A 767,387-nucleotide genomic window follows, 5' to 3' on the forward strand; every position below is an offset into this window, starting at 1 on the left:
AGCACCGATTAAAGCTTCTTCAAATCCAGGAATGAAAGAACCTGAACCGATTTCTAATGGGTAGTTTTCACCTTTTCCACCTTCGAAAGCTACGCCATCAACGAAACCTTCGAAATCAATAACAGCTGTATCACCGTTTTCAACAGTACCATCTTCTTTAACTACTAACTCAGCTTGACGCTCTTGTAATTTAGTTAATTCAGCTTGTACGTCTTCGTCAGTTACAGTTGCATCCATTTCTTCAACTTCTAAGCCTTTGTATTCGCCTAATTTTACTTCAGGTTTTACAGTAACTTTTGCTTTGAAGATTAAAGTTTTACCTTTTTCCATTTGCTCAACGTCAACTTCTGGACGGTCAACTGGCTCAATACCAACTTCTTCGATCGCTTTGCTGTAAGCTTCTGGTAAGATTACATCTAAAGCATCATTGTAAAGTGCTTCAACGCCAAATTTTTGTTCGAAAATTGGGCGAGGTAATTTACCTTTACGGAATCCCGGTACATTGATAGTTTTTACAACTTTTTTGAAAGCTGCATCTAAACCTTTATCTACTTCAGAAGCTTCAACTTCTACAGTTAATAGACCAACGTTAGCTTCTAATTTTTCCCATTTAGCAGTCATTGTTAGTTCCCTCCAAAATTATCTAAAAAAATATATGTGTTTACGTATTTTCGTACTATACATGCCTGTCCATATTTCATATAGAAAATTCATGTATAATTAAGTAAATAGTCGTTACAACCATTCTATTATAACACATTCCTTTTTTGTTTCAATATTTCCTATTTTTATAAGGAGAAAATATTAGGATTTTTTAATTGGGAACGGAAATCGTTTCTACTACTACTTAGAAAACTGATCTTCATTTTTGATGACTACTCTTTTCGAGGGATACCTAGTCACGTTTACCTATACGAATGCTTGGTCTTCTTACATCTACTATAAAAATGACTCCCCCATCTCCAACATTTTTAATTCTTTTAACGAAAAAAACATAGAAGCCCGATTGGATCATCTATGTTTTTTCCAACAATTTCATATTATTTTATATTAAAATATCCTTCATCTTCAAAGCGCTTCACTAAAGCAATTGCACTTTTTACAGGAAAATATTCTACATTAAATATATCTTTTATTTCCTCTTCATCTACACTGCGATCAAAAAATTGTTGGACGATGCAATAGAAACAGGCTGCCCAAATATTTCGATCCGCTGGCATTGGGATAAACGGGAAGTAAATTGTCATAAAATGTTGGAAATGCGTTTTTGCGATTTCGAAAGCTGAAGGATCTTCACTTTCTAATACGTCACTTAATTTTTTTAATATAGCATCTACAAAATTTTTATGTTCTTCGACTGAAACTGATGTATTCCAAATCATTCGTTGGTTGACTTTGTTCAGTTCAAAATCTTTCTCGATTGATTGTTCCTGTAGAATAAACAAAATAAAACTTTGAATTAACGGATTTGCTTTTGGACTTTTTAAAATTTCGCTAATTTGGTCGATAACTAAGTTACAATCTATTCCCCTTAATTCATTAATTAATTCAAGCTGCTTATCAATCGGCACAGAATTTCCAACGATCTTATGTAAATTAACAACTTCACCCTTAATGCCTTCACGATCTGAAATTACTTTATTTGATAATGAGAGCATTGCCTGAAACTTATTCAATTGATTTTCATCAATCCGTTTTTGAGCGAGTAGTCTTTTTATATTTTTTTGTATTTCTTCATATTCTTTTAATTGGAATAAAATGCTTATGTATACTTCAATTGCTTCATCACTCTCAAATGGACCGAAAACTAAATACTCACATCTTTCCTTAGCTTCCCTAGCCCGATTTCCTTCTAATAGACACGCGACTGCAGCAAGCTCTGTTTGAGAGTTATGCTCATTCATTTCTTTTAATTGATTACATAACATTAAAGCTTTACTAAAGTTTTTTTCTTCTAATGCTTTTTTACCTAAATTTATGATCCGATCCTTCAGTTTAGGAAAAAAGACAATATTGTCATCCATGTTACTCTCCCCTAACATTTGTTATTTCCTGCACAAACTAATTATGAAAAAGTGTATCATGAATTAAAATTATTTAAAATATTAATGATACGAGTATAGTTGAATCGTTTTTATGATAACACTGCATTTGGCTATTTTTAGTACCCTAATGGTTTATTGCCAAATCTTTTCCATAACTTTGGAAATTTAGCTTTTAATTCGTCTTTTGATTTCCAATCAATTGTTAATTGTTGTTGAGGATATTCGTAACCTTTGTTTTCGATCAGTGAATTGAACTCATTCCACAATTGATCATCCCAATCATCATCGCCTTTACGCTTGATTGAATATGCTTGTAAAGCCAAATCTAACATATCTTCTAATTCTGGCGTAAGTCCTTCTTCTTCATAAATAGGAAAAATGTATTCAGCTAAATAATCAGGGTCATTTAATGTTTTCTTGTAAACTTGTTCTCCTTGACCGATTAACCAAGCCCTAAAATGGGCAAACGAATCCTCCGAACAGCCGTCCATAATGATCCATGCAGCTCCTAAAAGATTTGCGGTATATGCTTTGGAAAATAAAGTTTCAAATTGAATTTCAAAACTAGCTATCTCATCATCAGATTGTTTAGCTAAATGATTGATTACCCATTCATATGGTTCTTCAACAATATGCATTTTAGATATTAGGCTCCAAAATTCTTTTTCGTTCATTTATATCACTCCACTTTTTTATTTATATTTTAGAATAACATAACTAGTATAAATTTTATGATGATCAAAGTTTTCTATTTAAGAATCGGAATATGTACTAATTTATATAGTAAACGTATTTCATCATTTTATTTCTTAGGTCATTTCATTAAAATACAAAAAAAGACACTTATTTTACATTAAGTAAAACAAGTGTCTTTTGGACGTCCTGAGAGGGATTCGAACCCCCGACCGACGGCTTAGAAGGCCGTTGCTCTATCCTGCTGAGCTACCAGGACATATGGAGCGGGTGATGGGAATCGAACCCACGACCGAAGCTTGGAAGGCTTCTATTTTACCATTAAACTACACCCGCATATTTTTCATTTTCTTGATTCTTTTTTTATTTCTTGGCGACATCACCCTGTCGACATAATTTATTATAGTCACTATGCAAAATAAAGTCAACACTATTTTAAAACTTTTTTTCCAAAATAAAGGAAAAAATTTTAAAGTTGTATAATTACCTTAGTTTATTAGGGTTTTCAAGCTTTTATTACTCCGAATTATTTTGTTTCTATATATGGTTAGTAGCGTCATAAGAGCTACTAACCACCTTTTATTCATGATAATTCAAATGTAGATGTTAAAAGCTTTGTTCCATCTGTATGATAGAAAGTAACACTAGCTTTATTTTCAATTGTTTCAAGAATTGCATAAGTCTTTTCTTTTCGCATTCTCGGTAGTAAAATGCTGCCAGGATTAATAAAAAGCACGCCATCAATTAATTCTGCTCCTAATACATGTGAATGGCCGAAGCAAGCAATTGTAGCACCAACTTCTTTACAACGATAATACAGCTTTTGTAATGACTGTTTTATTCCATGTAAATGACCATGTGTTGCAAAGATAGTATATTCATTCCCACGGTGAATAAATTCCTCAGGGAATTCTCCCCTGAAATCACAATTTCCTCTTACAACATGATAACCCTCTAGTTCCTTAGCATTAACTTCTAATTCCGAATCCCCACAATGGATCATTAGATCTACTCTGTCACGATATCGATCGGCGATTTCTTGCAATGGTTTTGTCAATCCATGACTATCACTTACGATTAGTACTTTCATTAATTTGAACCTTTAAATAATAAGTCTTTATCTTCTTTATTGATTACATTCATTAATGATTTGATTGCATTTGCGCGATGACTCAAGCCACCTTTTTCATCTTTTGTTAATTCAGCCATCGTTTTATCCAATTCTGGCAAAAAGAAAATCGGATCGTAGCCAAAACCGTTTGTTCCTCGTTTTTCGTTAGCAATATACCCTTCAACTGTACCATGAACAGTAATCGTTTCTTTACCTGGAACTGCTAAAGCTAATGCACAATAAAATCGCGCAGTTCTTTCGCCAGGAAAAACGCCTTCTAATTCACTTAAAACTTTTTGCATATTATCTTCGTCACTTTTATGTAATCCAGCATATCGAGCAGAATAAACACCTGGTCTACCTTCAAGTGCATCCACTATTAAACCAGAGTCATCTGCAATGACTGGTGCATTTAACTCACTCGCTAAATACTCAGCTTTTAAGATCGCATTTTCTTCAAATGTAGTTCCTGTTTCTTCAATTTCTTGAATTTCAGGAAAGTCTTTTAAAGATTTAACTTGAAATCCCATTGGGTTAAAAAGCACTTCAAAATCCTTCACTTTGCCTTGATTATTTGTCGCAATAATGATTGTTTCCATCCTTAAAGTTTCTCCTCGAAATGATTATTGAAATTTAATACCTTCTTGTAATAACACTTCTTTTTGTTTTTCAATTAGAGATTTAATGCCTAATTCACCCAAAGATAATAACTCATTTAATTCTTCTCTTGAAAAAGTTGATTCTTCACCAGTTCCTTGAAGTTCAACAAACTGTCCTTTTCCAGTCATAATAATATTCATATCAACACTTGCAGCCGAATCTTCTACATAATATAAATCTAGAACCGGTCCAAGGTCTTCTAAAATACCAACTGAAGTTGCTGCTAAATAATCTTTTACAGGATATGATTTCAATTTATCCATTTTAACTAATTTATCAAAAGCGAGCATCATTGCAACAAATGCACCAGTAATTGAAGTTGTTCGTGTTCCTCCATCTGCTTGGATGACATCACAATCGATCCAAATTGTCTTTTCGCCAAGTGCTTCTAAATCGACAACTGCTCTTAACGCTCTTCCAATTAATCGTTGAATTTCCATTGTTCGACCAGTTACTTTACCTTTAGATGATTCACGTATTGTACGCTCTTGAGTAGCTCTAGGTAACATAGAATATTCAGCAGAAATCCAACCTTTTCCACTATTTCTTAAAAATGGTGGTACACGGTCTTCAACTGTTGCATTACAAATTACCTTAGTATCACCAATACTTATTAGCACAGAACCTTCTGCATGTTTTGTATAGTGAGTAATAATCTCGATAGGTCTAAGTTCATTATTTAATCTTCCATCTGTTCTTGTCATGATTGTTCCTCCTACAAAATCTTCCAAATACTAGTATAGACAAAAATGTGATTTCATTTCTACTTATTGAGTAAATTTAAAGATAAAATTAAAAACCTTGTACAAAAATCCTCACAATTTTTGTACAAGGTTAATAGGATCTTTACATAACAAAGGCTTACAATTTTTTCGTATTTACATCCTTAGGTCTAGAAACTGGTTGGCTTAAAGGCTTGCCTTGCTGGTCGATCGCAGTTAATTTACCATTGATTTGAATTTCAATGGACTTCACACCTTTTTGCTCAGTTAAAGAAAGAACTAATGGCTGTAATACATCATTATTAATCATATTTTTGGCAATATTTCCATAGATACCATCGTTAAAATTAAGGACTAGCTTACCGCCTTTGAATACAGGTTGGCTAACTAGTTTCGTATCACTTCCAAAATCGGAAACTAAATTTGAATATTCAGAAGGACCTTTTACAAGTTCATTTACAATTGCTGTATATGGATCTGTTTCAGCATTTGAAATCCTAGTCGTTACAGGTACATAATAAGTGTCTCCCATTTCCCCTTGAGATACATAATATAGGGTAACTGGTCTGGAGTTCATAATATCTACAATATCACCTTTATCAAAGTTTATTCCATCATCTCTTGTTAACCCATCACCAATTTGAGCCTTATTTGCTGGCATCGATGCTAGTTCTTTTCCGTTTACTCGAATTTTCACCTTTGTCACATTTTCAAATTGAGTTAACGTCCAAGTAACAGCTTGAAATACTTTTAATTCATCTTCAGCACGATATTGTTTAAATTCTGGTGAAAAATCAGCAATGATTGTACCATCCTTTTGAGTTTGAACACCTAGAACTTCTGTATTTGGAGGTAAAACTGCTTGGAAACCATTCGGTAATTCGTCTGTAACAGGACCATCTTTTACTAAGTATTCTAACGCTTGTTTAGCTAGGCTGGTAGATTTAGGTAATTGGAAGGTTTGTGGTACAACATAACCATTACGGTCAAGTAAATATAATTCCCTTTTTACCGTTTCTTCCTTCTTTGCTACTTCTTTTGAAGGTTGATCACTTTTATAAACTACAGTTTTAGGTGGATCAATATCAGTTGAAGATTTCGTTGGGACCAAACTACATCCACTCAAAGTTGCGATTCCACATACCGCTGCCGCTGTTACTAACAATCTTTTTTTCATCAACATACTCCCCCCACGCTTTTTTACTATTTATACGAGCCTGTACATTTTTTAGAACAAGCTAAATAGAAAAAAATAAATAATTTAAATCTAGCTCTAAATTTACTGGAAATATTCACCTAAAAGACCTATCTTTCATATGATAAAAAGACTAAATGAATACCCATCCGAAGAACAGCTCGGTCAAGCAAGGAGGGTTAGCACAGTTGAAGGATAGAGACTATCAAACAAAGCACACACTCACAAAGCGTGAAAAAGAAGTATTCGAGCTTCTTGTTCAAGATAAGACTACAAGAGAAATTGCTGAAGAGCTTTTTATAAGTGAAAAAACTGTGAGAAATCATATTTCAAATGCAATGCAGAAGCTTGGGGTTAAGGGGCGATCACAAGCAGTTATAGAGCTTCTTCGTATGGGAGAGCTTGAATTGTAGTTATTTTGTAGAAATACTTCTACAAACCAACATACTGCCGGCATTCTAAACGACATGCCGGTTATAGTATTTACATTGAAACTAAAGATTTACATTTCTCTATTTTCTTGCCTGTAAAAGAATCTGATTATCTAAATTTTGAAAGTTTTACTTTATATCCTGCTTATAGTAGATAAAAAAGCCTATCTGTAAATTAAGATAGATTCTCTGCTATAGGGGGATTTTATTTTAGAACTTTTTTACCTATAAAAAAACAAAAAGAAAATCGTTTCCAGTTAGAAAACGATTTTCTTATTTCAAATACTATAAAACTTCTTAGTATTTTCATATAAAGTTTTATATGCTACTGATAAATCTATGTCTTTTAACTCAGCGATCTTTGCAACTGAATGATGCATAAATTTAGGATGTGTAAATTCATTCGCAAAAGGCCCTTCAAATGGCCAAGGACCATCTGTTTCTACCATCATTAATTCTAAAGGATACTTTTTTACTAGGTCTTGAATCTCATTTTCATATAAAACATCTGGTGTGATTGAGATAAAATACTCATTTTTTATCATCCGTTTAATTGTATGATCATCCCCTTTAAACCAATGAAAATGAGCTTTTTTAATAATATATTTTTCTAATAGATTACATACAGTTTCAGCGTCCTCATACACTGCATGTAATATGATTGGTTTATTTAACTCTTTTGCAAGTGAGATAAATTTTTCTAGTAATTGAATATAAGGGGCGTAATCAATCTGTTCTTCTAAATTCTTATAATATGGTAATCCAACTTCTCCGATTGCGACCATTTCATCCTTATGAATCATAATCCATTCAATTAATTTATCAACTTCCTCATCAGAAGGAATTCGTTGTTCAGGATGAAATCCAAATGCTGGATGTACACGATTATTTTGTTTTTTTAACGCTAAATTTTCTTTACTAGATTTTAAATCCATTGAAACAGAAATAATTGCTTCGATTTCATGTCTTTCTAAATTAGATAATATTTCTTCTCTTTGACTAGTATCATAAGAATCTAAATGAATATGAGCATCTATCATTTTCATCGTATTACTCCTTCTCTAAAGCCAAATAGATTTTTCTTTTATATTCCGTAAATTCGTCACTTAGTAATAATTCTTTTTTGCGTGGCCTTGGAAATGGCACAATAATTTCTTCTTTTATTTTGGCGGGTTTATCAGAAAATATATAGATTCGATCAGACATTAACAACGCTTCATCAATATTATGCGTAACTAATAAAATTGATCTTCGTTGCTCTTCCCAAATTGATATGAGCCATTGTTGCATGTCTAGTCTAGTAAATTCATCTAATGCCGAAAATGGCTCATCCATGCACATAAACGACTGCGGTGCTAGTAATGACCTTAAAAATGAAACTCTTTGTTTCATACCACCAGATAATTCATGCGGGTAAGCATTCTCATAGTTTTCTAAACCAGTTCTTTTAAGCCAGTCTCTTGCTAATTTTTCATCGGGTTTATGTTTTAACTCTTGTGATAAAACAATATTTTTTAAGACTGTTCTCCAAGGTAGTAATGAATGATCCTGTGGCATAAAACTAATATGGCCAAGTTCTCCATTTATGATTGACCCATTTAGCTTAACTTCACCAGAATCGGGTTTTAGTAAACCGCCTATAAGGTGAAACAACGTACTCTTCCCACTACCAGATGGACCTAAAATTGATACAAATTCCCCCTCATTTACATAAAGGGAAATATTATCTAACACTTGATGACTACTATAACTTTTTGATAATTGTTCCACTTGTAATGTCATTTTCGATTCTCCCCTTTAACTTTCCATTTAACAGTAACTCGTTCAATTACGACTATTAGGAAGAAGAAAAGCATACTTAAAAACATAATAATAAAAATTGAAACAAATACTCGATCTGTTCTAAATGAAGATGAAGCTAAAGTCATATACACTCCAATTCCAGATTTCGCTCCTAGCCATTCTGAAATAACTGCCCCCATTACACTATATGTCGCTGAAATCTTTAAGCCAGAAAAAATCGAAGGTAAAGAAAAAGGCAACTCAACTTTCCAAAAAATTTGTGATTTGGTTGCCCCTGCCATTTTCATATAATTTATTAATTCACTTGGTGTTTGTCTAAAACCATCCAATGCTGAAACTGTAACTGGGAAAAAACAAACAAGAGAAATAATAATTAATTTAGGTAATACACCAAACCCAAACCAAATAATTAATAGCGGTGCCAATACAATAATTGGTACATTTTGAGAAAGAATTAATAATGGGTAAAAAGCTTCCCTAACGCCTGGGATTAAATGCAATAGAAATGCTATTAAAAATCCTAATAAACTACCAATTAACAAACCAATAATCGTTAATTGAATTGTAGAAGAAATATGAGGAAGTAATGAACTAGTTGATTTCATTCCTTCTTTAAAGATTGCGATTGGTCCTGGCAATAACCAAGATTCAATTTTCCAAACTTTAATACTTAGCTGCCAACAAATTAAAAAAAGCAGGATGACAACAATTGGTTGCCATCCTTTTATATGTTTAGATTTCATTAACGATACTTCTCCGTTAACACATCCATCGTAATACCTTTTGGTTGATAAAGTATTTTCATTTGAGTAATAACATTGTGGCAACCTATTTCAATCATTCTTTCATTCATTTTTTGAACAACCATTAACAATTGATTCAAGTCACCTTCCATAGTTGTTTCCAATGGTTGAACTTGATATTTTACACCTGACTCATCAATAATTTTAATTGCTTCATCCACTGCTGGAATAACATCCTCAATATTATTTGTTTTCGGTATAATTTGGACACTCATTAAAGTAGTTTGCATTTTTGCTCCTCCTTATTTCGCTGGTAAGAAATCATTCGTAAATGCTTCTTTTGGCTTAAAGTTTCCTTCTAACAATTTATTTTCAGCTAAGAAATCTGCATAGTTTTTCCAAACTGATAACTTTTGCTCACCCCATCGGTCTGCATCATCTTTATATTTAGATGCTAACCATTCTTGGCTTTTTTCCACTAATTTTTTATCTAAATCTGGATTATCCTTTATTAAAATCGAAGCGGCTTCTTTAGGGTTATCGATCGCAAAATTATATCCTTTTGATGCTGCAGCCACAAACGCTTTTACTGTTTTAGGGTTTTTACTAATCATTTTTTCGTTAGTAGCTAAAACTGGCGTATAGTAATCAAGTTTTTTACTATAATCAGTTAAATAGATCATGTTTAATTTTTCACCGCGAAGTTCTGCTTCAATCCCTGTCCATCCTTGATAAATCCAAGCAAAATCGATATCTCTTTTTACTGCAGTAAAGAAATCAGCATCACCCATATTCACAATATTCAACTTATTAACATTCGCATTTTCTTCTGCCATAAGCGATTTTAAAATTGCCTTTTCAACAGGTGAACCCCATCCACCATATGTTTTTCCAACGAAATCTTTTGGAGACTTAATTTCTTTATTCACTGGTGATGCAAATCCAGAAGTATTATGTTGAATAATTGCTGCAATTGATACAATTGGTACATTTTGAACTCGCGCTTGTGTAATTGACTCCTGATAAGAAACGCCAAAATCCGCTTTACCAGATGCCACCAATTGATCTGCCCCTGTTTCTCCCGGGCTGATAATATCTACATCAAGCCCTTGTTCCTTAAAGTAACCTTTTTCCTTAGCAACAAAAAGCCCCGTATGATTTGTATTTGGCGTCCAGTCTAGTACGACAGTCACCTTTTTTAATTGCTTTGTCTTTTTATTAGTGGCAGTTTTGTCTTGAGCACATCCAGTTAACATTAAACAAATAGCCACTAAAAATACTACTAGTTTTTTCATTATCTATATCCCCTTTTGGTTTTTGTTTATAAAAAAAGAAAACGTCCGGGTACGAACCCGGACGTAAATGCGCTGTAAAAAACATATCTAAAAAGAGATACTGTTCCCTACGCTGGCATCACCCAGATCAGGTTCTAAGAGTCAACATCTTAAGGATGCTATCTCAGCCAGCAACACTGGCCCCTCCACATTTTTCTCATATATAAACTTTCCTCATTAATATAACAGATAATGATTGTATTTACGAATTATTTTTAACTAGTGTTTAAATGTTTTAATACTCTGTTAATAAGCGCAATGAAACTATGAAATTTTAATATTTATTAAAAGAGAATGATAAACAAAAATATCATTTCTTATAGTAAAATCTTAAATGAATAAAGAATATACTACATCAACAAATTTTTTGTAAAATGAGGGGATTTTTTGAATAAACCAATCGGGGTCATTGACTCAGGTGTTGGAGGCTTAACAGTTGCCAAACAAATTATAAGACAATTACCTAAAGAGGACATTTTATACTTAGGCGATACAGCAAGATGTCCATACGGATCACGACCATATACAGAAATTAGAGAATTCACTTGGGAAATGACTAATTTTCTAATGGAGAAAGATATAAAAATGTTAGTCATCGCCTGTAATACAGCAACATCAGTAGTCTTAAATGAAATGCGAGAGAAACTTCAAATACCAGTCATTGGTGTTGTCCGCCCAGGAGCCAGAGCAGCAATAAAATTAACACAAAATGATCGAATCGGTGTCATTGGAACGAATGCTACCATTAATAGTAAAGCATATCATTCTGCACTAAAGCGGATTAATGATAAAGTACTAATCGAAGGATTGGCATGCCCAGAGTTTGCTGGAATTGTTGAAAATGGGGATTACAATAAACCTGAAATATTTGAGATTGTTAAACACACCCTTGCACCACTTATCGATTCAAATATTGATACTTTAATACTTGGTTGCACGCATTACCCATTACTCGGTCCAATCATTCAAAAAGTGATGGGACCATCCGTCCAACTGATCAGTTCGGGCGATGAAACAGCTTTAGAAGTAAGTGCAATACTTGATCAACAAAATATTTTATCTAACTCTGAAATCACTTCACATGAATTTTTTACAACTGGGGATCCTACGATTTTTCGTAAAATAGCTTCATCTTTATTCCAAGAACCACTGGAAAACGTAAAGTATATTAAACTATAAAAGTCTATAGAACATATAAAATGAAGAAAACCAACAAAGTACATCTTTGTTGGTTTTTGTGTTTTAAAATTTATTCTTTACTTGAAAAGTAATCTTTAAGCATCGCATTGTTCTTTACGATATCATCTAGTGTATATTGATCTAAAACTTTTAAAAATTGTTCTAATGCATTGTTGAATATATGTTTTAAAGAACAAACAGGTGTAATAACACAAGTATTGCCATGTTCAAAACATTCTACAATATTAAAGTCCTCTTCAGTTTTACGAATTATTTCACCGATATTTATTTCTGTTGGCAATTTAGCTAAACGAATTCCACCGTTTCTACCACGTATAGTCTCAATATAGCCCATCTTACCTAAATTATAAATTATTTTCATTAAATGGTTTTTAGAAATATCATACGCTTCAGCGATGTCCTTAATATTAACTAATTTTTCACGTGGCTCTGAGCTTAGAAATATTAGTACACGAAGAGAGTAATCCGAATAAGTTGTTAAACGCATAACTTGTCCTCACTGTCTTATTTATGATTTATCATAGCATAATTGTGAACATTTTTTAAACTTTTATGTCTTTTTGCGAAAAAAACCAAAAAAGATGTATTTCGTATATTGCTTTAAATTAATTCTAGGTCTAAGATAAAGATGTATTTACAATACTACTTTAAAACGTGATTAGGGGGATTTTTCATGCTATCTCAAAAAACAACTGATATTATTAAGTCAACAGTTCCTGTCTTAGAAGTAAAAGGTACAGAAATTACTAAAGTATTCTATAAAAATTTATTTACTAATCATCCTGAACTATTAAATGTATTTAATCATACAAATCAACAACAAGGTAGACAACAAACCGCTCTTGCAAATACTGTTTTAGCTGCAGCACAGAATATTGATAAACTAGCAACAATTATTCCGGTAGTAAAGCAAATCGCGCATAAACACCGCAGTCTTGAAGTTAAACCAGAGCACTATCCAATCGTAGGGCAACATTTACTAGGGGCAATTAAAGAAGTACTTGGTGATGCTGCAACTGATGAAATACTAGGTGCTTGGGCAGAAGCATATGGAATTATTGCTCAAGTATTTATCGATATTGAAAAAGAAATGTATGAAGAAGCTTCTTCTCAAGAAGGCGGTTGGACTGATTTTAAAGAATTTAAAGTCATTGAAAAAGTTAAAGAAAGCGATGTAATAACATCATTCTACTTAGCTCCTAAAGATGGTTCATCAGTTCCTACTTTTTTACCTGGTCAATACATTACTGTTCGTTCACAAATTCCTGGTGAAGAATATTTATCAAACAGACAGTATAGTTTATCTGATGCACCAGGTAAAAATCACTTTAGAATTTCAGTTAAAAAAGAAGCTGAAGAAAATCAACCACTAGGTAAATTCTCAAACTTCCTACACAATCAAGTAAACGTTGGTGATACATTAGAGATTACTGCTCCAGCAGGTGAATTTACTTTAAATACTGCCATTGATTCAGATGTTGTTTTCTTAAGCGGTGGTGTTGGAATTACACCATTAATCAGTATGGCTAAGACAATTGCAAGTAATCAGCCAAATCGTAAAGTTAGCTTCATAAGCGCTTCAAGAAACGGTAAATTACAAGCATTTGCAAATGAATTAAACCAATTAAAAGAGCAATTAACAAATTACAATTTATCATTTGTTTATGAAAACCCTTCTAAGGAAGATCTTCAAAATAATAACTTTAAAAAGCAAGGTTATATTGATGCAGAATGGTTAAATAACAATGTTAAATCTGACAATGCAGATTATTACGTATGTGGACCAGTACCATTTTTAAAAGCGATTATAACAAACTTAAAAGAATTAGGAATTAAAGATACACAAATTCATTACGAATTCTTCGGACCAGCAATGAATTTAGACACTGAACCTAAAAACACTGTACATCAAGGTTAATATTTAGAAAGGATGCTCTTAATCGAGCATCCTTTCAGACTGCCCGAAAACGCTCGCTTTCTTCGTTACTTCGCCTGTCTGCGGTGCTCATTACCGTCTAGGGTAACTCCGCTCCTCACCAGGCTTCGCGCCTCGAAAGACAAGCGCTTGCAATCAGTCTGAAAATCAGATTTTTTGTACTTTGTCGACACACTGAAAGGATGCTCTTAATCGAGCATCCTTTTTATTTCTGCTCCAATAATATAGCCATTCTTTTTAAAACTGTCGGTATTGTGAAGCTACCAAAAATTGCGATTAGATCGCTTGAGTAGTATTTTTTTAGTGAACCATATACTAAGCCGCTTATCATTAGATCGTACAAAAAAAATCGACCAAATTCACGTTTAGTTATGACCATAAAGATGATCGGTGTATTTCTTGTTGTAAGAATAAGCCCACCTTCTTTTAAAAGAATTGATCATTCTATTAATTGAAAATCTTAATTTATTTTTTATCTATTATCCAATAATACTTTTCAATTTCTTCTTTTACTTTTATCATGCCAATTTTCTCTAAAACTCTAATAGAAGCATGGTTATAAATGGAACAAATAGCAGATATTCTTTTCACATGATTTTGCTGCAAACCCCACTCACAAAAAGCCTTACCCATTTCAGTTGCATAACCTTTTCCTTGATAACTAGGTGCAATGCTATAGCCTAATTCCATAATCCCAGTTTCATCAGGACCACCTTTAAATCCCATATCACCAATAATTACTCGATCTTTTTTATGAATGATAATCCCTTCATATTTTTCTTCAGAAGGATGCGTTTGAAAACGAGAAATCTTATATGGGAAAAGATTTTTATATACTTGAATTGGCCACCCATTAGCGAATGGATAAAATTGATTTTCAAACTCCAATTCTTTACATCCACTTAAAACAGAAACCATCGCTTCTTTAGTAAACGTCATTAATAGTAAGTTTTTAGTTTCAGTGATTAGCATTAAAATACTCCTGTATACTAAATTTTATTGTTTTTGACTATTACTTCCCTTAAAAAATATTCTAGAAATAACTAATCCAATCAAGCCAAGTAGTATAAATAAACCAGCTCTAACCATTAATGTAATATTTGGTAAATCTATTAATACAAGTTTTCCTAGCGTCAGTAATAATAAACCTATCCCAGTATAAGTCCATACTTTAAACTTTTTCATATTACCAAGTATCATAGCTACAATTGAAAGCAAGATCCAACTTATATTAATTAATAATCGAATCATATTATCAGATAGATTTACTGCAAGAATTTGAACAATTTGTGTAATAAAAGCAATCAATATTACCGTAATTAATAAAGAACTGCTTAATAAAATAAATTGTTTTTCGTCTTCTTTTTTATAAGCCAAAATTGTAATGACAATTAGAGCTATAATTAACACTAGCCAATTCAATGTTTCAACAGACCAAAAAGAATCGATTCCAACCGATAAAATGGATATCCCTACAGGAATGAATGTAAGGGCAGCTATAATTAATTTGAGTACATCTCGATATCTTAAATAAAATATATAACTTGATACTGCTTGAATGATTAATACAGTACAGAGTAATTTTACTGAAACACTGTCCAAACATAAGAATGAAAGAGCTAATATAAAATTCGTCGAAAATCCAAAGAAAAAATCCGATTTCTTTTTATAATAAAAAGTAAGGAATAAATAGCCTACACATAAAAAGATTAAAATCAATGTTCTAGTCTGATCTTCAAATGCACTAAAGATCCACCCAATAGTTAAAATAAAACTAGTGTGAAGAATTAATACTTGTTTTTTAATAGTAAACTTAGATTTTATCAATATAGCTAGCAAACTAATATGTTGAACGATAATACTTAATGCGAAATACTCAATTCCATTCGTATTAAAATTAACTACAGCAACAATTAAATAAGATAAATGTAATAATATTGCAGACGAAAGATAGATGAATTTATATTTCTTAAATGTCGCATAAAATATAAAGCATAAGTAAATTACGGTTTCATAGATTGAAAAAAATAAATAGTTTGGCGAATCACTTTTAACTAGAAATGGTACAAAAACAGCCCCTATTATACTTATTAATCCAATAACTTCTGATTTATATCTATTCATAGAATAAAAACCAATACATACCCAAACAATTAGAAAGGAAAATGCAACTGTTGACCCGACCATATGATATAAATGATGCATAGCAAATGTAGTTAAAAATAATACAGGTAACACGCCACCAATTAATGATTGGCCGAGTGTTGATCGATTAGCTTTCATTTGACGATTACCGTACCAGAATAAAGCGATTGCTATAACAAATCCAATCCCTACTTTTGCATATTTGTTTAAAACCCCATAATCTGATGCCGCTTTAAACCCCCACATTACTCCAAGAATGAAAATAAATATAAAAAATCTAGGTAACCACTTTTGAAAAATAAGCGCTTCATAGTCAACCTTTTCAGTTTCTACTGTTACTTTTACCTGTCTACTAACTGTTTTTTGTGGTTTAGGTTTATTTACTTTAGGTTGATTTATTTGTTTAATTTCGTCTGAAGTTTCCTTTGTGATTAAGAGAAATTCAATTTTTTTCTTCATCTCTCTCACTTCTTCTTCAAGCTTTTCTACCTTTTTTTGAAGATCTTGATTCTGATTATCCAACTACATCACCTCTTAACATACCTATGTAGATTATTAAGACTAAATAACTGAAAAGACATCCTTCATATAAGTTCGATATTTCCTGAGATTTATCCTATATATTAACTGTTAATGAAGTATGTTTTTTTCAAATTTCGTCATATTTCCCGGTAAATAAAGGCAATCAGCTCTACTGGAAAACAATCATTTCTAATTATATCGGTCAAATAAAAAAATCCTCCATATTAAAAATGGAGGATTTTTCAAATTAAAATAGAACTTTTTCTAAATTTTGTTGTTTAATCATTTCTAAGAAGCTATCGAATGGTTGAGTACCAATGTCACCTTCGCCACGTTTACGAATAGCTACAGTATTATTTTCAACTTCTTGATCACCAACTACTAACATATAAGGTAATTTTTGAAGTTGAGCTTCACGGATTTTATATCCAATTTTTTCACCACGTAAATCAGCTTCAACACGGATTCCTGCAGCTTTTAATTGTTCAGCAAGCTTTTGTGCATATTCATTGTGAACACTTGAAATTGGTAATACCGCTACTTGAACCGGTGCTAACCATAATGGGAATGCTCCAGCAAAATGCTCAGTTAAAATTCCTAAGAAACGGTCAATTGAACCGTAAATTGCACGGTGGATAACAACTGGACGTTCTTTTTGATTATCTTCATTAACATAAGTTAAATCAAATTTCTCAGGCATTTGGAAATCTAATTGAATTGTAGCACATTGCCAGCTACGTTTTAGTGCATCTTGAATATGGAAATCGATTTTCGGACCATAGAATGCTCCATCACCTGGGTTTAATTTAAAGTCTAAGTTCTCAGATTTCAGAACATTTTCTAACGCCTGCTCTGCTGAGTTCCATAACTCTTCTGAACCCATTGAATCTTCTGGACGAGTTGATAATTCTACTTTGTAAGTGAATCCGAATACGCCGTAAATTTCTTTAATTAAGTTAATTACTTCGATAATTTCGCCTTCAATTTGGTCTGGACGACAGAAGATATGTGCATCATCTTGAGTAAAAGTACGTACACGCATCATTCCATTTAAAGCACCAGAATATTCATGACGGTGAACTTGACCATTTTCACACATACGAACTGGTAGATCACGGTATGAATGTAATTTATTTTTATAAACTAACATATGCCCTGGGCAGTTCATCGGTTTTAATGCGAATTTAGTTTCATCAACCTCAGTAAAGTACATGTTTTCATGGTAGTGATGCCAGTGACCTGACTGCTCCCATAATCTTTGATTCATAATAAATGGTGTACGAACTTCTTTATAATCTTTTGAAGTTTGTAATCCACGCTCATATTGTTCTAATTCATTACGGATAATAGTACCTTTTGGTAAGAAGAATGGCATACCAGGTGCTTCTTCAGAGAACATGAATAATTCAAGCTCTTTACCTAATTTACGGTGATCACGTTTTTTAGCTTCTTCTAATAAGTGTAAATGCTCTTCTAATTCTTTCTTACTTGGGAACGCAGTACCATAAACTCGTTGAAGCATTTTATTATTTGCATCGCCTCTCCAATAAGCACCAGCAACTGATAATAATTTAATCGCTTTTACACGTCCAGTTGTTGGAACATGTGGACCACGGCAAAGGTCTACGAATTCACCTTGATTATACATTGAAATAACTGCATCTTCTGGTAAATCACGAATTAATTCTAATTTAAACTCATCGTCTAGTTCAGTGAAGAATTTAATTGCCTCTTCACGACTAACCTCTGAACGAGTAATCGGTAAGTTTTCTTTAATAATTTTTTCCATTTCTTTTTCAATTTTCGGTAGGTCTTCTACTTTAATTGAAACAGGAAGATCAATATCATAATAAAAACCATCTGCAGTTACAGGTCCAACTCCAAATGCAGCTTTTTCGCCTTTATAAAGACGTTTTACTGCTTGAGCTAAAATATGAGCTGAACTATGACGCATCATTTCTAAGCCTTCTTGATCATCTTGAGTAATTATTTGAACTTCACAATCTTCAGTAATAGGTGTATTTAAATCCACTAATTTACCATTAATTTTTCCACCAAGCGCTTTTTTCTTTAAGCTAATGGAGATTGAACCCGCGAAATCTTCAACTGTTGTATTTTGTTCCACCTCGCGAATTGATCCATCTGGTAATTTAATTGAAATCATTTAAGTTCACTCCTTTTTCAAATTAATTTTGACAATAAAAAAAGAGCACACTCGTAGGGACGAATGTGCTCGTGGTTCCACCCTAATTTAATGTACACAAAAATAAGTATACAAAATCTCAACGTTTTAACGGTCTACACCGATAGTAGATACTTGTAAAAAATTACGTTCCCCACTATAGCTACAAGGTGGTAAGTCATTCAACGTATAGAGAATTCTCGCACCAAATGAATTCCTCTCTTACTATCGTCTTGAACGCTCGTGTCCTTGATCTTTGCTTTTCCTTATTCTTATAAAAGTATTATATAGAATGTCATTGAATTCTTCAAGTACTCATCTTAAGATTAATTTAATTGTTTATCATTCTATTCAATCTTTATTCAGTATGTGACAACATTACTTGTTTTAAACATTCACAACTGAATTCTTTGTTTCATTTAATAATTTTTCTTTCCACTCATTTTTCCATTGTTCACTTCGCCCTGTTTGACGATTTATATTAACTAAAGAATTTCGACCGGTAAAGCAAATTTCATTTTGAGGATTAATCCCCATATAGTGTATATCAATTGATGAATTTCCTACTTTTGCAATTTTTACGTACACATCAATTATTTCATTAAAAAATACTTGTCGTAAGTAATCACATTGTAAATCGGCAACAACTGGAATAAATTCACTATGATTTGCCGTCCATTCTTGCATAAACCCTAAATGTTTTAAATACTCAATACGTGCTTCCTCAAAATAAACGAATGGAACTGTATTATTCATATGACCAAACATGTCCGTTTCACTAAATCGAACTTTAACTGTAATCTTAAAAGAAAACTCAGATTGCCACTCCTCTATATTAGATACATAATTCATTTTTCCCATCGAATTTGCCCCCTTACTAGCTTTATTATATCATTAATTCTACTAGAGAATGAATAACCATTCATTTATTGAGGGGGGCTTTCTATCTACTCTACTTACTTTTCCCTAATTCGGTTAGGTCATAAAAACTATACTAACCATTTAATAGTTTTGATGAATATAATTCCCATGTTTGAATGTGATTCTTTTAAAATGGTTGTTTCGCATCCAAGCATCTACACGTTTTTCAAAAAGCTCTCCCCCATATATTGGGTATCTTTCTGATATAGGATTTTTTTCATTATATATCTTATTTTTAAAATCATCTGTCTTAATTAAGTAACATTGATCTGAAAATCCATAGCCAATATAAAAGTTTTCGTCTTCATCTATTGATTCTTGTTTTGCCTCAAAAATTTTTCTATTCCAGATTGGATTTGCTACTTTGATTTTTTCATCATTTTGTAGTTTTTGTATCGATAAATCAATCCAATTAAAAGGTTTCTCTAAAATAGAATCACTTGAAAAATGAAGTAAGTAATCTGTATTACAAAGATAAATACTTACAAGTTCTGAGATTGAATAGTAATAGCCACCTTTGAAGCTTTCCTTAGTGATTTCAAAGTAATTTAGAGCTTCTTTTGAAAAATCATCAACTATTACATATGAGGATAATACATCTCTATCGACAAGCTTATCTGCATGACGACTAACTTCCTTTACATCTTGTACGTTATTAATATATAAAATTCTTTCTTTAAATTGAAATTGATTATATTCAATCATTTTTTCGATCCGATCTGTCTTTAAAAGTATTGCCCAATCTTTTTCGTAGCATTTCGTTTCAAATGTGACTTCAAACTGTTGCATTCTAGTCAACCTCCGTCCGAAAGCAGTGAGTTGTTCGATTCCGAATCCGCCTTTACTATTGATATGATTTTAAAGTGGAGTTTATTAGAAGATGTTTGTTTAAAAATATAAAAAAAGCATGTCCCGGGAACATACTTTTTCACGCTGTTGAAAAAAGAATTTGTCAATTAAATTGTAGGAGGATCATTGATAGGTAAGAAGTGTCTCGTTGATTTCCACTACAGGTTGCTCGCTTTCCATGGGGCGAGATTCTATAGTCTCCTCGGCGTGCGCCTGTGGGGTCTCAGCCTTCCCGCATCTCCCATAGGAGCCTGGCAACCTTACGTTCCAATCAAATTCTTTATGAAAAATAATAATCTTAAAAAACATTAGAATATGCAATTGAACGAATGAATTCCATTTTATTCTTCAATATTAAATTGAAAAAATGATGACAGCTTACACATCTAGAGTAATAATTAATGTGAATTCTATCTTTTTTCCATTTTAGGTAAATCTTTAGTGGTACGCATATATTCTTTTATTTCATCAATTGTAATCATAGTACAGTTTCCTTTCGCCAATTTTTTTATTTTCCTTAAACTTATCGCTTTTTTCCATTCATATATACTTAATTGATTCAGAGCTTCTTTCTCACCTACACTTCGCATTCTAGTACTACTCTTCCGTTCACTTTGAATAGTTTGTAAAATTTGGAGATTTACTTTATTAAGATTTCCCTCGATTCTCTCATCGATCTCACCTAAAGAAATTTTTCTCATTTAAGTATCTCCTTTCTGTATGTTTTTCCTAACTATACATTAACACAGTTATACCTGCTTATTTCGTTTACCATTATTTTCGGTTATGCTTTACTTTTTGCTCTGAGAAATTTTTTTTGATAATCAGTTAATCGACAATAATTTTTTTCTAACTATAAAAAAAGCATGTCCCGAAAAGGACATGCTTTTTTGTTTATTATATTTCGTCGCTTCCAAAGAAGTCTTTGAAAGATTGAATTGTTGTTGCACGGTTTAACGCTGCAATTGAAGTAGTTAAAGGAATACCTTTTGGACAAGATTGTACGCAGTTTTGTGAGTTACCACAGTTTGATAGTCCACCGTCTCCCATAATTGCATGTAGACGTTCTTCCTTATTCATTTCTCCAGTTGGATGAGCATTAAATAAACGTACTTGTGAAAGCGGAGCTGGTCCAATAAAGTTAGATTTACTATTAACGTTTGGACAAGCTTCTAAACATACACCACAAGTCATACATTTTGATAATTCGTAAGCCCATTGACGTTTTCTTTCAGGCATTCTTGGTCCAGGACCTAAGTCATGCGTTCCATCAATTGGAATCCACGCTTTAACTCGTTTTAAAGAATCGAACATACGACTACGATCAACTTGTAAGTCACGTACTACAGGGAATGTACTCATTGGCTCAAGACGAATTGGTTGTTCCAATTTATCAATAAGCGCAGAACATGATTGTCTTGGTTTACCGTTGATAATCATAGAACATGCCCCACAAACTTCTTCAAGACAGTTCATGTCCCAAGAAATTGCAGTCGTTTCTTTTCCATTTGAATTAACAGGATTTTTACGAATTTCCATTAAAGCCGAGATTACGTTCATATTCGGACGATAAGGGACAGTAAATGTTTCTTCATATGGCGCAGTGTTCGGTGAATCTTGACGTTTAACAATTACAGTAATTGTCTTTTCAGCAGTCATTGTTCCATTATGCATTTGCTTTGTCCTCCTTCTTCTTAGAATAATCTCGTTTTCTTGGTTGAATTAATGACGTATCAACATCTTCGTAATGGAATAATGGTGAATTAGATTTTTCATCAAATTTAGCCATTGTAGTTTTTAAGAACTCCTCATCATTACGCTCTGGGAATTCAGGTTTATAGTGAGCTCCACGGCTCTCATTACGGTTATATGCACCTAATGTGATCACACGTGATAAGTGGAGCATGTTTTCAAGTTGACGAGTAAATGAAGCACCTTGGTTACTCCATTTAGCTGTATCATTAATATTAATGTTTTGATAACGCTCATAAAGTTCTTGAATTTTTTCATCAGTTTTTAATAAGCGATCATTGAATCGAACTACAGTAACGTTGTCTGTCATCCACTCTCCAAGCTCTTTATGAAGAAGGTATGCATTTTCTTTACCGTCCATTTTATAAATACGATTCATTTTTTCTTTTTCTTCATTAGCATTTGATTCAAATACAGTAGAAGCCACATCATCTGAAGATTTAGCTAAACCATTTACGTATCGTACAGCATTTGGTCCAGCAACCATTCCACCGTAAATAGCAGAAAGTAATGAGTTAGCTCCTAAACGGTTAGCTCCGTGCATTGAGTAATCGCACTCACCAGCTGCAAATAAACCAGGAATTGTAGTCATTTGGTCATAGTCAACCCATAATCCACCCATTGAGTAGTGAACTGCTGGGAAGATCTTCATTGGAACTTTTTTCGGATCATCACCTGTGAATTTTTCATAAATCTCGATGATTCCACCTAGTTTTACATCAAGTTCATGTGGATCTTTATGTGAAAGATCTAAATAAACCATGTTTTCACCATTGATACCAAGTTTGTGGTCAACACATACAGAGAAAATCTCACGTGTAGCAATATCCCTTGGTACAAGGTTTCCATATGCAGGATATTTTTCTTCTAAGAAATACCATGGTTTTCCGTCTTTATACGTCCATACTCGTCCACCTTCACCACGAGCACTTTCACTCATTAAACGGTTTTTATCATCTCCAGGAATCGCAGTTGGATGGATTTGAATAAATTCACCATTTGAATAAACGGCACCTTGACGATATACAGCTGCAGCAGCTGAACCAGTGTTGATAATTGAGTTTGTCGTTTTACCAAAGATAATACCAGGGCCACCAGATGCCATAATTACAGCATCCGCAGGGAAACTTACGATTTCCATTGAAGTTAAGTTTTGTCCAACGATTCCACGACAAACTCCTTCATCATCAACTACAACTCTTAAAAATTCCCAGCCTTCATACTTTTGAACAAGACCTTCAGATTCGTAACGACGAACTTGCTCATCTAATGCATATAATAATTGTTGTCCAGTCGTAGCACCAGCAAATGCTGTACGGTGATGTTGCGTTCCACCGAAACGACGGAAGTCTAATAGTCCTTCAGGCGTACGGTTGAACATTACACCCATACGGTCCATCATATGAATGATGCCCGGTGCTGCTTCTGCCATTGCCTTTACAGGTGGTTGGTTTGCTAAGAAATCTCCACCATAAATTGTATCATCAAAGTGCTCCCAAGGAGAGTCACCTTCACCTTTTGTATTAACCGCACCATTAATTCCACCTTGAGCACATACTGAATGTGATCGTTTTACGGGAACTAATGAAAATAAATCTACTTTTGTGCCAGCTTCAGCGGCTTTAATTGTTGCCATAAGACCAGCTAATCCGCCACCGACGATAATTATTTTCCCACTCATGACTCTCTCTCCTTACAAATTCGCTAGTTGTGGATCAATGAATGCAAAGATAGCACGTAATCCAACGATTGATAATACTACGAAAACACCTAATGTAACATATGTTGAAATACGTTGTGATCTAGGTGTTACAGTAATTCCCCAAGAAACGAAGAATGACCATAATCCATTAGCAAAGTGGAAAATTGTTGAAATAACACCTACTATATAGAAAACTAACATAAATTTCGAACTAAAAATATCAGCCATCATATTATAATCAACCGTTGCTCCTAGTTGAGCAGCGATACGTGTTTGCCATACGTGCCAAGTAATAAAAATTAAAGTAATTACACCAGAAATACGTTGGAATAAATATAACCAGTTACGTAAGTACCCATAATTTTTAACATTGCTAGTTCCAGTGAACGCAATGTATAGTCCGTATATTGCATGGTATAAAATTGGTAAGAGAATAATAAAAATTTCTAAAAAATAGCGGAATGGTAAATTCGCCATAAAATCAGCAGCTTTGTTGAACGATGTTGCTCCATTTGTTGCAAAATGATTGACAACTAAGTGCTGTGTTAAAAAGATTCCAACCGGAATAACGCCTAGCAATGAATGAAGTTTTCTAAAGAAAAACTCCCTTCCATTCTTGTTGCTCATGTAAACCCCTGCCCCCTTTAGTTTGTGCACATGAAAATTTGATTCCTCTATTATTCTAAAAAAATAGAATAATTTAGTAATACGCATAAAAAGTCGAAATTTTTATGACATTTATCTACAACCCATTTTACTCCTGATAATATAGCAGGTCAAGAAAACGCGTACATTTTTATTTACTGAAAAAACTTCTCAATTAGATTGGTAATCCTTGTAATCTACAATTGTCGAATTGTTGTTTTTACTAGTAAATATTGTATATAATAAAAACATGTTTTTTAGGAAAGGGAGAGTTATCCGACCATGACGAACGGCATTGAAAATTTAAATATTCCGGGAAATATTTCTGGTTTTGGCTATGAGCTTATACGAAACGATCTATTGAGTGATTTATTAGGAAAAGAGCAAAATGATATTTTATATTGGGCGGGTAAAATGCTTGCCAGAAAATATCCATTAGCAACTTTTGAAGAAATCATTGAATTTTTTGACCAAGCTGGTTGGGGTACTCTTACTGTTGAAGAAGAAAAGAAGCAAGAAGTTCATTTAACATTATCTTCTGAATTAATTACATATAGAAATCAACAAAAAAAGAACGTATCTTACCAATTAGAAGCTGGATTTTTAGCGATGCAAATTCAACAGCAAATCGATGTAATTGCTGAAACATATGAAGAGCAAAGTAAAAGAGGCGATAAAGTAAAATTCCAAGTAAAATGGGATTTAAAGGATCCTATTACAAGAAAATAAAATGAAAACACCACAAGGAAATTTTTATTCCTTGTGGTGTTTCATTAGGATGATTTTTTCATAAAAAATTGAAATATAAGTTCAAATACTTTAAGAAAAGTTCAACGTCCTACCCCTGCTCTTTCCTTTCATTACTTTGATCCTGTCTTCTAATTCTCTCAAAATTTTTGTTTCTCTTAACTCCTTTGATAATAGAATTTAATAAGATTAAACAAATAGAAACAAAAAACAAAATGGCGAGTATTAATAGAACAAACTGTAGCACAATTTCTCCAAATCTGAACGCAAGTAAACTATGCCTCATTATTAATACCTCCTTCATTTATTCACCATTTAGCCGTTCTCCTTACTTATTTTAAATTTACAGAATCTTTATATAATTTATTCGCTTAACGAATAAAAAACCCTTTAAAGCGCGATCTCTATACTATATAAGCTTAGGTAAATGGACGTGATCAATATTGATTAACTCAATATTTCAAGCCTATATAAATAAGAAAGTATACGCCTAAAAGGGTTTATTTTTTCTATTTAGTTTTCTACTACTACTGCTTCATTAATTCGATCTAGTTGATAGCCGTTATGAAGAGCATGAACTGCTTCTTGTAAATTTGATTTTGGTATTACTGTTGATACTTTAATTTCAGAAGTACTTACCATTTTTACAGGGATTTTACTTTCTGCTAAAAATTTAAACATTTTCGCAGCAACACCTGGATTTGAAACCATTCCACTGCCGACAATTGATACTTTAGCTAGTTCACTTTCAAAATCAAATGAGCGGTAACCTAAAAACTCTTTCTTTGATTCTAAAACTGTTATTGCTTCCATCATATTTTCAGATTTGATCGAAAATGAAAGATTTACTAAGTTATCTGATGTTACGCTTTGGATGATAATATCTACATCGATTCCTTCACTTGCTAGTAAAGTAAAGATTTTAGGCAATAAATCTACATGGTTATTCAAACCATTTAAAGTCATCCTTGTTACATTCGATTCGAATGCGATTCCTCTTACGACTGATTGTTGTTCCATTTCTGTTTCCTCCCCAATAAATGTACCGATTTCATCGTGTTGACTTGAACGAACTTGAATAATTAAATGATAATTTTTTGCGAATTCTACCGCTCTAGGATGTAAAACTGCAGCTCCTAACGCTGCAAGCTCTAGCATTTCATCATAAGAGACATGGCTTAATTTAGATGCTTTTGGTTCAACTCTTGGATCCGTAGTGTAAACCCCTAATACGTCCGTGTAAATATCACAACGTTCTGCATTTAAAGCAGCAGCCAATGCTACCGCTGTAGTATCTGAGCCACCTCGGCCTAATGTTGTAATGTCATTGCTTTCACTTAATCCTTGGAAACCAGCAACAATGACGATATATCCTTCATTAAGTAATTGTTGAATTCGTTTTGTATCAATTGTTTCTATACGCGCATTCCCATGGACAGATTCAGTTTGAATTCCAGCTTGCCAACCAGTAAGAGAAATAGCTTTAAAACCTAGTGCTTGAATTGCCATTGCTAATAATGAAATTGAAACTTGTTCGCCTGTTGTCAGTAACATATCTAATTCACGTTTACTGTTTTGTGGACTTATTTGAGCTGCTAAACTAACTAGTTCGTCTGTATGATGTCCCATAGCAGATACGACTGTAACTACTTGGTTTCCTTCTTTATATGATTTAGTTACTGTTTTTGCAACATGCTGAATTCGTTCAATTGAGCCTACTGAAGTACCACCGAATTTCTGGACAATAATTCCCATTTTTCCTCATCCTCACTTTTTACTTAAAAAAGAATACAAAAAAGCGCGTGAAGCAATGTTCACGCGCCTAATTTACAAATAAAATAGACAAATCATCAACATCTCTTCAATAGCTCCCCGCATAATTATTATGCGACAGTACTACATTTCTTAAATGCAGTCCCAACAAAATGAATTGTGGATTCATTTTATTTCGGCAAAACTCCCTTTCAACTGTCCATCACAACGCCACACGTCTATGACAGCATACTCTTAAGTTTTGCACCTCTATTACGAGAGAAAATCATTTAATTTTAACTAAAATATAAATTATTTTGAAAATAGTGTCAAGATAAATTTATTGGTATCACTCTTTATGGAAATGCTGAAAAATTTCTTCTGCAACATTTTTTGGCATTTTAGCAGCAATTAACTCATCGATTGATGCCTCTTTTATTTTTTTAACTGATCCAAAATGTTTAAGAAGGGCTTTCTTTCTTGTTCCACCAACACCCGCTATGCCATCTAAAGCAGATTGAACCATTGATTTACTATGAAGCTGACGATAGAATTCAATCGCAAATCTGTGTACCTCATCTTGAATTCTTTGTAATAAAAAGAACTCTTGGCTTTGTCTACCAAGTTGGACAATTTGAGGTGGTTGTCCTATTAATAACTCTGAAGTGCGGTGTTTTTCATCTTTTACAAGACCGGCTGTTGGAATGAATAAAGCTAACTCATTTTGAAGTACATCTTCAACTGCAGCTAGATGTCCTTTCCCACCATCCACAATTATTAAGTTAGGTAAAGGTAAATTTTCTTTTAGAGCTCTTGAATATCTTCTACGAACTACCTCACGCATTGAATCATAATCATCTGGTCCTACAACCGTTTTGATTTTATATTTGCGATAATCCTTTTTTGAAGGTTTTCCATCTATAAAGACAACCATTGCTGAAACAGGATTTGTTCCTTGTATATTTGAATTATCAAATGCTTCTATTCGATATGGTGTTTCAATATTTAAAATCTCTCCTAATTTTTCGATTGCTTTTACGGTTCTTTCCTCATCACGTTCAATTAATTTAAATTTCTCACCGAGTCCAATTTTGGCATTTTTATTTGCTAATACAACTAGTTCCTTTTTTTGACCTCTTTTTGGTTGGAATACAGGAATTTTTAATAAACCTTTTAAAATTTCAGTATCCACTTTATCTGGTACAAAAATTTCTTTTGGTTTTATATTATGTGGTTTTTCATAAAATTGCCCAATAAATGATAAGAACTCTTCCTCAGGTTCATCGTAAATAGGAAAATAAGATACATCTCTTTCAATTAATTTTCCACTTCGAACAAAGAATACTTGAACACACATCCAACCCTTGTCAACCGCGTATCCAAATACATCTCGATCAATTAAATCACTACTCATCATTTTCTGCTTTTCCATAGTCGTTTCAATTGATACAATTTGATCTCGATACTCTTTTGCCCGCTCGAAATCTAATTGTTCAGATGCAGCAAGCATTTTTGCCTCTAACTCTTTTCGTATTTGATCTTCACCACCGTTTAGAAAACGGGCAATTTCATTTACTATGTCCTGATTTTGCTCATCAGTTACTTCCTTTACACAAGGCGCAAGACACTGACCAATATGATAATATAAACAAACTTTATCTGGTAATGAAGAACATTTTCGTAATGGATATAGACGGTCTAATAATTTTTTTGTTTCATTTGCGGCAGTAGCATTAGGGAATGGGCCAAAATATTTTCCTTTATCTTTTTTTACATTTCGCGTAATCAATAAGCGAGGATGTTTTTCAGCAGTTATTTTAATAAAGGGGTATGATTTATCATCCTTCAACATAATGTTATATTTCGGATCATATTTCTTAATTAAATTCATCTCAAGAATTAAAGCTTCCATATTTGAAGACGTAACAATATATTCAAAATCAGTTATCTCTTGAACTAATCGATAGGTCTTACCATCATGTGATCCAGTGAAATAAGATCTAACTCTATTTTTTAAGACTTTAGCTTTTCCTACGTATATGATCGTCCCTTGAATATCTTTCATCAAATAGCAACCAGGCTGATCCGGTAGAAGCGCTAATTTTTCTTTTAAGTGATTGTCCATTTCCTCTCACCTCTTTCGTGCAATTGTACACATAATATTATAATCTCCACATTTGAAAACTGAAAATACTTTAATCATATTAAGTAAAAATTAAGTTTTCTAATGTAACTTTTATTTCATCTAAAAAAAGGGAGTAATGATAAGATGAAAAAAGTAAGAGTAGTTCATTTTTGGATTGGTGTTATTGTATCGGTTTTCTTATTAATCGAATCGGCTACAGGAATTATCCTGTATTTCAATAAAGGTGAAGAAGAAAAGGGACGATTTCCTATGCAAAATCAGTTACCATCCGGTAGTCAGTTTAATGGAGAAGAACACTCTCAAAATAGCGTTCAAAACAATCCTCTTCAAAATGGACAAAGTGATGCTAATTTTCAAACTCCATTCCAAAATTTTGGAAAAAGACCTGAGCATTCTGCATTTTCAGCTAAAAGCTTACATACCGGCATAATTGGTCTAATTAGTGGCATCGGTCTTTTTATACTTACCGGAACAGGGTTAGCCCTATCTTGGATTTTGTGGAGTAATAAACGTAAAATAAAAAAAAGAAAAGAAAAAGTATCAACCGCAACCGCTATTTAAAAAAATAAATAGATTGTCCCACAGATTTTTCATGGGAACCTTCTTTTTAAGCTAAAAACCATCCAAAATTCTCTGGATGGTTTTCACTTTTATTATTACAGCTTGAGAAATTAAGAAGTCGCAGTTTCCACTTCTACTTGCTCATTACCTTCTTTATCTCCAGCTTTTCTATTTGTTAATTTAATTGGCTTAAGGAATAATGTTACGATTGCACCAACAATTATGAATCCTAATCCGACGAAGAATACTTGATGTAATGAATCCATTAATGATGTTTTTATTATTGGTAACATACCTTCTAAAATTGGTTTAGGAATTAACTTTTTAGCATCTTCATTAAATAACATTGTAAAGACTGATTGAGGATTTGTATTAATCATATCTTTAAATTTGTCTACTAATGTTGCAGCTTGTGCTGGTAATTTATTTAAATAAGGAACTAAATCATGATTTAAAAGTGTTCCCGATTTACTATTCATAACAGCACCTAAAACAGTTGCCCCAAAAGTACCACCGATTGAACGGAAGAATTGACTAGAAGATGTAACAATTCCTAATTCTTTCTTATCAAAAACTTCTTGAAGAGCTAATGTAATTGTCGGCATGACTAAACCAATACCTAGACCCATAACTCCCATAAAAATTGTTGCAATTGTTTTACTTGAATCCATATCTAAAGTTGTTAATAAATATAGACCTAATGCGATGACGAACATCCCTGTCATAATTTGAGGTTTAATACCAACTTTAAATACAACTTGCCCCCCAATAATACTTGCAATAATCATTGTAATCATCATTGGAGTCATGATTGTACCTGATTCTGTGGCACTAGTACCTACAATACCTTGCATAAAGAATGGTACAAACATGATTGCACCAAACATCGCGATTGTCATAAAGAATCCAACTAAGTTTAATGTAACGAAAGTTCTATTTTTGAATAAATGCATTGGTAGAATTGGCTCTTTCGCTTTATTTTCCACAATAACGAAGCTAACGATCCCCACTATTGCTAAAACAAAAAGACTAATGATTTGCCAAGAGTTCCAATCATATTCAACTCCACCTAAACTTAAAGCAAGGAGTAAGCTTACAACACCGACAATCATCGTCACCATACCAGCGATATCAAAATTGATTGGTCCAGTATTTTTTCTTCCTTTTAAACCTAATGCAATAAATATAGTTGCGACAATCCCTACTGGAAGGTTAATGTAGAATACCCATTTCCAGTTTAATGAGTCAACAATCCAACCACCGATTTGTGGACCAATTACTGATGCTAAACCGTAAATACCACCGAAAACCCCTTGGAATTTCGCACGTTCTTTACCTGTAAATATATCCCCGATTACAATCATCGCCATTGGCATCATTACACCGCCACCGATACCTTGAATAGCACGGTAAATGATTAATTCAGTCATGTTATGGGCAATACCACATAATGCTGAAGCTGCCATAAATATAACTAAACCAGCAATATAAACACTTCTACGACCTAAAAGGTCAGCTAATTTACCTGCGATTGGTACTACAGTAGTTGAGGTTAATAAGTATGCTGTTGTAAGCCAAGTCATCATACTTAAACCACCAAGGTCTCCAACTATTTTAGGCATTGCAGTACCAACAATCGTACCATCTAATGCAGAGAAAAACATTGCTATTATTAGACCAATAAGCAATAGTTTACGACTGCCATCTTTTTGAACAACTGTATCTGTAGTCAAAATAGATTTCTCCCTTCACTTTCATATCTTTTTTCTTTTTATAATTAGAAATACAAAAAAGTATTTTGTAAAAATTTCTATAACTCTGCTGCAGCATTTGCAAGCTTTTCAGTAATCTTTGCAAATTGTAATAACTCGTCGTCAGAAAGGTTAAACAAGAAACTTTCAAAAATTGCTTTTCGATCCTGTATCACTGTTTCTAATTTTTTTATACCTTCCTCAGTTAACATAATATTTACAACTCTACGGTCCTTTTTATCATGTTCTCTATATACAAAATCATTATGTTCTAGTCGATCAATCATAAATGATACCGCACTTGGTTTTACACCCATCATCTCTGCTATTTCAGATATTTTGCAGCTTTCTTTTTTTCGTAAGTACATTAAAACAAAAAATTGAGTAGCTGTTACACCATGACTATTCATACTTTCTGTCACCTTTGGTTGCATTTTATGAATAGTATTTTGAAGTGCAATCTGAATCCGTTCAATGTACTCATTTTTGTTACCCAATAAATTTAACCCCCTTTAAAAATTAATTCAAGTAAATATTTAATGTATGTTAAATAATAATGCTTATTAAATATAAAACGTGACAGAAAAATAGTCAATCAAATTTATATTAGAAATTTTTAACATTACTTTAATTGTTTATTTTACTAATGATAATGAAAACACTTTCTTTGGCTTTAGGAGATGGTTTTATCATAAGAGTTCTCGCTAGCTATTTATTAAAAATGCAAAAAAAAAAATGCACTCATATTATGAGTGCATTTCTTACAAATTATGATTAACCAATATGTGGAGTAATTAATTCTTCTAAAGCTTCTTTAGGTTTGAAACCTAAAGTTTTTTCAACTACTTCGCCGTCTTTAAGAACGAATAATGATGGAATGCTCATAACTTCAAATTTAGCTGCTGTTTCTTGGTTTTCATCAACATCAACTTTAACAATTTTAACTTTTTCTCCATATTCAGAAGCTAATTCTTCTAATACAGGAGCAATCATTTTACAAGGACCACACCAAGTTGCCCAAAAATCAACTAATACTACACCTTCTTTTGTTTCTTCTGCGAACGTTGCGTTTGTTGCATTAACAATTGCCATTTATTTTTCCTCCTACCTGCGCAAGCTACATAAGTAAAATATGTAGATTGACATAATTTGTTATAATTTTAAAGAAAGTATACCACATGAGAATTAGCATTTTCTATTTATTTGCTCAAACTTACTATTTCCAAACAAAAGGTTGATATACTAATGAAAGGATTAAAATCATGATAACATTTGAAAGAATTACATCAGACTTAATTGAAGTAATTGAAGAAATTACAAATTCGAATCAAAATTACAATTTAATGGAGAATGGTTGTTTAACACGGACAAAAGAAGAACTAATGAAGGAATATTTTGCTTCCTCACACCAAACAGAAACTTATTTTATTAAATTAGATGATACTTATATAGGATTGATTGATTTTTTAGCGCTAAATCCAAAAGATGGTTTTCCTTGGCTAGGTCTTTTAATGATCCATCATGATTACCATGGATATGGGTTTGGAACAAACGCATTTGTGTTATTTGAAGAGCTACTCATAAAAAGAAATATCCACGGTTTGCGATTAGGTGTGTTAATTAATAACCAACAAGCAAAATCTTTTTGGAAATCACAAGGGTTTATATATGTAGAAAATAAAACGAATGCTGATGGTATTGAAGTAGAAGTATATGAAAAAATTTATTCATAATACTATTTAAACGGTAAATTATTACTTGACTGAACCTCAATAAATTATTGATCTAGTCCATGGGTAACAATTCCATTCGCTACTTTTGTCACAAATTCGTAATATCTCACTCGGATAATTGTCAGATTTTTATGTTAATATATTATTGAATATAATAATAATATTCAAAAAACTTAACATGATAGGAGTGGCATTTATGAGGAAACCTTTACGTAAAACGTTTAATCAACTAGTTAATGAGAATAGACAATCTTTATTACGAAACAAAGAGGAAATCGAAAAAATCGAAAGAAAAATTGAAATGCGCCACGAATTATTATCAAAAAAAAGCAAACTAAACAAAGCTATTTCTTAAATTTTAAGTAATCCTGTAGCGGGATTACTTTTTTGTTGTTCAAAAAAGATTTACCTATTTGTTAATGTTCAATGGATCCCATAAACCAAATTCCTTCTTATATATGCATCCATATTCTCCACAAAAATTCATTAAAACGTAAAGGATTCTCTCTCGTATATATATGTAGCAAAAATTCCTGAGTCAACTAAAATAGGCGAACTCTTACAAAATATAGACGTACTATATAGTACATTGGTCTAGAAATTGGAGGTAAAAATATGCATCATCCATTTTGGAATTCACATCCGCATCATCCCCAACATCCTATTAGAAACGGTGCAGGGGGGCATATACAAAACGATCATCAATCAATCATGCAGATGTTCATCAATCTTGAAAATCAAATTACAAACCTTGTAAAAGCAATCGAAGCAAATAATGAATTACTTAGACAACTTGAACAAAAACAAAATCAAGTTGTAACAAGTGGCGGTGGATCAGTCATTGTTAGGATGTAATGACAATGGCTTGTAAACGAATAGAAGAACCATAAAGGAGGTGGTTAAATATTTTTAGCCCCTCTTTTTTATTTACATTATTTTTTTTAAGGTCATTTAGGTGGTGTGCACTTGAAAATACACAAAAAACCCACAAGATACTACGCTCTTGTGGGATTATTTATAGTTTCTATATTAAGAGTTAACTAATACAGCTTTAAATTCTTCTGTTAATAAAGGTAATACTTCGAATAAGTCACCAACGATTCCATAGTCAGCTACTTTGAAAATATTAGCTTCTGGATCTTTGTTAATTGCAACGATTACTTTAGAGTTTGACATACCAGCTAAATGTTGAATCGCTCCGGAAATACCACATGCAATATATAAGTCAGGTGTTACAACTTTACCAGTTTGACCAATTTGTAATGAGTAATCACAGTAATTAGCATCACATGCACCACGAGATGCACCTACAGCAGCACCTAATACTGAAGCTAATTCTTTTAGTGGATTAAAGCCTTCTTCACTCTTAACTCCACGGCCACCAGCAACGACTACTTTCGCTTCTGAAAGGTCTACACCTTCACTTGCTTTACGCACAACATCTTTGACGATTGAACGTAAGTCTTTAATTTCAACTGAAACAGTTGCTACATCACCAGTGCGAGTAGCGTCTTTTTCTAATGATGCAATGTTATTTGGACGGATTGTCGCAAAAATAAATGGATCTACCATTACTTTTTTCTCGAATGCTTTACCTGAGTAAATCGGACGAGTGAAAACAATATTTCCACCAGCTACTTCGATTGCTGTAACATCTGAAATAAGACCACTTTGCATACGAGCAGCAAGTTTCGGAGATAAATCCTTTCCTAAAGCTGTATGACCGAATACTAGACCTTCTGGTTTTTCTTGGTCAATAACTGCTAAAAGTGCTTGAGAATATCCATCTGAAGTATATGAAGCTAATTTTTCATCTTCAACTACGATTGCACGGTCTGCACCGTATTGAATCATTTCAGTAGCTAATGCACTTACTGATTTACCTACTAATACAGCAACTACTTCTCCGCCCTCAGCAACTGTTTTAGCCGCACTTACTGCTTCAAATGAAACATTACGTAGTGATCCTTCACGAACTTCGCCTAATACTAATACTTTACGTGACATGTTATTTCCCTCCAAAATTTTCTATTACGATATTAATCTATTATTTAAGTTCTACTATTCAATAAAATTAGATTACTTTTGCTTCAGAACGTAGTAACGAAACTAATTCTTTTACTTGGTCTTTTAATTCACCTGATAATACTTTGCCCGCTTCTTTCTTCGCAGGTAGGTAAATTTCAATTGTTTTCGTTTTCGCTTGAACTTCATCTTCGTCTAAATCTAAATCATCTAATTCTAATTCATCTAAAGGCTTTTTCTTAGCTTTCATAATACCAGGTAAAGATGGATATCTAGGTTCATTTAATCCTTGTTGAGCAGTGATTAGTAATGGTAAAGATGTTTCGATGATTTCTGTATCACCCTCTACATCACGTTCGATTGTAGCTGTCGTACCATTAATGTCAATTTTAGTAATTGTTGTCACGTAAGGAATATTTAATAATTCAGCAACGCGAGGGCCTACTTGACCAGTACCTCCATCAATTGCCACATTACCTGCTAAAATAATTGAAGGATCTTTATCTTCTAAGTATTTAGCAATAAGTTTTGAAGTAGTGTATTGGTCAGCATTTGTAACATCATCTTCAACATTAATTAATACAGCTTTATCAGCACCCATAGCTAGTGCTGTACGAAGTTCTTTTTCACTATCTTCATTACCAATTGTTATAACAGTTACTTCGCCACCATGAGCGTCACGAATTTGAATCGCTTCTTCAACTGCATACTCATCGTATGGATTTATAATAAATTCAGCGCCATCCTCTTGGATTGCACCATTTGAAATTGTAATTTTCTCTTCAGTGTCAAATGTTCTTTTTAATAGTACATAAATGTTCATTGTTATACCCTCCCAGGAAATGTAACTACATCTATTTTTTTAAAATATTAAACTACTTATTTATTAAACACTGGTTTTCTTTTTTCTAAAAATGCTGAAATACCCTCTTTTGCATTTTCAGTTGTAAAAATCTCGCCAAATAATTTTGACTCTTCTTCTACCGCTTCATGATATGAAGGCGTTCTAGTAGAAGATAGTAGTTGTAGAATATATTGAATTGATTGCATACTTTTATTCGCAATTTTAGCTGCTAATGCATTTGCTTCGTCTAATAATGTTTCTTCTGGCACTACAATTGTAGCTAATCCAATTTTCCCAGCTTCAACACCAGAAATTGGTTCAGAAGTGGCAAGCATAACTAAAGCTTTATCTTTACCTACATAACGTGGTAATCGTTGTGTGCCAGCAAAACCAGGAATAATTCCTAAGTTTAATTCAGGTAAACCAAGTTTTGCGTTATCTGCAACTACTCGAATATGACAGCTCATTGCAAATTCTAATCCGCCACCTAGTGCAGCTCCGTGAATTGCTGCGATGATTGGCTTAGAATAATTTTCAACGCGATCAAATACTAATTGACCTCTTCTTGCAACAGCTGCTGCATCTTCAGCATTTTTGAAAGAAGTAAATTCTTTAATATCTGCACCTGCAGAGAAAAATCTGCCTTCACCATGAACAACTAAAACGCTTACATCATTGTTAGTTTCCAATTCATCTAAACGCTTAACTAAATCAGCAAAAACAACCGAAGACATTGCATTTGCTGGTGGATTTTGAATTGTTAATAATGCAATACCATCGGATATTTTACATTGAATTAAACTCACATCTATTCCTCCCTATTTTTCAAAATGTACTAGAACGTTAATTTTGGTACCCGCATCCTCTTATTAATAGTTGGTGAACTTTATCGGCTTTTGACTCTAAGTCCTGTTTTTGACCTGTCATTACCCAATGTGTCATCACTTCATCAATCGTGCCGAAGATCATTTGTCTAGCTGTTCGAATATCCAATTGTTTGTCGAACAAACCACTATTGATCCCTTCATTTAAAATGGAATCAATGATATGTAAATACTCTTTCAGTACCTCATTTATTCTTAATCTAAGGTCAATATTTGTTTGTCTTACTTCTAATTGCATAACGATTGCTAAATGCGAATCTTTAGACATTTCATAAAAGTGAGTTTTTACCAACATTAATAATTTCGATATCGCGTCCGGTTTACCTTCTATTTTTTCACGAATTTTTTCAGTAAAATTTCCCATCTTCTCTTCAAACAGTGAAATTAAGATGGATTCTTTATTTTTAAAATACAAATAAATTGTTCCGTCAGCTACACCAGCCTGTTTTGCAATTTTAGAAACCTGCGCCTGATGATAACCATTTTCAGCAATGACAACAACTGCAGCATCAATTATTTGTTTATATTTTGGTTTATCTCTTTTCATTTTTATTTACTCCTTCTAACAGTGAATGAATAATCATTCATATTCTTATAATACAGATTTATCAGAAAATTGTCAATTGTCCTGTAATCTTTTTTTATGTAGATAATTTCTTTGTAAAAGATTTTATAACCCGACTATTTTTAACCTTTGTACTTTCATACTATTTTATTAGGTTTCTTTTCTAATCGATCTTAAAATTTATTTTAACATAGTTTTTATATCACTTCGAAGTAGAAAGAGGGATGCTTATGTCATCATCCCCCATCTATTACTAGATCAAATTTTCATCAGAATCATTCGGTTTCATACCTTTTAGTTTTTCTTCTTCAAGTAATGTTCTTCTTAAAATTTTACCAATCATTGTCTTTGGCAATTCACTTCTAAATTCATAAAATCTCGGAACTTTATAAGCTGCTAAATATTTCCGACAAAAGTCATCTAGTTCAGCCTCAGTCACTGATTTTCCTTCTTTTAATACAATGTAAGCTTTAACTGTTTCTCCACGATATGAATCAGGAATTCCAACTACCACTGCTTCTTTAATAGCCTCATGTTCATATAATACTTCCTCAATATCTCTAGGGTAAACGTTAAACCCTCCTGCATTGATCATATCTTTCTTACGGTCAACGATATAAAAGAAACCTTCTTCATCCATATAACCTAAATCACCTGTATATAACCAGCCATCCTTTAATGTCGCTGCAGTTTCTTCTGGACGATTCCAATACCCCTTCATTACTTGTGGTCCAGAAACGATTACTTCACCAATTTCACGATAAGGTAATTCCTCGTCAGTTTCTAGTGATACAATTTTAGCATCTGTACTTGGCCAAGGGACTCCAATGCTACCCGTTACTCGCTTATCCCATAAGAAATTACTATGTGTAACTGGAGAAGCTTCTGATAAACCATATCCCTCTACTAATTTTCCACCTGTCACCTTTTCAAATTGTTCTTGCACTTCGACAGGTAATGCTGCAGAACCACTTAAGCAAGCATGAATACTTGAAATATCGTAATTCTTTAATTCCGGATGATTTAATAATGCAATATACATCGTTGGTGCACCTGGGAACAATGTAGGTCGATATTTATTTATCGCTTTAAGCATTTGGGTTGCATCAAATCTTGGAACAATAATCATTTCATACGCACACATGATTGATAAGTTCATACATGTTGTCATGCCATATACGTGAAAAAATGGTAATACAGTCAAAATCTTTTCTTGACCCTTCTTACTTTTATATAACCATTTTTCCGCCATTAACGTATTCGATGCTAAATTTTTATGTGTAAGCATTACACCTTTAGGAAATCCTGTAGTTCCTCCTGTATATTGAAGTATGGCTACATCTTCTACACTGCTACTTGAAAGATCTTGTTCGATTGGTGCAGATATTTGCATAATAAAACTAAATTGATGAATCGAATGATCATTAGGAATTTCAGGTGCCTTTGGCTGTTTTGAATAAGGATATAAAAGCTTTTTAAAAAACGGTAAATAGTCCTTAATGGAAGTAACAAAAATATGTTGAAGATTAGTAGATTTTTTTACTTCGTATACTCTATTAATTAATAAATCTAAACAAATAATAGCGGTTGCACCACTATCATTCATTTGATATTCAAGTTCACGCTCAGTATATAGCGGATTTGTTTGGACGATAATTGCTTCAGCAAAAAGTATCCCATAATAAGCGATCACCGCTTGAGGACAATTAGGAAGCATAATTGCAACCCGATCACCTTTTTTAATTCCTAAATTCCTTAAAAAATTGGCAAACCTTAATGACTGAATATAAATTTCATTAAAGGTCATCGATTTCCCAAGGAAATTAAGCGCTTTCTTTGCTGGATATTTTGAAGCTGTTTGCTTTAAATATGTTGGTAATAAATCAAACTGTGCGTCTATTGTAGCTGGTATTTGCTTTGGATACTGACTCACCCAAGGCCTTAATCTTGGTTCCTCCATACCATTCACCACCAGTATTTTAAAAGTATGTTCGTACTAAAATTAGTATATGTTACAAATTTCAGCTATACAATCAAAATATTAAGAATATTTAATCATTAGTGTTTTTTTAATTTTATTGGTATTTATCGAACTAATTGGTCAATTACTTCATCGCTATCATAGTAAAAATTAGGTGATAAATCGGTACGGCTAGTCAGTAATCCAAAATTGTATTCTTCAAAGTTTTCTAACGTAAGAGATTTAACTTTCCCCTTATTTGATAATCTTTTTACAAGTTTAAAAATAAATGAATATTGTGTGTCTATATCGTTTGTTGCAAGATGGAATATCCCTTTTAAATCATTTTCAATAATTGTTCTTACTTGCTTTGCAATTCCTGTGTCAATTGCATGATTTAAAAAAATATTGTCATATGCTTCAATTTCTTGATCTTTTTCTATTTTCTCCTTTAATTCATTTAATCTTGGTGATTGTTTTCCCCAAACCATCGGTAACCTTAAAACGATCCCGTTATCGCCAATCTCATTCATAATTAATTCTTCACATTTTATTTTAAATTGTCCATAATCTGATTCAGCAGCAGGTAGATCATTTTCAGCATGATGCTTTGAAACTTCTCCATCAAAAACATTTGTTGTAGAACAAAATAAAAATTTCGTTGAAGTTGATTTTATTTTTTCTATTATTCTAGCATGTGCCACAAATTGAACATTAAAATCACCACGTAAACAAGAAACAATTACATCTGGGCATATACGATCAATCCAGGCCAAAATTTTCTCAATATCATTAATATCCCATTGTAATTGATGATCATTTTTCAAATTCAATTTTGTTTGATTAAACGTCCCATAAACGTCATAATCAGGTGAAAATTCTTTTATTAAAGCCTTCCCAACTAGTCCGCTAGCTCCTAAAATTAATAATTTCATTGTCTCTCTCCTTTTTACAAAATATTTAATAAACTTGTGATATATTGAATGTATCATAATTAGCAATGTTTACAAAGTTCATAATTTTAAAGTCCAGACTAGATGAAACTTTTAATCGAGCAGACTAAAAAAGATAACAGAAGGTGGGGATTATATGAAAACAAAAGTTCTTTTAAACAATCGTATTGTCGATTTAAAATCTGCAAATGTAAATATTTTAGATCGAGGTTATCAATTTGGAGATGGCGTTTATGAGGTTATTCGTTTTTTCAATAAGTCATATTTTGAACTTGATGCACATTTAATTCGCTTAAAGGAAAGCTGTGAAAAAATATTAATACCATTTAAAATGCACTTAAAAAAACTTGAAAGTGATTTAGTTTATTTAATGAATACTTGTGATTATGATAATGGATATGTTTATATCCAAATTAGTAGAGGTGTAATGAACCGCAATCATATTTACCAAGACGAAGCTAATTTAAAGCCACAACTTATTGCTTATACAGTAAGAGAAGATCATCGACCATTACAGCAAATGGAAAAAGGAATCACTGCTTATTTAACGAATGATATTCGATGGCTCCGCTGTGATATAAAAAGTTTAAACCTATTAGGTAGTGTTTTAGTAAAAAACGAGGCATATGCTAAAGGAGCGAAAGAAGCAATTTTGCATAGAGATGGGATCATAACAGAAGGGTCAGCAACAAACGTATTTATCGTAAAAAACTCTACTTTATTCACCCACCCTGCCAATCACTTAATTCTAAATGGCATTACCCGAAAAGTAGTACTTGAAATTGCAAAAAAAGAAAGAATCGAAGTAAAAGAGATTCCATTCTCAATTGACGAACTTTTAAATGCAGATGAAGCTTTTACAACAGCATCAGTTTCTGATATCTTACCTGTTACTTCCGTTATAATTGATGAAAAAACTTATTCAATTGGTTTAGGAAAGCGCGGAGAATTAACAAAGAGAATTCAAGATGCATACACTTGTTTAATTGATAAAATTCCACAAGATCAGTCAACAAACTAGACTGCATATAGGGGAGTGACTTCATTTGGCAATTGTTATAGCAATCTTGATCGCCATAATTGGTGCAGCTCTTGCTCACATTTTTACGAAAGGACAATCTAAAAAAAGAAAATACATCATATGGGGTATCGCAAATATGGTAGCCATTGGGCCATTTTTGTCATTTGCCATTGGAATAACGTACGCTATTATCGAAGGAAATGGCTGGGCAGCGATGTTGATGTGGGTATTGTACCCAATCATATTTGTTATTGGACTCATTCTGTTAATAATAGGGATTTTCATGAAAAATAGTGCCAATACAAATAGTTATCAATAACTTTAGTTGCCTATTTAAGTGTTATTCCAATACCTTAACACAAACAAAAAAATAGATCTCAAAAAGTCAGCAATTTGACTTTTGAGATCTACTTTTTTATTGTCTTTTTAATAATCTAGCTACATCTTTCCATTTTACCTTTTCACTGTAATACATTACTCCATTAACATAAATACGGCTAGCAACACGAGTTAAAATCATTATTGAAACGATTAAAATTAATATACTAGCACTTATTTCTACCAAATTCATTTCCCCACTTACAAATCTAGAAAATGCTACAAGTGGCGCAAAAAACGGAATATATGAGCTAATTTGGACAAATGTACCATCAGGATTTACTAATGCATTAATACTAATAAAGAATGCCGCTATAACTAAAATAGTAATTGGCATTAGAACCATTTGGAGCTCTTCTGTTCTTGAAACTACTGATCCAATTGCAGCGTATAGTAATCCATAAAGTAAATAACCTAATAAGAAATAAACTACAAATGCAATGATTGTTGTAGTATCTAATGCCTCTAAATCGATTTTCATTCCAAAAAATGATATTGCATCAGAGTTCACCCAGCCTAATAAATTGGCAAATAGAAAACCTAATCCTAATACAACAAGTTGTGCACATGCTACAAAAAATACTGCAATAACCCTTCCATATAAAGTCACAACAGGACTTACTTTAGGTAGTAATACTTCCATTACTCTAGAAGACTTTTCGGCAACAATTCCAGTTGCGATTGAATTTCCATAAATTAATAGAAACATATATAGTAAAAAACCAAAAAAGTAAGCTATTCCAAATGTAGCCATCGGATCTTCTAGAACATTTTCATTTACTTCTACTTTTTGTAATAACTTTGTTGCTGATTCAGGCGATAGCTTTAAATCTTGGGCAGTTTTATTTAAGTAATCTTGCTGTAAAGTCATATTCATTACTGAGAGCACTTCACTATTTGAAAACTTTTTATATGTATATTGAATTGACGGGACATTGTTCTTTTCTGATAGAATAATCAGTCCATCTTTTGATCCATCTTCAACCTGATTTTTAAATTCTTTTTCTTTTGATCCATCGCTCTGCTCAATTTTTGCGGATTTAATTGTTTTGTTTAAACTAGCAATATCTACCGAATAATTTTTCGAATGATTGATTAAAACAATTTTATCTTTATCATCCTTATTACTCTTTTCTGTACCTGCAAAATATTTTTGTACTCCAAATACTCCAACGACTAATAAAAATAAAATAACACTCATAATCAACGTTGCTTTTGCCAAAAGACCTTCACGTAAATGAAAGAAAAAGACAGTACTAAACTTCTTCATTTATTTCGCCCTCTCTATAAAGATATCATTTAGTGTAGGCTCTAATAATTGGAACTTCTTTATAGAACCCAAGTCTGACTTAATACGATTTAAAATCGAAAAAGCTTCCTCATCACTTTTTACCTTTACGTAAATTCCTAATTGCTTTTGTTCATAACTGACATGATTTGAATCGAGTATTTGTTTAATCGATGTTAGATCTTCTAAGATTAAATTTCTATACCCATAATCCTCTTTTAATCTATTTAAACTACCTTCTGCGACTACGTTACCGTTCTTAAGTATACAAACATGCTCACAAAAAGCTTCCACTTGATCCATACGGTGGCTTGATAATATAACCGTTTTCCCTTTCTGAATTTGTTCGGTAATAATTGAAGCCATTAACTCCGCATTAACTGGATCTAGACCACTGAATGGCTCATCTAGAATAATCAACTCAGGGTTATGTAATAAAGTTACGATAAGTTGAATTTTTTGTTGGTTACCTTTTGAAAGTTCTCCTGCTTTTTTATTTCGATAATGCGGTATTTCTAATCGGTCTAGCCAATATGTTATAGCAACATCAACCTCTTTATTAGACATACCTTCTAATTTACCGAAATATTTAAGCTGATCAACAACCTTGCTTTTCGTAAATAATCCTCTTTCTTCAGGTAAATACCCTATCTTAACTTTATCTGAATCAAAAGGGCTCCCTTTCCAGGTTATTTCTCCTTTTGTAGGTGTAAGAAGACCTAATAACATTTTAATAGTGGTCGTTTTGCCTGCTCCATTTCTACCTAATAAACCTAGTACTCTTCCTGTAGGCAAAGTCAATGACAATTCGTTAACGGCAATCGTTTCTCCAAAATTTTTAGATAGCTGTTTTATTTCTAAAGTCAACGCTCTTCCTCCTTTTCGAAGTTTTAAGTAAAAAAATACCTAAATTTTCCTATACATTAAGCATACATTTAATAGAATTTTAATGAAAGGTAAAAATCGTAATTTGTTTGTCAATTTATTTTACAATTATAGATCACAATGAAAAAATGAGAATACTGATCTAGCATTCTCATTTTTTTATTAATATGAAATACTACCTGAAATTAATAAACCTACTGTTACACTTAAAGTAAACAATAAAGCAGCTACTGCAATATTTCCTTCTTCAACTTTTTTCGCGAACGATATTTTCGGAAATAATACAAATTCTGCAATCCAATAAGTAACCATTTGAGCTATAATACCAATTAAGCTCCATATAATGAAATCACCATAGTTAACTGAATACTTTGCAGATGACATAATAACAATTGCTAATCCTACTAATTTTCCCGCTAATTTCAATGCAACGGCAATATTGCCATCATCTAAAATTAATTTTTGTTCACTCATCTTTGTCGTAAAAGTGAAAGCTAAAAATCCAATAAATAAAAGAATAAGTCCCGATCCTAAATACATCAACGTACTAACAATACTTTCCATTTATTCTCATCTCCTTACTAATTAATTATGTTCTTCAACGATTCCTACTGGTAAAAAACAACTTTCGTTTCCAGTAATAATATTACCGGCACGTACACCAATTGCACCGTATTCTTCTTTAATTAAAAAACTACCAATTAATACATGCAAATCTAACATTCCATCAGGAGTCATAACTTTTCTAATAGGTAAAGGTGAATATTGTTGAAATACCATCACTTGATCATGATAGTTATTTTGTTTGCTAGTTTGACTTTGCTCCCCGTTAATAATCTTAATTGAATCTCCTTCACGGCCAAATGCAGGTTTTACTACATATGGAATATTGTGTTCAATAAAGAAATCTGGCTCTAAAAATGTAGGTAGAAAATGTTGCTTAATTACATCATGTTCTTCGATAGTAAAAACATCTGACTTTTCGATATGTAAATTCCAAATTAATGCTTGAACAGCTTTGGACTGTAGTAAGAATGCTGATAATGGATTGAAAATAATCAATTTACCGTCTTTAACAAGTTCTAAAAGGGCCAGGCCAATTTTTGTTCCATCTGTGGACTGATCAAGCTCTAGGTGTTCAATTGGATAGGTTTGACGATAAAGAATGTGTATTTTCTCCCCTTTAGGAGTGTAAAGTCCATCGTTTTCAATAATCTGTAAATCCTCTAACGAAATTAATTGACTCTTCCCCTTATATAGAGATTGAATATATTTAACTGTTTTCCAATCCTCTTCATGATCTCCATGTGCTGTAAAAACAATAATTGGTTCATCCAATCCTTTTATGCTTTTATTAACAACATCATTTATGACGTGAGAAAGTTTCATTTCACTATCAGCATTAGGATTCTTTAAATTAAAATAATCCGTAATGTAACCATTAACATGATGGGTTTCCATAATAAAAGTTGGCGTGTCACTATTGCATTCATAATGTTTCCAACCATCCGCTGTACAAACAAGGTCAATTCTTCTAATGATTCCTTCACTTTCAATCGTTTTATGACGTAAAAAAGGCACGATTTCCTTTGAATAACCAAGCATATATAGAATATCATCAGGTAACTGTCTCATTAATCGAGCAGTCTTATCATAGATTTTTCCAATTTGTTCAGTAATAGAATGAACTTCATCAACTTCACTTTCAGTCAATGGATAAAAGTCTAATAAAGCATAATATGAATCTTGTAAATCCGCCCAAAAATCCGGAAGTTTTTGATATACTTCTTTTCGTTTTCGTCTATGATTCTGTAAATTCACAATATCCATTATTAACCACCAAATCCTCCAGATGAACCTTTTCCAAAACCACTTTTACTTGAGGACGAAGTATGCCCTGCATATTTACTAGAAGATTTATAGCTCTTATAAGAACTACTACGATGAAGTGCATTTCTTGTTGGATAAAATATTCCGCCATGATAATAGCTATGATAGTAATGACTAGTATCATCATCACAAACCCAAACACCTTCGTCATCATCAAACTCCCAATCACGACAATCGTCATTGTTCGGCTTATCTGGTCGATCAGCATTTTGAGTACCACAGCCAGCTAATGTACTCACTGCCAATCCACTCGTTAGTGCGATACTAACTTTTTTCATTAATAATGATGTTTTTGACATTGGGATCTCCTTTCGAGTATTGTATTATTCTATTCTATACTAAACTAATCCCTCTCTTAATGTATATACAAATCAGCATTAGCTATCCCTCTTATTCCCGTTATCTTAAAAACTAACTTCCCGAATCTCCACTACCAGTACCCCTTTTTTCAGCTGAGGAATTTGTTCTTTTTCCAATTAATTTTTTATGTTTTTAATTCACCTAAGTGAATTTAGAAATAAATACATTTCTATCCAAAACTGTGTTATATACTAATGTATACAGTATGACTAAAGGAGTTTGAACAATGTTTAATACAGATACTATTTTTGTTCTTGAATATCGATTAATTGATGGGGAATTTACACGACCTATCTATCATTTTCCATTTTTATCAAAGGTCCAAATCTTTACAAGAAGATATTGTGATTACTTTATTTTAAATGGTTTCGTATACGAGAATAGAGGCTCTTATATCGAGGAAGATCGATATGTAATTGAAGTAATTGAATCAGATATGGAAAATACTCCTTTTTACCATTTAAACAGACCGTTAGGCATTGAAATTAGAGATGTCGATTCTTTTGATGAAATTCATTTCTATGAGAGTGGAGATGAATTAGATCTACTTTCTTGGCTCCAATCAACTTATATTACAATAAATCATCAAATATATGAGCAAACTTCAAATGAAGTTGATCAAGACCGCAATACTTACGTGATGTATGTTAAACCGTATAATAAATAACAAAAAGCTACCTAAGACTTCCTAGGTAGCTTGTTTTATAAATATTGTTCTAGCTTGATTAAATCCTTACACTGTATGCCATTTTCCCAAATTTCTTCATCATAATGATCAATAAAAAAGTCATAAAAAACAGTACTGATTTGAAATCCGCAATTTTTATATAAGGCTAATTGATGCGTACTTGAGTTACCGGTACAGATCGAAATTTTTGAATAGCCAAGTTTTTTAGCTTCTTTCATACCAAAGTGGATTAAATTTTTTCCAAATCCTTTTCCTTGGAAAGCAGGATCAATTGCAATATTTTTAATTTCAATCTCTTCACTTGAATGCTCCATTAATACTAATATACCGACGATTATATTATCATCTAGTACTTCATATAGATTACTCTTTTGAATATATTTATCTACCATTTCTTTTGATGGGTCAGCTAGTAACAATAGATTCCAATGCTCTTTAGCTAGAAATTGAATTTTATTAATTTGATTCATTGATCCTCCCTACTTTTTTAATCTTGCCTTTAAATAATTTATCGTATCATTGGTGGATTTTTGTATCGAAAGATTTGTAAATCCATGGTTTCCATTTTTAAGTGCAATCAACGTAACCATTTTTGGATTTTTTTTAGCAAATCGCTCAGATTGACTGAACGGAACAAGCTGATCTCCTGTGCCATGTACGATAAAGATTGGCACTTTTGTCTTTTCTACATATTGAATAGGACTCATCCGATTATACTCATCTGTCATTTGATCAACAGAACTATTCATATATTTATCGACGATTTCTGAACTTCTTGAAGAAGTAGATTGATTCATAGTCGTTAAGTCTGTAATTGGATACCAAGCAATAATATATTTTATTTTGCTTTGTATATCGGGCTGCAAACCAGTTAATAAAGCTAAATGTCCACCAGCAGAAGCACCAGCGAGCCCGATTTTAGTACGATCAATTCCTAATTCAGTTGAATTTTTGTAAATAAATTCGATTGCTGTTTTCACGTCACTAACTGGTATATTATACGAGTAATTTTCTTTCGAATACAGTGTATAGTCTATACTAATTGCTATATATCCATCTTTTACTACTTCATTAAAAATCGTGCTCCAACGTTTATTTAACGCTTTACTTCCATATCTCCAAGATCCACCATGAACAAATATTAACGTAGGTGATGGACCGTGTGAATTTTTAGATCGGTATATATCAAAGGTTTGTGGAACTTGGGCAAGATTTGTGTAACGTACATCTCTTTGTACAATAATATCTTTACTTACATCATTTATCTTCTTTTGGTGTTTATGTTGAAAACCATTAAATCCAACAAAGACAATAACAAAGATGACTAATGCTAAAATGATTTTCTTCAAGCCAATTCACCTTTCTAATTAAAAAGAGACTAACTCAAGTTATGTTTTCTAGTATTATTGTTATGTAAGACCTTTAACGTCTACATAAATTAATAGAAATACACTAATGATGCTAGTCTCATTTACTTTATTTAATAACTGTTACATACAAAATGCCCCAAATTAAAAATACTGCACAAACCGCAAATAATATTTTTGCCAACTTTTCCATCTTAGAACCCCTATAACCTTATTTTAAATCGACAACAGTAACACCTATTCCACCCTCGGACGCTGCACCGTATCGATAGGATTTAACTGCTCTATGTTTTTTTAAGTATTCCTGTACCCCTTGTCTTAATGCACCAGTTCCTTTTCCATGAATAATATTAATTCGAGGATAGCCGGCTAATAATGCATCATCGATATATTTTTCAACACGAATTAGGGCATCTTCATATCTTTCACCTCTAAGATCCAGTTCAAGATTCACATGAAAATCCTTACCTTTTACAGATGTAACCGTTCGTTCTTTTACTTCTTTAGGTGAACTTACATATTCGATATCTTTTTCTTTAACTTTCATTTTAATAATCCCGAGCTGAACTTGCCATTCACCTTCACTAACTTGTTCAAGTAATGTACCTTTTTGATTAAAGCTAATCACTTTTACTTCGTCACCTTCACGAAGCTTTCTTTGTTTCTTTTGAGCTGGCTGTGGAATTGTTTTCTTTGGAGCATAAGGTATTGCCCCTTCCAAACGGGTTCTTGCTTCAATTAATTCATGATCTTTAATCGAAGCTAATTGACTATTCTTTAACTCTCTAAGCTCTTTAATAATTTCCTCAGCTTCTTGTTGTGCTACTCTGACACGCTTTTTCGCTTCTTCCTGTGCTCCACGATATAATTCATCACGGTGCTCATAAAATTCCATCATTTGCTTTTGTAAATCTTTGAAAACACGCTCCGATTCTTTACGGAAATCTTCTGCTTCTTTCCACTCTGTTTCGGCACCTTTTCTACTCGTTTCTAAAGATGCAATCATATTTTCAACTTCATTACTTTCTTCACTTACATGATTTCTTGCTTTTTCGATTACACGATTTGAAAGTCCTAGTCTTCTAGAAATCTCAAATGCATTACTTCTACCTGGAACACCAATTAAAAGTCGATAAGTAGGACTTAATGTTTCTACATCAAATTCAACACTAGCATTCATAACGTGCTCTCGATTGTAACTATATGCTTTTAATTCAGGATAATGCGTTGTTGCTACTACTCTTGCACCGTATTCACTTACCTCGTCTAAAATTGAGATTGCTAAAGCCGCACCTTCCTGTGGGTCAGTTCCAGCTCCTAATTCATCAAATAATACAAGACTACTATGATTAACGTGTTTTAGTATATCTACAATATTCACCATATGAGAAGAGAATGTACTTAAGCTCTGTTCGATTGATTGCTCATCCCCAATATCGGCGAAAATTTGGTCGAACACACAAATTTCTGAACCGTCTAAAGCAGGAATTTGTAAACCAGATTGTGCCATTAAAACACAAATACCAATCGTTTTTAAAGTAACCGTCTTACCACCCGTATTTGGACCAGTAATGACAATCGTCGTAAAATCCTTACCTAATTCAATATCATTAGCTACTACTATATCTCTTGGAATTAGAGGATGACGTGCTTTTTTTAATTTAAAATATCGATCATTATTTAAAATTGGTTTACTTGCCTTAATTGAATGTGAGTAATTAGCTTTTGCAAATAAGAAATCCATTTCAGCTAAAATTTCAACATTCTGCAATAAATCCGCTGAAGCTTCCGCTACTAAACCTGTTAAAGCCATTAAAATTTTCTCGATCTCTTGCTCCTCTTTTACTTTTGCTTCTTGTAAACTATTGTTTAATGTAACAACAGCTTGTGGCTCAATAAATAATGTTTGCCCAGAAGAAGATTGATCATGAACAATCCCACCATAAACATGTCGATATTCTTGTTTTACTGGAATAACGAAGCGATCATTACGAATCGTTACAATTGAATCTGATAACATTTTTTGTGCATTAGCACCTCTAGTTAAACTCTCTAATTTTTCACGAATTCGAGCTTCAGCTGTTCGAACTTGTCCACGGATCGTTCGAAGCGTCACACTAGCGTCATCTAATACTTCTCCGTTATCACCAATTGCTGCCTTTATATTTTTATCTAATTCTAGTAAAGGAATGATTTGTTCACTTAATGATTCTAAATATGGAATTTCTACTTCACTCTCAATTAAGCCTTCAATAAAACGAATCATTTGACGACCAGCATATGTAACACCTGAAATCGCAATTAGCTCAGAAGGAGATAGCATTCCACCGATATCTGCCCTTTTTACTTGCATTCTGATATCTGATAATCCACCAAGAGGTACATTTCCTCGTAGTCGAATAACTTTTACTGCTTCGTCAGTTGATTCATGTAGTTCGACAACTTCATCATAACTAGTACTCGGTAAAAGGTTTTTAATACGTTCCTTACCTAGTGAAGATGAAGCGTGTTTAAGTAATTGTTCTTTTATTTTATCGTACTCTAAAACTCTTAATGTACGTTGCATACCCCGTAACCTCCTTACACTCGATTACGTTTCCTTTCAATCAAACTTAAAAGTTCGTGTAATTCAAATGTATTTACAATATTTTCTCTTTTTAACCAAGCCTTCTTGGCCGCACTAACCCCAACCGTCATATGCTCTAGCATATCAATATTATGTGCATCAGTATTAATTGATAGCATGACACCAGCTTCCTGTGCCATCATTAACATTTCTTTATTTAAATCTAACCGATTTGGATTTGCATTTAATTCTAAAATTGTACCTGTTTCTTTTGCTACAGAAATTAATTCTTCAGCATTTACTTTATACCCAGCTCTTCTGCCAATTTTTCGCCCTGTTGGATGTCCAATCATGCTAACATATGGATTTCTCATTGCATTTTTTAAACGCATCATGATTGTCTCTTCATCTTGACTAAAGCTGGAATGAATTGATGCGATAACAAAATCAAGTGAACGTAAAACATCATCTTCATAATCTAGGGAACCATCAGGTAAAATATCCATTTCTACCCCATGTAGAATTGTAAAATCAGTGTATTTTTCGTTTACACGTTGAATTTCTTCTTTTTGTTTCCATAAGCGCTCAGGAGTTAAACCATTCGCAACCTTTAAATATTGAGAATGATCTGTGATGACAATATATTTATATCCTTTAGCACGACATGCATCTGCCATTTCTTCGATTGAATACCCACCATCACTCCAAGTAGAGTGCATATGCAAATCAGATTTCATATCTTCTAAACGAATTAATGGATAATCGTTTGTAAAAGTTGAAACTTCCTTCCCATCCTCTCGAATTTCAGGTGGAAAACAAGGTAAATTAAAATGGGCATAAAAATCTTCTTCATTTTCAAAAGTTAAAACTTCTCCAGTATTAACATTTTCAACACCGTACTCACTAATTTTTTCATCACGCTCTTTAGCCAATTGGCGCATAGCTACATTATGATCCTTTGAACCAGTAAAATGATGCAAAGTTGTAGCAAACTCCTTTGGTTGAATAATTCGGAAATCAACTGAAATCTCATACTCAACACCTTTTAAAACAAGAGAAACTTTAGTATCTCCCTGTGCAATTATTCGAACAATTTCTGGCATCGAAAGTAATTGTTCTTTAATACTTTCCGGATTAGTAGACGCAACAATGAAGTCTAAATCTTTAACCGTTTCACGTACTCGTCGTAAGCTTCCAGCTCTTGAATACTTCTCGACATACTTCATTTCTGCTAAATAAGCTTCAATTTTATCAGCAATCGGTAGTACATCTGCTAATGGCAAGCGTTCAGGCTGCTTACCAAACTCCTCGATTGATTCTAAAATATTTTTCTCTGTCTTTTTACCGAATCCAGCTAATCCTTGTAACTTACCATTTAAGCATGCTTCTTTTAACTGCTCCATGCTCTCAATTTGTAATAATTGATATAGCTTAGCTACTTTTTTTCCACCTAATCCTGGTAGTCTAAGTAAAGGAAGTAAAGTTTTAGGTAATGACTCTTGAAGTTCCTCCAATACCGTACTTTTACCAGTTTCAATATATTCTAAAATTACTGCAGAAGTCCCTTTTCCGATTCCTTTTATGGCAGTAAAGTCGTCGATTTGTTCAAGACTTCTTTCATCTGTTTCTAATGCATTTGCCGCTTTACGAAATGCTGATATTTTAAAAGCATTTTCACCTTTTAGTTCTAAATAAGTAGCAATTTGTTCTAACAGTTTAATTAACTCTTTTTTGTGCATTTTAAGTCACCTACTTAACATAAAAATTGTTTTTCACTAAACTCGATTATAGTATTTCAGAACTAGAAAATCCGTTCCATAATTCCATTAGTTGATTTGATATAAATGGTGTATGTTGGACCATAAGATACGCAATATTTGATTTATGTAATAAAACATGAAGTGAATCGATTGGTATGATTAAAGCGATAAAAAGAGCCAAAACCGAAAATAAATAGACTTCTATAAAACCAAAAATCCCACCTAATAAGGAGTTCATCTGCTTTAGAACAGGTAATTGGAAAACTCCATTTAATAACGAACCAATAAATGAAATGACTAGTCTTGTCCCAATAAATAACAAAGCAAAAGCGATTATTTCATAGACAAACTGCTCTGGATTTACGACCTGACCACCGCTTATATGAATTGGCAATATTTTCTTTAGCGAAGTAGCGGTCTGCTCATAATAATGATAAGCTAAGTATAAGGATAGTAAAAAACCTAGTAATCGAACAAGGCTGCTAATAAATCCTCTTTTCCAACCTGTAAAAATTCCTAAAATAAAAATAATAAGTATAATTAAATCAATCATTCTTTTCCTGCTCACTTTTCGTTTGTTTTTCTAATAATTTTTCGAGCATATTAGCTCTTTCTTTTAATTTCACATAATCACTTACAATATTTAATGCTGTCAATACAGCTAATTTATTAGTATCTAATAATGGATTTTTTTTATTTATTTCTTTCATTTTATCATCTACAATTGAGGCAACATGGCGAATATGATCTGTTGACTCGTCACCAGTAATTGCATAATGTTGCCCATAAATAGTTACATTTAGTTTTTGTTTCGATGAAGAATTGGACAACTTCATACCTCCATTCAGCTCTTAAACATTCTAACCTTAACTATAACATGAAATTCAATACAAACAAAAGTATTGGAAAATATCCATTTAAAGGAGAAATTTATGTCAAACACTGTAATAACAGTTTCTGAGGATACTCTCTTAAAGATGAAAGAACACTACCAAAGTAGCCTTCAATCAAAAGTACCACAAGGTGGAGTATTTATGGCCAAACCAAATGGCTGTACAATCACAGCATATAAATCAGGTAAAGTAATGTTTCAAGGCTCCAATAGTGATGCCGAAGTAAGTAAATGGCAAGGAAAATCGGCTAGCCAAACTACTAAAAAAGCAAACCCTACCAATACGAATTCAACTTTACCAAAAAACTTTTCAAGTCTTGCAGTGATCGGTAGTGATGAAGTTGGTACAGGCGACTACTTTGGTCCAATGACTGTAGTAGCTTCTTTTGTAGAACCAAGTCAATTCGAATTATTAAAAGAATTAGGCGTAAAAGATTCCAAAGAATTAACTGACGATGCCATATGCAGCATAGCAAAAAAAATTGTTCATGTCGTAACTTACAGCCTATTAGTACTCAACAATGAGAAATACAATTCAATGCAAGAAAAAGGCTATAATATGAATAAACTAAAGGCGTTACTACATAATCAAGCAATTCGAAATACAATTTCAAAATTGGGAGATAAAAAATATGACGCCATCTTAATTGATCAATTTACTCCTCCAAATCTGTATTACAACTATTTAAAAGGGACTAAAGAAGTTATTCGTGATAAAGTTCAATTTGCTACTAAAGCAGAAGGTTTGCATCTCTCAGTTGCAGTTTCTTCGATTTTAGCCCGCTATGCTTTCCTACAGCAAATGGATCAATTAAGCGAACAAGCTGGAATGACTTTACCAAAAGGCGCTGGAGCAAAAGTTGATCAAGCTGCTGCAAAACTAATTAAATCCAAAGGTTTTGAAGCTTTACGAAATTTAACGAAATTACATTTTGCTAATACTGAGAAAGCATTAAAGATTGCTAAAAAATGAGAGTTACGGAGGCTTGATATCATCTCGCTTCCTACGAAAAGTTACGAAAACATCAAAAAAGCTGTATTCTAAACATTCATTTAGAATACAGCATCTACTATAAATACAATGAATCCTAATAAGCTAGCAACTTGTTTTTGTTTTTTATAGCGAAGCATCGGTTTAGATAATAAAAATAAACAGATCAAAAATCCAAAAGGGATCGGTAACCAAAATAACCTAAAAGGTAAAGATGCTAGTACATAATAACCGATCATTTGAAACCCAAGATTACTAACATCCCGCAAAATGGCATCTTTATAAACTGCTAACACACCAACTAACAATCCGACATAAAGTAAAAAGATTAACATCAAGCCACCTCCAAGATTGTCCTACTAATAACCTATTCACCTATGGCTTGTCTAAAGACTCATAAAGAAAAATGTTTAAACATATCCATAATATGTAGAAACGAAGGAGGAATACTTAGATGAATAATTTAATAAACGAATTTAGTAGTCTAATCCAATCAGTACCAAAAATCATTAGAGCCTTATCAAATACAGACTTTAAACCAAGTCTTACAAAATGGTCTAAAAAAGAAATACTTGGACATCTTTGCGATTCTGCAACTATGAATCATAAAAGATTTATAGATCGATTGTCTTCTAATGATGAACTCGTTCTTGAGCTTTATAAACAAAATTCATGGGTAGAGCTAAATGATTATCAAAATAGCTATACCATTGAAGAAATACTTTCATTATGGACTGCTTTAAATTCTCGTTTCATAAATGTGCTATCAAACATGTCAGAAGACCAATGGAAACTACAATATATTAGTCAAAATGAAGAGGCTGTTACACTAAGTTGGTTATTTACTGACTATATTGACCATATGAAGCACCATTTAAATCAAATATTAGGATAGGTAAAGGTATCGCCATGAAATTTAAGGTGAAGAAAAATCCTCTTTTAGTCGCCCTAATTCTGAGCTTAATACCCATTATTTTTTCAGTTCCCATCGTTAGCTTTATTGAAGCCGATCGCACAGGAATCATCATAAGCTTAGTAGCCTTTGTCTTTTTATTTCCAATATTAATTACCCTAGTATACGCTTTATTCAAAACATACCATGAATTAACCGACAATGAATTCAAATCAAAATTCGGATTCATAACAATTACAATTCCATATAGTGAAATCAAAACAATTAATTTCTCCAATAATCCAATTTCATCACCTGCATGGACCTTCAAACGTTTAAAAATTGAATATAAAAAATACGGATATGCTTTACTATCTCTTCCAAAAGATGAAGACAGTTTTTTACAAGAAATAAAAAAACGCTGTCCAGATGCCACTATATTAAATCGTCAAAAAGAAGAAGTTTTAATTAAATATAATCTTTAAACAAAGAAAACTCACAAGATCATACTATCCCTTGCGAGTTTTCTTTGTTTATGATTGATTTTTTGTCAGAACCCCTCATGAGTCCTTTTCCTTTTTCCCTTACTCATAAATCCTTAATCTAAAGAAGTTAACCGATATAAAAAAAAGCCTCATAAGCAATTTAACTTATGAGACCTCTTACATAATTAATTATTAATATATTTCTCAAAAACTGATCCGAAATCTTTCACTTTGTATTGCTCTCTAGATTTCATTAACCATTCAAAAGCAGCTTCATTAATTTCTTTAAAACTGTTCACTACATTATTTTCATTTGACGTTACGCGACCTAATGTAGTAGAAGCAATTTCGATGCTTTCTTTAGCATATCCAAGTGATTTTTCATTTTCATGACTAATTTCAGCAATCATTAGTAATGCTTTATAAAGGTCCTTAACTTGTTCAATATGTTTTTTATGAACATCAATCGAAAACTCTCTACCACCCATATTGAACTTAATTTCAACATCTAAATCAATTGTACCAGCTGTTTCAAGTAAAACATGTGTGATTTTATGAGTGTGATAATTATAACGATGAAGTGTACGTTTCTTACTGATTGCACTTGTACCGTCTAAATGAATTAAAGCCTTATTCGTAAAGCAATACTCATCTGATTTTGATTTAATTAAGAAATAAATTTTTTCATTATCTTCATGCATTACATAATCGTCAGAATCAACTTTGTCATAATTTTTCGGTTCAATAACACTACCTACATCACTTAAACCAAGCATATCTGCAGCAACTTTACCAAACATTTAATTTCCTCCTCTAAAATAGTAGGGTACGGCTATTTAAGTATTTATACGCCTTCAAAACCCAATTTTTAACTGTTACACTTCTGAATTATACAGTAAATACAAAAATATGGGGATAGGCATAGTAGGGGGATATGTTTTTTTTTCCTTTTTTTTATAAGGTCTACTATTTTAATTCGGGTCTAACCCTTCCCCCCTTAATTTAATGTTGAACACATCCCCGGTTGCAGACTATAATTAGATGGTGACTGTTTAAATTCCGTTCTTTCAATAAGAACATTATTATATGAAAAATAAAGAAAAGGTGTCGATCTATGAGTATTTTAACTGTTAAAAACTTAAGCCATGGATTCGGTGATCGTGCAATTTTTAATGATGTATCTTTCCGTCTATTAAAAGGTGAACATATCGGTCTTATTGGTGCAAATGGTGAAGGTAAATCAACTTTCATGAATATCGTTACTGGAAAATTACAGCCTGATGAAGGTAAGGTTGAATGGTCTAAAAAAGTACGTGTAGGTTATTTAGATCAGCATGCTGTATTGCAGCCAGGTATGACAATTCGTGACGTATTAAAAAGTGCTTTCCAATATATGTTTGATTTGGAAAATGAAATTAATGAATTATATGTAAAAATGGCTGATGCAACTCCAGAAGAAATGGAAAAAATGCTTGAAGATGTTGGTGTTCTTCAAGATACTTTAACAAATAATGATTTCTATATCATTGATGCTAAAGTTGAGGAAATTGGTCGTGGTTTAGGTTTAGATGAGATCGGACTAGATCGAGATGTAACTGAACTTTCTGGTGGTCAACGTTCAAAGGTTCTTCTATCAAAACTTCTTTTAGAAAAACCAGATATCTTATTACTCGATGAGCCTACTAACTATTTAGATGAGCAGCATATTGAATGGTTAAAGCGTTATTTACAAGAGTATGAAAATGCTTTTATTTTAATTTCACATGATATTCCGTTTTTAAATAGTGTTATTAACTTGATTTACCATATGGAAAACCAAGAATTAAATCGTTATGTTGGTGATTATGATAATTTCAAAGGAATTTATGAAATGAAAAAATCACAATTAGAATCAGCATATAAACGTCAACAACAAGAAATCTCTGAACTAAAAGATTTCGTTGCACGTAATAAAGCGCGTGTTTCTACACGTAATATGGCTATGTCTCGCCAAAAGAAACTTGATAAAATGGATGTAATTGAGCTTGCACGTGAAAAGCCAAAACCAGAATTCAACTTCAAACCAGCTCGTACTTCAGGTAAATTAATATTTGAAGCAAAAGATTTAGTAATTGGTTATGACGAGCCTCTATCTAAACCTTTAAATCTACGTATGGAACGTGGACAGAAAATTGCTTTAGTTGGTGCGAACGGTATCGGTAAAACGACGTTAATGCGTAGTTTACTTGGTGATATTAAACCAATTTCTGGTGAAGTAGAACGCGGTGAATTCCTTCACATTGGATACTTCGAACAAGAAGTAAAAAGTGATAATAATAAAACATGTATTGATGAAGTTTGGGATGAATTTCCATCATTTACACAATATGAAGTTCGTTCAGCACTTGCAAAATGTGGTTTAACGACAAAGCATATTGAGAGTAAAGTTGCAGTTTTAAGTGGTGGAGAAAAGGCGAAAGTTCGTTTATGTAAGTTAATTAATCAAGAAACAAACTTACTTGTACTCGATGAGCCTACTAACCATTTAGATGTAGATGCTAAAGAAGAGCTAAAACGTGCACTAAAAGAGTACAAAGGAAGTCTTTTAATTATCTGTCACGAACCTGAATTCTACCAAGGTTTAGTAACAGACGTATGGAATGGCGAAAACTGGACTACTAAGGTGTTTTAATTTAATACAAAAAAGAGAGACGAAAAAATTGTTTCGATCTCTCTTTTTTTGTTTTTAAAGTGAAATATTTTGACTTAGCTTTGAAGTCCATTCACTTGGGTGTTTTCTTTTCTTTGTTCCTTTTGGGATTGAATTGATATAACCGATATGAAGAGCTCCTAAAATTTTTCGATTTTCTGGTATGCCCATCTCTTTGTAAAATTGTTTATCAAAAATATAAGGGTTTGTACGCCAAACCATTCCAATATTTTTTTCCCAAGCTGCTAATTGTAAATTTTGTACAAATGCACAGGTTGCTCCGATCGCTTCTAAATTTTTCTTTTCATTTACTGAGTGATCTGTCGTTATAATTAAGTGCAAAGGTGTGTCAACGATATACGTTTTAAAGAATTCTGTTGATTTTTTTATTTTCTCAACTGTATATGTTTCAGTTAATTCCATTCTTTCGTAACTTTCTACAATTTTTGAAGCATAATATTCTTTTTCTTTCTCTTCTGAAACCATAATAAATTGCCAAGGCTCTTCTTTACTGTGGAAAGGAGCATAAGATGCTGCCCCAAGTAGCTCCATAAATTCTTCCATATTAATTGGATCCTTTTTTGTATCTCTAATCGTTCTTCTATTTTTAATAAAATTTAATATCGACATTGAACGTTTTCCCCTTATTCTCTTATCTTAAATTCATTATAAATGTAAATGATAATCATTTTCAACCTAACTTTGAAATTTTGATTACTTTCTTAGACGACTTAATCCTTTTTCACTACACAAAATCATTCCATAACTATGTATATGTAATTAAAATTAGAAAGACTGTGTTTTTAGTTCTGCAATCAATCCAAAAAGAAAACAGGTATTGAAGATCAATTTTTCTTCAATACCTGTTATTTTACATTTCTTTTGGAGCACGAATTCCTAATAATCTTAGTCCTTCTTCTAAAACAATCGAAACAACTTTAATTAATGCTAATCTACTCTCTAATTGGTCATCATTTGTTAAAATATGCGTATTTCCATAATATTTATTGAAGCTTTGTGCCAAATCTATTGTATATTTAGCAATTACAGATGGTTCAAATTGTTCAAAACTACGTGTAACTTTATTAGGGAACTCAAGGATTTGTTTTATGATGTCCCAACTATATGAATCATCTAGTCCATCTTGTTTATTTAAATCCTGTGATGAAGCTTTCTCTAAAATTGAATTTGTTCTCGCAATTGAGTATTGTACATATGGCCCTGTTTCACCTTCAAATTTTAGCATCTGATCTAATGAAAATTCGATATTATTCATACGATCATTTTTTAAATCTTGGAAAATGATTGCACCGACTCCAACCATTTTTGCAACTTCTTCTTTATTTTTTAATGTTGGATTTTTTTCTGCAATATTTTGACTAGCTAAACTAATCGCTTCCTCAATTACCTCTTCTAATAGAACAATTTTCCCTTTTCGTGTAGACATTTTTTTACCATTTTGTAGAATTAAACCGAATGGCACATGTACCATTTCATTTGCCCATTCGTAACCCATTTTCTTCAAAACTGTAAATACTTGGTCAAAATGCAATGCTTGTTCTCCACCTACAACATACACCGCTTTATCAAAATCATATGTTTCTTTACGATAAAGTGCAGCTGCTAAATCTCTTGTTGCATACAGTGTAGCTCCATCAGATTTTCTAATTAAGCACGGCGGTAATTCCTTTTCCGTTAATTCAACAACATCGGCACCTTCTGATTCCACTAAAAGGTTTTTTTGCTCTAGAAGTTCAATAATTCGCTCCATTTTATCATTGTAAAATGCTTCTCCGTTGAAGCTGTCAAAGTTAACTCCTAATAAATCATAAACTAACATGAATTCTTTAAGAGACTCATCACGAAACCACTTCCATAAATGTAGGGCTTCTTCATTTTTTTCCTCTAATTGCTTAAACCAACTTCTAGCTTCTTCTTCAAGTTGGGGCTCTTTTTCAACTTCTTCATGAAATTTAACATATAATTTTAGAAGTTCCTTGATCGGATTTTCTTTTACTGCATCTTGATTACCCCAAAGTTTATAAGCAACAATTAATTTCCCAAACTGTGTTCCCCAGTCTCCAAGGTGATTAATTTTTATTGATTTATACCCATTTTTTTCAGCTATTTTAGCAATTGAATTACCAATCATTGTTGAACGCAAGTGCCCCATCGAAAATGGCTTTGCAATATTTGGTGAGGAACAATCAATCGCAACCGTTTTGTCTTTTCCAACTACTTGGTTTCCATAATCCTTCCCTTGACCGAGAACTAATTCAATTACTTGCTTACTAACTAGCTTTTTATTCAAAAAGCAGTTTACATACGGGCCGTTCGCTTCTACTTTTTCAATTAAATCATGATTAATCTGTAGTGCAATTTCTTTTGCAATCAGAACTGGAGATTTTTTTAATGCTTTTGCTAATTGGAAACACGGAAATGCTAAATCACCTTGATCTGCATAATGCGGTTTTTCAATAAGTGAATTAATTTCTGTTAAAGATAAAGATCCATTTAAAGCTTTTTCAATTTGTTCACTATACATATTTACATAATTCATAATGATCAATCCTCTCCAAAATATAAAAAACCCGTCTCTATTATAAGAGACGGGTCTAACTAATCCGCGGTACCACTCTAATTGTTCAAATATATTGAACCAGCTTAAAATTTGTTAACGAGGTCTTCCCCGGCAAAGTCCTACTATAAATTCAGACTAGCTTCTCCGAAGTGCGCTTCATCTTATTCGCTCTGTTAGGCTTCCACCATCCCCAACTCTCTATAAGATCAACATAAGATTACTCTCTTCATCTAAAAATTTTCAATATTCATTTTTTCTATTTAATCATATCTAATGTAGAAATTCAAGCAAGAATTTTTTTAAACTCTATGAAATGCACCAATTGTTGACAACCTTAATAACATAGAAATTGAGGTGGAATTCATGAAAAAAAAACCAATAACTTTAAGTCTTTGTATGATTGTTAAAAACGAAGAAGCTGTACTTTCCAGATGTTTATCATCTGTATCTAATATAGTAGACGAAATTGTCATTATTGATACTGGTTCAACAGATAAAACGAAGGAAATTGCTAAAAAATTTACAAATTCAATATATGATTTTACTTGGATCAATGATTTCTCAGCTGCAAGAAATTTTGCATTTTCTAAGGCAACGAAGGATTATATTATGTGGCTAGATGCGGATGATATTATCACTGATGAAAATGCGAAGAAGTTACTTAAATTAAAAAAGTCATTAACTAAAAATGTCGACGCTGTCAAAATGAAATATCATCTAGCGTTCGATGAAAATGGTAATCCTAGCTTTAGTTCAGTAAGGAGTCGAATCGTTAAGCGCGAAAGAAACTTTAAATGGATTGGTTTCGTTCATGAATATTTAGAGGTCTACGGCGAGATTATCCAATCAGATGCCGCAATTATTCATCAAAAAGACAAAGAATATTCAGATCGAAATTTAAAAATTTATGAAAACGCAATTTCTTCCGGAAAAGAATTAAGTCCTCGCGACAAATACTATTATGCAAATGAATGCGTTGATCATCAGTTATTCGAAAAGGCAATTAAATGGTATGAATTGTTTCTTGATGAAGGCAAAGGCTGGTATGAGGATAATATTCAAGCCTGTGGAAAATTGGCAGACTGCTATTTAAATACAAACGAATTAGAAAAAGCTATTAGCAGTTGTCTACGCTCATTTTCTTATGATGGACCACGAGGAGAAAACTGCTGTCGATTAGGATTTATTTATCTTCAACAAGGAGATTACACACGAGCAATTTCATGGTATAAACTTGCTACGCTAGTTGAAGTACCTAAAAATAGCCCTTTTATAAATATGGCTTGTTACACTTGGTTACCTAATCTACAGCTATGTCTTTGTTATAGTCGATTAGGAGATCAATTAACTGCTAGAAAATATAATGATGTGGCAGCAAGTTTTGTTCCGAATAATCCTTCTGTTCTACACAACCAAGCGTATTTCCGCTCATATTTTAAAGAACAATAAATCATCCTCTAATCATTATTTCTTAAACTCTACTGTTTAAAAGTCACAATAAGTGAATTGGATACTACTTATTTAGTAAATCAACATAAATAGATCATCAATCATTTAATACAAAATAATAAGAAAGGGTGATAGCTTGATCACAGTCAGTTTATGCATGGTTGTACAAAATAATGAAGCCACAATTGAAAGATGCCTTCGTTTAGTTAGTAGCATAGTTGATGAAATTATCATCGTTGATATGAATTCCCACGATCGAACGATTGAGCTAGCAAGACAGTTTACAGACAATATACATGCCTTTGATGGTGTGGATGAACTAGAAGCATTAAATGTTTCAAAATCTTTGGCAACAAAAGACTTTATACTTTTACTAAACCATAGTGAAGTTTTACTAGATCATGATCGTTTAAATTTTTCTAAGCTAAAACAGTCATTAAACAATGAAGTTTATAATGTAGATTTTGATTATCAAATCGGTTGGAATGTAGAAAGCAAGCAAAAAACTAGTAGATTATTTAAAAGATTAAGTTCAAATAGTAGTTCTCCAAATACAGAATCATTTTCTACTAATCTCCTTATTACTGATCTTCCTTTTACACAAAATGCAAAAGAAAATATTCAAATTTATGAACAAATGTTAAGTAATCACATTAATCTTTCTACGATGGATTTATTTTATTATGCAAAAGAGTTAAGTACAAATCGTCAACATGAACAATCAATAAAGTATTTTTTAAAATTTTTGAGATTAAATCAGCCATTTGAAGAACTAAATATCCTTGCTTGTCATTATATTGCTAATTGTTATCACGAGTTTAATCTAAAAGACTTAGAAACTACTTGGTTATTAAAATCGCTTAAATATGGCAATACTCATCCAGAAACATGTTGTAGATTGGCTTATACATTTTTTGAAAAAAATAATTTTGATTCAGCCATTTATTGGTATAAAGAAGCAACATTAAATAAGGTTAACGATCGTTTAATTCATCACAACCCATCATGTACCACTTGGCTGCCACATTTACAACTGGCAGTTTGCTATGACAGAATAGGTGAATTACGCCTTGCAAATGAGCATAATGAATTTGCCTATCAATTTTATCCAACACACCCAAGTATTCTTTCAAATAGAGAGTACTTTTCAAATAGATTAAATAACGAAGGCAGCTGAGGATCTCTCAACTGCCTTTTCATCATTTTTTCTTTACTAACAAGAGCATATCATATATTTCAAGATTTGAAGTTAGTTGTTCAAGATTTATTCCAAAGCTATGAGCTAAATGAACTACTTCTTCAAAAAACAACATAATATTTAAATCTACATTTATATTTTCATTCTTTTTCCTCGTCACTTCAAATTGGTCAGTGGGAAATAGTGTATTAATTGTTGCAGATGTGAAAAATCTTATATTTTCTTTTTTCAAAATACCAGCGTGTATATAATTCCATTGACCTTGTAATAATTGAAAGAGAACTTCTCCGTGGGAAACATTTGGAACTCTACAAATAATTGAGCCAGATGGTTTTAAAAGATTAGTTATTTTTTTTATAAAACTCCAAGGATCAACAAGTTGGTTTACAATATTATCAATTATGATTAAATCAAAATACGCCTCTGGGTAACTGTGGGGAACTTCATCAATACTAATTGTATCAACCCTCTTATAAAATTGTGATGCAATTGAAGATAATTCTGAATCGCTTTCTGTTCCATATAATTCACAATTGTATAGATTTTTAATTTCTAAACCAGTTGCTCCGGCTAAGCAACCAATTTCTAAAACATTATTTATATTACCTGGTACCATTTCAATAATTTCCGTCTTTGGATACCCAATATCGATTAAATTATTTCCCCACTTTTCGATATATTTCATTCTATTTTCAACATATAGATGATTTATATTAATATCACTATTTCCATTGAATGTCATGTGCCCGTAATGATGAACAAATGAATCTAATGCAATATGCAATTCATAGCCTTCTAAAATAGTTCTTAAACAAATATCATCATCTTCAAATGAACCTAGTTTAAACCTTTCATCAAATCCTACTAATCGATCAATTAATTCACGTCTTACTAATAAACAAAATCCTACTAATCTTAATACTTGCTTAGACATTCCTTTAACACTTGCACAATATCTTAATGAAAAATCATTGATTTCTTGGTCATTTTGATAATCAACATTAATTCGCTGCAATCCACTTACATAATTACTTACAGGCCCAACCATGCCAATTTTATCATTACTATATAAAAGAGTAAGCATTGCATCTAACCAATTTTCTGTAACGATTGTATCATTATTTAAAAATAATAGGTTATCACCTGTAGCGACTTCAATTCCTTGATTACAACCTTTCGCAAACCCCATATTGCTCTCATTAAAGATTGTAATAAATGAAGGATTATTTCTTAAATATTCTCGTGTGCCATCAGTCGATCCATTATCAATAACAATGATTTCTACTTCATCTTTCTTTGTATATTTTGCAAGACTTTCAAAGCATTTTTTCGATACCTCTAGCTGATTATAAGTTAAAATAATAATGCTAGTTTTCATTCATTTAACACCTTCTTAGTATCTCACTTCATTAGCAAGTATGATTTCTTTTACTTTCATTTATCTAAATACCCATGCAATAATTAATGTATTCAGTATGGAAATATTTGGTCAGCACTAATTTTTTAATAAAAAAATCCTCATTAATTTATTCGAATAGATTACTATTGAATAATTAATGAGGACTGTCATCACCTAAATATTGGACTACTAATCTCTAAGAGTGATCGTTAAGAAATACGGTGAACTGACCAAGTGATACCAGCTGTATTGTTTCCACCTAAAGTAAGCTGAACCGTCAATCCGTCTGCTTCATAGAAGAGACCGATCACATCTCCGGCAGTTAATTCTAAATCTCCAGTAATCGTGACAGCTCCATCTCCTAGAATTGCTCTTAAGTTCAGTACTGCAAGTATATTTACATCTAAAATTGGTACTAAACCACTTATTAAGTCAGCAGTAGTAGGAGCAGTTCTACGTATTACAAAAGAAGGATTTATTCCTGCTCCAATATCAGCTGTTAATGTTGCAGATGTTGAATAGTTAATTGTTGCTTCAAAAGTATATCTTCCTGTAGCAGGTACTGTAAAATTACCAAGTGTTGGATCAAAAGCTGGTGAACTGAAATGTGGACTAGCAACACTCCAGTTAGTTAATTGAGCTGTAGCAGCAGTATTCACACTTGGAATGAATGCTGAGAATCCAGTTGAAGTTACACTTGGGCCTGTTGCTCCGTCTGCTCCCGTTGCTCCTGTTGCTCCGTCTGCTCCCGTTGCTCCTGTCGCTCCGTCAGCTCCCGTTGCTCCTGTCGCTCCGTCTGCTCCCGTTGCTCCTGTTGCTCCGTCTGCTCCTGTTGCTCCTGTCGCTCCGTCTGCTCCTGTTGCTCCTGTCGCTCCGTCTGCTCCCGTTGCTCCTGTCGCTCCGTCTGCTCCCGTTGCTCCTGTTGCTCCGTCTGCTCCCGTTGCTCCTGTTGCTCCGTCTGCTCCCGTTGCTCCTGTTGCTCCGTCTGCTCCCGTTGCTCCTGTCGCTCCGTCTGCTCCCGTTGCTCCTGTTGCTCCGTCTGCTCCTGTTGCTCCTGTTGCTCCGTCTGCTCCCGTTGCTCCTGTCGCTCCGTCTGCTCCCGTTGCTCCTGTTGCTCCGTCTGCTCCTGTTGCTCCTGTCGCTCCGTCTGCTCCTGTTGCTCCTGTCGCTCCGTCTGCTCCCGTTGCTCCTGTCGCTCCGTCTGCTCCCGTTGCTCCTGTTGCTCCGTCTGCTCCTGTTGCTCCTGTCGCTCCGTCTGCTCCTGTTGCTCCTGTCGCTCCGTCTGCTCCCGTTGCTCCTGTCGCTCCGTCTGCTCCCGTTGCTCCTGTTGCTCCGTCTGCTCCCGTTGCTCCTGTTGCTCCGTCTGCTCCCGTTGCTCCTGTTGCTCCGTCTGCTCCCGTTGCTCCTGTCGCTCCGTCTGCTCCCGTTGCTCCTGTTGCTCCGTCTGCTCCTGTTGCTCCTGTTTCTCCGTCTGCTCCTGTTGCTCCTGTCGCTCCGTCTGCTCCCGTTGCTCCTGTCGCTCCGTCTGCTCCCGTTGCTCCTGTTGCTCCGTCTGCTCCCGTTGCTCCTGTTGCTCCGTCTGCTCCCGTTTCTCCTGTTGCTCCGTCTGCTCCCGTTTCTCCTGTCGCTCCGTCTGCTCCCGTTGCTCCTGTTGCTCCGTCTGCTCCTGTTGCTCCTGTTGCTCCTGTTGCTCCTGTTGCTCCGTCTGCTCCCGTTGCTCCTGTCGCTCCGTCTGCTCCTGTTGCTCCTGTCGCTCCGTCTGCTCCTGTTGCTCCTGTCGCTCCGTCTGCTCCTGTTGCTCCTGTCGCTCCTGTTGGACCTTGTGGGCCTGTTGCTCCCGTTGGACATGTTGGACATGTTGGACCTGAAGGACCTGGTGGTATTGGTGCTCCCGTAGGACCTGTTGGAGCTGGTGGTAGAGGAAAAGCTGGTGGTAATTGTGGGCCTGGTGGGCCTGGTGGTAATGGCAAATAGATACACCTCCAAAAATATTTTGACGTACAATTTATCATATTTTTGTTGGACAAGTTTGTTTGGATTTTAATACTATTTCTATTAAAAATCCGCAAAAAAAACTCTACTTACTAGACTAAAAAACTATCAATGATAGTAAATTCTAATCTAGTTTAGTAGAGTCCAATTTTTAAAATCTATTTTTCTTACTTCTTTCTATTAATTAGTTTATTGATACACCCGCACTAGCATATCCAGTAACAGTGTTAATAAGGCTAAGACCTGTTCCAGTTTGTGTGAATACCATCATTAAACGAGTTTGTGCAGCGACTGGTATTGCTAAAGGTGCAGAAATATTGCTCTCGATTTGGCCTAATGAAAGTGGGCCCGCTAGAGCAGGTAAAGTAACACTTGCACCTGCAACTGGAGTAAAGTTATTGCTATTTGGCGGTGCACTATATAATTGTGCAGTGACCGAAATACTTGTTCCTAAAATATTTAAAGCAACTACATTACTAAAAGATGCAGAAATAGCCGTTATTGTACCCGCTCTAGGCATTGTAAATGCAAAATCAAGTATTTCAGTTGGCAATCCAGTTCCAGTTAAATTAATCGCTGGTCCAGGAAGTAATGCAACATTCGGAAGTGAACTTCCAAACCCTACAAGACCAGCCGTACTAGCTAAACTCACCCCAAGGAGATCTACTGATGCCATCGCGATTGGTGTACCTGATGCAAACGGAATGATTGCACCTGTACCTGCTACACCAGTTGCCCCTGCTGGACCTGTTGGGCCAGTTGCTCCGTCTGCTCCTGTTGGGCCTGTCGCTCCGTCTGCTCCTGTTGCTCCCGCTGGGCCTGTCGCTCCGTCTGCTCCTGTTGCTCCTGCTGGGCCTGTCGCTCCGTCTGCTCCTGTTGCTCCCGCTGGGCCTGTCGCTCCGTCTGCGCCTGTTGCTCCTGCTGCGCCTGTTGCTCCCGCTGGGCCTGTTGGGCCTGCTGGGCCTGTCGCTCCGTCTGCTCCTGTTGCTCCTGCTGGGCCTGTCGCTCCGTCTGCTCCTGTTGCTCCTGCTGGGCCTGCTGGGCCTGTCGCTCCGTCTGCTCCTGGTGTTCCCGGTGTTCCCGCTGGGCCTGTTGGACCTTGTAGACCAGGCGTTCCTTGTGGACCTGCTGGGCCCGTTGGACCTGGGACTCCTGCTGGGCCTGCTGAGCCTGTTGGACCTGCAGGACCTGGAATTCCTTGTGGACCTGGAGGGCCTCCTGAAGGACCTGTTGCTCCTGTTGCTCCTGTTGCTCCTGCTGGGCCTGGAGCTCCTGCGGCACCCGGAATTCCTGCTGGTCCCATTGGACCCATTGGACCCATAGGTCCCATAGGTCCCATAGGACCTCTTGGACCTCTTTCTCCTTCATCCCCTTCTTTTCCTCGTTTTCCTCTTTCTCCACGAGGACCAGTTGCTCCAGTTGGACCTGTTGGGCCCATTACTAGATTTGGAAGGATTGAAGAAATTTGTTGTAATAACTCTGATTCTTCTGTGCTTTGTGTAGTACCTTGTTGATTTGGTTCTTCTGATGGTTGTTGTGGTAGTGGTGGAATTGGTGGTAATGGCAAAAAAATACACCTCTCATAAAAATTTTAATTGTACAATTTATTGTATAAAAAAAAGGACAAATTGGTTCATTCACACCATAAAAATGAGTCAAAAAATAGGTGAATATTCTATTAAAAATATCTAATAGAATATTCACCTAAAAAAACCGAAAATCTAAGATTTCCGGTTTTCCTTTGCTTATAAAATTTTATTAAATCAGCAATAGAGTGTGTAATTAACCTCTTAATTGAGCATTATGCGTTTCTTCTACAGCTTTTAATACTTTCGAATGAGCTTTAGTTACTTCTTCATCCGTTAGAGTACGTTCTGGATCGAAATATGTTAATGAGAAGGCAACTGATTTTTTACCAGCTTCCATCTTATCACCTTCGTATAAATCAAAGATTGTAGCATCCTTTAGAAGTCTTCCACCAGTTGAACGAATTGTAGATAGAATATCACCAGCAAATACTTTCGAATCAACAACTAATGCCATATCTCGACTCATTGATGGGAAACGAGGAATTGCATTGTATAAAATATCATCAAATTCAGTATTTAATAGCTTTTCAAGAGATAATTGGAATACATACGTTTCTTTCAGATCCCACTCTTTTTGAGTAACAGGATGAACTTGACCGATAAAACCAATTTCTTCTCCGTTTAATAATATACTTGCAGTACGTCCTGGGTGTAAATCTTCTTTCTTAGCAGCAAGGTATGTTATTTTATTTGATAAACCTAATTCATTAAATAAACCGTCTAAAATACCTTTTACAACATAGAAATCAACTGCTTTTTTCTCGCCTTGCCAAGCATGTTGTAACCATAAACCAGTTAACGCACCAGCTAAATACTCTTCTTCATGCGGTAAATCGTTATTTTCTTTTGTTAAGAATACAGATCCTGTTTCAAATAAATGAACATTTTCTTCTTTACGTGCAACATTATATGCAATCGCATCTAATAAATGAGGTACTAAACTGAAACGTAGCTCACTACGTTCTTCACTCATTGGTAAAGCTAAACGTACAGGTTCTGCATCTACTGTTTCTAATGCAAAGCGTTTTACTTTATTATTGCTTGTTAAAGAGTACGTAACAGCTTCGTAAAGACCTGCATGCTGTAAATATTGACGAATTTTTCTACGTTTTGCTTGATAAGGTGTTAATTGTCCACGACTAGCAACACCTGTTGGTAAAGTGGCAGGAATATGATCATAGCCATACAATCTTCCTACTTCTTCAACTAAATCTTCTTCAATTGAAAGATCACCACGACGACTTGGAACAGTAACTGTAAATACTTCGCCATTCTCAGTAGCTTCTAATCTTAAGCGACGGAAAATATCTTTTACTGTCTCAGCATCAATTGAGGTACCAAGTACACCATTAATCTTACTTACAGAAACTGAAACTTTTTTAGCTTCTTCAACTAAATTGTCGGCAATTACTGTACCTTCTACAATTGTTCCACCAGCTAGTTCAGCCATTAACATAGCAGCACGTTCTGAAGCAGGGAATGTACGTGAAGCGTCAATACCTTTTTCAAAACGGGCACTTGAATCACTACGTAAGCCAAGGTCTTTTGATGTTTGGCGAACACTTTGACCTCTGAAAACTGCTGATTCAATTAAAACGTCTACAGTTTCCACATCAACTTCAGTACTTTGACCACCCATTACACCTGCAACTGCAACGGCTTCTTTCTCTGTTGCGATCACTAAATTATGTGGTTGCAATGTACGCTCTTCACCATCAAGTGTAACGATCTTTTCGTTTTCCTTCGCATGTCGTACGATAATTTGCTTACTATTTAATTTATTAAAATCAAACGCGTGTAATGGTTGACCATACTCAATTAAAATATAGTTCGTAATATCAACAACATTATTAATCGGACGAATACCAGCACTCATTAAACGAGATTGCATCCATAATGGTGATGGACCAATTTTTACACCTTTAACTAATTTAGCACTATAATATGGTGCATCTTCTTTTGATTCAATTGAAACTGAAACATAATCAGCGCCTGTAGCTGATTGAGCACTTATTTCTGGAAGTTTTACATCACGATCTAAAATTGCAGCTACCTCGTAGGCAACACCGATCATATTTAAGCAATCAGCACGGTTTGGTGTTAATCCAAGTTCTAATACAGCATCATCACGATATAGTACGTCTAATGCACTTGCTCCAACTTCAGCATCACTTGGTAAAACAAAGATTCCATTTGAGAATTCTTTTGCAACTACTTTTCCTTCAATGCCTAATTCTTGAAGAGAGCAAATCATTCCTTCAGAAACTTCACCACGTAATTTTGCTTTTTTAATTTTGAAATTCCCCGGTAAAACAGCGCCTACCTTTGCCACGATCACTTTTTGACCTTTAGCAACATTCGGTGCGCCACAAATAATTTGTACTGGTTGCTCTTCGCCAACATCAACAGTACATTTTGATAATTTATCTGCCTCTGGATGTTGTTCACGTTCCATTACATAACCAACAACAACATTTTTAATTCCTTCTGAAAGATGATCAACACCTTCAACTTCAATACCTGCTTTAGTGATTAATTTTGCAAGTTCGTCTGGTGTAACACCACTTAAATCAACGTATTCTTGTAACCATTTTGTTGATACAAACATGTTTTAGTCCCCTCCTACCTTACATTTGTTGGAATTGCTTTAAGAATCTTATATCGTTCGTATAGAAATGACGAATATCATCAATACCATATTTTAATAATGCAATACGTTCTGGACCCATACCAAAAGCGAATCCTTGAACTTCTTTCGGATTATATCCAGCCATCTCAAGTACGTTTGGATGTACCATTCCCGCACCTAAAATTTCAATCCATCCAGTGTGCTTACACATGTTACAGCCTTTTCCTCCACATTTCATACAAGAAATATCCATTTCTACTGAAGGCTCAGTGAATGGGAAGAAGCTTGGGCGTAAGCGAATTTCACGATCTTCACCAAACATTTTCTTCGCAAAAAGTTGTAAAGTACCTTTTAAATCACTCATTGAAATGTTTTCACCAATTACAAGACCTTCGATTTGCATAAATTGATGAGAATGTGTAGCATCATCGTCATCACGGCGATAAACTTTACCAGGACAAATTATTTTAATTGGACCTTTTTCCACGTTTGCTTCCATTGTTCTGGCTTGAACAGGTGAAGTATGAGTTCTCATTAATGTTTCTTCAGAAATATAGAATGAATCCTGCATATCACGAGCCGGATGTCCTTTTGGTAAATTTAAAGCTTCGAAATTATAATAGTCCTTCTCAACTTCTGGACCTTCAGCAATTTCATATCCCATTCCAATAAATAAATCTTCAATTTCTTGAATTACCGCTCTTAATGGATGAGCTCCACCTGCATGAACTGGTCTTCCTGGAAGTGTTACGTCAATTGATTCACTTTCTAATTTTTCATTAATTGCATTTTGTTCTAATACAACTTGTTTTGCTTCAAGTTTTTCTTGGATTGCCGCACGTACTTCATTAGCAACAGCCCCCATTTTTGGGCGCTCTTCTGGAGTTAAATCCTTCATTGCTTTCATTGCCTCAGTAATCGGACCTTTTTTTCCTAGATAAGCAATTCTTATTTCATTTAATGCTTTTAAATCTTTTGCTTCTTCTATTTGCTTAATCGCTTCTGTTTGTAAAGAAACTAAACGCTCTTGCATAAATAATCCTCCTATTCAAAACCTTAAATTTAAACATAAAAAAACCTCGCTCCCAAAAAAGGGACGAGGATTGATCGCGGTACCACCCTAATTAACAGTTAATATATCTTTAGAAACTAACTGCTCACTTCATTCATATAACGATCTACTTAGATAGACCGAGTCGCCTTTACATTTAAAAATGGTCCCGGCGCTAGCTCAAGAGGTGAATTCAATTTGGTCTACTATAAAAGTGCTTACAGTCTACGGCACCTTTTCCCTAGATAGAGAGTCAAATTTACTATTCTCTGTCAAAGCTTTTTATGTATTAAATTTTCTTAATTAATTATATTGATTTTTTTCAATTAATGCAACTGCTCAACATAATTATTTACTAATTGATTTATATCATTTTTACTGTCCTAGAGAGCGCTCAGGATGAGGCTTCTATTATTTTTTCACAGACTATACATTAGAATCCCTGCTGCAATAGCAACGTTTAATGATTCAGCTTTACCATAAATCGGAATATAAAGATTTTCATCGGTTAATGAGAGTAATGTTGAATTCACACCTTTACCTTCATTCCCTACAATAATGGCAAAACGATTTGAAACGTTTACCTCATTAAATGGTTTTGCATTTTGAAGAGATGTCCCGTAAACAGTTATTCCTTTTTCTTTTAAATTCGAAACTGCTTCAACTAAATCACCACGTAATATCGGTAAATGGAATAGTGATCCTTGGGTGGATCGAATTGTTTTAGCATTATATAGGTCACTTGTACCTGAACCTAAAATAACGCCATCAAAACCAGCAGCATCTGCTGTTCGAATCATTGTTCCAACATTCCCTGGATCCTGAACTTCATCAATTAATAATATTTTTGACACTTTCTCAAAATCAATTCTTACAAATGAAAATTCAATAATTGCAAAAATACCTTGAGATGTTTCTGTTTCGCTTAATTCCTTGCTAACCTCTTTAGATATATACGTAATCTCAAAGGAACCTGTTGAAAAATTAGAAGGTAAGTCAATATCTTCACTGATTAATAAATGAAGAATCGGTGCATCATGCTTAATTGCCTCTTCGACTAAATGAAAACCTTCTACGATATATTGTTTAGCTTTATCTCTTCCTTTTTTTGTATGTAGCTTTTTCCAAGCCTTCACAGAATTATTTTGTATGGAATCAATTTGTTTCATAAATTTCCTTTACCTTTCATCGTATCTCTTATCGTTTATCATACATAAAATCGTTTCCGTTTACAAATACTACATTAAGCTTAATATGAAAGGAGAATCCAAATGAATTTTAATATTCGCGGAGCAGTTCTTCACAATATTTCAGGTAATAAAAGTGATCAATTAGAAGCAACAATTGTAGATGCGATTCAAAGTGGCGAGGAAAAAGTATTACCAGGTTTAGGTGTACTTCTTGAAGTTTTTTGGAATCACGCTTCAGAAAACCAAAAGCATGAACTACTTACAGTTTTAGAAAATGGAGTAAGCCAGTAATCTAATCTGTTAAAAACATAAAAAAGGACTAACGTAAGATTTTAACTTTACGTTAGTCCTTTTTGGTTAGTTCGTTTTATCTTTTAAATCATCAATCGAATTAATCTTCATATATTCTGGCACGACTAAACCTAACTTTGTCCCTTTTAAATTTGGTCCAAGATCGACTAGTTGTTTTTTATATTCATTCATGTAATCTTTGTGAGTTGTGGGTAGCCACGCTGCAACCATTGCATCTGCACTTCCATCTGCAATACCTGCAAACATCGGTCCTGCCTCAATTTGTTTTAATGTAACGTCATATCCTTGATTTTCTAGCACTTTTCCAATGACATTTGTGCTGGCAACTTCAGATTCCCATGAAACATAAACTAAACTAATTTTTTCACCGTGTCCTTTTGAAGAATCTTTCGTCCAACTATTTACTTGATTTTGATGCTTTTTAATCCATTTTTCTGCTGCTTTATCTGGTTTCATACCATCTTGGATATCACCCATCACTTCTTCCATATCAGATGGTTTCCATGAGAAGTTATCTAATATCGTATATGCACCAGGAATATCTTCTTTTAATCCTTTTCTAACTATTGTATGAATTGATTCATCCTTACCAAATGAGCCTTTTGGATCTTCTAAATACTTTAACTTATACTTCGAAAACATCCAGTGTGGCGTCCATCCAGTAACGATAATCGGTTCTTTATTTTCATATGCTTTTTTCAATTCAGCAGTCATCGCTGCAGAAGAACCTTCTTTTAATGTCCAATCCTTTAAGTCGTAATCCTTCATTGCTTTTTCAGTTGCTTTCATTAACCCAGCTCCTGGATCAATCCCGGTAATCTCATAATTAACTTGAGAACCTATATTATTTGAAGACGATTTTTGTGTTTTATCACCCGTAAATGCAACTGAAATAGCGGTAATACAAAAGATTAGTGCAATTAGTCCATAAACATATTTTTTTGCCATTTTTTTCCCGTAAGCCGGTTGACGAAGGTTTTGAGAAATACGATCAAGAATAATTGCAACAATAACAATTGAAATTCCTGCCTCGAATCCTTCCCCTACTTTAATCTGGGTTACGGCACGATAAACTTCTGCACCTAATCCAGGAGCACCTACTAGTGATGAAATAACGACCATCGATAATGCAAGCATAATACTTTGATTGATACCAGCTAAAATTGTAGGAGCTGCTAATGGTAGTTGCACTTTAAAGAGTCTTTGCCATGTTGTTGATCCAAAAGCATTAGATGCCTCTATTAAATCATTTGGAACTTCTCGTATACCTAAATTCGTTAATCGTATTGTTGGTGGAATAGCAAAAATAACAGAAGCTAAAATACCAGGAACTACACCAATTCCGAAAAAGAGAATTGCTGGAATTAAATAAACGAATGCTGGCATTGTTTGCATAAAGTCGAGTATTGGTGTAATCACCTGTTTCACTCGATCATTTTGCGATGACCAAATCCCTAAAGGAATACCAATTACAACCGTAATAACGATTGATGATAAGATCAATGCTAAGGAATCAATTGTTGCATCCCAAAGTCCAAGATTATCAATTAATAACAAACCAAGTAGTGTAAACAGACCAACAGTCCACCTACTTGTATAAAAAGCAAGTAATGAAATTAATATGATTAGAATAATTGAAGGGCCAAGTCCTAAAACCTTAACAAGGTTATTTAAAAGGGATTCTGTGATGTTAGTTATTGCACCGAATAGAGGATGGAAAGTTTTAATAATGATATCAACTATTTTATCAATCCATTCTGCTAACGGAATTTTTGGAATACCCATATGTTTAACCTCCTTGTATATTTAAATCGTCTGTTTTACCCGCTAATGCACCGATAACTGCTCCACGGATAATAACACCCTTTAATCTATCATTTTGATCTTTAACTGCTAATGGTAGTGCAGAAGTTGCAAGTGCACCAATTACATCCGTTAATAAAGTATCTTCATAAACAGACACAATATCCTTTTGCATAGCTTCCTCTACCGATTTATTCAAAATAATAGCATTTGAAGCATCATCAGCAGTAATTGCTCCAAGTAGCTTTTGTCTACGATCAACCACAAAAATACTTGAATACCCTTGGTCTCTCATAATTTGTAAAGCTACACGCGGTCCACGGTCAGGCGTAATTCTTTCAGCACGCTTCTGTACATGAGCCGCTGTTAAAACTTTTGATAAGTCTACATCTTCTACAAATCGTTCAACATATTCATTGGCTGGATTTACCATAATCTCCTCAGGAGTACCAATCTGCATTATGTTACCATCTTTCATAAGTGCAATTCTGTCTCCAATTCGCAGGGCCTCATCAAGGTCATGTGTAATAAATATTATTGTTTTTTTCATCGTCTCTTGCAGTTCTAGCAATTCGTCTTGCATATCTTTACGAATTAACGGATCGAGCGCACTAAATGCTTCATCCATTAATAAAATATCCGTGTCACTTGTTAGCGCCCTTGCAAGGCCAACACGTTGTTGCATACCACCACTTAATTGTGATGGGAGTTGATGCTCATATCCTTTTAATCCAACTATTTCTAGTGACTTCAAAGCTTTTTCTGTTCTTTCTTCCTGCGAAATATTTTGTATTTCTAAACCATATTCTGTATTTTCAAGAATGGTCTTGTGCGGGAACAGAGCAAAATTTTGAAATACCATACTAATTTTTTTACGACGAACATCTCTTAACTGCTGAGGATTCATTTTTACAATATCCTCATCGTCGATCAAGATTTGTCCAGTAGTCGGTTCGATTAAACGATTAAGCATTCTGATCAAGGTCGATTTACCACTACCTGACAGTCCCATTACAACAAAAATTTCACCTGGGAATATTTCAAAGCTGGCTTTATTTACCCCAATTGTTGAGCCTGTCTGCTCTAAAATTTGCTTTTTCGTAAATCCCTTTTCTAGTAACTTTATGGCGTTCTTTGGAGACTTACCGAAAACCTTTGTTACGTTTTTTACTTTAACTTTTGCTTTCATTAACTCACCTCAAAACTTTAGTATTTATATGCTTCTCCGTATTTTAAATAAGGATTCCCCCAATAAAAAAAATCAGCCAAGTACTAATTAAGTCTTGGCTCCTTAAAAACTCCATTTACAAAATTGGAGTCTAAATTTTATTGATTAGCTATAAAAAATTGCCTTCTGAAACCATTTTTCAAACTCTATTTCCGAGTATCCTTATTTGAAAAGCGTGCATTCATGATAACAATAAGATATGACAAAACTATTACAAACAAGTAATAGGCATACTACAATTTGTTTCAGTTCGATAACAGTAAAATGAAAAAAACGGAAAAATGGGTTGGTAAAAGCGGCAAAAAAACTTTAATAAATAGAGGTTTTCACGTTTTCGAAAATCACAATCTTGTCAATTAATTATGGGGTACTATAACTCTTATTTCTTCCTAGTTTGTTCCTCATAAAGGCTTCATGAAGTACTATAACTCCTATTTCTGGTTTTTTGTTCCTCATAAGGTAGGCTACCAATTTCAATTTAGAACTAACAAAAAAAACCCTCAATAAATGAGGGATTTTTTTATCTTAGCTATAGGTTAAACGCTCTACTGTATCTCGATCTAATCGTTTGATTACTTCTACGATTAATTTAACTGTATTTTCATAGTCATCTCGATGAAGGATACCAGAATGAGAATGAATATATCTTGTTGGAATTGTAATTGCTAATGCTGGAACACCTTTCATCGTAATATGCATTGAACCAGCGTCAGTTCCTCCGCCAGGCATTGATTCATATTGATATGGAATTCCAATTTCATCTGCTACATTTACTACAAATTCACGTAAATCTTTATGAGACACCATTGATGCATCATATAAAACGATTTGAGGGCCTTTGCCTAATTTACCTTGTGCTTCTCTTTCAGATACACCTGGCATGTCACCTGCAACACCGACATCTAATGCAAAACCGATATCTGGTTCGATTTTATATGTAGATGTTTTTGCACCACGAAGTCCTACTTCTTCTTGTACCGTTCCAACTCCAAATACAATATTTGGATGTGCTTGGCCTTGTAATTGTTCTAAAACGTCAATCGCAATAGCACAACCGATTCGATTATCCCATGCTTTTGCTAGTAATAATTTTTCATTTTTCATCGTTTGGAATTCAAAATACGGAACAACTTGATCACCAGGACGAACTCCAAATTCTAATGCCTCTTCTCTACTTGATGCACCGATATCAATAAACATATCCTTTATGTCTACTACTTTTCTTCTTGCATCTGCACTCATAATATGAGGCGGCTTTGAACCAATAATACCTGTAATATTACCTTCTTTTGTAGAAATGGTAACACGCTGAGCAAGCATTACTTGCGACCACCAGCCACCAATTGTTTGAAAACGTAAAAATCCTTTATCATCAATTTGTGTAACCATAAATCCAACTTCATCAAGATGTCCCGCAACTTCAATTCTTGGACCATTTGGGTCTCCGGTTTTAACTGCAATTAAGCTTCCTAAATTATCAGTTACAACCTCATCAGCAAATGGGGTAATATATTTTCTCATTACTTCACGGACTTCATGTTCAAATCCAGCTACGCCGTTTGCATCCGTTAGTTCCTTTAACATTTGTAACTTTGCATCTAAAGTAGACAAACTCATCCATCCTTTTTTAATTAAGATTATGTACATTTAACATTATACAATTCGGGATTCCTTTTGACAAAATTTTTAGATATTTCTTCGTATCTCCTAATTAAAACATATAAATTTTATATTAATTTTCTCCAAATTATTTGTAGGGTATAATAATGAAGCTTATTAATTATTACTAGATTATCAAATTAACCATCTGGAGATTACTATGATTACAACTTCTGCCCTATATAAAGATGCATATTCTTTTATAACACAATGCTATAAGGAACTAGATAAATCCGATCACATAGAAAAACGATTAAAAAGTATCGAAACTGAGATACGAGATACCGGTTTTTACAATCATACTTATGAGGAATTAGAGCACGGTGCAAAAATGGCCTGGCGTAATAGTAACCGCTGTATAGGAAGATTATTTTGGGATAAGCTTCATGTTTTAGACGCTCGCCATATTAACGATGATAAAGGTATAGAACACGAATTATTACATCACATAAAATATGCTACAAATTCAGGTAAGATTCTACCTACAATTACCATTTTCAAACCAAATCTAGGAACAAATAATTCTCTTAAAATCCATAATCACCAGCTTATACGATACGCTGGCTACAAAACAGAAAATGGACTATTTGGAGACCCAAAATCGATTGAGTTTACAAAAGAATGTGAGCGTCTTGGTTGGAAAGGAAATGGGACTAATTTCGATATTTTGCCGATCGTTTATTCCTTAGACAATCATGAACCAAACTATTTTACAATTCCAAATGAAATCGTACTCGAAGTACCAATTGAACATCCTGAATATGATTTTTCTCCTTTAAATATTAAATGGTATGCTGTTCCGATGATATCAGATATGACTCTAGAGATTGGTGGTATATCCTATAGTGCAGCACCATTTAATGGATGGTATATGGGAACTGAAATCGGTGCTCGAAATTTTGCTGATGAATTTCGTTTCAATTTATTGCCTGAAGTAGCAAAAATTATTGGCCAAGATACAAAAAGAAACAGTTCACTTTGGAAAGATCGTGCACTTGTTGAATTAAATATTGCCGTTTTATATTCATATAAAAAATATGGTGTTAGTATTGTTGATCACCATTCTGCAACGCAGCAATTTCTCCAATTTGAAAAACAAGAAGAATCGTGTTGCCGGGAGATAACAGGTAATTGGAAGTGGTTAATTCCACCTATGTCTCCTGCCACAACTCATGTATTTCATAAACGTTACAATGACACAACGCTTAAGCCTAATTTTTTCCCAAGATAATCATTCAATTCGGGTATAACCTTAATGCATTAACCTATTTGTAGCGAATGCATTAAGGTTTTTTTTCTATTATTTTGTTACAATATTAAACATCATCATAATTTTCTAAAAATTAAACAAAGGAGTATTTCAATGATTATATATCAAAATGACCATATTACTGTATTTCAAAGCGCATTATTTCAAACGAACTCAACTGTTGTAGCAACTGATGATTGTATCATTGTTGTTGATCCAACTTGGCTACCTCATGAAATCAATGAGATAAAGGAATTCGTTGAATCAATTAGAAATGAACGCCCAATTTATTTATACTTTACGCATGGAGATTTTGATCACATTATAGGTTATTATGCATTTCCTAACGCTAAGACGATAGGTAGTGAAAATTTACATAACCATCCAGAAAAAGATAGTAAACTATCGAAAATTCGTCAATTTTACAATGATAATTATATAAATCCTGCCTGGCCAATACAATTTCCAAAAATTGATTTTATTATTAGTGACGATGGCCAAGAGATTAAAATAGGGCAGACTACTTTAAGATTTTATGAAACTCCTGGGCATACGAAAGATGGCTTATTCCTCTATATTGAAAATTTAGGAATATGGATTACAGGAGATTATTTATCTGATTTTGAGCTTCCGATTGTATTTGATAGTGTAAAAAGTTATTACGATACTTTAGATAAGGCAGAAGAACTGATTAGTAAGTTTGAATTCTCATTATTAGTTCCTGGCCACGGTCAAGTTTCAGCAAATAAAGAAGAGGTTGCTACTCGAATTGAGCTAGGTAGAAGTTATTTAAAAAGACTTCAAAGAGGCGTACAAAGTCATAATGAGGCAGAAATCAACTCGTTAGAAAATGAGTTTTTATTTCCGTCTAGTTTTACGAAGTATTGTCATGAGTCAAACGTTAATAACATGAAAAAAGAGTTTCGTTTCGTCTAATGAAAATAAAAAAATCCTTAACAAATGTTAAGGATTTTTTAAACGAAATTATTTTAAGTTAGCTTTAGCAGCGTTTGCTAATTCAGCAAATGCTTTTTCGTCAGCAACAGCTAAGTCAGCTAACATTTTACGGTTAACTTCGATACCTGCTAATTTTAATCCGTGCATTAAACGGCTGTAAGAAAGTCCGTTCATACGAGCAGCCGCGTTGATACGAGTGATCCATAATTTACGGAAATCACGTTTCTTTTGACGACGGTCACGGTAAGCATACATTAATGATTTCATAACTTGTTGGTTTGCAACTTTGAATAATGTATGTTTAGAACCGTAATAACCTTTTGCTAATTTAATAACCTTTTTACGACGAGCGCGTGTAACTGTACCGCCTTTAACTCTTGGCATATTGTTTCCCTCCTAGATATCTATCTAATACGTTTATCGTTCTTATTTCATGTTTGTAAGCATAAAGCGGATACGTTTGAAATCGCCTTTGCTTACTAATGAAGCTTTACGTAATTTACGTTTTGCTTTTGTAGATTTGTTAGCGAATAAGTGGCTTGTGTATGCACGACCACGTTTTAATTTACCAGATCCAGTCTTTTTAAAACGTTTTGCTGAACCACGGTGAGTTTTCATTTTAGGCATATCGTGTTTCCTCCTCAAATAAATTACTTTTCGTTTTTAGGTGCTAAGACTAAGAACATACTACGACCATCCATTTTTGGATGTGACTCAACAGTTGCAACTTCTGCACAAGCAGTTGAGAAACGGTCAAGTACTCGTTGTCCAATTTCCTTATGCGTAATAGCGCGTCCTTTGAAGCGAATAGACGCTTTAACTTTATCGCCTTTTTCTAAGAACTTAATTGCATTACGAAGCTTTGTGTTAAAGTCATGTTCATCAATTGTTGGACTTAAACGAACTTCTTTCATGCTAATAATTTTTTGGTTTTTACGACTCTCTTTGTCTTTCTTTTGTTGCTCGAAACGGAATTTTCCGTAGTCCATAATACGACATACAGGTGGTTTCGCCGTTGGTGCTACCATCACTAGATCAAGATTAACATTCGAAGCTAACTCAAGAGCCTCTTGTTTTGTCTTGATTCCAAGTTGATCTCCGTTAGGACCAATTAATCGAACTTCACGAGCACGAATTCCATCGTTTACCATCATGTCTTTGCTAATAGTAAAACACCTCCAAGGTATTGTAAGAATGATCTTAATTTGTATCGTTGAAGCAGTCATAACCCAACAAAAAAGTGTGGGTATATAAATACACCCACACTGACAGTATCAAAGTAATTAATGATTCTGTTACCTGATAACAGCATGTAGCGTCATCCAGGTGAGAAGCGGGTGCTTCTTCTTCAACAAATAAGTATTCTTTTCTTTCGTTACTATAACATAGCGACATGATGTTGTCAATATTCGTATGCTTTGTTCGCAACGAAATTTATTATATCAAAGAAATTTATTTATGACAATGCTTTTTTTAATTATTAATTTTCATTTCAATTTTTCCTGCGAAAACTCTTTTAATGTATGTATTAGGACTCGTTCTTGAAAGATATTTTGAAGTGTAATGATTAATGAAATATCGACTGAAGAAGTGTATAAATGGATTCTTTTCGGTGCAATTGCCGTTAATGGTAAAATTAATTCGTTATCAATATACTCCCTATTTTCAACCTGTTTACCATATTCTTTTAATACATCTTTCGTAATTGGTAAAAACAGATGATCATATACGCTAAATTTTCCGTCATACACTATATGCACATGAGGAATAAGCGCATCTGTTTTAAGTACCTGCTGTCTCAGACTCTCAATCAAATTCTGGTATTCATTTTCTAATTTGTACTCATCTATTGCAATTTCACAAACATATGCTAACTGCTTATAATATTCCTTTAAACGAAATGTTATAAATGAATCGAAGCTAAAATTTACTCCATCTTTTAAATACTCGGAAAGTGCATATGAAACTAAATGCTTACTTCTACGAATTTTTTTCTGGTTTGGTATGCTTCTTCTAGTTCCTCTTAATAATGATTGTGCAATAGGTATGATTTGACTTTGCTCGTCTTCCTCATAGAAAAAAGATGTATGTAAAATGGATTGAATCCATTTATCTTCTTTTTGAAGTAAAATAAATTGTACTAGTGTCGGAACTAAAATACTTTTTATTAAATCTTCAGTGTTTTGAGGAAATGTGATTAAAATTGTATTGATTTTGTGTCTTCTTAAAATGTATGGTCTCGATTGCTTTTTTAAGCGTTTTTGTAATCGTTCGTAGACATAAGCTGCGTCAATGGGTTCATTGAAAAAAATTTCAATCACCCTGTTCCCCCCTTTCTAGCACCACCTAGTCCTATATATATTAAAGAAATGATTAAAAAATGACGCAAAATCACCTAGTAATTTGTGATTTTGCGCCATTTTTTGATTTTTTTATGAATGTCTTAAATTTGAACCTGAAATTTTAACTGGTTTGGCTAAAAATTTTACTCGATCTACAATACGCGCTGCTTTTACTCTTTCTTCTTCCCCACGTTGAGAATAGGTTAGGTGATGCTCTAATTGATTTAAATCAGCATTTGATGTAAAGAAGGTAGGTAATTTCTCTAGCATACGGTATTGAAGTATTGTACCTAATATTTCATCTCTTGCCCAACTAGACATTTGTTCTGCACCAATATCATCAAGCATTAGAATTTCCACTTTTTTTACAGCTTCAATTTTTTCCTCTAATGTACCATCACTAATAGAGCTTTTTAGTTCACGTAAAAATTCTGGTAAATAAACAAGCATCGAAGTTATTTCCTCTTCTGCTAGTTCATTTGCAATAGCCCCAAGAATAAACGTTTTTCCGACCCCAAATGGACCATGTAAATATAAACCTTGAGCCATTTTTCCTTTTTCATAGTTCATTATAAACTGCCTAGCAGCAGAAATCGCTTCAAAACGGCCAGGGTCTTCTAATGACAAGTTTGACATTGAAGCTTGAAGAACATCCTTTGGTAAGTACATGCATTTTATCAGTGACTCATGTTTTTTGCGTTTATCGTTTTTTACACCATTTGGACAACGATCATATTGAACATCGATGCGTTTTCCTTGAATAATCAGATGAGGATGATAACCATGCACCATATTTTTACACTCATTAAAAGATGGGCAATCTTCACAATTTACACTTTGTCCAATATACTCATATAGCTTAACAAGGCTACTATCAATCATTTGATCCGTAATTTCATTTTTATGCTCTTCTAAAAATGAAATGATTTTTGGGTGGCTACGGACTTCATGTCGCATTTTTTGGAATGTGTCCTGGAATTGTTTATTTTTCATTAATGCACTAAATGCGTTTTGAATAGGTTCCATTAGCGTCCTCCCATTTAACGTTTCTTTTTATTTTTAAACATTTCTAGTTCTTTTTCTAATCGTTTTCGTTCTTCATCGATCGATGAATCATCTGGCTTATTAATTGTTGCAGATGTTGTCTGTGAATCACTGGACTCACTTGATTGTAACCAGTCAGGTACAATTTCAGTTCGAATTGTTTTATTTCGTCTATTACTAGAGCGAGCTTTAGCAGCTGTTGCACTCTGTTTAGTTTCTTCAAACTCTTTACGTGCAAGATCCATCGCTTGTTTAACTGTAGTTACACCTTTTCTCGCCCAATGACTTGCGATCTTAATGACGTAATTTCTAGAAAGCTTTTTATCTAGACGAATCATTACATAATCAATTAACACATTTGCGACTCCTGGCAGAAGCTTTTGATCAATCATAATCTCCTCAATAATTTTCAAATCAGCTTCACTTGGTTCAGCTCCACCCGATATCTCCTTAAGGTACTGACGAGGAGATATTGTTTCGAAGCAATGAATTAATTTTTCTTCTTGAGTTGATGGCTGCTCATTGACCATTTGTCTATGCTGAATTGGTTGGACCTTTTCCACAATCGTAGGCAGAGCTTCATGATGTTGGAATTGATACCAGTCTCTTGCTTCAAGGCGAAGCGTCTCAATATTAATTTTATTATCTTCATTTAAAGAGCGCATAACAATCGTTTTCATTTGGATAGGATTTATTCCATATAAAAATGCAAGTTTTAAAATTGTTTCTTTTACTTCTGTAGTAAATGCTCTTTTTGGGACAAATGAATCAGAAAGTCCATCTAAAAATAAAGCATAATCAAACTCTTCCATTTTGACAGATAGTTTAATTGGCTGATTGTCTTGTAAAATTCTACGATCATTTGGCGTAGAAAGGTCGTTACTTTGCTGAATTTCATTTAATTGCTCAACCGTAATAGCTTGAAATACCGAATCAAATGAACGGGAAATCTCACGAAACCCTTCTTTCGAAAATGCTTGTCTACTAAAAAAGGTTTTAGTTCGTTGATATTGTGTTTTTCCAATTGTTTTAAACAGAAAGATATTTAGAATAGGGTCTTCAAAAAAAGAATGAGGATCTAGCGGAGATTGAAGCTCATATAGAAGCTTTTTTGTACCATTTTCAAATCCTTCATAAACTTTAAGTAAGCCGATTCCCTCAAGGATTAATCTTTGTTCATAAATTGACTTTAAATTACTTTTCATTCCAAGCATTAAAGAATGATGTGTTAATGTATTAGGATTAAGATCCGTTTGTTCACATTCACTCCAAAGTGTCATATATAAACTTAAAGCTTGACTACCAATTATAGGTTGATACAACATCGTCAATACTTGTCTATGAAAATTATGTAAATACCCAGCTGCCATTACAGTATAAGGATCCGCAGGTAGAACATCCATCCAATGTTGCTTATCAATAGACATTCAAACATTCCTTTCTTGTATCAAAAGAGCGAAGTATTATTCGTCTTTACCTCGCTCTTTGTTAATTAAATCTTTTAATTCATCAATGAATACATTAATATCTTTAAATTGACGATAAACTGACGCAAATCGTACGTATGCTACTTCATCAACTTTAGATAAATGCTCCATGACCATTTCACCAAGCACTTCACTCGGAACTTCTGATGTGCCACTATTTTTCAGTTCTTTTTCAATACTATGAATTATGTCTTCTAGCTGAGATAAAGAGACAGGGCGTTTTTCACAAGCTTTTATTAGTCCTCTTAACATCTTATCTTTACTAAATTCTTCACGAGCTCCTTCTTTTTTTACAACTAAAATAGGATTATCTTCAACTCGCTCAAAAGTTGTAAAACGATGCTGACATTCTTCACATTCACGTCTTCTTCTAATTGAACGACCTTCATCAACTGGTCTACTATCAAGTACTCTTGTCCCATTAAAGTTACACGTTGGACATCTCATCGTTATAGTTCAACTCCAAACACTTAATTGTTTAAACGTATTATTATAACTCTATACTATAACAAATTCAAAATAAACTAAAGTTTATTTCTTAAAAGTCACTAAGCCTATTTTTCGTCTTTTATGTTAATGGAAATATTTTTCACTATGTAAAGCTAGTTCATTCTCCAAAAAAGCTATTTACATCAAGATTGTTTAATTCATCTGATTTTTGCTCCTATACTAAAAAACAAAAAAGAGAGATGAAAAATCACCTCTCTCAATTCTTTTTAGTTACCATTTACAACTTTTACATTATCAACTTGAATGGGACCCATTCCTCTTGGTAACTCAACGTTTTCGCGAGTATCAGCTTCTAAAGCTTCAGCGATAAAGTTTGCAGCTACATTCGGATCAATTCTATCACCGCAAGTGTAAACATCAATACTTGCATAACCATGCTCAGGAAAACTGTGAATAGTTAAGTGTGATTCTGAAATGATTACGACACCACTAACGCCATGAGGAGCGAACTTGTGAAAAGCAACTTCACGAACTTCTGCACCAGAGCGTAACGCAGCATCAACAAAAGTCTCCTCAATAAATTTCATATCATTTAATTTTTCTGTATTGCATCCCCATAATTCTGAAATGACGTGACGACCCATAGTATCCATATTCATTTCCCCCTTAAAATAATTTGTCATGACTTCTATTGCGAAAGTATGATCAATTACCACGGGGGAAAGTTAGTCCAAAGAGGTCCTAACCCTTTAAGTAATTAGTTATACTTTTAGAAGTTCACGAAAGTTAGTATACTTTTTTTAAATTTGAATTGCAAGATAAATTTTATTTTTTTGTTATTAACTAAATTAATTGTGATGAAAATAAGTCTGAAAGTGTGATAAATGCACGTATCGCAAGGTAATAAAGGGTACATACTTTTTTGGGGATTAATTGTTAATTGTGTCTATAAATTCTTGATAGAAATGCGAGGGCCCCTCGTCTCTCACAGAGTTTAACACTCCCATTAGAGGATGAGCATATGTATGGAAATCAACGTTCTTCTTCAGTAGACATTAAGTCATAGATCCCCTCTTAATGTAGTCGAAAATTCACATTTCATCTTAATATGTCATACAACTTCAAAAAGACTAACTAGATCAACTAGTTAGCCCTTTGTATTCGTTTACATTTTTTTGATTAAACAGTTTCAAGCTTTTTTATTTTAGATGCAACGATTGACACTAAGTCAACTACACGTCTTGAGTAACCCCACTCATTATCATACCAAGCTAATACTTTCACTTTTGTACCATCGATTACCATTGTAGAAAGAGAATCAATAATTGATGAGTGTGTATTTGTATTAAAATCAATTGATACTAATGGCTCATTACAATATTCGATAATTCCGTGCATTGAACCTTTAGAAGCCGTTTCAAATACTTCATTGATTTCTTCAACAGTTACTTCTCTCTTTAAGTCAACTACTAAGTCAACTAGTGAAACATTTGGAGTTGGAACACGTAAAGCCATACCATGTAACTTACCATTTAAATGTGGAAGTACTTTCGATAATGCTTTTGCAGCACCAGTAGTTGTTGGAATAATTGATTGACTGCAAGCACGTGCACGACGTAAATCTTTATGTGGATTATCAATATTTTTTTGATCATTTGTAAATGAATGAACAGTTGTCATTAATCCATTAACAATACCAAATTGCTCATCTAGTACTTTTACAACTGGCGCTAAACAGTTAGTTGTACAAGATGCGTTTGAAATAATGTGATGATTATCTAGGTCTAATTTATCATCATTTACACCAATTACTACTGTGATATCTTCATTTTTACCAGGTGCTGTTAAAATTACTTTTTGAGCTCCAGCAGTAATGTGCATTTTTGCTTTTTCAGCATCATTAAATTTTCCAGTTGCTTCAATTACGATATCTACATTTAGCTCGTTCCATGGAAGTAACTCAGGATTTCTTTCACTAATTAATTCCACACGCTTACCATCAACGATTAAATGATCTGCATTTGCAATTACTTCACCATCAAACTTACCATGAACTGTATCATATTTAATTAAGTGCGCTAAAGTTTCAGAAGGATAACTTGCATTAATTGCTACGACATTATAATCTCCATTTTTAATCGCTTGACGGAAAACCATGCGTCCAATTCGACCAAATCCATTTATTGCTACATTTACCATAAGTAAACCCCCAATTAAGTTATACTGTTTATTATCTCCCTGCAATTAGTATAACACATAACTCGGATTTTGGTTAAACTATTTACATTATTTTATTAAATAATTTTATTTAATAGGTCTTTTACTTGTTTTTTTGTATCCTCAATGTCACCATTGTTATTTATAACGTAGTCAGCTCGTGCTTCTTTTTCTTTTACTGGTATTTGAGATGCTATACGTAAAAGTGCATCCTCTTTCGATAAACCATTACGTTTCATCAAACGCTTTAATTGATTTTCTTCTGACACCGTCACTACGATTACTTTTTCCACCAATTCAATTGAGTTACCCTCATATAAAAGAGGAATATCTAAAATAACAAGTGGCTCACCTTGTTTTATGTATCGATCGGCTTGCTCTTTCATTACACGTCTTACTTCCGGATGTACTATTTCATTAAGTTGTAAGCGCTTTTCTTTGTTATTAAAAATAATACTTCCGAGAAGTGGTCGATTAATTTCACCAGAATCGAGTAGAATTTCACTTCCGAAAGCTTCAACAATTTGTTTATAAGCAGGTTGTCCTATTTCAACCACTTCTTTTGCAATTACGTCTGCATCAACAATTGGAACATTTAATTCCTTTAAGAAATTAGAAACCGTACTTTTTCCACTTGCAATGCTACCAGTTAGTCCAAAAATTTTACCCATCTTTTATTCTCCTTACACAAGAGAAAGAGGACCAAATGGAATAAATCCATTCGGATATACTCTTTCATTATTTTTATTACATCTTCATTAATCCAATTAATATTAAAAAAACACCTGGTAAAAAGGTTAATTTTTGAAGCCACGATGTTTTCGATAACACATTTCCTAATTTCATTCCAAATAGTAAGAATAATGCACTTGCAGAAGATGTTACAATTGCCGTCAATAGTGGGGAAAACCCAAGTAATGATGCACCTATTCCAGCCCCAAAGGCATCAAGTGAAAGTGCAAATCCGAGTAACATTGCTTCCAGTCCATTAATACTACCTGAACGATCGATGTCTGCAGTTGTAGGCTTCTTTAGAATTTTTACGACTACACCTAAAATTTCAAACTCCCAGTCAATTCCTTTATCTTCCATCTCATTCTTTTCTTCTATATTTGACCCTTTATTTGATCGGTAAAATTGAAAAAGTACCCATAGTCCTATACATACAAGTACAAATCCTCCGATTCTTTTTGCGATTATTGGTGAAAAAAAGTCTGTTATTGCATGCCCAATCCCCATGGATGTCATTAATATGACCCCTGAACAAGCTGCAATTGTAATGATTGATTTAATAGGAATTTTTACTTTTCGAAGTCCATAAGTAAATCCAACACTGCAACTATCTAAGCTTAGTGCGCATGCTAGTAGTATTAATGATAGCATATTTACCATAAAAATAGGCTCCTTTCTTTCGTACTCCTGATATAGTATGAAAGAAAGGAACCTTATGTTAATTTTTTTTAGGCTGACATACCGGGCAAAAAGAAGTACCTCTGCCACCAACTTTTATTTTTTCGATTGGTTGGCCGCAATTATGACACGCTAATCCCTTTCTGCCATATACTTTAATGATCTCTTGAAAAGTTCCTATTTGCCCTTGTGAATTTACATAAGAACGAATTGTGCTCCCACCTAAATCCACAGCCTCTTGTAAAGTCTCTGTAATGGATTCAGCAAGTATTTTAATTTGTTTAGGCTTTAATTTTGATGCAGGTGTTTCCGGATGAATCTTAGCCCTAAACAAAACCTCATCAACATAAATATTGCCTAAACCGACTACTAATTCCTGATCTAATAAAACGACTTTAATTTTTCGGTTTGTATTTTTAAGCTTTTTTCTTAAATAATCAGCAGTAAACTCATCAGAAAATGGCTCTGGACCTAATTTAGCAAGAGGTGGCCCTTCGTTCTCCTCACCTTTATTAAATAAATGCATGGTGCCAAATTTACGAACATCTTGATACCGAAGTTCTGTTCCATCTTCAAATAAAAAACGAACATGAGTATGAGGTGCTACAGGTTCTTCCGCTTTGAACACGCGAAATTTCCCTTCCATTCTTAAATGCGAAACAAGTGTAAAATCACTTAATTGAAATAGTAGAAACTTCCCTCGACGATTTATATTTTCTACGGTTTGACCTTTTAGTAAAATCTGAAACTCATCTATTTCATTAGGTTTCTTTATTATTTTTCCCCAAGAAACGATTACTGCTGAGATTGTTTTCCCAACAATTAAACTAAGTAGAGTTCGTCTAACCGTTTCAACTTCTGGTAATTCAGGCATACAAAGTCATCCTATCTAATTATTTTGCTTCAAACCAAGAATCTCCAAAATTATAATCAACCTTTAAAGGCACTACTAGCTCAACAGCATGTTCCATTACTTCTGGAACGATTTTTTCTAAAATGGCTATTTCTTCTTTTGGAGCTTCTAATATTAATTCATCGTGCACTTGTAAAATTAATTTTGCCTGAAGTTTTTCTGCTTTAAGACGCTCATCTAGTAAAATCATAGCCTTTTTAATAATATCGGCAGCACTCCCTTGGATTGGGGTATTCATTGCTGTTCTTTCAGCAAATCCACGAACATTAAAATTTGAGCTAGATATTTCAGGAATATAACGACGTCTATTTAAGATAGTACTTACAAATCCTTCTAGTTTAGCCTTTTGAACTATATCTGACATATACTCTTTTACTTTTGGAAAACTAGCAAAGTACTTTTCAATAAAGATAGCCGCTTCTTTTCTTGTAATACCTAATCCTTGTGACAATCCATAATCACTAATTCCATATACAATCCCGAAGTTAACAGCTTTTGCTTGTCTTCTCATATTGCTTGTTACCTCATCAGCACTTACATGGAAAACATCCATTGCAGTCTTTGTATGAACATCAAAATCATTTTTAAATGCATCCATTAAATTATCGTCTTGCGCTATATGGGCCAGTACCCTTAATTCAATTTGAGAATAATCAGCCGCAAAAATCAACCAATCTTTTTTAGATGCGACAAAAGCTTTTCTAATTTTTCTACCTTCTTCTAATCGAATAGGAATATTTTGTAAGTTAGGATCAATTGAGCTTAAACGACCAGTTTGTGCTAGAACTTGATTAAATCGTGTATGAACCTTGGAATCTGATTCATTTATCACTTTTAACAAACCTTCTACATAAGTAGAATTTAATTTACCAACTTGACGATAGTGAAGAATCAATCGAATGATTTCATGTTCTGCCTCTAATTTTTCAAGAACATCAGCAGAAGTCGAATATCCAGTTTTTGTTTTTTTACCAGATGGCAAGTTTAGCTTTTCAAATAAAATAACACCTAATTGCTTTGGTGAATTAATATTAAATTTTTCACCTGCTAACTCATAAATAGCTTCTTCAAGTTCTTTTAACTTATTAGCTAGTTCTAACCCCATCGTACGAAGAGTTTCTTCCCTAACTGTTACCCCTTCAAATTCCATATCACCTAAAATAAATGTTAATGGCAATTCTAATTCTGTCAGCAATTCAAATTGACTATTTTTCCGCAATGATTCTTCTAAAGTTTCCTTTAATTTACTGATCGCAATTGTTTTGCGAACAATATATTCAGATAAAACTTCATCCGATGGCTTAGTTTGCTTTGCACCCTTACCATAAATCGATTCAGCAGTCTGTATTGAAAAATCTATTTTACCATTTACAATATCAGCAAATTCTTTATTAGACTGGGCAGGGTCATTTATATATGAAGCAAGTAATGGGTCGAAATTAACGCCATTTAACGTAATCCCTCTCCACTTTAGTGCAACATAGGCACCTTTTGCATCATATACATTCTTATTCATTAGCTCATCCTCGAGCCAATTTTTAAACAAATCCGACTCTAGCCCTACAGCTGTAGGAATAAAGAAATGACCTTTTTCATTTGAAAGTCCAAATCCCTGAATTTCTTCTGTATGATAATTTTCTCCAATCATTTCAACGATTAAGCTTGAATGATTCGCTAAATGTTTCTCTTCAATTGAATCTAGCACCTCATAGTTAATCTCTTCTAGTTCTTCATTCGACTCTTTGATATCTAATTTAGCTAACAATGAAGTAAATCCAAGAGATTTAAAAAATTCTGCAACTTTATTCGGATCAGTTTCAGGAAGAGTTGTATCATTTACAGTTAATTCAATTGGTGAGTTTTTATTAATTGTCGCTAATTGTTTACTCATTAAAGCTTGATCTTTATTTTCACTTAAATTTTGAAGAAGTTTTGCTCCACTTACTTCATCTATATTTTCATAAAGACCTTCTACAGTTTGAAACTGTTTTAAAAGCTTAATTGCAGTCTTTTCCCCAATACCTGGAACCCCAGGAATATTATCAGATTTATCACCCATTAATCCTTTCATATCAATAATTTGATTAGGTGTAATCTCATACTTTTCATGAATTGCTGCAGGAGTATATTCTTCAACTTCAGTAATACCTTTTTTAGTCATACTAACTGTTATACGCTCATCAACAAGCTGTAATAAATCTCGATCACCTGAGATGACCTTTACTTCAAATTCATCCTCAGATGCTTGATTAGCAAGTGTTCCGATAATATCATCCGCTTCATAATTTTCTAATTCATAACGCGCAATACCATATGTATCTAATAGCTGACGAACAAGTGGAAACTGTTCACTTAACTCTGGTGGAGTCTTTTGTCTTCCACCTTTATATTCTTTAAATGTACTATGTCTAAATGTTGTTTTCCCTGCATCAAATGCAACAAGCATATGAGTCGGTTTTTCATCTTCTAGAATTTTCATTAACATCATTGTAAACCCATAAATTGCATTCGTATGGACACCCTTATCATTACTCAAAAGAGGCAATGCAAAGAAGGCTCTATAAGCAATGCTATTTCCATCAATTAATACCAATTTCTTCTTCAAAATAGATCCCCTTCCTATTACAAATCTCACTATCTTTTTATGTATAATTTTTATTTTACGTTAATCGATTCCTTGCTCTTAACATTTTAACACGAACTATTCATAAAAGAAAAAGAGGTCGTCTTTGATTCATCATATTAAAAGCTTTTATTCACTTGAATTAAAGTTGAATAATGATGACTTTTAAGAATGAATCGTAAGACTACCTCTGTAATTAATTTAAGTCGATTTCTCGCTCAAAAATAAGTTCAACACATGAACCTTCTATTGCTTGCTGATTGTTTACAACCTGATGAAGGCGCCAGCCACTTTTTGCATAGTTCCCAACTACATCATAATAATGACGATTTGATGATTTAGTATTAACTTTTACAAATTCGTATTCGTACATCTGTATCCACCTTCCGATGTATGATTCAACACTCATAATTTCCCCAAAAATTATAAAAGTAATATGATCAAAAAAAGAAAACTAGGTCGACTGACAAACCTTTTTGAAAAGAGGTCTAGTCGTACTTAGTGCAATAAAAAGTATCAAATAGTATGGACACCTTAAAGGAAAAATAAAACAGTTTATAAATAAAAAATCCCGGAAGTAGATCTACTCCCGGTTTAAGACAACTCCTTGGATGAAGGGGTTTTCATCATAACTATATCAATTTTTTATTAATGATTAATAAATTCAATGTAAAAACAATGTAAATGTCACATCGAAAGATTTTTATTTAATGTTACAATGAATGATGTCCCATGGCCTAGTTTGCTTTCAACCTCGATTTTGCCTTTATGGGCTTCGACAAGATGCTTTACGATTGCTAGTCCTAGGCCTGTCCCTCCAGAATTCCTACTTCTTGCTTTATCTACTCGGTAAAAACGTTCAAAAATACGAGATATTTCTTCTTTTCCTATTCCAACTCCTGTGTCATTGACCTTTAATACAATATGATCATTTGTCTCAGAGGCAGTAATAAATACTTTGCCATCAGCTGGAGTATAGTGAATTGCGTTATCCACTAAATTAATAATGATTTGTTTTAATCTTAACGCATCAGCATATACAACTAACGGACTATTTAAGTACAATTTGAAGTCAATATTTTTCTCTTCTGCTTTTTGATTAAGCATTTGCTGTACATCTTCAATAACCTGTTTAGCAGATACTTTTGCAAGATCTAATTTAAAACTCTGTTGCTCAATTTTTGATAGGTCTAATAAATCTTGAATAAGCGTCTGCATTCGATCACTTTCGGTTAAAATAATCGATAAGAAGTTTTTGCATAAGTCATCACTTTCCATTGCTCCATCTAGAAGAGTTTCAGTAAAACCTTTAATTGATGTAATTGGCGTTTTAAGCTCGTGAGATACATTTGCAAAAAAATCTTTTCGAACTTGCTCTAGTTTCTTTAATTCACTTATGTCATGAAAAACAAGAACAATCCCTTTCCACTCGTGATTCATCCCAATAATTGGTGCACCGTATATTTCAAAATGTTTTCTTTCAATAGATAATGGTAAAATAATTTGCTTTCTTACTTTTATTTCTTTTAGAAAAATTTCTTCCACAATTTCAATGACTTCTTTATGTTTAAATGCATCATAATAAAGCTCACCCAATATACTTCTCGATTCAACTTTAAACGTTTCCCGATATGTTTTATTAATTAGGTTTACATGACCCCTACTATTAATTAAAACAACTCCACTGCCAATATTATGGATTAAAGTGTTTAACCGGTCTTGTTGCATTTCTTGTTGACTAGTCATTTCTTGTAAATTTTTTGCAAGCACATTCATTGCTTGACTTAACATTGTTGTAGATTCATTACTTTCGGTTAATGTTCTAGCTTTATAATTCCCTTTGGATAATTCAATTGCTACTTGCGTAATATCTTCTATCGGTTTTGAAAATTGATGCGAGTATCGTACCAGTAAAATGATGATGGCAAATAAAACAAAGCCTAATAATGAAAATAATAACATCCAAATACTTCGGTAAACTTCTTTGATTGACTTAGTTGAATAATCAACAACCAAAAATTGCTTATTACCATGTTGATCGATTATTTTCTTGCCGTAATATTTTGCTGTAGAATCTTTTTCATTAAATTTAGCTGCACTCTCTATTTTATCAAGTCGTTCTAGATAAGCTTTTAAATTCTTTGATGAACTATTCAATTCCCCATTCTCATCACTAGATTTTGCGATAAGATTATAATGATCATCAAATAAAATAATATCGATATTTAAGTCCTTTGATATCTTTTTTAACGTTTGATTCGATATATTCTTTGTTAATGGTAAATTAGACTCCATAATTGAAGCAATTAAGTTAGTCTCTCTCTCAATTCTTTGATCATAGTTTGTCAGATAAAAGGATTTAAATATTTGCCCTATTACGATTCCTAATATAGCAAGAATAACGATTATTATTGCAGAAAATCCATAGAGCAATTTTCGATTTAGATTACTCATTTACTCTAGGTTCCTCTAATTTATACCCTAACCCACGAATTGTTTTTATATAAACTGGTTTTTTCGAGTCTAGTTCAATTTTTTCTCTTAAATGGCTAATATGAACATCGACAATTCGAGTGTCTCCAGCAAAATCATAATTCCAAACGGCACTTAATAATTGATCTCTAGTTAATACTCTACCTTTATTTTTCGTTAAATATAATAATAATTCAAATTCCTTAGGTGTTAATTCCAGTTTTTCACCTTGGAAATATGCTTCATAATAATCAGCTAAAATTTTTAAATCGGCTATTACTAAAGTTTCAGCTTCGTCGTTTGATTGTACTGGTGTTTCAGTAATTTTAGATCTTCTTAATATCGCTTTAACTCTTGCTACGACTTCTCTTGGGCTAAATGGTTTTGTCATATAATCATCGGCACCAAGTTCAAGTCCTAACACTTTATCAAATTCATCATCTTTTGCTGTAACCATTAAAATTGGCGTCAGATTTCTTTGAAGTCTTAATTCTTTACATACTTCCATACCATCTTTTTTAGGTAGCATTAGATCTAATACGATTAAATCTGGCTTTTCCTGTTCAGCCTTCTGTAGACCTTCTTCTCCATCAGTAGCCGTAACAACTTGAAACCCTGCTTGTTCTAGGTTAAATTTGATTAAAGTTAAGATATGCTCTTCATCGTCAACTACAAGAATTTTATTGCTCATTTCATATTCCTCCAGGTTATTATTAAACCCTCATCCATTTGTTTCCAATTCTATCTTTATCTACTTTTTAATATACTAAAATTTCAATCAAACGTAAAACGAAAAAAAGTGATGGAACGTTTACAACAAAAAAAAGAATGTCAGTTGACATTCTTCAAGTTAAAAATTCTCATATAACAGAGCATTCGATTGGTTTACAGTTGGTGGAATTACGATCAGTTTTCCACTTGCAATTTCAGTTTGCGTTTTATTTAAAACGCTTACATTAATGCATACTTCATTTAAATCTAAGTTAATTTCAACTACTTCAAAATGAATTGAAATTGTTTCATTATGATAGATATGTTGATCGAATTGAAGTTCTTTTTTTATAATATGACTTCCTGGGCCAGGTAAGTGTTTTGTAACTGCCGCAGAGATTAATCCGCTTATTATAAAACTTGGAACAATCGGTTTATTGTATTTTGTTTGCGAAGCATAGTTGTATTGTGTATATAGTGGATTTGTATCGCCTGTTAAAGCCAGGTATAAGTAAATATGTTTTTCATCAATATGTTCTGTTACAATTAACTTTTCACCAATTGAAATGTCTTCAAGTTTTCGTCCGATTTTTGCTTTTTTAGTTAACATATTAGACCCCCTGTTTATCTTAATATTTTAAAAATTCGATAAACAATAGCAATTTTCCTTCTTAATCGGCAAAATTTTTATAAAATTATTTTTCCCCCTTATGGAAGAGAAAATTCTATTTCTCCTAAATCTCTATTTTATCTACTACATTTACACACTAACCGTTTTACCTCTTAATAAGGATCATTTTGTTTGTTATATCAAAAACTTGTATATACTTATATCATGAAATGTTATCTGGGGAGCACAAACTTTTGGTATAATTTAGTAGATTAGATATTTAAATTTAGTTAAGTGAAAAAGGAGAGATTGAAATGTCCAATGCGGTTGATTTCAAAAATGTTTCTACTATTGGTTTAGAGTCTTCCCCCGTAGTTGATGCGCTTGCAGGTTTACGTGCTCATGAAGCTCGTTATTTTATGAACAAGTACAAACATGAATTCACAGTTGTACCAGCAAGTGAAAGTCAGGAAACACTTGATTATGTGAACCGAATTTTAAAAGAAGAGCGTGATATAGAATTCGCTGCTAAGCCTTTAGAAACTTCCGCTTTCAAGTAGAAAATATTAAATTTGCCTACGTCTTTTATGAGGATGGACTCTCTGTCAATGTGATGTATACAGTTGATGATCCTAAAAAGCGTGCTGTTGGTTTTAAACTTTCTGAAGGAATGGAAATACCAAAGGAATTAGAAGAAAAATTTAAGTTTGCTAGGCAGAAGTCTAAACTGGCTGGAACGATTCGTGGTTCTTATTTTGTTATAAAAGGTGAGTATTAAAGAACGTTAAAATTAAAAGACCCAAAGGTAAATGTACATTACCTTGTGGGTCTTCTTTTTAAGCTAAAACGTTCATAACGTTTTTGACAGCTGCAACTGAGCGATCTAATGCTGTTTTTTCTTCAGCAGTCAAATCTAATTCAATAATTTGTTCAATACCGTTTCCGCCTATAATTGTAGGAACTCCTAAGTAAATACCGCTGTAACCATATTCGCCTTCTAAATAAGCAATTGTAGGTAACACGCGACGTTGGTCCTTAAGAATAGCTTCAACCATTTCTACTAAAGATGCAGCAGGTGCATAATAAGCACTTCCGTTACCTAGTAGATTTACGATTTCTCCGCCACCCTTACGAGTACGTTCAACAATAGCATCTAAACGATCTTTTGGAATTAATTTTTCTAATGGAATACCACCAGCATATGAATAACGCACTAATGGTACCATATCGTCTCCGTGACCACCTAAAACAAATCCAGAAATATCTTTAACAGATAAATTTAATTCCTTGGCCACAAACGTCCTAAAACGGGCTGTGTCAAGAACTCCAGATTGTCCAATAACGCGGTGTTTTGGAAAACCAGCTTCTTTGTATACTGTATAAGTCATTGCGTCAACCGGGTTCGTTAAAACTACGATTGTACAGTTAGGAGAGTATTTTACGATTTCACGAGTAACTGCTTTCATGATGTTTGAGTTGGTTGATACTAGATCATCACGGCTCATACCCGGTTTACGAGCGATACCTGCTGTAATGACTACTACATCTGAATCAGCTGTGTCAGCATAATCACTAGTACCAATAATGTTCGCATCAAACCCTTGAACTGGACTTGCTTCAAGCATATCTAAGGCTTTTCCCTTAGTAGGGTTCTCTAGTTGAGGAATATCAACTATTACTACATCCCCTAGTTCTTTTTGTGCAAGCAAGAAAGCTGTTGTAGCACCAGTAAATCCAGCACCCACTACAGAAATTTTACGTCTACGAATTGACATATAAATACCTCCCTTTTGTTTACAAACACAATTTAATTATACAAGAACTGATTCCATATTTGAAATTAATTCGTTTGCAAATTCAGAACATTTTACTTCAGTAGCCCCATCCATTAGACGAGCAAAGTCATAAGTAACAACTTTTGAAGCAATTGTTTTTTCCATTGATTTAAGAATCATAGAAGCTGCTTCATTCCAACCCATATGCTCAAGCATTAATACTCCAGAAAGAATAACTGAAGATGGGTTTACTTTATCTAATCCAGCGTATTTAGGTGCTGTACCATGTGTAGCTTCAAAGATAGCATGTCCAGTTTCGTAGTTGATATTTGCTCCAGGAGCGATACCGATTCCACCTACTTGAGCAGCAAGTGCATCAGAAATATAGTCACCATTTAAGTTCATTGTAGCTACTACATCGAACTCACGTGGTCTAGTTAAAATTTGTTGTAAGAAGATATCAGCAATGCTGTCTTTTACTAGGATTTTACCAGCTTTTTCTGCTTCTTCCATTGCTTTGTTAGCTGCGTCTTTACCGCTTGTTTCTACAATGCGATCGTACTCTGCCCATGTAAATACTTTATCGCCGAATTCTTGCTCACAAACTTCATAACCCCAGTTCTTAAATGCACCTTCAGTAAATTTCATGATATTACCTTTATGAACTAACGTTAAAGATTTACGGTTTTCTTGAATTGCATAATTAACTGCTGCACGTACAAGACGTTTTGTACCTTCTTCAGAAATTGGTTTAATACCGATACCAGATGTTTCTGGGAAACGGATTTTATTAACACCCATTTCTTTTTGTAAGAATTCAATTACTTTTTGAACTGCTTCAGAGCCTTTTTCATATTCGATACCAGCATAGATATCTTCAGTGTTTTCACGGAAAATGACCATGTCTGTATCTTCTGGACGTTTAACTGGTGAAGGTACACCTTCAAAGTAACGTACAGGACGTAAACATACAAATAAATCTAATTCTTGACGTAGAGCAACGTTTAAAGAACGAATACCGCCACCAACTGGAGTTGTTAAAGGTCCTTTAATTGCAATCATGTACTCTTCAATTAAATTTAAAGTTTCTTGAGGTAACCATTCACCAGTTACATTAAATGCTTTTTCACCAGCAAGAACTTCTTTCCATTCGATTTTACGATTACCATTATATGCTTTTTCTACAGCTGCATCTAAAACACGTGAAGATGCTGCCCAAATATCTGGGCCTGTACCGTCGCCTTCAATAAAAGGAATAATTGGATTGTTTGGCACGTTTAATTGGCCGTCTACTAATGTGATTTTTTCAGCTTGCATTACATGCTCCCCCTTGAATAAATAAGTTAAATTCATTAAATACATGCTTTTGAGAGGAAGATTCCTCTCCCTCTCTTTACTATACCACTATCATTCGAATATTAAATACTATTTTAAGTATTCAAATAATTCTTTATACACGCTCTTCAATTGGAATGTAAGAGTTTTTCTCTGGTCCTGTATAATCTGCACGCGGACGAATAATACGATTATTATCATATTGTTCTAAAATGTGAGCAGTCCAACCAGACATACGGCTAATAGCAAAGATTGGAGTAAATAAATCATGTTCAATTCCTAAGCTGTGATAAACAGATGCAGAGTAGAAATCAACATTTGGTGGAATATTCTTTTGAGTTGTAACAAGTTCTTCTATTTTTTCAGACATTGTGTACCATTTTAACTCTCCAGTAATTGCACCTAATTGACGAGACATTTCTTTTAAATGTTTCGCACGTGGGTCACCACCACGGTATACGCGATGTCCGAATCCCATGATTTTAGCTTTAGCATCCATTTTCTCTTGAATGTAAGATTCAACATTTTCAATCTCACCAATTTCAGCTAACATTTTCATAACGCTTTCATTTGCGCCACCGTGTAATGGACCTTTTAAAGCACCAATCGCAGCTGTAATACCTGAATAAATATCAGATAATGTTGCAACGCAAACGCGTGCAGTAAATGTCGAAGCATTTAATTCATGGTCAGCATGTAGTACTAATGCCTTATTAATTGCTTCTTCCGCAATTTCATTCGGTTTATCACCAGTCAGCATATATAAGAAGTTAGCTGCAAATGATAAATCTTTATTAGGAGCAACTGGCTCAAGTCCTTTACGGATTCGAGAAAACGCTGCCACAAAAGTTGAAACTTTAGCTTGAAGTTGGATTGCTTTAAGATAATTTGAATCTGAGTCCATTGCTTCAGCATTTTTATCATACAATGCAAGCATTGAAATAACTGTACGTAAAACAGTCATAGGATGTACATTTTTTAAGTTTGTTGATTTTAAGTAAGTAATAACTTCTTCTGGTAACTCGGCATTATCTGCTAATTGAGAAGCAAGTTCTTTAAGTTGAACCTTATTTGGTAATTTGCGATGCCATAATAAATATACTACTTCTTCAAAACTTGCATATTCTGCTAATTCATCGATACCGATACCTACATACGTTAATGTATCATCAATAATAGAACTTATAGAAGTCGTAGCTGCTACAACACCCTCTAAACCACTTTTAACTGTCATATTCCCCTCTCTCCTTTACGCAAAAATTTCCCTAGTATTTACTACATACATATACTGGTATAACTCTTTTCAATCACCTAGTATACATAGAAAGGAACCCTACTATCATTTATTATAAACAATAATCTGACTTTTGTGAATGAAAACAATTTACTAAAATATAATTATTATTCAATTACTTAATTAATTCTACAATCCAAATGAATAGATATGCGATTCCAGCCCCTATTAAAGGCCCTACTGCAACCCCTTTAAATACAGCTACAGATAGTATAGTACCTAGTACTAATGCTGCTGTTATTTGTGGACTAGTAGCTAATAATTGTACTCCACCTTTTGCCAACAGAGCCACGGCGATTCCAGAGAGAAGTGCGATCCAGGCTACAGGGGTTTTTAATGCTTCCATTAAATTTTTAAAACCTATTTCACCGGTAGCGATTGGTACTAATACAGCAATTGTAATAACCGTTACACCTAAATTTATCCCTTTTGTTTGCATATAGGGAAATACTCGATCTCCAAGAGGAGTATATTTTAGTACGAACAATACTATAATTGAAATGATTAAAGAGTTATTTTTAGCAATTGCACCAATTAGTAGTAAAACTAAAAGAAATATTGTTGATTCGCTCATTTGTTAGTAGCTCCTTATTGTATAATTTATTAATAAATACTATCAAACTTTACTATTATAAAAAAATAATTCTTGATAAAATAAGACAAGGAGACTCATTTCATTTTTGGAAGGAGGTAAAAGTTTGAATAGAACTTTAGTTTTTCAGATCATTCGGTTTTTATTTGTAATCGCATGTATTATTTTAGGTTTTTACGCTGCACTATTCATCTCAAAACTTACATACCCTTTCATCATTGCTTTTATCATTGCCTACTTTTTAAATCCACTAGTCAATTTATTAAACGAAAAAGCCAGAATACCTAGAGGAATAGCTGCATTTTTATCCATTATTTTACTATTAGCTGTTTTAGCAGGGTTATTTACATTACTAATTACGGAAATCATTTCAGGGTCGACCTATTTAATTCAAGTTGTACCAGAAAGTTTTGAACGATTAATTTATTTCGTTGAAAATATTGTTACGGATAAGATAGTTCCTCTATATGACTTAATTATGAGTAAATATAGTCAACTCGGTGCTGGTCAACAACAAACGATTCGTACAAATATACAATCGATTGGCGATTCCGCTATTAATCTAGGTAAAGAAGCATTAAACGGAATCATTGAAGGAATTAAATTAGTAATCGCTTTATTACCTAATACCGCTACTTTAATATTCGTATCTTTATTAGCAACATTCTTTATTAGTAAAGACTGGTACAAAATAAAAAATTTATTCGCAAAATATACTCCAGATCGAATTCAACATTACAGCAAAACAATTTTTATTGATTTACGGAAAGCTTTATTTGGTTTTATTAAAGCACATATCACTCTTATTTCTATGACGACTGTGCTAGTCCTAATCGGATTATTAATATTGAGAATTCCTTTCGCAATCACAATAGCTATTCTGATCGGTTTCATTGACTTACTTCCATACTTAGGAACTGGCTTAATTTTCGTACCATGGATCTTATATACTTTTCTGTCTAGCGATTATAAATTAACGATTGGTCTGGCAATTTTATATGGTGTTGTCATTATCCAACGTCAACTTGCAGAGCCAAAAGTTCTATCTTCAAATATAGGACTACAACCACTTCCTACTTTAATCTCGTTATTTGTTGGTTTTAAATTTTTGGGTCTACTAGGATTGATTGCCGGTCCAGTAACTTTAGTCATTTTATCAACTTTATATCGAGCACGAGTCTTCCATGAACTTTGGTATTATATTAGAGGTTCAAATTAAACTGCAAATTAAAAAACGAGATCGCTAAGTGCTTTCTCGTTTTTGTCTTTTAAAGCATTTCCAATAATCATTTCTTTATATATCCCGTCCAAACAACATTACCTTTTAGCTTTTTCATTACAAAATAAATAAGTTGTTGAACAAATTTGATTCTAATTGGTTTAATTAGCAACACGATTGCCAATACGTCGGTAATTGGTCCCGGAATAAAAAATAGGAGACCAATTAGAAAAAAAGATAATCCTTCTATCATGATTAAATCTGGCATTTTGCCTGCCCGAAGCTGTTCTCCGGCTTGTTGTTTAACTGTAACCCAAACGGTTCTCATGATATAAATACCAATCAAAAGCGTACCGATAAGCCAAAGAAATACTGATAAGGAACCAATTACTCTACTAAGTAATGTTAAACAGATTAAATCAATTAATGGGATTAAAATTAGCCAACCAACAAGTTTTTTCATGATAGTTTCACCTCTTGCTTAGAATTAAAATATCATTTAATAATCTTATATTTGTCTTTAAAAAATAAAGAGAAGGAAAATTGTCCTTCTCTTTATTATATCTTAAAATATACTTTTATGTCCTGTACTAACGATTCCTCTAGAAGCATCTACTGTAACAGCTTGACCGTTTACTAAGATGTTCGTCGCATTTTCAACTCCAACAATTACTGGAATTCCTAAGCTAACACCTACTACTGCAGCATGGCTAGTTAAACCACCTTCTTCAGTAATAATAGCTGCTGCTCTTTCAATTGCTGGCATCATATCTCTATCTGTACTATTTGTTACAAGAATACTACCTGGTGTAACTTTCGAAACAGCTTCTTCACCTGTTTTTGCGATGATAACTTTTCCTGCAGCAGTTTTGCGACCGATACCTTGACCTTGAGCGATCACGTCACCTACTACATGGATTTTCATCATATTCGTCATACCTGTTTCACCAATTGGTAATCCAGCCGTAATGATGACAGTATCACCATTTGAAACATATTTAGCTTCTTGAGCCGCATCCATAGCATGTTGTAACATTTCATCAGTTGAGTTTGCTCTTTCTCTATATTGAGTTTGAACTCCCCAAACTAAAGATAGACGGCGACAAATACGAATATCAGATGTAATAGCTAAAATAGGAGCTTTTGGACGATATTTTGAAATCATTTTCGCAGTATGTCCACTCTCTGTAGGAGCAATAATTGCAGAAACTTTTAAGTTTAAAGCTGTTGCTGCAACCGATTGACCAATTGCATCAGTAATTGTTCCTTTATTTTCTCTTTGACGTTTTTTAAATAATTCTTCGTATTGTAAGCTTTTTTCAATTCGAAGCGCAATTGAATTCATCATTGAAACTGATTCGATTGGATATGAACCTGCAGCTGTTTCTCCTGATAACATAATTGCATCAGTACCATCAAGAATGGCATTTGCAACGTCACTTGCCTCTGCTCGTGTTGGTCTAGGATTACGTTGCATAGAATCTAGCATTTGAGTAGCTGTAATTACCGGCTTACCTACATTATTACATTTTTTAATTAATTGTTTTTGAACGATTGGTACCTCTTCTGGTGGAATTTCTACGCCCATGTCACCACGTGCAACCATTAAACCATCTGAAACTTCAAGAATTTCATCGATATTATCGATCCCTTCTTGGTTTTCGATTTTCGGTATAATTTGAATATAATCCGCACGATGTTTACCTAATAGTTCACGAATTTCTAATACATCAGATGCTTTACGAACGAAAGATGCAGCAATAAAATCAACATTTTGCTCAATACCAAATTCGATATCGCTTATATCTTTTTCTGTAATACCAGGTAGATTTACACGTACATTTGGTACGTTTACACCTTTTTTATTTTTTACTAAACCGCTGTTTAACACTTTAGTACGAATATCATTTCCTTCAATACCGATTACTTCTAAACCAATCAATCCATCATCGATTAAAATTTTTGAACCAACATGTACATCATCAATTAATCCTTCGTAAGATACTGCAAATTTTTCTGCTGTACCAACTACTGGTTCAGTAGTAATAATAACTTCATTTCCAGTTTTTAACTCTGCTTGGCCACCTTCGAAATCTAAAGTACGAATTTCAGGTCCTTTTGTATCTAAAAGAATCGCTACAGTTTTACCAGTTTTTTCAGAAGCCTCGCGGATACTTTTAATTCTTGCAGCATGCTCTTCATGAGAACCATGCGAGAAGTTTAAACGTGCTACGTTCATTCCTGCATTAATTAACTCTACTAATTTTTCTACCGATTCACTAGCAGGACCAATCGTACAAACTATTTTTGTTTTACGCATTTTTTACCCTCCAAATTTATACAAAACTATAAACTATTAAGAAATTTATGAAATCGATTGCTCAATTAAATCTATCTAATTAAATAGAAAGTTCTTGAGATAACTGATACATATCTTGATCAAGTTCATGCTTTTTAGATAATGCTTCGATAATATCGTGGTCAACTAACTTATTATTTTGAATTCCAACACAACGTCCACCTTTGCCCTCCATAAGTAGTTCTACCGCTCTTGCTCCTAGACGACTTGCTAAAACTCGGTCAGCAGCGCTTGGTGAACCACCACGTTGAACATGTCCTAAAACAGTTACACGCGTGTCAAAGTGAGTTCGCTCTTGTATTACTTTACCTATCTCAATTGCACTTCCTACACCTTCAGCAACCACAATAATACTATGTTTTTTACCACGTTCACTACCGCGGTTTAATTTACTAATAATATCATCCATATCATAGTCACATTCAGGGACTAAAATCGTTTCTGCGCCATCAGCTAAACCTGCCCATAATGCAATATCACCTGCATTACGACCCATCACTTCAATTACATATGTACGCTCATGTGATGTTGCTGTATCACGTATTTTATCAATCGCATCAATAACAGTATTTAAAGCTGTATCAAATCCAATTGTAAAATCAGTACCTGGAATATCATTATCAATTGTTCCTGGGACACCTACACAAGGATAACCATGTTCAGTCAGCTTTTTTGCCCCCTGATATGATCCGTCTCCACCAATTACAACTAATCCTTCAATACCAAACTTTTTAAGTTGTTCAATTCCTTTCATTTGTCCTTCTAATGTTTTAAATTCAGGACAACGTGCACTAAGTAGTTTTGTTCCACCACGATGAATAATATCGCCAACAGAACCTAACTCTAGCTTCTCAATATTTCCATTAATAAGACCAGTATATCCCTGGTATATACCGTAAACTTCTAAGCCATGGAAAATCGCTTTTCTTACGACTGCTCGTACAGCAGCGTTCATTCCTGGAGCGTCTCCTCCACTAGTTAATACGCCAATTCTTTTCATTATGTATTCACCTCAATGATTTTACATTAACATTATGCATTTATTCATTTAAATAAAGTACCATGTAATGCATATTTAAACAATAGAAATAATGTGAACTTTTTCATAAACTTTTTTTAATAAATGATACCTTGTAAAAAGTATGACGACACTCTTTATGCATATTGCTATTTTTTACTAATTTTTTTAAAAAAATACAAAAAGAGCATGCTAACATATTGTTTCACACACTCTAGAAGTTAAACTAAATATTAATGATTAAAAGAAATTTTCCCTAACTTTGCGTGTTTTTCATATCGTTGTTGAACCAGCTCTTCTTTATCCATAGATAACAATGACTTTAATGTTTCGTATAAGTACTTGTCGATATATTTAGCCTGTTGTTCAACATCATTTTGTGCTCCACCTTTTACCTCAGGTATAATTTGGTCAACTACACCTAATTCTAATAAGTCTGGAGCTGTAATTTTCATAGTTTCAGCAGCTCTACGTGCTTGTGAAGAATCTTTCCATAATAATGCTGCTGCACCTTCTGGAGAAATTACAGAGTAAGTTGAGTTTTCTAGCATCAGTAACTTATTACCAATTCCTAATGCTAACGCTCCACCACTACCACCTTCACCAATTACAATACAAATAGTAGGCACTTTTAAGCCTGCCATTTCAAAAATATTTCGAGCAATTGCTTCGCTTTGTCCACGCTCTTCGGCTGCTTTACCAGGATATGCGCCTTTTGTATCAATAAACGCAATAATCGGTCTGTTAAATTTCTCAGCTTGCTTCATTAAACGAAGTGCTTTTCGGTAACCTTCTGGATGTGGCATACCGAAATTACGTCTAATATTTTCTTTTGTATCTTTACCACGTTGATGTCCTACGATCGTAACTGGTAATCCACGGTAAGATGCGATACCTGATACGATTGCAGCATCGTCTCCAAATAATCGATCACCATGACACTCAAAGAAATCCGTAAATAATCTATTAACATAATCTAAAGTAGTTGGTCGTTCTGGATGTCTAGCAACTTGTACTCGATCCCAAACTCCCATATTTCCGTAAATTTCATTTTCTAAGGTTTTTAAACGTTCTTCTAAACGTCTGATTTCTTCAGTAAAATCAACATCATGTTGACTTGTATAAACCTTTAGTTCGTCAATTTTCGTCTTTAGTTCATGAATCGGTTTTTCGAATTCTAGCATAACCACTATTGCAAGACACCCCCTTGATGTAAGTTAAGAATTGTAAATAATTTTGAACGTAATTCTAATCGCGAAATGACTGCGTCAAGCTGGCCATGATTCAGAAGGAATTCAGCAGTTTGGAAGTCTTCAGGTAATTCTTCACGGATCGTTTGTTCGATAATACGTCTACCAGCAAAACCAATTAATGCACCAGGCTCAGCAAAGTTAAAATCGCCTAAAGACGCAAAACTAGCAGATACTCCACCCGTAGTTGGATTTGTCATAATTGAAATTGCTAAATAACCTAGCTCGCTATGCATTTTAAGTGCAGCACTAGTTTTTGCCATTTGCATTAAACTTAAAATACCTTCTTGCATACGTGCTCCGCCAGATGCAGTAAAAATAATAAATGGTAAACCGTCAGATGAAGCTCGCTCAACTGCACGAGTTATTTTCTCTCCAACAACAGATCCCATGCTTCCCATTCGGAATCTTGCATCCATAACTGCAATTACAACAGGAATTCCGTCGATTTTTCCTTTTCCTGTAACAATCGCCTCGTTAAGCTCTGTTTTTTTACGATCACCTTCAAGCTTCTCTATGTAATCAGGGAAGTGTAGGGGATTCGCAGAAACCATGTTTTGATCAAATTCTTCAAAAGTATTTTCATCAATTAAGCTTTCGATTCTTTCGAATGCTGTCATTTGATGGTGATATCCACAACTATTACAAACTTTTAGGTTTTTTATTAATTCTTTTGTAATACTAATTTTTTTACATTTAGGACATTTTGTCATAACACCGTCAGGTAAATCTTGTCTCATTACTTCTGAAGGTATAGATGCATATTTTTTCTTTTTGGAAAATAAGTCTTTTATTTGCAACCTAATTCCTCCTAACTTTTTTAGTACTAAATACTAATAGGATACTATAAATGTTATACACTTTTTGTTAACATTTGTCGATAAAATTCAGCTAAATTTCGTCATTTCAACCATTCATTGAGCATGAAATTTGTAGATAATCTTAAAGTATTAATTTATTCATTTTTTATGAAATCCCTTTATTTTCCAATAACCTCTGCGGATTTTTACCACATCTAAGTATTATATCAGATAAAAAAGGATAGTACTACACTACTTAATTTTAGTATTGTAATACTATCCCCATAAATATTAATATCTGGTATTAAAACTATTTAATTAAAGCTAGTTTTTTTGTTTTTTCTTCGATTTCTTTCGGATCAACATTTAGTCTTGCAACTCCAGTTTCCATCGCAGCTTTTGCCACACTAGCAGCTACTTTAGGTGCCACTCGCGGATCAAATGGTGCTGGAATAATAAAATCTGGAGATAAATCTGCTTCACTTACTAAGCTTGCAATTGCATTTACTGCCGCAATTTTCATCTCTTCATTAATATGTGTAGCACGAACATCTAATGCGCCACGGAAAATACCAGGGAACGCAAGAACGTTATTTACTTGGTTAGGATAATCACTTCGACCAGTACCAATTACTAAAGCACCAGCTTCTTTTGCATCTTCAGGCATAATTTCTGGATCAGGATTAGCCATAGCAAAAATAATAGGATTTTCGTTCATTGAACGAACCATTTCTTGCGTTACTGCTCCTTTTACAGAAACCCCAATAAATACATCTGCCCCTTCAAGTACTTCTTTAAGGCTACCTTGTATTTTATCTTTATTAGTGTATTTTGCAACTTCATTTTTGACGCTATTCATACCAACTGGACGGCCTTCGTAAATCGCGCCTTTTGTATCACACATAATAATTTGGCGAACACCGAAACGATATAATAATTTTAATATAGCAATACCAGCTGCTCCTGCACCATTTAAAACTACTTTAATATCAGCCATATTTTTATTCACGATTTTTAAAGCATTTACTAAACCTGCAAGTGTAACGATAGCTGTTCCATGTTGATCATCGTGGAAGATTGGAATATTGGTTTCGCGCTTTAAGCGCTCTTCTATAATAAAGCAGTTCGGAGCTGCAATATCCTCTAAATTTATTCCACCAAATGTAGGTTCTAACAATTTTACTGTTTGAATGATTTGCTCTACATCTTGCGTATTTAAGCAGATAGGAAATGCATCAACACCAGCAAAGCTTTTAAATAACGCAGCTTTACCTTCCATTACAGGTAAAGCGGCCTCTGGTCCAATATTACCAAGTCCAAGAACTGCAGATCCATCCGAAACTACACCAACCATATTACCTTTCATTGTGTATTCATATACTCTAGTTTTTTCTTCGTAAATTTCTTTACACGGCTCGGCAACGCCTGGTGAGTACGCTAAACTTAATTCTTTCGCATTTGTAACCGGCACCTTAGAAACTGTTTCTAATTTACCTTGATGTACTCTATGCATATGTAATGCTTCTTCACTTAATAATGACAAACTATTCACTCTCCCTAATGATGACGAGTTGACTTTTCAACTGTTTATTTCTTAGTGATTTTCTTTTTAAAAAAGGAAATTTTCTTTTTGTATGATATCACATGTACGTTAATAATAAATAGTTTAGAGAAGAATGTCTATTTCTTTAATACAACATTTGCATCTCCTACAATTTTTCTTAACATTCCAAGACAATTTACAGTAGGATTTACATAATAATGTTCAGATAATTGAACAGCTTTTTTATCTTCCTCATAATAAAGCACAACTTTTGCATACCCTTTAAACTTAGAAATCGTTTGCTGAATTGTATATGAAATATTTTTATTAGTATGTCCCGTTATTTTAATAAATAAAGTATACTTCTTTTGGTCATTTATTTCTTCCATTTCTTCAATTGTTAGAACTTCATTTATAATTAATTGTTTTCTTTCATCCCGTTCATCAACTTTTGCTTTTACTACGACTACTTCTTTTTCTTTTAATTTATGACGGTATTTTTCAAAAGTAGTCGGAAACACGACCGCATCGATTGAAGTACTTAAATCTTCAACTTGTAAAAAAGCCATATGTTGTTGTTTTTTTGTTTTTGTAACCCTTAAATCCTTAATATAGACAAACAATAGATGTTCTGTATCTTTCTTCATCATAATTGATGAAATAGTCCCGGCATCACTTTCTTTAAGCAGCTTCTCATATTGACTAACTGGATGACCTGATAAATAAGTACCTAAAGCCTGTTTTTCTAATTCAAGCTTAATTGAAATTTTCATTGGATCCACTTTAATAATTTCTGGTTTAGGCACAAATTCTTCATCAAGAAATAAATCAAATTGATCCTCATTTTCAGGTCTTACTATATCCACATAATCAAAGATCATATCAATATTTGCTAATAGTGTCGCACGGTCAAGCTCAAACTCATCAAAGCATCCCGAAAAAATTAAATTCTCTATACTTTTTCGGTTTAATGCTTTTGGTGAAATTTTAATACACACTTCAAAAAAATCTTTATATGGCCGTTTTTGTAGAATTTCTCTTACAGTCGCCATTCCAATATTTTTAATTGCTAATAGACTATATCGAATGCCATTTCCTTCAACTACAAAAGCATATTGGCTTTTATTTATTGAAGGTGGATAGATTGGGATCCCTTTCAATTTTGCTTCACCAATATAATTCGATACTTTCTCTTCACTTCCTATAAAACTCGATAGCAGTGCTGCATAAAATTCTAGAGGAAAATTTGCTTTTAAATATGCTAGCTGATACGCAATCATACTATACGCAACAGCATGACTTCTATTAAATCCATAGTTAGCAAATTGAACAATTAAATCGTATACTTCATTTGCAACTTGTTCATCATAACCTTTAGCAAGTGCGCCTTCTACAAAATGAATTCTTTCTTTGTCTAAAACTTCCTTCTTCTTTTTACTTACTGCTCTACGAAGTAAATCTGCTTCACTTAAGGTAAACCCTGAAAGAGTTGAAGCAATTTGCATGATTTGCTCTTGATAAATAATTACGCCATATGTTGGTTTTAATATTTTTTCTAAAACTGGATGCGGATAGGTAACTTTCTCCAATCCATGTTTATATTGAATAAATTTAGGGATTTGCTCCATTGGACCTGGACGATATAACGCGTTTACAGCAACTATATCTTCAAACTGATTCGGTTGTAGTTGCTGTAGTACTCTTCTCATCCCTGATGATTCTAGTTGAAATACACCTGAAGTATCACCTTTACTAAGAATTTCAAATGTTTTTGAATCTTGTAACGGAATTTCTTCTAAACGAATTACTTCGCCTTTTGATTCATAAATTAATCGACAGACCTCTTCCAATAAGCTTAAGTTACGTAGGCCAAGGAAGTCCATCTTTACTAAACCAAGCTCTTCAAGTATTTCTGCAGGATATTGTGTTAAAAACACTCCATGATTCCCCTCTTGTAAGGGGACAACATTTGTTAACGGAAGTTCAGAAATAATAACACCTGCCGCATGAATACTTGTATGACGAGGAAAACCTTCAACTTGGCAAGCTACTTCAAATATCCGTTTATGAATACCAGAATGTTCTACGTGACTTTTAAATGCTTTTGATTGCTCATAGACATCTTTTAATGAAATTCCGAGAGATGAAGGAATGAGCTTCGAATAACGATCTATTTCTGTTGGTGTTAGCCCCATTACTCTTGCAATATCTCGAATGGCTGCTTTTGCTCCTAATGTTCCGAATGTAATAATTTGTGCAACATGTACATCACCATATTTTGCAGCTACATAATCAATCATTTCATCTCGTCGATGATCAGGAAAGTCAATATCAATATCTGGCATTGTAATTCTTTCTTCATTTAAAAATCGTTCAAATAGTAAATGATAATGGATTGGGTCTACATTTGTAATTTTTAATACGTATGCCACTAAAGATCCCGCGGCGGAACCACGTCCTGGTCCAACAAATATCCCTTTTTCATGTGCATATTTAATAAAGTCCCAAACAATGAGGAAGTAATCATTAAATCCCATCTTATCGATTGTATTTAACTCAAATTCTAATCTTTGTTTAAGTTCATCACTAATATCCCCATACCGCTCTATCATGCCATTTTCGCAAACCATTTTTAAATATTCCAATGTAGAATATCCATCAGGTACTGGATACTTAGGCAATAACGGCTGATGAAAAGGTATCGTTACATTACAAATATCTGAAATATGGATCGTGTTTTGAAATGCTTCTTCTTCATCAGAGAACAGCTTCACTAATTCGTTTTTTGATTTATAATAATATTCGTTAGAAAGTAATCTTGGTCTTGATTCATCTGATAACTTAGTACCATTTTTAACTGAAAATAATGCATCTTGTATAAGTGCATCCTCTTTTTCAATATATCGAACGTCATTTGTAACAACTAAACCGATGTTTGTTTCTTTTTGTACTTGTTTAATTAATGGATATAACAAACGATCTTCAGGTAAACCGTGATCTTGAATACTGACAAAAAAGTGATCGAAAATTGTTTGGTATTCTTTTACATGAACAATAGCTCTTTCGATTTCTCCATTTAATAGTAAGTTTTCAATTTCTCCCTCGATTCCTGGTGTAATTGCAATCACACCGGTACTATATGCCGATAACCACTTTTTAGGAATTCCTTCTGGTGATTTCGTCCCTATAATACTTGTAAGTTTTAGAAGGTTTTGATAACCTGTCAAATCTTTTGCTAATAAAATCATCGGATAAGACTGCTGTTCATCCATTAAAATTGAGATTTTCACCCCAACAATTGGCTTAATCCCCGCTTTTTTACACGCATGATAAAAAGGAATTACCCCGTACATGACATTTTCATCTGCAATAGCAAGCGCAGGATGTCCTTCTCTAACAGCAGCATTAATTAATTCATCTATTTTACATGCACTTTGCAATAAACTATAAGAACTTTGAACTTGCAAATGAACAAAACTCATCTACATTCCTCCTTACCATCTTTTTAATATAATCTATTCTATCACAAAACACGAACTTACATTCTATTTTTGTTCGTAAAAAAGAAAACAAATCATTTATTTTAAACTTACTTTAATACTCATCATACACGTAACAATTTGTCCATATATATTAATTGAAGGAGTGAGGACAATTGGAGCTTAAGTTGCCATTCATACCAGCATTAATTTCAATGTATTTTATTTCACTAGGAATTATAATAGGTGGATCGATCATTGGTTCAATTGGTTACTATGTCATTGGACAGCCACCACTTAGCAGCATGTATGATTTATCAATGAAACTACGAATTTGGGCAATTGTTGGGGCGATAGGTGGAACATTTGATACATTTTATAGTTTTGAAAAAGGATTATTTGAAGGAGAAACAATCGAATTCATTAAGCAAATTATCATGATTATAGCCGCCATGGGTGGAACACATACAGGTACAATCATTATCCAATGGTTTACAGGAGAACATGTATAATGAAAGCTCCTCCAGAACAACTCTCACACTCTTGGGCAAAATTTTTTGTAGGCATTTTTTTCGGGTTTATCATTAGCTGGCTTGTCTTTATTTATTTTTATGGAGTGACAGAAGAAGAACAAGTAAAACAAATAACTGAATTGAAAATGCTCAATAAAGAATATTTAAGAGATAAAAATATATTTTTTGAAAATATGGAGCGAATGAACAAGGAAAAGAAACGAAATTTAACCGTTCAAGAAATCAAAGTGACAATCTTAAATTACAAACAATACAATATAAATGTATATACGAATCATCAACTTATTAGTGATGTAAAGAATGACCTAAGTAACCTACTTACTCAAGATATAAAAAGTGTTTCCCAAAATCGTGAATTATTAAGACGGGCGATCGAAAACAAAGTTTATATTAAAGATGATCGGCGATTTAAACTTGAAATCGATACAATCTATTTTGATACCGTATTAGAAATTACATTAAAAATAAAAAGCACAAAATAAATGAGAGGCTAGACTGCTTGATTAGCCTCTCAAATTTATTTTCAACTTTTATATTTCTTCTCTACAAACTTTTTGTAATTCTTCCACTACTTTTTCTGCTTCTTCCCATGAGAAGATTTTCGCTCCAGATGCAAGCGGATGTCCACCACCGTTAAACATCGCAGCTACTCCATTAATAACTGGTCCTTTTGAACGAAGACGTACTCGAATTAATTCCTCTTCTTCTAAAAAGATCACCCAAGCTTTTACCCCTTTTATATGTCCAAGTGAACTTACAGCCAATGAAGCTTGTTCAGAGTTTACATTATATTCATCCATTAGAGCCTTTGTCATGTTGATATGACCGACTCCCTCTTTGGTTAATTTAAAATTTTGAAGAACATATCCATTTAAATGAGCCATCTCAATTGATGTTTCGTACATATTGTCATATATTTCATTAATAGAAAAATCCTTTTTAATCAAACTACTAGCTGCATGAAAAGTTCTTTCTGTTGTACTTGGAAATAAGAATCTTCCTGTATCCCCTATAATTCCCGCATAAATTAGTCTCGCAGCTTCGTCAGTTACGACTAATTGTTCATTACTACTCTCTGCAAGTTCAAAAATTAACTCACTAGTTGAACTGGCAGTAGTATCTACATGCATAATGTCTCCGTATTGATCTACGTTTGGATGATGGTCAATTTTGATCAGTTTCTTTCCAGTTGAATATCTAGCATCATCTACTCGTTCAGTATTAGCAGTATCACAAACAATGACAAGTGCATCCTTATAGACTTCATCTTCAATTTCATCCATTTTATATAAAAACGCTAGAGACTCAGGCAATTGTCCTACTACATATACTTTTTTAGCAGGATAACTTGCTTTAATCATCTCTGCTAAACCACACTGTGAACCAATAGCATCTGGATCTGGACGAACATGACGATGAATGATTATCGTATCAAACGAATGGATATCTTTTAAAATTTGTTCCTTCAACATTAAACTCTCCTTTATATGAAAACTTTTGAAATATAGTTTCTATGACTGTAAAATATAATTATGTATTTAGTCATTGAAAGGTGGAAGCTAAGTGAATAGCATTGCAACAATAGTAATTATATCTTTTCTATTCTTCTTATTTTACGTTACCAAATTTTTCTTTACAAGCGAACTACTAACAAAAAAAATTGCAGGATCACGTGCAAGATTAACTTTTGGATTATTCCTATTGCTTTACGGTATAAACCAAATTGTGATAGATCTTGAATTAATAAGAATTTGTGTTGGGATTGTGTTCATCGTTTTTGGTGTGGCAAATCTATATCGTGGATACTTACAGAATAAACATTATAAAGCAATTGAAAATAAACAAACTGTTTAATCTTAAAGTAATCTAGAAAGTGAGAAAACTTACATGATGACAGAAGAACTATTTTCATCAAAATTTGATGAACTAGTAGAATTATCACATTCTAGTATTAAACTTCAAAAACTACTGACATTTGCAGAAGAATTAGAGAATCAAGAGGAATGGGGATATCTATATTACGTTAATATGGAATTAGCCGAAACTGCTTTTTCTATTGGTGAAATAGACTTATTTATTGATACCTTTTTATGGTGTGTAGATTTATATGATCAAAACGAAGAACGTATCGATCAAGAGCAGATTCTATGGCTGTATAAATGGTTGTTAGAAATAATACCCCAGTCACTAAGATTCTCTTTAGAGGAAATTCATCATTATTTCGAGGATTTTAAGAATCGTTTAGTAATTGCTAACTTTTCTTTAAGACCGTATTTTCAAGCTCTATTTATAATGAACTTATATTTAGGTCAAATTGATTACGCAAAACAAAGCTATCAACTATATAAAAAATCTCCAAGGGATAATTTAAGTAATTGTGAAAAATGTGAAATGTATAGCGAAATGATTTATTTACTAAAAACTGATCATCTTCAAGAAGCCTTAAATTTACAAAATAAAATAATGAATAGTACTGTTGATTGTGACGAAGCGATTCACAAATCCTATTCAAAATTACTTCTTCCTTTACTAGAAGATAGAAAAATTGATGAAGCATTAATCATTCAACAAAAAGCATATTTTGTAACATATAATCGCACTAAATACATTCCTGAACTAAGTGAGCAAATCATTTTTTTAACGTTTTGTGATCCGGATAGAGCAATTGAATTGTTTTATAAACATGTTGATTTATGCGACAATCTTTCGAATCTATCATATAAATTCGAATTTTGGCTAGCAGCATTATTTATGGCGAAAAAATTGAAAATAAATGAAGATGAATTTATTTACGACTTAGTGAAATTAGAAAAAATTGTATATGACTTAGCAAAAGATTTTGATACTAGAAACGAAAATAATGAATTTGTTAATCGGGTTAATAAACTACTTTCGAATGTAAAAAACGGGATGATTTTTTCATAAACTTCAAAGGCAGGGAATGGTTTCCTGCTTTTTTATTTTGTAAAAAAAATGGAAGCCCTAATATGGCTTCCATATCTATCGATCTAATAACTGCATCATCATTAACGCTTTACCAACTAATGTTCCTTGCTGAAATACTTCAACATCGACTTTTCCAAACTTACGACCCAATTCTAAAACTTTTGGTTTAATTTCAATGACATCATCAATTTGAACTGGCTGTACGAAGTAAATAGTTATATTTTCTACGATTAAGTCCCCTTTTTTCATATCACGAACGGCTCGTTTACCTGCCTCGGTTACAATCGTCGTAAATACGCCATGTGAAAGAGTACCAATTACATTCGTCATTTGCGGAGTTACATTACATCTAATTGTAAAGTCCTCATTTTTTTGATCTTTATTATTATGAAATTGACTAGTAACGATATCATCAATTGTTTCGCCCACTTGAGGCTGACGTTGTAATTGCTGCAGTGCTTCAAGTACATCTTGACGACTTATAATACCGATTAAGTTATTCGATGTATTTACGACCGGTAGCAACTCTATACCTTCCCAAACCATCATTCTAGCGGCTGCAGCAACCGACATCTTTTCATTTACACTGATTGGATGTCTAGTCATCACTTTATCAATTCTTTGGGTTCTTTGTTCATGTATGATATCCTTTGAAGTTACAATGCCAATTAACTTACCTCGATCATCAATTACAGGATATCTTCCATGACCTGTTTCTCGATTATATTCATACCATTTTTCAACTTCATCAAATGGAGAGAGTGTAGCTGTTTTTTCAGTTGGTATTAAAATATCTTCAACTAGTACGATATCTTTCTTAATTAACTGATCATAAATTGCACGATTAATTAATGTCGCAACAGTAAACGTATCATAACTAGAAGAAATAATCGGCATTTTCATTTCGTCCGCAAGACGTTTTACGCTTTCATCTGTATCAAATCCACCTGTTACTAAAACTGCTGACCCTTCTTTTAATGCTAATTCATGCGCATTTACTCGGTTTCCGACGATTAATAAATTATTTGCACTAATATATCTCATCATCGCATCAAGCTGCATTGCACCAATAACAAACTTATTAAGTGTTTTATGTAATCCTTCTTTTCCACCTAAAACTTGTCCATCAACGATATTAACAACTTCGGCAAAAGTTAATTTTTCAATATTTTCTTTTCTTTTTGTTTCAATTCGAATTGTCCCTACTCGTTCAATAGTACTAACAAATCCTTTATTTTCTGCATCTTTAATTGCTCTATATGCAGTACCTTCGCTTACACTTAAATCTTTTGCAATTTGTCTAACTGATATTTTATGACCGACTGGTAGTTGTTCAATATGTTCTAGTATTTGATCATGCTTTGTAGTCAATTACCTCACCAAGCTTTCAATGGTTGTATTAATATTTTTATTAACTATTATATAACAATTCATACCATGAAAAAAAGCACGTTTCAACGTGCTTCTAGTACTGTACTAATATTTTTTCTATGCCAGATACTACAATAGTGTAATTGTTGTATTTGGCTCATGAATAAAACCATTATTTTTTGGTAATTTTGCAAGGAACTCATTTGGGTCTACTTGGATTGGTGGAAATGTATTATAATGCATTGGAATGACTTGCTGTGCGTTAATCCACTCAGAAGCAATCACTGCATCGTCGATTCCCATTGTAAAATGATTACCAATTGGTAAATAGGCTATATCAATATTTTCATACTCACCTAATGTTTTCATTCCTCTGTATAATGCGGTATCACCAGCATGATAAATTGTTTTACCAGCTATTTTTAATAAGACGCCTGATGGTGGTCCTACATTAATAATTTGTTTATTTTCTTCATCAACAATACTTGAACCATGAATCGCTTCTACTAATTTTAGCTTACCAAATGAAAACTCTTTTTCTCCCCCGATATGCATAGGGACAACATTAACACCTTGCCAAGAGATCCATGTTGCTAATTCTACTGGAGCAATAACAGTTGCATCATTTCGTTTCGCAAGTTCAACTGTGTCACCTAAATGATCACCATGACCGTGTGTTACATAAATATAATTCACTTTAATATTTTCTACTTTCACATTAGTATGTGGATTACCATTAATAAATGGGTCAATAATAATTGAATCTTGACCGTGTTCTACTAAAATAACACTATGCCCAAAATATGTAATTTTCAATTGAAGTCGCTCCTTTATTTTAAAATTAGTCTCTAACACATTTTAACAGATTATTTTCTATTACAAAAATTTGAAATACGTTAACTATTTTACGAAATTCGATAAAAAATGATAAAATAGGAGTGTTACAAACTGTAGAGACTTTTTTTGTTTATTGCAGTAAATTGTTTTTTAAGAAAGGATGTTACACATGGAACACCGTATACAAAATCTATCAACTTGGTTAAAAGAACAAGATATTCAACTAGGATTTATTACATCTACTGAGAACGTATTTTATTTAACTAATTTCCATTGTAATCCACATGAACGTCTTTTAGCTTGTCTTGTATTTCCAAATGAAGAGCCAATTCTTGTCTGTCCACAAATGGAAGTTGGACATGTACAAAATGCTGGCTGGAAATATGGCGTAATAGGCTTTAATGATAGTCAAGACCCTTGGGCAATGATTCAAGAATCATTAGCAAAACGCAATATTTCAGTAAATCGTATGGCGATTGAAAAAGAACATCTTCTAGTTGGCCGCTATGAAAGATTAGTACAACTTTTCCCTGGTGCACAATTCCTTGCAGCTGAGGAAAAATTACATGACTTACGTTTAATTAAAGATAGTGAAGAAATTCGTCGTATGCAAGTTGCTGCTGAAGCGGCTGACATGGCTTGCCAAATTATTGTTGATCGTATTGCTGAAGGCAAAACAGAAATGGATTTAATTGCTGAAATGGAATATGAAATGAAGAAAAAAGGCATTTCTAAAACATCATTTAGCACTTTAATATTAACTGGTGCAAATTCAGCTTTACCACATGGTAATCCAGGTACAAACCCAATTAAAAAGGGTGATTTCGTACTTATGGACCTAGGTTTTATCGTTGATGGATATTGCTCAGATATTACTCGTACAGTAATGTTTGGTCAACCAAATGAGCAACAACGAGAAATTTATGAAACCGTTTTAAAAGGTCAACTTGCTGCAATCGAAGTAAGTAAACCAGGCGAGGTATTAGGAAATGTTGATCGTGCTGCTCGCCAAGTCATCGCAAACGCTGGATATGGCGAATATTTCGTTCACCGTATTGGTCACGGTTTAGGTATTGGTATCCACGATTACCCATCAGTAAATGATTCAAATACTGATATTATTAAAACGGGTATGTCATATACAATTGAACCAGGAATCTATGTACCAAATATAGGTGGCGTTCGTATTGAAGATGATATCGTTATTACAGAAACAGGTGCAATCACATTAACAAAATTCCCTAAAGAATTAATCATCCTATAATATGAATCAAGCCGAACTACTAACGATTCGACAAGTACTTCCATCAGATGTCCCAATTATGCACAAATGGGAATGTGATGAAGAGATTGGTAAACTTGTCGGAATAGAAAAACCACGTTCTTTAGATGAAATGCTACAAGGATATGGAAAATATTTTGACGGACTTAAACCTAATCTCCGTTTGTTCACAATCGAATACAATGGTATTTGTGTTGGAAGAATTGAATTAGGAAATCTTGATCAAGAGAATAATCATGCCGCTTTTGGAATCGTAATTGGAGATCAATCAATGCAAAATAAAGGAATTGGTTCATTTGCATTAAACTATCTACTAAATTACGCTTTTAATGAATTAAAACTCATAAAAATATATGGTGAAGTATACGATTACAATATCGCTTCACAAAATTTCCTTACAAAACTAGGCTTTCATTTAGATGGTATATTGCGCAAGCATGAGTTTTTTAAAGGTGCTCATCGTGATATGTATCAATATAGCATTTTGAAAGAAGAATATAATTTTTAATAAAGTTTAATTACCAAGTAAAAACCCCTTTCATCATATAGAGAAGGGGGTTTTTATTTTATACCTTTTGAAGGATCGTATGTTGTAATGGAACACCACCCATTGATACATTTCGTTCAATTAGATGATATTGTTTACCATTTATGATAAAAAGTCTATTTCCTCTGTAATCAACTGTTTTACCTTGGCTTTGTAATTCAGCCTTCACAGCCTTCGCATATTCATTTAAATCTAAATAGCGCTCATCTAAATCTAATGTAATATTTTGGTTACGATAACCCATTAGCCAGTTAAACCCCAAAATACCCATAATCAGAAAAATAAGTATAAAAATAAATTCCAATTCTATCACCCTTTTTACATAAAATGGAAATTACAATCTAATTATACTATAAATTACAAAGTGACTGTTATTAGAATTGAGAATAACATAAAATCCCTTTACCGATTTCGATAAAGGGATTTTACTTTTTATTAGTTTGTAGAAACAGATGTACCTTGTAATAAAGTAGTTGCTTCTTTATATTCTAAGCCGTGAGCTTCTGCTACTGCTTCGTATGTTACATATCCATCAAGTGTATTAATACCTTTGAATAATGCAGCGTTATCTAAGCAAGCTTTTTGATAACCTTTGTTAGCAATTTGAACTGCATAAGGTACTGTAACATTTGTTAGTGCCATTGTAGAAGTACGAGGAACCGCACCAGGCATGTTTGCTACAGCGTAGTGTACTACTCCATGCTTCTCATATGTTGGGAAATCATGAGTTGTAATACGATCTGTTGTTTCGAAAATACCACCTTGGTCAATTGCAATATCAACTACAACTGAACCTGGTTCCATTGTTTCGATCATTTCTTTTGTTACAAGTTTTGGTGCTTTTGCACCTGGAATTAATACTGCACCGATTACTAGATCAGATTCTTTAACTGCTTCAGCAATATTGTAAGGGTTTGACATTAAAGTCGTAATTTGATGACCAAAAATGTCATCTAGTTGACGTAAACGATCTGGATTTAAGTCAATCATCGTTACATGAGCACCAAGACCAACAGCTACTTTAGCAGCATTTGTTCCTGCTACACCTCCACCAATGATTGTAACTTTTCCACGACGTACTCCTGGTACTCCACCTAATAAAATACCTTTTCCGCCTTTATTTTTCTCAAGGAATTGAGCACCGATTTGAGCTGACATACGTCCTGCTACTTCACTCATTGGAGTTAATAATGGTAATGTATTACCAACTTGTACAGTTTCGTATGCAATTCCTACTACTTTATTATCAATTAAAGCCTTAGTTAATTCAGGCTCTGGAGCTAAATGTAAGTATGTGAATAAAATTAATCCTTCACGGAAATATCCATATTCGCTTGGAATTGGTTCTTTAACTTTCATAACCATTTCGTTATTCCAAGCCTCTTCTGCAGTTTCAACAATTGTTGCACCGGCATTTACGTATTCTTCATTCGTAAACCCTGAACCAAGTCCAGCATTTGTTTCAATAAAAACTGAATGACCATGTCCAACTAAGTTCATTACTCCAGCTGGTGTCATTGCTACACGATTTTCGTTGTTTTTTATTTCTTTTGGTACCCCAATGCGCATGTTATTTCCCCCTGAAATATATTTAATTCGTGTCTCTTAAAGAGCTTTATTTATTAAATAAATATTACATTTTTATATTAACACAAAACAATAGTGCAGAAAATGAAAACGCTTAATTTCCTTTAATAAATATTAATTCAGAATCTTTTTTTACTATAAATTATGCTTTATAAATGGAATTGTCCATGAATTCTCACGATAATGGAATATGTCTGTATTTATTAATAACATCCAATCCACCAGTTACTTCAAAAATATCTCCAGTAATAAAATCAGACTCTTCCTTACACAAAAACTGTACCATTCTTGCTATATCTTCTCCCGTACCAGATCTTCCAACTGGTGCAAGGCCTTTTCCTTCCTTACTTGCATCTGTTTGATTTGATTCTTTCATATCACCAAAAATATCTCCAGGACAAATCATATTAGATGTTATGCCATTTTCAGCCTCCTCATAGGCTATTGTTTTAGTTAATGATACTAGACCGACTTTAGCTGCACTGAATGCAGAACGATAAATCCATCCCGAAGCTGAATTGGCACCTTGAAACCCATAATTTATTATCCGTCCATATTTTTGCTTTCGCATAATTGGAATAATTTGCTTTAAAAGATAAAACACGCTATGCAAATTTCCATACAACAAGTATTCCCATTCTTCATCCGTATAGTCAGCCAGTTTTTTTCGGTTAAATAAATACGGGCCAGCATTATTAATAAGGCAATCAACCCTTCCGAATTTCTCCATCGTTTTTGAGACAATCTCATTAATAAATTTTTTATCGCAAATATCACCTTTTACAAAAAGAACTCGGTCCAAGTAATCTTTCCATTCTTCTTTTCGCGCTTTGACAGCTTGTTCATCAGAAAAGTATGTAACAGTTACAGAATAACCTTCGTTTAAAAATGATTCAGTTACTTTCTTCCCTAACCCCTTCGATCCTGCTGTAATGACAGCATGCCTCATAAAACTCTTCCTTTCAAGTCTAAAAATAATTTTATATATTCGTGAAAATCATCTAGATAAATCAATCAATTGTATGTATTTTTAATAACCTTTTTAAATATGTTATTTATCCATAAAAGTCAATTCATTAAAAATTTTGCCATTTTCTTATACAACTATCTTTAATTTAGTAAGATTATTTTATTAAAAGATATCTATGTTTTCTATTATTATGAATTATTTTCCTTTTATTTTAATAATTTTTATTTTTAGATTTTAAACTATTTACAGACAATTCTTTATCACAAATCTAGAAATTTAAAAATCAATATGTTTCACATAATTTTTCAATGTATAATATAGTGAAGAGGTGGAGTAAAAATGTTACAAGATTATTTTTCATACGATGAACGATTAGGTATTTTTCTACCAAGCCTTAAGTTGGATTGGGAAGATTACTCTCACGATCAGCAACAAATGATTCTAACAGAATGGGAATATATACGTGGTAGTATACCTGATCAAATTAAGCGATTAGAGTTTTCGATTAACCATAAACAAGAGCAATTAAATCATGAGTCTGACTTTGTATTGAGCTGTAAATTAAATTCTGAAATTGCAGATTTGGCATCAATTATTAACGATCTTTGGATTTGGTTTAGAAGTAATCAACAAATTTCCAATGATACAAAAATACACGGCTAAAAAAGCTAACAATAAATTTGTTAGCTTTTTCCATTACCACTATTGTTATGTTTATTCATTTTCGCGCTTTTGAATTTGTAGAAGAGTCTCTCCGATTATTTTTAGTTCCTCTTTTAGTCGGATCGTTTCATTTGCAACTTTTTCGGAAGATGCTTCTTTAATTTGCTTGTTTAGTTGGTCAACCACTTTTCGTAACTTTCCAATGGATTGTTCCAGTTGAAAACTTGATGTTGGCTTCATAATTCTCTCCTTGAATGGTTTTCTTTTAGCATACCATATACTCGTTTACAACCAAACCGCTATTCAAGGAACTACGTATATTGACCAAGCTATACTCTAATAAAGCTAACACAAAAAATTATTATCTTCTCTAATTTGATTTATTAATCTGCTGGCTCATAGTTTACCCGTTCTGATAATATACGATATTGATAAAATTTCTTCGTATAATCTAATACGTTTTTTGTAAAAGATTCATTCCATTTTGAGCCAACAGTAACGCCTAATAAAGGAATGCCACCAAGTACTTTATTTCGTAATGAATGAATCATTAATAACTTGCACATTTGTAAGATGACTGCGTAATAAACCCCTTCTCCCTTAAATTCATTTTCCCAAGTTGCAAATACGTCTGAATCCTCATGCTTTAAAATATCGTCCATTAAATTACTCCAAACAACATATTTTTCGGTAGAAGGGAGAATTGCACCTTGTAACACTTTTAAGCTACACTCCATCTCTTTTGGAATACTTACATCATATCCATAACAAAGGGCTATTTCTTGTACAGTTTTAAGATTAATAAATAACAAAGCCGGTAAATCTCCAAATAAAGCAAGCTTTGAACTAGATCCACTTATTCCACCTTGAACACTTGAGACAATTAATGCTTTCGATATTTCTTGTTCAGCTAAGAAATTTAATTGTCTTAATGGTAACTTTCTTAAATCGCTTATGGTCCTAATATCTCTTCTTAATATTTGTGCTCGATTTAGAATATCTAATTTCTTATCTTGAAACTGTTTTGTTGTTTGTATTAAAGATTGAGTGTGGAAAAAAGCAGTTGAAAAAAATTCATTTAAAGTTTTCGAATAGCCCTGAGGTATTTTTTTGAGGAGAAAATTAGAAGCATTTTGATACATCAGTTCAATTTTATTTAAATTTTGCTGTTGATGTTTCTTTTCAATCAAATCGTTTAGTTCAAGCCATAGATTATATTCTTTCATTTGATCCATACTATCACCTCAAATATAAAAAAACGTAGAGCCAAAAAGTGATCTCATTTTAAGAATATGAGGTCATCTATTTTTGTATGCTCTACGTTTATGTTTACTAACGGATTATTTCATTCCAACTCGTACTACATCTCTTGCGATTACAACTTCTTCATTTGTAGGAATTACGATTACTTTAACTGGAGAATGATCGAAGCTAATGAAAGCTTCTTTTCCTCTAAAGTTATTTTTACTTGGGTCAAAATACACACCCATAAATTCAAGACCTTCAAGAACGGCTTGACGAATTTCAGGTCCATTTTCACCAATACCTGCAGTGAAAATGATTGCATCTACGCCTTTCATACGAGCAGCGTATGAACCTAAATATTTGTGGATACGGTTTACGAATACACTTTGAGCAATCTTCGCACGTTTATTACCTTCTTCAGCTGCAGTCTCAATGTCGCGTAAGTCACTTGAGAATCCAGAGATTCCAAGCATACCACTTTGTTTATTTAAAACATCAAGTACTTCCTCAGCTGTTTTACCTGTTTTTTCCATAATAAATGGTATTAAAGCAGGGTCTAAGTTACCTGAACGAGTTCCCATTGTTACACCAGCAAGCGGAGTGAATCCCATTGAAGTATCAATTGATTTTCCTCCATCAACTGCAGCAATACTTGCACCATTTCCTAAGTGACATGAAATAAGTCTTAATTCTTCAAGTGGCTTACCAATTAATTCAGCAGCTCTTTCTGTTACATACTTATGTGATGTACCGTGGAATCCATATTTACGAATACCAAATTGTTTATAGTACTCATAAGGTAAGCTATATAAGTAAGATTCTTCAGGCATTGTTTGATGGAATGCAGTATCAAATACAGCTACTGCAGGAACATTTGGTAATAATTCTTTAAATGCACGAATACCAACTAAGTTAGCTGGGTTATGAAGTGGAGCTAAATCTGAAAGTTGATCAATTTGTTGTTCAACTTCTTCAGTGATTAAAGCAGAATCTGTGAATAATTCTCCACCGTGAACTACACGATGTCCAACACCATGAATTTCATCGAATGAAGAAATAATTCCTAAACCTGTTAGCTTTTCAAGAAGCATTTTTACTGCAACAGAATGATCAGCAATATCAGTTACTTCTTTAATTTTTTCACCGTTTACTGAAATTACAAAAACGCTATCCTTTAAACCGATACGTTCTACTAAACCAATTGTAAGTACTTTTTCGCTAGGCATTTCAATTAATTGAAATTTTAATGACGATGAACCTGCATTAATAGCAAGAATGTTTGCCATGTTTTTACATCTCCTTTAAACATGAAACTGTTATATTTTTTAAGCTGAAATTATTATAACACAAATTAGTTTACGTGTTTAAAAGTTCAATTATTGTAAATTTTCTTTAAACCATTCATTCATTTGAAGCATAATATCTTCAACTGCCTTCATATTCGATAACTTAGGGAAATCAACTAATAAAGCCTGTTTTGGCTTCTTCATATTTTCTGCATTTTTGCGGATAATTAATATACTTTTTTGATGTCTTTCGTCCTTAAAGGCAGATACTGGCAACTGTATCAATCCTTGAATAACACCTGTTTCATTAATATAGCTTTGTAATTGCGCAGATTGCTCTGAAGTAAATAAGTGATTTGGCACTAATGAGATGAAAAATCCACCAGATTTTAAGTAGTTCATACTTTGCTCAATAAATAAATGATGAGCATAAGACATGCCTTCTTTTGCTTTTAAATTATATTCTTTTGCACGATCAGCGTTTGGATAATACCCAATGGGTAAGTCACAAACGACAAGATCAACCGGATCAACAAATAAAGGCGCTAAACTATCTTGATTAAATAGTTCTATTTCATGTCCTAATAAGTTGCCAATAACGAATGCAATTCTAACAAGAACGTCGTCTACATCTATTCCAACAGAAGCAGCAAATTTATCCTTTGTAGAATTTAAAATTGTTAATAAAAGATTTCCTGTACCAATCGCTGGATCTAAAATCGTTAAATTTTGTTTACCTTCAGTCAACTTTCCAACTAAATAAGTAATAATAAAAGCAATACCATCTGGCGTCATTTCATGGTTTGTTTGTACCCCTTGCTTCATACCTTTTAATATCGCTAATTGAAATGCTCTACGAATACTCTCATTATCTTTTGAAACGGCTGTGAATTGTTGAATTGTATTCATAAGCTTTTCTTTTTGTGAACCAGTAATTTCTTCTTGCATTACTTCCCCTTCAAAGAAATTTTCACCTGTTTCAATTAATGCCTCTAAATAAGAAATTTCTAAATTATCTTTTAAACATTCTGTCGATTCATCTATGTATTTAAATAAAAATTCCACTGAATTCTCTTTTACCATTTTTCCTTCCTCACTTTCATAATAGAACAGTCATTGTTTTTCATTATACGTATGGCTCTTAAACGTGTCCACTTTAATAAATTCTTCTATTAGAAAGTATTTGGTTTTTTTCATTCATTTTAATCCAGTACTGTTAATTTAATTTTAATTGAAGAGTATTTACTTTTAATTAATACATTTTGAATTTTTTATGTAGTTTTTATTGATCAGTATATAAAAAAATAAAGACCTCTATTAGTAAGGTCCTTATTTTCGTACTCTTGAAAAAAGTAATGATATATATAGATTTTTTATTAAAGTAGCCTGTTTAACTTATTTTCATTTTCTTTTCGATTGGCTTCTTAAACCGTGTTATGTAGTTCAAAGATTTTGTTCCATGTACTAAGCGATATATGCTCGTGATAACCGATAGTAGTGTATATGGTTTGTATGCTAAGTATTTTGATTCCCATTTATTTGCAAATTTGCTTTTAAATGTTAATAATCCTTTAAAGTTATAGATTGAGTTACCATATTTAAAGATCAGCTTTGCAGATTTTTCGATGATTGATGATTTTGATTCTTGGCCAACATTTGCTAAAGGTGCCATTCCAAGACTGCAATTTTTAAATCCATTTTCTTTTGCCCAAAACATAATCGAAACAAAAAGCATATCCATTGTTCCATATGGTAATTCTTTTAAATATCTCATTAAATCGATTGTTATATTTTCTCCTTGAATCGGTAATGTCGCAAAAGCAATAACTTGACCATTTTTATCTTTTAAAATTCCTATCGGAAAATTTGAAACATAATCATAATGGAAAGAACCAACTGAAAAAGATAACTCTTCTCTCCCATTTAACCATACGTCCGAAACTCCTTTTAGTTCTTGAAGTAGATCAGTAGAATGGCCAGGCATTGATACTTCAAATTGATATCCCTGTCGAATGAATTTGTTCCTTTTTGTCCTTAGTTTTGCGCCTTTTTTACCTGCAATTTCGAAATATTCTAGTTCAACTATTGCTTCTTCACCTAATTTTAACAACCGATAGCCAGCTTTTTCATAAAACATTTTTGAGTTTTCATCTATTTGATAAAAGCACGGAATACATTTTATAGCCCTTGAATAATTTTCAAACTCCTTTATTTTTTCAAAAGAAATCTCACCAATTGGTTCACATAGAACAACTAATTTATTACCTTGTTTACGGTAAACAAATGCAGACTTTTGATCTTCTGATAGAAATACTTTTTTATCTCCAAGTAATCCTAAATGTGTTAATGAAGTTCCACCATATGTTTTAATAAGTTGTTGAATAATCTCAATTGTCGTTTTATGATTTGATTCTTTTAAAAATTCTTTCATAATACCCCCAAAACAAAGAGTCGTTTTTCTTTACAAATTCTATTTTACAAAAAAATATCCTCTTATGGATATCCATTAATTAATTTTTTTAATAGTGTATTATTTGGTAATCATTAGCTCCTCCTGTATAATTCAATTTATTATATATAATGGATGTGAACGAATGAATAAAAAGATTGGTTTTATTGGTTGCGGTAAAATGGCCCAAGCTATGATTGGTGGCTTAATTGATTCGAAGGTAATTGAAAAGCATCAAATTTTTGTCAGTGCAAGGTCTAATGAAACACTTGTAAAAGTGAAGGATTTATATCAAGTTCAAACATTAAATAGTAATATCGATTTAGCAAAACAGGTTGATTATTTGTTTCTAGCAGTTAAACCTGATCTATATCCAACTATCATTGAAGAAATTAAAGAATTTGTTTCAATTAATACTGTCATCATTACGATTGCCGCTGGAATTACTTTAGAAGGTGTCGAAAAATCATTCGGTAAAGAGGTAAAAATCATTCGAACGATGCCAAATACTCCTTCGCTAGTTAGAGAAGGCATGAGTGCACTTTGTCATAATCAATTAGTTACCGATGATGAGTTAGCTGAAGTAATGGAAATCTTCAATAGCTTCGGGAAATGCGAATTAGTAAGTGAAAAATTAATGGATGCGATTCCCGCAATAAGTGGTTCTTCTCCAGCTTATGTTTACTTAATGATTGAAGCTTTAGCAGACGGAGCTGTATTACAAGGTATAAAGCGTGACCAAGCATATAAGTTAGCTGCCCAGGCAGTTTTAGGTGCAGCAAAGATGGTACTTGAGACTGAATTACATCCTGGCGAATTAAAGGACCAAGTTTGCACACCAGGTGGTGCAACAATAGAAGCAATTGCCGAATTAGAAAAACAAGGCTTCCGCTCATCTATTATTTCAGCTATGGAACGTTGTACTGAGAAATCAATGTCTCTAGGTAAATAATTTTGACTAAGTAATGAGCACCATAACTTAGTAAAGTCATGAAGAAAACGGGCGTTCCAGGCTTTAGGCATTCAATATTTATGAATGCCTTTTTTAATACAAAAAAACTGCCGAGATTCTACTCGACAGCCTTTACCTCTTGATAGAGTGTTTTTTATATTATTTAGCAGCTTTTACAGCTTCGATTGCTGCTTCATAGTTTGGATGAGTTGTACCTTCAGCTACATACTCAACGTAAGTAACAACGTCATTTGAATCTACTACGAATACCGCACGTGCTAATAAACGTAATTCTTGCATTAAAACACCAAATGCTTCACCAAAAGATGCATCACGGTGATCTGAGTAAGTATGTACATTTTCTAAACCACTTGCAGCACACCATCTTTTTTGTGCGAATGGTAAGTCCATAGAAATTGTTAATACTTCAACGTTTTCTACGTTTGATAATTCTTCGTTAAAACGACGAGTTTGTGCATCACAAATTCCAGTATCTACAGAAGGTACTGCGCTAATTAAGCGTACTTTACCAGCTGAAGCCTCTAAAGTTACAGGGCTTAAATCGTTTGCTAATACAGTAAAGCTTGGAGCTTTATCTCCTACTTTTACTTCTTGTCCAATAAGAGTTACTGGATTGTTTTTAAATGTTACAGTTGCCATGATATTTCCTCCCAAAATTACAAAATGTTCACAACATTTATCTTACTGGAAGGGAACCTTGAATGCAATTAACTTTACTTAAATTTTATATTTAATCTAAATCTGGTTCAAAATCTTCAGCGTGGTGATCTGAATCATCTTTTTTCTTCATATATTTCTTTACTTTTTCTAAAGCTTGTGGTGTTAAATCCATTAACTTTTCAATTAAATGTGTATTTTGATCTAGGTGAAGTAGTTTAACACCATCTTTCCCTACGATTAAAAATGCAATTGGAGTGATTGATGCACCGCCACCTGTACCTCCTCCAAATGGATGTGGACTTCTTACTTCAGCTTCTTTAACACCATCTACTAAATGGTAATTTCGAAATTCGCTTCCACCAGCTGCAAAGCCAACTCCTACTTTTGATACGGTTAAGATTAGGCTTCCATCTGGTGTTGAAATTGGATCACCAATTATTGTATTTACATTAATCATTGCTGATAAATTTTCCATTGCCGCGTGCATTAAGTCTCCAATAGGATGTTGACTCATTGTAATCACCTCTAATTAGTTTCGATTGGATGTGTTGCTCTAAATTCTTTTCTAGTTTTCAAATATGCTTTAAGTAATAATAATCCCGCAAAGACGGCCTTTCGTACCGAAAATGAAAACCGTATCTTACCACTAGTTTCCAATACGGAAGTATAATAATTGGGCGTGATATCAATAGTAGGTGGATGATGTAATATCGTAAATTTCTTTAATAAGTTTTCAAAAATTCCGATCGCACTATAGGCTGTCCCAATCGATATCCCTGTTAAAGCAGAATTTCCAACACCGAAATGAATATGATAATTTAAATTGTAAATTTGTACTGAGTTTAAAAATTTTCTAATGATAGTATGTCCGTTGGAGTATAAATTTATGAAAAAATCAATTTGTTGTAGGACGGACAAATCTCTCTTTTTCTCTAAGTCTGAAAGATCTTCTTTTACTTCTTTCGGTCTCTTTAAAGGAATCGTAAAAGAAAAATGCAATAAGTTGTTCAAAATAGACAGTTTAATATTCATAAATCGTTCTTCATTTGTATAAACGGAAAAAATATTGACCTTCATATTTATAAAAAGTATGAAAATTATTAACAGAAAAACAACGATTGCAATAAAAATTAGAATAGAGTATATGTAAAGCAAAAAACCACCCTTTTTTGTATCATTATGGTCAAAGCAACTTCTAGATAAACAAAAAAGAATGGTAAAATACATACCATTCTTTTCGAGTAGTAAAATATAAGATTTTTGAAATTAGCTGATCACAGGACAACCTCAAAGACAACCAAGCTTGTCATTTTGTTAAATTACCCCTGTCTTTTATAGACAATATTTCCTCGGCAAATTGTTTCACTACATTTAACATGCAGTAGTTCATCTTTTTCTATCTCAAATGGATTTTCGTCAAATAAAATAAAATCTGCAAAATATCCTTCTTTTATGAGACCTCTTTTATCTTCTTGATGGAATGAGGCTGCACTATCAATCGTATATAGTTTAATTGCTTCATATAGGCTAATTGCTTCCTCAATATTATATGCTCTATGATCCTTTGCTTTTCGGGTAACCGCTGTATATATGCCTTGCCACGGATTAATTGTATCAATCGGTGTATCCGAACCATTCGCTATAGCGATTGATTCATTTAGCAGTGACTTAATTAAAAATGCATATTCATTTCGACTGTGTCCAATACGATCTACTAACCATGGATAATCGGCATAGATAAATGATGTTTGGACATCCACAACGATGTTTAATTCTTTCATTTCCTCAATTAATTTTGGAGATAAAAGAGAGCAATGGATAAATCGATCAGGTAGCTGAGTTTGATTAGGATATTTTTTAACAACTTCAATAGCTTGCTTTACTGCAAGATCTCCAATCATATGAAATGCTATTGGCAATTTATTTTCACGTGCTTTTTTTGTAATTACTTCTAATTTTTCTAAAGAAGTTACTTGTAATCCTGTTGTACTTTGATCGTCGTCATAAGGTTTTTCTAATAGTGCAGTGCGACCACCAAACGAGCCATCAATAAATGCTTTTACGCCTCCAAATGATACATTCTTATTCCCTTTATGTACTCTTCCTTTCACTTCATCCAAAGTCGTGTGATGAATTAAAACATGCGTATGAAATGGCACTTCATTTAACAATTGCTCATATAAATCAATCACTAGATTGGCGTTTCCGTAATAGGATAAATCCTCTGTTACCGCTCCAACAATACCGTATTGGTAACAATCTTTAATAGCAGAAATGATAGCTTTTGACAAATACTGATCATCAGGTGCTGGCATCGCTTTAATGATTAAATTGACCGCTTCATCATACAATAATCCATTTAAACAACCGTCCTCAAAGCAACCAATTTGTCCTCCTTCAATTTGGGTATGTTCATTTATTTGAGCATGATTAAGTGCTATAGCATTTACAAAGTAAACATGTCTGCAAGTTCTTTTTAATACAAACGGATTTGTACTTGATAAACGATTTAAATCATCAATACAGAATTCTGCTTTTGATTCCCACTCGTTTTCATTCCATCCTTCCCCAACAATCCACTCATTCGGGTGTGCGTCCTTTACAGCTCTCTTCATTCGTTCAATCATCTCATCATATGATTGACACTTTGATAAATCTACACGATTCATCGCTTCTCCATGACCGATTAAATGTAAATGACTATCTATAAAACCTGGAAAACCTATTTTTCCGTTACAATTCATTTTCTCAAATTGTTCACCGTCTAAAAATGAAAGCAGTACTTCAAATGTTCCTGTTTTTATAATTTTTTCATCTTCAGTGATGATTGCGTCTACAGTTTCCCCCTCACCTTCCATCGTATAAAATAAACCATTATGCCAAAGCTTCTTCATTTCATTCCACCATCCGTTCACATAAATTTGTTTATTAATCTGCAAAGTAAATTGTCCTAAAATCAAAAAAAGAGGGAATTTTCCCTCATTTTAACATAAGTATTTATTTAATTCGATTCACGTAATTGTTCCATCGCACGTAATTCTACTCGGCGAATTTTTCCAGAAGTTGTTTTTGGAAGCTCTTGGACAAATTCAATTTTACGTGGATATTTATATGGAGCAGTAATTTTTTTCACGTGTTCTTGAAGTTCAGATATTAACTCTTCCTGATTAGAAGCATTTTCAGTCAAAACAACAAATGCTTTAACAACATTACCACGTAAAGGATCTGGACTAGCAACAACTGCACATTCTTTTACAAGCTTATGTTGAACTAAAGCATCTTCTATTTCAAAAGGACCAATTGTATAACCAGAACTAATAATAATGTCATCACTACGGCCATCAAACCAATAGTAGCCATCTTCATCTTTCTTAGCGCGGTCACCCGTTAAATAATACTCACCTTTTCTTTGTGCTTTTGTACGCTCCAGATCATTATAATAATGCTTAAACAATGCTGGAGAACTTAAATGTACTGCGATATGCCCCACTTCATTAACCCCGACTGGATTTCCTTCATCATCAACGATTTCAACTAAGTTTCCTGGAGTTGGTATCCCCATTGATCCTACTTTTGCTTTAATATCCTTCATCGTTCCGATTAATAATGTATTTTCAGTTTGTCCATAACCATCCCTTACATCAACATTGAAATGTTTTTTGAATGTACGGATTACTTCTTGATTTAAAGGCTCTCCTGCTGATACAGCACTTCGTAATGCCGGTAATTGATATTGATCTAGATTTTCAACCTTTGCCATAAATCGGTATTCGGTTGGCGTACTACAAAATACTGTAATATTTTGCTCCTTTAGCAATGTTAGGAAGGTACCTGCATCAAATTTCCCTTCGTAAAAGAATCCCGTTGCCCCACTGCCTAATGTCGCTAAAAATGGACTCCAGATCCACTTTTGCCACCCCGGCCCTGCAGTTGCCCATACAGTATCTTCTTCAGTCACATCGAGCCAATTTGAAGCAACTGTACGAATATGAGCATAACCCCAACTATGAGTATGTACAACACCTTTAGGATTTCCAGTCGTTCCTGACGTATATGAAATAAACGCTAAGTCATCACTTTTCGTTTCCACAGTTAATACATGTGCTCCGCTAATTGCTTGGTCATTTAACGAAGTCCACAAGGTTTGTTGATTATGGATAGTAAATAATTTATATTTTCCGCTCTTAGCAATATCGCTAAACGTACCTATATATTCATCATGCGATACAATCGCTTTTACTTCGCTATGTTCAAGTCGATATTGAATATCTTTAACCGTTAACATTTCAGATCCAGGAATGACAACACATCCAATTTTTAAAATAGCTAAATAAACTACATAAGTCTCAACACATCTAGGCATCATGACAAAAAGTTTGTCCCCTTTTACGACGCCACTATTTTTAAATGTAAAGGCATATTGGTGAACTTTATTATAAAGTTCCTTATATGTTAATTGATGTGATTCTCCATTTAGGTCAACCCACTTTAATGCCACTTTATCAGTTGTAGCAAATTTTTCAATTTCCCAAACGAGATTATATACTTTTGGAGCGATTAGACTTGTACTGTTCATCTTAGTTAGTCCCCCTTTTGATCATTACTAAAATTATATTTTGTATTTTGCAAAATAGAATAATAATGGTTTCGTTAATTGTCTAATCAATTCCTGCTATTTTTCGACTATTTTTCTGAAAATTTAAACAAAAATTCACAAAAAAAAATAAACTACCTGAAAATGATAGTTTATTTCCCAGAAGAAAGTGGAATAAGATTCCTATTACGGGGTGCTCGAACATCCTGTAAATTAATCACTTTCAACTGTAATACTGTATGTACAAGTAAATGTTTCATTCGGATTTAGCATTTGAATTCCAAGTCGATCTTTCATTTCTTTTACTGGACCGATTTCATCTGCAACACCATACCATGGCTCAATACATAGAAAAGGTGCTGTTTGCGTGGTCCAGATTCCAACATATGGAAACCCTTCGAAATCAACTTTGATTTTATTACGATGATTTTTCGAACGAATTGTCAAACTGTTTTTATTAAGTTTTTCAAAAATTAACGCATCATCATTAAATAGTTCTCTAGTTAATGATAAATTTTTAATATTTTGACCGATTAGTTCTCTTTTACCACTTCGATATGGTCCTTCTAATTTAATTGTTTCTAATCTTTCTTCCTCTTCAAACTGTAAGTAATAATCCTCAAAAGTTTCATCTTTCTTCAGAGGTATATTAAACGCAGGATGAGCCCCTATTGAAAATGGCATTGATTTCTGATCATTATTCGTTACTACATATTTAATAAAAACAGTATTGTTCAAAATCTTATAATTAATCTTTAAAGTAAATTGAAATGGGTAGTTTAAAAGCGTTTGTTCATTACTGTTTAACTCATAGTTTATACAGTCTTCTTTCATTTCAGTTAATTGAAAATCCATATCTCTTGCAAATCCATGTTGAGAAAGCTCATAGATTTTATTATCTACTTTATATTGATTATCAATTAATTTACCTACATTCGGAAATAAAACAGGAGCATGTCTCCCCCAGTAAGCTGGGTCAGCATTCCATAAATAATTTAGATTATCTTTTTTTGTATAAATACCCGTCAACTCTGCTCCCTGTGATTTAGTTGTAATTTTAATAAATTCATTTTCAATATATGACATGAACAGAACTCTCCTTTAATTTATTCCCTCAATTATAACAAAGTTAATCTTTATTATTAAATCAACTAAAATAATAGGTAGAGCAAATAGAAAAGGAGTAGGTTTAACCCTACCCCTTAATCCATTATTATTTAAATTAATTATCTAGAATATCCACCAAGGCTTTGTTCAGCCATTTGTACTAAACGTTTTGTGATTTCACCACCAACAGATCCATTCGCACGAGAAGTTGCATCTGGGCCAAGGTTTACACCAAATTCTGTAGCGATTTCATACTTCATTTGGTTTAAAGCATTCTCAGCACCATCAACTAATAATTGATTGCTACCTGAATTATTTCTATTTGACATGTGTTGTCACCTCCTTGTGAGTATAGAGTGTGATAAAACGCATATCTTCATTCATATTTCGGTTGGTAATTTTTAGTAATTTTATAAAAGTGTGTCGATATCGATTTCTTCAACTTTTGTTGAAGATTGATTTCGGATCATTTCGTTCTCAAAAATGATTGATTCTCTATTAACTACCGCTTCATTAATTAATTCTGTAAAATCAAAACGACTCTCATAACGAGCTACTTTGTCTCGTTTTGGTTTTGTCGTTGGATTAGCTGGAGTAAAAATTGTACAGCAATCCTCATAAGGTCTAATACTGATATCATACGTATCAATTTTTTTAGCGATATCCATGATTTCTAATTTATCCATAGCTAATAATGGTCTTAAAACTGGATAATTAGTTACTTCATTGATTGTATGCATACTTTCCAATGTTTGGCTAGCCACTTGTCCTAAGCTTTCACCAGTTGCTAATGCAAGTGCTTTTCGATCAACAGAAACTTGCTCAGCAATTTTAAGCATAACGCGTCTCATGATTGTCATTGTGTAACTTGCAGGCATTTCTTTATGAATTGCTTTTTGAATTTCAGTAAATGGAATAACATGCAAAGTCACTCGTTTACAATATCGAGTAAGTTTACTTGCTAAATCAATTACTTTTTGTTTTGCACGATCACTCGTAAATGGAGGGCTTTCAAAATGAATCGCTTCGATTGACACGCCTCGTTTTAACAACATATACGCAGCTACTGGACTATCGATTCCACCAGATAGTAATAACATAACTTTTCCGCCAACTCCAACTGGATAGCCACCTGCACCAAATTCTTCACCACATGTAATATAAGTAGCATCATCACGTACTTCTACTCGGACAGCTACATCTGGATTATGAACATCTACAGTTAAATGCTCTGTATTTTGTAATATATACCCACCTAGTTCGCGATTTAACTGCGGCGTATTTAATGGGAATTGTTTATAACTACGTTGTACGTTTACTTTAAACGTTTTTACGCTATCACCAAGCTCGTTAATAGCTTCAAGTGCACCTTCTTTCATTGCTTCCAATTCAGTATCAACTTTTCTAGCAAAACTAAACGTATGAATTCCGAAAACTTCTTTTAAGTTGGCAGCAACCTTCTCATGGTCTTCACCATTTAATTTTATATACATACGATCGCGCGTCGCAGTGATTTTAATTTTTTCAAAAGCTTTTAATCTATTTCGAACATTTTCTCTTAATATACTTGTAAATCGACCTCGATTTTTTCCTTTTGTCGTCATTTCTCCATAACGAATTAAAATATATTCTACATTCATGCTGTTACCCCATTACTTTATATAAATTTTTAATTACTTCTTTAATAATTTTATTAAACTGCTCTACTTCACTCATTGTATTTTCATAAGAAAGACTGATTCTGACAGCACTACTTGCTACTTTTTCACTCTTGCCCATACTTTGTAATACGCGGCTTATTTCAAAGGTTTTAGAAGAACATGCTGATTTTGTAGAAATAAAAACATTTTCTTCTGATAGAGCATGGACAATTACCTCAGGCTTTAATCCTATAAATGAAATATTTATTATATGAGGAGCAAAATCTGAACGTGGTGAGTTCAACACAGCGAAGTCAATCTTTTCTAATTGTGAAATGAGTTTATTTCTCATATTATACAGGTGATCACCCATTGTTTTTTGTTTTTCCAGCGTGATTCTTAACGCTTTAGCCATCGAAACAATTCCTGCTAGATTTTCCGTTCCTGAACGAATCTCTCTTTCTTGTGAACCACCTGTCAATAAAGATGATAATGTTACACCATCTCTAATATATAAAATCCCAGTTCCTTTTACACTATGAAATTTATGACCTGAAATTGTTAATAAATCAATTGCAGCTTGTTTAATATTTAACGGTACTTTTCCTATCCCTTGAACAGCGTCAACATGGAAATATACTTTTGGATATTCCGTTAATAATCGCCCGATTTCGGCAATTGGTTGAATTGCTCCTGTTTCATTATTTACATGGATGACAGAAACTAATATCGTATCATCTCTTAAGGCATTTTTTAATTCATCAACAGAAATAAACCCATCTTCATTTGGAGATAAGTAAGTAACTTCAAATCCTAAATCCTCTAATTGTTTATAAGCTTCATAAATTGACGGATGTTCAATCTCAGTCGTAATTAAATGCTTCCCTCTTGAACGATGCATCATGGCCGTTCCTTTTATTGCTAAATTATTTCCCTCTGTTCCACCTGATGTAAAGATAATCTCTGATGGTTGAACTGATAAAAGATCTGCAATTTGGTTTCTAGCTTTTGAGAGTAATTGCTCAGAGCGTCCACCTAGCTTATGAATCGAACTAGGATTTCCAAAAAACTGGTCAGAAACAGTAATATATGTGTCTAATACTTCTTTATAAGGTTTAGTAGTTGCACTATTATCAAAATAAATCATATTTTTTTTCGTACCTCCATCTTGCTTGAGTCCATTTTTCATTATATCTGAAAACAGACGAAACCCCTAAGATTTACATCTATAGGGGTAGTGTGTACTATTGTTCATTTAGTATTTCTTGTAATTTATCGATTGCACCAGGTTCAATTTTTTCAATTGAAACAGCAGCTTCTTCTAGAGCTTCATTATATTGAAATTCTCTAAATAATTGTTCCGCCTTATCCATTGACATGGCCATTTGTACATTTTTACTTCTATAGCGATTTCCATATTGTATTACTTTTTCTACGAAATATCCTTGTTCAATCATATATTTTGTATCGTTATAGCAAGTATGTACAGCAGTTGCTGCTTTTTCTAGTAAAAATGATACATGTGTCATTTTTAATGGCTTTTTCTCTAATTCCAAATAAACAATTTGCATACTTTCTTGTGCATCTTGTATTTGTTTCATAGAAGCTACGGGCATACCAGGTAAATTAGAAATTTGAACAAGACGTTTGACCTCTAACATTAATCGCTTCATTTCAATTAATTGATCACGAGCTTGTAATTCATCTTTTCGAAGTGCTTTTAACATCTCAACATACATCGAATGAGATTGTTTCACATCTTCCATTTGTTTTTTTAGTAAATCTAATTCTTCTCTTATTACAGAAAATGCAAGATCTTGTTCTGCTACACGAATCTGCAATAATTCAAAGCGTTTTGTAATGATACTTACTTGCTTTTCAACCATTTTTTGAGCTTGAGTATCTTCATCACTTAATTCATAAATTTGCTGAACTAATTGAGTCTCTTCTTTTGTTTTTAAATTATCTTCTCGAATACTTTGTATTTCTTCCTGCGAAGTCCATATTTCTTTCTCAACTACAAATTTACTCTCTACTTCTTTTTCTAATAAATCATAGATTGAATCGACTTTTGCTTTCACAAATTCAAGCTTGTCATTTGCTTCTGTGATTTCTAGTTTTTTAATTAATTCAACACATTCGATACATATTTTAGAACATTCGATTGTTTCATTTTCTAATGTTTCAAAATCAAGCACATATCCTTCTGCTTTCATTTGCTTTAAACCATCAGTTAAATTATGTATTTGCGAGGGCATTGTAGTAGAAGATTCAATATATAAATCCGGTATGATTTGCATATTTGCTTTAAGTACATGAACCTGATCAGCAATTTCTTTTACTAAGCCTCTTGCCTCTAAATAGTTTCCTTTTTCAGTTGTTTCATTAAATAATTGGACTTGTTGTTTGATTTCATCCATCTTTTGTTCCAACTGGGTTTCAGAAATTGAATATAAATGTCGATGAGTTAATAAAAGCTTTCTTTGCTCAAGATACTCTTGATTTAACATTTCAATATCCGAATTATTTTGTTCTTCACTACCTACTAAGTCGCTTACCTCATTTAGAATTTTATCGATGCTTGATTCCGCTTCACTTAGGCTATTCCCTATTTCAGTAATCCCTGCTTTAGCTTTCATGAAATGATATTTATTAATTGCTTCATCTATTTCTGTGATGGAATCAGTTACTTTCGGTAAAAAAGTTGTAACTAGTTCATCCCAATCGGTTCTCCATTGATCAAAAAGCTCTTCCGTTTGGCCAGTCATATTTAAGCCCTTTAGCTTTGAAAGTTCATCCGTAACGGGCTTGCTCATTAACTGCATTCTCCATGCTTCAAGTTCATCGAGTTTTTTGTATAAACGTTGTCGAATTGTTAAGGCTACAATCATTAATGCGATAACAATAGCTATTACGACTAAAATTACATAGAATGTCATTGTCATTTTCTCTGATGTACCTCCCCTTTACTGCTATCTGAATCTATTTATTTGTACGTTATTTTTTGAAATAATAATATACCCTTTATTTAGGTCATAGTTAATAATAACATGATACAGTTGATTTTTGGCTTAATTTTTTCAATTTTTTCATATTTTTATCAAACTATAATCATTACTGTAAAAGCTTGTAGAAATTTCAGATTTTTAAACAACAAAAAACGCCTTTTTCATTGAAAAAGGCGAACTTTTAGGATGAAAGTTCTATTCGACTGACAAGACTCTCATCTATATCGATTAGAGATTCAATCCACTTCTCTACATACTCTTTATATCTTTCAAAAAAATACAGATCATTTTGCTGAATATACAATACTTCATTTAGGTAGCCCGGAAATAAGTAAGGTGTTGAAAGGAATGATTTTAACTGGACGAAAAAGACAGAAAATGGCATTGTTAGTTTCGGATTAGTAATACGAATAGCATCATAAATTTTAGTAAAAGTATAACGTTCTCTTGCTAAATAGGTCATCATAATTTCACGAATGAAAACAGAGTCGATTGTCAACTCTCTGTAAAAAATCGAAGCATATTCCTTTTTTAATAAATAATAATTAAGTACTTCGTCAACAAGGTTTATTAATATTAAATTTGCGTTTTTATCATACAATGACGAACAATGTTTATCTAAAATTTCAACGTATCCTTCTAAAAAATCTACGATAATGTGTTCAAGTAAACCTTGTTTACCTTTGAAGTAATATGAGATCGTCGCGATATTTACATTTGCTTTTTTAGAAATATCTCTAACAGAGGTACCATGATATCCATTAATTTTAAATAACGTAAGCGCTGTCTCGATGACTTTCTTCTTTGTTGCAAGTTTATCTTGCTCCATACTCGTCACCCTCTTTTACTACATCAATTCTTTTATTAATTAGCGAAATGATGATAATTTCCTCTACAAATCGCTCGACAAAATTACCAGTATTCTTCCGAAATATGCTATGATATTTCACATAAAATAGGGAAAGGGGTCTACAAATGTTTCAAAAAGTCGAATATTCAGGTACGAAAGAACAACAATATAATACGTTAACAGCTCAAGTTAAGGCTTTAATTGATGGTGAACACAACCTAATTGCTAATTTAGCAAATACATCTGCCTTATTAAATCAGTTTTTGGACCGAATAAATTGGGTAGGATTTTATTTAAAAGATGGAAATCGTGATGAATTAGTATTAGGTCCATTTGTAGGTCTTCCTGCTTGTGTACGTATTCCATACGGCAAGGGAGTTTGCGGTACATCTGCCCAAACAAAAACAGTTCAAAGAATCGATAATGTTCACGAATTCCCTGGCCATATCGCTTGTGACGCTGCATCTAATTCAGAAATTGTTATTCCATTAGTGCATAACGATGAAGTGATCGGAGTATTAGATATCGATAGTCCAGAATTCAATCGTTTTGATGAAGTGGATCAAAAATATCTTCAAGCAATCGTAAATTTAATTGAAGAGACTATTAGATAAGAAAATTTTATTTAAAAAGGAATCCTATCGTGGATTTCTTCTTTTTTATAAAAAGGTCAAAAGAAAACTGTCCTTGACTATTTTATACTATCTAGTTATAATATTATTTGTGTAAAATAACGCAGCGTTGTAAGCACAGGCTTGATATTTATTTTGTTCCTCTACTTAACTCTAAGAGGTGTCATCGCGTAACTCTGGCTGCTGGAGCGAGGATACATGAAAGCAAAATAAACAAACTGGGGCTACACGAACGTTTTTATTTTACTCCAAAATAAAAACTAAAGGAGGAGACAATCAATGTCTCGTTATACAGGATCTACTTGGAAATTATCTCGCCGTTTAGGCATTTCATTAAGCGGAACAGGTAAAGAATTAGAAAAACGCCCTTATGCACCAGGTCAACACGGACCTAACCAACGTAAAAAGTTATCAGAATACGGTTTACAATTAACTGAAAAACAAAAATTACGTCACATGTACGGTGTTAATGAGCGTCAATTCCGTCGCACTTTTGATATCGCTGGCAAATTAACTGGTAAACATGGTGAAAACTTCATGATCTTATTAGAAACTCGTTTAGACAACGTAGTTTACCGTATGGGTCTTGCTCGTACTCGTCGTGCTGCTCGTCAATTAGTTAACCACGGTCACATCTTAGTAGATGGCAAACGTGTAGACATCCCTTCTTTCCGTGTGAAAGTTGGCCAAACTATCAGCTTACGTGAAAAATCACAAAACTTAGCTGTAGTAAAAGAAGCTGTTGAAGTTAACAACTTTGTACCTGAGTACATCACTTTCAACGCTGACAAATTAGAAGGTACTTTCAACCGCTTACCAGAGCGTTCTGAATTACCAGCTGAAATCAACGAAGCTCTTATCGTTGAATTCTACAACCGTTAATCATATCGCTTCTTAGAAAGCGATGAAAAACCACAATCAAATTTGATTGTGGTTTTTTTATTATTTTATACAACAAAAAAAAGCCCTCGACTTTACTCGAAGGGCTACTTATGCGGAAATGAGAGGTGTATTAAAATAACCTTTTCTATTATTTTAATTTCACTACCGCTAAGTCATGTTGCATTGCATTATTACCTTCTTGTGGATCAAATGCAATGTCACTAAGTCCAAATACATTTACTACAACATCGCGATCTTTTGGGTGGAGAATTCTTATTTCATAAGCGAATAGATTTACTGGCAGTTGTAAGGATCTAAATGTTCTATATTGATTTGGTGCAATTGATATAGTAGATGGGTCAGCCATAGGAAGAATCACTGGTGAACCACTGGACCAGTCAAACATTAAAACACTCACAGAACGAACATCATCCGGGTCAACATTAAGTGCTTCAACTGTTAAAAATTGAGTACTAGAATGTCTTCTTAATACGCCAGTTGATAAAAATTTTGCCATCAATGTCACTCCTTTCATATTATTTGGACAAGCAATCCATAATAATATAAAATGTTTCATACAGAAAAAATGAAACGGACATTGGTACAATTTATATTATAGTTTTTATAAAAATGATAGATTACCCATCATTTTTATAGTTGTTTATAGTAAATAGCTTTTAAAATAGATAAACATTCTCTAAAGTACGCTGTCGGTATGATTACTTTTGGTGTTTTTGCAGGTAGACCAACTACATTTAACCCTTGTTTTTTAGCCAATTTTAAAGATCTAAATAAATGATAATCATTCGAAACAACGATTCCTTGAGCTTGATCGTTATGAATGAGTTTTTTAGAGAATTTCATATTCTCGTATGTATTTGTTGATAAATCTTCTTTAATGATTCGACTTTCTTCAATTCCTAATTTGATCAATTCTCTTTTCATACATTCAGCTTCCGATATCAATTCATCGTTACCTTTTCCACCTGAGACAATGATTAATGCACTTTTATGATTCTTAGCATATTTAGCTGCAGTTTCAATTCGATAACGTAGAGCTCTTGTAGGCTTATCCTTTTTTAAACCAGCACCTAACACAATAACATAATCGGCGTCTTTAGGTACTTTATGCTGATATTGCAAAATACTATTTACACCGATAAAAACGATACAGAATACATAACTTAGTATCCCAATAATAATTGTATATGTAATTATTTTAAAAAAGCTCATTACTTTTATCCCCTTAAATAAAATTACTTTAACTATCATTTTATCGAATAATTATGTATAGTTCACTAAATTTTGGAATATTCCACAAATATTTAATATTATTCCTTAAGTTACACTGCAAATAAAAAATCCCCTATACAAAAGAAATGGATTTCCTTTCTTCCGTATAAGGGATTGATACAACATTTATTATCTAGGATACTTTTCGCCCATAGGATTATGTTGATCCTTCGAAAGTCTCTTTTGATGTGCTTTCGTTTTTGCATCTACATGATTTGCATCACTAGGACGATTTTTCTTTGAACCACCTGCTGCATGACTCATTTTTTTCCCTCCATTAACCAGTTCGTACAAAAACTAGTTTACGTAGAAACAATTTGTTTATGCGGCATTTCTTGAACTTCCATCTTTATTTTCAACTTCTAGTCCTTTACCGAATAAAGCGGCTAACATACTGAATAATGGTGTAATAAATAATACGAATGAAAACGGTAAGTAATCAATAACAGGTACTCCTAAGGTGGAGGCAAAAAACGCTCCGCTTACACTCCAAGGAATAATTGGATTAAAAAGGGTTCCCCCATCTTCTAATGCACGTGATAAATTTTTAAGCGGTATATTTTTTTTAATAAATACATCCTTTAATAATTGCCCAGGAAGTAGAATTGAAAGGTATTGCTCTCCAGTTAAAAGATTTACCCCCATAGCTGATAATGTACTTGCAATCACAATACTTCCTTTACGTTTCAAATTAAATAGCGATTGAATTAATGTCTCAAATACTCGAAGCTCTTGTAATAATCCACCTAAAGCAAGGGCAATGAAAATTAATGACACAGACCACATCATCGATTGTAATCCTCCCCGGTTAACAATCGAATTAAGCATTTCATTTCCTGTATCCATTTGGAATCCATTTTGTAATGTTGTAAACACTTTTGCAAGCGTAATATCCTTTTGAATAAAAAATGCTAAAACTAACGAACTAACAATACCAGCCGACATCGTTGGTAAAGTAGAAAAACCTTTAAATGCCATAATGAAAACAATTAAACATGGGATTAGTAACAAAGGATTCACTTCAAAACTAGATGATATTGCTTTTTTCATTTCTGTAACTTGCGCCATATCTGTATTTCCATGACCCATACCAATGATTAAGAATAAAATAACTGTCACAATTAATGCTGGAATTGTTGTATATGCCATGTGTCGAATATGTTCATTAACCTTTATACCTAAAATACTTGGAACAAAATTCGTTGTATCCGATATTGGTGACATCTTATCACCAAAACACGCACCACTAATGATCGCGCCTGCTGCAATTGCTGGTGGAATCCCCATAATATGAGCGATTCCCATTAACGCTACGCCAACTGTAGCAATTGTTGTGAAAGTACTACCCGTAAAACTAGCAACTATGATCGTAATAAAAATTGCACTGATTGCAAACCACTTAGCAGAAAGAACAGAAATTCCGTAAAATAATAATGTAGGAACTGTACCACTTAGCATCCAAGAGCCAATTAATAGGCCAATCATCATTAAAATTAATGTCGGGGACAATCCATTCTGAATCCCCTTCTTCATCCCATTTTCAATCTGTTCCCATTTAAACCCTTTAAATAATCCAAATACCGCTAAACAAACAACACATAAAAGAAGCGGAATTTGAGGATCTGATTTCAAAACAACTAGACAACTAGACATAATAACTGTAAACAGTGCAATTAACGCACCTAATTCCATATTTTTCATTTTAATACTCTCCCTTATTTATATTTCCATATATACATGTTCACGATGTTTTACGAATCCGAGTTTTTCATAAAAGCTTCTTGCATTTTTATTATCGATCCAGTAATCTAGCTCAATTCTAGATAGATTATTCTCGCGAGCAAACGAAGCAATTTTATGGATTAAGAATGAACCGTATCCTTTATTTCTTTTTTCTTCATTAATACTTATTTGATGAATATACCCTAGCCGAAAAGCTTTTTTAATCGGTCCTTCAGGTATATTTTTTATTTCAATCCAAGCATATCCAACCAATTCGTCAATATCTTTTACTATGAAAAAATAATGCCCCGGTTTCTCAACTACACTCTTAAAAAACTCAGTTATCTCATCCAGATTGTGAACCTTAAAAAAATCCGGAAACAATTCTGCATGTAAATTTTGAACACCCTCATTAAGTTTTGCCAATATTCGGTAATCTTTCGTTGCAACAATCTCCATGTTTTTACACCCTTTCAAAAAAAGACAATAAAAAATCGAGGAGTCCCTATTAAAAATAGGGACGACCTCGATCGCGTTACCACCCTAGTTATAAGAAACAATACTATTACTAGTAAAATTCCTTATCACTCGAATCTGTAACGTAGATTTACGTTCTTCCCTCCATTAGTCCAACTAACTTCGAAAAGAAAACTCCCGAAATGTAATTCATTTGATTGTGTAGACGAGTTTTCACCAACCACTCGCTCTCTGGACTACTTCCAACCAAACTACTGCTTTTTCGTTCACTGTTTGTTCGATATTATAATGTAACCAAGTGGTATTTCTTCTTACCACGACGGATAATAATAAATTGTTCTTCGATTGCATCTTGTTTAGTTAACACTTTTGCAACGTCTTGTATACGATCTCCATTTACATATACCGCACCGTTTTGTACATCTTCACGTGCTTGACGTTTTGATGGAGAAATTTTTGCTTCAACTAATAAGTCGACTAACCCTTTTTCCGCTTCACTTAAATTAAATGAAGGTACATCTTTAAAACCTTGTTTAATTTCAGCAGCTGTTAATTCTTTTACAGATCCACTAAATAGTGCTTCTGTAATTTTAATTGCTTGATCAAGTGCCTCTTCACCGTGAACAAGTTTTGTTACTTCAGCGGCTAATGCTTTTTGAGCAACACGTTGTTCTGGTGCTTCATTAAATTGTTTCTCAAGCTCTAAAATTTCCTCTTTCGTTAAGAAAGTAAAGTATTTCAAGTATTTAACTACATCACGGTCATCTGTATTAATCCAGAATTGGTAGAATTCGTATGGAGTTGTTTTTTCAGGATCTAACCAAACTGCTCCACCTTCTGTTTTACCAAATTTAGAACCATCAGCTTTTGTTACTAAAGGTACTGTAAGTCCGAAAGCTTTCGAATCTTCTTCTGTCTTACGGATTAATTCCATACCAGCTGTAATATTACCCCATTGGTCACTACCACCAATTTGTAATTTACAATTATGGTCTTGGTATAATTTTAAGAAATCATATGATTGTAAAATCATGTAACTGAACTCAGTAAATGAAATACCTGCTTCTAATCGAGATGCAACTGAGTCTTTAGCTAGCATGTAGTTTAATCCGAAGTTTTTACCGATATCACGTAAGAATGTAATAACATCTAATTCGCCAGTCCAATCAAAGTTATTCACTACTTTAGCAGCATTGTCACCTTCGAAGCTTAAAAATGGTAATAGTTGAGTACGAATTCGTTCACTGAACATTTTTACTGTATCAGCAGTATTTAACGTACGTTCTGCCTTTTTACCACTCGGGTCACCGATCATTCCAGTTGCGCCACCTACTACACCGATAGGTTTATGACCTGCAACTTGAAATCTCTTTAACATTAACACTGGTAACAAGTGACCGATGTGCAAGCTATCACCAGTTGGGTCAAAACCACAATATAATGAAACTGATTCTTCGCTTAATAATTTTTGTAGACCTTCTTCATCTGTCATTTGATTAATTAATCCACGAAATTCTAAATCTTGTAAGATATTTTCCATTTTTAGCCCACCCCTTTTATGATCTATACGTCATTTAAACAAAACAAAAAGTCCCTACTGTTAAACAGTAGGGACGAATAATTATAATCGCGGTACCACCCTAGTTGTAGTTAATAAAACTAACTACCTCTCTTACAATTAACGGTTGTTAACCGTTCTAATCCTAATTTGCACTAAACAAATTTCGAAAAAGAATGCTCCAGGGTGTAATTCATGTCAATGACTGTGCTAATTCTCACCAACCATTAGCTCTCTGATCCAATACCATTCACACTACTAAGCCTTTCAACGCTCACTATTAAAATGTTATGAAACATTTATATCATAAATAAAACGATTAAGTCAAATAGATAATTAAACTTTTATTAAATTTATTTAAATTATCATTCAATATTTGAATATAAATGATTTATATCAAATAATATGGTTAAATATTAATACTAACATCTTAAAAATACATATTTTGGAAATGGAGTGTTTTTCTTGAAGAATAAAGGAATATGGATTGCTTTAACTATTGTAGTCGTTCTAATCTTTATGGGTGTCGGAAGCTATAATAGCTTTGTAACTCAAGAAGAAAATGTCACAAATAAAATGTCTCAAGTTGATAACCAACTAAAGCGTCGTTCAGATTTAATACCAAACTTAGTAAATACAGTAAAAGGATATGCTACACAAGAGAAAGATGTGATTGCTTCAGTAACAGATGCACGAGCAAAATTAGCTGGTGCTCAAACGACTGCTGATAAAAGTAAAGCCGATGCAGAATTATCTGGAGCGCTAAGCCGTCTTTTAGTTGTCGTAGAAAACTATCCTGATTTAAAATCAAATCAAAATTTCCAAGCATTAATGGATAGCCTAGAAGGAACTGAAAATCGACTTGCGATTGCTCGTAAAGATTATAATGATGCAGTAACTGTTTATAATCAAAAAATCAAAAAATTCCCGGGTGTACTAGTAGCGGGACCTTTTGGATTCGAGAAGAAAGATTACTTTGAAGTATCTGAAAAAGATCAAGCTACACCTGAGGTTGACTTTAGTGGCGATGGTAATAAATGAGAAAATTTCTCTCATCGATATTCCTAATAGGATTTCTTTTTTCATTTGCTACTGGAGCAAATGCCGAAATTAAAATACCTTCTCAAGTAGGAGACATTTATGTACAAGATTATGCAAATGTTCTTAACAGAGAAGATACGCAAACGCTAATTCAATTAGGTAGAAAATTGGAAGACACTACGACTGCTCAACTTGCGGTATTAACAATCCCAAGTTTGGAAGGAAATGATATTAAAGAATATGCTAATACAGCATTTCGAAAATATGGCTTAGGTAATAAAGAGAAAAATAATGGTGTTCTTTTGTTATATGCTAAAAAAGACAGACAAATAAGAATCGAAGTAGGATACGGTTTAGAAGGGGTTGTAACAGATATTAGATCTGGTAACATTCTGGACCAAAGTGCGATCCCATATTTGAAAAAAGGTGAAGAATCCCTTGCAATAACAAACACCTATAAATCACTTTATAATGTTATTTTAAATGGCTCTGAACAAACCAGTCATTCTAAAACAAGTCATTTATGGGACAATTTAAAAGTATTCATCATCATAGCGATTGTGATTGGGATCATCATCATTGATATGATGTTCTTCAATGGTGTACTTACTTATTTCATTTTGAATTTATTACCTGCACTATTAAACTCCTCGGGCGGTGGTGGCCCAAGAGGTGGCGGTGGGGGAAGCTCTGGCGGCGGCGGCTCCGATCGAAAATTTTAGAAAAACAAAAAACCATTGGAACTTTTTCCAATGGTTTTTTGTTAATATTAATCTTCCATCGTTGATAAATCACCTGTTGGAAGGTCTAACTCCCATGCTTTTAATACTCTTCGCATAATTTTTCCGCTTCGAGTTTTTGGTAATTTATCACGGAATTCGATTTGTCTAGGTGCTGCATGAGCTGCTAGTCCTAGTTTTACAAAGTTACGGATTTCTTCCTTCAATTCATCTGAAGCAACATAACCGTCTCTTAATGCAACAAATGCTTTAATAATTTCACCTCTTACAGGATCTGGTATACCGATTACACCAGCTTCTGCAATCGCAGGATGCTCGACAAGCTTACTTTCTACTTCAAATGGACCTACTCTCTCACCTGACGTCATAATGACATCGTCTACTCGACCTTGGAACCAGAAATATCCATCCTCATCCATATAAGCTGAATCACCTGAAACATACCATTCATCATTTAAGAAATATGATTGGAATTTTGCTTCATTATTCCAAATCGTATGCATCATCGATGGCCAACCCTTTTTAATCGCTAAATTTCCCATCGTATATGGAGCAACTTCATTTCCGTTATTATCAACAATAGCTGCCTGGATTCCAGGGAATGGTTTGCCCATTGAACCTGGGCGAATTGGCATACATGGATAGTTACAAATTAATGAAGCTCCTGTTTCAGTCATCCACCAATTATCATGGATTCTTAAATTAAATACTTTTGCTCCCCAACGAACTACCTCTGGATTTAAAGGCTCACCAACACTTAAAATATGTCGAAGTGAACTTAAATCATACTTCTTAATGATCTCTTCTCCTGAACCCATAAGCATACGGAATGCAGTCGGAGCACTGTACCAAACCGTTACACCAAATTCTTGAATTGTTTCATACCAAGCATCAGGACTGAAACGACCTCCTAATATCACATTAGAAGCACCATTTAACCAAGGTCCAAAAATACCATAAGAAGTACCAGTTACCCAACCTGGATCCGCTGTACACCAATATACATCATCTTTTTGAAGATCTGTCACCCATTTACCAGTTTGATAGTGTTGGATCATCGCCTGTTGAACATGAAGAACTCCTTTTGGTTTTCCAGTAGACCCTGAAGTATAATGTAAAATTAAACCATCATGACGATTTAACCATGTAATCTCAAAATCTGTTTTCGCTTCTTTATAATGAGCTTTAAAATCTACAAACTTACCGCCTTCCTCAACGTCATCACCTATTAGGAAGATTGTTTTTAATGCAGGTAAATCATTAACCGGAACACGTGATAATAATGCTGGCGTAGTGACTAATACTTTTGCCTCACTATCCTCTAAACGATCCTTCACAGCACCTTCCATAAATGCCTCGAATAAAGGTCCAACAATAGCTCCTAATTTTAAAGCTCCTAAAAGCGCAAAATACAATTCTGGTTGACGAGGCATGAAAATAAATACTCGATCACCTTTTTCAACGTCACCAAATTGTTTTAGAACATTTGCAGCCTTATTTGAATTAATTTTCATTTCTTCAAACGTATATTTTTCATTTCTCTTATCATCTTTGTAGTACAACGCAACTTTATCTTTTCGATCAGAATTTGCATGACGATCTATAGCTTCAAAAGCCACATTATACTTTTGTGTTGTATACCAAGAAAACTCTTTTTCTACATCTTCCCACTTAAAATTTTTATAAGTTTCCTCATAGTTTTTTAAATTAAATTGTCCATTTTTTACAGGAAGCGCTTCCACCTTCATATAAATCCCTCCTTGATCTTCTCTACTATCATTATACAATGATAAGATTCAATTTTCAGTATTTTTAATAAATTGACCATTTATATGTATTAGACACATACTGTTTTTTTTCCTGTATGTCTTTTTTGCATTTTTTAGTATGATTAATAAAAAAGGTGTTTTCTAAAGGGAGTGAGCAATATTGGATCACCCAAAAAAATATTTTTCAAAAACAATCCAAACTGTGCATGGTGAATTAATTATAGAGGGACCAGTTGAATCTGCCTTACTTGAAACATATCAATTTCATGAAAACTTAACATCTTTTAGACCACCAGCACAACAACATAAAGCAATTGTTGAAATTGCTAGTCTACCTGAAGCTAGAATTATTATTGCTAGACTTGATCGAACAATAGTAGGTTACGTAACTTATTTATATCCAGACCCACTTGAAAGATGGTCAAAAACAACGCTAGAAAATTTAATCGAGCTTGGCGCAATTGAAGTGATACCTGAGTTCAGAGGATTTTCAGTTGCTAAAAACATGCTAATCCTCTCCATGCTTGATGATGCAATGGAAGACTATATCATTATCACAACTGAGTATTATTGGCATTGGGATTTGAAAGGTACTGGTTTAAATGTATGGGAATATCGAAAGATGATGGAAAAGATGATGAATGCCGGTGGACTCATCCAATTTGCAACGGATGATCCGGAAATCTGTTCTCACCCAGCAAACTGTTTAATGGTAAGAATGGGAAAACGAGTTACAAATGAGCAAATTCAAGCATTTGACGCACTACGCTTTTTACAAAGATATATGTACTAATTGAACTTTAATCTCGAAAGGTAGGATTCAAAATTATGCTTATTCAAGATATTATGCGCAGTTCAAACATTACTTTTAAAAAAGAAAATACAATTGGTGAAGCAGTAACCATTTTTCGAGCGGGTGATGTTCGACATATTCCAATCATTAATGAAAATGATCAAGTAGTTGGAATCATTTCTGATCGAGATGTACGCGACGCTTTACCTTCAACATTATTTCCACAAGCATTTTCATCTGTACTTGAAGTTCCTGTTGAAAAAATTATGACGACGAATGTCATAACTTGCAGTCCACTTGACTTTGTTGAAGAAGTTGCAACTTATTTCTATCAATATAAAATAGGCTGTTTACCTGTCGTATCTAGCGGAAAATTAATAGGACTTGTGACTGAAATTGATGTATTGCACACTCTAGTAACTTTAACAGGAGCTTATCAACCTAGCTCCCAAATTGAAATCTTAGTCCATGATCATCCAGGCATTTTAAGTGACGTTGTTAGTGTATTTTCAAAAGAAAACATTAATATTGTAAGTGTCCTTGTATACCCTGCAAAAGAAGTAGATCAAAAAGTTCTTGTATTTAGAATTCAAACGATGAATCCACTGACGATCATTCAAACTTTAAAAACTGAAGGATATAAGATTCTTTGGCCAAATGAAACGAGTGAATCATGATGAAAAAGGATGCATACTTAGTATATAGCGAAGAATACCATGCCTATCAATTCAACGAAAAGCATCCATTTAATCCGATTCGCTCTCAATTAGTTTATGAACTATTAAAAGCTAGTAATCTATTAAATGTTACTGATATTATTCCACCAAGATTAGCAACTGATGAGGAACTACTCCTTTTTCATGATTTACAATTTATCGAACAAGTTAAAAAAGCAAGTCGTGAACCAGTTAGTGCAAATATCGCTGAACAATTTGGACTTGGAACGGAAGATACACCTATTTTTAAAAATATGCACGAGGCCAGTTCTTTAATTGTCGGTGGCACCTTAACAGCAGTAGATGCCGTTTTAGAAGGAAAATCAAATCATGCTTTTAATTTAGGTGGTGGGCTACATCACGGTTTTAAACGAAAAGCCTCTGGTTTTTGTGTTTATAATGACTGTGCAATCGCCATAAAATATATTCAACAGAAGTATGGTTTAAAGGTGTTATATGTAGATACGGACGCACACCATGGAGATGGAGTACAGTGGGCATTTTATGATGATCCGACTGTTTGTACACTCTCAATCCATGAAACTGGTAGATATCTATTTCCAGGGACAGGTGCTGTAACCGAAAGAGGACAAGGTAAAGGTTTTGGCTACTCATTTAATATTCCAATTGATGCGTTCACCGAGGATGAATCATTTCTATTAAGCTATAAAAAAGCAATAAACGATATAGCTCAATATTTCAAACCAGATGTCATCCTCACCCAAAATGGCTCTGATTCGCATTGTTATGATCCTTTAACACATCTTTGTACGACAATGAAAACATTTGAGGAAATCCCAAAAATTGCACACGAAATCGCTCATAAATATTGCGATGGCAAATGGATTGCTGTAGCTGGAGGAGGATACGATTACTGGAGAGTAGTACCAAGAGCTTGGTCACAAGTATGGCTAGCTATGACAAATCAACAACCAAATTCAAACCTAATACCGGATAGCTGGCTAGAGAAATGGCAGAAAATTGCTAATGTTAAGTTACCTACAACTTGGACAGACAACCCGTCAATCGTAAAGCCAATCCCAAGAAAAAGAGAAATAGAAGAATACAATGAACAAGTCTTATACCGCGCACTTGAGCCACTACATATTCAACAAAAGAAGCCTTTTATTTAATACTACACGCCGTCTTTAGAGGTTATCTGGACGGCTATTTTTTTGTGTAGATATTTGATGATTAATTAGTAAAATTCCCGCATAAAAACAAAAAAGCCTAGAATTACTAAAATTCTAAGCTACTTTGATCATTTACTTTGTTGATTGTCTAATTTGAAGATGATGCGGAAGAATGACTGTATTGTCTTCCACTGTCTCTTTATTCATATACTTCGTTAATAATCGCATTGCTACTGCACCAATATCATACATTGGTTGAGCAACAGATGTTAATTTTGGACGCACCATTAATGCCAATCTTGTATTATCAAATCCAAAAACCTCAAGATTATTCGGTACTAAGATTCCATGGTCTTGAGCACTGTGGATTACACCAATCGCCATTTCATCAGATGCTACAAAAATAGCGCTAGGAATAATATTACGTTCATGGAAAGCTTCAAAAGCTTCACTTCCAGATTCATATGTATTATCACCATAAGTTACTAACTCTTCATCGAACTCAATTCCATTTTCTTGTAAAGCTCGTTTATATCCTTCTAACTTACTTAATCCGATAATATTCGTTTCAGTAGGACCGTTTACGAATGCTACCTTTTGATGGCCTTTTTTAATTAAATAATCTACTGCATCAAATGCTGCCTGAGCATAATCGATATTTACGGAAGGGATTTTATTTTCTTCATCGTATGTAGTTGCTAATACGATTGGAACACCAGCCTTTTCGTACTCTTCTTTATGAATATCCGTAATTGTCCCACCAATAAATAAAATTCCGTCAACTTGTTTTGCTAACATATTATTTATTAAAGTAATTTCTTTCTCAACATTCTCATCCGAGTTACTTAAAATAATATTATATTTATACATTGTAGCAATATCTTCAATACCACGTGCTAATTCTGCATAAAAAGTATTTGAAATGTCTGGAATAATTACTCCAACTGTAGTTGTTTTTTTACTTGCTAGCCCTCTTGCTACTGCATTTGGTCTATATCCTAAACGGCTGATCGCTTCGTTTACTTTTTTTCGTGTAGTTGGCTTAACATTTGGATTACCATTAACTACTCGTGAAACTGTAGCCATGGAAACGTTTGCCTCACGTGCTACATCATAAATCGTAACCGTCATTATCATCACTCCTCTATTTTATTCTATCTATTATGTAGTTTGTTTTTTATTTAGTTAAAATAGTCATAAAACGTAATATTCCACAAAAATAGTGCTTCATTCTATCTTATAGTGAAACGAATCTTCGTTCAATACACCTATTTGAAAAAAATGTAAAAAATATGTAGTTTATTACTATCTATTGCTAATTTAAAACAAATGTTCACAAATTATTCAAAAAGCGCCGACTGATTTTGTTCAGCCAGCGCTTTTATGTTGATTATCGATTTATGAACGAATTAACTTCAGACATAAATTGGTCAAATTGATCAAAGTTCATTTGCTGAGATGAGTCACTTAAAGCAGTAGCTGGATCCGGATGAACCTCTGCCATAATTCCATCCGCTCCAATTGCTAACCCTGCTTTTGCTGCAGGTATTAGTAAGTCTCTTCTACCTGTTGAATGTGTAACATCCACTAATACTGGTAAATGTGTTTCTTGTTTTAAAATTGGAACAGCTGTTATATCTAATGTATTTCTCGTAGCTTTTTCATAAGTTCTTATGCCACGTTCACATAAAATGATTTCTTGATTGCCTTCTGACATAATGTATTCAGCTGCATAAATGAATTCTTCGATTGTCGCTGCTAAACCTCTTTTTAATAAAATTGGTTTATTAACAGAACCTGCTGCTTTTAGTAATTCAAAGTTCTGCATATTTCTTGCGCCGATTTGAATGATATCAACATAATCTAGTGCCATTTCAATATGTTCTGGACTTACTATTTCACTAATAATTGCCAAGCCATGGTTTTTGGCAACTTCTTTTAAAATCTTTAAGCCTTCTTCACCTAGTCCTTGGAAGTCATATGGAGAAGTACGTGGTTTAAATGCACCACCACGCATAATTTTTACTCCTTGCTCCTTTAACACTTTCGCTACAGAATCAACTTGTTCATAGCTTTCAACTGCACATGGACCTGCAATAATAATTGGGCTTCCATCACCAATATTAACACCATTTACATGTACGACTGTGTTTTCTGATTTTCTTTTTCTTGAAACAAGGAGAACTTTTTTATCGTCTTCTTCTTGAAGCTCTAAGCTACTTTTAAAAATTTCTTTAAAAATATGTTGAAGAGTAGCCGTACTAAAAGGACCTTCATTAATTTCAGCAATATGATCTAGCATCTTACGTTCCCTAACCGGATCATAACGTTTAACACCTTGATCAATTTTTGCTACCCCAATTTTCTTAGCGATTTCGCCTCTTTTATTTAATAACTCAAATATTTGATGATTTATCTCGTCTATTTCAATTCTAAGTTGTTCTAAATCATTTTTAGTCAATTAAAATCCTCCTTGCAAATACCAATATCTCATTTGTTATTATGACATTTTATTGAAAGCTAATCAAAACATGAGCATTATTTTATAAAAATGTTTTTTTAGTGAATATTTTGTATTCTTATTGGGAATTTTTGTTGTGAAACGAAATAATAAGAAGAGTTAGCAAAGTAACCCTTCTTTTTAAGATCAATTAGAAGTACATCCTTCTTCTACTCTATCTAACCATTCATTAATCAGTGAGTTGAAAAGATTTTCTTGTTCTATTTGAAGATTATGGCCAGCTTTATCTAAAATTGCAAATGTTGATCTTGGAAAATTTTCAAGAATAGTAAATGCGTCTTTATATCCTACGACCGAATCTTGTAATCCCAATAAAAATAGACTAGGTTCGTTAAACTTAATTTTATCTATTTCAAATGAAAATCCGTAGTTATTTTTAATTTTAGATAAAAATTCTTGATCAGCGATTGAACATCCGCTTACAATTTCATCCTTATAACGAACCCAAGTTTTCTCATTTAAAATGACATGATTTGACCTAAAATCAGTTTCTTCAATCTCATTTAATTGATTTAAAAAAGTTTTATCTTCAACTATTACGTTATGACTTGGTAACGACCTTTTCTCAAATTGTGGAATAATCATCGGGCAAATAAATGCAGCACCTTTGACTTTTTCAGATCGTTTAGCAATAATTCCTCTTGCTAAATATCCCCCGTAAGATTCCCCAACTAATAAAAATGATTGATCCGGTATGATTGCATCAATAAATTTTAAGACGATATTAAGCATATCATCAGTCGTATTAATGCTCGTTCCGCCCTTTGTTTTACCCATACCTGGGAGGTCAAAGTAAATCCTTTTATAGGCGTCTTTCTTAGTAAAAATCGGTTCCATGCAACCTTTCATTAACCTAGAGTCTGGAGTAAACCCATGAATCATAACGATTGGTTTTCCTTCTCCAATTATTTCATATTTTATGTCAACATTATTTAAAGTACAAAAAGGCATTTAATTAACCTCCAATTTTCAAATCTAATCATTTTTATTTGAAGTGATATTTATATGATGAGGCAAAACAGCATGGACACCCTTAACATGGTTAACAATTTGAGTGATCCTCAAATCAACGCAAACACTAGCTAAAGCAACCGCCTCTGTTTTTTCAATATCATATAACTCTTGTATTAACTCGACCATGCCATTTAAAGCAATTTCAGTGGCTAGATTTAAATCTTCATCAAAACCAAAAGTTAGCCATCCTACTGGTGTATTAGCACGTGGCATATTAATCTGCATGTCCTCTCTTATTGTAAGTGCTAGATTCACTTTATCAAAAGGGGATTCAATCGCTTGACCGGATACTTCCCCATCTCCTTGAGCAGCGTGTCCATCACCAGCTGAAAAAAGCGCTCCTTCAACGGCTATAGGTAAATACAATGTACTACCTTCTACTAACTCCTTACAATCGATATTTCCCCCACAATATCTCGGTGGAATAGTCGAATGAACACCAGATTCAGAAGGCGCTGTACCTAGGACTCCTAAAAACGGTACTAAAGGTACGGAAACTTCCTTATCCCTGATTTTAGTCTTCGCTGTATTGTTTTTCTCATTGATTAGCCAATTTAATGTCACTTCTAGTTCTTCTGAAATGCCTAATGCGTTATTTTGCCAATTCTTTTGACCACCTGCACAATTCCAACCGTACCAACCAGCTTTTAATTCGTTAATTTTAACTTCAAGCGTCATCCCCGGTTTAGCGCCTTCTACAAAAATTGGACCAATCATAGGATGGCCCCATTCTTTTTCCTTTTCCCTTGACACAAACCTTACTCTTTCTCCATTTTTATGCGAATAACCCCATCCGATATCAATCGTATCAAATTCAATCGAATCACCAGAACGAATGATTTGAATAGGTTCATATTCGTTACTAAAAGATGCATGCAAATGCTGATCTGATGTTTTAAATTTATATGTTTCTGGCATATTTACTCCTTCTTTCAACGCTCAAATTCTGTATGTAAAATGATATAACCATAATTAATTTCTGCATATAAGTTCATATCCCTTGTTTTAATTTGATAATTTCATTACTTTTTTCCTATAAACTCTATAATTAACACCACCAATTTGAATTGCATATGACTTCTGGTGTATTGTATAGTTGAGATTTCCAAATTTAGGAATTTCCAATTTCATTATACTGGAGGAGTAATCATGGCAATTACTTTCAAACAAATGGTTGCAGAAGCACGTGAAAATGTAAAAGGAATCAGTTCAGCTGAAGCACGTGAAAAAATTAATTCAAACCCTGAAACATTAGTAATTGATGTACAAGACGCAGCTGATGCAGGTGCATGCGGATTAATACCAAGCAGTCTAAATATCTCACTTGGCATGCTACCAATCCGTGCTGATTTAGAATTACCTGAACATTTACGCGAGCCTAAATTAGCAGATCGAAATCGCCCAGTACTTGTGACATGTGGTGCAGGTGGCCAAGCATCATTAGGAGCATATTTACTTAAAAAAATGGGATTCACTGATGTTGCTTATATTGATGGCGGTACTGCTGCGTGGAAAGCTGCTGGTTTTGACGTAGAATAACGAACTACATAAGTAAACAATTTCAAAAAAACGTGTAGATAACCTACACGTTTTCATCATTTTTATTCTTACTAATTAAAAACTTTAACTTAGTAAAGGCTCGATAATCCTCATCCTTTTCAAGGATACAGCTTGGAAAATTATCATGATGAATAGAATCAGGAAGTCCTTGAGTCTCCAGACAAAGTCCTAGATACTTTCTAGATTGAATGCTTCTGATTGAAAAATTATTTAAAAGTTGTGTTCCAGTATAAAGGACCACCCCAGGTTGATTCGTTTCAATCGTTAGTACCCGACCATTCTCTTCATCACTAAGTGTAATCTGTTCAGTATCATTTTCCTCTAAAAGAAAGGGATGATCGTATCCATTTCCTGCTAAAATATTTTGAGGATGAGAAGATTCTACTCCATCAATTAATTTCCTACCTTCTGTAAAATCAAATGGTGTATTATCAACATCTATTAATCTTCCGGTTGGAATTAATTCCTGATCAAGTTCAACAAAGCGTTTACTTTTTAGTATTAAGTAATGATTTAGAACATCTCTTTTTAAATCTCCAGATAAATTAAAATAAGAATGATTTGTTACATTTAACAATGTTCTTTGATCGGATTTTCCTTCATACGTAATGATTAACTCATTTTTATTGTTTAGAGTATAGATAACCTTCATATCTATATTTCCTGGATAACCTTCTTCACCATCTAGACTTTGATAAGTAAAAACAAAACTAATCTTATCTTTATTTTCTATGATCTCTGTATCCCAAATAACCTTGTCAAATCCTTTGAGACCACCATGAAGATGATTACTCTTATTATTAATTGCAAGCTGATACACCTGATTATTCAATTCAAAATTAGCTTTATTAATCCTTCCTGCTACCCGCCCAATTACCGCTCCAAAATATGGAGAATGTTCAACATATTCATTAATTGAATCAAACCCAAGAACGACATTTTCAAACTTACCATTTTTATCAGGTACGATGATTTTGTTTATTATACATCCATAATCTAAACAGGTTACTTTCATTCCATGAGAATTTATCATTGTATTTGCAAAAATTGTATTCCCATTTAGCTCTCCAAACTTCTCCTTATATACTCTCATGATTTTAAACTCCTCATAATATATCAATAAATCGTATGAATGCTTCGAATCCTTTTTGATCCCACTTATATACTCCGGCATGTTCTAGTGCTCTTAGAAATTTTATACCTATTTCATTCCGAACTATATCAGACACAGTTTGAGTTGAAATGTTTCCTGCGTAACGATTTTTCATATCTTCGCCCCAAGTTAGGTGGTATGGCTCTATTTCATTTGCTTGTCCAAGTAAATATTTCTCGATTTCAGTAATTTCTCGATCGAGCCTAGCTGGTAGGACAGCTAACCCCATCACTTCTATTAAGCCAATATTTTCTTTTTTAATATGGTGAACATCCTCGTGCGGGTGAAAGATTCCTAATGGGTGTTCTTCACTTGTTCTGTTATTACGTAATACTAGGTCAATTTCAAATTCTTTATCACTGTTGATACGAGCAATGGGAGTAATTGTATTATGACGAACTTCACCTGTATACGCGACGAGATTAACATCAAGATCACTATAATTCTTCCATTTATCTAAAATATACTCTGATGCACTGATAAGATCGCTTTTATTTACTCCTCTAAGACGTATGACAGACACTGGCCATTTAAGAATTGAGGCAGATATTAACGGAAAACGTTTCATCTTAAATTCATATTTATTTACTGCTTTTGCCATTGCAAACTCATAATTCCCACCTTGATAATGATCGTGTGAGAGAATAGACCCTCCTACGATTGGTAAATCGGCATTTGACCCAATGAAATAATGAGGAAATTTTTCTATGAAGTCTAGTAATCTAGTAAAAGTTTCACGATCTATTTTCATATCACGGTGAGTATCCGCTAAAAGGATGCAATGTTCATTGTAATATACATAAGGTGAGTATTGTAGTAGCCATTTCTCGTCGTTAATATGTACGCGAACCATTCGATGGTTTGAACGAGCAGGATGCCCAATTCTTCCAACAAATCCTTCATTTTCGATACATAAAAGACATTTTGGATAGGTAGTTGTTGCAGGTTTCATTTTTCGCTCAAAAGCAATTTGCACTGGATCTTTCTCTGGCTTTGATAAGTTTATTGTGATATCTAATTCACCATAATTAGTATTGACTTTATAGCTAATATTTTTGGAGACATCTTTCGTTTTAATGTAATTACTATTTTGGCTAAGTTTATAAAAATAATTAGTAGCTGCTATTGGATCATTTGAATACTTTTTATAAAATCTATTATTCAAATCTGAGGGTCTCGGTAAAAATATATCCATCAACTTACTTAAAAAAATCTCTATTTCATCAGACTGATTCTTAATAAACCCCTCTTTTATAGCATAAGAAGCAATTTCTTCTAGATAAACCGGAATATCCTTATTCCGATCAAACGGTACTTGATTAGGAAATGAATCCAAAGCTAATAGACTCATAATTTTGTTTCTGGAGTATATCTCATCCTCTGAATGAATTAATTCTTCTGAAATAACACGATGCAGCAGTCCCTGGATCGAAGCATAGATATTCATAGTTAATCACCCCTAGTCATTGTATCCATCAATATTTGATCGATGCCAGTTCCAAGCATCTTGAATGATCTGTTTGATGGAGGTGTGTTTTGGTTGCCAACCTAATACTTCAATTGCTTTTGTAGAGGATGCAATTAACTTACTAGGATCTCCTTTTCTTCGTTCAACTATTTTAGTAGGAATTTCATGTCCGGTGACTTCTCTTGCAGACTCAATAATCTCTAATACTGAATAGCCTTGGCTACTTCCGAGGTTGAAAATATTGCTTGCCCCACCATTTTGCAAATATCGTAACGAAAGAATATGTGCATTAATTAAATCTTCAACGTGGATATAATCTCGAATACAAGTTCCATCGCTTGTATCATAATCATCGCCAAAAATTGAAATAAATTCACGCTGATTTAATGCCACTTGAAGTACTAAAGGAATTAGATGGGTCTCTGGTCTATGATCTTCACCAATCTCTCCAGTTAATCGAGCACCAGCAACATTAAAATATCTTAGAGAAACAAATTTAATACCATGGGCAATATCACACCATTTCATTAATTTCTCCATCATTAATTTTGTTTCTCCATATGCATTTGTAGGAACTGTTTCCATTTCCTCGGTAATTGGCATAATTTCTTGTTCACCATATGTAGCAGCTGTTGAAGAGAATACAATATTTTTCACACCGTACTCGACCATGACATCAAGCAATACTTGAGTTCCATAAACATTATTATCAAAATATTTTATAGGCAAAATCATAGATTCCCCCACTAACGAGTTAGCAGCGAAATGTAAAACGCCTTCTATTTTCTCATTTTCAAAAACCTTTTGTAAAAAACTTTTATCACGAATATCTCCAAAATAGAATTTAGCATTGGGATGGATTGCTTTACGGTGACCTGTTTGAAGATTATCAACGACTACAACATCATATTTTTGATCAATTAATTGATACACAGCGTGGGAGCCGATATAACCAGCACCTCCAAGAACTAGAATACTCATTGTAGAACCTCCATTGTAATTTCCTTCGCACCATCGCCAATACCAGCGATATAAAAACAAGCTTCATAGCCTATTTTTTCTGTGTAAGCCATACCAACTTTTTTAAGAAATGCTTCAGTATATTCTTTCTCTACAATCGCAATTGCACAACCGCCAAAACCTGCTCCCGTCATTCTAGCACCTATTACACCTGGTTGTTGCCAAGCAGCTTCTACTAAAGTATCAAGTTCTATGCCCGTAACTTCATAATCATCACGCAAAGAGATATGTGATTGGTTCATTAACTCTCCAAATACTTTTAAATTGTTATTCTTTAATTCTTTTAAAGCCTTTAATGTTCGGTGATTTTCATAAACAGCATGTTTTGCTCTTTTTCTAACCGTTTCATTTTTGATCGTATCTTTAACTAATTCAAACTCTTGTTCTGACAATTGTCCTAATGATTCGACCTTAATATGCTTTTGTATATCAGAGAGTGCCTGTTGACACTCTTCTCTACGCTCATTATACTTAGAGCTTACTAATTCTCGCCTTTTATTCGAATTCATAATAATAAGATGGTGATTTTCTAGAAGAACGGGTGCATACTCATATTTTAGTGTTTGGCAATCTAGTAATATTCCACAACCTTTTGAGCCCATTCCTATAGCAAATTGATCCATGATCCCGCTGTTTACACCTATGAATTCATTTTCAACCTTTTTACCTAGTTTCACCAAATCTAAGCGATTCATATTTAGCTCAAACAAAGAATCTATGATCACACCAGTTACTAGTTCAATTGATGCAGATGAAGACAATCCAGCTCCACTCGGTATATTACCGTAAAATAAAATGTCTACACCCGAATTAATCTCGGAGTTATCCTCCAAAAGAAACTTAATTATTCCTTTAGGATAGTTCGCCCAATTGTGCTCTTTATTGTAATTTAAATCTTGGAGGCTGAATTCAATAATTCCACTTTCTGGGAAGTTCATTGAATACAACCTTATCAAACGATCTTCTCTTTTTCTTGCCAGCCCATATGTCCCAAATGTAATTGCACATGGAAATACATTCCCACCGTTATAATCGGTATGTTCTCCAATTAAATTTATACGACCAGGGGCAAAGAAATATCGTGTATGACTAATAACAAAAATATCAGAGAATTTTTTACTTAAAGATGATAAATCCATACGAATTCCTCCAAAGTTTACTTCGAAATTTCTATTGATTCTCTTATCTTGTTTACTATTAAACTTATTTTTTATTAATTTCTTTACTTTTTAGCCCTGTAATATTAGGGTGATCTTTAGATAATTATTAATCTCAGAAAATCGATTACTTAACAATTTCTGAATGCCACATATCATTTATTTTTTTAATTTCTTTTAAATTGCATTTTGGTTCACGCGTATAAGTTAGTAATCCATTAATCTCTTGTTCAACATCGGTTAATTGTGTATAGCAATACCCATGCAAAATGTTAGAACTATAGACAGCTTTCATAACTCTTGAATAATCATTAATAAAATCCTCTTCATTTCCTACTGATGTGTATCCCCATCCCGCATCAGCACCAACTTTGTATCCGATTCCTCCAAACTCTGTTAATAATATCGGTTCACCTTCATAATTGAACCCGTTTGCAAATATGGATCTTTTGGCTGGCATTGAAGAAAGAATAGTTTCTTCCTTAGCTAGGTCCTCTACAAATCTTTCGTATTTGAAACCTTCGTCTTTATTTCCATGATTATAATTATGAACTGCTACTATATCTGATTTAGTTAGTTCCCAGCCATCATTTGAAATAACAAGTCTAGTTGGATCAATTGAATGAATTAAATGGTACATTGCCTGTGAATGATGTTGCTGCTGACGGTTATCTCTAACATTAGGTATGCCCCAGCTTTCATTTAGTGGTACCCAAGCAATTATTGATGGGTGATTAAAGTCTCTTTCAACTATTTCAACCCATTCCTTCATTAACCGTGCAGCTGCATCCTCGCTATAAGATGGGCTCGCAGCGCATTCTCCCCAAACTAGGAACCCTAGTTTATCTGCCCAGTATAAAAATCGCGGATCTTCTACCTTTTGATGCTTACGACAACCATTAAAGCCCATTTCTTTTGAAAGAATAATATCCTTTTTAAAATCTTCATCAGTTGGTGCAGTCAATAATCCATCTGGCCAGTAACCTTGGTCTAAAACTAATTTTTGGTAATATGGACGATTATTCAAATAGATCATTTTGTTTTCCGTATGAATTTTTCTCATTCCAAAATAAGTTTTGATTTCGTCTATTTCATTATTCCCTTCAAATAATGTAATTTTCACATCAAATAAGTTAGGGTTTTCAGGTGTCCAGTTCCACCCATCATGGTGAAAACTTGTACGAAAAATCTTTTGATTATATAAGCTAAATGATCTCCTATTATACTTTTCATGAATTAATATTTTATCTTTCAGTACTCTTTGACCTTTAAATTCAATCTCAAATTGAACTTCTTTATCTAAACTATTACCTTCAATCTCAAATTCAACACTAATTTCACCTTTATCTACATCTGGTGTAAAACGTAGCTTTGAAATATGGGTGGGATTTAGCGTTTCAAGCCAGACCGTTTGCCAAATCCCTGTTGTACGTGTGTACCAGATACTGTCAGATTGTTCTAACCAATATTGTTTTCCACGTGGAATCGTTTCATCTGTTGAAGGATCCTCTACTTTAACAACTACTGTTTGTTTACCAATCTTTAAAGAGTTTGTAATATCAAACTGGAATGCTGTATTCCCACCTTCATGGAACCCAACGAATTGTTCATTTACGTAAACCCAAGCACGATAATCTACCGCACCAAAATGTAAAATGACATTTTTACCATTCCAGTTTTCGGGTACTTCAAATTCTCTCTTATACCAAACAACATCATGGAAAGCACTGTCATTTATTCCACTAAGTTTCGTTTGATAAGCAAATGGTACTTCAATCTCTTTATCGAAAACACAATTATTTTTGTACCATTTCTGTTTAGAACCTACATTATCATCATCAAATGCAAAGCCCCACGTTCCATTTAAGTTTAGCCATTCTTTACGAACTAACTGCGGTCTTGGATATTCACAGCGATAGGTCATAAACGATCTCTCCTTATCATCATTTAGTAAAAATATATTTTTCTATTTACAGATTATTGAAAGCGCTTTTAACTAATTTTATTAAAAAAGTAAAAACCAGTCAATGTTTTTACTAAAAATTTAACTAAAATTTTTAACTTCATTATGAAGCAAATAAAAAAACACATGATACTTGGCTAATAATGGCCTAATCATGTGCTTTTTACTAGTTACAACTTTCTCTGATCACTAATTTAGTAGAAATACAAACCTTTTTTGCGACTTGTCGATCTGCCAGTTTTTCTAATAATAAATCAACAGCAGTTGCCCCCATAATTTCAGTAAAAACTTTAACTGTACTTAATGGAGGATGTACATATTTGGAAACACTTATATCATTTACCCCAATAATACTTACCCTATCAGGTACTTTAATATTTTCCTCATGAAGAGCCTTTAATGCACCAATTGCAATTGGGTCATTACCAACAAAAAACGCAGTAGGTAAATTTTCTTTTTGTTGCTGTATTGCTTGCTTCATAAGTTTATATCCATCATTTACAGAGAATGTTCCAATATAGACTGAAGAATCGTTATACAGTCCTTTTTCTGATAGGAACTTCTCAAAAGTAACTCTTCTTGGATCATCGATATCAGAAGTCTGATCCTTGTATGTTTCTTTTCCCCCAATATACCCAATATTAGTATGACCATGATTAATAAAATATTGAAGTACATTTTCTGTAGCCTTAGTAAAATTACTTACTACTGAATCAAATCGATCTTCATCAGGTGAAGAATCTACAAATACAATGTTTTCAGTTCGTTTACTTAATTCTTCTGCTTGCTTCGTACTAAATTTTCCAATTGCTATAATCCCATGAAATTCTTCATTAGTATTTTGAACATCCATGTACATCTTTGTTGTTTGGATATTCTGTAAATCACACTGAGTTTCCACACCATGTCGAATTGACATATAATACATATCATCTAACTCTTCTTTTTCAGTATACCAGTGTACAATTGCAATTTTATAAGATGTAGGACGTCTTCCATTTTTCTTTCGATAGGAAAGCTCTTCAGCCACTTCAAATACTCTTTGTTTTGTTTCGTCACTTACTGATAATGTTGTATCATAATTAAGTACTCTTGAAACTGTAGCAATAGATACACCTATGCGTTCAGCAATATCTTTAATCGTTGCCATATTATACCCCTTATTAATTTTGTCTATTTAAAAGATCTCTCTTATTAAGAATCCTCTCATTTTTCAGCGATCATTATCCCGTCTTCTGTTTCAACCATTTTTATAAACAAAGGTCTTTCATCACCGTGAGGAGTATCAGGATAATGTGTGCAAATATATAATTGACCTTGTAAATCACGAAAAAGACTAGAATGTCCTGCATTTCGATCTAAAAGCAGTTTAGTGTCATGTTCCCATTCACCAATTATCTTACCATTCTTTGATCTTGCAATCGCTACTGTATATCCCCCCATCCCAACATCACCATAGTTAGGAATGGAATAACTAGACCACATCATTATTAGTTCTCCATTATTAGCTTTATACATAAAAGGTGCGTCGGTTAAATATCCCTCTTTTTCAATTCTTGGATCGCCAAAATGACGAATCCACGGCATATCTGCAGCATTTAATATTTCAATTGGCTCACCAACCGATTTTTTTAAATCCTCGGACAATCTTACCGCTTTTATTCTACCTTCATATAATTGGGTCCATTCGTGACAAAAAACCATCCAATGTTCACCAATATCATCTTCATAATACGTTCCATCTAAGCATTCCCAGTCTTTTGGAGTAATAGACCCTTCACTATGAGGAATATAAGGACCTGCTGGATGTTCTGCTACTAGAATACCAGTACCACGATGCTCACCAATGCCACCTTTAAACGATGCAAACATATAAAATAAACCGTCTATTTCAAAAACTTCAGGAGCCCAGTAATGTCTAACTCCCCAAAAACCCTTTGGTGGATTAAATGCCACATATGGACCTTCCCATTCTTCTAGATCATCACTGACAAATACTTCAAATACTGGATCTTTATCACCACAGCCATCTGCAAAGGTTGTTCCATATAGATAATACTTTTGCTCTTTAGGATATGTAAAGATAAAAGGATCTCTCATATGAATCATATCAGTTTTATATTTATTAATTGTTCGAAATCCTGTTTTCATATTCTTCTCCTTTTGATTTTAATAAACTACTACTATTATCTCATTCTTCTATTTAATACCGGTATTTGTAACGCTTTTTACAATGTATTTATTCGCAATTAAGAAAACAATTATCCCAGGGATTGTTGCGATTACGGTCGATGCCATCATTTTGGCAGGATTAACAAAATTCGATCCTTGAATTAGTGTTGCGACCCCTAGTGTAATAGTTTTCATTTCATTTGAGCTTGTTACTAAAGAAGGCCATAGGAAGTCATTATAAATTGCTAAGAACGTAATAACACCTAACGTCATCGCAACAGGTTTAATCGTAGGAAATATTACATGAAAAAGAATTTGCCACTGAGTTGCTCCATCAATATGAGCTGCTTCTTCTAAATCTTTTGGAAATGAAATTAGAAAATTATATATTAAAAATACTCCCATTGTGCTTGCGGAATATGGAAGAATTAAAGGGATAAACGAATCTAATAGATTGAAAGACTTAAACATATAAAATGCAGGAAAAAGAGTGACAATTCCAGGAACTGCTAGCGAAAAAAAGATCATTCCCATAATAAGCTTTTTACCAGGAACATTTAATCTTGCTAGTGCATAGGCCGCTAGAATATCCACGAATACTACTAAAATTGTGCCAATAATTGTAATAAAAGCTGTATTGAACAACCATTTTAAGATTGGCGTATCTGATACCGTACTAAAAATACTTGTATAATTTTCAATTGTCCAAGTCGTTGGTAAAATACTAGAACTTGACATTGACTCGCTTAACGTTTTAAAAGATGTAAAAATCATCCATACTAGTGGTAAAAGAAATAAAATAGCTATTATAGTCGCTATAATAAGAATTGGGAGTGCTTTCTTTGTAGTTTTACTCATTTTTATCACTTCCTTTTTAATCTTTCTTTCGATAAGAAACCCAATATTGAATTCCAGTAATAACCATCATAATTAATCCCATGAGAATTGCCATTGATGAACCGATACCAAGTTGATTCATACCAAATACCGATGTTTGAATATTCATGATCAGTGTATTCGTTGATTGTTCAGGACCACCGGCAGTAATTAACTTTGTTTGTCCATATAGATTAAAGGAAGCAATCACTGTCATTATTAGAATAAAGAAAGCAACATTTTTTATTTGTGGTAAAGTAATATAGATGAATTTCGCCCAATTACCCGCACCATCTAAATCTGCTGCCTCATATAATGAAGAATCAACTTCGTCTAATGCATTAATAAATAGCATCATATTAAATCCAATTGACCACCAAATGGTAGCGATTAATACTCCAATCCACGCAAATGGCTGGGCACCTAACCAATTGATTGGCTCCTTTATTACACCAATATTCAAAAGTACATTATTTACATAGCCTCCGTTATTATTGAGTAACCAAAGAAATATCGACGATACTGCTGTAACAGAAACTGAGTATGAAATAAAAAAGATTGTACGGTAAATCCCTTTAAATTTTTTTGGGAGTTTATCAATAATAAGCGCGAGCCCTAAACTAATGATAACTAGCGGCGGAACACTAAGTACTACAAAATAAAGAGTGTTCTTTAAACCTTTTATAAATAATTCATTATAAATTGTATCCGGTGTAAGAATAGCAATATAGTTTTCTAGGCCATTAAACCCCAAGTTCCCTGAAGATATATTCCAATTGTGTAAGCTTATCCAAACTCCAAAAACCAACGGAATCGCCCAAAATAGTAAAAATAAAATTACAAAAGGGGAAACCATTAGCAATGACCAAATCCTATAAGATGCTCCTTTATACATATTTGCCCTCCAATGTGAACCCTAATATTCACTCATTCTATTAAATGATCAATGTTAAATACCACCGTATAATGAATTTACCAGATTAGCAGAAAGAATGACCCCGTTTTTATACAAGAGTCATTCTTCGTACAGTTTTACTTTTTTGGTGCTGTATCTGCGATCTGTTTAGCCTTTTTTGTTGCTTTTTTTAATTCTTTCATTAAATCTTCCTTTGTAAGATCTTTAGTTTTCACTAGTTTACTAAATACTGTTTCATTCATATATCTCATTTGTTCACCAAATTGATATACTGCTGGTGGACTCACATAGTTATCAAATTGTTGAGAATTTTGATAAGCAATTTCATACTTATCTGGCTCAGCCTTAATTTTTTCTAGCGTAGCAAGATGTACTGGAGCTTGTCCACCTTCAGCCCAATGAATTAAGTTTTCAGGAGTAAACATAAATTTCAAGTATTCGGAAATACCAGCTAAAACCTTTTCGTCTTTTACTTTTGAAGATAAAGCAATTGTATGTGCATTTCCATAAGCAGCTAATTTTGTGCCAATCTGAGGAATTGGAGCCACTCCTAAGTTTTCTCCATACTTTTCTTTAGCTGCACCATAGAACCAAGGACCAGTAAGTGCTACAGCCGTTTGATAAGCTTTCCCACCCTTTGCTTCCTTCATGAAAGTTTGGAATTCACCGTCTGTTCCTAAACCGGATGGAGACACTTTATCTTGCCAAACCATATCATGAAACTTCATTAGTGCATCTGCATACTTAGACTGAGCAAAATTTAATTGATTCCCTTCTTTTAATTCAATACCATTTTGAACAGCAATCATATGCATGTAGAATTCAACTAATCCACTTGAAGGAACTCCAAGAGCATAAAGATCTTTATTCTCTGCTTGAAGTGTTGTATTTATTTTTAGTAAATCTTGATATGTTTTTGGAGCTTCTTTAACCAACTCTTTATTGTAGAACATTGTTAACGGATGAATATCCAGCGGTACTGCCATAATTTCACCATCTATTTTTACAATATCTATTCCGGCTTTATGGAAGTCTGTTTCTTTTATTCCAGCTTTATCCAAAACTGGCATAATATCTTGAATTAGTCCATCTTGTATATATGTTTTAAGGTTATTTCCGTGGATTACAACAAGGTCATAATCACCTGATTTAAACTTAGTATAATGATCTTTTTCTTGTAACTCTGTAACAACATACTTATCTTGAGAGGCGTTGAAAGCGTCAGTAATTTTTTTCATATAAATACCATCTCCACCAGTAAATCCATTAATAAAGGAAATCTTTACTTTACCATCACCATTTGTGTTTGCATCTGTACTTGTAGATTTACCGCCAGAGCAACCAGCAAGCACTAAAAATATTGAAACTACTAAAGCAAATATCTTTGAGATTTTCATTTTGTTTCTCCTTCCTTTTATTAGCACAATTCTGAAAGCGCCTTCAAGGTAAGGATAGTATATTCTCAATTTACAGTCAATATATTTTACTAAAATTTTAACTAAAATTTTTAACTCACTTTTAGTAAATAATTTATCTGTTTTTTTGAATAATGAGGTTCGGTTCTTAAAGGCAGTTCAGGACTTACAGCTATTAGATTGAAGAAGTTTATTAAAATTTCCTCATAAGAACATCTACTATTTCTACTTATCTTACTCGTCATAAAAAGAGCCAAACAAAAAGAACCCCAATTACCAATCGGAGTTCTTTTTGTAATAAAATGAATGAGAATTATTTTTTTGAAAATGCTTTTTCAATTTCATCTTTCTTAATTGAAAAATGAGAAATATTATAAACCGCTTCTCCATTTTCAAAAATAAATAATTGAGGAGATTCATGTTTAATGGCTGTTTTCTCAGCAATATAATTAGACAATTCTCGGTCATCTTGAACTTGTAAAAAATATAATGGTACATTCTCATATGCAGATGCAAATGCTAAAAATTCAGTATAAGCTGCATGACTAATTGGGCATGTTGTACTATGCTTTAAAAATACAAATTTCTCTTCGTTGTTAATTAGTTCATCAAACTGTTGAATCGTTGATATTCGATTTACCATTTCGCTTTTTTCCCTCACGTCTCGTTTTGTACTTTTCCCATAAATCCATTGCTGTATTTCCCCAATTAGCCCATTGGGACATTTTTTCAGTGCTAACTTTTACGGTATTCGATACATTATTAGCAGTATCTCTTACTATTTCATTCATTTCTGAGATTGTAACTCCGACTTCTTCGACTGATTTAGCTAATACATCAAGGGATTTTGCTCGTTCACGCATATCTTTCGTAAGTTCATTCGAATTATTCACAAAAATTTTAGCCTCGTTTGCTAAATGATTCGAAGTATGTACTAATTGAACGGCTTCAACACAAACATTATGTAAATCTTTTTGTGTTTCAGCAATAGTAGACTCTACACCTCTAAATACCCTTTCTAGTCGGAATAAAGTACGACTAATAAATACTACTAAGATCACAAATGCAACTGCTGCAATTAATGCACTAATAGAAATTAAATCCATTCGAAAAAACCCCTTTCATTAATAGCCTTCCACAAATTTAATCACTTATTTCGTATTATACTACAAATTTTACCAAACACTAAACTTGTCGTAAAACAAGTTTTCAAATTCTTTAGTAAAAAAAGAATACTTTAGTAAACAAAATAGACTAAATAGTTTACAATAGGTATATAGTTATAATTATTGGAGGGAATTTTCAATGAAAGATCCACGTATTTCAAAATTAGCTAAAAACTTAATCAATTACTCTGTAAAATTGCAACCAGGAGAAAAAATCTTAATTGAAAACTTTAAGCTAGAAACAGAATTAGTTACAGCTTTAGTTAAAGAAGCTTATGCTGCTGGTGGTTTTCCATTCGTATCAATCAAGGATCATAAAGTAGATCGTGCATTATTAATGGGTGCTACTGAAGAACACTTTAATAAAATAGCGGAATATGAAGCAAATGTAATGAAAGATATGGACGCTTATATCGGTTTACGTTCAGGTGTTAATATTAATGAACTTTCTGATGTACCAGATGAAAAAACTAAGATCCATGGTAAAACTGTAGGTCAAAAAGTACATAGAGCAATCCGTGTTCCAAAAACAAAGTGGGTTGTACTACGTTACCCAACTGATTCAATGGCTCAATCAGCAAAAATGAGCACTGAAGCATTTGAAGATTTCTATTTTGATGTATGTAATTTAGATTACGGTAAAATGGACAAAGCAATGGATGCTCTTGTTGAATTAATGAACCGTACAGATAAAGTTCAAATTAAAGGTCCAGGAACTGATCTTACATTCTCAATTAAAGATATCCCAGCTATTAAATGTGCTGGTGAAATGAATATTCCAGATGGTGAAGTATTCACAGCGCCTGTTCGTAATTCAGTAAATGGTACACTTTCTTATAATACGCCATCTCCTAACAATGGATTTACTTTTGAAAATGTTCAACTTAAATTCAAAGATGGTAAAATTGTTGAAGCAACTGCTAATGACACTGAGCGTATCAACAAAATCTTTGATACAGATGAAGGTGCACGTTATATCGGTGAATTCGCAATTGGTGTAAACCCTTACATCTTACACCCAATGGGAGACATCTTATTCGATGAAAAAATCGACGGAAGCTTCCACTTTACACCAGGTCAAGCTTATGATGAAGCATACAACGGCAACAACTCAAACATCCACTGGGATATGGTTTGTATCCAACGCCCTGAATACGGTGGAGGAGAAATCTATTTCGATGACGTTTTAATCCGTAAAGATGGTCTTTTCGTAATCGAAGAATTAAAAGGTTTAAACCCTGAAAATTTAAAATAATTTTTAGAAAAAGAGAACACATATTTAGCTATGTGTTCTTTTTTAGAGTGTTGAAATATAAATTGGTCAAACGTATATGACTGAACCGTAAAAAATAAAAGACTGGGAGATTCCCAGTCTTCGTTTTGTTTTTATGCAGCCTTTTTCCCGTTAGTCAGTCTCTCAACTAACATACTTACAGATAAATCACCTGTTGCATTTAACATTGTTGCAGGTGGGTCAATAATCGTACTAATTGCAGCAAGAATTGGTAAAGATTCTACTGGTAAACCAAACAGAGAAAGAATTAACATTTCCCCGATCATTCCACCATTCGGAATTGCTCCCATTACCATACCAACTAGTAATGCAATACCAATTGTAACAAGATAAATATTCAAACCAGAGAAATTCATTCCAAATACACCAAAAGCAAAAGCAATTTTTACAACTCCACCTAGAACAGAACCATCTTTGTGAAGTGCACTAGCTAAAGGAATAACAGTCTCTCTAATATTTTTAGATACGCCCATTTTTTCTGCTGATTCAAAATTTGTTGGAATCGTTGCTGCACTGCTACAAGTTCCTAAAGAAGTTAACGTTGAAGGCAATACATTTTTCCAATAAATTTTAAATCCATAACTACCACCGGCCATATAAGCAATAATACTATAAACTATAAAATAAAATAGAATAGCAGTTACATAATATAAAACAAAAACTCGTTCATATGAACCTATTAATTCCTTACCGTATGTTGGAACAAGATAAGCAAAGTAAGCTCCAAGACCAACTGGTGCAAGATACATAATATAGTTAACCATATTCATGATGACTACATTAGCACTTGATAATAATTTTTTGACGATGTCTGCTTTATCGCCAGCTTTATTTGTAGCTAAACCAACTAATACGGCAAAAACGATGATTGCTAACATATTGCTTCTAGTAAATAAACCAGAGAAGTCATTAACCGTAAACGTATTTACAATTTGCTCTGCCACTGAAACTTTTTCAGCTGCATCCGGTTTAACAATTGGGATGTGAACCCCTAGTGCAGGTGGATACATTTTCATAACAACAAGCATGATGATCGCTGCAATAATACCAGTGAATAAAAATACCCCTGACATATTTCGCATAATCTTACCGAATTTTTCTCCCCCACCATTTGCAAAGCTTGAGGCTACAGAGAAAAACACAAGCGGTACAACTACTACGAATAATAAATTTAAAAATAAATCCCCTATTGGTTTAAGGGCCAATCCTACGCCTTCATTATTATAACCGATGACTGAACCTATGATGATACTACTTAGTAAAATCAAAGGGAAAGCGTAATTTCTAAATGAAAATTTCATAAGCTTCCTCCTAAAATAATTGCTATTTGTAGTATACCGAAAATTTTATAGTTTGTACTCCATTTTTTTATAAAACCTACATATTACTACATAAACATACAAAAAGAACACTTTGTAGTATCTACAAGTGTTCTTTTTGTATTAAAATTACGAAATACTTCCTATACCTTTTGTCCTTATACCAATCCTTTAATCCTACTTTTTCTAATCTTATTATCGTAAGACTTCATCAAAAGCAGCTGAAACTTTTTCAAACTCTTCTTCTGTTTCTATATCATAAAACTCGCCATCTTCTTCGACTTTTAGGAAGAAAACGTCAATATCCTCTTCACTCTCTTTTTCAACTTCTTCTAGTAAACCTACTGCTATGTATTCATGACCTTCAATCGTAATTGAGCCTAGTACTTCGTAATCTTGCTCGTCCCCTTCATCATAGCTAAGTGTAAGAATTTCGCCTACTTCAATCTTTTCCATAACTCTTTACCTCACTTATTTCAAATTCATTTTGCATAAAGACAAACCCTTATGTTCCCTTAGTGTAACAGAAAGATGCAAAACGTTAAATTGTAAACACACTTAAAGCATTTCTAAATCGTTCTACTTTTAAACCATCTATTTCTGGAGAATCAATTTTAGTAAAAAATTTTTTAAACAATTTCATGTATATTTTTACCAATGTTGTAATAAGATTTAGAACAACCAATTCTTATGTTTCTTTCAAGTTTATTAAGTTGGACAAGCTCAATGTCTTCAAATAGTAGAGAATTTCTATATTTAGGGAGGATTACTGAATGTCAAAATTAATAACGGGTCAAGAACAAATAGTAACTAGAAAAAAATCTGTTCATTTTAAATCATTCTTTCAACGTTTTACTAAAAACCAACTAATTGATGAAACGCCATCACAAATTTTACATAATGAGTTAAGAAGTTTACAAAAACTATTAGAGCTAAAAGAAATTAATTTTATTTATGCCGATCCTGAATACATTGATGTTGCTATTATGGAATTAGAAGCTATACGCACAAAATACAGTATTACTGTTAGACAATTAAAGGAACTACAATCTACTAGTGTTGTATGAAAAAAGAGATAAATAGCTTATTAGCTATTTATCTCTTTTTTCATGTTTCCTAATTATGAACTGACCTCATACTTCGTTTCATACGTCTTCACTTTTTTAAACACATTAATGAATATCGTTAAGCATGGAAGAAGCCATAAGAATATTGCATAAGGTAAATACTCATGTAACTTCATATTAATAACTGTACTACTCATGATTGCAAGAACATTCCAAGGGATCATCGCTGGAAATAATAGAGTTGTATCCGCCATTAAACGAGCCAATTCTTCTTTGTTATATTTATCTGACCAATGCGTTAAAAACGATCTTCCTGTTAAAATAATCGGCATTGTTTGGTTACCTGCTATTACACATATAATTGCGGTCGCACCAATTGTTTTCAAAGAATCAGATAACATTGAAGTTGAGGTTTGTAGCCATTTATCTAACATAGGCTGAATAATATTTAGCTCTTCTAATAACGCATTATAAATGCCTGCTACAGCAATAAACAATAACAAGCTATACATATGACTTAGCCCACCACCAAGTCCATTAATTCCATACCAAAAAGAATTCACAATTTTACTAAAAGAAATACCATTAAACAAAGCTATTAAACTCCCAGACAAAATACTTATAACATACGAATAAATAATATTGATTCGGAATAATACAAGTGCAACTAATAAGATTGGTGGAATAAATTGTATAAATGTTATGTCCTTACTACTGACGGCTGCATGATGAGCCCCAGTAATTCCTTTGGCAAATTGCAGGTCCATTATACTAAAAAATAAGACTGTAACGAGTACAGCAGTAATTGATGTAAAGAGCATCGCTTTACCTTGTTTTTTCACAGTTGTTTCAACAATACTAGCTAAAAGCTGATGTGCGCTTGAAAATGGTGACGTACGATCGCCAACAAATGCACCTGAAATAACCGCTCCCGCTGATATTTCCACCGGTATATGTAGTAATATAGCACTACTAATAAGAGGAATTCCTAAGGCACTTAATGTTCCAATCGACGAACCCAAAATCATTGAAAAAATCATCGTCGTTAAAAAACAAAACACAAAAAAATGATGTGGATTTATCGCCTGTAACGTAATCGAAACCATAGAAGTTATCGTTCCCGATAAATACCAAGATGGAAGTAAAAAACTAATTAAAAATAAGATTAAAAGTACAATTTTAACTTTTCCTATCCCAAGATAGCTTAACTTCATAATATTTCTAACTTCAGATCCTCTTTTCAAACTTAATACGATCAAAAAAATTAATCCTGGTAAAATTCCAAAAATAAGAGAGATATGTAATATGACGGAACAAATAATTCCAGTCAATGTTACTAATATTAGGAAACTTGCCTGTTTAACTGAATATTGGTCCATCAATGCGCCTTCTTTCAAGCAGATTTATTACACTAAAATGATTAAATATCATTCATTCATTATATAGGCTTTCAAATAATAATACACTTAATTTTTAATTAAAAAGCACTACTTCACTTTGAGAAGTAATGCATTTGTACTAATAAATAGTTGTATTTAACTGAAATGTAAATCTGTTCCATATTGTACTAATTTTAACTTTCGTGCGACTGCCTGCGATGCATAATTGTCCCATGAGGTACTATACAAAGCAGTTCGTCCTTGGCTTTGAATGTCCGCTGCCCATGCATTGGAAACGATGAGACCATACTCTTTTCCACGAAAATCCTCGAGTGTATATACGCTTGCCTCAGCAGCTTCAGCTGATTGTCTGGCACTACAGCAAATCGATACAGCTATGTCATTTTCAATAATAGCATAACAAGGTTCTTTAAATTCTAGCTCCTCAAATGTATAAGGAAAATTTGGTAATAAATATTGTTTATTTGCCTGGGTAATTTTTATTGCTTTCGATGACGCTTTGGCTACTGATTGAAATACATAGGCAGGACCCATCCATAAACGATCTATCTGATGAGTTTTACTTAAAATCTGCATGATATTTACTATTGATATACTAGAGTTAATGTCTAAAGCTTTCTCTAATTCAATTAGCTCCTCTTTTTTAAGACACTCTGAAAACCTTTTTATATTTCCCATTTTGGTGCTTCCTAAATAAAATCGTGGTGCTTTTGTATATGGTGGTTCATTTATTTGTGTTAACTTACCAACTTCATTCTGTTTAAATAATACGTTAATATGCATTTCCATTAACTCTAACTCTGTTTTCAAAAGGACTCCCCCTTGCTACAAACAAATGGCCAATTCAACGGTTAAAAAATTCATCAAGCCGGTACTACCTTTATAGTAGATCAACATTTTATTGGAAATTGATTTGGAGATTCCTACTAAATGCATCACCTACTAACATCTTTTCAAGTTATATTTGAAATGCCATCTCCTTAACGTAAACAGCATTTCCAGTAATTTCAATGTCATAAGTCGAATTTACTTTTTTTACATGTACTTTCACACGTCCGTCTTTCTGAATTTCAGTTCCTTGTTCAATAACTAATTCAATTGCGTCGTTAACATCTTTTTGAATATATTTAGCATAATAAGCTCCCAAAACCCCAGAGGCAGTACCTGTTACTGGATCTTCAATCGTTCCCGAAAATGCCGAAGAAAAATGGCGAGCATGAATATTTGCATTTGAATCGTATGTTTCTAAGCAGAAAGGATGAACAGACGCTTTTGGAATTTCGGTTAAAATACTTGGAAAAAGTAGATTATTAGGTTTCATTTTCTCGAATGAAGATAATTTTTTTACCGGTAAAAGTAAATTCCAGGCACCTGTACTCCCATAAAGAGTTGGTAGACTTTTATCGATTTCCTCTACACTAAGACCAATCGAGGAAGCTACTTCATCAATCGAGCCTTTAAACTCTACAAATTCTGGTGTTTTTTGCTTCATCGTTATGTAGATTTCATTATTCGAATGATGAATCTTGATTGGCAAAATCCCAGCCTTTGTTTCAATTGTTAACTCACTTGTGAACTCAAGTAACCCTCTAGTGACCAATGCATATATGACTGCCATTGTTCCGTGACCACATAAATCCATTTCATGACCTGGTGTAAAATAACGAATTTGATAATCAGCAACTTTCGAATTTAATAAAAATGAAGTTTCATTAAATCCAACTTGTTTCGCGACATCCTGCATTTCATAATCAGTCAAAAAATCGCAATCTAAAACGACACCAGCTGGATTACCTTTATTGGGCTCTTTACTAAAAGCATCGTAATGATATACGGTAATATTTTTCATTTTTCTCACCTCATTTAGTTTTTATATTTTATTCTCCACTAACTAATCAAACACGTACTAGTTTTATGAGATTGTTAGAGTAGTAATGATTATTAATTATCTAATAATTTTATATTAATAAGTAGATCAAATAAATCGTTTACATATAAAGCTTTTTTGTCGAAATTAAAAATGAATAAGAGTAAAGGCATTCTTAAGAAGAAAGTTAAATATATTCAATTATCAAAGCTTTAGGAGGATAAGAAATGTCAAATTGGAAGTCTGCATTGTTTGAGTTACAAAAAACAGATATGTCCTTTTCAACATTTAAAGAAGTAAGAGCTGAACACTTAGACTTTAATAACGTAAGCTTGGCGAATTCAAAATTTACAAATGCAAATATGAGTAATCTCGTATTATATGACGTAAATTTATTTGGAACCCGAATTTCAGATGTTAATTTATCAAATACAAAAATAACAAATGGTCATTTAAGAGACTTAGAAATTGATCATGTTCATTTAGCTGGTACTAGCTTCCGCAATATTGTCATTCCGGAAGATCTAAATCTAGACGATCCCTCTAATTCTATTAAATTTGAAAAATGCAATTTAACAAATAGTCAGTTCACGGACTGTGATTTAAGTCATGTTGAAATGAATAATTGCAATTTATCAGGACTGAAAATTAATGGCATTTTAATCGAGGACTTGTTAAAAAGTTATAGTGAACGAAAATAATTTCTCTTATTGATTTTTTCTCATGAGTAACATATACATTTCAACATAGAAAAAAAGAATCTATTATCAGATTCTTTTTCTTATTTATATAGTCATTACTTAATGGTCGTCCAGTACAACATTCCTATTTCCAGTTCCTGTTAACTGTGCTTCGAATGCGTCAATTATATGCAAAAATCGATCTGCTTCTCTAAATACATGGTCTGCTAGTAGTGGGTGAATGATACTTTTAATTCTACAAGCTTCTATTAGGTCTCTGGCTGTTTTCTTAAAGTCTCTAAGTGATTTTACTGATACTCGATTTTCATCAAGGAATTGGTCAAGGATCGGAACTGTTTCTGATTGTGGTCTCATTGATTCTAAATCGACGGCTTGATATAAAAGTTGATCAAAATCATGGCTAAATTCCCTTGCCTGATCAACTAGTTTTCTTTCTGACGGATCTAATAAATGTCCGATAAATTTTGCATGGTCTGCCATAATTCTTAAAAAGAACACATTTTCCTGGATAATTGCAGCAGGTAGTGGTTGGAGTTGACCATTATTTAATTCAGTTAAGCGATTTGCAAAATAGGCTGCTTCTCGACTTGTATGGTCAACTAATAAAGGAAAGTTATTGCCAGTTATTTTACAAGTTAGGAGTAGATTAAGGATTTTCCGCTTATATGCCCAAATCATAGACGCTGCTTGGTGAACCTCATTGTTAAACTGTTTAATTTGCTGGGGATCCGTTTGAAGCGAAAATGATTGTGCTTTATTTCCAATAGCTTCAAAGATCTGGTAAAACTGATCTGCTTCCTGAATTAATTCAGTATCATCACAACTAAAGCCCAATTTAAGAAAAAGGGAATGCTCTTTCATTATTCTCGACCAAAACTGAATTTCATCTAAGGACCGTGCTATAAATGCATCCGACAATCGGACCCCTCCTAACATAATTCATTTCACTCTCTAATATATTGATGAAAAAATGAATTATTACAGATACATCTTTATCAGTAAAGTTATCTATCAGACAACTAAAATTGAAAAAATAAAAAGCATTACTTCAAAAGAAGTAATGCTAGGATATAATAAAATTATGATTTCAAAACATCGTGATCAACATACTGTTTCCCATCTAATTGGCTAATAACCTTAATCGCAACTTTTACTCACACCTGCTGTAATAATGGTATGAACTTTTTTTCCTCAACCCCGCTGCCCATATAGTACTGTCATTATTATCGTCACCTTATTAATCCCTGCATCAATAGATTTTTAAATTAATTAAATCCCGGGAAATTTGAGAGATCAGAATAATTGATCCATAAAAGTACAAACGCCATTATACCTAATAATAATATTGTAAAAGTTTGTTTAAACGAATCTTTAACACGGATATGTGCAAGTATTCCACCAATTGCTACAACTCCTAATAATAAACCACCCGCTGGAACCCAACTTTCTTCCCAAAACCCAATAATCAATGATACTGCTCCAACCAATTCAACTAATCCAGTAATTACTCTAAACCATTGTGCTAATTTCAAATGATTAAAACTTTCAACACTTGTTTTTGAACCAAAAACTTTACCTAACCCAGCAATTAAAAACATAAGAGCTAATAAAATTTGCAAGATAATTGATAAAATATCCATTTTTTATCACCCCTTTACTAATATATATGCAATTGAAAAAAGCACATATTACTATAAAAGGAACGATTCAACAACAAATTTATAAATTCGTAAAACCATTATTTTAAAAGTCCAAAATGTTCCTTCGCTAATTCCCTATATCTCTTTTCATCAATATCCTCTTTCGATACTACACCGTTACTCCATTGGGTAAAAGAAGTATTCGTTAACGTTTTATTTCCCTCATTTGTCAGTTGAGTCATTAAAGGATTTTTATTAAATGGAGATTCCTCGTGCTTTGCAATAATTGTTTGAATCTCATTAAATTCTGACACATCTGAAATCACGTCGCGTGAATCAAATGCATATCCAATTCTCCAATCGGGATCTTTATGTTTTAGTTTTAACATCAATACATAATCCCCGAATTCTGTGTCCTCTTTTTTTATTCGAAACTCACCATTACTAGACGTTATCTTCTCACCTGTAAAGGGAACTGCTTTTAATGGAAGATTCGCTCCAAATCCTGTATCAATTAAGTATGTTTCTCCATTTTCTGTTAATAGGATAGTGACATGTGTTCTTCCAAACGTAGGATATTTTTGAGCTATCTGATCATAAACCACTCCTCTTGCTACCCTCACTTTAAACCCATTTTCAAGAAGAAATAAATAAAGTAAAGAATTCAATTCATAACAGAGACCACCTTCATTTTTTACTAGTAATTTACTAATTAAATTTTCTTTGGTGATCTCATTCGTTTTATTTCCTATAATACAAAGATTTTCAAAAGGTATATTTTTTGCTGTTTTTTCAAGAACATCATTTAAATTATGAAAATTAATCACTTCATTATCTTTTAATCCGATTCTTTTTCGAAACAATAAATTAAGTTCACTCATTACCGATTCCTCCTACCTCATCAAACCTTTAAATTAATCATAACATTTAAGTTTATAAGCTAAAAAAAATAAGCTGCAAAAGCAACTTCATGTGGTCAAAAATCTCTTATAATCTTTTTTCAAAGTAATATTGATTATACCCTTTTGGATGATTCTCAATTACTCCAAATACTTTAAAACCATGCTTCTTATAAAATTTTGGTGCTTGAAAACTAAACGTATCTACTTTAATAAGGCGACATCCATTTTCGATTGCAAATTCTTCCATTTTATTGATTAGCTGACTACCAAATCCTTCATGTCTATACTCCTCTGCCACCCATAAGAAGTCGATTGATAAATGGTGCCAATACATCCTTCCTGTAATTCCACCTACTATTTCCTCTTGATCATTTCTAACAACAAAACTTATATTTTCTGACGGTGCTTTCCTCTCATTAAGAAGTATATTAGCATTAAATTCAATTACTTTTTTTCTAATAAAATCACTATCTTCCTGTACCCATTGTTTTACTATTTTCATTTTTTCTCCCACTATTCTATTCGACTTAATTACTATTAAATTCTCTAAATAAACCTATAATCCTTTTTGATATTAAAACAAAAAAACCTTCAAAAATATGAAGGTTTTATTTTAATCATATGGTATAATCTTCCAAAAGGGAGTGAAATGAATATGCATAATGTGTTTTTTCCTCTATTATCAATTATACCAATTTTGTTTTACTTAGCACCTTTAGTTTTTATAATTTGGTTTCTTTTAAAATTCCTTAAAATTCAACAAGAGAAGAATCAAATTCTTAAAAGTATTTCAGATAAATTAGATCACTTTAATAATAATCATTCAGACACTTGAAAGAGCTTATGTCTCTTTCTTTTTTTATTTTTGGGTCTGTTATAAAAGATTGTTGATTTTCTTATACAAGTAAATGGCAGGTTAGTTGAACAAGAAAGGGAATACAATTTCCTTTATAGAATATAGTTTTTGATTAATAATCATTACATAAGGCGGGAATTAAATGAACATTAGAAAGATCAAACTAGATGATGCAGAAAACTTTGTAGAACTAATTAAAGAAGTTGAAAAACAGGCTGATTTCATGCTTTATGGGGCTGGAGAAAGAAATATAACGGGCGAGAAACAACGTAAACAGTTAGAAGTTATTGAGAAATCACCTACTTCAACTATATTTGTTGCTGAAGATACTTCTGGAATATTAGTCGGGTATGCGTTTGCGATTGGAAATAGTGCTCCAAGAAAAAAACACTCAGTCTACCTTGCAATTGGAATCTTAGAAGAATACACAGGTAAAGGTATTGGTACTAAATTATTTCAAAGCATAGAGGAATGGGCAATTAATCTGGACATTTCCAGATTGGAACTAACCGTTGTAAAGCAAAATGAAGCAGGTGTAGGCTTATACAAAAAGATGGGTTATGAAATAGAAGGAACAAAAAGAAATTCCTTAATAATAGATGATAAAAGCTTTGATGAGTATTATATGGCTAAATTATTATAATGAGTTCTTATGCAACTAAAGCAGTGCGTTAGTTCAATAGCATGGCTAAAATAGTTATAAAATTTATTAGTGTATTACATCTAGAAACTGAGGATAACGCAATGTATGAATTCGAACATGAGATAAAGAGAAAAGAAAAAATATTTAAGACGTACGTAATTTTATTTAGTGTTAGTGCATTAATAAATTTAGTTTTATTTTTTATGGATAGAGAACTTCTTCGTGGAACAAGTAATCTTTTAATCTATTTCATTGTTATGAGGCTTTGGTTTACGTAAAAAAGCCTGGGCTGTATGGATAATAAAGTTCATGGTCTGGTTACATATTATTTACTTCATTATTATTATAATAGCTAAGGCAATTGAATTAATGAATTAAATTTCTTATTGAACTAACTGTTGTTTTAGTTGCATAAGAAAAAACAAAGACCACAATTTTTTTTGTGGTCTTATTTTTTATTTAAAAATGAACAATTTACTTTAACAAAGCCTATTTTTTAGAGATTGGGATCCAAATTTCGCTCTTAAACGTTGGTGATGTGATGTCTTTGTGTTCATTCCATAGTATTTCGGGACCTTCTACTTGTTGGTAATTAGAAGACGGAAACCATTCTGAATATATTCGTCCCCACACTTCTTGCAATGCATCTGGGAATTTTCCAATTGCTTCAAATACTGCCCATGTAGAGGCAGGGACTTCAAGTTGAATGAATTCATTTGGACAGTCATTTGTAGTGGCAACACCAATATAATGATCAAGCTCTCCTTTTTCTTCCATTCTACCTTCAGAAAAATTTGTTGAAGCACTTATTATGCCAAGAGGTTCAACATTGGAGAGTTCTTTTAGTTTCGTTATTTTTTCCATCGTTAAAGTTTTCCACATGGATGCAATTTCCGGATTAACTCCATTAAAAATAATTGGCACTCTCTTTTTTATCCCTACAATTCGAAATGCTTCTTTTTCTTCAATACGGTAGTTCATTTCATTTCCCCCTTTAATTGATAATTGGAAGGTCATTCGTGGAAATGCTTTAAGCGAATTGCCGTTATTTCTAGCTTCTGACGGAGTAATTCCATGTAAGTTTTGAAAGGCTCTCGTAAAGGAATCCGGGGAATTGTATCCGTATTTTAAAGCAATATCAATTATTTTCTTGTTATGATCTTTAAGTTCAAACGCTGCAATAGTAAGACGGCGGCGACGTATATACTCTGAAAGAGAAATTCCAGCAAGAAACGAAAACATTCTTTTAAAGTGATACTCAGAACAAAAAGCCCGTTTAGATAGCTCTTTATAATCAATCTCATCTGTCAAATTTTCTTCAATATATACTAGCGCCTCATTCATATTCTTCAACAAATCCATTTGATGACCTCCTTCATCAATAGAATAACAAGAACGAATTAAACCAATCCGACATTTCATGCTAAGTTATGTAGGGTACTATTTGTGAAAGGGAGCCACATTAAGTAGCTCCCAAAAATTATAACGTTTTACATTCAATTTCATATTAACTTTAACATAAACACGTATTTCGCACCTAAATATCTAGCTATCATTCATTAAAAAATTGGGCACCAATTAAGGTGCCCAAATTTTTAATGCGTTTGTTTTCTTCCATTTATAAATGAACATAAAACTAATACAACTAACATACCTAAGCATACAAAAATACTTAACCTGTTCTGTTCACTGAATGCAAATGCTATACAACTCACACTTAATGCAATTACTGTAAAAGATGTTACGTACGGAAATCCCCATACTTTATAATGCGGCATCTTAGTATAAGTTTTTCGAAGTTTAATTTGTGCTAAACAAATACTGATCCATACTAATGATACTGTAAATCCTGGGATTGCCATTAAATAACCAAAAACGCGATCTGGTGAAAAATAAGCTACAAAAGTGCCCCCAATTAAAATAATTGCACTTACAATAACCGTATAAATAGGTACACCATTTTTAGAAATTTTTGCAAAAACCTTTGGCGCTTCTCCTTCAGTTGCTAATGAATACATCATACGTGTACAGCCGTAAATACCTGAATTTGCTGCAGATAATACCGCCGTAATTAATACAAAGTTCATAATATGAGCTGAACCTTGAAAACCTACTGTTGATAAAACTTGAACAAATGGACTTTCTTGATTACCAATTTCATTCCATGGAATTAATCCGCAAATAATTAAAATCGGAAGCGTGTAGAATAAAACAATTCTCCAAATAACCCCTTTTATTACTTTTGGTATTACCTTTTCTGCGTCTTTTGTTTCTGTTAAAGTCAATCCAATTAGCTCTGAACCACCGTAAGAAAAAATAACGATTAATAAAGCTGAAAATACGCCTGACCAGCCGTGTGGGAAGAAACCTTTATGCTGAACATAATTTTGTACATAATCGGTATGATCACTTGGAATAATGCCAAATAATATTCCAGCGCCTAACGCAATAAATAAAACAATCATTGTAATTTTAATTCCTGCAAACCAGAACTCTATTTCACCATATCGTTTTACATTCATAAAATTAACAGCCACAATAAAAATTGCACTAATAAAACTTAAAGACCATAAAGACATTGAAGGAAACCAATATTGTAGAAAGCTACCAGCTGCGATTACTTCAATAACACAAACAACTAACCACATAAAACAGTATAACCAGCCAATGACGAAAGAAACTCTTGTACCAAACGCTTTACGAATAAATCCTTTCATATTCAAACCTGGAAATGCAATTGCCATTTCTGCAATTGCACTCATTACAACAAGAAGTAATAATCCCGCAAACAAATATGAAAAAATAACTGCAGGTCCTGCAATCGATACAGTTTCTGATGTTCCTTTAAAAATACCTGTACCAATTGCACCACCAAGTGCCATGAAACGGATATGTCTAGGTAGTAAATTTTTTTGTAATTCCATTTTCTATCTCCTCTTCCTAACTTATAATTTTATAAAAAAAATCGCCCCTGCCACTAACGACAGGGACGATTTACACCGTGGTACCACCCTAATTGCAGAATTAATCTGCCACTTGTTTTATTTAACGATCGATGACCGTCTTTTTCAAATTAAATGTCGACCTTCACTTCGAAAAAGATGCTCCAAGATTGAAATTCATGCTTGTTTTTGTACTGGTTCACACCATCCACCAGCTCTCTTAAACAGTGAAACAAACATTACTGTATTCCCTTCATTGCATTTCCTATATTCAATTTTAAACTAATAAAAAAGTCCCTACTGATTGTATCAGTAGGGACGAATTATTCGCGGTACCACCCTAGTTGCAGAAATATTCTGCCTCTTAAAATTTGATAACGATCATAATTGACCGTTTTCCCCTCAGTAAAGATTACACTTTACTTCGAAAAAAATAGCTCCAGGACCGAAATTCATCCTTATCTTTGTACTGATTTCCACCAACCATCAGCTCTCTATTACATTGAGATAAGCATTACTTAAATTCCCTTCATTGCTTAAAACTATATTAATCTAACATAAGTAGATTGTTTCTTTTTTTAATATGTTTTGTATTATAGAGGTTATTTCATAATTCTGTCAACATCTATTTATTATATTTAGTTTTACTACTTTACAAAATACTAGTTTAAATAGTTTGTGAGCTATGAAATTAATATAATATAATTAAGAAAAATGGAGAGGGGTACATCATGCTAAACATTCGAAATGTGAGATTAGAAGATTTATCTGAACTTGTAGAAATTGAAAATCTTTGTTTTTCAAAAGAAGAGGCGGCAACAAAACAGGCATTCGAAAAACGCATTAAATTAATTCCCGATAGTTTTTTTGTAGCTGAGGAAGATGGTAAATTAGTTGGTTTAGTTAACGGTCCTGTTATAAATGAGGCTTTCATTACAGATGATTTATTTAGCGAAATTAAAAAAAATCCATCTACAGGTGGTCATCAAAGTATCTTAGGCATAGCAGTTTCTCCACAAAATCAAAATAAAGGAATCGCATCTAAATTACTTTCTCATATTGAAAAAGTTTCAAAAGAAAATAATCGTGATTCAATCACTCTTACATGTAAAGAAAACTTAATTCGTTTTTACGAAAATCATGGCTTCATCAATAACGGTATTTCTAGCTCAACACACGGTGGAGTAAAATGGTATAACATGATTAAAAAACTGTAATAAGGCTTTAGCTTATTACAGTTTTTTGTGTCTGCCACTAAACCTCTATTCACCTTACTATTTCAATAAAAAATAGTCACAAAATGCAACTCTTGTAAATTAAGAATTTATTCCGACAGTCTTTTCTTGCTCATGCAATATTTCTCCCTTCATTCTTCTTTCCAATGCAGGCGTAATTCGAACAAATATAAGAATACCGATTACACCTAAACTTGTTAAAAAGAAGGATGTCGCGAAATTGGATAAGTATGCACTTAGTGAAACCGTTATTGAACAGATAAACATCGCTAAATTAAATGTTAAACCTGCAACCGCCATATAGGAACTCCTTGTTTCTTCTGCTGGTAAGTTAGCCATATAGTTTTGTTGAACTGGTACTCTTAATACTTCAGCAACTGTTGCTATGAACATTGCAATAAATAATAGCCAAATAGAGTTACTATATGAAATTACTGCATATCCTCCAACAAATGCAACACAACTCCAAATTAACGTTTTTCGATCATCCAACTTCCCTACTATTTTAGAAGCGAAAAGTGCCATTACTACTACAAGTATCGTATTTTCTGTACGCAGGAAACCATTCATCTCGATTCCACCAAATGTCCAGTCCAATAAATGTTGTGTGTGGAAATCATTTGCTAATCGAATACTGATATAATTTGTTAATTGGAATTCCATTGAAAGCACTAGCAAACCTGCCAGTACATAAAGAATAAAAAGCTTATCTTGAAAAACGTCACGATAATTTGAAATCATTTTTTGAGCGTGATGAGCAATCTTCTTTGTTTCCGTCTTTTCCGTAACTAAGCTTTCTTCAACAAAAAATGCAATTAAGATCCATGTAACAAGTGAAGCAACTGAGAGAGCTAATAATAATTCAAATAAATATGATTTAAATAAAAATCCTCCAAGCATACCACCAATTGCAATCGATAAATTGTTTGACCAATACATGATTGAGTACATTAGCTTTCGTTCCTCTGGCTTACTCACATCTATTAACATTGCCTGATTTGCTGGCCCTGCTAATCCCCAACAAATACTATTTAAAGACATCATAAAGAATGTAATAAGAGGGGATGAAAACCAAGGTGAATTACAAAGCATCATCGTAGTAAACGCTAGTAAGCGAATCGTTTCAGCAAATACAATCGTCTTTTTCCGACCAAACTGATCCGAAAAATACCCTCCAAAAAAGTTCATAATAATTCCGATAAATACATTAACAAGCAAAAGTAATCCTGCTTGTTTTACCCCAAAGTGCTTAGATAAATAAATCGCCATAAAAGGAAAAATCATACTTCCAATTGACGAACTTAAGAACGATTCAAGTAATCGAATTTTAATATTTTTATGAAATTTTAGTATCCCCACGCTCTTTCTACCTCTCTTTATCTGTTAAATAATCCCCTTCGTTTTACCCTACTATTAGATAAACCTAACATTTGCATGAAAATTCCCCCTTTTTAAATTTTTCACTAAATTAGCATAGCAGTTATTTTCAATTATGCCAATATCATTACTAATACTTTTTCCCTATATAAATGAGAAAAATTGGAATATCAAAAATAAACCAAATTTACTTGCTAAAAAAAATGTATGGTATTTTTTGGTAGGTCTCCTAGTCCATAAAAAATAACAGTATCACTATTTTCGCACCACATTTCTTTTTTCTTTGGGCCTTTGAAGTAAAATATTAAGATTCCAAATTCTTTCACACGTTGATTATTTTTCCAATTAATTTTTAGTAAAAAATAACTAATTTTACTTACGGAATGAACTACTTATTGAAACGAAACTGCAATTAGACTATTATCTAATTAGATAAATATAAAAGTAGGTGTGTATTAATTGCAAATAAGTAAAATTGTAGATTTCCATAAAGCTTTAGGTGATCTTACCCGTGTACGCATTATTGCTTTACTTCAGCAAGGACATTTAAGTGGACAAGAAATTGCCAATAAATTAAATCTTAAACCCCCAACGATTACCCATCATATGTCAAAGCTTAGAGAAGTTGGCCTAATAAAAGAGCGCCGAGAAAAAAACACCATCTATTTCTCTTTAAATACTAAAATTTTAGAAATGAGTGCGAAAGCAATTTTCACAGTGGGAACAGGAGGAGATTCTAATATGGAAATGTCAGTTACTGAAAGTGAACGCTCAAGCATTATCAATAACTTCTTTACAAAAGAAGGTAAACTTAAAATTTATCCCGCTCAGCGAAAGAAAAAACTTGTCGTTTTAGCGCATATGATTAAAGGCTTAGAATTTGGTAGAATTTATCAAGAAAATGAAATCAATGAATATTTGAAGGAATTTCATGAAGATTACGCTACATTGAGACGTGAGCTCATTATGTGTCAATATATGTATCGTGAAAATAATCAGTATGAATTAAATCCAGTTGAATTATGGTGGTTGAAATAACTAGAAAAAAAGAAAAAGAGATACTTTAAAAATATCTCTTTTTCTAAAATTATTATTTACTTGGATTTGTAGAAATATATTTCTTAACTACTTCCATTACATACTCTTGACAAGCAGTAGCTGTAGTTGGATCATATTTTCCGCCATTTGTTTTATTGTTTGATAGTACACGAATTCCTAAGAAAGCTACATTATATGCTTGAGAAATTTGAGCTGCAGCAGCGCCTTCCATTTCTTCTACTGAAGTTCCATATTTAGTATGGAACCATTTAATGCGATCAACTTCATTGTTCCAAACGTCCGCAGATCCGATCGTACCTTCTACAACTTTACCTTTAGTGTATTTATTTTTCACCGCATTTGCAGCTGCTAATAAATCTTTATTACCTTCGTAGAAACGTGGTTTTTCAGCATTTGGATCTTCACCCGCACTACCTTCTGAAGCCATTAAATCCATTGGTTTCCAGATTGTTGGGTCAATTCCTTCGTTTTCCTCTTTAGAAGCTGTTTTTAATGAACCAATATTCGTTGTATTTTTACCTAAAACGATATCAAAAACATTTAAATTTGGATCATGGCCACCAGATGTACCTTGGTTAATAATTGCGATTGGTTTATATTTTTCAATTGCAATCGCTGTAGCAGCAGCAGTATTTTCCATACCTTTACCTGTTTTTGCTACAATCACTGGATAATTATTTAAAGTACCTTTGTAAAATACGAAACTACCTGATTTTTCAATTTTTACATTTTTTAACTTACTAGCAAACTTTTCAGCCTCAATTGGCATTGGTCCTTCAATAATGATTGGTTTAAGATGTTTCGTTTTTGCTTCTGCAGTGTTCGATTTAAAGTTATAACCTACAGATACAGAGATTAATAGTGCAGAAATAATTCCTACTAAACCGTATTTTTTTAACAATTTCTTTTCCCCCTAGATGATATTTACACTCGATGTTTGTCAAAAAAAATGGTCTAGAACAAGTAGAACAATCTCTACCTTCTAGACCACGAAAGTTAAAGTATAGATCAGCAATAAATAAAATTTAATGCTAACCATCATGATTGGTTACAAAAAATGAAACCAATTATACTTTAACCCGTAGTCTAGTTCTTTCATTGGGAACCAGGTAGAAACGCTCAGACCATATTACTGAGCATATACGAGTAATGTTTAAGAATGATTACACTGCTAATATATCATCTCCGAAATATATTTTCAACACAAAACATGAACTTTTTTTGAAAAAACAATAATAACGTTCGTGTTTTATAGGAGGTAATCGGTTTAATTTGAATAAATAGTTAAAAAACAAATGTATTTACTATCTTTCGCTATAACAACCGAAACATATTTTTCATAATAATACTTTCCCATCTACAAAAAGCCAAAACAGACCCATGCATACAAAATTTATGATCGAGTAACTGGAATAAGAATAAACCTCGAAGCAGCCCGTTATGAGGAACTTATTTTCTTTTTCTTGCTATATTACTTCCTCATGAACACCTTATGTGGAACATTTTTTCTTTTTTTTGCTGTTTTTACTTCCTCATGAACCTCTCATGCGGAACATTTTTTCTTTTTTTTGCTGTTTTACTTCCTCATGAACCTCTTATGCGGAACATTTTTTCTTCTTTTTGCTGTTTTACTTCCTCATGAACCTCTCATGCGGAACATTTTTTCTTCTTTTTGCTGTTTTACTTCCTCATGAACCTCTCATGCGGAACATTTTTTCTTCTTTTTGCTGTTTTACTTCCTCATGAACCTCTCACGCGGAACATTTTTTCTTCTTTTTGCTGTTTTACTTCCTCATGAACCTCTCATGCGGAACATTTTTTCTTCTTTTTGCTATATTACTTCCTCATGAACCTCTTTTACGGGATATTTCATCATCTTTTGCTTGATTTACTCTCTCACAATCCACTTTTGAGTATCCAATTCTTATTTACAAAGTCCAATTAATAAGTAATCCAGCATGGGTTAATCCACCACCAAAACCATATAGTAAAACCTTATCTCCATCTTTAAGTTTACCTTCCTTAACTCCCTTAACTAAAGATAATGGGATCGTGGCTGATGATGTATTTCCGCAATCAACTAAGCTATATAATGTTTTATCGATTGGAAACTTACTTCTTTCACAAATCGATTCGATCATTCTTAAGTTAGCACTGTGAGGAACAAACCAATCAACTTCAGTTAATGAAGTTGCTCCATTATCTAGAACAGCTTGCATACCTTTTGGCACAGTTGTAACAGCCCATTTGTATACCTCTCGACCATTTTGGACTATATAATTGCTATTTGAAATTTCCTCTTCAAACATTTGATTCGATAAATGCGAACAGTATAAATGCTTCCCTTTTTCTCCTTCTGATCCTAAATGAGAAGAAATGAAACTAGGTTGTATTTCATCGTACTCTACTAAAGCTGCTCCGGCTCCATCACCAAATAAAATACATGTTGTTCGATCTTCGAAATCTGTAATTTTAGATAATGTTTCTGCACCTACAACTAAAATTTTTCGATTTAAACCTGCTGTTATTAATCCATTTGCTATATACAAACCATAAGTAAATCCAGCACAAGCAGCGTTTAAATCAATTGCCCCCGCATTTTTTATCCCTAACTTTGCTTGAACGATTGAAGCGACACTTGGGGTTTTAAAATCAGGTGTTAAAGTACAAACGATAATCATATCAACATCTTCAACATTCTTGTTGTATTTATCCATCAAATCCTTTATTGCCTTAAAGCTTAGGTCACTTGTATATTCATTTGTATTTGCAATTCGTCTCTCTTTTATGCCAGTTCGCTTTACAATCCATTCATCATTTGTTTCAACTATTTTTTCTAAATCCTTATTTGTTAATACTTTTTCTGGTACATATGAACCTATTGCAGTGATACGTGCTTTCGAATTTTGCATTATGGTCACCTCAGTCATATTTTTTTATTTCTTCCCAATATTATAACACCAGATATTAATACTAGGTACTAATTTTATTTTAAAATTTTTTTGTTTAATTTATTTAAATTTGGGCGTGTGAATAAAGAAAAAGTTGCTACGACAGCAACTATACTTTCAAATAGATTACAATTCTAACGTCATAAAAACACTATTAGGATCGTCTTTATAATCAGCAAAAGGCTTACAATACTTAAAACCAAAAAGCTCATATAGTTTTTTTGCTGGATTAAATGCTTCCATCGAACCAGTTTCTAAACTGATTCTCTTATACCCTCTGCTTTTCGCTTCTTCGATTATGTGTTGGAGCATGCGTCTTGCCACACCTTTTCTTAAATGAGCTGAAGAAGTTCTCATCGATTTTACTTCTCCATGTATAGAGTCAAGTTCTTTTAGAGCCCCACATCCAACTAATTCACTTTGTTCCCATACACTCCAAAACGTAATTTCCGGTTTCTTTAATCCTTCAAGATTTAGCGCATGGATGCTTTCAAGTGGGGAATTCTGTGCCATCCCTTGTAGATGTTCACTAATTAGCTTAGCAACTTCAGTTCCAGTTAAATCATCAACCTTAATTTCCACGTAATGACCACCTTATTCCTATTTTTAATGACTGTTACTATTATACTAAATTTGTCTAACTCTTTTTTAGTCACAAAAAATTACTTAATGAACTCTTAAATAAAATAGAATTTTATGGAAAAAATAATGTTCTAGAAGAAAAATAAGAAGTCAAAAGAAGGAATCTTAATGAATCGTAAATTAAATATAAGTGGTTTTCAATTCTTTTGTATGATTTTTATGTTTGGGGTCGGTACTTCACCACCTGTTGAAATATATGCTAGAGCTAAACAAGATGGATGGATTAGTTTATTATTAGGACTCATTGCTGCTTGTTTAATCTTTGTAGTTTATATTAAGTTATATGAATTATTCCCTGATATTCCTTTAACAAAATATATTCAAATTATTTTAGGGAAATATATTGGAAAAATATTTGCATTAATCTACATTTTATATTTTCTTTATATTACTGCAAGCACTTTACGTGATTTTGAGGATTTATTAACAATCACTCTATATAATGCTTCTTCTCTAATTTCAATTGGATTAATTATGATGTTATTAATCATGTATGCAATTTCTAAAGGGCTAGAAACTTTCGCCCGCTCATGTGAATTTATCTTTATTATCATCATAATTCTAGTCTTCATATTTATTGGATTTGAAATCATTTCAAAATTAATACAAATTGATAATTTAAGACCTGTTTTAGAACATGGATGGAAACCAGTATTTAAAGCTTTTCCGATTTCCTTTACAGTACCTTTTAGTGAAATCTTGACATTTACAATGATTATGCCTCATTTAAAAAAACAAGAATTAGCAATAAAAGTAGGAATTCCAGCCTTTATATTTTCGGGACTTATACTAATCTTATTTGCATTTTTAAATATTGCCATACTAGGTCCAGCCGTTATTGAAAGAACAGTCTACCCACTTCTAACATCAGTTAGTTATATTAATATTGCGGATTTCATCCAAAGGTTGGACACTTTCATTGTTATCATTGCAGTATGTAATGCCTTTGTAAAAATTACAGTTTACTTTTATTGTGCGGTATCTGGGGCAGCAGACTTATTTAATATAAAGAAAAGTGACCAGCTAGTTTACCCTCTTGGCATTATTACTGTTTTATGTTCATTATGGGTAGCTTCTAGTTTTCTTGAGCATCATTTAGAAGTGACCCATTTAATACCTTATTTGCTTCATTTTCCACTTCAAATAATTATTCCGGTTAGTTTATTATTCATTGTTCTAATCCAAGGGAAACTAAAAAACAATAAAGACTTGAATTATAGTGAATAAAACATATGCAGCAAAAATGTCAATATAAAAAGGCTCTAGTTTCTACTAGAACCTCAGTGTGTAGACAAAGTACAAAAAACTTGATTTTCAGACTGATTGCAAGCGCTTGTCTTTCGAGGCGCGAAGCCTGGTGAGGAGCAGAGTTACCCTAGACGGTAATGAGCACCGCAGACAGGCGAAGCAACGAAGAAAGCGAGCGTTTGTCAACAGTCTGAGGCTCTAGTTTCTACTAGAACCTTTTTATATGTGTACTTAAAAACTATCGTATTATTGAGTAACGGTAACAGTCTTAGGTGCCGATGTTAATTTAAAACCGTCTTTTGTAACAACATCTATTGTAATCGTATATGTGCCATTTGGAAGATCTTTATCTGGTGCCCATGGCGTTCTAAATGTGTGCTCATTTTCAAATGTTGCTGAATCTACAAGTTTTCCATTTGCATCTTTCACATTAATCGTCCAGTCTGCTCTGTTATAACCAAAAACAGAAATTTTTGCTGGTTTAGATTCGTTAATTCCTGTAGATGGAGAAACCGCCCATGTTTGCATTCCCATTCCTTGTGTATTATAGTTTTGATCTCCCCATGTAGTCCAAGAAATGTTTCCAGCGTAATCATTCGCTAGAATAACCAAACCTTTTGGCTCCGTACTTACAGTTAGAGTTTTCTGTCCAGGCTGTAATTGATTAACTTTACCATTTACATAGACAGTAGCTGAGTGAAAGCCAGATGCATTATCTTCCCCATTAAATGTAATAATGTATTTTCCATCATTTGGAGTTATCTTAATATCAGAAACTGTTGGTAAAACTGTATCTACAATCATTGGCATTTTAACAGTTTGAGGCCTAGCATTTGAATAAGCTAAAGTTGTTTTAATTACGTAATAATACGTCCCATCAGGCACAAAATTTCCTGATTCGTCTTTCATATCCCATTGATATAAAGAATAACCATAGTCACCGTTAAACATTATGTTCTTTCTAAACTTCCAAGCTTCACCAGTTCCAGTATATTCACTGTAATCACCTAAATATCTAAGCTGTTTTCCGGAAGCATCTTCAATAGAGATCTCAGCTTTTTCTAAATTACGTAAAACGCCCATTCCACCAAAAATTCCCTTATCAAAATAGTTTGAAGAGAAAGCAATATGGTTTAAATCAAAGCCTGCTCCATTGTACCCTAATGGTGCTCCTCCTTCTGTAGTATCATTCCAAAGTGCTGTACGACCTGCAAAAGAATCTTTTTCCCAAGCTGGCGCATCGATGTTACGTGGCTCATCCCATTTTCCATAAAAGCCCATATAAGGAACTGTGATTGGTACAGCTTTATCTTGGTCTTCTGCCACTGGTACAAGACGAACATATCCTTCTACAAAACTATTTTTCTTTAATGAATCTGGTAAAGATACATTAACCGTTAACATTTTTGTTTGCCCTGGTTTGATTTTCAATGTAGATCCTTTTTTATCTGTTACGATATTATCATTAACAGTGACTTTTGCTCCATTAATTTGTTCACTTGATAAAGTTAAATAATCTTTTGAATCTAATTGTCCATCATGATCAAAATCAAATTGCTTTGTTTCTGTCTTATCCTTTAATAAATCAACATATACATTGTATTCAAATTTAGCGCTATTATTTTTCCCTTTAGGTGCATCAAAAGCTTCTACATTTAATTTGAAGCTTGTATTTTGACCGATTTCTTTTAGGGCAACCGAACCAGCTTGTTCTAAAGATGCGTTTCGATTTGTCACCACAACTGGCGTATTAATCGCATTTTGAATTTGCATTAAACCAGAACCTTGAATACGTGGTGAATATGGAACTTCACTATTTGTTCTTGGATCCATAATCACTTTAGATGTATTCATTAATGCAATTTTCGCTTTTAAAACTGTATCTTCTGAATGTTGTAGTCCTTTTTCATAAAGTGACTGTAATACTAAAGTTGAACCACCCGCTACGTGCGGTGTAGCCATTGATGTACCACTCAATACTTGATATTTGTTCCCTGGAATTGTTGAATAAATATTTCCGCCTGGAGCCGACATTTCAGGTTTAAAATCTAATGTCGGAGTTGTACCCATTGATGAAAAATAAGACATCGTATCTTTATCAGGGTTATCTACCCAGTAATCACCAATATTTTGCATACTTAAATATTGGCCACTAGGCATTTTACTCATTTTATCTAATAATGCTTGACCAATTGATTTACTAGTTGAAGCAGTCGGTGTTGCAGATCCAGTAACTGGTAGAGTTTTATAATCTGACCAGTTTGAAGGAGGTATCATAATAATAGCCTTCGCTCCTGCTGACTTTGCAGTAAATTGAATACTTGAAACAGAACTATATGAATTTAAAAGTTTAACTACGGCAATATAATTTGTCTTTCCTTTTGGATAATCAGCTGCCGTTTTTCCTTCATTTACATATACCAAATCATAGTTTGTATTTGGTAATAGATTATTAGATACATTGAAAGCTTGTCCATATTGAGAATGGTCTTTGAATGGAACTGCTAAGCTTCCATCTGAAATTGCGTTCATATGAATTTTAGCATTTTCAAAGGAAGCAACTGATAAAGCAAATGGGCTTACACCAGGTGAGCCAACCGTTCCAATATCAGGATTTTCCGCAAAAGGTTTTACTGTTGCAGGTGTTAGCAAGGCTTGCGAACTGAATGCTGAATTTCCAGCAGCCACAACAACTAATGTGCCTTTTTCTGTCGCATTTCTGATTGCTTTTTGAATCGGATCGTAGTTTTCGTCTACATAGCCTGCATCACTACCTAAGCTCATATTAATTACATCTGCACCCATAGTAACAGCATGCTCAATACCCGCAATAATATCATCCTCATAAGCACCGCCACCATTATCAGAAAATACCTTTTCTGCTAATAGTTGAACACCTGGGGCAATACCGGCTACTCCGCCAGTTGCATCATCACCATTTGCTCCAATTGTTCCAGCAACGTGTGTCCCGTGTAGACTACCTTTTGTTCCAGGAATAACATCAGTATCGTTATCTGCCCAGTCATATCCAGATGGTACTTTATCTGAATACCAAGTTTCATTTACATCTGTTGTTGTTGCAAACTGGTCGAATTTATCCTTTGTCCATTTTTCTTTCGCTTTAGCTGCATCTGATAGTTTCATATCTTTATGAGACCAATCAATACCCGAATCTACAACACCTACTAATAAACCTTCACCTTTGTAACCATATTGCTCCCATACTTTTTGAGCTTGTACTAATTCTTTACTTGCTGCCATATTTTCTTGGAATGTTCTAGCAATAGAAACATGCGTAACTCCAGGGATCGACTGGATATCTTTTAAATTTTTATATTGTGTTTCAACACTAAAACCGTTAAAACCTTCAAAATAACGATGTTTTACCTTAAAATCCACATTTGATTTTGAATTTTTTTGTTTTGAGATTTCACCAATTACATTGTCTTGTTTTTCTTTAAACATTGCTTTTTTATGCTTAGGTGTTGCTTGTTCGCTATCAGTTGGTTGTTCCACTTGAACGATTAAATGAACTTCTTCATCTGGTTTAAATGTTTTCATAGAAACTCGGTTGTCTTCTTTATACAAGGAGTTTTCTTGTGTTAAATTTAGCTTATTCTTTGCAAATAAAGATGTACCTTCGTCAAAAGTTACATCAGTTGATCCAGTTTGAGGTGTAACGTTATCATTGTCCGCAAAAGCTAATGATGTAAAAAGTAATGATACTAAGGCAGTGGTAGACATAACTTTAAACGCTTTAAATTTTCCGTTTTTCATAACAACACTCCTACAATTTTATTCTGTATTTATTAAAATCCACCTTGGATCTATAGAGTAATAGTTAAATATAATGAGAAACTTATGTTTTCCTATTTATCTGATTTTCGTGGCTGTTAATTAAATACAGTTAAATTGTACATCTGTCATATATGAGCGTATATTGGGGGAATTCTACTTTGTTTATGAACAAATTTTTTTATCAAATACGTACAAATAAATGTCAAATTTAAACAGAAATATGTTATATCATGGAAAAAAACATATCTTTTTGTCGGATTTTTTATTTTTTGATCAGAAAAATAAGACTGAAAATTGGGTGAATTCAACAAAAAAAGTTATTTTTTATCTGAAACTCTATAACCTTGACGAAAAAACAGGAGAAATGTCCTATCATATCGGAAGGGGAAAATCCTAATTTTACTGAACATTTCGTTACTATATTAAAAATTTTTATTATGTAGAATAAACTCCTTTCAAAAATAAAAAAGAGCCATAAAAATGACCCCTTTTCCTTAACAATCTTATATTTAAATTAAACTTCTACATTTTCCCTAAAGAAAAACCTTCAAACAACTGCCCACCATACGGTTGCAAAACTTCATCAACTAATTTGATGATTAAACTCTTTTCACCAGTTTTATAATATAAATCAAAGGCCTCTACAAGAATATTTGCAAACTCTTCGTTATATTGTCTTAATGCACGTACAGTCCATTTTGAAGAACCAATCCATTTACCATTTGTTCTTAAAACGAATTCACTTACTAGTTCGGCCAGTGTATTTGCTATAAATAATTCTTCCGCTCTACTAGTGGAACCTATAAAATCATTTAGTGCATCCGTCATAAAATATCGCTTTATTTTAATTGTTTCCTCTGACCATTTTTCTGGACCTTTATCTAAAAGATCATTTGCTTCTTTTTTAATTTCCTCAATTATTCCTGCGTCCTTTAAGATGATTCCCTCAGAAACCATCCTTGGAAGCGAGGGTCTAGCCCTCTCAAAATCACTTTTAAAAAATTGTTTATAAGATGATAAATTATGTACAAAAACTTCTATATCCCATCCAAATTCCTTTAAAGACTCTCTATATGAAGAGATAAGGCTTTTATCGAAAATAACAATATCAAGATCAGATGTTTCTGTTGCCTCCTTGCGTACCACGCTGCCTGCTAGTAATGCTCCCTGACACTTTGGAAAGTATTTTTCAATAAAATGTTTTGCTGCTTCAATTGGATTTAGCTTATTTAAATCATTCATACTCGTATCCTCTTTTCCTAAGAAAACCATTTAATGAAAGAATACATTAGATTCCAGGGAGAACAAAGTCTTTCATTCAACTTATAAACTTGGGTAAGAAATCTTATATTTTTTTGACACCTCTATCAACTTCTGAATTTTTTCAGCAGAAGGTGGAGTTTCAAGTTTTTTAAACCCTTTCTCAAATGGAATAGAAAGTTCTTTTACAAATTGGTCAAAACCTGATGGATAAGCAGTAACTATGAAACTAGTTTCTTCTGATTTCACTTTAAATGTATGAGGAATTCCTCGAGGAGCAAATAGATAATCTCCAGCCTTTGCTAATATTGTCTGATCCCCAATATAAAAAGTAATTTCTCCTTCTAATACATAAAACGTTTCATCTTCTAATTCATGTATATGAAGAGGAGGTCCACCATTCTTTTTACCGTTGCAGTGCAAGACGCAAAAAGCACCGTTTGTATCTTCTCCACTTACTAAGATAGTGGTAACATCATTTAAAAAGAAGTAAGTATTCTCTTCTGTAATTCCTCGGTGCATAAAGCCTGCAATACTTTTTTGTTCGAAAGTCATTATTATCCCCCTCTAGCAACTTTTTAACTTACTAATTAATGCTATTCATAGAAACTTAGCTTATTCGTTCTAAATAACTAATTTCAGAAGTAAAAGAAATTAGGTCCCTCAATGCAAAAAAAGGTTAGCACCGCTAACCTTTTCATTATAAAGTTAATGATTTGGATACAAAATCTCATCAATTATTCCATATTCTTTCGCTTCTTCTGCACTCATAAAATAATCTCGATCTGTATCCTTTGCTACTTTTTCAACTGGCTGTCCTGTTCGCTCAGCAATTATTTGATTTATATGCTCACGTAATTTTAAGATTCGGCGAGCAGATATTTCAATTTCTGTTGCTTGGCCTTTAGCTCCACCTAATGGTTGATGGATCATGATTTCGCTGTTCGGAAGTGCGAACCGCTTACCTTTTGTTCCCGCCAGCAAAAGCATCGCACCAAAGGACGCTGCCATTCCAGTACAAATTGTTCTAACATCAGGCTTTATATATTGCATCGTATCATAAATTGCAAATCCCGCTGAAGTCGACCCACCAGGGCTATTGATATAAAGTGAAATTTCTTTATCAGGTGCATCTGCAGCTAAAAATAATAATTGTGCAACTACACTATTTGCTACATGATCATTTATTTCATCACCTATTATAATAATTCGATCTTTTAACAAACGGGAATAAATATCATATGAACGTTCACCACGATTGGATTGTTCAATTACATAAGGAACTGTCGTCATTTAAAAATCCTCCTTAAAAGCGTTAATTGGCTATGCAGCCATACAGAGAGTGCTTGAAGGAGATTGAGTTCGAGCTGACTGGAAATTACAAAATAACATTTTAGGACTTTCAACAATACGATCTAAGGAAGGGAGTGCCTGAATTAGTATTGTAGGATCTTGAACTTCTAACGCGATATGAAAAACTTCTTCAAGTTTCTCACGTTCTTCCTCATTCCAAAAATACTCAACAGAAGGGGATTCTTCTTTGTTCGTTTTATCTAAACGCCTTTTCGCTCGATGTAGGCTAGATTTTATGGCTATTTCTGTTGTCCCTAGCATATCTGCAATTTCCTTCGATTTATATTGAAATGCTTCTTTTAAGAAAAAGATAATCGCTTGTTTCGGAGTAAAATGTTTCAGTAAGAGTTCTACAGTATTTAGTTTATGATCAAGTGGATTATTAGCAGCATATTGGGAAAGTTCAAAATCAGAAATAACCAGTTCCTCTTTCCTTTTTCGCAAAGTATCAATCCAATGATTGTAAGCTATTTTATTTAATAAAGCTGAATTCATTTTTTCGTTATTATAGTATTTTACAGCTTTAAAAAAAGCTTCCTGAGCGATATCGTCACCATCCCAATCATTTTGAGCTAGAAAACGACAATACCGTTGCAGTTTTGGATAGTACTCCTTCCAATAGAATTCATCAGACTTTACTTCCTGATTTTCCTTTTCTATACTGTGCACCCTAAGCTTACTAGACATTGAATTCCACTCCTTTAATAACACTCTCTACCCTATAAACGTAAAAGAAGTATAAAAAGATACGGGGTCAAAAAGTTTTTTATTTAATTTATGTAATTTAAATAAAAATTCTTCTATATTTATCCTTAGTTTCTATTTTAATGCATTTAAACACATTTAAGAAAATAACGAACAGCACAAAAAAGCGTGAATTTTCTATCTCCACTTCTATTTATATATGTTTATTTTTGTTAAAACGCTTGATTCTTAGAGAAAAGGAGACATTGATACATTTCTTTGCTCTTACTCTCTCCCAGCAGCTTCTTTTATGGAACCAATCACTGAAATAACAGAACCAATTGCTTGAATCCAACTTCCTGTTGCTACTAATGTTTCAGATTCGGTCTGTACATTATTTTTATTAAGGTATTCTTCATAATAGCCAATATTTTTTTGCTTATTTATTTCTTCTCTAATTTCAAATAGTGCCTCTGACCATCCAATTGCCTGCAAAGTATTTCCTATAATTTGTGTTATGCTTCCTACAATATTTTCTGATTGACCAGGAAATGGAGTAAGCTCAATCGCATCCCCAACATTAACGCCTAATCCTAGAGCTTGTAACAAATTACCTGCAACGAATAATTTATAAGATGCTTCTTTTCGACTGTCAAAAATCAGCCCTGAAACAACCGTAATATTCCCACTAGCTGTTATTTCTTTTCCAACTGCTCTAAGTACTGTCCCTTCTGCTTCAGCATCGATACCATTTCCTGTAGCCTGCAAAACATTTCCAATTAAAGATAAATCATCTCGAACACTACTTTTTATGTAGTTGGATGGTGTAGAACCAATTGCAGCAGTAATTGTTCCAATTGAAACGATCACAGATCCCACTATTACTTTTGATTCGCCTCCCATTTTTTCCACCAACCTGATCAAAGTAACCTTTATCGTAGTATTATGAAGGAATATCAAAAAGTGTGTCTGCTTACTGTAACAAAAGCTCCTATTATTCCCTAGCAATCACAGTCCTGTCTTCAAACGAAAATCTATCATCCTTATTTTAGAGATTGCTAGCTTTTTTTGATTAATGTGAAGCAGCTAATCGAACTAACACGAAAAAAACTCAATCTAGCTAAGATTAATAGCAGATTGAGTTTTTATTCGTGTAGTATGTTATTAAGGTTTTACAACTGTCATATATCGTGTTTTTGCAGAGATTTTTAGTCCTGTTTCATCTCACATGTCACTTTATATTGTCCAGCAGGCATGTCAGCAGTTGGAGTCCATATTATATAAGCATTCTCTGTCTAACAAATATTCCTTCATTAACATTTTTTCGTGACATTGATAGTACAAAGAAGGTGAAATTAAATGAGGGATAAAAAGGTGGTGAAGTACATGAAAATTGAGACATCGAAGAATATAGAAAAAATCCGACGTGGTTTTGAAATGGGAAGTCGTATTGGCGTTACTCAGCTAGGAAGATCAACAAAATGGCGTCAAGATTTAGAAAATCAATTCTAGATCGAAATCAAACAGCCAGGATCTTACTATCTCCTGAAATTTATAAATCTCTATTAGATTATTTAGACAATGTAGATCAAGCATTAGAACAAGTTCAAGTTGAAAAATTATATAGCAATCGTAAAGAAATGAATTGGACTACTAGTGAAGATTTTGCGACAAAAGCAAAAGCAAGTTTTGCAGCAAGACAAGATCATATTCGGAAATTTTTAGATAACGATCAGTAACGAATTATTTTTCGAAACGATTGATCACATCGCTGGAAAGAATTGATTGTAATGGATCCAGAATTTAATTGATAACGTCGTACTTGTTCATGCTTCCAGCTTTTCATTAAAAATAACAATATAATCAGTATGTACATTGACAAAAGCTTGTACCCGTTCTTTGATACTTATTGAGTCTAATGTTTTATTAACGTTCTATTCTTATTAAATACATAATTTCCCTTGAAGAAAGCATCCTATTGTCAGGAGGTGGTTTTATGTCTGAACCATTACAACCAGGGAATAAGAAACTTCCTGATTTTAATGAATTAAACGATCGGATTATTGCTGAGCATGGTACAACGGGACCGTCTTTAGTTATTAAAACAAATTTGGATCCGAAAGATTCTACTGTGGATAATCCTTATTATCGTAATGAAACGCACACACCAAAAAAACCATTTAGAAACTATTTTGAAGAGTAATAGTAAAATGAGCTCGGTTTCTACCGGCTCATTTTTTTATACAAGAATGATTTTAACGCTTACGTACATACTAAGAAATATATGGCAATTTCTAAAAAGGAAACTGTTTATACTTTTCAATGTACTAGGAGGAATAAGAATTTGAGTCCAACAAAAAGTATGCTATCCGTCTTTGCCTTAGGTGGAATTAATGAAATTGGAAAGAATATGTATGCTATTCAATACTTAAAAGAAATCATTTTAATTGACTGTGGTTCAAAGTTTCCAGATGAGAGTTTATTAGGTGTTGATTTAATCATTCCTGATATTACATATTTAAAAGAAAATCAAGAAAAGATTAAGGGCTTATTTGTTACACACGGTCATGAAGACCATATTGGTGGAATTCCTTATCTTTTGAAGCAATTGAATATTCCAGTATATGCATCGAGATTAACGCTTGGATTAATTGAGCTTAAATTAAAAGAGCATGGTCTATTAGGAGAAACTGAACTCATTTTAATAGACTCTGATTCGGTGATTAAATTTGAACATTTTTCGATTTCATTTTTTAAAACAAATCATAGTATTCCCGATTGCTTAGGTATCGTATTTGAAACCCCTGAAGGAACTGTCGTACATACTGGCGATTTTAAATTTGATTTAACGCCTGTTAATAATCAATATCCAGATATTCATAGAATGGCCGAAATAGGTAGTAAAGGAGTTTTATTACTTTTATCAGAGAGCACAAACGCTGAACGGCCAGGTTCAACTCCATCTGAACGGATTGTTGGAGAGCATATAGTAGATGCTTTTATGAAGGCAAAACAAAGAGTCATTATTTCAACATTTGCTTCTAATGTTCACCGGGTGCAACAAATTGTTGATGCATCGATTATCACAAATCGAAAGTTAGCTCTTTTGGGTAGAAGCATGGTGAATGTTGTTCAAGTTGCAATGGAGCAAGGATACTTATCAATTCCTGAAGGTATGTTGATTGATGCAGATGAAATTAATAGTTTCGCACCAGAATCAATTACAATTTTATGTACAGGTAGTCAAGGAGAACCTCTTGCCGCTCTTGCTCGACTAGCTAGTTCAAGCTTTAGAGGTGTTGATGTTTATCCTGGTGACACTGTCATTTTAGCTGCTTCACCAATTCCTGGAAATGAGCGCAACGTATCAAAAATTATCGATAATTTTTACAATCTCGGAGCAAATGTCATTTATGGTTCGGGAAGCTCGACAGGAATGCATGTTTCTGGTCATGCTTATCAAGAAGAACTTAAACTCATGCTTACTTTAATGAAGCCAAAATATTTTATTCCGATTCATGGTGAGTATAGAATGCTTCATCATCATCGTTCTCTTGCTGAATCCGTTGGCGTCAAACGAAATAATATTTTTATTATTAAAAATGGTGATGTTGTCGATATTTTACAATCAGAAGCGATTCAAAGCCGAAGAATACCAGCAGGAAATATTTATGTAGATGGAATGGGCATAGGAGATGTCGGTAACATTGTCCTAAGAGATCGAAAGCAACTTGCTGAAGATGGAATGCTAGTAATCGTCATCACCATTAATAAAATGGAAAGAAAGATTATCTCTGGACCTGATACCATTTCAAGAGGATTTGTCTATGCGCGTGATTCTGAAAGTTTACTGAAGGAAGTAAATCAAATCGTCACATCATCCATAAACGAATTACTTGATGAAAACAAGCTCCAATGGGGAGTTATGAAGCAAAATATTAAAAAGTCCCTAGGACAATTTTTATTTACAAAAACGAAGAGAAAACCGATGATTTTACCAATAATCATTGAAATATAGAAACAAAAAACTCCCTTTTCAATTGAATGAGGGAGTTTTTACTTTGGATCGTTATCTATAATTTTAGAAATTAAATCGATCAAAGAAGTATTTTCTTGATCAAAATAGTCGTTCATTGGACAAGAACTATTTTCTAATCGTTTTAGTACAAACGGGATTGTGTAGGTTTCTATTTTTAATTCGTCATTTACCTCATCCCAAAATAGAGGCACTGCAACAGTTGGTTTTTCCTTTCCCCTTGTAGAGTATGGGCAAATAATCGTTTTTCCTTTAGCATGCTGAACATAATCAATATAAAGTCGATTCCCTCGATTTTTTTTAAATCTTTCGACCGTAAAATCATCTGGAAATTTTTCAATTAAGTAATGTGCAATAAAAGATGTAAATACTCTTGTATCATCATAAGTAAGCGAATTTTCTTTAATTGGAATATGAATTTGAATTCCTTTACTTCCAGACACCTTTGGATAGCTTTTTATTTGAAAAGAATCAAAGATTAATTTCATTTCTAATGCGGCTTTTATTGCTAAAGGAAATGCATCTGTATTAGGTGGATCCAAATCAAATACGATTTCAATCGGGTTATAGGCTTTATATGTTTGAAAAGGGATATGGTATTCGATCGCTAATTGATTTCCTAACCATAGCAATGTTGATACATCATTACAGATAATAAAATTATTTCCCTCATGTTCCTCGGTTTTAATAAAACTAGGAGCATAATCTGGACTATTTTTTTGAAAAAAAGATTCACCACCTATTCCGTTTGGAAAACGAATCGTCGTTAATAAACGATTTTTTAGAAATGGAAGCATATAAGTAGATATTTGAGCTAAATACGAAACATAGCTCTCTTTATTTATAGATGGATCCTTCCATATTATTTTTTCAGGGTTGGTAAGTGTTAATTCTTCTTCCAAATTAAGATTACCTAAAAGTAAACCATCCCAAGTACATTCATTCCATGCTTGTTTTAATTGAAATGACAAAAATTTTGCATTTGTTAATTGGTTGTTTTCGATACTTTGAAATTCAAGTTCAATACAGATTCCAGGATCTACAAATTTTATATTACCTTTTTTGCTTTTTTTATTTACTTCGATTGCTTTTATTAAAACTTCCTTCTCTTCTTCACTAAGTCCATTTGAGAAGGACCCCATTTGCAAAATATCATTTTCTTTTTTAAGTCCGACTAAAAAGGTTTCCTCTTTTTCATTGAAACCTAAAATAAAGAAAAAGCCTGTATAATTTTTATGACGTTTTTGAAAAAAATATTGATTCATATTAAAATCCCCTAATCTGTGAGCGTACATTCTTTAGGATCTTTTTCGATAAAAGCTTGGATACTTGGTTGTCTTAATGAATGACCTTCAGTCCATTCAATGAATTGAACTTTAACAGTTAACAATGGCTCAATCCACTGGATTTCCTTTATTCTTTTCGGTTGGCTACTAAATGGATTATTTTCTATTTTTATCGTATCAATGACTGTAGTAAGGTCTTTCCATTCTGATTTCGTTAATTTCCCTGTTCCAACATGCCCTATAAACACGAGTTGATGCTGTTCGTTATAAAGCCCTACTAAAATCGAATTAACAATTCCAGAGCGATACGTTACTCCACCGATTACAGCAATAACATCCTTATAATTTTTTACTTTTTGCCACGCATTGTTCTTTCCACTGATCAAATATTTACTATTTAAGTTTTTACATACGATCCCTTCTAAATTATGTTGTTTTGCAACTTCAAATAAAGCAAAACCATCAGTATGATTTGGAACTAACTGAATTTGCTGATTTGGTTGGATTGCTTCAAATAATAAATTTTGTCTCTGTTGGAGGGGTAATTGCGTAACCCATTCTCCATTGTAAAAAAGAATATCGAAAATCATATAGAAAATAGGTACGGCTTGTATAGCTGAATCAATCCGATCCATTCGCCTAATTCCATCCCTTCGCATAACCTCATGAAACGAAGGATTACCATTTTGATCAAGGGCGATGACTTCCCCATCTAAAATGATTGATTGAGCAGTCGTATAGGTTTTTATATTCGTTAGCTCTGGAAAAATAGTTGTACGATCATTTAACTTACGGTTAAATAATTTTACTTCTGTCCCATCAAAATAAGTTAGGATTCTAACACCGTCCCATTTAATTTGCGAAATCCACTCTGGACCAGTTGGTACAATATCTGAAGAAATAGGTTCAAAAGGATATATAGGATTTAGCTCCATACCTACCTCCTATTTAACTCGTTGCTTTTTTAGGTGCTTTTGTTTTAGGCTTTTTCGGAGGTGTTGCTTGTCCTTTAGTCCGATCAATACTCGCTTGTAATGCAGACATTAAATCCACGACATTCTTTTGTTCTGCCGGTTTCTCCTGCCCTGTCACGATATAATCATTTTTATTTACTTTTTCCGAAATTAATTGCTCTAAAGCAGTACGATATGTATCTGTATAATTTTCAGGATTAAACGTTGTCGTTAATTGTTCAACTAGCATCATACCGGCCTGTAATTCACGCTCCGCCAATCCAGCTTTTTCAGGAACGCCTCCTGGCAGATTTTCAATTGCTCGAATCTCATCTGGAAAATGTAATGTTTCAAGAATAATAGCGTTTTTATATGGACGAATAGCAGCTAAACGCTGTTTGCTACGAATAGTAATTTTGGCAATACCGATTTTCTTACTTTTCTTCAATATTTCTGAAAGTAGTGCATATGCCTTTGTGCCACCAGAGTCCGGTCCAATATAATATGTGCGATCAAAATACACTGGATCGATTTCCGAAAGTTTGACAAAGTCAATGATTGATACAGTTTTTAGTTCAAATTCTTCTTTTAATTTATTCATTTCTTCTTCCGTTATTTCGACAACTCTACCATTGGGTGTTTCAAATACTTTAATAATTTCTTCGGGAGTAACTTCATCATCACAACTAGCAACCTTTTTATAAGAAATCGGCGTTTTACAATCTTTATGATATTGACGAAACTTTATATCCTTATCTTCAACTGCCGAAAACAACTTTACAGGGATTGTAACTAATCCCATACTAATTGTTCCTTTCCAAACTGTATGCATCTATTCACTACCTTTATTAGTTTTTATGAATAGCTTTTGTTAAAAGAAAGGGTTTAATTCAATTTGCTTTATTCGAATGTTTAAACATAATTTTCAAATAAAAAAGTTCACTCAAGGTTAAGTGAACTTTTTCTTTACTTTAAGCATGGGTTCTTGTTTTGGCTTAATATACTTTATGGATAAAAAGAGTCCGATTACAGCTAAGAAGATGGAAAAATACATCATATAATTATCTGGTTTTTTCATTAAGTATGCAAAAGTAGGTGGACCTGCTGCAACCCCGACAAACCTTAAAGAACTATAAAGAGAAGTAATAGTCCCTCTTTGTTCCTTCTCAATTCCCTCTGTTATTAAGGCATCTAAGCTTGGTAACGACATTCCGATTCCAATCCCACTAATCAATAAACTCGTGATAATCATATAAATTTCTTTGTTGATAATCGGCATGACAAAAGAAAGACTTATTAAGATAAATCCAATTACAATGAACTTTTTCATTGCACCTTTTTTATTTCCAATCTTTTTACCTGTCTTATAAGAGGTGTAAGATAAAGCAGCGAGTGGAATTGCTAACACACATCCTTTCCATATTCCGATTATGTGATAGCGCTTTTCTAATATTTTTGATAAATAAAAAAGCATACCAAATAAGATGAACATGATAATGGCCCCTAGTATAAAGATGGTAAAAAGCCATTTGCCATTATTTCGAAATATTTTCCGAATTGATCTGATAAACAGTTTAAACTTTTTCTTTCTTTTATCTTTTCTTTTTGATCTCATTGGTTGTTTTGGTGGTTTTACAAAAATTAAAATTAAAATAATTGATAGTAAGCAAAGGAATGGTACTGATAAAAATGGTAAAAACCAAACTACTGCTGCTAATGCAGAACCTAGTATCGGACTAAGTACTTTTCCAAAAGTGTTTGATGTCTCAACTAATCCTAATCCTTTACTTACTTCATTTTCATCTATAAACATATCCCCCACACACGGAATAACAACAGGCATTGCCCCAGCAGAACCAATTCCTTGAATGATTCTCCCAACAATTAACCACGCGTATGGATTTTCTAATTTCCAACAAACAAAGCCGGCTAAGGCACCTCCAATTCCCGCAATAATTAAACTTGGTATGATTACTTTTTTTCTTCCAAATAAATCTGACAAATAGCCTGCTATCGGAATAAGAATGATCGCAAAAACTGAATAAACAGTTATGATCATTGAAACTTTAAGGCCAGATATATTTAGTTGTTCTTCTAATTTTGGAAGTACGGGAATCAACATTGAATTACCTAAAGTCATTACTAGAGGTACTGTAGATAGCGCCCATAAACTCCGCGTTTGTTTTTTATCCATATTACCTCCGAGTTTTGTGTAACTAAAAACAATCACAGTCTTTATATTTCCCCAAGTATCGTTTTGGATTGAGTTGTAATTTTTACTAAATTAGATTTGATTAGTAAAAGTGGGGGCAAAATGAAAGAAATACCAATTTTGAAAGGAAGAGTGTTTATGACTACCCAAGTGAATACAACTAATTATTTTCATTTAAATTTATGGTCTGGATTTTTATTTGGACTTGGATTGGTGGCATTTTTCGACGAAACAGTTTTTCATCAACTTCTTCATTGGCATCATTTTTACGATAAGTCTACAACAAATATAGGTCTTATCTCTGATGGTCTTTTTCATGCTTTTAGTTGGTTTGCGACAATTGCCTCTTTATTTATGCTTGCGAATATAAGGAGAAAAAAATCACTTTATCTTAAAAGATGGATCGGCGGAGTTTTACTCGGAGCAGGCTTGTTTCAACTTTATGATGGGACAGTTCAACATAAATGGATGAAGCTTCATCAAATTAGATATAACGTCGATATTATGCCTTATGATTTAACTTGGAATATTACTGCTTCAATTTTGACTTTAATTGGGTTCATTTTAATTCTTAAAACGCGAAATAAAGGTGGTCACTTTGAGAGATAATCTGATAAATTACTTCGATTCGTTTGATCTACTTATTACTTTATTAATTTTCCTTTTTATTGTTGGCTATTTGGTTGCTGCGATGAAGCATCAAAAAAAGTCTTGGCCAAATTTACGCTCTATATTATGGATAACTGGTTTTGTTTGTATTTTAATTTCTATTATTGGACCAATTGCAAAACTAAGTCATCACTTTTTTGTCTTCCATATGATTATGCACTTGTTACTAGGAATGCTCGCTCCATTTTTAATCGCGTTATCTAGGCCGATTACATTATTATTAACATCATTAAAAACACACCATGCAAGACGTGTGACACGTCTTTTAAGAAGTGCTCCTTTTCGATTATTAGCTCATCCTATTACTACATTACTTTTAAATATAGGAGGACTTTATGTATTGTACAACCCCACCGTATTTAATTTCATTCATGAGAGTACCTTCTGGTTAATTTTTGTACATATCCATTTGTTTGTTTCGGGATATCTTTTTACTAGCTCAATCATTGCGATTGAACCGTTCCCTCATAAATTCAGTTTTTTGTTTCGCTCATCAATTATGATTATTGCATTAGCAAGTCATGATATTTTATCAAAGTTGCTTTTTTCAAATCAATTAGACAATCTCGGTTTTAATGATGTCCAATCTGGTGCAGTCTTAATGTATTATGGAGGCGATTTCGTTGATTTGTTATTGATTACGGCACTTTGTTATTTCTGGTACAATTCAGCAAATGCTAAGAAAACAAGCGCTTTTTTTTAATGGACTTTTTTCCCACATATATTCCTTCTAAAGATGCACAAAATATGAATGCATAAAGAAGGAGGGCTAAAGATGAATAAAATTTGTCTTACATTATGCACAGTATCATTATCATTTATTATTTCAGCTAATGTACATGCTGCTTCAACAACAGCAGGACCTGACGCTACGCAATTAGATCCTAGCTATACTCACAACGGTAAGCATATCAATAGAGATTTCGACAATGATTTTAATGATCCAAACCACGTTGTAAATGACACAAAGAATGCGGTTAAAGAAGGCTATTATGATACAAAAAATACAGTTAAGGAAGGGTATTATAATACTAAGAACAATATAAAAAATACAACAAATGACATGTTAAACAACGGAGTAAGTAATGACGGGAATTATTATCGAAGAAATGTTACACCTACTCCAGTTGCTAACAATTTAAATACGACTGACAATGATCGAAATGGTTTCAATTACGGATGGCTTGGACTTCTTGGATTATTAGGATTTGCAGGTCTTCGAAGAAAAGAAAAAGTTGATTAATCATAATAAAAACCTTATTGGGGCTTTCCTCAATAAGGTTTTATTTATGAACTATTTTTTTATTATGAATGACCTCTTTATAAAAATTAATTTTTTGCTCTAACATTTTATTCGTTTCTTCTAATGTTTTAAGCTGATTTTCAATAGACTGTTTATGCTCAACTAATAGATCTAACCTTGCCAAAGATGTATGCTCACCTTCTGTATATAATTTTGCATATTCTTTTATTTTATTTACTGGCATTTGTGTTTCTTTTAGCTTTAAGACAAACTTTAACCACTGAATATGTGATTTTGTATACAGTCTTTCTCCATTTACATTCCGATCAGGAAAAATGATTTGCTCTTTTTCATAATAACGTAATGTATGTGTGCTTATTCTTAACATCCGAGCAACTTCACCAATTGAATACATAAGTACCTCCAAAAATAAAAACTATTTGACTTAGAGTTTACTCTAACCAGTATAATGAATCCGTAATTGATTACAAATAATTTAATTTTAGTATAAACCAAATTAGGAGGAATTTTAGATGAAAAAATATACTGTCATTACAGGTGCTAGTTCAGGAATTGGTTATGAATCTGCTCTTGCGTTTGCTGCACGTGGAAAAAATCTAATCATCGTTGCTCGTAGAACGGAAGAACTTGAAAAATTAAAATCTGAAATTGCTAAATTAAATCCCGAACTTAATGTAGTCATAAAAACAGCTGACTTATCTGTTGTTAAAAATGCTTTTAGTTTATATGAGGAACTGAAAGAATATGATATTGAAACATGGATTAATAACGCAGGATTTGGTAATTTCGCTTCTGTTGGTGAACAAAATTTAACAAAAATTGAAAGTATGCTTAATTTGAATATTGAAGCTTTAACAATTTTAACTTCACTTTACGTACGCGATTATTCTACAGTTGAAGGTACACAAGTTATAAATGTTTCATCTGGTGGAGGGTATACCATTATCGGTAATGCCATCACTTATTGTGCGACTAAATTCTATGTGAGTGCCTTTACTGAAGGGCTAGCTCATGAATTAAAAGAAAAAGGTGCAAAAATGCAAGCAAAAGTATTAGCACCTGCTGCTACTGAAACAGAATTTGCAAGAGTATCATATAATTTAGAAGAAAACATTAAATATGAAGGCGTTCTACCAAAATATCATACTGCAAAAGAAATGGCAGGTTTCATGTTGGAGCTATATGACAGTGAAAAAGTAGTAGGAAAAGTTGATGGAATTACTTATGAATTCCAATTATTAGATCCACTTTACCCTTATGCAACAAGATTAGAACGACAAGATTAAGTGAAATGAAAAACTTTAGAGTCCTATAGATTAGTTCCTTAAATAAACAACATAAAAACCCGTCTATTATGACGGGTTTTACAGTTTTTTATAGTTTTTCGTATGCTGCTTGATATTTTTGAATATCTCCAGCACCCATAAAAATTAATACGCTATTTTTATGATTTTGTAAATTGCTGATATTGTTATCAGTCAATAGTTCAGCACCTGCAATTTTACAAGAAAGGTCTTCAATTGTTAAAGTACCTTTATCTTCTCTTGCAGAACCAAAAATATCACATAAGTAAACTTTATCTGCTTTTTCTAATGTACCAGCAAATTCATCTAAAAATTTACTTGTGCGTGTAAATGTATGCGGTTGGAAAACTGCTACGATTTCACGATCAGGATATTTTTGACGCGCTGCTTGAATCGTCGCTTGGATTTCAGTTGGATGATGAGCATAATCATCAATTAACATTTGATCACCAAAGCGTTTTTCACTGAAACGACGCTTTACCCCGCCATATGTTAATAATCTAGATTTAATAATATTAACATCGATTTCTTCATAATGGCAAAGCGCAATTACTGCTAAAGCATTTAAAATACTATGATCACCATATCCTGTAATATCGAAAGTAGCGTAATACGTATTACGGACGAATACATCAAATGTTGTACCATTTGTATGTTTTTCGATATTACGAGCTTGGAAATCATTGTCCTCGTTAAATCCATAATACATTACAGGTACTTTTGCATATATTCGTTGAAGATGTTCGTCATCTCCACATGCAATAATACCTTTCTTCACTTGATCAGCCATTTGTTGGAACGCATCGAATACATCATCTACGCTCTTATAATAATCCGGATGATCAAAATCAATATTAGTCATGATGCAATAATCTGGATGGTATGAAAGAAAATGACGACGGTATTCACAAGCTTCGAATACGAAATACTCGCTGTCTTTTTCACCTTTTCCAGTACCATCTCCAATTAGAAAAGAAGTTGGACGCGCGCCTGAAACTACATGGGCTAATAAACCTGTCGTAGAGGTTTTACCGTGTGCTCCAGTAATTGCAACGCTAGTAAATTTATTCATATATTCCCCTAGGAATTTATGATAGCGTGCCATCGGTATTCCTTTTTCAATAGCAGCTGCAATTTCTTCATGAGTATCAGGAAATGCATTACCTGCTATAACGAATTGGCCTTCTTTAATATTTGCTTTATCGAATGGTAAAATCGTAATATTTTTTTTCCGTAATTCATTTTCAGTGAAAAAGTGCTTTTCATAATCTGATCCTTGCACGGTCAACCCAGAATCATGTAATATTTGTGCCAAAGCACTCATTCCAGTACCTTTAATCCCTACAAAATGGTAAACTGTCATATTAAAAGAACCTCCAAAATCGATCACTAATACAACGGCCTATCTCTTAGACAGTATATGTGTGAATAAAAGAAATGGCATCATTATTTTATAAATTTGATGCATTGTTACTTTGCCGAGTCTAGTTATTTTTCAAGTGATAACTAACTTAAATTTTTACGCAATTAGTATTATATCACTTTAACTCCAATAGGACTAATTATTTTAAGTCCTACTATTAGGAAATAGATGGAAAGATAAATACTTTAAGTTATTTGCTAATAATAAAATACTATCAATCTTTAAATTGATTTTCTTGTCCCTTTATTGTCTAGGACTCATTTCTACTCTTTCTAATCGAGGATTTTCACGAAGCTTTCTTCCAGCTTTCGCTTGTGGCACTCCGTTTAACTCGACATTATCTCCTGTAAAGCCTACATTAACTTTTAATAAACTTCCGCCAACACCATATAAATCTACTGGCACACCTTGTTTCTCAAAAGCTAAGATTCTTTCTACAGTAAATCCACCGCTTACTACAATTTGCACATGATGATAACCTTCTTGATCTAGTGCACTTCGTAAAGCAAAAATTAATGGAGGGTTAACACCTCTAGGATCAAAACTTCCTAATAATTCAGGATTACCAATAAAATATTGATCAATCATTGTTTTTGATGTATCTACACGTACAGCCTTTAATTTACTACCAAATTCTCGTGCAACCTTTAAAGCGTCAGTAATAACATCATTATTATAATCTACTAAGACAATTAAATCGTCTTGTGGATAAACTTCTGTGTACGCACGCGCAGCTTCCACGACATCACCATTATACATTTGAATCAATGCATGAGGCATTGTCCCCATACCTTCATTGCCCCACCACTCATTCATTGCATGAGTCGCTTGTGCAGTTGCACCACCAATAAAAGCAGCATAACCGTCACCCGCTTGTGTCGTGAAATGATCATCACGATCACCCATGAAAATAACAGGCTTTTTAATGCCAGCGGATTTTGCAGAATGTTTTACATTGTACACATTTGTTGCAACAGAAGTACGTCTAGCCAAAATACCGTCAATAATTCCTTCTAAATAACCAAAATCAGCATATTTCCCTTTAATTGTTAATACAGTTTCAAATGGTTCAATCATATCTCCGTCCTTTAATGAATGAACAATAAGATTTTCTGGATGATCAGCAAAAGTTTGTAAAATCGCAATTGCTTCATCCGTGCCACATAATACTGCACTTTCTCTTTGGAAAAATTGCATTGTTACTTCAGTATCTGGCTTCTTTTTTCGGATAATTTCTCTAGTTTTTAAAAAATATACAGCTGAAAACCAGCCTTCTCCGATTCTCTCATCAAATTTAAATGTTTGGTTCGTTAATCGGCTTATTTTACCTTGTAATTTTAAATCTAATTCTTTTTCCATGAATCTTCACCTGCTGAAAAGTATCGTTCTTTTTTTCTAGTATGGGTTAAAAAAACTTTAACATTCGTTGCTTAATTTTTATCGAATTTCTATTTTATCACTCAGAACGAAACTCCTCCATTGATGTAATCAGTACATCACGAGGTTTACTTCCATTTTGATTTGATACAATTCCGTGATCAAACATTAGGTCCATTAATCTAGCTGCCCGGTTGTATCCAATTCGAAAACGTCTTTGCAACATGGAAACAGAAGCACCTTTTTGATCAATGACAAACTCCACTGCTTCTTCAAAAAGTTCATCATCAACATCTTGTGCATCCGCTTTTGCTACAAGTTCCTCTTGATTAAATAAGTAATTCGGTTTTTGTTGGTCTTTAACAATCTCAACAACATGTTCGATTTCATCGTCCGAAACATAAACCCCTTGTAATCGAATTGCTTGAGATTTTCCATTATCTAAGAATAACATATCTCCTCGTCCAAGTAACTTTTCAGCTCCGCCAATATCAATAATTGTTCTTGAATCTACTTGTGATGATACAGTAAACGCAATACGTGTCGGTATATTTGATTTAATGATACCTGTAATGACATCAACGGAAGGTCTTTGGGTTGCAACTAATAAATGGATTCCACATGCTCTTGCTTTTTGGGCAATACGACAAATATAAGTTTCTACATCCCCAGGAGATACCATCATTAAATCCGCTAATTCATCGATAATAATGACTAAGTATGGTAATTCATCATTATAAGCACCTTTTTTCTTCGCTAAATCATTGAACCGCTTAATATCCCTTGCCCCAGCATGAGCAAATAAATCATAACGTCGATCCATCTCCTCGCATGCCCACTTTAAAGCAGCAGTCGCAGCTCTAGCGTCGGTGATGACTGGAGAAATAAGATGTGGAATATGATTGTACGGTGCAAGCTCAACCATCTTTGGATCAATTAAAATCAATTTCACTTCATGAGGTTTCGCTTTATATAAAATGCTAACTAAAATTGAATTAATACATACACTCTTTCCAGATCCTGTTGCCCCGGCAATTAACCCGTGTGGCATTTTGGAAATATCTGCATAGACAGGCTCCCCACCAATATCAAGTCCTAGCGCAACAGTTAAAGGTGACTCACTTTGCAAAAACTTATCCTGACTAACTAATTCTCTTAAGTACACAGGCTTACTTTCTTTATTTGGTACTTCTATGCCTATTGCACTTCGGCCGGGAATCGGTGCTTCAATTCGAATATCTCTAGCTGCTAAGCTCAATTTAATATCGTCTTGTAAGTTCGTTATTTTATTTACTTTCACCCCAGGATCAGGCTGTACTTCGAAACGAGTTACTGTTGGACCTTGAGTAGCGGCAATTACTTTAGCTCCCACATTAAAATTAAGTAATGTCTCTTGTAATAGCTGCTTTTGATCTTCAACCCAATCGCCATCATTAAATTGCTCAATCGGAGGTTCAACTAATAAATCTAATTCTGGTAATTCATATAGTACAGGTGGCAATTCATCTACACTTTGAGGTTCATCAGTCAAAACAAACTGATTTTTAGTCTCTTGAGTTAAATTCGTTTCTGTTTTACTTTCTTCTATTTCAAGAATTGGCTGATTTTGAATTACTTCAAAAGTCTGTTCGTGTTCATGATTATTTGCTTCACCAATCATTTCACTTTGTTGAATTTTCTCTGACGATAAATTTTCACTTTGTTCAGATAAACTAGCATTCTCGATCATCTGTTCATTTTGTTTTGACTCAACTTTTTCATTTACCTTTTCTACTGTTGCAGCAGATTCATTTTGTAATTCTCGAAGTTGTCTCATTATATTTGCTTTTCTTGACGCCTCAACGTCACTTCTAAGCATCATTACATTAAAAGGAAAATGACGTTTTTTCTGACGTTTCTCGATTGGTTTAGGTTCAGTCTCTTCTTTTGTAGTTTCAATTTCAGTCATGATCTCTTCATTCGAATTTGTAACAGACTGTTGATTAATTTCAACATTTCCTTCTACTTGAGATTCTACACTAGAACTTTCTTGATGAACCGCTTCTTCTTTAAACTCTTTAATATCCACATCTGACTCATCTGTTAATTCCGACTCTACATCAAGCACTTCATTATGTTGAACGAGCGAAATAACTTTGTCTTCGTTAACATCATATTGGACCAAAGTCTCAACTTTGTAATCATTCGACTCAATTTGTACAGTGTTGTCTTCCATATTTAGACTTTCGAGAGAATGGTGATCTTCTTCGCTATCTTCTTTAATGGATACAAAATTTGACTTCACTTCAGACTGTACTTCTTTCTCTTTTATATCAGCTTCAATTGGTAGTTCCTCAAGCAGTACAACTTCATTCGTTTCTTTATCTTCCAGTTCTACTTGATGAGTTTCAGAAACTAAATTTTCATTCATGTTTTCAACTTCCGCTTCTACTTGATGAACTTCAGGTTCTAATTCTTCATTCGCCTCTTCAACTTCCGCTTCTACTTGATGAACTTTACGTTCTAATTCTTCATTTGCATCTTCAACTTCCGCTTCTACTTGATGAACTTTACGTTCTAATTCTTCATTTGCATCTTCAACTTCCGCTTCTACTTGATGAACTTTACGTTCTAATTCTTCATTTGCATCTTCAACTTCCGCTTCTACTTGATGAACTTTACGTTCTAATTCTTCATTCGTCTCTTCAACTTTAATTTCGACTTGATGAACTTTAGGTTCTAATTCTTCATTCGTCTCTTCAACTTTAATTTCGACTTGATGAACTTTAGGTTCTAATTCTTCATTCGTCTCTTCAACTTTAATTTCATGGGTTTCAAGTTGTACATCTTCAACTTTCAACGCATGTTTTATTTCATTTTGATGTTCTTTAACTAGAAGTTCTATATTCCCAACTTGAGTAGCTTCAGTTTTACTTTCTTCTTTTTCAACTAGATTTAATACTTCAATACTTTTATGATTTTGATTATTGAAACTCTCTTTTTCAAAATTGTCGATTTTAACTTGTTTGAACGAATTTTCAAGTACATTACTAATCTGAGAAGCCTCAACACTCTCTTCTATAATTGAAGTATGTTTAGAATGAGTATTACTTTCTTCTCTTTTCGGAGGCCTTTGATAACCATAAATCGGTGAAATATATTCACTTGGTCGAAATGGTGTTTTTCTTTTCGGACGAAAGACAATATCAACCTTTTCTTCCTTTTCTACTTTTGTTTGTTCTTTCTCACTTTTTGAGTCTTGTTTTGTTTCAAGTCGACTAGATAAATTACTTTTATCGAATAGATTACTTTGAATAGTATTCCTTACCAAATTAGTACTCTCGTTATATGTAGGTTTAAATTCTTTATTTAAATTTTTTGATGACTTTTGCCAAATGTCGTCAATTTTTTCTTGTTTAAAGACTGGTTCAACTTTTGTTTCCTTTATCGGTTTTGGTGGCGGTATTTCTTCATCTAATTCAATTGGAAATCTAAAATTAGGACGCTCATTTAAAGCGTTTCTCTTTTTTTCGATAGAGTGTGATTGATCTACTTTCTCCTCAACGGGCTTTTCTTCAAACTCATCTTCAATCTCATTAAGGCTATTCGTCTTAAAAAGGCTTTTTAACCATTTTTTCATTTTTCTCACTCTCTCTATTTCTTTTCATACCTTCTATTTTACCATGTGACATAATGACAAAAAACACATTATTATTACAAATTACGCTAGTTCATTCATATTTCGATATCAATTATGTAACTTAATCAAATTATTATTAAAATAATGATTCTTTTATGAAAAACATAAAAAATACTAGACCTATTAATGGCCTAGTATTCATACAACATATTATTTAGTTAAAAAAAGCTTTTCCAACTTCAGCATCAGCTTCTAGAACTAAGATTCCCTTTTCTTGAGGAGCATCAGGTAAATCAAGTTCACGTGCAGAGCAGATCATACCGAATGAATCCACACCACGTAAATTAGCATCTTTAATAACTAATCCTGATGGCATAACCGCACCAACTTTTGCTACAACAACCTTTTGACCTTGTTCCACATTTGGAGCACCACAAACAATTTGTAATGTCTCTGTTCCAACATCTACTTTACAAATATTTAATTTATCAGCATTTGGATGTTTTTCTTTTTCAATCACATAACCAATAACGAATTTAGGTGAAAGATCTAATACTAACTTATCTTCAAATCCTTCTTTTGCAAGTAGTTCATTAACCGTATTTACAATGTGTTCAGTAATTGTAACTACACCATTTTCTTGAACATCTACATAAGTAGATGCCTCAAACACATTAATAGCAACCGTTTCATTCGTAACTACACTATATACACGTGCAATATTCCCTTTTCGTTCAACTTGACGATCTTCTGATGGAATTTGTTTTAATGTAATTAAAAGAGTATCGCCGATTCCTTCTTTGTTATAAAAAATATTCACTGATTTCTTCCTCTCTCTTGCTTCTTTTGTTTCCCTAAAATAAATACTGGCATTAGCTTCTCATTTTCGTAAGCAAATGACAATGATGTAATTGGTATTTTCCCACTTGCAAAAAAGCTCATATTCATTTGCGCCATTATATCATAACCTATGTTATTTCGAATGTCAGCAAGGATTAGTACATCTCCATGAGGAATTCCTATTAATAATTCACCTTTTACTTTTGATTGAATTTCTTTTAGAAAAGTACTATTTAGCACTCTACTCGCATCGTATCCATCATTTGTACGGACAAAATAAAAAGTATTATCTGCAACAAGATCTTCTTTTACTTGAACAGGCATCTTTCTTAAATTAAATAAAGCGATCGAATGTAGCTGCTCTTTTGTATATCCTGATTTTACTAATAATTTTTCATCAATTAGTTGATACGTTTTTTCTGAATCAATCGCATAGTAAATTCTAGTTTCTGCAGTATGCTCATCCGTTACAAATAAGTTTCCTTCTTCCTTCTCTGTCGGAAACGATGTAGCACGAATAACAGGTCGAATTTGTTCTTCAAGAAATACAGTTTCAGAGTGCATTGCAGAAAGTGCTTCTTTTATATAATAAATTAATTCATTAAATGCCTCTTCACCTTCTGTTTCATACTTTGCTACTGCACTATTTAAAGAGACACTCATCCCTTTTTTACTTTCAATCCCTTCAATTCGAAGGTCTTCTTTTTCGCGATCGTAGATAAAGCGCCATTCCTCATTTCCAAGGCGGTTTTCGATCATTTTTTTTAAGTCTAGTGTTGTTTTTTTAGCCAATTGTTTTACCTACCTTATTAGCCTCTTAATCCTTCAAGAAACTCTTCTACTTGTTCTTTTGTTTTACGATCTTTATTAACATAACGACCAATTTCTTCACCATTATTAAACGCTACAAAACTTGGTATTCCAAAGATATCTAGATTTTGGCATAACTCAATAAATTGGTCACGATCTACATAATAAAACGTAAAATCTTTATTTTCATCAATTATTTCTTGGAAGAACATATCTAAAAATCTGCAATCCGGACACCAATTTGCAGAAAATTGGAAAACCACTTTTTCTCCTTGTTTCGCTTGTTCGAATTGTTCAACTGATGTAATTTTTTCCATTCTTTTCCCTCACTTAATTCGTTTTCTTTTATTTTATCTTATTTTTATCGATATGCAAAAAGGACGGCTCTCAATTGATTTCTTCTTTTCGTTTCTTGAATTCATATTGTCCAAATAGTAATTCACAAATATGTTCAAAGATTTCTGTCCTAGTAATTCGGCCATTTGTAAATACCCCTACTGCCCCTTCTTTACTACGGATATCTTTTTCATTTGTATATCGTTCCATTAATACAGCTAGCTCAGTTCCATTTCGCAGCTCATTAATAAATTCGCTAGGTAATAATATTTTTGCTCCACTGGCTAATATTACTTCATCTTCATATACAAGTGCTCCCCAGTTACAAAGAAAAAGTCGATCATTTTCTATAATGACCCCACCTTCTAATCCAATGCCAATTTCCGAGTCACCTGCGATCCTTGCATTATGAGCTCTATTTATAGCACCTTGCATAGTTTCTTGATCAGTCAAAGGTTGATTCGAAACATTTGAGGGAACATTTAACCCTAAAATCGAAAAATGTTTAAATACATTTTCCACCGCTCCTACCTTAGTTGGATTTAAAGAACCAATTGTTATTTTCATTACAACTACTCCGTTCATTTTGAATCTATTACTATTTTTCACGAATCCTTTATGACTCAAACGTAAAAAGAAGCCCTTTTTAGAGGGCTCCCTAACTTAATAATTACGTAATGTATCAACAGTCGTTTTATCAGTCGCTTTAACCAACTTAACAAGTAATTCTTTTGCAGCTAAATAATCATCAACATGAATAATCGATGCGGCAGTGTGAATATAACGAGAACAAATACCAATTACAGCAGATGGTACGCCATCATTTGAAACATGTACTCGTCCAGCATCTGTTCCACCTTGTGACACAAAATATTGGTAAGGAATTTTATTCGTTTCTGCAGTATCTAGAATAAATTCACGGATTCCTTTATGAGTAACCATCGTACGGTCTAAAATTCGTAATAAGACACCTTTACCTAATTGACCGAACTCAGATTTTGCTCCTGACATATCATTTGCTGGGCTTGCATCTAATGCATAAAAGATATCTGGTTTAATCATATTTGCTGCTGTTTGTGCCCCTCTTAGTCCAACTTCTTCTTGAACAGTAGCACCAGAATATAAAATATTTGGTAATGTCTCGTTTTGAACTTCTTTTAATAATTCAATCGCAAGTCCACAACCGTAACGGTTATCCCAGGCTTTTGCCATGATTTTTTTCTCATTAGCCATAGGAGTGAACGGACATACCGGTACAATTTGTTGACCTGGACGAACGCCAATTTTTAGTGCATCTTCTTTGTTATCTGCACCGATATCGATTAGCATATTTTTCATATCCATTGGTCTAGCTCTTAACTCATCACTTAATAAATGTGGTGGAATTGAACCGATAACTCCAATAACTGGTCCTTGATCTGTCATTACTTGAACTCTTTGAGCAAGCAATACTTGGCTCCACCAGCCACCTAGTGGTTGAAATCTTAACATCCCATTGTCTGTAATTTGAGTAACCATGAAACCAACTTCATCCATATGACCTGCCACCATAACAGTAGGTCCATCTTCAGTTCCACGTTTAACTCCAAAAATACTTCCTAAACGATCTTGTACAATTTCATTCGTATATTTTTCAAGTTCTTTTCTCATGAAGTGACGCACTTCATGCTCAAATCCTGGTGCACCTTGTAATTCTGTTAAAAATTTAAAAAGCTGTAGAGTGTCTTGATTCATAATTAAAGTTCCTCTCTGTACAAATCATATCTTCTTTTTTTATTTTATCTAAAAATAACATATAATACCAATGCTAATCATTGAAATGTTGCCCCGGTTTGACTAAGATAAGTAGTAGAATATTTTTAAAAGCACATAATACATAAATAGAGGTGGTACAATTGAAACTTAAACGCGTCTTAATTGGCTTAGGTTTAGGTGTTGCTGGTGGACTATATTTACAAAAAAAATTATCTTCACAGTATATTCCAGCAGAAAAAGCATTAAAAGCAATTAAACCAGTATTTCTTTCATATGGTAATGTAACTGGAACTTGGATTCACTCAGAACCGAAGTGGGCAGATTTACCTGATTATGAAGGTGATGTATATGAAGGTGGTTTTACAGTAGTAGAATCAGATAATGATACTACAAACTATTCATTCATCATTAATGCTGTAAATGGCGAGCTAATTTCTGCTCAAATTGTTTAACGACAATCATCAAATTATTTGGAGCGTTCGATCGACTGTAATACTTGTCCTTCAGCGCTCCATTTTATTGCTCTAAATACATCGTCATGATAGAACGTAAACCAAGATTTTTTTTGCATCCCTAAATTAACCCATTTTTCTTTTGCGTAAATAGATGTCATTGGGTAATCATCATATGCCATAACCCATAATGGTGACCTATGTGCATGTGTAGGCATTAAATCCCCCATATGCAGTAATTGCTCATCTTCAGTTTCAATTTTTATAATACTGTGACCTTCACTATGTCCACCAGTGTGAATAATCGTTATTTCATCTGTTAGTGAATATTCTTTTTCAAACGTAATTACTTGGTGCTGAATTGCTTCCCAATTTTCTTTCCAGTATGTATTGCTTGAACGAATATTTGGATTTCTCATCTCATCCCATTCAATTTGAGAAGTAATAATTTTTGCATTAGCAAATACAGGTTTGAATCCTTCATTTTCAAATCTCGTTAATCCGCTTGCATGATCAAAATGCAAATGTGTCATAATGACATAATCAATATCGTCTAGTTTTAATCCGTGCTTCGCTAATGATTCTTCTACCATTGAATCCTCAGTAACGCCGAAATTTCTTTTTTGCTTCTCATTTAGTTTGTTAACACCAATTCCACTATCGATTAGTATGTTTAAACCATTTGTTTGAATAAATACCGGATCAGTACGTAATGGAATTTGGTTTTTCTCATTAACTATATATTTTTTTGACCAAAGTGCTTTTGGAACAACTCCAAACATTGCTCCACCATCTAAATGGGTATTTCCACCAGTAAGCCACTGAATTGTACAGGTTCCAATTTTTAACTGTTCCATACTTATCCTCCTTCTTATTTAGTTGCCTTAAATATTATACCACTTTTACGAATTTACTGAATATTTTAAGGTCTGCAGCGAGAAAGAAAGGATTTCTACTTACTTAAAAATAATTTTTATTGTATGTAAAAAAATAAAAAAAGACCATCATGATCAATCGATCACGATAGTCTTTTAAATTAGGTTTAGTTTCTATAAGCAGCTTCAACTCGGTAAATACGGTTACCTTTTGAAGAAAACTTTTCTTCGTATTCAGTCATAATATTTCCTTCAAAATCACTATTATGAAGGTCTAAGCTTAGAAAATGCATTGTCATTCCGTAGTTCGCCATACTCATAATTGAAAACTCGAATAAATCTTGATTATCTGTTTTAAAATGAATTTCCCCATCATTTTTCATGATTTGTTGATACATTTCTAAAAATGTTTTATATGTTAATCGACGTTTTTCATGACGAGCTTTTGGCCATGGATCAGAAAAGTTTAAATAAACTCGATCTATTTCTCCGTCCTCAAAGAAATCTGTTAATTTTTGAGCATCTACATTTAACAGCTTTAAGTTCGGTACATCAGCTTCAATTAATTTATCTAATGCATCAGAAATGACACTTGTATATTTCTCAATACCAATATAATTAATATGAGGATTGGCTTTAGCCATACCGACCATAAAACGACCTCTACCAGTACCAACCTCGATATGAATTGGTTGATCATTTTGGAAAACTTCTTTCCATTTTCCTTTTTGTTCAGTCGGATTTGGAATTACATAATGAGCATTTTGTTTAACTTGATCTGCCGCACCTGGCTTATGTCTTAATCTCATAAGATTTTACTCCCTCTCGATTTTGCAATTTATATTTTTTCAAAGAAAAAACCAAGCACTTTGGCACTCGGTTATTCATGTATAGTATAAAATCATTCATTGTAACACAAACTATTTCAAGTGTACTCAATAAAAAAAGGATGTGAATTTATGCCTTTAAACCATGAACATCAATTAACAATTTTACGTGATATTTTAATGAATCATCAATCTGACTGTTGTGGAACTATCTCAGAATGTGAGCAATTAGAAAGACTTGTTCAATCCTTATTAACGAACGACCAAATAACAGATGATGTAAAAAGCATGTTAAATGACGTTTATTACTATAGTCAGTCTGGAAAGTATTCTGCTGATTTAGATCAGCACATTACAAACCACCAAAATCAACTCTCTCAATGGGTGACTGATTTTAATACGTATTCTTAATGTATATGACAATTTCCGAGGAAATTTTTATTTAATTTAATATATTCTCAAGCAGGCTCTTCATTTTTTGGGTCTGCTTTTCATTTTCACGAAGAGTATACCATTTAATCCAAATGATTGTTTGAGCGACTACATACCAAGTCATTCGATTTAAGAGGTCTTCAGTTAATTTTATTCCATAATTTCGAAGCCATTTTTCCCAATCGTTCTGCTCTACATAAGTGAATAAAAACATGCCCAAATCAAAAGCTTTATCAGCAATAATTGCCTCATCCCAATCGATTAAATATAAATTATTCGTCTCGGTTAGTAACCAATTATGATGATTTAAATCACTATGACAAACGACTAAATCCTCTGAATCAAAAGATGGCATATTTTCCTCTAAATATTCGATACCTTTTACAATAATCTTGCTTTGTGTAAACTCCTCAGTAAGATTACCTACTATTGTTTGCAGCAAATCCTGAGGTTCTAGAGGATTAATTCCTAGCTTCGTTAACATATATAACAATTCTTTGGAAGAATGGATACGATATAAAAATTGTGCAACCCCTTTCGCTGAAAGCTCATAAGGTTCTAAACTACGTGCAATCACCCACTCTTGAGCAGTAAGTACATCACCATTTTCTAGTCTTCTAGTCCAAACTAATTTTGGAACAAAGCCAGCTGCTGATAAAACTGCTAAAAAAGGAGAAGAATTTCGTTTTAGAAATAATCTCTTATCATGATTTTCAGCTATATACGCTTCACCAGTAAATCCACCGGCTGGCGAGATTGTCCATTCTTTTCCGAGTATTTCTTGTATATGATTATCCATTGTTCTTCCGTTCCTTGTTGTTATATATGTTTGTAATTAATATTATTTTATTACAAAAAGAAAGATAGCCTATTACAATCAGCTGTAATAAGCCATCTTTTACAAGTTTACATCGTTTAATTAGAATCTGCAAGTAGTTGCTAGTATTTTACTAATACAACAGTCGAAAGGGTAGGTATTGGTAATTTATTACATTTCACTTTTATCCCTTTATTAACATAATGATTATGACCATCCCATATAAATTCCCAATTGTCTTCTTCATTTCCTATATCAACATGAATATCAGTAAGACCATTATGAAATAACACCATGATTTCTCTAACTTGGTCTATTTCTTCTAAGTTGCTTATTCGGTACCCGATTAGATTTCGGTGAATATTGACTGTCGTTACATACTTTTCTATTTCTTCTTTTAAAGAGAAACGGAGACTTTTAAAGCGCTTTCGAATTTTGATAAATTCTTTCACAGTTTTAACTGATAACGCTTCACGTTCTGCCCTTGCCCAATCAATACTATTTATCGTATCGCCTGAATTATAGCTGTTTTCGATTCCATTTTTTGTTCGAAAAAACTCCTGGCCACTATGAAGAAACGGTACACCAAACGAAAATAATACAATACTAGTTGCAAGTAAATGCCTTTTCTTTAGTATTTCCTCATTCTCTTTTTGATTGGAAAGCTTTAATCGATCCCACATAGTGTGATTATCATGTGATTCAACATAATTGATTGATTGATATGGTTCTTTAAATAAATTTACTTGTTTATTAATCCCTACACTTCCTAATAGCAAATCGGACAAGTAATCATTATGAATATTATTACCTTGTATAAACCCTATTTCTTGAAATGAAAACGTACTTCCTTTTATTCCATCACGAAATTTATCATTAAAAAACCCGACCATTGGTAGTTGGTGACTTTGGTTTATTGTTGCTTTTCGAGAAGATGGACTTAATGATGTATTTAAATCCCAACCCTCTCCAAAAATGATTATTTCTGGTTTTAACATTTTCAGTTCAGTTACAATTTCATTCATTGTATCCGTATCCAAAATTCCCATTAAATCAAACCTAAACCCATCAATGTCATATTCTTTCGTCCAATATTTTATGGATTGCAGTATAAAACGTCTAGCCATCAATCTTTCAGATGCAAAATCATTCCCTACACCCGTACCATTTGATGGTAAACCACGTTCATCTTGCCTAAAATAATATCCTGGAACAATTTTTTCAAATTGGCTAGTTTGTAATTCATAAACATGATTGTAAACAACATCCATAATAATCCGTAGACCATGTTCATGATAAACTGAAATAAGTTTCTTTAATTCATTTATTCTTTCGATTGGTTCATCCGGTTTTAAACTATAACTACCTTCTGGTGCATTGAAATTCAATGGATTGTAGCCCCAATTATAGCTTTGGAAAGGATTATTTTCATCTATTCCTTCAAAATCAAAAAATGGTAATAATTCAATATGTGTAACGCCTAGATTGCATAGATAATCTAAACCTGTTGAAAAACCATTGTAACTCGTATCTTTTTCATGAAATCCTTGATAAGAACCCTTTTTTTGAATCCCACTTAAAGGATGAGAAGTAAAATCTCGAATACTAGCTTCGTAAATTATACAATCAGTATACTTACTTGGAGGATCGCTATTTACTTTACTAACTTTGCTACTCTTCGATAAATCAATTACTACACTATGTTTACCATTTACAGTAACTGCTTTTGCATAAGGATCGACAGCTTCTCGCCAAATCAGATTCACACACACTAAAAAATTATAAACTAAACCTTCACAATCACGCTCGATTACTGCTTTCCATGTCCCTTTTCCATCTCGATCCATAGATATTTCCGTAAACTTTTCTACTTCACCGTATTCTTTATAAATTCTTAATTTAACCTTCGAAGCAGTAGGTGCCCATAATTTAAATTGTGTAGATTCACTTGTGTAAACTGCACCTAAATCCTCTCCATCATAAGCATATTTTTCATCAAAGTCCTTTGAACGAATAACTCCACCTACTTGTAAATCTGTGCGAATTCCAAATTCATCTTCAATCTCATATTTTTTTTCTAACAAAAGGACTTCAGAAGTCAAAACAGTATATTTAAAAAATCGATCAAACTCGATTCTAGATACGACAGGAAGCTTAGTTCTCCCTCCATCCTCTTCAATTAGTTCAAAATATGACTGCACTGTATGTTTGTTCGATTTGGGAATAATCATTGTTATTTCTTGAAATCCATCTATATAAGCTTCAAAAGCCCTTTTAATATGAAACAACGCTATTCACCGTCCAGACTATAAATTTAAAACTTTCAGAGTTATTTATTAAATCGATATGATTAGTATATTCACAATGAGACCAATTGGATTCATGCTACCCACTTAATTTGAATGTCAATTCATATTCCGCTTTAGAAAGTATTCGTTAATCTTTTAAAATATTTCTATTAATTCATCAAGTTGTTCAAGATATCAACTACTATTTATTTTAATTTTATTGAATTTGCTATATGGTAACTTGGTTTTTCAGATGGCTCAATCTTATATAAAACTACTTCATCCACTTTAAACTTTAAAGGTTCGCCTTCCCAACTAAGTGGGATTTCAAATTCTTTATCGAACTTATCATTATATTTCTTTGCAATTGTAATATGCGGATTATATGGACGTTTATCAATCGAAAAACCGATTTCTTCACAGATCTTACGAATTCTATTTTGTAACTCCATTAATTCAACACTATTCTCTAAACCAAACCACCATACACGAGGCTGTAAGTTACTACCAAAGATACCCAACTGATGAATCGACAAATCGAAACTTTTAAAATCGTTAAGTTCTTTTTGTATTTGATCCATAAGCTCTTCACTTTTTGTATATGTAACTGGACCTAAAAATGCTAAAGTAATATGAAAATCATCTTTAAAAGTCCATTTCTTTAAAGGTAACTTTGTAAACCATCTTTTCGAATAATCATCCAAAATTTCTTTTATTTGTATTGGCAAAGGAACAGCAAGAAAATAATGTTCACTCAATTTATGCAATCTCCTTTTTATCTTTTATGTTAGAATCCTTTTTTAAGTATTGCATGATTCCAACTGCAACTATACTAAGAGAACCAAATAAAATATAAATTGCTTTAATTGAAAATGCCTCTGATATAAATCCACTTATAAAAGTACAGAACCATTCTCCCATCCCTAAGCCTAAACCAGAATACATGGTTACAGCCGTTGCTTTTAATGAATCCGGTGCTTGATCTCTTACAAATTGAAGAGCTGCAGGAATAAATAATCCAACCGATAGTCCTTGTGTAAGACAGGATAAAAAAAGAATTGAAATCGGAGGATTTGTAAAATAAAAATACCATCTTAATGCCGATACTAAGGCGGTTATCATTAATATATTATAGATCCCAAAACGATTAATTAATCGCTTAGCTACTTGCAAAAATGGTGCTTCACTACCTGCAGAAATTAAGAATGCAATACCAACACCTGTTAATGTTCCACCTAATGATTGAATATATAAACCGAAGTAAGTATTATTTGCACTAATTGGTCCAAAAACTAAAAAGGCACAAATTAAAAATAATAAAAATCTTTTATTAGATAGCAAAATCGGAACTCCTTTTAAGATTGGCTCCCTTTTACTAATTGTCATAGCATTAGGAATAAAGATTGAAATACCTAAACCGACTAAAATACAAAATGCAAATACGAAAAATATAATGACTAAACCGAAAACTTCAGCTAATCTTCCCGAAACTAATACAGCAAATGCAAAACCAATTGAGCCATATAATCGAATAGCTCCGTAATTCCCACCAATTTTTTGGACATAATTCAGTGCAATACTATCTGAAAGAGGAATTAAAGCACTTTGTGTCATTGATAATATGATGACAACAAATAAAAGCATGCCATACGAAGTGATTGTGGAATAGAAAAGTGCAATTACGATTGTGGAGATTTGCGCTATAAGCAACATTTTTTTAGGATTAAGCGTCATGTCACTAACCATACCCCATAATGGCTGTGAAAAAATAGCAACGATTGGTGTTAGAGACATTAATATTCCGATTTGTGAAGTAGATAAATCCAACACATTTTTAAAGTACGAAGAAAGTAATGGTCCTAGCGATCCTATTGCAAAAAATAAACAAAAATAATAGCCCTTAAAAATAAGTAAGATGCTATTTTTATGTGCTTGTAATGTGTTCAAACTTATTCTCAACTCCTAAAAATTACATAAAAAAGGGGAGGAAAATTTCTCCCCTTACTTAACGATAAACGCTCGCTTTTCGTTATTCTTTAAAAAATCGAGTCGTTTAATCAGTCTAAAACGTTGATTACTTAACTAATTCGGCAATAGATTGTGCATAAATTGCAATTGCTTTTAATAAATCATCAATTTCAGCATATTCGTCTTTTTGGTGAGCTACTTCTGGTTTTCCTAAGAATAATGGTCCAAAAGCTACACCTGCACTTAATGAACGTGCGTATGTGCCACCACCGATTGTTAATAATGTTGCTTCCTCACCCGTTTGTTCTTCATATACTTTTTGTAAAGTTTGAATTAATGGATGATCTTTTGGAACATGGTGAGGCTTCGAATTTTTGATTTCATTATATTCAAAGCTATATTTACGTCCACGTTCAGTAAGTGTTGAAATAACAAAGTCAATATCAGTTGTCACTGGATAACGTAAAGTTAAACCAAATGAACCACCTTTATTTTCTTCGTATTGCATAATTCCTAAATTAATTGTTAAGTCTCCAGTAATATCATCATTAAATGCAACACCCATGTTTTTACCACGAGAGTCACCTTTGAAGTTATCAACGATAAATGTTAAGAATCGATCAGCATTAACATTAAATTCAAATTGATTTAAGAAGCTTGCTAATGCAATACCTGCATTCTTACCTTTATCAGGTTCCATTCCATGTACTGAAACGCCTTCTACTTCTAGAACTTGATGTCCATTTTCGCTTGAAACTTGAGCTTTACAGCCTAGTTCACTAATATGTTTTGTAAATGCTTCATGATCAAAATTAGGTCCTGAAACGATAGCTTTTGCATAATCAGGTACCATATTTACTCTCCTACCTGAAGAGAATGATACTAATCTATATGTACTCTCTTTATCTTCATTTAGCTGTACTTGTTTGAAATTAATATCTAATATTCCCTTTTCAGCATAAATAATCGGGAAATCTGCATCAGGTGCAAAGCCCATTGTTGGCATTTCTTCTTTTTCAAAGTAGTGATCAACACAACGCCATTGGCTTTCTTCATCTGTTCCAAGAATCATACGTACACGTTTATTAATAGGCAATCCTAATTCTTTGACAATCTTCATTGCATAATAAGCAGCCATTGTAGGGCCCTTATCATCAATTGCGCCTCGTGCATAAATATTTCCATCTTTAATAATTGCATCAAATGGATCATGAGACCAGCCATCACCAGCAGGAACAACATCTAAGTGACAAAGAATTCCTACTAGTTCTTCACCGCTTCCCATTTCTAAGTGGCCAGCATATCCATCAACATTTTTTGGGATAAAACCGTCTTTTTCACCTAAATTTAACATGTATGTAAGTGCTTCATTAATCCCTTTGCCCATAGGTGCTTCTTTTGTAATTGTCGTTTCATCATAAACGCTTTCAATATTAAGCAGTTCAATCGTTTGCTTTAAATAATCGTCTTTACGTTTTAAAACTTCTTCCATCCAATTAATTTGTGTCATTGAAATACCTCCTTTAATATAAATAGTTTATCATCTTTTAAAATTTAAACATAATTTATTAATAAATGGAACGAAAAAAGAAGGAATATGACACTCTTTGTAGAATATATTACCTTAAACTTGCAAAATGATTACGTTTGCGCAAATTTTCATTAATTTTTTGTATTATTTTCATAAATTTCGTTATGAAACTACTGAAAAAGAGTAAAATGAAAATATAAGCTTAACTAGTAAAATACTTAACTAACCTGTTATGAAACAATGCGGTAGGTAAAGGAGTGGTTTTTTGAATTCTGGAACTTCTCGAATGCTGACTCGAATTAAAGCCATTTACATGTATATTAGTGAAAATGGCACCGTTTCTACAAAAGACCTAGTGGAGGAGTTTGGTATTACACCTAGAACAATCCAACGAGATTTAAACATTTTAGAGTTTAATAATCTAGTTTATAGTCCAAGTAGGGGAAAATGGGCCGTAACAGGGAAAAAAGTAAAAGCTTCTTCGTAAAAAAAGAAAACAAAAACCTATGGTTGTCATGTCTGACGTCTAATCAAGGGTTTTTGTTTTTCTTTTGGCTCTCAGTTAAGTATATACTAGCGTTATTTCTCTTCGTTAACCGACTTTAATAGGTCAATCTCTTCATCAGTTAGTTCACGGTATTCTCCTAACTCTAAATCTTCATCTAACTTTAAAGGACCCATCTCTAGTCTTTTTAAGTAAGTAACTTTCTTTCCTACTGCTTCAAACATTCTTTTAACTTGATGGAATTTACCTTCCATAATAACTAATTCAATCTCAGATTTTTCTCCTGAATTAAGAATCGTTAAATACCCAGGTTTCGTTAAATAACCATCCTCTAATGTTACGCCCTTTTCAAATGCTTTAATGTCAGCTTCAGTTACTTCTCCATCAATTTGTGCATAATATTTCTTTGGTACATGTTTTTTAGGAGAAAGTAATTGATGAGCTAAATGACCATCATTCGTAATTAATAACAATCCTTCAGTATCTTTATCTAAACGTCCAACTGGAAACGGCTCGAAAATGATATCTTCATATTCTAATAATCCGATGACAGTTTCATGCTCAGAATCTTCTGTAGCAGAGATAACACCTGGTGGTTTGTTCATCATTAAATAAACAAACTCTTTATACTCCACTACTTCACCATTTACCGTTACAACTTGCTGATTTATATCAACATGTTCTTTTGGGCTTTTTACAATATTATCTCCAACTTTTACAATACCTTGTTTTAGAAGAGACTTTACTTCTTTCCTACTGCCATATCCCATATTGGACAAAATTTTATCAATTCTCATTAATTTACACCTTTTCTTTCTAAATAAGTTTAAGAAAACTCGCCATTTAGCGAGCTTTGTAGCATTTATTTAAATGTCTACTACGTCGCTTCTTCACATTCATTGTATGTAAAAAAAGGTGAACCACTACAAAAGAAGGTTCACCCTATATTTTTATCCTCTTTTTCCAAACTTAAAACGATTCTTTAAACGAGCTCCTAAAATAACTTCAATTAAGTTTAATTTATATGCAACTCCTAAATAAACAATAGCCCCCACAATTGCTCCAATGATGACAAGCAGCATTGAAATCAGTCGGCCATCTTTATAAGTCCAAAAGAATCCTAATAAGTATTCTACAGCATAAACCGCTCCGGCCATTACCACAGCTAAGATAATCATAAAGATGATCCTTCTAAACACTTTATTGAAAGAGAACTGGGCATTTTTACGAATATAATAGAAATTATATACGATTGAAAATAAATAGCCTAATGCAGTTGCTAATACCGCACCATATGTTTTAAATAAATAAATTAATGGAACATTTAATACAATTTTTAAAATTACTCCGCCTATTAATCCGATAATCGCATATTTTTGCTTATCTAAACCTTGTAAAATGGCTACATTTACTGTGAAAAGTGAATACAATAAAGCTACTGGAGCATAAAAGCCTAGTATTCTTCCACCTAGAGTACTTTCTTGATAAAAAGCACTATAAATTGGTTCAGCCAAAACAGATATTCCTACTACAGCAGGTAGAGTTAAGAAGAATACCACCTGATAGGTTTGAGTAATTTGACTTTGTAGTTTTTTATGATTGTTATTTACGAATGCTTCAGTTATAGCAGGAACAAGCGTTAAACCAAATGCCGTTGCTAATGAAACTGGAATCATTACTAGTTTGTGACTTGTGTATGAAAACATTACATAAGTATTCTCTGCAATATCTTTTAATCCAATTGATTCCATTGCTCTATTGTATGTAAACTGATCCACTAACTGATATAACGGGATTGCAAGTCCAACAAAAACATATGGAATTGAATAAGAAAATAACTCTTTAAACATTTCTCTTTTAGAAGGATGTATTAATCCTTTTGATTTTGGAAGAAGTTCATCTAAATGAACTTTTCGCTTTTTCCAATACCATAGTAAATTTAAGATACCACCTACAGCACCAATTGTTGCTGCAAATGTCGATAATCCGACTGCTTGAGTAATCGTTCCACCTAGCACTTTTAAAATGATATAACTACCAACTAATGTAAATACGATACGAACAATTTGTTCAATTAGCTGAGAAACAGTTGTTGGGCCAGTTGATTGATGCCCCTGGAAAAAACCTCTATATAAACTTTGAGAAGGTACTAATATTAATGCAGTACTTACTATTCGCATAACAGTAACAACATCTTCTACACTATTACCTTTTGCATCCTTTGGAATCATAAGGGGTGCAATATAAGGTGCAATCATGTATAACGTTAAAAACGAAAAAATACCTGTACATATTAAGAGTAATTGACTTGCATGAAAAAGCCTTCTACTTGTTTCATATTCTTCAATCGCATTATACTTCGAAACGAACTTTGCTACAGCTAACGGTACACCTGCAGTAGCTATACTGATGAACAAAGTATATGGAACGTAGCCATAATTATATAATGCAGACCCTTGTGAACCAACTAATGCATAAAAAGGAAATGTATAAATCATTCCTAGAAATTTTATTAAAAACGTACCAGCAGTTAATATGAAGGTACCCCGTAGCAACTTTGAATCTGACATAAACTGCCTCCTACCATTTCGATCAAACTAACTAATCTATCTTACCATATCATATAAAAAGAAAAAATTAAAAAATGATAAGAAGTTGGAGCTTACTTGAAATAATGGTAAACTGACTAAAAGAAATTTGTAACGAAAGTAGTGAAATAATGGTTTATGACGTGATTGTAATTGGTGGCGGAACTTCCGGTCTGATGGCTGCAATTAGCGCTGCTGAAAACAAAGCTAAAGTACTTTTACTTGAAAAAGGAACTAAATTAGGACAAAAACTTCTTATATCAGGCGGTGGTCGTTGTAACGTGACAAATCGCTTACCTATAGAGGAAGTGATTAAACATATACCTGGAAATGGCCGTTTTTTATATAGCGCATTCTCAATATATAATAACGAAGATATCATACAGTTTTTTGAAAACATGGGAGTTGCGTTAAAAGAAGAAGATCACGGGAGGATGTTTCCTGTATCAAATGACTCTAAATCAGTATTAAATGCATTAATGCAAAAACTAAAAAAACATCATGTAGATATTCAGACCAATAGAGCTGTTAAAGACGTACTCTATGAAGATGGTAAAGTAGTAGGAATCATATTGGATGATCGAACTGTCATTCACTCAAAAAGCGTTGTCCTAGCGGTAGGCGGTAAATCTGTTCCACACACAGGTTCGACTGGTGATGGATATGCGTGGGCAAAAAAAGCTGGTCATACAATTACGGAACTCTTTCCTACAGAAGTACCTATTACTTCAAGTGAAGATTTCATTCAAAATAAATCATTGCAAGGCCTTGCTTTAAGAGACATAGAATTAAGCGTATTAAATCCAAAAGGCAAAAAAGTGATAGCCCATAAAATGGACATGCTCTTTACTCATTTTGGAATTTCGGGCCCAGCCGCACTACGCTGTAGCCAATTTGTATATAAAGTACAACAAAAGTTTAAAACAAAAAATGTAACGATGGCGATTGATTGTTTCCCAGACCAAAACGAGGAATCACTATTTCAAGACATACACAGTATTCTAAAAGAAGAACCAAAAAAAGCGATTAAGAATGTTCTTAAAGGTTATGTACCTGAAAGATATTTACTATTTTTACTTTCAAAATGTGGGATTGATGAGGCAACACCTTGTAATGAAATTGCTACTATGAAGTTAAGAGAGCTTGTCCAATTATTTAAAGGTTTTTCATTTGTAGTAAACGGAACTCTTTCGATCGAAAAAGCATTCGTAACAGGTGGTGGCGTCTCTACTAAGGAAGTTCATCCAAAAGAAATGTCATCTAAAATCATGAATGGGCTTTATTTTTGTGGAGAAATATTAGATATTCATGGTTACACTGGTGGCTATAACATAACCGCTGCTTTAGTAACTGGTAGATTAGCAGGTGCATCAGCTGCGGAATACGCTCAAACAAATTTTTAACAAATAAACAAAGGACCTAAACGAATACATTTTTTCGCTAGGTCCTATAATCTTTACTGATCGAAAAGCATAAGAATTGATTCATGTAAAACTTAAGAAAAGCTAAACATTTAGTACCCAAGGTTATTGCCATCGTTTTACTCGTAAAACAATCAAACTGATTTTCTAGTTTTTCCTTATGCTTTTCAATTATTATATTTTTCTTTGGCACAAATCCACCGTCCCTAATTTAAGGTCAAAGGCGAGCGTTCGATTGTTCGTGTTGCAAGTTCACTAATAAATAGAATCGTCCATCCTCTTCAACATACCCATCTGCCAATTGGAAAGATTGTTTTAAATCTTTAAAGTAAAACTTTCCAATTAAATACTTTGAAGAATACAACTCCATATGCCCATCTTTAAATTTACCAATTATTTTATCCGTAATATCAATTTTCAATGTTTTAGGCAAATCAACCCCCTCCTTTCTAACAAGCAAAGACCTCAATGAAAAAATATATGAGGTTCTACTTTAATATATGTCACAACTCCATCGTTAATATACCTTATACTAAAAAACATTAGCCTAATTTAATCTATATAAAAAAATCCAACATAAACGTTGGATTTCAGTAGTTAATCAAACTATTGATAAAGACTTATTTTTTATTCGATCTCGCCTTCCCAGGCCATCATACCGCCTTCCATATTAATCGCCTTATAGCCTAGCTCATTTAAATATTCACAAACATTCTCACTACGAACGCCTGCCTTACAAATAAAAATGTATTCAAATTCTTTATTAAAAACATCTAACTTGCTAGGAATTTGTCCCATTGGAATATGAACTGCTTCTGGAATTTTCCCATACTCAACCTCATAATCCTCTCGTACATCTACTAAAAATAGCGTTTCTCCTGATTCTAAACGCTCTTTCACTTCATTTGCAGAAATCGTATTCATCAATGCTCATCCTTTCTTTATAGCAACATCTTAACAACTAATTATTTTCTATGCAAAAAGTAAGTTTGATCGGATATATTTGCTAAACATAAATAGTTTTATTTTTAAAATTCTTTAAGGCGAAGTGGACACCATTACCTGGCCAACTATAGTTTTTCTAAAAAGTCAACGTGTTAGTATGCTAAATCTTTAAATTGACTTATTTATAAAGAGAGCATTAGAAAAAAAAAATAAACAAAGAAAAAACCTCAAAAGAGGTTTTTTCGAATGATCTATTTAGTTCGCAACGATATTGACTAATTTACCTGGTACAGCAATGATTTTTCGAACAGTTTTGCCTTCAACTTGTTCCTTAACTGCGTCGTCTGATAATGCAATTTGCTCCATTTGCTCACGAGAAGCATCTTTTGCAACACGTAATTTTGCTTTTACTTTACCATTAATTTGTACTACAATTTCAATTTCGTCTTCTACAAGTTTAGCTTCATCGTATGCTGGCCATGTAGCATATGCAATTGAATCACTAGCCCCAAGTTTACTCCAAAGTTCTTCACCGATATGAGGTGCAACTGGTGCGATTAATTTTACGAAACCTTCAACCATTTCTTTTGGTAATTGGTCAGCTTTATATGCTTCGTTAATAAACACCATCATTTGTGAAATTGCAGTGTTAAAACGTAAACCTTCAAAGTCCTCTGTTACTTTCTTTACCGTTTGGTGATATGTTTTTTCAAGACTGCTAGAAGTAATGCCTTCAACAATTTTATCTGAAAGCTCTCCATTATCAGTTACAAATAAACGCCATACTCGGTCTAAGAATCGACGAGAACCATCTAATCCATTTTCTGACCAAGCGATAGATGCATCTAATGGACCCATGAACATTTCATATAAACGTAATGTATCAGCACCGTGGCTATTAACGATATCATCAGGATTTACAACGTTTCCTTTAGACTTAGACATTTTTTCATTATTTTCCCCTAAGATCATTCCTTGGTTGAAAAGCTTTTGGAATGGCTCTTTTGTAGGAACTACACCTAAATCATAAAGGAATTTATGCCAGAAACGAGCGTATAGTAAGTGAAGAACTGCATGCTCTGCTCCTCCAATATAAACATCTACTGGTAACCAATGCTTTAATAATTCAGAATCTGCGATTGCTTCGTTATTATTTGGATCAATATAACGTAAGTAATACCAACAGCTTCCGCCCCATTGTGGCATTGTATTTGTTTCACGTCTTCCTTTTTTACCTGTTACTGGATCAACTACATTAACCCAATCATCAATATTCGCTAATGGTGACTCTCCAGTACCACTTGGACGAATATCTTCTGTTTTCGGAAGAATTAATGGTAATTCCTCATCAGGAACAACTGTCATTGTACCATCTTCCCAGAAAATTACTGGAATTGGCTCTCCCCAATATCTTTGGCGAGAGAATAACCAATCACGTAGACGATACGTAACTTTTTTCTCACCTGCATTTGAAGATTCTAACCATTCGATAATTTTTTCAAGTGCTTCTTCTTTATTTAAACCGTTTAAGAAATCAGAGTTAACATGTTTGCCATCTCCAGCGTAAGCCTCTTTTTGAACGTCCCCACCTTCAACAACCTCAATGATTGGTAAATTAAATTTAACTGCAAATTCATGGTCGCGCTCATCATGTCCTGGTACTGCCATAACTGCACCAGTTCCATAGCTTGCAAGAACATAATCAGCAATCCAAATTGGAAGCTTTTCATTATTTACAGGATTAATTGCATATGCTCCTGTGAAAACACCTGTTTTATCCTTCGCTAAATCAGTTCTTTCTAAATCACTTTTCGATTTAACTGAATCGATATAAGCATCAACTGCATCTTTTTGATTAGCTGTTGTAATTTTATTAACTAAAGCATGTTCTGGAGCTAATACAACATAAGTTGCACCGAATAATGTATCTGGACGCGTTGTAAATACTGTAACTTTTTCATCGAATCCATCAACATTAAAGTAAACTTCAGCACCTTCCGAACGGCCGATCCAGTTACGTTGCATTTCTTTTAAGCTTTCAGGCCAATCTAATTCTTCTAGATCTTCTAATAATCTATCCGCATAAGCCGTGATTTTTAAGATCCATTGCTTCATCGGACGACGCTCAACTGGATGTCCTCCACGCTCACTTTTACCATCGATTACTTCTTCATTAGCTAAAACTGTACCAAGTGCTGGACACCAGTTTACTGGAATTTCATCTACATAAGCTAATCCTTTTTCAACCATTCTTAGGAAAATCCATTGAGTCCATTTGTAATAATTAGGATCAGTTGTATTTACTTCACGATCCCAATCGTATGAGAATCCAAGTGCCTGAATTTGATTACGGAAAGTATTAATATTCTTTTCAGTAAACTCAGCTGGATCATTACCTGTATCTAATGCATATTGTTCTGCTGGAAGACCAAATGCATCCCACCCCATTGGATGAAGTACATTATAGCCCTGCATTCTTTTCATTCTTGAAAGAATATCTGTAGCTGTGTACCCTTCTGGATGCCCAACATGTAATCCCGCTCCAGATGGATAAGGGAACATATCAAGTGCATAAAATTTCGGCTTGCTTGTATCGTCAGTTGTTTTAAATGTTTTATTTTCTAACCAATACTTCTGCCATTTCTGTTCAATAGTACGATGATTAAAACTCATTTTATTGCCTCCTTTTTTCATATATAAATGGCTCGGCTGTGGTCCTAACGGTCTACAATAAAAAAAATCCTCCCATCCCAAAAGGGACGAGAGGATTTCCCGCGGTACCACCCAAATTAATGTAAAAATACATTCACTTGTTTCCGTAACGTGGAACACGACATTTATTACTTGGTTAAAACCGTTCACAAATGTGGCTTATGGGCGAGTTCATGAATAGAATGGATTGACTTTCACCAACCGTCAACTCTCTAAACCTCTTCATATTCACTACTATTCCCAATCATAGCCGATCATTTAGATTCAATTTATACTATTTTATTATAACCAAAGAAAAAGGTCAATTATACCTAGCCTATTTTTAAGAAGCAAATGTTTGATTTTCAACTTTTACTACTTTTTTTGCTAATCTCTCATAAAGTACAGAGAAAACCATACTAATTCCTAAAAAGACAATTAATATCATAAATAATACCTTCATGTTAAACGTATCAACAAGTGCCCCTCCAATTACAGGTCCAAGCATTCTTCCAACTGTCGCTGCACTATTTACAATCCCTTGATACATACCGATTCGATCTTTTGGAGCAAGCATATTTGCAATAGTTGGGACTGCAGGCCAGACGAACATTTCTCCAATCGTTAATATGATCATACCTGTCATAAACATCGAGAACTGATGAGCAGTACTCACAAGAATAGTCGAAGCGATAAAGAATCCAATTCCAAACAACATTTGCTTTCTCATACTTAACTCTAATTTACGGATCGCAGTTGATACGATTGGCTGAGCTAAGACGATTAGCGCACCATTTATAGTCCATAAGAGACTATATTTTTTTAAGCCAATGTGTAGATTTTGCATTTCTGAAGCAATTGTAGTTTGCCATTGTACATAAACTAACCAGCATAAAACATACGCAACACAAACAATCATCAGAGCCTTCATTGAAGGAGTAAATGAAAATTTTTGTTTTTCTACATTTTCTATATGAGCTTCTTTTATTTGCTTAGTTTCCCCTATACCCTTAAATCCAAATAAAGCTACTAAGAAGAAAATAATATATAAGAGCAAATTAGCAATGAAAATATAATTAATATTAAAATCTGCAACAATTCCACCTAAAGCCGTACCAATTGCAACACCAAGATTTTGCGCTACATAAATTGCATTAAAAGCTTTACGACCGCCCTCTGGCCATGCCGCTCCAACCATCGCGTACATTGATGGAAATACAATACCGACACCAAATCCTAATATGACAAAGAAACAACTGTAAAATGTCCAAGTATGATTAATAACCAAACCTAGAATCGACAAAAACGTAATACTAATGCCAGTTAGGATTGATCTATATCCCCCAAACTTATCAAAAAGCCAGCCACCGAGCATATTACCAAATACACCAGCCAATGAATTAAACATTAAAATAAGCCCCGCAACAGACAAGGACTTTCCTAAATACGTATGGATATATACTGTATTGAATGGCCATAAAAAAGAATTACCTGTTACATTTAAAATCATACCGATTAACAAAAACCATAGTTTTTTTGGCATCCCGTACTCCCCTCAAAAGCTGTCCCTTTTTATCTATTTTTATCTCGTTAACTCATTAATTGTAGAGGAGAATCTTCCTAGTTTCAAGAGGCACGAATTAAGTAAGAAGAGATAGAAAAATCAAAAATCTAGAATGTATTAGAAAACCATCAAGTTTACCCTAAAATTACCAAAAGAAAAAGGAAGGCACCCCTTCCTTTTTCCTTACATTACCCTTGCTTTGATCTTTGTGGTTGACCTTTTTTAGCATTTTTCATTTTGACTTGATCGACTGCTGAAAGTTCACCTGAGAATTCTGTTATGGTTTTATTTTTTGTTTTTTGTTCAGGGTTATTACTTTTTGATTTCTTTTTAACCATTTTTGGTTTCCTCCCAAGGATCGCATATTCTTTAACGTATTCTTGCATATTTTAATCTCCTTCTAGTGCGGAGTAATAATCATTTGATGTTGTAGCTGTGTTAATTGTCTGCGTAAACGATAAAATTCATCCTTATTTTCTGCATTTGCAAGGTTTGCAACTTTTTCAAGCTCAATTAGTGCTTCTTCAATCCCTGCTTGTGCTTGTGAATATTCAATATCATTATAATGCTCTTGTCTCATACCAATCTCTAGTTGCTCTACTGCATAATCATATGCTTGTTTCGCTTTTTGTACTTGTTCTTGTCCGAAGTTACGATCTGTTATTCCCAAGAAAATACCTCCTTTGAGACTTAATGAAGTATCCGATATGTAGGTTACCTCAAGGATAGTATTTCCGAACCTTTTAATCAGAGTACAATTATTTCTTTACAAATAAGAAAGGTTTTTCCATTTGGATTTCTTTTTAGGTCATGATAAAATCGATAATATTGACTTAAATTAAGGGAGGGATGAGGAATGACAAAAAACAATCCTTTTCCATATACAATAGATCATAAAAGATATCATTCATGGAATTATCATTTAAGACAACAATTTGGCGAAAAAGTATTTAAAGTTTCGATTGATGCTGGATTTGATTGTCCAAATAGGGATGGTACAGTTGCGTTTGGAGGTTGTACTTTTTGTAGCGCATCTGGTTCGGGCGACTTTGCAGGTGATCGAGCTGAGGATGTTGTAACTCAATTTCATAAAATAAAAGATAAAATGCATGAGAAATGGCAAAACGGAAAATACTTAGGCTATTTCCAAGCTTACACAAATACTCACGCACCAGTTGAAGTATTAAAACAAAAGTTCGAACCAATATTAGAGCAAGAAGGCGTAGTCGGTTTATCAATCGCAACAAGACCGGATTGTTTACCAGATGATGTTGTTGAATATCTTGCTGATTTAAATAAACGAACTTATTTATGGGTTGAATTAGGATTACAAACCGTTCACGAAAAAACTGCTAATATTATTAATCGTGCACACGATTATAAAACTTACGTAGAAGGCGTAGAAAAATTAAGGAAGCACAACATCCGTATTTGTTCACATATAATTAACGGATTACCTCTTGAAACGCCAGAAATGATGATGGAAACGGCGATGGAAGTTGCAAAGCTTGATATTCAAGGAATTAAAATTCACTTACTTCACCTTTTAAAAGGTACTGCAATGATGAAGCAATATGAAAAAGGACTAGTTGAATTCATGGATTTTGACGCTTATATTAACTTAGTCGTTGATCAGCTTGAAATCATTCCAAGTGATGTAATCGTACACCGTATTACTGGAGACGGTCCACCTGACTTATTAATCGGACCAATGTGGAGCTTAAAAAAATGGGAAGTATTAAACGCAATTGATCGTGAATTCGAACGTAGAAATAGCTGGCAAGGTAAATTCGCAAAAAATCGAGTACAATTAACATGATACTAGATCGTATTTTACCGTATGCTAGAAAGCTTCTTCAGTCAACAGTTAAAGAAGGCGATATTACCATCGATGCCACAATAGGTAATGGTCATGATACAGTATTTTTAGCAAAATTGGTTGGAGAAACTGGTCATGTATATGGATTCGATATCCAAGAATTAGCTATTCAAAAGACGACTGAAAAAATAAATAATGAAAATTTAAGCAAGCGAGTTACACTTTTTCAAAAAAGTCATGCAGAAGTAAACAAAGTAATTCCAGCTTCATTACACGAGAAATTAAAAGGTGCTATTTTTAATCTTGGTTATTTACCTGGTAGTGATAAATCAGTTGTCACAGTACCCGAGTCAACCATCTCAGCAATAGAACAAATACTTGAAATGATGGCCCCAGAAGGGATTATCGTAGTTGTGATATACCATGGTCATGAAGGCGGAGAAATTGAAAAAGATGCATTAATGAACTTTGCTCAAAACATCCCTCAAGACTTGGCACATGTATTAACTTATCGATTTATTAATCAAGCAAATAACCCTCCTTTTATATTAGCTATTGAAAAAAGAGCTTAAGAAAAAACTGTCTATTTAAAGACAGTTTTTTTTGTCCTCAATTTTATCAACAGTACAATTGCCTCTTCTTAATAATTATAAATACCTTAAAAAATCATTAAAAATTAATTAATGGTAAATTTTTCTTGGAAAATTGGTAAAGATAAAAAAATCAAAAAAAAGAAAGAAGGTTTTCAAAATGAAAAAAGCTATTTTTGCGGGTGCAGTAGTTAGTCTCTTTACACTAAACACAATTGCTGTAAATGCCGAAACAAACGCAGCAGCAAATTATTATGTTCATCCACATCATGACCATGATGCTACAACAGATCATGGTGAACATCATAGACATCATCATCACCACAAGGCACATAAAATGTTAGAAAAGCACAAAAAAGAGGTTGTTAAGTATCTATCCAAATACTTAAACCAACCTGAAGCTAAATTAAATAAAATTGTTGAGCAACATAAATTGAAAATGAAGAAATTAATATTTATTGCAGTGGTATCAAAACTTTCAAATAAACCATTGGAAAATATCATCGCTCAAAAAAATAAAACAAATTCATTTAAAGAAATATTAGACAATAATAATATTAAACGTGAGCAATTTTTTGAAGAAATGAAAAAAGTTCATCGAGATATATTTACTCAAATTGAACCAACTAAAAATTAACATAACAAGCGCCCCTTAAGTAACTTTACTTAGTGGGGCTTTTTTTTGTTTAAATTACATGTTTTCTTAAGAAGTTCTATAAACAGACCAAAGTTAAATTTCCTTACCTAATAACTGAATCTATAAAAATCCACAAAAAATTATTAATAATATCTAATTACGGCGTATTCATGGAATTAATTGAATATTATGTAAAGATATAACCACTTAATTGATTTGTTTATACAAACCAATTTGTAGTTGATTGAGATAAACCAACTTTAGGGGCGTGAAGAGTTGACTACAAACCTAAACAATTTGAATAAACTATTTCGTAAAGTTTTTCAGTTCATTTTACGAAATTCGAATTGGATATTATTATTAATTGGATTCATTGCGTTCATCAATTTCTGGTCAGTTTTTTACCTTGTATCATTATATAGAGTATTTCATACAGAAACTTCACAAGTAAATCAGATGACTCTTTGGGTAATTTATGGGTATTTTTATGGTTTCTTCGGGAGTATGCTATTAATTTATGCACACTCATTTTTCATAAAATATTTGCTGTTTTTTCGAAAAATTAAAAGTGCTATTTCGTTTATACTTATTCATTTCGCTTATTTTATTTCGCTTACTTTATTAATTCTATTAAACTAAGTTTCTATTGATCTATTACCAAATTAAACTTAACCTTGTTTTCTAATTCATTTTTAGTTTATACTTAAAATAAATTTAATGCATTGTTCGGAGGAGCCTGTCACATAGGGATAAGTATGTAATTATTTACTTACCCTATCGTTACAGGCTCTTTTTTTATGCATTCTGATGGGAGATGAACTTATGCTTTATGTACAACTTGTGATTATTTTAATTGCCTCTAAAATTTTTGGGGATTTAAGTACAAAACTTGGTCAACCTGCTGTTTTAGGGAAGTTATTAATAGGGATCATCCTAGGTCCAGCAGTACTTGGAATCATTACTGAAACAGAAACTTTACAAGAAATGAGTGAAATTGGTGTCATTTTACTTATGTTTATTGCAGGTTTAGAGACTGATTTAAATGAATTTAAACGAACTGGTAAAGCTTCTTCTTATGTAGGAGTACTGGGGATCCTCTTCCCATTATTCTCGGGTTATCTTTATGGAATCTCCATAAACTTAAGTCAATATGAAGCTATTTTTTTAGGGCTGATTCTCTCTGCAACTAGTGTAAGTATTTCTGTTGCTACATTAAAAGAAATGGGGAAACTTAAAACTAAAGATGGGGCCACAATTTTAGGAGCTGCGGTAATTGATGATATTGTTGTCATCATAGCATTAGCATTTGTTATGAGTTTGAGTGGTAGCGCCGTTAGTTTACCAATACTTTTATTTAAAAAGTTTATCTTTTTTACTTTTGCCATACTAATCGGATGGAAGATTGTACCTTGGTTCCTAAAAAAGTTTATAAAACTAAACGTTTCAGAAACACTAATCTCTGCAGCTTTAATCATTTGCTTTTTATTCTCAGCCTTTGCAGACCAAACAGGTATTGCTGCAATCATTGGTGCTTATATCGCAGGAATTTCGATATCCGTCACTAAATTTAAACAAGAGGTTTTTGAAAAGGTCGAAACGATTGCTTACTCTGTATTTGTACCTGTGTTTTTCACTTTAATAGGTGTATCAGTTCAATTTACGGGGCTAAGTCATTCGTTTCCGACGATTATTATATTAAGTATAATCGCAATCTTAACGAAACTAATTGGTGGAGCATTAGGCGCAAAACTGGCGGGATTTCCAACTAAAAATTCACTAGGAATTGGTTCCGCAATGGTATCACGCGGAGAAGTCGCACTGATTATGGCATCAACTGGTTTAGCAAATAATCTTTTAAGCAAGGAATTGTTTGCGATCCTTGTTCTAGTCGTACTAGTCACAACTATTGTAACGCCTCCACTAATGAAGTTATTTTTCACTGAGAAAAGTAAAGCTGTAAATTAAAAGAGGATGTCCCAAAAAGTATAAACTTCTTGGGGCATCCCTTTTTTTCGTGATTACCTACATATTCTTTTTTAAACTGATTCCTTCACTCTTCTATTGCTCGCCTTTAACTCTTTTAATTTAAAGTATAACTTAGCATTTCCGTAAAAAAAGAATGATGTTAAGCCACCGTTCTTAACTATCCCTCTTCTGATTTTTTTCATCTCGTCTGGTCCTGCCATTTTTTTATCGGCCAAGTAAATGCCTAGCAATCCTTGACAGATCATTCGATGAAAGCGATAGTCTTTTAAATCTTTTAAGGCCTGATCACTTTTAGCTGAAAAATACTTAATCCTATTTAACATAACATCTTTTGAAGGGTAATAACTGCAGAAATTTAAATCCCCGCCTTCTTCGTCTTCCTTTTGATCTATTACATAATCTAGTAGTATATGAAGTCCTTGTACATATGGGAAATAACTCTTATATACTTGTTGAAATAAATTTTCAGAAATTTCTTCGTTAAATGAATAAGAAACTAAACAAAAAATCCCAAGAGTTGAACCTGCGCATGCAGAGAATTCATACCATTCTAAATCAGAAAGCTCTGGTTGATATTTTTCAAACCAATTTGTTAATCTAGGAACTCGCTCTTCTTTTTTTACATGCTTATGTATTTGTAACTTACAATAATAATCAGCAAGCTGAACTAAGTACTCTTTAATTCCCTCATAATGCTTTGATTGATTTAAACTACTATGACACTTTGAAACTAGTGCACGTAAATATCCACCATCATCTTGTTCTTCACGGAAGCGATAATACATTTGGTCTGATTTTTGACATTTTACTGCATCAATCATTGACTCATGTAGTGCTTCAAAATCAACTGGATCAAGCGAAGTACTACGATCGCATAAATTATCTAAGTAATCACTAATTGTTTGATATGCAACGATAAACTCTATTACTGGTTTTAAATTTTTTTCAGAAAGTAATGCTAAAATTGCACCACCTTCACAATGGAATGTTTTTGTATCAATACTCATTAATGCTTGTTTTCTAAGTTCTGGATCTGGGATTGTCGTTGCAAAATTTCTCCAATAGTCTAATTCCTGATGCACTAAAGGAAAAACAGCTTTATAAACTTTCGGCATTAATTGTATCGGATTTTTAGGTAGTGACATTTTTTCACTCCTCCCTATTTTTCATTAATTACCATATTGTTAAAATAAGTTATACTCATATTGAAGTAAATATTATGGAGGTGAACTATGTTGCCTTGTTGTATAGACAATTTTAGCTAAACAATCACCATTTTTATATACTTGGCAACGGTATAGTATGATATTACCATACAAAGGGAAACAACCCAAAATCGAACCATCAGCTTTTATCGCTTCAACTGCAACTGTTACTGGTTCTGTCACAATTGGAGCAAATAGTAGTGTGTTTTTTGGTGCAGTCATTCGTGGCGATGTTAATGATACAATCATTGGAAATGATGTAAATGTTCAAGATTTATCTGTTCTTCATCAAAGTCCAAAATGCCCTCTAATTTTAGAAGATGGCGTAACAATTGGACATAGTGTTATTTTACATAGTTGTACAGTTAAAAAGAATGCATTAGTTGGCATGGGTTCGATCGTTTTAGACGGTGCAGTAATTGGTGAAGGTGCAATGATTGGTGCAGGCAGCTTAGTTCCAGGCGGAAAAGTAATACCTCCTAACACATTAGCTTTTGGTAGGCCTGCTAAAGTAGTACGTGAATTAACAGAGGAAGACATCGCTGATATGGATCGAATTCGTAGAGAATATGTCGAAAAAGGACAATACTATAAAAAAGTAGAAGAAGAAAATCTGTCTAAATAAATTTTTAGCTTTGTTTGAAACTGAGAAGGAATCCGAGCCTTCTCTTTTTTTATTGCACTTTGTATAGAACTGATTGTACTAACACCTTAATCTTCATCATTCCGATTCGTTTAATTAAAATTTACATATCTAAATTATTCATTTACATAAGCTTCTATTTAAATTCATAAACCCTTTTTATAATGAAATTACAAATATCACCAAAATGGAGGATGAAAAATGAGCGCAATTCTTCAAAAGATACACACATATGAATGCCAACTGTTTTATCGTGTCAATTCATTATTCCATTGGCGTTACTTAAATTTTTTCTTTCGTACGATTACCCATCTTGGTGGTGCTACTTTTACAATTGCATCAGCTTTTATTTTATTACTATATTCCAAAGGTGAATTGCATGAAGCATCAATCTTATGTTGCTGTACCCTTTGCCTTAGCCATATTCCTGTTCATTTTCTTAAACGTTTTTATCCACGTAAAAGACCTTATCTTAGACTAGAAGGTACTTTTGTGCTAAAAAATCCTTTAAAAGATCACTCCTTCCCTTCAGGTCATACAACGGCAATTATTTCTGTCGCACTTCCTATTATCATTTATATACCATTTACAACATTTATTTTACTTCCTTTAGTTTTGTTTGTTTCTTTCTCTCGAATATATCTTGGCTTGCATTATCCAACAGATGTGTTTTTCGGAATTTTACTTGGTATATTTACTACATTTTTTTCAAAATTTTTTATCTATCATTTGTAAGGAGGAGAAGGTTTAACGATTTGTTTCTTCTGAACATTTAAAACAATATAAAAAAAACATTATCAATCAGTAATTCCTCATTCATCAACTTATGTGAATAATGCATAATTCAAAAACAAACAATATATATTGAGTAGTTACACTAGCGACTATTGTACGGTCGCTTTTACTTTTTCGTACGTACTTTTTTACTTTGTAAAATTAGGAGGACATTAGATGAATATTTCATCGTCAAATAATTTTCAACTCTATGGTTTTAATAACTTAACGAAATCTTTAAGTTTTAATATGTATGATATTTGCTTTACAAAAACGAAAGAAGAACGTGAAGCTTATATTCAGTACATCGATGAACAATATAATGCTGATCGTTTAACAAAAATTTTAACCGAGGTTACACATATCATTGGAGCTCACATTTTAAATATTGCAAAACAAGATTACGATCCTCAAGGAGCAAGCGTTACAATTCTCGTTTCAGAAGGTCCGGTTGATAACCCTTCATCTGAAACTTTTTCCGAATCACCTGGTCCATTACCGGAACTAGTAGTTGCAGCATTAGATAAAAGTCATATTACTGTCCATACTTACCCAGAATATCATCCGGATGATGGAATTAGTACGTTCAGAGCAGACATCGACGTATCTACTTGTGGAGAAATTTCTCCTTTAAAAGCTTTAAATTATTTAATTCATCAATTTGATGCCGATATAATGACAATTGATTATCGTGTTCGCGGATTTACTCGTGATGTTAGTGGTTATAAATTATTTATTGATCATGATATAAACTCAATTCAAAATTACATTCCTCAAAAAATAAAGGATATGTATCAAATGATTGATGTGAATGTGTTTCAAGAAAATATTTTTCATACGAAATGTAAGTTGAAACAATTTAATTTAGATAATTATCTTTTTGGCTACACAAAAGATAAATTAGACGCGGATGAAATTTCACAAATAGAAGAAAAAGTGAAGTATGAGATGGATGAAATCTTTTACGGTAAAAATTTATGGAATGGTCCTGATGCGGAGGATATTGATGGATGATGGATCATAGTAAAACACCGCTTTTAACTGAATTAGTCCGTTATGCTAAGGAAGATATTACAAGCTTTGATGTTCCCGGGCATAAAAGAGGTAATTCACTCGAGGAATTAAGAGAGCTTTGGAGTGATATGGCTCTTAAAATGGATGTCAATTCTTCAAAGCGTGTTGATAACTTATCGCATCCAACTGGTGTCATCCAAGAAGCCGAAACTTTATTAGCCGATGCCTTTCATTCAGATAACGCTTATATGTTAGTAAATGGTTCGACTTCTGGTGTTCAATATATGATTATGAGCGCACTTGAACAAGGAGATAAAATTCTCCTGCCAAGGAATGTACATAAATCCGCAATCAATGCATTAATCTTAGCGGGTGCTAAACCAGTATTTATCGAACCAGAAATCGATTATGAGTATGGAATTGTAAATGGCGTTTCAGTAAAATCTGTTCTCCATGCCCTAGATTTAAATTCGGATGTTAAAGCCATCCTTATTATAAATCCAACTTATTTTGGAGCAACTTCAGATTTAAAACAAATTATCGACATCGGTCATTCTAGGGGGATTCCTGTTTTAGTAGACCAAGCCCATGGTGCTCACTTTTCGTTTCACCCTGATTTACCAACTAATGCTGCCCTTCTTGGTGCTGACCTTGTTACCCTTAGTTTGCATAAAACTGGTGGTGCCTTAACACAAGCATCCGTTCTACTACATAATGATGGGATCATTACTAAAAATAGGGTCCGATCTACCATTAATTTATTTCAAACAACATCTGCTTCCTATTTACTTATGTGTTCTATTGATGTTGCAAGAAAGAAATTAGTTTTAGAAGGACATGAGCGATTCGAAAAATTACTCAATTTAACGAGAAAAGCTAAAAAAGAAATTAATTCCATAAAAGGATTAAAATGTATTACGCGAGATTCATATCAAAATGGAGTTGGGGTATTCGATTACGATGAGTTAAAACTCGTTGTTAAAGTTTCAGAATTAGGAATGTCTGGTTTTAAAGTATACGACATGCTTGCAGAAGAATATAAAATTCAAATCGAACTTGCCGAACCGAATGTCATTTTAGCAATTATCTCGCTAGGTGATAATGAACAGACCATTCAAACATTAATTGATGCCTTAAGAGATATTAGTGACCGATATTACGGTAAACTTCCAAAACTTGATACAGATATAAGTGTTGCATTAAAAAACCCTAAAATGGTCATGACTCCTAGAGAGGCGTACTATCATCCAAAACGTATTATTTCAATTCATGATGCTAGTGGATTAATTAGTGGTGAATCAATCATGATTTACCCTCCTGGTATCCCTCTTTGTATACCTGGTGAACTAATTTCTACAGAATTGATTCAGCATTATCTTTATTTAAAAGAAGAAGGAACGATCACAATCAACGATGATGACGATCCTTATATAATAAAAGTCGTCGATCGAAGTTTGGAGGAAAATTTAATGGATTTATGGTATACGGAGAATCACCAAGAAGATACGAAGTTTTCCATAAAGGTTCAAGAACATATTCATTCTGAAAAAAGTGAGTTTCAACAAATCGATTTCTTTAGAAGTGAAACATTTGGAACATTCTTTACTCTTGATGGTTATATGATGGTGACTGAAAAGGATGAGTTTATCTACCACGATATGATAACGCATGTATCAATGGCTGTTAATCCAACCATAAAAAAAGTGCTAATTATCGGTGGGGGTGATGGTGGTACTGCTCGTGAAGTACTACGTTATCCAGGTGTGGAAGTTGTTGATATGGTAGAAATTGATGAGCGAGTAGTTAGACTATGCCAACAATACTTACCTTTAACAGCTTCTAAATTAGATCAAGATAATCGATTAACATTATATTTTGAAGATGGACTAAAGTTCGTACAAGAAGCTGATGAAGGTTATTACGATCTAATTTTGGTAGATTCAACTGATCCGATTGGACCTGGTGAAGGACTTTTTACAGTTGCTTTTTATAACAATTGCAAACGAGTATTAAGTGAAGAAGGTATATTAATTAACCAGCATGAAAGTCCATATTACGCTAGTTACGCACATGAAATGAAACGTGCTCATTCCAAAATTAAAGAAACTTTTCCGATCTCAAGAGTTTATCAATTCCATATGCCAACTTATCCATCTGGACATTGGTTATTCGGTTTTGCTTCAAAAAAATACGACCCAATTAAAGACATTAAAGCCGATGAATGGAATAAGTTAGGAATCGAAACAAAATATTATAATACAGACCTACATGTTGGGTGCTTTATGCTCCCTACTTATGTAAAAAAACAATTAGATAATGAAGAGTAAGTCATAAAACCAGCATTGTGCTGGTTTTTTGATTTGCAATAAAAAAAGCTGCCTCAAAAAGTAATTTCACCTCAAGAGACAGCTATTTTAATTACAGTACTTCATCATCCTTTGATCCATTTAAAGTGAAACTTGCTGTTATGTTAGCGTTTAAAGAATGAGCTACTGAGCAATATTTATCCTTTGATAATTTAATCGCTTTTCGAACTTTTTCTGTATCTAACTCTCCACCTAAAATATAATGCAAATGAATGTCAGTAAATCGCTTAGGGTGCTCCTCAGCTCGTTCACCATTTACTTCAATTTCAAATGAGGTTAGTTTTAATCTCATTTTTTCAAGGATTAATACGATATCAATCGCTGTACATCCAGCGACTGCATTTAATAAAAGTTCAACTGGCGTGGGTGCGCTATTCTCTCCACCTAAAGACTCGGCAGTATCCATTTTTATCTCATGGCCAGATGGTGCAATTCCTGAAAAAGCTAACTTGCCATCCCATTTAATACTTGTTTTCATTCCTTAATCCTCCAATAAATAGATAATTTCATCTATTATTTTTTCATTTCTACTACTAAATAATGTGAAAAATCTTTTGATTGTATTTTAATATCTTCTTCAATTATTTTTGCAGCATCACTAGCTTCCAATCGTTCTCCATTCACAATCGCATTTCCTTCCAATAGGACTAAATACGCTTGTCGACCCTCGTTCATTTCAAAAGTAATTTCATCATTTTCATTTAATGCAAGTGAGTAAATATTTGCATCTTGGTGAATTTTAATTGGGGCACTCCCTTCAATTGGAGATACCATATGATACCATTTTCCTTCTCTTTTTTTCCAATCTGATAGTAAATCACCGTAATTTGGGGTATGACCTGCTTTATCAGGAATAATCCATAATTGAATTAATCTTAATAAATCCCTACCCATATTATGTTCACTATGATACACACCCGTACCTGCACTCATGTACTGTACATCACCACGTCCAATTTCATGTTTATTTCCCATACTATCAGCGTGAGTTAATTTCCCATTAATTACATATGTTATAATTTCCATATCACTATGTGGATGAGTACCGAACCCTCTGTATGGTTTAATTAAATCATCATTTAATACTCTTAATACGCCAAAGTTCGTATTACTTGGATCATAATAATTTGCAAATGAAAAATGGTAATTTGTTTTTAACCAACCGTGATCAGCGTGACCTAATTGTTTACTATTGATTTTTTCGAACATAGTGTATCGCTCCTTTTATTTTATCTTTAATTCGAGATATTAAACAAAGAATACCTCATCTAGATATCTTATTGTTTTAACTGCAAATCAATATTTTTATCATTCATTTTACCGAGCTCTTAAGTATATTGTATCAAAAAATATCTCGATTTCAAGATATTTTTTGTAGAAAATTTATAAAAACTTTCTACCCTGCAACTAACTATAAAAATCCATATAGGGCTTTGTTTGCTTATAATATTCAATTCGATCTCGCATGGTACCAGTATGAAATTCGAATTTATGTCCATCTGGATCAGTAAAATAAATTGAATTTTTATCACGTTTATCTCTTTCTCGTCCATTTAATATATTCACCTTAAGTTGAACTAATTTATCATACATTTTTTCAAAGGAGTCTTCGTTTATCGTAAAAGCCATATGAGTATATGAATGGTGAATTTCATTTCTAGGAATATCTTTTTCTTCATTTAAAGCAAGCCAAATTCCATTTAAATCAAAATAGGCTGTTGTTCTGCCTTTTACTAAGAGCTTGGCATTAAATACGTTTCTATAAAAAGTGATTGCTGTTTCAAGATTAGATACTGAAAACAACAAATGATTGATTCCTTTAATCTCCATTTTTACTCCCTCATTTCATAGCTAATCAATTTTTCTAAATCATCCACTCAAACCATCTTCTTTGACCTATTTAAGCAAGAACATCTGATTATCCATAATATTTTTATTTTTCAAACTTCTATTTACATAATTTTACCATAATATATAATTTCCTTATTGTACTATGCTTTTTTAATCTTTTAAAAAAATTTTGAGGTGATTAATGATGATGGCAAGACCAAATTCAAACGAATATAACCCACACTTTAGAGGTTATATTGAACTAGTTCCTGAAGGTGACTTACAAACTATTTTGAGGAGGCAATTAGAGGAATCAATCAGTTTTTTTAAAGCCATCCCGATAGAAAAATCTGACTACCGATATGCAAAAGGAAAATGGAGTATTAAGGAAGTACTTGGCCATTTAGTAGATACTGAGAGAATAATGTGCTATCGTCTATTGGCAATTGCAAGAGGAGATCAAACTCCTTTACCATCATTTGATGAGAATGCCTATAATGATTATGCAAATTTTAACCGACTTGAGCTAGAGCAACTTATAAATGAATTTCAAACAGTTCGACAAGCAACTTTATCAATGCTTGAAAATTTATCAATTGACACATTAGTAAATGAAGGAATTGTCCTAAATCACCCAACGACACCTCGTGCTATTGCTTATATTATCGCAGGCCATGAATTGCATCACTTAAAAATCATTAATGAACGATACTTCTAAATTAGAAAGAGCAGGCCAATCCTTTCCTGCTCTTCTTTGTTCCTGTTTCTTAAGCAAATCTACTTTGTAATCGATTTACTTCTGCGATTACTTTTTCTTCGTCAATTGTTAGACTAATGCGGTCTTTTACGATTTGTTTCCCATCAATATAAACATCACATACATCGCTTCCACGTGCAGCGTATAGTAAGTGTGAATAAGCATTACTTAATGGTTGTAAATGCTCTTTATCAAATGGATAAATTGTAATAAAGTCTGCCTTTTTATTGGCTTCTAGTGAGCCAGTATGCCCCATTCCTATTGCTTCTGCGCCACCTCGTGTAGCTAAAGTTAATGCAGTTTGCGCTGAGAATTTTGTAGCATCTTTATACATTCCCTTTTGTAGCAATGCTGCTATTCTTACTTCTTCAAACATGTCAAGATTGTTATTAGATGCTGTGCTATCCGTTGCGATCCCTACTTTTACTCCTGCGTCTAATAAACTAACCACATCAGCAACTCCAGAACCTAACTTCAAATTACTTATTGGATTATGAGCAACTCGTACATCATATTCTTTTAGGATCGCTCTTTCTTCATCATTTAGAACTACACCGTGAGCCATTACTGTCGGCTGATCAAATACTCCTAATTTGCAAAGATGTTCTACAGGACGGTTTGAATAACGAGCTTTTATATCTTGAATTTCATAGTCTGTTTCAGATACATGTATATGCATCATTAAATCATTTTCTTTTGCAATACGTGCACTTTCAATTAGTGCTTTTGGTGTACAAGCGTAAGGACTATGAGGTGCAACCATCGTTGTTAAACGGCCGTCAGCAAACAGTTTATAGTCTTTTGAAAATTGCTCAGCACCTTTCAGATTCAATCTTTGTTCTTCTTCCGTTCCAAAGCTAAATATTGAATATGAAAATGCTCCTCTAATTCCAGTTTCACCAATCGTCTCCATGACAACATTTGGATCGAGTCCATTCGGGTTAAACATATCTGAAAATGTTGTCGTTCCTGACTTAACCATTTCTAAAATACCTAGTTGTGCACTTACTGAAGCAATTTCTGTTGTATATTGTCTTTCGATTGGCCATATTTTAGTTTCTAACCAAGGCTTCAGCAGCATGTCATCGCCAATACCACGTAAAAGCGTCATAAGAATATGAGTATGTGTATTTACAAGTCCTGGCATTACCCATTTTCCTTGAAGATTAACTACTTGATCTGCATTTTTCATTAGCTCTTCAGAATGATTTCCAACATAGGTAATCGTTTGACCTTGTACAATCATCATACCTTCTTCAAAGATATTATTATCTTGATCCATTGTAAAAAAAGTTGCATTTATATAGACTGTTTTCATTCTTTTTCCTCCTAAGTCAATTCTAAATTTTGTAGTAAAGAAACCTCGTTATTGAAAGTAAAAATAAAAAAAATCCTGATTACGAAGAAGGATGTAAATAAAATTACATTCTTTTTCGTAATCAGGATTTTACGGTTCCTGGTAGAGACCCTCATACCATATCAATGAGGTTATACATTTTTTTATGTTGTTATATAAAAAGATAATAAATGATTAGTAAGTAATGTTCAAGCATTTCCATTATTTAACAATAACAAGTGCTCAACCTCTAATCTAATTTCCCAAGGATTTTTATGATTTTGTGCATTGAGTAGTCTAAATCAAGCAAGTCTTCCTCATCAAGCTGACCAATCCGTTCACAGAAAATATGATAAAAATCTTCCCAGCGTTTTGTGACAACTTTTTTCCCTTTTTCAGTAAGAATAATTTTTACACTACGTTTATCATTCGGGTCTTGAATTTTAGATACATATTCTTTTTCTTCTAATTTCATAATTAATGGGGTCATTTGCTGTTTAGAAATGCTTATATTTTGAGCTAGCTCTGTGATTGAAATTCCATCTACTGTTTGAAACAACTCTTCTAATATGTGACTTTGTAAGTGAGTTAACTCGGACTGCTTTTTCTTTAAAGAATTTTTTGAACCCGACTTGTTAAACTTATTAAAAACTAGAGGAAGTAGTTGGATAAACTTCTCTGCTATTTGATTTGGATTTGTTTTCATTTTATTACGAACCTTTCTAGGAAAAAAATTCTGATTTGACATATAGTAAATAAAAGTTTATCATTTACACGAGTTACAATTTGATAATATCATAAATCAATTAGTTAAATCAACTTAATAAGTAAACATGTATTTACTATTTAACAAAGGAGTGTTTTTGATGAATTCAACTGGATTAACTTTTGGTATCTATCCCCTTAGCGTAGCAGGTACACCTATAGGATTAGCTATAGGTCCTGAAGATAATTATGAAAAAATATCTTCTGCTCTTAAAGAGCTAAAAGGTAATGCAAATCAGCTTTTGCCAAGAATGTATGCTGTTTATATGGGACCTGAAACAGAAGAAAAAGTATTTAACGCACTAAATCGATATAAAAACGCAGGTTTATTAGGTGATTTAACAATTGGCTGCCTTATGGATCCAAGTTTATCACTTGATTATTGGTTAAATTTTGTTCGTAAAGTAATTAAAGAGTATGGCACCTTCCTTGATTCAATTCAAATCACGAATGAGCCTAACTTATTGTTTATGGATGGTTCTAAACCATATGTATTAGAAGCTCTAGTACAAGGCGTTCTAACTGCTAAAGAAGAAATCCAAAAAAGCAATTTGCCTATTAAAATTGGATTCGGCTCGGTTCCTGAGGGAGAAAAGACACTTCCACATTTTTGGGAAAATTTAATAAAAATTGGTGGGGACGAATTAATTCGTTCAATTGATTATGTAGGTCATAATTTTTATGTGGATGTATTTGAGGAACCATTAAAAATCGAGGAAGTTGCTGTTTCCGTAGAAAATATACTACGTAAATTTCGAGAAACTTTAAATCGTAATGGTTTCCCTTCTACTCTACCAATCCACATTACAGAGAACGGATGGCCAACCGGGAAAAATCCTTTTATACAAATTGAAAGATCATATGAGCAACAATCAAATGTGCTTGAGAAAATTGTACGAACGGTTTATTCACTTTGTCAGGAACTAAATATTACTCATTATGAATTTTTTGGTTTAAGGGATGCTGATAGTTCAAAAGACGATTTATTTCATCAATTTGGAATAATGAAGGACGATTATACTCCTAAGCCTGCTTATTTCACCTTTCAAAAATTGGTGAATGAATTAAGCAAGTAAAAATCCAACTCCTAAATTGTTGTATGAAGTTAGTCAATTCGTTAAGACTAAAAAAAGGTGAGTTTCATCGACTTTCTACTATATAATATGGAGGTAATAAAATTGAGCGAAAAAAATAAGCCCCTCATTAAAAAAGAGCAAATGAAAATACAAGCAGACCTTAATAATCTCGATCCAGGGCATTCCGTGGATGAGCACCGTAAAATTGAAACAGCCAATATAATTTTAGCTGGAGAAGAAATCAGACAGCAAAATGAAAATCTATAAAAGAAATCCCTCAAAAGGTCATTTTGAGGGGTTTCTTTGTATGACCCAGGATGTTTACAAAGACGATAACTGACTCAGTTCCCCCGAATGTTAATAACGACATTCCCCTTCTTATGCCCTTTTTCTACGTAACGATGGGCCTCAACAATTTGATCAAGTGTGTACTGTCGGTCAATAACCGCTTTTAACTTATCCGCTTCAATAAGTGCTTTTATATAGTTTAAATCTTCTTTGTTCATATTTGCCACACCAAGTATCGTTTTTTTATGGCTAATCAAATTACTCCATAATGCTTGAAAATACACCGAAAGCTTCCAAACTGCACTTAATAAATAGACGCCATCTTTGTTTAGCAATGTTCTACAATTAGAAAACGAACTTTTGCCTACTGTATCAAAAATAATATCATATGTCTTCTTACTTTTAGAAAGATCTTCATTTGTATAATCAATTACTTCATTTGCGCCTAAAGTCTTTACCATTTCTAAATTAGATGTACTACATAATGCGGTAACTTCAGTACCAAAATATTTAGCTAGCTGAATTGCATATGTTCCAACACTTCCTGAAGCACCATAAATAAGTACTTTTTGTCCATTTTGTATAATACTTCTTCTTAAGAAGTGTAATGCAGTAAGCGCCCCAACCGGTACTGCTGCCGCTTGCTCAAACGACATATTTATTGGTTTTTTAGCTAGAACACTTTCCTCATGTAAAGCTATATATTCGGCATTAGCCCCAAAAGTAAATCCACTATAACCAAAAACTTGATCACCTGGTTTAAACTTTCTTACATTTTTGCCAACAGTCACTATTTCTCCAGCAAGCTCACAACCTGGTATTTTATTTTTTGGCTTAGAAAGACCAAACATAAGACGTGAAAGCAGCCAATACATAAATGGAAAATCGGAACTTCTAAGTTTTACATCTCCCGCGGTTACAGTTGTTGCGTGTATTTTAATTAATACTTCATTATCTTTTATTTTTGGTTTTTCAACTTCTGCTATTTGAAGAACTTCTGGTGGACCATATTTTGTACATATAATCGCTTTCATAGGTTCCTCCATTACTAACTTTAATTTAGTCATTTAAACCTATGAAAAATGATTTTTAAGTATACCTATATGTAGAATAAAACAGCGTGATTCTAACTAAAACAAAAAAGACTGAATATAGCAAATGCCATATTCAGCCTTAATCATTTTATTATAGACCTGCTTCAGTTTTTAAAACTTCTGCTTTATCAGTACGCTCCCAAGGAAGATCGATATCTGTACGGCCAAAGTGACCATAAGCAGCAGTTTGTTTGTAAATCGGACGACGTAGGTCAAGCATTTTAATAATTCCTGCTGGACGTAGATCGAAGTTGTTGCGAATTACTTCAACTAATTTTTCTTCTGAAACTTTACCTGTACCAAAAGTATCAATCGCGATCGAAACTGGTTTAGCTACACCAATTGCATATGCTAATTGAACTTCAGCTTTATCAGCTAAGCCAGCAGCTACGATGTTTTTCGCAACGTAACGTGCAGCATAAGCAGCAGAACGGTCAACTTTAGTTGCATCTTTACCAGAGAATGCGCCACCACCGTGACGAGCATATCCACCGTAAGTATCAACAATAATTTTACGACCTGTTAAACCAGCATCCCCTTGAGGTCCACCGATTACGAAACGACCTGTTGGGTTGATAAAGAATTTTGTGTTTTCATCAATTAACTCAGCTGGTACTACTGGTTTAATTACAAGTTCTTTAATATCATTTTCAATTTGTTCTTGAGTAGCTTCTGGACCATGTTGTGTTGATACAACAATTGCATCAATACGAACTGGTTTGTTGTTTTCATCATACTCAACTGTTACTTGAGTTTTACCGTCTGGACGTAAGTAAGAAACTGTTTCATTTTTTCTAACTTCAGTTAAGCGGCGAGCAATTTTGTGTGATAATGAAATTGGAAGTGGCATTAATTCAGGTGTTTCATTTACAGCAAAACCGAACATTAAACCTTGGTCTCCTGCACCGATTGCTTCAATTTCTTCATCTGTCATACTACCTTCACGAGCTTCTAACGCTTGGTCTACACCTAGAGCGATATCTGCTGATTGCTCATCGATAGAAGTTAAAACTGCACATGTATCTGCATCAAATCCGTATTTTGCACGGTCATAACCGATTTCACGGATAGTTTCGCGAACGATTTTTGGGATATCTACATAAGTAGAAGTTGTAATTTCACCTGCAACAAGTACTAAACCTGTTGTAACTGAAGTTTCCGCTGCTACACGAGCATTCGGATCATTTGCTAAAATTGCATCAAGAATAGAATCTGAAATTTGGTCACAGATTTTATCTGGATGTCCTTCTGTAACTGATTCTGAAGTAAATAAACGACGTTGTGACATTGAGTCCCCTCCTAAATTGAATTGACGGATCTCTTTTTTCTCAACATAAGAATAAAAAGTTTGTTCCTATTCCTATGTTTCCCATTTAAGATAAAGATAACTCAGTGTAAATTACGAAATTGCCACTGTATTTAAGTTTTGAGCAAAAAAAAAGCCTTCCTCTTATCAAATATTACATGAGGAAAGGGTTCTTGGTTATTTGCCTTTCGCTCTTATCGTCCAAGACATAAAAAAATGTCTTGCATCAGGTTCAGCACCTTTCACTAAAAGTGAGGTTGCTGGGCTTCGTAGGGCCTGTATCCCTCCACCTACTCGGGATAAGAGAGTATCCGTATGAAAAGTATCATATTAAAATTTCACTTTCTTGTCAACAATTTTCATACTTACTTAGACATAATTCTACAATAATTTAATTTCTACATTCATTTCTATTTAAAGGGAAATTACTAATTATTATCTTACAATTTACTAAATTTCTTCTTTAGATTAAGTATATTTTACTCAAATTAATTTTTTAATCAAATTCATAACACATTTTGCGAACTAATAGTATACACTATTAAAATAAATGTGTTATACTATTTATCGAGATACCTACATGGCAGACAAATTATATTTAAAGGATGGTATTAGTATATGAAGACAGTTGATGTAAACTTTGAATTAAACGAATTACTTACTAGTAATCAAATGTATAACCAACTAAGCGTTTCTGAATTAGTTGAAAAAGTTTTAACAAGACAAGAAGGCATTTTAACGTCAACAGGAGCAGTTAGCGTTTCAACAGGTAAATATACTGGACGTTCACCTAAAGATAAATTTATTGTTAAAGAGGCATCTGTTGAAAATTTAATCGATTGGGGTTCAGTAAACCAACCAATCTCTGCTGACGTATTTGAAAAATTGTATAGCAAAGTACTTAACTACTTAAAAGATCGTAACGAATTATTCTTATTTAAAGGATTTGCTGGCGCTGATACTGAGTATCGTTTACCAATCCAAGTAATTAACGAATTTGCATGGCACAACTTATTTGCTCACCAATTATTTATTCGCCCAACTGAGCAAGAGCTTCAAACTCATGAATCAGAATTTACAATTATTTCTGCTCCTACATTTAAAGCAGACCCAGTGGTAGATGGAACAAATTCTGAGGCATTTGTTATTATATCATTTGAGAAGAAAATAATCTTAATCGGTGGTACGGAATATGCTGGTGAAATGAAAAAATCGATCTTCTCAATTATGAATTTCCTATTACCACAAAATAATGTTTTACCAATGCACTGTTCTGCTAACGTTGGTAGTGAAGGTGATGTGGCATTATTCTTTGGATTATCAGGAACTGGTAAAACAACATTATCTGCAGATGCAGACCGTAAGTTAATCGGTGACGATGAGCACGGCTGGTCAGATAATGGTGTATTTAATATTGAAGGCGGTTGCTACGCTAAATGTATCAATTTAACATTTGAAAAAGAGCCACAAATTTTCTCTGCAATTAAATTTGGTACAGTGTTAGAAAATGTTGTTGTTAAATCTGATAGCCGTTTAGCTGACTATGATGATACAACTTTAACAGAAAATACTCGTGCTGCATACCCAATGCAAGCAATTCAAAATATCATTGAGCCAAGTGTTGCTGGACATCCACAAGCGATTATCTTTTTAACTGCTGATGCATTTGGAGTATTACCTCCAATCAGTAAATTAACAAAAGAGCAAGCAATGTATCATTTCTTAAGCGGATTTACAAGCAAATTAGCTGGTACTGAGCGTGGCGTTACTTCTCCACAAGTAACATTCTCTACATGTTTCGGATCACCATTCTTACCGCTTCCAGCTGTAGAATATGCAAAAATGCTTGGTGAAAAAATTGAAAAACATAATGTAAATGTATTCTTAGTAAACACTGGTTGGACTGGTGGAGAATACGGTGTAGGTAAACGTATGAACTTATCTTACACAAGAGCAATGGTTCACGCTGCACTTGAAGGTGAGTTAAACAATATTGAAACTACACAAGATGAGTTTTTCGGTTTAGCAATTCCTACTCATGTACCTGGTGTACCTGATAGCGTATTAGTTCCATCAACAACATGGGAAGATAAATCAGCTTATGATCAAAAAGCTCTTGAATTAGTAAACAAATTCAAAGAAAACTTCAAAAAATTTGAAGGCTTTGATGCTAAATTAGCTGAACTTGGTGGACCCTTAAAATAATCTAAAAAGAAAAATGTAAGGGCTGTCCAAAAAGTCGGGACCAATGACTTTTTGGCAGCCTTTTTTCTATTTAGTAAAAAATAAAAAGAATGAGCCGATAATCGGCTCATTCTTTTATTAATACCACTACGAATTTGATTAGGTTCTTATTTTTCAGCTGGTCTATTCCCCATAGAAATAGAGATACGATTCCAACTATTAATTTGATTGATGATGAATACAAGATTTACATATTCTTCCTCAGTAAAGTGTTTTCTTACACGATTATATAATTCATCAGATATGCCTTTATTCGAAATTTCTGTAATATGCTCCGTTAATTCTAAAGCTGCTTTTTCTGCATCTGTGTAAAAATCACAATCTCTCCATGCACTAATACAGTATAAACGTTGTTCCGTTTCGCCTATTTCTCTTGCTTCAGATGTATGCATGTCAAGGCAAAATGCACAACCGTTTATTTGTGAAGTGCGTATTTTAATCAATTCACGAATTTTATCGTCTATACCCGCTGATTTAATATACTTTTCCATTTCCATCATTATTTTTAATGCTTCTGGTGCCAGTTTATAATAATTAATTTGTTTTTCCATTTTAATTCCCCCTAAAAAAGTTAATTCTAAAAATAATTGAATTTAGTGTCGTTCTTGGAAATCTATAAATTAGCGACAATATTAATCGCCGATTTATATTATCTATAATATGTCATTTATTTCATTATGTCAAACCTCTTTTACCCTTGAATTGCTTCTAAAAGTAATTGTTTGACAAAGAAATAAAACATTTCTAAGATTAATTAAAAATAATCTTATTTACGAAGAAGGTGTTTTAATGCAGTATAGCGTTGGAGTTGAGTATGCACTTCACTGCCTTGTTTATTTAATTGACACTCCTGAAGATTCTCCAATTGGAATAAAGGATTTATCCTTCTTTCAAGGTGTTTCAGATACATATCTATCAAAGATTTTTAGTAAGTTGTCTAAAGCTGGTATTGTAAGTTCAGTTCCAGGAGTTAAGGGGGGCTTTAAACTTGCCAAATCTCCAGAAGAAATTTCTTTTTGGGATGTAATTGAAGCAATTGAAGGTTCTAAGCCAATATTTCAATGTAAAAATATTAAAGATAACGGTTACCTTTTTAGAGAAAAAGGATGTACTCCAAGTGCCTCCTGTACAATCAATTTAGTGATGCTCTCTGCCGAAGAAAAAATGCATGATTATTTACGTAATAAAACACTTTCATGGTTAAACAAAGAATTAGAAAATGTTTTACCAAATGAAATTCGTGAAGATACTCGAAATTTTTTTTCAAAGAGTAAATAAAAACCTCTCTCATTTCCTAAAAAAGGAAGTAAGAGAGGTTTTTCTTTCTTCAACCAGCTTATCTTGTACACCCTAGATAAATCATACGTAACGAGAGATTTTAACACAGTCAGTACTCCGCATTCACCCATTTATTCCTATTGCATAGGCTAATTGTATATTATCGATTAGGAGGGATTAAATGAAAATCAAATGGCTCGTTATTTTGTTTTTATTAGTTGCTTCTATTTTAGGTGGATGTTCGAAAGATAAACCGAAAGATGGAAACACGAAAGTAAGAGTTGCTGAAGTTACACATTCATTGTTTTATGCACCTCAATATGTCGCCATTAGTGAAGGAATCTTCAAAAAGCATGGATTGGATGTCGAAATAACAACTACTGCTGGTGGAGATAAAACGATGACGGCTGTACTGTCAAACGGTGCAGATATTGGATTAGTTGGACCTGAAACAACTATATATGTATACGCTCAAGGTGCAAATGACCCAGTAAAAAGCTTTGCCCAATTGACTCAAACTGATGGAACATTTCTAGTAGCTAGAAATCAAACTGTACCATTTAATTGGGACCAACTAAGAGGCAAAACATTTTTAGGTCAAAGAAAAGGTGGAATGCCACAAATGGTTGGCGAATATGTCCTAAGTCAACATGGGATCGATCCACATAAAGATTTGAACCTTATCCAGAATATTGATTTCGCAAATATCGCGAATGCATATGCTTCAGGTACTGGGGAATATGTTCAATTGTTTGAACCTACAGCAAGTATTATGGAAAAAGAAGGAAGAGGTAAAATCGTTGCCTCATTCGGTTTGGAATCCGGTAAAGTTCCTTACACCGCTTTTATCGCAAAAGAAAGTTATTTGAAAAAGAATGCGAAAACGGCTCAAAAATTTACAGATGCAATTTATGAAGCCCAACAATGGGTTGATACTCATTCTGCAGAAGAGATTGCAAAAAGTGTTGCACCATTCTTTAAAGATACGCCTTTAGACATTTCAATAAAAGTTATTGAACGTTATAAGTCTCAAAATTCTTATTCAACAAATCCAATATTAGAAGAAGATGAGTGGAATAATCTTCAAAAGATTATGAAGAACTCCGGTGTATTACCTAAAGAAGTTCCACACTCAGTTTTAGTTGATACAAAATTCGCTGAAAAATCTACGGAGAAGTAGTAGGTTAACAAAATGAGTTATTTAACAGTTAACGATCTATCTCATGTATTTTTATCGAAGGAAAAAGCAATTAAAATATTGGATGGCTTAACGTTTGAAGTCGAAAAAGGTGAATTTGTATCCGTATTAGGTCCAAGTGGCTGTGGAAAAAGCACACTTTTATCAATCATTTCTTCACTGCTTACACCATATGACGGTACAGTAAAGTTTAAAGGTAAATCTTATAATATAAAATCCGGGGAAATTGGTTACATGCTGCAGCATGACTATTTATTCCCTTGGAAAACGATTAAAGAAAATATCTTTCTAGGTCTTCAGATTCTAGATAAAGACTCAAAAGAAAATAAAAATCGAACGCTAGAGTTGTTAAATGAAGTTGGGCTAAAGGATTATGAAAATGCATATCCAAGAGAACTATCCGGTGGGATGAGACAACGCGTTGCATTAGTGAGAACACTTTCTACAAGCCCTTCAATTGTATTATTGGATGAACCATTTTCAGCTCTAGATTATCAAAATAAAGTAAAGCTTGAAGAGTTAGTTTTCAATCTATTTAAGAAGTTAAATACTACTGCTATCTTAGTAACTCACGATATTGAAGAAGCAGTAGCCATGTGTGATCGGGTTATTACGTTAACAAAAGCTACTACAAAAATATCAAAAATTTTCAATTTACCAGAAGAATTACGTATCCGCTCCCCTTTTGAAACACGACACCAACCACTCTTTTCTTCTTATGTTTCTGCAATTTGGAAGGAGTTGGAGAAACATGGATAAAGTAAATGAAGAACTAAAATCCTATCACGCCAGTGTTGTCAAAAAAAATCGCCGTAAAAAGCTACTCATCTTTTTCTTTCAACTATTAATTATAATGATCTTTTTTATAGCTTGGGAGCTTTTAAGTCATCGAAAAATAATCGACCCATTATTGTTTAGTTCACCTACTAAAATTTACGATTTACTTAGCACAAAATTAGGAGATGGCTCGATTTATCATGATGCTTTGACTACAATCACTGAAACACTCGTTGGATTCATTTTAGGAACTATTCTCGGGGTCATTCTGGCAATCTTTCTTTGGTGGTATCCATTCGCCTCAAAAGTACTAGATCCATTCTTAGTCGTCTTTAATGCCATGCCAAAAGTCGCACTTGGTCCAATCATCATCGTAATTTTTGGCCCCTCATATTCGTCCATCATCGCAATGGGGATCATTATAAGCTTTGTCATTACAGCGTTGGTTATTTATCAAGCCTTCTTACAAGTAGATGAAAACTACGTAAAAGTCATTAAAAGTTTTGGAGCTACAAAAACTCAAATCTTTAAAAATGTTATCTTTCCTGCTAGTGTACCTACCGTCATTTCAACATTAAAAGTAAATGTCGGCTTAGCTTGGGTAGGAGTGATAGTCGGAGAGTTCTTAGTTTCAAAAAACGGACTTGGCTATTTAATCGTTTATGGCTTCCAAGTATTTAATTTCACACTCGTACTAATGAGTGTAGGAATCATAAGTGTATGTGCTGGTTTGATGTATATTATTGTTGAATTTATTGAGAGAAAAACGATAAATAAATAATTTGGCGTAATACGTATTAAAGCTCACCTAAAATAGTGAGCTTTTTTTATGTCGCGAGATTTCCCCCTTATGAGGAACCTTTTTCCTTTTTCGGGATGTTTTTCTTCCTCATAAACACTAAAAAAGCTCATCTTATAAAAGTGAGCTTTTTTTAGTATTCAAGTAACTTAAACTTTGTGAAAATACTTCGTCACGCATGATAAAACTAAATCGGCGATCTTTTTTAATGTTTGGTGGAAACTCGTCTATTAATACAGGTCCGTTTGTTTCAAAATAGTGCTTTTGTGTTAAAAGTTCGCCTATTTCGGCAAAATAAATATTTTTTATAATAATTTTATCCTTACCTGTAACACGATATTGCCCTAAATAATTAATTTTAGATACATTTCCACCTGTTTCTTCTAATACTTCACGTTTAGCTGCTTCTTCAGGTGATTCGCCTTCTTCTACTTTTCCGCCTGGGAATTCGTATCCTCTTCTTTGATGGTCTGTTAGTAACCATTGGTCATTGTATTTACAAATAACCCAAACATGTTTTGGATCGGATGAAAATGGATGTTTCTCAAATGATAATTCAACTGTATTATGGTAAAAATCTTTAAATATGTACATTTTAACCTTCCTACATTCATACTTGTTTTTCCATTGTACTATTTCTATTAAAATGTTTCATCATTATTGAAATAATATTCCTAAAACTTTATGAAAACATTTGATTCTTTCATATTGGACAGTATACTATATCATAGTAGTATAACTTTTTTTAGGAGGATATAGTATGACTGGAGTATTTGTTGTTAGTGGAATAATTATCGTTGTTGTATTCGGTGCTTTCGTTCTTTCTGTAAATAAAGGCTACGGTGTACAACATAAAGTCGATAAGCTAGAAGATATAAAAATGAAAAATAACCATGATGAGAAATAATTTAAGCAGACGAAAGGTTTGTTTATGAATAAAATTTTAATTGGAATCATTCGATTTTATCAAAAATGGATTTCACCTGCAACGCCACCAACGTGTAGATTCTATCCTACTTGCTCTAGTTATGGATTAGAGGCAATACAAACCCACGGTGCGCTTAAAGGAACTTATTTAACAACCAAAAGAATACTTAAGTGTCACCCACTACATCCAGGTGGTTATGATCCTGTACCTGATAAAATAAAAAAAGATACGGTCAAAGAAACTTGAAAAGAATGACAAGTTTAATTTGATCGTATTTTTTTTACCCTTTCTACTGAGAAGTATATTTATAAATATTTTTAGAAATGCTTCGGATTCTGTCTTCATCCACTTCTACCCCTAAACCAGAGTCAACTGGTACTTTAACTTTTCCATTTTCTAAAGCTACCTCTGGAAAAATGAGATCATGTTCCCAATGTCTAGATGAAGCCGAAATATCTCCAGGTATTGTAAAACCGGGAAGAGATGCTAATGCAACGTTTTGAATTCTAGAAATCCCTGTTTCAATCATGCCTCCGACCCAAATTGGAATATTCTTTTCGACACAATAATCATGAATTTCAATTGATTTAGTTAACCCTCCGACTCTCCCAGGTTTTACTGTAATGATTTCGCAAGCGTTCAATTCATACGCAATTTGAACATCCTCTATCGAACAAATACTTTCATCTAAACAGACTGGAGTAGAAATTTCCTTTTGAAGAATTGCATGCTCGATGAATTGGCGCTCCCCAAAGGGCTGTTCAATCATTAACAGATTAAATTCATCTAATTTTTTTAGTTTCGGAATGTCTTCAATTGAATAATCTGAATTGGCATCAATCATTAGAGGGATTGTTGGATAGCTATTTCTTATAGTTGATACAATTTCATAATCATTTTCTTTTGAAACTTTAACTTTAAATCGTTCATATCCTTCAGTTATAAATGCACCTATTTGTTTCAACATTTTTATTGGTTCATCTATACTAATTACAACTCCAACTGGTATTTCTGCCTTATTACCCCCTAAAGCTTCTGCTAAAGTGATTGAATTTAGTTTACAATACAAATCCCAATATGCGCCTTCAAGCCCAGATTTGGCCATTTGATTGCCTTTAAATTGATCTAATTGAATAGCAACTTCACTAGGATGATTAAACCGCTTATTTAATAAGATTGGAATAAAAAAATCCTGTAAAGTATGAAGAGCTGTTTGAATCGTTTCCTCGGTATACCACGGCTCCGAAAAAGCAACCACTTCTCCATATCCACATATTCTATTAGCATCTAAAATTTTAACAATAATACTTTCACGTTTTTCATATGTACCATAACTTGTTTTAAAAGGTATTTTTAGAGGCTGTTCAATTAAAAATAATTCAACTTGTTTAATTAACATGTTTATTCCCCTTATAGAAGCTTAAGTAGTTCTCTTCTAACTAGCTTGTTTGTTGCATTTCTTGGTAGGTTGTCTACATAAACTATTTTCTTTGGAATTTTATACCCTGCGATTTTATCTCGACAAAACTCGATTAGTTCTTCTTGTGACGGAGGATTAGAAGATTTACTTACAACAAATCCGACAGGTACTTTTCCCCATTTTGGGTCTTCTTTGCCTGTTACACCAGCTTCAATGATATCTGGGTGCGATAATAATACTGATTCAATCTCAGCTGGATATATATTCTCACCACCGGAAATAATTAAGTCACTTCGGCGGTCAACTACAAATAAAAATCCGTCCTCATCTACATAACCTAAATCACCAGTATATAGATACTCTGACGAATCAGTTAACTTGCTAAGTTTATAATACCCTTTACTCACGTTCGGCCCTTTTACTACAATTTCTCCTACTTCTTTTGGTAAACAAGTTCTATGATTATCTCTGATCTCAAGGGTACACCCAAATAAGGCTTTACCTGCAGAACCAATTTTAGAAAGCATATATTCAGGAGAAAGCGTTGCAATTTGTGAACAAGTTTCAGTCATACCGTACGTTTGATATACAGGGACTTTTAATGCGCTTGCTTTTTGTAAAAGAGGTATAGGAGCAGGTCCTCCACCAAGTAATGCTGCTCTTATGCTGTTTAAATCATCTGTACCTTCAACAATTGTTAGGAGGTCATTTAATACTTTTGTTACAACTGATAGAATTGTTACATTATGCTTTTTGACGCTGTCTCTAATGGTAGGTGCATCAGCCTTATTCGTTAATACAATTTTCATACCATAAATCGCACTCTTATAAACAGTGGATAAACCACCCACATGGAACATTGGTAAACAAACAAGCCACACATCTTTATGATCTAATCCTAAATTTAATACTGAAGCAATTGCACTGCTCCAATGATTAGAATAAGTTTGTAAAACTGCTTTTGGGAATCCCGTTGTACCCGATGTGTACATCATAGTTGCGATTTTATCTCCATCAAAATTAGACTTGATTGGAAATTCTTTTGATTCACTGTTCTCTATTTCATTTATATTTAACAGTTTTATATTTTCAGGTATCTTCAGCGTATTTGATTTTGCGACAATTAAAAATTCAGAATCACTATTTTCTAATTGATAGACTATTTCGTCATTACTTAATCTTATATTCAGTAAAATTGATGTTGCTCCAATAAAATGAAGTGCATAAACAACTTCTATAAATTCAACGGAATTATTCATTAAAACTGAAACGTGAGAACCATCTTTTATACCAACATGATGAAATTTATATGCAAGATTTATAACTCGATCATGTAATTCCTTAAACGTAATTTCCTCCTCATCCGTTGCAATGGCTATTCGATTAGGAGTTAATCTGACTCTCTCAAGCAAAAAATTCGGAATTTGATTCATCAAAAACACTTCCTGACTGTTATCAAAGTTTATTTAGGAATACTCTCCTGATTGATGAGTGGTGCAAAAAAAGCTTGATGATTTCTCATCAAGCTTTTATCAAATCAAGGAAAACGTGGGAATTTATCGAAATCAGGTGTACGTTTTTCTTTAAATGCATCGCGACCTTCTTTTGCTTCTTCAGTTGTGTAGTAAAGAAGTGTTGCATCTCCAGCTAGCTGTTGAAGTCCAGCTAATCCGTCTGTATCTGCATTCATTGCTGCTTTTAAGAAGCGAAGTGCAGTTGGGGATTTTTCAAGCATTTCTTCAGCCCATTTAACTGTTTCAGCTTCTAATTCTTCTAAAGGTACTACTTTATTAACTAAGCCCATATCTAATGCTTCTTGTGCATTATATTGACGGCATAAGTACCAAATTTCACGAGCTTTTTTGTGCCCTACAATACGAGCTAAATAGCCTGAGCCATAACCAGCATCAAAGCTACCAACCTTAGGACCAGTTTGTCCAAATTTAGCGTTTTCAGCAGCGATTGTTAAGTCACATACTACGTTTAATACATTACCTCCACCAATTGCATAACCAGCTACCATTGCAATGACAGGCTTCGGAATAACACGAATTAAGCGTTGTAAATCTAGTACGTTTAGACGAGGAATGCGGTCTTGACCAACATAACCACCGTGTCCGCGAACGCTTTGGTCTCCACCAGAACAGAATGCTTTTCCGCCTTCACCTGTTAAGATAATAACACCAATTTTTTCGTCATCTCTTGCATATGCAAATGCATCAATCATTTCTGATACTGTTAATGGTGTAAATGCGTTATGTACGTGTGGACGATTAATTGAAATTTTTGCAATTCCATTATATGTAGAATATAGAATTTCTTCATACTTTCTTTCTTGTACCCATTCAATAGTCATGAAATTTCCTCCTTTTCTCTTTTCAATAAAAACCCAATTACTATTGTAGCAAATTTTTCCGAATGTTCCACATGAATTGCATGGCCAGCTTGTGGAATTTTACTAATTTCACTATTTTCTAGCTTCTCGTTCATTTTCCCCATTATTAAGCAAAACTTTTCATCATATTCGCCACAAACTAATAAAGTAGGTTTTTTAAATTGTTTCAAGTCACTCCATAAAGATGGTTGAATGCCCGTTCCCATCCCTTTTAGACTATTACTTAAGCCAATTGGAGACTGATTTAATCTTCCTTGTTTTATCTTTTGTTGTTGTTCTGATGGCAAATTCTTTTGAGTTGAAAATAAGGGAATGTTTTCCCAATAATTAACAAATGCTTCAATTCCTTCATTTAGGATCATTGAAGATAAATGATTGTCTTGTTTAATCCGGGCTAATCTTTCATTTTCCGTTTGAAGACCAGCAGTGCAGCTTTCTAATATAAGCGATCTAATTTTTGTTGGATAGGCTAAAGCGAAATAGAGGGCTAGTCTACCTCCCATCGAATAGCCTAATAGATGTACAGAATCAATTTGCTTTTGTTCTAAAAAATCATGTAGATCTTTAGCAGCAAACTCCATTCTATACCGCTCTTCACTAATTGGACTATCTGTCAATCCATGTCCTAATAAATCAATAGCGATGACATGATAATTCCGTTCTACTAGTTTACTTATTAAACTTCCCCAAGTCGTTTTAGAACCTGTGAAACCATGCAATAATAATATTGTTTGTCCTTGGCCAGATTCAGTGTATGAATATGTGACCTCATTTATTTTAATTTCCATGATCAAGAACACCTAATTTCATTTCTCGTATTCTGCTTTGACAAGGCTCCAAACTTTTTGATGAAGATCATAATTTTCTTTACGATTTGTCTGAATTTCAATTACATGTAATCCATTATTCTTTTTAGCTAATTCATCTTCAAGTTCAAACCAATTATGAATTTTTGTATGAACCCCTCCAAAAAGTGCTGTAGCATGCTCGAATTCCAATCCTAAAGGAGTTCCGAATAAGTCTTCGAAATGTTTTTCTTCTTTTGATTGAGGTAAAAACGAGAAGATTCCACCCCCGTCATTATTAACAAGGATCACTCTTAAAGCTAAATGATGTAGTTTAGAAAGAACTAGACTGTTTAAATCATGATAGAAAGATAAATCTCCAATTAATAAAGTGACACTTTCTCCAGCAGCTGCCATCCCTAATGCGGTTGCAATTGTCCCATCAATTCCATTTACCCCTCGATTACAAGCAATTTTAAACTTTTTAGATTGATTATGTAAAAATGTATCCACATCACGAATTGGCATACTGTTTGAAACAAACAACGTACTTTCTTCAAGTAAATTTTTTGCTAAAACTTGAACAATTTTCCCTTCAAAAAGTTCATCAAACTGTTCTGCTTGTTGTAGTCCATTTTTTGTTTTTTCATTAATTGTTTTCCATTTATTTAACCAATCTATTTCTTGACTACTTGTTTTCTGATAAGACTCCAAAATTGCATTACAAAACTGGATATCATCACAAGAAACCATTTGAGTTGCTTTTAACGTTGGGTCCCTCCATAGGTCTCCTTCATCAATTACAATTAGCTCGCAATCTTTTTGCTTTTGTATATATTGGCTAAAGGTTTTAGATACAGGCATTGCTCCGAATCGTATGATAACTTCAGAATCAAGCGAATCAACAACATCATCAAAACGTAGAAATGTATCATATGTATCAATCACATTCGATTCTTCATTACCACCAATCGTTCTTCCATTAGAAAGAGGATCACATAGAACCGGATAGTCTAATAATTTCCCTAAAGTTTTAATCTTCTTTAAGGCTTCTTCTTCAACATACGGACCACAAACTAATAAGCCTTTTCTTTTTGATTGAAAAAGCTTGGTGAACTCACTACTTGTTTCATTTGATATTGTCGCTAGCGTTTCAGTAAGAATTGTGTGAGCAGAATTTTTACGTTTTCCTGCTGAAAATAAATCCTCAATTGAAAAGTTTGGAACCAATGGTTCTCGAAGTGGCACATTCATATGTACGGGCCCGATTGGAGCGGTCATACAAGAACGGAACAGTCGATTAACGCTTGCACGTGCATATTGGTACATTGCAGTAGAAGCCTCTGGTAAGGCTAGCTCAATGAATTTTTTTACAAATGAACCATATAAACCAATTTGATTCATAGCTTGTGGTGCACCAATATCTCTAAGCTCATGTGGTCGATCGGCTGTCAGTACAATCAATGGAACTCTAGATTCTTTTGCTTCAGATATAGCTGGCAAATAATTAGCAGCAGCTGTTCCAGAAGTACAGATTAATACTGTAGGCTGTTTCGTACTTTTAGCGATACCTAAAGCAAAAAATGCTGCCCCTCTTTCATCTACAGCAATATATGACTTTAATTTCGGATGCTCATTTACTAACATCGCTATTGGTGTAGACCGTGATCCAGGACTTATTACAACGTTTTTAATATTTAATGCACTTATTTCATCTACAAGAGCGCCAATATACTTTGTTAGTGCTTCATTATCTTTCATTTCGTAACCCTCCTAATGCATTTAGCATTGGCAGAAACTTTACACCAGTTTCAAAAAATTCTTCCTCTGGTTTTGAATCTTGTACAACACCACAACCAGCATATAATTTTGCTTTATCTCCTTTAATTAAGGCACTACGAATCCCTACAGCAAAATCACCATTCCCATTTAAATCAATCCATCCAATCGGTGCACCATACCAACCTCGGTCCACAGGTTCAAGTTCACGTATTAATTTACATGCTTCTTCCTTAGGAAATCCTCCAAGTGCAGGGGTTGGATGTAGTGCTTGAATTAATTCAATTAAAGAAACATGATGATATAACTTTCCTTCAACTGGCGTGAATAAATGTAATAAGCTTTTTGTCGCCATTATTCTTGGTGTTGAAGGTATTAATAATTCATTACAATATTGTTGAAGCGTTTCTTTTATATAATTTACAACAAAAGCATGTTCACCAATATTTTTTTTACTATTTAATAACCAATTTGAAGCTTCTTTGTTTTCTTCCTTTGTTCTTCCTTTAGCGGCAGATCCAGCAAGACACATTGAAGAAACTGTATTATTTTTCTTAGAAATTAATCTCTCAGGTGTAGCGCTAATAAATACAGTATCTTTTAATTGATAAGAAATAACATAGTTAACATTTCTTGTTGCTTCTAGTTCATAAATTACTTTTGTTGAATTTATTTCTTTAGAAAATGTTGCATTTAAAGTTCGATTTAAAACAACTTTTTCTAATTCATCCTTTTTCATTTGACGAATTGCTTTTTTTACACTTTGAATCCATTCATTTGGTTCAAATTCATCTTTGTTAATACATTCTGATTGTGTAAAGCTAGGTTGCTTCATTCCAAACTTTTCTAAAAAGTCGTCATATTCTTTATATTGAAGCAATAAATCCTCTACTGAAGTTTGTTCATTAATTTCATAATTAGTTGTGATGAATGTCCCTTCGTTTGTAACCGTCACCATTAATTTAGGTACATAGAAATGAGAAGTACCAAAATTCTTCCAATCTTGATCATTTTTATAGTTATCAAAAAAAGAGAAACCCCCAAGAGCTATCGGTCCTGTACCAAAGCAATTTTCTTGCTCGATATACACTTGCTCTCCAAAGCGTTTCCATTCTTTTTCTATTGCAGAATACTGTTCTTCTGTACTATGATGAAAAGGAACTAAAGTACCAATTCCTGTGAGAATTAATGAGTTTTCTTGGTTTGACCAATAAAAGCGTTCAGTAAAACCCAGTTCATGATAAAAATGGTAAACACTTAGGGGATGGATATTCATTATTTTTTCCACTTTACAAATGAAGCGTTTTGAACAAGCTTTTGCCTTTTGAAGAGAGTCCTCAAAGAAGGCAATCGATTCCATTTGACCTGTTCTAAGCATAATAGTTCCCCCTAGCTTAAATATACGTTAAATACATGATATAACTAAAGATACAACGATGAATGTAGACTGTCAATTTTATGAAGTTCGTCCATACTTTTTTAAAGTAAAATGACCTACATTTTCAAATAATATTAAAAAGGAGGATGTTAAAAATGCAACCAACTATTCAATCTCCAACTTCCTCAACAGGTTTTAGAACATGGTGGAATTTATTAAGACCACATACATTAACCGCAGCGTTCATTCCTGTTGCGATTGGAACAATGTTAGCGCACATAGATCACTCATTTCATTTACTTTTATTTCTATCAATGCTGATCGCAAGTTTATTAATCCAAGCCGCTGCAAATATGATTAATGAATATTATGATTATAAAAGAGGGCTTGATCATGAAGGTTCAGTCGGTATCGGTGGAGCAATCGTAAGAGATGGTATTAAACCTTCAACTGTTATAAATCTTGCTTTTACTTTTTTTGGTATCGCACTTTTATTAGGTATTTATATTTGTATTCAAAGTAGCTGGTGGATCGCAGTTATTGGACTTATTTGTATGGCAGCAGCTTATTTTTATACTGGGGGACCACTTCCAATTGCATACACTCCATTCGGTGAGTTAGTAGCAGGCTTTTTTATGGGAGTTGTCATTATTGGAATTACTTACTATATTCAAGCTGGAAATTTACCAACAAATGTGATCTTACTTTCTATTCCTACTTCAATTACAATTGGAGCAATTTTAACAGCAAATAATATTCGTGACCTAGATAATGACAAAGAAAATGGACGAAAAACACTTGTTATCTTATTAGGTAAAAAGAATTCAATTATCTTTATTGGTTCATTATTTGCAGTTGCATATGCTTTAGTTATTGTATTTGTTATCACGAATTTAATTACACCTTTTGCGCTTATTTCCTTAATAAGTGTTCCTGTTGCTATTAAAGCAACAAAAGGATTTATAGGTAAAACCCAACCAATTGAAATGATGCCAGCCATGGCAGCAACAGCAAAAACAAATACTATAATGGGATTCCTTCTTGTTATAGGCTTAATAATTGGAAATATTTTTTCCTAATTAAGAAAGAACAATTCCTCAAAAAACTTAATTCATGTTTTCCCCCTTTTTGAACAAAATATGGGTAGTCATATTCATTTATTGAAAAGGGGGAGCATGATGCTTTCACAATCACAAATCCAAACTTTAAAAACCGAATTACTAAAACAAAAAAAACATATAGAAGAAAGACTAAATGATCCAGCCTTTACACCATATTCACTTAGAGATTCTGTTGATGAGCTTTCACTTGCAGACAACCACCCGGGTGATTTAGGTACAGAATTATTCGAGCGTGAAAAAGATATTTCTCTTCATGAGCATTTAAGAAATGAACTAAATGATGTTAACACAGCCTTAGAAAAAATTGAAAATGGAACATATGGTATATGTGAAGTAAGTGGTGAAGAAATACCTTTTGAACGTCTGGAAGCTCTTCCAACAGCTAAAGCACTGATTGAACATACTCACGATCAGCATATTTCAAGTTCTAGTATAAGATACGATCGTCCTATTGAGGAAGAAGTTCTAAACCCACCATTTAGTAGAGATCCTAAAGATCGCTCAATGATGTATGACGCTGAAGACGCATTACAAGATGTTGAAAGATATGGTAATTCTCAAACACCGTCTGATTTTGAATTCAATAATATTGAAGAGTATGGAAGCACATTTACTGAGAGCTATGAAAATGTAGGTTATGTTGAAGAATTTGAAAACTTTATCGGTACAGATATTTACGGAAAAAATCGAACTGTCTATCCTACAAAAAAACACGAGCAATATGAACAAGATCTTGATGATTATGAGGAACAAGCTTTAAATGGTGAGTTATCTGAAATTGATGTAAAAGATATTGAAAAGTACTAAGTGAGTTAGCCTTTCATGAAAAAACGATTACTACAATGTGATCGTTTTTTTTATATTTTCAAAATATATACATATACTTAATCAATACAACTTTATTGAGGAGGTTTTATGAATATTAAGTTAATCGTGTTATTTTTCTCCATATACTGTTTATTTTTTATTTCTTCTATTCTATTTCCGGTCGACTCGGCTTGGTATGCTCATCTAAATAAACCTAGCTATACTCCTTCAGGAAAAACAATCGGAATTATTTGGGCATTCTTATATTCTTTCATTTCTTTAAGCGTATGTATAATCGTTTCTTCAGGAGAATCCTTCAAAAAAGCTAAAGGGTTTTATTTTATATTGATTATTAATTATGTATTTAATCAATTATTTAGTTATTTTCAATTCAAACAAAAAGATTTACTTATGGCTACAATTGATTGTGGACTCGTCTTTGTTACAGCAGTTCTTTTAGCTTCAATCGCTTATAAACAGTCAAAAACTGCATTTGTTTTACTTATTCCCTATTCTATTTGGTCATTATTTGCAACTTATTTAAACTACAATATCTTTTTACTAAATTGATAGATTTCTATATTAATATAAAAAGGCATCCTAAAAAAGGATGCCTTGAACATAACAAAAATTATTTTTTGTTTACGTTAGCAGCTTGTGGTCCACGGTTTCCTTCGATGATTTCGAATTCAACTTCTTGACCTTCTTCTAAAGTTTTGAAACCTTCGCCTTGAATTGCAGAGAAGTGTACGAATACGTCGTTTCCACCTTCAGTTTGGATGAATCCAAAACCTTTTTCACTGTTAAACCATTTAACTTTACCGAATTCCATCGATAATACCTCCTAGAAATACATATATACACTATTAATGCGTGCATAAAAGAGGGGTGAAGAAAAAGAACGTCATTGTCCAATCAGCTTAGGATTGCTACAACATTGAAAGTGGTCAAAACTTCTTTTCAAGACAAAGAAAAATGAGCGTTACTAAAAATTTTGTAGTGCAAATGTATCGTTAATTTCTTACCTTCAAATAAATATGCAGTTAATAGTAACTTAAATATATCATATCTAAAAAAGTGCGTCAATGACACTTAGCCATAATTGAGGGAATTTTTTATATAATTCTTATAATTCATCTTTTATACATTTAGACCCACCTGGCTTCCTTTAAAAATGGTATAATTTCTCATTAAGCAGTAAAAATAAATGAGGATTCTGTAATAATTTATCTAATTTTTTATTTTTAAATAATTAGATTTTAGTAATACAATATTTGTATAGTTAAACTAAAAGGAGGAATAAAAATGAAAAATTCTCATGAAGTTACATATAAAATCCATGGCCATGATATGCAGTTTGTACAAGTAGAGCTTGATCCGAAGGAAACTGTCATTGCTGAGGCTGGCGCGATGATGATGATGGATGATGGCATCGAACTTGAAACAATATTTGGTGACGGTTCATCACAATCAGGTGGATTATTTGGAAAATTGGTCGGAGCTGGTAAACGCCTAGTTACAGGCGAAAGCTTGTTTATGACTAGTTTTACTAACCGTTCAAGCACTTTAAAAACAGTCAGTTTCTCCGCTCCATACCCTGGGACTATTATTCCGTTAGATCTACAAAAGTATGGAAATAAAATTATTTGTCAAAAAGATTCTTTCTTAGCAGCAGCAAAAGGAACTTCAGTTGGAATCGAGTTTAGAAAGAAATTGAGTACCGGTCTATTCGGTGGTGAGGGCTTTATCATGCAAAAACTCGAAGGTGATGGACTTGCTTTCTTACATGCTGGTGGTTCAATTTACCAAAAAACACTTCAACCAGGTGAAAAAGTTAAAATTGATACTGGATGTATCGTTGGCTTCACTGGTGGTGTGAATTATGAAATTGAATATGTTGGAAATGTAAAAACTGCACTTTTTGGAGGAGAAGGTCTATTCTTCGCTACATTACAAGGTCCTGGAACAATTTGGGTTCAATCATTAACTTTAGCAAGATTAGCTTCTCGAATTGGCCAATACTTACCAAACTCATCTAAAGAAGAAGGAAGTATATTAGGCGGACTTGGTAATCTACTGGATGGTAATGATTAATTCAGGCTACTATAAAAGCGTTATTTAGTTTACATAAAAAAAACTAGTCATTAAAATCTTGACTAGTTTTTTTCCATTAGATTACTTCCTCTTCAACTAATTCGTTTTCACGTAATTTGTAAGTAAAAGTTGGAGTATAATCAAAATCTGACTGCATCTTTTTAACACCTTCAATATAAGTCGATAGATCGTGACTACTTCGAATAGAACCTTTATTTAATGCAAAAGTAATTGGTTGTTTCACTTGAACGTATTCTAAATAAATTTTTAATGGCTTCAATTCTATTTTAAAAGGTGGGCTTAAAGGGATCATATCATATAAATTTACAAACCTTAAACTATGCCTAACATTTTCGTCATAGCTTTCTTTAAACTTTGTATTTCCTACTTTTGGAGAGCCAAATGAATAAACATTTGGGTTACAAATTCCAGTCATTGTTATTTCATATCCTAATAACGTGGCCAATGAACCACCTAAACTATGCCCCGCTATGAATATTTTTTTTGAAAGAGCCTTTTCCTTCACAATTGCTAAAAGCATTTCTCGACAAGATTGATAAATTGATAGAAACCCAGAATGAACATTCCCACCGTTCCTCACATATGGGAACAAGTCTTGATCAATTTTCAGATCAGCTAACCAATCTAAATCTGACATCGTTCCTCGAAACACAATAATCACAGATACATCATTTTCAATAATATAGCCAAACCATTCTAGTTCTCTAATTGCACGTGCTTTAATTGTATCTACTAATGAATATTTTGATGGGACCATAAATTTACCATCATTATCATACTGAGCATATGCCTGTTCAATGCAAAGTAATAATTCTAAGGCCTTATCATAGTCAACCGAAAGGAATTTCAACGTATCTCTCCTTTCCCGAATATTCATCAATAAATGAAAAACCTCCTAATTATCTAAGAGGAGGTTAAGAATGGTGTAAGGTTCTTTGATGAATATTCCAAATTTCTGATGCGTATTGACGAATCGTGCGATCACTCGTAAAAAATCCAGATTTCGCAACATTGTTAAGACTTTTTATAGACCAATCTCTTTTATTTTGATACGTTTGATTGATACATTCATGCGCTTTTACATATGAGGAGAAGTCTCTAAGTAAAAAGTACTCATCATTATAAGACATGAGCGAATCAAAAATTGGTTCAAATTCTTCTCTTGGTAACGGGAATAATCCATGAAGCATTTGATCTAACACCTTTTTAATTCGCGGATCATGATGATAATAGTCACTGCTTTTATATCCACCGTATTGGTAATAATTTAATACCTCGTCAGCTGTAAGACCGAATGTAAATATATTCTCTTCGCCAACTTCTCTTAAGATTTCAATATTTGCTCCGTCAAGTGTACCAAGTGTTAAAGCACCATTCATCATAAATTTCATATTCCCAGTACCTGAAGCTTCTTTACTTGCAGTCGAGATTTGTTCACTAATATCCGCTGCCGGAAAAATAATTTCACCTAATGAAACTCGATAATTTTCAATAAAAATTACTTTAATAAATTGACTAATATATCGATCATTATTAACAATATCAGCCACTGAATGAATTAATTTAATGATCTTTTTAGCAAAATAGTAACCAGGAGATGCCTTTGCGCCAAAAATAAAAGTTCTTGGATGCATTTTAAAATGTGAATCTTCCTTTAAACGATTATATAAATACATGATATGTAAAACATTTAGTAATTGTCTTTTATATGCATGCATCCGCTTTACTTGAATATCAAAAATTGAATCTGTATCTAATGCAATTCCATTTGTATAGTGTACATATTTTTCGAGAACTTCTTTTCTCTTTTTCTTTACACTCATAAATTGCGTTAAAAATGCATCGTCATCTTGATATTCTAATAGATTCTCAAGTTGAGTTGGTTCTTGTATCCAACCGTTTCCTATCGAATCATTTATTAAACTACTAAGCTCGGGATTACATTGAAGTAACCATCTTCTATGAGTAATACCATTTGTTTTATTATTAAACTTGAATGGCTCATACTCATAAAAAAGCTTCATTTCTCTTTGTTTTAAAATTTCGGTGTGGATTTCAGCAACTCCATTTACACTCTTACTGCCTACAATTGCTAAATGAGCCATTTTAACGACTCCATGAGCGATTATAGCCATTTGTTCAATTCGATCCCAATCACCTGGGTATTTGCTCCAGAGCTCTTTACAATATCTTTCATTTATTTCTTCTACAATCATATAAATTCTTGGCAATAACGGCTTAAATAAATCAACTCTCCACTTTTCAAGTGCTTCCGATAAAGTTGTATGATTTGTATATGAAATCGTTTGAGTTGTAATTTCCCATGCTTCATCCCAGGATAACTTTTCAACATCGATTAAAATTCTCATCAATTCTGGTATCGCTAAAACTGGATGTGTATCATTTACATGAATAGCAATTTCTTCATGAAGTTTACGAATATTACCATACTGCTCCTTATATGAATCTACTATTCTTTGAATACTTGCAGAAACTAAAAAATATTGCTGTTTTAGACGTAAGATCTTTCCTTCATCATGTGTATCATCAGGATATAAGAATTCTGAAACTGCTTCTGCCTCTCGCTTATATTTCATTAGTGATTTATTTGAAGAATGAGTAGACGCTTCAGCACTCCATAATCTCAATGTATTTACAGTAGTTGTATGGTAGCCGATAATCGGTAAATCATATGGTACGGCTGTGATTGCTTCTGCACCATGAAGGCGGAATTCCAATCGATTTTTATTATTATATACTTCTACTTCTCCGCCAAATAAAACTTCAATTGCTTCATCATCTCTTCGAACTTCCCAAACATTTCCGTATTTCAGCCATTGTTCAGGCAGCTCTACTTGATATCCATCAACAATTTTTTGATCAAATAGGCCATGTTTGTAGCGAATGCCACATCCATGACCAGGCAAGTCTTGAGATGCTAATGAATCCAGAAAACATGATGCTAATCGTCCTAATCCACCATTCCCTAGACCAGCATCGCTTTCAAACTCCTCAAGATCACTCAAAGAAATGCCTAATCTCGCGAGGCCAGATTCACATAACTCCCTAAGCCCTAGATGAATTAGATTACTTTTTAAAAGCTTTCCTAATAAGAATTCAATTGATAAATAATATACTTGTTTTTTTCGCTCTAAGCGGTATTGTTCACTCGTTCCCAGCCAATTACCGCTTATATGTTCACGAATCATCGTTCCGAGTGTTTGAAATCGCTCTTGAGTAGTGCTATCTGCAGTACTCTTTCCATGCATACTTTCTAGCTTCTCTTTAAAACACCACTCAAACTCCTCCACACTAGAAAACATGGAATCACCTCACCCTAAAAGATTTTTACTTTGAAGATTGCAAATATAATTTTGCATATTCTTTAGCTGATTTTAACCAACTTGAATCTCTTCTAATTGCATTCCTTCTGACTGATTTCCAATGCTTTTTATTCTCATAAATACTCAATGCACGTTCAATTGTGTGAAGCATATCGTGAGCATTATAGTTCGTAAAAGTAAAACCATTTCCACTCTTCGTCTCTTCATTATATGACCAGACAGTATCATTTAGCCCCCCAGTCTCTCTTACGATTGGTACACATCCATACTTCATCGCAATTAGCTGACCTAGACCACATGGTTCAAATAGTGAAGGCATTAGGAATAAATCTGCACCTGCATAAATCTGATGAGCAAAGCGTTCATCAAATCCAATATAGGCTCTAACTTTATCGTAGTAATTATGCTCCATTGCTCTAAAGAAGTTCTCGAATTCTGAATCACCAGAACCTAAAATTACTACTTGGACATTATGATCCATAATTTGAGGGAAAACATGTTGAATGAGATCAATGCCTTTTTGGCTTGTTAATCTAGAAACCATTGCAATAATAGGAATATTTTCATCCATTTTTAATGCAAGTGACTCCTGCAATTTCAATTTATTATTTATCTTATTTTCGATTGTAAATTCATCGTAATTAGAGTGAATTTTTGGATCAGTAGCTGGATTATAAATTGTTTCATCAATTCCGTTAACAATCCCAAAAAGTTTGTGATCTTGCTCACGTAATAGACCATCAAGTTGCTCTCCAAAAAATTCGTGCTTAATTTCTTCTTTATATGTTGGACTAACAGTTGTTACGGAATCACTTGAAATGATTCCAGCTTTCATAAAGTTGATACAATCGTAAAATTTTAAATAGTCATCGCGGAAATATTGTTCATCGATCCCTAACATATCGTCCATTACTACTTTTGGGAATACGCCTTGGAATTGAAGATTATGGATTGTAAATACAGATTTCATTTTTGGATTAATATCTTTTAATGCACCATACTCTTTCATGAAAAATGGAATCATTGCTGTATGCCAGTCATGACAGTGAATAACATCAGGTTTAAAGTCTAATTCTTTAATACATTCAATTGCAGCTAAAGAAAAGAATGCAAAACGCTCTCCATCATCAAAATGACCATACAACTTATCTCGATTGAAATAGTACTCGTTATCAATAAAATAATAAGTTGTACCTTCTAATTTCAATTCAAATAAACCACAATACTGTTTTCTCCAACCTAGATTTATCGTTAGCTCTTTAACTAGCTTAGCTTCTTCTCTAAATTTAGCAGGTATTAACGAGTAAAATGGAAGCATAACTCTTACATTCGTATTAAGTTTATTTAAATACTTTGGGAGAGCGCCTGCAACATCTGCAAGCCCTCCCGATTTAACAAATGGTACACATTCTGAAACAATATATAAAACATTTACCACTGAATCAACGCTCCTTGAACTGAACCTTTTTGAAGCACAACTGGCTCACTTAAGCTTCCTTTTATTTCAACACCATCTTCTATTCGAACATCTTTATCTAAAATAACACCATCTAATATACAATTATCTCCAATGTTTGATTTTTGCATAACAATACAATTTCGAATAATTGTATTTTTTCCAATTTTCACAGCTCTTGAAATAATACTATTTTCAACCGTTCCCTCAATTTCACATCCATTAGCTACAATTGAATTTTTTACAATTGCTTCTTTTGAATATTTTGTTGGTGGCTCATCTTTAACCTTAGTAAAGACAGGATAAGACTTTAAGAATAATTGATTCCATATTTCAGGATTTAATAATTTCATACTTTGCTCGAAATAATCCTCAATTGTTCGAATGATTGAAACCTGTTGAGGTATTTCATACGCACTGAGTTCAACTTCATTATTTTGATCACGTACAACGTCCATAATTGTTTCATAGCCTTTTTCGTGGAAATTTTCAAAAAGCTTTAACAATAACTCTTTTTCAAGGATATAGATGTTTAAAGATTTACCGAACTGCTTTAACTCAGTAATTTGTGCCTTTGTTTCAACATGTCTCTTTAAAACTGGTCTGAAATCCACTGAGCAAATCGTATAACTATTTGCTACTACTACATACTTTTGAGTAGAACGTTGTAAAAATTGAATATGCTTTTCAATGAAATCGAATGTACCAAAAGCTCCATCAGTTGGTTCTGGCGTAAAAATAAATAGTCCATCTTTTTTACGATTTAAGTCCCAATGTTTACCGGAGCCTAAGTGATCAATAATTGATCGATAAGGTTTATCTGGAAATACAGCGACACTCGTAATACCAGAGTTCACCATATTACTTAACATAAAATCGATTAAACGATATCGACCTGCATAAGGAAGAGTTGCTAATGGTCGATGCTGTGTTAACGGCTTTAAAGATTCAAAATGTGTTGACGCCTCAATTATTCCTAGCATAGTATGTTTCATCAAATAACCCTCTCAATCTATTTTTCTATTTGAGGAATGAGCCACCTCTTATTCTTCGCTTGTAACTAAAATTACCTCTTCATAATCTTTCTCAGGACCTAAAAGGCTTCCATCAGGAATAACCATTCCAGGAGCTACTACTGCACTTTCAATTCGAACATCTTTTCCAATTACACAACCTGGCATAACGACAGAATTTTTTATCATACTGCCTTCTCCGATTGTTACACCTTGGAATAATACTGAATGTGATATAGACCCTTCAACAACACACCCCTCATTAATTAGAGAGTCTTCAACGATTGCTGTAGGTGCAATATATTGTGGTGGTTGATTTGGATTAACTGAATATATGCGCCAATCACGGTCATATATATTTAGTTCACTATCTTCATTTAATAGATCCATATTTGCTTCCCATAAGCTTTTTACTGTACCAACATCTTTCCAATAACCTTTGAATGGGTAAGCAACTACCTTTTTCTTTTCTTCTAATAAAAGTGGAATAACGTCTTTACCAAAGTCATTAGTTGATTCTGGATTGCGATCATCCATCTCTAAAAACTCTTTTAAAACATTCCATTTAAAAATATAAATTCCCATCGATGCTAAATTACTCTTCGGATATTGAGGTTTTTCTTCAAATTCTATAATATCCATTTCTTCATTTGTATTCATAATTCCAAAACGGCTAGCTTCTTCAATCGGAACTTCGATAACTGAAATAGAAACATCTGCCTCTTTTTCAATGTGGTAGCCTAACATTTTACTATAGTCCATCTTATAAATATGGTCACCTGAAAGAATCAAAACATATTCAGGATGATATTGCTTTATATAATTTAAATTTTGATAAATTGCACTTGCAGTTCCTGTATACCATTTAACTCCAGAAGCTTCTGAATATGGCGGTAAAACAGTTACCCCACCATTTAATCGATCTAAATCCCATGCACTTCCAATACCGATATATGAGTTTAGTACTAGTGGTTGATATTGGGTTAGCACCCCAACAGTATCAATACCTGAATTTGTGCAATTACTTAAAGTAAAATCGATTATTCGATATTTACCTCCGAAAGCTACGGCTGGTTTAGCTAGTTCTTTTGTTAAAGAACTTAATCTACTCCCTTTTCCTCCTGCTAGTAACATTGCTACGCATTTTTTCTGAACCATTGCTGCTAATCCCCTTTCGCATTTTAACTGGACGAATGATTGTAAAACTATAGGCAGGTAATGCTATTTCAATACTGTATGGTAAACCATGATATGGTATTTCCTCTGTTTCAATGGCAGAACGATTTATTTTACTATCGCCGCCAAATTGTATATAGTCACTTGAAAGCAATTCTTTATATCGATGCTTTGCAGGTACTCCAATTCGATATTTGTCATAAGAAATTTCTCTAAAATTACAAATTATGATGACAAAATCATCTTTGTTTTTTCCTTTACGGATAAATGAAAATACACTTTGGTCTGCATTATTTGCATCAATCCATGAAAATCCATCCCAATGATTATCAACTTCATAAAGTGATTTATTTTTTTTATAAATCGATAATAATTCTTTGAAATACTTGTTCATCTTGGCATGATATTCATAATCTTTAATCATCCAATCAACTTGCTCTAAATCCTTCCACTCATCAAATTGCCCAAATTCACTTCCCATAAATAGGAGTTTCTTACCTGGATGAGATAAATAATAACCAAATAGTACTCTTAATTGAGCAAACTTATCCTCATATGTACCTGGCATTTTATTTAACAATGACTTCTTACCATGTACTACTTCATCATGTGAAAAAGGTAAAACAAAGTTTTCTGAGAAGGCATATAAAAACGAGAAAGTCATCTTATTATGATGATGCTTTCTTTCCGTTGGGTGAGTCTCCATATAAGTCAAAACATCATTCATCCAACCCATATTCCACTTAAAATTAAATCCTAATCCACCTTCGTATGTTGGTGCAGTAACCAATGGCCAATCAGTAGAATCTTCTGCAATCATTAATACTTGTGGATCATATTCAAATACCGCTTCATTTAATTTTCTTAAAAAGTTAGTTGCGAAGGGATTTTCTTCATTTCTATTTTTCCAATATAAAATATTTGCAACAGCGTCTACTCTAAAACCATCGATGTGAAAATATTCCATCCAATATAAGGCGTTTGAAATAAGAAATGATTTTACTTCTGGCTTTGATAAATCAAAATTTGCTGTTCCCCATACTTCATTTTCTCTAGCATCATAACCTTCATATTCATATGTCGGTTCACCATCAAACATGTAAAGTCCGTGAGAATCTTTACAAAAATGACCTGGTACCCAATCCATAATGACTCCTAGTCCTAGCTGGTGGCATTCATCAATAAAGCTCATTAGCTCATGAGGATTTCCATATCGACTAGTAGAAGAAAAATAACCTACTCCTTGATACCCCCAAGAACGATCATATGGATGTTCAACTAATGGTAATATTTCAATATGTGTAAAACCATGTTCTTTTACATATGGAATTAGTTCTGTCGCTAGTTCTGCATAAGTATAAAAATCACCGTTTTCTTTCTTTTTCCAAGAACCTAAATGTACTTCATAAATTAAAACTGGTTCTTCATATACAGACTTTTTGAATTTCTGTTTTCGATATTTTGCATCTTTCCATTTATACCCTGAAAGATCATAAACAATCGAAGCAGTACTTGGTCGTAATTCACTATAGAAAGCATAAGGATCACTTTTTAATAAAACTTCACCATGTTTCGTTGAAATTTCATATTTGTATATCGTCCCATGACCAATTTCGGGGATATATATCGTCCATATCCCTTGATCGTTCAACTTTTCCATTTTATGTTCAGAACCATTCCAATTATTAAAGTCCCCAACAACTGAGACACCTTTCGCATGTGGAGCCCACACTGTAAAAGTAGTTCCAACTTTATTCCCTTTTTTTACTACATGTGCCCCAAAACACTCATGGCTATGGAATAAACTTCCCTCATGGAATAAATGTACATCAAACTCAGTTGGCCGTGTCAAAAGCAACATCCTCACCTCATTACAATCTCTTAAATTCTCCTATCTCTTAATATTCTACAAATATATATATTTACCTTGTTTTTATGCAAAAAAAATTCAAAAACATTTTTTGGTAAATGAATAACCATTCATGAAAACGTTGTCATTATAGCACTTGTCGTAAAAATGTCGAATTTGTCGAACGAATATATATGTATAATTATACATCTTTTTCCTGAATTCCCTTGTAACAATTTGTAAATTTTTGATTTTTCATGAAATTTCATACATATTTCACACTTATATTTCATATAAACTTTCTATTTAAGAAGATTTGTCGAAAATTATCAGATTAAGAGGGAGAATCTTTTTTTAAAATTTTTTTAGAAACAATAATCAAATTACCTGGAAAGTTAGATGCAAAAGTACTAAAAATCTCTAAACCGATCTCAGATTTATATGGAAATATAGAAGATCAATCAACAATTCCTATTGATCAAAATAGTGACATAAAATTAACTGACTTACATATTTTTGCATTTCAACAAAAACATTTAACAATCGTAATATAATAAAAAGGATCTTCGTTTTTACGAAAATCCTTTTTGTCTTATTATTTATAATCTTATTAGAGTTGCATTCTGTCTCTTGGTGTTACATAAGAAACGAATCTCTGAAATCAAAAATACACCACATACAATTACAAAAAAAGCCACACAGCATTCCTAATATTTCAATAAAGCTACTCCATCTTTTCATTTCATTTATTTACCTCTTTCTGAATGAAGTTGGAGTGCTACTATAATGATGCCGAAACATGCTTGAAAAATGTGATGACCCTTTAAAACCAAGATTATGCGCTATTTCAGTTATGGTATCCTCAGTATCCCGCAATAATCTCTTAGCTTCTATCATTTTTAACTTATTTACGAATTCTAACGGTGATAAACCAGTGGATTTTTTAAATAATCTTTGCAAATGAAATTTACTTACTCCAACTTCAAGTGCTAAGCGATCCAATGTTAAACAGCTTCGAAATTCTTTTTCAATAAACTGTTTTGCTGATAAAATAATTTCCTCTTCATTTGAGTGAAGTAAATCAGGTTGACATCTTTTACATGGACGGTACCCATCATTAATTGCCAAAGATAATGACGGATAATATGCTACATTTTCTTTTAATGGGATTCTTGACTTACAAGAAGGTTTACAACAAATCCTAGTGGACTTAACTGCATAAATAAATACTCCATCATAGTTTTCATCGCATGATTCAACTGCATTCCACATGACCTCATTATTTAATCCACTCATTTAATCACCTCACCTTTAGCTATTCACATTTTAACACTAAGATAATGCGCTTGCTTTCAATTTCTTCTTGCTCTCTAATTTAAATAAACGTTGTTGAGGAATCATACAGTATTATGCAACATCTTTCAAAGAAGAATGAGTGATTTTGTACATATTTAAATAATCGAAAATGTACATGTTTAAGTTGACATTTATAGTTCACGTCCGTTCACTTGTTATATAAAATAAAATGGGAAAAAGGAGGGTCTTTTTAAAAGATACTTTTACTTGGTAGAAATTGAAAAGGAAGAGGTTATTATTTGAAGTAAAAAAGCACTGATAACAACGGTTTTCCACAAGTATTACATCATGCCGCCCATACATGACTAGTTATACTAGCTGACACAATTGTGAAGCTTAAAAAACCTTTATAAAATTCTATTGGTACCCCTACTGACCTCCAAAATGGTACATCATTAATACCCGAATCTATATTAAGTTGACATTTATATTGTTCCTCTACTTTTGTCACTAGACCTAGTATATCTATGTTAGAATTCATTTACACGTAACTCCATTCGTTTAACTTGTTTCTCGACAATTCAAGTATAACGAATATTGGAAGTTACGTGTTTTTTATCTAAAATTGTGTACATACCCCAACATAAAGTATAGAGCCGTATTAAAAGACAAAAAAGCTCAGTTACCTGTGTTATCACAAATAACTGAGCTTTAGATATGACCCGTACGGGACTCGAACCCGTGTTACCGCCGTGAAAGGGCGGTGTCTTAACCGCTTGACCAACGGGCCAAAAAAAATATGGCAGAGAAGAAGGGATTCGAACCCTCGCACCGGTTACCCGATCTACTCCCTTAGCAGGGGAGCCCCTTGAGCCACTTGGGTACTTCTCTATAATATGGCTCCGCAGGTAGGGTTCGAACCTACGACCACTCGGTTAACAGCCGAGTGCTCTACCACTGAGCTACTGCGGAAAAATAATTATAAATTTAATGGTGGGCCTAAATGGACTCGAACCATCGACCTCACGCTTATCAGGCGTGCGCTCTAACCAGCTGAGCTATAGGCCCATTAAATTTTATAAAAAAGCGGGTGATGGGAATCGAACCCACGACCGAAGCTTGGAAGGCTTCTATTTTACCATTAAACTACACCCGCAAAATATGGGGCGACCGATGGGAATCGAACCCACGAGTGTCGGAACCACAATCCGATGCGTTAACCACTTCGCCACGATCGCCATAAAGAGTGCCGACTAGAGGACTTGAACCCCCAACCTACTGATTACAAGTCAGTTGCTCTACCAATTGAGCTAAGTCGGCGAAATAAATATTGTTTGTTGCCATTTTTTTAAGATGGTGGCTCGGGACGGAATCGAACCGCCGACACGAGGATTTTCAGTCCTCTGCTCTACCGACTGAGCTACCGAGCCATCTTAAATGGCGGTCCCGACCGGGATCGAACCGGCGATCTCCTGCGTGACAGGCAGGCATGTTAACCGCTACACCACGGGACCATTTGGTTGCGGGGACAGGATTTGAACCTGCGACCTTCGGGTTATGAGCCCGACGAGCTACCAGACTGCTCCACCCCGCGATAATGTGGATACTATTTTATATAGTTCCATGAATATTAATTTTGTTAAGACCATCCCAATCTCAGGATGATTATGCAAGTAGCGGCTCGATTGGTATGCTGAAGTAATTTCTTCGAAGCATATTCGTTCGTGCTCCACCCCGCGATAATGTGGATACTATTTTATATAATTCCATGAATATTAATTTTGTTAAGACCATCCCAATCTCAGGATGATTATGCAAGTAGCGGCTCGATTGGTATGCTGAAGTAATTTCTTCGAAGCATATTCGTTCGTGCTCCACCCCGCGATAATGTGGATACTATTTAAATTAGATCCATTAAATTCAATTTGTTAATTTAATAAAAATGGAGGAGTAAGAGGGATTCGAACCCCCGCGGGCTGTTACACCCCTGTCGGTTTTCAAGACCGATCCCTTCAGCCAGACTTGGGTATTACTCCATTATAAGTGGTGGACCTTGTAGGACTCGAACCTACGACCGGACGGTTATGAGCCGTCTGCTCTAACCAGCTGAGCTAAAGGTCCTTAAATAAGTAGCGGCGGAGGGAGTCGAACCCACGACCTCACGGGTATGAACCGTACGCTCTAGCCAGCTGAGCTACACCGCCATAATAAATCAATTTAATTTGTCCAAGTGGAGCCTAGCGGGATCGAACCGCTGACCTCCTGCGTGCAAGGCAGGCGCTCTCCCAGCTGAGCTAAGGCCCCATGTTTTTAATGGTCGGGAAGACAGGATTTGAACCTGCGACCCCCTGGTCCCAAACCAGGTGCTCTACCAAGCTGAGCCACTTCCCGTTTAGAATTACAGGTGATACAATATGGCGCGCCCGAAAGGACTCGAACCCATAACCTTTTGATCCGTAGTCAAACGCTCTATCCAATTGAGCTACGGGCGCATATTATAAATGGTGCCGAGGGCCGGACTCGAACCGGCACGGTTGTCACCAACCGCAGGATTTTAAGTCCTGTGTGTCTGCCAATTCCACCACCCCGGCAGTATATATGGAGCGGAAGACGGGGTTCGAACCCGCGACCCCAACCTTGGCAAGGTTGTATTCTACCACTGAACTACTTCCGCATATACTGATTAACAAGATAAATGGTGCGGGTGAAGGGACTCGAACCCCCACACCGAAGTACTAGATCCTAAGTCTAGCGCGTCTGCCAATTCCGCCACACCCGCAATATTTTCTTTTTTAGAAAATGGTGAGCCATGAAGGATTCGAACCTTCGACCCTCTGATTAAAAGTCAGATGCTCTACCTACTGAGCTAATGGCTCATAAAGAGTGCCGACTAGAGGACTTGAACCCCCAACCTACTGATTACAAGTCAGTTGCTCTACCAATTGAGCTAAGTCGGCATATGGTGGAGGATGACGGGCTCGAACCGCCGACCCCCTGCTTGTAAGGCAGGTGCTCTCCCAGCTGAGCTAATCCTCCATCAAACCAAGCGACGTTCTACTCTCACAGGGGGAAACCCCCAACTACCATCGACGCTGAAGAGCTTAACTGCCGTGTTCGGTATGGGAACGGGTGTGACCTCTTCGCTATCATCACTTGATTCTTTTCTTTAGGACATTAATTATTATATCAAATTTCATTTTAAAGTCAATAACTTTTTTGAAGTTTTTTATAATAATTTTTGTACCTTCAAAACTAGATAATGTCATTATCAAACTTGTTAGTTAAGTCCTCGACCGATTAGTATCAGTCAGCTCCACGTGTCACCACGCTTCCACCTCTGACCTATCAACCTGATCGTCTCTCAGGGGTCTTACTAGCTTAACGCTATGGGAAATCTCATCTTGAGGGGGGCTTCATGCTTAGATGCTTTCAGCACTTATCCCTTCCACACATAGCTACCCAGCCATGCTCTTGGCAGAACAACTGGTACACCAGCGGTGTGTCCATCCCGGTCCTCTCGTACTAAGGACAGCTCCTCTCAAATTTCCTGCGCCCACGACGGATAGGGACCGAACTGTCTCACGACGTTCTGAACCCAGCTCGCGTACCGCTTTAATGGGCGAACAGCCCAACCCTTGGGACCGACTACAGCCCCAGGATGCGATGAGCCGACATCGAGGTGCCAAACCTCCCCGTCGATGTGGACTCTTGGGGGAGATAAGCCTGTTATCCCCGGGGTAGCTTTTATCCGTTGAGCGATGGCCCTTCCATGCGGAACCACCGGATCACTAAGCCCGACTTTCGTCCCTGCTCGACTTGTAGGTCTCGCAGTCAAGCTCCCTTATGCCTTTACACTCTTCGAATGATTTCCAACCATTCTGAGGGAACCTTTGGGCGCCTCCGTTACTCTTTAGGAGGCGACCGCCCCAGTCAAACTGCCCACCTGACACTGTCTCCGAGCCGGATCACGGCTCTAGGTTAGAATTTCAATACAGCCAGGGTAGTATCCCACCGACGCCTCCACCGAAGCTAGCGCTCCGGCTTCTCAGGCTCCTACCTATCCTGTACAAGCTGTACCAAAATTCAATATCAAGCTGCAGTAAAGCTCCACGGGGTCTTTCCGTCCTGTCGCGGGTAACCTGCATCTTCACAGGTACTATAATTTCACCGAGTCTATGGTTGAGACAGTGCCCAAATCGTTACGCCTTTCGTGCGGGTCGGAACTTACCCGACAAGGAATTTCGCTACCTTAGGACCGTTATAGTTACGGCCGCCGTTTACTGGGGCTTCAATTCAGAGCTTCTCCCGTAAGGGATAACCCCTCCTCTTAACCTTCCAGCACCGGGCAGGCGTCAGCCCCTATACTTCGCCTTGCGGCTTCGCAGAGACCTGTGTTTTTGCTAAACAGTCGCTTGGGCCTTTTCACTGCGGCTCTCCCGGGCATACACCCAAAAGAGCACCCCTTCTCCCGAAGTTACGGGGTCATTTTGCCGAGTTCCTTAACCATAGTTCTCTCGCTCACCTTAGGATTCTCTCCTCGCCTACCTGTGTCGGTTTGCGGTACAGGCACCTATTTCCTCGCTAGAAGCTTTTCTTGGCAGCGTAGAATCAGGAACTTCGGTACTATATTTCCCTCGCCATCACAACTCAGCCTTATGATGTGCGGATTTGCCTACACATCAGCCTAATTGCTTGGACGCGCATATCCAGCAGCGCGCTTACCCTATCTTTCTGCGTCCCTCCATCGCTCAAACGGAAATGAGGTGGTACAGGAATATCAACCTGTTGTCCATCGCCTACGCCTGTCGGCCTCGGCTTAGGTCCTGACTAACCCTGGGAGGACGAGCCTTCCCCAGGAAACCTTAGGCATACGGTGGACGGGATTCTCACCCGTCTTTCGCTACTCATACCGGCATTCTCACTTCTAAGCGCTCCACCAGTCCTTACGATCTAGCTTCAACGCCCTTAGAACGCTCCCCTACCACTGATACCAAATGGTATCAATCCGCAGCTTCGGTGATACGTTTAGCCCCGTTACATTTTCGGCGCAGAGTCACTCGACCAGTGAGCTATTACGCACTCTTTAAATGGTGGCTGCTTCTAAGCCAACATCCTGGTTGTCTAAGCAACTCCACATCCTTTTCCACTTAACGTATACTTTGGGACCTTAGCTGGCGGTCTGGGCTGTTTCCCTCTTGACCACGGATCTTATCACTCGTAGTCTGACTCCTATGGATAAGTCATTGGCATTCGGAGTTTGACTGAATTCGGTAACCCGTTGGGGGCCCCTAGTCCAATCAGTGCTCTACCTCCAAGACTCTAACACATAAGGCTAGCCCTAAAGCTATTTCGGGGAGAACCAGCTATCTCCGAGTTCGATTGGAATTTCTCCGCTACCCACACCTCATCCCCGCACTTTTCAACGTGCGTGGGTTCGGACCTCCATTCAGTGTTACCTGAACTTCATCCTGGACATGGGTAGATCACTCGGTTTCGGGTCTACGACCACGTACTAAATCGCCCTATTCAGACTCGCTTTCGCTGCGGCTCCGTCTCTTCAACTTAACCTTGCACGGGATCGTAACTCGCCGGTTCATTCTACAAAAGGCACGCCATCACTCGTTAACGAGCTCTGACTATTTGTAAGCACACGGTTTCAGGTTCTCTTTCACTCCCCTTCCGGGGTGCTTTTCACCTTTCCCTCACGGTACTGGTTCACTATCGGTCACTAGGTAGTATTTAGCCTTGGGAGATGGTCCTCCCAGATTCCGACGGAATTTCACGTGTTCCGCCGTACTCAGGATCCACTCAAGAGGGAACGAGGTTTCAACTACAGGGTTTTTACCTTCTTCGACGGACCTTTCCAGGTCGCTTCATTTACCCCGTTCCTTTGTAACTCCGTATAGAGTGTCCTACAACCCCAAGAGGCAAGCCTCTTGGTTTGGGCTATCTTCCTTTTCGCTCGCCGCTACTTGGGAAATCGCTATTGCTTTCTATTCCTCCAGGTACTTAGATGTTTCAGTTCCCTGGGTCTGTCCTCAGTACCCTATGTATTCAGGTAAAGATACTACTCCATTACGAGTAGTGGGTTCCCCCATTCGGAAATCTCCGGATCAAAGCTTACTTACAGCTCCCCGAAGCATATCGGTGTTAGTCCCGTCCTTCATCGACTCCTAGTGCCAAGGCATCCACCGTGCGCCCTTTCTAACTTAACTAATTTTAAAACTAATTGAATTAAACTTACGCAGTTTAATGAATGACATTATCTAGTTTTCAAGGTACAAATGTTGAGAGTGAACTCTCAAAACTAAACAAAACAATGAAGAAACATTTCATACATGAACCATCGGTTCATGATGTCTCCATAGAAAGGAGGTGATCCAGCCGCACCTTCCGATACGGCTACCTTGTTACGACTTCACCCCAATCATCTGTCCCACCTTAGGCGGCTGGCCCCTAAAAGGTTACCCCACCGACTTCGGGTGTTACAAACTCTCGTGGTGTGACGGGCGGTGTGTACAAGGCCCGGGAACGTATTCACCGCGGCATGCTGATCCGCGATTACTAGTGATTCCGGCTTCATGTAGGCGAGTTGCAGCCTACAATCCGAACTGAGAATAGTTTTATGGGATTAGCTCCACCTCGCGGTCTTGCAACCCTTTGTACTATCCATTGTAGCACGTGTGTAGCCCAGGTCATAAGGGGCATGATGATTTGACGTCATCCCCACCTTCCTCCGGTTTGTCACCGGCAGTCACCTTAGAGTGCCCAACTGAATGCTGGCAACTAAGATCAAGGGTTGCGCTCGTTGCGGGACTTAACCCAACATCTCACGACACGAGCTGACGACAACCATGCACCACCTGTCACTCTGTCCCCGAAGGGAAAGCCCTATCTCTAGGGTTGTCAGAGGATGTCAAGACCTGGTAAGGTTCTTCGCGTTGCTTCGAATTAAACCACATGCTCCACCACTTGTGCGGGCCCCCGTCAATTCCTTTGAGTTTCAGTCTTGCGACCGTACTCCCCAGGCGGAGTGCTTAATGCGTTAACTTCAGCACTAAAGGGCGGAAACCCTCTAACACTTAGCACTCATCGTTTACGGCGTGGACTACCAGGGTATCTAATCCTGTTTGCTCCCCACGCTTTCGCGCCTCAGCGTCAGTTACAGACCAGAAAGTCGCCTTCGCCACTGGTGTTCCTCCAAATCTCTACGCATTTCACCGCTACACTTGGAATTCCACTTTCCTCTTCTGCACTCAAGTTTCCCAGTTTCCAATGACCCTCCCCGGTTGAGCCGGGGGCTTTCACATCAGACTTAAGAAACCGCCTGCGCGCGCTTTACGCCCAATAATTCCGGACAACGCTTGCCACCTACGTATTACCGCGGCTGCTGGCACGTAGTTAGCCGTGGCTTTCTGGTTAGGTACCGTCAAGGTGCCAGCTTATTCAACTAGCACTTGTTCTTCCCTAACAACAGAGCTTTACGACCCGAAGGCCTTCATCGCTCACGCGGCGTTGCTCCGTCAGACTTTCGTCCATTGCGGAAGATTCCCTACTGCTGCCTCCCGTAGGAGTCTGGGCCGTGTCTCAGTCCCAGTGTGGCCGATCACCCTCTCAGGTCGGCTACGCATCGTCGCCTTGGTGAGCCGTTACCTCACCAACTAGCTAATGCGCCGCGGGCCCATCTGTAAGTGATAGCTAAAAGCCATCTTTCAATTAAGGAACAGGAGTTCCTTAATGTCATCCGGTATTAGCTCCGGTTTCCCGAAGTTATCCCAGTCTTACAGGTAGGTTGCCCACGTGTTACTCACCCGTCCGCCGCTAACTAACGGGAGCAAGCTCCCGTTAGTTCGCTCGACTTGCATGTATTAGGCACGCCGCCAGCGTTCGTCCTGAGCCAGGATCAAACTCTCCATAAAAGTTAAGTTTAAATCTTGTATTGCTCAAAAAACTAATAATTGACGTTTACTTCATGTTTTGTTTAGTTTTCAAAGTTCACACCGTCGCGTCATTCGCGACTTTTTCATATTAACATTCTCAGAAGAGCCTGTCAACATTTTTTTAAAACCTTTTTTCTTTCGACGCCGTTATCTCTTGGCGACATAAAATAATATAACATCGATAATCCATACCGTCAACACTTTTTAAACGTTTTTTTCAAAAAAAGATAAAAACTCTTTTATAATAAGAATACAAGTGTATTTGTATATTAAAAAATAGAGATGATACTTCTAATAATAACAAAGTAAATACACTAATAAAGTTCATTGAAAGCTTCCTAGTAATAACAAATTGTTTAATATCATCAATCGCCTAAAGGGGTATAAATAGATTATTCATTCTCATTGTTTGAATAACAATAAGAAAAAAGTAGAATTAACCATTCACACTATAATAGAAGATAACCACCAGCATACAATCAATCAGTAATAGAGAGAAATCCAGAATTTAACTAAATTCAAAATTCTTCAATTTCATTTCAGATAGTTTTCCATGTTAGCACTAACATTTCCTATCTCATTTATGCTATATTTACAATGAATGGGGTGGACAAAGTGGCAAAAAAGAAAAGTAGTAAAATTAATAATATAAGAACGTTTGCACTTTCATTATTATTTATTGGCTTCATTATTATGTATGGTGGTGTGTTTTTCAGAGAGCATAAGATTGTTATGACGATATTTATGCTTGTAGGATTTTTAGCCATTATTGGTAGTACAGTTGTTTATTTTTGGATCGGAATGCTGTCTACAAAAACAATTCAAGTTATCTGTCCGAATTGTAACAAAACGACTAAAATGCTTGGAAAAGTTGACATCTGTATGTATTGCAATGAGCCACTTACATTAGATCCTTCATTAGAAGGAAAAGAATTTAATGAAAAATATAATAGCAAACGAAATGCTAAACAATAGCAATAAATAAAGCACATTACAATTTTGTAATGTGCTTTATTATGATAATGTTTTTTCTTTACATTTAGGACAAATACCGTATACTTCCATTCTATGATTGGTTACTTCAAATCCTGTTTCCTTTTCAACATATAGATTGATTCCTTCCAATCCATCGTAATGAAAATCATTCATTTCACCACATTTTTCACAAATAATATGATAATGATCAGTTGTAATATAATCAAAACGACTAGAGGAATCACCAAAGTTTAACTCTTTAACCATCCCTACTTCACGTAATACTCTGAGATTATTGTAAACTGTTGCCACACTCATATTTGGAAATTTCCCCTCAAGTGCTTTATAGATTTCATCAGCAGTTGGATGTGTTCCACTTCCTATTAAATATTCTATAATTGCATGCCTCTGAGGTGTAATACGTACGCCGCTATTCTTTAAATGTGAAATTGCATCTTGAATATTTTCCTTATGCAACGCCGCTCTCCCCGTTTCTATAAAATAGTTCCAAATTTAATTACTTATTATTAGTTTATTCAACCGCAAGAATATTTGTCAACTTTTTGAGAATTTCTAAAAAAAATTACCAATCGCAGTAAACAAAAAAAATGTGCGAGAATTCTCTCGCACTTCAATATGCTATCATCTGAGGAGGTATGCCCTATACACCAATATATTCCCTAAAGCAATATAGGTATAGACGAAAAGCTCGATTTTATTAGATAAAACGATTATTTCTCAAAAAAACTTAAGAAAACTCAAGTTAATTGCCCTAAAATAGTTTGTACAAATTTTATGAATGATTGATTGCACTATAAACATCTTCAACATGATTCTTTACTCTAACTTTTTGCCATACATTTTCGATACAACCTTCTTCATCAATTAAAAATGTTGTACGCTCTATTCCCATATATTCCTTACCAAAATTGTTCTTTAACTTCCAAACATCATATAACTTTGCAATCTCAGTTGTTTCGTCTGATAGTAATAAAAATGGTAATTGATGTTTTTCTATAAATTTTTCATGTCTTTTTATAGGATCAGGACTTATTCCTAAAATGACAGTTCCACTATTCATAAACTTTTCATATGAATCCCTAAAGTCACAAGCTTCCGTAGTACAACCTGGTGTCATATCCTTTGGGTAAAAGTAGAGAACTACTTTCTTTCCTCTAAAATCTGATAAAGCTACATCTTCTCCATTACTAGCTGGTAAAGTAAATTCTGGTGCTTTCATTCCAATTTCAACAGTCATAACAATCTCCTTAATCTTAATTATTAACGTTCATCTTTAAATACTTGTAAAACAAAAGCTGCTGGCATCGTATAACCGATAAGTGCTTCTACCATAGCAACCCATCTTCCGATTCCCACTGGTACAATATCCCCATAACCTACTGACAAAAGGGTGATTGCGCTAAAATATAAGCATAACCCCATTATATGGTAATTAGTCCCTTCAATAGGAATAGAATGCTCAATTAAAATCGGATGTGGTCCCCGATCAAGTATAAAATACACTGCGCTAAAGCCTATAAGAACCGTTCCATATATTAAAAATAAAAGAATGTAATTATTAATTGAAATAAGACTTTTATTGACTTTTGTAGTTGAAGTATTCCATAAATACACTAGACTATACAAAATCGCAAATATAGCAACAAAAAAGAAAAAAGCAGTTCCCATTCCAATCACCTCATTTCAATTTATGAAACAAGCTATTGAAATAGAATACTGCTTAGTTCCCAGCACCCTTATATTTTTTTACCCCCTGGTTCCAAATTAACACAGATATAATAAAAACAACTAGTCCCATAACAGGCGTTAAAAATGAATAGACATACCATTCACTTCTACGTAAAAAATATGCAGCTGGATAAACACCAACAAATGCAAATGGTAAAATCCACGTTAATACAAAGCGAATGATTGGATGATAAATATTAATCGGATAACGACCATAGTTTCCTATATTATACATTAACGGCATAATGGACGTTCTTGCATCTGACCAAAAACCGATACTTGCTAAAGCAATAAAGATACCAGCATAAACAAACATTCCCCCTAAACCCATCAGTAGAAATAAAAATGGATCATACCAAGTGATTGAAAGTCCTAATTTAAATCCGGCAAAGATCATAATAATCAATCCAGTAATAGCACCTAGTAAAGATTCTAACTCCATTTTCTCTAATACTACTTGAAAAAGACTATGAATTGGTCTAGTTAAAATACGATCAAACTCTCCCTTTACAATGTAACGATCATTAAAATCCCAAATATTAAAAAATGAAGCAAAAAGAGCAAATGGAACTAAAAAGAAACCATAAATGAATACGATCTCGTCTTTATTCCATCCTTCAATAAGTGAAGTATGATTGAAAACTAATAATATAAAAATTAAATTTACAGCCTGAGCCATCAAATCTGATAAAAATGATAAAAAGAAATTTGCTCTATATTGTAATTTCGTTTTTAAATACTGACCTGAATATTGAAGAAATATATTTAAATAAAACATTCTTTAACCTCCCTGTATAACAAGATGCTTTTTCGCTTTATACCATATAAGAGTAATAGGGATACATAAAATAACAATCCAAATTACTTGAAATAAAAGGCCTCTTAAAATCAATTCGCCTTTTATGCCATGGGCAAAAATCATACTAGGAATATAGCTGATTCCTTGAAATGGTAAATACTTCATTACATCTTGTGCCCAAACCGGAAAGAATGTGATCGGAATCGTTAAACCTGAAAACAAATCAATAATGACACGTTTAGCTTGAATAAATCCCATATTATTTTGAAGGAAGAATGCCATTAACCCTGTTAATAAATTCAATTGTGTATTAATTGCAAAGCTGAAAATCGATGCAAGTAAAAATAAACCTAAAGTTTTTAAATTAAATGAAACATCCAAACGAAAAATTAAAGCAACGATTATAAAGCCTGGAATTGAAAAGAAAAAGAATCTAAAAATCCCCTCACCTAATCCTTGCATCACTTTTGTTAGTAAATAGTTATAAGGTCTAATAAGTTCGATTGCTACTTTACCTTCTACAATTTCTTCAGCAATTTCACGATCAAGATTATTAAAATAAAACGCCCTTGCCATCCAAGCAATCGCTACATAAGTAGTCATCTGGTTAACTGAAACACCTTGAATTGACCCTTGGTGACCATAAATCGCCTTCCATAAAAAGAAATAAGCGCCTATATTGATTGTATAAATAACAATCCCAGTGTAATAATTCGTACGATACGCTAACATCATTAAAAAACGGATTCGAATGATTTCCATATACTTACTCATTACTAATACCTTCTTGGTAGATATTTCGTATAATTTCTTCTGTAGAAATTTCTAACATCTTCATATCTTTAACAGGATTTGATTGAACAACTTTCGCAATAATCATAGAAATGAGCGTTTCATCATTCGGTAATGTAACACTCCAAATATTTTCGCCTTCTTCTTCCTTCCATTTAACATCTGTTCGTCCGATTAATTCATTTAATGAGGTATGATTTACAGGCTTAATAAACTGGAATTGAATTTCTTTCTCTTCTCCCCATTGACCTTTTAACTGTTCAAGTTTTCCATCATAAATGATTTTTCCTTCATCCAACATAACTACTCGTTCACAAAGTGCCTCAATATCAGAAATATCATGGGTCGTTAAAAGAATAGTAGTTCCATATTTTTGGTTTAACTCTTTTAAAAACTCGCGAATTTTTAATTTGACTAATACATCTAGACCAATTGTTGGTTCATCCAAAAATAATAAAGGAGGATTATGAATTAATGCAGCTGCTAATTCACATCTCATTCTTTGACCTAAAGATAACTTTCTTACAGGTTGGTCTAATAAAGGCTCAATATCCAATGTCTTAATGATATACCCCATATGTTCTTCATATTGTTTATCCGGTATTTGATAAACTTTTTTTAGTAATCGAAAAGATTCTTGTACAGCAATATCCCACCATAATTGAGATCTTTGACCGAATACGACGCCTATTGATTTAACAAAACGCTCTCGATCTTTTTGAGGGTGGTAACCATTAACGGTTACATCACCAGAAGTAGGTGTTAGTATTCCCGTCAACATTTTAATAGTAGTCGACTTCCCTGCACCATTCTCTCCTATATAAGCCATCATTTCTCCTTTTTTTACCGAAAAGCTTATATTATTAACGGCTGTTTTTGTTCTATAATTTCTTGTAAACAAATCTCTAAATGCACCTTTTACACCAGAGCGACTCAAGAAAGTTTTAAATTCTTTATGCAAGTTTTGAACTTCAATTATGTTTTCCATAAGACTGCCTCCATTTTTTATTCCGTCGCTTAGTGTATTTGAAATACGAACTAAGTACAATAAAAAAGTACTAGAATGTAGTTTCCAATTTTTTCGGACTATTTTATTGAAAAATCTGGATTCTACAAAATGTTCAAATTTCTTTTCAACTTGTAAAGGCTTACATTTACCACGCGCTAAAATTTCGTGCTAGAATGTAATTTAACCACATAAATAATGTAAAGATGCCGGTTAAATTCTTTCATTTTTTTATCAATAATGGGAGGTACTCCATGAATAATCAAAAGTCAATTGAAATACATAATGAAGCTTTAGAACATATCGTTGGAGGAGTTAACAGTCCTTCAAGATCGTTTAAAGCAGTTGGTGGCGGAGCTCCTGTCACAATGAAGCGTGCAAAAGGCGCATATTTTTGGGATGTTGATGGCAATCAATATATAGATTATTTAGCAGCATATGGTCCTATTATCACTGGCCATGCTCACCCACATATTACAGCTGCAATCACTAAAGCAGCAGAAAATGGTGTTCTTTACGGTACGCCTCATGAACTAGAAGTACAATTCGCCAAAATGCTAAAAGAAGCGATTCCTAGTATGGATAAAGTTAGATTTACAAATTCCGGTACTGAGTCTGTAATGACAACCATTCGTGTAGCAAGAGCATACACCGGTCGTACTAAGATCGTTAAATTTGCTGGATGCTATCACGGCCATTCAGATTTAGTACTTGTTGCTGCAGGCTCTGGACCATCTACTCTAGGTACTCCTGATTCAGCTGGTGTACCACAAAGTATCGCTAATGAAGTTATTACAGTTCCATTTAATGACATTAAAGCATATGCAGAAACAATGGAAAAATGGGGACATGAAGTAGCTGGCGTACTTGTTGAGCCAATTGTTGGGAACTTCGGAATCGTTGAACCAAAAGAAGGATTCCTAGAAGCTGTTAATGAAATTACGCACAATCATGGTGCATTAGTCATTTATGATGAAGTAATTACTGCCTTCAGATTTATGTATGGAGGTGCACAAAACCTATTAGGAATTGAACCTGACTTAACAGCTCTTGGAAAGATTATCGGCGGCGGATTACCGATTGGAGCTTATGGCGGTAAAAAAGAAATTATGGAAACAGTTGCCCCGCTTGGTCCTGCATATCAAGCTGGTACGATGGCCGGTAACCCAGCATCAATCGCAGCTGGTATTGCATGTCTTGAAGTATTACAACAAGAAGGTGTCTACGAAGAATTGGATCGTCTAGGTGCTATTCTTGAAAAAGGTATTCAAGAAAAAGCAGATGAGCACAACATCCATATAAAAATTAACCGCTTAAAAGGTGCTTTAACAGTTTATTTCAATGTTGACGAAGTAACGAATTATGAAGAAGCAAAAGAAGCAGATGGAGAAGTTTTCGGTAGATTTTTCAAACTTCTTTTAGAAGAAGGAATTAATCTAGCACCATCAAAATATGAAGCTTGGTTCTTAACTACAGCTCACACTGAACAAGATGTTCAAAAAACAATTAACGCTGTTGGGAATGCGTTCTTAAAATTATCTACGATTAAACTATGATATATCTGAGGTCACTACAACTTGAAGTGACCTCTATTCATACATAGTTAATTCTGAATAATCAATTTTTTACATTTTTAGGAGGTAGTTAAATGAAATTTCAACCAAAAACAGAATGGTCACCAAGTTTATTTAGAGATTATTACAATCACGAACACGATGCATGTGGGATCGTTGCTTTTATCAATCGTTCGATCACTCCAACAAGAGATACGGTCGATATGGCTGCCGAAAGTTTACGAAAAATGAATCACCGAGCAGGATTTACAAACGGTGAAGGTGATGGTGTAGGCATTCAGACCGACATCCCTACTCTACTTTGGCAAGAAAAACTTACATCAGTAGGAATTAGTCCAGAAGTCGTTTCACACCCTTCATTTACAGTCGGACATTTCTTTTTAGATGAAAAATCAGAATTACAAACTTTGCTTCAAATTTTTGAAGAGAATGGTTTTGAAACTTTATATCATAGTTTTGACCAAACTTGTACATTAGCACTTGGACCGATCGCTAGAGAAGTAGAACCCGAATTCTTACAAGTTGCATTACTTCCAATTAAAAATCGTCAAAACACAAGCCTTTTTGAATTAACAAATATTATTACAAACAAAACTAACACAACTGTCGTATCGCTTAGTCAATCAACTTGCGTTTATAAAGTAATGGGAACAATCGACACGTTATTGTCATACTATTCAGATTTGCAAGACCCTAATTTTCAATCATCAGTAGTAGTTGGACATAACCGATACTCAACAAATACTTCTTCATCGTTTTCAAGAGTTCAGCCATTTAGCATACTTGCACATAATGGAGAAATTAATACAATCGAACAATTAAGAATTGAAGCAAAACAAATTGGCGCAAATATTTTGCATGGAAATAGTGATTCACAAGATGTAAACATAACACTCGAGACGCTAATTCATAAATATAACTACTCTTTGAAAGAAGCAATGGAACTTTTATTCCCGCCTGTACCTGCAGAATATGAATCAGATCCAGAAGTAAACTCCATTTACAATACAATTCGAAGTACATTCGGTCCATATTGTCAAGGTCCAGCGGGTATACTTACAAGAGAAGGAAATGAATTTGTTGCTAGTGTCGACGCTTTAGGTTTACGCCCTGTCTGGTTACTTGAAACAAATGATTATTATGTATTTTCTTCTGAGCAAGGCATCCTTTCTCCAGAATTATTTATAACTGAGCCACATGCCCTTTCACCTGGAGAAAAAGTTGGTATTAATTTATTAAAAGATCGTGCTCAACTATTAACACACCGTGAGTTAACGCATTTCGTTACAAGTAAACTAAACGAAAAATTAACAATGAATCTAGCAAATCAAGAAGCAAATTTAGCTGATTACGTTGAACACTCACCTCCTTCAATTCATCCGTTTGAATATGGAGCATTTGGATGGCAAAAGGAGCAAATTCAATTAGTTGAACAAATGGCAGAAAAAGGCGCAGAACCTATTCGTTCATTAGGGCATGACGCACCACTAGCATGTTTAGATGAAACTCGAAAAAATCTTTCTGACTTTATGAAAGAAACAGTTGCAGTCGTAACGAACCCTGCAATCGATCGTGATCGTGAAACAGAGCATTTCTCTATTTCTATACTATTAGGAAAAAGACCATCCATTGCAAAGAAAGAATCAGGAATTGTTCTACAACTCCCTTCTCCAATAGTAGGTGATGGTTTTGTAGGAAATACACTAAAAGCTAGTCGTCAACAAATTTCATATGAAGAAATTCTAAATTTATATCAATTAGAAAATAAACTTTATACCATTCAAAGTACATTTTCTAATTTGCCATTAGAAGAAACATTGTCTCAATATAAATACGAAGCAGTAGAAGCTGTAAAAAATGGTGCAGAATGTATTGTTATAACGGATGAAGAAGCTCATAAGAATAATCAATACTGGATTGATCCAGCTCTTATTACAGCAATAATCCATAATGGACTTGTGAATGCTAAGTTAAGAAGAAACTGTTCGATTGTCTTAAAGACAGCTGCAGTCCGTAATCTTCACGATTTAATGGTGATGAAAGGTTTAGGCGCAGATGCAATTAATCCTCATTTCCTTTTTGGAACAATTTCCGAATTGGAATCACCAGAGAAAATAGTCAAACTATATGATGTATTAAATAAAGGAATCGAAAAAGTTATTTCAACAATCGGTATGCATGAACTACGAGGTTATGCAAAAATGTTCAGTAGCATTGGTTTACAAGAAGATATCGCTTCGTCATTAGGCGTAATAAATTTCTTCGGTGATCAAACAGTTTCCGGATATAATTTATTAGAGGCTGATTCGAAAAAACGTTCTGAAGATTACAACGCAAATAACGCAGCAATGCCAAAGTCTTTCCACGTATTCCCTCGAATTTGGAAAGCTATAGGAGAAACAGCACAATCGGGTAGTTATGAAACATACCGTCAAAAATTAAATCAAATTGAAGAAGAGCGACCAACTGCAGTACGTCATGCGCTTTCTTTAGTTGAGAGTAGTGACCCAGTAGATTCAAGTCAGGTTTCATTAGAAATAGGAACTCACTCACTACCGTTTATTATCAGTTCAATGTCCTTTGGATCTCAAAATGAGGTTGCCTTTAGAGCATACGCTGAAGGCGCTAATCGATTAAACATGATCAGCTTAAATGGTGAAGGCGGAGAAATCCAAGATATGATTGGAAAATATCCAAATACTCGTGGACAGCAAATTGCTTCAGGGCGATTCGGAGTTAATGCTAATTTACTTCACTCGTCTAACTTAATTGAAATTAAGATAGGTCAAGGTGCAAAACCTGGTGAAGGTGGTCATTTACCTGCTTCAAAGGTTACACAAAAAATTGCAGAAACGAGAAATGCAACACTTGGTTCTGATTTAATTTCACCTTCAAATAATCATGATATTTATTCAATTGAGGATTTAGCTCAAATGATTAGCGAAATTAAAGCTGTTAATCCTAAAGCAAAAGTAGCTGTAAAAGTCCCAGTTGTTCCAAACATTGGCACAATTGCTGTCGGTATTGCAAAAGCGGGTGCAAACTTTATTAATATCAGTGGCTTTGATGGAGGGACTGGTGCTGCCCGTGTTCATGCCATTCAAAATGTAGGTTTACCAGTTGAAATAGGTGTTCGTGCAGCACACAATGCACTACTAGAATCTGGTTTACGAAATTCTGTCGAGATTTGGGCAGATGGCGGAATGAAAAGCGTAAATGATGTAGTAAAAATGATGATTATAGGTGCAAACCGAATCGGCTTTGGAACTTTATCTATGATTGCAATCGGTTGTACGACTTGTCGTGGTTGTCATTTAGATACATGCCACGTTGGTATTGCAACACAAATCGAATCAGAAATCGAAGCAATGCGCCACGGTTTAAGAAAATTCACACCTAGACAACTTGAAACAGCTGTAACAAATTTAGTACAATTCTTCACTGCATTCAAAAATGAATTACAAGTGGTTGTTGGTTCACTAGGGGTAAAAAATGCACAAGATCTTGTCGGTAAAACTGAATTCCTAAAACAAACAAGATTTTTAGATACGCTAAGTTTAACAAATTTATTATCTACTAATAAAATTGAGACTAAAGAATATATTCTCTCGAATGGAGAATCTGCTAAAGTACTTCAAAGTAATGACGTTGGAGTTTATGCAAAGGTTGATAATGAATATCGTCATGCCGGTAGCTTATTAATCCATGATCTAGTAGTTAAAAAACAAACACAAGGTGTAACATCCCCTGTCGAGATTAGCTTTGAGGATCAATCTATTCCTGGTAACGGTTTAGGAACCTATACAGTGGAAGATTATTCTGTATTCGTCCAAGGCGGAGCTCAGGATGGTGTCGCGAAAACTGCCTTTGGTGGAACGATTTTTATTAGTAAAGCTTTAGGTGCTAACGGTCAATACTTTGGTGGTTCAGTCGGAAAATGCTTTGCATATGGAGCACAAAAAGGACAATTCTTTATCCAAGGTAATGCAGACTCACGAGCAGGCATTCGATTATCAGGAGCCGATGTAGTAATTGGAGGCCGTAATCAATCTAGTCAACCTATTTCACAGAAAACTCGCCTTGGTGCAAAAGCAAATATAAACGGCTTTGCTTTTGAATATATGACTGGTGGTCGTGCAGTTGTTCTAGGAGATCCAGGTCCATGGATGTGTGCAGGTATGACAGGCGGAGTGATTTACGTGCGAAGCTCACCTGAATTAGGTCTTACTAAGGAAGCTTACCAAAATCGAATTGCAAAAGGTGCAAGTGTGAGTATTGTACCGGTTGATGAAACAGGAAAAAACGATCTAAATGAATTGTTAGAGAAATATATTTCACTTCTAACTCAACATAATCAACATGAAGAAGCTGTATTTGTTCAAAGTTTATTAGACAATATTGAACAAAACTTCTTGCAAATTAAACCTAAAAAAGAACAAGCTGATCCATCTGTTTCAACTGAATGATTTAAAAAAAGAGGCAGTCAAAAAAAGTAGATTTCAGCCTTGAAATTTAAAAAACAAAACGCAAGAATGTTGATTTAACAGCATTCTTGCATTTTTAATTTGTCGGTTTTTTAATCAAACAGGGCTTTTGAGACAGCCTCTTTTTCAGAGTGTTGAAATATATTGTATTCAATATTGAAAAATTAGAATACCATATGAATTTCAAGGAAAAATAGTATTTTTATTGTTTTTATGTCATCTTATTTAATTGAAATATAAATGTTTAAATTAACTCAAAAATTAAAATATTTTCTCTTTGACAATCAATATTTTAAAGATGTGTAAGTATTATTATTATTAGTTTCATTTTGATCTTGATGAATAATGTGAAATTCATTCGTTTAATTGACTATTCTATTGTTTTTAAGATTATTCTTTTTCATAAAGAAAATGATTGGAACGAAAGGGTGCCGGGCTCCTATGGGAGATGCGGGAAGGCTGAGACCCCACAGGCGCACGTCGAGGAGGCTAAAGAATCTCGCCCCATGGAAAGCGAGCAACCTGTAGTGGAAATCACTGAGACACAACTTACTTATCAAAATTTAATTGACAATTTTTTTCAACAGCGTGAAAAAGAAGCGAAAAATTTCGCTTCTTTTTTCATGGTTCTACCACCGTATCGATTGATAAAGCCTTTTCATTTCTAAGTTCGAAATCTTTAAATTTAACTAATAATTTAATCTTTTTTCTCGTTCAAATAATAAACAAAATTTCTTAAAAAATTGTATTGATAATACGAGTAGTTCATTGTATAGTTACATGATGTTACACGAGAAAAAATAAAAGTTACTTTTATTGAAGCAATTTTTAAAAAATCTCGATGTAATAAATAGTAGTTTAGTAGTAATATAGTTAAACGTTCATATTTCATTACAAGCTTTAAGCTAGACAAACAAAAAGGAGTAATACAATGAGATTAGGAGCGCGTGTTCTAAAAACTGGTATAGCTATTACGCTCGCCATTTATAGCGCGATGTTTTTTGATTTAACAACAGCTTCAATTGCAGGTATCTCTGCTATTTCAGCATTAAAATCATCAGTAAACCAATCATATAAATCGTTAATTGAACAACTTCAAGCTAACTTGATTGGTGCGATACTGGCAATTATTGCAGTGATTACTCTAGGAAATAATCCAGTAATTATAGGATTTACATGTATTCTCGTGATTATCATTACATTAAAACTAAAACTCGAAAATACAATTGCTACAACATTAGTTACTGTAGTCGTTATTATGGAAGTAAGTACAAGTACAGAACACTTTGCCATTTTTACATTCGATCGTATTATGGCAGTAACGATTGGGGTTTTAGCCGCTTCATTTGTAAATATTTTCTTAATGCCTCCAAATTATGAAAAAAAATTATCTCGTGGCATGATTTCGATTACTGAACAAACAAATAAATTAATGATGATGGCTCTACACAAAACTGTCAGTCATAATGGATTAAAAGATGAAATTTATCAATTAAAAGATATGATGAGAAATATTACAAAAATATATCGTTTATACAGAGAAGATCGTATCATTCTTGTTGGGCGTAAGAAAAAAGAGCATGAAAAATCTCGTAAAATCGTATTGTTTAGACAAATGCTTGTCACAGCCGATAACGCATTTGATACGTTAAAAGCTTTAAACCGATTAGAATATGAAATTAATGCATCTCCGAAAGAGTTCCAAGATTTAGTAAAAAATGAACTAACATGCTTAATGCAATTTCACGAACATGCTTTAATGAAATTAATCGGTAAAGTAAACTTAGATCATAATGCTCCATTTCATAGAGAAGAAAACATATTAAAAGATAAATTAACAAAGGCATTCTTGGACCACCATGATCTTAATGACGAAGAAAAACAAAAAACATGGTTCCATTTATTCCGAGTCGTTTCTGCCATTTTAGAATATAGTGAAAATGTTCAGCATTTAAATACACTCGTTGATAGCCATCAAACTTATCATAAAGAATACCAAGTTCAAGTTGAACAGGTTGAAACAATGTAAAAGCCTCCACATTATGGAGGCTTTTTATTTTTAAATTGAAAAACGGAAAATTCACTAAGTAAGCATGCTTCTTCAAATAAAAAAGCACAAAGAATTTCTTTGTGCCTATCTTCTATACCGAACTCGAACTAGTTTCTAAATTTTGAATTTCAAACAAATGATAGTAAGCTTCTTTTTTAGCCATTAATTCCTCATGAGAACCAATTTCGACAATATGACCTTGATCAATATAAACGATTTTATCTACATGTGTAATGGTAGATAATCTATGTGCAATAAATATTGTTGTACGGTTCTTTGCTAGTTCATGAATTGCGTCTTGGATATATTTTTCATTTTCTAAATCAAGAGCTGAAGTAGCTTCATCAAATATTAGAATAGAAGGATTTCTTAAAAATACACGAGCAATTGCCACACGTTGTTTTTGACCTCCAGAAAGTTTTACTCCTCTTTCCCCAACAAGCGTGTCATATCCATCTGGTAGACTCATGATAAATTCATGTGCATTGGCTGCTTTGGCGGCTGCAATAATTTCTTCTTCACTAGCATTCGGATTCCCATAATGAATATTCGCTTTAACGGTATCACTAAATAGAAAATTGTCTTGTAAAACGATACCGATTTTTTCCCGCATACTTTTTAAATCATAATCCCTTATGTCGACACCATCAATTTTAATGGATCCTTTTGTTACGTCATAAAAACGTGGTATTAAACTAACTAACGAAGACTTTCCACCACCACTCGATCCAACCAGTGCAATCTTTTGACCAGGTTCAATTTGAAAAGTTACATCTTGTATAACCTCTTCATCAGCGGCATTATATTGAAAAGAAACGTGATTAAAGTGTATTTGCCCATCTAATTTCTTTGCATAAGTTGGATTATCCCGATTAACAATGTCATACTTTTCATCCATTAGTTCAAAGACACGATCCATTGATGCAAACGATTGTGTTAATGATGTTGAAGAATTAGCTAATCTTCTAAGTGGATCATATAAACGATCAATATATCCAACAAATGCTACCATCTCACCAAGTGTTAATTGACCATGAATGACTTGATATGCAGAAAATCCGATAATTAATAATGGTCCAATATCAGTTAATGTATTAATAATTGTAAATGTACTCGCATTCCAGCTTGTATGCTTAAGGGCACGATCTAAAAACTCACCATTTTTTTCTTTAAATAGCCCACTTTCATAATCTTCCAATGCAAAACTTCGTGTTACTTGCATCCCCTGAATTCTTTCAGTTAAAAAGCCCTGTAAAACAGCTAAAGCTTGAGATCTTTGACGTGTCAAAAACCGAAGTCGACCGAAAAAGTACTTTACTGCTATTGTGTAAAATGGCAAAACAATTAATGATACAAGCGTTAACTTTACATCCATTGATAACATGATTGTAACTGTAATTAAGATTGTAATTAAATCTAACCAAACATTCATTAGCCCAGTAATAACAAAGTCTTTAGTCGATTCAACGTCATTTATAACTCGTGAAATAACTTCACCTGTCTTTGCATTAGCATAATACCTTAAGCTTAATTTTTGTAAATGTTTAAATAAATGATCCCTAATGTCAAATAAAATTCGACTACCGATATATTGAGCATAGTACTGTCTGAAATACTCTATTGGTGGTCTTACAATCACAAAAATTCCAAATGCAATTAGCATGATGTAGATAAGATGTGAGCTTTTAGTTGCAATTGGTAAAGATGAATTAATGATGTTATCAACTACATATTTTAATAAAAACGGTAATATCAATGGGATACCAAATTTAACGATTCCGATTGCAATCGTTAAAAATATATGAAATCGATATGGTTTAACAAATTTTAAATAACGTTTAATACTTCCCATATTTTCATCCTTTCAGATCATTCAAAAAGAAACTGTTGAGCAATCTTTTTGAGATGATTGATTCTCAAAAAACTAAGTCCGCTCAACAGTTTCTATTAATCACGATACATTAAGAATCGTTCATACCAATTATCAATAAAATCGGTAGCAAACGGCCCTTTTCTTTGATGAATTAATTCCTTTAAATAACCTAAGTTCTTTTTTAAAATCGGGTCAATAATAGGAGGATAATTCATTATTTGTCGATGATTCTCATATTCATCTTCATCTAACAGCACGTAAGTCATATCTGGAAAAACTTTAATATCTAGATCATAGTCAATATACTTAATGGCACCATCTTCAAAGACGAATGGTGAGCTAATATTACAGTAATAATAAACTCCATCTTCTCTAATCATTCCGATGACATTAAACCAATAATCCATATCAAAGTAACAAATTGCTGGCTCTCGCGTAACCCATGTTCTACCGTCCGATTCAGTTACAAGCGTGCGATCATTTGCGCCAATTACTAACTGCTGCGTCCCTTTTAAAATGGTTGTCTCTTCCCATATACGATGAATATGTCCATTATGTTTGTAACTATGTATTTGTATTTTTTCTCCTGGTTTGGGAACGTTCATTGTTTCTCCCTTCTTTCTAGTGTGGACGCATTTCAACACTTTATTTATACTTTACACTTCTATTATAACTAGTTCTTATCCATTTTTAAACAAAAGGGCGTTTAATTTGGTAAAATGCCCCATTGTTTTTTTTATTTTAATGCAATTTTCCTCTCATCTGAGAAAGATTTAATTATTTGCTGTGTTTGGATTAAAAAGGTGTCTTGGATAGCTTTTAATTCAGATCTCATTATATGTATTTCATCTTGGATAGAAGATAATTTTGACAAATCCTCTAATTCAAATAGTTGGTTTTCAATTTCTTGACATCGTTCAATTTCTTCTTGAATTTTTATTAACTGATCCATTGTTTCAAGCTGACGACTTACCAATTCATCGAATACTTGCATACCATTCACCATCCTTATTTCATTATTACACTATTTCTTGAAAACTAACATAATCCCTTTGACTACATTTGACGATATTTGACTATTGAGAAGAAATTAATCATTCTATGTGGATTTAAAGTGTTGGACATAAATTATTCGTAGGTAAAAGAGCACCCTTCATATAAGGGTGCTCTTTTTGAACGTTCTTTATAACAACTAGACTGCATGATCTCTCATCAGACAGGAAGATGAATTAGCAAAGGTAAGTTTCTTTACTTACTAACTCGTTCATCAACAGCGCACTTCTAGTAATTCCTTTTTTAAGGCATTATTGTTGGTTTTGTTGTCCAAAGTTACCAGAAGAAGCTTTTTGTGCAGATTTTGCATTTGCTTCTCTTACTGCTTGAACATCAGTTTCACTTGAAAACTCTTGTCCAAAACTTTGGTTTTGTTGTTTAACTTTTCCAATGTTAGTTCCAGATGCTGTTTTTCCAGCGTTGAATTGATTGTTTTTGTTGTTCATGATTTATCACCTCCACGAATAATATGATGTCCATTAGTCGGGGTAATATGTAAAAAACTTTACTTTTAATTTTTTTGTTTAATGAACTCATCGAGTGGAAAACTACGAGAAGAAAATAGAAGGAGGCTTATTATGTACGTTGGCAGAGATCTTTCAGAATTATCAATGACTCCAAAAACTGAGTGGAAAGATAGTGAATTGGAATACTATCATCATTCATTACAACAAATTACTGGCTATTTAAATATTGAAGGTAACACAATGCAAAAAGAAATCATAAAAGAAATTGAATCACGTGGTGGTCTTCATAGAAATGAGGCAGATTGGACTAGTGGTACTCGCCCTACTATAGACTAATTAAATGATAAAGTACCCCCTAACTATTTGTTAGGGGGTTATTTCATTACAGAAGCTTTTCGATTTGCTGATAAATTTTTTGATGCACGACCGGAAATGGCAACTCTTTACACTCATCCAAAGTTACCCATTTCTGATTACTTGATAAACTACCTTCATTTACGGCATTTCCGATATATACATCCATTTTCCATACAAGATGTGAAAAAACATGCTCAATATTAAATTGGTAAGATAACTCTTCTACTTCTAATTGCAATTCTTGATTTAAGAAAAATCGGAGCGTGTCAGTTTTAGATAAAATTGTTGATTGTAATTCAGCAGTTGGAAACTCCCACATATTAGCAAGTAATCCACTAGAAGGTCTTTGTTGAATTAAATATTGATTATTTCTATTTTTAATGACACCAACTGCTAAATTAATTGGTTTTGGTGCCTTCTTTTTACTTTTTATAGGTAATTCATTCACAACTCCAGTTTCAAAAGCTTTACATTGTTCTCTCACGGGACAAAGTAAACATGCAGGATTTGTTGGTGTACAAATTAAAGCACCAAGCTCCATTAAACCTTGATTAAAAGCTGACGGATCTTCATAACTAATTAAAGCTCTTACAGCTTGTTCAAAAATTTTTCGGTTTTTAGGGATACCTATATCTTCCCAAATTGTTAAGATTCTAGATAATACCCTCATTACATTCCCATCAACCGCTGGCTCTGGTTTACCGTACGCAATACTAAGGATCGCTCCAGCAGTATATGGTCCTACGCCTTTTAATTTGCTTATTAATTCCGGCGTATCTGGTACTTTTCCAGCATACTCTACATGGACTTCACGTACAGCTGATTGCAAATTTCTAGCTCTAGAATAATAACCAAGTCCTTCCCATGCTTTTAGTACTTTTTCTTCCTCGGCATTGGCCAAGTCAGCAATAGTAGGGAAATTTTGCATAAACTTATTATAAAAAGGAATTACTGTATCTACACGTGTTTGTTGAAGCATTATTTCTGAAACCCATACTCGATATGGGTCTTTATTCTTTCTCCACGGCAAATCTCTCTGTTCTGCTAAAAACCAATCAACTAAATTATTTTTAAAGTCATTTTTGGGGAAAACTTCTAATGTCTTATTTAAATCATTATTCATAACTTATACCTTTCTCTAACATCTATATGTTTTTGTTAATAGTCCATACTATAAAAATTAAAAGGGTAAGTAAAGGGAGGAACTAAATGGATACTGGTACTCATCTTGTAATGGGATTTACACTTGGCGGATTAGCAACCCTGAGTCCAATTGTCCTACATGACCCACATTTGACAAACTCACTCTTATTAACAACAATCATCGGATCACAATTACCTGACAGTGACACGATATTAAAATTAAGAAATAACGCAAAATATTTAAAACATCATCGTGGAATTACGCATTCAATACCAGCAGTCATTTTATGGACATTATCACTTTCTGCACTTATGACATTATTTAACCATAACGAACATTTTGGACTCTATTTATTCTGGTCATTCCTGGCAGTAAGTGTGCACGTATTCGTTGATTTATTTAATGCCTACGGAACCCAGGCATTAAGGCCATTTTCAAAACGTTGGATTGCTTTTGGCATCATCAACACTTTCGATCCAATAATTTTTGCGATCCATTTAGCTGGAGTTCCTTTTGTCATTTTTCATTTCAGAGCTGGTCCGATCTGTGTCATGCTTTATTTCATTATGATTTTTTACTATGCATTTAGATATCGACAAAAACAAATCGTGATTCAAACAGTCACAAAAAAATTACCAGATGTAAAACGTGTCTATGTTTCACCTTCTATAAAATACACTCATTATCATATTGTAGCAAGTACAGATACTCATCATTACGTTGGCAAAATAAAGAAAAGAATCTTTAAAATCCATGACGTATTTAAAAGAATCCCGTTACCAGTAATTGAAGACGTAAAAGCAGCCTTTAAGGATGAAAACGTCAAATCATTTCTGGCATTTTCACCAGTTTACATTTGGGAATTGATTGGGCATGACGACCATAAAGAATTAAGACTAATCGATCTAAGGTACAGGACCGAAACATACTACCCATTTGTTGCAGTTGTTAAATTTGATTATGAACATCATATTATCAGTTCATTCACGGGCTGGATCTTTAGTGAGAAAAAATTACAGAAAAAATTAAAAGTGGAAACTTGAAAAAAATAACCCTTAGCAATTTTTTGCTAAGGGTTTCTAATTAATGAAGAAGATTATCCTTCTCTTTCGTTTCAATAATTTCTAAACCTGGTGGCTTTGCAATTTTTATATCAGTTTCATGTAAATATTTTCCATATTGGAAAATAAATTGTTGAACAACCTTTTTAGACATTTGTTCTCCATGATATTCTCCAGCTTTAGCATAAGTAGCTTCAAAATCTTCCCATAACCATTCAACCCAAATTTTTGCTTGTGAGTATGTTAAATGATTATTTTCTTTAAGCAATAGCTCAGTTAATTGCTCTAAATATTTCTCCATATAATTACACCTTCCAATTTTTAAACATTTATTCTCTTCATATCTTAATTCAAAATGGTCATCATATTGATGATGGTTCATTTCATCAATTAGTACTAATCACTAGGGGGTAATTAGAATGACAACAAAAAGTGAACGTTTTTCAAAACAAAAGCATGATATGGCTATTGATGGTAATATAGATTACAAATCACAAAATGCTTCTAAACGTCCAAATGGGAGCATTAATACAAATCCACGGGACCGTATGGCAAAAAGTAATCGTGATGAGTAGAAATATAACCAGGGTTTTTACTTCCCTGGTTTGTTTAATAATGCGATTGGGATTCCTATTTCTTCTTCACTAGTGCTTTTATGGCCCCAAGCAAAAATACCATTCATATAGGTGATCATAAATAATACACCAGGTTCTTCAATTAATTCATACTGCTCACCAGGAATAAATTGACTTGCGTCTAATAAATATGATTGAGCCATTGTTTTTTTACGAAGTATTACTTCAAGTTCATTAATCATATCCATTTGTTCAGCTTTTCTAGCTTGATGATTCAAATTGCTAATTTCTTGAACTAATTCATCTTTCGTTAAGTCACTATATCGTTTTGGAATTTCCATTTTAAGTCTCCTCTAAATCATTTAGATATTTTTATTATATCAAGCTAATAACAGACAACCAATTTATTTAATATTCTTCCTCTTCTAATATTAAAATCGCTTTTTCAATTAGTTCGATTGGGAACCCTTTTCGAAATAGGACTGTTTTCATTTTTTGAGTATATTCCCAGCCACTTAATTTTTCATATTTCTTTTTTGCTTTTCTAGCGTGTATAAGTAGAGCTTGTAATTCATCATCTTCTTCACTTTCATAGTGTGTTTCTTCAAGTGCAATCGAAGTAATATTAGCGGAGTATCCTTTTCTTCTCAGCAATTCTTCAAGTTTTGCCTTTTTTTGATTTGTTGAGTACTTCGAAAGTGCAGAAACCTTTTTTTGACAAAGTGAAGTAGCATGTTGAATCTGCTTTTCTTTTGAAAATAAAGATAAGCTTTTCTCGATTACTGTATTGTGAATACCTTTTGCTAGTAATTCATTCTTAATGATTGTTGGTCCTTTTAAGGTCGTATTAATAGACGTACGGACATAACTTTCAGCGTATTTTTCTTCATTAATATACCCTTCTTCTACAAGTCGGATAATTGTAGTTTGTATTGTATCAATTAAGAATTCTTGCTTCGTTAAATATTGTTCGATTTCTTTTTTTGTTCTCATCATTCTAGATAAATAAACAATGCTAGAAAGATATGCTTTTCTAAGTTGATCAGCATTTAATATTTCTTCTAGTTCAAATGGCTCAAAAGATTGACCCTTTTTTATGTTAAATTTAACAAGAGTATCAGCGTCCACACTAAACGCATACTCTTCACCATTACCACTATCTGTGTAAATATTAAATCGTTCTTTATTTAATTTTTGAACTTGAATTTTCGTAATAATAGACATAATTTACCTCAAAATAAATTTTGTTTTTATATACACATAAAAATAATAATATCATATTATGTATTAAGGAGATGCGTGGATGAAGATTCTTCTTACAGGCGGTACAGGGTTTATTGGATCTCAATTAATAAATGAATTTATCCAACGTGAATATCAATGTTATATTGTCACAAGAAATATAAGAACATCTTCTAATCCATTTATTACTTATGTTAATTGGGATCAATTAACCTCGAATTCTTTTAGAGAGTCCATTGACATAGTCATTAACTTAGCTGGTGAATCAATAAACAGCGGTAGGTGGACGAAACAATTAAAAGACAAAATTCTACAAAGTAGATTAACTTCAACAAATATTCTAATTACATGGTTTGAAAGACAAGCCCATCGTCCAAACCTTTTTATTAATGCCAGTGCAATTGGGTATTATGGAACCTCTGAATCATTATCTTTTAATGAACATGACAAGCCTATTTCAAATGATTTTTTAGCATCAACTGTAAGAGAATGGGAAACTGTTGCTAAAAAAGCTGAAGAACTAGGAATTCGGACCATCCTTGCTAGATTTGGTCTTGTTTTAGGGTTAAACGGTGGAGCACTTCCAAAAATGATTTTGCCTTTTAAATTGTTTATTGGTGGTCCAATCGGAAAAGGTACCCAGTGGATATCTTGGATTCATGAGAAAGATGTTGTTGGCCTAATACTACATTCAATAAAAAATACCGAAATTAGTGGGCCAATCAATTTAGTGGCACCTAATCCAGTAACAATGAACGAGTTTAGCAGGTCCCTTTCAGCAGCTTTACATCGACCAAATAAATTGAAAGTTCCAAATTTTACCCTTCAATTATTACTAGGTGAAATGAGTATGCTAGTTTTAGAAGGTCAAAGAGTTATGCCTTCTAAAGCCATTCAAACTAATTATAACTTTCAATTTCCATCTTTAAAAGAAGCTTTACTGTTTACTTTAAATTAGTATTTGAAAGGATTTATCATGAATTTATTATTTAAAAATGCAACCATTTTCCCTATTACATCTCAAGTTTTATATAACCATGATTTGTTAATTGAGAATGGGAAAATTAAAGAAATTGCACCTGAGATTTTTTCGGTTGAAGATCAAACAATTGTCATAGAATGTGCCGGAAAACCACTATTCCCAGGTTTTATTGATGTGCACACTCACTTAGGACTATATGACGAAGGTACTGGTTGGGCTGGAAACGATGCGAATGAAACAATTGAAGCTTTAACTCCACATATTCGATCAATGGATGGAATATTGCCACTTGATGTTGCTTTTTCTGATGCAATCCAACATGGAATTACAACAGCTCATATTATGCCTGGTAGTGGGAATGTAATTGGTGGAACAACTTGTACAATTAAAACATATGGTAAAAGTGTCGATAAAATGATCATTCAAGAACCGTCTGGATTAAAAATCGCTTTTGGCGAAAATCCAAAAAGAACTCACAGTAATGGGAATAAAGAATCAATTACAAGAATGGGTATTATGGGAATGCTTCGTGAAGCATTCTATGAAGCTCAAAACTCGCATAACCCAGAAGACTTTCGAATTTTACCAATTATTAAAGCTTTAAATAGAGAAATACCGGTACGAATTCATGCTCATCGTGCAGATGATATTTTATCAGCTATACGTTTTGGCGAAGAATTTAACTTAGATATACGAATTGAACATTGTACTGAAGGACATTTAATTATTGACCATCTAAAGGATCGAAACCTTCAAGTATCTGTTGGTCCTACATTAACTAGACGTTCAAAAGTCGAATTAAAAAATAAAACCTGGACTACATACAAAGCTCTTGCTGATAACGGGGTAAGTGTTTCAATTACAACTGACCATCCTTATACCCCAATTCAGTATTTGAATGTATGTGCAGCTATAGCAGTTCGAGAGGGTTTACCTGAGCTCGAGGCTTTAAAAGCAATTACAATTAATCCAGCAAAAAACCTTAATTTATCTCATAGAATTGGTAGCTTAGAAATTGGTAAAGATGGTGATGTAGTATTATGGTCCCATCATCCATTTCATTATATGGCTAAACCATTACTTACTGTCATAGACGGTAGAATTGTGTATAAAAATATCGAATAATTTTAGTTTGCAATTTGAAAAAAATCGTTTATTATAGTATAGTAAGAACGTTTGCGGTAAATTAAATAGAAAGTGTGAAAACACTTTTCTTATATAGTATTTTAACGGGAAAGGCAAATGGTGAGCCACCAGTAAATCGCTGGTCCTAGTGGGTTCGATTCCCACCCCGAAATTTTAGGGTGCATTAAAAAATTATTCATAGTTAATGCACTTCACAGGACTTTAAATTTTATTGTTTAGTCCTCACAAAAATTTCGCGGGTGGCGTAACCTTCTTTCGCTACCCTTATTATGAGGAGGAGTAGAGATGCTGAAACAGCGAGATTTACAAGATTGTTCTGTACTTTTTGAACTTATGGTGCATCCTGATGTCTTTCCCTTTGTGCGCCACAAAGCAAATTCGTACGAAGAATTTCTATTTATCACAAAGCAAGCAATCGAACTAGAAGAACAAGGGAAAATGATATCAAGAACAATTTTAGATGAGTGGGGTAACCCTATTGGTAACATTTCTTTACATGATATTGAAGATGGATATGGCTTTTTAGGGACATGGTTAGGCAAACCATATCACGGAATGGGTTATAACAAACCAGCAAAAGACGCTTTCTTCCATGAGTTATTTCACGATTTAGGAATAAACTCTATTTTTATGCGAATTCGTAAAGTTAATAAACGCTCTTTTTATGCTGCAAGTAAACTACCATACGCATCATTAGCAAATGAATCACGTAAAAGTTTATATGATGAAATTAATCAAAATGAGGAAATATACGATTTATTTGAAATCACCAAAGATAATTATTTATTGCATACAATGCGTGAAGATTACCAACAACATGAAGTTTCACATTTAAAAGAAGCATAATTTAGTATACTAGCCACAAAAATTGGAGAAACTTACTAAGGATTTTATAACTTAGCGAGGTGTTTTTTGTGGATAAACGAAAAGATAAAACGAGACGTAATTTAAGTTCTACCCAAGAAGTATTATATGCAAAAGAATTTAAAAGAGCTGATCGTGCTGCAGGTTATACTAATTTTAATGGCATAGGCAAATAATTCTATTCAAAAAGGCTTTCTTAGGAAGCCTTTTTTGTTTTTCTAGAATAACTTTAACATTAGTAAAAAACATTATAAATATCTTTCAAAATTTACAATATCATATTTAAATTTCACTTGATTCAATAATATAAATCGAAGAGGGTCTAACATAATAGTCTTTACTAAGTTTTTCTTTTATTCGATGCATTTCATCTTCAATTTTTTCTCCTCGAACAAAAGATCCCCCTTCGATAGCATTTTGATCATCTAGTAAAACATACCACGAAAACCGAAACTCCTTCATAAAAATTCACCCTTTAAACTAAGAAACTATAAATAACTATTTTTCATTATATTCACTAACCTCAAATTTATTTTAGTCAATCGTCTAAATAATCATAAAAAGCTTATAAAATAAACTGTCCTTTAAATGTTAGACGCCTACTAACATTTAAAGGACAGTTCAATTTAATTAGTTTTATTAACAAGTTTGCAATTCCTTCATTTGAGTTAATAGTTGATAAGCATGATGAACACTTTCATTAGATGGTGGCTGAATATCTTTTAGGGGATATTTTAATCCTAATGCTTCCCATTTATAGACTCCTAATTGATGATATGGTAAAACTTCTACTTTTTCCACATTGCTTAATTTGCTTATAAAGTCACCTAGTTTAATTAGATTATCTTCTGAGTCGGTGATTCCAGGAACTAGGACATGTCTAATCCAAACCGGGATATTTTTCTTATCCAAGTACTTTGCAAAATTTTTAATCTGCTCATTTGATTTCCCCGTAAGTTTTATATGTCTTTTCTCGTCAAAATGCTTTAAGTCCAATAATACTAAATCAGTGTATTCTAATACTTCGTCTAATTTTAAAAGAAAGTTTGGATCAGTACTGAAACATCCACCAGATGTATCAATTGTTGTATGGATCCCCTTTTTTCTGCAAGATTTAAACAGTTCTAATAAAAAGTCTAATTGTAATAATGGTTCTCCTCCACTAACCGTAACCCCCCCCCCAGATGATCTCATAAATGGAATATATGTCTTGATATCCTTCATTAATTGATCAACTGACATTTCTTTACCTGCTCCAATTTTCCACGTATCTGCGTTATGACAATATTGACATCTTAATAAACAACCTTGCGTAAAAATGACATATCTAAGACCTGGTCCATCGACAGTTCCACAAGTTTCAATTGAATGTATATTTCCTGAAATCATTGTCATTCTCCTTTGAACAATTTATTCCTTATTTAGTAAAAACAATAAAAGCCTAGTGAAGCATGTCCCCCACTAGGCTTGGAACACGAGAGATTTTTACATAGAACCGTGGAAAGTTCTATTTATTACGTCAATTTGTTGTTCCCTAGTTAATTTTATAAAGTTAACTGCATAACCCGAGACTCGAATTGTTAATTGTGGATATTCTTCAGGATGTTCCATCGCATCCATTAATGTTTCTCGATTAAATACATTTACGTTTAAGTGATGACCACCTTTTTCTGTATATCCATCTAACATTGCTACTAAGTTTAATATTTGTGTACTCTCGTCCTTGCCTAAAGCTTTTGGAACAATTGAGAAAGTATTTGAAATTCCATCTTGTGCATCTTCATAAGGTAATTTTGCTACTGAATTTAATGACGCTAGCGCTCCATGTGTATCGCGTCCATGTAACGGATTAGCACCAGGAGCAAATGGTTCACCTGCTTTTCTTCCGTCTGGTGTGTTACCTGTCTTTTTACCATATACAACATTAGAGGTAATTGTTAGCACTGATGTTGTATGAATTGAATTACGATATGTTTTATGCTTTCTTACTTTTGCCATAAAGCTTTCAACAAGTTCTACAGCAATATCATCTACATCATCATTGTTGTTCCCGTATTTTGGATATTCTCCCTCAATTTCAAAATCAACAACAATTCCATTCTCATCGCGAATTGTTTTAACTTTTGCATGCTTTATAGCTGATAATGAATCGGCACATACTGAAAGTCCTGCAATCCCCGTTGCCATAGTACGTTTTATATTTGCATCATGTAACGCCATTTCAATTCGTTCATAACTATATTTATCATGCATATAGTGGATACAATTTAATGTATTCACATATAAGCCGGCTAACCAATCTAATAAAACATCGAACTTAACTTTTACTTCTTCATAGTCAAGATATTCAGATGTAATCGGAGCATACATAGGTGCTACTTGAGCTTTTGACTTTTCGTCTTTACCGCCGTTAATTGCGTATAATAATGCTTTAGCAAGATTTGCACGAGCACCAAAGAATTGCATTTGTTTACCAATTGTCATAGCTGATACACAACATGCAATACCATAATCATCACCATATTCCGGGCGCATGATATCATCATTTTCATATTGAATTGAGCTAGTTTTAATTGACATTTTAGCGCAATATTGTTTAAATCCATCAGGCAGTTTTGCTGACCAAAGGACAGTTAAATTAGGTTCTGGTGCTGGTCCTAGGTTATCTAAAGTATTTAAAAAGCGAAATGAGTTCTTCGTTACAAGCGGACGACCATCTATTCCTATTCCACCGATTGACTCTGTTACCCAAGTAGGATCGCCAGAAAATAACTCATTATAATCAGGAGTACGAGCAAACTTGACTAATCTCAATTTCATTACAAAATGATCGACTAATTCTTGTGCTTCTTGCTCAGTTAAAGTACCTTCTTCTAAATCACGTTCAATATAAATATCTAAAAATGTTGAAACTCGTCCTAAACTCATAGCGGCTCCATTTTGCTCTTTAATTGCAGCTAAATAGCCAAAATATAGCCATTGAAACGCTTCTTTTGCGTTTGTTGCAGGTCTAGAAATATCAAACCCATGTTTATTTGCCATTTGTTTTAATTCATTTAAAGCACGTATTTGTTCATTTAGTTCTTCACGATCTCTTATTACTTCTTCTGACATAACACTTGTTGTTCTATTTAATGTTTCAATCTTATCTTTAATAAGTTGATCTACCCCATATAATGCTACTCTTCTATAGTCACCTATAATTCTTCCACGACCGTATGCATCAGGTAGACCTGTAATAACACCAGAACGTCTTGCAGCTTTCATTTCTGATGTATAGGCATCAAATACACCTTGATTATGTGTTTTTCTATATTCTGTAAAGATCTTGCTTATTTCATCATCAACTTTATATCCGTAAGACTCGCATGATGCTTCAGCCATTCGAATACCACCAAACGGTTGTAATGATCTTTTGAAAGGTTTATCTGTTTGGAATCCAACAATTTGTTCTAATTCTTTCTCTAAGTATCCTGGTTCATGTGAAGTAATCGTAGATACAATTTTCGTATCCATATCTAAAACTCCACCATTTTGACGTTCTTCTTTAGATAGTTTAAGTACGATATCCCATAGTTTGTTAGTTGCATCCGTTGGACCTGAAAGAAAAGAGTCATCCCCAACATAAGATTTAACGTTTTTTTGTATAAAGTCCCTTACATCAATCTTTTTTTCCCATCGCCCAGTTTCAAATTGTCTCCATTGTTCCATCGTATTACTCCTCCTCTTTTTGCATATAATACAGAAAGTTTTTTAAGTATATAACAGATTACGTAACTAATTTATCATAGGATGAACTGAAACAATCGTTTATAATATGAACAAATTGTGAAATGTTGAACAAAGTGACAGAAATGTTAACTCACATTAACCTTTTATTCTTTCCACTAAATTACAGTTGCTTCATATATCTAGTAATTCACTCAGAAAACTTTCTTGTTAAACAACAAACTGTTATACTCAATAGATAGTAACTGTATTAGCAAATTTATGAAAATTTGTGGACAAGACATTCACAATCCAAATATGCGATAATACTATGGTTAATACAAAAATGAACAATCCATTTGAACAATGTTTATATAAAGGAGCAATTTATGAATACACAACTTAATCTTTCTAGTTCGATAAATGAAAAATTAAATTTAATATATAATGAACAAATTCAAAAAGTTCTAAATGAAGAGCAATTATTAATTGGAACGAAACAATATGTTTCGCAAGATAAAACGATTTTAGAAGATGCAATTACTGCCCTTCTACTTGGTAAAAATATATTATTAAAAGGGCCTACAGGTAGTGGTAAAACGGTTTTAGCTGAGACCTTATCAAAATTACTCTATCAACCGATGCATAGCATAAACTGTTCTGTCGATTTAGATTTAGAAGGAATTGTTGGATATAATACAATTGCTTCTAATACAAATGGATCGGAAGTAGTTTTCGTCGATGGGCCTTTAATGAAAGCAATGAAGAAAGGTCATATTTTATATATCGATGAAATTAACATGGCAAAACCAGAAACATTACCATTACTACATGGTGCACTTGATTATCGAAAAATGATTACCAATCCATTTACTCAAGAAGTAGTAAAAGGTGACGAAAACTTTAGAGTAATTGCAGCTATAAATGAAGGTTATGTAGGAACAAGCGAATTAAATGAAGCTTTAAAAAATCGCTTCATTATTATAGATGTTCCATATATTAATGGAGAATCATTACTTCAGTTATTAAAAGATGAATCTGAACTAAAAGATGAAGAACTACTGAAGAAATTCACAAGCTTTTCAAGCGATTTAATTCCATTAGCAAGTGAAGGCAGAATTAGTGAAGATGCAGCAAGTATTCGTGGTGTTCTTGACGCATGTGATTTATCTGTTCATATACCAGTACTTCGAGCAATTGAACGCACGATTATCGCTAAATTATCTGATGACATTGAGCGTGAGACTGTTAGAGAACTAGCTGAAAGTTATTTTCTTTCTTGAAATGAGTGATGATTAATATATGAAACAAATCATTTTTAACAATAAAAAAATCGACGCTTCCACTTTTCTTCAAATGGAAAATTTATCGATTTCTCTTTCGAAAGATCGTAATTCATTTTTAGAATTTGATTTCCAAGCGTATTACGATGATGAAGAACAAAAATTTACTGTCAGTCACTTTTGGGATACACAAGAGCATCGTACCCAGTTACAAGGTTTGAAATCAGATGTTTATTTAAAAGCTTTAGGTAATAAACATTATTCAGATTTTAGTGAGTTCAAAGATACACTAAAGGAACTACAAGAAACTCATTTAAAAAGTTTTTTTACACAGTTGTTTGTCCTTTTAGAAGATATCCGACTTGAAGAACTGATTATTTTGCAAAGACCAGGTACAAGACAATTATTTTCTACGAGAAAAAAGATATATAGACATTATTTTCAATCACAATTCAAAGCAAATGAAATGCGTAATTTTCATTTAGATCAATTATTTTGTTTAATTTATCTCTCACTTACTTCTACTCAATTAACTTATCAAACGAATGAACAACTCGAGGATATTTTACCTATCCTCTTTCAAACGTTTGAAGCTAAGAAAACAAGTGATATTTCTTCTATTGTATTTAGTGTGCAGCAAAGATTACTCTCACAGTATAGGGAAGATATGATTCACACATACTTTGGCTATTTACCACTAAATAAAAATAACGAATTAGCATCATGTAATAGTAAGGTAAAAGAACTTCAAAATGACGACCAGCAAGAGGGTCTTGATGAAAGAAATAGCGAAGATGAAAGATTATCAACTTGGCATAGAGAAAGTAAAAATAATGAAACAGATGATAATTTTTTACGATTTGAAGTTGAAAGTGGAACAAAAACTTCTATAAAAGCCAATTTTGCACGAGAAGAAGAGGCTGGCGATCAGGCAATTGCAAATGCATTCGGTTCATCCAAACAAGGCGAGAATAAAAAGTCAAAACAAACTGATTCCCATGAGGCTTCGAATTCATCCTCTTCACAGCAAAATCCATTTGGTAAATACAATAGTAATGTATCTATTCAATATAAAGAAGCAACTGGGCAAACAGTTACTGAAAAGAAACAATATTCTACATTGTCGCAAATGGTATCTAAAGATGTTAAAGAACTAAGAAAAACGATTGAAAAATCCTTAGAAAATAAGCAAAATGCACCGACTGATAAATATTATGGTAGATTAAATAAAAAATGGATTCGACTTTTCACAGAAGAAAATCCTAAAATGTTTTATAAAAAACAAACTGAATCAAAAGAATTGGATGCTGTTTTTTACTTATTAGTCGATTGCTCCGGATCAATGTTTAATAAAATGGATGAAGTGAAAAAAAGCGTTATTCTGTTTCATGAAACATTAAAACAGTTAAAAATCTCTCATAGCATTAGTGGCTTTTGGGAGGATGCTTCAAACGCTACAAAAGAAAATAAACCAAATATTTTACATCAAGTCATTCCATTTTCAAGCTCTTTATCACCTTCAGTTGGCCCAAATATAATGCAACTTCAAGAAGAAGAGGACAATCGTGACGGCTTAATGATTCGAATTGTTTCAGAGGAACTCGCTAAGCGTCCAGAAAAGCATAAATTTTTGCTCGTGTTTACAGATGGTGAACCTTCAGCATTAGATTATTTCCAGGATGGAATTATCGATACGCATGAAGCAGTTAAACAAGCTAGAAAACTTGGAATTGAGGTAATCGGTACTTTCATAGAAGAAGAGGAACACCAAGAAGAAACCTCACAATTAATGAAAAATATTTATCAGCACCATTACTTAATTGCTTCAAATGCAGAGGATTTAAGACTTCAATTAAAACCAATGCTAAAAAAATTATTATTAAGAAGCATAGAATAAGATAGTTGTCCATAAAATGAAAAGAAATAAGCTTACGTAAGCCTATTTCTTTTTTTTTAGAGTATTTTGTCGAACAGATTTACATAATGAATTCGTATTTCCTATTGATTTTTAAAATCAATAGGAGTACGATAAATTTTGACGACTTAGAGAGATGCAGATTTAAAGAAAAGCTAGTGATTGATTACTAGTTTGTTTTGTATTTAAGGGGGATTAGGACTATGCCTACTTCATTTAAAGCAACATTCTCACGTGTACAATTCGTATTACTGGTTGCATTAGTAGTCTGGCTAAAAACGTATATTGTTACTCTGTTTGGATTCGATTTAAAGATCGATACTGTCTTTCAAAATGTAATATTATTTATAAGCCCTTTGGCATCCTCATTATTCCTTGTAGGGTTCGCACTTTTTTTCAAAGGGAATAAACGTAACACAATAGCACTCTTGATTAATTTCATTTTAACTTTGCTATTATGTGGAAACGTTTTATTTTACGGATTCTTTAATGACTTCATAACACTACCAGTGCTGTTCCAAACTAGTAATATGGGTGATTTAGGATCAAGTGTAAAAGAACTAGCAAGCTTTAAAATACTATTCATGTTTATTGATATCCCTATCCTATATTTGATCTCAAAAAAATTTCCTAAATTTTCAAACACAAATCGAGTTCCTTCTTTTATGAAGTCAACTTATTATTTAATTACGATTGCCATTGCAGTTTTAAACTTAGGTTTAGCTGAAATGGAAAGACCTGAGTTGCTTACTCGATCTTTTGATCGTGAAATGCTAGTAAAAAATCTTGGACTTTATGTTTATCAAGGCTATGACTTATCACTTCAAACAAAGACTTCAACACAAAAAGCCTTTGCGGATAGTAGTAAATTAACTGAAATTGAAAACTATGTAAATGGTAACGACGTAAAAGCAAACGCAAAGCTTTTCGGTAAATATAAAGGTAAAAATGTTATTGTTATCTCTTTAGAATCAATGCAAACTTTTACAATTGGTGCAAAGGTTAATGGTAAAGAAATAACTCCATTTTTAAATAAATACATTAAAGAAGAAAGTTATTATTTTGACCACTTCTATCACCAAACTGGTCAAGGAAAAACCTCTGATGCTGAGTTCATTATTGATAACTCTTTATATCCACTAGATCGTGGTGCTGTTTATTTTACACATGCAAATAACGAATATATGGCTACACCTGAAATATTAAAAGATCAAGGATATTATTCAGCTGTTTTCCATGCAAATAATAAAAGCTTTTGGAATCGAAATGTAATGTACCCTTCATTAGGTTACGATCGTTACTTTAATGAAGTAGATTATACTATTACCGATGAAAACTCGGTAAACTGGGGGTTAAAGGATGAAGATTTCTTCAAGCAATCCATACCTCTCTTATCTCAAGTGAAACAACCGTTTTATACTAGATTTTTAACATTATCAAACCATTATCCTTTCTTACTTGATCCCGGGGATCAATTCATTGATCAATATAATTCTGGTGACGAGACACTTGATCGTTATGTAACGACAGTACGATATATGGATGAATCAATTAAACACTTTATTGAAGGATTAAAAAAATCAGGTCTATATGATAATACAATTATTGTAATGTATGGAGATCATTACGGTATTTCTGAAAATCACAATCGTGCAATGGCTCAGTTCTTAGGAAAAGACGAGATTAATTCATATGACCATATGGATTTACAACGTACGCCATTCATTATTCATTTACCTAAACAAAACCAAGGTAAAACAATATCAAAGGTTGCTGGTCAAATAGACGTAAAACCTACGATTCTACATCTATTAGGTGTTGATACAAAAAATGATATCGAGTTTGGTAAAGATTTATTTAGCCCAGATTATTCAGAATTCATTGTTTTCCGTGATGGAAGCTTCGTTACAAGTAAATATTATTATGTAGCGGGCTCGAATGAATTTTATAATCGTTTAACTGCCGAAAAAGTCGAAGTACCAGATCAAGAAGCGAAACAATTGATTGATAAAGCAAAAAAAGAGCTAACACTTTCAGATAATATTGTTTACGGTGATTTATTCCGTTTCTACAGCAACAATAAGCATAAAACAGGTACAATGCAAACAATTACTGAACCAAATCAGTAAGAGGTATTTCAATAGAACCTTATTGTCTGATAAATAAATTTTTAGTTTTATACACCGAGAGATGCTTTTACAAGCATCTCTTTTTGTTATAATATGGTATTTATACATAATCTTTTTAATTAAAATATAGTGGGAGGATATTCATTGTATAAAAACTCTAAGTTATTATTTTGGACGATCGAACTACTATTATTATTTTTAGTTTTATTCGTTGGAACAAAAATATCATTCTTATTTCAACCAATTGCTATTTTAATAAGTACATTATTCGCTCCAATTCTAGTCTCAGTCTTTCTCTATTTCCTGTTCGCACCAATCGTTGATTTTTTAGAGCGAAAGAAAGTGCCCCGTTCAATAGGCATTCTTCTTCTCTATCTCGGATTAATCTTAATTGCTGTCGTATCTATCATCAATGTATTCCCAACCTTAACTGAACAATTTAAAGATTTAGTAAATAATATGCCAACAATTGTAAATGAAGCAACAAATAAGATTGGCTTATTAGAGAAGTGGTTAGGAAGTCAAAATTACGTTGAAATTAAAGATTTAGAAAAGAAAGTTGCGGACTATGCTCTAGTATTTCTAGGTGGTATTACAGGTGGAATTGGTGCGTTTTTCAATATTTTAAGTAATGTAACGTTAATCATCGTTACAGTTCCATTTATACTGTTTTATATGTTTAAAGACGGTCATAAATTTCCAGCTGCACTGTCTCGTTTTTTACCACAAAGCTTAAGGAATGAAGCAATTCATATAGCTAATGAAACAGGCGAAACATTGGCTTCTTACATTCAAGGTCAAACAATTGTTTGTATTTTTGTTGGAATTGGAACATTTATTGGATATAGTATTATCGGAATACCTAATGCATTAATTTTAGCGTTAGTAGCTGCTATTACAAATATTATCCCTTACTTTGGTCCGTTTATTGGTGGAGCTCCTGCAGTGATCGTTGCAGCTTTAATTTCTCCAAAATTAGCTTTATTCGTTGTACTAATCATTGTTATTGTTCAACAAATTGATTCAAACTTAATTTCGCCATACATCATGGGGAAAAAGTTAAATATTCATCCTTTGACGATTATTTTATTATTATTATTCGCTGGTAACTTTGCTGGTGTACTTGGTATGGTTTTAGCTGTACCAACATATGCAATTTGTAAAGTAGTGATTGTTAATATCTCTAGGATTATCAATTTAAAGAAAAAGGCGAAATTCGCAGATAAGATTATTGATGATGATACTGAAACAAATATCGAAATAAACATTAACAACGATAACGAACCAAAAGAATAAATAAGAGCAAGAATAATGAAGTTGGAGTGACATTCACTCTTAACACTTCCATTATTCTTGCTCTTTCTTTTTACAATTTAAGCGTCTCTCTTCCCTGCTCTCTATTTAAGAGCCATTCCTTTCTCCACAGTCCGCCAGCATAACCCGTTAGCTTACCGTTTGATCCAATAATCCGATGGCATGGAACGATGATACTTAATGGATTTCTTGCATTTGCATTCGCAACTGCTCTTACAGCCTTTGGTTTCCCAATTCGATTAGCAATATCTGCATATGAAGCAGTTTCTCCATATTTAATTTTAACTAGTTCCCTCCACACACTTTCTTGAAAAGGAGTTCCTTTTGCAATTGATTGAATACTAAATTCTTTCCTAGTTCCATTGAAATATTCAATCAACTCATTCCCTGCCTCTTTCAAAGAAGGTGGCACAATTTTTTGAATTTCGTCATTCTCTTCTTTGACAAAATCAATAAATGCTACTCCTTTTTCATTTCCAACAATCCTTAATATGCCTAAAGGAGTGTCTATATAAGCTGTATCTAATTGATCCATAAATCATTCTCCTAGATTATTTATCAAAATTTGGAAAATACTCCATCGCTTCACTACATCGATTATAACCGTACCGTTTATAAAAATTAACTCCTTGCTCGCTCGGCCAAACAATAACAAACTCGAAGTTCATTTCACATACCCAGTTATTTACTTGGGAGATTAATATTCCGCCAATCCCCTGCCCCCGATAATCCTTTAATGTATATACATTCGTCATGAAAGCAAAAGGATTAGTCACTCTACCAGGTCGAGGTACTTTTTGAATAAGCTCAATATAAATATGGGAAGCAATTGTACCTTCTATTTCAGCAACCCATATATACCACTGTTTACTGTTCAATGCCTTTAGTAAAAAATCACGACATTCATTGTAAAAGTCATTGTATTCGCTCGCTTTAATTCTTCCAGTCTCGTAATCTTCCAAAGTAAAGTCCCATCTCATCTTAATTAACTGATCAATATCTTTTATTTCTGCCAGTCTGACCTTCATTTTTCCTCCCTTAATCCTCTGTACCTAAAACATCAGTATTAGGTGGAATATACCCCATCAGTCGAGCCATCGCGACGATTTGTCCTTTATGATGATATTCATGTGTAATCGTATGTACGAGCAATTTCATCGGTGTGAGGGATATTTCTTCATTCTGATCTCTCCATGGAATCTTTTGAACAATTGGTCGATTCAAGCGGTCCACTGTCATATCCAATAATTCATTAACGTATTGATTAGCTTGTTCAAATCTTGATTTAATATCATCAAGACTAATATTCACAATATTTTCCTTTGGTGTAATTGGCTTTTTTGTTTTTAATAATATAAAAGATCCTATCCATGCGATATAACAATCAGCAATATGTAATAGCGTTTCTCTAACACTTTGGAAACCGAACCCGTCCAATTTTCGAGTAAAATCCTCTTGCTTTAATTCACCACAAAAGTTTAGCAATGCTTCTCGATTTTCTTTTACCCATTGATATTCTTTCAAACTCACTACAGTCACCTCTTTCAGTATTATTTAGTTATGCTATTCTACCAAGTGGTATAAACTACCTTCTTAGTAAACTAAAAAAGGGTCTGTGTTTTATATACAGACCTTGATTCCTTTATACAAATAACTTCAGGCTTACTTGAACAATTAATAAAACAGAAACAGAAATTAATAGAATTCTAGCTAACTTCATTGGTACAAATTCTGCAAATCTTAACCCAACTTGATTACCAACAATTGAAGCAGCAGCCATTGTCAGAGCAATTTTCCACTGGAAGTGACCTGTCATATAAAATATAATAAATGCTGATAAACAACTCCCAAAATTTAATACTCTAGCCAACTGAACTGCATTAACATACGTAAACCCTTTTTTAATAAAATACAAGATTGCAAATGTAGAAGACCCTGGACCAAAGCCCCCATCATAAACACCAATCCCCGTTAAGATGCCCCGATCTAGCAATGTTTGCTTTTCAACACCACTTTTATTCATAGTTTCATAGTTCCACTTTTTACTTGCAAATGTTAACCATAATGAGCCAGCTAATAAAACTAATGCGACAATATTCATCACATGTTCATCTAACATACTTGTTACAAATGCACCAATTCCGCCACCAATGAACGAAACAATTATAAATTGAATAATGACTGAAGCTTTAAAATCTTTCTTTTTAATTGTATAAAGAATACTACTAAACGACCCCAAGCCTGAGGCAAACTTATTTGTGGCAATACCCGTTTGAATAGGAATGCCAAGAAAAATCATCATTGGGAGTGTAATTAATCCCCCGCCACCTGCTAATGTTCCTACTAATGCTGCACCAATTCCTAAAATAAAAAGTAATAATAGTGAGTCCATTTTCCTATCTCCCTTTTTTGCGTCTCTCATTACTATACACAAAATATTCGAAAAAGGGGAAACTAAAGACCTCATTATTTATGGCTGATGATGGAATAGGCAAATAAACAGCCAACTGCAATTTAAATCCATAAGAATCGGTGATGGCCTACTTCAACATAAAAAGGACTTGCCCATTCGTCAATTAACATGACTTATGGACAGCCCCTATTTTTAAAAAATACTCAAATTATATCGTGAAGCTAGTAACTCTAATAATTTTATACCGGCTATACTGTTTCCTTTTTCATCAAGTGACGGTCCATAAACACCAATACCAAATCGACGAGGTACCGCACCCATAACACCGCCAGAAACACCACTTTTAGCAGGAATACCAACTTTAATTGCAAACTCACCCGATGCATTATACATTCCACAAGTAACCATAAAAGTGTTACAAATCTTTGCTATTTTTTCAGGTATTAATTGCTTTTTAGATATCGGATCCCAACCATCAAGTGCAAAAACAAGTCCAATCCTTGCCAATTCTAAACAGTTTACTTCGATTGAACATTGTTTCGTATATAAATCTAATAACAACTCAACATCTTCAGTAATGATTCCATGTTCTTTCATAAAGTAACAAAGCGATCTGTTCAAGTGTGCCGTTTCAAATTCTGATGTAGCAACCTCTTTCGAATATGAAAGATCTTTATTATCTGTTAAGTCCCTCATAAAGTTTAATAGTCGATTAAAGCGATCATTTATACTATGACCTTTAATCATACTTGTAACTGCCAAAGCCCCTGCATTAATCATTGGATTTAACGGCTTTCCTGCAGACCTAACTTCTAATTTTGCAATCGAATTAAACGGATCACCTGTAGGCTCCATCCCTACTCGTTCAAATACATAATCTTCTCCACGATCCATTAGGACTAAAGCAAGCGAAATTACCTTCGAAATACTTTGCAAAGTAAAACGAATGCTCGTATTACCAGCTTCAAAATGTCGTCCATCAGGCAAAAACACTGCCAACGATAAATCCTTTTTATTTGCCTTTGCAAGAGCAGGAATATAATTGGCTACTTTGCCATACGGAATAAACTCTTTTGCATCTTCAATAAGGACTTTCAATTCCTCCATCTGTTGAACTTCTTTTTCCTCTCGAAATCCATTCTGCATCATAAAAATCACCTGTTTATTTCATTTTTAAGGGAAAAGGCACTCCCAAAACCACTTAAAATAGTATACCTACCTAAAGTTCCCACTTTTTCCTATCTACTTCTCCTACCAGATCTTCCCGCATTTCTTGTTCTTCCAACACTTTCTGTTCTTTCGCCTCTTCTTGTATTTCCTGTTCTTTCCGCTCTACCTGCATTTCTTGATCGATCTGCCCTGTTTGAACTTCCGGCTCTTTCCGCTCTGCCTGTGCTTCCCGATCTTTCTGCTCTACCTGAACTTCCTGTTCTTTCCGCTCTACCTGCATTTCCCGTTCTTTCTGCTCTACCTGCATTTCCTGTTCTTTCTGCTCTACCTGCATTTCCCGTTCTTTCTGCTCTACCTGCATTTCCCGTTCTTTCTGCTCTACCTGCATTTCCTGTTCTTTCCGCTCTGCCTGTATTTCCCGTTCTTTCGGATCTGCCTGCACTTCTCGTTTTTTCTTTTCTACTTGCATTCCTAGATTTTTGTACTCTACCCGCATTTTCTGTTCGATCAGCTCGATAAGCTCGATCTGAACTTTCTCCTCTTTCCATTTCGATTCTCTTAATTGAAAGATTAAGCTCTTTTTCAATTATTCTCATATCTTGAAAATCTTTTGGAGTTGCAAATGTAATCGCGATACCAGTATCTCCTGCACGTCCCGTTCTTCCAATTCGATGTACATAGCTTTCTGTATCCAACGGTATATCGTAGTTGAATACGTGAGTAACACCTTCGACATCAATACCCCTAGCTGCTACATCTGTCGCTACAAGATATTGTATTTTAGCTTCGCGGAATAATTTCATAACTTTTTCGCGCTTGCCTTGGGTTAAATCTCCGTGAAGTTCTTCAGATAAAAGACCTTTTCCTTTTAGCTGTTCATTTAGTTTATTCGCTCTTCTTTTTGTTCTACAAAAAATGATTGCTAGAAACGGCTCTGATTCTTTGATTTGATTTAATAAGGCATTAAATTTTCCGCGATCTGTTGTTTCAATAATTAATTGTTCAATTTCATCTAGCGTAATTCTTTTCGCTTTTACTTTAATAATTTCCGGCTTTTTCATGTATCGCTTCGCAAGTGATTGGATTTGATCTGGCATTGTAGCTGAAAATAATAAGGTTTGTCTCGATATAGGAGTTTGATTGATAATATCTTCTACCTCGTGTAAAAATCCAATATGTAACATTTGGTCTGCTTCATCGAGCACTAGAAAATCAACTTTATCTAGATTGATTGTACCTCGTCTTAAATGGTCTAAAAGTCTACCCGGTGTTGCAATGATTAAATGTGCACCGCTTTTTAGTTTACGAGCTTGTTGTTCAACATCTTGTCCGCCGTACACAGCAAGTACTCCAAAATCTTCACTCACAATTCTTTTAGCCTCAGCAGTAATTTGAAGAGCCAACTCTCTTGTTGGAGCAACGACTAATGCTTGTGTATGTGGTAATTCTAAATTTATTCTTTCAAGAATTGGAAATAAGAATGCAAATGTTTTACCAGTCCCTGTTTGTGCTTGCCCTATTAAATCCTTTCCTTCAAATACGATTGGAATTGCCTTCTCTTGAATTGGAGTAGGCTCAGTTATTCCTAATTCAGTTAAATACTCCGTTAACTCCTCACTTAAACCTAAACTAGAAAATTTATTCATTTTAATTACCTTACTTTCTATTTTCTATCATTATAAATAATAATGGTTGATTCATATAAATACTCAAAAAAAACGACTAATCCATTGTATCACAACGTTTATTAATCTTTTAAAATAATTCTTATTTAACTGTGTCAGAGAAATCGGTCATTTTTCTACTGCATCAAGTTATTTTTTACAATTCCTTCGTAAAATAATCACCTTAGTCTATTTAAAATTGACTTTTTTCAATAACATAAAAAAACGGTAACCGTTCGATGGTTACCGTTTGATAAATTACTCTAATCCTAGTGCTTGTAAAACATCATCTAATGTTTTGCCCTTATACTTTGTCGCTGCCTTTGGTGAATTGTCATTCCATGGATTTTGCATTTTGAAGTTATTAATGACATACTGCATATCCTTTGCATCAACAGCACCATCATAGTTAATGTCAGCATCACGCTTATTTGTATTCCAATAAGTTTGGATATAGATAGCGTCTTTTACGTCAATGACATTATCTTTATTTACATCTCCACCAGGAATATAGTCATAATTGACTGGTTTAGATCCTGCCGTCGTTTTTCCATTTTCTTTAACACCGATTGTAAAATCTTTCGAGAATGTAAAATGACCTGGTACGTCAATTTTTAATGTAAAGTCATCGTCTGTTATTGGTAATTTCGTTCGAAAAGCAAATGGGAATGACTGAGAATATCCTAACTCATCAGATACACCATATTCTTTTCCATTTTCATCTTTCACGCTAATGTTTGTACCTGCTTTAATATAATCAACTTGTTTCATTTCAGGCTCTAAACCTCCAAACATCATTAATCCTTCTGCCTGAACTTGACCTCTCATTAATGAATATGTTGGTTTAATATAGAAATACGGTTGAATCCCCTGTGTCGTTACAGTCGTATTATCCACATTTGTATAAACTGCGTTAAAGAATCGACTTGACCCAGTTGCATTATAGAAGGTCATTGCACCTTTGTAATATAAGTCTTTCGCTTTTAATGTTAGGTCTACCAACGACACGTCACCAGCGATTCCAGTGTTAGCTAAGTCCCCTGTTGCAGTTGCGGTAACTGTCATTTTAGTTAACGAATTATTGAAAGGAGCAGTATTATATTGAACATCTAGTTTTCCTTTAAATGAAGCATTCGGCTGTACATTAATTAAATCAAGGTACTGACTTGGATAAAGGAAAGTGAATTCAGCTTTCTTCAAGTTTGTATTCACATTTTTTGTTGAAAACGTTACAGTTGTTGATTCACCCATGTCTATCCGTTGTTTATTAGAGATCGCTGTTGTATAGGCTGTTCCTTTTCTAACAAAATATGCATCAATTAAACTACCGTAGTTTCTAACACTTGATTTGCTATAATCCGAGAAGTCATACTCTGTAATTGCATTTACAATTGGACCAGATGTACTTAACGGTATCTCAGCGTTAAAATTACCTTGTGAATCTAGTGGTATACTTTTCTCTTGAGAGTTATTAGGATTATAATAAGTAAAATTATTATCACCTTGTGAAGCAGTAATGCCTGCTGCTTTCATCTCGTCTATTTCCTTATCAAACACATTACCTGAGACAGTAACTTTCGTGTCAGTTGGATTAGCAGTCTCGTAAATGCCTCCAGCTGTCATATTGTTCATTGTTACTTTTGCTTCTTTCACCCCATTGTAAACCGGTGCATCGGCAGTGAAAGTTTCACCTTTATCATTAGTTCCTACCATTCTAATTTTCCATAACCCTGGATCAACTTCTTTAAAATCATATGCAATCGGATTTTCCGAATCACCAGTTAAAGGATAATATTGACCGTTACTTAGAACTCCTCTGAAATAATACTCAATATTCTCATCTGCTCCCATTCCATCAGCTGAGCCCAAGAACCCGATTTCTTTGTCTGTTTTTGGATCCACAAGGAAGAAGTCAAAATTACGCATATGAGAATTTAATTTAAAGTTAACCCCAATTGACCATCTTGTCGCATTACTTGCCGCTTCATAAGGTACTGTGAAAGCTTGTGGATTACCAGTAAGATAGTCTATCCCTTCTTTCACCGTATGAATCGCAAACGGGATTTTATATGTTTCATTCGGATCCTTTTGGTTTGTATATACAACATAACCTTCATAAGTTCCAAGTTTCGCATCTTTAGGAACATTGATTGTAGCATCCATATTGGCACTGCTATATCGTTTTACTTTTAGAGAAGATTTAACATCTAATGTAACTCCATTTGCAGCAGCATCTTGGTCTTTTCTAGAGTCATTTGTGAATCGCCCGTCCAATGTTTGGAATTGAACTTTTACATCATATGTTTTATCTACAGAGCTTTTATTAAATAAAGTAATAGAACGTTGATCTGTCAGATCTTTACCAGAAACAGCTTGTTCTCCAAAGCTTAAAGCACCAGTAATGTTTTTAATTTGTTTAATTCCCTTACTAGCAAGAGTAGTTGCCCCATTATTACTTGCATTGTCTTTTATAGTTGAAGTTTTATCTTTTACTTGAATTTCCGTCTGAGCATGAACAGCATCATAAGGATTTACACGTCCAGCACCGACTTCATATACACTGTATTTTTCAGATAACGGATCTGCTGTATTCATAAGTGTTGATTTAATATCTGAAGGAGACATTTCTGGGTGAGCTTGTTTTAATAATGCTGCTACTCCAACAACGTTTGGAGTTGCCATTGATGTTCCAGATAAGCGCTCATATGCGTATTGATAGTTTCCAATTTGATCGGCTCCATGCATATAAGAAGGAACAGTAGAGAAAACAGATACACCAGGTGCTGTTACTTCAGGCTTAATATCGTATAGTACACGAGATGGACCACGTGAGCTAAATGGTGCTAATTTATCACCTATAGTTACTATTTGTTTCATATTACTAAATGTAAAGTCTAGCGATGTACCTATAGATGCACCTGTAACAGGTAATTTAGCAGCTAAAGCTTTTCCTTGGGCGTTACTCAGTAAAAATGTCGGAAGTAAGCCGTAACCATCTCCAAGATACACATCCCCTAATGGAACATCTGCATCATATAATACTACAGCTTTTGCCCCATGTGATTTAGCTGTCGCTATGATCTGAGTAATTCCAAAGCTACCCCGTTGCACAAGAACAACTTTTCCCTTTACATCGATTGGCAAATAACTACCATCTTCTTGACGCTTCTGGTAACTAGGTTCACCACCATATGATACATTTACCATTTGCAAAGTTTGCCCATCAAAGTCAGCTACATTATCAGTTAACCCTTGAGCAGCTAGCTTTAAATCCACCGGTATATCGCCTGTTGAAGGATGCAATACACCTGAAAAACTTGGAATTGTAACAGACGTGTCACTTGCACCTACTGTAATTGCTAAAGGAGCATTACCAGGAGCACCAAGTGAATACATTCTGTCCCCTGAGTTTCCTGCTGCGACAATCGCTGTTACGCCTGCAAGGACAGCATTGTTTACAGCAATACTCGTAGGATATAATGGATCATTGTAATTAGCTCCAAGAGACAGATTAATGATATCCATTCCATCAGATACTGCTTTATCGATACCTGCCAAAATAGCCGATGTAGAACCTGATCCATAAGGTCCTAGAACACGATAAGCATAAAGATCAGCATCAGGTGCAACACCTTCTACAGCAAAATCTGCGCTGTTTTTTGCTTGTCCAGCAATAATACCAGCTACATGTGTTCCATGCTCAGTATAGTACGCTTCACCGCTTGAACCTAATTCAGGTTTGCCTGACTTCTTCCAATCGGCATATGAGGTTTCCATCGGGTCATTGTCATTATCGACGAAATCATAACCACCTTTAAAGGCATCTTTTAAATCAGGATGATTGTAATCAATCCCTGTATCAAGAATTCCGACTTTTACACCTTTTCCTGTAATGCCTTCTTGGTGAAGTTTTTCAACGCCAGGAAATGTAACCATCGTATGAGTTGCAGTTTGCTTAGTTGTTGTTTCTTTAATTGAAGGTGGCTCTACTTGAACCTGCAGATCACTCCAAACAGCTTTTACAGCGCTAGATTTAAGTAGCGACTTTACTTTGTTAGCTGGTAGAGTTATAGAAACCCCATTAAATGCCTTCTTATATGATCGTTTAATTGAATATGGATTTTTCTTTGATTTTAATTCACTGCTAAAAATTGTTTTTAAGTCTTTCTGGAATGTTTCGTGTGAAGCAGCCACCTTCTCTTTTGCTGCATCAGCTGTTAGCGTTACGCCATCAGACTCTGCTTCTAAAACTGCAGTTTGCTCTGGCTTGTCCTTAAATTCGACAATGACCGACGTAAGCTTATCACTTGTTTGATCAACATTAGGTAACAATTGAAGTCCCTCTTTGTCACTTAATTTCAATTGCTTAATTGCCTCGCGCTGTTGTGGTGTCAGTTGTGTTAATACTTGTTCAATCTTTGTTGTTGCTTGCGCATGTACTTGTTGTGAAAAAGAACCTGGTGTCATTGTAGTACTGATTAGTCCTGTTGTTAATGCTAATGTTGTAACATTTCTAAACATATTTCTTTTCAACTACGATCCCTACTTTCTTTCCTTGATAAATTAAGTATAAAGAAAATTGACACAATTTTATTTCCTGAAAATTGTGTCAAATCGTATTTTTTTTATTTAATTTATCTATTAACTCTCTTTTTCCCCCCATTAGAACAGTACTTTTTAAATGATAATAAAGGTAAGCTTATGCTCTGCAAAGAATAGTTTAATAACAATAAATTTAAAGGAGCTGATTAAATGAATGGAGTTTTAGATATTGTTATTTTTTGTAAAGACACAGATTCTTCTAAAAAATGGTATGAAAAGGTTGGATTTGACTATTTAAGGGGTCACGATGGTATGTATTGGTTTAAAGCTGGGAATGGCGAGCTAATGCTCCATCCTACAGATTCTAAGTCCCATACTGATGCAGTCTTTCAATTAGTCGTAAATGAAGTCGATCCACTATTTGAAAGTATAATAGAAAAAGAATTAACACCATTAGATTTCTCAAATGGAGAAAAAATCATCACAGAGCCTACTATCCAACCATGGGGCTATAAGGAATTTTGCTTAAGAGATCCAGACGGTTACATATGGGCATTTATTCAAAAATAAAGTAGCTTTAAAAAAAGAAAAATCCACATGATAATTCATTATCAATGTGGATTTATTTTACGTTCAACTACCGCTCCGTTAAACTAAAAGCCGTACAATTTATGATATTACTTTGAAACATTCACTTCCTTTTTTAATAGCCTCCCTTGCTTCCTATACATAGAAAATGTTGACCAATTTGAAATGAATACTCCAGATAATATTAGTATGCCACCAATCGCCATAATTGGTTTGATTGGTTCGTCCATTACAAAATAACCAAGGACACTTGCTATTAATGGGGATACATAAAGCCATGTTGAAGGGAAGAATGGGTTCGTTTTAGATATTAACCAACTGTATAATCCGTGTCCCCCTATTGATCCTATTAATACAAGATACAATATTGGCCACGCAGCGTCCCAGGAACTTAAACTTTCAATTTTCGGTTTTTCTAATAAAAACGAAACGAATAGTAGAAATATTCCACCATATAACATTTGAAAAGCATTGATTAAAAATGGTGATACAGTGCTGTGTTCTGTAAATATCTCTTTTGAGGTAATCGATCCTAATGTATAAAAAGCTTCTCCTAATAAGACTGCCATACAAGCAACGACCCATAAGTAAGAGACATGCTGACTTATTCCAGGTAAACAGACAAAAGTTACACCTGTAAAAGCCATTAATAACGCGATTAGTTGTTTACGCTCAATTCCCTTATTATTTTTCCTTAATTGGAAAAGTAATATCATCATTGGACCAGTAGCAGACAAAACTGCGGCTAACCCCGATGTAATATATTGTTCAGCCCAATATAATGTTGAAAATGTCATAAAAGTTAAGCAAAATCCAATATACATAATTCGTTTTGAAAAAATAAATTTCTTCACATTTACTCCTTTAAGAAGGAAATAGAAAATGACAATCAGTCCAGCTAATGTAAATCGAATGCCGGCTGAAAATAAAGGCGAAACTCCCGACTCAATTCCAAATTTTATTGCTAGAAAAGTTGTACCGAAAATCAAGCAAATAAGAAGATAATTAATAATGATCATTTCATCACCCCTTTGATAAAAGTATTATATTAAAGTCGGAGTATAACAGTATAATAGAGCATATAACAGTTCACTCTTTTTCCATTGACGATTTATCTTTTTTTAATTAATTTATAACTAAAAACAAGTGGTGATCTATGAAAATTCAAATCCATCAAAAATCAACAGTTCCGATTTACCTCCAATTAAGTACTCAAATTGCAGGTAGCATTCAAAGTGGTCTACTTTTGCCTAACGAAAAATTACCATCTTTACGCAAATTAGCAGAAGAACTTTCAATAAGCATTTTAACTGTTAGAAAGGCTTATAAATACTTAGAGAAAAACGGCTATGTCACGGTAGAGCCAGGTAAAGGAGTATTTATTAGTAAGAAAGTTCAAAAAACAACACAACTGAGTCCAAGTAATAACTGGCAACAGACTTTAGGAATCAATATTGTAAGATCCCAATATTTAATAAATAGAGAACAGTTAAAATATGATTTTTCAAAAGCAGTCGTATATCCACGTCTGCTTCCTAATAAATTTTTAGCGGATGAAATGCAAAAATTATTAAGAGATGATGCCTCTATATTAACAACTTATGGCCCTGTTCAAGGAGATATCGAATTAAGATCGGAAATTGTTAAACATATATATGAATTTCAAAAAATACAATCTAAAACTGAAAATCTAATTATTACAAGCGGCGTTCAGCAAGGAATTGACTTAGTAGCCCAGGCACTATTAAAACCTGGGGATTCAATTATAGTCGAAAGTCCATGCTATGGTGGTGCACTTGATATTTTTATAAATAAGGGGATTCATATAATACCTGTCGAGATGGATGAAGAGGGAATTCGCTCAGACTTAATTGAAGATTTGTGCATTAAATTTACACCAAAATTAATTTATGTTAACCCAACCTTTCAAAATCCAACTGGAATCTCAATGAGTAATGGTCGTAGAAAAGAATTAATTCAACTAGCACAACAGTTTCAATTTTTTATTCTTGAAGACGATTCGTTTAGTGATATTTATTTCGAAAAAGCATTTCAATATTACCCAATTAAATATTATGATCAATCAGAACACGTTATCTACATAAAAGGATTTAGTAAAACTTTAGCTCCTGGAGTTAGAATTGCTGCAATGCTGGCAAATGGACCGGTTTTAGAATGGCTGCTTGCAGTTAAAGCTTCAATGGATGTGGGTAGCCCTTTACTAACACAAAAAGCGATTTTACCATTTCTACGAACCGACCGAATGCGAAGTCATGTGGAAAAACTACGGATCGCTCTACAAATTCGTCGTGATACAAGTGTTGAAATACTTTCATCTCTAACTGATCAATTATATTTCCAGATACCTGATGGAGGCTTTAATTTGTGGCTTACATTTCATGAATCCAATTTAGATGTTTTTAACTTATTAAGAAAAGCTAATCATGAAAATATCTCATTCTTACCTGGTGTAGCTTGCTTTAACAACAATACAGATATTTCTTCATTTAGGATTAGTTACTCACTAGTTAGCGAAAATGATTTAGTCAAAGGGCTAGAGAAACTACGCAAGCTAATTAAACAAATATAAAACTATTGTAAAGGTAGGTTAATGTAGAACAAGATGCTTAATTTTAAGAAAATAAACTTATTACCACTCGCCATAACGATGCCAGCAATGATCGTCGGAGTACTAGCTATGATCAATAACCAAGTACCCCCGTCCATTTACGGTCAAAATATTTTAATTGCGATTGTAGGAGGAATCATCTCCTTTTTCGTACTGTTTAGAGATCAGAAATCCACAAAGAAAAAGACAAATATCATTGTCATAACATGCATACTCATCTTATTTTTACTTACCTTTTTGGACAAAGGATTAGACGGTGTACATCGCTGGATCGCAATTGGTCCATTAAGATTTAATATCGCCCTAGTTTTAGTTCCATTAATACTCATTAAACTATCAAGCTTAATAAAATCGAAACCAATTTGGGTTACTTTTGGGTTTGCGTTATTCTTTGCATTGTTATTACTTTTTCAACCAGATGCATCTCAACTAACAGCTTTTACAATCTCTATTTCAATTTTATTCCTAACTATAAAAAAGAATAAAAACATTCAAATACTCCTATTAATTGTTTTTATTCTTTTAATGATCTTAAGCTGGTCGCACTTAGATCAACTTGCCCCAGTTTCTTATGTTGAGGACATTTTAAGTTTAGTAAAGGAAATGGGAATCGGATGGCTAATCATTGGGCTAATCTCCCTTTTTATTTTACCAATGCCGTTTTTCCTATCTCCTCCAACCAATGCAAAACCATTATCATTTAGTCTAGGGACCTATTTTTTGATTTGTATTCTTTCTAGCTTTTTTGGAAATTTTCCAGTACCGATTATGGGTTATGGAACATCGCCTTTTATCGGTTACTTAATTGCAATTACTTGGTATGTTTATCATAAAAAATAAACCAGTAAAATGGTTCATTATTAGACAGTTGTATATGCGTTTGGGCTGTTTTGACTTCCTCATGGGCCTGTTATGAGGAAGTTTTTTTCATTTTTTTGCTGGTTTCCTTCCTCATGAACCCTTCATTTGGATGTTCTTTTTCAACTGCCTGCGATTTTATCCATAACAAAATCAGCAGATGTAGTTAAAGGTAATGCACACAGCCTATCTATAAACGAATAATAATTTTTATCGTAACATCGTAAGTTTCATTCCTTAGCAATAAAAAAAGCAAATAATTAAATAAAATTATCTGCTTTAATATATTTTATTTAATTGTTACATCTTTTAAAAATGGAACAAAGTTAATCCAAGTTTGACCTGGTGAAAGTTTTATTTCAGTTCCATCTAATGTAAATGGAATGATTCGACCATCTACATTTTTCCATTGTATATTCACATACTTACCATCAACTATATAATATCCTTTTCCACCATGTTCGGTATCAATTGAACGACGACCATAGCTATCAATAATTTTATGGGTCGCTTCTACAACTAAAATATTTTTAATTTGAAGCTGCTTTTCATTCAAGGCATCCTTTGCTACTATTCCATTTTGAACTCGTTGAAATTGTTTCGTTGAATTCGAATACTTGTAAGTCACATTATTTCTTGCATCATGAGAGTATTTTATAAATACTTCTGTAGCAGTTTGCCAAGAGTTATCAAATACTAGGTCCTTCTGCGTAAAATCTAGTGGAATAACTTTTTCGGAATAAGAGTAATGTCTTTGAGCAACTCCTTTTTCAATCCCCTCTTTCAGAATATAAGAATTATGTGGTGCTTTTCTCGTTTTATCTCTTTTAAATAACGTACCGTCGTAGATCAATCCGTTTAATGCATCAATCATTCCTGAATCCATCATTTGTTTCGCTTTCGGACTATTTCCGTGACAGATAAATAAGGCATGATAACCATTTGCCAAATCAATGTAATAATCTCTGGCACTTCTTACAGGTCCTATCTTCTCAGGTATATTGCTTTGAAAAATGGCTAGAAATCTTGTAATATCTCCTTCTGCTAAAATTTCATAAACAACATCAGCATTGCTCAGACCACTTTGAGGTCTAGCCAAATAATAATTATTCACCATTACTGCAACAGGTCTTTGTTCGCTAACTTGACTTATTGGTAATCCATTTAAAGGAGCGTAAATCGTATCGATTTCTCCTTTATCAATTACATGTTCATTTGAAGGATTTTCATTCTCATTTTTAACTGTTTTTACAGACTTTTCGCCATGCTTACATCCTACTAAAAGCATACTGATCACTATTATTGATAAAATTTTCTTATGCATCGGCTCCCTCACAATCTGTTATTTTGTTAAATTGTATTAAAGAACGGTTTAAATAGAAAGGATTTATTAGAATTTTTAAAAAAATAATATCATCTGCTAATATATAGAAGTTATTGCTTAATATATGAATTTGTAATGTAAAATAATCAGCTTAAATTTGTTCTTATTTTATTTGATCTTAAATATTGTATTGTATAAAGATAAGAATGATTAGAGGAGTTGAAGCTAGATGATTGTAGTTCATTATATTGAGAAAAACGTAGAACTATTAAACCAACTACTCAAAAATATACCCTCTGAAGGAGATACTATTCGCATTAAAGGACGAAAAGGTAAAGTATTAAGCGTTAATCATATAAATGATAAACATGTACATGTCATAGTAGAACTAGAAGTTATTAAGAAAGTACAGGTTTTAGCAAAAGATGATAAAAAAAGAAGAAGATAAATTTCAAAATTTAATGGGATATTATTCCCATTATTTTTTTTGAAGTTTAGCCTAGTTTTACAGTTCACCATTCAATTTTTCCACTTAAAACTCTGAACTATACTGTCCAAATGAAAAGTATTTCTTTTTCAAACATGTACGAATCATGATAAACTAGAAAAGTTTGAGTAAATCAAAGTAAAAAGGAGTTTTAATATGGAAATTAAGAGGATCCATCATGTCGCTATTATTTGTTCTAATTATGAAATGTCTAAGCATTTTTACATAAATTTATTAGGTTGTAAGGTAATGAAGGAAACCTATCGAAAGGATCGCGACTCTTATAAATTGGACTTAAGTATCGGAGAAAATGGACAAATTGAGTTATTTTCATTTCCAAATCCACCGAAGCGACTAACAAATCCTGAAGCAGCTGGGTTACGTCATTTAGCATTTACTGTAACGAATATAGAAGAAAGTATTCAATACTTAAAACAAAATGCTGTCTTTGTTGAACCAGTTCGAATTGACGAGTTAACAAATAAAAGATTTACATTTTTCCAGGATCCTGATGGTTTACCGTTGGAATTATATGAAGCATAGAAAAACAACCCCCAATCTTAGTGATAGATTGGGGGTTGTTTGTTTCTTTTAACCTTCTCTTCTCACCACTTAAAGAGAAACCTTTATCCTTTCGGTTAAATTATATGTTTCACCGTTAATTTCTAATGAAACTGGTGGACCATAATCCTTTGTAATTGTTATGTTTTTTTGAGTAATTGTAAATTCTAGTTTTGCCCCTTGCCATTGGAAAGGAAAGGTCATTTTATTCCAATTTGAAGGTAATTTAGGATCAATTTTTAAACGATTGATGTCCATAGAGATATTTGCAAAGCCAAAGATTGCTACTAGCCAATTTGCTCCCATAGGCGCAGCATGAATTCCGTCATCTGATGATTTTGGATTCGGTCCTAAATCGATTAAACATCCTTCTTGAAATAATTGGTAAGACTCTTCCACGTAGTCACATCTTGCAGCAACAATTGCGTGAATTGCTTTACTTATTGGAGAGTCATGAACAGTACGCTCTTCGTAGTATTCTAAATTCTTTTTAACGATTTCCGTTTTGAACAAATCAGGGAAAAGATAAAGCAACATGACGACATCAGCTTGTTTTAGAACTTGTAGTTCATATAGCTCTTGTATAGAATAATCTAATAAAATTTCTCGACTTGCAATAGATTGTCTATATTCCGTTAAGTCAATCTCAGGTTTACTTAAAAATGTATCGTCTTGTGGAATAATATTCTCATCATTTTCGTTTGGTAAATATAATCGTTTTAAAAAATCAGTGCAATTTTGCTTTAACTCTGCATCAGGGTCATTGTATTTCACCATAAAATTTAACGCATTCTGTACATTATAAAAAGCCATATAATTCGTATAAGCATTATTACTTACTTGATCTGTATATTCGTCTGGACCGATGACATTCTTAATAATTAAATCGCCGTTTGAATCAGTTGTCCTACTCACCCAAAAGCGCGCAGTTTCTTTGAGTAGTTCAAGTCCATCACTAGACATAAAGCTTTCATCTAATGTATTTTCATAATATTGTACGACCGAAAATGCAATGTCAGCTACTATATGATGACTTGATTTTTCTAAATTTGAGCTAATCTCTTGTGTTGTATTATTCCCTGAACTTTTCTGTGTTTCTTCTTTTCCGGAAAAAGCACTTGCCCATGGAAATAAAGCACCCTCATAACCTAATTGGTAAGCCTTTATTTTTGCTTCTTTAATATGTTGATATCGATATCTTAGTAATCTTTTTGCAATCTCTGGTTCAGTAAATAAGTGAAACGGTGCAATAAATAGTTCAGTATCCCAAAATATTAAACCATTATTACCCTCGCCTGTTAATCCCCTTGCGCCTATGCTCAATCGATCATCATGCGCCGGAGTCATTGCTTCAATGTGGTACATAGAGAAATCCAAAGCTAACTGATCCGCTTGATCCTTTGATGTGATAACGACTCTTTTTTGCTTCCAAAAATCCTGCCATTTAATTGCTGTACTATTTCTCAAATTATCATAACCCTCTGATAAAAATTTCTGTACAGTATTAACACAAGCTGCAGAAGGATCTTCCCGTAACATGTCATTAGATGTATAAACTGAGCTAATTTTTGAAAACTCAACAGCTCGCTCGACAACGAGATCTTGTGTAATGGAGGCTAGAAGTCGATTATTTAACGTAAAATATGAAACCTCGCTCTCATCAGGAATTACACAACATGTTGCGATTGCAATTTTATGTTTAGTCTCAGTCGTTTGATAAACACCATGTATAATTTGATTATCCATTATTCTTACTAATTCTTCTGTAAGTTCATTCTTTTGTTGACCGACACACTCCGCGTTAATACCTGTTTTTATTTTAATCTTTGCATTACAATCTAAAGCTGTGACAGTAACTTTTGAAGCAAGTAAATGTAAATCATCCTTTGAAACAAAACGCTGAAACTTAAAGTGGAATCGCTTTCCATCTTTATTCTTCCAAATTACCTCTCTTAAAAGTTCGCCGGTCAGCATATTTAATTTCCGATCATAAAATGTAAATTGACCAGTTGCATTTGAAAAAATATCACCATTGATTTCAATTTCCATTCCAATTAGATCTGGAAGATTTACAAGCTTTGTCGTTTGACTTGGAGATAGCTGATTATAGATACCCGATATATACATCCCTCTTTTTTGTCCTTCATAGTCTTCTTCATGACAAGACCGTAAACCTAAGTAACCATTACCTAATGCCATTAAACTTGCATATTTATTAATTAATTGTTCGTCAAACTCTTTTTCAGTAATTAAATTTACTTCACTCATATAGTTAAACTCTCACCTTTATAAAAATTCATATAATAAAAGTTTGCAATAAATCATCTTATTTTAAACTTGAAATGATAAAAATATTCGGCAATAAAAAAATCGCGTCTTTGTTTCCGACACGATTTTTCCTTACAGTTCTTTATTATTTTTTTTCGAGAGTTAATTGCCAAGATACACCATATTGATCATTCACCCATACAAACTTTTCACTGAATGGATATGACTGCAAAGGCATTAGTACTTCTCCACCTTGACTTAATTGTTTGTATGCATTTTCAATTTCTTCATCTGTTTCACAAGTTACATATAATGAAACGGCAGGTGTAAACGTAAATTTATGTTTAACGGTACTATCAATGCACATAAATTGTTGGCCGTTTAATGTGAAAGTAGCATGTATTACTTTCCCTTCAAACTCACCCATATCTGCTCCATAACGCGAAATATTCACAACCTCTGAATCTTTAAATAGCGACATATAAAAATTCATCGCTTCTTCTGCTTGTCCTTCAAACATTAAAAACGTTGTAATTTTTTGCATTTAAGTCGACTCCCTTTTTCATATAGATTAAACATTCATTGTGTCCATAATATTGGATTTATATTGACTTCATTTCCTCATCTAATTTGTTAAAAATACAATGAAGCTCCTCTTTAGAGATTGTTGAATATAAGTCTCCAATACTAATCTCGCAATAACAAACTTCCTTATTAACTGGCCTTAAGTTACCTGTCATACCAATTTTTGTTTCTTCATGAATTGATTGAAGTATGTTTTTAATCTTTTCAATTGGCGCATTAAAATGAACATGAAACATATTAGAAACTGGAATAGTTGGTATAGTATTGATTGATTGGCAACTATTAAAGAAATTGGCTAACTCAACTGCATTTTCATAGTATTGCTCCATTTTATTTGCTCTTTGATCAAAGTAATAATTTGCACTTATTATGTATGGATAAAGACTAATTAAATCTCCTCCATGTCTTCTTTTCCAAACTTTTGATTCGTTGATAAAAACTCGGTCACCAGCAAGAATTGCTCCTGCTACTCCCCCAATTCCCTTATAAAATGACATATAAACACTATCAAATAAGCTACATAATTCAGAAGCTGTCTTCTTATAGTATGGGAGAATTTCCATTAATCTAGCACCGTCTAAATGCAATTTTATTCCCTTTTCACGGCAGTATGAAGAAATTGATTCTAGTGATTCATATGATGGTAGTTGTCCACCAATTTCCCGCTGTGGTAATTCTAATAATAAACAAGAGATTTCCTCATCCATTGCTAAAACATCCTCTAACTCAATAACACGACTTTTATCTGCTAATAAAATAGGCTGTATATTATGCAACTTCTTCAAGCCATCTTCTTCATGAATTTCTAAATGTGATAAAGGATGATAAGCAACTTTATTAATTCCTTTTTCATCACACCAGATTCTTAAAGCGATTTGCTGAGCCATCGTACCACTTGGGAAAAACACCGCAGATTCCTTACCTAAAAAATCTGCCATTTTCACTTGAAAATCGTCAATAAAATTCCCAGCTCCATAAAGATCGCTTTCTTCACTACCGTCGAAGTCTTTTAGTGCATCCTTTAATACTTGAATATTTCTAAATCCATTTCCCGCCAATTGTTTGTTTGTATTTTTAAATGATTTTATAAAAGGGTCAATATTACTCAAATTGAACTCTTCCTTCCGATTATTTAATTTACTATTCTCCCACTTAAAAAAATTCTCCATAAAAGCGAATAAATCCTTGAATCTGATAAAATTAGTAAGTTAACCTGTAGACTAAAAATCTTTCATTTGGATTTTTCATATAAGCATCTGCTAATAAGATCTCTTGTTTTAATTCAAAGGCGGTCTGATTTTCTAAAAAAAATATATAATCATCAGAACTATAATACAAAATGATTTCAACATCTCTTTTTGATTGTTCAACTGAAATTAATATGTTATTTATGATATTCATAAAAATTTGGATTGAAAAAGGATTAAAAAAATAGAAACAATTATCTAATGGATTAATTTGATAATCTTCAGCCAAGCAGCAATAAAACTGTATTTTATCTTTACTTGTCCTTGTTTTTTTTATGTAATTTTTTTTATTTTCAACAGCTTCATTATAATATTTTTCATTCATTTCAATTCCAACGACTGTAGCATGAAATAAGCTATTTAAATAGAAATTTAATCTTCCTTTACCACATCCGAAGTCGACTATTCGATCATCGCTTGAAAGTATGTATTGTTTAAATAGTTGTTGTAGTGCGCTATATGGTGTTGGCTCATACCGATGATAATGAAAAGATTCATTAAATCCTTTTTGCTCTCCTTCTGTCTTTATATTCAGTAGGGTATCATAATACTTATCGTCCATTTTTCCACGACCATTCGAACTAATATTTTGTATGTATCCTTATCATACCGTTTCTAAATAGTTCAGTCTAACCTAAAAAAAGAAGCGTGTTATTTAAACACGCTTTAACTTAAATTTCTTACCCGATCCAATATATTTTAATAATGATAGATCATCTTCAATAATCATTCCTATTACATTTACTTTCTCATCGCTTGGTAGATTCGTATGCATAATTTGTAACTCACCTTTATATCTGCCATATAATTCATTATCGATTGTAATAGAACCTATGTTTCTTATGATTGTATTTGCTGGTTTTAGACTATTCTCGCCAAAGCTACCGTATAATCTAGATTCCATTGAACGAATACAATCTCGTGCAGGATCTTCGCGATTGGTGTGAATCTTCTCCACTATGGCAAGGGTTTCTTCATCTTGTACATACGGTCTATATCTTAATTCAATAAAATCCTTTGTTTTTGATAGAGCCTCCATCGTTTCTATTTTTATACTAATATCACCAACTAAAACTTTATCAATGTAACAGTTTTGAGTTAGGTCTAAGTAAGCTAGCAGGGGGTTAATTCCACGGTGTTTTTCTAATGTTGGTAGTCCTTTAAATAGTGGTCCTCTCATTTCATCATCACCAGGAATAAATGCCATTGTTGAAATTCCAAAGCTTTTTAACCATTTGTTTTTTTCGATTAAATAAGTTGTAGCTAAGCCAGTTTCTGGACGAGGATAAAAGTTATGCCAAGCTTCCACGTTTTTAGTTTGTAATCCGCATTTAAGTAATTCGTCTAAAAATGCAGGCGTAAGTGTACTAGCATTAAGTGCAATCTTCATTTTTTTAGAAAGATCTGCTATTTGGTTTTCATTTAATCCGTAATCTACTCGTAATCCAGTAACTCCCCAATTTTGTAATTCGCCTACGTTTGAGTAATCTAACCCTAAATGTGTAAGTGATTTTGCTGAAATATCTGCCATAAGCTCCATTTCATTTTCCATTGCCCATGACCCAAGTTGTTGAAGAAGTTTTTTATAAGTTGAAGGGTCATCTTCTGGTATGTGTAGTGATGTAAAGATTGAATGAAATCCATTTTGTTTTGCTAGTTCGATATACTTTTTATTCTTATCATTATTTTTTTCAGATAAATAGATTGATATACCTAGCATAGTCTCTTTCCTTCCCTACTATTAGATTTATACTATTTGGTTTTCATTTTAACCCCATGAAACAAAAAGTCAATTAAACAATTTAAATATATGAAATTATATTTTATTATAAAATAATATATGTTCCTATTAAACAATTAAAAACAAAAAAGAAAGACAACAATAAGTTGCCTTTCTTCAGTTCATTATTATTTATATACTACGATTGATCCAACTGATTTGTCTTTCGATTGACCATTAACTCGAACTTTTAAACCAAAGTGTCCGATGTTACGACCAGCATCTGGTAAGAATGTATTATTATAGTCTTTGCTATCATTAAATAAAGAGACAGCTTCTTGACCTGGAGATTTTAATACTTCTCCTGTTGGATAAGTAATGTTATAACCTGATGTTGAATTTAATCCGAATGCCGCATCCGCTACATGGAAACGTGAACTTGCTTGAGCGCCATAGTTCCATAATAAATTAGTATCGTCGTGAGCATCAACAACACCTAAGAAACCATCACCTGGGTGAATACCTGACCAGTTTTCTGTGAAGCTATCATCAACATACCATACTACTAAACCACCATCATAGCTTAATAGAGAGCCTCCACGATTAATATGAGCTAACCCTTCGTCAGCGCCTTTATGGTTACGCCATTCTAGTAAGTAGTAATGATCTGAATATTTGTTACCATCAGACTTAGAAAATCCTTTTAAAGTAAATGGAGAAGTTGCTTTTTCTCCACCATCTTCAACAATTGTAGCGCCATCTGCTACTACTTTAATATTATCTGCAAAGAATCCAACATTTGAAGTACCCCAGTCAGTTGCTGAACGTAAACGAAGCTGAATTTTTTGGCCTTTATATGCTGATAAATCAAAGCTTTGTGCTTGCCATCCATTTGAGTTCCCAGTGAAACCAGGCATTGAATTTATGATTGTTGGGTATCCTTCAGATACAACGTCACTTCTTGTGTTATTGTTACCTAATGATTTCCAAGTTGCTCCATTGTCAGTTGAAACTTGAACAAATGCGAAATCCCATTGTTCTTCGATATCATACCAAGCGTCAAAAGTTAATGTTGCTGAAGATTTTCCTGTTAAATCTACAGAAGTAACCATGCTATTATCCATTTCATCTGCTTGTCCACCCCAATACTCATAAGTGCCAGCAGCTGGTGTATTAATAGATGTTACTTTTTTCGGTAAATTCACCTGAATAGCTTGGTTGTTTTGACCAAGTGGTGAATTTGCTTGATCTAATAAGAATTGAGTACCTTTTGTAGATACATCTTCCCAATTTACAACAGTTGGGTTCGTCCATTTTCCACCTAAAGTAGATTGGAAATATGATTTTGCCCAAGGAGAGAATCCTGTTGGCTCTGTTCCAGGGATTTTACCTGCCCAAGAACCAGCTGACATGATTGACCAATATTCAACAGCTTCACCAGCACCAGAGTAAATTGTATCGTACTCATCTGGTAAGCCTAAATCATGACCATATTCATGTGCGAATACGCCAGTTGCACCATCTTCAGGCATCATTGTGTAGTCATAGAAGCCTGGTAAGCCTAAACCAAGACCATCTGGATCTACGAATTTAGCAGAACGGTGTGACCAAATTGCATTGTCTCCTTGTGCTCCACCGCCAGCTTCTTGTCCCATACCTGAGTGAATGATTTGAAGATGATCAACTAAACCATCTGGCTCCCAGAGGTTTCCGTCTCCATCTAAATCATGTGGATCTTCTAAATCGTAATCTTGTAAAGGAACTCCTGCAGCTTTTGCAGCAGCATATGCATCAATTACTAATTGTTTTGATCCACCTGGTGTTACGTTATCATGTCCAGTTTTAGAATCTGCTCCGTAATATTCAGCCGTACCTGGTACCTTTAACCAGCCATATGCTTTACCTTCAACTGTATAAGTTCCACCAGATTGTTGTTCATAATATTGTTTTTGGGAAAGGAAATTTTCTCCGTTTGGACCTTTTACTCCATTTTCACCAAAAATCATATCTTCAAAGTGTTGTTGATTATAATCTTTGTACCAGTTGTCTGTTTCTTCCTTCTTAATTGTGTTATGAGGAAGATCAGAATACTCAACCATTAATGTTAAAAGTTTCCCCTTCTTTTGAATACCAGGAGAAGCTGATTCTTTAACTGGATCAGGAGTACCTTTTAATTGACCATTTTTCTTACCGTTTCCGTGTAATAGGCCATTATTAAAATCTTTAAATTTACCATGTTTTGCAGCTTCTGCTTTTTTCGCTTTGCTAGCAATTGGATCTTTTCCTGTTACTAGATCTGCTTGACCTTTAACCTCTAAATATTTTTGTAATGCAGCTTGTTTCTGTGCTTTAGAAGCATTTGCAGAAATCACACCACGTTTAACCAGTGCAGCTAATAACTTTTCGTCATTAACTAACGATAAATCTAAAGTACTTTTTGAATGCTTCGCTAATGTACTATGTACTTTACTCAAGCTTTCAGATGATGCAGTTTTTAATGGAATCCCAGAAAATAACGTTCCGGCAACCATCACTGATGCAAAACTAGTTACGACAAACTTGTTCAAAATAAGCCCCCCTTAATAATTTTCGAAGTACATTTTAATAATATTCTAAAAATTCTAGAAATCACAGAGGGTTTTATTCACCAAATAGTTACAAAATTCTAAATAATATGACAGAAAACTCACTATTTTTCATAAATAAATGACGAAACACGTCAGTTTTTATAACTTGCTTTTTCCAAATTTCGTTCTTTAGTCTTATATTATTCTTTTAGTCTAGTTTTTGAAATTAGCACTTTAGCATTATTAAAATTAGATTAAAAATAAAATTGAAAATGTAAAATATGTAATTATAACTAGATCAAAAAATTCTCTCTTCAAATTTTGACATTTTTTTCCTTATTTATATAACAAAAAAAGAAGATAAATCAAAAATTATTTTTGCCTATCTTCCTTGAGTAGTTATTTAATTAGATTACCTTCTTAATTTACCTGCTTCTTCACTATACTCATGCAGTTTACTCGATACTTTGTTTCCGATTCGGTTAAAGCATATAACATATAATGAATCGATTATGTTTTGCTGTGCCATTTTTGAAGCGATACTTCCTATTCGATTATCTTGTTCCATGTCAGGTGTGCAAAGCTTGATATCAGCTTCCTTAAATAACGGAGACTTGCCAAGCTTAGTAATCGCTATGATGGTTGCTCCCTTTTTCTTAGCAAAACGAGCAAGCTCTAATACATCCTTTGTTTTCCCTGAATTAGAAACAGCAACAAAAATATCGCCTTCTTCCATATGACCTACTAAAGTGATTACCATATGGAAATCAGGAGACATAATGGCATGGTAACCAATTTTCCCAAATTTATATGCTCCGTCCATAGCTGATACAGCTGAACCGCCTACTCCATAAAATATAATCTTCTTAGCCTTTACAATTTCATCTGTTGCTTTTTCTAATTCTCTTTTATCTAAAGTAGATACCGTAGCTTCAATAGCTGCTTTATTTACATAAGTGACTTTATTAAATAAATCATACGGTGTGTCTTTCTTATCCATAACTGAAAAATCATTAATATTCATTTCAGCAACAGTTAAGTCTCTCACTAATGCTATTTTAAAGGCTTTAAAACTACCGATTCCAATTGTTTTACAAAATCTAACAACACTCGCTTCACTAGCTCCTGTATTGTTAGAAATATCTTTAGTCGTTAAGTTGGGGACAATTTCAGCATGATCCATTATATAAACTGCTATTTTCTTTTCGGCTTGCGTAAATCGATCCATATAATTTTCAATTTTTGATAAGATTGTTAAATGTTTCATTTACTAAACACCTTTCTGCTAAAAACAAGCAAAATACTATTATTCTCTATTATGAACCAAATGATAAGAAAATCATATTAATAACCAAATTAAAGATATTTTTTAGTTCTTTCTACATAAATTTTGAAAGATATCAAGGTTTGGAAAGTATTCTTACAGTCCTTCCGCTAACACTTGAAACCCTATGCACTATTGTTCAAGTTATTTTTCAACACTCTGAAAAGTGTAGGAAAAAATATTCCCTACACTTTTCAGAGTGTTGAATAATGAGCTTGTCAACTACGCTAACTTTTGATTGATTTCCACTAAAACCTGTTATGAGGAAGTATCTTTCTATTTTTTGCTGGTTTACTTCCTCATGAACCTGGTATGAGGAAGTATCTTTCTAATTTTCGCCAGTTTACTTCCCCATGAACCTGTTATGAGGAAGTATCTTTCTAATTTTCGCTAGTTTACTTCCTCATGAACCTGGTATGAGGAAGTATCTTTCTAATTTTCGCTAGTTTACTTCCTTATGAACCTGGTATGAGGAAGTATCTTTCTAATTTTCGCCAGTTTACTTCCCCATGAACCTGTTATGAGGAAGTATCTTTCTAATTTTCGCTAGTTTACTTCCTCATGAACCTGGTATGAGGAAGTATCTTTCTAATTTTCGCCAGTTTACTTCCCCATGAACCTGTTATGAGGAAGTATTTTTCTAATTTTCGCTAGTTTACTTCCCCATGAACCTGTTATGAGGAAGTATCTTTCTAATTTTCGCTAGTTTACTTCCTCATGAACCTGGTATGAGGAAGTATCTTTCTAATTTTCGCCAGTTTACTTCCCCATGAATCTGTTATGAGGAAGTATCTTTCTAATTTTCGCTAGTTTACTTCCTCATGAACCTGGTATGAGGAAGTATCTTTCTAATTTTCGGTGGTTTACTTCCTCATGAACCTGTTATGAGTATGTACCTTTAAAATTTTAACTTAAATAATATATACTTACACTTTTGTTGTTCTATATTGACAATGTTTTATTTCAACAATATAAAAAGTGTAGGAAAAAATATTCCCTACACTTTTACTTTTAAACTATTTATTGTTGTACTGTAATTGTTTGTGGTGTTACGGATACTTTAAATCCATCTTTACTAGATACATCCGCAGATATTGTGTACGTACCGTTTGGAACATCTGCTTCTGGCGTCCACTTCAAGTGAATTTCACTTTCGTTTTGTACATCTAGTGAATCAATTACTTTACCGTTTTCATCTTTAATATAAATTTTCCAATTTACATTGTTATTTGCAAAAGCGTTGATTCCTGCTGGCGTTTTTGAATTTACATTTTTATTTGGATATACACTGAAGTAACTAACAAGCATTTCTTCATTAATATAAGAAGGATCTCCCCATACTGAATAACTCTGGTTTAGTGCATAGTCTGCTCCTAATACTACTACGCTCTTTGGTTCTTCTTTTACTAGAGTAGATGTTTCACCTTGGTTTAATGGCTTGTATTTGCCGTTATACCAAACGATTGCACCATTATAACCACTTCCGACATCATCCGCTTTGAACGAGATTTCGTATTGTCCATCTTTAGGCGTTACTTTTATATCTGAAACAACTGGAGCAACTGAGTCAATATGCAATGGAAGTTTTACGATTTGTGGCTTCGCACCTTTATAATCAAGCGTTGTTTTGATTACATAGTTATAAACGCCATCCTTCACTACTTGTCCATTTTGGTCTTTTAAATCCCAACCATATCCAGTATTCAAATAGTCTCTATAAGACATAATGTTTTTACGGAATTTCCATGGCTTACCAGTATATTCACTAAAATCACCTAAGTATTGAAGTAATTCTCCTTTATCATTTTCTACGTACATTTCTGTTTTAGCTAAGTTACGAAGTACTGTAAATGATGCGTATACTTGTTTCAATGGAGTGTTAGGTGACATGACAATTCGATCCATGTTAAATCTTCCTGTTCTTGGATCATATCCTAATGGGAATACCCCTTCTGCTCCAATTTCATCATTCCAAAGTGTAGTATAACCTAAGAATGCATCTTTCTCATATGCTGCTGGATCAATATTTGTTGGTTGATCCCATTTACCGTAATACCCCATGTAAGGAACTGTTAACGGTACTGCAGCGTCACTATTTTTCCCTGAAGGAACTAGACGTACGTATCCTTCAACAAATGAACCATCTTTTAAGCTTGATGGAAGTTGAATCTGAACATCTAGATTTTTTTCTTGTCCTGGTTTAATTTTTAATGTCTTTCCTTCTGTACTTGTTACTTTTTCGCCATTTACAGTTGCAATTGCACCATTGATTCGCTCACTTTTTAGTGTTAAATATTCTTTTGAATCCAATGTTCCATCATTATCAAGGTCAAATTCTTTTGTTTCTCTACCATCTGTATATACATCTACATATACTTGATATTCCAAATCTTTTACCTTCACATTTTGAAGAGCTTCTGCATTTAATTTGAAGTGAATATTTTTGTTAACTTCTTTTAATGCAACTGCTCCGGCTTGTTCAAGTGGAGTTTTCTCTCTTGTCACAAGTACAGGTGTTTTAATTGCATTTTGAATTTGCATTAAACCAGATCCTTGTATACGTGGAGAATACGGCACTTCATTATTCGTACTAGGATCCTGTACTAGTTTGGCAGTGTTCATTAAAGCAATTTTCGTTTTTAAAGCTGTACTTTCTGAATGCTTTAATCCTTTTTCATAAAGAGATTGTAAAACTAATGCCGAACCACCAGCAACATGTGGAGATGCCATTGATGTACCGCTCATAACCTCATAACCATTCCCTGGTACAGTAGAGTAAATATTACCCCCTGGTGCTGAAATTTCAGGTTTAAAGTCTAAAGTATGTGGTGCTCCATAAGATGAAAAATATGACATCGTATTCTTATCTGGGTTATCAACATATACCCCTTTAGATGGTTTCATTTTTACAATATAACCACTTTTTAACTTAGAAATTAAAGAGTTTCCAATCGCTCTGCTTGTTGTAGCTCCTTCTACACTAAGATAAGGACTAAAATAAACTAATGGATAGTCAATATCTTCATCAGCAGGAACAAGAATGATCGCTTTTGCGTTCTTCTTTTTCGCTTCTGATTGAATATAAGAGTAAGTAGCATACTTTACATTTGGTTTTGCTACTACAATTTTCCCACTTAAATCTGGAAGATTTTTAAAATCGGCAGTTTTACCTTCTCCTACAAAAACCAATTCATAAGATTCAAGCGGTGATAAGACTTTTGATAAATTAAAGTTAAATTGTGTTTGATCTTGATATGGAAGTTGTAATCCATTTTCTTCTTGTAACGTACTCATATGTATACTTGAATTTTCATATGAAGCTACAGATAATGCAAAAGGACTTACACCTGGTTCTCCAACTGTCCCAATATCCGGATTTTCAGCATATGGTTTTAAAGAAGATTGTAGCAAATTATTTTGTGTACTATAAGCAGAGTTTCCACCAGCTACAACTACAAGCGTACCTTGCTCAGTCGCTTCACGGATCACTTTTTGAATCGGATCATCAACTTCACTAACAAAACCTGAATCAGTTCCTAAACTCATATTAATAACATCAGCACCCATTGTTACCGCATGCTCAATCCCTGCAATGATGTCATCCTCATACGCCCCATTTGCTGTATCAGAGAATACTTTTTCTGCTAGTAACTGTACGCCTGGAGCAATGCCTTCTACACCATCATTAGCTTCATCACCGTTTGCACCTATTGTACCTGATACGTGCATACCATGTTCATTTCCTGAACCATGTGGAATGACATCTGTATCATGGTCCGCCCAGTCATAACCAGTTGGAACTTTGTCACTATACCAAACATCTCCTACACTTGTTTCATCTAGTTTACTTTTAATATTTTCTTGATTCCATTTTTGTTTTGCTTTACCTTTTTTGGTGATTGTCATGTCCTTATGCGTATAGTCAATACCTGTATCGACCACCGCTACTAACAATCCCTCACCTTCGTATCCGTAACTTTGCCAAACTTTTTGAGCTTGTACTAATTCTTTACTTGCCCCCATTGAAGGTTGGAATTTTCTTGCAATATGCACATTCGTTACACCTTGTGTTTGTTGAATATCTTTTAAGTTACGATATTCTGTCTCCAAACTAAAACCATTAAAGCCCTCATAGAAGCGTTGTTTAATTTTAGGTACGGATCTTTCCTTTGAAATCCTTGAGATAACTTGATCTTGCTTTTCTTTAAAACGTGCCTTTTTAGTTTGATTAGAATCATCAGAAGTTGCTGGTTGCTCTACCTCAACGATTACACGTACTTTTTCATTTGGTTTATAAGCATGAGCATTATTTAAATTTTCGTAGCCAAATGGGTCTTCAGCCTTATTTGCACTTTGTTTTTGTTCTTCAGCAAAAATCTTTTGACCCTGCTTTGCAATCTCTTCTAAACTTGGAGCCGGTACTTGATTTTCATTTGTTCCTTCCGCAAATCCAGTTGATGTAAATAACATTGAAGCTAAAGTTGTCGTTGCAAGGACTTTGTAAGGAAAGCTCTTTCTCTTTTTCATCTTTAATCTCCTCTATAGTAAACTTTAATGTTTTGAATCTATTAAAAATAAAAAATAGATTCAGCCTAACTGATTTAATTAATTACTACTATTTATTTTAATTACGTTCACCCTATAAAGATATTGGGTTATTAAACCAGACTTTTGACATATTCGATTTGGAGAAGATTGGAAGTATTCGAGTAGAAAAAAAGGGGATTTTGAAATATTCAGTCGAAGAAGTTCGAAAATAATTTATTCACTTAGGGAATTTGTATTAATTAAGTTGAGACAATTTGAGTTTATATTTGTTTGATTTAGATAAAAGAAGCATTCTTGTCATTTATGACCGAGGTTTATTTTTTTTGAATAGGTAAAAATATTGTATTTAAAATTAGTCTGAATAATCTGTCTTTACTATACTTACGACAAATTTCTACTTTTTTCAACTACTGGACAGTGGAATGTTTGTTTAGTTACTCTAAAATGAAGCATTTTTTAACCTTATAATAAAATCAGAATTTTCCATACAATTTTCAAATCTTAGTTTGTTAAATTACCTTTTTTTGGATAGAATGGATTTGTAGGCTTTTAAAGTCTTAAATACATAACATTAGGAGTGAAAAAATGCCAATTGATGTTTATTTAAATTTTAATGGTAATACACGTGAAGCAGTTGAATTCTACGCGGCTGTATTTAACACAGAAATACCTAAGATTATGACTTTCGGTGAAGCACCACAAAATCCGGATTACCCACTACCTGAAGAAGCGAAAAATTTAGTTATGCATACTAGACTGAACATTAACGGTAGTAACGTTATGTTCTCTGATACTTTCCCTGGTTCCCCGTTTAAACAAGGCAATAATATCCATCTATCTTTTTTAAGTGAGGACTTAGAAGAACTTAGATCTGTCTTTACGAAATTAAGTGATGGCGGTCAGGTAGAAATGGAACTTCAAGAAACATTTTGGAGTAAAGCTTATGGAAGCCTAACAGATAAATTCGGCATTCATTGGATGTTTAATCACGGTACTGGTGATTTTTAATTTATAGATAAAAAAGGAAATGAATCCTTCTTTAATAGGGTTCATTTCCTTTTTTTAATTTAACTCCTTAAGATGAACTACAATCTCTTCTACTCTTTCTTACTTAAGACAATCAGCTTGCTCCATTTATCTATATTTCTTTTCATTCAGAATATTTACTATATAATAAGATATATTTCTAGTTCTCTAAAAGCAGGTGAAATTATATGCAAATACTATTAAAACGATTATCACAAAATAGAGAAAAACTTAGCCAGCTTGAAAAACAAGTATTGGATTATATTTTACAAAATACCGATTATATTACGAAGCAAAATCTTGATGAATTATCAAAAGAGCTTTATGTATCTACAGCAACAATTAGTAGAACATGCCAGCAATTAGGTTTTCGTGGGTTTCAAGATTTAAAATATACTCTTTCAAAGGAAACGAATAAACTTCAAAAACCAGTTTCTTCAACCTCCTATCTTCTTAAAACCCATATTGAGAGAATGAAAGTAGAAATGGAAAAAACATTGGATTATATTGATGAAGAAAAGATTAAGTTAGCTGCTAATTATCTAAAACATAGTACACATGTTGAACTATTCGGAGTTGGCAACTCACTTCCCACTTGTGTTGACGCTTCTAGAAAACTCATGTTTGCAGGAAAGTTATGTAATGCGCGAACTGATTGGGACGAGTTACGTAGTGCTGCAAATAGTTTAACAGAAAATGATTTAGCCATATTAGTTTCATATAGTGGGGAGACTTTACATATGTTAGAATTTGCCCATATTTTAAAGAAAAGGAACGTCAAATCGATTGCCATAACTGGAAGCCACTCAAATCGTTTACAAAATGAAGTAAGTTTATCTCTTCAAGCTTATATTACAAATACTTACTTTGGTGAACTTGATATGACCTCAAGATTTCCATTAAGTATGGTACTAGATTTCATTATTATTGCCTATTTAAACGAAATGAAAATATGGTAGTTAATCAAAAAGAGACGCCAAATTGTTAATGATTGGACCACAACTGTCTCTTTTTATTTATGAACTTATTAATCTACTTAATGTAAGCAATATACAAAAAATGTACACGCTTACATTAACACCTCAAATGGTTGTTAAACGATTTTGCCGTTAGTATTCTTAAGACATAATAAAAAACGAAGGAGCTAAACACATGGCAAAGAAGAAGTCCGTTAAATCAAAGCTTTGGGAGTTTTTTCAAGGGCTAGGTAAAACCTTTATGGTGCCTGTCGCATTATTAGCCTTTATGGGACTTATATTAGGGATCGGAAGTTCATTTACTAGTCCGACAACAATTGAGACTTTCCCATTTTTAGGAAACTCTGTACTTCAGATTATTTTTAGCTTTATGTCCACTATTGGTGGTTTTGCATTTTCATACTTACCAGTTTTATTTGCAATGGCAATTCCGTTTGGACTTGTACGATATGAAAAGGGCGTCGCTGCTTTCTCTGGATTTGTTGGTTACGTCATCATGCACTTATCGATTAATTTTTATTTAACAGAAACAAACCAATTAGTAGCGGCAGATAAAATGCGCCAAGCTGGTCAAGGTATGGTTATGGGTATACAAACCATTGAAATGGGTGTATTAGGCGGAATCATCGCCGGTATAGTTGTCTATTTATTACATAACCGCTTTTATAGTATTAAACTTCCAGATGCATTCGCATTTTTTGGAGGTGCCCGCTTTGTTCCAATCATAACGACACTTGCATTATCAGTTATTGGGATTATTATTCCGATGATCTGGCCAATTTTCGCAATAGCCATTACAGGAATCGGAAGTTTAATTCAAAAATCTGGCGTTTTCGGACCATTTTTATTCGGTGCCGGTGAACGTTTACTACTCCCCTTTGGTCTTCACCATATTTTAGTTGCAATGATACGATTCACAGAAGCAGGTGGTACTGAAATCGTTAACGGTCAAACGGTATCAGGCGCTCTAAATATTTTCTATGCACAATTAAAAGCTGGTGCTCCGATCAGTCCATCAGCGACAGCTTTCTTATCTCAAGGAAAAATGCCTACATTCATGTTTGGTTTACCAGCAGTAGCACTTGCGATTTATCATACTGCTCGTCCAGAAAATCGTAATAAAATTAAAGGGCTATTAATTTCTGGTGTTATTGCCACTTTTGTAACCGGTATCACTGAACCAATCGAATTCTTATTCTTGTTTATTTCTCCACCTTTATATTTCATTCACGTTATTTTAACAGGACTAGGTTTTATGTTAATGGCTTTATTACATTTAACAATTGGTAACACAGACGGTGGAATATTAGACTTTGTTATCTTTGGCGTTTTACAAGGAGTTAAAACAAAATGGTATCTCGTACCTATAGTAGGAGCAATTTGGTTTATCGTTTACTATTCAGTTTTCAGATATGCAATTTTGAAATTCAACTTAAAAACTCCTGGTAGAGAAGAAAAAAATGATGATCAACAAAGTGAGGAACCAGTGATTAAAGGCACAAATGCACAAGCATTAAAAATTCTTACTGCTTTAGGTGGGAAAGAGAACATCCAATCACTAGATAACTGCATTACAAGATTAAGACTTGTTGTAGATAATATGAATATTATTAATGAAAAAGTTCTAAAGGATTGTGGTGCACTTGGTGTTGTGAAATTAGACGAACATAATTTACAAGTCGTTATTGGTCCACAAGTTGGAGTTCTTAAAACACAATTAGAAAAATTATCATCTTAAATAAATTGGGGTTGTACGAAATGATATACAAATTTGATCAAATAGTTGATCGGACCGGTACGTATTGTACACAGTGGGACTATATTGAAGATCGGTTTGGGGTGCCAGATTTACTACCATTCTCGATTTCAGATACTGACTTCAAAAGTCCAGATGAAATAATTCATGCATTAGAACAGCGAATGAAACACGGTATATTTGGCTATACGCGATGGAATCATCTTGAATTTAAAAAATCAATTATAGAATGGTTTCGTAATCGATTCTCTTGCGAAATAAAAGAAGATTGGATTGTTTATAGTCCTAGTGTCATTTATTCTATCTCAAAAATAATTGAATACATGACTAGTGTTGGAGATCATGTCGTAATCCAAACTCCTGCATATGATGCTTTCTTTAAAGTAATTCAAGATAACAATCGTTTTATTTCTGAAAATCAATTACTTTATGAAAATGGTAAATATCGAATCGATTTTGATGATTTAGAACAAAAACTATCTCACGAGCGTGCCAAGATCCTTCTACTGTGTAGCCCGCATAATCCTACTGGTCGTGTTTGGACAATGCATGAATTAGAAAGGCTTGTAGATTTATGTAATAAACATAATGTATTTATCATTTCTGATGAAATTCATATGGATATCGTATTTGAACCTAATTTCCATATTCCAGTTATAAACACAAGCATCAATTTGGAGAATGTATGTATTTGTACTTCTGCAAGTAAAACGTTTAATATTCCTGGGTTAGGTGGATCTTATCTAATTTTACCAAACAAAAAGATTAATAAAGAGTTTCTTCTATCTCTAAAAAATCGCGATGGCCTTTCATCTGCAAGCATCTTTGGAACACTAGCGACGATCGAAGCCTATAAAACCTGTGAGAACTGGGTTGATGAATTGGCTGAATATACTTTTGATAATTTAAAAACAGTAGAAAATTATCTTAACAATCATCTTCCAAAACTTAAATTTACATTACCAGAATCAACATACTTAGCATGGATTGATATTTCAGGGCTGCCTTATTCTAGTGAGCAATTACAACATGCACTTGTTCATCACGCAAAAGTAGCCATTATGCCCGGTGAGACATATGGTGATGCTGGAAAAGGATTTATCCGTATGAATATCGGATGTCCTAAATCTAAGATTATAGAAGGATTAAATCGTCTAAAAAAAGCAGTTGATTACTTAGAATGTAATAACTAGTTAATTTAAAAAAGCATTGGAATCCAACATATCCCAATGCTTTTTTAATTCTATGTTATAACTTAAATTCAATGCTCTCCAAATATAATCCACCAGGATCTGCAAGATTACTCACCTGAGCACGATCTTTTACCTCAATTATTTTCGGTATATTTTCTGCATGTAATCTACCTGCACCAACTTCAATCAGTGTTCCTACGATTTTTCTTACCATATTATAAAGGAAACCATTTCCACTTATTCTTATTTGAATAAATCCGTCTATCTTTTCAAAATCAATCGAGTAGATTTCTCGTACCATCGACTTCTTTTTAGATTTAGCATTTGAAAATGCTGTAAAATCATGTTCCCCTAAAAAGTACTTGGCTGCAGCTTGCATATTTTTTAGATTTAGTTTCTCTTCTACATGCATACTATATTTGCGCATAAATGGATTCGTATATTCCTCATTCCAAATTTTATAAATATACGTCTTTGCACTAGTATTATATCTTGAATGGAAACGGTCAGATTCAATCGAAACTTCCTTTATACTAATATCTTTAGGTAAATAACGATTTAAATAACTTTTAATTTCTTTTTCAGGCATATTCTCTTTTATTTTAAAATTAGCAACTTGTTCAAATGCGTGTACACCTGCATCCGTTCGACTACTTCCAATAATTTCAATTTCTCTTCCTACCATTTCAGATAGTACGTTTTCGATTTTACCTTGAATTGTATTTTCTCCATTACCAAGTCTTTGCCAGCCTTTATAACGGCCCCCATCATATTGAATGACTAATTTATAATTGTTCATCTCTTGCTCCTTTATCTAACTCTATGTATGTACATTTTTGCCTTTTTAAGTTTAAGATATTAAAATCTTTTGTACTTCCTGCTCTTAACACTTTACCACTTTTTTATTACATATCCTATTTTTAGCCCATTTGAGCTAAGTTCATAACTTTTTTCACATTTTCACAAACTACTCAAAGACGATATAGTTGAAATGAGTCATTTTACATTATACTAATAGTAACAATTTCGAGGGAGTTTGACATGGTACTTGATGAGTTGGCATTAAAGATCATTAATGAAGTTAGAAAGTTAATACAAGAAGATATTATTATTATTAATACAGATGGCATCATTATAGCTAGTACAGACCCAGCACGAACTGGTACATTTCATGAAGGCTCATTGATTGCAATTAATGAAAGAAAAACGTTTACGATCACATCTGATGATGAAAATCGTTTAAAAGGTGTGAAGTCTGGCATTAATCTTCCTATTTATTTTCAAAATGAAATAGTCGGAGTAATTGGCATTACAGGAAATCCCGAACAAATTTCACCTTTTGGAGAAATGCTTCGTAGGATGACAGAATTATTAATTAGAGAAAACTATTATACAGATCAAATTGATTTGCAACAAAGAACTTTAGAAGCATTTGTATTTGATTGGATTCAAGGTATTGAGTGGGATGATTATTTTTATGAACGTTCTACTATGCTAAATATTGATTTAAATTCTATTAGGCAGGTTATTATTTTCGAATGGGAAAATACAAATATGCTCCCTGTCGATACAAGACAACTAATAATCGATTTAGCGAATCGAAATAATGATGACGTATTTGTCCGCTGGGGCAATAATCGAATTGTATTTTTGATGAAAATAGATAATACGAATAAAGATATTCATAAACTACAAAGAATTCAAGATTTATATGAAACGATAAAAAGTCGATTAAACTCACCTATTGCTGTAGGAGTTGGGCAACAAATCACTCCAAAACAATTACATCAATCATATCATCAAGCGGATCGAGCTTTAAAAGTTGCATTAAAAACAAGTTCAATTATATTTGATGAAGATTTAACAATTGATTTAATTCTGCAGGAACTTTCACAAGAAATTAAGAAAACATTTATAGAACGGACAATTGCACCTTTATTAAGTGAAGAGGATTTATTTATTACAATGAAAGAGTATTTAAATCAAAATCAATCTCTTAAAAATACCGCACAATCTTTACATATTCATATAAACACACTTCTGTATCGCCTCGGTAAAATTACTGAATTAACGAAATTGAATCCTAAAGACATCCAAGATTTGGTTAAATTGTATATTGGAACATACCTACTAGATGAATCTACAAAAAAACACCGATAAATGGTGTTTTTTCTGTATGTTCCTCTATAGTAAATTCATCTATTAACTCTTTATACTTGAATTAAGATAATGGGGGGAATTTATTTATGATTACAAATGACATTGCTCAACGTTTTATAGCAATTGTTGGAAAAGAAAATTATGATGATTCAAAAGTGGAGAGACTCGTATACTCTTACGATGCTACACCAAATTTGCAATCTCTTCCGGATGCAGTCATTAGTCCTCGTTCTACTAAAGAAGTATCCGAAATCGTTAAAATCTGTAACGAAAACCATATTCCAATCGTTCCTAGAGGATCTGGAACGAATTTATGCGGTGGTACTTGTCCAACAAATGGCGGAATCGTGATCTTATTTAAACACTTAAACAATATTCTTGAAATAGATGAAGAAAACTTAACCATTACAGTTCAGCCTGGTGTTGTGACTCTAGATATGATTAATACAATCGAAGAAAAAGGCTTATTTTATCCGCCCGATCCAAGCTCAATGAAAATTTCTACAATTGGTGGAAATATTAATGAAAATTCAGGTGGCTTACGTGGTTTAAAATATGGTGTAACACGTGACTATGTCATTGCTCTTGAAATCGTATTAGCAAACGGAGACATTATTCGAACTGGTGGAAAGCTAGCAAAAGATGTCGCAGGATATGATTTTACACGTCTATTTGTTGGTTCGGAAGGCACTTTAGGGATTATTACCGAGGCTACATTAAAGCTTATTCCAATGCCAGAAACAAAAAAAACAATGCTTGCATTATATGATAGCTTGGAAGACGCAGCCAAGACGGTTTCTAAAATTATCGCTAATAAAATTATTCCAACATCCCTTGAATTTATGGATCAACCTACTCTAGAAGTTGTTGAAAACTTTGCCCAAATTGGTCTACCGACCGATGTAAAAGCTGTCTTATTAATTGAACAAGATGGTCCTAGTGAAGTCGTAAACAGAGATATCGAATTAATAAAATCCATTTGCCAGCAAGAAAAATGTATTTCAGTTAGCGTAGCTAAGTCTGAAGAAGAAGCAGTAGCATTACGTACGGCTAGACGCTCTGCTCTTTCGGCTCTTGCACAATTAAGACCAACAACAATTTTAGAAGATGCGACTGTCCCTCGTTCTAAAATTGCTGAGATGGTCACTGCAATTAATGTGATCGCAGAAAAACATAATGTAAAAATTTGTACATTTGGTCATGCAGGCGATGGAAATCTTCACCCTACTTGTCCTACCGATGCTCGTGACCACGAAGAAATGGAACGAGTTGAAATGGCATTTGCAGAGATATTTGTAAAAGCCATTGAACTAGGTGGTACAATTACAGGTGAACACGGTGTTGGAATCGTAAAAGCTCCTTACCTTGAACTAAAGCTTGGTAAAGAAGGGATTAACGCAATGCTTGCTGTCAAATCAGCTTTAGATCCGAATCATATTATGAACCCAGGTAAGGTCTTTGCTAAAGATAGCCGTAAAAGAATGGTGGTGTCAAAATGACAACACTTCAAGAACAACAAACAATCGGTCAACAATTTAAAGAGCGTATGAACGAAGACGAACTATTAAACTGTATGCGATGCGGATTTTGTTTACCAAGCTGTCCAACTTATATTGAATCAGGTCAAAAAGAATCGCACTCACCTCGTGGTCGCATCGCTTTAATGAAAGCAGTAACGGATGGATTAATCGAACCAGATGAAGATGTTGAACGCACACTTGAGCTTTGTCTTGGTTGTCGTGCATGTGAGCCTGTTTGCCCTTCTGGTGTAAAATACGGTCATTTATTAGAAGAAGCTAGAGATATTATTGCTCAACATAAAAAACATTCACTTCCTGCACGAGCTGTTCGTAAAGTTGTATTTAAAGAACTTTTCCCGCATCAAAACCGAATGAGACTAGCTGTTGGTTTATTAGGTTTATATCAACGAACAGGCCTTCAAGTCGTAGCAAGAAAAGCTGGTATTATGAAGTTGATTCCAAACAATCTGTCTGCAATGGAAAAGGTTTTACCAAAGGTCCCGTCAATGAAACAAATGAAATCACGTCCTGACTATTTGCCACCATTAAACGAAAAAGTAAAGAAGGTCGCATTTTTCTCTGGATGTCTAATGGATACAATGTTCTTAGAAACAAACAATGCAACGATGAAACTTTTACAATTAGCTGGTTGTGAAATTGTCATTCCAAAAGACCAGGCATGTTGTGGGGCATTACATGGTCATAGTGGTGAAAAGTCAATTGCAAAAGATATGGCTAAGAAAAACATCGAGGCCTTCGAAAATCTCGGAGTCGATTATATCATTACAAATGCAGGAGGCTGTGGTGGTTTCCTAATTGATTATGACCATCTTCTTAAAGATGATCCAAATTGGAAAGATCGAGCTCTTGCGTTTAAAAATAAACTAAAAGATATATCAGAAATTCTAGTAGAAGTTGAGTTTCATAATAAAGTAAAATTAAGTTTACCAGAACAAATTATTACGTATCAGGATTCATGTCATTTAAGAAATGTCATGAAAACCGCTTCTGCTCCAAGAACATTATTAAAGTCAATTCAAAATGTATACTATCACGAAATGAAAGATGCAGATCGTTGCTGTGGCTCAGCTGGCATTTATAACATCGTCGAATCCGAAATGTCGATGCAAATACTAGATTACAAGATGAAGCAAGCAACAAAAACACAAGCTACTACTATTGTAACTGCTAACCCTGGATGCTTATTACAAATGAAACTAGGTGTAGACCGAGAAAATCAATCAGAACATGTGGAAGTTGTACACATAGTCGATTTACTTTTAAAAGCTGCTGAATATAAAGCAAACTAATGATAAAAAAACACAAGGAACTTAATCCTTGTGTTTTTTACTGTCTTACTATGAACCCTTGGCCCAATAAGGAAACACCATAAATTATCGACTATTCACTTCATGAGCTGTTCTAATACCGGCTTCGATTGCACCTTGCATCCAGCCTGGTGTAGTAGATGAATGAGAACCAGCAAAATGAATTCTTCCCTCTGGTGTACTAATATACTGACCTAATTCCTTAATTTGGTCTGGTTTAAACATGACAAACGCTCCCCCAGAATAAGGGAATTCATTCCAATCTTGCGAATAACCTATTAAAAATTCCGAAAACACTTCATTTCCAAATATATACGATAAATCGTTCAAAGCAATTTTTATCCGTTCTGCTTGTGTCATATGATTCCAAATACTTGAATCATCTTCCCATGTGTAACTCGCTAACATAATCCCTGTATCTACTGAATCTTCAGGGTTATGACTAGGAAAATATGAAAACTTAATAGGTAGGTCAGTAGTTAATTTGCCACCCCATAATCCATATTTCTCCCAAAATCTAGATTTAAATTGAAGAGCTATTTTAGTTGAGTTTGCATAATGGATCTTTCTAATAACTTTCCGTTTTTCATATGAAATAGACTCAAATGGTAGTAAATCTACAAAATTTAATAAAGAAAAAGGAATCGTTGAAATAACATAGTCACTAGTAAGTTGATGCTCTGTATTAAGGATTTGATTTTCAGTATAGATTGTTACGTTTGATTCATTTTGAATAATTTTTTTAACTCTTTGATTCGTAATAATATCGTCTTTAAGTTGAGGTAAAAATCCATTAATAAGATGGTCTGTTCCACCGGTAATTTCATAAAGCTTTAAATCTTTTGAGATAAGGATTAAAACTTCCCTTAATATTGCCGTAAATGCAAGTTCCGGAAACCCTTCTAATCCAACTATGGTTTCAACGTAATTAATAGCTTCAGTTGATAACGAAACTCCAACAGGGTTATATTTTAAAAAATTTGCCATTGAATAATGATCATACAAATTAATAACGGTTTCCCAATTTTTTTCAGGATCTTGATTAATAAAATCAACAACAGGACCTACTGCTAATAAGAGTAACTCTAATGCAGTTTTCCCTTTTTCACTTGGTAAGACTTTAAAGTTTAATAGGTCTGGATTAGCCTTTAAATTCTGCTCATTAGTTAATACGTTATTAATGAAAATAAGATCATTAGGCGTACTATTAATAAATTCATTAACTTTCAAATTAAACTTTTTTATATATTCAATTACTAAATGGTGAAATGAGGGGATACGCATAGCTCCGAGGTCTATATACTGATTATTTATAAAAGGCTCTCTTTTTGTGTAAATCCTCCCCCCTATTCTGTTATTTGCTTCTATAATCGTAACCTTATGTCCCGCATCTTTTAAAAGTGAAGCAGCAACCAGACCAGAGATTCCTGAACCAATTATGGTTACATGTTTTGGTAAACTAGTTTTTGGTAGTCCATTTTGAATTATGTGTATCATTTGCTCCATTGAAAGTATTAATTTTTGAATCAATGACATCACCTCATCTTGATTTAAATAACCAATAGTTAATTATTATTCTTTTACAAGTTGATGTAGAATTTAAGAAAGACCCACAAATTAATATTGAAATAGCAAAATTAATTCTTAATTAATATCAATTAAGAAACTAAAGTTTAACTAACTACCCAGTGCTATTATTAAAAAGTTTTGATTTAAGGCTTCTAGACATTGCTTAAAAAAATAAAAAGCACAAGGAATATTGATTTTCCTTGTGCTTCATGCTGTTAAAAAAAAGAATTAGTCAATTAAATTATTGGAATATCTAATCATTGATACATAAGTTGTGTCTCAGATTTCCACTACAGGTTGCTCGCTTTCCATGGGGCGAGACCTGAGCCTCCTCGGCGTTGCCTTGCGGGGTCTCAGCCTTCCCGCATATCCCATAGGAGTCGAGCAACCTTTCGTTCCAATCAAGTTCTTTATAAAAATAATAATCTTAAAAACCTTGGAATATTCAATTTAATGAATTACACTTATTCTTCAACATCGAATTGAAACCAATGGTGACGACTTATGACAACTTTACAAATATAGATTTAAAAAAAGAAAATATTCTTATTTTTGACAGTTAGTTAAAACATTTATATTCCATCCAATAGCACTGGTTTATCAATAAGATGACAATAAAATAATAAATATACTATTTTTACATGAAATTCAATTAATGTTCGTATTGACTAATATATTTAAACACTCTGAAGCACAAGGAATATTGATTTCCTTGTGCTTTTTATTCGACCTACTTTATCCTTATTCCAGCACTATTTACTTTTTTAATGAAGAAATAGCCGTTCTTGTTTGATCAATGTATTGGATTGTTTGATCGTACTCTTGTGTCGCGACTGCCATAAATAAAATATCGATGACATGTAGTTGAGCCATCCTTGATGAGGTTGCTCCGCTTCGAAATGTTGCTTCTCTGTGTGGGGAATTGAATAATTTAATATCTGCTAAATTTGATACAGAATTGGAACCAAAGCCCGTGATACTAATGGTCTTCACGTCGTTTTCCTTTGCAATTTGAAGAGCTTTTTGTACCTCTTGCGTTTCTCCAGAAAATGAAATTCCAACTAAGACATCATTCTCCTCATGGTTCGCTATTTGAACAGCTAACATATGCAAGTCAGTGAAAGAAGAGGTGTATTTTTTTATACGTAAAAACTTTTGCTGTGCGTCTAAGGCCACTACCATTGACCCACCTACACCGAAGAAATAAATATTCCTCGCTTTTGTTAAAGCTTGTACGGCTTCCTCTAAATCACTCACATTAATAATATCGCTTGTATCTTTGATGGCTTGAATATTGTTATTCATCATCTTTTTAATTATAGAACCAGTGGATTCTCCTAAATTGATATCTCTTGATCCTACTTCTGTTGTCGTAATGATATCACCTGCAATTCGTAGCTTAAGCTCTTGAAAACCTTTTAAACCAAGAGAACGGCATAATCGAATAATTGCAGAATTGCTTGTTTGACTTTTTTCAGCAAGTTCAAAAACTGTATATTGAATCGATTTTTCTGGATTTTCAATTATATATTTAGCTGCTCTTCTTTCCGATGGTGGAAGTTTATACAGCATTTCGTTTAACATGATTAAGCCACCATTTAATGCATTCATTTAATCTACTCAACTCTCTTTATTGATATAAAATTAACAATTTTGATAAATTTAAATAGGTTTGTTTTGTATAAAAAATTCATCGTCACGATATGATTACAAACAAATTATAAAGTATACAACTTAAAATCGAAATCATATTTTGATATAAAAAAAGAAAAGCGACAGACTAGAATAAAATTTCTACTGCCGCCTTCTAATTAATTTTCTACTACTCTGCTAATAAATCCACTAGCTTTATTCAAGCTGTTAATTGCATCATCATAATTCATTCCCGTTAAAATCATAACGATGGCTACTTTCGTTTGATTATTTGCTTTCATTAAATAATTACTTGCAGTTTCATAATCACAACCGGTAGCTTCAACAATTATTCTTTTTGCTCGATCAACTAGTTTAATATTCGTCAATTGTAGATCGACCATTAAATTTTTATATACTTTTCCAATTCCGATCATGGAAGCAGTAGAAATCATGTTACAAATTAACTTTTGAGATGTCCCGGCTTTTAATCGAGTAGATCCAGTTAATACTTCTGGACCATTATCAACTTCAATTTTATGGGATGCAATCTCACCAATTTTTGATCCTTTATTACACGCTACCGCTACAGTTTTTGCTCCTATTTCGTTTGCATACTTTAAAGCACCTATTACATACGGCGTTCGGCCTGATGCTGCGATACCGACTACAATATCATTTTTTGTAAGGGCTATTTTTAATAAATCTTCCTTACCAAGCTCTTCACTATCTTCGGCACCTTCAACTGCTTTAATAAAAGCCCTCTCCCCACCTGCAATTAATCCAATGACTTCACTAGGATTCGTTCCAAATGTAGGTGGGCATTCAACTGCATCTAGTAGACCAATTCGTCCGCTTGTGCCAGCCCCTGTATAAATTAAACGTCCACCGTTTTGAAATGCTTCAACTACTAGCTGAACTACATTTGATATCATCGGAATTTGTTCTCTAACTGCTAGAGCTACCTTTTGATCCTCTTCATTCATTATATTTAAAAACTCTTCAACGCTTAGTTGATCTATGTTACTCGTACGCTTGTTTCTAATTTCGGTTGTTAAGTTCTCTAACATAATTACACCTCGTTCATGGACAAGATTTTTGTACATCCTGCTCCCTGTTTTTACCACACACAATTATTCCTTACGTGAATTTACTTCTTTCATAGCTAATAGATATGCTCCGAAGGTCGAAGAGATTTCGTCTGTGTAAAACGTTACTGTTGGATAGTGCTCATGAATTGTTTGAATAAACGTTTTCTGAACGACTGGAATTCGACTTAGAATACTTCCTTTTGTTGCAACTCTTGGGTCTTTTTTAAGATTTAACTTTTTTATCGCTTGAATCGTCGTTTTCCCAAGATGTTGTCCAGCTCTTTCTAGAACAGACAACGCCATTAAATCACCCATATTTGCCATTTCAACGATAAATGGAACATGTGAAGCAATCTCAGCTTTTGTATTGTGATAAATATATTTTTTAAGTTCTTCTGCTTCTTTTAACTGCAATATTTCCAGCATTTTTAACGATAAATAACTTAATGGAGTACCTTCATCGAATTCCTGTGTAATCTTCTTAAAGATCTCCATACAAATCCAATATCCGCTTCCTTCATCCCCTAGAAGATGTCCCCATCCGCCTGCCGTAACAGTCTGTTCTTTATGCATCCCGATACAAATTGAACCTGTACCAGCGATTGTTAATACACCACTTTGTCCATTTAGTAATGCTGCATGTGCAATTTGGGCATCATTTACGATTTTAAACGGTATATGAAAAGTATCTTCTAGTGCTCTTTCTAAAGGACCTAGGTCTTTCACTCCACCAATTCCAGCAATTCCTAAAAATAAGAACAGGCAATTTTCTTTTGATAAAGGGCTCAAGCAAATTTCAATTGCTTCTATAATGTGATTAATTCCATCTTCTTCATTGATGAGTAAATTACTAAAGCCAGAATAACCTTGACTAATCACTTCACCTTCTAAATTATAAGCAATAGCCTCTGACTTAGTTCCTCCACCATCAAAACCTATAACAAATTGCACTAAATCTAACCCCCTACCCTCTTTCGTCTATTCTATTACTATATGAGTCAATTTATTTATCGGCTAATTTCTTATGTAAACGAATGATATGCTCAATTAGCTTTTGTTCGCTCATAGCAGTCATTAAATGATCTTGAGCATGAATCATTAATAGTGACTTTTCACATGGCTGACCATTTAATTCAGCTTGTATTAAAGTCGTTTGTGTTTTATGTGCATGACCAATTTCTTTGTGAGACTCTTCGATTAAGCGATCTGCTGTTTCAAAATCATTGTTTTCTGCAGCCTCTAATGCCTCATATGCTAGTGATCTTGCATTCCCACCGTGTGAAATAATTTCAAAAATTTCTTGTTCGTTAGTCATCATCATATTCATACCCCTTACTGTTTGTTTTTTTATTTTATCTTTATTGACCTACCAATTCTTCTTTATAAAATAATGGTAAGTTTTCTTTATGAGCATCTAAGAGTGCATCTAGTACTTCTTTTGCAACTTCATCACTTGGAACTAAAGGATTAATCGTTAGTGCCAGTAATGCCTTCTCATAAGATCCAGTAACAGCTGCCAATGCTCCAACACGTTCAAATGATTTAATCTGCTGAACTAAGCCATTTATTTGAGGTGGTAATTCACCTACTGAAATCGGTATTGGTCCTTGCTTAGTCACGATACAATTTACCTCTACAGCTGATTCATTCGGAATTCCTTGTATTGATCCATTATTTTGAACGTTTAATACTTGAATATCCTTTTTATCGTTATAAATCGATGTAATTAAGCTACAAGCAGCATCACTGTAATAAGCCCCACCGCGTTTTTCAAGCTGGGGTGGTTTAATGGCTAAATTCTCATCTTTATATAATTCAAATAACTCATCTTCCAACTTCTTAACAACTTCTGCACGAGTTGTACCAGTTTTAAAAGATTCTAATTCTTCATCTAAGATCTGTTTTGTTTTGTAATAGTAACGATGATATGGACAAGGTAATACACCTAATGACATAAGAAATTCTTTTTGCCATGGTAATGGTGCGATATTCTTCATTGTCATTTGAATTTCAGGATTAGCTAATAACTCTAATACATGTTTAGTCACTTCTTTTCCATCAACATAAACATGCAGTCCATATACCATATGGTTCAACCCAGCAAAATCAATATGTACACGACTTATGTCCACTTCTAACAATTTAGCAACCGTCATTGTCATATTAATTGGTACATTACAAACGCCAATCACCTTTTTATGTTGACTATATCGAAGTAATGCTTCAGTCACCATTCCAGCAGGATTTGTAAAGTTAATTAACCATGCATCAGGGCATAGTTGCTGCATTTCACTAGCAATTTCAAGTAATACAGGTATTGTTCTTAGACCTTTAAATAGACCACCTGCACCATTCGTTTCTTGACCAATCATACCGAATTGTAAAGGTATACGTTCATCTTTAATTCGAGCCTCTAATAAGCCTACTCGCATTTGAGTCGTTACAAAATCAGCATCCTTTAGCGCTAATTTTCGGTCCAAAGTTAAATGAATTTCCATTGGAACTCCAGCTTCTTTTACCATTCGTTTAGCTAAATTACCAACGATTTCTAACTTTTCCTTCCCTGCTTCTATATCAACCAACCATAATTCACTGACAGGTAGCTCGTCATATCTTTTAATAAAACCTTCCACTAATTCTGGAGTATAACTAGAACCTCCACCTATTGTTACGATTTTAATTCCTCTTTTTTTATTCATCTAAAACACACCTTCATTTCATATTTTTTCTTATGAATTGAATACAACGAGAAAACAAGTCACGGTGCAGAAAACTAATAATGTAAAAAATAAAATTAAAGCTTGTTTCTTATTCTTAAACTTACCTTCAATAAATACAATCACGCCTGTAAGTCCTACACTTAAACCGATACTATTTGTAATAAATACAGCAAGATCTTTCGTCATTCCAAAAAAGTGTAGAACAGGATTAAAGATAAGATTAAACGCAAGAATAAATACAAAAAACGTAAATGCAGCTTTATAACTAAAAAAATGGAGATTCTTTGTAGTGTTCATGTTAATCTTCCTTTCTTGATTACTTGATAATAAATAAAGGAAGCTGGGATTAATGATCCCAAACTCCCTTTACTATGAATTTATAAAGATACTTTTACATCATTATCCATTTCAACTGTAGATTCTTGCGCTAACAATTTTTTATCGTACATTTTGAAGAATGGTAAATAAATAACAACAGATATTGCCAGATTGATTACTACTAATATAATAGCTCTCCAATCTCCACCAGTTGATAAATATGCACCGATTGGAGCAGGTAAAGTCCAAGGAACCATTACGTATGTTGGGTTAACTAATCCGCCTGCTGTTGCAAGGTAAGAAATTGTTGCACCAATGATTGGAACGATCATAAATGGAATTATTAGGACTGGGTTTAATACAATCGGCATACCGAAAATTACTGGCTCATTAATGTTAAAAATACTTGGGATAATTGCTGTTCTTCCAAGAGCCTTTGAATAACTAGATTTTCCAGCGATTAACATGGCAATTACTAAACCTAATGTTGCACCCGAACCACCAATCCAAATAAACCACTGGAAGAAAGTTTCAGGAGCAATATGTGGTAACTGGCTTCCAACTTTACCAGCTGCAACAGCTGCAGAGTTATTAGCTAAATAAACTTCCCAAACAGGTCGAGCAACTGCACCTACTACTGATACCCCATGGATACCAAATGCCCAGAAAAATGTGATTAAGAATACAGGAACTAATACACCTGGTAATGAATCACCCGCACTAATTAGTGGAGCTACAGCCTTGTCTACTAGTGAATGTGTATCAATCTTAAATACAACTGTAATTAAAGTCATTACTGATAAAACAAGTGTTACAGGAATAAGTGCTTCAAAAGAACGTGCGACAGAACTCGGCACTGAATCAGGCATTTTAATCGTAATATTTTTTGTTTTACAAAAACGTAATACTTCGACTGCAAAAATAGAAGTGATCATACCTACGAAAAGACCATGGCCACCCATGTTTGCCATCGGTAATACAAATCCCACTTTATCAATCATTTGAACCCCAGTTGTAAATAAAAACGCTGAGCCGGCCAATAGTGCACCAGAAAGTGGATCTAGTTTATAGCTTTGGGACAAGCTATATCCAATTCCGAAAGTAATATACAAGGTCATTATGTACATTGTAAGTCGGTAAGGAATTAAAATATCCGCAACATGTTTAGCTGCCCACACTCCAACCGCAGAATCTGCAGGCACTGGTGGAAAGGCAATAATTAAGAACAAACTTCCGAAAATGATAAAAGGTAAAGCTGAAACTACACCATCACGAATAGCGCGTAAATGCTTTTGTTCAGATAGTTTTGCCATTGGTGTTGATAAATTGTTTTCCAAAAATGAAATAAACTTATCCATATGTTGTCCTTCTCCTTTATTAAATTATTAAATTATTAAACTACTTAACTAGTTCTTGAACTAATTTTAATAATGTTGGTCCTCCAAGTGGGCTATATGCTTGTGGTGGAATTACAGCACAAGGTACATTCGCCTCGTCAGATGAAGCTTTAAACCCATCAAATCGATGTCTTACTTGTGGTGCAACCATCGCTACATCCCAACCATTCTTAACTTCTTCAGCAAACTCTTGAGTCCCTACAGCTAAAACATCTAGATTTAATCCGTTCTTTTCTCCCTCTTTTTTTAGTGCGTTTACTACAATCGCACTAGACATCCCGCCTGCACATACGAATAATACCTTCATACTCTTATCCTCCTAATTTGAATTTGATAATATAAAAGATTCGAAAAACTGAAAACGTTTTCTATGAAGCAATTATATTCTTCTTAAAATAAAATTTCAATTGTTTTGTCTAAAAAATGAAATTTTATTTTAAGAAGATGTAAAAAAAAATTTCACACCTTCTTAAAATTTTATCATTTAGTTTTCTTTAAACTGAAACTTACTCCAAGGATGTAAGAAATCTAGTAAAAAGATTTCTTCCTCTGCAATGCGTCCAACTACATTCGTTTTCCCCGAATTCTCCATATCCTGCAGTGCTATTTGCAATTCACCTTTATATTGTCCATATAACTCATTTTCTATTAAAATATCGCCTCTACGAATAGGTGGAGTATAAGTAGGTTTAAACTCTTCATCTCTATATTTAACGCGAGATTGGGTAGAACGAATTAAGTAATCTGATACGTCCCCGCGGTAAAAATGAAACTCCTCTAAAACAATCTTTTTCTCTAAATCTGTAATTGAATCATGTAAATCAACATTCAGTGTAAACAAGTCTTTACCATTCTCGTTTAGCTCTGCTAGTTGTTTGAACTCTTCTTCAGATGCATAAGCATTTGCGATTATCACATCATCAATTAAGTCTGAATAAAATAAGTGTTTCGCTTGAGTTACGACTGATAAATTACGATGCATCTCTAAAGTACAAAGCCCTTCTGATACAGGCCAAGGTCCATATGTTGCAGCTTGTGAATTAATAAATGCCGCTGTACGAATACCATGCTTTTTAAACTCTTCACTGCATTTAACGAAATGTGAATAGCTCAAACCTGCATAACGATGAGGATAAAAATTATGGGATCCGATTAAATTAGATTGATTTGGCTTATAAGCTAAAATATTTTCTAAATATTTCGTAGCATTACTCATATTTATTTCAATTTTTAACCCATATGGATTATACGTCATAATCGACTCTTCATTCCCAGTAAATCCCATATCAAGTCTAATTCCATATGCTCCTAATTCTGCAAAAAATGATAAATCATTATATGAAATATTTAATGTACCAAATACTCGAGGGGCAATATCAACAATGACTTCCATCTCTAAACTATTTGCATAATCAATTATTTCTTTGAACTCTTTTAAAATTTGTTCCTTGTCACCATTTACTGATAACAAACACGTAAAGATTCGTTTGAAACCATATTGATGGGCTAATTGAATATAAGCCTTATCTTTTTCAACAGTTGAGTGCTCTGGATAAATTGAAATTCCTAATTTTTTCATGATTAATCCCCCTAGTATGGTACTGGTGTAATATTTCCTAAAACGACTAGACGACTCGCCTTTGTTGCTCCAGGTACATTACTTGGTAAACCGTTTAATGTTTCATTTGCTAAAATTGCAAAAGCAATTGCTTCTTTTGCATCCGAAGAAAAACCGATATCTTCTTGAACTAATACTTTGGAATCCACACCTAATAATTGTTGAAGCATGCGTAGTAGTGTTTTATTATGACTACCTCCGCCACCTACAATTACTTCATCAATTGGATGGTCTGGTAAAATATATTTTTTATAATTTTCAGCGATCGATTTTGCAGTAAACATCGTCATTGTAGTCACTAAATCAATCGGTGAAATATCACTAAACTCTTCCAATATTTCATCAACAAACTGTGTACCAAATAACTCTCTTCCTGTTGTTTTAGGTATAGGTGCTAAAATATAAGGAATACTCATACATCTTTCTAGTAATCTCTCATTTACATTACCTTTAGCAGCTAAATCACCATTCGCATCATATGGAACATCAAAATAGCGCTTACAAATTTCATCAATAATCATATTACCTGGACCTGTATCAAAGGCTACCAAATCATCAATTGAAGCATTTCTTGGAATGATCGTAACATTACCGATCCCACCAATATTTTGAAGTAAACGCGTTTTAGTTTTACTTTTATAAAGTAATAACTCTGAATGTGGAACTAAAGGCGCACCATACCCACCAGCTGCCATATCCATCACTCGAAAATTGGAAACAACCTTCGTTTTTGTTTCATAGGCAATAATCGCTGGCTCTCCTAACTGTAATGTAGATTGAATGAAATTCCCATGAGCTTCAGGCTGGTGATAAATCGTTTGACCATGTGATCCAATGAATTCAAGTTGATCTAATGTAAATTCGTTCTTACTACAAATTTGCTTTACAGCATCTGCAAAAGCATAGCCAAGTTTAAAATTCAAACTACATAAATGCTGAGCGTTTGAAGAAACAAGTGTAATCGCATCTTGAATTTCTTTTAATAAACCTTCCTCAAGAGGAACTGTCATAAAATCAATCAATTTTACTTCTGTGTCATATCCACAACCGTTGATTTCTACTAAAGCTGCATCGATTCCATCTAAAGATGTACCCGACATTAATCCAACCGCATAACCCAAATGATTCACTCCTTCATATTTTTATTACTATTACCTTAAAACAGAATTTCGAATTTGTAAAAGAAAAGAGTGAAATTTTATTTAGAATTTTTCAAAAAGTAATCGTTGAAGTTTTGAAGAGTTAGAGAGTAGAAAAGGATTAACGGAAACAATAAAAAATAATAGACAACAATGCGACCTTACTACTTTCTGCAATATTTTAGGACATTCATTAATATAATACCTTGTAGAGTTTATAGGGGGGATTATATGCCAGATTTTAACAAAACCGCCAATTTTGAGCATTCGTTTTGGTTACATGTGTTAAGAGATCATTCTCAATTTATATTGGATGCTTTACCATCTAAGCAAGAGGAAGAAATTAAGATTGCAAAGTCATTTTACGTACATTTTAATAATTTATTTACTAGAGTAAATAACAATGAAAATATGAACGAAATTACAATTCAAGCAGAAAAAAGCGCCTTAGCTCTACGTGATTTCAAACTTTCATTGCTAACGAAACATATTACTGACGCTAATTTTACGATTTACTTAACACCAACATTTTTAAACCATATGGTTAACGAGTTGGAAGAATATTTATTAGTATTAACCTACTTAAAACAAAATCAAATCCCACCGATCTTCAACGAGCTTCATCATCATTTATTATGGGTGCTAGATGCGGCAGGTCATGCAGATGCCATTTATACGAATCTCGATAGTACTGAAAAAATGCTAAGAAAGAAAAGTCATGAGTTCACAAAGCATTTTGAACACTTCTATCTAAAAGCAGTAGAACTGACCGGCTATTTACGTACTAAACTAAGTACATTTCCTGCATTAAAAAGAATGAATCACGACGTAAAATTAGAAATTCAGCTATTTCAAATATTTCTAAAAGAAATTGAAGAATTGGATATATCAAACCAAATGTTAAGCAACTTTTCCGCTTTAATGGCAGATCATATGTACAGAGAAGAAATGTATTTCTTAAAAAAATTAGAAGAATCATCGTCTATTAATAATTAATACTTCGAAAATGAAAGCACTCTATTTAACACGTAATGTAATATGTTAAATAGAGTGCTCTTTTTACTTTTATTAAACTATTGTTTGATTGAAATCCAATTATTTTTAATTACTTTTATTACCGCATTTAAACGATCTGGAACGTCCAATTTCATTAAAATATTAGCTACGTGATTTTTGACTGTTTTATTTGAAATAAATAATTCCTTACCAATTTGGATATTCGAAAATCCTTTTACTAAAAGGTGAAGTATTTCGTATTCTCTATTAGTAAGAATCTCTTTTAAATATGAATCATTGGGCGGCATAAAATGGATTGAATTATCCTTGAGAAACTTGTATTCTTTTATCAATTCATTTGTAAAACGATTATCTACCATGAATTGTCCACCCTGCACTAGCTTAACAGTATTCACTAAATACGCTTCGTCAACATCTGTTAAACAAATACCTTTTACTCCTACATTCAATAAACGATCTATTTCATAAAAGTCTAAAGAGTTTTTAATAGTAATAATTTTCGTAGAATCATCATGTAACATAATACTTCTCGCATACTTTACCATTTCTTCTCCTGAAACTTGAGTTATAAGAATTGAATTACTTACTTCCTGAAAAGAAAAGCTATCTTCTAAATTAATTTTAATAGCATTTATTCGATTAAATTCTAATATTGTACGAATACCCGCCACAAAAAGCGAATTTTCAACAAAAATAACAGTATTATTATTTCTTGGATGATTTGGAACTAATTTTGCTAACATTACTGCCACCTCCAATTTGCAAATTTTTTATAGCAACATTTGTATTGTACATATTTGAATTGATTAAATAAATTTAATATTTTTGAAATTAAAGTTAAGCACTTCTTAAACATAGGATTAATGTTATTAAATTTTAAACTAAATCATAAAATAAAGGTTTCAAATCCCTACACTCTTATATTATGATATTTAGGTACAGATATTTTTTTATTACTATAATTTTCCCGAGGAAAAATTTAGCATTGCAACGTTTTAACTTATTGCTTTTTTAAGTAAAAAGTGGTTCAGGGCAAAATTCAAGAATTATTTTAATAATATAAATTTCAAAATTACAAGATTTTCCAGTGAAAAAGGTGTATTATTAAACTGTTTCCTTTTCTTAAGATTTCCTTCATACTATATATCCGCAATATAATTTTACTAGCGCCTCTAAATTAATGAAATGATAATTAACCAACGATGTCCACTATCTTTTAAGTTTTTATGTTTTTAAGTTACTACATGTATTAGAATTTTTTATTATTAGGAGATTACTATGAATTTCGAACAATTAGAGTATATTGTTTATGTAGCAAATGAAAAATCAATATCTAAAGCTGCCGAAAAGTTATATATCTCTACATCAGCTATAAGCCAATCTATTTCGCAACTAGAAAGAGAATTAAATATAACAATATTTAATCGTTCAAGGGTAGGCACTACTCCCACACCTGAAGGAAATATTGTAATAATGAAAGCAATAAATATATTATCAAATATTAAGCAATTGAATGAGGAACTTTTTAGCTTAAATATAAAAAAAGAAAAGCAGTTAAAAATCGTTGCAGCAACAGCATTTTTTGATATTTTTCAAGAAGCAGTGACAAACTTTAATTTAGAAAATCCTCAAATCTCAATTGATGTTGAGGAAATGCTTCAAGAGCAATTACTAAAAAGTTTTAATCCAGATCGATATGATGTTGGCTTCCTACCAATAGAGAAAGAAGAATTAGATAAGTATCCAAAATTGGATAAAAAGTTAATCAATAGAGCAAGAGTAGGGATAGTAGTTGGAAAAAATTCTAAATTATTCAACTACGAATATGTAACACCCGCAGATTTAAATAATGAGAAAATAGTAATTTTAAAAAATACAAAAAATAGCATCGTAAAAAAGTTTTCAAAATGTATTACGAATCATGTTATCTTAACTACAAATAATCCTAGACTGCTATTAAACGTCGTTAAGGAAAGTGCTGGTTTTTCCTTTATTCATGAGTTTACAGTAAAAAACTACCCAACATTTCGTAATGATGAACTCAAGGTAATACCGATTACTTATACTGACGAAACAAATTACATATATCAGGATGTATGGGCAATTTATTCCCAAGAACATGGCTTATCAAGTTCAGCCAGTGAGATTATTAAACACATATTATTTCAGTTAAATAAATAATGAAAAGGAATAGGAATCATTCATCTCTATTCCTTTTTCATATTATTTATAAGTAACAAATGCAATCCGAACAGATATAATTTATAATAAATAAAAGTTTTCACGATTACTTTAGGAGGTGATCTATTATGACAAATACTGTTAGTTTGTCAGATAAATCAGCATCCCATGCAAAGCCTAGATTTAGAAAGGCGATACTTTGCATGGGTAGGTTTCACTAATCGCCCAAGTAAGCAGTTCTGATTCAACGGCTTTGCACCTTATTTACTGAATAAAAATAAGGGGCTTATCAAAGATGACATATATAAAAGCAACTGCTATTTTACCTGAAAAGTTATTATTGGAAATACAAAAATACGTACAGGGAGAAACACTATATATTCCAAAATCTGAAAAAGGTCACAAAAAATGGGGCTCACGTTCAGGTACAAGAAAGCTAATTGATAATCGAAATAAAGCGATTAAAGAAGCATTTAAAAACGGTCAATCAATTGAGCAATTAGCGAAAGAATATTTTCTCTCAGTCGAAACGATAAAAAAAATTGTCTATACTAAATAAATATAAAAAACACTGATTAACGCATAATCAGTGTTTTTTTTCAGAGTGTCGAAATTTAATACGTCCATACAATAGGGCAAACAGATCAAGTTATTTAGAAATTGTAAAAGTCACCTTTATTTTCTTGGCTTATTAGCTTTTTTTAAGAAAAAGCTAACTATCCTTTTTAAAGCAATTATAAGAGCAATTATTAAAATTAATGTAATAACTGTATTTATCGGAAAGTTTGACAATATTTTTACACCTACTTAATTAAATTTTGTCCATGTCGGGGTAACAATTGTCTATTGATTACCTTTACTTTTAATTAGAGTATACTTAAAAAAATAAGTTATTAAATTCCACCTTTGTTAAATTTTTTTGAAAATAAACTTCATTTTTTAGAACAAGGAGAAAATAGATCTTCATCGAGTCGCATTAATAACGAGGCAATACAAAACAATAGTGAATTCTTCTTTTTTTATGGCAACTTTGTTTCCTACATAAACTCAACATATATAAATCCACTTTTTTGATGTAAATTAAAGATGTTAAGTATTAAATCAAACTTTCCTTTCAAATTAGGAGTGATATAGATGGAACCTTTTATTAGAACTGAACAATATAATTTTATTAAACATCAACTTCAAGTCTTAACAAATGGACATTCTACGGTAAATGATAAAACTGTTTTAAATGCTTTACATTCATTAGTTAATGATAAAATACTAAGTTTATTTCCTGAGCTAACTGAAGATCAACTTTTACTCTTCAGTCCAATTAGCACAATTAAAAATTCTGATCAAGCAGATGCTTTACTAAACCGACTAAAGTCTTATGTAATTCCTTTTAAAGAAGTATCAGAACAATCGATCAAAAAGCTATTTCCTAAAGCAAAAAAATTAAAGCTTCCCTTATTACAAACTATTGACTTAGTTGAGACAACATATATTGGATGGGATGACTTAGGCTCTAATTCAAAGTTTATTGTCACATATTTAAATGACAAACTAATAGGATTACAAGGTACTTTTAGCCCTATGAAAAAAAGAGGCAACTGCACAATATGTAATAAATACAGTGACTTAGGATTATTCATGACAAAAACAAAAGGAAGAATTGAAGGTACTTTTACACAAAGAGGAAATTACATTTGCAAGGATAGCCAAATATGCAATCAAAATATTATGTCGCTTGATAAACTGCATGATTTTATTATGTTAGTTAAATAGTGAAAATAAAAAAATCGCTTAGCGCTAAAACCTAAGCGATTTTTCCTTTATTCTACGTTCGTATCTGTGGTTTTCTTTTTAGAGAGAAACCAACCACCTATAGCGATTAATAGCATGACTGACCAGAAAATCGTATTCCAGATTGGTCCTTCCACGAATTGATGTGAAATAATGTGTAGTGAAGGATGTGCCAAAGTATGCATTAGTAGTTTAACCCCTACCCAACCAACTAAAAGCATAGCTGCTGTTTCTAAACTTGGACGGGTTGTCAGCAATTTAACAAAAATACCTGCCGCAAAGCGAATGACGATTAAACCTGCAATTGCTCCGATAACAATGACGATAAATTTAGCACCATCCATGCCACCTATATTCCCCATTTTTGTATTAGGTAGATCAATTACTAGTGCTACTGCTGCTAAAATAGAATCAATCGCAAATGCAATATCTGCTAATGATATTTGAGCAACTGTCATACGAAAGCTTTTTCCTTTTTTTCCTTTCTCATCATCATGCTTTTTAAATATATGCTTTAATGCTATGAAAATTAAATACGCCGCTCCGATTGCTTGAACCTGCCAAACATTAAAAAGAAATGAAATAATAAAGATGGCACCTATTCTAAAAATAAAAGCTAAAAGTAAACCAATATTTATCGCTTTCTTTTGTTGTTCTTCTGGTAAATGTTTTGCCATAACAGCAAGCACTAAAGCATTATCAGCTGATAATAAACCCTCTAATAAAATTAGAATGATTAATACCCAACCATACTCTAATAACATAGATAGTTCCATGTTTTCCTCCTATTTGATTTACTTTCAACCTTTTTAATTATATTCTCTACTTTATAAATTCCTTATCCAAGTTTTTGAATAGTCTAACACTACTTCCACCTCAAACTAGTTGACTGAGTCAACTTTTTAGTTTATATTGTTATTAATCTAAAATTTCAGAATATTGAAGGTGATAAAAATATGAATCATGTTGAAAAAATACGCAAATTTAACAGACATTATGCTAATGTATTGGGAAAAATTGATCAAGAAATCTATAATCACCCTTTTCCATTAACCGAAGCTAGAATCATTACGGAAATCAACGAAAACGAAGGCTGTACTGCTACAGATATTATCGAAAAGCTTGGCATTGATCGTGGTTATTTAAGTCGAATTATTCAGCGTTTCGATGACGAGAACATCATTTCAAAAATCCAATCAGCTGAAGATAAACGTCAATATTCTCTTCGTTTAACGGCAAAGGGAAACGAAATTTACAATAAATTAGTTGATGATGCGAATATTGGAGTAGAAAATATGATTCAAAACCTATCTACTTCTGAAGTAAAAGAGCTAGTAAAATCAATGGAAACAATTGAAGCGATTTTCTCATTAAATCGGACATCTTTAACTGAACTATCAATACGACCATTTAAACCTGGCGATGTTGGATATGTCGCTTATATTCATGGAAAAATTTATAGTACAACCTACCAATTTGGACGTGTTTTTGAATATTATGTAATGAAAGGTCTAAGCGAATTTTTATTGAATCCTAGCGGAGGAGAACTTTGGGTCGCAGAAGTAAATGGAGAAATCGTCGGATCAATTGCTATTACAAAATCAAACGAGTCAGTAGCACAGCTTAGATGGTTTGTATTAGACGAAAAATACCAAGGATTAGGGATCGGGAAAAAGCTGATCGAAACAGCCCTCAACTTCTGTAATGAGAATCAATTCGAAAATGTATTTTTATGGACGGTAAGCACATTAGAGACCGCACGTTATCTTTATAAAAAATATAACTTTACTTTAACTGAGGAGAAACCTAACTTCGAATGGACTGGCTCAAAGTTAATTGAGGAAAGATGGGATTTAGTACTTTCATAAGGAAATATATTAAAAGAAGGTCAATTGATGGAATGACCTTCTTTTTTACCCTTTTATTTTAATTAACCTAATTCATCAATAAATGCTGGCTTATTAACGTATTTTTCTTTTAAGTCGCTAATAATATCTTGAGCGTATTGACTACCAAAAATTTTATTAAATTCTACAATTGTTTTACAAACTTTTTTATACATTTTCCGGTCAGTTGCTTGTCCTGCTTCTTCTTCAATAAGTTTTGCATAGATTTCTCTTGCCTCTTCTAAATATTCTTTTAATAAATAAGGATATAGATTTTTAATTGATGAAATATGAGATTTACAATATTGAAGCAATTTATTACTCATTTTTTCCTCAATTAGTATTTGTTCATAGATAGGGATATAGCGTTGCTTTTCTAATTCAGTTAAAATTTCTTCTAAAACACTAGGCCATTCACTTGGTTGACAAAGCATTTTTAACTTTGAATAACACTCAAAATTGCTTTCATAAATAAATTCTAAGAGTAACTCACATTGTTTATTTTTGTCTTCAAGCTTTTCGTATATATTCAATTGATATTGTTTCCATTTCAAAACTTGTCCACGGTATTCTTGATCTTCAATAATGCCTTCCTCACAAAGTCTCAGCGCCTCTAGATAATCATTCGTTTCAATTAAGTAATCAATTGCTTTTTCTCTAAATTCACCTAATTTTACATTTTTATAGACGAACTGCATTGCATCTTCTTTTCCATCATATTGTTCAATGATCTGATATTGAAGTAACTTTATATTTTCTTTATTGTAATCTGCACTCCAAGAATTACCCTTTATTTCACTTAATAGTTTTTCAAGTTTATTCTCAAGTTTCTTTCTTAATTTTTCAATGCTGCAAAAATGTATACAACTCTCTAATAGACTATATCTCCATTCACTCCAATCATCGTATCGTGAATGAGCTGCCTCTTTTAAAATCTTCATAAAAAAAGACTCTTGCTGCTTTTCATCTAAATAGCTTACAAAGTATGCTGCATCATCAATAATGTCTAAGCTATTAGAAATAACGGGATTTATGTAGCCTCCAGAGTCATCACTATAATTCATCATTTTTATAACTTCTGGAAGAATAATTAAACATAATGAAATAGCCGTATCATGATCTTCTTCTAAAAGCATTTCTCTCGCTTTATCTAATGTCATATAAACACCTTGTAATGCATCGTCTAAATTATTCCATGTTATAAACCCTTGATATTTAGATTTTTTGATATATTCCTTAATTAATTTTTTGCTATTCGATAGTACGTCATCATTTGATGAATACTTAAATAATAAACCTTTTTCGATTTCTTCATATTCCTGTGCTAGGTCTAGAACAATGCTTATGATTTCTTCTTTTTTAAGTGCAGAAAGTATTTGTTTTAAATTCTTTTCTTTATCTACTGTGAATTGCTCGCTCATGATTGATCTCCTAATCTTAATGACTTTCCCTTTAAATATACATTCAATCTTTAAATATCACAAAATGAATAATAAAGAGGCAACGCAAAAAAACATACGTTGCCCCACTCTTCTTATCTACACAAAACCTAAATAACTTTTAGTAATATAAGGATAAATGATTTTCCCATTTAAACTGTATTTATAAAATAAATTTGTCAGTGCAGTTCGATATGGCTCAAATTCTTTTTCACCGCTTAATGGAGAAAAAGAAGAAGATAAGTTTCTACCTAAAAATCCTTCTAAATCCATTTCCAAATCATTTTTATAAATCATCGTTTCATAAATCCCGTTTTTAAAAAATTGGTTATACATTTCGGGCGTATCTTCTATTCCACCACTAAATCCTTTAAACTTAGGACAAGTTTCTTTGCAAATCTCCTGCAATTCAATCATTAATGGATTCAATAAATCTTTACTATTCCAAACTAGCGATACTTTTCCATTCTTTTTTAAAATCCGTTTACATTCTAATCGGAACTTTTCTTTATCAAACCAATGGAATGCTTGTGCTACTGTTATTAAATCAACACTATTATTTTTTAAAGAAGTATGTTCAGCTGTTGCATTAATTGACTTATATTGATCATATACCTTTAAAGTCTTCTCAGCGATCCCTCGCATGTCATCATTTGGTTCGATTGCTAAAACAGTTAACCTTTTTTCAAGTAATTGCTCCGTTAAAATACCCGTACCTGATCCAATGTCTGCAACAACACTTTTTGGTCCTAAATGATTTCTTGAAAGCAAATAATGGATATATTCGTTCGGATAGCTTGGACGAAAATTCGAATATAGATCTGCCTTACCTGTAAAATTTTCAATCAATTTAAAACACCTTCTATAAAATGTTTTTTCGTTAAATTTGATGAGCATGCAGTCTAGCAAAAATTCCATCTTCCTGAGATAGTAATTCTGTGTGCGTACCATCTTCAGCAATTCCTTCTTCCGTAATAACTAAAATTCGATCTGCTTTTTTAATTGTGCCTAATCGATGGGCAATCACTAATGTTGTTCGGTCCTTTGATAAATCATTTAATGCCTCTTGAATAATTGCTTCTGTCTCTGTATCTAATGCCGAAGTAGCCTCGTCCAGTATTAGGATTGGTGGATTTTTCAAAAACATTCTAGCAATTGCTAATCGTTGTTTTTGTCCCCCAGAAAGCTTTAATCCTCTTTCGCCAATTTGAGTTTCGTAACCATCAGGCAATGAAGCAATTAAATCAGTTAAGTGGGCTTTTCTAGCTGCTTCTTCTATTTCTTCATCTGTTGCATTTAACTTACCGTAAGCTATATTTTCTTTCAATGTACCTGTAAATAAGAAGACATCTTGTTGTACGATTCCAATATTTGATCGCAACGATTCTTTCGTCATGTTTCGAATATCAATTCCATCGATTGTGATCGCTCCGTTTAGGACATCATAAAATCTTGGAATTAATGAGCAAATTGTTGTTTTCCCAGCTCCTGAAGGTCCTACAAAGGCAATTGTTTTACCGGCCTCAATAGAGAAGGATAGATCATTTAAGATTCTACGTTTGTTTTCGTAACCGAACGAAACATTTTTGAACTTAATATCCCCTCTTAAATTAACTACTTCAATTGCATCAGGCGTATTTACAATATCTGGCTCATTATCAATTAATTCAGTAAAACGTTTAAAGCCCGCCATACCTTTTGGATATAATTCAAGTAAAGCACTAATCTTATCAATCGGTTTAAATAAAATGTTTAAGTATAAAATAAACGCTACTAATTCCCCGTATGATAAAATTTTCGTATAACTTAACCAAGCTCCAAAAACGAGAATAACAAGTGTCATTAATCGAGTAGATACATAGATTCCTAGTAAATTCATGCTCATGACTTTATAAGCTTTTAGTTTTGTTTTACGGAAGTATTGGTTATTTTTATTAAATCGTTTCATTTCATATTCTTCGTTAGTAAACGATTGAACTACTCTTACGCCTGAAACACTATCTTCAACTTGCGCATTTACATTGGCAATGTTTCCATACATTTTACTCCATGCATTATTCATTTTCATGTTTGAGTATGAGATTAACCAAACTAAAAAAGGAACGATTATGATTGCTACTAATGCAAGCTTCACATTAATGGCTAGCATAATCCAAAATGCCCCGATGAAGGTCATAATTGCAATAAATAAATCCTCTGGACCATGGTGCGCTAATTCCCCAATATCCATTAAATCATTTGTGATACGACTCATTATATGACCAGTCTTCGTATTATCAAAGAAACGAAAAGATTGACGTTGTACATGATTAAATAACTCACGACGCATATCCGTCTCAATATTAATACCAAGTTTATGTCCCCAATAATTCACAACAAACTGCATACCAGAACTGATCAAATAAAGTAATAAAAGTCCAATACTGATTGAGATAATTTTGCTCCAATTCCCTTCGGGCAACAGTTGATCAATAAACCAAGATACTGCTAAAGGAAATCCAAGTTCCATTAATCCTACTAATATTGCACAGAAAAAGTCTATATAAAATAGCTTTTTGTGCGGGCGATAATAACTAAAAAAACGTTTAATCAAAATACAACACCTCGAGTTTTATTGAATTTCTAGTTTGTTAGATGTTAATACCTTAACACATGTAATTTAAGTGTGCTATTATTTCTGAATTTTCCAACTAACAAAAGAAACTAACACAAAACTGAATTTCATTAAACAAGTATAAAAGGTAAATTGTCTCATATTTTAATAAAGTGCACTGATTCATTGATCTCATTAACCGATGTCGAATTGTGCTTTTAAATATTTTGTAAATTCCAAATAAAATGTATTTTATTTTCAAGATGAGTATGTTACGATTCAACTTGTGTATCACTGGATATTTTTACCATAAAGGAGGATAACTTGAATGTCGTGGTTTACAAAATGGGCCTTTAATAATAAAGCCGCCATTACCTTTTTATCAATTCTCATTTTATTGATTGGGGTCTTAAGTTATAAAAAGCTTCCAATGGAATTCCTACCTGCTGCTGACCAACCAATTGTATCTGTCATTGTTATGGGCCATGGTACTGATTCGAAAACAATGGAGGAACAAGTAACAACTCCTATTGAAAGTGCGGTCTCTGGTGTGAAAGGTAAAAGTCATATTTATTCAAGCACAAGCAATGGTTTTTCAAAAATTGATGTTTATTATGAATCAGGAACAAATATGAAAGACGCTAAACAAGAAGTACAAGAATCTTTAAATAATATCACTCTACCTCAAACTGTTAGTAAACCTACAATTGTACAATTAAACACTTCCATGATCCCAATCGCAGATGTTGCAATCACTTTCGAAGATGGATTAAGTCCAAATAATATTGATTTTGCAAACAAAAAAGTAATTCCAACTTTCAAAGACATAAAAGGAGTAGCTGACGTTCAAACATACGGAACAGAAAAATCTTTTGTTTCTGTAAAAATCGATAATGCGAAGCTTGCGCAGAATAAAGTATCACTAGAAACGATCATGGGAATTATTCGAGGCCAAAATGCCGCAGTTTCAGTTGGTGAAGGAATAATAAATGATAAAACTAGTAATATAAAAGTTGTTGGGAATTTAGATCAGATAGACAAAGTAAAGAATCTTATGGTCGCTGATCAAGTTAAATTAGCTGATATTGCAACTGTTGAAGTAAAAAAGCCAACAAACAACCTAACAAGAATCAACGGAAAAGACGGATTATTATTAATTGTCACGAAGGACCGTAATTCCAATGCAGTTAGTATTACTAAAGATGTTAGAGAAGCTACTAAACACTTAAATAAAAAATATAAAAATATGAATGCAGATGTCATGGTCGCAACATCAGATATGGTGAAAACTTCTGTACATGCAATGATTAAGGAAGTTTTACTCGGTGCATTATTCGCTACGATCGTCATCATGTTATTCTTAAGAAATGTACGTTCAACACTAATTACCATTGTTTCAATTCCGCTATCGCTCTGTTTAACATTATTTTTACTTGCTGAGTCTGGCATTACACTCAATGTTTTAACACTCGGTGGAGTAGCTGTAGCAGTTGGACGATTAGTTGATGATAGTATCGTCGTTATTGAGAATATTTTTAGAAAAACTCAATCAGAGAAGTTTTCAGTTCAAATGATTATTGACGCTACGAAAGAAGTCGGTAGTGCAATCACAGCCTCTACTTTAACAACTGTTGCTGTATTTTTACCAATTGGAATGATTAGCACAGGGCTTAAAGATTTCATGCTACCATTTGCTTTAACCATAACTTACTCTTTATTAGCTTCATTATTTGTCGCATTAACGGTCGTTCCATTATTAAGTGCATTCTTCCTTAAAAAGGCTAAATTAAAAGCTCACAATCCTTCAGTACGATATAAAAAAGTTCTTACATGGTCACTGAACCATAAATGGGTAATAGTAGTCGTCTCATTTTTATTATTCGTCGGCTCAATAGGTACTTATTTCGCTATGCCAAAAGGTGCAACAGATCAATCTTCTTCAGACTTTGTTCAAACGACTTTAACATATCCAAGTGATACACCAGTAGAAAATGTAAAACAAAACACCCTTAAACTAGAAAAGTATATTCTTAAACAAAAAGGTATAAAAGGTGTTTACACTCAATTAGGAAGTACAGCTGATGCCGCAAAATATGGGGATGTCCGCTCTTCTACGCAAGCAATCTATTTAATTACATTAAATGATAAAAAACTGACTGATCAAGTTGTAAAAAAAATTAATTCACAAAAAACTAACTATGCCGATGCAGAATTAAGTACAATGGCATCTAGTTTATTTGGAGGTTCTAAAACTCAAATTACAATTGACGTTGTTGGAAATAATTTAAATGATTTAGAGATTACTGCAAGTGAGATTAAAAATAAAATTAAAACGATTGATGGAGTTAAAAAGGTTACAACAAATGAGGAAGATAAAAAAACTGTTTATTCATTAGAAGTTGACCCTTCAAAAAGTAACACTGAGCAACTATCTCAACAATTATTTGTTATGTTAAATCGAACTCCACTTGGAACAGTTACAATTGATCAACAACCGACTGATGTTTATCTTGAACCAATATTAGAACCTAAAACGCCTGAGGATATAAAATTAGTACCGATTATGACGAAAACTGGAATGATTCCAGTATCATCAGTAGCTACACTAAAAGTAGAAGAAAAATCTACTAATCTATATCATAAAGATGGCGATCCTTATTTAAGTATATCTGCTGAAGTAAAACCAGATAAGCTTTCAAAAATTAATGCAGATTTGAATAAAGTTATTTTTGGAGATACAAAATCAAAAGGCATGAAAATTGCAGATGGTGTGAATGTTTATATTGGTGGTGCCCTTGCACAACAATCACAAGATTTCTCAGATTTATATATGATCATGCTTGTCTCAATCGGATTAGTTTTCTTAATCATGATTATTACATTTAAAACATTCCGTGCACCAATTGCTATACTATGTTCTTTACCTTTAGCGGCGATTGGAGCAGTGCTTGGATTAATGATCAGTCGTATATCCGTTGAACCAACAGCACTATTAGGAGCACTGATGCTCATCGGAATTGTTGTAACAAACGCAATCGTATTACTAGATCGTGTAAAACAAAGAGAAAAACAAATGATTCTTCGTGAAGCAATTATCGATGCTGCAGTAACCCGAATTCGGCCAATTCTTATGACGGCCGTTGCTACAATTTGCGCAATGCTACCATTACTATTCAAAAAAGCCGAAACCGGTAGCCTTGTATCCCAAAGTCTTGCTGTTGTAGTAATTGGCGGATTAACAGTTTCAACATTATTAACCTTAATTGTCATCCCTGTTATTTATGAGTTACTTTATTTTAGAAAATCTAGAAAACAACGTAGACAGCAAGATACTAGTAAGCCAGTAAGTTTATAAAAAAAAAGGATATCTCGTTTTTTGAGATATCCCTTTTTGGTTAGAAATCCACCCATCAACTTCCTGGAGGTTTTGGATCATCTTCCTTTTTATTGGATGCGTAAATATCATTTTTTGGCGAATGATGATTTTGATTAGTATTTATTCCTACATTCACCAGCATTGTGATGACTAGGGAAAGTGCGATAAGTTTAATTTTTTTTTTCATCTAAGAACTCCTGTATTATGTGTCTTCTTCATTTGATGTAAACTGATTTGTAAATACTTATTAGCTAAAAGTGGGTCGCCTTGTTTTTGGTAATATTCTGCAATTCGTTCACTGTATTCATAAACCTTCATTCGATTACCGTGTTTCTCCATAATTGGTAACCCGTCTGCCATTAAATAACGGATTAGTGCCTTCTCTTCGTTTTTTGCTTCAAAATATAAAACTCGTAATTTTACATATTCTAATTTTGATGTATCCTCGAATGACGCTAATTCTTGTTCTAGCATACTCACAACTTGTTCATTTTTTTGTAGCTTTAGCAAATGAGTCGCAATATTTCCTAATGTAAGGTAATAACTCTCAGTATATTTCTCTATTAATGCAAGTGATTTATAATAACACTCCAACGCTTTTTCTGAAATATTTTGAGTACCATATAAGAAACCTAAATTATGCCAAGCCATTTCTTCTATTGTTGTATTTTGAATTAATTCTGCATCATCTAATATTTCTTTTAATAAACTCTCTGCTCTTTCATATTCACCAGTTTCAGTTAAATGGATTGATAAAATTGTTTTCACATCTAACATTCTAATAATATTATTCCTTTTTTTAAAAACTTCTAGCGCTTTATTACCGAAATAGATTGCTAATGTAGATTGTCCTAATCGACAATGCATTAACGATTTTAAATAATAATATTCGGTTATTTCATCTCGATACTGTTTCCTTAAATCTTTTACTTCTTCTAATAAATCTAAAGCTTTAATAAAATTATTCCGTTTATGATTAAAAATTGCATTTAATACATTCCAAACAAATCGTTCAAACTCAGAAAACATCTTCGTATTTTGACCTATTTTTTCAATCAATTGCTCTGCTAGATCAACTTGATTTAAAAACAAAGTATATCTTAACATGTATAATTCATATAAATAGAGCAATTCCGTATATTGGACAAACTCCTTATATTTCGTGAGTTCTAGATAGATTGTATTTGCTTTTTTATGATGCAGTCGTTCAATTGCGTCGTAGAATTCCTGTAGTTTTATTTTAATATGATTAATTTTATTTTTTTCATCTTCAACTGATATACTTAACTTCATACACAATAAGTTTAAAGTTTCGATATTAACCTCTTTTGAGTTGTTCTCAATCTTACTTAAATGAGAAATTGAACAAATTCCATCACATAGTTGCTCTTGTGTCATCTTTTGTTTTTTTCGATGGTAATTAATAATTTTTCCAATTTTCATAGGTATTTTCCTTAAATATTATTTTAATATTATTAATATTCATTATAGTGTAAAACTACCCCTATTTCATCTTATATTTTTTTCCAAAATTCTAATTAACTATATATACCAAAAAAGCATAGAATCTATTTTCAGACTCCATGCTAGTAACTTAATTTACGCTATAATAAATCAATCTCTTTTGGTAGTTTTACAGCAGATAAAATTTGCGTCTCCTTAACGCGATCTTTAGCATAAGAAGAATTGTATAGTATCTCGTGATCAAGATAACCAGGATGACACATGACTTCAACAGATTGACCGTCTTCAACCCGTGTTAATAGCTTTTCAAAATAGTCTTTCGTCACACCTTCTCCATAGAAATCATGTAGAAAAACATCCGTAAAAGGAACGATTCCTTCTAAAGCATTTTCAGAAATGCGTCTAGCACTTAAATTATATTTTCGAGCTAACTTCTGTACGACTGGTAAAAACTCAGGTACGGTATGAACATGGTGGTGGCTATCAAAATGAGTTGGTTTTAAGCCCGACTCTAAAAATTTTTCGATTTGTGCAGTCCATTCTCTTTCTAATTCAGCTAGTGATATATTTTTATCTTCAAAGAACTCATGTCTACTTTTAAAGTTACCTTTTCCATTTACAAGTGTTGGAACATCATGTAAAAGTGGCTTTCCACAAGTTAAAACAAGATGGATTCCTACTTGAAGGCTAGGATTTTCTTTCGCTAGCTCTACTGCATGACTAGCACCAGGCATATTCATCATCATCGTAGTTGAGTTCACAATTCCATTTTTATGAGCATCAATTATTCCATAATTAATTCCCCTTGAATAACCAAAATCGTCTGCATTCACAATTAGTTTGATCATTTAATTTTCACCTCTTTAAAAAATTGAGGTAAATATTTTTTATGGGCTTCTAGCATTTCATCAACGATTTCTTTCGCAACTTTGTCTGATGCGACTAATGGATTAATCGTTAACGCTAGAATGGCCAAATCATAATCACCTGTTACCGCTGCTTGGCAAGCTACTCTTTCGAATGATTTGATTTGTTGAACGAGCCCTCTTACAGCTACCGGTAGATCCCCCATTACAATTGGTTTTGGCCCATCCTTAGTGATCACACAGCTGACCTCTACTGCTGAGTCATTTGGCATACTAGCAATCGAACCATTATTCATCGTATTAACTGGTTGAATATCACCTTTATCATTATAAATAGAAGAAATTAAGCGAACTGCTGCATCACTGTAATAAGCTCCACCTCTTTTTTCTAATTGAGGTGGTTTGATTGATAGATTAGGATCTTTATAAAGTTCAAAAAGATCATCTTCTAATTTTTTTACAACTTCAGCACGCGTCCCTACAGTTTCGGCATTTTTTATATCTTTTTCAACCATTTCTCGAGTTTTATAATAATAGTTATGATATGGACAAGGTAATGCGTTTAAAGCACGTAGAAACTCAGGTTCCCATCCATATCCTTGAATATTCTTAACAAAACTAGAATTTGTTGGATTCGTTAATAATTCAATGACTTGATCTTTAACACTTTCTCCGTCTACAAATACATCTAATCCATAAACCATATGATTTAAACCAGCAAAATCAATCCTTACACGAGAATGCTCAACATTTAATAATTTGGCAATACCCATTTCCATTCCAATTGGGACATTACATAAACCTACTACTTTTCGATGGTCGGTGTAACGTAGTACAGCCTCAGTAACCATACCAGCAGGATTCGTAAAATTGACTAACCACGCATTTGGACAAAGCTCCTTCATATCTTTTACGATATCTAAAATTACTGGAATTGTTCGTAAACCTTTAAACAGCCCTCCAGGTCCATTTGTTTCTTGACCAAGTACACCATATTTTAAAGGAATTCTTTCATCCTTTGCCCTAGCATCTAACAAACCAACACGGAATTGAGTTGTAACAAAGTCAGCATCTTTAAGTGCCTCTTTTCGATCCAGTGTCAAATGAACTTCTACAGGAAGACCTGCCTTTTGAAACATCCGTTTTGCTAATTGACCAACTATCTCTAATTTCTCTTTGCCTTCTTCTACATCTACAAGCCATAGTTCTCGTAATGGAAGCTCATTGTACCGTTTTATAAAACCTTCTACTAACTCTGGAGTATAACTTGAACCTCCACCAATTGTCGCAATTTTGATTGATTTACCCATATTATGTAAATCCTCCTTTTATTGATTGCTTACTTCTTGCCGCAGTTCAATAATCTCCCTTGCTAAATCTTTAAGTGTCATTGCTGTCATTAAATGATCTTGCGCATGAATTAATAGGATTGGTGTATTAAAGTCTTCTCCACCAGCCTCTGCCTGAATCAGTTGAGTTTGAAAGCGATGTGCTTGACTAAACTCACGATCTGCCTCTGAAAGTTTCTCAAAAGCTAGCTCAAAGTTTTTTTCCTTTGCTGCATAAATTCCCTCCATTGAAAGACTTCTAGCATTTCCACTATGCAAGATTAACTGAAAAGAAAGGTTGTACAATTCTTCTTTAGTCACTAGAATCACACCCTTTACTAGATTTTAAGAAAACAATATCAAGAGCTTGCCTATAGGCAAGCTTCTCGAGTGTGTTTAAAAAGAATCAGAAACCATAAGTACCCAGAATGATCAAAAGCATTTGTCTTATCGAAGCGGGGTCTCTGATGAAAAGCGGAGTTACCATTAATGGTAATGAGCACCACTTTAGCAGACGAAGCATCAAAGAAAGCGAGCGCTTAGCGAGCAGTCTGGGCAAGCCCCCATTTCTTATTTTGGTGAGCCTTGTTCAGTTTGTAAATTTTGTTTATCCCACATTCTAAAGAATGGGAAGTAAATTAAGAATGCGACAACGAGATTAATCAATTGCATTGCAGAACCTCTCCAGTTACCTCCAGTTGCTAGCCAACCGCCGATAATTGGTGGAGTCGTCCAAGGAATTGCAATACCATGTGTTTTTGGAGCAAATCCCGTTTTCATTCCTATATATGTGGTGACAACAAGTACTAATGGCGTTAGAATAAATGGAATTAAAAGCAATGGATTCATTACTACAGGAGCACCGAATGTAATTGGTTCATTAATATTAAAAATACCAGGTCCAATCGATAGCCTTCCTAATTGTTTTGCATGCTGACTCTTTGCAAATAATAACATCATAATTGCAAAACAAATTGTTGCACCAGAACCACCCATGTAGATGAAGATATCAAAGAATTGTTGTGTAACAACATTTGGCATTGCATGATGTGATTGCAGAGCTAAACGGTTTGCATCAGTTGCTGCTAACCATACTGGCCCCATTACACCACCAACAATTGCCGCACCGTGCAAACCAACTGACCATAATAATTGAATTAATAAAACAGCAATTAACGCGCCAGCTAATGATCCTCCAAGTCTACTAAGTGGATCTTGTAAGAGATCCCCAACGACATTGTGTAGAGTTTCATAGTGTGTATTTTCAATTAATAAACGAATAATCCATACTAGTAAAATGACTAAAAATGCAGGGAATAAAGCAACGAATGATTTACTTACACTAGGTGGTACGCCATCTGGCATCTTAATAACAAAATTTCTTTGAATTACCCATCTATAAATTTCAGTTGAGAATAACGCAATTATAATAGCAACAAACAGACCCTTACTACCTAACAATGCCATAGGAAGTACCCCGCCTACTTTAATAGCAGCAGTTGCTCCTTCTGGAGAAAACATTGTGAAGTATGGCGTTGATAATATAAATGCGGCAATCGAGATCGCACCAGCATTCAATGCATCTACTTTGTAATGTTCAGCGAGTCGATATGCAATACCAAATCCTGCAATGAGCGCCATTATATCAAATGAAGCACTTACAGGATAAAGAAGCTTAGTTTGCCAGGCCTCACCGAAGGTTTTTGCCATAAAATCTGGATATCCGTCAAATGGTAAGAAGCCTAAAATTAAGAAAATGGAACCGACAATAATAAGAGGCAGTGTTAAAATAATTCCATCACGCAATGCTTGCAAGTGTCTTTGACCTGCAATTTTACCAGCAACAGGCATTACTTTCTCTTCTAACATTTGAGTAAAGTTGGCCATCACAAATCACCCCTATATGAAATTATGAACCTATTAAATCGATTGCAAATTTCAGGACCTCTGCTCCTTTACACATCCCGTAATGAACCGGATTGATGGCATCAACTGGTATTCCTTTTTGTAAACCTTCTTTTTTTAATTGTGGAAGTAGGTACCTTACTTGGGGACCTACAAGTAATACATCTGCTTGATCTAGATGATTTTTAACATCATTAGCACCCACTGCCCAAATCCTTGCATCAATTCCTTCAGATTTTGCAGCAGCTTCCATTTTTGTAACTAATAAACTTGTAGACATACCTGCAGCACAACATAATAATATGTTCATTTCATCCCCCTTTCTCTCTAAGGAAAACGCTTACAATGCAATTAAACTTCTACTAGCAAACAGAATCGATCACTTACCTCTCTCCCTCTAGAATTTTAATCTCAAGAAATATATATTCATCATTTTGGACATTAGGACAAATATAAAAAATATTTTTTTATGAATTAACTTTATAAATAGCTACTCCAAAAGTCGCTTAAAATAAAGCATTGTACAAGCCTAAAGTATGATATCTTGTCAGAGTAATCGATCGATTTTGCGCTGATCGTAGGCATAAATATTAAAATAGTATTTTCATCTAAATATCCTAAACATGAAATATTTTAAATGGTAGCTAGCTCTAAAAATGAAAAAGGAAATGGTTATAATTAAAACCATTTCCCTTTTCTATTTTAACTTTCAATCATAGTTTTCGACTAAGACATTCAGTTTTTTGATCTGTTCTTCGATTCCAGTATCCGCATTAATGAATATTTGATATGTGTCATTTCCTCTTGTTCCTACAAATTCATAACAAAGGACTTCTTGATTTAGTTTGTTTAAAATAATCGCTTGACGCTCTTCCATTATTTTCAAGTTTGAATTAATTCCCTTACGTGCTTCTTCAACCGAAATTTTCGGTTTTGGGATCGTTCTATTTTTAAGTGCAGCTAAATAATTTCTTGATGAAAATCCAACTATACTTCCATCATCCAGTGCAATTTTCATCGTTACTGATTGAGGATAAATCCTTACGTCGTCTTGCTTTGTTACATAGGTAAATACCCCGATTGTATCGTATTGCGAGCTTTCAGTAAGTTCCATATTTGAGAATTTATTGCGTTCTAAAAATTTTAGACCTTTAATTGAAGCTTGATTTAAGTCGATTTTCTGTGGCTTTATGTCTCGACTATCAATTACCCAGACAGGATATCCTCCCTTTTCGGTAATATCCATATAAATTTCACTATTCGTCTTTGGTTCCTTTATTTCTAAACTATAGTAACGATCTTTCAATTTCTTACCAGTAAGCTCAGCTTTAATTTGGGCCGTACTATTTAACGCTAGAAACTTTCTAGCAATATCCTTTGCTTGTTCTTCTGTTATTTTCTCACCTTTTACATTCGATAGATTTGAACGATTTACTTTATAATTTGTCAGCGAAGGTTCTGCATTTGCATCAGAATATGTCATTACATTCTTTTCAACCGTTTTAAACCCATCAATTATGACGTTATTTTTAGGATTTTCATCCCTGGCATAGGCTAGTTCTACATCCATCCAACGCAATTTATTTTCAAATACCATATGCTGAACTTTTCTTATTTCACCTTGAATTTCAGCAGAGTTCTCATATAATTTTTCCAACGTAGCATATTCATTTTCGGTTAATGGTTCTTTATCCAAATCTCTTACAGCAGTCCGATAACTAAAATTACCAATATCAGTTAGAAACTCCTCTGTTTTATTAATAGGTAACAACCTCAAAGGCAGTTGCCCAACATTGGAGTGTGCTTGAGAAGTAAGTCCCCATACTTCGACTAATGCTGGTGAGATCGATGCTTTCGATTTCATTGCCAATGTGTCGCCAATTTTATCGTGTAATAGATCAAGTTCATACGTTAATTCATGAAATGCACGTTGATAGTTATTTTCTGCTTGTATATTAATTTCGTTTTTAGCCTTATGCTCTTGGTAACCCCAATATGATGTTCCTAAAATACCAACTGCTAAAACTCCTATTGCAGCTTCTTTAATCACACAAACACTCCTTTCCTATCGGCAAAATATATGTCTGCCAATTTGTTTTATTTGTGGTCGACTCCAAATCCAAGCACTTGTTGCTGTATCAGGATTAAAATAATAAATTGCATTTTCACTTGGATCCCAACCATTTATTGCATCCAGTACAGCTTTTTTTGCTGTTTCATTTGGTGTTAAATAAATTTGTCCATCTGCTACTGCAGTAAAAGCACGTGGCTCAAAAATAACACCTGAAACTGTATTCGGAAATGAAGGGTTACTTACACGGTTCAAAATAACTGCGGCCACCGCCACTTGTCCGATATATGGCTCACCACGCGATTCACCATAAACTGCATTAGCCATTAACTGAATGTCATTTTGCGAATAACCATTTGGCACATTCGATCCAGCAGTGCTACCGCTATTTTCATATTTGGTAGCTTTCACTAACATTGCTTTTGTCTTTGCCCCTACAACTCCATCGACTGGCATTCCGAAATTATTTTGAAAATTCCGTACCGCCCAGTATGTGTTGTATCCAAAGACACCATCTACTTTACTAGTGTAATAACCGTTGTATTTTAAACGAGTCTGTAATTCAATGACATCTTCTCCAGTTGCACCCATTTGAAGCACTTGGTTTGTAAAAGCACTTACATTGTTTGGTTGAACATTACTAAAAAAACTAACAAAGGCGATTAAAAAAATTAACGGCCCTTTTAAAAAAACTAGTTTCCTCATTTCAAACCTCCTAAAATTAAAACATCTCTATTTGTATTTTTTTCAAGAACTCCCAATTTATGTAAACATCTTTGAAATACAATAAGATTTCTTTCCAACATCTAAAAATAAGTCAGTTTTTTTACCCAATAAAAAAAGGACCTATTGGCCCGATTTTTATTTTCTATTAAAGGTTACCCCTTCACCATATACTCGATCATAAATCACCCAATCCCAAATATCATTTGAATGATTTTGAAGCACCCAATCATACCATGACTGTTCAATCTGATTGTTTGTTAAGACTTTCATTAAGAGAGGTGCAATTTCGTAGGATTCTAATTTTAGATTTCCTTTCTCTAAAAATGGCTTCGAATAGTTTCTTATTTTGTCCATTGTATTTTTGTCATTGCTCCAAATCCACATCGGTGTTTCATTATACCAATCTTGTCCTTCACTCTTCTCCACTGGTGCTCCCCAATGCTCATATGTTGCCTTTTTATCGCCAAATGTTGGACGATGATCTCCATAAAAAAGGACGATCGTAGGGTTCTTACGTTTTTTAATTTCTTGCCATACTGAAACTAGAGAATTACCGCTTTTATAAATACCACTTGCATAACTCTCCACTTTTCCTTTTAACTCCTCATCCATAGGCACTCCACTAACTTTCATGTTTTCTTCAGGAAAGTGGCCTTTACGCCAATCAAAATGATTTTGCATTGTCACAAAAAATACAAATTGACTACCTTTTTTATTAATTAATGATAATGCTTTTTTCGAGCCACATTCGTCAGATATGTATGAGCCAAATTTTTTACAAGAAGTTAAATCTGTTTCCGACAAAAATTGATTAAACCCTATGTTAGGATAGACTTCTCTCCGTTTAAAGAATGATGTTTTAAACGGATGAAGTGCGATTGGATCCATACCAAATTCTCTAACATCTTGAATGAAACTAGGAGAAGTTCTATTTGCCATTTTTCCTTCTTGATATGGTGTACGATTTTCAAATTTCCGCTTTAATTTTAAACTAGTTAATATTTCAAACTCTTCGTTAGCTGTCCGACCACCAAATGTATTACTAATTAAAGTACCATGAATACCTTCTTTTATAGACAAAAGAGGTGCATTTGGATTAGTATTCCATTTTAATTTCATGTCATCTAACATGCTATATGCTTCACTTTGAATCACTAAAACATCTGGTAATTGTTTTTGTTTAGGTACAGTGAGTGGTTTTAAAGACTTTAACTCTTTAATAACCTCATTTTTTACTTTAGACGATAGTTTAGGTTCTTCGCGTTTGCTATTTACATAGGTTACTAAAAATGCATTATACATCCCATATCGTTCAACACTCGTTTCATAATTCCACGGAATATATTTTACATTCGAGTTTTTTACAAAATAAGCGCATCCTTCTTTCGTACCAAATGAAAAAAATACGCCAAGCGATACGATTAAAAGAAATCGCAGACTATTTTTCTTCATAGAAGCATTTCGCCATTCTTTATATGCGAAAAAAGTTCCTAAAAATAAAAATGTAATAGCGGCAAGTAGTCCACCCCATTTAAGAAGAAATGGAAGTTTTGAAAACTGTAAAAATACGATTGGGTCACGCAGGAAAAATAAATCACTTGGATGAAATGGTTCCCCAGTATATTTAATTTTTTCTGATAACGCATATGAGAACATTCCGATTGAGCCTACAGTAGTAATTAAGATCCACCAAACGTTGTACCCAAGCACAAGAAGTCCTACTATTAGGATTAAAACAATGACTGAAACAATCAGAAAGTTCCACTTAAAAAAATCTGTTTCGATCAAGTTCTGATATAGATTAACATTGTTCTTCCACAAATAATTATGAGACCAAATAACAAGTAAATAGCTACAGACCAATCCGATTAGAATTGGTCCTAGCAAATTAAAACTCTTTTTAATCATAATGAATCTACCCTTTACAAAATTATTAAAATTAACTTTGTTTATATTCGCTTTTACATTGATTTCTCATTCGATAATTCTTCATCAAGCTGCTGGAATTGTTGAATTACTTTCTCCGTAACTAATGATTCAAACACTTTAGTAGCACCTTCAATATCGCCTATTTCTGATTTGTATTTTGTTTCAAACCTACTAAGAATACTACCTTCTTCAACTATTCCCCATATATTATTCCCACTACCTTTGTAATCGCTTAATTTAGAAGGTAAGTATGGATTAATATTTTTGTAATCCTTCGTAAATGCGTCATTAACAATTAGACAATCAAATTTTGTTGTGAAATTTAAAAACTCCAAAAAGTTAACGTATGGGTTTACTTTTACAAGCTTTTCAATCACTTCACCTGAAAGTTCATTTGCTAGTGATTTAGGATCCGAAGTGAAAACATGAAGTTTAATTTTATCTCGTAGTTCAGGTTTAGTTAACTTAAGCCCTTCAATTATTTCATTTAATTTTCTCGTTTGATAAAACGTTCCAAAGTATCCAAGGTTTACTTTGTTTTCATCAATCTTATATTTACTTGCTTTAACGTAATAATACTGCTTCGGTAAAGTCGGTTGATGACAAATTTTTGCTTTGCTTAAAATGACTTCTCTCATTTCTTTTATTGGGAACATTTCTGACATGTATTTCAATTGATTTTCGTTTGTAAAAATAATTTCATCTGCAAATGCATAAGCAATGTATTCGCACCAAAAAAACATATTGTTATTAAACGTTATTGGAAAGTTTTTTTTCTTTAATAGAGCATTTACTTTTTTATAAAACCCTAAATCAATAATGGCAGACTTTCGTTCATTTCCGTGAATATCTAATAGAATCGGATCAGAGAATTCTGCAATCCATTTTGCCTTCGGGTTTTTTAATTTATATTCAAATGCTAAAAAGTGAGAAGCAGGCCATAATGCTCGGCTATAAATCTTATGATATGTACCATTTTTTCTTTCATTAAGCTTAATTTCCTTAAGCGATTTTTTAATAAAGTCTTTCATTGATTTCCATTGTTTAAAACTACTCGTAGATGATATTTCCATCCGATTATTAATAAAACCATCCACCATTGCATTTTGTCTATAATCAACATCCCTTACTTTGGACATGTTATTATAAATTACGTCCACCACTTCATTATTTTCGATAATACGCTTAGCCATAACAGTTCCACTCGTATCAACGTATGGTGGGAAACAATAGGAAATAATTAAAGAACGCGTCTGGCTATTGTATAACTTAAAATAAGGGAAATAGACGAAACAATGTTTATTTACTTCTTCGATTACCTTATCCCTCAATTCATTATTATTGTTTATATATCTGTCGATAAACCCATATTGAGCATGTATTTTTCCTTTAATGAATTGTTGGATTGTTGGACTATTCGTTTCTCCTAGTAGTCCATCAAGATGTTTCATGACTTCCAAACGTTCTTTTACATTAAACTCAAAAGAATTATTACGTCTAGAAACTGAGTTATCTCTTAAAACTCGATAATAAATTGCCTGCTCCTCTAATGGAACAATTTTTAGATGAAAATGATGCAAAGCAAATAATTTTGTAAAGAATACTACATCTTCTCCACTTTTTAAACCAAGTTCGTACCGCCCCGTTCTTACTTTCTTTGTTGGTATTAACTTACAAGCATTCATTGTTAAAACACTATTTAAATCCGTATAAGTAAACATTTTAGTATCTAATGCTTTTTTAATTTGCGAGTTAACAGGATTATTAGGGTTAAGTTTACCTTCTAGGTCTACGTCAACAACTTGTGAAATAACAACAGAATCTTCATCTGCATGATCGAATAGTTTTTCAAGAAAGTTAGGTGAAATATAATCATCGTCATCTAAGAATGTAATGTATTTTTTAGATGCTTGTTCAATCCCCATATTTCTTGCAGCAGAAACACTAGCTTCTTCTGAATGAAGAATGGTAAAATGTTGAATAGTATGTTCCTTCATGAAATTCATTAATATCTCTTCTGTATGATCTTTTTCTCCATTGATAATAAAGATTACTTCAAAATATTTAGGTGACAAAGTTTGATTTTTTAATGATTCAATACATTTTTTTATTACTTTTTCACCTTTGTATGTCGGGATGATTACGCTAATACCGTTTACTAATTTTTTAAAATTGTATTTTGAAAATATTAAGTCTTCCGGGATTTCCTTTTTCATTCGTTGGTAAATTTCAATCTTCATTTTTTCTATTTCTTCTAATCTTTGCTGAATTTCAAATTTGTTCAAAACTTACTCACCAACCTCTTAACTTTCTAATTAGCCATCTTTTAACTTTCCAATAAAACTGAATGAATCTGCCAAGCTTCGAGTGCATTACTTTTCGATATCGTTCTTCCATTATTTGAATTTCATTTTCTAGCTTTTCAATATACTTTAAATTTTTATATTGCAGCTCTAACGCTTTTTCTTCATTCATTAATAAAGTTAAGAACTGTTCATAAAAATGAGACTCTATTTCCATATTATTTAAATTCGATTTAAACTTATTTAATTTTATAAACCAACTAGGTATTTCTAATTCATTCTCATATGTTTCTGCATTTAATGAATGAGTTCTTGGATCGATTGTCATCTTGATGAGTCCTTCCTAATAGCTTGAATACTTTATAATATGCCCTAAATAAGCAGGTTTTTTTCATGAAATGAAGAATTAGAAATCATTTCTAAATGAAAAAAGACAATCACCTAATCGGTATTTGTCTTAAAATACATTACTATTTTATTTTAGATTTGGATTTGATGATCCCTTTTAAATTTGCGAGATACATCTTCATATACTCCTGAACCAAACATCACACCTATTAAAATTAAAATAAATCCAACTACTTGAGTTAAAACAATTTTTTCACCTAAAAATAATACCGCGCCAATAAGTGAAAAGAATGGATTTAGATTTAAAAAGATGGCCGCCTCTGTTGTGCCAACTTTACCGAGGGCAAAATTATATAGCATATGCCCCATAGCTGTTGCAATAACGGCTGATGCAAAAAATACCGCCCAAATTCCTACTGAATGATGCACCATACTAGCCATTCCACCTGGCTCAAGAATTTGGCTAATTCCAAATAATATAATTGAACCCATAACTAGCATATATCCAGTCATTAATCTTGGATCTAATGTTTTTGAAACCTTTTTTATTAAAACAAAGCTAGATGCTTGCGCCAATATTGCTAAAAACACATAAAAATCGCCATGTGAAACGCCATGAAAACCTCCACCGCTCTGGAACACAATAAATGCAACACCTGCAAAACCAAATAACACGCCTAAAATTCGAACAAAGTTCATTACACTACCTAAAAAGAAAACCGACAATAAGGCTGTTAAAAGCGGCCCCATTCCGAGAATTAGCCCCCCGTTTGATGCTGAAGTTTGAGAAAGACCGATCGATAAAAAATAATGATGTGCAACGACATTCAATAACATCGCAAAAAAAACATACCCAAACTCCCTCTTAGTAAGCAGACGAACTTTTTTTATTAAAAATAAAATGATAAAAACACTTACTCCAGCAGTGAAAACACGAATAGCTGTCATCGTAACTGGCATAAAGTTCTCTACTAGAACTTTAGTGGCAATTACATTAAATCCCCATACCACCATAATACAAAATAAAATGATATAAATTTGTTGCTTCTTCAACTTCCCCACTTCTTTCTACTGGCCAAAATATAAAAAGAGGGAACGTTCCCCTCTTTTAAAAACTTTTAAGTACTTTTTCTAATATAGTAAATTTTTGAGAATTATTCAAAGTGTATGCTCAAATTCACTAAAAATATGTTCAATATTTTTCTTAAAAATAAGGCTCTGTTAAAGTAAATTGTTGATTTTTGAACAAAAGTAAAAGACCACTATTTTGTGGTCTATGCTGTTTCTTATTGAACTAACGCATTGCGTTAGTTGCATAAGGACTAATTTTCTGAATCAGTCATTTCGTAATTTTTGGCTAATATCCATCCACTGAGACCATAGGATGCCATAATCTCATAATATTTATATCTATTCATCATTAAGAAATCTTGTAGTTCAAACACATCATCATAATACATTGGCCAACAGTAATCTTTTTGTTTTTCTAATAATTGCTCATTTTCAGCACAAAATTTAGATACATCCGACTCATCTATCCCAAATAATATACTTCCTGGTATTTGCGTTTCAAAATAATGGGCAAGTACATCTGTAAATAAAACATCTATGTATTTATTTGTTTCAGATACGGTGTGAAGAATTATTTTATTTTTTGCTAATTCCACCTCATATCCAATAATTTCATTATCGTGAATTCCCATAAAAACTCCTTTAAACTTATGCAACTAAAGCACGCGTTAGTTGAACAATACTTGTCCAAAAATCATCCCAATAATTAAAATAGATGAAATTCCAGAAATCATTGTTAACAAGATTTTTATTCTTTTTGTTCTAAATTTGAAACGACCATATACTTTAAAAATTAGAATAACGAGTGGTACCTGTAAAATCCCAAAATATATCCGATCAACAGTAAATGGGGCGTTGTAATATTTTTCAGTATAAAAATTTATGCTCATAATACAGCTAATTAATATGAACTGAAAAATAATAAATTTAGTATGTTTCATTATGTATTTTCCTTTGTAATCTATATTATTTTTAAATAAAAGCTTAACTTAATAATTCTACTTCAATTTACATATCCTCTTCCATAATGACTATTCTTGTAATCCAATTTTATCAAATCTGAATACCTTGGTGTATTCTTTTTCTTACAATTCTTATTCAACTAAACTGCCATTTAGTTCAATAAGAATATCAACAATCTTTTATAACAGAGCCAAAAATAAAAATACTACCCTTGAAAAAGGTAGTATTTTTATCATCAAGTACCACAGAAAGTCTGATAAGGACGATCCGGATCAGGAGGTAGTGTACAATAATTTATCTGTTCTTTTGATTCAACAAATGGAGTAGAAAGTGCTTTAAGCAATTTCTCCATCACGCTATAATCTCCGTTCTCTACCGCTGCTTCTAGAGCTTCTTCTACGCGATGATTTCTTGGAATGACAACCGGATTATTGTCTCGCATTAATTGAAGAGAGGCTTCTTTTGATTCTGATTGTCTACTTAATCTATCCTGCCACTGCTTCTCCCACTGTTTAAACTCAGATGAAGCAAATAAAGGTAGCTCATCTTGATTACCGTAAGATAACGCTCTAAATGTATTCGTATAATCAGCTTTTTGCCTTTCCATTATTTCAAGTAACTCATCAATTAATGTCTTATCTTGTTCTTCTTCATTAAATAGGCCTATTTTTTTTCTCATTCCTGCGATCCAATTATCAACATAAATAATAGGGTATTCAGAAATGGCATTCTGTGCTATTTCTAATGCCTTTTCTTGATCATCATGCAATAAAGGTAATAATGTTTCAGCAAATCGAGCCAAATTCCATCCAGCCATTTTTGGTTGATTTCCATATGCATAGCGACCGCGTAAATCAATTGAGCTAAAAACAGTTGCAGGATCATATGCATCCATGAATGCACATGGACCATAATCAATTGTTTCACCACTAATCGTCATATTATCAGTGTTCATCACACCATGTATAAAACCAACTAATTGCCATTTGATAATTAAGAAAGCTTGGCGCTTAATGACGCCTTGAAGTAGTGAAAGATATCGATTCTGATCATTTTGATCAATTTCAGGATAATGCCTTTGAATTGTATAATCAGCAAGTTCTTGAAGTTCATTCACACTGCCCCATCTGGAAACATACTGAAACGTACCGACACGAATATGACTAGCAGCAATTCGTGTCATTACTGCCCCAGGTAATCGAGTTTCACGCTGGATTTGTTCACCTGTCGTTACAACGGCTAGGCTTCTTGTAGTTGGTATCCTTAACGCATGCATCGCCTCACTTATAATATATTCGCGAAGCATCGGGCCAAGTGCTGCACGACCATCTCCACCTCGTGAATAAGGTGTTCTACCTGAACCTTTCAGTTGTACATCAAATCGCTCATTTTTTGGCGTAATCTGTTCACCGAGTAATAAAGCTCTTCCATCTCCTAGCATATTAAAGTGTGCAAACTGATGCCCTGCATATGCTTGAGCAAGTGGCAATCCACCTTCTGGTACTCGATTCCCGGCAAAAACATTTACACTTTCTTCGCTTTGAAGCGATTGAACATCGAGACCAAGTGATAATGCCAATGGCTCATTTAGAACAACTAATTTCGGCGAACTGACCGGATTTAAGTCTTGAATAGCAAAAAAGAATTCCGGTAATCTTGCATAACTATTGTCAAAATTCCATCCTGCATCATTTTTTACGTTTCCCTGAGTCATCAGATCCCCCATTTCCATTTTTTTCCTTTTTAATATGTACTCTCTACATATATCAAAAAAACCATAGATTTTCTATGATTTTGTTTTGACAATCCATTCTACAGTTAGTGTCTACTCCACAACTTCAATCTATTCTAACATTGTATTTAGCTCGTTTTAATAAAATAACGGCTACTCAAAAGCAGCCGTTTCTTTAAAATTCCTATTTATCAACAATTTCTCTATCCTGGATACTGCTTGATGTATGAATAAATTTATTATAAACAGTATCACAAAGTTTAATCGCACAATAACCTAATAATCCACCAAAGGTATTTAGTATTAGATCATCCACATCAAAAACCCCTAAAGAAAAAACAACTTGTAAACTTTCTATGCATAAAGTAAAACAAAAAGAACCAACGAATACGCCTCCAAATGACATCCCTCTATTTTTCGACAAGAGAATAAGAAACATTCCAAATGGGATAAACGCTACAATATTTCCAACTAAATTACTAAAATCTGGCCAAGATGATAGTCTATGACTATTAAGGAATATTGTTTTAAATGGGATAAAATTACCCATTTTAAATTCATTTATGAGATGAACAGGGTTCCCTAGATTCGTCTGTAGTTGATCCGTAAGATAGGTTAGATCTCTAAAGCGGAATTTAAAAAGAATAACTCGAATGATTGCATATAGATAAAAGGCGAATAGTGCAAAAACAATTAGTTTATTCATTAATTTTACGATTTTCATTTTGCAATGCGATCCTCCTTTGAGTTATTAAATACCGTCACAATCACACCATCCATATTGTTTCCTGATAGTTCATAATGAAGATTGGTAGGCACCTGAATCGTCGTACTTTTACGAACGGGGTAATAAGAGATTTTGTATTCTTCTCCATTTATAGTAGTTGAAATAGACTTTTGTTTTTTTAAGAAATCCAAATACTCTTCTAAAGAAAAATTCTTTTCTTCCATAATCACACTATGTGGCAATCCTACATAACGAATATGCCACGGTTCATACTGAATACCTGTAATTTGTGTTTTATCCTTTGGATAGCGTATGATAAAGCCGTATTTCCAAGCATTATTTGCTAGCCACTTACCTTCAGGTGCCTCATTCATTTTCATTTTGGTAGAACCTACATCAAGTGATAAACCTAAATTATGTTCACTACGACCCGCAGGCATGGCATAGTCTGAACCCATTTGTTGATAAAGCACATTTTGCTCATCAAAGTCTCTGAAGCCGCTATTAATTTTAAAATGCCTAACCCCTTCATTGTTTGCAGCAATGATCATCTTTAAAAATTTGCTGGCAACATCCTCTGACAATTCGATGTTCGTATCAAACAATTCATATCCCTTTGTCAATTCTTTGTGAGTAAATAAGTTTAAAACATCTTTTTTTATACTCCCTTGGTGCACTGGAAATTTTTTGTTTACCAAGAGTAAATTCCCTTTATAGACCGATTCTTTTGTTATGCTCTTCGTTTGGAAACTTTCAGAAGACTTACTATCATCTAATTGTTCATCGTTCATTTTTTTATCTGTTTGTATGACTACGCTATCTTGAAGCGTCGTTTCTTTATTCACGATTGTAAAACTAAGTAAAATTACTATTATCACTAAAAATCCCCACTTCTTCATTATCACATTCCTCCTATTTCTGATTGATTCTAGAATAGGAAAAATTTTTTAAATAAAAAGTGGGGTAAACTTTAAATTTTTCTTAAATACTCTTTTAAACTTGGTCAATTGAGCTACTTTCTTGCGGTAATCGAACTTCAAAAACTGTTTTGATTACACTACTTTCTGCTGTAATTGTTCCATTATGTTGTTCCACAATATTTTTTGCAATGAATAAACCGAGACCTGTGCTATCTTCTTGATGAGTTCTTGCTTTATCACCAGTATAAAACATATCAAAAAGATATGGGAGTTCCTCAGGAGGAATACAATCTCCGTAATTAATAACCTGAATAACCACTTCTTTCTCATCAACAAACCCATTAATATCGACAAACTGACCATCATATCCATAACGATTTGCATTCGTTAAAAGATTTTCAAACACACGAGCTAACATCTCTCCGTCACCTAAAATAGGCAAATGTGGCAGCAGATTCATTCGTGCAATCAAATGATTATTCTCGAAAACAGGATACAATTCTTCTTTTAATTGAAACAGTAAATCACTTAAATTTATTTGCTCTTTTTCAAGCGGTAACATCCCATAGTTCATTCTAGTTATTTCGAATAATTCATCGATTAGCTTTTCTAAACGCTGAGATTTAGTAAAAGCAATCGTTAAGAAGTGTTTAACTTGTTCCTTAGTTAGCTTCTCATCCTTAAGAATTAAATCCAAATAACCTAATACACTGGTTAGCGGAGTACGTAAATCATGAGCCAAATTTACAACTAACTGTTCTTTACTGTTTTCTGAAAAATCGCCTCTTTGTACAGCTTCTTCTAATTTTTCACTTGCTAGATTAATTGCTTGAGCAATATCTCCAAATTCATCATTTGATTGGATTGAAACTCGATGTGTAAAGTTGCCACGTGCAAGATAATGAATTCCGTTTGCTATTTCTTTAAAATAAGTAGAATAGGGCTTAGTGAGTAAATAGAAAAACAATATCGAAAGTGGGATAAATAGAAATAAAAAGAAGTTAACGTCTCCAATACTCTGCATGAATTGACGAAGCTGGGCCAAAGGGTCACCAAAACGAACCATCGTGTGATAATAAAGCTGTAATCCTTTAAAAATTAAATAAGTGATCATACCAGCCAGCATCATACTTAAACCGAATAATACGATTATTTTGGAGCGAAAACTGTGTATAATTTTATCCATTAAAAGAATACCCCACTCCCCAAACCGTTTTGATTAACTTATTTTTTCGTTTATCTTCTCCGAGTTTTTTCCGCAAGGTGCGAATATGTACCATTACTGTATTACCACCTTCAAAATAGGCATCACCCCAAACGAGCTGAAAAATAGTTTCTACACTGAAAACTTTCTTCGGATGTCTAGCTAATAAATACAAAATATCAAACTCTTTCGGCGTTAGCCCAATGTTTTCACCATGAAGCAAAACTGTCCGTTGATCAGGGGAAATCATTATTTCACCAAATTCCAAAAGAGCTTTATGATCATCTACTTTCGGTTGGTTCAACTTCATAAAGCGTCGCAATTGAGCATTCACACGTGCAACTAATTCAATGGGGGTAAATGGTTTTGTTATATAATCATCTGCTCCAATAACCAGTCCTTGTACTTTATCGAAATCAGATGTTTTAGCACTCAAAAATATGATTGGCATATTATGCCGCTCGCGAATGAGCCGAGTTACCTCATAACCGTCCATTTTTGGCATCATAATATCTAATATCAACAAATCTATTGACCCAGTCTCGACTACACGAACAGCCTCATGTCCATCTGAAACTTTAATAATATGATACCCTTCTTTTTCTAAATGTAAGGCTATTAAATCAGCAATCTCCTGTTCATCATCCGCTATTAAAATAGAGATAGGTTTCATTCATTTCCCTCCTTTATCGTCACATTCAGTGGATGATTATCCAATTATATATGCTAACGATGATTTCTTTTAAACACTAAAAATTAATAATTCGGGTCACAAACCAGCTTTGGTTCTCTGTATTATTTTCTATTATTTCCTCTTATTCTTCAAGAATATGGTCCAATTTGGTATATTGCTGAACTTTTTCAAAATATTATTTATAAACTTCTTGCTCTTTATAACATAAAAAAATACCCCTTTAGATCATCTCTAAGGAGGTATTTCTTCACGGCGGAAAAGATGATTCTACTAAAAGCTGCAGATGCAACTTTAGAGTGTTGAAAAATGAGCTTGTCAACTACGCCAATCTTTGGTTGATTTCCACTAAAACCTGTCATGAGTAAGGAACATTCTAATTTTTGCTGGTTTACTTCCTCATGAACCTGTTATGAGGAAGTACCTTTCTATTTTTCGCTAGTATACTTACCCATGAACCTGTCATGAGAAGTACCTTTCTATTTTTTGCTAGTTTACTTCCTCATGAACCTGTCATGAGGAAGTACCCTTCTATTTTTTGCTAGTTTACTTCCTCATGAACCTGTCATGAGGAAGTACCTTTCTATTTTTCGCTAGTTTACTTCCTCATGAACCTGTCATGAGGAAGTACCTTTCTATTTTTTGCTAGTTTACTTCCTCATGAACCTGTCATGAGGAAGTACCTTTCTATTTTTTGCTAGTTTACTTCCTCATGAACCTGTCATGAGGAAGTACCTTTCTATTTTTTGCTAGTTTACTTCCTCATGAACCTGTCATGAGGAAGTACCTTTCTATTTTTTGCTAGTTTACTTCCTCATGAACCTGTCATGAAGAAGTACCTTTCTATTTTTTGCTAGTTTACTTCCTCATGAACCTGTCATGAGGAAGTACCTTTCTATTTTTTGCTAGTTTACTTCCTCATGAACCTGTCATGAGGAAGTACCTTTCTATTTTTCGCTAGTTTACTTCCTCATGAACCTGTCATGAGGAAGTACCTTTCTATTTTTTACTAGTTTACTTCCTCATGAACCTATTATGAGAAGAAGCTACATGATTGAAATAAAATACTCATGTAGCTCCTTTTTGTAGGCTTGTCTGTTTAAAATATATTATTTCACAGCTCATCGGGTCGACAAGGAGGCACACTCGACACGAGCTAGCCTCATGACGCGTTTAGCATAAGTTCCAATGTTTACGGATAAATCTGCTAACCTCCGATAAATTCGTATTGTTTGCGATAGTTCTGAGTACAGGGATTGCTTGAACATCATCAAGCTGAATGGGAATGGGAAGCTGTGGGTTGAGGCGGAAAAACCCTTTCCCGAGCAATTGAGAGCTCATCAATACATCAGCTTCTTCCGTCCCTTCAACGGTGATCGTTAAAAGAGGAACTGCCGGTTCGTGCGGTTCTTGTAGATTCGGAGGAATAAATCCCCAGCTTGGTGCGGTACCAATAACTTGATTATTGCTACTGAAAAATCCCCATTCACTGGTGTCCTTTTGAATACTATATGGGAAGAATCCGGTGCCGATTGATAAAAGGGCAATTTTGCTGAGTTCTTGTTTGCCTTTTTGTACGGCAAAGGAAATTCCTACAGTACTCGGATCATTGGCGACCACAGCTCCATCAATAAAATGTTTGAACGCAGGAAAATAAGCTGGAAAAGCGCTGCTAGCCAACGCGACATCGATTACCTTATGCTCCAAATACGGAGATTCAGGAAAATTGTTAAAGAATACAGGGGTCCAATGCCCTAATTTACTGTTGGATAAAGCAAACGCTGGAACGACGACTCGTTTATGCAAATCTTTTAAACGGAGATTTTTGGGAAAGAAAGAACTTAATACTTTGATTAATCCTTCATTTTTATATTTTGTAGTGGTTAAAGGTCCACCAGGTTGTGGAATGCTAAAAATTTCCTCGACCGTATCTACATTGAATGCAGCATTAATTTCTTGCGGTGATTTTCCGCTTGCCAACCCTAGGGCAATAATTGATCCAACAGAGGTTCCGACAAGCAAATTTGTTTTTTTAATCAATTCGGGAAATTTTTTGTCACTGGTCAGTCTTGTTAGAAGTTGGCTGCTTAAAGCTCCTCGAACCCCACCACCATCAAAAGTTATCACACGATATTTTCTAGACAATGAAACACCACCAATCTAATTAAATCACTATACTTTATTCCCTCTAGTCCAATTTTGAAACTGCACTATACCTATATATTCACATATTTTACTATAATCTGAGCCCACCCCAGAACCACGACCTACTTTAATCCATTTATCAATTTTAGATGTTCTCGTTCTTTTTGACATAAAAAAATACCTCTTTAGATCATCTCTAAAGAGGTATTTCTTCACAGCTTTTTAATACTTACTTTTAGATTCCACACTTCAACTGAACTTGACAATTATCACATGTATTACAACCACCATGTTCAACTACAGTACCTGCAAGGCAAATTGGACAAGTGTCTCCGTTTTCTACACCTACGTTACCAGTTTTAACTTGTGCAGTTTCATCCGTTTCGTTTTTCGTTGTATCATTTATATTTTCAACTGTTTCTAATTCTACATCTGTAAAATCATTTTCTTCATTTGTTAGCGATAGTACTTGGGCATCACGAGAACCATCTACATAAACAGTCCCGCCCTTTGCTCCACCTTTGTGTAATCTTTCATACACTTTTGCTACTTGTTGAACAGAATAACCTTTAGGCGCATTAACAGTTTTACTAATTGAAGAATCGATCCATCTTTGGATAATACATTGAACATCAGCATGTGCCTCTGGAGAAAGGTCCATTGTACCAACAAATTGTTCTGGTAGATGCTCAATCATCTCATAAACATTTTCTTCAGTTACTTCATATCCATTAGCTTCTAACCATTCAAGTGCGATATCAGCTACAACGGGAATAAATTTACCTAAACGTCCCGAACGGAAGTATACAAAGTTAAAATAAGGCTCAAGTCCGGTGCTAACATTCATCATTGTTCCAGTACTTCCCGTAGGAGCAATTGTTAATAAGTGCGAATTACGAATACCACTTTTTAAAACTGCTTCACGAATTTCTTCAGGCATTTTTTTCATGTATCCTGAGTTAATGAAACGTTCGCGTCCATCTTCAAAAGTCGCTAAGAATGGAAATTCTCCCTTTTCTTCCGCTAATTCAATAGAAGTTTTATAAGCAGTAGTTGCGATTACTTCAAAAATTTGATCAACTAATTTATTGCCAGCTTCTGATCCATAAACTAGTCCACAACGGATTAGTAAATCATGTAATCCCATTACACCTAATCCGATACGGCGTTCACCTTTTGCTTGCTTCGTATTCTCTTCTAGGAAATATGGCGTTGCATCGATTACATTATCTTGCATTCTCGTTCCGATTTGAACGGTTCTCTTTAACTTTTCCCAGTTCACCTTACCGTTTTGAGTCATTTCGGCTAAGTTAACAGCTGCTAAATTACAAACAGAGAATGGAGCAAGTGGTTGCTCTCCACAAGGGTTAGTTGCAACTACTTTTTGTCCATAAGATACAGCGTTCGTCATTTTGTTTGCATTATCTAAGAAGAAAATTCCTGGCTCAGCAGAATAAGTTGCACAAATATTGATTAAATCCCAAAGTTCTTTTGCTTTTATAGTGTGGTACGTTCGTACACCATATCCACGTGCAGCCCATTCACGTACATCTCCACATTCCTGCCATTCTTGATCATAAATTAAACGCATTTCATCGTCATAGTTTTCTAAATCTGGGAATTGAAGCTTAAATTCCCCATCATTTTCAACTGCTTCCATAAAATCATCAGTTAAACAAACAGATATATTTGCACCTGTTAAAAACTCGGGGTTGTGAACTGAATACTTGCCACCGTCTTTAAGCAGTTCTTTTGCCTGTTCAATTTCAGGTGTATTTAAATTTCCTTCTTTTGTTGCAATATGAATCAATGCTTCATAAGCTGCTTTTTCTGTTGTACTAATAGGTTCAAACTTTAATTTACGCTCTACTTCTTCACGAATTAATTTCGATTTTGTCGTTTGCGCAATATAGCGTAAAACTTTTGGATTTTGGTTCTTTGATACGATAAACTCGACTATATCAGGGTGATTAACGTTCATCATAATCATTTGCGCTCCACGTCTTGAACCGCCTTGAATAACTAAATTCGTTAATTCAGATAAATCATGTAACCAAGATACCGACCCACTTGAGCGTCCATTCACACTATAGACAATTGCATCGCGAGGACGCAAGGTTGATCCGTTTGTCCCAACGCCACCACCACGTGACATAATTTCCATTACCTTTTTACGATGTTCACCAATTCCATCACGAGAATCGTGAATATGAGGCATCACATAACAGTTAAAGAATGTCGTTGAAGCACCTGTACCGGCACCAGCCAAAACACGTCCCGCTGGTACAAAAGTTTTGTTTGCTAAAATTTCATAAAACATATCTTTTACTTCGGAGAATTTTTCAGGAGTTTCTGCAGATGCAAGCCCACGTGCTACACGGTCTGCAATTTGTTCGTAGAAGATTTCAAGTGGTTTGTCTACTTTATTAAATGCAACTGTAATGATCGCTCCGTCTTCAAACTGAGAATCTAATTGAACAGTTACTTCTTCATGACGATCATCAATAGCAATTACTTCACCATAACCACGACGAGGAAACTTTGGATCGTCCTTATATGTTAGTACAACTAGGTCACCTACACCTAATGTAATTAGTTTAATATCTTTAAATGCGTATCGATCTAACATAACCGTTCTAGATACACCTTTAAATGTTGTTTTATGCATCTCTGGATTAATAGGTGTAATCATTGGAAAATGCATTATGTCTTGATTTAATTTCTGTATATTAGCAGGTAATTTTGCATCAATTATTGTATTTATCATCACCTGTTCCTCCTCGCATAGATTATATCGATTTTACCATATATCGATATATAGGTGTTCTCTTTCTTTACAACACCCATATGTAGTATTTATCCCGTCTCAACAAAATATAAATATACCGACTTAAGAAGTAAAAGTCAATGTAAACGACTGAAATAAACATATTTAAATTTGCACTTTTCCCTACAAATTTCATTGACAAATAAAAAATATACAAGCATTGCTTATTCATCCTTCCAATAGAAAGTTTGTTCATATTATTTTTTGAAAAAGTACTAAATTTACTATTAAAAAGTGTTACAATTTAAAAATAGTAAAGAATGGAGAAATCATATGGTAACTTGTAATGAAACTAGAGTCATTAGAACAAATTTAGTACTGCCCAATGATGTAAATAGTCATAACACTTTGTTTGGTGGAAAATTAATGAATGACTTAGACATAATCGGAAGTATATCAGCAATGAAATTCTGCCGATCTTCAATTGTAACTGCTTCAACCGATTCAGTTGACTTTCTACATCCAATCACGATGAAAGATGCAGTAATATTTGAAAGTTATGTAACTTGGACTGGCACTTCATCATTTGAAGTTTTCGTAAAAGTAACTGCAGAAAACTTAAAAACTGGAGAACAGAAAATCGCTGCAACCGCATTTTTAACTTTTGTTGCATTAGATCAGGAAGGTAACTTAATTAAAGTTCCACAAATTGTTCCCGAAACAGAGGAAGAAAAATTCTTATACCAAGGCGGAGAAGAACGCGCTAAAATCCGTAAAAATAGAAGAATCAAAAGTAAGGAATTAGCAGACTTTTTTTACAATAAATAAAAAATGGGACGACAAATGTCGCTCCATTTTTAGTTTGTTATACAGTCATTTTCCAATTAGAAAACGCTAACCAATCTTCTCTTTCTTTATATTCTGGAATAATTTTACCGACAAGTCGCCAAAAGGACCTGTCGTGATTCATATGAACCATATGACACATTTCATGGACGACTACATAGTCAATCACATTTTGAGGAGCCATTGCTAGCTTCCAATTAAATGTTAGTTGCCTATTTGAATTACATGTCCCCCAGTTTGTTTTACTATCAGTTATCTTAATTGATGATGGCTTCACTCTAAAGTTGCTTTGATACTTCTGAATACTCTTTTCAACTAATGCTTTAATTTGTTGGTAATAAAACCTTTTAAGTGCTTGTTTAATCCGCTCATCCTCTAGTTGTTTGACAATAATATTTAGTCGATTTCCTTCAAAAATTACTTGATCTTGCCCAATAGTTTCATCGTGTGAAATTTGTATAGGATATGATTTTCCTAAATAAAGAAATGTCTCACCAAATTCATAAGTCCGTTCTTTTGGCCCACGAAGTCGCTCTTTCATTTCATTTGATTTTTGAATAATCAACTCCCAGTTCGCTTCTAAAACTTCAATGACACTTTCTTCAGGTGTGTCTTTAGGAGCTCGAACTTCAACATTCCCATAAGCGTCTATATAAATACCGATTGATTTTTGCTTTTTATATTTTATATGAAAACTAATTGTTTCGTTTAAATATGTATGTATCATTTATATTCACCTATAATTTTACCCTCTTGATTACTAAGAAATTAGCTACTTTATATAATATACAGTTTTTATTAAATGAAGTGGAGATTTTTAAAAGAATAATTCAAAGTAAGTCAATCACGAAAGATTCCCCTACATTTGAATACCACCAGTTGAATTTGTTTCAAAGCGACTATGATTTAATAGATGTAAGTTTCTTTCAATATTCTTGGATTCTCGAAAACGAATTGCCCATAAACCAACCTTTAGCATCCAACTACTTGGGCGTGCGACCATATTTCCAATCGCTGCAACTTCATTATCCTGTACTTTAATCAGCCTTTCCCACTCACTTTCATTCGCTGCAGCCAGCGTTTTCGCAAAATCCCATGCGTAATTTCGAGACTTCTCTAGACTAAAGTTTATGATGGCCTTGGATGCTTTTGGATCAACATGATCTAAAAAACCAATCCAAGGTGAAATTCGATCCATGTCATCCCTTACCTCATCTACTAATGATGCTAAAACACTATTTATTTTCATAAAGTCATTGTAAAGAGCTAAAATATTAGCGTCTTTGCATACCATTGCAGCAGCTACCCCTAAATCCAAATTAATATGAGCATTAATGCCAAGCAACAAATGCTGTAGCAAAATAGATTGACGGTTTTCTGCAAGACGAAAAGCCAATTGCCAACTAAGACTTAAAGGTTCTCCATTTAAATAGTTTTTAAGTGCATTTAAATAGAAATTGGCAAAATTCACATCCAGACTTTCCATTCTTGCTCCATCTTCAAACTGATTAGTTAAAATTCCATCTTTCACTTTAATCGTTACCAACCGATATAAAGAAGCAAAATAGCCTAGTTTGCTTTTGGTATTATTACTCATCGAAATAATCTGATCTAACTGTTCAATTACATCATCGATTGTACTTGCGTTTCCTAATTGCTTTGAAAGACTATTCATTCCTCACGCTCCTAACTTTCGTGAAAATATGTTGTATTAAATTTGTTAACCAAAATGCTTTTTGTGTTGAAATGATACTGATAGTTGGGGATATCTTGTCATATTCAGTGCGTCTTTTGAAAATTCCTTCGTTATCGAGAACACTTTATGAATTTTGCTTTCATAAAAAAATAAAGAGCAACTCATCATGAGCTACTCTTTTGATTAAAGTTTGCAACTAAATATCAATTAATAGATTTTTCACGAATTCTGATCACTCTCATCTAATTTATCAAAATCCTTAAGCAATCCTTGGATATTTTTTTCATAAACAGTTCCAACCTTTACAATAGGCGGCTCAGGACGCGAACGAGCATAAATGCTTTCGTAAATATCTTCTATTTCCTCTCCTGTTAAGTCGCCTCTTTTTAGCAACTCTTGTGCGATTGAGTGTACGAAATCGGCGTGATCAGTAACGAGTTTTTTGACTTGGCTCATTTGGTCCTTTAGAAGAAGGTTAATTTTTGGTCGTAGTGCTCTAAGTCCCTCTGCTTGAGAGCCTAATGCATTCCAGCTGAATAACTCATCACCCATTCCAACTAACCCTAAATATGCACCACCAAGAAGGGTTGCTTGTTGCAAATCAGATGTGACACCGTTTAATTTTTTGTGAAGAAACTCTTCTTCTACTGCTCTTGCTGCCAAACAAACTTGGATTGCAGCGAGTATTTCACTGTCGCTTCGATTATATCTTTCTGTTGTTGGCTTAGTTGCAGCCAGACCAAGTGCGTCTCCCCTACGTATAATTGTTACCTTCCATACTCGATCATGTGGTTTTAATAAATATTGAGCTACGGCGTGACCAGCTTCATGATACGCTACATTTCTCTTCTCATCTTCACTCATGGATCTAAGTGGCTGCTTAAGACCCCACTCATACGTTTCCATTGCATCTCGGAAGTCAGTATAATTTGCAACTTCAGCACCACGCTGATGAGCAATTACGACAGATTCATTCACGATATGTTTTATTTGTGCTGGACTATATCCAATCGTATCAAGCGCAGCTCGCTCTGGTGTTAAAGTTGAATCGATTTTCACCTTTTTTAGATAATATTGGAAAACATCAATACGTCCATCATAATCAGGAGAATCTACCCAAAGTTTTCGGTCAAAACGACCTGGTCGTAGTAATGCTTGATCAAGTACATCAGGTAAATTTGTAGCAGCAATCGTCAGAACCGCAGGGCGCTCTGCTTTCTTTTTACGTAAACCGAGCGAGCGAAGAAATTTAGCTATTTTAGAATTATCAATGTTTGGAGGATCCATTTGCAGTAAAAGTTCATTCAATAATCCAGAACCCATTCCCATACCGAACAAACCACCACCAGCGGCACCTCCTCCTTGACGGGACATACCAATTGCATCAACTTCATCAATAAAAATGATACAAGCTCCATAAAGATTAGCTAACTTTCTAGCCTTTTTGTATATTCCCATTACTTTCAAATTCCCTACACCAAAGAACATATTTTGAAAACTCGGAGCCGAAGCATAAGCAAAAGGTACTTGAGCCTCATTCGCAATAACTTGTGCAAGATAAGACTTCCCTGTACCAGGAGGACCACAAAGCAGCAACCCACGAATTGCCTCCCCGCCCATTTCCTTAAATTCTTTCACACCTTTTAGTAAGGTTACGATTCGTTTTGCATTTTCGACAATCTCAGGGTTTCCACGATAATCATCCCACGTCGATCCGGTCTCACCAGGTAAAATCCAATAAGTACGACCTCTGGCTAGAAACCAGAAAATTGCGACAAACTGGATGATCGCAAGTGAAATCATGACGACAAACTGAAATAAAAGACCAATAATCGATAATGCTACACTCCAGTACGTTGGCCCTCCTTTTACAAGCACAACGCCGATAATAACAATAATAGCTAACCAAACTAATACTCTTCGCCATTTAACCCATTGATATTTTGTCATAAACATTCTTCCTTCTAGGGAATTTTTTGAATATTCTATGAAAAAATCAGCCCATTGGTGCCTAGAAATATATGTATGCAAAAACTAAATAAATTTGTTCATTTAAACAAAATAAAAAAGCCACTTTTAAATAGGCTTCTTTGTTCGTTTACAAAGTCCAATCTCTGTCCCCTGTAAACTGAAAAGCCCTCCTTAAAAGAGGGCTTTCAATACTTATTGAAACTTACTAAAAATATCTTTCAAATACTTAATAACAACAGCGATTCCGCCGATAAAATAAAATGCAATTAAAATCCATCCAGTAGGATCAAGTGCAAACATTGATATTAAAAACTTCAGTGGAAAAATGAAGTATAAAATATCCTTTAAATAACCAAGTATAAAAGATGTATCGAATGAACCTTTCCAGAATGAACGGATAAATGCTATTACAAAATCAAGAATCATTAATCCAGTAACTGCCCATATAGTATATAGCATCCAATCCGCAAGTCCGAATCCTAAATCCATAGTTATCACCACCTTACATCATACTATTCAAAGAAAATAGGCTGGTGATATAAATTTACTTAATTTTCTGATAACAATTCCCAAACCTTTTAAAGACCGTTGTTCTGTTCTTTATCCATTTGTTTATCATATTAATTTAATAAGATTAATTGCAAAATTAAGCCTTTGTTCCCACTTCATTTTTACTAAAATACTCTTTTACTAAAATATTTTTTATACGGGAAGCAGAATATCAAATTTCCTAACTAAACGCCGCTTTCAAGCTACACAATAGCCCAACTAACGATACCCAAGTTCCCCCATCTGTACTTGAACATAAAATATTAGTAAAAAATATAGAAAGGGAGAAATAATAGTGGGATTATTTATTAATAAGAATGAGCACCCTGATGTCTTTAAAAATACTGAAACAATACAAACACCGAATCAAGGGATTGTTCGGCATAATTACTTAGCCGAATTAATGGAAGAACAACAAAAAAATAACATGATCCTAGAAAAATCAATCTCTGAATTGAAGCCACGATATGAGCAATTAAAAGAATTGCAAACAAATCAGTGGAATCATGTTAAACATCAAATAAATAGTCTCATAGGTAGTAACCGTGAGCGTGAACAATTTGAAAGAATCATGATTCAACGGTTAAATACATCTGAAGCAAATGAAAGTATGGAAAAACAAACATTAGTTACTCAAATGAATCGTTTAAATGAAGCTTATACAGAATTGGCAAAACGATTAGAAAAAAGTGAATCGGATAACCAAGCTCTCTTATTACAACTAGATAAGCTACTTGAAAAACAAAATGAAGTAGCTCATGGATTATTACAACAAGAGGAATTTCAACATGGGGTTTTAGATCGCCTTGATACGCAAGAGGCAATGATGGATAGAATCTCCCACCAACTCAACAACTTACGCTCGATTATTTTTGAACGAGCAAACTATATCACTACAAAACTTGAAGACACCTATAAACTAACAACTGACTATATTTATAAACTTATAAATGGATCCGATAAGCCAAAATCCTATACTACTACAGTGAGCACTAAAAAAGAGGAAAAACAAAAACAAGCAGATTAAAAATATGATTAATTCTCAGGTAAAAGGATTGTTCGAATGAATGATTAGATCGAATATAAAAAAAGCTTCTCGAAGTCTATATTTAGACTATATCGAAAAGCTTTTTTTATGTTTATTTAAAAGTAGACTAATGAGACTTTTTCTTTCTCTTCTAAGTTTTCAATCATTGAATACCAAGACGCTGGCTTATTCGATAACACAGTATAATAACGCTTTAAAAATTTTACGATTAAGTCTGATTGCATTTCATTCATTTCCCCATCCATTGGTAGAAAACAAAGATCTAGGCCAGTTACAGCTTCACCGTCATTGTTCCATGATGGATGGATATATTCAAAATCAAGACGCTTATAACCTAGGTGAGCTAATACTTCCCTACGAACATATGGATTCATAGGTTTAACGCCGCCAAAGTCATGGTCTTCTACACGATATGGATCGTAAATTTCAGCAAACATACCTGATAATTTTTTATTATTTTCATTTGCTAATGTCTGTAAATCTACTAATCTATTTTTTGCCAAGTACGGACCGATTCCCAAACCAGCTTGGCCGATTATTGTAAAGTCAGTCATGGCAACATTAAAATCATCATAATAGCGATACTCTGTAGCACCTACTACTCTATCTTCATAGACCGCAACAAAAACACGAATTCCTGGATCCTCCAAAGGCTCTTTCCAAAGGTCGAATTCTAATACTTCTTCTTTAGGAAATACATCTTGCATTAATTGATGCATTTGTTTAAATAATGGGTCATTGATATTTGTAATTCTTTTATATTCCATTTTCTCTCTCCCTTTACTTAGACTGTTTAAATGGATTTTTCCATTCCATTAGTGTTCCATAATTGCATGATTCTTCGTCCTCTAAATAATTAGCAACTACCTTAACCGGGGTACGACCACATCGAAGTAAGAAACTAATAACTGGATCCTTTAGCTCCCCTTTTATGACCGCGTCTATGTATTGATTGGGAGATAAGTGATCCGCCTTTTTATGATACCCTGGCATCCTGCCTCCTCCAAGTAATCTTTCCAATCCAAGATGCACAACAATATCATACATGGAAAACATTAACCACTTGCCTAAACCTAATTTTCGATAGGACGGTCTGACACCAATATCAACGACATAAAGAGTGTTTCCGTTTGGGTTATGATTACGAATATATCCATGATCAGTAATCTCTTCCCATGAATGGTCAGGATTGCTAGGATCGAACTGAACAAGTAGACCTGTCATAGAGCCTGCCATTTGACCATTAACCTCTATACATAAAGCTCCTTCTGGAAAAAGACTTATATGATTTTTAAGTTGCTCCTCATTCCACCAAAGTTCCGATGGGAATGGCGGAGGAAAGCTTTCTTGTTGAATACGGATTAAATTAGTAAAGTCATTCTCATTATAATTACGGATTACCACTGGGACTGGTTTGTCCTGGTCGAAAACAAAAAATTCCTTTCGATACATGGGCTTTAAACTCTCTTTTCTATTTAAGAATTAGTTTACCAATCTGGATAAAGGTCAGTACGTCTGTCGCGCCATGTTGTAACGGATCCCTTTTCACGAACTTTGTATAATAAATCTAAATTAAGATCAGCTGTAACAATCATATCCTGATTCATTTCACCTTCTACCATTATTCCTTTTGGGGGAAATGGGATGTCGTTAGGAGTGATTACAACCGCTTGGCCGAAATTTGCCCGCATAAAATCTACAGTTGGAAGTGAACCAATCGTACCAGTATTTACAACATATACTTGATTTTCGATTGCCCTTGCATGACATGTATAACGAACTCGATGGAATCCATGGCGATCGTCTGTGCATGATGGACAGAAAATGACATCTGCACCTTTTGCTTTTGCCATTCGAACGATTTCTGGGAATTCAATGTCGTAGCAAGTCAACATCGCAATTGTTCCTTTATCTGTCTCAAAAACTTCTAGACCGTCACCTGCACTCATATTCCACTCATTAACCTCCGTAGGTGTAATATGTAGCTTTGCCTGCTCACCAATTCGGCCATCTGGATAGAACAAATGTGCAACATTGTATAGACGATCGCCTTTTTTAATGACATGCGTCCCGCCAATAATGTGCATATTGTATTGTTTTGCCAACTCTAAAAATAAAGAACGATATTGTTCAGTAAAGTTAGGTAAGTCTTGGATCGTTAATGCTTCACCTTTTTCATTACCAATTGACATAAGCTGAGTTGTAAAAAATTCCGGAAAAATGATAAATTCCGCTTCAAATTCCTCTGCAGTCTTAATATAATGTTCGACTTGTTTTTCAAACTCTTCAAAGGAATTTATTGTGTGAAGATGATATTGAACGGCTGAAACTCTTAATTGCATATAATCCCCCTCTTCCCATTAACTCTTTCTCTCTTACTATTATTATTAAATAAATAGAAGTAAGGGGCAAGTATGTACTTTTCTTCTGTATACTTAGTACTATTTACTTAATATTTCTATCTTTTCATCTTTATTTAGCGTGATCACAAAATCAGTCATTCCGACAAATAATCCGTTTTCTACCACTCCTGGAATCAAATTTAGATCTCTTTCTAGTATTTGTGCTTGAATATGATTCGGTATACTGCAGTCAAAAATATAGTTTCCATTATCTGTAATATACGGAGTTGCTCCATTTAAACGCAGCTTAGGACTTAAACCGATTGCTTCAATATGTTTCATCGTCATTTCCATCCCAAATGGAATAACTTCTATCGGGAGTGGGAACTTACCTAATTTCTCTACCATCTTAGTTGGATCAGCAACTACTATAAATGTTTTAGCTGCTTTGGCAATGATTTTCTCTCTTAATAGTGCACCTCCCCCACCTTTAATTAGCTCAAAGTTTGGATTAATTTCATCGGCACCATCAATGGCAATATCAATCTGTTCAATTTTACGAAAGTTTACTAATTGAATACCCTCTTCTTTCGCAAGCTTTTCAGTTTTAATGGAGGTCGGAATACCCTTTATATTCAGTCCTTCCCTAACTAATTGCCCTAGCTTTTTGATTGTGTAAAAAACGGTAGATCCCGTACCTAATCCAACGACCATTCCATCTTTTACAAATTCTGCTGCCTTTTCTCCTACAATTAGCTTTTCATTCTCATTCATGTTTACACCTTCTATTTTATTGTTTTAGTTCTTAACTAGTATAAGTAATAAATCCAAATTTCATATTTTATAGGATGTTCAAATTAATCGTACTATATAAAAATAGTTTGCATAAAGAATCTTAACTAAGAAAAACTAATTGAAAAAATACTAAGTAAGGTGAAGAGGATATGGATGTCCCTAATTTTGTACTTAAGTTTTGCATTATATTAATGATTTTACCTGTTACAGTAGTATGTTGTTATTTTGGTTACGTAGATAAAAACTACCAAATTGTTATTTTCGGTTTTGTACTACTATTATTTTCAATTCTCGGTAATTACTTAATCTTTATCAAAGGCAATAAAAGTAGTAATTCAGAGCAATAAGAAGCTTTTTAGTCACATAGAAAAACCGACCAACGCATTGATCGGTTTTTTCACTACTATTTTTTTATTTAAATAAATTGAATGGATCATATTCACGATTTACAACCCATAGTCGATTTAAATAGGCTGTTGACCATTGTCTAATAAACCGCTCATTTTCTCTTTTTTACAATCATACGCAATCCATCTTTCGGCCGAAGTGTAATAAGTGGTTCTGTTTCCACTTTATGATGATTAGGAGCTAGATCAATAGTATAATGCTGGGCGATCGTTGCTAAAACTAGAGTAGCTTCCATTATTGCGAAATGATTTCCGATACAAACTCGTGGACCACCACCAAAAGGAAAATACGCATATTCAGGCACACCTTCCACCTTTCCATTCTTAAACCGCTCTGGGAGAAATTTTTCAGCATGTGAGAAATACTTTTCAGAACGCTGCATGATATAAGAACTCATCATGACTGTCTCACCTTTTTGAATTTTGTAATCGCCAATGCTGACATCTTCTATTGCTTTTCTACTAATAAGCCATGCAGGAGGATAGAGACGGATACTTTCCCAAATAATTTGCTGAGTATAGATTAAATCTTTCATAGAGTGATAATCTGCTCGCCTTTTGCCTAGAACGCGATCTACTTCTTCATATAATAATTTTGCTTTACTGGGATGCTGAGATAAAAGATAGAAGCACCAAGATAAAGCATTAGCTGTCGTTTCATGACCTGCAAGGAAAATTGTCATTGCTTCATCCCTTAATTGTCGATTCGTCATGCCTTCATTAGACTCTTCATCCCTTGCCTGCATTAGTAGTCCTAGTAAATCATCCTTTGATTCTGCGTTATTTCTTTTTTCAATAATTTCATATAACACCTTATCGATTGCCTTAATAGCCTCCGATAAAGATTTATTATTTGGTGTATTCAATTTGAGTGGAGCTTTTAAAACTGATCGAATTCGCTTAGTTGCAATATCCATAATAATGTCAAAGTGCTTTCCAACGCGCTCGTGTCCTTGATGTAAATCCATGCTAAACATCGTTTTAGCAATGATCGCTAATGTAAGCTCCATCATATCTCTACTAATGAGACGCTCCTCACCATCCTTCCATGAACGAATAAACTCTTCTGTGAGAAATGACATATCATTAGCATAGGTTTGTATATGCTGCTTCGTAAAGGATGGCTGAATCAAACGCCGTTGCCTCATATGCATCTCATCTTCAATCGTTAACAATCCCTCCCCAAGCAACGTTTTCATCTCTAGAAATGGCTTTGACTTATGAAAAGAATGCTGCTTAGTTACTAATACCTCTTTTATTAAATCCGGCTCCAATAGCAAGTTCATTTTACGATGAGCAAATCGAAATGAGACAATCTGATCATGATTTCGATAAAGTTCACTAAAAAAAAGTATTGGATCTTTCCGAAACTCATTCAAATGCCCTAAAGGTGAATAAGAAGCCAGCCCTTTTACTTCAAGCATAAAATTCACTCCATTCCAGGAAATTTTAATATTGGATACTCTTAGTATATTAAGAAGAAGAGAAGGCTAATGCTTTTTATATATCGATATTTATCCACTTAAATTTAGCAGACATGTATTTTAGTTTTTAGAACAAAAAAAGACTGCCTTATTTAGACAATCTATCAGTTACTTGTGAGGATTGAATCCTGTCTTGTACAGGACTCACTCCTCTTTATTTTGTTATTTTTCTTAAAACAAGTGAATGTTTTCCTTCTTACATGCTTCTCGCATTTCATCAGGCCATACAGAAGATTGAACTTCACCAATATGCGCTTTACGTAAGAAGAACATGCACATTCTTGATTGCCCAATACCACCACCAATTGTTAGTGGAAGCACTTCTTCTAAAATACCTTTATGAAAATCATATTCGCGTTTGAAATCTTCACCTGTCTTCGTTAACTGCTCATCAAGTGATTTACGATCAACACGGATCCCCATTGATGATAACTCAAATGAAGATTGCAATACTGGATGCCAGAATAAGATGTCTCCGTTTAATTTCCAATCGTCATAGTCAGCCGCACGTCCATCGTGTTTTTCGCCAGAACGAAGTACATCGCCAATTCCAATAATAAAAACTGCACCGTGCTCTTTTGCAATTGCATGCTCACGATCTTTCGGTGTTAAATCTGGGTATTTATCTTCTAACTCTTGGGATGTGATAAATACGATCTCTTCTGGTAAATACTTCCCAAGGTACGGATATTTTTCAAATAAATGATTTTCCAAATCTTTGAAAATACCATAAATTGTTCGTACGGTTTCTTGTAAATAGTCAACTGTACGCCATTCTGTTTGAATAATTTTTTCCCAATCCCATTGGTCAACGTAAATTGAATGTGTTGCATCAAGTTCCTCATCACGACGAATCGCGTTCATGTTTGTATATAAACCTTCACCAGCTTCGTAACCATATTCATGCAATGCAAATCGTTTCCATTTCGCTAGTGAGTGAACTATTTCTAACTCTTCTCCAGAGTGTAGCATATCAAATTCAATTGGACGTTCTACACCGTTTAAGTGATCGTTTAAACCTGATTTTTTCGTTACAAATAATGGTGCAGATACGCGGAATAATCCAAGACGGTTTGCTAATTGATCCTCAAAAAATGTCTTAACTTCCTTAATTGCGATTTGTGTCTCTCTTACTGTCATTAATGATTGATACATGCCTATTTCCCCCAAAATGTTTAGATGTAGTAGAAAAAAGCCAACAAAAAAAGCCCTTCTTTCCCAAAAAACTGGGACGAAAGGCTTTGGTTCCGCGGTACCACCCAAATTAGCAACAGAGGCTGCTCACTTATTCAGTACGGAGATTAGAGAAATCTCGATACTGTTCTTCTTTAACGGCGAAGTTCACGGCTAAGTCTACTTTCCTTAAAAGGATTTCGGTTAGCGACTCCAGGAGGTTCTTCATAACAGGCTTCGTATCAGGCTCACACCACCCCTGATTCGCTTTGACTACTTCCTACTACTACTCGTCCTTTCACAGTCGTTTTATTGTCACATCTCTGAAACATTTTATTAATGATTATTTTATAGATAAATAGGAGAATGTCAATATTTTTTTAATATTTATTTTATTCTAAACAAAAAACTAAGATAAAAAACTCAATATTCTTTGGAAAATTATGTTAACATTTTAAGTATGCAGTATTTTAAAGGGGATAATTTTATGAAAAATTTCAGTGGAATTTCAATAATATTATTGATTATAGGACTAGTTTTGTTTGGAATAATTTATGTGATTCCAGGCTTCAACGAACTTATTGCTTTAGTTGGTTTTTTATTTTTATTATTTGGAGCAATATGTAGCTTTATAGCAATTTCAAAAAGAGAAATAGGTTACACTAAATATTTAGCAGTAGGTTCATTTTTTATCATATTTTTATTGATTACTTGGTTTGAACCTTTTTTTATTCTTCGTATGTTAACTTGGATAAAAAATTAATTAAATAAATACGTAAACATTTTTGTCCTGATTATACAATGTAACACTGTATAACTATCCTTTTTAAGCAGCTCGTGTTCTTCAATTCTTTAGTTGAAAAAGATTTACATAAAATATTAGTTGTATTTATAAAGATTTATACTGGCACGATAGTTTTACTTATTTTTCACATACCCTTTAGTGTCAATAGATCCATGTTGCCCTCACTCTATTTTAAATTGCTCTAACACATTCAAATAAAAAAACAGAAACAGCCACTACAATCGACTGTTTCTGTTTTTGATTATTTCCCTTTATTACGCGTTATTACGTCAAATACTACCGCAAGAACAAGTACTGCTCCTCGGATGATGTATTGGTATGAAATATCGATACCCATTAAGTTCATTCCACTTGTTAATGATGCCATTACGAAAGCACCGATAATTGTACCTGTTATTTTACCAACACCACCAGCAGCGGAAACACCACCTACATAAGCTGCAGCAATTGCATCTAACTCAAACATTGTACCTGCTTGGGGAGAAGCAGATGCAAGTCGAGCTGTAAACAATACGCCTGAAAGGGCTGCAAGCATACTCATTGAACCAAATACAATATACGTGATTTTCTTTACGCTAATTCCACTTAATTGTGCTGCTTCAGGGTTACCACCAACTGCATAAATGTGACGCCCTAAAGGAGTTCTTGTTGTAATGAAGTGGTAGACTACTACTACAATAAACATGATCACAGCAGTCCAAGAAATCCCTTGATAGCCTGCTAGAATATAGCAAATATAACCAATGATACCTGAAATAAATAATAGTTTAATAATTTGCATTGGCATTGAAAGGACTTCAAATCCGTACTTTATATTTACGTTTCTCTTTTTAAAATCACTCCAGATAAAAAGAATGATAGAGATCGCACCAATTAATAGTGTTGATATGTGTAAACCATTCACGTTTCCTAAACTAGGAATATAGCCATTTCCAATCGCCTTAAAGCTTTCGTTCGCAACGATGATTGTACCAGTTTTAACAAGAGACATTAGTAGTAATCCCTTGAATATTAACATTCCTGCTAATGAAACTACGAATGAAGGAATTCCTAAATTAGCAACAAAGAATCCATTTATTAGACCAATAATTGCACCAAATACTAGAACTGCAATGATTGAGATCCAAACTGGCAATCCATGTGTTAAAAATAGTGCAACGACCGCTCCTAGAAAACCTGCAACAAACCCAACTGAAAGGTCAATATGTCGAATGACGATTACTAGTGTCATCCCTACAGCAAGAACTGCAACATAACCTGTCATATTGATTAAATCACTTAAATTACGAGATGACATAAATAATCCATCTGTATTTAACGTAAATACTAACATTATTACTGCAAGAGCTATATACATTCCATATTCTCGGATGTTTTTCCTTAATAACATGCCTGCTTCTTGAAAAAAGTTCATTTTCTTCAACCTCTCTTAAACGGTAGCTAGAGCCATAACGCTCTCTTGAGTTGCTTCTTCTCTTGATAATTGTCCGGTTATTTTACCTTCTGCCATAACATAAATTCGATCACTCATACCTAGCACTTCTGGAAGTTCAGAGGAGATCATAATAATGCTCATTCCTTGTTCTACAAGTAGATTCATAAAACTATAGATTTCAAATTTTGCACCTACGTCTATTCCACGAGTAGGTTCATCGAGAATCAGTACGTTTGGATTTGTAAATAACCACTTACTCAATGATACTTTTTGCTGATTACCGCCACTCAATTTACCAACGATTGAAGTAATTGAAGGAGCTTTTATGTTTAACTTGTTTAAGTAATCATTTGCAACAACAATTTCTTCATGTTGATTGATCACGCTTGACTTTGAAATTTCAAATAAGTTCGTAATCGAAATATTATTTTTAATATCTTGCTCAAGGATCAATCCGTCTCCTTTACGGTCCTCTGTTACATAGGCTATACCCGCTTTTATTGCATCTTTTGGATGTTTAAAACGCTTTTGCTCACCTTGTACTAAAACGGTACCGTCAAGTTTGTAATTTGTTGGATTACCAAAAATACTTTTTGCTAGTTCTGTTCGACCTGATCCCATTAATCCAGCAATACCGATAATTTCACCTTTTCGAACATTTAGATTGATTTTATGAAGAATTTTTCGACCTAATTTTGGATCGTACACATCCCAGTCTTTTAATTCTAATGAAACTTCACCAAACTTCTGATTTGGACGCTTCGGATAAATATCATCAATTTCACGACCAACCATATGTTTGATGATTGTGTTTTCGGTGATTTCTTCTTTATTTAAAGAGCAAATTGTTTTCCCGTCACGAAGTACAGTAACCGTATCTGCAACAGCAATTACTTCTTTAAGTTTGTGCGAAATCATAATACAAGAAATGCCTTGATTCTTTAACTCTTCCATTAAGAAAAGTAGATTTTCACTATCATCTTCATTTAAAGCAGCAGTAGGCTCATCAAGAATAAGCAATTTAACATCCTTACTAAGTGCCTTAGCAATTTCAACAAGCTGCTGTTTACCTACACCTAATTCCTTGATCTGAACGTCCGGATTTACATCCAACTTCACTTTTTTTAGCATTTCAATTGCTTTTACAATCGTTTCATTGAAATCAACAGTCATTCCCTTTTTAATTTCATGTCCGATAAAAATATTTTCATATACCGACAGTTCAGGGAAAAGCGATAATTCTTGATAGATGATACCAATACCCTTTTTTTCGCTATCGCTAATTTTTGAAAACTTTTGAACTTCATCTCCGAAAACAATATCACCTGTATAGGTTCCATATGGATAAATACCACTTAAAACTTTCATTAAGGTCGATTTTCCTGCACCATTTTCACCAACTAAGCAATGTATTTCCCCTTTTCTTACTTTGAAGTTAACATCACTTAATGCTTTTACACCTGGAAATTCTTTTGAGATATTTCTCATCTCTAAAATAAATTCACTCATATGATCCGTCTCCCGAATTTGCCATCTACTTACGTCATTAATTAAATTGAACAAAATAGTGACGGTTAGCCCATCACTATTTTGCAAGTTTTTTTCTTCTATTAATTACTTCAATCCAGTGAATTCTGAAGCATTATAGTATCCAGAATCAACTAAGTCTTTCTTTACTGTGCTTTGATCTACAACAATAATATCTGTTTGTTTTGTTTTGATATCAGCTTTACCGTTGTTTGTAACGCCTGAAGCATCAGGTGCTTCATTTTTTAAGATTGAAGTTGCAGTAGCAATCGCATCTTTAACTAAAGTACGAACATCTTTGAAAACAGTCATAGATTGTTTACCATCGATAATGTATTGTACAGAAGCTTTTTCAGCATCTTGACCTGAAATTACATAAGAAGATACGTCCTTATCTGCTTTAAATGTATCAGCGATTGAACGAGCAGTACCATCATTTGGAGCAAGAACTAATACATCACCTTTGTCAGCTTTTGAAGCTTTTGTTAAGTTAGATGAAGCTAAGTTTTTAGCTACGTTGAAATCCCAGTTAGTTGTAACTTGACCAATAATTTTTGCTTGCTCATCACGAGTTAAATCAGCTTTAGCTTTTAAGCTATTTGCAGCAGCTGAATTTTCAACTTTAAATGTACCGTCAGCAATTTTTGGTTGAAGAACTTTCCAAGCACCTTGGAAGAATAAGAATGCATTGTTATCAGATGCAGCACCTGCGTATAAATATAAAGGTTGACCAGTTTTACTTGATGCATGGTCTACAAGATATTGTGCTTGTGCAGCACCTACTGCAACGCTATCAAATGATACGTAGTAATCAACTGCATCTGTACCTGTAATTAAACGATCATACGAAATTACTTTCACACCAGCAGCTTTTGCAGCTTCAGCTGAAGCAGCAGCCGCAGCACCGTCTTGCGGACAAATAATTAAAACTTTGATGCCTTTTGCGATTAAAGAATCGACGTTCGCTTTTTCTTTAGCAGAGTCACCTTGTGAGAATAAAATTTCAACAGAATAATCTGTATCTTTTAAAGCCTTTTTAAAGCGAGTTTCATCTTGAGTCCAACGTGGCTCATCTTTTGTAGGTAAAACGATACCGATATCAACTTTACCATCTTTACTTTTCTTACCAGCAGAAGTACTTTCATTTGATGTCGCTGAAGATCCGCATCCAGCTGCAACAAGAGTCATTACTAAAAATACCGAAATGATTGCAAAAATCTTTGATAACTTTTTCAAAGTGTTTCCCCCTTTTTTCTGGTTACGCTTACATAATTAGGTTATCACGGAAACAATTGAAAACGTTTACCCATTCCCTTCACTCTTTTGTCTATTATCTGCACTAATTTACCCTACAATAGAAAACGTTTACATTTTAGCGATTAATGCTAGCATTATTTTGACTTTAGGACATTTTTGTATAGAAAATTTAGATTCTTTATAATTAGTTGGTCCAGTTCGTATTACATGTTGATTTTAGAGCAAACGAAAAAGACCACAAAAATGTGATCTTGGCGATTATTTATTCTATTTTTCATAATACATATATGTAGGGTTTATGGAAGGATATTTGTTTAAGAGGAGAGTATAAAAATTTATTCTATCTCATTTTGACAAAGAAATAATTGTGCTAAGTTAAAAATAGGGTATTTATATAATAGAAGAAATAGGATAACAAATAAAAGAAAAGATCTAGGATTAAAGTGATATAGTAACAGTCACAAAACGTTTCTAAATCTAAGAGAATAGAAAAAAGATAGTTAAGGTAGGGATTTTATCTGCTTTAACTATCTTTTATTATTAATCTATGGATTTAGCATGTCTTCTTTAAGCCATCAGTAGAAGTTATTAAGAACTCTTGGATCTCTTTTAATGTTTATTCTCTCTTTAACTATTCATTAAGATCTTTTTACGATACTCCTTAGGAGATTCATTCGTACACTTTTTAAACACTCGGCTAAAATAGTTTGGATCATTGTATCCGACTTGATAAGAAATTTCTTTTAAATTTAACTCTCTTCTTTCCATTAATTCTTTTGCTTTATTTATTCTTATATTCATCAAATAGTCACTAAAGGTCTCTCCGGTTTGCTTTTTAAATAATTTGCTAAAATAAAATGGATTTAACTTTAAATAGTTAGCTACTTGGTCTAATGAAAGATCCTCGATAAAATGGTGAGTAATATATTCCCTAGCAAGAATCATCAGGTGATTCATCTTAATTTCTTTTTCGCGATCAATTTTAGTAATCAAAATTGTAATTTGCTGCTCTATTAACTCTTTTAATTGATTCACATCTTCCACATCCGCAATATGAATCTTCTCGACTTCAATTGAAGAGCTACGAAGAGAGTGTACAATTTGATTAAATAATGAAATAAATTCTGTTCTCAAGTGTGTTACATCATGATTTATAAATCTTTCATAAATTTGATTAAATTGGTATAAAACATCTTCTAAATCAGCTTTTCTAAAGGAATCGATTAGAACTTGTTTTTCTTCATTCGAAATACTCAAAGAAAAGTCCTTAGAATAAAAGCTAACACTTGTAAATTCGTTACATTTTATATGTGCTTTTACTGCTTCATTATAAGAATTTCTTAATCCTTCAATTCCACGTTTTATGGAACCAATTCCAATCATTGTTTTATAACCTGTTTGATTTTCGATATAGTCAATCGTTTTCAATGCATCCTGAAATGCTTCGCGCTTTTGAATCTCGTCTTCTTGTTTTGAATCAAGTGGAAAGAATATAGCTAATTGACCATCAACCACAGGACTAACTAGACAATCTTTTGAAGACTTTATAAAGTGCCTAACACATTCATAAACTCTCCTTTGTTCCTTTTCATTTTGAACAACTTCCTTTGGCAATTGAATAACACTCACGTAACCGAATTTAATCTCGAAGCCTAGAATTCTAGACATTTGATTTACATTAAGCTCTTGAACTGTATTGAACATTAGCATTAACGTGCATTCATTCTCTGTCAATGGACGAATAAGTGATAAATTTTCAATAGACTCTAATTCTTGTAATCTTTTCTTATGGTCTACTTCAATTTCCGAAATCATCTTTTGAAGTAATGACATAATATGATCCTTTTTAGCAGGCTTTAAAATATAATCTTTGACGCCTAATGAAATTGCTTCTTGTGCATAAGTAAAATAATCATATGCCGTTACAATAAATATTTTCGTTTCAGGCAGTTTTTGCCTTATTACAGAAACAGCTTCAAGTCCTTGAATACCGGGCATCTTGATATCCATAAAAATAATATGAGGTTGAAATTCAATCGATTTTTCAATCGCAACCCGTCCATTTTCAGCATGCTCAAACTGAAATTGGTTAGGCAACGTTCGATTGATCATTAATTCAAGACCTTCACGCTCTAGTGGTTCGTCGTCTACTATTAATAATCTATACATAATTGTACCTCCTTCATTTCTAAATTTATAATGAGACGGGAAGTTTTAAGATAATAGTTGTCCCCTTATTTATGTCACTTTTAATATCAACAATCTCCTCTTCTCCATAAAAAAGACGCCATCGTTTAAATACATTCGTTGTGCCTAAACCAGTTGAACCTTTTTGAGAGATGATCGGCTTAGTAGATGTCAAAAGAGCATTTTTAGTGTCTTCACTCATCCCAGCACCATTGTCATATATTTGAATGCAAATATAGTTTTCTCTACTTTTTATGTCTATTCCTATTACTGCATCCCTTTCCATTCCTTCAATCCCGTGTATAAATGCGTTTTCAAGAAGTGGTTGCAATGTTAAACATGGAACTTTATGCTGTAAACATGATTCCTCAATGTTTAATTCAAAGCGTACACGGTCTCTAAATCTCGCCTTTTGGATCGAAAAATATTCTTTGGCATTTCTAATTTCATCCATCAGGCATACAGGTTCATCTAATTTCCGCAAATTATAACGTAACAAATTTGAAGTTGAAACAGTCAAATCACTCGTTTGCTCAGCTCCTTCAATGTACGCTAATTTTGAAATAACATTTAACGTATTAAATAGGAAATGTGGGTTAATTTGACTTTGTAAAGCCTTTAATTCTAGCTCTTTTACAAGTCGTTCCTTCTCCACGATTTCTATATTTTTAATCATCAGATTTCTTAAGTTGTTAGACATTTCATTTAGTATTTTCCCAAGAATACCAATCTCATTTTTTTGATACAAAGTAGGCGGCTCTACATTGAAATTTCCTTTTCCGATTTGCTTTGCCATATAGACGAGACGGTTAATTGGTATAACGATGCTCCTTGATAGCCACACTGCAAACACAATACTAATGATTGTCGTAATAATAAATAGCTGTACGCCTAATTTATTCATAGATTCTGTATTATTAATAATCTTCTGAAAAATTGGCTGATAATGACTAAGTTCTAAATCAACTAAATTTTGACTATCTTCTCTAATGAACCCTGCTATTTTTTCTATATCGCGATATTGTTCCGTATAGCTTGAAAAATTTTGAGACACTAGATTGTCTGTAATCGATGATTCCAACTCTAAAAATGAATCGATCATATGAGTAAAATTCTCTAATACAAGTTGATTATTTTTAGTAGCATTATGAGTTAATAATTCTTTTTTTAAGTTTTGTAAATTGTTCCGATGTTGTAAAATCGATCGATAATCCTTTGGCTTTGGGTTAATGATATAACTACTTAGTAAGTTTAAGTTCTCTTGAGTTTCTGTTGAGATTTGCTTATATAAAAATATTTTATTAATCATTAAATTATAACTCTCTTGAACTTTCTTACTATTTTCAAAAATAAAAAATGAAACTAGATTTAATAAAATAACTAGAATTGGAATAAAAATAAATAACTTTGTCCTAATTTTCAACGTTTCTCCTCCTGATCAACGTTTCTTTCGTCACCACCTCGGTTGGTGTAAAATTTTCTTTATGAATAACTTTTCCATGTAACCAGTCAATTAATAATCCTACAGATTGAAAGCCCATTTCATATGGCTTCTGAATAACAGTTGCCTTAATCCCATCATCTTGAACTGCTTGGAGTGTTCCTTCAATATTATCGAATCCAAATATCTCCACTTGATTTAACTTTAAATTTTTCGTGGCATTCAAAATGCCAATTGCATCCAATGCACTCGTACCAACCATAACTGAAATGTCTTTATGATTACGCAACATACTTTCAGTTTGAAGCTTTGCTTGGATAATCGATATATTAGAGGACTCAATATCCTTCACTACTAATTTTGGATGATCTTTAATAATACTTAAAAACCCATTTAATCTTGCCTGCTGACTTTCGGATTTTTCACTCCCTATAATAACGCCAATTTTCCCAACACCATTCGTTTCCTCTACAACAACTCTTCCTAACTGTTCTCCTGCATTAAAATTATTTGTACCAACATAAGCAATACGCTTACTCTTTGGCGCATCTGTATCGATCGTAATAACAGGAATATGCTGTGTAACCGCTTTACTAATTACGGGCGAAAAAGTATTCTCATCCAAACTTTGTACAATAATACCATCCACCTGAGAAGCAATTGCCTTTTCTAATAACTTAATTTGTTCTTCCGGACTTGTACGTAAAGGACCAATATATTCAACATTTACTCCATATTTTTCAGCAGCAACATTCGCTCCCTCTTGTACTTTCCTCCAATAAGGATTATCAAACTCCTGCGAAATAAGCACAAAATGGAGCTTTTTCTTCGGTTCAACTTCTCGATCCTGTAATTTTTGAACTGAATTTTCAATATTTCTAGCATTTATTTCAAAATGAATAAGTACATAAACAAACAATAAAAAAAGCACGCTTAAAATAATCGACCACTTCTTCTCTTCCATAACGTCCTCCAGTCCTATATTAAAATAGTACATTTTGATTATACAGTTTACAAGACTATTAAACTTTACAATTTTTTCCCTTTTATCTTAATTCAAATTATCCATTTGATTTTTCAATAAATCTTACCTTACCCTACATTTCGGTTTGTTCATTCTATCACTTCATATGCTCTCCATTATTTTCACTCATCTATAAATAAAAAGCCCCGAAAAAATTCCAGGACTCTCGATACTTTCATAGATAACTTTTCTTGGATACCCTCGTGAAGAAGTATTAAAGAACAAAAGGACAACAGATTATTAATTCTTTTTTCCACTATTTCTCTATCAGAATTGTAGCAGGAGTAATTTAACAACAAACAAAAAAATGGATTAAGACACACTGTCATTAAACAGTATATCTTTCAATCCATTTCTCACTTAGTTTTTGCGCAGTCTCTCTAAAGCTTCACCATTACAATCCTTAGTTTTGTCGTAAATAGATTTAATAGTCTGTACTTTTTCAGTTGGTTTAGTTGGATCTTGTACTTTGTTTGGCATATTTTCATCTTCTTTCTCGTTCATCAGATACCCCCAATATTTCACGTTCTGCTCCTGAGGATATTTATTTAACCTAATTAGGACGGAGATGGAAATCTAGCAGCTTCAAAATGAGTACTAATTTCACCATTAACATTTGCTCCGATCACACCAGCAATGCTACTTTGGGCAAAAATCTCAACTCTATCAAAAGCATTAAGTTTCTGGATCGTCGAAACATTTACTGCATTTCCGAAGTTTATTGGACCAAAGAAATCATTATCAATCGCAATTGCGGGTTGTCCATTTACACGAATTTCGATCCGTGCTCTATAGTCGACATTCGTATTTGGGAAAAAAGAAATCGTAGCAGAAATTATATAAACCCCATTATTTTTGGGCCTAAAAACTGAAGTGAATGGATTATATTCCATTGCTAAATCAAATTGTTTAAGTTGATAATTTACTTTTACAAAAGTGTTTTCAGGAACAGTTTGATTTACAGTATTAACAGCTCTAAAGGCTGAGGCAATATTAATATTCTCTTTATTCTCTTCATTTGAATCATTTGGTTTTTTCATTTTTGGAGGCACACTTTTCACTTCACTTTCATATAAACTCCTATCATTATATTGGTTCGGGGCTTATGTGATTGTATGCTTGTCCGTGTCCGAAAATGAAAATTTAAAACTTGATAAGCTATTAAATGATCAGAAAAAGGGCTTTACTTATTTTTTAAAGTAAAGCACCAGTTAATCGAAAATCAGTTATATCAAAAGTATAGTGGCTATAAAATGCCTTAAATTAGGCCATCAATATCAATCATTACTAAGACGTTCTTTCCATAAATAAGTTAAGGTAATAAAGATATAGATGCAAAGTGTAATAATCGTTACGATGATCGGTGTTGTGAAAATAATTCCGATTAAAATCATCATTAAAGCGATGATCACAGCCCAAGTTGTATATGGAAACCATTTAACTGAATAGTTACTTGTATTTCTATTTGACTGTTTTCGTGATTTCAAATGGGCAAAGGCAATGATCAACCAGATGAATAATACGGTATATCCAAGCGATCCCATTAGGAAATCAAAGGTCTTGCTTCCTGCAAATAAGGAAACTAATACACCTCCAAATAAAGTGGAAGTACAAATTAATATTGCGTAAACAGGAACTTTCTTTTTAGATAATCTTGAAAAGAGTTTTGGAATGCGACCGTCTACAGCTTGCGTATACAGAACGCGGGATGAACCATACAATCCAGAGTTCATCGATGAAATAATCGCGATTAAAACAACGGCGTTCATAATATGGTCAGCACCAGGAATCCCAATCATTTTAAAGACCATCACAAATGGACTTTCAGGCACCCCGTTTACTTCGTTCCAAGGAATTAAACTAACGATGATAAAAAATGGAATGATATAGAATGAAATAATTCTAACCAATGTACTTCGAACGGCTTTTGGAACTACTTTTTCGGGATTTTTCGTTTCTGCTAATGTAACCCCAATAATTTCAGTACCACCATATGAATAAATAACGACCAGCATTGCCGAGATTATACCTGTTGGTCCATTCGGGAAGAAACCGCCATGCTCAGTCAAGTTAGAGAAACCGACTGCTTTATGATCACCAAAATTCACTAACAACAACACTAATCCAGCCAAGATGAACACAATGATAACAGTAATTTTAATTAAAGCTAGCCAGTACTCGGTTTCAGCAAAAACCTTTACTGATAGTAAGTTGATTGTTGTAACTAACACCGAAACAACTAATGCCAACATCCAAATTGGATAGTCAGGCAACCAATATTGAATGAAAATGGCAGCAACGATTGATTCGGCCGTGATGTTCAGTACCCACATTTTCCAATAGATCCAATCAAGGAAATATGCAGGATACTTTCCTAAAATAGATTGGACAAGATCCCTGAACGTTCTTGCATCGCTATTGCGAACTGCCATTTCAGCTAAACCTTGTAGGATAAATAATAAAATGATACCTCCTAGCAAGTAAGCAATTATGATGGAAGGGCCTGCCATATCAATCGCAGAACTACTTCCTTTAAATAAACCTGCGCCAATGGCACCTCCTAATGCCATCATCGTAATATGTCTTGAAGTCATTGTCCTTTGTAAATTCCGTTTGTCCGTTTTCATATCCTAACCTCCCCAAAAATCAAAAAAGGCATATCATCTCATTCCTCATAATCAAATGAAGAAAGAGACGATATGCCTTAGCTTACCGCGGTACCACTCTTATTGGCTCTTTTTTTGAACCCTACTTTAAACACCTTGTAACGGAGGTCAACCGTTAAAACGAGAGAAAAGATTGAATCTAATCTTTCGCTTTTCCACTCCCAGGCAAGTTCAAAGGATCATTGGACTGCGTTGCACCAACCCGCAGCTCTCTTTACCTAATAATTAACTTTTACTACTCCTGATCATTGCGTTTCGATAAATATTTCTGAATATTTTTTATAATAACTAATACTATACGGATGTGAAACAAACTTGTCAACAGTTTTTTTAGGATACTATTTTAGAAAAAATATATCATATTTTTACTCGTTGATTAGCTAATTATTTCCGTAAAATCCTTTTATGTCGTATCATCAGTCAATTTCGTTAAGCCTCTCAGTTTATATAAATCAAACGAAATTTGTTTTAAATATTTATTTAAATGTCATATGTAAATACTAATTATGAATTAAACTTTTGAAATGGAGAGTGCCATGAATGGATGAAATCATTGAAAGTCTTAAAAGTCTACACAATGAAATAAGTGCTAAGCTTAGTAATGCTTTCAACTTCTCAGAAACCAATGATCAGCATAACCAAAGTTCCCATCATGATTATACTGAATTATCTAAAGTTGCTAAAGAACACTTAGAGCAAAATAAAGAACATCAAATAGCTAAGACCATTTTAAAACATTTAGAAGCATTACTTAGTGAGGTTGATAAAATAAAAAACGATTAAAAACTTTTTAAATCATAATACATAGATAAAGGACCACTCGTAAAATACAAAAAATCTCTACGGAATCCCATAGAGATTTTTTGTATTTTATCTTTTTGCCCCTGTAAATCGTCTATTTAAAAACTTTGCAAATAATCTAGCAAATAGATTAAATAAAAGGATCATGACAATTAAAACTGCCGCAGATTTTGTAGCGATGCTTTGCGCATCTGGGACTATACCTTCTGAATTTAATTTCCAAATATGAACTGTTAATGTTTCTGCTGGTCTAAAAATATTAAACGGATTCATCGGTGTATTTAATGGAGCAGCATTATTTAACATAGGCGTTGTAAGTCCAGCAGTATAAATTAATGCCGCTGCTTCACCAAAAATTCTTCCAGCTGCTAAAATAATTCCCGTTATTAATTGAGGAATTGCTGTTGGAATACTAATTTTAGTAATTGTTTGCCACTTTGTAGCTCCTAATCCAAGACTACCTTCTTTACTCGTTTTAGGAACATTTAATAACGCTGTTTCACTTATCCTTGTTAAACTTGGGAGATTTAAAATTGAAATCGCAAGTGCACCACCAATTAAAGTGTAGCCCCATCCAGTCATTGTCACAAATACTAATAAACCGAATAAACCTACTACGATTGAAGGTAATGAAGCTAACGTTTCAATACATAATCTTAAGAAATTTAAGAAACGACCTGGTTTAGCATATTCTGCCATATAAATCCCAGCGCCTACTCCGATCGGTACTGAAATAATTAATGTTAACACTAAAATATAAAATGAATTAAAAAGTTGTGGTCCGATCCCACCACCTGCTTGAATATTACTAGGTTTTCCAAACAGGAAATCAGGATCCCAGAATCCCCAACCTTTAAAAATAATTTCACTTAATAAAAACAATAATAATACGACAACTAAACCAGCTATTAAACAAAGTATTCCTGTCCAAATCTTATCCATTTTTCTTGCAATCATGCTTCATATCCTCCTTTTCTTCCAATTAATCGAATGATTAGTATAAAGAGAAAGGATATTAGAAGTAGGATCATAGCTAGAGTCCATAAAGTGTTATTCCAAGCTGTCCCATTTAATGTATTTGCCATATCCATTGTTAAAATTCCTGTTAGTGTTGATGTTGGGTCAAAAATACTATTAGGGAACTTAACTGTATTTCCGATTACCATTTGTACTGCTAATGCTTCACCAAAAGCACGCGCAAGACCTAAAACGATCGCAGTTAATATGTTCGTTTTTGCAGCTGGTACAATCGCTAACTTAATTGCTTGCCATCTAGTTGAACCTAGTCCGTATGATGCTTCTAAATATGTTTTAGGAACTGCCCTTACAGCATCCGACGCTATACTGGCAATTGTAGGTAAAATCATAATACTAAGCACAATAATCCCAGCAATTAAGCTAAACCCTACTCCACCAACAGTATTTCTAATAAGTGGAACTAATATTGTTACGCCAAGAAATCCATAAACTACAGAAGGAATACCGACTAAAATTTCCAAAACTGGAATTAAAACTTTTTCACCAAACTTCGGTGAAATAAAATTCATGAAAATTGCTAGTGCAATCGCAATTGGTGCAGCAATTATGACGGCACCAACAGATACTAAAATTGACCCAACAATAAAAATTAAAGCACCATATGTTGGGTTTGAAGCATTATTTGGGCTCCAATGTTTTGAAAACAAAATTTCACTTAACGATAGATTGTTTACTGTAAATGATTGGATTCCTTTACTAACAATAAATCCGATTATTGCGATTGTAATACCGATCATTAAAAAACCACATAATGTTACAAGAGTTCTTCCAAGGTGTTCAATTAGAAAAAAGTTTCTTTTTTTGAAGTTCATGATAAACCCCTATCATCCATTAATAAATTAGTTTGAGAGTTGGTATAAACCAACTCCCATTTTTTTATTATTCTAATCCTGACATTTTTGAAGCCGGGATATAGCCCATCTCAACTAACTTGTCGGCAAACTCGTCACCACTAATAAATTCGATATATTCTTTTACAGGAGATTTCGCATCGCCTTTTGTAATCATGTACTCGTATGAATAAAATGGGTAATCGCCTGCAACGATATTGTCTGTATTAGATTCTTTCCCATCAATTTTCAATGTTTTTAATGCATCTTTTTTATCGCCGATTAAATAGGAGTTAGCAAGATAAGAAATCGCACCAGGAGTAGAGTTTACTGCTTGTTCAACTGCACCGTTTGAGTCTTGAACTGTTCCTACACCATCATTAATTTTAACGTCTTTCATCATTTTCTTTTCAAACGCTGCACGAGTACCAGATGATGCTGGACGGTTAATGACATTAATTTTCTCATCTTTACCGCCAATCTCTTTCCAGTTCGTCACTTTACCAGCGAAAATATCTTCAATTTGTTGTAGTGTAAGGGAATCTACACCAACGTCTTTATTTGTTACCATTGAATAGCCAACGCCAGCAACTTTTGTTTCAACTAATGAACTTGCTAAAGATTTATCTTCTAATTTTTCAGCAGCAGGTACATCTGAGTTACCAATTTGAATTGCTCCAGTAGACACTTGATTTACCCCAGTACCACTACCGCCACCTTGAACTGTAATGGATACTTGTGGAAACTTCGCCATAAATTCTGTTGCAGCTTCGTCAGCTAGTGGTTGTAAAGCTGTTGATCCTGCAGCACCAATTGTCCCTGTTAATTCTACTTTTTTATCATCTGTACTAGTCTTACCAGTTGTTTTATCATCTTTATTAGAACATCCCGCCAACATACCTGTAATAGCCATTGCTGCAAATGTTAATTTTAATCCACGTTTCATGATTGTTTGTCCCCCTAGGAAAATTAATATTTTCTACACCTCTAACTATAGAAAAGAATAATTAACCTAGTTTTAATCAATTGTAAATAATTCGTAAAGTTGTTTTAAGAGAACAGTTTTCCTAAAAAAAAAGACTCTCTAAACATTTTAGAGAGTCAAAAGAAACAATCTATTCCGATTATCATTATTGAAAAACACATCACTTTTTTACTACTAGTTTTTAAATTAAGCCTTATTTCTTCACTTTTTCAACGCATAATTTTAATACTGAATTCAGTAAAACATCTGCTCCTTTAGCACAATCCTCAAATGAGGTTAACTCATCTTCACGATGACTATATCCATTTACACTTGGTACGAAAATCATTGCCGTTGGAATATAGGTAGCAATGAATTGAGCATCATGTCCAGCTCCACTATACATTCGATTTTCTTTATACCCTAACTCCTTACAAGCATATTCAACAGCATTTACGACTTCTTCATCAAAGTCAACTGTGTCGCGATCCCATAAGCGTGTTGATTTTATTGGACAACCACTTATACTTCTTGGTAGTTCTTCTACCATTCGTGTAACTTCTGCAATTACATTTGGATCCTTATGTCTCGCCTCTAATGTAAAGGTTACTTCTGACGGAATGACCGTATGAATATTTGGATATGCATTTATACGACCAATTGTGTATACGAGCTCTGAATCTAGTCTTTGTAATTGCTTTTGTAAATCGACCACCACATTAACAGCAGTAAACATCGGATCTTTTCGCATGCTAATTGGTGTCGTCCCTGCATGATTGGATTCTCCAAATACAGAGATTTCATAGCATACCATTCCAAGTACACCTTCTACTACCCCAATTTCTAAGTTTTTTCGTTCCAGTACTGGTCCTTGTTCAATATGTAGTTCAATATAGGCAGTGGCTTCTCTCAATCGATTTGTTTTTGAACCTGCGAAACCACTTGCATTCAATGCTTGCGAAAATGATATGCCATTTTTATCTGTAGAAGCAATCATCTTCTTTTTATCAAATTTACCTGATAGCACGCCAGAAGACATAAGAGATGGCTCAAATCTAGCCCCTTCTTCATTTGTAAAATTGACAACTGTAATTGGGTAATCTAGTTCGATTTTTTCATCTAATATCGTATAAACAGTCTCTAAAGCTGTTAGTACACCAAGTACGCCGTCAAAGCGTCCTCCCTTAATAACAGAGTCCAAATGGGAACCAATTACAATTGGAGGTAAGTTTTTCTTACCCGGTAAAGTAGCATACATATTCCCCATATCATCATGCTTTACTGTCATTCCCACTTCTTCACATAATGCTTGAAATTTCTCCCTTGCACAAATATCTTCAGGAGATAATGCTAGTCTAGTTACACCATTGTTTTTTGTTTTACCATATTCACTAAACAACTCAATTAATTTTTGAAGCCGATTAGCATTCGTCTTAATCATATGAAGGCCTCCTTTGATTTTTAAGTAATATTATCAATAACAATTGCTGTTAATTCATGTGAAATAGAAATATTCTTGAAAATATTTACGAATTTAATGAAAGTGTTTCATTAAATAATACGATGGTAACGGCTATTATAATACTAGCAATTGCACCTTACTTTTTCATTCAAAATAAAGTCATGCGTGTTCCCGTTATTGGAACTTCCTTCTCCCTTATTTTATTAAATTGTCTGAAACTGCTATTGATTACTTAATCCCTATCGAAAAAATGGTACCTAACATTATTCCTATGAGCCCTAGCTTTGACTGACATTAAGTGTTTGTATTTCAGAAAATTTGTATTATTTTGCTATTTCCCATTGATTTGTGTTAATAACAAGTTATAATTATTTTGAAAACAATTTATGCAAACGTTTGCAAAAAAGTTGGCGTTACCTATATACATATTTTTATTGCATCTTTTGTATAAACGTTTTCTTAATTTAGAAAGAGAAAGGGGTTTTTTCATGAGGAGAAAACAGAGATCAATATTATCGCTTGTTACTGTATTAGGATTAGTTCTCCAGATGTTTCCGGGATATTTTACAAATGTAAAAGCAGCAGAAACGGCAGCTAGACAAGTTGTACTTGTAGGTAGCTTTCAAAAGTTGTTAGGAAATTCTGGTGATTGGGACCCATCCTCGCACCAAACTGAAATGGTGTATAAAGGCAATGGTCTCTATACATTTACTGGCACTTTACCAGCTGGTGAATATGAATACAAAATCGCCATTGGTGGAAGCTGGTCCGAAAATTACGGTGAAGGTGGAAGTCCTGGCGGCAACAACATTAAACTAATACTTTCCGAACAAAAAAATATCACATTTTACTATAATGATAACACCCATTCAATTACTGACAGCACGCATTACACCCCTATAGCAGAAGAAAGACAACCACGTCTTGTCGGTACGATCCAGCCTGCTATTCATGCAGGGGCAGCTTGGAGCCCTGCAGATTCAACAGCCTTTTTAAAAGATGATGATTTCAAAAATATCTACTCCTTTACTACAAAAGTGCCAAGTGGTACTTACGAATACAAGATTGTACTAGGAAAAGATTGGACTGAGTCCTTCCCTACTTCTAATCTTAAGTTAACTGTACTTTCTGAATCTACTATTACATTTTTCTTTAATAATCAAACAAAAGAAGTTTATACAGATTATAAACCAGCAGGCTCTGATGGTTCTATTGATCAGAATGCCCTCTATCATGATTCATGGGACCAAGTATACAAAAAGCCATTTGGGGCCGTTCCAGAAAAAACCCCTGTCACTTTCCGAATGTCGGCTAAGAAAGGCGATTTGACTAGCGCAAGCCTATACGTAAAAAATTATAATTCTGGCACATCAAAGGTCTTATCTATGAAAAATGTAGGATGGTCAAATACAAATGGCAAAGGTGAACTCGAGTACTGGGAAGCTACGTTTACGCCAACTGACAAAGGGATTCATGGGTATAAGTTCATTGTCAGAGATCAAGATACAACAGCAGAGTATGGTGAAGACACACAAGAAGGTCATACTGGAAAAGCAGTTGATAAAAACGCAAGCCTTTTCCAACTGACAGTATATGACCCTAATTATCAAACGCCAGATTGGATGAAAGAAGCTGTAGTCTATCAAATCTTTCCCGATCGCTTTTTTAACGGCAACAAGACCAATGACAATGTAAAAGATAAAATCGGAGCTCGTGGTAATCAGCCAATCGAACATCCCTCTTCTTGGTCAAGCTTACCTGATAACCCTTATGAACAAGGAACTGGATCATATACTGGAGACGGAGAGTTTAGTAATGATTTTTATGGAGGAGACATCGCTGGAATCAAATTTAAACTTGATTATCTTCAATCACTAGGAGTCAACACACTCTATTTAAATCCGATCGCGCTTGCACCATCTAACCATAAATATGATGCAACAGATTACAAATTAATTGATCCGATGTTTGGCTCAGAAAAAGAATTTAAGGATTTCATAAAAGAATTAGCAAAACGTAAAATGCATTTAATTTTGGACGGTGTTTTTAACCACGTCTCTGACGATTCAATCTATTTTGACCGCTATAACAAATATAAAACTGTTGGTGCATATGAATATTGGTCTCGTATTTATGATTTGATGAATGATGAAAAGCTGTCCGAGGCTACTGCAAAAGAAAAAGCGAAAAAGGAATTTATATCTGAAGGTCAATACTTTAGCCCGTACGGTTTTGAAAACTGGTTCCATATTGAAAATGTTAAAGTACCAAATGAAAAAGTCAACGGCGTTTCAACTGGAGAACATTATAAATATGAAGGTTGGTGGGGCTATGACAGTCTACCAGTATTTGAATCAAAAGAAGGTTCCAAAGTTAATCACCCTAGTGAACTGAATAACACTGCATTAGCAAACTATATAATGTATGATAAGGATTCTGTAAGCAAATCATGGATTGACCGAGGTTCTTCTGGATGGCGTCTAGATGTAGCGAATGAAGTAGACAGCGCATTTTGGCAGGAATTTCGTAAAGAAATTAAATCCAAAACGATGACAGGTTTAGGAAAAACGCTTCAAAAAGATGAAAAACCACTTATTTTAGGAGAAATTTGGGATGATGCGTCCAAATACTTTTTAGGAGATCAATATGACTCCGTAATGAATTATCGTTTCCGAGGTGCCGTACTAGATTATTTAAAGAATGGCAATGCAGAAAATGCACAAAACTCACTCCTTGCCGTACAAGAGGATTATCCAAAGGAAGCTTTTTATGCTCTCATGAATCTAATGGGATCTCATGATACTGCCCGAGCTATCTTCCTATTAGGCAACGGAACAGATACTTATAATCGAGCTGAACAGGATCCGAACTATCATTACAATGAAGGCGTGCAACGATTAAAACTAGCTTCTATCCTTCAAATGGGTTATCCTGGTGCACCAACCATTTATTATGGAGATGAAGCAGGTCAAACAGGGTCAAAAGATCCAGATGATCGCCGTACGTATCCATGGGGAAATGAAAACAAAGATTTAATTAAACATTATCAAACGATTGGTCAAATTCGTAATAAAAATTCCGATTTATTTAGTCATGGCGATCTTAACCATATTTATGCGAAAAACGATGTATTAGCTTATGTTCGAACAAAAGGAACAAAATCAGCGCTAATCATCATCAACAGAGGGAAAACTGCACAAACTATTGAAGTTGATACAAAAAAACTGATTGCAAACGGTATTCGTCTAGAAGACCAATTAGATAAAAAATACACTGCTACAGTGAAGGATGGCAAGTTGACATTGACTGTTCCTGCTGAATCAGGAAGAATGTTAATTTCAAATAATGAAGTGAAACAACCACTTTCAGTTAAAAACGTAATCGGTACTGTAGGTTCTAAACAAATTTCTTTAAGCTGGACAGGAACTGGCACAAAATTCAATGTTTATCAAACAACTGTTGCTGGCGGATTATGGACAAAAGTAAAAGAAACTACAGAGCATACTGTAACCATTTCAGATTTAAATAATGGTCGTAACTACTATTTTTCTGTAACTGCTGTAGATTCTAATGGGAACGAATCTGAGCCTGCACTTTCAGCTGGTCTCGTGCCTCATTATGATGTTAGCAAATCTAGCGTGTCCAACATGACAGCCTTAGCAACCCAAGAGCTGAATTTATCACTTGATTCGACGGTTAAAGCAACTTTGTACTTGCAAGGTGCGACAGAAACAGGACTAGCTGAAGGAGTTATGGCTGAGCTTCAAGTAAAAATGAAAGGTCAAACTGCTTGGGAATCGTATAAAGCTCTATATAATGGTCAGTCTCAGGAAAACCAAGCTAATGAGTTTCAAGGTAGCTTCACACCATTAGAAGCGGGCGTATATGAATACCGAATGGCCTTTACACCTGATTTAGGAATTACATGGGTATACTCTGAAACAAAAGAAGTGAATTATACACGTAGTACTTTAGATACTACTCCACCTGCTAGTGAGGTGAATTTAGAAACGCCACTTCAAGAGTCTGGCCAAGTAAATTTAAACTGGAAACTTACCCAACCAGATCAGCCATATAAAACTGTCATTTATCGTGATGGGCATTTACTTACTTCATTAAATGGGGACACTACTAGCTTCCGTGATTACCAGGTCACTAACGGTACAATTTATAACTACCAAATCCGCGTCTTTGATCAGGCAGGAAACTATGTGGATTCAAATAAAGTAAATGTTACACCTGATATTGTCATGGTACAAGTCACCTTTAAGGTACATGCACCAAGTGACACTCCATTGTCAGCACAGATGAATATACCTAACAGCTTAAATGGTTGGAATACAGGTGCATGGTCAATGAGCCGAAATGGTGCAGTTACACCAGATTGGGAATATACAGTTGAGCTTGAAGAAGGAACAGAAATTACTTATAAATATACGCGAGACAATACATGGGATCATGAAGGATTAGCAGATCATACACCAACTGACCCATCCGATGATGATATCAGTTACTATGGTTACGGTGCGACAGGAACGGATATGAAAATAGTTGTTACAAATCAAGGTGGCAATAAAATGACTGTCCAAGATACGATTTTACGCTGGATTGATAAGCCACTAGTCGTAAACCAAATTGAAGTAAATGGCTCAACCTTAACGGTTAAAGGGAATTCAATTAAAGGAGCTAACCTCACAATCAACGGGGAAAAAGTAACTGTCGATGATGAAATGAATTTCAACCAATCATTTAAACTAAACGAAGGTCAAACACAAGTACCAGTACACATTGAACCAACTGATACAACCAAATCCACGATTTTTAAAGGTGATGGTGGTTCGATTAACAAAAACACAAAAAACTATGTGATTGATGTTATTAATAAAACGATTAGTGAAGCTAAATAAACAAGAAAGGTCTACCAACTTCGGTAGACCTTTTTTCAGAGTGTTGAAAAATGAGCTTGTCAACTACGCTATTTTTGGTTTATTACCACTAAAACCTGTCATGAGTAAGGAACTTTCTAATTTTTGCTGGTTTACTTCCTCATGAACCTGTTATGAGGAAGAATCTTTCTAATTTTCACTGGTTTACTTCCTCATGAACCTGTTATGAGGAAGAATCTTTCTAATTTTCACTGGTTTACTTCCTCATGAACCTGTTATGAGGAAGAATCTTTCTAATTTTCACTGGTTTACTTCCTCATGAACCTGTTATGAGGAAGAATCTTTCTAATTTTCACTGGTTTACTTCCTCATGAACCTGTTATGAGGAAGAATCTTTCTAATTTTCACTGGTTTACTTCCTCATGAACCTGTTATGAGGAAGAATCTTTCTAATTTTCACTGTTGTACTTCCTCATGAACCTGTTATGAGGAAGAATCTTTCTAATTTTCACTGGTTTACTTCCTCATGAACCTGTCATGAGGAAGAATCTTTCTAATTTTCACTGGTTTACTTCCTCATGAACCTGTCATGAGGAAGAATCTTTCTAATTTTCACTGTTGTACTTCCTCATGAACCTGTAATGAGTATTAACCTTTCAAATTTTTGCTTAAATAAAATATACTTAGACTTTTGTTGTTCTATATTGACAATGTTTTATTTCAACAGTCTAAAGAAAGGTCTACCAACTTCGGTAGACCTTTTTTGATTAAACTATAATTCCCTATTCGATTAGTTCTAAAAAGTTTTTTCCGAGTATATATTCCTTTTCATTATCAGGAATAAGAAGAGATTCTACCCATCTTTTCTTGTCCGAATAGTCATATTCATTAAATGTCTTCATTCCATATGGTCCATCGCAGCCAAAAAGAACTTTACGATACCCTAAAGCCTCAACCGCTTGTTTTACAATTGACGGATTGAGATAGTCACTTGATGTATCAACATATACATTTGGATGTTCCTTAATGTATTTCCATAGTTTTTTCCAAAATGGTAGACCAGCGTGAGCATAAATTAATTTAAGTTTAGGAAAATTTTCAGGTAGATATTTATAGGAGTCAATCTCTGAAGAAAGATGAATAATCATAGGTACACCTTTTGATTCACATAAAGTTGCAACTGGTTCAAGCGCATTAATACGATAACCATGCATGAATGGGTGAGCTTTTACCCCAATAAAACTAGGGTTTTTAAGATAGTAGTCTAGTTCTTCCATAAAATTAGGAATCATAGGGTTCACTGCTACCCAACCTAGAAAACGGTCTGGAAATCTTGCAATTGCAGTAGCCACGAGATCGTTTTTCGGCTCATTAAAAATCTTATATTTGTTACCATAAAGTTTCAAATAGCCATCTTTCACTAGACCATCATAAATTTTGTGCCCAATTTGAGGAGTATTAAGTATTAGAAAACGGAATAATCGTTGGATATGATCCTGAATCCTACTATCCAATTCAAACATTGTTTCACTCATAGGGGGGATTAGAGCAGTTTTTGCTATATTATTTTGATCCATCCCCTCTATCATTTTTTCTAACGTCAGCATGAATTCATCCACATGGAAATGGCAATCTATAATAATATAAATCTCCCCTCTTCTATTGTTTTCAATACTAGTATCAACTATATGCTTTGGATAAAAACTTTATTTAATTAAAGTCTTCTGTCTAGATCCAATACAGCCCCTACAAGAAGAGGAATATGGTGAAATGCAATTAAGCAGCAATAAATAGTAGATTGCTACTTACTGCTGCTTTATAAATCATTTAACTATTCTTTTATTTTTCTCTTAACAAAAGCCCCACTCTCAACTGTTCCATCTTCTGTTCATTTTCCAAGTATAGCTCTTCTGCCTCTTCTAATGTAATTTCTTTGAAACGAATTTTCTCACCTGGCTTTAACTGGGCGATGAGAGGAAGATCTACTGTTGCAACTTGAGCAATTTTAGGATAGCCACCGATCGTCTGTCTATCGGCAAGCAGGATAATCGGATTTCCGTCTTTCGGCACTTGAATAGTACCATGAGACACGGCCTCTGATATAAGCTCAAATGATTCTTTCAATTGTAAAGTTGGACCCGATATACGATAGCCCATTCGGTCAGACATTGGCGTTATTTGAAAATCTTGCTCAAATAACTGCGCTTGACTAGTTGAGGTAAAACGTTCAAATTCTCCTCCTCTTATAACACGAATTACTGCATTTTTTTTTATTTCAATAAAAGATTCTGGATTGACATGCCAGTTAGCAGTAGCAAACGGTTGGGAGCTCTTTTTGTTTTTCAGCTGTTTGAAAAGCTCCATGGCTTTTTGCGGCATTTTATTACATTGCAGAAGATCCCCTTCTTTTAGGGCACGTCCCTTATACCCGCCGATTTCCCCCCGCAAATATGTACTTTTACTGTTCATTACTACATCAACAGCAAAGCCACCAGATACCGCTACATATGCTCTACACCCTGATTGACATGCCTTAAAGTGAAGAAGGCTACCCTTCTTTACATAGACAGGTCTCCATAATGGGATCAATTCACCATCAATGGTAGCTGACAAGTTTCCACCAGTAATAGCAATTAATAAATCCTCCTCAAACAACAATGAGGTCCCCATTAATGTTACCTCTAAAGCAGCTTCCCCTTCCTCGTTCCCAACAAGCAAATTAGCTATACGAAAAGAGGTAGTGTCCATTGCCCCACTTATAATGACGCCATATTTTTGAAAACCATATCTTCCTAAATCTTGAATACTAGTGAGTAAACCAGGGCGACACACTTTTATACTCATATAATAATCTCCTTGTATGATTCATATTCTTCAAGAGTAATAGACACAAACTTTACAATGTCTCCTGATTGAAGAAGACTTGGGGGATTAGTAGTTGGACAAAACAGTTCAATAGGCGTACGCCCAATTAATTGCCAACCACCAGGTGTAGAAATTGGATAAACGCCTGTTTGTGTCCCCGCAATTCCGACCGATCCTGCAGGTATGGATACTCGCGGTGAATTACGACGAGGTGTCATAATTTTTTCGGACATTCCACCTAAATAAGGAAATCCAGGTGCAAATCCAATCATATAGACAAGATATTCTGCATTTGAGTGAATATCAATGACTTCACTCGTTAATAAATTATTATACTTGGCAACCTCTTCTAGATCAGGACCAAATTCCCCTCCATAGCAGACAGGAATTTCAACAATACGTTGATTAGTTTCTTTTGTCACTTCAAGACTCATAATGATTTCTTTAATAATTGAACAAACAATTTTATATGGCGAAATGTTCTGCTCTAGGCGAGAAAAACATTTATTTTCTTTTTTGTACGTACGATGAATTAGCAAAGGATTATAAAAAACTGTCACACTTGTAAAAGCTGGAACGCACTCTATAAAACCATTAAATGTATGTGATTCAAGATAATCTGTTAAAGCTTTTACTTTATGATGTACCTCAGGATTGATTTCTGTACCCAATTGGACTAGAACCGCTGAATCACCGAGTGGTTTCATCTTCATATCGATCTTCTCCTCAAAATTTGTTTGAAGCATTTCCCATCCCTCGCTTTTTCGATTTTCGGAACTAAAATCCTGAAAATCGGACTATGTAATTATTATAATTGTCAGAATTTAAAAAAACAACCGTAACTCTTTTAAATATTTTTTATGAATAAATCCACAAAACAATAGCTTTTTAGCAAAACCAAAGGAATTTGTTTATCTCGTTAACCAAATTATTCGAAAATTAAGTGATATGCAATAAGAATAATTTGTGTTATTATTTTCGAAACAGCAGTTCCTAAATTCGGAAATGTCCGTTTGTTATTTTCTTATAATTCACATTATTAAGAACAAAAATTAAATACACTATTATTTCTAAATAGAATAAAAAAATTTACTTTGAAAACCTTTATATCGTTTTACCTCTACTATTTTTAGAAGATTTAATCAATATTTGTATAGATTGGGAGGATGATTTGATGTATAAAATCGATTTAAATTGTGATTTAGGAGAAAGTTTTGGAGTTTACAAGATGGGAATGGACGACGAGATTCTTCAATTCGTTACTTCAGCTAACATCGCTTGCGGATTTCATGCAGGTGACCCTTCAGTAATGCGTAAAACCGTCCGTGCTGCTCTTGATAAAGGAGTCAAAATTGGCGCTCATCCCGGACTTCCTGATTTAGCTGGTTTTGGTCGACGCAACATAAATATTTCACCGCAGGAAGCATATGACATCGTCGTTTATCAAATTGGAGCACTTGATGGATTTATGAAGGCAGAAGGTGAAAGGATGCAACACGTTAAACCCCATGGTGCACTATATAATATGGCTGCAAAAAACGCTCAGCTAGCTGAGGCAATCGCTGAAGCAGTATATAAAGTTGATCCGAATTTAATTCTTTTCGGTCTATCTGGAAGCGAGTTAATAAAAGCAGGTGAGAAAATTGGTATTCGTACCGCAAGTGAAGTTTTTGCTGATCGCACTTACCAGCATGATGGTACCTTAACTCCAAGAAGTCAGTCCAATGCTTTGATTAACGATCCTTTAGAAGCTACAAATCAAGTGATCCGTATAGTGAAAGAAGGAAAGGTCATGTCTCAACAGGGAATTGAAGTCCCTCTTGTCGCTGATACAGTCTGTATACATGGTGATGGCCCTCATGCATTGACATTTGCCAATCAGATTAGAAAACTACTTGAAGCATCAGACGTTTCGGTTCAGGCTATTTTAGATAAATAATATAAAATGGGGAGGAAAAAATAGTGACTCTTATTGGAATTTTCATCGTTATCATTGGTTTTGCTATTAGGCTTAATCCATTGTTAGTCGTCACTGTTGCTGGAATTACAACTGGATTAGTAGGGAAATTGTCATTGGAACAAATACTCACTACCTTTGGAGAATCGTTTGTTCAAAACCGTTATCTTTCTTTATTTATACTTACTTTACCAATTATTGGTTTATTAGAACGCTATGGTCTGAAAGAACAATCACAAAAATTAATAAGTAAAGTAAAATCCGCGACAACCGGACGTCTGCTCATCATTTATCTGTTTATTCGAGAAGCTTCTGCTGCAATTGGCTTAACTAGTCTTGGTGGACATGCCCAAATGGTTCGCCCACTCATCGCACCAATGGCAGAAAGTGCTTCAGAAAATAAATATGGCAAATTGCCACAACATGTACGCAACAAAATTAAAGCCTTTTCTGCTTCAACAGACAACGTAGGACTTTTCTTTGGAGAAGATATTTTCATCGCTTTTGGCGCAATTTTGCTGATGAAAGGCTTTTTTGAGGAAAACGGAATTATCATAGAACCATTGCATATGGCAATGTGGGGAATCCCAACCGCTATTGCTGCATTTCTCATTCACTCTACAAGACTATATCTGCTTGATAGAAAGATCAAATTTTATGTAGAAGAACGTACTACATTGCACGATACGAAGGGAAATAAAAGCGTATGATTATCCAAATTGAGTATATTTATTATATTGCGGGTATTTTTCTATCCATTATTGCTTTTCTTTCGTTTAAAGATAAAAGCAATCCAAAACGGCTGTTAACTGCCACCTTTTGGGGACTCTTTGCAATTTCTTTCATATTTGGCAAAGTAATTCCGCCAATGTACATGGGTGTGCTCGTTATTATCATTGCGGTAATTGCTGGCTTTGGTGGAGTTAGGATGGGCTCTTATCAACAAACGACAGAGGAAGAACGTAACGCAAGTGCAAAAAAAATGGGAAATAAACTATTCATTCCTGCTTTATTGATCCCACTAGTGACAATCATTGGTACTGTTGGAATAAAAGACATGAAAATTGGCGAACTCTTCTTACTGGACAATAAAAACATTACGCTTGTTAGCCTTGGTGTTGCATGCGTTGTTTCTTTAATTGTAGCTATGCTGTTAACGAAGGAAAAAAGCATCCAACCTGTAAGGGAATCACGTCGACTGTTAGATGCAATCGGTTGGGCAGCAGTTTTACCACAAATGTTAGCTACGTTAGGCGGCCTATTTGCAGTAGCTGGTGTAGGCAAAGTTGTATCAGATTTAATTAGTTCAGCTATTCCTGTTGATAATCGCTTTTTTGTAGTATTGGCATATGTATTAGGTATGGCAATCTTTACAATGATTATGGGAAATGCGTTTGCTGCGTTTCCTGTCATAACAGCAGGAATTGGTCTTCCCTTACTCGTTCAAATGCACGGAGCAGATCCTGCTATAATGGGAGCGATTGGAATGTTCTCTGGCTATTGTGGAACACTATTGACTCCTATGGCAGCAAACTATAATATCGTACCAACTGCTTTACTAGACTTATCCGATAAAAATGCAGTTATTAAAGCACAGGCACCGACTGCCTTAATCTTATTAACCGTAAACATATTTTTAATGTATTTCCTAGTATTCTAAAATCATTTAATGTCAAAAAAATCATCTGCTTTTCAAGAGGCAGATGATTTTTTTACATATTTTATTTATTTTTAGATGTATCCAAATTTCCTCGAAATCTCTTGAGCCGCGTCTTTCACCTTTTCAATTAATTGCGGCAGTCTGTCTTCCTGATAATTCACATCAAGTCCTGCAATACTAATGCCTGCGATTACCTGACCTTGATAATTGAAAATAGGAGCAGCTATAGCCGACGTATGATTTTCAAGTTCGGATCGGCTGAACGAATAACCTGTTTTTAGAGATTCTTCTAAAACATGACGAAGTTGCTCTTTGTCTGTAATCGTTCCAGATGCAATCGGCTTTAAGTCAATCTCCTGCAAATATTGCTCTTTCTCATCATGCGGCAGATAAGCAAGAATAACTCTAGAACAAGCTCCAGCATATAGCGGTGTTCTTCGGCCAATTGCCGTATAAAGCCTTACAGGTTGTTTTGTATCCAATTTTTCGATATAAATTGCATCTTTACCATCCTTCACGATAAGATTTACTGCTTCTCCCACCTCATCATGAAGCTTATGCATAATTGGTAAAGCTACTTGACGAATATCCAATCGTTCTGATACTAAATGACCAAATTGTAGAAATAATAAGCCAAGCGCATATTTTCCGTCCCGATCTTTATCAAGAAACCCCATCTCTTCAAGTGACATCACCATTCGATAAACAGACGTTTTAGGGATTCCTGATATTTGAATGATTTCATTAAAACTCAACTTTGGATATGTTAAGAAAAGATTAAGAATTTCCATTGACTTTACGACCGTCTTATTTTTACTCTCCATAAGCTTGATCCCCTTTTTTTAAGGTTTTAACACCTCAGTTCCGAATTTCGGTATGTACATAATTATACTTGCTATCATAAAAAACACAATGACATTACTGTTTTTACATTTGATTGTTAAGCTACTTCGGAAAAGAAAGAAAGCTAAAGCATCTTATAAGGGCGCTACATTAGATAGTATTTTAACTAAATTGGGATTGAAGTAATTTTATAAAGTTCATAGAAGTCAGATGAGATTAACAGCAATTTGTCAAGAGATCTCCAAGAATATTGAAAAGGCAACAACTTACTGGTGTAATTGCATTTCTCTAAAATGAGTTGCAGCTTTAAATGTGTGGGGATATTTAATGCTTACGTTCAAGAGTCAATTTTCAATCTTCCTCTAACGTCCAAAATAAGAATGACAGCATATGCAATCCAAAATACGAAAGAGAATATTTCAAAAATTAAGCTTAAAAGGGAATCACGATCCCAAACAAATACTTGAATCAAAGTAAGAACAACAACAATTGTTAAAAGAATATCCATGAAATTGTGAACGTTTGTATACCTGCTAGTATTCCTTTTATACCGTTCGATCAGTGACTTTCTTCTTTCCATTGATTTACGCATCCTTTGTACTTCCATATTATATTCATCTTAACACTTTGTGAATATAATCACAAACCGATTTTTACCAATTTATCAGATTTTAAAATTATTTTATATGAAAATTTCCGTTATAGGAACTTCTATAAATTCTCAAAGGTTGAAGGGCTATAATCCCCTCAACCTTTGAGAACTTGTATTTGAAAAAGTAATAGTACCATGAATCTACTCCAATTAATTATTGGTTTCCTCAACTTTTTCGTTCATTCCCCCTTTTGAAATTACCAGTTATCTTCGCCATTATTAATTGTGCTTCCGTTATATTATCTGCAGCTCTAATTCTCTTTAGAAATTTCTCTGCTTCTGTTCCTTTTAAAGTTTTCACCCGTTTTCCATTATAATCCAAAAAAACTGTATTATCTTTTGTCACTCGATAATTAAAAGGTTCGTCACCTAAACGATTTCTTTTATCGATATTACTCATTTTTTCTGATCATCCTTGTCAAAATTATTGTTTCTCTGCTAAATCCACTTTCCCCAATTTGTAAGAAGCAATATTCCTTCTTATTGCACTAAACTCACCTGTTACTTCAATAAGATAATACGATTCTTCTTTACTGAAGCAACGAACCCATTCGTGAAAAAATCAAAATTGTCTCTCCCTTTTGATTAGAAATTCGATGTTGTTTTTTAGGAATCCTTCTTAAACTAAACTACTTCGTTACTCAAAAATCGTGACTTAAAAAAACACACTTGAAAAATTTTTAAAATGATTTATAATACAAAACAGAACGTATCGTTTTGTAATTAGATCGTTCTTTACTACATTCATTTAATTAAAGGGGATGCATTATGAATAAATTAAAATTAGATACAGGAATAGGTTCTCTTCAATGGTTTATTTTTTTAATAGCTAATTCGCTTACCATTCCTATTATAGTAGGTCAGGTTTTTCAACTTTCTCCATTAGAGATCTCTGGGTTGATGCAAAGAACATTTTTAGTTGTTGGAGTATCATCTTTATTATCGGGCTGGTTAGGACATCGTTTGCCAATACCTGATGGCCCTGCTGGAATATGGCTCGGTGTATTCACGTTAATGGGTCAAATGGCTGTTGTACAAGGGGTAGACAAAGCTGGTGGTTCGCTGCAATTATTAGAAGGTGCCATGCTTTTAACTGGGTCTTTTCTCATTATCATTGGTTTATCAGGATGGATGAGCAAATTACTGAAGCTGTTTACACCACTTGTAAACGGGGTTTACTTAACGATTCTCGGCTTTCAGTTAAGTGGAATGTTCCTTAAAGGGATGATTGGAGTTAGTGATAAATCAACAAAGATTCAGCCAGGAGTTGTCATTCTTTCTTTTGCAATCTTCATTCTCGTACTTGCTCTTTCTGTTTGGGGCAAGGGTTGGTTTAAAAGTTATGCTGTCCTTATTGGCATCGTTGTAGGTTCAATCATATTTATTTTATTTTTCGGTTCAAAACCTATGCCTAAAACGTCTTCCATTATTTCATTTCCAGATGTTTTCGCATGGGGAATGCCGAAGCTTGATGCTGGTATGTTTGTTTCTTCCATTATGGTGGCATTTGTCTTAATTTCCAGCATTATTGCCAGTGTAGCAGCCATGAAACAAGTGTTCAGTGGTTTTGAAAGTTCTCATGACAAGGCAGTACAAAAAGAGGGTTCACTTAAGAGTTCTGGTATTATTAGTGGAATAGCTACAGTATTGTCCTCTGTCTTCTCGACAGTCGGAGTTGTTCCATTTTCTGTAGCGGCAGGGTTTGTACGAATGACAGGTCAAACTCGTATGCTTCCATTTTTTATCGCAAGTATATCTCTAGCCGTTATTTCCTTTTTTCCAAAGGTATATTCGCTCTTTGCTATGCTACCTGGTCCGGTTGCTTATGCAGCTATGCTTGCCTCATTTACTTCAATGGCAGGAATAGGAATTAGTTCAGTACTTAAAGAACCACTTGACCAAAGACGTATGACCATTTTAAGTACTGCTCTTTCACTTGGAACAGGGGTTATGTTTTTACCGCAAGCTGTTTTTTCTGCCTTACCAACCGTCTTGCAATATGTGTTTAGTAATGGTGTAATGGTCGGAATGATCGTAGCTCTTCTATTTGAGCAAGTTTGGCGCCCAAATAAAGTGGAAATGGAAATAAAAAATAAAGACAATGAAAAAGCTATGTAAAGGTTTATTTTCCTTGGATATATTTTGGTAAATTGATTAAAATCATGTTATGTGAATATCACCTACACCGATTTAAGTGAGGAATCCAAATGTCAGAAAAAAATCAATCTAAACAACGATCCGTTGGAAGACCGCGAAGTGAGGCTTCCAAAACTGCTATTCTTAACGCAACCATTGATTTACTAGAGGAAACTGGGTATTCATCTTTAACTATAGAAGCCATTGCAGCTCGTGCAGGTGTCGGAAAAGCAACCATCTATCGTTGGTGGCCAAACAAATCTATTCTCGTGCTTGATGCCTTTCTTATGTCGACGGAATCCCGTTTGTATTTTCAAGAAAACACTTCGATTCATGAAAATTTCCGTCAACAGCTTCAGGCACTTGCAGATGTGTTTAACGGTATCCTTGGGAGAACGGTAGTAGCCCTTGTTGCAGAAGGCGGAGAGGATTCGGAAATAGCAAAGATCTTTTACACTAATTATCTCAAACCCCGCCGCGAGGATGCTATATTAATCCTTGAACGTGCCGTTGCAAGGGGTGAAATTCAAGCGGGAATTAATTTAGATGTTGTGTCAGATATGTTATACGGCCCTGTATACTTTCAGATCCTTATTTATAAGAAAAAAGTAGACTCGAAATTTATTGATACATTAGTCGATCAGGTAATGAAGGGGATTGTTGCTCCATAATTAAAAGAAACACCACCGTACGTAAGGTTAATGTATACGGCGGTTCAAATTAAGTAGGATTGGGCTATTGGCGATTTGCCAGTAGTCCTTTTTGTGTTTCTCTATTCATGGTCTTTGTGCCTATCCAGTCAACTTTTTATGGTATAATATAACAATTAATCTAACAGATATAGAAGGTGTTTGTGATGACCTATTTAAATGTTTTGACCAAAAAAATAAAACCTTTTTTTATCGCTGTGATGATCGGTAGTCTTTTTATGATTGAACCTCAAAATATTAATTTAAAAATAATTTTAATGTGCATTTTAGGTGGTTCACTTATATTAGAATCTTGTGTTTTAAGCTACAAAAATAAAAAGATGACTAATCGTGTGGATTTCTTTTTTGGTTTGTTTTTAATTTTTTTTCTATCTTTCAAAAAATAAATTAATCCTGTCATTTGTAAACTTCAAATACTCCAATATTGTAAGCTATTTCTACCTTCATAATACAATTGCCTGTTCAAATCAATCCGTATCTTTATCACTAATAAATCTAGAGTTACTTTCTAGATCCGTATAAATTCACTATCGTACTTTATCAAACAATAAAACAAAATAGGGAGAAAGATTAAGGTGACTACGATCGGCCCTTCTTCCTTCTCCCCCTGTTTGCTTTTTGTCAGTTGCCTATTCTGATTGACCTATTAACCCCTTAAAACCTCGTGTTGAGGCAAAGGATTTATTAAACAATTCAATACAACATCAGCATTTTACTTAGATTTTTACATGGCGTTTACTTATTACTTGTCTTCTAAATGGAAGTTTTTATCGTACTACCATGGTAGATTAATAATTAATTTAATGTACATTTTTTGTATGAAAAAATGATTTTTTTACATAGATTGTATACAACAAAATAATGAAGGAAAATATCATATTTCCAATAAAAGGTTGTTGGCTATGTGTTAAGGATAAGTACAAACTTATACTCCCGAAAAGTATAGAATACGAAATCATTAACCAAAATCCCCATTTCTTTAGCCGAATATATCCAAAAATCATCACCAATGTTAGAAAAGCTATTATCACTCTAAGTAATTGTTCAGATACGTTTGAAAGTCCAAATCTTTCGACTATGCCAATCGGATTAGCATTTGCATTATAAAAAACGGAAGTAAAAAGTAAAACTATAGCACCAAAAATATAAAAATAACTAATCACTGAAACACCTATTGGCTTTTTCAAAAATTCCACCCCTTTTCTTAATATTCATTATTACAATCCATATATTGGTAATTTTGTAGAAATCCTTATTAAACTATCCTGCTATATTATTGAATAAGGGAATCAACAGTTTACTTTAACGGAGCCTTGATTTTAAAAGGGGTTTTACTTACTATGATTAGTCTATCGGCACTCAATTGAAATGCAGAATAAGCTTAAGGAATTCCTTAAGCTTAAAGATCTTACATATCAAGGTTACATTCACATATAGAGAAGATTACTTGTAACAAACCGGGTGAGATTCGTATACATTATAATTTCATAAATCTTTTACAAGAAAATTAAAAAGGCAGTGCCCAAATGGGCTAGCTGCCTTACTTTAAAATGAGTAGCGAAACAAACTCCACATGTGCAGTTTGTAATTGACAATACATGAGATGATGTTGAGTTTACATCTAATCGCTAAATAATAAGGACATTTGACCTTTAGTATGAACACCACTTGGTACCAAGTGTTACAAGATCCGTTTATCAATATCTAAATTATGGGGTATTCAAAACGCTCTTCCTTAAAAGTAGTATAGCTTTTGAATAACTGATTTATTAAATGGTCTAACTCTTTACTACATTGAATGGTTTTAGAATGAATAAATCCATACTGCTTATAAAAATCATATAATTCATTTCTCTTTGCCTCTATCTCTAGTGTTGCTTGTTGTTGTAATAAAGTAGCCATCCCTAAACCCCTCCATTAAATAACTCTCCAGTAAGAATTCTATCTTTATGTGACTTCCAATTAGTTGCCGATTTGATACTTTTGCACATGTTACAGTTTAATGAGCAAGAAAGTGAATATCCTTGATTTTGTCAACGCTTTTGACAAATGCCTGGTCAACTCCCAAATTAAAAATCCCATCTCTGGCCCTGTTTCTTTGCTTATTCCTAAAGAATAGCGATATAAAAGTGTAAAAAAACCAGCAACGTCATAATGAAGCGTCACCGGTTCTTGGTTATCATAGAATCATCTCGATCAATCTATCGTTTGCACATTAGATGCCATAACGTATCAACTGTGTATCTTTTTATGATCATTACTTTACTCTAATAAAGCACCATCGTCTTTTTGGTCAGCTTTAAAAGATCGTTTTGCAGAGCATGTTGCACCTTGATATTCACTGGTTGCTGACTCATCAAGCTTTACACCAATTTCTTTTTTGCCAACAGTTGCAGGGTACTCAGCTGCTACAAGAGCAGATCCCTGACACTTTTTCATAATTATTTCTTAATTGGTTTGCAATTTACATATAACTTTCCTGCTGCAGTGGAACTTAATGAATTTCCATACATATCTTCTACTTTTACCACTATTTGAGCACCGTTTAATGTAAGCTTCTTAGTTGCTGTCCAGTCTCCCTTATAGTGTCCAGTGCCATTTCCTTTTGCATCCTTTACTTCGGTCATAACTACTTCAAAGGTGCTTAAACTTGCTATTGGCATAGATACTGCACTTACTTCACTTGTTATGCCATTAATCGGAGCGTTAATTGTAAATACTGCCTTTTTTAATCCAGGCTCACTGTCGAACTCAACCTTTAATGTTTGATCTGCCTTTAATATTACATCACTCGATGGCATTATATTTTTTATTTCACGTATTGAGTATTTTACATTAACTGTTATGCCCTTAGCAGTTTCATTTCCTGCCTTGTCTCTAGCAACAACATTTATTCCATTTTGCCCTTCCTTAGACATAAGCTTTACTGTCCAATTTCCATATGAATCTATATCTGCCCTTGTTCCATTTACATCAACATAATCTAAATAATCATCTTTGGCTGTTCCTGTTACAGTTATAACCTGATCATTAATATTTGCGTTAGTTTGTGGGCTTTTAACTTCTAAAACTGGTGATGCCTTGTCTACTATAACCTTTATTTCCTTCGAATAAGGAGTAGAGCCGATTTCTGTAATCGTTTTTGCCTTTAGAATATTAACTCCCTCTTGAAGTACAGCATTGATAGAGAAGCTTCCATCATCATTTGCCTTTCCATTTGCTATATCTTTGTCGTTGCTAAATATATGAACGTCCATTCCTGGAGCTGCCGTCCCTTTTATTGTTACATTTTCATTATTTAAATATGGGTTGTCCACTGGTGATGTTATAACTGGAGCTAGTGCTTCCTCCTTAATTGTTGCTCTGATCATCATGTTACCAAAATCTTTGTTTGCTAAAGTAAATGGACCTCCTTTTACAAACCACCATGATCTTTGTGCCACTACTGGATTATTTTTATCCAACATAATTGCTGGACTTTGAGGAGCAAACTTATCCTGTATGAAAACCATATAAAAATCGCCAGTTACAACTATTTGTTGTGCTGATAAATCAACAACTGTCCATTTCCCTGCTTCTTTATTAGCAGTTCCATTGAATGGCCCTGCTATTATGTTTCCAGGTGCGCCATCCTTTCCACTTGCATCATAAACTGCCACCTTAAATGTATTTCCAAAGCCTGTATCAAACATAAATGACCCTGAAGTTACTATTGCTCTGGTCTGTCCCTCTGGAAGTGACATTCTTACCGCATAGCCGCCTCCTGCTTCCCATTGAGCCACTGAATATTCTGGTGTTCCATCATCATAGCCGATCTCACCTAAAAAATTTATAAATGGTTTTAGCTGAATATCGTGTGAGACATTTTCATTACCCGTAACATCTACAGTAAATTTCTCATCAAAATAGTTCTCTGCTGTAACCTGTACTGTATATTTACCTTCGTATGCAGTTATTGAATAATTCCCCTCTGCATCAGTTGTAACTGGTGCTACTGCTGCATCCTCAATTACGTAAACTTTAGCGCCTTTCACAGGTTTTCCTGTTTGGGCATTAATGATTTTACCTTTTAATGTTCCCTTAGGTATTGGAACCATTGTAAAGTTTGTATTTTCAAGAACTTGGTTTTCTGTTACTTGAACCTTTTGATCCTGTGGATAGTATCCATAGTTTTCAGCTCTTAATGTGTACTCTCCTGTTTTAACCTTAAAACTATATGAGCCGTCTTGCGGATTTGTTTTTGTAGAACGACCATTTTCAACAATAGATACTGTAGCTGGTAACGGAATTTTAGTTATGTCAACATTTGTCTCCGTAGAATTTATTATGTTTTCTTTTGGGCTGTTGCTTAAAGCTAATGCTAGAGATTGGTTTGTTAATCTAACATATTCTTTAGGTATGTTGCTTAAAGCTGATGTACTACTTGATTCTACAGATTGGCTTGTTAATCTAACATCATCTATAAACCATCCCTGCTTATTATTGGTGTCATTAGAGATAAAGGCAAATGCGATATTTATTTTCTTTCCTGCATATTGGCTTAAATCTATTTCCTCATTTGAATATCCTTCTGTATTAGTGCCTGTATATGCTGCAACTATATACCAATTCTCATCATCGTCAGTTTTAACCGCAACAAATGCATAGTCATTGTTTTCTTCAATTTCATACCAATTTTTAAACTGTAAATAAGTACTCCCCTTTGGCAGGACAATAGGAGGACTTTTCAAAAGCATTTGTTCATTTTCTGAATACGTTCCTTCAAGATTAGTACCTAAAACCTTTTCTCCTGAGGCTGCTGCCTTAGGTCCTGTTGTAGGTTTTCCCCACTGCAATTGATTCATCATGCTAGGATCGCTTTCCCATCCTGTCATTTCTGTTTCAAAATTATTAAAGTATCCTATTGTAATTGCAGGTTTAACAAGTATTGTATAGATATCACTTGTAACCTCATTCCCTCCAAAGTCAACTATTCTTAATCTGTAAGATAGATTTGATCCTGCTACTACTCTATCAGCTGGAATTATAGCTTCATAGCTTCCTGACTTGTAGTCCCCACTCTTCCTTTCAGCTGCAACTGTTGTCCACTCATCCGATGGATTATTTCTATATTGAAGCTCGACTTTCTCGACGCTTACATTATCCTGTACATCTAATTTTAAATCTTGTTGCAATCCTTCGTATGTCTCTTTAACAGGTATATGTTTAAATGTTGGTGGAACTGTATCCTTGGCATCTGTTGATACTCGGCCTTTAATCTCAGATATTCCATTTAGAACTGATGTTACAGCCTTAAATGCATTTATAACACCATATCCATATCCATTGTTAGGGGCTGTAGGATATGCAGAGTCCGTACAAGGAGTTGCTGTTTGCTCTATTATTTTTTCTATTTCGTCTATAGTTAAAGATGAATTGGCTTGTCGAAGTAATGCAACAAGTCCTGATGTATGTGGGCCTGCCATCGAGGTTCCATTCCATCCACCCTCATATTTACCTCCTGGTACTGAAGATCTTATATTAACTCCAGGTGCTGAAATTTCCGGCTTAATTATTCCACCATATGGTGATGGCCCTCTTAATGAGAAGCCAGCTAACTTGTTGTTTACGTCAGTTGCTCCTGTTGCAAAGGATTCTGGATAATTTGCAGGATTAGCAACTGATCCTGGTCCACCAGGATTGTAAGGGGTTGTATTTCCTGCTGAAAATTCTGGGAATATATTTGCTGCTCTCCAGTTTTTTATAATTGTTCTATACCAATCATCAATTCCAGGGCTGCCTCCCCATGAGTTATTAATAACATCAGGAGCCATTTCTGGATGTGGTACTCCATTTCTATCTTTAGGAGCAAGCATCCATTCACCTGCTTCTATTAAATCTTCATCTGTTCCACCATCTTCTGTAAATGCCTTAGCAGCTATCCACTTTGCTCCTGGCGCAACACCTATCTGATTAGTTCCATTTGGTTCTGAACCAACCATAGTACCCACTGTATGAGTTCCATGACCGAGATCATCGTAAGGGACTGAACCATGAGTTTCAGTTGCATCAAACCAATTGAATTCATGATTTGGTTTATCTGGATTATTTGGGTCATATCCTCTATATTTTGTCTTTAATGCAGGGTGATCCCACTGAACTCCTGTATCTATGCTACCAACGACTATCCCTGTTCCATCTATTCCCAAGGTCCAAACGTCAGGCGCCCCAATTTGTTTAAGACCCCATTCTACATTATCAACCGCTTGAACAGCAGCTCCAGTAGTTTTTTCAGGCTCGATTAACTTTGTAATTCCATTAGGTTTTATACTTTCAACCTCAGGCATAGCTGCTATGTTTCTCATAACTTCCTCTGATGCTGTAACTGCCATACCATTTACGATGTAAAATGATTCAATATCCTTTACATTTCCGTTATTTTTTTCTTTTGCTAAATACTTCTTCAAATTACTCTGTGATGAATCTGCTTTAATTCTTAATTCAGAAACGATTGATGAACGAACTACTAACTCTTTTTTCACATTTGATAGTTGTTTATTCTTAGCCTTAGCTTCATTTGCAACCTTTACTGTATCTACCTGTTCCTTAAATTTAACAAGAAAACTAGTTTGAGAGTTGTTGTCAAATTCTTTTTCAAGTTCTGGACTTATTTTATTCTCTATAACATCTTTAGATTGTAGGTTATTGCTATTCGTATTATTTTTACTTGCATAAGCCTTACCATAATTTCCAAATGGTGCAATAAATGAGCTTATGATAAGTAGAATAATTGCTGATAATGCCAGCAATTTTTTGTAGATTTTTATCATGTTTATACCTCCATATTTAGATTGAATTTACCGAACTAATCCTTTACCCTCCTTTCCCTTAACCGCTTGAACCCATTAACTTATAAAATAGTGGATATAAATTAAGAGATTGCTAACAAGATGAACGGGACACCTCCTAAACCAATTACCGATTCTGTGTTAGAGTTATGTAGTTTCTAGCTGAATATGAAATGAATAGGTAACATTGAATTTTAAAAGAATTATATAATTGCTAGACTAGGGTGACAAATGGGGTTTTAAGGGGCGTACGACCTACTTTTTTACAAATTTTTAATATTGCGACAAATTACGACATTGCAAAAATCTATATTAATATTACGATTAATATAGATTTTGACTTAGGGTTATAAATTCAATAGATTGACTTGGGGTTATGAATCAAATTGTTGACAAATAAGGTATTGTGTGTGATCAAGGGTATAAGAAGTGTAAATACGGAGCATTGGAAAGTATAAAAAAGAAGAGAAGATGCCTTTTTCCGCGTGAAAAACATCTTCTCTTCATAAACGAGTGTATAGGTGTTGTTACCACATATTTTTAAATCCTTCGGTGCCGTTTCATGAAGAGAACGCTTCCGCTTTTCTATAGGCTCTTTTTTCATTAATAGTTGTTTTTGACTATAAAGTTTGTCCGCCGATTTCAGCTACAAACTTTTCGAAAACATCCTTTCTTTATAATGTACGTAGTGACATGACATTCTTAAAGGTATTAGTTTAAAAATCAAGCAAATTTATCGTTTCTACGGTATTTTTCCACGAGATACGCTGCGTATTGATTTGCTTCATCGACATTGCCTTTTTCCATATGATAGTCGAACAACTTTATCGCATAATGTTCAATTAAGCGAACATGTGCCATTTTCTGATAATAAGGAAATGCTTCTTTTTCAAGGTAATGATAGTAAAGCTCTTCTTCGTTTTGAATATTATATTTATGTAAATAGAAGAAATGCATATAGATTGGATCGGCTATTTCTTCAGAAAGAGCAATACCGTTTTCGACCAATTGGAGCAATTCTTCGGTTGATTTCGATCCTTGTTTCGTTAATGCATTTATATAGCCTTCCAAAGAGGCTATATGAAGAGCTGTATGAGGGTCTTTCATGTCCATAGATTGTTTATAGTATTCACAAGCTTTATCATAATTTCCTTGGCGAACTTTCTGATATGCAAGATTGTGTGTCAGAACTGCTCTTTGATGTTCTAATCCAATGTTTTCGGTCATCTCGATTAATCTTTGATATTCCGTATCTTTTGGATCGTAAAACTCGTCCCGCTCTACTTGGACCAGCATAAGCAATTCTGCTTCAATCATTCGAGTAAGACTGCGCACTTCTGTGAAAAAGCGCAGGGACTTTTCGGCAAAATAATAAGCCAATACTCGTGAATTCAGAGAATGATAGGCAAAAGCCAAATGATAATAGTACTCTTGGTTGTTGTAATAGGTTATATCAATTCCTTGAAAAAATGAAATTGCCTTATAATATTCCTTATTTATCAATGCATTGATCCCTTTAATGTGAAAAAGCATGTTTTTTTCATATGGTGAAAGATTAGACCATTTGTCCATTTCAACAATTAGAGTTTCAGCTTGATGCCCCTGCCCTATCAATAAATAATATCTTGTTAGTACGAGCATATATGAACGATAAATAACTGGCATTTGTAGAAGATCAATAGCCTCTAATTCTTTCTTAATTCTCTTAGCCTTTCTTTTCAATTTTAAAATAATCGATTCATGCCATTTTTTTAAAAGGGAATCTAGGCCATTGTAAGTTTTAATTTCTGTTTCCATATCAATATGAAGGCGCTTTGACAGCAAGTTTATCGTTTCTTTAGAAACTTCTGTTAGTCCTCGTTCAATTTTGCTAATATGTGTACTCGAACAGATGCCAATTCCTAAATCCTTCTGCATCATGCTCTGACGTTCACGATAGAATTTGATTATTTGGCCCTCAAGCATGATGATCACCTCACTTTATCCCAACAATATGAATTTATGGTACTTTTTTTACGAAAGAAAACCCCACTCGAAATAATACAATTGAGTCTCTATGATTAAAAATAGCACAAAGAGAAACGGCTGTACCTAACCATTTTCTTCCAATTGACAGATTCAGACTCAAGATTGTCGATGTATTATTAAAAAGTAGTTTTGATGGTGCTATAGGTGCAGTAGAACATGCGATTCTATCTGTTATTCCCGATTCAATTATTTACGATGCGCGTGATATTTCAGGATTTTCTTACTTCAGGCTTCCCTTTTAGTCTTGAAATAACCTTTAGGGTATACCTGCCCGTTTACTTATTTCCTCTGCTAGTTCATTGGCTCTAGCTACTAATTCAGGTTTCATTTTTTTGCCATCTGTTATCTCCAACTCAGTGTACAATTGTAAAAGAGTCTCAAGTTTGTGAAGGATCTGTAATTAAACTATCTAATGCATAGTTGTACTATATTAATAGAATCTGTCATAAATATCGTTAAACTCTTCAAATGTGAGTGACATAATGGAGTATATATTATGGGTTAATGGTGGCTACAAAGAGGATTAATATTTTGATCTAATAGAATAATGAAAAAAAGCTACCTTCATCTTGAAGAATCATGAATGTAGCTTAAAATTTCTATTAACAAATTCTTGACCTTATTTTGGATCATAAAAGACTGGAGCTGAATCAACGTTCTTAATCCATAAATGTTCTTTCCCAGTTATACCATCTTTCATCCATACATCTCCCTTAAACTCCTCTGCCTTCCTTCGAAAAAAAGAAAGATAAGATTTAACTTTTTGAGGATTTTCGTCAAGTTCATTCGTTCTTGGAAACGAGATTTGTTGTTGCTCTCCTGTTCTTATGTTTATAGCATAAAGTGATGTGAACATAGTTGGTACAGGTCCTTCTTTCCACTCCTTGTTCTCTTTCGAACGAGCCACAATTACTAAATCTTTAGAAAACCATTCCAGATCAAGGTCTACATATCCATCTGGTGTATATTCCTTTTGTTGTTTAGATGTTGGGATTTCGGCAATCGTCATCTTCTTGTTTTCAACGAAAAATCTTCCTTCTCCTGAAATATAGGCCAATTGATTGGCTAGAGGAGCCCACTTAAACCAGTCTTTAAACTCTAACATTTTCCCCACTGATTGAAAGTGTTTTCCTTGTGATGATAAGACACATAACGTATTGCTATCCGCTGACCAGGAAGCTGTAGGAATAATTAAAAAGCTAACCCACTTCCCATCAGAACTCCACTTAAAATAATTAGCATCAATCCCAAACAAATCAGGCTCTTTAGTTCGAATAGTATAAAAAGGCTTTATTTTATCTTTAGCAAGATTTGCATCTACTGGAATTCTATAAATCGGGATTGGGCCCCATCCAGTAGGACGTAAGCTGGATTGTGAGGAAACGATAAATTCTTTCCCGTTCGGAAACCATTCAAAACCACTAACCCCAAGTGAGACATTTTCAAAACCCTGTGGGCGACCGTTCTTTATATGAGTAACGTTTAATATACCTTGATCATTGTATGCTAGTTGATTATTGATCGGTGACCATTTGAAGTCAGAGGTTACGACCTTTATATAAGGTTGGTAGCTTTCTTTTTCTTTTGTATCATAAATATATAAATCCGTTTTTTCTCCCTTCTCATCACCATCGATATAACCAATAAACCGACCGTCATATGACCATTTCTGATTATACACATTTCGATTCTGTGTAAGTTGTATTTCTTGATTTCCTTTTTTTATCCATAGTTGATGGTCACGGATAAATGCAGCAGTAAGTGGTGCTTCTGCACTGACAATAGAAGAAAATTTATAACTGAATACTATCAGAAGTAATAATATTCGAAATAACAAGATCATCCCTCCTTCTTTTAGAATGACCATATATATTATCGCGATTCTCTTTAAGCAATTATTTACATCTTTTATTTAATACATTCTTCTGCTTTGATAAAGAAAAGGCTTTACTCTTATTTAAGTAAAGCCCCTGTTTATCTAAGCTTTCATATTTCGTAAATCGTCTAGAAGAACGAAAAAAGGCAACAACCACAAGGGTTAGTTGCCTCCTTTTAAAATGAGTTGCGAAACACACTCAACATGTGTGGACTGTAATTGACAACACAATGGATGTTGGTGGGTTTATCAACAAACTTTTGGACTTGTTCTTTCCTGTCAAATCTTTCTTATATATCTGATTACTTACTACACTTAGTAGTTAGTTCTTATAAACACTTCTTTCGGTTGGACAGATTAAAGAGAGAACTTTCAATTTTAAATTTAAATCATAATTATTTTAAGTTCAACACCTCACGTCTTTTTTGTAAATAATGCCAGAAAAGCGATGCTTATTTAAAGCATCGCCTTGTTATTTTAACCACTACTTAAAATCCAAATTGAACAATAGTTACGAACAATATAATAATAACTTTATCTCTTTGTGTCGGTAAAGGATTTTGACTTTGCAACTAAAAGTGGATAAAAAGCCGTAAAAATATCTTTTAATTTAGCAACTACGAGAAAAACTAATCTCTAATCTTAGAAGAATTAAAAAGTTGTTATGAGAAAATAAATAGAGTTTAAATGAAAATTGATTAAAACGTCTAATACTTATTTTTCAAAAGTCTAACTTAACAAGCAAGTGCTATTTTAAACAGCAGGGAAATGTAAAAAACTACAGGCACCATATCTTTTTTGAAGTCTACTAATATTAATGCTAAGTGTTTCAATTACCTCCTCAATATTCTTTGGTTGACTAGGCTCTTTAAAATGAGGATCTTTTGAATTCCCGTGAAAATGGTACATAGGTTTAAAATTTAAATAGTTAACGCTTCCATCTTTATACTCATAATCACTCTCTTTTTCATATCGGAAGTGATATCTTTCCTCCTGTACCATATCGATTTCATTTAAATACGTTCTTCCATAGTGGTAACTGTACTTAAGAAGATAAAGTTTTTTGTCGTCTCCGCTCCAAGCAAGAGTTTGCTCAATCTGTAAAAAGGAATAATCATTAAACATAAATCCTGATGGTTTTAAAGTACGAGACACAGGATATTGAGAAGAAATTTTCACTAATAGGAATTTCTTCCCTTTATCATCTGTTGGGGAATTTGGAATAATATTAAACACGTTATCTCTTTCTATAGAGAAGATTGGGTTTCTATCAGGGTTAGGAAATGTAATATAATCTACACTGTAACTATCAAATGCTTTCAGGACTTTCTTTTCAAATTCTTGAACATATGTTTCAATAGAAGGATAACTTTGATCGGATATTGGATATAACATAGTTGCATAAGGATATTCAAACTCTTTTAAAATCTTCCCTTTAAAGTGAATTGCCATTTCCTTCTCCTGATGTTATTTGACTAATAGTGTACCCTTCTTTTAATAAATATGTTGCAAACCTATACCATCTATCCTCATCCACATTTCCTTCAAATTCATTTTCCTTATAATCTTCTAAGTGTTTTGCAGTATTTTTTAAATAAACTTTCTCACACAGATGAATAAATTCAATCATTTCTTCATTTGTTTCATAAACAAGTCGACTAGAGCCAGCGTCAGCTGCTAACATCTCTTCTAATATTTCTTCATCATTTTTTTCCACTACCCCAACTCCTCCCTTTAAAACAGAGTTCTTGAGTCTAGGTTTTCCAATTTTTTGATTAAAATAACCTGAAATCAAATAATCGTCTAAGAAAGTAGAGTCTTCTTTTCCAATGTATAAATGAGACTTCGCTCTCAATTTTCTTTTTACATCAGTTATACGCTCCTTTTCTTTTTGCCTTATAAAAGTTATTGGTAAAGCATATGCTTTATAGTCGTCCATATATTCTATATTCTCTGCAACCATTATTTCTTCACACCATCCGTTAAAGAGTTAAGTACTTCGAACAAATTCTCTTTATGATCATTAATTACAGAAATAAAAATATCAGTAGATGTTTTACCTTTTGAATGGAACCGCGTTAATGTCTTATGTTGTATTTTCTCTTGTGCAAGGTACGTTGTTAATCTGTAATTATATGAAGGGGTATTATATTTAAATCCTAGAAACTCAACTTTGACTCCCTCTGGAACATACTTAAGTAAATTATTATAATTTTGATGTTCTCCTTTATATTCTGAGTAAAGTTCGGTTTCCAAAAATCCTATAAATGTACTTCGTATATAATCTTGCCCTAATAAGTGCTCTATAACTTTCTCAATATCAATAATTAGTTTTTCTTCATTAAAAGTTAGCTCTATTTCATTTTCTTCAATCCATATTGATAAACTATCTTCATCCTCGTATGATAAGAAGAATAAATCATCATCCAACTTTTGAATATTAACAAATGGTAACGGTATACTCTTAAGCTCTTCACTAAAATTGTCTCTAGCTGAAATTTTCTCAGGAGGTTTAATTGATAATTTAAAATTTTTTATATACATTCAATACACCCTCATTCTTTCTACTTCTTTAAATTATACAATTTATTGTAATTATTTTCTAGAATTCAAACCAATTTCTATTAAAATCACCCTATTGTTATTCCAAATGTATCAACCCCGCTTTACGAAGCACCTCTATCGTACTTTTTAGTACTCAGTGCCCTGTAACCAAGATATTTACTTGGCCCATATAAATTAATAGAAGATATAAAATACCATTCTCTTAACAGCTTCTTTATCGGGTGTAAAATAATAGGTAGCTCCATCTTTAGAATACGATTCACCGTACCAAATCTCCTTATTAATAGCAGACCAATTGAATCGATTAGAATTTGTTTCTTTTTTGAAAAATCTCGCCGCCTCCTGAATACTAGGACATTCCGCGTTTAATTCTTCCCCTTTGAAAATATTTACGGGGATTTCGACTTTGTTTTGTATTATAGGTCCTTTTCTCTCTATATTGACACCTATCTATCTATTATTTTTATTCATCAGTATTAAGTTCAAAAAACTCCAAAACTTTATCAATAGTATATTGACTTCTCAATTTATAGGCACTGTTCTGATTTGCTTTTAAGCCCTTAACCCAATAAGCTTCCTCCTTAGATACATTGGCTAGCCATTTTACCTTAACTACATATTCACACTTCTCAAGATCTTCTACATCGTGAAGCATATTGGTTGCTTTGAGATTTAAATCTGACATTTTAACCTCTTTCTGATTAACCTTAAATGTAACATCTTTTATAGGTTTAACAGTATCTATTACTGTACCAATACCTACATATCCACTTTTTGGTATCATACAAAATATTCTAGCACCGACAAATAATTGGTTTAATGTTCTACTATACCAACGTCCTCCTCCTGCAGAAATAAATCCATACTTTACTGCATCTTCCCATTTTCTAGATGGCTTATCTTCAAAATTAACTACAAAGTCTTGTTTATTCCATTTTTCCTTTTTATTCTCTACTTTAATATTACTAGATTTCTCATCTATTACATTAGGATCTAAAAGCCAACTTCTAGTTAAAAAATGTTGTTCCCCTTCTTCGAAATATCGGAAGAAAACAGCATTGATTGGAACATCATAATTATTTGATAAGTAATTTATTATTCTCTCTGTCTCACTATCAAGTTGTGACGAAACAATTGTAATTTGGTGTGAGTCATTTAACTTGTCTGGTAAACTATCATCAAATTTTTCAGCAAATGCTTCTTCTAAGGGGGCGTTATTTTTATCTTCATATATTCTTAATACTTGATCATATGAGAGATTTTGCACCCAGGAAGCATAGTCTAATGCTTGAGCTACTACTTCTCTAGGTGCTCTATTTTTCTTTAATTCAATAATATGAAGGTTTCCCTCTCCATCTATTGCGAGCATATCTATATATTTTCCATATTCTGTTTGAACTTGTCTACCAATTAATAAAAGATCATAAGATAGAATAGACAAATCTTCCGACAATATATCTTCTAACTTTTTTTCTGATTCAATTACAGAGAAATCCACTTTTTTTATACCGCCATTTACCTTCCATATCCCAACTTCTATAGGCATATACTCACACCTTAATTTAATATTATTTAAGAGAAAAAATAGTAATTTTCGCACTTAGTTTTATAGTATAATATTACCATAATTTTCTAGGGGAAAGGTGACTATAATTGTCTAAAACAAAATCTTTAACACACGACGCAATAATGAAGACATTAGATTGGTCTTATGATAAAGCAATTAATGGTGGTGTCCCTGGAATGGACACCGCTATAGAATTAGCTGATAGTTACTTACAAAAGAGTGGGACCTTAGATGAAAAAGTTAAAAGTTTAATACTATGGCAAAACACCAAAAGTGCTACTAGTGGATTTTTAACAGGTCTGGGCGGACTCATTACATTACCTGTTGCTATACCCGCCAATATTACTAGCGTTATTTTAGTTCAAATGAGAATGGTTGCAGCTATTGCACATATGGGTGGTTATGATGTAAAAGATGACCAGGTTAAATCTTTTGTTTATGCCTGTTTAGCTGGAAATGGTGCTAAAGATATTCTTAAAAATGCAGGCGTTCAGATAGGAAAAAAAATTGCATTAACCGGTATTAAAAAAATTCCTTTCGAAATAATAAAAAAAATCAACCAAGCTGTAGGCTTTCGTTTACTTACAAAGTTTGGAGAAAAAGGAATCATAAATTTAGGTAAGATAGTCCCTTTAGCAGGAGGAATTGTTGGCGGTACCGTAGATGCAGTTGCTACGAATACTATAGGAAATGTTGCTTACAAGTTGTTTATTCAAAAGCAAAACTCTAAGAGAAATAATGAACCTGAAATTATTGATATATTATAGCATTAAAAGGTCTGGTTTAAATTTTCAGATAATTTTACAGTAAAATATTCAAAAAAAGAGCATTGAATGGACACTGTCAATGCTCTTTTTATCACTTAAATATCAAATTCTAGCCAGTTTCTAAAGCGTTTTGCAGCTTCTCCATCTGCAACAATCCCACTTTCAGGGCTTGTTGTGAAAGGTAGCCATTGCCAATCCTCACACCCGACAAAAGCTAATCTAGACCAATTATCGATAAATTCCACAAAGTTATTTGCAATTTTAAATCCGTGACCTTCTCCATCATCGTGACTAAGATAGACAATTGGGGCATCATCATTGCTATTCATATCAAAGGCTAAGTAATCACCATTACCTACTTCACAAAAAGCTAATTTGTTATGCCAGATCACATCATATTCATCTTTTGGATTAGGAAAAACATTTTCAACCCAGCCCATACGGTCTTCTTCAAATTGGGGAAGAAGTTCTAAACTCCAGTGTGGTGTTCCACAGAAAATCTCTCTGAACTCATTTGGTTGCTCCATATTATCAGGTAAGAACCAACGTAAGCTGAAGTTCCTTGAAAACTCTTTGAGAACTTTATTGAAACTTTCGGGTAGCTTGACCCCAAGTTGTTCCTCTGTTTTGATTATTTGTTCAAGCGAAGCTGGTTCATCAATAATGACTTCTTGAACTTCTCCACCAATCTCTTTAATCCTAGAAGTAATAGACTTAATTCTATTTCTTATTAATTCGTAATCCATCTCATCACCCCGCCATCATTTTAAATATAATATATCATTTATATTTAACTAGTGTACTTGCTCTGGTTATGAAAAAAGCTGCTCCCATTGAACAACCTCTTCCATTTTTATTTCATTGCCTTAAATTCACGAACTAGATCGTTATCAAAACCATATACACCCATTAAGAATAAGCCATTAACATATAACACACCTTCATTAGTACCACCTGCAATTAAACCTTGCTTTGCTTTCTCCAGATTTTCCGTACTCTTAAACTTATATATATCGCATTCTTCTACATTTTTTGTAGAAAAGTAATAACCTTCTACAGCTCCGATACTTTCAGACATTAATTTTTTTATAATTGGATATTTGATTTGGGGAGTTTCATATCGCAATGTTTTAATTATGTTCTATGGACACAAAATAATACTTGCAGCATTAACATAAAAAAACCCATAATTACAAGGAAAGCTTTTTTACAATTTGATATATATATTGGGAGGGAAAAACTTATGTTTAATGGCTATGAAAATGAAGACGATTATGTCCGTTCATTGAAAAAAAATGATACTTATTGTTTTTCATATAATTATGAGATTGTTGTAAACCGGTTTGGAGATGGTGATGATGATGTCGAGCTTGCAAATGCGACTGTAGATATTACTGTGTCTTGGGATGATTCATCAGTTCCTGGATATATATTATCTTGGAATGTGGATGCACCAACTTCTCTTCCGAATGAGTGGACAAATAGCAAAGAAGAAATAGTTGAGGAAGTTTGTGTTATGTACCTTTATAGTGACTTAGAAGCAAATGGAATTTCATCTGAGACTTTTAAGTTTTTGTAATATTACTATGCTATCGCTGATAGGAATGAAAACAAGCTATATTGGTGGAAAAAGAGTTTTAATAGATGTACTTAAAGTAACGGGGTGCTTTAGTTACATAAGAACATAAGTCGCAAATGCGGCTTTTTTTATTTAATATTTAGGGAATAATTGTAGTGAGGTGAATTTATGAAAAGTATTTTAATGGTAACATTTATCCTATTATTTACGATACCAAACGTTGTTTTCAGTGAAAGTATTGAAAGTATCGCAAATCCCAAATGCCCTCAAACCGAGAATCTAGTAAAGCCTAATTTTAAAGATAAAAAAGAATTAATAAGTGCTTTGAGTAAAATAATCCCAAAGGTATATGGAACAGATTCTAATTATAAAGAATGGCGAATTGAGAGACTTGAACCTGCTTCAAGTTTGACGGGATTCGAGAAAAACTACTATGGTATTGCAGTAACTTTTTGTGGTAAAGAAGTGGCTAATTACTCTTGGTTTGTTAGATTAAGATTTCCAAAACTTTTGCCAGCACAAAGTGCATCTCTCGGAGAAATATATATTGTAAAAGATATAAATAAAGGATTGATTCCTTGGTTCCAATATCATTAATGTTGTTCAATTAACTAATGCGTATGTTGAAGATCACGAGTCATAAAATTGGCTCGTTTTTTATTGAACAAAATGGCAGTTTAGTTGCTTAAGAAACCAAGTTATAATATTCAAAAAGGAAAAAATTCGGAGGAGAAAAGTGGAAAATATAATAAATCAATTAAATGATATTAAATTTAAATTAGATAATCCATTCCCATATAGAGATACAGATAAAATACAAGAAGATTTTAAATCAGAATTTTCAAGTCTGCCATATGAAAAAGATTGTTTATCTGGTGATTTCAATGATTTTTGTATGAATATTGCTGGTACACTAAGTTATGTCTTAGGCGGCAAACAAAATAAAGTCCCTAAGGGTCAGGTGGAATTATTACGGTTTTCATTTTTTGAACGATTTAGTCAATATAAATTTATAGAGAACAATCTTACTGAATATAAAGAGTTTAATCAGGAGTTCAAAGTTCACGAAGAAACCAGATGTTTGTTACTAGAGTTATTTGAAAAAAAATAATGCTTATTCAACTAACGCAGTGCATTAGTTGAACAACAAGATCGGCTGTTTAGTCGATTTTTTTTATTCAACAAAATGGCAGTTTAGTTGCATAAAAGAAAAGGTAATTTAAAGGGATTTATTGAAGAGATATGTTAGGAGGCGGTACAATGATAGGTATTTTAATGACGATTTTGTTCGTTGTAATCACGATTTATAAAATATTGAAAAACAGAAAAATAATAAAGGAACTAACAAGACTTCAGATTTCAGGTGTATTTTTAACCTATCTAATTACGATTTTTTTAATGTTTATTTGCGTTTATTACGGTGGTAATTGGATTGGAGGAAGCCTTTCAAATCTATTTGTAAGAAAATTAATTCAAATCATAGTTATTATTCTAACTCTTATTATATTTGGTAGCATTCTAGAAAAAACGCTTAACAAGATTACTAATGGGGTTCTTCCAAAAAATTAAAAGTTATTCAACTAACGCAATGCTTTAGTTGTACAACAAATAGAGGATGATCAAAAATGATCATCCTCTATTTCTCTATATAGCAGTTTAGTAGAATATGAAATATGCTTAAGAAAGTAAAAGCCTCTTACTTGTTAATTGGGTAGGAGGTTATTAAAGTTATTGATACTAAATTAATTTTGTTAACAATAACCACAGGTAATATAGAAAAAACTTTATTATTAAGTATTAATTTTAGTGTATACATTTATTATTGCTCATTCGTTGTATAAGTATAGGGAGGAACAAAGATGAAAAATGAAAATGTGCTCGCCTCCTATCTTATCAATTTAGGAGAGGAAGTGTACGTGTTATTGCTGGCGAGAGGAGCCAGAAAAGAGGATGCAGAAGATATCATTCAAGATACTTTTTACAAAGTCTATACACTGTTGAATGAGCTAACAGCGAGCAATATACGTCCTTGGTTTTTTAGAGTATCACTTAATCAATATATTGATTTAAAACGAAAAAAGGAGCAGCAAAACATTTACTTAACCGAGGAAATTTATTCAAAGCTTCAACACCTAGATTGCGAAATAGACAAGATTTTAAATAAGGACGAGATTTTTTATTTATTAAAAGACATCAAAAAAGAATACAAAGAAATTTTCTTTTTAAAGTATTACTATGATTTTTCATACGAGGAAATTGCTCTTATTTTAGATATTCGAGTAGATAGTGTCAAGCAAAAATTATATCGTTCACGTATATTTATCCACTCAAAAGTAGGAGGAAAACAATAATGGACAATTCGTTAAATGGAGCGTTAAAAAAGGCTAGGCGAAAACAACTAATTAAAATTATTATTACTTCAATTATTGTCGTATTATTTCTATTACCAATCCTTTATAAAACAGGTAATTATTTTGCGGCGCAAAGCTCTGCAAGACTTCACGAAAAACTTTTCCTACATAATGCCATTGCCGAACCGAATATTCAAATCGATTCTCAAGTAACAAGTAGTTCATCTATGTTTGGTGGTAACATTATCACAAATCGGTCCAAAAATATTAATGGCTATTTGGTTCAATGGAGCACACTCACAAGTTCGTATGATTGGATTCGTAACAATATAGATCATAATGAATTAATACCAGGCTTTCATTGGTCTGATAAAGAATTTTATGAGTATGACAAACAAACAAAAAATAAAGTTGCGACATTTTATAATCCATCTATTCAAAAATACTATGACGGTGTACAAAACGAACTAGGGGAAATTTCACAAATGAAGAATCACGTTGCGGAAGTTGCCATTTCTTTCAATCAACCTTATACCTTTCAAGAAATACAAACAAAAATTCCCGATAATTTAAACATTGTATGGTTATATATGACATCACCAATTGTCGATGAAAGTAAAGGGCCTTCAGGTGCTACGGTTTATGGGTTTGATCCATCTAATTCACCGAAAGAAGCGTATAATAGTTTTATTAATGCACTGGAGCAATATGAAGTTAATGGAGATTACGAGACAATCAAGGAGTTTTTAACTTCAAATAAAAATAAACCGTTTGATAAAGTGAAAATCATAGGAGTAATGCTTACTGGTCAAACAGAAAATTTCAAATCCATAGAAAATCAAGGTATTATTCGTGGTGCTTCAGTCGGTGCCACTGCACAAATCGTCCCCTATATTAAACCTGAAAAATAATAAGTAAGAGACCATTCACCTAGCTAAACTTTAAGCAACTAACTAATACATTAGTTGAACAACACGATCGGCTGAAAAGTCGATTTTTTATTGTACTAAATGGCAGGATAGTTGTGCGAAATGTTTCTAGTTTAAATTGAGAATGGTCACATTACTCCAGTAAAGGCTAGACAGTTCCTTTCGGAATTGAAGGATTATATCGAAGAATCAAATGATTGGGTAACGCCTTGAAGGGTTCTCTCTTAGTCGAATAGCATTTGATTTAGTAAGAATGATCGTGTTATAAGCTCGGCGAAAAGGCGTGAGAAATTACCGTACCAGTTCGGCTGACGAAAGCCTACTCGAGGGAGTGGTGTAATTCATGATGCTTGAGTTGAATGAATATGGTGAGAATGCGAATAAACCTACCATAAAAGGTTAAGCTGACGAACTTCTGAATGTACGGGTCTATACCTGCGATACATAGAAATGTGTATATCACCAAATTGTGAGGTTAGATGTGGATGAGTAAGACTAACTATTATGAAAATCCATGATACGTTACAGGCGTATGAATACTAACAGGCTTACAGGAAGCACCTAAGTTCATTCTATAATAGATATAATTCAACATTGTAAGCTGATAACGTAGAGGGCTTACTTCCTATGAAACGTTGGCAAGGAAATCATTAATGATACTAGTTACTGTATAACTTGTCTTTATATCAGTGAAAGTGGTGGCACAGTACCAATGAAATGTTTAATCCACATGGAGGGATAGCCACTAGACTAATGAAGATTTATTCAACCATGTAAGGCAGTTCTTTATCGATTAATAAGGTTCTTGTGAGACTAAAAGAGGTTTAACTTCGAAAGGAGCAACCGACTTATTGAAACGGGAGAAACTGAGACACAGTGAATATTACAGTATGCAAACTTGTTTTGACATACTTTATGCCCAAAGTGTCAGTGGTCATCACTTCTATGACTTAACAGAATTAATGTGTTCTGAAGATAATATTCGACTTGCTTACCGAAACATTAAAAGAAATACAGGTAGCAAAACTGCGGGAACAGATAAATTAACGATTGACGATATTATACATCTGTCAGTTACAGAAGTAATAGAAAAGGTTCAAACAATGTTCATGTGTTACGAGCCTCAAACAGTAAGGCGTGTTTTTATTCCGAAAGGAAAAGGAAAAACCAGACCTTTGGGGATTCCAACAATTTGGGATAGAATCTTTCAACAATGTATACTTCAAGTTTTAGAGCCAATTTGTGAAGCAAAATTCCATAAACATAGCTATGGATTCAGACCGAATCGTAGCACACACCATGCCAAAGCTAGATTCGAGTTTCTTATAAATCGAGTTGGACTCTACCATTGTATAGATGTAGATATAAAAGGATTCTTTGATAACGTTAATCATAGTAAATTACTAAAACAAATGTGGTCGCTAGGTATAAGGGATAAACCACTTCTTTCTATTATATCTAAACTGTTAAAAGCAGAGATTGAAGGTGTAGGTATTCCTACAAAAGGTACCCCACAAGGAGGAATATTATCTCCTTTACTTTCCAACATTGTATTAAATGAGTTGGATTGGTGGATTAGTAATCAATGGGAAACGTTTATAAGTAACCATACTTATTTGAGCAATGGCAGCAAGTATAAGTCCTTAAAGAGAACAGCTTTGAAGGAGTGCTTCATCGTCCGCTATGCGGACGATTTTAAGATAATGTGTAGGACAAGGTCACAGGCAATAAAAATGAATTACACATTGAAAGACTTCCTAAAAAACAGACTACACCTTGAATCCAGTGAAGAGAAATCCAAAATTATCAACGTAAAGAAGAACTCTTCCGAGTTTCTTGGCTTTTCAGTAAAAGCCATGAGAAAAGGAAAAACGTATGTAGCAAGGTCCGATATGTCGAAGAAGGCAAAATCCAACGCCTTCCAAAAAATAAAGGAATCTATAAAGTTGGTTAAGAAAAAACCTAGCAATCAGACTGTTTGGAATTTTAATACAGTGGTAATGGGAATCCAAAACTATTATTCTGTTGCCTCTCAAATTACTATTAATCTAAATAAGTTAAACTATCACCTGCGCAAAACGTTATACAATCAACTAAAGAATATTAGAACAGAGGCAAGTTTTCATGATATGACTAAGACCTTACAGAAAAGGTACAAAGGTTATGAAAGTAAGTTATATAAGATAAAGGAAATGGTTTTTGTCCCTATACATGCCCAACGGTGGAAATTACCACGTTGTTTTTCACAAACCACGTGTAACTTCACTGCCGAAGGAAGAGCAAAAATACATAATAGCTTAAAAGCTATCGATAAAAATATCCTTTCTTACATCATGAGAAACTACATTCCAAATCGATCAATTGAATACAATGACAATCGAATCAGTAAATTTATTGCCCAATATGGCAAATGTGCCATATTAGGAGTTGATTTAGGGATAAATGAATGGCATTGCCATCACATTAATCCTTATCATATTTCAAAAGATGATAGCTATTCAAATCTTATTATTATAGATAAAGATATACATAAACTGCTTCATCTAAAAGATAAAGATAAAATAGGAACACTTTTGAAATCCTTAAACCTTACTCAAAAACAAATGGAAAAAGTAAATTCATTAAGGCTAAAATGTCAGAATCAAACAATCTGAAATTGGAAGAAAAGCACTCTTCTGCTTAATACATAGAAAAGAATAAATTTGATTAGTTGGAACGCCGTATGCGGTGAAAGTCGCACGTACGGTGTGAACAGGGGGAAAAGGGAGCGATAACTTCAAACCCTTACCTATCTGTATGCATAATAAATCTTTAAATAAGAGCGATTATTTATTTGAATTTGCGATGAACTTCACAAAGAATAACCCAATTGACTTGTGTTTCTAAGCAAAAGATAATTAACTTATCAATATTTGAACTTGAGGGTGTCAAAATGGACAAAAAAAGGGGCATCAACAGCGTGTTAAAAAAATCATTTAAGATTTTAGCTATTATAAATGCATTTGTTTTGCTGAGTTACACTATATTTAACTGGAATGACCCTTCAGACCATAGTATGTTCATTTCCCAATTACTTCTTACAAGTATGCTCATTTTTGGTGGAATGGATAGTTTGCTAAGTGAGGACAAAAGAATGAGGTATGTGGGGATATTTTCTTTTGTAGTTGCGATTTATAGTGCATATGTTGTCTATATCAAATATATCTAGATGCATACATTAATCTTATTTAACTAACTAATGCGTTAGTTACATACAGAAAAAAGGAACTTCGCGTTAAACGAAGTTCCTTTTTTTATTCAATTAATCGGCCGCTCAGTTGGATAATCCATTGAATTTTTCTAAGGGCTTTTGTTTGTCAGAAGCATTAGCACTTACTACTCCACCAGTAGTCATAAGTGTTAGTGTAAAAATAATCGCTAAGAATAATGAATTGATTAAACTCATTGGTCATCACCTTTCAGTAAAATCTTGTTGATAGAATAATGAAAAAAAGCAACCTTCACCTTGAAGAATCGTAAATGTAGCTTAATAAAATTTCTATTAACAAATTCTTGACCTTATTTTGGATCATAAAAGACTGGAGCTGAATCAGCGTTCTTAATCCATAAATGTTCTTTCCCAGTTATACCATCTTTCATCCATACATCACCCTGAAAATCCTTTGCCTTCCTTCGAAAAAAAGAAAGATAAGATTTAACTATTTGAGGATCTTCGTCAAGTTCATTCATCCTTGGAAAAGAGATTTGTTGTTGCTCTCCTGTTCTTATGTTTATAGAATAAAGTGATGTGAACATAGTTGGTACAGGCCCTTCTTCCCACGCCTTGTTCTCTTTCGAGCGAGCCACAACTACCAAATCTTTAGAGTACCATTCCAGATCGAGGTCTACATATCCTTTTGGTGTGTATTCCTTTTGTTGTTTAGATGTTGGGATATCGGCAATCGTCATATTCTTGTTTTCAACAAAAAATCTTCCTTCTCCCGAGATATAGGCTAATTGATTTGCTAGAGGAGCCCACTTAAACCAGTCTTTATACCCTAACATTTTTCCCACTGATTGAAAGTGTTTTCCTTGTGATGATAAGACACATAACGTATTGCTATCCGCTGACCAAGAAGCTGTAGGAATAATTAAAAAGCTAACCCACTTCCCATCAGAACTCCACTTAAAATAATTTGCATCAATCCCGAACAAATCAGGCTCTTTAGTTTTAATAGTATAGAAATGCTTTATTTTATCTTTAGAAAGATTTGCATCTACTGGAATTCTATAAATCGGGATTGGGCCCCATCCAGTAGGACGTAAGCTGGATTGAGAGGAAACGATAAATTCTTTCCCGTTCGGAAACCAATCAAAACCACTAATCCCAAGTGAGATATTTTCAAACCCCTGTGGGCGACCGTTCTTTATATGAGTAACGTTTAATATACCTTGATCATTGTAAGCCAGTTGATTATTGATCGGTGACCATTTAAAGTCAGAGGTTACAACCCTTACATAAGGCTGGTAGCTTTCTTTTTCTTTTGTATCATAAATATATAAGTCCGTTTTTTCTCCCTTCTCATCACCATCGATATATCCAATAAACCGACCGTCATATGACCATTGCTGATTATACACATATCGATTCTGTGTAAGTTGTATTTCTTGCTCTCCCTTTTTTATCCATAGTTGGTGGTCACGGATAAATGCAGCAGTAAGTGGTGCTTCTGCACTGGCAATAGAAGAAAATTTATAACTGAATAATATCAGCAGTAATAATATCCGAAATAACAAGATCATCCCTCCTTCTTTTAGAATGACCATATATATTATCGCGATTCTCATTAAGCAATTATTTGTACCTTTTTAATTAAAACCTTCTTCAGGTAACCTAACCTTTACTTGAATAAAGAAAAAGCTTTATTCTTATTTAAGTAAAACCCCCGTTTATCTTTTAAGTATTGGTAGTTATATTTTAAGAAATTGTTGATGATTCTTATTTAATAACTTTTAACTAACCTGATATGTGGTGGTGAAGTCCAGAATTCACCCTTCACTTTAAGGATAGAATTCGGCATTAATAGTAAACTCCTGTTTAGCGTTTGGAGCCGCCGTTATATTGTAGTACCAGCAAGTGCACCAAATGCACTTCTGAGTCGCCCAGGTCTCGCTTTACCAACCGTTTCACCACGAAACGTACCACAACCCACCTTGCAATATGCAACGAGCACGGGATGTTTGAGTCCTAATAACCAAAAATGGAAGGCGTATTAGGATCAATCTGGGGAAACTAATTCCCTTCTAACGGGATGACATCACGATGGTAAGTCGTGAGCGAGGTTGACGGGAAACTCTAACAATTTTTTTACGTCTTTTTTGCATTATCCAATCGCCTACCGATAGATGAATGAGCACACTGCCAGTTATATTAAAATATTTCTTGGATATTAAATAATCAAAACCAATAAGACTTTTGATTTAGAAATTTAATGATTGATTTCCTATCCTATTGTTATTTTCGAAAAAATTAAATGATCCCTTGTCGATTAGATAAATTAAAAAGTATTTTTTGATACTGCTAGATTTGGATACAATTTAACATTTTTTATATAGAGAAATTTTGTTACTAGTCCGTGTTTTCTTAGAAAGAAGTAACAATTATCAGGACAAAAATCAGCAGCTTGCATTGTCAAAATTCCTGTCTAGACCTATTGTTTCTGCTATTTTTTATTGATGATAGCTGTTTAATGATTAATTCCTGATCTCTCATTCGCTCTAAAATTTGTTTCTTAAATAGCTCCTGACCTTGGAGAAAACCATCACTAAATCCTTGGTGATAACCAGATTGAAAAGAATTCTGTAAGGAATATTTGTTCTTTTCGTCCATAAAAACCGCCCCCTAATAAAAATATTTGTTCTTTTTTAAGAGTCTACACTGCGACTTGATAGATAGGAATTTAAAGAAACGATAATACGCTTGTTATGAAATCTTTCTAGCATTTGTTGCTCGACATCTAAAGGAAGTAAGTGAAATGAAAGTAGAATGTCTATGACAACCCTGTATCGATCAATATCTCGTTCAGACAAAATTCCCTTTAACATATACTCTTGCAACTTTTCAAGGGAAACCTGTCCATAATTTATTAAAAATTCAGCACCCAAATCATTAAAAATCTTATAGGTGTTATATTCAGGTTGGCATTTAACAAGAGAAAGGCTCCCGTAATTAAAGGTGATTTTTTTTTCCTTTTGAAGAATTGGGCAATGTAACATTCTTTGCTTGGCCATATCATATAAATATTGCATTTTCTTGTGGATTTCATAGAACCTGTTAAACAAAACAGCAAGACTATCTATATCCAAATTTTCCAAAGAAGTAACACAAGGTGCGATTATATCTATCCCTCCCTCAGGTTTCAGAGTAGGTCTTACATAAAATTTATCTTGTTGACGGAAAGGTTCTAGTCGTTTAACTAAATCCGGATTATCTTTAATACATTTATGAGAGATCTTTACAACAGCAGGAAGGATACCTATGTTATGCAAATAATCATTTAGAGCAACTTGATCTGTATAATGATATTTTTTTCTTCGAGTAAACTTCGCCACCAAATTATGTTTGAGAAATTCAATTCTACTCCCCTCGTAAGAATGTAATCGATTACGGAATTCTTCCTTGATTATTTTTAAATACTTTTCAGCTTTCTTGTATTCCTGATATATCCCCTGCTCAAGTAATTGTACAGCGATATGTTCTGCATTTATTATCATTATAATTAGCCTCCTTTTCTTTACTCTTAGAATTACCAAACATACGTTTGTTTATCCGAAAAAATAAGAACGAGTGTTTCTAAATGATTATATAAAAACAATTTAAACGTGCAATTAACTTTGATCAATTTTACGAAGAAGTTAGGTACCTTTTGTTTTTTTGCACATTAAATTAGGCTTTTTGGGTTACATTTCGAATTATATTATTTCCTAGAATAGAGGGTTATGGGGTCAAAAAGGCAGCATTCAGAAAGAATGCTGCCTTTTTATGAATAGTAATGATGTAATAATATTATACTTTAATTGCATAAAAAAAGTGTTAGATTCCATTGTTATTTGCATAGTTACAAATATATAATTGAAAGAAATGTTATACTGCATTAAAAATTCCACTAACTTATTTATTAAAGGAGAAATTAATGAAAAAGTTAAATAAAAAATCACTTTCTTTAGCATTGACAGCAGCTGTTTTTATTTTTTTACTGATTCCTTACTTAACTAATATGCTTATGTTTATCCGACCATTTAATTGGCTTGTTCCTACAGGAATCGCAGAAGATAACGTTTGGATTGGATATATAGCAACATACTACGGAGCGATCATAGGTGGGCTTATATCAGGATTATTTACTTATTTAGGAGTTTTCAAGACACTTAAAGTACAAAAATCCAATGATAATAAAGAACTTAATCAAAAACATAGGGCAATCCTCGAACTCCAAGAGATTTATGGCGCAGAACTCTTTTTAAGAAATTTAAAGAGAAAAAAAGGGCGATTAATTATTACTCAACAATACAAAAATGCGATTTCATTAGATTTATCTGATGCACATTTCAATTATATACAATTTCATAATTCAGGACCCGGTAAGATTTTTAATTGTTTGATTAAAATTGAAATAGAATATTTTCCAACGGGAGGAACCTTTATAACTCAGGTAAAAGTTCCAATCATTTTTGAAGATGAAAATATTTATGTTCCAATTGATAAAATAATAGATGAAAAAAATGAAATCTTATCCGGTAAGGAATATTTCATTAAACACATTTATACTGAATATGAAACTTTTGCTCAGGAGACTATTAGAATAGTGAGAGATACAAGGGAAGTGAATAACAAAAGAACTAGTTTCGACCAATACAGTATTAAATACAAAAATGGTAGTGATTTTGTCCATCTCTATTCCATTGAAGGGTCAGAAAACGAATGGTATCTTTTAGAAGATATTGATGTAAGTTAAAGCAACAAATCGAAAAAGACCAAAACCATTCTATCTTGCTAGGGATTATTATTCGATTAAAAGATGTAGTTTATAATTATAAAAAGGGGGCTTAAAGTATTCATTTGAATACTTTAAGCCCCCTTTTTATATATCATTTTGTATTCATTAGCAATTTCGCAAACAATTTCATAATAACTTTTTTAAAATTATAGCCATTAATTTTGCAGTAATAACGCTTCCTATCCTAATTGAATCACCTAACGAAGGTATTAGCCCTCTTTTTAATACACTCCCGATATTCACAAAGAATTATTTTTCTTTCTCTTGTGGATGATCCACCATTATTTAAAATTGTTTTTATATCAATTGCAGTAAACACAAACTGTTTTGTTCTAATCCCTATAAAAATTTTTACCTCACCCTAAACTTCGGGGATCAAAACTTATCGAATTAAAATATGAAATATCCAGTACAAAACGTTAACTTTTATCTCGTACCCATTCGAATAGTGTTTTTTTCAACTTCTCTATTACAATTTCCACTAGATTTTCCACGGTTTCTACAGTTGATTTAACGCCGTTTATTTCTAGATAAACCTCAGGTTTTTCATAATTAGCATATATTTTAATTTCAAAATTATTTTCTTCATAGGCTAACCTAAAGAATGTTAACTCGAGTTCGTTTGTTGATTCAAAAATTATTAAATCTGATCCTTTTCTAAAAGTATCTACATATTTATTATCAATCTTTTCCCAATCGTAAATGAAGTGAAATTCTTTTACCAATGTTTCATTTAATAGTTTCGAAACATTCCTCTCAAGTTTGTTAGAGAAACGGGGCTTAATAATGTGTTTGAACTGTAACTCGTGGCTTTTCAATTTTTCTAACTTTGATGTCAAAACGAGAATTTGTTCTTTTTGTATATTTGATTTTTTATTATCAGAATATTGATTTAAAATCCCCTCTATTATATCAGTATCTAAAATATCTACTTTATCTTTGACATCATTTAAACTCTCCCAAGAATATCCCAATGTTCTTGTGGTAGTAAGATACATATAGTTTGAAAAGAACGCCTCAATATATTTGTCTTTTAACCCCCATAATTCTCCTTCAAATATTTTATAATAATCTAACAATGCTATAACATAACGTTTATATAAATAAAAATCGTTTATAGTTTTAGCACGTGAAACTAGACTTTCTAGTAATATTTTTGAATAACCCCTTTCTACAAATAGTTCGTTTACCTTATCGTCGATTTGTAACAGGTCGATGATTGCTAAAAGGTGGTTATCCTCTACAGATAGGATGTCAGTTAATTTCGGTTCAAAAGTTGTAATAATTTCATTTCCTGACCTAGACAATAACATAAAAAATGCCTTATCCGCTTCTTTTCTTACTGATTCCTCTACTACGAAACTATTAAAGATGTGGCTCAATACTTGATCCAGTTTTTCTGATTCTATTACTTTATTGATTAAGTCAATATATTCTGCTTGTCCTAAGGAGGTTCGACTTATAAGTTCCTCAGCTACTTTCTCCCAATGAACTTCAACCTGTTCTAAGTCATTCCACTTAGTTTGAACTAATCTTATAAGAAGATTAAAAAAATCAAGTATTTCTATCTCATCAATTATTTGCATAGAATATATACTCTCGTAAAATAACCGGTCAATTTTATTTATTTGCCCGCGGTTTACCCAATATATTTTTTTCTTTTCAAGTTGATTCCCTTTTATTTGATCTATTACCTCAGATAAGAGACTCCTTATATTAGGATCAGATAAACTATAACCAAGAAAGACAATATTATTTTCCATAAAAGTTGAGTAAAGCTTGTAAAATATGTATTTATTACTTGTGTTAAACTCTTGATAATTCTTTTCGGTAATTATAATACCGTTGTCTTCATCTGTAACACACCCGTGAATTTTATATAGTTTAATATTTCTTTTCAGGTTACGAATATTTTTGTGATTAATACTCTCAAGATTTCTATGAATTACTGATACTTTTTCAATACAATATTCAAGGTTCGTATCATAATTTGTAGTAATAATTTCATTGATATAATCTCCAAAACTATTAAAAGCTTCACTATATTCTTTATACTTATAACTATTATTTATTCTCTTATCCTCATATTGAATAATTTTTTTTCTTATTTCAGATTGAATGTCTTGTTTACCTTCTTGTTTAAGTAAAATATCAACGTATCCTGCTAATCTTAAAAAATCTACTCCAATCAAATTTTCTAACATTAGTTGGTTTATCTTTTCATAATCTGAATGCACTTGATTTGATATCAAATAAAATAGACTTGAATTTTTTATCTTATCCAAAAGGTTATTTTCTGTAATTATTTCTTTTAATAACTCTCCCCATCCTGGATACCCTAGGTCTCTAGAAAATCCCGCGCCGATAAAGAATACAATTTTATTACCTATTAAATCTGTTGCAATATTACTTACTTTTTTTATTTGATATTCACTGTGAAATACCATAAAACTAACCCCTTTTTTTGCTTACTTTAATAATAGAACATCTTAAATAGTCAGAATGCTAATCAGTTAAACTCTAATCCTAATACATCTTAAAAAATACAGTACATAATGGATAATATAGATTTTTTCCTTTTTAAAAGGAAATAAGCAAATTTAATTAAAAAATAAAAAAAGAATAGATTTGAGAGAGAAAACTTGAAATCGAACCCTAATTAACACCATAATTAGTAGCAATAGTGATAACTAAAATAAGCCAAGACCTAACAGGACTTTGACTTACTTTTAATTCCCTTTTGTAATTTCAAGGATTGTATGCTTGTCTAATCTATCAATCTATGCTCTAAAAGTCCGAGATAACATTACTCTTGCTGAGGGGTAAATACTAATAATAACTATTTTCAGCATATGCACTAAATCAAACACACATTCTAATACTAAGTGTAATAATTAAACTTCTTAATCAATACTTAAAAACCTATATTTTCTTTCATCCTCAGCACTTTGCATAAATAGTTCTATTCTAGTAGCCACGAATTTTTTTATAGGAATTAATTTTATTCCTAAGTCGATTTCATTTATTTTATCTTGGATATATCTCCAATCAGTAGCTTCTATATCGCTAAATAACTGATTTCCATTAAAACTTCTATTTTTTTGTATCCACAAAATTTTTGAAAATATTTGCAAATCTTGATTATGACTTACAAATGTTTTAATTACATCTTCGAACCAATCATTTCTTGTATTATGAATAATATTAATAATTACATTCATTTTATCAATACTCTTATGATTCCTTTTAACATAATCTAAAATAAATTCTTTAGCCCGTGTTATATTTTGAATATCTATATCTTTAAAAAATACATTACAAAAGTGCTCCGTTATAACATAGTGGCGTTCTTTCTCTGATGTAAATTCAAATATTTTTTCTAATGCATTTACTATATTTTCTATATCCCATATAAATCCTAAACTACTTGTTTTTTTGAATTTCTTCTTTTTTTCGGAATAGAGATTTTCTGTAAATTCAATTAGAAAGTCTGGATTTCTATTTAAGATATATCTTAATATTTTACCATTGTAATCAAAATAAGAATTCATTATAGACTGTTGAATGTACGTTTCTTTAATAGTTTTAAAATTATCAAATGATTCAAGATATAGATTTAGAGAATTATCCCTATTATTAAGTATTATTTTATTATTTCTTTTTCTATTTTCTATAGTAATTGTTTCCAATAGAATGTCATTAAAATTTTCTTTCATATCTAGGTGGTTTAACCTATCAAATGATATATATACAGTTTCATCTATAGCTTTTATAAATTCAATAAATTTATAAACAAGGTCTATTTCAAACAATGAAGTTTCTATGTTTTCATAAAAAGAAATTACCCATTTCAATCTATGATTGAATGCTTTTTTTTCTAATATTGTCAGAAACTTTTCTACTAGATCGGAATTATTTAAATGATTTCTAAACACTAAATCAGGCACATAATTTAAATAATCATTTTTATCAATTATTAAATCAATCAGTTCTATACCGATTTGACTATTTTTTTTGATGTTTTCATCAACAACAACATCTAACAACATATTTTGATTCGAATTATTTTTTTTAAATCTAATTAAATAGAGATATTTTTCAAAGAATTCATTAGCTTCTTCTGTAGATTGAAATACAAACGATTTTCTTATTTCTTGCTCTTTTAAGTTCTTGTACTCTACTTGATCATCAAACTCATACATTTCTTTATCACGAATTCTATCCCAATCAACTTTTATAAACATTTCATATAGTTCATTACAATATTTTAATTTTAATATATCTATATTAGAATCCGTAATTGAATTATTGCTTAAATATCTTAAGTATTTCTGTACAAATAAACAGTGTTCGAAATTTTCCATATCCAAGTGCTTCTCAATTATTACTAAAATAAATTCTTTGTCAAAATTAACTATATCTTCATTATCTGCATACACATCACAATAAGATGATAATAAATCTAAACTTAATATAGAGTTAAAGCAAAAATTATTAATTACACTATTCCATATATTTTTTCTAAATAATCTTAATTTTCCGATATTTGGTAAATGATATTTATAAAATGTGATTTTATTCTCTCTTGCAGCTTTGTGAACTTCAAAGGTAAATTTCAGAAAAGTTTTTGCCAATTCATAAAATGCTACAGTATATAATGTATCTCCTTTATTTAGTCCATTAATTAATACCTCAAACAATATTTGCTGCTTGTAATACCCATAATGTTCATCTTCCTTTTCAAATGAAAATGTCTCTTTAATTTTGTGTATTAACTCTGGCAGATGATTTGGTTGTTTTCTAATAAATTCAAAACTTAGTTCAAGGATGTTTTTTAATTCTGTAGGAATATAATTGAAATAATTACCTATTAACTCGATTACACCATTTTTATTATATGCAAACTGATTTCGCTCATAAAATGTAGTATATTCTTGTAGTTCTACTTCGGGTAGTCCCATTATTTTCTCAAAGAGATATTCTAATACTTCATTTTGTAAATAAAACCAAAAAGTAGATAAAAATTCAAAACCTTGCTCAGGCGTTAATATACTATTCATATAATTTACTAGTGAAGGTCTTACTTTATCCATCACTTTTTTTGCACCAAATGAATTGTTTGCGGCAATTACACAGTCTTTAAATCGATTTGGTTTTAAAGCATAAAACTTTTCAATTAATAGTTCAAAAGATAAATATTCTTTATCAATAAAAGCCGAATAGAAAAAGTAATTTGAAATATTTTGTTCTGATACCTTCACATAATTATACTTAGTTTCTACTATTTCCCATTTTTCGAGTATTTCTATCGTGTCTACAAACTTATAATAATTAATGTCGAATTCTTTAATTATCGGTTCAATTAATTGTTTATCTTTATAAGGTAGTGTATGAAAAAACGAAATTACCCCTAAACATTGGATGATAAATTTATCCTCTAAATTAATTTTATCGTTAATAAAAGTTGTAAAGTATTTCTCAAAAAGCTCAGAAATATTATGCAATACAGACAAGTCTTGTTTATCAATTGCTAACAATGACGCCATTATAGCTAATCTAGGATTACCATCTGCAATTGCAATTATTTCATTTTGATATTTTTCATTTAAAATTCCAAAAGGTGCAGCTTTTATGATATCTATCATATGTTCATCATTAAGTTTTTCAATAGATAAGACTGTATTAGATAAACTACTGCATAAGTTTTTTATTTCATTCGTAGCATAATCTCTTACCGTAATAACAATTTTTAAACTTCCTTTTCTAGCTACCTTATAAAATCCTAAAATCTGATTAAATGCATCTATTCTATTTGCATCATCAACAAATAAAATATAATCCTGATTAGGATTAAAATATTCATATAAATCTTGTAACAAATCGAAATTTTTATAAGAAATGCAGTAAGCATTATATTGTGTATGCTCTGTTAAAAATTCCCCAATTGTTTCTATAGCTAATTTTGTTTTTCCCACTCCTGCGGCACCGTTTAATATTACAAAATCGAAATTACTTATTGCATTTTTTAATTCATTCTTTTCTTCTTCTCTATGTAAAAAAGTATTATCTAAAGGTGTAGCAATCCCATTTGAGGCTTTATTATATTCTTCAATAAACAGTTCCAAGGAAACTATTTGTCCTGTATCAAATGCTAAATCTAAATATTGATGGACCAAATCACGATGTTGTGAGTTTAATTCCAAAGCAAGTGAATCCAAAGTAATCAATGTTAATGTAATGCCTTTGTTTTCTATCAAATAATTTAGTTCGTTTAACATTCTACTTTTTAAATTAAAATTCATACACAATACAATTTCTTTAATTTTTTCTAAGGCTATACCGGTTTTCTCTTGATCAAGACACTTTTCAATATCTTCTTTTAATTTTTTAACCCCAGCTGATATGTTTGTAGAATATTCAACAAAAATATATTTCCCATTTGGTAATAAAAAAAAGGAATCAGGGGTTCCCTTAGTAGTCTTTTGTTTTCCCGTTTGACTTCCTGTCCTTGCAAAAGATGCATAATTTGAATAGCGTAAAATTAAATAGCTATCACATAACTCTTGAAAAACTGTCTCATTTATTTCCATCAGTCTATTTTCAATTGTTTGAAGTCTACTCATAAGAATCTCCTTTTTAATTTTTCGAAACACTGGTTACTAACTCCCAAAACAATTTAGCACACATAAATCATATCACCTCTACATTTACAGCGGAGGTTTTTTTATTTGTATATAAACTTCTGAAACACCCCCAATATTTCATTTTTCAATCAATAAAACAACTAAATAAACCTTTTTTTTAATTTTTTATTTTTAACTATTGGTTTTTCAAGAAGTTATTGAATATAATTCATTCGAAAAATTATAAGCAAGAAATTAAGAAGTAAATAAACCAATAATTAAACACTTAAATATAAGAATCAGTATTGAGCTTTAGTTACTTCCTTTTTTCTGACAAATATATAACCGAAATAAGGAGAGAGAATTTTGAAAGTTATCCGCTGCTATGCTACACAAGAAAATGCACTTAATGCAAGTGCTATTATCCAAGATTTATTAATCTCTAAATTAGAAAGAATGCTAGATTATCCATTAAATCAAAAAGAACTATCAGATAAAAAAGAACAGTTAGGAAGTGAATGTGCTTGATATACACAAATCAAGATAGAACATTAACTAGATTAGAATTAAACACCTTTACAGAAAAATTAAAGAAACTTCAGAAGGAAGGCCACTTATCACAATTCCTACTAGAGCAATTTCTTACTTACGGGAGGTTAAAAGATGAAAGAAACTAACATCAAGTCTTTCCCTGGTCAAGAGAAAGGAATTATCAAAATAATTATTAAGACCACAGATAAAGAGGAATCTGTTCAACTAAGACTAGATTTGAAATTTGAAGATTAGTGCTCAAGCAATAGTTAGTTATATTGCTTACTCGTATAAACACACTTATTTCCGTCAAAGATGAAATGCGGAGGTGTGTTTATGCGGAAGAAAATTAATATACAAGCAGATTCTGAGATAAACTCTGTAACTAATATCTGGCTTCAACATTTAGTGCAGAGAATAATTGTGGATCAATTAGATGTATCTCATCGACTTCAGGCGAAGTTACTTTATCAAAACATAGTAAAGGAAAGAAAGAACAATGAGACAAACGATAGCAAATAAACTTAAGTACAAAGTGTTTTTTCGGAGAGTTAGTTCTATCAATCAAAATTTAGAGATGCAAGAATCCGCTGATACTATTTACAGAAAGAAATATATTCCCAGAGAGATATTAATAATGAATGAGAAAGCCGTATCAGCCAACAAACTGGATATTAATAATCGCCCACAAATGAAAAAACTTATCCAACTAATTGTTAGTGATCAGGTTGAAATTATCTATGCTTTTGACCGAACAAGATTGTTCCGTGACTTTTATGAATCAAATTTATTTGTTTCACTGTGTAAAAAGCATAATGTCAAGGTATTTTATACTTCAGCCGGGAATGGTAATCACCAATCTACCAATAGCACACTACTAGAAGGTGTGATGAACATCGTGAGTGATGTTGAAGGAAAAAACATTGCTAGAAGAACTGAAGAAGCAAGAAAAAGGTACCCTCCTAAAAAATTTGGTTACTTTAAAGAGAACAAGCAGTTTAAAAAATCACCTGAAAATAAGGATTTATTGCTAGAATTCTTTACAAAGATTAGGCAAATCACAACACACAAAGATTTAGAAATTACTTTAATGGAATTTAAGCGGAAACTAAAAAAAGATTCAAAAGTGTTACTAAAAATTGCAATGGATCCTTTTTACGCAGGATATGATCTAACCACTGGTAGGAATGAGCTTTTACACGTAGACCCTTACTTAACTTATGAGGAATTTAAATATTTTAAGGATAATAGCACCGTAATTTCAACTTATCTAGATATTGAAGAGTCTTTAAAAAATCAAGCTATCTGTGAGGTGAGTTGTGGTGTTTGTGAGAGGTCAATGAAATTTCATTTGAATGTCCCTGAAGTGAAAGCTTGGTATTCCTGTTCACATAAACATTCAAAAGTTTTAATATCGGCAGAAGATTTAATTCTTATAATCAATAAGTCACTTGAGAAGACAATTGAGAGCCTAAATACAGAAATTCTTCTGAAAGATTCAAGGCACTTCTTTCAACTAATTCGGAAAAATATTGATGGAGAATTAAAGTCACTAGAGGCACAAAAACATAATTTAATGGAAAAGACTATTTTTGAGATCGATGATATTAGTAAATGGAGAGACAATCCTGATTACATTGAATTAATCAAATTGGAAGAAATTCAAACGAATTTACTTAGTCAATTAGAAGTAAAAAAGCAACTTTTATTAGAAAATGAGAGCTTGGTAGACCTATTGAAAAATTATCTTCATAAATGCAGGCAATCTAATTCTCCTTTTCTACCATCAATGCTTATCAAAAAAGTATTTGTATATCCGAATGAGGTAAACATTGAGGTTAGTAAATTTGACTATCTCCACGATTTACAGTCTCATTATATTTTTAATGGAGGAGATTTCATATGAAAACAGCTTTTGCATATATTCGTCGCTCTTCATATAAGCAACAAAAAAATAACAGCGTTGAAATTCAGAAACAGCTTATTCAAGAATTCGCTAAACGTAATCAACTCTTTGTACCTGATGATCTTATTTACATAGAAGACGTTACAAGCGCATACTCCAAACAAGCATCAAAACGAAAACAATTGATGGAACTTGGTGAGAGAATGGTTGAAATGAATATACCAACCGTCATATTTCACGATATTTCCAGAATGGATCGAACGGGCTATTCATTTACGATTGACTTCTATCGACCATTATTAGAAGAATTGCCTGAACTTGAGGTCTACACAACAGAATCAAATAAACCAATTGATCCAGAAGATTCTAAAATCAAAATGTATTTCTTAATGTCTCAATACGAATCAGAAATAAAATCTGATCGAGCAGTATGTAATTTAATTGCCGACCTAGAAAACGAAGATTCGTTTAGGCCTGGCTCAAAAACACCTTTTGGATATAACCAAGTGAAAAAGCAGTTGGAACCGAACGATAATGCTGAGATTGTAAACTTCATATTTTTTCTTTCTAGTTGGGGAAAATCTTTACAAAAAATAGCAACAATTTTAAATGAGGCAGAAATCCCTTCACCTAAAGGTGGTGTATGGCGACCGAGCACAGTAGAAAACATAATAAAAAACCCAAAATCGTTACTACAAAGCAAATAATACCAATTACATTGTCATCCATTAATGAAATGAGCAAAGGTGTTGAACAAAACATCGAACTAAAGATTTGTCGCATACAAACTCTTGAAGCAAAGCTAAATTCAGCAAGAGACATCCAAGATAGAGAACTTGAAATAAAAATCCTTGAATTCATTCAACAACACAAAGATTCTATAAACGAATACTCGATTTGCAAAGAAAATTTAAGAACAGCGTATCATCTAGTAGACACTGGTCAGTTTTTTTCAAGGTTTAATGAAATCCTAGATCATCAATTGGGTCTAGATGAGCACAGATTAATTGTATTGTATTTTGTGGACTACCTAATGCTTTCTATGAACCGGGAGTCAAAATTATATTTTAAAACAAATATTTTCTCGGATCTGATTGATTTTGGATGAAGTACCGAATCCAATTAGATAAGGATTGGATAAAGTACCGAACATTAAGTTTATCAAAAACACCATTAACATAGTTCTATCACCAGAACCCCTTTAACTAGGGGTTTCATTTAAGGGATGTTCGGTACTTTATCCAGATTGGTATACCATTCCGGACGAATTACCGAAAAATTATTATTAGTATGGACGAAATACCGAAATTTATACATAGATTAAAAAGCAGTAAGGAGCTATGACAATGAATTTAATTTCAACTCAGATAAGACCTATGAATATGGTTAATACTATATATACAAACCCACCAACATCTCAATACTTAACTACTAATGGTGGTGATCGTGTTTTGAGATGTGCAGTATATGCTCGTGTCTCCACAGAGATGGATTCACAAAAAACATCTATTGATAATCAGAAGGATTTATTCCGTAATTACGTAGCCGAACATAATTGGAAAATTTACGATTTCTACCAGGATCAGAAATCTGGAACAAAAGAGAACAGACCCGATTTGAAAAGGCTAATTGAAGACGGTAAAGCAGGATTATATGATGTGATATTAGCTAAGGAACTTTCCAGATTAGCTCGTAACGGCAGATTATCATATGAGTTACGGGACATCTGCTTGCAAAATAATATTCATATTGTATGCCTAGATAATTCGATCAATACCATTACCGGGGACGTTCAAAAATTTGGATTGTACGCTTGGCTTTATGAAAACGAGTCAGAGAATAGTAGCCGAAGAAATAAAGCTGCCAAACGCACAAAAGCTAATAGAGGGTTATTTGTAGGTTCTAATCCACCTTATGGATACTATTCTGACAACGGTAAGCTAAAAATTCGTGAAGATAACACACCAGAAATTGTTAGACGAATCTTTGGAGAATACTTGGATGGAAAAGGAATGGATTCAATAGCAAAAAGATTCACAGCAGAAAAAGTTCCTACACCTTCACAAATTGCTAATAAGTCTAATGCATCACCTTTATGGCACGCTACTACTATTAAGAATATCTTAAACAATCAACATTACTGTGGTGACCTTGTTCAAAACAGAACAGAAACAATTTCAGTAACGACAACAAAACGAAAAACTCTTGATGTAGCCCAAGCTTCAATTCAAGAAAACACTCACGAGCCGATTATCTCAAAAGAGACTTTTCAAGCAGTTAAAAAAATGCTTCTAACCAGAACACGTACAAGTACTGCCCCAAAAAGCCATTTATTCACTAATGTATTGTTCTGTGAAAATTGCCAAAAAGGAATGTGGTACAAGGCAAATCAAAAAGGGTATAGATGCGGAGGTAATATTAAGTACGGTGATCCTTTCTGTTTAAATAGAGTTGTTATCCGTGAGAAAGAACTAAAACACATTATCCTAGAGGATCTACAGGCGTTATTCCATTCCATTCAAGATGATGAGTTTATACAGAGTTTACACAAAAGATTGGATCAAAAGAAGGTTTCGATTTCAAACGAACTAACAAAAATCAAAAATAAAGCAAATAAATTAAATTCTAGAAAGAGAGATTACCTTGATATGTACGCTGACCAAATTATATCTCGAGAAGAACTGGTTGAATATAGAAAGCAGATAGACCAGGAAGTAGCTGAACTCGAAACAGCCAAGATTGAGTATCAAGAAAAGCTTGAAGAGTGCGAAAGTGAGAACTATGCAATTGATTTAGGAAAAAAGCTTAAAGACGTTTCATTACTAGATGATTTAACTCATCAAATCTTGCACTCTTTGGTGAATAAAATAACCTGTAGCATTGAAGGTAATCTACGTATTCATTACAACTTTGTAAATCCTTTCGAAGAACAAGAATAGGCAACAACCACAAGGGTTAGTTGCCTTCTTTTAAAATGAGTTGCGAGATACACTCCACGTGCGCCGTATGCGGAAACATATCAACCGGCTGCAAATACTTCACATCATAACTCTTACTCAATACCTTCAAATCCCTAGCTAAAGTAGAAGGATTACAAGAAACATATACTAATTTCTTCGGTTTAATCTTTAATACAGTATTTAGAAACTCCTCATCACAACCAGTTCTCGGTGGATCCGTTATAATAACATCTGGTTTCCAGCCTTCTTGTAACCATTTTGGTAATACTTGTTCAGCTTTACCTGCTTCGTAATGAGTATTTGTAAAGCCATGGCTTAGGGCATTTGTTTTTGCATCGATGATTGCTTCTTTCGTTACGTCCATGCCTCGAACTTCTTTTGCGTCTTTTGCTAGCCATAGTCCGATTGTCCCTACACCACAATAAGCATCTACTACTTTTTCTGTTCCAGTCAGTGCCGCTGCTTTTTTGACTTCATCATATAGTTTAACTGTTTGTTCAGGATTTAATTGGAAAAACGCTCTTGCCGATAGTTCGAATGATAAGTCTCCAAGCTTTTCTTCAATTACTTCCTCACCAGATAAATACATAGTTTCACGACCAAAGATTACGGAAGTCATTTGATTATTAATGTTTTGCATTAAACTTGTAACTTCAGGCATTCTTTTTTTAATTTCACTGATTAGTTCATTTTTTTGAGGAAAATCTTTCGTTCCAGTTACTAGTACTAATTGGATTTGACCTGTACGTAAACCAACTCGTGCTACAATTGTTCGAATTACCCCTTTATTTTTTCGTTCATTATAAACAGGGATATTTAAACGCGTTAAAATTTTCTTCACTTTACCAGTAACTTTATTTAAATCCTCATGTTGGATTGGACAATGGCCAATATCGACAACATTATGAGAGTTTTGTGTATAGAGTCCAGCGATGATTTTATTTTTTTCTAGTCCAGCTTGAAGCTGACTTTTATTGCGATAATTCCAAGGGTTTTCCATACCAATTGTTTCTCTAATTGGTGTTTCTTCTAGTAATTCTTTCGCATACTTTTCCATTGCTTGGATAACAATGTCACGTTTGTATCGAAGCTGTCCTTCATAAGATGCATGCTGAATTTGGCAGCCACCACATTTTTCATAGATTTTACATGTCGGTTCTACGCGATCTGGTGATGCTTTTCGAATGCGTTGAATTTTCCCTTCAGCAAAACCGTTACGAACATTCGTTACCTCAGCGACGACTTCCTCACCAGGTAATGCTCCTTTTATGAAGACTACTTGTCTTTTGAAGTAACCGACGCCTTCACCATTTATCCCAATTCGTTTAATTGTTATTGGAAAGGATTGGCCTACTTCTAATTTATTTGTTAACTGATTACTCATATATACAACTCCATTATTCTATGCTCTTCCAAAGATAAAGGGCGGCGTAGCTTCCAAACGGAGAAACTTGCTCTTTTACATAGTCCATTATTTCTTTCGAAGGCTTTTCATCTAAATTTAAAAGCTTTTGAAGTGCGATTTGAATTCCAACATCACCAACCGGGAAAATATCTTTTCGACCTAGACCAAATAACAAGAAGTTTTCAACTGTCCAAGGACCGACTCCCTTTAGCTTGATTAACTCCTTAGCAATTTCCTCAGAAGATAATGTTCGATAATCTTGATGACTTAAAACTCCATCACTCCAAGCTTTAGCAATTCCAATCATATATTCAGCTTTTCTAGTACTAAGCTGCAAATCTCTTAACTCATCTATTGTTAAATTAGCAATTATTTCAGGAGATGGGAAAAACCACGAATTACCAATTCTCTCACCGTACATTCGAACGAATCGTTTTGTTACTTGGATGGCAAATGTACGCTGTATTTGTTGATGAATAATACATGTAATTAAACAAGCAAAAGGATCATTTGAAACGGTAATTGGCGTATGTCCAAAAAGGTCAATTAGAGGAGATAGTGTAGTTTGTCTTAAATGATGATGTAGCTCTTCAAATTCTGTTTGCCATTGCAAAATAGTAGCAACTTCTTCGAGAATTTTCTCTTTATTTTCATGTTCACTAACGACTTCAAACTGAACTGGAGCATCATTTATTTTCTTAACCTTTACAACTGCTTGATCCCCATCAATATAAAGTGGAATACTTAACCGCCCTTCAGCAGAATGCACTGTAAATGTTGGCTCATGCTCTAATCTCTTTAAAACTTCTTCCCATTGATATGGTGTTTCTAAAGCAACCTCTTCCTTCCACATTCACCCGTTCCTCCTTAATTACTCTGAAGTGTATTATAGCATAACAAGTACCTCTTAAGAAAATTTGTGAGAAACGCAAAAAACTAGAGAATGATCTCTAGTTAGTTGAGCAAAAAAGGATGATTATTTTCAGACTGATTGCGAGCGCTTGCCTTTCGAGGCGCGAAGCCTGGTGAGGAGCGGAGTTACCTTTGACGGTAATGAGCACCGCAGACAGGCGAAGCAACGAAGAAAGCGAGCGCTTGTCAACAGTCTGAAAACACAAAAAAAGCTTGGGGACTAGTCAAGCTTTCTTTTACACATTAAATTTTTAGGGAATGGGGAAACTTTCAAGTCCAATAGGTTTCAAAACTTACCAAATATCGCTACAACTATGATGATATTTGCTATACTTAAATGATAACGATTATCATTATCGAAGTCAAGTGTTGGATGAAAATAATATAAATCTTTTTTCTAACCTTTCTACTTTTCTTCTTCTTAAAATATCTCTATTCATAATTGGAAACAATACGAGTACGATACCTACTTACCATTCGTAAATTATGTTCCTTCGAAGACGCACTAGGTTATAATTTATGTTAAACTATTTAATTGAAAGTAGAGACTAGTGAGGTAAGACTATTATGGAAAAAGCCAAAGTTAGTGTAGTCGTTGTCGCACATAATCATGAAGATGTCTTAAAAGATTGCCTAAATAGTTTACAAGGTCAATCATTAACTGATATTGAAACGATTATAATCGACAACGGTTCAACTGATAAGAGTAAAGAAATAATTGAAAACTATTCAAATTCACATAAAAATATTCGCTTTATATCTTTAGAGCTAATGGCAAAAAACAAAGCACGTAACATTGGTTTACATGAAGCTACTGGAGAGTTTGTCGCATTTATCGATGCGGATGATCTTGTAAATTCTTCAGGCTATGAAAATTTATATAACAATGCGATTAAGAATCATGCTGATATTGCTTTAGGAAATATACAATTATTCAATGGTACAAGAAAATGGGAGCACCATGATTTAAAATCAATTATTAAAAAAGATCTTCCAACAGTACGCGAGTTTCATAAACATCCAGAACTTCTTTTAAATCCTTCTATTAAAAATATGTTGATTAAAAGAAGTTTATTAAACGACAATCATTTGCAATTTAATGAGCAATTAACAGAACAACAAGATTTATTATTTACTCAACAATCTTTTATTTGTTCGACTAAAGTTTTCGTAACTTCAGATATCGTAGTAAAAGTGAGAGATTTAACAAACAGTGATGTCATTAAACAAACTAGTACGTTAGAATTTTTTGATAACCTTCTTGTTACTCAAACTGAATTAATAAACTATTATAATCTGAAAGACATTACCTCTCATTACTCGCATGTTGAGAAAAAATTATGGGATTATTATTTAACGTCTTTACTGACGAAGGCATATTATTTCCCTATTGAACAATATAATGATCTTTTAAAGATTTCATCAGATTTTGCTAAAAACTTATCTGAAAATCTAATGGAAAATAATACTTCAAAAATTAGTAAAGTATTTTATACTATTTTTCTAAATCAAAATCCTGAAGAATTTCATTTATTGATGACTTTATTATCAGATCGCACCTTACAAAAAGGAGCAGTGATAATAGAAGGAAAATATTATCATTATTTTGCAAAATATTTTCCGAAATATAAAGAATACCTGGAAATTAAGGAATTTAACTTACATCAAAAAATTGAAATCCTTTCGTTACGTGGTGACCGATTGCAAGTTGGTGGCTTTGCATTTATCGAGGAAATGAATAATGAAGATTCGATTAAAGAATTACAGTTTAAAAACAAATCCAATGGTCAAGTCATTAAAGTAACACTTGAAACACTTGAACGTTCTGATTTGTCCTATCTTTTCTCAAAAAATAGCATTAATTATAATGATGGTGGTTATAAAACAACTACACTTGAGCTAAGTAAAATATTACCTGATGGCGATTATGAAGTGTTTATTTCAGTAAAAGTTGGAAATATTTCATTAAAAAAACCACTTCATATTTTCTATTTCTCAACAAAGGCAAATTCAAAACCTGCAACAACTAAAACACATAGTATCGTACCTTATTTTCCAAAGAAAAATTTACACATTCGAATCAAAAAAACAGGCTTACTTGGAAAATTAAAAACAAAAATCCAAAAAACATTCCGTGATCTCACTTATGAATTTGGGTTACTGATCCTAAGAAGAGAATGGAAGTCATTCCTTATTTTTTACCTTTACCGTTTAACCCAGAGATATTATCGAAATAAGCATATTTGGTTAATTGGGGAAAGAAAAGATACGGCACAAGATAATTCATACCATTTATTCAAGTACATTCAGGAAAATAAAATTAGAGATAACTGTTACTATTTGATTGATAAAAAAGCAAAGGATTACGAATATATAAAGGAATTCGGAAACATTGTTCAATATGGTAGCCTAAAACATACACTCTACTTATTAACTTGTGAGAAAACAATTAATGCTTATTCAGAGCGTGCTAACATGTACACACATGAGTACTTACAAGTGTTAAAATGTCACCCTGAGTGGCAGCAAAATCAAAAGATCCTTATCCAACATGGCGTTATTGGAGTTAGTCGAGTAAATCATGTACTGAATAAAAATCGAATGGGCTATTCATTATTTATCGTTTCATCTGATTTTGAAAAAGATCATATTGTTAACGAATTCGGTTATGCGGAAAATGAAGTGGCTGTTACTGGATTGGCTAGATGGGATGCGCTTGAAAATACAGGAAATGGCAAAACCATTTTGATCATGCCAACTTGGCGAAACTGGAATAAAAGTACTCAGCAATTAATGAACTCTGAATACTTTAATCGTTATTTATCTTTACTAAGTAATCCAGAGTTGCACCAAATGCTAGAAAAAAATGATTTAAATATCATATTCTATCCTCACTACCAGACACAAATTTATATGAAGGATGTTCCAGATTTCCACGATCGGATTAAAGTAATTCGTCAGGGCGAAGAGACTGTTCAATCTCTATTAAAAAGATCTGATTTACTAATTACTGATTACTCGACAGTTTCATTTGATTTTTCATATATGGAAAAACCAGTTATTTTCTATCAGTTTGATTATAAGCGATTTTACTATGAGCATTACAATCAAGGACCAATTACACAGGACTTACTTTTTGGGGAAGTCGTAACTGAAGAAGAGCAAGTTCTTAACGGAATAAAGAAATTCGCTAATAAAGATAAACAATTCCTAGAAAATACTGTTGATAATCCTTTTGTCATCAAAACACCTAAGCAACATGCTAGATTAAACTATGAAGCAATCGCAAACCGTTAAAAAAGCTAATGATTAAAGTAGTTAATGCAACTACTTAATCATTAGCTTTTTATTTTTTGGGAAAATAGAAGTTCGGATCAAATCCACTTCTTTCCATCATTAAATCATCTAAGCTTTTAAAATGATATCCTCGTTTATGTAAGCCAGTAATAATCGCATCCATCGCTTCTGCATTATCCTTCGAAACAGTATGCATTAATATAATAGCTCCAGGATGAATCATTTTCATGACATTATCATAAGCATATTTCCAACCTCTTTGTTGATCAACCTTCCAATCAACATATGCCAATGACCAGAAAATATTATCATACCCTTGTTTATTCACTAGTTGTAAAGTACGTTCGCTAAAAACACCTCTTGCTGGTCTGAAATATTTCATATCTGTTCGGCCAGTCAATTCCTGGTATGCCATTTTAACTTGTTCCAATTCCTCAATAATCTTTTGATCACTGATTGTAGTCATATCAGGATGACTCCATGAATGGTTTCCGACTATGTGCCCCTCATTAACCATTCGTTTCACTAATTCAGGATTTTCCTTAATGTAATGACCGGTTATAAAAAAAGTCCCATGAACACCATGCTTCTTTAGAACATCCAAAAACTTTGGTGTAAAACCATTTTCATACCCATTATCAAACGTTAAATAAACATCTTTCTTTGTAGGATCCCCTAAATAAACTGATCTTGTATTTGATAACAATTTATTAAGTTGCGCACCGGCATCAGGTGGCACCTCATTATTCGCACGAACAATCCCCCAGCCGTGTGGCGTATTACTATAAGCAAAAGTTGTACTAGGAAATACTAAGAAGAAAGTAAGAATATATACAATAATTCTCTTCAATTTATTCACCTCACTTAAAAATAGTATCTGTAAATAAATTAGAAATATGAATAGAATTGGAGCGTACTTTTAATATTTTTAAAAAACAAAAAAGCAATGCCATAAAGATGACATTGCATTTCAAACTAAATTAATTAAAATACTTTCTCAGCCATAGTAGCTAATTTCTCAAGTGAACTCTTATCTACATCTTTATGCAATGAATTACCATGGGAATCCATTGTTACAACTGCTTTGAAGTTTTCAACTTGTAAGTGCCACATAGCTTCAGGAATACCGAACTCTAGGTAGTTTACGTCTTTTACTTCTTTAATACATTGTGAGTAGTATTGTGCTGCTCCACCAATTGCATTTAAATAAACGCCGCCGTGTTCTTCTAGAGCTTTTAATGTTTTTGCACCCATTCCGCCTTTACCGATTACAGCGCGAATGCCGAATTTTTTCATGATATCGCCTTGGTATGGCTCCTCACGAATACTTGTCGTTGGACCAGCTGCTTTAATATGATATTTACCTTCTTCATCTTTTAACACTACAGGTCCACAGTGGTAAATAATTTGTCCATTTAAATCGACTGGACAATCGTGGTCTTTTAAATGATGGTGGATTGCGTCGCGTCCTGTATACATCATTCCACTAATTGAAACAACGTCCCCAACCTTTAATTCACGAATCTGTTCTTCTGTAATTGGAGCTACTAATTTCACTTCACGTGGAGCTTCAGTTGTTTCTTTCGTTTCATTTGTAAAGCTAATTTCTTCGCCTTCACGATATAGCCATTCTGAAATTTCACCAGTTTCAGGATTGATTTTCATTCCTAAACGGCGGAATGCCCAGCAGTTATACGCAACTGATACGAAGAAACTTGCAGGAAGACGGTTCATTACACCGATTTTACAGCCAAGTAGAGTTGTTTCCCCACCAAAGCCCATTGTTCCTACGCCAAGCTTGTTCGCATTTTCCATAATGTAATCTTCCATTGCTTTAAGCTCTGGAATTGGACTTTCATCATCAGTTAAACGGAATAATTGATCTTTCGCAAGTTCATAACCGCTAGTACGGTCACCACCAATACCTACTCCGATGAAGCCTGCGCTACAGCCTTGTCCTTGTGCTTGGTATACGCTGTGTAAAATACATTTACGGATTCCATCTAAATCACGACCTGCTTTTCCAAGTCCTTCAAGTTCGCAAGGTAAGCTGTATTGAATGTTTTTATTTTCACATCCGCCACCTTTTAAGATTAGGCGAATATCGATATAGTCACTCTCGTGTTGCTCAAATTTAACAACAGGAGTACCTGGTCCTAAGTTATTTCCGCTATTTTTACCAAATAAAGAATCTACAGAGTTAGAACGAAGCTTTCCATCTTTTGTAGCTTGTTCAATTGCAGCATAAATTGCTTCTTTTATCACAAGTTGGTTTACTCCAACTGGCGTTTTCACTTTAAATGTTGGCATACCAGTATCTTGGCAAATTGGTGAAACATCGCCTTCAGCCATCATAATATTGTTTGTAATCGTTTCCAATGCGATGGCACTTCTTGTACCTGCCGTTTCACTTGCTTTAGCTTGTCTGATTGCTTTACGTACGTCTTTTGGTAAATTTGTTGATGTTTCAACAATTAATTGATAAATACTTTCCTGGATGTGTTGCATTCATGCTCCCCCTTAAAACCCTTTATAAAAATACTGAATGTTCCCCTCTTCATTATAATACAATTTTTAATAAACGGAATAAAAAAAGCCCTTTTAGAATTAGTTCTGATTTGGGCAAATATTTAGCAAGTTCCATCGTTAAAAATTAAAACGATGTACAATTTTTGTTTTTGGTCCCAATAAAAAAAGCCCATTACAATGGACTCAATCTGGGCGATTAACTTCACGACATTTACTTTCTAAATCATCTAGAACTGATAATAATTGATCTAGCTCTTCTAAACTTACTTCTTCAGCTTCTAATGATTCGATTGTTTCCATTACTGAATTAAAGCGCTCTTTAATATAAGTTAATTGTTCTGTGTTTGACATGAAATGATCGTCCTTTCTAATACAATTATAATTTATATTATACCCTTCTTCTCCTATATATCGTAGATTTTCGACATTTTTTTAAATTTTAGGAAGTTATTCCTATACAAGGTTTCACTTTCTTTCTTATAATAGTTGAGGAAAATTAATTTATCTAATACTTATGGGTGCAAGTTTTGTACCTAAAGGAGTTATCACATGAAAAAATTATTACAACAAATAACACCTACATATGATCCTTGGGAAGCATATTTAGATGTTGAAGAGTATGGTAAAAACATACTGACAAATGTAGAGTTTACAACTACGACGATTTGTAATATGCGCTGTGAACATTGTGCTGTCGGTTATACTTTACAACCTAAGGATCCAAATCCACTCCCTATTGAGCTTGTTTTAAATCGCTTAGAAGAGATTGAAAAACTTCGCTGCATTAGCATAACTGGTGGAGAACCGATGCTTTCAAATAAAATGTTGAACGGATATGTTGTACCTTTATTGAAATATGCACATGAACGTGGAGTTCGTACTCAAATTAACTCAAATCTAACATTAGATTTTGAAAGATACGAAAAAATAATTCCATATTTAGACGTCCTTCATATCTCTCATAACTGGGGAACTGTTGATGAATTTGTAGAAGCAGGATTTGCGATGATGGATCGTAAGCCGACCTATGCGCAACGTGCGAAATTATTCGAAAACATGATTGAAAACAGCCGACGCCTTGCTGATGCTGGAGTGATGGTATCCGCTGAAACAATGTTAAACAAACGTACGCTTCCATACTTAGAAAAAATCCATCGTCAAATCGTAGAAGAAATGAAATGTCAGAGGCACGAAGTTCACCCAATGTATGCGAGCGATTTCGCTAGTACACTAGAAGTCCTGACAAAATCAGAGCTTCGTGAAGCAATTTCTACTTTACTAGATGTACGTGATGAAAATATTTGGATGCTATTTGGTACTCTACCATTTTATCCATGTAGTGATGATCAAAACGATTTAGACATCATTCAAAGATTATATAATAGTAAAAACGTAACATTACGAAATGACCCAGATGGCCGTTCACGCTTAAATGTAAATGTATTTGATGGCAGCATCATCGTTACTGACTTCGGTGATGTACCTCATCTTGGAAATATCCAAACCCATACATTACAAGAAGCATATGATACTTGGACATTATCAAAAACTGCAAATGAACTAAGCTGTCATTGTCCAGCCGTTAAATGCTTAGGACCAAATATTCTTGTAAAAAATAGCTATTACCCTGAAACTGATTTTTCAAATAGAAGTACTAACATATTAAAGGGTTAAATCCTTGAAAAAGAACATGTCTTTATGGCATGTTCTTTCAGTGTGTCGACAAAGTACAAAAAATCTGATTTTCAGACTGATTGCAAGCGCTTGTCTTTCGAGGCGCGAAGCCTGGTGAGGAGCGGAGTTACCCTAGACGGTAATGAGCACCGCAGACAGGCGAAGTAACGAAGAAAGCGAGCGTTTGTCAACAGTCTGAAAGAACATGTCTTTATGGCATGTTCTTTTTCATACTGTTGAAATAAAACATTGTCAATATTGAACAACAGAAGTCTAAGTATATATTTGAGCAAAAATTTGAAAGGTACTTACCCATGACAGATTCATGAGGAAGGAAAACAGCGGAAATTTGAAAGGTACTTCCTCATAAGTGGTTCATGAGGAAGGAAACCAGCGATATTTTGAAAGGTACTTCCTCATAAGTGGTTCATGAGGAAGGAAACCAGCGGAAATTTGAAAGGTACTTCCTCATAAGTGGTTCATGGGGAAGGAAACCAGCGATATTTTGAAAGGTACTTCCTCATAAGTGGTTCATGAGGAAGGAAACCAGCGGAAATTTGAAAGATACTTCCTCATAAGTGGTTCATGAGGAAGGAAACCAGCGGAAATTTGAAAGGTACTTCCTCATAAGTGGTTCATGGGGAAGGAAACCAGCGGAAATTTGAAAAGTACTTCCTCATAAGTGGTTCATGAGGAAGAAAACCAGCGGAAATTTGAAAGATACTTCCTCATGTGGAAGGAAAAACAAGATCATTTTTCAATACTCTGAAAGAACATGTCTTTATGGCATGTTCTTTTTTACTTAAAGCACAAAAACCCACAAGGAAACTAATCTACCTTGTGGATTTCTCTATTACCTAGGGTGTGCCGAAGTAAAATAACCAAAGGATACATAATCTTGAACAGGAATCCAAGCACCTACACCTTGTGACACGACATTCTTAACTTGTAGCGATCTTTTATTACCTTTTAAAATCAAATAAACTTCTCCAAAAGTAACTTTTCCTTTTTCATTAACTGCAGGAGCATATGCATATAAATAGCCAAGTTGCTTTGGCGGTACATTATATACTCTTTCATTTTTAGTTCCAGCTCCAACTACTGTTTGGAATGCTAGTGGAAGAGTTGTTTTTTCTGATGCATCATGCATCATTAAATTAATGACCTCATCTGCGTTTCTTACTTTAGCAGTTAAGCCACCTTTAATAATTTGTTGCGAATTTTGGTAGTATTTAATTCGTTTATACGTTTTTTCTCCTCGATTATCTAGAAAGTTCGTATTTATTTTTTTATATTGCCAATTAATTGTTGTCTCATTTGATTCGTAATTTAACGGCCAAACTCCTAAGTAAATCTTTGCATTATAGCCTACTGCAAATGGCGCTTTGCTGACAGAGGATTCATTAAACATACGAATTAGATTTGGATTCTCTATTTTTACATTTGATGAATTTAATAATTGCTTTGCTAATCCCCCTGGTTGAAGTTCTGGAAGGTCTTGAGTTGGATTAGGGTAAGTATTCTCTTTTGTCACATTGGCAGCCGAACGTGGGACTTTGATTTCTGATTTAGCTGCTGCTGCAAAAGTTGTTTGTCCATTATTTAAAGAAATAATTAAAATAGCTATATTCAAAAGAACGAATGGCTTTAACCATTTAGACATATTCATGCCCCTTTCACAAATAAGGAAATTATTACTCTTAGCATGAACAGTTTATGCAAATATATGTATTCCTTAAAGTGAAAATTTTGCTATGAACTTAGCCTAATATATAGTTTCTCTACTGGTCCTCTTAACCTCTGCAAAATAGGACCAATACTGAATGTAATTAAGACAGTACCGATGCCTATTGGACCTTGAAGTAAAAAAGCTAAAACTAAAGCAAACACCTCACCAATCGTTTTAGCCACCCCTAAACTTACTCCGAACCGTTTATTTAGCGAGATCATTAAATCATCAATCGGACTTAACGGAAACTTTGCTTGTAAATAGATCGCAATACCAATCGTCAAACTTATGATGGCTAGTACTAATTGAAAATATCTAGTGACAATATTTGAATCAAATAAATACTCTGACTCAACAGTTAGCCAAAAATCAAGAAATCGTCCAATTAAAATAAACGTAATCGCAGCGAGCCAATCAGGTCTTTTCTTTTGCAAAAAAGCATTTACAAACAATAATACTGATGAGTTAATGATAATCCAATTTCCAACAGATAAGCCAAAGGTTTTCGACTCCCCAACTGCTAATGCATCCCATGCACTAGCTCCTAGCTCAGCTTTAATGGCTAGACTAATTCCTAAAGTTAAAAATAGTAATCCAATTAGATAAAAAATAACACGTATGATTATTTTCAATTAATTACCACCTTCAATTTTAGTTTTTTATAATAAATAGAAACCAATCCCCATAATGAAATAAGCAGCTAATAAGGTTAACCCTTCAAACCAGTTTGTATCCCCATCATTCATAATAGCAATTGTTAAAAATACAGAAGTAACCATCGAAACTAATTCAGGCATAGAAAAAATCAATGGCATTCTTTCCCCTATAAATAAAGAACAGATCACTAATACTGGCGCTACGAACATAGCGATTTGTAGAGATGAACCAACAGCGATTTCTACTGAAACTCCTACTTTATTTTTATAGGCCATTACAATTGCTGAAGCATGTTCTGCAGCATTACCGACGATTGCAACAACGATAATCCCGATAAATAACTCTGTCCATCCGAATTTATCGCCCACTGTCGTAAACGTGTGAACTAGCTTTTCCGAAACATATCCAACCGCTACCGTAGCTAATGCTAAAATAATCATGGCTTTCATTGTTCCCCATTCAGCTTCTTCATGTTCTTCTTCAACTTCTTGATTTTTAGCAACGTATACCCCACGATGTGTTACTAATTTGAAGAATAAAGCAGCTAAGTATAAAATCATTAAAACAATCGAAACGCCTACACTAAGTGTCATCTCTTTATCAGGAGACATGTTAACTGAAAATATTTCAGGAATAACAAAGGCTAGTACAACTGCAAAGATCAGCAAGCCAGAATTATGTCTTGCATCGTAAACATTAAAGCTTTGACGCTTAAACTTTAGCCCTCCGACAAAAAAGGAAAGTCCACCTACAAGAAGTAAGTTACCGATTACAGAACCCGTTAATGACGCTAAAACAACTTCTGATAATCCGTTTTGTAATGCAAAAATCGCAATAATTAACTCTACGGCATTACCGAATGTTGCATTTAATAGTCCCCCGATTCGTGGACCTGCCGCAATCGCTAAACTCTCTGTAGCTCTTCCCATAATTCCTGCCAAAGCAATAATCGTTACACAGAAGATGATAAATAAAAGAATTTCACTCCAGTGCATTAAGCTTCCAATTACCGATAATGGTACGCCTATTAACGTAATGATAAAAAATAAACGCTGAGTCATAATTACCCCCTAAATAAATTTCCTTATAAATATCATATGCAAAAGGCTTAAAAAAATAGGTTTAAATGTAAAACAATTAACAAACACTTAAAGTGTTGGTAGCTAAAACCATCAATTACTTAAATAAAAGTTTCATTTTAATCTATATTGCTCAAAGGATTATGACCTCGAGAACTAGAATTACATAAGTTGGAGATCCGGTTGGTAGAATAGTTTTCTACCTTCCTTCTTCTGAACTAGGAGGGAGTTATTAAAAAATGATTCAACAAAATATTATGAAAGTACTCAAAGCGAAACAATTAGGTCTATTTACAACCATTCGCGAGGACTTTCCGCATAGTTGTTACATGATATTTTTCTTTAAAGGCTTAACACCTTATATCGCTACAAATAAGAATTCACAAAAAGTAGAGGATATAAAAAATAATCCAAATGTACATATATTACTTGGACACGATGGTGACCGATTAGATGATAACTTTGTAGAGATGTTTGCAAGAGCTGAGGTAATTGAAAACGCAGCGCCAGAAGAGAAAGTATGGACTGAAAAATTGTCTAGATGGATTGAAGGTCCAGATGATCCAAACTATGTACTCATTCAAATGAACCCAATTAAAATCGGATATGTAGAAAAGGCAGGTACAGAACCTACTTTTATGAAGCTGTGAATAACAAATAACAAAAAAATCCATTCGATCATACTCGAATGGATTTTTGAACTTTCGCCTTAAGTTTTTTATTTATGATTAAAAATAAACAAGCCCCGACTATTGCCCCGATTGAATCAATTACTACGTCATGTACTAACGGCGTTCGATTTGCAGTAAAGGATTGGTGAAATTCATCTGAAGCTGCATAAAGGATTGAAAAAATTACGCCTAATAAAAATGCTTTCTTCACATAAAGCTTTGCTAATCTTGTCGCAAAAAAGGCAAGTAAAAGATAGATTGAGAAATGGGATAGTTTACGAATAAGGAATTCTGTGAATCCTGCTACTCCAAGCTCTTTTATACTGACTTCATGTCCAGCATAGTTAAAATGGACAAAGGTAAAGTGCTTCATTACATCATATAAAAATGTTAAATGGCTTAGTTCTGGTCTTATATCTTGTTTTTCATATGGTGTTGCCGATGAATAAAAGATAATACTAGCTATAAGGATCACAGGTATCCAATAACCAATAAACATTCTAGTTTTACTTTTGGATTCCATCATATTCCTTTCCAATACATTTTTGTATCTATAAAAGTCTATTAAAATAGACACTATTATGAAGAAAATCTTTTTCATAAAGTGTCTATTTCCTTTATTGGCTTACATGCATATTTTGTTCACGGTCTTTTGCACGTTCTGCAGGTGTTAATTTATTATATTCAGTTAAGAATTTTTGATAGTTATCGCATACTTTATTTATTTCACCATACTCAACTAATTTTCCATAATGAATCCATAAACCCTTCGTGCAGAAGTTTCGAACTTGACCTAATGAGTGACTAATAAAGAAGATTGTTTTACCTTGTTCTTTAAAATCATTCATTTTATCTAAACAACGTTTTGTAAAGGTAGGGTCACCAACAGATAATGCTTCATCGATTACCATAATGTCTGGGTCGATATTTACAGAAATCGCAAATCCAAGTCTTGATCTCATACCACTTGAATAGGATTTAACTGGTTGATTAATAAATTTTCCAATTTCGGCAAATTCAATAATTTCAGGCGTGATTTTTTCAATTTGCTTTATCGTAAGACCCATCATCAATCCTTTAAGTCGAATATTTTCTAAACCAGTTAATCGGTTATCTAATCCAGCTTGGATGGCAATAAGTGAAGCAACTCCATTTACTTCAACTTCACCTTCATTTGGCATTGTTACACCAGCGATTAAATTAGACATTGTACTTTTCCCTGAACCATTTAAACCAATGATTCCTACAATTTCACCTTGTTCAATTTCAAAGGAAATGTTTTTTAAGGCATGAAAATACTCTCCGCCTTTACCACCAAAGAATAAATCCTTCAGCTTGTCAGTCGGTTTATTATAAATTTTAAATTTTTTTGTTACATTTTTAAAAACAACTTTTTTTGTCATACATTTCACCTTCTATAGGAAATCAACAAACTGCTTCCTGAATTTAACATGAAAAATTGAGCCGATAACGAAAAAGACTAACAATACACCCCAAAAGTAAAAAGTATAACCAGAGAAAATAATATCGGAATGGCCATATAACAATGCGCCTCGATATCCCTCTACAATATAGTAAAACGGATTAAGTTTCATCAATTGAGTTAATAGATTTGATCCTTTTGGTTCCCACAGAATAGGTGTTAAATATAAAAGCATTCTAGTAAAAGATTGAATTAATAAATGAACATCTCTAACCATTGTAGATAAAGTAGATGTCAGTAATGCAAGGGCAATAATAAAGATCAAGCCCGTAATCATAAAATAGATCAAAGCAAAAATATTCATCTGATCGATACCTTGGTTAATAATCACACCAATTAATAATACGGCCATCATGAATAAATGTGTATTGAACCTAGATAAAACGACATATGACGGAATAATACTTAACGGAAAATTCATCTTTGAAACTGTTCCGATTCGATTAAAAATAGAACTTGACCCTTGCATGATTCCTGCACTAATAAAGAACCACGGTATTAATCCACAAAGCATCCAAAGAAGAAAAGGTATTCCATTAACTGGAGCTCCACCCCTAATTCCCGATCCGAACGTTATCCAGTAAACAGCTATTTGAAATAGTGGGTTTAAAAATACCCAAATTACACCTAGTTGGCTATCTGCGTATTCTTTACGTGTCTCATATGACGAAAGACGAAAAATTAATGATAAGTTTTTAGCATGTTCTTGTAAAACTGTTTTTATACTACTCATAAATCAACCACATTCTTCTTTATTTCTTTATATAAATTACCGTAATTAACAAATTTCATATGAGAATCACTTGAAGTTGGTACACAATTACGTGTATCAAATAGTACAGCTTGCTTCATTTGTTTAGCAAGTTTATTGTAGTCCATCGTTTTAAATTCATTATGATCTGTTAATACAAGAATTAAGCTTGCATCTTCCACAGCTTCTTCAGCAGATAAAACACTAATTTTATCAGAAGTTACATGTGGATCATGAATTGTGACATTTAGTCCTTCTTCGTTCAATAACTCAATAATTTCCATTGCAGGACTTTCACGCATATCGTCTACATTACCTTTGTATGTCACACCAAATGCTGCAATCTTAGGATTATCTATACCTGAAACTAGTCCTTTTACTGAATCAACAACATATTTAGGCATCGATACATTTGTATCACGAGATAATTTAATCATACCAGCTAATTCAGGCGTTTTAGCTACAATAAAGTATGGGTCAACAGCAAGACAGTGACCCCCAACACCTGGTCCTGGTGAATGAATGTTTACACGTGGATGTTTGTTTGCCATTTGAATAACATCTAATACATTAATTTCTAATGAGTTACAAATTTTTGTTAGTTCATTTGCCAAAGCAATATTTACATCACGGAATGTATTTTCCATTAGTTTAGACATTTCAGCAGTTTTTGCATCTGTTTGAATGATTTCGCCTTCTACAAATGTACGATACACTTTTGCCCCTGCTTCACTACATGCAGCTGTAATTCCGCCTACGATACGATTATTATGAATTAATTCATGTAAAATTTGGCCTGGTAATACACGTTCTGGACAGTGAACAAGATAAATATCTTCACCGACAGTAAATCCAGCTTGTTCTACTAATGGTTTGACAAAGTCGTCCATACTTCTAGGTGCGATTGTTGACTCAACGATTAATACATTCCCCTTTTTTAAGAAAGGAATGACTTTTTGAACCGCGTCTAGTACATATGATAAATCACAAGATTTATTCTCATCATCATTATTAGGTGTTGGTACTGCAACAATAAATGCATCCGCCTCTTCAGGTGTTAAAGACGCTCTGAAAAATCCTTTTTCTACTACTTCTTTAACCATTTCGCCTAATCCAGGCTCTTCTATATGAATTTCTCCAGAATTTAATTTATCAACAACACTTTTTTGTACGTCTACACCTACAACACTTGCGCCATACTTCGCAAACATTGCAGAAGTTGGTAATCCTATATACCCTAGTCCAATTGTGCAAATTTTCATTTTACTATAACCTCTTTCAGAAATTTTACTAATTTCTACTCTTTCGCTTCACTAATAGTTTACTGATAATTAGATTATAGTAAACGTCATAATTAGTAACTTTTTGGATAGTTGGATAAAACTTATGTCTTCATAACTTACTTTTTCATTTTAGGAAACAATGAAAAAGCACCAATCATCATTTTAAATTAGTAGAAATTATATTTCAATAAATATCTATTTATCTTATTAATCTTACAATTAATTTTCACGATTCGACTCTATTTTACATTAAATTAACTAAGATTTAACAAACTTGTATCGTAAAGAGAATAGTGAAAGAAGGTAAACTACTTTTCTTAACTTATTTTTTGTCATTTTAGGGTTGGATTTTAAGGATAAATACATTTTTAATGCTCGTTTATCTTTTAATCGTAATGTCTCTGCAATGAACTTTGGGACAACGCTAAGCTCATCTTTGATCGATTCATTTCGGATTGTTTTCATAAATTCATTACCAACAGACGCAAGATTTAGCTTCTCGTCAGCTGTTAGTTTATTTGCTTTTATATTAATAGAGTTAATAAAGAATTTAAGTTGTCTTCTTTCTATATGGATTAAATCATTTGTAAAACCATTTGCTTCATAATAAGTACGTAGCTCTTTTTGAAGTACGACTAATTGTTTAAAAAATTGAATGGACCCAGATTTAATTAAACTATTTTCTGGATCTTCAACTCGATAGCCAATGACATCTACATCACATACAACTGTACAGTTTGATTGTAGTAAAGCTTTCTCCGTAAAAAATAAATCTTCACCGACACGAAGTTCTTCGTGAAATAGAATCCCCTCGCGCTCAAGTAGTTCTTTTTTAAATAATTTATTACTAGCAGATGGTGTAAGATGCAGCTCTGGATAGTCAAGAATCTGTCTAATTTCTGGTAAATCTTCTTTGAAAATGTCTTCCATATAATTTAAACGCCAAGTTTTTTCGCCGTTAAAGCATAAAATATTACCGACTGCCGTATCTGCATTATATTTTTTTGCTAAAGAATATAATTTGGCATATGCATCATGGTAAGCAATGTCATCTCCATCTAAAAACGCAATATATTCCCCACTTGCATGAGATAAGCCTGTATTTCTTGCAGCACTTGGTCCTTTATTTTCCTGCTTAATAAATTTTGCATTTTGATACTTTTTTGTGAATTCCTCAGCTAAAACGCTACTTTTATCAGTTGAACCGTCATCAACAACAATCAGTTCTATCTCTTTTAAAGACTGATCTATGACAGATTGTAAACTTTCCTCAATAAATTTCTCCTTGTTATAGTTAATAACTACAACACTTAACTTATAAATGGTCATCTCGCATACCTCTCTATGCATAGAAAGGTAAAAAGAAATATGGCATCATCCCTAGTTCTTTTTACCTTCCCTACTAAAATATTCACATAATCGAAAAATTTTTAGCTTACCATTGCCTTTTCACCATATAAAACTTTTTCGTAAATTCCGATGAAAATTTTCTTCTCATTATTCCAATTATATTTATGTCTTGCTTGTAGACAATTTTTGCTCATTTCGTCTCGAACTTTAGGATTGTCTAATAAATAGTTCACACCTTCAGCAATTGAATCAACATCGTGGGAGTCTACACATACACCAGTATGTTCACCTTCAACTACCTTTTGAATTTCTGGAAAGCTACAAGCAACAACTGGTACACCGCTCATCATGTATTCAAATAACTTATTCGAAGACGCTGAATAGTGATTAAAATTAATATTATTTAATACTTGAAACCCTAGATAAGCATTTCTTGTATAATTCAGCAATTCATCAACTGGTACTTTATCAATAAATTTCACTTTATCTTGTAATTGTAACTCTTCTACTAAGTTTAAAAGAGTAGGCTTTATTTTTCCATCACCAATAAAAACAACGATTCCTCTTTTAAATAAAGGAGTAGCTTTTACAATTAATTCTAACCCACGTCCCTTTTGTATACCACCTTGATAAAGAAGAATCGGCTCGTCTTCACTAATTCCTAGTTTTTCATGAAGATTAATCGCATGACTTTCTTCCGGCTTTGATACAAATGGATAATTGTGAATGACCTCAGGATAGTCAATATGATATAAATCTTGAGTATATTTTGCTCTAGTATTATTTTCGTGAATCATCACATCAATATATTTAATTAAGAACTTCTCAATTTTACCAAAAATCGGATTCTCATAACCAGATCGACTAGATTGAACTTCATGTGAATCATAAATTAATTTACTTTTTTTGAAAACTTTTGCACAAATAATTCCTTGAGGTAAGGTATTTAAATCATTCGCATGATAAATATCATAATCCCTTTTAAGCCCATGATAAATCATTTGTAAAATATTATAGCCTCTAGTTAATAGCACTTTCATATAACGATTACCAAAAAGAACGATTACAGCAGCAATGATAATCGTTGCAACTGCATTTAAAAATAAACCAAGTAAGACAAGTAAAATAGCAACTAGTTTCATTAATAAACTACTTTTTACTAAGTTAAAGATCTTTGCACAATAATATACAAGATGATAGATTCCAAATGGAAGGCGATTATTTACACGTATAACATTAAATCCTTCTTCCATACGTTCTCTTTTTGGCAATTCTTTTGAATCATCATGTAAAGCAATTAAATCAACATCATATCCGACTTCTGCTAGTGCAGAACATTCACGCAGTACACGTGCATCATTCGTAAAATGATTAAATACAAACGCACAAACCTTTTTATTCATGGATATCCTCCATCACTTTTAATAACACATTAATATTCGTTTTCCAACGTAGATTTTTGTATGCATATTGATAACCATTTTCTCCATATTTTTTTCGGAGAGATGGATCATTTGCAAGTTTATAAATATTTTCAACCAATTCTTCAGGCGAATCTTCTTTTAAGATCATTCCACAGTTTGCTTCATGAATAATATCACTTGCATACCCTGCTACATCTCCAATGATTGGTTTCTTCACACACATATAATCAATTATTTTCCCTGGTAAAACCGTTTTAAACACTTCTTGGTTTACTAAACTTACATAAGCAATATCAGCACTTGCGACAAGTTTTAATGTTTCGTTTCGGGATTTCGCAGTATGAAGTGTTACATTTGATAATCCATTCGATTCAATATAATTCTTCACTTCACCTGTATTTTTCCCATAGCCAATAATCGAAAAATTAATTGATTTATTGTCCTTTAAGATTGCAGCAGTTTTCATAAACTTATGCAAGTCCTGTGCTAAGCCTAAATTCCCAGTATAAATAACGGTGATCGGTTCATCTTCTAGCTGCTCTTCATTATATGCCAATTCACTTTCAGTTAATGAATTAGGTAAAAATGTAATTTTATCCTTGCTAACATTTTTATTTGTCATATAGTCGATAAAACTTCGGCTATTAACAATTATTTTTGTTGCTTTTTTATATAATATTTCTTCTACTTTATATGCCGTTTTTAAAATGAAAGGATTAGAGAAAACTTGTACGCCAGTTAATGACTCTGGCCATAAGTCTCTTATGTCTAATATTAGTGGAGCTTTTAACTTCCATTTAGCAATTAAACCTGCCACACCTACAAATATCGGCGGAGATGTAACAAAAATATAATCAAATTCAGCCTTTTGTTTAAAAATAGTACCAATAAATCGTACCATAACTTCCAAATATAAATATAATCTCTTTAAAATACTTCCAGAGTGTTTTTTGATTGAAGGATCAATTCGAATGACATCCTTTTCGTCAACTAATGGTTCATTCCAAAATTGTTTATCTTCATATAATTCACGACTAGGATATCTAGGTTCTAATGTTAGTACTTTTACATCGAAACCCTTTTCCTTTAACTCTATATAAATATTTTTCATACGGTTTGCTGCACTACCTATTTCTGGATAAAAGTGTTGCGAAATAAGTAAAATCTTCTTTTTATGTAAGCCCAAGAATGTCTTACCTCCTGAATAAAATAATCATCAACTCTAACTAGACAAAATATACGATATTTTACCATAAACCATTCTTTTTTACCATTTTTCTAATAATCAATCATTTAATTTGAAGCTACTTGTACTATACCATCGAATAATATAGTATAATGTCGACTAATTATTTTTTATTTGATATTATTAAACTTATGTAAAATCAACAATTGACGAAATGTAATTTTTTTGTATACTTTGGGTATTTTATTAAAATATCCTTACTTGACAGATTAATTCCAAAATTAAAAAGCAGGTGAAATGAATGATTTATGCAGAAATATTAGCGGGTGGAAAAGGTACTCGCATGGGAAATGTTAGTATGCCAAAGCAATTTCTAGCACTGAATAACCGACCAATTATTATCCATACAATAGAAAAATTCATCTTAAATGACGACTTTAGAAAGATTTTAGTTGTAACGCCAAAAGAATGGATTCAACATACAAAAGATATTATCAAAAAGTATATTGGTACGAATGACCGTATCGCTGTTGTTGAGGGTGGTAGCGACCGTAATGAATCGATTATGAGTGGTATTCGCTATTTACAACAAAACTTTGAAATTACTGATGAAGATATTATCGTAACACATGATGCTGTTCGACCATTCTTAACTCATCGAATTATCGAAGAAAATATTGATGCTGCTCTTAAATATGGAGCTGTTGATACGGTTATTGAGGCTGTTGATACAATCATTCAATCTACTAATCACGATACAATTACAGATATTCCAGTAAGAAATACAATGTATCAAGGACAAACTCCTCAGAGTTTTAATATTAATCTACTGACAAAACACTATTCTGAATTAGATTCAGAACAAAAAGGGATTTTAACAGATGCTTGTAAAATTTGTCTTCTAAAAGGTGTAGACGTAAAGCTAGTTAAAGGTGAAGTTTTTAATATGAAAATTACAACTCCGTATGACTTAAAAGTAGCAAATGCACTTTTAAAGGATCAGGTGACAACAAAATGATAAATCAAATCTATCGTTTAGTTTCAACAAAACAAATTGAAATCACTTATAAAGAACAATCTTTAGAAGGTGATTATATCGTTGTCCGTCCAACACATTTGTCAATCTGTGCAGCTGACCAACGATACTATACTGGTACTCGTGGAAAAGAAGCGATGGCCAAAAAATTACCAATGGCATTAATCCATGAAGGTGTTGGTAAAGTTGTCTATGATCCAAAAGGCGAATTCAAAACTGGCACACATGTCGTGATGATTCCAAATACACCTACTCAAGTTGATGATGTCATTGCTGAAAATTATTTAAAAACGAGTAAATTTCGCTCAAGTGGCTATGATGGTTTCATGCAAGATTATGTATTTCTTGAAAGAGACCGTGTCGTAGGATTATCAGAAGACATAAACTTGCAAGTTGCAGCATTCTCTGAATTAATCAGTGTAAGCATGCATGCAATTGTCCGATTCGAAGAACGAGCGCACAAACGTCGTGATGTGTTAGGCGTTTGGGGTGATGGAAACTTAGGATTTATTACAGCTCTAATCCTGAAAAAGCGCTATCCAGAAAGTAAAGTATATGTATTTGGTAAAAACCATTCAAAATTAAGCTACTTCTCATTTGCAGATGAAACGTATCAAATTGATGAAGTTCCTGAAGATGTAACAGTCGACCATGCTTTTGAATGTGTAGGTGGTATTGGTAGTCAATACGCTGTTGAGCAAATTATTAATCACATTCAACCTGAAGGCTCGATTCCATTACTTGGCGTATCTGAATATCCAGTTGAAATCAATACGCGAATGATCCTTGAAAGAGGAATTACGTTAATAGGTAGCAGTCGAAGTGGACGCTCTGACTTCGTTGAAACAGTTAACTTCCTTCATGAGAACCCTGAAGTAGTCGAATATTTAGAGACTCTAATTGGGGATGTAAATGAAATTCGTAGTATCGATGATATTCATAATGCATTCGAACGTGATTTAACAACTAATTGGGGAAAATCAGTTATGGAATGGAAAATATAATATAAATTTGAGGGGATACTGCTCTCCTCTTTTTTATGTTAATCATATAACTCATAAACTATTTTAATAATGAGGAGAAAATACTTAAAATGAATTTTGAAGTAGTAAGACCATCTAATATTGATCAACCTAAGGTTAGTATCATTATTCCTGTATATAATGTAGAAAATTATATTAAAGAAACAATTGAATCACTTACCAAACAAACATTAAGTCCAATTGAAATTATATTAGTTGATGACGGTTCAACTGATAATACGCCAAACATTATCAATGACCTTTTAAGCTTGTATCCAAATATACTATATGCCATTCAGAAAAACGCTGGTCCAGGTGTAGCAAGAAATAATGGATTAACTTTAGCTAAAGGTGAATACATTAGCTTTGTAGATTCTGATGATTTATTACCTGAAGATGCACTTGAAACTATGTATCTAGCAGCAATAACTGAAGATGCTGAAGTCGTTACGGGCGCATCTTTAAGCTTTAATAGTACTCGTTCTTGGTATATCGCAAGCCATGTTAATAATGGTGTATATACTCCTGGTACTAAATCACTTATTGCAAATAAAGGACTATTATATTCTTTAGGCCCTTGTAATAAAATGTTTAAATCGACTTTAATTAAAGATATGTCATTCCCAACTGATATTAGAGTAACGGAAGACCACCCATTTATTATTGAAGCTTATTTAAAAGCAAATAAAATTTTTACAGTTGATAAAGTAATCTATCATTACCGTAATCGTGAAGAAGAATCAAATCTTTCTCTTTCACAAGTAGTACGTGTTGATTCTGTGAAAGTTTTACGTGATATCTTAAAAAGTTTAAGTTATTCTAATCAATTATGGAATCGTTTAATTCAAAACGAACTAGAGCGTTTAGATGTAATGGGTGTTTATTACCATCGTATCGTGACGGCTGATCTATGGCCTGCTATTATGAGCGCGGTTCGTTCAAAAGATGCTTCAATTCAAGAAGAAGCTTTTCAATTAATTTATGATTGGCTTAAGACACTTGACTATAAGTTATATAATAAAGTACCTGCCTTAACTAGAATTACATCATACGAGTTAGTACCTCATTATGGTCTATTATCACAAAAGGCAAAACAATTGCATTTAAACTGGTTAAAAGAATGGGCAAAACTTAGTAACCCAGGTACAATGCATACATTGAAAAACTCTAGTCGAAAATTTGATACACACTTATGTTTAAAAGCATTACAAAAAAATTCAATCAAACCAATTCAGCGTCATATTAGCAAACGTGATCGCCGAAAACGCATCAATAAAATGAAGAGTCGTTTTAAAAGCGCATTTGCACGTCGAGTAGTTTTTAAGTTTGCTAGTTTACTACCTGTAGAAAATACAATTGTTTTTGCATCAAATAAATCAAAAGGTCTTGATGATTCATATCCTTTTATTTACGAAGAAATTAGAAACAAACGCCCACAATATAAAGTAGTGGATGACTTCTTAAAAAAACGTGAGTTCTCTGATTTATGTAAAACATACTACCAATTTGGCCGTGCTAAATATATTATTCTAAATGACTATCACCGCCAAATTTATAAAATGAATTTTAGAAAAGAAACAGAAGTAATCCAAATGTGGCATGCTTGTGGTGCATTCAAAAAGTTTGGACATAGTGCAGTAGGCTTTGCCGATAGTAATCCAAAACAATTTGAAACAAATGCTCACAAACCATATACAAAAGTTGTTGTTTCAACGAAGGAAGTTGTACCTCATTACGCTGAGGCATTTAATATAGATCCCAAAAATGTATTACCTTTAGGACTACCTAGAACTGACCTTTTCTTTGACGATGTAACAAAGGATTATGTTCGTAGAAAATTCTTAAATAGATTTCCAAAATTAAGAGATAAAAAAATTATTACCTATGCTCCAACATTCCGAGGAAACCCAAGAGATCGAAAAACGTTTCATTTGGAACTTGATTTAGCTTCAATGCAAGAAAAATTAGGGGAAGATTATGTACTTGTTCTAAAATTGCATCCTGCAGTTACGAATAATGTAAAAATCCCTGAATCTGCTCGTGATTTTGTATTGAACTTAGGTAATGAGAACATTAATGAAGTATTATTAATGACAGACATTTTAATAAGTGACTATTCTTCATTATTATTTGAGTATGCATTACTTGAAAGACCTGTTATTTTCTTTGCATATGATTATGAGAACTATATGAAAGAAAGAAGTTTCTTCTATGATTATCATGAATTTGTACCAGGTCCAATTACTTCAACTACAAAAGAAATTATCGATTTAATCGAAGAAGATCAGTTTGATATAAATAAAGTAAAAGAATTCAACCAACGTTTCAATGAAATAGCTGATGGACGCGCTTCAGAAAGATTCGTAGAAACATTAATTAAATAATGTGTAAAAGGCAAGTAAGCATTTAAATCCGTGGATTTATCTGTTTACTTGCCTTTTCTTTGATTGAACCGATTCATAAATCCTTTAAATAGGAATAATTTCCAATCGTTTTGACAAAATTACTTTTAACTAATAAATAAACTTTTATTTAATCGTTTGAAATGAGGAAAAATTGATGAGTTTTGAGTTAATAATCAACCCTGATTTAAAGGACGTTAAAGTTAGTTTAATCATCCCTGTATACAATGTAGAGGAATATATTGAAGTAACCTGTTCATCCTTGGTTAATCAATCACTTGAAAATATCGAAATTATATTTATAGACGATGGTTCAAGTGATCAAAGTGTTGAATTAATTAAACAATATGCAAAAGATTATCCTAATATTGTATTAGGTATTCAAGATAATAGCGGACCTGGTACGGCTAGAAATAATGGTAAAAAGATTGCTAGAGGTGAGTATATCGGCTTTGTCGATTCTGATGATTTATTGCCTCACGATGCAGTCGAAGCAATGTACCAAGCAGCAATTGATGAAAATGCAGAGGTTGTTACAGGGCAATCATTAAGCTTTAATAGTACGCAAAAATGGTTTATTGGCAGTCATGTTAGTAATGGAGTAAATATACCTGGAGAGAAATCATTACTCTCAACCCCTGGACTACTCTATTCACTTGGACCATGTAACAAACTATTTAAAGCTAGCCACGTCAAAAATATCAATTTTCCTAAAAATATAAAAGTAACTGAGGACCACCCTTTTATCATTGAAGCATACTTAAAAGCCAATAAGATTTTCACCGTTGATAAAGTTATTTATTACTATCGCTCTAGAGAAGCTGAAGATAATATTTCCTTATCTCAAATTGTCAGAGTTAATTCTGTTAAAGTCTTAAACGATATTTTAAAGAGTCTATCAATTTCCGACACTCTTTGGGATCAATACATTGAAAACAAATTTGAACGCAATCAATTAAAAGCACATTATTACCAAAGAATCGTCATGGCAGATATATGGCCAGCAGTTAATAGTGCTATTCGAAGTATGGAGACAGAGGCACAAGTTGAGAGTTTAAAACTATTTTTGGAATTTGTTAATAAAATTGATCTGAATCTTTATAACAAAATCCCTGCTTTACCTCGGATTCTATCGTATGAAATCGTTAATCGATATCATTTTATGAGTCCAGAAGCTAAACGAATACATTTAGACCTTCTAAAAGTTTGGGAAGAACGATTAAATCCGGAAATGGCGCATCAATTAATAACTTCACAGCACAAATTAGAAGTTAATGCTTGTTTAGCGGCCGTTCGAAAAAATAGTATATCCCCTATTAATAGTCTAGTCAGAAAGAAAGCAAACAAAAAAAGAAAAAACAAATTCTCAAGTCGCTTAAAAAGTGCCTTCGCAAGACGGGTTGTCTTAAATTTTGCAAAAATACTCCCAATGAAAAATGAGATTATTTTTGCATCAAATAAATCAACTGGACTTCAAGACTCTTATTATTTTATATACGAAGAACTAATTAAAACAAAACCAGAATACAAAATTATTGGCCATTTTATTCGAAAGCGTAATTTCTCTGAGCTATGTAAAATGTATTATGATTTTGGACGCGCAAAATATGTCATACTAAATGATTACCATAGACCTCTTTATAATGTAAATTTACGAAAAGATACGAAAGTCATTCAAGTATGGCATGCATGTGGAGCTTTTAAAAAATTTGGACTTTCTGCAGTAGGTTATAAAGATAGTAATAGTGAGGACTTTGAAATTAAAGCACATACCTCTTATTCGAATGTGATTGTTTCTTGCGATGAGATTATTCCTTTTTATGCAGAAGCATTTAACGTTCCTGAATCGAAAGTTTTAGCATTAGGTCTACCAAGAACGGACTTTTTTTATAATGAAGAAATGTTAGAGTATGTAAAACGAAAATATTTCAATAAGTATCCAATGCTAAAAGGCAAAAAAATCATTACTTATGCACCAACATTTAGAGGTAGCCCGAAAGAGCGAAAGAATTTTAAATTACAATTAAACCTAATCCAAATGGCCAATCAACTCCAAGATGAGTATGTCCTTGTACTAAAACTACATCCAGCCGTTAAAAAAGGGATTGTTATTCCACAAGAGGCTAAAGATTTTGTCATTGATTTAGGCAATCATGATATGAATGAAGTACTTTATCTGACAGATATACTAATCAGTGATTACTCATCACTTGTATTTGAGTATGCAATTTTAGAACGACCAATGATCTTTTATGCATATGACCTTGAAGAATACTTAGATGAAAGAAGCTTTTTCTATGATTATGAGGAGTTTGTTCCAGGACCAATTGTCAGAACAACGGATGAAATCATTAACATCATAAAAGAAGATAACTACGATCTTCAAAAAGTAGCTGAGTTTAATCATCGTTTTAATAAATATCAAGACGGCCAATCAGCTAAAAGATTAATTCAAACTTTAATTAAATAATGAGGCTCTTGCCGACTAGTTATTTTACATGGTCTAGTTTGTCTTCCTATGGTAAAATTAAATATCATAATTTTAGTTAATAGATAAAGAAATCTATGATTGCTAGTACATTATTTAAGGAGAAGTTTTATGAAAAAGATCTTGATTACAGGCGGTGCTGGTTTTATTGGTTCGAATCTTGTAAAAATGTATGTAGACAAAGGTTACCAAGTTGTAGTTGTAGATGATCTTTCAAGCGGAAACATGGCTACTCTTCCACCAAATGTTACTTTTTACGAAGAAAGTATTGGTCATTCTAAATTTATTGATATCGTACTAAAAGAAAAGCCAGATATCATCAATCATCACGCAGCACAAATCGATGTTCAATTTTCAATCCAAAATCCTTTAGAAGACGCAAAAATTAATATTTTAGGTACAATCAATTTATTAGAAGCTGTGAAAAAACTAAGAGAACAAAAAGAAGTAACGCTAGTCTATGCTTCTTCAGCAGCTGTTTACGGTAACCCAGTCTATTTAGGAGTGGATGAAAACCATCAAAAACAGCCTATTTCATATTATGGCATTTCAAAATTAACACCTGAATATTACATAAATGTATACCATCAACTATATGACATCTCTTATACGATTTTAAGATATGCCAATGTATATGGTATTGGCCAAGATCCAAAAGGTGAAGGCGGAGTGATTAGTATTCTAATGGACAAAATCCTATCAAATTCTACTTTCACAGTTTTCGGAGACGGCGAGCAAACTAGAGATTATATCTATGTAGAAGATATTGTTTCAGCAAACTTCCTAGCTGGAGAAAAACCAGCAAATGATGTATGTAATGTTGGCACAAATAAAAAAACATCTTTAAATACATTATTAGATATTACTGAACAAATTCTAAACCGAAAAATTGAAGTCCGATACGAAGATGAACGCAGTGGCGATATTCGTGATAGCTATTTAACAAATGAAAAAATAAACTCATTATTAAATTGGCAACCAGCCTACACTTTGTCTGAAGGACTGGAAAAAACATTGAATTATTATATTCAACAAGCTAATAAGGCTGTTGACTAAACTTAATACCATATCGAAAACAAAACGACTAAACTTTGTTTACTGTAAATTACAGGCAAGCAAAAGGTTTAGTCGTTTTTATTTCATTTTTGTTTAATAAAAAGCTCTGTTATTAAATAACGTTGATTTTCTTATTCAAGTAAATGGCAGGTTAGTTGAATAAGAATTTAATTATATCTTGGATCATTTTATAAAAACTTTTTGGAAATTCTACTTCAACTTGTAAACGAATATCATTCTAATGATACAAATTCTAGAGCAAGAAGAGGTGATAGCTTTGATTCAAAAATTACTGCTTTCTATGGATCAAATGATTTCCATCATTCAAAATGGATTACAAAAAACGAACTCTCCAAAGCATGTAACCATTATAGGAGCAGGAATTTCTGGTTTAGTTGCTGCTTCACTTTTAAAAGAAGCTGGACATCAGGTTACTATTATTGAAGCAAATAACAGAATAGGAGGGAGAATTTACACTAAAAGGGAACCTTTTATTAATAATCAATATATAGAACTTGGTGCAATGCGTATACCTTCTTTTCATTATTTAGTTATTGAATATATAAAAAAATTCAATTTACAAGTAAATGAATTTATTAATAGTACTCCTAATGATGTGATTTTCATCAATAATGTATTAACAAATCAAAAAAATTATGAAGCAAATCCAGACCAATTAAACTTTAAACTAACCTCAAGTGAACACGGAAAAACTGCAACAGAATTGCTATTATTAGCTGTTGGTCCAGTAATTGATTTTATAAACCAAGATCCTGAGAAAAATTGGGATATCGTTATTAAATTGTATGATCATTATTCGATGGCAAACTTTTTAAAATATAACCCTGTTGGCGTATCACTATCAACTGAAGCAATCAATTTGGTAGAAGCTTTTGTTGGATTAGAAGGATTTTCTGAACTTGCATTTACTGCAATATTAAGAGAAGTTTTAGTACTCCTAACAAAGGATCTAAAACTTTATGAAATTACAGGAGGAACAGATCATCTTATTAATGGATTTTTACCACAGCTTAAAGATGACATTGTTTCTAATCAAAGAGTAAAAAAAATTATACAACAAGAATCAAGTGTAACAATTTATACAGAAAATCAAATACTTAATACTGAGCATCAATTGACTAGCGATTTTGTTATTTCAACAATTCCTTTTTCATTGTTGAATTTCGTAGATTTACTTCCCTTTGAGTCTATTTCATATGAAAAGAGAAAAGTTATTAGAAAGATACATTATGCTAATTCAACTAAAATAGGGCTTCAATTTAAAACGAGATTTTGGGAAAAATATGGATTATATGGCGGTAAGCTAACGACTGATTTGCCAATCAAGTTTTCGTATTTTCCAAGTCATGGTCAAGGGGCGTCAGTCAGTACAGGGATAATGTTAGCAAGTTACACATGGGAAGATGATTCTAGTATCTGGGATAATATGACACAAGCTGAACGTATTAGAATTGCTTTGAATAATCTTTCGTATATATTTGGAAACGAAGTGTTCACTGAGTTTTTAATAGGATATTCTCATAATTGGTCTGATTTTCCTTATTTTGGTGGAGCATTTGTCATGTTTAAACCCGACCAAGTAAAAGAATTGGGTCAATATATTAGTACTCCAGAAGGGAGAATACATTTCGCAGGATCACACTCGTCTACTACACCAGGTTGGATGCAAGGTGCGATTGAAGCAGGAGTAAGAACAGCGTATGAAGTTAATAGTAGATAAATTAAATATAATGGATTTCCTTATGCAACTAACGCTTGCTTTAGTTGTATATGAAAAAGCAAAGATCACAATTTTTTGTGGTCTTAATTTTTGTTCAAAAAATCAACAATCTACTTTAACAGAGCCAATAAAAAAAGACTACCCTTGAAAAATTTTCAAAGTTAGTCTTTCCTATTACATGATTACTTTGTTTTATTCTTAAAATGTTGAATAATCACTTCAACAATTCTTCTAGAAGCTTCTCCGTCTCCGTATGGGTTAGATGCTTTAGACATTTTTGCATGTGCTTCTTCGTCCGATAACAGTTCATCGGCTAACGAGAAAATGACTTCTTCGTCAGTTCCAGCCAGCTTCAATGTACCAGCATCAATTCCTTCAGGACGTTCTGTCGTGTCGCGTAAAACAAGAACTGGTACGCCTAGTGAAGGTGCTTCCTCTTGTACACCACCAGAATCAGTTAGGATTAAATGCGATCTTGCAGCAAAGTTATGGAAATCGATCACATCTAGTGGTTCGATTAAATGGATTCGATTGTCATTTCCTAATACTTCATTTGCGATTTCGCGAACAACAGGATTCATATGTACAGGATACACAACTTGAATATCATGATGTTTTTCGACTAAGCGCTTAATCGCTTTAAACATATTTCTCATTGGTTCCCCTAAATTTTCACGACGATGTGCAGTCATTAACACTAATCTGTCATTTCCAATTTGATCAAGAACAGGATGAGTATATTCTTCTTTTACGGTTGTTTTAAGTGCATCAATTGCAGTATTACCAGTAATAAAAATTGATTCTTCCTTTTTATTTTCAGCTAATAAATTCTGTGCTGATTTTGTCGTAGGAGAAAAATGCAAATCCGTCATGACACCCGTTAATTGACGGTTCATTTCTTCTGGGTATGGTGAATACTTGTCCCAAGTACGTAAACCAGCTTCAACATGCCCAATTGCAATTTGATTATAAAAAGCTGCCAGACTAGCAATAAAAGTAGTTGTCGTATCCCCGTGAACTAATACAATGTCCGGCTTTACTTCTTGCATAACCTTATTTAAACCTTCCAATCCTCGAGTTGTTACATCGATTAATGTTTGGCGGTCCTTCATTATATTTAAATCATAATCAGGCGTGATGTCGAAAATTTCAAGAACTTGATCCAACATTTGACGATGCTGAGCTGTAACCGTCACAATTGATTCAATTTCATCTGGATGTTTAGCTAATTCAAGCACAAGTGGCGCCATCTTAATTGCCTCTGGTCTTGTTCCAAAAATGGTCATTACTTTAACAGTCAAAATTCTTTCCCCTTTCAAAAACAATTCGGTAAATTGAAATATGTATCTATCTATTGTATCGTAACTAACGAAATAAAGACATTTTTTACCATGAAAAATACCGTATATTCCTCTATTCACATCACAAATTATACAATTTAATCGTCTTAATTCCTAATAAGTTCTTTAACTAGTAATTTTCCTATTCGATCTCACAAATCGAAAAAAGCCTATACACTTAGTTTCCCATATTTGAAATCATTCATACTTGAGGCTAAGAAGAAAAAGCACAGTTCCTTCTATTCAAGAAATCACTGTGCACTAAGATCTACTTAATGTACTAATTTTACTTGTAACTCATCAATTAGACTCAAAATCTCTGAACACATTTTATCCATACAGTAATTTCCCTTCACAAATTCAACTAGTTCTTGCTTATTTCCTTTTCTACGACTCGCAATGTACTGAGCTGCTTGATCAATTGATTCAAAGATATACTCATCAGGGAAGATCATACGAGCTCCTTCGCGATGTAAAACAATTGGTACAGCGCAAGAAGCCATCCCTTCAACGGGTGCTAAGTGAAAACTTTCATAATCGCTAACTGATAAAACATAACCAATTGACTCGAACCACTCCGCTGAATCTCCCCACTCTTCAAATTGAACTTGATCACGATAATGGGAATTCTCAATTTTTTTAAATAAACTTGTATAATAATCCTGCTCTTGTTGATTATTCCATACCCAAGGAAACTCTTTCGGATGCTTCCCTTTTATTGAAAGCGTATATCGACTGTCTCTTACATATAACTTTTCAAACAACTCAAGCGCCCGATCTAACCGTTTTAGCTTCGGTACATAACCAAGTAATCCAATTCGAAAATCTGCATCATATTGCTTCGGCAAATGGAATTTATCGACATCAACTCCATTTTGAATGACGATCATCTTTTCCCTAGGAATCCTTGCAACACGATGAAATTCCTCAAATATATAAGAAGAAATCGCAATAATCTTATCAATCTTCGTAAAATCAAATCGTTCTGGAAAAGGCGTATTCATTTCAAATCGATGCATTCTAACAATTAATAATTGATGATCTTTTTTATGCTCCTGATACCAAATCACATTTCCAAGTCCCCACTCACAAAAAAGAACATCCGCCCAATTAACAATCTCTAAACTTTTGCCAACTTGATGAATTGTATGACCTTCCCACAAATCAATTTTTAGTTCAATATCACTTCTAGCTTCAAACCTCTTAATCGCATCGTTTATAAATTTTAAATCATGCCCGATAATCGCCAGTTTCATAAAAACAGCTCCTTATACTAAAATACGCTCAATCTCGTCTTGGCTAATGGCTTGTTCATAGGCATCTCGATAAAAATTAAACTCATCAATTTCAAAAAATTGAACACCAGCTTTTGAGAAATGGCCAATTGTTGATTTATGATCTAAAAGCTTTATAAATTCATTGGGGTGAAGAAATCTAGTCGCCTTTTTACAAATCAATGCCCCATCAATATAGCAATCATTTACGTAGTTATAGCTATTTCCATTGCCCTTAGCAATAATCGTATCATTCGTGTACTTAGTCGCTAACATCAAATCTCTTAAATAATTGTCTCCATAATAATGATCTAGATTAATTGGAGCAATATAATTCGAATCAACGAGATCATTTAAGCTAAAGTAATGATGGCAGTAATCAATTAGATAGGTTTTTACTTCTCCATAATTGTTTTGATTAAAAATATTTAAATAGCCTTCAAACAAATCGAGTAGGATCACTAGCTTTTTTTGTTTGATTCCTTGTCTATTGTAAATCGAGATTATTTTTTCATAATCAGCTTTACTTCGAACAATTCCTACTAAAGTAGCAGTCTCTTCATATTTCTCATATGGCAGATTAATAATGTCGAATAAATCTTCCACTCGATTCGTATATGTATGTTCTTCTAATACTTTTCGCAATGTGAGTAGCCGATTTTTTTTATAAAAAGTCTCATCTGTATAATAGTTTGAAAGACGTTGTTTCATGATCTTTTCATCGTCTGTCGCTGTTACAATCTCTCCAAACATTCGATGAATCCCTTCTGAATGGGAACTAATAATCGGGGTATTACTTGCTAATAACTCAAATACTCTCCGGGCAAACATAGTCGGAGATTTCGTAATACTATTTACATTTAGTGCTACTTTATAGCCTTTATACGCAAGATCAATTTCATTTTGTTTTAAGTTTCCAACAATAAATGGTTTATACTCATCTGGAAATTGATTAGGACTTGTTGGATTATGATAGTTACGGTCATAAATATCTAGCCCGTATTCCTTAGAAGAATCGACTAGCTTCTCCATCGCACTCGTACGCTCAGGAAACTTTTTACCATAATACGCCCCGGCAAAAACTACTTTCTCTTTCCGAGGAATAGATTCAATTGGATTGTGAATTTTCGGTTGAGCTGCAAAAGGTAAGCAATAAACATTTTCACAGCCTTCATCCATATAGTTTTGAACTGATTCAAAATCAGTCGTGAATACATAATCAAAATGCTTTGCTGTATCAATAAAGGCTTGATAATGGAACGGATCTTCCTTATTCCAAAAAACGGTCGGGATCTTATGTTCTTTACACCAATAAACTAATTTTAATAGTTTCGTATGATTTCGATGATTTTTCGTACCGATTTTATCCTTCCAAGCTCCATCATTCCCAAGCCAGGCAGACTCGCAAAAAAATAAATCTATTCGATGCTTTTTAAATTCCGTCAACCAATTCTCAGGCGTAATTTTTACAAGTTGAAACTCATAATCAAAGCATCGTGTCGTAAATTCGTCGGCGATAAACCCTACTCGAAAGTCCTTAATTTCTTTCTTTTGTTTGTTCAAGTGAGAATTGTCTATCGTACTATTTTTATATGAACCCATTAATTTAGCATGGAATAAATGAAGTGTGGCCGCACCTGTCATATAAATAGAAAAAGAAGCCGATTGGATCCTGCTTTGATTAATTTGAGATAGATCAACTAACTCCTCCATCTGGAAATTGACTGTAATTGCGTTATACTCATGATCTACAAATCGTAGCTCACAAACTACCTCACACTTACCACTCACAAAGCCCGTAATGCCAAATTTAGTAAATAACTGACTCCTACCTTCATTAAAAAGTAGATCCATTAATTTTTTTTCGTCTTTATAATCAATAACCGCAGTTTGTTTTATTAGTTTGTTATGAAATAGCGTTTGCTTTTCCTTTTGAAACTTTTGAATCCCTTTACTAACGATAAAATCATCAGCTGACAATGGAAGTACCTCATGGTTTTGAAAATAGAAGGGTTCATCCACATTCATTAATTCTTGCAGCATCATCTTCGTGTCATATTTTTCATTACGTAATCTAGTAATTTGTTTTTCGATTAATTCTTTTAACATACATGACCCCTCATTTTCTTTTTACATACTTCAAGAGCTTCCAGTATTTCCTAGCTAATTTGCCAAACTTTGAATTCCGAAACGTTTCATAATTTAATTGCAGCTTTTGATATTCTTCTTGCAATTTTTCATATTCATACGAACTGACTGCTTTACTTCGTTTACAAGCACATAATCATCAAGCCCCATCATAAATTCCTCATGCTCAACAATTAAATCCAACCGACGAAATAATTGCTCTTCCATTCTCTTTTCTAATTCCATGACTTTATTAGAGAGAATTTCATTTTCTTTCATTAACCATTCATTTTTCCGTACAATATTCGCATCTAGATCCTCAGTCGAAACCTCGAATAAACTTGGTTTAAAATTTACAGTTGTTGAATCAACATGACTACTATTCAATAATTGACTATTCTTCATTTCAAACCTCCAACAATAAGATAAACACCGTATCCAAGTAAGACGTGTTTATTAAAAAGGAAACGATTCTTAATTAGAGATTAACGACTTTTTGTGAAGCTTAATGAGTATCCATGTTAAAATAATGTAAAAAAATAACTGCCTTTGCAAATTTTGCGTAGGCAGCCCTAGTTATTTCCATATTGCTTTTCAAAATAATCTTTATATTCACCTGAAACAATTTTCTCCCACCATTCCTTATTTTCCAAATACCATTGAACGGTTTGAGCAATTCCAGTATCGAAATGATAAGTTGGCTTCCATCCTAGTTTTTCTAATTTACTAGGATCAATCGCGTATCGTTTATCATGACCTAAACGATCTTTAACGAATTCAATTAATCCCTCAGATTTACCAAGCTCTTTAATGATCGTCTTAACAACCTCTAAATTCGTCCGCTCGTTATGTCCACCTACATTGTAAACTTCCCCATTTTCTCCTTTATGCAAAACTAAATCAATAGCAGAACAATGGTCAAGAACATGCAACCAATCGCGAATATTTTCACCAGTGCCATAAACAGGAACTTTTTGGTCATTTAGAACGCGAGAAATCGTTAATGGAATTAACTTCTCTGGAAAGTGATATGGTCCGTAATTATTTGAACAACGTGTGATATTCATCGGAAATCCGTACGTTTCGTGATAGGCACGAACTAATAAATCAGAAGATGCTTTACTTGCGGAGTACGGGCTATTCGGTTGTAGCGGTGTATCTTCAGTAAAAAAGGTTGTAGGATCAAAATCTAGATCCCCGTACACTTCATCTGTCGATACATGGACAAATTTCTTAATGTTTATCGCTTTTGAAGCATCTAGTAAAATTTGAGTTCCTAACACATTTGTTGTCACGAATATACTTGGGTCTGCTATTGAGCGATCAACATGACTTTCTGCTGCGAAGTGGATGACATAGTCGAATTTCTCTTTTTTAAATAAAGTCATGATGTCGTCACGGTTTGAAATATCAATTTTAATAAAATGATAGTTTTCATTTTGTTCGATATTTTTATGTTTTGTTAAATCCCCCGCATACGTTAAAGCATCCAAATTGTATATTGAATAAGATGGGTATTTATTGATCATGTATTGAACAAAGTTTCCACCAATAAAACCGGCACCACCTGTAACAGCTACTTTCATGATTTTACTGTACCTCGTCTCTTTTATTTAATTGAACTAAATACCTTGCTAATGCGTCTTGCCATGAAGGTAAAGATTGAAAGCCATTATCTACTAGCTTTTGTTTTGATAATCTCGAATTTTTCGGTCGAGTTGCTCGAGTAGGGTAGTCTTCGGATGCAATCGATTTTACGAAAGTTTTTCTGTCTGTTTGTTTGAATATTTCTTTTGCAAAATCAGCCCAACTAGTAAAGCCCTCATTTGTTGCGTGATAGATTCCAAATTGATCTGATTTCATTAAATCGATTATGAATCTAGCTAGATCAACTGTATAAGTCGGTGAACCAATTTGATCTCCGACGATCTTTAATTCATTTCTTGTTTCTGATAATTTTAACATTGTTTTAATAAAATTATTTCCATTAATCCCAAATACCCACGAAATACGAACGATGAAATAGTTTTCGATGCATGATTGAACAACTCTTTCACCCTCATACTTTGTTAATCCATAATAACCGATTGGATCCGGTTGGTCATCTTCATTAAATGGACTTTCACCTGTCCCATTAAATACATAGTCCGTACTAATATAAATGAACTTTGAATGATGTTTTTTCGCAGCTTCAACTAAATAACTTGTTCCTTCTACATTCACATTCCAGCAATTCTCTTTATCATCTTCCGCTTTGTCTACTGCTGTATAGGCAGCGCAGTGAACAATTACATCCGGTTTAAATGAATCGATAATAGAAGAAACTGATTCCTTTTCAGTAATATCGAGTTCTTTTCGACCGATTCCTTTTACAACTAAACCATGTCGTTTACATTCCTTAACAACATCATAGCCTAGTTGTCCACCATAACCAGTTACTAAAACCTTCATTTATATTACTCCTTATAAATAAAATTATTTTCAGCATCCTTTAATAATGGTGCGGCTTTGTCTTTTTCAGATAATAATGGAGAACTATTCATTGGCCATTGCACCTGAATATCGGGGTCATTCCAAACAATTCCACGATCACATTCGGGTGAATAGAACTCATCCGCCTTATATTGGACTTCCACATTATCTGTTAACGTCATAAAACCGTGAGCGAACCCTTTTGGAATGAATAATTGTTTTTTGTTTTCTGCACTTAACTCGATTCCGAACCATTTTCCGTAAGTCGGACTCCCTTTTCTTAGATCGACAGCCACATCAAAAATTGCACCCCTTGTACAACGAACTAATTTCGTTTGTGCTTTTGGAGACAACTGATAATGTAATCCCCGCAACGTTCCCTTCAATGCAGAAAATGATTGATTATCTTGAACAAAATTCAAATCCATTCCAAGATCCTTCATTTTAGAATCATTATATGTTTCCATAAACCAACCACGGTGATCACCAAAAACAGTCGGTTCAATCACTACAATTCCTTTTATAAAAGTTTCTGTCATTTTCATTGATAATGACCCCTTGAACTAATATTTTATCTCGCCATTTGCAACTTTTCGTAAATAGGTACCATAACTTGTTTTACGAAGCGATTCGCTTAAACGGACTAATTGTTCTTTATCAATCCACCCATTAATAAAAGCTACTTCTTCTGGCGCAGATATTTTAATCCCTTGATGCTCTTCGATTGTTTTGACAAAATTTGTTGCCGACACTAAGCTTTCATGCGTTCCAGTATCTAACCATGTATAGCCACGACCTAATAGCTCAACTTCTAACTCACCTAAGTTTAAATAAGCTTCATTGACAGAAGTAATCTCTAATTCCCCACGACTTGATGGTTTTACATTTTTAGCAATTTCAATGACACGATTATCATAAAAATACAATCCAGTAACTGCATAATTTGATTTCGGAACTACTGGCTTTTCTTCGATGCTCAAAACTTTCCCTGACTCATCGAATTCTACAACGCCAAATCGCTCAGGATCCTGGACATGATAACCGAATACTGTTGCCCCTTTTTCCTTCATCGCAGCTTTCTTCAACATACTACGTAACCCACTGCCATAATAAATATTGTCACCTAATATCATCGCAACAGAGTCGTTTCCAATAAACTCTTCACCAAGAATAAACGCTTGAGCCAACCCATCTGGACTAGGTTGTACTTTATAGTTCAACGAAACGCCAAACTGTGAGCCATCACCTAACAACGCCTCAAAACGAGGTAAATCTTCTGGAGTCGATATAATTAAAATCTCTCTAATACCAGCTAGCATTAAAGTAGATAATGGATAGTAAATCATTGGTTTATCGTATACAGGCAATAGTTGTTTACTAGTCACCATCGTTAATGGATAAAGACGAGTACCGCTGCCACCTGCAAGTATAATGCCTTTTATTGTTAAGACCTCCTAAACATTTAGGAATATATATATTATTATGATGGTGGTTAAGGGGTTGTGTAGGTAAACTTCTTAGAGGATCTATGAGTTTGGGGGTAAAGAGTGGTATTTTTGATGAATTTAATCAAAAAAAAAATAGACACCGTTAAAAAATTTTAACAGTGTCTAACTAATCATTATTTTGTTTCAGCGGGTAACTCTAAATGCTGGCGAAGATCATTTGAGATAGCGTTTCGTTCCTCTTGCGGAATTAAATAATAGTATATACCATCAATTTTCTTACCTGAACCAGTCACTTGGGATTTACTAATCTTTTTCGAAGCCTCACGATAATTTTTTTGAATTGCGATCATATCGTCTAACTTAATATTCGTCACAACATTCTTTTGAATCGCTTGTAAAACGGATTGGTAATTTGTTAAAGAAGAAATGGTAGCTCCTTTTTTGATTACCGCTTCAATGATTTGTCTTTGTCGCTGCTCACGACCAAAGTCACCTCGTGGGTCTAATTTACGCATACGAGAATACTTTAATGCATCCTCACCATTCAAATGAATTTGGCCCTCCTCAAAATGTACACCACCATAAGTAAAGTCTAAGTCATTAACGACATCAACTCCACCTACTGCATCAACAATATCTTTAAAGCCTTCCATATTTACTTCAAGATAATAGTCAATTGGAATATTTAAGAAGTTCTCAACTGTATCAACTGACATTTGGATTCCACCAAATGCATAGGCATGGTTAATTTTATCTTCTTTCCCTTTTCCAACGATTTCCGTTCTTGTATCACGTGGAATACTAACCATTTTTGTCGTATTTGTATTTGGATTAACCGTCATCACAATCATCGTATCCGAACGGCCCTTATCACCAGGACGATGATCGACACCTAATATTAAAATAGAGAACGGTTCTTTCTTTTCAACACTTATTTCTTCTTCTCGTTTATCTGATTTTTTGATTCCTTTATAAATCGCATCTGTCGTCTTATTTACATTATGGTAAATAGAATACGCATAACCACCAATTCCTAAACCGATCACAACTAATACACTGACTACAATTAATACTACTTTTTTTGCCGTTGACATTTTTTTAGCTGATTTTTTTTCTGATCTAGACAATAGTTTTCTCCTTTTATGAACTTTATCTTTAATTAAAAATCCATTATTCCAAAAACTTCATTATATTAATATAAGTTCTACTTTTTCAAATCATCCATCTTTATTTAACGTTTACTGTTAACATGTCCTTTAAATAATCTAATAAATCTTCTCTTAAATCATCATGTTTTAAAGCAAACTCAATCGTTGTTTTAATAAATCCTAATTTTTCACCAACATCATGACGCTTTCCTTCAAAGTCATATGCAAACACACGTTGAATTGTATTTAATTTTTGAATAGCATCCGTTAACTGAATCTCTCCACCAGCACCGATATTTTGTTCTTCTAAGAACTTAAAAATTTCAGGTGTAAAGACATAACGGCCCATAATGGCTAAATTCGAAGGAGCTGTACCAGGTGCTGGTTTTTCAACAAAGTTTCTTACTTCGTAGCTTCTGCCATTTTGCATGATTGGATCAACAATTCCATATCGATGTGTTTCTTCTTCTGGTACAGTTTGCACACCAATTACAGAAGAGAATTTTTGGTCATATTGATCAATTAATTGCTTTAATCCTGGTGTTTCTGCTTCAACAATATCATCACCAAGTAAGACTGCAAATGGCTCATTCCCAATAAAATTACGTGCGCACCATACAGCATGACCTAATCCTTTTGGTTCTTTTTGACGAATATAATGAATATCAATATTTGATGGAGCTTTAACTTGTTTTAATATATCATATTTTTCTTTTTCTAATAAATTTTGTTCTAACTCAAATGAATAATCAAAGTGATCTTCAATTGCACGTTTACCTTTACCTGTTACGATAATAATGTCTTCAATTCCTGATTCAATCGCTTCTTCTACTATATATTGAATTGTTGGCTTGTCTACGATTGGTAACATTTCTTTCGGCATCGCTTTTGTTGCAGGTAAAAAACGTGTTCCTAATCCCGCTGCTGGAATAATTGCTTTTCTTACTTTTTTCATTTCAAAAGTCCCCCCATGTTCTTCTCTCTATTTTATATCTATACGCATGTGATTTAATACACAAAAATGTAACTCCATTAAAAAAACTAAAAAGGGTACATAATACCCTGATGATTTACTTCTAAGCAGACAATTTTACACTTCGAAACTAAATAACCTTTACTCTTCCAAGTAAATCCTGCCTTAAATTATTTTTTTAGAATAATATTAGTTAATCAACAAAACTTATTATAACAATTTCTCAACATTTCGTTAAGTAGTTTTTAATAAATATTTAGATTGACGTTTGCACAAACTAGAGGAAATATCTACATTATAATGGTTTAGACCTATTTATATTACAATCATTAAACAATATTGTAACGTTATTTATTATACAAATATAATATTTTTCTACAGATTGGAAACAAGTTTAATCAATAGAACATAAAAAAATTGGATAATAGACCTCTTTTTTTAGGCGCCTATTATCCAGTTAACAATTAAACAGTTAACAATTAAACAGTTAACAATTGTTATTTTGTTTCTAAAGGTAGCTCTAAGTGCTGGCGAAGATCATTTGAAATATTTTTTCTGTCTTCATCCGAAACAAGTAAATAATAAATTTTATCAATCAATTTACCTTGACCTGTAATCTGCGTTTCTGTAATATTCTTCGCAGCCAAACGATAGTCTTTTTGAATTGATATCATATCATCTAAGCTAAAGTTTGTCACAACATTCTTTTGAATCGCTTGTAAAATCGATTGATAGTTTGTTAAAGAAGAGATTGTTGCCCCTTTTTTAATAACCGCATCAATCACTTGTCTTTGTCGCAGCTGACGTCCAAAGTCACCTCTTGGATCTTGCTTACGCATACGAGAATAAAGTAATGCATCATCACCATTTAAATGCATTGGTCCTTTAGTGAAATGAACTCCACCATAAGTAAAGTCTAAGTCATTATTCACATCAACTCCACCTACTGCTTCAACGATATCTTTAAAGCCTTCCATATTTACTTCAAGATAATAATCGATTGGAATGTTCAAAAAATTTTCAACCGAGTCAACTGCCATTTGAATACCACCAAATGCGTACGCGTGATTAATCTTATCTTGTTTACCCTTACCAACGATTTCAGTTCTCGTATCACGTGGAATACTTACCATCTTTGTTGTATTAGTATTCGGATTAACTGTTAACACAATCATCGTATCCGAACGACCTTTATCACCAGGACGATGGTCAACACCTAATAGTAAAATCGAGAAAGGTTCTTTCTTTTCAACACTTACTTCTTCTTTACGTTTATCAGTTTTCTTTATGTCTTTATAAATTACGTCTGATGTCTTATTTACATTGTGGTAAATTGAATAAGCATAACCGCCTATTCCTAGACCAATGACAACTAGTACACTTACTAGGGTTAGTAGAACTTTTTTTGTCGTGGACATTTGTTTAGATGAGCGTTTCTCTGATCTGGACACTTTTTTGCTCCTTCTTATTTCAAAATAAAAACCTACTTAAGAAATTGTTTATTATTATCTAATTATATAAATTAGATAATTATTTAAATTTTACTATACAAAAAGGAATATACAAATGATAATCCAAGCTCTTTAGCAATACAAGTAAGTTTATTCATTAGTTTCTGACCCTATGTTATCTTTTATTATTACATTTTTAAGCTGTTTATCATTAGGGAATGAAATACTTTTATCTGAAATACTTAAGAGTACATTGTTATTAATTACTGAATTTGAAACGTTTGATAGTAAAGCAATACCTGTTTTTGCTCCTTTTATGTAATTAGTTACAACCAAACCTGAATTAGATAATCTAATGGCTTGGTCTGGGCAATTAATAATACGATTTCCTGTAATTGTTCCTCCTGATACTACAATACCTCTATATCTTGGTTTTACTATCAAATTATTAGCGATAATACCATTTAATGGACTACCTTGATTACTAATCACTCCGTCAGTTAAAGAACCACAATGATAAAATTCGTTATTTGAACAATCAAAAAATTCTCCAAAATAAGGTCCACCGGCTAAATTATAACAGCGATTATTAATAAACTTTATTTTTGTTGAAGATAAATTTAATGCTGTTGGTGATGTTATATTCCTAATGATATTGTTCGAGATAGTAATATCATACACTGTATCACCCATTGATTCACATTTAATAGCTTGTTCTAGGTTATCAAAGATGTTCCCAGTAATCAGGATATTCTGTGTAAAAATTTCGCATGTTACACCTACATGTTGGGTATTTTTAAAATTATTTTCAGTTATAATTATCCTTTCGACTGAAACAGATTTAGGATCACTGTCATTTAAACCCAGACGAATACAATGTCCATCTCCGATATTCATAAAATAGTTCGCTTTAATTATCCAATCAGAGCTTTTTATTGTAACAACATCACAACCTTTCGAATTACCACAATCTATAAATCTATTACCTAATATCTGCACATTTGGACTTTTTGCCACATCTGAAACAATGAGTTTACTATGAAAATTGGTAAATATATTATTTCTAATTGATGTGTTCTTAGCTTTTTTTAATTTAATTGCAGACAATTTATTTGCACCTTGTAATGCAGCATTACCATCGAACTTTAATCCTTTGACAACGCATCTCCCTTTTAACTCAAGCATAAAAGATGTAGAATTACTTTTCCATTTAAGTGTACCATTCCCAAAAAGAACTACATCCTGTAAGACAAGCTTATCAATAATGTATTCTCCTTTTGGTACAAAAATATATTTGGATTTTGCTCTTGCATTTATAAATGCTTGAGTTGCATCAGTTCCGTCTGCCTTGGCTCCTTGACTTTTGATGTTTATAGCAATATCCCTCAACTCTTCATTTATATCGCTAATTTCATCATAAATTGAATTACCAACTTTTTCTTTAAAAGTACTTGGTAAAGTATTTTCAGAACTTCTTATATTTCCAATTCTTAAGCCAAAAAAATAAGCTAGTAACATTAGAAAACCATTTATCAGGAAGTTTCTCCTCTTCACATAATCCCCCCTATTTAATACTTACTTTTATCCATAAGTAAATAAAAGATTTTTGTTTAGTTTATTATCTCACAGATCCAAGAATTTTTTAGAAATACATTTGTATTTATTTCTAATCTTGTATCTTACTGAAAAAAAAAACGGAGCTAATTTATATTTTAGGATTATGTTCATAAATTACTAATGGATTAGCAAAAAAACATAAAACCCACAAAAAACTAATTTCTTGCGGGTCTTTATACTTTATAACTACATATATTAGATAGATTCAGAGAATACTTCTATTTGATAATAAACTCTCTTGTCCATTTAGAAACCTTATTACCATAATTATCTTTTACAAATAACTTTATACGATATGCCCCTGATTCAATCGGTGTCCACTCTAAAAGATTAGTAGTTGTAAAGGGTATATAATCTACTCTTTCCCCATCTTTATATATATACCAAGCATACTCTAATTCTTCCCCTTCAACTTCAGCTACCCAATTGATAGTTGTTCCCCATGATTGAGGACTTTGCTTATTTGGAACAATTTTTCTGATGTCTCCTTGGTCTAAGTTATCAACTACTTTGTATTCTGATGACCATTCTGAAACTTTATTGCCATCTTGATCCTTTACAAATGCCTTTATAAAATACTTACCTGGTTCTTTAGGAATCCAATTTAATACATTTGATACATTAAATGGTACAAATTCTACCCTCTCTCCACCTTTGTAAATATACCAAGCGAATTCTAAGTTATTTCCAGTTGCGTCTATTTCCCATTTAACATTAGTATTTATAATAGAAGGGCTTAGCTTGTCCACTTTTAGTAAATTTATAGTAATACGTTCTGTTGTTAAAATTGACATACACTTTTCCCCTTAATTTTTATTCTTTTAACTTTTGTTTTATCTCTACTAATTCATCATAATATCTTAGCCTTCTCTGTCTCTCAGCGCGATATTTTTCTCTATATTCAAAGTTTTTTTGTTCCTTAATGGCTTCCTTAATTTTGGGCTGATTTATATAATTCATATTAATGAATTGGTCATTTAAAACTAAATATTCCTGGTTAGTAGCCATAATAATTTTTAGATTATTCTCGTTCCAACGAACGTTTATAATATCATCTTCCCAGGCAAATTTTATATTTAACGGTTTTTCAGGATTAAGGGAAATCTGAGTAGCAAAATCGGCATCTCTTCCATTTTGCTGGGAATTCATACAAAAAGTTGGTTCGAGTTTTGCATAACTTTGTGATACCCAACCTAATAAAGGATCTTCTAAACCTTTTACCAATTTGACTGATATGTCTTTACTTTTATGAATATGTTTTAAAGAGATAACCGAATTTCCTTCGATAATACCAGTAATTATTCCATTTTTATTTTGACAGTTTATTGATGGGTCAAAATGGAAATTTTGTTGAAAATCATGTTCTTTGTAGCCTTGTAATCTGTCAATAACAACAAAGTCATAAGGTTTTAAAAATAAAAATAACCTTTGATGCACAACTCCTGGATAAAGACAATGTATACCACTAACAAACGAAAAGTTTTGATTAAAACAATAACTTGTTAAACCTGATTTCCCAATATTATTTCTAGAAGTATTTGTATTCTCACCATCTACAGTAACCGTATTATGTGCTTTTGTTGAAACAACATATTGCCGTTCTGGGCTATCATAAACATAGTTATACTTTCCTGAATCTACAAGTAATGGTTGACCATGACCAAATATCGTAATTGATAAATCGTCATGATGTTTATGAACTCTCGAGTGAAAACTACTATAAAAAATAGATTGAATTGTTTCTTGATCAAACTCCCACTTATTTCTTAAGCTTGCATATCCACCATCTGGAAAAAGTGTATCTAATTGATCGGGTTGCTTTCCATTAATTCCATTGCTGCTAATATATTCTATCTCACTTAGATTTTTACCAGTAGGGTCCTTCAATAGGTTCGGTTCTATCGGTAACATTACACTATCCCCAATTGGAGGAAATTGACCATCGGGCTGTAAAGTATATGCTAAGTACTTCATCGATTTATTTAAAATACGCTCTAAATTACCATTGTTCTCAATTTTATTTTCCTTAATAAAAGATAAAACATTAAACAAACGATTACCTAACATATATACATAATGTGGAGAATGCTCACTATAACTTCCATCTGACATAAATAAATGATTTAATTGTCTTTCAAATCTTTTTAAAGAAAGTTCTTTCCTAAAAGTTGCCTCTGGCATCTGAAAAAATACAACAGATGCTATCAATAAAGCAATGTCTTGATCCATCCCGTGATTATGTTTTTCCATGTAAAAATCAGGATCAGTTAATTTTGTGCAATGCACATTTACAAGTTCATAGAATTCTTCATATATTTCATCATTCCATAATTCTTGTCTCCAAATTTCATATACTTTGCAAATAATTATTAATCGAAGTGCAGTTGAATGATCATGCCAGGCCATTTCAGACTCTGATGAATGGAAATTATGTTTCTTCCAATCTAAAATAATATCTATTGCCTTCTCTAGATACTTTTTTTCTCCAAAGACTTTAAAGCCATCGATAAGATATTCTAAATATTTAAGACTATGAAACCAAAACCTCCAACTCCTATCACAAGGATTGATTATCCAACAGTTATCCCCTTCTATTTTTACTTTTGGGTATCTTTTATCCTTGAGAAGTACATCACATAGAAGATCATCACATCTCTCCAATAATGTGTTATTGTTCAATTTAGTTACTAGTCTTAATATATCAATTTCCTCTTTATTTTTAATTCTAAGTGTCATATCTTTCATAAAAGATACCTCTTTTCTATAAGCATGGCAATTTAATAGACTAGATATCTTTATAAACTTCTTGATACCTCTCAGCTAATTTACTCCACGCTCTATTATTCTCCACCCATTTTCTACCTTGTTTCGCTAAATGCATATTGCTTTCTGCTTTCTTAATACAATCTACTAATGATGAAACATCTTCTGACTTGAAAACTAATCCTGTTTCTCCCTCAATAACCATTTCCCTTAAAGCTGGAATATCACTTACTAGTGCTAATTTCCCCATTGCCATTACTTCAAAAGGTTTTAGAGGGGTAACAAGTTGGCATACTTTTGCACTTGTTCTTGGAAAAGGAAATACATCAATAACAGAGTAATAATCCTTAACTTCATCATGCGGTATTCGTCCTACAAAAGTAACAACATCATCTAAGTCCAATTCATTTGTTAGTAGTTTAAGATCTGGGAGCGCTTTACCATCACCAACTAACACAAACTTTATTTTCAGATTTGTTTTTTTCAATTCAGCTAAAGCTTTTAATAAATAGTCTAGACCCTCATAATGGGTTACAGATCCAATAAAACCTAACACCAACTTGCCTTCTAAGTCTAATTTTTTTATTAGTTCTACATTAGGACTCTGTGGGCTAAACTTTTTTACATCTACACCATTAGGCACAAAATAAATCTTTTCTTCAGGAATTCCTAGTTTAATAAGATGTTCTTTTAAACTTTTACTAATAGCAACCACACGATCAGCCGTATGACAACAAATCAACTCGTAGTTTTCGTGTAATAAATAGCGCTCGGAATTTTCAAATCCATCTGTTTTTGTACACTGGGTGTCATGCCAAAGTCCTCTTACCTCATAAACAGTTGGAATATTATATTTTTGTGCAACCTTCAAAGCAGGTAATGCATTTTGAAAATTTGATGCTGCATGAACCAACCTTGGATTTATTTGTCTAATTACCCTACCAAACTGGTCAGCGTAAACCTTAAAATAATTACTCATAGGAACTGTATTTAGAATGGCATTCCCCTTTTCATCATAAAGACGATAATGTTCAATGCCGTTATGGACCTCTTTAACAATACTTTCTTCTGCTTCCTGAACTAATGGCCAGCCTAGTTTTGTAACTACTACAGGATTTAAGTTCGCATTCTTTTGATGCTCTACGATTTCTATACTTCTTATTGTATATCCATTTACTTCTGGTAGAGATTTGTTTAATACATGAACAATTGTTTCATTTCTAGTGACTTCTTTCCTTTTCCTTGACCAGTTCCACTCTTTTTTTAGTAAGGAATATTCATCAAAAGCCATATCATACTCTTGATTAAACAATCGATTAGGTGCTATTTTACCTAATCTCCTGATAAACCTTAGCCTTTGGCTTATGTTTCCTAATTGATTATGACTTGCAATCATCCGCCTCAACACGTTTACGTTATTAGGACTAATACTATATGCTTGTTCACCAAATTGCAGAGCCAATTTGTATAATTTTTTCTCATGACAGTACTTAGCGATATATAAGAGAATTTTTAGCTGTTTCTCTTTAGAAAAATTACTTAAATACTCATCTACTTTTAATATTTGTCCTTGTTCTATATACCAACGTGTTTGAAGAACATCCCATTTATGAATCCCTGTTAAGTTTTTTGATAAGATTTCAAAGGATTTCTCGGTAAATGGTAATCTTAGTGAGGAGCTAACAAATGGTTCAATTAAACTTAATAAAAAAGGCTTGTAAATTCTAATAGGTAAGTTTCCGCCTGTAAGAACAATTTGTAAGAAACTTTCTTGACTGCCACTAAACTTAATTCCGGAAAACAACTCATGGAACCCTCTGCAATTAACTAGTAGGTGAAGTGCATCATGACTACATAAATCAAGAAAACCTTCATCTATTATCATTCTCAGATCGTTATAATATTTCTTTTTTAGTCCATTTTCTTCTAGGGTTCTAATAAGACCGTTATATAAAATTTGTGACCGGTCACCCTCTTTATATGCTTTTATCAACAATTTTAAAGCATTTTCTGGATTATTTTCTCTTAGTTCTTTTTCGGCTGAAGCTACATACTTAATGCCATTTTCAATTATATTGGTATTGATATTTCTTTGTTCTACTAACTTATCGATTTCAATAGAAAATATTGCAAAAATCTCAGGTTCTTTAACTATTGCCTTAGTTAGTAAATTAAAGCCCAGCTGTCCTTCTTCTTCAGGTAAGCTATTTAACCATTCAATACAGTTCCTAACATCTTCACTATCTAATAATTTAAAATTTTTATTATATGTCAAAAGGAAAGACTCCCATGTGGCTCCCGTTCGTTCAAGTTCTTTATATGTTTCTATCAAGTTATTATAACGGTCGGTATGATTACTAAAAATTTCACATAACTGACGAGCTTTCGAGGGTCCATGGTTTTTAGCTGCATATTTCACTATAAAATCTTTTTGTTTTTCATCTAAAGCAGAGGCAACTGATATTTGTTCATTTGCATCAATCAATTCTTGAACAGCTCTCAAGTTATAAAGAGTATTACTTTTCAAAAAGCTAATATCGTCATTATTTTTATTGATATCTTTTAATTCCATCCAGGCTCTTTTATATAAGCCTAAATTCCTCCATGCATATGCAGTTAAATATCTTTTTTGATCCTCCATTAGCCTATTGCATTGTTTTAAATGTTCTATAAACTTCTCCTGTTTATTAATACGACAAGAAATACGTAGTAGCCACTTGCCACCAATAATTTGCTTTTTTTTACCTACACATGAGTTAAAAATAACTCTTTGAATAGTATTATTACCAACGTACAAAGTAACTACATAACACAAAGCTAAAAAAGCTCTATACACTCAAATCATCTCCATTATTTAACTCATTCTAACCTACTGCGCGAAACTAAAGTGTATATTTACTTAATTGAACTTCTACCGATCTCAAACGTTTATTAAAGTTTAAATAAATTAATATAATAATTCGTTTTCTTTAGTAGGGGTATCGGAATGTTTGATTAGCTATATATAAATTCTTAGATAAATAGATTAGTAAATTTTATGCTTAATAAATACTTATATTTTGTATGCCTTTAAAAATGCATTTTTCAAACATTAACAAATAATTTAGTTAAATAAGAGAAGGGCCGATAATAAACTAAATTATCAGCCCTATTAATCTAATATCCAATTGATAATTCATTACTTCCTCTAAACAAATAGTGAATTTAATTATTAGTTCTAAATTAGCAATGGATATTCACACTAAAACATAAGCTAATACAATTTATAAATCTTATTTAGAAATTTTATAAAAGAACCAATTCTTTTTTAGTGTATTCATATAAGTTCCCGAAATTAATGTATTCGAATTCAGATGATATATTCTGTACAACATTTTTAGTATCAAATACACGTTTATTTGCCATATTTCTAAATTCGTCAAACTTCAATGTTTTAAACTCATTATGATCTGTTAAGATTACAACTAAATCAGATTGATAAACAGATTCTCTTATATCTTCAATAACAAAATCACTAATCACATGTGGATCAAAAGCGCGGATTTCATATTTTCCTTGTTCTTTTAATTCATTAAAAATTTCAATTGCAGGACTTTCTCTTATATCATCAACGTTTCCTTTATATGTTAGTCCAAATACTGTAACTATTTTTCCGTCAACCTTTTCCATTAATGTATTGATATTCTCTACTACAAAATTAGGCATTGACGTATTAATTTCTCTTGCTAAATTTATCATTTTTGCAGTTTCTGGTGCTTTAGCAACGATAAAATAAGGATCAACAGCTAAGCAATGTCCTCCTACACCAGGACCCGGTGTGTGTAAATTCACCCTTGGATGTTTATTAGCCATTTCAATTACATCTAAAGCATTTATGTCTAATTCATTACATACTTTAGTTAGTTCATTTGCTAAAGCAATATTAACGTCTCTAAATGTATTTTCCATGAGTTTAGACATTTCAGCTGTCTTTGCATCAGTTTTAATAATTTCACCTTTTACAAAAGTACCATAAACTTTCGCCCCTGCTTCAGTACAAGCAGAAGTAACTCCACCTACGATTCTGTTGTTATAAATTAACTCATGAAGAATTTGTCCTGGTAGAACACGTTCAGGGCAGTGGACTAAATAGATATCTTTCCCAACTTCGAATCCTGCTTCTTCAATTAATGGTTTTACTTGATCATCCATACTTCTTGGAGCAATTGTAGATTCTACTATTAATACATTACCTTTTTCTAAATATGGAATAACTGAATTAACTGCAAATAATACATACGAAAGATCACAAGACTTATACATATCATCGTTATTTGGAGTTGGTACTGAAATAATGAAAGTATCGGCTTTTTCAGGTGTTAAAGACGCACGAAAAGTCTTCTTTTCTATTACTTCATTTAAAGCATCTTGTAAACCTGGTTCTTCTATATGGATTTTACCTGCATTAAGTGAATCAACAACTCCAGCATTTATATCAACACCTAGGACATCAACCCCGTATTTAGCAAACATAATTGAAGTTGGTAATCCTATATAGCCTAATCCCATTGTACAAATCTTCATTTTTTTCCCTGCTTTCTATTAATCTATCAAATTAAATTTTTTAAAAACGGCTCTTTTAAAACTATATGTTCTTAATTCTAACTGTTCATAGATGGATAAGAACTGCTTTTTCTCCTTGTCCCAGTTATATATTTCTTTGGCTTTTATACAATTTTGCTTCATATCATGATATACATCAGGAGAATTTAATAAATAATTTAATCCTTTGGCTATTGAAACGGGATCATGTGAATCTACACACAATCCAATCCGTTCGCCTTCTACGACCTTTTTTATCTCTGGAAAACCGCATGCTATAACTGGAACCCCACTAGACATATACTCAAACAACTTATTAGAAGATGCGGAATAATGATTGAAACAAACATTATTTAATACTTGAAATCCTACATACGCATTATTGGTATACTTAGGCAAATCATTAAGTGAAACTTTGGGAACAAATTTAACCCTTTGTTGCAAGTTCATTTGATCAACCATTTTTTCTAACTCTGATTTAATATTCCCATCCCCTACTAACACAAGTGTCCCCTCGTTAAAAAGAGGTACGGCTTTAATTAAGTTTTTTAAACCTCTACCTGATTGTATTCCGCCTTGGTATAATAGTATTTTTTCATCTTGGGATATACCGAGTAACTTCCTTAAAGATGAGTTTTTTTTACTTTGATATCCCTTTAGTTTAAATGGATAATTGTGAACTACATTCGGATAAAACCCATAAACTTTTTTATTGTACCTTGCCCTAGTATGATTTTCTACAATCATGGAATCGATTATCTTAACTAAACTCCCCTCCAAGTATTTGTAAAAATCACTATTATACCCTGTTCGGCTAGTTTGAACCTCATGAGAATCATATATTAGCTTACGTTTATTAAGTCTTAATTTCGAACAAATAACACCTTGAAATAGTGTATTTAAATCGTTAGAATGGTAAATATCATAATTTTTTATTAGCCCTCTCCCAATCATTCGTAAAGTAATACTACCTTTTATCCAAACAACTTTACACTTTGTTTTTAATAGAAGAAGTAGAACAACTACTGTGGATAACGCCACTAGAGGAATAGTAAAAAATAATATAAACCATGTAAGTAACATGATCATTTTTAATAACTTGGATTTCGAAATAAACCTATATATCATTTGTAAAAAAAGTAACGAATCAGGGTATCTTTTTACTCGATAAATTTTAAAATTTGGATTTCGCTCTTCATATATAGGCAACTCTTTATTTTTTGGATCAGCAATACATATAAGATCGACTGTATAACCACTCTCCGATAATGCGGTACATTCTCTAAGTACTCTGGCATCATTAGTAAAATGATTCCAAACAAACATACACACTTTTTTTCTAGTCATTTTTTCTATCCCATTTAAGATTTAATTTTTCTTGAAAATCTCTACAATTTTCATTTTATCTATTTATACGTGGACTTCTTCTTTAATTTCATTATTAACAGATGAGTTTTTTTCTTCTATTAAATTAAAATATTGTTTAATCACATCGACAATTCTTCTAGAAGCTTCTCCATCTCCATATGGATTAGAAGCTTTAGACATTTTCGCATGTGCTTCTTTATCTAATAATAGTCTATCCGCTGATGAAAAAATAACTTCTTCATTAGTTCCAACAAGTTTTAATGTACCAGCCTCAATACCTTCTGGGCGTTCTGTTGTATCTCGCAATACAAGAACAGGTACACCTAGGGAAGGAGCTTCTTCTTGTACTCCACCAGAATCAGTTAAAATCAGATGAGACCTAGCTGCAAAGTTATGAAAATCAATTACATCTAAAGGTTCAATTAAATGAATTTTAGCATTATCACCTAAGATTTCGCTTGCAATTTCTCTAACGACAGGATTCATATGAACTGGATAAACAACCTGAATATCATTGTGTTTATCGACTAATCGCTTAATCGCTTTAAACATATTTCTCATAGGTTCCCCTAAATTTTCTCGACGGTGTGCTGTCATTAAAACTAAACGGTCATCTCCAACAGTTTCAAGAACAGGATGAGTATACTCACTTTTCACTGTAGTTTTTAGGGCATCGATAGCTGTATTTCCTGTTATAAAAATTGTTTCTTCTTTTTTATTTTCTGCCAATAAATTTTGGGCTGATTTTGATGTAGGTGAAAAATGTAAGTCAGCCATTACTCCTGTTAATTGACGGTTCATTTCTTCTGGGTATGGAGAATACTTATCCCAAGTGCGTAATCCTGCTTCAACATGGCCAATTGTAATTTGATTATAAAACGCAGCTAGACTGGCAATAAAAGTAGTAGTTGTGTCGCCATGTACTAATACAATATCCGGCTTAACTTCTTGCATAATCTTATTTAGACCTTCTAATCCACGCGTTGTTACATCTATAAGCGTTTGGCGATCCTTCATGATATTTAAATCATAATCAGGCGTAATTTCAAAAATCTCTAGTACTTGGTCAAGCATTTGTCGGTGTTGAGCCGTGACAGTCACAATTGACTCTATTTCTTCTGGATATTTTTCAAGTTCTAGCACAAGTGGAGCCATTTTAATCGCTTCTGGTCTCGTACCAAAAATTGTCATTACTTTAATTTTGCTTAACAGGTTCATTGACTATTACTCCCTTAAAGAAACTTATAATAAAATGCACCCCAAAATCCTTTAATCAAAATAACTAAAAAAATGAAGTCATTTTACAAAAAAATTATTCTTATAATGGAAGAAAACTGACACATTAATAAAGTTAAATAGTTAGAATAAACTAATCAACTCATCATAATTTCATCTTAAGACTTCATATTAACGCCTAATAGTTCTTTAAACTATTCTTCTCTTCCATCGTTTCCTCCTTAAATTCTAGCACTTTATTATTCTATTAAAATAAACCCTCAAATACAACAGTGCCTAGTATAACAATTACTTAACACAATGTTAAGTAAAAATTAATCTATCAATTGGATTTTTTGGTTAATTTTACCACAAAATAGGCTTTTTTGTCGATTATTTCACCCAATTTATGGAAACCCTTACAAACCGGTCTAGTTATGTTACATTCGTTAACGGAAATTGTAATATTAGATATTATTCTAGAATAATATCTGAATTATATTTTGAATCTAAATCAATGAACTGATTAAATGTCCTTTTTTTACTTTTTTAGTAAAAAACACTAGCACGTTTTAACTTTTCTGTTATATAATAATTATTAAATAAATACACTGTATTAAAACAGATTGGAAACAAATTATCAATCATTTAAATCAAAGGGAGTGTTGTTAATGATGAGTAGAGAAGAGCGTAAAAACATGGTTCAATTTTTGGAATTAACAAAAGGATTATCAACTGAGGACTTAGTTTTCATGACGGATGCTGATTTAGAGCACCTTTACGACACGGCTTATACGTATATGCTACATCACTCTGAGTAAGATCTTACAACTTTTGTTTACTGCACTTATAAAAATAAAAAGCTAGGTGACCCCGATTTTCAGATTCACCTAGCTTTTCCATTTTCAATCGTTTCGTTGGTAAATACTGTTTCCAACTACTTACATAACCTTTTTGTCGATTTTACAAAAAGACATCAAAAGCCCTACTTCTCCGACTATATTCCTAAATTTGAGACAAAAACATTTTAAAAGAGTATTTCATATATTTCTTTTTGTTATATTGAAATTTTATTTTTTCCATTATTTGGTAAACAAACACATTAGTTATTTTTGTTGTTTAAGTTAAAAAAATGTTAAAATTTATCCGTTTTTCCCATAATTTTTTTGTCTATTTGGGTATGTACAAAAAAATTTTTTTAATTAACTTTTTATATAAAAAATTTGTATCTTATTAAAGAGGACACAACCTAATTAATAAAAACAATTTCTGTATTCCCCATTTTAAATAAAAAAAGCTACGATTCATGTTTGAATCGTAGCTTTCTTTTAAAGTTCAATAATCGTCTTCTGATTCACAATTCGATCTTTCAACTCTTCACAAAGCTCAATAACCCTTTGCGTTTTTTCTTCATACTTCATATTCAACACGTGATAAAGAACGATATCACGACATTTTAAAAATGAAGGAATTCGGCTGTACCATACTTCATCTAAAACATACTCAGTTTCATAACCTCTTCGGAATATTTCTAGCTGTCTTTTTGCGAAATTAGATTTTTCTTCGAATGATGTTTTACTACCCCAAGCAGTATAATATAGGACAATTGCGATATCTGATATGAAATAATTATATTGTAGGTCATCGAAATCAAAAGTCGTTATTTCACCTTTATCATTTACGAAGAAATTGTGGAGATGCAAGTCGCTATGGATTAATCCATATGAATCTTTCTTTCTTTCATAGCTTTGAATTTCTTCTATTAATTCCTTTGTAAAAATGCCAAGTTCTTCGTCAGCTAACATTTCACTTAAATAAGCTTCTTCGTCCCAATGCTCACGATGGTTTGTTACTGGGTAATCAACTGTTAATGCGTGTAGCTTGCCGATTGTTTTTCCCCATGTGTACATTAGATTGTCATTCCACACAGCTGGATTTGTTCGATCAACTAATTGACCGTCTGCCCATTCGAACATTGATGCGTAAAAAAATGTGCCATCGCTTGCATTTTGGACTTCTACTAAATTACCGTTTAATGAAGTTAAAGAACCTGCTGCATTTGCTCCGTTTTCTCTAGCATATTTTAAAAACTTAAGCTCTGCCTCGATTTCTTCTTTTGAGCGGTGTGATGAATGTGTTAATCGTAAAATGCGATCTGTTCCATCTGCTAGTTTACCTTTAAATAGATAGTTCTCGAATTCTCCGACTGGTTTTTCATCTACTGTCATACCAAATTGTGATGCTGCGTTCGTTAAAATCTCTTTCGTAAAAACTCTTTCAACTGCCTGTTCCATTTTTTAATCCCCCGGACCATAGAATACATATCTAATTACATATTCCCCAGATTCCAAGGAATCCCTGCAACTTTTTTACTAACTATTCATATTTCGGTATTCATTTGGGGTCATGCCAACGATTTTCTTAAACACTTTTCGGAAGTATTTATCATCTTGATAACCGATTTTCCCAGCTATTTCATAAATTTTTAAATTGGGGAACTTCAATAATTCCTTCGCTTTTTCGATCCGAATTGAAACGATATAATCTGAAATATTCACACCGTAAATTTGTTTAAATTTACGGGATATATATTCGCGGCTTAAATAGAATTTCTCTGAAAACTCCTGTAGTGAAATTTCTTCAGCATAGTTCAGTTGAATATAATTTGCAATTGCTTCAATACTATTTAGTTCTTGGTTCGTTTGATTTTTTTCTTGAATAATCGATTGTACTCTTTCCCTTTGAGTCGCTACATAATTACCAATTTCAAAATGTCCTTTCGCATTCCAGAACAATTCTAAATCCACTTCCTGAATGGTTTGAAGCGATAGCTTATTAATCCAGTGATTAAGGAAGATTAGAAACTCCTGATGCAATGATTGTAATTGTGCAAAAGGTAGATAATTCTTCTGTGCGATTCGTTTACTAAAACGTTGAATGACTTCATCGTAAATATAAATATCCTGTTTCTCAACCATTTGTTCAAATAAGTTGATGATTTCTACTAGATTAATCGGTTGATACTCTTTTATATCTTCATACGAATAAACCGGTACATCTCTTTTTTCTAAAATATTTACATGCTGCAAGACATTTACAACTTCCTCATACCCAGACTGGATCGAATCAATGGTTAACTTTCTACTAATTGCAAAATGAAACGGGAAAGGCACAACTGTCGATAAAATTTTAGCGATATGTTGGATCCTGTCAGTTACTTGCTCGCCCCAATATAGTAAGCAAATCTCCTTTGTTCCTTGTAAATTCCGAAATGCAATTCCTCCATTTTGGTTTTGAAGAATTTCATTTGCTATATTCAATAAGGCAAAGAAGCATAAATCCTCCGGCCAGATGTCTTTGAATGTCTCTAGATTTCGTAATTTTAGTAAAGAAACATGTAAAGTTTGTCCTTCTTCGTATCCTAATTGGTTTAATATATTCTGATTATATTCTTTACCGTAAATTGCATTTGTTAATTGTTTGTCTCTGTAAACAGGTAAAACTTCTTGCAGTAAACGAAAGTCATTTAATGCATCAATTCTCTCTTTTTCTTTTTCATTCCAATCTGATACTACTTTTACTAAAGTTTCATTCAAAATATCCGGATCAATTGGTTTCAATAAATAATCGGATGCACCGAACTGGATGGCTTCTCTCATATAATGGTAGTCATCATATCCCGTAACGACGATTACTTTGCAGTTAATATTTTCTGAATGAAGCCATTTTAATAATCCCCTACCGTCTAGCTCTGGCATCATTAAATCAGTAAATATGATTGTTGGTCTTTCTTTTATAATGATGTCTTGAGCGATTGCTCCGTTTTCTGCTTCTAATATTTCAGTAACACCAATTGCATCCCAATCTGCAAGAAGTTTTACACCTTCTCGTACATGCTTTTCGTCATCTATTAGTAGAACCTTCATGATTAACTTTCTCCTCTTGTCATTTCAATCGGTAAGATTATCGTTACAACAAAGTTTTCATGCTTCACACTTTCTATTTTTACTTCTGCTTTTTTACCATAATAGAAATGAAGGCGATCAGATATATTTTTTAAACCGATACTCTCATTCGTATTTAATCCACCTTCTGCTAGCGATGAATTGATGATTTCTAATTCCTCTTCCGATGCACCTTCACCATTATCAGCAATGACTATTTTTAAACGATTATCTTGTTGTCTATGAATCGAAATATTTAATTCACCAAGCTTTTGTTGCTTTTCAAAGCCATGTTTAAAGAAATTTTCCACGATTGGCTGTAAAATCATTTTTGGCATTTTTACATTCTTTACCCCTTCATCCACTTCCAGGTTATAAACAAATCTACCATCATAACGTTCATTTTGAAGCGATAAATAATCTTTTATATGGTTTAATTCATCTTTAAGCGTTACGAAATCTTCATTATTTTTCATGCTATATCTCATGATTTTTGATAATGACATAATTAATCGATACACTTTAATTCCGTCATTTTTTAATGAAAGAGTTCCAATTGACTGCAAGGCATTGTATAAAAAATGCGGATTAATTTGAGATTGAAGTACTTTTAATTGATTCGTTTTATTCTCAATTTGAAGCTTGTATTCTTTTATATATAAATCATTTAACGTATCGACCATTGAAGTAAAATGTTTACCTAACTGACCAAACTCATCATTTCCTAACGTATCAAAAGAAACAGCAAGTTCCCCCTTCTCAATTCGCTGCATATCTCGAATTAAGATTCGTATTGGTCGGGTAAATCTGAAAGATACGATAATCGTTAAAATGATGACTAATAAGACTGAAATCGCCCCAAGTGTAACGGTAATTTTCAATAATTGATTCGAATTATGATAGAGATTTTTATAAGGAATACTTTTAATGATTGTCCACTGCTGATGATTACTTCTTATTTTGTCATACACATAGACCCCTCTAAAGTCCTTGTCCTTCCATTCAAAACTAGTTTCCCCTGATCGATCTGAGTTAATTTTTTTATACCATTTTGTGTCTAGCTTTTTACCAATCAGCTCTTTTTCAGAAGAATACAAAACAACATTCCCATCACCAACAACGAAAAGATGTTCCTCTCCTTTTTTATAAATACGATCAAAAATCTCATTAATTCTGCTTAATTCAATATCAATTGATAAAAAGCCTAGCCATTGGTCGGACGTAACATTATTTAAAAAATAATGAAATGATACGACCTGCTTAACTGGCTCAATTCGAAAATCAGATAAATTATTATAATTTTGAATCGGATGAGTCGGTTGAATATAATACGAATCCCTCGAAAAACTTAAATTTCTATATGGGGGAATTTTATTGAAATTATACAACTTCCCTCGACTACTCACCTTTGCATTGTATACGGTGTAATCATCCTTACCCTTCGTTAAATATAAATGCAACTGCTCGATCTCTCTTCTAGAAAAATAAAGTCCTAATAAACTACGCTGAATTTCAGCAGAATTTTGTTCGATATAAGCTGTCGCACCATTTTCTAACACAGACAAAAACGGTCGATTACTATAAATGGACAATGGAATACCGTAAATTTCATTAAAATAACTCAATAAATCATTCCCACTACGCTTCAATAAATCATAATTCGTATTGACAAATTCCTTCGTAACCGTGTTTTTCGTATAAAAATAACTTGCGATAATCGATAAACCAAATGGAATAATGGTCGCGATTAACAATAAGGTAATCAACTTTCTTCTAATACTGTTTTTCATGATAACATCCTTTGCGGAAACGTTTGCACTTTCTATTATTAGTTTATCAAAGATATAGAGCGAATAACACCCTTATAAACTCCTTAAGTTCACTGGGTTTCTTCTATTAAATACAAAGTTTATTTTTTCATTCATAAACAAGAAACTGTTTTCTTTCATTTTCTGTTAAATCTTTAGGCTTTAATCCGCTTTTCCTACAGTATTCATACAATGCCTTAACCTTTACTTTAGGTTCACTTGTGCAGTTTGGTTCTACAAAAACTCCGTCAGGAAATCCTTTTTCGAACGTTCTCATTTCATCAAGCATAGCATCACTCACCTTTTCATCAGCATGCCCAGTTAATATCATTTTTTTAATACACTTTATTATTTCATACTAAAATCATATCACGGGATTAGTAAAATATAAGCTTTTAACCAGAACATTTTGTGAACTAAATTGATTGGATGGTTTTCTTTCTAATCAAATAAGAAGTTTTGTTCATTAAACAGATCGTTATTTATAAAGATAAAACCCCACAAGTAATTTCCTTGTGGGGTTAGCCTTAATCTATAGAGGAACTTTTAGGAAAGCCTCCAATTAAGAACTTATTTTTTTAATTTCATCCAAGATTCTTCAATCGATTTTAACATTTCATCAGCAGATTTTTGCTTTCCAACGTAAGCTTGCATTGATGCACCAAACTCATTTGTAGCTCCATCTGGGTATTTGAACCAGTTCCAAGATAATGTTTTACCTTCTTCAGAGTATTTTAATAGATCGTCTGCGATTGGTCCTAAGTTTTTACCTTCAATTGTTTTTAGTGCTGGGATAAATTTGAATTTTTCTACAATGTATTTCTTACCAGTGTCAGAAGTAACCATCCATTCTAAGAATTTTTTAGCTTCTTCTTTGTTTTTAGAGTTTTTGTTAACTACCCAGTTATTTGGTACACCCATTGGTAATTTGTCCATTGCTGCTTTGTCATCGTTGATTGGAATTGGTAATACGCCTAAGTTCATGTTAGGAGTAATTCCATCAACCATACCTTGAATCCAGTTACCTTGTTGGATCATAGCTGTTTTACCTTGAGCAAAGTTTGTAACTTGTGTGTTGTAATCAGTTGTTAAAGGATTTTTATTTCCGTTTTTGATTGTTAAGTCAAACAGTTTCATAAATTGTTTGAATTGCTCGTTGTCTTGAATTTTCACTTTACCAGCAGAAACATCAGCCATGAATTGGTCTGGATCTTGCTGTTGAGCGAAAGGAATATTTAATAAGTGAATTCCTAGAATCCACCACTCACCGTATCCTACTGAGAATGGTGTGATACCTGCTTTTTTAAGCTTTTCAGCTGCAGCAGTTAATTCGCTTAATGTTTTTGGTGCTTCAGTAATACCTGCTTTTGCGAATAAATCTTTATTGTAAATAAAGCCGTAACCTTCAGTATTCATTGGCATACCGTAAAGTTTGCCGTCAATTGTCATTGGTTTTTCAGTTCCTGGATATAAGTCTTTTACCCAAGATTGATCAGAAAGATCTTCTAATTTATCTTTCCAAGTTTCTGCTTCTTGGAATCCACCGTTGTTAAAGATATCTGGTTCGTTACCTGAAGCAAATTGCGCTTTTAATGCAGCACCGTAGTCAGCACCGCCACCAACAGTTTGAATTTTAACTGTTACGTTTGGATTTTCCTTATGGTAATCCTTCGCCATTTGTTCTAAATCTTTCGCAATCTCAGCTTTAAACTGGAATACGTTTAATGTTACTTTTTTATCCTTTGATTCATTTGAAGCTTTGTCTGAAGACCCTCCAGAACATGCAGAGAATAACATCACTGAAGTTGTTAATGCAGCTGCTACTTTTAGCATCTTTTTCATTACTATAAACCCCCGTCTCAATATTCTTTATTTTGAATACGCTTTCATTATACATTTAAAAATAAGCAACTATAGATAGCCTAAATTGACATGATGGGTGGAATATATTGATAGCTTCCACCCAGTCACCTTATTTAATTGAACCGCTTGTAATCCCTTTAATAATGTGTTTCTGTGCTGCAAAGTAGAAAATTAATAGTGGTGTGATCCCTAAAACAAGTCCAGATAACGCTAAGTTCCACTGTTTTGTATATGCTCCAAAGAAGTAGAATGTAGCAAGAGGAATCGTTCTTAACTCCATATCTCTTAATACAAGTGATGGTAATAAGAAGTCATTCCAAATCCATAACGTATTTAAGATCACAATTGTAACCGTAATTGGTTTTAAAAGTGGAAAAACAACTTTCCAGAAAACCATAGTCGGTGAACATCCATCAATAATTGCTGCTTCCTCTAACTCGATTGGAATTGTTTTAATAAATCCATGATATAGGAAGATTGATAATGCTGACCCGAAACCTAAATACATAATGACTAATCCCCAATGGCTATTCATTAAATGAAGCGTACTTCCAACTTTCACGAGTGGGATCATAATTGATTGGAACGGGATTACCATTGTTGCTACAAAGATAAAGAAAATGATATTTGAAATTTTACTTTTTGAACGCACTAGTTTATAAGCTGCCATCGAACAGAAAAAGACGATTACAACATTACTTACAATTGTTACGATTAATGAGTTCAATAGTGCTTTCCAGAAATTCATGATTTCGATTGCTTGTTGATAGTTTGTAAAATCTAAGCTCTTTGGAAGCGAAGATGTATTTTGTAAAATATCAGCAAATGATTTAAATGAGTTACCTAACACATAATAAAAAGGAACTAAGAAGACGAGAGCAAGTAGAATTGCTGCTATTTCTAATATAAAAGTTAAGCCAGTATATCGTTCTTTCAGCATTATGCCTCAACCTCCCTCTTCTTCGTAATGTAAACTTGAATAACTGAAATTAACGCAACGATTACGAAGAATACAATCGCTTTTGCTTCACCTAATCCATAACGGTTATTAACAAACGCTTCAGTGTAAATATTTAATGCCAACATCTCAGTAGATTTAAATGGTCCACCATTTGTTAACGAAAGGTTCGTATCAAACACTTTAAATGACCATGAAATTGTTAAGAATAAACAAACTGTTACAGCAGGCGCTACCATAGGAATAATGATTTTACGTAACACTTGGAATTTATTCGCACCATCAATTTGAGCTGCTTCAATTAATTCCTGTGGTACACCTTGTAAGGCCGCTACATAAATAACCATTATATAACCTGCACCTTGCCAAACTGCTACGATGACAATTGCCCAGAATGCACCTTTTTCTTCTCCTAAAAGTGCTCTTTGTAAAAAGTCTGAATGCAATAATTGTCCAATTGAAATTAAACCTTTATTAAAAATAAACTGCCAAATGAAACCTAATAATAATCCACCAATTAAATTTGGAAGGAAAAAGACCGTTCTTAAAATATTTCTAGTCTTCAATGCTTGCGTTACGATTAACGCTAAACTAAAACCAATCACATTGGTCAAAATCACAGCAAATAATGTATATTTACCCGTTAAAATAAACGAATGGATAAAATCCGTATCCTTTGTAAAAATGTATTTATAATTTTCAAGCCCGACCCACTTAGCAGAATCAGCTACACCATCCCACTCAGTAAATGAATAGAAAAAGCCGATCAAAAATGGCGTTAACACGATCGCTGCAAAAACAATAGTTACTGGTCCTACAAACGTAAGATAATTTAAAAAATCTCTTAATTTTTTAGATGACTTCTTTGCCTTGGCATCTGTTAAATTTGTATCAATCACTTTTTTCGTTTCAATCATCTGTAACACCTCCACTATCATCATAAAATACCTCTCAAGTTGTGAAAACGTATTCATTTGAACAGTAGGGTGGAATATATTGACTAGATTGTTTTTAGTTTTACATACTTAGTCATTTTTTACATAGGCTACAAACTGCCGAATACCGATCAAAATACACTCTTAAACATGTCTCTCAATGGTTTTTTCACCAAAATGGAGAAATAGTTAATATTATTTCTTTAAATGATCGTATGGAAATACACTTTGTTCAAAGTTAATCCACAAACACAAAAAACCACCTTTAAAAGGTGGCCTCCACTTCTATTATTTATCCAATAACCTACTACTTAGGATTAGCCCCAAATCGATTATCTCCCTCATCACTATCCAAACAGAAGAAAACCAATAGAATAATCGTACCAATTAACGGAATTATTCCAATTAACAGCCACCAACCACTTCTACCCGAATCATGTAACCTGCGAGCACCTACTGCTAAAGATGGTAGTAACGTAAGTAAACCGTAAATTCCAGTTAATAGTTCATCGATACCGGCAATGCTTTGTAAAATCGCAAGTATAATAGTGATAATGGCATTAAACAGGAAAAACATCCAATACTCTGTTCTTCTAGCTCTTCCGCTGAATACTGCGTAATTCTTTAATACTTTTAAATACCATTCCACGAGTGATCCCTCCTAAGATGTAAATACGGTACATTTAAGTCTATTCCAAATACCCATGTAACATTATTAATTTTTAATGTTAGGAAAATTTATTTTGAATTAACACAAAAACCGCCTAAAATTAGGCGGCAGACTGTTGAAATAAAACATTGTCAATATAGAACAACAAACGCCTAAGTGTATATTATTTAAACAAAAATTTTAAAGGATCATACTCATAACAGGTTCATGAGGAAGTACACCTGTGAAAAATAGAAAGATACTTCCTCTTAACAGGTTCATGCGGAAGTATACCTGCCAAAAATAGAAAGGTACTTCCTCATAACTGGTTCATGTGGAAGTATACCAACCAAAAATTGAAAGATACTTCCTCTTAACAGGTTCATGAGGAAGTACACCTGTGAAAAATTGAAAGATACTTCCTCATAACTGGTTCATGTGGAAGTATACCAACCAAAAATTGAAAGATACTTCCTCATAACTGGTTCATGCGGAAGTATACCTGCCAAAAATTGAAAGGTACTTCCTCATAACTGGTTCATGCGGAAGTATACCTGCCAAAAATTGAAAGAAACTTCCTCATAACTGGTTCATGTGGAAGTACACCTGTGAAAAATAGAAAGATACTTCCTCTTAACAGGTTCATGAGGAAGTACACCTGTGAAAAATAGAAAGATACTTCCTCTTAACAGGTTCATGAGGAAGTACACCTGTGAAAAATAGAAAGATACTTCCTCTTAACAGGTTCATGAGGAAGTATACCTGCCAAAAATAGAAAGGTACTTCCTCATAACTGGTTCATGTGGAAGTATACCAACCAAAAATTGAAAGATACTTCCTCTTAACAGGTTCATGAGGAAGTACACCTGTGAAAAATAGAAAGATACTTCCTCTTAACAGGTTCATGAGGAAGTATACCTGCCAAAAATAGAAAGGTACTTCCTCATAACTGGTTCATGCGGAAGTATACCTGCCAAAAATTGAAAGGTACTTCCTCATAACTAGTTCATGAGGAAGTATACCAACCAAAAATTGAAAGGTACTTCCTCATAACTGGTTCATGTGGAAGTATACCTGCCAAAAATTGAAAGATACTTCCTCATAACAGGTTCATGTGGAAGTATACCTGCCAAAAATTGAAAGAAACTTCCTCATAACTGGTTCATGTGGAAGTACACCTGTGAAAAATTGAAAGATACTTCCTCATAACTGGTTCATGTGGAAGTATACCAACCAAAAATTGAAAGATACTTCCTCATAACTGGTTCATGTGGAAGTATACCTGTGAAAAATTGAAAGATACTTCCTCATAACTGGTTCATGTGGAAGTATACCAACCAAAAATTGAAAGATACTTCCTCATAACAGGTTCATGTGGAAGTATACCTGCCAAAAATTGAAAGATACTTCCTCATAACTGGTTCATGTGGAAGTATACCAACCAAAAATAGATTGGTACTTCCTCATAACAGGTTCATGAGGAAGTAAACGAGCCAAAAATTAGAAAGTTTCTTACTCATGACAGGTTTTAGGGGAAATCAATCAAAAATTGGCGTAGTTGACAGGCTCATTTTTCAAAACTCTTCCTCCTAAAATTAGACAGGCATATCTAAGTGTGCGACGAATCGATCATCATTTAATGAAAGGTTTGTTGAGGAAATACAAAATGATTAATGTATAATAAATGAATTAATACATATTTTTGGGAGATTTATTTTGAAGCCGATTTTCATCAAAATTTTACTGTTAATTTTTTCACTTCTGTTTATTTTTAGGTTTACTTTTTTTCCGGTCGCTTCTTTAGGCATAGGCGTATCCGAGGGTGGATTAAATTTAATCCCTTTCATCCAACTATTTAATGGGTTTGGTCTTAAGCAATTCATCGTTAATGTTATTGGTAATATCCTTCTTTTTGTGCCATTTGGATTTATTTTGACTTCCATTAAGCGAACAAAAATGGTTATATTAGTTGGCCTGTTTTTATCGGTAAGTATAGAAGTTGTCCAATATATGATGTCTTTTAGATGGTCAGATATAGATGATGTTATATTAAATACTCTAGGGACTTACATTGGGTATAGGATATACATGGGCAAAAGGTTTATATACTTCCTTAGGAGCAACTAAAAAACAACATATAATCCATCAATAACTACGGCTGTGTCCTTTATCGGATACAGTTTTTTTGTATTATTGATTGCCTCACTCATTAAAAATTCCACAAAAAAAGGAAGCCCAAATTCGGACTCCCTCATCAAATAACTTACTTATTAACATGTGTTAACGTCGCACCATACGGAGTTACATCAAAGAAATCTCCATAACCAACAACAGTTCCGCTGCCGTTTGCGATGACTGATTTTCTAGATTTCCATGTTTCTCTCCATTGTTCATTTACATCTGCAGCTCGACGATTAACGATCATATTCATTTTCTTCGTTTCGATTTGTTCTTTTGTCATGTTTTTTGTATCAATTTTTTTAAAGTCTTCTAAAATTAAATTTTTCGTTTTATCTGAGATTGCACCACTTTGAACAAAGATATCGAACATTAGTGCATATCCTCTTTTTGACCATAATCCGAATGTTTTGTAATACTTTTCTGCTTGATCGAAGTACCATTTTGACGCATTAATTTGTTCATCAATACATTCTTTGCTTGTCCCTAGATTTTTAAAGTAAGTCTTCCAAGGCTCTACAACTTTGTATTTATTATTAGGGTCACTGATTGAATCTCCCCAAGCTACTTGTTCTTTTGTTGTTTTGTTCATCACTACATCTTTGAATGTATTATATGAATTCATATCTCCATTGAAAGCTTTTAGGACGACATCATTATGATTTTTGAACATATTTTTCATAATTGGTTGTAAAGTTTCTGTTCCAAAGTTTTCTTGAAGCGCACCAAAAGATAGACCAGCACCATCGAAGTTACCACTTGTTGCACCGAATGCATCAGCTTCAGATGACGCTGTTTCATACCATGAAGTGATTTCTAGTGCCATCTTTTTCACTGATTCACTTGCTGGGAGTTTCACAGGACTATTCGTCTGTGTTGTTGGTTTCTTTGGAGCAACTTTTGTTTTCGTAGGAATCGTTATTTTTTGTCCAATTCGAATTGAGTTCGATTTTAGTTTATTTTGCTTTTTAAGCTCTGTAACAGTTGTTTTATATTTTTTAGAAATTTTATAAAGCGTGTCCCCTTTTTTAACTTTATAAACAACAGAAGCAGCATCAGCTGATCCGACTACTGTTGTTCCTAAAGAAAAGACAATCGCGGTTGATAAGATCACATTTTTAATCGATTTTTTCATAGTTGATTACTCTCCCTTACTATTAATCTATTGATCTAGGTTAATTCAGGAATTTCATTTATTTCCACAACGATAATTACTATATCACGATAATTAATTTGATTCATCCTATAAAATCTTCCAATCGTTAAATCACCAACAAAATCCGCATTAAAAAAGACAAACCAATTCGAAACATTATTTCGAAATAAAGCTTGTCTTTCCTATATACTATTTCTTTAACTTATCCCATGTATCCTGAAGCGATTGTAGTAATTGTTGTGGATTTTTTTGTCCGCCAACATATGCTTGCATTGAAGCACCAAATTCATTTGTTGCACCGTTTGGATATTTAAACCAGTTCCAAGAAAGTACTTTTCCGTCTGCTGAGTATTTTTGAATATCATCAGCAATCGGACCTAAGCCTTTTCCTTCGATTGTTTTAACTGCTGGAATGAATTTAAACTTTTCTACGATATATTTTTTACCTGTATCAGAAGAAACCATCCAATTTAAGAACTTCTTCGCTTCTTCTTTGTTTTTTGAATTTTTGTTTACTACCCAGTTATTTGGTACGCCGACCGGGATTTTGTCCATTGCTTCTTTATCATCATTAATCGGAATTGGTAAAAGACCAAGATTCATATTTGGCGTAATGCCATCAATCATACCTTGTGTCCAGTTTCCTTGTTGCATCATAGCTGTTTTTCCAGATGCAAAATTAGTAACTTGTGTATTATAATCCGTTGTTAATGGATTTTTATTTCCATATTTAATCGTTAAATCAAATAATTTGATAAAGTCCTTAAATTTATCATTATCAGGGATTTTTGCTTTGCCTGCATTTAAATCGGCGATAAATTGATCTGGGTCTGGTTGTTGTGCGAATGGAATATTTAATAAATGTATTCCTAAAATCCACCACTCACCATAGCCAACTGAAAACGGCGTAATACCAGCGGCTTTTAATTTTTTTGCCGCTGCTTCTAATTCAGTTAATGTTTTTGGTAATTGTGTAATACCAGCTTTATCAAATAAGTCTTTATTGTAAATGAATCCATAGCCTTCTGTGTTCATAGGCATTCCGAGTAATTTTCCATCAACTGTCATCGGTTTTTCGGTTTCTGGATATAAATCCTTCACCCAATCTTGATCTGACAGGTCCTCGAGTTTATCCTTCCAAGTAACAGCTTCTTGATATCCACCATTATTGAATATATCCGGTTCATTTCCTGATGCAAATTGAGCTTTCAATGCTGCCCCATAATCTGCACCTCCACCTACTGTTTGAACCTTTACCGTTACGTTTTTATTTTCCTTTTCATATTCCTTTGTTAAAGCCTCTAAATCTTTTGCAATCTCTGCTTTAAACTGAAAAATATTTAATGTAATTTTTTCACCTGCACCAGGCTTTTTTGTTTCTTCTTTTTTATTATTACATCCAGTAAACAACAACATACTAGTTGATAAAACGGCAATCGATTTAACTAATTTTTTATTCATATGATCCTCCTTAACTTACTTTATTGAGCCACTTGTAATACCTCGGATAATTTGCTTTTGGGCAGCAAAGAAAAAGATCAATAATGGCGTAATGCCTAAAACTAATCCGGCAAGTGCTAAATTCCATTGTTTCGTATAAGCGCCGAAAAAATAAAAAGTAGCCAGTGGTATTGTGCGTAGCTCTTGATCACGCAAAACGAGAGATGGTAACAAGAAATCATTCCAAATCCATAACGTATTTAAAATAACTATTGTGACGGTAATCGGTTTTAGTAAAGGGAACACTACTTTCCAAAAAACCATAAATGGTGAACATCCATCAATAATCGCTGCTTCTTCAAGCTCAATTGGAATCCCTTTAATAAAACCGTGATAGAGAAAAATCGAAAGTGCTGAACCAAACGCTAAATACATCACAACAAGTCCATAATGACTATTCATTAAATGAAGTGTACTTCCGACTTTAACAAGTGGAATCATTATTGATTGAAAAGGGATTACCATTGTTGCGACAAAAATAAAGAAAATGATCGTTGAAATTTTATGCTTTGTGCGAACTAGTTTATAAGCTGCCATTGAGCAAAATAAAACGATAATGGCATTACTCGCAACTGCTATGATTAAAGAATTCAAAAGAGCTCTCCAGAAATCCATAATGACAATTGCTTGTGAGTAGTTTGTAAAATCGAAAGTTTTTGGTAGCGTTGATGTATTTTGCAAAATATCTGCAAAGGATTTAAACGAGTTTCCTAATACATAGTAAAAAGGCACCAGGAAAAATATCGCTAATATGATTCCAAATAGCTCAAGCAAAAACGTCAGTCCGGTATAGCGTTCGTTTTCCACTATGCTTCAACCTCCCTTTTCTTCGTAATATAAACTTGGAGAATTGAAATAGCTGCGACAACGACGAAGAAGACAATTGCTTTTGCTTCCCCTAAACCATATCGGTTGTTTACAAATGCTTCTGTATAAATGTTTAACGCAAGCATTTCTGTCGATTTAAATGGTCCACCACCAGTTAGTGATAAATTTTGGTCAAATACTTTAAAGGACCATGAGATTGTTAAAAATAAACAGACAGTTACAGCTGGTGCTACCATTGGAATGATAATTTTCCTTAAAGTTGTAAAACGATCTGCGCCGTCAACTTGAGCTGCTTCAATCAATTCTTGCGGTACGCCTTGGAGTGCGGCTACATAAATAATCATGATATAACCTGCACCTTGCCAGATCGCTACAATAATAATTGCCCAAAACGCTCCATTTGCAGTACCTAGCAATGACTGCATGAGAGAATCAATTCCTAACGCTGCTCCTAATGAAGTGAGACCTTTATTAAAAATAAATTGCCAAATAAACCCGAGTAATAATCCACCTATTAAGTTTGGTAAAAAGAAAATCGTCCTAAGAATATTTCTTGTTTTTAGCCCCTTTGTCACTAGTAAAGCTAAACCAAAACCAATCAAATTCGTTAAGATTACTGCGAAAAACGTATACTTTGTCGTAATGATAAAAGACCGTTTAAAATCTGCATCTTGCGTAAATATGTACTTATAATTATCAAAACCGACATACTGGATATTGCCAACTACCCCATTCCAGTTTGTAAAGGAATAATACAGACCCATTAAAAATGGAATAAGTACTAAAGCTGCAAAAACTAGAAAGGCTGGACCGACAAATACGATAAAACTTCCACTATTTCTACGTTTCTTTCGAAAGGAGACTTTAAAGTCAGTAGCATCATCTACAACTGTTTCAACTTCTTTATTCACCTCTTTATCAAACTTCGACAACTATGTACCTCCCTTCATAAACGATCTACACAAAAAAAAGCAACTCCACCTTATTATGAAAAAGTAGAGTTGCTTTTATACTTTATTTGAGTCAAGACGCACTCTTCATATGAGTGCTACGTTGATCCTTTTGATAATTCACAATGATAATACCTGATGTAACCATCATTAAACCAATAAAAACAAGATAAGATAATACTTCATTCAACATGATTGATGATAAAATCACACCAAAAACAGGAACTAAGAATAAGTACATTGATACTTTTCCAACTTGATTATATTTCATGACATTGTTCCAAAGGATGAAACCGACAGATGAAAGTAACGATAAATAAACTAACATGCCAAACGTTTTTAAATCAAAGTGGAACGGTAAAAATCCTGCTGTTAAACCACCAATACATAACAATCCAATCGAACCGATCATCATTTGATAGGCTGTTAAATAGGCAACATCCACTTTCTTTGCAGCTTCCTTAGCAAGTACATTACCATAGCCACCAAACGCCATTGCAAACAATAATAAAATCTCGCCAATTCCTAAATGTAAAGAAAGCGTGCCCTTTGTCATATTCACGATAATGACACCCGCAAACCCTACCGTTACACCAAGAATCTTACGTAAGTTTAAACGATCATTTTTATACATAAAATGCGCTGCTAACAGTTGAAAAAACGAAGTAGTTCCAGCAATGATCGAACCTTGAACTCCAGTCGTAAAGCTCAATCCAATATAAAACAACACATATTGTAAAAACGTTTGAAACAAACCTACTTTTCCTACTACAAAAAAAGTATCTCGCTTAAAGGTTAACTTTCTACCAATGATCGTAAAAAATAGTAAAATTAATAATGAGGCCAAAAAGAAACGATAACCCGCAAAAATCATTTGTTTCCAAATCTCATTCTTCTCAATATGCAAATGCTCATAACTTAGCTTAATAAACGGAAATGCGCTTCCCCATAAAAAAGTTGTAATAACCGCTGATGCAATCACTCCCAAAGGATGTGTAAAAAATCTCTTAGCAGACATTGTTTCCCCCCATAAGCCTTTTTCTCTCTATAGAATACAGTTTATTCTATCATCTATAGGACATTCCTACTATCGGTTTGATTCAAATAAAGTGCCTAAAGTTAAAGACAATGCCTTAGAGTCTTTTTATGATATGATTCGCTTATATCCTAAAAAGTGCTTTTTCCAATATGATTCATTTATATTCGAAATCGTAACGCCTCTACTACTACTAGCCTGAATAAATTCATTTTCATTTAACATGATTCCTATGTGAGATGGTCCATATGTGTATGTATTTTGAAAAAATATCAAATCACCGGGCTGTGAAGTTGTTACTTTTTGGAATAAAGTATTATTATGCCAATAACCTGATACATTCGTTCTTCCATATGGCTTACCATTTTCTTTCAGGACATAATAAATAAAGCCACTACAATCAAACCCCGAAGGAGAAACTCCTGCCCACTTATAAGGAACTCCTAAAAATCGTTTTGCAAATGAAAGCATATCTTGCTCATTACTAGAGGAACTATTTGATTGAACTTTTTCTTTTTCAGTATATCCAGCACTTATATAAGCAGTTTTTCCTTGATAGACAAACTTGTGCCAACCATTTGAAGTTGAAATAACATCTACCTTCTGATTTTTTGTCGCACTACCTATTATATTGTAATTCGTTCCCGCACCTGAGCGAATATTTACTACGGTCCCAGTTACAGTATATTTACTCGTATTGTATACTGGTTTTTCATCTTCAATTTTCTTTTGTTTCTGAACATAAGTGCCACTTATATAGCCAACTCTTCCTTGATAATTAACTTTGTACCAACCATTTAAGGAAGATAGAACATCTAATTTATCGTTCTTATATACACTTCCTAAAATACGATAATTCGTTCCTGCTCCAGATCGAATTCTTACCCCATTCCCTGTTGAAATGTAATGAGAGGTATTGCTTTTTATTTTTTCATTTTCAACATAACTATTTTGTTTCTTTACGTAAGTACCAACGATATATCCAATTCTTCCCTTATAATTAACCTTATACCAACCATTTTCAGAAGATATAACATCTAATTTTTCGTTCTTATATACACTTCCTAAAATCGGATTATCCGTTCCTGCCCCTGAACGAATACGTACTCCGTTCCCACTTGAAATATAGTTGTCTGCGGATGGCATCAATACTTTAGGTTGATTTGTGTTTGTACTTTCTGCATCTGCTTCTAATAGATCAATAGAATTAATGCATGATACAGATCCTATGATTGCAATTGATTGTATTAATTTTTTTTTCAAAATCACTACCAGCCTTTTATTTTATTTATTTGATATACTTTGTGCTCACTGTATAAATATCGGTTGGTAGCTTAAAATTCTTTAATGAATGTCAAAAATTTTAAAATTTTGGTCCTGTCTCCCCCCCACTAACCATCATTTTCACAACTCAAACACATTCATTAAAATTTTTTTAATTAACAAGCAAATTTTTTCATCACATTTAAAGTAATGTGGTAATATATATTTAATAAGAATTATTTTAAATAAGAAACTCTACAACTAAGAGATTAAATAAATAGAGATTAAATAAATAGTGATTAAATAAATAGTAAGTATTATAATCTGTACGCTGCTGTCCAAGGACGGCAGCTTTCGTGTTTTATAAGGATAGTGAATTTGATTATTTTTCTCAATTGAAAATAAGAAAGGGGTATTTATTATGGAAGCAAGTCCAAAGGTTACTACGATTCATGCTACATATGAAGCTGACCATGTGGAATCTACATCATTTCTTTCAAAACATGGAGAATTAATTGCCGCTTTAGTTTCGGGTGTATTAATTCTAATTGCTTCATTCGTTAAAAACGATAGTTCAATCATGTCGATTATTTTATATGTTTTAGCATTTTGTATTGGGGGATATGCAAAGGCAAAGGAAGGTATTGAAGATACGATTGCAGAAAAAGAACTAAATGTTGAAATGCTGATGATTATTGCGGCAGTTGGTTCGGCTGCAATTGGATATTGGACTGAAGGTGCGGTACTGATTTTCATATTTGCTTTAAGTGGTGCACTTGAAACTTATACGTTAAATAAAACAAATAAAGAGATCTCTTCACTTTTATCTCTTCAGCCACAAACTGCCATTCGATTGGTCGATGATGTTGAAGAAGTTGTTGGCATTAAAAGTTTAAATATTGGGGATTATATTTTAATTAAAGCTGGAGAGCGAATTCCTGCTGACGGTCAAATCGTTAAAGGTGAAACATTAGTAGATGAAGCTGCTCTTACAGGTGAATCAATTCCAGTTGTTAAAAACTTAAATGATGAAGTATTTGCTGGAACAATCAACATTAAAGGAACACTAGTAGTTGAAATTACGAAACATAGTGATGAGACTCTTTTCCAAAAAATCATTAATCTTGTTCAAACAGCTCAAAGTGAACAAACTCCTTCTCAGCAATTTATTGAAAAATTTGAAGGCGTTTATGTTAAAGGCGTTTTAATTGCCGTATTATTGATGATGTTTTTACCGCATTTTGCATTAGATTGGTCTTGGACAACAACATTTTATCGAGCAATGATTTTACTAGTTGTTGCATCACCTTGTGCATTAGTCGCATCGATTACACCAGCTGTTTTATCTGCTATCTCAAATGGAGCAAAGTCAGGAATTCTTGTTAAAGGTGGTATTCATTTAGAACGATTAGGCGTATTAAAAGCAATCGCATTCGATAAAACTGGTACTTTAACAATTGGTAAGCCAGAGGTAACTGGTTTTGAAAAAGTAGAAGATTTTGATCGTACAGCGTTATTATCGATCGTTGCTTCAATTGAAAAATACTCAACTCATCCGCTAGCTGCAGCGATTGTTGAGTACGCAACGAAACAAGGAATCACAGTATCTTCGTCATTTGAACAAATTGATGATCATCCTGGTTTCGGTGTATCAGCGATTTTAAATGGTACTGAGTACAGAGTAGGTAAAAAAGAATTCGTAACGATGAAACAAAATCCGCTCATTCATTTTGAACAACAATGGGAACAAGAAGGAAAAACAATAGTTTATGTAGGTACTCAAGATCAAGTCGTTGCGATTTTCTCATTAAAAGATTTAGTTCGTAACGAATCAAAGCAAGCCTTATCAACTTTAAATAAATTAGGTGTTCAAACGGTCATGATTACAGGTGACTCAGAACAAACGGCAAAAGCAATTGCTGCCGAAAGTGAAATCAATGAATACTTTGCATCATGCTTACCGGATGAAAAAGTTTCGATTGTTAAAAAGTTAAAAGACAACTATGGTCAAGTTGCAATGGTTGGTGATGGTATAAACGATGCCCCTGCTCTAGCAACTGCAAATGTAGGTATTGCAATGGGTGGCGGAACTGGAGTTGCTTTAGAAACGGCAGATGTCGTTTTAATGAAAAACGACTTAACGAAAATTTCAAAAGCAATCACTTTATCTAAACGCATGAACAAAATCGTAAAACAAAATATTATCTTTTCACTTAGCATAATTGCATTTCTGATCTGTTCAAATTTCCTACAAATCATTGATTTACCTTATGGTGTTATCGGTCACGAAGGAAGTACAATTTTAGTTATTCTTAACTCATTAAGATTATTAAGAGATTAAAAAAAAAGCATCGTACAAAATTGTACGATGCTTTCTTTTTTAAACTAACTAATAATGAGCTTTTTAGCAGGAAAAGCAATTATTCTAGTCAGTCTAAACTTAATGATAATCATTATGACCGTTTGCCGAACCACTAGTTTTGTTCTTTGGATGAGAGCTGCTTTTTTGTTTCTTATTCGATTTATCATTATGATTTTTCTTATTATTACTCATTTCAAATTTCCTCCCTTTTTGAAGTCTATTTTAGTTTACCTCTCTAAAATAAGACTACTCATGGAAGAAAACTCCATTATACAATAGAAGAAATTATTTTGGATTTGGATTATTTGGGTCAATTAATTTTGGTTTAGGTTTGTGCTTACCATATTGTCTTTGCTTTATTAATGCATTAAGCTCCCCACCAATAATCACAACCATTGCCGAAATAAAAAACCAAATCATCAAGATAATAATTCCACCTAAACTACCATAATGAATTGTGTAATTACCAAAATTATCTACGTAAAAAGCAAATCCAAATGAAGAAATAATCCATCCAAATGTTGCAAATAGAGAACCAAAGAATACTTTTTTAATGTGAACTACTTTACTCGGTCCAATTGAATATAAAACAGTAAATACAACCATTAAGATCACAAAGCTTAGTGACCAACGAATGATGCTCCAAGTGGCCAAGAAATCATTAGATATGTCTAAAAATTCAAATACAGACTTCGCAATTACTTTACCAAACACTGGTATTAACAATGCAAACACGATCACAAAAATCATAATAATGGTTAAAAGGATTGAAACACCTCTTGCAACAAAGTAATTTCGTTTATCCTCAACATCATACGCATCATTAAGCGCTCGGATAATTGCATTAATCCCATTGGATGCAGCCCAAATCGTCGCGATTAACCCGACTGATAAAACGCCACCATGTGATTGTCCGATTATTAACTGTAAATTACTTCGAATAATCGCCATTGCATCTGGCGGAGCATATTGACTCAAAAATGACAATATTTGCTCAGTAGATAGCGGTAAATAAGTTACGACTTGCGTTAAAACAAGTAGAAATGGAAAAAGAGATAGCATCAAGTAATATGCTAGCTCCGCTGAACGAGATACTATTTCGTCTTCCATACATTTTTTCACTAAATCCCAAACAAATGCTACAATAGAATTCTTTTTCTTAATCAAATTGACACCTTCAATTGTTATTCTTTAGATGTATTACCTGCCAATAAAATTGATTCTACTTTCTCTTGTACTTCATCTGCATTTTCTTCAGTTAATTCTTCAATACCTTCAAGAGTAGCTTCTAACTGCTCGTCAGTTTCAGAAGTTTCATGTTGAGAAGTTTCATTTTCATGATTTACTTCTAATGAAGTCGCTGAAATTTGCGATTTACCCTCTTCTAGGTCAATTGAATCTTCAATTTTCTCTTCTACTGCTTCAACTGCTTTTTCTGTTACTTTAGAAGAGCCTTTATCAAACTTGTTTAGTGTTGAATCTTTAATTTCGATCCATTTATCTTTTACAATTTGTACATTGCCTTCTAATTTCTCAACTGAGTTTTGTACTACTCTCAACTGATTTCGAACAGCACCTTTTACGATTTCTGGATCTTCTTTAATTTGATTTAATTTGTTTGTTACGCTTCTTCCTTTACGTGAGATTTTCTCACGATTTTCTTTGTTAAGTAGAGTAACCCCTGCACCAATTGCGACTCCGACTAGAATATTGCGTAAAGCTTTGTTACGTTTTGACATTCTACATCCTCCTCTAAACTGTTAATTGGTGTTGCTTTAAAATATGCTGAAGTAAATGAGTGCATCCTTCTGTAATGATCTCATATACTTCATTAAAATTACCCGTATAATATGGATCAGGCACTTCCTTCCACATTGATGCTGGAACATAATCTGAAAGTAGTGAAATCTCTCCTATACAATTATTTCTTGCTAAATTCATTAAATCCTCTTTATTCTGTGCATCCATAGCGACAATATAACTAAAATATTTAAAGTCATTTTCTGTCACTTTTCGAGCTTTCATACCTTCGAAGTTTATACCTTTTTCACTTAATAAACCTTGTGTTCCCTTATGCGGAGGATGGCCAATATGCCAATCTCCAGTACCAGCTGAGTCTATCATAAATTGTTTATCTAACCCTTTTTCTGTCACTAAATGACGAAAAACAGCCTCAGCCATTGGCGATCGACAAATGTTACCTAAACAGACAAATAATACTTGAATCATCTCAATGTCTCCTTCAAATTATTTACACTTTATGCCAAAATTTAGCTGTTTCTTTTGTATTATTCTACACGGTATATTTTAAAATGAAAAGCAAGCCATTGTGAATAATTTATGGCTAGTATAAATAAGATAAGAGTTATCATGCTTATTTTTTACAGAATAGCTATGATTACACTCATTTTTTTAAAATAATTTCATTGATTATCTAAAAAAAACTTTGTAAGGTATGAACCGATACTTTCACAAATTCCATTAAATTTGATCAACATTTTTAATTTTTACAGATAAATTAATTGTATTTTTAAATGACCTTGACTATATTTAGTAAAGACAACTAAATGTAAGTTAAACCACAAGGGGAGCCATTTGGCTGAGAGTGAATAGATTAAGCTATTCTTACCCTCTGAACCTGTTAGTTAGTACTAACGTAGGGATGTGGCACGATGAAAAGCAATGCCGGGATCATCATGCTACCCAGTATTGCTTTTTTTATTTATTCCTACTAAAATCTCCCTAAATTTGAAATGTGGAAGTGGCACGCCTCATACCTCGATTCCACAAAGGGCAAGGCGCACGAACTAGGCATGACAAATGTATGCGACTAGTCGCTAACTTCATTATTTTCAAAGTGTTTCACTACATAGGTTGTCCACTAGATAAAGGGGGAAATAGAGATGAAGACATCAAAGATTCAATTAATGGCGGAAATAGCAATGTGTGCAGCACTAGCAATCGTTTTTGATTTCTTACCATTGTTTACTGCACCTCAAGGTGGCTCTGTATCATTATCAATGATTCCAGTTTTTCTAATTGCTTTTCGTTGGGGATTTAAAGAAGGATTAATTACTGGTCTATTATTAGCAGCACTACAAATCGTTACAAAGCTATATTTCGTTCATCCAATTCAAGTATTTTTAGACTATATTGTCGCATTTACAAGTCTCGGATTAGCTGGTCTTGTTTATAAACAAATAAAAAATAGCTTAACAAATGGCAATAAAAAAAGAGCAGCAGCCTATATAATTTTAGGAACTTTTATCGGCTCACTTGCTCGATTCATCTGCCACTTTATTGCTGGGATCGTTTTCTACGGTTCATACGCACCAAAAGGTACACCAGTTTCACTTTATTCATTAGTATATAATGCTTGGTACATGGTTCCTTCATTTATTATTAGTGCAGTTCTATTAATCATTTTACTTTCTTCTGCGCCAGTTCTTGTTCATGTTAAAAAGAACCGTAATCAAGCAGCATAAGTATAGAAACCTTTACAAATAAATTAAAAAGGAACAGAATCCCCCATCAATTATTCAGCTTGATAGGGGGTTAACTTTTCCTTTTACTTCAAATTATTTCATGATTTTAAAGTGGTGTATCTGCTAAAGTCCACGTTAAAGTCGTCTTATATTTAGCTCCTACTTCTTTATAGGCCCCTCCTGGCACGAAAAGAGTAACATTTGATGAATTCAGACCATATGAAATCGTCCATGTTCCGAATCCCTTTCCCTCATCTGCAAAAGCTACATCCTGTGCACCTCCACCTGGAACCAATGTTACTGTTTTGGCTACTGGTTTATACTGCTCGTCAGTCGTTGAGTTTAAAATAGGATCAGTTAATTTTAATACGGCACCAGATAGCTCATTATTTCCACTCTTAAATTGTTCATTTTGTTGTACGGATAATTTCCACCCTGTTTTTGCTCTTCGGTGGTCTGTTACTTGAATGAAATTTGGTACTTGAATGACTGAACCATCGGAAGTTTGTTTTACTTGATCTAATTGAGCAGTATAAACTTCATTACTACCTGAAATTTCATGTTCACCAAAGTTAAAATTTGAGACATAATCAATACTTAATGAACTCTTTGTTCCTGGTTCATGAGGATTATTTGGATCAGTTGGGTTTACTGGCTCGACTGGATTTGTTGGGTTTGTTGGATCAACTGGATTTTTTGTTTCTGCTGTTACGGTAGCAAATGTTTCTGTACTAGTATTCCCTGCAATATCGGTTGCAGTTGCCCTCACTACATCTCCCTCATACAACGTCCGTGGCGGTATAGATACCGAATACGAACCATCTGTTTCAGTGATTGTCGTTAGAATTGATTGATCTGGTAAAATGATCCTTACTGTACTACTTGCCTCTGCTGTTCCCGTTATACTTGTACTTATATCTGTAATGGAATTAATAACTGGCGGTAAAATCGTTTTGTCTACTGTAAAGTGTCGAATTGTTTGATTACCTGCTAGATCCGTGATGACTAATGTATGTTCACCATCATCAGGATTGATCGTACCAGAAGTAATGGTAGTCCCATTTAATTTTGCTGTATCAATACCGCTTAGCGCATCACTAAATGTAATATTTGTTGCTGTATTACTATTATATAATTGCCCGTTTGCATAGTTAGTAATAGGAGGTTCTTTATCAATTTTGACAGTAATTTTAGCTCCAGGATCAGTTTCCGGATTACTTTGGTTTCCAGAATCATCTTTTACTCTAATTTGAATATTTGTCGTACCTTGGGTTGAAACTGTATAATCAACGCCTGTTGAGGTTGCATTACTTAATCCATCTTTATTCCATGTAGCACCATTATTTGTAGAAACCTCGTACGATGTCGGATCAACCCCATAATCATCAGTTGCTGTGAAGTGAATTGTCGTGTTTTTATTGGTCCATGATGTACCACCTGTGTAATCTTCTGGTATGGTAATAATAGCATCCGTTATTTTTGGTGCTTGAGCATCGATCAATGTGACTGAAACAGGAAAAACCTGAAAGATTTGATATCCACTACCATCAATAGCTTCATGTCCACCGTCTTCAAAAAGAATTCTAAAATTTACTGTTGTTCCAATAGCGGTGAAAGTATACGTTATATTCTCAGGATCTGTGTAGTCTTTCCATTCATTTACTGGCGAAGGAAGAGTATCACTTAATAACCAGCTATACCTAGGTTTGGTATACTTATGTTCAATAAGGTTAAAAGAAAACTTTAAGGTATAAGTTTGCCCTGGAATTGTATTAATCGTTTGCTTCATACCTACAAACTCTTGAGAATCTACAGTGTTGAAAACTTTTAATAAAATCCCTCCAATACCTGAAATAGGTCTAACATAACTTTGTGGATCAACTTCACCAAACACCTTATACCAACCTCCACTTTGCCCTTCAAAATTAGGGCTATAAGGACCTAGTTCTTGGCCTCTATTTAAATACGACACAAATGTCCAATTTGGAAAAGTAGTTGTTTGACTATCAAAATTAAATGTAGAGTTTTGAAATAAGTTTGGAAAGGTTGCTGCTTCTGTAGTAGTAGGTTTAAGTAATCCCTTAACTCCAAGTTCATTCGGCTTTGTCACACTCATTATGATGACAAAAATAGAAGCTAAAACAATTGCTTTAAAAAGACGTTTTCTTTTTTTCACCATTTTGTTTCCCCATTTCAAAATTAATTTTTCTTTACTGTTTCTCTATATTCTTTAAACGTCTAATTAAGATAAACGTAAAAATGACTAGTAAAAGGAATAAAATACCGCCGATTACGTACCACATTTTACTATCCTTGTTCAGATCTAAAGTATTTAGTTCTTCTGCTGAATTGCTCTTAACGGTATATATTCTTGTCCATTTCCATGATTGCTCACCATCTGAGACGTTTATTTCTATACGGTAATTACCAGGCTCAATCGCTTGGTCATCCCAATCTATTGCATAATCAAAATTTGAATTCGGTGCCATTCTTAGATTTTCTTTCATTGTTTCATGAAGGATTTTTTCACCATGTTCTGTATATACTTTCGCATCTACGCTCAAATTTTTTAACATAGCTGGCTTTATATTTTGTAAATTTGCTGTCACTACATTTCGTGCATTGATTTGTGCTGGTTTCACTTCATTTAATTTCAAATCTGGCTTGACTACTTTATCGGTTTCTCTTAATAAAACACCAATAACATACGCATATTTATTTTTTATTTGAACGCTTCCATCTTCTTTTTTTGCTTTTCCTTCGTCTTCTTTCTCACTAAAATGAAGTCCACCTAATATAACACCATCGAATTGCTGATTCGGCATCTCAATCGTAATCTCTATTGTTGACTCACTTTTTGCTGGAATTTTTGTCTCTTTTTTTACTTTAGCAATCGTAGCGAAAGGTATTTCTAACGTATCGTCTACTTTTGAATTTGAAACACTGTAATCCGTAATTCCATTACTATTTGTAGTCGCTGAATTAGCTTTTGTCTGAACAACTATATTTTTATTCGTATCATTTTTAATTTGAACATTTAAGATTTGTTTTTGTCCTGGTTTCATTCTCAAATCAAAATAAGTTTTGCTCTGATCAATTTGATTAGTTGGCATAACAGGCGATACTGCAAAATTCATTTCAGCTGCACTTGCATGAAAGTTATTAATATTTATTAGAAAGAAAATAATAATCATTTTTTTTAGTACATTCATAGATAGCTCCTTTTTTGATCTTGACTAAAAAAATTCATGCAAATTAGATTACTTTTGTTTAGTATCTTTATTCGATTTATTTGCAATACACAAATAGTTTAACTATTTGCCTACTATATTTGAAACCCCCATCAAATTCTCACAGTTAAATATGTGAAAAATGTAACATGACACTATTCGATCGTTCAACGACTATTTTTACCTAAGTCAACGGTAATGAGTTTGAGTTTTAACTATTTTTTTGTTTCGTGTTCTAATCCAGATTTTAGGTGTAACTGTTACGAATGCTGTTATCGCTATCTTTTAGTTCATTCAATCACCAAATAATAAAAATATTTTATTCACACTTTAAATATGCATTTAATTTTTGAACACTTTGTGAATTTTGGTTATCTGTCCTTTTCTTCATTCATATATATAATTACAGAAAAATTTTAAAAGGGGGTTTTATCATTGGTCTATGATGTACTCATCTTTTTCTTTTTTGTCATTATTCTTCTTGGTATGACTGGTTCATTATTTTTGTTATTGAAAAGAGCTTTAAATAAGGATGATGCACTTAGAATAGATCCGAAACTTTCTCTGCCTAAAGAAAATGAGCATTCATAGAATACCCCCCCATCCTAGTGATGGGGGTATTCTTTTACTGTTGAAATAAAGCATTGTCAATATTGAACAACAGAAGTTTAAGTTTATATTTGAGCGAAAATTTGAATGATACTTCCTCATAACAGGTTCATGAGGAAGGAAACCACCGAAAATTTGAATGATACTTCCTTATAACAGGTTCATGGGGAAGGAAACCGCCGAAAATTTGAAAGATACTTCCTCATAACAGGTTCATGAGGAAGGAAACCTCCCAAAATTTGAAAGATACTTCCTTATGACAGGTTCATGGGGAAGGAAACCACTGAAAATTTGAATGATACTTCCTCATAACAGGTTCACGGGGAAGGAAACCACTGAAAAATAGAAAGATACTTCCTTATAACAGGTTCATGAGGAAGGAAACCACTGAAAATTTGAAAGATACTTCCTCATAGCAGGTTCATGAGGAAGAAAACCGCCGAAAATTTGAAAGTTCCTTCCTCATAACAGGTTCATGAGGAAGGAAACCACTGAAAATTTGAAAGATACTTCCTCATAACAGCTTCATGGGGAAGGAAACCACTGAAAATTTGAAAGATACTTCCTCATAGCAGGTTCATGAGGAAGGAAACCGCCGAAAATTTGAAAGATACTTCCTCATAACAGGTTCTTGAGGAAGGAAACCAGCAAAGATTAGAAAGTTCTTTACTCATAGAAGGCTTTAGTGGAAATCAGCCAAAAATTGGCGTTGACAAGCTCATTTTTCAACACTCTGCCCCATCTTAGAGATGGGGTTATTCATTTTAAGGAAGGCATTTTCATTTCATCTTTCCGTTAACTTACAAACTTTTCTTGGGTAAGAAAGAATCATTTTTTAATCCTCCCACTCAAATAAAATGTAGTTTTTTTATTTCAATATAATGCTATTGACAATTTAACGTTAATTTTACTAATTGTTGTCTGAGCTATCAAATATTACCATGACTATTTTTACTGAATATCAGTTAAGATGGTTTATATGGTTTTTTAATCTTTTACATCATTTAGAGGAGGGATTTTAATGGATACATCGTCCATCTCAAAAACGACTGTTGATGTGCTAAACAAACAAATAGCAGATTGGAATATTCTATTTGTAAAGTTACATAACTATCATTGGTATGTAAAAGGTCCAAATTTTTTCACTCTACACACTAAATTTGAGGAATTTTACAATGAAGCGAGTTTACATATTGACGAGCTAGCAGAGCGAGTGTTAATAATTGGTGGAAAACCACTAGCTACAATGAGAGAGTATCTTGATACTTCAAGTCTTAAAGAAGCCAATAAAAATATTACTTCTGATGAAATGGTACAGGACATTGCTAAGGACTTTAACTATTTAATTGAAGAATTAAAAGATGGTATGGAAATTGCAGAGTTTGAAAATGATTCAGTTACACATGATTTACTATTAGGCATTCGTGAACAGCTTACAAAGCATGTTTGGATGTTAACAGCTTACTTAAATTGAATTTAAACTTAAGCTTAAATTAAGAAAAGCAGTGTAAAATAAAAGGATTAATGATCCTTCTATGTTTACACTGCTTTTTTCATTTCTCTTTATCTATAAATGAGGATTAGTAGAATTATACTTATTTTTTTTAATCTATTTCTTAATTTTCAATGTGAAAAACAGGCAATTTGAACTAGGAATTTCAAACTACAAATTGCTCATCCAAATAATATTTTCCACAAAATTATTCCATTTTCCGACAAAAACCCCTATTTTTCTCCTTCGTTTTCAAACACATTTCATAATCAACTTCAACTATCGTTTTGAAAACGTTTTCATTTTGTATTTTTCTTACTCTCCCTTATTTTATTTACTCTATCAACCTTTTCACCGAAACACGATCACATTTTTTTCCTATTAATTTACTAGTTAATCGGAATTCCGAATGAATTATAGTCATAAAGGACTAGATATTACAGTAAATGTTTTCATATTGAAACATTCGCGTAATAATATTATACTTATGAAAATTCAAAATATATAAATAATTCTGCGCATAAAATCTCGAAAGGAGACACGAAATGTCAAAACCTCTTTTGGAAATCGAACATTTAACGACATCGTTTCGTATAAACAACCAATATTACCCTGCTGTGGATGATGTATCACTGACTGTCCATGAAAATGAAGTTCTTGCAATTGTGGGTGAATCGGGTTGCGGTAAAAGTGCATTAGCCCTATCGATTTTAGGACTACATTCAAATAATCGTACAAAAATGAATGGATCGATCTCTTACAAAGGTACAAATTTATTAACGCTAAATGATAGTAAGTTAAATAAAATTAGAGGGAAGGAAATCGGAATGATTTTCCAAGAACCTCTGACTGCTTTAAATCCATTAATGACGATTGGTAAGCAAATTGAAGAAAATTTAGATTTCCATACTGATCTTTCACGGACACAAAAAAAAGAGCGTGCACTAGAGCTACTAGATCAAGTTGGAATTCCAAAGCCAGAGGTTACTTATAAACAGTACCCGCACGAATTATCTGGTGGTATGAGACAACGTGCTATGATTTCAATTGCCATTGCATGTAACCCTTCGTTTATTATTGCAGACGAGCCAACTACTGCTTTAGATGTAACGATCCAGGCTCAAATATTAGATTTATTAAAAGAAATTCAAAAGAAAACGAAGCTAGGCATCATTTTAATTACGCATGACCTAAGTGTTGTTGCTGAAGTAGCGGACCGTGTTGCTGTTATGTATGCTGGACAAATCATTGAGACTGGTTCAGTTGAAGAAATACTAAATAATCCATTACACCCATATACGCGCTCACTATTAAACTCTATTCCTACTACTCATTCAAAAAATCAACGACTTCATATTATTGAAGGTACAGTGCCACCTTTAGACAAACTACCTAGAAGTGGCTGCCGATTCAGTCACCGTATTCCATGGATTCAAAATTATGCTCATGAAAATCAACCTATCTTGCACGAAGTTAAACCAAATCATTATGTACGTTGTTCTTGTTATAAGCATTTCCATTTCAAGAACGAGAAAGGAGCACCGATTGTAAATGTCTCTATTAAAGGTTGATAACTTAAAAGTACATTATCCGATTCGTGGTGGTATTTTCCGAACAGTCGTAGATCATGTTCGAGCTGTTGATGGAATTTCATTTGAACTAAAAGAAGGCGAAACATATGGTTTAATTGGCGAATCTGGTAGCGGAAAATCTACTGCAGGTAAGGCTATTCTTCAATTAACACATGCTACTAATGGGAGTATTAAGTTTTTAGACAATGACTTAATCAAACTAAATAAAAAGCAATTGCGAGCATTTCGACAAGAGATTCAAATGATCTTTCAAGACCCATACTCTTCTTTAAATCCTAAAAAGCGTATTATTGATTTAATTGCAGAACCGCTAAGAAACTTTGAAAATTTAACTGCTGAAGAAGAGCGTGAAAGAGTACTTTACTACCTTGATAAAGTTGGTTTATCTAAAGAGTCACTATATAAGTATCCACATGAATTTTCTGGTGGGCAACGTCAACGAATTGGGATTGCTAGAGCTTTAACTTTACAACCTAAGTTAATTGTTGCAGATGAGCCTGTTTCTGCTTTGGATGTTTCAGTACAAGCTCAAGTACTTAATTTCTTGCAAGATTTACAAGAAGAATTCAAACTAACTTATTTATTTATCGGTCATGACTTAGGTGTTATTCGCCATTTATGTGATCGAATTGGTGTTATGTATAGAGGAAGACTTGTTGAGGAAGGCACTACTGAAGATATCTTAAACAACCCACAACATATCTACACGAAACGATTAATTGCGGCAATACCAGATATTCGTCCAGAAGTTCGTGAAGAAAAAATTAAAGAAAGACAAGCAGTTAGACAGGAATATCAACAAAATGCTTCTTCTTACTTTGATGCAAATGGTCGACCATTTGATTTAAAACCAATCTCAGATACTCATCGAGTAGCATTACCTTAGAAAGGAGTAACGAATATGTTAAAATTTGTCATTCGCCGTATACTCATCATGATTCCTCAGCTACTGATCTTGAGTATACTAATCTTTGCACTAGCCAAAGCAATGCCAGGTGATGCACTAACTGGTCGATCGATCAACCCAAAGGCTAATCCACAAGAGATTGAAAAAATTCGTGAAGAAATGGGTTTAAATGATCCGGCATATGTTCAGTATTATCATTGGATTAAAAATGTTGCAAAAGGAGATTTTGGTGTTTCCTATACACATAAAATCAATGTAGTAGATGTAATTGGTGATCGTATTGGAAATACTGTATTACTTGCCCTATGCGTTTTTCTTGTGACTTATTTACTGGCAATCCCACTTGGTATTATTAGTGGACGCTATAATGACACGTGGGCGGATAAGCTCATAACCGGATACAATTATTTAGGTTTTGCTACCCCTTTATTTATTTTTGGTATTGTCATGTTGTTTGTTTTTGGATTTTATTTTGATCTTTTTCCTACGGGTGGTAGCGTAGACCCTCAAGTTGCTGACGGAACGTTTGCTTATTATGTAAGTAAATTAGATCATCTTGTTTTACCAACTTTATCAGGTGCACTTATTTCAACTGTTGGGATTTCTCAATATTTACGTAGTGAAATTATTGATACAAAATTAAAAGATTTTGTAAGAACAGCTAGGTCAAAAGGTGTTCCTGAAGCAAAAGTTTATTCTCGACATATTTTACGAAATTCATTTTTACCAATCGCTGCATTTTTAGGTTATGAGATTACTGGTTTAATAGCTGGTTCTGTATTTTTAGAATCTATTTTCGGCTATCCAGGAATTGGGCAGCTGTTCGTCAAATCCGTTATGTTACGTGATTTTACTGTTGTAAATGCGCTTGTTTTAATGACATGTCTTGCAACACTATTTGGGACATTAATCTCAGATATTATTCTAAGCATCGTAGATCCACGTATACGGATTGAATAGGGTAGGTGAAATTTATGGAATTAAAAATCGAAAATCAAACTCATATTACAGAGCAACGAAAAAGTCCATCTGGATTTAGTGTCATTTGGGCAGAATTTAGACGAGATAAGTTAGCTTTAAGTTCTCTTATCGTGCTTGGCCTAATATTAATAAGTGTGTATGGTACTTCGCTTATTTTAGACCAAGACCAAATCGTTAAAGTCGACTTTCTATCAATCTATCAGCCCCCTTCCTCAACCCATTGGTTAGGTACTGACTATGGGGGACGCGATATATTTGGACAACTCATTATTGGTACTAGAAATTCTTTTACGATTGGACTTTTTATCACCATTATTACAAATCTACTGGGCCTAACATTAGGTTTAATAGCTGGTTATTTTGGTGGCTGGGTTGACAGTGTCGTAATGCGTATTATTGACTTTTTCTTATCCTTACCAACATTAATGTTAATTATTGTATTCGTAACTGTTGTTCCTAAGTTCTCAATTATAAATTTTGTCCTTATTATGAGTCTTTTCTTATGGACAGGTAAAGCAAGATTAATTCGTTCAAAAGTTTTATCAGAGAGCGAATTAGACTATGTGGCAGCAGCTAAAGCAATTGGTACGCCGAATTGGAAAATCATTATCTCACACGTATTACCAAATGTAAGCTCATTAATTATCGTTGCATTCACTTTAAACCTAGCAGGAAATATTGGAATTGAATCTGGTCTTACCTTCCTTGGATTTGGTTTACCAGAAAGTACACCGAGTTTAGGAACACTAGTTAGTTATGCAACAAATCCTGATGTTTTACAAAATAAGCTGTGGATCTGGTTACCTGCATCGTGCATGATTTTGGTGCTCATGCTGAGTATAAATTTCATCGGTGAAGCGCTAAAGCGTGCAGCTGATGCTAGACAAAGAAGAGGATAATAAAAAATTAAGGAGAGTGGAAATATGAAAAATGCAAAAAGTTTTACAAAAGTATTAAGCGCAATGGCAGTATCTATGATGATCCTTTCAGCATGTAAAGGTGGCGACACAAAGACTGCTACTACACCTAAGAAAGTTGATCAAGCTGCTTTCCCTATCAAAGTAACAAATAACAAAAAATCGATCTCAGGTGGCGTTTTAAAATACGGTTTAGTTTCTGATACACCATTTGAAGGAATTTTAAATACAGTTTTCTATGAAGGCGATCCAGATTCTCAAGTACTCCAATTCTTTGATGAGGCACTTCTTTCTACAGATGAAAACTATATTTATGACCAAGATGGTGCTGCTACATACAAATTGAGCGATGACAAAAAGACAATTACGTTAACAATTCGTGATAATGTAAAATGGCATAATGGTGATCCTGTTACAGCATCAGATTTAGAGTATTCGTACCTTGTAATTGGAAATCCAAAATACACTGGTGTACGCTATGATTCACAAATGTCTATGATTGAAGGTATGGAAGAATACCATAACGGTAAAGCAAAGAATATTTCTGGTGTTAAAGTAATTGATGATCATAACATTTCAATTACGTTTAAAGAAGCAAATCCATCAGTATTGACTGGATTATGGACATACCCACTACCTAAAAAATATTTAGGGAATGTTCCAATCGAAAAATTAGTATCATCTGACCAAATTCGTAAAGCTCCAATCGGCTTTGGACCATTTAAAATTAAAAAGATCACTCCAGGTGAAGCTGTAGAGTTTGAAGCGAATAAAGATTATTGGAACGGTGCTCCTAAACTTGACGGTGTACTTTTAAAAGTTGTTAATCCAACTATTGCTACATCTTCTCTAGCAAACGGAGATATCGATGTCGCTTCTGTATCAGCTGACCAATATGAACAAGCTAAAAAATTGAAAAATATCTCATTAGTCGGTAAAACAGAATTAGCTTACTCTTATATCGGATTTAAATTAGGTCATTACGATGCGAAAAATGGTGTAAACGTAATGGATAATCCAAAATTCCAAGATAAGCGTGTACGTCAAGCAATGGCTTTTGCCCTTGATAACAAAGCAGTTGGGGAAAAATTATACAAAGGATTACGAGTGCCAGCAACATCTGTCATTCCACCATCATTCCCTAAATACTTTGATAAAGCATTAAAAGGATATTCACATGATCCTGAAAAAGCGAAAAAATTACTAGACGAAGCTGGTTACAAAGATGTAACTGGAGATGGTTTACGTGAAGATCCAAACGGAAAACCATTTAAAATTAACTTCGCTTCTATGAGTGGTGGCGATATCGCTGAACCATTAGCTCAATTCTACTTACAATCATGGAAAGAAGTTGGCTTAGATGTTCAATTATTAGATGGACGTTTACATGAATTCAACTCATTCTACGATATGGTAGAAAAAGATAATCCAAAAATCGATATTTTCGCAGCAGCTTGGGGAACAGGTTCTGACCCAGACCCATCTGGAATTTGGGCGAAAAATGCTCCATTCAACTACGTTCGTTGGGTAAATGAAGATAATGATAAATTATTAAAAGAAGGTATTTCAGCAAAAGCGTTTGATGAAAAATACCGCCAAGAAGTATACGATAAATGGCAAGAGCTTGTAAATGAAGAAGTGCCAGTGATCCCTACTCTATTCCGCTTCGGTTTAGATGGTGTTAATAAGCGCGTTAAAGGCTATGATTTAACAGCTGGTCAAGGCTTCCAAGGTCACTTACAAGATATCTCTGTAACAAGTGCAGAGTCTGAAAAAAATAAATAAGCAGTAAAAATGTAACTGTCACTCAAGTCAATGTACTTTTGGGACAGTTCTTTTTTTGTTATACTCCTACCTTTTAATTCTATAAATCATAATAGTGAAAATGTGGATAAGTAGCCTTCCCTTATTGAATGAATGAAAGGTTATTAACATCAAAACAGTGGATAAGTTGTCTCTCTCCACTTCAAAACCAATAAAAACTAACCAATATATATACATTGTTAATAAAAATTGTGAACTTTGTTAATAAAGTAGAATTAAACAACTACAAAAAAACTCGCTAGTAGTAAATTACTAGCGAGTCCAACAAATTTTTTAGCAAATCTTAAAACGAATATTAACTTACTTTTTTCTTCTCTTCTTGCTCGTGTTTTTCAATTTTATGCTTAGCTGAGAAGTGATAATAAATTAAACATGCAATCATAAATGGCACACCACAGTACAATGCAATGCGTTGATCTGGGATAAATGCAAGACTAATGATTACAGCTACATTTAAAACTAGAGCAATGATTGGAACGATTGGATATAGAGGCGTTTTAAATTTTAAATCCTCTACTTTTCCACCTTCTTGGATATATTTCTTTCTACCTAAAAGGTTTGATAGTGCAATGCTTGCCCAAATAAATACTGCTCCAAATCCTGCAATTGATAATAACCATAAGTAAACTGTATCTTCTGCGTAAATACCACTTAATAGTGATAAACATCCAAAGAACATACTAAAAGTTAACGCGTTTAATGGTACACCTTTTTTCGTTAATTTACCTAACTTCGCACTAACCATTCCCTTTTGAGCCATTGAGTACATCATACGTGAAGTAGCATATAAACCTGAGTTAGCAACTGATAAAACCGCTGTAATAATAACAAAGTTCATAATATCGGCTGCGTATGGAATACCGATGTTATCAAATACTACTACGAACGGACTATCTACTAAACCAGCTTTCTCCCAAGGGAATAAGCCTGCTAAAACAAACATTGATAAAATATAGAATACTAGAATTCGAAATACAGTGTTGTTAATCGCTTTTGGTACAGCTTTTGCTGGATCTTCACTTTCACCAGCTGCAATCCCTACTAACTCACTTCCTTGGAAAGAGAAGTTAACTGCAACCATTGTGACGATAATCGCTAAAAAGCCATTTGGAAATAGTCCACCGTGGTCTGTAAAGTTAGTCAGCATTGGAGCTTTTGACCCTTCTACTGGTACAATACCAAACATGACTGCTCCACCTAAAATAATAAATAAAACAATTGTTACTACTTTTATACTTGCAAACCAAAACTCAACTTCAGCAAAAGATTTCGTTGATAAAGCATTTACTGCGAACAATAGAACCCCAAATACTACACACCAGATCCAAGTTGATACATCTGGAAACCATCTCTTCATTAACATACTAACTGTAATTAACTCTAAACCAATTGTTACCGACCAGTTTAACCACGACATCCATCCAACTACGTAGCCTGACGCCGGAGAAATATATTTAGTTGCATAAGTTTGATATGAACCAGCATCTGGTAAACTAACTGCTAATTCTCCTAAACATAACATTGTTAAATACATTACGATTCCACCTACTAAGTAGGCTAATATTGCTCCACCCGGACCAGCTTCACTAATTGTATAGCCTGATCCCATAAACAAGCCTGTCCCAATAATTCCCCCAAGAGCAATCATAAACAAGTGTCTACTTTTCAGCTCTTTTTTTAACCCCTGTTCTTGTTGTTTCATGAAAGTCCCTCCTCTAGATGCAAATTGTGCGTATAAGTAAAAATATTCTGACATAATAGAATTCAAGTTTACTTATTTCCTTAATGAACACTAAAACGCTCTAAATCAACTTACCTTAAGACTAAATTTTCAGATAATATCTGTAAGCGGATACAAACTTATTGTACCGAAATAATATCTTAATTATAAAAATAGAGTTTATTATCTGTCAATACAAGATAAGTGCTCCAGATGGAATTTCCACCTGGAGCAAATCTATTAGTCTATTAAACCCATCCACGGAAACGAGATGCTTCCGCCATTTTACGAATACCAACCATATATGCCGCTAATCTCATATTTACTTTGCGATTAACTGAAGTTTGGTAAACACTATCAAATGAACGTACCATTTTTTCACGAAGTTTTTGAGCAACTTCTTCATCAGACCAGTAATAACCTTGGTTATTTTGAACCCACTCAAAATATGAAACAGAAACTCCACCAGCACTTGCTAATACGTCTGGAACTAGTAAAATTCCACGCTCTGTTAATATTTTAGTAGCTTCTAAAGTAGTAGGACCATTTGCAGCTTCAACTACGATTGATGCATTAATGTTATGAGCATTTTCAATTGTAATTTGGTTTGAAATTGCAGCTGGAACTAAAATATCACAAGGTTTTTCAAGTAATTCTTTATTCGAAATGACATCAGTAAATAAGTTAGTTACTGTTCCGAAGCTATCTCTTTTTTCTAGTAAGCTATGAATATCTAAACCGTCTGGATCGTATAATGCGCCAAGTGCGTCAGAAATACCAACTACTTTTGCACCTGCTTCAACCATGAACTTCGCTAAGAAGCTACCCGCATTTCCAAATCCTTGAACAATGACACTAGCACCCTTTAAATCGATTCCCTTACGTTTAGCAGCCTCTTCGATACAAATTGTAACACCTTGAGCTGTAGCTGTTTCACGTCCTTCTGATCCACCTAATACAAGTGGTTTACCAGTAATAAATCCAGGAGAATCAAATTCTTGAATTCTACTATATTCATCCATCATCCAAGCCATAATTTGTGGGTTAGTGTATACGTCTGGAGCAGGAATATCTTTTGTTGGTCCAACGATTTGGCTAATCGCACGAACATATCCTCTACTTAAACGCTCTAACTCAAAAATTGACATTTTTCTTGGATCACAAATGATACCGCCTTTTCCCCCACCGTATGGTAAATCAACGATACCGCATTTTAAGCTCATCCACATTGATAAAGCTTTTACTTCGTCTTCGTTAACTTCAGGATGGAAACGAATTCCACCCTTTGTTGGACCTACAGAATCATTATGTTGAGAACGATAGCCAGTGAAAATTTTCACTGAGCCATCATCCATTCGTACCGGTATTTGAACTGTTAAAAATCGTAATGGTTCTTTTAATAACTCATAAAGTTCTTTTGAATAACCAAGTTTATGAAGTGCTTCAGAGATTACTTCTTGAGTAGACTCAATTAATTCTCTGCCTTCTTCTTTGATTTTGTTTTGTACTTCATTTTGTGGGATTGTAGTTGTCATTTTTATCGCTCCATTTATACAGTTGCTTTATATTGGCTAAATACTTCGTTAATTTGTTGAATTGACCAGTCTAAATCTTCTTTTGAGATAATTAATGGTGGTGCAAAACGAATGACTGTATCATGTGTTTCTTTACATAATAAACCTTGTTTCTTTAATGCTTCACAATAAACACGTGCTGGTACATGAAGTTCAACACCAATAAATAATCCACGTCCTCTTACTTCTTTAATATGAGGATGATCGATTTCTTTTAATTTTTCCATAAAGTAATTTCCAAGCTCATTTGAACGTTCAGCTAATTTCTCTTCTTCAAGAACTTCTAAAGCAGCTACAGAAACTGCACAAGCTAATGGATTTCCACCAAATGTAGATCCGTGAGAACCTGGCTCAAATACGCCTAAGATTGAACGATTTGCAGCAACACATGAAATTGGGAATACTCCGCCCCCAAGTGCTTTACCTAAAATGTACATGTCAGGAGTTACGCCATCCCAATCACACGCAAAAGTTTTACCAGTTCTACATAAACCTGTTTGAATTTCATCTGCAATAAATAATACGTTTTCTTTTTTACAAACTTCAGCTACTTCAGTTAAGAATCCTTCTTTTGGAATATTAATTCCAGCTTCACCTTGAATTGGTTCGATTAGGAATGCAGCAGTATTAGGTGTAATTGCAGCTTTTAATGCTTCAATATCGCCATATGGAATTAATTTAATTCCTGGTAAGAATGGTCCAAATCCACGTTGATAGTCTTTTTCTGATGATAAAGAAACTGCAGCCATCGTACGTCCGTGGAAGTTTCCAACACAAGCAATAATTTCTGCTTGGTTTTCTTCTACACCCTTCACATCATAAGCCCATCTTCTAGCAGCTTTAATCGCTGTCTCAACAGCTTCAGCCCCAGTGTTCATAGGTAAAATCATATCTTTATTCGTAACTTTTGCTACTTTTTCATACCATTCACCCATGTTTTCACTATAGAAAGCACGAGAAGTTAATGTAACTTTGTCAGCTTGATCTTTTAAAGCTTGGATAATTTTCGGATGACGATGCCCTTGGTTTACAGAAGAATATGCACTTAACATATCTAAATATCTGTTACCTTCTGGGTCTGTAACCCAAATCCCTTCAGCATGAGAAATTACTACTGGAAGCGGATGATAGTTATTTGCGCCATATTGATTTGTTTGGTCAATGATTTTTTGAGAATTAGTTGTCATTTGAGTTCCCCCAATTAATTGATAAGTTTTTAGTTTCTTACTAAATTAATAAGCAATTTCCGTGCCAAACATGATAAATAAATAAAAATTCACAAAATGTACTTATTCTCAGCGTTATTCATCCAAATACATGATACCGTTTTCAATTTACTGCAAATTTTTTTTGCATTCAGATGCAAAATTAATTAAAATATGCATAGAATATTTGCAGCAAAAAAATGATTAACAAAGAAAATTAGCACATTCAGAAAAAAAACTGCCTTTTTATCTTACCAAAAATAGTCAGAAGTGCAAATTTTTTCTTTTGTTAGAATGAAAAGAGAGAATTAGATGAAAAATGATAAGCAAAACTTTTTAGCTGTTGATGAATTATTACAATTAATATTAGAAGAAATTGATATCGGTATACATGTAGTTGATCAAGATGCAAATACAATGGTGTATAATCGCAAAATGATGGAAATCGAAAAGATGAATGAAGAGGATGTCTTACATAAAAATCTTTTAGATGTCTTCACCTTTCAAAAAAACCAATCGAGCACCCTACTTGAAGCCCTCCAAAAAGGGAAAGTACGAAAAAATATTAAGCAATCTTATTTTAATAACAAAGGGAAAGAAGTTACGACAATCAATGATACTTACCCAATAATGAAAGAAAATAAAATTATTGGAGCTATTGAAATGGTTCGTGACGTGACGGAATTAAAGCAATCGGTGCAGGAAGGTATTCTTCAAAATCGAAATACACGTTATACATTCGAACAATTAATCGGAACATCCGAATCATTTAAAAGCATAATTGAAGATGCAAAAAGATCTGCCAAAACTTCATCTTCCGTATTAATTGTAGGAGAAACTGGAACAGGTAAAGAACTATTCGCTCAAAGTATTCATAACGCTAGTAAAAGAGCAACAAAACCATTCATTTCTCAAAATTGCGCCGCACTTCCAGAATCTTTAATTGAAAGTATTCTCTTTGGGACAAAAAAAGGAGCATTTACTGGAGCCATTGATAAACCTGGATTATTTGAAGAGGCAAATGGTGGAACATTATTATTAGATGAAATCAATTCACTTAGTCCTAACTTACAGGCTAAACTTTTAAGGGTTATTCAAGAACGTAAAGTTAGAAGAATCGGTGATATTAACGAAAAAGAATTAGATGTCCGAATTATCGCTACAATCAACGAAGACCCTATAGAAGCAATTGCGAATAATCATTTGCGTAAAGACTTATATTACCGTCTAAGTGTCGTTTCATTGTTTCTACCGCCACTACGTGAACGCTTCGAAGATATATTGTTGTTAGCAAACTTCTTTATTCAAAAATATAATCGTCTTTTCGGCCATCAAGTAACTAACTTAGATGAAAATGTTACAAACTTCTTCCTGAATCATAACTGGCCAGGTAATATACGCGAACTTGAACATATGATTGAAGGTGCAATGAACTTAGTAGAAAATGAAACAACTATCACAACAACACACATACCTTCTAGGTTTTTTAATGAAAAAAGAAATACAAATGCTTCTCCAATCATTCAACAAAAAAAGGACGTTGTTACAATAGATCAGCCAGAATCAATAGATGACAAATCAAATTTAAAAAACACTTTATTAAACAAAGAAAAACAACATATTATAAATGTTCTAAATGAACATAACGGCAATATTACAAAGGCTGCAAAACAATTAGGCATCAGCCGACAAAACTTACAATATCGTATTCGTAAATTCAATTTACTCCAATGATTAAGTTCTATTTTATTTATTAACGATTTCTAATTTTCTTGAACAGGTTTAAACTGCACTATGCCCAAACCTTCCACTTTTGTCCTGCATAGTTTGAGTATGTAGAGTCATAAGTAAAGGAGGTTTTTTTATATGTCGAATGAACTTGAGTATCGCCCGCATGGATTTGGTGGTGGGGGTCACGGCGGATTCGGCCACGGCGGATTCGGAGGCTTTCATGGTGGATTTGGTAGACCGGGATTCGGATTTGGTAGACCGGGATTTGGGTTTGGTAGACCCGGATTTGGATTTGGACGCCCGTTTTTCCGTCCATTTTTCCCATTTTTCCTAGGCGCATCACTATTTAGCCCATACTACTATCCATATTATCCATATTGCCCGCCTGGATACTACTGTCCTCCCCCTTATTATTATTAATGTAAAAGATAAAACAGATAAAAGAGAAGGTTAAAAACCCTCTCTTTTTTATAATGAGATCGTTGAGTAGCTTCCTAAAATTTCTACACTAAAGCCTAAAGCTTCTAATTCTTGCTTCACTCCAGGGAGTAATACATCATCATATCCCATCTCTACATCAATAATGAAAAAGTAATTTCCTAATCCAGTTTTTGTCGGGCGGGACTCAATTTTTGAAAGGTCAATTTGTCTCCATGCAAATGCAGAAAGTACTTGATGAAGCGCACCAGCACGATTCTCTGGCATGTTAATAACTAAAGTTGCCTTCGTATGTTTAGGTTGAAAATAATTCGTTTCCAGTTTTGAATCTTTTCTTTGTAAAACAATAAATCTCGTGTGATTATACGAATTGGAATGAATATCTGAAGCAACAATTTCTAACCCATATTTCTTTGCAGCAAATTCGTTAGCAATCGCAGCTATACATTCATTTGTATGCTCACTAACAATTTTAGCTGCGGCACTTGTAGAAGTGACCGGTTCTAGCTTTGTATATTTATATTGATTATGCAAAAATGTATGACATTGAGCTAACGCATGAGAATGGGAATAAATTACCCCAATATCCTTTACTCGATGTGCTTGTCCTTTTGCCATCAATAAATGCTGTCTTATCGGTATAATAATTTCTCCAACCATTTTTAATGGCTGTTCATGTACAAGATAATCTATCGTTGTAGTTACAGATCCTTCTACCGAATTCTCGATTGGAACAACAACTAAATCAACTTCACCTTCTGCTACATTATCCATACATACAGGAATACTAGAATATGCAATATGTTCATCATTCTTAAAAACAGACCGTACAGCAACATGTGTAAAAGTCGCCTCAGGACCTAAATACCCAACCTTCACGTTCCCACTCCTTTTAATTTTTAATTATACTAAAAAGAGTTAAGATTAAAAGTAAAATGTTTAATTTTTAGCAATTATCTTACAAATTTCGCTATGATCAACACTAAAGGCTGCTTTGACGAATCTTTAACGTCGTAGGAACGATCACCTTTTTAGCTACTTTCCTACCTAAAATCCTCTCCATTAATAAATCCACTGCAGATTCACCCATCAATTCAGTGTATACCTTCAAAGTACTTAAGCTAGGAAAAAGATATTTCGAAAACACAAAATCATTCATTCCGATTAAATTCACACGCTCTGGCACTGGTATTTTTGCCTCATGAAGTGCTCTTAAACATCCGACAGCCATCGTATCACAACCAATTAAAAATGCTGTAGGTAATTCCCCACCATGTTCTCGAATTGCTTTGTTCATTAAATTAAACCCTGCTTCTGCTGTGAAGTCACTTAAATACAAATTCTCTTTTTTAAAGAGTCCCTTTTCTTCTAAATATTTTTTGAATGTTTTCGCTCTAGAATTAACTTTTCGGCCTTGCTTCTTATCATACTCGCGTCCACCTATATAGCCGATTTTTTGATGTCCATGCGATATAAAGTGATCTAAAACTTTTATAATCGCATTCTCATAATCTGTAACGACAGAATCATACTTCTCTTCATCCGGTGAAAAATCAACAAAAACAATATTTTTTGATACTTTTTTCAATGAGCTAATTTGATGAATGTCAAATTTACCTAATGCGATCACACCATGAATTTGCTCATCTAACATCCACTTTTCATTTCCACGAAAAAAAGTGGAAATTTGCAAAGCGTGTTGTTCACACTTAGTTTCAATTCCAAAACGAACTAGCATATAAAAAAGATCATTTAATTTTTCATTTCCGTTATCACCTTTAACAAGTGCGATTTTAGCGATATTCTTTTTTGCTTTTGTTTTTTTCCTATATGAAAGCTTTTCTGCTGTTTCAAAAATTCTTTGTTTTGTATCGTCAGTTACTGATAGTGCTGGGTCATAATTAAGCACTCTTGATACAGTAGCAATCGATACTCCTGCTTTTTCGGCAATTTCTTTAATAGTAGTCATTACAACTCTCCTCGTAACCTTTCAATCTAAATTATGATTGAAACTATTACTTTAATTTTAACAGTTGAAGGTTGTATGATTATTCATTAAATATGGAGAATTTTTTACATATTTTATTTTCTATAAATCAAGATCATTAAAATAAGTTTTATTTACGCAAATTTGAAATAGTATAATTTACAGGAGGAGAATTTAATTTATTGGGAGTAGTCTTAGATGTATTTTAAATGCTGATCATAATGATGTGGTTTCTCATTTCTATTCATATAATGTTTTTAACATTGTATCTGTTAAAGCTTCAACTGATTTCGTTGATGATAGCCCTACTTCATTTGGAAGATTACTGTAAATCAATATGTCCATCCCCCTATTGATACGATACCCGGCTTGTTTTAAATAACTGATTACACTCTTTAAGTAGCTAGTCCAGTCATGCTTCAATTCGTCATCTAAATCATTTAAAGTAATTTCAATAATTCCTAACTCTTCAAAGTTTAAGGATACTAATTTAATTAATTGTGTATCTGTTCTAGATAAAATCACATAAATACCAAATGATTGTGATGGAAGGGGACTGTTTCCATTAAAATCCGTGATTTCTACGATTTCGTTAGAATGGCCTGATACAAAAAAAACGCGCAGTTTAGTATGATTGTAATACTGTTTGTAAACTGATATTAACTCTTTAATATTCATTTCCTAATCACTCCTATAACTAATTTCCCTAGAGGATCTCTACCTGCTATTTGGTCAGATAGAACTGTATTAACCTAACCATTTAATCATTTAACTCTATGTTTCCTCGCTAGCCTTCATTTCATTTTTTCAGTTAGTAAGTAAAACGATTACCTTGCCAAAGATGCATAAGAGAGAGAAAAAAGAGTTCTATTAAGAGTATCCTACTCTCATGGATATTATTGGTCAATAATTAACCCCATTAAAATTTACTAAAATCAGAGGATTTTTTACTTAGTTTTTTATTCTGTCACAATTAAGCTTTATATTTGTTAAACACTAATGATTACAGTTAGTATAAAGCGTTTTATCTAGTAGTTCTATTAGATTATTAATAGTAATTATTTTACATTTTTTACTAACTTTCTCACTTTCAGCATTATATTTAAATAACAAAAGAAGTAAAATTCACTAAAATTTTATACCGTTTAAACTACACCCTCCAATAATGTAAAAAGAAATAAGTTTAATAATTTCAGAAAATTTAATAAACTATATTAAGAGAGTCCAATTTGATTAACAAAAGATTAAGTAGTGGGAGCCTTACAATCTATTAAAAGGGGGTCTTAATAATGTCAGCGTTTGATGCAGGTTATGATATTTTTAAAATTATTGCTTTCATATTTCCAGTTGTTTTTGTCTTAGTTTTTGCTGGTATATTTTTTGCACTAATAAAAGGATTAAAGCAATGGAATTATAATAATAAACAACCCAAATTAATTGTCCCGGCAAAAATAGTGACTAAAAGAATAAATTACGTTCAGCGCGCAAACACAAACCAGTTCCCTCATTCAGCCACACATTATTATGTTACACTTGAGGTCGAATCTGGAGATCGAATTGAATTTCAAATTGATGGATTTATCTATGGCCAATTAGTAGAAAATGATACGGGAAAACTAACTTTCCAAGGAACAAGATTCATAAACTTTGAGCGACAATAATTTTTTTTCGGGGTGGAATAATGAATGTTTTCATAAGTGGTGCCACTGGTTTTTTAGGAAAACATACGACTAAAAAACTAAGTGAAATGGGCTATTCCGTTAAAGCCTTTGGACGAAATGAAGAAGCAGCTAAATTTTTCAACGAGATGGAAAATGTCACCTTTGTCAAAGGAGATTTGAATGATGCTGCTCTGTTAGAAGAAAATATAAAGAATGTAGACTATGTAATCCATTGTGCTGCACTTGCAGCACCTTTTGGACGTTTTTCTGATTTTGAGAAAACAAATGTTGAAGGGACAAGGAATATTGTTAAAGCTTCACTATCGACAGATTTAAAAAAGTTTATAAATATTTCTACCCCGAGTGTGTACTTTACTAGTGAGAGTAGAAAAAATGTTAGAGAAAGTGATCCACTGCCATCAAAACACTCTAATTACTACGCTAAAACAAAGCATATGGCAGATTTGATGATTGAAGATGCAATTGAAAAAGGACTACCTGCCATCTCACTAAGACCTAGACAAATTTTTGGTCCTTTCGATCATACAATCTTCGGAAGATTTATTCAGATAAATGAAAATGGAGGTATTCCTTTAGTTCGTAAAGGACAAGTTCTGATGGATTTTACTTATATCGATAATGTTGTCGATACGATCATCGCTTGTATGAATGCAGATGATGCCTTTACTGGTGAATACTACAATATTACAAATGATCAACCTATTTATTTAATTGATGTGCTTAAAGAACTTTTCTTTGCTTTAAATAAAGAGTTGAATACAAAAACCATCTCACCAAAACTACTTTCATTTATCGCATTAAATTCAGAACTAATTGCGAGGATTACTAACAAACCACCAAAGGTTTCCAAGCATATTGCCAATTTCTTGACCTATGACTATACATTAAATATTGAAAAAATCAAAAATGATTTAAACTACGAACCTAAAGTATCAATTAGTGAAGGGATTAAGCGTTATGCTGACTGGTACTTAGCTACAAATAATCGAAAGTAAGAAAACGAAAAACAAGCTAAATCACCTAAATTAATTGTATTTAAGTGATTTTAGCTTGTTTTTCGTTAGCCTTAATGAATCTAGTAAATTGATCGTAAATAGCAACCTCAAACTATATCATCTTTATCATTTACTAGTTTTTTGTATTTCCTTAATATTTAAAGACCATAATCCGCTATTTAGAATCGTATCTGCTTCGATTATATTTAAGCGTTCTTTGAATAATGGTCCATCAATTACAAATGTATGATATTCTCCGCTCTCGCCCATTAAACAAATTTCTTTGTTAATAAATAGTTCTTTTAAGTCTTTATTTAAACTCTTCCCTACAATCGTAGAATCAAAAATATTCTCTCTTGCCCTACAAATAATAGCATCGTATCCAGTCGCTAGCCATTGGTCTAGTAAATTAGCGGTTTCACTTTTCTTAATCCACACTGGGAAAATCGGTTCAAGTCCTACCTTTGTTGCAACTTGTTCATTCCATTGTCGATCTTCCTCGACATATAATGTCCCAAATGCGATCCCCGAAAGGTCAAATTGCTCTTTTATTTTTTTTAATCCATTTATCATTGATTCTTCGTATTTACCTGCTGAGTCAATCATGACAAGAGGAATTCCAATCGCATCTGCTTGCATTTGTAAGAAATTTAGCGGAGTCCCGTGCGCATGATTCCTTTCATCCTTTTTCGATACCATTGATACTAGACAAGCTACTTCATATTTATTCTTAATTAATAAATCTAATGCTAAACAACAATCCTTTCCACCACTCCAAGAAACTGCTACTTTACGATTTTCCATCGATCATTCTCCCTTACTATTAAAGCAATATAATTGATTATCCATCGTTCAATTTTTTAGTAAACTTTTAACATAAATCATACCTTTTATTGCATAATCAAACCACTGTTGTTCCCCGTATGGAATTTCAACCCATTCTCTCATTGGTTTCCCACCCATTGGGTCAAAGTTTTTTGATCCGCTTAATTTTAAAGCTGATGCAGCATCTTCGGGCTTTAGCTTTACAACAATATTTGGTTCATTATAGAAAACAAAAATTTTACCTTGTATTTTTAATCCTTTATGTCCAAAGATACTTCCTTTGGATGCTTCATAGTGATTAATTAGTTCAGTTCTTAGGCTTTCAAATCTTTCAATTGTACCTTGCATTTCCACCATTCCTTTTTATCTGACGCTTATCTTAATAAAAATATCTTATTAATGCCAATAACTTATTGGTATTATTCAGTGTACGATCAATGTCTATACTAATAATATAGCCATACTTTATCAAATTAGGGGAGGTAATCAAATGACCATCAACTTCCATGATGCACAAAATAATATGACATATACAACTAGAGAGGCTGATCAGTCTTGGATTCAGTTAATGAGGGATACGATTGATTTAGTTGGAAAAGATGTTGTTGATATAGGTTGTGGTGGAGGAATCTATTCGAAAGCTCTCACTAAGTTAAAAGTAAACCACGTCACAGCTGTAGATTTTTCAGAGGAAATGCTTAAAGGTGCAGCAAAAAATTGTAAAGACTACAGTACTATTTCTTTTCATAAAGGAGATGCATATCATACTAAACTACCATCTTCACGTTATGATGTAGTTTTAGAAAGAGCTTTAGTCCATCATTTAGATCATTTAAATGCCTGTTTCAATGAGGCAAATCGTATATTAAAAAAGAATGGTCGATTAATCATACAAGACCGGACGCCAGAAGATTGTTTACTTCCTGGTGACATTAACCATATACGAGGTTATTTTTTTGATCTTTACCCAAAATTAAAAACAAAAGAAATAGCTAGAAGATATACTACACAAGAAATGCGTTTAGCACTAGAGTCATCTGGATTTCATATTGAAAAAACCGTAAAACTTTGGGAAACAAGACGGATCTATACTGACTTAGAATCACTTCAGAGTGATTTATTACAAAGAACAGGCCGATCAATTCTTCATGAACTCACCGATGAAGAACTAGAACAATTAGTAGAATTCATCAGTAATAAGCTAAAGAATCATTTCCCTATTATTGAAAAAGACTGTTGGACCGTCTGGTTTGCTAGAAAGAAATGATCTAATAGAAACGCTTAGTCTAATTCTAAGCGTTTTCATTTTCAAATTTTGTTACGATCTATTATCCATTCACTTTATGATTATTAGGCTCAACTTTTGGCAGTTTAATTGTTACTTTTGTTCCTTCATCAACGTCACTTTCAAAAGTGATTGTTCCGTTCATCGCTTCAATGATTCGCACAGATACTGTTGTTCCTACACCTGTTCCCTTTTCTTTCGTTGAATAGAAAAGTGTACCAATACGAGAAAGCTGTTCTTTCGTCATTCCTTTTCCATTATCTCTAATCGTAATGACCGTTTTATCTTTTTCTTCGTGTAGCTTCGTATGTACAAATCCCCCTGAGCTAGTTGCCTCAATTGCATTTTTAATTAAGTTTATTAGCGCTTGTTTAAATTGATTTTTATCTGTATTAATAAATGTTTCAACCTCTGTATCGCCTTTTAATTTAACATTTTGCTTTAATGCTAAAGGAACTAATAAAGTGACTACATCTGAAACGCATTGCTTTAAACTGAAAATCTCTACCTTTTCAAATTGCGGTTTGGCAAAATTTAAATAATCATTAATGATTCCTTCTGCTCTACCTAATTCGCTTAATACTAGTGGCAAAAATTCCATAGACTGTTTGTTGTCTTTACTTTCTTGCATTAATTGTAGGAAGCCTTTAACAACTGTAAGTGGATTCCTAACTTCGTGGGCAATAGAAGCTGCCATTTCACTTAACGTATTAAGTTTCTCAGCTCTTTGGATTTCCTTATGTAGTATTTTGTTTTCAATTAGCGATTCAATCAGTTTTGCGCCTAAGGTAATTGCGATTAACTCGATACTAATAAAAATTAAAACTAACCCAAATAGTCTATAATCACTTTTAAAACTAATCTTATTTACAATTAAAAAAGAAAATAAGATGCTTAATTGAACTAAAGCAGGCCATAAACTAATAAGAGCTGTTGCAAATATTCTCTGTTTAGGTTTAAATGTCCAAAACCATTTAAATAATATTAAAGATCCTAGTGAGGATAAAGTAATACTAATCATACCAAATATAATAGCGTCTCCACCTAAAATTATTCTACCTAATAAGATCGCTAAGAAAGTCACAATTCCCCATCGATAACCGCAATAAAGAAACGCAATCGTTAGCGGGATATATCTTAAATCCCAAAATAACCCATATGCCGGATAAGGAAAAGCCATGCAAAAAAAGCCTGCTACAGCCTGAAACATGCCAAAAAGATAAATTTTATCTTTATAGCCATGTCTTTCATAAATAATACTGTATATTAATATTGGACTTAATATGATTAAAACATGTAGTAAAAGTTTTTCAATTAACACGTTTTTATCCTCACTAGATTCGAAATTTACGAAATTAACATTCTAAGTATTATACGACAAAACTTCCAAAAATCCTTTATTTTCACCTATTCAAACACACTATTTTTCCTATTCTGTCGATTAATATTTTTATGCTATTTCTCAATTATTAATTTTGTCATAATATATGTATAAATAATTTTCTGAAAAGTGTAAAATATTATTGAAAGTTTCTTTTCAGAACGGAGATTGAAACATGAAAAATACAGAGTACTATAACAAAAGAAGCCGTCGAATTTATATATTTTTTATGGCTTTACTCACTTCCTTATTACTAGTAGGAATTATACTATCTCCTTTAACGTTTAAGGATCATCCAATTGAGCTAATTATTCAAGTTATCTTAATGTTCATTGTTATTTTTGCTTTATTCAATTTTGTGAAAAGAAATAGCACATTTTCCAAGGTTTTATTTACGACCATTGCTTCACTATATGTGTATATTAAATTTTGGACATACCCAGACACTGCAACAATGTATAGTTTTGTAGCAATCATCCCAATCTTTACGATCTTTTTATATAATCGCATAGCATTTTATATCGGTTGGGCATTAAATATACTTATTGGACCTACTTTTGTATTACTCATCTCATTTACCAATCTAAAAGAAAAATATTCTTATATAGCATTAGACCCTGTCGGCAATATAGTAGAATTCCTATCGATTCAATTAATTCTATTATTTGTATTCTTACAAACAGAAACAAAGGTCATCGCTTTGGAAGCCAATTACAAGGAAATACAACAAGCGAAACAATTAAACTCGATTGGACAACTAGCTGCAACAATCGCACATGAAATTCGCAATCCAATTACTGTCGTAAAAGGTTTTGCTCAACTTTTTCAAAAATCAAAAACAATGAACCGAGACGAAAAACATTATGTCGATACAATGATAAAAGAATTAGAATACGCTCAAATTATTATTAATGATTATTTATCACTAGCTAAACCTCAAACTGAAACATTACAAGTCGTTGAAGTTAATAAAGAAATAATGAATGTATCTGATTTGCTTGCATCCATGGCAAATAGCCAAAGCATTGGTTTCCAATTAAACTTAAATCAAATACTCTACACGAAAATAAATCCAATTGAATTTAAACAAGTTCTAGTTAACTTGATGAAAAATGCAATCGAATCAATGGATGATGCTGGCTTTATAACAATAAATCTCTTAAAAGAAAATGAATATGCACTTATTGAAATCATCGACACAGGCATTGGAATGTCCCAAGAAACAATTGAAAAGCTCGGCACTCCCTTCTACTCACTAAAAGAAAGAGGCACAGGGATTGGGCTAACCGTCTGCTTTAATATAATCGAAAAATTCAAAGGCAAAATTAAAGTAAGTAGCAAGGAAAACGAAGGAACAATATTTCGGATTTATTTACCGATTTGGCAATGTGAAAATGAATGATGAAAAACCACAAATAAGAAAAAAACTCACAAAAAAGTGAGTTTTTTTGTTGTAATCATATTAAAAATCCTTTGCAGCTTCCTTAGCTTTTTGAATTGCTTGTTCTTTGATTTCTTGTGCTCGGTCTGGAAATTGATTTTGACCTTCTACAAAAATCCCATTAAAATCTTGAACACCTAAGAAACTCATGATCACTCCAATATAGCGATGTCCCATTTCAAGACCAGCAGCTGGACCTTCTGAATAAACTCCACCACGTGCCTGGATATGCAATGCTTTTTTACCACCTAATAATCCTTGAGGGCCATTAGAAGTATATTTGAACGTTTTACCAGCAACACAAATTGCATCAATATAGTTTTTCATAATTGGTGGGAATAAAAAGTTCCATAAAGGTGTTACAAAGACATATTTATCTGCTTCAGCAAATTGAGTTACAATTTCATTTAATCTTCCTACTTTTGATTGTTCGCCTGAAGAAAGTGTATCAAATGATCCTCCAGATTGAAGTTTCCCCCAACCTGCAAACACTTCAGCATCAATATGAGGAATCGTTTCATTATAAAGGTCAATATGTACTACTTGATCATTAGGATGTGCAGCTTTATAACTCTCGATAAATGCATCCCCAACCGCCATACTATAAGAAGTTGACTTATCGTGAGGATGTGCTGTGATATACAATAGTGTCGTCAAACAAATTTCCACCTTTCATTTTAAATCAAACTGTCTTTTACCTTATTAAAAGCACGATATTATCATCTGTTATTTCGAACTAAACAATACAAATATTTATAAAAAAAAACCTTTACTCCGATGGTAAAGGTTTTTATATATAGACAAAGTCCAAAAAAATTAGTTTAAGACTGAATTTTTATTTCGCTTTAAATATCCCAAAAGGTTTCCCTACAGGTAAGAACTCTCTTCCAAAGTGACTATTTAATACAGCTGCAGCCGATCCATAAAATGACATAATTGCTATACCTAATTCACTATATGCTGCAAAAGTATGTGTAGCCTCTTCCATAAAGCCTAATGTGCTTAATGATAATCCAATAAATAAACAATCGATTAATACAAAAATAATAAATAATACCTTATGAGTTTCCATTGCACCAATTGTCATAAAAATTGTAAAGATTAAATATCCTACAAAAGCAAATCCAAGTTGTTTAACATCAGCAGCTTTCATTAATGCTTCTCCAAAAGCACCTAATTGGATTAACCAAGTCGTACCGACAGCTAACCAAAAGAAAGCATATACTCCAAATGCAGTTGCTCCAAATACATTATTATGTTTAAAATCCTGGATACTCGCAAATAATTGTGCAATAGCACCTAAAAAAATCGCCCAAGGTAATACTAATGAAACACCATCAGTAATTCCTAACTTTTGTGTAGAGGCAACAAGTGTTACCATCGCTAAACCGAATAAACCAATTGCAGATGGATCTGCAGTAGTTATTTTAATTTGTTGTACGTCTTTCATTGATGTAAATCCTCCTAAAATTTTAAACAGACTAAACTATACTACTATAAAATTTTAGGGATTAATATAACTTTTTTTCATTTTTAAATAAGAAAGCACATTCTTTAAAAAAGAAAGCGCTTTTTACCAAAAATTACTTTTTATGTCGTTTTGCATAACCACATCTTTTGCACAATTCTTCCACTGCACATCGTCTTGAAAAACCATCATAAATTGCTCTTGCACGCTCAGAATTTAAAATATCTTCTAGCGATGTCTCATAAATATTCCCTAATGGAATCTTACCTTCGCTATCTAAACAACATGGTACAACCGTTCCATCTACTAATACTCCGATTTGATCTCTTAAACCATAGCAGAATACATTTTCATCGATGATATCATTACCCATGTCTGGCCATTGGAACTTTTCTGCCATATTTAAATAAATTTTATCGCGCAGTTTAATATTATGTGTTACCTGAAGTCTTTCACTTAAAGAAAAGTCTAAGTTTAGTTTTTCCTCCAGTAAATTTAATATATCAATATTTAATGAATTACTTGCTCTTAACTCTTCACTATCCATATTCCAAAGCCTAATTGCACAGATCATATCGCTTTTTTCATTCGCTTCATTAATGAAATTAGTAATATTTTCAACGTAATCGTGCAAATCCTTCGTTAAATCATTCGCCTCAAAACTATGAAGTGAAAAATTGATTTGTCTTAAACCTTTCGATTCAATTAATAAATCCTTTACTTTGTTAATTAACGTACCGTTCGTCGTTATATTAACCTTCAAACCATTTTCGTGACTGATGTCCAAAAATCTACCAAGCTTTGTATTTAAAAACGGTTCCCCCATCAAATGAAAATAAATATGATCTGTATAAGGCTTAACTGATTTTATTACATGTGTAAATGCCTTCTCGTCCAAAAACTTTAACGGTCTCTCCAACGTAGGGCTTGGACAAAAATTACACTTCAAATTACATATATTTGTAATTTCTATATAAACTTTCTTAAATTTTCTCATTCTACTCTCCTACTTTAACATTATCTATTTCCATATTTTTCGCTCTAAAAAAACGATAACCTTATCATACAATAGTTTTTAAGATATTAATATTTCCACACTCTGTTCAATTTTTACCAACCGAACAGAATTGTAATCATTCTAAAACTTCATGAAATTGTTTAAATTTTTCAACTATAATTACAGTTTAAGTATAATTATTTTATTATAATAAAACTAGGCAATTGAATAGCATAGGGGAATTGGTTTTATCTTCTTTTCTACGGATTTTTGTAGAAAGGTGGTGATGCCAATGCAAACACTTGAAATACTTACACTAATCTTCATCGCAATGACTTTTGTCGTTGCATTGATTCAATTAGTAATTAGTATTATTAACGCAACAAAAAAGAAATAGCCCCTATGCTTTGACCCGGCACGGACTACTTCTTTTGATTTAACAAGATAAAACCATCTCGGCTTATTCAATTGCTTAGAACGAGTGTTAGAGCACTCGTTCTTTTCTAATATATGTTTATTATATCATACGATTCTTTAGATATACTTTTAGCGCATGAATTTTTTGTTAAATATAAAACTTTTTTCATCGCAATGACTTTTGTCGTTGCATTGATTAGTAATTAGTATTATTAACGCAACAAAAAAGAAATAGCCCATATGCATTCGCCGGCATGGACTACTTCTTTTGATTTAGCAAGATAAAACCATCTCGGCTTATTCAATTGCTTAGAACGAGTGTTAGCGCACTTGTTCTTAATGATAATTTATCATATTTTTTAATCGTAATTTATAAAAGATATGTTATTTTTGTGAATTGATAATTTTTGACAATTCCAATCAGTTTTATGAGCATTCAATCGACAATTTTCTATATTTCCCGAGAAATTTCCTATCCAAGTTTTGACAATTTTAACGTTTTTTTAAATAAAATTTGTTGACAGTTGTTTGTAATCTGTAATATTATTTGGTCATCGCAAAACAAACTAGTTTGATTTTATAAAAACTGCAGTATTGAACATATTTGAAAATTTAATTTTAAAAGCATTGATGAGAAATAGTAAAAGTATTAAGTTCTTAAAAAGAGAGTTCCCGGTTGGTGCGAGGGGCGTAAGACAATATTTTGAACACATCTCTGAGCTGAGCACCGAACCCTTTATGGTAGTAGACTGTTTCCGGATTCCCTGCACCCGTTATCGTGCTAGAGTATAGCTTAATTGCTGCACTTGAAGAGGTTGGTATCGTGAGGTATCAATAAATAGAGGTGGAACCACGTGAGTAATACTCCCGTCCTCTAGCTGTTTTATATAGCTAGAGTGCGGGAGTTTTTTGTTTTTCAAAAATATAAATTAATTTAAGGGAGAGAATAAAATGAATAAAAAATTAATGTCAGCATTTATCATTTGTATGATTTCAATATTAGTTGTAACAGGTTGTGGAAAAGAAAAACGAAATGCAAACGAAGTAGTCGTTGGATTAGATGATACTTTTGTACCAATGGGTTTTAAGGATGATCAAGGTAAAGTTGTAGGTTTTGATATCGATTTAGCAAAAGAAGTTTTTAAACGTGAAAATATGAAAGTAACTTTCCAATCGATTGATTGGTCAATGAAAGAGACTGAGTTAAAATCAGGAAATATTGATGCAATTTGGAACGGCTATTCAATTACGGATGAGCGTAAGAAAAAAGTAAATTTCTCAGATGCATATTTAAAAAATAGACAAGTTATTATCACCCTAGCAAATTCAAGTATAAAAACAAAAGCAGATTTAAAAGGTAAGAATGTTGGGATTCAAGAAGGATCAAGTTCTTTAGATGCAGTTAATAAAGATAAAAACTTAGTAAAATCGTTTAACGGAAGTAAACCTGTATTATATGAAAACAACAACCAAGCTTTAATGGACTTAGAATCAAAACGTGTAGATGCGGTTGTAGCAGATGAAACATTAGCTAGATATTACATGAACAAAAGAGGCGAAAACAAATACAAAGTTTTAGAAGATAACTTTGGTGAAGAAGAGTATGGAATTGGCGTTCGAAAAGATGATGCTGAATTACTTAAAAAAATTAACAAACAAATTGGTGCTATGAAAAAAGATGGTACTTACGACAAAATATATAAAAAATGGTTCGGTACATTGAAATAAAAAGGAGCTTACAATCATGGAACAAATTACATCTTTATTACCTTCCATGCTTGATGGTTTAAAAGTTACGCTAGAGGTTTTCTTAATTACTCTAGCGTTAGCAATTCCACTTGGAATCATCATTGCACTTGGAAGACTTTCAAATATAACAGCAATCAAATCAATTATTAGTTCTTATATTTTATTAATGCGTGGTACACCTCTACTTTTACAATTAATCTTTATCTTTTTTGGTTTACCATTAGTCGGAATCGTCTTTGACCGTTTTACAACCGTTATTATCGCATTTGTACTTAATTACGCAGCTTATTTTGGGGAGATTTTCAGAGCTGGTATTCAATCAGTTGATAAAGGTCAATATGAAGCAGCAGAGGTTTTAGGATTGAGTCGCAGTCAAACTTTTAAAAGAATTATTCTGCCTCAAATGACTAAAAAAGTATTACCTCCTGTTTCAAACGAAGTAATTACTTTAGTAAAAGATTCAGCTCTTGTATATGTTGTTGGACTGGATGATATGCTTCGAGTAGCTAAAATCGCATCAAATACAAGTGCATCCCTACTACCTCTTGTATTCGTTGGTGTGATTTATCTACTACTAACAGCAATATTAACGAATTTATTTAAACGATTAGAAAATCGCTATTCATATTATAAATAAGGAGAGACTTTAAATGTTAAAAGTAAATAACTTAACAAAACAATTTAATAAACAAACCGTATTAAATGAAGTCTCTTTTGAAGTTAATAAAGGAGAAATCGTTACTCTATTAGGACAATCCGGAGCAGGAAAAACGACAATACTTCGTTGTATTAATGGCTTAGAAAGCTTCGATGGTGGATCAATTGAAATAGATGGGCAAGTGATAAAATCTAAAAAAGATCTTTTAAAAATAAGAAAAAATGTTGGACTTGTTTTTCAAAACTATAATTTATTCCCACATAAAACAGTAATTGAAAATATTATTGAAGCCCCTATTCTTGTACTAGGTATGAATAAAGAAGAAGCTACAAAAAGAGCAATCGATCTATTAAAACAAGTTGGTCTTAGTGATAAAGCAAATTCATTGCCATATGAGCTATCCGGCGGTCAGCAACAACGTGTTGCTATTGCTAGAGCGTGTGCGCTACAGCCAAAAATTCTTTGCTTTGATGAACCTACTTCTGCACTAGATCCTGAACTAACGAACGGAATTGCAGAGATTATGAAACAGTTAGCAAAGGACGGAATGAGCATTCTAGTCATTACTCACGACATGGAATTCGCAAAGAATGTTTCGACTCGTACACTACTTGTAAAAGAAGGAAAAGTTTTAGCAAGTGCATGAATGAATGTAGGCAAAAACTACTCTTCATTTCTATAAAAAGGTGAATTTAGCATGTTAATTGCAGATTCACCTTTTTTTATTTGCTTCATTCAATAAAAAAAGCGCCTTAAAGTTATAGGCGCCACTTACTCATTATCAATGAAAAAATTTACTAATAAAAGATAATCCCATAATAAAAGCTACAATAAAACATAAAAGCACAAGCCGCTTTTCATGTTTATTAGAAGAGTGCATTACATCTCCCCCACTTTACTTTTTGCCTTGAACGTATTCGGCATCAAATAAAAATAGTTTAAATAAGAACAATAACGATGGCACTAATAAGAGTAATCCTAAGACAAATACTGTTACTAGCATAGTACCTGATGTTTGATTCGTGTATCCATTATAGATCGTAATATAAGGATCCAATATATATGGCAAGTGAGCTGCTCCATAGCCGAAAAAGGCGAAGAAAAATTGGAGCATGACAAATATAAAGGCTGTTCCGTAATTCCGTTTTAGTAAAATTAATGATGATGCGATTAAAAAACAAATTAATGATAATAAAAACATCCACCAATAATGATTTACGATATTTTGATAAAATCTAACGTTATTATCTCTTAATCCCACAAAGACAAGAAAGCTTGATAAAATCGTTGGAACGGTCCAGAATAAAGCATATTGTCTTAATATTGCTAGCGCACTTTCATCTTTCGCTTTACTTGCGTAATAGGTTAAAAATGTTGCGCTTATATATAGGACTGAAATAATTGCAATGATGACAACACTCCAGGAGTAAATACTTGTTAATAAATTTTTAGCTAAAAATTGAACGACTCCGTTTTTTTCAATTATATATCCTCCTCCAGAAATGGTCAGAACCGTACAAAGTGAAGCGGGAATCAATAGACCTGTTGCTCCATATAAGAACAAATAAACTTTATTTTCCTTTGATCCATAATTAGAAAAAGCATAAAATGATCCTCTAATTGCCAATAGGATTAACGAAATACTTCCTGGGATTAAAAGGGCTGTTCCATAATAAAATGCAACACTTGGAAAAAATCCTATAATGCCAACAAAGAAAAATACAAAAAATACATTTGTTATCTCCCAAACAGGTGATAAATATCTACTAATCAAATTATTTATTAAGTGATCCTTTTTTGTTACTTTTCCATAATAAGCAAAGAATCCAGCACCGAAGTCAATTGATGCTATAATGATATATCCATATAGAAATATCCATAAAACGATTATTCCTAATAACTCAATATTCAATGTTCACCCTCCTATTCATTGGCTTTGTTTCAAATTGCAGTCGTACTCTTTAAAGCTACAATATTTATAACTTACCAAGAGTTTTTTAAATGACCTTTAAACAGAGCCTATTTTTTAAAACGATATTGAAGTTCATCTTCGGGTGGATTATGAATGAACATTTTTCGAATAACGATTGTACAAAAGACTCCTAAAAAGACATATAAAACAAAAAATAACCAAAACATACTGCCTAGTCCTTTGGCAGTTGTGGCTCCTTCTGAAACCTTCATATATCCTCTTAAAATCCACGGTTGGCGGCCTATTTCAGCAATCATCCATCCAAGTTCGATATTAATCATCGCCAATGGTCCAGTTAGCGCTAGTCCACGTAAAAGCCACTTATTATGCATCCAATTTTTCTTTTTAATAGAAAACACAACAAATATGAAGGTCATCGATATAATTAAGCCGACAAAAGTCATTTTTATATCAAATAAATAATGGATAAACAAAGGTGGCGTCTCTTCTTTTGGAAATTCATTTAATCCAGTTACTGGTGCATTAAAATCTGAGAAAGATAAAAAGCTTAACAGTTTAGGAATTCGAATTTCATATTTTACTTCATGTGTTTGATCATCAAGCGTTCCGAATAAGACAAAATCTGCCCCTCTTTCCGTCTCAAAATGCCATTCAATTGCTGCTAGTTTTTCTGGTTGATATTTAGCAAGGAATTTTGCGGAAACATCTCCCGTGACACCTGTTAAAACAGCAAAAATTAATCCTAGTGTTGCTGCTAATCGGAGCCCTTTTCGTGTGTATTCCGTATTTTTTCTTCTTAATAACTGAATAGCGGCAATCGACGTTAATATAAGAGCAGATGCAACATATGCAGTAACAACTACATGTAAAGTTTTGGAAGGAGCAGCTGGATTAAACATTGCGGCAATTGGATCGACCGTTTTAATGATTCCATTTTTCAAAGTAAAACCTTGTGGAGTATTCATAAATGCATTTACTGTGGTAATGAAAAACGCCGACAAAGTTGAACCTAATATCACAGGTAAAATGATTAACCAATGATAAATAGGTTTTTTAAATCGATCCCAAGTGTATAGATAAATCCCTAGGAATATCGCCTCAAAAAAGAAGGCGAATGTTTCCATAAACAGTGGAAAACTAATTGCTTGACCAGCAATCCTCATAAAGCTCGGCCATAATAAAGATAGTTGTAAACCAATACATGTTCCAGTTACTACTCCAACTGCAACGGTAATTGTGTAACCCCTGGCCCATCTTCTTGCCATCAGCGTATAGTGTGGATCCTTTTTTAAAATTCCTAACCCTTCTGCAATAGCAATCATTAAGGGTATTCCTACGCCAATTGTTGCAAATATAATGTGAAATACTAGTGTCATACTTGTTAGTAATCTACTGAGTGTGACATTATCCAACTCCATATGAAATCTCCCCCTATAATGTATTATCTTATTGTCCTATGAAATTAATTATTCTAATCAAATGACCGATAATGTTACGATATTTTGAACATAATCAGTAAAATTTCATTTTTTTGTATCTATAAAAGTATGTTCCTATAACAATAAAGGTATACGGGGAATCTTAAGTACAAAGAAATTGATTGGTAAAACAAAAAACCACAAGGAAATCTTGTGGTTTTAGCACGCTGTTAAAAAAAAGAATTTGTCAATTAAACTTTGATAAGTAAGTTGTGTCTCAGTGATTTCCACTACAGGTTGCTCGCTTTCCATGGGGCGAGATTCTTTAGCCTCCTCGGCGTGCGCCTGTGGGGTCTCAGCCTTCCCGCATCTCCCATAGGAGCCTGGCAACCTTTCGTTCCAATCATTTTCTTTATGAAAAATAATAATCTTAAAAACAATAAAAAAGTGAATTGAACGAATGAATTACACTTTATTCATCAAAACTAAATCGAAACTCATGATGAAGACATTCACTTCTTTACAAATATTCATTGTCAAAAAGATGATCTATTCAATTTTAGTCAGTTAGTTAAAACATTTATATTTCAACCAATACCAATTGTATATCAATAAAAAGACAAATAAATAATAAATAGATTATTTTCCCTTTAAATTCAGTTAATTTTCCTATTGACTACAATATATTTCAACACTCTGAAAAAGCCACAAGGAATTCTTGTGGTTTTAGTGTTTGACAGAGCCCTAGAAATTTGAATGTCAAACTGTCTAAAAGAACATAAATTAATTGATAAAACGGGCGTAATCAACAATAAATAATTTGCTATTGATTACCATTGCTACTATATGAGTTATACCCTCTTTCACCATAAGGTTGAAGTTTTTCTAACCATTTTTCTTCTAGTTTTTTTAGATCTCCTTTGATACCTAATGGACTAATGTCTTCTTCCTTTAAAATTTCTAATACTTCAAATATAAATGACTCTTTTCCATATTCATTCCATTCTTGTTGAAGAAGTTTATTTGTACAAGACCCCGCCTCTAATTCAAATTTCTTCCCATTAATGGTTTTTAAATTTTTAGTACTTACGATGAAGACTTTTTGATTTTTTATGTTTTTAATTTGGTAAATACCTGCTTGAACTTTCGTTTCCTTATATTGCATTTTCAATTCTTTTTTTCTACTCATTTTTAACAACCTTTCTTTTACTAAGCTTTTACCCAATAACTACTGCCATCCGACTTTCGATCAATAAAGCCATATTCGATTAAGTATCTTCTTAACACGACATAATCAGGATAAATAGCTGTCAGTACTTCATTTATCTCTTTTTCTGAATAATTCTTATTTGGTGAAAATCTTTTCACAATTTCTCTTAACACAACAAGCTTTTGTTTTTCCTTTAATGGAAATTTTTTTAATGGCCCATCTACGCCTTCAGGAAAGTATTTTTTTATAGTTTTTTCCATTTCATCTTCCGTAATGTTATAGCGCTCATCAACCATTTTTGCTGTTTTATGAAGTGGTAAAAAACTTGGCGCATGCTGATCCTTTTCTTTTAAAAGCTCCATCAAGACAAGAAATAATTTTGCCTGTCTTTCCTTTTCCTTTAAAACAAAGCGATGATTCCTGATTGTCGAAGAGCTACCGATTCCCGTTTCTTTTTGTATTTCTGTATCACTCTTCCCTTGATAAAAAAGACGTAAAAGATGGTTTTGATGTTCTGTTAATCCTGTTAATTTTTTATCCAGTTGGATTAAATAATCGAAAACAGAGTCATGACTATGTTCTATATGGACTTTCATGTATTTTTCGGCTTCATATAAAATTCCCGAATCTTGATAAATAATGCCTTTTTCAATTCTATTACTACAGAGTAAACAGTAATAATGATTTTCCTCTTCGATATATCCTTGTTTTAATTCTTCTATATCGGCATTCCAAAAAACGTCTAAATTTTCCACTTAACAAACACAACCCTTTTTCGTTTATTATAAAACAAACATTTAAACAAAATGTTTACTAATTTATAAACATATTATGTTATTGTTTGAAAAATGTCAATTTTACTATTCTATAAAACTCAAGTTGTTTATACATAATTAATAAAAAAGATCTCTTAAAAGCCCCTTTAACATAAAGGTACATTTTTCCTAATATGGTACCGTTTTTATCATTTAATGTTTTAAAAATGATTCTTTCTATTCTTTTCAACATAATTCATTTATTCCATAAGGACTAATTTCAAATCTTCAATTGACAATTTATTACAGTACTTTACAATTAAAATGTAAGGTAAATTTAATATTCGACACATTTTAATCTAATTAAAAAACCTAGTTTAATATGGAAAAATCTTTACATATTATTTTTCTTTTAGACTAATATGGTTTAAGGAAAACAACGGAAATAGGTATGACAAAGGATATATTCTTACGTCAGTCTTTACTGTCTAAGAATAAACGCAAAAGAGTGATTTCTTTACAAGATAGGAGGAAGTTATGTCAATTAACAATGAAAAACACATTGAGCTTTTATCAATCGAAAAAAAATTCGATAAATCCTTTTTGCATATAAAACTATTATTTAATCAAGAAATAGAACTTCATTGGGAAATTGACAACGAAACGGCCAATCTTATGAAATCAAAAATTATTTTTGATGAAAACAATAAGTTTAGCCTTTCTTTATGTAGTACTTGGGATGAGGATAAAAAGCAGTTTACTAGTTTTGTAACGAAGTCAAACAGTAATAAGAGTGAAAAAATTTACTTTTCTTGTTCTGAAGAGTTTCATTTGCAACTTCACTCTATAAAAAATATGAAAGATCTTAGAATTTTAATTGATCTACCTTACTTATCAATTAGTCGATCCAGTTCAAAAAAAAATAAGGGTAATTCGAAAAAGTATAAACTATATGGTTGGCTTACTGTTGCTGCTATTAGTATTCTATCGATAAGCTTAATAGGTTATAAGAGTCAAACTTGTAAAGCAGAATCTTTATTTTGCGGAAAAAAACCAGCAAAAGCAGAAAGTGTTTCAAAGGTACAAAATACAAAATCTCCAGAGAAAAAAATTAAGTCAAATCAGGAAAAACAAGTTCCAAAGAAAGATGATATCAAAAACGTATCTCAACCGAATGTACACACAAATGAACCTGATGTCAGATATGCAGTTAAAAAAGAACCCATCAATAAACCCGTTCAATCAATATATCCGACTGTAAAATTAAACAATGTAATTAATTATAGTATCCCACAAGGTAGCGTAGCACTTACATTTGATGATGGTCCCTCGAAATATTCGAAAGAAATAGTAAATGTTTTAAAGAAATACAAAGTTGGCGGTACTTTTTTCTACATCGGAGATAACGTTCAAAGGTATCCTGAAAATGTACAATATGCATATTCTAACGGTTATTCTGTTGGAAGCCACTCCATGCACCACTATAACTTCTTAAAACTATCTTATAAAAATCAAGAAGATGATCTGGTTAGAACAAATAACTTAATAAAAAATATTACAAAGCAAGATACAGTACTCTTTAGACCACCCTACGGTGCAAAAAACCAAGCAACTATTGAATTAATGCAAAAACACCAATTTAAAATGGTTTTATGGGATAAAGATACTGAAGACTGGAAGAATCGCAATACGAATACAATTGTAAATTACGTTAAAAGCCACACTGGATCTGGAAGTATCATTCTACTTCACGAAACTAAACCTTCTTTGGATGCTTTACCACAAATTATTGAATATCTCCAATCAAAAAATTTAAAAATTGTTAGTTTAAATTAGCAAGTAGTCGCTTTTAGCGACTACTTTTTTATTCAAACGTTTGTTTAAATTTTAGAGTAGTACTTTTCATTTGTTTTTGAATGAATATCTTCTTCATTAGTCGCCCCCCCAATAATCAAAACTTTATTCATAAATTTATTTCTCTTTTAAAATTTTTTGTTTTATTTTCGTTCATTTTATTCTATAAAAAGCCAATTAATGGAATTTTGGTGCACCCTTGCTCTTTTTTTATTAATTGTGTTTAGATTGTTTACGAATAGGAATGCCATCTGTATACTACTTATTTAGACCCATATCTCTTAAACGGTTAGGTTATTTTCTTTAGTAAATATTTCCTAGATTTTTTTTTATTTTTTATAAAACTTTTTCGAATAGGTATACGTCTTTTATAATGTGTACCTTCTTAGATACGTATCTCAAAAAAGGAGCTCTTTAAATGAAGGGGAAAGCTAACTTAGAAAAGGAACTTGTAGATTTAATTATAAATAATAAAGATGATTTTTATCGGTTAGCTTATAGCTACGTTAAAAACTCAGAAGATGCGGTGGATATATTACAAGATTCTATTCATAAAGCCATTTCCTCAAAAGATAAATTAAAAAATGAACAATCTTTAAAAAGTTGGTTTTATAGAATTGTAGTAAATACATCATTAGATTTTTTAAGAAAACAAAAAAAAGTAACTGTAATGGATGAAGAAACGATTGAGCTATATTCTTCAGGACAGGATGATAATTATACAGATATTGATTTAGAAAGATCATTAGAATCTTTACCAACTAAATATCGGGCTGTAATTGTCCTCAGGTATTTCGAAGACTTAAAAATTGAAGAAGTTGCTGAAATTTTACAGGAAAGTCCAAATACAATAAAAACTCGTTTATATAAAGCTTTAGAAATACTCCGGATTAAAATGAAATGAATTTATTTTTGGGAGGCCAATTAGTTGGATAAAAAATTAGAAAAATTAAGATCGGACTATAAAAATGTTCCTATCCCTGATCATTTGGACATTATTGTTAATAAAGCAATTAAACGTTCCATAAAAAAAAGAGTCCCTTTAAAGTCAATTACAGGTTTTTTAACTGCAGCACTATTTGTTTTATCAATCAATACTAGCTCGACTTTTGCAAAGACATTATCAAATGTTCCAATACTTGGAAATGTTGTTAATGTACTAACTTTTACTGAATATACTGTAGATGAGCCAACCTTTAAGGCAAATTTAAAAGTCCCTGCGGTTAAAAATTTAAAAAATAAAGAGTTAGAGCAAAGCTTGAACAACAAATACTTAGAAGAAAATAAAAAGCTATATGATCAATTTATGAAAGAAACAGAATCTGTTAAAAAAGGTTCTGGTGCACACCTAGGAATTGATAGTGGTTATGAAGTTAAAACAGATACTGAGGATATTTTGTCCATCGAAAGATATGTTGTTAATACCGCTGCCTCTTCCTCAACAACTATGAAATTTGACACAATTGACAAGAAAAAGGAAATATTATTGTCATTACCGATTCTTTTTAAAGATAAATCATATGTAAAAATAATTAGCGAAAACATTAAAGAACAAATGAAAGAACAGATGAAAAAAGATGAAAGTAAGGTATACTGGATACCGGAAGCAAATCTTGACTATTCAATTGATCCTTTCGTAAGCATTAAAGACAATCAAAATTTTTATATAAATGAAGATCATAAGCTTATTATTTCATTTGATAAATATGAAGTTGCACCTGGTTATATGGGTGTGGTTGAATTTGCAATTCCAACCGACGTCATTTCAAAAGTATTAGTTGGGGATTATTATATTAGATAACTTTTTTAAATAAACGAATAAAGAGTCACTTTTAATTTATTAGATTTGGCTCTCTTTTTTTGAAAAACAAATACATTAAATAAAAAGCCAATAGTTAAAAAAGGCTACATAAATATAGATAGATTAGAGGAAGGGGAAATTAGCAATGAACTTCGCGGTTCGGACAATTAAGAAATTAAATAGTATAAGCGCTCAACATTTGTTCAAAAAAGAAATCGTTTATGAGGTGTTTAAACGAAGAGGTTATGCTTATGTCTAATACAAAGAAACCGTTTCGTTATATGGCTGGATTAGACGGGCTTAGAGCTTTAGCTGTTTTATCTGTAATTGCATATCATTTGAATTTTTCATGGGCTTCTGGCGGGTTTCTAGGCGTTACAGTATTTTTTGTACTTTCAGGTTATTTGATTACCGATTTATTAATTGCTGAGTGGAGTACAAATCAAAGGATCGACTTAAAAAGCTTTTGGTACCGCCGCGCAAAAAGACTTCTACCGGGTATGTTCACCTTACTACTTATTGTCATTGCATTTGTTTCATTATTCAAATCATCAATGATCGGAAATTTAAAACAAGATTCAGTAGCTGCCATATTTTATTACAGTAATTGGTGGTATATCTTCCATCACCTTTCATATTTTGAGTCTTTTGCAAATCCATCGATATTAAATCATTTTTGGTCGTTAGCTGTTGAGGAGCAGTTTTATATTATTTGGCCGATCCTTACTCTATTAGGCTTAAAATATATTAAAAATAAAGATCGACTATTTTTGTATACATTAGTTGGTGCAATCGTTTCTGCATTACTGATGGCTATATTATTCCATCCTGGTAGTGATCCTAGTAGGGTCTATTATGGAACTGACACGAGAGCTTTTTCATTATTAATAGGGGCATCATTGGCTTTAGTATGGCCTAGCCGAAAACTTACAAATAACGTTACAACCTCTGGAAAAATATTAATTGATCTAGTAGGGATTACGGGTTTACTTATTTTTCTACTGATGGTCGGTAAAACAAATCAGTATGATAGTTTCCTTTATCGTGGGGGAATGTTCTTATTGTCTATTTCATCTGCCATGCTAATTGCGGCACTCGCTCACCCGACAAGTAAGATTGGTAGATTCCTATCAATGAAACCATTGAAATGGATCGGATTACGTTCATATGGAATCTATTTATGGCAGTACCCTGTCATTATTTTATTGTCCCCTAAGGTTAACACTGGCGATATTTCACTGTTTAGAGCAATTTGTCAAATTACATTAATATTTGTTCTTGCAGCTCTTTCCTATCACTATATTGAAGATCCAATTAGAAAAGGTAAACTAGGTATACTTTGGAAAAACTTCCTTGCAGGAAATATTAATCTAAAAGAATTCTTTTATAAACATATTGTGATCATATCCACATTTATTTTATTATCAGGTATCGCAAGCTTTGGACTATCTATTCTCCCTGATTCTAAAGATGTAAAAGCAAGTTCAGAAATTGAATCAGTTCAATCCGTATCAAAACAATCTTCTGAAACTGTTGTTGAAAACGGTACTAAAAACCCTCCTTCAACAACTATAGATGATCACGATAAACAAGCAACCAAACCAATTGGGCAAAATGATGACGAAAAAACAGTAAATCAAGATAAAAAGCCAGTCAATGACAATACAAGTAAACAAAATAATAATAGTGGTCAAACAAATGAAGAGCCAAAGTCAGGTGTCGATAACAATCAAACTCCAAATACTAACAAACCCGCTGAAACGAATAAGCCGGTTGTGTCAAATAATAATGTATTTATCGTAGGAGATTCAGTCGTTATTAATTCAATTCCTGAACTGAAGAAAACCTATTCATCACTTTCTGTAAATGCTAAAATTGGAAGACAATTTACTGAAGCATCTGCAATCATTCAACAAGCAAAAAACACAAATTCGCTTGGAAATATTGTTGTTATAGAGCTAGGTACAAACGGTCCTTTTACCACAAAACAAATGTCTTCTCTCATCGATTTAATTGGGAAAGATCGAAAAATTTTATTTGTTAACACGCGAGTACCAAGACCTTGGGAGTCGATTGTGAATAAAACTTTAAGAGAAGTTTCAAGTAAATATGCAAATACTAGAGTTGTAGACTGGCATAGTGCTAGCGCAAATCATAACTCATATTTTTCTCCAGATGGTGTTCATTTAAAACCAGATGGTGCAAAAGCATTAGCGTCACTACTCATAAATGCAATTGAATCTTGGAAGTAACACCGGTTGAATTGATTACTAGGTAAATTTAAAATGCACCCCATATAGTAGACATAGTCTACAATTTGGAGGTGCATTTTTTATTTATCATACAGAGAAGAAGCTGTCTCAAAAGGTCATTGAATGACGACATTTTGAGGCAGTTTTTTTCATTTCATCATTTTTTGAGGGTTTTTTATAAAATTGGAGATTTTAGGAGAGGAATTTCCTTTTATTATTTTGTTATTTTTTCAGTTTTTTGGAAGTGGATTCCCATTTTTTTAGATTATGGGCAACACAAATTAGACCCCAGTCCGTGGTATTTTTGGACAGGCCTTTCATTGTAAATCGTTTATACCCTTGATTATGTTTTATTTGGCCAAAGACAGGTTCTACATCAATTTTTCTTTTTCGATATTTTTGATCCCCTTCTTCAGTCGATAGTCTTTTCCGTATGTCTTTTCGTTGGATCTGATTTTTGATGGAGACTTGGATCGTTTTCATTTCTTTTCCTTTGGCACAGGTGCTTTGGAACGGGCAGTTAGGGCATTCTACGCATTGATACGTTCGTTTAATGGATTCATAACCGTTATCTGTTTTCTTTTTACTTTCATATTGGAAAACTAGTCGTTTATCATTTACACAAATCCATTCATCTAATTCCTCATCATAAGTCATATTTTCAGCACGACCAATTTGTTTTTTCCATGCCTTAGTTTGTTCCTTATCGAATGTGTTGTATTTAATAAAAGCCTCTATTTCTTTTTCCTCACAATGAGCGTAATTTTCTTCACTCCCATAACCAGAGTCGGCAATGATCGAATTTGGTTTTGGACGATTGTACTTTTCCAATAGATCTAAATGAGGGATGAGGCAGCCTGGATCACCTGCGCGTTGGTGAAGACTAAAGCCAACAATAAATTGATTTTCCGTTCCAATTTGTACATTATATCCTGCTTTTAACTGACCATTTTTCATATGATCTTCTTTCATTCGCATAAAAGTTGCATCGGGATCGGTCTTGGAATAACTGTTACGATTTTGAAATGTTGCCTTTTGTTTCTCATATTTTAGTTTTCTTGGTAGTAAATCTTTCTCCAACTGACGCTTTGCTTTCTTTATCGCCTTATTTTTAGGATCTTTTTCTAGTCTTTTCTCTAACTTTTTCACGGTATCAGCGATTTTTTCGGACGTAATTGGTGATTCCTCTAATTTCGCTTCAATGTCTGTTTCTTGTTCTAAATCTTCATCTTCTTGGATCACTTTTTCAATTCCTAACACAATCTGTTGGAATTTTTCATCGAGTTTTTGATCATATTTTTCCGTGGATTTACGCCAAACGAAAGTGTATTTATTGGCATTTGCCTCAATTTTGGTACCATCAAGAAAATAGTCCTCAAGTTTTACAAGACCCTCTGCTCGAAGAAGATCGACAATTGAAAAGAACGTTTCATAAATTACGTCTTTCATTCGATCGCTTCGAAAACGGTTAATTGTACGGAAATCAGGTTGTTGTTCGCCCGAAAGCCACATAAAAACAATATTCTCTTTCAGTTGTTTCGCAATTTGTCTAGAGGAATACATACGGTTTGAATAAGCATAAAGGATAACTTTTAACATCATTTTTGGATGATAGGGCGGACGGCCACCACCTGTGTGAAAAGAAGAAAAAATAGTAGGATCCATTTTATCGACCGCAGTGTCAATTAAACGGGCAAGGTGATTAGTAGGAATTAATACCTCAATGTCCATTGGAAGAGTTAGTTGATTCATGTTATACTGTTTATACATAAGAAAATCGTTCCTTTCAGGTTGTTGGTTGTGGTGACTCAATTATACCAAAAAGAACGATTTTCTTATTTTTTTATGCTCAAAAAAGGGATGCCCCAAAAAGTTTATATTTTTGGGACATCCTCTTTCATCTAACACTCTAGTTAAATTTCTTTTTCAATTCTTCTAACGTTAATTTACTTGTTTTTTCAACTGGTTTAATAGATGTAGGGAAATATGGATTTGTTGTCATAAAGTTCTTTTCAACATAATTGAAGTCCAAAATATCAACTACTCCATCTTTATTTAGATCTTCCTTCAACTTATCTCCAGTTACATGCGCTTTATTTGCAATAAGCTTTGCATCATAAATGTCGATTACATTATCTCCATTAATGTCTCCTGCCGCTGCAGTATCAGTATAAGCGAAATAGTCTATTCCTTGGATTTTTCCATCTACTAATTTACTTAATTTAACTTTTCTACTATATTGATAGTGTCCTGGTATGCTAACTACGAATGTATAATCATCTTTAGTGGCAGGAATATTTAAAATCGTCATATAGCCATGATCAGAAATATCCGCTTTATATTGTTTACCATTTTTATCTACAACATATGCTTTTACACCTAGCTTCGAATAATCTAAATCGTAGTTATAAAAGTTAACTGCTTCACCGTGGAAATACCCTTCTAGAACTGAGTGTTGGGCGATGAATTTAAAGTGATTAGCATATGTCGGTAACGTAACCTTATTCCCTTCATTTGTTTGATAAGTTGACTCTTGATAATAAAAGCCACTCTCCCTCATATAGTTAAGGTCGCTCACTACCTTTAAATTAATATCTAACAAATCAATATTCCCATTAATTTTTACTGGTAAATTCGTCTTTTTATCCTTAATATCAACTGATAATGTTGTAATATTTGACCACGTATCCTCTGTTATTTGTGGTTTTCCAATGCGAATACTCCAATTATTTTTCTTCATTAACTCATCTAATTGTTTCGATTGCTTTACACTCATAACTTTGTAATAGTTTGGAATATTAATAGTTGCGTTAGCACTTGTTAAATTTTTCGCATTGTGGATCGTAAATGTACTTGTAAACTCTGAACCTAAAGTAACTTCTTTAGACTTTGTATTAATTGTTGCGTATCGGTCACCTTTATTAATAATCGTAAAATCAGGGAAAACCGGGTTTCCTGCTGTTGCATAATCATAGGTATAAATTGCTACGTTCGTAGGGTAATTTGCATACTCTTCTGGTAATACACCAAATTTGAAGTCACCATTTTTAGTTGGGAAAAATTGTGCTGTCGGCCATGATGAATCCTGATAAGCATAAACTGAGTTTGCTTCTTGAGTTAGCTCATGTCCTCTACTCTTTAGATAATCGATTGTATCGTCGTATACATTTCCATGGACCCAGTAAGCTTTGTAATCTTTACCATCCATTGGGTTTGTTTCAGTTGTTAAATCCGCATCGGAAATTTCATTAATGCCTGTCTTTTTATCAAATACTACTTTTGGAGGGGTATTATCAATTACCATATCATTGTCAACTTTATAGGTTTTCCCAGCAGCATCTGTACCAATATAAGAAACAATGTATTTGCCTTCATCTAAAGGTTCATATTCAAGTGTTAATGGCTTATTTGGATCACCTGTAAATAATTTTGCATCACCAGAAAAGCCGTACATGATTAAGTAGTCTGTATCAACATTTGCACCGGCACAATCGAAAGTACCGTATAGGCCAATTGGTTTTCCAGATAGATCGCTAACAACAACATCGATTTTTTCCATCTCACTGTTAAATCTTACTGTAACTGGTGTAAAAGGTAGTATATCAGGATGGAAGTTACTTAAGTCACTTGTTATTGCATTCTTAAAGAAATCAACCTTTGCAAATCCACTTGTCGTATACCTCACGTGGAACGGTATTTGGTACTCCTGTGTTTTCGATTCATTTTCTACATAAATATAGCCTTCATATATGCCAAATTCAGCAGATTTTGGTATTGTTATTTTGGCGTCTATATTGACACTGTCATTTCCATTAACAGTTACTTCAGAAGGCAGTTCGAGTTTCACTCCATTTTTACTAGCATCTTTTGAAACCTCATCTATCGTTAAAAATTCTACTCTTGTATGATATGTTTCATTATTTTTGCTTAAATTTTTAATATTAATTGAAGTTGTACGATTTTGTTCCTCGCTTGTTTGTGTAATACTTCCGAATGGTAATGAACCTGATAGATCATCGATTTGCTTTTTAAAACCATTTTCATCCAATGTATACGATTTATTTTGTACTTCTACTAAAGTCGTGTTATGAACTGCCTCGTAAGCATCTACTCGACCAGCTCCAACTTCGTTTACATGATATGTTCTTCCTTTTAATGGATCGGCTGTATTCATAAGTGCTGCTTTTACATCGGCAACAGTATATTCTGGGTGGGATTGTAGTAATAATGCAGCAACACCCGCAACATGTGGCGTAGCCATTGAAGTCCCATCCATGCTCGCGTAACTAGTTGAGTAATCCGTTTCTTCCCCAGGATTATTAATATATTCTGGTACAGTTGAGAAAATAGAAACACCTGGTGCCACAACATCTGGTTTAATATCAAAATTATTACTTACAGGTCCTCGGGAACTAAAGTCTGCTAATACGTCACCAGATGTCATATTTGACTGTAAATCCGTCATTTTTAATTGAACATCCGGATTCTTAGTGAGCTCATCAACAATACTTTTCCCTTCCTCTTGACTCATTTTAAAAGTAGGTACATAACCAAAGTTTTCACCTAAAAAGAAAGGAATCTCTTCTTCTATATTATTATAAATTAACACTGCTACTGCTCCTTTTTCATGAGCACGTCGGATTTTTTCATCAAAAGATAAAGTACCACGTGATATTAGCGCCACTTTGCCACTTACGTCTTTATTTGTATAATCCTCCTCGGCACCTATTCCTACATCTACAACATTCAATTTTTTATCAATAATATTTAAGTAATCTTTTCCTAAACCGTGAGCCATTAACTCATTTTCAACTGAAACATTCCCTATACTCGTTTGTACAGTTGGTATATCTGTAGGAACATCGCTTGCTCCGACAGTAATAGCTAATGGTGACGAACCAGGAGAACCTAGTGACCCTGGAGTAGGACCTGCATTACCTCCCGCTACCACGGGAACTACCCCTTGTAAAGCTGCATTATTAATCGCTACTGCTGTAGCATCTAAAGAATAATTATTACTGTTTCCTAAAGAAAGATTAATTACATCCATCCCATCTTCTACAGCCTTTTCAATTCCAGCAATAATCCAAGAATCATATCCTGAACCATAATGACCTAAAACACGATATGCATATAAGTCAACATTTGGTGCTACGCCAGTCATTGCATAATCAACGTTATTTCGCGGGTTTGATGCAATTGTACCCGCAACATGTGTTCCATGTTCAGTAACAAATGGACGGCCATCAATTTCTGCCGGCTCACCAGAAGCAGCTAAATCTGCAGGTGTAGATTCCATTGGATCCGAGTCATTATCTACAAAATCATAACCACCTTTATAAACATCCTTTAAATCCGGATGATTATAATCAATACCCGTATCAAGAACTCCTACTTTAATCCCCTGGCCATTTATATCCTCGTTATGTAAACGATCTACACCTAAAAGTGGTAACGCTGGTGGCACACTTTTATTTTTTGTAGAAGAATTAACAGAAAGCTCTTTGATCGGTACACTAACTTTGTTATCCTTCCATACTCGTTTCACAACACCCGTTTGAAGAAGCAAATTAATTTGATCCGTCGGAATCGTCATTGCCACTCCATTGAATACATTTTCAAATGATTGTTTAATATGAAACTGATTTGTTTTCTTTTTAGCTTGCTGATTTACTTCCACTTTTTCGTTTTTCTTATTCCATAATTCCGTTAATCGCTTTTTAAAGAACTCTTGTTCACCTTTTATTTTTTCTTTCTTACCTTTAGATACCTTTTTGATTTTCCCATTTTGATCATTTTCAATTGGTGAAGTTTTTAGTTCAACTATAATATTTGCAGTTTTATCTTTTAAGGATAATAAGCTTGGGTCAATCACAAAGCCTTCTTGAGGAGTTAAACGTTTAATCGATTGTCTTTGCTCATCTGTCAGTCCCTTTAAGATTGATTCTACAGAGTTCGACGTTGCATAAGATTTTTGTTGAGGCATTAAATAAGATGTAAAAAAGCTTGTAGTTAATACACTTGTTACCATTACATTTAGCATTTTCTTATTTCTAATCTTCATTTCTATGCGCTCCTTCTACTAGATTAAGTTAAACTGTTTGAAAAAAATGATTAAATTAACTAACTCTATTTCATTCCTCCAATAAAAAAAATGGTGTAAAATTAGAATTGGAATAGTTAGATAAATCTAATAATTTAATTGTAATTTAGCTATTTTTCGTGGTAAATGGGGGTTATTTCAGATCGAATTGTCTTTAATGAGCCTTATTTTCGACATTCATCATCATAAATTATTTTTCTATTTAGCATTAAAGTCGCATTTTTTACTAAATTTATTGATTGATAGATTTTGCATGGAATGAAAGTTTTTAAAAATTCAATAGAAATTTTTAGGATTAACTTGGGGGAATCAATGGTTTTCTACTACTCAAACTTTTAATAAAAGGCTTACAAAAAGGAGAAATTTGTTATGTATGAGGGGAGAATCATAAAATATTATCGAGAAAAATCTCAAATGACACAAGAACAATTAGGGAAAGGAATTTGTTCTAGTACGCATATTAGTAAAATAGAAAGATCTCAAACTGAATATGCAAATGAAATTATAGCCCTTCTATCAGATCGACTTGGAATAAAAATCGAAAATGAGATTTTAAAATTAAAAAATATTAAAATGCGTATAGATAGTTGGCAGCAGTCTATTATAATGCAGCTATTTGACGAAATAGAAAAAATCAACATAGAACTTGAGCAAGAAGAGTTAATTCAAATTTCAAATCATATTAATCAATATAAATTACTTCGCATCCGATATTTATTAATGCGTAATTTAATGAGTGAAGCAAAAGAGCTCATAAATGAAATTAAAAAAATAAAGCACAAATTGGCACCTTATGAACGAAATCTTTTTAGACATGTGCAAGGTATTTATCACTTAACGAACCATGAACCTTTACTTGCCATTCAAGTTTTAAAGAAAATTAATATTGAAGAATATGCAAATGAGGAATATTATTATCACTTAGCTTCTGCTTATCATTCAAATGATTTTCCTGTTATGGCATATTTCTATGCTGATAAAGCCCGACAGTATTTCAAAAGTATTAATTCCTATCTTAGGGTAATCGACTCCGAAATGCTTATGCTAATACAAGTTAAGGATAATGAAGAATTTTCTGAGACGATTAAAAGATTTGAAAACTTAATCCAAAGCTGCGAAATTTGTAGATCATCGGACCGAAAAGCAAGGGTATATCATAATTTAGCTTTTGAATATTATCGAAGAAAAAATTATGAGTTAGCAAAAAAATATTATTTTGAGTCTATGAAATTGAAGGATTCCAATTCGATCCCATACTTACTTTCCTTAGAAGGATATATACGAAGTTCCTATTATGGAAAACTTTTATCTAAAGGTGAATTATTACAATATGTAGGGAAAGGGTATGATCTTGCTACCAAAAAAAATGACAAACTTTTTATTAATTTATTCATCTTATTAGACTTATTAATCTTAGAAAAAGAACAAGAATATCACCAATATTTGGCAGATCATTCATTACCATTTTTTAAAAAAGTAGGATTCGCTTATCTAATCAATCAATCGGAAAAAGAATTGTTTAACTATTATATTAAAGGCAAACAAACCCGTAAAGCATTAAATATGGCAAATACATTAATAAATCAGTAGAAAGTAAAAGGCATGTCCCGTACTAATGAGACATGCCTATTACTTTCTGATAATCGCTCGCGTTCTTCTTTATTACTTCGCTTCAGACTTCTGTCCTCGAAAGACAAACGGTTGCAATCAGTCTGAAAAGTTTTTTATGATTATTTTTTAGCTGGCATCGCTTCTTCAAGTGCAAGGTGATTCGTATATAAATAAGTAGCGTATTCTTTTCCAACGTATCTTAAATGCCATGGTTCATAGTGATATTTTGTGATCTCCACTTTATCTTCAGGGTAACGAATGATAAAACCGTATTCATGTGCGTGCTCCGCTAACCATGTACCTTCAGGCGTTTTGGCAAAACCTACTTCTAACTTATTACCAAATGCCGGTGATGAAACATCCATCGTTAGTCCAGTTTGATGTTCACTCGTTCCTGGATATGCGCTGTATGCTTTAGTCCATTCCTCACCGTGTACAGAAAGATAATTATTGTATAAAGAAACTTGTCGATCGTACGAACGATATCCAGAAATTGCTGTTAATGTATAACCATCAGCTGATGCACCAGCAAATAACTTCTCTAATGCATGTCCAGCTTCACTTCTCATTCTAGTTTTTTCTTTTATTGCCCCATTTAATGGGATTGATGGATAGATAAGATCACCTGGTTCATAACCATCTGGTAACTTTCGATCTTTATTCACTAACACTAAATTTGAATCAACGTTTAAAACTTCTAATAATCCAGATTCATCTTCTTTTGTCGTTTTATAATAATCTGGAAAACTAAGTACCATATCATTTTTAACTTTGGCATTCTTTTTAATAACAATTGTTTTAGGTTCTTTGTTTTGTTCATAAAGAGTACCTGCAACACCAGCTACTAAAACGAAAGAAATTGCAATCCCCAAAATTGGTTTTTTTCTACGATTTTTCATACTTCTGAACAATATTTATCTCCTCCTACATTATTTCTATACTTTTTCGCTTTTTTAATTGGTTTTTGTCGTAAGCATTTGATAGGCGATTAATTACGTTCTGTTTACTCTAGTATCGTCACGAAATCTTATAATCAAACTACTAAATAATCATCGTTTAAGATCAAACAAAAACTAACCATAAAAATAATAAAATTTGTTTTACTAAAAATTAGACGATTTAATTATACAAAAAGTTTTATAATCTGACATTTTTTTTAATAATATGTTATGTTAATAAATAGTATATATAACAATTAAAAAATTGTGTTAATATAATTTACTCGATAAACAAAAAACAGAATATTTTGGAAGTATTTTACTAAAAAGACTAATACATTTAAGAATCTATATATAGGAGAATAAAATTATGAAATGGCTAATTTGTTTTGGCCCCTTATTAGAACTAGCTATAACAGCTAGTATTGCTAAATTCTGGGCCGATGATTTTAAAGAAATTGCACCGATTATTATACTTCAGTTTTTACTTTATACTTTTTTAATAACACCAATTCTTCTTTGGGGATTTTTACGTTAAATATTCCCGATAATAAAAAAACCTTCTTCTCTGAAGGTTTTTTATTATATTCCAATAATACCCTACTTCATTATACGATAGAATTTTAATTCAAAAGAACTATTCCATCTAATTTACGAGACTTTAGTATGTCGAATTTATGTCGATTGTGCATTTAACCCGCGCCAGTATTAGGTTTGGTGAATTCATCTTTTATCAATAATTCGTAATGACTATGTTGTAAAATAGAACAAAAAAAAACAAGAATACCAAATAGTATTCTTGTTTTTAAGGTTTATTAACTATGCAAGTTTCCTTTTAGCCAAGGTCGATTCCGATAGTGACCGATTGGGATTTGAATTAAATTCGTTTTTCCCATCTTTTCTAATCCGTATATCTCATCGCATAATTTTGTATTGTATCCAAGAAGTGGATGCCCTCCCATTCCTAATGCTGATGCGGCTATTAGTAAACGCTGAACCATTATGCCAGCTTCCATTTGTTGAATTCGATAGCCTCTATAACTATGTGTTGATTTTAAATGTTCCGTATTACCCACTACATGTATACAAATTGGCACTTGGAATAAATTAACGGTAGGGGCATTCATTCCAGACTGGAGCTGCATACGATGATCTCCTAATTTCGTTTGTACTAGCGTATGAGTACAATCATCATAATAATAAGCTCCATTGTTAATCCCTTCAACGTTATACAAACATAAATATAATTTTGGCCTGTTCTTACTATTTTTAAAGGATCGATCTAAATCATTTATATAGGAGAAGGATGCTGTCGCCTCTTTAAGTAATGTTGCAAGTTTTATTTGACTAATAGAGCTTAAAACAAAGTCAAGCTCAGGTGAAAACCGTTCTTTACATATCGTGGCAAAATCATAGGATAGACGTTCTACTTTAGGTAATATAATTCGATGCCGTTCATCTACAGGATCAACAGTTTCGTCAACTTTTCTAAATGATTGAGTCGATTCAATCATCGATACTTTATTGAGTTTAATTAGCATCGGAAACTCTCTAATCTTTTTTGATTTTATTAAATATTTATGTGAAACTGCTTGTAACTCTTTACTTAGATCGATTGAATAATGATGTTTACTTTTTGCATTATCTTTAGACATCAAGCTAGTTTCTTCAATAGAGAGTGGAATGATTCCGTAAACACTTTCCTCACGTTCGTTTATGCCGATTAAATGGTTGATTGCTTGATCGAGAAACTGGTAATATACTCCAGCCTTAAGCCCAAACCGTTTAGCCGCCTCTAAAATCTGTCCAATTAGCACACCGCAATCTAGCCCTTGAAGACGATAAGAAAAATTATTATATTTAAAGAAATTTTTCCAAAACATTGTTGAAATAAAAATAGTACAAAAACACTTTGGAAGATCACATCTATCTCCTAAAGCTCTTGAGACATAAGAATCAAAATTTCCTTCTCTTAATAAAACTAAGCAATGTCTAGCAACATCATAGTGATAGATCCCTGAACAGACTTGTTCGGACTTCAAATATAAATACAACTCATTCGGATACAAACCTCCACCAGAAGGAATGAATCTTCTGTTTGAAGACATCATATTAACCATATCATTGGATCCAGAAGCAATTGCTGTTTGAGCAATTTGGGTTAATCCATATACATACCATAGAAAATAGCCAATTTCGTCTAAATTTGGCTCAGATGCGTTCCTGTTTTCTTTTAAGGATAGTGGCACGTTTGAAGAAAGTGGAATTGTAGGCAAATCTTTATAAAGCTTATAAGTTAGTGGGGCATCCTCCCAATCTACTTCCCAATCTGATTGATTAGCCTTTTCGATATCAAAATGAAGATTGTGTAGAAATGTTTGTAAACTCATTCCAATCACCTCCTATAGCACCACTTATGGGAACGGGTGTGGATATGGATTGAGCTGCTCCGGCTTTAGCGGCTTCTTCGTATAGCCCAATTTAACAGGTACTTTTAACACTCGATCAAGTCCATTTAATCGTTTTAGATGATGGCCAAATGTCATAGGCAACATCCCTGGAATTAAAACTTTTACACAAGATAATCCATTCCTTTTGATTTCAGGTGTAGTTTGATCGACTACAATCACATCAAGATTTAATTGCTTAAATACTTGAAGAATATCTTTTAAATCATTCGTCAAATCTAGATGGTTTGTTTCCCATTTAAATTCTTCCTTAAAAGTCTTTAATGGACGGTTATCATCTAATAAAAACTTCAGACGATCTTCTGCTTGTCGTAAGCCATATAACATCCCATGATCATCCATTTGTTTAACGAGATTATGATCTAAAAGCATATTCATAATTTGGGCATAATTTTCTTCAAACTTTTTATCCAATGTTAACATCATTCCAGCTAACTCATGTACTGCGCTTTTAACCGCCCTAACTGGATCAAGATGTGCGCCTGCAGCACAAATGAGATTTAATCCATGTTCTTTTCGATTTTTTGCAATGGCAACAATACTTGGGATTCCATTCTCCATCGTCGAATTAAATAAATGTAGATCATATCCTCCAACTAAGCGCATTCGTTCAATCATTAAATCGAGTTCTTGATCATTAGCCGATTTTGGATCAAGCTTTGGAAGGGGTAACTGAGCATACCAAGTCATTAGGAATGAATCTCGTTCAACAATTTCCAAAATACCGTAAAATATAGCTTCTTCTAAACTACCTCCTAATGCACATCCATTGGAAGTTTCATACACATAACCGCGTCCACATCCTAGGCTATAGTAAGAAAGCAACTCTGGTACAAGAATCGGCTCTTCCTTCATAAATGAATAACCCCATACCCAATCAATCTTCCGTTTAGGATTAAACGCCTTAAATGGAAAATGAGGTAGAGCATACTGTTCTTTCGAATGAGTACCGACACTTTCTGGATTCATTGCATAATCTTTTACGTTGTTATAACTATCATGTACGACCGTTTTTTTTCCTCGTGGAGTGAGACCGCAATACCTTTCTAACCCTTCCAAAATGGCAGTTAATTCACTAGATTCATACGAAAGCGTACGTCCCGCTGTTCCTTCATCCCCTTGAATTAACGGTAGATTTACAACTACATCTGCAAATGGCGTGGTTAGATCATATGCCTTTCCATTTAAAAAACCGGTCTTTTGACCTAAATAGTCATTAACTAACACTTTTTTTAATTCATCCATCGAGCGACTACGATAACTAGTTGGAGAAACTTTCATACTAGGCTCAAGTGAAATAATTGCCAAATCAGCAGAATCATCTTCTAGCTCACCACAAACCGGACATAACGGATTCGGTAAAAAAAAGTGATTAGAGCTTTTGAATGTTTTCATATTTAATAAAAAGATCCGTTCCTCTAGACGAGTTTCTTTACCATTCATAAATTTATCTACTTCAGCAGCAATTAAGTAAGCCATCTGTAAAAGTCCCGTTCTTGTACTCCATACATCATCTGACCTTCCATCAGATTCTACTATCTGATGATCTATTTCTAGCATTTCTCTACGCTCTCTACCAGCCATTAAACGTCTAAAATCGGCACATTTTATACATCCTTTTTGTCCTGGATAGACTAAAGGTCCGATTACCCCTTCCCCAAATGAAACACAAGCGCGTAACCATGGAACTGTTCCTAATTTGAAGACTTCATCTACTTTTTCATAAATTTTAGGGTTCCATGCGTCATCTAAAACAAGTAGTAAACTAGTATCCTCAGAAACTTTCGACGCTAGATCTTTTTGTTGAACTATTTTATATTTATTTATCAGGATTTCAGATGTGTACTTACTTAATAATCCTTCTCCAAATATGGCAACCGTTGAATTCAAATCGAGCTCACCTCTCTTAACAAGACACCATAAACTCCCGCAAGTTCATCTACATTAATCGATTCAAGCATAAACTCCAATATTACTAATTCCTTATTATTCTGTTTTAAACTATCTATAGCTGATCCTACTAATTGAGTATGTTTAGTACGATTAAATTCTAGGAACATCATTTCTGATACTTGCTGTTCTTCCACTAAAACTGATGAACTTTGGATCGCTTTTGATGCAAGTAGTGGGGTTTTATTTTGTGATTCCTTAAGTACTTGTTTTAGTGCCTCTTGTAGGGCCATTGTTAGATTTAAACCAACACTTCTATACCAGCCTTTTTGTGTTCCAATCCAGACTACTGGAAATCCACAAATCTCTTTTCCTAATGCTATTTTTGGAGATTCTTGTATTGTATTTATTGTTTGCAAATAAAATTTTGCACAATCATCTTCTATTTTTATCGTTTTTAATTCCTGAATATGATGTTTCTGAACACCCGTTTGTTTATCCAGCTCATTTGATAAATATTTTTGCAGAGCTCTACAAATACTTTCTGACAAAGTTTGACCAGTAGCTATTGCGATGTATTCCCCAGGTTCAATACACTCTATGACATCTGACTCAGAATTCATAATAAGTTGATTAGCTATTTGAGATACATACATTTCAACCCCAGTAAGTCCTGCCTCTTTTCGTGCTTCTTCATGCGTTAGTTCAGTACAAATCGTACTCGTTAGTAGTTTTACTGGTCCTTCTGTAAGAGGATCTACAACTTGTATCCGACACTGCGCTAAAGGAAGTTGATTTAATTCACCTTCATCCCAAACATGAAATAATCCAGTTTCTTGTGAATTGAACTGACCTAAGTAAGTTAATAACTTACTTTGATCACCTATAGGTTTGGTTTGCTCTAACAATTCAGCAAAATTCCGAACAATCTTAGCTTTCGCTTTCCCGTCCACTAGCGGGTGAGGAGAAAATGAGTGCCAACTGCCTTCCAGCGTCTCTTGGTTAATAATATAAACTTGATTATTCTTTTCTGTTTCGCGTGACTTTGTAATATCCTTAAATAACTCAAACACCATTATATTTGCCAACATTGCTGATGCCATTGAAGACAATGGCTGGTTCGTTTCTTCTTCGCAAAGTATGTTTTGATGCACACTTCTCCATGCCGACTCGAAGCAAACATCAGAATTTGGAGTCACTAGAGGTCCAGCCATACAAATCTTTGAAGAAGAAATGGCTGGGATAAACCTTTTTTTCTCTCTTTTACAAATCTCATTTAGCAATTTCAGTTCATAAACACGATCATCTTCTGATACGTATAAAATCGAATCAAAAGTAGATACAATTTCTTGTAAAGAAAGCTTCTTTCTCTTAATAAATTCAACTTCGACTTCACGATCAGTTATCCGAGCGTTGTCTACAATTTCTTTTATTCGTTTTTCATCTGTATTTTCCGTATTCGTTATTAAAAGATGGAATTTTGCTAACCCCGACTCTAATAATGCTGAAACTAACGAAGTGACAATTGATCCAGAACCAATTGCCAATATTTTGGATTGGCGATAAGTTTGAAAACGATAAGAACCAGAATCCCCAAAACAATTTAAAAACTCAATTTGACTTGCATACTTCTCTAAAATATCTTTCGATAATTGATGTGGGTGATCCTTACTTACATCCCGTGCAAATCCATTGTTATATAAAATCTCACCAATTTCATATACTCTTTCTCGATATTGGTCAGGCAAGCCATTTGTTAAAATTTCTAATGAGTGTTCACCATTAAACATAGGAAGTAACTTTTCAATCCACTGGTAAATAGATGCACCTTCCATCCGAAAAGAACTTAAGTTATTCCTAAAATAAACACCTCCATTCAAATCAGGTACAAAAAAAGTATCTCGATTAACCTTTAGACGTGCTGATGGATCCAATTTTGACATCTTTTTCAACCCCTTCGATCCAGTGAGTTGTACATTGAAATTCATAAATACTTTCTTCATAATCCTATGTATATTCTGTATTCCTTATGTCATAACCTAACTAGATGGCCCCTACAAAGATTAGTAGGGGCCATGTTTGTCTAGATGGACAAATAGTTTTTATGAAACAGTACAATTAACGGTGACAGCGACCGCATCCTCCGCAACGGAAACAGCCTCCGCATCCTCCGCAACGGAAACAGCCTCCACATCCAAAACAAGTAAAAATAGGGAAGAAACAAGCAAAACAAACTCTAGCATCGTAATTTTGATACTGATTATAATCCCATGGAACTGCTTGACTAGCTTGAAATTGATCAACGTTTAATTGTTGAAGTTCTCTTTGAAAATCATACATTTTTATAACCTCCGACATGAAATTTGAAAGCGAATAAAAACATACCGTATTTAAATAAAATCAATACGATTCCTCAATTTGAATCTACTAAAACGCAGACTCTCAACAATAAAATATGTTGAAGACTTGGGCATTGTTACCGATTCAATTGCCCAATTTATTACTCCTTAGTAAAACGATGACCTGATTGCGTACAAAAAAACCTCACATCTAAAGTAAGGTTTTTCATCAGTTAAAATCTTTTATCTTTAATCTTCATTAAATTTAATGTTATTAAGAGGTTCATATGAATATAGCTTCTTAATTTCTTTCTTATTTCTGCTGTTTTCTTTTCCAAAAATTAATTGCGCTGGCTTTATTTTGGGTATTTTGATTAGTAGGAGGTATAGTAATAATAGAATATCAATAATGAAAAGTAAGTCCTTTATCATAAAAAAAGAGAATATAGTATTGGAGATTTCTTCTGTTTGTTCGAGAGTAGAAAATACAAAAACAGCATATCTTTCATAAATAGTACAGGTAAAAAAAATAGTTCCAACCACTATTGAAGTAAAACTATAACCTATTAATCGTTGTCTTTTATTGAATTCTAAAAAGGTTGGAAGTAAATATAGCAAAGCGATAATAAATAGACTAAATAATAATCCTAACAATGTAATCCGACTAGGTAACATAGACTGAACTAGTAAAAGTTTTCCTAGGATAAAAAAAAGTAAAACAATCCCCATCATCACCCTCCTCATTTCCACTTGTAGAGCAACATTTCTGATCAGATCCGAAAAACAGTGAACGAACACCTTTTCAAAGTAAATTATAGTATTGCTTAATAGCGTTTTAAATGCTATTTTTTACCGTTTCTATAGGTAAAAGCAGTTAATATAGTCAGTTCATATAACAATGTATACCATACGTAATCTAAAAAGAAATTATCGATCAATTAATATTTATTACCGTTTTTAACGGTAAAAGTTGTCATATCCTTATTCATCATCAAAGTTTAAAATAATTTTGAAAACATTATCTCAACAACACTTTTTGTGATTATTGTCACAAAAATAGATAGTTTGTTAGTAAAAATTTTATTCTAGATCAAAGTAGGAGATGAGATGGATAAGGCTAGTTTACGAAGATTACACTTAATCGACATTTTATGTAGTCAAGAAAAATGGTTTAAAACGGAGGAACTTGCTAAAAATTTAAATTGCACTGAGAAAACAATTCGAACTGATATACAATTTATCAATGCAACTTTCCCTGAAGGTTGGCATATTGAAACGATAAAAGGAAAAGGAATTTATATAAATAATCCAATTAATTCCTCGCTTGATCAAGTTCGGGCACTTTTTGTTAAAAACTCTTTATCACTTCAAGTAATCATGTTTATTTTAATCAAAGAGATTGAACACATTAGTGATTTAGGAAAAGTTTTATATACACATCACAATACTGTTTATAAAATTCTCGAACGAGTAGACACTTTATTGAAGTCTTATAACTTAAGTTTAAAGCGGGCACCTCTTGAAATTGTAGGTAATGAATTTCAAAAAAGAATCTTATGTTGTGACGTATTGTATGATCTATATTCCCATACGAATAAATGGCCTTATGATTCCATATCGTTTTCTATCATAAAAAAAGTAGTTACAAGGTCAGCAAATGAAAACAATTTACTTATATTTACACCTACGATCTATCGACTTATTTATTATGTTGGTACGATGCTTCAAAGAATCGATCGGGATATACAATTGGATTTAAATCCTGCTAACAATATAAAGGATTCGAAGTTTTTTTTAGTTGCAACTTCTATATGCATACAGATTGAAAAAATTTATAAAGTAACAATACCATTAAATGAAATATACGCTCTTTCAATAGTAATATCTGCATCCCCTTATTTTTCTAGCGATAATGAACCTCAAGATAAAATATTAAATAGCTACCATAAAAAATCAGAAAAACAATATATTGAATTATACGAGCTCGTTAGGATGCTCGAAAAAAATCTTAGTATAGAATTACATGATCAAAATGATTTTATTCTCACTCTTCAAAAACAATTTAAAGCCTTTTCCCAAGTTCTTTTTTTAAACAGTAGAATCGATCGATCTTGTCTCATTTCTGAATACGTTAAAAATCGTTATCCGGAGTTATTTAATAAAGTAAAAACTGTATTTCGTAATTGGTGTAATGTTCTTTCATACCCAGAAGTAAATAATGAAGTAATTGCTAAAATCACATTAAATATTCAAGCAATCATCAATAAATTATCTTTAGAAAAAAAAAGAGTACTGCTATTAAGTAGTGAGGGTTATGGCGTTCAACATTATATAAAGGTAAAACTAATAAAAGAATTTGGAGATACAATCCAATTTGTTGAACCCCGAAGCGCCAATTTTAGCACTGAAACGATTAGTGAATTACGTTTGGACTTTATTATTGCTGATTTTCAAATTGATTTAGATCTCGTTCCCATTGTGGTAATTAGTTCTACTCTTTCACAGCGCGATATAAATCATATTGCCCATTTATTAAATGAATTTCATTTTAAATAAGCACTAAAAAGGTGATTATATGATAAAAGAAAGGCAAACATTAGCCACAAATGAGATAGTCAATCTGTTAAGGAAACTTGATCATGATACTTTTTTACATGGGATGCGTGTAGGAGAAATGTCTTATAAATTCAGTAGATATTTAGATCTCTCTTTACATAAATCCAATCAATTGCATTTTATTGGTTATGTACATGATATTGGTAAGCTTAAAATACCAATTTCTATTGTTTCAAAAAGAGGACCTCTTACTGATTTTGAGTGGAATCTAATGAAGAATCATACAATTTATGGATATGATTTATTAAAAGATTTTTCATATCATGATGATATTTTAAATGCTGTACGTTATCATCACGAAAATATTGATGGGACTGGCTATGAAGGTTTATGTCATAACGAAATTGATTTTAATTCAAAAATAATTAGGATCATTGATAGTTTTGATGCATTAACCAATGACCGTTGTTACAGAAAGAAAGGTTCGATTGAATTCTCTTTAAAAAAAATTCAAAAACAAAGTGATACTGTTTATGACCGAGAATTAGTAAAGGAGTTCACTAAGTTTATACGTAAACTATATTAAGTAATATACAATAATGCTAATAATTTACACCTATTAATTGCTAGACCAGAATCTATTAACATGTTATAGTTTCATTAAAATTATAAATTTCACTCGTATAATAGTGAGGATATGGCTCACAAGTTTCTACCGGTTAACCGTAAATTTACCGACTATGAGTGGTAACACATCTGTCTAGCTCTTGTGAATCAAAGACTCAAAATGTGTTACTTCACTCATTTTATACAGTGGAGTACATGTTTTGAGTTTTTTGTTTAGATTAAGGGGGATCATTATGGAATTATTACTTAAAAAAATAGAACAAGAAGGAATCGTTTTAGCAAATGATGTATTAAAAGTGGATGCTTTCTTAAATCATCAAATGGATCCTGTTTTAATGAAGGAAATTGGAAAAGAATTTGCGCGTTTATTTTCTGAAGAAAAAATAACAAAAGTAGTTACGATCGAATCTTCAGGTATCGGACCTGGGCTAATGACAGCACTTGCTCTAAATGTCCCTCTAGTTTTTGCTCGTAAGAAAAAGTCAATTACAATGCAGCAAGATGTTTATACTGCTAAAGTTTATTCATTTACAAAAAAAGAAGAAAACGAAATTTCAATTTCTCATAAATGGTTAGACGAAGGTGATAAAGTATTAGTAATCGACGATTTCTTAGCAAACGGACAGGCAGCTCTTGGATTACTTTCAATCATTGAACAAGCAAAAGCGGAAACTGTTGGCTTTGGGATTGTAATTGAAAAATCATTCCAAGATGGTGGAAAGCTTCTGCGTGATCGTGGTTATCGAGTTGAATCTCTTGCTCGTATTCAATCTTTAAAAGATGGACAAATTAAATATTTAAATGAAGAATTAACTGTTTAAGAATAAAGAAAAGACATTGTAGTTCACAATGTCTTTTTTCTATGGATTAAGCCTTTTTTAGAATTAAATAGACAAAATAAGGTCCACCGATTAGGGCTACTATAATCCCTGCTGGTATTCCCTCTGGATCGACTAAGCTTCTTCCGATTGTGTCGGCAACTAATAGTAATAATCCACCAATTAAAATTGCAATCGGAATAAATAATTGATTTCTTGGTCCAACTAAGCTTTTGGCAATATGTGGTGCCATTAATCCGATAAACGCTATTCCTCCTGTTACAGAAACAGCAGATGCTGCTAATGCGACTGCTGCTAACATTAAAACAATTCTTTCCTTTTCTAATGAGACTCCTACCCCAATTGCAACAGGCTCATTTAAATTAAGAAGGTTCAATATATTTGCCTTATATAAGGTAAAAGGAATTAATACAATTAACCAAGGTAAGAATGCCCAAATAAACGGCCAATCTGTTCCCCATATATTGCCTGCTAACCATTTTGCAATAAAATCTACTTTAGCACGTTCTGCAGATGAAATTAATACAATCATGATGCCTGAAAGAGCCATCGAGAAACCAATACCTACTAAAACTAATCTGATAGGTTGTAAACCTGAATTTTTCTTATAAGAAAATATGTAAATAATCATTGCTGTAGCAACAGCCCCACAAAAACCAACGATTGGGATTAAATAGACAAACGATCCTGCTTCAATTGGAAAGTATAAAAAGAATACTGTGATAGCGACACCTGCACCAGCGTTAAAACCTAGTATTCCGGGCTCAGCCATTTCATTTCGTGTTACACCTTGCAAAATTGCACCAGATAAAGCTAGTGCCATTCCCGCCATTAAAGTTATCAACATTCTAGGTAATCGAATTGAAAAGATTACAAACTCTTCTTTAAATGTACCATCCCCTAAAAAGGTTGGAATTAATCTACTATATGGTATTGCTGAAAATCCCATTCCCATTCCAATAAACATTGTTAAAAGAATAAGAATAAAGAGTATCAACAGAATTAGCCTTTGTTTTCTAAGGACAGTAGGATGGATCATGAGAATTCTTTGCCTCCTTTATGTACGATAAATAGAAAGAAAGGAAGGCCAATCATTGCAACAATCGCTGCAACTGGTGTTTCATAAGGTATATTAATTGTTCGCCCAAGTGTATCCGCCAAAAGTAAGAATGTGGCACCAAAAATAGCAGACATTGGTATAATAAATCGGTAATCCGTTCCAACGAATCCACGTACCATGTGAGGTACCATCAAACCTAGAAATGCCATATTTCCGACTAAAGCAACTGCCGCGCCAGCCAGTAAAACGGTTACTACAAATAGGATTGCTTTGATTCTTAGAATGTTTTGACCTAAACCTACAGCAACCTCTTCATTTAAACTAAGTATTGTTAATTGGCGTGCTAAGAAAATTGCTACGAGAATACCGACTATAATAAAAGGCGTTATCGTTTTTACTTGCCCCCAAGAAGTACCAACTAATCCACCTGAAGTCCACATTGAAATATTTTGAGATAGTTTAAAGTAAATCCCCACTCCTTCAGCAATAGCAGTTAAAAAGCCTGTAACAGCTGCCCCCGCTAATACGATACGTAATGGAGAAAAGCCGCCTTTTTTCGCTGTAGCAATACTAAAAACGATTAGTGAACCTACTGCTGCACCAATAAAACAAGCGATCATAATTCCAAAATAATTTACTTTAGGTAAAAAAGCCATTGTTAGTGCTAAAGCTGCATTTGCTCCTGCTGTTAAGCCGAGTAAACCTGGATCGGCAAGTGGATTTCTTGTCATCCCTTGCATAATAGCGCCTGCTACTGCAAGAGCTGCCCCAACAAATATTGCTGCCACCTCTCGAGGTAACCTTAATTCTCTTATAATAGAAATCTGTTGACTAGTCATGTTTGTAAAAATCGCATGCCATACATCGCCAACAGTTGTATCTGCTGCGCCAAAAACAATCGCAATTACAAACATAACGATAAAAATGATAATCCCCACTATTAATTTTAAAAAAAATGGAACAAAACCTCTTTTTTTGTGTGTCATTAGCCTCTCATCTTCTCTTTATAGAATGTCTTATAGACTACATAAAATTATTGGTCAATTTCTAAATAATAAGAGTAGGAATAATAGCATCCCTACTCTTATTTTAGTTAATTACCTAAAAATTGCTTTTTAAAGAGTTCTAATTGCATGTCTAATGTATCTGGATCATTGAAGTAGAATTCACTTCCATTTACTTCAAAAACGTGCTTATTCTTTACTGCTGGTGTATTTTTATAAGTATCTGTTTTTTCTACTGAAGTATCAGTTTGATCAAATTTACTGAAGATTACATAGTCTCCCATAAATTCTGGTAATACTTCTAATGAAATTGCAAAGTATCCTGGTTTCAATGCGTTTTCTTCAACTTTTTTAGGCATTTTTAATTTCATTTCTTGGAATAGAATTTCTGTTCCACGACCCCAGTTGTTACCATATACATAAAGCTGCTTGTCGAATTTTTCAATGACAGAAACTGTTGTGTCTGGACCAATTTTAGCTTTAATCTCTTCTCCGGCCTTTTGTGCACGAGCTTTAAAGTCATCTACCCACGCCTTAGCTTCTTTTTCTTTGTTTAATAATTTACCAATTTCAATATGTTGAGTTAAGTAATCTACTTTGCCGTAAGTATAAACTACAGTAGGTGCAATTTTCTTTAATTTATCAATGTTTTTAACATTATCTAAACCAATAATTAAATCTGGATTTAGTTCGATAATTTTTTCAATGTTTTCATCTGATACTTCTTGAGCATTTTTTAATTTTTCAGACCAGCGAGGATTCGCTTTAGACCATGAATCAACCCCAACAATATTAACGCCTAAAGACATGACATTACCTGCAAATGAAGATAACACAACTACACGTTTAGGATTAGCTGGGACTTTAACTGGACCACTTTGTGATTGATATGTAATCGTTCCGGACTTTTTTGGTTCTTTCTTTGAGCCTTCTGTACTTGATGCCCCTTTACTACATGCACTAATAACTAGCACGAATATTAAAAGAAATGGTATTAAGATTTTCTTCATTTTTCTCTTCTCCTCTAAGTAAATTGTATGTTATGCACATTGGTTTATTTGTTCTTGGATCTCTTCCAATCACTGCATCAATTGAAAAAACTTTTTTTAGCACTTCATGTGAAATGACTTCTTCGCAAGAACCTGCTTTTACGATTTCTCCATCTTTAAGTGCGATGATGTAATCTGCAAATCGAGCTGCTTGATTTAGGTCATGTAAGACCATTACAATCGTCCGTTCTTGCGTTTGATTCAGCTTTTGTAACAGCTCCAAAATTTCGAGCTGATGAGCTAAATCTAAATATGTAGTAGGCTCATCAAGGAAAATGATTTCAGTTTCTTGAGCTAAAGCCATTGCAATCCAAACTCGTTGACGTTGACCTCCAGAAAGTGAATCAACTGCTTGATATTTATATTCCTTAGTTCCTGTAACCTCGAGTGCCCAGTCAATTACTTCACTATCTTTTTGCGTTAATCTGCCAAAACCACTTTGATATGGGAATCGACCATAAGATACTAGTTCACCTACTGTTAAACCACTTGCACTCTCTGGTGTTTGAGGAAGAATCGCCATCTTTTTAGCTAGTAATTTAGTATTCTCTGAAGCAATGTTTTCCCCATCTAAAATAATCGTTCCGGATTGATGCGAAATTATTCTTGTAATCGCCTTCAAAAGAGTCGATTTACCGCATCCATTTGAACCGATGATTGTTGTAATTTGTTTATCCGGAATTTTTATATTAAGGTCTTTTACAATCAAACGATCACCATAACCAATGGTCAACTCATTAGTAAATAACCGCACCATATACTGACCTCCATTCATTAATATTTTAACCATTAGTGATAATGATAATTATTATCATTAGCTATTACTACGTAAATATAAGTGCATTTACTAATATTGTCAATATTAATTTTTCGTGAAGTCATTGAAAAATTCTCAAAAATGGTTTATATTTTATTGAGAATGATAATCAATGACAGAATATTCTGGAGTGAGTACATAATGAACATGAACGATCTTTATGATGTAACAGTAATCGGAGGAGGTCCTGCTGGCCTTTACTCTGCCTTTTATAGTGGTTTACGAGAAATGAAAACAAAAATAATCGAATTTCAATCTGAATTAGGCGGTAAAGTTCATTGTTATCCTGAAAAGGTGATTTGGGATGTTGGAGGACAACCACCAATCCCTGGCGAGAGATTTATCAAACAAATTGTTCAGCAAGGATTAACGTTTGATCCCACTGTTGTGTTAAATGAAAAAGTAGACACAATCGCTCGTGACGAGAATGGCAATTTTGTTTTACATACAGCTTCAGGTCAAAAGCATTATTCTAAAACTGTTATTGTTGCAGTTGGAAGCGGTATTTTAAACCCAACCAAGCTACAAATAGACGGTGCAGAAAGATTCGAAGTTTCAAATTTAAACTATACAGTAAAATCACTTAAACATTTCCGAAATAAAACTGTCATCGTTTCTGGTGGTGGTAACTCTGCAATTGATTGGGCTAATGAGTTAGAGCCGATTGCTAAAAAAGTTTATTTAACTTACCGAAAAGACGCTCTAAAGGGTCATGAAGCACAAGTATCTCAATTAATGAATAGTTCAGTCGAATGTCTTTTCAATACGTCTATTACGAAATTAATTGCTGGTGAAAATCATGAAGAAATAGAAAAGGTTGAACTGACAAATAATGAAACTGGTGAAATTTCTCATTTGGCAATTGATGAAGTCATCATAAACCACGGTTATGAACAAGATACTTCTTTATTAAATAACAGTGAAATTAAAGTAGAAATGATTCAAGATTACTATATTAAAGGGAATACAACGAGTGAAACTTCAATTGAAGGGATTTATGCAGCTGGAGACATTCTAATGCATGAAGGAAAGTTACAATTAATTGCTGGCGCATTTCAAGATGCTGCTAATGCTGTTAATAAAGCGAAGCAATATATCCAACCAGATGCTAGTAGCGCAGCAATGGTTTCATCACATAATGAAGTATTTAAACAACGAAATCGTGAATTAATTAAACAGATGATGAACTAATCTTAACAAATTTTTAGTTTTCTAATAGCTCAAAAACGAATTCTATATGAATTCGTTTTTGAGCTATTAGCCGTTGAGCAAAAAATGGAACCCCCTATAAGGATTCCATCTTCTCTGACTCATTTCCAAACTGTCATATACTTTTCCCGATATTTTGGATCCTCTTCTGTTTTAATCAATTCTAATGCTTTTTGTTTAATTTCTTCATTCTTCACCGCATCATAAAGATTTCTCATACTTTGAATGATATCGTAACGAATCAATGTATGGTTCTTTTCTTCTTTGCAATTTATGTAACGATTTACTAGATGTTCAAGAACGATTGCTCGTTGTTCTGGACCAGCTAAACCTATTCTCCATATTGACTGTAAAGTGTGTCTTGCCGTTACAAACTTTGGATCATATGTAACTTTCCAAATTTCTGGAAAATCATTTAGCATTCTCTTCTCTGGATCACTGATCGCTAAGTTTGAGAGAAATTGTGCTGCTCTTGACCTTTTGTGATTTTCTTTGTCCCGTAGATCTGTTTTTAATCGGTCCCATACTTCATACGACCAATCCACTTTGTCTTTTGTTACGGAAATAATATAGTCAAAGGCTTCAAATTGCAAATTCTTGTCTGTTGATTCAAGGTTCTCAAAATAAGTTTGTACTTGTTGATCCATACTACTACCTCTTTTTTGAATAGTAAATAATTCTATTATCTAGATGATATCATTCCCTGGCATTTACTAACTATGAAAAAAATTATCTTATCGTTCAATTTTTACGATTACTAACCATACTTTTTTCAAGTCTGTCTCCGGATTATCGTTGCATAGTCTATTTAATTAAACGTTTGTTTAGTTATTAGAATAAGTGGTTACGGGTAATTTTTAAAAATAAATGAACGATATTCAGTCCCTGTTCGTATAAGAAGTAAGGAGGGATTTTTTATGAAAACAATTTTATTTGAAAAAGACAAATTGATTATTACACTTTCTAGTTTTGAAACAATCTTAGGGTTAAAACATACAATTGAAATACCATATGGTGATATTAAGAACGTTACAATAGATGATCTCCATCAATTTCTTTGGAAAATTTATGGTACTCAAATAGGTGCAAACAAATATGGCTATTTTAAAAAGGATGGCGTGAACTATTTTGTTGCAACGAGCACTAACAAGGGGAATTTAGTATTTACATTGAACAATCACAAATACGATAAAATCATTTTAAAATTTGATCATGTTGATGATATTTTAAAGCAGATACAAGATCGTTTACGTACTCATATTAAATAGTAAGACTGTTTTTTAAGGACAGTCTTTTCAAATTTATAAATGAATAATTTCAAATCGATTATCAAATTCTCTTAAATATTCTACGACTAGTTTGCGGTGACAATGATGTGGTTTTTCTTCGCTGCATAGAAAGCATGGGACACCATTGCTTATAAAGTCGTTTATTTTTGTTTCGATTTTACGATTTTGTATTAAGCTCAAAAATTCTTTTTCAAAATCATTCCAAGAGAGTTCCTTTTTCTTAATTGCTTTTAGTAATTCTTCTGTTGGAGCTAAATCAGTATCATGTGTGTATTGAATATTTAATAAATCCATTACAAAATGTAGGTCATCCTTTTTTGCAAATCCTGCTAGTTGTGATGTGTTATGTAGTCGGGTATCAATTAGATGTGTTACGTTATTTTGTTGGAGCATTGATGTGAATGTTCTTAATGATTTTTTGGAGAATCCGATTGTTGTTATGTTCATAGCTACTCCTTTTATTTGAGTGTGGTAATTATTATTTGTTGCTTTAATCTTTCTTACAAGTCATAATCAGGTGATTTATGTTATTTAATTATTTTCTTGCAAATATCAAATTCACCTGCCTTTTACGAAAAAAAACCCAGCATATGCTGAGTTATCAAAGTTAAAAATCTCTATTTTTTTATTAAGACTTTACCGCTTCAACCGTAACTTCTTCGAATGGCCAAGAAGGTAGCATTTTTCGTAGGATTTTATCTTCTCTATAGCCAAGGTCATATTCAGCTTGCATAACTGTGTGAATTTCTCTTGTTCCTTCGTAGATAACAGGTGCTTTTGAGTTTCTTAAGTAGCGCTCTACTGGGAATTCGTTTGAGAAGCCGTATGCACCGTGAATTTGTACTGCATCATTAGCCGCCTCGTTTGCTGCATTACAAGAAATCCATTTTGCTAGTGATGTTTCTCTTGTATTTCTTTTTCCGTTATTTTTTAACCAACCAGCTTTATAAACTAATAGACGTGAAATTTCAAGGTTTGAAGACATTTTAGCGATCATTTGTTGTACTAGTTGATGTTTACCAATTTCTTTACCAAATGTTTTTCGTTCATGACAATATTTTACGCTTGCTTCAAGTGATGCTTGGATTAATCCACAAGCACCAGCCGCAACTGTAAATCGTCCGTTATCAAGCGCAGACATTGCTATTTTAAATCCTTCACCTTCGAAACCTAGTAAGTTTTCAGCTGGGACTCTTACATCATCTAAAAATACTTCACCAGTATTCCCTGCTCGAATTCCCATTTTTCCTTTAATCGCCTTTGTGGAAACGCCTTCAAATGAGCGTTCTACAATAAAGCAGGATATACCATGATGTTTTAGATCATGATTTGTCTTCGCAAAAATTAAGAAGTGGTCAGCTACATCACATAAAGAAATCCATGTTTTTGATCCATTTAAAATATAGCTATCTCCATCTTTTACAGCAGTTGTTGCCATCGCCACTACATCAGATCCTGCATTAGGTTCAGTTAATCCAAATGCACCAATTTTCTTCCCTTGTGCTTGAGGAACTAGATACTTTTTCTTTTGTTCTTCTGTTCCCCATTGTAGTAATGTCATACTATTTAAACCCGTATGTACGGAAACAGCAGTACGGAATGCGGTATCTCCTCGTTCTAATTCCTCACAGACAATTGCTAATGTGTTATAGTCCATTCCTACTCCACCATATTGTTCTGGAATACATACACCCATTAGTTGTAAATCTGCTAGTCGTTTTAAAATATTTGCTTCAAAATGACCTTTTTCATCCCATTCCTTTATGAAAGGGATAATTTCTCTGTCTACAAATGACCTAACTACTTTCCTGACACTAATTTGTTCCTCTGATAGTGAAAAATCCATTTCTATTTCCTCCTAAATTGTTTTATTTCGTTTCATTTCTTCTATTTCATTTTGAGAAAATCCTAGTTTACTTATTATTTCTTCTGTATGCTCACCATGTAAGGGTGGATGTCTTAATACTTCAATTGGTGTTTTTGATAATTTTAATGGTGATCCGACTAATTTTAGATCCTTTATAAAAGGATGGTTCACGTCCAACACCATTTCTCTCGATTTAGCATGTTTGGACTGTAGAGCTTCACTTACACTATTTATTGGACCATTTGGAATCCCTATTTCATCTAATAATTGCTTCCACTCATTTTTACTTTTCAACTTTAATTTATTTTGAATTAATTGCTCGATTCGTTTTCGATGCTGTAATCGACCAGTATTTGTCTTATATTTTTCATCCAATAAGTTGGGTTCATCAATTAATAAAGCAAACCTTTTAAATTGTTCATCATTCCCTACCGCTACGACTAATTCACCGTCACTTGCAGTAAAGACTTGATATGGAACGATATTTGGATGTTGGTTCCCCATTCGTTCTGGAACAATTCCACTACATAAATAATTACTAGCTACATTTACTAAAGCAGCTAGCTGAGAGTCAAACAATGAAATATCGATTTCCTGACCTTCTCCTGTACGATCTCGGTTTAAAAGAGAAGCAAGAATCCCAATACATGTAAATAGACCAGTTAAAACATCCGAAATGGCTACTCCTACTTTTGTTGGCGCTGCCTCTTTCTCACCAGTAATGCTCATTAATCCGGACATCGCTTGGATGATATAATCATATCCTGGTAAACTTGAATTCGACCCTTCACTGCCAAACCCACTAATAGACGCTAGTATGATGTCTTCTTTAATTTTTTTTAAATCTTCATAGGCAAATCCTAATTTTTCCATTGTTCCAGGTTTGAAATTTTGAACGACTACATCAGCTTCAGAAACTAGCCTTTTTAAAATCTCTTTACCTTGCTCACTTTTTAAGTTCAAAGTAATGCCTTGCTTATTGCGGTTGGCACATAAATAATAAGCGCTTTCACCTTCAACGAAAGGTGGCCCCCATCCCCTTGTTTCATCGCCATTATTTATGCTTTCTACTTTTATAACCTCTGCTCCTAAATCTCCAAGGATCATCGTACAAAAGGGTCCGGCTAGTACTCTTGTTAAGTCAATGATTTTTACTCCATGTAATGCACCTGGCAATTTTCCCACCTCTATTAATCTAGTTAATAAGCCAGTAAAACGATCAATCACAATAGTTGAGTTGAATGTTTAACTGGCTTACAACTGCGCTTTGTATGAACAGTAGATATATTAGATGTCTAACCCAATTGAAATATATTTAACTTCTAAAAATTCCTCAATTCCAAAGTGACCGCCTTCTCTTCCAAGACCGCTCTCTTTATAACCACCGAATGGAACTTGTACAGCAGAAGGTGTGCCATCGTTTAATCCAATAATTCCGTACTCAAGTGCTTCTGTAACGCGGAATGAACGACTTAAGTTTTCCGTATACACATACGCCGCCAGACCGTAATTTGAATTATTTGCTCTCTCAATTACTTCTTCTTCCGTTTTAAATGTAGTAATTGGAGCTAGTGGACCAAATATTTCTTCCTTCATACATGCCATTTCATCCGTAATACCCGTTAAAATAGTAGGTGCATAATAATATCCATTTTCCTCTGAAGGTTTATTACCACTATAGACAATTTTCCCACCATTTTTAGTAGCGTCTTCAACGAGCGTTTTTACCTTTTCTAAAGCCGCATGATCAATTAGTGGACCAACATCAATTCCTTCTTCTAAACCGTTACCCACTTTTAATTTTTCTAGCTCTTTTGTAAATAACGCTGTAAATTCTTCGGCTACACTTTCCTGTACATAAATACGATTTGTACAAATGCAAGTTTGACCTGCATTGCGGAATTTTGACTGAACTAAACCAACCGCTGCTTTTGATAAATCAGCATCATCCATGACAATAAACGGTGCATTTCCACCAAGTTCTAGCGAAACCTTTTTGACATTCTCTGCTGCGCCTTTCATTAGTGTTTTACCTACTTCTGTCGATCCAGTGAAAGTAATCTTTGTTACTCTTGGATCTTTTAACCATACATCGCCAATTTCAGATGACTTACCAGTAACGACATTAATTACACCTTTTGGAATACCCGCTTCATGAGCAAGTTCTGCAAGCTTTAATGCTGTTAGAGGTGTTTGAGTAGCTGGTTTAATAACCGTAGTACAACCAGCTGCAAGTGCTGGAGCAACTTTTCTAGTAATCATAGCAGCCGGAAAATTCCACGGTGTAATTGCTGCTACAACTCCTACAGGTTCTTTTCTAATTAAAATTCGTTTATTAGGTTGTGTTGCAGGAATTGTTTCCCCGTATACACGTTTGCCTTCTTCTGCATACCAAGAAATAAATCCATTTGCATAAGCAGTCTCGCCTAGCGCTTCTTTTAATGGTTTACCTTGCTCAATTGTCATTAATCTAGCAATTTCTTCTTTCTTTTCGTCAATGAGACGATACCAATTCATTAATAAATGATATCTTTCTTCTGCTGTCTTTTTAGACCAAGTTTTAAATGCTGTATGTGCAGCATCAACAGCTAATTTAGCTTCATATGTACCGCCTGTTGGAATTGCTCCTATGACTGCACCAGTTGCAGGATTTGTAACCTTCGTATAATATTCATGATCATTCCCAACCCATGTACCATCTATATACATTGGGTATACTTCATATTTCTCTTTAATTTGGCTCATGAGTTTACCTCCAATTGTAATTCTGGTACTAATACAGCTTCGATTGACTCCCTTAAAATATCAAGTCCTTCTTCAAGCTGTTCATCTGTAATCGTTAGCGGCATTAACAAACGAATCACATTGCCAAAAATACCTGCGCTTAACAACATTAACCCTCTATTGTTCGCCTCTTTTACAATCTTTCCAACTGTCACTTTATCTGGTGTTTTATCTTTTTTATTTGTTACAATCTCCATCGCACACATTGCGCCAATTCCGCGAATATCACCTATTTGTTCAAACTGTTTAGCCCATTTATGCATTTCTTCATTAACCTTTTCGCCGATTACAACAGCTCGCTCATTTAATTCTTCTTCCTCAATGATATCAAGTACTGCTAATGCTGCACGACATCCAAGAGGGCTACCAGAGTATGTTCCGCCTATTTCACCAGCATCAGAAGCTTCCATAATTTCTTTTCTACCGATTACGCCACTAATAGGTACTCCTGCACCCATTGATTTTGAAATTGTAATTAAATCAGGCTCAATTCCAAAGTGCTCAATTGCAAAATATTTACCTGTTCTAGCAAAACCAGTTTGAATCTCATCAGCTACAAATAATATGCCATATTGTGTACAGATTTCTCTAACCCTTTTTACAAAGTCAAGATCAGGTACAATAAAGCCACCTTCGCCTTGGATTGGTTCCATCACGACTGCAGCAATCGTTTCTGGTGCAACCTCTGCAATCAAAAATTGTTCAAATTGTTCAATGATAAATTTACTATATTCTTTTTCATCCATTTGATCTGGACGACGGTAAACATATGGATATGGTGCTTTATATACTTCAGGAGCGAATGGTCCAAATCCATATTTGTAAGGCTTAACTTTACTTGTCATCGTCATTGTCATTAATGTTCGACCATGGAATCCTCTAGTAAAAGAAATAATTCCTTGACGTTTTGTATACTTTCTTGCGATCTTCACCGCATTTTCAACAGCTTCTGCGCCACTATTAAAAAATGCTACTTGCTTTTCAAAACTTCCAGGTGAAAGATCTGCTAATCTTTCAGCGAGCTGAATATAAGATTCATACATCATGACATTAAAACCTGTGTGAATATAATCACCGGCCTGAGCTTGAAGCGCCCTTACTACTCTAGGATGGGAATGGCCCACATTTATCGTTCCAATTGCACCTGCAAAGTCAATAAACGTATTACCATCAATATCCTCTACTAATGCACCCTTTGCTTTTTTTACAAATGCTGCGCTATTATTACTAATCCCTTTTGGAACCACTTTATTTCTTCGAGCAACCAACTCTTGTGATTTTGGTCCTGGAATTGACGTTTGTAATTTAACGAATTTACGATCTGCCATAATTGCACCATCCTATCTATAACGATTTTTGTAATGAAAGCATGTCATGATTATTAAAGTCATGACATGCGAAAGGTATTAAACTTCAATAGTAGATAAAATCTCTTTAAATGCACTTACTACAGTATCAACTTCTTCATAGCTAATTTTTAAGGAAGGCTCGATACGAATTGTTTTTGAGTTAATTAACGTACCAGCAACTAGGATCCCTTTATCAAACATTCCTTTAGAAACTTCATAGCCAATTTCATCCTGATGGAACTCAATTCCAATCATTAAACCTTGACCACGAATTTCTAAAACTTTGTCTTCATGTCCTTTTGCTGCTTCTTTTAATTGATCTAAGAAGTAAGCTCCAACTACTTCTGCTCTTTCAGGTAATTTTTCTTCAAGAAGAACACTGATTGTAGCAATAGCAGCTGCACATGCTAATGGATTTCCACCAAATGTTGTTGTATGCATAAATGGGTTTGGGAACCAGCTTTTGAATACTTCTTCTTTTGCAACTACAGCTCCAGCAGGCATTACTCCGCCACCGAATGCTTTAGCAAGACAAATAATATCTGGAACTACTTCATATAATTCAGCAGCAAACATTTTACCAGTACGTCCCATACCTGTTTGAACCTCGTCAAAAATTAATAGAGCTCCGTACTCATCACATAGTTCACGAACTTCTTTTAAGTAGTTTGGAGGAGGAAGAATAATTCCACCTTCACCTTGAATTGGCTCAAGTATAACTGCCGCAACATCTTCACCTACTAAAGAGCAAGTTTCAAATGTTTTTCGCATCATATCAATGTCACCAAATGGTACATGACGGAATCCAGGAATTAATGGTAAAAACGGTTTTCTGAACATGCCTTTTGCAGTTCCAGATAAAGAACCTAAACTTTTTCCGTGGAATGCACGTGTTGTTGAGATAAATGTACTGCGCTCACTATACATTTTTGCAAGCTTTAATGCCGCTTCAACACTTTCAGTACCACTATTTGTAAAGAATGAGTATTTTAAATCACCAGGTGTAATTTCAGCTAAAATTTTAGCAAGCATAGCACGTAATGGATCTAATAAATCTTGGCTATGAAGTGCTTGTCTTTTTAACTGATCTGTCACAGCTTTAATAACTTTTGGATGACGGTGCCCAACATTATAAATTCCAAATCCGCCTAAACAATCAATATACTCTTTACCATTTACGTCTTTAAAACATGAGCCGCTATCAGACCATTCAACCGCTGCGAATTGACCGCCTTCTGTAACAGTTTTACGGTAAGCAAGGAAACCTGGGTTAACATGTTCTCTAAAACCATCAACTGTTTCCTTAGTGATCCATGCAGCGTCTTCTTCTGTAACAGACTCTTTTTCTATTAAACTTAAAACCTTATTAATGTACTCGGTTACGTTTTTTTCTTCACTTTTTAATTCGTTTTTTAAGTTGATACTCATTTTGTTCACTCCTATAGTCGTTTTATCTATTTTTTTCTTCCCTATTTGTCTCTTCTTATAACTGCCAAAATTTATTCTGCAAACCATCCGATTGGTTCAACTTGTAAGTTAATGTTAATTTGCTTAACTTCTTGGAATTCTTCTAACCCAAATGTACCTAAGCTACGTCCTACACCGCTTTGTTTGTAGCCGCCCCAAGGTGCTTCATTGTATGTTGGGTGGTATGAGTTAATCCAAGTAATGCCCGAACGTAGCTTTTTAATTACTCTTAATGCTTTCGCTCCATCTTTACTAAAGACAGCTCCTGCTAAACCATATACAGTGCCATTGGCAAGTTTTAACGCTTCTTCTTCAGACTTAAACTTTTGGATACACACGACTGGACCAAAAATTTCCTCTTGGACAATGCGCATATTTTGTTCAACGTCTGCAAAAACAGTCGGTTCAACAAAATAACCTTTTTCTAAACCATTTTTTTCGATTCGATTTCCTCCGCAAACAAGTCTTGCGCCTTCTTCCTTGCCTATTTGTATATAGCTTAAAACTTTTTCTAAATGCTCTTTACTAACTAGTGGCCCCATCTCTGTTTCAGCTACATTCCCAGGACCTACTTTGATTTTCTTAGCACGCTCTACAAAACGATCTACAAAACGATCATAAATAGATTCTTCTACTAAAATTCTTGATCCAGCTGAACAAACTTGACCTGAACCTGCATAGATTCCAAATAAAGCATAATCGACAGCCGTTTCGAAATCTGCATCTGCAAAAATGATATTCGGAGATTTCCCACCAAGCTCAAGTGATACTTTTTTCATTGTATCTGCCGCTGTTTTCATAATATGTTTGCCCGTTTTTGTTCCACCTGTGAATGAAACCATATCAACATCAGGGTTGGCAGCGATTTCATTTCCAACTACTGGACCAGCTCCCATTACCATGTTTGCTACACCTTGTGGAAGACCAACCTCTTCAAAAATTTCAAATAATTTCTTAGGAGTCACTGGTGTTACCTCTGAAGGTTTGAAAACAATTGTATTACCTGCCGCTAGTGCTGGAGCAATTTTCCATACACTCATTAATAATGGATAGTTCCAAGGAACAATTAATCCACATACTCCAATTGGTTCGCGAACAACCATAGCCTGCATTGGATCTGCTACATGGTAAGTAAACCCATCTGGCTTTGTAATCAATCCTGCATAATAACGAAAGCAAGCTGCCGCATCAGCAACATCAAATCCTGCTTCACGATTTGTTTTTCCATTATCTAATGTTTCAAGTTTCGTTAATTCTTCTTGATACTCTTCTATTTTGTCTGCAATTTTAAATAAGTAAGTTGCTCTTTCTTGAGCAGATAAATCAGACCATCTTCCATCATTGAATGCTTTACGAGCAACATCAATTGCTTTTTTCGCATCTTCAACAGTACCTTCGGGAGCATATGCAATGATTTCCTCATTCGCTGGATTAATAACAGGGCGTTTCTCATGATTACTAGAATCTTTCCATTCGCCATTAATAAACATCTTTAAATCAATTGTTTTAAATTGAACATCGACCATTGTATATAAACCCTCCTTAATTTCTTCACAACTTATTAGATTGCAAGAACTGTGCCAACTTTAATGCACTTAATTTATAAGGGTTTTCCTTCCATAACCTGTACATTATTATTCAAATTTGCATAACACTATTACGCTGTGCATAATCTTGGAAACTAGTAAAACTTCTGTAAACTATTTTGCGTAAAACGACATATTATGAAAGTTCATCGCATAGGCTAAAACACCATGAAAGGAGGAAATTGTATGTTGCTTGCAGGAACATGTATTGCAGTTGGACTCATCATCATATTCATGGCATCTGGTATCTCGAGGGATCAAGTTAGTATGACGGAAGTAATTGATAGTCATGTTGAAAATATAGGAGATTTAGAGAAATAAAGCATTGTCAATATAGAACAACAGAAGTCTAAGTTTATATTTGAGCAAAAATTTGAAAGATATTTACCCATGACAGGTTCATGAGGAAGGAAACTAACGAAAAATAGAAAGATACTTCCTCATAACGGGTTCATGAGGAAGGAAACTAGCGAAAAATAGAAAAGTTCTTCTTCATAACAGGTTCATGAGGAAGGAAACCAGCGGAAATTTGAAAGTTACTTCCTCATAACAGGTTCATGAGGAAGGAAACTAACGAAAAATAGAAAGATCCTTCCTCATAACGAGTTCATGAGGAAGGAAACTAACGAAAAATAGAAAGATCCTTCCTCATAACGGGTTCATGAGGAAGGAAACTAGCGAAAAATAGAAAGGTTCTTCCTCATGACAGGTTCATGAGGAAGGAAACTAGCAAAGATTAGAAGGTGCCTTACTCATATCAGTCTTTAGTGGAAATCAACCACAAATGGGTGGAGTTGACAAACTCATTTTTCAACAACGTAAAAAAAAAACGCACCCTGTGCGTTTTTTTACTTAAATGACATAAAGTCACTATTCATATTCTTTTCATTCATTATTTTTTGATACTTACGACTAACCGAGGACTGACTTATGCCTAAAACTTGTGCAGCCTTCGTTGTAGTTTTATATTGCTTCATCGCAAGCATAATCAGTTGCTCCTCAACATAATCAATCGCTTCTTGGAGAGGGATTACTTTATTAATGACTGGTTTAGATTTATTAAAGTCATAGCTATTTGGTAAGAATTGATTAACATCCTCTGCATTAATAATTTGATCTTCTGCAGAGACGACTAATCTTTCGATAATATTTTGAAGTTCTCTGACATTCCCCGGCCAAGAATAAAATTCTAATACGTTAATTGCATCTGGAGTAAGATGAAAACTCTTATTATATTTTTCATTTAATTGCTGTAAGAAATGGAATGATAATAATGAGATATCTTCAATTCTTTCTCTTAACGGTGGAATATTTAAAGGTATAACATTTAAGCGATAATATAAATCCTCTCTAAATGTGCGTTCTTCAACCATTTTTTCTAATCTTTTATTTGTGGCTGCAATAATTTGTACATTTACTTTAATAGGCTTTGTACTTCCAACAGGAATAACTTCTTGTTCTTGAAGGACTCTTAGCAGTTTTACTTGTAAATGTAATGGCATTTCACCAATTTCATCTAAAAATAAAACGCCTTCATCTGCTTGCTTAAAATAGCCGTCCTTATTTTGATCTGCCCCTGTAAACGCTCCTTTTATATAGCCAAAAAGCTCACTTTCCAATAGATTTTCAGGTATTGCACCACAATTTAATTTTAAAAACGGTTTTGAAGAACGGTTTCCTAATTGATGAATAGCCTGTGCAATGACTTCCTTTCCTACACCAGACTCCCCGTGCAGTAATACAGTGGAAGAAAAATCAGCTATTTTTTTCGCTTGATTAATAATTTGCTCCATTTTAGGACTACAGTAAATCAGTTTTTTAACAAAACGGTCCTTACTCTTTATATCTTCAAGCTCCTTTTTATATTGCTCAGAAATCTTCTTCATTTCTTTTAATTCTGTTTTAAGACGTGAAGTTTCTGTAATATCTCTAGAAGCAATAATTATCCGCTCAATTTCCATATTCTCATCAAAAACAGGATTTCCTACCGCAAGTACTTTACGTCCATTAATTGTTTCTTGAACGATCGATACTTTCTTCCTTTTTTCTAATACTAGTTTTGTAACAGATGGCGTAAAAAGTCCTTGGTTTTCGAATTCTAAAATACTCTTTCCAAGCAATTCCTTTAAATCTACATTCCAAAATCCAGGAATGATATTTTCACTGTAACGAATTAGCTCACCCTTATGATTTACTACAAGTATTTCATCATAAATACTTGATAAAATGGCATTCAAATCTTTATTTAAATCTTTTACATATTCAATTTCAGAGGCCATTTCTTCCACCATTGGGAGATCTTGTACGACAATAACCACTCCTTCAACCTCGTTATCTACGAAAATTGGGCTATAATCAACAAGAACACCCATATCATCACTAATTTGAATCTGATTAAGAATGGTTTTACCTGTAGCAAATACATGATCAACTTGTTCACCACTAAAAATAGTTTCAGCCTTTGTATTAATGACCTTTTCCGATGTTGATTTAATCATTTTTAATCCGGCGTCATTGCAATTTACAATAACTTTATTTTTATCAACTACAAACGTTCCCATCGGTATCGATGTTAAAATGCTCTTCAATAAATCTACACTTTTATTTTCTTGTTTGAACAACTCCGCTAATATATCTTCACGAAGTATGTAACCTATTGGCATATCTTCTTCTTCTTTTACAATCGAGATCGGTTCACCAATAATTTGAAAAAGAGTCGTTAATGAAATTTGCCCACTTAAGCGACTAACACTATTTATTGATTGAGAAGAACTAGTAATCTTAGAAATTGCTATATTTTTCTTTTTATTACTACCTTGAGTAATATTATTTAATTGAACATAACCAAAAATCTGATTTTGTTTACGTAAAAATAAAAAGGGTTCATTTATATTGGATAAATCGATTTCATCATTTTCTTTATATTGATCGATATCAATTGTGATGACTGGTCTTATTTGTTTCTCATTTATTGATAACACTACTTTCCCCCCTTATGTCTAAACCGTTATACATTCCTATTTTAACAGAGTTTTTTAATTTATCGTAAAAATCTAAAATTATAATTTACTAATCTATTTTATAAAAGCAAAAATAAAGGGCAGTCTCTTAAGTCTATTCGACCAGAGATACCCTTTATTTGTTAGAGAAGAGGATGCTTCTTAGAATTAAATATATCATCCTTGCCTAATGCATTATTCAATCACTAGCAGTAACAAACAAATCCTCTTTAACATACGCAAGAACCATCCCAGGAACGATCTTGTCCCCAACTGAGACCTCTAATGAAACAACTTCACCACTTATTCCTTGATGAATAACTTTTGTAGTTCCATCTGTCGTTTTAATAAAGAATAACGGCTCCCATTCATAAATTCTCGAATCTTTCTCAATAGCAGTTCCTTCAACTGTTCCATGGTAGTCACTGACAATGACTCCATAATACATAAAACTCACTCCTTTTTTTCAGCGAAGAAGGTGACTCGCGTTTGTCTTCTATTAAAACTTAACAATCGGCGAGTTTTCTTAAAATATATGGCCTGATTTTATAACTCGCAAATTTGTTTTGATGGTAAAACCATGCTAAAGAAATGTTGAATTTCAGAAATATCCTCCTCGGCAATACCTAACTTAGGAGCCCAATAATGTTCAGAATGAAGATCTTCTAAACATAATAACGCCATTTTACTAGATTGAATTGATGTGACCATTGATTTACCATAAAAGTGGCTTGAAAAGGCAATTGATAAATCATAACGATTGTTCTGCGTTAATAAACAATAATGGTGTGCAAGTTGTCTTTCCGTTGATTCAGAAATAATATCAATCATTCTAGATCTCTCCTTTTGTTTTAAAATTTTACCCAACCTCTCAAGCGACAAGCTTCAGCAATTTTACGAATTCCTTCGATATAAGCTGCTATTTTCATGTTTACATTATATTTTTGTGATGTTTTATAAACTTTTAAAAAGCTATCTGTCATTTTTTCTTTTAATCTCTCATCTACAGTACTCTCAGTCCAATAATAACCTTGCATATTTTGACACCACTCAAAATAGGAAACAACTACTCCACCTGAGTTGGCTAAAATATCGGGAACGACTAAAATCTCTTTTTGATCAAGGATTTCTAGCGCTTCTTTAGTAGTCGGTCCATTCGCTGCTTCAACAACAATCTTACATTTCAATTTATCTGCATTTCGGTTATTAATCACACCGCTTATTGCTGCTGGTATTAAGACATCACATTCTTTTTCTAATAACTCTTGATTAGAAATCGCATTTTTAAATAGGTTAGAAACAACCCCAAACGAATCTCGATTGTCTAATAGATATGGAATGTCTAAACCTTTAGGATCATAGATTGCTCCAAGTACATCTGAAACACCGACAACCTTTGCCCCAGCTTCATATAAGTATTGTGCTAAATAACTACCAACATTTCCAAATCCTTGAATAATGACTTTCATATTTTTAATTTCGATTTTTTGTATTTCACTAATTAGCTCAAGAGCATAAAATACTCCTTTTGATGTTGCCGTCTCTCGACCTACTGAACCTCCTAAAGTTATCGGTTTACCAGTGATAAAGCTTGGTGAATCAAACTCTCTAATATGGTCATATTCATCTAGCATCCATGCCATTACTTGTGCGTTTGTATACATATCAGGTGCAGGAATATCTTTAGTAGGTCCTACAATTTGGCTGACAGCTCTTACATAACCTCTACTTAACTTTTCTAGTTCATTCATACTTAATAGTCTTGGGTCACAAACAACTCCACCTTTTGCTCCACCATAGGGTAAATCAGTAATACTACACTTTAAACTCATCCAACCAGCTAATGCTTTTACTTCCTCTGGCGTTACATCAGGATGAAATCTAATTCCCCCTTTTGTAGGTCCTAGTGCATCGTTATGTTGAGCTCGATACCCTTGAAATACTTTCGTCTCCCCATTATCCATTTGAACAGGAATACTAAATTCTAAAAATCGCATTGGTGTTTTAAGAAAATCAAATACTTGGCTCGGATAGTTCATTATGCCGATTGCTTCATTTAATGTTTCTCTAAACTCTTGAAGCGAATCATCTATTTCTACTTGTTCACTACTCTTTTCATTTTGTTCTACTTCAGTTAATTTTGAACTCATTTTACACACCTCATTAGTTATTTTTAAAAATGTAATAGCAAATCCTGTGCCAACTTGAATTGAATCCATTAATTTGTGAAGTAGTAAAATTGACAAAAGCTTATTTAGAAAGGCTATTACAAGGCTTTGATTCCTTTTTATTTTTTCAAGTAATACTTATATATCGTTTTTTTCTCAGGTAACTAGATTCAATCCAATAGAGGAAATATGATTAGATGCATGAATTATTCAATTTTGCATTAAACATTATTCAAAATTGAATTCCTTCATTTCACGAGCAAAGTATCATGAAATGATTCAAACAAAAAAAGCCACAAGGAAATTAAATTACCTTGTGACTTTTGGTCATATTGTTTATTACACCACAACTTCTTCTTCATATTTAGGAGGTGCAATTTGGAATGCCTTAGTAAGATAAATTAAGTATACTAAACCAACTACGAACCAAATTGATCCCATTATTAACGAGCTTTTTTCAATGTTAAACCATAGGATTGCTACAGATGCAGCTCCTAATAAAGGTAAAAGCAAGTAAGAAATGAAGCCTTTGACTGATCTATGCTTTTTCCGAATGTAAAAATGGTTGATAACAGATAAGTTAACAAAAGTAAATGCCATTAATGCACCAAAGTTAATTAATGAAGTAGCTGTTACCAAGTTGAAAAAGATTGCTGATAATGAAATCACCCCAACGAAAATAACGTTAAATGCTGGTGTTTTCCATTTTGGATGAACGAATCCAAACCATTTATCTGGGAAAACCTTGTCGCGCCCCATTACATATAACAAACGCGAGACACTCGCATGTGACGCCAATGCAGAAGCAAGTGTATTAATAAAAGTAATGCATAAGAATATTGATTGAAATAATTTACCACCGACATATAATGCAATCTCTGGCGATGCAGCATCTGGATGCTTAAATCTAGATATGTCCGGATAGTATAATTGAATGAAAAATGCTGTAACTGTAAAAATTACGCCTCCCCAAAGCGCTGTGTATAGAATTGCTTTAGGAATTGTTTTTGCAGGGTTTATTGCTTCTTCTGATAAAGTTGAAACGGCATCAAACCCTAAGAATGAGAAGCAAAGAATCGTTGCACCTGTTACTAATGTGCCAAAATGCATTCCTTCATTAAAAAGTGGTTGGATACTGAATCCACCGTATCCTTCACCATGATGTAGACCTTGGATTACTAGAATGATAAAAACAACCATGATCGCAAGCTGAACTAATACAAAGAGAGTATTAAAATTGGCGAGCATATTGATACTTCTTAAGTTTAATAATGTAACTAATCCAACAAATAAAATTACCCAAATCCATGTTGGAACATTAGGAAAAAGTGCATTTAAGTAAATTTTCGTTAATAGAGCATTTACCATTGGTAAGAACAAGTAATCTAATAATGATGACCATCCAACAAGAAAACCTAAGTGCCCACTAATCGCTTTCTGGGTGTATGTGTATGCAGACCCAGCTTCAGGAAATTCTCTTACAAGTTTGCCATAGCTTACCGCTGTAAATAACATTCCAATTAGAGCTACTATATATGCAGTTGGTACGTGACCATCAGTGATATCAGATACAATTCCAAATGTGTCAAAAACTACCATAGGAGTCATATAAGCTAACCCCATCATAACTACTTGCCATAACTTTAAGGATCTCTTTAACTGTGTTTTATTTTCCACCTATCATATCCCCTTCGTTTTAGAATAAGCGCTTACAATATTGTTGATTCTTCCTTTTAATTCTTACTTTCCCGACAGAAACCTCCTTTTTTTGAATATTTAAACAAGTCTTTTTTTTAAATTTGCAAGTTTTATGCCAAATTATTAATTTTATGTAAACGTTATAAAGAACACCCGCTATAGCTTTGAAATGATTAATTTCAATCGAAAAAGCAAAGTGAATGTCACTAATTCCTACGTTTATGATCACCCTGGTTGTTATTCACTACTGCATACATTATTCAAGTCCTCATAAGATTTACGTCTCTATTTATACAAATCTCTTAAATTACTTATATCTATTAGACTGGCATGGAAGTTGCATTGTTAAATAGAAAATACCAATTCTGCCCAATTTTAGGTCCGAATAGAATATGTAGGTTTTGTATTTAATCGATAATAAAACTTTTAGTTAAGCAAAAAGGACTAACTATGAGTTTAATTATAAGAAAATTCTGTAAATAAAATTTTGGAGGAGATGATTTATGAGTAAACAAGGTATTGATTCAGATGCTTTACAATCGTTTAACTACAAGCAGGAATTACAACGATCATTAAAATTTTTCAGTTCATTTGCAGTTGCGTTTTCATTTATCTCGATTACAACTGGTATTTTTAGCTCTTATAGTCTTGCTTTAGGAGCAGCAGGACCTGCTGGAATTTGGACGTGGCCATTTGTCATGGTGGGACATTTACTTGTTGCTTTAATATTTGCAGATTTATCTAGCAAAATTCCTTTAAGTGGATATGTTTATCAATGGGTTAGCCGCTTAACGAATCGGGGATTTGGTTGGTTTACAGGTTGGGCAGCTTTATGTTATTTAATTATTGTTGTACCAACTGTCGATTATGGAGTAGCCCCAATTTTTCTTGATTTAATTGGAATTAAGAGTACTACTACCGTTCTTACAACCGTCGTAATCGTGACAATCATTATTCAAGCATTATTAAATATTTACGGAGTAAGGATTGCTACAATCATTAATAATTCAGCTGTCTATACAGAAGTAATCGGATTTATTGGCATTATTATTATTTTAAGCTTTGTCTTATTTTTCAAAGGAGCAGATTTTTCATTATTAACTTATACAGCTCACAAGGTCGGTTCAAATGGTAGCTATTTTACAGCATTTGTACTAGCAGTCGTAATGGGCTCTTATACATTAGTAGGCTTTGAAGCAGCAGCAAATCTAGCAGAAGAAACAGTTGATGCGAATAAAACAGTACCTAAAGCCATTGTTTTCTCAATGTTACTTGCAGGTGTAATTGGATTTATTTTCTTGATCATTGTTACTTCAGGTATTAAAGATATTAATGGCATCATGGCTTCCGCTTCCCCTATTTCTGATATTTTACAATCACGTTTGGGCACTGCAGTTGCTGATTTCTTCCTTGCATTAGTGATTGTCTCGATTTTTGCTTGCGGATTAATCATTATGGCTTCTGCATCTCGACTTATTTACGCCCTTTCGAGAGACAATGTGTTTTTTGCTTCAAATGTATTTAAAAAGGTAGATAAAAAACATAATGTACCGTACAATGCGATAATTTTAGTTTCTGTATTAGGCATTATAGCTGTATTCTATTTTGGTAAGCTATCATTATTGATCGGTACTTCTGCGGCACTTCCAGCCATCATATACTTAATTACTGTAATCGCATACGCTACTAAAATTAAGACCTTACCGGATACAGATGGTTTTAAGCTAGGAAAATGGAGACTGCCTGTTACGATTCTTGCGATTATTTGGTTAGTATTTGAAGTTGGTATTTTAACTCTTCCAAAAGACTTTTTACCAACAACTAAAGTAATACTTTATTTATTTCTTGCTGGAATTGTTATTTATTGGGCTCTTTTCAGATCTAGAATACAGGAAGGTAAAATTGGTATTCATTTAGAGAAGGATTTAGACACGTAAAGTAAGTTATTACAAAAGTAAAGCCGATTCTCACTATATAGAGGATCGGCTTTTACTCTGTTGAAAAATAAACCAATTTTTCGTATAAGGAGTCTATTCAGGATGATTTCCACTTGGGGTGCTTGCTTTCCATTTGGCGAGATAATTGAATTTCCCGTCACCTTCTTTCCTGTTATGTCTCAGCGTTCTCATATTTACCATAAGAGTTATGCAGGATACTGAATTTTCAGATAAAAAAGAGATGCTAATTCAAATACGAATTACATCTCCATACAATTTACTATTCGATTAAAAGCTAGTTCCATTATCTATAAAACTCTGCCGTCATGCTTAATTCTCGAAATCACACTCGCTAAGTGGAACAATTTTTGTTCTTTTTATCAGTTTATATCCGATCAACAAAACAAGGAATAATGGCAGACCTATATAGGAAACAAGTACTCCGTTCCAGTCAATTTTATTTCCCATGAATGCTGAATAGTTTTGTCCAAGTATAACGACCCCACATAGTACGAAAGCAAATATTGGTCCAAATGGGAACCACTTTGCTTTATATGGTAGATCATTTAAATCCTTCCCTTGTGCTACAAAGGCTTTACGGAATCGATAATGACAAATCGCTATGCCAAGCCATGCAATAAAACCAGACATACCTGATGCATTAAGTAACCAAATGTAAACAACCCCATCACCGTATAGAGAAGCTAAAAAAGCTAATGTACCGACTGCGGCTGTAATGATTAGTGCATTAACAGGTACACCCCTTTTATTTAACTTACCTAATGCTTTTGGAGCTTTCCCTTGACGAGCCATGTCCCAAAGCATTCGTGCTGAAGCATACATTCCTGAGTTTCCAGCTGATAAAATCGCCGTTAAGATAACTGCATTCATGACAGACGCTGCAAATGCAATGCCAGCTTTATCAAAAACTAATGTAAATGGACTAACAGCTACATCGCCACTTGCTAGATTGTCATTTGTATATGGTATTAGTAGACCTATTACAAATACAGACAAGACGTAAAATAATAAAATACGCCAAAATATTTGACGAGCCGCCCGAGGTATATTTCGCTCTGGCTCTTCGCTCTCACCAGCTGCTACACCTAGCAACTCGGTACCTTGGAAAGAAAATCCAGCTGCCATAAAGATTCCGAGTGTCGCCATAAATCCTCCATGAAAAGGAGCATCGCCAATTGTAAAGTTTTTAAACCCTACTGCTTCTCCACCAATAATTCCAAAAATCATTAAAAATCCCGAAATTAAAAAAATGATGACTGTAGCAACTTTAATGATCGAAAACCAGTATTCAGACTCCCCAAACCCTTTAACAGACAGATAGTTTAATAGAAAGATAATCGCTAAAAATAATGAACTCCATAAGAGTGAAGATGTATGTGGTAACCAGAATTTCATAACCATCGTAACTGCAGCTAATTCTGCTGCTATTGTAATTGCCCAGTTATACCAGTAATTCCAACCAAGTGCAAAACCAAGTGCAGGATCAACGAATTTTGTTGCGTATGTACTAAAAGATCCTGCAACTGGCATAAATGTTGCCATCTCAGCAAGGCTTGTCATTAAAAAGTACACCATGATTCCAATCGCTATATAAGCTGCAAGAACTCCACCTGGTCCTGCATTATGGATTGCTCCTCCACTTGCTAAAAATAAACCTGTTCCAATTGTTCCTCCTAGTGAAATCATTGTAATATGACGAGGTTTTAATCCACGCTTTAACTCTTGATGCATAGAAGGAATATGATTCTCTGAATCAATGACTGTTATTGTATTTACCGTATTTTTCATTAAAATACTCCTTTTCAGTCGTTTTTTGGATTCGATAATTTTTCTGCTTTTTTCAAACATCTATCTGTTGATCAGGAAAAGTTTGAACAGTAGAGAAAATGAGAAGCGAATATCGCTTCTCATTTCTTACTTGGAAAAGTCAAAATAATTCCTCTTTAATAATCTTTGTTGCTCAAGCAGTCCATGATACGAAGTTGTTTTACCAAGTAGCTTCGTGTCGATTAAGTATAATTGCTCCTCAATTGCATTAACAGTGTCATCTGTTTGATATGTTATTTTACAATCTAAGCAAACGATACATGGTGTTTCTTTAATCTCAATTGCCTTTGTACCATCTGGTAGTTCCCAGTAGACCGTATTTGTTGATTCAACTATGTTAGCAGACTCACACCACTGACATTTCATCATTCAGCGTCTCCTTGCGCACTTCCTACTAGCTTTTCACTAACTTGGATTTTTGTAAGCTGTGCTTGGAATTTCTTTTCTTTTAACTCATCGCGTTTTTCACGCTTATCTTTCAAAGAAGCATGCTCTGGGTTTGTTGAGTATGTTTTACGAACTTCCATACGTTGTAATCCTTCAGGTACAAGATTGAATTTTGTTTCATTCATTAATCCAGCAATACCTGCATTTGAACGTTTTTCTTCCATATTAGGATAAATTTCTTTAAAGTAAGCTTCCGCTCGACCTGGTACGTAATTTTGTGGTTCCGGATAAGTAGTAATAACACCTTCAAAATTACGAAGAACTACTTTGTCAGCACTTTGAGAAATTAAGTAATTTGGTTGAAGCGAAATTTTTCCTCCGCCACCCGGTGCGTCTACTACAAATGTTGGTACCGCATATCCAGAAGTATGGCCGCGTAAACCTTCCATAATTTCTAAACCTTTTGAAACAGGTGCACGGAAGTGTCCAATTCCTTCTGATAAATCACATTGATAAATATAGTATGGACGAACACGAATTTTAACTAAATCATGCATTAGCTTTTTCATAATTGGTACACTGTCGTTAATTCCAGCCAAGATTACGGCTTGGTTTCCTAATGGAACACCGGCATTCGCAAGCATTTCGCAAGCTCGTTTTGAATCCTCTGTAATTTCAATTGAAGTATTAAAGTGAGTATTTAACCAAACTGGATGATATTTCTTTAAGATATTACAAAGGTTTTCAGTAATACGTTGTGGGAATACGACTGGCGCCCTAGTACCAATACGGATAATTTCCACATGTGGAATTTCACGTAAACTTTTTAAAATATACTCTAAAATATTATCGTTAATTAAAAGACCGTCTCCACCTGAAATAAGTACATCTCGTACTTGCGGATTTTTGCTAATGTAATTAATAGCAGCATCAAGCTGTTTCTTTGGCACTCCCATTCCAATTTGTCCTGAGAAGCGGCGTCTAGTACAGTAACGACAGTACATTGAGCATTGATTTGTTACTAAAAATAGAACTCGATCTGGATAACGATGTGTTAAACCTGGTACAGGAGAATCTTCATCTTCATGAAGAGGGTCTTCTAGATCATACTTAGTTTTATGAATCTCCGCAGAGATCGGAACTGACTGCATACGAACTGGACAACGTGGGTCATCCGGATTCATTAACGATGCATAATATGGAGTAATGTTTAGTGGAATTGTTTTTGTCGCAATTCGTACCCCATCTTCTTCGTCTGGCGTGAGATTAATTACTTGCTTTAACTCATCCAATGATTTGATGGTGTTTGTAAGTTGCCAAACCCAATCATTCCATTGTTCATCTGTTACATCTTTCCATAATTCAATTTCTTTCCAATGTCTTTTTGGAGCATAGACTGCATTTACCATACTTACATCCCCTTTCAAACTGTTTGCTTTATATGTAGCAAGACCCGTGCCAAAAATTTACAAAACTTTTGTAAAAACGTCACAAATATAGAAAATTCAAACTATTCAGCCTGTTAATTTATTTTTTAAAGTTAAATTCTTACGTTGGGATCTACTAAAGATGAATCAAACAGAATAAAACCGCCTAAAATTAGGCGGCTTGGTTATTGAATGAAGTGCTAAAACTAGTTTTTTTAGAGAATAAAATGTAGTTTATACTACGATATTTAACTTTTGAATTTTATACTGAAGGGTTTGCCTAGGTATTTCAAGTAGTGCTGCAGCTTGTTGAATATTAGAATTCGTTTGTAGCAATGCTTGTTTAATAAGTGAAATTTCCATTTCCTGCATTGCAGTACGTAAAGGCTGAACTCCTTTTGTTTCAGTACTTTTCTTAATTTGTTGTAATTGAATCGGAAGATGTTTAACTGTTAGCGTATGCCCTTCTGCCATAATCATAGCGTGCTCAATCGTATGCTTTAGTTCTCGGACATTACCTGGCCAATTATATTGGTGGAATAACTCAAATACAGTATGTTCTACATTTCGGATATTCTTTGAAAAGCGTTCATTAAATTGTTCAACAAAATGGGACGTGAGTAGCTCGATATCATAATTCCTTTCCCTTAACGGAGGGATAAACAAAGAAAACACATTCAAACGATAATACAAATCCGGACGCATAATCCCGTTTTGAACGCAATCTAATGGTGATTCATTAATTGCAGCGATTACCCTTACATTAACTTTACGAGTCTTTTGATCACCTATTCGTCGAACAACTCCATCCTCTAGTACTCTCAGTAGCTTGGCTTGGAGCTCTAATGGCATTGAATTTAGTTCATCTAAAAACAAGCTTCCACCATCAGCAAGTTCAAATAATCCTGCTCGATCAATCGCTCCTGTATAACTACCTTTTGTCGTACCAAATAGTATACTCTCCAGTAATGATTCTGGTAAAGCAGCACAGTTTTGCGCAATAAAAGGCCCTTCACTTCTGTTTGAACAATGGTGAATTGACTGTACGAAAAGTTCTTTCCCAGTTCCAGTTTCACCAACTACGAGTACTGCTGAGTCGGCATTTGCTACCTTTTCAACTTGATTTTTAACGGCCATTAATGCAGGGTCATCTGTTAAGATATCTGAGATCGTATAAGAGTGAACTTGTTTAGCTTTTCCTTTTTTTACTTGCGGTTTAATTCTTGCTTGTAGGTCTAAAACCTTCTCACCGAGCGATTTAATTGTAGAATAATCCTTTGCAATTTCAACAGCACCGATCAATTGATCATCCAAAATGATTGGAATTGTCGTGTTAACCGTATCGATGAATTGGCCTTTAATATTTTCATAGCGTTGGGGCTGTTGAATAATTGCCTGCTTTGTTTCTAATACTTTCAATAAGGTACTTGTTTCTTTCGTTAAAGAAGGGAAAGCTTCTAGTACATGCTTCCCCAGAACTTCTTCAACTGAAACACCGTCATGGTCAGCCGCAACTTGATTATAAAATATCGTCATTCCATTCTTGTCGACTGCGTGAATTGCTTCATCGATACTATTTAATATGGCACTAATCATTTCATTAGTTGGAATTGTTGCGTTCATTCATAACCATCCTTTCACTGCCGAAAACTTAGCAATTCAGCGCTCATTTTTCAGCAGTTTGACATTAAAAGACTTCTTTTGAAAGATCCTTCACCCATACATTCATATCTTCTAATTTATCAAAGATATAGCAGTTGTTTGTCATTCTTCCAGTATACTTATACCCTAATTGATGAAAGGCTGCGTTCATTCCATATGATAATGCTCGTGCGATCGTATAAGAACAATAAACTGATTGGCTTACTAAATCCTGTTCCAACTTTTTCATTAGCTCCTTCATCAATCCATGCTTACGATGCTCTTCAAGTGTTGCACAATTTGTTAGCTCAGCATTTCTTTGACTAAAGTCCACTTCAGCAGATGCTGCACTTACAATATTTCCATCTTTCTCATAAATCCAATAAATCGTTCCTTCATCCATCGTCTTTTCAACATAAGTGGAATTATTTAAAGGTGTAGGATATACCTTAAAAACTTGACCATATAATTTAGCAAGTTTCGTTGAGTCAGTTTTTTCAGCTCTCCGTAAAACATAACCTTCAGGAATTACTTTTTCTTTTGATTTATCACTCTTTAAAACAGCATCTAAAATGTCATCCCCAGCGGCCCAATATAGACTATTTCTTCGATCTTGGCTAGTATATTTCGTAACAAAAAAGCCATCACTACCTTGAAAATAGCCTTTCAGTGCAGATTCAATCATATATCCTGATTGTAAAAAGGAATATACATGTTCACTTCTTGCTTTAATAATCAGCTTTGTAAATTTGTTTGCTTTTGCTAGTTTTTCTATTCTTTCGATTAGATGTGACACGTTCCCTAAGTAAAAATCAACTCGAATTCGCTCATTAAAATAATCTAAAGCACCTTCGAAATAATAGTTTTCTTGTTGAACTTTAATTGTTTCATAATACTTTTTCGTTTTCATATGCTCCCTCACCTTCATGTTGTTGGCCTTCAACTCCACACCAATCAATTAATGTATGGGCAATGATTTCTGCTGCTAAAAACATCTGATCTAAATCAATAAATTCATCTGGGTAGTGAGCTACTTTTGTCTCACCTGGTCCAAATACAATCATTGGTATATTTAAAATTTGTGTAAATAATCCTCCATCAGTTCCCCATGGTGCAGCTTCCACTACTGGATGTTGTTTCATCGTTTCAATAAAGTTTTGTTGCAAGGTTTGCACTAATTCACTGTCAGCTTCAACAGTACCAGGAACCCATCTTGCACCAAACCACTCTACTTCTATCGGATTTTCTACGAACCAATCATCAAGATCTTTAATATTACTAATCCAATTCTCAAATTCTTTTTTTGCATCTTCTAATCTTTCATTTGGTGCCACTCCGAATCGTCCTTCTAAAGTCACTAAATCAGATACAGAAGATGGCCATGTTCCACCATGAATTGTTCCTATATTAATAGGAATTGGAATCGGTACTCCATCATATAACGGATCAGTTATTCGCTCATTTCGTAATTGCTCAAGTTTTTGGATTTGTTGAATGATGAGTACGCTTTTTTCGATAGCGCTTACACCTTCATAACGAGTACCTCCATGAGCTACCTTACCTTTTACCTTAAGTCGGAACCACATTGATCCTTGTTGCTTAATAAAAAACTTCATATTTGTTGGTTCAGGGATAATGACACCATCTGCTGTATATCCTCGCAAGATTGTAGCAAGTGTACCAGCACCACCACTTTCTTCTTCGATTACACTTTGAAAATAAACATTACCTTTTAGTGTAATTCCACTTCGTTTTATTGCTTCAATTGCTAAAATTAGCGCAACATTTCCGCCTTTCATATCAGTTGCCCCGCGTCCATAAAGCTTGTTATCTACAACTGTTGCACTGTAAGGAGGGTACGTCCATTGTTGAATATTTCCTTCTGGAACAACGTCTATATGTCCATTTAAAATCATGGACTTTCCTCCGCTCGTTCCTTTAAGTGTAGCCACAATATTAGGACTACCAGTAAAACTGTCTCTTGTTGAGATAAAATAAGGATGCTCTTTCATTTCTTTTAGATCTGGTTCCCATACGTCCAAATCCAATTCAAGTTCTCTTAATTTTTCAAGGACAATTGCTTGTGCCTTACTTTCATTACCAGAAACACTATTTTCCATTACTAGCTGTTTTAGAAGATCGATAGTTTCCTCTTTATGTTCGCTTATATAATCTTGAATAACTTTTTTGTGATGATTCATCCTCTTCACCCTTTTCTATATGAACATTTTTAAATCAGTACTAATTTCTAGTTTCGCACCAGTTTTTTCGATAACATCCTCTACAGTATATGGACTCATTAGTTCTTTAAGCACTAAAGTGTTATTGACTACTTCAATAACAGCCATTTCCGTTATGATTAAATCTACACAAGATTTAGAAGTTAATGGCAAACTGCATTCTTTCACAATTTTTGGATTCCCAGCTTTATCGGTATGGTTCATAACGACTATTACTCTTTTAGCCTTTTGAGCTAAATCCATCGCTCCACCTATTCCTGGTACACGTTTTCCAGGTACAATCCAATTCGCTAAATCTCCTTTTTCACTAACTTGTAATGCCCCTAGTACCGTTAAGTCTAGTAAACCTCTTCGTATAATGCCAAAAGCAGTAGCACTATCAAAATAGCTAGCACCTTTTAAAACAGTTATTGGGAAACCACCTGCGTTACATAAATTTTCATCTTCTTTTCCTTTTTCGGGACTCGGTCCAATTCCCATAACGCCATTTTCCGCATGGAACATAACGTGTACATCTTCTGGTAAGTAATCAGGAACAATGGATGGAATTCCGATCCCTAAATTTACGATCATTCCGTTTTTTATTTCCTTAGCAGCCCGCATTGCAATTTTTTGACGAAAGTCTATTCCCATGCCCATTTCCAGTTCACTCCTTCTGATGAAATTATGTAATCAACAAATACACCTGGAGTTACGATTTCCTCAGGATTCAACGAGCCAAGTGGAACGATTTCTTCCGCTTCTACAATCGTAATATCTCCTGCCATAGCCATATGAGGATTCATATTCCTTGCACTTTTATCAAAAACTAAATTTCCAAATGGATCCGCTTTCTTTGCAAAAATAATACTAACTTCTGCTTTAAGAGCTTCCTCAACAAGAAATTGCTTACCTTTTACACTTACTTTCTCTTTACCAATTTCCGCCATACTATCAAGACCTACATCTACTAAAACTCCTCCAAGCCCCATTCCTCCAGCTCGGATACGCTCTGCTAAAGTTCCTTGCGGGGAAAATTCTACTTCAAGCTTACCTTCCGTCATTAATTTTCCTGCAAATGGATTCGAACCTATATGAGATGTCACAATTGACTTGATTCTTTCATTCCTTACCATTCTTCCAATGCCGATATCCGGAAATCCAGTATCGTTACTAATCAAGTGAAGATCCTTAACTCCACTATCAAATAACGTTTGAAGTAAAGTTGGTGGTGAACCGACCCCTCCAAATCCTCCAACCATTAGTGTCATGTCGTCATGGAAAAATTGAAGAATTTGTTCGATTGTTACTATTTTTTTATAAGTATTTTCAACTAAATTCATACGAGTTCCCCCTTAGCTGTATTCGTTAGAAGGGATTGTTCCATTTCCAATTCTTTTAAACCCTCTTTAAGGATTTGAAGCAATTCATCCAATTCTTCATAAGTAATCGTTAAAGGTGGAGCAATCATGAAAGCTGAATCTTCTCTTCCGCTTTTTCCAGCAACGGAAGGGTATAAAAGTAACCCTTTACGCATTACTTTTTGAACAAAGGAACTTGATTTTATACCATGAATAAATTCGATACCGATTAATAAACCTTTTCCTCTTACATCTCCAATGAATGGATATTCCTCCATCAATCCTTGGAGCTTATTCATCAGGTAATTACCTTTTTCTTCTGCTGCTTGTACTAAATTATGTTTTTCAACATATTCAATAACGGCTAAAGAAACAGCAGCTGATAATGGGTTAGCACTAAATGTATGTCCACTCATTACAATCTTTGAACCTTGCATAATTGGTTCAATCACTCGATCACTAGCAATCGTTGCAGCCATTGGAGTATATCCGGATGTTAATCCTTTTCCAAGTGTAACGATATCAGGCTGAACACCCCAATGCTCCATTGCAAACATTTTTCCAGTACGTCCAAGACCAGTCATAACCTCGTCTGAAATCAGTAAAATATCGTATTTTTCGCAAATCGCTTTAATTCTTTGGTAATAACCTTTAGATGGTACAACTGCACCTCCTGCAGCACCGATAATTGGTTCGGCAATAAATGCTGCAATATGTTCAGGGCCAATTCGATTAATGGCTGTTTCTAATTCAGATGCACACGCCAATTCACAAGATGACTGTTCTAAGTTGAAAGGACAACGATAACAATACGGCGGTGAAACTGAAGGATAATCCTCCAAGATTGGAACGAAACGTTGACGTCTTAAAGGATGACCTGACATAGATAGTGCTCCAATAGTTATGCCATGATAGCTCATCCAGCGTGATAGAATTTTATTCTTTCCTTTCATTCCCTTTTCTTGGTAATGCTGGATCGCTAGTTTCATAGCAGTTTCCGTTGCTTCAGTACCACTATTAACAAAGAACGTCCAGTTTAAATCACCTTGAGTGATATCACTTAACTTCTTTGCTAGCTTCTCAGCAGGTTCACTAGTAAACTGTGAACGGTAAACAAAAGAAACTTTTTTTGCTTGTTCGGTCATCACATCAATGATTTCCTCAACACCATGACCAATTCCTACTGTAATTGCACCAGATGAACCATCAATGTACCTATTACCATCTTGATCAAATAGATACACACCCTTTCCATGCGAAATCATAGGGTAATGCTGGCCAAGTGATGGTTTAATTAAATAATCTCTTTCCATTTTTCATCCCAACCCTTCCTTATGTAAAACGAAAAAAAGCCACACTACTAAATCTTGGAAATTTAAATAGGGGTATTTTTAGTATTCTTGCTTTCTGGGATACTTCCTTTTTATTTTTTTTACTTAAATTCTGTATTCAAAATTTAATTAGTTATTTTAACTTCTCAACAAAAGATTTGTACAAATAGTTACCCGCCCCAATTGATCGTTATATACATTGTCTGGCGGTCCTTTTAGCAAAAGTCAGCGGCATCATTGTACCTGTACTTTAACTCCTAAATTTATTTAGATTAATATAAAAAAGCGACTGTATTTAAACAATCGTCTTTTTGGATAAAATTCATAGTTTAAGATAATTTAATTAAATTTATTGCACCAGCAATATCAAATCCAGCACAAGTTTCAATTGTATTTAGAATGCTTCTTAACTCAACTAATGCATTTGCTGGAATAAACACAATGGTACCTCCTGTAAGATTAGTACACTCATTTCTATCAGCCTCGACATTAGTGACTGCATTTCTACTTTGCAAATTTGGGACTTCGTTATTATTTATAAATATTCCCATCAAAGCCATTACATTTGTTAGGGTAGACATTTCGACAGATACGGTGTAATGAATATAATAAAACCCTTCTTGTGTCACTCCGATTTGATTAGGGGATGCTAAAAAAACCCCTCCAGATGATGCACCAGTATTAGTCCAGATCATAGCAGTGTTTGCCGGAATTGTCTGAAAACCAATTCTGAAGAAATTTCCAAATGCTGGTGAAAAGGCCCCTGGCAAATCCGAGATGTTAAGTGTTGGATTGAACGTATTGATCGGATTGTTTTGGATTTTGTTTTTATTTACAAGTTTGCAGCAACATGGTTTTGAATTGCATTTAGAGCATTTTTTATGATCACTCAATAATAAGCACCTCTTTAATATTTATATACTCTATAATATTCAGGCTTGTACACTTTGGAAGGGCGGTAGTCTTGATGTAGTTTTTTGTTGTTCAACTAAGCACTGCAGAAGTTGTATATCACTTGGGAGTCCATTAACTTTGATCGGCTCCTATTTTATTATTGGGAGATTAAAAGAAAACCATTAAATTAGTAGAATAAAATAGGATCATCGTTTTTAAGGAGATAATTAATGGGATATATTAAAAAGTTGTAGGTAGTCGTCCACTCCTAATGGCTGGAGCAAATGTTATACTACTAGATTCACAAAAGAGATTGTTATTACAATTAAGAAAAGATAATAACAATTGGGGATTACCTGGTGGGTCATTAGAGTCGGGAGAACATTTAGAAGAAGTGACTAAAATATATGATCAATTAGTAATGTTGAAACCTGACTATAATTTAAGTAACATATTTAAGCATTATAAAAAAATGAAAAAGCATGTCTTGAAATAAGTGAACAAAACATGCTTTTAAATCGACTAACTTCTCTTTAGGATTAAGTTAATTATTTGATTGGACCTTTTCACAGACTTCCGGTTTGATAATAATTCGGTCGAAAAAGGATTGATATTAAGGTTAAATGATAATTTGTTAATACTAAATAAAAAATGCGATAATACCTATGATGATAAATAAAACTCCACCCAAAAACTGTCCTAATCCTGATGCTTCTCCCATAAATAATAAATTGAATAAATTTTTACGTTTTCGATTTTTTCCAAATAAACCTTTTTCTGTCCTCATAAGATAAAGACCCCAAGTAATTAAAATTACCCCAAAAACAAATGACATTATTAGCATTTTTGATCCTCCATTGTATGTTTAATCCGATGTAATATATGAACTATTTGTCATCCTCATCAAAAATAAATGTTTCTTCAATTGATAAATTGAAAACTGAAGCTATTTTATATGCAAGTTGTACAGATGGATTATACTTTTGTTTTTCTAATGAGATGATTGTTCTTGAAGATACACCTACTTTATCAGCTAGTTCTTGTTGTGTTAAATCATGTTTCATTCTCAATTCTTTCACTATATTTATCATAACTCCTCCTAATTAAAGGACATGATTATAAAATCTTCTAGATACCATATCGCTTATTATCAATGAAACTAAAAGTATAAATAATGCAACATTTGTTGAAATTACAGCAAAATTGGATAAAAACATAATAATTAATAGTTCGCATACCATCAAATTCAAAGAAAAATGGGCGACTTTTCCATCAATTATCATATCCCTTTCGTCATACTCCTTTGATAATTCCATTTCTAATTCAGTGTTATTTCTAGATTTAATGTAAGACGCTATTGAATATAACAAAAGTATCCCGCCGAGTAATAACAAGATAAACCCAAAATTAAAGCCTTCCGATTTATTGAAAATTAATTTTATGCTCCCAAATACAATGAGCAATATTGACAATAAAAAGCGATCCCTAAACATATTCTTCAAAAATATCTCTCCTAACCTATTAACCATGTAAAAAGTGAAGTTCATTTCATGTGAAGTTTATTTCACGTGAAGTCTACTTCATGTTAAAGTTATTTTAAATAAATGTCAATATGTAAAATCTCAAGTCGATTTATTAATAGCTATAGAGAATATAATGGGAAAACTTTATATAACTTACTTATGCTTTAGGTGTACAAATTCAGGACTCAATGATGAAAGACTCCTTTTATTTATTTGGCAGAATTGAAACACACAAATATGGAATTATATGGTAAAGTTTTAATTAAGTACTACATAGGAATTATTATTAAGGAGGATATACGTTGTTAAAACTATTAAAAAGTGTTTTTGGTCTACTTGCATTCGTTTTAGCAGTATATGCTTTAATTACTGGTAGATTTATAGTAATGCCATTTATGATATTTTCCTTAGGAGTAATGTTATTAGTAATGGGGTTACAAGAGAAACGAAAGCCTCTCACTTATTCACTTATTCACTTATTCTTGTATCTGGGTTTAATCTATTCGTTTCGATTTATACTTTCTTTATGAACTAACGCATTGCTTTAGTTCATATACGTGAGCTAAAAATAAAAAAGGAGGAATAGGATGGCAAAGTGTCAAAACTGCGATCACAAATGGGAAAAGAAAACATTGTGGAAGCTTTTTTTATCAAAGGAAGGCGTGAATTGTTTGAATTGTGATCAAAAACAATTCATTTCTTTTAATACACAGATTCTTATTACTTTATGTTCGCTATCCTTTTTTTTAGGTGTGTTAATTATTCTTCTATTTCCTTCGTATGTTAAATTAAGTACTAAAAACACAGGTTGGTAGGGCTAAAAATACTAAAAGAGGTGGGTTATGAAATGAACGAATTGACATTACTCTCAATCTCGGCACTAGTATTTTTAACATACAAATTTAATCGAGTCTTTAGTAATAAAGAAGTGTCAAAAGGTAATAAGAGAATTGCTTGGGCGCTATATGGTATTTCAATTTTAGGCTTAATAACTGTAAACTTCTTATTTTCTTGAATTGTTCTAATACTACTAACGCAGTGCACATAGCAAAAGAAAAAGAGAGTGTCCCAAAAAAGTAATCTTTTTAAGACACCCTATGCTTTATTAAAACTTTCTTAACCAAGTCCACGAACTGATAATCCACCATCACTTGAAATGACCTCACCTGTTATTGCACGTGACTGATCGGATGCTAAAAGTACATAGGCTGCAACATGATCTTCAGGCATTTGTGCTAGTTGAAGTGGGTTTCTTCTTTTAATATTGCTTGCTTTCGTATCGTTATCTACGGATTTAGTAAATGTACGTAAAGGTGGGATGACAGTTAGTGCTGTTAAAGTCCCGCCTGGCGCTACTGCATTTACGCGTATAGTTGGTGCTAGTTCAAAAGCAAGCTGACGCATTAATCCAATTTGAGCATGCTTACTAGCCGTGTACCAAACTCCACCACCGTCTGGGTAGAAGCTTGCACCAGATACAGTAAAAATAATATTACCATTTGTTTTTTGTAATTCCTCTAGGGCTGCTTTTGCACCAAAAAATGATCCTTTTACATTTATATTTAAAAGGTAATCATATGCATCTGATAGAGCCTCTGGAGTCACATCAGCAAATTTTGCAAAGCCATCGAAAACGCCTGCATTTGCAATAAACACATCTAGTTTACCAAACTGTTCAACAGTCGCTTTTACAGCCCGTTCATTGTCTTCATATTTGCTTACGTCACCTTGAATGATAAGGAGATTGTCATTAAATTCTTCTTTCATTTGCTCTAGTGTTTCAAGTGAACGACCGATAATACTTACCTTTGCCCCTTCTTGAATGAATCGTCTTGTAACAGCTGCGCCTATTCCAGATGCGCCTCCTGTAATTAACACTACTTTATCTTTTAATAACATCACTTAGCCTCCTTTTTCTTCTATTAAACAAAGATTGCAAGATTTCTAGTATTAATTGTTGTTTGATCTACAATAAATACTCTCTTGGAAAGCCTCCACTTTCCATCTTCATATGTAAACTCGTCATGACGTTCGCCAGAAATTAGATCATGGTGAATATCTGTGCTACGGCTACGATAGATTAGTAAATAACTATTAACTACTGCCTTCTCTTCTTTCACTAGTTCTTTCACACTAACATTGCTTACAAAACGACGGGTTCTTGAAGGAGGAATTTCAGCCCATGCATAGTCAGTTTTTAATCGATCTACTCGAAGCTTTAATAATTCAATATCATCATTAAAGGTAAACATCTCAGTAGAATAGTCTGGGCGCTCAGTTCCTTCTTTATTTACGCGTACAGGCATTTGATAGATTAAATCCGAATGCATTAAACGAAACCAATCATCAAATTCAATATCATCTAATAATTTTGCTTCATCAATTAACCACTGTTCAAATTCTAATTTCGCTAATAATTTTTCAACATTCATTTTACTTCCTCCCCCCTTTGTTACTTTGTTATTAATTCAAGCCAATACCGATAAAAATTACGTTGACTCGCTTCAGTAAATTTATCATCATAGGCTACTCCAGGTCCGATAAAATCGACTGGTTCACGATGTAGCCCCATCGTATAGTTGTACGTTAAATTCTTTTGAAATGGCATTGGACCTTGAGCTGCTTCCGTTATATCCGTGAATACTTCAGTATCATCCTGTTCAAAAATACCAGATGGACTAAACGTTAAGATAAACGAATCTCTTGATCGATTCTTCCATTCCTGAGAAGCATTTTTTTCTACAAGTAACCATGCAATAACTTCCATTTCATTGTGACTAATTGGTCTCCACATTCTAATTGAAGTATTCGAAATTAATTCGCCCTTAATTTTTGTGTGAGATATTAAAAATGACATATTCGGAAAAGCATTTCCAATCATATTTTTTAAGTTTGATAGAACTTCATATTGTTCTTCTGACAAGTTACTTTTATACTCATCCTTCAATTCTTCCGGGAAAGCAAAGTCTGGGTTTGGTGTTCCAAGGTTTAATCCGTGTCCGTTTTCAGTGTGAATTTGAAAACCGCGCTTCGAATATGTTGCATTAGGGACCATGCCTAATTTAGCAATTGAACCATGAGTAACCATCGTGTGGTATGAATCACCTACAAAGTTATCAGAACCGACCTTCCAGTTTGATTTAACAATAAAACGTTGCGGGGCTCCAATTACTTCCATCTCAGCACGTCCTACTACAATATCTAAATACCACTTAAAATCGCCGAGAAACTCTTCAAGAGGCTCTGCATTTTCGTCCCAATTTCCAAATAAAAGTCCTTTATATGATTCTAGCTTCACTTGGTGTAGACCCATTTTTGATCGGTCAAGTCGGTCGCCATAAATATCCTTTTGGAGCGGTACTCCAACAAGCTCACCTGTATTTTTAAAGTTAAATCCGTGATATGGACATGTAAATAAAGTCTTGTTTCCTTTATCAGCACGGCACAGCTTCATGCCACGGTGTGTACACATATTATAAAACGCATTGATTTCTCCCATACTTTCACGTGAGATAATGATTGAATATCCTGCAAGCTCACGCGTCATAAAGTCTCCTGGATTTGGAATTTCTGATTCATGTCCTAGAAAAACCCATGTTTTTAAAAATACTTTTTCATGTTCTAATTCGTAAACTGCTTGATCACCTAGAAGATATGCAGGAATGACTCCTTCATCTGGTTTGACCGTTTCGTTTAAGTAATTTACTAGTTGCTCTTTTGACATTTCATCTAAGGTTTTTTCTTTAATCATGCTCGGCTTATCTCCCCTCGTATTTTGACTTTCTACCCAACTTGTACATATTTATCTTTGTTTTGTAATGTTGCCAAAACACTTAATGCTGCTAAATAACTTGTTTTAGGATTATTTGGCATTGGGTCATTTTCTATCTCAAGTTTAAGTTTTCCGAACGCTCCAGATGCTTCAATTAAATGAGTATTTTTTATCGCAACTGGATCAGCAATAATTTTCACTTTCGTATTGTTAGCACCAAGTCCAGCTAAGGATAATACAATTGCTACATTAATATTTCTAGGGTATAGCTTAATCGCTTCAGCTGCAGAGCCTTCAAACAAAATTGTTTCTTTATCTAATACTTCTTTTGATAATGCGCCAGGTGGTTTTCTAGTTGTAATTGAGACAGCCTCTAGACCACCTACAGCTTTTGCTGACTTTAAAATATCCAGTCCACCGATTGCTCCTGAAGGTAAGAAAATATTTACACTATTTCTTGTACAAACTTCTCGAATCACTTCTTCAAAAGTGGCATCAGCCATAGCCCCAATGCTACTTAACAATAAGTCTTTTCCACCTTCAAGAACTTTTATAGCGTACTCCTTTGCAGCTTCAACCGTTGCAGCTTCAATGACAAGATCGATATCTGATAGAAGTAGTGCCTCTACACTTTCATAAGCTTCTGTTTCAAATTCTTTAGCAAGTCGAATACCTGATTCTTCAGAACGGGTATAAATTGAAACAATCTTTCCTCCTGGTAACATTCCATCTTTATTAATTGCTTGAAGAAGAAATTGGCCGATATTTCCACAGCCGATTAGACCTAGTTTCATACTGATCCACCATCCTTAATTTGCAAATCCGTATGAATCTGCAAAGAATTCCAATCCACAGTGTCTTGTTTCTCTTGAAACACCGCTTTCTTTTAACCCTGGGAAATCCAATGCTAAGTCACTAAAGATGGTATGGTTATTATGAAAAACTGCGCCTGCTTCTAATCGATCTGCCATTTCAATTGCTAATTCTTCATTTTCAGTCCAAACAGAAGCCCTTAACCCAAATTCACTATCATTTGCTAGTTTAGTAACTTCATCAATCGTTGAAAAAGGTAAAATAGGAATTACTGGTCCAAATTGTTCTGCACGAACAATCTCACTTTCCTGATCAACACCTGTTACGATTGTTGGTAAGATGTAGTATCCTTGATCCCACATTTCAGGATTCAGTTGGATACCGGCTGTTATTACATTTGCACCTGCTTTTTCAGTTCGTTCGATTAATCCTTTAACATAATCGTACTGTGCTTTATTATTTAACGGGCCCATTGTTACATCAGGTTGAATACCATCACCTACAACAATACGCTCAAATTCTTTCTGTAATTTTTTGACTAATTCAACATATCTAGAATCATGTACATAAACGCGCTTAATAGCCGAACATACTTGGCCAGCCGCTCTTAAAATACTCATTCTCAATCGTTTAATTGCTTCTTCATCTAAGTTTGCATCTTCTAAAATGATTGCTGGGTCATTCCCACCAAGTTCCATATATACTTTTTGAAGATTTCCTGAAGATTTTTTCATAATATCTTTACCTGTTTGTGTACTTCCGACAAATGCAATCGTACGAACACGTGAATCAGAACAAAGCTTGTCACCGATCATTTTTCCTGAACCTGTTACGATATTAATGACACCAGGCGGAAAATGTTTTGCCACTACTTTTAAACAAGCCATAATGGTTAATGGACAATTTGTCGCAGGTTTCACGACAACTGTATTACCTGCTAAAACGGCAGGAATCACTCGCTTAAAAGTTAAAATCATAGGAGAATTCCAAGGAGTAATTACTGCAGTAACGCCTCTAGCTCTTCTTCTTACTTGAACTTTTTGATTTCCTGGAAGTAATTCTGGTTTCCACCATTTTAATAGTTCATCCGATCCACCATTCATTACTTCAACGCAGCGTAATAAGTCTTTTTTAGCTTCTACTAATGTTTTTCCATTTTCACGAACAAATAATGAAACATGTTCTTCTATGATTTTAGAAAGTTCCACAGCTGCCATTTTCATTCTTTCTACACGATCCTCAATCCCACTCTGTGACCAAAGTTTAAATGCATTCGCTGCAGCATTAATTGCTTCGTTTACGATTTCCTCCGTACATAATGCAACTTTTCCAATTACTTCCGAATGATTAGCGGGATTCATAATATCTGATGTTTCATTACTATCCTTCCATTCACCATTTATGAGATATCTTCCTGATACAACTGGATATGTCGAAATCATACCTGAACCTCCTTTATAATTTTTTTGGCTTAAAGCTTTCAGCTGCTCCTGGAGGTCCACCAAAAGGTTTTGCCATAGGTCCAACTGCTTCCATATCTACAACGATCATTGTTGGCTTTCTTCTTTCAGTTGCCTTCTTTAATTCATTTACAAATTCGTCTCCTGAGCCAATACGTACTGCTTCAAAATGCATAGACTCAGCTAGTTTTACAAAATCTGGACTTAATAAATTCACTGCTACTTGGCGACCATATGCCGCTTCTTGAATATTACGAAGAACCCCATAGCCAGAATCATCAAATAACACAACGATAATTGGAAGATTCTCTTCAGCGGCAGTCACCATTTCCCCTACATTAACCATAAATCCACCATCTCCAGCCATTAATACGACCGTTTGATGTGGGCAACCCATTTGAGCTCCTATAGCGGTAGGAAGGCCTTGACCAATCCCGCCACCGGATGCATGAATAGATGTTCTCGGTTCATAAATGTCGAATATTCTACTACCCCAGACATTCGCTTGTACTGTCACATCTCGAACTAAAATCGTATCTCTCGGTAAAATCTCTCTCATCCCATCTACAAATTGTTCAAACGGGCCCAATGTTTTACGAAGTTGTTCTCGCACTTCATTTCTTAATGAACGTACTTCTTCTATATAAGTAGGTGAAACTGAAATAGACTTTTCATCGATTTTATTAATTAGAGCCGATAAAATATCTTTTGCATCTCCAACTAAGCCAACTGTTGCTTTATAATTACGATTAATTGCATTAAAATCTGCATCAATCGAAATATGTTCTTCTGGGACAGTGACTTTCCAGTTAGAAGTTTCATTCCCTCTGAAACGTACACCTACACTAATCAATAAATCTGCATTTCTTAAAAACTCTTTTGTCGACTCATTGGCTGCAAAATGACCTATACATTGCTCATGATCTTCTGGTATCGAACCTTTTCCAGATTGACTTGTAATGACAGCAGCTCCAAGAATTTCTGCTAAGTTCGTTAACTCTTTTGAGGCATTGGCAGAGATAACTCCACCACCAGCCCAAATAACTGGACGACGTGCTTCTGAAATTTTTGAAATTGCGCACGCTGGTATTACGGTAGAAAGTTGCGGTTTAATAACCTGTACCTTATCAATTGAAACATCCTCAATAATTGCTGATTGAAAATCGATTGGAATTTCTAAGCTAACTGGTCCAGTTGGAGCAGTTAGTGCTTCTTCAATTGCTTTTCTTACTACACCAGCTGTTTGTTCTGGTCTTCTAAGTCTTACAGCATTTTTACAAGCACCGCTCATCATTGATAGCTGGTCTTTGCATTCATGTATGTATCCTTTACCTGTACCAAGATAAGGTGATGCTACTTCTCCAGTCAGATGAAGTAGTGGAACTCCAGCTGCCCATGCTTCTACTAATGAACCAGCAGCGTTTCCAGCTCCTGTTCCTGTACTAGTAATAACAACACCTAATTTTCCTGTCGCACGTGCATAACCATCTGCCATATTGACTGCTCCACTTTCGCCACGTGAACAAATTAGCTTGATACTTCCATCCCTTAAAATCGCGTCATAGATGGGCATATTATGAATACTTACGATTCCAAAAGCGACTTCTACGCCTGCTTGAACTAACTCTTTTACGACGGCATCCGCAGTAGTAAATACGATTTCTTCTTGATTTTTCATCTTAGTATCCTACCTTTGTCTAATAATTTATTTAAAGTGCTTTACCGATTGCACCAGCAGTTTCAATTGTAGAACCAGCTACATAACTCGCTTTGTCTGAAGCAAGAAACACAATAACACTAGCAACTTCTTCCGCTTCACCTACACGGCCTAGTGGAATATTTCTTTTTATCGCCAAATCTTTATAATATTCTTCGGGATCCATATCAGGAGCATTTTTCAGTCTTCTACGTTCCCATTGATCGGTTCGAATTAAACCAAGACTTACTGAATTGACTAAAATATTGTCGGATGCTAATTCTTGAGACAATGTTTTACTTAAATTTAAAAGTCCTGCGCGTGTCGCTGCTGTTGCGACCATATGACGCTCCGGCTCTTTTGCTAGCGTTGCATTTATATTAATAATTCGGCCCCCTCCTCTTTTCACCAAATAAGGATGAGCTGCACGTACTGCATAAATAATTGCGAAATACTTTAATTGAATTTGTTCTTGCCACTGCTCATCTGTAATATCGAAAAAATGCCCCATAACACTTTGACCAGCTGCATTCACTAACGTATCAATTCCACCAAACTTTTCTGCTGTCTGTTGTATAAACTTATTAACTTCCTCTTTTGATGTAACATCACAAGTCGAAGCAAATATATCTTCTCGATCACCATATGAGAGTAAATGATTGAAAGCTTTATCTGCGCGCTCTTTACTTCTTCCGCAAATTGCTACTTTCGCACCTTCACCTAAAAATAATTCAGCTGTCTTCAGTCCAACACCAGAGGTGCCACCCATAATTACCGCAACTTTTCCTTTTAACCCAAGATCCATCCCGTCACCCCTTATTAAAGCTTTCATAGTTCGTATCTTAAAGCATGATTACTTAAACTTTTTAACGTACAACCGTTCTATCTACCCAGCCATTATCCGGTTCTCCGCCCATTGCTTTACGAGCTTCTGGTTTTGGTGGACCAGCAATTCCCCATTGATCCATTAAGTGTGGCACACGTTTCCATACTCGTGCTCTCCACTCTGCCTCATCTTCAATTGTTTCAAGATAGCATGTATATTCCATGACAAAACCACCGAGATCTTGAAAATAACAAAAGATATTATTACCAGGACCATGTCGACCTGGACCCCATAACTCATTTAGTCCAGCTTTTCTAACATTACTAATACCTCGCATTAATTCATCTACCGAATCAACTTCGTAAGCAATATGATTAACTGAAGCGTGTGCATCTTGATTAAAAGCTATCGAATGATGTTTTCGATTACACCTTAAGAAGGACATTTGGTGCTCACTCCAATCAGTCACTTTGAATCCAAGCACATCAGTATAAAACTCCACGATCATATCTAAATCTTTTGTATTCATCACTACATGGTTTAATTTCACAGGATCAACGTTTTTATTAGTCCAAATCGATGTTTGCACCTCTACCCAAGCTGAAAGTTCGATTACACGGTTTTCTGGATCAACAAATTGAAGTCCATATCCTCCACCAGCTTCATCTAAATAACCTGGCTCTTTTACAATATGTACGCCTTTTGAATGTAAAATTTCAGCCGCGCGATCAACTGCATTTTTATCAACCATTCCAAATGCGATATGATGCAAACCGCATTTATCTCCCTTTCGAAGACTTAGTATATGATGCTCAGGTCCCGCTCCTCGAAAATATGCAATATTGTCATCTGAAACATTTACACGATCTAAACCCCAAACCTTTTCGTAAAAGTTCACTTGCTCATCGAAGTTTGGTGTAATCAAACTTATATGTCTTAAATGAGTAATTCCTAGCATCAACAATCCCTCCCATTCACCTATATAAAGCGCTTTCTTTTATCAACTCTATTGAAAAAGGCAGCTACAATTTATTCAAAATGCAGCTGACCTTTTTTGATTTTTTTCATTAACCTTTAATGATTGCTTCTCTCTCTTTAGCACGTTGTTTACGAAGTTCTTCAAGCGCGCTACCTTCTGGATAGGTTGGAAGGTTTGGTTTCACTGCACCAAGCATAACTAACATACGTGCTTCAGTATCACCATCATTTCTAATACCTCGATGAATGCCAGGAGGAGAACTGATACAATCTCTAGCTTTTAATTTAATTTCATGTACCTCATCTTTACCAACTTCTTGAATTAAAGCAGTAACCTCTCCTTCAAGAATAAAAAATACTTCTTCTACATCATCGTGAAGATGTAAAGGTCCAATGCAACCAGGAGGTAGAACCATTGTACTTAATGTAAAATGCTCTGCTGTAATAACATTTGAATCATTATTCGCTGTCGCCCCACGTCCAATGTATCGCATTTGAGCACGCTTATATCTTGGATCAATTTCCTCTTGAAATTTTAAAACATTCCAATCTAGCGTACGATCTTCTAATCGAGCCACGTACTTCTTTTCAAATTCTTCAACTGAAAAAGTTTCATTTGTCATTTTAAAAATCCTCCTTGTATTGTTGTTCCTTTTTTTAAAAAAATGTTTTGTATTTAACCTTTTATTTGTTTTATATACAAAACAGTGTTTTATCTATAAAATAATTCTAGGATGAATTATCTTTTGTGTCAACATAGTTTTTAGAAAATTTAGATATGTCATAAAAGTAAAATATAAAAAACATTGTATATTCAGCGTTTATAACTAGTTTTTTTACAAAAAAAAATATGAATTCCCTTAGTATGGGAATCCATATTTTTAACTTGAACTATTTAACCTGATTTGAAACTCTGCCGTTGTAACCCATATAGTTTGATAGTAAAACAGAGACATCAAGAAGTTTAGGTAATGCAACTTTATTCATGTAATCTTCCTGATATGATATTTCAGTCGCTACGATATTCAATGCTGCTAATACTTTTCCTGTTCTACCGTAGATCGGTGCAGCGATTGAATGAATACCTTGATGAAATTCTCCACTTGTCATCGAGTAGCCATTTTGACGTATTTTTTCTAATTGGTCTATAAACTCTCCAGGCGTTGTTAACGTTTTATCTGTATATGGCGTTAAATTTGTAACTTGGAACAGTTGCATAAGACTTTCCTTTGGCTCGTATGCAAGAAGTAGCTTTCCATTTGCTGTTGCATGGGCTGGTAGTCTTAAACCAATATTGACATTGACTGCTGATACCCCTCTAACCGGAGCACTCCCCACATACACTACTTCATGTCCATCTAAAATTGACAAATGACATGAAGCACCTATTTCATCACGTAATGATTCCATATATGGTTGTGCTATTTCAGGTACTTTCAAACTATTTATATAACTAAAACCTAATTCAAGAACTTTAGGAGTTAACGAATATTGCTTCGTATTTTCATCCTGTGTTAAGTATCCAATCGACTGCAGTGTATAAAGTAATCGATAAGGTACTGTTCTGCTTACCCCTAACTTTTTTGCAATCTCTGAAAGTGACAAACTAGGATGTTCCTCATTAAAAAGCTTAATAATTTCTAATCCTCTAACTAAAGAATTGGCGCTATATTTTTCTTTTTCTACATTATCCATCGAGCAAACCTCTCCTAATACATAGATTCAATTCTATTTTTGACTAATCGGTTGTTTCTTTAAAAAGTTTAACACGGATTGATTAAATAGTTTAGGATCTTCTTGATAGCATAAATGGCCTGTATTTGGTACAATAACAAATTCCGAATTCGGAATCAACTCATGAAATATTTGTGATTCACTTACTGGGGTTACTTGATCTAACTCCCCGCACATAACAAGTGTTGGAACAGATATTGAAGGAAGAATCTCCATTTGGTTTAAGTTTGATAAAGAGTAGGAAACAGAACGGTAACCAGATAGACGTACTTGTGACATGATACGCTCAGCCTCTTTTATCACCTCGGCCGATGCATTTGGCGCAAGTAATGCTTTTACTCTTTTTCTTGCTAATTCACTTGGTTGTAGATTTTCAATGGAGTTTAACCTATTTTGAAGTTTTATCTCGTTTTCTTCTCTACTTAACCCAGCTGCTCCACGTGTTGCATCTGAAATAATTAACGCATCGACCATATGTGGAAAACGGCTCGTAAAATCAATTGCAATTGCTGATCCCATTGAATGACCTAGTAAATAGATAGAATCTAGTCCTAGACTATCCAAAAACTCTTTAAGAACATTAGCAAACTCGGAAAATTCACGGAACTCCTTTTGTAGATCAGAACTCCCACCATAACCTGGCGCATCCCAAACAATTACTCTATACTGTTCCTTCAATTCACTTAATTGATGCTTCCATGACTGAGAATTGTTTCCCAATCCATGTAAAATGACAAGTGCTTGTCCTTCACCTGATTCTTTATAATGAATCGATAACTCTTTTAAATGACTTATTGGCATCCGTATTACCCTCCACTCTATTTTCGATCTTTCAAAACCTAAATATCAACAAACATAATGTTTTATATAAAAAACATGTTTTCCACTTGAATTATAGATTTGTCAGAATTTATTGTCAATAATACTATTTTTTCAAAGGGTTGATAAATACATGATTATACTATCGAAACATAATAACTGGAAAATTTTTCTGCAAAATCACAATTGACAAACTTTTCTAACTATTTTATCTTTAAAAGAGTTTCATCGTTAAATTACGAAACAGTGTTTTATATTTAAAACATTAACACTTTTATTGAAAGGAGTGGATCGTTCAAGTTGAGCCAAAGTTAAAACTTGAAGTATCAAAACAGAATACTTGAACTTCAATACCTATTAGGTAAACGTAGTTTCTGCTTTTTCCTTCCAAATTTTAAACGCTATTACTTGATATTAAAAGGAGAGAGAATTTTAATGCTACATAAACAAAAAAGATGGATTTTTATTGCTTTACCAATCTTTTTCTTTTGGTTCTTTGGACAAATTGATAAAGTTGGCATTTCTGTCATACAAACAGACCCAGAGTTTTTGAAAGCACTCGGTATGACTGGTGTTGATAAAAATGCAAAAATTGGTCTTCTTTCATTTGTTTTTACGATTGCATATGGGGTTTCGAATCTATTTTGGGGATTCATTATTGATAAGTTTGGTGCGAGAAAAACGGCCATAGCTGGATTATTTGTTTGGTCTCTTACTATGTTTTCATCTGGTCTCTCCACTACATATGAAGCATTTATTATTAGTAGAATTATTCTTGGATTTGGGGAAGGGATGATGATTCCTGTTTCGGGGAAATTTATTTCTGCTTGGTTCAACAAACGTGAGCTAGGGCGTGCTCAAGCTTCTTGGCTTACAGGTAACTATTTAGGACCAGCAATAGGGGCAATTATTTTAGTACTTGTTATTTCATCAATTCACTGGCAAGCTGCCTTCTTTATGCTCGCTGGTTTTAACTTATTAATTAATATCCCGATGTTTATTTTTCTTACAAGAAATACACCTGCAGAACATCCTTGGATAAGTAACGAAGAGTTAGCGTTAATTAACCATTCTGATCCTACAGAAGAAAAAGTTAGCAGTTCGAATGGAAATAAGAATTTTATTCAAGATTATCGTTTTTGGATTGTATGGTTTGGGATGTTAGTCTGCTCTTTCCTTTTCTTTGGGATCAGCATTTGGTTGCCAACATACTTGATTGAGGCAAAAGGTTTTGAGCGTGAAGGTATGACAAGTATTACTTCTTTATCGTGGTTATTTGCACTTGGATTTGTTCTCGCATGTGGTTTTCTTGCTGATAAAACAAGACGCCCAAGTCTAATGGCAACAATATTATTTTCACTAACGATACTATTCTTAATAACAGCAGTACTTGTTCCAAACCCGATTTTAGCAGGCGTTTGTATGGGGCTAGCTATGGGTTGCCAAGGTGGTGTTTTCCATTTAAGTAATATGTTCTTAGTAAAATACTCTACACAGGAAACAGCTGGACGGGCTGCAGGATTAATCGGATTTACAAATCTAATGGGTGGTTTTTCTAGTTATATTATGGGATGGTTGCGTGACTCATCAGGTGGAGACTTCACAACTTCCATTTTTATGCTGATTATTACGGCTCTTTTAGGATTAATCGCTTATTTATTTTCTATTAAGGAAGAAGCAACAGAACTACGCGCTGTTCCATTACCTCCACAAAAAATTAATGCTTAAATCAATTCATTATTTTGAAAACGCTTTAAAGGTATGACCTGGGGGAATTACTAACTTTGACTATACTATTTTCATATTAAAAAGGCATCTAGTGTCAGGTAACCTGACTTTTTTAGATGCCTTTTTTACCTTTGTTTCTATGAAAATTAATAGACGATCACTATCGCAAAATCCTTTCCCTATAGTGATCATCTATTCAACTACTTTTTTAAATCAATTTTAGTTCCAGGGCGGACAGTCCAGGAAGGATTTTTACCTACTTTGTCCCCTTCCTTTAATCCTTTAAGAATGGCAACATATTTCCCTTGTTTTTGGCCAGTTTTTACATTCTTCTTATAAATAGTTCCTTTTTTAAGTACATAAACATATTTTGATTTTCCTGACCCTTTAACGCTCGTCGCAGGTACTGCTAACAAATCCTTTGATTGTACTACTATTTCAAGATTTGTTTCGTAACCAGGATATAGTTTTTCTTGTGAATCTAGTGTTGCTCTAAAAGAGTAATAAGGTATTGCTTCTTTTGTTGATTTCTTATCTTGATTAGTGGAAGGATTATTCATAGGATAGTTACTTACCTCTGAAATACTTCCTTTCCAGCTCTTATTAGCAACAACTTTTGAACTGACTTTAATTGCTTGGCCTGGTTCAACTTTTGCTTTCTCTTTCTCAGTTAGCTTTCCTTCAATTTGGAATGGTTCGTTTGAAGCAATTTGCATTATTGAGATTTGCTGTTTATCTGTTGCTTTAAAACCTTGTCCGATACTTTTATTCAAGTTAAGTACTACCCCATCATTATTACTGTTTACAGTTAATGATTCTTGTTGTGCTTTTAGCTGTTCAGCTTCAAGTGTATATTTTTCTACTTTTAGCTGTGCAGCATTTAGCTCTTCCTTTGCAGAATTAAGTTCAACTTGCAAAGACTGAATCTCCAGTGTATTTGTTGTATTTGTCACATTACTATCTGGATTAGTTGCATCAGTTGAATTAGATGTTGACGCTAAAATAGCATTTTGAATATCTTTTTCTAATGATGAAATTTGGTCGTTTTTCTGTGTGACAGTTGTTTCTGCTAGTTTCTTATTTACTTCTGCTTGTCCTATTTCAGCTGCTATAGTTGGATCTTCATAAGAAAAGAGTTTTTGCCCTTTCGTGACAGTATCACCTTCTTTAACAAAAATCTCATTGATCGAACCTTTTGTTGGATTTACGTAAATTGTTTCCGTATGACTTTGTACAACATGACCAGACACAGTTTCAGTTTTCGTAAAACTTTTTACGGTTGGACTGATAAACTGTAATGTTTTAGATTTACTCTTTTTAATTTCTACTACCGCTACGCTAAGAACCACAGAAACGATTAAAAGAACAATGATCCCCATTACAATAAATTTCTTCTGACGTGGCGTAATTACTCGTTCTTTTTCTTCGTAAATTCTTTTCGCCGTTTCCATAAAACTTTTGCCCCTTCCTTATCTTGCCAAAAACTTATTACGACTTCTCCTATGTCTATTGTCTATTGTTTTAAAAAGGGTTTCAAGGAGATTTTTTAGAAAATCATAAATATTTAATATCTTTTTTTTAATAAGCCTTTTATTTATCTACTAAAGTATATCCGAGAAGGAAAATTATTTCAGAATATTCTAAATTATATTCCGAAAAATAATTTTAGCTTCTATATAATAAGTTTTACTAGAAAGAAAGCCTACTAAGAAAGTCATAGAATCCCTTGATATATCTATGTAATTTCGCACATACTTTTTATTAATTTAATTTAAAATTTATATTTTATTAGCTCAATATATACTATTTAAAACATTCATACTATTATTGCATAGTAATATCGAACTATGTTACAATACAAAAAAATCTTTGAAGAAAAGAATAATTCTCTTACTATTTAAGTCTACTACTATTTTTTATATGCATTAGTAAACGCTTACTTAAATTTGAGAAATGATAAAACTCTTCCATTGCAAATTGATTAGTTACTACGCACTATTTTAAACAGTGTGTGTTTATTTACTAAAAATACAGATTATTCGTAAAAAAGGGGGAGTTTTTGGATGAATGCTTTTTTCAGGAAAAAGTCGATTGAACAGCTTCAACAGGATGGGGCTAAAAATACCGGACTTAACCGTGTTCTAGGTTTATGGCAACTGACTGCCATTGGTTTAGGCGGGATCATTGGTGTAGGTATCTTCGTATTAACCGGTGTAGCAGCAGCTGAACATGCTGGTCCGGCAGTTCTTTTATCGTTTATTATTGCTGGTTTAGCTAGCGCAGCAGCTGCATTGTGTTATGCAGAATTTGCTGGATTAATACCGGTAGCCGGAAGTGCTTATACTTACAGCTATGCTGTTTTAGGAGAAGGTACAGCTTGGTTAATCGGGTGGGATTTGTTACTCGAGTATGCTTTAGTTGTTGCAGTAGTAGCCATTGGATGGTCTGGCTACATGCAAGAGTTTTTATTACAAATGGGAGTTCACCTTCCTGTATGGGCACAAGGTGCACCTGGTACTGGAGCAGGTCACAAAGTTGACTTAATTGCCGTTTTAGTTAGTCTTGGAATTGCTGGCTTACTTACATTAGGAACTGAAATGGGTTCTAAATTTAATTCATTAATGGTTATCATCAAATTAGGTATTATACTTTTAGTTATTGGCGTTGGAAGTTTTCATATAAATACAGCTAACTGGCACCCATTCATGCCTTTTGGTTTTCATGGCGTAATGAGTGGTGCAGCTCTAGTATTCTTTGCTGTATTCGGATATGACACATTAACTACAGCAGCTGAAGAAGCAAAAAGACCGCAACGTGATTTACCACTTGCAGTTATCATATCATTAGCTGTCGCTTTATGTTTGTATGTTGCAATGTCACTTATTATTACAGGTATGGCTCCGTATGAAACACTTAATAACGCAGCACCTGTAGCAAAAGCTTTTAGTAATATTGGTATGAAGTGGATTACGTTAATCATTTCTGCCGCTGCAATTACAGGGATTCTATCAGTATTGTTCTCATTTATGCTTGCTGGATCACGTATTTGGTTCTCAATGAGCAGAGATGGTTTATTACCAAAATGGTTTACAAAATTACACCCTAAATATAAAACACCTTATCGTCCTACTTTATTAATTGGTTTAATTACAGCTTTTGTAGCTGGTGTTACGCCAATTAACGAAGTTGCAGAACTAGTTAATATCGGAACGTTAACAGCGTTTATTTTAATTTGTTCTTCTATTATTGTATTACGTATAAAACGTCCTGATTTAAAAAGAGGATTCAAAACACCATTAGTACCAATTATTCCATTAATTGGAATCGGTTTTTCTGCTTATCTAATCGCTAGTCTTCCAAGTATTACATTTATTCGTTTTATCGTTTGGATGGCTATAGGACTTCTTGTTTATGGTTTATACGGTAAGAAAAGAAGTACACTTGGAATAACAGATAACAATAATAAAACGAAAATAAGTTAAAGTAGTATTAAAAAGTCACAAGGAAATTGGTTTTCCTTGTGGCTTTTTTATGAGAAACCACCCAGAAAAATAGGATGTGTTCCCACTTTTACATATTAAAAAAAGCACGTATCCGATTTTTTAAATCGAATACGTGCTAAAAATTTTTCTAAATCTAGTAAGCTATTAAATCAAAAATCTTACTTTCTTGCTCCGTCTTTTCCAACTTTATATTTACCGATTGTAGTATTTACAGCCATTACTCCGGATTTGTTGAAGTAATAATATTTACCATTTATTTTTTTCCAACCATTACTAAACATTACTCCATTTGATTCGAAGTAGTAGTGTTTATTTCCTAATACTAACCAACCAGTTTTCATTACTCCATATTTATCAAAGTAATAATGTTTATTCCCTAATACTAACCAACTAGTTTTCATTACTCCGTATTTATCAAAGTAATAGTGTTTATTTCCTAATACTAACCAGCTCTTTTTCATTACTCCGTATTTATCAAAGTAATAGTGTTTATTTCCTAATACTAACCAGCTTTTCTTCATTACTCCATACTTATCGAAGTAGTACTTCTTACCATTTAATTCCAACCAACTTGTTTTCATTACTCCATATTTATCAAAGTAATACTTCTTACCATTTAATTCTAACCAGCTTGTTTTCATTACTCCATATTTATCGAAGTAATACTTCTTACCATTGTAAGTTAACCAGCTTGTTTTCATTACTCCGTTATTATCGAAGTAATATTTTTTACCACTGATTGTAGCCCATCCAGTTACTTTAACACCTTTGCTATTGTAGTAGTATTTTTTGCCGTTTTCTAAAACCCAACCAGTTTTAATCGCAGCATCTGCACGATTAATTACTACTGTCTTCACTGTTTCATTACCAGCAAGGTCAGTCGCTCTTAACGTAATTGTATTTTTTCCTTCTTTTAACGGTACAGTCACTTCATAATCTTTGTTTAATGGTTTTACAACATCCACTGGGCTAATTAATGGAACTTCAAATTCATGGTTTTCACCAACGAAGAAGTTTAAGTAGCTGTAGTTATCTTTTAAATTTACTTTAAATGTAACTTTATCTACTTTTTTATCCACACGAGTAGGAGCATTTAGTACATTAATTTCTGCCTCGTGAGTATCAACATAAATATGACGCGCAACTGAGAATTTTTTGTTTGCATAATCTGTTGCTTCTACTTGAACAGTGAATGGACCATCTTTGTCAAATGTTACAGTTGTTGAATAGTTGTAGTGTCCAGTCTTAGCATCAAAATCAACCGGTACTTCTTTACCATTAACCTTAACAGTTTTAATACCAATATCATCTGTTACGAAACCTTTAACTGGAACTGTGTTATCACTGTAAGCTCCCCATGGTTCTGGTGAGTTTGGAATATATTCACCTGTAGAATCTTTTGATCCGTCAGTGATATATACTAGCGGAAGATCCACGTCACCAATCGTTGCAACATCTTCTGCCGCGTTACCTGCATAGTCCAAAGCAAGTACTTCTACTATAGCTTTAGCAGGAGCTTTAGAAAGATCAAAAGAAGTTTGTGTATTATCAGTTACGCCTTCTAATTTACCATTTACGAAAATACCGTATACTTGCACTCCTGATGCATCATCCGAACCTTTCCAAGATACAATTTTCTTATCTGGATCATAAGTTGCTTTAACACTTGGAGCTTTAGTATCAATATAGACTGGAATCTTTTTAGACTGCCACTTTGCATTATTATAGCCAATTACAGATTTAATCTCGTAATAGTATAAACCGTCTGGCATAACTTGCCCATTCACTTTACCATCCCAAATAGTAGACTCGCTATCCTTCATGATTTCGCCTTTACCATTGTTAAAGTTATTTTTAGTCACATCCGATTGAGCACTTAAACGGCGAAGGAATTTATTGTTTTTGTCAAGGATGTTATATTGTACTTCTGATGCATTTCTTAGGAATGATGGAAGCGCATTGATATCATCACCATTATTGTCGTCATTTGGTGAAAATGCGTAATATTTCTCTCCATTCTTTCCAGGCGCAGCTTCCCAGAATGTACTATCGTAATCAGATGCCATGTCATGTGCACCTTTATAAGCTCTTGCTAAATCAAAGTAACGAGTTTCACCAAGATCTTTGAATCCATCAACGATTGGCAGACTGTCCCACTTACCGTAGAAGCCTACGTATGGAGCCGTTAAATTTGGATTACCGTTTGTACCGATAAGATTTACAGAACCTTCAACGAAAATATTGTCATGAAGATCTGCTAGAATTTCTTTACCAGCTTTATCGAATCCAGGAATTTTTGCATTAGTTAAATCAATTTTCACAGTGAAATCAACAGATTGACCCGCTGGTACTTTAATTGTTTTAGGAGCATCTATTTTTGCACCTTTTAATGCACCTGTTTGAAGCGCATTACGATCAACGTCAGCAGTTTGATAGAATTCATCTGTTAACGCATTTGCATCAACTTTATATTCAGCATCTTTATCAGAAATATTTTTTGCAGTGAACGTCATCGATACTTGTTTAGATTGGAAATCCTTCAATTCATATTTCGCTTCACCTGTTGCCTTACTGTAGAAGTAAACTGGTGTTGTAACTGCATTTTCAATTTGCATCATACCTGCACCTTGACGGCGTGGTGAGAATGGATGACCATCTAAGTCATTAATAACTTTTGCAGTATTCATTAGTAATACTTTTGCTAAGTGAGTACGTTGACTTAAGCTTAACGAACTGAAACGTTTATCACTTTTCAAGTACTCTTGTACTAATGCAGAACCACCAGCTACGTGTGGAGCTGCCATTGAAGTACCACTCATTACTTCATATTGATTATTATTAACGGTTGAATAAATATTTCCACCAGGAGCTGTAATTTCAGGTTTTAACTCAAGACTAGGTGTAACTCCCCATGAAGTAAATGCAGTCATACGACCCATTTCTGGACTTTCATTTTTTGCTGTTTGGTTAACATGAATTGTTCCTGAACCATTAATCGCATTCGCTAACGCTTCACCATCTGCTTTTGAGTTAACAAGCATCATTGGTACTTCCCATCCGCCTTGGTCAGCGTATTGAGCACCAGCTGTAGCGTTCCAAACGATAATACCAGCAGCACCAGCTTGAGAGGCATATTTCGTTTTATCAGCAAAAGTATACGTACCACGTGCGACTAATACGATTTTCCCTTTAACATCTACGCCTTTATAATCATCCTGACCACCTAGTTTGTAGCTTCCATCAGCGTTCTTACCTAGATTTACAACTGGAATATTTCCACCGAATTTATCTGATAAATTCTTCCAAGCATCGATTCCCTTACCAATAACAGTAAGATCATTATTACCATCCACAGTGATCGCATGTTCATAAAGATAAGCTTCATTTCCAGAAGCAGCTACTGAGATCGTGTCTTTATTAAGACCTGGAGCTCCAGTTACACCGATATCAGGGTTTTGTGATAGAGGATCTCCCCAGCCATAACCAATATGGTTTGAGTTACCAGAAGAAACAGCACAGACGATACCGTTGTCAACTGCACGAGTAATTGCAAGATCTTCTGCACTATTTGGCTCATAAGAAGATGCTACAGAACCAAGACTCATGTTTAGTACATCTGCTCCTAGTTTAATAGAATCATCAATTGCTGCAAGATAAATATCAGACCATGTAGATGGATAGCTTGGGTCATTACTGAATACCTTCATCGCAAGAACTTGCGCTTCTGGTGCAACCCCTTTAATACCACCGTTTGCTTCGTCACCGTTAGCAGCTGTAGTACCTGCTACGTGCATACCATGCATTGAAGCACCTGGTCCAAGGTCTGTAACGATATCGTTTTGGTCATAGTAGTTATAACCATAAGGAACCTTATCAGTGTAGAATTTACCTGGTAAAGCTTTATCTTTTACAATTTTAGCCACAGAATCTTTTGTTAAGTCCTCTTTTGTAGGATCAGTTAATTTAAAGTCACGATGTGTAGGATCAATCCCTGTATCGATAATAGAGATAACCATACCTTTGCCATCAAATCCAGTGTCTTTCCAAGTTTCTTTAGACTGGATAAATTGATGACTCTTCGTCATATCTGGTGTAGTTGGTTCAGATGTAGGACGATTGTATTCATTTGCTAAATAAACGTTTTTTACACCTGAAGTAGCTTCAATTTTTGCTACATCACTAAATTCAACGACACCACTGAAACCGTTAAATGCAGTTGTAAAATGTTTTTTATAATTAATGTTAATACCTTTTGATTTTAATTTTGATTTTACCGAACTTTGTTGGCTATCAACTTTTGCATATAGATTAGACTTTTGACTTTGAGACAAGTCCTTAAACAATTTACCTTGTTTAGTTGCGTATTCAATTGGTGACTGCCCTTCTAATTCAACGATGACACGTACTTTATCTGAAGCTTTTAATTTTGCTTTCGCTTCAGATACTTTATTTTTATTTTGTGATTGTTTAATTTGCTCCAACTTAGATGCTAAATCACCTGGTCGGTAAGATTTTGCTGAAGTTGGTGAAACAAATGCAAAATTAGAAAGAGCAAGAGCAGATGCTAATGCATATGTAGTAATTTTACGATTCTTTTTATTATTCATTTCTCCGTTCCCTCCAAGATAATTTTAAATAAAATAAATTAGTACATACTTTCTTAAAAAACTTCCCCTGTTTTTTAATTCAGCAATTCGAGGATTATCGACAAATTCTTTTCTCAATAAAGAACATGCCAAATTACCTCAAAAACTTTACACAGATGGCCCCCTAATATCTCCTTTCATCTTTTTTGAACCTATTAATGCCTATACTTTCTAAATAATTTTTAATAAAGTTTTTAAGGAATAATAGATAAATTAACTAATTCTTTTTTTGAGTCAAAATTCCTTCATAAAATTCCAAATATTTTAAAATCTTTAAAGTTTCTTTGCGTTTTTAATAAAATTATGTAATTTTATGTATTAATTTATCGTTTTGGAGCATTTTTTTATAGTCATAAAGTTCTAGATATATTTATCATCTAGATAGATCATCATAAAATGTTTTATGATCAAAAAATCCTTACTAAGACTTTTGTATTGATTATTCGACAATTGTTTAGGCTAGTCCTAGACTAGGTAGTGGTTCTATAAAAATATCAGAATATCTTTATAAAAATATAAAAGGCAGCATCCTAAAGGATTTGCTGCCCTAAACATATTTCCTATTTATAAAATCTCGGTAAATATTCTTTATGCGCTTCTAGCATTTCATCAACGATGGCGACAGCTACTTTATCGTTAGCTACAAGCGGGTTAATCGTTAAGGCAAGAATTGCTTTTTCACGACTTCCTTCTACAGCAGCCTCGATTGCTGTCTGTTCGAAAGATTTAATCGTTTGAATTAATCCTCGAACTGGCACTGGTAATTCCCCGATTGTTAGTGGAATAGGACCATCTTTTGTAATAACACAGCTAACTTCTACTGCCCCGTCATACGGTAAGCCCGAGATTGCTCCCTTGTTCATTGTATTTAATGGTTGGATATCTCTCGTATCATTATAAATTGATGAAATTAAACGACAAGCCGCATCAGAATAGTAAGCTCCACCGCGTTTTTCTAATTCAGGTGGTTTTATATCTAGCGCTTCATCTTTATATTTTTCAAAAAGAGAAGCTTCAATTTTTTGCACGACTTCTGCACGCGTTTCATTCGATTCAAAATCCTTTAATGCTCTTTCAAGCATTTCCGATGTTTTGTAATAGTAATGATGATATGAACAAGGAATGACATTGACTGCTTTTAAGAATTCAGGTGCCCATTCTTCAGCATCTATATTTTTTACAAAACTAGCATTCGCAGGATCCATAATCATTTCAAGTACTTGTTCTTTTACACTAACTCCATCTAAATAAACCTCTATACCATATACCATATGATTTAAACCTGCAAAATCAATACGTACACGTGAATGATCTACATTTAATAGTTTTGCAACACCCATTTCCATTCCAATCGGTATATTGCAAAGACCAATAAATCTCTTAATATTTGAATATCTTAATGCTGCCTCTGTTACCATTCCGGCAGGGTTTGTAAAGTTAAGAATCCAAGCATTTGGACATAGCTCTTCCACTTCTTTACAAATATCCAAAATAACTGGAATTGTACGTAAGGCTTTAAACAATCCACCTGCACCATTTGTTTCTTGTCCGATTACGCCATGTTTTAGCGGAATTCTTTCATCAAGTGCACGTGCAGCTAGTTGTCCAACACGAAGCTGTGTTGTAACAAAATCAGCATCCCTTAAGGCCTCACGGCGATCATACGAAAGATGAATTTCCATTGGTACTCCAGCTTTTTTGACCATACGCTTTGCTAGTGCACCAACTGTTTCTAATTTTTCTCGTCCAGCTTCGACATCAACAAGCCACAGCTCAGTTACTGGGATTTGTTCATAGCGCTTAATGATTCCCTCAACCAATTCTGGCGTATAACTTGAGCCTCCACCTATTGTAACGATTTTAAATTTCTTTGACATTACTTTAGGCCCCTTTCATACATGTCAACGAACTCTTTTGCCAAGTCTTTTACAGTCATTGCATTCATTAAGTGATCTTGGGCATGGATCATTAAAAGTGAAATCTCAGTTGGAGTACCACCGATCTCTGACTGAATAAGTGTTGTTTGAATATGATGTGCCTCATTTAAAGCATCACCTGATTCTTTCAATTTCTTGCGAGCCAAATCGAAGTCTTGTTTTTTTGCTGCTTGAATCGCTTCCATTGCAGCACTTCGACCATTTCCACCGTGAAGGATCAGTGTGAAAATTTCTGTTTCATTTTTTACCATAAAACTGACCTCCTCTCTTTTTTATTCATAAAATTTTTTTATCGTCATATTCCCACGGTTATTAATTTTAAAATGTATAAACCTTTAAGGTATTTATCATATTTTTCTTGGGCAAAGATTGAAAAGAGTCAATTCTTTGACAGTTACTACTTATTTTCAATTAAACTGATCGCTTGCTCTAAAATCGCTTCACCATCGCACATGCCATAATTCATCATATTAATTACTTCAACTGGAATGTTTTTCTCTTCACAGAATTCTTCCATTTCTTCTAAAAGGAAACGTACTTGTGGACCTAACAATAACACATCAGCTTCTTCGATTTCTGAGCGAACAACTGATTCAGAAACTGCCCATATACGTGCTGAAATACCTTTTGATTCCGCAACTTTTTCCATTTTAGAAACGATTAGACTTGTTGACATGCCTGCAGCACAGCAAAGTAAGATATTCATGATGATTTCCTCTTTCTTTAGTAAGTTTTTATGCTTCCTTTTTATTCATAACGACAAATCGACCAATTCGATCGTGTACAGCCAATGATTTTTGATTAGCAAACATGCTAATAACGGATAAGAAGAAAGGGATACCTTGAAAAATAAACATCGTCAAAAATTTAAAGAAACTTCTAACAATCACTAGAAATATATAAGGAAGCTTTCCCTTATTGTTATTAATGCGTGTTAATTTTAATCGAAAGATCATCTTTCCAATTGTTGACCCTCTCAATAATAGAGTTGTAGCAACTTCATAACAAAAATAGATGATAAGCGATTGTAGAAATGCTTCATTAAAAAGAGCCATTACCTTTACAGTTGCATCTTGACTAGCAGTTGATTTTTGAAGCTCAATCATATTTGCTAAGACCCCTGGAAAGTTTGGAAGTCCCGTGATTCGATACACAATTGACAAGATGATTGAAACAATTATTGCATCAATGGCAAAGGCACCGATTCTTTTTAATCGAAACGAAGTTAGTATTTTTTGTCGATTTTCCATAAGTTTTAGTCCCTTCTTCTAATCAATTATCCATTTAATTGCTGTCGAATTATTTACTAGTATTCTCTAATTCTAAATTTTTCTTATCCCACATTCTAATGAATGGGAACCAAATTGCCGAAGCCACTGCAAAAGCTACTAATTGCATGACTACACCCATAATCTTACCACCCGTCATTAAATAACCACTTATGAAATATGGGGTTGTCCACGGGATAATCGTTCCAGTCGTATGTGGGAATATTCCCATTGCCGTACCAAAGTAAGTCACTGTTAACACTGCTACTGGCGCTAGAATATAAGGAATCATTAAAAATGGATTTAAAACAATTGGAACACCAAACATAATTGGCTCATTTACGTTAAAGATCGATGGTCCAATCGCTAGACGTCCTACCTTCTTAAGAAGTTTTGACTTCGCTAAAAATGTCATATAGATTGCTACTGGTAAAGTAGCTCCAGATCCACCCATCCAGATCCCATTCTCATAGAATGTATACGTAATAATATGTGGTAATTCTTTACCTGCTTTAACTGCTGCCAAGTTCGCATCAGCATTTGTAATCCAAATTGGTTCCATAACAGATGTGATAATCGAAGAACCGTGGATCCCAAAGCTCCATAAAAGATGTTCCATTAAACAAGCGACAAGTGTACCAATATAAGTTGAACCTAAAATTGTAAATGGTTGTGTTACAACTTTATGAACAAACGTTGCAAAATCTCCCCATCCAGTATGACTAAATCCGTATCGAACTAGTAAGAAGAAAAGGATAATCACAAAACCAGGAATAAGCGCCGTAAATGAACGTGAAACTGTTGGCGGTACAGTATCTGGTAACGTAATGATGATCTTCTTTTGTAAGAAGTAACGATATATTTCAGCAGTAATAATGGCAATGATTAATCCAACAAACAAGTATTGTGCACCAAATAGATCAGGTGACCATGCAGATACAGTTTCCTTACCATCTTTGAAAGTGCTCATAATATTAACAATTAAATAACTTGCTAATGCTAATACTCCAGCTGGAACTCCATCAATATTCTTTTTGTCGACCTTATAACTACTTGCTAAGGAATAAGCTACACCAAATACTGCAACTAAAGCGATAATCCCCATTGAACCGTTATAAACGATATCTCCAAAAGCATTCCAATTTTCGCCAAACACTTTTGACATAAAGTTTTGGTACCACTCTGCTTCTAACCAAGCTACGATAATGAAAAATGAACCAATGATCATTAGTGGCATGGCAAACATAATACCGTCACGCAAAGCAAGTAAGTGTCTTTGATTACCTATTTTCGAAGCGATCGGTAAGAATTTTTTTTCAAAAAATTTACTGTTCATTTCGTTATCCCCTCTCTAAGGAATTCGGATCTTGGTAAATCATGAATTTCCCATATACCAAGATCCTTTTAGAATTTATTTCTTTTAGTAAATAATCTTTAATGTTTGAATTTAATAACAGATACTTTTATTTAGCATCCTTAGATACTGTGCGTACAAACGTCATCACGTGACTATCATTTGCAAATTGTGGATCTCCATTCAATGTCATTGCAGAGTATACAACCGTCGCAGTGATAGTAGCTGATTTATTTGTTTTATATGTTACTTTTCCATCCGCATCAACAGCTACATCGTCTGGAGATGATGATTCGTAACTAACTTCTATAAATTTGTTTCCATCTGTATTTAATCCTTTTTCAGCCATTGCATTTTTTAACCAGCTTGGATATGCAAAAGAGTTCTTGTCCAACTTTGTAGGAGCAATTTTACCAGTTGATTTCATCGGATCAACAACATTGATTGTATAAGTGATTTTTTTCGGTGTTCTAAAGAAACCATCAATAACATATGCCGATACCGTACAAGTTCCTGGTTTTAAGCCTGTTGCGTATGCCCCATAGTACTCGCCATTTACACTTAAGTCGGTTGATTTTACATTACCTTCATCACCATAAGTTGCTATATTTCTTAGGTCAATCACTTGTGATACATCTGGTTTGGCATTGATTTGTGATGGTAATCCATTTTTGTATCCTGCTTGATCCCAAGCATCCGTTGCCCAAGACACATTTCGAGTATAGCCAGTTGTTTTTGCATCAAGTCTAACCGATTCACCAACATTAATCGTAAATGTATGTGTGTCTTCATTATATTTCGCATGAGGATTCATCTTTGCAATGTTCGTTGGATAACTTAAGCTTTCTGTACCTTTATTTACAGGTTTAGTCACTTTTGAACCTAACTTTTCTACATAAGCAACATCCTCAGGATTTTGAGTGATCCAGTATGGCATTGAGATTACAGTTGAAGATTCCATTGTTAAACTGTTACCAGAGTCAATCGTTCTACGATCCATCGTTCCGAAAATATTCGTGTTGTACTTAGACATCATAACTTCATCACGTGGAATTAATTGATCAACCATAAGATTCGGCGCTACATGTGTTACGTCATTTCTGTTTGCTGATAATACATCAAAGTTCATGAAATTGTTAGGGATGCGAGACATTTGCCACTCTGAACCAGCAAGGTCAACTTGTGCATTTCCGATATCAATCCCTTTAGCTTTCAATGCACCTAGAGAAGCTGCATAGAAAGTTGTCATAAATGGGTTTTTCTCTCTCTTTTCATTTGTCCACCATTGATTCATACCTTCTAAGATTTCGTCTCCGTTAAACTGATCAGCATGGTGAGATAATGTGTAATAAGCTAGTGCTTCTTCTTCTTCGTCAGAATAGTTCATGTATGATTCATGAGTTACACCGCTAACACCAATATCATCTCCGTTATGAGCAGCAATACCAAAGTATCTTGCAAGATATTGCAATGACATATCAAGCATCGATTTCGAGTTGTGTGTTTTTGGGTATCTTACTTCAAAATCATTGTGTTCATTAGCTTTTTTTGTAGCCTTTTGGCCATTCATTACTTTGTATTCGTTTGCAAAATCTAGTGGTTCAACAACATCTATGCCCTGAGCTTTAAGGAGTTCTTTTTCTTTAGATGTATACCCGCCAAAATCTTTTGCGACTGCAAGTGCTTGTAAAAGTAATTGTGCATTTAATGGACCATCTTCATAGTCTGCGTCTCTTCCCCATGCATCTTTATTACCATCAAGGTATTCCGGATTCAAATTTGCCCATCTAGTTGGAGCATTTGGAACATTTAATCCATTTCCACGAATCGTTCCCTCATCAAAACGAGATTCAGTTGGATTCTCGCCATTTACAGTCAATTGGAAATAGTTATTTAGAATTAATGCATTTGTATGGTTAATCATATTATTTTTGATTAACGCTGCTAGTTCTGGATCTTCATCTTTGAACGCTTTATATGCTAAATCAAGCGTAAAATAATGACCTACTAATTCATCAGTAGAAGTTGTTGCTTTGTAAACGACTTTATTTGAGTCTAAAGCTTTTGTATCAGCATCTAAACCTTCATTTTGGCTTGCAAATATATTTGTTAAACGTGGAGGTACAGCAACTGTGTCATAAGCTTTAAGAGCAGGATTAGTTCCATTTTTGAAAGCTCCTGCGACATTGTAGTAAACTGTTTTTCCATTTATATCTGTTGTTTGTCCAACCTTCTTTTTTATCCATGCATTATCCCAAGTTTCAGCTTCTGGAGTTGTTGCACCATTGTTACTTGTGTTAACTTTATATGACCTTGCAAAGAAACCAGATGCAGCAGGTTTTTTTGTGTGATCTAATGTATACTTACCGTTTTCATCAACATAAACTGGCTTCCCTTCGTTTTCAGCTAGCCATGCTTTTGCTTCTTCGATTGTTGATACGTTTCCACCATAAGAGTTAACAACATACACATAGTCATTTACATTGTTTTTAGATGTAACTTTTAATTGGGTACCAGATACATAACCAAGCGTTACGATTGATTCAACTGCACGAATAGCAGATGCTTTTGCGTCTTTTGTTCTAGCATCAGATTCTCCAAAGTTTTCTTTCATGTAGTTGTATCTCCAGATTTCTCCAGAAGCATACATTGTCGTCCAAAGACCATCATTATCTGTATCGTAGTTGCCTCTGCCTGCATCTTTATCAGCAGTCATAAGCGCTTTAATCATATCCGCTTGTGAATTGAATCTCATATTCCCAGATTGGAATCCAAATCGATCCGTGTAGTTTCTAGAAACCTCGGTTTGTAATAACGATTTACCCATTAGCGACATTTGTTTTCTAACGATATGCGTTGCATTACCTTTTTCACCTAGAACCCAAAGTCCATTATTTCCATCTGGCATAATGTTTGTAATCACTTCTTTGGCGTTATAAGTTGCAGCTGCACCTGAATTATTAGTACCAGAACCTGAAGATCCACCAGTTTGAGGAATATATCTTCCACCTTGTAGATACTGAATTTGATCTGCTGGTGCTAAGTTTGGATCGTAAAGTGTAATTGCATCCGATACGATACCAGTAATTACGCCATGAGGTTTTTCGTCACCAAGAATAATTTTATCGTTTGACTTGATTAAAGTATCTTTAGAAATCAACCATTTTACGTCATTTTCTCCATTAACGTAGCCAACATAGTTCTTAGATGGGAATTTAGCTCCTGATGGTGCGGTAGGAATATTTGTTGTTTCCCATTTTGAATCTTTTAGTGCTGCTGGAATATTTGAATCCCCAGCGTTATAATAGTAAACAACTTTTTCAAGATTAGTAGATGACTGTGTCTCACTTACAGTAACAGTAATATTCACAGTTGTTGCATTACCATTCGTATCTACTCCGGTACCAGTGATTCTTGCCGTACCACCAGATATCCCTAAAATTTTTCCGCTATAATCTCCTTTCGCGTTTCCAATCATATCAACATATGCAACATATGGATCAGATGTTGTCCATTTTACTGGCTTTGTTGTATCTAAATTAGCTGGTTTTGCATGAGTGATCTCTGTCGTTGTCATATAAATCTTAGTTCCGGTTGAAATTGGAGCTACAGTAGATTGAGTTGAAACAGTAGGAGCAGCTTTAACTACTACACTATTAAAACTACCTGCAAACATTGAAGCTACTAATACTGATGCTGGTAAAGCTCTACCCAAAAACCATTTATTTCTTTTCATTAATCTTCCTCCGAAATAATTTATTTTATTATTTTTTGTGAGTAACCGTTTTCAACATTATCTACAAAAGCCAAATGATAATATGAATGTTGATTCGCATATGATTGCGACCATCCCACTAGGTTGATTTTTTTAGAATGATCGCTACTTCATTACGAACCATACTGAAACAAGATTTTAGAGATTTCATATTGAAAATCGTTGAAATTGTTTGATTTTAATACTTTCTGCTTCGTCTCGGGGTAATCCATTAAGTGTAAAAATAATCGACTTAACTCTTTGTGTAAAAACAAGTCTCCGGCACGAAGATTAATTAAAAATAGGATTTGTACAACTTTTCCATCGATTATCGGTGGGTTTTTAAAGATCACCACACTGATTGAATCTTGGATCGCAACCATTTTCAATGCATGTGGCGCTGCAATTCCGTTTTGTAGTATCGTCGATATTTTTTCTTCACGGTCGACAACTAAATCAGGATAGTTAGGTGGTGCAAATCCTAGTTCAACCACTCTTTTTGCCTTTTCTTTAATAAAGGCTTTGTAGTCAAACAACTCTTTGCTTTCTTCTATATAAAACAAATCTGTATGAAATAAAGATAAAAGTGTTGGTACATCTTCTTTAACTTTATTAGCCGGGTATCTAGTAAGCGCACGTCGAATTCTTTGAACATCCGTTTCAGTAAGTATTGGTGCTACTTGAATATACGGAATCGAAATCGTATCAAATGGAATCGAAGTCGATGAAACTAATAAATCATATTCTTCAAGATTTATTAACTGAAGCTCGCTGTACAGAACGACATCAATCTTTGCCCCTTGAAAAAGTGCTTCAAGTTTCATTTTCATTAAATCGGCCGATCCCGCTCCCAATCCGTACGATAGTAGAATTTTTTTGTAGGAACTTAGTTGTTTTTGTTTCTCCCTTTCTACGTGAGCTGCTAAATGCATTGTAATGTAACCCATTTCATCACTAGAAAGTTCGAATCCCCAAATTTCCTTAATCATTTCAGAAAAATTTAAGGCAATCATAAACACGTCTGAATACCTACTATATACATCATTTATCAATGGATTCGTAAGCTTTAAATTGAAATATAATCTTCTTAACAATGGATACATGTGCATGATCATCGTATTTAAAAGTTGCTGATCACCTGAAAACTGAGTTAAAAATGTTTGATCTAATCTTTCCAAACAATTCGTTAGTTTTTGCTTCAAGTCATTTTTTTCATGTTCCTCAATATCGTCAACACTCGATTTACCACTTATATGTGCAGCTAAATAGATAATTTCACTTTCTGGTAATACGACATGATATAGTTCAGAAAGAATTTCACAAATTCTCTTTGCTATATTCATAAACGATGGTTTGATTAGAGAAACATCTAATTTTTTTTCTTGATTAGGCAAGATAAAGTTGTGTTGAGTTACTCGAAAAGAGAGTACTTGGATGTGCAATAAAATATTCTCAAGTGCAAAATAACTTAATTTCAGTTGATTATTCTGTACTTCTTCACTCAAAACAGCTCGAATTTCCTCAAATGGAAACGCTTTCTCAAAAGTTTGATAATTTGATTTTTTTAACAATCCTGTTTCTTTTTGACTTAGGAAGTAGGAAAACGCTCTTCTAAAATTCGTTTCATCCCCAAGTAAACGAACCCCATAGCGTGATTTTGTTTCTACTTTTAAATCAAAAATCCTTACTTGCTTTTCAACTTCAATCATGTCGGTAAAAACTGTCGATCTGCTAATCATTAGACTATCAGCAAACATATCGATCGTTTGAAACTCTGTTGTTTGAAGTAAAAGCATAATAATATTATTCACTCGAACACGGGGTAAATCTGGTGCCAATGCTCCATCTATTTCATTCATATACGTTTGAACCAACTCTTGGTTTTCGATATGAAGTAAATAGCCCTCACCACGTTTTTTCTGAATCACAAATCCGGACTTTTCTCCAATCGCGTTTAGTTCTTTTAATTCATTTCGTAATGTACGATTTGAAATAGCGAATTCTGATTCAAGCTCTTGTGAAGTTAGTGATTTTCCTTTTTGATACAAAAATTGCAAAATTAAATCTCTTCGCATATATTACCTCACCACCCTAGATGCCTAATCTAGTATTTTAAGTTTACTTTCCAGTAAATCTATTTAACAGTTTGAATTTTTCCAAAATAGTTCGCAATTTAAAACAAATAAGCCTAGTTCATATGTCATGCGAACTTCCAATGTTATAATACGACCTAAGACCTGCTATAAAATACAGGAACATTTTACTAACAACATTCGTTTTTATTTTTTTGAATACAAAAAAAATCCTTATCTTACAACAAAAGTACTAAAAATAAGGGATTCCGCATTTTATTGAGTTAAGCATTTCTTAACAATGTATTAGAAATTCTGTAAGACGTGGTTAGCACTTTAATCTGTCAAACGCGAAAAAGCGCACCCATAAACTGGGAACGCAAAAACGAATCAGTGAATTTTAAAAGCATACCTTTTGATTCTTCAATTCAAAGATCTTAAAGGGTAGTCGATTAATCTTATTTTTTTGTTAAATTTTGAAAAACATTAAAAAGCATAAATTAAACACCATAGTATTTTGCAAATAATTCTTTATTCCACTCATCTCCACCATCTACATTAGAACTTTTAAAAACAGGTGGTTTTAATCCAGCTTGATGATATTTTTTTGCTAATAATATAGAAATTGATTGCGCAACAAAGGCTCCAGCCATTGTTGAAGTTGCCCCCATCCCTGTATTTGCTTCTTCTACATAAAAGGAAGCATCTCCAGGTCCGGTACAATTATCTATGACTACATCACTAAAATCGCAAAGGTATTTTCCGCTACTATGTCTTGATTTAGAACCTTCTGGATGATTTGGATTTGTAAAAGCAATTACCTTTGCACCGCATTCCTGTGTCATTTTTGCAAGTTCAACCGTCATTCCATTTCTCCCTGAATTGGAAGCAATCACAAGAATATCTTTTGAGCTTATTTTGTATAAATCGAAAATTACCTTTGCATAAGCCTCTAATCGTTCGATCACAGTACTTTTTAATGGATGGTCATGTAAAAAAAACTCATTCGGCAAAATTGGTGAGACCTCCGCAAATCCACCCGCTCTTACATAAAATTCTTCAGCAAACATATGTGAATGACCCGAACCTGTAACAAGGAAGCGACCACCATTTTGAATGGCTTCAAAAATACAAGTTGCCGCTTCATCTATTTTTTGATTCTGTGTCGTATATAGTTTTTCGAGATTTGCCATTACATACTTAAAATAATTCTCCATAAATGAATACCTTCTTTAATTGATTTAATAAAATTACCAACCGTACTTCTTTTCACTCCATTTTTTTATAACGAGATCTTGTTTTACGAAAACAAGACTATTTTGTTCAATATCTTTATCGATGATTGCACCTGCTCCTAACACGCTATAAGCACCTATTTTACATCCAGGCATAATAATCGTGTTCACACCAGTTCTACAATAATCACCAAGATACGCTGCATTTGAAAAATGTAAAGGTATTTCTTTCCGTCCATTTACAATGTGCTCAGTTTCCCCATCATCAAAGCGTAATGTTCCACAAACCGTTGCTGCACCGATATCCGTATAACTGCCTATTGCACCATAAAACTCGCCATAGTGGTAAAGATATACCTTATCCATTACCATTCCGCCAAGGAACTCTGCACAATGGTCGAATATACAATGCGACCCAATTGAAACTCCATCATAAATCATACAATAATTACGAATGGCAGTATGATCACCAATAACCGCATTTCCATTAAGAATCGCACCATTATCAATAATTGTATGATCACCTACAATTAGGTTACCGTGAATGACAACTCGATCACCAATTGAGGAATTCTTACCAAGCTTTACGTGACCATGAATGGTTGCATTTTCAGAAATTGTTGCACCTTCGGCTAGGTCGTTTTCTTTTAATGCATTACAAAAATGATTCACCATATATTCATTCGCTTCTAACATATGCCATGGCTTATCTATATCAAAGAAATGGCCATTACACTCAATCGCTTGTAATTTTGTTTTCTCAAGTGATATTAGAAGTGCAGCTTCGATGTATTGTTCTTTCGGAGCACCCACTCCTACTTTTACATTCGGAAAATAATCAGGCGTTCTTTTCACTTCTTCCAGTAATAACTCATCAAAAAGAAATCCTGCGAATTGATGGGTAATACTGTCGCCACGGTAGTGCGCTCCAATTGACAGAACAAATCCATCCTTTATACTCGCGCCGATCCAATTCCTTGACGACTCTTCTAATTTTTTCAACAAAACGGTAGGTTTGTTGGAACTAGCTAATTGCTCCAGATCCTTTCGTTCGACAATCGTATCGCCGTAAAGAACGAGAAACTCCTCAGTACTTGAAAGTTTCTCAACCCCTTTTACTAAACTTTCCGCACTTCCTATATTTGATTGATCTACTACAAATTTAACATTCTTTATGTCGAATAGAAGATTCTCAATTTCTCTTTGATGTTCCTCATTAACAACAACAACAATGTCTTCTATTCCCATTGCTACAATGGATTCAATATTATAACGAATTAATGGCTTACCAGCGATTTTTATTGCTGTTTTGGAGCGAACTGCGCTAAAAGGATTCATTTTACTCCCTTTGCCTGCTGCAAGAATTACTGCACTTTTTACCATTCTGATACCTCGACTATATAAATTTTTTACTTATATTCAACTAATCGAAATTTATTTTTGCCGGCTAAAAGATACGGCATTAAATCGTATGCAAAAGGATGAACAAATCCAATGACATTATGTTCAACGGATTGTCCTAAATCTTTTAATGAAATTTGTACCTCTCCCTCATATTGTGCACTTCGATTATTTAAAATAGAAACTGTATATTTCTCTCTTGGTGCACAATAGCAATGAGGTACTTTCATTCCCCTAGTATCAGTTGCACGAATGAGATTTGCCGGCTGATCAACTCTTGAAATAAGAACCTGCTCGCTTATTTTCAACTTTGTTTGCTCTGGTACATATTGATTAAAAACAACTGGAATTTCTATATAATCTTGTTTGTAGCATCTAGCCATTTCTTTGAGCTCTGTAAAATCTGCAAATGAGTCACCAATTAATACATCATTAAAACCATTTGCAAATAACTCTAGCATGGCAATATGGCTAGGCAAGAAACGGTGTTTTTCAATTGTACAAACTCCATGACCTAAGTGGTGTAAATCCTTTGGCGAAAGCTGCGAAGCGACAAATCCTCCGACTGGCACACCGAATAAAGCAAACAGATTGTTAATTGAGCGTAAGTCTTCTAAAGACAGTGCTGTATCTGGTAGAGGAAAAAAATTATGGCAAGCTGTTAATTGTTCAATATTTCCTTCTCTTTCTATTGTTTCTAAAAACTCGCGACATTCCCGTAAAGCGTTTCCATTTTGATTATCAGAAGAGGACATTGAAGCATTTACTTCTATTTGAATCCCTTGTTTATTTTTTGAAAGAAGTGCAACTTCTTCACTCGTAAATCCTCCATCAATTCGGAGTCTTGTGATGCCCATATTTTGTAACACTGTAAGGTCGGTTAATGTACAACCCAACTCATTGAAAACTTCATCATTCATATCAGCTGACACAGTCATATTAAGTTCTTTGCAGTAACAAAATAATTCATTCCAAGTTTCCGCATTTACATTTAGTGCACCTTCGAAACCATGATTATTTAAAATCAGCGAAACAAATACTTTTTTAAAACCTAATGAACTAGCCTTTGCTAAATAATCTTTAATTTGATCTAAAGGATAAAAGTTGGGATACACACTAATTCCTATTTCACGCATATTCAATCGCCATTCCTTACTATTTTTATTTTGAATTACTTGTATTTCTCGCCAATAATGATGGCACCGAAAACTGGATCATAAAGAGGTGCAGAAAGTTCAACTTGAGGTAAAGCCACACTTAACTTTTCTTTTAATGCATCGAAATACTCAGCTGATTTCGTCAGCAAACTTCCGGCCACAGATAGGCGGAAATTAATTGAACCCATTTGTCTACTAATTCCAATCACTAAACGAACCAACTTATCTAGTTGACCTTCAACAATTGAACGGGCAGCTTCATCACCTTTTACCCATGCATCTAAAACGATTGGGGTACAAGAAGCTACCTTATCTACCGGAATTGTATCTTCCATGTATAATAAATCCATAAAATCTTCCGGAGAATTCAACTTAAAATGAGCGAGCAATTTTTCGGTAAAAGATGTAGGAGCAATCACTTTGTCATACTCGTTCAAAACAGCAGCAATTGCATGTAAACCAATCTGGAAACCTCCACCCTCATCACTTATTAATCCGCCCCATCCTCCTGAGCGTAGTGTATTTCCTTTTGAATCTACTCCCATAACTATCGAACCTGTTCCGGCAATTATCAAAGCATCTTTTCTTTCTCCGTTGCCACCAACAAGAGCAATTTCCGCATCATTTACTACTTCTAGCTGGCAAGTAAAACCACTTTCTTTTAATGCATCTAAATAAATATCAATATCTTTAGGACGATCTACTCCTGCAGAACCTAGTACAAGAATCGCATTTTGTAAACGCTCTCCAAAATATGAAAATAGCGATTCATATATTTCACTAAATACTGGTATAAGCCCTTCTACACCGATGTTGTTATAATTTGACATGCCAAAATTTTGATCAAATAACGTTTCTCCATCTAGTCGTTCTTTGACCAGAACTCTCGTTTTCGTTCCTCCGCCATCCATTCCAATTATCAATCTATTCATTATGTGTTTATCCTCCCTTTCGTTGATTTCGTATGTTAAGTTATCGATTCATTCTATTTAACGTTTCTCAATTTAAAAAATGTTCATTATCTATAGTTGCATTAATTGTAAAGTAAACATTTCTCATTTACTAGGTGGATATTTTCTTCATGTAAAGGAAAAAAACCACTTATTCAATAAGAACAACTAAATTCAAGCTAAAAGATTGAGGATTGTATAATAAAAAAAGTACCCTATAGCTAGACTTTTAAAGAGTCTACTCTAGAGAGTACTTTTTTAACATCTTTACATGTACGGATAATCATTGACAACACAACGGATGTCACGTTTACAATTCAGCGATTCCATCAAGATTCTTTGACTCAAAGTTATCAAGCATTACACGTACATCATCTGTTGATTTCGTGTTCATCAATTGATTTCTTAGTTCACCAGCTCCGCGGAATCCTTTGACATAAATTTTGAAAAAGCGATGAAGCCCTGTGATTGAACGTGGCAATACATCAGCATATTGATCTTGAAGATCAAGATGTAGTCTTAAAAGATCGAGTTGTTCTTTACTACTATGCTCTTTTGGCTCTTTTTCAAAAGCAAAAGGATTTTTAAAAATGCCTCGGCCGATCATAACACCATCAATACCATATTTTTCGGCAAGCTGTAGGCCAACTTGACGATCAGGAATGTCTCCATTAATTGTTAGAAGCGTATTCGGTGCGATGCGGTCACGTAATTTTTTAATTTCCGGAATTAGCTCCCAATGTGCATCTACTTGACTCATTTCTTCTCTTGTACGTAAATGAATAGAAAGATTGGCAATATCTTGTTTAAAAATATGCGTTAACCATTCCTCCCACTCATTTACCTCCTTAAAACCGAGTCGCGTTTTCACGCTAACAGGAAGTCCACCTGCTTTTGCAGCTTGAATTAGTTCTGCAGCAACGTCAGGGCGCAGAATAAGTCCACTCCCTTTCCCTCTTGATGCCACATTCGGTACAGGGCAACCCATATTAATATCGATTCCCTTAAATCCTAGTTCTGCCATGCCAATACTCATTTGACGGAAATATTCAGGATTATCCCCCCAAATATGTGCCACTATTGGCTGTTCATCTTCTGTAAAAATCAAACGGCCACGCACACTTTTCATGCCCTCTGGATGACAATAGCTATCGGAATTTGTAAACTCTGTGAAAAATACATCCGGTCTACCCGCTTTACTCACCACATGGCGAAAAACAACGTCTGTCACATCTTCCATCGGTGCAAGTACAAAAAATGGTCGTGGTAAATCACGCCAAAAATTATCTGCCATATTTAAATTCAAATCCTCTCAATGGGCTAAAAAATTCAAACCTTTTAGCCCAAAATTAAAATTATTATCTCCGGCCAACAGCATTCTACTGTTCAAGTTACTAAAAGTCTTAGTAATGAAAATTAATTCCCTTCCTTAAGTACTAATTTCGCGACAGCTTCAACGTGACTAGTATGTGGGAACATATCTACCGGCTGTATTTCTACTGTTTTATATCCGCCGTCTTCAAGAACTCTTAAGTCTCTTGCTAATGTAGCAGGATTACATGAAACATAAACTACTTTGCTTGGCTTCATATCAATGATTGTATTTAATAAAGCCTCGTCACAACCCTTTCTTGGAGGGTCTACTACTAATACATCAGCTGTAATTCCTTGCTTGTACCAATTAGGAATAACCTCTTCAGCTTTCCCTACTTCAAATTCAACATTTGTCATTTCATTAATCATTGCATTTCGTTTCGCATCTTCAATGGCTTCAGGTACAATTTCTACACCATAAACCTTTTTAGCCTTTTGTGCTAAAAATAAAGATATTGATCCGATTCCACAATATGCATCTATAACGGTTTCACTACCGTTTAAGTCTGTATACTCGAGTGTTTTATCATATAAAACCTTAGTTTGTGTAGGATTTACTTGATAAAATGATCGTGCTGAAATTTCGAAAGTAATATTTCCAATTTTATCTTTGATTGTTTCACTTCCGTATAATACAATTGTTTGATTTCCAAGAATCACATTTGTTTTTTCATTATTTACGTTTTGAATAATGCTCGTAATTGTCGGATATTTCTTAACAATTCTAGCTATTAATTCATCTTTTTGAGCAAAGTTTACTTTATTAGTAACAAGAACTAACATTGATTCATTTGTATAGTATCCGTAACGTGCCATGATATGACGTAACTGACCTTTATGGTTAATTTCATCGTATGGCTCTATTTTTAATTCATCACAAAGATCTTTAACAGCTTGTATCATTTCATCATTTTCTTTTCCTTGAATGTAGCATTCATTCATTGGAATAATTTCATGGCTTCTTTTTTGATAGAAACCAACTACTAGTCCACCTTCAAGTTCTCCTACTGGAACTTGTGCTTTGTTACGGTAACTCCATGGATTTTCCATTCCTAATACCGGATGGATTATTACATCATCAAGTTTCCCAATTCGTTTTACAACTTCTACAACTTGTTTATGTTTTGCTTCAAGCTGGCCTTCATAGCTCATATGTTGAGTTTGACAGCCTCCACACTGATTGTAAATCGAACAGATTGGTTCTACTCGAACATCACTTTCTTTTTGGAATTCGATAATTTTACCGAAACCAAAGCCTTTGCTTGTTTTTAGCACCTTAATTTGTGCCTTTTCACCTGGAAGTGCATTTGGTACAAAGATCGGATATCCATCTACCTTTGCAACTCCATGTCCCTCATGAGTTAAATCGATAAATTCAACATCTATAAATTGATTCTTTTCTACAGGTAATACTCTTTTCGACAAGTCCCTTACCTACCTTTCAACCTTTTATTAAACCATTTCATTATACAAAATAAATAACCACGTTAACTACCGTGGTTACTTTTTCTAGTATTTACTACTATTTCACTTATTATGGTACAAAGATTTCTAGGTGATTGTAAAGCATATCGACTGTACATGGTGTTTCTCCACCATACTCACCATCAATATTTAATAGTAGTTTTTCATCAGACATAATTTTCAAATGGCTTGCTCTAGTATAAAGAACATGTTCATTTTGTACATGCTGACCTCTTAATAGCTGAGCACATACTTTAATGATTTCAGCTATATTTGATTTCTTTAATACTAATAAGTCAAATTGTCCATCATTAATGCTTGCCTCGGGTGCAATTTTTTCAAAACCACCAACAGAGTTTGTATTCGATAATAAGAACAAAAATGCTTCTTCATCAAATATTTTTCCGTCATACTCAATTTTTAATCGTGTAGGCTTAACTCTTGGTAACATTTCAATACCTTTTAAATAATACGCAAGCTGTCCTAACATTGTTTTTAGTTTACTAGGTACTTCATATGTTAATTCAGTAATTTTACCGGCAGCCAAAATATTTACAAAATATTTATCATCAACTCTTCCAATATCAAGGGGGACAGTTTGCCCATTTGTTATGACTTCAGCTGCTTCCATAATTGAAACATTCACACCGATTGCTCTAGCAAAATCATTTGTTGTCCCTACTGGGATTAATCCTAACTTTGGTCGATATTCTTGTTCTGCCAAACCACTAATGACTTCATTAAGTGTTCCATCTCCACCGCAAGCTACAACTAAATCAAATTTTCGTTCACATGCTTCTCTTGCTGCGATTGTCGCATCTCCTGCACCGGTTGTTGCATGACAAGAAGTTTCATAGCCCGCTTGCTCGAACAATTCCAAAACATCGGGAAGCTTTTTCTTGAAAATTTCGCGACCAGAAGTAGGGTTGTAGATTATTCTAGCACGTTTCATCATTAACCATCCTACTTATTTATTTAAGTTCTCTAACTTATATCCTAACCTAAAAAGTTTTTATAGTAAACTTTTTCCATTTACTTATCTATTTTTACCTATCTAAAGCATGTTCAAACCCAGAAAACCGAGATTGAAAAGTAATATTATATTATATTAAATTTATATTACATTCGTTTCTTAGCTATATTTTTCAATGGTTTTGAACAACTTAATCATTATAGTACATATTGATGATAAATACATTAAAGTAGAATTAAGGATTGATAATGAGATGGGAAACAAACCGTTCGTGAATGTAGAGTATTTTGCTCTAAAAAAGTTAAAGATTTATCGAGATAGTGTTTTGCGTTTTTTATTAAGAGCTATAATGGCTAGTATGTTTATAGGCTTCGGAGTTATAGTGGCATTTAAATCAAGTAATTTCTTTCATGCCGCGTATACACCTTTTGCTTACCCGATGGCTGTAATAACAATCACTGTCGCCATTCTTCTAATTGCATACGGTGGTGCTGACTTATTTATAGGTAACATATTTTATTTTGCCTATATTGCCGTTAGAGGAAAAATGAATTGGCTAGAGGTATTAAATTTGTGGCTTATTACTTACATTGGAAATATACTAGGTGCTGGATTTTTTTCTTTATTAATACATATATCAGGATTATATAACGACCCAACGGTAAAGTGGATTTCTTTTTGTATGCACCAGCAAGCCAACCATATTATTGAGTCATTTTAATCTCAAACAGTACAAAAAAACTACGAGCTTTATAGTTCGTAGTTTTTTTATTGAAAATCTTATCTTTTTTGAATTTCTTCCATTAAGATCTTATTTAATAGTGGTGGATTTGCTTGGCCTTTAGTCGCTTTCATCATTTGACCAACAAGGAAACCAATAGCTCGGTCCTTACCATTTTTAAAGTCTTCAATTGATTGCGGGTTCGCATCAAGTGTTTCGATAACGATTTTACGAAGAGCGCCTTCATCAGATAATTGTACTAAACCTTTTGCTTTTACAATTTCATTTGCGTCTCCGCCGTTTTCGATTAATTCAATGAATACTTTTTTCGCAATCTTAGAAGAGATTGTACCGTCTGTTATTAATTTAAGCATACTAGATAAGTTCTCAGGCGTTAAAGCAACTTCATGCAGTTCTTTTTGTGATTTATTTAAGTATGCAGAAACTTCACCCATTAACCAGTTAGATGCTAATTTTGCATCTGCACCATTATTTACTGTTTCATCGAAGAAATCAGACATTTCTTTTGTTAAAGTTAATACCATTGCATCGTATGCTGGTAAACCTAATTGCTCTACATAGCGTTTTTGACGAGCATCTGGAAGCTCTGGAATACTTTTACGAACACGTTCTTTCCACTCATCATCAATGTAAAGTTCAACTAAGTCTGGTTCTGGGAAGTAACGGTAATCATCCGATCCTTCTTTAACACGCATTAAGATTGTAGTCTTTGTAGCTTCATCGTAACGACGTGTTTCTTGTTGGATTACTCCACCAGATAATAATACTTTTTCTTGGCGAACTTGCTCGTGCTCTAGCCCTTTTTGAACGAAAGCAAATGAGTTTAAGTTCTTTAATTCGGCTTTTGTACCGAATTCCTCTTGTCCAAATGGACGTAATGAAATATTAGCATCACAACGAAGTGATCCTTCTTCCATTTTTACATCAGATACGCCACTGAATTGAATAATTGACTTAAGTTTTTCTAAATATGCATAAGCTTCTTCAGGAGTTCTCATATCCGGTTCAGAAACGATCTCAATTAATGGAGTTCCTTGACGGTTAAAGTCTACTAATGAATATCCTTCATCTGTATGATTTAACTTTCCAGCATCCTCTTCTAAATGAACGCGAGTAATACCGATTCGTTTCTTTTTGCCACCAACTTCTATTTCAATCCATCCATTTTCACCAATCGGCTTATCAAATTGAGAGATTTGGTAAGCTTTTGGATTATCAGGATAGAAGTAGTTTTTACGGTCAAACTTTGTTTCAGTTGCAATTTCACAATTTAATGCCATTGCTGCCTTCATACCAAAGTTTACAGCTTCTTCATTTAATACTGGTAACACACCTGGATAACCTAAATCAATTACACCAGTGTTTGTATTTGGTTCTGCACCAAACGCATTAGGGCTTGGTGAGAAGATTTTTGATTTTGTTTTTAATTCTACGTGTACTTCTAAACCGATTATCGTTTCAAAATTCATCTTTCCCGCGCCTCCTTATAGTTGTGGTCTTTGTTTTGTAAAGTCAGTTGCTTGCTCGTATGCATGGGCAACTCTGTAAATTGTAGACTCATCAAAATGTTTACCGATAATTTGTAATCCTAATGGAAGACCATTATGGAAACCACAAGGAACAGAAATCGCAGGTACACCCGCTAAGTTAATAGGAATCGTTAAAATATCATTTGCGTACATTGTCATTGGGTCACTTACTTTTTCGCCTACTTTAAATGCAGGAGTTGGTGTAGTTGGGCCAATAATAACATCATAGTTTTCAAATACTTTCTCGAAATCTTCTTTTATTAAAGTACGAACTTGTTGAGCTTTTTTATAGTAAGCATCATAGTAACCAGAACTTAATGCATAAGTACCTAACATGATACGACGTTTTACTTCGTCTCCGAAGCCTTCAGCTCTTGTTTTCTTATAAAGATCAATTAAGTTTTCTACATCAGCTGCACGATGACCGTAACGAATACCATCGAAACGAGCTAAGTTAGCAGATGCTTCAGATGAAGAAATTAAATAATATGTCGCTAATGCATATTTAGAATGTGGTAATGAAACCTCTTCCCATGTAGCACCTAAGCTTTCTAATAAATTTAAAGCAGCCATAACAGATGCACGAGCTTCTTCCCCAACGCCTTCACCCAAATATTCTTTCGGTACAGCGATACGAAGACCTTTTACATCACCTGTTAACGCCTTAGCAAATGAAGGGACTTCTACATTTGCTGAAGTTGAGTCATTTGCATCTAATCCTGAAATTGCTTGTAATAACAAAGCATTATCTTCTACATTTCTAGTAATTGGGCCAATTTGATCTAAAGAAGAAGCGAATGCTACTAAACCAGAACGAGATACACGACCATATGTAGGTTTTAAACCAACAACTCCACAAAATGAAGCTGGTTGACGGATTGATCCACCTGTATCAGAGCCTAAAGAGAATAATACCTCTCCAGCAGCAACTGAAGCTGCAGACCCACCGCTACTTCCGCCTGGTACGTATTCCGTATTCCAAGGATTACGAGTACCACCGAACGCAGAATTTTCATTAGATGAACCCATTGCAAATTCATCCATATTTAATTTTCCGATCGTAATGCTTTCAGCTTGTGCTAATTTCGTTACAACTGTCGCATCGTATATTGGATTGAAGTTCTCAAGAATTTTACTCGCACAAGTAGTTCGAAGACCCTTTGTAACGATATTATCTTTTACACCAATAGGCATACCAGAAAGAATTCCACGGGACTCATCCCAAGGCTTTTCATCAAGTGCTTTTGCTTGAAGGCGTGCTTGCTCTTCATTTAAAGTTAAAAATGATTTTACTTCACCATCAACTGCTGCGATTCGCTCATAAGATTCATTTACTAACTCTTCTACTTTAATCTCTTTTGATTTTAATTTGCTATGTAATTCTGAAACTGTATATTCAAATAATGACACTCTCATTTCCCCCCTTAATCCAATATTGACGGTACTTTAACTTGTCCATCTTTGTGGTCTGGTGCATTCTTCAGTACCTCTTCTATTGGTAAACCTTTACCTGGCTCATCTTTACGTAATACATTACGCATTTTTAGGACATGTGTAGTTGGTTTTACATTTGTTGTATCAAGTTCACCTAACTGCTCAGCAAAATCTAAAATTGCTCCAAGCTGTTTAGAAAACTTCTCAGCTTCTTCCTCAGTAACCGCTAAACGCGCTAAATGAGCAACGTGCTTAACTTGCTCCATTGTAATCTTTGACATTTATTTGCACCTCCATATTATTCGCACAACATACAATATACTGATAATACCAAATTTCCCATGTGTCGGGCAACATTCCACTTAAATACAAGTAAAATAATTACAGACTGTCCGCCAAACGGTCTCTTTCTTCGTTACTTCACCTAATTGAAGCTAAATGATCGTATAGGATAACTTCGCTTTTATTAGATTAAATGAACCTCGAAAGACATTCGCTTTCAAACAGTCTGTACACACATTCCTACATATAATCAAACGTTTGTTTAAATTTGGACTAAAATTTATTCGGCAGGGATTCTTGTCAGTTCAATTCCATATTTTTTAAAATACTCAATTGAATAATCATCCGGATAGCCTACATTATAGACAACTCTAGTAATCCCCGCTCCATTTATCATTTTTGCACAAGCTCGACACGGTGCAGTTGTACAATAGATTGTCCAATTATCACCTTTCGTTTTTTGAATTCCGGATTGTACTAATTGATAAATTGCATTTTCTTCAGCATGGAAAGCATCACAAGGATACTGATCTGAGTATTTACCACTATCTATTAAACCTTCTTGACGAGCAGCAAAGCGAGGACAACCCCCATCAATACAATGCTTAGCTCCTTTTGGATATCCATTATACCCAGAAGCAATTATTCGATTATCACTAACAATAACTGCTCCTACCCTTCTACTTCCGCAAGTTGAACGAAGAGAAGTTATAAATGCTTGTCCTAAAAAATAAGAGTCCCAATCATCACGAGTTCCTAATGGTATTGAATCTACTAATTGAATAATTCTCTGTAAAATTTGCATGGTATCCCTTCTCTCTGTTCTCAATCGTTATGATAAAATTATAGCATAATAATATAAGGAAAGGTTTAGATAGTGAAGTAGTGAAATAAGAAGAAAAGCATAAAATTCATACGCTCTTTTTTTAATTGATCATAATAGCAAATAAATACAAAGAAAACCCCACAAAGAATGAATATTCTCTGTGGGGTTTCTTCTATATAAAGGATGTCTAAAACAAACCTTTACTCTATTAATTAAAGCATTTCTGAAGTTGTTTTACCTTGCATGTGAAGAACTAGGTAGTCTGGTCCACCTGCTTTAGAGTCAGTACCTGACATGTTGAATCCACCAAATGGTTGGTAACCAACGATTGCACCAGTACATCCACGGTTGAAGTATAAGTTACCAGCGTGGAAATCTTCACGTGCTTTTTCGATGTTTGCACGGTTGTTAGAGATAACAGCACCTGTTAAACCGTATTCAGTGTTGTTAGCAATTTCTAAAGCATGATCAAAGTCATTAGCTTTGCAGAATGCTACAACTGGTCCAAAGATTTCTTCTTTCATTAAACGAGAATCTTCAGCAACGTCAGCAACGATTGTTGGTTTGATGAACCAACCAGTAGAATCGTCTCCTTCTCCACCTGTTACTACACAGCCTTCTTCACGTCCGATTTGAACGTAGCTCATTACTTTATTGAATGCAGCTTGGTCATTAACTGGACCCATGTAAGTTGAACGATCTTCTGGGTTTCCTACAGTTAATTCGTTTGTTAATTCGATTGCACGAGCAAGAACTTGATCATACACATCTTGGTGAATTACTGCACGAGAACATGCTGAACATTTTTGACCAGAGAATCCGAATGCAGATGTAACGATTGATTTAGCAGCTAATTCTAAATCAGCTTCTTTATCAACTACGATTGTGTCTTTACCGCCCATTTCAGCGATAACACGTTTTAACCAGATTTGACCTGGGTTAACTTTTGCAGCGCGCTCATAAATACGGATACCTACTTCTTTAGAACCAGTAAAGCTGATGAAACGAGTGCGTGGGTGATCAACTAAGTAATCTCCTACTTCAGCACCACTACCTGGTACGAAGTTTACTACTCCAGCAGGTAATCCAGCTTCTTCTAATACTTCTAAGAATTTGTAAGCAACTACTGGAGTTGTACTTGCTGGTTTTAATAGTACAGTGTTACCTGTTACTACAGCAGCTACAGTTGTTCCAGCCATAATTGCAAATGGGAAGTTCCAAGGAGAGATTACAACACCAACTCCTAATGGAATGTAGTTGAAACGGTTATATTCACCAGGACGGCTTTCAACAGGAATTCCGTCTTTTAATTGTAACATTTGACGAGCATAGAACTCTAAGAAATCAATTGCTTCAGCTGTATCAGCATCAGCTTCATTCCAAGGTTTACCAGCTTCTTTCGTTAATAAAGCTGAGAATTCGTGTTTACGACGACGAATAATTGCAGCCGCACGGAATAAGATGTCAGCACGAACTTCAGGCTTAACTTTTCTCCATGTATTAAAAGTTGTATCAGCAACTTGCATAGCTTTTTCAGCTAATTCACGGCTTGCTTTAGATACAGAACCAATAACTTCTTTGTGATTTGAAGGATTTACAGATACGATTTGTTCTTCTGTAAAGATACGCTCTCCACCAATGATTAGTGGATATTTTTCACCTAAATATGATGAAACTAGTGCTAATCCTTGTTTGTATTGTTCTTGATTTTCCTCTAAGCCAAAGTTAGTAAATGGCTCATGTTTGTAAGGTATAACCATTGAATAAATCCCCCTTTAGTTTGAAAATAGCAATAACTGTAACCGTTTTTCTATCAGTGTTTTCAGTCAATTGCTAGTAGAATTATCTACTGTATAAAAAACTCACATTTACATAATACAATATTCCTATATTTTCTTCAAATATGAAACGCTTACAGATTCTTCCGTAACATAGAAAAAAGGAAGAGTTGTCCTCTTCCTTTTAGTTATAAATATGCACACTAGGTTCTTTAGCATCTACTTCTTTTACGATAAGTGCTTCCTGTCCATTTGTTGAGAATATATTCGTCTCAACCTTTAAGTATGAAGGGAAATGGTCCATCATAAGTCCCGCTACATATTGCGTAAAAGCTATGACTTCTGCCTTACCATAAAACTGCATAGGTATATCAATTTTTAGTTGTATTAATTCATTATCCTTATAAAAACCAGTGCCTACAACACCTGTATAATTCGGAAAATAATTTTCTATATCGGATTTAAAGTTAACCATTTTCATCGCATCATCTCGGTGATCTGCAGTTGCAGCAGCTGAAGGGAATAAATAGTACTTCTCATTAATTTTATCCCAATTACTAATCGAAAAGTCATTTCCGGAAACTGAAGTCATAGCAACATAGTTTCCAGGTACTACAGATGATTGACTTTGCTGACGGAAAATAGCAAATGTAATCGGTATATCTTTAAATTCGTCCATTTTTCGAACTCGCGTCAAAATTTCTTGAGCGATCGCTTTACCTTGTTTAATCATTTCATCTTGAGGAATTTTAAGCTCTCTTGGATAGCCATGTTCCTCTTGATAATAATAAACAGAGTTCATTGCTAAACCAATTGCTACTCCCTCAACTTTAACTTCTTTCCCATCCTTTTTTAGATAATCCTGCTCTAAAATAGAATTTAAAAAAATCGGAGCTTGTTTAGCCTTTTCATCTTCAGTAAGATTTTTTGTGTCTGTTTGAATTGGATTCAAACCATCATTTGTAATCGAATTCTTTTTTAAATTTGCTTTTACAAGTGCATCTTGTTTTTGTTTAAATTGTGATGGAGTGTACTTCCTTTTTAGCCAAGATTCCACTGTTTTTTTACTTAATAATTGTCCTTCTTGATACAAGTAATCTTTTGTTGAATATTGCTCTTGTACAATTCGCATTAAACCTAATTCAAATTCACTAATATCTAGTCTATTATCAATATTTGCAACGACAGCACCCCTTGTATTACTCGGCTTAAACGGAAGTATTGTCTTGTAGTAATCATTTGAAATTGAATAACGGGGTATGATTGCGTCTTCCCCTTTTTTGTTACTGCCCTCTTGTACAACCTTATCTTCATTCTTTATTGATAATGAACAGCCAGATAAGATGAGCGAAAAACAACATAGGAGCATTCCTAATCGTTTTTTCATCTAACTCACACCTTCTACTTATTAAGCGAACGAACTAATACCTCATTAATCCGCCCTCTAATTGATTGAATTTATTATTGTGGTTGAAGCTCTTTAATCATTCTCTCTTCATCCCAAATCTCGATATTTAATTTACGTGCAGCGTCTAATTTCGATCCAGCTGCCTCACCTGCAATGACTAAATCAGTACTCTTACTAACACTTCCTGCTACTTTTGCACCAAGTGCTTCTAATTGCTTCTTCGCCTCACTTCTAGTCATCTGTTCTAGCTTACCAGTTAATACTACTGTTTTACCAGCAAAAAGAGAATCCAAATTCATATTTTCTACTTGAATCCCTTTATATTCAGTATTTACTCCAACTGTTTTAAAGGTTGCAATAAGTTCTTTTACTTCGTCTTGTGAAAAGTAATCATTTATTGATTGCGCCATTTTAGAACCAATTTCATTAACTCCGGTTATTTCCTCAACCGTCGCTTCCATTAATCGATCAATTGTTTGGAAATGTTGTGCTAATGTCTTTGCAGCTTTAGCTCCTACATGACGAATGCCTAGTCCAAATAATAATTTTTCAAGTGAATTTTGTTTAGAAGATTGAATTGCAGAAATTAATTTATCCGCTGACTTTTCTCCAAATCGTTCTAGAGATAATAATTGTTCTTTCGTTAGAAGATACAGATCTGTAAAAGTCTTAATTAAATTAGCATCAAATAATTGTGATACTACTCTTTCGCCTAAACCTTCGATATTCATTGCATCACGGGACGCAAAATGAATTAATCCTTCACGAATTTGAGATGGACAGAAAGGATTTACACATCGTAGTGCAACTTCACCTGCCACTCTTATTAACTCATGCTCACATGAAGGGCAGTGAGTTGGCATAGAAAAAGGCTGTTCATCACCAGTACGACGATCTAATAGAACATTCACAACTTCAGGAATAATATCTCCAGCCTTGCGAATAACGACTGAATCACCAATTCGAATATCTTTTTCTTTAATTAAATCTTCATTATGAAGCGATGCACGTTTTACTACAGTACCTGCAACACGAACAGGCTCTAAAATTGCAGTTGGTGTCACTACACCTGTACGCCCTACACTTAATTCGATATCTACTAATTTTGTAACTACCTCTTCAGCAGGGAATTTATATGCAATAGCCCATCTTGGTACTTTAGCTGTTGAACCTAGCTTTTTCTGAATGCTATATTCATCCACTTTTATGACAATTCCATCAATCTCATAAGGTAATGACGGTCTCTTTTCTTTCCATTCATGAACGTATTCAATTACTTCTTCAATTGTGTGGCATGTTTTGCGGAAAGTATTTGTTTTAAATCCAAGTTTGTGAAGATAGTCTAGTGCTTCGCTATGCTTTTGAATTGAAAACTCCTCAGCTGTAGGGAATCCATAAACAAAGAACGATAAATCTCGTTTAGCAACAATTTTCGGGTCAAGTTGGCGTAATGAACCAGCCGCTGCATTTCTTGGATTTGCAAATAGTTCTTCCCCATTCTTTTCACGCGATTCATTAACCTTTTCGAAGCTAGCTTTTGGCATGAATGCTTCACCACGAGCTTCTATTGTAACTGGCTCTGAAAGTCTTAATGGTATTGCTTTAATTGTCTTTAAATTATGCGTAATGTCTTCTCCAACTGTACCATCACCACGAGTTGCACCTTTGACAAACAATCCATTTTCATATTGAAGTGAAACGGCTAAGCCGTCTATTTTTAGTTCACAAACATAAGAAACGCGAGCTGAATCCTGTCTTATTCTTTGGTCAAAGTCTCTCAAATCTTCTTCATTAAACGCATTTCCTAGGCTCAACATTGGATGACTGTGAACGACTTTTTCGAACAGATCAATTGCCTGTCCACCTACACGTTGAGATGGAGAATCTGGTGTTATGATAGTAGGATATTGTTCTTCTAATCCAATTAATTCATGTAATAATGAGTCATACTCGGCATCCGGCACAGATGGCTGGTCTAACACATAGTACTCATAGTTGTATTGATTTACTTTTGTTCTTAGTTCTTCAACTTTATCAATGATTTTTTGATCCAAGAGCTCTCCATCCCTTCTATGCTTTCGTAATTGGAGCAAATTTTGCTAATAACCGCTTAATACCAACAGGACTTGGGAATGCAATATCTAACTCCATTGCTTCGCCTTCTCCTTTTACACTCACAACTGTACCAATTCCCCATTTACCATGAGAAGCTTTATCTCCAACTCTCCAACCAAGTGACTCGCCACCCGTTGTTTTCATTGCTACTACTGGTCTCGATACAGCACGGCGCTCAGTTACTACTTTCTTATTTGCACGATCTAAAAGTTCATCAGGAATTTCATTAATAAAGCGAGATTCTTGGTTTATACTTGTACGCCCATAAAGTGTACGTGTTTGAGCATTTGTAATGTATAACTCCTTTTCCGCACGTGTTATACCTACATATGCTAATCTTCTTTCTTCTTCCATTTCTTCTTCGTCCATTAAAGATCGGCTATGAGGGAAAATACCTTCTTCCAAACCTATTAGAAAGACAACTGGGAACTCTAATCCTTTTGCAGAATGAAGCGTCATAAGGATAACTTCATCTGTTTGTGACTCTTCTTTGTCCGCTTGATCGATATCAGAAACTAAGGCTAAATCAGTTAAAAATGATACTAAACTTTTATCTTCACTACTTTCTTCAAAAGCATTTGTAACAGTTAAAAACTCTTCAATATTTTCGATTCTAGAAGCAGATTCAATTGTATTTTCATCTTTTAACATTTGGATATAGCCTGTTTTATCAAGTACTTCTTCAACTAGTTCAGTTACTGATAAATAATCTAGCATCTGTTGCCAGTTTTTTGTCATAGCATGGAAATCTCCAACTGCTTTCGTAATTTTCCCACTTAATCCAACGAAATCTATTTGCTCTAAAGTATCAGATAAAGATAAGTCATTCATTATGCTATAGTTAATAATTTTATCTACAGATGCCGCTCCGACGCCACGTTTTGGTACATTAATAATTCTTGAAAAACTGATTTCATCATCAGGATTGGCAATAAACCTTAAGTAAGCAAGTACATCTTTAATCTCTTTACGATCATAGAACTTTACTCCGCCGACCATTTTATAAGGAATATTAGACTTAACTAAAACTTCCTCCATTGCACGTGATTGTGCATTTGTACGATATAGAATTGCAACATCGCCATATTGACGAACGCCTTCTTTTTTCCACTGTGCAAGCTTACCAGCTACGAAATAGCCTTCATCTTGTTCGGAAGCAGCTCTAAAATAATGAATCGGCGTACCTTGTCCATTTTCTGTCCATAGCTTTTTTGCTTTACGATTCGAATTATTCGTAATCACTGCGTTAGCTGCATCAAGTATCGTTTGAGTCGAACGATAGTTTTGTTCTAACAGAATAACTTGTGCTTTTTCGTAATCTTTTTCGAATGAAAGGATATTAGAAATATCTGCTCCACGCCAGCGATAAATTGATTGATCAGAATCACCTACAACGCAAATATTTTTGAATTGCTCTGCAAGTAATTTTACAATTTTATATTGAGCGTGGTTTGTGTCTTGATACTCATCCACGTGAATATATTGAAATTTTCGTTGATAATATTGTAGTACTTCTGGAACACGTTCAAATAAATTGATTGTCATCATAATTAAATCATCGAAGTCTAAAGAATGATTTTTGCGTAGTCGATCTTGATAAGATGCATAAATTTCTCCAACAACTTTTTCATAAGGAGTAAAAGCATCTCTTGTATAATCAGCAGCAGTTTGTAGTTCATTTTTTGCACTACTAATCGTCCCTAAAATACTACGTGGATCAAATTTCTTAGAATCTAAGTTTTTCTCTTTAAGAATATTTTTTATGACTGTTAATTGGTCAGCTGTATCTAAAATAGAAAAACTTCTATTGAAGCCAATTCGATCAATATCTCTACGAAGGATCCTTACACACATTGAGTGAAATGTCGAAACCCAAATATCCTCTGCATCTTTTCCAACTAGATTAAAAATACGCTCTTGCATCTCTCTAGCTGCTTTATTTGTAAATGTAATCGCAAGTATATTCCAAGGAGCTACACCTTTTTCGCCTAATAAATACGCAATTCGATGCGTTAGTACTCGAGTTTTACCTGAACCTGCTCCAGCCATAATTAATAAAGGACCATCAACCGTTTTAACGGCTTCTTTTTGCATTGGATTTAAACCTTGCAATAATTCTTCTGCTGTTTTCATTACTTCGTCGCTCCTTCTCTCACAGCTTTCACAGTAAGTAAAGCCTCTTGTAAGTTATCATAGATAATGTTCCCAACAACAATCGTATCAGCAAATTGCTTCATCTCAATTGCTTGTTGAGCTGATGAAATTCCTCCACCATAGAATAATTTCGTATTGTTTAATACTTTTGATACTTCTTCTACCACCTGTGGTGAACCATAGATGCCGCTATATTCTAAATAAAATATCGGTAATTTTAATAATTGCTCAGAAACTTCCGCATAAGCGACAATATCTTCGATTGAAAGATCTGTCACTGCACTTGTCTGCTTTGCGGCCTTACAATTTTCATTTAAAATACAATAACCTTCCATTACCAATTCTTCAGCATGAACTAAATGTGCGAATTCTTTCATTGCCTGTTGATGCATTCCGACAATCCACTTTGGGTCATTGCTATTTAATACTGTCGGGATAAAATAAAAATCATAACCAGGAGTTACGGCTTCTAGATTTGATACTTCTAAAATACATGGTACTGCGTAACGTCTTATTCTAACAAGAAGTGATATCGTAGCATCTAACGTTACACCGTCCGTTCCACCAACTAAAATTGCATCCGTTCCTGATTCACAAATTTTTTCTAAATCATCATCAGTGATATCTTTGTTTGGATCTAATTTAAATATGTGATTCCATTGTGAATAATCGTACATTTTGTCCTCCAAAATTTTTTTTTCATTAATTTATCTATATTTATTAAGTATTTTTATCAAAAATATAAATGTATTGTATCTTACTTAAAAAGGAAAAGTAACCCTACGTCCCCATTTTAAGTAACTAATACTAATTGTTTCCTATGATAATGAAACAATTAAAGGGAAAAATGGTAAAGAGTGATGTAGTCACTGATACTTATTATAAGGGGAGTTACTGTTGAGACCAAATATTAGCATAATCAATGCACTTATACGTATAACTGCTGGCTTTACACTCTTAGCTTACGGCACAGCTAAACTTACACGCAGAAGATGTAGTAATTCTGTCATTATTTTGATCATAATCGGTGCCATGAAAGTTGCAGAGGGAGTACTACGTTTTTGCCCAATGACTGCACTAGGTAAGAAATGTAAGGTTAAGGCAGATAAACACAACGAGGAAGATCCATTCGAAGATTACATTCAACCTTCATAAAAGTAGTTTATCAAAAATGGAGTAGATTGTATAGACAAAACAGAACACCAGTTCTTATTCCAACAAGAAAAAAGGTCGCCATTGAACATTAATGACGACCTTTATCTTATTAATTATTTACTTTAATTGCTTTATGTCCTATATCGTGGCGATAGAATAAGCCAGTTGATTGAATCGTATCAATTTGCTTATAAACATTTTCGCAAGCTGCATTAATTGAGCTTCCTTTATGTGCAATAATTAAAACTCTTCCACCATTTGTAACATATTCATTATTTTCAAGTTTTGTACCTGCGTGGAAAACCATTGTTTCTTCACTTACATTATTTAATCCAGTGATTACTGCGCCTTTTTCAGGAACTTCAGGATATCCATTTGCAGCAAGCACAACTCCAACTACAGCTTCTTCTGACCACTCTAATTGGATTTCTTCTTCATTTAATATCCCTAATAAGACTTCAGCTAAATCACTTTCTAAACGTGGTAATACAACTTCAGTTTCTGGATCCCCAAATCTTGCATTAAACTCGATTACTTTAGGTCCTTGGCTTGTTAACATTAAACCTGCATATAGGATTCCAGTAAAATGTCTTCCTTCAGAAATCATTGCTTCTGCGACTGGGATAACTATTTCTTTTAAAGATTGTTCTACAACTGACTCTGAAATTTGTGGTACTGGAGAATATGCACCCATACCACCCGTATTAGGTCCTTTGTCTCCATCATAAGCACGTTTATGGTCTTGAGCGATTACCATCGGATAAACCTTATTCCCGTTAACAAATGACATTAGCGAGAATTCTTCGCCCTCTAAATATTCTTCGATTACTACAGATGCACTTGCATCGCCGTACTTTTCATCTAGTAGCATGTCATGAAGACTTATGATTGCTTCTTCAACTGTCATCGCTACAACTACACCTTTACCAGCTGCTAATCCATCAGCTTTAATTACAATTGGTGCACCAACTTTTTCAACATATGCTTTTGCATCCTCAAATTGAGTAAATGTTTCATATGCTGCAGTAGGTATAGCGTATTTTTTCATTAAATCCTTTGTAAAGCTTTTACTTCCTTCAATAATTGCCGCTTCCTTAGTTGGACCAAAAATCTTTAAATTAGCAGCGCGAAAATCATTTACAATTCCGTTCATTAAAGGAACTTCAGGACCAACGATTGTTAAATCAATTTCTTCCTTCTTTGCAAATGCAATAAGTGCTTCATGGTCACTTTCATCAATATTGACAAGTGTTGCAACATCAATCATCCCATCGTTTCCTGGAGCAACAAATACATCTGTTACATTCTCCGATTGATTTACCTTCCAAGCAATTGTATGCTCACGGCCTCCGCGACCAATGACTAATACTTTCATCTTGTCATCTCCTTATTTCTTAATGTTTAAAGTGACGAACCCCTGTAAAGACCATTGCAATGCCATATTCATCAGCTTTTTTAATTGAATCTTCATCTTTGATTGATCCGCCTGGTTGAATAATTGCAGTAATACCAGCTTTAGCCGCTGCTTCTACTGTGTCATTCATAGGGAAAAATGCATCTGAAGCTAATGCTGAGCCAATTGATTTTTCGCCAGCTTGTTCAATTGCAATTTTTGCAGCTCCAACGCGATTCATTTGACCTGCGCCAACACCGATTGTCATATGATCTTTTGCTAAAACAATTGCATTTGATTTAACATGCTTTACAACTTTCCAGCCTAATTTTAAGTTCTCCCACTCTTCTTCAGTTGGTTGACGTTTTGTAGGAACTGTAATTTGAGCATCATCTAATCCAAACGTATCCATATCTTGACGTAATAAGCCACCATGAACTGTCGTTAATTTAGGTGCAAACGTAGGTTTAGTTTCTAAGTCTACTGTTAATAAACGTAAGTTCTTTTTACTAGTTAAGATTTCTAAAGCCTCTTCACTGAATGAAGGAGCGATAATAATTTCTAAGAATAATTCGTGCATTTTCTTAGCTGTTGCAGCATCAACTTCACGGTTTGTCGCAATAATTCCTCCAAAAATTGAAACTGGATCAGCAGTATAAGCACGATCATAAGCTTCTTCAATTGTCGTTCCTTCTCCTACTCCACAAGGATTCATATGTTTTACAGCGACAACAGCCGGATTTGAGAATTCGCGTACAATATTTAAGGCTTCATTAGCGTCATTAATATTATTATAAGAAAGCTCTTTACCATGTAATTGCTCCGCATAAGCAATAGAAGAAACTGTTGGCATTGGAGCACGATAGAATGTTGCTTTTTGGTGTGGATTTTCACCATATCGTAAAGATTGTTTTAATTCGTAAGTAACAGTATAGCTTTCAGGATTTTCTTCTCCTACTTGCTCTGTTAAATAATTAGAAATTAGTGAATCATAAGCTGCAGTGTGACGGAAAACTTTAGCAGCTAATCGACGGTTCGTTTCAATCGAAACTGTATTATTTTCAGCTAACTCAGCTAAAATTACTTCATAATCTGTCGGGTCAACTACTACCGATACAAACTCATGGTTTTTAGCTGCTGAACGAAGCATTGTAGGTCCACCGATATCGATATTTTCAATTGCATCTTCAAATGTAACATCAGGCTTCATGATTGTTTCTTTAAACGGATATAAATTTACACAAACTAAATCGATTGGCTGAATACCTAACTCGTTCATTTGACGCATATGTTCTTCATTTGAACGAACTCCTAGTAAACCTCCGTGAATTGAAGGGTGTAATGTTTTTACACGACCGTCCATAATTTCTGGAAAGTTAGTTACTTCTGAAATACCAATTACATTTAATCCAGCATCTTTTAATAAATTAAAAGTTCCACCTGTTGAAATAACTTCAAAATCATGTTTAATTAATCCACTTACGAATTCAATAATTCCTTGTTTATCTGAAACACTAACTAAAGCTCGTTTTTTCACGATCCATTCCCCCAACTAATCGATTTCATGCTATTCTCTAATCTAGTTAACTAAACAATTTTTTTAGTGTTTGCACATATAAAACATGCTCGACACTATGAACCTTCTTCTCAAGAGACTCCTTAGAATCTCCCTTTTCAATCAGAATTTCTTCTTGTGCAATAATTGGACCAGTATCCATACCTTCATCGACATAATGAACCGTTACACCAGTCGATTCGACACCAGCTAGGAGAGCTTGACCAATTGCGTCTTTTCCAGGAAATAATGGTAGAAATGAAGGATGAATATTTACAATTTTCCCAGGAAATGAGTCTAAAATTGTCGGACCAATTAATCTCATATAGCCAGCTAAAACGATAAATTCGACATTTAACTCTTTGAGATGAGCAATAATTTCACCTTCATACTGCTCTTTTGATTCATAGTTTTTCGCTGAAAATATAAATGATGGAATATTTGCTTGCTTTGCTCGTTCGATACAAAATGCATTTGGACGATCACAAACAAGTAGTTTCACTTCAGCATTCACTTCTCCGTTTAGAGTTGCATCAAGAATGGCTTGAAAGTTACTGCCATTACCTGAAGCAAATACGGCAATCTTCTTCATTACAGAGAACCTCCACCAAAGGTTACACCTTCACCTGCTTTTGTTCTTCCGATAATAAATACTTTTTCACCGTCTTCTTCTAATAGTTTAATCGTGTCATGTAAGTTCTCTTCACTAACAGCAAGAACCATACCAATTCCCATATTAAAAATATTAAACATTTCTTCGCGCTTCAATTCACCAATCTCTTCTAATAAATCAAAGATTGGTTGGATTGGCCATGAACCGTAATCAATTTCTGCACCAATTCCTTCTGGTAGCATTCTAGGAATATTTTCAATAAACCCACCACCAGTAATATGTGCCATACCTTTTACTTCAAACTTTTTAAGGACATTTAAGATTGGTTTTACATAAATTTTAGTTGGACGAAGTAGTTCTTCGCCTAAAGTATGACCTAATTTCTCAATGTGTTGATCAAGCGTTAAGCCACCTTTTTCTAATAAAACCTTACGAACTAGAGAATAACCATTACTATGGATCCCATTTGATGAAATTCCTAGTAAGATATCTCCTTCTTTAATGCTTTGTCCTGTTACAAGCTTCGGTTTGTCAACAATCCCTACTGCAAAACCAGCAATATCATATTCATCCTCTGGATACATACCAGGCATTTCTGCAGTTTCTCCACCAACTAATGAGCAGCCTGCTTGAACGCAACCATCAGATACACCTTTTACAATTTGTTCAATTCGTTCAGGTACAGCCTTGCCAACTGCTAAGTAATCTAGGAAAAATAAAGGCTCCGCACCTTGAACCACAATATCATTCACACACATCGCGACTGCATCAATGCCAATCGTATCGTGACGGTCCATTTGGAAAGCTAATTTTAATTTTGTTCCTACTCCATCTGTACCTGATACAAGAACTGGTTCTTTATAGTTGAATTTGGAAAGATCAAACATTCCTCCAAATCCGCCTAATCCACCAAGAACTTCTTGACGCATTGTTTTTTGAACGTGTTTTTTCATTCTGTTCACTGCTTCATAGCCAGCTTCGATATCTACTCCAGCTTGTTTATATGCATTCGCCATGTGATGATTTCCCCTTTCAGTCCTTATGAATAGATTCAATTGAAAAGAGGCGGCGACTGCTCACCGCCTCGATTTTTTTAATTATGAGAATGTACTAATTCATTTTCATCATAGATTACTGTTGGATACTTCCCTGTAAAGCATGCAGTACATTGACCTCTATTTGGTCCCTCATGATTTCTACCAATAGCATTTAGTAATCCTTCTAGACTAATAAATTCTAATGAATCTGCACCAATTTCTTCGCAAATTTCTTCTATTGTATTAGTTGCTGCAATTAACTCTTCTCTTGTAGAAGTGTCAATACCGTAATAGCATGGATTTTTCAATGGTGGTGCACCAATACGAACATGAACTTCACTTGCACCTGCATCACGTAACATTTGTACGATTCGGCGGCTTGTAGTTCCACGAACGATTGAATCATCTACCATTACTACACGTTTCCCCTCAACGATCGAACGTACTGGAGAAAGTTTCATTTTAACCCCTTGCTCTCTAAGTTCTTGAGAAGGTTGAATAAATGTACGACCAACATAGCGATTTTTAATCAATCCAAGTTCATATGGAATACCAGATTCTTCTGCGTAACCAACTGCTGCTGAAATACTTGAATCAGGAACACCAATTACTACATCTGCCTCAACAGGAGCTTCTTTAGCTAATACACGCCCCATATTTTTACGTGCAGCATGAACATTGATATTGTCAATATTGCTATCAGGACGAGAGAAATAAATATATTCCATACTACAAATTGTGTGATTAACTGAAGAAGTAAACTGATCAGTTTCCACTCCTTTGTCTGAAATAATCAGTAATTCTCCCGGATTAATATCTCGGATATATTTTGCTCCGACTACATCAAATGCGCACGTCTCTGAAGCTACTACATAAGCGTCACCTAGTTTAGCTAACGCCAATGGTCTAAAGCCATTAGGATCTAGTGCAACATACATTGCATCTTTTGTAAGAACTAAGTAAGCGTAAGCTCCTTTGATCATATTTAAAGATGCTTTAATGCTATCCTTTAATGGAGCAGAACCGTTACGTTTAATTAAATGAGCAAGTACTTCAGTATCAGAAGTCGTTTGAAAAATACTTCCTTGCATCTCTAAATCTTTACGTAATCTTGAAGCATTTACTAAATTACCATTATGAGCAAGAGCTATGCTTCCAGTATGCGATTGGAATAGTAGAGGCTGAACGTTTTCATATCCGCCTCCGCCTGCAGTTGCATAACGAACATGACCAATAGCAGCTTTTCCGTGTAAATCATTTAATTGACCTTTACTGAAAACTTCTGTTATTAAACCAAGTCCTTTTGCACCTTCAAGCTCATTTCCATTCGTTACAACAATTCCAGCTCCTTCTTGGCCTCTATGTTGTAAACTATGAAGACCATAGTAGGAGATTTGGGCAGCATCAGTATGCCCCCAAATTCCAAATATTCCACACTCTTCGTTTAGTCCTTTTATTTCAGCAAGCATGGGATCGCCTCTTTCCAAGACTGTTTCAGTTCCTCAACTGAAGCATGAAGAACTGTTTCATTGTTTTCATTACGAACTGTTACTGATGTTTCTTCTGTAACTGTACCGATTAACTTTGCATCTACTAATGCTTCGAATTGTTCTTTATGTTCAGGTTTAACTGAAAGTAAGAAACGTGATTGAGTTTCACTAAATAATGAAACAACTTCATTTCCTTCGATTGTAATAGTTGCACCCACTTCTGACGGACCAAATGTGCTTTCTGCAATCGCTACAGCTAAACCACCTTCAGAAATATCATGTGCTGAAGCAACTACACCTGCTTGGATAGCAGCAAGAATTTGCTCTTGGCGACTAGATTCAACAGCTAAATCAATGCTTGGTGCTTTACCAAAGATTTTGCCATTTAATAATTTTTGAAGCTCACTTCCACCGAATTCAGCTTCTGCATTACCGATTACATAAATTAAATCGCCAGCAGTTTTAAAGTTTTGAGTTGTGATATGATCAACATCTTCAATTAGACCTACCATACCTACTACAGGAGTTGGGTAAATTGCTTCACCATTTGTTTCGTTATATAATGATACGTTACCACCGATTACTGGAGTACTTAATACATTACAAGCTTCACTCATACCATCTGTTGCTTTTTCTAACTGCCAGAAAATCTCAGGTTTTTCAGGATTTCCGAAGTTTAAGCAATCTGTAATTGCAAGAGGACGTGCTCCTGAACAAATTACATTACGTGCTGCTTCTGCTACTGCAATTTTCCCACCAACTTCAGGATCTAAATATAAGTAGCGTGCATTACAGTCAGTTGTCATTGCTAGAGCTTTTTTAGTATCACGAATTCTGATTACTGCAGCATCAGAACCTGGAGCAACTACTGTATTTGTACGAACCATATAATCATACTGACCGTAAACCCACTCTTTGCTTGCGATTGTAGGTTGAGAAAGTAATTGTTTTAACGTTTCTTTTGAATCATTAATTTCAGGAATATAGTTTTCCATCGCTTGGAACTCACCATAATATGCTGGTTCAGTTGATGGTTTATGATATACAGGTGCCTCTTCAGCAAGAGCATCTACAGGTAATTCAGCTACAACCTCACCTTTATGAAGTAAGCGAAGCATCTTATCGTCAGTAACACGGCCTACAGATACTGCATGTAGATCATACTTTTCAAATAAGTCTACGATTTCTTGCTCTCTGCCTTTTTCTACAACTAATAACATACGTTCTTGTGATTCTGAAAGCATCATTTCGTAAGCTGTCATACCAGCTTCACGTTGTGGAACTAAATCAAGATTCATCTCAATTCCCATTCCAGCTTTTGAAGCCATTTCAGCAGATGAAGATGTTAATCCAGCTGCACCCATATCTTGAATACCAACAAGAGCGTCATTTTGAACTACTTCTAAACATGCTTCAAGTAATAACTTCTCCATAAATGGATCGCCTACTTGTACCGCTGGACGTTTCTCATCAGATGCATCAGATAACTCTTCAGAAGCAAAAGTTGCACCATGAATTCCATCACGACCAGTTGAAGCACCAACATACATTACTGTATTTCCAGCACCATGCGCTTGACCTTTTTTGATGTCTTTATGATTAATTAATCCAACACACATTGCATTTACTAAAGGATTGCCTTCATAACATGGATCGAAGTTTACTTCTCCACCAACTGTTGGAATACCAATACAGTTTCCATATCCAGCAATACCTGCAACTACTTCTTCAAATAAATACTTAACTCTTGGCGTTTCTAATTCACCGAAGCGTAAAGAATTTAGAAGTGCAACAGGACGTGCTCCCATTGAAAATACGTCACGAATAATTCCACCTACACCAGTTGCAGCACCTTGGTATGGTTCAATTGCAGAAGGGTGATTATGGCTTTCGATTTTAAATACTACAGCTTGCTCATCGCCAATATCAACGATACCCGCACCTTCACCTGGTCCTTGTAAAACATGTTCACCACTTACAGGGAATTTGCGTAATAAAGGCTTTGAGTTTTTATAACTACAATGTTCTGACCACATTACTGAGAATAATCCAAGCTCTGTATAGTTCGGATTGCGACCAATAATTGATTTGATTAATTGAAACTCTTCATCAGTTAAGCCCATAGTGGCATAAATTCTATCATTTTCAATTTGAATTGGATTTGGCTCAAGAAGTAACGACATGGTTTTCCCTCCAGTTTCTTACAATTGAACGAAATAGTTGAAGTCCGTCTGCTGAGCCTAATAATGCATCAACTGCACGCTCAGGGTGTGGCATCATTCCTAATACATTTCCTTTTTCATTAACAATTCCTGCGATATCATCTAAACTACCATTTGGATTATTTTGATAACGGAAAATTATCTGATTATTACTTTTAAGTGCTTCATATGTTTCTTGATCGCAATAGTAATTTCCTTCACCATGTGCGATTGGTACTGTTATTACTTGACCTTTTTCATAACCAGTTGTAAACATTGATTCATTGTTTTCAACAACTAGCTCAACAGGCTTACACATAAATTTTAATTTCTCATTACGTCTAAGAGTACCTGGTAGTAGACCTGCTTCAGTTAGAATTTGGAATCCGTTACAAACGCCAAATACTGGTTTACCTTCAGCAGCAGCTTTCTTCACGGCATCCATCACGTTGGCAAAGCCTGCAATTGCGCCAGAGCGTAAGTAATCTCCATATGAGAAGCCACCTGGTAATAAGATACCATCAAATTCATCTAAATTCGTTGAATCATGCCATACGTATTCTACTTCTTCGCCTAACTCATCTTTGATTGCATGATACATATCAACATCACAATTTGAGCCCGGGAACACAATTACTGCAAACTTCACTGTGCGACTACCTCCTCTACCTCATAACGGTAATCTTCAATTACGATGTTTGCTAATAACTTTTCACACATTTCTTTTACAGTTGTATCTAAATCTGCAACATTTTTATCAATTAATAATTCCATATATTTACCGATACGAACATCTTGAACTTCGCTAAAATTCATGCTGTGAAGTGCGTTTTTAACAGCATTTCCTTGTGGATCTAAAACACTTTCTCTTAATGTAACGAATACTCTTACTTTGAACATGATAATCCCCCTAAGCGTTTTAAAATTTCTTCGTATCCATCTGTTAAGTTACCTAAATCTCTACGGAATACATCTTTATCAAATTTCGCGTTTGTCTCTTTATCCCATAATCGGCAAGTATCTGGTGAAATCTCATCTGCTAACAAAATTGTTCCATCATTTAATTTGCCAAACTCTAATTTAAAATCAACTAATCGAACATTACATGCATCAAACTGTTCTACTAGTACATCATTAACACGGAGAGCAATCTCTTTAATTGTTTCAAGTTCTTCTGGTGTTGCTAGTTTAAGTGCAGCGATATGATCTTCATTAATAATTGGATCACCTAAATCATCACGTTTGTAATAAAACTCAATGATTGGCTTTTCTAACTTAACTCCCTCATCTAATCCCATGCGTTTCGATAAGCTACCAGCAATGATATTTCTAACAACTACTTCAATTGGTATAATTGTTACTCGTTTTACAAGTTGTTCAAGTTCTGATGTTTTTTCTACGAAATGAGATGCAATACCTGATTCCATTAACTTTGAAAATAGTAAACTAGTAATTGCATTATTCAAGCGACCTTTTCCAGCAATCTCTGCTTTCTTTTCACCGTTAAATGCAGTTGCTGAATCTTTGTATACAACTCTTACAATTTCAGGATTCTCAGTTGAGAAAATTCTTTTTGCTTTTCCCTCATACAACATTACTTGCTCTGCCATGCTAACAATGCCTCCCATATCCTCATTTAAACACCCAATAGAATTTATGCTTTTTTAAGTTATTTGAATTGTTTGGCTAAGAGTTTATTTCTCTAATCTTAGCCAAACAATCATTTATTAATTTAATCCTAAGCGTTCAAAAATTGTATCGACTTGACTTAAGTGATAGCTGTAGTCAAAGCAATCATTAATTTCTTCTTGAGATAATAAAGAAGTAATTTTTTCTTCTGCTTCTACAAGCTCTTTAAACTGTACTTGAGTTTCCCATGCTTCCATTGCTTTTGGTTGAACAGTGTCATAAGCTTCTTCACGTGACATTCCTTTTTCAATTAAAGCAAGTAGTACACGTTGAGAATAAATTAATCCGTAAGTACGATCCATATTACGTTTCATATTCTCAGGGAAAACTGTAAGGTTTTTAACAATATTTCCAAATCGATTTAACATGTAATTTAAAAGTATTGTTGCATCCGGTAAGATAATTCTTTCCGCAGATGAATGTGAGATATCTCTTTCATGCCAAAGTGATACATTTTCATAAGCCGTTACCATATGACCTCTAATTACACGAGCTAAACCTGTCATATTTTCAGATCCGATTGGATTACGTTTATGAGGCATTGCAGATGAACCTTTTTGACCTTTTGCAAAGAATTCTTCAACTTCACGTGTTTCACTTTTTTGTAATCCACGTACTTCAGTTGCAAACTTTTCAATTGAAGTTGCAATTAAAGATAGTGTTGCCATGTAATGAGCATGACGATCACGTTGTAAAGTTTGAGTTGAAATTGGAGCTGCTTGAATCCCTAACTTTTCACAAACATATTGTTCAACAAAAGGAGGAATATTCGCGTATGTTCCAACTGCGCCTGAGATTTTACCTACTCGAACTGATTCAACCGCATTCTTGAATCGCTCTAAGTTACGTTTCATTTCTTCAGTCCATAAAGCAAGTTTTAATCCAAAAGTAGTTGGTTCTGCATGTACACCGTGAGTACGTCCCATCATTACTGTGTACTTATGTTCTTTAGCTTTCGTTTCAAGAATTCCAATGAAGTTCTCTAAATCTTTTAATAAGATGTCATTTGCCTGACGTAATAAGTATGAAAGTGCTGTGTCTACTACATCAGTTGAAGTTAAGCCATAATGTACCCATTTACGCTCATCGCCTAGAGTTTCAGAAACTGCACGTGTAAATGCAACTACATCATGACGTGTTTCTTTTTCAATTTCATAAATTCGATTTATATCGAAAGAAGCTTTTTCACGTAACACTTTTACGTCTTCTTTAGGAATATCTCCTAATTCAGCCCATGCTTCACATGCTAAGATTTCAACTTCTAACCAAGCTTTAAATTTGTTTTCTTCTGTCCAAATTGCTGCCATTTCTGGGCGTGAATAACGTTCAATCATATTTTTACCTCCACCGGGCTTTGATTCCAAATCCCTAACTGTTGTACTTTTTGCATCGCTAGTTCTGTTGATGCTGCCATTATATTAATATGTCCCATTTTACGGCCTTTTTTGCTTTCTTCTTTACCATAAAGATGGACATTTAATGTACTATCATTTTGCATTACATTCAATACATCTTCAACATGTTCACCTAATATATTCACCATTACAACTGGTTTTAGTAATTCCGTGTTACCTAATGGTAAATTACAAACAGCTCGAATATGCTGCTTAAACTGTGAAGTTTCAACTGCCTCCATCGTATAATGTCCTGTATTATGTGGACGCGGAGCTAATTCATTAATATAAACCTGCTCATCTTCTGTTACAAATAACTCAATTGCTAATACACCTACAAGATGAAATGAGCTAGCTACTTTTTTTGCATAGTTCTCAGCTGTTTCTATTACTAATTTTGAGGTATTTGCTGGTACAGATGAAGTATGCAGAATTTGATTTATATGAACATTTTCTGCGATTGGAAACGTACTAACCTCTCCATTACTATTTCTTGCGACAATTATTGACAATTCTTTTACAAAAGGAACCCAGCCCTCAAGAATACATTGCTGTTTTTTTACAAGTTCTAACGCTTCAACAAAGTCTTCTTCAGATCTTAATACAACTTGCCCTTTTCCGTCATAACCACCAGTTGTCGTTTTCAACACAGCTGGTAAACCTATATTCGTAACTGCTTCCGAAAATTGTTCTTCATTTTCAACTAATCGAAATGGAGCAACCTTAATGCCTAAATTTTGAATAGCAGTTTTTTCAGTTAATCTATTTCTTGTTAGCTTTAATAACTCACTACCTTGAGGTAAATAGGAATGTTCATCTAAATACTCAAGTGCATTTACATCAATATTTTCAAATTCATATGTTATTACATCACTTACTTTCGCAAGCTGTTTAATTGCTTCTATATTAGAATACTCAGCTGTAATCTCTATATCAGATACTTGCCCACAAGGTGAGTTTGGAGTAGGATCTAAAACAGCTATTTTATAGCCCATTTCTTTCGCTGAAAGCGCCATCATTCTTCCAAGTTGGCCTCCCCCGATGATCCCTATTGTTTGTCCTGGTAGTATTACTTTGTTATTCATAATGATTCACTACTTTCTAGAACTTGTTTAGTAGTGTTTTCACGACGAGTTTCTAATGCTAAATAAACGTCTTGATCTTGGATACTTAATACTTGAGCTGCAAGTAAGCCTGCATTCGTCGCACCTGCTTTACCAATTGCAACAGTTGCAACAGGTACTCCACCTGGCATTTGTACAATTGATAATAATGAATCTAATCCATTTAAAGCTTTTGATTGTACTGGTACACCAATTACTGGAAGTGTCGTTTTTGCTGCTACCATGCCTGGTAAGTGAGCAGCACCACCCGCACCTGCAATGATTACTTTAATACCACGTTCTCTAGCTGATTCTGCATACTCAAACATTAAATCTGGTGTACGATGTGCCGAAACAACTCGTTTCTCATAGCTAATATTTAGCTCATCTAACACATCACAAGCATTTTTCATTGTTTCCCAATCACTTGTACTCCCCATAATGACACCAACTACCGGTTTCATCTGCTTTTCCCCCAAGTTTATCGCTATTTTTTTATTTTTTACAATAAATTTCCAACAAAAAACGCCTAAATAGAAATATCCCTCTATGGCGAGAAAGATAATCTACTTAGGCGTATACTAATAACGTACACGTGTGATTAACTTCCCCTCATAGTCCAGTAATTTAAGGTTACTAGGTAGAAACTTTTGGGCCATATTCCCAAACTTATATGAGGTTTGCTAAAATTCCTATCTCTATAGTATCAATTTATTACTCTTTTTTCAATAAAATATGAATGTTTTTCTTAAAAAATATTTTAATGTTCGTGTTTTACTCAGTTTTATACATTCTATGATGCCTACTTTTATTAAATTACCGATAGCAACTGTAATTTTTTTATTTGTTATTCGGATTTCAATTATCGAATAAGAAATGAAAAACAAAAAGCTATCTATCCCTATCATAAATAGGAAAGATAGCTTTTTCAATTATTGACTTTTATTGAAGAACCGTTAGTTTAGTCGGAGTTGATGTTATTTTAAATCCATCTTTAGTTACTACGTCAGCAGAAATATAATATGTGCCGTTTGGTAGATCTGCTTTTGGGAACCATTTTATATGAATTTCTCGTTCATTTTTAAATCCAAAAGTATCTACAATATTTCCGTTTACATCTTTTACATTAAATGTCCAATCTACTCTGTTTTGAGCAAAGTAATCAACTGAAGCTACTCTGTTTTTATTTAAGTTTGTAGTAGGATAAATACTACCATTTGACAGAACCATCCATTCACTCATATATTTGGAGCTTTGATCTCCCCAAGTAGCATAAGAGTGATTAAATGCGTTGTCAGCTCCACCAATTACAATACTCTTTGGCTCAACATTTACTAGTAATGTTTGCGCTGCGCCTGGTGAATAGTAATTCCCATTAACCCAGACAACCGAAGCAGCATAACCAGTTTCATCATCAGTACCCTTCCATGAAACTTCATATTTCCCACCATCTTTTGGTGTAACCTTAATATCTGTAACTTTAGGTAGAATCGAATCAACTTTTACTGGCATTTTTACTTCTTGAGGTTTTGCCCCTAGATAGTCTAAAGTTGTACGAATAACGTAATGATAAACACCATCAGGAACAACTTGTCCATTTTCATCTGTCATATTCCAAGCGTAAAGTTCGTTGTAGCTAGTATCCCCAAATGACATGACATTTTTTCTAAATTTATATGGGGTTCCATTAAATTCACTAAAGTCGCCAAGGTATTTAACCATTTTGCCTTTTTGATTTTCGATATAGATTTCAGTTTTAGCTAAATTTCTTAAAGCTGTAAATGAAGAATAAATTCCATTTAAATGGAAGTTTGGTGAAATAGCAATTTTGTTAAGATCAAAAGTACCCGTTGTTGAATTATATCCTTTTGGATAACGTTCTGATGTTCCATCCCATAATGCTGTATAACCTAAAAATGCATCTTTTTCCCATGCAGGTGGATCGATATTTCTTGGCGCATCCCATCTACCATTAAAGCCCATATATGGGATTGTGAGAGGTACTGCTTTTGTTTGATTTTTAGGAACAAGTCTTACGAATCCTTCGACAAACGCATTTTCATTTAATGTTCTAGGAAGACGAATCTCTACAGTTAGGTTTTTCTCTTGTCCTGGTTTAATTTTAAATTTAGCACCATCTGTACTAGATATCCTTTGATCATTTACATAAACTGATGCGCCTTCAATTTTTTTACTATTTAATGTTAAATAATCTTTTGAATCCAAAGTTCCATCGCCATCTAAGTCAAATTGTTTTGTTTCAGTTGCATCTGTCAATAGGTCTACATTAACTGTGTACTCATATTCTTCTTTAGGATTCTTTGCTTCAAGAGATTCTACATTTAATTTAAAAATCGCTCGATCGTTTTTAATTTCTTTCAACGCTACTGCTCCTGCTTGCTCAAGTGGAGTATCTTTTCTTGTTACGATAACGGGTGTTTTAATTGCATTCTGAATTTGCATTAAACCAGAACCTTGAATGCGTGGTGAATATGGCACTTCTCCATTTGTTTTAGGGTCCATCACAACACTCGATGTATTCATTAATGCAATTTTAGCCTTTAGAGCTGTATCTTCTGAATGTTGTAATCCTTTTTCATAAAGAGACTGTAATACTAGTGTCGAACCACCTGCTACATGAGGTGTTGCCATTGACGTACCACTCATCACTTCATAATCATTTCCAGGTACAGTTGAGTAGATATTACCCCCAGGACCAGAGATTTCTGGTTTAAAATCTAATGTACTTGGCGCGCCATATGATGAAAAATCAGACATCATATTTTGATCTGGATTATCAATCCATGTATCTCCGTCTAACTTCATCTTTACAATTTGATTATTATCTAATTTATTTATTAATTCTTGACCAACAGCCTTACCAGTTGTCGCAGCCGGAATTGAAAATTCGCTGAATCTTAAAATCGGATAATCTACTATATTACTAGGTGGAATGACAATTACAGCTTTTGCTTTATATTTTGCCGCATTAAATTGAACAAACGAATACGATGTATATTGGTTATTCATTTTAGCTACGACGATTTTTCCTTCTACGTTTTTATTAGTAAAATCAGTAGGCTTCGAACCTTCTCCTACATATACCATTTCATATTCTTGATTAGGCGTTAAATTTCTAGAAAGTTTAAAGTTTTTTGATGGAGCAAATTGCGTTTGGTCTTGGAAAGGAAGTTTAAAACCATTAACATCTCCTAAAGTATTTAAGTGCACTTTTGTATTTTCATAAGAAGCAACTGATAGAGCAAAAGGGCTTACTCCAGGTGCACCTACTGTTCCAATATCTGGATTTTCAGCATATGGCTGATAAGCAGAAGGATATAATAAGTTGTGTTTCGTACTGTAAGCTGAGTTTCCAGCAGCAACTACAACTAAAGTTCCTTGTTCCGTTGCTACACGTATTGCTTTTTGAACCGGATCAAAATCTTCACCTACAAATCCTGAATCAACACCTAAACTCATATTGATAACATCAGCACCCATTGTTACTGCATGCTCTATTCCTGCTATGATATCATCTTCATAAGCACCTCCACCTACATCGGAGAATACTTTTTCAGCTAATAATTGAGTCCCCGGAGCGATTCCTTGAACACCACTATTTGCCTCGTCACCATTAGCACCAATAGTACCTGCAACATGCGTACCGTGAGGACTTCCATCACCACGAGGAATAATATCAGTGTCATGATCAGCCCAATCATAACCTGTTGGTACTTTATCGGTGTACCAAACATCATTTACAGAAGTACCGTCTAATTTAGTTTTTATACCAGCTTGGGTTAACTTTTCTTTTTGCTTCCCCTTTTCAGTTAGCGTCATGTCCTTGTGAGTATAATCAATACCAGAATCAACAACTGCAACAAGTAAACCTTCTCCTTGGTAGCCATATTGATTCCAAACCTTTTGAGCTTGTACTAACTCTTTACTAGCTGCCATTGTTTCATGGAATGTTCTTGCAACACTTACGTTAAGTACACCTGGTGTAGACTTGATTTCATCCAAATTTTGATACTCTGTCTCAACACTAAATCCATTAAACCCTTCAAAGAAACGTTGCTTTAATTTAGGTGAATTTGATTTAGCTCTATTTTTCTTTGTAATTTCTTCAATTACTTTATTTTGTTTTTCTTTAAATAAGGATTTTTTCTTTGACGCTGAAGTCTCAGAAGTTGAAGGTTGATCAACTTCTACTATAAAACGAACTTTATCAGTAGGTTTATAAGTTTTCTCGGACTCCTCCTTTTGATGATCTTTGTATAAATCCACTTTACCTTTCGAACTTTGATCTAGCAATTGTGGAACATGATCCTCTATCGCTTGAGTTGTTATATCACTTTTTTCAGCAAGTACTGTATATGATGAGAAAATCAAAGATGAGATTGCTACTGTGGACATTACCTTAAACGGTAAAATTTTACGAAGTTTCATGAAATCCCTCTCCTTATTATGGACGTAATATTTCTATTATGTATTTGCTTTAATACTATGATTAAGAGGTTAGTAGTTTAATAAATCTAGGATGATCAAATTGCTTAAACTTAAGCCCTTACCATTATGTAAGTAAATAAATACAATCTAAATGTACATTCATCATATACTGAAGTAAATTGGGGGAATTTCCTACGAATTGAGTTGACATTTTTCTACAATTAATAACAAAAAAAATGATTATTGGTTATTCTTAAACGTAGAAACTTTGAATAATAAAATGAAATAAATAAAAACGTGTCGTATTATTTTAGTTCAATCGCATGTTTTAAATCAGAACTTGCGAAAATATAGAGAAAATTCAATTAATTCTATATACGTTTAGAATAAAGTAGAAATAAATGATTAAAAAGAACTAATAAATCTCTTCTTCAGAAATAAGAAAAGGTGTACCTTCGTAGATACACCTTTTTCAAAATAAATAATACTAATTTTTTATTATACTTTCAATTTCCTCTATTAATTCTGACTGAATCTTATCAACTTTTGTAAAGTCCATAGCGCCAACATAGATCGCTTCTAATTTGTCTCTAAGAACTTTAGCCTCAGCCAAATAAGAGATCGCTTCTTTCATTTTATCTTTATATGAATTCGTTGTTCTTTCTATTTCAGTAGCGTATTTCTCGTCTGTTCCTGGTGTAATGCATCTTTCATACATATCAATAATTTCATCATTTTCACGATCAGGAAAATATTCATGTGGTGCTGTACTATCAAAAATTGCAATACCTTTTTCAGGTATAATTACCATATCAAGACTGTTTGGATCAAATCCACAATGATAAATCTCTACATCATATCCTCTTTCTTCTCCTGTTGCTGCTATTTTCTTTAACATTGTTGATTTCCCAGAACCAGCTCTACCTTTAATAAAATATCGCTTTTCGATTTCTTCTGTTAAATTTTGAATATAATCAACCGCACCACTTGGAGTTGCTGCACCTAAAAATCTATGCTTTACTTTGGAATCTTTTTCAGTATTACTTTCATTGCCATAAAATAGCGCTATCAATTCGTCAGTTAGTTTATTAGCTTCTAAAAAGTCCATATTCGATATATAAATCTCTTCAATTTCATCATGAGCCTTTAAGGAAGCCGCAAATGTGTCATACGCTTTTTGAAACTTCTTAGAAATTTCATCATTTAGTGATAGTATGGTTTCCTTGTGCACGGCCAATTTCTTAGAATTCCAAGCAACTCCTAAATTCACATATTCTTCAATAACCCCTGGAGCTTTTGGTTCAATTACATGTGGCGCTGTTCCGTCCACTATACCTATTTGAAATTTCGGGATAATTAAGCCATCAACTGAATTAGTATCTGAAGAACAATGTAAATATTCAATATCGATTCCCTTATTTACAATCAATTCTCCAATTGTTTTCATTAAAGTTGATTTCCCTGTACCTGGACCACCTTTTAGAATGAATAATTTATCTAAATCCTCTAAAGCTGAGTCATAGAGATTATAAAACCCTTTTGCAGTATTACCACCTGCATAATAATTGAGTATTCTTCCTCTCATATTTTTCCCTCCATTCAATCTAGGTTATGTAGATTTATAATTAAGGGTGTTTGCCCAGCATGAATATTATTGTTTCCATTATTAAATATTTTTTAAGTGAACTTGTTGGTGTTCATAAAACTTGTCGTTAAAGTTATGGTAAGAGTTAATATTTTCAAATTTAAATACAAAAAAACATCAGCTATTAGGCTGATGTTTTTTTGTTACCAGGCGACGTTCTACTCTCACAGGGGGAAACCCCCAACTACCATCGACGCTGAAGAGCTTAACTACCGTGTTCGGTATGGGAACGGGTGTGACCTCTTCGCAATAATCACCTGATTTGTATTTGAGTTGTACTTTTGTACCCTCAAAACTAGATAATGTCATTATCAAACTTGTTAGTTAAGTCCTCGACCGATTAGTATCAGTCAGCTCCACGTGTCACCACGCTTCCACCTCTGACCTATCAACCTGATCGTCTCTCAGGGGTCTTACTAGCTTAACGCTATGGGAAATCTCATCTTGAGGGGGGCTTCATGCTTAGATGCTTTCAGCACTTATCCCTTCCACACATAGCTACCCAGCCATGCTCTTGGCAGAACAACTGGTACACCAGCGGTGTGTCCATCCCGGTCCTCTCGTACTAAGGACAGCTCCTCTCAAATTTCCTGCGCCCACGACGGATAGGGACCGAACTGTCTCACGACGTTCTGAACCCAGCTCGCGTACCGCTTTAATGGGCGAACAGCCCAACCCTTGGGACCGACTACAGCCCCAGGATGCGATGAGCCGACATCGAGGTGCCAAACCTCCCCGTCGATGTGGACTCTTGGGGGAGATAAGCCTGTTATCCCCGGGGTAGCTTTTATCCGTTGAGCGATGGCCCTTCCATGCGGAACCACCGGATCACTAAGCCCGACTTTCGTCCCTGCTCGACTTGTAGGTCTC

The 767,387-nt window shown here is 33.6% G+C and carries 663 protein-coding genes, 24 tRNA genes, 5 rRNA genes, 6 pseudogenes, 8 riboswitches and 11 other annotated features (2 of these 717 running past the window's edge); of the genes and pseudogenes, 188 read left to right on the forward strand and 510 right to left on the reverse strand.

What is annotated here, in order from left to right; all coding sequences use genetic code 11:
* From tig to ACSBO6_RS16370, 9 genes are all read right to left on the reverse strand, one after another.
* Positions 1 to 621, reverse strand: partial view of a trigger factor gene (gene tig / locus ACSBO6_RS16330; RefSeq protein WP_098843831.1) — the 5' end (the start) only. Its footprint begins 660 nt before the window's first position; the window shows 621 of its 1,281 coding nt (coding positions 1–621); it begins with the start codon at positions 619 to 621; the stop codon falls past the left edge of the window.
* Between the two features lie 419 nt (positions 622 to 1,040).
* Entirely contained in the window at positions 1,041 to 2,024 is a 984-nt protein-coding gene (locus ACSBO6_RS16335) for a hypothetical protein (protein WP_098843832.1), read from the reverse strand.
* 137 nt (positions 2,025 to 2,161) lie between these two features.
* Entirely contained in the window at positions 2,162 to 2,719 is a 558-nt protein-coding gene (locus ACSBO6_RS16340) for a DUF4240 domain-containing protein (protein ID WP_098843833.1), read from the reverse strand.
* A 204-nt stretch (positions 2,720 to 2,923) separates the two neighbouring features.
* Positions 2,924 to 2,997, reverse strand: a tRNA-Arg gene (locus ACSBO6_RS16345).
* Positions 2,998 to 3,000: 3 nt separating this feature from the next.
* Positions 3,001 to 3,074 (reverse strand) — tRNA-Gly (locus ACSBO6_RS16350).
* A 247-nt stretch (positions 3,075 to 3,321) separates the two neighbouring features.
* Positions 3,322 to 3,828, reverse strand: a complete 507-nt coding sequence (locus ACSBO6_RS16355; RefSeq protein WP_098843834.1) for a metallophosphoesterase family protein — start codon at positions 3,826 to 3,828, stop codon at positions 3,322 to 3,324.
* Positions 3,828 to 4,448 (reverse strand): XTP/dITP diphosphatase, encoded by a 621-nt coding sequence (locus ACSBO6_RS16360; RefSeq protein ID WP_098843835.1) that lies wholly within the window; start codon positions 4,446 to 4,448, stop codon positions 3,828 to 3,830. Before ACSBO6_RS16360 ends, ACSBO6_RS16355 begins: the two co-directional genes overlap by 1 nt.
* A gap of 24 nt (positions 4,449 to 4,472) precedes the next feature.
* Entirely contained in the window at positions 4,473 to 5,213 is a 741-nt protein-coding gene (gene rph, locus ACSBO6_RS16365; protein ID WP_098843836.1) for a ribonuclease PH, read from the reverse strand.
* Between the two features lie 157 nt (positions 5,214 to 5,370).
* The gene (locus ACSBO6_RS16370) at positions 5,371 to 6,414 is read right to left on the reverse strand and encodes a GerMN domain-containing protein (RefSeq protein ID WP_098843837.1); all 1,044 of its coding nucleotides are present in this window, start codon (positions 6,412 to 6,414) and stop codon (positions 5,371 to 5,373) included.
* 200 nt (positions 6,415 to 6,614) lie between these two features.
* On the opposite strand from ACSBO6_RS16370, the gene ACSBO6_RS16375 reads away from it, so the two are divergent.
* Entirely contained in the window at positions 6,615 to 6,839 is a 225-nt protein-coding gene (locus tag ACSBO6_RS16375) for a helix-turn-helix domain-containing protein (protein ID WP_056472461.1), read from the forward strand.
* Between the two features lie 296 nt (positions 6,840 to 7,135).
* Here ACSBO6_RS16375 and ACSBO6_RS16380 read toward each other — a convergent pair whose 3' ends face one another.
* The 5 genes from ACSBO6_RS16380 to ACSBO6_RS16400 are packed head-to-tail and all read right to left on the reverse strand — an operon-like array spanning position 7,136 to position 10,698.
* Complete coding sequence (locus ACSBO6_RS16380; protein WP_098843838.1) at positions 7,136 to 7,903, reverse strand: TatD family hydrolase; 768 nt, start codon at positions 7,901 to 7,903, stop codon at positions 7,136 to 7,138.
* A 4-nt stretch (positions 7,904 to 7,907) separates the two neighbouring features.
* Positions 7,908 to 8,639: an ABC transporter ATP-binding protein gene (locus tag ACSBO6_RS16385; RefSeq protein ID WP_498843687.1), complete on the reverse strand. Its 732-nt coding sequence runs from the start codon at positions 8,637 to 8,639 to the stop codon at positions 7,908 to 7,910.
* Positions 8,636 to 9,403 (reverse strand): ABC transporter permease, encoded by a 768-nt coding sequence (locus ACSBO6_RS16390; RefSeq protein ID WP_098843840.1) that lies wholly within the window; start codon positions 9,401 to 9,403, stop codon positions 8,636 to 8,638. The genes ACSBO6_RS16385 and ACSBO6_RS16390 overlap by 4 nt, the downstream gene beginning before the upstream one ends.
* Positions 9,403 to 9,693 (reverse strand): thiamine-binding protein, encoded by a 291-nt coding sequence (locus ACSBO6_RS16395; RefSeq protein WP_098843841.1) that lies wholly within the window; start codon positions 9,691 to 9,693, stop codon positions 9,403 to 9,405. Before ACSBO6_RS16395 ends, ACSBO6_RS16390 begins: the two co-directional genes overlap by 1 nt.
* Before the next feature lie 12 nt (positions 9,694 to 9,705).
* Positions 9,706 to 10,698, reverse strand: a complete 993-nt coding sequence (locus ACSBO6_RS16400; RefSeq protein ID WP_098843842.1) for an ABC transporter substrate-binding protein — start codon at positions 10,696 to 10,698, stop codon at positions 9,706 to 9,708.
* A gap of 87 nt (positions 10,699 to 10,785) precedes the next feature.
* A riboswitch (TPP riboswitch) is annotated at positions 10,786 to 10,895 on the reverse strand.
* Positions 10,896 to 11,124: 229 nt separating this feature from the next.
* Between ACSBO6_RS16400 and racE the strand changes: the two genes are divergently transcribed.
* A complete protein-coding gene (gene racE, locus ACSBO6_RS16405) occupies positions 11,125 to 11,916 on the forward strand; it encodes a glutamate racemase (RefSeq protein WP_098843843.1) in 792 nt (263 codons plus the stop codon).
* 70 nt (positions 11,917 to 11,986) lie between these two features.
* Here the strand turns inward: racE and ACSBO6_RS16410 are convergent, their stop codons facing one another.
* Complete coding sequence (locus ACSBO6_RS16410) at positions 11,987 to 12,424, reverse strand: RrF2 family transcriptional regulator (protein ID WP_098843844.1); 438 nt, start codon at positions 12,422 to 12,424, stop codon at positions 11,987 to 11,989.
* A gap of 186 nt (positions 12,425 to 12,610) precedes the next feature.
* On the opposite strand from ACSBO6_RS16410, the gene hmpA reads away from it, so the two are divergent.
* Complete coding sequence (hmpA, locus tag ACSBO6_RS16415) at positions 12,611 to 13,855, forward strand: NO-inducible flavohemoprotein (protein ID WP_498843688.1); 1,245 nt, start codon at positions 12,611 to 12,613, stop codon at positions 13,853 to 13,855.
* A 483-nt stretch (positions 13,856 to 14,338) separates the two neighbouring features.
* Here the strand turns inward: hmpA and ACSBO6_RS16420 are convergent, their stop codons facing one another.
* The 9 genes from ACSBO6_RS16420 to ACSBO6_RS16460 all read right to left on the reverse strand — a co-directional run bounded on the left by ACSBO6_RS16420 (position 14,339) and on the right by ACSBO6_RS16460 (position 24,573).
* Positions 14,339 to 14,845 (reverse strand): GNAT family N-acetyltransferase, encoded by a 507-nt coding sequence (locus tag ACSBO6_RS16420; RefSeq protein WP_098843846.1) that lies wholly within the window; start codon positions 14,843 to 14,845, stop codon positions 14,339 to 14,341.
* Positions 14,846 to 14,869: 24 nt separating this feature from the next.
* Positions 14,870 to 16,540, reverse strand: coding sequence for a DUF2339 domain-containing protein (locus tag ACSBO6_RS16425; RefSeq protein WP_498843689.1), 1,671 nt, complete (start codon positions 16,538 to 16,540; stop codon positions 14,870 to 14,872).
* Positions 16,541 to 16,787: 247 nt separating this feature from the next.
* The gene (gene thrS / locus ACSBO6_RS16430; RefSeq protein ID WP_098843848.1) at positions 16,788 to 18,704 is read right to left on the reverse strand and encodes a threonine--tRNA ligase; all 1,917 of its coding nucleotides are present in this window, start codon (positions 18,702 to 18,704) and stop codon (positions 16,788 to 16,790) included.
* Between the two features lie 405 nt (positions 18,705 to 19,109).
* Positions 19,110 to 19,583, reverse strand: a complete 474-nt coding sequence (locus tag ACSBO6_RS16435; protein WP_098843849.1) for an acyl-CoA thioesterase — start codon at positions 19,581 to 19,583, stop codon at positions 19,110 to 19,112.
* Positions 19,584 to 19,724: 141 nt separating this feature from the next.
* Complete coding sequence (locus ACSBO6_RS16440) at positions 19,725 to 20,432, reverse strand: hypothetical protein (protein ID WP_098843850.1); 708 nt, start codon at positions 20,430 to 20,432, stop codon at positions 19,725 to 19,727.
* Between the two features lie 470 nt (positions 20,433 to 20,902).
* Complete coding sequence (locus ACSBO6_RS16445; RefSeq protein ID WP_098843852.1) at positions 20,903 to 21,193, reverse strand: hypothetical protein; 291 nt, start codon at positions 21,191 to 21,193, stop codon at positions 20,903 to 20,905.
* Between the two features lie 196 nt (positions 21,194 to 21,389).
* Positions 21,390 to 22,151, reverse strand: coding sequence for a succinate dehydrogenase iron-sulfur subunit (sdhB, locus tag ACSBO6_RS16450; RefSeq protein ID WP_098848600.1), 762 nt, complete (start codon positions 22,149 to 22,151; stop codon positions 21,390 to 21,392).
* 7 nt (positions 22,152 to 22,158) lie between these two features.
* Positions 22,159 to 23,925: a succinate dehydrogenase flavoprotein subunit gene (gene sdhA / locus ACSBO6_RS16455; protein WP_098848560.1), complete on the reverse strand. Its 1,767-nt coding sequence runs from the start codon at positions 23,923 to 23,925 to the stop codon at positions 22,159 to 22,161.
* Positions 23,926 to 23,937: 12 nt separating this feature from the next.
* Entirely contained in the window at positions 23,938 to 24,573 is a 636-nt protein-coding gene (locus ACSBO6_RS16460; protein WP_098848561.1) for a succinate dehydrogenase cytochrome b558 subunit, read from the reverse strand.
* 300 nt (positions 24,574 to 24,873) lie between these two features.
* Between ACSBO6_RS16460 and ACSBO6_RS16465 the strand changes: the two genes are divergently transcribed.
* Complete coding sequence (locus tag ACSBO6_RS16465) at positions 24,874 to 25,320, forward strand: YslB family protein (RefSeq protein WP_098848562.1); 447 nt, start codon at positions 24,874 to 24,876, stop codon at positions 25,318 to 25,320.
* A gap of 531 nt (positions 25,321 to 25,851) precedes the next feature.
* Here the strand turns inward: ACSBO6_RS16465 and ACSBO6_RS16470 are convergent.
* Both ACSBO6_RS16470 and uvrC read right to left on the reverse strand, forming a co-directional pair.
* Positions 25,852 to 27,093, reverse strand: a complete 1,242-nt coding sequence (locus ACSBO6_RS16470) for an aspartate kinase (protein ID WP_098848564.1) — start codon at positions 27,091 to 27,093, stop codon at positions 25,852 to 25,854.
* Between the two features lie 102 nt (positions 27,094 to 27,195).
* A riboswitch (Lysine riboswitch) is annotated at positions 27,196 to 27,371 on the reverse strand.
* Between the two features lie 68 nt (positions 27,372 to 27,439).
* Positions 27,440 to 29,215, reverse strand: coding sequence for an excinuclease ABC subunit UvrC (uvrC, locus tag ACSBO6_RS16475; protein WP_098848565.1), 1,776 nt, complete (start codon positions 29,213 to 29,215; stop codon positions 27,440 to 27,442).
* A gap of 144 nt (positions 29,216 to 29,359) precedes the next feature.
* Between uvrC and ACSBO6_RS16480 the strand changes: the two genes are divergently transcribed.
* A complete protein-coding gene (locus ACSBO6_RS16480) occupies positions 29,360 to 29,797 on the forward strand; it encodes a PepSY domain-containing protein (protein ID WP_098848566.1) in 438 nt (145 codons plus the stop codon).
* Between the two features lie 110 nt (positions 29,798 to 29,907).
* Here the strand turns inward: ACSBO6_RS16480 and ACSBO6_RS16485 are convergent, their stop codons facing one another.
* The 3 genes from ACSBO6_RS16485 to trxA form a co-directional block, all read right to left on the reverse strand.
* Entirely contained in the window at positions 29,908 to 31,530 is a 1,623-nt protein-coding gene (locus tag ACSBO6_RS16485) for an MDR family MFS transporter (protein WP_098848567.1), read from the reverse strand.
* A gap of 77 nt (positions 31,531 to 31,607) precedes the next feature.
* Positions 31,608 to 32,045: a MarR family winged helix-turn-helix transcriptional regulator gene (locus ACSBO6_RS16490; RefSeq protein WP_098848568.1), complete on the reverse strand. Its 438-nt coding sequence runs from the start codon at positions 32,043 to 32,045 to the stop codon at positions 31,608 to 31,610.
* A 277-nt stretch (positions 32,046 to 32,322) separates the two neighbouring features.
* Complete coding sequence (gene trxA / locus ACSBO6_RS16495) at positions 32,323 to 32,640, reverse strand: thioredoxin (protein ID WP_056472391.1); 318 nt, start codon at positions 32,638 to 32,640, stop codon at positions 32,323 to 32,325.
* Positions 32,641 to 32,810: 170 nt separating this feature from the next.
* On the opposite strand from trxA, the gene ACSBO6_RS16500 reads away from it, so the two are divergent.
* The 3 genes from ACSBO6_RS16500 to ACSBO6_RS16510 all read left to right on the forward strand — a co-directional run bounded on the left by ACSBO6_RS16500 (position 32,811) and on the right by ACSBO6_RS16510 (position 34,136).
* Positions 32,811 to 33,281 (forward strand): GNAT family N-acetyltransferase, encoded by a 471-nt coding sequence (locus tag ACSBO6_RS16500; RefSeq protein WP_098848569.1) that lies wholly within the window; start codon positions 32,811 to 32,813, stop codon positions 33,279 to 33,281.
* A 196-nt stretch (positions 33,282 to 33,477) separates the two neighbouring features.
* Positions 33,478 to 33,636, forward strand: coding sequence for an FbpB family small basic protein (locus tag ACSBO6_RS16505; protein ID WP_098848570.1), 159 nt, complete (start codon positions 33,478 to 33,480; stop codon positions 33,634 to 33,636).
* 260 nt (positions 33,637 to 33,896) lie between these two features.
* Positions 33,897 to 34,136, forward strand: a complete 240-nt coding sequence (locus tag ACSBO6_RS16510) for a hypothetical protein (protein ID WP_098848571.1) — start codon at positions 33,897 to 33,899, stop codon at positions 34,134 to 34,136.
* A 174-nt stretch (positions 34,137 to 34,310) separates the two neighbouring features.
* Here ACSBO6_RS16510 and ACSBO6_RS16515 read toward each other — a convergent pair whose 3' ends face one another.
* The 6 genes from ACSBO6_RS16515 to ACSBO6_RS16540 form a co-directional block, all read right to left on the reverse strand.
* Positions 34,311 to 35,288, reverse strand: a complete 978-nt coding sequence (locus ACSBO6_RS16515; protein ID WP_098848572.1) for an electron transfer flavoprotein subunit alpha/FixB family protein — start codon at positions 35,286 to 35,288, stop codon at positions 34,311 to 34,313.
* A gap of 67 nt (positions 35,289 to 35,355) precedes the next feature.
* Positions 35,356 to 36,129: an electron transfer flavoprotein subunit beta/FixA family protein gene (locus ACSBO6_RS16520; protein WP_098848573.1), complete on the reverse strand. Its 774-nt coding sequence runs from the start codon at positions 36,127 to 36,129 to the stop codon at positions 35,356 to 35,358.
* A gap of 56 nt (positions 36,130 to 36,185) precedes the next feature.
* On the reverse strand, positions 36,186 to 36,956 hold the full coding sequence (locus ACSBO6_RS16525; RefSeq protein WP_286138547.1) for an enoyl-CoA hydratase: 771 nt from the start codon (positions 36,954 to 36,956) through the stop codon (positions 36,186 to 36,188).
* Positions 36,957 to 36,993: 37 nt separating this feature from the next.
* Complete coding sequence (fadR, locus tag ACSBO6_RS16530) at positions 36,994 to 37,581, reverse strand: fatty acid metabolism transcriptional regulator FadR (protein WP_056472373.1); 588 nt, start codon at positions 37,579 to 37,581, stop codon at positions 36,994 to 36,996.
* A 271-nt stretch (positions 37,582 to 37,852) separates the two neighbouring features.
* Positions 37,853 to 39,559: an AMP-binding protein gene (locus ACSBO6_RS16535; protein ID WP_498843690.1), complete on the reverse strand. Its 1,707-nt coding sequence runs from the start codon at positions 39,557 to 39,559 to the stop codon at positions 37,853 to 37,855.
* A 125-nt stretch (positions 39,560 to 39,684) separates the two neighbouring features.
* Positions 39,685 to 40,494 carry a sugar nucleotide-binding protein gene (locus tag ACSBO6_RS16540; RefSeq protein ID WP_498843691.1) on the reverse strand — a complete coding sequence of 270 codons (810 nt, stop codon included), beginning with the start codon at positions 40,492 to 40,494 and terminating at the stop codon, positions 39,685 to 39,687.
* A 154-nt stretch (positions 40,495 to 40,648) separates the two neighbouring features.
* Between ACSBO6_RS16540 and dat the strand changes: the two genes are divergently transcribed.
* Complete coding sequence (dat, locus tag ACSBO6_RS16545; protein WP_498843692.1) at positions 40,649 to 41,533, forward strand: D-amino-acid transaminase; 885 nt, start codon at positions 40,649 to 40,651, stop codon at positions 41,531 to 41,533.
* Positions 41,534 to 41,558: 25 nt separating this feature from the next.
* Positions 41,559 to 41,852 (forward strand): hypothetical protein, encoded by a 294-nt coding sequence (locus ACSBO6_RS16550; protein WP_098848577.1) that lies wholly within the window; start codon positions 41,559 to 41,561, stop codon positions 41,850 to 41,852.
* Positions 41,853 to 41,948: 96 nt separating this feature from the next.
* Here ACSBO6_RS16550 and ACSBO6_RS16555 read toward each other — a convergent pair whose 3' ends face one another.
* The 5 genes from ACSBO6_RS16555 to ACSBO6_RS16575 all read right to left on the reverse strand — a co-directional run bounded on the left by ACSBO6_RS16555 (position 41,949) and on the right by ACSBO6_RS16575 (position 46,273).
* The gene (locus tag ACSBO6_RS16555) at positions 41,949 to 43,181 is read right to left on the reverse strand and encodes an ABC transporter permease (protein ID WP_098848578.1); all 1,233 of its coding nucleotides are present in this window, start codon (positions 43,179 to 43,181) and stop codon (positions 41,949 to 41,951) included.
* Complete coding sequence (locus tag ACSBO6_RS16560) at positions 43,182 to 44,066, reverse strand: ABC transporter ATP-binding protein (protein ID WP_098848579.1); 885 nt, start codon at positions 44,064 to 44,066, stop codon at positions 43,182 to 43,184.
* Positions 44,067 to 44,246: 180 nt separating this feature from the next.
* Entirely contained in the window at positions 44,247 to 44,648 is a 402-nt protein-coding gene (locus tag ACSBO6_RS16565; RefSeq protein ID WP_098848580.1) for a DUF350 domain-containing protein, read from the reverse strand.
* Positions 44,649 to 44,669: 21 nt separating this feature from the next.
* The gene (locus tag ACSBO6_RS16570; protein ID WP_098848581.1) at positions 44,670 to 45,914 is read right to left on the reverse strand and encodes a glutathionylspermidine synthase family protein; all 1,245 of its coding nucleotides are present in this window, start codon (positions 45,912 to 45,914) and stop codon (positions 44,670 to 44,672) included.
* 2 nt (positions 45,915 to 45,916) lie between these two features.
* Positions 45,917 to 46,273: a hypothetical protein gene (locus ACSBO6_RS16575; RefSeq protein ID WP_498843693.1), complete on the reverse strand. Its 357-nt coding sequence runs from the start codon at positions 46,271 to 46,273 to the stop codon at positions 45,917 to 45,919.
* A gap of 287 nt (positions 46,274 to 46,560) precedes the next feature.
* Here ACSBO6_RS16575 and ACSBO6_RS16580 point away from each other — a divergent pair, with 287 nt between their 5' ends.
* Positions 46,561 to 47,001 (forward strand): hypothetical protein, encoded by a 441-nt coding sequence (locus ACSBO6_RS16580; RefSeq protein WP_098848583.1) that lies wholly within the window; start codon positions 46,561 to 46,563, stop codon positions 46,999 to 47,001.
* A 35-nt stretch (positions 47,002 to 47,036) separates the two neighbouring features.
* Here ACSBO6_RS16580 and ACSBO6_RS16585 read toward each other — a convergent pair whose 3' ends face one another.
* The 6 genes from ACSBO6_RS16585 to zapA form a co-directional block, all read right to left on the reverse strand.
* Positions 47,037 to 47,492, reverse strand: a complete 456-nt coding sequence (locus ACSBO6_RS16585) for a GNAT family N-acetyltransferase (protein WP_098848584.1) — start codon at positions 47,490 to 47,492, stop codon at positions 47,037 to 47,039.
* 9 nt (positions 47,493 to 47,501) lie between these two features.
* Positions 47,502 to 48,371, reverse strand: a complete 870-nt coding sequence (locus ACSBO6_RS16590) for an alpha/beta hydrolase (RefSeq protein WP_180233031.1) — start codon at positions 48,369 to 48,371, stop codon at positions 47,502 to 47,504.
* A 229-nt stretch (positions 48,372 to 48,600) separates the two neighbouring features.
* On the reverse strand, positions 48,601 to 50,955 hold the full coding sequence (locus ACSBO6_RS16595; RefSeq protein ID WP_098848586.1) for an endonuclease MutS2: 2,355 nt from the start codon (positions 50,953 to 50,955) through the stop codon (positions 48,601 to 48,603).
* Between the two features lie 14 nt (positions 50,956 to 50,969).
* A complete protein-coding gene (gene polX, locus ACSBO6_RS16600; RefSeq protein ID WP_098848587.1) occupies positions 50,970 to 52,694 on the reverse strand; it encodes a DNA polymerase/3'-5' exonuclease PolX in 1,725 nt (574 codons plus the stop codon).
* A gap of 46 nt (positions 52,695 to 52,740) precedes the next feature.
* Positions 52,741 to 53,268, reverse strand: a complete 528-nt coding sequence (locus ACSBO6_RS16605) for a CvpA family protein (protein WP_098848588.1) — start codon at positions 53,266 to 53,268, stop codon at positions 52,741 to 52,743.
* Positions 53,261 to 53,551, reverse strand: coding sequence for a cell division protein ZapA (zapA, locus tag ACSBO6_RS16610; RefSeq protein WP_098848589.1), 291 nt, complete (start codon positions 53,549 to 53,551; stop codon positions 53,261 to 53,263). The genes ACSBO6_RS16605 and zapA overlap by 8 nt, the downstream gene beginning before the upstream one ends.
* A gap of 96 nt (positions 53,552 to 53,647) precedes the next feature.
* Between zapA and rnhC the strand changes: the two genes are divergently transcribed.
* Complete coding sequence (rnhC, locus tag ACSBO6_RS16615) at positions 53,648 to 54,580, forward strand: ribonuclease HIII (protein WP_498843694.1); 933 nt, start codon at positions 53,648 to 53,650, stop codon at positions 54,578 to 54,580.
* A gap of 80 nt (positions 54,581 to 54,660) precedes the next feature.
* Here the strand turns inward: rnhC and ACSBO6_RS16620 are convergent, their stop codons facing one another.
* Positions 54,661 to 54,933, reverse strand: coding sequence for a hypothetical protein (locus tag ACSBO6_RS16620; protein ID WP_098848591.1), 273 nt, complete (start codon positions 54,931 to 54,933; stop codon positions 54,661 to 54,663).
* A 119-nt stretch (positions 54,934 to 55,052) separates the two neighbouring features.
* On the opposite strand from ACSBO6_RS16620, the gene ACSBO6_RS16625 reads away from it, so the two are divergent.
* Both ACSBO6_RS16625 and ACSBO6_RS16630 read left to right on the forward strand, forming a co-directional pair.
* A complete protein-coding gene (locus ACSBO6_RS16625; RefSeq protein ID WP_098848592.1) occupies positions 55,053 to 55,493 on the forward strand; it encodes a DinB family protein in 441 nt (146 codons plus the stop codon).
* Positions 55,494 to 55,507: 14 nt separating this feature from the next.
* Positions 55,508 to 55,975 carry a PH domain-containing protein gene (locus ACSBO6_RS16630; protein WP_098848593.1) on the forward strand — a complete coding sequence of 156 codons (468 nt, stop codon included), beginning with the start codon at positions 55,508 to 55,510 and terminating at the stop codon, positions 55,973 to 55,975.
* 185 nt (positions 55,976 to 56,160) lie between these two features.
* Here ACSBO6_RS16630 and ACSBO6_RS16635 read toward each other — a convergent pair whose 3' ends face one another.
* Complete coding sequence (locus ACSBO6_RS16635) at positions 56,161 to 56,775, reverse strand: PH domain-containing protein (RefSeq protein ID WP_098848594.1); 615 nt, start codon at positions 56,773 to 56,775, stop codon at positions 56,161 to 56,163.
* Positions 56,776 to 57,089: 314 nt separating this feature from the next.
* On the opposite strand from ACSBO6_RS16635, the gene ACSBO6_RS16640 reads away from it, so the two are divergent.
* Positions 57,090 to 58,646 carry an ABC-F family ATP-binding cassette domain-containing protein gene (locus ACSBO6_RS16640; RefSeq protein ID WP_498843695.1) on the forward strand — a complete coding sequence of 519 codons (1,557 nt, stop codon included), beginning with the start codon at positions 57,090 to 57,092 and terminating at the stop codon, positions 58,644 to 58,646.
* Positions 58,647 to 58,700: 54 nt separating this feature from the next.
* On the opposite strand, the gene ACSBO6_RS16645 is transcribed toward ACSBO6_RS16640, so the two are convergent.
* A complete protein-coding gene (locus ACSBO6_RS16645; protein WP_098848596.1) occupies positions 58,701 to 59,294 on the reverse strand; it encodes a nitroreductase family protein in 594 nt (197 codons plus the stop codon).
* A gap of 241 nt (positions 59,295 to 59,535) precedes the next feature.
* Complete coding sequence (gene argS / locus ACSBO6_RS16650; protein WP_098848597.1) at positions 59,536 to 61,224, reverse strand: arginine--tRNA ligase; 1,689 nt, start codon at positions 61,222 to 61,224, stop codon at positions 59,536 to 59,538.
* Positions 61,225 to 61,266: 42 nt separating this feature from the next.
* Positions 61,267 to 61,487: a binding site (T-box leader), on the reverse strand.
* Between the two features lie 121 nt (positions 61,488 to 61,608).
* Here argS and ACSBO6_RS16655 point away from each other — a divergent pair.
* Both ACSBO6_RS16655 and ACSBO6_RS16660 read left to right on the forward strand, forming a co-directional pair.
* Complete coding sequence (locus ACSBO6_RS16655; RefSeq protein ID WP_286138554.1) at positions 61,609 to 62,694, forward strand: tetratricopeptide repeat-containing glycosyltransferase family 2 protein; 1,086 nt, start codon at positions 61,609 to 61,611, stop codon at positions 62,692 to 62,694.
* A 136-nt stretch (positions 62,695 to 62,830) separates the two neighbouring features.
* The gene (locus ACSBO6_RS16660) at positions 62,831 to 63,871 is read left to right on the forward strand and encodes a glycosyltransferase (protein ID WP_498843696.1); all 1,041 of its coding nucleotides are present in this window, start codon (positions 62,831 to 62,833) and stop codon (positions 63,869 to 63,871) included.
* A gap of 22 nt (positions 63,872 to 63,893) precedes the next feature.
* On the opposite strand, the gene ACSBO6_RS16665 is transcribed toward ACSBO6_RS16660, so the two are convergent.
* From ACSBO6_RS16665 to ACSBO6_RS16690, 6 genes are all read right to left on the reverse strand, one after another.
* The gene (locus ACSBO6_RS16665) at positions 63,894 to 65,270 is read right to left on the reverse strand and encodes a glycosyltransferase (RefSeq protein WP_098848599.1); all 1,377 of its coding nucleotides are present in this window, start codon (positions 65,268 to 65,270) and stop codon (positions 63,894 to 63,896) included.
* Between the two features lie 230 nt (positions 65,271 to 65,500).
* Entirely contained in the window at positions 65,501 to 67,303 is a 1,803-nt protein-coding gene (locus ACSBO6_RS16670; RefSeq protein ID WP_498844681.1) for an exosporium protein, read from the reverse strand.
* Between the two features lie 164 nt (positions 67,304 to 67,467).
* Positions 67,468 to 68,604, reverse strand: coding sequence for an exosporium glycoprotein BclB-related protein (locus ACSBO6_RS16675; RefSeq protein ID WP_498844682.1), 1,137 nt, complete (start codon positions 68,602 to 68,604; stop codon positions 67,468 to 67,470).
* 461 nt (positions 68,605 to 69,065) lie between these two features.
* The gene (gene pheT / locus ACSBO6_RS16680; protein WP_498843697.1) at positions 69,066 to 71,480 is read right to left on the reverse strand and encodes a phenylalanine--tRNA ligase subunit beta; all 2,415 of its coding nucleotides are present in this window, start codon (positions 71,478 to 71,480) and stop codon (positions 69,066 to 69,068) included.
* A 19-nt stretch (positions 71,481 to 71,499) separates the two neighbouring features.
* Positions 71,500 to 72,534: a phenylalanine--tRNA ligase subunit alpha gene (gene pheS, locus ACSBO6_RS16685; RefSeq protein ID WP_098847802.1), complete on the reverse strand. Its 1,035-nt coding sequence runs from the start codon at positions 72,532 to 72,534 to the stop codon at positions 71,500 to 71,502.
* 56 nt (positions 72,535 to 72,590) lie between these two features.
* Positions 72,591 to 72,837: a binding site (T-box leader), on the reverse strand.
* Between the two features lie 134 nt (positions 72,838 to 72,971).
* The gene (locus tag ACSBO6_RS16690) at positions 72,972 to 73,721 is read right to left on the reverse strand and encodes a TrmH family RNA methyltransferase (protein ID WP_498843698.1); all 750 of its coding nucleotides are present in this window, start codon (positions 73,719 to 73,721) and stop codon (positions 72,972 to 72,974) included.
* 102 nt (positions 73,722 to 73,823) lie between these two features.
* Between ACSBO6_RS16690 and sspI the strand changes: the two genes are divergently transcribed.
* On the forward strand, positions 73,824 to 74,033 hold the full coding sequence (sspI, locus tag ACSBO6_RS16695; RefSeq protein WP_025568436.1) for a small acid-soluble spore protein SspI: 210 nt from the start codon (positions 73,824 to 73,826) through the stop codon (positions 74,031 to 74,033).
* Positions 74,034 to 74,099: 66 nt separating this feature from the next.
* Here sspI and ACSBO6_RS16700 read toward each other — a convergent pair whose 3' ends face one another.
* The 3 genes from ACSBO6_RS16700 to ACSBO6_RS16710 all read right to left on the reverse strand — a co-directional run bounded on the left by ACSBO6_RS16700 (position 74,100) and on the right by ACSBO6_RS16710 (position 78,696).
* On the reverse strand, positions 74,100 to 75,839 hold the full coding sequence (locus ACSBO6_RS16700) for a glycine betaine ABC transporter substrate-binding protein (protein ID WP_498843699.1): 1,740 nt from the start codon (positions 75,837 to 75,839) through the stop codon (positions 74,100 to 74,102).
* 4 nt (positions 75,840 to 75,843) lie between these two features.
* Positions 75,844 to 77,046, reverse strand: coding sequence for a quaternary amine ABC transporter ATP-binding protein (locus ACSBO6_RS16705; protein WP_498843700.1), 1,203 nt, complete (start codon positions 77,044 to 77,046; stop codon positions 75,844 to 75,846).
* A 564-nt stretch (positions 77,047 to 77,610) separates the two neighbouring features.
* A complete protein-coding gene (locus tag ACSBO6_RS16710; RefSeq protein WP_098847791.1) occupies positions 77,611 to 78,696 on the reverse strand; it encodes a M42 family metallopeptidase in 1,086 nt (361 codons plus the stop codon).
* Between the two features lie 208 nt (positions 78,697 to 78,904).
* Here ACSBO6_RS16710 and ACSBO6_RS16715 point away from each other — a divergent pair, with 208 nt between their 5' ends.
* A complete protein-coding gene (locus ACSBO6_RS16715; RefSeq protein ID WP_098847788.1) occupies positions 78,905 to 79,975 on the forward strand; it encodes a nitric oxide synthase oxygenase in 1,071 nt (356 codons plus the stop codon).
* Between the two features lie 132 nt (positions 79,976 to 80,107).
* Positions 80,108 to 80,929, forward strand: coding sequence for an MBL fold metallo-hydrolase (locus tag ACSBO6_RS16720; RefSeq protein ID WP_498843701.1), 822 nt, complete (start codon positions 80,108 to 80,110; stop codon positions 80,927 to 80,929).
* A 48-nt stretch (positions 80,930 to 80,977) separates the two neighbouring features.
* Here the strand turns inward: ACSBO6_RS16720 and rplT are convergent, their stop codons facing one another.
* From rplT to ACSBO6_RS16805, 17 genes are all read right to left on the reverse strand, one after another.
* Positions 80,978 to 81,334: a 50S ribosomal protein L20 gene (gene rplT, locus ACSBO6_RS16725; RefSeq protein WP_025568430.1), complete on the reverse strand. Its 357-nt coding sequence runs from the start codon at positions 81,332 to 81,334 to the stop codon at positions 80,978 to 80,980.
* A 42-nt stretch (positions 81,335 to 81,376) separates the two neighbouring features.
* Positions 81,377 to 81,577, reverse strand: a complete 201-nt coding sequence (gene rpmI, locus ACSBO6_RS16730) for a 50S ribosomal protein L35 (protein WP_025568429.1) — start codon at positions 81,575 to 81,577, stop codon at positions 81,377 to 81,379.
* Between the two features lie 23 nt (positions 81,578 to 81,600).
* Positions 81,601 to 82,104 (reverse strand): translation initiation factor IF-3, encoded by a 504-nt coding sequence (gene infC, locus ACSBO6_RS16735; protein ID WP_069034593.1) that lies wholly within the window; start codon positions 82,102 to 82,104, stop codon positions 81,601 to 81,603.
* Between the two features lie 74 nt (positions 82,105 to 82,178).
* Positions 82,179 to 82,305: a sequence feature (ribosomal protein L20 leader region), on the reverse strand.
* Positions 82,306 to 82,437: 132 nt separating this feature from the next.
* The gene (gene ytxC / locus ACSBO6_RS16740; protein WP_098847779.1) at positions 82,438 to 83,271 is read right to left on the reverse strand and encodes a sporulation protein YtxC; all 834 of its coding nucleotides are present in this window, start codon (positions 83,269 to 83,271) and stop codon (positions 82,438 to 82,440) included.
* 111 nt (positions 83,272 to 83,382) lie between these two features.
* The gene (gene dnaI, locus ACSBO6_RS16745; RefSeq protein WP_098847777.1) at positions 83,383 to 84,318 is read right to left on the reverse strand and encodes a primosomal protein DnaI; all 936 of its coding nucleotides are present in this window, start codon (positions 84,316 to 84,318) and stop codon (positions 83,383 to 83,385) included.
* A gap of 14 nt (positions 84,319 to 84,332) precedes the next feature.
* Positions 84,333 to 85,763, reverse strand: a complete 1,431-nt coding sequence (locus ACSBO6_RS16750; RefSeq protein ID WP_098847775.1) for a replication initiation and membrane attachment family protein — start codon at positions 85,761 to 85,763, stop codon at positions 84,333 to 84,335.
* Between the two features lie 36 nt (positions 85,764 to 85,799).
* Positions 85,800 to 86,270 (reverse strand): transcriptional regulator NrdR, encoded by a 471-nt coding sequence (nrdR, locus tag ACSBO6_RS16755; protein ID WP_025568424.1) that lies wholly within the window; start codon positions 86,268 to 86,270, stop codon positions 85,800 to 85,802.
* 269 nt (positions 86,271 to 86,539) lie between these two features.
* Positions 86,540 to 86,926: an adenosylmethionine decarboxylase gene (speD, locus tag ACSBO6_RS16760; protein ID WP_088013420.1), complete on the reverse strand. Its 387-nt coding sequence runs from the start codon at positions 86,924 to 86,926 to the stop codon at positions 86,540 to 86,542.
* A gap of 526 nt (positions 86,927 to 87,452) precedes the next feature.
* Complete coding sequence (locus ACSBO6_RS16765) at positions 87,453 to 88,472, reverse strand: glyceraldehyde-3-phosphate dehydrogenase (RefSeq protein WP_098847772.1); 1,020 nt, start codon at positions 88,470 to 88,472, stop codon at positions 87,453 to 87,455.
* A gap of 95 nt (positions 88,473 to 88,567) precedes the next feature.
* Positions 88,568 to 89,161, reverse strand: a complete 594-nt coding sequence (gene coaE / locus ACSBO6_RS16770) for a dephospho-CoA kinase (protein ID WP_098847769.1) — start codon at positions 89,159 to 89,161, stop codon at positions 88,568 to 88,570.
* A gap of 76 nt (positions 89,162 to 89,237) precedes the next feature.
* Positions 89,238 to 89,921, reverse strand: coding sequence for a sporulation membrane protein YtaF (ytaF, locus tag ACSBO6_RS16775; RefSeq protein ID WP_286138448.1), 684 nt, complete (start codon positions 89,919 to 89,921; stop codon positions 89,238 to 89,240).
* A gap of 19 nt (positions 89,922 to 89,940) precedes the next feature.
* A complete protein-coding gene (mutM, locus tag ACSBO6_RS16780) occupies positions 89,941 to 90,774 on the reverse strand; it encodes a DNA-formamidopyrimidine glycosylase (RefSeq protein WP_498843702.1) in 834 nt (277 codons plus the stop codon).
* A 19-nt stretch (positions 90,775 to 90,793) separates the two neighbouring features.
* Complete coding sequence (gene polA / locus ACSBO6_RS16785; protein ID WP_498843703.1) at positions 90,794 to 93,418, reverse strand: DNA polymerase I; 2,625 nt, start codon at positions 93,416 to 93,418, stop codon at positions 90,794 to 90,796.
* A gap of 214 nt (positions 93,419 to 93,632) precedes the next feature.
* Entirely contained in the window at positions 93,633 to 93,809 is a 177-nt protein-coding gene (locus ACSBO6_RS16790; RefSeq protein ID WP_167555369.1) for a DUF4177 domain-containing protein, read from the reverse strand.
* Between the two features lie 314 nt (positions 93,810 to 94,123).
* Complete coding sequence (gene pnpS / locus ACSBO6_RS16795; RefSeq protein ID WP_098847755.1) at positions 94,124 to 95,890, reverse strand: two-component system histidine kinase PnpS; 1,767 nt, start codon at positions 95,888 to 95,890, stop codon at positions 94,124 to 94,126.
* A complete protein-coding gene (locus tag ACSBO6_RS16800) occupies positions 95,883 to 96,599 on the reverse strand; it encodes a response regulator transcription factor (RefSeq protein ID WP_098847752.1) in 717 nt (238 codons plus the stop codon). Before ACSBO6_RS16800 ends, pnpS begins: the two co-directional genes overlap by 8 nt.
* Before the next feature lie 159 nt (positions 96,600 to 96,758).
* A complete protein-coding gene (locus tag ACSBO6_RS16805) occupies positions 96,759 to 97,229 on the reverse strand; it encodes a MaoC/PaaZ C-terminal domain-containing protein (RefSeq protein WP_498843704.1) in 471 nt (156 codons plus the stop codon).
* Between the two features lie 314 nt (positions 97,230 to 97,543).
* On the opposite strand from ACSBO6_RS16805, the pseudogene ACSBO6_RS16810 reads away from it, so the two are divergent.
* Positions 97,544 to 98,007, forward strand: a pseudogene (locus tag ACSBO6_RS16810) (DUF8821 family protein).
* A gap of 58 nt (positions 98,008 to 98,065) precedes the next feature.
* Here the strand turns inward: ACSBO6_RS16810 and mdh are convergent.
* The 4 genes from mdh to ACSBO6_RS16830 form a co-directional block, all read right to left on the reverse strand.
* The gene (mdh, locus tag ACSBO6_RS16815; RefSeq protein ID WP_098847744.1) at positions 98,066 to 99,004 is read right to left on the reverse strand and encodes a malate dehydrogenase; all 939 of its coding nucleotides are present in this window, start codon (positions 99,002 to 99,004) and stop codon (positions 98,066 to 98,068) included.
* Positions 99,005 to 99,040: 36 nt separating this feature from the next.
* Complete coding sequence (gene icd / locus ACSBO6_RS16820; RefSeq protein ID WP_098847742.1) at positions 99,041 to 100,321, reverse strand: NADP-dependent isocitrate dehydrogenase; 1,281 nt, start codon at positions 100,319 to 100,321, stop codon at positions 99,041 to 99,043.
* Positions 100,322 to 100,454: 133 nt separating this feature from the next.
* Positions 100,455 to 101,573: a citrate synthase gene (citZ, locus tag ACSBO6_RS16825; RefSeq protein ID WP_098847740.1), complete on the reverse strand. Its 1,119-nt coding sequence runs from the start codon at positions 101,571 to 101,573 to the stop codon at positions 100,455 to 100,457.
* A 175-nt stretch (positions 101,574 to 101,748) separates the two neighbouring features.
* Positions 101,749 to 102,207, reverse strand: coding sequence for a DUF441 domain-containing protein (locus ACSBO6_RS16830; protein ID WP_498843705.1), 459 nt, complete (start codon positions 102,205 to 102,207; stop codon positions 101,749 to 101,751).
* 124 nt (positions 102,208 to 102,331) lie between these two features.
* Between ACSBO6_RS16830 and ytvI the strand changes: the two genes are divergently transcribed.
* Positions 102,332 to 103,444: a sporulation integral membrane protein YtvI gene (gene ytvI, locus ACSBO6_RS16835; RefSeq protein ID WP_498843706.1), complete on the forward strand. Its 1,113-nt coding sequence runs from the start codon at positions 102,332 to 102,334 to the stop codon at positions 103,442 to 103,444.
* 67 nt (positions 103,445 to 103,511) lie between these two features.
* Here ytvI and ACSBO6_RS16840 read toward each other — a convergent pair whose 3' ends face one another.
* The 7 genes from ACSBO6_RS16840 to dnaE form a co-directional block, all read right to left on the reverse strand.
* Positions 103,512 to 103,907, reverse strand: a complete 396-nt coding sequence (locus tag ACSBO6_RS16840) for an FxsA family protein (protein WP_098847733.1) — start codon at positions 103,905 to 103,907, stop codon at positions 103,512 to 103,514.
* Positions 103,908 to 104,009: 102 nt separating this feature from the next.
* On the reverse strand, positions 104,010 to 105,764 hold the full coding sequence (gene pyk / locus ACSBO6_RS16845) for a pyruvate kinase (RefSeq protein ID WP_498843707.1): 1,755 nt from the start codon (positions 105,762 to 105,764) through the stop codon (positions 104,010 to 104,012).
* 79 nt (positions 105,765 to 105,843) lie between these two features.
* Positions 105,844 to 106,803, reverse strand: a complete 960-nt coding sequence (pfkA, locus tag ACSBO6_RS16850) for a 6-phosphofructokinase (protein ID WP_098847727.1) — start codon at positions 106,801 to 106,803, stop codon at positions 105,844 to 105,846.
* A 251-nt stretch (positions 106,804 to 107,054) separates the two neighbouring features.
* Positions 107,055 to 108,005 carry an acetyl-CoA carboxylase carboxyl transferase subunit alpha gene (accA, locus tag ACSBO6_RS16855; protein WP_483295211.1) on the reverse strand — a complete coding sequence of 317 codons (951 nt, stop codon included), beginning with the start codon at positions 108,003 to 108,005 and terminating at the stop codon, positions 107,055 to 107,057.
* 5 nt (positions 108,006 to 108,010) lie between these two features.
* Positions 108,011 to 108,811 (reverse strand): acetyl-CoA carboxylase, carboxyltransferase subunit beta, encoded by an 801-nt coding sequence (gene accD / locus ACSBO6_RS16860; protein WP_098847834.1) that lies wholly within the window; start codon positions 108,809 to 108,811, stop codon positions 108,011 to 108,013.
* A gap of 370 nt (positions 108,812 to 109,181) precedes the next feature.
* A complete protein-coding gene (ystJ, locus tag ACSBO6_RS16865; RefSeq protein WP_180233002.1) occupies positions 109,182 to 110,384 on the reverse strand; it encodes an NADP-dependent malic enzyme in 1,203 nt (400 codons plus the stop codon).
* Between the two features lie 167 nt (positions 110,385 to 110,551).
* Positions 110,552 to 113,896: a DNA polymerase III subunit alpha gene (gene dnaE / locus ACSBO6_RS16870; RefSeq protein WP_498843708.1), complete on the reverse strand. Its 3,345-nt coding sequence runs from the start codon at positions 113,894 to 113,896 to the stop codon at positions 110,552 to 110,554.
* 173 nt (positions 113,897 to 114,069) lie between these two features.
* Here dnaE and ytrH point away from each other — a divergent pair, with 173 nt between their 5' ends.
* Positions 114,070 to 114,405 carry a sporulation membrane protein YtrH gene (ytrH, locus tag ACSBO6_RS16875; RefSeq protein ID WP_286138445.1) on the forward strand — a complete coding sequence of 112 codons (336 nt, stop codon included), beginning with the start codon at positions 114,070 to 114,072 and terminating at the stop codon, positions 114,403 to 114,405.
* Positions 114,405 to 114,908, forward strand: coding sequence for a sporulation membrane protein YtrI (gene ytrI, locus ACSBO6_RS16880; protein WP_098847715.1), 504 nt, complete (start codon positions 114,405 to 114,407; stop codon positions 114,906 to 114,908). Before ytrH ends, ytrI begins: the two co-directional genes overlap by 1 nt.
* A 48-nt stretch (positions 114,909 to 114,956) precedes the next feature.
* Here the strand turns inward: ytrI and ACSBO6_RS16885 are convergent, their stop codons facing one another.
* Positions 114,957 to 115,895, reverse strand: a complete 939-nt coding sequence (locus ACSBO6_RS16885) for a DHH family phosphoesterase (RefSeq protein WP_098847829.1) — start codon at positions 115,893 to 115,895, stop codon at positions 114,957 to 114,959.
* 94 nt (positions 115,896 to 115,989) lie between these two features.
* Here ACSBO6_RS16885 and ACSBO6_RS16890 point away from each other — a divergent pair, with 94 nt between their 5' ends.
* Together ACSBO6_RS16890 and ACSBO6_RS16895 are read left to right on the forward strand one after the other, a co-directional pair.
* Positions 115,990 to 116,280, forward strand: coding sequence for a YtpI family protein (locus ACSBO6_RS16890; RefSeq protein WP_098847712.1), 291 nt, complete (start codon positions 115,990 to 115,992; stop codon positions 116,278 to 116,280).
* 33 nt (positions 116,281 to 116,313) lie between these two features.
* Positions 116,314 to 117,351 carry a hypothetical protein gene (locus tag ACSBO6_RS16895; protein ID WP_098847709.1) on the forward strand — a complete coding sequence of 346 codons (1,038 nt, stop codon included), beginning with the start codon at positions 116,314 to 116,316 and terminating at the stop codon, positions 117,349 to 117,351.
* Between the two features lie 75 nt (positions 117,352 to 117,426).
* Here the strand turns inward: ACSBO6_RS16895 and ACSBO6_RS16900 are convergent, their stop codons facing one another.
* Complete coding sequence (locus tag ACSBO6_RS16900; RefSeq protein ID WP_098847703.1) at positions 117,427 to 118,743, reverse strand: DRTGG domain-containing protein; 1,317 nt, start codon at positions 118,741 to 118,743, stop codon at positions 117,427 to 117,429.
* Between the two features lie 129 nt (positions 118,744 to 118,872).
* Positions 118,873 to 119,559, reverse strand: coding sequence for a metal-dependent hydrolase (locus ACSBO6_RS16905; RefSeq protein WP_098847701.1), 687 nt, complete (start codon positions 119,557 to 119,559; stop codon positions 118,873 to 118,875).
* A 190-nt stretch (positions 119,560 to 119,749) separates the two neighbouring features.
* Here ACSBO6_RS16905 and ACSBO6_RS16910 point away from each other — a divergent pair, with 190 nt between their 5' ends.
* Positions 119,750 to 120,844 (forward strand): M24 family metallopeptidase, encoded by a 1,095-nt coding sequence (locus ACSBO6_RS16910; protein ID WP_098847698.1) that lies wholly within the window; start codon positions 119,750 to 119,752, stop codon positions 120,842 to 120,844.
* A 1-nt stretch (position 120,845) separates the two neighbouring features.
* The gene (locus ACSBO6_RS16915) at positions 120,846 to 121,370 is read left to right on the forward strand and encodes a GNAT family N-acetyltransferase (protein ID WP_098847695.1); all 525 of its coding nucleotides are present in this window, start codon (positions 120,846 to 120,848) and stop codon (positions 121,368 to 121,370) included.
* 58 nt (positions 121,371 to 121,428) lie between these two features.
* Here the strand turns inward: ACSBO6_RS16915 and ACSBO6_RS16920 are convergent, their stop codons facing one another.
* The 3 genes from ACSBO6_RS16920 to ACSBO6_RS16930 all read right to left on the reverse strand — a co-directional run bounded on the left by ACSBO6_RS16920 (position 121,429) and on the right by ACSBO6_RS16930 (position 123,945).
* Positions 121,429 to 121,653 (reverse strand): hypothetical protein, encoded by a 225-nt coding sequence (locus tag ACSBO6_RS16920; RefSeq protein ID WP_286138442.1) that lies wholly within the window; start codon positions 121,651 to 121,653, stop codon positions 121,429 to 121,431.
* Positions 121,654 to 121,844: 191 nt separating this feature from the next.
* Positions 121,845 to 122,978, reverse strand: a complete 1,134-nt coding sequence (gene ald, locus ACSBO6_RS16925) for an alanine dehydrogenase (protein ID WP_098847692.1) — start codon at positions 122,976 to 122,978, stop codon at positions 121,845 to 121,847.
* A gap of 193 nt (positions 122,979 to 123,171) precedes the next feature.
* Entirely contained in the window at positions 123,172 to 123,945 is a 774-nt protein-coding gene (locus ACSBO6_RS16930) for an SDR family oxidoreductase (protein WP_098847690.1), read from the reverse strand.
* Positions 123,946 to 124,305: 360 nt separating this feature from the next.
* Between ACSBO6_RS16930 and ACSBO6_RS16935 the strand changes: the two genes are divergently transcribed.
* Entirely contained in the window at positions 124,306 to 124,629 is a 324-nt protein-coding gene (locus ACSBO6_RS16935) for a hypothetical protein (RefSeq protein ID WP_098847687.1), read from the forward strand.
* 51 nt (positions 124,630 to 124,680) lie between these two features.
* On the opposite strand, the gene ACSBO6_RS16940 is transcribed toward ACSBO6_RS16935, so the two are convergent.
* The 5 genes from ACSBO6_RS16940 to ACSBO6_RS16960 all read right to left on the reverse strand — a co-directional run bounded on the left by ACSBO6_RS16940 (position 124,681) and on the right by ACSBO6_RS16960 (position 129,591).
* Positions 124,681 to 124,869, reverse strand: a complete 189-nt coding sequence (locus tag ACSBO6_RS16940; protein WP_098847685.1) for a hypothetical protein — start codon at positions 124,867 to 124,869, stop codon at positions 124,681 to 124,683.
* Positions 124,870 to 125,012: 143 nt separating this feature from the next.
* A complete protein-coding gene (locus ACSBO6_RS16945; RefSeq protein WP_098847683.1) occupies positions 125,013 to 125,864 on the reverse strand; it encodes an EcsC family protein in 852 nt (283 codons plus the stop codon).
* Positions 125,865 to 125,969: 105 nt separating this feature from the next.
* Entirely contained in the window at positions 125,970 to 127,160 is a 1,191-nt protein-coding gene (locus tag ACSBO6_RS16950; protein WP_098847681.1) for an acetate kinase, read from the reverse strand.
* Between the two features lie 90 nt (positions 127,161 to 127,250).
* A complete protein-coding gene (locus ACSBO6_RS16955; RefSeq protein WP_098847679.1) occupies positions 127,251 to 128,243 on the reverse strand; it encodes a class I SAM-dependent methyltransferase in 993 nt (330 codons plus the stop codon).
* Positions 128,244 to 128,550: 307 nt separating this feature from the next.
* Positions 128,551 to 129,591, reverse strand: coding sequence for a phosphatidylglycerol lysyltransferase domain-containing protein (locus ACSBO6_RS16960; RefSeq protein ID WP_098847677.1), 1,041 nt, complete (start codon positions 129,589 to 129,591; stop codon positions 128,551 to 128,553).
* A gap of 163 nt (positions 129,592 to 129,754) precedes the next feature.
* Between ACSBO6_RS16960 and proC the strand changes: the two genes are divergently transcribed.
* Positions 129,755 to 130,561 carry a pyrroline-5-carboxylate reductase gene (gene proC / locus ACSBO6_RS16965; protein WP_098847675.1) on the forward strand — a complete coding sequence of 269 codons (807 nt, stop codon included), beginning with the start codon at positions 129,755 to 129,757 and terminating at the stop codon, positions 130,559 to 130,561.
* Positions 130,562 to 130,720: 159 nt separating this feature from the next.
* On the opposite strand, the gene tpx is transcribed toward proC, so the two are convergent.
* The 11 genes from tpx to refZ form a co-directional block, all read right to left on the reverse strand.
* Positions 130,721 to 131,221, reverse strand: a complete 501-nt coding sequence (gene tpx, locus ACSBO6_RS16970) for a thiol peroxidase (protein ID WP_098847673.1) — start codon at positions 131,219 to 131,221, stop codon at positions 130,721 to 130,723.
* Between the two features lie 91 nt (positions 131,222 to 131,312).
* On the reverse strand, positions 131,313 to 131,756 hold the full coding sequence (gene ytfJ, locus ACSBO6_RS16975) for a GerW family sporulation protein (RefSeq protein WP_098847671.1): 444 nt from the start codon (positions 131,754 to 131,756) through the stop codon (positions 131,313 to 131,315).
* A gap of 11 nt (positions 131,757 to 131,767) precedes the next feature.
* Positions 131,768 to 132,274 (reverse strand): DUF2953 domain-containing protein, encoded by a 507-nt coding sequence (locus ACSBO6_RS16980; protein WP_180232996.1) that lies wholly within the window; start codon positions 132,272 to 132,274, stop codon positions 131,768 to 131,770.
* A gap of 287 nt (positions 132,275 to 132,561) precedes the next feature.
* The gene (locus ACSBO6_RS16985) at positions 132,562 to 134,136 is read right to left on the reverse strand and encodes an amidohydrolase (RefSeq protein ID WP_098847667.1); all 1,575 of its coding nucleotides are present in this window, start codon (positions 134,134 to 134,136) and stop codon (positions 132,562 to 132,564) included.
* Positions 134,137 to 134,243: 107 nt separating this feature from the next.
* The gene (mbcS, locus tag ACSBO6_RS16990; protein ID WP_098847664.1) at positions 134,244 to 135,818 is read right to left on the reverse strand and encodes an acyl-CoA synthetase MbcS; all 1,575 of its coding nucleotides are present in this window, start codon (positions 135,816 to 135,818) and stop codon (positions 134,244 to 134,246) included.
* A gap of 231 nt (positions 135,819 to 136,049) precedes the next feature.
* Positions 136,050 to 136,922 (reverse strand): aldose 1-epimerase family protein, encoded by an 873-nt coding sequence (locus ACSBO6_RS16995; RefSeq protein WP_098847662.1) that lies wholly within the window; start codon positions 136,920 to 136,922, stop codon positions 136,050 to 136,052.
* A 140-nt stretch (positions 136,923 to 137,062) separates the two neighbouring features.
* Entirely contained in the window at positions 137,063 to 137,272 is a 210-nt protein-coding gene (locus ACSBO6_RS17000; protein WP_098847660.1) for an alpha/beta-type small acid-soluble spore protein, read from the reverse strand.
* 81 nt (positions 137,273 to 137,353) lie between these two features.
* The gene (thiI, locus tag ACSBO6_RS17005; RefSeq protein WP_098847658.1) at positions 137,354 to 138,583 is read right to left on the reverse strand and encodes a tRNA uracil 4-sulfurtransferase ThiI; all 1,230 of its coding nucleotides are present in this window, start codon (positions 138,581 to 138,583) and stop codon (positions 137,354 to 137,356) included.
* A 4-nt stretch (positions 138,584 to 138,587) separates the two neighbouring features.
* Positions 138,588 to 139,730 (reverse strand): cysteine desulfurase family protein, encoded by a 1,143-nt coding sequence (locus tag ACSBO6_RS17010; protein WP_098847823.1) that lies wholly within the window; start codon positions 139,728 to 139,730, stop codon positions 138,588 to 138,590.
* A 97-nt stretch (positions 139,731 to 139,827) separates the two neighbouring features.
* Positions 139,828 to 141,528 (reverse strand): septation ring formation regulator EzrA, encoded by a 1,701-nt coding sequence (gene ezrA, locus ACSBO6_RS17015; RefSeq protein WP_498843709.1) that lies wholly within the window; start codon positions 141,526 to 141,528, stop codon positions 139,828 to 139,830.
* A gap of 244 nt (positions 141,529 to 141,772) precedes the next feature.
* On the reverse strand, positions 141,773 to 142,420 hold the full coding sequence (gene refZ, locus ACSBO6_RS17020; RefSeq protein ID WP_098847654.1) for a forespore capture DNA-binding protein RefZ: 648 nt from the start codon (positions 142,418 to 142,420) through the stop codon (positions 141,773 to 141,775).
* Positions 142,421 to 142,566: 146 nt separating this feature from the next.
* Between refZ and ACSBO6_RS17025 the strand changes: the two genes are divergently transcribed.
* Complete coding sequence (locus ACSBO6_RS17025) at positions 142,567 to 143,055, forward strand: free L-methionine (R)-S-oxide reductase MsrC (RefSeq protein WP_098847651.1); 489 nt, start codon at positions 142,567 to 142,569, stop codon at positions 143,053 to 143,055.
* Positions 143,056 to 143,352: 297 nt separating this feature from the next.
* Complete coding sequence (rpsD, locus tag ACSBO6_RS17030) at positions 143,353 to 143,955, forward strand: 30S ribosomal protein S4 (RefSeq protein WP_098847648.1); 603 nt, start codon at positions 143,353 to 143,355, stop codon at positions 143,953 to 143,955.
* 148 nt (positions 143,956 to 144,103) lie between these two features.
* On the opposite strand, the gene ACSBO6_RS17035 is transcribed toward rpsD, so the two are convergent.
* The 6 genes from ACSBO6_RS17035 to tyrS form a co-directional block, all read right to left on the reverse strand.
* Complete coding sequence (locus tag ACSBO6_RS17035) at positions 144,104 to 144,472, reverse strand: hypothetical protein (RefSeq protein WP_286138435.1); 369 nt, start codon at positions 144,470 to 144,472, stop codon at positions 144,104 to 144,106.
* A gap of 134 nt (positions 144,473 to 144,606) precedes the next feature.
* The gene (locus ACSBO6_RS17040; protein WP_098847642.1) at positions 144,607 to 145,188 is read right to left on the reverse strand and encodes a YdcF family protein; all 582 of its coding nucleotides are present in this window, start codon (positions 145,186 to 145,188) and stop codon (positions 144,607 to 144,609) included.
* A 189-nt stretch (positions 145,189 to 145,377) separates the two neighbouring features.
* On the reverse strand, positions 145,378 to 145,512 hold the full coding sequence (locus ACSBO6_RS17045; RefSeq protein WP_088013475.1) for a hypothetical protein: 135 nt from the start codon (positions 145,510 to 145,512) through the stop codon (positions 145,378 to 145,380).
* 57 nt (positions 145,513 to 145,569) lie between these two features.
* Positions 145,570 to 146,949, reverse strand: a complete 1,380-nt coding sequence (gene nhaC / locus ACSBO6_RS17050) for a Na+/H+ antiporter NhaC (RefSeq protein ID WP_498843710.1) — start codon at positions 146,947 to 146,949, stop codon at positions 145,570 to 145,572.
* An 18-nt stretch (positions 146,950 to 146,967) separates the two neighbouring features.
* Complete coding sequence (locus tag ACSBO6_RS17055; protein WP_098847636.1) at positions 146,968 to 147,429, reverse strand: GNAT family N-acetyltransferase; 462 nt, start codon at positions 147,427 to 147,429, stop codon at positions 146,968 to 146,970.
* 54 nt (positions 147,430 to 147,483) lie between these two features.
* Positions 147,484 to 147,726, reverse strand: a binding site (T-box leader).
* Between the two features lie 4 nt (positions 147,727 to 147,730).
* Positions 147,731 to 148,987 carry a tyrosine--tRNA ligase gene (gene tyrS / locus ACSBO6_RS17060; RefSeq protein WP_098847633.1) on the reverse strand — a complete coding sequence of 419 codons (1,257 nt, stop codon included), beginning with the start codon at positions 148,985 to 148,987 and terminating at the stop codon, positions 147,731 to 147,733.
* A gap of 66 nt (positions 148,988 to 149,053) precedes the next feature.
* Positions 149,054 to 149,285 (reverse strand) — a binding site (T-box leader).
* Between the two features lie 185 nt (positions 149,286 to 149,470).
* Between tyrS and ACSBO6_RS17065 the strand changes: the two genes are divergently transcribed.
* On the forward strand, positions 149,471 to 150,046 hold the full coding sequence (locus ACSBO6_RS17065; protein WP_098847630.1) for a LemA family protein: 576 nt from the start codon (positions 149,471 to 149,473) through the stop codon (positions 150,044 to 150,046).
* On the forward strand, positions 150,043 to 150,768 hold the full coding sequence (locus ACSBO6_RS17070; protein WP_098847627.1) for a TPM domain-containing protein: 726 nt from the start codon (positions 150,043 to 150,045) through the stop codon (positions 150,766 to 150,768). Before ACSBO6_RS17065 ends, ACSBO6_RS17070 begins: the two co-directional genes overlap by 4 nt.
* Positions 150,769 to 150,815: 47 nt before the next feature.
* On the opposite strand, the gene acsA is transcribed toward ACSBO6_RS17070, so the two are convergent.
* Positions 150,816 to 152,534 carry an acetate--CoA ligase gene (gene acsA, locus ACSBO6_RS17075; protein ID WP_098847624.1) on the reverse strand — a complete coding sequence of 573 codons (1,719 nt, stop codon included), beginning with the start codon at positions 152,532 to 152,534 and terminating at the stop codon, positions 150,816 to 150,818.
* 181 nt (positions 152,535 to 152,715) lie between these two features.
* On the opposite strand from acsA, the gene ACSBO6_RS17080 reads away from it, so the two are divergent.
* Genes ACSBO6_RS17080 through ACSBO6_RS17090 form a run of 3 tightly spaced genes read left to right on the forward strand, consistent with a single transcriptional unit; the run spans position 152,716 to position 155,197 of the window.
* The gene (locus ACSBO6_RS17080; RefSeq protein ID WP_098847622.1) at positions 152,716 to 153,348 is read left to right on the forward strand and encodes a GNAT family N-acetyltransferase; all 633 of its coding nucleotides are present in this window, start codon (positions 152,716 to 152,718) and stop codon (positions 153,346 to 153,348) included.
* A gap of 35 nt (positions 153,349 to 153,383) precedes the next feature.
* Complete coding sequence (locus ACSBO6_RS17085) at positions 153,384 to 154,025, forward strand: acetoin utilization AcuB family protein (protein WP_098847619.1); 642 nt, start codon at positions 153,384 to 153,386, stop codon at positions 154,023 to 154,025.
* Entirely contained in the window at positions 154,025 to 155,197 is a 1,173-nt protein-coding gene (locus ACSBO6_RS17090; protein WP_098847616.1) for an acetoin utilization protein AcuC, read from the forward strand. Before ACSBO6_RS17085 ends, ACSBO6_RS17090 begins: the two co-directional genes overlap by 1 nt.
* A gap of 132 nt (positions 155,198 to 155,329) precedes the next feature.
* On the opposite strand, the gene ccpA is transcribed toward ACSBO6_RS17090, so the two are convergent.
* The 4 genes from ccpA to ACSBO6_RS17110 all read right to left on the reverse strand — a co-directional run bounded on the left by ccpA (position 155,330) and on the right by ACSBO6_RS17110 (position 159,650).
* Complete coding sequence (gene ccpA / locus ACSBO6_RS17095; protein ID WP_098847613.1) at positions 155,330 to 156,328, reverse strand: catabolite control protein A; 999 nt, start codon at positions 156,326 to 156,328, stop codon at positions 155,330 to 155,332.
* Positions 156,329 to 156,587: 259 nt separating this feature from the next.
* On the reverse strand, positions 156,588 to 157,658 hold the full coding sequence (locus ACSBO6_RS17100; RefSeq protein ID WP_098847610.1) for a bifunctional 3-deoxy-7-phosphoheptulonate synthase/chorismate mutase: 1,071 nt from the start codon (positions 157,656 to 157,658) through the stop codon (positions 156,588 to 156,590).
* Positions 157,659 to 157,844: 186 nt separating this feature from the next.
* Positions 157,845 to 158,669, reverse strand: a complete 825-nt coding sequence (locus ACSBO6_RS17105) for an alpha/beta fold hydrolase (protein WP_098847608.1) — start codon at positions 158,667 to 158,669, stop codon at positions 157,845 to 157,847.
* A gap of 24 nt (positions 158,670 to 158,693) precedes the next feature.
* Positions 158,694 to 159,650 (reverse strand): acetamidase/formamidase family protein, encoded by a 957-nt coding sequence (locus tag ACSBO6_RS17110; protein ID WP_098847605.1) that lies wholly within the window; start codon positions 159,648 to 159,650, stop codon positions 158,694 to 158,696.
* A 231-nt stretch (positions 159,651 to 159,881) separates the two neighbouring features.
* Between ACSBO6_RS17110 and ACSBO6_RS17115 the strand changes: the two genes are divergently transcribed.
* Positions 159,882 to 160,271, forward strand: coding sequence for a rhodanese-like domain-containing protein (locus tag ACSBO6_RS17115; protein ID WP_098847602.1), 390 nt, complete (start codon positions 159,882 to 159,884; stop codon positions 160,269 to 160,271).
* 43 nt (positions 160,272 to 160,314) lie between these two features.
* On the opposite strand, the gene ACSBO6_RS17120 is transcribed toward ACSBO6_RS17115, so the two are convergent.
* The 12 genes from ACSBO6_RS17120 to ACSBO6_RS17175 form a co-directional block, all read right to left on the reverse strand.
* A complete protein-coding gene (locus ACSBO6_RS17120) occupies positions 160,315 to 161,385 on the reverse strand; it encodes an aldose epimerase family protein (protein ID WP_098847599.1) in 1,071 nt (356 codons plus the stop codon).
* A 13-nt stretch (positions 161,386 to 161,398) separates the two neighbouring features.
* Complete coding sequence (locus tag ACSBO6_RS17125; protein WP_098847596.1) at positions 161,399 to 162,892, reverse strand: UDP-glucose--hexose-1-phosphate uridylyltransferase; 1,494 nt, start codon at positions 162,890 to 162,892, stop codon at positions 161,399 to 161,401.
* Positions 162,893 to 162,904: 12 nt separating this feature from the next.
* Entirely contained in the window at positions 162,905 to 163,894 is a 990-nt protein-coding gene (gene galE, locus ACSBO6_RS17130; protein WP_098847593.1) for a UDP-glucose 4-epimerase GalE, read from the reverse strand.
* Entirely contained in the window at positions 163,891 to 165,072 is a 1,182-nt protein-coding gene (locus tag ACSBO6_RS17135; RefSeq protein ID WP_098847590.1) for a galactokinase, read from the reverse strand. The genes galE and ACSBO6_RS17135 overlap by 4 nt, the downstream gene beginning before the upstream one ends.
* Before the next feature lie 145 nt (positions 165,073 to 165,217).
* Positions 165,218 to 167,014, reverse strand: coding sequence for a glycoside hydrolase family 2 protein (locus ACSBO6_RS17140; protein WP_498843711.1), 1,797 nt, complete (start codon positions 167,012 to 167,014; stop codon positions 165,218 to 165,220).
* Between the two features lie 205 nt (positions 167,015 to 167,219).
* Positions 167,220 to 168,203, reverse strand: a complete 984-nt coding sequence (locus ACSBO6_RS17145; RefSeq protein WP_498843712.1) for a LacI family DNA-binding transcriptional regulator — start codon at positions 168,201 to 168,203, stop codon at positions 167,220 to 167,222.
* A gap of 56 nt (positions 168,204 to 168,259) precedes the next feature.
* The gene (locus ACSBO6_RS17150; protein WP_498843713.1) at positions 168,260 to 169,204 is read right to left on the reverse strand and encodes a glycoside hydrolase family 43 protein; all 945 of its coding nucleotides are present in this window, start codon (positions 169,202 to 169,204) and stop codon (positions 168,260 to 168,262) included.
* Positions 169,205 to 169,252: 48 nt separating this feature from the next.
* Positions 169,253 to 170,083 (reverse strand): carbohydrate ABC transporter permease, encoded by an 831-nt coding sequence (locus ACSBO6_RS17155; RefSeq protein ID WP_098847578.1) that lies wholly within the window; start codon positions 170,081 to 170,083, stop codon positions 169,253 to 169,255.
* A 16-nt stretch (positions 170,084 to 170,099) separates the two neighbouring features.
* Positions 170,100 to 170,996: a carbohydrate ABC transporter permease gene (locus ACSBO6_RS17160; RefSeq protein WP_098847575.1), complete on the reverse strand. Its 897-nt coding sequence runs from the start codon at positions 170,994 to 170,996 to the stop codon at positions 170,100 to 170,102.
* Between the two features lie 137 nt (positions 170,997 to 171,133).
* On the reverse strand, positions 171,134 to 172,414 hold the full coding sequence (locus ACSBO6_RS17165) for a type 2 periplasmic-binding domain-containing protein (RefSeq protein WP_098847572.1): 1,281 nt from the start codon (positions 172,412 to 172,414) through the stop codon (positions 171,134 to 171,136).
* 331 nt (positions 172,415 to 172,745) lie between these two features.
* Positions 172,746 to 173,075: a bacillithiol system redox-active protein YtxJ gene (gene ytxJ / locus ACSBO6_RS17170; RefSeq protein WP_098847570.1), complete on the reverse strand. Its 330-nt coding sequence runs from the start codon at positions 173,073 to 173,075 to the stop codon at positions 172,746 to 172,748.
* Positions 173,041 to 173,538 (reverse strand): DUF948 domain-containing protein, encoded by a 498-nt coding sequence (locus ACSBO6_RS17175; protein ID WP_098847567.1) that lies wholly within the window; start codon positions 173,536 to 173,538, stop codon positions 173,041 to 173,043. Before ACSBO6_RS17175 ends, ytxJ begins: the two co-directional genes overlap by 35 nt.
* A 199-nt stretch (positions 173,539 to 173,737) precedes the next feature.
* On the opposite strand from ACSBO6_RS17175, the gene ACSBO6_RS17180 reads away from it, so the two are divergent.
* Positions 173,738 to 174,853, forward strand: coding sequence for an aminopeptidase (locus ACSBO6_RS17180; protein WP_098847564.1), 1,116 nt, complete (start codon positions 173,738 to 173,740; stop codon positions 174,851 to 174,853).
* 131 nt (positions 174,854 to 174,984) lie between these two features.
* Here the strand turns inward: ACSBO6_RS17180 and ACSBO6_RS17185 are convergent, their stop codons facing one another.
* Entirely contained in the window at positions 174,985 to 176,193 is a 1,209-nt protein-coding gene (locus ACSBO6_RS17185; protein WP_098847562.1) for a dicarboxylate/amino acid:cation symporter, read from the reverse strand.
* Between the two features lie 213 nt (positions 176,194 to 176,406).
* Complete coding sequence (locus tag ACSBO6_RS17190) at positions 176,407 to 176,667, reverse strand: DUF1292 domain-containing protein (protein ID WP_098847560.1); 261 nt, start codon at positions 176,665 to 176,667, stop codon at positions 176,407 to 176,409.
* A 317-nt stretch (positions 176,668 to 176,984) separates the two neighbouring features.
* On the opposite strand from ACSBO6_RS17190, the gene ACSBO6_RS17195 reads away from it, so the two are divergent.
* Complete coding sequence (locus ACSBO6_RS17195) at positions 176,985 to 177,278, forward strand: hypothetical protein (RefSeq protein ID WP_498843714.1); 294 nt, start codon at positions 176,985 to 176,987, stop codon at positions 177,276 to 177,278.
* A gap of 53 nt (positions 177,279 to 177,331) precedes the next feature.
* Here ACSBO6_RS17195 and ACSBO6_RS17200 read toward each other — a convergent pair whose 3' ends face one another.
* The 3 genes from ACSBO6_RS17200 to ACSBO6_RS17210 all read right to left on the reverse strand — a co-directional run bounded on the left by ACSBO6_RS17200 (position 177,332) and on the right by ACSBO6_RS17210 (position 180,527).
* Positions 177,332 to 178,657 (reverse strand): Na+/H+ antiporter NhaC family protein, encoded by a 1,326-nt coding sequence (locus ACSBO6_RS17200; protein WP_498843715.1) that lies wholly within the window; start codon positions 178,655 to 178,657, stop codon positions 177,332 to 177,334.
* 156 nt (positions 178,658 to 178,813) lie between these two features.
* Entirely contained in the window at positions 178,814 to 179,488 is a 675-nt protein-coding gene (locus ACSBO6_RS17205; RefSeq protein ID WP_098847552.1) for a GNAT family N-acetyltransferase, read from the reverse strand.
* 148 nt (positions 179,489 to 179,636) lie between these two features.
* Positions 179,637 to 180,527, reverse strand: coding sequence for a PhzF family phenazine biosynthesis protein (locus tag ACSBO6_RS17210; RefSeq protein ID WP_098847549.1), 891 nt, complete (start codon positions 180,525 to 180,527; stop codon positions 179,637 to 179,639).
* Between the two features lie 245 nt (positions 180,528 to 180,772).
* Here ACSBO6_RS17210 and ACSBO6_RS17215 point away from each other — a divergent pair, with 245 nt between their 5' ends.
* Complete coding sequence (locus ACSBO6_RS17215) at positions 180,773 to 181,246, forward strand: pentapeptide repeat-containing protein (protein WP_498843716.1); 474 nt, start codon at positions 180,773 to 180,775, stop codon at positions 181,244 to 181,246.
* A 99-nt stretch (positions 181,247 to 181,345) separates the two neighbouring features.
* Here the strand turns inward: ACSBO6_RS17215 and ACSBO6_RS17220 are convergent, their stop codons facing one another.
* Positions 181,346 to 182,164 carry a DUF2935 domain-containing protein gene (locus tag ACSBO6_RS17220; RefSeq protein ID WP_286138427.1) on the reverse strand — a complete coding sequence of 273 codons (819 nt, stop codon included), beginning with the start codon at positions 182,162 to 182,164 and terminating at the stop codon, positions 181,346 to 181,348.
* Positions 182,165 to 182,216: 52 nt separating this feature from the next.
* On the opposite strand from ACSBO6_RS17220, the gene ACSBO6_RS17225 reads away from it, so the two are divergent.
* Positions 182,217 to 182,378 carry a hypothetical protein gene (locus ACSBO6_RS17225; protein WP_180232995.1) on the forward strand — a complete coding sequence of 54 codons (162 nt, stop codon included), beginning with the start codon at positions 182,217 to 182,219 and terminating at the stop codon, positions 182,376 to 182,378.
* Here the strand turns inward: ACSBO6_RS17225 and ACSBO6_RS17230 are convergent.
* The 4 genes and pseudogenes from ACSBO6_RS17230 to ACSBO6_RS17245 form a co-directional block, all read right to left on the reverse strand.
* Positions 182,326 to 182,437: pseudogene (locus ACSBO6_RS17230) on the reverse strand (pyridine nucleotide-disulfide oxidoreductase); the annotation flags it as partial. The gene ACSBO6_RS17225 and the pseudogene ACSBO6_RS17230 sit on opposite strands and share 53 nt — an antisense overlap.
* A gap of 74 nt (positions 182,438 to 182,511) precedes the next feature.
* Positions 182,512 to 182,886 (reverse strand): DoxX family protein, encoded by a 375-nt coding sequence (locus tag ACSBO6_RS17235; RefSeq protein ID WP_498843717.1) that lies wholly within the window; start codon positions 182,884 to 182,886, stop codon positions 182,512 to 182,514.
* Positions 182,887 to 182,984: 98 nt separating this feature from the next.
* Positions 182,985 to 183,767: an arylamine N-acetyltransferase family protein gene (locus tag ACSBO6_RS17240; RefSeq protein WP_498843718.1), complete on the reverse strand. Its 783-nt coding sequence runs from the start codon at positions 183,765 to 183,767 to the stop codon at positions 182,985 to 182,987.
* A gap of 106 nt (positions 183,768 to 183,873) precedes the next feature.
* Positions 183,874 to 184,290: a GNAT family N-acetyltransferase gene (locus tag ACSBO6_RS17245; protein WP_498843719.1), complete on the reverse strand. Its 417-nt coding sequence runs from the start codon at positions 184,288 to 184,290 to the stop codon at positions 183,874 to 183,876.
* A 496-nt stretch (positions 184,291 to 184,786) separates the two neighbouring features.
* Between ACSBO6_RS17245 and ACSBO6_RS17250 the strand changes: the two genes are divergently transcribed.
* A complete protein-coding gene (locus ACSBO6_RS17250) occupies positions 184,787 to 185,287 on the forward strand; it encodes a GNAT family N-acetyltransferase (RefSeq protein WP_098847530.1) in 501 nt (166 codons plus the stop codon).
* Between the two features lie 489 nt (positions 185,288 to 185,776).
* Here ACSBO6_RS17250 and ACSBO6_RS17255 read toward each other — a convergent pair whose 3' ends face one another.
* Together ACSBO6_RS17255 and ACSBO6_RS17260 are read right to left on the reverse strand one after the other, a co-directional pair.
* Complete coding sequence (locus ACSBO6_RS17255; protein ID WP_098847527.1) at positions 185,777 to 186,649, reverse strand: AraC family transcriptional regulator; 873 nt, start codon at positions 186,647 to 186,649, stop codon at positions 185,777 to 185,779.
* A 233-nt stretch (positions 186,650 to 186,882) separates the two neighbouring features.
* Positions 186,883 to 188,211: an amino acid permease gene (locus ACSBO6_RS17260; protein WP_098847524.1), complete on the reverse strand. Its 1,329-nt coding sequence runs from the start codon at positions 188,209 to 188,211 to the stop codon at positions 186,883 to 186,885.
* 58 nt (positions 188,212 to 188,269) lie between these two features.
* Positions 188,270 to 188,495 (reverse strand) — a binding site (T-box leader).
* 45 nt (positions 188,496 to 188,540) lie between these two features.
* Positions 188,541 to 188,771, reverse strand: a binding site (T-box leader).
* Between the two features lie 189 nt (positions 188,772 to 188,960).
* Between ACSBO6_RS17260 and ACSBO6_RS17265 the strand changes: the two genes are divergently transcribed.
* Complete coding sequence (locus ACSBO6_RS17265) at positions 188,961 to 189,446, forward strand: GNAT family N-acetyltransferase (protein WP_098847522.1); 486 nt, start codon at positions 188,961 to 188,963, stop codon at positions 189,444 to 189,446.
* A 99-nt stretch (positions 189,447 to 189,545) separates the two neighbouring features.
* On the opposite strand, the gene ACSBO6_RS17270 is transcribed toward ACSBO6_RS17265, so the two are convergent.
* Positions 189,546 to 190,823, reverse strand: a complete 1,278-nt coding sequence (locus tag ACSBO6_RS17270) for an MDR family MFS transporter (RefSeq protein ID WP_098847519.1) — start codon at positions 190,821 to 190,823, stop codon at positions 189,546 to 189,548.
* Positions 190,824 to 191,300: 477 nt separating this feature from the next.
* On the opposite strand from ACSBO6_RS17270, the gene ACSBO6_RS17275 reads away from it, so the two are divergent.
* Positions 191,301 to 191,879 carry a DUF2087 domain-containing protein gene (locus ACSBO6_RS17275; RefSeq protein ID WP_498843720.1) on the forward strand — a complete coding sequence of 193 codons (579 nt, stop codon included), beginning with the start codon at positions 191,301 to 191,303 and terminating at the stop codon, positions 191,877 to 191,879.
* 52 nt (positions 191,880 to 191,931) lie between these two features.
* On the opposite strand, the pseudogene ACSBO6_RS17280 reads toward ACSBO6_RS17275, so the two are convergent.
* From ACSBO6_RS17280 to ACSBO6_RS17290, 3 genes and pseudogenes are all read right to left on the reverse strand, one after another.
* Positions 191,932 to 192,690 (reverse strand): annotated as a pseudogene (locus ACSBO6_RS17280) (5'-methylthioadenosine/S-adenosylhomocysteine nucleosidase); the annotation flags it as partial.
* Between the two features lie 272 nt (positions 192,691 to 192,962).
* Positions 192,963 to 193,066, reverse strand: a riboswitch (purine riboswitch).
* A 762-nt stretch (positions 193,067 to 193,828) separates the two neighbouring features.
* On the reverse strand, positions 193,829 to 194,812 hold the full coding sequence (locus ACSBO6_RS17285; RefSeq protein ID WP_180232994.1) for a ketoacyl-ACP synthase III: 984 nt from the start codon (positions 194,810 to 194,812) through the stop codon (positions 193,829 to 193,831).
* A 165-nt stretch (positions 194,813 to 194,977) separates the two neighbouring features.
* On the reverse strand, positions 194,978 to 195,433 hold the full coding sequence (locus ACSBO6_RS17290) for a GNAT family N-acetyltransferase (protein WP_098847510.1): 456 nt from the start codon (positions 195,431 to 195,433) through the stop codon (positions 194,978 to 194,980).
* A gap of 168 nt (positions 195,434 to 195,601) precedes the next feature.
* On the opposite strand from ACSBO6_RS17290, the gene ACSBO6_RS17295 reads away from it, so the two are divergent.
* Positions 195,602 to 196,720 carry a GerAB/ArcD/ProY family transporter gene (locus tag ACSBO6_RS17295; protein ID WP_498843721.1) on the forward strand — a complete coding sequence of 373 codons (1,119 nt, stop codon included), beginning with the start codon at positions 195,602 to 195,604 and terminating at the stop codon, positions 196,718 to 196,720.
* 267 nt (positions 196,721 to 196,987) lie between these two features.
* Here ACSBO6_RS17295 and ACSBO6_RS17300 read toward each other — a convergent pair whose 3' ends face one another.
* From ACSBO6_RS17300 to ACSBO6_RS17325, 6 genes are all read right to left on the reverse strand, one after another.
* A complete protein-coding gene (locus tag ACSBO6_RS17300) occupies positions 196,988 to 200,518 on the reverse strand; it encodes a S8 family serine peptidase (protein ID WP_498843722.1) in 3,531 nt (1,176 codons plus the stop codon).
* Between the two features lie 543 nt (positions 200,519 to 201,061).
* Positions 201,062 to 201,781: a nucleotidyltransferase domain-containing protein gene (locus ACSBO6_RS17305; RefSeq protein WP_498843723.1), complete on the reverse strand. Its 720-nt coding sequence runs from the start codon at positions 201,779 to 201,781 to the stop codon at positions 201,062 to 201,064.
* Between the two features lie 81 nt (positions 201,782 to 201,862).
* Entirely contained in the window at positions 201,863 to 202,354 is a 492-nt protein-coding gene (locus ACSBO6_RS17310; protein WP_098847498.1) for a quercetin 2,3-dioxygenase, read from the reverse strand.
* Between the two features lie 153 nt (positions 202,355 to 202,507).
* Positions 202,508 to 203,092 carry an ATP-dependent Clp endopeptidase proteolytic subunit ClpP gene (gene clpP, locus ACSBO6_RS17315; RefSeq protein WP_098847495.1) on the reverse strand — a complete coding sequence of 195 codons (585 nt, stop codon included), beginning with the start codon at positions 203,090 to 203,092 and terminating at the stop codon, positions 202,508 to 202,510.
* A gap of 30 nt (positions 203,093 to 203,122) precedes the next feature.
* Positions 203,123 to 203,839 (reverse strand): sigma-70 family RNA polymerase sigma factor, encoded by a 717-nt coding sequence (locus ACSBO6_RS17320; protein WP_498843724.1) that lies wholly within the window; start codon positions 203,837 to 203,839, stop codon positions 203,123 to 203,125.
* Between the two features lie 282 nt (positions 203,840 to 204,121).
* Positions 204,122 to 204,739 (reverse strand): DUF6944 family repetitive protein, encoded by a 618-nt coding sequence (locus ACSBO6_RS17325; RefSeq protein ID WP_498843725.1) that lies wholly within the window; start codon positions 204,737 to 204,739, stop codon positions 204,122 to 204,124.
* A 483-nt stretch (positions 204,740 to 205,222) separates the two neighbouring features.
* On the opposite strand from ACSBO6_RS17325, the gene ACSBO6_RS17330 reads away from it, so the two are divergent.
* From ACSBO6_RS17330 to ACSBO6_RS17345, 4 genes are all read left to right on the forward strand, one after another.
* Complete coding sequence (locus tag ACSBO6_RS17330) at positions 205,223 to 205,348, forward strand: hypothetical protein (protein ID WP_498843726.1); 126 nt, start codon at positions 205,223 to 205,225, stop codon at positions 205,346 to 205,348.
* Positions 205,318 to 205,575, forward strand: coding sequence for a hypothetical protein (locus tag ACSBO6_RS17335; protein ID WP_498843727.1), 258 nt, complete (start codon positions 205,318 to 205,320; stop codon positions 205,573 to 205,575). Before ACSBO6_RS17330 ends, ACSBO6_RS17335 begins: the two co-directional genes overlap by 31 nt.
* 257 nt (positions 205,576 to 205,832) lie before the next feature.
* On the forward strand, positions 205,833 to 206,039 hold the full coding sequence (locus ACSBO6_RS17340; protein WP_098847488.1) for a hypothetical protein: 207 nt from the start codon (positions 205,833 to 205,835) through the stop codon (positions 206,037 to 206,039).
* A gap of 141 nt (positions 206,040 to 206,180) precedes the next feature.
* Complete coding sequence (locus tag ACSBO6_RS17345) at positions 206,181 to 207,854, forward strand: ribonuclease J (RefSeq protein ID WP_498843728.1); 1,674 nt, start codon at positions 206,181 to 206,183, stop codon at positions 207,852 to 207,854.
* 38 nt (positions 207,855 to 207,892) lie between these two features.
* Here ACSBO6_RS17345 and ligD (ACSBO6_RS17350) read toward each other — a convergent pair whose 3' ends face one another.
* The 4 genes from ligD (ACSBO6_RS17350) to ACSBO6_RS17365 form a co-directional block, all read right to left on the reverse strand.
* The gene (gene ligD, locus ACSBO6_RS17350) at positions 207,893 to 209,137 is read right to left on the reverse strand and encodes a DNA ligase D (protein ID WP_498843729.1); all 1,245 of its coding nucleotides are present in this window, start codon (positions 209,135 to 209,137) and stop codon (positions 207,893 to 207,895) included.
* An 11-nt stretch (positions 209,138 to 209,148) separates the two neighbouring features.
* The gene (gene ligD, locus ACSBO6_RS17355; RefSeq protein WP_498843730.1) at positions 209,149 to 210,093 is read right to left on the reverse strand and encodes a non-homologous end-joining DNA ligase; all 945 of its coding nucleotides are present in this window, start codon (positions 210,091 to 210,093) and stop codon (positions 209,149 to 209,151) included.
* A gap of 13 nt (positions 210,094 to 210,106) precedes the next feature.
* Complete coding sequence (gene ku / locus ACSBO6_RS17360) at positions 210,107 to 210,943, reverse strand: non-homologous end joining protein Ku (protein WP_098847476.1); 837 nt, start codon at positions 210,941 to 210,943, stop codon at positions 210,107 to 210,109.
* 117 nt (positions 210,944 to 211,060) lie between these two features.
* On the reverse strand, positions 211,061 to 212,305 hold the full coding sequence (locus tag ACSBO6_RS17365) for an MFS transporter (RefSeq protein ID WP_498843731.1): 1,245 nt from the start codon (positions 212,303 to 212,305) through the stop codon (positions 211,061 to 211,063).
* A 156-nt stretch (positions 212,306 to 212,461) separates the two neighbouring features.
* On the opposite strand from ACSBO6_RS17365, the gene ACSBO6_RS17370 reads away from it, so the two are divergent.
* The 3 genes from ACSBO6_RS17370 to ACSBO6_RS17380 all read left to right on the forward strand — a co-directional run bounded on the left by ACSBO6_RS17370 (position 212,462) and on the right by ACSBO6_RS17380 (position 214,235).
* Positions 212,462 to 212,932, forward strand: a complete 471-nt coding sequence (locus ACSBO6_RS17370; protein WP_098847817.1) for a DUF2243 domain-containing protein — start codon at positions 212,462 to 212,464, stop codon at positions 212,930 to 212,932.
* Positions 212,922 to 213,695: a cytochrome c oxidase assembly protein gene (locus tag ACSBO6_RS17375; protein WP_098847471.1), complete on the forward strand. Its 774-nt coding sequence runs from the start codon at positions 212,922 to 212,924 to the stop codon at positions 213,693 to 213,695. The genes ACSBO6_RS17370 and ACSBO6_RS17375 overlap by 11 nt, the downstream gene beginning before the upstream one ends.
* A 72-nt stretch (positions 213,696 to 213,767) precedes the next feature.
* Positions 213,768 to 214,235 (forward strand): WGxxGxxG family protein, encoded by a 468-nt coding sequence (locus ACSBO6_RS17380; RefSeq protein ID WP_286138426.1) that lies wholly within the window; start codon positions 213,768 to 213,770, stop codon positions 214,233 to 214,235.
* Between the two features lie 40 nt (positions 214,236 to 214,275).
* On the opposite strand, the gene ACSBO6_RS17385 is transcribed toward ACSBO6_RS17380, so the two are convergent.
* The gene (locus ACSBO6_RS17385; protein ID WP_098847468.1) at positions 214,276 to 214,650 is read right to left on the reverse strand and encodes a MerR family transcriptional regulator; all 375 of its coding nucleotides are present in this window, start codon (positions 214,648 to 214,650) and stop codon (positions 214,276 to 214,278) included.
* Positions 214,651 to 214,768: 118 nt separating this feature from the next.
* Here ACSBO6_RS17385 and ACSBO6_RS17390 point away from each other — a divergent pair, with 118 nt between their 5' ends.
* A complete protein-coding gene (locus ACSBO6_RS17390) occupies positions 214,769 to 215,542 on the forward strand; it encodes an SDR family NAD(P)-dependent oxidoreductase (protein WP_098847465.1) in 774 nt (257 codons plus the stop codon).
* Between the two features lie 88 nt (positions 215,543 to 215,630).
* Here ACSBO6_RS17390 and murC read toward each other — a convergent pair whose 3' ends face one another.
* The 8 genes from murC to ACSBO6_RS17430 form a co-directional block, all read right to left on the reverse strand.
* Positions 215,631 to 216,923 (reverse strand): UDP-N-acetylmuramate--L-alanine ligase, encoded by a 1,293-nt coding sequence (murC, locus tag ACSBO6_RS17395; RefSeq protein ID WP_098847462.1) that lies wholly within the window; start codon positions 216,921 to 216,923, stop codon positions 215,631 to 215,633.
* A 303-nt stretch (positions 216,924 to 217,226) separates the two neighbouring features.
* On the reverse strand, positions 217,227 to 218,342 hold the full coding sequence (locus ACSBO6_RS17400) for a nicotinate phosphoribosyltransferase (protein WP_098847459.1): 1,116 nt from the start codon (positions 218,340 to 218,342) through the stop codon (positions 217,227 to 217,229).
* 97 nt (positions 218,343 to 218,439) lie between these two features.
* Positions 218,440 to 221,979, reverse strand: a complete 3,540-nt coding sequence (locus tag ACSBO6_RS17405; RefSeq protein WP_498843732.1) for a DNA translocase FtsK — start codon at positions 221,977 to 221,979, stop codon at positions 218,440 to 218,442.
* A 214-nt stretch (positions 221,980 to 222,193) separates the two neighbouring features.
* A complete protein-coding gene (gene ytpR, locus ACSBO6_RS17410) occupies positions 222,194 to 222,799 on the reverse strand; it encodes a YtpR family tRNA-binding protein (RefSeq protein WP_098847450.1) in 606 nt (201 codons plus the stop codon).
* Positions 222,796 to 223,611, reverse strand: coding sequence for a DUF1444 family protein (locus ACSBO6_RS17415; protein WP_286138424.1), 816 nt, complete (start codon positions 223,609 to 223,611; stop codon positions 222,796 to 222,798). The genes ytpR and ACSBO6_RS17415 overlap by 4 nt, the downstream gene beginning before the upstream one ends.
* Before the next feature lie 17 nt (positions 223,612 to 223,628).
* The gene (locus ACSBO6_RS17420) at positions 223,629 to 223,946 is read right to left on the reverse strand and encodes a thioredoxin family protein (protein ID WP_098847447.1); all 318 of its coding nucleotides are present in this window, start codon (positions 223,944 to 223,946) and stop codon (positions 223,629 to 223,631) included.
* A 70-nt stretch (positions 223,947 to 224,016) separates the two neighbouring features.
* Positions 224,017 to 224,532 (reverse strand): DUF84 family protein, encoded by a 516-nt coding sequence (locus ACSBO6_RS17425; protein WP_098847444.1) that lies wholly within the window; start codon positions 224,530 to 224,532, stop codon positions 224,017 to 224,019.
* Between the two features lie 96 nt (positions 224,533 to 224,628).
* Positions 224,629 to 225,699 (reverse strand): M42 family metallopeptidase, encoded by a 1,071-nt coding sequence (locus ACSBO6_RS17430; protein WP_098847441.1) that lies wholly within the window; start codon positions 225,697 to 225,699, stop codon positions 224,629 to 224,631.
* Positions 225,700 to 225,860: 161 nt separating this feature from the next.
* Here ACSBO6_RS17430 and ACSBO6_RS17435 point away from each other — a divergent pair, with 161 nt between their 5' ends.
* Positions 225,861 to 226,172 (forward strand): PepSY domain-containing protein, encoded by a 312-nt coding sequence (locus tag ACSBO6_RS17435; protein WP_098847438.1) that lies wholly within the window; start codon positions 225,861 to 225,863, stop codon positions 226,170 to 226,172.
* Positions 226,173 to 226,186: 14 nt separating this feature from the next.
* Here ACSBO6_RS17435 and ACSBO6_RS17440 read toward each other — a convergent pair whose 3' ends face one another.
* Positions 226,187 to 227,029 (reverse strand): YtnP family quorum-quenching lactonase, encoded by an 843-nt coding sequence (locus ACSBO6_RS17440; RefSeq protein ID WP_098847435.1) that lies wholly within the window; start codon positions 227,027 to 227,029, stop codon positions 226,187 to 226,189.
* A gap of 185 nt (positions 227,030 to 227,214) precedes the next feature.
* Positions 227,215 to 227,856 carry a tRNA (guanosine(46)-N7)-methyltransferase TrmB gene (gene trmB, locus ACSBO6_RS17445; protein ID WP_098847432.1) on the reverse strand — a complete coding sequence of 214 codons (642 nt, stop codon included), beginning with the start codon at positions 227,854 to 227,856 and terminating at the stop codon, positions 227,215 to 227,217.
* Between the two features lie 150 nt (positions 227,857 to 228,006).
* On the opposite strand from trmB, the gene ACSBO6_RS17450 reads away from it, so the two are divergent.
* Positions 228,007 to 228,285, forward strand: coding sequence for a YtzH-like family protein (locus ACSBO6_RS17450; protein ID WP_056473344.1), 279 nt, complete (start codon positions 228,007 to 228,009; stop codon positions 228,283 to 228,285).
* A 31-nt stretch (positions 228,286 to 228,316) separates the two neighbouring features.
* Here the strand turns inward: ACSBO6_RS17450 and ACSBO6_RS17455 are convergent, their stop codons facing one another.
* The 5 genes from ACSBO6_RS17455 to pepV form a co-directional block, all read right to left on the reverse strand.
* Positions 228,317 to 229,105 (reverse strand): phosphotransferase family protein, encoded by a 789-nt coding sequence (locus ACSBO6_RS17455; RefSeq protein WP_286138422.1) that lies wholly within the window; start codon positions 229,103 to 229,105, stop codon positions 228,317 to 228,319.
* Positions 229,106 to 229,245: 140 nt separating this feature from the next.
* Positions 229,246 to 231,411 carry a type I pullulanase gene (gene pulA / locus ACSBO6_RS17460; protein WP_098847431.1) on the reverse strand — a complete coding sequence of 722 codons (2,166 nt, stop codon included), beginning with the start codon at positions 231,409 to 231,411 and terminating at the stop codon, positions 229,246 to 229,248.
* Between the two features lie 206 nt (positions 231,412 to 231,617).
* Positions 231,618 to 232,169, reverse strand: a complete 552-nt coding sequence (thpR, locus tag ACSBO6_RS17465) for an RNA 2',3'-cyclic phosphodiesterase (RefSeq protein WP_180232991.1) — start codon at positions 232,167 to 232,169, stop codon at positions 231,618 to 231,620.
* A 1-nt stretch (position 232,170) separates the two neighbouring features.
* Complete coding sequence (locus tag ACSBO6_RS17470; RefSeq protein WP_180232990.1) at positions 232,171 to 233,358, reverse strand: MFS transporter; 1,188 nt, start codon at positions 233,356 to 233,358, stop codon at positions 232,171 to 232,173.
* A 127-nt stretch (positions 233,359 to 233,485) separates the two neighbouring features.
* A complete protein-coding gene (gene pepV / locus ACSBO6_RS17475; RefSeq protein WP_498843733.1) occupies positions 233,486 to 234,889 on the reverse strand; it encodes a dipeptidase PepV in 1,404 nt (467 codons plus the stop codon).
* A gap of 307 nt (positions 234,890 to 235,196) precedes the next feature.
* Between pepV and ACSBO6_RS17480 the strand changes: the two genes are divergently transcribed.
* Positions 235,197 to 235,397 (forward strand): DeoR family transcriptional regulator, encoded by a 201-nt coding sequence (locus ACSBO6_RS17480; RefSeq protein WP_056473526.1) that lies wholly within the window; start codon positions 235,197 to 235,199, stop codon positions 235,395 to 235,397.
* Positions 235,398 to 235,489: 92 nt separating this feature from the next.
* Here ACSBO6_RS17480 and ACSBO6_RS17485 read toward each other — a convergent pair whose 3' ends face one another.
* Together ACSBO6_RS17485 and ACSBO6_RS17490 are read right to left on the reverse strand one after the other, a co-directional pair.
* Positions 235,490 to 236,212 carry a pseudouridine synthase gene (locus tag ACSBO6_RS17485; RefSeq protein WP_098847423.1) on the reverse strand — a complete coding sequence of 241 codons (723 nt, stop codon included), beginning with the start codon at positions 236,210 to 236,212 and terminating at the stop codon, positions 235,490 to 235,492.
* A gap of 153 nt (positions 236,213 to 236,365) precedes the next feature.
* Complete coding sequence (locus ACSBO6_RS17490) at positions 236,366 to 237,985, reverse strand: putative polysaccharide biosynthesis protein (RefSeq protein ID WP_098847420.1); 1,620 nt, start codon at positions 237,983 to 237,985, stop codon at positions 236,366 to 236,368.
* Between the two features lie 149 nt (positions 237,986 to 238,134).
* Between ACSBO6_RS17490 and ACSBO6_RS17495 the strand changes: the two genes are divergently transcribed.
* On the forward strand, positions 238,135 to 239,406 hold the full coding sequence (locus tag ACSBO6_RS17495; RefSeq protein ID WP_098847417.1) for a BaiN/RdsA family NAD(P)/FAD-dependent oxidoreductase: 1,272 nt from the start codon (positions 238,135 to 238,137) through the stop codon (positions 239,404 to 239,406).
* Between the two features lie 235 nt (positions 239,407 to 239,641).
* On the opposite strand, the gene ACSBO6_RS17500 is transcribed toward ACSBO6_RS17495, so the two are convergent.
* The 6 genes from ACSBO6_RS17500 to ACSBO6_RS17525 form a co-directional block, all read right to left on the reverse strand.
* Entirely contained in the window at positions 239,642 to 239,857 is a 216-nt protein-coding gene (locus tag ACSBO6_RS17500; RefSeq protein ID WP_069034724.1) for a DUF2553 family protein, read from the reverse strand.
* Positions 239,858 to 240,051: 194 nt separating this feature from the next.
* On the reverse strand, positions 240,052 to 240,348 hold the full coding sequence (locus ACSBO6_RS17505) for a rhodanese-like domain-containing protein (RefSeq protein ID WP_129691219.1): 297 nt from the start codon (positions 240,346 to 240,348) through the stop codon (positions 240,052 to 240,054).
* 276 nt (positions 240,349 to 240,624) lie between these two features.
* Entirely contained in the window at positions 240,625 to 243,042 is a 2,418-nt protein-coding gene (gene leuS / locus ACSBO6_RS17510; protein ID WP_098847412.1) for a leucine--tRNA ligase, read from the reverse strand.
* Positions 243,043 to 243,121: 79 nt separating this feature from the next.
* Positions 243,122 to 243,338 (reverse strand) — a binding site (T-box leader).
* Between the two features lie 65 nt (positions 243,339 to 243,403).
* Complete coding sequence (locus tag ACSBO6_RS17515; RefSeq protein ID WP_098847410.1) at positions 243,404 to 244,603, reverse strand: MDR family MFS transporter; 1,200 nt, start codon at positions 244,601 to 244,603, stop codon at positions 243,404 to 243,406.
* A 209-nt stretch (positions 244,604 to 244,812) separates the two neighbouring features.
* Positions 244,813 to 244,962, reverse strand: coding sequence for a glycogen biosynthesis protein GlgD (locus tag ACSBO6_RS17520; RefSeq protein ID WP_098847811.1), 150 nt, complete (start codon positions 244,960 to 244,962; stop codon positions 244,813 to 244,815).
* A gap of 62 nt (positions 244,963 to 245,024) precedes the next feature.
* Complete coding sequence (locus tag ACSBO6_RS17525; protein WP_098847809.1) at positions 245,025 to 245,288, reverse strand: DUF2524 family protein; 264 nt, start codon at positions 245,286 to 245,288, stop codon at positions 245,025 to 245,027.
* A 192-nt stretch (positions 245,289 to 245,480) separates the two neighbouring features.
* Between ACSBO6_RS17525 and mnmL the strand changes: the two genes are divergently transcribed.
* The 4 genes from mnmL to ACSBO6_RS17545 all read left to right on the forward strand — a co-directional run bounded on the left by mnmL (position 245,481) and on the right by ACSBO6_RS17545 (position 249,635).
* Complete coding sequence (gene mnmL, locus ACSBO6_RS17530) at positions 245,481 to 246,443, forward strand: tRNA modification radical SAM protein MnmL/YtqA (RefSeq protein WP_098847407.1); 963 nt, start codon at positions 245,481 to 245,483, stop codon at positions 246,441 to 246,443.
* Positions 246,440 to 247,015, forward strand: a complete 576-nt coding sequence (mnmM, locus tag ACSBO6_RS17535; RefSeq protein WP_098847405.1) for a tRNA 5-(aminomethyl)-2-thiouridylate-methyltransferase MnmM — start codon at positions 246,440 to 246,442, stop codon at positions 247,013 to 247,015. Before mnmL ends, mnmM begins: the two co-directional genes overlap by 4 nt.
* Positions 247,016 to 247,193: 178 nt before the next feature.
* Complete coding sequence (locus tag ACSBO6_RS17540) at positions 247,194 to 247,670, forward strand: hypothetical protein (protein ID WP_098847403.1); 477 nt, start codon at positions 247,194 to 247,196, stop codon at positions 247,668 to 247,670.
* An 822-nt stretch (positions 247,671 to 248,492) separates the two neighbouring features.
* Positions 248,493 to 249,635 (forward strand): cation:proton antiporter, encoded by a 1,143-nt coding sequence (locus ACSBO6_RS17545; RefSeq protein WP_098847399.1) that lies wholly within the window; start codon positions 248,493 to 248,495, stop codon positions 249,633 to 249,635.
* A gap of 71 nt (positions 249,636 to 249,706) precedes the next feature.
* On the opposite strand, the gene tbcS is transcribed toward ACSBO6_RS17545, so the two are convergent.
* A complete protein-coding gene (gene tbcS, locus ACSBO6_RS17550; protein WP_098847397.1) occupies positions 249,707 to 250,801 on the reverse strand; it encodes a tetraprenyl-beta-curcumene synthase in 1,095 nt (364 codons plus the stop codon).
* Between the two features lie 157 nt (positions 250,802 to 250,958).
* On the opposite strand from tbcS, the gene ACSBO6_RS17555 reads away from it, so the two are divergent.
* From ACSBO6_RS17555 to speE, 4 genes are all read left to right on the forward strand, one after another.
* A complete protein-coding gene (locus ACSBO6_RS17555) occupies positions 250,959 to 251,486 on the forward strand; it encodes a gamma carbonic anhydrase (protein ID WP_098847395.1) in 528 nt (175 codons plus the stop codon).
* 219 nt (positions 251,487 to 251,705) lie between these two features.
* Positions 251,706 to 252,239: a phosphatase PAP2 family protein gene (locus ACSBO6_RS17560; RefSeq protein ID WP_498843734.1), complete on the forward strand. Its 534-nt coding sequence runs from the start codon at positions 251,706 to 251,708 to the stop codon at positions 252,237 to 252,239.
* A 216-nt stretch (positions 252,240 to 252,455) separates the two neighbouring features.
* A complete protein-coding gene (gene speD, locus ACSBO6_RS17565; RefSeq protein WP_098847391.1) occupies positions 252,456 to 253,292 on the forward strand; it encodes an adenosylmethionine decarboxylase in 837 nt (278 codons plus the stop codon).
* Entirely contained in the window at positions 253,289 to 255,619 is a 2,331-nt protein-coding gene (gene speE / locus ACSBO6_RS17570) for a polyamine aminopropyltransferase (RefSeq protein ID WP_218937235.1), read from the forward strand. The genes speD (ACSBO6_RS17565) and speE overlap by 4 nt, the downstream gene beginning before the upstream one ends.
* Positions 255,620 to 255,710: 91 nt before the next feature.
* On the opposite strand, the gene ACSBO6_RS17575 is transcribed toward speE, so the two are convergent.
* From ACSBO6_RS17575 to fosM, 3 genes are all read right to left on the reverse strand, one after another.
* Complete coding sequence (locus tag ACSBO6_RS17575) at positions 255,711 to 256,136, reverse strand: OsmC family protein (protein ID WP_098847389.1); 426 nt, start codon at positions 256,134 to 256,136, stop codon at positions 255,711 to 255,713.
* Between the two features lie 35 nt (positions 256,137 to 256,171).
* A complete protein-coding gene (locus ACSBO6_RS17580) occupies positions 256,172 to 256,867 on the reverse strand; it encodes a pirin family protein (RefSeq protein ID WP_498843735.1) in 696 nt (231 codons plus the stop codon).
* A 198-nt stretch (positions 256,868 to 257,065) separates the two neighbouring features.
* Positions 257,066 to 257,488, reverse strand: a complete 423-nt coding sequence (fosM, locus tag ACSBO6_RS17585) for a FosM family fosfomycin resistance protein (protein ID WP_498843736.1) — start codon at positions 257,486 to 257,488, stop codon at positions 257,066 to 257,068.
* A 208-nt stretch (positions 257,489 to 257,696) separates the two neighbouring features.
* Between fosM and ACSBO6_RS17590 the strand changes: the two genes are divergently transcribed.
* On the forward strand, positions 257,697 to 258,206 hold the full coding sequence (locus tag ACSBO6_RS17590) for a DinB family protein (protein ID WP_498843737.1): 510 nt from the start codon (positions 257,697 to 257,699) through the stop codon (positions 258,204 to 258,206).
* Positions 258,207 to 258,255: 49 nt separating this feature from the next.
* Here the strand turns inward: ACSBO6_RS17590 and ACSBO6_RS17595 are convergent, their stop codons facing one another.
* Together ACSBO6_RS17595 and ACSBO6_RS17600 are read right to left on the reverse strand one after the other, a co-directional pair.
* Positions 258,256 to 259,563, reverse strand: coding sequence for an amidohydrolase family protein (locus ACSBO6_RS17595; RefSeq protein ID WP_498843738.1), 1,308 nt, complete (start codon positions 259,561 to 259,563; stop codon positions 258,256 to 258,258).
* 98 nt (positions 259,564 to 259,661) lie between these two features.
* Positions 259,662 to 259,761, reverse strand: a riboswitch (purine riboswitch).
* 70 nt (positions 259,762 to 259,831) lie between these two features.
* Entirely contained in the window at positions 259,832 to 260,287 is a 456-nt protein-coding gene (locus ACSBO6_RS17600) for a MarR family winged helix-turn-helix transcriptional regulator (RefSeq protein ID WP_098847377.1), read from the reverse strand.
* A gap of 160 nt (positions 260,288 to 260,447) precedes the next feature.
* On the opposite strand from ACSBO6_RS17600, the gene ACSBO6_RS17605 reads away from it, so the two are divergent.
* Both ACSBO6_RS17605 and ACSBO6_RS17610 read left to right on the forward strand, forming a co-directional pair.
* Positions 260,448 to 261,422: a glycoside hydrolase family protein gene (locus ACSBO6_RS17605; RefSeq protein WP_098847376.1), complete on the forward strand. Its 975-nt coding sequence runs from the start codon at positions 260,448 to 260,450 to the stop codon at positions 261,420 to 261,422.
* A gap of 102 nt (positions 261,423 to 261,524) precedes the next feature.
* The gene (locus ACSBO6_RS17610) at positions 261,525 to 261,689 is read left to right on the forward strand and encodes a hypothetical protein (RefSeq protein WP_180232989.1); all 165 of its coding nucleotides are present in this window, start codon (positions 261,525 to 261,527) and stop codon (positions 261,687 to 261,689) included.
* A gap of 74 nt (positions 261,690 to 261,763) precedes the next feature.
* On the opposite strand, the gene ACSBO6_RS17615 is transcribed toward ACSBO6_RS17610, so the two are convergent.
* The gene (locus ACSBO6_RS17615) at positions 261,764 to 262,744 is read right to left on the reverse strand and encodes an NAD(P)-dependent alcohol dehydrogenase (protein WP_098847374.1); all 981 of its coding nucleotides are present in this window, start codon (positions 262,742 to 262,744) and stop codon (positions 261,764 to 261,766) included.
* 151 nt (positions 262,745 to 262,895) lie between these two features.
* Complete coding sequence (gene metK, locus ACSBO6_RS17620) at positions 262,896 to 264,092, reverse strand: methionine adenosyltransferase (RefSeq protein WP_098847372.1); 1,197 nt, start codon at positions 264,090 to 264,092, stop codon at positions 262,896 to 262,898.
* Between the two features lie 209 nt (positions 264,093 to 264,301).
* A riboswitch (SAM riboswitch) is annotated at positions 264,302 to 264,416 on the reverse strand.
* 312 nt (positions 264,417 to 264,728) lie between these two features.
* On the opposite strand from metK, the gene pckA reads away from it, so the two are divergent.
* Positions 264,729 to 266,315: a phosphoenolpyruvate carboxykinase (ATP) gene (pckA, locus tag ACSBO6_RS17625; protein WP_098847369.1), complete on the forward strand. Its 1,587-nt coding sequence runs from the start codon at positions 264,729 to 264,731 to the stop codon at positions 266,313 to 266,315.
* 146 nt (positions 266,316 to 266,461) lie between these two features.
* Here pckA and ACSBO6_RS17630 read toward each other — a convergent pair whose 3' ends face one another.
* Positions 266,462 to 266,905 (reverse strand): carboxymuconolactone decarboxylase family protein, encoded by a 444-nt coding sequence (locus tag ACSBO6_RS17630; protein WP_098848641.1) that lies wholly within the window; start codon positions 266,903 to 266,905, stop codon positions 266,462 to 266,464.
* Positions 266,906 to 267,143: 238 nt separating this feature from the next.
* Here ACSBO6_RS17630 and ACSBO6_RS17635 point away from each other — a divergent pair, with 238 nt between their 5' ends.
* The 4 genes from ACSBO6_RS17635 to ACSBO6_RS17650 all read left to right on the forward strand — a co-directional run bounded on the left by ACSBO6_RS17635 (position 267,144) and on the right by ACSBO6_RS17650 (position 270,388).
* Positions 267,144 to 267,632, forward strand: a complete 489-nt coding sequence (locus tag ACSBO6_RS17635; protein ID WP_098848642.1) for an RrF2 family transcriptional regulator — start codon at positions 267,144 to 267,146, stop codon at positions 267,630 to 267,632.
* A gap of 187 nt (positions 267,633 to 267,819) precedes the next feature.
* Positions 267,820 to 268,812, forward strand: a complete 993-nt coding sequence (locus ACSBO6_RS17640; RefSeq protein WP_483295220.1) for an ABC transporter substrate-binding protein — start codon at positions 267,820 to 267,822, stop codon at positions 268,810 to 268,812.
* A gap of 12 nt (positions 268,813 to 268,824) precedes the next feature.
* Positions 268,825 to 269,589 (forward strand): ABC transporter ATP-binding protein, encoded by a 765-nt coding sequence (locus ACSBO6_RS17645; protein WP_498843739.1) that lies wholly within the window; start codon positions 268,825 to 268,827, stop codon positions 269,587 to 269,589.
* Positions 269,582 to 270,388, forward strand: a complete 807-nt coding sequence (locus ACSBO6_RS17650; protein ID WP_098848645.1) for an ABC transporter permease — start codon at positions 269,582 to 269,584, stop codon at positions 270,386 to 270,388. Before ACSBO6_RS17645 ends, ACSBO6_RS17650 begins: the two co-directional genes overlap by 8 nt.
* A gap of 132 nt (positions 270,389 to 270,520) precedes the next feature.
* On the opposite strand, the gene ytkD is transcribed toward ACSBO6_RS17650, so the two are convergent.
* The gene (gene ytkD, locus ACSBO6_RS17655) at positions 270,521 to 271,000 is read right to left on the reverse strand and encodes an RNA deprotection pyrophosphohydrolase (RefSeq protein WP_098848646.1); all 480 of its coding nucleotides are present in this window, start codon (positions 270,998 to 271,000) and stop codon (positions 270,521 to 270,523) included.
* Between the two features lie 166 nt (positions 271,001 to 271,166).
* Between ytkD and ytzI the strand changes: the two genes are divergently transcribed.
* Both ytzI and yidD read left to right on the forward strand, forming a co-directional pair.
* A complete protein-coding gene (gene ytzI / locus ACSBO6_RS17660; protein ID WP_098848647.1) occupies positions 271,167 to 271,313 on the forward strand; it encodes a YtzI protein in 147 nt (48 codons plus the stop codon).
* A gap of 24 nt (positions 271,314 to 271,337) precedes the next feature.
* Complete coding sequence (yidD, locus tag ACSBO6_RS17665) at positions 271,338 to 271,580, forward strand: membrane protein insertion efficiency factor YidD (protein ID WP_098848648.1); 243 nt, start codon at positions 271,338 to 271,340, stop codon at positions 271,578 to 271,580.
* A 43-nt stretch (positions 271,581 to 271,623) separates the two neighbouring features.
* Here the strand turns inward: yidD and menC are convergent, their stop codons facing one another.
* The 6 genes from menC to ACSBO6_RS17695 all read right to left on the reverse strand — a co-directional run bounded on the left by menC (position 271,624) and on the right by ACSBO6_RS17695 (position 279,091).
* Positions 271,624 to 272,733, reverse strand: coding sequence for an o-succinylbenzoate synthase (gene menC, locus ACSBO6_RS17670; RefSeq protein ID WP_498843740.1), 1,110 nt, complete (start codon positions 272,731 to 272,733; stop codon positions 271,624 to 271,626).
* Positions 272,734 to 272,744: 11 nt separating this feature from the next.
* Positions 272,745 to 274,187 (reverse strand): o-succinylbenzoate--CoA ligase, encoded by a 1,443-nt coding sequence (locus ACSBO6_RS17675; RefSeq protein ID WP_098848650.1) that lies wholly within the window; start codon positions 274,185 to 274,187, stop codon positions 272,745 to 272,747.
* A 104-nt stretch (positions 274,188 to 274,291) separates the two neighbouring features.
* Entirely contained in the window at positions 274,292 to 275,110 is an 819-nt protein-coding gene (gene menB / locus ACSBO6_RS17680; protein WP_056473277.1) for a 1,4-dihydroxy-2-naphthoyl-CoA synthase, read from the reverse strand.
* Entirely contained in the window at positions 275,107 to 275,937 is an 831-nt protein-coding gene (menH, locus tag ACSBO6_RS17685; protein ID WP_098848651.1) for a 2-succinyl-6-hydroxy-2,4-cyclohexadiene-1-carboxylate synthase, read from the reverse strand. The genes menB and menH overlap by 4 nt, the downstream gene beginning before the upstream one ends.
* An 18-nt stretch (positions 275,938 to 275,955) precedes the next feature.
* Complete coding sequence (gene menD / locus ACSBO6_RS17690) at positions 275,956 to 277,695, reverse strand: 2-succinyl-5-enolpyruvyl-6-hydroxy-3-cyclohexene-1-carboxylic-acid synthase (RefSeq protein ID WP_098848652.1); 1,740 nt, start codon at positions 277,693 to 277,695, stop codon at positions 275,956 to 275,958.
* Positions 277,685 to 279,091, reverse strand: a complete 1,407-nt coding sequence (locus tag ACSBO6_RS17695) for an isochorismate synthase (RefSeq protein WP_498843741.1) — start codon at positions 279,089 to 279,091, stop codon at positions 277,685 to 277,687. Before ACSBO6_RS17695 ends, menD begins: the two co-directional genes overlap by 11 nt.
* Before the next feature lie 146 nt (positions 279,092 to 279,237).
* On the opposite strand from ACSBO6_RS17695, the gene ACSBO6_RS17700 reads away from it, so the two are divergent.
* The 3 genes from ACSBO6_RS17700 to ACSBO6_RS17710 all read left to right on the forward strand — a co-directional run bounded on the left by ACSBO6_RS17700 (position 279,238) and on the right by ACSBO6_RS17710 (position 281,589).
* Positions 279,238 to 280,170, forward strand: coding sequence for a 1,4-dihydroxy-2-naphthoate polyprenyltransferase (locus tag ACSBO6_RS17700; protein ID WP_483295219.1), 933 nt, complete (start codon positions 279,238 to 279,240; stop codon positions 280,168 to 280,170).
* Positions 280,171 to 280,269: 99 nt separating this feature from the next.
* Positions 280,270 to 281,019: a TraR/DksA C4-type zinc finger protein gene (locus ACSBO6_RS17705; RefSeq protein WP_498843742.1), complete on the forward strand. Its 750-nt coding sequence runs from the start codon at positions 280,270 to 280,272 to the stop codon at positions 281,017 to 281,019.
* Positions 281,020 to 281,127: 108 nt separating this feature from the next.
* Entirely contained in the window at positions 281,128 to 281,589 is a 462-nt protein-coding gene (locus ACSBO6_RS17710; RefSeq protein WP_098848656.1) for a TspO/MBR family protein, read from the forward strand.
* Between the two features lie 61 nt (positions 281,590 to 281,650).
* Here ACSBO6_RS17710 and ACSBO6_RS17715 read toward each other — a convergent pair whose 3' ends face one another.
* A complete protein-coding gene (locus tag ACSBO6_RS17715) occupies positions 281,651 to 281,851 on the reverse strand; it encodes a cold-shock protein (protein ID WP_088013613.1) in 201 nt (66 codons plus the stop codon).
* Between the two features lie 473 nt (positions 281,852 to 282,324).
* Here ACSBO6_RS17715 and ACSBO6_RS17720 point away from each other — a divergent pair, with 473 nt between their 5' ends.
* Complete coding sequence (locus ACSBO6_RS17720) at positions 282,325 to 283,113, forward strand: TIGR00266 family protein (protein ID WP_098848657.1); 789 nt, start codon at positions 282,325 to 282,327, stop codon at positions 283,111 to 283,113.
* 76 nt (positions 283,114 to 283,189) lie between these two features.
* Here the strand turns inward: ACSBO6_RS17720 and ACSBO6_RS17725 are convergent, their stop codons facing one another.
* The 33 genes from ACSBO6_RS17725 to ACSBO6_RS17885 all read right to left on the reverse strand — a co-directional run bounded on the left by ACSBO6_RS17725 (position 283,190) and on the right by ACSBO6_RS17885 (position 301,187).
* The gene (locus ACSBO6_RS17725; RefSeq protein WP_286138566.1) at positions 283,190 to 284,011 is read right to left on the reverse strand and encodes a lipase family protein; all 822 of its coding nucleotides are present in this window, start codon (positions 284,009 to 284,011) and stop codon (positions 283,190 to 283,192) included.
* Between the two features lie 37 nt (positions 284,012 to 284,048).
* Positions 284,049 to 286,457 (reverse strand): glycogen/starch/alpha-glucan phosphorylase, encoded by a 2,409-nt coding sequence (locus ACSBO6_RS17730; RefSeq protein WP_098848659.1) that lies wholly within the window; start codon positions 286,455 to 286,457, stop codon positions 284,049 to 284,051.
* Between the two features lie 25 nt (positions 286,458 to 286,482).
* Positions 286,483 to 287,916 (reverse strand): glycogen synthase GlgA, encoded by a 1,434-nt coding sequence (gene glgA, locus ACSBO6_RS17735; RefSeq protein ID WP_498843743.1) that lies wholly within the window; start codon positions 287,914 to 287,916, stop codon positions 286,483 to 286,485.
* The gene (locus ACSBO6_RS17740; RefSeq protein WP_498843744.1) at positions 287,910 to 288,929 is read right to left on the reverse strand and encodes a GlgC family sugar phosphate nucleotidyltransferase; all 1,020 of its coding nucleotides are present in this window, start codon (positions 288,927 to 288,929) and stop codon (positions 287,910 to 287,912) included. The genes glgA and ACSBO6_RS17740 overlap by 7 nt, the downstream gene beginning before the upstream one ends.
* Before the next feature lie 48 nt (positions 288,930 to 288,977).
* On the reverse strand, positions 288,978 to 290,105 hold the full coding sequence (locus ACSBO6_RS17745) for a glucose-1-phosphate adenylyltransferase (RefSeq protein WP_498843745.1): 1,128 nt from the start codon (positions 290,103 to 290,105) through the stop codon (positions 288,978 to 288,980).
* Complete coding sequence (gene glgB, locus ACSBO6_RS17750; protein WP_098848665.1) at positions 290,053 to 291,981, reverse strand: 1,4-alpha-glucan branching protein GlgB; 1,929 nt, start codon at positions 291,979 to 291,981, stop codon at positions 290,053 to 290,055. Before glgB ends, ACSBO6_RS17745 begins: the two co-directional genes overlap by 53 nt.
* A 741-nt stretch (positions 291,982 to 292,722) precedes the next feature.
* The gene (locus ACSBO6_RS17755) at positions 292,723 to 293,268 is read right to left on the reverse strand and encodes a bifunctional transcriptional activator/DNA repair enzyme AdaA (RefSeq protein WP_098848663.1); all 546 of its coding nucleotides are present in this window, start codon (positions 293,266 to 293,268) and stop codon (positions 292,723 to 292,725) included.
* Positions 293,269 to 293,614: 346 nt separating this feature from the next.
* Positions 293,615 to 293,809 carry a hypothetical protein gene (locus tag ACSBO6_RS17760; protein WP_098848664.1) on the reverse strand — a complete coding sequence of 65 codons (195 nt, stop codon included), beginning with the start codon at positions 293,807 to 293,809 and terminating at the stop codon, positions 293,615 to 293,617.
* Positions 293,810 to 293,986: 177 nt separating this feature from the next.
* A tRNA-Glu gene (locus ACSBO6_RS17765) sits at positions 293,987 to 294,058 on the reverse strand.
* Between the two features lie 10 nt (positions 294,059 to 294,068).
* Positions 294,069 to 294,159, reverse strand: a tRNA-Ser gene (locus ACSBO6_RS17770).
* A gap of 6 nt (positions 294,160 to 294,165) precedes the next feature.
* Positions 294,166 to 294,240 (reverse strand) — tRNA-Asn (locus ACSBO6_RS17775).
* Between the two features lie 19 nt (positions 294,241 to 294,259).
* Positions 294,260 to 294,336 (reverse strand) — tRNA-Ile (locus tag ACSBO6_RS17780).
* 17 nt (positions 294,337 to 294,353) lie between these two features.
* A tRNA-Gly gene (locus ACSBO6_RS17785) sits at positions 294,354 to 294,424 on the reverse strand.
* Positions 294,425 to 294,430: 6 nt separating this feature from the next.
* Positions 294,431 to 294,506 (reverse strand) — tRNA-His (locus ACSBO6_RS17790).
* A gap of 9 nt (positions 294,507 to 294,515) precedes the next feature.
* Positions 294,516 to 294,588 (reverse strand) — tRNA-Thr (locus tag ACSBO6_RS17795).
* A gap of 34 nt (positions 294,589 to 294,622) precedes the next feature.
* Positions 294,623 to 294,698: transfer RNA gene (locus ACSBO6_RS17800), tRNA-Phe, on the reverse strand.
* A gap of 8 nt (positions 294,699 to 294,706) precedes the next feature.
* Positions 294,707 to 294,782, reverse strand: a tRNA-Asp gene (locus ACSBO6_RS17805).
* 3 nt (positions 294,783 to 294,785) lie between these two features.
* A tRNA-Met gene (locus ACSBO6_RS17810) sits at positions 294,786 to 294,862 on the reverse strand.
* Between the two features lie 349 nt (positions 294,863 to 295,211).
* A tRNA-Ser gene (locus ACSBO6_RS17815) sits at positions 295,212 to 295,304 on the reverse strand.
* Between the two features lie 8 nt (positions 295,305 to 295,312).
* Positions 295,313 to 295,389, reverse strand: a tRNA-Ile gene (locus ACSBO6_RS17820).
* A gap of 9 nt (positions 295,390 to 295,398) precedes the next feature.
* Positions 295,399 to 295,472: transfer RNA gene (locus tag ACSBO6_RS17825), tRNA-Met, on the reverse strand.
* Between the two features lie 27 nt (positions 295,473 to 295,499).
* A tRNA-Ala gene (locus tag ACSBO6_RS17830) sits at positions 295,500 to 295,572 on the reverse strand.
* A gap of 10 nt (positions 295,573 to 295,582) precedes the next feature.
* Positions 295,583 to 295,659: transfer RNA gene (locus tag ACSBO6_RS17835), tRNA-Pro, on the reverse strand.
* Between the two features lie 24 nt (positions 295,660 to 295,683).
* Positions 295,684 to 295,760: transfer RNA gene (locus tag ACSBO6_RS17840), tRNA-Arg, on the reverse strand.
* Between the two features lie 10 nt (positions 295,761 to 295,770).
* Positions 295,771 to 295,859 (reverse strand) — tRNA-Leu (locus tag ACSBO6_RS17845).
* Between the two features lie 8 nt (positions 295,860 to 295,867).
* Positions 295,868 to 295,942: transfer RNA gene (locus ACSBO6_RS17850), tRNA-Gly, on the reverse strand.
* 22 nt (positions 295,943 to 295,964) lie between these two features.
* A tRNA-Leu gene (locus tag ACSBO6_RS17855) sits at positions 295,965 to 296,047 on the reverse strand.
* A 21-nt stretch (positions 296,048 to 296,068) separates the two neighbouring features.
* A tRNA-Lys gene (locus ACSBO6_RS17860) sits at positions 296,069 to 296,144 on the reverse strand.
* Between the two features lie 8 nt (positions 296,145 to 296,152).
* Positions 296,153 to 296,225, reverse strand: a tRNA-Thr gene (locus ACSBO6_RS17865).
* Between the two features lie 3 nt (positions 296,226 to 296,228).
* Positions 296,229 to 296,304: transfer RNA gene (locus ACSBO6_RS17870), tRNA-Val, on the reverse strand.
* A gap of 5 nt (positions 296,305 to 296,309) precedes the next feature.
* Positions 296,310 to 296,425: ribosomal RNA gene (gene rrf, locus ACSBO6_RS17875) — 5S ribosomal RNA — on the reverse strand.
* A 120-nt stretch (positions 296,426 to 296,545) separates the two neighbouring features.
* Positions 296,546 to 299,483: ribosomal RNA gene (locus ACSBO6_RS17880) — 23S ribosomal RNA — on the reverse strand.
* 153 nt (positions 299,484 to 299,636) lie between these two features.
* Positions 299,637 to 301,187, reverse strand: a 16S ribosomal RNA gene (locus ACSBO6_RS17885).
* Together the 16S, 23S and 5S rRNA genes with 22 tRNA genes alongside form the textbook arrangement of a ribosomal RNA operon.
* Before the next feature lie 636 nt (positions 301,188 to 301,823).
* Here ACSBO6_RS17885 and ACSBO6_RS17890 point away from each other — a divergent pair.
* Positions 301,824 to 302,183: a YgzB family protein gene (locus ACSBO6_RS17890; protein WP_088014834.1), complete on the forward strand. Its 360-nt coding sequence runs from the start codon at positions 301,824 to 301,826 to the stop codon at positions 302,181 to 302,183.
* A 39-nt stretch (positions 302,184 to 302,222) separates the two neighbouring features.
* Here the strand turns inward: ACSBO6_RS17890 and ACSBO6_RS17895 are convergent, their stop codons facing one another.
* From ACSBO6_RS17895 to ACSBO6_RS17925, 7 genes and pseudogenes are all read right to left on the reverse strand, one after another.
* Positions 302,223 to 302,660 carry a Fur family transcriptional regulator gene (locus ACSBO6_RS17895; RefSeq protein ID WP_098846480.1) on the reverse strand — a complete coding sequence of 146 codons (438 nt, stop codon included), beginning with the start codon at positions 302,658 to 302,660 and terminating at the stop codon, positions 302,223 to 302,225.
* A 316-nt stretch (positions 302,661 to 302,976) separates the two neighbouring features.
* Positions 302,977 to 303,441: a thioredoxin-dependent thiol peroxidase gene (gene bcp, locus ACSBO6_RS17900; RefSeq protein WP_286138335.1), complete on the reverse strand. Its 465-nt coding sequence runs from the start codon at positions 303,439 to 303,441 to the stop codon at positions 302,977 to 302,979.
* A 23-nt stretch (positions 303,442 to 303,464) separates the two neighbouring features.
* Positions 303,465 to 303,872, reverse strand: coding sequence for a potassium channel family protein (locus ACSBO6_RS17905; RefSeq protein ID WP_098846479.1), 408 nt, complete (start codon positions 303,870 to 303,872; stop codon positions 303,465 to 303,467).
* A 52-nt stretch (positions 303,873 to 303,924) separates the two neighbouring features.
* The gene (locus ACSBO6_RS17910; protein ID WP_498843746.1) at positions 303,925 to 304,710 is read right to left on the reverse strand and encodes an ABC transporter permease; all 786 of its coding nucleotides are present in this window, start codon (positions 304,708 to 304,710) and stop codon (positions 303,925 to 303,927) included.
* 3 nt (positions 304,711 to 304,713) lie between these two features.
* Positions 304,714 to 305,505 (reverse strand): ABC transporter permease, encoded by a 792-nt coding sequence (locus ACSBO6_RS17915; protein ID WP_098846477.1) that lies wholly within the window; start codon positions 305,503 to 305,505, stop codon positions 304,714 to 304,716.
* A pseudogene (locus ACSBO6_RS17920) lies at positions 305,498 to 305,635 on the reverse strand (daunorubicin ABC transporter ATP-binding protein); the annotation flags it as partial. The gene ACSBO6_RS17915 and the pseudogene ACSBO6_RS17920, both read right to left, overlap by 8 nt.
* An 86-nt stretch (positions 305,636 to 305,721) precedes the next feature.
* Positions 305,722 to 306,511, reverse strand: a pseudogene (locus tag ACSBO6_RS17925) (ABC transporter ATP-binding protein); the annotation flags it as partial.
* Between the two features lie 272 nt (positions 306,512 to 306,783).
* On the opposite strand from ACSBO6_RS17925, the gene ACSBO6_RS17930 reads away from it, so the two are divergent.
* The 3 genes from ACSBO6_RS17930 (at position 306,784) to ACSBO6_RS17940 (ending at position 314,616) form a co-directional block, all read left to right on the forward strand.
* The gene (locus ACSBO6_RS17930; RefSeq protein ID WP_098846475.1) at positions 306,784 to 308,085 is read left to right on the forward strand and encodes a glutamate-1-semialdehyde 2,1-aminomutase; all 1,302 of its coding nucleotides are present in this window, start codon (positions 306,784 to 306,786) and stop codon (positions 308,083 to 308,085) included.
* Positions 308,086 to 308,177: 92 nt separating this feature from the next.
* On the forward strand, positions 308,178 to 312,569 hold the full coding sequence (locus ACSBO6_RS17935) for a glutamate synthase-related protein (RefSeq protein WP_498843747.1): 4,392 nt from the start codon (positions 308,178 to 308,180) through the stop codon (positions 312,567 to 312,569).
* Positions 312,570 to 313,518: 949 nt separating this feature from the next.
* Positions 313,519 to 314,616 carry an FUSC family protein gene (locus tag ACSBO6_RS17940; protein WP_098846472.1) on the forward strand — a complete coding sequence of 366 codons (1,098 nt, stop codon included), beginning with the start codon at positions 313,519 to 313,521 and terminating at the stop codon, positions 314,614 to 314,616.
* A 112-nt stretch (positions 314,617 to 314,728) separates the two neighbouring features.
* On the opposite strand, the gene ACSBO6_RS17945 is transcribed toward ACSBO6_RS17940, so the two are convergent.
* The 4 genes from ACSBO6_RS17945 to ACSBO6_RS17960 form a co-directional block, all read right to left on the reverse strand.
* Positions 314,729 to 316,489, reverse strand: a complete 1,761-nt coding sequence (locus tag ACSBO6_RS17945; RefSeq protein ID WP_098846470.1) for an ABC transporter ATP-binding protein — start codon at positions 316,487 to 316,489, stop codon at positions 314,729 to 314,731.
* 95 nt (positions 316,490 to 316,584) lie between these two features.
* Positions 316,585 to 317,115, reverse strand: coding sequence for a nucleoside tri-diphosphate phosphatase (gene ntdP, locus ACSBO6_RS17950; RefSeq protein WP_088014823.1), 531 nt, complete (start codon positions 317,113 to 317,115; stop codon positions 316,585 to 316,587).
* Positions 317,116 to 317,246: 131 nt separating this feature from the next.
* Entirely contained in the window at positions 317,247 to 317,504 is a 258-nt protein-coding gene (locus ACSBO6_RS17955; RefSeq protein WP_025671838.1) for a YgaB family protein, read from the reverse strand.
* A gap of 310 nt (positions 317,505 to 317,814) precedes the next feature.
* Positions 317,815 to 318,009 carry a gamma-type small acid-soluble spore protein gene (locus ACSBO6_RS17960; RefSeq protein ID WP_098846469.1) on the reverse strand — a complete coding sequence of 65 codons (195 nt, stop codon included), beginning with the start codon at positions 318,007 to 318,009 and terminating at the stop codon, positions 317,815 to 317,817.
* Positions 318,010 to 318,141: 132 nt separating this feature from the next.
* Here ACSBO6_RS17960 and yfhS point away from each other — a divergent pair, with 132 nt between their 5' ends.
* Positions 318,142 to 318,366, forward strand: coding sequence for a mother cell protein YfhS (gene yfhS / locus ACSBO6_RS17965; RefSeq protein ID WP_098846468.1), 225 nt, complete (start codon positions 318,142 to 318,144; stop codon positions 318,364 to 318,366).
* A gap of 46 nt (positions 318,367 to 318,412) precedes the next feature.
* On the opposite strand, the gene mutY is transcribed toward yfhS, so the two are convergent.
* Positions 318,413 to 319,510: an A/G-specific adenine glycosylase gene (mutY, locus tag ACSBO6_RS17970; protein WP_098846467.1), complete on the reverse strand. Its 1,098-nt coding sequence runs from the start codon at positions 319,508 to 319,510 to the stop codon at positions 318,413 to 318,415.
* 86 nt (positions 319,511 to 319,596) lie between these two features.
* On the opposite strand from mutY, the gene ACSBO6_RS17975 reads away from it, so the two are divergent.
* Entirely contained in the window at positions 319,597 to 320,574 is a 978-nt protein-coding gene (locus ACSBO6_RS17975) for a metal-dependent hydrolase (RefSeq protein WP_098846466.1), read from the forward strand.
* Positions 320,575 to 320,614: 40 nt separating this feature from the next.
* On the opposite strand, the gene ACSBO6_RS17980 is transcribed toward ACSBO6_RS17975, so the two are convergent.
* Complete coding sequence (locus ACSBO6_RS17980) at positions 320,615 to 320,893, reverse strand: YfhJ family protein (protein ID WP_498843748.1); 279 nt, start codon at positions 320,891 to 320,893, stop codon at positions 320,615 to 320,617.
* 118 nt (positions 320,894 to 321,011) lie between these two features.
* Here ACSBO6_RS17980 and sspK point away from each other — a divergent pair, with 118 nt between their 5' ends.
* Positions 321,012 to 321,167, forward strand: a complete 156-nt coding sequence (gene sspK / locus ACSBO6_RS17985) for a small acid-soluble spore protein K (protein WP_098846465.1) — start codon at positions 321,012 to 321,014, stop codon at positions 321,165 to 321,167.
* 17 nt (positions 321,168 to 321,184) lie between these two features.
* On the opposite strand, the gene ACSBO6_RS17990 is transcribed toward sspK, so the two are convergent.
* Together ACSBO6_RS17990 and recX are read right to left on the reverse strand one after the other, a co-directional pair.
* A complete protein-coding gene (locus tag ACSBO6_RS17990; protein WP_098846464.1) occupies positions 321,185 to 321,508 on the reverse strand; it encodes a YfhH family protein in 324 nt (107 codons plus the stop codon).
* 67 nt (positions 321,509 to 321,575) lie between these two features.
* Complete coding sequence (gene recX / locus ACSBO6_RS17995; RefSeq protein WP_098846463.1) at positions 321,576 to 322,391, reverse strand: recombination regulator RecX; 816 nt, start codon at positions 322,389 to 322,391, stop codon at positions 321,576 to 321,578.
* A gap of 79 nt (positions 322,392 to 322,470) precedes the next feature.
* Between recX and ACSBO6_RS18000 the strand changes: the two genes are divergently transcribed.
* The 4 genes from ACSBO6_RS18000 to ACSBO6_RS18015 all read left to right on the forward strand — a co-directional run bounded on the left by ACSBO6_RS18000 (position 322,471) and on the right by ACSBO6_RS18015 (position 325,577).
* Positions 322,471 to 323,367 (forward strand): TIGR01777 family oxidoreductase, encoded by an 897-nt coding sequence (locus tag ACSBO6_RS18000; protein WP_498843749.1) that lies wholly within the window; start codon positions 322,471 to 322,473, stop codon positions 323,365 to 323,367.
* An 18-nt stretch (positions 323,368 to 323,385) separates the two neighbouring features.
* Complete coding sequence (locus ACSBO6_RS18005; protein ID WP_498843750.1) at positions 323,386 to 324,516, forward strand: amidohydrolase; 1,131 nt, start codon at positions 323,386 to 323,388, stop codon at positions 324,514 to 324,516.
* A gap of 306 nt (positions 324,517 to 324,822) precedes the next feature.
* Positions 324,823 to 325,383: a GNAT family N-acetyltransferase gene (locus ACSBO6_RS18010; RefSeq protein ID WP_098846460.1), complete on the forward strand. Its 561-nt coding sequence runs from the start codon at positions 324,823 to 324,825 to the stop codon at positions 325,381 to 325,383.
* A gap of 68 nt (positions 325,384 to 325,451) precedes the next feature.
* Positions 325,452 to 325,577, forward strand: coding sequence for a YfhE family protein (locus ACSBO6_RS18015; RefSeq protein WP_069035250.1), 126 nt, complete (start codon positions 325,452 to 325,454; stop codon positions 325,575 to 325,577).
* A gap of 106 nt (positions 325,578 to 325,683) precedes the next feature.
* Here ACSBO6_RS18015 and ACSBO6_RS18020 read toward each other — a convergent pair whose 3' ends face one another.
* The 3 genes from ACSBO6_RS18020 to pflB all read right to left on the reverse strand — a co-directional run bounded on the left by ACSBO6_RS18020 (position 325,684) and on the right by pflB (position 329,112).
* Complete coding sequence (locus ACSBO6_RS18020; protein WP_498843751.1) at positions 325,684 to 325,863, reverse strand: hypothetical protein; 180 nt, start codon at positions 325,861 to 325,863, stop codon at positions 325,684 to 325,686.
* A gap of 177 nt (positions 325,864 to 326,040) precedes the next feature.
* Positions 326,041 to 326,790, reverse strand: a complete 750-nt coding sequence (gene pflA, locus ACSBO6_RS18025) for a pyruvate formate-lyase-activating protein (RefSeq protein WP_098846458.1) — start codon at positions 326,788 to 326,790, stop codon at positions 326,041 to 326,043.
* A gap of 96 nt (positions 326,791 to 326,886) precedes the next feature.
* Positions 326,887 to 329,112 (reverse strand): formate C-acetyltransferase, encoded by a 2,226-nt coding sequence (gene pflB, locus ACSBO6_RS18030; protein WP_498843752.1) that lies wholly within the window; start codon positions 329,110 to 329,112, stop codon positions 326,887 to 326,889.
* 386 nt (positions 329,113 to 329,498) lie between these two features.
* Here pflB and ACSBO6_RS18035 point away from each other — a divergent pair, with 386 nt between their 5' ends.
* From ACSBO6_RS18035 to ACSBO6_RS18050, 4 genes are all read left to right on the forward strand, one after another.
* Positions 329,499 to 330,392, forward strand: a complete 894-nt coding sequence (locus ACSBO6_RS18035; protein WP_098846456.1) for an ATP-binding protein — start codon at positions 329,499 to 329,501, stop codon at positions 330,390 to 330,392.
* Positions 330,393 to 330,411: 19 nt separating this feature from the next.
* The gene (locus ACSBO6_RS18040) at positions 330,412 to 332,289 is read left to right on the forward strand and encodes a vWA domain-containing protein (protein WP_498843753.1); all 1,878 of its coding nucleotides are present in this window, start codon (positions 330,412 to 330,414) and stop codon (positions 332,287 to 332,289) included.
* A 221-nt stretch (positions 332,290 to 332,510) separates the two neighbouring features.
* Positions 332,511 to 334,436 carry an LTA synthase family protein gene (locus tag ACSBO6_RS18045; protein ID WP_098846454.1) on the forward strand — a complete coding sequence of 642 codons (1,926 nt, stop codon included), beginning with the start codon at positions 332,511 to 332,513 and terminating at the stop codon, positions 334,434 to 334,436.
* A 144-nt stretch (positions 334,437 to 334,580) separates the two neighbouring features.
* Positions 334,581 to 335,732, forward strand: a complete 1,152-nt coding sequence (locus ACSBO6_RS18050) for an AI-2E family transporter (protein WP_142339224.1) — start codon at positions 334,581 to 334,583, stop codon at positions 335,730 to 335,732.
* A gap of 70 nt (positions 335,733 to 335,802) precedes the next feature.
* Here the strand turns inward: ACSBO6_RS18050 and ACSBO6_RS18055 are convergent, their stop codons facing one another.
* The 7 genes from ACSBO6_RS18055 to ACSBO6_RS18085 form a co-directional block, all read right to left on the reverse strand.
* Positions 335,803 to 336,285, reverse strand: a complete 483-nt coding sequence (locus tag ACSBO6_RS18055; protein WP_098846452.1) for a methylated-DNA--[protein]-cysteine S-methyltransferase — start codon at positions 336,283 to 336,285, stop codon at positions 335,803 to 335,805.
* 16 nt (positions 336,286 to 336,301) lie between these two features.
* Positions 336,302 to 336,778, reverse strand: coding sequence for a GNAT family N-acetyltransferase (locus ACSBO6_RS18060; protein ID WP_098846451.1), 477 nt, complete (start codon positions 336,776 to 336,778; stop codon positions 336,302 to 336,304).
* 10 nt (positions 336,779 to 336,788) lie between these two features.
* Complete coding sequence (locus tag ACSBO6_RS18065; RefSeq protein WP_098846450.1) at positions 336,789 to 337,280, reverse strand: DinB family protein; 492 nt, start codon at positions 337,278 to 337,280, stop codon at positions 336,789 to 336,791.
* A 112-nt stretch (positions 337,281 to 337,392) separates the two neighbouring features.
* Positions 337,393 to 338,142 carry a sulfite exporter TauE/SafE family protein gene (locus ACSBO6_RS18070; RefSeq protein ID WP_098846449.1) on the reverse strand — a complete coding sequence of 250 codons (750 nt, stop codon included), beginning with the start codon at positions 338,140 to 338,142 and terminating at the stop codon, positions 337,393 to 337,395.
* Between the two features lie 213 nt (positions 338,143 to 338,355).
* Positions 338,356 to 339,309, reverse strand: a complete 954-nt coding sequence (gene glsA, locus ACSBO6_RS18075) for a glutaminase A (RefSeq protein WP_286138334.1) — start codon at positions 339,307 to 339,309, stop codon at positions 338,356 to 338,358.
* A 92-nt stretch (positions 339,310 to 339,401) separates the two neighbouring features.
* Positions 339,402 to 340,979 carry a DEAD/DEAH box helicase gene (locus ACSBO6_RS18080; protein WP_498843754.1) on the reverse strand — a complete coding sequence of 526 codons (1,578 nt, stop codon included), beginning with the start codon at positions 340,977 to 340,979 and terminating at the stop codon, positions 339,402 to 339,404.
* Between the two features lie 276 nt (positions 340,980 to 341,255).
* Positions 341,256 to 345,530, reverse strand: coding sequence for a S8 family serine peptidase (locus tag ACSBO6_RS18085; RefSeq protein ID WP_498843755.1), 4,275 nt, complete (start codon positions 345,528 to 345,530; stop codon positions 341,256 to 341,258).
* A gap of 219 nt (positions 345,531 to 345,749) precedes the next feature.
* On the opposite strand from ACSBO6_RS18085, the gene ACSBO6_RS18090 reads away from it, so the two are divergent.
* Positions 345,750 to 346,109, forward strand: a complete 360-nt coding sequence (locus tag ACSBO6_RS18090; protein ID WP_098846446.1) for a VOC family protein — start codon at positions 345,750 to 345,752, stop codon at positions 346,107 to 346,109.
* 107 nt (positions 346,110 to 346,216) lie between these two features.
* Here ACSBO6_RS18090 and ACSBO6_RS18095 read toward each other — a convergent pair whose 3' ends face one another.
* A complete protein-coding gene (locus ACSBO6_RS18095) occupies positions 346,217 to 347,146 on the reverse strand; it encodes a DMT family transporter (RefSeq protein WP_098846445.1) in 930 nt (309 codons plus the stop codon).
* A gap of 137 nt (positions 347,147 to 347,283) precedes the next feature.
* Between ACSBO6_RS18095 and pdxR the strand changes: the two genes are divergently transcribed.
* Together pdxR and ACSBO6_RS18105 are read left to right on the forward strand one after the other, a co-directional pair.
* Positions 347,284 to 348,717, forward strand: coding sequence for a MocR-like pyridoxine biosynthesis transcription factor PdxR (gene pdxR, locus ACSBO6_RS18100; RefSeq protein ID WP_098846444.1), 1,434 nt, complete (start codon positions 347,284 to 347,286; stop codon positions 348,715 to 348,717).
* Between the two features lie 33 nt (positions 348,718 to 348,750).
* Complete coding sequence (locus tag ACSBO6_RS18105) at positions 348,751 to 349,596, forward strand: FtsW/RodA/SpoVE family cell cycle protein (protein ID WP_142339223.1); 846 nt, start codon at positions 348,751 to 348,753, stop codon at positions 349,594 to 349,596.
* A 307-nt stretch (positions 349,597 to 349,903) separates the two neighbouring features.
* Here ACSBO6_RS18105 and ACSBO6_RS18110 read toward each other — a convergent pair whose 3' ends face one another.
* On the reverse strand, positions 349,904 to 350,938 hold the full coding sequence (locus ACSBO6_RS18110) for a DUF3048 domain-containing protein (RefSeq protein WP_498843756.1): 1,035 nt from the start codon (positions 350,936 to 350,938) through the stop codon (positions 349,904 to 349,906).
* A gap of 229 nt (positions 350,939 to 351,167) precedes the next feature.
* Between ACSBO6_RS18110 and ACSBO6_RS18115 the strand changes: the two genes are divergently transcribed.
* On the forward strand, positions 351,168 to 351,386 hold the full coding sequence (locus ACSBO6_RS18115; RefSeq protein WP_098846441.1) for a hypothetical protein: 219 nt from the start codon (positions 351,168 to 351,170) through the stop codon (positions 351,384 to 351,386).
* Positions 351,387 to 351,581: 195 nt separating this feature from the next.
* The gene (gloA2, locus tag ACSBO6_RS18120) at positions 351,582 to 351,968 is read left to right on the forward strand and encodes an SMU1112c/YaeR family gloxylase I-like metalloprotein (RefSeq protein WP_498843757.1); all 387 of its coding nucleotides are present in this window, start codon (positions 351,582 to 351,584) and stop codon (positions 351,966 to 351,968) included.
* A 69-nt stretch (positions 351,969 to 352,037) separates the two neighbouring features.
* Here gloA2 and ACSBO6_RS18125 read toward each other — a convergent pair whose 3' ends face one another.
* From ACSBO6_RS18125 to ACSBO6_RS18160, 8 genes are all read right to left on the reverse strand, one after another.
* Positions 352,038 to 354,254, reverse strand: a complete 2,217-nt coding sequence (locus ACSBO6_RS18125) for a glycoside hydrolase family 65 protein (protein WP_498843758.1) — start codon at positions 354,252 to 354,254, stop codon at positions 352,038 to 352,040.
* 145 nt (positions 354,255 to 354,399) lie between these two features.
* Positions 354,400 to 354,798 (reverse strand): VOC family protein, encoded by a 399-nt coding sequence (locus tag ACSBO6_RS18130; protein ID WP_098846438.1) that lies wholly within the window; start codon positions 354,796 to 354,798, stop codon positions 354,400 to 354,402.
* Between the two features lie 58 nt (positions 354,799 to 354,856).
* Positions 354,857 to 355,948 (reverse strand): threonine aldolase family protein, encoded by a 1,092-nt coding sequence (locus ACSBO6_RS18135; protein WP_286138333.1) that lies wholly within the window; start codon positions 355,946 to 355,948, stop codon positions 354,857 to 354,859.
* Between the two features lie 91 nt (positions 355,949 to 356,039).
* Complete coding sequence (locus tag ACSBO6_RS18140) at positions 356,040 to 356,648, reverse strand: methyltransferase (RefSeq protein WP_498843759.1); 609 nt, start codon at positions 356,646 to 356,648, stop codon at positions 356,040 to 356,042.
* A 93-nt stretch (positions 356,649 to 356,741) separates the two neighbouring features.
* The gene (locus ACSBO6_RS18145; RefSeq protein WP_098846435.1) at positions 356,742 to 357,806 is read right to left on the reverse strand and encodes a DUF871 domain-containing protein; all 1,065 of its coding nucleotides are present in this window, start codon (positions 357,804 to 357,806) and stop codon (positions 356,742 to 356,744) included.
* Between the two features lie 188 nt (positions 357,807 to 357,994).
* A complete protein-coding gene (locus ACSBO6_RS18150) occupies positions 357,995 to 360,373 on the reverse strand; it encodes an immune inhibitor A domain-containing protein (RefSeq protein WP_098846434.1) in 2,379 nt (792 codons plus the stop codon).
* A gap of 412 nt (positions 360,374 to 360,785) precedes the next feature.
* Positions 360,786 to 361,640, reverse strand: coding sequence for a MurR/RpiR family transcriptional regulator (locus ACSBO6_RS18155; protein WP_098846433.1), 855 nt, complete (start codon positions 361,638 to 361,640; stop codon positions 360,786 to 360,788).
* Between the two features lie 1,077 nt (positions 361,641 to 362,717).
* The gene (locus tag ACSBO6_RS18160; RefSeq protein WP_498843760.1) at positions 362,718 to 366,224 is read right to left on the reverse strand and encodes a S8 family serine peptidase; all 3,507 of its coding nucleotides are present in this window, start codon (positions 366,222 to 366,224) and stop codon (positions 362,718 to 362,720) included.
* A 606-nt stretch (positions 366,225 to 366,830) separates the two neighbouring features.
* Between ACSBO6_RS18160 and ACSBO6_RS18165 the strand changes: the two genes are divergently transcribed.
* The 4 genes from ACSBO6_RS18165 (at position 366,831) to ACSBO6_RS18180 (ending at position 371,197) form a co-directional block, all read left to right on the forward strand.
* Entirely contained in the window at positions 366,831 to 367,253 is a 423-nt protein-coding gene (locus tag ACSBO6_RS18165; RefSeq protein WP_098845163.1) for a VOC family protein, read from the forward strand.
* A gap of 206 nt (positions 367,254 to 367,459) precedes the next feature.
* The gene (locus ACSBO6_RS18170) at positions 367,460 to 368,230 is read left to right on the forward strand and encodes a MurR/RpiR family transcriptional regulator (protein WP_098845162.1); all 771 of its coding nucleotides are present in this window, start codon (positions 367,460 to 367,462) and stop codon (positions 368,228 to 368,230) included.
* Positions 368,231 to 368,423: 193 nt separating this feature from the next.
* Complete coding sequence (gene malX / locus ACSBO6_RS18175) at positions 368,424 to 369,986, forward strand: maltose/glucose-specific PTS transporter subunit IIBC (protein WP_498843761.1); 1,563 nt, start codon at positions 368,424 to 368,426, stop codon at positions 369,984 to 369,986.
* Between the two features lie 20 nt (positions 369,987 to 370,006).
* Positions 370,007 to 371,197 (forward strand): MalY/PatB family protein, encoded by a 1,191-nt coding sequence (locus tag ACSBO6_RS18180; protein ID WP_098845160.1) that lies wholly within the window; start codon positions 370,007 to 370,009, stop codon positions 371,195 to 371,197.
* 55 nt (positions 371,198 to 371,252) lie between these two features.
* Here the strand turns inward: ACSBO6_RS18180 and truA are convergent, their stop codons facing one another.
* On the reverse strand, positions 371,253 to 371,996 hold the full coding sequence (gene truA / locus ACSBO6_RS18185) for a tRNA pseudouridine(38-40) synthase TruA (protein ID WP_098845159.1): 744 nt from the start codon (positions 371,994 to 371,996) through the stop codon (positions 371,253 to 371,255).
* A gap of 242 nt (positions 371,997 to 372,238) precedes the next feature.
* Between truA and ACSBO6_RS18190 the strand changes: the two genes are divergently transcribed.
* From ACSBO6_RS18190 to ACSBO6_RS18200, 3 genes are all read left to right on the forward strand, one after another.
* Positions 372,239 to 373,357 carry a CdaR family transcriptional regulator gene (locus tag ACSBO6_RS18190; protein WP_498843762.1) on the forward strand — a complete coding sequence of 373 codons (1,119 nt, stop codon included), beginning with the start codon at positions 372,239 to 372,241 and terminating at the stop codon, positions 373,355 to 373,357.
* A gap of 86 nt (positions 373,358 to 373,443) precedes the next feature.
* Positions 373,444 to 374,856, forward strand: a complete 1,413-nt coding sequence (gene glcD, locus ACSBO6_RS18195; protein ID WP_498843763.1) for a glycolate oxidase subunit GlcD — start codon at positions 373,444 to 373,446, stop codon at positions 374,854 to 374,856.
* Complete coding sequence (locus tag ACSBO6_RS18200) at positions 374,853 to 376,187, forward strand: (Fe-S)-binding protein (protein ID WP_498843764.1); 1,335 nt, start codon at positions 374,853 to 374,855, stop codon at positions 376,185 to 376,187. Before glcD ends, ACSBO6_RS18200 begins: the two co-directional genes overlap by 4 nt.
* An 84-nt stretch (positions 376,188 to 376,271) precedes the next feature.
* Here the strand turns inward: ACSBO6_RS18200 and ACSBO6_RS18205 are convergent, their stop codons facing one another.
* From ACSBO6_RS18205 to anmK, 11 genes are all read right to left on the reverse strand, one after another.
* Positions 376,272 to 377,735 (reverse strand): flavin monoamine oxidase family protein, encoded by a 1,464-nt coding sequence (locus ACSBO6_RS18205; RefSeq protein ID WP_498843765.1) that lies wholly within the window; start codon positions 377,733 to 377,735, stop codon positions 376,272 to 376,274.
* 795 nt (positions 377,736 to 378,530) lie between these two features.
* Positions 378,531 to 379,385, reverse strand: a complete 855-nt coding sequence (locus ACSBO6_RS18210; RefSeq protein ID WP_498843766.1) for a MurR/RpiR family transcriptional regulator — start codon at positions 379,383 to 379,385, stop codon at positions 378,531 to 378,533.
* Positions 379,386 to 379,585: 200 nt separating this feature from the next.
* The gene (murQ, locus tag ACSBO6_RS18215; RefSeq protein WP_098845165.1) at positions 379,586 to 380,476 is read right to left on the reverse strand and encodes an N-acetylmuramic acid 6-phosphate etherase; all 891 of its coding nucleotides are present in this window, start codon (positions 380,474 to 380,476) and stop codon (positions 379,586 to 379,588) included.
* A 63-nt stretch (positions 380,477 to 380,539) separates the two neighbouring features.
* A complete protein-coding gene (locus tag ACSBO6_RS18220; protein ID WP_098845155.1) occupies positions 380,540 to 381,448 on the reverse strand; it encodes a BadF/BadG/BcrA/BcrD ATPase family protein in 909 nt (302 codons plus the stop codon).
* Between the two features lie 52 nt (positions 381,449 to 381,500).
* The gene (locus ACSBO6_RS18225) at positions 381,501 to 381,818 is read right to left on the reverse strand and encodes a PTS lactose/cellobiose transporter subunit IIA (protein ID WP_498843767.1); all 318 of its coding nucleotides are present in this window, start codon (positions 381,816 to 381,818) and stop codon (positions 381,501 to 381,503) included.
* 37 nt (positions 381,819 to 381,855) lie between these two features.
* Positions 381,856 to 383,196: a 6-phospho-beta-glucosidase gene (locus tag ACSBO6_RS18230; protein WP_498843768.1), complete on the reverse strand. Its 1,341-nt coding sequence runs from the start codon at positions 383,194 to 383,196 to the stop codon at positions 381,856 to 381,858.
* A 30-nt stretch (positions 383,197 to 383,226) separates the two neighbouring features.
* Complete coding sequence (locus ACSBO6_RS18235; protein ID WP_498843769.1) at positions 383,227 to 383,514, reverse strand: hypothetical protein; 288 nt, start codon at positions 383,512 to 383,514, stop codon at positions 383,227 to 383,229.
* Positions 383,515 to 383,594: 80 nt separating this feature from the next.
* Positions 383,595 to 384,893 carry a PTS sugar transporter subunit IIC gene (locus ACSBO6_RS18240; protein ID WP_098845151.1) on the reverse strand — a complete coding sequence of 433 codons (1,299 nt, stop codon included), beginning with the start codon at positions 384,891 to 384,893 and terminating at the stop codon, positions 383,595 to 383,597.
* Positions 384,894 to 384,933: 40 nt separating this feature from the next.
* Entirely contained in the window at positions 384,934 to 385,239 is a 306-nt protein-coding gene (locus ACSBO6_RS18245) for a PTS sugar transporter subunit IIB (RefSeq protein WP_088014092.1), read from the reverse strand.
* Between the two features lie 177 nt (positions 385,240 to 385,416).
* Positions 385,417 to 386,511 carry a DUF871 domain-containing protein gene (locus ACSBO6_RS18250; RefSeq protein ID WP_098845150.1) on the reverse strand — a complete coding sequence of 365 codons (1,095 nt, stop codon included), beginning with the start codon at positions 386,509 to 386,511 and terminating at the stop codon, positions 385,417 to 385,419.
* A gap of 11 nt (positions 386,512 to 386,522) precedes the next feature.
* The gene (gene anmK / locus ACSBO6_RS18255) at positions 386,523 to 387,671 is read right to left on the reverse strand and encodes an anhydro-N-acetylmuramic acid kinase AnmK (RefSeq protein WP_498843770.1); all 1,149 of its coding nucleotides are present in this window, start codon (positions 387,669 to 387,671) and stop codon (positions 386,523 to 386,525) included.
* Positions 387,672 to 387,920: 249 nt separating this feature from the next.
* On the opposite strand from anmK, the gene ACSBO6_RS18260 reads away from it, so the two are divergent.
* Positions 387,921 to 388,685 (forward strand): DUF2935 domain-containing protein, encoded by a 765-nt coding sequence (locus tag ACSBO6_RS18260; RefSeq protein WP_098845148.1) that lies wholly within the window; start codon positions 387,921 to 387,923, stop codon positions 388,683 to 388,685.
* A 77-nt stretch (positions 388,686 to 388,762) separates the two neighbouring features.
* Here ACSBO6_RS18260 and ACSBO6_RS18265 read toward each other — a convergent pair whose 3' ends face one another.
* On the reverse strand, positions 388,763 to 389,449 hold the full coding sequence (locus ACSBO6_RS18265; protein ID WP_098845147.1) for a response regulator transcription factor: 687 nt from the start codon (positions 389,447 to 389,449) through the stop codon (positions 388,763 to 388,765).
* A gap of 535 nt (positions 389,450 to 389,984) precedes the next feature.
* Here ACSBO6_RS18265 and ACSBO6_RS18270 point away from each other — a divergent pair.
* The 3 genes from ACSBO6_RS18270 (at position 389,985) to ACSBO6_RS18280 (ending at position 392,657) form a co-directional block, all read left to right on the forward strand.
* Positions 389,985 to 390,887, forward strand: coding sequence for a LysR family transcriptional regulator (locus ACSBO6_RS18270; RefSeq protein WP_098845146.1), 903 nt, complete (start codon positions 389,985 to 389,987; stop codon positions 390,885 to 390,887).
* Positions 390,888 to 391,182: 295 nt separating this feature from the next.
* Positions 391,183 to 391,446 (forward strand): CD3324 family protein, encoded by a 264-nt coding sequence (locus tag ACSBO6_RS18275; RefSeq protein WP_098845145.1) that lies wholly within the window; start codon positions 391,183 to 391,185, stop codon positions 391,444 to 391,446.
* A 575-nt stretch (positions 391,447 to 392,021) separates the two neighbouring features.
* Positions 392,022 to 392,657 (forward strand): FusB/FusC family EF-G-binding protein, encoded by a 636-nt coding sequence (locus ACSBO6_RS18280; RefSeq protein WP_098845144.1) that lies wholly within the window; start codon positions 392,022 to 392,024, stop codon positions 392,655 to 392,657.
* A gap of 47 nt (positions 392,658 to 392,704) precedes the next feature.
* On the opposite strand, the gene ACSBO6_RS18285 is transcribed toward ACSBO6_RS18280, so the two are convergent.
* Positions 392,705 to 393,451 carry a TerC family protein gene (locus ACSBO6_RS18285; protein WP_498843771.1) on the reverse strand — a complete coding sequence of 249 codons (747 nt, stop codon included), beginning with the start codon at positions 393,449 to 393,451 and terminating at the stop codon, positions 392,705 to 392,707.
* A gap of 180 nt (positions 393,452 to 393,631) precedes the next feature.
* On the opposite strand from ACSBO6_RS18285, the gene ACSBO6_RS18290 reads away from it, so the two are divergent.
* Entirely contained in the window at positions 393,632 to 394,543 is a 912-nt protein-coding gene (locus ACSBO6_RS18290; RefSeq protein ID WP_098845142.1) for a bifunctional helix-turn-helix transcriptional regulator/GNAT family N-acetyltransferase, read from the forward strand.
* A gap of 62 nt (positions 394,544 to 394,605) precedes the next feature.
* Here ACSBO6_RS18290 and ACSBO6_RS18295 read toward each other — a convergent pair whose 3' ends face one another.
* The 3 genes from ACSBO6_RS18295 to ACSBO6_RS18305 form a co-directional block, all read right to left on the reverse strand.
* Positions 394,606 to 395,982: a hypothetical protein gene (locus ACSBO6_RS18295; protein ID WP_498843772.1), complete on the reverse strand. Its 1,377-nt coding sequence runs from the start codon at positions 395,980 to 395,982 to the stop codon at positions 394,606 to 394,608.
* Between the two features lie 117 nt (positions 395,983 to 396,099).
* Positions 396,100 to 396,897 (reverse strand): class I SAM-dependent methyltransferase, encoded by a 798-nt coding sequence (locus ACSBO6_RS18300; RefSeq protein WP_098845139.1) that lies wholly within the window; start codon positions 396,895 to 396,897, stop codon positions 396,100 to 396,102.
* A complete protein-coding gene (locus tag ACSBO6_RS18305) occupies positions 396,881 to 398,593 on the reverse strand; it encodes an ABC transporter ATP-binding protein (RefSeq protein ID WP_098845138.1) in 1,713 nt (570 codons plus the stop codon). Before ACSBO6_RS18305 ends, ACSBO6_RS18300 begins: the two co-directional genes overlap by 17 nt.
* Positions 398,594 to 398,921: 328 nt before the next feature.
* Between ACSBO6_RS18305 and ACSBO6_RS18310 the strand changes: the two genes are divergently transcribed.
* Positions 398,922 to 401,948: an efflux RND transporter permease subunit gene (locus tag ACSBO6_RS18310; protein ID WP_498843773.1), complete on the forward strand. Its 3,027-nt coding sequence runs from the start codon at positions 398,922 to 398,924 to the stop codon at positions 401,946 to 401,948.
* A 55-nt stretch (positions 401,949 to 402,003) separates the two neighbouring features.
* Here the strand turns inward: ACSBO6_RS18310 and ACSBO6_RS18315 are convergent, their stop codons facing one another.
* The 22 genes from ACSBO6_RS18315 to ACSBO6_RS18420 all read right to left on the reverse strand — a co-directional run bounded on the left by ACSBO6_RS18315 (position 402,004) and on the right by ACSBO6_RS18420 (position 427,129).
* A complete protein-coding gene (locus tag ACSBO6_RS18315) occupies positions 402,004 to 402,156 on the reverse strand; it encodes a hypothetical protein (RefSeq protein ID WP_498843774.1) in 153 nt (50 codons plus the stop codon).
* Positions 402,153 to 403,412, reverse strand: a complete 1,260-nt coding sequence (locus tag ACSBO6_RS18320) for a helix-turn-helix domain-containing protein (protein ID WP_498843775.1) — start codon at positions 403,410 to 403,412, stop codon at positions 402,153 to 402,155. The genes ACSBO6_RS18315 and ACSBO6_RS18320 overlap by 4 nt, the downstream gene beginning before the upstream one ends.
* Positions 403,413 to 403,573: 161 nt before the next feature.
* The gene (gene chbG / locus ACSBO6_RS18325) at positions 403,574 to 404,281 is read right to left on the reverse strand and encodes a chitin disaccharide deacetylase (RefSeq protein ID WP_098845135.1); all 708 of its coding nucleotides are present in this window, start codon (positions 404,279 to 404,281) and stop codon (positions 403,574 to 403,576) included.
* On the reverse strand, positions 404,278 to 405,609 hold the full coding sequence (locus tag ACSBO6_RS18330; protein ID WP_098845134.1) for a 6-phospho-beta-glucosidase: 1,332 nt from the start codon (positions 405,607 to 405,609) through the stop codon (positions 404,278 to 404,280). Before ACSBO6_RS18330 ends, chbG begins: the two co-directional genes overlap by 4 nt.
* Before the next feature lie 18 nt (positions 405,610 to 405,627).
* Positions 405,628 to 405,948 (reverse strand): PTS sugar transporter subunit IIA, encoded by a 321-nt coding sequence (locus ACSBO6_RS18335; protein ID WP_098845133.1) that lies wholly within the window; start codon positions 405,946 to 405,948, stop codon positions 405,628 to 405,630.
* A gap of 249 nt (positions 405,949 to 406,197) precedes the next feature.
* Positions 406,198 to 407,514 (reverse strand): PTS cellobiose transporter subunit IIC, encoded by a 1,317-nt coding sequence (gene celB, locus ACSBO6_RS18340; RefSeq protein ID WP_098845132.1) that lies wholly within the window; start codon positions 407,512 to 407,514, stop codon positions 406,198 to 406,200.
* Between the two features lie 22 nt (positions 407,515 to 407,536).
* Positions 407,537 to 407,842, reverse strand: coding sequence for a PTS sugar transporter subunit IIB (locus tag ACSBO6_RS18345; RefSeq protein ID WP_025671987.1), 306 nt, complete (start codon positions 407,840 to 407,842; stop codon positions 407,537 to 407,539).
* Between the two features lie 399 nt (positions 407,843 to 408,241).
* Positions 408,242 to 409,582 (reverse strand): germination protein YpeB, encoded by a 1,341-nt coding sequence (ypeB, locus tag ACSBO6_RS18350; protein ID WP_098845131.1) that lies wholly within the window; start codon positions 409,580 to 409,582, stop codon positions 408,242 to 408,244.
* A 15-nt stretch (positions 409,583 to 409,597) separates the two neighbouring features.
* The gene (gene sleB / locus ACSBO6_RS18355) at positions 409,598 to 410,308 is read right to left on the reverse strand and encodes a spore cortex-lytic enzyme (RefSeq protein ID WP_098845130.1); all 711 of its coding nucleotides are present in this window, start codon (positions 410,306 to 410,308) and stop codon (positions 409,598 to 409,600) included.
* Positions 410,309 to 410,464: 156 nt separating this feature from the next.
* Positions 410,465 to 412,237 (reverse strand): LTA synthase family protein, encoded by a 1,773-nt coding sequence (locus ACSBO6_RS18360; RefSeq protein ID WP_498843776.1) that lies wholly within the window; start codon positions 412,235 to 412,237, stop codon positions 410,465 to 410,467.
* Positions 412,238 to 412,290: 53 nt separating this feature from the next.
* Entirely contained in the window at positions 412,291 to 414,543 is a 2,253-nt protein-coding gene (locus ACSBO6_RS18365) for a glycosyltransferase (RefSeq protein WP_098845128.1), read from the reverse strand.
* 7 nt (positions 414,544 to 414,550) lie between these two features.
* Entirely contained in the window at positions 414,551 to 414,889 is a 339-nt protein-coding gene (locus ACSBO6_RS18370; protein WP_098845127.1) for a hypothetical protein, read from the reverse strand.
* Positions 414,890 to 415,041: 152 nt separating this feature from the next.
* On the reverse strand, positions 415,042 to 415,962 hold the full coding sequence (locus ACSBO6_RS18375) for a DMT family transporter (protein ID WP_098845126.1): 921 nt from the start codon (positions 415,960 to 415,962) through the stop codon (positions 415,042 to 415,044).
* A 269-nt stretch (positions 415,963 to 416,231) separates the two neighbouring features.
* Complete coding sequence (locus ACSBO6_RS18380; protein WP_498843777.1) at positions 416,232 to 416,612, reverse strand: hypothetical protein; 381 nt, start codon at positions 416,610 to 416,612, stop codon at positions 416,232 to 416,234.
* A 566-nt stretch (positions 416,613 to 417,178) separates the two neighbouring features.
* Positions 417,179 to 418,657, reverse strand: coding sequence for a protein adenylyltransferase SelO (locus ACSBO6_RS18385; RefSeq protein ID WP_098845125.1), 1,479 nt, complete (start codon positions 418,655 to 418,657; stop codon positions 417,179 to 417,181).
* Between the two features lie 202 nt (positions 418,658 to 418,859).
* A complete protein-coding gene (locus ACSBO6_RS18390; protein WP_098845124.1) occupies positions 418,860 to 419,399 on the reverse strand; it encodes a VanZ family protein in 540 nt (179 codons plus the stop codon).
* On the reverse strand, positions 419,396 to 420,301 hold the full coding sequence (gene vanY / locus ACSBO6_RS18395) for a VanY-A/VanY-F/VanY-M family D-Ala-D-Ala carboxypeptidase (RefSeq protein WP_098845123.1): 906 nt from the start codon (positions 420,299 to 420,301) through the stop codon (positions 419,396 to 419,398). The genes ACSBO6_RS18390 and vanY overlap by 4 nt, the downstream gene beginning before the upstream one ends.
* Positions 420,302 to 420,395: 94 nt before the next feature.
* Entirely contained in the window at positions 420,396 to 421,508 is a 1,113-nt protein-coding gene (locus ACSBO6_RS18400; protein ID WP_098845122.1) for a HAMP domain-containing sensor histidine kinase, read from the reverse strand.
* Complete coding sequence (gene vanR, locus ACSBO6_RS18405; RefSeq protein WP_098845121.1) at positions 421,501 to 422,199, reverse strand: vancomycin resistance response regulator transcription factor, VanR-F/VanR-M family; 699 nt, start codon at positions 422,197 to 422,199, stop codon at positions 421,501 to 421,503. Before vanR ends, ACSBO6_RS18400 begins: the two co-directional genes overlap by 8 nt.
* Before the next feature lie 1,191 nt (positions 422,200 to 423,390).
* Entirely contained in the window at positions 423,391 to 424,362 is a 972-nt protein-coding gene (locus tag ACSBO6_RS18410) for a patatin-like phospholipase family protein (RefSeq protein ID WP_498843778.1), read from the reverse strand.
* 27 nt (positions 424,363 to 424,389) lie between these two features.
* Entirely contained in the window at positions 424,390 to 424,533 is a 144-nt protein-coding gene (locus tag ACSBO6_RS18415) for a hypothetical protein (protein WP_286138524.1), read from the reverse strand.
* Between the two features lie 64 nt (positions 424,534 to 424,597).
* A complete protein-coding gene (locus tag ACSBO6_RS18420) occupies positions 424,598 to 427,129 on the reverse strand; it encodes a vitamin B12-dependent ribonucleotide reductase (protein WP_098848399.1) in 2,532 nt (843 codons plus the stop codon).
* Between the two features lie 333 nt (positions 427,130 to 427,462).
* Between ACSBO6_RS18420 and ACSBO6_RS18425 the strand changes: the two genes are divergently transcribed.
* Positions 427,463 to 427,957, forward strand: a complete 495-nt coding sequence (locus ACSBO6_RS18425; protein WP_498843779.1) for an acyl-CoA thioesterase — start codon at positions 427,463 to 427,465, stop codon at positions 427,955 to 427,957.
* 37 nt (positions 427,958 to 427,994) lie between these two features.
* Here the strand turns inward: ACSBO6_RS18425 and ACSBO6_RS18430 are convergent, their stop codons facing one another.
* The 4 genes from ACSBO6_RS18430 to ACSBO6_RS18445 all read right to left on the reverse strand — a co-directional run bounded on the left by ACSBO6_RS18430 (position 427,995) and on the right by ACSBO6_RS18445 (position 432,131).
* Positions 427,995 to 428,702, reverse strand: a complete 708-nt coding sequence (locus tag ACSBO6_RS18430; protein WP_498843780.1) for a M48 family metallopeptidase — start codon at positions 428,700 to 428,702, stop codon at positions 427,995 to 427,997.
* A 132-nt stretch (positions 428,703 to 428,834) separates the two neighbouring features.
* Positions 428,835 to 429,650 carry a DUF5995 family protein gene (locus tag ACSBO6_RS18435; protein ID WP_498843781.1) on the reverse strand — a complete coding sequence of 272 codons (816 nt, stop codon included), beginning with the start codon at positions 429,648 to 429,650 and terminating at the stop codon, positions 428,835 to 428,837.
* Positions 429,651 to 429,890: 240 nt separating this feature from the next.
* A complete protein-coding gene (locus ACSBO6_RS18440; protein WP_098848403.1) occupies positions 429,891 to 431,621 on the reverse strand; it encodes an AAA family ATPase in 1,731 nt (576 codons plus the stop codon).
* A 213-nt stretch (positions 431,622 to 431,834) separates the two neighbouring features.
* Positions 431,835 to 432,131 carry a hypothetical protein gene (locus tag ACSBO6_RS18445; protein ID WP_098848404.1) on the reverse strand — a complete coding sequence of 99 codons (297 nt, stop codon included), beginning with the start codon at positions 432,129 to 432,131 and terminating at the stop codon, positions 431,835 to 431,837.
* 355 nt (positions 432,132 to 432,486) lie between these two features.
* On the opposite strand from ACSBO6_RS18445, the gene ACSBO6_RS18450 reads away from it, so the two are divergent.
* On the forward strand, positions 432,487 to 433,218 hold the full coding sequence (locus ACSBO6_RS18450) for a hypothetical protein (protein ID WP_498843782.1): 732 nt from the start codon (positions 432,487 to 432,489) through the stop codon (positions 433,216 to 433,218).
* Positions 433,219 to 433,334: 116 nt separating this feature from the next.
* Here the strand turns inward: ACSBO6_RS18450 and ACSBO6_RS18455 are convergent, their stop codons facing one another.
* From ACSBO6_RS18455 to rpiA, 4 genes are all read right to left on the reverse strand, one after another.
* Positions 433,335 to 434,006, reverse strand: a complete 672-nt coding sequence (locus ACSBO6_RS18455; protein ID WP_498843783.1) for a GNAT family N-acetyltransferase — start codon at positions 434,004 to 434,006, stop codon at positions 433,335 to 433,337.
* Positions 434,007 to 434,019: 13 nt separating this feature from the next.
* Positions 434,020 to 434,691, reverse strand: coding sequence for a GNAT family N-acetyltransferase (locus ACSBO6_RS18460; protein WP_098848407.1), 672 nt, complete (start codon positions 434,689 to 434,691; stop codon positions 434,020 to 434,022).
* Positions 434,692 to 434,726: 35 nt separating this feature from the next.
* On the reverse strand, positions 434,727 to 435,581 hold the full coding sequence (locus ACSBO6_RS18465; protein ID WP_098848408.1) for a carbon-nitrogen hydrolase family protein: 855 nt from the start codon (positions 435,579 to 435,581) through the stop codon (positions 434,727 to 434,729).
* 99 nt (positions 435,582 to 435,680) lie between these two features.
* The gene (rpiA, locus tag ACSBO6_RS18470) at positions 435,681 to 436,355 is read right to left on the reverse strand and encodes a ribose-5-phosphate isomerase RpiA (protein WP_098848409.1); all 675 of its coding nucleotides are present in this window, start codon (positions 436,353 to 436,355) and stop codon (positions 435,681 to 435,683) included.
* A 170-nt stretch (positions 436,356 to 436,525) separates the two neighbouring features.
* Here rpiA and ACSBO6_RS18475 point away from each other — a divergent pair, with 170 nt between their 5' ends.
* The gene (locus tag ACSBO6_RS18475) at positions 436,526 to 436,723 is read left to right on the forward strand and encodes a hypothetical protein (protein WP_098848410.1); all 198 of its coding nucleotides are present in this window, start codon (positions 436,526 to 436,528) and stop codon (positions 436,721 to 436,723) included.
* Between the two features lie 152 nt (positions 436,724 to 436,875).
* On the opposite strand, the gene ACSBO6_RS18480 is transcribed toward ACSBO6_RS18475, so the two are convergent.
* Both ACSBO6_RS18480 and asnA read right to left on the reverse strand, forming a co-directional pair.
* The gene (locus tag ACSBO6_RS18480) at positions 436,876 to 438,207 is read right to left on the reverse strand and encodes a cytochrome P450 (protein ID WP_498843784.1); all 1,332 of its coding nucleotides are present in this window, start codon (positions 438,205 to 438,207) and stop codon (positions 436,876 to 436,878) included.
* 231 nt (positions 438,208 to 438,438) lie between these two features.
* Positions 438,439 to 439,422 (reverse strand): aspartate--ammonia ligase, encoded by a 984-nt coding sequence (gene asnA / locus ACSBO6_RS18485; protein ID WP_498843785.1) that lies wholly within the window; start codon positions 439,420 to 439,422, stop codon positions 438,439 to 438,441.
* 69 nt (positions 439,423 to 439,491) lie between these two features.
* Positions 439,492 to 439,751 (reverse strand) — a binding site (T-box leader).
* Positions 439,752 to 439,927: 176 nt separating this feature from the next.
* Here asnA and ACSBO6_RS18490 point away from each other — a divergent pair.
* Positions 439,928 to 440,203, forward strand: coding sequence for a hypothetical protein (locus ACSBO6_RS18490; RefSeq protein WP_498843786.1), 276 nt, complete (start codon positions 439,928 to 439,930; stop codon positions 440,201 to 440,203).
* 283 nt (positions 440,204 to 440,486) lie between these two features.
* Here the strand turns inward: ACSBO6_RS18490 and ACSBO6_RS18495 are convergent, their stop codons facing one another.
* The 9 genes from ACSBO6_RS18495 to ACSBO6_RS18535 form a co-directional block, all read right to left on the reverse strand.
* A complete protein-coding gene (locus ACSBO6_RS18495) occupies positions 440,487 to 441,659 on the reverse strand; it encodes a sugar ABC transporter permease (RefSeq protein ID WP_098848414.1) in 1,173 nt (390 codons plus the stop codon).
* A gap of 15 nt (positions 441,660 to 441,674) precedes the next feature.
* Positions 441,675 to 443,189: an ATP-binding cassette domain-containing protein gene (locus ACSBO6_RS18500; protein ID WP_498843787.1), complete on the reverse strand. Its 1,515-nt coding sequence runs from the start codon at positions 443,187 to 443,189 to the stop codon at positions 441,675 to 441,677.
* Positions 443,190 to 443,294: 105 nt separating this feature from the next.
* Positions 443,295 to 444,443 carry a sugar ABC transporter substrate-binding protein gene (locus ACSBO6_RS18505; RefSeq protein ID WP_286138525.1) on the reverse strand — a complete coding sequence of 383 codons (1,149 nt, stop codon included), beginning with the start codon at positions 444,441 to 444,443 and terminating at the stop codon, positions 443,295 to 443,297.
* A 648-nt stretch (positions 444,444 to 445,091) separates the two neighbouring features.
* Positions 445,092 to 446,633 (reverse strand): response regulator, encoded by a 1,542-nt coding sequence (locus ACSBO6_RS18510; protein WP_180233022.1) that lies wholly within the window; start codon positions 446,631 to 446,633, stop codon positions 445,092 to 445,094.
* A gap of 25 nt (positions 446,634 to 446,658) precedes the next feature.
* Positions 446,659 to 448,074, reverse strand: coding sequence for a sensor histidine kinase (locus ACSBO6_RS18515; protein ID WP_098848416.1), 1,416 nt, complete (start codon positions 448,072 to 448,074; stop codon positions 446,659 to 446,661).
* A complete protein-coding gene (locus ACSBO6_RS18520; RefSeq protein WP_098848417.1) occupies positions 448,064 to 449,056 on the reverse strand; it encodes a sugar-binding protein in 993 nt (330 codons plus the stop codon). Before ACSBO6_RS18520 ends, ACSBO6_RS18515 begins: the two co-directional genes overlap by 11 nt.
* Before the next feature lie 420 nt (positions 449,057 to 449,476).
* On the reverse strand, positions 449,477 to 449,620 hold the full coding sequence (locus ACSBO6_RS18525) for a hypothetical protein (RefSeq protein WP_498843788.1): 144 nt from the start codon (positions 449,618 to 449,620) through the stop codon (positions 449,477 to 449,479).
* Between the two features lie 53 nt (positions 449,621 to 449,673).
* Positions 449,674 to 450,156, reverse strand: coding sequence for an ABC transporter permease (locus ACSBO6_RS18530; RefSeq protein ID WP_498843789.1), 483 nt, complete (start codon positions 450,154 to 450,156; stop codon positions 449,674 to 449,676).
* Positions 450,157 to 450,393: 237 nt separating this feature from the next.
* On the reverse strand, positions 450,394 to 451,743 hold the full coding sequence (locus tag ACSBO6_RS18535; protein ID WP_498843790.1) for an amino acid permease: 1,350 nt from the start codon (positions 451,741 to 451,743) through the stop codon (positions 450,394 to 450,396).
* 60 nt (positions 451,744 to 451,803) lie between these two features.
* Positions 451,804 to 452,040 (reverse strand) — a binding site (T-box leader).
* 282 nt (positions 452,041 to 452,322) lie between these two features.
* On the opposite strand from ACSBO6_RS18535, the gene ACSBO6_RS18540 reads away from it, so the two are divergent.
* Positions 452,323 to 452,565, forward strand: coding sequence for a hypothetical protein (locus tag ACSBO6_RS18540; RefSeq protein WP_098848420.1), 243 nt, complete (start codon positions 452,323 to 452,325; stop codon positions 452,563 to 452,565).
* A gap of 87 nt (positions 452,566 to 452,652) precedes the next feature.
* On the opposite strand, the gene pstA is transcribed toward ACSBO6_RS18540, so the two are convergent.
* The 4 genes from pstA to ACSBO6_RS18560 form a co-directional block, all read right to left on the reverse strand.
* Positions 452,653 to 453,540, reverse strand: coding sequence for a phosphate ABC transporter permease PstA (gene pstA, locus ACSBO6_RS18545; RefSeq protein WP_098848421.1), 888 nt, complete (start codon positions 453,538 to 453,540; stop codon positions 452,653 to 452,655).
* Positions 453,537 to 454,433 carry a phosphate ABC transporter permease subunit PstC gene (gene pstC, locus ACSBO6_RS18550; RefSeq protein WP_483295214.1) on the reverse strand — a complete coding sequence of 299 codons (897 nt, stop codon included), beginning with the start codon at positions 454,431 to 454,433 and terminating at the stop codon, positions 453,537 to 453,539. The genes pstA and pstC overlap by 4 nt, the downstream gene beginning before the upstream one ends.
* A gap of 67 nt (positions 454,434 to 454,500) precedes the next feature.
* Positions 454,501 to 455,397, reverse strand: a complete 897-nt coding sequence (locus ACSBO6_RS18555; protein ID WP_098848423.1) for a phosphate ABC transporter substrate-binding protein PstS family protein — start codon at positions 455,395 to 455,397, stop codon at positions 454,501 to 454,503.
* A gap of 232 nt (positions 455,398 to 455,629) precedes the next feature.
* Complete coding sequence (locus tag ACSBO6_RS18560; protein WP_498843791.1) at positions 455,630 to 456,856, reverse strand: Zn-dependent hydrolase; 1,227 nt, start codon at positions 456,854 to 456,856, stop codon at positions 455,630 to 455,632.
* Positions 456,857 to 457,365: 509 nt separating this feature from the next.
* Between ACSBO6_RS18560 and ACSBO6_RS18565 the strand changes: the two genes are divergently transcribed.
* On the forward strand, positions 457,366 to 461,784 hold the full coding sequence (locus tag ACSBO6_RS18565) for a pullulanase X25 domain-containing protein (RefSeq protein ID WP_498843792.1): 4,419 nt from the start codon (positions 457,366 to 457,368) through the stop codon (positions 461,782 to 461,784).
* A gap of 761 nt (positions 461,785 to 462,545) precedes the next feature.
* Here ACSBO6_RS18565 and ACSBO6_RS18570 read toward each other — a convergent pair.
* From ACSBO6_RS18570 to pxpB, 3 genes are all read right to left on the reverse strand, one after another.
* Positions 462,546 to 463,370, reverse strand: coding sequence for an amidohydrolase family protein (locus tag ACSBO6_RS18570; protein ID WP_498843793.1), 825 nt, complete (start codon positions 463,368 to 463,370; stop codon positions 462,546 to 462,548).
* 232 nt (positions 463,371 to 463,602) lie between these two features.
* Positions 463,603 to 464,607 (reverse strand): 5-oxoprolinase subunit C family protein, encoded by a 1,005-nt coding sequence (locus tag ACSBO6_RS18575; protein ID WP_498843794.1) that lies wholly within the window; start codon positions 464,605 to 464,607, stop codon positions 463,603 to 463,605.
* Positions 464,604 to 465,335 (reverse strand): 5-oxoprolinase subunit PxpB, encoded by a 732-nt coding sequence (gene pxpB / locus ACSBO6_RS18580; RefSeq protein WP_098847883.1) that lies wholly within the window; start codon positions 465,333 to 465,335, stop codon positions 464,604 to 464,606. The genes ACSBO6_RS18575 and pxpB overlap by 4 nt, the downstream gene beginning before the upstream one ends.
* A 467-nt stretch (positions 465,336 to 465,802) precedes the next feature.
* Between pxpB and pxpA the strand changes: the two genes are divergently transcribed.
* The 3 genes from pxpA to ACSBO6_RS18595 are packed head-to-tail and all read left to right on the forward strand — an operon-like array spanning position 465,803 to position 468,245.
* Positions 465,803 to 466,567, forward strand: a complete 765-nt coding sequence (gene pxpA, locus ACSBO6_RS18585) for a 5-oxoprolinase subunit PpxA (protein ID WP_498843795.1) — start codon at positions 465,803 to 465,805, stop codon at positions 466,565 to 466,567.
* A gap of 23 nt (positions 466,568 to 466,590) precedes the next feature.
* Positions 466,591 to 467,295, forward strand: a complete 705-nt coding sequence (locus ACSBO6_RS18590) for a DUF969 domain-containing protein (RefSeq protein WP_180233003.1) — start codon at positions 466,591 to 466,593, stop codon at positions 467,293 to 467,295.
* Positions 467,292 to 468,245 carry a DUF979 domain-containing protein gene (locus ACSBO6_RS18595; RefSeq protein WP_098847850.1) on the forward strand — a complete coding sequence of 318 codons (954 nt, stop codon included), beginning with the start codon at positions 467,292 to 467,294 and terminating at the stop codon, positions 468,243 to 468,245. Before ACSBO6_RS18590 ends, ACSBO6_RS18595 begins: the two co-directional genes overlap by 4 nt.
* A 71-nt stretch (positions 468,246 to 468,316) precedes the next feature.
* Here ACSBO6_RS18595 and ACSBO6_RS18600 read toward each other — a convergent pair whose 3' ends face one another.
* From ACSBO6_RS18600 to ACSBO6_RS18610, 3 genes are all read right to left on the reverse strand, one after another.
* Positions 468,317 to 469,069: an IclR family transcriptional regulator gene (locus ACSBO6_RS18600; RefSeq protein ID WP_098847852.1), complete on the reverse strand. Its 753-nt coding sequence runs from the start codon at positions 469,067 to 469,069 to the stop codon at positions 468,317 to 468,319.
* A gap of 356 nt (positions 469,070 to 469,425) precedes the next feature.
* Positions 469,426 to 469,668, reverse strand: a complete 243-nt coding sequence (locus ACSBO6_RS18605; RefSeq protein ID WP_098847854.1) for a hypothetical protein — start codon at positions 469,666 to 469,668, stop codon at positions 469,426 to 469,428.
* 238 nt (positions 469,669 to 469,906) lie between these two features.
* Positions 469,907 to 470,140, reverse strand: coding sequence for a hypothetical protein (locus ACSBO6_RS18610; RefSeq protein WP_098847856.1), 234 nt, complete (start codon positions 470,138 to 470,140; stop codon positions 469,907 to 469,909).
* A gap of 368 nt (positions 470,141 to 470,508) precedes the next feature.
* On the opposite strand from ACSBO6_RS18610, the gene ACSBO6_RS18615 reads away from it, so the two are divergent.
* From ACSBO6_RS18615 to ACSBO6_RS18625, 3 genes are all read left to right on the forward strand, one after another.
* The gene (locus tag ACSBO6_RS18615; protein WP_498843796.1) at positions 470,509 to 471,858 is read left to right on the forward strand and encodes a purine/pyrimidine permease; all 1,350 of its coding nucleotides are present in this window, start codon (positions 470,509 to 470,511) and stop codon (positions 471,856 to 471,858) included.
* An 89-nt stretch (positions 471,859 to 471,947) separates the two neighbouring features.
* Positions 471,948 to 472,547: a TetR/AcrR family transcriptional regulator gene (locus ACSBO6_RS18620; RefSeq protein WP_098847860.1), complete on the forward strand. Its 600-nt coding sequence runs from the start codon at positions 471,948 to 471,950 to the stop codon at positions 472,545 to 472,547.
* A 185-nt stretch (positions 472,548 to 472,732) separates the two neighbouring features.
* Positions 472,733 to 472,972, forward strand: a complete 240-nt coding sequence (locus ACSBO6_RS18625; protein ID WP_498843797.1) for a hypothetical protein — start codon at positions 472,733 to 472,735, stop codon at positions 472,970 to 472,972.
* A 414-nt stretch (positions 472,973 to 473,386) separates the two neighbouring features.
* On the opposite strand, the gene ACSBO6_RS18630 is transcribed toward ACSBO6_RS18625, so the two are convergent.
* The 10 genes from ACSBO6_RS18630 to ACSBO6_RS18675 form a co-directional block, all read right to left on the reverse strand.
* The gene (locus ACSBO6_RS18630) at positions 473,387 to 473,773 is read right to left on the reverse strand and encodes a hypothetical protein (RefSeq protein ID WP_098847864.1); all 387 of its coding nucleotides are present in this window, start codon (positions 473,771 to 473,773) and stop codon (positions 473,387 to 473,389) included.
* A 517-nt stretch (positions 473,774 to 474,290) separates the two neighbouring features.
* Complete coding sequence (locus ACSBO6_RS18635) at positions 474,291 to 474,488, reverse strand: aspartyl-phosphate phosphatase Spo0E family protein (RefSeq protein ID WP_098847866.1); 198 nt, start codon at positions 474,486 to 474,488, stop codon at positions 474,291 to 474,293.
* A gap of 360 nt (positions 474,489 to 474,848) precedes the next feature.
* Positions 474,849 to 475,025: a hypothetical protein gene (locus ACSBO6_RS18640; RefSeq protein ID WP_498843798.1), complete on the reverse strand. Its 177-nt coding sequence runs from the start codon at positions 475,023 to 475,025 to the stop codon at positions 474,849 to 474,851.
* Between the two features lie 2 nt (positions 475,026 to 475,027).
* Positions 475,028 to 479,395, reverse strand: a complete 4,368-nt coding sequence (locus ACSBO6_RS18645; protein ID WP_498843799.1) for a S8 family serine peptidase — start codon at positions 479,393 to 479,395, stop codon at positions 475,028 to 475,030.
* A 741-nt stretch (positions 479,396 to 480,136) separates the two neighbouring features.
* Entirely contained in the window at positions 480,137 to 481,378 is a 1,242-nt protein-coding gene (locus tag ACSBO6_RS18650) for a helix-turn-helix domain-containing protein (protein WP_098847870.1), read from the reverse strand.
* A gap of 682 nt (positions 481,379 to 482,060) precedes the next feature.
* Positions 482,061 to 483,278, reverse strand: coding sequence for a TolB-like translocation protein (locus ACSBO6_RS18655; RefSeq protein WP_498843800.1), 1,218 nt, complete (start codon positions 483,276 to 483,278; stop codon positions 482,061 to 482,063).
* A 792-nt stretch (positions 483,279 to 484,070) separates the two neighbouring features.
* Positions 484,071 to 484,769: a hypothetical protein gene (locus ACSBO6_RS18660; RefSeq protein WP_498843801.1), complete on the reverse strand. Its 699-nt coding sequence runs from the start codon at positions 484,767 to 484,769 to the stop codon at positions 484,071 to 484,073.
* Positions 484,753 to 485,280 carry a hypothetical protein gene (locus ACSBO6_RS18665; protein WP_498843802.1) on the reverse strand — a complete coding sequence of 176 codons (528 nt, stop codon included), beginning with the start codon at positions 485,278 to 485,280 and terminating at the stop codon, positions 484,753 to 484,755. Before ACSBO6_RS18665 ends, ACSBO6_RS18660 begins: the two co-directional genes overlap by 17 nt.
* Entirely contained in the window at positions 485,280 to 485,861 is a 582-nt protein-coding gene (locus tag ACSBO6_RS18670; protein WP_498843803.1) for a hypothetical protein, read from the reverse strand. The genes ACSBO6_RS18665 and ACSBO6_RS18670 overlap by 1 nt, the downstream gene beginning before the upstream one ends.
* 484 nt (positions 485,862 to 486,345) lie before the next feature.
* A complete protein-coding gene (locus ACSBO6_RS18675; RefSeq protein WP_498843804.1) occupies positions 486,346 to 487,428 on the reverse strand; it encodes a DUF8606 domain-containing protein in 1,083 nt (360 codons plus the stop codon).
* A gap of 107 nt (positions 487,429 to 487,535) precedes the next feature.
* Between ACSBO6_RS18675 and ACSBO6_RS18680 the strand changes: the two genes are divergently transcribed.
* The gene (locus tag ACSBO6_RS18680; protein ID WP_498843805.1) at positions 487,536 to 488,216 is read left to right on the forward strand and encodes an EcsC family protein; all 681 of its coding nucleotides are present in this window, start codon (positions 487,536 to 487,538) and stop codon (positions 488,214 to 488,216) included.
* A 95-nt stretch (positions 488,217 to 488,311) separates the two neighbouring features.
* Here ACSBO6_RS18680 and ACSBO6_RS18685 read toward each other — a convergent pair whose 3' ends face one another.
* Together ACSBO6_RS18685 and ACSBO6_RS18690 are read right to left on the reverse strand one after the other, a co-directional pair.
* On the reverse strand, positions 488,312 to 488,962 hold the full coding sequence (locus ACSBO6_RS18685; RefSeq protein WP_498843806.1) for an SMI1/KNR4 family protein: 651 nt from the start codon (positions 488,960 to 488,962) through the stop codon (positions 488,312 to 488,314).
* A 107-nt stretch (positions 488,963 to 489,069) separates the two neighbouring features.
* Positions 489,070 to 489,294 (reverse strand): hypothetical protein, encoded by a 225-nt coding sequence (locus ACSBO6_RS18690; RefSeq protein ID WP_498843807.1) that lies wholly within the window; start codon positions 489,292 to 489,294, stop codon positions 489,070 to 489,072.
* Between the two features lie 165 nt (positions 489,295 to 489,459).
* Here ACSBO6_RS18690 and ACSBO6_RS18695 point away from each other — a divergent pair, with 165 nt between their 5' ends.
* The 7 genes from ACSBO6_RS18695 (at position 489,460) to ltrA (ending at position 495,729) form a co-directional block, all read left to right on the forward strand.
* Positions 489,460 to 489,795: a hypothetical protein gene (locus ACSBO6_RS18695; protein ID WP_498843808.1), complete on the forward strand. Its 336-nt coding sequence runs from the start codon at positions 489,460 to 489,462 to the stop codon at positions 489,793 to 489,795.
* 168 nt (positions 489,796 to 489,963) lie between these two features.
* Entirely contained in the window at positions 489,964 to 490,392 is a 429-nt protein-coding gene (locus ACSBO6_RS18700; RefSeq protein WP_498843809.1) for a hypothetical protein, read from the forward strand.
* Between the two features lie 139 nt (positions 490,393 to 490,531).
* A complete protein-coding gene (locus ACSBO6_RS18705) occupies positions 490,532 to 490,906 on the forward strand; it encodes a YxiJ family protein (protein WP_498843810.1) in 375 nt (124 codons plus the stop codon).
* Between the two features lie 149 nt (positions 490,907 to 491,055).
* On the forward strand, positions 491,056 to 491,364 hold the full coding sequence (locus tag ACSBO6_RS18710; RefSeq protein WP_498843811.1) for a hypothetical protein: 309 nt from the start codon (positions 491,056 to 491,058) through the stop codon (positions 491,362 to 491,364).
* A 290-nt stretch (positions 491,365 to 491,654) separates the two neighbouring features.
* Positions 491,655 to 492,146 carry an RNA polymerase sigma factor gene (locus ACSBO6_RS18715; protein ID WP_498843812.1) on the forward strand — a complete coding sequence of 164 codons (492 nt, stop codon included), beginning with the start codon at positions 491,655 to 491,657 and terminating at the stop codon, positions 492,144 to 492,146.
* Positions 492,146 to 493,057: a sigma factor regulator N-terminal domain-containing protein gene (locus tag ACSBO6_RS18720; RefSeq protein WP_498843813.1), complete on the forward strand. Its 912-nt coding sequence runs from the start codon at positions 492,146 to 492,148 to the stop codon at positions 493,055 to 493,057. Before ACSBO6_RS18715 ends, ACSBO6_RS18720 begins: the two co-directional genes overlap by 1 nt.
* A gap of 869 nt (positions 493,058 to 493,926) precedes the next feature.
* The gene (gene ltrA / locus ACSBO6_RS18725; RefSeq protein WP_498843814.1) at positions 493,927 to 495,729 is read left to right on the forward strand and encodes a group II intron reverse transcriptase/maturase; all 1,803 of its coding nucleotides are present in this window, start codon (positions 493,927 to 493,929) and stop codon (positions 495,727 to 495,729) included.
* A 659-nt stretch (positions 495,730 to 496,388) separates the two neighbouring features.
* Here the strand turns inward: ltrA and ACSBO6_RS18730 are convergent.
* The 4 genes from ACSBO6_RS18730 to ACSBO6_RS18745 all read right to left on the reverse strand — a co-directional run bounded on the left by ACSBO6_RS18730 (position 496,389) and on the right by ACSBO6_RS18745 (position 499,828).
* Positions 496,389 to 496,520 carry a hypothetical protein gene (locus ACSBO6_RS18730; RefSeq protein ID WP_498843815.1) on the reverse strand — a complete coding sequence of 44 codons (132 nt, stop codon included), beginning with the start codon at positions 496,518 to 496,520 and terminating at the stop codon, positions 496,389 to 496,391.
* Positions 496,521 to 496,633: 113 nt separating this feature from the next.
* The gene (locus ACSBO6_RS18735) at positions 496,634 to 497,851 is read right to left on the reverse strand and encodes a TolB-like translocation protein (protein WP_498843816.1); all 1,218 of its coding nucleotides are present in this window, start codon (positions 497,849 to 497,851) and stop codon (positions 496,634 to 496,636) included.
* An 895-nt stretch (positions 497,852 to 498,746) separates the two neighbouring features.
* Positions 498,747 to 498,944: a hypothetical protein gene (locus ACSBO6_RS18740; protein ID WP_498843817.1), complete on the reverse strand. Its 198-nt coding sequence runs from the start codon at positions 498,942 to 498,944 to the stop codon at positions 498,747 to 498,749.
* 35 nt (positions 498,945 to 498,979) lie between these two features.
* On the reverse strand, positions 498,980 to 499,828 hold the full coding sequence (locus ACSBO6_RS18745) for a hypothetical protein (RefSeq protein WP_498843818.1): 849 nt from the start codon (positions 499,826 to 499,828) through the stop codon (positions 498,980 to 498,982).
* A gap of 419 nt (positions 499,829 to 500,247) precedes the next feature.
* Between ACSBO6_RS18745 and ACSBO6_RS18750 the strand changes: the two genes are divergently transcribed.
* A complete protein-coding gene (locus tag ACSBO6_RS18750) occupies positions 500,248 to 501,069 on the forward strand; it encodes a hypothetical protein (RefSeq protein ID WP_498843819.1) in 822 nt (273 codons plus the stop codon).
* 461 nt (positions 501,070 to 501,530) lie between these two features.
* On the opposite strand, the gene ACSBO6_RS18755 is transcribed toward ACSBO6_RS18750, so the two are convergent.
* Both ACSBO6_RS18755 and ACSBO6_RS18760 read right to left on the reverse strand, forming a co-directional pair.
* Complete coding sequence (locus tag ACSBO6_RS18755) at positions 501,531 to 503,558, reverse strand: SIR2 family protein (RefSeq protein ID WP_498843820.1); 2,028 nt, start codon at positions 503,556 to 503,558, stop codon at positions 501,531 to 501,533.
* A 456-nt stretch (positions 503,559 to 504,014) separates the two neighbouring features.
* Complete coding sequence (locus tag ACSBO6_RS18760; RefSeq protein ID WP_498843821.1) at positions 504,015 to 507,734, reverse strand: nSTAND3 domain-containing NTPase; 3,720 nt, start codon at positions 507,732 to 507,734, stop codon at positions 504,015 to 504,017.
* Between the two features lie 366 nt (positions 507,735 to 508,100).
* Here ACSBO6_RS18760 and ACSBO6_RS18765 point away from each other — a divergent pair, with 366 nt between their 5' ends.
* From ACSBO6_RS18765 to ACSBO6_RS18785, 5 genes are all read left to right on the forward strand, one after another.
* Positions 508,101 to 508,262: a hypothetical protein gene (locus ACSBO6_RS18765; protein WP_498843822.1), complete on the forward strand. Its 162-nt coding sequence runs from the start codon at positions 508,101 to 508,103 to the stop codon at positions 508,260 to 508,262.
* Positions 508,263 to 508,397: 135 nt separating this feature from the next.
* On the forward strand, positions 508,398 to 508,520 hold the full coding sequence (locus ACSBO6_RS18770) for a hypothetical protein (RefSeq protein ID WP_280635608.1): 123 nt from the start codon (positions 508,398 to 508,400) through the stop codon (positions 508,518 to 508,520).
* Positions 508,521 to 508,764: 244 nt separating this feature from the next.
* Positions 508,765 to 510,171: a recombinase family protein gene (locus ACSBO6_RS18775; protein WP_498843823.1), complete on the forward strand. Its 1,407-nt coding sequence runs from the start codon at positions 508,765 to 508,767 to the stop codon at positions 510,169 to 510,171.
* Positions 510,168 to 510,878 (forward strand): recombinase family protein, encoded by a 711-nt coding sequence (locus ACSBO6_RS18780; protein WP_498843824.1) that lies wholly within the window; start codon positions 510,168 to 510,170, stop codon positions 510,876 to 510,878. The genes ACSBO6_RS18775 and ACSBO6_RS18780 overlap by 4 nt, the downstream gene beginning before the upstream one ends.
* A gap of 675 nt (positions 510,879 to 511,553) precedes the next feature.
* Positions 511,554 to 513,110: a recombinase family protein gene (locus ACSBO6_RS18785; protein WP_498843825.1), complete on the forward strand. Its 1,557-nt coding sequence runs from the start codon at positions 511,554 to 511,556 to the stop codon at positions 513,108 to 513,110.
* 16 nt (positions 513,111 to 513,126) lie between these two features.
* On the opposite strand, the gene rlmD (ACSBO6_RS18790) is transcribed toward ACSBO6_RS18785, so the two are convergent.
* A complete protein-coding gene (rlmD, locus tag ACSBO6_RS18790) occupies positions 513,127 to 514,515 on the reverse strand; it encodes a 23S rRNA (uracil(1939)-C(5))-methyltransferase RlmD (protein ID WP_498843826.1) in 1,389 nt (462 codons plus the stop codon).
* A 13-nt stretch (positions 514,516 to 514,528) separates the two neighbouring features.
* Positions 514,529 to 515,389 (reverse strand): DNA-3-methyladenine glycosylase family protein, encoded by an 861-nt coding sequence (locus ACSBO6_RS18795; RefSeq protein WP_498843827.1) that lies wholly within the window; start codon positions 515,387 to 515,389, stop codon positions 514,529 to 514,531.
* A 626-nt stretch (positions 515,390 to 516,015) separates the two neighbouring features.
* On the opposite strand from ACSBO6_RS18795, the gene ACSBO6_RS18800 reads away from it, so the two are divergent.
* Positions 516,016 to 518,745: a bifunctional glycosyltransferase/CDP-glycerol:glycerophosphate glycerophosphotransferase gene (locus ACSBO6_RS18800; protein ID WP_498843828.1), complete on the forward strand. Its 2,730-nt coding sequence runs from the start codon at positions 516,016 to 516,018 to the stop codon at positions 518,743 to 518,745.
* 49 nt (positions 518,746 to 518,794) lie between these two features.
* On the opposite strand, the gene pdaA is transcribed toward ACSBO6_RS18800, so the two are convergent.
* The 3 genes from pdaA to ACSBO6_RS18815 all read right to left on the reverse strand — a co-directional run bounded on the left by pdaA (position 518,795) and on the right by ACSBO6_RS18815 (position 521,625).
* On the reverse strand, positions 518,795 to 519,586 hold the full coding sequence (gene pdaA / locus ACSBO6_RS18805) for a delta-lactam-biosynthetic de-N-acetylase (protein WP_498844683.1): 792 nt from the start codon (positions 519,584 to 519,586) through the stop codon (positions 518,795 to 518,797).
* A 143-nt stretch (positions 519,587 to 519,729) separates the two neighbouring features.
* On the reverse strand, positions 519,730 to 521,253 hold the full coding sequence (locus ACSBO6_RS18810) for a fumarate hydratase (protein ID WP_498843829.1): 1,524 nt from the start codon (positions 521,251 to 521,253) through the stop codon (positions 519,730 to 519,732).
* A 204-nt stretch (positions 521,254 to 521,457) separates the two neighbouring features.
* Positions 521,458 to 521,625, reverse strand: a complete 168-nt coding sequence (locus tag ACSBO6_RS18815) for an SE1561 family protein (protein WP_098848604.1) — start codon at positions 521,623 to 521,625, stop codon at positions 521,458 to 521,460.
* 198 nt (positions 521,626 to 521,823) lie between these two features.
* Here ACSBO6_RS18815 and yfkAB point away from each other — a divergent pair, with 198 nt between their 5' ends.
* A complete protein-coding gene (gene yfkAB, locus ACSBO6_RS18820) occupies positions 521,824 to 522,948 on the forward strand; it encodes a radical SAM/CxCxxxxC motif protein YfkAB (protein ID WP_098848603.1) in 1,125 nt (374 codons plus the stop codon).
* Positions 522,949 to 523,801: 853 nt separating this feature from the next.
* On the opposite strand, the gene ACSBO6_RS18825 is transcribed toward yfkAB, so the two are convergent.
* From ACSBO6_RS18825 to cax, 3 genes are all read right to left on the reverse strand, one after another.
* The gene (locus ACSBO6_RS18825) at positions 523,802 to 524,611 is read right to left on the reverse strand and encodes a YfkD famly protein (RefSeq protein ID WP_098847062.1); all 810 of its coding nucleotides are present in this window, start codon (positions 524,609 to 524,611) and stop codon (positions 523,802 to 523,804) included.
* Positions 524,612 to 524,700: 89 nt separating this feature from the next.
* On the reverse strand, positions 524,701 to 525,309 hold the full coding sequence (locus tag ACSBO6_RS18830; protein WP_498843830.1) for a YczE/YyaS/YitT family protein: 609 nt from the start codon (positions 525,307 to 525,309) through the stop codon (positions 524,701 to 524,703).
* Between the two features lie 27 nt (positions 525,310 to 525,336).
* The gene (cax, locus tag ACSBO6_RS18835; RefSeq protein WP_098847061.1) at positions 525,337 to 526,395 is read right to left on the reverse strand and encodes a calcium/proton exchanger; all 1,059 of its coding nucleotides are present in this window, start codon (positions 526,393 to 526,395) and stop codon (positions 525,337 to 525,339) included.
* Between the two features lie 257 nt (positions 526,396 to 526,652).
* On the opposite strand from cax, the gene ACSBO6_RS18840 reads away from it, so the two are divergent.
* Entirely contained in the window at positions 526,653 to 527,063 is a 411-nt protein-coding gene (locus ACSBO6_RS18840; RefSeq protein WP_498843831.1) for a pyridoxamine 5'-phosphate oxidase family protein, read from the forward strand.
* A 28-nt stretch (positions 527,064 to 527,091) separates the two neighbouring features.
* Here ACSBO6_RS18840 and ACSBO6_RS18845 read toward each other — a convergent pair whose 3' ends face one another.
* The 7 genes and pseudogenes from ACSBO6_RS18845 to ACSBO6_RS18875 all read right to left on the reverse strand — a co-directional run bounded on the left by ACSBO6_RS18845 (position 527,092) and on the right by ACSBO6_RS18875 (position 534,561).
* On the reverse strand, positions 527,092 to 527,610 hold the full coding sequence (locus ACSBO6_RS18845; RefSeq protein ID WP_180232978.1) for a VanZ family protein: 519 nt from the start codon (positions 527,608 to 527,610) through the stop codon (positions 527,092 to 527,094).
* A gap of 106 nt (positions 527,611 to 527,716) precedes the next feature.
* Positions 527,717 to 528,487, reverse strand: a pseudogene (tagH, locus tag ACSBO6_RS18850) (teichoic acids export ABC transporter ATP-binding subunit TagH); the annotation flags it as partial.
* A 12-nt stretch (positions 528,488 to 528,499) separates the two neighbouring features.
* A complete protein-coding gene (locus ACSBO6_RS18855; protein ID WP_498843832.1) occupies positions 528,500 to 529,300 on the reverse strand; it encodes an ABC transporter permease in 801 nt (266 codons plus the stop codon).
* On the reverse strand, positions 529,297 to 530,580 hold the full coding sequence (locus ACSBO6_RS18860) for a nucleotide sugar dehydrogenase (RefSeq protein WP_098847056.1): 1,284 nt from the start codon (positions 530,578 to 530,580) through the stop codon (positions 529,297 to 529,299). The genes ACSBO6_RS18855 and ACSBO6_RS18860 overlap by 4 nt, the downstream gene beginning before the upstream one ends.
* 279 nt (positions 530,581 to 530,859) lie before the next feature.
* Complete coding sequence (locus ACSBO6_RS18865; protein WP_180232977.1) at positions 530,860 to 531,930, reverse strand: glycosyltransferase family 2 protein; 1,071 nt, start codon at positions 531,928 to 531,930, stop codon at positions 530,860 to 530,862.
* A gap of 101 nt (positions 531,931 to 532,031) precedes the next feature.
* On the reverse strand, positions 532,032 to 533,354 hold the full coding sequence (locus ACSBO6_RS18870) for a glycosyltransferase (RefSeq protein WP_098847054.1): 1,323 nt from the start codon (positions 533,352 to 533,354) through the stop codon (positions 532,032 to 532,034).
* On the reverse strand, positions 533,347 to 534,561 hold the full coding sequence (locus tag ACSBO6_RS18875; RefSeq protein ID WP_286138395.1) for a glycosyltransferase family 4 protein: 1,215 nt from the start codon (positions 534,559 to 534,561) through the stop codon (positions 533,347 to 533,349). Before ACSBO6_RS18875 ends, ACSBO6_RS18870 begins: the two co-directional genes overlap by 8 nt.
* A gap of 301 nt (positions 534,562 to 534,862) precedes the next feature.
* Between ACSBO6_RS18875 and ACSBO6_RS18880 the strand changes: the two genes are divergently transcribed.
* The 7 genes from ACSBO6_RS18880 (at position 534,863) to ACSBO6_RS18910 (ending at position 544,454) form a co-directional block, all read left to right on the forward strand.
* Positions 534,863 to 535,579: an IspD/TarI family cytidylyltransferase gene (locus tag ACSBO6_RS18880; protein ID WP_498843833.1), complete on the forward strand. Its 717-nt coding sequence runs from the start codon at positions 534,863 to 534,865 to the stop codon at positions 535,577 to 535,579.
* Positions 535,576 to 536,601, forward strand: a complete 1,026-nt coding sequence (locus ACSBO6_RS18885; RefSeq protein WP_098847052.1) for a ribitol-5-phosphate dehydrogenase — start codon at positions 535,576 to 535,578, stop codon at positions 536,599 to 536,601. The genes ACSBO6_RS18880 and ACSBO6_RS18885 overlap by 4 nt, the downstream gene beginning before the upstream one ends.
* Positions 536,602 to 536,690: 89 nt before the next feature.
* The gene (locus tag ACSBO6_RS18890; RefSeq protein ID WP_498843834.1) at positions 536,691 to 539,003 is read left to right on the forward strand and encodes a bifunctional glycosyltransferase/CDP-glycerol:glycerophosphate glycerophosphotransferase; all 2,313 of its coding nucleotides are present in this window, start codon (positions 536,691 to 536,693) and stop codon (positions 539,001 to 539,003) included.
* A 175-nt stretch (positions 539,004 to 539,178) separates the two neighbouring features.
* Positions 539,179 to 541,491, forward strand: a complete 2,313-nt coding sequence (locus ACSBO6_RS18895; protein ID WP_498843835.1) for a bifunctional glycosyltransferase/CDP-glycerol:glycerophosphate glycerophosphotransferase — start codon at positions 539,179 to 539,181, stop codon at positions 541,489 to 541,491.
* Positions 541,492 to 541,620: 129 nt separating this feature from the next.
* Positions 541,621 to 542,565: a GDP-mannose 4,6-dehydratase gene (locus ACSBO6_RS18900; RefSeq protein ID WP_498843836.1), complete on the forward strand. Its 945-nt coding sequence runs from the start codon at positions 541,621 to 541,623 to the stop codon at positions 542,563 to 542,565.
* Positions 542,566 to 542,866: 301 nt separating this feature from the next.
* On the forward strand, positions 542,867 to 544,306 hold the full coding sequence (locus tag ACSBO6_RS18905; protein ID WP_498844684.1) for a flavin monoamine oxidase family protein: 1,440 nt from the start codon (positions 542,867 to 542,869) through the stop codon (positions 544,304 to 544,306).
* Positions 544,287 to 544,454: a hypothetical protein gene (locus ACSBO6_RS18910; RefSeq protein WP_498843837.1), complete on the forward strand. Its 168-nt coding sequence runs from the start codon at positions 544,287 to 544,289 to the stop codon at positions 544,452 to 544,454. Before ACSBO6_RS18905 ends, ACSBO6_RS18910 begins: the two co-directional genes overlap by 20 nt.
* A 34-nt stretch (positions 544,455 to 544,488) precedes the next feature.
* Here ACSBO6_RS18910 and wecB (ACSBO6_RS18915) read toward each other — a convergent pair whose 3' ends face one another.
* From wecB (ACSBO6_RS18915) to wecB (ACSBO6_RS19000), 18 genes are all read right to left on the reverse strand, one after another.
* A complete protein-coding gene (gene wecB / locus ACSBO6_RS18915; RefSeq protein WP_483295162.1) occupies positions 544,489 to 545,592 on the reverse strand; it encodes a non-hydrolyzing UDP-N-acetylglucosamine 2-epimerase in 1,104 nt (367 codons plus the stop codon).
* A 326-nt stretch (positions 545,593 to 545,918) separates the two neighbouring features.
* Positions 545,919 to 546,902, reverse strand: a complete 984-nt coding sequence (locus ACSBO6_RS18920) for a glycosyltransferase (RefSeq protein ID WP_498843838.1) — start codon at positions 546,900 to 546,902, stop codon at positions 545,919 to 545,921.
* Between the two features lie 12 nt (positions 546,903 to 546,914).
* Positions 546,915 to 549,029, reverse strand: coding sequence for a CgeB family protein (locus ACSBO6_RS18925; protein WP_498843839.1), 2,115 nt, complete (start codon positions 549,027 to 549,029; stop codon positions 546,915 to 546,917).
* A gap of 93 nt (positions 549,030 to 549,122) precedes the next feature.
* Entirely contained in the window at positions 549,123 to 549,452 is a 330-nt protein-coding gene (locus tag ACSBO6_RS18930; protein ID WP_498843840.1) for a hypothetical protein, read from the reverse strand.
* A 167-nt stretch (positions 549,453 to 549,619) separates the two neighbouring features.
* Positions 549,620 to 550,633, reverse strand: coding sequence for a dTDP-glucose 4,6-dehydratase (rfbB, locus tag ACSBO6_RS18935; protein ID WP_498843841.1), 1,014 nt, complete (start codon positions 550,631 to 550,633; stop codon positions 549,620 to 549,622).
* A gap of 4 nt (positions 550,634 to 550,637) precedes the next feature.
* Entirely contained in the window at positions 550,638 to 551,498 is an 861-nt protein-coding gene (gene rfbD, locus ACSBO6_RS18940) for a dTDP-4-dehydrorhamnose reductase (protein WP_498843842.1), read from the reverse strand.
* Between the two features lie 5 nt (positions 551,499 to 551,503).
* The gene (gene rfbC, locus ACSBO6_RS18945) at positions 551,504 to 552,064 is read right to left on the reverse strand and encodes a dTDP-4-dehydrorhamnose 3,5-epimerase (protein ID WP_498843843.1); all 561 of its coding nucleotides are present in this window, start codon (positions 552,062 to 552,064) and stop codon (positions 551,504 to 551,506) included.
* 18 nt (positions 552,065 to 552,082) lie between these two features.
* Positions 552,083 to 552,961, reverse strand: a complete 879-nt coding sequence (gene rfbA, locus ACSBO6_RS18950) for a glucose-1-phosphate thymidylyltransferase RfbA (RefSeq protein WP_498844685.1) — start codon at positions 552,959 to 552,961, stop codon at positions 552,083 to 552,085.
* 179 nt (positions 552,962 to 553,140) lie between these two features.
* Positions 553,141 to 554,061 carry a polyisoprenyl-teichoic acid--peptidoglycan teichoic acid transferase TagU gene (tagU, locus tag ACSBO6_RS18955; RefSeq protein ID WP_098844766.1) on the reverse strand — a complete coding sequence of 307 codons (921 nt, stop codon included), beginning with the start codon at positions 554,059 to 554,061 and terminating at the stop codon, positions 553,141 to 553,143.
* Positions 554,062 to 554,194: 133 nt separating this feature from the next.
* Positions 554,195 to 555,070, reverse strand: coding sequence for a UTP--glucose-1-phosphate uridylyltransferase GalU (gene galU, locus ACSBO6_RS18960; RefSeq protein ID WP_498843844.1), 876 nt, complete (start codon positions 555,068 to 555,070; stop codon positions 554,195 to 554,197).
* A gap of 515 nt (positions 555,071 to 555,585) precedes the next feature.
* Entirely contained in the window at positions 555,586 to 556,506 is a 921-nt protein-coding gene (gene tagU / locus ACSBO6_RS18965) for a polyisoprenyl-teichoic acid--peptidoglycan teichoic acid transferase TagU (protein WP_498844686.1), read from the reverse strand.
* A gap of 183 nt (positions 556,507 to 556,689) precedes the next feature.
* Positions 556,690 to 558,093, reverse strand: coding sequence for a right-handed parallel beta-helix repeat-containing protein (locus ACSBO6_RS18970; protein ID WP_498843845.1), 1,404 nt, complete (start codon positions 558,091 to 558,093; stop codon positions 556,690 to 556,692).
* 281 nt (positions 558,094 to 558,374) lie between these two features.
* Positions 558,375 to 558,950, reverse strand: a complete 576-nt coding sequence (locus ACSBO6_RS18975) for a triple tyrosine motif-containing protein (RefSeq protein WP_498843846.1) — start codon at positions 558,948 to 558,950, stop codon at positions 558,375 to 558,377.
* Positions 558,951 to 558,969: 19 nt separating this feature from the next.
* Complete coding sequence (locus ACSBO6_RS18980; RefSeq protein ID WP_498843847.1) at positions 558,970 to 560,901, reverse strand: heparinase II/III family protein; 1,932 nt, start codon at positions 560,899 to 560,901, stop codon at positions 558,970 to 558,972.
* Positions 560,902 to 560,941: 40 nt separating this feature from the next.
* Positions 560,942 to 563,755 (reverse strand): glycosyltransferase family 4 protein, encoded by a 2,814-nt coding sequence (locus tag ACSBO6_RS18985; RefSeq protein ID WP_498843848.1) that lies wholly within the window; start codon positions 563,753 to 563,755, stop codon positions 560,942 to 560,944.
* A gap of 449 nt (positions 563,756 to 564,204) precedes the next feature.
* The gene (locus ACSBO6_RS18990; RefSeq protein WP_498843849.1) at positions 564,205 to 565,482 is read right to left on the reverse strand and encodes a nucleotide sugar dehydrogenase; all 1,278 of its coding nucleotides are present in this window, start codon (positions 565,480 to 565,482) and stop codon (positions 564,205 to 564,207) included.
* Positions 565,483 to 565,500: 18 nt separating this feature from the next.
* Complete coding sequence (locus tag ACSBO6_RS18995; RefSeq protein ID WP_498843850.1) at positions 565,501 to 566,847, reverse strand: glycosyltransferase; 1,347 nt, start codon at positions 566,845 to 566,847, stop codon at positions 565,501 to 565,503.
* Positions 566,848 to 566,910: 63 nt separating this feature from the next.
* The gene (wecB, locus tag ACSBO6_RS19000) at positions 566,911 to 568,086 is read right to left on the reverse strand and encodes a non-hydrolyzing UDP-N-acetylglucosamine 2-epimerase (RefSeq protein WP_498843851.1); all 1,176 of its coding nucleotides are present in this window, start codon (positions 568,084 to 568,086) and stop codon (positions 566,911 to 566,913) included.
* 668 nt (positions 568,087 to 568,754) lie between these two features.
* Here wecB (ACSBO6_RS19000) and ACSBO6_RS19005 point away from each other — a divergent pair.
* Entirely contained in the window at positions 568,755 to 568,904 is a 150-nt protein-coding gene (locus ACSBO6_RS19005; protein WP_172795377.1) for a BH0509 family protein, read from the forward strand.
* A 507-nt stretch (positions 568,905 to 569,411) separates the two neighbouring features.
* Here ACSBO6_RS19005 and ACSBO6_RS19010 read toward each other — a convergent pair.
* The 8 genes from ACSBO6_RS19010 to ACSBO6_RS19045 form a co-directional block, all read right to left on the reverse strand.
* The gene (locus ACSBO6_RS19010; RefSeq protein WP_098844666.1) at positions 569,412 to 570,377 is read right to left on the reverse strand and encodes a phosphotransferase enzyme family protein; all 966 of its coding nucleotides are present in this window, start codon (positions 570,375 to 570,377) and stop codon (positions 569,412 to 569,414) included.
* A 78-nt stretch (positions 570,378 to 570,455) separates the two neighbouring features.
* Positions 570,456 to 572,009, reverse strand: coding sequence for a response regulator transcription factor (locus tag ACSBO6_RS19015; protein WP_098844664.1), 1,554 nt, complete (start codon positions 572,007 to 572,009; stop codon positions 570,456 to 570,458).
* Positions 572,010 to 572,011: 2 nt separating this feature from the next.
* Complete coding sequence (locus ACSBO6_RS19020; RefSeq protein WP_498843852.1) at positions 572,012 to 573,817, reverse strand: sensor histidine kinase; 1,806 nt, start codon at positions 573,815 to 573,817, stop codon at positions 572,012 to 572,014.
* A gap of 127 nt (positions 573,818 to 573,944) precedes the next feature.
* Positions 573,945 to 574,166 (reverse strand): hypothetical protein, encoded by a 222-nt coding sequence (locus ACSBO6_RS19025; protein WP_498843853.1) that lies wholly within the window; start codon positions 574,164 to 574,166, stop codon positions 573,945 to 573,947.
* Between the two features lie 239 nt (positions 574,167 to 574,405).
* The gene (locus ACSBO6_RS19030) at positions 574,406 to 575,677 is read right to left on the reverse strand and encodes an ABC transporter substrate-binding protein (protein ID WP_498843854.1); all 1,272 of its coding nucleotides are present in this window, start codon (positions 575,675 to 575,677) and stop codon (positions 574,406 to 574,408) included.
* 130 nt (positions 575,678 to 575,807) lie between these two features.
* Positions 575,808 to 576,638, reverse strand: a complete 831-nt coding sequence (locus tag ACSBO6_RS19035) for a carbohydrate ABC transporter permease (RefSeq protein ID WP_483295159.1) — start codon at positions 576,636 to 576,638, stop codon at positions 575,808 to 575,810.
* Positions 576,638 to 577,573, reverse strand: coding sequence for a carbohydrate ABC transporter permease (locus ACSBO6_RS19040; protein WP_498843855.1), 936 nt, complete (start codon positions 577,571 to 577,573; stop codon positions 576,638 to 576,640). The genes ACSBO6_RS19035 and ACSBO6_RS19040 overlap by 1 nt, the downstream gene beginning before the upstream one ends.
* Positions 577,574 to 577,898: 325 nt before the next feature.
* Entirely contained in the window at positions 577,899 to 578,240 is a 342-nt protein-coding gene (locus ACSBO6_RS19045) for a DUF805 domain-containing protein (RefSeq protein WP_098844653.1), read from the reverse strand.
* Positions 578,241 to 579,956: 1,716 nt separating this feature from the next.
* On the opposite strand from ACSBO6_RS19045, the gene ACSBO6_RS19050 reads away from it, so the two are divergent.
* Entirely contained in the window at positions 579,957 to 580,367 is a 411-nt protein-coding gene (locus tag ACSBO6_RS19050) for a VanZ family protein (RefSeq protein WP_498843856.1), read from the forward strand.
* Positions 580,368 to 580,503: 136 nt separating this feature from the next.
* On the opposite strand, the gene ACSBO6_RS19055 is transcribed toward ACSBO6_RS19050, so the two are convergent.
* From ACSBO6_RS19055 to ACSBO6_RS19080, 6 genes are all read right to left on the reverse strand, one after another.
* Positions 580,504 to 581,553: a LysM peptidoglycan-binding domain-containing protein gene (locus ACSBO6_RS19055; RefSeq protein WP_498843857.1), complete on the reverse strand. Its 1,050-nt coding sequence runs from the start codon at positions 581,551 to 581,553 to the stop codon at positions 580,504 to 580,506.
* Positions 581,554 to 581,763: 210 nt separating this feature from the next.
* A complete protein-coding gene (locus ACSBO6_RS19060; RefSeq protein ID WP_098844645.1) occupies positions 581,764 to 583,035 on the reverse strand; it encodes an ABC transporter substrate-binding protein in 1,272 nt (423 codons plus the stop codon).
* Positions 583,036 to 583,050: 15 nt separating this feature from the next.
* Positions 583,051 to 583,881 carry a carbohydrate ABC transporter permease gene (locus tag ACSBO6_RS19065; protein WP_098844642.1) on the reverse strand — a complete coding sequence of 277 codons (831 nt, stop codon included), beginning with the start codon at positions 583,879 to 583,881 and terminating at the stop codon, positions 583,051 to 583,053.
* Positions 583,881 to 584,813, reverse strand: coding sequence for a carbohydrate ABC transporter permease (locus tag ACSBO6_RS19070; protein WP_483295161.1), 933 nt, complete (start codon positions 584,811 to 584,813; stop codon positions 583,881 to 583,883). Before ACSBO6_RS19070 ends, ACSBO6_RS19065 begins: the two co-directional genes overlap by 1 nt.
* Positions 584,814 to 584,925: 112 nt before the next feature.
* Positions 584,926 to 585,870 (reverse strand): DMT family transporter, encoded by a 945-nt coding sequence (locus tag ACSBO6_RS19075; protein ID WP_098844639.1) that lies wholly within the window; start codon positions 585,868 to 585,870, stop codon positions 584,926 to 584,928.
* Positions 585,871 to 585,996: 126 nt separating this feature from the next.
* A complete protein-coding gene (locus ACSBO6_RS19080) occupies positions 585,997 to 587,151 on the reverse strand; it encodes a C40 family peptidase (RefSeq protein WP_498843858.1) in 1,155 nt (384 codons plus the stop codon).
* A gap of 421 nt (positions 587,152 to 587,572) precedes the next feature.
* Between ACSBO6_RS19080 and ACSBO6_RS19085 the strand changes: the two genes are divergently transcribed.
* Complete coding sequence (locus ACSBO6_RS19085; protein WP_498843859.1) at positions 587,573 to 589,492, forward strand: heavy metal translocating P-type ATPase; 1,920 nt, start codon at positions 587,573 to 587,575, stop codon at positions 589,490 to 589,492.
* A 306-nt stretch (positions 589,493 to 589,798) separates the two neighbouring features.
* Here ACSBO6_RS19085 and ACSBO6_RS19090 read toward each other — a convergent pair whose 3' ends face one another.
* The 3 genes from ACSBO6_RS19090 to ACSBO6_RS19100 are packed head-to-tail and all read right to left on the reverse strand — an operon-like array spanning position 589,799 to position 591,742.
* Positions 589,799 to 590,680 (reverse strand): YihY/virulence factor BrkB family protein, encoded by an 882-nt coding sequence (locus tag ACSBO6_RS19090; RefSeq protein WP_286138246.1) that lies wholly within the window; start codon positions 590,678 to 590,680, stop codon positions 589,799 to 589,801.
* Positions 590,681 to 590,697: 17 nt separating this feature from the next.
* Positions 590,698 to 591,252, reverse strand: coding sequence for a hypothetical protein (locus tag ACSBO6_RS19095; RefSeq protein ID WP_098844630.1), 555 nt, complete (start codon positions 591,250 to 591,252; stop codon positions 590,698 to 590,700).
* A gap of 13 nt (positions 591,253 to 591,265) precedes the next feature.
* The gene (locus ACSBO6_RS19100) at positions 591,266 to 591,742 is read right to left on the reverse strand and encodes a low molecular weight protein-tyrosine-phosphatase (RefSeq protein WP_098844627.1); all 477 of its coding nucleotides are present in this window, start codon (positions 591,740 to 591,742) and stop codon (positions 591,266 to 591,268) included.
* A 345-nt stretch (positions 591,743 to 592,087) separates the two neighbouring features.
* Positions 592,088 to 592,193: riboswitch (TPP riboswitch) on the forward strand.
* A gap of 223 nt (positions 592,194 to 592,416) precedes the next feature.
* On the opposite strand from ACSBO6_RS19100, the gene thiT reads away from it, so the two are divergent.
* Positions 592,417 to 592,998, forward strand: coding sequence for an energy-coupled thiamine transporter ThiT (gene thiT, locus ACSBO6_RS19105; protein ID WP_098844624.1), 582 nt, complete (start codon positions 592,417 to 592,419; stop codon positions 592,996 to 592,998).
* Positions 592,999 to 593,104: 106 nt separating this feature from the next.
* Here thiT and ACSBO6_RS19110 read toward each other — a convergent pair whose 3' ends face one another.
* Positions 593,105 to 595,177: a WxL domain-containing protein gene (locus ACSBO6_RS19110; protein ID WP_498843860.1), complete on the reverse strand. Its 2,073-nt coding sequence runs from the start codon at positions 595,175 to 595,177 to the stop codon at positions 593,105 to 593,107.
* A gap of 31 nt (positions 595,178 to 595,208) precedes the next feature.
* Positions 595,209 to 596,210: a WxLIP family cell surface protein gene (locus tag ACSBO6_RS19115; protein ID WP_498843861.1), complete on the reverse strand. Its 1,002-nt coding sequence runs from the start codon at positions 596,208 to 596,210 to the stop codon at positions 595,209 to 595,211.
* 453 nt (positions 596,211 to 596,663) lie between these two features.
* On the opposite strand from ACSBO6_RS19115, the gene ACSBO6_RS19120 reads away from it, so the two are divergent.
* From ACSBO6_RS19120 to opp4A, 7 genes are all read left to right on the forward strand, one after another.
* The gene (locus ACSBO6_RS19120) at positions 596,664 to 596,819 is read left to right on the forward strand and encodes a hypothetical protein (RefSeq protein ID WP_180232811.1); all 156 of its coding nucleotides are present in this window, start codon (positions 596,664 to 596,666) and stop codon (positions 596,817 to 596,819) included.
* A gap of 1,054 nt (positions 596,820 to 597,873) precedes the next feature.
* Positions 597,874 to 598,311: a Dps family protein gene (locus ACSBO6_RS19125; RefSeq protein WP_498844687.1), complete on the forward strand. Its 438-nt coding sequence runs from the start codon at positions 597,874 to 597,876 to the stop codon at positions 598,309 to 598,311.
* A gap of 563 nt (positions 598,312 to 598,874) precedes the next feature.
* A complete protein-coding gene (locus tag ACSBO6_RS19130; RefSeq protein WP_498843862.1) occupies positions 598,875 to 599,900 on the forward strand; it encodes an ABC transporter ATP-binding protein in 1,026 nt (341 codons plus the stop codon).
* Complete coding sequence (locus ACSBO6_RS19135) at positions 599,881 to 600,807, forward strand: ABC transporter ATP-binding protein (RefSeq protein ID WP_098844617.1); 927 nt, start codon at positions 599,881 to 599,883, stop codon at positions 600,805 to 600,807. Before ACSBO6_RS19130 ends, ACSBO6_RS19135 begins: the two co-directional genes overlap by 20 nt.
* A gap of 15 nt (positions 600,808 to 600,822) precedes the next feature.
* Positions 600,823 to 601,788: an oligopeptide ABC transporter permease gene (gene opp4B / locus ACSBO6_RS19140; protein ID WP_098844614.1), complete on the forward strand. Its 966-nt coding sequence runs from the start codon at positions 600,823 to 600,825 to the stop codon at positions 601,786 to 601,788.
* Between the two features lie 14 nt (positions 601,789 to 601,802).
* Positions 601,803 to 602,708, forward strand: coding sequence for an ABC transporter permease (locus ACSBO6_RS19145; RefSeq protein WP_098844611.1), 906 nt, complete (start codon positions 601,803 to 601,805; stop codon positions 602,706 to 602,708).
* Between the two features lie 24 nt (positions 602,709 to 602,732).
* On the forward strand, positions 602,733 to 604,511 hold the full coding sequence (opp4A, locus tag ACSBO6_RS19150; RefSeq protein ID WP_498843863.1) for an oligopeptide ABC transporter substrate-binding protein: 1,779 nt from the start codon (positions 602,733 to 602,735) through the stop codon (positions 604,509 to 604,511).
* Positions 604,512 to 604,845: 334 nt separating this feature from the next.
* Here opp4A and ACSBO6_RS19155 read toward each other — a convergent pair whose 3' ends face one another.
* The 3 genes from ACSBO6_RS19155 to ACSBO6_RS19165 form a co-directional block, all read right to left on the reverse strand.
* On the reverse strand, positions 604,846 to 606,252 hold the full coding sequence (locus ACSBO6_RS19155; RefSeq protein WP_098844606.1) for an amino acid permease: 1,407 nt from the start codon (positions 606,250 to 606,252) through the stop codon (positions 604,846 to 604,848).
* Between the two features lie 266 nt (positions 606,253 to 606,518).
* On the reverse strand, positions 606,519 to 607,805 hold the full coding sequence (locus ACSBO6_RS19160; RefSeq protein ID WP_498843864.1) for a Glu/Leu/Phe/Val family dehydrogenase: 1,287 nt from the start codon (positions 607,803 to 607,805) through the stop codon (positions 606,519 to 606,521).
* Between the two features lie 14 nt (positions 607,806 to 607,819).
* Positions 607,820 to 609,031, reverse strand: a complete 1,212-nt coding sequence (locus tag ACSBO6_RS19165; protein WP_098847034.1) for an ornithine--oxo-acid transaminase — start codon at positions 609,029 to 609,031, stop codon at positions 607,820 to 607,822.
* A gap of 330 nt (positions 609,032 to 609,361) precedes the next feature.
* Here ACSBO6_RS19165 and ACSBO6_RS19170 point away from each other — a divergent pair, with 330 nt between their 5' ends.
* Complete coding sequence (locus ACSBO6_RS19170) at positions 609,362 to 610,783, forward strand: sigma-54 interaction domain-containing protein (protein ID WP_098847035.1); 1,422 nt, start codon at positions 609,362 to 609,364, stop codon at positions 610,781 to 610,783.
* Between the two features lie 132 nt (positions 610,784 to 610,915).
* Positions 610,916 to 611,200 (forward strand): hypothetical protein, encoded by a 285-nt coding sequence (locus ACSBO6_RS19175; RefSeq protein ID WP_498843865.1) that lies wholly within the window; start codon positions 610,916 to 610,918, stop codon positions 611,198 to 611,200.
* Between the two features lie 48 nt (positions 611,201 to 611,248).
* On the opposite strand, the gene pheA is transcribed toward ACSBO6_RS19175, so the two are convergent.
* From pheA to ACSBO6_RS19190, 3 genes are all read right to left on the reverse strand, one after another.
* On the reverse strand, positions 611,249 to 612,097 hold the full coding sequence (pheA, locus tag ACSBO6_RS19180; RefSeq protein ID WP_498843866.1) for a prephenate dehydratase: 849 nt from the start codon (positions 612,095 to 612,097) through the stop codon (positions 611,249 to 611,251).
* Positions 612,098 to 612,200: 103 nt separating this feature from the next.
* Complete coding sequence (locus ACSBO6_RS19185) at positions 612,201 to 613,187, reverse strand: LacI family DNA-binding transcriptional regulator (protein ID WP_098847037.1); 987 nt, start codon at positions 613,185 to 613,187, stop codon at positions 612,201 to 612,203.
* A gap of 258 nt (positions 613,188 to 613,445) precedes the next feature.
* Positions 613,446 to 613,883: a galactokinase gene (locus tag ACSBO6_RS19190; RefSeq protein ID WP_498843867.1), complete on the reverse strand. Its 438-nt coding sequence runs from the start codon at positions 613,881 to 613,883 to the stop codon at positions 613,446 to 613,448.
* Between the two features lie 611 nt (positions 613,884 to 614,494).
* Between ACSBO6_RS19190 and ACSBO6_RS19195 the strand changes: the two genes are divergently transcribed.
* Both ACSBO6_RS19195 and ACSBO6_RS19200 read left to right on the forward strand, forming a co-directional pair.
* Positions 614,495 to 614,866, forward strand: coding sequence for a DUF2500 domain-containing protein (locus ACSBO6_RS19195; RefSeq protein WP_498843868.1), 372 nt, complete (start codon positions 614,495 to 614,497; stop codon positions 614,864 to 614,866).
* 20 nt (positions 614,867 to 614,886) lie between these two features.
* Positions 614,887 to 615,882, forward strand: a complete 996-nt coding sequence (locus ACSBO6_RS19200) for an NAD-dependent epimerase/dehydratase family protein (protein ID WP_498843869.1) — start codon at positions 614,887 to 614,889, stop codon at positions 615,880 to 615,882.
* A 126-nt stretch (positions 615,883 to 616,008) separates the two neighbouring features.
* Here the strand turns inward: ACSBO6_RS19200 and ACSBO6_RS19205 are convergent, their stop codons facing one another.
* Positions 616,009 to 616,686, reverse strand: coding sequence for a Dph6-related ATP pyrophosphatase (locus ACSBO6_RS19205; protein WP_098847041.1), 678 nt, complete (start codon positions 616,684 to 616,686; stop codon positions 616,009 to 616,011).
* 48 nt (positions 616,687 to 616,734) lie between these two features.
* Positions 616,735 to 617,055, reverse strand: coding sequence for a hypothetical protein (locus ACSBO6_RS19210; RefSeq protein WP_098847042.1), 321 nt, complete (start codon positions 617,053 to 617,055; stop codon positions 616,735 to 616,737).
* A 142-nt stretch (positions 617,056 to 617,197) separates the two neighbouring features.
* Between ACSBO6_RS19210 and ACSBO6_RS19215 the strand changes: the two genes are divergently transcribed.
* Positions 617,198 to 617,974, forward strand: a complete 777-nt coding sequence (locus tag ACSBO6_RS19215) for a class I SAM-dependent methyltransferase (RefSeq protein ID WP_498843870.1) — start codon at positions 617,198 to 617,200, stop codon at positions 617,972 to 617,974.
* A gap of 61 nt (positions 617,975 to 618,035) precedes the next feature.
* Here the strand turns inward: ACSBO6_RS19215 and ACSBO6_RS19220 are convergent, their stop codons facing one another.
* Positions 618,036 to 619,313, reverse strand: coding sequence for an ATP-binding protein (locus tag ACSBO6_RS19220; protein ID WP_098847044.1), 1,278 nt, complete (start codon positions 619,311 to 619,313; stop codon positions 618,036 to 618,038).
* Positions 619,314 to 619,548: 235 nt separating this feature from the next.
* Between ACSBO6_RS19220 and ACSBO6_RS19225 the strand changes: the two genes are divergently transcribed.
* Entirely contained in the window at positions 619,549 to 620,775 is a 1,227-nt protein-coding gene (locus ACSBO6_RS19225) for an ATP-binding protein (RefSeq protein WP_098847045.1), read from the forward strand.
* A gap of 60 nt (positions 620,776 to 620,835) precedes the next feature.
* Here the strand turns inward: ACSBO6_RS19225 and ACSBO6_RS19230 are convergent, their stop codons facing one another.
* The 3 genes from ACSBO6_RS19230 to ACSBO6_RS19240 form a co-directional block, all read right to left on the reverse strand.
* The gene (locus ACSBO6_RS19230) at positions 620,836 to 621,471 is read right to left on the reverse strand and encodes an FMN-dependent NADH-azoreductase (RefSeq protein WP_498843871.1); all 636 of its coding nucleotides are present in this window, start codon (positions 621,469 to 621,471) and stop codon (positions 620,836 to 620,838) included.
* Positions 621,472 to 621,649: 178 nt separating this feature from the next.
* Positions 621,650 to 622,264, reverse strand: coding sequence for an acetate uptake transporter (locus tag ACSBO6_RS19235; RefSeq protein WP_098847047.1), 615 nt, complete (start codon positions 622,262 to 622,264; stop codon positions 621,650 to 621,652).
* 133 nt (positions 622,265 to 622,397) lie between these two features.
* On the reverse strand, positions 622,398 to 623,279 hold the full coding sequence (locus tag ACSBO6_RS19240; RefSeq protein ID WP_098847048.1) for a radical SAM/SPASM domain-containing protein: 882 nt from the start codon (positions 623,277 to 623,279) through the stop codon (positions 622,398 to 622,400).
* A gap of 1,035 nt (positions 623,280 to 624,314) precedes the next feature.
* Positions 624,315 to 624,574, forward strand: a binding site (T-box leader).
* 73 nt (positions 624,575 to 624,647) lie between these two features.
* Between ACSBO6_RS19240 and ACSBO6_RS19245 the strand changes: the two genes are divergently transcribed.
* The 3 genes from ACSBO6_RS19245 to ACSBO6_RS19255 are packed head-to-tail and all read left to right on the forward strand — an operon-like array spanning position 624,648 to position 626,749.
* Entirely contained in the window at positions 624,648 to 625,424 is a 777-nt protein-coding gene (locus ACSBO6_RS19245; protein ID WP_498843872.1) for an amino acid ABC transporter substrate-binding protein, read from the forward strand.
* 16 nt (positions 625,425 to 625,440) lie between these two features.
* The gene (locus ACSBO6_RS19250; RefSeq protein WP_098847352.1) at positions 625,441 to 626,082 is read left to right on the forward strand and encodes an amino acid ABC transporter permease; all 642 of its coding nucleotides are present in this window, start codon (positions 625,441 to 625,443) and stop codon (positions 626,080 to 626,082) included.
* Between the two features lie 13 nt (positions 626,083 to 626,095).
* The gene (locus tag ACSBO6_RS19255) at positions 626,096 to 626,749 is read left to right on the forward strand and encodes an amino acid ABC transporter ATP-binding protein (protein ID WP_098847350.1); all 654 of its coding nucleotides are present in this window, start codon (positions 626,096 to 626,098) and stop codon (positions 626,747 to 626,749) included.
* A gap of 249 nt (positions 626,750 to 626,998) precedes the next feature.
* On the opposite strand, the gene ACSBO6_RS19260 is transcribed toward ACSBO6_RS19255, so the two are convergent.
* From ACSBO6_RS19260 to ACSBO6_RS19275, 4 genes are all read right to left on the reverse strand, one after another.
* Positions 626,999 to 628,015, reverse strand: coding sequence for a cytochrome d ubiquinol oxidase subunit II (locus tag ACSBO6_RS19260; protein ID WP_498843873.1), 1,017 nt, complete (start codon positions 628,013 to 628,015; stop codon positions 626,999 to 627,001).
* Between the two features lie 107 nt (positions 628,016 to 628,122).
* A complete protein-coding gene (locus ACSBO6_RS19265) occupies positions 628,123 to 629,454 on the reverse strand; it encodes a cytochrome ubiquinol oxidase subunit I (protein WP_498843874.1) in 1,332 nt (443 codons plus the stop codon).
* An 823-nt stretch (positions 629,455 to 630,277) separates the two neighbouring features.
* Positions 630,278 to 630,643, reverse strand: coding sequence for a GIY-YIG nuclease family protein (locus ACSBO6_RS19270; RefSeq protein ID WP_098846312.1), 366 nt, complete (start codon positions 630,641 to 630,643; stop codon positions 630,278 to 630,280).
* Between the two features lie 20 nt (positions 630,644 to 630,663).
* Positions 630,664 to 631,419, reverse strand: coding sequence for a DUF2087 domain-containing protein (locus tag ACSBO6_RS19275; RefSeq protein ID WP_098846288.1), 756 nt, complete (start codon positions 631,417 to 631,419; stop codon positions 630,664 to 630,666).
* Between the two features lie 537 nt (positions 631,420 to 631,956).
* Here ACSBO6_RS19275 and ACSBO6_RS19280 point away from each other — a divergent pair.
* The 4 genes from ACSBO6_RS19280 (at position 631,957) to ACSBO6_RS19295 (ending at position 637,326) form a co-directional block, all read left to right on the forward strand.
* Entirely contained in the window at positions 631,957 to 633,255 is a 1,299-nt protein-coding gene (locus tag ACSBO6_RS19280; protein ID WP_098846289.1) for a polysaccharide deacetylase family protein, read from the forward strand.
* Between the two features lie 436 nt (positions 633,256 to 633,691).
* Positions 633,692 to 634,177, forward strand: coding sequence for an RNA polymerase sigma factor SigV (gene sigV, locus ACSBO6_RS19285; protein ID WP_098846290.1), 486 nt, complete (start codon positions 633,692 to 633,694; stop codon positions 634,175 to 634,177).
* Between the two features lie 24 nt (positions 634,178 to 634,201).
* Complete coding sequence (gene rsiV / locus ACSBO6_RS19290; protein WP_498843875.1) at positions 634,202 to 635,074, forward strand: anti-sigma-V factor RsiV; 873 nt, start codon at positions 634,202 to 634,204, stop codon at positions 635,072 to 635,074.
* 251 nt (positions 635,075 to 635,325) lie between these two features.
* A complete protein-coding gene (locus ACSBO6_RS19295; protein WP_498843876.1) occupies positions 635,326 to 637,326 on the forward strand; it encodes an acyltransferase family protein in 2,001 nt (666 codons plus the stop codon).
* A 222-nt stretch (positions 637,327 to 637,548) separates the two neighbouring features.
* Here ACSBO6_RS19295 and ACSBO6_RS19300 read toward each other — a convergent pair whose 3' ends face one another.
* Positions 637,549 to 639,096: an IS1182 family transposase gene (locus ACSBO6_RS19300; RefSeq protein WP_498843510.1), complete on the reverse strand. Its 1,548-nt coding sequence runs from the start codon at positions 639,094 to 639,096 to the stop codon at positions 637,549 to 637,551.
* Between the two features lie 139 nt (positions 639,097 to 639,235).
* Positions 639,236 to 643,390 (reverse strand): S8 family serine peptidase, encoded by a 4,155-nt coding sequence (locus ACSBO6_RS19305; RefSeq protein WP_498843877.1) that lies wholly within the window; start codon positions 643,388 to 643,390, stop codon positions 639,236 to 639,238.
* A gap of 408 nt (positions 643,391 to 643,798) precedes the next feature.
* Between ACSBO6_RS19305 and ACSBO6_RS19310 the strand changes: the two genes are divergently transcribed.
* Positions 643,799 to 645,019: a helix-turn-helix domain-containing protein gene (locus tag ACSBO6_RS19310; protein WP_498843878.1), complete on the forward strand. Its 1,221-nt coding sequence runs from the start codon at positions 643,799 to 643,801 to the stop codon at positions 645,017 to 645,019.
* Between the two features lie 140 nt (positions 645,020 to 645,159).
* On the opposite strand, the gene ACSBO6_RS19315 is transcribed toward ACSBO6_RS19310, so the two are convergent.
* Positions 645,160 to 645,939: a M15 family metallopeptidase gene (locus ACSBO6_RS19315; protein ID WP_498844688.1), complete on the reverse strand. Its 780-nt coding sequence runs from the start codon at positions 645,937 to 645,939 to the stop codon at positions 645,160 to 645,162.
* Positions 645,940 to 646,348: 409 nt separating this feature from the next.
* Between ACSBO6_RS19315 and ACSBO6_RS19320 the strand changes: the two genes are divergently transcribed.
* Positions 646,349 to 646,516: a hypothetical protein gene (locus ACSBO6_RS19320; RefSeq protein ID WP_180232933.1), complete on the forward strand. Its 168-nt coding sequence runs from the start codon at positions 646,349 to 646,351 to the stop codon at positions 646,514 to 646,516.
* A 277-nt stretch (positions 646,517 to 646,793) separates the two neighbouring features.
* Here ACSBO6_RS19320 and ACSBO6_RS19325 read toward each other — a convergent pair whose 3' ends face one another.
* The 5 genes from ACSBO6_RS19325 to ACSBO6_RS19345 form a co-directional block, all read right to left on the reverse strand.
* Positions 646,794 to 648,368, reverse strand: coding sequence for a SagB family peptide dehydrogenase (locus ACSBO6_RS19325; RefSeq protein WP_498843879.1), 1,575 nt, complete (start codon positions 648,366 to 648,368; stop codon positions 646,794 to 646,796).
* Between the two features lie 24 nt (positions 648,369 to 648,392).
* Positions 648,393 to 650,336, reverse strand: coding sequence for a TOMM precursor leader peptide-binding protein (locus ACSBO6_RS19330; protein ID WP_498843880.1), 1,944 nt, complete (start codon positions 650,334 to 650,336; stop codon positions 648,393 to 648,395).
* On the reverse strand, positions 650,333 to 652,279 hold the full coding sequence (locus tag ACSBO6_RS19335) for a putative thiazole-containing bacteriocin maturation protein (RefSeq protein WP_498843881.1): 1,947 nt from the start codon (positions 652,277 to 652,279) through the stop codon (positions 650,333 to 650,335). The genes ACSBO6_RS19330 and ACSBO6_RS19335 overlap by 4 nt, the downstream gene beginning before the upstream one ends.
* Before the next feature lie 175 nt (positions 652,280 to 652,454).
* Entirely contained in the window at positions 652,455 to 652,676 is a 222-nt protein-coding gene (locus ACSBO6_RS19340) for a heterocycloanthracin/sonorensin family bacteriocin (RefSeq protein ID WP_098846298.1), read from the reverse strand.
* A 248-nt stretch (positions 652,677 to 652,924) separates the two neighbouring features.
* Positions 652,925 to 653,404: a hypothetical protein gene (locus ACSBO6_RS19345; RefSeq protein ID WP_498843882.1), complete on the reverse strand. Its 480-nt coding sequence runs from the start codon at positions 653,402 to 653,404 to the stop codon at positions 652,925 to 652,927.
* Between the two features lie 378 nt (positions 653,405 to 653,782).
* On the opposite strand from ACSBO6_RS19345, the gene ACSBO6_RS19350 reads away from it, so the two are divergent.
* From ACSBO6_RS19350 to ACSBO6_RS19360, 3 genes are all read left to right on the forward strand, one after another.
* The gene (locus tag ACSBO6_RS19350; protein ID WP_498843883.1) at positions 653,783 to 655,231 is read left to right on the forward strand and encodes a BglG family transcription antiterminator; all 1,449 of its coding nucleotides are present in this window, start codon (positions 653,783 to 653,785) and stop codon (positions 655,229 to 655,231) included.
* A gap of 19 nt (positions 655,232 to 655,250) precedes the next feature.
* Positions 655,251 to 655,817: an HD-GYP domain-containing protein gene (locus ACSBO6_RS19355; protein WP_498843884.1), complete on the forward strand. Its 567-nt coding sequence runs from the start codon at positions 655,251 to 655,253 to the stop codon at positions 655,815 to 655,817.
* Between the two features lie 73 nt (positions 655,818 to 655,890).
* A riboswitch (purine riboswitch) is annotated at positions 655,891 to 655,992 on the forward strand.
* Positions 655,993 to 656,091: 99 nt separating this feature from the next.
* Positions 656,092 to 656,679: a xanthine phosphoribosyltransferase gene (locus ACSBO6_RS19360; RefSeq protein ID WP_498843885.1), complete on the forward strand. Its 588-nt coding sequence runs from the start codon at positions 656,092 to 656,094 to the stop codon at positions 656,677 to 656,679.
* 46 nt (positions 656,680 to 656,725) lie between these two features.
* On the opposite strand, the gene ACSBO6_RS19365 is transcribed toward ACSBO6_RS19360, so the two are convergent.
* From ACSBO6_RS19365 to ACSBO6_RS19380, 4 genes are all read right to left on the reverse strand, one after another.
* On the reverse strand, positions 656,726 to 657,736 hold the full coding sequence (locus ACSBO6_RS19365) for a FecCD family ABC transporter permease (protein WP_498843886.1): 1,011 nt from the start codon (positions 657,734 to 657,736) through the stop codon (positions 656,726 to 656,728).
* Positions 657,733 to 658,743 (reverse strand): FecCD family ABC transporter permease, encoded by a 1,011-nt coding sequence (locus ACSBO6_RS19370; protein WP_498843887.1) that lies wholly within the window; start codon positions 658,741 to 658,743, stop codon positions 657,733 to 657,735. Before ACSBO6_RS19370 ends, ACSBO6_RS19365 begins: the two co-directional genes overlap by 4 nt.
* Before the next feature lie 107 nt (positions 658,744 to 658,850).
* Complete coding sequence (locus tag ACSBO6_RS19375) at positions 658,851 to 659,771, reverse strand: iron-hydroxamate ABC transporter substrate-binding protein (protein ID WP_498843888.1); 921 nt, start codon at positions 659,769 to 659,771, stop codon at positions 658,851 to 658,853.
* The gene (locus ACSBO6_RS19380; protein ID WP_098846307.1) at positions 659,722 to 660,567 is read right to left on the reverse strand and encodes an ABC transporter ATP-binding protein; all 846 of its coding nucleotides are present in this window, start codon (positions 660,565 to 660,567) and stop codon (positions 659,722 to 659,724) included. Before ACSBO6_RS19380 ends, ACSBO6_RS19375 begins: the two co-directional genes overlap by 50 nt.
* 201 nt (positions 660,568 to 660,768) lie before the next feature.
* On the opposite strand from ACSBO6_RS19380, the gene ACSBO6_RS19385 reads away from it, so the two are divergent.
* Positions 660,769 to 661,818 carry an NAD(P)/FAD-dependent oxidoreductase gene (locus tag ACSBO6_RS19385; protein WP_498843889.1) on the forward strand — a complete coding sequence of 350 codons (1,050 nt, stop codon included), beginning with the start codon at positions 660,769 to 660,771 and terminating at the stop codon, positions 661,816 to 661,818.
* Positions 661,819 to 661,937: 119 nt separating this feature from the next.
* On the opposite strand, the gene ACSBO6_RS19390 is transcribed toward ACSBO6_RS19385, so the two are convergent.
* The gene (locus ACSBO6_RS19390; protein ID WP_498843890.1) at positions 661,938 to 662,483 is read right to left on the reverse strand and encodes a hypothetical protein; all 546 of its coding nucleotides are present in this window, start codon (positions 662,481 to 662,483) and stop codon (positions 661,938 to 661,940) included.
* Between the two features lie 270 nt (positions 662,484 to 662,753).
* Here ACSBO6_RS19390 and ACSBO6_RS19395 point away from each other — a divergent pair, with 270 nt between their 5' ends.
* Positions 662,754 to 663,104, forward strand: coding sequence for a PH domain-containing protein (locus ACSBO6_RS19395; RefSeq protein WP_098846310.1), 351 nt, complete (start codon positions 662,754 to 662,756; stop codon positions 663,102 to 663,104).
* Between the two features lie 33 nt (positions 663,105 to 663,137).
* On the opposite strand, the gene ACSBO6_RS19400 is transcribed toward ACSBO6_RS19395, so the two are convergent.
* The 7 genes from ACSBO6_RS19400 to ACSBO6_RS19430 all read right to left on the reverse strand — a co-directional run bounded on the left by ACSBO6_RS19400 (position 663,138) and on the right by ACSBO6_RS19430 (position 672,118).
* Complete coding sequence (locus tag ACSBO6_RS19400; protein ID WP_098846311.1) at positions 663,138 to 663,572, reverse strand: DUF488 domain-containing protein; 435 nt, start codon at positions 663,570 to 663,572, stop codon at positions 663,138 to 663,140.
* Between the two features lie 181 nt (positions 663,573 to 663,753).
* Positions 663,754 to 664,971 carry an acyl-CoA dehydrogenase family protein gene (locus tag ACSBO6_RS19405; protein ID WP_498843891.1) on the reverse strand — a complete coding sequence of 406 codons (1,218 nt, stop codon included), beginning with the start codon at positions 664,969 to 664,971 and terminating at the stop codon, positions 663,754 to 663,756.
* A 12-nt stretch (positions 664,972 to 664,983) separates the two neighbouring features.
* Complete coding sequence (locus ACSBO6_RS19410; RefSeq protein WP_098846197.1) at positions 664,984 to 666,168, reverse strand: CaiB/BaiF CoA transferase family protein; 1,185 nt, start codon at positions 666,166 to 666,168, stop codon at positions 664,984 to 664,986.
* Between the two features lie 111 nt (positions 666,169 to 666,279).
* Positions 666,280 to 667,737 carry an NAD-dependent succinate-semialdehyde dehydrogenase gene (locus tag ACSBO6_RS19415; protein WP_098846196.1) on the reverse strand — a complete coding sequence of 486 codons (1,458 nt, stop codon included), beginning with the start codon at positions 667,735 to 667,737 and terminating at the stop codon, positions 666,280 to 666,282.
* On the reverse strand, positions 667,734 to 669,104 hold the full coding sequence (gene gabT / locus ACSBO6_RS19420; protein ID WP_098846195.1) for a 4-aminobutyrate--2-oxoglutarate transaminase: 1,371 nt from the start codon (positions 669,102 to 669,104) through the stop codon (positions 667,734 to 667,736). The genes ACSBO6_RS19415 and gabT overlap by 4 nt, the downstream gene beginning before the upstream one ends.
* A gap of 78 nt (positions 669,105 to 669,182) precedes the next feature.
* The gene (locus ACSBO6_RS19425; RefSeq protein ID WP_098846194.1) at positions 669,183 to 670,553 is read right to left on the reverse strand and encodes a putrescine aminotransferase; all 1,371 of its coding nucleotides are present in this window, start codon (positions 670,551 to 670,553) and stop codon (positions 669,183 to 669,185) included.
* Positions 670,554 to 670,624: 71 nt separating this feature from the next.
* Entirely contained in the window at positions 670,625 to 672,118 is a 1,494-nt protein-coding gene (locus ACSBO6_RS19430) for an aldehyde dehydrogenase family protein (RefSeq protein WP_498843892.1), read from the reverse strand.
* A 246-nt stretch (positions 672,119 to 672,364) separates the two neighbouring features.
* Here ACSBO6_RS19430 and ACSBO6_RS19435 point away from each other — a divergent pair, with 246 nt between their 5' ends.
* A complete protein-coding gene (locus ACSBO6_RS19435; RefSeq protein WP_498843893.1) occupies positions 672,365 to 672,499 on the forward strand; it encodes a hypothetical protein in 135 nt (44 codons plus the stop codon).
* A gap of 527 nt (positions 672,500 to 673,026) precedes the next feature.
* On the opposite strand, the gene ACSBO6_RS19440 is transcribed toward ACSBO6_RS19435, so the two are convergent.
* The 5 genes from ACSBO6_RS19440 to ACSBO6_RS19460 all read right to left on the reverse strand — a co-directional run bounded on the left by ACSBO6_RS19440 (position 673,027) and on the right by ACSBO6_RS19460 (position 678,971).
* Positions 673,027 to 675,159, reverse strand: a complete 2,133-nt coding sequence (locus ACSBO6_RS19440; protein ID WP_098846192.1) for a sigma 54-interacting transcriptional regulator — start codon at positions 675,157 to 675,159, stop codon at positions 673,027 to 673,029.
* A gap of 217 nt (positions 675,160 to 675,376) precedes the next feature.
* Positions 675,377 to 675,625 carry a biotin/lipoyl attachment domain-containing protein gene (locus ACSBO6_RS19445; protein WP_498843894.1) on the reverse strand — a complete coding sequence of 83 codons (249 nt, stop codon included), beginning with the start codon at positions 675,623 to 675,625 and terminating at the stop codon, positions 675,377 to 675,379.
* A gap of 98 nt (positions 675,626 to 675,723) precedes the next feature.
* Positions 675,724 to 676,008, reverse strand: a complete 285-nt coding sequence (locus ACSBO6_RS19450) for an SAV0927 family protein (protein WP_098846190.1) — start codon at positions 676,006 to 676,008, stop codon at positions 675,724 to 675,726.
* Positions 676,009 to 676,028: 20 nt separating this feature from the next.
* Positions 676,029 to 677,327, reverse strand: a complete 1,299-nt coding sequence (locus ACSBO6_RS19455) for a Glu/Leu/Phe/Val family dehydrogenase (RefSeq protein WP_498843895.1) — start codon at positions 677,325 to 677,327, stop codon at positions 676,029 to 676,031.
* A gap of 357 nt (positions 677,328 to 677,684) precedes the next feature.
* Positions 677,685 to 678,971 carry an APC family permease gene (locus ACSBO6_RS19460; protein ID WP_098846200.1) on the reverse strand — a complete coding sequence of 429 codons (1,287 nt, stop codon included), beginning with the start codon at positions 678,969 to 678,971 and terminating at the stop codon, positions 677,685 to 677,687.
* Between the two features lie 575 nt (positions 678,972 to 679,546).
* On the opposite strand from ACSBO6_RS19460, the gene ACSBO6_RS19465 reads away from it, so the two are divergent.
* Complete coding sequence (locus ACSBO6_RS19465; RefSeq protein WP_098846188.1) at positions 679,547 to 680,980, forward strand: APC family permease; 1,434 nt, start codon at positions 679,547 to 679,549, stop codon at positions 680,978 to 680,980.
* 330 nt (positions 680,981 to 681,310) lie between these two features.
* Here the strand turns inward: ACSBO6_RS19465 and ACSBO6_RS19470 are convergent, their stop codons facing one another.
* From ACSBO6_RS19470 to ACSBO6_RS19515, 10 genes are all read right to left on the reverse strand, one after another.
* The gene (locus tag ACSBO6_RS19470; protein WP_098846199.1) at positions 681,311 to 682,732 is read right to left on the reverse strand and encodes an amino acid permease; all 1,422 of its coding nucleotides are present in this window, start codon (positions 682,730 to 682,732) and stop codon (positions 681,311 to 681,313) included.
* Positions 682,733 to 682,915: 183 nt separating this feature from the next.
* Positions 682,916 to 683,194: a YokU family protein gene (locus tag ACSBO6_RS19475; RefSeq protein WP_098846198.1), complete on the reverse strand. Its 279-nt coding sequence runs from the start codon at positions 683,192 to 683,194 to the stop codon at positions 682,916 to 682,918.
* Positions 683,194 to 684,624, reverse strand: a complete 1,431-nt coding sequence (gene kamA / locus ACSBO6_RS19480) for a lysine 2,3-aminomutase (protein WP_098846187.1) — start codon at positions 684,622 to 684,624, stop codon at positions 683,194 to 683,196. Before kamA ends, ACSBO6_RS19475 begins: the two co-directional genes overlap by 1 nt.
* A gap of 252 nt (positions 684,625 to 684,876) precedes the next feature.
* Positions 684,877 to 686,265 (reverse strand): sigma-54 interaction domain-containing protein, encoded by a 1,389-nt coding sequence (locus tag ACSBO6_RS19485; protein WP_098846186.1) that lies wholly within the window; start codon positions 686,263 to 686,265, stop codon positions 684,877 to 684,879.
* 64 nt (positions 686,266 to 686,329) lie between these two features.
* On the reverse strand, positions 686,330 to 687,193 hold the full coding sequence (gene ablB, locus ACSBO6_RS19490; RefSeq protein ID WP_498843896.1) for a putative beta-lysine N-acetyltransferase: 864 nt from the start codon (positions 687,191 to 687,193) through the stop codon (positions 686,330 to 686,332).
* Positions 687,171 to 688,484 carry a peptidase gene (locus ACSBO6_RS19495; protein ID WP_498843897.1) on the reverse strand — a complete coding sequence of 438 codons (1,314 nt, stop codon included), beginning with the start codon at positions 688,482 to 688,484 and terminating at the stop codon, positions 687,171 to 687,173. The genes ablB and ACSBO6_RS19495 overlap by 23 nt, the downstream gene beginning before the upstream one ends.
* A gap of 15 nt (positions 688,485 to 688,499) precedes the next feature.
* The gene (locus ACSBO6_RS19500; protein ID WP_098846183.1) at positions 688,500 to 689,162 is read right to left on the reverse strand and encodes a 3-oxoacid CoA-transferase subunit B; all 663 of its coding nucleotides are present in this window, start codon (positions 689,160 to 689,162) and stop codon (positions 688,500 to 688,502) included.
* Complete coding sequence (locus ACSBO6_RS19505) at positions 689,147 to 689,845, reverse strand: 3-oxoacid CoA-transferase subunit A (RefSeq protein ID WP_098846182.1); 699 nt, start codon at positions 689,843 to 689,845, stop codon at positions 689,147 to 689,149. The genes ACSBO6_RS19500 and ACSBO6_RS19505 overlap by 16 nt, the downstream gene beginning before the upstream one ends.
* Positions 689,842 to 691,176 (reverse strand): aspartate aminotransferase family protein, encoded by a 1,335-nt coding sequence (locus ACSBO6_RS19510; RefSeq protein WP_498843898.1) that lies wholly within the window; start codon positions 691,174 to 691,176, stop codon positions 689,842 to 689,844. Before ACSBO6_RS19510 ends, ACSBO6_RS19505 begins: the two co-directional genes overlap by 4 nt.
* A 347-nt stretch (positions 691,177 to 691,523) precedes the next feature.
* Positions 691,524 to 692,087 carry a hypothetical protein gene (locus tag ACSBO6_RS19515; RefSeq protein ID WP_498843899.1) on the reverse strand — a complete coding sequence of 188 codons (564 nt, stop codon included), beginning with the start codon at positions 692,085 to 692,087 and terminating at the stop codon, positions 691,524 to 691,526.
* Positions 692,088 to 692,359: 272 nt separating this feature from the next.
* On the opposite strand from ACSBO6_RS19515, the gene ACSBO6_RS19520 reads away from it, so the two are divergent.
* On the forward strand, positions 692,360 to 692,584 hold the full coding sequence (locus ACSBO6_RS19520) for an NUDIX domain-containing protein (protein ID WP_498843900.1): 225 nt from the start codon (positions 692,360 to 692,362) through the stop codon (positions 692,582 to 692,584).
* A gap of 144 nt (positions 692,585 to 692,728) precedes the next feature.
* Here the strand turns inward: ACSBO6_RS19520 and ACSBO6_RS19525 are convergent, their stop codons facing one another.
* Both ACSBO6_RS19525 and ACSBO6_RS19530 read right to left on the reverse strand, forming a co-directional pair.
* Complete coding sequence (locus ACSBO6_RS19525; protein ID WP_498843901.1) at positions 692,729 to 692,932, reverse strand: hypothetical protein; 204 nt, start codon at positions 692,930 to 692,932, stop codon at positions 692,729 to 692,731.
* 43 nt (positions 692,933 to 692,975) lie between these two features.
* The gene (locus ACSBO6_RS19530) at positions 692,976 to 693,179 is read right to left on the reverse strand and encodes a helix-turn-helix transcriptional regulator (protein WP_098846178.1); all 204 of its coding nucleotides are present in this window, start codon (positions 693,177 to 693,179) and stop codon (positions 692,976 to 692,978) included.
* Positions 693,180 to 694,458: 1,279 nt separating this feature from the next.
* Between ACSBO6_RS19530 and ACSBO6_RS19535 the strand changes: the two genes are divergently transcribed.
* Entirely contained in the window at positions 694,459 to 694,626 is a 168-nt protein-coding gene (locus ACSBO6_RS19535) for a hypothetical protein (protein WP_180232928.1), read from the forward strand.
* A 101-nt stretch (positions 694,627 to 694,727) separates the two neighbouring features.
* Here ACSBO6_RS19535 and ACSBO6_RS19540 read toward each other — a convergent pair whose 3' ends face one another.
* The 11 genes from ACSBO6_RS19540 to ACSBO6_RS19590 form a co-directional block, all read right to left on the reverse strand.
* Positions 694,728 to 695,510: an SDR family NAD(P)-dependent oxidoreductase gene (locus ACSBO6_RS19540; protein WP_498843902.1), complete on the reverse strand. Its 783-nt coding sequence runs from the start codon at positions 695,508 to 695,510 to the stop codon at positions 694,728 to 694,730.
* Between the two features lie 23 nt (positions 695,511 to 695,533).
* On the reverse strand, positions 695,534 to 696,043 hold the full coding sequence (locus ACSBO6_RS19545; protein ID WP_098846173.1) for an aromatic-ring-hydroxylating dioxygenase subunit beta: 510 nt from the start codon (positions 696,041 to 696,043) through the stop codon (positions 695,534 to 695,536).
* A 20-nt stretch (positions 696,044 to 696,063) separates the two neighbouring features.
* The gene (locus ACSBO6_RS19550; protein ID WP_498843903.1) at positions 696,064 to 697,362 is read right to left on the reverse strand and encodes an aromatic ring-hydroxylating oxygenase subunit alpha; all 1,299 of its coding nucleotides are present in this window, start codon (positions 697,360 to 697,362) and stop codon (positions 696,064 to 696,066) included.
* Between the two features lie 32 nt (positions 697,363 to 697,394).
* Complete coding sequence (gene nadX, locus ACSBO6_RS19555; RefSeq protein ID WP_498843904.1) at positions 697,395 to 698,177, reverse strand: aspartate dehydrogenase; 783 nt, start codon at positions 698,175 to 698,177, stop codon at positions 697,395 to 697,397.
* A 15-nt stretch (positions 698,178 to 698,192) separates the two neighbouring features.
* Complete coding sequence (locus ACSBO6_RS19560; RefSeq protein ID WP_498843905.1) at positions 698,193 to 699,638, reverse strand: aldehyde dehydrogenase family protein; 1,446 nt, start codon at positions 699,636 to 699,638, stop codon at positions 698,193 to 698,195.
* Between the two features lie 13 nt (positions 699,639 to 699,651).
* Positions 699,652 to 701,334 carry a thiamine pyrophosphate-binding protein gene (locus ACSBO6_RS19565; RefSeq protein WP_498843906.1) on the reverse strand — a complete coding sequence of 561 codons (1,683 nt, stop codon included), beginning with the start codon at positions 701,332 to 701,334 and terminating at the stop codon, positions 699,652 to 699,654.
* Between the two features lie 31 nt (positions 701,335 to 701,365).
* Positions 701,366 to 702,157: an SDR family oxidoreductase gene (locus ACSBO6_RS19570; protein WP_498843907.1), complete on the reverse strand. Its 792-nt coding sequence runs from the start codon at positions 702,155 to 702,157 to the stop codon at positions 701,366 to 701,368.
* Between the two features lie 61 nt (positions 702,158 to 702,218).
* Complete coding sequence (locus ACSBO6_RS19575) at positions 702,219 to 703,136, reverse strand: VOC family protein (RefSeq protein WP_098846167.1); 918 nt, start codon at positions 703,134 to 703,136, stop codon at positions 702,219 to 702,221.
* 109 nt (positions 703,137 to 703,245) lie between these two features.
* Positions 703,246 to 703,779, reverse strand: coding sequence for a cupin domain-containing protein (locus ACSBO6_RS19580; protein WP_098846166.1), 534 nt, complete (start codon positions 703,777 to 703,779; stop codon positions 703,246 to 703,248).
* 268 nt (positions 703,780 to 704,047) lie between these two features.
* Positions 704,048 to 704,851: an IclR family transcriptional regulator gene (locus ACSBO6_RS19585; RefSeq protein WP_498843908.1), complete on the reverse strand. Its 804-nt coding sequence runs from the start codon at positions 704,849 to 704,851 to the stop codon at positions 704,048 to 704,050.
* Positions 704,852 to 704,884: 33 nt separating this feature from the next.
* Positions 704,885 to 705,691 carry an alpha/beta fold hydrolase gene (locus ACSBO6_RS19590; RefSeq protein WP_098846164.1) on the reverse strand — a complete coding sequence of 269 codons (807 nt, stop codon included), beginning with the start codon at positions 705,689 to 705,691 and terminating at the stop codon, positions 704,885 to 704,887.
* Positions 705,692 to 706,144: 453 nt separating this feature from the next.
* Here ACSBO6_RS19590 and ACSBO6_RS19595 point away from each other — a divergent pair, with 453 nt between their 5' ends.
* The gene (locus ACSBO6_RS19595) at positions 706,145 to 707,437 is read left to right on the forward strand and encodes an MFS transporter (protein WP_498843909.1); all 1,293 of its coding nucleotides are present in this window, start codon (positions 706,145 to 706,147) and stop codon (positions 707,435 to 707,437) included.
* A gap of 200 nt (positions 707,438 to 707,637) precedes the next feature.
* On the opposite strand, the gene ACSBO6_RS19600 is transcribed toward ACSBO6_RS19595, so the two are convergent.
* Positions 707,638 to 708,888: an efflux RND transporter periplasmic adaptor subunit gene (locus ACSBO6_RS19600; protein WP_098846162.1), complete on the reverse strand. Its 1,251-nt coding sequence runs from the start codon at positions 708,886 to 708,888 to the stop codon at positions 707,638 to 707,640.
* A 612-nt stretch (positions 708,889 to 709,500) separates the two neighbouring features.
* On the opposite strand from ACSBO6_RS19600, the gene ACSBO6_RS19605 reads away from it, so the two are divergent.
* Positions 709,501 to 710,919, forward strand: a complete 1,419-nt coding sequence (locus tag ACSBO6_RS19605) for an amino acid permease (RefSeq protein WP_098846161.1) — start codon at positions 709,501 to 709,503, stop codon at positions 710,917 to 710,919.
* 179 nt (positions 710,920 to 711,098) lie between these two features.
* Here ACSBO6_RS19605 and ACSBO6_RS19610 read toward each other — a convergent pair whose 3' ends face one another.
* The 15 genes from ACSBO6_RS19610 to ACSBO6_RS19680 all read right to left on the reverse strand — a co-directional run bounded on the left by ACSBO6_RS19610 (position 711,099) and on the right by ACSBO6_RS19680 (position 734,507).
* A complete protein-coding gene (locus ACSBO6_RS19610) occupies positions 711,099 to 715,547 on the reverse strand; it encodes a S8 family serine peptidase (RefSeq protein WP_498843910.1) in 4,449 nt (1,482 codons plus the stop codon).
* Positions 715,548 to 716,146: 599 nt separating this feature from the next.
* The gene (locus ACSBO6_RS19615) at positions 716,147 to 717,463 is read right to left on the reverse strand and encodes a 6-phospho-beta-glucosidase (protein WP_098846159.1); all 1,317 of its coding nucleotides are present in this window, start codon (positions 717,461 to 717,463) and stop codon (positions 716,147 to 716,149) included.
* Positions 717,463 to 717,774 (reverse strand): PTS lactose/cellobiose transporter subunit IIA, encoded by a 312-nt coding sequence (locus tag ACSBO6_RS19620; protein WP_097974004.1) that lies wholly within the window; start codon positions 717,772 to 717,774, stop codon positions 717,463 to 717,465. Before ACSBO6_RS19620 ends, ACSBO6_RS19615 begins: the two co-directional genes overlap by 1 nt.
* Before the next feature lie 146 nt (positions 717,775 to 717,920).
* Positions 717,921 to 718,229 carry a PTS sugar transporter subunit IIB gene (locus tag ACSBO6_RS19625; protein WP_498843911.1) on the reverse strand — a complete coding sequence of 103 codons (309 nt, stop codon included), beginning with the start codon at positions 718,227 to 718,229 and terminating at the stop codon, positions 717,921 to 717,923.
* Between the two features lie 28 nt (positions 718,230 to 718,257).
* Positions 718,258 to 718,773 carry an RDD family protein gene (locus ACSBO6_RS19630; RefSeq protein WP_098846157.1) on the reverse strand — a complete coding sequence of 172 codons (516 nt, stop codon included), beginning with the start codon at positions 718,771 to 718,773 and terminating at the stop codon, positions 718,258 to 718,260.
* A gap of 49 nt (positions 718,774 to 718,822) precedes the next feature.
* Positions 718,823 to 720,127 carry a PTS cellobiose transporter subunit IIC gene (celB, locus tag ACSBO6_RS19635; RefSeq protein WP_098846156.1) on the reverse strand — a complete coding sequence of 435 codons (1,305 nt, stop codon included), beginning with the start codon at positions 720,125 to 720,127 and terminating at the stop codon, positions 718,823 to 718,825.
* A 127-nt stretch (positions 720,128 to 720,254) separates the two neighbouring features.
* Positions 720,255 to 723,881, reverse strand: coding sequence for a hypothetical protein (locus ACSBO6_RS19640; RefSeq protein WP_498843912.1), 3,627 nt, complete (start codon positions 723,879 to 723,881; stop codon positions 720,255 to 720,257).
* A 152-nt stretch (positions 723,882 to 724,033) separates the two neighbouring features.
* Positions 724,034 to 725,974 (reverse strand): BglG family transcription antiterminator, encoded by a 1,941-nt coding sequence (locus ACSBO6_RS19645; RefSeq protein ID WP_098846154.1) that lies wholly within the window; start codon positions 725,972 to 725,974, stop codon positions 724,034 to 724,036.
* 497 nt (positions 725,975 to 726,471) lie between these two features.
* Positions 726,472 to 727,188: an SIS domain-containing protein gene (locus tag ACSBO6_RS19650; RefSeq protein ID WP_098846153.1), complete on the reverse strand. Its 717-nt coding sequence runs from the start codon at positions 727,186 to 727,188 to the stop codon at positions 726,472 to 726,474.
* Positions 727,189 to 727,221: 33 nt separating this feature from the next.
* Entirely contained in the window at positions 727,222 to 728,589 is a 1,368-nt protein-coding gene (locus tag ACSBO6_RS19655; protein WP_218937228.1) for a sugar phosphate nucleotidyltransferase, read from the reverse strand.
* A 26-nt stretch (positions 728,590 to 728,615) separates the two neighbouring features.
* Positions 728,616 to 729,743 carry a MupG family TIM beta-alpha barrel fold protein gene (locus ACSBO6_RS19660; protein WP_098846151.1) on the reverse strand — a complete coding sequence of 376 codons (1,128 nt, stop codon included), beginning with the start codon at positions 729,741 to 729,743 and terminating at the stop codon, positions 728,616 to 728,618.
* A gap of 35 nt (positions 729,744 to 729,778) precedes the next feature.
* Complete coding sequence (locus tag ACSBO6_RS19665; protein WP_098846150.1) at positions 729,779 to 730,696, reverse strand: N-acetylglucosamine kinase; 918 nt, start codon at positions 730,694 to 730,696, stop codon at positions 729,779 to 729,781.
* 328 nt (positions 730,697 to 731,024) lie between these two features.
* Entirely contained in the window at positions 731,025 to 732,008 is a 984-nt protein-coding gene (locus tag ACSBO6_RS19670; protein WP_098846149.1) for a tRNA dihydrouridine synthase, read from the reverse strand.
* A gap of 122 nt (positions 732,009 to 732,130) precedes the next feature.
* Complete coding sequence (rlmD, locus tag ACSBO6_RS19675) at positions 732,131 to 733,513, reverse strand: 23S rRNA (uracil(1939)-C(5))-methyltransferase RlmD (RefSeq protein ID WP_498843913.1); 1,383 nt, start codon at positions 733,511 to 733,513, stop codon at positions 732,131 to 732,133.
* A gap of 109 nt (positions 733,514 to 733,622) precedes the next feature.
* On the reverse strand, positions 733,623 to 734,507 hold the full coding sequence (locus ACSBO6_RS19680) for a diacylglycerol kinase (protein WP_098846147.1): 885 nt from the start codon (positions 734,505 to 734,507) through the stop codon (positions 733,623 to 733,625).
* 271 nt (positions 734,508 to 734,778) lie between these two features.
* Between ACSBO6_RS19680 and ACSBO6_RS19685 the strand changes: the two genes are divergently transcribed.
* Positions 734,779 to 735,246, forward strand: a complete 468-nt coding sequence (locus ACSBO6_RS19685) for a formate/nitrite transporter family protein (RefSeq protein ID WP_098846146.1) — start codon at positions 734,779 to 734,781, stop codon at positions 735,244 to 735,246.
* Between the two features lie 59 nt (positions 735,247 to 735,305).
* On the opposite strand, the gene gatB is transcribed toward ACSBO6_RS19685, so the two are convergent.
* The 9 genes from gatB to pcrB all read right to left on the reverse strand — a co-directional run bounded on the left by gatB (position 735,306) and on the right by pcrB (position 747,470).
* On the reverse strand, positions 735,306 to 736,736 hold the full coding sequence (gatB, locus tag ACSBO6_RS19690) for an Asp-tRNA(Asn)/Glu-tRNA(Gln) amidotransferase subunit GatB (RefSeq protein ID WP_098846145.1): 1,431 nt from the start codon (positions 736,734 to 736,736) through the stop codon (positions 735,306 to 735,308).
* A 15-nt stretch (positions 736,737 to 736,751) separates the two neighbouring features.
* Positions 736,752 to 738,206, reverse strand: coding sequence for an Asp-tRNA(Asn)/Glu-tRNA(Gln) amidotransferase subunit GatA (gene gatA / locus ACSBO6_RS19695; RefSeq protein WP_098846144.1), 1,455 nt, complete (start codon positions 738,204 to 738,206; stop codon positions 736,752 to 736,754).
* A gap of 14 nt (positions 738,207 to 738,220) precedes the next feature.
* Entirely contained in the window at positions 738,221 to 738,511 is a 291-nt protein-coding gene (gene gatC / locus ACSBO6_RS19700) for an Asp-tRNA(Asn)/Glu-tRNA(Gln) amidotransferase subunit GatC (protein WP_069032659.1), read from the reverse strand.
* Between the two features lie 281 nt (positions 738,512 to 738,792).
* Entirely contained in the window at positions 738,793 to 739,317 is a 525-nt protein-coding gene (locus tag ACSBO6_RS19705; RefSeq protein ID WP_498843914.1) for a deoxycytidylate deaminase, read from the reverse strand.
* Between the two features lie 233 nt (positions 739,318 to 739,550).
* Positions 739,551 to 741,098 carry an L-glutamate gamma-semialdehyde dehydrogenase gene (gene pruA / locus ACSBO6_RS19710; RefSeq protein ID WP_498843915.1) on the reverse strand — a complete coding sequence of 516 codons (1,548 nt, stop codon included), beginning with the start codon at positions 741,096 to 741,098 and terminating at the stop codon, positions 739,551 to 739,553.
* A gap of 202 nt (positions 741,099 to 741,300) precedes the next feature.
* Complete coding sequence (locus ACSBO6_RS19715) at positions 741,301 to 742,503, reverse strand: CamS family sex pheromone protein (protein ID WP_498843916.1); 1,203 nt, start codon at positions 742,501 to 742,503, stop codon at positions 741,301 to 741,303.
* 74 nt (positions 742,504 to 742,577) lie between these two features.
* Entirely contained in the window at positions 742,578 to 744,578 is a 2,001-nt protein-coding gene (ligA, locus tag ACSBO6_RS19720; RefSeq protein ID WP_498843917.1) for an NAD-dependent DNA ligase LigA, read from the reverse strand.
* A gap of 16 nt (positions 744,579 to 744,594) precedes the next feature.
* Positions 744,595 to 746,772 carry a DNA helicase PcrA gene (pcrA, locus tag ACSBO6_RS19725; RefSeq protein WP_498843918.1) on the reverse strand — a complete coding sequence of 726 codons (2,178 nt, stop codon included), beginning with the start codon at positions 746,770 to 746,772 and terminating at the stop codon, positions 744,595 to 744,597.
* Positions 746,772 to 747,470 (reverse strand): heptaprenylglyceryl phosphate synthase, encoded by a 699-nt coding sequence (gene pcrB, locus ACSBO6_RS19730; protein WP_498843919.1) that lies wholly within the window; start codon positions 747,468 to 747,470, stop codon positions 746,772 to 746,774. Before pcrB ends, pcrA begins: the two co-directional genes overlap by 1 nt.
* Positions 747,471 to 747,690: 220 nt before the next feature.
* On the opposite strand from pcrB, the gene ACSBO6_RS19735 reads away from it, so the two are divergent.
* On the forward strand, positions 747,691 to 747,948 hold the full coding sequence (locus ACSBO6_RS19735) for a YgaP family membrane protein (protein WP_498843920.1): 258 nt from the start codon (positions 747,691 to 747,693) through the stop codon (positions 747,946 to 747,948).
* Positions 747,949 to 748,057: 109 nt separating this feature from the next.
* Here ACSBO6_RS19735 and purD read toward each other — a convergent pair whose 3' ends face one another.
* The 16 genes from purD to ACSBO6_RS19815 form a co-directional block, all read right to left on the reverse strand.
* On the reverse strand, positions 748,058 to 749,323 hold the full coding sequence (gene purD / locus ACSBO6_RS19740; RefSeq protein ID WP_098846136.1) for a phosphoribosylamine--glycine ligase: 1,266 nt from the start codon (positions 749,321 to 749,323) through the stop codon (positions 748,058 to 748,060).
* Positions 749,324 to 749,342: 19 nt separating this feature from the next.
* On the reverse strand, positions 749,343 to 750,878 hold the full coding sequence (gene purH, locus ACSBO6_RS19745) for a bifunctional phosphoribosylaminoimidazolecarboxamide formyltransferase/IMP cyclohydrolase (protein ID WP_098846135.1): 1,536 nt from the start codon (positions 750,876 to 750,878) through the stop codon (positions 749,343 to 749,345).
* Between the two features lie 46 nt (positions 750,879 to 750,924).
* Complete coding sequence (purN, locus tag ACSBO6_RS19750) at positions 750,925 to 751,488, reverse strand: phosphoribosylglycinamide formyltransferase (RefSeq protein ID WP_098846134.1); 564 nt, start codon at positions 751,486 to 751,488, stop codon at positions 750,925 to 750,927.
* Positions 751,488 to 752,525, reverse strand: a complete 1,038-nt coding sequence (purM, locus tag ACSBO6_RS19755; RefSeq protein WP_098846133.1) for a phosphoribosylformylglycinamidine cyclo-ligase — start codon at positions 752,523 to 752,525, stop codon at positions 751,488 to 751,490. The genes purN and purM overlap by 1 nt, the downstream gene beginning before the upstream one ends.
* Positions 752,526 to 752,602: 77 nt before the next feature.
* Positions 752,603 to 754,015: an amidophosphoribosyltransferase gene (gene purF / locus ACSBO6_RS19760; RefSeq protein ID WP_098846132.1), complete on the reverse strand. Its 1,413-nt coding sequence runs from the start codon at positions 754,013 to 754,015 to the stop codon at positions 752,603 to 752,605.
* Entirely contained in the window at positions 754,000 to 756,219 is a 2,220-nt protein-coding gene (gene purL, locus ACSBO6_RS19765; protein ID WP_098846131.1) for a phosphoribosylformylglycinamidine synthase subunit PurL, read from the reverse strand. Before purL ends, purF begins: the two co-directional genes overlap by 16 nt.
* A complete protein-coding gene (purQ, locus tag ACSBO6_RS19770) occupies positions 756,203 to 756,886 on the reverse strand; it encodes a phosphoribosylformylglycinamidine synthase subunit PurQ (protein ID WP_098846130.1) in 684 nt (227 codons plus the stop codon). Before purQ ends, purL begins: the two co-directional genes overlap by 17 nt.
* Entirely contained in the window at positions 756,883 to 757,137 is a 255-nt protein-coding gene (gene purS, locus ACSBO6_RS19775; protein WP_069032645.1) for a phosphoribosylformylglycinamidine synthase subunit PurS, read from the reverse strand. Before purS ends, purQ begins: the two co-directional genes overlap by 4 nt.
* Positions 757,125 to 757,847, reverse strand: coding sequence for a phosphoribosylaminoimidazolesuccinocarboxamide synthase (gene purC, locus ACSBO6_RS19780; protein WP_098846129.1), 723 nt, complete (start codon positions 757,845 to 757,847; stop codon positions 757,125 to 757,127). Before purC ends, purS begins: the two co-directional genes overlap by 13 nt.
* A gap of 117 nt (positions 757,848 to 757,964) precedes the next feature.
* Entirely contained in the window at positions 757,965 to 759,260 is a 1,296-nt protein-coding gene (purB, locus tag ACSBO6_RS19785; protein WP_098846128.1) for an adenylosuccinate lyase, read from the reverse strand.
* Positions 759,257 to 760,405 (reverse strand): 5-(carboxyamino)imidazole ribonucleotide synthase, encoded by a 1,149-nt coding sequence (gene purK, locus ACSBO6_RS19790; RefSeq protein WP_098846127.1) that lies wholly within the window; start codon positions 760,403 to 760,405, stop codon positions 759,257 to 759,259. Before purK ends, purB begins: the two co-directional genes overlap by 4 nt.
* A complete protein-coding gene (purE, locus tag ACSBO6_RS19795) occupies positions 760,402 to 760,887 on the reverse strand; it encodes a 5-(carboxyamino)imidazole ribonucleotide mutase (RefSeq protein ID WP_098846126.1) in 486 nt (161 codons plus the stop codon). The genes purK and purE overlap by 4 nt, the downstream gene beginning before the upstream one ends.
* Before the next feature lie 131 nt (positions 760,888 to 761,018).
* Positions 761,019 to 761,120: riboswitch (purine riboswitch) on the reverse strand.
* Between the two features lie 245 nt (positions 761,121 to 761,365).
* Positions 761,366 to 764,872, reverse strand: coding sequence for a S8 family serine peptidase (locus ACSBO6_RS19800; RefSeq protein ID WP_498843921.1), 3,507 nt, complete (start codon positions 764,870 to 764,872; stop codon positions 761,366 to 761,368).
* Between the two features lie 487 nt (positions 764,873 to 765,359).
* Complete coding sequence (locus ACSBO6_RS19805; RefSeq protein ID WP_498843922.1) at positions 765,360 to 766,457, reverse strand: PRK06851 family protein; 1,098 nt, start codon at positions 766,455 to 766,457, stop codon at positions 765,360 to 765,362.
* Between the two features lie 205 nt (positions 766,458 to 766,662).
* Positions 766,663 to 766,778: ribosomal RNA gene (gene rrf, locus ACSBO6_RS19810) — 5S ribosomal RNA — on the reverse strand.
* 59 nt (positions 766,779 to 766,837) lie between these two features.
* A 23S ribosomal RNA gene (locus ACSBO6_RS19815) occupies positions 766,838 to 767,387 on the reverse strand (it continues 2,388 nt past the right edge of the window).

The sequence above is a fragment of the Bacillus sp. AL-1R genome, assembly GCF_052180195.1.
Lineage (GTDB): Bacteria > Bacillota > Bacilli > Bacillales > Bacillaceae_G > Gottfriedia.

Excerpts from the sequence above, each read along its gene's own strand:
- ACSBO6_RS16335 (WP_098843832.1), bottom strand. The coding sequence starts at position 2,024 with ATGGATGACAATATTGTCTTTTTTCCTAAACTGAAGGATCGGATCATA.
- ACSBO6_RS16340 (WP_098843833.1), bottom strand. The coding sequence starts at position 2,719 with ATGAACGAAAAAGAATTTTGGAGCCTAATATCTAAAATGCATATTGTT.
- ACSBO6_RS16355 (WP_098843834.1), bottom strand. The coding sequence starts at position 3,828 with ATGAAAGTACTAATCGTAAGTGATAGTCATGGATTGACAAAACCATTG.
- ACSBO6_RS16360 (WP_098843835.1), bottom strand. The coding sequence starts at position 4,448 with ATGGAAACAATCATTATTGCGACAAATAATCAAGGCAAAGTGAAGGAT.
- rph (WP_098843836.1), bottom strand. The coding sequence starts at position 5,213 with ATGACAAGAACAGATGGAAGATTAAATAATGAACTTAGACCTATCGAG.
- ACSBO6_RS16370 (WP_098843837.1), bottom strand. The coding sequence starts at position 6,414 with ATGTTGATGAAAAAAAGATTGTTAGTAACAGCGGCAGCGGTATGTGGA.
- ACSBO6_RS16380 (WP_098843838.1), bottom strand. The coding sequence starts at position 7,903 with ATGAAAATGATAGATGCTCATATTCATTTAGATTCTTATGATACTAGT.
- ACSBO6_RS16385 (WP_498843687.1), bottom strand. The coding sequence starts at position 8,639 with ATGACATTACAAGTGGAACAATTATCAAAAAGTTATAGTAGTCATCAA.
- ACSBO6_RS16390 (WP_098843840.1), bottom strand. The coding sequence starts at position 9,403 with ATGAAATCTAAACATATAAAAGGATGGCAACCAATTGTTGTCATCCTG.
- ACSBO6_RS16395 (WP_098843841.1), bottom strand. The coding sequence starts at position 9,693 with ATGCAAACTACTTTAATGAGTGTCCAAATTATACCGAAAACAAATAAT.
- ACSBO6_RS16400 (WP_098843842.1), bottom strand. The coding sequence starts at position 10,698 with ATGAAAAAACTAGTAGTATTTTTAGTGGCTATTTGTTTAATGTTAACT.
- ACSBO6_RS16410 (WP_098843844.1), bottom strand. The coding sequence starts at position 12,424 with ATGCGTTTAACAACTTATTCGGATTACTCTCTTCGTGTACTAATATTT.
- hmpA (WP_498843688.1), top strand. The coding sequence starts at position 12,611 with ATGCTATCTCAAAAAACAACTGATATTATTAAGTCAACAGTTCCTGTC.
- ACSBO6_RS16420 (WP_098843846.1), bottom strand. The coding sequence starts at position 14,845 with ATGCTAATCACTGAAACTAAAAACTTACTATTAATGACGTTTACTAAA.
- thrS (WP_098843848.1), bottom strand. The coding sequence starts at position 18,704 with ATGATTTCAATTAAATTACCAGATGGATCAATTCGCGAGGTGGAACAA.
- ACSBO6_RS16435 (WP_098843849.1), bottom strand. The coding sequence starts at position 19,583 with ATGGGAAAAATGAATTATGTATCTAATATAGAGGAGTGGCAATCTGAG.
- ACSBO6_RS16440 (WP_098843850.1), bottom strand. The coding sequence starts at position 20,432 with ATGCAACAGTTTGAAGTCACATTTGAAACGAAATGCTACGAAAAAGAT.
- ACSBO6_RS16445 (WP_098843852.1), bottom strand. The coding sequence starts at position 21,193 with ATGAGAAAAATTTCTTTAGGTGAGATCGATGAGAGAATCGAGGGAAAT.
- sdhB (WP_098848600.1), bottom strand. The coding sequence starts at position 22,151 with ATGACTGCTGAAAAGACAATTACTGTAATTGTTAAACGTCAAGATTCA.
- sdhA (WP_098848560.1), bottom strand. The coding sequence starts at position 23,925 with ATGAGTGGGAAAATAATTATCGTCGGTGGCGGATTAGCTGGTCTTATG.
- ACSBO6_RS16460 (WP_098848561.1), bottom strand. The coding sequence starts at position 24,573 with ATGAGCAACAAGAATGGAAGGGAGTTTTTCTTTAGAAAACTTCATTCA.
- ACSBO6_RS16465 (WP_098848562.1), top strand. The coding sequence starts at position 24,874 with ATGACGAACGGCATTGAAAATTTAAATATTCCGGGAAATATTTCTGGT.
- ACSBO6_RS16470 (WP_098848564.1), bottom strand. The coding sequence starts at position 27,093 with ATGGGAATTATTGTCCAGAAATTCGGTGGTACTTCAGTAGGCTCAATT.
- uvrC (WP_098848565.1), bottom strand. The coding sequence starts at position 29,215 with ATGGACAATCACTTAAAAGAAAAATTAGCGCTTCTACCGGATCAGCCT.
- ACSBO6_RS16480 (WP_098848566.1), top strand. The coding sequence starts at position 29,360 with ATGAAAAAAGTAAGAGTAGTTCATTTTTGGATTGGTGTTATTGTATCG.
- trxA (WP_056472391.1), bottom strand. The coding sequence starts at position 32,640 with ATGGCAATTGTTAATGCAACAAACGCAACGTTCGCAGAAGAAACAAAA.
- ACSBO6_RS16500 (WP_098848569.1), top strand. The coding sequence starts at position 32,811 with ATGATAACATTTGAAAGAATTACATCAGACTTAATTGAAGTAATTGAA.
- ACSBO6_RS16505 (WP_098848570.1), top strand. The coding sequence starts at position 33,478 with ATGAGGAAACCTTTACGTAAAACGTTTAATCAACTAGTTAATGAGAAT.
- ACSBO6_RS16510 (WP_098848571.1), top strand. The coding sequence starts at position 33,897 with ATGCATCATCCATTTTGGAATTCACATCCGCATCATCCCCAACATCCT.
- ACSBO6_RS16515 (WP_098848572.1), bottom strand. The coding sequence starts at position 35,288 with ATGTCACGTAAAGTATTAGTATTAGGCGAAGTTCGTGAAGGATCACTA.
- ACSBO6_RS16520 (WP_098848573.1), bottom strand. The coding sequence starts at position 36,129 with ATGAACATTTATGTACTATTAAAAAGAACATTTGACACTGAAGAGAAA.
- fadR (WP_056472373.1), bottom strand. The coding sequence starts at position 37,581 with ATGAAAAGAGATAAACCAAAATATAAACAAATAATTGATGCTGCAGTT.
- ACSBO6_RS16535 (WP_498843690.1), bottom strand. The coding sequence starts at position 39,559 with ATGGAGGAACCAAGATTAAGGCCTTGGGTGAGTCAGTATCCAAAGCAA.
- ACSBO6_RS16540 (WP_498843691.1), bottom strand. The coding sequence starts at position 40,494 with ATGAAATTATTAATTTTAGGAGCTAGCGGACTAGTTGGGAAGGCTTTA.
- dat (WP_498843692.1), top strand. The coding sequence starts at position 40,649 with ATGAAAACAAAAGTTCTTTTAAACAATCGTATTGTCGATTTAAAATCT.
- ACSBO6_RS16555 (WP_098848578.1), bottom strand. The coding sequence starts at position 43,181 with ATGAAGAAGTTTAGTACTGTCTTTTTCTTTCATTTACGTGAAGGTCTT.
- ACSBO6_RS16565 (WP_098848580.1), bottom strand. The coding sequence starts at position 44,648 with ATGGAAAGTATTGTTAGTACGTTGATGTATTTAGGATCGGGACTTATT.
- ACSBO6_RS16570 (WP_098848581.1), bottom strand. The coding sequence starts at position 45,914 with ATGGATATTGTGAATTTACAGAATCATAGACGAAAACGAAAAGAAGTA.
- ACSBO6_RS16575 (WP_498843693.1), bottom strand. The coding sequence starts at position 46,273 with ATGTCAAAAACATCATTATTAATGAAAAAAGTTAGTATCGCACTAACG.
- ACSBO6_RS16580 (WP_098848583.1), top strand. The coding sequence starts at position 46,561 with ATGTTTAATACAGATACTATTTTTGTTCTTGAATATCGATTAATTGAT.
- ACSBO6_RS16585 (WP_098848584.1), bottom strand. The coding sequence starts at position 47,492 with ATGAATCAAATTAATAAAATTCAATTTCTAGCTAAAGAGCATTGGAAT.
- ACSBO6_RS16595 (WP_098848586.1), bottom strand. The coding sequence starts at position 50,955 with ATGCAACGTACATTAAGAGTTTTAGAGTACGATAAAATAAAAGAACAA.
- polX (WP_098848587.1), bottom strand. The coding sequence starts at position 52,694 with ATGCACAAAAAAGAGTTAATTAAACTGTTAGAACAAATTGCTACTTAT.
- ACSBO6_RS16605 (WP_098848588.1), bottom strand. The coding sequence starts at position 53,268 with ATGATTGATTTAATTATACTTATTATTTTTATTTTAGGAATTTTTACA.
- zapA (WP_098848589.1), bottom strand. The coding sequence starts at position 53,551 with ATGAAGTTGTCCAATTCTTCATCGAAACAAAAACTAAATGTAACTATT.
- rnhC (WP_498843694.1), top strand. The coding sequence starts at position 53,648 with ATGTCAAACACTGTAATAACAGTTTCTGAGGATACTCTCTTAAAGATG.
- ACSBO6_RS16620 (WP_098848591.1), bottom strand. The coding sequence starts at position 54,933 with ATGTTAATCTTTTTACTTTATGTCGGATTGTTAGTTGGTGTGTTAGCA.
- ACSBO6_RS16625 (WP_098848592.1), top strand. The coding sequence starts at position 55,053 with ATGAATAATTTAATAAACGAATTTAGTAGTCTAATCCAATCAGTACCA.
- ACSBO6_RS16630 (WP_098848593.1), top strand. The coding sequence starts at position 55,508 with ATGAAATTTAAGGTGAAGAAAAATCCTCTTTTAGTCGCCCTAATTCTG.
- ACSBO6_RS16635 (WP_098848594.1), bottom strand. The coding sequence starts at position 56,775 with ATGTTTGGTAAAGTTGCTGCAGATATGCTTGGTTTAAGTGATGTAGGT.
- ACSBO6_RS16640 (WP_498843695.1), top strand. The coding sequence starts at position 57,090 with ATGAGTATTTTAACTGTTAAAAACTTAAGCCATGGATTCGGTGATCGT.
- ACSBO6_RS16645 (WP_098848596.1), bottom strand. The coding sequence starts at position 59,294 with ATGTCGATATTAAATTTTATTAAAAATAGAAGAACGATTAGAGATACA.
- argS (WP_098848597.1), bottom strand. The coding sequence starts at position 61,224 with ATGAATTATGTAAATATGTATAGTGAACAAATTGAAAAAGCTTTAAAT.
- ACSBO6_RS16655 (WP_286138554.1), top strand. The coding sequence starts at position 61,609 with ATGAAAAAAAAACCAATAACTTTAAGTCTTTGTATGATTGTTAAAAAC.
- ACSBO6_RS16665 (WP_098848599.1), bottom strand. The coding sequence starts at position 65,270 with ATGAAAACTAGCATTATTATTTTAACTTATAATCAGCTAGAGGTATCG.
- ACSBO6_RS16670 (WP_498844681.1), bottom strand. The coding sequence starts at position 67,303 with ATGATAAATTGTACGTCAAAATATTTTTGGAGGTGTATCTATTTGCCA.
- ACSBO6_RS16675 (WP_498844682.1), bottom strand. The coding sequence starts at position 68,604 with ATGGGTCCAATGGGTCCAATGGGACCAGCAGGAATTCCGGGTGCCGCA.
- pheT (WP_498843697.1), bottom strand. The coding sequence starts at position 71,480 with ATGTTTGTATCAACAAAATGGTTACAAGAATACGTTGATTTAAGTGGT.
- pheS (WP_098847802.1), bottom strand. The coding sequence starts at position 72,534 with ATGCAAGAGCGTTTAGTTTCTTTACAAACAGAAGCGATTAAGCAAATA.
- ACSBO6_RS16690 (WP_498843698.1), bottom strand. The coding sequence starts at position 73,721 with ATGAAACAAATTGATTCCATACAAAATAATTCTGTGAAGGCTTGGAAA.
- sspI (WP_025568436.1), top strand. The coding sequence starts at position 73,824 with ATGAATTTTAATATTCGCGGAGCAGTTCTTCACAATATTTCAGGTAAT.
- ACSBO6_RS16700 (WP_498843699.1), bottom strand. The coding sequence starts at position 75,839 with ATGGGTATTCCAAAAATTCCGTTAGCAGAATGGATTGATAAAATAGTT.
- ACSBO6_RS16705 (WP_498843700.1), bottom strand. The coding sequence starts at position 77,046 with ATGAAAGCAAAAGTTAAAGTAAAAAACGTAACAAAGGTTTTCGGTAAG.
- ACSBO6_RS16715 (WP_098847788.1), top strand. The coding sequence starts at position 78,905 with ATGATTACAACTTCTGCCCTATATAAAGATGCATATTCTTTTATAACA.
- ACSBO6_RS16720 (WP_498843701.1), top strand. The coding sequence starts at position 80,108 with ATGATTATATATCAAAATGACCATATTACTGTATTTCAAAGCGCATTA.
- rplT (WP_025568430.1), bottom strand. The coding sequence starts at position 81,334 with ATGCCAAGAGTTAAAGGCGGTACAGTTACACGCGCTCGTCGTAAAAAG.
- rpmI (WP_025568429.1), bottom strand. The coding sequence starts at position 81,577 with ATGCCTAAAATGAAAACTCACCGTGGTTCAGCAAAACGTTTTAAAAAG.
- infC (WP_069034593.1), bottom strand. The coding sequence starts at position 82,104 with ATGATGGTAAACGATGGAATTCGTGCTCGTGAAGTTCGATTAATTGGT.
- dnaI (WP_098847777.1), bottom strand. The coding sequence starts at position 84,318 with ATGGAACCTATTCAAAACGCATTTAGTGCATTAATGAAAAATAAACAA.
- ACSBO6_RS16750 (WP_098847775.1), bottom strand. The coding sequence starts at position 85,763 with ATGTCTATTGATAAGCAACATTGGATGGATGTTCTACCTGCGGATCCT.
- nrdR (WP_025568424.1), bottom strand. The coding sequence starts at position 86,270 with ATGAGATGTCCAACGTGTAACTTTAATGGGACAAGAGTACTTGATAGT.
- speD (WP_088013420.1), bottom strand. The coding sequence starts at position 86,926 with ATGGATACTATGGGTCGTCACGTCATTTCAGAATTATGGGGATGCAAT.
- ACSBO6_RS16765 (WP_098847772.1), bottom strand. The coding sequence starts at position 88,472 with ATGGTAAATGTAGCAATAAATGGATTTGGTCGAATTGGACGCATGGTT.
- coaE (WP_098847769.1), bottom strand. The coding sequence starts at position 89,161 with ATGGGTAAAATTTTTGGACTAACTGGTAGCATTGCAAGTGGAAAAAGT.
- mutM (WP_498843702.1), bottom strand. The coding sequence starts at position 90,774 with ATGCCTGAATTACCAGAAGTTGAAACGGTTAGACGAACTCTACTTAGT.
- ACSBO6_RS16790 (WP_167555369.1), bottom strand. The coding sequence starts at position 93,809 with ATGTACGAATACGAATTTGTAAAAGTTAATACTAAATCATCAAATCGT.
- pnpS (WP_098847755.1), bottom strand. The coding sequence starts at position 95,890 with ATGAGTAATCTAAATCGAAAATTGCTCTATGGATTTTCTGCAATAATA.
- ACSBO6_RS16800 (WP_098847752.1), bottom strand. The coding sequence starts at position 96,599 with ATGAGCAATAAAATTCTTGTAGTTGACGATGAAGAGCATATCTTAACT.
- ACSBO6_RS16805 (WP_498843704.1), bottom strand. The coding sequence starts at position 97,229 with ATGTTAACTAAAAAAGCAAAAATCGGACGAAAACTTGAAGACATTTCA.
- mdh (WP_098847744.1), bottom strand. The coding sequence starts at position 99,004 with ATGTCAATTCGTAGACGTAAAATTTCTGTAGTGGGTGCTGGATTTACT.
- icd (WP_098847742.1), bottom strand. The coding sequence starts at position 100,321 with ATGCAAGCTGAAAAAATCACATTAGTAGACGGCCAATTAAACGTGCCA.
- citZ (WP_098847740.1), bottom strand. The coding sequence starts at position 101,573 with ATGACAGTTAAAAGTGGTTTAGAGGGTGTTGTAGCAGCTACGACTTCT.
- ACSBO6_RS16830 (WP_498843705.1), bottom strand. The coding sequence starts at position 102,207 with ATGAGCGAATCAACAATATTTCTTTTAGTTTTACTACTAATTGGTGCA.
- ACSBO6_RS16840 (WP_098847733.1), bottom strand. The coding sequence starts at position 103,907 with ATGAAAAAACTTGTTGGTTGGCTAATTTTAATCCCATTAATTGATTTA.
- pyk (WP_498843707.1), bottom strand. The coding sequence starts at position 105,764 with ATGCGTAAAACAAAAATAGTTTGTACGATTGGTCCTGCTAGTGAATCG.
- pfkA (WP_098847727.1), bottom strand. The coding sequence starts at position 106,803 with ATGAAAAGAATTGGCGTATTAACTAGTGGAGGAGACGCTCCAGGAATG.
- accA (WP_483295211.1), bottom strand. The coding sequence starts at position 108,005 with ATGCTAGAATTCGAAAAACCGATTCATGAACTAAAGACGAAAATTGAC.
- accD (WP_098847834.1), bottom strand. The coding sequence starts at position 108,811 with ATGAGACAAGATTTACCTGACGGTGTTATGACAAAATGTCCTAAATGT.
- ystJ (WP_180233002.1), bottom strand. The coding sequence starts at position 110,384 with ATGCATAGAGTACATCAAGGTAAATTAGAAACAGTTTCTAAGGTGCCG.
- dnaE (WP_498843708.1), bottom strand. The coding sequence starts at position 113,896 with ATGAGTTTTGTTCATTTGCAAGTTCAAAGTTCTTATAGTTTATTGCAA.
- ytrI (WP_098847715.1), top strand. The coding sequence starts at position 114,405 with ATGAAAGCTCCTCCAGAACAACTCTCACACTCTTGGGCAAAATTTTTT.
- ACSBO6_RS16895 (WP_098847709.1), top strand. The coding sequence starts at position 116,314 with ATGATGACAGAAGAACTATTTTCATCAAAATTTGATGAACTAGTAGAA.
- ACSBO6_RS16910 (WP_098847698.1), top strand. The coding sequence starts at position 119,750 with ATGGAACACCGTATACAAAATCTATCAACTTGGTTAAAAGAACAAGAT.
- ACSBO6_RS16915 (WP_098847695.1), top strand. The coding sequence starts at position 120,846 with ATGAATCAAGCCGAACTACTAACGATTCGACAAGTACTTCCATCAGAT.
- ACSBO6_RS16920 (WP_286138442.1), bottom strand. The coding sequence starts at position 121,653 with ATGGGTTATCGTAACCAAAATATTACATTAGATTTAGATGAGCGCTAT.
- ald (WP_098847692.1), bottom strand. The coding sequence starts at position 122,978 with ATGCGCATTGGGGTACCAAAAGAAATAAAAAACAACGAAAATCGTGTA.
- ACSBO6_RS16930 (WP_098847690.1), bottom strand. The coding sequence starts at position 123,945 with ATGAGGCATGCTGTCATTACAGCAGGATCGAAGGGGTTAGGGAAGAAA.
- ACSBO6_RS16935 (WP_098847687.1), top strand. The coding sequence starts at position 124,306 with ATGTTACAAGATTATTTTTCATACGATGAACGATTAGGTATTTTTCTA.
- ACSBO6_RS16940 (WP_098847685.1), bottom strand. The coding sequence starts at position 124,869 with ATGAAGCCAACATCAAGTTTTCAACTGGAACAATCCATTGGAAAGTTA.
- ACSBO6_RS16945 (WP_098847683.1), bottom strand. The coding sequence starts at position 125,864 with ATGGATCAAATGAAAGAATATAATCTATGGCTTGAACTAAACGATTTG.
- ACSBO6_RS16950 (WP_098847681.1), bottom strand. The coding sequence starts at position 127,160 with ATGGCAAACATTCTTGCTATTAATGCAGGTTCATCGTCATTAAAATTT.
- ACSBO6_RS16955 (WP_098847679.1), bottom strand. The coding sequence starts at position 128,243 with ATGGTAAAAGAGAATTCAGTGGAATTTTTATTTAAATACATAGATGAA.
- ACSBO6_RS16960 (WP_098847677.1), bottom strand. The coding sequence starts at position 129,591 with ATGAAAGAATTTTTAAAAGAATCAAATCATAAAACGACAATTGAGATT.
- proC (WP_098847675.1), top strand. The coding sequence starts at position 129,755 with ATGAATAAAAAGATTGGTTTTATTGGTTGCGGTAAAATGGCCCAAGCT.
- tpx (WP_098847673.1), bottom strand. The coding sequence starts at position 131,221 with ATGGCAACTGTAACATTTAAAAACAATCCAGTAACTCTTATTGGACAA.
- ytfJ (WP_098847671.1), bottom strand. The coding sequence starts at position 131,756 with ATGAGTCAACATCCTATTGGAGACTTAATGCACGCGGCAATGGAAAAT.
- ACSBO6_RS16980 (WP_180232996.1), bottom strand. The coding sequence starts at position 132,274 with ATGAATATTAAACTGTCTATTTTGAACAACTTATTGCATTTTTCTTTT.
- ACSBO6_RS16985 (WP_098847667.1), bottom strand. The coding sequence starts at position 134,136 with ATGAAGAAGCTTTGGCATAATGGTTTATTTTATACGATGGAAGGTGAG.
- mbcS (WP_098847664.1), bottom strand. The coding sequence starts at position 135,818 with ATGAACAGTACAAGTCTAATCGCTCCAAAAGTATATAATCTCGTTTGG.
- ACSBO6_RS16995 (WP_098847662.1), bottom strand. The coding sequence starts at position 136,922 with ATGTCATATATTGAAAATGAATTTATTAAAATTACAACTAAATCACAG.
- ACSBO6_RS17000 (WP_098847660.1), bottom strand. The coding sequence starts at position 137,272 with ATGTCAAATAGAAATAATTCAGGTAGCAATCAATTATTAGTTGATGGT.
- thiI (WP_098847658.1), bottom strand. The coding sequence starts at position 138,583 with ATGAATGTAGAATATATTTTAATTCGTTATGGAGAAATGACGACAAAA.
- ACSBO6_RS17010 (WP_098847823.1), bottom strand. The coding sequence starts at position 139,730 with ATGATTTATTTTGATAATAGTGCAACTACTAAACCTTATAAAGAAGTA.
- ezrA (WP_498843709.1), bottom strand. The coding sequence starts at position 141,528 with ATGACAATGACATTCTATGTAATTTTAGTCGTAATAGCTATTGTTATC.
- refZ (WP_098847654.1), bottom strand. The coding sequence starts at position 142,420 with ATGGAGCAAGATAAACTTGCAACAAAGAAGAAAGTCATCGAGACAGCG.
- ACSBO6_RS17025 (WP_098847651.1), top strand. The coding sequence starts at position 142,567 with ATGTTTCAAAAAGTCGAATATTCAGGTACGAAAGAACAACAATATAAT.
- rpsD (WP_098847648.1), top strand. The coding sequence starts at position 143,353 with ATGTCTCGTTATACAGGATCTACTTGGAAATTATCTCGCCGTTTAGGC.
- ACSBO6_RS17035 (WP_286138435.1), bottom strand. The coding sequence starts at position 144,472 with ATGGCAAAATTTTTATCAACTGGCGTATTAAGAAGACATTCTAGTACT.
- ACSBO6_RS17040 (WP_098847642.1), bottom strand. The coding sequence starts at position 145,188 with ATGAGCTTTTTTAAAATAATTACATATACAATTATTATTGGGATACTA.
- ACSBO6_RS17045 (WP_088013475.1), bottom strand. The coding sequence starts at position 145,512 with ATGAGTCATGCAGCAGGTGGTTCAAAGAAAAATCGTCCTAGTGATGCA.
- nhaC (WP_498843710.1), bottom strand. The coding sequence starts at position 146,949 with ATGAAAAATATGGAATTAGGTGCGTTAATTGCACTGTTTACAGTTATT.
- ACSBO6_RS17055 (WP_098847636.1), bottom strand. The coding sequence starts at position 147,429 with ATGGAGATTGTTGCAACGAAAGATTACCGAATATTGGCAAAACTTAAT.
- tyrS (WP_098847633.1), bottom strand. The coding sequence starts at position 148,987 with ATGGAAAATATCTTACAAGATTTAGAATTTCGTGGATTAATTAATCAA.
- ACSBO6_RS17070 (WP_098847627.1), top strand. The coding sequence starts at position 150,043 with ATGAGAAAATTTCTCTCATCGATATTCCTAATAGGATTTCTTTTTTCA.
- acsA (WP_098847624.1), bottom strand. The coding sequence starts at position 152,534 with ATGAAGGTGGAAGCGCTTCCTGTAAAAAATGGACAATTTAATTTAAAA.
- ACSBO6_RS17085 (WP_098847619.1), top strand. The coding sequence starts at position 153,384 with ATGCTTATTCAAGATATTATGCGCAGTTCAAACATTACTTTTAAAAAA.
- ACSBO6_RS17090 (WP_098847616.1), top strand. The coding sequence starts at position 154,025 with ATGAAAAAGGATGCATACTTAGTATATAGCGAAGAATACCATGCCTAT.
- ccpA (WP_098847613.1), bottom strand. The coding sequence starts at position 156,328 with ATGACGGTTACGATTTATGATGTAGCACGTGAGGCAAACGTTTCCATG.
- ACSBO6_RS17105 (WP_098847608.1), bottom strand. The coding sequence starts at position 158,669 with ATGCCTTTTTGTACTTTAAATAATGTTGACATAAAATATGAAATAATT.
- ACSBO6_RS17110 (WP_098847605.1), bottom strand. The coding sequence starts at position 159,650 with ATGCCAGAAACATATAAATTTAAAACATCAGATCAGCATTTGCATGCA.
- ACSBO6_RS17115 (WP_098847602.1), top strand. The coding sequence starts at position 159,882 with ATGGCAATTACTTTCAAACAAATGGTTGCAGAAGCACGTGAAAATGTA.
- ACSBO6_RS17120 (WP_098847599.1), bottom strand. The coding sequence starts at position 161,385 with ATGAGAGTATATAAGGAGAAGTTTGGAGAGCTAAATGGGAATACAATT.
- ACSBO6_RS17125 (WP_098847596.1), bottom strand. The coding sequence starts at position 162,892 with ATGAATATCTATGCTTCGATCCAGGGACTGCTGCATCGTGTTATTTCA.
- galE (WP_098847593.1), bottom strand. The coding sequence starts at position 163,894 with ATGAGTATTCTAGTTCTTGGAGGTGCTGGTTATATCGGCTCCCACGCT.
- ACSBO6_RS17135 (WP_098847590.1), bottom strand. The coding sequence starts at position 165,072 with ATGGATTTATCATCTTTAAGTAAAAAATTCTCTGATATTTTTGTTATT.
- ACSBO6_RS17140 (WP_498843711.1), bottom strand. The coding sequence starts at position 167,014 with ATGACCTATCGCTGTGAATATCCAAGACCGCAGTTAGTTCGTAAAGAA.
- ACSBO6_RS17145 (WP_498843712.1), bottom strand. The coding sequence starts at position 168,203 with ATGGCAACGATTAAAGATATTGCTGAACGCATAGGTGTATCTATTGCT.
- ACSBO6_RS17150 (WP_498843713.1), bottom strand. The coding sequence starts at position 169,204 with ATGAAAACAGGATTTCGAACAATTAATAAATATAAAACTGATATGATT.
- ACSBO6_RS17155 (WP_098847578.1), bottom strand. The coding sequence starts at position 170,083 with ATGAGTAAAACTACAAAGAAAGCACTCCCAATTCTTATTATAGCGACT.
- ACSBO6_RS17160 (WP_098847575.1), bottom strand. The coding sequence starts at position 170,996 with ATGTATAAAGGAGCATCTTATAGGATTTGGTCATTGCTAATGGTTTCC.
- ACSBO6_RS17165 (WP_098847572.1), bottom strand. The coding sequence starts at position 172,414 with ATGAAAATCTCAAAGATATTTGCTTTAGTAGTTTCAATATTTTTAGTG.
- ytxJ (WP_098847570.1), bottom strand. The coding sequence starts at position 173,075 with ATGGTAAATCGAATATCAACGATTCAACAGTTTGATGAACTAATTAAC.
- ACSBO6_RS17175 (WP_098847567.1), bottom strand. The coding sequence starts at position 173,538 with ATGGATTTAATTTCTATTAGTGCATTAATTGCAGCAGTTGCATTTGTG.
- ACSBO6_RS17180 (WP_098847564.1), top strand. The coding sequence starts at position 173,738 with ATGAAAGATCCACGTATTTCAAAATTAGCTAAAAACTTAATCAATTAC.
- ACSBO6_RS17185 (WP_098847562.1), bottom strand. The coding sequence starts at position 176,193 with ATGAAATTTTCATTTAGAAATTACGCTTTCCCTTTGATTTTACTAAGT.
- ACSBO6_RS17190 (WP_098847560.1), bottom strand. The coding sequence starts at position 176,667 with ATGGAAAAGATTGAAGTAGGCGAAATTCTTACACTTAGCTATGATGAA.
- ACSBO6_RS17195 (WP_498843714.1), top strand. The coding sequence starts at position 176,985 with ATGTCAAAATTAATAACGGGTCAAGAACAAATAGTAACTAGAAAAAAA.
- ACSBO6_RS17200 (WP_498843715.1), bottom strand. The coding sequence starts at position 178,657 with ATGGACCAATATTCAGTTAAACAGGCAAGTTTCCTAATATTAGTAACA.
- ACSBO6_RS17210 (WP_098847549.1), bottom strand. The coding sequence starts at position 180,527 with ATGAAAAATATTACCGTATATCATTACGATGCTTTTAGTAAAGAGCCC.
- ACSBO6_RS17215 (WP_498843716.1), top strand. The coding sequence starts at position 180,773 with ATGTCAAATTGGAAGTCTGCATTGTTTGAGTTACAAAAAACAGATATG.
- ACSBO6_RS17225 (WP_180232995.1), top strand. The coding sequence starts at position 182,217 with ATGAATTATTACAGATACATCTTTATCAGTAAAGTTATCTATCAGACA.
- ACSBO6_RS17235 (WP_498843717.1), bottom strand. The coding sequence starts at position 182,886 with ATGGATATTTTATCAATTATCTTGCAAATTTTATTAGCTCTTATGTTT.
- ACSBO6_RS17240 (WP_498843718.1), bottom strand. The coding sequence starts at position 183,767 with ATGAGTGAACTTAATTTATTGTTTCGAAAAAGAATCGGATTAAAAGAT.
- ACSBO6_RS17245 (WP_498843719.1), bottom strand. The coding sequence starts at position 184,290 with ATGAAAATAGTAAAACAATGGGTACAGGAAGATAGTGATTTTATTAGA.
- ACSBO6_RS17250 (WP_098847530.1), top strand. The coding sequence starts at position 184,787 with ATGAACATTAGAAAGATCAAACTAGATGATGCAGAAAACTTTGTAGAA.
- ACSBO6_RS17255 (WP_098847527.1), bottom strand. The coding sequence starts at position 186,649 with ATGGATTTGTTGAAGAATATGAATGAGGCGCTAGTATATATTGAAGAA.
- ACSBO6_RS17260 (WP_098847524.1), bottom strand. The coding sequence starts at position 188,211 with ATGGAATTACAAAAAAATTTACTACCTAGACATATCCGTTTCATGGCA.
- ACSBO6_RS17265 (WP_098847522.1), top strand. The coding sequence starts at position 188,961 with ATGCTAAACATTCGAAATGTGAGATTAGAAGATTTATCTGAACTTGTA.
- ACSBO6_RS17285 (WP_180232994.1), bottom strand. The coding sequence starts at position 194,812 with ATGCAAAATTCGAAAGCACGTATCACTGCAATAGGTTCATATGTACCA.
- ACSBO6_RS17295 (WP_498843721.1), top strand. The coding sequence starts at position 195,602 with ATGAATCGTAAATTAAATATAAGTGGTTTTCAATTCTTTTGTATGATT.
- ACSBO6_RS17300 (WP_498843722.1), bottom strand. The coding sequence starts at position 200,518 with ATGAAAAACGGAAAATTTAAAGCGTTTAAAGTTATGTCTACCACTGCC.
- ACSBO6_RS17305 (WP_498843723.1), bottom strand. The coding sequence starts at position 201,781 with ATGAATGATTTAAATAAGCTAAATCCAATTGAAGCAGCAAAACATTTT.
- ACSBO6_RS17310 (WP_098847498.1), bottom strand. The coding sequence starts at position 202,354 with ATGACTTTCGAACAAAAAAGTATTGCAGGCTTTATGCACCGAGGAATT.
- clpP (WP_098847495.1), bottom strand. The coding sequence starts at position 203,092 with ATGACGACAGTTCCTTATGTAATTGAACAATCCAATCGTGGTGAACGT.
- ACSBO6_RS17320 (WP_498843724.1), bottom strand. The coding sequence starts at position 203,839 with ATGTCTAGTAAGCTTAGGGTGCACAGTATAGAAAAGGAAAATCAGGAA.
- ACSBO6_RS17325 (WP_498843725.1), bottom strand. The coding sequence starts at position 204,739 with ATGGGAGGCGAATCAAAAGTAATAGTGGGATCTGTGATCGTTTCAATT.
- ACSBO6_RS17330 (WP_498843726.1), top strand. The coding sequence starts at position 205,223 with ATGAAAATTGAGACATCGAAGAATATAGAAAAAATCCGACGTGGTTTT.
- ACSBO6_RS17335 (WP_498843727.1), top strand. The coding sequence starts at position 205,318 with ATGGCGTCAAGATTTAGAAAATCAATTCTAGATCGAAATCAAACAGCC.
- ACSBO6_RS17340 (WP_098847488.1), top strand. The coding sequence starts at position 205,833 with ATGTCTGAACCATTACAACCAGGGAATAAGAAACTTCCTGATTTTAAT.
- ligD (WP_498843729.1), bottom strand. The coding sequence starts at position 209,137 with ATGAATCAATATTTTTTTCAAAAACGTCATAAAAATTATACAGGCTTT.
- ligD (WP_498843730.1), bottom strand. The coding sequence starts at position 210,093 with ATGGAGCTAAATCCTATATATCCTTTTGAACCTATTTCTTCAGATATT.
- ku (WP_098847476.1), bottom strand. The coding sequence starts at position 210,943 with ATGCATACAGTTTGGAAAGGAACAATTAGTATGGGATTAGTTACAATC.
- ACSBO6_RS17365 (WP_498843731.1), bottom strand. The coding sequence starts at position 212,305 with ATGGATAAAAAACAAACGCGGAGTTTATGGGCGCTATCTACAGTACCT.
- ACSBO6_RS17370 (WP_098847817.1), top strand. The coding sequence starts at position 212,462 with ATGACTACCCAAGTGAATACAACTAATTATTTTCATTTAAATTTATGG.
- ACSBO6_RS17380 (WP_286138426.1), top strand. The coding sequence starts at position 213,768 with ATGAATAAAATTTGTCTTACATTATGCACAGTATCATTATCATTTATT.
- ACSBO6_RS17385 (WP_098847468.1), bottom strand. The coding sequence starts at position 214,650 with ATGTATTCAATTGGTGAAGTTGCTCGGATGTTAAGAATAAGCACACAT.
- ACSBO6_RS17390 (WP_098847465.1), top strand. The coding sequence starts at position 214,769 with ATGAAAAAATATACTGTCATTACAGGTGCTAGTTCAGGAATTGGTTAT.
- murC (WP_098847462.1), bottom strand. The coding sequence starts at position 216,923 with ATGACAGTTTACCATTTTGTAGGGATTAAAGGTACTGGAATGAGTGCT.
- ACSBO6_RS17400 (WP_098847459.1), bottom strand. The coding sequence starts at position 218,342 with ATGGAAAAAGAATTAGATTTAAAATTACAAGGTAAAATAAGCCGATTA.
- ACSBO6_RS17405 (WP_498843732.1), bottom strand. The coding sequence starts at position 221,979 with ATGAAAAAATGGTTAAAAAGCCTTTTTAAGACGAATAGCCTTAATGAG.
- ACSBO6_RS17420 (WP_098847447.1), bottom strand. The coding sequence starts at position 223,946 with ATGGAAAAAATTACATCAGTTGAACAATTCGAACAAGCGAAACAAGGA.
- ACSBO6_RS17425 (WP_098847444.1), bottom strand. The coding sequence starts at position 224,532 with ATGAAAATAACAATTGGTTCTTTAAATCCAACTAAGGTAGGAGCGGTG.
- ACSBO6_RS17430 (WP_098847441.1), bottom strand. The coding sequence starts at position 225,699 with ATGAATCAAGACACTCTACAGCTTTTTAAATTTTTAACAGAATTACAA.
- ACSBO6_RS17440 (WP_098847435.1), bottom strand. The coding sequence starts at position 227,029 with ATGGAACAGTTAAAAATTGGAACCTGTACAATTCAGTGGCTTACTGGT.
- trmB (WP_098847432.1), bottom strand. The coding sequence starts at position 227,856 with ATGAGATTAAGACATAAGCCAGGTGCGGCAGATCAAGTTAAACAAAAT.
- ACSBO6_RS17450 (WP_056473344.1), top strand. The coding sequence starts at position 228,007 with ATGCCTTTAAACCATGAACATCAATTAACAATTTTACGTGATATTTTA.
- ACSBO6_RS17455 (WP_286138422.1), bottom strand. The coding sequence starts at position 229,105 with ATGGATAATCATATACAAGAAATACTCGGAAAAGAATGGACAATCTCG.
- pepV (WP_498843733.1), bottom strand. The coding sequence starts at position 234,889 with ATGACACAAATTAATTGGATGGAAGAAGTTTTAAAACGTAAAGACGAT.
- ACSBO6_RS17480 (WP_056473526.1), top strand. The coding sequence starts at position 235,197 with ATGCTGACTCGAATTAAAGCCATTTACATGTATATTAGTGAAAATGGC.
- ACSBO6_RS17485 (WP_098847423.1), bottom strand. The coding sequence starts at position 236,212 with ATGAGAATTGATAAAATTTTGTCCAATATGGGATATGGCAGTAGGAAA.
- ACSBO6_RS17490 (WP_098847420.1), bottom strand. The coding sequence starts at position 237,985 with ATGTCAGATTCAAAGTTGCTACGGGGTACCTTCATATTAACTGCTGGT.
- ACSBO6_RS17495 (WP_098847417.1), top strand. The coding sequence starts at position 238,135 with ATGGTTTATGACGTGATTGTAATTGGTGGCGGAACTTCCGGTCTGATG.
- ACSBO6_RS17505 (WP_129691219.1), bottom strand. The coding sequence starts at position 240,348 with ATGAATACGATTTCTGCAAATGAAGTGAAAGAGCGTTTAGAATCAGGA.
- leuS (WP_098847412.1), bottom strand. The coding sequence starts at position 243,042 with ATGAGTTTTAATCATCGTACTATTGAACAGAAATGGCAGAAGTATTGG.
- ACSBO6_RS17515 (WP_098847410.1), bottom strand. The coding sequence starts at position 244,603 with ATGCCAAAAAAACTATGGTTTTTGTTAATCGGTATGATTTTAAATGTA.
- ACSBO6_RS17520 (WP_098847811.1), bottom strand. The coding sequence starts at position 244,962 with ATGGTTAAAAAGAAATCAAAAAGTAATAACCCTGAACAAAAAACAAAA.
- mnmL (WP_098847407.1), top strand. The coding sequence starts at position 245,481 with ATGACAAAAAACAATCCTTTTCCATATACAATAGATCATAAAAGATAT.
- mnmM (WP_098847405.1), top strand. The coding sequence starts at position 246,440 with ATGATACTAGATCGTATTTTACCGTATGCTAGAAAGCTTCTTCAGTCA.
- ACSBO6_RS17540 (WP_098847403.1), top strand. The coding sequence starts at position 247,194 with ATGAAAAAAGCTATTTTTGCGGGTGCAGTAGTTAGTCTCTTTACACTA.
- ACSBO6_RS17545 (WP_098847399.1), top strand. The coding sequence starts at position 248,493 with ATGCTTTATGTACAACTTGTGATTATTTTAATTGCCTCTAAAATTTTT.
- tbcS (WP_098847397.1), bottom strand. The coding sequence starts at position 250,801 with ATGTCACTACCTAAAAATCCGATACAATTAATGCCGAAAGTTTATAAA.
- ACSBO6_RS17555 (WP_098847395.1), top strand. The coding sequence starts at position 250,959 with ATGATATTACCATACAAAGGGAAACAACCCAAAATCGAACCATCAGCT.
- ACSBO6_RS17560 (WP_498843734.1), top strand. The coding sequence starts at position 251,706 with ATGAGCGCAATTCTTCAAAAGATACACACATATGAATGCCAACTGTTT.
- speD (WP_098847391.1), top strand. The coding sequence starts at position 252,456 with ATGAATATTTCATCGTCAAATAATTTTCAACTCTATGGTTTTAATAAC.
- speE (WP_218937235.1), top strand. The coding sequence starts at position 253,289 with ATGATGGATCATAGTAAAACACCGCTTTTAACTGAATTAGTCCGTTAT.
- ACSBO6_RS17575 (WP_098847389.1), bottom strand. The coding sequence starts at position 256,136 with ATGAAAACAAGTATTAAATGGGATGGCAAGTTAGCTTTTTCAGGAATT.
- ACSBO6_RS17580 (WP_498843735.1), bottom strand. The coding sequence starts at position 256,867 with ATGTTCGAAAAAATCAATAGTAAACAATTAGGTCACGCTGATCACGGT.
- fosM (WP_498843736.1), bottom strand. The coding sequence starts at position 257,488 with ATGGAGATTAAAGGAATCAATCATTTGTTGTTTTCAGTATCTAATCTT.
- ACSBO6_RS17590 (WP_498843737.1), top strand. The coding sequence starts at position 257,697 with ATGGCAAGACCAAATTCAAACGAATATAACCCACACTTTAGAGGTTAT.
- ACSBO6_RS17595 (WP_498843738.1), bottom strand. The coding sequence starts at position 259,563 with ATGAAAACAGTCTATATAAATGCAACTTTTTTTACAATGGATCAAGAT.
- ACSBO6_RS17600 (WP_098847377.1), bottom strand. The coding sequence starts at position 260,287 with ATGAAAACAAATCCAAATCAAATAGCAGAGAAGTTTATCCAACTACTT.
- ACSBO6_RS17605 (WP_098847376.1), top strand. The coding sequence starts at position 260,448 with ATGAATTCAACTGGATTAACTTTTGGTATCTATCCCCTTAGCGTAGCA.
- ACSBO6_RS17615 (WP_098847374.1), bottom strand. The coding sequence starts at position 262,744 with ATGAAAGCGATTATATGTACAAAATATGGTCCACCAGAAGTTCTTCAA.
- metK (WP_098847372.1), bottom strand. The coding sequence starts at position 264,092 with ATGTCACAACGTCGTTTATTTACTTCAGAATCAGTTACAGAAGGACAT.
- pckA (WP_098847369.1), top strand. The coding sequence starts at position 264,729 with ATGAAGACAGTTGATGTAAACTTTGAATTAAACGAATTACTTACTAGT.
- ACSBO6_RS17630 (WP_098848641.1), bottom strand. The coding sequence starts at position 266,905 with ATGGAAAAACAAATTAATTATTATAAACTGGCACCAGAAGCATTAAAA.
- ACSBO6_RS17635 (WP_098848642.1), top strand. The coding sequence starts at position 267,144 with ATGCAGTATAGCGTTGGAGTTGAGTATGCACTTCACTGCCTTGTTTAT.
- ACSBO6_RS17645 (WP_498843739.1), top strand. The coding sequence starts at position 268,825 with ATGAGTTATTTAACAGTTAACGATCTATCTCATGTATTTTTATCGAAG.
- ACSBO6_RS17650 (WP_098848645.1), top strand. The coding sequence starts at position 269,582 with ATGGATAAAGTAAATGAAGAACTAAAATCCTATCACGCCAGTGTTGTC.
- ytkD (WP_098848646.1), bottom strand. The coding sequence starts at position 271,000 with ATGTACATATTTAAAGATTTTTACCATAATACAGTTGAATTATCATTT.
- ytzI (WP_098848647.1), top strand. The coding sequence starts at position 271,167 with ATGACTGGAGTATTTGTTGTTAGTGGAATAATTATCGTTGTTGTATTC.
- yidD (WP_098848648.1), top strand. The coding sequence starts at position 271,338 with ATGAATAAAATTTTAATTGGAATCATTCGATTTTATCAAAAATGGATT.
- menC (WP_498843740.1), bottom strand. The coding sequence starts at position 272,733 with ATGTTAATTAAACAAGTTGAATTATTTTTAATTGAACAGCCTCTAAAA.
- ACSBO6_RS17675 (WP_098848650.1), bottom strand. The coding sequence starts at position 274,187 with ATGAATCAAATTCCGAATTTTTTGCTTGAGAGAGTCAGATTAACTCCT.
- menB (WP_056473277.1), bottom strand. The coding sequence starts at position 275,110 with ATGACTATTGAATGGGTACAAGAAAGAAAGTATGAAGAAATTCTATAT.
- menH (WP_098848651.1), bottom strand. The coding sequence starts at position 275,937 with ATGGAAATTAAAATAAATGAGGTCACATATTCATACACTGAATCTGGC.
- menD (WP_098848652.1), bottom strand. The coding sequence starts at position 277,695 with ATGAAAGATAATGAAGCACTAACAAAGTATATTGGCGCTCTTGTAGAT.
- ACSBO6_RS17695 (WP_498843741.1), bottom strand. The coding sequence starts at position 279,091 with ATGCTTAGAACAGGTCAAATGGAATCGATTGCCTTCTTTGAGGACTCT.
- ACSBO6_RS17700 (WP_483295219.1), top strand. The coding sequence starts at position 279,238 with ATGTTAAAAATGCAACCAACTATTCAATCTCCAACTTCCTCAACAGGT.
- ACSBO6_RS17705 (WP_498843742.1), top strand. The coding sequence starts at position 280,270 with ATGCTTTCACAATCACAAATCCAAACTTTAAAAACCGAATTACTAAAA.
- ACSBO6_RS17710 (WP_098848656.1), top strand. The coding sequence starts at position 281,128 with ATGAATATTAAGTTAATCGTGTTATTTTTCTCCATATACTGTTTATTT.
- ACSBO6_RS17715 (WP_088013613.1), bottom strand. The coding sequence starts at position 281,851 with ATGGAATTCGGTAAAGTTAAATGGTTTAACAGTGAAAAAGGTTTTGGA.
- ACSBO6_RS17720 (WP_098848657.1), top strand. The coding sequence starts at position 282,325 with ATGAAAAATTCTCATGAAGTTACATATAAAATCCATGGCCATGATATG.
- ACSBO6_RS17725 (WP_286138566.1), bottom strand. The coding sequence starts at position 284,011 with ATGAATATTCGGGAAAGGAGAGATACGTTGAAATTCCTTTCGGTTGAC.
- ACSBO6_RS17730 (WP_098848659.1), bottom strand. The coding sequence starts at position 286,457 with ATGTTTTCTAGTGTGGAGGAGTTTGAGTGGTGTTTTAAAGAGAAGCTA.
- ACSBO6_RS17740 (WP_498843744.1), bottom strand. The coding sequence starts at position 288,929 with ATGAAACATACTATGCTAGGAATAATTGAGGCGTCAACACATTTTGAA.
- ACSBO6_RS17745 (WP_498843745.1), bottom strand. The coding sequence starts at position 290,105 with ATGGTTCAGAAAAAATGCGTAGCAATGTTACTAGCAGGAGGAAAAGGG.
- ACSBO6_RS17755 (WP_098848663.1), bottom strand. The coding sequence starts at position 293,268 with ATGAGTGGATTAAATAATGAGGTCATGTGGAATGCAGTTGAATCATGC.
- ACSBO6_RS17760 (WP_098848664.1), bottom strand. The coding sequence starts at position 293,809 with ATGAATTCTAACATAGATATACTAGGTCTAGTGACAAAAGTAGAGGAA.
- bcp (WP_286138335.1), bottom strand. The coding sequence starts at position 303,441 with ATGACTGTTGAAATTGGAATGAAAGCACCAGAATTTACTTTACCAGCT.
- ACSBO6_RS17905 (WP_098846479.1), bottom strand. The coding sequence starts at position 303,872 with ATGGGAACTGCTTTTTTCTTTTTTGTTGCTATATTTGCGATTTTGTAT.
- ACSBO6_RS17910 (WP_498843746.1), bottom strand. The coding sequence starts at position 304,710 with ATGTTTTATTTAAATATATTTCTTCAATATTCAGGTCAGTATTTAAAA.
- ACSBO6_RS17915 (WP_098846477.1), bottom strand. The coding sequence starts at position 305,505 with ATGAGTAAGTATATGGAAATCATTCGAATCCGTTTTTTAATGATGTTA.
- ACSBO6_RS17930 (WP_098846475.1), top strand. The coding sequence starts at position 306,784 with ATGAATAATCAAAAGTCAATTGAAATACATAATGAAGCTTTAGAACAT.
- ACSBO6_RS17935 (WP_498843747.1), top strand. The coding sequence starts at position 308,178 with ATGAAATTTCAACCAAAAACAGAATGGTCACCAAGTTTATTTAGAGAT.
- ACSBO6_RS17940 (WP_098846472.1), top strand. The coding sequence starts at position 313,519 with ATGAGATTAGGAGCGCGTGTTCTAAAAACTGGTATAGCTATTACGCTC.
- ACSBO6_RS17945 (WP_098846470.1), bottom strand. The coding sequence starts at position 316,489 with ATGGGAAGTATTAAACGTTATTTAAAATTTGTTAAACCATATCGATTT.
- ntdP (WP_088014823.1), bottom strand. The coding sequence starts at position 317,115 with ATGAACGTTCCCAAACCAGGAGAAAAAATACAAATACATAGTTACAAA.
- ACSBO6_RS17955 (WP_025671838.1), bottom strand. The coding sequence starts at position 317,504 with ATGCAAGTATTCGATGAATTGGTAAGTCGTCAGCTTGAAACAATGGAT.
- ACSBO6_RS17960 (WP_098846469.1), bottom strand. The coding sequence starts at position 318,009 with ATGAACAACAAAAACAATCAATTCAACGCTGGAAAAACAGCATCTGGA.
- yfhS (WP_098846468.1), top strand. The coding sequence starts at position 318,142 with ATGTACGTTGGCAGAGATCTTTCAGAATTATCAATGACTCCAAAAACT.
- mutY (WP_098846467.1), bottom strand. The coding sequence starts at position 319,510 with ATGAATAATGATTTAAATAAGACATTAGAAGTTTTCCCCAAAAATGAC.
- ACSBO6_RS17975 (WP_098846466.1), top strand. The coding sequence starts at position 319,597 with ATGGATACTGGTACTCATCTTGTAATGGGATTTACACTTGGCGGATTA.
- ACSBO6_RS17980 (WP_498843748.1), bottom strand. The coding sequence starts at position 320,893 with ATGGAGAAATATTTAGAGCAATTAACTGAGCTATTGCTTAAAGAAAAT.
- sspK (WP_098846465.1), top strand. The coding sequence starts at position 321,012 with ATGACAACAAAAAGTGAACGTTTTTCAAAACAAAAGCATGATATGGCT.
- ACSBO6_RS17990 (WP_098846464.1), bottom strand. The coding sequence starts at position 321,508 with ATGGAAATTCCAAAACGATATAGTGACTTAACGAAAGATGAATTAGTT.
- recX (WP_098846463.1), bottom strand. The coding sequence starts at position 322,391 with ATGTCTATTATTACGAAAATTCAAGTTCAAAAATTAAATAAAGAACGA.
- ACSBO6_RS18000 (WP_498843749.1), top strand. The coding sequence starts at position 322,471 with ATGAAGATTCTTCTTACAGGCGGTACAGGGTTTATTGGATCTCAATTA.
- ACSBO6_RS18005 (WP_498843750.1), top strand. The coding sequence starts at position 323,386 with ATGAATTTATTATTTAAAAATGCAACCATTTTCCCTATTACATCTCAA.
- ACSBO6_RS18010 (WP_098846460.1), top strand. The coding sequence starts at position 324,823 with ATGCTGAAACAGCGAGATTTACAAGATTGTTCTGTACTTTTTGAACTT.
- ACSBO6_RS18020 (WP_498843751.1), bottom strand. The coding sequence starts at position 325,863 with ATGAAGGAGTTTCGGTTTTCGTGGTATGTTTTACTAGATGATCAAAAT.
- pflA (WP_098846458.1), bottom strand. The coding sequence starts at position 326,790 with ATGATTTCAGGAAATATACATTCAATTGAAACTTGTGGAACTGTCGAT.
- pflB (WP_498843752.1), bottom strand. The coding sequence starts at position 329,112 with ATGGAACAATGGAGACAATTTGAAACTGGGCGATGGGAAAAAAAGATT.
- ACSBO6_RS18035 (WP_098846456.1), top strand. The coding sequence starts at position 329,499 with ATGAATACACAACTTAATCTTTCTAGTTCGATAAATGAAAAATTAAAT.
- ACSBO6_RS18040 (WP_498843753.1), top strand. The coding sequence starts at position 330,412 with ATGAAACAAATCATTTTTAACAATAAAAAAATCGACGCTTCCACTTTT.
- ACSBO6_RS18045 (WP_098846454.1), top strand. The coding sequence starts at position 332,511 with ATGCCTACTTCATTTAAAGCAACATTCTCACGTGTACAATTCGTATTA.
- ACSBO6_RS18055 (WP_098846452.1), bottom strand. The coding sequence starts at position 336,285 with ATGGATCAATTAGATACAGCTTATATAGACACTCCTTTAGGCATATTA.
- ACSBO6_RS18060 (WP_098846451.1), bottom strand. The coding sequence starts at position 336,778 with ATGAAGGTCAGACTGGCAGAAATAAAAGATATTGATCAGTTAATTAAG.
- ACSBO6_RS18070 (WP_098846449.1), bottom strand. The coding sequence starts at position 338,142 with ATGGACTCACTATTATTACTTTTTATTTTAGGAATTGGTGCAGCATTA.
- glsA (WP_286138334.1), bottom strand. The coding sequence starts at position 339,309 with ATGCAGAATGGATTTCGAGAGGAAAAAGAAGTTCAACAGATGGAGGAA.
- ACSBO6_RS18080 (WP_498843754.1), bottom strand. The coding sequence starts at position 340,979 with ATGAATAAATTTTCTAGTTTAGGTTTAAGTGAGGAGTTAACGGAGTAT.
- ACSBO6_RS18090 (WP_098846446.1), top strand. The coding sequence starts at position 345,750 with ATGAATGGAGTTTTAGATATTGTTATTTTTTGTAAAGACACAGATTCT.
- ACSBO6_RS18095 (WP_098846445.1), bottom strand. The coding sequence starts at position 347,146 with ATGATCATTATTAATTATCTTCTTATTTGCTTGATTTTCGGTACAACT.
- pdxR (WP_098846444.1), top strand. The coding sequence starts at position 347,284 with ATGAAAATTCAAATCCATCAAAAATCAACAGTTCCGATTTACCTCCAA.
- ACSBO6_RS18105 (WP_142339223.1), top strand. The coding sequence starts at position 348,751 with ATGCTTAATTTTAAGAAAATAAACTTATTACCACTCGCCATAACGATG.
- ACSBO6_RS18110 (WP_498843756.1), bottom strand. The coding sequence starts at position 350,938 with ATGCATAAGAAAATTTTATCAATAATAGTGATCAGTATGCTTTTAGTA.
- ACSBO6_RS18115 (WP_098846441.1), top strand. The coding sequence starts at position 351,168 with ATGATTGTAGTTCATTATATTGAGAAAAACGTAGAACTATTAAACCAA.
- gloA2 (WP_498843757.1), top strand. The coding sequence starts at position 351,582 with ATGGAAATTAAGAGGATCCATCATGTCGCTATTATTTGTTCTAATTAT.
- ACSBO6_RS18125 (WP_498843758.1), bottom strand. The coding sequence starts at position 354,254 with ATGAGTGAAGTAAATTTAATTACTGAAAAAGAGTTTGACGAACAATTA.
- ACSBO6_RS18130 (WP_098846438.1), bottom strand. The coding sequence starts at position 354,798 with ATGCAAAAAATTACAACGTTTTTAATGTTTGAAGGACAAGCAGAAGAA.
- ACSBO6_RS18140 (WP_498843759.1), bottom strand. The coding sequence starts at position 356,648 with ATGGACGATAAGTATTATGATACCCTACTGAATATAAAGACAGAAGGA.
- ACSBO6_RS18145 (WP_098846435.1), bottom strand. The coding sequence starts at position 357,806 with ATGCTAGGTATATCAATCTATTTATCTGAAAAAAATAATGATAAGAAT.
- ACSBO6_RS18155 (WP_098846433.1), bottom strand. The coding sequence starts at position 361,640 with ATGAAACATTTAACAATCTTATCAAAAATTGAAAATTATATGGATCGA.
- ACSBO6_RS18160 (WP_498843760.1), bottom strand. The coding sequence starts at position 366,224 with ATGAAAAAGAGAAAGAGCTTTCCTTACAAAGTCCTTGCAACGACAACT.
- ACSBO6_RS18165 (WP_098845163.1), top strand. The coding sequence starts at position 366,831 with ATGCCAATTGATGTTTATTTAAATTTTAATGGTAATACACGTGAAGCA.
- ACSBO6_RS18170 (WP_098845162.1), top strand. The coding sequence starts at position 367,460 with ATGCAAATACTATTAAAACGATTATCACAAAATAGAGAAAAACTTAGC.
- malX (WP_498843761.1), top strand. The coding sequence starts at position 368,424 with ATGGCAAAGAAGAAGTCCGTTAAATCAAAGCTTTGGGAGTTTTTTCAA.
- ACSBO6_RS18180 (WP_098845160.1), top strand. The coding sequence starts at position 370,007 with ATGATATACAAATTTGATCAAATAGTTGATCGGACCGGTACGTATTGT.
- truA (WP_098845159.1), bottom strand. The coding sequence starts at position 371,996 with ATGAACAATTATAAATTAGTCATTCAATATGATGGGGGCCGTTATAAA.
- ACSBO6_RS18190 (WP_498843762.1), top strand. The coding sequence starts at position 372,239 with ATGGTACTTGATGAGTTGGCATTAAAGATCATTAATGAAGTTAGAAAG.
- glcD (WP_498843763.1), top strand. The coding sequence starts at position 373,444 with ATGATTACAAATGACATTGCTCAACGTTTTATAGCAATTGTTGGAAAA.
- ACSBO6_RS18200 (WP_498843764.1), top strand. The coding sequence starts at position 374,853 with ATGACAACACTTCAAGAACAACAAACAATCGGTCAACAATTTAAAGAG.
- ACSBO6_RS18210 (WP_498843766.1), bottom strand. The coding sequence starts at position 379,385 with ATGAATGCATTAAATGGTGGCTTAATCATGTTAAACGAAATGCTGTAT.
- murQ (WP_098845165.1), bottom strand. The coding sequence starts at position 380,476 with ATGTTAGAGAACTTAACAACCGAAATTAGAAACAAGCGTACGAGTAAC.
- ACSBO6_RS18225 (WP_498843767.1), bottom strand. The coding sequence starts at position 381,818 with ATGATGATGACTAACGAACAAGAAATTTTTGAAATTATTTCACACGGT.
- ACSBO6_RS18230 (WP_498843768.1), bottom strand. The coding sequence starts at position 383,196 with ATGAATAAAAAAAGAGGAATTAAAATCGTAACAATAGGTGGAGGTTCT.
- ACSBO6_RS18235 (WP_498843769.1), bottom strand. The coding sequence starts at position 383,514 with ATGAACACTACAAAGAATCTCCATTTTTTTAGTTATAAAGCTGCATTT.
- ACSBO6_RS18240 (WP_098845151.1), bottom strand. The coding sequence starts at position 384,893 with ATGGATAAGTTTATTTCATTTTTGGAAAACAATTTATCAACACCAATG.
- ACSBO6_RS18245 (WP_088014092.1), bottom strand. The coding sequence starts at position 385,239 with ATGAAGGTATTATTCGTATGTGCAGGCGGGATGTCTAGTGCGATTGTA.
- ACSBO6_RS18250 (WP_098845150.1), bottom strand. The coding sequence starts at position 386,511 with ATGAAAAAATTAGGAATTTCAATTTATCCAGAGCACTCAACTGTTGAA.
- ACSBO6_RS18260 (WP_098845148.1), top strand. The coding sequence starts at position 387,921 with ATGCCAGATTTTAACAAAACCGCCAATTTTGAGCATTCGTTTTGGTTA.
- ACSBO6_RS18265 (WP_098845147.1), bottom strand. The coding sequence starts at position 389,449 with ATGTTAGCAAAATTAGTTCCAAATCATCCAAGAAATAATAATACTGTT.
- ACSBO6_RS18270 (WP_098845146.1), top strand. The coding sequence starts at position 389,985 with ATGAATTTCGAACAATTAGAGTATATTGTTTATGTAGCAAATGAAAAA.
- ACSBO6_RS18275 (WP_098845145.1), top strand. The coding sequence starts at position 391,183 with ATGACATATATAAAAGCAACTGCTATTTTACCTGAAAAGTTATTATTG.
- ACSBO6_RS18280 (WP_098845144.1), top strand. The coding sequence starts at position 392,022 with ATGGAACCTTTTATTAGAACTGAACAATATAATTTTATTAAACATCAA.
- ACSBO6_RS18285 (WP_498843771.1), bottom strand. The coding sequence starts at position 393,451 with ATGGAACTATCTATGTTATTAGAGTATGGTTGGGTATTAATCATTCTA.
- ACSBO6_RS18290 (WP_098845142.1), top strand. The coding sequence starts at position 393,632 with ATGAATCATGTTGAAAAAATACGCAAATTTAACAGACATTATGCTAAT.
- ACSBO6_RS18295 (WP_498843772.1), bottom strand. The coding sequence starts at position 395,982 with ATGAGCGAGCAATTCACAGTAGATAAAGAAAAGAATTTAAAACAAATA.
- ACSBO6_RS18300 (WP_098845139.1), bottom strand. The coding sequence starts at position 396,897 with ATGCTCATCAAATTTAACGAAAAAACATTTTATAGAAGGTGTTTTAAA.
- ACSBO6_RS18310 (WP_498843773.1), top strand. The coding sequence starts at position 398,922 with ATGTCGTGGTTTACAAAATGGGCCTTTAATAATAAAGCCGCCATTACC.
- ACSBO6_RS18315 (WP_498843774.1), bottom strand. The coding sequence starts at position 402,156 with ATGAAAAAAAAAATTAAACTTATCGCACTTTCCCTAGTCATCACAATG.
- ACSBO6_RS18320 (WP_498843775.1), bottom strand. The coding sequence starts at position 403,412 with ATGAAAATTGGAAAAATTATTAATTACCATCGAAAAAAACAAAAGATG.
- chbG (WP_098845135.1), bottom strand. The coding sequence starts at position 404,281 with ATGATCAAACTAATTGTGAATGCAGACGATTTTGGTTATTCAAGGGGA.
- ACSBO6_RS18330 (WP_098845134.1), bottom strand. The coding sequence starts at position 405,609 with ATGGGTAAATCAATCAAAATTGCGACAATTGGTGGAGGTTCAAGTTAT.
- celB (WP_098845132.1), bottom strand. The coding sequence starts at position 407,514 with ATGGCCAACTTTACTCAAATGTTAGAAGAGAAAGTAATGCCTGTTGCT.
- ACSBO6_RS18345 (WP_025671987.1), bottom strand. The coding sequence starts at position 407,842 with ATGAACATATTATTATGTTGTGCTGCAGGTATGTCTACAAGTTTATTA.
- sleB (WP_098845130.1), bottom strand. The coding sequence starts at position 410,308 with ATGAGGAAACTAGTTTTTTTAAAAGGGCCGTTAATTTTTTTAATCGCC.
- ACSBO6_RS18360 (WP_498843776.1), bottom strand. The coding sequence starts at position 412,237 with ATGATTAAAAAGAGTTTTAATTTGCTAGGACCAATTCTAATCGGATTG.
- ACSBO6_RS18370 (WP_098845127.1), bottom strand. The coding sequence starts at position 414,889 with ATGACAATCGATCCAAGAACTCATTCATTAAATGCAGAAACATATGAG.
- ACSBO6_RS18380 (WP_498843777.1), bottom strand. The coding sequence starts at position 416,612 with ATGGGAATTCACGATAATGAAATTATTGGATATGAGGTGGAATTAGCA.
- ACSBO6_RS18385 (WP_098845125.1), bottom strand. The coding sequence starts at position 418,657 with ATGACTCAGGGAAACGTAAAAAATGATGCAGGATGGAATTTTGACAAT.
- ACSBO6_RS18390 (WP_098845124.1), bottom strand. The coding sequence starts at position 419,399 with ATGAAAATCGTAAAATTAATGAATAAACTAATTGTTTTTGCACTATTC.
- vanY (WP_098845123.1), bottom strand. The coding sequence starts at position 420,301 with ATGAAGAAGTGGGGATTTTTAGTGATAATAGTAATTTTACTTAGTTTT.
- ACSBO6_RS18400 (WP_098845122.1), bottom strand. The coding sequence starts at position 421,508 with ATGGATAAAATTATACACAGTTTTCGCTCCAAAATAATCGTATTATTC.
- vanR (WP_098845121.1), bottom strand. The coding sequence starts at position 422,199 with ATGAAACCTATCTCTATTTTAATAGCGGATGATGAACAGGAGATTGCT.
- ACSBO6_RS18415 (WP_286138524.1), bottom strand. The coding sequence starts at position 424,533 with ATGTCAAAAAGAACGAGAACATCTAAAATTGATAAATGGATTAAAGTA.
- ACSBO6_RS18420 (WP_098848399.1), bottom strand. The coding sequence starts at position 427,129 with ATGATAAATACAATAATTGATGCAAAATTACCTGCTAATATACAGAAA.
- ACSBO6_RS18425 (WP_498843779.1), top strand. The coding sequence starts at position 427,463 with ATGGTAACTTGTAATGAAACTAGAGTCATTAGAACAAATTTAGTACTG.
- ACSBO6_RS18430 (WP_498843780.1), bottom strand. The coding sequence starts at position 428,702 with ATGATACATACATATTTAAACGAAACAATTAGTTTTCATATAAAATAT.
- ACSBO6_RS18435 (WP_498843781.1), bottom strand. The coding sequence starts at position 429,650 with ATGAATAGTCTTTCAAAGCAATTAGGAAACGCAAGTACAATCGATGAT.
- ACSBO6_RS18440 (WP_098848403.1), bottom strand. The coding sequence starts at position 431,621 with ATGACAAAATATCAATGGGTTAAATGGCGAAGAGTATTAGTTTGGTTA.
- ACSBO6_RS18445 (WP_098848404.1), bottom strand. The coding sequence starts at position 432,131 with ATGGATTTAGGATTCGGACTTGCGGATTGGATGCTATATACTATATGG.
- ACSBO6_RS18455 (WP_498843783.1), bottom strand. The coding sequence starts at position 434,006 with ATGGAATATAAAAGAATTACAAATATCAATGACCCATTATTTAAACAA.
- ACSBO6_RS18460 (WP_098848407.1), bottom strand. The coding sequence starts at position 434,691 with ATGTATCGAAAGGAATTTTTTGTTTTCGACCAGGACAAACCAGTCCCA.
- ACSBO6_RS18465 (WP_098848408.1), bottom strand. The coding sequence starts at position 435,581 with ATGCAATTAAGAGTTTCAGCCGTTCAATATCATCTTCACACAATAAAT.
- rpiA (WP_098848409.1), bottom strand. The coding sequence starts at position 436,355 with ATGAATGAGAATGAAAAGCTAATTGTAGGAGAAAAGGCAGCAGAATTT.
- ACSBO6_RS18475 (WP_098848410.1), top strand. The coding sequence starts at position 436,526 with ATGGATGTCCCTAATTTTGTACTTAAGTTTTGCATTATATTAATGATT.
- ACSBO6_RS18480 (WP_498843784.1), bottom strand. The coding sequence starts at position 438,207 with ATGCTTGAAGTAAAAGGGCTGGCTTCTTATTCACCTTTAGGGCATTTG.
- asnA (WP_498843785.1), bottom strand. The coding sequence starts at position 439,422 with ATGTATCAATCATTAATGACAGTAAGAGAGACACAAATCGCAATTAAG.
- ACSBO6_RS18490 (WP_498843786.1), top strand. The coding sequence starts at position 439,928 with ATGAAAAATTTCAGTGGAATTTCAATAATATTATTGATTATAGGACTA.
- ACSBO6_RS18495 (WP_098848414.1), bottom strand. The coding sequence starts at position 441,659 with ATGAACTTTTTTCAAGAAGCAGGCATGTTATTAAGGAAAAACATCCGA.
- ACSBO6_RS18500 (WP_498843787.1), bottom strand. The coding sequence starts at position 443,189 with ATGAGTGAATTTATTTTAGAGATGAGAAATATCTCAAAAGAATTTCCA.
- ACSBO6_RS18510 (WP_180233022.1), bottom strand. The coding sequence starts at position 446,633 with ATGTATAGATTATTAATAGTAGACGACGAACCACTAGAGCGTGAAGGT.
- ACSBO6_RS18520 (WP_098848417.1), bottom strand. The coding sequence starts at position 449,056 with ATGGAAGAGAAGAAGTGGTCGATTATTTTAAGCGTGCTTTTTTTATTG.
- ACSBO6_RS18525 (WP_498843788.1), bottom strand. The coding sequence starts at position 449,620 with ATGAACGAGAAAGAAGATGAAAATATGCCAAACAAAGTACAAGATCCA.
- ACSBO6_RS18530 (WP_498843789.1), bottom strand. The coding sequence starts at position 450,156 with ATGAAAAAACCAAATGATTCAAATGAAGAGAATAAAGAGAATATTAAT.
- ACSBO6_RS18535 (WP_498843790.1), bottom strand. The coding sequence starts at position 451,743 with ATGAAAACGGACAAACGGAATTTACAAAGGACAATGACTTCAAGACAT.
- ACSBO6_RS18540 (WP_098848420.1), top strand. The coding sequence starts at position 452,323 with ATGGATGAAATCATTGAAAGTCTTAAAAGTCTACACAATGAAATAAGT.
- pstA (WP_098848421.1), bottom strand. The coding sequence starts at position 453,540 with ATGATTGCAAGAAAAATGGATAAGATTTGGACAGGAATACTTTGTTTA.
- pstC (WP_483295214.1), bottom strand. The coding sequence starts at position 454,433 with ATGAACTTCAAAAAAAGAAACTTTTTTCTAATTGAACACCTTGGAAGA.
- ACSBO6_RS18555 (WP_098848423.1), bottom strand. The coding sequence starts at position 455,397 with ATGAAACGTGGATTAAAATTAACATTTGCAGCAATGGCTATTACAGGT.
- ACSBO6_RS18560 (WP_498843791.1), bottom strand. The coding sequence starts at position 456,856 with ATGATTAAGACGAATGCTAATCGGCTTCAAAAATTAATTGAGTTGTTT.
- ACSBO6_RS18565 (WP_498843792.1), top strand. The coding sequence starts at position 457,366 with ATGAGGAGAAAACAGAGATCAATATTATCGCTTGTTACTGTATTAGGA.
- ACSBO6_RS18570 (WP_498843793.1), bottom strand. The coding sequence starts at position 463,370 with ATGCTGACGTTAGAAAAAATGATAGAGGGGATGGATCAAAATAATATA.
- ACSBO6_RS18575 (WP_498843794.1), bottom strand. The coding sequence starts at position 464,607 with ATGAGTATAAAAGTGTGTCGCCCTGGTTTACTCACTAGTATTCAAGAT.
- pxpB (WP_098847883.1), bottom strand. The coding sequence starts at position 465,335 with ATGAAACCACTCGGTGATTCAGCGGTTCTAGTCCAATTGGGTACAGAA.
- pxpA (WP_498843795.1), top strand. The coding sequence starts at position 465,803 with ATGTATAAAATCGATTTAAATTGTGATTTAGGAGAAAGTTTTGGAGTT.
- ACSBO6_RS18595 (WP_098847850.1), top strand. The coding sequence starts at position 467,292 with ATGATTATCCAAATTGAGTATATTTATTATATTGCGGGTATTTTTCTA.
- ACSBO6_RS18600 (WP_098847852.1), bottom strand. The coding sequence starts at position 469,069 with ATGGAGAGTAAAAATAAGACGGTCGTAAAGTCAATGGAAATTCTTAAT.
- ACSBO6_RS18605 (WP_098847854.1), bottom strand. The coding sequence starts at position 469,668 with ATGGAAAGAAGAAAGTCACTGATCGAACGGTATAAAAGGAATACTAGC.
- ACSBO6_RS18610 (WP_098847856.1), bottom strand. The coding sequence starts at position 470,140 with ATGAGTAATATCGATAAAAGAAATCGTTTAGGTGACGAACCTTTTAAT.
- ACSBO6_RS18615 (WP_498843796.1), top strand. The coding sequence starts at position 470,509 with ATGAATAAATTAAAATTAGATACAGGAATAGGTTCTCTTCAATGGTTT.
- ACSBO6_RS18620 (WP_098847860.1), top strand. The coding sequence starts at position 471,948 with ATGTCAGAAAAAAATCAATCTAAACAACGATCCGTTGGAAGACCGCGA.
- ACSBO6_RS18625 (WP_498843797.1), top strand. The coding sequence starts at position 472,733 with ATGACCTATTTAAATGTTTTGACCAAAAAAATAAAACCTTTTTTTATC.
- ACSBO6_RS18635 (WP_098847866.1), bottom strand. The coding sequence starts at position 474,488 with ATGGCTACTTTATTACAACAACAAGCAACACTAGAGATAGAGGCAAAG.
- ACSBO6_RS18640 (WP_498843798.1), bottom strand. The coding sequence starts at position 475,025 with ATGAAAAAGTGTCAGGGATCTGCTCTTGTAGCAGCTGAGTACCCTGCA.
- ACSBO6_RS18645 (WP_498843799.1), bottom strand. The coding sequence starts at position 479,395 with ATGATAAAAATCTACAAAAAATTGCTGGCATTATCAGCAATTATTCTA.
- ACSBO6_RS18650 (WP_098847870.1), bottom strand. The coding sequence starts at position 481,378 with ATGCTTGAGGGCCAAATAATCAAATTCTATCGTGAACGTCAGAGCATG.
- ACSBO6_RS18660 (WP_498843801.1), bottom strand. The coding sequence starts at position 484,769 with ATGGCAATTCACTTTAAAGGGAAGATTTTAAAAGAGTTTGAATATCCT.
- ACSBO6_RS18665 (WP_498843802.1), bottom strand. The coding sequence starts at position 485,280 with ATGGTTGCAGAGAATATAGAATATATGGACGACTATAAAGCATATGCT.
- ACSBO6_RS18670 (WP_498843803.1), bottom strand. The coding sequence starts at position 485,861 with ATGTATATAAAAAATTTTAAATTATCAATTAAACCTCCTGAGAAAATT.
- ACSBO6_RS18675 (WP_498843804.1), bottom strand. The coding sequence starts at position 487,428 with ATGCCTATAGAAGTTGGGATATGGAAGGTAAATGGCGGTATAAAAAAA.
- ACSBO6_RS18685 (WP_498843806.1), bottom strand. The coding sequence starts at position 488,962 with ATGGATTACGAATTAATAAGAAATAGAATTAAGTCTATTACTTCTAGG.
- ACSBO6_RS18690 (WP_498843807.1), bottom strand. The coding sequence starts at position 489,294 with ATGTCTGAAAGTATCGGAGCTGTAGAAGGTTATTACTTTTCTACAAAA.
- ACSBO6_RS18695 (WP_498843808.1), top strand. The coding sequence starts at position 489,460 with ATGTTTAATGGCTATGAAAATGAAGACGATTATGTCCGTTCATTGAAA.
- ACSBO6_RS18700 (WP_498843809.1), top strand. The coding sequence starts at position 489,964 with ATGAAAAGTATTTTAATGGTAACATTTATCCTATTATTTACGATACCA.
- ACSBO6_RS18710 (WP_498843811.1), top strand. The coding sequence starts at position 491,056 with ATGATAGGTATTTTAATGACGATTTTGTTCGTTGTAATCACGATTTAT.
- ACSBO6_RS18715 (WP_498843812.1), top strand. The coding sequence starts at position 491,655 with ATGAAAAATGAAAATGTGCTCGCCTCCTATCTTATCAATTTAGGAGAG.
- ACSBO6_RS18720 (WP_498843813.1), top strand. The coding sequence starts at position 492,146 with ATGGACAATTCGTTAAATGGAGCGTTAAAAAAGGCTAGGCGAAAACAA.
- ACSBO6_RS18730 (WP_498843815.1), bottom strand. The coding sequence starts at position 496,520 with ATGAGTTTAATCAATTCATTATTCTTAGCGATTATTTTTACACTAACA.
- ACSBO6_RS18740 (WP_498843817.1), bottom strand. The coding sequence starts at position 498,944 with ATGGACGAAAAGAACAAATATTCCTTACAGAATTCTTTTCAATCTGGT.
- ACSBO6_RS18745 (WP_498843818.1), bottom strand. The coding sequence starts at position 499,828 with ATGATAATAAATGCAGAACATATCGCTGTACAATTACTTGAGCAGGGG.
- ACSBO6_RS18750 (WP_498843819.1), top strand. The coding sequence starts at position 500,248 with ATGAAAAAGTTAAATAAAAAATCACTTTCTTTAGCATTGACAGCAGCT.
- ACSBO6_RS18755 (WP_498843820.1), bottom strand. The coding sequence starts at position 503,558 with ATGGTATTTCACAGTGAATATCAAATAAAAAAAGTAAGTAATATTGCA.
- ACSBO6_RS18760 (WP_498843821.1), bottom strand. The coding sequence starts at position 507,734 with ATGAGTAGACTTCAAACAATTGAAAATAGACTGATGGAAATAAATGAG.
- ACSBO6_RS18770 (WP_280635608.1), top strand. The coding sequence starts at position 508,398 with ATGAAAGAAACTAACATCAAGTCTTTCCCTGGTCAAGAGAAAGGAATT.
- ACSBO6_RS18775 (WP_498843823.1), top strand. The coding sequence starts at position 508,765 with ATGAGACAAACGATAGCAAATAAACTTAAGTACAAAGTGTTTTTTCGG.
- ACSBO6_RS18780 (WP_498843824.1), top strand. The coding sequence starts at position 510,168 with ATGAAAACAGCTTTTGCATATATTCGTCGCTCTTCATATAAGCAACAA.
- ACSBO6_RS18785 (WP_498843825.1), top strand. The coding sequence starts at position 511,554 with ATGGTTAATACTATATATACAAACCCACCAACATCTCAATACTTAACT.
- rlmD (WP_498843826.1), bottom strand. The coding sequence starts at position 514,515 with ATGAGTAATCAGTTAACAAATAAATTAGAAGTAGGCCAATCCTTTCCA.
- ACSBO6_RS18795 (WP_498843827.1), bottom strand. The coding sequence starts at position 515,389 with ATGTGGAAGGAAGAGGTTGCTTTAGAAACACCATATCAATGGGAAGAA.
- ACSBO6_RS18800 (WP_498843828.1), top strand. The coding sequence starts at position 516,016 with ATGGAAAAAGCCAAAGTTAGTGTAGTCGTTGTCGCACATAATCATGAA.
- ACSBO6_RS18810 (WP_498843829.1), bottom strand. The coding sequence starts at position 521,253 with ATGCAACACATCCAGGAAAGTATTTATCAATTAATTGTTGAAACATCA.
- ACSBO6_RS18815 (WP_098848604.1), bottom strand. The coding sequence starts at position 521,625 with ATGTCAAACACAGAACAATTAACTTATATTAAAGAGCGCTTTAATTCA.
- yfkAB (WP_098848603.1), top strand. The coding sequence starts at position 521,824 with ATGAAAAAATTATTACAACAAATAACACCTACATATGATCCTTGGGAA.
- ACSBO6_RS18825 (WP_098847062.1), bottom strand. The coding sequence starts at position 524,611 with ATGTCTAAATGGTTAAAGCCATTCGTTCTTTTGAATATAGCTATTTTA.
- cax (WP_098847061.1), bottom strand. The coding sequence starts at position 526,395 with ATGACTCAGCGTTTATTTTTTATCATTACGTTAATAGGCGTACCATTA.
- ACSBO6_RS18840 (WP_498843831.1), top strand. The coding sequence starts at position 526,653 with ATGATTCAACAAAATATTATGAAAGTACTCAAAGCGAAACAATTAGGT.
- ACSBO6_RS18845 (WP_180232978.1), bottom strand. The coding sequence starts at position 527,610 with ATGATGGAATCCAAAAGTAAAACTAGAATGTTTATTGGTTATTGGATA.
- ACSBO6_RS18855 (WP_498843832.1), bottom strand. The coding sequence starts at position 529,300 with ATGAGTAGTATAAAAACAGTTTTACAAGAACATGCTAAAAACTTATCA.
- ACSBO6_RS18860 (WP_098847056.1), bottom strand. The coding sequence starts at position 530,580 with ATGAAAATTTGCACAATTGGACTAGGGTATATAGGATTACCAACTTCT.
- ACSBO6_RS18865 (WP_180232977.1), bottom strand. The coding sequence starts at position 531,930 with ATGACCATTTATAAGTTAAGTGTTGTAGTTATTAACTATAACAAGGAG.
- ACSBO6_RS18870 (WP_098847054.1), bottom strand. The coding sequence starts at position 533,354 with ATGAATAAAAAGGTTTGTGCGTTTGTATTTAATCATTTTACGAATGAT.
- ACSBO6_RS18880 (WP_498843833.1), top strand. The coding sequence starts at position 534,863 with ATGATTTATGCAGAAATATTAGCGGGTGGAAAAGGTACTCGCATGGGA.
- ACSBO6_RS18885 (WP_098847052.1), top strand. The coding sequence starts at position 535,576 with ATGATAAATCAAATCTATCGTTTAGTTTCAACAAAACAAATTGAAATC.
- ACSBO6_RS18890 (WP_498843834.1), top strand. The coding sequence starts at position 536,691 with ATGAATTTTGAAGTAGTAAGACCATCTAATATTGATCAACCTAAGGTT.
- ACSBO6_RS18895 (WP_498843835.1), top strand. The coding sequence starts at position 539,179 with ATGAGTTTTGAGTTAATAATCAACCCTGATTTAAAGGACGTTAAAGTT.
- ACSBO6_RS18900 (WP_498843836.1), top strand. The coding sequence starts at position 541,621 with ATGAAAAAGATCTTGATTACAGGCGGTGCTGGTTTTATTGGTTCGAAT.
- ACSBO6_RS18905 (WP_498844684.1), top strand. The coding sequence starts at position 542,867 with ATGGATCAAATGATTTCCATCATTCAAAATGGATTACAAAAAACGAAC.
- ACSBO6_RS18910 (WP_498843837.1), top strand. The coding sequence starts at position 544,287 with ATGAAGTTAATAGTAGATAAATTAAATATAATGGATTTCCTTATGCAA.
- wecB (WP_483295162.1), bottom strand. The coding sequence starts at position 545,592 with ATGACCATTTTTGGAACAAGACCAGAGGCAATTAAGATGGCGCCACTT.
- ACSBO6_RS18920 (WP_498843838.1), bottom strand. The coding sequence starts at position 546,902 with ATGAAACTGGCGATTATCGGGCATGATTTAAAATTTATAAACGATGCG.
- ACSBO6_RS18925 (WP_498843839.1), bottom strand. The coding sequence starts at position 549,029 with ATGTTAAAAGAATTAATCGAAAAACAAATTACTAGATTACGTAATGAA.
- ACSBO6_RS18930 (WP_498843840.1), bottom strand. The coding sequence starts at position 549,452 with ATGAAGAATAGTCAATTATTGAATAGTAGTCATGTTGATTCAACAACT.
- rfbB (WP_498843841.1), bottom strand. The coding sequence starts at position 550,633 with ATGAAAGTAGCTGTTACAGGTGGTGCCGGTTTTATTGGTGGAAACTTT.
- rfbD (WP_498843842.1), bottom strand. The coding sequence starts at position 551,498 with ATGAAGGTTTTAGTAACTGGTTATGGTGGACAACTAGGCTATGATGTT.
- rfbC (WP_498843843.1), bottom strand. The coding sequence starts at position 552,064 with ATGAAAATGACAGAAACTTTTATAAAAGGAATTGTAGTGATTGAACCG.
- tagU (WP_098844766.1), bottom strand. The coding sequence starts at position 554,061 with ATGTCAACGGCAAAAAAAGTAGTATTAATTGTAGTCAGTGTATTAGTT.
- galU (WP_498843844.1), bottom strand. The coding sequence starts at position 555,070 with ATGAAAAAAGTAAGAAAAGCAATTATTCCAGCAGCGGGATTAGGAACA.
- tagU (WP_498844686.1), bottom strand. The coding sequence starts at position 556,506 with ATGTCCACGACAAAAAAAGTTCTACTAACCCTAGTAAGTGTACTAGTT.
- ACSBO6_RS18975 (WP_498843846.1), bottom strand. The coding sequence starts at position 558,950 with ATGTCAATTTTAACAACAGAACGTATTACTATAAATTTACTAAAAGTG.
- ACSBO6_RS18980 (WP_498843847.1), bottom strand. The coding sequence starts at position 560,901 with ATGAAAGATATGACACTTAGAATTAAAAATAAAGAGGAAATTGATATA.
- ACSBO6_RS18990 (WP_498843849.1), bottom strand. The coding sequence starts at position 565,482 with ATGAAGATTTGTACAATGGGATTAGGCTATATAGGATTACCAACTTCA.
- ACSBO6_RS18995 (WP_498843850.1), bottom strand. The coding sequence starts at position 566,847 with ATGACTAGAAAAAAAGTGTGTATGTTTGTTTGGAATCATTTTACTAAT.
- wecB (WP_498843851.1), bottom strand. The coding sequence starts at position 568,086 with ATGAACCTGTTAAGCAAAATTAAAGTAATGACAATTTTTGGTACGAGA.
- ACSBO6_RS19005 (WP_172795377.1), top strand. The coding sequence starts at position 568,755 with ATGATGAGTAGAGAAGAGCGTAAAAACATGGTTCAATTTTTGGAATTA.
- ACSBO6_RS19010 (WP_098844666.1), bottom strand. The coding sequence starts at position 570,377 with ATGGAACAGGCAGTTGAAAGAGTTTTTACGAAAGAGATTTTAACGAAC.
- ACSBO6_RS19015 (WP_098844664.1), bottom strand. The coding sequence starts at position 572,009 with ATGAAGGTTCTACTAATAGATGACGAAAAGCATGTACGAGAAGGTGTA.
- ACSBO6_RS19020 (WP_498843852.1), bottom strand. The coding sequence starts at position 573,817 with ATGAAAAACAGTATTAGAAGAAAGTTGATTACCTTATTGTTAATCGCG.
- ACSBO6_RS19025 (WP_498843853.1), bottom strand. The coding sequence starts at position 574,166 with ATGATATTAACTGGGCATGCTGATGAAAAGGTGAGTGATGCTATGCTT.
- ACSBO6_RS19030 (WP_498843854.1), bottom strand. The coding sequence starts at position 575,677 with ATGAAAAAGATGCTAAAAGTAGCAGCTGCATTAACAACTTCAGTGATG.
- ACSBO6_RS19035 (WP_483295159.1), bottom strand. The coding sequence starts at position 576,638 with ATGCTGAAAGAACGATATACTGGCTTAACTTTTATATTAGAAATAGCA.
- ACSBO6_RS19040 (WP_498843855.1), bottom strand. The coding sequence starts at position 577,573 with ATGATTGAAACGAAAAAAGTGATTGATACAAATTTAACAGATGCCAAG.
- ACSBO6_RS19055 (WP_498843857.1), bottom strand. The coding sequence starts at position 581,553 with ATGAAAAAATCGATTAAAAATGTGATCTTATCAACCGCGATTGTCTTT.
- ACSBO6_RS19060 (WP_098844645.1), bottom strand. The coding sequence starts at position 583,035 with ATGAATAAAAAATTAGTTAAATCGATTGCCGTTTTATCAACTAGTATG.
- ACSBO6_RS19075 (WP_098844639.1), bottom strand. The coding sequence starts at position 585,870 with ATGTCTGCTAAGAGATTTTTTACACATCCTTTGGGAGTGATTGCATCA.
- ACSBO6_RS19085 (WP_498843859.1), top strand. The coding sequence starts at position 587,573 with ATGGAAGCAAGTCCAAAGGTTACTACGATTCATGCTACATATGAAGCT.
- ACSBO6_RS19095 (WP_098844630.1), bottom strand. The coding sequence starts at position 591,252 with ATGTCAAAACGTAACAAAGCTTTACGCAATATTCTAGTCGGAGTCGCA.
- ACSBO6_RS19100 (WP_098844627.1), bottom strand. The coding sequence starts at position 591,742 with ATGATTCAAGTATTATTTGTCTGTTTAGGTAACATTTGTCGATCGCCA.
- thiT (WP_098844624.1), top strand. The coding sequence starts at position 592,417 with ATGAAGACATCAAAGATTCAATTAATGGCGGAAATAGCAATGTGTGCA.
- ACSBO6_RS19110 (WP_498843860.1), bottom strand. The coding sequence starts at position 595,177 with ATGGTGAAAAAAAGAAAACGTCTTTTTAAAGCAATTGTTTTAGCTTCT.
- ACSBO6_RS19115 (WP_498843861.1), bottom strand. The coding sequence starts at position 596,210 with ATGAATGTACTAAAAAAAATGATTATTATTTTCTTTCTAATAAATATT.
- ACSBO6_RS19130 (WP_498843862.1), top strand. The coding sequence starts at position 598,875 with ATGTCAAAACCTCTTTTGGAAATCGAACATTTAACGACATCGTTTCGT.
- ACSBO6_RS19135 (WP_098844617.1), top strand. The coding sequence starts at position 599,881 with ATGTCTCTATTAAAGGTTGATAACTTAAAAGTACATTATCCGATTCGT.
- opp4B (WP_098844614.1), top strand. The coding sequence starts at position 600,823 with ATGTTAAAATTTGTCATTCGCCGTATACTCATCATGATTCCTCAGCTA.
- ACSBO6_RS19145 (WP_098844611.1), top strand. The coding sequence starts at position 601,803 with ATGGAATTAAAAATCGAAAATCAAACTCATATTACAGAGCAACGAAAA.
- opp4A (WP_498843863.1), top strand. The coding sequence starts at position 602,733 with ATGAAAAATGCAAAAAGTTTTACAAAAGTATTAAGCGCAATGGCAGTA.
- ACSBO6_RS19155 (WP_098844606.1), bottom strand. The coding sequence starts at position 606,252 with ATGAAACAACAAGAACAGGGGTTAAAAAAAGAGCTGAAAAGTAGACAC.
- ACSBO6_RS19160 (WP_498843864.1), bottom strand. The coding sequence starts at position 607,805 with ATGACAACTACAATCCCACAAAATGAAGTACAAAACAAAATCAAAGAA.
- ACSBO6_RS19165 (WP_098847034.1), bottom strand. The coding sequence starts at position 609,031 with ATGACAACTAATTCTCAAAAAATCATTGACCAAACAAATCAATATGGC.
- ACSBO6_RS19170 (WP_098847035.1), top strand. The coding sequence starts at position 609,362 with ATGAAAAATGATAAGCAAAACTTTTTAGCTGTTGATGAATTATTACAA.
- ACSBO6_RS19175 (WP_498843865.1), top strand. The coding sequence starts at position 610,916 with ATGTCGAATGAACTTGAGTATCGCCCGCATGGATTTGGTGGTGGGGGT.
- ACSBO6_RS19185 (WP_098847037.1), bottom strand. The coding sequence starts at position 613,187 with ATGACTACTATTAAAGAAATTGCCGAAAAAGCAGGAGTATCGATTGCT.
- ACSBO6_RS19190 (WP_498843867.1), bottom strand. The coding sequence starts at position 613,883 with ATGAATATTAAAGAGTTAATATCAGTTTACAAACAGTATTACAATCAT.
- ACSBO6_RS19195 (WP_498843868.1), top strand. The coding sequence starts at position 614,495 with ATGTCAGCGTTTGATGCAGGTTATGATATTTTTAAAATTATTGCTTTC.
- ACSBO6_RS19200 (WP_498843869.1), top strand. The coding sequence starts at position 614,887 with ATGAATGTTTTCATAAGTGGTGCCACTGGTTTTTTAGGAAAACATACG.
- ACSBO6_RS19205 (WP_098847041.1), bottom strand. The coding sequence starts at position 616,686 with ATGGAAAATCGTAAAGTAGCAGTTTCTTGGAGTGGTGGAAAGGATTGT.
- ACSBO6_RS19210 (WP_098847042.1), bottom strand. The coding sequence starts at position 617,055 with ATGCAAGGTACAATTGAAAGATTTGAAAGCCTAAGAACTGAACTAATT.
- ACSBO6_RS19215 (WP_498843870.1), top strand. The coding sequence starts at position 617,198 with ATGACCATCAACTTCCATGATGCACAAAATAATATGACATATACAACT.
- ACSBO6_RS19225 (WP_098847045.1), top strand. The coding sequence starts at position 619,549 with ATGAAAAATACAGAGTACTATAACAAAAGAAGCCGTCGAATTTATATA.
- ACSBO6_RS19235 (WP_098847047.1), bottom strand. The coding sequence starts at position 622,264 with ATGAAAGACGTACAACAAATTAAAATAACTACTGCAGATCCATCTGCA.
- ACSBO6_RS19240 (WP_098847048.1), bottom strand. The coding sequence starts at position 623,279 with ATGAGAAAATTTAAGAAAGTTTATATAGAAATTACAAATATATGTAAT.
- ACSBO6_RS19245 (WP_498843872.1), top strand. The coding sequence starts at position 624,648 with ATGAATAAAAAATTAATGTCAGCATTTATCATTTGTATGATTTCAATA.
- ACSBO6_RS19250 (WP_098847352.1), top strand. The coding sequence starts at position 625,441 with ATGGAACAAATTACATCTTTATTACCTTCCATGCTTGATGGTTTAAAA.
- ACSBO6_RS19255 (WP_098847350.1), top strand. The coding sequence starts at position 626,096 with ATGTTAAAAGTAAATAACTTAACAAAACAATTTAATAAACAAACCGTA.
- ACSBO6_RS19265 (WP_498843874.1), bottom strand. The coding sequence starts at position 629,454 with ATGGAGTTGGATAATGTCACACTCAGTAGATTACTAACAAGTATGACA.
- ACSBO6_RS19270 (WP_098846312.1), bottom strand. The coding sequence starts at position 630,643 with ATGAGTAGAAAAAAAGAATTGAAAATGCAATATAAGGAAACGAAAGTT.
- ACSBO6_RS19280 (WP_098846289.1), top strand. The coding sequence starts at position 631,957 with ATGTCAATTAACAATGAAAAACACATTGAGCTTTTATCAATCGAAAAA.
- sigV (WP_098846290.1), top strand. The coding sequence starts at position 633,692 with ATGAAGGGGAAAGCTAACTTAGAAAAGGAACTTGTAGATTTAATTATA.
- ACSBO6_RS19295 (WP_498843876.1), top strand. The coding sequence starts at position 635,326 with ATGTCTAATACAAAGAAACCGTTTCGTTATATGGCTGGATTAGACGGG.
- ACSBO6_RS19300 (WP_498843510.1), bottom strand. The coding sequence starts at position 639,096 with ATGTATAAACAGTATAACATGAATCAACTAACTCTTCCAATGGACATT.
- ACSBO6_RS19305 (WP_498843877.1), bottom strand. The coding sequence starts at position 643,390 with ATGAAGATTAGAAATAAGAAAATGCTAAATGTAATGGTAACAAGTGTA.
- ACSBO6_RS19310 (WP_498843878.1), top strand. The coding sequence starts at position 643,799 with ATGTATGAGGGGAGAATCATAAAATATTATCGAGAAAAATCTCAAATG.
- ACSBO6_RS19315 (WP_498844688.1), bottom strand. The coding sequence starts at position 645,939 with ATGAAAAATCGTAGAAAAAAACCAATTTTGGGGATTGCAATTTCTTTC.
- ACSBO6_RS19320 (WP_180232933.1), top strand. The coding sequence starts at position 646,349 with ATGAAATGGCTAATTTGTTTTGGCCCCTTATTAGAACTAGCTATAACA.
- ACSBO6_RS19325 (WP_498843879.1), bottom strand. The coding sequence starts at position 648,368 with ATGAGTTTACAAACATTTCTACACAATCTTCATTTTGATATCGAAAAG.
- ACSBO6_RS19335 (WP_498843881.1), bottom strand. The coding sequence starts at position 652,279 with ATGTCAAAATTGGATCCATCAGCACGTCTAAAGGTTAATCGAGATACT.
- ACSBO6_RS19340 (WP_098846298.1), bottom strand. The coding sequence starts at position 652,676 with ATGTATGATTTTCAAAGAGAACTTCAACAATTAAACGTTGATCAATTT.
- ACSBO6_RS19345 (WP_498843882.1), bottom strand. The coding sequence starts at position 653,404 with ATGGGGATTGTTTTACTTTTTTTTATCCTAGGAAAACTTTTACTAGTT.
- ACSBO6_RS19350 (WP_498843883.1), top strand. The coding sequence starts at position 653,783 with ATGGATAAGGCTAGTTTACGAAGATTACACTTAATCGACATTTTATGT.
- ACSBO6_RS19355 (WP_498843884.1), top strand. The coding sequence starts at position 655,251 with ATGATAAAAGAAAGGCAAACATTAGCCACAAATGAGATAGTCAATCTG.
- ACSBO6_RS19360 (WP_498843885.1), top strand. The coding sequence starts at position 656,092 with ATGGAATTATTACTTAAAAAAATAGAACAAGAAGGAATCGTTTTAGCA.
- ACSBO6_RS19365 (WP_498843886.1), bottom strand. The coding sequence starts at position 657,736 with ATGATCCATCCTACTGTCCTTAGAAAACAAAGGCTAATTCTGTTGATA.
- ACSBO6_RS19370 (WP_498843887.1), bottom strand. The coding sequence starts at position 658,743 with ATGACACACAAAAAAAGAGGTTTTGTTCCATTTTTTTTAAAATTAATA.
- ACSBO6_RS19375 (WP_498843888.1), bottom strand. The coding sequence starts at position 659,771 with ATGAAGAAAATCTTAATACCATTTCTTTTAATATTCGTGCTAGTTATT.
- ACSBO6_RS19380 (WP_098846307.1), bottom strand. The coding sequence starts at position 660,567 with ATGGTGCGGTTATTTACTAATGAGTTGACCATTGGTTATGGTGATCGT.
- ACSBO6_RS19385 (WP_498843889.1), top strand. The coding sequence starts at position 660,769 with ATGAACATGAACGATCTTTATGATGTAACAGTAATCGGAGGAGGTCCT.
- ACSBO6_RS19390 (WP_498843890.1), bottom strand. The coding sequence starts at position 662,483 with ATGGATCAACAAGTACAAACTTATTTTGAGAACCTTGAATCAACAGAC.
- ACSBO6_RS19395 (WP_098846310.1), top strand. The coding sequence starts at position 662,754 with ATGAAAACAATTTTATTTGAAAAAGACAAATTGATTATTACACTTTCT.
- ACSBO6_RS19400 (WP_098846311.1), bottom strand. The coding sequence starts at position 663,572 with ATGAACATAACAACAATCGGATTCTCCAAAAAATCATTAAGAACATTC.
- ACSBO6_RS19405 (WP_498843891.1), bottom strand. The coding sequence starts at position 664,971 with ATGGATTTTTCACTATCAGAGGAACAAATTAGTGTCAGGAAAGTAGTT.
- ACSBO6_RS19415 (WP_098846196.1), bottom strand. The coding sequence starts at position 667,737 with ATGAGCCAAATTAAAGAGAAATATGAAGTATACCCAATGTATATAGAT.
- gabT (WP_098846195.1), bottom strand. The coding sequence starts at position 669,104 with ATGGCAGATCGTAAATTCGTTAAATTACAAACGTCAATTCCAGGACCA.
- ACSBO6_RS19425 (WP_098846194.1), bottom strand. The coding sequence starts at position 670,553 with ATGAGTATCAACTTAAAAAACGAATTAAAAAGTGAAGAAAAAAACGTA.
- ACSBO6_RS19430 (WP_498843892.1), bottom strand. The coding sequence starts at position 672,118 with ATGGTCGATGTTCAATTTAAAACAATTGATTTAAAGATGTTTATTAAT.
- ACSBO6_RS19435 (WP_498843893.1), top strand. The coding sequence starts at position 672,365 with ATGTTGCTTGCAGGAACATGTATTGCAGTTGGACTCATCATCATATTC.
- ACSBO6_RS19445 (WP_498843894.1), bottom strand. The coding sequence starts at position 675,625 with ATGTATTATGGAGTCATTGTCAGTGACTACCATGGAACAGTTGAAGGA.
- ACSBO6_RS19450 (WP_098846190.1), bottom strand. The coding sequence starts at position 676,008 with ATGATTGATATTATTTCTGAATCAACGGAAAGACAACTTGCACACCAT.
- ACSBO6_RS19455 (WP_498843895.1), bottom strand. The coding sequence starts at position 677,327 with ATGAGTTCAAAATTAACTGAAGTAGAACAAAATGAAAAGAGTAGTGAA.
- ACSBO6_RS19460 (WP_098846200.1), bottom strand. The coding sequence starts at position 678,971 with ATGATGGGGTTAGCTTATATGACTCCTATGGTAGTTTTTGACACATTT.
- ACSBO6_RS19465 (WP_098846188.1), top strand. The coding sequence starts at position 679,547 with ATGAGTAAACAAGGTATTGATTCAGATGCTTTACAATCGTTTAACTAC.
- ACSBO6_RS19470 (WP_098846199.1), bottom strand. The coding sequence starts at position 682,732 with ATGCATCAAGAGTTAAAGCGTGGATTAAAACCTCGTCATATTACAATG.
- ACSBO6_RS19475 (WP_098846198.1), bottom strand. The coding sequence starts at position 683,194 with ATGAAATGTCAGTGGTGTGAGTCTGCTAACATAGTTGAATCAACAAAT.
- kamA (WP_098846187.1), bottom strand. The coding sequence starts at position 684,624 with ATGGTAAATGCAGTCTATGCTCCAAAAAGACATTGGAAAGAAATTGAA.
- ACSBO6_RS19485 (WP_098846186.1), bottom strand. The coding sequence starts at position 686,265 with ATGAACGCAACAATTCCAACTAATGAAATGATTAGTGCCATATTAAAT.
- ablB (WP_498843896.1), bottom strand. The coding sequence starts at position 687,193 with ATGAAAACGAAAAAGTATTATGAAACAATTAAAGTTCAACAAGAAAAC.
- ACSBO6_RS19495 (WP_498843897.1), bottom strand. The coding sequence starts at position 688,484 with ATGAATCATCACAAAAAAGTTATTCAAGATTATATAAGCGAACATAAA.
- ACSBO6_RS19500 (WP_098846183.1), bottom strand. The coding sequence starts at position 689,162 with ATGGGCATGGGAATAGACTTTCGTCAAAAAATTGCAATGCGGGCTGCT.
- ACSBO6_RS19505 (WP_098846182.1), bottom strand. The coding sequence starts at position 689,845 with ATGAATTTAGTTGAAAATACTTATAAAAAAATAGTAACAATCGAACAA.
- ACSBO6_RS19510 (WP_498843898.1), bottom strand. The coding sequence starts at position 691,176 with ATGGAAAGAGATTATTTAATTAAACCATCACTTGGCCAGCATTACCCT.
- ACSBO6_RS19520 (WP_498843900.1), top strand. The coding sequence starts at position 692,360 with ATGGCTGGAGCAAATGTTATACTACTAGATTCACAAAAGAGATTGTTA.
- ACSBO6_RS19525 (WP_498843901.1), bottom strand. The coding sequence starts at position 692,932 with ATGCTAATAATGTCATTTGTTTTTGGGGTAATTTTAATTACTTGGGGT.
- ACSBO6_RS19530 (WP_098846178.1), bottom strand. The coding sequence starts at position 693,179 with ATGATAAATATAGTGAAAGAATTGAGAATGAAACATGATTTAACACAA.
- ACSBO6_RS19535 (WP_180232928.1), top strand. The coding sequence starts at position 694,459 with ATGAACGAATTGACATTACTCTCAATCTCGGCACTAGTATTTTTAACA.
- ACSBO6_RS19540 (WP_498843902.1), bottom strand. The coding sequence starts at position 695,510 with ATGTTATTAAAAGATAAAGTAGTGTTAATTACAGGAGGCGCATCTGGA.
- ACSBO6_RS19545 (WP_098846173.1), bottom strand. The coding sequence starts at position 696,043 with ATGAATGTTGAAAAATTATTAGCGAAATTAGAATTTGAACAGTGGTTA.
- ACSBO6_RS19550 (WP_498843903.1), bottom strand. The coding sequence starts at position 697,362 with ATGATTAAAGAAAAAACCTTAGATGAAATGTCAAAAGAGCAACTAGTA.
- nadX (WP_498843904.1), bottom strand. The coding sequence starts at position 698,177 with ATGAAACTAGGTCTAATCGGCTGTGGAAATATCGGCCAATTTCTTCTT.
- ACSBO6_RS19560 (WP_498843905.1), bottom strand. The coding sequence starts at position 699,638 with ATGATTTCGACATATCCAGTTGTATCAGGAAGATATCTCATAAATGGT.
- ACSBO6_RS19565 (WP_498843906.1), bottom strand. The coding sequence starts at position 701,334 with ATGAAAAATCAAGAAGAAATCGTATTTACTACTGCGGATGCCGTCGTA.
- ACSBO6_RS19570 (WP_498843907.1), bottom strand. The coding sequence starts at position 702,157 with ATGGATCTTGGGTTAAAAGGAAAAGTTGCGGTAATTATGGGTGGCACC.
- ACSBO6_RS19575 (WP_098846167.1), bottom strand. The coding sequence starts at position 703,136 with ATGCTAGGAATTACTCATTTAAGACATATAAGTTTGATTACACCAAAC.
- ACSBO6_RS19580 (WP_098846166.1), bottom strand. The coding sequence starts at position 703,779 with ATGACAAATGAAACTTTTTCAGTTGAAGAATTTGAAAAGAAGTACGTG.
- ACSBO6_RS19585 (WP_498843908.1), bottom strand. The coding sequence starts at position 704,851 with ATGGATAATGTAGAAAAAGAAAAATATAGCGCCAATTCTTTAGTTAGA.
- ACSBO6_RS19590 (WP_098846164.1), bottom strand. The coding sequence starts at position 705,691 with ATGCCAATAAGTCATTTAAAAGAGTTATCGATTCATTATAAAGAATCA.
- ACSBO6_RS19595 (WP_498843909.1), top strand. The coding sequence starts at position 706,145 with ATGCTACATAAACAAAAAAGATGGATTTTTATTGCTTTACCAATCTTT.
- ACSBO6_RS19600 (WP_098846162.1), bottom strand. The coding sequence starts at position 708,888 with ATGGAAACGGCGAAAAGAATTTACGAAGAAAAAGAACGAGTAATTACG.
- ACSBO6_RS19605 (WP_098846161.1), top strand. The coding sequence starts at position 709,501 with ATGAATGCTTTTTTCAGGAAAAAGTCGATTGAACAGCTTCAACAGGAT.
- ACSBO6_RS19610 (WP_498843910.1), bottom strand. The coding sequence starts at position 715,547 with ATGAATAATAAAAAGAATCGTAAAATTACTACATATGCATTAGCATCT.
- ACSBO6_RS19615 (WP_098846159.1), bottom strand. The coding sequence starts at position 717,463 with ATGTCAAAGAAATTTAAAATCGTTACAATAGGTGGAGGCTCAAGTTAT.
- ACSBO6_RS19620 (WP_097974004.1), bottom strand. The coding sequence starts at position 717,774 with ATGGTAAAAAATGAAACAGAAATTTTCACACTGATCCTTCACGGTGGA.
- ACSBO6_RS19625 (WP_498843911.1), bottom strand. The coding sequence starts at position 718,229 with ATGAATATCTTACTTTGCTGTGCTGCAGGCATGTCAACAAGTCTAATC.
- ACSBO6_RS19630 (WP_098846157.1), bottom strand. The coding sequence starts at position 718,773 with ATGGAAAATCGACAAAAAATACTAACTTCGTTTCGATTAAAAAGAATC.
- celB (WP_098846156.1), bottom strand. The coding sequence starts at position 720,127 with ATGAACAGTAAATTTTTTGAAAAAAAATTCTTACCGATCGCTTCGAAA.
- ACSBO6_RS19640 (WP_498843912.1), bottom strand. The coding sequence starts at position 723,881 with ATGAAAAGAAATAAATGGTTTTTGGGTAGAGCTTTACCAGCATCAGTA.
- ACSBO6_RS19645 (WP_098846154.1), bottom strand. The coding sequence starts at position 725,974 with ATGCGAAGAGATTTAATTTTGCAATTTTTGTATCAAAAAGGAAAATCA.
- ACSBO6_RS19650 (WP_098846153.1), bottom strand. The coding sequence starts at position 727,188 with ATGGAGAATTATTTTAAGTATGTAATGGCAAATCTCGAAAAACTATAT.
- ACSBO6_RS19655 (WP_218937228.1), bottom strand. The coding sequence starts at position 728,589 with ATGGTAAAAAGTGCAGTAATTCTTGCAGCAGGCAAAGGGAGTAAAATG.
- ACSBO6_RS19660 (WP_098846151.1), bottom strand. The coding sequence starts at position 729,743 with ATGCGTGAAATAGGAATTAGTGTGTATCCCAACTTTTATCCTTTAGAT.
- ACSBO6_RS19665 (WP_098846150.1), bottom strand. The coding sequence starts at position 730,696 with ATGAATAGATTGATAATTGGAATGGATGGCGGAGGAACGAAAACGAGA.
- ACSBO6_RS19670 (WP_098846149.1), bottom strand. The coding sequence starts at position 732,008 with ATGGCAGATAATTTTTGGCGTGATTTACCACGACCATTTTTTGTACTT.
- ACSBO6_RS19680 (WP_098846147.1), bottom strand. The coding sequence starts at position 734,507 with ATGATGAAACGTGCTAGAATAATCTACAACCCTACTTCTGGTCGCGAA.
- ACSBO6_RS19685 (WP_098846146.1), top strand. The coding sequence starts at position 734,779 with ATGGGAAACAAACCGTTCGTGAATGTAGAGTATTTTGCTCTAAAAAAG.
- gatB (WP_098846145.1), bottom strand. The coding sequence starts at position 736,736 with ATGAATTTTGAAACGATAATCGGTTTAGAAGTACACGTAGAATTAAAA.
- gatC (WP_069032659.1), bottom strand. The coding sequence starts at position 738,511 with ATGTCAAAGATTACAATGGAGCAAGTTAAGCACGTTGCTCATTTAGCG.
- ACSBO6_RS19705 (WP_498843914.1), bottom strand. The coding sequence starts at position 739,317 with ATGCAAATTTTACAGAGAATTATTCAATTAGTAGATTCAATACCATTA.
- pruA (WP_498843915.1), bottom strand. The coding sequence starts at position 741,098 with ATGGTTATACCTTACAAACATGAGCCATTTACTAACTTTGGCTTAGAG.
- ACSBO6_RS19715 (WP_498843916.1), bottom strand. The coding sequence starts at position 742,503 with ATGAAAAAACGATTAGGAATGCTCCTATGTTGTTTTTCGCTCATCTTA.
- pcrA (WP_498843918.1), bottom strand. The coding sequence starts at position 746,772 with ATGAAAACAGCAGAAGAATTATTGCAAGGTTTAAATCCAATGCAAAAA.
- pcrB (WP_498843919.1), bottom strand. The coding sequence starts at position 747,470 with ATGTACGATTATTCACAATGGAATCACATATTTAAATTAGATCCAAAC.
- purD (WP_098846136.1), bottom strand. The coding sequence starts at position 749,323 with ATGAAAGTATTAGTCATTGGTCGCGGAGGCCGTGAGCATACAATTGCT.
- purN (WP_098846134.1), bottom strand. The coding sequence starts at position 751,488 with ATGAAGAAGATTGCCGTATTTGCTTCAGGTAATGGCAGTAACTTTCAA.
- purM (WP_098846133.1), bottom strand. The coding sequence starts at position 752,525 with ATGGCGAATGCATATAAACAAGCTGGAGTAGATATCGAAGCTGGCTAT.
- purF (WP_098846132.1), bottom strand. The coding sequence starts at position 754,015 with ATGCTTGCTGAAATAAAAGGACTAAACGAAGAGTGTGGAATATTTGGA.
- purL (WP_098846131.1), bottom strand. The coding sequence starts at position 756,219 with ATGTCGTTACTTCTTGAGCCAAATCCAATTCAAATTGAAAATGATAGA.
- purS (WP_069032645.1), bottom strand. The coding sequence starts at position 757,137 with ATGTTCAAAGTAAGAGTATTCGTTACATTAAGAGAAAGTGTTTTAGAT.
- purC (WP_098846129.1), bottom strand. The coding sequence starts at position 757,847 with ATGGCAGAGCAAGTAATGTTGTATGAGGGAAAAGCAAAAAGAATTTTC.
- purB (WP_098846128.1), bottom strand. The coding sequence starts at position 759,260 with ATGATTGAACGTTATTCACGCCCAGAAATGGCAGCAATTTGGACAGAA.
- purK (WP_098846127.1), bottom strand. The coding sequence starts at position 760,405 with ATGAATAACAAAGTAATACTACCAGGACAAACAATAGGGATCATCGGG.
- purE (WP_098846126.1), bottom strand. The coding sequence starts at position 760,887 with ATGAAACCGGTAGTTGGTGTCATTATGGGGAGTACAAGTGATTGGGAA.
- ACSBO6_RS19800 (WP_498843921.1), bottom strand. The coding sequence starts at position 764,872 with ATGAAACTTCGTAAAATTTTACCGTTTAAGGTAATGTCCACAGTAGCA.
- ACSBO6_RS19805 (WP_498843922.1), bottom strand. The coding sequence starts at position 766,457 with ATGAGAGGAAGAATACTCAATTATTATGCAGGTGGTAATACTGCAAAA.